909 protein-coding genes, 14 tRNA genes, 2 other RNA genes and 5 pseudogenes (1 of these 930 running past the window's edge) are annotated in these 917158 nt (G+C 54.5%); 499 read left to right on the forward strand and 431 right to left on the reverse strand.

The window, feature by feature from the left end; genetic code table 11:
* On the forward strand, positions 1-626 hold the 3' portion of the coding sequence (locus IPN28_04985) for an ATP-binding protein (GenBank protein ID QQS58178.1). It extends 544 nt beyond the left edge of the window; 626 of the gene's 1170 nt are visible here — the last part of the coding sequence; its start codon lies off the left edge, out of view; the stop codon is at positions 624-626.
* Positions 627-674: 48 nt separating this feature from the next.
* Here IPN28_04985 and IPN28_04990 read toward each other — a convergent pair whose 3' ends face one another.
* Entirely contained in the window at positions 675-2528 is a 1854-nt protein-coding gene (locus tag IPN28_04990; protein QQS58179.1) for an ABC transporter ATP-binding protein, read from the reverse strand.
* Positions 2529-2622: 94 nt separating this feature from the next.
* Positions 2623-2976, reverse strand: a complete 354-nt coding sequence (locus IPN28_04995) for a hypothetical protein (protein ID QQS58180.1) — start codon at positions 2974-2976, stop codon at positions 2623-2625.
* Here IPN28_04995 and IPN28_05000 point away from each other — a divergent pair.
* From IPN28_05000 to IPN28_05020, 5 genes are all read left to right on the forward strand, one after another.
* Positions 2909-4027, forward strand: a complete 1119-nt coding sequence (locus tag IPN28_05000; protein QQS58537.1) for an alkene reductase — start codon at positions 2909-2911, stop codon at positions 4025-4027. The two genes, IPN28_04995 and IPN28_05000, sit on opposite strands and share 68 nt — an antisense overlap.
* A gap of 60 nt (positions 4028-4087) precedes the next feature.
* Complete coding sequence (locus IPN28_05005; protein ID QQS58181.1) at positions 4088-5080, forward strand: hypothetical protein; 993 nt, start codon at positions 4088-4090, stop codon at positions 5078-5080.
* 438 nt (positions 5081-5518) lie between these two features.
* Entirely contained in the window at positions 5519-6331 is an 813-nt protein-coding gene (locus tag IPN28_05010; GenBank protein QQS58182.1) for a ribose-phosphate pyrophosphokinase, read from the forward strand.
* Between the two features lies 1 nt (position 6332).
* Positions 6333-7850 (forward strand): nicotinate phosphoribosyltransferase, encoded by a 1518-nt coding sequence (locus IPN28_05015; GenBank protein QQS58183.1) that lies wholly within the window; start codon positions 6333-6335, stop codon positions 7848-7850.
* A 25-nt stretch (positions 7851-7875) separates the two neighbouring features.
* Positions 7876-8592 (forward strand): NUDIX hydrolase, encoded by a 717-nt coding sequence (locus tag IPN28_05020; protein QQS58538.1) that lies wholly within the window; start codon positions 7876-7878, stop codon positions 8590-8592.
* Between the two features lie 237 nt (positions 8593-8829).
* Here the strand turns inward: IPN28_05020 and IPN28_05025 are convergent, their stop codons facing one another.
* Positions 8830-9210 (reverse strand): HU family DNA-binding protein, encoded by a 381-nt coding sequence (locus IPN28_05025; protein QQS58184.1) that lies wholly within the window; start codon positions 9208-9210, stop codon positions 8830-8832.
* Between the two features lie 350 nt (positions 9211-9560).
* On the opposite strand from IPN28_05025, the gene IPN28_05030 reads away from it, so the two are divergent.
* The 4 genes from IPN28_05030 to IPN28_05045 are packed head-to-tail and all read left to right on the forward strand — an operon-like array spanning position 9561 to position 15984.
* On the forward strand, positions 9561-10235 hold the full coding sequence (locus IPN28_05030; protein ID QQS58185.1) for a TetR/AcrR family transcriptional regulator: 675 nt from the start codon (positions 9561-9563) through the stop codon (positions 10233-10235).
* Positions 10235-11443 (forward strand): efflux RND transporter periplasmic adaptor subunit, encoded by a 1209-nt coding sequence (locus IPN28_05035; protein QQS58186.1) that lies wholly within the window; start codon positions 10235-10237, stop codon positions 11441-11443. The genes IPN28_05030 and IPN28_05035 overlap by 1 nt, the downstream gene beginning before the upstream one ends.
* A 6-nt stretch (positions 11444-11449) precedes the next feature.
* Entirely contained in the window at positions 11450-14617 is a 3168-nt protein-coding gene (locus IPN28_05040) for an efflux RND transporter permease subunit (protein QQS58187.1), read from the forward strand.
* A 5-nt stretch (positions 14618-14622) separates the two neighbouring features.
* Positions 14623-15984, forward strand: coding sequence for a TolC family protein (locus IPN28_05045; GenBank protein QQS58188.1), 1362 nt, complete (start codon positions 14623-14625; stop codon positions 15982-15984).
* Between the two features lie 252 nt (positions 15985-16236).
* Here the strand turns inward: IPN28_05045 and IPN28_05050 are convergent, their stop codons facing one another.
* Complete coding sequence (locus tag IPN28_05050; GenBank protein ID QQS58189.1) at positions 16237-16689, reverse strand: YaiI/YqxD family protein; 453 nt, start codon at positions 16687-16689, stop codon at positions 16237-16239.
* A gap of 1 nt (position 16690) precedes the next feature.
* Positions 16691-16927: an RNA-binding protein gene (locus IPN28_05055; protein ID QQS58190.1), complete on the reverse strand. Its 237-nt coding sequence runs from the start codon at positions 16925-16927 to the stop codon at positions 16691-16693.
* An 82-nt stretch (positions 16928-17009) separates the two neighbouring features.
* On the opposite strand from IPN28_05055, the gene IPN28_05060 reads away from it, so the two are divergent.
* Together IPN28_05060 and IPN28_05065 are read left to right on the forward strand one after the other, a co-directional pair.
* Complete coding sequence (locus tag IPN28_05060; GenBank protein QQS58191.1) at positions 17010-17222, forward strand: hypothetical protein; 213 nt, start codon at positions 17010-17012, stop codon at positions 17220-17222.
* 2 nt (positions 17223-17224) lie between these two features.
* Positions 17225-17944, forward strand: coding sequence for a hypothetical protein (locus IPN28_05065; protein QQS58192.1), 720 nt, complete (start codon positions 17225-17227; stop codon positions 17942-17944).
* A gap of 16 nt (positions 17945-17960) precedes the next feature.
* Here the strand turns inward: IPN28_05065 and IPN28_05070 are convergent, their stop codons facing one another.
* On the reverse strand, positions 17961-19805 hold the full coding sequence (locus IPN28_05070) for an ABC-F family ATP-binding cassette domain-containing protein (protein QQS58193.1): 1845 nt from the start codon (positions 19803-19805) through the stop codon (positions 17961-17963).
* Positions 19806-19947: 142 nt separating this feature from the next.
* A tRNA-Gln gene (locus tag IPN28_05075) sits at positions 19948-20021 on the reverse strand.
* A gap of 309 nt (positions 20022-20330) precedes the next feature.
* Between IPN28_05075 and IPN28_05080 the strand changes: the two genes are divergently transcribed.
* Positions 20331-22715: an SEL1-like repeat protein gene (locus tag IPN28_05080; protein QQS58194.1), complete on the forward strand. Its 2385-nt coding sequence runs from the start codon at positions 20331-20333 to the stop codon at positions 22713-22715.
* A gap of 14 nt (positions 22716-22729) precedes the next feature.
* Here the strand turns inward: IPN28_05080 and IPN28_05085 are convergent, their stop codons facing one another.
* From IPN28_05085 to IPN28_05095, 3 genes are all read right to left on the reverse strand, one after another.
* On the reverse strand, positions 22730-23629 hold the full coding sequence (locus tag IPN28_05085) for a 4-(cytidine 5'-diphospho)-2-C-methyl-D-erythritol kinase (GenBank protein ID QQS58195.1): 900 nt from the start codon (positions 23627-23629) through the stop codon (positions 22730-22732).
* 14 nt (positions 23630-23643) lie between these two features.
* Entirely contained in the window at positions 23644-25455 is a 1812-nt protein-coding gene (locus tag IPN28_05090; protein ID QQS58196.1) for a tetratricopeptide repeat protein, read from the reverse strand.
* A 78-nt stretch (positions 25456-25533) separates the two neighbouring features.
* A complete protein-coding gene (locus IPN28_05095; GenBank protein QQS58197.1) occupies positions 25534-27153 on the reverse strand; it encodes an electron transfer flavoprotein-ubiquinone oxidoreductase in 1620 nt (539 codons plus the stop codon).
* A 141-nt stretch (positions 27154-27294) separates the two neighbouring features.
* On the opposite strand from IPN28_05095, the gene IPN28_05100 reads away from it, so the two are divergent.
* The 3 genes from IPN28_05100 (at position 27295) to IPN28_05110 (ending at position 30814) form a co-directional block, all read left to right on the forward strand.
* On the forward strand, positions 27295-28134 hold the full coding sequence (locus IPN28_05100; protein QQS58198.1) for a uracil-DNA glycosylase: 840 nt from the start codon (positions 27295-27297) through the stop codon (positions 28132-28134).
* 58 nt (positions 28135-28192) lie between these two features.
* On the forward strand, positions 28193-30148 hold the full coding sequence (locus IPN28_05105) for a lytic transglycosylase domain-containing protein (protein ID QQS58199.1): 1956 nt from the start codon (positions 28193-28195) through the stop codon (positions 30146-30148).
* An 87-nt stretch (positions 30149-30235) separates the two neighbouring features.
* A complete protein-coding gene (locus IPN28_05110) occupies positions 30236-30814 on the forward strand; it encodes a hypothetical protein (GenBank protein ID QQS58200.1) in 579 nt (192 codons plus the stop codon).
* Positions 30815-31007: 193 nt separating this feature from the next.
* Here the strand turns inward: IPN28_05110 and IPN28_05115 are convergent, their stop codons facing one another.
* Positions 31008-31727 carry an alpha/beta hydrolase gene (locus IPN28_05115; GenBank protein QQS58201.1) on the reverse strand — a complete coding sequence of 240 codons (720 nt, stop codon included), beginning with the start codon at positions 31725-31727 and terminating at the stop codon, positions 31008-31010.
* 517 nt (positions 31728-32244) lie between these two features.
* Positions 32245-33006 (reverse strand): histidinol phosphate phosphatase, encoded by a 762-nt coding sequence (locus IPN28_05120; GenBank protein QQS58202.1) that lies wholly within the window; start codon positions 33004-33006, stop codon positions 32245-32247.
* Positions 33007-33068: 62 nt separating this feature from the next.
* Between IPN28_05120 and alaS the strand changes: the two genes are divergently transcribed.
* A complete protein-coding gene (gene alaS, locus IPN28_05125) occupies positions 33069-35756 on the forward strand; it encodes an alanine--tRNA ligase (protein QQS58203.1) in 2688 nt (895 codons plus the stop codon).
* A 13-nt stretch (positions 35757-35769) separates the two neighbouring features.
* On the opposite strand, the gene IPN28_05130 is transcribed toward alaS, so the two are convergent.
* From IPN28_05130 to IPN28_05150, 5 genes are all read right to left on the reverse strand, one after another.
* The gene (locus tag IPN28_05130) at positions 35770-36342 is read right to left on the reverse strand and encodes a nucleoside-diphosphate kinase (GenBank protein ID QQS58204.1); all 573 of its coding nucleotides are present in this window, start codon (positions 36340-36342) and stop codon (positions 35770-35772) included.
* Positions 36343-36401: 59 nt separating this feature from the next.
* A complete protein-coding gene (locus IPN28_05135) occupies positions 36402-37067 on the reverse strand; it encodes a hypothetical protein (protein QQS58205.1) in 666 nt (221 codons plus the stop codon).
* Positions 37068-37172: 105 nt separating this feature from the next.
* On the reverse strand, positions 37173-37433 hold the full coding sequence (locus tag IPN28_05140) for a hypothetical protein (GenBank protein ID QQS58206.1): 261 nt from the start codon (positions 37431-37433) through the stop codon (positions 37173-37175).
* Positions 37430-37861, reverse strand: a complete 432-nt coding sequence (locus tag IPN28_05145) for a hypothetical protein (GenBank protein QQS58207.1) — start codon at positions 37859-37861, stop codon at positions 37430-37432. Before IPN28_05145 ends, IPN28_05140 begins: the two co-directional genes overlap by 4 nt.
* Positions 37862-37886: 25 nt before the next feature.
* Positions 37887-38669, reverse strand: a complete 783-nt coding sequence (locus IPN28_05150; protein ID QQS58208.1) for a hypothetical protein — start codon at positions 38667-38669, stop codon at positions 37887-37889.
* A gap of 187 nt (positions 38670-38856) precedes the next feature.
* On the opposite strand from IPN28_05150, the gene ndk reads away from it, so the two are divergent.
* Entirely contained in the window at positions 38857-39279 is a 423-nt protein-coding gene (ndk, locus tag IPN28_05155; GenBank protein ID QQS58209.1) for a nucleoside-diphosphate kinase, read from the forward strand.
* Positions 39280-39284: 5 nt separating this feature from the next.
* On the opposite strand, the gene IPN28_05160 is transcribed toward ndk, so the two are convergent.
* The 4 genes from IPN28_05160 to IPN28_05175 all read right to left on the reverse strand — a co-directional run bounded on the left by IPN28_05160 (position 39285) and on the right by IPN28_05175 (position 44812).
* Complete coding sequence (locus IPN28_05160) at positions 39285-42719, reverse strand: response regulator (protein ID QQS58210.1); 3435 nt, start codon at positions 42717-42719, stop codon at positions 39285-39287.
* A 187-nt stretch (positions 42720-42906) separates the two neighbouring features.
* A complete protein-coding gene (locus tag IPN28_05165) occupies positions 42907-43062 on the reverse strand; it encodes an aa3-type cytochrome c oxidase subunit IV (protein ID QQS58211.1) in 156 nt (51 codons plus the stop codon).
* Between the two features lie 56 nt (positions 43063-43118).
* A complete protein-coding gene (locus tag IPN28_05170) occupies positions 43119-43721 on the reverse strand; it encodes a phosphoribosylglycinamide formyltransferase (GenBank protein QQS58212.1) in 603 nt (200 codons plus the stop codon).
* Positions 43703-44812, reverse strand: a complete 1110-nt coding sequence (locus tag IPN28_05175) for a phosphoribosylformylglycinamidine cyclo-ligase (protein ID QQS58213.1) — start codon at positions 44810-44812, stop codon at positions 43703-43705. Before IPN28_05175 ends, IPN28_05170 begins: the two co-directional genes overlap by 19 nt.
* Before the next feature lie 65 nt (positions 44813-44877).
* Between IPN28_05175 and IPN28_05180 the strand changes: the two genes are divergently transcribed.
* Genes IPN28_05180 through IPN28_05190 form a run of 3 tightly spaced genes read left to right on the forward strand, consistent with a single transcriptional unit; the run spans position 44878 to position 48110 of the window.
* Positions 44878-46188 carry a DUF2066 domain-containing protein gene (locus tag IPN28_05180; protein ID QQS58214.1) on the forward strand — a complete coding sequence of 437 codons (1311 nt, stop codon included), beginning with the start codon at positions 44878-44880 and terminating at the stop codon, positions 46186-46188.
* Between the two features lie 58 nt (positions 46189-46246).
* Complete coding sequence (locus IPN28_05185; GenBank protein ID QQS58215.1) at positions 46247-47416, forward strand: AI-2E family transporter; 1170 nt, start codon at positions 46247-46249, stop codon at positions 47414-47416.
* On the forward strand, positions 47391-48110 hold the full coding sequence (locus tag IPN28_05190) for a DNA replication protein (protein ID QQS58216.1): 720 nt from the start codon (positions 47391-47393) through the stop codon (positions 48108-48110). Before IPN28_05185 ends, IPN28_05190 begins: the two co-directional genes overlap by 26 nt.
* A 4-nt stretch (positions 48111-48114) precedes the next feature.
* Here the strand turns inward: IPN28_05190 and IPN28_05195 are convergent, their stop codons facing one another.
* The 3 genes from IPN28_05195 to IPN28_05205 form a co-directional block, all read right to left on the reverse strand.
* The gene (locus tag IPN28_05195) at positions 48115-48678 is read right to left on the reverse strand and encodes a histidine phosphatase family protein (GenBank protein ID QQS58217.1); all 564 of its coding nucleotides are present in this window, start codon (positions 48676-48678) and stop codon (positions 48115-48117) included.
* Complete coding sequence (rnd, locus tag IPN28_05200; protein QQS58218.1) at positions 48675-49844, reverse strand: ribonuclease D; 1170 nt, start codon at positions 49842-49844, stop codon at positions 48675-48677. The genes IPN28_05195 and rnd overlap by 4 nt, the downstream gene beginning before the upstream one ends.
* A gap of 105 nt (positions 49845-49949) precedes the next feature.
* Positions 49950-50339 carry a hypothetical protein gene (locus IPN28_05205; protein QQS58219.1) on the reverse strand — a complete coding sequence of 130 codons (390 nt, stop codon included), beginning with the start codon at positions 50337-50339 and terminating at the stop codon, positions 49950-49952.
* A 183-nt stretch (positions 50340-50522) separates the two neighbouring features.
* Between IPN28_05205 and aspS the strand changes: the two genes are divergently transcribed.
* The 4 genes from aspS (at position 50523) to IPN28_05225 (ending at position 55300) form a co-directional block, all read left to right on the forward strand.
* Positions 50523-52334, forward strand: a complete 1812-nt coding sequence (gene aspS, locus IPN28_05210; protein QQS58220.1) for an aspartate--tRNA ligase — start codon at positions 50523-50525, stop codon at positions 52332-52334.
* Between the two features lie 731 nt (positions 52335-53065).
* The gene (locus IPN28_05215) at positions 53066-53344 is read left to right on the forward strand and encodes a hypothetical protein (GenBank protein ID QQS58221.1); all 279 of its coding nucleotides are present in this window, start codon (positions 53066-53068) and stop codon (positions 53342-53344) included.
* A gap of 379 nt (positions 53345-53723) precedes the next feature.
* A complete protein-coding gene (locus tag IPN28_05220) occupies positions 53724-54590 on the forward strand; it encodes an alpha/beta hydrolase (protein QQS58222.1) in 867 nt (288 codons plus the stop codon).
* Between the two features lie 50 nt (positions 54591-54640).
* Entirely contained in the window at positions 54641-55300 is a 660-nt protein-coding gene (locus IPN28_05225; GenBank protein QQS58223.1) for a hypothetical protein, read from the forward strand.
* 6 nt (positions 55301-55306) lie between these two features.
* On the opposite strand, the gene IPN28_05230 is transcribed toward IPN28_05225, so the two are convergent.
* From IPN28_05230 to IPN28_05240, 3 genes are all read right to left on the reverse strand, one after another.
* The gene (locus IPN28_05230) at positions 55307-56227 is read right to left on the reverse strand and encodes a hypothetical protein (protein ID QQS58224.1); all 921 of its coding nucleotides are present in this window, start codon (positions 56225-56227) and stop codon (positions 55307-55309) included.
* 4 nt (positions 56228-56231) lie between these two features.
* The gene (locus tag IPN28_05235) at positions 56232-57080 is read right to left on the reverse strand and encodes a hypothetical protein (protein ID QQS58225.1); all 849 of its coding nucleotides are present in this window, start codon (positions 57078-57080) and stop codon (positions 56232-56234) included.
* Positions 57081-57313: 233 nt separating this feature from the next.
* A complete protein-coding gene (locus IPN28_05240) occupies positions 57314-58051 on the reverse strand; it encodes a GGDEF domain-containing protein (GenBank protein ID QQS58226.1) in 738 nt (245 codons plus the stop codon).
* A 313-nt stretch (positions 58052-58364) separates the two neighbouring features.
* Between IPN28_05240 and IPN28_05245 the strand changes: the two genes are divergently transcribed.
* From IPN28_05245 to IPN28_05255, 3 genes are all read left to right on the forward strand, one after another.
* On the forward strand, positions 58365-59294 hold the full coding sequence (locus IPN28_05245; GenBank protein ID QQS58227.1) for a cell envelope integrity EipB family protein: 930 nt from the start codon (positions 58365-58367) through the stop codon (positions 59292-59294).
* Positions 59295-59384: 90 nt separating this feature from the next.
* Positions 59385-59804, forward strand: a complete 420-nt coding sequence (locus IPN28_05250) for a response regulator (protein ID QQS58228.1) — start codon at positions 59385-59387, stop codon at positions 59802-59804.
* A gap of 1 nt (position 59805) precedes the next feature.
* Entirely contained in the window at positions 59806-61266 is a 1461-nt protein-coding gene (locus IPN28_05255; GenBank protein QQS58229.1) for a PleD family two-component system response regulator, read from the forward strand.
* Between the two features lie 72 nt (positions 61267-61338).
* On the opposite strand, the gene rpmG is transcribed toward IPN28_05255, so the two are convergent.
* The 8 genes from rpmG to IPN28_05295 all read right to left on the reverse strand — a co-directional run bounded on the left by rpmG (position 61339) and on the right by IPN28_05295 (position 70356).
* A complete protein-coding gene (gene rpmG / locus IPN28_05260; GenBank protein QQS58230.1) occupies positions 61339-61542 on the reverse strand; it encodes a 50S ribosomal protein L33 in 204 nt (67 codons plus the stop codon).
* Positions 61543-61616: 74 nt separating this feature from the next.
* Positions 61617-63914 (reverse strand): ribonuclease R, encoded by a 2298-nt coding sequence (rnr, locus tag IPN28_05265; protein QQS58231.1) that lies wholly within the window; start codon positions 63912-63914, stop codon positions 61617-61619.
* A 54-nt stretch (positions 63915-63968) separates the two neighbouring features.
* Positions 63969-66545 carry a type I DNA topoisomerase gene (gene topA / locus IPN28_05270; GenBank protein QQS58232.1) on the reverse strand — a complete coding sequence of 859 codons (2577 nt, stop codon included), beginning with the start codon at positions 66543-66545 and terminating at the stop codon, positions 63969-63971.
* Between the two features lie 23 nt (positions 66546-66568).
* A complete protein-coding gene (dprA, locus tag IPN28_05275) occupies positions 66569-67720 on the reverse strand; it encodes a DNA-protecting protein DprA (GenBank protein QQS58233.1) in 1152 nt (383 codons plus the stop codon).
* Positions 67717-67947 carry a hypothetical protein gene (locus IPN28_05280; protein QQS58234.1) on the reverse strand — a complete coding sequence of 77 codons (231 nt, stop codon included), beginning with the start codon at positions 67945-67947 and terminating at the stop codon, positions 67717-67719. Before IPN28_05280 ends, dprA begins: the two co-directional genes overlap by 4 nt.
* Positions 67944-68699 (reverse strand): glycerol-3-phosphate 1-O-acyltransferase PlsY, encoded by a 756-nt coding sequence (plsY, locus tag IPN28_05285; protein ID QQS58235.1) that lies wholly within the window; start codon positions 68697-68699, stop codon positions 67944-67946. The genes IPN28_05280 and plsY overlap by 4 nt, the downstream gene beginning before the upstream one ends.
* Before the next feature lie 340 nt (positions 68700-69039).
* The gene (locus tag IPN28_05290; protein QQS58236.1) at positions 69040-69333 is read right to left on the reverse strand and encodes a GIY-YIG nuclease family protein; all 294 of its coding nucleotides are present in this window, start codon (positions 69331-69333) and stop codon (positions 69040-69042) included.
* Positions 69334-69447: 114 nt separating this feature from the next.
* Entirely contained in the window at positions 69448-70356 is a 909-nt protein-coding gene (locus IPN28_05295; protein ID QQS58237.1) for an aspartate carbamoyltransferase catalytic subunit, read from the reverse strand.
* A 67-nt stretch (positions 70357-70423) separates the two neighbouring features.
* On the opposite strand from IPN28_05295, the gene IPN28_05300 reads away from it, so the two are divergent.
* A complete protein-coding gene (locus IPN28_05300; GenBank protein QQS58238.1) occupies positions 70424-70993 on the forward strand; it encodes a hypothetical protein in 570 nt (189 codons plus the stop codon).
* A 147-nt stretch (positions 70994-71140) separates the two neighbouring features.
* A complete protein-coding gene (locus tag IPN28_05305) occupies positions 71141-71509 on the forward strand; it encodes a response regulator (protein ID QQS58239.1) in 369 nt (122 codons plus the stop codon).
* A 27-nt stretch (positions 71510-71536) separates the two neighbouring features.
* On the opposite strand, the gene IPN28_05310 is transcribed toward IPN28_05305, so the two are convergent.
* The gene (locus IPN28_05310; GenBank protein ID QQS58240.1) at positions 71537-73522 is read right to left on the reverse strand and encodes a response regulator; all 1986 of its coding nucleotides are present in this window, start codon (positions 73520-73522) and stop codon (positions 71537-71539) included.
* Between the two features lie 128 nt (positions 73523-73650).
* Here IPN28_05310 and IPN28_05315 point away from each other — a divergent pair, with 128 nt between their 5' ends.
* From IPN28_05315 to IPN28_05325, 3 genes are all read left to right on the forward strand, one after another.
* Positions 73651-74676 (forward strand): aspartate-semialdehyde dehydrogenase, encoded by a 1026-nt coding sequence (locus IPN28_05315; protein QQS58241.1) that lies wholly within the window; start codon positions 73651-73653, stop codon positions 74674-74676.
* A gap of 126 nt (positions 74677-74802) precedes the next feature.
* Positions 74803-75432: a hypothetical protein gene (locus tag IPN28_05320; GenBank protein QQS58242.1), complete on the forward strand. Its 630-nt coding sequence runs from the start codon at positions 74803-74805 to the stop codon at positions 75430-75432.
* Between the two features lie 220 nt (positions 75433-75652).
* Positions 75653-76096, forward strand: a complete 444-nt coding sequence (locus tag IPN28_05325) for a hypothetical protein (protein ID QQS58243.1) — start codon at positions 75653-75655, stop codon at positions 76094-76096.
* A gap of 86 nt (positions 76097-76182) precedes the next feature.
* Here IPN28_05325 and IPN28_05330 read toward each other — a convergent pair whose 3' ends face one another.
* Positions 76183-77274: a hypothetical protein gene (locus IPN28_05330; protein QQS58244.1), complete on the reverse strand. Its 1092-nt coding sequence runs from the start codon at positions 77272-77274 to the stop codon at positions 76183-76185.
* 163 nt (positions 77275-77437) lie between these two features.
* A complete protein-coding gene (locus IPN28_05335; GenBank protein QQS58245.1) occupies positions 77438-77956 on the reverse strand; it encodes a TerB family tellurite resistance protein in 519 nt (172 codons plus the stop codon).
* 191 nt (positions 77957-78147) lie between these two features.
* On the opposite strand from IPN28_05335, the gene sdhC reads away from it, so the two are divergent.
* The 5 genes from sdhC to IPN28_05360 all read left to right on the forward strand — a co-directional run bounded on the left by sdhC (position 78148) and on the right by IPN28_05360 (position 82320).
* A complete protein-coding gene (sdhC, locus tag IPN28_05340) occupies positions 78148-78546 on the forward strand; it encodes a succinate dehydrogenase, cytochrome b556 subunit (GenBank protein ID QQS58246.1) in 399 nt (132 codons plus the stop codon).
* Between the two features lie 12 nt (positions 78547-78558).
* The gene (gene sdhD / locus IPN28_05345) at positions 78559-78960 is read left to right on the forward strand and encodes a succinate dehydrogenase, hydrophobic membrane anchor protein (protein QQS58247.1); all 402 of its coding nucleotides are present in this window, start codon (positions 78559-78561) and stop codon (positions 78958-78960) included.
* An 11-nt stretch (positions 78961-78971) separates the two neighbouring features.
* Positions 78972-79427: a GxxExxY protein gene (locus IPN28_05350; protein QQS58248.1), complete on the forward strand. Its 456-nt coding sequence runs from the start codon at positions 78972-78974 to the stop codon at positions 79425-79427.
* A 134-nt stretch (positions 79428-79561) separates the two neighbouring features.
* On the forward strand, positions 79562-81352 hold the full coding sequence (locus IPN28_05355; protein ID QQS58249.1) for a succinate dehydrogenase flavoprotein subunit: 1791 nt from the start codon (positions 79562-79564) through the stop codon (positions 81350-81352).
* Positions 81353-81474: 122 nt separating this feature from the next.
* Positions 81475-82320 (forward strand): GGDEF domain-containing protein, encoded by an 846-nt coding sequence (locus IPN28_05360; GenBank protein ID QQS58250.1) that lies wholly within the window; start codon positions 81475-81477, stop codon positions 82318-82320.
* A 21-nt stretch (positions 82321-82341) separates the two neighbouring features.
* Here IPN28_05360 and IPN28_05365 read toward each other — a convergent pair whose 3' ends face one another.
* Positions 82342-83262: a hypothetical protein gene (locus IPN28_05365; protein ID QQS58251.1), complete on the reverse strand. Its 921-nt coding sequence runs from the start codon at positions 83260-83262 to the stop codon at positions 82342-82344.
* Between the two features lie 195 nt (positions 83263-83457).
* Between IPN28_05365 and IPN28_05370 the strand changes: the two genes are divergently transcribed.
* Positions 83458-84267 carry a succinate dehydrogenase iron-sulfur subunit gene (locus IPN28_05370; protein ID QQS58252.1) on the forward strand — a complete coding sequence of 270 codons (810 nt, stop codon included), beginning with the start codon at positions 83458-83460 and terminating at the stop codon, positions 84265-84267.
* A 312-nt stretch (positions 84268-84579) separates the two neighbouring features.
* On the opposite strand, the gene IPN28_05375 is transcribed toward IPN28_05370, so the two are convergent.
* Entirely contained in the window at positions 84580-84831 is a 252-nt protein-coding gene (locus IPN28_05375; GenBank protein QQS58253.1) for a DUF167 domain-containing protein, read from the reverse strand.
* A gap of 91 nt (positions 84832-84922) precedes the next feature.
* Here IPN28_05375 and IPN28_05380 point away from each other — a divergent pair, with 91 nt between their 5' ends.
* A complete protein-coding gene (locus IPN28_05380; GenBank protein QQS58254.1) occupies positions 84923-85132 on the forward strand; it encodes a hypothetical protein in 210 nt (69 codons plus the stop codon).
* A gap of 16 nt (positions 85133-85148) precedes the next feature.
* Here the strand turns inward: IPN28_05380 and IPN28_05385 are convergent, their stop codons facing one another.
* Both IPN28_05385 and IPN28_05390 read right to left on the reverse strand, forming a co-directional pair.
* Entirely contained in the window at positions 85149-86468 is a 1320-nt protein-coding gene (locus tag IPN28_05385) for a type II toxin-antitoxin system HipA family toxin (protein ID QQS58255.1), read from the reverse strand.
* Positions 86468-86722, reverse strand: a complete 255-nt coding sequence (locus IPN28_05390; protein QQS58256.1) for a helix-turn-helix transcriptional regulator — start codon at positions 86720-86722, stop codon at positions 86468-86470. The genes IPN28_05385 and IPN28_05390 overlap by 1 nt, the downstream gene beginning before the upstream one ends.
* 171 nt (positions 86723-86893) lie before the next feature.
* Between IPN28_05390 and IPN28_05395 the strand changes: the two genes are divergently transcribed.
* Positions 86894-87331 carry a DUF1489 domain-containing protein gene (locus IPN28_05395; GenBank protein ID QQS58257.1) on the forward strand — a complete coding sequence of 146 codons (438 nt, stop codon included), beginning with the start codon at positions 86894-86896 and terminating at the stop codon, positions 87329-87331.
* Positions 87332-87351: 20 nt separating this feature from the next.
* Here IPN28_05395 and IPN28_05400 read toward each other — a convergent pair whose 3' ends face one another.
* Entirely contained in the window at positions 87352-88245 is an 894-nt protein-coding gene (locus tag IPN28_05400; protein QQS58258.1) for a LysR family transcriptional regulator, read from the reverse strand.
* Between the two features lie 117 nt (positions 88246-88362).
* Between IPN28_05400 and IPN28_05405 the strand changes: the two genes are divergently transcribed.
* Positions 88363-89259 carry a PhzF family isomerase gene (locus IPN28_05405; GenBank protein QQS58539.1) on the forward strand — a complete coding sequence of 299 codons (897 nt, stop codon included), beginning with the start codon at positions 88363-88365 and terminating at the stop codon, positions 89257-89259.
* Positions 89260-89268: 9 nt separating this feature from the next.
* Here the strand turns inward: IPN28_05405 and nadC are convergent, their stop codons facing one another.
* Together nadC and nadA are read right to left on the reverse strand one after the other, a co-directional pair.
* Positions 89269-90129, reverse strand: coding sequence for a carboxylating nicotinate-nucleotide diphosphorylase (nadC, locus tag IPN28_05410; protein QQS58259.1), 861 nt, complete (start codon positions 90127-90129; stop codon positions 89269-89271).
* Between the two features lie 74 nt (positions 90130-90203).
* A complete protein-coding gene (gene nadA / locus IPN28_05415) occupies positions 90204-91214 on the reverse strand; it encodes a quinolinate synthase NadA (GenBank protein QQS58260.1) in 1011 nt (336 codons plus the stop codon).
* Positions 91215-91281: 67 nt separating this feature from the next.
* Between nadA and IPN28_05420 the strand changes: the two genes are divergently transcribed.
* The gene (locus tag IPN28_05420; protein QQS58540.1) at positions 91282-92628 is read left to right on the forward strand and encodes a replication-associated recombination protein A; all 1347 of its coding nucleotides are present in this window, start codon (positions 91282-91284) and stop codon (positions 92626-92628) included.
* Positions 92625-92768 (forward strand): hypothetical protein, encoded by a 144-nt coding sequence (locus IPN28_05425; GenBank protein QQS58261.1) that lies wholly within the window; start codon positions 92625-92627, stop codon positions 92766-92768. Before IPN28_05420 ends, IPN28_05425 begins: the two co-directional genes overlap by 4 nt.
* Here IPN28_05425 and IPN28_05430 read toward each other — a convergent pair.
* Complete coding sequence (locus IPN28_05430) at positions 92765-93637, reverse strand: DMT family transporter (GenBank protein ID QQS58262.1); 873 nt, start codon at positions 93635-93637, stop codon at positions 92765-92767. The two genes, IPN28_05425 and IPN28_05430, sit on opposite strands and share 4 nt — an antisense overlap.
* A gap of 46 nt (positions 93638-93683) precedes the next feature.
* Between IPN28_05430 and crcB the strand changes: the two genes are divergently transcribed.
* From crcB to IPN28_05450, 4 genes are read left to right on the forward strand one after another with little or no spacing between them, the layout of a single operon-like run.
* Positions 93684-94067, forward strand: a complete 384-nt coding sequence (gene crcB, locus IPN28_05435; protein QQS58541.1) for a fluoride efflux transporter CrcB — start codon at positions 93684-93686, stop codon at positions 94065-94067.
* Positions 94064-95089 carry an RluA family pseudouridine synthase gene (locus IPN28_05440; GenBank protein QQS58263.1) on the forward strand — a complete coding sequence of 342 codons (1026 nt, stop codon included), beginning with the start codon at positions 94064-94066 and terminating at the stop codon, positions 95087-95089. Before crcB ends, IPN28_05440 begins: the two co-directional genes overlap by 4 nt.
* Positions 95090-95142: 53 nt before the next feature.
* Positions 95143-96312, forward strand: a complete 1170-nt coding sequence (locus tag IPN28_05445) for a hypothetical protein (GenBank protein QQS58264.1) — start codon at positions 95143-95145, stop codon at positions 96310-96312.
* 25 nt (positions 96313-96337) lie between these two features.
* On the forward strand, positions 96338-97048 hold the full coding sequence (locus IPN28_05450; protein QQS58265.1) for a hypothetical protein: 711 nt from the start codon (positions 96338-96340) through the stop codon (positions 97046-97048).
* Here the strand turns inward: IPN28_05450 and IPN28_05455 are convergent.
* The 13 genes from IPN28_05455 to IPN28_05515 all read right to left on the reverse strand — a co-directional run bounded on the left by IPN28_05455 (position 97045) and on the right by IPN28_05515 (position 111740).
* Entirely contained in the window at positions 97045-99498 is a 2454-nt protein-coding gene (locus IPN28_05455) for a hypothetical protein (GenBank protein ID QQS58266.1), read from the reverse strand. The genes IPN28_05450 and IPN28_05455 overlap by 4 nt on opposite strands.
* A gap of 49 nt (positions 99499-99547) precedes the next feature.
* Positions 99548-100066, reverse strand: a complete 519-nt coding sequence (locus IPN28_05460; protein QQS58267.1) for a hypothetical protein — start codon at positions 100064-100066, stop codon at positions 99548-99550.
* 12 nt (positions 100067-100078) lie between these two features.
* A complete protein-coding gene (gene mutL / locus IPN28_05465; protein QQS58268.1) occupies positions 100079-101875 on the reverse strand; it encodes a DNA mismatch repair endonuclease MutL in 1797 nt (598 codons plus the stop codon).
* Positions 101876-101968: 93 nt separating this feature from the next.
* Positions 101969-103288, reverse strand: a complete 1320-nt coding sequence (locus tag IPN28_05470; protein QQS58269.1) for a pentapeptide repeat-containing protein — start codon at positions 103286-103288, stop codon at positions 101969-101971.
* Complete coding sequence (gene pgi / locus IPN28_05475) at positions 103285-104901, reverse strand: glucose-6-phosphate isomerase (GenBank protein ID QQS58270.1); 1617 nt, start codon at positions 104899-104901, stop codon at positions 103285-103287. Before pgi ends, IPN28_05470 begins: the two co-directional genes overlap by 4 nt.
* Positions 104891-106285, reverse strand: a complete 1395-nt coding sequence (locus tag IPN28_05480; GenBank protein QQS58271.1) for an insulinase family protein — start codon at positions 106283-106285, stop codon at positions 104891-104893. Before IPN28_05480 ends, pgi begins: the two co-directional genes overlap by 11 nt.
* Before the next feature lie 3 nt (positions 106286-106288).
* On the reverse strand, positions 106289-107731 hold the full coding sequence (locus tag IPN28_05485) for an insulinase family protein (GenBank protein ID QQS58272.1): 1443 nt from the start codon (positions 107729-107731) through the stop codon (positions 106289-106291).
* A gap of 42 nt (positions 107732-107773) precedes the next feature.
* Positions 107774-108241 carry a DUF3035 domain-containing protein gene (locus tag IPN28_05490; GenBank protein QQS58273.1) on the reverse strand — a complete coding sequence of 156 codons (468 nt, stop codon included), beginning with the start codon at positions 108239-108241 and terminating at the stop codon, positions 107774-107776.
* A gap of 158 nt (positions 108242-108399) precedes the next feature.
* A complete protein-coding gene (lspA, locus tag IPN28_05495) occupies positions 108400-109131 on the reverse strand; it encodes a signal peptidase II (protein ID QQS58274.1) in 732 nt (243 codons plus the stop codon).
* A gap of 72 nt (positions 109132-109203) precedes the next feature.
* Positions 109204-109677 (reverse strand): DoxX family protein, encoded by a 474-nt coding sequence (locus IPN28_05500; protein QQS58275.1) that lies wholly within the window; start codon positions 109675-109677, stop codon positions 109204-109206.
* 28 nt (positions 109678-109705) lie between these two features.
* Complete coding sequence (locus IPN28_05505) at positions 109706-110494, reverse strand: putative DNA-binding domain-containing protein (protein ID QQS58276.1); 789 nt, start codon at positions 110492-110494, stop codon at positions 109706-109708.
* The gene (locus IPN28_05510) at positions 110481-111398 is read right to left on the reverse strand and encodes a DUF692 domain-containing protein (protein ID QQS58277.1); all 918 of its coding nucleotides are present in this window, start codon (positions 111396-111398) and stop codon (positions 110481-110483) included. Before IPN28_05510 ends, IPN28_05505 begins: the two co-directional genes overlap by 14 nt.
* An 18-nt stretch (positions 111399-111416) precedes the next feature.
* Positions 111417-111740, reverse strand: coding sequence for a DUF2282 domain-containing protein (locus tag IPN28_05515; protein QQS58278.1), 324 nt, complete (start codon positions 111738-111740; stop codon positions 111417-111419).
* A gap of 158 nt (positions 111741-111898) precedes the next feature.
* Between IPN28_05515 and IPN28_05520 the strand changes: the two genes are divergently transcribed.
* Complete coding sequence (locus IPN28_05520; protein QQS58279.1) at positions 111899-112828, forward strand: bifunctional riboflavin kinase/FAD synthetase; 930 nt, start codon at positions 111899-111901, stop codon at positions 112826-112828.
* A 3-nt stretch (positions 112829-112831) separates the two neighbouring features.
* Here the strand turns inward: IPN28_05520 and IPN28_05525 are convergent, their stop codons facing one another.
* Entirely contained in the window at positions 112832-113521 is a 690-nt protein-coding gene (locus IPN28_05525; GenBank protein ID QQS58280.1) for a hypothetical protein, read from the reverse strand.
* 131 nt (positions 113522-113652) lie between these two features.
* Between IPN28_05525 and IPN28_05530 the strand changes: the two genes are divergently transcribed.
* The 3 genes from IPN28_05530 to IPN28_05540 all read left to right on the forward strand — a co-directional run bounded on the left by IPN28_05530 (position 113653) and on the right by IPN28_05540 (position 118711).
* Complete coding sequence (locus IPN28_05530) at positions 113653-114576, forward strand: AEC family transporter (protein ID QQS58281.1); 924 nt, start codon at positions 113653-113655, stop codon at positions 114574-114576.
* A gap of 401 nt (positions 114577-114977) precedes the next feature.
* Positions 114978-118049: an isoleucine--tRNA ligase gene (locus IPN28_05535; GenBank protein ID QQS58282.1), complete on the forward strand. Its 3072-nt coding sequence runs from the start codon at positions 114978-114980 to the stop codon at positions 118047-118049.
* 17 nt (positions 118050-118066) lie between these two features.
* Positions 118067-118711 (forward strand): hypothetical protein, encoded by a 645-nt coding sequence (locus IPN28_05540; protein ID QQS58283.1) that lies wholly within the window; start codon positions 118067-118069, stop codon positions 118709-118711.
* Positions 118712-119489: 778 nt separating this feature from the next.
* On the opposite strand, the gene msrA is transcribed toward IPN28_05540, so the two are convergent.
* Complete coding sequence (gene msrA / locus IPN28_05545) at positions 119490-120038, reverse strand: peptide-methionine (S)-S-oxide reductase MsrA (GenBank protein QQS58542.1); 549 nt, start codon at positions 120036-120038, stop codon at positions 119490-119492.
* Positions 120039-120243: 205 nt separating this feature from the next.
* On the opposite strand from msrA, the gene IPN28_05550 reads away from it, so the two are divergent.
* The 16 genes from IPN28_05550 (at position 120244) to IPN28_05625 (ending at position 136244) form a co-directional block, all read left to right on the forward strand.
* A complete protein-coding gene (locus tag IPN28_05550; protein ID QQS58284.1) occupies positions 120244-120969 on the forward strand; it encodes an N-acetylmuramoyl-L-alanine amidase in 726 nt (241 codons plus the stop codon).
* A 45-nt stretch (positions 120970-121014) separates the two neighbouring features.
* An RNA gene (rnpB, locus tag IPN28_05555) (RNase P RNA component class A) lies at positions 121015-121407 on the forward strand.
* A 640-nt stretch (positions 121408-122047) separates the two neighbouring features.
* Entirely contained in the window at positions 122048-122509 is a 462-nt protein-coding gene (mraZ, locus tag IPN28_05560; GenBank protein QQS58543.1) for a division/cell wall cluster transcriptional repressor MraZ, read from the forward strand.
* Positions 122506-123477 carry a 16S rRNA (cytosine(1402)-N(4))-methyltransferase RsmH gene (gene rsmH / locus IPN28_05565; protein ID QQS58285.1) on the forward strand — a complete coding sequence of 324 codons (972 nt, stop codon included), beginning with the start codon at positions 122506-122508 and terminating at the stop codon, positions 123475-123477. Before mraZ ends, rsmH begins: the two co-directional genes overlap by 4 nt.
* Positions 123474-123881 (forward strand): hypothetical protein, encoded by a 408-nt coding sequence (locus IPN28_05570; GenBank protein ID QQS58286.1) that lies wholly within the window; start codon positions 123474-123476, stop codon positions 123879-123881. Before rsmH ends, IPN28_05570 begins: the two co-directional genes overlap by 4 nt.
* Positions 123878-125650, forward strand: coding sequence for a penicillin-binding protein 2 (locus tag IPN28_05575; protein QQS58287.1), 1773 nt, complete (start codon positions 123878-123880; stop codon positions 125648-125650). Before IPN28_05570 ends, IPN28_05575 begins: the two co-directional genes overlap by 4 nt.
* The gene (locus IPN28_05580; protein QQS58288.1) at positions 125640-127235 is read left to right on the forward strand and encodes a UDP-N-acetylmuramoyl-L-alanyl-D-glutamate--2,6-diaminopimelate ligase; all 1596 of its coding nucleotides are present in this window, start codon (positions 125640-125642) and stop codon (positions 127233-127235) included. The genes IPN28_05575 and IPN28_05580 overlap by 11 nt, the downstream gene beginning before the upstream one ends.
* Positions 127236-127292: 57 nt before the next feature.
* Positions 127293-127751 (forward strand): hypothetical protein, encoded by a 459-nt coding sequence (locus tag IPN28_05585; GenBank protein ID QQS58289.1) that lies wholly within the window; start codon positions 127293-127295, stop codon positions 127749-127751.
* Positions 127741-128826, forward strand: coding sequence for a phospho-N-acetylmuramoyl-pentapeptide-transferase (locus tag IPN28_05590; GenBank protein QQS58290.1), 1086 nt, complete (start codon positions 127741-127743; stop codon positions 128824-128826). The genes IPN28_05585 and IPN28_05590 overlap by 11 nt, the downstream gene beginning before the upstream one ends.
* Before the next feature lie 11 nt (positions 128827-128837).
* On the forward strand, positions 128838-130247 hold the full coding sequence (locus IPN28_05595; protein ID QQS58291.1) for a UDP-N-acetylmuramoyl-L-alanine--D-glutamate ligase: 1410 nt from the start codon (positions 128838-128840) through the stop codon (positions 130245-130247).
* A 3-nt stretch (positions 130248-130250) separates the two neighbouring features.
* Entirely contained in the window at positions 130251-131519 is a 1269-nt protein-coding gene (locus tag IPN28_05600) for a cell division protein FtsW (protein ID QQS58292.1), read from the forward strand.
* Positions 131516-132637 (forward strand): undecaprenyldiphospho-muramoylpentapeptide beta-N-acetylglucosaminyltransferase, encoded by a 1122-nt coding sequence (gene murG / locus IPN28_05605; GenBank protein QQS58293.1) that lies wholly within the window; start codon positions 131516-131518, stop codon positions 132635-132637. Before IPN28_05600 ends, murG begins: the two co-directional genes overlap by 4 nt.
* Before the next feature lie 25 nt (positions 132638-132662).
* Positions 132663-134123, forward strand: a complete 1461-nt coding sequence (locus tag IPN28_05610; GenBank protein QQS58294.1) for a UDP-N-acetylmuramate--L-alanine ligase — start codon at positions 132663-132665, stop codon at positions 134121-134123.
* Positions 134120-134761 (forward strand): hypothetical protein, encoded by a 642-nt coding sequence (locus tag IPN28_05615; protein QQS58295.1) that lies wholly within the window; start codon positions 134120-134122, stop codon positions 134759-134761. The genes IPN28_05610 and IPN28_05615 overlap by 4 nt, the downstream gene beginning before the upstream one ends.
* 14 nt (positions 134762-134775) lie before the next feature.
* Complete coding sequence (murB, locus tag IPN28_05620; protein QQS58296.1) at positions 134776-135726, forward strand: UDP-N-acetylmuramate dehydrogenase; 951 nt, start codon at positions 134776-134778, stop codon at positions 135724-135726.
* Positions 135727-135782: 56 nt separating this feature from the next.
* The gene (locus IPN28_05625) at positions 135783-136244 is read left to right on the forward strand and encodes a hypothetical protein (GenBank protein ID QQS58297.1); all 462 of its coding nucleotides are present in this window, start codon (positions 135783-135785) and stop codon (positions 136242-136244) included.
* Positions 136245-136292: 48 nt separating this feature from the next.
* Here the strand turns inward: IPN28_05625 and IPN28_05630 are convergent, their stop codons facing one another.
* The 3 genes from IPN28_05630 to IPN28_05640 all read right to left on the reverse strand — a co-directional run bounded on the left by IPN28_05630 (position 136293) and on the right by IPN28_05640 (position 139385).
* Positions 136293-136571, reverse strand: a complete 279-nt coding sequence (locus tag IPN28_05630; protein ID QQS58298.1) for a hypothetical protein — start codon at positions 136569-136571, stop codon at positions 136293-136295.
* Positions 136572-136654: 83 nt separating this feature from the next.
* Entirely contained in the window at positions 136655-138250 is a 1596-nt protein-coding gene (locus tag IPN28_05635; protein QQS58299.1) for a UDP-N-acetylmuramoyl-tripeptide--D-alanyl-D-alanine ligase, read from the reverse strand.
* A 355-nt stretch (positions 138251-138605) separates the two neighbouring features.
* A complete protein-coding gene (locus IPN28_05640) occupies positions 138606-139385 on the reverse strand; it encodes an alpha/beta hydrolase (GenBank protein QQS58300.1) in 780 nt (259 codons plus the stop codon).
* 98 nt (positions 139386-139483) lie between these two features.
* Between IPN28_05640 and IPN28_05645 the strand changes: the two genes are divergently transcribed.
* From IPN28_05645 to ligA, 11 genes and pseudogenes are all read left to right on the forward strand, one after another.
* Positions 139484-140716, forward strand: a complete 1233-nt coding sequence (locus tag IPN28_05645) for a D-alanine--D-alanine ligase (GenBank protein ID QQS58301.1) — start codon at positions 139484-139486, stop codon at positions 140714-140716.
* Between the two features lie 8 nt (positions 140717-140724).
* Entirely contained in the window at positions 140725-141588 is an 864-nt protein-coding gene (locus IPN28_05650) for an FtsQ-type POTRA domain-containing protein (GenBank protein ID QQS58302.1), read from the forward strand.
* A 76-nt stretch (positions 141589-141664) separates the two neighbouring features.
* Positions 141665-142936 carry a cell division protein FtsA gene (gene ftsA / locus IPN28_05655; GenBank protein QQS58303.1) on the forward strand — a complete coding sequence of 424 codons (1272 nt, stop codon included), beginning with the start codon at positions 141665-141667 and terminating at the stop codon, positions 142934-142936.
* A gap of 154 nt (positions 142937-143090) precedes the next feature.
* Positions 143091-144290, forward strand: coding sequence for a hypothetical protein (locus IPN28_05660; GenBank protein QQS58304.1), 1200 nt, complete (start codon positions 143091-143093; stop codon positions 144288-144290).
* Between the two features lie 317 nt (positions 144291-144607).
* Entirely contained in the window at positions 144608-146356 is a 1749-nt protein-coding gene (ftsZ, locus tag IPN28_05665; GenBank protein ID QQS58305.1) for a cell division protein FtsZ, read from the forward strand.
* Positions 146357-146548: 192 nt separating this feature from the next.
* Entirely contained in the window at positions 146549-147457 is a 909-nt protein-coding gene (locus tag IPN28_05670; protein QQS58306.1) for a UDP-3-O-acyl-N-acetylglucosamine deacetylase, read from the forward strand.
* 126 nt (positions 147458-147583) lie between these two features.
* Positions 147584-148405 (forward strand): outer membrane protein assembly factor BamD, encoded by an 822-nt coding sequence (locus IPN28_05675; GenBank protein QQS58307.1) that lies wholly within the window; start codon positions 147584-147586, stop codon positions 148403-148405.
* Between the two features lie 9 nt (positions 148406-148414).
* Positions 148415-150070, forward strand: coding sequence for a DNA repair protein RecN (gene recN, locus IPN28_05680; protein QQS58308.1), 1656 nt, complete (start codon positions 148415-148417; stop codon positions 150068-150070).
* 4 nt (positions 150071-150074) lie between these two features.
* On the forward strand, positions 150075-150515 hold the full coding sequence (locus IPN28_05685) for a VOC family protein (GenBank protein QQS58309.1): 441 nt from the start codon (positions 150075-150077) through the stop codon (positions 150513-150515).
* A gap of 245 nt (positions 150516-150760) precedes the next feature.
* Positions 150761-151043: pseudogene (locus IPN28_05690) on the forward strand (GIY-YIG nuclease family protein).
* 89 nt (positions 151044-151132) lie between these two features.
* Positions 151133-153211 carry an NAD-dependent DNA ligase LigA gene (gene ligA / locus IPN28_05695; protein ID QQS58310.1) on the forward strand — a complete coding sequence of 693 codons (2079 nt, stop codon included), beginning with the start codon at positions 151133-151135 and terminating at the stop codon, positions 153209-153211.
* A 108-nt stretch (positions 153212-153319) separates the two neighbouring features.
* Here the strand turns inward: ligA and IPN28_05700 are convergent, their stop codons facing one another.
* The 8 genes from IPN28_05700 to IPN28_05735 form a co-directional block, all read right to left on the reverse strand.
* Entirely contained in the window at positions 153320-153652 is a 333-nt protein-coding gene (locus tag IPN28_05700; GenBank protein ID QQS58311.1) for a hypothetical protein, read from the reverse strand.
* Between the two features lie 237 nt (positions 153653-153889).
* Entirely contained in the window at positions 153890-154117 is a 228-nt protein-coding gene (locus tag IPN28_05705; protein ID QQS58544.1) for a hypothetical protein, read from the reverse strand.
* Positions 154118-154160: 43 nt separating this feature from the next.
* Entirely contained in the window at positions 154161-155162 is a 1002-nt protein-coding gene (locus IPN28_05710) for an alpha/beta fold hydrolase (protein ID QQS58312.1), read from the reverse strand.
* Positions 155163-155304: 142 nt separating this feature from the next.
* A complete protein-coding gene (locus tag IPN28_05715; GenBank protein QQS58313.1) occupies positions 155305-156693 on the reverse strand; it encodes an NAD(P)(+) transhydrogenase (Re/Si-specific) subunit beta in 1389 nt (462 codons plus the stop codon).
* Positions 156694-156757: 64 nt separating this feature from the next.
* A complete protein-coding gene (locus IPN28_05720) occupies positions 156758-157396 on the reverse strand; it encodes a CDP-alcohol phosphatidyltransferase family protein (protein ID QQS58314.1) in 639 nt (212 codons plus the stop codon).
* Positions 157389-158084, reverse strand: coding sequence for a metallophosphoesterase family protein (locus IPN28_05725; GenBank protein ID QQS58315.1), 696 nt, complete (start codon positions 158082-158084; stop codon positions 157389-157391). The genes IPN28_05720 and IPN28_05725 overlap by 8 nt, the downstream gene beginning before the upstream one ends.
* 12 nt (positions 158085-158096) lie before the next feature.
* Entirely contained in the window at positions 158097-158510 is a 414-nt protein-coding gene (locus IPN28_05730; GenBank protein ID QQS58316.1) for an NAD(P) transhydrogenase subunit alpha, read from the reverse strand.
* Positions 158511-158522: 12 nt separating this feature from the next.
* A complete protein-coding gene (locus IPN28_05735) occupies positions 158523-159773 on the reverse strand; it encodes a Re/Si-specific NAD(P)(+) transhydrogenase subunit alpha (GenBank protein QQS58317.1) in 1251 nt (416 codons plus the stop codon).
* Between the two features lie 197 nt (positions 159774-159970).
* Between IPN28_05735 and IPN28_05740 the strand changes: the two genes are divergently transcribed.
* The 4 genes from IPN28_05740 to IPN28_05755 are packed head-to-tail and all read left to right on the forward strand — an operon-like array spanning position 159971 to position 167278.
* Positions 159971-161365 carry a TolC family protein gene (locus IPN28_05740; protein QQS58318.1) on the forward strand — a complete coding sequence of 465 codons (1395 nt, stop codon included), beginning with the start codon at positions 159971-159973 and terminating at the stop codon, positions 161363-161365.
* 34 nt (positions 161366-161399) lie between these two features.
* Positions 161400-163616, forward strand: a complete 2217-nt coding sequence (locus tag IPN28_05745) for a type I secretion system permease/ATPase (GenBank protein ID QQS58319.1) — start codon at positions 161400-161402, stop codon at positions 163614-163616.
* Positions 163613-164926, forward strand: a complete 1314-nt coding sequence (locus IPN28_05750) for an HlyD family type I secretion periplasmic adaptor subunit (GenBank protein QQS58320.1) — start codon at positions 163613-163615, stop codon at positions 164924-164926. The genes IPN28_05745 and IPN28_05750 overlap by 4 nt, the downstream gene beginning before the upstream one ends.
* Before the next feature lie 12 nt (positions 164927-164938).
* Complete coding sequence (locus IPN28_05755; protein QQS58321.1) at positions 164939-167278, forward strand: adenylate/guanylate cyclase domain-containing protein; 2340 nt, start codon at positions 164939-164941, stop codon at positions 167276-167278.
* Between the two features lie 5 nt (positions 167279-167283).
* Here IPN28_05755 and IPN28_05760 read toward each other — a convergent pair whose 3' ends face one another.
* Together IPN28_05760 and IPN28_05765 are read right to left on the reverse strand one after the other, a co-directional pair.
* Entirely contained in the window at positions 167284-167538 is a 255-nt protein-coding gene (locus tag IPN28_05760) for a hypothetical protein (GenBank protein QQS58322.1), read from the reverse strand.
* 916 nt (positions 167539-168454) lie between these two features.
* Entirely contained in the window at positions 168455-169672 is a 1218-nt protein-coding gene (locus IPN28_05765) for an EAL domain-containing protein (GenBank protein ID QQS58323.1), read from the reverse strand.
* Between the two features lie 190 nt (positions 169673-169862).
* On the opposite strand from IPN28_05765, the gene rpmJ reads away from it, so the two are divergent.
* From rpmJ to IPN28_05800, 7 genes are all read left to right on the forward strand, one after another.
* Positions 169863-169988, forward strand: a complete 126-nt coding sequence (gene rpmJ / locus IPN28_05770) for a 50S ribosomal protein L36 (protein ID QQS58324.1) — start codon at positions 169863-169865, stop codon at positions 169986-169988.
* Between the two features lie 234 nt (positions 169989-170222).
* Complete coding sequence (locus tag IPN28_05775; protein QQS58325.1) at positions 170223-171263, forward strand: rod shape-determining protein; 1041 nt, start codon at positions 170223-170225, stop codon at positions 171261-171263.
* A 128-nt stretch (positions 171264-171391) separates the two neighbouring features.
* The gene (mreC, locus tag IPN28_05780; GenBank protein ID QQS58326.1) at positions 171392-172309 is read left to right on the forward strand and encodes a rod shape-determining protein MreC; all 918 of its coding nucleotides are present in this window, start codon (positions 171392-171394) and stop codon (positions 172307-172309) included.
* Positions 172306-172842, forward strand: coding sequence for a rod shape-determining protein MreD (gene mreD, locus IPN28_05785; protein QQS58327.1), 537 nt, complete (start codon positions 172306-172308; stop codon positions 172840-172842). Before mreC ends, mreD begins: the two co-directional genes overlap by 4 nt.
* 6 nt (positions 172843-172848) lie before the next feature.
* Positions 172849-174780: a penicillin-binding protein 2 gene (gene mrdA / locus IPN28_05790; GenBank protein ID QQS58328.1), complete on the forward strand. Its 1932-nt coding sequence runs from the start codon at positions 172849-172851 to the stop codon at positions 174778-174780.
* Positions 174777-175907, forward strand: a complete 1131-nt coding sequence (gene rodA / locus IPN28_05795; protein QQS58329.1) for a rod shape-determining protein RodA — start codon at positions 174777-174779, stop codon at positions 175905-175907. The genes mrdA and rodA overlap by 4 nt, the downstream gene beginning before the upstream one ends.
* A 270-nt stretch (positions 175908-176177) precedes the next feature.
* Entirely contained in the window at positions 176178-176405 is a 228-nt protein-coding gene (locus IPN28_05800; protein ID QQS58330.1) for a hypothetical protein, read from the forward strand.
* A gap of 159 nt (positions 176406-176564) precedes the next feature.
* Here IPN28_05800 and grxD read toward each other — a convergent pair whose 3' ends face one another.
* From grxD to IPN28_05825, 5 genes are all read right to left on the reverse strand, one after another.
* Positions 176565-176897 (reverse strand): Grx4 family monothiol glutaredoxin, encoded by a 333-nt coding sequence (gene grxD, locus IPN28_05805; protein ID QQS58545.1) that lies wholly within the window; start codon positions 176895-176897, stop codon positions 176565-176567.
* A gap of 31 nt (positions 176898-176928) precedes the next feature.
* Complete coding sequence (locus tag IPN28_05810) at positions 176929-177162, reverse strand: BolA family transcriptional regulator (GenBank protein QQS58331.1); 234 nt, start codon at positions 177160-177162, stop codon at positions 176929-176931.
* A 371-nt stretch (positions 177163-177533) separates the two neighbouring features.
* Entirely contained in the window at positions 177534-178862 is a 1329-nt protein-coding gene (locus tag IPN28_05815) for a hypothetical protein (GenBank protein ID QQS58332.1), read from the reverse strand.
* 6 nt (positions 178863-178868) lie between these two features.
* Complete coding sequence (locus IPN28_05820) at positions 178869-179996, reverse strand: hypothetical protein (GenBank protein ID QQS58333.1); 1128 nt, start codon at positions 179994-179996, stop codon at positions 178869-178871.
* Positions 179993-180313 carry a DUF1476 domain-containing protein gene (locus IPN28_05825; GenBank protein QQS58334.1) on the reverse strand — a complete coding sequence of 107 codons (321 nt, stop codon included), beginning with the start codon at positions 180311-180313 and terminating at the stop codon, positions 179993-179995. The genes IPN28_05820 and IPN28_05825 overlap by 4 nt, the downstream gene beginning before the upstream one ends.
* Before the next feature lie 148 nt (positions 180314-180461).
* On the opposite strand from IPN28_05825, the gene IPN28_05830 reads away from it, so the two are divergent.
* The 3 genes from IPN28_05830 to IPN28_05840 all read left to right on the forward strand — a co-directional run bounded on the left by IPN28_05830 (position 180462) and on the right by IPN28_05840 (position 182353).
* Positions 180462-181313 (forward strand): phosphoribosylaminoimidazolesuccinocarboxamide synthase, encoded by an 852-nt coding sequence (locus IPN28_05830; GenBank protein QQS58335.1) that lies wholly within the window; start codon positions 180462-180464, stop codon positions 181311-181313.
* 70 nt (positions 181314-181383) lie between these two features.
* Positions 181384-181857 (forward strand): hypothetical protein, encoded by a 474-nt coding sequence (locus tag IPN28_05835; GenBank protein QQS58336.1) that lies wholly within the window; start codon positions 181384-181386, stop codon positions 181855-181857.
* A 118-nt stretch (positions 181858-181975) separates the two neighbouring features.
* Positions 181976-182353: a hypothetical protein gene (locus IPN28_05840; GenBank protein QQS58337.1), complete on the forward strand. Its 378-nt coding sequence runs from the start codon at positions 181976-181978 to the stop codon at positions 182351-182353.
* Between the two features lie 158 nt (positions 182354-182511).
* Here IPN28_05840 and IPN28_05845 read toward each other — a convergent pair whose 3' ends face one another.
* From IPN28_05845 to IPN28_05860, 4 genes are all read right to left on the reverse strand, one after another.
* Complete coding sequence (locus IPN28_05845) at positions 182512-183156, reverse strand: hypothetical protein (GenBank protein QQS58338.1); 645 nt, start codon at positions 183154-183156, stop codon at positions 182512-182514.
* Between the two features lie 43 nt (positions 183157-183199).
* Positions 183200-183958, reverse strand: coding sequence for an NAD kinase (locus IPN28_05850; protein ID QQS58339.1), 759 nt, complete (start codon positions 183956-183958; stop codon positions 183200-183202).
* A gap of 45 nt (positions 183959-184003) precedes the next feature.
* Entirely contained in the window at positions 184004-184729 is a 726-nt protein-coding gene (locus IPN28_05855; GenBank protein QQS58546.1) for an orotate phosphoribosyltransferase, read from the reverse strand.
* A 268-nt stretch (positions 184730-184997) separates the two neighbouring features.
* Positions 184998-186161, reverse strand: a complete 1164-nt coding sequence (locus IPN28_05860) for a Fic family protein (protein QQS58340.1) — start codon at positions 186159-186161, stop codon at positions 184998-185000.
* Positions 186162-186595: 434 nt separating this feature from the next.
* On the opposite strand from IPN28_05860, the gene IPN28_05865 reads away from it, so the two are divergent.
* From IPN28_05865 to IPN28_05895, 7 genes and pseudogenes are all read left to right on the forward strand, one after another.
* Positions 186596-187069: a hypothetical protein gene (locus tag IPN28_05865; GenBank protein ID QQS58341.1), complete on the forward strand. Its 474-nt coding sequence runs from the start codon at positions 186596-186598 to the stop codon at positions 187067-187069.
* Positions 187066-187440, forward strand: a pseudogene (locus IPN28_05870) (hypothetical protein). Before IPN28_05865 ends, IPN28_05870 begins: the two are co-directional and overlap by 4 nt.
* 98 nt (positions 187441-187538) lie before the next feature.
* Positions 187539-187796 (forward strand): hypothetical protein, encoded by a 258-nt coding sequence (locus IPN28_05875; GenBank protein ID QQS58342.1) that lies wholly within the window; start codon positions 187539-187541, stop codon positions 187794-187796.
* 2 nt (positions 187797-187798) lie between these two features.
* Positions 187799-189349 carry a head-tail connector protein gene (locus IPN28_05880; GenBank protein ID QQS58343.1) on the forward strand — a complete coding sequence of 517 codons (1551 nt, stop codon included), beginning with the start codon at positions 187799-187801 and terminating at the stop codon, positions 189347-189349.
* A gap of 52 nt (positions 189350-189401) precedes the next feature.
* Positions 189402-189626, forward strand: coding sequence for a hypothetical protein (locus IPN28_05885; protein QQS58547.1), 225 nt, complete (start codon positions 189402-189404; stop codon positions 189624-189626).
* A gap of 31 nt (positions 189627-189657) precedes the next feature.
* The gene (locus IPN28_05890; GenBank protein ID QQS58344.1) at positions 189658-190299 is read left to right on the forward strand and encodes a hypothetical protein; all 642 of its coding nucleotides are present in this window, start codon (positions 189658-189660) and stop codon (positions 190297-190299) included.
* Between the two features lie 175 nt (positions 190300-190474).
* Positions 190475-191284, forward strand: a complete 810-nt coding sequence (locus IPN28_05895) for a GIY-YIG nuclease family protein (GenBank protein QQS58345.1) — start codon at positions 190475-190477, stop codon at positions 191282-191284.
* A gap of 19 nt (positions 191285-191303) precedes the next feature.
* Here the strand turns inward: IPN28_05895 and IPN28_05900 are convergent, their stop codons facing one another.
* On the reverse strand, positions 191304-191687 hold the full coding sequence (locus IPN28_05900) for a PilZ domain-containing protein (protein QQS58346.1): 384 nt from the start codon (positions 191685-191687) through the stop codon (positions 191304-191306).
* A 323-nt stretch (positions 191688-192010) separates the two neighbouring features.
* Between IPN28_05900 and IPN28_05905 the strand changes: the two genes are divergently transcribed.
* The 9 genes from IPN28_05905 to IPN28_05945 all read left to right on the forward strand — a co-directional run bounded on the left by IPN28_05905 (position 192011) and on the right by IPN28_05945 (position 197487).
* Positions 192011-192844 (forward strand): hypothetical protein, encoded by an 834-nt coding sequence (locus IPN28_05905; protein ID QQS58347.1) that lies wholly within the window; start codon positions 192011-192013, stop codon positions 192842-192844.
* Between the two features lie 34 nt (positions 192845-192878).
* Complete coding sequence (locus IPN28_05910; GenBank protein QQS58348.1) at positions 192879-193118, forward strand: hypothetical protein; 240 nt, start codon at positions 192879-192881, stop codon at positions 193116-193118.
* Positions 193119-193669: 551 nt separating this feature from the next.
* Positions 193670-194044, forward strand: a complete 375-nt coding sequence (locus IPN28_05915) for a hypothetical protein (GenBank protein ID QQS58349.1) — start codon at positions 193670-193672, stop codon at positions 194042-194044.
* Positions 194045-194117: 73 nt separating this feature from the next.
* Entirely contained in the window at positions 194118-194687 is a 570-nt protein-coding gene (locus tag IPN28_05920) for a hypothetical protein (GenBank protein ID QQS58350.1), read from the forward strand.
* Between the two features lie 93 nt (positions 194688-194780).
* On the forward strand, positions 194781-195272 hold the full coding sequence (locus tag IPN28_05925; GenBank protein QQS58351.1) for a hypothetical protein: 492 nt from the start codon (positions 194781-194783) through the stop codon (positions 195270-195272).
* The gene (locus IPN28_05930; protein ID QQS58352.1) at positions 195256-195726 is read left to right on the forward strand and encodes a hypothetical protein; all 471 of its coding nucleotides are present in this window, start codon (positions 195256-195258) and stop codon (positions 195724-195726) included. Before IPN28_05925 ends, IPN28_05930 begins: the two co-directional genes overlap by 17 nt.
* A gap of 76 nt (positions 195727-195802) precedes the next feature.
* Positions 195803-196078 (forward strand): hypothetical protein, encoded by a 276-nt coding sequence (locus IPN28_05935; protein QQS58353.1) that lies wholly within the window; start codon positions 195803-195805, stop codon positions 196076-196078.
* A gap of 322 nt (positions 196079-196400) precedes the next feature.
* Positions 196401-196634 (forward strand): hypothetical protein, encoded by a 234-nt coding sequence (locus IPN28_05940; GenBank protein QQS58354.1) that lies wholly within the window; start codon positions 196401-196403, stop codon positions 196632-196634.
* Positions 196635-196704: 70 nt separating this feature from the next.
* Positions 196705-197487, forward strand: coding sequence for a hypothetical protein (locus tag IPN28_05945; protein QQS58355.1), 783 nt, complete (start codon positions 196705-196707; stop codon positions 197485-197487).
* A gap of 3 nt (positions 197488-197490) precedes the next feature.
* On the opposite strand, the gene IPN28_05950 is transcribed toward IPN28_05945, so the two are convergent.
* Positions 197491-198096 (reverse strand): hypothetical protein, encoded by a 606-nt coding sequence (locus tag IPN28_05950; protein QQS58356.1) that lies wholly within the window; start codon positions 198094-198096, stop codon positions 197491-197493.
* A gap of 93 nt (positions 198097-198189) precedes the next feature.
* Here IPN28_05950 and IPN28_05955 point away from each other — a divergent pair, with 93 nt between their 5' ends.
* The 7 genes from IPN28_05955 (at position 198190) to IPN28_05985 (ending at position 203083) form a co-directional block, all read left to right on the forward strand.
* Complete coding sequence (locus IPN28_05955) at positions 198190-200088, forward strand: hypothetical protein (GenBank protein QQS58357.1); 1899 nt, start codon at positions 198190-198192, stop codon at positions 200086-200088.
* An 82-nt stretch (positions 200089-200170) separates the two neighbouring features.
* Positions 200171-200593, forward strand: coding sequence for a hypothetical protein (locus tag IPN28_05960; protein ID QQS58358.1), 423 nt, complete (start codon positions 200171-200173; stop codon positions 200591-200593).
* Positions 200514-201014 (forward strand): helix-turn-helix transcriptional regulator, encoded by a 501-nt coding sequence (locus tag IPN28_05965; GenBank protein ID QQS58359.1) that lies wholly within the window; start codon positions 200514-200516, stop codon positions 201012-201014. Before IPN28_05960 ends, IPN28_05965 begins: the two co-directional genes overlap by 80 nt.
* A 12-nt stretch (positions 201015-201026) precedes the next feature.
* Positions 201027-201473 (forward strand): hypothetical protein, encoded by a 447-nt coding sequence (locus IPN28_05970; GenBank protein QQS58360.1) that lies wholly within the window; start codon positions 201027-201029, stop codon positions 201471-201473.
* Between the two features lie 77 nt (positions 201474-201550).
* Positions 201551-202057, forward strand: coding sequence for a transporter (locus IPN28_05975; GenBank protein QQS58361.1), 507 nt, complete (start codon positions 201551-201553; stop codon positions 202055-202057).
* 88 nt (positions 202058-202145) lie between these two features.
* Positions 202146-202556, forward strand: coding sequence for a hypothetical protein (locus tag IPN28_05980; protein ID QQS58362.1), 411 nt, complete (start codon positions 202146-202148; stop codon positions 202554-202556).
* Between the two features lie 122 nt (positions 202557-202678).
* Positions 202679-203083 carry a hypothetical protein gene (locus IPN28_05985; protein QQS58363.1) on the forward strand — a complete coding sequence of 135 codons (405 nt, stop codon included), beginning with the start codon at positions 202679-202681 and terminating at the stop codon, positions 203081-203083.
* A gap of 53 nt (positions 203084-203136) precedes the next feature.
* Here IPN28_05985 and IPN28_05990 read toward each other — a convergent pair whose 3' ends face one another.
* On the reverse strand, positions 203137-203565 hold the full coding sequence (locus IPN28_05990; GenBank protein ID QQS58364.1) for a hypothetical protein: 429 nt from the start codon (positions 203563-203565) through the stop codon (positions 203137-203139).
* Positions 203566-203635: 70 nt separating this feature from the next.
* On the opposite strand from IPN28_05990, the gene IPN28_05995 reads away from it, so the two are divergent.
* Positions 203636-205660: a hypothetical protein gene (locus IPN28_05995; GenBank protein QQS58365.1), complete on the forward strand. Its 2025-nt coding sequence runs from the start codon at positions 203636-203638 to the stop codon at positions 205658-205660.
* 16 nt (positions 205661-205676) lie between these two features.
* Positions 205677-206702: a peptidoglycan-binding protein gene (locus IPN28_06000; protein QQS58366.1), complete on the forward strand. Its 1026-nt coding sequence runs from the start codon at positions 205677-205679 to the stop codon at positions 206700-206702.
* Positions 206703-206708: 6 nt separating this feature from the next.
* Here IPN28_06000 and IPN28_06005 read toward each other — a convergent pair whose 3' ends face one another.
* Positions 206709-207158, reverse strand: a complete 450-nt coding sequence (locus IPN28_06005) for a hypothetical protein (GenBank protein ID QQS58367.1) — start codon at positions 207156-207158, stop codon at positions 206709-206711.
* Between the two features lie 226 nt (positions 207159-207384).
* Between IPN28_06005 and IPN28_06010 the strand changes: the two genes are divergently transcribed.
* The 15 genes from IPN28_06010 (at position 207385) to IPN28_06080 (ending at position 218954) form a co-directional block, all read left to right on the forward strand.
* On the forward strand, positions 207385-208083 hold the full coding sequence (locus IPN28_06010; GenBank protein QQS58368.1) for a lysozyme: 699 nt from the start codon (positions 207385-207387) through the stop codon (positions 208081-208083).
* A 144-nt stretch (positions 208084-208227) separates the two neighbouring features.
* Positions 208228-209610 (forward strand): type I secretion C-terminal target domain-containing protein, encoded by a 1383-nt coding sequence (locus IPN28_06015; GenBank protein QQS58369.1) that lies wholly within the window; start codon positions 208228-208230, stop codon positions 209608-209610.
* Positions 209611-209714: 104 nt separating this feature from the next.
* Positions 209715-210053: a hypothetical protein gene (locus tag IPN28_06020; protein ID QQS58370.1), complete on the forward strand. Its 339-nt coding sequence runs from the start codon at positions 209715-209717 to the stop codon at positions 210051-210053.
* A gap of 57 nt (positions 210054-210110) precedes the next feature.
* Positions 210111-211055: a SppA protein gene (locus IPN28_06025; protein QQS58548.1), complete on the forward strand. Its 945-nt coding sequence runs from the start codon at positions 210111-210113 to the stop codon at positions 211053-211055.
* 122 nt (positions 211056-211177) lie between these two features.
* A complete protein-coding gene (gene terL, locus IPN28_06030; protein QQS58371.1) occupies positions 211178-212653 on the forward strand; it encodes a phage terminase large subunit in 1476 nt (491 codons plus the stop codon).
* Between the two features lie 53 nt (positions 212654-212706).
* Positions 212707-212961 (forward strand): hypothetical protein, encoded by a 255-nt coding sequence (locus IPN28_06035; GenBank protein ID QQS58372.1) that lies wholly within the window; start codon positions 212707-212709, stop codon positions 212959-212961.
* 62 nt (positions 212962-213023) lie between these two features.
* A complete protein-coding gene (locus IPN28_06040; protein ID QQS58373.1) occupies positions 213024-213353 on the forward strand; it encodes a hypothetical protein in 330 nt (109 codons plus the stop codon).
* A 104-nt stretch (positions 213354-213457) separates the two neighbouring features.
* Positions 213458-213889, forward strand: coding sequence for a cell wall hydrolase (locus IPN28_06045; GenBank protein ID QQS58549.1), 432 nt, complete (start codon positions 213458-213460; stop codon positions 213887-213889).
* Positions 213890-213894: 5 nt separating this feature from the next.
* Positions 213895-214044 (forward strand): hypothetical protein, encoded by a 150-nt coding sequence (locus tag IPN28_06050; protein ID QQS58374.1) that lies wholly within the window; start codon positions 213895-213897, stop codon positions 214042-214044.
* Between the two features lie 5 nt (positions 214045-214049).
* Complete coding sequence (locus IPN28_06055; GenBank protein QQS58375.1) at positions 214050-214586, forward strand: ribokinase; 537 nt, start codon at positions 214050-214052, stop codon at positions 214584-214586.
* Positions 214587-214745: 159 nt separating this feature from the next.
* Positions 214746-215570, forward strand: a complete 825-nt coding sequence (locus tag IPN28_06060; protein QQS58376.1) for a TIGR04255 family protein — start codon at positions 214746-214748, stop codon at positions 215568-215570.
* Positions 215571-216158 carry a hypothetical protein gene (locus tag IPN28_06065; protein QQS58377.1) on the forward strand — a complete coding sequence of 196 codons (588 nt, stop codon included), beginning with the start codon at positions 215571-215573 and terminating at the stop codon, positions 216156-216158.
* Positions 216159-216575: a type II toxin-antitoxin system VapC family toxin gene (locus IPN28_06070; GenBank protein QQS58378.1), complete on the forward strand. Its 417-nt coding sequence runs from the start codon at positions 216159-216161 to the stop codon at positions 216573-216575.
* A gap of 135 nt (positions 216576-216710) precedes the next feature.
* Complete coding sequence (locus tag IPN28_06075; protein ID QQS58379.1) at positions 216711-218150, forward strand: NADP-dependent isocitrate dehydrogenase; 1440 nt, start codon at positions 216711-216713, stop codon at positions 218148-218150.
* A 63-nt stretch (positions 218151-218213) separates the two neighbouring features.
* On the forward strand, positions 218214-218954 hold the full coding sequence (locus IPN28_06080; GenBank protein QQS58380.1) for a hypothetical protein: 741 nt from the start codon (positions 218214-218216) through the stop codon (positions 218952-218954).
* 18 nt (positions 218955-218972) lie between these two features.
* On the opposite strand, the gene folD is transcribed toward IPN28_06080, so the two are convergent.
* Entirely contained in the window at positions 218973-219818 is an 846-nt protein-coding gene (gene folD, locus IPN28_06085; GenBank protein QQS58381.1) for a bifunctional methylenetetrahydrofolate dehydrogenase/methenyltetrahydrofolate cyclohydrolase FolD, read from the reverse strand.
* A gap of 9 nt (positions 219819-219827) precedes the next feature.
* Entirely contained in the window at positions 219828-220124 is a 297-nt protein-coding gene (locus IPN28_06090; GenBank protein ID QQS58382.1) for a YggT family protein, read from the reverse strand.
* A 200-nt stretch (positions 220125-220324) separates the two neighbouring features.
* Between IPN28_06090 and IPN28_06095 the strand changes: the two genes are divergently transcribed.
* The gene (locus IPN28_06095; protein QQS58383.1) at positions 220325-220987 is read left to right on the forward strand and encodes a hypothetical protein; all 663 of its coding nucleotides are present in this window, start codon (positions 220325-220327) and stop codon (positions 220985-220987) included.
* Positions 220988-220990: 3 nt separating this feature from the next.
* Here the strand turns inward: IPN28_06095 and metB are convergent, their stop codons facing one another.
* Both metB and IPN28_06105 read right to left on the reverse strand, forming a co-directional pair.
* Positions 220991-222154: a cystathionine gamma-synthase gene (metB, locus tag IPN28_06100; GenBank protein QQS58384.1), complete on the reverse strand. Its 1164-nt coding sequence runs from the start codon at positions 222152-222154 to the stop codon at positions 220991-220993.
* A 53-nt stretch (positions 222155-222207) separates the two neighbouring features.
* Positions 222208-222804: a hypothetical protein gene (locus tag IPN28_06105; GenBank protein QQS58385.1), complete on the reverse strand. Its 597-nt coding sequence runs from the start codon at positions 222802-222804 to the stop codon at positions 222208-222210.
* Between the two features lie 442 nt (positions 222805-223246).
* Here IPN28_06105 and acnA point away from each other — a divergent pair, with 442 nt between their 5' ends.
* Complete coding sequence (acnA, locus tag IPN28_06110) at positions 223247-225919, forward strand: aconitate hydratase AcnA (protein ID QQS58386.1); 2673 nt, start codon at positions 223247-223249, stop codon at positions 225917-225919.
* A 5-nt stretch (positions 225920-225924) separates the two neighbouring features.
* On the opposite strand, the gene IPN28_06115 is transcribed toward acnA, so the two are convergent.
* The 3 genes from IPN28_06115 to IPN28_06125 form a co-directional block, all read right to left on the reverse strand.
* A complete protein-coding gene (locus IPN28_06115; GenBank protein QQS58387.1) occupies positions 225925-226854 on the reverse strand; it encodes a hypothetical protein in 930 nt (309 codons plus the stop codon).
* Positions 226855-226960: 106 nt separating this feature from the next.
* Positions 226961-228139, reverse strand: a complete 1179-nt coding sequence (locus tag IPN28_06120) for a hypothetical protein (GenBank protein ID QQS58388.1) — start codon at positions 228137-228139, stop codon at positions 226961-226963.
* Between the two features lie 113 nt (positions 228140-228252).
* Positions 228253-228831, reverse strand: coding sequence for a hypothetical protein (locus IPN28_06125; protein QQS58389.1), 579 nt, complete (start codon positions 228829-228831; stop codon positions 228253-228255).
* A gap of 186 nt (positions 228832-229017) precedes the next feature.
* Between IPN28_06125 and IPN28_06130 the strand changes: the two genes are divergently transcribed.
* Entirely contained in the window at positions 229018-229884 is an 867-nt protein-coding gene (locus IPN28_06130) for a hypothetical protein (protein QQS58390.1), read from the forward strand.
* 39 nt (positions 229885-229923) lie between these two features.
* Here IPN28_06130 and IPN28_06135 read toward each other — a convergent pair whose 3' ends face one another.
* The 12 genes from IPN28_06135 to lepA all read right to left on the reverse strand — a co-directional run bounded on the left by IPN28_06135 (position 229924) and on the right by lepA (position 240046).
* Positions 229924-230547 (reverse strand): hypothetical protein, encoded by a 624-nt coding sequence (locus tag IPN28_06135; GenBank protein ID QQS58391.1) that lies wholly within the window; start codon positions 230545-230547, stop codon positions 229924-229926.
* 123 nt (positions 230548-230670) lie between these two features.
* Positions 230671-231687, reverse strand: coding sequence for a DUF3137 domain-containing protein (locus IPN28_06140; GenBank protein QQS58392.1), 1017 nt, complete (start codon positions 231685-231687; stop codon positions 230671-230673).
* A gap of 75 nt (positions 231688-231762) precedes the next feature.
* A complete protein-coding gene (locus IPN28_06145) occupies positions 231763-232323 on the reverse strand; it encodes an isoprenylcysteine carboxylmethyltransferase family protein (GenBank protein QQS58393.1) in 561 nt (186 codons plus the stop codon).
* A gap of 54 nt (positions 232324-232377) precedes the next feature.
* The gene (locus IPN28_06150; protein QQS58394.1) at positions 232378-232806 is read right to left on the reverse strand and encodes a DUF2784 family protein; all 429 of its coding nucleotides are present in this window, start codon (positions 232804-232806) and stop codon (positions 232378-232380) included.
* A gap of 50 nt (positions 232807-232856) precedes the next feature.
* Entirely contained in the window at positions 232857-233501 is a 645-nt protein-coding gene (locus IPN28_06155) for a hypothetical protein (protein QQS58395.1), read from the reverse strand.
* A 79-nt stretch (positions 233502-233580) separates the two neighbouring features.
* Positions 233581-234609, reverse strand: coding sequence for an FAD-dependent monooxygenase (locus IPN28_06160; protein QQS58396.1), 1029 nt, complete (start codon positions 234607-234609; stop codon positions 233581-233583).
* 6 nt (positions 234610-234615) lie between these two features.
* Positions 234616-234822, reverse strand: a complete 207-nt coding sequence (locus tag IPN28_06165; GenBank protein ID QQS58397.1) for a hypothetical protein — start codon at positions 234820-234822, stop codon at positions 234616-234618.
* 173 nt (positions 234823-234995) lie between these two features.
* Positions 234996-235592, reverse strand: coding sequence for a DotI/IcmL/TraM family protein (locus IPN28_06170; protein QQS58398.1), 597 nt, complete (start codon positions 235590-235592; stop codon positions 234996-234998).
* Complete coding sequence (gene prmB / locus IPN28_06175) at positions 235589-236491, reverse strand: 50S ribosomal protein L3 N(5)-glutamine methyltransferase (GenBank protein ID QQS58399.1); 903 nt, start codon at positions 236489-236491, stop codon at positions 235589-235591. The genes IPN28_06170 and prmB overlap by 4 nt, the downstream gene beginning before the upstream one ends.
* Before the next feature lie 4 nt (positions 236492-236495).
* A complete protein-coding gene (locus IPN28_06180; protein QQS58400.1) occupies positions 236496-237380 on the reverse strand; it encodes a hypothetical protein in 885 nt (294 codons plus the stop codon).
* Complete coding sequence (locus IPN28_06185; protein QQS58401.1) at positions 237377-237619, reverse strand: hypothetical protein; 243 nt, start codon at positions 237617-237619, stop codon at positions 237377-237379. Before IPN28_06185 ends, IPN28_06180 begins: the two co-directional genes overlap by 4 nt.
* Positions 237620-238222: 603 nt before the next feature.
* Entirely contained in the window at positions 238223-240046 is a 1824-nt protein-coding gene (lepA, locus tag IPN28_06190; GenBank protein ID QQS58550.1) for an elongation factor 4, read from the reverse strand.
* A 168-nt stretch (positions 240047-240214) separates the two neighbouring features.
* Here lepA and IPN28_06195 point away from each other — a divergent pair, with 168 nt between their 5' ends.
* The 3 genes from IPN28_06195 to IPN28_06205 all read left to right on the forward strand — a co-directional run bounded on the left by IPN28_06195 (position 240215) and on the right by IPN28_06205 (position 242129).
* Complete coding sequence (locus IPN28_06195; protein ID QQS58402.1) at positions 240215-240490, forward strand: hypothetical protein; 276 nt, start codon at positions 240215-240217, stop codon at positions 240488-240490.
* 153 nt (positions 240491-240643) lie between these two features.
* On the forward strand, positions 240644-241738 hold the full coding sequence (locus IPN28_06200; GenBank protein ID QQS58403.1) for a hypothetical protein: 1095 nt from the start codon (positions 240644-240646) through the stop codon (positions 241736-241738).
* Positions 241739-241841: 103 nt separating this feature from the next.
* Positions 241842-242129, forward strand: a complete 288-nt coding sequence (locus IPN28_06205; GenBank protein ID QQS58404.1) for a hypothetical protein — start codon at positions 241842-241844, stop codon at positions 242127-242129.
* Positions 242130-242465: 336 nt separating this feature from the next.
* On the opposite strand, the gene IPN28_06210 is transcribed toward IPN28_06205, so the two are convergent.
* The 13 genes from IPN28_06210 to galU all read right to left on the reverse strand — a co-directional run bounded on the left by IPN28_06210 (position 242466) and on the right by galU (position 261622).
* On the reverse strand, positions 242466-242831 hold the full coding sequence (locus IPN28_06210; protein QQS58405.1) for a hypothetical protein: 366 nt from the start codon (positions 242829-242831) through the stop codon (positions 242466-242468).
* Between the two features lie 61 nt (positions 242832-242892).
* The gene (locus IPN28_06215) at positions 242893-243369 is read right to left on the reverse strand and encodes a hypothetical protein (GenBank protein QQS58406.1); all 477 of its coding nucleotides are present in this window, start codon (positions 243367-243369) and stop codon (positions 242893-242895) included.
* A 43-nt stretch (positions 243370-243412) separates the two neighbouring features.
* Positions 243413-248998: a hypothetical protein gene (locus tag IPN28_06220; GenBank protein QQS58407.1), complete on the reverse strand. Its 5586-nt coding sequence runs from the start codon at positions 248996-248998 to the stop codon at positions 243413-243415.
* Positions 248999-249089: 91 nt separating this feature from the next.
* On the reverse strand, positions 249090-250583 hold the full coding sequence (locus IPN28_06225; GenBank protein QQS58408.1) for a hypothetical protein: 1494 nt from the start codon (positions 250581-250583) through the stop codon (positions 249090-249092).
* Between the two features lie 415 nt (positions 250584-250998).
* Positions 250999-252603: a bifunctional phosphoribosylaminoimidazolecarboxamide formyltransferase/IMP cyclohydrolase gene (gene purH, locus IPN28_06230; protein QQS58409.1), complete on the reverse strand. Its 1605-nt coding sequence runs from the start codon at positions 252601-252603 to the stop codon at positions 250999-251001.
* Positions 252604-252694: 91 nt separating this feature from the next.
* A complete protein-coding gene (locus IPN28_06235; GenBank protein QQS58410.1) occupies positions 252695-253561 on the reverse strand; it encodes a protein-glutamate O-methyltransferase in 867 nt (288 codons plus the stop codon).
* Positions 253562-253576: 15 nt separating this feature from the next.
* Positions 253577-254704, reverse strand: a complete 1128-nt coding sequence (locus IPN28_06240) for a chemotaxis response regulator protein-glutamate methylesterase (protein QQS58411.1) — start codon at positions 254702-254704, stop codon at positions 253577-253579.
* A gap of 38 nt (positions 254705-254742) precedes the next feature.
* Positions 254743-255120 carry a response regulator gene (locus IPN28_06245; GenBank protein ID QQS58412.1) on the reverse strand — a complete coding sequence of 126 codons (378 nt, stop codon included), beginning with the start codon at positions 255118-255120 and terminating at the stop codon, positions 254743-254745.
* Between the two features lie 129 nt (positions 255121-255249).
* Positions 255250-255717 carry a chemotaxis protein CheW gene (locus IPN28_06250; GenBank protein ID QQS58413.1) on the reverse strand — a complete coding sequence of 156 codons (468 nt, stop codon included), beginning with the start codon at positions 255715-255717 and terminating at the stop codon, positions 255250-255252.
* 41 nt (positions 255718-255758) lie between these two features.
* Positions 255759-258482, reverse strand: a complete 2724-nt coding sequence (locus IPN28_06255) for a chemotaxis protein CheW (protein QQS58414.1) — start codon at positions 258480-258482, stop codon at positions 255759-255761.
* A gap of 153 nt (positions 258483-258635) precedes the next feature.
* Entirely contained in the window at positions 258636-259277 is a 642-nt protein-coding gene (locus tag IPN28_06260; GenBank protein ID QQS58415.1) for a hypothetical protein, read from the reverse strand.
* Positions 259278-259322: 45 nt separating this feature from the next.
* A complete protein-coding gene (locus IPN28_06265; protein ID QQS58416.1) occupies positions 259323-260711 on the reverse strand; it encodes a phosphomannomutase/phosphoglucomutase in 1389 nt (462 codons plus the stop codon).
* A 26-nt stretch (positions 260712-260737) separates the two neighbouring features.
* On the reverse strand, positions 260738-261622 hold the full coding sequence (galU, locus tag IPN28_06270) for a UTP--glucose-1-phosphate uridylyltransferase GalU (GenBank protein QQS58417.1): 885 nt from the start codon (positions 261620-261622) through the stop codon (positions 260738-260740).
* Between the two features lie 337 nt (positions 261623-261959).
* Here galU and IPN28_06275 point away from each other — a divergent pair, with 337 nt between their 5' ends.
* On the forward strand, positions 261960-262232 hold the full coding sequence (locus tag IPN28_06275; GenBank protein QQS58418.1) for a hypothetical protein: 273 nt from the start codon (positions 261960-261962) through the stop codon (positions 262230-262232).
* Positions 262233-262333: 101 nt separating this feature from the next.
* Here IPN28_06275 and IPN28_06280 read toward each other — a convergent pair whose 3' ends face one another.
* On the reverse strand, positions 262334-263155 hold the full coding sequence (locus IPN28_06280) for an AAA family ATPase (protein ID QQS58419.1): 822 nt from the start codon (positions 263153-263155) through the stop codon (positions 262334-262336).
* A gap of 57 nt (positions 263156-263212) precedes the next feature.
* Between IPN28_06280 and IPN28_06285 the strand changes: the two genes are divergently transcribed.
* Positions 263213-265006 carry an aminopeptidase P family protein gene (locus IPN28_06285; GenBank protein ID QQS58420.1) on the forward strand — a complete coding sequence of 598 codons (1794 nt, stop codon included), beginning with the start codon at positions 263213-263215 and terminating at the stop codon, positions 265004-265006.
* Between the two features lie 22 nt (positions 265007-265028).
* Here the strand turns inward: IPN28_06285 and IPN28_06290 are convergent, their stop codons facing one another.
* Together IPN28_06290 and IPN28_06295 are read right to left on the reverse strand one after the other, a co-directional pair.
* Entirely contained in the window at positions 265029-266552 is a 1524-nt protein-coding gene (locus IPN28_06290; protein QQS58421.1) for a hypothetical protein, read from the reverse strand.
* Positions 266553-266692: 140 nt separating this feature from the next.
* Complete coding sequence (locus IPN28_06295) at positions 266693-266899, reverse strand: 30S ribosomal protein S21 (protein QQS58422.1); 207 nt, start codon at positions 266897-266899, stop codon at positions 266693-266695.
* Between the two features lie 298 nt (positions 266900-267197).
* On the opposite strand from IPN28_06295, the gene IPN28_06300 reads away from it, so the two are divergent.
* Positions 267198-268016 (forward strand): alpha/beta fold hydrolase, encoded by an 819-nt coding sequence (locus IPN28_06300; protein ID QQS58423.1) that lies wholly within the window; start codon positions 267198-267200, stop codon positions 268014-268016.
* A gap of 3 nt (positions 268017-268019) precedes the next feature.
* Here IPN28_06300 and IPN28_06305 read toward each other — a convergent pair whose 3' ends face one another.
* Genes IPN28_06305 through argH form a run of 5 tightly spaced genes read right to left on the reverse strand, consistent with a single transcriptional unit; the run spans position 268020 to position 273341 of the window.
* On the reverse strand, positions 268020-269636 hold the full coding sequence (locus IPN28_06305; protein ID QQS58424.1) for an ABC transporter ATP-binding protein: 1617 nt from the start codon (positions 269634-269636) through the stop codon (positions 268020-268022).
* 48 nt (positions 269637-269684) lie between these two features.
* Complete coding sequence (locus tag IPN28_06310; protein ID QQS58425.1) at positions 269685-270461, reverse strand: hypothetical protein; 777 nt, start codon at positions 270459-270461, stop codon at positions 269685-269687.
* 37 nt (positions 270462-270498) lie between these two features.
* Positions 270499-271272: a hypothetical protein gene (locus tag IPN28_06315; protein ID QQS58426.1), complete on the reverse strand. Its 774-nt coding sequence runs from the start codon at positions 271270-271272 to the stop codon at positions 270499-270501.
* Positions 271273-271280: 8 nt separating this feature from the next.
* Positions 271281-272045: a hypothetical protein gene (locus tag IPN28_06320; GenBank protein QQS58427.1), complete on the reverse strand. Its 765-nt coding sequence runs from the start codon at positions 272043-272045 to the stop codon at positions 271281-271283.
* Between the two features lie 9 nt (positions 272046-272054).
* Entirely contained in the window at positions 272055-273341 is a 1287-nt protein-coding gene (argH, locus tag IPN28_06325; GenBank protein ID QQS58551.1) for an argininosuccinate lyase, read from the reverse strand.
* A 190-nt stretch (positions 273342-273531) separates the two neighbouring features.
* Here argH and IPN28_06330 point away from each other — a divergent pair, with 190 nt between their 5' ends.
* Positions 273532-274617, forward strand: a complete 1086-nt coding sequence (locus IPN28_06330) for a hypothetical protein (GenBank protein ID QQS58428.1) — start codon at positions 273532-273534, stop codon at positions 274615-274617.
* 7 nt (positions 274618-274624) lie between these two features.
* Here IPN28_06330 and IPN28_06335 read toward each other — a convergent pair whose 3' ends face one another.
* The 29 genes from IPN28_06335 to IPN28_06475 form a co-directional block, all read right to left on the reverse strand.
* Positions 274625-274909, reverse strand: a complete 285-nt coding sequence (locus IPN28_06335; protein ID QQS58429.1) for a hypothetical protein — start codon at positions 274907-274909, stop codon at positions 274625-274627.
* Between the two features lie 91 nt (positions 274910-275000).
* Positions 275001-275429, reverse strand: a complete 429-nt coding sequence (locus IPN28_06340; GenBank protein ID QQS58430.1) for an acyl carrier protein — start codon at positions 275427-275429, stop codon at positions 275001-275003.
* A 27-nt stretch (positions 275430-275456) separates the two neighbouring features.
* Complete coding sequence (locus IPN28_06345; protein ID QQS58431.1) at positions 275457-276710, reverse strand: argininosuccinate synthase; 1254 nt, start codon at positions 276708-276710, stop codon at positions 275457-275459.
* Between the two features lie 153 nt (positions 276711-276863).
* Positions 276864-277124 carry a hypothetical protein gene (locus tag IPN28_06350; protein ID QQS58432.1) on the reverse strand — a complete coding sequence of 87 codons (261 nt, stop codon included), beginning with the start codon at positions 277122-277124 and terminating at the stop codon, positions 276864-276866.
* An 827-nt stretch (positions 277125-277951) separates the two neighbouring features.
* Entirely contained in the window at positions 277952-278854 is a 903-nt protein-coding gene (gene argF, locus IPN28_06355; GenBank protein QQS58433.1) for an ornithine carbamoyltransferase, read from the reverse strand.
* 116 nt (positions 278855-278970) lie between these two features.
* Positions 278971-279408, reverse strand: coding sequence for a GxxExxY protein (locus IPN28_06360; protein QQS58434.1), 438 nt, complete (start codon positions 279406-279408; stop codon positions 278971-278973).
* 4 nt (positions 279409-279412) lie between these two features.
* Positions 279413-280615, reverse strand: a complete 1203-nt coding sequence (locus tag IPN28_06365) for an aspartate aminotransferase family protein (protein ID QQS58435.1) — start codon at positions 280613-280615, stop codon at positions 279413-279415.
* Positions 280612-281082 (reverse strand): hypothetical protein, encoded by a 471-nt coding sequence (locus tag IPN28_06370; GenBank protein ID QQS58436.1) that lies wholly within the window; start codon positions 281080-281082, stop codon positions 280612-280614. Before IPN28_06370 ends, IPN28_06365 begins: the two co-directional genes overlap by 4 nt.
* A complete protein-coding gene (locus IPN28_06375; GenBank protein QQS58437.1) occupies positions 281082-281612 on the reverse strand; it encodes a hypothetical protein in 531 nt (176 codons plus the stop codon). Before IPN28_06375 ends, IPN28_06370 begins: the two co-directional genes overlap by 1 nt.
* A complete protein-coding gene (locus IPN28_06380; GenBank protein ID QQS58438.1) occupies positions 281612-282526 on the reverse strand; it encodes a hypothetical protein in 915 nt (304 codons plus the stop codon). The genes IPN28_06375 and IPN28_06380 overlap by 1 nt, the downstream gene beginning before the upstream one ends.
* Before the next feature lie 18 nt (positions 282527-282544).
* Positions 282545-283723, reverse strand: coding sequence for an RtcB family protein (locus IPN28_06385; GenBank protein QQS58439.1), 1179 nt, complete (start codon positions 283721-283723; stop codon positions 282545-282547).
* 9 nt (positions 283724-283732) lie between these two features.
* Positions 283733-284731 carry an N-acetyl-gamma-glutamyl-phosphate reductase gene (argC, locus tag IPN28_06390; protein ID QQS58440.1) on the reverse strand — a complete coding sequence of 333 codons (999 nt, stop codon included), beginning with the start codon at positions 284729-284731 and terminating at the stop codon, positions 283733-283735.
* A complete protein-coding gene (locus tag IPN28_06395) occupies positions 284695-285765 on the reverse strand; it encodes a hypothetical protein (protein QQS58441.1) in 1071 nt (356 codons plus the stop codon). The genes argC and IPN28_06395 overlap by 37 nt, the downstream gene beginning before the upstream one ends.
* Before the next feature lie 336 nt (positions 285766-286101).
* Positions 286102-287295, reverse strand: a complete 1194-nt coding sequence (locus IPN28_06400; GenBank protein ID QQS58442.1) for an amidohydrolase — start codon at positions 287293-287295, stop codon at positions 286102-286104.
* 9 nt (positions 287296-287304) lie between these two features.
* A complete protein-coding gene (locus IPN28_06405; GenBank protein ID QQS58443.1) occupies positions 287305-288342 on the reverse strand; it encodes an ABC transporter permease in 1038 nt (345 codons plus the stop codon).
* Positions 288339-289262: an EamA family transporter gene (locus IPN28_06410; GenBank protein ID QQS58444.1), complete on the reverse strand. Its 924-nt coding sequence runs from the start codon at positions 289260-289262 to the stop codon at positions 288339-288341. Before IPN28_06410 ends, IPN28_06405 begins: the two co-directional genes overlap by 4 nt.
* Positions 289263-290369, reverse strand: a complete 1107-nt coding sequence (locus IPN28_06415; protein QQS58445.1) for a microcin C ABC transporter permease YejB — start codon at positions 290367-290369, stop codon at positions 289263-289265.
* A 90-nt stretch (positions 290370-290459) separates the two neighbouring features.
* The gene (locus tag IPN28_06420) at positions 290460-291188 is read right to left on the reverse strand and encodes a hypothetical protein (GenBank protein QQS58446.1); all 729 of its coding nucleotides are present in this window, start codon (positions 291186-291188) and stop codon (positions 290460-290462) included.
* Positions 291189-291343: 155 nt separating this feature from the next.
* Positions 291344-291967: a histidine phosphatase family protein gene (locus IPN28_06425; protein QQS58552.1), complete on the reverse strand. Its 624-nt coding sequence runs from the start codon at positions 291965-291967 to the stop codon at positions 291344-291346.
* The gene (locus IPN28_06430; GenBank protein ID QQS58447.1) at positions 291955-292782 is read right to left on the reverse strand and encodes a 3-deoxy-manno-octulosonate cytidylyltransferase; all 828 of its coding nucleotides are present in this window, start codon (positions 292780-292782) and stop codon (positions 291955-291957) included. Before IPN28_06430 ends, IPN28_06425 begins: the two co-directional genes overlap by 13 nt.
* A 10-nt stretch (positions 292783-292792) precedes the next feature.
* Positions 292793-294679 carry an ABC transporter substrate-binding protein gene (locus tag IPN28_06435; GenBank protein QQS58448.1) on the reverse strand — a complete coding sequence of 629 codons (1887 nt, stop codon included), beginning with the start codon at positions 294677-294679 and terminating at the stop codon, positions 292793-292795.
* Between the two features lie 95 nt (positions 294680-294774).
* Positions 294775-296112 carry an EAL domain-containing protein gene (locus tag IPN28_06440; protein ID QQS58449.1) on the reverse strand — a complete coding sequence of 446 codons (1338 nt, stop codon included), beginning with the start codon at positions 296110-296112 and terminating at the stop codon, positions 294775-294777.
* Positions 296109-297218: a quinone-dependent dihydroorotate dehydrogenase gene (locus IPN28_06445; protein QQS58450.1), complete on the reverse strand. Its 1110-nt coding sequence runs from the start codon at positions 297216-297218 to the stop codon at positions 296109-296111. Before IPN28_06445 ends, IPN28_06440 begins: the two co-directional genes overlap by 4 nt.
* 96 nt (positions 297219-297314) lie before the next feature.
* A complete protein-coding gene (gene pgsA / locus IPN28_06450) occupies positions 297315-297881 on the reverse strand; it encodes a CDP-diacylglycerol--glycerol-3-phosphate 3-phosphatidyltransferase (GenBank protein ID QQS58451.1) in 567 nt (188 codons plus the stop codon).
* An 88-nt stretch (positions 297882-297969) separates the two neighbouring features.
* Positions 297970-298419 carry a hypothetical protein gene (locus tag IPN28_06455; protein ID QQS58452.1) on the reverse strand — a complete coding sequence of 150 codons (450 nt, stop codon included), beginning with the start codon at positions 298417-298419 and terminating at the stop codon, positions 297970-297972.
* 263 nt (positions 298420-298682) lie between these two features.
* Positions 298683-299219 carry a hypothetical protein gene (locus tag IPN28_06460; protein QQS58453.1) on the reverse strand — a complete coding sequence of 179 codons (537 nt, stop codon included), beginning with the start codon at positions 299217-299219 and terminating at the stop codon, positions 298683-298685.
* A gap of 136 nt (positions 299220-299355) precedes the next feature.
* Complete coding sequence (locus tag IPN28_06465; GenBank protein ID QQS58454.1) at positions 299356-300354, reverse strand: endonuclease/exonuclease/phosphatase family protein; 999 nt, start codon at positions 300352-300354, stop codon at positions 299356-299358.
* Complete coding sequence (locus IPN28_06470) at positions 300344-301387, reverse strand: endonuclease/exonuclease/phosphatase family protein (GenBank protein QQS58455.1); 1044 nt, start codon at positions 301385-301387, stop codon at positions 300344-300346. Before IPN28_06470 ends, IPN28_06465 begins: the two co-directional genes overlap by 11 nt.
* Positions 301388-301450: 63 nt before the next feature.
* The gene (locus IPN28_06475; protein QQS58456.1) at positions 301451-302158 is read right to left on the reverse strand and encodes a response regulator transcription factor; all 708 of its coding nucleotides are present in this window, start codon (positions 302156-302158) and stop codon (positions 301451-301453) included.
* Positions 302159-302409: 251 nt separating this feature from the next.
* Here IPN28_06475 and fliI point away from each other — a divergent pair, with 251 nt between their 5' ends.
* Positions 302410-303741 (forward strand): flagellar protein export ATPase FliI, encoded by a 1332-nt coding sequence (fliI, locus tag IPN28_06480; GenBank protein QQS58457.1) that lies wholly within the window; start codon positions 302410-302412, stop codon positions 303739-303741.
* Between the two features lie 58 nt (positions 303742-303799).
* Here the strand turns inward: fliI and IPN28_06485 are convergent, their stop codons facing one another.
* Positions 303800-304327: a hypothetical protein gene (locus tag IPN28_06485; protein QQS58458.1), complete on the reverse strand. Its 528-nt coding sequence runs from the start codon at positions 304325-304327 to the stop codon at positions 303800-303802.
* Positions 304328-304429: 102 nt separating this feature from the next.
* Here IPN28_06485 and IPN28_06490 point away from each other — a divergent pair, with 102 nt between their 5' ends.
* Together IPN28_06490 and IPN28_06495 are read left to right on the forward strand one after the other, a co-directional pair.
* A complete protein-coding gene (locus tag IPN28_06490) occupies positions 304430-305128 on the forward strand; it encodes a hypothetical protein (protein QQS58459.1) in 699 nt (232 codons plus the stop codon).
* Positions 305129-305146: 18 nt separating this feature from the next.
* Entirely contained in the window at positions 305147-305575 is a 429-nt protein-coding gene (locus IPN28_06495) for a flagellar FliJ family protein (GenBank protein ID QQS58460.1), read from the forward strand.
* Between the two features lie 6 nt (positions 305576-305581).
* On the opposite strand, the gene IPN28_06500 is transcribed toward IPN28_06495, so the two are convergent.
* The 4 genes from IPN28_06500 to IPN28_06515 all read right to left on the reverse strand — a co-directional run bounded on the left by IPN28_06500 (position 305582) and on the right by IPN28_06515 (position 310062).
* On the reverse strand, positions 305582-307384 hold the full coding sequence (locus IPN28_06500; GenBank protein QQS58461.1) for a hypothetical protein: 1803 nt from the start codon (positions 307382-307384) through the stop codon (positions 305582-305584).
* 88 nt (positions 307385-307472) lie between these two features.
* Positions 307473-308117: a hypothetical protein gene (locus IPN28_06505; GenBank protein QQS58462.1), complete on the reverse strand. Its 645-nt coding sequence runs from the start codon at positions 308115-308117 to the stop codon at positions 307473-307475.
* A gap of 80 nt (positions 308118-308197) precedes the next feature.
* On the reverse strand, positions 308198-309034 hold the full coding sequence (locus IPN28_06510; GenBank protein QQS58463.1) for a MinD/ParA family protein: 837 nt from the start codon (positions 309032-309034) through the stop codon (positions 308198-308200).
* Entirely contained in the window at positions 309031-310062 is a 1032-nt protein-coding gene (locus IPN28_06515) for a GTPase (protein ID QQS58464.1), read from the reverse strand. The genes IPN28_06510 and IPN28_06515 overlap by 4 nt, the downstream gene beginning before the upstream one ends.
* A 175-nt stretch (positions 310063-310237) precedes the next feature.
* Here IPN28_06515 and IPN28_06520 point away from each other — a divergent pair, with 175 nt between their 5' ends.
* Entirely contained in the window at positions 310238-310858 is a 621-nt protein-coding gene (locus tag IPN28_06520; protein QQS58465.1) for a hypothetical protein, read from the forward strand.
* Between the two features lie 3 nt (positions 310859-310861).
* Here IPN28_06520 and flhA read toward each other — a convergent pair whose 3' ends face one another.
* Positions 310862-312955: a flagellar biosynthesis protein FlhA gene (flhA, locus tag IPN28_06525; protein QQS58553.1), complete on the reverse strand. Its 2094-nt coding sequence runs from the start codon at positions 312953-312955 to the stop codon at positions 310862-310864.
* A gap of 197 nt (positions 312956-313152) precedes the next feature.
* Between flhA and IPN28_06530 the strand changes: the two genes are divergently transcribed.
* Positions 313153-313443 (forward strand): hypothetical protein, encoded by a 291-nt coding sequence (locus tag IPN28_06530; protein ID QQS58466.1) that lies wholly within the window; start codon positions 313153-313155, stop codon positions 313441-313443.
* On the opposite strand, the gene IPN28_06535 is transcribed toward IPN28_06530, so the two are convergent.
* Entirely contained in the window at positions 313440-314816 is a 1377-nt protein-coding gene (locus IPN28_06535; protein QQS58467.1) for a sigma-54-dependent Fis family transcriptional regulator, read from the reverse strand. The genes IPN28_06530 and IPN28_06535 overlap by 4 nt on opposite strands.
* Positions 314817-314896: 80 nt before the next feature.
* Between IPN28_06535 and IPN28_06540 the strand changes: the two genes are divergently transcribed.
* Positions 314897-315598: a hypothetical protein gene (locus tag IPN28_06540; protein QQS58468.1), complete on the forward strand. Its 702-nt coding sequence runs from the start codon at positions 314897-314899 to the stop codon at positions 315596-315598.
* Here the strand turns inward: IPN28_06540 and IPN28_06545 are convergent.
* The 5 genes from IPN28_06545 to fliF all read right to left on the reverse strand — a co-directional run bounded on the left by IPN28_06545 (position 315586) and on the right by fliF (position 320405).
* The gene (locus IPN28_06545; protein QQS58469.1) at positions 315586-316434 is read right to left on the reverse strand and encodes a MotA/TolQ/ExbB proton channel family protein; all 849 of its coding nucleotides are present in this window, start codon (positions 316432-316434) and stop codon (positions 315586-315588) included. The two genes, IPN28_06540 and IPN28_06545, sit on opposite strands and share 13 nt — an antisense overlap.
* Positions 316435-316471: 37 nt before the next feature.
* On the reverse strand, positions 316472-316795 hold the full coding sequence (gene fliN, locus IPN28_06550) for a flagellar motor switch protein FliN (GenBank protein QQS58554.1): 324 nt from the start codon (positions 316793-316795) through the stop codon (positions 316472-316474).
* A 71-nt stretch (positions 316796-316866) separates the two neighbouring features.
* Positions 316867-317673, reverse strand: a complete 807-nt coding sequence (locus IPN28_06555) for a hypothetical protein (protein ID QQS58470.1) — start codon at positions 317671-317673, stop codon at positions 316867-316869.
* 35 nt (positions 317674-317708) lie between these two features.
* A complete protein-coding gene (gene fliG / locus IPN28_06560; protein ID QQS58471.1) occupies positions 317709-318728 on the reverse strand; it encodes a flagellar motor switch protein FliG in 1020 nt (339 codons plus the stop codon).
* Between the two features lie 9 nt (positions 318729-318737).
* Positions 318738-320405 carry a flagellar M-ring protein FliF gene (fliF, locus tag IPN28_06565; protein ID QQS58472.1) on the reverse strand — a complete coding sequence of 556 codons (1668 nt, stop codon included), beginning with the start codon at positions 320403-320405 and terminating at the stop codon, positions 318738-318740.
* A 598-nt stretch (positions 320406-321003) separates the two neighbouring features.
* Here fliF and IPN28_06570 point away from each other — a divergent pair.
* Together IPN28_06570 and IPN28_06575 are read left to right on the forward strand one after the other, a co-directional pair.
* Positions 321004-321531 carry a flagellar protein FlaG gene (locus IPN28_06570; protein QQS58473.1) on the forward strand — a complete coding sequence of 176 codons (528 nt, stop codon included), beginning with the start codon at positions 321004-321006 and terminating at the stop codon, positions 321529-321531.
* 161 nt (positions 321532-321692) lie between these two features.
* On the forward strand, positions 321693-321902 hold the full coding sequence (locus IPN28_06575; protein QQS58474.1) for a hypothetical protein: 210 nt from the start codon (positions 321693-321695) through the stop codon (positions 321900-321902).
* Between the two features lie 71 nt (positions 321903-321973).
* Here IPN28_06575 and IPN28_06580 read toward each other — a convergent pair whose 3' ends face one another.
* The 3 genes from IPN28_06580 to IPN28_06590 form a co-directional block, all read right to left on the reverse strand.
* Positions 321974-322441: a flagellar FlaF family protein gene (locus IPN28_06580; GenBank protein QQS58475.1), complete on the reverse strand. Its 468-nt coding sequence runs from the start codon at positions 322439-322441 to the stop codon at positions 321974-321976.
* Complete coding sequence (locus IPN28_06585; protein QQS58476.1) at positions 322422-322817, reverse strand: flagellar biosynthesis repressor FlbT; 396 nt, start codon at positions 322815-322817, stop codon at positions 322422-322424. Before IPN28_06585 ends, IPN28_06580 begins: the two co-directional genes overlap by 20 nt.
* A gap of 191 nt (positions 322818-323008) precedes the next feature.
* Positions 323009-324709 (reverse strand): flagellin, encoded by a 1701-nt coding sequence (locus IPN28_06590; GenBank protein ID QQS58477.1) that lies wholly within the window; start codon positions 324707-324709, stop codon positions 323009-323011.
* 204 nt (positions 324710-324913) lie between these two features.
* Here IPN28_06590 and IPN28_06595 point away from each other — a divergent pair, with 204 nt between their 5' ends.
* The 3 genes from IPN28_06595 to IPN28_06605 all read left to right on the forward strand — a co-directional run bounded on the left by IPN28_06595 (position 324914) and on the right by IPN28_06605 (position 328473).
* Complete coding sequence (locus IPN28_06595) at positions 324914-327163, forward strand: methyltransferase domain-containing protein (protein QQS58478.1); 2250 nt, start codon at positions 324914-324916, stop codon at positions 327161-327163.
* A gap of 4 nt (positions 327164-327167) precedes the next feature.
* A complete protein-coding gene (locus tag IPN28_06600) occupies positions 327168-327932 on the forward strand; it encodes a hypothetical protein (GenBank protein QQS58479.1) in 765 nt (254 codons plus the stop codon).
* Between the two features lie 88 nt (positions 327933-328020).
* On the forward strand, positions 328021-328473 hold the full coding sequence (locus IPN28_06605; protein ID QQS58480.1) for a hypothetical protein: 453 nt from the start codon (positions 328021-328023) through the stop codon (positions 328471-328473).
* Positions 328474-328746: 273 nt separating this feature from the next.
* Here IPN28_06605 and IPN28_06610 read toward each other — a convergent pair whose 3' ends face one another.
* From IPN28_06610 to IPN28_06640, 7 genes are read right to left on the reverse strand one after another with little or no spacing between them, the layout of a single operon-like run.
* Positions 328747-330480, reverse strand: a complete 1734-nt coding sequence (locus tag IPN28_06610; protein ID QQS58481.1) for a flagellar hook-basal body complex protein — start codon at positions 330478-330480, stop codon at positions 328747-328749.
* Between the two features lie 45 nt (positions 330481-330525).
* A complete protein-coding gene (locus tag IPN28_06615) occupies positions 330526-331212 on the reverse strand; it encodes a flagellar hook capping family protein (protein ID QQS58482.1) in 687 nt (228 codons plus the stop codon).
* Between the two features lie 20 nt (positions 331213-331232).
* Complete coding sequence (locus tag IPN28_06620; GenBank protein QQS58483.1) at positions 331233-332747, reverse strand: flagellar hook-length control protein FliK; 1515 nt, start codon at positions 332745-332747, stop codon at positions 331233-331235.
* Positions 332748-332776: 29 nt separating this feature from the next.
* A complete protein-coding gene (locus IPN28_06625; protein QQS58484.1) occupies positions 332777-333289 on the reverse strand; it encodes a hypothetical protein in 513 nt (170 codons plus the stop codon).
* Position 333290: 1 nt separating this feature from the next.
* Positions 333291-333749 carry a hypothetical protein gene (locus IPN28_06630; GenBank protein QQS58485.1) on the reverse strand — a complete coding sequence of 153 codons (459 nt, stop codon included), beginning with the start codon at positions 333747-333749 and terminating at the stop codon, positions 333291-333293.
* Between the two features lie 11 nt (positions 333750-333760).
* The gene (locus IPN28_06635) at positions 333761-334129 is read right to left on the reverse strand and encodes a rod-binding protein (GenBank protein ID QQS58486.1); all 369 of its coding nucleotides are present in this window, start codon (positions 334127-334129) and stop codon (positions 333761-333763) included.
* Positions 334129-335337: a flagellar basal body P-ring protein FlgI gene (locus IPN28_06640; protein QQS58487.1), complete on the reverse strand. Its 1209-nt coding sequence runs from the start codon at positions 335335-335337 to the stop codon at positions 334129-334131. The genes IPN28_06635 and IPN28_06640 overlap by 1 nt, the downstream gene beginning before the upstream one ends.
* A gap of 337 nt (positions 335338-335674) precedes the next feature.
* On the opposite strand from IPN28_06640, the gene IPN28_06645 reads away from it, so the two are divergent.
* A complete protein-coding gene (locus IPN28_06645) occupies positions 335675-336103 on the forward strand; it encodes a flagellar assembly protein FliX (protein QQS58488.1) in 429 nt (142 codons plus the stop codon).
* Positions 336104-336240: 137 nt separating this feature from the next.
* Positions 336241-336675, forward strand: coding sequence for an RNA polymerase-binding protein DksA (gene dksA, locus IPN28_06650; protein ID QQS58489.1), 435 nt, complete (start codon positions 336241-336243; stop codon positions 336673-336675).
* A 157-nt stretch (positions 336676-336832) separates the two neighbouring features.
* On the opposite strand, the gene IPN28_06655 is transcribed toward dksA, so the two are convergent.
* From IPN28_06655 to flgF, 4 genes are read right to left on the reverse strand one after another with little or no spacing between them, the layout of a single operon-like run.
* On the reverse strand, positions 336833-337588 hold the full coding sequence (locus tag IPN28_06655) for a flagellar basal body L-ring protein FlgH (protein QQS58490.1): 756 nt from the start codon (positions 337586-337588) through the stop codon (positions 336833-336835).
* Between the two features lie 34 nt (positions 337589-337622).
* Positions 337623-338591 carry a flagellar basal body P-ring formation protein FlgA gene (flgA, locus tag IPN28_06660; protein ID QQS58491.1) on the reverse strand — a complete coding sequence of 323 codons (969 nt, stop codon included), beginning with the start codon at positions 338589-338591 and terminating at the stop codon, positions 337623-337625.
* A 33-nt stretch (positions 338592-338624) separates the two neighbouring features.
* Complete coding sequence (gene flgG, locus IPN28_06665; protein ID QQS55997.1) at positions 338625-339410, reverse strand: flagellar basal-body rod protein FlgG; 786 nt, start codon at positions 339408-339410, stop codon at positions 338625-338627.
* Between the two features lie 45 nt (positions 339411-339455).
* Positions 339456-340178, reverse strand: a complete 723-nt coding sequence (gene flgF, locus IPN28_06670; GenBank protein QQS55998.1) for a flagellar basal-body rod protein FlgF — start codon at positions 340176-340178, stop codon at positions 339456-339458.
* Positions 340179-340445: 267 nt separating this feature from the next.
* Here flgF and IPN28_06675 point away from each other — a divergent pair, with 267 nt between their 5' ends.
* From IPN28_06675 to IPN28_06715, 9 genes are all read left to right on the forward strand, one after another.
* Positions 340446-341066 (forward strand): flagellar basal body-associated FliL family protein, encoded by a 621-nt coding sequence (locus tag IPN28_06675; GenBank protein QQS55999.1) that lies wholly within the window; start codon positions 340446-340448, stop codon positions 341064-341066.
* A 125-nt stretch (positions 341067-341191) separates the two neighbouring features.
* Positions 341192-342319 (forward strand): flagellar motor switch protein FliM, encoded by a 1128-nt coding sequence (fliM, locus tag IPN28_06680; GenBank protein QQS56000.1) that lies wholly within the window; start codon positions 341192-341194, stop codon positions 342317-342319.
* Positions 342319-343065: a hypothetical protein gene (locus IPN28_06685; protein QQS56001.1), complete on the forward strand. Its 747-nt coding sequence runs from the start codon at positions 342319-342321 to the stop codon at positions 343063-343065. Before fliM ends, IPN28_06685 begins: the two co-directional genes overlap by 1 nt.
* Positions 343065-343838 (forward strand): flagellar protein FlbB, encoded by a 774-nt coding sequence (locus IPN28_06690; protein ID QQS56002.1) that lies wholly within the window; start codon positions 343065-343067, stop codon positions 343836-343838. The genes IPN28_06685 and IPN28_06690 overlap by 1 nt, the downstream gene beginning before the upstream one ends.
* Before the next feature lie 202 nt (positions 343839-344040).
* A complete protein-coding gene (locus tag IPN28_06695; protein QQS56003.1) occupies positions 344041-344430 on the forward strand; it encodes a response regulator in 390 nt (129 codons plus the stop codon).
* Positions 344431-344538: 108 nt separating this feature from the next.
* The gene (locus tag IPN28_06700; GenBank protein ID QQS58555.1) at positions 344539-345075 is read left to right on the forward strand and encodes a protein phosphatase CheZ; all 537 of its coding nucleotides are present in this window, start codon (positions 344539-344541) and stop codon (positions 345073-345075) included.
* 132 nt (positions 345076-345207) lie between these two features.
* A complete protein-coding gene (locus IPN28_06705; protein ID QQS56004.1) occupies positions 345208-345867 on the forward strand; it encodes a hypothetical protein in 660 nt (219 codons plus the stop codon).
* Positions 345864-346664, forward strand: coding sequence for a hypothetical protein (locus IPN28_06710; GenBank protein QQS56005.1), 801 nt, complete (start codon positions 345864-345866; stop codon positions 346662-346664). Before IPN28_06705 ends, IPN28_06710 begins: the two co-directional genes overlap by 4 nt.
* 147 nt (positions 346665-346811) lie before the next feature.
* Positions 346812-350027, forward strand: a complete 3216-nt coding sequence (locus IPN28_06715) for a hypothetical protein (GenBank protein ID QQS56006.1) — start codon at positions 346812-346814, stop codon at positions 350025-350027.
* Positions 350028-350194: 167 nt separating this feature from the next.
* On the opposite strand, the gene fliP is transcribed toward IPN28_06715, so the two are convergent.
* Genes fliP through IPN28_06740 form a run of 5 tightly spaced genes read right to left on the reverse strand, consistent with a single transcriptional unit; the run spans position 350195 to position 352540 of the window.
* Positions 350195-350989, reverse strand: coding sequence for a flagellar type III secretion system pore protein FliP (gene fliP, locus IPN28_06720; protein QQS56007.1), 795 nt, complete (start codon positions 350987-350989; stop codon positions 350195-350197).
* A 51-nt stretch (positions 350990-351040) separates the two neighbouring features.
* Positions 351041-351361 (reverse strand): flagellar biosynthetic protein FliO, encoded by a 321-nt coding sequence (gene fliO / locus IPN28_06725; protein ID QQS56008.1) that lies wholly within the window; start codon positions 351359-351361, stop codon positions 351041-351043.
* Positions 351358-351867, reverse strand: coding sequence for a sel1 repeat family protein (locus IPN28_06730; protein QQS56009.1), 510 nt, complete (start codon positions 351865-351867; stop codon positions 351358-351360). The genes fliO and IPN28_06730 overlap by 4 nt, the downstream gene beginning before the upstream one ends.
* A complete protein-coding gene (locus IPN28_06735) occupies positions 351864-352142 on the reverse strand; it encodes a hypothetical protein (GenBank protein ID QQS56010.1) in 279 nt (92 codons plus the stop codon). The genes IPN28_06730 and IPN28_06735 overlap by 4 nt, the downstream gene beginning before the upstream one ends.
* Positions 352143-352165: 23 nt before the next feature.
* Positions 352166-352540, reverse strand: a complete 375-nt coding sequence (locus tag IPN28_06740) for an EscU/YscU/HrcU family type III secretion system export apparatus switch protein (GenBank protein QQS56011.1) — start codon at positions 352538-352540, stop codon at positions 352166-352168.
* Between the two features lie 85 nt (positions 352541-352625).
* On the opposite strand from IPN28_06740, the gene flgB reads away from it, so the two are divergent.
* The 10 genes from flgB to recA all read left to right on the forward strand — a co-directional run bounded on the left by flgB (position 352626) and on the right by recA (position 363623).
* Positions 352626-353036, forward strand: coding sequence for a flagellar basal body rod protein FlgB (gene flgB, locus IPN28_06745; protein QQS56012.1), 411 nt, complete (start codon positions 352626-352628; stop codon positions 353034-353036).
* A 40-nt stretch (positions 353037-353076) separates the two neighbouring features.
* Positions 353077-353496, forward strand: a complete 420-nt coding sequence (gene flgC, locus IPN28_06750) for a flagellar basal body rod protein FlgC (protein QQS56013.1) — start codon at positions 353077-353079, stop codon at positions 353494-353496.
* A 54-nt stretch (positions 353497-353550) separates the two neighbouring features.
* Positions 353551-353856 carry a flagellar hook-basal body complex protein FliE gene (fliE, locus tag IPN28_06755; GenBank protein ID QQS58556.1) on the forward strand — a complete coding sequence of 102 codons (306 nt, stop codon included), beginning with the start codon at positions 353551-353553 and terminating at the stop codon, positions 353854-353856.
* 187 nt (positions 353857-354043) lie between these two features.
* Positions 354044-356575 (forward strand): PD40 domain-containing protein, encoded by a 2532-nt coding sequence (locus IPN28_06760; GenBank protein QQS56014.1) that lies wholly within the window; start codon positions 354044-354046, stop codon positions 356573-356575.
* Positions 356576-356712: 137 nt separating this feature from the next.
* The gene (locus IPN28_06765) at positions 356713-357249 is read left to right on the forward strand and encodes a hypothetical protein (protein QQS56015.1); all 537 of its coding nucleotides are present in this window, start codon (positions 356713-356715) and stop codon (positions 357247-357249) included.
* 33 nt (positions 357250-357282) lie between these two features.
* Positions 357283-357546 carry a flagellar biosynthesis protein FliQ gene (fliQ, locus tag IPN28_06770; protein QQS56016.1) on the forward strand — a complete coding sequence of 88 codons (264 nt, stop codon included), beginning with the start codon at positions 357283-357285 and terminating at the stop codon, positions 357544-357546.
* Positions 357547-357567: 21 nt separating this feature from the next.
* Positions 357568-358347 (forward strand): flagellar biosynthetic protein FliR, encoded by a 780-nt coding sequence (gene fliR / locus IPN28_06775; GenBank protein ID QQS56017.1) that lies wholly within the window; start codon positions 357568-357570, stop codon positions 358345-358347.
* Positions 358348-358359: 12 nt separating this feature from the next.
* Complete coding sequence (flhB, locus tag IPN28_06780) at positions 358360-359439, forward strand: flagellar biosynthesis protein FlhB (GenBank protein QQS56018.1); 1080 nt, start codon at positions 358360-358362, stop codon at positions 359437-359439.
* 111 nt (positions 359440-359550) lie between these two features.
* On the forward strand, positions 359551-362052 hold the full coding sequence (locus IPN28_06785; protein ID QQS56019.1) for a PAS domain S-box protein: 2502 nt from the start codon (positions 359551-359553) through the stop codon (positions 362050-362052).
* Between the two features lie 425 nt (positions 362053-362477).
* Positions 362478-363623 (forward strand): recombinase RecA, encoded by a 1146-nt coding sequence (gene recA / locus IPN28_06790; GenBank protein ID QQS56020.1) that lies wholly within the window; start codon positions 362478-362480, stop codon positions 363621-363623.
* A 17-nt stretch (positions 363624-363640) separates the two neighbouring features.
* On the opposite strand, the gene IPN28_06795 is transcribed toward recA, so the two are convergent.
* From IPN28_06795 to IPN28_06805, 3 genes are all read right to left on the reverse strand, one after another.
* Positions 363641-364276: an isochorismatase family protein gene (locus IPN28_06795; protein QQS56021.1), complete on the reverse strand. Its 636-nt coding sequence runs from the start codon at positions 364274-364276 to the stop codon at positions 363641-363643.
* Positions 364277-364372: 96 nt separating this feature from the next.
* Positions 364373-364837, reverse strand: coding sequence for an SsrA-binding protein SmpB (gene smpB / locus IPN28_06800; GenBank protein ID QQS58557.1), 465 nt, complete (start codon positions 364835-364837; stop codon positions 364373-364375).
* Positions 364838-364951: 114 nt separating this feature from the next.
* A complete protein-coding gene (locus tag IPN28_06805) occupies positions 364952-365851 on the reverse strand; it encodes a 4-hydroxy-tetrahydrodipicolinate synthase (protein ID QQS56022.1) in 900 nt (299 codons plus the stop codon).
* A gap of 12 nt (positions 365852-365863) precedes the next feature.
* On the opposite strand from IPN28_06805, the gene IPN28_06810 reads away from it, so the two are divergent.
* The 3 genes from IPN28_06810 to IPN28_06820 all read left to right on the forward strand — a co-directional run bounded on the left by IPN28_06810 (position 365864) and on the right by IPN28_06820 (position 370727).
* Positions 365864-367912: a lytic transglycosylase domain-containing protein gene (locus IPN28_06810; GenBank protein ID QQS56023.1), complete on the forward strand. Its 2049-nt coding sequence runs from the start codon at positions 365864-365866 to the stop codon at positions 367910-367912.
* A 146-nt stretch (positions 367913-368058) separates the two neighbouring features.
* Complete coding sequence (locus IPN28_06815) at positions 368059-368754, forward strand: response regulator transcription factor (protein QQS56024.1); 696 nt, start codon at positions 368059-368061, stop codon at positions 368752-368754.
* A gap of 41 nt (positions 368755-368795) precedes the next feature.
* On the forward strand, positions 368796-370727 hold the full coding sequence (locus IPN28_06820) for a response regulator (protein QQS56025.1): 1932 nt from the start codon (positions 368796-368798) through the stop codon (positions 370725-370727).
* Between the two features lie 9 nt (positions 370728-370736).
* Here IPN28_06820 and IPN28_06825 read toward each other — a convergent pair whose 3' ends face one another.
* The 6 genes from IPN28_06825 to IPN28_06850 are packed head-to-tail and all read right to left on the reverse strand — an operon-like array spanning position 370737 to position 378251.
* A complete protein-coding gene (locus IPN28_06825; protein QQS56026.1) occupies positions 370737-371033 on the reverse strand; it encodes a hypothetical protein in 297 nt (98 codons plus the stop codon).
* 39 nt (positions 371034-371072) lie between these two features.
* Complete coding sequence (locus IPN28_06830) at positions 371073-371408, reverse strand: hypothetical protein (protein QQS56027.1); 336 nt, start codon at positions 371406-371408, stop codon at positions 371073-371075.
* 40 nt (positions 371409-371448) lie between these two features.
* On the reverse strand, positions 371449-373542 hold the full coding sequence (locus tag IPN28_06835) for a hypothetical protein (GenBank protein QQS56028.1): 2094 nt from the start codon (positions 373540-373542) through the stop codon (positions 371449-371451).
* Positions 373543-373554: 12 nt separating this feature from the next.
* Positions 373555-376347, reverse strand: a complete 2793-nt coding sequence (locus IPN28_06840) for a DUF4159 domain-containing protein (protein QQS56029.1) — start codon at positions 376345-376347, stop codon at positions 373555-373557.
* On the reverse strand, positions 376344-377240 hold the full coding sequence (locus IPN28_06845) for a DUF58 domain-containing protein (GenBank protein QQS56030.1): 897 nt from the start codon (positions 377238-377240) through the stop codon (positions 376344-376346). Before IPN28_06845 ends, IPN28_06840 begins: the two co-directional genes overlap by 4 nt.
* A gap of 18 nt (positions 377241-377258) precedes the next feature.
* Positions 377259-378251 (reverse strand): MoxR family ATPase, encoded by a 993-nt coding sequence (locus IPN28_06850; GenBank protein ID QQS56031.1) that lies wholly within the window; start codon positions 378249-378251, stop codon positions 377259-377261.
* Between the two features lie 100 nt (positions 378252-378351).
* Here IPN28_06850 and IPN28_06855 point away from each other — a divergent pair, with 100 nt between their 5' ends.
* Together IPN28_06855 and IPN28_06860 are read left to right on the forward strand one after the other, a co-directional pair.
* A complete protein-coding gene (locus IPN28_06855; protein QQS56032.1) occupies positions 378352-378819 on the forward strand; it encodes a DUF1285 domain-containing protein in 468 nt (155 codons plus the stop codon).
* 31 nt (positions 378820-378850) lie between these two features.
* Positions 378851-380038 carry a CCA tRNA nucleotidyltransferase gene (locus IPN28_06860; protein ID QQS58558.1) on the forward strand — a complete coding sequence of 396 codons (1188 nt, stop codon included), beginning with the start codon at positions 378851-378853 and terminating at the stop codon, positions 380036-380038.
* Position 380039: 1 nt separating this feature from the next.
* Here the strand turns inward: IPN28_06860 and IPN28_06865 are convergent, their stop codons facing one another.
* From IPN28_06865 to IPN28_06875, 3 genes are all read right to left on the reverse strand, one after another.
* Positions 380040-380993: a hypothetical protein gene (locus IPN28_06865; GenBank protein QQS56033.1), complete on the reverse strand. Its 954-nt coding sequence runs from the start codon at positions 380991-380993 to the stop codon at positions 380040-380042.
* 103 nt (positions 380994-381096) lie between these two features.
* Positions 381097-382002, reverse strand: a complete 906-nt coding sequence (gene hemF, locus IPN28_06870) for an oxygen-dependent coproporphyrinogen oxidase (GenBank protein QQS56034.1) — start codon at positions 382000-382002, stop codon at positions 381097-381099.
* Positions 382003-382020: 18 nt separating this feature from the next.
* Positions 382021-382485 carry a tRNA (cytidine(34)-2'-O)-methyltransferase gene (locus IPN28_06875; GenBank protein ID QQS58559.1) on the reverse strand — a complete coding sequence of 155 codons (465 nt, stop codon included), beginning with the start codon at positions 382483-382485 and terminating at the stop codon, positions 382021-382023.
* Between the two features lie 130 nt (positions 382486-382615).
* Here IPN28_06875 and petA point away from each other — a divergent pair, with 130 nt between their 5' ends.
* From petA to IPN28_06900, 5 genes are all read left to right on the forward strand, one after another.
* Entirely contained in the window at positions 382616-383164 is a 549-nt protein-coding gene (gene petA, locus IPN28_06880; GenBank protein ID QQS56035.1) for a ubiquinol-cytochrome c reductase iron-sulfur subunit, read from the forward strand.
* Positions 383165-383169: 5 nt separating this feature from the next.
* Entirely contained in the window at positions 383170-384735 is a 1566-nt protein-coding gene (locus tag IPN28_06885) for a cytochrome b N-terminal domain-containing protein (protein ID QQS56036.1), read from the forward strand.
* Positions 384732-385499 (forward strand): cytochrome c1, encoded by a 768-nt coding sequence (locus IPN28_06890; protein ID QQS56037.1) that lies wholly within the window; start codon positions 384732-384734, stop codon positions 385497-385499. Before IPN28_06885 ends, IPN28_06890 begins: the two co-directional genes overlap by 4 nt.
* A gap of 58 nt (positions 385500-385557) precedes the next feature.
* Positions 385558-386109, forward strand: a complete 552-nt coding sequence (locus IPN28_06895) for a DUF924 domain-containing protein (protein ID QQS56038.1) — start codon at positions 385558-385560, stop codon at positions 386107-386109.
* 246 nt (positions 386110-386355) lie between these two features.
* Positions 386356-386553: a DUF465 domain-containing protein gene (locus IPN28_06900; protein QQS56039.1), complete on the forward strand. Its 198-nt coding sequence runs from the start codon at positions 386356-386358 to the stop codon at positions 386551-386553.
* Positions 386554-386620: 67 nt separating this feature from the next.
* Here IPN28_06900 and IPN28_06905 read toward each other — a convergent pair whose 3' ends face one another.
* A complete protein-coding gene (locus IPN28_06905) occupies positions 386621-387358 on the reverse strand; it encodes a DUF1013 domain-containing protein (GenBank protein ID QQS56040.1) in 738 nt (245 codons plus the stop codon).
* A gap of 249 nt (positions 387359-387607) precedes the next feature.
* Between IPN28_06905 and IPN28_06910 the strand changes: the two genes are divergently transcribed.
* From IPN28_06910 to IPN28_06920, 3 genes are all read left to right on the forward strand, one after another.
* Positions 387608-387793, forward strand: coding sequence for a DUF1192 domain-containing protein (locus IPN28_06910; protein ID QQS56041.1), 186 nt, complete (start codon positions 387608-387610; stop codon positions 387791-387793).
* Positions 387794-387825: 32 nt separating this feature from the next.
* Positions 387826-388869 carry a GMP reductase gene (locus IPN28_06915; protein QQS56042.1) on the forward strand — a complete coding sequence of 348 codons (1044 nt, stop codon included), beginning with the start codon at positions 387826-387828 and terminating at the stop codon, positions 388867-388869.
* 105 nt (positions 388870-388974) lie between these two features.
* Positions 388975-389343: a hypothetical protein gene (locus tag IPN28_06920; GenBank protein QQS56043.1), complete on the forward strand. Its 369-nt coding sequence runs from the start codon at positions 388975-388977 to the stop codon at positions 389341-389343.
* Here IPN28_06920 and gloB read toward each other — a convergent pair.
* Genes gloB through IPN28_06935 form a run of 3 tightly spaced genes read right to left on the reverse strand, consistent with a single transcriptional unit; the run spans position 389340 to position 394018 of the window.
* Positions 389340-390059, reverse strand: a complete 720-nt coding sequence (gene gloB, locus IPN28_06925; protein ID QQS56044.1) for a hydroxyacylglutathione hydrolase — start codon at positions 390057-390059, stop codon at positions 389340-389342. The genes IPN28_06920 and gloB overlap by 4 nt on opposite strands.
* Positions 390056-390991, reverse strand: coding sequence for a methyltransferase domain-containing protein (locus tag IPN28_06930; protein ID QQS56045.1), 936 nt, complete (start codon positions 390989-390991; stop codon positions 390056-390058). Before IPN28_06930 ends, gloB begins: the two co-directional genes overlap by 4 nt.
* A complete protein-coding gene (locus IPN28_06935; GenBank protein QQS56046.1) occupies positions 390992-394018 on the reverse strand; it encodes a methyltransferase domain-containing protein in 3027 nt (1008 codons plus the stop codon). It abuts the gene before it with no gap.
* 178 nt (positions 394019-394196) lie between these two features.
* On the opposite strand from IPN28_06935, the gene IPN28_06940 reads away from it, so the two are divergent.
* Positions 394197-394949 carry a ComF family protein gene (locus IPN28_06940; protein QQS56047.1) on the forward strand — a complete coding sequence of 251 codons (753 nt, stop codon included), beginning with the start codon at positions 394197-394199 and terminating at the stop codon, positions 394947-394949.
* Positions 394950-394951: 2 nt separating this feature from the next.
* On the opposite strand, the gene IPN28_06945 is transcribed toward IPN28_06940, so the two are convergent.
* The gene (locus tag IPN28_06945; GenBank protein QQS56048.1) at positions 394952-396202 is read right to left on the reverse strand and encodes an FAD-dependent monooxygenase; all 1251 of its coding nucleotides are present in this window, start codon (positions 396200-396202) and stop codon (positions 394952-394954) included.
* A gap of 87 nt (positions 396203-396289) precedes the next feature.
* On the opposite strand from IPN28_06945, the gene grxC reads away from it, so the two are divergent.
* From grxC to IPN28_06965, 4 genes are read left to right on the forward strand one after another with little or no spacing between them, the layout of a single operon-like run.
* Positions 396290-396547, forward strand: a complete 258-nt coding sequence (grxC, locus tag IPN28_06950; GenBank protein QQS56049.1) for a glutaredoxin 3 — start codon at positions 396290-396292, stop codon at positions 396545-396547.
* Between the two features lie 17 nt (positions 396548-396564).
* A complete protein-coding gene (locus tag IPN28_06955; protein ID QQS56050.1) occupies positions 396565-397392 on the forward strand; it encodes a carbon-nitrogen hydrolase family protein in 828 nt (275 codons plus the stop codon).
* The gene (gene metC / locus IPN28_06960) at positions 397389-398585 is read left to right on the forward strand and encodes a cystathionine beta-lyase (GenBank protein ID QQS56051.1); all 1197 of its coding nucleotides are present in this window, start codon (positions 397389-397391) and stop codon (positions 398583-398585) included. Before IPN28_06955 ends, metC begins: the two co-directional genes overlap by 4 nt.
* A 27-nt stretch (positions 398586-398612) precedes the next feature.
* Positions 398613-400103, forward strand: a complete 1491-nt coding sequence (locus IPN28_06965; GenBank protein QQS56052.1) for a DUF853 family protein — start codon at positions 398613-398615, stop codon at positions 400101-400103.
* Positions 400104-400106: 3 nt separating this feature from the next.
* Here the strand turns inward: IPN28_06965 and IPN28_06970 are convergent, their stop codons facing one another.
* Both IPN28_06970 and IPN28_06975 read right to left on the reverse strand, forming a co-directional pair.
* Entirely contained in the window at positions 400107-400421 is a 315-nt protein-coding gene (locus IPN28_06970) for a helix-turn-helix transcriptional regulator (protein ID QQS56053.1), read from the reverse strand.
* 70 nt (positions 400422-400491) lie between these two features.
* Positions 400492-401514, reverse strand: a complete 1023-nt coding sequence (locus tag IPN28_06975; GenBank protein ID QQS56054.1) for a lipid A deacylase LpxR family protein — start codon at positions 401512-401514, stop codon at positions 400492-400494.
* A gap of 86 nt (positions 401515-401600) precedes the next feature.
* Between IPN28_06975 and IPN28_06980 the strand changes: the two genes are divergently transcribed.
* The 3 genes from IPN28_06980 (at position 401601) to IPN28_06990 (ending at position 403649) form a co-directional block, all read left to right on the forward strand.
* Positions 401601-402284: an alpha/beta fold hydrolase gene (locus IPN28_06980; protein QQS56055.1), complete on the forward strand. Its 684-nt coding sequence runs from the start codon at positions 401601-401603 to the stop codon at positions 402282-402284.
* Between the two features lie 283 nt (positions 402285-402567).
* Positions 402568-403137 carry an HNH endonuclease gene (locus tag IPN28_06985; protein ID QQS56056.1) on the forward strand — a complete coding sequence of 190 codons (570 nt, stop codon included), beginning with the start codon at positions 402568-402570 and terminating at the stop codon, positions 403135-403137.
* 149 nt (positions 403138-403286) lie between these two features.
* A complete protein-coding gene (locus IPN28_06990; GenBank protein QQS56057.1) occupies positions 403287-403649 on the forward strand; it encodes a hypothetical protein in 363 nt (120 codons plus the stop codon).
* A 267-nt stretch (positions 403650-403916) separates the two neighbouring features.
* Here IPN28_06990 and IPN28_06995 read toward each other — a convergent pair whose 3' ends face one another.
* Positions 403917-404456, reverse strand: coding sequence for a disulfide bond formation protein B (locus IPN28_06995; GenBank protein QQS56058.1), 540 nt, complete (start codon positions 404454-404456; stop codon positions 403917-403919).
* 152 nt (positions 404457-404608) lie between these two features.
* Between IPN28_06995 and IPN28_07000 the strand changes: the two genes are divergently transcribed.
* The 3 genes from IPN28_07000 (at position 404609) to IPN28_07010 (ending at position 406492) form a co-directional block, all read left to right on the forward strand.
* Positions 404609-404695: transfer RNA gene (locus IPN28_07000), tRNA-Leu, on the forward strand.
* 154 nt (positions 404696-404849) lie between these two features.
* On the forward strand, positions 404850-405173 hold the full coding sequence (locus IPN28_07005; GenBank protein QQS56059.1) for a hypothetical protein: 324 nt from the start codon (positions 404850-404852) through the stop codon (positions 405171-405173).
* Between the two features lie 101 nt (positions 405174-405274).
* Positions 405275-406492 carry a TIGR03862 family flavoprotein gene (locus tag IPN28_07010; protein ID QQS58560.1) on the forward strand — a complete coding sequence of 406 codons (1218 nt, stop codon included), beginning with the start codon at positions 405275-405277 and terminating at the stop codon, positions 406490-406492.
* A 24-nt stretch (positions 406493-406516) separates the two neighbouring features.
* Here the strand turns inward: IPN28_07010 and IPN28_07015 are convergent, their stop codons facing one another.
* The 3 genes from IPN28_07015 to IPN28_07025 all read right to left on the reverse strand — a co-directional run bounded on the left by IPN28_07015 (position 406517) and on the right by IPN28_07025 (position 412293).
* The gene (locus tag IPN28_07015) at positions 406517-410017 is read right to left on the reverse strand and encodes a type I secretion C-terminal target domain-containing protein (protein ID QQS56060.1); all 3501 of its coding nucleotides are present in this window, start codon (positions 410015-410017) and stop codon (positions 406517-406519) included.
* An 86-nt stretch (positions 410018-410103) separates the two neighbouring features.
* Positions 410104-410319, reverse strand: coding sequence for a hypothetical protein (locus IPN28_07020; protein ID QQS56061.1), 216 nt, complete (start codon positions 410317-410319; stop codon positions 410104-410106).
* A gap of 96 nt (positions 410320-410415) precedes the next feature.
* Complete coding sequence (locus IPN28_07025; GenBank protein QQS56062.1) at positions 410416-412293, reverse strand: SLC13 family permease; 1878 nt, start codon at positions 412291-412293, stop codon at positions 410416-410418.
* 126 nt (positions 412294-412419) lie between these two features.
* Between IPN28_07025 and IPN28_07030 the strand changes: the two genes are divergently transcribed.
* From IPN28_07030 to IPN28_07045, 4 genes are all read left to right on the forward strand, one after another.
* Entirely contained in the window at positions 412420-412848 is a 429-nt protein-coding gene (locus tag IPN28_07030) for an Rrf2 family transcriptional regulator (protein QQS56063.1), read from the forward strand.
* A 97-nt stretch (positions 412849-412945) separates the two neighbouring features.
* Positions 412946-413977 carry a hypothetical protein gene (locus tag IPN28_07035; protein QQS56064.1) on the forward strand — a complete coding sequence of 344 codons (1032 nt, stop codon included), beginning with the start codon at positions 412946-412948 and terminating at the stop codon, positions 413975-413977.
* Between the two features lie 92 nt (positions 413978-414069).
* Positions 414070-414312 carry a thioredoxin family protein gene (locus IPN28_07040; protein ID QQS56065.1) on the forward strand — a complete coding sequence of 81 codons (243 nt, stop codon included), beginning with the start codon at positions 414070-414072 and terminating at the stop codon, positions 414310-414312.
* Positions 414313-414402: 90 nt separating this feature from the next.
* On the forward strand, positions 414403-414981 hold the full coding sequence (locus tag IPN28_07045) for a MarR family transcriptional regulator (protein ID QQS56066.1): 579 nt from the start codon (positions 414403-414405) through the stop codon (positions 414979-414981).
* A gap of 6 nt (positions 414982-414987) precedes the next feature.
* On the opposite strand, the pseudogene IPN28_07050 reads toward IPN28_07045, so the two are convergent.
* Positions 414988-415622, reverse strand: a pseudogene (locus tag IPN28_07050) (carbonic anhydrase).
* 114 nt (positions 415623-415736) lie between these two features.
* Here IPN28_07050 and IPN28_07055 point away from each other — a divergent pair.
* Positions 415737-416927: an acyltransferase gene (locus tag IPN28_07055; GenBank protein ID QQS56067.1), complete on the forward strand. Its 1191-nt coding sequence runs from the start codon at positions 415737-415739 to the stop codon at positions 416925-416927.
* A gap of 162 nt (positions 416928-417089) precedes the next feature.
* On the forward strand, positions 417090-417707 hold the full coding sequence (gene rpsD / locus IPN28_07060; protein ID QQS56068.1) for a 30S ribosomal protein S4: 618 nt from the start codon (positions 417090-417092) through the stop codon (positions 417705-417707).
* A 55-nt stretch (positions 417708-417762) separates the two neighbouring features.
* Here the strand turns inward: rpsD and IPN28_07065 are convergent, their stop codons facing one another.
* Positions 417763-418488 carry an RNA methyltransferase gene (locus IPN28_07065; protein QQS56069.1) on the reverse strand — a complete coding sequence of 242 codons (726 nt, stop codon included), beginning with the start codon at positions 418486-418488 and terminating at the stop codon, positions 417763-417765.
* Positions 418489-418657: 169 nt separating this feature from the next.
* Here IPN28_07065 and IPN28_07070 point away from each other — a divergent pair, with 169 nt between their 5' ends.
* A complete protein-coding gene (locus IPN28_07070) occupies positions 418658-418894 on the forward strand; it encodes a hypothetical protein (protein ID QQS56070.1) in 237 nt (78 codons plus the stop codon).
* Between the two features lie 86 nt (positions 418895-418980).
* Here the strand turns inward: IPN28_07070 and IPN28_07075 are convergent, their stop codons facing one another.
* The 5 genes from IPN28_07075 to IPN28_07095 form a co-directional block, all read right to left on the reverse strand.
* The gene (locus IPN28_07075; protein QQS56071.1) at positions 418981-419316 is read right to left on the reverse strand and encodes a hypothetical protein; all 336 of its coding nucleotides are present in this window, start codon (positions 419314-419316) and stop codon (positions 418981-418983) included.
* A 7-nt stretch (positions 419317-419323) separates the two neighbouring features.
* On the reverse strand, positions 419324-419845 hold the full coding sequence (locus tag IPN28_07080; protein QQS56072.1) for a sel1 repeat family protein: 522 nt from the start codon (positions 419843-419845) through the stop codon (positions 419324-419326).
* Positions 419846-421180 carry a glutamate--tRNA ligase gene (locus tag IPN28_07085; GenBank protein QQS56073.1) on the reverse strand — a complete coding sequence of 445 codons (1335 nt, stop codon included), beginning with the start codon at positions 421178-421180 and terminating at the stop codon, positions 419846-419848.
* A 48-nt stretch (positions 421181-421228) separates the two neighbouring features.
* Positions 421229-422908 (reverse strand): NAD+ synthase, encoded by a 1680-nt coding sequence (locus IPN28_07090; protein QQS56074.1) that lies wholly within the window; start codon positions 422906-422908, stop codon positions 421229-421231.
* Positions 422909-422969: 61 nt separating this feature from the next.
* Positions 422970-424364 (reverse strand): 3-deoxy-7-phosphoheptulonate synthase class II, encoded by a 1395-nt coding sequence (locus tag IPN28_07095; GenBank protein QQS56075.1) that lies wholly within the window; start codon positions 424362-424364, stop codon positions 422970-422972.
* Between the two features lie 201 nt (positions 424365-424565).
* On the opposite strand from IPN28_07095, the gene IPN28_07100 reads away from it, so the two are divergent.
* Positions 424566-425633, forward strand: a complete 1068-nt coding sequence (locus IPN28_07100; GenBank protein ID QQS56076.1) for a hypothetical protein — start codon at positions 424566-424568, stop codon at positions 425631-425633.
* Here IPN28_07100 and IPN28_07105 read toward each other — a convergent pair.
* The 9 genes from IPN28_07105 to IPN28_07145 all read right to left on the reverse strand — a co-directional run bounded on the left by IPN28_07105 (position 425618) and on the right by IPN28_07145 (position 433510).
* Positions 425618-426517 (reverse strand): lipid A biosynthesis acyltransferase, encoded by a 900-nt coding sequence (locus tag IPN28_07105; GenBank protein QQS56077.1) that lies wholly within the window; start codon positions 426515-426517, stop codon positions 425618-425620. The two genes, IPN28_07100 and IPN28_07105, sit on opposite strands and share 16 nt — an antisense overlap.
* Positions 426514-427533 carry a tetraacyldisaccharide 4'-kinase gene (lpxK, locus tag IPN28_07110; GenBank protein QQS56078.1) on the reverse strand — a complete coding sequence of 340 codons (1020 nt, stop codon included), beginning with the start codon at positions 427531-427533 and terminating at the stop codon, positions 426514-426516. The genes IPN28_07105 and lpxK overlap by 4 nt, the downstream gene beginning before the upstream one ends.
* Before the next feature lies 1 nt (position 427534).
* On the reverse strand, positions 427535-428806 hold the full coding sequence (locus tag IPN28_07115) for a 3-deoxy-D-manno-octulosonic acid transferase (GenBank protein QQS58561.1): 1272 nt from the start codon (positions 428804-428806) through the stop codon (positions 427535-427537).
* 131 nt (positions 428807-428937) lie between these two features.
* Positions 428938-429819: a hypothetical protein gene (locus tag IPN28_07120; protein QQS56079.1), complete on the reverse strand. Its 882-nt coding sequence runs from the start codon at positions 429817-429819 to the stop codon at positions 428938-428940.
* Between the two features lie 70 nt (positions 429820-429889).
* Positions 429890-431032 (reverse strand): hypothetical protein, encoded by a 1143-nt coding sequence (locus IPN28_07125; GenBank protein ID QQS56080.1) that lies wholly within the window; start codon positions 431030-431032, stop codon positions 429890-429892.
* Positions 431033-431059: 27 nt separating this feature from the next.
* The gene (locus tag IPN28_07130) at positions 431060-431527 is read right to left on the reverse strand and encodes a hypothetical protein (GenBank protein QQS56081.1); all 468 of its coding nucleotides are present in this window, start codon (positions 431525-431527) and stop codon (positions 431060-431062) included.
* A gap of 120 nt (positions 431528-431647) precedes the next feature.
* Positions 431648-431863, reverse strand: a complete 216-nt coding sequence (locus IPN28_07135; GenBank protein QQS56082.1) for a DUF3126 family protein — start codon at positions 431861-431863, stop codon at positions 431648-431650.
* Complete coding sequence (locus IPN28_07140) at positions 431844-432665, reverse strand: 1-acyl-sn-glycerol-3-phosphate acyltransferase (GenBank protein QQS56083.1); 822 nt, start codon at positions 432663-432665, stop codon at positions 431844-431846. Before IPN28_07140 ends, IPN28_07135 begins: the two co-directional genes overlap by 20 nt.
* Positions 432662-433510 (reverse strand): GNAT family N-acetyltransferase, encoded by an 849-nt coding sequence (locus IPN28_07145; protein ID QQS58562.1) that lies wholly within the window; start codon positions 433508-433510, stop codon positions 432662-432664. Before IPN28_07145 ends, IPN28_07140 begins: the two co-directional genes overlap by 4 nt.
* A gap of 197 nt (positions 433511-433707) precedes the next feature.
* Here IPN28_07145 and IPN28_07150 point away from each other — a divergent pair, with 197 nt between their 5' ends.
* Both IPN28_07150 and IPN28_07155 read left to right on the forward strand, forming a co-directional pair.
* Complete coding sequence (locus IPN28_07150; protein ID QQS56084.1) at positions 433708-434175, forward strand: low molecular weight phosphotyrosine protein phosphatase; 468 nt, start codon at positions 433708-433710, stop codon at positions 434173-434175.
* Positions 434172-435446 carry a hypothetical protein gene (locus IPN28_07155; GenBank protein QQS56085.1) on the forward strand — a complete coding sequence of 425 codons (1275 nt, stop codon included), beginning with the start codon at positions 434172-434174 and terminating at the stop codon, positions 435444-435446. Before IPN28_07150 ends, IPN28_07155 begins: the two co-directional genes overlap by 4 nt.
* A gap of 29 nt (positions 435447-435475) precedes the next feature.
* Here IPN28_07155 and IPN28_07160 read toward each other — a convergent pair whose 3' ends face one another.
* The 3 genes from IPN28_07160 to IPN28_07170 all read right to left on the reverse strand — a co-directional run bounded on the left by IPN28_07160 (position 435476) and on the right by IPN28_07170 (position 438421).
* Positions 435476-436108: a hypothetical protein gene (locus IPN28_07160; protein QQS56086.1), complete on the reverse strand. Its 633-nt coding sequence runs from the start codon at positions 436106-436108 to the stop codon at positions 435476-435478.
* A 138-nt stretch (positions 436109-436246) separates the two neighbouring features.
* Complete coding sequence (locus IPN28_07165) at positions 436247-437308, reverse strand: HesA/MoeB/ThiF family protein (GenBank protein ID QQS56087.1); 1062 nt, start codon at positions 437306-437308, stop codon at positions 436247-436249.
* A 729-nt stretch (positions 437309-438037) separates the two neighbouring features.
* Complete coding sequence (locus IPN28_07170) at positions 438038-438421, reverse strand: hypothetical protein (protein QQS56088.1); 384 nt, start codon at positions 438419-438421, stop codon at positions 438038-438040.
* Positions 438422-438530: 109 nt separating this feature from the next.
* On the opposite strand from IPN28_07170, the gene IPN28_07175 reads away from it, so the two are divergent.
* A complete protein-coding gene (locus IPN28_07175; protein ID QQS56089.1) occupies positions 438531-439283 on the forward strand; it encodes a hypothetical protein in 753 nt (250 codons plus the stop codon).
* Between the two features lie 21 nt (positions 439284-439304).
* On the opposite strand, the gene IPN28_07180 is transcribed toward IPN28_07175, so the two are convergent.
* Both IPN28_07180 and uvrA read right to left on the reverse strand, forming a co-directional pair.
* The gene (locus IPN28_07180) at positions 439305-439634 is read right to left on the reverse strand and encodes a hypothetical protein (protein QQS56090.1); all 330 of its coding nucleotides are present in this window, start codon (positions 439632-439634) and stop codon (positions 439305-439307) included.
* A 91-nt stretch (positions 439635-439725) separates the two neighbouring features.
* Complete coding sequence (gene uvrA, locus IPN28_07185) at positions 439726-442608, reverse strand: excinuclease ABC subunit UvrA (protein QQS56091.1); 2883 nt, start codon at positions 442606-442608, stop codon at positions 439726-439728.
* 123 nt (positions 442609-442731) lie between these two features.
* Between uvrA and IPN28_07190 the strand changes: the two genes are divergently transcribed.
* From IPN28_07190 to IPN28_07230, 9 genes are all read left to right on the forward strand, one after another.
* Positions 442732-443055, forward strand: a complete 324-nt coding sequence (locus IPN28_07190; protein QQS56092.1) for a hypothetical protein — start codon at positions 442732-442734, stop codon at positions 443053-443055.
* Between the two features lie 17 nt (positions 443056-443072).
* Positions 443073-443345 (forward strand): hypothetical protein, encoded by a 273-nt coding sequence (locus IPN28_07195; GenBank protein ID QQS56093.1) that lies wholly within the window; start codon positions 443073-443075, stop codon positions 443343-443345.
* 114 nt (positions 443346-443459) lie between these two features.
* Positions 443460-443948 carry a single-stranded DNA-binding protein gene (ssb, locus tag IPN28_07200; protein ID QQS56094.1) on the forward strand — a complete coding sequence of 163 codons (489 nt, stop codon included), beginning with the start codon at positions 443460-443462 and terminating at the stop codon, positions 443946-443948.
* Positions 443949-443991: 43 nt separating this feature from the next.
* Positions 443992-445086, forward strand: coding sequence for a hypothetical protein (locus IPN28_07205; protein ID QQS56095.1), 1095 nt, complete (start codon positions 443992-443994; stop codon positions 445084-445086).
* Between the two features lie 43 nt (positions 445087-445129).
* Entirely contained in the window at positions 445130-447880 is a 2751-nt protein-coding gene (gene gyrA, locus IPN28_07210) for a DNA gyrase subunit A (protein ID QQS56096.1), read from the forward strand.
* Complete coding sequence (locus IPN28_07215) at positions 447855-448385, forward strand: SET domain-containing protein-lysine N-methyltransferase (GenBank protein ID QQS56097.1); 531 nt, start codon at positions 447855-447857, stop codon at positions 448383-448385. The genes gyrA and IPN28_07215 overlap by 26 nt, the downstream gene beginning before the upstream one ends.
* On the forward strand, positions 448382-448909 hold the full coding sequence (coaD, locus tag IPN28_07220) for a pantetheine-phosphate adenylyltransferase (protein QQS56098.1): 528 nt from the start codon (positions 448382-448384) through the stop codon (positions 448907-448909). Before IPN28_07215 ends, coaD begins: the two co-directional genes overlap by 4 nt.
* A 64-nt stretch (positions 448910-448973) precedes the next feature.
* Positions 448974-449049: transfer RNA gene (locus IPN28_07225), tRNA-Lys, on the forward strand.
* Positions 449050-449193: 144 nt separating this feature from the next.
* Complete coding sequence (locus IPN28_07230; protein ID QQS56099.1) at positions 449194-449547, forward strand: hypothetical protein; 354 nt, start codon at positions 449194-449196, stop codon at positions 449545-449547.
* A 148-nt stretch (positions 449548-449695) separates the two neighbouring features.
* On the opposite strand, the gene IPN28_07235 is transcribed toward IPN28_07230, so the two are convergent.
* From IPN28_07235 to IPN28_07250, 4 genes are all read right to left on the reverse strand, one after another.
* Positions 449696-451345, reverse strand: a complete 1650-nt coding sequence (locus IPN28_07235) for a hypothetical protein (GenBank protein QQS56100.1) — start codon at positions 451343-451345, stop codon at positions 449696-449698.
* 121 nt (positions 451346-451466) lie between these two features.
* Entirely contained in the window at positions 451467-452690 is a 1224-nt protein-coding gene (locus IPN28_07240) for a two-component sensor histidine kinase (protein QQS56101.1), read from the reverse strand.
* A 107-nt stretch (positions 452691-452797) separates the two neighbouring features.
* Positions 452798-453460, reverse strand: a complete 663-nt coding sequence (locus IPN28_07245; protein QQS56102.1) for a response regulator — start codon at positions 453458-453460, stop codon at positions 452798-452800.
* Positions 453461-453477: 17 nt separating this feature from the next.
* On the reverse strand, positions 453478-453765 hold the full coding sequence (locus IPN28_07250; protein QQS56103.1) for a PepSY domain-containing protein: 288 nt from the start codon (positions 453763-453765) through the stop codon (positions 453478-453480).
* Positions 453766-453976: 211 nt separating this feature from the next.
* On the opposite strand from IPN28_07250, the gene IPN28_07255 reads away from it, so the two are divergent.
* From IPN28_07255 to IPN28_07265, 3 genes are all read left to right on the forward strand, one after another.
* Positions 453977-454438: a hypothetical protein gene (locus IPN28_07255; GenBank protein ID QQS56104.1), complete on the forward strand. Its 462-nt coding sequence runs from the start codon at positions 453977-453979 to the stop codon at positions 454436-454438.
* A complete protein-coding gene (locus tag IPN28_07260; GenBank protein QQS56105.1) occupies positions 454327-455079 on the forward strand; it encodes a hypothetical protein in 753 nt (250 codons plus the stop codon). The genes IPN28_07255 and IPN28_07260 overlap by 112 nt, the downstream gene beginning before the upstream one ends.
* A gap of 158 nt (positions 455080-455237) precedes the next feature.
* A complete protein-coding gene (locus IPN28_07265; GenBank protein QQS56106.1) occupies positions 455238-456677 on the forward strand; it encodes an adenylate/guanylate cyclase domain-containing protein in 1440 nt (479 codons plus the stop codon).
* A gap of 186 nt (positions 456678-456863) precedes the next feature.
* Here IPN28_07265 and IPN28_07270 read toward each other — a convergent pair whose 3' ends face one another.
* Positions 456864-457106 (reverse strand): transposase, encoded by a 243-nt coding sequence (locus tag IPN28_07270; GenBank protein QQS56107.1) that lies wholly within the window; start codon positions 457104-457106, stop codon positions 456864-456866.
* Positions 457107-457615: 509 nt separating this feature from the next.
* On the opposite strand from IPN28_07270, the gene IPN28_07275 reads away from it, so the two are divergent.
* Together IPN28_07275 and cysE are read left to right on the forward strand one after the other, a co-directional pair.
* Entirely contained in the window at positions 457616-458308 is a 693-nt protein-coding gene (locus IPN28_07275; GenBank protein ID QQS58563.1) for a DUF502 domain-containing protein, read from the forward strand.
* Positions 458292-458981, forward strand: a complete 690-nt coding sequence (gene cysE, locus IPN28_07280) for a serine O-acetyltransferase (GenBank protein ID QQS56108.1) — start codon at positions 458292-458294, stop codon at positions 458979-458981. Before IPN28_07275 ends, cysE begins: the two co-directional genes overlap by 17 nt.
* Positions 458982-458987: 6 nt before the next feature.
* On the opposite strand, the gene IPN28_07285 is transcribed toward cysE, so the two are convergent.
* From IPN28_07285 to IPN28_07300, 4 genes are read right to left on the reverse strand one after another with little or no spacing between them, the layout of a single operon-like run.
* Complete coding sequence (locus IPN28_07285; protein QQS56109.1) at positions 458988-459953, reverse strand: hypothetical protein; 966 nt, start codon at positions 459951-459953, stop codon at positions 458988-458990.
* Between the two features lie 56 nt (positions 459954-460009).
* On the reverse strand, positions 460010-462097 hold the full coding sequence (gene recG / locus IPN28_07290; GenBank protein QQS56110.1) for an ATP-dependent DNA helicase RecG: 2088 nt from the start codon (positions 462095-462097) through the stop codon (positions 460010-460012).
* Positions 462098-462118: 21 nt separating this feature from the next.
* Positions 462119-463081, reverse strand: a complete 963-nt coding sequence (locus tag IPN28_07295; protein QQS56111.1) for a DUF2157 domain-containing protein — start codon at positions 463079-463081, stop codon at positions 462119-462121.
* Between the two features lie 7 nt (positions 463082-463088).
* Positions 463089-463667 carry a hypothetical protein gene (locus tag IPN28_07300; GenBank protein QQS56112.1) on the reverse strand — a complete coding sequence of 193 codons (579 nt, stop codon included), beginning with the start codon at positions 463665-463667 and terminating at the stop codon, positions 463089-463091.
* 49 nt (positions 463668-463716) lie between these two features.
* On the opposite strand from IPN28_07300, the gene IPN28_07305 reads away from it, so the two are divergent.
* Positions 463717-464001 carry a succinate dehydrogenase assembly factor 2 gene (locus IPN28_07305; GenBank protein QQS56113.1) on the forward strand — a complete coding sequence of 95 codons (285 nt, stop codon included), beginning with the start codon at positions 463717-463719 and terminating at the stop codon, positions 463999-464001.
* Here the strand turns inward: IPN28_07305 and IPN28_07310 are convergent.
* The 5 genes from IPN28_07310 to IPN28_07330 form a co-directional block, all read right to left on the reverse strand.
* Positions 463998-465200 carry a DEAD/DEAH box helicase gene (locus tag IPN28_07310; GenBank protein ID QQS56114.1) on the reverse strand — a complete coding sequence of 401 codons (1203 nt, stop codon included), beginning with the start codon at positions 465198-465200 and terminating at the stop codon, positions 463998-464000. The genes IPN28_07305 and IPN28_07310 overlap by 4 nt on opposite strands.
* A 101-nt stretch (positions 465201-465301) precedes the next feature.
* Positions 465302-465523, reverse strand: a complete 222-nt coding sequence (locus IPN28_07315; GenBank protein QQS56115.1) for a cold-shock protein — start codon at positions 465521-465523, stop codon at positions 465302-465304.
* Between the two features lie 280 nt (positions 465524-465803).
* Positions 465804-466304 carry a DUF2314 domain-containing protein gene (locus tag IPN28_07320; GenBank protein ID QQS56116.1) on the reverse strand — a complete coding sequence of 167 codons (501 nt, stop codon included), beginning with the start codon at positions 466302-466304 and terminating at the stop codon, positions 465804-465806.
* A 40-nt stretch (positions 466305-466344) separates the two neighbouring features.
* Positions 466345-467016 (reverse strand): class I SAM-dependent methyltransferase, encoded by a 672-nt coding sequence (locus IPN28_07325; protein ID QQS56117.1) that lies wholly within the window; start codon positions 467014-467016, stop codon positions 466345-466347.
* Between the two features lie 12 nt (positions 467017-467028).
* Complete coding sequence (locus tag IPN28_07330) at positions 467029-468309, reverse strand: DUF3419 family protein (GenBank protein ID QQS56118.1); 1281 nt, start codon at positions 468307-468309, stop codon at positions 467029-467031.
* A 117-nt stretch (positions 468310-468426) separates the two neighbouring features.
* Between IPN28_07330 and mfd the strand changes: the two genes are divergently transcribed.
* The 4 genes from mfd (at position 468427) to IPN28_07350 (ending at position 474721) form a co-directional block, all read left to right on the forward strand.
* A complete protein-coding gene (gene mfd, locus IPN28_07335) occupies positions 468427-471933 on the forward strand; it encodes a transcription-repair coupling factor (protein ID QQS58564.1) in 3507 nt (1168 codons plus the stop codon).
* A gap of 70 nt (positions 471934-472003) precedes the next feature.
* Entirely contained in the window at positions 472004-472438 is a 435-nt protein-coding gene (locus IPN28_07340) for a hypothetical protein (protein ID QQS56119.1), read from the forward strand.
* 3 nt (positions 472439-472441) lie between these two features.
* A complete protein-coding gene (locus tag IPN28_07345) occupies positions 472442-473467 on the forward strand; it encodes a phosphotransferase (protein QQS56120.1) in 1026 nt (341 codons plus the stop codon).
* A 33-nt stretch (positions 473468-473500) separates the two neighbouring features.
* Complete coding sequence (locus IPN28_07350) at positions 473501-474721, forward strand: pyridoxal phosphate-dependent aminotransferase (protein QQS56121.1); 1221 nt, start codon at positions 473501-473503, stop codon at positions 474719-474721.
* 4 nt (positions 474722-474725) lie between these two features.
* On the opposite strand, the gene IPN28_07355 is transcribed toward IPN28_07350, so the two are convergent.
* From IPN28_07355 to trxB, 3 genes are all read right to left on the reverse strand, one after another.
* Positions 474726-475850, reverse strand: a complete 1125-nt coding sequence (locus IPN28_07355) for a hypothetical protein (protein QQS56122.1) — start codon at positions 475848-475850, stop codon at positions 474726-474728.
* A 342-nt stretch (positions 475851-476192) separates the two neighbouring features.
* Positions 476193-477086: a LysR family transcriptional regulator gene (locus IPN28_07360; GenBank protein ID QQS56123.1), complete on the reverse strand. Its 894-nt coding sequence runs from the start codon at positions 477084-477086 to the stop codon at positions 476193-476195.
* A gap of 14 nt (positions 477087-477100) precedes the next feature.
* Positions 477101-478069 (reverse strand): thioredoxin-disulfide reductase, encoded by a 969-nt coding sequence (gene trxB / locus IPN28_07365; GenBank protein QQS56124.1) that lies wholly within the window; start codon positions 478067-478069, stop codon positions 477101-477103.
* 236 nt (positions 478070-478305) lie between these two features.
* Between trxB and IPN28_07370 the strand changes: the two genes are divergently transcribed.
* A complete protein-coding gene (locus IPN28_07370; protein QQS56125.1) occupies positions 478306-478779 on the forward strand; it encodes an Lrp/AsnC family transcriptional regulator in 474 nt (157 codons plus the stop codon).
* Positions 478780-478795: 16 nt separating this feature from the next.
* Here the strand turns inward: IPN28_07370 and IPN28_07375 are convergent, their stop codons facing one another.
* The 4 genes from IPN28_07375 to IPN28_07390 all read right to left on the reverse strand — a co-directional run bounded on the left by IPN28_07375 (position 478796) and on the right by IPN28_07390 (position 482718).
* Entirely contained in the window at positions 478796-479479 is a 684-nt protein-coding gene (locus IPN28_07375) for an alpha/beta fold hydrolase (GenBank protein ID QQS56126.1), read from the reverse strand.
* A 102-nt stretch (positions 479480-479581) separates the two neighbouring features.
* Positions 479582-480967: a methylenetetrahydrofolate--tRNA-(uracil(54)-C(5))-methyltransferase (FADH(2)-oxidizing) TrmFO gene (gene trmFO / locus IPN28_07380; protein QQS56127.1), complete on the reverse strand. Its 1386-nt coding sequence runs from the start codon at positions 480965-480967 to the stop codon at positions 479582-479584.
* A 17-nt stretch (positions 480968-480984) separates the two neighbouring features.
* Positions 480985-481380 (reverse strand): hypothetical protein, encoded by a 396-nt coding sequence (locus IPN28_07385; GenBank protein ID QQS56128.1) that lies wholly within the window; start codon positions 481378-481380, stop codon positions 480985-480987.
* Between the two features lie 54 nt (positions 481381-481434).
* The gene (locus tag IPN28_07390) at positions 481435-482718 is read right to left on the reverse strand and encodes an impB/mucB/samB family protein (protein ID QQS56129.1); all 1284 of its coding nucleotides are present in this window, start codon (positions 482716-482718) and stop codon (positions 481435-481437) included.
* A gap of 160 nt (positions 482719-482878) precedes the next feature.
* On the opposite strand from IPN28_07390, the gene IPN28_07395 reads away from it, so the two are divergent.
* A complete protein-coding gene (locus IPN28_07395) occupies positions 482879-483382 on the forward strand; it encodes a TerB family tellurite resistance protein (GenBank protein ID QQS56130.1) in 504 nt (167 codons plus the stop codon).
* A gap of 6 nt (positions 483383-483388) precedes the next feature.
* Here IPN28_07395 and IPN28_07400 read toward each other — a convergent pair whose 3' ends face one another.
* Positions 483389-484090, reverse strand: a complete 702-nt coding sequence (locus tag IPN28_07400; GenBank protein QQS56131.1) for a hypothetical protein — start codon at positions 484088-484090, stop codon at positions 483389-483391.
* Between IPN28_07400 and IPN28_07405 the strand changes: the two genes are divergently transcribed.
* Both IPN28_07405 and cysK read left to right on the forward strand, forming a co-directional pair.
* Positions 484074-484427, forward strand: a complete 354-nt coding sequence (locus tag IPN28_07405) for a ferredoxin family protein (protein QQS56132.1) — start codon at positions 484074-484076, stop codon at positions 484425-484427. The genes IPN28_07400 and IPN28_07405 overlap by 17 nt on opposite strands.
* Positions 484428-484477: 50 nt before the next feature.
* Complete coding sequence (gene cysK / locus IPN28_07410) at positions 484478-485482, forward strand: cysteine synthase A (GenBank protein ID QQS56133.1); 1005 nt, start codon at positions 484478-484480, stop codon at positions 485480-485482.
* A gap of 5 nt (positions 485483-485487) precedes the next feature.
* On the opposite strand, the gene IPN28_07415 is transcribed toward cysK, so the two are convergent.
* The 7 genes from IPN28_07415 to ubiE form a co-directional block, all read right to left on the reverse strand.
* On the reverse strand, positions 485488-486378 hold the full coding sequence (locus IPN28_07415; GenBank protein ID QQS56134.1) for a hypothetical protein: 891 nt from the start codon (positions 486376-486378) through the stop codon (positions 485488-485490).
* A 45-nt stretch (positions 486379-486423) separates the two neighbouring features.
* Positions 486424-487497, reverse strand: coding sequence for an NAD(P)/FAD-dependent oxidoreductase (locus IPN28_07420; protein QQS56135.1), 1074 nt, complete (start codon positions 487495-487497; stop codon positions 486424-486426).
* Positions 487498-487564: 67 nt separating this feature from the next.
* Positions 487565-490276, reverse strand: coding sequence for a DNA mismatch repair protein MutS (gene mutS / locus IPN28_07425; protein ID QQS56136.1), 2712 nt, complete (start codon positions 490274-490276; stop codon positions 487565-487567).
* A 47-nt stretch (positions 490277-490323) separates the two neighbouring features.
* The gene (locus tag IPN28_07430) at positions 490324-490914 is read right to left on the reverse strand and encodes a hypothetical protein (protein QQS56137.1); all 591 of its coding nucleotides are present in this window, start codon (positions 490912-490914) and stop codon (positions 490324-490326) included.
* Between the two features lie 320 nt (positions 490915-491234).
* Positions 491235-492470: a bifunctional phosphopantothenoylcysteine decarboxylase/phosphopantothenate--cysteine ligase CoaBC gene (gene coaBC / locus IPN28_07435; GenBank protein QQS56138.1), complete on the reverse strand. Its 1236-nt coding sequence runs from the start codon at positions 492468-492470 to the stop codon at positions 491235-491237.
* Between the two features lie 98 nt (positions 492471-492568).
* Positions 492569-493180 carry a hypothetical protein gene (locus IPN28_07440; protein ID QQS56139.1) on the reverse strand — a complete coding sequence of 204 codons (612 nt, stop codon included), beginning with the start codon at positions 493178-493180 and terminating at the stop codon, positions 492569-492571.
* A 123-nt stretch (positions 493181-493303) separates the two neighbouring features.
* The gene (ubiE, locus tag IPN28_07445) at positions 493304-494074 is read right to left on the reverse strand and encodes a bifunctional demethylmenaquinone methyltransferase/2-methoxy-6-polyprenyl-1,4-benzoquinol methylase UbiE (protein QQS56140.1); all 771 of its coding nucleotides are present in this window, start codon (positions 494072-494074) and stop codon (positions 493304-493306) included.
* Positions 494075-494111: 37 nt separating this feature from the next.
* Here ubiE and murJ point away from each other — a divergent pair, with 37 nt between their 5' ends.
* The 9 genes from murJ (at position 494112) to IPN28_07490 (ending at position 501613) form a co-directional block, all read left to right on the forward strand.
* Positions 494112-495683: a murein biosynthesis integral membrane protein MurJ gene (gene murJ / locus IPN28_07450; protein ID QQS56141.1), complete on the forward strand. Its 1572-nt coding sequence runs from the start codon at positions 494112-494114 to the stop codon at positions 495681-495683.
* Positions 495680-496684 carry a tryptophan--tRNA ligase gene (trpS, locus tag IPN28_07455; GenBank protein ID QQS56142.1) on the forward strand — a complete coding sequence of 335 codons (1005 nt, stop codon included), beginning with the start codon at positions 495680-495682 and terminating at the stop codon, positions 496682-496684. The genes murJ and trpS overlap by 4 nt, the downstream gene beginning before the upstream one ends.
* Positions 496685-496828: 144 nt before the next feature.
* Positions 496829-497488 (forward strand): hypothetical protein, encoded by a 660-nt coding sequence (locus tag IPN28_07460; GenBank protein ID QQS56143.1) that lies wholly within the window; start codon positions 496829-496831, stop codon positions 497486-497488.
* 88 nt (positions 497489-497576) lie between these two features.
* Positions 497577-498488: a sulfite exporter TauE/SafE family protein gene (locus IPN28_07465; protein QQS56144.1), complete on the forward strand. Its 912-nt coding sequence runs from the start codon at positions 497577-497579 to the stop codon at positions 498486-498488.
* Complete coding sequence (locus IPN28_07470; protein ID QQS56145.1) at positions 498485-499231, forward strand: TIGR02186 family protein; 747 nt, start codon at positions 498485-498487, stop codon at positions 499229-499231. Before IPN28_07465 ends, IPN28_07470 begins: the two co-directional genes overlap by 4 nt.
* 31 nt (positions 499232-499262) lie before the next feature.
* Complete coding sequence (locus tag IPN28_07475; protein QQS56146.1) at positions 499263-499727, forward strand: universal stress protein; 465 nt, start codon at positions 499263-499265, stop codon at positions 499725-499727.
* A 59-nt stretch (positions 499728-499786) separates the two neighbouring features.
* Positions 499787-500347, forward strand: coding sequence for a NifU family protein (locus tag IPN28_07480; GenBank protein ID QQS56147.1), 561 nt, complete (start codon positions 499787-499789; stop codon positions 500345-500347).
* 8 nt (positions 500348-500355) lie between these two features.
* Positions 500356-501063 (forward strand): tRNA (adenosine(37)-N6)-threonylcarbamoyltransferase complex dimerization subunit type 1 TsaB, encoded by a 708-nt coding sequence (gene tsaB, locus IPN28_07485; protein ID QQS56148.1) that lies wholly within the window; start codon positions 500356-500358, stop codon positions 501061-501063.
* A gap of 121 nt (positions 501064-501184) precedes the next feature.
* Positions 501185-501613 (forward strand): MucR family transcriptional regulator, encoded by a 429-nt coding sequence (locus IPN28_07490; protein QQS56149.1) that lies wholly within the window; start codon positions 501185-501187, stop codon positions 501611-501613.
* Between the two features lie 15 nt (positions 501614-501628).
* On the opposite strand, the gene IPN28_07495 is transcribed toward IPN28_07490, so the two are convergent.
* Genes IPN28_07495 through IPN28_07505 form a run of 3 tightly spaced genes read right to left on the reverse strand, consistent with a single transcriptional unit; the run spans position 501629 to position 503310 of the window.
* The gene (locus tag IPN28_07495) at positions 501629-502459 is read right to left on the reverse strand and encodes a pyrroline-5-carboxylate reductase (GenBank protein QQS56150.1); all 831 of its coding nucleotides are present in this window, start codon (positions 502457-502459) and stop codon (positions 501629-501631) included.
* A 22-nt stretch (positions 502460-502481) separates the two neighbouring features.
* Positions 502482-502985: a YbjN domain-containing protein gene (locus IPN28_07500; GenBank protein QQS56151.1), complete on the reverse strand. Its 504-nt coding sequence runs from the start codon at positions 502983-502985 to the stop codon at positions 502482-502484.
* Positions 502986-503022: 37 nt separating this feature from the next.
* Entirely contained in the window at positions 503023-503310 is a 288-nt protein-coding gene (locus IPN28_07505; GenBank protein ID QQS56152.1) for an accessory factor UbiK family protein, read from the reverse strand.
* 165 nt (positions 503311-503475) lie between these two features.
* On the opposite strand from IPN28_07505, the gene IPN28_07510 reads away from it, so the two are divergent.
* The 8 genes from IPN28_07510 to IPN28_07545 all read left to right on the forward strand — a co-directional run bounded on the left by IPN28_07510 (position 503476) and on the right by IPN28_07545 (position 510332).
* Positions 503476-504306, forward strand: a complete 831-nt coding sequence (locus IPN28_07510; GenBank protein ID QQS56153.1) for a prolipoprotein diacylglyceryl transferase — start codon at positions 503476-503478, stop codon at positions 504304-504306.
* Positions 504293-505381: an SAM-dependent methyltransferase gene (locus tag IPN28_07515; protein QQS56154.1), complete on the forward strand. Its 1089-nt coding sequence runs from the start codon at positions 504293-504295 to the stop codon at positions 505379-505381. The genes IPN28_07510 and IPN28_07515 overlap by 14 nt, the downstream gene beginning before the upstream one ends.
* The gene (pgeF, locus tag IPN28_07520; GenBank protein ID QQS56155.1) at positions 505350-506171 is read left to right on the forward strand and encodes a peptidoglycan editing factor PgeF; all 822 of its coding nucleotides are present in this window, start codon (positions 505350-505352) and stop codon (positions 506169-506171) included. Before IPN28_07515 ends, pgeF begins: the two co-directional genes overlap by 32 nt.
* 111 nt (positions 506172-506282) lie before the next feature.
* On the forward strand, positions 506283-507215 hold the full coding sequence (locus tag IPN28_07525; GenBank protein ID QQS56156.1) for a ribose-phosphate pyrophosphokinase: 933 nt from the start codon (positions 506283-506285) through the stop codon (positions 507213-507215).
* Between the two features lie 107 nt (positions 507216-507322).
* The gene (locus tag IPN28_07530; protein QQS56157.1) at positions 507323-508021 is read left to right on the forward strand and encodes a 50S ribosomal protein L25/general stress protein Ctc; all 699 of its coding nucleotides are present in this window, start codon (positions 507323-507325) and stop codon (positions 508019-508021) included.
* A 92-nt stretch (positions 508022-508113) separates the two neighbouring features.
* Positions 508114-508734, forward strand: coding sequence for an aminoacyl-tRNA hydrolase (locus IPN28_07535; GenBank protein QQS56158.1), 621 nt, complete (start codon positions 508114-508116; stop codon positions 508732-508734).
* Positions 508724-509827: a redox-regulated ATPase YchF gene (ychF, locus tag IPN28_07540; protein ID QQS56159.1), complete on the forward strand. Its 1104-nt coding sequence runs from the start codon at positions 508724-508726 to the stop codon at positions 509825-509827. The genes IPN28_07535 and ychF overlap by 11 nt, the downstream gene beginning before the upstream one ends.
* 4 nt (positions 509828-509831) lie before the next feature.
* Complete coding sequence (locus IPN28_07545; GenBank protein ID QQS56160.1) at positions 509832-510332, forward strand: hypothetical protein; 501 nt, start codon at positions 509832-509834, stop codon at positions 510330-510332.
* On the opposite strand, the gene IPN28_07550 is transcribed toward IPN28_07545, so the two are convergent.
* Both IPN28_07550 and IPN28_07555 read right to left on the reverse strand, forming a co-directional pair.
* Positions 510333-512282, reverse strand: coding sequence for a hypothetical protein (locus tag IPN28_07550; GenBank protein QQS56161.1), 1950 nt, complete (start codon positions 512280-512282; stop codon positions 510333-510335). It lies immediately after the preceding gene.
* A 112-nt stretch (positions 512283-512394) separates the two neighbouring features.
* Positions 512395-513294 (reverse strand): branched-chain amino acid aminotransferase, encoded by a 900-nt coding sequence (locus tag IPN28_07555; protein QQS56162.1) that lies wholly within the window; start codon positions 513292-513294, stop codon positions 512395-512397.
* Between the two features lie 110 nt (positions 513295-513404).
* On the opposite strand from IPN28_07555, the gene IPN28_07560 reads away from it, so the two are divergent.
* Positions 513405-514127, forward strand: coding sequence for a response regulator (locus IPN28_07560; GenBank protein ID QQS56163.1), 723 nt, complete (start codon positions 513405-513407; stop codon positions 514125-514127).
* Between the two features lie 17 nt (positions 514128-514144).
* Complete coding sequence (locus IPN28_07565) at positions 514145-515488, forward strand: HAMP domain-containing protein (GenBank protein QQS56164.1); 1344 nt, start codon at positions 514145-514147, stop codon at positions 515486-515488.
* 3 nt (positions 515489-515491) lie between these two features.
* Here IPN28_07565 and IPN28_07570 read toward each other — a convergent pair whose 3' ends face one another.
* Positions 515492-515830, reverse strand: a complete 339-nt coding sequence (locus IPN28_07570) for a tRNA-binding protein (protein ID QQS56165.1) — start codon at positions 515828-515830, stop codon at positions 515492-515494.
* A gap of 33 nt (positions 515831-515863) precedes the next feature.
* Positions 515864-516337 carry a TIGR01841 family phasin gene (gene phaP / locus IPN28_07575; protein ID QQS56166.1) on the reverse strand — a complete coding sequence of 158 codons (474 nt, stop codon included), beginning with the start codon at positions 516335-516337 and terminating at the stop codon, positions 515864-515866.
* A 231-nt stretch (positions 516338-516568) separates the two neighbouring features.
* Between phaP and IPN28_07580 the strand changes: the two genes are divergently transcribed.
* The gene (locus tag IPN28_07580; GenBank protein QQS56167.1) at positions 516569-519172 is read left to right on the forward strand and encodes a PAS domain-containing sensor histidine kinase; all 2604 of its coding nucleotides are present in this window, start codon (positions 516569-516571) and stop codon (positions 519170-519172) included.
* Here IPN28_07580 and IPN28_07585 read toward each other — a convergent pair.
* Entirely contained in the window at positions 519169-519789 is a 621-nt protein-coding gene (locus tag IPN28_07585; protein ID QQS56168.1) for a RecX family transcriptional regulator, read from the reverse strand. The genes IPN28_07580 and IPN28_07585 overlap by 4 nt on opposite strands.
* A 29-nt stretch (positions 519790-519818) precedes the next feature.
* Here IPN28_07585 and IPN28_07590 point away from each other — a divergent pair, with 29 nt between their 5' ends.
* Both IPN28_07590 and IPN28_07595 read left to right on the forward strand, forming a co-directional pair.
* Positions 519819-520628: an ABC transporter permease gene (locus IPN28_07590; GenBank protein QQS56169.1), complete on the forward strand. Its 810-nt coding sequence runs from the start codon at positions 519819-519821 to the stop codon at positions 520626-520628.
* Between the two features lie 12 nt (positions 520629-520640).
* Positions 520641-521255: a hypothetical protein gene (locus tag IPN28_07595; GenBank protein ID QQS56170.1), complete on the forward strand. Its 615-nt coding sequence runs from the start codon at positions 520641-520643 to the stop codon at positions 521253-521255.
* Between the two features lie 77 nt (positions 521256-521332).
* On the opposite strand, the gene IPN28_07600 is transcribed toward IPN28_07595, so the two are convergent.
* A complete protein-coding gene (locus tag IPN28_07600; protein ID QQS56171.1) occupies positions 521333-522208 on the reverse strand; it encodes an OmpA family protein in 876 nt (291 codons plus the stop codon).
* 245 nt (positions 522209-522453) lie between these two features.
* Here IPN28_07600 and IPN28_07605 point away from each other — a divergent pair, with 245 nt between their 5' ends.
* The 3 genes from IPN28_07605 to IPN28_07615 all read left to right on the forward strand — a co-directional run bounded on the left by IPN28_07605 (position 522454) and on the right by IPN28_07615 (position 526442).
* The gene (locus IPN28_07605) at positions 522454-523056 is read left to right on the forward strand and encodes a DJ-1/PfpI family protein (protein ID QQS56172.1); all 603 of its coding nucleotides are present in this window, start codon (positions 522454-522456) and stop codon (positions 523054-523056) included.
* Between the two features lie 54 nt (positions 523057-523110).
* A protein-coding gene (gene prfB / locus IPN28_07610; protein QQS56173.1) for a peptide chain release factor 2 occupies positions 523111-524215 on the forward strand; the annotation gives its coding sequence in 2 pieces (ribosomal slippage) (positions 523111-523179 and positions 523181-524215; 1104 coding nt in all).
* A 139-nt stretch (positions 524216-524354) separates the two neighbouring features.
* Positions 524355-526442 (forward strand): hypothetical protein, encoded by a 2088-nt coding sequence (locus IPN28_07615; GenBank protein ID QQS56174.1) that lies wholly within the window; start codon positions 524355-524357, stop codon positions 526440-526442.
* A gap of 31 nt (positions 526443-526473) precedes the next feature.
* Here the strand turns inward: IPN28_07615 and phaR are convergent, their stop codons facing one another.
* Positions 526474-527010 (reverse strand): polyhydroxyalkanoate synthesis repressor PhaR, encoded by a 537-nt coding sequence (phaR, locus tag IPN28_07620; GenBank protein QQS56175.1) that lies wholly within the window; start codon positions 527008-527010, stop codon positions 526474-526476.
* A gap of 421 nt (positions 527011-527431) precedes the next feature.
* On the opposite strand from phaR, the gene IPN28_07625 reads away from it, so the two are divergent.
* The 5 genes from IPN28_07625 (at position 527432) to IPN28_07645 (ending at position 534225) form a co-directional block, all read left to right on the forward strand.
* Positions 527432-528283, forward strand: coding sequence for an alpha/beta fold hydrolase (locus IPN28_07625; GenBank protein QQS56176.1), 852 nt, complete (start codon positions 527432-527434; stop codon positions 528281-528283).
* An 82-nt stretch (positions 528284-528365) separates the two neighbouring features.
* Positions 528366-529580, forward strand: a complete 1215-nt coding sequence (locus IPN28_07630; protein QQS56177.1) for an acetyl-CoA C-acetyltransferase — start codon at positions 528366-528368, stop codon at positions 529578-529580.
* A 38-nt stretch (positions 529581-529618) separates the two neighbouring features.
* Positions 529619-530341 carry an acetoacetyl-CoA reductase gene (gene phbB, locus IPN28_07635; GenBank protein QQS56178.1) on the forward strand — a complete coding sequence of 241 codons (723 nt, stop codon included), beginning with the start codon at positions 529619-529621 and terminating at the stop codon, positions 530339-530341.
* A gap of 27 nt (positions 530342-530368) precedes the next feature.
* Entirely contained in the window at positions 530369-530899 is a 531-nt protein-coding gene (locus IPN28_07640; GenBank protein QQS56179.1) for a cyclic nucleotide-binding domain-containing protein, read from the forward strand.
* Between the two features lie 92 nt (positions 530900-530991).
* Complete coding sequence (locus IPN28_07645; GenBank protein QQS56180.1) at positions 530992-534225, forward strand: AsmA family protein; 3234 nt, start codon at positions 530992-530994, stop codon at positions 534223-534225.
* Here the strand turns inward: IPN28_07645 and IPN28_07650 are convergent, their stop codons facing one another.
* From IPN28_07650 to IPN28_07680, 7 genes are all read right to left on the reverse strand, one after another.
* The gene (locus tag IPN28_07650; protein QQS56181.1) at positions 534226-535032 is read right to left on the reverse strand and encodes a hypothetical protein; all 807 of its coding nucleotides are present in this window, start codon (positions 535030-535032) and stop codon (positions 534226-534228) included.
* Positions 535033-535037: 5 nt separating this feature from the next.
* Positions 535038-535238 (reverse strand): ribbon-helix-helix domain-containing protein, encoded by a 201-nt coding sequence (locus IPN28_07655; protein ID QQS56182.1) that lies wholly within the window; start codon positions 535236-535238, stop codon positions 535038-535040.
* A gap of 3 nt (positions 535239-535241) precedes the next feature.
* Positions 535242-536045, reverse strand: a complete 804-nt coding sequence (locus IPN28_07660; protein ID QQS56183.1) for a hypothetical protein — start codon at positions 536043-536045, stop codon at positions 535242-535244.
* A gap of 77 nt (positions 536046-536122) precedes the next feature.
* The gene (fumC, locus tag IPN28_07665) at positions 536123-537547 is read right to left on the reverse strand and encodes a class II fumarate hydratase (protein ID QQS56184.1); all 1425 of its coding nucleotides are present in this window, start codon (positions 537545-537547) and stop codon (positions 536123-536125) included.
* A complete protein-coding gene (locus IPN28_07670) occupies positions 537528-538625 on the reverse strand; it encodes a 5-(carboxyamino)imidazole ribonucleotide synthase (protein ID QQS58565.1) in 1098 nt (365 codons plus the stop codon). The genes fumC and IPN28_07670 overlap by 20 nt, the downstream gene beginning before the upstream one ends.
* Positions 538626-538658: 33 nt before the next feature.
* Positions 538659-539114: a 5-(carboxyamino)imidazole ribonucleotide mutase gene (purE, locus tag IPN28_07675; protein ID QQS56185.1), complete on the reverse strand. Its 456-nt coding sequence runs from the start codon at positions 539112-539114 to the stop codon at positions 538659-538661.
* An 88-nt stretch (positions 539115-539202) separates the two neighbouring features.
* Positions 539203-539406, reverse strand: coding sequence for a DUF465 domain-containing protein (locus IPN28_07680; protein ID QQS58566.1), 204 nt, complete (start codon positions 539404-539406; stop codon positions 539203-539205).
* Between the two features lie 201 nt (positions 539407-539607).
* Here IPN28_07680 and IPN28_07685 point away from each other — a divergent pair, with 201 nt between their 5' ends.
* The 8 genes from IPN28_07685 to folP all read left to right on the forward strand — a co-directional run bounded on the left by IPN28_07685 (position 539608) and on the right by folP (position 547757).
* Positions 539608-540687: an ATP-dependent 6-phosphofructokinase gene (locus tag IPN28_07685; GenBank protein ID QQS56186.1), complete on the forward strand. Its 1080-nt coding sequence runs from the start codon at positions 539608-539610 to the stop codon at positions 540685-540687.
* A gap of 170 nt (positions 540688-540857) precedes the next feature.
* A complete protein-coding gene (locus tag IPN28_07690) occupies positions 540858-541391 on the forward strand; it encodes a PH domain-containing protein (GenBank protein QQS56187.1) in 534 nt (177 codons plus the stop codon).
* Positions 541388-541984, forward strand: a complete 597-nt coding sequence (locus tag IPN28_07695; GenBank protein QQS56188.1) for a PH domain-containing protein — start codon at positions 541388-541390, stop codon at positions 541982-541984. Before IPN28_07690 ends, IPN28_07695 begins: the two co-directional genes overlap by 4 nt.
* 52 nt (positions 541985-542036) lie before the next feature.
* Entirely contained in the window at positions 542037-543797 is a 1761-nt protein-coding gene (gene ilvD / locus IPN28_07700) for a dihydroxy-acid dehydratase (protein ID QQS56189.1), read from the forward strand.
* A gap of 166 nt (positions 543798-543963) precedes the next feature.
* The gene (locus IPN28_07705) at positions 543964-545610 is read left to right on the forward strand and encodes a L,D-transpeptidase family protein (GenBank protein QQS56190.1); all 1647 of its coding nucleotides are present in this window, start codon (positions 543964-543966) and stop codon (positions 545608-545610) included.
* A 203-nt stretch (positions 545611-545813) separates the two neighbouring features.
* Positions 545814-546332, forward strand: a complete 519-nt coding sequence (locus tag IPN28_07710; protein ID QQS58567.1) for a DUF882 domain-containing protein — start codon at positions 545814-545816, stop codon at positions 546330-546332.
* Positions 546333-546402: 70 nt separating this feature from the next.
* The gene (gene folK / locus IPN28_07715; GenBank protein QQS56191.1) at positions 546403-546921 is read left to right on the forward strand and encodes a 2-amino-4-hydroxy-6-hydroxymethyldihydropteridine diphosphokinase; all 519 of its coding nucleotides are present in this window, start codon (positions 546403-546405) and stop codon (positions 546919-546921) included.
* Positions 546921-547757 (forward strand): dihydropteroate synthase, encoded by an 837-nt coding sequence (gene folP / locus IPN28_07720; GenBank protein ID QQS56192.1) that lies wholly within the window; start codon positions 546921-546923, stop codon positions 547755-547757. Before folK ends, folP begins: the two co-directional genes overlap by 1 nt.
* On the opposite strand, the gene IPN28_07725 is transcribed toward folP, so the two are convergent.
* Entirely contained in the window at positions 547758-548390 is a 633-nt protein-coding gene (locus IPN28_07725) for a histidine phosphatase family protein (protein ID QQS56193.1), read from the reverse strand. It abuts the gene before it with no gap.
* Between the two features lie 12 nt (positions 548391-548402).
* Positions 548403-549209: a DUF108 domain-containing protein gene (locus tag IPN28_07730; protein QQS56194.1), complete on the reverse strand. Its 807-nt coding sequence runs from the start codon at positions 549207-549209 to the stop codon at positions 548403-548405.
* Between the two features lie 51 nt (positions 549210-549260).
* Between IPN28_07730 and recO the strand changes: the two genes are divergently transcribed.
* The 3 genes from recO to IPN28_07745 are packed head-to-tail and all read left to right on the forward strand — an operon-like array spanning position 549261 to position 552704.
* Positions 549261-550025 (forward strand): DNA repair protein RecO, encoded by a 765-nt coding sequence (gene recO / locus IPN28_07735; protein QQS56195.1) that lies wholly within the window; start codon positions 549261-549263, stop codon positions 550023-550025.
* Between the two features lie 30 nt (positions 550026-550055).
* Complete coding sequence (gene parC, locus IPN28_07740) at positions 550056-552293, forward strand: DNA topoisomerase IV subunit A (GenBank protein ID QQS56196.1); 2238 nt, start codon at positions 550056-550058, stop codon at positions 552291-552293.
* Positions 552294-552302: 9 nt separating this feature from the next.
* The gene (locus tag IPN28_07745; GenBank protein ID QQS56197.1) at positions 552303-552704 is read left to right on the forward strand and encodes a hypothetical protein; all 402 of its coding nucleotides are present in this window, start codon (positions 552303-552305) and stop codon (positions 552702-552704) included.
* A 106-nt stretch (positions 552705-552810) separates the two neighbouring features.
* On the opposite strand, the gene motB is transcribed toward IPN28_07745, so the two are convergent.
* The 3 genes from motB to hemB form a co-directional block, all read right to left on the reverse strand.
* Positions 552811-553896, reverse strand: coding sequence for a flagellar motor protein MotB (gene motB / locus IPN28_07750; GenBank protein ID QQS56198.1), 1086 nt, complete (start codon positions 553894-553896; stop codon positions 552811-552813).
* A gap of 26 nt (positions 553897-553922) precedes the next feature.
* Positions 553923-554807 carry a flagellar motor stator protein MotA gene (gene motA, locus IPN28_07755; GenBank protein ID QQS56199.1) on the reverse strand — a complete coding sequence of 295 codons (885 nt, stop codon included), beginning with the start codon at positions 554805-554807 and terminating at the stop codon, positions 553923-553925.
* Positions 554808-554968: 161 nt separating this feature from the next.
* Positions 554969-555976 (reverse strand): porphobilinogen synthase, encoded by a 1008-nt coding sequence (gene hemB, locus IPN28_07760; GenBank protein ID QQS56200.1) that lies wholly within the window; start codon positions 555974-555976, stop codon positions 554969-554971.
* 144 nt (positions 555977-556120) lie between these two features.
* Here hemB and IPN28_07765 point away from each other — a divergent pair, with 144 nt between their 5' ends.
* The 12 genes from IPN28_07765 to IPN28_07820 all read left to right on the forward strand — a co-directional run bounded on the left by IPN28_07765 (position 556121) and on the right by IPN28_07820 (position 563904).
* Positions 556121-556579, forward strand: coding sequence for a winged helix-turn-helix transcriptional regulator (locus IPN28_07765; protein QQS56201.1), 459 nt, complete (start codon positions 556121-556123; stop codon positions 556577-556579).
* A 15-nt stretch (positions 556580-556594) separates the two neighbouring features.
* Positions 556595-556795 (forward strand): hypothetical protein, encoded by a 201-nt coding sequence (locus IPN28_07770; GenBank protein ID QQS56202.1) that lies wholly within the window; start codon positions 556595-556597, stop codon positions 556793-556795.
* A gap of 27 nt (positions 556796-556822) precedes the next feature.
* The gene (gene rpiB, locus IPN28_07775; protein ID QQS56203.1) at positions 556823-557260 is read left to right on the forward strand and encodes a ribose 5-phosphate isomerase B; all 438 of its coding nucleotides are present in this window, start codon (positions 556823-556825) and stop codon (positions 557258-557260) included.
* A gap of 28 nt (positions 557261-557288) precedes the next feature.
* Positions 557289-558599 (forward strand): serine hydroxymethyltransferase, encoded by a 1311-nt coding sequence (locus tag IPN28_07780; protein QQS56204.1) that lies wholly within the window; start codon positions 557289-557291, stop codon positions 558597-558599.
* A 30-nt stretch (positions 558600-558629) separates the two neighbouring features.
* The gene (locus IPN28_07785) at positions 558630-559004 is read left to right on the forward strand and encodes a four helix bundle protein (GenBank protein QQS58568.1); all 375 of its coding nucleotides are present in this window, start codon (positions 558630-558632) and stop codon (positions 559002-559004) included.
* Between the two features lie 40 nt (positions 559005-559044).
* Complete coding sequence (gene nrdR, locus IPN28_07790; GenBank protein ID QQS56205.1) at positions 559045-559533, forward strand: transcriptional repressor NrdR; 489 nt, start codon at positions 559045-559047, stop codon at positions 559531-559533.
* Positions 559534-559535: 2 nt separating this feature from the next.
* Positions 559536-560606, forward strand: coding sequence for a bifunctional diaminohydroxyphosphoribosylaminopyrimidine deaminase/5-amino-6-(5-phosphoribosylamino)uracil reductase RibD (gene ribD / locus IPN28_07795; GenBank protein QQS56206.1), 1071 nt, complete (start codon positions 559536-559538; stop codon positions 560604-560606).
* 10 nt (positions 560607-560616) lie between these two features.
* Positions 560617-561213 (forward strand): riboflavin synthase, encoded by a 597-nt coding sequence (locus IPN28_07800; protein ID QQS56207.1) that lies wholly within the window; start codon positions 560617-560619, stop codon positions 561211-561213.
* Positions 561210-562337: a 3,4-dihydroxy-2-butanone-4-phosphate synthase gene (gene ribB / locus IPN28_07805; GenBank protein QQS56208.1), complete on the forward strand. Its 1128-nt coding sequence runs from the start codon at positions 561210-561212 to the stop codon at positions 562335-562337. Before IPN28_07800 ends, ribB begins: the two co-directional genes overlap by 4 nt.
* A 19-nt stretch (positions 562338-562356) precedes the next feature.
* Positions 562357-562809: a 6,7-dimethyl-8-ribityllumazine synthase gene (ribH, locus tag IPN28_07810; GenBank protein QQS56209.1), complete on the forward strand. Its 453-nt coding sequence runs from the start codon at positions 562357-562359 to the stop codon at positions 562807-562809.
* Positions 562809-563294 (forward strand): transcription antitermination protein NusB, encoded by a 486-nt coding sequence (locus IPN28_07815; protein ID QQS56210.1) that lies wholly within the window; start codon positions 562809-562811, stop codon positions 563292-563294. The genes ribH and IPN28_07815 overlap by 1 nt, the downstream gene beginning before the upstream one ends.
* Positions 563295-563382: 88 nt before the next feature.
* Positions 563383-563904 carry a flagellar basal body-associated FliL family protein gene (locus IPN28_07820; protein QQS56211.1) on the forward strand — a complete coding sequence of 174 codons (522 nt, stop codon included), beginning with the start codon at positions 563383-563385 and terminating at the stop codon, positions 563902-563904.
* 27 nt (positions 563905-563931) lie between these two features.
* Here IPN28_07820 and IPN28_07825 read toward each other — a convergent pair whose 3' ends face one another.
* Entirely contained in the window at positions 563932-564375 is a 444-nt protein-coding gene (locus IPN28_07825) for an outer membrane protein assembly factor BamE (protein ID QQS56212.1), read from the reverse strand.
* Between the two features lie 74 nt (positions 564376-564449).
* Here IPN28_07825 and IPN28_07830 point away from each other — a divergent pair, with 74 nt between their 5' ends.
* Together IPN28_07830 and IPN28_07835 are read left to right on the forward strand one after the other, a co-directional pair.
* A complete protein-coding gene (locus IPN28_07830; GenBank protein ID QQS56213.1) occupies positions 564450-565040 on the forward strand; it encodes a hypothetical protein in 591 nt (196 codons plus the stop codon).
* Positions 565041-565050: 10 nt separating this feature from the next.
* Positions 565051-565665, forward strand: coding sequence for a DUF177 domain-containing protein (locus tag IPN28_07835; GenBank protein ID QQS56214.1), 615 nt, complete (start codon positions 565051-565053; stop codon positions 565663-565665).
* A gap of 20 nt (positions 565666-565685) precedes the next feature.
* Here the strand turns inward: IPN28_07835 and IPN28_07840 are convergent, their stop codons facing one another.
* Positions 565686-566759 carry a putative sulfate exporter family transporter gene (locus tag IPN28_07840; protein ID QQS56215.1) on the reverse strand — a complete coding sequence of 358 codons (1074 nt, stop codon included), beginning with the start codon at positions 566757-566759 and terminating at the stop codon, positions 565686-565688.
* A 174-nt stretch (positions 566760-566933) separates the two neighbouring features.
* Between IPN28_07840 and IPN28_07845 the strand changes: the two genes are divergently transcribed.
* The 7 genes from IPN28_07845 (at position 566934) to IPN28_07875 (ending at position 571521) form a co-directional block, all read left to right on the forward strand.
* On the forward strand, positions 566934-567113 hold the full coding sequence (locus IPN28_07845; GenBank protein QQS56216.1) for a 50S ribosomal protein L32: 180 nt from the start codon (positions 566934-566936) through the stop codon (positions 567111-567113).
* A gap of 186 nt (positions 567114-567299) precedes the next feature.
* A complete protein-coding gene (gene plsX, locus IPN28_07850) occupies positions 567300-568310 on the forward strand; it encodes a phosphate acyltransferase PlsX (GenBank protein QQS58569.1) in 1011 nt (336 codons plus the stop codon).
* Positions 568311-568323: 13 nt separating this feature from the next.
* Positions 568324-569286 carry a ketoacyl-ACP synthase III gene (locus IPN28_07855; protein ID QQS56217.1) on the forward strand — a complete coding sequence of 321 codons (963 nt, stop codon included), beginning with the start codon at positions 568324-568326 and terminating at the stop codon, positions 569284-569286.
* Positions 569287-569476: 190 nt separating this feature from the next.
* Positions 569477-569773, forward strand: a complete 297-nt coding sequence (locus IPN28_07860; protein QQS56218.1) for an integration host factor subunit alpha — start codon at positions 569477-569479, stop codon at positions 569771-569773.
* 51 nt (positions 569774-569824) lie between these two features.
* A complete protein-coding gene (locus IPN28_07865) occupies positions 569825-570454 on the forward strand; it encodes a MerR family transcriptional regulator (GenBank protein QQS56219.1) in 630 nt (209 codons plus the stop codon).
* Positions 570455-570523: 69 nt separating this feature from the next.
* A tRNA-Pro gene (locus IPN28_07870) sits at positions 570524-570600 on the forward strand.
* 78 nt (positions 570601-570678) lie between these two features.
* A complete protein-coding gene (locus IPN28_07875) occupies positions 570679-571521 on the forward strand; it encodes a DUF817 domain-containing protein (protein QQS58570.1) in 843 nt (280 codons plus the stop codon).
* On the opposite strand, the gene IPN28_07880 is transcribed toward IPN28_07875, so the two are convergent.
* Entirely contained in the window at positions 571518-572432 is a 915-nt protein-coding gene (locus tag IPN28_07880) for a hypothetical protein (GenBank protein ID QQS56220.1), read from the reverse strand. The genes IPN28_07875 and IPN28_07880 overlap by 4 nt on opposite strands.
* Positions 572429-573316 (reverse strand): hypothetical protein, encoded by an 888-nt coding sequence (locus IPN28_07885; GenBank protein ID QQS56221.1) that lies wholly within the window; start codon positions 573314-573316, stop codon positions 572429-572431. The genes IPN28_07880 and IPN28_07885 overlap by 4 nt, the downstream gene beginning before the upstream one ends.
* Before the next feature lie 106 nt (positions 573317-573422).
* Between IPN28_07885 and IPN28_07890 the strand changes: the two genes are divergently transcribed.
* The 5 genes from IPN28_07890 to IPN28_07910 all read left to right on the forward strand — a co-directional run bounded on the left by IPN28_07890 (position 573423) and on the right by IPN28_07910 (position 576804).
* Entirely contained in the window at positions 573423-573740 is a 318-nt protein-coding gene (locus tag IPN28_07890; protein QQS56222.1) for a divalent-cation tolerance protein CutA, read from the forward strand.
* Between the two features lie 113 nt (positions 573741-573853).
* Complete coding sequence (gene rplM / locus IPN28_07895; protein ID QQS56223.1) at positions 573854-574318, forward strand: 50S ribosomal protein L13; 465 nt, start codon at positions 573854-573856, stop codon at positions 574316-574318.
* Positions 574319-574334: 16 nt separating this feature from the next.
* Positions 574335-574910: a 30S ribosomal protein S9 gene (gene rpsI, locus IPN28_07900; protein QQS56224.1), complete on the forward strand. Its 576-nt coding sequence runs from the start codon at positions 574335-574337 to the stop codon at positions 574908-574910.
* Between the two features lie 170 nt (positions 574911-575080).
* Positions 575081-575608 carry a gamma carbonic anhydrase family protein gene (locus IPN28_07905; protein QQS56225.1) on the forward strand — a complete coding sequence of 176 codons (528 nt, stop codon included), beginning with the start codon at positions 575081-575083 and terminating at the stop codon, positions 575606-575608.
* Positions 575608-576804 (forward strand): DUF4263 domain-containing protein, encoded by a 1197-nt coding sequence (locus IPN28_07910; GenBank protein ID QQS56226.1) that lies wholly within the window; start codon positions 575608-575610, stop codon positions 576802-576804. The genes IPN28_07905 and IPN28_07910 overlap by 1 nt, the downstream gene beginning before the upstream one ends.
* Here IPN28_07910 and phaC read toward each other — a convergent pair.
* Positions 576801-578621 (reverse strand): class I poly(R)-hydroxyalkanoic acid synthase, encoded by a 1821-nt coding sequence (phaC, locus tag IPN28_07915; protein QQS56227.1) that lies wholly within the window; start codon positions 578619-578621, stop codon positions 576801-576803. The genes IPN28_07910 and phaC overlap by 4 nt on opposite strands.
* Positions 578622-578706: 85 nt before the next feature.
* A complete protein-coding gene (locus IPN28_07920) occupies positions 578707-579408 on the reverse strand; it encodes a hypothetical protein (protein QQS56228.1) in 702 nt (233 codons plus the stop codon).
* A 176-nt stretch (positions 579409-579584) separates the two neighbouring features.
* Here IPN28_07920 and IPN28_07925 point away from each other — a divergent pair, with 176 nt between their 5' ends.
* From IPN28_07925 to IPN28_07945, 5 genes are all read left to right on the forward strand, one after another.
* Positions 579585-580877, forward strand: a complete 1293-nt coding sequence (locus tag IPN28_07925) for a homoserine dehydrogenase (GenBank protein ID QQS56229.1) — start codon at positions 579585-579587, stop codon at positions 580875-580877.
* A gap of 122 nt (positions 580878-580999) precedes the next feature.
* Entirely contained in the window at positions 581000-581971 is a 972-nt protein-coding gene (glpX, locus tag IPN28_07930) for a class II fructose-bisphosphatase (protein QQS58571.1), read from the forward strand.
* A 337-nt stretch (positions 581972-582308) separates the two neighbouring features.
* Complete coding sequence (gene recJ / locus IPN28_07935) at positions 582309-584150, forward strand: single-stranded-DNA-specific exonuclease RecJ (GenBank protein QQS56230.1); 1842 nt, start codon at positions 582309-582311, stop codon at positions 584148-584150.
* A 20-nt stretch (positions 584151-584170) separates the two neighbouring features.
* A complete protein-coding gene (locus IPN28_07940; GenBank protein QQS56231.1) occupies positions 584171-585079 on the forward strand; it encodes a hypothetical protein in 909 nt (302 codons plus the stop codon).
* A gap of 45 nt (positions 585080-585124) precedes the next feature.
* Positions 585125-585598 carry a hypothetical protein gene (locus IPN28_07945; GenBank protein ID QQS56232.1) on the forward strand — a complete coding sequence of 158 codons (474 nt, stop codon included), beginning with the start codon at positions 585125-585127 and terminating at the stop codon, positions 585596-585598.
* Here the strand turns inward: IPN28_07945 and hisI are convergent.
* The 3 genes from hisI to gshB are packed head-to-tail and all read right to left on the reverse strand — an operon-like array spanning position 585595 to position 587418.
* On the reverse strand, positions 585595-586014 hold the full coding sequence (gene hisI / locus IPN28_07950; protein ID QQS56233.1) for a phosphoribosyl-AMP cyclohydrolase: 420 nt from the start codon (positions 586012-586014) through the stop codon (positions 585595-585597). The two genes, IPN28_07945 and hisI, sit on opposite strands and share 4 nt — an antisense overlap.
* Before the next feature lie 10 nt (positions 586015-586024).
* Entirely contained in the window at positions 586025-586456 is a 432-nt protein-coding gene (locus IPN28_07955) for a hypothetical protein (GenBank protein QQS56234.1), read from the reverse strand.
* Positions 586453-587418 (reverse strand): glutathione synthase, encoded by a 966-nt coding sequence (gene gshB, locus IPN28_07960; GenBank protein ID QQS56235.1) that lies wholly within the window; start codon positions 587416-587418, stop codon positions 586453-586455. The genes IPN28_07955 and gshB overlap by 4 nt, the downstream gene beginning before the upstream one ends.
* 90 nt (positions 587419-587508) lie before the next feature.
* Here gshB and IPN28_07965 point away from each other — a divergent pair, with 90 nt between their 5' ends.
* From IPN28_07965 to IPN28_07975, 3 genes are all read left to right on the forward strand, one after another.
* Positions 587509-588870, forward strand: a complete 1362-nt coding sequence (locus tag IPN28_07965; protein QQS56236.1) for a DEAD/DEAH box helicase — start codon at positions 587509-587511, stop codon at positions 588868-588870.
* A gap of 89 nt (positions 588871-588959) precedes the next feature.
* Complete coding sequence (locus tag IPN28_07970) at positions 588960-591212, forward strand: LPS-assembly protein LptD (protein QQS56237.1); 2253 nt, start codon at positions 588960-588962, stop codon at positions 591210-591212.
* Positions 591213-591293: 81 nt separating this feature from the next.
* Positions 591294-592019 carry a hypothetical protein gene (locus tag IPN28_07975; GenBank protein QQS56238.1) on the forward strand — a complete coding sequence of 242 codons (726 nt, stop codon included), beginning with the start codon at positions 591294-591296 and terminating at the stop codon, positions 592017-592019.
* A gap of 3 nt (positions 592020-592022) precedes the next feature.
* On the opposite strand, the gene IPN28_07980 is transcribed toward IPN28_07975, so the two are convergent.
* Together IPN28_07980 and parE are read right to left on the reverse strand one after the other, a co-directional pair.
* Positions 592023-594029 (reverse strand): YdbH domain-containing protein, encoded by a 2007-nt coding sequence (locus IPN28_07980; GenBank protein ID QQS56239.1) that lies wholly within the window; start codon positions 594027-594029, stop codon positions 592023-592025.
* Between the two features lie 65 nt (positions 594030-594094).
* Complete coding sequence (gene parE / locus IPN28_07985) at positions 594095-596101, reverse strand: DNA topoisomerase IV subunit B (GenBank protein QQS56240.1); 2007 nt, start codon at positions 596099-596101, stop codon at positions 594095-594097.
* A gap of 187 nt (positions 596102-596288) precedes the next feature.
* Between parE and IPN28_07990 the strand changes: the two genes are divergently transcribed.
* Entirely contained in the window at positions 596289-597485 is a 1197-nt protein-coding gene (locus IPN28_07990) for a hypothetical protein (GenBank protein QQS56241.1), read from the forward strand.
* A 7-nt stretch (positions 597486-597492) separates the two neighbouring features.
* Here the strand turns inward: IPN28_07990 and glnA are convergent, their stop codons facing one another.
* Positions 597493-598923 carry a type I glutamate--ammonia ligase gene (gene glnA, locus IPN28_07995; GenBank protein QQS56242.1) on the reverse strand — a complete coding sequence of 477 codons (1431 nt, stop codon included), beginning with the start codon at positions 598921-598923 and terminating at the stop codon, positions 597493-597495.
* 196 nt (positions 598924-599119) lie between these two features.
* On the opposite strand from glnA, the gene IPN28_08000 reads away from it, so the two are divergent.
* From IPN28_08000 to IPN28_08040, 9 genes are all read left to right on the forward strand, one after another.
* Positions 599120-599195: transfer RNA gene (locus IPN28_08000), tRNA-His, on the forward strand.
* A gap of 55 nt (positions 599196-599250) precedes the next feature.
* Positions 599251-600120, forward strand: coding sequence for an NAD(P)H-hydrate dehydratase (locus IPN28_08005; protein ID QQS56243.1), 870 nt, complete (start codon positions 599251-599253; stop codon positions 600118-600120).
* A 45-nt stretch (positions 600121-600165) separates the two neighbouring features.
* A tRNA-Leu gene (locus tag IPN28_08010) sits at positions 600166-600250 on the forward strand.
* A 64-nt stretch (positions 600251-600314) separates the two neighbouring features.
* Positions 600315-601769, forward strand: a complete 1455-nt coding sequence (locus tag IPN28_08015) for a trigger factor (GenBank protein ID QQS56244.1) — start codon at positions 600315-600317, stop codon at positions 601767-601769.
* A 126-nt stretch (positions 601770-601895) separates the two neighbouring features.
* Positions 601896-602558 carry an ATP-dependent Clp endopeptidase proteolytic subunit ClpP gene (clpP, locus tag IPN28_08020; protein ID QQS56245.1) on the forward strand — a complete coding sequence of 221 codons (663 nt, stop codon included), beginning with the start codon at positions 601896-601898 and terminating at the stop codon, positions 602556-602558.
* Positions 602559-602714: 156 nt separating this feature from the next.
* Complete coding sequence (gene lon, locus IPN28_08025) at positions 602715-605135, forward strand: endopeptidase La (protein QQS56246.1); 2421 nt, start codon at positions 602715-602717, stop codon at positions 605133-605135.
* Positions 605136-605294: 159 nt separating this feature from the next.
* Positions 605295-605570: an HU family DNA-binding protein gene (locus tag IPN28_08030; GenBank protein QQS56247.1), complete on the forward strand. Its 276-nt coding sequence runs from the start codon at positions 605295-605297 to the stop codon at positions 605568-605570.
* A gap of 129 nt (positions 605571-605699) precedes the next feature.
* A tRNA-Val gene (locus IPN28_08035) sits at positions 605700-605774 on the forward strand.
* 74 nt (positions 605775-605848) lie between these two features.
* Positions 605849-606910, forward strand: a complete 1062-nt coding sequence (locus IPN28_08040) for a hypothetical protein (protein QQS56248.1) — start codon at positions 605849-605851, stop codon at positions 606908-606910.
* A gap of 4 nt (positions 606911-606914) precedes the next feature.
* Here IPN28_08040 and IPN28_08045 read toward each other — a convergent pair whose 3' ends face one another.
* Entirely contained in the window at positions 606915-607430 is a 516-nt protein-coding gene (locus IPN28_08045) for a hypothetical protein (protein QQS56249.1), read from the reverse strand.
* Positions 607431-607483: 53 nt separating this feature from the next.
* Here IPN28_08045 and IPN28_08050 point away from each other — a divergent pair, with 53 nt between their 5' ends.
* Positions 607484-608233 (forward strand): sulfite exporter TauE/SafE family protein, encoded by a 750-nt coding sequence (locus IPN28_08050; GenBank protein ID QQS56250.1) that lies wholly within the window; start codon positions 607484-607486, stop codon positions 608231-608233.
* A gap of 6 nt (positions 608234-608239) precedes the next feature.
* Here the strand turns inward: IPN28_08050 and IPN28_08055 are convergent, their stop codons facing one another.
* Complete coding sequence (locus IPN28_08055) at positions 608240-608494, reverse strand: hypothetical protein (GenBank protein QQS56251.1); 255 nt, start codon at positions 608492-608494, stop codon at positions 608240-608242.
* A gap of 154 nt (positions 608495-608648) precedes the next feature.
* Here IPN28_08055 and IPN28_08060 point away from each other — a divergent pair, with 154 nt between their 5' ends.
* The 4 genes from IPN28_08060 (at position 608649) to IPN28_08075 (ending at position 611811) form a co-directional block, all read left to right on the forward strand.
* Positions 608649-609176 carry a hypothetical protein gene (locus IPN28_08060; GenBank protein QQS56252.1) on the forward strand — a complete coding sequence of 176 codons (528 nt, stop codon included), beginning with the start codon at positions 608649-608651 and terminating at the stop codon, positions 609174-609176.
* Between the two features lie 24 nt (positions 609177-609200).
* Positions 609201-610424, forward strand: coding sequence for a flavodoxin-dependent (E)-4-hydroxy-3-methylbut-2-enyl-diphosphate synthase (gene ispG / locus IPN28_08065; protein QQS56253.1), 1224 nt, complete (start codon positions 609201-609203; stop codon positions 610422-610424).
* 108 nt (positions 610425-610532) lie between these two features.
* Entirely contained in the window at positions 610533-611654 is a 1122-nt protein-coding gene (gene ald / locus IPN28_08070) for an alanine dehydrogenase (GenBank protein QQS56254.1), read from the forward strand.
* Positions 611655-611734: 80 nt separating this feature from the next.
* Positions 611735-611811, forward strand: a tRNA-Asp gene (locus IPN28_08075).
* Between the two features lie 30 nt (positions 611812-611841).
* Here the strand turns inward: IPN28_08075 and IPN28_08080 are convergent.
* Positions 611842-612255 (reverse strand): hypothetical protein, encoded by a 414-nt coding sequence (locus IPN28_08080; protein QQS56255.1) that lies wholly within the window; start codon positions 612253-612255, stop codon positions 611842-611844.
* 79 nt (positions 612256-612334) lie between these two features.
* A complete protein-coding gene (locus IPN28_08085) occupies positions 612335-612949 on the reverse strand; it encodes a TerB family tellurite resistance protein (GenBank protein QQS56256.1) in 615 nt (204 codons plus the stop codon).
* A gap of 151 nt (positions 612950-613100) precedes the next feature.
* Between IPN28_08085 and IPN28_08090 the strand changes: the two genes are divergently transcribed.
* From IPN28_08090 to nuoF, 8 genes are read left to right on the forward strand one after another with little or no spacing between them, the layout of a single operon-like run.
* Positions 613101-613472 (forward strand): NADH-quinone oxidoreductase subunit A, encoded by a 372-nt coding sequence (locus IPN28_08090; protein QQS56257.1) that lies wholly within the window; start codon positions 613101-613103, stop codon positions 613470-613472.
* Positions 613473-613478: 6 nt separating this feature from the next.
* Entirely contained in the window at positions 613479-614054 is a 576-nt protein-coding gene (locus IPN28_08095; protein ID QQS56258.1) for an NADH-quinone oxidoreductase subunit B, read from the forward strand.
* A complete protein-coding gene (locus IPN28_08100) occupies positions 614044-614721 on the forward strand; it encodes an NADH-quinone oxidoreductase subunit C (GenBank protein QQS56259.1) in 678 nt (225 codons plus the stop codon). The genes IPN28_08095 and IPN28_08100 overlap by 11 nt, the downstream gene beginning before the upstream one ends.
* A gap of 25 nt (positions 614722-614746) precedes the next feature.
* Entirely contained in the window at positions 614747-615928 is a 1182-nt protein-coding gene (locus IPN28_08105; protein ID QQS58572.1) for an NADH-quinone oxidoreductase subunit D, read from the forward strand.
* A complete protein-coding gene (locus tag IPN28_08110; protein QQS56260.1) occupies positions 615925-616134 on the forward strand; it encodes a hypothetical protein in 210 nt (69 codons plus the stop codon). Before IPN28_08105 ends, IPN28_08110 begins: the two co-directional genes overlap by 4 nt.
* Entirely contained in the window at positions 616131-616790 is a 660-nt protein-coding gene (gene nuoE / locus IPN28_08115; GenBank protein ID QQS56261.1) for an NADH-quinone oxidoreductase subunit NuoE, read from the forward strand. Before IPN28_08110 ends, nuoE begins: the two co-directional genes overlap by 4 nt.
* 1 nt (position 616791) lies before the next feature.
* Positions 616792-617190, forward strand: a complete 399-nt coding sequence (locus tag IPN28_08120; protein QQS56262.1) for a hypothetical protein — start codon at positions 616792-616794, stop codon at positions 617188-617190.
* 14 nt (positions 617191-617204) lie between these two features.
* Positions 617205-618488 (forward strand): NADH-quinone oxidoreductase subunit NuoF, encoded by a 1284-nt coding sequence (nuoF, locus tag IPN28_08125; protein ID QQS56263.1) that lies wholly within the window; start codon positions 617205-617207, stop codon positions 618486-618488.
* Here nuoF and IPN28_08130 read toward each other — a convergent pair whose 3' ends face one another.
* From IPN28_08130 to IPN28_08150, 5 genes are all read right to left on the reverse strand, one after another.
* Positions 618489-618836, reverse strand: a complete 348-nt coding sequence (locus IPN28_08130; protein ID QQS56264.1) for a hypothetical protein — start codon at positions 618834-618836, stop codon at positions 618489-618491.
* Between the two features lie 69 nt (positions 618837-618905).
* The gene (locus tag IPN28_08135) at positions 618906-619190 is read right to left on the reverse strand and encodes a hypothetical protein (protein QQS56265.1); all 285 of its coding nucleotides are present in this window, start codon (positions 619188-619190) and stop codon (positions 618906-618908) included.
* A gap of 107 nt (positions 619191-619297) precedes the next feature.
* Positions 619298-620824, reverse strand: a complete 1527-nt coding sequence (locus IPN28_08140) for a hypothetical protein (GenBank protein ID QQS56266.1) — start codon at positions 620822-620824, stop codon at positions 619298-619300.
* A 129-nt stretch (positions 620825-620953) separates the two neighbouring features.
* Positions 620954-621781, reverse strand: coding sequence for a phosphoribosylformylglycinamidine synthase subunit PurQ (locus IPN28_08145; protein QQS56267.1), 828 nt, complete (start codon positions 621779-621781; stop codon positions 620954-620956).
* A complete protein-coding gene (locus IPN28_08150) occupies positions 621781-624693 on the reverse strand; it encodes a phosphoribosylformylglycinamidine synthase (GenBank protein ID QQS56268.1) in 2913 nt (970 codons plus the stop codon). Before IPN28_08150 ends, IPN28_08145 begins: the two co-directional genes overlap by 1 nt.
* Before the next feature lie 100 nt (positions 624694-624793).
* Between IPN28_08150 and IPN28_08155 the strand changes: the two genes are divergently transcribed.
* From IPN28_08155 to IPN28_08190, 8 genes are all read left to right on the forward strand, one after another.
* Positions 624794-625540 (forward strand): hypothetical protein, encoded by a 747-nt coding sequence (locus IPN28_08155; protein ID QQS56269.1) that lies wholly within the window; start codon positions 624794-624796, stop codon positions 625538-625540.
* 1 nt (position 625541) lies between these two features.
* Positions 625542-627605 (forward strand): NADH-quinone oxidoreductase subunit G, encoded by a 2064-nt coding sequence (locus IPN28_08160; GenBank protein QQS56270.1) that lies wholly within the window; start codon positions 625542-625544, stop codon positions 627603-627605.
* A gap of 11 nt (positions 627606-627616) precedes the next feature.
* Positions 627617-628033 carry a nucleoside triphosphate pyrophosphohydrolase family protein gene (locus IPN28_08165; GenBank protein ID QQS56271.1) on the forward strand — a complete coding sequence of 139 codons (417 nt, stop codon included), beginning with the start codon at positions 627617-627619 and terminating at the stop codon, positions 628031-628033.
* Between the two features lie 122 nt (positions 628034-628155).
* Positions 628156-628977 (forward strand): hypothetical protein, encoded by an 822-nt coding sequence (locus tag IPN28_08170; GenBank protein ID QQS56272.1) that lies wholly within the window; start codon positions 628156-628158, stop codon positions 628975-628977.
* A gap of 18 nt (positions 628978-628995) precedes the next feature.
* Positions 628996-630006: a hypothetical protein gene (locus IPN28_08175; protein QQS56273.1), complete on the forward strand. Its 1011-nt coding sequence runs from the start codon at positions 628996-628998 to the stop codon at positions 630004-630006.
* A gap of 97 nt (positions 630007-630103) precedes the next feature.
* Positions 630104-631243, forward strand: a complete 1140-nt coding sequence (nuoH, locus tag IPN28_08180; protein ID QQS56274.1) for an NADH-quinone oxidoreductase subunit NuoH — start codon at positions 630104-630106, stop codon at positions 631241-631243.
* Between the two features lies 1 nt (position 631244).
* Positions 631245-631727, forward strand: coding sequence for an NADH-quinone oxidoreductase subunit NuoI (gene nuoI, locus IPN28_08185; GenBank protein QQS56275.1), 483 nt, complete (start codon positions 631245-631247; stop codon positions 631725-631727).
* Between the two features lie 95 nt (positions 631728-631822).
* Positions 631823-632563 carry a hypothetical protein gene (locus tag IPN28_08190; GenBank protein ID QQS56276.1) on the forward strand — a complete coding sequence of 247 codons (741 nt, stop codon included), beginning with the start codon at positions 631823-631825 and terminating at the stop codon, positions 632561-632563.
* A gap of 1 nt (position 632564) precedes the next feature.
* Here IPN28_08190 and IPN28_08195 read toward each other — a convergent pair whose 3' ends face one another.
* Complete coding sequence (locus tag IPN28_08195) at positions 632565-633095, reverse strand: acyloxyacyl hydrolase (protein QQS56277.1); 531 nt, start codon at positions 633093-633095, stop codon at positions 632565-632567.
* 209 nt (positions 633096-633304) lie between these two features.
* Here IPN28_08195 and IPN28_08200 point away from each other — a divergent pair, with 209 nt between their 5' ends.
* The 31 genes from IPN28_08200 (at position 633305) to lpxB (ending at position 668013) form a co-directional block, all read left to right on the forward strand.
* Positions 633305-633919 (forward strand): NADH-quinone oxidoreductase subunit J, encoded by a 615-nt coding sequence (locus IPN28_08200; GenBank protein ID QQS56278.1) that lies wholly within the window; start codon positions 633305-633307, stop codon positions 633917-633919.
* A 1-nt stretch (position 633920) separates the two neighbouring features.
* A complete protein-coding gene (gene nuoK / locus IPN28_08205; protein QQS56279.1) occupies positions 633921-634241 on the forward strand; it encodes an NADH-quinone oxidoreductase subunit NuoK in 321 nt (106 codons plus the stop codon).
* 3 nt (positions 634242-634244) lie between these two features.
* Positions 634245-636434 (forward strand): NADH-quinone oxidoreductase subunit L, encoded by a 2190-nt coding sequence (gene nuoL, locus IPN28_08210; GenBank protein ID QQS56280.1) that lies wholly within the window; start codon positions 634245-634247, stop codon positions 636432-636434.
* Positions 636431-637978 carry an NADH-quinone oxidoreductase subunit M gene (locus IPN28_08215; protein QQS56281.1) on the forward strand — a complete coding sequence of 516 codons (1548 nt, stop codon included), beginning with the start codon at positions 636431-636433 and terminating at the stop codon, positions 637976-637978. The genes nuoL and IPN28_08215 overlap by 4 nt, the downstream gene beginning before the upstream one ends.
* Positions 637975-639429 carry an NADH-quinone oxidoreductase subunit NuoN gene (gene nuoN, locus IPN28_08220; protein ID QQS56282.1) on the forward strand — a complete coding sequence of 485 codons (1455 nt, stop codon included), beginning with the start codon at positions 637975-637977 and terminating at the stop codon, positions 639427-639429. The genes IPN28_08215 and nuoN overlap by 4 nt, the downstream gene beginning before the upstream one ends.
* Positions 639429-640157, forward strand: a complete 729-nt coding sequence (locus IPN28_08225) for a biotin--[acetyl-CoA-carboxylase] ligase (protein QQS56283.1) — start codon at positions 639429-639431, stop codon at positions 640155-640157. The genes nuoN and IPN28_08225 overlap by 1 nt, the downstream gene beginning before the upstream one ends.
* Positions 640158-640191: 34 nt before the next feature.
* Positions 640192-640962, forward strand: a complete 771-nt coding sequence (locus IPN28_08230) for a type III pantothenate kinase (protein ID QQS56284.1) — start codon at positions 640192-640194, stop codon at positions 640960-640962.
* Between the two features lie 2 nt (positions 640963-640964).
* Positions 640965-642659 carry a ribonuclease J gene (locus tag IPN28_08235; GenBank protein QQS56285.1) on the forward strand — a complete coding sequence of 565 codons (1695 nt, stop codon included), beginning with the start codon at positions 640965-640967 and terminating at the stop codon, positions 642657-642659.
* Positions 642656-642913 (forward strand): DUF1467 family protein, encoded by a 258-nt coding sequence (locus tag IPN28_08240; protein ID QQS56286.1) that lies wholly within the window; start codon positions 642656-642658, stop codon positions 642911-642913. Before IPN28_08235 ends, IPN28_08240 begins: the two co-directional genes overlap by 4 nt.
* Before the next feature lie 112 nt (positions 642914-643025).
* Entirely contained in the window at positions 643026-643373 is a 348-nt protein-coding gene (locus tag IPN28_08245) for a hypothetical protein (protein ID QQS56287.1), read from the forward strand.
* 26 nt (positions 643374-643399) lie between these two features.
* The gene (locus IPN28_08250) at positions 643400-644860 is read left to right on the forward strand and encodes a proline--tRNA ligase (GenBank protein QQS56288.1); all 1461 of its coding nucleotides are present in this window, start codon (positions 643400-643402) and stop codon (positions 644858-644860) included.
* 47 nt (positions 644861-644907) lie between these two features.
* Entirely contained in the window at positions 644908-646152 is a 1245-nt protein-coding gene (locus tag IPN28_08255; protein ID QQS56289.1) for a lipoprotein-releasing ABC transporter permease subunit, read from the forward strand.
* 55 nt (positions 646153-646207) lie between these two features.
* Positions 646208-646987 (forward strand): ABC transporter ATP-binding protein, encoded by a 780-nt coding sequence (locus IPN28_08260; GenBank protein ID QQS58573.1) that lies wholly within the window; start codon positions 646208-646210, stop codon positions 646985-646987.
* An 8-nt stretch (positions 646988-646995) separates the two neighbouring features.
* Positions 646996-647961 (forward strand): alpha/beta hydrolase, encoded by a 966-nt coding sequence (locus tag IPN28_08265; GenBank protein QQS56290.1) that lies wholly within the window; start codon positions 646996-646998, stop codon positions 647959-647961.
* 170 nt (positions 647962-648131) lie between these two features.
* The gene (gene dnaE / locus IPN28_08270; GenBank protein ID QQS56291.1) at positions 648132-651557 is read left to right on the forward strand and encodes a DNA polymerase III subunit alpha; all 3426 of its coding nucleotides are present in this window, start codon (positions 648132-648134) and stop codon (positions 651555-651557) included.
* A gap of 184 nt (positions 651558-651741) precedes the next feature.
* Positions 651742-652611 carry a 30S ribosomal protein S2 gene (gene rpsB / locus IPN28_08275; GenBank protein ID QQS56292.1) on the forward strand — a complete coding sequence of 290 codons (870 nt, stop codon included), beginning with the start codon at positions 651742-651744 and terminating at the stop codon, positions 652609-652611.
* A 75-nt stretch (positions 652612-652686) separates the two neighbouring features.
* Positions 652687-653586 (forward strand): elongation factor Ts, encoded by a 900-nt coding sequence (locus tag IPN28_08280; GenBank protein QQS56293.1) that lies wholly within the window; start codon positions 652687-652689, stop codon positions 653584-653586.
* A gap of 109 nt (positions 653587-653695) precedes the next feature.
* A complete protein-coding gene (locus IPN28_08285) occupies positions 653696-654445 on the forward strand; it encodes a UMP kinase (GenBank protein QQS58574.1) in 750 nt (249 codons plus the stop codon).
* A 25-nt stretch (positions 654446-654470) separates the two neighbouring features.
* A complete protein-coding gene (gene frr / locus IPN28_08290) occupies positions 654471-655025 on the forward strand; it encodes a ribosome recycling factor (GenBank protein ID QQS56294.1) in 555 nt (184 codons plus the stop codon).
* A 17-nt stretch (positions 655026-655042) separates the two neighbouring features.
* Positions 655043-655780 (forward strand): di-trans,poly-cis-decaprenylcistransferase, encoded by a 738-nt coding sequence (uppS, locus tag IPN28_08295; GenBank protein ID QQS56295.1) that lies wholly within the window; start codon positions 655043-655045, stop codon positions 655778-655780.
* 155 nt (positions 655781-655935) lie between these two features.
* Positions 655936-656532, forward strand: a complete 597-nt coding sequence (locus IPN28_08300; protein ID QQS56296.1) for a phosphatidate cytidylyltransferase — start codon at positions 655936-655938, stop codon at positions 656530-656532.
* Entirely contained in the window at positions 656522-657730 is a 1209-nt protein-coding gene (locus IPN28_08305; protein QQS56297.1) for a 1-deoxy-D-xylulose-5-phosphate reductoisomerase, read from the forward strand. The genes IPN28_08300 and IPN28_08305 overlap by 11 nt, the downstream gene beginning before the upstream one ends.
* Positions 657727-659121, forward strand: coding sequence for an RIP metalloprotease RseP (gene rseP / locus IPN28_08310; protein QQS56298.1), 1395 nt, complete (start codon positions 657727-657729; stop codon positions 659119-659121). Before IPN28_08305 ends, rseP (IPN28_08310) begins: the two co-directional genes overlap by 4 nt.
* 20 nt (positions 659122-659141) lie before the next feature.
* On the forward strand, positions 659142-660536 hold the full coding sequence (gene rseP / locus IPN28_08315) for an RIP metalloprotease RseP (protein ID QQS56299.1): 1395 nt from the start codon (positions 659142-659144) through the stop codon (positions 660534-660536).
* Positions 660537-660586: 50 nt separating this feature from the next.
* A complete protein-coding gene (gene bamA, locus IPN28_08320; GenBank protein QQS56300.1) occupies positions 660587-662869 on the forward strand; it encodes an outer membrane protein assembly factor BamA in 2283 nt (760 codons plus the stop codon).
* A 112-nt stretch (positions 662870-662981) separates the two neighbouring features.
* A complete protein-coding gene (locus IPN28_08325; GenBank protein ID QQS56301.1) occupies positions 662982-663455 on the forward strand; it encodes an OmpH family outer membrane protein in 474 nt (157 codons plus the stop codon).
* Positions 663456-663466: 11 nt separating this feature from the next.
* A complete protein-coding gene (gene lpxD / locus IPN28_08330) occupies positions 663467-664492 on the forward strand; it encodes a UDP-3-O-(3-hydroxymyristoyl)glucosamine N-acyltransferase (GenBank protein QQS56302.1) in 1026 nt (341 codons plus the stop codon).
* 43 nt (positions 664493-664535) lie between these two features.
* Complete coding sequence (fabZ, locus tag IPN28_08335) at positions 664536-665006, forward strand: 3-hydroxyacyl-ACP dehydratase FabZ (protein ID QQS56303.1); 471 nt, start codon at positions 664536-664538, stop codon at positions 665004-665006.
* A gap of 97 nt (positions 665007-665103) precedes the next feature.
* Entirely contained in the window at positions 665104-665898 is a 795-nt protein-coding gene (gene lpxA / locus IPN28_08340; GenBank protein QQS56304.1) for an acyl-ACP--UDP-N-acetylglucosamine O-acyltransferase, read from the forward strand.
* Complete coding sequence (lpxI, locus tag IPN28_08345) at positions 665877-666731, forward strand: UDP-2,3-diacylglucosamine diphosphatase LpxI (protein ID QQS56305.1); 855 nt, start codon at positions 665877-665879, stop codon at positions 666729-666731. Before lpxA ends, lpxI begins: the two co-directional genes overlap by 22 nt.
* Positions 666732-666756: 25 nt before the next feature.
* A complete protein-coding gene (gene lpxB / locus IPN28_08350) occupies positions 666757-668013 on the forward strand; it encodes a lipid-A-disaccharide synthase (GenBank protein ID QQS56306.1) in 1257 nt (418 codons plus the stop codon).
* 3 nt (positions 668014-668016) lie between these two features.
* Here lpxB and IPN28_08355 read toward each other — a convergent pair whose 3' ends face one another.
* Positions 668017-669327 (reverse strand): citrate synthase, encoded by a 1311-nt coding sequence (locus tag IPN28_08355; protein QQS56307.1) that lies wholly within the window; start codon positions 669325-669327, stop codon positions 668017-668019.
* Between the two features lie 193 nt (positions 669328-669520).
* Positions 669521-670939, reverse strand: a complete 1419-nt coding sequence (locus IPN28_08360; GenBank protein ID QQS56308.1) for a glutamate--tRNA ligase — start codon at positions 670937-670939, stop codon at positions 669521-669523.
* A 63-nt stretch (positions 670940-671002) separates the two neighbouring features.
* Here IPN28_08360 and IPN28_08365 point away from each other — a divergent pair, with 63 nt between their 5' ends.
* Complete coding sequence (locus tag IPN28_08365; GenBank protein QQS56309.1) at positions 671003-673189, forward strand: ComEC family competence protein; 2187 nt, start codon at positions 671003-671005, stop codon at positions 673187-673189.
* Here the strand turns inward: IPN28_08365 and lexA are convergent.
* The 4 genes from lexA to IPN28_08385 form a co-directional block, all read right to left on the reverse strand.
* A complete protein-coding gene (gene lexA, locus IPN28_08370) occupies positions 673186-673854 on the reverse strand; it encodes a transcriptional repressor LexA (protein ID QQS56310.1) in 669 nt (222 codons plus the stop codon). The genes IPN28_08365 and lexA overlap by 4 nt on opposite strands.
* Positions 673855-673947: 93 nt before the next feature.
* Complete coding sequence (gene trpC, locus IPN28_08375; protein QQS56311.1) at positions 673948-674742, reverse strand: indole-3-glycerol phosphate synthase TrpC; 795 nt, start codon at positions 674740-674742, stop codon at positions 673948-673950.
* Positions 674739-675779 carry an anthranilate phosphoribosyltransferase gene (gene trpD / locus IPN28_08380; GenBank protein ID QQS56312.1) on the reverse strand — a complete coding sequence of 347 codons (1041 nt, stop codon included), beginning with the start codon at positions 675777-675779 and terminating at the stop codon, positions 674739-674741. Before trpD ends, trpC begins: the two co-directional genes overlap by 4 nt.
* Complete coding sequence (locus tag IPN28_08385) at positions 675779-676354, reverse strand: aminodeoxychorismate/anthranilate synthase component II (protein QQS56313.1); 576 nt, start codon at positions 676352-676354, stop codon at positions 675779-675781. Before IPN28_08385 ends, trpD begins: the two co-directional genes overlap by 1 nt.
* Positions 676355-676444: 90 nt before the next feature.
* Between IPN28_08385 and IPN28_08390 the strand changes: the two genes are divergently transcribed.
* On the forward strand, positions 676445-677923 hold the full coding sequence (locus IPN28_08390; protein ID QQS56314.1) for a divergent polysaccharide deacetylase family protein: 1479 nt from the start codon (positions 676445-676447) through the stop codon (positions 677921-677923).
* On the opposite strand, the gene trpE is transcribed toward IPN28_08390, so the two are convergent.
* Together trpE and IPN28_08400 are read right to left on the reverse strand one after the other, a co-directional pair.
* Entirely contained in the window at positions 677913-679412 is a 1500-nt protein-coding gene (gene trpE, locus IPN28_08395; protein QQS58575.1) for an anthranilate synthase component I, read from the reverse strand. The genes IPN28_08390 and trpE overlap by 11 nt on opposite strands.
* Before the next feature lie 17 nt (positions 679413-679429).
* A complete protein-coding gene (locus IPN28_08400; GenBank protein ID QQS56315.1) occupies positions 679430-681316 on the reverse strand; it encodes a peptidyl-prolyl cis-trans isomerase in 1887 nt (628 codons plus the stop codon).
* A 206-nt stretch (positions 681317-681522) separates the two neighbouring features.
* On the opposite strand from IPN28_08400, the gene IPN28_08405 reads away from it, so the two are divergent.
* The 21 genes from IPN28_08405 to IPN28_08505 all read left to right on the forward strand — a co-directional run bounded on the left by IPN28_08405 (position 681523) and on the right by IPN28_08505 (position 698520).
* Positions 681523-682290 (forward strand): triose-phosphate isomerase, encoded by a 768-nt coding sequence (locus IPN28_08405; GenBank protein QQS56316.1) that lies wholly within the window; start codon positions 681523-681525, stop codon positions 682288-682290.
* 83 nt (positions 682291-682373) lie between these two features.
* Entirely contained in the window at positions 682374-683000 is a 627-nt protein-coding gene (gene secG / locus IPN28_08410; protein QQS58576.1) for a preprotein translocase subunit SecG, read from the forward strand.
* Position 683001: 1 nt separating this feature from the next.
* A complete protein-coding gene (locus IPN28_08415) occupies positions 683002-684630 on the forward strand; it encodes a CTP synthase (protein ID QQS56317.1) in 1629 nt (542 codons plus the stop codon).
* 6 nt (positions 684631-684636) lie between these two features.
* The gene (locus tag IPN28_08420) at positions 684637-685446 is read left to right on the forward strand and encodes a class I SAM-dependent methyltransferase (GenBank protein ID QQS56318.1); all 810 of its coding nucleotides are present in this window, start codon (positions 684637-684639) and stop codon (positions 685444-685446) included.
* Positions 685443-686270 (forward strand): 3-deoxy-8-phosphooctulonate synthase, encoded by an 828-nt coding sequence (gene kdsA / locus IPN28_08425; GenBank protein ID QQS56319.1) that lies wholly within the window; start codon positions 685443-685445, stop codon positions 686268-686270. Before IPN28_08420 ends, kdsA begins: the two co-directional genes overlap by 4 nt.
* Positions 686271-686300: 30 nt before the next feature.
* Positions 686301-686663 (forward strand): hypothetical protein, encoded by a 363-nt coding sequence (locus tag IPN28_08430; GenBank protein ID QQS56320.1) that lies wholly within the window; start codon positions 686301-686303, stop codon positions 686661-686663.
* 114 nt (positions 686664-686777) lie between these two features.
* The gene (eno, locus tag IPN28_08435) at positions 686778-688055 is read left to right on the forward strand and encodes a phosphopyruvate hydratase (protein QQS56321.1); all 1278 of its coding nucleotides are present in this window, start codon (positions 686778-686780) and stop codon (positions 688053-688055) included.
* Between the two features lie 49 nt (positions 688056-688104).
* On the forward strand, positions 688105-688728 hold the full coding sequence (locus IPN28_08440; protein ID QQS56322.1) for a YqgE/AlgH family protein: 624 nt from the start codon (positions 688105-688107) through the stop codon (positions 688726-688728).
* Between the two features lie 134 nt (positions 688729-688862).
* A complete protein-coding gene (locus tag IPN28_08445; protein QQS56323.1) occupies positions 688863-689174 on the forward strand; it encodes a septum formation initiator family protein in 312 nt (103 codons plus the stop codon).
* Between the two features lie 234 nt (positions 689175-689408).
* Complete coding sequence (gene pdhA, locus IPN28_08450) at positions 689409-690350, forward strand: pyruvate dehydrogenase (acetyl-transferring) E1 component subunit alpha (GenBank protein QQS58577.1); 942 nt, start codon at positions 689409-689411, stop codon at positions 690348-690350.
* A 5-nt stretch (positions 690351-690355) separates the two neighbouring features.
* Positions 690356-690772: a hypothetical protein gene (locus IPN28_08455; GenBank protein QQS56324.1), complete on the forward strand. Its 417-nt coding sequence runs from the start codon at positions 690356-690358 to the stop codon at positions 690770-690772.
* Between the two features lie 2 nt (positions 690773-690774).
* Positions 690775-691044 (forward strand): hypothetical protein, encoded by a 270-nt coding sequence (locus IPN28_08460; protein QQS56325.1) that lies wholly within the window; start codon positions 690775-690777, stop codon positions 691042-691044.
* Entirely contained in the window at positions 691044-692462 is a 1419-nt protein-coding gene (locus IPN28_08465) for a pyruvate dehydrogenase complex E1 component subunit beta (protein ID QQS56326.1), read from the forward strand. Before IPN28_08460 ends, IPN28_08465 begins: the two co-directional genes overlap by 1 nt.
* Before the next feature lie 30 nt (positions 692463-692492).
* Entirely contained in the window at positions 692493-692975 is a 483-nt protein-coding gene (locus IPN28_08470; protein ID QQS56327.1) for a hypothetical protein, read from the forward strand.
* A complete protein-coding gene (locus IPN28_08475) occupies positions 692966-694219 on the forward strand; it encodes a pyruvate dehydrogenase complex dihydrolipoamide acetyltransferase (protein ID QQS56328.1) in 1254 nt (417 codons plus the stop codon). Before IPN28_08470 ends, IPN28_08475 begins: the two co-directional genes overlap by 10 nt.
* A 9-nt stretch (positions 694220-694228) precedes the next feature.
* The gene (locus tag IPN28_08480; protein ID QQS56329.1) at positions 694229-694423 is read left to right on the forward strand and encodes a hypothetical protein; all 195 of its coding nucleotides are present in this window, start codon (positions 694229-694231) and stop codon (positions 694421-694423) included.
* A gap of 29 nt (positions 694424-694452) precedes the next feature.
* Positions 694453-694998, forward strand: a complete 546-nt coding sequence (locus IPN28_08485; GenBank protein QQS56330.1) for a molybdenum cofactor carrier protein — start codon at positions 694453-694455, stop codon at positions 694996-694998.
* A gap of 20 nt (positions 694999-695018) precedes the next feature.
* Positions 695019-696422, forward strand: a complete 1404-nt coding sequence (lpdA, locus tag IPN28_08490) for a dihydrolipoyl dehydrogenase (protein QQS56331.1) — start codon at positions 695019-695021, stop codon at positions 696420-696422.
* Between the two features lie 53 nt (positions 696423-696475).
* Positions 696476-697015: a hypothetical protein gene (locus tag IPN28_08495; protein QQS56332.1), complete on the forward strand. Its 540-nt coding sequence runs from the start codon at positions 696476-696478 to the stop codon at positions 697013-697015.
* A 30-nt stretch (positions 697016-697045) separates the two neighbouring features.
* Complete coding sequence (lipA, locus tag IPN28_08500; GenBank protein ID QQS56333.1) at positions 697046-698014, forward strand: lipoyl synthase; 969 nt, start codon at positions 697046-697048, stop codon at positions 698012-698014.
* A 14-nt stretch (positions 698015-698028) separates the two neighbouring features.
* Positions 698029-698520: a type II toxin-antitoxin system RatA family toxin gene (locus IPN28_08505; protein QQS56334.1), complete on the forward strand. Its 492-nt coding sequence runs from the start codon at positions 698029-698031 to the stop codon at positions 698518-698520.
* Here the strand turns inward: IPN28_08505 and IPN28_08510 are convergent.
* Genes IPN28_08510 through IPN28_08520 form a run of 3 tightly spaced genes read right to left on the reverse strand, consistent with a single transcriptional unit; the run spans position 698477 to position 700675 of the window.
* Positions 698477-698980, reverse strand: coding sequence for a CinA family protein (locus IPN28_08510; protein ID QQS56335.1), 504 nt, complete (start codon positions 698978-698980; stop codon positions 698477-698479). The genes IPN28_08505 and IPN28_08510 overlap by 44 nt on opposite strands.
* On the reverse strand, positions 698970-699458 hold the full coding sequence (locus tag IPN28_08515) for a phosphatidylglycerophosphatase A (GenBank protein QQS56336.1): 489 nt from the start codon (positions 699456-699458) through the stop codon (positions 698970-698972). The genes IPN28_08510 and IPN28_08515 overlap by 11 nt, the downstream gene beginning before the upstream one ends.
* Positions 699455-700675: a bifunctional 2-C-methyl-D-erythritol 4-phosphate cytidylyltransferase/2-C-methyl-D-erythritol 2,4-cyclodiphosphate synthase gene (locus tag IPN28_08520; protein ID QQS56337.1), complete on the reverse strand. Its 1221-nt coding sequence runs from the start codon at positions 700673-700675 to the stop codon at positions 699455-699457. The genes IPN28_08515 and IPN28_08520 overlap by 4 nt, the downstream gene beginning before the upstream one ends.
* 262 nt (positions 700676-700937) lie before the next feature.
* Here IPN28_08520 and IPN28_08525 point away from each other — a divergent pair, with 262 nt between their 5' ends.
* The 6 genes from IPN28_08525 (at position 700938) to hflX (ending at position 707785) form a co-directional block, all read left to right on the forward strand.
* A complete protein-coding gene (locus tag IPN28_08525; GenBank protein ID QQS58578.1) occupies positions 700938-703136 on the forward strand; it encodes a PAS domain-containing sensor histidine kinase in 2199 nt (732 codons plus the stop codon).
* 2 nt (positions 703137-703138) lie between these two features.
* The gene (locus IPN28_08530; protein ID QQS56338.1) at positions 703139-704566 is read left to right on the forward strand and encodes a sigma-54-dependent Fis family transcriptional regulator; all 1428 of its coding nucleotides are present in this window, start codon (positions 703139-703141) and stop codon (positions 704564-704566) included.
* Positions 704567-704569: 3 nt separating this feature from the next.
* Positions 704570-705382 (forward strand): glutamate racemase, encoded by an 813-nt coding sequence (gene murI / locus IPN28_08535; protein QQS56339.1) that lies wholly within the window; start codon positions 704570-704572, stop codon positions 705380-705382.
* The gene (locus IPN28_08540; protein ID QQS56340.1) at positions 705379-706044 is read left to right on the forward strand and encodes an HAD hydrolase-like protein; all 666 of its coding nucleotides are present in this window, start codon (positions 705379-705381) and stop codon (positions 706042-706044) included. Before murI ends, IPN28_08540 begins: the two co-directional genes overlap by 4 nt.
* A gap of 97 nt (positions 706045-706141) precedes the next feature.
* Positions 706142-706393 carry an RNA chaperone Hfq gene (gene hfq / locus IPN28_08545; GenBank protein QQS56341.1) on the forward strand — a complete coding sequence of 84 codons (252 nt, stop codon included), beginning with the start codon at positions 706142-706144 and terminating at the stop codon, positions 706391-706393.
* Between the two features lie 42 nt (positions 706394-706435).
* On the forward strand, positions 706436-707785 hold the full coding sequence (gene hflX / locus IPN28_08550; GenBank protein QQS58579.1) for a GTPase HflX: 1350 nt from the start codon (positions 706436-706438) through the stop codon (positions 707783-707785).
* Between the two features lie 11 nt (positions 707786-707796).
* On the opposite strand, the gene IPN28_08555 is transcribed toward hflX, so the two are convergent.
* From IPN28_08555 to mazG, 3 genes are all read right to left on the reverse strand, one after another.
* Positions 707797-709440, reverse strand: a complete 1644-nt coding sequence (locus IPN28_08555) for an FAD-dependent oxidoreductase (protein QQS56342.1) — start codon at positions 709438-709440, stop codon at positions 707797-707799.
* A gap of 14 nt (positions 709441-709454) precedes the next feature.
* Positions 709455-714047: a glutamate synthase large subunit gene (gene gltB, locus IPN28_08560; protein QQS56343.1), complete on the reverse strand. Its 4593-nt coding sequence runs from the start codon at positions 714045-714047 to the stop codon at positions 709455-709457.
* Positions 714048-714225: 178 nt separating this feature from the next.
* The gene (mazG, locus tag IPN28_08565; protein QQS56344.1) at positions 714226-715041 is read right to left on the reverse strand and encodes a nucleoside triphosphate pyrophosphohydrolase; all 816 of its coding nucleotides are present in this window, start codon (positions 715039-715041) and stop codon (positions 714226-714228) included.
* A 101-nt stretch (positions 715042-715142) separates the two neighbouring features.
* Here mazG and IPN28_08570 point away from each other — a divergent pair, with 101 nt between their 5' ends.
* A complete protein-coding gene (locus IPN28_08570; GenBank protein QQS56345.1) occupies positions 715143-716603 on the forward strand; it encodes a hypothetical protein in 1461 nt (486 codons plus the stop codon).
* Positions 716604-716687: 84 nt separating this feature from the next.
* On the opposite strand, the gene IPN28_08575 is transcribed toward IPN28_08570, so the two are convergent.
* From IPN28_08575 to IPN28_08585, 3 genes are read right to left on the reverse strand one after another with little or no spacing between them, the layout of a single operon-like run.
* A complete protein-coding gene (locus IPN28_08575; protein QQS56346.1) occupies positions 716688-718682 on the reverse strand; it encodes a response regulator in 1995 nt (664 codons plus the stop codon).
* Between the two features lie 22 nt (positions 718683-718704).
* Positions 718705-719553 carry a response regulator gene (locus tag IPN28_08580; protein QQS56347.1) on the reverse strand — a complete coding sequence of 283 codons (849 nt, stop codon included), beginning with the start codon at positions 719551-719553 and terminating at the stop codon, positions 718705-718707.
* Positions 719534-720463: a response regulator gene (locus IPN28_08585; GenBank protein ID QQS56348.1), complete on the reverse strand. Its 930-nt coding sequence runs from the start codon at positions 720461-720463 to the stop codon at positions 719534-719536. Before IPN28_08585 ends, IPN28_08580 begins: the two co-directional genes overlap by 20 nt.
* A gap of 187 nt (positions 720464-720650) precedes the next feature.
* On the opposite strand from IPN28_08585, the gene IPN28_08590 reads away from it, so the two are divergent.
* Complete coding sequence (locus tag IPN28_08590) at positions 720651-722048, forward strand: sigma-54-dependent Fis family transcriptional regulator (protein QQS56349.1); 1398 nt, start codon at positions 720651-720653, stop codon at positions 722046-722048.
* A 2-nt stretch (positions 722049-722050) separates the two neighbouring features.
* On the opposite strand, the gene IPN28_08595 is transcribed toward IPN28_08590, so the two are convergent.
* From IPN28_08595 to IPN28_08615, 5 genes are all read right to left on the reverse strand, one after another.
* Positions 722051-722332 (reverse strand): hypothetical protein, encoded by a 282-nt coding sequence (locus tag IPN28_08595; GenBank protein QQS56350.1) that lies wholly within the window; start codon positions 722330-722332, stop codon positions 722051-722053.
* 59 nt (positions 722333-722391) lie between these two features.
* Positions 722392-722838: a transcriptional repressor gene (locus IPN28_08600; GenBank protein QQS56351.1), complete on the reverse strand. Its 447-nt coding sequence runs from the start codon at positions 722836-722838 to the stop codon at positions 722392-722394.
* A gap of 14 nt (positions 722839-722852) precedes the next feature.
* Positions 722853-723386 carry a DUF3299 domain-containing protein gene (locus IPN28_08605; GenBank protein ID QQS56352.1) on the reverse strand — a complete coding sequence of 178 codons (534 nt, stop codon included), beginning with the start codon at positions 723384-723386 and terminating at the stop codon, positions 722853-722855.
* Complete coding sequence (locus tag IPN28_08610) at positions 723383-724441, reverse strand: ABC transporter permease (protein ID QQS56353.1); 1059 nt, start codon at positions 724439-724441, stop codon at positions 723383-723385. Before IPN28_08610 ends, IPN28_08605 begins: the two co-directional genes overlap by 4 nt.
* A 161-nt stretch (positions 724442-724602) precedes the next feature.
* Complete coding sequence (locus IPN28_08615) at positions 724603-725298, reverse strand: ATP-binding cassette domain-containing protein (protein ID QQS56354.1); 696 nt, start codon at positions 725296-725298, stop codon at positions 724603-724605.
* A gap of 52 nt (positions 725299-725350) precedes the next feature.
* Here IPN28_08615 and IPN28_08620 point away from each other — a divergent pair, with 52 nt between their 5' ends.
* Positions 725351-725620, forward strand: coding sequence for a hypothetical protein (locus tag IPN28_08620; GenBank protein ID QQS56355.1), 270 nt, complete (start codon positions 725351-725353; stop codon positions 725618-725620).
* Positions 725621-725634: 14 nt separating this feature from the next.
* On the opposite strand, the gene IPN28_08625 is transcribed toward IPN28_08620, so the two are convergent.
* The 10 genes from IPN28_08625 to IPN28_08670 form a co-directional block, all read right to left on the reverse strand.
* Positions 725635-727002, reverse strand: a complete 1368-nt coding sequence (locus IPN28_08625; protein ID QQS56356.1) for a hypothetical protein — start codon at positions 727000-727002, stop codon at positions 725635-725637.
* Positions 727003-727071: 69 nt separating this feature from the next.
* Complete coding sequence (locus IPN28_08630) at positions 727072-727866, reverse strand: MBL fold metallo-hydrolase (GenBank protein ID QQS56357.1); 795 nt, start codon at positions 727864-727866, stop codon at positions 727072-727074.
* Entirely contained in the window at positions 727863-728660 is a 798-nt protein-coding gene (locus tag IPN28_08635) for a TatD family hydrolase (protein ID QQS56358.1), read from the reverse strand. The genes IPN28_08630 and IPN28_08635 overlap by 4 nt, the downstream gene beginning before the upstream one ends.
* A 7-nt stretch (positions 728661-728667) precedes the next feature.
* Positions 728668-730254, reverse strand: coding sequence for a methionine--tRNA ligase (locus IPN28_08640; GenBank protein QQS58580.1), 1587 nt, complete (start codon positions 730252-730254; stop codon positions 728668-728670).
* A 39-nt stretch (positions 730255-730293) separates the two neighbouring features.
* Positions 730294-731469: a DNA polymerase III subunit delta' gene (locus IPN28_08645; GenBank protein QQS56359.1), complete on the reverse strand. Its 1176-nt coding sequence runs from the start codon at positions 731467-731469 to the stop codon at positions 730294-730296.
* Positions 731470-731481: 12 nt separating this feature from the next.
* Positions 731482-732144, reverse strand: a complete 663-nt coding sequence (locus tag IPN28_08650) for a dTMP kinase (GenBank protein QQS56360.1) — start codon at positions 732142-732144, stop codon at positions 731482-731484.
* 3 nt (positions 732145-732147) lie between these two features.
* Positions 732148-733242, reverse strand: coding sequence for a D-alanyl-D-alanine carboxypeptidase (locus tag IPN28_08655; GenBank protein QQS56361.1), 1095 nt, complete (start codon positions 733240-733242; stop codon positions 732148-732150).
* 57 nt (positions 733243-733299) lie between these two features.
* Entirely contained in the window at positions 733300-734259 is a 960-nt protein-coding gene (locus IPN28_08660) for a septal ring lytic transglycosylase RlpA family protein (GenBank protein QQS56362.1), read from the reverse strand.
* 15 nt (positions 734260-734274) lie between these two features.
* Positions 734275-735243, reverse strand: coding sequence for a lytic murein transglycosylase (locus tag IPN28_08665; GenBank protein ID QQS56363.1), 969 nt, complete (start codon positions 735241-735243; stop codon positions 734275-734277).
* 20 nt (positions 735244-735263) lie between these two features.
* Positions 735264-735692, reverse strand: coding sequence for a two pore domain potassium channel family protein (locus IPN28_08670; GenBank protein QQS56364.1), 429 nt, complete (start codon positions 735690-735692; stop codon positions 735264-735266).
* A gap of 184 nt (positions 735693-735876) precedes the next feature.
* Between IPN28_08670 and IPN28_08675 the strand changes: the two genes are divergently transcribed.
* Together IPN28_08675 and IPN28_08680 are read left to right on the forward strand one after the other, a co-directional pair.
* Positions 735877-736497, forward strand: coding sequence for a DedA family protein (locus IPN28_08675; GenBank protein QQS56365.1), 621 nt, complete (start codon positions 735877-735879; stop codon positions 736495-736497).
* 54 nt (positions 736498-736551) lie between these two features.
* A tRNA-Ser gene (locus IPN28_08680) sits at positions 736552-736641 on the forward strand.
* Here the strand turns inward: IPN28_08680 and IPN28_08685 are convergent.
* From IPN28_08685 to IPN28_08740, 12 genes and pseudogenes are all read right to left on the reverse strand, one after another.
* Positions 736616-738172: pseudogene (locus tag IPN28_08685) on the reverse strand (recombinase family protein). The gene IPN28_08680 and the pseudogene IPN28_08685 sit on opposite strands and share 26 nt — an antisense overlap.
* Complete coding sequence (locus tag IPN28_08690; GenBank protein QQS56366.1) at positions 738169-738543, reverse strand: hypothetical protein; 375 nt, start codon at positions 738541-738543, stop codon at positions 738169-738171. Before IPN28_08690 ends, IPN28_08685 begins: the two are co-directional and overlap by 4 nt.
* A 63-nt stretch (positions 738544-738606) precedes the next feature.
* On the reverse strand, positions 738607-738924 hold the full coding sequence (locus IPN28_08695; protein ID QQS56367.1) for a hypothetical protein: 318 nt from the start codon (positions 738922-738924) through the stop codon (positions 738607-738609).
* Between the two features lie 143 nt (positions 738925-739067).
* Positions 739068-739538 (reverse strand): hypothetical protein, encoded by a 471-nt coding sequence (locus IPN28_08700; GenBank protein ID QQS56368.1) that lies wholly within the window; start codon positions 739536-739538, stop codon positions 739068-739070.
* A 42-nt stretch (positions 739539-739580) separates the two neighbouring features.
* The gene (locus IPN28_08705; protein ID QQS56369.1) at positions 739581-740132 is read right to left on the reverse strand and encodes a hypothetical protein; all 552 of its coding nucleotides are present in this window, start codon (positions 740130-740132) and stop codon (positions 739581-739583) included.
* Positions 740114-741772, reverse strand: a complete 1659-nt coding sequence (locus IPN28_08710; GenBank protein QQS56370.1) for a type IV secretory system conjugative DNA transfer family protein — start codon at positions 741770-741772, stop codon at positions 740114-740116. Before IPN28_08710 ends, IPN28_08705 begins: the two co-directional genes overlap by 19 nt.
* Before the next feature lie 23 nt (positions 741773-741795).
* The gene (locus tag IPN28_08715; GenBank protein ID QQS56371.1) at positions 741796-741939 is read right to left on the reverse strand and encodes a hypothetical protein; all 144 of its coding nucleotides are present in this window, start codon (positions 741937-741939) and stop codon (positions 741796-741798) included.
* Positions 741940-741969: 30 nt separating this feature from the next.
* The gene (locus IPN28_08720; protein QQS56372.1) at positions 741970-742272 is read right to left on the reverse strand and encodes a hypothetical protein; all 303 of its coding nucleotides are present in this window, start codon (positions 742270-742272) and stop codon (positions 741970-741972) included.
* 83 nt (positions 742273-742355) lie between these two features.
* Positions 742356-742856 (reverse strand): SRPBCC domain-containing protein, encoded by a 501-nt coding sequence (locus IPN28_08725; protein ID QQS56373.1) that lies wholly within the window; start codon positions 742854-742856, stop codon positions 742356-742358.
* Positions 742853-743221 (reverse strand): winged helix-turn-helix transcriptional regulator, encoded by a 369-nt coding sequence (locus tag IPN28_08730; protein QQS56374.1) that lies wholly within the window; start codon positions 743219-743221, stop codon positions 742853-742855. The genes IPN28_08725 and IPN28_08730 overlap by 4 nt, the downstream gene beginning before the upstream one ends.
* A 118-nt stretch (positions 743222-743339) precedes the next feature.
* On the reverse strand, positions 743340-743690 hold the full coding sequence (locus IPN28_08735; protein ID QQS56375.1) for a TfoX/Sxy family protein: 351 nt from the start codon (positions 743688-743690) through the stop codon (positions 743340-743342).
* A gap of 36 nt (positions 743691-743726) precedes the next feature.
* Positions 743727-744131 (reverse strand): hypothetical protein, encoded by a 405-nt coding sequence (locus tag IPN28_08740; GenBank protein ID QQS56376.1) that lies wholly within the window; start codon positions 744129-744131, stop codon positions 743727-743729.
* A gap of 87 nt (positions 744132-744218) precedes the next feature.
* Between IPN28_08740 and IPN28_08745 the strand changes: the two genes are divergently transcribed.
* Positions 744219-744641, forward strand: coding sequence for a helix-turn-helix transcriptional regulator (locus tag IPN28_08745; GenBank protein ID QQS56377.1), 423 nt, complete (start codon positions 744219-744221; stop codon positions 744639-744641).
* Between the two features lie 56 nt (positions 744642-744697).
* Here the strand turns inward: IPN28_08745 and IPN28_08750 are convergent, their stop codons facing one another.
* Together IPN28_08750 and IPN28_08755 are read right to left on the reverse strand one after the other, a co-directional pair.
* A complete protein-coding gene (locus IPN28_08750; GenBank protein QQS56378.1) occupies positions 744698-745105 on the reverse strand; it encodes a hypothetical protein in 408 nt (135 codons plus the stop codon).
* Positions 745106-745212: 107 nt separating this feature from the next.
* On the reverse strand, positions 745213-746022 hold the full coding sequence (locus tag IPN28_08755; protein QQS56379.1) for a hypothetical protein: 810 nt from the start codon (positions 746020-746022) through the stop codon (positions 745213-745215).
* 186 nt (positions 746023-746208) lie between these two features.
* Here IPN28_08755 and IPN28_08760 point away from each other — a divergent pair, with 186 nt between their 5' ends.
* Entirely contained in the window at positions 746209-746511 is a 303-nt protein-coding gene (locus IPN28_08760; GenBank protein ID QQS56380.1) for a hypothetical protein, read from the forward strand.
* A 386-nt stretch (positions 746512-746897) separates the two neighbouring features.
* Positions 746898-749774, forward strand: coding sequence for an N-6 DNA methylase (locus IPN28_08765; protein QQS56381.1), 2877 nt, complete (start codon positions 746898-746900; stop codon positions 749772-749774).
* Between the two features lie 104 nt (positions 749775-749878).
* Here IPN28_08765 and IPN28_08770 read toward each other — a convergent pair whose 3' ends face one another.
* The 3 genes from IPN28_08770 to IPN28_08780 all read right to left on the reverse strand — a co-directional run bounded on the left by IPN28_08770 (position 749879) and on the right by IPN28_08780 (position 754133).
* Positions 749879-751126, reverse strand: coding sequence for a three-Cys-motif partner protein TcmP (locus tag IPN28_08770; protein QQS56382.1), 1248 nt, complete (start codon positions 751124-751126; stop codon positions 749879-749881).
* 17 nt (positions 751127-751143) lie between these two features.
* Entirely contained in the window at positions 751144-751929 is a 786-nt protein-coding gene (locus IPN28_08775) for a DUF5131 family protein (GenBank protein ID QQS56383.1), read from the reverse strand.
* A gap of 200 nt (positions 751930-752129) precedes the next feature.
* Complete coding sequence (locus tag IPN28_08780) at positions 752130-754133, reverse strand: DUF262 domain-containing protein (protein ID QQS56384.1); 2004 nt, start codon at positions 754131-754133, stop codon at positions 752130-752132.
* Between the two features lie 360 nt (positions 754134-754493).
* Here IPN28_08780 and IPN28_08785 point away from each other — a divergent pair, with 360 nt between their 5' ends.
* Positions 754494-755165 carry an antirestriction protein ArdA gene (locus IPN28_08785; GenBank protein QQS56385.1) on the forward strand — a complete coding sequence of 224 codons (672 nt, stop codon included), beginning with the start codon at positions 754494-754496 and terminating at the stop codon, positions 755163-755165.
* 47 nt (positions 755166-755212) lie between these two features.
* Here the strand turns inward: IPN28_08785 and IPN28_08790 are convergent, their stop codons facing one another.
* The 5 genes from IPN28_08790 to mobC all read right to left on the reverse strand — a co-directional run bounded on the left by IPN28_08790 (position 755213) and on the right by mobC (position 758273).
* Positions 755213-755557, reverse strand: coding sequence for a hypothetical protein (locus tag IPN28_08790; GenBank protein ID QQS56386.1), 345 nt, complete (start codon positions 755555-755557; stop codon positions 755213-755215).
* A complete protein-coding gene (locus tag IPN28_08795; GenBank protein ID QQS56387.1) occupies positions 755554-755850 on the reverse strand; it encodes a hypothetical protein in 297 nt (98 codons plus the stop codon). Before IPN28_08795 ends, IPN28_08790 begins: the two co-directional genes overlap by 4 nt.
* Positions 755814-756536, reverse strand: a complete 723-nt coding sequence (locus IPN28_08800) for a hypothetical protein (protein QQS56388.1) — start codon at positions 756534-756536, stop codon at positions 755814-755816. Before IPN28_08800 ends, IPN28_08795 begins: the two co-directional genes overlap by 37 nt.
* Before the next feature lie 79 nt (positions 756537-756615).
* On the reverse strand, positions 756616-757932 hold the full coding sequence (locus IPN28_08805) for a relaxase/mobilization nuclease domain-containing protein (protein ID QQS56389.1): 1317 nt from the start codon (positions 757930-757932) through the stop codon (positions 756616-756618).
* Entirely contained in the window at positions 757929-758273 is a 345-nt protein-coding gene (gene mobC / locus IPN28_08810; GenBank protein QQS58581.1) for a plasmid mobilization relaxosome protein MobC, read from the reverse strand. The genes IPN28_08805 and mobC overlap by 4 nt, the downstream gene beginning before the upstream one ends.
* A gap of 1119 nt (positions 758274-759392) precedes the next feature.
* On the opposite strand from mobC, the gene IPN28_08815 reads away from it, so the two are divergent.
* Positions 759393-761285, forward strand: a complete 1893-nt coding sequence (locus tag IPN28_08815; protein QQS56390.1) for a polysaccharide lyase family 7 protein — start codon at positions 759393-759395, stop codon at positions 761283-761285.
* 195 nt (positions 761286-761480) lie between these two features.
* Complete coding sequence (locus IPN28_08820) at positions 761481-762602, forward strand: type I secretion C-terminal target domain-containing protein (GenBank protein QQS56391.1); 1122 nt, start codon at positions 761481-761483, stop codon at positions 762600-762602.
* A 77-nt stretch (positions 762603-762679) separates the two neighbouring features.
* Here the strand turns inward: IPN28_08820 and IPN28_08825 are convergent, their stop codons facing one another.
* The gene (locus IPN28_08825; GenBank protein QQS56392.1) at positions 762680-764572 is read right to left on the reverse strand and encodes a hypothetical protein; all 1893 of its coding nucleotides are present in this window, start codon (positions 764570-764572) and stop codon (positions 762680-762682) included.
* Between the two features lie 199 nt (positions 764573-764771).
* Between IPN28_08825 and IPN28_08830 the strand changes: the two genes are divergently transcribed.
* From IPN28_08830 to IPN28_08840, 3 genes are all read left to right on the forward strand, one after another.
* On the forward strand, positions 764772-765191 hold the full coding sequence (locus IPN28_08830) for a hypothetical protein (protein QQS56393.1): 420 nt from the start codon (positions 764772-764774) through the stop codon (positions 765189-765191).
* Between the two features lie 76 nt (positions 765192-765267).
* Positions 765268-765654 carry a hypothetical protein gene (locus IPN28_08835; protein ID QQS56394.1) on the forward strand — a complete coding sequence of 129 codons (387 nt, stop codon included), beginning with the start codon at positions 765268-765270 and terminating at the stop codon, positions 765652-765654.
* A gap of 38 nt (positions 765655-765692) precedes the next feature.
* Entirely contained in the window at positions 765693-766460 is a 768-nt protein-coding gene (locus tag IPN28_08840; protein QQS56395.1) for a hypothetical protein, read from the forward strand.
* Positions 766461-766467: 7 nt separating this feature from the next.
* Here IPN28_08840 and IPN28_08845 read toward each other — a convergent pair.
* Positions 766468-766544, reverse strand: a tRNA-Pro gene (locus tag IPN28_08845).
* A gap of 186 nt (positions 766545-766730) precedes the next feature.
* Here IPN28_08845 and IPN28_08850 point away from each other — a divergent pair.
* Positions 766731-767399, forward strand: coding sequence for a hypothetical protein (locus IPN28_08850; protein QQS56396.1), 669 nt, complete (start codon positions 766731-766733; stop codon positions 767397-767399).
* 7 nt (positions 767400-767406) lie between these two features.
* Here the strand turns inward: IPN28_08850 and IPN28_08855 are convergent, their stop codons facing one another.
* Positions 767407-768705, reverse strand: a complete 1299-nt coding sequence (locus tag IPN28_08855) for an aminotransferase class I/II-fold pyridoxal phosphate-dependent enzyme (protein QQS56397.1) — start codon at positions 768703-768705, stop codon at positions 767407-767409.
* A gap of 152 nt (positions 768706-768857) precedes the next feature.
* On the opposite strand from IPN28_08855, the gene IPN28_08860 reads away from it, so the two are divergent.
* Positions 768858-769499, forward strand: a complete 642-nt coding sequence (locus tag IPN28_08860) for an isochorismatase family protein (protein QQS56398.1) — start codon at positions 768858-768860, stop codon at positions 769497-769499.
* 81 nt (positions 769500-769580) lie between these two features.
* Positions 769581-770285 carry a CPBP family intramembrane metalloprotease gene (locus IPN28_08865; protein ID QQS56399.1) on the forward strand — a complete coding sequence of 235 codons (705 nt, stop codon included), beginning with the start codon at positions 769581-769583 and terminating at the stop codon, positions 770283-770285.
* Here IPN28_08865 and IPN28_08870 read toward each other — a convergent pair.
* Complete coding sequence (locus IPN28_08870; protein QQS56400.1) at positions 770282-771541, reverse strand: putative Na+/H+ antiporter; 1260 nt, start codon at positions 771539-771541, stop codon at positions 770282-770284. The genes IPN28_08865 and IPN28_08870 overlap by 4 nt on opposite strands.
* 21 nt (positions 771542-771562) lie before the next feature.
* Positions 771563-772135, reverse strand: a complete 573-nt coding sequence (mntR, locus tag IPN28_08875) for a manganese-binding transcriptional regulator MntR (protein QQS56401.1) — start codon at positions 772133-772135, stop codon at positions 771563-771565.
* On the opposite strand from mntR, the gene IPN28_08880 reads away from it, so the two are divergent.
* The 9 genes from IPN28_08880 to IPN28_08920 all read left to right on the forward strand — a co-directional run bounded on the left by IPN28_08880 (position 772134) and on the right by IPN28_08920 (position 781537).
* Entirely contained in the window at positions 772134-773459 is a 1326-nt protein-coding gene (locus tag IPN28_08880; GenBank protein QQS56402.1) for an Nramp family divalent metal transporter, read from the forward strand. The genes mntR and IPN28_08880 overlap by 2 nt on opposite strands.
* Before the next feature lie 214 nt (positions 773460-773673).
* Positions 773674-773991: a 50S ribosomal protein L21 gene (gene rplU, locus IPN28_08885; GenBank protein QQS56403.1), complete on the forward strand. Its 318-nt coding sequence runs from the start codon at positions 773674-773676 to the stop codon at positions 773989-773991.
* A 37-nt stretch (positions 773992-774028) separates the two neighbouring features.
* Entirely contained in the window at positions 774029-774310 is a 282-nt protein-coding gene (gene rpmA / locus IPN28_08890) for a 50S ribosomal protein L27 (protein QQS56404.1), read from the forward strand.
* Positions 774311-774393: 83 nt separating this feature from the next.
* Positions 774394-775422: a GTPase ObgE gene (gene obgE, locus IPN28_08895; GenBank protein ID QQS56405.1), complete on the forward strand. Its 1029-nt coding sequence runs from the start codon at positions 774394-774396 to the stop codon at positions 775420-775422.
* Positions 775423-775425: 3 nt separating this feature from the next.
* Entirely contained in the window at positions 775426-776601 is a 1176-nt protein-coding gene (locus IPN28_08900) for a glutamate 5-kinase (protein QQS56406.1), read from the forward strand.
* Positions 776602-776648: 47 nt separating this feature from the next.
* Positions 776649-779264 (forward strand): aminopeptidase N, encoded by a 2616-nt coding sequence (pepN, locus tag IPN28_08905; protein ID QQS58582.1) that lies wholly within the window; start codon positions 776649-776651, stop codon positions 779262-779264.
* 21 nt (positions 779265-779285) lie between these two features.
* Positions 779286-779903, forward strand: coding sequence for a ribonuclease HII (locus IPN28_08910; protein ID QQS56407.1), 618 nt, complete (start codon positions 779286-779288; stop codon positions 779901-779903).
* A gap of 133 nt (positions 779904-780036) precedes the next feature.
* Positions 780037-781143 carry a site-specific DNA-methyltransferase gene (locus tag IPN28_08915; GenBank protein QQS56408.1) on the forward strand — a complete coding sequence of 369 codons (1107 nt, stop codon included), beginning with the start codon at positions 780037-780039 and terminating at the stop codon, positions 781141-781143.
* Between the two features lies 1 nt (position 781144).
* On the forward strand, positions 781145-781537 hold the full coding sequence (locus IPN28_08920; protein QQS56409.1) for a dihydroneopterin aldolase: 393 nt from the start codon (positions 781145-781147) through the stop codon (positions 781535-781537).
* 131 nt (positions 781538-781668) lie between these two features.
* On the opposite strand, the gene IPN28_08925 is transcribed toward IPN28_08920, so the two are convergent.
* Together IPN28_08925 and IPN28_08930 are read right to left on the reverse strand one after the other, a co-directional pair.
* Positions 781669-782706 (reverse strand): DUF4852 domain-containing protein, encoded by a 1038-nt coding sequence (locus tag IPN28_08925; protein ID QQS56410.1) that lies wholly within the window; start codon positions 782704-782706, stop codon positions 781669-781671.
* A 54-nt stretch (positions 782707-782760) separates the two neighbouring features.
* The gene (locus IPN28_08930; protein ID QQS56411.1) at positions 782761-783885 is read right to left on the reverse strand and encodes an A/G-specific adenine glycosylase; all 1125 of its coding nucleotides are present in this window, start codon (positions 783883-783885) and stop codon (positions 782761-782763) included.
* A 24-nt stretch (positions 783886-783909) separates the two neighbouring features.
* Here IPN28_08930 and IPN28_08935 point away from each other — a divergent pair, with 24 nt between their 5' ends.
* The 19 genes from IPN28_08935 to IPN28_09025 all read left to right on the forward strand — a co-directional run bounded on the left by IPN28_08935 (position 783910) and on the right by IPN28_09025 (position 801067).
* Entirely contained in the window at positions 783910-784368 is a 459-nt protein-coding gene (locus IPN28_08935; protein QQS56412.1) for a DUF721 domain-containing protein, read from the forward strand.
* 2 nt (positions 784369-784370) lie between these two features.
* Positions 784371-784937, forward strand: coding sequence for an elongation factor P (gene efp / locus IPN28_08940; protein QQS56413.1), 567 nt, complete (start codon positions 784371-784373; stop codon positions 784935-784937).
* Between the two features lie 7 nt (positions 784938-784944).
* A complete protein-coding gene (locus IPN28_08945; protein ID QQS56414.1) occupies positions 784945-785745 on the forward strand; it encodes an inositol monophosphatase in 801 nt (266 codons plus the stop codon).
* A gap of 6 nt (positions 785746-785751) precedes the next feature.
* A complete protein-coding gene (locus IPN28_08950) occupies positions 785752-786240 on the forward strand; it encodes a hypothetical protein (protein ID QQS56415.1) in 489 nt (162 codons plus the stop codon).
* 121 nt (positions 786241-786361) lie between these two features.
* The gene (locus IPN28_08955) at positions 786362-787279 is read left to right on the forward strand and encodes a thioredoxin domain-containing protein (protein ID QQS56416.1); all 918 of its coding nucleotides are present in this window, start codon (positions 786362-786364) and stop codon (positions 787277-787279) included.
* Between the two features lie 21 nt (positions 787280-787300).
* Positions 787301-790780, forward strand: a complete 3480-nt coding sequence (gene smc, locus IPN28_08960; protein ID QQS56417.1) for a chromosome segregation protein SMC — start codon at positions 787301-787303, stop codon at positions 790778-790780.
* A gap of 4 nt (positions 790781-790784) precedes the next feature.
* Positions 790785-791105 (forward strand): AtpZ/AtpI family protein, encoded by a 321-nt coding sequence (locus tag IPN28_08965; GenBank protein QQS56418.1) that lies wholly within the window; start codon positions 790785-790787, stop codon positions 791103-791105.
* Between the two features lie 77 nt (positions 791106-791182).
* Positions 791183-791929, forward strand: coding sequence for a F0F1 ATP synthase subunit A (locus IPN28_08970; GenBank protein QQS56419.1), 747 nt, complete (start codon positions 791183-791185; stop codon positions 791927-791929).
* Between the two features lie 70 nt (positions 791930-791999).
* The gene (locus IPN28_08975; protein ID QQS56420.1) at positions 792000-792224 is read left to right on the forward strand and encodes a F0F1 ATP synthase subunit C; all 225 of its coding nucleotides are present in this window, start codon (positions 792000-792002) and stop codon (positions 792222-792224) included.
* A 25-nt stretch (positions 792225-792249) separates the two neighbouring features.
* The gene (locus IPN28_08980; GenBank protein QQS56421.1) at positions 792250-792969 is read left to right on the forward strand and encodes a hypothetical protein; all 720 of its coding nucleotides are present in this window, start codon (positions 792250-792252) and stop codon (positions 792967-792969) included.
* Between the two features lie 14 nt (positions 792970-792983).
* Positions 792984-793481 carry a hypothetical protein gene (locus IPN28_08985; protein ID QQS56422.1) on the forward strand — a complete coding sequence of 166 codons (498 nt, stop codon included), beginning with the start codon at positions 792984-792986 and terminating at the stop codon, positions 793479-793481.
* 31 nt (positions 793482-793512) lie between these two features.
* Positions 793513-794790, forward strand: a complete 1278-nt coding sequence (locus tag IPN28_08990) for a glutamate-5-semialdehyde dehydrogenase (GenBank protein QQS56423.1) — start codon at positions 793513-793515, stop codon at positions 794788-794790.
* A 5-nt stretch (positions 794791-794795) separates the two neighbouring features.
* Positions 794796-795440 carry a nicotinate (nicotinamide) nucleotide adenylyltransferase gene (gene nadD / locus IPN28_08995; GenBank protein QQS56424.1) on the forward strand — a complete coding sequence of 215 codons (645 nt, stop codon included), beginning with the start codon at positions 794796-794798 and terminating at the stop codon, positions 795438-795440.
* Positions 795441-795663: 223 nt separating this feature from the next.
* Positions 795664-796053 carry a ribosome silencing factor gene (rsfS, locus tag IPN28_09000; protein QQS58583.1) on the forward strand — a complete coding sequence of 130 codons (390 nt, stop codon included), beginning with the start codon at positions 795664-795666 and terminating at the stop codon, positions 796051-796053.
* A 45-nt stretch (positions 796054-796098) separates the two neighbouring features.
* Entirely contained in the window at positions 796099-796557 is a 459-nt protein-coding gene (locus tag IPN28_09005; protein ID QQS56425.1) for a 23S rRNA (pseudouridine(1915)-N(3))-methyltransferase RlmH, read from the forward strand.
* Between the two features lie 29 nt (positions 796558-796586).
* Positions 796587-797882 (forward strand): peptidoglycan DD-metalloendopeptidase family protein, encoded by a 1296-nt coding sequence (locus IPN28_09010; GenBank protein ID QQS56426.1) that lies wholly within the window; start codon positions 796587-796589, stop codon positions 797880-797882.
* A gap of 88 nt (positions 797883-797970) precedes the next feature.
* The gene (locus IPN28_09015) at positions 797971-799395 is read left to right on the forward strand and encodes a S41 family peptidase (GenBank protein ID QQS58584.1); all 1425 of its coding nucleotides are present in this window, start codon (positions 797971-797973) and stop codon (positions 799393-799395) included.
* A 15-nt stretch (positions 799396-799410) separates the two neighbouring features.
* Complete coding sequence (locus IPN28_09020; protein QQS56427.1) at positions 799411-800574, forward strand: divergent polysaccharide deacetylase family protein; 1164 nt, start codon at positions 799411-799413, stop codon at positions 800572-800574.
* Between the two features lie 13 nt (positions 800575-800587).
* Positions 800588-801067, forward strand: a complete 480-nt coding sequence (locus IPN28_09025) for an RNA pyrophosphohydrolase (GenBank protein QQS56428.1) — start codon at positions 800588-800590, stop codon at positions 801065-801067.
* Between the two features lie 140 nt (positions 801068-801207).
* Here IPN28_09025 and tolB read toward each other — a convergent pair whose 3' ends face one another.
* From tolB to IPN28_09070, 9 genes are read right to left on the reverse strand one after another with little or no spacing between them, the layout of a single operon-like run.
* Positions 801208-802542 carry a Tol-Pal system protein TolB gene (gene tolB, locus IPN28_09030; protein QQS56429.1) on the reverse strand — a complete coding sequence of 445 codons (1335 nt, stop codon included), beginning with the start codon at positions 802540-802542 and terminating at the stop codon, positions 801208-801210.
* A gap of 51 nt (positions 802543-802593) precedes the next feature.
* Positions 802594-803541, reverse strand: a complete 948-nt coding sequence (locus IPN28_09035) for a hypothetical protein (GenBank protein QQS56430.1) — start codon at positions 803539-803541, stop codon at positions 802594-802596.
* 12 nt (positions 803542-803553) lie between these two features.
* Positions 803554-804000, reverse strand: a complete 447-nt coding sequence (gene tolR, locus IPN28_09040) for a protein TolR (protein QQS56431.1) — start codon at positions 803998-804000, stop codon at positions 803554-803556.
* Positions 804001-804023: 23 nt separating this feature from the next.
* Positions 804024-804788, reverse strand: a complete 765-nt coding sequence (tolQ, locus tag IPN28_09045; protein ID QQS56432.1) for a protein TolQ — start codon at positions 804786-804788, stop codon at positions 804024-804026.
* Positions 804789-804794: 6 nt separating this feature from the next.
* Entirely contained in the window at positions 804795-805247 is a 453-nt protein-coding gene (ybgC, locus tag IPN28_09050) for a tol-pal system-associated acyl-CoA thioesterase (protein ID QQS56433.1), read from the reverse strand.
* A gap of 24 nt (positions 805248-805271) precedes the next feature.
* Complete coding sequence (ruvB, locus tag IPN28_09055) at positions 805272-806348, reverse strand: Holliday junction branch migration DNA helicase RuvB (protein ID QQS56434.1); 1077 nt, start codon at positions 806346-806348, stop codon at positions 805272-805274.
* Complete coding sequence (ruvA, locus tag IPN28_09060) at positions 806345-806971, reverse strand: Holliday junction branch migration protein RuvA (protein QQS56435.1); 627 nt, start codon at positions 806969-806971, stop codon at positions 806345-806347. Before ruvA ends, ruvB begins: the two co-directional genes overlap by 4 nt.
* Positions 806968-807471 carry a crossover junction endodeoxyribonuclease RuvC gene (gene ruvC / locus IPN28_09065; protein ID QQS56436.1) on the reverse strand — a complete coding sequence of 168 codons (504 nt, stop codon included), beginning with the start codon at positions 807469-807471 and terminating at the stop codon, positions 806968-806970. Before ruvC ends, ruvA begins: the two co-directional genes overlap by 4 nt.
* Positions 807472-807480: 9 nt before the next feature.
* Positions 807481-808236, reverse strand: a complete 756-nt coding sequence (locus IPN28_09070; protein QQS56437.1) for a YebC/PmpR family DNA-binding transcriptional regulator — start codon at positions 808234-808236, stop codon at positions 807481-807483.
* A 214-nt stretch (positions 808237-808450) separates the two neighbouring features.
* Between IPN28_09070 and IPN28_09075 the strand changes: the two genes are divergently transcribed.
* Positions 808451-808999 (forward strand): response regulator, encoded by a 549-nt coding sequence (locus IPN28_09075; GenBank protein ID QQS56438.1) that lies wholly within the window; start codon positions 808451-808453, stop codon positions 808997-808999.
* A gap of 9 nt (positions 809000-809008) precedes the next feature.
* Entirely contained in the window at positions 809009-809566 is a 558-nt protein-coding gene (locus IPN28_09080) for a hypothetical protein (protein QQS56439.1), read from the forward strand.
* On the opposite strand, the gene IPN28_09085 is transcribed toward IPN28_09080, so the two are convergent.
* The 5 genes from IPN28_09085 to IPN28_09105 form a co-directional block, all read right to left on the reverse strand.
* Positions 809563-810378 carry a TIGR00282 family metallophosphoesterase gene (locus tag IPN28_09085; GenBank protein QQS56440.1) on the reverse strand — a complete coding sequence of 272 codons (816 nt, stop codon included), beginning with the start codon at positions 810376-810378 and terminating at the stop codon, positions 809563-809565. The two genes, IPN28_09080 and IPN28_09085, sit on opposite strands and share 4 nt — an antisense overlap.
* A gap of 21 nt (positions 810379-810399) precedes the next feature.
* Positions 810400-810948, reverse strand: a complete 549-nt coding sequence (locus IPN28_09090) for a 5-formyltetrahydrofolate cyclo-ligase (protein ID QQS58585.1) — start codon at positions 810946-810948, stop codon at positions 810400-810402.
* A 162-nt stretch (positions 810949-811110) separates the two neighbouring features.
* Positions 811111-811285: non-coding RNA, 6S RNA (ssrS, locus tag IPN28_09095), on the reverse strand.
* A 38-nt stretch (positions 811286-811323) separates the two neighbouring features.
* The gene (locus IPN28_09100; GenBank protein QQS56441.1) at positions 811324-811698 is read right to left on the reverse strand and encodes a cell division protein ZapA; all 375 of its coding nucleotides are present in this window, start codon (positions 811696-811698) and stop codon (positions 811324-811326) included.
* A gap of 3 nt (positions 811699-811701) precedes the next feature.
* Positions 811702-811899: a hypothetical protein gene (locus IPN28_09105; protein ID QQS56442.1), complete on the reverse strand. Its 198-nt coding sequence runs from the start codon at positions 811897-811899 to the stop codon at positions 811702-811704.
* Between the two features lie 235 nt (positions 811900-812134).
* Between IPN28_09105 and tkt the strand changes: the two genes are divergently transcribed.
* The 5 genes from tkt (at position 812135) to IPN28_09130 (ending at position 817802) form a co-directional block, all read left to right on the forward strand.
* A complete protein-coding gene (gene tkt, locus IPN28_09110) occupies positions 812135-814120 on the forward strand; it encodes a transketolase (protein ID QQS56443.1) in 1986 nt (661 codons plus the stop codon).
* Between the two features lie 18 nt (positions 814121-814138).
* Positions 814139-815149 (forward strand): type I glyceraldehyde-3-phosphate dehydrogenase, encoded by a 1011-nt coding sequence (gene gap / locus IPN28_09115; protein QQS56444.1) that lies wholly within the window; start codon positions 814139-814141, stop codon positions 815147-815149.
* A gap of 293 nt (positions 815150-815442) precedes the next feature.
* Positions 815443-815982, forward strand: a complete 540-nt coding sequence (locus IPN28_09120; GenBank protein QQS58586.1) for a winged helix-turn-helix transcriptional regulator — start codon at positions 815443-815445, stop codon at positions 815980-815982.
* Positions 815983-816293: 311 nt separating this feature from the next.
* The gene (locus tag IPN28_09125) at positions 816294-817238 is read left to right on the forward strand and encodes a class I fructose-bisphosphate aldolase (GenBank protein ID QQS58587.1); all 945 of its coding nucleotides are present in this window, start codon (positions 816294-816296) and stop codon (positions 817236-817238) included.
* Positions 817239-817316: 78 nt separating this feature from the next.
* On the forward strand, positions 817317-817802 hold the full coding sequence (locus IPN28_09130) for an EndoU domain-containing protein (protein QQS56445.1): 486 nt from the start codon (positions 817317-817319) through the stop codon (positions 817800-817802).
* Here the strand turns inward: IPN28_09130 and genX are convergent.
* A complete protein-coding gene (gene genX, locus IPN28_09135) occupies positions 817799-818821 on the reverse strand; it encodes an EF-P lysine aminoacylase GenX (GenBank protein QQS56446.1) in 1023 nt (340 codons plus the stop codon). The two genes, IPN28_09130 and genX, sit on opposite strands and share 4 nt — an antisense overlap.
* 128 nt (positions 818822-818949) lie before the next feature.
* Between genX and rpmE the strand changes: the two genes are divergently transcribed.
* A complete protein-coding gene (gene rpmE, locus IPN28_09140) occupies positions 818950-819192 on the forward strand; it encodes a 50S ribosomal protein L31 (protein QQS56447.1) in 243 nt (80 codons plus the stop codon).
* A 62-nt stretch (positions 819193-819254) separates the two neighbouring features.
* Here rpmE and IPN28_09145 read toward each other — a convergent pair whose 3' ends face one another.
* The 4 genes from IPN28_09145 to IPN28_09160 form a co-directional block, all read right to left on the reverse strand.
* Positions 819255-820328, reverse strand: coding sequence for a hypothetical protein (locus IPN28_09145; protein ID QQS56448.1), 1074 nt, complete (start codon positions 820326-820328; stop codon positions 819255-819257).
* Between the two features lie 68 nt (positions 820329-820396).
* Positions 820397-823030 (reverse strand): valine--tRNA ligase, encoded by a 2634-nt coding sequence (locus IPN28_09150; GenBank protein ID QQS56449.1) that lies wholly within the window; start codon positions 823028-823030, stop codon positions 820397-820399.
* Between the two features lie 91 nt (positions 823031-823121).
* On the reverse strand, positions 823122-823760 hold the full coding sequence (locus tag IPN28_09155) for a DUF2497 domain-containing protein (protein ID QQS56450.1): 639 nt from the start codon (positions 823758-823760) through the stop codon (positions 823122-823124).
* A gap of 158 nt (positions 823761-823918) precedes the next feature.
* Entirely contained in the window at positions 823919-824581 is a 663-nt protein-coding gene (locus IPN28_09160; protein ID QQS56451.1) for a protein-L-isoaspartate O-methyltransferase, read from the reverse strand.
* A gap of 167 nt (positions 824582-824748) precedes the next feature.
* Between IPN28_09160 and IPN28_09165 the strand changes: the two genes are divergently transcribed.
* Positions 824749-824822: transfer RNA gene (locus IPN28_09165), tRNA-Cys, on the forward strand.
* A 103-nt stretch (positions 824823-824925) separates the two neighbouring features.
* Entirely contained in the window at positions 824926-825291 is a 366-nt protein-coding gene (locus IPN28_09170) for a hypothetical protein (GenBank protein ID QQS56452.1), read from the forward strand.
* A gap of 44 nt (positions 825292-825335) precedes the next feature.
* Here the strand turns inward: IPN28_09170 and IPN28_09175 are convergent, their stop codons facing one another.
* A complete protein-coding gene (locus tag IPN28_09175) occupies positions 825336-826313 on the reverse strand; it encodes a hypothetical protein (GenBank protein QQS56453.1) in 978 nt (325 codons plus the stop codon).
* 117 nt (positions 826314-826430) lie between these two features.
* Between IPN28_09175 and IPN28_09180 the strand changes: the two genes are divergently transcribed.
* Positions 826431-826505 (forward strand) — tRNA-Asn (locus IPN28_09180).
* 150 nt (positions 826506-826655) lie between these two features.
* Here IPN28_09180 and katG read toward each other — a convergent pair.
* Positions 826656-828809 (reverse strand): catalase/peroxidase HPI, encoded by a 2154-nt coding sequence (katG, locus tag IPN28_09185; GenBank protein ID QQS58588.1) that lies wholly within the window; start codon positions 828807-828809, stop codon positions 826656-826658.
* 23 nt (positions 828810-828832) lie between these two features.
* Positions 828833-829270, reverse strand: a complete 438-nt coding sequence (locus tag IPN28_09190) for a transcriptional repressor (protein ID QQS56454.1) — start codon at positions 829268-829270, stop codon at positions 828833-828835.
* Between the two features lie 130 nt (positions 829271-829400).
* Here IPN28_09190 and ppa point away from each other — a divergent pair, with 130 nt between their 5' ends.
* Both ppa and IPN28_09200 read left to right on the forward strand, forming a co-directional pair.
* Complete coding sequence (gene ppa, locus IPN28_09195) at positions 829401-829931, forward strand: inorganic diphosphatase (GenBank protein QQS56455.1); 531 nt, start codon at positions 829401-829403, stop codon at positions 829929-829931.
* A gap of 3 nt (positions 829932-829934) precedes the next feature.
* Positions 829935-830432: a TlpA family protein disulfide reductase gene (locus IPN28_09200; GenBank protein QQS56456.1), complete on the forward strand. Its 498-nt coding sequence runs from the start codon at positions 829935-829937 to the stop codon at positions 830430-830432.
* Here IPN28_09200 and IPN28_09205 read toward each other — a convergent pair.
* Positions 830429-831802, reverse strand: coding sequence for a hypothetical protein (locus tag IPN28_09205; GenBank protein QQS56457.1), 1374 nt, complete (start codon positions 831800-831802; stop codon positions 830429-830431). The two genes, IPN28_09200 and IPN28_09205, sit on opposite strands and share 4 nt — an antisense overlap.
* A 1-nt stretch (position 831803) precedes the next feature.
* Positions 831804-832529, reverse strand: a complete 726-nt coding sequence (locus IPN28_09210) for a response regulator (GenBank protein QQS56458.1) — start codon at positions 832527-832529, stop codon at positions 831804-831806.
* Positions 832530-832719: 190 nt separating this feature from the next.
* Between IPN28_09210 and IPN28_09215 the strand changes: the two genes are divergently transcribed.
* Together IPN28_09215 and IPN28_09220 are read left to right on the forward strand one after the other, a co-directional pair.
* Positions 832720-833250, forward strand: a complete 531-nt coding sequence (locus IPN28_09215) for a hypothetical protein (GenBank protein QQS56459.1) — start codon at positions 832720-832722, stop codon at positions 833248-833250.
* A 38-nt stretch (positions 833251-833288) separates the two neighbouring features.
* Positions 833289-834071 carry a hypothetical protein gene (locus IPN28_09220; protein QQS56460.1) on the forward strand — a complete coding sequence of 261 codons (783 nt, stop codon included), beginning with the start codon at positions 833289-833291 and terminating at the stop codon, positions 834069-834071.
* Between the two features lie 267 nt (positions 834072-834338).
* On the opposite strand, the gene IPN28_09225 is transcribed toward IPN28_09220, so the two are convergent.
* Positions 834339-835085, reverse strand: a complete 747-nt coding sequence (locus tag IPN28_09225) for a hypothetical protein (GenBank protein ID QQS56461.1) — start codon at positions 835083-835085, stop codon at positions 834339-834341.
* 118 nt (positions 835086-835203) lie between these two features.
* Between IPN28_09225 and IPN28_09230 the strand changes: the two genes are divergently transcribed.
* Positions 835204-836046, forward strand: coding sequence for a sulfurtransferase (locus tag IPN28_09230; GenBank protein QQS56462.1), 843 nt, complete (start codon positions 835204-835206; stop codon positions 836044-836046).
* A 376-nt stretch (positions 836047-836422) separates the two neighbouring features.
* Here IPN28_09230 and IPN28_09235 read toward each other — a convergent pair whose 3' ends face one another.
* A complete protein-coding gene (locus IPN28_09235; GenBank protein ID QQS56463.1) occupies positions 836423-837445 on the reverse strand; it encodes a hypothetical protein in 1023 nt (340 codons plus the stop codon).
* A gap of 117 nt (positions 837446-837562) precedes the next feature.
* On the opposite strand from IPN28_09235, the gene IPN28_09240 reads away from it, so the two are divergent.
* Positions 837563-838471 carry a hypothetical protein gene (locus tag IPN28_09240; protein QQS56464.1) on the forward strand — a complete coding sequence of 303 codons (909 nt, stop codon included), beginning with the start codon at positions 837563-837565 and terminating at the stop codon, positions 838469-838471.
* 21 nt (positions 838472-838492) lie between these two features.
* Here the strand turns inward: IPN28_09240 and IPN28_09245 are convergent, their stop codons facing one another.
* On the reverse strand, positions 838493-839764 hold the full coding sequence (locus tag IPN28_09245) for a class I SAM-dependent RNA methyltransferase (protein QQS56465.1): 1272 nt from the start codon (positions 839762-839764) through the stop codon (positions 838493-838495).
* A 217-nt stretch (positions 839765-839981) separates the two neighbouring features.
* On the opposite strand from IPN28_09245, the gene IPN28_09250 reads away from it, so the two are divergent.
* A complete protein-coding gene (locus tag IPN28_09250) occupies positions 839982-841235 on the forward strand; it encodes a sel1 repeat family protein (GenBank protein QQS56466.1) in 1254 nt (417 codons plus the stop codon).
* Between the two features lie 295 nt (positions 841236-841530).
* Positions 841531-842850 (forward strand): integrase arm-type DNA-binding domain-containing protein, encoded by a 1320-nt coding sequence (locus tag IPN28_09255; protein ID QQS56467.1) that lies wholly within the window; start codon positions 841531-841533, stop codon positions 842848-842850.
* Here the strand turns inward: IPN28_09255 and IPN28_09260 are convergent.
* Complete coding sequence (locus tag IPN28_09260; GenBank protein ID QQS56468.1) at positions 842847-843641, reverse strand: hypothetical protein; 795 nt, start codon at positions 843639-843641, stop codon at positions 842847-842849. The two genes, IPN28_09255 and IPN28_09260, sit on opposite strands and share 4 nt — an antisense overlap.
* Before the next feature lie 203 nt (positions 843642-843844).
* On the opposite strand from IPN28_09260, the gene IPN28_09265 reads away from it, so the two are divergent.
* From IPN28_09265 to IPN28_09295, 7 genes are all read left to right on the forward strand, one after another.
* Entirely contained in the window at positions 843845-844471 is a 627-nt protein-coding gene (locus IPN28_09265; GenBank protein ID QQS56469.1) for a hypothetical protein, read from the forward strand.
* The gene (locus IPN28_09270) at positions 844468-845160 is read left to right on the forward strand and encodes a hypothetical protein (GenBank protein QQS56470.1); all 693 of its coding nucleotides are present in this window, start codon (positions 844468-844470) and stop codon (positions 845158-845160) included. The genes IPN28_09265 and IPN28_09270 overlap by 4 nt, the downstream gene beginning before the upstream one ends.
* A 128-nt stretch (positions 845161-845288) precedes the next feature.
* Complete coding sequence (locus IPN28_09275) at positions 845289-846215, forward strand: VWA domain-containing protein (GenBank protein ID QQS56471.1); 927 nt, start codon at positions 845289-845291, stop codon at positions 846213-846215.
* A 4-nt stretch (positions 846216-846219) separates the two neighbouring features.
* A complete protein-coding gene (locus IPN28_09280; protein QQS56472.1) occupies positions 846220-847917 on the forward strand; it encodes a type IV secretory system conjugative DNA transfer family protein in 1698 nt (565 codons plus the stop codon).
* Positions 847918-848037: 120 nt separating this feature from the next.
* Entirely contained in the window at positions 848038-848238 is a 201-nt protein-coding gene (locus IPN28_09285; GenBank protein QQS56473.1) for a hypothetical protein, read from the forward strand.
* Between the two features lie 8 nt (positions 848239-848246).
* Positions 848247-850145 carry a recombinase family protein gene (locus IPN28_09290; protein ID QQS56474.1) on the forward strand — a complete coding sequence of 633 codons (1899 nt, stop codon included), beginning with the start codon at positions 848247-848249 and terminating at the stop codon, positions 850143-850145.
* Positions 850138-850554, forward strand: coding sequence for a hypothetical protein (locus IPN28_09295; protein ID QQS56475.1), 417 nt, complete (start codon positions 850138-850140; stop codon positions 850552-850554). The genes IPN28_09290 and IPN28_09295 overlap by 8 nt, the downstream gene beginning before the upstream one ends.
* On the opposite strand, the gene IPN28_09300 is transcribed toward IPN28_09295, so the two are convergent.
* Positions 850515-850853 (reverse strand): hypothetical protein, encoded by a 339-nt coding sequence (locus IPN28_09300; protein QQS56476.1) that lies wholly within the window; start codon positions 850851-850853, stop codon positions 850515-850517. The two genes, IPN28_09295 and IPN28_09300, sit on opposite strands and share 40 nt — an antisense overlap.
* Here IPN28_09300 and IPN28_09305 point away from each other — a divergent pair.
* Complete coding sequence (locus tag IPN28_09305; protein ID QQS56477.1) at positions 850839-851900, forward strand: relaxase; 1062 nt, start codon at positions 850839-850841, stop codon at positions 851898-851900. The two genes, IPN28_09300 and IPN28_09305, sit on opposite strands and share 15 nt — an antisense overlap.
* An 85-nt stretch (positions 851901-851985) precedes the next feature.
* Here IPN28_09305 and IPN28_09310 read toward each other — a convergent pair whose 3' ends face one another.
* Positions 851986-852465: a hypothetical protein gene (locus IPN28_09310; GenBank protein ID QQS56478.1), complete on the reverse strand. Its 480-nt coding sequence runs from the start codon at positions 852463-852465 to the stop codon at positions 851986-851988.
* 92 nt (positions 852466-852557) lie between these two features.
* Complete coding sequence (locus IPN28_09315; GenBank protein QQS56479.1) at positions 852558-857525, reverse strand: RHS repeat protein; 4968 nt, start codon at positions 857523-857525, stop codon at positions 852558-852560.
* A gap of 180 nt (positions 857526-857705) precedes the next feature.
* On the opposite strand from IPN28_09315, the gene IPN28_09320 reads away from it, so the two are divergent.
* Both IPN28_09320 and IPN28_09325 read left to right on the forward strand, forming a co-directional pair.
* Positions 857706-858395 (forward strand): hypothetical protein, encoded by a 690-nt coding sequence (locus IPN28_09320; protein ID QQS56480.1) that lies wholly within the window; start codon positions 857706-857708, stop codon positions 858393-858395.
* Positions 858396-858744: 349 nt separating this feature from the next.
* Complete coding sequence (locus IPN28_09325; GenBank protein QQS56481.1) at positions 858745-858921, forward strand: hypothetical protein; 177 nt, start codon at positions 858745-858747, stop codon at positions 858919-858921.
* A gap of 60 nt (positions 858922-858981) precedes the next feature.
* On the opposite strand, the gene IPN28_09330 is transcribed toward IPN28_09325, so the two are convergent.
* The 4 genes from IPN28_09330 to IPN28_09345 all read right to left on the reverse strand — a co-directional run bounded on the left by IPN28_09330 (position 858982) and on the right by IPN28_09345 (position 863758).
* Positions 858982-859899, reverse strand: coding sequence for a DUF1738 domain-containing protein (locus IPN28_09330; protein ID QQS56482.1), 918 nt, complete (start codon positions 859897-859899; stop codon positions 858982-858984).
* Between the two features lie 633 nt (positions 859900-860532).
* Positions 860533-861156, reverse strand: a complete 624-nt coding sequence (locus tag IPN28_09335; GenBank protein ID QQS56483.1) for a hypothetical protein — start codon at positions 861154-861156, stop codon at positions 860533-860535.
* A gap of 100 nt (positions 861157-861256) precedes the next feature.
* Positions 861257-861616 (reverse strand): DUF2958 domain-containing protein, encoded by a 360-nt coding sequence (locus IPN28_09340; GenBank protein QQS58589.1) that lies wholly within the window; start codon positions 861614-861616, stop codon positions 861257-861259.
* A 321-nt stretch (positions 861617-861937) separates the two neighbouring features.
* A complete protein-coding gene (locus tag IPN28_09345) occupies positions 861938-863758 on the reverse strand; it encodes a ParB/RepB/Spo0J family partition protein (protein ID QQS56484.1) in 1821 nt (606 codons plus the stop codon).
* An 83-nt stretch (positions 863759-863841) separates the two neighbouring features.
* On the opposite strand from IPN28_09345, the gene IPN28_09350 reads away from it, so the two are divergent.
* On the forward strand, positions 863842-863985 hold the full coding sequence (locus IPN28_09350) for a hypothetical protein (protein QQS56485.1): 144 nt from the start codon (positions 863842-863844) through the stop codon (positions 863983-863985).
* A 78-nt stretch (positions 863986-864063) separates the two neighbouring features.
* Here IPN28_09350 and IPN28_09355 read toward each other — a convergent pair whose 3' ends face one another.
* From IPN28_09355 to IPN28_09375, 5 genes and pseudogenes are all read right to left on the reverse strand, one after another.
* The gene (locus tag IPN28_09355; protein QQS56486.1) at positions 864064-864561 is read right to left on the reverse strand and encodes a hypothetical protein; all 498 of its coding nucleotides are present in this window, start codon (positions 864559-864561) and stop codon (positions 864064-864066) included.
* Positions 864554-867505, reverse strand: coding sequence for a hypothetical protein (locus tag IPN28_09360; protein QQS56487.1), 2952 nt, complete (start codon positions 867503-867505; stop codon positions 864554-864556). Before IPN28_09360 ends, IPN28_09355 begins: the two co-directional genes overlap by 8 nt.
* 500 nt (positions 867506-868005) lie before the next feature.
* Positions 868006-868413, reverse strand: a pseudogene (locus tag IPN28_09365) (hypothetical protein).
* Between the two features lie 2 nt (positions 868414-868415).
* Entirely contained in the window at positions 868416-870578 is a 2163-nt protein-coding gene (locus IPN28_09370; GenBank protein QQS58590.1) for a DUF1156 domain-containing protein, read from the reverse strand.
* A gap of 113 nt (positions 870579-870691) precedes the next feature.
* The gene (locus IPN28_09375) at positions 870692-870931 is read right to left on the reverse strand and encodes a hypothetical protein (protein ID QQS56488.1); all 240 of its coding nucleotides are present in this window, start codon (positions 870929-870931) and stop codon (positions 870692-870694) included.
* Here IPN28_09375 and IPN28_09380 point away from each other — a divergent pair.
* Positions 870923-871303, forward strand: coding sequence for a hypothetical protein (locus IPN28_09380; protein ID QQS56489.1), 381 nt, complete (start codon positions 870923-870925; stop codon positions 871301-871303). The two genes, IPN28_09375 and IPN28_09380, sit on opposite strands and share 9 nt — an antisense overlap.
* 457 nt (positions 871304-871760) lie before the next feature.
* Positions 871761-872159 (forward strand): helix-turn-helix transcriptional regulator, encoded by a 399-nt coding sequence (locus IPN28_09385; protein ID QQS56490.1) that lies wholly within the window; start codon positions 871761-871763, stop codon positions 872157-872159.
* A 51-nt stretch (positions 872160-872210) separates the two neighbouring features.
* On the opposite strand, the gene IPN28_09390 is transcribed toward IPN28_09385, so the two are convergent.
* Positions 872211-872549 (reverse strand): hypothetical protein, encoded by a 339-nt coding sequence (locus tag IPN28_09390; GenBank protein ID QQS56491.1) that lies wholly within the window; start codon positions 872547-872549, stop codon positions 872211-872213.
* Positions 872550-872593: 44 nt separating this feature from the next.
* Positions 872594-872839: a hypothetical protein gene (locus tag IPN28_09395; GenBank protein ID QQS56492.1), complete on the reverse strand. Its 246-nt coding sequence runs from the start codon at positions 872837-872839 to the stop codon at positions 872594-872596.
* 689 nt (positions 872840-873528) lie between these two features.
* On the opposite strand from IPN28_09395, the gene IPN28_09400 reads away from it, so the two are divergent.
* Positions 873529-873852 carry an AlpA family phage regulatory protein gene (locus tag IPN28_09400; GenBank protein QQS56493.1) on the forward strand — a complete coding sequence of 108 codons (324 nt, stop codon included), beginning with the start codon at positions 873529-873531 and terminating at the stop codon, positions 873850-873852.
* A 92-nt stretch (positions 873853-873944) separates the two neighbouring features.
* Here the strand turns inward: IPN28_09400 and IPN28_09405 are convergent.
* The 10 genes from IPN28_09405 to IPN28_09450 all read right to left on the reverse strand — a co-directional run bounded on the left by IPN28_09405 (position 873945) and on the right by IPN28_09450 (position 880429).
* A tRNA-Arg gene (locus tag IPN28_09405) sits at positions 873945-874020 on the reverse strand.
* Positions 874021-874081: 61 nt separating this feature from the next.
* Positions 874082-874390, reverse strand: a complete 309-nt coding sequence (locus tag IPN28_09410) for an ETC complex I subunit (GenBank protein QQS56494.1) — start codon at positions 874388-874390, stop codon at positions 874082-874084.
* Positions 874391-874433: 43 nt separating this feature from the next.
* Positions 874434-875096 (reverse strand): DUF1109 family protein, encoded by a 663-nt coding sequence (locus IPN28_09415; protein QQS56495.1) that lies wholly within the window; start codon positions 875094-875096, stop codon positions 874434-874436.
* On the reverse strand, positions 875093-875656 hold the full coding sequence (locus IPN28_09420; protein QQS56496.1) for an RNA polymerase sigma factor: 564 nt from the start codon (positions 875654-875656) through the stop codon (positions 875093-875095). Before IPN28_09420 ends, IPN28_09415 begins: the two co-directional genes overlap by 4 nt.
* A 39-nt stretch (positions 875657-875695) precedes the next feature.
* Positions 875696-875772, reverse strand: a tRNA-Pro gene (locus tag IPN28_09425).
* Positions 875773-875848: 76 nt separating this feature from the next.
* Positions 875849-876343, reverse strand: a complete 495-nt coding sequence (locus IPN28_09430) for a DUF192 domain-containing protein (GenBank protein QQS56497.1) — start codon at positions 876341-876343, stop codon at positions 875849-875851.
* 22 nt (positions 876344-876365) lie between these two features.
* Entirely contained in the window at positions 876366-876827 is a 462-nt protein-coding gene (locus tag IPN28_09435) for a CBS domain-containing protein (protein QQS56498.1), read from the reverse strand.
* A gap of 6 nt (positions 876828-876833) precedes the next feature.
* A complete protein-coding gene (locus IPN28_09440; GenBank protein QQS56499.1) occupies positions 876834-877700 on the reverse strand; it encodes an alpha/beta hydrolase in 867 nt (288 codons plus the stop codon).
* Between the two features lie 74 nt (positions 877701-877774).
* Positions 877775-878641: an alpha/beta hydrolase gene (locus tag IPN28_09445; GenBank protein ID QQS56500.1), complete on the reverse strand. Its 867-nt coding sequence runs from the start codon at positions 878639-878641 to the stop codon at positions 877775-877777.
* Positions 878642-878653: 12 nt separating this feature from the next.
* On the reverse strand, positions 878654-880429 hold the full coding sequence (locus IPN28_09450) for an ABC transporter ATP-binding protein (GenBank protein ID QQS56501.1): 1776 nt from the start codon (positions 880427-880429) through the stop codon (positions 878654-878656).
* Positions 880430-880575: 146 nt separating this feature from the next.
* Here IPN28_09450 and IPN28_09455 point away from each other — a divergent pair, with 146 nt between their 5' ends.
* Positions 880576-881463, forward strand: coding sequence for a patatin-like phospholipase family protein (locus IPN28_09455; GenBank protein QQS58591.1), 888 nt, complete (start codon positions 880576-880578; stop codon positions 881461-881463).
* Positions 881464-881465: 2 nt separating this feature from the next.
* Here the strand turns inward: IPN28_09455 and IPN28_09460 are convergent, their stop codons facing one another.
* The 5 genes from IPN28_09460 to IPN28_09480 all read right to left on the reverse strand — a co-directional run bounded on the left by IPN28_09460 (position 881466) and on the right by IPN28_09480 (position 886939).
* Entirely contained in the window at positions 881466-882593 is a 1128-nt protein-coding gene (locus IPN28_09460; protein ID QQS56502.1) for a hypothetical protein, read from the reverse strand.
* Between the two features lie 145 nt (positions 882594-882738).
* A complete protein-coding gene (locus tag IPN28_09465; GenBank protein QQS58592.1) occupies positions 882739-883668 on the reverse strand; it encodes a TIGR01459 family HAD-type hydrolase in 930 nt (309 codons plus the stop codon).
* Positions 883669-883781: 113 nt separating this feature from the next.
* Positions 883782-885338, reverse strand: a complete 1557-nt coding sequence (locus IPN28_09470) for an alanine:cation symporter family protein (protein QQS56503.1) — start codon at positions 885336-885338, stop codon at positions 883782-883784.
* A 145-nt stretch (positions 885339-885483) separates the two neighbouring features.
* A complete protein-coding gene (locus IPN28_09475) occupies positions 885484-885966 on the reverse strand; it encodes a hypothetical protein (GenBank protein QQS56504.1) in 483 nt (160 codons plus the stop codon).
* Between the two features lie 28 nt (positions 885967-885994).
* Positions 885995-886939, reverse strand: a complete 945-nt coding sequence (locus IPN28_09480; GenBank protein ID QQS56505.1) for a 2-hydroxyacid dehydrogenase — start codon at positions 886937-886939, stop codon at positions 885995-885997.
* A 116-nt stretch (positions 886940-887055) separates the two neighbouring features.
* On the opposite strand from IPN28_09480, the gene miaB reads away from it, so the two are divergent.
* The 15 genes from miaB to rpsO all read left to right on the forward strand — a co-directional run bounded on the left by miaB (position 887056) and on the right by rpsO (position 904283).
* On the forward strand, positions 887056-888402 hold the full coding sequence (gene miaB, locus IPN28_09485) for a tRNA (N6-isopentenyl adenosine(37)-C2)-methylthiotransferase MiaB (protein QQS56506.1): 1347 nt from the start codon (positions 887056-887058) through the stop codon (positions 888400-888402).
* 1666 nt (positions 888403-890068) lie between these two features.
* Positions 890069-891034, forward strand: coding sequence for a type I secretion C-terminal target domain-containing protein (locus tag IPN28_09490; protein ID QQS58593.1), 966 nt, complete (start codon positions 890069-890071; stop codon positions 891032-891034).
* 82 nt (positions 891035-891116) lie between these two features.
* Entirely contained in the window at positions 891117-892118 is a 1002-nt protein-coding gene (locus IPN28_09495) for a PhoH family protein (GenBank protein ID QQS58594.1), read from the forward strand.
* Positions 892119-892130: 12 nt separating this feature from the next.
* Positions 892131-892646 carry an rRNA maturation RNase YbeY gene (gene ybeY / locus IPN28_09500; GenBank protein QQS56507.1) on the forward strand — a complete coding sequence of 172 codons (516 nt, stop codon included), beginning with the start codon at positions 892131-892133 and terminating at the stop codon, positions 892644-892646.
* 136 nt (positions 892647-892782) lie between these two features.
* Positions 892783-893616: an HlyC/CorC family transporter gene (locus IPN28_09505; GenBank protein QQS58595.1), complete on the forward strand. Its 834-nt coding sequence runs from the start codon at positions 892783-892785 to the stop codon at positions 893614-893616.
* 17 nt (positions 893617-893633) lie between these two features.
* Positions 893634-895196: an apolipoprotein N-acyltransferase gene (gene lnt / locus IPN28_09510; GenBank protein ID QQS56508.1), complete on the forward strand. Its 1563-nt coding sequence runs from the start codon at positions 893634-893636 to the stop codon at positions 895194-895196.
* Between the two features lie 143 nt (positions 895197-895339).
* A complete protein-coding gene (locus IPN28_09515) occupies positions 895340-895801 on the forward strand; it encodes a helix-turn-helix domain-containing protein (protein QQS56509.1) in 462 nt (153 codons plus the stop codon).
* Between the two features lie 134 nt (positions 895802-895935).
* Complete coding sequence (locus IPN28_09520) at positions 895936-897144, forward strand: methionine adenosyltransferase (GenBank protein QQS56510.1); 1209 nt, start codon at positions 895936-895938, stop codon at positions 897142-897144.
* Entirely contained in the window at positions 897137-897895 is a 759-nt protein-coding gene (gene trmB / locus IPN28_09525; GenBank protein QQS56511.1) for a tRNA (guanosine(46)-N7)-methyltransferase TrmB, read from the forward strand. The genes IPN28_09520 and trmB overlap by 8 nt, the downstream gene beginning before the upstream one ends.
* A gap of 106 nt (positions 897896-898001) precedes the next feature.
* The gene (locus tag IPN28_09530) at positions 898002-898499 is read left to right on the forward strand and encodes a ribosome maturation factor RimP (protein ID QQS56512.1); all 498 of its coding nucleotides are present in this window, start codon (positions 898002-898004) and stop codon (positions 898497-898499) included.
* A 10-nt stretch (positions 898500-898509) separates the two neighbouring features.
* Positions 898510-900042, forward strand: a complete 1533-nt coding sequence (gene nusA, locus IPN28_09535; GenBank protein QQS56513.1) for a transcription termination/antitermination protein NusA — start codon at positions 898510-898512, stop codon at positions 900040-900042.
* Positions 900043-900129: 87 nt separating this feature from the next.
* The gene (gene infB / locus IPN28_09540; GenBank protein ID QQS56514.1) at positions 900130-902613 is read left to right on the forward strand and encodes a translation initiation factor IF-2; all 2484 of its coding nucleotides are present in this window, start codon (positions 900130-900132) and stop codon (positions 902611-902613) included.
* Between the two features lie 37 nt (positions 902614-902650).
* Positions 902651-903040, forward strand: coding sequence for a 30S ribosome-binding factor RbfA (gene rbfA / locus IPN28_09545; protein ID QQS56515.1), 390 nt, complete (start codon positions 902651-902653; stop codon positions 903038-903040).
* A 3-nt stretch (positions 903041-903043) separates the two neighbouring features.
* On the forward strand, positions 903044-903979 hold the full coding sequence (gene truB / locus IPN28_09550; GenBank protein QQS56516.1) for a tRNA pseudouridine(55) synthase TruB: 936 nt from the start codon (positions 903044-903046) through the stop codon (positions 903977-903979).
* Between the two features lie 19 nt (positions 903980-903998).
* Positions 903999-904283 carry a 30S ribosomal protein S15 gene (gene rpsO, locus IPN28_09555; GenBank protein QQS56517.1) on the forward strand — a complete coding sequence of 95 codons (285 nt, stop codon included), beginning with the start codon at positions 903999-904001 and terminating at the stop codon, positions 904281-904283.
* A gap of 188 nt (positions 904284-904471) precedes the next feature.
* On the opposite strand, the gene IPN28_09560 is transcribed toward rpsO, so the two are convergent.
* Genes IPN28_09560 through IPN28_09570 form a run of 3 tightly spaced genes read right to left on the reverse strand, consistent with a single transcriptional unit; the run spans position 904472 to position 906067 of the window.
* A complete protein-coding gene (locus IPN28_09560) occupies positions 904472-904912 on the reverse strand; it encodes a hypothetical protein (GenBank protein ID QQS56518.1) in 441 nt (146 codons plus the stop codon).
* A gap of 51 nt (positions 904913-904963) precedes the next feature.
* On the reverse strand, positions 904964-905401 hold the full coding sequence (locus IPN28_09565) for a hypothetical protein (GenBank protein QQS56519.1): 438 nt from the start codon (positions 905399-905401) through the stop codon (positions 904964-904966).
* Positions 905402-905440: 39 nt separating this feature from the next.
* Positions 905441-906067 (reverse strand): 2,3-bisphosphoglycerate-dependent phosphoglycerate mutase, encoded by a 627-nt coding sequence (locus IPN28_09570; protein QQS56520.1) that lies wholly within the window; start codon positions 906065-906067, stop codon positions 905441-905443.
* Between the two features lie 326 nt (positions 906068-906393).
* Here IPN28_09570 and pnp point away from each other — a divergent pair, with 326 nt between their 5' ends.
* Positions 906394-908541, forward strand: a complete 2148-nt coding sequence (gene pnp / locus IPN28_09575) for a polyribonucleotide nucleotidyltransferase (protein QQS58596.1) — start codon at positions 906394-906396, stop codon at positions 908539-908541.
* Positions 908542-908626: 85 nt separating this feature from the next.
* On the opposite strand, the gene IPN28_09580 is transcribed toward pnp, so the two are convergent.
* On the reverse strand, positions 908627-909220 hold the full coding sequence (locus tag IPN28_09580) for a hypothetical protein (GenBank protein QQS56521.1): 594 nt from the start codon (positions 909218-909220) through the stop codon (positions 908627-908629).
* Between the two features lie 160 nt (positions 909221-909380).
* On the opposite strand from IPN28_09580, the gene IPN28_09585 reads away from it, so the two are divergent.
* The 5 genes from IPN28_09585 to IPN28_09605 are packed head-to-tail and all read left to right on the forward strand — an operon-like array spanning position 909381 to position 913445.
* Positions 909381-909848, forward strand: coding sequence for a hypothetical protein (locus IPN28_09585; protein QQS56522.1), 468 nt, complete (start codon positions 909381-909383; stop codon positions 909846-909848).
* Positions 909849-909891: 43 nt separating this feature from the next.
* On the forward strand, positions 909892-910503 hold the full coding sequence (locus IPN28_09590) for a hypothetical protein (protein ID QQS56523.1): 612 nt from the start codon (positions 909892-909894) through the stop codon (positions 910501-910503).
* Positions 910487-911230 carry a glycerophosphoryl diester phosphodiesterase gene (locus tag IPN28_09595; protein ID QQS56524.1) on the forward strand — a complete coding sequence of 248 codons (744 nt, stop codon included), beginning with the start codon at positions 910487-910489 and terminating at the stop codon, positions 911228-911230. Before IPN28_09590 ends, IPN28_09595 begins: the two co-directional genes overlap by 17 nt.
* 27 nt (positions 911231-911257) lie before the next feature.
* Positions 911258-912379, forward strand: coding sequence for an acyltransferase (locus IPN28_09600; protein ID QQS56525.1), 1122 nt, complete (start codon positions 911258-911260; stop codon positions 912377-912379).
* Entirely contained in the window at positions 912360-913445 is a 1086-nt protein-coding gene (locus tag IPN28_09605; GenBank protein ID QQS56526.1) for an acyltransferase, read from the forward strand. Before IPN28_09600 ends, IPN28_09605 begins: the two co-directional genes overlap by 20 nt.
* Positions 913446-913475: 30 nt before the next feature.
* On the opposite strand, the gene IPN28_09610 is transcribed toward IPN28_09605, so the two are convergent.
* The 5 genes from IPN28_09610 to fabA are packed head-to-tail and all read right to left on the reverse strand — an operon-like array spanning position 913476 to position 917095.
* On the reverse strand, positions 913476-914195 hold the full coding sequence (locus IPN28_09610; protein QQS56527.1) for a M48 family metallopeptidase: 720 nt from the start codon (positions 914193-914195) through the stop codon (positions 913476-913478).
* A gap of 15 nt (positions 914196-914210) precedes the next feature.
* Positions 914211-914447: a hypothetical protein gene (locus IPN28_09615; GenBank protein QQS56528.1), complete on the reverse strand. Its 237-nt coding sequence runs from the start codon at positions 914445-914447 to the stop codon at positions 914211-914213.
* 10 nt (positions 914448-914457) lie between these two features.
* Complete coding sequence (locus tag IPN28_09620; GenBank protein QQS58597.1) at positions 914458-915264, reverse strand: SDR family oxidoreductase; 807 nt, start codon at positions 915262-915264, stop codon at positions 914458-914460.
* A 24-nt stretch (positions 915265-915288) separates the two neighbouring features.
* Entirely contained in the window at positions 915289-916533 is a 1245-nt protein-coding gene (gene fabB / locus IPN28_09625) for a beta-ketoacyl-ACP synthase I (protein ID QQS56529.1), read from the reverse strand.
* 40 nt (positions 916534-916573) lie between these two features.
* The gene (gene fabA / locus IPN28_09630; protein ID QQS56530.1) at positions 916574-917095 is read right to left on the reverse strand and encodes a bifunctional 3-hydroxydecanoyl-ACP dehydratase/trans-2-decenoyl-ACP isomerase; all 522 of its coding nucleotides are present in this window, start codon (positions 917093-917095) and stop codon (positions 916574-916576) included.
* Between the last annotated feature and the right edge of the window lie 63 nt (positions 917096-917158).

Consider the following 917158-nt stretch of genomic DNA (forward strand, 5'->3'; position numbering starts at 1 on the left):
TAAATGTTATTATTTTTACTGATGAGTTTGAGAAACGCCAGGTTAATCCTTGGCTGGAGGAAGCACGCATTGAATTTGAAAATTCTGCTGAACTACTAAGACAATATGCTTCTGATGTTATAGCTATGAAAGAAAAAATAGACGATCAGTTATACGATCTGGCAGGTATTTTGGATAAAGCAGTAAGCCATAGACTTACTTTGGGCTCTGAATCTTGGAAAGTGCTACTAGGTTTCGTAAAAGAAGCAAATCATAAAGCAAAAATCCTTAAGGCGGATTTTATTGATGCCAAGACGAACAATGTACAAGAACAACAAGAGATTGAAAATCTTAAACAAAAATATATTAGAAAATTAAGTGAGCTTGAAGGCAGAGCAAACTCTATGGCCGAAGATGGACGTGTTCAGGAAATGCAACATCAAGCAAGCGATATTGGCTATAATTTATTGCGATTAAATCACTTCGCAGGCAAGAGTATGAACGATGAACTGCATAACGTTGCCCGTAACTTGCACCTAATTGAAACAGAAAGAATATATATAGATGGTGGAAAATCTATATTTCGTGTTTTGTCTATGCTTCAGGAGCAAACAAGTAAATTAAAAAATTTAGTTTCAAAAAGCTAAAAAAGGTTTTCAATACTTTCTCAAAAATATTCAGAATTTTAATAAACATCACTTCTCTTTTAAAAACCCATACGACTGCATCTGCCACAGCTTGGCGTAATGCCCTTCGGGAAGCGCAATGAGTTCCTCATGCGTGCCGTCCTCGATGATCCGACCGTCCTCCATCACGATAATCCGGTCCATCTGCCGCAGGGTCGAAAGGCGATGCGCGATCGCAATCACCGTCTTCCCCTGCATGATTGATTCCAGCGTGCTCTGGATCGCGTGCTCGCTTTCGCTATCCAAGGCAGACGTCGCCTCGTCAAGAATCAGAATCGGTGAGTTTTTCAGAATGGCGCGGGCAATGCCAATCCGTTGCTTCTGCCCGCCCGAGAGCTTGACCCCGCGCTCCCCGACATGGGCGTCAAACCCCGTCCGCCCCTTATGATCCTCCAGCCCTTGAATGAAATCATAGGCATAGGCGCGTTTCGAAGCTTCGATCACTTCCGCCTCGCTCGCATCGAGCTTCCCGTAGCGGATATTCTCCATCACCGAGCGGTGGAACAGATAGCTGTCCTGCGTCACGACTGTAATCTGCCGCCGCAAACTATCCTGTGAAACCTTGGCGATAGCCTGCCCGTTGATCAGGATTTCCCCGCCCTCGACGTCATAGGCGCGGACGAGCAGGCTTGTAACCGTCGATTTCCCCGCACCGCTGCGCCCCACCAATCCGACCTTCTGCCCCGCAGGAATCTCAAGACTGAAATCGCTCATCAGCTTGCTTTCCCGCCCGTAATGAAAATTGACGTGCCGGAAGGCGATGTCGGCCTTGTTATCTTTCAACTCCAGGGGGGGCGCATTTTCAGCGTCCTTGACCTCATGCGGCTTCGAGATCGTGTCGATAATATCCTGAATAGTTCCCAGATGCTCGAACACCGACGAAACCTCGAACATGATCCAGCCCGACTGGAAAGTGGCCTGCAGCGCCATGGGCAGGGCCATCGCCAGCGCGGCGACGCCCGCTTGCCCTTCGGTTTCCATCATGGAGTAACAGACAAACCCGGTCGCGACGAGGAGCAGCGTGTTCAACACGTCAATCACCATGCTCATGCGCCAGATCGTCCCTGTCGTCGCCCGGAACGTATTGCTGTGCATCCGCAGCAGGCTCACGACCCGCGCATCTTCATGCTCCAGCTGCGCGAAATATTTCGTCGGCAGAAAGTTCGTAAGGCTGTCCACGACCTGTCCCGTGAGGGTACTCATACTGTCCGCATGAGCCTTCGAGCGCATCTTCACCTTGGGCACGAAATAGGCCAGAGTCAGCGCATAAGCAACCAGCCACACGGCCAGCGGAAGGGCCAGCCGGATATCGACATTCGCCATCAGCCAGATATTCGTGATCGTGAACACCGAAGCGAACCAGATCGACCCGATCGTGGCTTTCACGGCATCCCGGAGGCTCGGCGCCTGCATCATTTTATTGGCGATCCGTCCGGCGAAATCGTTCTGGAAGTACGCCAGAGATTGCCGCGCCGTGTACCAGTACAACTGCCGCCGAACGAGGTTCCCGAAATAGGGCGTATAGACCAGATCGTAAAGCGCCTGCAAAAACGCCCCGCCGCCCTGCCGCAGGATCAGAAGCGCAATCCCGCCCAAAGCCATCGCCGTGCCGTATTCGGCCTGCTTCACCAACTCGCCGACATACCAGAACATGAGACTCACGCCCGCCGCGACGGCCAACTCCATGATGAGGAGCAGCACGATCAGCCCCTTGATCTGCCGGATAAAAAACCACATAAACGGCCAGAGCTTGGTCGGCAGGCTCTCGATCCCCTCAGGCGGCAGCCGGTCGATCTCCAGCCGGAACCTCCGGTCCCAAGCCTGTAAGGCGCTTTTACATTTATTCAAAAACTTAAACATCATATTCGTCCTGAAGTGTGGTTCTTCAAGAGGCGGACGGATTTTCTTGTGGGGAAGAAAGTCCTGTCAGCCTCCAGTCCGGCTGACAGAAGAAAAATTATCTTCGGGCCAGTCGGCTAAAAAAAATAAAATAAAGAAGCGCTAAGGCCTCTGAGGTATAAATAAAAACAGAGGACCGCTCTAAAGGGGAGGTCATGTTCTGTTTATGAGTCTTGGTGTGATCCATTTCTTCAAAAAGCCTGCCTTGTGAAAAATCGGGAACAAAACCCCATCCCGGCCAGTAAAACCCATAGACATAAATTTGACAAGAAAAATTACTGGACAAGCCGAAGCACGTCAGCATCATACCAAAGAAGACGGAACAATCATGACCACAATCGAGGATAAAAATGACCAAGGTTTTTTCCCCCCTGAATTTAGGCGCTATCTCCATAACCAACCGGATCATCATGGCGCCCCTTACACGCATGCGTTCAAAGCAGCCGGGTAACATTCCATGGGAGCTGAATGCAGAGTATTATGCCCAGAGAGCCGGGGCGGGTCTCATCATCTCCGAAGCAACCCAGGTTTCCCAGCAGGGGCAGGGTTATCCGGGGACACCGGGCATTCACTCGACTGAGCAGGTGGAGGGTTGGAAAAAAGTGACCGATGCCGTTCATAAAAATGGGGGAAAAATAGTTCTCCAACTCTGGCATGTTGGACGCATTTCCCACTCTTCGCACCAGCCGGGAGGCGCACTTCCCGTTGCTCCCTCGGCAATTCCCGCGGCCAACAGCGGCACCTTCACGGCAGATTGGAAGCCGACTGCGATAGATGTGCCTCGCGCTCTGGAATCCGATGAAATGGCCGGTATCGTAGCGGATTTTAAGAAGGGCGCGGAGAACGCGAAGGCGGCCGGGTTCGACGGGGTGGAAGTCCACGGCGCCAACGGCTATCTGATCGACCAATTCCTGCAGGACGGTTCCAACAAAAGAACCGATGGATATGGCGGTTCTATTGAAAACCGCGCGCGCCTCTTGCTGGAAGTCGTGGACGCCGTCGCGGAAGTCTCGGGCTACGACCGTGTAGGTGTCAGACTCTCTCCTTATGGGACGTTCAATGACATGAGCGATAGCGACCCGGTCGGCTTGTTCACCTACGTGATCGAAAAACTCAGCGACCGCAGAATCGCCTTCCTCGACCTCATCGAGCCACGTTCGACGGGCGCGGGCGGGGGAGACGCCGTCGCCGAAAATATGCCATGTACATCCGATCTTTTCAGGCCGGTCTTCAAAGGGGCTTTGATCTCTGCCGGGGGCTACAACCCGCAAACGGCCATCGAGGCCATAGAAAGTGGCAAGGCTGACGCCGTGGCGTTCGGGAGATATTTCATCTCCAATCCCGACCTGCCTGAGCGTATCCGCCTGAACAAAGCTCTGAATAAGTACGACCGTGCGACATTCTATGGGGGTGCGGAAAAGGGCTACACCGACTATCCTTCCATCAAGGATGCGGCGGCCTAAAATAAAGGAAACGATTTCATGTCCACATGGCCCAATCTTCTGGCCGTTCACGCCGAACGAATGAACGCGTGGCCGAAAAAATTTTCTGACAATGCGTTCCGCACGTCCGTCCTCGGCTCCGTGCAAAGAAGAAATGCGACTCTGGACGCGGTGTTTTATGATGTTGGCTGTATTACGGAAGAAGAACTCCCCTCGCTGGCCTTCTGGTTAGCGCGGGAGGGCGCACTGCTGATTGTCCCCCAGGCAGGACAAGGGCAACTGAAAGTTTGTTTGGACAAAGAAGACTTCTTGAAAAAGGGCGGTCAGAAGGTCAAAGCGTTAGCGGTTGCGGGAGTAGGAAGTTCGGCTTTAGGTGCGGCGGCTTTTGCGCGGAATATAGCGGACGCATTGGAGGGGCCGGTTGCGGCGATAGTCTCAGGATATGGTCTCTCGGATGCTATGACTGAGGCATTGGGCGGATTCTTTTGGTTCGGTACTCTCAACAGCGTGCGCCACACATTCGAAGGGTTCGATAGGATTACAAAACTCTTCACGCAAAGTGAGCCGTCAATCCCTGAATCAAAAAGGGAATCGGAGTGGACGCGTCTGAGCAAGGATACGGCAACGCTGATAGATTTGTTATCCGATGCCCGCTTCAAGACGCCCTATCTGGTGGGTCATTCGAAGGGAAATTTGGTCATTTCCGAAGCACTTTATACCCTGGAAAACAGGGGGGATCTGGATAAGCTGACGAAAAACACCCGGATCATCACAATCAGCGCTAAAATCGGCATGCCGATGTCCTTTAAGGGCAGGGTAGTGGACATCATGGGTCAATGGGATACGTTCGGGGCCATGAACTCCCGCTCGGATATCCCGACCGATCTCATAGTGACCGGTGCTTGGCACAGCACCAATCCGGACTTTCCCTTCGGCATGGGGATCAACGTTCCCTCAGTTCTGCGCGAAGCGCTCCCGCTTTTCGACCAGACACGCATAAAATCATCGCACCGCCCGATTTTTAATAAATATAAGGATATACCGCAGCGCGCAGCTTCCTTTATGTGTCGTTGAGCGCTCTGCAAGCATGGTCCCGCAGGTAAAAAACTTTTTTCCTGCACCGTAAAACTGAAAATAGCGTGTTTTATCAAATAATTAGAAAGAAATTATTTTTGTTGACTTAATAAAAGTCACTGTGACATATTATATTTAATGTCTTAAGGACATTTATTGAGTGAAGGAGAATGAAAGTGGTGACTGTATACCCCGGCTATAAGAATTACGAAAAAACGATAGACCGCCTCAGATGGTCTGGAGGATCAGTTGCACAGGGGTTGTTATGTCGCCGTTTATGATGGCGAATATGACGAGCGCGGATGTAAAATTCTCAGGCCTGTCCCGACGCAAAAACTGGAGAATCCTCTGACATTTATACATTTCGGCAATGCGGGGAAGCAGGAAAACCAAAATTGACGCCCTAACATACAGGGACACGGATTCAAGGAAAAACCCATGAACATCAAAGTCAATAAACAACCGATCAAAAGCTACAATTTCAGCGGCGGGGAATGCCACGTCAGTATCGCAGGAATTAAAATCAGTCCCGTGACGGAGATCGAGGCATATCTCTATAACGCCGACGACATCCTGCGCCTGATCATGACGGTCGATGCGGTCCGGCAGGTCAACCCCGAAACCGCGATTGATCTGGTCATACCGTATTTCCCCTACGCACGGCAGGACCGGGTCTGCAATCCGGGGGAGGCGTTTTCTGCCGCCGTGATGGCGGATTTGATCAATAGCTTGAACTGCGGTGCGGTGGCGGTCTTCGATCCCCATTCCGAAGTGGTCGTCAAAAGGTTGAATAATTGCTGTGTGGTGTCGCAAGCCGAACTGGTGCAAGGCGCGGTCGAAGATTTTATCAGGAAAGAAAATCTGACTCTGGTTTCCCCCGACAAAGGCGCCTCGAAAAAAACGGACGCGGTCGGGAAGGCTCTGGGCGGCGTTCCGGTCGTTCATTGCGCGAAGGTCCGGAATCCGAAGAACGGCCAGATCACCCATTCCGAAGTCCACGGCGATGTCGCGGGAAAAAATCTGATCCTTCTGGACGATATCTGCGACGGCGGACGGACCTTTACGGAACTGGCCAAACTCCTGAAAACCAATGGTGCAGGCAAGCTTTATCTCTATGTCACCCACGGCATTTTTTCACACGGCCTGGAGGTTCTAAAAGAGTATTTCAATCATATCTTCTGCTTTCATACGTTTTTACGCGCAGAACAGATCGACAGTAATTTTTTAACTGTAACGGGAAAGGAGCGTTAACATGAGAATTAATCCGTTAACAGCCATCGACTTCTACAAGGCGGACCACAGAAGCCAGTATCCGCAAGGAACGAGCGAGGTCTATTCCAACTTCACGCCGCGCAGCTACAAGCACTCCCGCGTACTGGCGGATTTCGACGGCAAGGTCGTCATGTTCGGCCTGCAATACTTCATCAAGCATTTCTTTATGGAAGTGTGGGAGGAGAATTTCTTCAAGCTACCGAAGGAGCAGGTCGTCAAAGCCTATAAACGCCGGATGGATAACGCTCTTGGCCCTGACGCGATCACGGTGGAGCATATCGCGGCGCTGCACGATCTGGGCTATCTGCCCCTGAAGATCAAGGCGCTGCCCGAAGGATCAAGGGTGCCGATCGGCGTCCCGGTCCTGACGGTGGTCAATACGCACCCGGATTTCTTCTGGCTGACCAATTACATTGAAAGCGTGATTTCCTGCTATCTCTGGAAGCCCATGACCTCGGCGACGACGGCCTTCGAATACAAGCGCCTGTTGACGCAGTATGCGATCAAAACCGGAAGCCCCCTGGATTTCGTGAACTTCCAGGCGCATGACTTCTCGTTCCGTGGCCTCTCCAGCGTACAGGACTCTCTGCTCAGCGGAGCCGCGCACCTGACCTGCTTCTGGGGCACGGATACCGTTCCGGCCATCGACATGGTCGAGGATTATTACGGCGCGGATGCGACCAAGGAGCCTGTTGGGTTCTCTGTCCCTGCAACCGAGCACTCGGTCATGTGCATGGGGATGCAGGACGGCGAACTGGAGACCTTCCGGCGGTTGATTACAAAAACATATCCAAAGGGGATTGTTTCGATCGTGTCGGATACGTGGGATTTCTGGAAGGTTGTAACGGAGTATGTCGCAATCCTGAAGCCCGAAATTCTGGCGCGGGAGGGCAAGCTGGTCATCCGGCCCGATAGCGGCGATCCGGTCCTGATCGTCTGCGGCGATCCTGCGGCTCCTCTCGGCTCACCCGAGCATAAAGGCGCAATCCAATGCCTGTGGGATGTCTTCGGCGGCACCGTGACGGAGACGGGGTACAAGATGCTGGATTCCCATATCGGCCTGATTTACGGCGACTCCATCTCGCTCGACCGCGCCGAGGCCATTGTGAAAGGGTTGGAGGCAAAAGGCTTTGCGTCAGGCAACATGGTGTTCGGGGTTGGGTCTTATACCTACCAGTACGTAACCCGCGACAATTTCGGCTTCGCCATGAAGGCCACAAGCGGTGTGGTGAACGGCGAAAGGCGTGATATCTTCAAAGACCCTAAAACCGACAACGGCATCAAAAAATCCGCCAAAGGCTTGCTGCGGGTGGAGGAGACCGGCGGACGTTACATCCTGCACGATCGGCAAACACCCGAGCAGGAAGCGCAGGGCGCGCTGGAGGTCGTCTACGAAGATGGAAAATTGGTCAAGGATCAGACTTTGGCGGAAATCCGGGGACGGATTGATGGCGCATTGAAAAGCTTGATGGCAAAGGGAGAAAAAATTGCCGCGTAAGCACTCCCAGACCGAAGCCGAATTTATTAAAGCCTACGACGCCAGCGCGTTCGAGCGGCCTAACGTCTCGGTGGATACCGTGATTTTCACGGTCTCCGGCGGGCAGTTGCAGGTTTTGCTGGTGCAGCGCGAACACCACCCCTGTCAGGGGCTATGGTCGCTGGTCGGCGGGTTTATTGACGTGCAGGGCGATGAGGAGCTGATTGACACGGCCAAGCGCAAGCTGACTGAAAAGACAGGCGTGAAAACACCTTATCTGGAGCAATTCTGCTCCTACGGCAACAAAACGCGTGATCCGCGCGGCTGGTCCGTGACCACGGTCTATTTCGCCCTCATCCCGTCAGAAAACCTAGAACTAAAGGCCGGACAGGGGGCGACCGATATCAAATGGGCCGCTGTTAAGAAGGGCAGGGTGAAGGACAAACTGGCCTTCGACCATGCAAAGATTCTCGCTGAATGTACGGATCGTCTCAAAAGCAAGCTTCTTTATACGTCCCTGCCTGTCCATCTCATGCCTGATGAATTCACTCTGGCGGAGCTACAAGCGGCGTATGAGGTTATTCTGGGGGAAAGCATCGAGCATAAATCCTTCCGGCGCCGGATTTTAGGCGCAGATATCCTTGAGGAAACCGGAAAAATGCGTGAAACCGGCCGCCGCCCCGCCATGATCTACCGCAGGAAAAAAGGCAAGGGCACTCATTTCTTCGTAAGAAATTTCGAAGGCGCTCACGATTCCAGGTAGCTCAGTCAAAAAAATGGCGGCGTACAGAACCATCCAGTAACCATCCTCAGGTTTGGAGCAACGCTATTAATAAAACACAGTCAAATAAAAACTCTGAATCTTACTTGCTCACACCGGACCGAGCATATAAAAATTAGTGCCCACTCCTGCGGACCGGTCCGCCACAAAAAGTGATCCACTTCAAAAGAGGATGACTAAAAAGCTGGACCTGATATCAGGTCCAGCTTTTAACAGGAATCACCCTATGGCAGCCGATTTAAGCTTCTTCAAAGGGCGGACTTTTACACGCACAGACGCGGGTTTTGCCGCGGCCTTCATCATTTCTCCTGTGGCAGGATTCCGGATCAGGGTTCCGGCCTTGCGCGCAGGAACTTTACGAAGCGTAACCTTCATAAGTCCCGGCAAGGTAAATTCACCGACACCTTTCGGGTGAACAGAGCCTAACAAGGCACTTTCGAGTGATGCCAGAACGCCCGCAGCCTGTGCGCGGGTAATGGCATTTTCTTCAGCTAAAAGACCAACCAGCGCCGACTTGGTCAAAGCGTCTTTGACAGGACGAATAGCGGCAGGTTTGGCGGACTTCGCCTTTGAGGGTGTTCCTTTTTTCTTAACGGCCATGGTAATAACTTCTCCAGATTTTGGTTACATAGAAACGAACAGTATAGAAGAAATATAGGCCAAGACCAAGAGAGCACAACTTGGTTTTTAAGCCTGACAGGGACAAAAATTCAGAATGGAGGGCGGGCACATGTCCGGCGCGCGCTAAAAGTATAAATCCTTTGTATCATGGCAGATTCAAGTGTAATGCACGTTTTCCAAGCCCTGAGAGGACAGAGAATCGCATATAAATCTTGGGGCTGACATAGTTATTTTTCTTATCGAGACAGCCCAAATTTTTGTCAACAAAATTGCAAGTTGACCGGTTGGTCAAATTACCTTATAAATCACCCACACAGAAAGAAACGCTTATGAGCCGTGTGCAAACAAACACAAAAGAACGTCTGATCGAGACGGCCAAGGATTTGATCTGGCGCGACAGCTACAACGCGGTCAGCGTAGATGAGATTTGCTCGGCCGCAGGAGTCAAGAAGGGCAGTTTTTACCATTTTTTTCCCTCCAAGGCCCATTTGGCGCTCGCCACGATGGATTCCTGTATGCAGGAAATGAAGGCGGATTATAACGAAATATTCTCAAAAGACCGTCCTCCGGTGGAGCGGTTCCGGCTCATGGCCCGGCATGTTTTTGACAAACAGGTCGAAATCTCTGAGGAGCTAGGGCATGTCTGCGGCTGTCCGTTTGCGACTCTGGGGTCTGAGTTGGCCGCAAAGGATGAGGAGATCGGAAGTACGATCGCAAAAATATGTGCTGATAAAGCCGCTTACTATGAAGAAGCCCTTGAGGATTTGAAAGAAGAAGGCCTGATCCCCGCAACGACCGATGTCAAGTGCAAGGCCGACGAGATTTTTGCGCTGATCGTCGGGCAGTTGCTAATGGCCAGGATCAAAAACGATCTGAGCTTTATCGAACACAAACTGGAAGAGTCGCTGTTCAACCTGATCGGGATAGAGCCTGTTCATGTAAGGGATTCGGCCAAAAAACCTGCAAAAAAAGCTCAAAAACAAGCGAGCCGAATAAGTTTTTAATGGAGAATACTGTGAGTAAAAAATCCTTTATATTAGCAATTATTATCCTTGCCGCGGGCGGTATAGGCGCGGCCTTCTACACGGGTGAGCCGGTCGGCGCTATGGAGCAGGACGGCCAGCAGGAGCCGCCGCCGCCAATGCCCGTGGATTTTATCACGGTCGCGCCGGAGCAGGTGGAGATATGGAAAAATTTCTCCGGGAATGTTGTCGCCGTCGACCGCGCCGAAATTCGCCCTCAGGTCGAGGGGCGCATAACGGAAATCCGTTTTACCGACGGGCAGACGGTCAACAAGGGCGACGTGCTGTTCGTCATTGACCCGCGCCCTTATGAAGCCGCGCTGAATCAGGCCCGCGCCGCGCTGGAAAACGCTAGGGTTCAAGCGCAGCTGGCTGAAAAAGAATTCCAGAGAGCCAAAAGCCTGATTAAAAGCGATGCCATATCCCAAAGCCTGATGGATGAGCGCGCCAATAACCGGCTGGCGACGAGTGCCGCTGTGCAGGGAGCGGAAGCCGCCGTGCAACGCTCCGAAATCGATCTTGATTTCGCCTTTGTCAAAGCGCCGATTTCGGGCCTGGTAAGCCGTGCGGAAATCACGGAGGGGAACCTCGTGCAGAGCAGCCCAAATGCGCCTCTGCTCACCACAATCGTGGCGCAGGAAAAAGTTTACGTCGATTTTGAAGTCGATGAGCGCACTTATATCGAATCCGTCCATACGGTCAGCGGAGACCACAAGATTCCTGTCAGGCTGAAGCTTTCCTCAAGCAATAAAGAATACGCAGGAACTGTGCACAGCTTCGATAACCGGATTGATCCGGCATCAGGCACAATCCGTGCCCGCGCTATTTTTGACAACGCTGACGGTCTGCTTCTGCCCGGTATGGCCGTAAGCATTGAAATGGGGGGTAATCGGGAGGAAAAGAAAATTCTTGTCACCGAACATGCCATCTCAACGGATCAGGACCGCAAGTTTGTCCTCGTGATTGGTGAAGGAAATGCCGCCACTTACAGGGAAATACAAATCGGGCCGAGCGTTCAAGGCAAGCGAGTGGTCCTGGGTGGGCTTAAGGAGGGAGAAAAGGTTATTACCTCCGGCCTGACGCATATACGACCAGGAATAGTCGTCGCCCCGCAGTCGCAGGCTCAGAAAGACGCCATGGCGCAAGCCCAAAAAGAAGCCGAGTCTCAAGCAGTCCACACAACTGAGTAAAAGCCCATGATCGTATCCAGCCAATTTATCGACCGGCCGATATTTGCCGGAGTTCTCTCCTTCATGATATTCCTGCTGGGTCTGATCGCGATGTTTCAGCTGCCCATCTCTGAGTATCCTGAAGTCTCGCCGCCCTCTGTTCAGATTTCGGCCAGTTTTCCGGGGGCAAACCCGGCGGTGATATCTGAAACGGTCGCTACGCCCTTAGAGGAGCAGATCAACGGAGTTGAAAATCTATTATACATGAACTCTCTGGCGACGGCAGACGGAAGGCTGTCTCTGACAGTGACCTTCGCGATTGGAACGGACGTCGATCTCGCGCAGCAGCAGGTCCAAAACAGGGTGGCGCAGGCCTTGCCGCGTTTGCCGCAGGTTACACAGGATCTCGGGGTTACGGTTGTCAAAAGTTCGCCTGACCTGACGATGGTCGTTCACTTGCGCTCGCCGAATTCGCGCTACGACATGTTGTATTTGCGGAACTACGCCACACTGAACATCAAGGACCAGCTCGCAAAAATTAGCGGGGTCGGAGATGTCCGCCTGTTCGGTTCCGGCGACTATGCCATGAGGATATGGCTGAACCCGGATCGGATCGCGGAGCGGGGAATGGATGCATCAGAAGTCATCAATTCCATACGCGGCCAGAATATACAGGTCGCTGCAGGTGTCATCGGCGGACCGCCATATGACGACAACACTGTCTTGCAGCTACCCGTCAATACGCAGGGGCGGTTGAGTACGGCCGAAGAATTCGAAGACATCATCATTAAACGCGATTCCAAAGGGGTGATCACACGCCTCAAGGACGTAGCACGGGCCGAACTCGACGCGCAGACCTATTCCCTGCGCTCGATGCTCAATAACGAGCCTGCTGTTGCGATTCCCATTTTCGCCACGCCGGATGCCAACGCGCTTGATATCTCGGAGAACGTCCGCAAGACGATGGCCGAGCTTAAGAAAAGCTTCCCGGAGGATATGGATTACAGCATCGTCTACGATCCGACCGTGTTCGTGCGCCATTCGATCGATGCGGTGATTCATACATTTATCGAAGCCATTTTGCTCGTCGTACTGGTCGTTATCGTCTTTTTGCAGACATGGCGCGCCTCAATTATTCCCCTGCTTGCTGTTCCGGTTTCCATCGTGGGAACCTTTGCCGTCATGCTGCCGCTCGGATTTTCGATTAACGTGCTTTCGCTCTTCGGTCTTATTCTTTCGGTTGGCATCGTGGTGGACGACGCGATCGTCGTCGTAGAAAACGTCGAAAGAAATATCGAGGAAGGTAAGAAACCCCGCGAGGCGACCGTTCAGGCGATGAAAGAGGTCACCGGACCGATTATCGCCACATCTCTTGTTATTGCCGGGGTCTTTATTCCGATTGCTTTCATCAGCGGCCTGACCGGAATGTTCTACAGGCAGTTTGCCCTGACGATTGTTATTGCGACCTTTATCTCCATGATTAACTCCCTTACGCTCAGCCCCGCCCTCTCGGCGCTTCTGCTCAAGCCGCGAGATGAACAAAAGGATATCCTCACACGGTTAATGGATGGGCTGTTCGGCTGGTTCTTCGCTGGCTTTAACCGCTTCTTCGGCATCAGCCAGAAGACCTATGCCAAAAGCGTGGGCATCCTGGGGGGCAGAAAAGCCGCCGTCATGACCGTCTTCGGTGCGCTTGTGATCGCAACCTATTACAGTTTCGGTCTCATTCCCTCCGGCTTCGTCCCCGCGCAGGATAAGCAATATCTCATCAGCTTCGCACAGCTTCCCTCAGGCGCGACCCTGGAGAGAACCGAGGAAGTGATGCGTAAGATGGGTGAAATTGCGCTGCAAGAAGAGGGCGTTGCCAGTGCCGTTCAATTCCCCGGTCTTTCGATTAACGGGTTCGTGAACTCGGCCAGCGCGGGGATTGTGTTCGTCACGCTCGATGATTTTGAAGAAAGAGATTCCCATGAACTGAGCGCCGGAGAAATTTCCGGTCGGCTGCAGAAAAAATTCGGCGCTATTGACGAAGCGTTCATAGCCATTTTCCCTCCGCCGCCCGTGCGCGGCTTGGGAACGACCGGCGGCTTCAAGCTGCAACTGCAGGATCGCGCCGATCTTGGCTACAAGGCTCTGAACGAGACGCTCCAGGAGGTTCTGGGTAAAGCCTACGCCAGCCCCGTGCTGAAAGCCGTCTTTTCCAGCTACAACATCAACGTCCCGCAGCTTTTTGTCGATCTGGACCGGACACGCGCCCAGCAACTGGGGGTTTCAATCGACGAAGTGTTTCGCACCATGCAGATTTATCTGGGGTCGAGCTATGTGAACGACTTCAACCAGTTCGGACGCACCTATCAGGTCATAGCTCAGGCGGATAAGGAATTCCGCTCGCGTCCGCAGGATATTTTGCGTCTGCAAACCAGAAACGCCGATGGTCAAATGGTTCCACTCGGCTCTCTGGTCAAGGTCGATGAAACTTTTGGTCCGGAAGTGGCCATGCGATACAACGCTTTTCGTTCTGCCGATGTAAACGGCAACGCGTCTCCCGGTTTTTCCTCCGGGCAGGCGCAGGATGAAATCACCCGAATCCTGAGGGAAACGTTGCCGCAGGGGATCGACTATGAATGGACCGAGCTGACCTATCAGCAAATTCTCGCCGGGAACACAGCCATCTATATTTTCCCGCTCTGTATCTTCTTCGTCTTCCTTGTTCTGGCCGCGCAGTATGAGAGCCTGACGATGCCACTGGCCGTAATTCTGATTGTCCCGATGAGTATACTTTCAGCCCTGATCGGCGTTTATCTTTCCGGCGGCGACAATAATATTTTCACGCAGATCAGCCTTTTCGTGCTGGCGGGTCTGGCCTGTAAAAATGCCATTCTGATCGTCGAGTTTGCGCGCGAGTTGGAGCATCACGGAAAAAGCGTGCGGGAAGCGGCGATCGAGGCATCACGGTTGCGGCTCCGGCCAATCCTGATGACGTCCTTCGCGTTTATCATGGGCGTTCTTCCCCTTGCGCTCAGCCACGGTGCAGGCGCGGAGATGCGCCAGGCGATCGGCATAGCCGTGTTTTCCGGTATGCTTGGTGTGACCTTCTTCGGACTGATCTTCACCCCGGTCTTCTATATGCTTTTGCGGGGGCTTGAGGTGACCTTTCATTCCCGCAGAACGGCACAACTCGAGCCTGCGGAGTAACACGGATGAAAAGACTTTTGCTATTAACGACCTGCCTTTTTCTCTCCGGTTGTTTCAAGGGGGCGCTGGATCTTTCCGAACCCGACAGGCCGCAGCTCTGGACCGCGAAAGACAGCGCGTCCGTCAAAGTCGTGGAGGCGCCGACACTCAAAAACTGGTGGAAAGGCTTTAACGATCCTGTTTTAAATCAAGTCGTTGAGCTTGCCTTGGCGCAAAGCCCCGACCGCCTGACGGCGGAAGCTAAAATCCTTGAGGCGAGAGGGCTGCGGCGGACCGCGCTTTCCGGCCTGCTTCCTCAGATCGGCGCTTCGGGCAATGCAGGCAGACAGGACTCGGGGATCGACGGTGCGGGATCGATCGACGATTTTTATGAAGCCGGATTTGACGCCTCCTTCGAGATCGATATTTTCGGGCGGAACCGGAAGAATTATAGCGCAGCGGGTGCGCGGCTGGATGCCGCAGAGGCCTCCTATCATGACGTGACGCTAAGCCTGATCGCGGAGACGGTTAGAACCTATATCGATTACCGGGCGTCACAAAATCAATACCGGATTGCATCGAAAAACTTGCAGTCTCAGGAAAAGACCCTGGCGCGAGTCAAGGAGCTTAAAAGGCTGGGCTCGGTGCCTCGTCTGGATGTCGAGAGAGCAGAGAACCTTGTTCAGACCACGCAGGCCTCTCTGCCCGAATTTATGCGGCAGGTCGAGAATGCCAAACTTCGCCTCACCGTCCTGACCGGATCGCTGCCCTCCGCACTTGGTCCGCTTCTGGCTCCTGAGGCTGAGATTCCCGGCGCGGACGTGCAGCCCGTTTTGATGGTTCCGGCGCAGGCGCTCTCCTTGCGGCCTGATATCCGCGTGGCCGAGAAAAACCTGCTTGAATCCACGAAGCTTGCCGAGGCCGCAACGGCGGAGTTCTTCCCGGTCTTTAATCTGGCCGGATTTTATGGGATAAGCGATGGCGGTCTGGTGGCCAACGCAAATGTCTGGAACGTCGCGCTGGGAACAGCGGTCGCCATTCTGGATTTCGGAAAGATCGAAGGCCGGATCAATGCGGCCCGTGCGAGAGAGATGCAGGCCTATCAACAATACCGCAAGGCCGTTCTGACGGCGGTCGCCGAAGTGGAGAGCGCCCTGAACGACTACGCCTTTATCAACGAACGCCGGATTGCCTTAGAGAAAGCTTTCGTCAGCGCGGACAACGCCCTGAATCTCTCGCAGACTCTCTACAGCGAGGGCGAAATCTCTTTTCTGGATGTTCTTGACGCCCAGAGAAACGCCAATAATGCCGAGGCCGTGGCCGTTTCCGCCCGCGCCGCTCAAGCAGAGAGCCTAACGAGACTATACAAATCGCTTGGCGTTTATTGATCGATCACACATCAAAATGCTAAAAGAATCAGTTCCGTAAAGATCGAATCCGTAGTCTGGAGCAGGGCATCCGACGCCCATGCACTGCATGGAGAAGACAGCTGGTCAAAAAGGGAGGATAAAAAAATGGCTGTGCTTACAGTCATACACTAAATATTCTCCGTGAAACCATCACCCCTTGAAGTATTATAAAAAAATATAATTTACAGGACCTTGATAGAGGCATTTTGAGTTTATCGGTCTTTGAAAGCCTTAACTTAAACCATGCCGCGCCAGCAGCCGGTCAAGCGCATTGGCAAATTTCTGCCGCTCCGTGGCGCCAAAGGCGTTCGGACCGCCCGTTTCAACACCTGCCCCGCGCAGCTCATCCATAAAATTACGCATACCAAGCATTTGCCCGATATTATTGCTGTCGTATAAGGTGCCGCGAGGGTCAAGCCCGACGGCGCCCTTTTTTACAATACGGGCAGCAAGGGGTATATCCGCTGTGATAACTAAGTCTCCGGCCCCACAGCGATTAACAATTTCATCATCCGCAACATCCAGCCCACCTTCGACCTGCAGCATCTCAATATAAGCCGATGGCGGCAGACGCAGATACTGGTTGGCCACAACCGTCACGGAAATCTTGAGGCGCTCCGCCGCACGGAATAAAATCTCCTTGACGCCTTTCGGGCAGGCATCCCCATCAATCCAGATTTTCACGTCAGTCCGCCTGCTTCACGCGGATTTTCTCCTTGCCGACTTTGCTGCCATGCAGGGCCTTGATCGCGGCTTCGCCTTCATGCGCCAGCGCCATCTCGACAAACCCGAAGCCCTTGGACTTGCCCGTAGCCGCGTCCAGCACCAGCGTACAGGACTTGATATGGCCATGCGCCTTAAAAAGCTCCGCCAACTCTTGTTCGCTAAAATCACGCGGCAGGTTCAGGGCAATCAGTTTCATAAAGCGGCTCCGATGGACAAGGGTTAAGGTTCCGAAGTACCATAGCCGCACAATCGTTGCAAAGCCTAAAGGAGCCCACACTATGTCAGACACCCAAATCGATCTTCAAACCATGGGGCGGCTGGCCAATGCCTTATCCTTTATCATCTCTCCCGATAACCCGGCGGTGGTCGCCATGCGTGCCGCCGTCGAAAGCGGCAGCGCCAAAGACATCAAACACGCCCGCACACTGTTCCTGCGCGTCAACGCCACCCACCGGAATGCAGCCTTGGCGATGCTGATGGATGGGGATTAGGCATGGAAAATAAAATTCAAGAAAATCCAAGCGAAGCCATTAAAACTGCTAGAAATTATTTTAAAGAAAAAAATTATCCTGCTGCGCTTGAAAGATATAAATGGTTTTTTGAAAACTCCATCATAATTGATAGAGCTTACATTGGAGTAAGATTATCTTACTGTTTAGATGAGTGGGCAGATTTAGCTAAAGTATATCCACTTGCAATGGATACCTTAGTTGAACAAAAAAATATTGCATTAAATAATTTCAATAAGACGAATTCCGCTGATAGCTTTAATGATTATGCATCTATATGCGAGTATTTACAGTGTTCTGAGGAAGCTGTAATGGTATTCAAAAATATCCATAATATAAACAGTGCTTTATCTAAAAAAATATTCAGATCAGTTAGTGATGCTTTACTCAGAAATAAAGAGTGGAATATTTGCAGAGAGTATATAGGCAATGGATTACAAAAATACGAAAACTTAATTAAGTTATTTGATCACATTACTCAATCAATTAAGGAAAAATTTGGGGCAGAAGGCAGGGAGATTGAAAAGGATTCCGTAGAAAAGACAAAAGAAGAATGTCTTTGGTTATTAAATATAAATTTTCACGCAGATGATAAAAACGGATACATAATATTATTAGAAAAGATGCAGGCTGACTTTGAGCACAGAGGTTATGATAATATTTATAAAGAAATATTAAACGATGCGCCCAAATGGCCTAAATAAGATAATAGGCCAAAGACTAACCCGCCAGAGCCTGCAGCCACTGCTCTTCCATCGCCTCTAACTCCGCCACCACTTGCGTGTGCTGATCCTGCACATTCTTCGTTTCGGCGAGAGGCTTCGTATAAAACCCGTCCGCACTCATCAAGGTTTCCAGTTCCGCCTTTTGCGCCTCCAACGTCTCGATCTTCTTCTCCAGTTTCGGATCAGCCACTTTCAACGGTATAACCTCCGCAGAGACATCAACCGTCTTTTCTTTTTTCTTCTTACTGTCTTTCGCTTTGTCACGGCGCGCCTGAATGGTGAAATGGCGGTAATCTTCTAAATCCCCGTCGAAATGCACACACGCGCCATCACGCACAACCCAGAGACGATCCGCCACACGCTCCACCATGTTTGGATCGTGACTCACAATGACAATAGCGCCTTCGTAATTGTTGAGCGCCTGCACCAAGGCTTCCCGCGCATCAATATCCAAATGGTTCGTCGGCTCATCCAGCAGCAGCAAATGCGGCGCATCGAAGCTCATGAGGGCAAAAAGCAATCGGGCCTTCTCCCCCCCGCTGAGGGATTTGATCGTATTATTCGCTAGCGTATGCGGAAAACCAAAAGATCCCAGTTTCGCGCGCACCTTAGGCTCCGTAATATCCGGATAGGTTTTACGCATCAGCGTCATCATTTCCTGATAGGGCGTGGATTCAACATCCAACTCCTCTGTCTGGTGCTGGGAAAAATAGCCGATGCGAAGCTTGGGCGAACGAAACACATCGCCGCTCATCGGCGCGAGCTTATCGGCAATCAGCTTCATCAAGGTGGATTTCCCTTGCCCGTTCACGCCCAGCAGCGCAATCCGATCATCATTCGCGATGCTTTCGCGCACGCGCTTCAAAATGGGTTTCCCGGCCGAATATCCAATATCCGCCCCATTGATGGAAATCATCGGCGAAGGAATTTCCTTCGGGTTAGGGAAGGTAAAATGCACGGCGCGGTCAGCAATCACGGCATCTACAATATCCATCCGCTCGAGTGCCTTAATCCGGCTCTGTGCCTGACTGGCTTTGGAGGCTTGCGCCTTGAAACGGTCAACGAATTTTTGCATATGCGCTCGCTCGGCTTGCTGCTTCTCGAACATCTTCTGCTGAAGGCCGAGCGCTTCGGCGCGTTCCCGCTCGAACGTGTCATAATTGCCGGTGTACATTTTAAGCTTTTGGCGATCGACATGGATAACATGATCGATACATTTATTCAAAACTTCGCGGTCGTGAGAAATAATCAGCAATGTATGCGGATAGCTGGCGAGATAGCTCTCGAGCCACATGATCGCTTCAAGGTCCAGATGGTTTGTAGGCTCATCAAGTAACAGGATTTCAGGCTCGACGAACAACGCCGCAGCCAGCGCGACGCGCATCCGCCACCCGCCGCTGAAGGATGAAAACGGCTCGCTAAGCTGCTCTTCCGTAAACCCAAGCCCCGTCAGAAGGCGCGCGGCCTTGGCCGGCGCGGAATACGCATCCATATCGGCAAGGCGCTGATAAATATCGGCAATTTTGTTCGGATCCTCTTCCGTCTCGGCCTGCTTCCAAAGGCGGGCCATCTCCTCATCCGCCTCCAGCACCAAATCAAGAAGCGATGTCTCGACCTCGGGAATGTCCTGCCGGACCATCCCCATCCTCTGCTTGACACTCATGGCGATTGTCCCGCCATCGGGCGTTAAATCACCCGCAATAAGCTTGAATAATGTGGATTTCCCCGCGCCGTTTAAGCCGACAACACCCACCTTCCAGTTGTCCATAATGGCAACATTACAGTCGTCCAATATCGTGCGGGCACCAATTTTATAGGTCAGATTTGATATAGTCAGCATAGGATCAAGCAGCTTTCATTCTTTTGAATGCGCGCTTATGACATAAAAAAGGGCGAAAAGGAAGAATTTATCCTTATTCTAACCCAGTAAACAGCGAGGTTTTCCGTTAGATTCTCTATATGCACGGAAATCTAAAAGTGAATGGCTGGGGTACTAGGATTCGAACCTAGGATCGCGGTACCAAAAACCGCTGCCTTACCGCTTGGCCATACCCCAATGTCTGAGCATTGATGCCAGAGAGGAAACCTTATACCAGACAATTTACCGAACGCAAGCCTTCTTTGGCCGGAAAAAGGCTGGGGAACCCTAGGGCATATCCTTGTTTAAACTCTAACTTATCCGCAGCATTGCACGAAATGTTGAAGGGTTTTTCTTGGCCATATTTTCCAAAATGTTTATAGTCTGAGCAGAAAAACCGCAGAATCATGATTCTGCGGCATTTTGGCTATATATTTTCCTAGCCAAATAAAATTATAGTTTACTGAACATCTGCACTCACTGCTTACCGGAAAGGGTCACCGCGCTATGGCTTTCAAAAGAACATCCGAAGGACGTGTATTTTTCAAGAGCACGGAGGATGAAAACAAGCCGGGCGGCGGCAACGGTAACGGTGGCCTGCCGCTTATTCCTGAACCATCCCCGAACGATCAAAGCCAGATGCAGATTCTCGTCCTTTTGAAATCCCTGAACGCCAAGCTTCTGGACACGCAGGAGGAAAGGGCAGTCCTCAAGGAGGAACTCGTTAAATACCGCGCCGAACTCAAAACGCTGGAGGACAAGGCGAAGAAGCACGATCAGGGCTATCTCGATCTTGAACAGAAAGTCGCCGCACGGCAGAACGAAGCTTCAAAAAAGGCCTCCCGCGTCGAGGAGACGATGAAACAGACGGCCAAGGAGCTGGAGCAGGCCCGCAAGCTCGTCGAGGCGCTGGAGGGCAAGACCCAGGACAGCGAAGAGGTCATCAAGGGCATCAGGGAAGACCTCGTCCAGCGCAAGCGGATGGAAGAGGAAATGCTCAATATCCAAAAAGCCATTGAGCAGCAGCAGAAGGACCAGTCCGACCAGATCGCCGAAAATCTGACGGCCTTCGTGGCGCTCACCAAGCGCATGACCGACACTGAGGCGCGTCAGGAAGCCATAGACAACAAGATCGAGGAGGCGACCACCGAATTCCTCAAGCTCGACCGCAAGATCAACAAGGCGATCGAAGATCGCACCCGCCTGATGCGAAAGATTGAGCGCATCGAGGAGAGTGTGCAGGAGACCCGCGAAGCCCTGAACGCCAAGGCCATGGTGCTGCTCACCAGTCAGGGCCGCACGGCTGCGGCCGACTACGCGCAGATCACCGACGGAACGCTGGGGCCGGACCAGTTCCTTCCGGGCCACATTCCCGACGCGGAGGAGAAAAAATCCTTCTGGGTCAGGAATTTTAATCTGGACGCTTCGGCGCTGTCCATGATCGTGGTCATCGGCCTGCTTCTCGGCTGGATGATCAGCGAAATCAAGCGCCCGCAGACCCTCACGGGCCTAACCGCGCCGGAGGAAATCAGCTGGACGGGCGAACGGGCGCTGCCGCCGAAAAATGAATCCCTCGCGGAGAATGCGGGCGAACAAAACGAAACCGCGCTCTCCGAGATGCTGCAATCGCCCGATGCCACAGCCACGGTCCCCGGGATTTCGCCGCCGGAAGCCTTGCCGGCGGCTGAGGCGGCGGACGAACAGACACAAACGCCCGAAGAGTCCGCCCCGGCAGAAGAGGCGTCTGCCGAAATCCCGGCTTTGCCCGCTGTGTCAACGCCAGAGGCGATCGACGAGGCGATTAAAACCGAAGACAACAAAACCCTCATGGCCGCGATGGAGGAAAATCCCGACGCCGTGGCTGACCGCCTCAACGCCATCGAACCTTCGGCGTTAAGTTCCGAGGATTTGCGCGAAACCCCTCCGGCAACGGAAGAAAAAACCACCGCGGAAACATCGGAATCCGGCAAACCCCTGCGTGAACAGCTCAAGCCCGACTCAAGCCTCCCCGAGCAGATCAAAAAGGTGGAAACGCAGGCCTATGAGGGCGTAAAAGAGGCGCAGCATGACATGGGCGCCATCTACATCGCTGGACACGAGTCGGTTAAGCGCGATCTGAAACGCGCCCATTTCTGGTTCGAGCAGGCGGCGAATAACGGCGTTGCGAATGCGAAATACAATCTGGGTGTTCTCTATCATCAGGGCATGGGCGTGGAGGCCAGCCTCGACAAGGCGCTGTCCTTGTACTCTGATGCGGCGGAGCAGGGCCACCCCGAAGCGGAATATAATCTCGGCATCGCCTATATCGGCGGCATCGGCTACCCCTACGACCCCGTGAAGGCGGCGAATTATTTTGAGAAGGCCGCCAACAAGGGCGTCAAGGAAGCCGCCTATAATCTCGGCCTGATCTATGAAAACGGCCTTTTGGGCAAGCCGCAGCCTGACGAAGCCCTGATGTGGTACAAGGACGCCGCCGAGAAGGGCAGCCCCGAGGCGAAGGCGGCCCTTGAGCAGCTGGCGCAATCCCTGGGCATTACGCTCTCCGAGGTCAACCGCATCGTCGATGCCGTGCGGGCCACAAAATATAAGAAGTCCTCGGATGAGGAGGCCTCATCTTCAGGAGATAAGGCCGTATCCGAACCCGTGGCGCTGACGTCGCCCAAGCAAGGCGCGGTGGATTCCAAACTGACGGGCCAGAAAAAAATCACCGCCGAGATTCAGGCCGAGTTAATGAAGCGCGGCCTCTACCCCGGCCCGGTCGATGGCGAGATCGGCCCCGTCACAACCGATGCCATCCGCACCTACCAGACCGCCTCCAATATGGATATCATTGATGGAAAACCCACGCAGCAGCTTCTCTCCTTCATGAAGAGCTCCTCCGTCTCGGATTAAATACACAAAAGACGTTACGGGTTTTGAATCTTACCCGCCTGAACCCACCAGCCGGGGTGATGCGCCTGAAGACTCTTCGCGGCCTGCAAGGCCTTAGCCTCCGACGCGAAAATCCCGAAACACGTCGCGCCTGATCCCGACATTCGGCTGAGCAGGCAGCCCTCCGCCTCTCCAAGCACCTCAAGACACGCGGCAACCTCAGGAACAATTCCAAGCGCCGCGTCAGTAAGATCGTTCCCTGTACTTTTCAAAAACGCGGCAAATGAAAAGACATCTTTGAATATTTCCGGCAGAACAACAGGCGTTTTGAAAGCGGCGCGTGTCCGCCGGAAGACTTCCGGCGTAGGGCATGATTTAAGCGGGTTGACCAGAACGGCGGGAAGCATAGGCAGGGCAGGGACATGCTCAATGATCTCCCCGATCCCGCTGATCCGCGCCGCCTGTCCGTAAAAACAAATCGGCACGTCCGCGCCCAGCGAGCGCAAAAGACCTTCAAGAAAATCGGCATCGGAAGGCAACCGCCAAAGCTCAAGCAGCCCGCGCACGACGGCGGCGGCATCCGAAGACCCACCCCCCAGGCCCGCTGCCGGAGGAAGGTTTTTGGTCAGATGAAGGAAAACATCAGGCGTCCGCCCCGCCGCCTTCGCCAATTCCAGCGCGGCCCTAACCGCGATATTCCCCGACTCTGTGCTGTTTCGTCTTTCATCCGCAGAGAGAGACCCGGCAAACGGCCCGTCAACATGAAAGGAAAAGTGCTCCGACACGCCGACAGACACAGCATCCCCGATAGAAAAAAAACCGATCAGCGAGTCAAGGAGATGATACCCGTCCGGGCGCCTTCCGGTAAGATGCAGATAGAGATTAACCTTCGCGGGAGCAAAGAGATGAACTTGCGTCCGGCCTTGATCGGGCATGATAAAAACCGCGTTTATTCGTCTTTCGGCTCGGGAGAGGACAGAGGCGAAACCGGGTCCGGGGCGTCAGCCATCATATTGGCCGATTCCTCGCCCAGACCTTTGGCCATCTTTTCATCCAGCTTGGTTTTGAGTTCGCCGTCGTCACTGTGATTTTTCGCCCGTTCCCACTGGAACTTGGCCTCCATCTTGCGCCCGACACGCCAGTAAGCATCGCCCAGATGATCGTTGATGACAGGATCATAGGGCAAAAGCGAAACGGCGCGCTCAAGCTCGGGCACAGAGGCCTTGTATTTGCCGATACGGTACAAAACCCACCCCAGCGAGTCGGCGATATACCCGTCCTCGGGGCGAAGACTGACGGCCTTGCGGATCATGCTCTGCGCCTTGTCGAGATTCTGGCCCCGGTCCGCCCACGCATATCCGAGATAATTGAGAATATAAGGCTGCTCGGGTTTGAATTCGAGCGCAGCCAATAAATCCTTCTCCGCCGCCTCCCAGTTCCCGGCGCGTTCCTGGGACATCCCCCGGACATAAAGAAGATGCCAGTACCGCTCGGTGACCTTGCCCCCGTCCATCATTTTTTCGGCGCGCGTATAGGCCTCAACGGATTTCTCGAACGCGTCCTGCCGACGGAAGATATCGCCGATCTTGATCTGGGATTCGATATCCTTTTTCTCGTCGGACAACGTCTTCAGAATCTTGAGCGCGTCGTCATAACGCTCCATGCTTTCATAGGCATCGGCGATATTGCGCCTTGCATCGAGGTAAAACTTGTCGCCTTCGCCGATGGCCTGATAATAGGTGATGGCTTCTTCAAACCGCTCATGACGGATGGCGATATAGGCCAGAAGAAACTTGGCCTCTGTGATATCGGGATTCAGATAAATGGACATAGAGGCTAGAACACGAGCACTTTCGTCGTTGAACTCCTGATAAAGAACCTTGGCGATATCGAAAAAAGCCAGCCCAAGACCGTACCGGGGACTCTTGATCGACTGGAAAACCTCTTGGCCCTTTCCATCCCGCACCTTCTTGATCTTATCGGAAAGGTCTCGGTCTCCGGGCCATTCCTTCTGCAGGGCTTCATAAAGCTCCAGAGCTCTGTCTGTGCGTCCGGTATAGGCGTAAAGATCGGCGATGCGCTCGTTTTCGCCCAGAGCCATACCGTCAGAATTGGCAAAATGCTCCAGCAGCTTTTTGACCTGATCGGGCTGTTGGAGATAATCGGCGATCAGAATGGCGTGGTAAAGCTGCAGCGGGTTCTCCTGCAGACGCGTGACTTCGAGCTTTCCAAGTCCGGCCTTCGTCCAGCTTTCCAGAACCGGGCCGATGAATTGCGTCATCTCGTCCTTGGGTGTTTTCAGGATCAACTGGCTGGCCAGATCGTATTTTTCCTTCCCGATCGCATCCATGATCAGGAAGACCTGCGCCACGCTGTTCTGCGATTCCGGATCGACCGCGATGATCCGTTGCGCGAGTTGGATGGCCCGTTCGTGGTTGCCGCTGCCCATGGACAGGATCATCGCCCGCCGCAGAACGGTCGGGTCCGAAACCCCGCTGGTCACAAGTTGATCGAGGAAACTGTTGGCCTGTTCCCAGTCATGTCGGGCCTGCGCGAAACGGGCCGAAAGATAGGAACCCGCCAAAGGCTCCGCGGGCGTGAAAAGACTCTGGAGTTCGCTGGCCTTATTGTCAGAAGTAGGCACAGTGGTCGTCGTATCGGCCTCGACGCTGGCCTGATAGGAATAAGGGAGGTCGGTCCGGTCCAGTCCTGTACACAGAACAATCGCACACCCCGCCAGAAGCAGCTTACCCAGATTCATTAATCATCAACCCTTTCATTCACACAATAAACCCAAACGCATCGGGGACAAAGAATTTTCAATCAACCGCCAAAACAACTACATATTGGAGTAATTCGGCCCATCTCCGCCCTGCGGTACAACCCAGTCGATATTTTGTGACGGGTCTTTGATATCGCAGGTCTTGCAGTGGACACAGTTCTGGCTGTTGATCTGCAATCTGAACTCTCCCATAGGATCCTTAACAATTTCATAAACTCCGGCCGGACAATAACGCTGCGCTGGCTCGTCGTATTCTGGCAAATTGACGCCAACCGGAATCGACGCATCCTTAAGCTTCAGATGAACGGGCTGACCTTCCGCATGGTTGGTATTGGAAAGCTGGACTGAAGTCAGACGGTCAAAGCTCAAAACTCCGTCCGGCTTGGGGTAGGGGATAGGGGTGCTCGCCTCCGCCTTGGCCATTTGCGCGTGATCGGCATGGTTCCGCAGAGTCCACGGCGAAAACCCACGCGTAACGGTCTCCCAAGCCGCATTAATGAGTCCGAACCACAACCCCTTATGAAAGCCGGGTCGGATATTCCGAACGGCTTTTAATTCCGCCCAGACCCAGCTGCCCTTAAGCGCCTCGGGATAGGCGGCACATTCTAGCCCGTAGATTGCATCCTTCCCTGTAAGCAGATCGTAAAGGCTCTCCGCAGCCACCATGCCCGACTTCATGGCCGTATGATTGCCCTTGATCTTGGGAACATTCAGGAACCCCGCCGTATCGCCGATCAGAACTCCGCCGGGGAAGCAAAGCCGGGGCAGCGATTGAAAACCACCCTCGACCAGAGCCCGCGCCCCGTAGGAGATCCGCTTGCCGCCCGTCAGCGTCTCGCGGATCGCCGGATGCGTCTTCAAACGCTGCATCTCCTCGAACGGCGAGAGATAGGGGTTCATATAATCAAGCCCGGTCACGAACCCCACCGAAACAAGGTTCCCCTCCATATGATAAAGCCACGACCCGCCATAGGTCTTCGAATCCAGCGGCCAGCCGATCGTATGAACAACAAGACCCGGCTGAGACTTCTCCGGCACGATTTCCCACACTTCCTTGATTCCCAGCCCATAGGTCTGCGGATCGCTCTCCCGCCGCAGATCATATTTTTTAACCAGCTTCTTGGTCAGCGAACCGTGACATCCTTCGGCTAAAACCGTCTGCCGCGCATGGATTTCAACCCCCGGAGTAAACCCTTCGCCCGGCGTACCGTCCTTGTTCAGCCCCATATCGCCTGTGGCAACGCCGATGACGGCCCCGTCGTCGTCATAAAGAATTTCGGCGGCGGCAAATCCGGGAAAAATCTCAACGCCCAAAGCGTCCGCCTGCTCAGCCAGCCACTTCGCCAGTTGCCCAAGGGAAATGATGTAATTCCCCTTGTTATGCATTTGCGGCGGCGCAGGCAGGCGGTAGGATTTTTTCGCCGTGAGGAACAGGAAACGGTCCTGCGTGGCCGCAGTATGCAGCGGCGCGCCTTTGTCCTTCCAGTCGGGGATCAACTCATCCAGCGCCCGCGTCTCAAACACCGCCCCGGACAGCAGATGCGCCCCGATCTCCGATCCTTTCTCCAGCAGGCAGACGGAGAGGTCCGTGCCCTTTTCTGCCGCCAGCTGCTTCAGCCGGATCGCGCACGACAATCCCGACGGGCCGCCGCCGACGATTACGACATCGTAACTCATAACGTCTCGGTCCGGGCGCCGGGCATCGGATAGGCGATCGGGCAGGGGCTCTGGCATCTTGAAAAAGACCCTTTTTTTGGCTCTTGTTCTACTTTACCGTATTTTCATGCCGATTCCCTTAACAAAAACAAGGACAGTCTGATGTCCGCAGAAACTTTGCGTCAGGCCCAAATGTCTGCGCTGGAATGGTACCTCAATCACGGCGTGACGGAAACGCTGGAGACCGCGGTGCAGGACCGGACGGCTTGGCTGAAAGCGCCTCCGCCGACCGTGAAAATATCGGAAAAGCAAACCCCTTCAAATCCGGCTCCTGCGGCCCCGGTATTTCTCGGCACCGCTGAAGCCCGCACCGAAGCCGTCCGTCTGGCCGCTGCGGCGCAAACGCTGGACGAACTCCGCGAAGCTCTGGCCACCTTTGAGGGTTTTTCGATCAAGAAAACCGCCACGAACTTGGTCTTTGCCGATGGCAATCCTCTGGCACCCGTCATGCTGGTCGGCGAAGCCCCCGGCGCGGATGAGGACAGGCTGGGCAAGCCCTTCGTCGGTGTCAGCGGGCAGCTTCTGGATAAAATCCTCAAATCCATCGGTCTGGACCGCCACGCCGAAGACCCGTCAAAATCCGTCTATATCTCCAACATCCTCAACTGGCGCCCCCCCGGAAACCGCAACCCCACCCCGGCGGAAATCGAACTGGGCCTGCCCTTCATCGAACGTCACATCCAGTTAGCCCGCCCCAAAATCCTGATTTTTTGCGGTGCGGTATCGGCGAAGGCGCTCCTGAACAGCGAGCAGGGGATTTCAAGACTCCGTTCCCGCTGGCATGATTATAAAACCCTGACCCCGGAGCTGATGACCCTCTGCACCGATTCGTTTCCGGCTCTTTGCACCTACCATCCGTCCTATCTGCTTCGCACCCCGGCCCAGAAAAGATATTCATGGGGGGATATGCTTGAAATAGATAGGAAAATCAGAGCTTTGTGAATTGTTTTGAATATAGAACTGGACAAACGCCCGCAACTATATTACACATCCCCGCATTATGCAGGCAGACAAACTATGGAAGCAGAGCATAAGCGTCGCCTTATGCGCTTTGCTCATTTTAAACGTCCTGTTGCCCGCCGGAAAGGCATCGGGCGGTATTCCTGTGCCAGCCGTGAAGCCCTCATACGCCGACTTCCTGAAAATCAAGGCCACAGAAGACTCCGGGCAGCAGGTCAAGCTTGAGCCTGAATTTATGGGCATAAACAATAAGATAATAACCCTTCTTCAACTTCCCGGAATCGATCTTGACAAAAAGGCGGGCGCAAAATCCCCCCTCTCGGCCGAAAACGCAATCCTCTATAAAGAGATTTTCAGGCTTCAATCCTACGGAAACATGAAGGAGGCGGACGCCAAAATCGCCAGACTGACCGATAAACGCCTGTATTCCGATGTTTTGTTCCAGCGTTATATGCACCCCACGGCCTATAAAACCACCTTCGCCGAACTCGATGACTGGTTGACCCGCTTCCCGGATCATCCCGGCGCAGAACGGATTCACAAACTGGCCGTCAGCCGCAGGCCGGAGGGTCATAAAGGGGGCTGGGCCAACCTCAAATTCCGCTCCGAAGTCCCGGAGATTCATGAACCGAAAATGGCCACGCCCAAAACCTACGTCAGCAACAAGGCCCGCACGCCCGAGCAAAGCCAGAATATTCGCGCCTTAAGTGTAAAGGTCAGAAGCCTCGTGAGCGAGGGCGAACCCGGTCTCGCGCAGGAAACCCTCTACACTGCCGAGGCCGTCCAGCATATGGACGAGGCCGAGCGCGACGCCCTGAAGGCCGAAATCGCGCTGGGCTATCTTTACGATGGCCAGACCGCCCGCGCACTCGACCTGTCCAGGGAAAGCGTCCGCCGGTCCGGGGAAGCCGTGCCGCTGGCGTCTTGGGTCGCGGGCCTCGGCCTCTGGCTGAAAAAGGATTACGCCAACGCCGCCATATATTTCGAGAAGGCCGGAACATCGCCCTACGCCTCGCCGTGGCTGGCCTCCGGCGGCTCCTACTGGGCGGCACGGTCACATATGCGCGCCAAAAACGTAAAGGACGTCAGCCGCTGGTACCGCGAGGCCGCCAAACACACCCGCACCTTCTATGGCCTCTTGGCCCTGCGCGCCTTGGGGCAGGATGTCCGCCTCAACTGGGAAAATGCAGCCTATACCCCCGCAGACGAGCAAAAACTTCTGGACACCGTCGAGGGCCGCCGCGCCATGGCACTGGTCGCCGCCGGACAGTATGATCTGGCCGAACGCGAATTGCTGCATTTCGATTTTGCTGCCAACCCCTCCATGCGCCCGGTCGTTCTGGCCTATGCCGGTCATGTCGGCCTCTCCGAAGTGGCCCTGCGTCTGGGCAGTATGCTCGATGCCCCCGGTGGCAAACTCTATGACGCCGCCCTTTATCCCGTCCTGCCGTGGGAGCCTGAAGGCGGTTACGAACTCGACCCCGCGCTGGTCCACGCCATCGTCCGTCAGGAATCCCGCTTCGACCCGCAGGCGAGAAGCCCGAGCGGCGCCTCCGGCCTGATGCAGATTATGCCCGATACCGCCCGCCACGTTCTCCGTTCATCCGCCATGACCGATGAGGGCGTCGAAACGCTCCTCAGCCGCCCTGGGGAAAACCTGACCATCGGCCAAGCCTACATGAAGGAACTGCTGGCCGATAAAAACGTCAACGGCGATGTGATCTCGATGCTGGCTGCTTACAACGCCGGCCCCGGAAACCTCGCCCGCTGGAAAAAGAAATTCGGCCCCGTCACCGACCCGCTCCTGTTCGTGGAGATGATCCCCGTCTCCGAAACCCGCACGTATGTCAAGCGCGTGATGGCGAATTACTGGATCTACAGCCTCCGCGGCGGGCAGGGCGTCCGCACCCTCGAAGCCCTCTCCTCCGGCCAATCCCCGCGCTACGCCTTCGCCCCCGAAGACGAAAAAGCCTTCAAACTCGCCGCGAACCAGTAAAGCTTAAGCACAAAATTATTGACAAATCGCCCACTTTTGTAATCTAATGAACGCTTGTTACTAAATTACAAAAACAGGAGAAAAGCCTTGGGAAGGAACGAAGGCGATACGTCGGCATCCAGCGACAGGGAATTTCAGTCGGCCGCCTCTCCAGCCGCTTACAGATCACTTTCAGAATTTGAAGCTCTTTCAACCGGGCAATACGCAGACTGGCTCAGGCAGGAATGCTCCTTGCTGAATAGCGAAAAGGGAAACGGTTTCGTTCTTGGCTGCATAGGACTTTTAGTGACCGATAGACAGGCATCAGACTATTGTAATTCGGCGGCGATTGGTCGCCTTTATCAACGCCTGTCAGAACCACAAAAATCGAACCTTCTTGAGGCGCTGTTGACAGTGAAGAATGAAACCATCGACGATCCAAAAGCTCATGAAAAAATGCCGGGGCGCTGGTGGTCTCTGAATGACAGCCTAAATTATGCGATTCAGGACATCATGCTGCAGCAAGAAAATGCAGCCGATTTAGAAGCGCTTCGCACAAAAATAGAGGAGTCCGTGCCAAATGCGGACCCAAAAATGCAAGGTGAGGTTTTTGCACAACTTGATATGAGAATAAAAGCCCTGAAGCGGGCGGAAACCCGCGTCAATCCAAACGCTCTGACAAAATAGCGGAGCCTAAAGCTGGATGGTACCGCATATCTGTTTGTCTACACGGAATTCCTCTTTAGCGGCAAGGGCAACAAAGCCCTAAAACCCTCCGCGAACCATTAAGACCCTTACTGTTCTTGCTACGTGCAACTTGCATTTCCCCAAAGTTACCCCCGCGAAGGCGGGGGTCTAGGTCACGACAGCCAGAAACACTTCAAACAGGCGTCGAGCCAGTAGCACTCTGACAGAACTCTCGAATGATCTGCAGAGACTTCTCAGGATTCGTCTGCAGGAAAAAATGCGTCCCATCGACCACCCAAATGAAAAGCGCGGGATTAAGCGTTCTTAAATCGGTCGTAGATCGCTTGGAAACCAGAAGATCGCCTCTGACCCTCAACTGGCCGAAAGGGATATCCGTCCTGATCGAAGGCAGATTTTTCGCCCCATGCAGCAGGCGTATACGGTCCTTTAAAACCTCCGGCGGAATGGACCGCACAACGTCAAGATACAAATCGAAAACGGAAAGCGGCATCTTGTTCGTCAAAAAAAACAGCCGGACAAGCAACGGGTTCGTAGAAAAAATCTTGATCAGCGAAGCCGGGACAAAACGCGCCAGATTGAGCAAGAGCGGGCAGGGCGCTCGGGCAAATCCCGCAAAAAACAAAATTCCGGCGATCTGGAGTTTACCGCGTTCTAGAAGGCGCAACGCCACAAGACTGGAAAACGACTCGGCGATCAGAATGACGGCCTCTCCTTGGGGGATTACCGCCTCGGCTTGCTCAGCTAATTGATTGAGGTCTGCAGGAACATCCTGATAATGAACCACAAGAAAACTTGCGGGATCGTCAGTGCAAGCTAAAAGCGGCGCAAAAAGCCGCCCCGTCCCGTCCAGACCGGGCAAAAGAACGATTTGATAATCCTTAAGCCCTGTCAAAAAATCCTCTCATGTTGTCCCGCCTTCCCATTGTCACCCCCGCGAAAGTGGGGGTCCAGTAAAAAAAACGACAGGGATAAGTAGAGGGAAACAGAGATCAGTAGCGCGGAAATCTCTGTCTATCTCTGTTTATCTCTGTAGTTCAAAAACTGGATTCCCGCATTCGCGGGAATGACAAAAAAGCCTCTCAGGTCAACCGCCCGCTTGGCGTCTTCGCGATTCAAATGAACCCTTCGTGCTTTTAGCTTTGAATCGCAAAGCCTCTAAGACTCAAAGCGTTCCGAGCCGACGGTCTCTGTGTTTATTCCTTTACATTTTCCCTCTCCCCGTTTGCGGGGAGAGGGACCAAGGGAGAGGGGGTAAAAACCAACACATGATTCCCGCTTTCGCAAGAAAGACAAAAGAATCGCAGGACGCGTTGTGATCGTTGTGTTTAAAAAAACTCTGCGTTCTCTGCGTCTCTGCGGTAAAAAGCCCTACGCCCTTGCTTCTTGTAACTGCCCTCTTGTAACTTCCCTTAACTGACCAACCTCAAAACCCCCTCCAGCAGCGCCGGATCGCCCACAGCAATCACCTCCTTGCCCGAGGAAAGCCCAAGCTCGTTCCCCTGCCAGTCGCGCATGATTCCGCCCGCACCCTCGATGATCGGGATATGCGCCAGAAAATCATAGGGTTTCAAATCCGCCTCGATCACAAGGTCCAGATGCCCCGACGCCAGCAGCCCATAGGCGATGCAATCCCCGCCCCAGGTAATGAAATAAACCTCGTTCTTCCATTTCTTGATGAAATCCGGCTCCCGGTGAAAAAACATCGCCGGGCTGGTGCTCGAACACCGCGCCTGCTTGAGCGTGGGGCACCGCCGCACCGTGCAGACCTTCCCATTATGCAAAGTCTCCTCGCCCTTAACGCCCACCCAGCGGTCTTTCACAATCGGCTGGTCGATGACGCCGACAACCGCCTCATCCCCTTCACAAAGAGCAATCAAAGTCCCGAACGTCGCCCGCCCGGAAATAAACGGCTTCGTCCCGTCGATCGGGTCGATCACCCACGTCAGGCCGCTTTCGCTCTTTTTAACGCCGAACTCCTCCCCGAACACGCCGTCCCCCGGCCTTTCCTCGGCGAGAATATCGCGGATTCGCATTTCCACCGCACGGTCCGCCGCCGTCACCGGGCTTTCGTCCGCCTTCGTCTCGCTGGTCTCAATCGCCCGGAAATAGGGGCGGATGATCTCTCCCGCCGCGTCCGCTAATCTGTTGGCAAGCGCCCGAAATTCCTGCATATATATAAACCTTCTGAAGGCGTATGAACGTATTGGGTTGAGTAAAGAATAGAGCGAAGAAAATGAAAACAGTCAACGATATCCGCACCGAGTTTCTGGGATTCTTCAAAAAGAACGGCCATGAGATTGTGGCCTCCTCGCCCCTCGTGCCGCACAACGACCCGACCCTGATGTTTGCCAACTCCGGCATGGTGCAGTTTAAAAACGTCTTCCTCGGCGCCGAACACCGCGATTACAAACGCGCCACCACCGCCCAGAAATGCGTGCGCGCCGGAGGCAAGCACAACGATCTGGATAATGTCGGCTATACCGCCCGCCACCACACCTTTTTCGAAATGCTCGGCAACTTCTCCTTCGGCGACTATTTCAAGGAAGAAGCCATATCCTTCGCATGGGAACTCGTCACCAAAAACTTCGGAATGCCGAAGGATAAACTGCTGGTCACCGTGCACACCAGCGACGAGGACGCCGCGAAACTCTGGAAAAAAATCGCGGGCTTGTCGGACGATAAAATCATCCGCATCCCCACCGACGCGAATTTCTGGATGATGGGCGATACCGGCCCCTGCGGCCCGTGTTCTGAGATTTTCTTCGATCAGGGCGACAAGCTCTTCGGCGGCCCGCCGGGATCAAAGGACGAAGACGGCGACCGCTATCTGGAGTTCTGGAACAACGTTTTCATGCAGTTCGAGCAGGAGCCGGACGGTAAAGGCGGTTATAACAGAAAGCCCCTTCCAAAACCTTCTATCGACACAGGTCTGGGTCTGGAGCGCACGGCGGCCCTCATGCAGGGCAAAACCACCAACTACGCCATCGACCTCCTGCGCGATATCATTGAACACAGCGCGGATTTAACGGGCGTGGACCCGGACGGGGATCAGGCGCCCTCCCACCGCGTCATCGCCGACCATCTGCGCGCCTCCGCCTTCCTGATGGCCGATGGCGTCATGCCCTCGAACGAGGGGCGTGGCTACGTTCTCCGCCGCATCATGCGCCGCGGGATGCGCCACGCGCACCTTCTGGGCGCGAAGGAGCCCCTGATGCACCGCTTGGTTCCGACCCTGATCGCCAAAATGGGCGAGGCCTACCCCGAACTCAAACGTGCCGAGGCGCTGATCGTGCAGAGCCTCTCCAGCGAAGAGTCCCGCTTCAAGGTCACCCTCGACCGCGGCCTGAAAATGCTGGATGAGGAAACCGCAAAACTCGCCGCCGGAAAAAAATTCCCCGGCGAAGTGGCCTTCAAACTTTACGACACCTACGGCTTCCCGCTCGACCTGACGCAGGACGCGCTGAAAGCCAAAAACATTACGGTCGATGTCGCCGCCTTCGAAACCGCGATGAACGAGCAGAAGGCCCGCGCCCGCGCCGCCTGGGCGGGGACGGGTGAGCAGGCGACCGAAAAACTCTGGTTTGAAATCCTCGACGAAGTCGGCCCGACGGAGTTTTTAAGGGATGTTAAAGATCAATATGGTAACCACAGCGCACAATCAATAATTGTCGCGATAGTCAAAGATGGCCAAAAAGTAAGCAGTCTCGAAATGGGAGATATGGCATACATCATTACTAAACAAACTCCTTTTTATGCTGAATCTGGAGGTCAGGTTGGTGACGCTGGCTTCATAAATAAAGAAGACTCAAATTTGCAGATATTTACCGTTCATACTACTGAGAAAAAGGTTGGCGGAATACACGCCCACTATGGTCAAGCGGCTTGGCCATTAAAAACAGGTGATGCAGTAAAACTCACGATCAATGGGTATGAACGCACGGCAATAGAAGCAAACCACTCTGCAACACATTTATTGCATGAATCTTTAAGAAGAGTTTTAGGCGAACATGTTACTCAAAAGGGCAGCTTACAAGACAGCTACAAAACTCGGTTTGATATTAGTCATCCAAAAGGCATGACTTCTGAAGAAATAGAAAAAGTAGAACAAATTATTAATGATCAAATCCGCGCCAACACGCCCGTCGAAACCCGCGTGATGCCACTGGAAGATGCCCGCGCAACGGGCGCGATGGCCCTGTTCGGCGAAAAATACGCCGACGAGGTGCGTGTGGTGACGATGGGCACAAAGAAGGCGGGCGCGAACAAACCTTTCTCCGTCGAACTCTGCGGCGGTACACACGTCAAACGAACGGGGGATATCGGCCTTCTGAAAATCATCTCCGAAAGCGCCCTTTCATCCGGCATCCGCCGCGTCGAGGCGCTCACGGGCGCCAACGCTCTGCGTTATTTCGAGCAGCAGGACCAAACGCTGCAACAGGTCGCTGGTGCCCTGAAAGCCAGCCCCGCCGAAGTACTGGAGCGCGTGAAAACCCTCTCCGATGAAAAACGCAAACTGGAAAGGGAAGTCTCAGACCTCCGCCGCCAGCTCTCAATGGCTGGACCGGCAACGGCGTCAGACGGAGCAGGGGACGTGCGCGACATCGGCGGCATCAAATTCACGGGCCGCGTCCTGAAGGACTTTCCCGCCAAGGATCTCAAACCCATGGCCGACGACCTCAAGAAAAAACTCGGCTCCGGCGTGATCGTGCTGGTAGCCACATCCGAAGGCAAAGCCTCCATCGTCGTCGGCGTCACGGATGATCTGACCAAAAAGGTCAGCGCCGTGGAACTCGTGAAAATCGGCGCGGAGGCTCTGGGTGGTTCCGGCGGCGGCGGCCGCCCCGACATGGCCCAGGCCGGCGGCCCGAACACCGAAGCCGCCAACGACGCCGTGAAAGCCATCGAAAAATCTCTGGCTTAAAAGGAAGCTTGAATTAAAGATCGGCGTTATATTCTAAACTACGATCAGGATAAAGTTCAGGGGTCCACAAGGCGATCTCCGCCGCGGCCTCTTCCCGGTTCCCCGAGGCATGAATGATATTCCGGATGGAACGTTTTTCCATCAGGGCTTGCTCGGATGTATCCTGGCTGTATCGCCCTCGAACAGATTCGGGGTCGGCCGCAGCAGGAATAGTCTTACCGATAATCTCTCTTACGCGCGCAACCGCGTTATCGCCCTCGACGACCCCGATACGCACGGGACCGGAAGACATATAATCCTTGAGCCACCCCTTGACCATGTGGCCGATGGTGACAGGGTCGGTCGTGCCTAGATGCTGCTGAGGATCAAGCCCCAGAAACTGTGCATCTTTAAGCATATTTTCGCCGACTTTATTAAACCATACATCACCAAAATTATAATGCTGATCTACCTTTTGCGGATGAAGAAATATGCGCGGGGTGATCGCCGACACATAAAGATCGTTCTCCTGGAAGCTTCTAAGAATTTCCTCATCCACGCCCATCTGGACGGCATCGGGCTTAAAAATGATTAATGTTTTTTCCATATTCTATCCAATTAAGTGCCATAGGCGTATATTATTTGAAAATAACTGTCAACTACGTCTTAATGCACAGTCATATGTAGGCCCGCTTCATAATCCGAGCGGTAGGCTTCGATCTCGCTTTCATCAAGTTTGAGCTGAGCTTTCGCATCATTGACAAAAGCCTGCCACAATTCCGAAGGCTCCAGTCCGGGAGCACCAAGATCGCTGCCGAAATCAATCATCAGAACTCTTTTTTGGTCATCCACGCGAAAATCCCGCAGAATACCGCCTGAAACAGGATGAAATCCAAGCGAGGCTATACCGCCAAAAGCCCTCGCAGCTTTGGCCACAACCTCCCCGCCAAAACGCTGATAACCTTCTTCCAGCGTATACGGAACAAACTCCTCAAGGACAACGCCATTTCCATGACCAAAGACATGTGGAGACTCGACGCCCTTGGTCGCCAGAGCCTCCCGCCTTTGCATCCATTCGGTAACCTTCAGGTCGGGTAACATGGTCACGCAGGCTTTAAAAAGACACCGGACGGACTGCCCGCTGGAGTTTTTGACGGAAAACGGCATGATATAAGTCTCTCCGCCGCCCCGGACCCAAGGCTGCTCTTCAACCTCCAGAGTTTCATCTTCTGAAACGGACAATCCTTGCGAACGCATAAAAAGAGTCCGCAGAACGTCTTGTTCCTTGTCTGTATTAAAAAGATTTCGGAGTTCTTTCCTGACTTCGCTCACACAATCACCCGGTAACCACGTAAATTATTATTTCATGACAATATAAAACAGAAAGCGGATAAAGATCAAGTTAGGGAGGAAAAGTAAATAACTATAAAGACTTAACTAGATCGGCTTGATCCCGCGCGACAGGCAGAAATTCCTGAAATCCGCCTCGCTCACCTTACGGACGTCCGCAGAGTCATTGATCCTCTTGATCACACCGTTATCGAGAATAAAAGACTTCGTGTCATAATCCCCACGCTCGGCACGAAAGGGAAAGGAATCCTCGCAGGTCAATTTAATGGGGATTTCGCCCAGAATATAATAAAGGACGGAAATCTCCCCCTCCTCATCGTACTCAAAATCCTGCTCTTCCGAAATCAAGGCTGGCTCTCGTCTAAACGCTCACCCCGCACAGTTTGGGGAGCCGCCGCAGCATCCAGCCGATCAATATGTCCCTGCAATTGATCGAAAAACTGATTCTCATCATCCATAAAACTGAACGACTGGCTGGAGATCAGATTCATGTTGCCGCGTTCGGTTTTCCATGTCCGCGAAGCAAAATCAAAGCGTGCAGCACTATGGGGAATATAATCATCTTCTGTCCATGGCCCATCGGGATTGGCGGCCGGATCGTCGCGCTCCATGATGACGCAAAGAAACTCGCTCCTTCCGCTCGTATCGCAGTAAACTCCGTACTTGTTGTAGCTTTCAGCGCCCGTTTCCGGTCCTCCGCTATCCTGATACAGACGAATGCTATCGTTGTTTTTAAAAATACCTTTTAAATCTTCAATTTTTAATTTATCAGCCATAATCCATCATCCTTTAAAAATAGCACTATTCATTGTCTAGACCCATACGATGAAGATCGTCAACCATGCCCTGCAGCTTGATTTCACGGTGCCGCGAAAGTTCATGCTTGGAACGCACCTCGGGCTTAAGCAACATATCATACCCCGCATCCCGTGCTACACGCCCGTTAAAAAGTCGGCAAGCCGTAAAACTATAGGCGGCTTCCCGCTTCTCGGCTTTTGTCAATTCGCGCTCTTCGCTCGCGGCCAGATCGTGGAGAGCCTCGGCCCGGGCCTTATAGGGATGCGTTTGATCGTAAATCTTCTCAATTTGTTCCGCGACGACCTGCAACTCGACGACATGATAATCCCCGCCGGAAACGGGAACGGCCAGCTTGCAGTTCAAGGCGCGGTACCCGGTCAAATCCTTGGGATCCTCGAAAAAATCGGTCATATGCACCAGATAAATACCGCTCTTGTGCATAAGATCGGAGTTTCTGTTGCCCAAAGTTTGCTTAAGAGCGTTGATTTCCTCAGGTGTTCGTACAACCACCTTGCCCCGCACATAATCGGTAACAAGCTCGTTTCGTCCGTTGTAATCGCGCTTGGCCTTTTTCTCTGCGGCCGTCAAATCTTTGAGAGGTCCGGTAAAAGCATCATGAAGCCGAAGCTCCCGTTTACAGTTCCGCAAAAACCCCAGCAAAACCTCGTTGGCTTCAGACCGCGTCTCTAAAATACGCTCATACGGCATAAGCTGGCACGGCGACCCGCTCGTGGAATCACGAAACCGCTGTGAAACCTCATCCGCTGCTAAATACTGCAAACCCATCCCTGACAAACCTTTTAAGGCTTATTTTTATTGCTTAAAGAAAGATCATACCAAATTCGGAACTATTTTGGCAATAACGGATATTCTTAATATACACGCCTTCGCCCACCCCATTCTCCTCTTGCCTGAAGGAAAGAGAGCCGCTATACACTGTTTCCGAACAAAATAAGGGTAAAGAGAGGGAAAAATGGCTCTGCAGCGCACACTTTCGATCATCAAACCGGATGCAACCAAACGCAACCTGACCGGGTCGGTCAACACGCTCTTCGAACAGGCCGGATTACGAATTGTCGGCCAGAAGCGCATCCTCATGACCCTCCAGCAGGCGCAAAAATTCTATGAAATTCATAAGGATAGGCCATTTTTCGGCGAACTGACGGAATTCATGAGCTCCGGCCCCGTGGTCGTGCAGGTCTTGGAGGGCGAGAACGCCGTCGCCAAAAACCGCGAAGTCATGGGCGAAACCAACCCCGAAAAGGCTGCCGAAGGCACCGTTCGCAAAAAATTCGCTCTGAACATCGGTGAAAACTCCGTTCACGGCTCCGATACGCTCGAAAACGCCGCCAAAGAAATCGCCTTTTTCTTCGCTGAAACCGAAATCGTCGGCTAACGGGTCTATTTCAGCCCGTCCAGCCACTTCGTAAAAGCGATTTTTGTATTTTTATTGCTCTCTTCAAGCAGGGCGGCTTTTTTGAACGCGAGGTCCGGGTTGGAGGTTTTAGACGCTTTCTCGGCCTCCCCGGCGATCTTGCTGACCTCCGCCATACCGAAATTCGCCGCCATACCCTTCAGTTCATGGCTGCGCGCAGCAAGCCCCGCAACGTCTTTTTTCTCCAGAACCTCTTTGATTTGCTCGACGATCTCATCCGCCTTGCTCAAAAATCCCTCAAGCAGTTTGGTGAATTGATCCTTGCCCAGCGTATCCACCAGGCTTTTCAGCATTTCAAGATCAAGGAAAGTATCGCTCTTTTTCTCGGTTTTCTGTGATTTGGACATGGGCTCACTCTTGGTTTGCGGGGAAAGTTTAGGGGCATCGTCAGGGCGGACAGCTTTCTTTTCGGCTTTAAACAAGGGCTCCGCCGCCCGTGCGGATTTTCCGGAGGACGATTTATGAACAGACGCAGAATCGCCGGAGTGTTGAGCCATCAGGAACTTCTGGATCTCCGTCAGCTCTTCGTCATCATTGAAACTGAGGTCGTTTTTACGCTTTTTGCTGGCGGAAAGGGCTGAACCCTCCTTGGCCAGATCTTCGCCGTAATCCAGAGGGTCGTCTTCCTCGTCATCCTCTTCAATCTTCTGTCTGAATTCGTCGAAGGAAAATTCCTTGCTCTTATCCTCAGGCTCCGCGACCGTGTTTTTGGCGGAGACGGAGAGCGCGGTGGATTTTGATTTCTCTTCATACAATTCGCGGTCGTCAAGGCTGAGCCCGAGGTCTTTTTCAGTCAGGGATTCAAATGCGCCTTTTTCGGATATATCGGGCAGGGGATTCTCAAACTTCCCCTTGGAGGCGTTGTAGATCACTTCGTTCAATTTCCTTGGGTCGATAGGCTTCGCGACGAACCCGTTGATTTGAGCTTCGAATATTTCCCTCATTTCCTCAAGCATGACGTTTCCGGTCAGGGCAATGATCGGCGTTCGTGCGAGCGCAGTATTCGAACTGGACCGAATCTTCCGGGAGGTTTCAAGCCCGTCCATCCCCTGCATTTGTATATCCATGAAAACCAGCTGCGGCTTTTCCTTTTCGCACTGCTCAAGCGCCTCGAACCCGTTCGCGGCAAGCAGAACGTCATGCCCGTATTTTCCGAGCAGCCCCTGCAGAACTTTCCGGTTCATCTCGTTATCCTCGACGACCAAAATACGCATGGGCGGCGTGACAAGCTCCTGATCGCTAAGCGGCTCCGCAACCTCCTCGCCGCTAAGGTCTTGAAGCATGGGAAGCTCAAAGGAAAATTCTGTTCCCTTGCCGACTTCGCTGGTCACGGTGATCTTGCCGTCCATCGCGTCGATCAGGCGGTCGGAAATCGCAAGCCCAAGGCCCGTGCCGCCGTATTTGCGGGTAATGCTGGTTTCCGCCTGCGAAAAGGGCGTAAAAAGTTTCGTCTGCGCTTCTTTTGTAATGCCAATCCCCGTATCGGCCACGGCAAAGCTCACAAGAACGGTTTGCGCCGGATAATTCTCCTTTTTCCCGGGTTTGCGGGCGCTCAATTTAATGGTGACGCCGCCCTCGGGCGTGAATTTCAGCCCGTTATTGACGAGATTAAGCAGGATTTGCCGGATCCTCGTCGGATCGCCGGAAACGATTTGAGGCAGACCGTCGGCCATCTCAAGCTTAAGGTAAAGATTTTTCTGGGCCGCATGACCGGACATCAGGGTGACGACGTCTTGCGCCAGTCGCGGCAGATCAAAGGGAACATCCTCGATATCCATGCTCCCCCGTTCGATTTTCTCGAAATCGAGAATATCGTTGAGAAGAGTCATCATCGTTTCCCCGGATTTTTTGATCGTATCGACATAATCGGTTTGGGTTTTATTAAGATTGGTGTCATTCAGCAGTGAAACCATCCCCATGATCCCCGTCATCGGGGTGCGGATTTCATGGCTGACCACGGCCAGAAACGCAGATTTCGCCATGTTGGCGCGGTCGGCGACTTCCTTGGCGTGACGCATTTCCTCGGCGCGTTGGATTTCTCTTTCCCGCAATTCGCTCATCAACTCGCGCTCACGCTCGATCACACGCAAAAGGCGGGCCTGATCGGCGGATTCTTTTGATTTCTGCAGGCGGGCCATAGCTTGCGAGTCATGCTTCTGACGAACGAGGTCTTGCTTTTTCTGTTCCTCTTCATATTTGAGCGCCCGCAGACTGCCCCCGACAAAAAACGCCGCTTGCGGAATGAGCGAAAACCAGAACAGATTGACAATAAAAACACTCATCGGAAGGATATCATATGCCCCTAGGCAAAGAGCAGCAAACCCGCACAGATGAACAAGCCAGCCTGCACAGAAGAACTGGCTGCTCTCACGCATATTGGGGTTTAAAAAGTAGCAGATGGTGATACCTGCCAATATAGAAACGCAAAGGCTTCCGGCAAAAAGCCCAAAGCCGAGGGCTCCCGGCCCGAGAACGAAAAGAAACAGGCAGGAAGCCGCAACCACGAGAGCGCACAACCCAAGAATGATAATATGCTCGACCGGGTGATCGCTGCCCTCGATGCGAAGGTAGGATTTAATATGCAGAAGCGCGAAAATAACGCCCGCGCTGTAGAGCCCGATCAGGAGAGGGCCGGAAACAAGCGAACCGCTGAGGAAGGTCTGGTTGAGAATAAAATAAAGAACGCAAAGCGAGGCATAATAGAGGAGAAAAAATAAATAGGAGGACTGGCGCGTCATATACAAAAAGGTCGTGAAAACGGCCATCACGATCACGAAGAAAAGACCGCCAAGGGTTACGCTCAATTCTCCGGAGAGAAGAACGGACAGATATTTTTTCTGCGAAAGAACCTGCGGCGTAAAACTGATCGGAAAACCTTTATCGGGATGAAGATAAACGGCCAGAAGATTTGTAGCTTTAGGCTTCAGGGTTAAGGGAAGGGAAGGCCCGAGAAACACTTGCGCGGGCTCTTGCGCGTACGGCCCCGGAACACCGGGAAGTTTTAACCCGGGCGAAAGTGCGAAGACGGTGCCCGTGGTCACGTTCATAACCATGACCGAACGGGCAAGCGCCATCCGGCCACCCAGCGCATCGGAAAAATCCAGAACCCATTCGTCCTCGTCCGTGGAGTTCTCCAGTTCAAACAAAATCCAGAAAGGGGAATCGGAAAGCGGATGATGAAGGAGGTCAGACTCGGATTTATCGCCTTTCAGCCCCTTCGTTTGAAAATTCTCAACAAGGGTATTGAGGCTCACGGTTCCATTGGGATCGGGAGTAACATAGCTGTGGGAGCCGACTGTGAACTCCCGCGATGGATCCGTCAGTTTCAGCGCATCGGCAAAGGCGGAGCCGGAACTAAGCACGATTAAAAACCCAAACAGAAGCGCTGTCAGACCGCGCATGGGTAATGCCAGAGGTCTGACAGGCGGGGGAAGGGCCAGGAACGGTCTGATAAGATTAAGCATGGTCCCGAAAGTGCGTAGTTTGCCCCGAATAACGCAGAGAACGCAGAAAGGCATCTTCACCCGGTAGTGTGAACCCAAAAGGTTAAGGTTTGCTTAGGACAGGGGGCGGAAAAGCTTGATTTGATTACGTAAAATCAATAAAAACCAGCGCCAGTAAGATAAGAACAACGCACGTGACAACGACAACGGTCTTCGATACGCAGGCAAAGGAATGCCACATCTCCTGAGCCTTTTTCAGCTCTTGGGGATCGACGTCAACCGCCTGAGAATGTTCGCCCATAGCCTGCCTCCTTAAAAACATCTGCTCTTATGAATAAACTGAATCGGCCGGACCTTTCAAGCCGGATTCCCCCTGCCGCGCAGGTCTTCACACACAATCCGCACCGCCTCGGGATAGGCCAGATGCTCCTGCTCCAGAACCCGCGCCGCCAGAGTCTCCGGTGTATCGCCGGACAATATGCCAACACGCTTCTGCACGATGATCGGCCCGCTATCCATCTCAGGGTCGACATAATGAACCGTGCAGCCTGCTTCCTTTTTCCCGTCGGCCAGCGCCCGCGCATGGGTGTCCAGCCCCTTGTAATCGGGCAGCAGGGACGGGTGGATATTGATCATCCGCCCCGGCCACAACTGAACGAAATCGGCGGTCAGCACCCGCATGAAACCGGCCAGAACCACCAGTTCGGCCCCTGATTTCTCAATCTCTTTCTGCATGGCCTCTTCGAAGGAACGCCGGTCGGCATAGGCTTTATGATCCACCACAACCGCCGGAATCTGGGCCTCCCTTGCATATTCAAGCCCCTCGGCCCCCGGCCGGCTGGAGAGAACAAGGCAAATCTCGGCGGGAAACGAAGGATCGCGGCACGCATGGATGAGGGCATTGAGATTGCTCCCCCGCCCGGAGATCAGAACGGCGATTTTCAGCCTTTCTCCGCCCATGCCGTATCCATAAAGTCGATCTGTATGGCAGGGCCACCCGCCGGACGCGGCTCGATGACTCCGATCCGGCTGACCGTCTCGCCCTGTGTCTCCAGAGTTTTCCGAACAGCGTCAGCCTGGGCGGGCGCACAGATGACGACCATCCCGATCCCGCAATTCAGCGTCCGCGCCAGATCGTCGTTTTCAAGTCCTCCGGCAGCCTTGAGCCAGCCGAAAACCGCTGGCAAAGTCCAGTTCTGTACATCCAGCCGCACGGCAAGATGATCGGGAACGACGCGGGGAATATTCTCGCTCAAACCCCCGCCCGTGATATGCGCCAGCCCCCTGATGGCGGGCGATCCGGCGGAATCGTTAATTTTAAGCGCAGCCAGCAAGGGCCGCACATAAATCCGCGTCGGCACCAGCAACGCGTCGGCAAGGCTCACGCTCCCGTGTCCGTCCGTGAACGGAGCAGGGGAGTCATAGCCCAGCCCGCAATCCTTCACGATCTTCCGCACAAGTGAATAGCCGTTGGAATGAACCCCGCTGGATGCCAGGCCCAAAACGATATCCCCCGCCTGCATGGTCTCGCCGCTGATAACGCGGCTCCGGCTGACGGCTCCAACGGAAAACCCCGCAAGGTCGTAATCCCCTTCCGCGTAAAGCCCCGGCATTTCCGCCGTTTCTCCGCCGATCAGGGCGCATCCGGCCTGCGCGCACCCCTCGGCGATCCCCTGAATCACGGCCTCGGCCACGCGGTTAGCCAGTCGCCCGGTAGCGAAATAATCGAGAAAAAACAACGGCTCAGCCCCCTGAACGACTAGATCGTTCACGCACATCGCCACAAGGTCGATCCCGATCGTGTCATGCCGATCGCATTCGATGGCGATTTTGATTTTCGTTCCAACGCCGTCGGTGGAGGAGACAAGGATCGGATCATCGTATCCCGCGGCTTTCAGATCAAAAAGCGCCCCGAAACCGCCGATGGAGGACATGACGCCGCTTCTCCGGGTCTTCCCGACCATACCCTTGATCCGCTCGACAAGGTCGGCGGCCGCGTCGATATCGACCCCGGCCTCCTTGTAGGCGCTGTTTTTACTCGCTTCTTTCATGTTGCCCTGTCATATGAGGATCGCTATAAACTAAAACAAACCGCTAATTCTTCGGATCGACAAATATGGGCATATCCTATACGGCAAGCTACGGCAAGAACGCAATAATCGGCGCTCTTTTTCTTCTGGGCGTTCTTTTGTGGACGGCGGGGGGGCAGGCGCACGCCGCAGAAACCTCTCTGACGGTCGAAAACGTCTCGGTGGATGTTACCGCCGAAAATTCCGTGGCCGCCCGCGACAAGGCCTTCGAGGAAGCGCAGTTAAAAGCCTTCAAGATGTTGGCCGACCGTCTGGTCAGTGAGGGAAAAATCAGCGGCTACCGTACGCCCGATCCGATCACGATTGGCTCGATGGTCAAGGACTTCGAGGTCACGAACGAAAAACTCTCCGCCGTCCGTTATGTTGGAACTTACACTTTTCGCTTCCGCGAAGCGGCGGTAAAAAAATATTTTTCGCTCTCCAATCTGGATGTGGCGGGTGCAACTCCGACAACCTCATCGCCGGAAAATACCGAAACAAAAACCGCGCAGCCTCTGCTCGTTCTTCCCTTCTATCGTGTCGGCCAAAGCCTGAAAGTCTGGCAGGAGGGCAATCTGTGGCTGCAGGCTTGGGGCCGTGACTTGAAGGCGGACGCCCGGCCGGTGGAAATTCCTATTGGCGACCTGATGGATGTCGCCGATATCGGCGAGACGGAGGGTGTTAGCTTCAGCCCGAACGGCCTTGCCCGGATGCAAAAGCGTTACGGCGCGGGAGATGCGGCGATCATCGTGGCCGCAGCGGATGACCGTCTGGCCGCCATAAAAGGCGATTCGTCTCCGGCGTCGGGCGTGCTGACCCTGACATTCTACCGCACCGACCGCCGCCGCGCCGAGGCGGTTTACGAATTGGCCCTGACCCCGAACGCAGGCGAAAGCCGCGCACAGTTCTTCGCCCGCGCCGTTTCCTCGGCCTACGGGGTACTCAACGGCAACTGGAAAGCGAAGACGATAAAAGCCGCGGGCGGTCCCTCGCGGATGTATGTCGTTCATATTCCGATCAAGTCGATTGCCCAGTGGGTCAAGGTGCAGCAGGCGTTGCGGGGTACCTCGGGCGTAAGCCAGATGTCGGTGCTGTCCTTGAAACCGCGGGAGGCGTTCGTGCGCTTTAGCTTCGGCGGTGACGCTGCTGCCCTGCGCGAGGCGCTGGCCAATTCGGGCATGACTTTGGGTGAGCCCTACACCAGCACCTCCGTCCCGCGCTTTTCCGGCCCCGGCAATTCCACGACCGGAAAGGAAATTTATGACATAACCGTTGAGGATTCCCGGCCCGCCTCCTTCTACCGCGCACCGGAACCTTCTGCAGGGGGCGCGCAGGAGCAGGGCGTCCACACATTCTAAAGCAACTTGCGTTCTATTCTTCTCAACCATCGAATAAGGACAGGCAGAGCGTTTCATTATGACCTACACTCCGCTCAAACCGAAAACGCACCTCATTTTCTGGACGGCCGCAACCGCCGCTTTCGTCCTGATTGTCTTTTTGCTTAAGACGGTCTTGCTGCCGTTCGTTCTCGGTCTGGCCATCGCCTACCTCCTGAATCCCTTCGTCACCGAACTCGGCAAAGCCGGGTTGTCGCGCAGCCTCGCATCTCTTCTGATCCTGGGCGGCTTTGTTCTCTGTGTTTTGGCCCTGGGCGCGGTGCTGCTTCCGGCCCTTGTCCGTGAATCCGCCGATTTGATCCAGAATGCACCCGATTATGTCCGCCATCTCATCGAAACCCTCAAACCCGTCATGACCCGCATCGAGGGGCTTCTGGGCATGACCCACGAGGAAGCCGTGGATAATCTGATGAAAAACGGCAGCGGTCCGGCGGTCAAAACTCTCGATATCCTTGCCCGAAATCTGCTGGCGGGCGGGCAGGCGGTCATCGACGCCATTTCCGTGATCGTCATCATGCCCATCGTCGCCTATTTCCTGATGAAGGACTGGCCGGATGTGACCGCCTGGATTCACGGCCTCATTCCCCGCCACGCCGAAGAGTCCGTCAACGGCATCCTTAAGAATATCGACGCAAAACTCTCCGGCTTCGTCCGTGGCCAGCTGACCGTCGCGCTCATTCTCGGCCTAGCCTACGCGCTCGCCCTGACACTCGCGGGCCTGAAATACGGTTTCATGATCGGCCTCGGTTCCGGCGCACTCTCCATCATCCCGATGGTCGGCTCGGCGGTGGGGCTGGTCCTCAGTATCGCCGTCGCGTGGTTCCAGTCCGGCAATCTCGCCTTCGTGCTTTTGATCGGCGGCATTTTCATCGCCGGACAGATCATCGAAGGCAATCTCCTCACCCCCAAACTGATCGGCGACAGCGTCGGCCTGCACCCGCTCTGGATATTTTTCGCCCTTATGGCCGGCGCCAGCCTGCTCGGAGTCCTCGGAATGTTTCTCGCCGTTCCCGTGACCGCCTCGATCGGAGTCGTCACATCCTTTCTTCTTCAAAAATACAAGGACAGCCGTTACTATAACGACTTGATCCCCGAGTCGTCCGGCGGCCCTGCGAACGGCAGGAAAGCCGCCAGGGGCAGAAAAAAGAAACTTTCGCCCGAAAATGAACCCGCTCCGCCCGCAGGATAGCGAGAATAAAACCCCGACCCAGATTCCCTTCGATCTCGGCGTCCGCACCGCGATGGGCCGCGCCGATTTCCTGATCGGACCAAGCAACGAATCCGCCGTGGGCTGGATTGACCGCTGGCCCGATTGGCCCGCACCCATGCTCACCCTTCACGGTCCCGCCGCCAGTGGCAAAACGCATCTCTGCGCGGTCTGGTCCGCCGTCTCGAAGGCCGTCTTCGTCAAACCCGAACGCCTGACGCAGGAAAGCGCAGACCTTCTCATGGAAAGCGGCCCGGCCCTCATCCTCGACGGAATCGACCCGTGGATCGGCGACCGCGAGGCGGAAACCGCGCTTTTCCATCTCTATAATCTGATGCGCGAGGAACAACGCACGATGCTCGTCACCATGCGGATCGCGCCCTCCGCGCTGGACTTCGCCATCCCCGATCTGGCATCGCGCTTCCGCGCCGCGCCGATGGTGACGATCCAACCGCCGGATGAAACACTTCTGGCCGCCATTCTCATCAAGCAGTTCGCCGACCGCCAGATCCGGGTGGGTGAGGACGTGATCGCTTACGTTCTCCCGCGCATGGAGCGCTCTTTCGCCGCCGCCCGCGAAATCGTCGCGCGCGCCGACCGCCTCGCGCTGGTAGAAAAAAGCCGCATATCCATCGCGCTGATGCGAAAAATTCTCGCCGATCTTCAATCGGAATAAAGCCTCACGTCCAGCGTGCGGGCGTCGAAGGCGCGTTATAATCCAGCGGATCCATGAAATCGGTCAGTTCAAGCCCGCCCGGTCGCACATCCGCCCAGTCATCGCCCGTAAACGCAAAAACCGCGAGCGTCCCCGGCCTGAATCCTTCATTAAGCCTCTGGACGAGAGACTCGCCGCCGCGCCCGGTCAGAAGTTTTGCTAGCTGTCCGATTCCGGGATTATGGCCGGAAAGGATCACCTGTTCGAAGGAGGGGCTGACCTTCTGAATCGTGGCCAGAAGATCTCCGGGTGATCCCGTATATAAAATCATCGGCCGCGAAATATCCGTGAGGGTAATCCGCTCCTCGATCGGTTCCAGAGTCTGCCGCGTCCGCACAGCGGGTGAACACAAGGCATAGTCCGGCAAATACCCCTTCAATCGCATAATGGCGGCCAGAGCCTTCGCGTCCTCGACGCCGCGGGGAGCCAACGCCCGCTTGATGTCCTCACCGCCGCTTTCCGCCGGCAGAGCCAGCGCATGGCGCAGAAGATAAAGCCTCTTGGGAAGATTTTCGGAATCGGAAGTCATGAGGACCGCCTCAATTCCTCCACGGGAAACTTGGTGATCTTATCGCCTGAAAGCCCGATGGCCAGCTTCCCGGCTTTCAGGGCCAGCGCATCCTCCCCGAAAATATCGCGCCGCCATCCGCTCAAAGCCGGAACTTCCGCCGCATCGTCCAGCACGATAGCCTCCAGGTCGTCCTGCGAGGCGATCAACTTGGAGGCGACCCCATGCTCGGAACTCTGGATTTTCAAAAGCATCTTGAGGATATCCAGCGTGGCGGCGGCCTGCGGCGGCAGAATTTTTCGTTTCTCGACGGTCGGCCAATCGTCCTTCGGACTCTCAAGCGCGGCCTTTATGCTCTCCAGCAGCGCCTCACCGATCCGCCCGTTGGCGTGATCTTTCGGCATATTGCGGATTTTCAGAAGCTGCTCTTTCGTGCGCGGCGCCTGCGAGGCGAGATCGGCCAGCGTCTCGTCGCGCATCATCCAGTTTTTGGGAATATCGCGCTCCTGCGCCGCCTTCTCCCGCCACGCCGCCACTTCGCGTAAAACGGCCAGCGTCTTCCGGCTGGGCGACCGCAGCTTGATCCGCGTCCACGCCTCGTAGGGATCGTTGCTGTAGGTCGAGGGATCGCTGAGGATGTCCTCCTCCTGTAACAGCCACGAAACACGCCCGCGCCGCTCCAGTTCTTTTGAAAGATGAACATAAATATCGCAAAGATGCGTGACATCGCCCAGCGCGTAGGAAAGCTGGCGGTCAGTCAGAGGTCGGTGCGACCAGTCCATGAACTGCGCGCTTTTATCGATGCTTTTCTTGGCGATATCCTGCACCAGGCTGTTATACCCGACAGAATCGCCGTACCCGCAGACCATCGCTGCGATTTGCGTATCGAAGAACGGCGCGACGACTCCGCCGGTCAGATTGTAAAAGATTTCCAGATCCTGCCGCGCCGCGTGAAAGACCTTGAGAACCTTCTTGTTGCCGATCAGGTCGAACAGCGGTGAAAGGTCGATATCCTTGGAAAGCGGGTCGATCACGGCGGCGTTTTTGTCCGGCCCGCTGAGTTGCACGAGGCAAAGCTTGGGGTAATAGGTCTTCTCCCGCAGAAACTCGGTATCGATCGTAATAAAAGGCGAATCGGAGAGCTTATGGCAAAGTTCGGCAACGCCTGCGGATGTGGTAACAATCATTCGTTTTATCTGATGCCTAAGTCATAACCCGCGGCCATGATTGCAGAACGGGGCGTCAGCGTCCAGCCGCAAATTCATAAAAATAGGGCAAAAAAAAGCAGCAGATCACGCCACGCTGCGTCCGAAGCCCTTCTTATAGATGACTTCTTCGTAATTCTTGAGCTTGACGAGAATCTTATCAAGCACACGAGCATGGCGTTCGGCGGGTTCACGCTGGTTCGGCGCATAGAAATCCAGCCCGTTATGGATCAGCCGCACAAGCTGCTCGATATTTCCGATCACGGTTTGCAGGGTGCTGACCGCAGAGGAATCAAGTCCTTGCACCTGCCCGAGCAGGCCAGCATTGACATCCAGCGCCTTGACGATCGGCTTCTGGAAATCGGGAAACGGCGAAAAAAACGCCGACATCTCATCGCGCATCTTCAGTAATCGGTAAGATAAATCCTGAAATTCGCGCTTGGTTTGTAAATTTTCGCTGCTCAAAACGCCGCGCATCTCTTTAATTCCTTAAAATATTAACCCTGAATACTTGTAATAGCCCCAAAATATAGTTTTTTTTCCGCAAATGTCAAATTCCGCGCAAAAGCGGGGGGAAAACCACCCAAAAACCCTTTTGAGAAAGCGGCGCTTATGCATTATAACCAAGTCTAACTGTCGAAAATAAAAGGATAAAAGACGATGCACGCCTACAGGACGCATATGTGCGGTGAACTTCGGAAAACGCAGGTGGGACAGGAGGTTAAGCTCTCCGGCTGGATATCCCGCGTCCGTAATCACGGCGGCGTGCTGTTCATCGACCTGCGCGACCGCAGCGGCGTCACCCAGTGCGTCGTGGAGGAAAACTCGCCTCTGCTGAAGGAAATCGAGCAATGGCGCGTCGAATCGGTCATCACCGTGACGGGCAAGGTCTCCGCCCGCACCGCCGAGACGATCAACCCCAAAATGCCCACGGGCGAAATCGAGATCGTAATCGCGCAGGTCATCCTGCAATCCGCCGCCGACGTCATTCCCTTTCAGGTCGCCGAGGACGATGGCGCGGGGGAGGATATCCGCCTGCGCTACCGCTATCTCGACCTCCGCCGCGAAAAAATGCAGAAAAACATCGCCTTGCGGAACGGCGTGATCCGCTCCATCCGCGAACGGATGCACGGGCAGGGCTTTCAGGAATTCCAGACCCCCATCCTGACCGCCAGCTCCCCCGAAGGTGCCCGCGATTACCTGGTGCCCTCACGCCTGCACCCCGGAAAGTTTTACGCCCTGCCGCAGGCACCGCAGCAATTCAAGCAGCTCCTGATGGTCGGCGGCTTCGATAGATATTTCCAGATCGCGCCCTGTTTCCGCGACGAGGATGGCCGCGCCGACCGCCTCGCCGAGTTCTACCAACTCGACGTGGAGATGAGCTTCGTCACGCAGGAGGACGTCTTCGCCACCATGACACCCGTGATAAAAGGTGTGTTCGAGGAATTCGCGGATTTCACCGGAACAAAACACAAAATCGAATGGCTGCCCAACCTCGATTATAAAACCGCGATGCGGAAATACGGCTCCGACAAGCCGGACCTAAGAAACCCGCTGGAGATCGTCGATGTGACCGAAGTGTTCGCCCGCCCCGACGTGGAATTCAAGGCCTTCAAGGGCACGATCGAAAAGGGCGGCGTCGTCCGCGCTATCCGTGCGCCAAAGGTTTCAGCGCAACCGCGCAGCTTCTTCGACAAGCTCAACAGCTGGGCGCAGGGCGAAGGCGCCCCCGGACTAGGCTATATCCTCTTCGATGGACCGGAAGGCAAAGGCCCGATTGCAAAATTCGTCCCGCCCGCCGCGCAGGAACACCTGAAAAAAGTCGCAAATCTCGAAGACGGCGACGCCATCTTCTTCGTCTGCAACAAGGAGTCCGAAGCCGCCAAATTCGCCGGCAAGGCGCGTGATAAAATCTGCGATGATATGGGCATCCGCGAAAAGGGTGTTTACAAATTCTGCTGGATCGTTGATTTCCCGATGTACGAGTTTGATGAGAAGGCGCAGAAAGTAGACTTCTCCCACAACCCGTTCTCCATGCCGCAGGGCGGCCTTGACGCGCTCAATAACAAAGACCCCGTCACGATTGACGCGTATCAGTACGATTGCGTGTGCAACGGCTTCGAAATCGCCTCCGGCGCGATCCGCAACCACAAACCGGAGATCATGGAAAAGGCCTTCGCCCTCGCGGGTTACGAGAAAGCGGTGCTGGAAGCCAAATTCGGCGGAATGCTGAACGCCTTCCGCTTCGGCGCCCCCCCGCACGGCGGCTGCGCCTTCGGGATCGACCGCCTTGTGATGCTGCTCGCCGACGAGCCGAACCTGCGCGAAGTTTACGCCTTCGTCATGAACGGCCAGTACGAGGACCAGATGATGCAGGCGCCCTCAACGGCAAGCGAGCAGCAGCTCCGCGACCTGCATTTGAAACTGAACCTGCCGAAGGACAAGCTGAAGATCACCGACGCGGCGGAGTAGGCGTATCTATCCCACGGGACTAAGTCTGCGGCCTTTGTCCCTGTCGAACGAAAAACAGCGGATCGGGCGCGGATAATCGTGCAGAGTTCCTGTTTTCAAGCCAAACGGACTAAGTCCGGTTAGTCCGGTTCAGGCACTTATATATTTTACATAATCACAAATATGAGGTGCAGGAAGGTAGGTTACGATGCAATTTTAGGAATATTTGCACATTTTGTCAAATTTCATTACCCCTCTCCCTTTCGGGCTTCGCCCTCTTTCCCTCTCCCCCTGTTCCGGGGGAGAGGGAGTAAGGGAGAGGGGGTGAGCGTATAGAAAGACTCTGCCCGCAATCGTCACCCCGGCGCAGGCCAGGGTCCACCTCTGATATGTTTACAGTGGATTCCGGCCTTCGCCGGAATCACAGCGAGGGCGTAATAACAGGCCCAGCAAGCTTCGCGTCTTTGAGTCTTTGCGATTCAAAGGCTACACGCTGTGCCCATGGCTTTTCATCGCCAAGCCGCGAAGACGCAAAGCGTTATGAGCAAACGGTCTCTGTTTTTCTCTGTCTGGCTCTGTGGTAAAAAGGTATCCGGTTGCCCGCCTACGCGGGCATGACAGCGAAGTTTTTATCTTCTTAATGTTGCCGATATTCTTTGTGCGGGCGGCGTTGAAGAGATACCTGAGCCAAATGGCTCGGATCAAATACGAAAAATTCTGGAAATACTTAAAGATAAAAAAAGAGTTGTAGCATGATGATTGAATGCGAAAAGCACAAACCTTATCAGTCAGGAGTACAACTATCTCCAGATTTAAAGAAGGCAATACGAAGCGGGGGCATAATCCCAAAGTTTCGTATCCTTCAGTATTCTTACCTTGGCGATATTTGTGATGAATTTTTTCTATCAGACGAGTTCTGTAGAAAGCATAACATCACCGAGGAGGGGGAGATTGAACTGCCTCGCCAATATCCTGAATGGATACATGAACTGGCGGCGATTTGTGAAAAATGCTTTCAGGAAGTCATATAAAAAATGGATTCCGGCCTTCGCCGGAATGACAACGAAAGTATGAAGGGAGGGCGCGGCAAGCTTCGCGCCTTTGCGTCTTCGCGATTCAAAGGCTACACGCCGCACCTCCTCTTGGCATCCCCGCGAAGGCGGGGATCCAGAAGTAATAAACTACAGAGACAAACAGAGGTAAACAGAGACCAGTGGCGCGAAAATCTCTGTTTTTCTCTGCGTTCTCTGTAGTTTATTGAATAGGTTCCTGCTTACGCAGGAATGACAAAACAATTTCGCCGTGCGCGTTGTGATCGTTGTGTTTAAAAACTCTGCGGCCTCTGCGCCTCTGCGGTGAAAATGGATTCCGGCCTTCGCCGGAATGACCGTGTTGGTATATGATACCCGCATGACTCACGAAACCCGCCAGAAATCCCTCCCCATCCTCGGCCTTGACATCGCCTATACCGACACCGGGCCGGAAAATGGCCGCGTGCTGTTCTGCGTCCACGGGCTGCTCTCCAACGGGCGGGATTACGATTTTCTAGCAACACACATGGCAGCAAAAGGCTTCCGCGTCATCGCCATGGATGTGCCGGGCCGGGGCAAAAGCAGCCGCTTCTCCGAACCCGGATTTTATACCCTCAGCTCGTATCTTCCCTTCTGCCTCGAACTCGCCAAAGTGATCACACGGGGCCGTCCGTTCGACTGGCTCGGCGTCTCCCTCGGCGGCATGATCGGCATGAGCCTGCACACCCACGCCGACCTGAAGATGGAGCGCCTGATCCTCGTCGATATCGGCCCGGAAATTCCCGGCCCCGCGCTCGATCTCGTCTCCGGCCTCGCCAAAGCGCCCACACACTACGAAACGAAAGACGAGGCCGTCGCCTTCCTGAAAAAACGCTGCGCCGCGTGGGGCATCACCGACCCTGCCGTGTGGGACCATTTGATCGAACACAATATCGTCACGCAGGCGGACGGCACGGTCAAAATGCATTACGACTCCGCCATCGGCGCCGCGCTGAAGGATCAGGGCAACGAAACCCTCGCCTTCTGGGAAGGCTGGGCGCTGATCAAACAGCCCCTGCTGCTCATCCGCGGTGGCCAGTCGGTCATCCTGCCCAGGGACATCGCCGACCGGATGCAGCGCGAATACACGGGTCCATCCATGGAAACAATCACCTTCCCCTTCTGCGGCCACGTCCCCAACCTCATGCAGCCCGAACAGATCGAGCCGCTATCGGATTGGCTGCGCGCCTCGCAAAGGGTTGTCTGACCCGCCCCGTATCAGGTAAAGTTTTAGAAGGAAAACAGGGCGGGGGAAGAATGGCGGGTCCAAGAATTTATAACGGGTTTGCCGGAACGGTCGGCTATACGGTCACGGCCATCACGGGCCGCGTCCTGCATATGGACGCACAGACCTCCTTGAACGTCAGCACGACAACCTCCACGGGCGGAGGCACAGGCTACGTCTCCCCGCTGTCCGGGCATATCTCTCTGCCCTCCGTCAGCACGACGACCAGCGCCAATAGCGTCACCACCCGCACCGTATTCCTGATGCGCGACGACGGGCAGGAAGACTCCCTGAGCCTCCGGTCTGTTCACTTCGAGGCGCGTCCGGATAACATCGTCACCTTCTTCACCATTCAAAAACAGGGCGACAAGTATGTCTATTACTTCCGCATCGTGAATCACAGCACCGGCAAGGTCTTCGACCGGGAGCAGGATTTGATGACGGAGGTCTTCGATGCGATCGGCTGGGCGATCATCGGCGCTCTGGTTTATCTGGTTGTAGGCATCATCTATTTGATGAACGAATACGCCTGGCCGTTTTTGGGCGCTTTATGTCTCAACGGATTCCTGTCGTTCTTCGTCTTCTTTATCCTGGGCATCCCTTGCGACTCGGTGATGAAGGAGCGGATGCGGATTTTCAAATCCTCTCCCGCCTGGCGCGACGCGGAGAATGCGGCCGGACAGAGGGCATAGAAAATTTCAGCGGAAATCCTCCCATATCGGCCCCTCCCAGCCTTCGTCGCTGAACGGATCGTCGGGCACTTTGGTTTGAGTTGTATTTTTCATGCGATGCTTGCGGACCCAAAGATAATAGCCGCTCAACACACCGCAGAAAATGTAGGGAAGCATGATAAAACACAAAAAGATTAGGGTCGCTGTCAGATAAAAAGAATGGTCTCGAGAGAAATACGTTTGTGTTGTTTCTATGAATTCTAGAGAAAACACAGGTAGCGCAAAGAGAGGGAAAAGGGCAATGCTAAGACAAAAGAAGAAAGAAATTCGTAAGCCTTTTAAAAGCTTTCGGGCCTCAGAGTTGGATAAAATTCTGCCTGTCGCTCTGGCCGGAAGATACAGACAGTGGCCCATTATAAAAACAAACCCCGCGATATTGATTAGATAATAAAAAATGAGAAAGGTTGGAATATTCGATAAGGACAAAACGATGAACTCGTAAATTTGTTCGGGAAGGATTAAACTAAGCCCGTAGAACAGAAAAAGACAGATCGCCGCTATACCCAAAGCGATAAACCCGCTGAAATAATCAATGCCGATCATTTGCGCGATCATGCAAAAAGCAATTTTCCATTCTTTAAGCGGATGACAGAAATTATTTTTAGAAACACCGTTGATGACAGCACGCATCCATCCGGCGCACATTGCAGAAAAAGATAAAAGGAGAATCACCGCAAACGAGAAGCCGGGCACAATAAGAGCGTACTCCGCCCACGGGAGAAATTGAGTATCGCCAAGGTAGTAATCCCAGACAAACAGGGAAAAAAGGCAAAGAAAAAAAGGCCACCCCAGCCACAGCGCGTGTCGAAAGTTCCGCAGAAGAAAAACCCATGCCGCAACGGCAGTCCCTATGATCGGGGGCGGCGCGGAGTAGCGCTGCAGGCTCATAGATTTAATCGCCGATCAGCGGCGGAGGCGGGGGGGTAATCTCTTCTTTCTCGCCCGCGCCGGAGCCGGAAGAACTGTCGCCGGATTTTCCGCCACGTCCGCCCTTGCCCTTGCCACCGCTCGATGAACCCTTGTCCTCACTCTCCCCGCGCACGGTGGCCTCGGGGACGACATCGGGAAACATCTCCGCCTTGCGCCGCACATATTCGGAAATCCGCGTGAGCGGAGAAGGGCGGCTCACCGCCCGGTTAGGGCTGACATTGCCGGTTTTGACGTCATGAAGATCCTGCTCCATCTTCTGATGGACCTGCACGACCTCGGCGGCCGTATTGGCCTCGGCCAGCTCTGTTTCGTGCTTTTCCAGCCGTCGCTTCATCCATTTCAGGATCCCGCGTTCCGCGTGGGTGGCCTTCATCGCCTCGGCCATCGCCGGGGTCGCCGCCGCCGCCGCGATGCTGGCATCAATCGCCATGACCTGACTGACGATCTCAGCCCTGACGGAATGGATGCGCTTATGAACATTGTAGTGAATGGTATCGAAGCAACTCTCCATCTGGGCCAGCATTTTGTTAAACTCGATCCAGAATTCCTCCTGGCGCCTTTTTTTCGCCAGAGCGGAGTTAGGCTCCTCCGCCAACATGGATGTATGCCCGAACGTGTGGACCTGATGCTGCATATAGCCATAGGTATAGCCCTGCAACTCCAGCATCATCAGAATCATGCTGCGGAGTTCCACAGGCATATTGTCGAGGCCGAAACTGTGCGGCTTTTCTAGATACTCAAGAAGATCCGTAACCCCGTCCAGATCGCTGGGGCTAATGACATCGTCTTCCAGTGCAAGGGCGGCACCCATGATGAATCACCTTTATTAAGTTTGTTCTTCTGCGCCGGAGGATAGAGAAAACCGCATCCCTTGTCAAAGAACGGGCCGGAGATAAGTCATAACAACTTGTTAATAAAGGATAAAGCCCGGACTGCGAGGGAGGGGCGCAATCCGGGCTTTGGGGGAGGCATCCGCCGCCAGGGGATCAGGGATTTGGGGATGTCAGGCGCGGCAGACGCTAATCCGAATAATTTTTGTTCGGGCTAATGAGCCAGGGCTTTTCTCCCCTGTTTTTGTTCGTACATTTCCTGGTCGGCGCTTTCGAGGATATCCTCGATCCGGTCGCCGGAAATGAAATTCCGCAGACCGACGCTGGCGGTAATCGGGATCGTCTTTCCGTTCCATTCGGCCGTAAGATTGTTCAGCCGCAGGGCCATTTGCTGCGCCCGCTTCATGGCTTTCTCGCGGTTCGTGCGCGGAAAGAGCAGGATAAACTCATCCCCGCCCAGCCGCGCCGCCGTATCCATGGCGCGGATTTCGCCCATCAGAAAGGTGGCCACTTTCTTCAGGCACGCGTCTCCGGCCTGATGTCCGTAAGTGTCGTTGATCGCCTTGAAATTATCGAGGTCGATCATGATCAGAAGCCCGCCTTCGTTCAAATCGCGGTTCACGCGATCCATCTCCCGGCCCAGCGTCTGAAAAAATCCGCGCCGGTTGGTAATGCCCGTGAGTTCATCGGTGGTCAGCACGGATTCCAAAGCCTCAATCCTTTGCTTTTGTTCGCGGATCGTTGTCTCCGAACGGGCGATGGCCCGGTACGCGGTCTTCAGCAGTTCCTTGATGTCAACACCGTCAACGCTCTCCTGCCCGGAACCTCCGAGAAGATCGAAGATATCCAGCGCCCCGTCCAGAAACCCTTCCGAGCGGGTCAGCTCCAGTTTCCGGTCGCTCGCCGATTTTTGCCTCTTGGCATAAGCAGTGTGAATAAGATCCGCAGTCATAACAGCTACCCTTTCCCTAATATGCCCGGCACCTCCGGGAAGTTCTCTCTCCACGAAAGCCTTGCGATCTTCGTGCCAAAATAAAAAGAGAGAATACATAGCAATAACAAGAAGATAGAGGGCGATAATCATTTCCGCAGAGGGATTGCAAGGAGGCGGCAGAGAATAATATGGATAATATTGCCCCGTAACCGGAAGACTTTGCCCTATGTTCGGAGCGAAAACAGAAAAGCTTTCTCCTTTAAGCGCACGGGTCTTTGCGTTAGAATAAAGGGAGAATCCCCAAGCCAAACGCAGGGTTTTTGTTAACATTATGAAATCAAACGCAATTTTTGGAAGACGGCGGTCCAGGTTCGGTCTTCTGGCTTTCTTTGCCTGTCTGACGGCTCTGCCACATCAGGCAAAGGCGGACTCCGATCCCGCAACGCAGGCCGGACTGATCCCGCATAAGTCTTTGTATGAGATCAAAATGATCTCCACCCGCAACAGTTCGCAGTTCCAGAACCTCAGCGGCCAGATGTACTACGAATGGCAGCCCTCCTGCGAGGCGTGGGTCTCCAACCACCGCTTTAATATGGTCTACGAATACACCGATGCGCCCTCCATGCGGATCACCAGCGATTATTCGACCTACGAGCCTTTTGACGGGAAAAGCATGAATTTTACTTCCCAGCGCAAGCGTGACGGCCAGATTTTCGAGGAGATCAGAGGCAGTGCGGAGATCACCCGCCCTTCGGAATCGCAAGCCAAATACACCATTCCCGAAGGATTGATTCAGCCCCTGCCGCAAAATACGCTTTTTCCCATGTCGCACACTCTCATGGTGCTGCAGAAAATCAGGGCGGGCGAAAAATTTCACCGCGCCGTCATTTTCGATGGAAGCGATCAGGAAGGCCCGATGCAGGTCACCAGCTTCGTCGGAAAGCCCATCGAACCCTCCGATATCGTGCAGGTGGCCGCCGGCATTGACGCCGAATTGATGCGTTCGAAAGCCTGGAAGGTTAGGCTGGCCTTTTTCCCGGACACTTCGGAAGAAGCCGGAGCGGATTATGAAATGAGCGTGGTGTTTCATGAAAACGGCGTCATCAGCGATATCGTGATCGATTATGAGGATTTTTCGGTCTCTCAGAAGCTTGTGGCGCTTGAAAAGCTGGGAAGTGCCTGTACAGAAGGTAAACCGACCCCGCAACCCTTAAAACAACCCGAGGCTAAAACCACAGAACCGCCCATCAAAAAACCTTGATTTTCTGAGTAATTTTAACGATTTGGAAAGCCCTTACCCGTACGATGCAAGAGGATGCAGGCTGATTAAAGTCTTAATCAAAACTGAACGATGAAACAGAAGGTTCTTATTGTCGAAGACAACGAACTCAACATGAAGCTCTTTAATGATCTTCTGGAGGCGCACGGCATTGAGACCATTCAGACACGGGACGGACGTCAGGCTTTTGGTCTGGCCAAGGCCCACAGGCCGGACCTGATAATTATGGATATACAACTGCCGGAAGTTTCCGGATTGGACATAACGAAAATGATCAAGGAAGATCCAGACCTTAAATCAATACCCGTGATCGCCGTCACGGCGTTCGCCATGAAGGGGGACGAGCAGAAAATCCGCGAGGGCGGCTGTGAGGATTATATCTCCAAGCCGATTTCAGTCGCTCGCTTCATCGAAATCGTCCGTCGTTATCTCGAAAAAACCGAAACAGGCAGTCTTGCAATGAATCATATCCAAGAAAAAGGGGCGGTTTAAAATGTCGGCACGGGTTCTGGTTGTTGACGATATCCTCCCCAACGTCAAGCTTCTCGAAGCGAAGCTGAGTACGGAATATTACGAGGTTCTCACGGCGACCAGCGGCGCCGAGGCCTTGAAAAAAATTGCCACGGACAACCCCGATATCGTCCTTCTCGATGTCATGATGCCCGGCATGGACGGGTTTGAGGTCTGTTCGATCATCAAGCGCAATCCTGAGACGGCGCATATTCCGGTCGTGATGGTGACAGCACTGACCGACGCGCAGGACAAGGTGCGTGGCCTCGAAGCCGGCGCCGATGACTTCCTGAGCAAGCCGATCAACGATACGGCCCTGATGGCACGGGTGCGCTCACTGGTGCGCCTTAAAATGGCTTTGGATGAATGGCGCCTGCGCGAGAACGCGGCCACGCAGTTCGGCGCGGTAACAGAGTCCCCGAGCGTTATGACAGAACCCGTGGAGGGCGCACGCGTTCTGGTCATCGAGGACAAGGAATACGAAAGAACGAAAATCTCCGAAACCCTGATGCGTGATCACAATATCGTCATGGGTGTGGATCACGGCGCCAAGGGAATAGAGCTGATCGCCAAATATGAATTCGACATCATCATGGTCAGCCTGAATTTGGAAAACGAGGACGGCCTGCGCCTCTGCTCCCATCTCAAATCCAACGAGCGCACGAGGTCCGTGCCGATCGTCATGATCGCCGAACCCGATGATATGGTCTACGTCGCCCACGGACTCGAAATCGGCGCGCACGATTATATCATGCGCCCTCTGGACAAGAACGAATTGCTGGCCCGCGTCCGCACCCAGATCCGCCGCAAGCGGTTCCAGGAACGCCTGCGCTCGACCTACGAGATCAGCCTGAACATGGCGCTGACCGACAGCCTGACGGGTCTCTATAACCGCCGCTATTTTGAGGTTCATCTCGAAAAGCTTCTCCAGAAGAACCTAGCCAGCCGCAAGGCCATGGCCGTCATCATGCTCGATATCGACCATTTCAAGAGCGTCAACGACACCTACGGCCACAATGTCGGCGACGAGGTGCTGAAAACCTTCGGCGACCGTCTGACCGGCAGCTTGCGGAGCTTTGACCTTGTCGCCCGTCTCGGCGGCGAGGAGTTTGTTGTTCTCCTGCCCGATATCTCCAAGGAAAGAGCCTATCTGGTCGCCGAGCGCCTGCGCCGCTCAATAGCCGAGAGGCCGTTTCCCTGCAATGTCGAGGGCGGTTTTCTCAAGGTGACGGCGTCGCTGGGTGCGGCGGTGATTGAGCATGGCGGCCACCAGATTCATGAAGTGCTGGACCGGGCGGATAAGTGCCTCTATGAGGCCAAGCGCGGCGGACGGAACTGCACGGTCTTTGAGGAAGTCGGTAAGATCGACCCCGATAAATACAAGGAAAGCGCACGGACGAATTACGACGACGATGCGGGCGAGGGCGCGGCCTCCCACGCCTGAGAAGGCAGTTGCAGACCCGGAAAACATAAAGCGCCCAAAGGGCGCTTTTGTCATTACAACAGGAAACAGATGTTACTGTTTCTTGGAGGGGGGCATCTTCTTTTCGACAAACATGACGTGCATCCCCTTTTTGCCCGTCTCGGGATTGACCGCCCAAGGGTCGTACTTCTTCTTCTGCAGCTTGTATTCCGCGCGGGCGCTGCGTTTTGCGTAGTAACGGTAACCCGTTCCCGCTTCGCTTTCCAGCCTGACTTTTACGTATGAGGCCTTTGCCATAGCCATAAACTCCTGTGTTCGAAGTGCGTTTTATGCCGTCTTTGGCCCGGCTTGTCAAGTCTTAATGGAGGGCTTTAATCCCGCTCCTTGCGCCATTTTTGGCCTTTTCCTTTCGGGCCGCCGCCTTTGCGTCCGCCCTTGCCCCGGCGCTTGGGCCCGCCCTCGCGCCTGTCTTGCCCTTCGCGGTCATGGCGGCCTTTGGGCGGATTGGGCTTTTTAAGGCCGGGAAGATCGGCGCCGACAGGCGGTCCGGCAAGTTCGAACAGGCTGCTGCCCGTGATTCCGCTGGCCTCGACGATCCGCACGACCACCGGGGCGCCCAGACGATATACTCGGCCATGCCGCCGCCCGACCAGCGCGTGCGCCCGCTCGTCATGGATATAGAAATCATCGCGCAGACTGCGGGCGGGGACCAGCCCATCTGCCCCGGTCTCATCCAGCGCAACGAAAAGGCCGAATCGCGTCACACCGCTGATTTTCCCCGCAAACTCCGCTCCGATCCGCTCCGAAAGATAGGCACCCGTGAATCGGTCGATCGCATTACGCTCGGCTTCCATCGAGGTGCGCTCGGTCGCGGAGATATGCTGGCAGATTTCATCCAGCCGCGCCTTTTCCTCCTCCATCATCTCGCCGGGGCCAAGCCCGAACGCGCCGATCAGGGCGCGGTGAACCAGCAGGTCCGAATACCGCCGGATGGGGGAAGTGAAATGCGCGTATTTCTGCAGCGCCAGCCCGAAATGCCCGATATTGTTGGTGGAATAATTCGCCTGACTCTGCGAACGCAAAATCACCTGCGAGATCAGATGGGAGTAGGGCAGTTTCGCCGCGTTCTTCAACACCTGATTAAGCTGCATCGGCTGTACGACCTGACCTTTCGGCAGCGACAGGCCGAAACTCTCGACGAATTCGCGGGCGCTTTCCAGCTTCTCGTAGGAGGGGCGGTCATGCACACGGTAGACGCAAGGGAACGTCTTCTTGCCCTCAAGCGCCGAGGCCGCCGCGACGTTGGCAAGGATCATGAACTCCTCGATCAGCTTATGCGAGTCGAGACGTGCCCGGGGCTTCACCCCGATCATATCACCCTTGTCATTCAGCAGGATTTGCCGCTCGGGGAGATCAAGCTCCAGCGCCCCGCGCCCCTCCCGCGCCTTGTCGAGAATCTTAAAGACTTCATAAAGCGGCTTGATGACCGGTTCGACCAGAGGCCCGGTCAGATCGTCCGGCGATCCGTCCTTGGCGGTCTGCACCTGCTCATAGGTCAGGCGCGCAACCGAACGCATCAGCCCGCGCACGAATTTGTATTTCTGCAGAGCACCCTGCTTGTCGATCCACAGATGCACGGCCATCGTCGCCCGTGGCTCGTTCGGGCGCAGGGAACAAAGGTCGTTCGAGAGCGCCTCGGGCAGCATCGGCACGACCCGGTCGGGGAAATAGGTGGAATTGCCGCGCCGTTGTGCCTCGGTATCGAGCGCCGTTCCGGGCCGCACATAATGGGCGACGTCCGCAATCGCAACGATCAGGTGATAGCTGCCGTCCTCAAGCTTTTCCGCAAAGACGGCATCATCGAAATCCCGCGCATCCGGCCCGTCGATGGTCACCAGCGGAAAGTTTCGCAGATCCTCGCGCCCCTTCAGATCGGGGACGGTCATCTTGTCCGTTTCGGCGACGACGCGGTCGGGAAACTCCTCCCGCAATCCCGCTTCATGCAAACTGATCAGGCTGATCGCCCGCGGGTCGCCCTGCCGCCCGAGCACGCTGATCACGCGCACCTTTTGTCGCTTGGCGCCCTTGGCCGGAAGAATCTCGGCAATCACAAGATCGCCGTCCTCCGCGCCGTTCCGGTCGGTCAGCGCCACCTCGTAATCAAACTTCGCCCGCTTTTCCGTCGGCAGCACGATGGCCCCGCCCTTGGTCAGACGCAGGACGCCGAGAACGCGCCCCATCGTCGAATCGATCACGCGGATGATATGGGCATCATAGCCTTGGCCGTCCTCGGAACGCTCGAACCGCGCCAGCATCCGCATCCCCTCCGAAACCTTCGGGAAATGCTTGTTGTCGGGAGCGACCTCGATACGCGGCATCTCGCCCTGCAATTCGGCATTCCAGTCAACGGGCCGCGCAAGCACATCGCCGTCGATCTCGATTTTTGTGATCTCGATGACGCCGACGGCAGGAAGCCCCTGCGGCGCCGTGAAGCTGCCGCCCGGTTGCTTGGTAATCAGCCCGTCTTTCTCAAGTTTTTTGAGAATCTGTTTGAGGGCGACGCGGTTTTCCCCGCCCTTGATCCCGAACGCCCGGGCGACCTCGCGTTTGGTAACGGGGATTTTGGATGAACGGATAAATTCAAGGATTTTGGAGAGTTCAAGACTCATGAGGATTCAATTTCTGAAGAGACAAATATGATAAATATAATAGTGCGCGGCTTCTCATTCTTCAGCCACGCCGGATTTTTTTGCGGACGCTTTCTTTTTTCCGCCGGACTTTTTCTTTCCGGTCTGTTTCTTGTCCGCAGCCTTTCTACGCGTGAAAGGCTTCTTTCCTTCGGCTTCGCGTTTCGCGGCTTTCTCGGCGGCCAGCGCCAGCACTTCGACGGCGCGGTTCATCCCCACGAACAGGACGTCGTCGTCTTTCGGCAGGGAGGTAAACTTGTCGGCATGTTTGAGGAACGGCCCGAACCGCCCGATCCCCGCCTGAATCATCAGACCCGTTTCAGGATGCGTTCCGACATCGCGGGGCAGCGCCAGCAATTTCAAAGCACCCTCAAGCGTGACCTCGTCCAGCGCCAATCCTTTCGGCAGTCCCTGGCGTTTGGGTTTGGGCTTTACGCGCTTCTTGGGTTTTTTCGGCGCCTTTTTTCCTTCTTCCTTAGCCTTGGCCTTCGCCTCTTCATAGGCCTTGAGTTCGGCCTTCTCGGCGGCGATATCCTCCGCCAGTTCGGGAGCAGGGTCAATCTGCACATAAGGCCCGTAAGGTCCGCGCCGCAAGCTGACGGTGCGCCCCGTGCCCGGTTCGGTGCCGAGAATTTTCGGTTCGTTCGCCAGTGCCGCGCCATCTCCGTTCTCGCCGTCGGGAACGATCAGCGGGCGGGTGAATTTGCACTCGGGATAATTCGAACAGCCGATAAACGCCCCGAATTTCCCAAGCCTTAAGCCCAGCTTTCCGTCCGGCAACGCGGCGTTGTCCGCGCAGGCCTTGCATTTTTTCGGATCGACGGGTTTCCCGTTCGCGTCCTTCTCCGGCGGGAAGAAATGCGGCCCGAGTTCCTCATCAAGATGGTCGATGACGTTGGTGATGGTGAGATCCTTCGTGCCGTCCAAAGCGGTTTTGAAATCCCGCCAGAACAGCTTGAGCGCCTCTTTCCACGCCACATGGCCCGACGCAATCGCGTCCAGCTCTTCCTCAAGATTGGCGGTGAACCCGTAATCGACATACTGCGCGAAAAATTTCGCCAGAAACGTCGTGACCAGCCGCCCGCGATCCTCGGGGATAAAGCGCCGCTTCTCCAGCTTCACGTAATTCCGGTCCCGCAAAACCTGCAAGATAGAGGCATAAGTGGAGGGCCGCCCGATGCCGAGTTCCTCCAGACGTTTAACGAGAGAAGCTTCGGAATAGCGCGGCGGTGGTTGCGTAAAATGCTGGTTAGGGGTGACATCCACAAGCTTCGTCGCGTCCCGTTCCTGCATAGGCGGCAGGATGCGGTTGTCTTCGCTCTCGTTTTTGTCGTCGTCCGTGTCTTCCTGATAAAGCGTGAGGAATCCGGGGAACAGGATCACCGATCCGTTGGCGCGCAGGATCACATCGTCCGTCCCATCGGACAAATCGACCTTGACCTGCTCAAGCACGGCGTTTTCCATCTGCGAGGCAATCGTGCGTTTCCAGATGAGTTCGTAAAGTTTCCGCTGGTCTTCCTGCATCGGACCGCCCGAACGCCCCGGCAGCACGGAGAGATTGGTGGGCCGGATCGCCTCGTGCGCTTCCTGTGCGTTCTTCGCCTTGGATTTGTAAAGGCGCGGCGCGTCGGGCAGAAACTTATCGCCATATTCTTTTTTAATGACGCTGCGGCATTGCTGCACGGCCTCGTCGGACAAAGTTGTCCCGTCCGTACGCATATAGGTGATGTAGCCGTCCTCATAAAGATTCTGCGCGGTCCGCATGGTCTGCGAGGCGGACATCCCCAGCTTGCGGGAAGCTTCCATTTGCAGGCTTGATGTGATGAACGGCGGGGCAGGGAAGCGCCGCGCCTGCTTTTTCTCGATCTTCTGCACGGAGAGATTTTTGGAGCGGATGCGCTCGACGGCGAGATTCGCCTGTCCCGCGTTTCCGATATCCATCTTGTCCAGCTTGTTGCCGGCCAGATGGGTGAGGCGGGCAGTGAACGGCGCACCCTCAGGCGTCCGTAGCCGCGCCTCGATGCTCCAGTATTCCTCGGTAATAAACTTCTCGATCTCCGCTTCCCGCTCACAAATGAGACGCAGCGCAACCGATTGAACCCGCCCCGCCGACCGCGAACCGGGCAGCTTGCGCCACAGGACAGGCGACAGGTTGAACCCGACGAGATAATCTAGCGCCCGCCGCGCCAGATAGGCGTCGATCAGACGGACATCCAGTTCCCTTGGATGGCTGAACGCTTCCTGCACCGCGCTTTTGGTGATTTCATTGAACGTCACGCGCTTGACGTTTTTCCCCTCCAGCAGCTTTTCGTCAGCCAGTATTTCCTGGATATGCCAAGCAATCGCCTCCCCTTCGCGGTCCGGGTCAGGCGCAAGATAGAGGTTTTTGGCGGACTTCACGGCGCGTTTGATCTCGCGCACGTTTTTCTCGGCGCGTTCGCCGAGCTGCCATTTCATCTTGAAATTTTCGTCAGGCAGGACGGACCCGTCCTTGTTCACGAGGTCGCGGACATGACCGTAGGAGGCGATCACCTCGAAATCGGGGCCAAGGTATTTATGAATCGTTTTGGCCTTGGCGGGCGACTCGACAATGACAAGATTAGGGGCGCTCAATCTCTTCCCTCAATATATTAACTTCAACCCTCCGCGTCTCCCGAGATCAGGCTGACGCGGTGTCCCGGCAGTCTGCGAACGCGCCCCGCAAGCTCTAGTTCGAGCAGGATCGTCTGCACCGCCGACACTGTCAAATGACACGCCCGGATCAATTCGTCAATATTTATCGGGGCGTGTGAAAGGCACGAGAGCACCGCCTCACGCTCGGAATCTGCCGGATTTTCGCCCGAAAGCGGCGCAACATCATAGCCTGTGGACGCAAACAGCGGCTCGCGCAGGGCGTTGCCGGAAAAGTTCAAAAGCGCCTCCATCACGTCGTCCGCCCCGCGCACCAGCGTCGCCCCCTCGCGGATCAGGTGGTTCGGCCCCGCCGCTCGTGGATCAAGCGGTGAGCCGGGGACGGCATAAACATCGCGCCCCTGTTCCCCGGCCAGCCGCGCCGTAATCAGGGAGCCGGATTTCATGGTGGCCTCGACGATGACAACGCCCTTGGACAACCCCGAAACGATGCGGTTGCGGCGCGGAAAACTCTGCGCGAAGGGCTTCTGCCCGAATTTGCTTTCGGCCAGAAGGGCGCCGCGCTGCGCGATCTGCTCGTAAAGCTTTTGATTTTCCTCGGGATAAACAACGTCAATCCCGCCCGCCACAACGGCAATCGTTCCGGTCTCCAGCGATCCCTGATGCGCCGCCGTGTCGATCCCGCGCGCGAGGCCGGACGCGATGACCTGCCCGCGCTGCCCCAACTCGCGGGAAATTTTTTCCGCAAATTTGCGGCCATTAAGCGAAGCGTTCCGCGCCCCGACGACCCCGATGCACGAACGGTTGAGCAGGGCGGGGTTGCCGAGGATACTCAAGACCGGTGGGGCATCGTCGAGCGCAGACAGCGCCAGCGGATAAGCCTCGCAGGAAACCGTAATCACATCGCCGCCGATTTTCTGCAGGGCGGCATATTCCCGTTCCGCCTCCGCCCGCGAAGCCGCGATCAAAGGCCGCGCCCGCCCGCCGCGCTTGGAGAGTTCGGGCAGGGCATCGAGAGCCTGCGCGGCGCTGCCGAACCGCGCCATGAGTTGGTAGAACGTCACCGGGCCGATATGCTCCGTGCGGCTCAAACGCAGCCAGTCGATCTTTTCGGAATCGGTGGGCGTTTCGGTTTTCAGAAGCGTATTGCGTTTCATGCCGATAAAAATGTCACAAGCGCCTGAAAAAAACCAGCCAGAAGCACAACAATAAAAAAGCAGAACACGCAAAAGATAAAAATAAACAGAACAGGGTTCTGGGAATATTCAACGATGCTGTCGGAATCCGTGTGGCGCAATTTTCCGGTTTTTAATCCGCGGTAACAGGTAAAAATCAAAAATCCGGCCAGCGGCAGGCTGATCAGGGCGATCGCAAACAGCATCATGCCGCCGGACCTTCATCGGCAGTTTTATTCCGCCCCGAACCGATCTTCGGCTCCGTGCCGTTGAGCAGGCGTTTGATGTTCTCCTTATGCCTTCCCCAGACGAGGAGAGCGATGAGAAAGCATATAAAAGCGGAATAAGGACCGTATGCAAACAAGGTCACTACAGGCGCAACCGCAACCGCGACTAAAGCGCCCAGCGAGGAATATTTGAAAAGGAAAGCTGTGATGAGCCAAGCCGCGCACGCCGCCAGCCCCGCATACGGCACGGCGGCCAGAAAAACGCCTAGTGTTGTCGCCACGCCCTTTCCACCCTTGAACTTCAGCCAGATGGGGAAACAATGGCCGAGGATTGTGACAAATCCAAAAGACAACATCAAACTACCGTAAAGGTCTAAAAATAGGGGATCACTCGAACGCGACATATCTACCGAATAGATAAGCATAAACAGGATCAATACAGCGCCCTTGAAACCATCGAAAAACAGAGTAAGCAGGGCAAGTTTCTTGCTGCCCATCCGCAAAACATTGGTCGCACCGATATTGCCGGACCCGACCGTACGGATATCCTTTTTCATGTAAGTTTTAGTCAGGATCAGCCCGAAGGGGATCGAGCCGATAAGGTAAGCCAAAAAAATAAAACCTATAAAAAGAATCACTGCCGACGAGAAACCGGGAACATCGAAAATACTTAAAGGCACGGTGTCAAAACTTCCCGAACTAAAATTATTAGCAATAGCAAAATTATTAGCCATCTGATCCTCTCAGAAAACACCCGCTGGCCTCGAAGGAGGCGGAGATCACACAAAAATTGTAAGGCGATAAATACTATACATCAATCTGAAAGCAAAAGATCCAGCACCGCCAAGCCCCGTCACCCCGGCGCAGGCCGGGGTCCACGGAGCCTGTGGGCGCAGAAGTGCGAAAACCTCTACAGCGAGAAAAAACCACATTAGATTCCGGCCTTCGCCGGAATGACATAGAGGCGAGATGTCGTTGTGCGCGTTGTGTTTCAAAAACTCTGCGTCCTCTGCGCCTCTGCGGTAAAAAGATAGATTCCGGCAAGCGCCGGAATGACGTTGAGCGCCATAGCCTTTACCGGCAGATACTCTCATACAAATCCTCCCAGTGCGGATTCTCGCGCTCGATCAGGTTTTTCTTCCAGTCCCGCTTCCATTCCTTAAGTTGCTTCTCGCGCACAATCGCGGCTTCCGCAGTGTCATGAACCTCGTACCAAACCAGACGATCCACCTTATATTTTTTTGTGAAGCCTTCAAAGGTTCCATTTTTATGTTGATGCACGCGCCCCGGAAGGTCGCTCGTCATGCCTGTATACAGCGTTCCGTTGAAGGCGCTGGCCATGATGTAAACATAAAAAATCTTATCCATCACTTAGGGCCACAGTGGATTCCGGCCTTCGCCGGAATGACAATGATATATTTAACCCGTCACCCCGGCGCAGGCCGGGGTCCACGGAAAACGTAAGCGCCGGAATGACAAAAATCACTCAGAAAGCAGTAAATCCAGCACCGCCATCCGCGTGGGAATTCCGTTCGCCACCTGTTTCTTCAGCAAGCTGCGCTCAGGATCGTCCGCCACGTTGTCGGCGATCTCCAGCCCCCGGTTCATCGGGCCGGGATGCATGACCAGCGCATCCTTCTTGGCGTGCTTGAGCCGCTCGGCGGTCAGGCCGTATTGCCGGAAGAACGCCGTATCGTCGGGGATCAGGCTCCGCTCCATCCGCTCCTTTTGAATCCGCAGCATCATGACGATATCCGCCCCCTCGATGCCTTCTTCAAGGCGGGTGAACTTCGGAATCCCCTCGACGGGCAGCGTGTCGGGCATCAGCATCTCCGGCGCGACGATCCGCACCTTCGCGCCCATTTTGCTCAGGAGGAGAATATTGGAATTGGCCACGCGGCTGTGCGCCACATCGCCGCAGATCGCCACCTCCAGCCCCTCCAGCTTTCCTTTTTCCTGCTCCATGGTCAGGGCGTCAAGCAAGGCCTGCGTCGGATGCTCCCGCCAGCTGTCGCCCGCGTTGATGACCGGACACTTCACGCGGCTGGCCACAAAACCCGGCGCGCCGTATTCATAGTGGCGGATGACGATGGCATCCGGCTCCATCGCCCCCAGCGTGTCGATCGTATCGGTGAACGTCTCATCTTTTTTAAGCGAACTGTATTCGGCGTTCCAGTTGACCACATCCGCCCCCAGCCGCTTGGCCGCCATGTCGAAGGAGGTCACGGTGCGCGTCGAGGTCTCGAAGAACATGGTCAGGACGATCTTGTTCTCAAGCTTCGTGCGGTCCCACTTCCCGTTCACCAGCGCGTCGGAATAATAATCCGCCCGGTCAAGGATGTTGCGGATCTCCTCCGCGCTCAGTTCGGCAATGCCCAGAAGATGTTTCATGATGCTATAAGGAAAAGCATATTCGCTGTAAACTTTCCAGCGGAAAGATATTAAAGTCCTTTGGACCATGAAAACATTTCTAAGAAATGCCGTATCTGTTGTTATTGGGGCGCTGATCGGTCTGTCTCTCTATTTTTACTCGCCGATGAGCTTTTTTACGCCCTTCGGACAGAAGGAGTTTTTGGCCGGACTGGAGCAGGAATTGCGAAACGGTCATAAGGTCATCAAGCTCGAAAAGCTGCTGCCGGAAGGCCCGTGGGATACGGTATGCATGATCCCTCCTTATGCCTTTAATCCTTGGTTTTCGGAGGAAGAACGGATACAAAAATACTACGGCAAGGCCAAGCCGCCCTTTTGGCTCTTTCTCCCTGACCCCATCAGCGAAAGATACGTTTATGGCTTCGCCGCTATCCAGGGGTCAGAAATCGTTTTTCATGTCACGCTTAAAATTACATCCCGCATTTCATGGTCCGGCGGAATCAGTAATATCTCTCCATATTTCATGGAAAATAACAGACAAGTACATTTTCAAGACCATGTAATAAAACTGGAAGAGCAGGATATCTGCCTTAAACGGGAGGAGGCGGTCCTGTCATTCATAGGCAGCAAGACTATGCTGATCGCTCGCCAGAAGTAGGCGAAAGCGCCAATTTACCTCAAATCCCGCCCAATCTTAGAACTTTATTCAAAATTACCGTCTACAATTAAGGTTATGAAAATATAACCCGGCCCGCCCGGTGATTTAAGTGAATAATTTTATTGCCAAGGATTGTGTGTGCCCTCCATGAGTAACGAACCCAAGGGAAAGATTCTGGTCGTCGAGGATAACGACTTCGTGCGGATGCAGATGGTGAAATTCCTCAATGACGGCGGGTTCGCCACCGCCGAATCGAAAGACGGCTGGGAGGCGCTCTCGGCTCTCAGTGCCGACACCAGCGCCGCCGTGATCGATATGCGGATGCAGCCGATGGACGGTCTGGAATTCATCCAGCGCCTGCACGGCTTCAACAAGAAAATCCCCGTGATTGTGGTGACGGGCTACGATACCGCGGGACTCCAGCGCGAACCCGCTCTGTGGAACGCCAGCGCGATCCTCTCCAAACCCGTCCCCCGCGACGAGCTGCTCGCGGCAGTTGAGCGGGCGCTCGAATAAAAGTTTTCACCTTACATATAAAGATATCTAGGGGGCCGATAAACCGTCGATCTCGCTCCGCGCCCGTGTGAATTCCTTCACAGCGGCAACCACCAGATTCGCGCAGGGCCGCTCATCCAGCGCCGCCATTTCGATCTGCGCCGCCAGCGTCCCGAGTTGCGAACAGCAGGCCGACCGCGCCGCGCCCTTCAGGCTGTGGGCGGTTTCGGCCAGCGCGATGAAATCCTTTTTGCTTTCCTCCGTCGCCAGTTTCGTGACCAGCGGATCGGTCAGCTTGATAAACGACCGCAGCATCTCGACCGCCCCGGCATCGAACGCGCCCATCTGCGCGCTCACGCAGGAATGATCGAGGGCCGGAGCGGCCTTTGAACTGTGGTACTGGGTAGCCTGTATGGGCCGGCTGCCCGTGCCGTTTTCTCCCTCCGCATTATCGCCCAGCGCACCCCAGCGGATCAGAAGCCGCCGCAACTGCCCCAGCGTCACGGGCTTGACCAGCGATTCGTCGAACCCGTGCGCCAGATAGGCTTCGCGCCCCGTCATCTGGATATCCGCAGTCAGGACCACGACCGGAAGCCGTGCTCCGGTGCTGGTCTCGCGCCCGCGGATGGATTTTACCAGCGCATACCCGTCCATATCCGGCATATGCAGGTCGGTGATCAGAAGGGAAAAATCCTGACCCGAGAGTAAATCCAGCGCCTCCTGCCCGCTGCCCGCGAACGTCACCGCAACGCCGAGCTTCTCGCACTGCCGGCGCAGGATATCGCGCACACTCTCGGTGTCCTCTGCGATCAGAACCCGCACGGACTCGGAAAGCACGGGCGCTATGCGCTTTCGGACCTGCGCGGCCTCGGCCACAGCCTTGCCCAGACCGATGCGGCTGGCGGGTTTCGTCAGGTAGGTGGCGCCAAGAGTTTTCAGCGACTGAGCCAGTCCGGGATCGTCGCGCACCGTATACATCAACAGCCCCAGACCCGGCCGCGCCGCGTAGAGCTCCTGCAAAAGATTGAGGCCGATCCCGTCGGGCAGGCTCTGATCGACGATGGCCACATCGAACATGATTTTTTTCGCCAGAGACAGCCCTTCCTCATAGGTTGGGCAGCTTTCGACTTTCGCCCCCATCGAGCGCAGGGACGTGGCGATTTCCTTGGAGCCCTGCGGATGGCTGTCCACCGAAAGAACGCTCACCCCGTCCAGATCGGGCAGGCTTTGGGGGTTGAGCGCAACGCCGACTTCCTGCGTCGGAATTTCGAACCAGAAGGTCGATCCCGCGCCTTCCTCGCTGACGACGCCGATCCGCCCGCCCATAAGCTCGACCAGCTTCTTGCAGATCGAAAGACCAAGCCCTGTCCCGCCCTTTTTTCGCGTTGTGGGCTGCTCCCCCTGTACGAAGGGCTGGAACAGGCGCGATTGAACGGCGCTGCTGATCCCCGGCCCGGTATCGGACACTTCGAACCGCAGGGCGATTCCGCCTGCCGATGCGCTCAGGACATGGGTCTGGCGCGTGACGCGGACCTTGATCGTCCCCTGCTGCGTGAATTTGAGGGCATTGGCGCACAAATTCATGATGATTTGACGCAGACGCCTTGGATCGCCGATAATGACGGCCGGAATATCGTCGGGAATCTCGTCCAGAAGCCGGACTTTGGGGTTTTTGTTATGAATATTCAGCGCCTCCAGAATTCCGCGCACCAGCAAACGCACCGGAACCTCGAAACGGTCAAGCTCCATCCGGTGTGCGTCCATCTTCAGGATATCCAGAACGTCATCGAGGATTTCGAGCAGATGGCTGGCCGAACCCTTGGCCGTATCCGCCATCGTTTTCACCCGCTCCTGATCCGGCTCCCCGCAGATCAGCTCCAGCATCCCGTAAACCGTTTGCAACGGGGTGCGGATTTCATGGCTGACCATCGCCAGAAAATCGGATTTCATCTCGGCCAGGTCGCGGGCCTCCTGCGCGGCGCGCTTCAGGTCTTCGAAACTCTGGTCGGGGAAGAAATCTTTGCGGTCGGACATGGAAAGAATTCAGGGCGGGAAAGTGATGAAAAGATTGAAAATACTCAAGCAATCCTATAGTAAATCAAGGTCCATGACTATGAAGCAGTGGTTAATTTAAACGGAATTTATACACGAAAGGCAAAAAAATGGGTTACAAGGTGGCAGTGGTCGGCGCAACGGGAAATGTCGGGATGGAAATCCTGAAGATTCTCGATGAGCGCAAGTTTCCGATCGACGATATTGTCGCGCTGGCGTCAAGCCGGTCCGCGGGCAAGGAAGTCTCTTTCGGCGACAAGACCCTGAAGGTCCGCGACCTCGCGACATTTGATTTCAAGGGCATCGACATCGCCCTGTCTTCGCCCGGTGGCAAGGTGTCCGCCGAATATTCGCCCAAGGCCGCGAAGGCCGGGGCCGTGGTGATCGACAACACCAGCTACTGGCGGATGGACCCGGACGTGCCCCTGATCGTGCCGGAGGTCAACCCGCACGCCATCAAGGATCACACGAAGAAGAACATCATCGCCAACCCCAACTGCTCGACGATCCAGATGGTCGTGGCGCTCAAGCCCATTCATGACTTCGCAAAGATCAAGCGCGTCGTCGTCTCGACCTACCAGTCCGTTTCAGGAACCGGAAAGGCGGCGATGGATGAGCTGTTTGACCAGACCAAGGGTATTTATATGAATCAGGCGGCCAACCCGACGATCTACCCCAAGCAGATCGCCTTTAACCTGATCCCGCAGATCGACGTCTTCATGGATGACGGCAAGACCAAGGAAGAATGGAAGATGGTCGTGGAAACCAAAAAAATACTCGATCCGAGCATCAAGGTCTGTTCGCATTGCGTCCGCGTGCCCGTCTTTATCAGCCATTCCGAAATGGTCAACGTGGAATGTGAGCGCGAAATCACCGCCGATCAGGCGCGTGACCTCTGGCGCGAATTCGAAGGCGTCACGGTCATTGACGATGGCTCCGAGGGTGTGCAGTACGCCACCCCGCTCGAAGTGCAGGGCGAGGACGATGTCTTCGTCAGCCGCATCCGCGAGGATGAAACGGTCGATAGCGGCCTCAGCTTCTGGTGCGTCTCGGATAATCTCCGCAAGGGCGCGGCCCTCAACGCGGTTCAGATCGCTGAGCTGTTGACCCGGAAAAGCGCGAAGGCGGCAGCCTAAAAAGAGAGTTTATTTTCAGTGAGTTAGGGATGCGGAAAGATTGCTTTTGCTTTCCGTAAAGCCTCTTTGCTATAGTGAAAGACATTATTAAAGAACAAGACTAAGCTTAGACCAAGGGGTGTTCAAATGGCCGATAGACCTGTGAGATGTTTGGTGACTTTGCCTGGTGTGCCGGGTGGAGTAAGGGTTCCCGTCTGGGTTTCCAGAGAAGAGTGCTTCGCCCTCCGCGAGGGGCAGAGGGTCGGTGGAAATATCCGAAGAGAACAGCAGCGTCAGGACCGGCAGGATCAAACAAACCAGACAAGAGAAGACGTACGCCGAAGAAACGAGGAAATAAGAGAGCAGCGTGAAATTGAAGGCGCTGCCAAAAGACGGGCAGGAACCCCTGAAGGAGCTCTCGATAGAATCGAAAGAAATCTTGATGCGGTTCTCCCGGTTCATATTCGTGTTCAGGGCGATAAGCCTTCGGAACTTGTGGACTTCATGCAGAAAAGTCTGGCCGCCATGAATTATACGAGTGCAAGCGGCGCAGCCCCGAACGGGATCGCGGACCCTGATTTCCTTCGTGATCTCAATGGCTTTATCATGGCCAAACAAAAAGAACCCAATTTTCAGGATCTCTCGACTATAAGTGAGATCAGCCAATTATCAGGCCGCCATGTGCAGGCCATAGTAGATTCGCTCAGGGATCAGGGAATTATGACGGGAAAGACGCGACCTTTCTTAAGGAACTGGCGCAAGGGCTCCGGGAAATAGATAACACCGATTTGCGGAAGGACGCCAACAAGCTCGATCCCACAGGCGCCAGAGCGAAGCCGTCAGGCCTGACGGACACGGAGATCAATCGGACTCCGGCGGTACCGCCCGTACGCCCGTGACCGTCTAGATCGACAGAACCATGAAAGTCTAGCGGATCACGAACCTGTATTTACTCGCGTTTTGTCTCTGTTCCTACGCCCCGTTACTGCTGACGGCTGTGCTGTATCTCCGCTCCCGGCGCAAGCGTTTCGCCGCGCAGTATTTCAGGGATGCGCTCAAGCGTGGCGCCTCCTTCATCCCCTTCGCCGCTTTTATTTTTGTTCTTCCCTTGCCGCTTCTTCTCATCTTTGAAGCCGGACAGCTTCTCGGCGAGGAGGGGGGCATAAGTCTTGAAGGGCAGGAGCGCGTTCTGGCGTTCTGGGCCGCGCAATATCCCCTGACGCTGATTGTCTACCACACCCTGTCTGCGCGGATGCAGAAGGACGGCTTTTACGACTCACCGCGCCCATCCGTCCTGAAAGGAATGGCCCTCGATTGTCTCAAGCACTCTATCCTTCTGGGTCTAATCGTGGCCGTCCTTCTGGCCACCGACCAGAAGCCCCGCCCCGAAAGTCTGATGGAGTTAAAAAACACACTTTCACGAATGTTCACAGCTTCTTAATTCGGCTGGAGTAACTCAATAATTCGAATTTAAAAAAAGGCAAAGCGGAAAGCTCTCGAACGCTTGGCAGAGTTCCAAAAATCTTTTTATATTTCTATTTCTTGAGGCGATATTTGCATAAAACTCACCCTCTGCTGCATAAAAGTACTGTTTCTTATGTTGTCGCTCATTTCAGGATGCTCAGCGAAAACCGCAGCGCCTTCGGGGCTTTTTTTCAATAAGTCAGGCACGATGCTGCAGCGGGGATCGCCGGAAGCGGGCAGGGCGAAATTCATAACAAAAGCGGTTTCGTCGGGACGCAAAAAAGGCTCTTCCCTCTGCAACTCCGGGAAGGTCTCATAGGAAACCTTCCTCCATGCTTGCAGGATATCCTCAGCGGTTCGGGCATCGAGTGAGCCGCCATACTCATTTTTAACGGCTCTCTGAAAGCATTCGACCCCTCCCGCAATCTTTTCAATTCCGCGTGTTCGAAAATCGAACTGTCCGTCAACCTGAAGGGCTGTCGCCACGACCGCCATGACCCTGAGCAATCGCGGATCGTGAACATAGCCATCTGTGTGAAGAGTATTGAACATATCGATGAGATCGCCGGGTTTTGGATAATCCTGCTGTCCGCCTTTGCCAAGGAAACTTCGTGCCATCTTGAAAGCAAGGGACGCACTGGGGTCCTCTCGCCGCAGAAGGCTGGATTCTGAATTCGGATGCCCCCCGAAGGTTCGTGTTTTAAGCATACTGGGATCAAGGGTCAAAAGATCGACAACCAAATGGGATTCCAATGGCCTTTCAATCTCTACACCCGCAATCCCCTGCTGTTCAAGCACGCTGGCTATTCTCTCCTGCCCCAGAACGGCGTGAATTTCTTCCGGCTCAAAAGTTTTTTTGACCATCATACGGACATCATACTTATCCGGCAGGGTCACGGCACTCAGAAATCCCGCCTTCTGAGCCGCTGCCTGAGTCGCCCCGATCATCATATCCCTGTAGGTTGAAACACGACCCTGAGAGCGTTTCTTATTTTGAGGAATCGATAAAATCAGATCAAGATCGGTTGGCGGCTTATACGCATAGGTTTCGGCAAGCCCGTTATGCCAGTTATAATATGTGGCAGCAGACCCCGTGACAACCATATGCTCGCCGCGTTCGAAAGGGTTGGGAATATCCATGAAGGAATCGATCATCTCCGCCGCAAGATGACCCCTGAGAAATAACTTTAAGGAAGAATCCTTAAGGCGCACGTTTTCACCCCTAACGTATCGTATCTACTCAAAACTTAGCATATAAGAAAGTTGGATTTCAAAGCAAAGTTTTGAATTTTCGCCCTTTAGGCAGGAGCGGACAGCATCAATCCCGCAACAAATCAATCCCGAGCCTCAGCAGGATTTCATCGAGCCACTGCATCCACGGAATGAAATGCTCGCCCTTTTTCGGGCGGTTATGGTCAATCACAATGTCATGCTGCGCCATTTTGGTTTCGACCACCCGCTGAACCTCGGCGCGGATCGCGCTCATATCGAGCCCGTCGGTCGCCAGCGCATGAAGCTTGTCCAGCATCTCCTGCTCGGAGGGGTGCAAAATCCCGTCCTTGAAAGCCATCAGCCGCGCAAAATACAAAACCTGGCTGCGGTAATTCGGATCGTTGATATGCCGGAACAGATCGCCGACATCCTGGGCATGAACAAGGTCGCGCTCAAGCGTGGCGCGCTGTTCGTTCGTAAGGGACATCCGGTTGGCCAATGCGGAAACATAGGCCCGCTCCTCGTCCGTGACCACGCCGTCCGCATGGGCCATGGCGACAAGGCACCGCAGCATCGTGAATTTGCTGGCGCTTACCTGCGCCGGTTGGAATTTTGCCTGAGCCATGAGAGAAATCCTCCTAATACACAACAATGTATAACATTATGCATAATATGTCAAACCTAAAACGACTATACTGTGTATGCCTTTAAAAACCATTACCATATCCGCATATGCCGGATTGAATTCTGCGCCGCAGGCTTTATGATAAGCGGGCAGGCCGCCCTGCAACGCCATTTAATATTTCAGGCCAAACCATGTCAGACACCGCCAAAAAAGCCCCGCGCCCCCTCTCGCCGCACCTGCAGGTGTACCGCCTGCCGCTGACCGCGATCCTGTCGATCACCCACCGCATCACCGGGGTCGGGCTGTCTTTAGGCACCATCCTCGTCGCCGCCTTCCTTCTCGCCGCCGCGAACGGGGAGCAAAGCTACAATCTGGTGATGGGTCTGGCCTCCAGCCCCTTCGGCAAGGTCATCCTCTTCCTCTGGTCCGCCGCGCTTTACTATCATATGTGCAACGGCATCCGGCATATGTTCTGGGACACCGGGAAATTTCTGGAAAAAGAGGTCGCAATGCGGACGAACTACATCGTCCTGATGTTCGCTTTTATCCTCACCGCCGCGACATGGGCCTGCGCCTATCTAACGAATTAAGGGAAAGCAATCATGCCCATGCACACCGAAAAGGACCGTCTCAAATCGCCCCTCGCCAAGGCGCGGGGGCACGGCTCCGCCCATCACGGCGCCGAACACTGGCTGCACCAGAAAATCACGGCCCTCGCCAACATTCCACTCATTCTCTGGCTCGTCTGGTCGATCGTCAAGATGAAGGGCGCAACCTACGCGCAGTTCACCGCATGGCTGGCCGCGCCGCTCAACGCGGTGCTGATGATCCTGCTGATTATCTCGGTTCTGTATCATGCGCGGCTGGGCACGCAGGTCGTGGTTGAGGATTATATCTCGAACCCCTGTCTGCGGACCGCCAAGCTGATCGGCATCCGGCTGTTCTTCTTCGCCATCGGCGTGGCGTGTGTTTTTAGTGTGTTGAAGATTGCGTTTACGCATTAGTGGGCTAGCCAATGGAATCGCAAAGTCGCAAAGACACGAAGCTGACGGTGATTGATGGAACCATCGAAGCCCTGGCTTCAGAAATAGTCGATGCGGCGTTTAAAGTTCATGATTACTTTGGGTCAGGGATGCTGGAGAGCATATACGAAAAGGCTCTCTGCAAGGAGCTTGAGAAAAGAAAACTATCCTATGTAAAGCAAATGGGAATAACGCTCTTTTATGAAGGCGAGGATTTGGGCGAGGGATTTCGGGCGGATTTAGTCGTTGAGGACACAATCCTTCTTGAATTGAAAGCCTGTGAAAAGTTGCTGCCGATACATAGGGCACAAACACTCTCTTATATGCGTTTTGCCAATATGCCGCTCGGGTTCCTGGTAAATTTCAACGTGCCGCTGATTAAAAATGGAATTGTCAGAATCATTAATGATCGTTTTGATGCCCGTGGTTTTGAATCGCAAAGGCGCTAAGAGAACGAGAGTAGGGAAAAAGAATGACAAAAATGTATCGGCAAAGGCAAAAAAGGAAAATAAAAGGCTCTGACGCTTCGCGTCTTCGCGATTCAAAAGATTAAGAACTCAGACTGTAAGAAAAAGAGAACAATATGACCAAATCCTACACCATCATCGACCATGAATTTGACGTTGTCGTCGTCGGCGCGGGCGGCGCGGGCTTGCGCGCGGGCTTCGGCTGCGCGGAGCAGGGGCTGCACACCGCGATTATCTCCAAGGTTTTCCCGACCCGCTCCCACACCGTCGCGGCGCAGGGCGGCATCAGCGCAGCCCTCGCCAACATGGGCGAGGATGACTGGCGCTTTCACTTTTACGACACGATCAAGGGCTCCGACTGGCTCGGCGATCAGGACGCCATCGAATATATGTGCAAGGAGGCGATTCCCGCCGTCATCGAACTGGAGCATTACGGCGTCCCGTTCTCCCGCACACCCGAGGGCAAAATTTATCAGCGCCCCTTCGGCGGCATGACCACCCATTACGGCAAGGGCACGGCCCAGCGCACCTGCGCCGCCGCCGACCGCACGGGCCACGCGATGCTGCACACCCTCTATTCGCAGGCGCTCAAGAACCGCGCCGAATTCTTCATCGAATATTTCGCGCTCGACCTCATCATGACCGACGACGGCCAGTGCCTCGGCGTCATGGCGTGGGATTTGGATACCGGCGCCCTTCACCGCTTCCGCGCCCACCAGACGATTCTGGCCACCGGCGGCTATGGCCGCGCCTATTTCTCCTGCACCTCTGCCCATACCTGCACAGGCGACGGCGGCGGCATGGTCCTGCGGGCGGGCCTTCCGCTGCAGGATATGGAGTTCACGCAATTCCACCCCACCGGAATTTACGGCGCGGGCTGCCTGATTACCGAGGGCGTGCGCGGAGAGGGGGGCTATCTCACGAACTCCGAGGGCGAACGCTTCATGGAGCGTTACGCGCCCAGCGCGAAAGACCTCGCCTCCCGCGATGTCGTCTCCCGCTCGATGACGATTGAAATCCGCGAGGGACGCGGCGTTGGCCCGAAGAAGGACCATATCCACCTCAATCTCATGCATCTGGAGCCGGAGATCATCCACAACCGCCTGCCCGGCATCGCCGAAAGCGCAAGAATTTTCGCGGGCGTGGACGTCACCCGCGAACCCATACCCGTCCTGCCCACCGTGCATTACAATATGGGCGGCATTCCGACGAACGTGAAGACGGAGGTTGTCACCGCCACCAAGAAAAACCACAGCCAGGTCGTCCCCGGCCTCATGGCGATCGGGGAGGCGGCCTGCGTGTCTGTTCACGGCGCCAACCGCCTCGGCTCCAACTCTCTTCTTGATCTTGTCGTTTTCGGACGCGCCGCCGCCAAACGCTGCGGGGAGATCGTCACCCCCGGAACGCCGCACCCCGCCTTCAAGGGCGACGACGGCACAAAGGCCATCGAACGGCTCGACCGTTTCAGGAACGCGAAGGGCGGAACATCGACCGCGCACCTGCGCGACCGGATGCAACACACGATGCAAAACCATGCCGCCGTCTTCCGCACGGCCCAGACTCTGAACGAGGGCGTCGCGCTGATTAACGAGGCCTTCGCGGGCAGGGAGGATCTGGGCATCAAGGACCGCTCCATGATCTTCAACACCGATCTGGTCGAAACGCTGGAACTGGACAATTTGCTGGGCCAAGCCGTTGTCTCCCTTCATTCCGCCGCCAACCGCGAGGAATCGCGCGGCGCCCACGCACGGGAGGATTTCCCCGAACGCGACGATAAAAAATGGCTCAAGCACACGGCCACATGGATCGATTCCAGCGGCAAGACCCGCATCGATTACCGCCCCGTGACCCTCACCACCCTCACCGACGAGGTCGAGGCCGTGCCTCCCAAAGCCAGAGTTTACTAAGGTTTACTATAAAAACCTTGCCTTTTCCCGCCCGTTATGGGACATTAGGGAGTAAACCCCCTGAGGTTTTTCAGGGAGCGGGCTTTTACATTATTAGAATTAAAAAAAACGCAGAGCGCGGGATGGTTAAGAAACTCACACCGGACGAAGTGGACGCAACAGCGGACAGCCTCTACGCACTCGGAACCCGTTTAAGAGAAGAGGGAGACCTCAACGGCGCGTTCACTCTGGCGATTGCAGGTATGCGTATGGTCCGCAACGACATCGACCAGCGCCGCGAAAACGCGCATTTACTTGAAGAGGCCGAAACCGACGCCCTCACTGAACTCCCAAACCGCAAGGGCTTTTACCGGGCGATTCAGCACGAACTGGCCGAATCCACACGTATCCATGACATGGTGATTGCTCTGGCTTATGTGGACCTCGACGGGTTTAAGGAAATCAACGACCGCTTCGGCCATGAGAAGGGCGATGAAATACTGGTGGAGGTCGCGATGCGGCTTCAGGAGCATTTCCGCGATACGGACACGGTCTGCCGCATGGGCGGAGATGAAATGGTCATCATTATGCCCTACGACAATTCCGGCGATTTCAAAAATGCCCAGATCGCCCAAAAAGTGCGTAAGGCTCTGGACGGACTCTATGTCTGGGATGACGGACAGCCGAAAAAAGCCGGCGATGAACCGAGGACTCCGGGGCCGTACCCCATCGGAGCCAGCGTCGGAATATCCTCGTCCAACGAGGTGGCGGTCATGGCCCTCCAGACTCCCGAGGAAAAAATGGCCAAGATGTCACAGATCGCCGACGATCGGATGTATCGGGACAAATGGCGCGATGGCGTCCATACCCCCGCTGACAAGTATGAACTCTACCACCCCAAAATGGCAAGGCTCGAAACGCTTCGTGCCAGAGCGATCCTCCAACACCAAGGCGCGACCATCGACGGCCCCTTCGATCTGGATGTTTAAAAGACGCTAGTTGACCCCTACTTAGTGTTCCCTTTCCAATCCATCGTCACGGTCGCGTGTAAGGAATCTGGGAAGCTTAAGATTAGGATCGGTCAGGGGATCATGCCCCTCCCGGGTTAATTCCAGACCCAGATCAAAGTCCATCGGCTCATTTGCACCAATCCGATGAAGGCAATGATTGGCAAGATCCTGAACACGGTCCGTAAGTCTCATAAGTTTAGGGCTCACGCCCGTGTAACTCTCCCCGCGAGCGGCCTCATCAAAGAGGGTAAGACTCGTAGCAAAAGATTTACGAATACCTTCATAATGCGCGGACATATCTAAGGGCTGACCGGGAACACCCTCATCGCGTTCAATCTTACTCACCTCATAATGAAAACCCAAAGCATCCTCAAGCCTCTGGTCCTCCTGGAGGTCGGCATACGAAAACTCCCGGCGGTTGTAGTGATCCTCTTTATCGGCTTCCCCATTCTGCAGTCGATGCATGATATTCGAGGCCCGCACAGAATGCTGAAGCGCCAGGGCGGCCTGTACAATATCGGGTCGACCGAGATATTCGGAGTGGAGGCGCCCGATCATCGGGACATCACAGAAATTATGAATATCACACAGGCTCGCATCCTCAACGAAACCACGCGCCCTCTCCATAGTCTCCTTATCGATATTCATTTCTTCCATGGTCTTGAATAAAACGGACTGATCAAGAGCCACAACCTTCATAAGGTCGACCTGGCTATTATTTCCCATAATTTCAAGGGTTGGCCGAACTCCATCGTTAAGTGCCAAAACCATAGCGGCCATGACGACCTGTCGCTCGGAAATAAGAGCGCTTTCGTTAGGAGTGAAAATACCCAGATGGACCATCATGTCCTTATATGACCCCGAACACTGTTCTCTGAACTGCTCTAGGCTCGGATTAGCAGCATCCTGAAACGTTTTCATAAAATCACCCGTAAAATTTCTTCCCTGTTTAATAACTTGATAAACACTAAAAATCGCATATTTTGCGCTATCTTTGCAACTTTATTCTCCCTAAACGGCCTTTTTTACCTTCAGGGCTATACGGGGGCTTCACTTTTGCCCCTATTAGGACTACTTTCAGGGGGAAGAGAACGATTTCCCCAAGGCAACCCTCCCATGGCCGAACTATCCCTCCCCAAGAATTCCGTGGTCCGCAAGGGCGAACGCGTGGACGCCGCCAGTGGCGCCAAAAACCGCAAGACCTTCAGCGTCTACCGCTGGAATCCTGAGGAGATCGACGAAAAGGGCGAAGCCAAAAACCCCCGCATGGACGAGATCACCATCGACCTCGACAAATGCGGCCCGATGGTGCTGGACGCGCTGCTCTACATTAAAAATGAGGTCGATTCGACCCTGACCCTGCGCCGCTCCTGCCGGGAGGGGATCTGCGGCTCCTGCGCCATGAATATCGACGGCACGAATACCCTCGCATGTACGAAATCCATCGCCGACTGCAAGGGCGACGTGAAAATCACGCCCCTGCCGCATATGCCCGTCGTCAAGGATCTCGTGCCCGACCTGAATCATGCCTACGCGCAATATGCGGCCATCGAACCGTGGCTGAAGACCGACAGCCCGCCGCCCAACCGCGAACGCCTGCAGACGCCCGAACATTCCGATGCCCTGAATGGCGCGGACGGCCACGGCCCCGCCGGATGTATTCTCTGTTTCTGCTGCTCGACGTCCTGCCCGTCCTACTGGTGGAACGGCGACCGCTTCCTTGGCCCCGCTGTGCTGCTGCAGGCCTACCGCTGGATCGTGGACAGCCGCGACGAGGCCACGGGCGAAAGGCTGGACGCGCTCGAAGACCCGTTCCGCTTGTATCGCTGCCACACCATCATGAACTGCACGAACACCTGCCCGAAGGGTCTCAACCCCGCCAAGGCCATCGCCGAAATCAAGAAAATGATGGTGGAGCGGCTTTAAAGTTTTTCCTGCTTTTAGCCCTCCCTCAAGAGCATCCCCGCGCAAGCGGGAATCCAGAAAAGTTTATAACTACAGAGACAAACAGAGCAAGACAGAGACCGCTTGCAAGGAAATCTCTGTTTTTCTCTGCGGCCTCTGTAGTTTTTTAAAGCTTTGAGTCTTCGCGATTGAAATGAATTTTTCGTGGATATGGCTTTGAATCGCCAAGGCGCTAAGAGACCGAGGGAGCGGGAAAAACAAGACCACAAAAATTTTCAGGAGAGGGTAAAAAAGTTAAAAAAGTCTCTGACGCTTCGCAGCTTCGCGATGAAATCACTCAACGCTCAGGCCTTGAACCTCGATCACCTTCACCCGGCTGGTCTCGCCGCGCACGAGTGTAATCGCGCTTTTCGGAATCCCCCAGTGCTTGGCCAGAAGCTTGACCAGAGCCGCGTTCGCCTTGCCCTTTTCCGGCGCGGCGGTGACGGAAACGCGAAGGAACCGCGCCCCGGCGGCATCAGTTTCCCACCCGGCCACCTCGTTTTTCCGCGCACCGGGCGTCAGTTTCACCGTGATCCGCGCCATTTTTTGCCCCATAAATAAACCTAAGCCCTAAGAATATATTGCCTTTTTGCCGCTTTGTCTTTATCACTCCACCCCGCAAAGGAGCCTGAACATGGACTACAGGACATCGCAGAGACTCAAGGGACTTTTAAAGGCCGTCGGCCTGACCGGACTGTTCGCCATCGGGATGCACGAACCCGAAGAGGCCCGCCCGGACCCGCAAGCGAGAATCGAAAACTACCAGCGCAGCCATGGCTGCACCGAAGACCAGATCGCCAGATACAAGGAAGACGGCATCCCGCCCCACTGCCCGGAGAAATAGGCGGCTCTTAAAAACGCTATAAGTTTTGAAGACGCGATTTCATTCCATAAGCAACAGTTTCATGTATATTCTCTGGAAAGTCAGAGGGAAGCCGTTCTTCGATTTTCTGTATGGCTCTTTCTGCCGTATCTGAAATTTCCTCCAAAGCTTCTTGTGCGATATAGGAGGGCAACCCGGCACGCTCTGCCGTTTGCGAAAAATGCCGTCCTTGAATGTCTTCCATTCTGTAATGCCTGTTATCTCCCACTGACATCGCCATTTTCATTTCCTTATTCCTGAGCTGTAATGCGTTATAATAAGGCTGTACTGTCAAAACATCATAAAGAGGCGTAAGCTGGAAACTCCCCCCCGAACCTAGAAACAGGCTGAAATTTTTTGCATGACCGTCCGTTGCTCCGATTAACCAGAATAAAATTTGTGCCTTCAAGAACAGTTTTTGATCATGTGCTGGTCGATCACTTCCTTTTAAAAGGTTTAAAATTTCAGCCATACTTGGCTGTTTTTCTTTCGAGGGTCTACTGTCGTTCTGATACTTCCGGCTTGGGGGAATAGACAAAGCCTGGCAGCAATCTTCTTGCGGAACACGCAATAACAAACCTTTCTCGGACCGTTTGCGGTCAAAACGTTCAATCACCAAGGACTTGGTGTTTCCAAACGTTTTGATTTTTGCCTTGTTGACGGGAATCCCGAAAGCGTCCATCAAGGCCAAACAGTAAAACTCGTTTTCTACGCTATTGGAGAGATCAATACTATTCAGCCGTCCAATCTGCGTTTTCAAAATGTGCGTTGTGGGTGTTGGACCTGAAGGGCGAATCCATTGTCCTTCATGATACAAAAGGGCTGTTTTTTCCTGCGCTCCTGCAACAGAAATGCGAAAATCATCGTCTCTGTTCAATCCCAAGGGAGCACGGGAAAGATTATTTAAAATACGCTCGATTTCGTTGTCACTAACGGCTTCGCCTTTAATTGAGCGTAAATCAGAGAAATCAATATCCGCACCTTCAGGAAAAAACTGCAGCGCACCAACGCAATCACGACCGATTTGCGTCAGGAGGCTGTAAGCATCCGTCCCCTCTGCGCCGACTTTTTCCGCTACCCTTGATCTTAAATCCTCGGAGTCCGGTAACAGATTTTCAAAAACGGCAACAACGGGTGCGCCTTTAAAGGCGTCCTCTCGTAGGGGTAATGATAAGGAAACCGGATAGGCGCTTTTATTCGAAAGCCATTTTTCTTCATAAATAAACTCTACAGCACCGCTTGTTTGTTTGGAGAGATAGCCAACGATTTCTCCATTTTGATAGACGTGCAAACGAGGATGGGTGCGAGTCCGTGCCATTATTCTGCTTCCTCACTAAAAAGCAGATCAAAGGTACTTCTTCTTTGAGTGATTTTAATCTCTAGATTGAGTGCGGAAAGCACGGCTAAAATTGTTTCCAGTTTTGCGGCTGGATTCCCTTTCTCAATCAGGGAGATTGTCTCTTGTCGTAGTCCAGATTTTTCGCCCAGTTCGGATTGGCTCATGCCGAGCTTCTTACGCGCACGGCGAAGGGCATTTCCAATTTGTTCTGGGCTACGGGCGAGTTCAGCCATAATGATACTCCTTAAGATAAATTATGCGCCAAATAGCATAATATAACAATATGTGATATAGAGCATAATCTTATTTTATTTGATTTAACGCATAAATAAAAAACAAATAGTTAAAATTAGGCTATAGACTCGTGGGTTGAACGGCTGCGTAAACCGCTCTAGACTTTCGGTATGGCAAATATCCACATCATCAAGCTCGTCGTCGGGGTCGAGGATCTCAAGGATTATTACGACTGGCAGAAGACGGAAATCTTCGATTACCACGGCCGCCCCGCCACCCCGTGCTGGACGCGCCACAGACCCACCCGCGCCGATGAAATCGTGAAAACCGGCGGCTCCCTCTACCGCGTCATTAAAAACCGCATCCGCTGCCGCCACGCCATCCTCGGCTTCGAAACGGTGCAGACCGCGCACAAGGGCACGATGTGCATGATCGTGCAATCCGCGCAAATGATCGAAACCATCGCCGCGCCGAAACGACCCTTTCAGGGCTGGCGCTACCTCAAACCCGCGGACGCGCCGCCGGATAAAGGCATCTATACCGGGCAGGACGAGGAGGACATCGCCCCCGAAATGGAGGAGGAACTGCGTCAGGCCGGGATTTTATAAAGCCTCAAAATCCAGCCCGGCTACCGCAGGCTCTTCTTCAGAAAATCAATCAGCAGCCGCACGCGCAGCGGCATATAGGGGCGGCTGGGCGTGACAAGCCAGATCGCCGTATCAAAATTATGCGCGGAGACTTGATAATCGGGGAACAAATTCACCAGCCGGCCCTCCCGAAGATCATCGTCGATCAGCCAGTTCACCAGAAGCGCGATTCCCGCCCCCTCCAGCGCGAGGGCGCGCAAGGCGGTGCCGTTGGTCAGGCAGTATCGCCCCGTGATTGGAACCTCCAGCAGCTTGCGATTGCGGATTTTAAATTTCCATTTATTGCGAAAGGTCGGCCAGTCGAAAATCAGGCAGGAATGATCCAGAAGATCGGAGGGATGCCGGGGTCGCCCGTGCTTCTTGAGATAATGCGGGCTGGCGACAACCCTGTAGGAGGTTTTGAGCAGCTTTGTGCCGATGAAGGAGGAATCGTCCAACTCGCCGTGCCGGATAGCCACGTCGATACGTTCGGACACCAGATCGACGACCTGATCGCTCAGGATATAATCGAGGGTGATGTCAGGATATTGCTCCATGAACGCATGAACAGCGGGAAGAAGAATTTTATTCCCGAACGTCACGGAGGAAGTCATCCGTATGTTTCCCGCAGGCTTTTGTTGCACGTCATGGGCGTTTTCGGCGGCCTGTTTCAGGTCATCAAGGATCGGCACGATTTTGTTGAAATAGGCTTCACCGGCTTCGGTCAGGGAAACTTTCCGCGTCGTACGGTGGAACAGGCGGATGTGCAGCCTGTCTTCCAGTGAGGCGACCGCCCGCGAGATCGAGGAGGGCGCGACATTGCGCTCCTGCGCGACGGAGGCAAAGTTACGCTTTTGAGCCACCGCAATAAAGATATCAATCTCCTGAATGCTCATTATTGCATTATACGCAACAATCAAATGCAAACCAATGTATTTATTTCAGGGCGAGGTTTTCCCATAGTTTGAGCGCTTCGGTAACACAGTCATCAGGGAGTAAAAACAATGGGAAAAATGATAGAAGTACATATGGTGGACGCCTTTACCCGGACTGTGAATGAGGGGAACAGGGCCGGAGTTGTTTTCGACGCCGACGGGCTGACCGCCGATGAAATGCAGCGCATAGCGGCCTTTGCTAACGTCTCGGAAACGGCCTTTGTCGTGGGGTCGAAGGACAAAGCCTCGCATGACGTCGAGGTGCGGTATTTCACCCCGACCAGTGAAGTGCCGATTTGCGGGCACGCCACGATCGCCACGCATTTCCTGCGCGCCAGGAAATATGATCTGGGCGAAACGCGGGTTCTGGCCAAGACCGGAATTGGCGTCCTGCCTGTTGATATCGTCAGGGACGGCGGCGAGACGAAAGTCATCATGACGCAGGGAACGCCGGAAATGGGGGCCGTTCTATCGCAACCTCAAAAGGAAAGGTTATTGAGGGCGATGGGGATTTCCGAAGACGACCTGGCAGAAAATCTTCCCGTTCAGGTGACGTCAACAGGCCATTCGAAAGTGATGATCCCGCTGCGCGATCGGGAGACCGTCCACAGAATATCGCCCGATCTGCAGATGCTCAAAGATATCAGTCATGAAATCGACAGCGATGGTTTTTATGTGTTCTCCATCGAGGGGCCGGACCATCCCTATAAGACGCATGGACGGATGTTCGCCCCCGCCATCGGCATAGCCGAAGATCCGGTCACGGGCAATGCGAACGGGCCTGCGGGGTTATATCTGGCGCATCATGGTCTTCTGCAATTTGATGAAAGCCTGAGCTACCGGGCCATTCAGGGCGAAGCGATGGGCAAGCCGGGAGTAGTGGAGGTCATATTGCAAAAGGACGCAGGCGAGGTCTCGCTGGTGCAGGTCGCCGGAACGGCAATCGAAGCGCAGACCCTGACCTATGAACTCTAAGAGAACCTCTCAGAGGCTCTCGAAATCCAGCCCGATATCGAGCGCGGGAGCGGAATGCGTCAGCGCTCCGACGGAGATGTAATCCACCCCCGTCTCGGCAATCGCCTTCACGGTTTCAAGCGTGACGCCGCCCGAGGCTTCGGTCACCAGCACTCTGTTGACTGTTTTCACGGCATTTTTCAGGTCGGGCAGGGCAAAATTATCGAACATCACCACGTCAACCCCGCCGTGCTTTTTCTGGAACGCCAGCACTTCGTCGAGCTGCGCGAGGGAATCCACCTCGATCTCGATCCGCACCATGTGGCCGGAATTCTGCTGCGCCAGCCGCAGCGCGTTCTCAATCCCGCCCGCAACGGCGATATGATTGTCCTTAATCAGGATCGCATCGTCCAGCCCGAAACGGTGGTTATGCCCGCCGCCCATCCGCACAGCGTATTTCTGCAGCGCCCGCAGGCCCGCCAGCGTCTTGCGCGTATCGCAGATTTTGGCGTTCGTTTTCCGCACGGCCTCGACATACTGGCGTGTCAGTGTCGCGATGCCCGACAGATGGATCAGGAAATTCAGCGCCACCCGCTCGGCGGTGAGAATGGCGGAGGCATCGCCGGAAAGGGCGGCGATCGTCTGCCCCGGTTTCAAAAGCGCGCCGTCCTGAACTTCGAGGTCGATCCGCGCATCGGGGACGCTCAGGGCAAACGCCATCATCGCGGGCGTAAGCCCCGCCAAAACCCCGGATTTTCGGGCCTTCAGCACGGCCCGCGCCTGCGTTCCCGGCGCAACCACGGCCTTTGAGGTGATGTCGTGCCCGTGGCCCAGATCTTCGGCCAGCGCGGCGCGGACGGCCTGTTCAACGAGAAGGGGAGAAAGATCCATGGAACGGCATCCTTGTGTTATCCAAAGATGTTCTAACATAAAGATATGGGAAAACAAACGGTTAAGGGGGATGTTTAGCTGAGTTCCAGCATCCGCAGGACGGATGTCTTGGCCCGCGCCGAAATTTCGGGATCGACGATCACTTCCGGTTGCTCGGTCTGCAGCGCCTTGAGGATTTTCGGCAGGGTAATCCGCTTCATATGCGGGCACATCTGGCAGGTGCCGATCATCTCGACGTTCGGATTCGCGGCGGCGATATTATCGCTCATCGAACATTCGGTCATCAGCATCGCCCGTTTCGGCTGCTTCTCCTTGATGAAGACATCCATCTGGGCGGTCGAGCCGGAATAATCGGATTCCGCGATAACCTCCGGCGGGCATTCCGGATGCGCCAGCACGACGATGTTATCGTAACGGGAGCGCATATCCTTGATATCCTTGGGCGTAAACCGCTCATGCACCATGCAGGTGCCTTCCCAGTAAATGATTTTAACATCGGTGGCCGCCGCGACATTCTGCGCCAGATATTTATCCGGCGTCATGATGACGGTATCATGCCCCATTTTGCCCAAAGCATTGACGATCTTCAAAGCGTTGGAGGAGGTGCAGCACACATCCGACTCCGCCTTCACATCGGCGGAGGTATTGACGTAGGTCACGACGGGAATCCCCGGATATTTTTCTTTGAGTGCGCGAACGTCCGCGCCCGTGATCGATTCCGACAGCGAACATCCGGCCAGCTTGTCGGGAATGACGACCTTTTTCTCGGGGCAGAGAATCTTCGACGTTTCCGCCATGAAATGCACGCCGCACTGGATAATCAGGTCGGCGCTGGTCTTCGCCGCCTCCTGCGCCAGCTTAAGCGAGTCGCCGACGATATCGCCGACGCCGAAGAAAATATCCGGCGTCATGTAGTTATGCGCCAGAATAACAGCGTTCTTTTCTTTTTTCAGGCGGTTGATTTCGTAGACGTAAGGAGCCAGCGACTTCCAATGGTCCATCGCGTAATGGCGGGACAGCGTCTGGTAAACTGTTTCCGTTGCCGCTGCGACCTCTGGCGTATAATCCAAGCGCTGCGTTTCCATGGTTTTAACCTTAACAGGACAGCAATATTGGCGCTATATTCCACATTCAGACATGAAGGTCAAGGAAATGACGGATTTATTTGCGCCCAAGATAGAGAAGACAGCGGAGAAATCGGCAGGAAAGCAAGGCAAACGGCCCTTGGCCGACCGCCTGCGCCCCGCGGAGCTGGCCGATGTGGTAGGGCAGGATCATCTGCTCGGCCCCGGTGGCCCCTTGCGGAAAATGGCCGACTCGGGGGTTCTCGCCTCCATGATCCTCTGGGGGCCGCCCGGTTGCGGCAAGACAACGCTCGCCCGTATCCTCGCCCGCCACAGCGGCCTGCATTTCGAGCAGATTTCGGCGATCTTCAGCGGCGTGGCCGACCTCAGGCGGGTGTTCGACTCGGCCCGAATCCGGCATCAGAACGGGCAGGGGACGCTGCTGTTCGTAGACGAGATTCACAGATTTAACAAATCGCAGCAGGACGCATTCCTCCCCGTGATGGAGGACGGCACGATCACCCTGATCGGCGCGACCACGGAAAACCCGTCCTTCGAACTCAACGCCGCGCTCCTCTCCCGCGCACAGGTCTTTGTGCTCAAACGCCTCGACGAAGCCGCGCTGGATTCCCTGATCGAACGCGCCGAAAAAGAAGCCGGAGAAAAACTCCCTCTGACCTCCGAAGCCCGCGATCTGCTGAAGACTCTCGCCGACGGCGACGGGCGCTATATCCTTTCGATGGCGGAACAGATTCTCTCACAAAACAGCATCCCCGCGAAAGCGGGGATCCAGATAACCGCGCAAGATTTGCTAGAACTCGTCCAGCGCCGCGCACCCCTCTATGACAAGGGCGACGACGCGCACTATAACCTCATCTCCGCCCTGCATAAAACGGTCAGAGGGTCGGACGCCGATGCCGCCCTCTACTGGTTTGCGCGGATGCTGGCGGGCGGCGAAGACCCGCGCTATATCGCCCGCCGCATGGTGCGTATGGCCGTGGAGGATATCGGCCTCGCCGAGCCGCAGGCGCTGCAAACAACGCTCGCCGCGTGGGAGGCTTATGAAAGGCTGGGCAGCCCCGAAGGCGAACTCGCCCTCGCGCAGGCGTTGGTGTTTCTGGCGACCGCCCCGAAATCGAACGCCGCCTACACCGCCTATAAATCCGCAGTCAAATCGGCGAAGGAAACCGGCTCCCTCATGCCGCCCAAACATATCCTCAACGCCCCCACGAAACTGATGAAAACCGAAGGCTACGGCGCGGGATACGCCTACGACCACGACGCGCCGGATTCCTTCAGCGGCCAGAACTATTTCCCCGACGGCATGAAGCGCGAGGAATTTTACAAACCCGTCGAGCGCGGCTTTGAACGTGAGATCAAAAAAAGGCTGGAGTACTGGAGCAAGCTCCGCAGCGAACGCGGGGGGAAATCATGACCCGCAAGAAACCCTCAAGGAGAAAACGCAGCGCCGTCGCCAAAGACCTCTACACGCCGAAATACAAGCAGCGCGTCGTTGAACTGAAAACGCGATATCGCCGGAAAAAGAAGAAATCAGACCCAGGTGACGAGGACTAATTTTTCCCCTTCCCCTCCGTCATCACCAGCGCGATCCCGCTCCCCACAATAATCCCCGCGCCGAGCAGCATATGCGCCTCCGGCACGTCCCCGAACCACAGCGCCCCGAAAATCAGCGCCCAGATCATCTGCAGATAGTTGAACGGCGAGATGACCGCATAGGGCGCAATCCGAAACGCGCTGGCGATGCAGCTCAGCCCCGTCGTCACCATGATCCCCGCCAGAATGAACAAAGGAAGATCGGCCAGTGCCGGCCCGTCGCCGCCCCAAAGCGCCAGCGGCAGGTAGACCAGCGTCGAAAACCCGCTGGGATAGAACGAGAGCGAAAGAACCGTCTCCTCCGGCCCCAGCTTGCGCGCCAATAGCCCGAGCAAGGCGACAAAGAAACTCGCGCCGAAGGCGGCCAGAATCCAGAGATTATACCCCCCCGTTCCCGGCGGAAACGCCACAAGGATGCCCGAAAACCCCATTCCGATAATCAGCCAGCTTTTAAGATTAACCTTCTCCCCGTGGACCGGAATGGCCAGAAGCGTGACGATAAAGGGCGTCAGGAACAAAACCGTATAGGCGGTCGCCAGCGGCAGGTGCGCGAACGCATTCACCACCAGAAAGGCGATAAAGACATTGGCGATCCCGCGCCCGGTATGGAATTTAAGTTTCGGGGTCTTGATCGTCCGCCCGATCCCGCCCAGCAGGGGCGAGAGAGCCAGCCCGCACAGCACCGAAAACAGGCTGGTATAGGCGATGACCGTGCTCACGGAATAACTCTGCGCCAGCCATTTACAGGACGCATCGGACACCGAAAAGGCGCTGAACCCGCAGATGGCCAGAAAAATCCCCTTTTGTGTGGTGCTTAAACCGCTTAACATGATGGCGCTGATCGTCTATAAGGCGCAGGCAGTCTATGAGGTTTATATGTTCAGCACAATAGTCGCGGTCGCAACCGGAGGAGCCATCGGCTCCATCGCCCGCTACGGCGTCAATATCGGCGCAGGCCATTTTCTCGGCCCGCAATATCCGTGGGGGACAATCATCGTGAACATCGTCGGCTCCTTCCTCATGGGCCTCCTGATTGTCAAATTCTCGCAGATGGACGGGGTTTCGAATAATCTGCGCTCCTTCTTCACCACCGGCGTCCTCGGCGGATTCACGACGTTTTCGGCCTTCTCTCTGGATGCCGCCACCATCTTCGAGCGCGGCGAAACAATCGGCGCGTTAAGTTACGTTCTGGCCAGCGTGATCCTCTCCATTCTGGCCTTGTTCGCCGGACTTTGGCTGATGCGGGGTCTGGCCACATGAGAAACGTCAAGCATTTCAAGGTGACCGCCGACGATAACGGCCAGCGCCTCGACCGCTGGATCAAGGCCAGAGTACCCGAACTTTCCTACGGCCTCGCCCAGAAACTGATGCGGAAGGGCCAGATACGCGTGGATTCCAAACGCGCCAAGCCCGATATGCGCCTGGAGGAGGGGCAGGACATCCGCATCCCCATGCCCGACGCCAAGGAAATCGCAGCCAAGAAGCATCAGGAGCATAAGCGCAAGCTCTCCCCCGCCGATATCGACTTCATCCGCTCCCTCGTGATTTATGACGACGGCGATGTGATCGCGCTGAACAAACCCTACGATCTCGCCGTGCAGGGCGGAACCAAGACCCGCCGCCATGTTGATGGCTTGCTCCCCGGCCTCAAGAACGAACTGGGCGTGGTGCCGCGCCTCGTCCACAGGCTGGATAAGGACACCAGCGGAGTCCTGCTTCTTGCCCGCTCGGCCGAAGCCGCCCGCAGGCTGGGCGCCATGTTCAAAGGCCGGGAAGTCAAGAAAATCTACTGGGCCTTGATCGCCCCCGTCCCCGAACACCACAGCGGGACCATCCGCGCCGGAATCCTCAAGGGCGAGGGCGGACGCAAGGAAAAGATGCTGGTCGATGACGATAAGGGCAAATCCGCGGTCACCGAGTACGCCATTCTGGAAACCGCCGGAAAGGATGCCGCCTTCGCTGCCTTCTGGCCGCGCACGGGCCGTACGCATCAAATTCGCGTCCACGCGCAGCTCATCGGCTGCCCGATTATCGGGGACAGAAAATACAAGAAAGAACGCCCGGAGCAGGAATTCGAGCATATCCCGGCAGAGGCCGATCTCGACCGCCTGGATATGTCCAGGCGCCTGCACCTCCACGCCCGCCGGGTGATCCTGCCCCACCCCCTGAAAAAGGGCCGGCTGGATATTTCCGCCCCCCTGCCGCCCGAACTGCTCAAAAGCTGGCGTGTGCTGGGGTTTGAAACCAACAGCAAAACCGACCCCTTCGGGCATATGGACTGATCGCCCGTTCTGTGCCTTATTAGAGGAAATTGACTGGAGCAAAAGAGACGGGAATGACGACTGTAAGCGATCCGAAACTGCCTGGCAACGAAAGAGGCTACCTGACAGGGTTCCTTAAGTTTCTGTTTTTTATCATCGCCCTTGTCGCCGTTATGCTTACTGTCCTCTTCAACATGGGTGGGAGTTCGGATGTCCTAAAATCAAGCTTGGAGAAGTTTATCAGCGACACTTTCGGGGGCCGTCCGACTTTTATTGGAAGATTGCACAGGATCAGCTTTTTCCCGGTTGTTGGTGTGGACTTCGAAGAATTGCAGGTCCGGGAAACGCAAAGCACGCAGGAATTGTCATTATCCGCAAAAAAGTTCAAAGCCTTTGTAACGTTCTGGGGGATGATCGTAAAAAAAACTGAAATTACAGCCTTGTATATGGAAGATTTACGATTAAGGGGTGGATTTGTTGGTAAGCGTGATTTGACCATTGAGAAGATTTTTATTGATCACAACAAAGGCACAAAAAAGGCGGAGATCAACTCCAAGGGATCATTAGATAGCTTGCAATGGAGTCTGTCTTTAGGGATGGAGGTCTCTGGTTCTGTGGGAGGGTACAGGTACTCTTTTGGAAAAGACAGGCCGATCATTTTTACTATGGATAAAATGCATCTTTCCGCGACGATAACTGAGCAGATTGATGATTACATCAGTCTCGAGTCTTTATCGATGGGAGAGGACGAAGCGAATATGTCCGGCAACCTGTCAGTATCTCTTCTCGAAGGACAGCAAGTAAAGATCAATGGAAGATTGGTTACCCAGGACCAAAAAAACATTATGAAGCCGGATGTAATTATAGATTACTCCGTAAAGCCTATAAAAGTATCTGGGGAGATAGCCTTTTCTCAAATTGATACAGACAGCTTGAAAGGAAAGAACGGACCTTTCGCGCTTATCGACAAAGTTCATGAACTTGTCATTTTTCAGCCGGAAGTATCCGAGAGTGGCTCTACAGATCAGAAGACCGAAAATAAAGTTACCAACGAACAAGTTTATGTTTGTAACTACAGTTTCGATTTGAAAATAACGACTGAAGCTCAAAATAAAGAAAGTACAAACGAACAGGATCCGATAACTTATCAGGCGCAAAACAAGGGCCATCAGTTGAAAATAATTCCGGCTAAAGGAAACATACAACCTTACGAGGGACCGTGTGAGTCTCACCCGTTTTTCTAGTCCATAAAGTGTTTCAGGTAAGAGAGTGCAGCAGCTTTTTCAGGAAGTCATTACCACTAAAACGGACGAAGGCAATGTTTTCTTTGCTAATGGAAAGCCCCTGAGGACAAAAAAAGGAAAAATTCTTCGCGCTCCCAATGAGGAGATTGCCGCGGAAATCGTAAGTGAATGGAAGTCTCAAAAAGTGAAAGTGGCGATCGAGACGATGCCCTTCACCCACATTCTGAATACAAAAATTGACAGGGTTGCCTCTGGCCGCAACGCTGTAATTGCGGGATTGCTGAAGTACATTGATACGGATTTGATTTGTTATTACGCGCCCGGCCCCCAGGAATTAGTGATGCTGCAGAGACAAAGGTGGGACCCGTTCAGGCTATGGTTCTCACAACATTTCGCGTGTGAATTAAAGACCACCGATAGTCTTCAGGCTCAACTTCAGCCCGAAAAAGCAAAACAGGCGGTTTTCGAGAAAATGGGCAAAATGAACGACGATATTCTGACATTGTTGTTATGGGTGGCATCTTTGGGCGGATCGTTGGTAATGGCTTTGGCGTTTGTTCAGCAAGCCTTCGGCACTGAGCAGATATTGCACTCAAGATTTGTTGATGAAGACTACAGGACCAGCTTACTCAATGCCGCAGGCATTCAGGAGGAGCATCAGGAATTCATTTTGACTAAAGGCAGGGTAAGAAAAGATCTGGAGGCTTCATCAAAATATCTCCTGAGTATTCTTTAACTCCCATAAGAACTTTTTGCCTGTTTGAAAATGACGAAGCAGAAAATAAGCATTAGATAGCACAAGCTTCCTATCATCAGAGTCTTGTCGATTCCTATCGCTATATTAAGGGCAATCCCGATTGTGCTTCCAAAAATTCCCGCTGCGCCGTTAATGCCCCAGAGCCAGGCCGTAGAGCGCCGATCAAAACGCTCAGCGATCATCAAGCCGGTGGGGAACCCAAAGCCCATAAGCATACCCGCAGGAAAAATCATGGCGACACTCACAAGAATCCGCTCCAATAGCTCCGATTCAGCATAATGGTTAAAAATTGAGGGCAGGAGAAAGGCAACGCAAATACAATAGCCCGATGTAAGAACAGCCCAGATAAACTGTGAAGTAAAATTTGAAAGCGGAATTTTATCGGAAATCAGACTTCCTATTCCTGCAGACAGAATGAGGCTGAACAAGACGATGCTGAGGCCGTAGATGGGATGCCCAAGGAACACGCCCAGCGCCTGAAGGAACGAGATCTCGATAAGCATGAAGCCTAGGCCGATCAGGAAAAAATAAAGTGTACTGCCCTTGAAGAAAGATGACCTTTTGTCATCGAGAGTCTTGAGCAGCGGAATAACGATGACAAGGAGAGCCATAACAAAAGAGAAAACCACGATAATATAAAGATTAAGCAGCGCCTTGGCTTGCCCGTTCATAATAAGATCCTGTTCGGGCTTGGAGTAAATGACCTTCTTGATAATATCAATAGGCTTGCTTAGGCGGGCCTGACTGAAAAAGAAAGGCCGCATATCTGTAGACGGTGACACATCAAGAACCTGCTTCTCTGCAATTTTATAGAGTTCATCGGCAGATTGAGCCTGCGCAACGGCACCAAGAGTTCCGCCTGGAAGGGGTTGATCAGGCAGCATAGAGAGTTCAAATCCCTTGTCTAAAGCGGTCTTCTTGAGAGCTTCAATCTGCTCCAGAGTAAAAGGGCTTTTTGAAACGAGGAGAGTGGAAATAAGATGAGAATGGATGATCGCCATATGTTTACGGACATCCTTAACTCCGAGATTAAAAAGGGCGTTCATTGCCACAGAAACGGTGCGGGTGAATTCCGACTCGGTATCCTTGGCCCAGCGGCTGACGGTAAAGACGCCGTGATCACTTAAATCATTAATGAAAACCTGCCATGCCTCCACCGTATAGAGACCGTTTTCAGAAAGCGCGAATGCTCCAGCCCCCGTGGAGGCCCAAGTATCGATGAGGCTCATCTGGATAACGTCGAGCTTTTCTGTATTTTGTCTGAACCAGCTCCGCGCCTCATGAGTGAAAATGGAAACGCCGGGTAACTTATATAGATTAGAGTAGTCGCGGTAGGAGGGATGCTGGGTAAGAAGGTGGATTTGTATCGGGTTTACGTCCATGGCCCAGACTTTTTCTAGCCCGAAATATTTGGCGGATAGAAGATCACGTCCGCCGCCGACACCGATGATCGCTGCCTTCTTCAACCCCGGCAGACTGTAAGCGATATTGGTAACGTCAAACTCAAGGTACTTGTGTTTGGAAAAGTCGCCGTCAAACTTGGTAATCGGGGTTGACGCGTCGCCGTCGATATAAAGCTCCTGATATGTTGCTTTATATTCCGTCGGAAGCAGAGGAGAGCGGCCCCAAAGAAAGGGTCTTTGGTTCTCGCGTTCTTTAGAAATGATCACGCGGGAAATAGGATTCCATTTCTCATAATTCATCATGGAACGGGTGACCGTGGCACTCTTGAAGAAGACCGTATAAAGAAACGGCTGAGGCAAAAGAATGTTGGCGCAGGCGATGCAGAAAAACAAAAGGGAGAAAGCCAGAGAAAGGTTCCTCAGGCGAAAGGTGCTGGTTCCCAAGCGAAAACTGTCGCCTTCAATATTTGGGGCTGCGAAACAAAGAGCAACGAGGAAAGACAGGCTCGTCAAAAAAAGAACGCCCGTGGGAGTATCGACAACCTCCATAACACCCAAAACGAAAAGACAGCCCAGGCCAGCCCCAAGAAGATCAACGCCGTAGACCTTGCCAATAGGATAGGGGGAGCGGGTCAAGCACGTCGTAATGACGATGCCGGCATGATAGTAAGCGGCGCTGATCATGACCGCCACAACTGGCAGGTTCATAAGCGTACGCGAGATTTTTTCCGAGACGATAGGAATATAAATCTGTGCTAAAAGCCCTATGACGATAAAGAACGCGAAAGCAATGGAGTGCCTTCGGGCGACGAGGGTGAAGTTATCGCGGTAATATTGCTCATCACCCCTGTAAATCTTAAGGGCGCCGAGCGTGAGTCCGAACATGGCGATGCTGATGACGACGAAGGAAAGATGGTACCAGGCGACGACAGAAAAAATCCGCGACTGCATGATCTGAAGAGCCATGACCATGCCTGAAATCAGAAACACGCCGGCGTAGAACGAGAAGCTCTTGTTATTATTCATGGAAAATCGGACCCCGCCTAATAAAAATTATATGGATTCAACAAAACACTCACTGAGGCGGTTGTCCTTTTAAGGCGTAAGCCAATCCCCGGAACATTCGAAACAAAAAATATAAGATTATCGGAGCAATGACAATAACCGAAGCGATTCTGAAGCCGGATTTGTTCGCGTCTGTAAATGAAGACATACAAGGGCTTAGCTCGCCAGAAGCCATGCAGGGATCAAGGGGGCTGATCTCCAGGGAACCGGCTTGGAAAGAAAAAAGCAGGAAGGTCAGGGAAAAAATTAAAGAAAAAAGCAGAACGACAAGGCCTTTCCAGAAGGAGCCGATGATGTAGGTCATATGGCACCGAGTCAGGCTGTTTTCCTGCTCCTCCAGTCGAATATAGTAAGCGGAAAGAACCAGGCAAACTAGCACGGCGGTGCTCAAGTGACTTGTCCAAGGATGAGGGGCTAGGACAGAGAAGGTGGCGGCACAAAGCGCGGAGTAAAGACCGATAAGAAGAGGACTTTTTCCCGAGAAAGAAAAACTTAAACAATTCATGGAAAACTCTGCCTTTTGCAGCATAATACACCCTTTCTACCCCCGCCCGAACAGTTTTTCAATATCCCGCAGCGAGAGGGACAGATAGGTCGGCCGGCCGTGATTGCACTGCCCGGAGAGGGGCGTGGCCTCCATCTGGCGCAAAAGGGCGTTCATCTCCTCGGTATTCATCCGCCGCCCGGACCGCACCGATCCATGGCAGGATATCCGCGAAAGCACAGAATTCAGGCGGATTTCAAGGCTTTGCGTGGCCTGATCGGCGCAGAGTTCGTCCAGAATGTCCGCGACCAGCGCCTTAAAATCCGAGCGTGAACCCAGGAGCGCCGGAACGGCCTGGATAGCCACAGCCCCGGTCCCGAACGCCTCGATCTCAAGCCCCAGACGTTTAAGCGCCTCCGCCTGCTCGAGCAGCAGCCCCGCCTGCTCGTCGGAAAGGCTGAGGATTTCCGGCGTCAGCAGCCCTTGCCGCACGATCCCGCCATTCTCCATCTGTGCTTTTAATTTTTCATAAACAAGACGCTCATGGGCGGCGTGCTGATCGACGATCACCAGCCCCTCCGGCGTCTGCGCGATGATATAATTCTCGTGAATCTGCGCCCGTGCCGCGCCCAAGGGATAGGACGGATAGGCCTGCTCCTCCGCCAAGGGCAGAACACCGGACCCCGCCGGGGCCGACGGCGCGAACCCGTCCTCAAGGACGAGTTGTTCACGCTGCTCCGCAAGGTTGCTATAAGAACCGAAGGAGGAGGACCGCCCCCCCGCCCGCGTCAGGGGCAGGCCGGGGCCGTTCGCGGCATTTTGCGGCAGGCGGAAAGCCGACAAAGCCCCCGAAGCCACCGTGCTGGAGGTCGAAAACCCGCCCGCATGGATCGCCTGCTTCATCGCCCCGATCATCAGCCCGCGCACAAGGCCGGGATCGCGGAACCGCACCTCCGCCTTCGCCGGATGCACATTCACATCCACCTCCGTCGGCGGGCAGGTGAGGAAAAGCGCGACGACCGGATGCCGCTCCCGATGCAAAACGTCGGCATAGGCCACCCGCACACACGCGCCCAGCAGCTTGTCCCGCACGCTGCGCCCGTTCACGAACAGATATTGATGCTGCGCCGTGCCGCGGTGATAGGTCGGCAGCCCGATAAACCCCGACAGCGCAATCCCCTCGCGCTCGGAATCAATCAGCAGAGCATTTTCAGCAAAATCCTTGCCCAGTAGCGCGGCCAGCCGCTCAGGCAGGCTCTGCCCCGCGGGAAGCTTGAGAGCCGGCGTCTCGTCATGGATAAGCGTGAACCCGAGTGCCGGATAAGCCATGGCCAGACGGCTCACAATATCCTTGATCGCCATGAATTCCGCCCGCTCGCTTTTCTGGAATTTCAGCCGCGCAGGCGTGGAGAAAAACAGATCCTGCACGGTGATGCGCGTTCCCGCCGGAAGCGGGCAGGGCACAGGCTCACCTTTTTTCCCGGACACGCAGGTGATCTCCCACCCTTCGCCGTGCTGGGCGCTCTGCAACGTCAGGCGCGAAACCGACGCGATGGAGGCCAGCGCCTCCCCCCGGAACCCGAGATGCGCGATATTTAGCAAATCCTCATCGGGCAGCTTCGAGGTCGCATGGCGGTCCAGCGCTGCGATCATCTCCTCGCGGTCCATGCCGCCGCCATTATCGGAAATCGTCAGTGCGCTTTTTCCGCCGCCGCGAATATGCAGGTCGATCCGCGTCGCCCCCGCGTCGATGGAATTCTCGATCAGCTCCTTGACCGCGGAGGCCGGACGTTCGACGACCTCTCCGGCCGCGATCTGGTTGATCAAATGCTCAGGCAGATAACGGATACGCATAGGAAATTATTAACGCGGAAACGGCCCGGAGGGCAGCAAATGATGAAAACCGCGCTGTGGGAAGGGGGGATAACTCGGGAGGAGAAAAAACGCCTACAGCGTCCCGAAATCGACCTTCGTGCCGTCAAGCAGCACCGCATCCACCTTCGCGCCCTTGAGAATCGCCCCCGTCAGGTCCGCCCCGCGCAGATCGGCGCCGGAAAGATTGGCGCTGGTCAGATCGACCCCCATCAGGACAGAATCCTGCAGGTTCGCGCTGCGGAGATCGCAAAAGCGCATCACCGAACCGCTGAAATCCGGCCGCTTCATCCGCACTGTGCCCTCGCGCTTGAACGAGAGGGCGCTGAGATTCGCTCCGCGCAAATTGGCGCGGATGAGCTGCGTGTCCTTCAGGCTGGCGCCGCGCAGGTCCGCATACTCGAAATTGCAGTCGCGGAAATCGGACTGATCGAAAATCGCGCTCTGCATATTGGCGCGGCGCAATTCCTGCCCGACGAAATTCGCGCCGACGGCCTTAATGGCGGTCAGGGGATAAAGATTGAGATTAATCACGTTCCGCAGATCGTAACCGCTGAGGTCCAGCCGCTTGCCCTTCTTGCCCGCCGACGACACCCAGTTTGTATGCTCTTTCAGAAGCGCTTCGAGCACTTCGGGCGAATCATCCAGCCGCTCCCCCGTCTCGCGCTCGTTGATCGAGCCTTTGGTGCTGATGCCCAGAACATCGGCGTCGATCGTGATGATTCCGGGCCGGATCGTTCCGCGCATATCGGTCTGGGAAATATCCGCGCCCGTAAAATCGCCGCTGCTGATATTCGCGCCCCGGAAGCTCGCGCCGCTCATCTGCGCGCCGCGGAAGACGGCGCCCTTCAGATTGGCATCGGTAAAGTCTGCGGATTTGGCCAGCGTGCCGGACAGATCGCAATGCATCATCTTGGCGCCCGTGAAAATCGTTTTGGCGGTGTTCTCCGCGCCGAGCCTCTTGCGGTCCTCAAGGCTCCCTTTCTTGCTGGTGGTCATGATTTTTCCCTCGCGCAGATCCGCTTCCGTGAGGTCCGCGCCCGTCAGGTCCGCCCCGGCAAGGTAACACCCGCGCAGGTCGGCCCGCGTGAAATCGGCGCGGCTCATATCGGCGCCCCGCAGGTCGCAGGCGAAAAAACACGCGCTCCTGAACACGGAAAACGAAAGGTCCGCACCCTGAAACAGCGACCCGGTGAAATCCGCCTGCGTGAGATTGCTGTTATGAAAGTTCAGATAGGAAAGATTCCGGTACTTCAAAACCGCCCGCAACCCGCCGCGCTGCCCGCGCACGAACATCAGATGCTTGTCGAGGATTTTGTTGAAATCCTCTTGATGCAGAATTTCCAGTTCATGCGGATCGGGAATGACGGAAGTGTCGCCCCTTTTCCGCTTCATGAGGAATCCCGCAAAAGGTCAATGAGCGCCCGCGTGGACGAATCCAGCGCAGGAAAATCGGCCGCCCGGGTCGACTCGGCGCTGAGCGCGGGCATAACCTGCGCCGCGATCGTCTTGCCGAGTTCGACGCCCCACTGGTCGAAACTGTTGAGGTTCCAGAGGATCCCCTGCGTAAAGACTTTATGCTCGTAAAGCGCGGTCAGCATCCCCACATGGTAAGGGTCCAGCTTCTCCATGACAAGAGTCGTCGAGGGGCGGTTGCCCTCGAAAATCTTGTGCGGGCTGGTATCGGGTTTCCCGTCCATCAGCGCCTTCGACTGCCCGATGACGTTGCAGTGCAGTTGGATATGATGCGTCGGCGCATCGTATACGGGCTGCGACACAGCGATAAACTCACAGGGGACAACCGTCGTTCCCTGATGCAAAAGCTGGTAAAACGCGTGCTGCCCGTTTGTGCCGGAATCCCCGAAAATAATCGGCCCGGTCAGGTAATCGACCGCCGAACCGTCACGGTCCACCGTCTTGCCGTTGGATTCCATATCGAGTTGCTGAACGTAAGCCGGAAACCGTTGCAGCAAACGGCTGTAGGGCAGAAGAGCCAGAGCCGGACGCCGCAGGAACGTATGGTTCCACACGCCGATCAGGGCCAGAAGCACCGGAAGATTTTTCTCCGCCGGTGCCGTGAGGAAATGCCGATCCATGGCGTAAGCCCCGGCTAGCAGAGACATGAAATGCTCGAACCCGAGCGCAAGGCAGAGCGGCAATCCGACCGCCGACCACAGGGAATAGCGCCCCCCGACCCAGTCCCAGATCGGAAACACGCGGTCTTCCGTGACACCAAGCTCAACGGCTTTGGGGATATTCTGCGTGACGGCCACGAAATGCTCGGAGACATCCTCCTTGCCCAGCGAACGCTTGAGCCAATCCTGGGCGCTGCGGGCGTTCATCAGCGTTTCGACCGTCGTGAAGCTCTTGGAAGTCACGATAAACAGCGTCTTGGCCGGATCGCAAAGCTTGAGCGTCTCGATCAGATGCGCCGCGTCAATATCGGAGACGAAATGAAGCTTGATCGCCCCGTCGCTGAACGCCTTCAAAGCCTCATAAGCCATATGCGGCCCGAGGTCTGAGCCGCCGATCCCGATATTGACGACATAGGTGAAGCGCTTGTGGTTGCGGACCAGATCGGTGAAATCCTTCATGCGCTTGAGGCTGCCGTGGATCAGCGGCATGACGTCCACCCCGTCCACGGGCAGGGGATTGGAGGAAGGAGACCGCAAGGCCGTATGCAGGACCGGGCGGTCCTCGGAGCTATTGATTTTATCCCCCGCGAACATCCGTGTCCGCCAGCCGTCAAGGTCGCACGCCTTGGCAAGGGCCAGAAGCTGCGTCAGGATGTCCGCCGTGATGTGCTGCTTCGAATAATCCAGCAGCAGCCCGTCCATGCGGGCGTGGAAGCGCTCAAAGCGCAGCGGATCCCGCGCAAAAAGAGATTTCAGCGACAGGGAGTCGAGATTACGGGCTTGCTTTTCAAGGGCAACCCAGGGGGTAAGGGTTCTACGTAAAGACACAGGGAGGTCTTGTCTCTCCTTTCTGGAGGATATGCTAGTCAACATGGGCCAAGGCCTCCACAGGCTCCGCACCCGTGATTTCAGCCTTCTGACCCACGAGTATAACGGTAAAGTTTTCAGGTTTCAAAAGCCTTTCCGCAACCCTGCGGACATCGGCAACCGTAGTGGATTCGATCTTTTTCTGCCGCTCGTCCAGATAGGTGATGGGCAGGTCGTCCGCCTGCAGGGAATACAGCAGGTCGGCGATTTTATCCGTGGACGTCAGGGAGAGGGGCAGGGAGCCGATGAGATAGTTTCGGGCATCCTCCAGCTCCTTGGGCGTGATATCGGTTGAAAGCATTTTTCTCCATTCCTCATGTACGATGTCCAGAACCGTCTTGACGTTCGCGGTCGCTGTTGAGGTGGAGATATGCAAGATCTGTGCATCTTCATAATCCATGAAGTACGTATAGATTCCGTAGGTCAGGCCGCGCTTTTCGCGCACTTCCTCCGTCAGGCGCGAACCGAACCCCGAAGAGCCGAGGACGAAATTCATCACCTGCGCGGTCTGGTAATCGGGATCGTTGCGTGAAATGCCGCCCTGACTGATCTCGATCACGGTCTGCGGAATATCCTGCACATGGAGGAAGGTTTTTCCCGGATGGCTGAGCGTAAAGGGCTTACGTTCAGTCACCGGAGCCTCGGGCAGAGAGCCGAAAACATCGTCCAGAACCGCTTTCAATTCCTCCGCCGTGATATCGCCCGCCACGCCGACGACAAGATTATTTCTCCCCAGGCGCTTCATAAAGCCGCGCAGATCGTCCGGCGTGATGGATTTCAGGGTCGTTAAAGTGCCACCGCTATTGAGCGCATAGGAGTGACCTTCGAAAATTTTGTCGTTTTGAATCCGCGAGGCAATCCACTCCGGCTGGGTCATCGAACTTTTCACGCGGCTGAGATTGGCGATACGCATCCGCTCGACGGGTTCGGCATCAAAGCGCGGTTGCGTCAGAGCGAGTTTCAAAAGTTCGAACGCCCGCGCCTTGTTGCGGGAGAGCGTTTTCAGATCGCCGGAAAAATCATCGCGCCCCGCATTAAAGCTGAGCGAAATGGAAAGATTTTGCAACTCGCCCTGAAACGCCTGACTGTCCAACTCGCCCGCGCCCTCATCAAGGGTATTCGAGGCCATCTGGGTTAGCCCCTGCTTCTCGGCAGGGTCCAGCTTGCTCCCCGCATCCTTGAAGCCGAATTGCAGCGCGATCACCGGAACCGTATGGTCCTCCACAAGCCACGCCTTGAGGCCGGAGGCAGTGGTCACCTCCTGAATCTTAAGGACGCTCTGTGAGGAGGTCGTGTCCGCCAAAGGTTCTTTCGCTCTCGCAGCGCCAACAAAAAACACCAGCGCAAGAAAGACGAGGACAAAGGGAAAAGTCTTTACGGATTTTATCATGGCTTAAGGCTTCTGAGGGGCTGTTTCCGGGGACGGCGCGGCATTCTGCAACGGAGTAAGGGTGCCATTCACATAGGGCGTAGGCGTGGGCTTGTCGGGGTTCAGAAACCGCGCCGCCACATCCTGCACCTGCTGCGCCGTCACGCTTTCGATCTGCTGCGGCCAGGTTTCGAGATCCTCAAGGGAGACTCCGGTGACAAGCGTATAGCCGATCACCATCGCCGGACCCGCCACGCTGTCGCGGGCATAAATGGCCTCGGCCTGTAGACGCAATACGGCGTCCTTGAGTTCCTGTGGAGTTACACCATCCTTGATCAGCGCCCGAAGTTCCGTATCCAGAGCCTCCTCAGCCTGTTTGAGGCTCAAGCCCTCCATCGGCACCGCGCTGAGCGACAAAGTGGAATCATCCCACGAATAGGAGTTATAGGACAGCCCCACCGAACTGGCGATCTTCTTCTCGACAACGAGGGACTTGTAAAGCCGTGAGGTCGGACCGCCATCCATGATCTCCTCAAGAACCTGTAAGGCAAGAGAGTCTTTGAGATTCTGCCGCGCACTCGGCACCCGGTATTCGCGCAGGAAAACAGGCTCCTTGATAACCTCATGAGCCATGGTCACGCTCGTCCGCCCGATAAACGGGGGTGAAACGGTGCGTTTGCGCTCGGGAACCTCGGTGCGAGGAATAAGGCCGTAAGTCTTCTCGGCCAGCGCCTTGACCTGCTCGACCGTCACATCGCCCGAGACGATCAGAAACGCATTATTCGGTGCATACCATTTTTTATAGAACGAAGTGGCATCCTCCCACGTCAGACCTTCCATCTCGTGAAACCAGCCGATGACGGGCTTGCGGTAAGGATGATTGGCGAAAAGAACCTCGCTGAACTGCTCGTCGAACTGGGCGCGGGGATCGTTGTCCACCCGTTGCCGCCGTTCTTCGAGAATGACCAGGCGCTCCGCATCCACCTCTGCTTTGGGCAGGTTCAGCCCGCGCATCCGCCCCGCCTCCATCTTCATCACGGTCTCCAGATGTTTGGAGGCAATCGTCTGGAAATACGCCGTGTAATCCTGCGCGGTGAAGGCGTTATCCTGCCCGCCCAGCGAACGGACCATCTTCGAAAACTCACCGGGTTTGAGCGTGAGAAGCCCCGGATACGACTGCCCCTTGAACATCAGGTGTTCCAGGAAATGCGCGATTCCCGATTTGCCGGCCACCTCGTCCGCCGCTCCGACGCGGTACCAGACCATATGCGTGATGACCGGAGCGCTGTGGTTCTCCACCACCACACCTTGCAGCCCGTTGGCCAGCGTGAAGGTTTTGGCGTTGAAGACTTTTTCAGGCGCGGTCTGTGAGGCAACTTGCGGTTCTCGGGCGTCCGCAGCCGCCGGAACGATGAAAAAACCGAACAGCAGAACCAGAAAGAAAGCGCGAAAGCGGAAGGGGGTCATGTCTTTACGTCAGCTCGGGGTTTACGATAGGGCAAAGGAAGGCTAGTCTTCAATATAGGGTGTTTCGCCCTCGGTTGCGGGCTTGCCGTCCTCTTTGTTTTTCTTCAGCCGCTCATATTCCTTCTGGGCATCGACGATCGTCGCAGAGTCTTCAGTCTTCCCCTTCGCTAGCCCTGTCAGTTTCTGAATTACGGGCTTATTGACGTCCTTGAGCTCCTCGCTTTCCTTGTCGAGCGTCCGGCGGATTGCGGGATCGGTTTGGTCGGCATTTGTTTTCTGCAGCAGCACATCTTCGGAGGCGCTGGCCTCGTCTGCGAAGACCTCGCCCTTCGATCCGGTCAGGGCTTCACGCGCATCTTCCGAAGGTGCGCTTTCCTGCGGACGCGGCATACCGGGCCTTGGCGGGGGCAGGGCGGCGGCGGTCAATCCCGGCGGGATTTCCAGCGGCGCACGGCGCACAACCGAAAACTCGTCGGGCGAGTCCTTGGTCAGTCCGATCGTATCCCGCATATCGCTGCAACCCGCCAGCAGAGGCAGGGCAAGAAGGCACAAAAAGGCAAAAGAAAAAAATCTGGAAAAAATAGGATTCATGATCTTCACTCGATAACAAGGCCGGTAAATAGAATCGGAACAATTAACCAAGCCAAAGTTCTATACACCGAAATTGCCTAACGTCCAACATTGCTATAGCGGTAAATCTTCTGTTGCCGTTCCTTGTAACTCTTCCGGTAGCGCGCCTTTCGCTTTTTCGTTTTCACCTGCGAAATGATGAGGATGGAGAGGATACCGCAGACGACGGCCATGTCCGCAATGTTGAACGACCAAAAATGCACACCGTTCGCATGGAAATCCAGAAAATCCATCACGGCCTGAAAACGGACGCGGTCGATCACATTCCCCAGCGCCCCGCCGATCACCAGCGCGTAGGGGATCATATATTCTCGGGTTTTGGCTTCGTACATCCACAAGCAAAAAGTGCCGATGATAAACAAGGAGATGACAATCAGAATTATATATCCATAACTGCTGAAATTGCCCAGTAGCCCGAAACTGATTCCCGAATTCCAGATCATGACGATATTGAAAAACGGCAAAACCTCTATGGCCGAGGGAAACCGCAACACGGAAGGCCACTCAAGATACCAGTCGAAAAAACTGAGGCTCTCACCCCTGCGCCCGTCATAAAGGGGTCGGATCACCCGCTCCATGATATACCACTTGCTGAGCTGGTCCAGCAGCAGCACGGCAATCGCCAGATAGACGTACTTAAGCTTTTTCTTCTGTTGCCCGAAATGAAACGCCCGGATCCGCGCCCGGATTCGCGCCCGCTTCTCATCCTTGCGGATATCCTCGGGGGACCGGGTGTCGATTTTTTCCTTCTTTTTAAAAAACTTGCCCAAGGTACGCGGCCCTCATCTAAGGCGCTGATAAAAGTATCGCAGGCCTCTAGGGTAAATGTTTATAGGGCCGGATCAAGCTTTTTTCAGCAAAAACCGAGAGATGAGATAATCCAGAGACAACACCCCCGGCCCCTTCACCAGCGGCACGGCCAGCAGCAGCATCCACAGGTAATGCATACTGTTCATCAACTCATATTCCGGTGGGATCAGAAACTGGATGACCAGGGTCATGGCCAGTAGCCCACCCGCAGCAAAACGTCCGGCAAACCCGAGGGCAAGAAGAACGGACAGCACCACCTCGCCCGCCGTGCCCATAACGGCCGCGATTTCAGGCGGCACACCCGGTATGGGGTGAACATCCTTGAACAGGAAAACTGTCGCGCCCCAATCTCCATTGACATAATTCATAAACTTGCTCCAGCCCGACGGGAAGAAAATCCACGCCATCCACAACCGGATCGCTAGATCGAGCAAGGGGGAAAGGAATCGCTCCGACAGGACCGTCAGGCGGTGATAAAGGCTGCTGAGTTTTCCGGTTAAAGACACGGGTTAAATTCCTTTTCAGCAGAAAGCGTTACGCCTGATTATTCGAAGGCAAAATCTGAAAAGTTTCCAACGCAAAATGCTTTTTCATAAAATTATTTACATCAAAGGCGGGAAAGCGTTCAAAAACTTCGCCCACGGCGTCTCCCAATCTCTGCTCCTTGGAAATCGTCTCAAGCAGAAAATATTCCTCAGCGCTCAGGCGAACGATGTCCACCGTCAGTTTCGGGCGGTAAACCAGAAGATAACAATTCTGCAGGAGATACGGCGGCTCCCCCTCCGGCGATAGGCAATAGGCGCGCAGGGCATCCAGAGCATAGCAAGAAGACACAAGGATCGCCGAGGACCGCAGCAGCAAAACCACATCCCCCAAAGCCTCCGGCGCCAGCGCGGACAGAGAATCTGCACTCAACGCTTCATCGTCCGGCGCGGTATAGGCCGTGTTCATCGCCAGTTCCAGCGCCGCCATATCGGGCAGGTAGGGCAGTTCCTGTGCAGGTTTGTAACTGCGGATAAAATCGGGAAATGCTTCACCATAATGATTAAGGCACCCGGCGGAGGGCGGATGCTTCATCACAAAAGCCCGCACCATCTGCTTGAGAAAATCCTCCCCGACCAGCTTGTCCAGTAAGGGGAAAGTCTTCGCAAAATTATCCGTGATCCCGCCCACGATGTTGGAGCGGTAAACCTTGAGCCGCTCAGCCAGCGCGATATCGCCTTCCTCGAAAACGGCGGCGAAAGCGTCAGGCACAGCCTCCAACGCCGCCGGATCGTCCAGCATCAGATCCTTGAACTGTTCTTGAAACTCATTCAGCCGCATGAGGCACCCTCTCCGGCGCATGGGCCAAAAGAACCTTCCGCGCCTTCGCCGCTTCACCGACGAGGGTCTCCAGCGCCGGAAAATCCTGATCCCATTCGATCAGGGTCGGCACCCGACCGAACCGCTTGACCGCATGGATATACAAATCCCACACCGTATCCCGCACCGGACGGTTATGCGTATCGACCACGATGATCCCGTCCCCAGCGGGCCGCTCCGTATGCCCCGCCAGATGCATTTCGCCCACCGCCTGTGCGTCGATCGCATCAATATAGGCGTAGGCGTCGAACCCGTGATTACAGCTCTGCACATAGATATTATTGATATCCAGCAGAAGCCCGCAGCCCGTCCGCCGCGCCGCCGCGTTCATGAATTCATACTCGGTCATCTCGTTATTTTTGAACGCTACATAAGTGGAGGGGTTCTCGACCAGAATTTTTCTGCCGAAATACTCCTGCGTCCGCTCGATATTCCGGCACAGCGCATCCAGCGTTTCCGAAGTATAGGGCAGGGGCAGGAGATCGTTGAGATGCGCGTTCCCGCTCGCGCTCCATGAGGCATGGTCGGAAACGGCGAACGGCTGATAAATCTCAATCAGCTCCTTGAACAGGCGGAGATGCTCTTCGCTCACAGGATCGGTGGAACCGAGCGAAAGCCCGACCGCATGAAGGCTGAGCGGATAACGCTCCCGGATTTTTGTAAGAAAATGGCGGTGAACCCCGCCGCCGAAATAATTCTCGGGATGAACCTCCATCCAGCCGACGGCGGGAGGATGATCAAGAATCTCTTGATAATAGGGATGCCGCAAACCGATACCCGCCGGATCGTCGTTTAAGACCTCCGGCGGGCATAGGGAGAGCGATGACGGCTGATCTGTTGAGGAGGGCGCCGTCATCGCCGTCATTCCATAAGGCAACAGGGATTAATGGGCTTCGCCTTCAGCCGGGGCTTCGGCAGGTGCCTCGGCAGGTGCAGGAGCAGCGACCGGCTCAAGCGAACCGTTGGCCAGCTTCTCGCAAACGCCTTTCGGCAGGGCGACCCACTCTTGTCCGCTGGCATCGACGCTGGCGTGACCGGCGCAGGCATGGGCCTTGTCGGCGCTGCCGCAGTCATTTTTTCCAGCTTTCACAACGCCGTAGCATTTTTCCTTGTCGGCATCCTCAGCCTTGGCGGTTTGCGCCATGCCCAGAGTAGCGACGGCAACCGCGCCGGCCAGAAGAGTATTGATCGTTTTTTTGCTTGTCATAGGTCAGACCCTCATAAGGTGGTTAAAAAGTTTCAGTCGGGATTCGAACGCAGCAGACTCATGGTTACAATTTTTTTTGCCTGAAGGGGAGTCGTTTTTGCTGGATTTTTATATCAGGACTTTCTAACCATGTCCTTTTGCGGCAAAGGAAAACGCTCATGAAGCGCTTTGAAGACGGACACACGGGAATCCCCGAAAGCGCCAGAAACGCGGCGATCGTCATCGGGAACTTCGATGGCGTGCATAAGGGGCATCGGGCGCTGCTGGCGCAGGCTAAACAGAAAGCGCTTTCAATTAATGCTCCTTTGGCCGTCCTGACTTTCGAGCCGCACCCCCGCGAACTCTTCCGCCCCGACGAACCGCCCTGCCGCATCACACCGCAGGCGCTCAAGGCGGAAAGATTGGAACGGGCGGGCGTGGAGTTTCTTTTCAGCCGGACGTTCGACTGGCCCTTCGCCAGCCTCAGCGCGGAGGATTTTATCGAGAAGATTCTAAAAGCCGAACTCGGCGCGGCGCAGATCATCGTCGGCTTCGATTTTCATTTCGGCCAGATGCGAAGGGGCACGGCGCAGATGATCGGGCAAGCCGGAATCCCGGTGACCGTGATCGAGGAAATTAAAGGAGAGGACGGGCAGGAAATCTCCTCCAGCCGCATCCGCCAGTATCTCCGGCGCGGTGAAATCGAAAAGGCCAACGCGCTTCTCGGCTGGGAATGGGAAATCCGCGGCGAGATAATGCGCGGCGACCAGAGGGGCAGGGAGTTGGGTTACCCCACGGCCAATATGCCGCTCGGTCAAACCCTGCACCCCGCCTATGGCGTTTATGCCGCCTTTGCAAGGATTGAGGGGGAAAGCGAATGGCGCCCCGCCGCTGTGAATATCGGCATCCGCCCGATGTTCGAAATCCCGCAGGCGCAGGTCGAGACGTTCATCTTCGATTTTAATCGTGAAATCTATGGAAAGACTTTACACGTCCGCCCCGTTGCCCGCCTCCGCAGCGAGGCGAAATTCTCCAATATTGAAGACCTGAAAACCCAGATGGAAAGGGATTGCAGTCAGGCGCGGAAAATCCTGAAAGGGCGTACCTAGAATTTATTCAGGAACCCAAGGATAAGGGTCTCCAAAAGAGGATCCCTCAAATCTTGGCCGGATATGCGCGTTATAGAGCGGAATCGGGTCGTGTTCCCGGATAATCGTGATCGCCTGACTGTCGAAGGCGGAGAACGTGCCCTCTTTTAAAAGGTGTATTCCGTCATACCCGGCCGCAACAAGGGCGCGGCGGACGTCATGAAGGTTATGCAGGTCCGCAGGTTTGAACCGCAGGTCGTCATCGTCTCCCTCTTCCTGGATGCCCATTTGATAGAGCGACCCCTCATCGGGAAAGATCGCAAGCTTACGGGCGTTCAATGAAATTTCATAAATGCTCGGCGTTGTGTCGGGGTAGGGCGTATGCGTGGAGGGCTGTGTATTACGCGAGACGCAGAAATGAGCCGCACCGATGAGTTCCTTCTGGAACCACACGCCCAGCCCTTGTCCCACTTCGGGATCGAGAGCGTTCAGACCTCCACGCAAACCCCCGTGAAAGAGCCGTACGGGAACCTGAATTGAATCCTTATGCTGCTCTGAAAACCGCGCAATCCGCTCCAGCATAACGGTACGATATCGCTCGGAGCGTGCGGCAATTTCCCGTTCCCAGTCAGGCTCGCCTGCGGGTTCGGAGAATGTCTCGGACAGGTTGTCCCCCGATAAAAAACGCCGGACGGATTGGAACAGAGTCTTCATGGTGAGTATACGCCTTATCCCGCCTTTTGATTATAGAGGCCTTTATTAAAGGAATTTATTACGCAAAAACCCCTGCAAATGCAAAAGAGAACCTGCTATGGCTAGGGAGAATCAAGATTTTAGGCCAAAATATGGACGTTTTTTTCTCCCTTCTCGTGAACCTTTTACCGCTCTACATCCTGATCGGGATGGGCTTTGCTGCAGGCCGCTGGCTGAATGTGGACCGCCAGAGTCTGGCCTCTTTGACCATTTATATGTTCATGCCTGTCGTGGTCTTCGGTTTCGTCGTCGATCTGGAGTTCCAGCCCTCCTATATCCTCCTGCCGCTGGTCATCTTCGCGGTCAGCGTCATCACCGGGCTGGGCTTTCTGGCGCTGGGCAGGAAAGTTTACGCCGACAGCACCGCAAACCTGATGGCCATGTGCTGCTCGATGGGCAATACGGGCTACTTCGGCCTTCCGCTGGTCTTTCTGTTTTTCACCAAGGAACAGACGGCGATTTACATTTTCATGATGCTGGGCGGCTCGGTCTATGAGGCGACGGTGGGCTATTATCTCGCCGCCCGCGGCGCGTTCGACGTCAAGACCAGCCTGAGAAAACTCGTCCGCTTCCCGGCTTTGTACGCGATTGCCGCAGGCTTTCTCGTCAATCAAATGGGCCTTGAGCCGCCCGAACTCTTCTGGACCTACTGGGCCTATTTCAAGGGCGCGTACGTCTGTATGGGCATGATGATCGTCGGCGCCGCCCTCTCCAACGTCGAGCGCCTCGTCTTCGGTCCGCGCTTCATGGCCTTTGTCTTTTTTGGGAAATTCGTGGCATGGCCCGTTCTGATCTATGCTTTTGTGCTGTTCGACCGGACGGTTCTGCAATGGTACACCCCGGACATTCATAACCTCATGCTCATCATGTCGCTGGTCCCGCCCGCGGCCAACATCGCCGCCTTCGCCGCCCAGATGAATCTGAAGCCCGAAAAGGCCGCCACGACGATATTGGCGGGCACCGTCTTCGCGCTGCTTTACATTCCGGCCATGATCTGGCTGTTCGGAATTCAGTAAATGAAAGACGATCAGGATCGAAATTAAGCATTGCAGCCATGCAATATTTGCACGGGTAATTGTTGCGCCGCAGCGTTATAACAGAATCCTCGGAAGAACGGTTTACCGAGATACTGCAAGAGGAGACCACGGTTTAGAAAAGATTACACACTCCTCTATACCAACTTGAGATTTCAAAGGGCAGGGATTCCCAGTGAATCCTTGCCTTTCTTTTTATGATTTGCCATGATCGCCTTATGAAAACGCGCCGAACGCACATCATCCGAATTATCGGCCCGGCTCGGGGCGTCAACGCCTTAGACCGGGAAACCCCGCTTTTGCACGATTAAAGCCAAAGCCACCTTGTACTTTCAGCAAAAAACACTAGATTACAATGCGTTCAAAGGAGCGCGAGACGTATTATGACCGACCAGAGCGACAATAAAAGCAAAGACAAGAAAAAAGAAGACCTTTACCGCCAGACCGTCTTCCTGCCGAAGACCGATTTCCCCATGCGCGCCGGCCTGCCGCAGAAGGAGCCGGAAATTCTGGCGCAGTGGCATAAAATGGACCTTTACAACAAAATGCGCGAGACGGCGAAGGGCAAGGAAAAATACATCCTCCATGACGGCCCGCCCTACGCGAACGGCAACATCCATATCGGCCACGCGGTGAATAAGATTCTCAAGGATGTGGTGGTGAAATCCTTCGCCATGCTCGGCTACGACGCGCCCTACGTGCCGGGGTGGGATTGCCACGGCCTGCCCATCGAATGGAAGATCGAGGAACAATACCGCGAGGCCGGAAAGAACAAGGATGACGTGGATATCCTCACCTTCCGCGAGGAATGCCGCAAATTCGCCCGCCACTGGGTGGACACGCAAAGCACGCAGTTCCAGCGGCTCGGCGTCACCGGCGACTGGTCCGATCCCTACCTGACCATGAATCTCCCGGCGGAAGCGGCCATCGCGAAGGAAATCCATAAATTCGCCCTCAACGGCGGCCTCTATAAAAGCCTCAAGCCCGTCATGTGGTCCACGGTCGAAAAAACTGCGCTAGCCGAAGCGGAAATCGAATACGCCGAGCATAAATCCATTACCGTGTGGGTGAAGTTTCCGGTTAAAAAAACGAAACGGAAAGAACTAGAAGGTGCGTCCATTGTGATATGGACCACCACCCCGTGGACGCTGCCATCGAACAGAGCCATCGCTTATGCAGAAGATATAAACTATAGCGTCATTGAGATTGAGCGGGTTAGTGAAGGAAGCAAGCTTAAAGTAGGAGAAAAGCTGGTTATTGCTAGAGCCTTGCTAAAGGATCTCGCACCACAAGCTAAAATCGAAAGTTTTAAGAACTTAACCGATTACGATTTAATAGAAGATAATGAGGGAAAGCTTAAGGGGACTGATCTTTCTGAAACAGTGTGTGAACATCCCTTGTACAAAAAGGGATACGACTTTTTTGATGTGCCTTTATTAGCTGGAAGTTTTGTTACGGAGGAAACTGGAACTGGTTTTGTCCATATTGCACCATCCCATGGGGTTGATGACTTCAGTTTAGTGGCTACAAGAAATAAACTTTTCGACATAAAAATTAACAATCCAAATGTTATCGTGGATGATGAGATTAACGCTTTAAGATACAATCTCGCATATCCTCATAAAATTGAAATCACCGACAACGTCACCGACGACGGGCGCTTCCGCCCGCACGTGCCGCTCTTCGCGGGACTCGAAATCTACGACCAGAACGGCAAAATGGGGCAGGGCAACTTCGCCCCCATCAAGGCGCTGGAGGAGGCCGGAATGCTGGTCGCCAAGGGCTCGATCAAGCACGAATACCCGCATAGCTGGCGCTCGAAAGCCCCCGTCATTTTCCGCGCCACCCCGCAATGGTTCATTGCGATGGATAACGAACTCGGCCTGCGCGAAACCGCCCTCAAAGCCATCCGCGAAACCAAATGGGTTCCCTCTAAGGGCGAGGCGCGCATCACCGCCATGATCGAAAACCGCCCCGACTGGTGCATCAGCCGCCAGCGCGCGTGGGGCGTGCCGATCGCGCTGTTCCTTCACCGCGAAACGGGCGAAATGCTGCGCGATGAAAAAATCTTCGACCGCATCGCGGAGATTTTTGAAAAAGAAGGCTCCGACGCGTGGTGGTCCAGAAACCCGCAGGACTTTCTCGGAACCGATTATAAGGCCGAGGATTACGAACAGGTCTTTGATATCGTCGACGTCTGGTTCGAATCCGGCTCCACCCACGCCTTCGTCTGCGAACAGCGCGAGGAGCTGCAAAGACCCGAAGGAAAACGCACGGCGAACATCTACCTCGAAGGCTCCGACCAGCATCGCGGCTGGTTCCATTCCTCCCTGCTCGAAAGCTGCGGCACGCGCGGCCATGCGCCCTACGAAGTCGTGCTGACCCACGGCTTCGTGCTGGACGAAAAGGGCTATAAAATGTCCAAGTCGCTCGGCAACGTCGTCGATCCGTTGAAGGTGATGGAGGAAAGCGGCGCAGACATTCTGCGCCTCTGGACCATGACCTCCGATTACGCCGAGGATATCCGCATCGGCAAGGACACGCTGACCACCGTGGGCGATTTGTATCGCCGCATCCGCAACACGCTGCGCTTTTTGCTCGGCGCACTGGAGGGATTCACGAAGGACGAAGCGGTCGATCTCGGTGATATTAAAAAACTTCCTGAACTCGAACAGCTCATGCTGCATAAGGTTTACGAGGTCGATCAGAAAGTCCGCCAGTCCATCGAAAATTACGAATTCGGAAAAGTGGCAAAGCTCCTCCACGATTTTTGTAACGAGGATCTCTCCGCCTTCTATTTCGACATCCGCAAGGACCGCCTCTATTGCGACCGCCCGGACCTGTTCGAACGCCGCGCCACCCGAACCGTGATGGCGGAAATCTTCAATAGCCTGACCGCATGGCTCGCCCCCATCCTCGCCTTCACGGCGGAGGAGGCGTGGCTGGCACGGCCGGCGGGCGTGTTCGAGGATGTGGAAAGCGTACACCTGCGGACATTCCCCGAAGTGCCGCAAAATTACAAAAACGACGCGCTGGCGGAGAAGTGGAAAATAATCAAAAAAGCTCGCAGTGTTGCTAATGTTGAAATTGAAAGCTTCCGCGCAAAAAAGAAAATCGGATCATCTCTAGAAGCAAGTCTAAATATATACGCCTCACAAGAATCAATACGAGATATAATTGCAACGTACAACATGGCAGAAGTATGCATTACGTCTCATGCCGATGTACCTCTTTCAAAAGAAGCAATACAAAAAGATGATAACTCACACACTTCCATGCGTTTCTACGAAACTAAGGAAAGGCAGCTTGAGCATTTTGCGGTTGTTGTTAACTGCGCAGAAGGCCACAAATGCGCCCGCTGCTGGAAAGTCCTGCCCGAGGTCAAGGAAGACACGAGCCTCTGCAACCGCTGCACGGATGCCGTCGCCGCGCAAAAAAAAAGTGAAGCGGCCTGATATTAGAGGAGTTTAAAGTGAGAAAATTATTTTCCATTATTTTTATGATTATGTTGGGTGGTTGCATGGGAGGCAATCGTAGGGATTTAGTGGCTAGCGGAGTCACTTGGAATGTTCCAGAAAAGGGTAACTTTGAATTTGACAATTCAAAGTACATAAAAATGAAAAATATGGCCTGTCAAGAAATCGGTCTTGAGTTTTACCAAGATGAAAAAAAGGCACAAGATGGGAACGTTTTGGTTAATGCCGGAATACTTAATAATTGGGAAAATATCTCTGACAAAAACTCATTATCTATCAATATTGATGGCCAAATAGAATCTTTTGACGCAGCGGATTATATTACTGAACATCAGCAGCAGCAGTTTTCATATGGCATAGGAGTTGGCGAACGAAAATTCTCAAATCGAAAATTTATCTTGCCAGAAAAGACGGTTCGCAATGCAGCGGCAGCAAAAAAACTTTATGTTAGATTATACCTAATTAATAATGATTTCATTGATGGTAGATGTTCACCGATGTCTTTGGAAGAATGGAAAAGTATAAGCGCGCCTTCCGATGTGGAACACGTCAATCAAGAGACTTTAGATTACATGAATAGTCTTACAGCGATTAATGGTTTTAAAGAGTTTGTTACTATGATGAATAACACTAAATGGTAACCCCCGCCTCTGCACGGATGCGGTCGAGTCTCAAAAAAAAGTGAAGCGGCCTAAAGCCTAAAACGGCATCCCCGCGCAAGCGGGGATCCAGTCCGGCTTTAGACAGGGATTCCGGCCTGCGCCCGAATGATAGCAAGGGCATAATGCTAGGCGCGATAAGCTTCGCGTCTTTGAGCCTTTGCGATTCAAAGGACAAACGCCGCGCCCTCGGCTTTTCATCGCAAAGCCGCAAAGCGACCGTGCTTTCGTTCTCTGTCTTCCTTCATTTTTTTAAAGGTTCCTGCTTACGCAGGAATGACAAAGGGGCTGGTTAGCGTCGTGATCGTTGTGCGTGTTGTGTTTAAAAAAACGCTGCGCCTCCGCGCCTCTGCGGTTAATAGAAGGGGCTCTGACCTGCGCCGGAATAACGGCGGGAGCGTAACAACGGACACAGGAATCTTTGAGCCTTCGCGATTCAAAGGACAAACGCGGCGCCCTCGGCTTTTCATCGCTAAGCCGCAAAGACGCCAAGCGTTCTGAGCATAATCGTGCTATACCCGCGAACGCAGGGAAATATTTTTTAATAACCACAGAGCCAGACAGAGGAAGACAGAGACCATCGGCGCAAAAATCTCTGTTTTTCTCTGTAGTTTTTATAAATGGATTCCGGCCTTCGCCGGAATGACGGGGGTGGATATCGTTGTGATCGTTGTGTTTTAAAAAACTCTGCGTCCTCTGTATCTCTGCGGTAAAAATGCATCCCCACTTTCGTGGGGATGCAGGCAGCAGCAGCGCGAAATCAATCCCCCTTGATCCCCAGCCCGTCCGCCTGCCGTTTCAGCCAGTCGTTGATATGCGGCTGCCCGTTGGCCTTCTCGTATTTCTCGTAATATTGTTGGTGATAGCCCTCGGCCTCCCAGAAGGTCGCGGCGGGCTCCAAAGTGGTCACGATCGGATTTGAAAATTTCTTCTCCGCCGTCAACGCGGCAATCATCTCTTCGGCGATTGTCTTCTGCTCATCATCATGGAAAAAAACGGTCGAGCGGTATTGCGTCCCCACATCCGGCCCTTGGCGGTTGAGCTGCGTCGGGTCGTGCGCCTTCAGGAAAAAATGCTCCAGCAACTGGCGGTAGGAAATCTTGTTGGGATCGAACGTCACCTCCACCGCTTCCGCATGGCCGCTCGTCCCGTCATGCGTATCCTCATACTTGGGATTGGGCAGGCTTCCGCCCGCGTAACCCACGCGTGTATACAAAACCCCGTCCAGCCCGCGGAACTCGCTTTCGGTACACCAGAAGCACCCGCCCGCCAGCGTCGCCACCGGATACTTTTCCGGCTTTTCCGGCATAAGGTCGGCGCTGAGCTTGCGTCCGCCCGGCTCCCCCGCGAACAAGGGTGGCCGGAAAACCAGCAGGGTCGCAGCGGCCAGAGCCACAATCAGAAAGGCATAATTCAGAACGCGCATATTTATTAACCTTTTTTAACCGTTTTAGTGTAAAATCGGGCTGTATTATTGAATATATCGTCCTGTTATATTCGCCGGATAAACGAAAATGTTTCTAAAAAAATCCTCCAAACCGCTGCATTATGAAGACCGCGCCAAGGGCGTGAAACCAAAAATCATCATTTTACATTATACCGGCATGGAAACCATGACCGCCGCGCGCGAGCGCCTGACCGACCCGACAAGCAAGGTCAGCGCCCATTATCTTGTGGACACGGACGGCACGGTTTTCGATCTGGTCCCCGAGGATAAGCGCGCCTGGCACGCGGGCCTGTCCTTCTGGCACGGCGAAACCGATATCAATTCCCACTCCATCGGCGTCGAAATGGTGAATACCGGCCACGAATTCGGCTACAAACCGTTCCCGGACGCGCAGATGCAGGCGGTCCAGACGCTTTGTCAGGGCATCCAGTCCCGCCATAAAATCGAGCACGTCCTCGGCCATTCCGACATCGCGCCCGAGCGCAAGAAAGACCCCGGCGAATTGTTCAACTGGGAATGGCTGGCGGGGCAGGGCGTGGGCCTCTGGCCCAAACCGACGCAATCCGATATCCAGAAAGCCGAGGAGATTGCCTTGAACGATTATCAGGTCGAGCGCCTCTTTACCCAGTTTGGCTACAACCCGATGGCCGCTTATGTTGACGTGGTCGTCGCGTTCCATCGCCACTTCGCGCCGGAGAAATTCAAAACCGGAAGCCATGAGAAGGTGGATACGAACACGGTGATCAAACTCGTCTCCCTGATCCGTCAGAGTGGTCACAAACTCGCGGTCTGATCCCAAACTTGCGCTTTCCCGAAAAAACAGGCATCCTCCGCCCGTCCAGAAAACCGGATGGCCGCGTCTTTCCGCAAGGAAAGCCGAGGAAAGTCCGGGCTTCACGGAAAAACGGCGCCGGGTAACGCCCGGGGGAGGCTCAAAAGGCCTTTACGGAAAGTGCCACAGAAAACAGACTACCTCTGTCCGCAAGGGCAGGGGAAAAGGTGAAAAGGTGCGGTAAGAGCGCACCGCGCAACTGGTAACAGGGGCGGCACGGCAAACCCCGCCGGAAGCAAGACCAAATAGGGACCGCGCGCCGGCTTGTCCGGCAGGGTGTTTTTCGGACCCGCGGTCCGGGTAGGTTGCTAGAGGCAATGGGCAACCATTGTCCCAGATGAATGGTCATCATCCGGCGCAAGCCGGAGACAGAACCCGGCTTACAGGTTTTTTGGATATTTTGATTGTGAAAAACCGCCTTGAAAGAGGCGGTTTTTCTTTTATTCGGCAGGAGAGGATCTTGATGGACTCATTCCTCATCCGCGAAACTATGCAGGCAGGAATAAAGAATGGTTCCCAGAAACAACCCCCCGCTCAGGGCCAGAACAAGCATAAGAAAAGTGATCATTTTTATAATCCCCACACACATTAGAGATTGCTTGTAAACTGATATTATGACTAACACAAGGAAGAGCATTATGTCAAAAAATACTTTTAGAACAATCACTTATAGGTAAAAAGTCTATAAATAATAAAAAATAGTAACAAATTAATGCACTTTTAAAGTTTTTCAGCGCGGCTTTGATTCTGAAAAATGAGTGGAAGAATGATCCCCGGCTAAAGAAAAGCGGATTTGGCAAGGCTTATCCCCGATCTATGCACAATTCTGTTCACAAACGGCCACGCCCTGAAACCAAAAAAACTGTTGTTTCTGAATAAATTACAGGGACATTTTATTGACGTCCCAAATCAGACCATGCTATCCCATAAATATCCATGTATGCTCAAGGACAGAGCGGACCACGGACGATGGAGCACAAGGCGCCAAGTCAGGAAGGCAAGGGGCTGGTCTGGAGACTTGTTTTTTTTAGGAGAGGCTTTGGCGCTCTTTATCTCGACATTCACCAACAAGCTGGACAGGAAGGGCCGCGTCTCCGTCCCCGCGCCGTTCCGCGCCGCGTTGGGAGAGCGCCTGCATCTGGGTGTCGTTCTCTTCCGCTCCCACAACCACCCGTGCCTCGAAGGCTTCGAATGGGATCGCATGGATGAAATCAGCCAGCGTCTTGAGCATTACGATCTCTTTTCCGACGATCAGGACGATCTCGCCACCGCCATCTTCGGCGAAAGCGTGCATCTTCAATTCGACGGCGAGGGGCGCGTGATGCTCACGCAGGATCTGATTGAATTTTCCGGCCTGGACGATTACGCGACCTTTGTCGGGCTGGGCCGCAAGTTTCAGATCTGGCAGCCGGGGGCGTTCGAGGAGCGCAAGAAAACGGCAAGGTCTCAGGTCCGCGAAAAGCGCCTGACGATTCCTGCCGACCGGGAGGGCAGCCCATGAGAGCGGTAGGCGCAAGCGAACACGCCCCCGTGATGTTGCCCGAAGTGCTGCGGGCGCTCGAACCCCGCGACGGCGCCGTCTATGTCGATGGAACCTTCGGCGCGGGCGGCTACACACGGGCCATTCTGGAAGCGGCGGATTGCACGGTCATCGCCCTTGATCGGGATGTGAGCGTCGAAAAATATGCACGGAACTTGAAGGAAAAATTCGGGGAGCGGTTGATCTTTGTGCGCGGATGCTTCGGTGACGTCGAAAGTATTCTGCAAAAAAACGGTTTCGCGAAGGTGGACGGTTTCGTCCTCGATCTTGGCGTCTCCTCGATGCAACTCGACCAGAGAGAGCGGGGGTTTTCCTTTCGCTTGGCAGGCCCGCTCGATATGCGGATGGATGCCGCGTCCGGTGCTACCGCCGCCGATTTGGTCAACACAATGAAGGAAAGCGACCTCGCAGATGTGATTTATAAATACGGCGAGGAGCGCCGCTCCCGCAAAATCGCTAACCGCATAATCAATCAGCGCGCCCAAAAACCTTTTGAAACGACCCTCGAACTGGCCGATGCCGTCCGCGCCGTCGTTCCGCGTTCGCCCAAAGATAAAAGTGATCCGGCGACCCGCACCTTCCAGGCGCTAAGAATCGCCGTGAACGATGAACTCGGCGAACTTGAGCGCACCCTCGCAGCGTCCGAAAAAATTCTCTCCCCCGGCGGCCGTCTGGTCGTCGTCACCTTCCACTCCCTCGAAGATTCCATCGTCAAGAATTTCATCCGCGAAAAGTCGGGGCGCACACCCTCCGGCTCCCGCCACTTCCCCGAAAAATCCCCGCAAAAAGCCGATCCGGTCTTTGTGTCTCTCTACAACAAGGCCATCAGCCCCTCCGAAGAAGAAACCTCATTCAACTCCCGCTCACGCTCTGCAAAATTGCGGGGCGCCGCCAGAACCCCCTTTACTGACCGAAAGGACACCCTATGAAAAAAACCTTTCTCAACCATCTCGCCGTTCTCCTCGTCATGTCCCTGAGCGCCGGCACCCTGATGCATATCAGCCAAAGCGTCAACCGCTCCGAAAAACAGCTCGCCCGTCTCGACCTCTCCGTTGCCGGGGAGCAGGAGTCGGTCAAGGTTCTTGAGGCTGAATGGAGCCTGCTCAATAGCCCCGAGCGCATCGAGGCGCTGGCAAAAAAATATCTCGGCCTCACCCTGCCGGAGCCCGCCCAGCTCGTCTCCGAACCGGAGAATATCAGCGAGTATAACGAGGGCGCTTTGATCCCCGCTTCTCTGGAAATGCCGCAGGAGGGAACATACCCCGCAATCATCCCCCGCAAGCCCGAGCGTCTTCCCGCGCCTCAGGAACAAGAGGAAACGAACCGCCCATGAGGCTCAGAAGTCACAGGCGCAACATTATTCATCTGGAGGGCGAGCAAAGCGCGGCGCTCCAACTGGCTTATGGCCGCTTGATCCTGTTGGGCGGGCTATTTGCCCTTGCCTATCTGTTGATCGCCGCCCGCACCATTGATCTCATGATTGTGCAGGGCAGGCACTTTGAATCCACGCAAGACTCCGAGGAACTCTCGCGCCTCGCCCGCTCGCAGGATTTGCTGGATCATGTCCGCCGCGGCAATATTTACGACCGCAACGGCGTCCTGCTGGCGACCAGCCTGAAGACTCCATCGTTGTATGCCGATCCGGAACTCCTTCTTGATAAGCCGAAAGTCTCAAAAGCCCTCACGGAAATTTTCCCTGACCTGAAGGAACAGGAAACACTGGCGAAAATCAGCATTCCCAAATCCCGCTATGCGTGGCTCCGTCCCAACATCTCGCCGCAGCAGCAGGAAAAAATTCTCGATCTCGGCGAACCCGGCCTCGCCTTCGAATACGCTGATAGCCGCATCTACCCGCAGGGAAAAATGGCCGCGCACCTGATCGGCTATACCGGGCGCGACGGGCGCGGCCTCTCCGGCATCGAAAGAAGCGCCCAGAAAACGTTGGAGCAGGGGCAGGACATCAGCCTGACCCTTGATGTCCGGCTTCAGCACGCCCTGCGCCGCGAGATAGAAACAGCCATAACGGAATTCAGCGCACAGGCGGGCGTGGGAGTGATACTCGACGCACAGACGGGCGAAATGCTGGCCGGAGTCTCGCTGCCCGATTACGACCTCAACGCCAACAGCCTGTATGTCTCCGATGAGGAGAAATATAAGGAGATACTGAGAAACCGCGTCACGATGGGGGTCTACGAATTCGGCTCGGTCTTCAAGATTTTCACCACCGCCGCGCTGCTGGAAACGCAGGACGCGCCGCTGGCCACGACCTTCGATGCGCGCAAACCCCTGAAAATCGACGGCCACACGATCAACGACTACCACGCGCAAAAGCGGATCATGACCGTGCCCGAAGTCTTTATGCATTCCTCCAACATCGGCTCGGCCATGATGGCGCAAGCGGTCGGCATGGACAAACTCAAGGCGTTTCTCTCCGACCTCGGCCTGATGGATAAACCCTCTTTCGATATCCGTGAAGTTAGCAAACCTCTGCTCCCGCCCGAACCGTGGGCGGGATCCTCGCTCGTCACCGTTTCTTATGGACACGGGATATCGGTCTCTGCCTTGCAGCTCTGCGTCGCCACCGCCACGATTATCAACGGCGGCCTGCAAATCCACCCGAAGCTGATCCTCAAATCAGGTGCGGACAATATCAAACCACAGGCACGGATCCTCTCGGCGGAAACCTCGGAAAAAATGCGTGGCCTCCTGCGTCTGGTGGTCACAAAGGGCACGGGCGGCAAGGCCGACGTTCCCGGCTATTATGTCGGCGGAAAAACCGGAACTGCGGAAAAAAGCGGCGGCAAGAAGGGCTACAACCGCAAGAGCCTGCTCTCCTCCTTTATCGGCGCGTTTCCCATCGACAACCCGCGCTATGTGGTCTTCGTGATGATCGACGAGCCGCAGGGCACAAAGAAAAGCTACGGCTACGCCACCGGCGGCTGGGTCGCCGCGCCTGTCGTGGCGCGGGTCGTGACCTCCATGGCCGCCATCCTCGGCCTCCCGTCCGATAATTACGTCGAAGCGCAGGATATCAGCCTGCCGCTGCAGCAATACATCAAGCCCGAACACCCGGAGAAGAAACTGGCCTCCAATGAGCAGTGATATTGAAAAAAACTTAAGGGAAACCACCCATAGGGTTCTCTCTGGCGCGTTTGCGGGTATCACGCAGGACAGCCGTGAGGTCAAGTCGGGTTATATTTTCGCGGCGCTTCAGGGAACAAAGGTCGATGGCCGCGACTTCATACCGCAGGCTTTGGAAAACGGCGCGACGGGCATCATCGCCAAGACGGGAACGAAATTGCCGGAAGAATATAAAAAATGTCCGCCCTGGAACCCGAGTCCGGAAGTACGCAAACGACTTGGCATTGAACCGTTTGAAAGGCCACCCCACGAAGAGTTCGGCAAATCAATGTCACGGTACTACAAATACTCGGAAGCGCCTCGGTCTAAAAGTGATATGGGGATTATGCTAATCGAGGCCGACAATCCGCATAAGGAATTCAGCAAATGGTGCGGAACTCTTTATTTTCATCAACCCTCCACCATCGCCGCCGTCACCGGAACGAACGGCAAGACCTCGACCGCCCATTTCACCGCCCAGCTTTGGAAATCTCTCGGCCATCAATCCGCCAGCATGGGCACGCTCGGCATCATGAAAGACGGAAAGATCGCCGCATCCGCCTCCATGACCACACCCGATCCCGTCACCCTGCATAAAAATCTGGCGGAGATGGCGAAGGAGGGGATTACCCATCTCTGTATGGAAGCCTCCAGCCACGGCCTTGAGCAATACCGCATCGACGGCGTCCGCATCGGCGTCGCGGGCTACACCAACATCTCCCGCGATCATCTGGATTACCACAAGGATATGGAGAGCTACCTCGCCGCGAAGCTGCGCCTCTTTTCCGAAGTGCTGAGAAAGAACAGCACCGTCGTCCTCAATGCCGATGTGCCCGAATACGAAACACTCGAAAAAACCTGCAAGGATGCGGGCCACACCATCATCTCTTATGGGCAGAAAGCAGAAACCCTGAAGTTAATAAAGAGCGTTCCTAATCCCGGCGGTCAGCTTTTGGAGCTTTCAATCGAAGGCAAAAAACACACGCTGAAACTCCCGCTCGTCGGCGGCTTTCAGGTCATGAACGCGCTCTGCGCCCTCGGTCTGGTCTGGGCCGAGGAAAAAGACAGGCTGGACACGCTCTTGAAAGCCCTCGAAAACCTGCAGCCCGTTCCCGGCCGTCTGCAGAAGATCGAAGGTCCGAAAGACGTCTATGTCGATTACGCCCACACGCCCGACGCGCTGGAAACCGTCCTGAAAGCTTTGCGCCCGCACACGGCAGGCAAATTGATCTGCCTCTTCGGCTGCGGGGGGGACCGCGACCCCGGCAAGCGCCCGATCATGGGGGAAATCGCCGCACGCCTCGCAAACAGAATAATTGTGACCGACGACAATCCGCGCACCGAAAAACCCGAATCCATCCGCGCCGCCATTCTCAACGGTATCGGCAAGGGCAAGCCCGTACAGGACATCGGCGACCGCCGCGAAGCCATCCGCACAGCCATAAAGGAAATGAAAGAGGGCGACGTCCTGCTTGTGGCCGGAAAAGGTCATGAAACCGGACAGATTATTGGAAACATCACAACCCCCTTCGACGACGCGCAGGAGGTCCGCAACGCCATGACCTGAAGTATCAGAAAAGACTTAAAACTGAGTTCTCTTAAGTAAAAGAAATGAAAGCACATTATGATTGAAAACAATCGGTTCTACTGGTCCATCCTCAAAACCCGCACCGTCACCGTCAGCGTCAGCCCCCGCGCTAGCGTTAAGGGCGTGGTTTTCGCCGTCAACAAGCTCATTGATATCGGCGATGGGCGTCAGACGGTCTTCCTCGACCATGTGGATGCCCCGCAGGCATCACCCCGCCGCCCCGGCGCAAACAACGAATTGGCAATTCCCTTTAAAATGGGTAATCTGGATTTCGTGTATATTTCCCGCCGTGTACCCATAGTAAGAGACGTCAGCGTTTTGATTTCTGAGTTATATAAAGAGGCGAAAGTCGAAAGAATCGTGCCGGAGGTTATCAGCCCCGGCGATCTCCTTGTTTTCCGTCAGGGCGATGAAGAGGCGGGCATACGCATGGTCGATGCCCTGCGCCTGATTTACCCCGAACAAAAACAGAGCCGGAGCGGCCATGTTCTATAATATCCTCTTCCCCCTGCATTATTACGTCAGCTTTTTCAACCTGTTCGGTTACGTCACCTTCCGCACGGGCGGCGCCATTATGACGTCCCTGATTATCTGCTTCCTCATCGCCCCGCGTATGATTGCGTGGCTCAAGATGAAACAGAAAGAAGGCCAGCCGATCCGCGACGACGGGCCGGAAACCCACTTCAAGAAGGCCGGAACCCCGACCATGGGCGGCCTGATGATCCTGATTTCCGTAAGCATCAGCACGATTCTCTGGGCCGACCTCGCCAATCCCTTCGTCTGGCTGGCTCTGCTGGTGATGGTCGGCTACGGCGCCATCGGCTTTGCCGACGATTACCTGAAACTCACCAAGAAAAACCCCAAGGGGCTATCGGGAAAGCGCAAGCTGGCCGCGCAGTTCGGAATTTCCTTCCTCGTGACCATAGGAATTATGTTCGCCTTGCCCGATGCCTTCAGCACCCACGTCGCGCCGCCCTTCTTCAAGAATGTGCTGTTTAACCTGTCATGGTTTTTCATCCCCTGGTCGATGCTCGTCATCGTCGGCTCGTCCAACGCGGTCAATCTGACCGACGGACTTGATGGTTTGGCCATCGTTCCCGTGGCCATTGTTGCTGCCTGTTTCGGCCTGATTGCTTACCTCGCGGGACGGCAGGATTTCTCCGAATACCTCTTTATCCCCTTTATCCCCGGTACGGCGGAACTCGCCATCATCTGCGGCGCTCTGATCGGGGGTGCCATGGGCTTCCTCTGGTACAACGCCCCGCCCGCAGCCATCTTCATGGGTGACACAGGCTCACTGGCGATGGGCGGACTTCTCGGCGCGATTTCCGTCATGGTCAAGCATGAAATCGTTCTGGCCATCGTCGGCGGCTTGTTTGTTCTGGAAACCGTGTCGGTCATCATTCAGGTGGCTTCATTTAAACTGACCGGCAAGAGGGTCTTCGCCATGGCCCCAATCCACCACCATTTCGAGAAAAAAGGCTGGTCGGAGCCGACCATCGTCATTCGTTTCTGGATTATCGCAATGATTCTGGCCCTGATCGGGCTGGCAACCCTCAAGCTCCGCTGATACGCTAAGGCATGGTCAAGTTAAAGACATACGTAAACTCTCTGCCGAAGAAAAAAGTTCTGGTCTACGGGCTGGGCCGCAGCGGGATGTCCGCCGTGAAGGCTCTTAAAAAAGCCGGAGCGGAAGTTGTCGCGGGTGACGACCGCCCCGAAGCCTTGCAGGAAGCCCGCAAGCTGAAAATCGAAACCCTCGACGACGGGCGTCAGGATTTCAAGGAATTCGCCTTTATCGTACTCTCCCCCGGCGTTCCCTATACCCACCCCGAACCCCATCGCGTCGTCAAGGCCGCGCAGGCCGCGGGCGTCGAGGTCATCGGCGACATTGAGCTCTTCTACCGCTCCGGCCTCACCGGCAAGACCATCGGCGTCACCGGCACCAACGGCAAATCCACGACCGTCAGCCTTATCCATCACATCCTCAAGGCCAACGGCAAAGCCACCGTTCTGGGCGGAAATATCGGCGTCCCCGTTCTCGATCTGAAAGTCCCGCCGGGAGAATGTTATTCGGTTCTGGAAATGTCCTCGTACCAGATCGACCTTTGCCCGACCTTCCGCCCCGACATCTCGGTGGTCATCAACATCACCTCCGACCATCTCGACCGCCACGGCGGGATCGAGCCTTACGCGGCAGTCAAACAGAAACTCGTTGACGATGCCCACAGCGGCTATGGCGGCGGGACGGCAATTATCTGCAACGACGACGAATACACAGGCCGGATTCTCCAAGCCGTCCGCGAAAAGGGGCTCCGTAAGGTCATTCCGGTCTCCGTAAGCGGAAAAGAACAGGGCGGCGTGTACGCCAACGAAGGCAAGCTGGTGGACGCGATATCCGATCAGGTGATCGAGGTGGGAGTCCTGGAGGATTTAAAAACCCTGCGCGGAATCCATAATCATCAGAATGTCGTCTGCGCCTACGCCGTGGGCCGGGTCGTCGGCCTGTCTCCGGCTGAAATCTTCGAGGCGATGAAAACCTTCGAAGGCTTGCAGCACCGCCAGCACCTCATCCGCACCGTCAACGGCGTCTCCTATGTGAATGACAGCAAGGCCACGAACCCCGACTCCGCCGCGATGGCGCTCGGCTGTCATAACAACATTTACTGGATTGTCGGCGGCCGCAAAAAGGACGCGGGCCTTTCGGGGCTGGAGATTTTCGCCGACCGCATCCGCCACGCCTTCCTGATCGGCGAATCCACCAACGAATTTGCGGACTGGATGAAAAAATACGGCATTGAACACACCAAAAGCCGCAAGCTCGTCTCCGCCATCCGTTCCGCGCATATCATGGCGCAGGAAAAGCGCGGCCAGCCCGGCGGGGCAGGGGTCGTGCTTCTGTCCCCGGCCTGCGCGTCTTTCGATCAGTTCAAATCCTTCGAGGATCGCGGGAAGAAATTCACGCGCCTCGTGCATCGGTTGGGGGAGTAGGAAATGTCAGCCGCCTCGCAGGACATCCAGCCCTTCTCCCGCGCCGACCGCTCGTTTCTGGGCGCGTGGTGGTGGACGGTCGATCAGAGCATCCTCCTCTCGGTCCTGATCCTGGCCCTGATCGGCGTGGCGATGGTCTCGACCGCCAGCCCGCCCGTCGCGCAGCTATTGGAGGTCGAGGATTACTATTTCCTCAAGCGCCAGATCATCTTTCTGGTTCCGGCCCTCATACTGATGATCGGCATTTCGATGCTCCCGCCAAGGACAATCTGGCGGATGTGCAGCCTTGCCCTGATTATGGGGATTGTAGCGCTGGTTATGACTCTTTTTGTCGGAACCGAGATCAAGGGTGCCCGCCGCTGGCTCCCGATCTTGGGGATGTCCGTCCAGGCCAGCGAATTCGTTAAACCCGCCTTCATCGTCGTATCCGCCTGGCTGATCGCCCTGCAAAAAGTGTCCTGGGCGCGGGTCGGCGGCGTCAGGCAGAAGGCGGGCAGGGCGTTCACCCTGAATGAAGCCCCGCTCAACGGCTATTTCTTCGTCGTCGGCCTTTATATCCTGATTATCGCGCTGCTCATGCTCCAGCCCGATCTGGGCATGAGCGTCGTGGTGACTCTTGTGCTGGGGACGCAGGTCTTTCTTTCCGGCCTGCGCCTGCGCTATCTCGCGCTGATCCTGCTTCTCTCCCCCATCGTTCTGGGCGGCGCCTATCTCGGCTTCGATCACGTCCGCAGCCGCGTGGACCGCTTTTTCAATCCTGAAAGCGGTGACACCTATCAGGTCGATCAGTCTCTGGCCGCCTTCCGCAACGGCGGGCTGACGGGAACCGGGCCAGGGCAGGGTACGGTGAAACTCAACCTGCCCGACGCCCATGCCGACTTCATCTTTCCCGTTGCGGGCGAGGAGTTCGGGATTCTCTTCGTGCTGTTCCTGATCGGGCTGTTCCTCTTTATCGTCCTGCGCGGCTTCAAGCGCCTTCTGCAGGCCGAGGATATGTTTCCCATTCTCGCCGTCGGCGGTCTTTTGACTCTGTTCGGCCTGCAGGCGTTCGTCCATATGGGATCCAGCGTCCACCTCCTGCCTGCCAAGGGCATGACCATGCCCTTCATCAGCTACGGCGGCTCCTCCCTTCTCTCGCTCGGGGCGAGTATGGGCATCGTTCTGGCGCTCTCCCGCAGGCAGGGGAGGATGACGGCTGCGCGTGCAGGCTTGATCCGTTCTTCCTTCGCGGTGCAGGATAAAGGTGAAGAAACCCGCGAGTCCGAAGTATGAACGATTCTCCCGACAATATTCCCCTGATCCTGATCAGCAGCGGCGGGACAGGCGGGCACATGACGCCTGCGGCGGCGCTGTCGCACGATCTGGCGGCGCGGGGCAACAAATTGGCTCTCATCACCGACGAGCGCGGCAAAAAATTCACCGGAATGTTCCCGGAAAATATGCCGGTCCACGTCATCCGCGCTGGCACCGTGGGCGGTGGCCCCGCCGGAAAATTCAGGGGGCTGGTCAATCTCGGTGCGGGCCTCGTGCAGGCTTGGCGCATCGTCTCCGATCTTGAGCCGGACCTTGTGGTCGGATTTGGCGGCTATCCGTCTTTCCCCGGTGTCTTCGTGGCGCAGAAGCAACGGATTCCCGCCATCGTCCACGAGCAGAACGCGATTATCGGCAAGGCGAATTGTTACCTCGCCCGGCAGGCCGAACGCATCGCGCTGTCCTTTCCCGATCTCACAGGGCTGGAGAAGGACGAACGGATGCGCGCCGTGATTACCGGCAATCCGGTCCGCGCCGAAATCGCCGCATTGCACAAAACGCCATATCCGAAGCCGCAGGCGGGCGGACCGCTGAATATTCTGGTGATGGGCGGTTCTCTGGGCGCCTCGGTCTTCAGCAAGGTGGTTCCACAGACCCTCGCGCAGCTTCTCTCGGAATATAAAAAACGCCTGAATGTCGTCCAGCAATGCCGGGAAGAGGATCTGGAGCCAACAGCCTTCGCCTATAAGGACTCCGGAATCAACGCCGAAGTTGCGTCCTTTTACAACGATATGGCCGAACGTCTGGCCGCCGCGCATCTGGTGATCTGCCGCTCGGGGGCCAGCACCGTGGCCGAGGTCACGGCGGCGGGCCGCCCCGCGATTTTCGTACCCTATCCGCACCATAAGGACCAGCAGCAGAAGAGGAACGCCGACCATGTGGCCGATGGCGGCGGGGCGTGGATGATGACCGAGGACGGTTTCACCCCCGAAGCATTGCTTGCAAGATTGACCGCTTTTCTGCAAAATCCCGCTGTTTTGGGCGAGGCGGCAGAAAAATGCCGCGCCTTCGGCAAACCGGACGCCGCCCATAAGCTGGGGAACCTGGTGAAGTCCGTAGTGTCGGGACCGGGCTACTAGAGCAGAATGTGAAGGAGTAAACCATATGCGGATCATGTCGCCGGACATCGGAACGCTCCATTTCGTCGGTATTGGCGGCATCGGGATGAGCGGCATCGCCATTCTCCTGAACGCGCTGGGCTATAAAGTACAGGGAACCGATCAGGCGGAGGGCGCGAACGTCGCAAGACTGCGCGAGATCGGTTTGCGCGTCATGGTCGGCCACGCCGCAAAAAACATTCTCTGCGAAAAGGGGGAGCTTCCCGCCGCCATCGTCATTTCCTCCGCCGTGAAATCCGATAACCCCGAAGTCATCGCCGCCCGCGAATCCAAAGTCCCCGTCGTCAAGCGCGCCGAGATGCTGGCCGAGTTGATGCGCCTCAAATCCGCCGTCGCCGTCGCCGGAACCCACGGAAAAACCACGACCACCTCGATGGTCGGACAGATGCTCGACGCCGCAGGCTTCGATCCGACCGTCGTCAATGGGGGGATCGTGAACGCTTACGGCACCAATCTCCGCTTCGGCCAGTCCGACGCGATGGTCGTCGAGGCCGACGAGAGCGACGGAACCTTCACCCGCCTTCCTGCGACGGTCGCGGTGGTCACAAATATAGACCCGGAACATATGGATCATTACGGCTCTTTTGACGAAGTGCGCGAAGCCTACAAACGGTTCGTTCTGAACCTGCCCTTTTACGGCTACGCCCTGTTATGCCTCGATCACCCCGAGGTGCAGGCGCTGGTCCCGCAGGTCTCCCAAAGAAAAATCATCACCTACGGTTTTAATCCTCAGGCCGACATCCGCGCCTCCAATGTCCGGCAGGACGCGAAGGGCAGCACCTTCGACGTCACCTTCGCCGGCTGGTTGAGCCTTGATGGCCGCGATGTCGTGATCTCCGATGTGATCCTGCCGATGCCCGGCCTTCATAACGTACAGAATTCGCTCGTCGCCTTCGGCGTGGCGAAAGAAATGGACGTCCCGCCCGCCACGATGCGAAAGGCGCTCTCGGGCTTCCGGGGCGTCAAACGCCGCTTCACGCGGGTCGGCGAAGTGAACGGGATAGCCATTATCGACGATTACGCGCATCACCCCGTGGAAATCGAAACAATCCTGAAAACCGCCCGCAGCGTTCTTGAGGAGCCGGACGCAAAGATCATCGCCATCTTCCAGCCGCACCGATTCACCCGATTGCAGGATCTCTTCGAGGGCTTCTGCCGCTGCTTCAACGAGGCGGATACCGTCATCATTGCAGATGTCTACGCTGCCGGGGAAACGCCGATCGAAGGCGTAAACAAGGACTCTTTAACCAAAGGAATACACGATCACGGTCACCGCGACTCGCGCTCCCTGATCTCAAAAGAAAATCTGCCGGACATTCTGGCCGAAATCGCCAAGCCCGGAGATTATATCCTGTGCATGGGCGCGGGCGACATCACCTCCTGGGCCAACGCGCTGCCCGCGCAACTCGCCGAAGCAATCGAAAAAAGAAAGGGCCGCGCCGCATGAAAAAGGGAATCCTCGCCGCGATAGGCTCGATCTTCATCGCTCAGCCCGCGCAGGCGCAAAACCTGACTCACGCCGAATTCTGGGACTGGTTCATCCAGAATAAATCCATGATCGAGCAGTACGATAAAAAAACCGAAGCGGTCATGAACGCCGTTCAGGGAAAAATCAAGGCGGTCTACCCCGATCTCTGGTTCGAAATCGGACAGGCGGAGGATAAAGTCTACGAATTCATCATCAGCGCAGGCGGGCTGAAAAGCGCGATCCCGTCGGTGATCGACCTCTATAAGGCCGCGCCGCAAATCCCCGGCTGGCGCGTGATTGCCTTCAAGCCGCGCCATGCCACCCCGATCCTTGACCACGGCGGGATCCGGTTCAACATCGCTGATTTCTATTACCAGTCCGAGTATTACGAAGGCATGACCGACCTGAAGGTCTGCGTCAAAGGCCTGACGAAGGAGAATGAAGATATCTATGGCATGGCCGGATTCCTGTTGCTCGATACGGTGATCGGCGAATACGACGTCATGACCACGCTGGGCAATATCAAATTCGAGCCTCTGCCGCAGGACCGGATAGGTCTGAAACCCCTCTCCGCACTGGCGGCGGAGATTGACGCCCATAAACCCGCGCCGAACTGAGAAAGACATGGACCATGCTCTCCAACCTGAGGAAATTTTTAGTGCGTGAGACCGCTGGTGATGACCGCTTCACGCAAAACGCACCGCTGGGCGCGGAAAGCTGGTTCGGTTGCGGCGGCATGGTGGACCTGCTCTTCCAGCCCGAAGACCTCGACGATCTCGCGCTCTTTCTCAAGGATTCACCCCCTGAAATGCCCGTCACAATTCTGGGCGGCATGGCCAACGTCATCATCCGCGATGGCGGGGTGCGCGGCTGTGTGGTGCGTCTGGGCAAGCCTTTTGCAAATATCGACATCAAGGGAACGCGGATACTGGCCGGAGCCGGAGCGCTCAACGGTTCGGTCGCCGCCGCCGCCGCCAAGGCCGGGATCGGCGGGCTGGAATTCCTCTCCGGCATTCCCGGAACCATCGGCGGCGCCCTCCGCATGAACGCAGGCGCCTACGGACGGGAAGTGAAAGACGCATTGATCGGCGCGTTCGGAGTAGACCGCAGGGGCCGCCCCGAAGCGCTGGTGACCGCAGACATGGATATGTGTTACCGCTATTGCGGCGTGCCAGAGGGCACGATTTTCACCGCCGCCGCATTCGAAGGGACGAGGGAGGACAAGGACATCGTCCGCGCCCGCTTGAAGGACATAAAGGACAAGCGCCGCGAAACCCAGCCGATCACCGAAAAGACCGGCGGCTCCACCTTCGCCAACCCCTCGGAGGAGGAACTGAAAAAGGCAGGCCTCGAACCCGGCCTGCGCGCATGGCAGATCGTCGAAAAGGTCGGCGGGCGCGGCCTGACCATTGGCGGCGCCAAAATGTCTGAAAAACACTGCAATTTCATGATTAATACGGGCAAGGCCACCGCCGCGGACCTTGAAGACCTCGGGGAGGAGCTGATCAGCCGCGCCAAAAACCTGCTAAACCTCGATCTTCATTGGGAAATCCGCCGCCTCGGCGAACGCCTCACCACGTAAAGTTTGCATAATTTCGCGTTCTTGCTTATCCTGCCGCTGGAAAAGGGACAAAACCTATGAATCTTAAAGAAAAAACACCGATGGCGCGGGCCGAATATTACCTCCTCGAAATGCGCGAGGGGCGCTTTCAGGACGAAACCGGAAGCGTGATCTACCCCAACCAGTTCGAAAAGGAAGTGGACACGTTTGAATTTGGCCGCGATGTCGCGCTCATGATTCTCGACACCAAGGACGAGGAACTCAGAGCCTTCGATCTTCTCTTCCTCCTGCAGGGCGTGAACAACGAGATGGAAAGAATGCGTCTGGCTCTGAAGGACAACCGCCTTCATGACGCTTACCGATCTTTTGAGGTCGTTCAGGAGTTCGCCGAAAGCCGCCTTTATGGATTGACAGTCAAGGAGTCGCTCAGCGTCCTCGACCTCACGGAAGAAGACTACAACCAGATGGTCGAATCCTTCACCTTCGTCCGCCGCGCCCTCGCCAAAAAGCAGAAAGCGGCTTTTAACGGCGCACGATAATCCATGTTCCGGCTCCGATCCAAGCCTGAATTTAATACATTATCAGGATTAGAGGACTAACACCTGCGGCGTATCACTCTCCGCCTCTGTTGAATCGCAAGGCTCTATGCTCGCCATCTCGGCCAAACTGATTTTATGCTCACCGCCGCGATAAAGCCCGATCAGATACTGTTCTATCTGTTGGGGTTCAAATCCCCGCCCTTTAAGCGTCCCGGTCAGCTCCCGTACGGCAGGGTCGCTCAGAAAATCTTGAATGTAGTGATCAGGGATTTGGGGGGCGTCAGCAATTTCAAAGGCCTGCCCGAGGCCTTTTTCTTCTAGGTCCATAAAATATACTCCGTTCCGTGGTAGTCTCCGGGAACGACATATATAGAACAAAAACCTTGAGTTCAAGCCGAATTCAGAACAGTTTAAAGCCGCGGAATCCGCTCATAAAGGTCCGGCAGATCATTTTCGATCAGCACCACATCTCCCGGCCTGCGGTCGGCCATCAGCCACGCCTCCGCGTCCTTGAACGTCGCAAAGCTCAACAGCTGCCCCCGCGGCGCATTGGCCCGGTAGGCGGAAACAAAAGTCGGAATCCTCTCCGCCGCCACCGCCAGCACGACATCGCAGGTCCGCGCCGCCAGTTCGCCGATTTTCGTATGCTCGGCATCATGCGCCTCGCCCAACTCCACCATACCCGGCGTAATCAAAATTGTCCGCCCGCCTTCGCGCCTCAAAACAGGCAGCAACTCCAGCCCCGCCGCGAACCCCTTCGGATTCGAATTGAACGCATCGTCGATCAGCAGCCCGCCCTCAAGGTAGGGCTTAACCTCAAGCCGGTGCGTAATCTGCGGGCAGCGTTCCAGCGCCGTGGCGATATCGCGCGGATCAAGACCCAGTTCGGCGGCGCACGCGAACGCCAGCGCGATATTCCCCCCGTGCTGCACACCATACAAAGGCGCCTTCAGCGTATAAGCCTCGCCTTTCCATTTTATCGCGACAACCAGACCGTCTTTCGTTTGCTCAACCGATGAAATCACAAGACCGTTCGTCGCCGCCTCCCCGCACACCGTGAAATGATCCTTGTGCGCGTCGTAAAGTGCCCGTGAGGCATCGAAACCCAGAGTCTGCTCATGCACCGTGACGTGCCCGCCGCGTGAGAGAACATCCTGCGCCAGTTCGAACTTCGCCGCTGCCACAGTATCAAGAGTTTTAAACCGCTCATAATGCGCCTGCCCGATGGAAATAATAATCGCGGCGTCCGGCGGCGTCAGGGCGCACAGCCGCGCAATCGACCCGGGCCCGTAAGCGCCCATCTCCACGACGAAATATTTCGTATTCGGCTCCATCTGCTCGCGGATGACCCGTGTGATGCCCATAACCGTATTGACGCTCCCCGGCGTGATCAGCGTCGGCGCCGCGCTCTTGAGAATATGACCAAGGATATGCTTCACCGACGTCTTCCCGTAAGACCCCGTGATGCCGATGATTTTCGGCTTCACCTCAGAAAGTTTCGCAACCGCCTCGTCGTAAAACTTTTTCTGCACCGCTTTCTCATAGGGCTGGTTCAGCAAGTTGGAGAGAACCAGCATCAGCGGCACCGCCTGCACAGGAAGAATGAGAAACAGCGGATTGAGCGTCAGGAACGGCAGAACGAACAGGCCGGACAGCGCGATGGCCGGAAAGAGAATCCGCTTCGCCCGCGCCGTCAGGACCAGCTTTTTCTTTGAGCGTGTGCGGGGGTCGAGATCGAAATAGGCGGTAGCCCCGAACCCCCCGATCACCGCCAGCGCGGTCAGAAAAGCGGGGAGCAGGAACGCCAGAATCCCCAGCGCCAGCAACCCGCAAGAAAGCTTGATATCGAAAACCTTGTGCTTTTTGATCCACGCAAACAGCCGCTCGTTATTGTAATCGTCCTGCTGCAACGCATGGAGATAGATCAGCAGCCGCTTCCCGGCAAAGGCGAGGAAGGAGAGGAGCAACAACAAAGATAAAGCAATATTCATCAGAACTTCAGCCAAAAAAACGTCATTTATGTCCTAAATTAATAAGCGCCGTGTGTTCACACAACTTGCAAGAGGAAAACTACTGATATCCACGAAAGATGAGCCAGAAAGAGCTGAAAGGGCCGTCTAAAACCCAAACTAACAAGTCCAAAATGAATCAATAGTATTCCCAAAAAAACTAAGAATGTAGAAAACAAATAAAATCCCGCGAATATAGGGCTCGGGCTCTCATTCCTTATTGCTTGACCCATCAAAATCTCGGTCAAAAACTCAACCCTATTAATCCCATATAAGATCAGTAATGACCCCGCCGTGATCCGCAAGTAGCCTCGGTATTTTGCTGTGAATTGTAGCAACCCCATTCAGACCCTCATGCTGTTGTGACCACCCTCACCAGATCACTCACCGCCTTCACCGCCTGATGCCGCCCGCTGGTCAGAACGCTGTAATGGTCCAGCCCCTCCAGAATCAGAAGCTGCGCGTCCGGCATCAAGGCTTGATACCGCGTCCCGAACTCCGGCGGCGTTTCGGTGTCATTCGCCCCGAACACCAGCCGCACGGGGCAGCGCACGGTCCGCGCGTTCTCGCTCAGATCCTCATTCACCGTGCGGATGAAAATGCTCCGCATCGGCCCGGCCTTTTTATAATCCGCGCTGCCGAACTTGGACAAAATTATCTCCCGCATCTCACCCTGCGGCAAAAACACCTTGAGCATTTTAAACAGCTTGATTCGTAAATAAAAATACAGCCGCTTGAGAGGAGGGCGCTTGCGTTTTAGCCCCGCCGCGGCAATCAAACACAGCCCCTTCACCCGCTCGGGATATTTCGCGGCCAGCCGAATCCCGACCCGGCACCCGAACGAATGCCCGACCCAGATCACCGGCGGAAAATTCTGCGCCGCCAGCCACGAAGCGACCGCGTCCGCATACTCTTCTGTTCCCCAATGCTCGGGCGGTGGCGGCGATTCCCCGAATCCGGGAAAATCGATCAGGAGATGCGTTGCTGTTTTCCGTAAAGTTTCCATCATCGGCAGGAACGCCGTATGATTCTGTCCCCAGCCATGCGCCCAGACAATCACGGGCGCATCCTTCCCCGCCTCATCGAGCCGCAGATATGAAAATTGAGCGCCGTTGGAAAGTAAACTTTGCACGCCGAATCCCTTTTAAGGAATCATATTTTCTGGTTAATATGGAGCGCATAAAGTAACATGATGCGCTTCCTTTCCAAGTCTTACACGACCTCAACACCATGTCACAGTCCAAAAATACAACAAAGAAACGAGTCGCCGTCTTTTTCGGCGGACGCTCCCCCGAACATGACGTCAGCGTGGTCAGCGGCCTGCAGGCGCTCAACGCCATCGACCAGTCGAAATACGCCCCGTTCCCGGTCTATATCGCGCCTGACGGCGAATGGCTGGTCGGCGATCTGCTGCGCGAACGCAGCAGTTATATGCTCGACGCCAACGCGATGAAACAGGTGACGACCGTAACGATTGACGTCAGCGCCAACCGCAAGGGTGTCCTGATCCCCAAAAAAGCCGGACTGTTCGGCGGTGCAAAGCCAATGGAGTTCGACGTTGCGCTACCCGTTTTCCACGGCCTGATCGGCGAGGATGGTAATATTCAAGGACTTTTCGAGTTGGCCAACATCCCCTACACGGGAATGCGGACCAAGGCCTCGTCCATCCTGATGGATAAAGTCGCCACCAAGCATTTCATGCACGCGCTCGATATCCCCTATCTGCCTTATGCGGTCCTCAAACGGCCGGAGCAGGGATATCTGATCCCCGAGGAAAAGCTGGACGCCGTCCTCAAGCCTCTGGGCTATCCCTGCATCGTCAAACCCTCCCACCTCGGCAGCTCCATCGGCGTCGCCAAGGTCCGCGACGCGCACGAGGCGAAGGCGTGTCTTCCGGCGATTTTCGAATTCGATCCTGTGGCCATCGCGGAGCCGTTCGTTGAAAACCTTGTCGAATATAACGTCGCCGTCTCGAAATGCTTCGAGGGCAAAACCGTCACCTCCGCCATCGAACGCCCGAAGGCCAAGGACGAACTGCTGGACTTTAAGCAAAAATACCTCTCCGGCGGCGGCACGAAGGGGGCAAAAGGCGGCACAAAATCACCCGGCCAATCCAGCGAGGGGATGCTCTCCCTGACCCGCGAGATCAACCCCGACCTGCCCAAAAAAACCGATAACGACATCCGCACATGGGGTTCGCGCCTGTTCGACGCTCTGGACGGTACCGGCGCACCGCGCATCGACTTCATCGGCAACGCGAAAACCGGGCAGGTCTGGATGAACGAGGTCAACCCGTGCCCCGGCTCTTTGGGATATTTCCTCTGGGAGGCCGCCGCCAAACCGCAACTCTTCACCGATTATCTGACCGCCCTGATCGAGGAAGCCTTCACCGAAAACCGCAAACTCGCCCTGCCGCGTGATCCGGTGCCCAGGGATGCCCGCCTCTTCAAGCGGACGTCATAGAGGGCATCATGGCGCGCTCGTCCAAGGGAACCCGACGCTCAGACATCCGCCGCCGCCGCGCGGGCGAAAATCCGCGCCTGATCTGGCTGCGCCGCGCCGCCATCGCCGGCGGCTCGGTGGTCTTCGTTCTCTGGCTCGGCGCGTGGTTTATCCTGACCGGAACCAGCACGAAGACCTATAACTGGATCGGGCAGAAAGTCTTGATCGCCACCGCAGACATGGGATACTGCGTCAAGGATATCCTCGTCGAGGGCCGCGTCAACGCCGACCGTGAAACCCTTCTGGAAATTCTCGCGATCGACCGCGGCGACCCAACGTTTAAATTCGACCCGCAGAACGCCAAACTCAAACTTCTGGAAATGAGTTGGATTCGCTCCGCGCACGTCGAGCGCCGCCTGCCTGATACGATTTATATCCGCCTGCAGGAGCGCACCCCCATCGCCCTCTGGAAAAAAACCGCGCAGGACAAAATCGAACTGGTGGACGACGCGGGAACCACCATCAGACCGGATGACCTGCGGACCTTTATGAATCTTCCCATGGTGACAGGCGAGGGCGCCCCCGCCCGCACGCCCGAGCTTCTCTCCGTGCTCGAAGCCGAGCCGGAGATTAAGGAACGTGTGGATAACGCCCAACTCATTGAAAACCGCCGCTGGAACCTGCTGCTCAAAAGTGGCGCGGTGGTTAAATTGCCGGAATCCGATGTGGGTCTGGCGCTCAGGACGCTTGCGCTCTCGCAGGAAAAAGAGCAGATTATGGACTGGGATATCAGCGCGATAGACCTCCGCGATCCGGGCCGGATCATCTTCAGGACCAAACTGGGCAAGGTTAGGGAATACAAGACGGGACTCGGTCTCGCCCAGGCCTTGTAAGGGTTTTGAAGGCATTATGGCGCTTATACCGCGGTTTTTCTTGCGTTGGTCAACGGCAAAATTGTATGTAAAACCCATGAACAAGGGCAAAACCAAACCCAGAGGCTCCGTTCTTGCCGCGCTCGACGTCGGCAGCAGCAAGGTCGCCTGCTTCATCGCTCGCGTGGTCGATGATGAGGGGAACTTTGAGGTTCTCGGCGTCGGCCACCGCCCCTCCCAGGGGGTAAAGAACGGTCTTGTGGTCGATCTGGACGAAGCTGAGGCTGCGATCCGTCAGGCTGTCCACGCCGCCGAAAACATGGCTGCTGCCGAACTCAAGGGCTATCCGTTGCGCGAGGTGATTGCGAACGTCTCCGGCGTTCACGTCCGCTCCGACGGCCACAGCGTCGATGTGGAGATCAACGGCCATGATATCGCCGATAACGATGTCCTCCGCGCCCTCGCGCTCGCGCAGGAACGCGCCGCGACCAACGAGCATGAATTGATTCACACCATCCCCACTTTTTTCCGGGTGGACGGCCATGACGGCATCCGCGATCCCCGCGGCATGGTCGGCCAGAATATGCAGGTGGACGCCCACCTGGTGACGGGCGAACGCGGCGCATTGCGGAATCTGGCCACCAGCATCGAGCGCAGCCATCTCGACATTTCCTCCTTCTGTGTCTCGCCTTACGCGGCGGGCCTCGCCAGTCTGGTGGAGGATGAACGTGACCTCGGCTGCACGGTGATTGATATCGGCGGCGGCGTCTCGTCCTTCGCGGTTTTTCACGCGGGCTACATGATCCATTGCGATTCCGTTCCCGCCGGCGGCAAGCACGTCACCAGCGATATCGCCCGCGTCCTCGTCACCTCCCTGACCGACGCGGAGCGCCTCAAGGCGCTCTACGGCAGCGCGATTGCCTCGCACACCGATGAGTCCGACATGATCGACGTCCCCGCGCTGGGCGAGAACGAACGCAGCAAGCCCAACCTCGTTCCCCGCGCCCTCCTGATCGGCATCATCCAGCCGCGCTTCGAGGAAATCTTCGAAATCATCCGTCAGAAACTCACCGACACGGGCCTTGGCAAGATCATCGGTCGCCGCGTGGTCCTGACCGGCGGCGCCAGCCAGACCCCCGGCCTGCGCGAACTCGCGCAGCACGTGCTGGACAAGCAGGTGCGCCTCGGCCGCCCCATAAGACTTCAGGGTTTGCCCGACGCCGTCAGCGGCCCCGCCTTCTGCACCGCTTCGGGCCTTCTCACCTACGCCTCCGAACATTCCGGCGAAATGCCCGCCGAGATCATGGCCAGCGTCCGCCCCGAATCCCTCGTCCAGCGCGCAAAACTGTGGCTAAAGGAAAATTGGTAAGCCTATTTCATTCAACAAAGCTTTCCTTGCTCTATCCTCTTGAAAATTAACTTCGGACAAACAATTTTCATTTACATTCGCAAGCGGGAGCATAGAATCAAACCGCACCCTCGGGTCCGTGTGTAAGTCACTCGATTGTTTATGTAAAAAAAGTATGAGCTACAATCTCAAAGGCCTCTCCGGTCTGGTCGTGTCAGACCACGACTCGAACCGTAAAATGTTGACGAACATCCTCAAGGTTCTGGGCATCAAGGATCCTCAGATCGCCACCGATGTCGTCATGGGATTCCGTATTTTCCGGGAGGGGAAGTTTGACTTCGTCCTTTCCGAGATCAAGGATGGCCGCAACGACGTCATCGCGCTCGCCGATTTCATCCGCAAGGACGAACGCTCGCCCAACCCCTTCGTCCCGATCATCTCGACCGCCGGCCCGGCCACGAAGCATTTTGTCGAGGCCGCCCGCAACGCCGGGGTCAACGAAATGATCATGGCCCCCTATACCGTCAGCGATATCGGTCAGATGATCGCCTATGTGATGACCGAGGCGAGTAAGACCAGCCAGGTCAAGACCGCGAAATACACCGGGCCGGACCGCCGCCGCCGTCAGGATCCCGCCTTTATCGGCCCCTTCCGCCGAACGGGCGACGAACTTCTCAAGCAAAGCGTCGAACGGGCGCAGGCCATGCAGACCGAAGCCCAGAAAAAGGCGCAATCGGCGGCAGTCAAGCAACCGCCCAAGGAAATGGACTGGGTCTCCGAAGGCGAGTCGCAGGATCTGACCAAAATGCTGCTGGAGAATTTCCTCAAGCATCACGAAATCGTCTTCTCCAAACTGAAATTCGCGCAAGGTGCGACCAAGCTCAGTCTCGACAGTATCCGGGAGACCTATGAGGGCGTGAAGGGCCGCGACGCGACCAACATTCTGGAGTTCAAGAATTTCGACAAAATGTGGGAACAGATCATCGAAATGTTCGTGCAGGGCGGCCTGAGCGAAGACGAGATTTTCAAGATCGAGGACGTCATCACCACGATTCCCCCCGACATCAAGCAGCACTACAACGAACTGACCGCGCAGGACAAAACCTTCATGACGCTGGTAGAATCGCTGAATGTTTCGGCTTACAAGAAAGCCAAGCAAAAAGTCGCCGAGTTGCAGGCTCAGCCCAACATCATGACCGGCCTGACCAAAACCGATTACCAGCAGGCGATCGTCAAGGACAGCGAGGAGAAAAAAGGAGGCGGGGATTCGAAGGCTGCCGCGGTGCAGGTCGCCGCTCCGCCCCCGAAAAAGCCCGAACCTCCGCGGGAGGAAAAGGTGTTGCGCTACGACCGGGACGGCAACCTGATCCGCTGATCTTTAACGTTATTTTATATTTTCCCCAAGTTTTCCCGCCTTTTCCACCCGACTTGCCCACGCGGATATCCACAACATTTTGGATGCAGACTTTTCCACGGTCACAAGCTTTGGTACGCAAAATAAAAACGTGGGTGAAATCCGTGGTTTAGCAGAATTATTTGCGAAACGCTGTGAAGCGGTGATAGTCTCTAAAGAACAGAAAACGCTTACGAATCAGTGGATAGCGCAGACTGTGCCTCTTTTAACTTCTCAGAATCTTCCATAGACTTTCCTCAATTCCAACCGAACATCCAATTCCTCAGGGGTTCACCAAAATGATCAATATTAAAATCAAACCGTCCGAACTTCACGCGCTCGCTCCCAAGATCGCTGTCATCGGCATCGGCGGAGCCGGGGGCAACGCCGTCAACAACATGATCTCTTCCAATCTGGAGGGATGCGAATTCATCGTCTGCAACACGGACGCACAAGCCTTGCAGGGGTGCCTCGCGCAAAACCGCGTGCAGCTCGGCGTGAACATCACGGGCGGTCTGGGCGCAGGCTCGAAGCCTGAAGTCGGGCAGGCCGCAGCCGAGGAAAGCCTTGAGGAAGTTATGCAGTATCTGGAAGGCGCCAACATGGCCTTCATTACGGCGGGCATGGGCGGAGGCACCGGAACGGGCGCCGCTCCGGTTATCGCCAAGGCCTGCCGGCAGCAGGGGATTTTGACCGTAGGCGTTGTCACGAAGCCTTTCCACTTCGAGGGCGTCCACCGGATGGATCAGGCCGACCGCGGCATTGAGGAAATGCAGGGCTACGTCGATACGCTGATCGTCATCCCGAACCAGAATCTCTTCCGTATCGCCAACGAAAAAACGACCTTTGCCGAAGCCTTCCGCATGGCCGACTCGGTCCTGCAGTCCGGCGTGCGCGGCGTGACCGATCTGATGGTCCGTCCCGGCCTGGTCAACCTCGACTTCGCCGATATCCGCACCGCGATGCTCCAGATGGGCAAGGCGATGATGGGTACGGGCGAGGCCACGGGCGAAAAACGCGCCATTCAGGCCGCCGAGGGCGCGATCAACAACCCGCTCCTCGACGAAGTCTCGATGAAGGGCGCACAGGGCGTCATCATCAACGTCACCGGCGGCTACGACATGACGCTGTTCGAAGCGGACGAAGCCTGTAACCGCATCCGCGACGAAGTCGATCCGAGCGCCAACATCATCTTCGGCGCAACCTTCGATGAAAGCATGGAGGGATCCATGCGCGTCTCCATCGTCGCGACCGGAATCGACAAGGAAGCCCGCAAAAGCAAGATTTTCGGCGGATCGGGTAAATCCGGCGGCGTAAAATTGCCGGAGCAGGGGGCGGCCGCCCCTTTGGACCGCGCCCAGCCGAAGGCGGAATCCTCCGCCGCAGCCTCGCAGACCCGTGAATCCGGGATCGGTGCTTTGACGGGAAGGGAAGCTGTGAAATCGCTCAAGGCACCCGTCTCGATCACCAGCAAGAAGTATGTGCAAACACCGCAACCGCCGCAGGCGCCGTTTCAGGAGCAGGTACCCGTCGCGAACGAGCCTTACGAAATCTATGAACAGGCAGAATTTCCGGTGGCAGCCACAGGAACAGGCCCGACGGAAACGTCTATGGCGGGGAATACGATCCTGCGGGGCTCGACTTACGGCAACGCCTTTATCCCGCCGAGACCCGTCGAGGTCGATTACGGCGGTGCTGAAGGTTCGGCTGCGCCGCATATCTCCAGCTTCCACGGTGCCCATATCGCAGAAACCGGAACGGCGCAGGATATTTCTGCCGCCACTAGCCGCGTTCAGGCAGGCAAGGCCAAGCGTTCGCCCTCTCTCTTTGAGCGGATCACGGGAACGGTTCAGCAGCGCCTCGATAGCCTGCGCGACGACGAAGCCGATGAAAAACCTCAAGGTCGGTTTACATCCGCGCCCAAACATTCGCTTACGGGCGAACCCTCGCAGGGCAGTCTGAACATCAGCGCTCCGGCCAAAAAACCCGGCTCGAAGATTGATGACGAGCTGGATATCCCGGCCTTCCTGCGGCGTCAGGCGAACTGATTTCTCCTCACCACCATGATATAAGGAAGAAGCCTTGAAAAAGGCCTCTTCCTTAATATTTTGATTCACAAGATAAAAGCAGGGTAGAACTGTAACAATCCGTTACAAACCGTGATTTGATGCAGCGCAGCGTGAACAGTACACTCCAGTCAGAAGTATGAGCATAAATTATAACAATTTTTAGCGCCGCCAATGTCCCAAGCCCATCAGACCACCATCGCAAAAAGAACGACTCTTCAGGGCGTCGGCCTCCACTCCGGTCGTTTCACCTCCATGACCCTGATCCCCGCCGGAGCGTATCAGGGCATCGTCTTCGTGCGCTCAGACGTCGCGCAGGCCGAAAAGATCATCCCCGCCCGTTGGGACAATGTTGTGGACACGCGCCTGTGCACCGTGGTCGGCAACGCCGAGGGCGTCACGGTCGGCACCATCGAACACCTGATGTCCGCCCTTTGCGGCTGCGGCATAGATAACGTCATTATAGAAATAGACGGCCCCGAAGTCCCCGTGATGGACGGCAGCGCCATGCCCTTCGTCGAGGCGATAGAAGCGGCCGGAATGAAAACCCTCGCGGCCCCGCGCCGGGCGATCCGCGTGATGCGCGAAGTCACCATCGAAAAGGATGGAAAATCCGCAACCCTCAAACCCGCGGACGGCAGCATCTACGGCGGCGAAATCGAATTCGGCCACGCCGAAATCGGTCGCCAGACCTTTAAAACCAGCCTTCTGAACGGCAATTTCCGCCACGACATCGCGCAGGCCCGCACCTTCGGCTTCCTGCATGAGGTTGAAGTCCTCCGCACGCAGGGTCTGGCCCTCGGCGGCTCGATGGACAACGCCATCGTTCTCGGTGACGATAAGGTGCTTAATCCCAGCGGTCTGCGCTTTGCCGATGAGTTCATCCGCCACAAGCTTCTCGACGCCATCGGCGATCTCTATCTCGCGGGCGCACAGATCATGGGCGAATATCACGGCGTCAAGGCCGGCCACGCCCTGAATAACGATCTCCTGCACGCCCTCTTCGCCTCCGATGAAAACTGGGAATGGGCGGAGACGTCTGAATCCACCGCTGCGGGCGAACGCCTCCGCCGCGCCGCGTGATCTGTTTTCCCTAAAAAAATCATAATTTCATCCGCAAGTTTTTTTGCGGATAGTGGTGGGCTCTTCCCTTGTCCGCTATGGGCTTTTGTGCTTAGTACTAAAGGATCGGAATCACCGGAGACTTGAATGTCCTTCAGAAGAATAATCCTGTCTTTCTTTATGGTTGCTCTGCTGGCCGCCTGCTCCGGCGATGGCAAGAAAAAGGAGCAGCAGGAGCCGCAGCCCGCCGACACCCTCTACCAGAAAGCCGCGAAGGCAATGGAGGAGGAGGATTATAAAAACGCCACCAAATTCTTCGAGGAGGTCGAGCGCCAGCATCCGTACTCCGATCTCTCCTCGCGCGCGCAGCTCATGTCCGCCTACGCCTCGTATCTCGATCAAAGGTATAACGAAGCGGTTGTCGGTCTGGACCGTTACATCGAACTCCACCCCGGCGCACCGGATGTCGATTACGCTTTCTATCTGAAGGCCATGTCCTATTATGAACAGATTTCCGACGTCCGCCGCGACCAGGAAATGACCGTCGAGGCGCTCAAATCCCTCAACACCCTGATCCAGCGTTTCCCGGCCAGCGAATACAGCCGCGACGCCGAACTCAAGCGCGATCTCGTCCTCGATCACCTTGCGGGCAAGGAAATGGAGGTCGGTCGTTATTACCTCAACCGTAATCATGTCAATTCGGCCATCAACCGTTTCCGCAGTGTGATAGTGAATTTCCAGACCACAACCCACGTCCCTGAAGCCCTGCACCGGCTGGTCGAAAGCTATATGATCCTCGGCCTTGAGCATGAGGCGCTGCAGGTCGCGATGGTCCTCGGCCACAACTATCCGGGCAGCAGCTGGTACGAGCGCTCCTATGCGCTCCTGACACCCGCCCTGCGGCAGAAACTCAATGATGACCGGGGCATCGTCTCCCGCACGCTCGACAGTATCCTCAAGCCGGATTGACGGGACGCCATGCTGACCCATCTGCAGATTAACGATGTGGTCCTGATTGAAAAACTCAAGATTGAGTTTAAAAGCGGCCTCTGCGCGCTGACGGGCGAGACAGGTGCAGGAAAATCCATCCTCCTGGATTCTCTGGGGCTGGCCCTCGGCGCCCGCGCCGAAACCGGATTGATCCGCAAGGGCGCGGAGCAGGCCTCCGTGACGGCGGTCTTCAGAATCTCGGAAAATCATCCGGCTGTGAAAATCCTTCAGGATGCGGAAATCGAATGCGAGGAGGGCGACTTGATCCTCCGCCGTGTGATCGGCAGCGCCGGAAAAAGCCGCGCCTTCATCAACGACCAGCCCGTCAGCCTCAATCTTCTCCGCACCCTCGGCCAGACCCTCGTCGAAATCCATGGTCAATTCGACAATCACGGGCTTATCAGCCCGCAAACCCACCGCGCCATCCTCGATGATTATGCGGGCATAGGCCCGGACGTGGCCAATCTCTGGACCGCCTGGAAAGATGAACGCGAAACGCTTGAGGAGATGAAAGCTTCGGTCGCCCGCGCCCGTGCCGAGGAATCCTTTCTCCGCGCCGCGCTCGAAGACCTCGACGCGCTCGAACCGCGTACAGGCGAGGAGGGGACGCTCAGCATCCTGCGCGAACGCCTCATGCACCGCGAGCAGGTACTCGAAGCCCTCAACGCCGCACATGAACTTCTGAACGGCGAAAACGACCCCGTCCGCCGCGCCTGGAGCCTGCTGGACCGCGTCTCCGATAAGATCGGCGGCGAGTTGCAAAAGGCGATGGAATCCCTCGACCGCGGCTTAAACGAAATTCAGGAGGCCGCTGCGGTCATCCGCGACCTGTCCGAGGAGTTACAGGACTCCGACCACGATCTCGCCGCCATCGACGAACGCCTGTTCGCACTGCGGGCGCAGGCGCGTAAACATAATAGCCAGCCCGACGAGTTGCCGCAGGTCCGCGAATCTCTCGCCCGCAGACTGTCGATGATCGGGCAGGGCGAAGACAGCCTCGCCGCGCAGGAAAGGGCGGTGGAAGCCGCCCGCAAATCCTATATCGCCGAGGCCCGCAAAATCTCCGCCCGCCGCTGGAAATTTGCCGCGGAACTGAATGCCCGGGTCCAGCGCGAACTCGCCCCCCTGAAGCTGGAGAAGGCCCGCTTCGTGACCAGCATCGAAACGCTGGAGGAATCCGACTGGGGGCCGCACGGTCTCGACCGCATCGCCTTTCTGGTGGCCACCAACCCCGGCGCCGATCCCGGCCCGCTGCATAAAATTGCTTCCGGCGGCGAAATGTCGCGCTTCATGCTGGCCCTCAAGGTCGTCAGCGCACAGGCGGGCAGCACCCACAGCTTCATCTTCGACGAGGTGGACACAGGGATAGGCGGCGGCACGGCGGATGCCGTGGGCGAACGCCTCTCAAGATTGGCGAAGGAAAAGCAGGTGCTTGTGGTGACCCACGCCCCGCAGATCGCCGCCCGCGCAAAACATCACTGGGTTGTGGAAAAATCCGGGGATGAAACGGTGAGTACAACGATTACCCCGCTCGAATCTCGCGCCCAACGGGCGGAGGAAATCGCAAGGATGCTCGCGGGAGCCGTCATCACGCCCGAAGCCCGCGCCGCCGCCGAAAGCCTGCTCCGCACCGGAACGGACTAGCACGATGGACCAGCGGGTCAGCCTCATCACGCTCGGTGTGAAGGACATCAAAAAATCCCGCGCCTTTTATGAGGCTTTGGGCTGGACCCCCGTCAAGCACGAACATGGCGACAGCATCGTGTTTTTCCAATGTCTCGGCATGGTTCTGGCTCTCTATCCGCACGATCTTTTGGCGGAGGATGCGGGCGTTTCCCCCGCGAAAAAAGATGAATTCTCCGGCATCACGCTGGCCTATAACGTGAACGGCAAGGAAGAGGTTCACGCCGCCGTCGAACAGGCCCGCAAGGCCGGCGCGAAAATCCTCAAGGAACCGCAGGACGTCTTCTGGGGCGGCTACCACAGCTACGCCGCCGACCCCGATGGCCACCTCTGGGAAATTGCCTTCAACCCTTTCACTTTGATCGACGGCAAGGGGCAGTTTATGATGGAAAAGTGCGACGACTAAACCAATAATAGCATCCCCGCGCAGACCTTTCATCCCGGCCCCCTTTGTCATCCCGGCGCAGGCCGGGATCCACCCCGACCGTATGCTCGGTGGATGCCTGCCTTCGCAGACATGACATGAGGGATGGGGGTATCGTTGTGATCGTTGTGTTTAAAATTATAGATTCCTTCTTTCGTGGGGATAATATAATCATTTTATATAGTTAACGACAGCATCCCCGCGCACGCGGGGATCCATGAATCTCCATGCACTACGTCTATATTTTAGCCTCTAAAAAGAACGGCACACTTTATATCGGTGTTACAACCGACCTGAAAAAAACGGGTGTGGCAGCATAAAAACAAAGAAATTGAAGGCTTCACCAAAAAATACGGTGTAAACAAACTGGTCTATTATGAATCGTATGATGAGTATTGGGACGCCGCCAACCGAGAAAAGAGGCTCAAAAAATTGAACCGGGCATGGAAAATAGAACTGATCGAAAAGCAAAATCCAGACTGGAATGATTTGTACGATGGTTTATTCTAGCTTTGGATCCCCGCTTGCGCGGGGATGCTTCAGATAAAACATCAAACAACAATAGCATCCCCGCGCAAGCGGGGATCCACAAAAAGAATATGAGTTCGAATAAAGAAAAAACACACGAAGATGCAGGAGCCCGCCACGCCGAACTGGTGGCGGAAATCCGCAGGCACGACGCGGCCTATTACACCCACGACGCGCCCATAGTCTCCGACGCCGAATACGACGCCCTGAGGCAGGAGCTGGAAGAACTCGAAGCCAGATACCCCGGCCTCATCACCCCCGACAGCCCGACTCAAACCATCGGCGCCGCGCCCTCCTCCGGCTTCAAAAAAGTCCGCCACGCCGCCCCGATGCTCTCCCTCTCCAATGCCTTTACACAGGAGGATATCGAAGATTTCATCGGAAAAATCCGCCGCTTCCTCGGCCTGCCCGACGACACGCAAATAGAACTCGTCGCCGAGCCGAAAATCGACGGCCTCTCCTGCTCCCTCCGCTACGAAAAGGGAAAACTGGTGCAGGCCGCGACACGCGGCGACGGCGCGGAGGGCGAGGATATCACAGCCAACGTCAAAACCATCCCCGATGTGCCGCACACGCTCAAACCCGGCGCACCGGATATTCTTGAAGTCCGCGGCGAAATCTACATGGACCGTAAAAAGTTCATGAGCTGGAACGCGGAGCAGGCCGCAATCACCAAAAAACCCTTCGCCAACCCGCGCAACGCGGCGGCGGGCAGCGTTCGCCAGCTTGACGCAACGAAAACCGCAGGCCGCCCGCTGCATTTCTTCGGCTACGCGCTGGGCGAAGTCAGCGAAAAATTTGCAACCTCGCAGGAAGAAATCAGAAAAAAACTCGCCGACTGGGGCATCCCCGAAACACCGTATAGGCTCTGCAAAAACACAACCGAAATCATGGCGTTTTACGACAGCCTCCTGCAACGCCGTGCTGATCTCAACTACGAAATCGACGGCGTGGTGTATAAGGTGAACAGGCTGGACTGGCAGGAACGCCTCGGCTTCGTCTCCCGCTCCCCGCGCTGGGCCACCGCGCATAAATTCCCGGCGGAGCAGGCCATCACAAGACTGGAGGCAATCGACATTCAGGTCGGGCGAACAGGAGCTCTCACCCCCGTCGCACGACTGGAGCCGATCACCGTCGGCGGCGTGGTGGTCAGCAATGCCACGCTGCATAACGAGGATGAAATCAAACGCAAGGATATCCGCGTCGGCGATTATGTGGTCATTCAACGGGCCGGCGACGTCATCCCGCAGGTCGTAAAAGTCCTGACCGAAAAACGCGAACCCGGAAGCTTGGAATATCAATACCCCGATCTTTGTCCCGTTTGCGGTTCCCACGCGATCCGGGAGGAGGGCGAAGCCGTGCGCCGCTGCACCGGCGGCCTCATCTGCCCCGCGCAGGCCGTCGAGCGCCTGAAACATTTCGTCTCCCGTCTCGCCTTCGATATTGAGGGGCTGGGCAGCAAGATCATCGAACAATTCTGGGAGGAGGAACTCGTGCGTTCCCCCGCCGATATCTTCACGCTGGAGGAACGCAACGAATCAAGCCTCACGCCCATCCGTAATAAGGAAGGCTGGGGCGACCTCTCGGAAAAAAATCTCTTCACCGCCATCAATTCCCGCCGCACGATTCCGTTGAACCGTTTTATCTTCGCGCTCGGCATCCGCCAGGTGGGCGAGGCGACAGCGAAGAAGCTCGCCGTTGTTTACGGCACACTCGATAACCTGAAATCTTCCCTCATCACCGCGCAGGATGAAAACAGCGAAACCCGCGCCGACCTTCTGTCCATCGAGGATATCGGCCCCAGTGTCGCCGACGATCTCATCGGCTTTTTTGCAGAAGACCACAATCTCGAACAACTAGATCGTTTGCAATCGTTACTGACTATCGAACCTTACGAAGCGCCGAAGGTGGGCGACAGCGCCGTGGCGGGAAAAACCGTGGTCTTCACCGGAACGCTGACCAAACTCACCCGCGCCGAAGCGAAAGCGGGCGCCGAACGTCTCGGCGCTAAAGTCGCGGGCTCCGTCTCGAAAAAAACCGATTACGTGATCGCGGGCGAGGACGCCGGATCAAAACTCAAAAAAGCGCAGGAACTCGGCGTAAAAATCCTGACCGAGGACGAATGGCTTACCCTCATCAGCACAACATAGTCCTGTCATCCCGGCGCAGGCCGGGATCCACCCCGACTGTATCCGTGGTGGATGCCTGCCTTCGCAGGCATAACAATAAAGCTATTGACGCTGGACATGGCGCTAACTCTAGATAATGAAGATATTTATGAATGCCTCCGATGATCCTTTCTTGATGAGAAGATACAGATTGCATTCCTGAGCGCTACATATCGTTCCTTTTCCCAGAGGAAATGACGCTCGATACAAGATGTATCCATCCAGAGACCTACTTAGCGCAAATACCCTTATCGCCTCACTCTTAAAGTACTCTTCATCATCCGTATCGGCATGAGAGAATCCGTTTAAGCTCTTAATCTTTTCGGTAAGTTCGACTTCGCTCTTGACCAGCCAGAAACCTGAGGAATCTGGAACACCATCCTCAAGCCGCTTTGCAAGGATGATGTATTCAGGATCGAGCATCTTCCCAACGACGTCTATAGAGTTTTGCAGGGTGCGCTGTTTGTGCGCTTTATAGTCGGAAACAAAGATAAAGCCAACAATCACAACTATAAAGACAACAAAAAATGTGCGGAGAATTAACCTTCGCACAGCCAAGATATTATTACTTAAAGGCAAAGCCCCCCACCTCCATAGGCAATAACGAAAACTTAATGGAGTGTCCGGTAAAAAACAACGCTCTCACGAAGAACGGAAAGACTAAATCGCCTTGTTCTTCTCGCGTAGATCGAACAGGGCGCTCATCGCCTCCTCGATCTCGGGGGGATAGTCGCGCCGCTCCACGAACTCGCCGCCGCCGGTATTGCGCGTCATGGATTGCTCCAGCGCACGGGTCAGAAGCTCCGAAATCTTGACATCCTCCTGCTCGAGCGCAAGCTCAAGGGCGGATAAAATCCGGTCACTGAGGCGTATCTGGTGTCTGTCCATCTCGTTCATGATTCTCTCCCTCTACGGATATTTTGCACTGTAATCAGAAAGGTTTCAAGGTCTCCGGGCGGTCTAAGATGGAGACTTTCACCAGTTTCATGAAACCCTGCAGGAATTCGTCGCGCACCGCATCGTAATCCATCAGGATTTCATGATGGGCGCCGGGGATATCAATAAATTCGGCGTTTTTCAGGGCGCCGATCACCGCCCGCGCCCGTCCGTTATCCACAAGATGCTCGTTTTCCGCCAGCGCAAAGAAACAGGGCGTTTCAATCGCCTGATGAACCTCGGGCCTTTGCAGCAGGGCGCAGGATTTGTGCGCCTGTTTAACCCAGCCATAGGTCACATCGCCGACTTTCAGGGTTGGGTTCGCTTCGCACCAAAGATTATGCACATTCCCCCGCACCGGATCGCCCGAAAGCCGCTTCGGCCCTTCCGGCGCGTGCCGCTCAAGAGTCCAGTCCTTCCCGCCCGAAACGTACTGCGTTCCCATAAGAAGGCCGCAGACATTCGCCGCAAGACTGGCCAAAGGCAGAGGAACGCCGGAAAGCGCCTTGATCCCGATCAGCGGCGCGGTAAACCCCGCACACTCGAACATCTTCGGATTTTTCGAAAGGAAATGCAGCGCGATATTCGCCCCCATCGAATGCGCGAGCAGCGCCAGCGGAATCCGCCCGCGGTCGGGATGCACGCTCGAATGCTTGATATATTCGAGGATAAAATAATGCATATCGGCCACGTCTTCGCTAAACGGCCCGGCGTGGCGTTTTTCAGGATTGGGCAGATACCGCCCCGACCCGCCTTGCCCCATCCAGTCCATGACCCAGAACGCGAAATTGTTGCCGTTCATTGTCCGCGCCAACTCAAAATATTTCTCGGCGAACTCGCCCAGGCCGGGGAAGCAGACCACGATGGCGTCCGGGATGCTGTCCTTTGGGAAAACCGACCCGAAGCGGATTGTCCGCCCGTTGCGTGTGAAATGATGCCAGCGCCATCCCGGAGGTTCGCGGAAACGCTCTTCAAGTTTGGGAACGGAGGAACTCATTCAATCCTGTGTAAGGCCAAATTCTTGCGTGTTGTCACAATGGATTATGCCCGAAAACTCTTAAAAAAAACCAAAAAAATCAACGGCATAACAAACAAATACAGGAAAAAACGGCGGAAATCCGGGAAAAATAGAGTAAAAATCAATGCTCCAGAGCCTTGATGATCTCCTCGGTCATCTTTTTGGCATCTCCCAGCAGCATCAGCGTATTCGCCTCGAAGAACAGCGGGTTGTCGATCCCGGCATAACCCGAGCCCATGGACCGCTTGACGAACAGCACGGTCTTGGATTTTTCGACATCCAGAACCGGCATCCCGTAAATGGGGGAGGAGGGATCCGTCTTGGCCGACGGGTTGGTGATATCGTTCGCCCCGATGACATACGCCACGTCCGCCTGCGCGAAATCGCGGTTGATATCCTCCATCTCGAAGACCTCGTCATAGGGCACGTTCGCCTCGGCCAGCAGCACGTTCATATGCCCCGGCATCCGCCCCGCAACCGGATGGATCGCGTATTTCACATCAACGCCCGCTTTTTTGAGAATATCGCCCATTTCCCTCAACGCGTGCTGCGCCTGCGACACCGCCATCCCGTATCCGGGCACGATAATCACCCGCGCTGCGTTCTTCATGATATAGGCGGCATCATCCGCGGCGCCGATTTTTGCATTGCGGTCTCCATGAGCCGCCGCCGCGCCCGCCGCCTGCTCTCCGCCGAACCCGCCGAGAATGACATTGAAGAACGAACGGTTCATCCCCTTGCACATGATATAGGAGAGGATCGCGCCCGAAGCGCCGACCAGCGCCCCCGTGACGATCAGCAAATTATTATGCAGCGTGAACCCGATGCCCGCCGCCGCCCATCCCGAATAGGAATTCAGCATCGAAACGATCACCGGCATATCCGCCCCGCCGATAGGAATGATCATCAGCACACCCAGCGCCAGGGACACAAGCACGACCGTCCAGAAATAAAACCCCGACCCGGTCAGGCACAGCATGAGGATCAAAAGCGCCAGCAAAACACCAAGCCCGGCATTCAGCTTGTGCTGCCCCTCGAACACCACGGGCTTGCCCGAAATCGTGCCTTGCAATTTCCCCCACGCCACAATCGACCCCGTAAAGGTCACCGCCCCGATCGCCGCGCCCAGTGCCATTTCGATCAGGCTGGACAGATGAATGTCGTTGGCCGTGCCGATCCCGTAGGCCACGGGATTATAGAAAGCCGCTGCCGCCACGCACACCGCCGCGAGTCCGACCAGAGAGTGAAACGCGGCCATCAGCTGCGGCAGCTCCGTCATGGCGATTTTCTTGGCAATCGTCGTGCCGATGGCGCCGCCGATGGCAATGCCCAGCACGATCAGCATATAGGTATTCACGTGCGGCGAGAGCAGGGTGGTCAGAATGGCCAGCGCCATCCCGCCCATACCGTATTGCAGGCCGCGCCGCGCCGTCACCGGATGCGAAAGCCCCCGCAGCGCAAGGATGAACAGCACCGAGGCGGCAAGATAGGCAAGCGACGATAAGACCATAACGGGCGATCCTTTATTCTCTATAAGAGCCGCGCAGAAATCTGGAAATTCAGGGAAGAGGCACTCATATTTTCTCCCTGATTTTCAAGAAGCCTGTGACGACTTTTGCAACCAGCAACACGTTACACGACCAGAGCAAAAAGTCCAGAGTCCACAAGGGCGCAAGCCAGAAGGACACCGGAATCCAAGCATACACAATAAAACGCGGACGGATCAGCCAGCTATAAGGGATGTTCAGACGGTTGCGGATGATCGCAAACCCGACAACCACCGTATAGGAGAAAACGTAAACCATCGCCGCCGCCGCGCCCGCCGCATTCATGGACACCAGCGCCAGCATGACGGCGAAGACCACAATCTGGTCGCTGGCCGTATCGGTGAACGATCCCTTTTTCGAGGCCGTTCCCGTAGACCGCGCCAACGGCCCGTCGATCCCGTCCAGCAACACATGAACCAGCAGGAGAACCAGCCCCAGGATATTCAGAAACGGCAGGGCCAGAGCCGCCAGCAACCCCGCCAGCAGCGAAAAGAGCGTCAGCGTATTGGGGGTGATATCGTGATCGTTCAAAAACTTAAGCACGGGCCGCAGCACCCGCCCGCGCAGACTTTGGTTCCAGTCCATGAACCCGCGCTCACCCTCGGCATAACAATCGCCCCTGGTTTCTTTTTGTCCTTCTTCTTCCGGTTTTTCAGAATCACTCATGTCGAAACCTCAACGCCTGCATTTTAATGTGACGCACCGCTGATCCGGTATTATGAAACCGCAGCCCCCTATATTCATAATCCGAAAACGGCTCATGCGTATGCCCGAAATAAATGTCGGAAGTATCATAAAGAAAATCCGCCCCATAAGTTCGCAACGCCCGCTCGACTTTCGGAACATAACGCTCCGGCCCATGCATCCGGCTGACGCCCACATGAATTTTGGTATGGATCAGCGCATGGTAAAACCGGTCCAAAGCGCCCGAGGAGGCAAAGTGCTTGTGCGAGGACGTCAACACCCGGATAAACGGGTTCTTCTCCCCCGTCACCAGATCGCCGTGCAGGAACAGATGTGACCCAAGCTTCACATGAGTCGGCGACCACGTAAACCGCTCCGGGGAGAGTTGATCCAGCGCCTCCGCCCACGGCGCCGAGCAATCGTGATTGCCCATGACATAATAAACACGCAGAGCGGGCCGCTGCTCCAGCAGCCCTTGCAGCCACAGTTTTCCCGCCGCAACGGTTTCGGCTTCGGAAGGATAGGACGACCAGCGGAAATCGACGATATCCCCGTTGAGCACCAAATGCTCAAGATCGGCGGGAAGTTCAAGAAGAGTCTCAATAATACGGTGGGTTTCGGTGCGACGGGCGAAAAGATGCAGATCGGAAATGACGGCGCCGTTGGCCATGACCTCCAGCCGCTAACCCTTCTTCTGGAACATATGCAGCATCCGCTGCGTGATGATAAAGCCGCCGAAAATATTGACCGAGGCAAGAATCACGGCAAGGAATCCCAGAAATTTCGAAAACCCCGGCCCGTCCATCGGCCCGACGGCCAGCAGCGCACCGACGATGATGACCGAGGAAATAGCGTTCGTGATCGCCATAAGCGGAGAGTGCAGGGCGGGCGTCACCCGCCACACCACATGATACCCCACGAAACAGGCCAGCACGAAAACCGTGAGTCCCGTAACGATGAACGGCTCGGCTCCGGCTCCGGTATCCGCCGCGACCTGCCCGCTTTGCAGGGCCAGCGCGGAGATTTTATCCGAAAGCTCCTGCATCTGGCCGAGAATATCGGCGGCGTTTTCCTGCAAATTATTTTGCGTGTCCATGCGTATCTCCTGTTAGGCTTTCTTTTCCTTCAGATCGGCGTCCCCGGCCTCGTCCGCCTTGGGTTCAGCCTCTTTCTTGGCTTTCTTCGGCTTCTTCTCGGTCTCTTCCGTCTTCTCGGATTTTTCTTCTTTCGCCTGGGCGAATTGCGGGTGAATAATTTCACCGTCCTTGGTCAGGGCAACCCCTTTGACGATCTCGTCGTCCCAGTTGATCGCCAGCTCTTTCTTCTCCTTGTCGATAATAAGAGTGAGAAGATTCAAAAGGTTCCGCGAATACAGCGCCGACGCATCCGCCGCCAGCCGGCTCGGTACATTCAGATGCCCGACGATCGAAACGCCCTGGGAATCAACGACCTCTCCGGCTTTGGAAAGTTCACAATTTCCGCCTGTCTCGACCGCCAGATCGACGATCACCGATCCGGGCCGCATACTCTCAACCATCTTCCTGTTCACCAGCTTCGGCGCGGGGCGTCCGGGAATAAGGGCGGTGGTAATGACGATGTCCTGCTTGGCGATATGCTGCTCGATCAAATCCGCCTGCTTTTTCTTATAGTCATCAGACATTTCCTTGGCATAACCGCCGGAGGTTTCCGCCTGCTTGAATTCCTCATCCATCACGGCAACGAAATTCGCGCCCAGAGACTCCACTTGCTCCTTAACGGCGGGGCGAACATCGGTCGCGGAAACAACCGCGCCCAGACGTTTGGCGGTCGCAATCGCCTGCAATCCGGCGACTCCCGCGCCCATGACAAAGACTTTCGCGGGCGGAACCGTGCCCGCCGCGGTCATCATCATCGGAAAAGCGCGCGGATAATGGTCCGCAGCGTCCAACACGGCCTTATATCCCGCAAGGTTGGATTGCGACGACAGCACGTCGAGATTCTGCGCCCGGCTGATGCGCGGCACAAGTTCCATCGCAAACGCCGTGATCCCGGCGGCAGCGGAGGTTTTAACGATGTCCTTATTGGAAAACGGAGCCAGCATCGCGATCAGCAGCGCCCCCTTTTTCATAACCTTAAGATCGGAGGGCGCCTGAACGGCAAGAACAACATCCGCCGCCTTGAAACCCTCGGCCGCCGATCCGGCAATCTCAGCCCCGGCAGCCTTATAAGACTCATCCGTATAGCTCGACCCTGTCCCCGCGCCGGTTTCAACGCTCACGCGCCAGCCAAGGGCAATCAGTTTCTTGACCGTTTCCGGCGTAACGGCCACGCGCCGTTCGTGCGCGGCCTTTTCCTTGGGAATAAAAAGCGTCAGTCCCACAGAAGCACTCCTTCTCCGGTTGGGCATTTCACGGCCAAGGATGCCCCATCTTCACCCCTTTGTGAAGAGGACAGTGGAAAGAAAGTCCTGAATATTTGACATTGCTTGTAAACCTTCAGAATCTTCCGTAACCTGTTTGAACCACAGGCTTGTTCCAAAGCCTTAATTCTTCTTGCGTACTCGTGTTCCAGAGTAGAATGAAAGACAGAGATAAAATTTTTGCGCGGGCCGTGTTCCTGCTCACTTTGTGTTTAAGCGTTCCCGCACGGGCGGAAACCTTGCCCGAAGCTGTGCAGTCCGCGCTCGGCAGCCACCCGGCGCTCGAAGTCGCTTCCGCGCAATACGAAGTCGCGCAAAAAGACAAAGCGATGAAAGAGTCGGACTATTACCCGGAACTGTCCGTCTCCGCCACACTCGGGCGAGTCTATCAGGACAACGCCACTAGCCGGGGGTTAAGCGTTGATCGCGGCGCCGGATATTCGGGCTATGGAGAGGGAACGCTGGCTCTGCGCCAGAATCTCTTCGACGGGTTCGAAACCAAAAACCGCGTCGAGGCCGCGCAGGCCCGCATGGCCTCCTACGAAAGCAATATCGTCGATGTCCAGGAACGCCTCGTCTTCCGCGTGGCTTCGTCCTATCTGGATGTCATGCGCTCCCGCGAGGCGCTCGACCTCCTGAAGGAACAGCAGGCCAGTATGACGTCTTACCATGAGCGCATCGTCGCGATGGTCGAGGAAGGTCTGGCCGATGAAACGGAGAAACAGCAGGCCGAAGACGTGGTTATGGTCATGAAGGCGCTGGTCAATGATTATGAGGGGTCACTCCGCAAGGCGGAATCCGAGTTCGCCGAAGTCACGGGCCACGCCCCGGATGAAAGCCTCGTAAAACCCGTGTCCCTCTCCTCCGCCCTGCCGCAGGATATCGACGCTGCTTTAAGCGCGGCGCTGGAATCGCACCCCGCGATCAACTCCGCCCGTAAGGAATCCGATGCGGCCAAATTCGATGTCGAGGCCGAGCAGGCGGGGTATCTGCCCGATGTGATGGGGGAGATGTCCTACCTCAAGAGCGATAAAAGAGACCTGATCGGCGGCGAGGTCGAGGACGCCCGCGCCGTCGTCCGTATGAACTGGAAGTTTGCAACCGGAGGGGAACAGAAATCCGCCATCGAGCGCAGCAAGGCGCAGCAGCGTGAGGCGCAGGCGAAAGTCGAGGAGTTGAAGCGCTCTCTGGAGCGCACCATCCGGCAATCCTACGCGGACTATTCCACCGTGAAACGCAAAAACGCTCTGGCAGCCGAGCGCGTCGATCTCAACGAAAACCTGCTGAAGAATTATAACCTCCAGTTCGAAAGCGCCCGCGTCAACCTTCTCCATCTCATGCGCGCCGAAAGCCAGCTCTATAAGGCGCGTCTCGACCGGGCCGATTCCGGCTTCAATCTGATCGTCTCCGAATACGCGCTTCTCGCCAGTCTCGGCAGCCTGAAGAGCAATCTGCTGAGTGACGCGGTCTCCGCAAAACAGGAACCACCCGCCGCGCCGGAAGTGCAGCCCGCATCGGGCGGTGAAGACCGAAACACGCAGGCCGCCCCATGAGAGCGAAAAAATCACGGGAAAACGGCAGTGGACGATGAGCGAACGCACAAGAGCGCGGCCAAGGCCAAACCCGAATTCTGCCCCTGCAGGACAAAGCGGGACCGAGCCTCCGACCCCTGAAACCTCTGTCGATCCGCTTCTGGAATGTCTGGTCTTCCTGACAAAATTTTTTGGGCGGGCAAAATCCGCCGAATCCATCCGCGCCATTTTGCCCGACGACGGGTCGGCTATCGGCCCGAATCTGTTCTGCGAGGCAGCGGAAAAGCTGGGCCTGAACGCGAAAATCGCCCGCCGCGAAGCTTTGCGGCGTATTCCGGCGGCCATCCTGCCGTGCGTCGTCACCTTTCCTGACGGTTACGCGGTCGCCCTTACCGCCATGGACCAGAAGGAGGGCTGGGCCAAAATCTTCATCCCCGAAAGCGGATCGGTCAAGCAGGTGACCATCGAAAGCCTCGAAAAGGATTATTCGGGATATGTGATCCTCTGTCACCCCCGCGCCGAATTCCATGACGCCGCCCTGCGAACGGACGATGATCCCTCCCGTCACTGGTTCTGGGGGCTGATCCGCGAGAACGCAAGCATTTACGGCATGGTCATTCTGGCCTCGGTCTTTATCAACATCTTCGCGCTCGCCAGCCCCATCGTGATGATGAACATTTACGACCGTGTTCTGCCGAATAACGCCATAGAAACCGGCTGGGCGCTCGGCATCGGGGCGCTGATCGTTTTCGGCTTTGATTTTATTTTCCGCACCGTGCGCGGTTACCTCATCGACTTCGCCGGACGCAGTATAGATATCCGCGCCGGACGCCGCATTTACGACCAGCTTCTGGATATCCGCCTCGCCGAGCGCCCGCCCTCCAGCGGCGCCTTCGCCAATATGCTGCGCGACTTCGATGCCGTGCGCGAATTCATCACCTCCGCCACCGTCACCGCCTTTGTCGATCTGCCCTTTACGCTGATTTTCCTGCTGGCGATATATCAACTCGGCGGCGGTCTGGCCTTTGTCCTTGTCGGTGTGATGGTCGCGGTCGGGATCGCCGCGCTGCTCATCCAATCCCGCCTCAAGCACACGGTACGGCAGGCGGGCAAGGCCTCCGAAACCCGCCACGGCCTGCTCGTGGAAACAATTCAGGGGCTGGAGACGATCAAGACCCTCGGCGCGGCCGGACGCTTCCGCGCCCGCTACGGCGAATACGCGGGCGAAAGCGCCGGAAAGTCTAAAGACTCCCGCTTCTGGTCATCCCTCGGCGTCAACATTGCCATGTTCGCACAACAGTCCTCAAGTATCATCGTCGTCCTCTTCGGGATGTATATGATACAGGCCGGAACCCTGACCGTCGGCGCATTGATCGCCACCGTCATACTCGCGGGCCGCGCCATCGCCCCCATCGGCCAGCTCGCCAACCTCATGACCCGCTACCATCAGGCGGGCGGGGCGCTGAACACGCTCAACGGCATCATGAGTCGCCCCGTCGAACGCCCGCAAGGCCAGCAGTTCCTCCACCGTCCCGATCTGGAGGGAAAAATCGCCTTCGAGAAAGTCTCTTTCGCCTATCCCGGCGCCCCCGTCGCGGTCCTGAAAGATGTCTCCTTTGAAATCCGCCCCGGCGAGAAGGTCGGCATCATCGGCCGCATCGGTTCGGGAAAAAGCACGATCGCCCGTCTGATGATGAAACTTTACGAGCCGCCGCAGGGCACGATCATGCTCGACGGCACCGACATCCGCCAGATCGACCCGGCGGATTTACGCCGCGCCATGGCCTATATCGCGCAGGATGTGATCCTCTTCAACGGCACGGTGCGCGAAAACATCACCGCCGGAATGCCCTGGGCCGGGGAAGAGCAGGTTCTGGCGGTCTCAAAGGCGACGGGCGTGCATGATTTCGTCTCCGCCCATCCTCTGGGCTACGATGCCCCCGTCGGCGAGTTGGGTCAGTTTCTCTCCGGCGGTCAAAGACAGGCCATCGCTCTGGCCCGTTCCATGATCGGCAATCCGAATATTCTGGTCTGCGACGAACCCACCAACGCCATGGACACACAGGCGGAAAAAATCTTCTGCGATTATGTCCGCGAGAGCCTTCAGGGCCGCACATTTATCCTCATCACGCACAAACACTCCATGCTCACGCTCGTAGACCGCCTGATCCTGATGCATCAGGGAAAAGTCATCATGGACGGGCCACGCGATAAGGTCATCGCCGCCCTCCAGTCCGGGCAGGTCAAGGTCGGCACAGGGGGCAGCCCATGACCGTGCGCGACACCGATTTTATGAACGAGTTGCAGGCCGCCATCCACGAAAAACCCTCAAGGCCTCTGGTCGTGTTGCTTTATTCTCTGGCGGCACTGGTCACGGTCCTTATTCTTTGGGCGGCGGTCACGAAAATCGAGGAACTGACCAAGGGGCAGGGGCAGGTCGTCCCCACGCAGGAGGTCCAGATCGTCCAAAGTCTTGAGGGCGGAATTTTACAGGAGCTTCTCGTCGCCGAGGGTGACCGCGTGAAAAAGGGGCAAATTCTTCTCCGCATCAGCGACGTGCAGTTTTCCTCCGAGGAGCGCGGGACGGAGGCCCGGTCCCTGGCTCTGCAGGGAAAGAAAACCCGCCTTCTCGCCGAATCCGGCGGCAAGGAACTGGCCTTCCCTGCGGAGTTCATAAAAAAGGCGCCCAAGATCGCGGAGAATGAGAAAGCCCTCTATCTCTCTCGCCAGAAGGAACTCGCCACCTCCTTCTCCATCCTCGATGAACGCATCAACAAGGCGACCGCCGATCTTGAGGAGGTCAAGGCCGAGATCAGCCGTCTGTCCTCCAGCCGCGGCAGCCTCGGCAAGGAACACGCCATCACGAAGGAAATGGTCTCCAAGAAGGCCGTGCCGAAAATCGAACTCATGCGGATTGAACGCGAACTCAACGACCTCAGCGGCCAGATCAACGCCCGCACAAAGGAAAAGGAAGGTCTGGAAGCCGATCTGAGCGCCACGAAGAACGAAAAGCAGAGTCAGGTCGATAAATTCAAATCCGCCGCGCTGGAGGAACTCAACGAAGTCGAAACCCAGATTGCGGGGCTGGAGGAAAACCTCAAATCCATCGGCGACCGCGTGGATCGCGCTGAACTGCGCGCCCCCGTGGACGGTCTGGTCAACGCCATAAAGCTTAAGACCATCGGCGGCGTAGTCGAACCGGCCATGCGCTTGGTCGAGATTGTCCCCTTAGATGACGAACTCAAGATCATCGCGAACGTCAAACCCAGCGACGTCGCCTTCCTGCGCCGCGGCCAGCCCGTCCGGGTCAAGATCACCGCTTACGACTCCCAGATTTACGGCTCCCTCGATGGCGAACTCACGCGCGTCGCGGGCAACAACACCACGGACAAAGACGGGAACATTCTCTTCGAGATCGAAGTGAAAACGGTGCGGAATTACCTCGGCACCGCTGAAAACCCTCTGCCCATCACTCCCGGCATGGTCGCGGAGGTCAACGTGGTGACGGGCAGGCGTTCGATCATGTATTATCTGCTCAAGCCCCTGCGCCGGACGATGGATCAGGCGTTCCGCGAGCGTTAGAGGAAAAGGCTCATGCAGATCAAGATCGGCCGCGACCGCTGGACCACCATCCACTATGCCTTCCTGATGGTGCTTCTGGCGTTTTTTACGCTTTTCAGCGGTTCCGAGCATCATATGCGCGTCCGCCTCCAGAACGACATCTTCGATTTCTTCAACCAGATATCGCCGCGTCCCGCCGCCGACTCCGTCCGCATCATTGACATCGACGAAGCCTCTCTGGACATTTACGGCCAGTGGCCCTGGCCCCGCAACATTCTGGCGGACATGGTCAACAACTTGACGATGCTGGGCGCGAAAGTGATTGTCTTCGACGGCGTGTTCCCCGAGCCCGACCGCACCTCGCCGAAATATTTTCTCGAACACCTGCCGCAGGACGACACCGCCCGCGATTTCTTCGATCAGGAGCTAAAGCGGGGCGAGGCGATCGAAGCGGACGATATGAACAATATGTTCGATCACGATGCCATCTTCGCCGCCGCGATCAAGGAATCCGAACGCTTCGTCTCCGGCTTTACCTACGGGCGGGAGGACCGCTCCGGCGGCAAGCCCGTGAACAAAAGACGCATCCAGTTCGCCAATAAGGATCTGGAGGCGCTCTTTATCAAGCACGCCGCGCCCTTCAAGGCCGCCGCCGACAACCTGCCCCTGATTTCCGAAAGCGCCGCAGATAACGGCAGCTTCATGGCCGAGCCGGACAAGGACGGCATCCTCCGCCGTGTCGGGATCATTTTCTCCGACGGAACCGACATCTACCCCTCTCTAAGTCTTTCTTCCTTGCGTATTTCCACACTGGGCCGCAAGGGCATGGTGCGGATCGTGGAGGTGCCCCCGGAAAAACAGGCCGCCATCGACGCCGCCTACCGTGTCACGATGGGCAACCTCGCCATCCCCGTCGACCGTGACGGGCGGATGCTGCTCTACGCCCGCCGCTTCTGCAATGAATACGAGGCCAAGAACCCCGGCTTCCCCTGCGAGCGGCAGGATTACATCTCCGCCCGCAAAATTCTTGACCCTGCCTTTCATGAAGAGGTCGAACCCTTGCTCAAGGACCGCATCATTCTGATCGGCACCAGCGCGGAAGGCCTGAAAGACCTCCGCTCGACGGCAATCCAGCCCTTCCGCCCCGGCGTGGAAATCCACGCGAACATCATCGAGCAGGCGCAGCAGGGCAAATTCCTCCTCCGCCCCGAAATCACCAAGGCCGCCGAGGCCGTCTATATTCTCGTGGCCGGACTGTTCTTCATCCTCGTCGCCCCGTTCGTCGGCGTCATGGTCTCAACCGCTCTTTGTATCACCCTGATCGCGCTGTCCTTCTTCGGCGCCTATATCCTTTATGTCGATTATGGCCTGTTGTTCGATCCCGTCTATCCGGGCCTGTCCGTCCTCACGATTTTCGTCGTCTCAATCATTTTCTCCTACGCCCGCGCCGAGGCGCTTCGAAGACAAATCCGGCAGGCCTTCGGAATGTACGTAGCCGGAGACGTCCTGCGTGAACTCGAAAATGACCCCGCCAAACTCAAGCTCGGCGGGGAGACGCGAGAGCTGACTGTCATGTTCACCGATATTAGGAAATTCACGCGGATATCCGAGAGTCTGTCGCCCGAACAGCTCATCAACCTCATGAACGAATTCCTCACCGCCATGACGGATATCGTTTTGAACGAGCAGGGCACGGTGGACAAATATATCGGCGATGCGATGATGACCTTCTGGAACGCCCCGAAGGAAGTAAACCATCATGAGAAATTCGCCTGCACGGCGGCGCTGAAGATGCAAAAGGCGCTCGAACCCGTGAACGCCAAAATCGCGGAGGAGGCGAAGGCGCAGGACCGAACGCCCGTCCTTTTGCAAGCCGGAATCGGCATCGCCTCCGGCCCCTGCGCGGTCGGCAACATGGGCTCGAAGCAGCGTTTTGCCTATTCCGCGCTCGGCGACGCCGTGAATTTGGCCTCAAGGCTGGAGGGGCTGACGAAACTCTATGGCGTGTCCGTCATCATCGCGGAGGAGACAAGGCAAAGGGTGCCCGACTTCGCCGCGCTGGAACTCGACCTGATCCGAGTCGTCGGCAAGACTCAGGCGGTGCGGATTTACGCGCTTCTCGGCGATGCGGATTTCGCAGGTCATACCGATTTCGGCAAATGGTCCATCGAACATGAAACCATGCGGGAAAAATATCGCGCGCGGGATTTTGATGCCGCGCTACAGGCGATTGAAATTTGCAAACCGCTCGGCGCGTCTCTCGGCGGCCACTTCGAGGAATATTATAAAATGCTCGCCGCCCGCATTGCGGAACTGAAAAAACAAAAACTCCCCAAGGACTGGGACGCCGTCTTCGAGGCGAAGGAGAAGTAAGTTGCTTAACTATTTTTGATAGCTAAAGTCACCCTGACATTTGGGTACATTTTTTTAAAAATTCCAACATCACCGGATATTGTCAGTGCTGTGTTGAGGGCGCGGCTTAGGTCTAAGGCACAGGGATAGGCATCTTCAAGTGCGACGCCATACTCGGGGCAAAAAAAGTTTGCGTTGCCATTTTTGATTGAGGGCGGCGCAGTAACTAAGCCGCAAACGCGACCATCCTTCACAGCTGTATAAACTTTTAGGTCTATCATGTTATCACCTCAAGGGGTTCAAGGAGGTATTATAATACCGTGATAAAGAAGATAAATCAAAAAAAGTTTTCTGATGGTCGTGATCGTAGTTTTTTAAAGCTACTACGCGTCCTCTGCGCCTCTGCGGTTAAAAAGAATGGTTTCCCGCTTGCGCGGGAATGCCATAATTGTTGCAAAAGCGCCTCGGCCAGCACAGCAAGCTTCGCGTCTTCGCGATTCAAATGAAGCTTTTGCGCCTGTGGCTTTGAATCGCAAAGCCGCAAAGCGCTCCGCGCAAACAGTCTCTATTTTTCACTGTCTGTCTCGGTAGTTATTTTATAAGGGGATTCCGGCCTCCGCCGGAATAACGGAAAACGCGCTGTGTTCGTTGTAATCGTTGTGTTTAAAAAACTCCGCGTCCTCTGCGCCTCTGCGGTTAAAAAGAATGGTTTCCCGCCTGCGCGGGAATGCCATAATTGTTGCAAAAGCGCCTCGGCCAGCACAGCAAGCTTCGCGTCTTCGCGATTCAAATGACCCCTTCGCGCCTGTGGCCTTGAATCGCAAAGCCGCAAAGCGTTCCGCGCAAACAGTCTCTGTTTTTCACTGTCTGTCTCGGTAGTTATTTTATAAGGGGTTTCCGGCCTCCGCCGGAATAACGGAAAACGCGCTGTGTTCGTTGTAATCGTTGTGTTTAAAAAACTCTGCGTCTTCTGCGCCTCTGCGGTTAATCAAACAGGTTCCTGCTTTCGCAGGAATGACATCGAGATTTATAATCATAGGCTCAGTAAGCTTCGCGTCTTCGCGATTCAAATGAAGCTTTTGCGCCTGTGGCTTTGAATCGCAAAGCCGCAAAGCGTTCCGCGCAAACGGTCTCTGTCTGTCTCTGTAGTTATTTTAAGTAGATTCCCGCTTTCGCCGGAAGGGCAGGAGGGGCACCCTAAAACCTGAACGGCGTCCAGTGCGTCAGCAGCGCCACGAGATCGCTCTCGCTCATCGGTTTGGCGAACAGATACCCCTGCGCCAGCTCGCAGCCCATCTCGCGCAGCTTATGCGCTTCCTCGCGCACCTCCACGCCTTCGGCAACCGTGGTCATGTGCATATTCTGGCCGAGCGTGACGATGGAATTGACCAGAGCAAGGCTGTGGTCGTTCTTGTGCATATCGCGCACGAACGTCTGGTCGATCTTGAGCGTGTCGATGGGGAAATAATGGAGATAGGAGAGCGAGGAATACCCCGTCCCGAAATCGTCGATCGCGATGCCCATGCCCGCCTTGCGGCACATCCGCAGCGTATCCTTTGCCCGGTCGGGCTGCTGGATCAAAACGCGCTCGGTGATTTCAAGGTGGATTTGCTCCGGCGCTACGTCGCTCTCGCTGATCGTGTGATAGACGTTATTCACGAAATCATCGGACGAAAAATCCGCGCTGGAGAAATTCACGCTCATATAAAGCTTGTTTGCGGGGTTCACCGCCGCCTCGATCCGCTTGAGCGCATGACACGCCTCGCGCAGCGCCCACTTGCTCGCCTCGATGATCAGGCCGCTTTCCTCCGCGACGGGAATGAAGATGGCGGGGGAGATAAACCCTTTTTTAGGATGGTTCCAGCGCATCAGCGCCTCAAAGCCCTTAATCTCCCCGGTTTTCAGGCTGATAATCGGCTGATAGTAAAGCTGCACGAACTTGGTCAGCAGCGCGTCTTTAAATTCATTGGCAATGGTGATGGTCTGAACGGCATCCGCCTTCTCGACATAACTCAACTCCACCATCTCGGCGGGCGGCCATTGATAACGCTCACCCCAGATTTCGGCGCGGGTCAAAGTATCGCGGTAACGGGTCAGAATAACTTGGGTGGCCATTTTCAGAACAGAGTCGGCATTCTCCAGCCGCCGCGAAAAATCGTGTTGCGTGATTTCCAGCAGCTTGCAATCCTCCAGAGCGACGATGGTCGCCGTGCGCGGCGCCTTGTCGATAATCGCCATTTCCCCGATCATGGCGTTCGCCCCGCGGGTGCCCAGAACGCGTTCGCGCCCCTCGGCATCCTTGAACCTTATCTCGACTTTCCCTTCCTCGATGATATAGGCGGAGTCCCCCGCCTCACCCTGTCTCAGGATGGTCTCGCCGGCCTTGAAGACTTTACGCGAATCGGTCTTTTCCATGGGAAGGGTTCCACACACACACTTTTGTATACTATGCCCCCTGAACCTTAGAGTTTGGTTAATTCGACAGGTTTTTACCTGTTTTTTCATAACATTAGAGGGTTTTTTGCGAACGAAACCTTGACAATCGGGGCGGTGGGCCGCTAATGTCCGCCATCAAATTTGAATAGCTCCGAATGGAATTGGGACAATGAAGGTCGTTAACTCACTGAAATCTTTGAAAAAGCGGGACCGCAACTGCAAGGTGATTCGCCGCAAGGGCCGCTTGTATGTAATCAATAAAAAGAACCCGCGCTACAAGGCGCGTCAGGGCTAGGTCGGCGGGCGCGGAGTGTATTCGCGCTTGTCCTTTGATTTTCCAGCGATTTTTCACTCTTTCCTCTTCTGCGTAAACGCGGTTGCGGGCCTGAAAAAATAATTTCATGCACGAGACTGTTGAAAGTCGTGTCTTTCGGTATAGTGAAGGAGTGCATTCACACGGGCCTTTTGCTATAGCTGAAAAGAACCGCACGAATTGTAATCTCTCTTTGACCGAACGGGCATAATTTCTATGTTTTCCAGGCTTTTTGGCTTTATGTCATCCGATATGGCGATCGATCTGGGAACCGCCAACACGCTGGTCTATGTCAAGGATCAGGGAATCGTCCTGAACGAACCCTCGGTCGTCGCCATGTCCATCGTCGGCGGCAAGAAACAGACCCTCGCGGTCGGCAACGAGGCCAAACAGATGTTGGGCCGCACGCCGGGCAGCATCGTGGCCATCCGCCCCCTGCGTGACGGTGTCATCGCCGATTTCGAAGTGACCGAGGCGATGATCAAGCATTTCATCCGCAAGGTGCATAACCGCCGCTCTTTCGTTTCTCCGAAAATGATTATCTGCGTGCCTTCCGGCTCCACCGCCGTTGAGCGCCGCGCCATTCAGGAATCTGCCGAAAGCGCCGGCGCCTCCGAAGTCTACCTCATCGAGGAACCCATGGCCGCCGCCATTGGCTCCGGCCTGCCCGTGACCGAGCCTACAGGATCCATGGTTGTCGATATCGGCGGCGGCACGACGGAGGTCGCGGTCATCTCTCTGGGCGGCATCGTCTATTCGCGCTCCGTGCGCGTGGGCGGCGACAAGATGGACGAGGCGATTATCGCCTACATCCGCCGCGTCCATAACCTGCTGATCGGCGAAAGCACCGCCGAAAGAATTAAAAAGGAAATCGGCTCCGCCTGCCTGCCCGGTGACGGCGAGGGGCGCACGATGGAAATTCGCGGCCGCGACCTGATGAACGGCGTACCCAAGGAAATCGTGGTCACCGAAAGACAGGTTGCCGAAGCCTTGGCCGAACCTGTCGGCCAGATCGTGGAAGGCGTGAAGGTCGCGCTCGAACACACTGCGCCTGAACTGGCGGCGGATATTGTGGACCGCGGAATTGTTCTGACCGGCGGCGGTGCGCTCCTGACCAATCTCGATTTTGTTCTGCGCCATGCGACGGGGCTGGCCATCACGCTGGCCGACGATCCCCTCACTTGCGTGGCATTGGGAACCGGCCATGCGCTTGAGGCGGGAAAGGCCTTACGGCACGTCCTGATCGGAACGTATTAAAATTTCACGTGTGTTTGGTAAAGACTCTGTCGCACCCCGTCACGGACGTGAAGGGGTGTCTTGCAATCGGAGGGGGGCTTGTCTAACACTGAAGACAAGACTATTTTTCAGATGAAAGTGCTCGGCCTTTGAAGCGCAACGCGGTCACAAAAAGCATTGCCAGGGTGCTGCCGTTTCCCATCGCGGTGACGGCCTTCTGGTCCGTCATCCTGATTGTCATATCCCTTGTTCTCATGCTGCTCTCCACCCTGCGCCCGCAGGTTTTCGAGGGCATTCGTACAACCCTCTCTGATCGTTTCGCTCCCGTCCTCAGGCTCGTATCCTGGCCGTTCGACGGCGCGACCTCCCTGTTTTCCAACGTGCGCGATATCGCCGCTCTGCGCGCCGAGTCTGAGCGCCTGGAATCCGAAAACGCCCGTCTGCGCGAATGGTACCAGATGGCGCTGCTCCTGGAATCGGAAAACAAATCCTTGCGCGAATTGCTGAATCTTAAAATTGATCCCGAGTTTGAATACATGAGCGCCCGCATCATTTCAGGCTCAGGTCAAAACTTCGTCAAAAGCCTTCTCGTCGCGGCGGGAACCCGGGACGGTGTGTCCAAGGGCGATTCCGTCCTCACCGGCGACGGCTTGATCGGCCGCCTGATCGAAACCGGGGAGAACACATCCCGCATCCTGCTCGTGACCGACATCAACTCGCGTGTCCCGATCATCATTGAGGGAACAACGCTCCATGCCATCATGCGGGGCGTAAACACCGATACCCCCGAATTGATCTTTTTCCCGCGGGAAAGCGAGATCGCCGAAGGCGCAAGGGTGATTACCTCGGGCCATGGCGGCATTTACCCGCCCCGCCTGCCCGTCGGGCGCATTGAAACGGACGGGGAAGGACGCAAGCTCGTGCGCCTCTTTGCCGATAGCGACCGCCTCCAGTTCGTGCGGATATTGCTGATGAACGGCAAATTGAACCCGGCGGAGAAAATCCTGCAACCCATTACGTCCGAGAAAAAGGAAGAGGCCCAAAAGACAGAGGAGGGGGGGCAATGACCGATTACCCGGAAATGCCCCAGACCCTCCTGCGCTTCAGTGTGGCGTACCTGGTCATTTTCTTGCTGTTTTTTGTGAATGTCCAGGGGCCATCGTTGCTTTCGGCCTCGGGTTTGGGAGCGCCTCTTTTCCTGATGGCGGTTTATTACTGGTCGGCCTACAGGCCCACTCTGGTCCCCCTCTGGTTCGTATTCTTCATGGGGCTTCTGCTCGATCTGCTCTCCGGTGCCCCGATCGGTTTGAACGCACTGGTTTTGGTCATGGTGCGCTGGCTGGTGACGGACCAGAGGCTTTTTCTCACCGGCCAGCCCTTCCTGATCGTCTGGATTGGGTTTTTTCTGGTCAGCGTCGCCACAATCCTTTGTCAATGGTTCCTGATGGGAGCGCTGAACCTGTACTGGCCGCCCGTCCAACAGGCGGGGATCATGATAGGATTAGGCGCCGCCTTGTTCCCGGTTGTCAGCATCCTCCTCCATGCAACGCATACGGTTCTGCCGGAAAGGCCCGGCGGAAATCGTCGCAAGAAACGATGAGAGCCCATGGCTAGACGCAGCGACGACGAAGGGTTCAAGACATTTTCACGCCGTACGCTATTGGTCGGCGGCCTGCAGATCGTGGGTCTGGGAGTTCTCGGCGGCCGCCTCGCTTACCTTCAAATCGTGGAGGGCAATCGCTACAAGGTTCTCGCCGACAAGAACCGCATCAATTTGCGCCTCATCAGCCCGCCGCGGGGCTTGATCGTCGATCGCTTTGGCGTTCCTCTGGCCGTGAACGTGGAGAATTTTCAGGTCCACATGATCCGCGAACAGACAGAGGATATGCGGACCTCTCTTCAGGCTTTGCAAAAGCTGATCCCACTCGAAAATCAGGTCATCGACTCCGTCATCGAGCAGGCGAAAAAAATTCCGAAATTTCTTCCCGTAAAGGTCAAGGAGGATCTGACCTGGGAGGAGGTGGCCCGCATCCAGGTTAATCTTCCCGACCTTCCCGGCATTTTCGTGGAAAGAGGCGAGACCAGAAACTACCCCTACGGCCTCGAAACCTCGCATCTCACCGGCTATGTCGGCGCCGTGTCGGAGGATATTCTAAAGGCCGAGGGCGAAAAAGAACCCGTCCTCTCCCTGCCCGGATTCAAAATCGGAAAAATAGGCATCGAAAAACAGTATGACGGCGAAATGCGCGGCAAGGCAGGCGCATCGGAGATTGAGGTCAATGTCGTCGGGCGCGAGGTCCGCGAACTCAAGCGCTTAGAGGCAACGCCGGGCGACCGCATTACCCTGACCATCGACGCCGAGCTTCAGCGTTACGCGCACGAACTGCTGAGCAAGGAGCGCAGCGCCTCTGCCGTCGTCATGGACGCGCAGACTGGAGCCGTCTATGTGATGGCCTCCCATCCCGGCTACGATCCCAACCTCTTCTCCCGCGGAATTCCCTCCAGCATCTGGAAAAGCCTTTTGGACGACACCTCCTTGCCGCTGAGCCATAAGGCGCTCGTCGGTCAGTACCCGCCTGGGTCGACCTTCAAGATGATCACAGCGCTGGCCGGCCTTGAGTCTGGAGTCACCAACGGCCACCGCACGGTTTACTGTCCGGGCTTCTACATGATGGGCAAGCAGCGCTTCCACTGTTGGCGTCCGCAGGGTCATGGCCGCGTGGATATCATCGGCGCCCTCCAGAAATCCTGCGACACTTATTTTTACACCATCGCCGCAGAGATGGGCATCGACAGGATCGCCGAAGTCGGCCGCCGCTTCGGTCTGGGTAGCAAGCTTGGCTTCGATCTGGAGGATGAACGCCCCGGCATCATGCCGGACAAAAACTGGAAATATGGCCGCTATTCGGAGCGCTGGCACAACGGCGAAACGGTGGTCAATGCCATCGGGCAGGGTTATGTGCTGACCACGCCCCTGCAGCTCGCGGTCATGACGGCGCGTCTGGTCAATGGCGGATACGCGGTCAAGCCGTGGATCACCGCAAAAATCGGCGAGCAGGATAAAACGCCCGCCCCGGCTGAAAAAATGAACGAAGTCCGTGAGGATTTCCTGGCCTATATCCTCAAGGGTATGGAAAGCGTCGTGAACACAGCCGGAGGAACCGCATACGGCTCACGCATCGTGGAGGCGGGCATGGAGATGGGCGGCAAGACCGGAACCGCGCAGGTGCAAAGAATTACCAAGGAACAACGCGCCAAAGGCGTCAAGAATGAGGATTTGCCGTGGGAGCAGCGCCACCACGCGCTCTTCGTCGGCTATGCCCCGATCCACGCCCCGCGTTACGTCTGCAGCGTGGTCGTCGAACACGGGGTCGGCGGTTCACGGGCGGCGGCGCCCATCGCCAAGGAACTGCTGCTCCGCGCGCAAACCCGTGACCCATCCGCCATGGCCATGCAGACCAGCCCGGTGGAGGAGTTAAAGCCTTCACCGGAAACCATAACCCCCGGCAAGAAGCCGGGGCGGGAGGGGCCGGCATGATCCGCGATTCCATGTTCCTTCAGCCCGAACAAACGCTGTTCCAGCGTTTCATGAATCTCAACTGGGGTCTGGTCTTTCTTCTCTGCTGCGTGATGGGTGTGGGTGCGACCTCGCTTTATTCCGCGGCGGGCGGAAGCTTCTCGCCGTGGGCGGACAAGCAACTGATCCGTTTCTGCGGCGGTCTGGTCATCATGTGCGCCGTCGCACTGGTCGATATGCGCTGGTGGTACCGCCTGGCGTGGCCCCTATACGGCGTGGCCTTCGTTCTGCTGATCCTCGTGGACATTATGGGCCATATCGGCATGGGCGCCCAGCGCTGGATTAATCTCGGCTTCATCCAGATCCAGCCCTCCGAGATCATGAAAATCGCGGTGATCATGGCGCTGGCCCGGCACTTCCACGGCGCAGGGCCGGAGCAGGTCCGCCGCCTGACCTTCCTGATTATCCCTGCCGTTCTGATCCTCGCGCCCGTGGGGCTTGTTATGCTTCAGCCCGATCTGGGCACGGCCATGCTCATCCTGATGGGTGGAGCGGCGATGGTCTTTATCGCCGGCGCCCCGCTGTGGATTTTCATATCCGCCATCGCCGCGGGCCTTGCGGCCATTCCCATCGGTTGGCAATTCATGCATGAGTATCAGAAGCAGCGGGTTTATGTGTTCCTTAACCCGGAACTCGACCCGCTTGGCTCCGGCTATCACATCACGCAATCGAAAATCGCGCTCGGCTCCGGCGGTGTTTACGGCAAGGGCTTTATGGAGGGGACGCAGAGCAAGCTCAACTTCCTCCCTGAAAAACAGACGGATTTCATCTTCACCCTCTGGGCGGAGGAATGGGGACTCTTCGGCGGCGCTTTTCTGCTCGGCCTCTTCGCACTGATTTTCATGACCTGCCTGCGGATCGCCATGCGCTGCCGCCATAATTTCGGGCGCTATCTCGCCGTCGGCCTCACGGTGAATTTCTCGCTCCACGTCTTTATAAATATTTCGATGGCCATGGGCCTGATTCCCGTGGTGGGCATCCCGCTGCCGATGGTCTCCCACGGCGGTACGGCGATGATCTCGACCCTCATCGGCTTCGGCCTCATCATGTGCTGCCACGTCTACCGCCACAGCAAGGTGACGCGTTAAAAATAAAGGATTTCTTCGTTATTAAGCGCAAACCGTGCAGCAGGCGCAGGCTGCTTCGCGCCTTAGAGTCTTCGCGATTCAAAAGCCTCACAGCGCCTTTAGCCTTTTCATCGCCAAGCCGCGAAGACGCAAAGCGCACAGCGCTTCACCTTGTCATCCCCGCCCCCCCCTTGTCATCCCCGCGAAAGCGGGGATCGAGTAATAATGACTACAGAGATAAACAGAGACCATACGCACGAAAATCTCTGTTTATCTCTGTAGTTCATAAAAATGTATACCCGCCTGCGCGGGCATGACAACGAGACAGGGGAGCCGGAAATCGTCGTGCCCGCCGTGTTTCAAAAAAAACTCTGCGGTCTCTTCGCCCCTGCGGTGAAAAATTGTAACGCACAGAAAATGGATTCCGGCCTGCGCCGGAATGACGGAGGAGTAACGACAACCGCAGACCGCTTCGCGCCTTCGCGATTCAAAATGACCCGTTCGCGCTTGCGGTCCTGAATCGCAAAGACACGAAGACTCAAAGCTTCTCGCGCTCCAGTCTCGTTCGCTCTCAATTTTTTTGGAGGTTCCTGCTTTCGCAGGAATGACAAAAAGGAGTGCGGGCAGATCAAGAATCTTGTAACTTGAAACCTGTATCTTGCTTTTGGCAATAGCCAATCAGGCCGCGTTCAGCAGCCCTTTTTCCGCTAGAAGCTCCTGCAGCTCCCCGGTCGCGTACATCTCGCGCACGATATCCGACCCGCCGATGAACTCGCCCTTGACGTAAAGCTGCGGAATGGTCGGCCAGTCCGTGAATTCCTTGATCCCCTCGCGGATATCGTTATCCTCCAGCACGTTGATATCCCGGAACGGGATGCCCAGATGCGAAAGAACCTGCACCACCACGGAGGAAAACCCGCACTGCGGATATGCCGCTGTCCCCTTCATGAACAGCACCACGTCATTGTCCTTGAGCTCCTTGCGGATACGGTCGAAAACCACATTGTCCATCATGCGGACTCCCTTTCTCTGTAAAACAAAATTACTCCGGCACCGAGGTCTGCAGCGCCAGCGCGTGCAACTCGTCCCCCATTTTCCCCTTCATCGCATCGAACACCATCTTGTGCTGCTGCACACGGGTCTTTCCGGCGAAGGAGGGCGAGACGACATACGCGGCGTAATGCTCCCCGTCCCCGCGCAAATCCTCCACCTTCACGGTGGCATCGGGGATGCCCTCAAGAATCATCTGCTCGATCATCGCAGCATCAACGCTCATAAAACCCTCCGGTTGGTATCCTCCGCCCGATTCTGTGCAAAGATAGGCACGGATCAGCGGTTATTCAAGGAAAACATGAAAAACCATAGCATATTGCACGGCAACAAAACAGGGGGCAAAAGCGCGGAAAACATACAACCCCGGCCCCCTGTGAATTTTTTTCTTGCGAAGGCAGACGCCGATTTGCAACGATGGAGTCAATCAAGACACACAAGGCTCCTATGCGGCACGTGCATGGCTGTTCGGGGCGTTGTGAGAGGCCAGTTTAGTGTCTCCGTTAAAACCGGACAACGGCACATAAGTTGGTAAGAGAAGGTGTGTAGTAAAAAAAGCAAGAATCCTAATTCGTAAAAAAGCTGTTCAGCCCCGGGTCACTCCGGGGCTTTTGTTTCGCCTTCTTCTTCTGGCTCGTCTTCATCTTTTTTCAAAAAATCCTTAAGCCCGTCGATTTTATCCTTCACACCCTGCTGGATCGCCTTTTTCTTTTCTCCGGCGTTAACGGCCAGACTCTCCAACAGCCCCGCGACGGTCGCATCCCACAATCCCGCCGCATCCAGAGAAGACGCGCTTTCGAACTGGCGCTCATTGAGCCTCAGGCTGAATTTCAAATCCACAGGCTCCGTCTTCCCGTTGATATAATTGATGAGGGGAAGCGTCATCGTCTTGCTGAGCAGACTCGCCCCGGCGGGCGCCTCGACCCGCGCATCCTCAAAAAGCAGCGACCAGTCCATTATGATTTCAGGATGATCCCCGTCCTGCCAGCGGTCCTTGACCTGCGCGGTCAGCCTCCCGCGCGTAAACCAGTTCAGCGGCGCCTTGTCCGTGAACGCGCCGATGGCCGCCACCGGGAAATCCTCAAGGTTCCACTCCGTCTCGCGCCCGTTCGGAATTTCGCGGGAGGTAATGCTCAGCCATTGCCCGTCAAGACGCCCCTGGATATTCGACCGGAAGAACGTATCGAAAATCGCGTATTGGCTTCGGAAGGGCTTGCTTTCGAGGGTGTTCAGCGCAAGGTGAAGAGGTTCTGTGCTGTTATTATAAAGTCTAAGACTGACATGAAGGATCGACAAATCATGAATAACGAAAGCCTTTTTCGGCTTCAGCGGTTCGTCGGCTTGTTGCTGGGCTGGGGAGGGCAGAGCGGTCACGTCTCTGGCTTTCATGCTTATATCGCCCGCGACACCGTCCACGCGCAAACTCTCTATGATAATCGCGGAGGAGAGCAGGCTGAAAACATTGACATCGAGGGCGACACTCTTGGCCTCAACATCGAAATCCGCCCTGGTGCCTTTCGAGCTTTTCACCGTCAGCCCGTCAAGAACCAGTGTGCCGCTGAACAAATTGCCCTGTGCGGCGGCAAAGGAAATCTCCATGCCCTTTTTCTGCGCGATCTGCGCCGCGATCGAACGCACCGTCGGCTCGAAAAAAAACTGGTTCATCACAGCAAAAGCCAGAAGCGTCAGCAGAAAAAAAATCGCGCAGAGGGTCAGGATCACCTTCATGGGCTTCATGAAACCATGCCGGAGCAGGGCTTTTTCTGTTTCACCAACAAGTGCCTGTTGTGGCAGGGGTAAAGGAGCGCTGAAAATGAACTGAAGAAAGCCGCTGAACAGGCAAACGAACAAATTAACGGCGGCGAACAGAGCCCCCAGAAAAGGAAAAAACAAAAACTCGCCGAGCAGGATAACCAGAAGCTCCATCGAATCTCACCTCTTCCGCTGCAAAACCCTGATCTCGAATTTGCCCGTCTTCTCGTTTCGCTTGTGATAATAAAGCATCGTCTCATCGGCGCTCAGCGCCGGAGCTTCCGCAAACCCCGTAATCACGGCGATCACCTCCGGCTCCCCGAATGCGCTGTCCTTATTCGTGCGCTTGGCGACAAGGCTCTGGAAGATCAGACCGGGCAGCAGCCGCGTATAGAAAATTTCCTTCTCGTCCCGTGAAATAGAGGCCGCGTAGACGACCTTATCCTTGTTCAGCGTCGCAAAAATCTTCGCCGAGTCCTCCTGCGGCACAAATGAATCGCCGTCTTTCTTCGCATAAAAGAAATAGGATTCCACCGGAACACTGCCCTCGAAATGCGTCTGCGTGGAATAAAGCGTCCGCCCGTCTGCGCTGATCTCGATATCCATATTCAGCCAGCCAAGTTTTCCGAGCGCCAGACGGTCGTGCGGAACGATCTCCTCCACGGCCCCGTCCTTGAAAATTCCGCTATAAACTGTGGTCTTGTTAAAAAATCCGTATTTATGCGCCGACATAAAGAAAAACCGCCCGTGATCGTCCATGCTCGGCACGCCGTCCACATATGAACTATTGACGTTCTCGATCTCGCCCTGAAAAGCGAAAGTCGTGTCGTCCACCCGCTTCGCCCAGAACATATCCTTTTCCTTATCGGCGATTTTATCATCGTTAAAGAAAAGATACGCCCCGTCGCGGGAAATAAACGGCTCCATCGCATCGCCGCTATAGCCATTGATCGTCACAACCTGATCGTGACTCCAATCGGTATTGACGGGAGTGTCGGGCAGGGCGGTTTTGTCACCATCCCCGCACGGCGTTTGTGCAAACCACGCCAGAATCTCGTCCAGAAGTGCATCGGCCTCATCCAGCTTCCCCGCATCGCCCAGCGGCTTGACCTGCTGGATTTTCGGCATGATCGCCTCGACGGAGCAGCCTTTCCCCGCCCGTTCCTGAAGAAGAGAAAGCGTCTTATCGCCTTTGGCTTTGACCGCAAACGGGTTGACCGCGAACGCCGCGCCGGACACAAGACACAAAAAAGCGGCCCCGATCAGGCCGCTCTTGATAATTTTTCCATAAAGCTGCATGAGGATCACGAATTCTGGATTTGCTTGCGCGCCTCGGCCAAGGCCTTGTCCAGTTCGACATTCATCAGATGGTCGGAAATCTCGACGCCCTTATCCTGAAAATCCTTGCGAACCTTGCGGAGGATATCTTCAAACCCGGCTTCCTCCAGATTCGCGGCAACAACCGATTGCGCGTAAGCCGTGGCGGCATCGCCCGTGATCCCCAGCTTTTCAGCGGCCCACAGGCCGAACAGCTTGGAGGTGCGGGCCTCCACGGCGAAATCCACCTTTTCCTGGTGCGCGAATTTTCTCTCAAAAGCTTGTTCTCTGTCATCGAAAGTGGTCATAAGCGGCTCTCCAGCAGTAAAAAACCAACAAAAACGTGTGTCGGGCTATTTCTACCATTTGAATCCTCTGAAATCCATTGTTATATGAAGGGGCGCAGCCCGGAAGAATACGGCAAAGATATCAGGAGAGAAGGACAAAGGTCGCACAATGGCACCACGTAAAAAGAAACTCTACGAAGGCAAGGCCAAGATTTTGTTCGAGGGGCCGGACCCCGGCACGGTCATTCAGCACTTCAAGGACGACGCCACCGCCCTGAACGGAAAGAAACACGCGATTATCGCGGGCAAGGGCGTGCTGAACAACCGCATCTCCGCCCATATCATGACGCGGCTGGAGGGGGCGGGGATCCCGACCCATTTCCTGCGCTCGATCAACGCCCGCGAACAGCTCGTCCGCGCCGTGGACATCATCCCCATCGAACTCGTCGTCCGCAACATCGCCGCCGGTTCGCTCTGCAAGCGTCTGGGCATCAAGGAGGGCGCGGTTCTCGGCCGCCCCCTGATCGAATTTTATTACAAGAACGACGAACTGAACGACCCGATGATCAGCGAGGATCATATCATCACCTTCGGGTGGGCGGATACCTACGAGCTGGAGGAAATGGTGGCCATGGCCTGGCGCGTGAACGACTACCTCAACGGCTTCTTCGCGGGCCTTGGTGTCATGCTAGTCGATTTCAAGCTGGAATTCGGACGGCTGTGGGGCGAACACGGCGAACTCTACATCCTCCTCGCTGACGAAATCTCGCCGGATAATTGCCGCCTCTGGGATGAAAAGACCAGGGAGAAAATGGACAAGGATCGTTTTCGTCTCGATCTCCCCGATCAGGTGAAGGGCTACCATTACATCGCCGAACGCCTCGGCCTCGTGCCGCAGGATATCATGAGCGGCGGCAGCCTCGATGAGACGATGGCCGACAAGCTCTCCCTGATCGAGAACGAATTCTCCCAGCAACGCCGCCTGCGCGAACTCAACCCGGGGAAACCGAGGAAGGCTTAAGTGGAAAAGGTCGAGGCTAATTAGATATTTACAAGCCCATGTAAAAAAATAGCTTATACAGGCTCTAACTATGGAATTAATTGTTGTCGATGATGTTTCTGAAAAACAGATAAAAAAAATTATTAGCGATAGCGTGGGTAATACTTTTCCATACCAATTTGTAACTGGTGAGATTGAGCAGTCTTATACTGGTAGACCCTTTCTAATTTCAATTACACCTAAGGATAAATATATAAAAATAATAACTAGCCTTGAAAATGGTTGGCCTTTTTTAGGGAGTGTTATTGAGGCAAATGAATTCACTGCCATGAAGATTCGCTATTTTGAAGACTCTTTGTCCGCGTTTTACAGATGGGAAAAGGGCGTTTGTGTTCGAATATTGTATGCTCTTAAAGACGACAAGTGGGTGTGGTATTCGAAAGGAGAGGTCCAGAAATGGGAGAAACCCTCTAATTATGAAAAAAGAATTATTAAGAAAAGGCTTACAAAAGACATGCTAATAAGCTATCTCAGTGCTTGCGGTTATAATGAAATTATTAATTAGCAATTATTTAAAAGAAAAATTCTTCTAACTTAATTCTTGAGATGGACAACAACAATCCGCCCCCTTTTAGCATCCCCGCGAAAGCGGGGATCCAGAAAACTCTGGAGAGTTTAAAAAGATGCTCACGATCAAGGACATAAACAAACTTCTGGCTTTGCACAGGTTTATTGCGGAAACGAAGTTCATCGCAAGTATGGATAATCCTGTAGGAGATGGAGGCGGGTATATAGCTGATATCGCAAGAGAAAATTTACAAGCAATTATTGAGTTTTATGAGAGCAATAATAAACAAGATGATGCTAATTCTTGGAAAGAATGGATGATTCTGACCAAGAAATCAGTGGCATATAAGCGAATTCTTGAGCGAATTAAATTACAGGATCGCTGGCATTCATTTGATGAAGAAAGAAGAAAAAAAATATTGTTGGAGTGGGCGGCGCCTTATGAAGTTAGCGACAGCCTGTTGGCAGAAATGCTGAACATGATAGAGAATTAACGACAGGGCCAAACAGAGCAAGGCAGAGACCATACGCACGGAAATCTCTGTCTATCTCTGTAGTTAAATAAAAAATGGATTCCCGCCTTCGCCGGAATGACAGGATGAAGCACAGGCGCATTAAAAATAACCCTACGGCACTAACCGTGCCGAAAACCCTAACCTTTATAGTGCTCCAACAGCCTGAGCAGATCGTGCTCGACTGAGGAAGCCTGTCCGCCGGATACCGCAGACCTGTCTCCGCTCGTTCCCGCCGGCATGGAAATCGTGAACATCTCTCTTTCTGCTTTTCTCAATTCTCCTCGCGTGGGCGTCCAGTCACCCAGTCCGGCCTGCTGCTTGATACGATCAATCGTCTGAGGCGACGCCAGCCAGCCGAGCTGATGCCCGAGCCTGTGTTCAAGGGCGGCCTGTGCAATCCTGTCCTTATAGCCGGGAATTTTCTGGAAGCCGGCATCGTCATTGCCGCTGCTAAGAAGACCGTGAAGGCTTAGATAGTAATGGATATCATCGGCATTGAATCCGGAAACCACGCCGTGCAGGAAATCCTGAATCGCTTGCGGCGATGTCCGGTCAAGCGGTATCCGTTCCAGCCCCGATCCGGGATTAAGCGCGAGTGTTTCATCAACCATCTGATAGAGACGATTCTGCGCGGCAGCATCCCAGACATTAACTAAAGAATGAAAAGAAGATTCCGGCCGCGTGTTCTCAGGCTGAAGATCCTCAGGCAGCACATAAGAATAAGAAATCCCGGTCATTCCGGTTTCTTGTTCAAACGCATGAGCGGGCAGGGTTTCTTTCATAGCAAGATTATATATGGAAAAAACAGGAACAGCAAAAAGTCAATTAAGGCGCAAACTGCTCCTGGAAAATCCGCTCCTCAAGGTGATTGTCAGGGTCGAACAGCAAAGTCTGCGAAATCTCCCGGTACTCGCGGATATCCACCGTCACCACATCGCGGATTTCCTTATAATCCGCCGAGGCGCTGACCGGCCGCTCGTGCGGGCGGATCACCTCGAACCGCACGCGGCTTGTATTGGGAATCAAAGCGCCGGGCCACCGCCGCGGGCGGAACGCGCTGATCGGCGTCAGGGGGAGAACATTCGCTCCCAAAGGAACAATCGGACCGGAGGCCGAGGAATTATAGGCCGTGCTGCCCACCGGCGTGGACAGCATGATCCCGTCGCAGACCAGTAACGGCAACCGCACCTCGTCATTCACGAAAATCATCAGCTTGGCGGTATTGTGCGTCTCCCGCAACAGCGAGACTTCATTGAACGCGAGTTCCGTATAAACCTTCCCGTGCTTGTCCGAAGCATCCATCCGCAGCGGGTGAATCGTGTAGGGCCGCGCCGCCGCGATCCGCTCGGGCAGATCCTTCTTCCGGTGCTCGTTCAGCAAAAACCCCAGCGTACCAAGATTAAGCCCATAGATCGGAATGTTGATCGTGATGAAAGAGTGCAGGGAGTGAAGCATCGTTCCGTCGCCGCCAAGCACGACCAGAACATCCGCCTCCTCGATAGGGACATTCCCGTATTTTTTTGTGTATTCCTCCAGAGCGGCCTGCGCCTGCGCTTTCTCTGAGGCATGAAAACACATTTTCATGCCGCGCCCCCGAAGAGCGCCGTGCGAGGGTCGATACGCACGGCTTTACCCATGACGGGCCTGCCATCCGTTCGGATCGTCGAGGAAGGATTCAACGGACGACAGCGTCGCCTTGTCGAAATGACCGCCTTTCCGTGCGGCCTCCAGAACCTCCCACCACGTCGTGAGCGCATGGAGCGTAATCCCCATCTCCCGCATATTGGTTTCGCTCTGCGGAAAGATGCCGTAATGGAAAACGACGAACGCGTGTTCCACAATAGCCCCGGCATTCCGCAGCGCATTGACGAAGGTGATCTTGCTGCCCCCGTCGGTCTGTAAATCCTCGACCAGCAGCACCCGCGGCGCCCGTCCGGATTCCATTTGCTCGGGCAGAACGCCCTCGACCTGGGCCATGCGTCCGTAACCCTTCGGCTCCTTGCGGACATAAATCATCGGCTTCTCCAGCCGCTCGGCGATAAAAGCGCCGTAGGGAATGCCCGCCGTCTCGCCGCCCGCGACGATGTCGATATCGGCAAGGTCGAGATTCTGACGGATCAGCCACGCGCCGTGATCCATCAGCATCTTGCGCTCGGCCACGAACGAGATCAAACGGCGGCAGTCAATATAAACCGGGCTTTTCTTTCCGGATTTCAGCGTGAAGGGTTCGGTCGCGTTGAACAGAACGGACTGCGTGGACAAAAGCGCAGCGGCGGCCTCCAGCGCAACCGCCTTGCGCGTCAGTTTTTTTCCATCCAGTTCCGGCGCATCGACCAGAGCGATGAAATCCGACATCGTGGAATTCGTAACGGAAAGAACCTTCGAGAGACTCTCGGTGGAGGGCCATCGCGGTTTTCCGTCCGGGCTGTGCCGCTTGCTTTTGTTAAAGGAGGTGGGGTCCAGCCCGGCCAGCCGCGCCAGCCCCGAGGCCGAATACCCCTTCGACGCCGCCAGGCGGTCGAGTCCAATCCATATCTGCGTATGCGTAAACATGATAGGATAATAGTCCCATTTTATGAAGAAAACGTAAATAGGAAGAAAATGCTAAAAAAAAATGACAGCGTCAGCGAAGCAAAGCCATGACCTCTTTCTTGAGTCTGATTCCGGGCTTGTAGATTGAATCGCGGCCTTGTTTCGACTTAAAAAGAAGACCTCTCCCCACTAAATCTTCCAAGTCTTTGCGCGCAGTCAGGTAGCTGACATTATAACGTTCTTGGTGATTTCGGATCATCATGATTTTCTCCCTTCCGAGATGGAAATCCTGAATAAGCGCAATCTGCCTGGAATTGAGGGGAGTGTCGGCTTTTTGCTCAAGGATAACGGCTCTAAAATCTTCAAACTCCTGTTTCTTATTGTCGGCGTACTCATGCATACGCTTGAGCGCATCACGCGTGGCTCTCGCCTGATGAAGGAAAAAATAGGTTAAATCCCCGTCCGCTGTTTCCGAAAAAAGAAACGCCTTATAATAGGAAACAGGCGCGTCCGCGATCACGCTTGAGATAGAGGTATATTCCATCAGCCAGTAGCCGGCCTTGAGCATGAACCAGTAAAACAAGGCCCGCGCCGTCCGGCCGTTCCCGTCCACGAAAGGATGATCAAAGGCCAGCATGAAATGGAGGGTCATCGCCTTCAGCAGAGGGTGACAGTAGGACAGATCGTCACCCGCAGCATTGGCAAAATCGCAAAGAGCCTGCAACCGCTCCGGTAGGAATTGGGCGGGGGGAGGCGTATGCAGGATCGTATTGGTGGGTTCGTACACCACCTCGACCCTGTCGGCATCGGTTCTCAGCCGCCCCGAGCCAGAAGCATCGTCCAAAGTGCCTTCGGTCATGATTTTATGCAGTTCTAGGATATGGCCGATCGTAAGGTTTTCTCCGACAATTTCTTTGACGAACTCCATACCCATGTAATTGTTTAAGACCATCTTCTCGTCGCGTGTTTGCGGGGCACGATTCTCAAAAATCATTTTTTTCGCCCTGTCGCGTGTAGTGACCGCGCCCTCGATAAAGGAACTGGAAAAAGGCTCCTCCGCCAGGGAGCGCCGCATATAGCGGCGACCGTCTTCGGCGGTGAGGCCGTGCGATGCTCCAAGAACGCCGCCGGCATTCATATCGACAAATTGCAGCAGGGCTTTTAGTTCTGGCGGCTCTGCAAAGAAAAATTTGGTCTTCTTTCCGTCATCGAAGGGCACAGATTGGGAGGATGAGCCTCTTCTGGCAATAGACATCCCAAGCCACCACTCTTCAAGAGAAAGGTCATCCGGCGGTGTTTTATGGCGTATTTGGTCCCAGTGCAGATATCTACCTTCTGCATCTGTAAGTCTTATGTTTTGGAGGATAATAGGCATCCGTTCTTTCGGAATAGCCTCCAAAAGTTGAGAAAAGGTCGGGGCGGAGAGAGGGAGCTTCAAATTTATATCCTATAAACGTCACAGAAGTATAAACATTATTATACATACAAAACAATAATTTAACATTTATAATCTAAAAAACGTTTATAGTATATAAAAATAAATCGATCTGGCTCCATAAAAAATTTCAGGAATAATTTCCCATTTTTTTACTTGACTCCCGCAAAATTCTCTGGCACAAAAGAGAACATAAACAGAACATTTATATCTTCAAAAAGAACAAATAAAGAACACAAAAGAGAGCCCGCCCCATGATTTTCAGCCGCCAGAAATATAGAACCCCGGTCATCCGCGAACGCGAAACCACACCCTTCGACACGGTGGAGGAGGCCTGGTTCTGGTTCGTCGCCGCGCAGCAGGCGAAGGCCGAAGGCGCACGAATCATCGCGGGGCAGGGTATGGTCGAACGCCCCTGCGAACCGGCCGATATCCTGAAAATCCTCGACCGCCTTTACCGTCAGCGCGCCCTCGTCATGCCGCACATCCTCGTCCTGCGCTATTATGGCCGCCGCAACATGGCCCCCGACGCCCGCCGCATCAAGGAGGCCCGCGCCGCCAAACTCTGGCGCGAAGCGATGGACAAGCTCGAACCGGTCCTCGAATCGAAGGGGATACTCAGAAAAAACAGCTGGGTTCTCCGCTACGACCCGCAGGCCCGCGCCGCCCCGCGCCCTTATGTTCACCCCCCATCGTTCACCCCTTATGAAGGAGTCGCCGCCGAATGACACACCGTACTCAAAAAACCGAGGAGCTTCAGAAAACATGGGTCGCCTTCACCGGACAGACGGACCTGCCCTGGCTCCGCTTTCTCAAACCCGGCTTCCGCCATTGCTTCGTGATTATCAACGATGGCCGCAACTGGGTCAGCCTCGACCCGATGGCCAACCGCTTCGAGGTCACCGTGCATGACCAGCCTGCCGGGTTCGATTTCCCGCAATGGCTCCGCGCCTGCGGCCTCACCGTGATCGAATCGCAGGCGCACAACCGCAACCGCGCCGCGCCCCTGATGCCGCTCACCTGCGTCGAGGCCGTCAAGCGCGTACTGGGCATCCACGACCGCCTCATCCTCACCCCGTGGCAGCTCTACCGCCACCTGGAAAAATGCAGCGGGACGGAAAAAGCTTCACGCCCGCCGCGCAACCTCTTCGCGCTGGCGGAAACCCTCGAACCCCTGACCCCGAAAGGAACAATCTCATGGGAAGTCTGACTTCGCGCCCCAAGGCGCCGAAAATCAAAACCATCGTCGTGCAAAGCCCGGCCCAGACCGCCGTCACGCCTGTAACGCCGACGACCCCGGCGGAGCCCGATCCCGAAACCGTGGCCGCGCAGGCCCGCACCCGCGACCTGCTGACCCGCAAGCGCGGGTTTCTCGGAACCATCGGCACCGGCTTTCGCGGCCTGCTCGGCGCACTCGGCAATAACGTCAACCGCAAAACCCTGCTCGGAGAATAACCATGAACACCGTCACCCCGCTGCGTCGCTCCCCTTCGCCCGGACAAAACAACGACGCCGCGCTCGCCGCCCGCCTGATCGAGCGTTACGAAGCCGCACGCAATCAGCGGACTCAATGGACCCGCCTCTGGGAAGAATCCTACGAGTACGCCCTGCCGCAACGCGGCGGATTCCTCGGCCAGCCCGTCCCCGGCGCCCCGCGCAACACACATATATATGACGCCACCGCGATGGACGCCGCCGACCAGCTCGCCTCCAGCCTACTCGCCAACCTCACCCCCGCCTGGTCGCAATGGTTCGGCCTCAAGCCCGGCCCCGATCTTTCGCCGGAGGAGGCCGCCGCCCTGACCCCTGTCCTCGAAAAGGCCGCCCGCACCATCCAGTCGCATTTCGACCGCTCCAACTTCCCGGTCGAAATCCATCAATGCTACCTCGACCTCGTGGTCGGCGGCACGGCGACGATCTCCTTCGAGGAAGCCGAGCCCGGAGGATTCTCGGCCTTCCGCTTTTCCTGCATCCCGCTGTCGCAAATCGTGCTGGAGGAGGGGGCAAACGGCGCCCTCGACGGCGCCTATCGCCACATCCCGCTCACCCTCGATCAGATACTCGACCGCTACCCCTTCGCGGAAATTCCCGCCGCGCTTCTGGAGTCCGCCTCCCGCGACCCGCAGGTTCGCTTCAAAATTCTCGAATCCGTCCTGCCGGCGGGCCTCTCCTATGAATACATGGCGCTGCTCGATGAGTCTGGCCACGAGCCCGTCATCCTCCAGTCCGGCACCTTCGAGCAATCCCCCGTCATCAGCTTCCGCTGGATGAAATCACCCGGAGAAATCTATGGCCGATCGCCGGTCATGAAGGCGCTGCCCGATATCAAAACCGCGAACAAGGTCGTCGAACTGATCCTGAAAAACGCCTCCATCGCCGTGACCGGAATCTGGCAGGCCGACGATGACGGCGTACTCAACCCCGCCAATATCGAACTCACGCCCGGCAGCATCATCCCGAAGGCCGTCGGCTCGAAGGGCTTGCAGCCGCTCGATATGCCCGGCCGCTTCGATGTCTCGCAGCTCATCCTCGAAAACCTGCAATCCCGCATCCGCCATGCGCTTTTGACCGACAAGCTCTCGCCCGTCTCCTCCCCGCGCATGACGGCCACCGAGGTGCTCGAACGCGCCGCCGAAATGTCGCTCCTCCTCGGAGCGACCTATGGCCGCCTGCAGACCGAACTCCTCACGCCCCTCATCAAACGCGCCTTCGCCATTCTGCGCCGCCGCGGCGAGGTGCCGGACATCGCGCTCGACGGCCGCCTCGTCACCGTCGATTACCGCTCCCCGCTGGCCCGTTCGCAGGGACAAAGAAACGTGCAGAACACCCTGACCTGGATTACCTCCGTCCTCGCCATGGGCCCGGAGGCCGCGCTGACTGTCAACCTCCCCGCCGCCGCCCGCTTCCTCGGTGAGGCGCTGGCCGTCCCTGGCGATATCATCCGCGCCGAAATCCTGGCCCCCGTGGAAGACGCGCAGCGCAGGGCGAAAGGAGGCCGCGATGTTTGACCAGAGCCGTAACGCACAAGACAGGCAGGAGGAGGGGCCATACGTCTTTCAAATCCCCGAACCCTCGCGTTTCGAACTGCGCGATATCGAGAAGTGCTTCGCCCGTCTTTTTTCGACCGACGACGGCAAGTGCGCCCTGTCCTACCTGCAGGCGATCAGCTTCCAGAGGGCGCTGGCCCCGACCTCGACGGACCAGCAGCTCCGCTACGCCGAAGGCCAGCGGGCGATGGTCGCCACGATCCTGCGCCTCATCGACCGCGGCCGTAAACCCACTTGAACTTATCTTTAACCCGCAAGGAGATTAAACCATGACCGAAAATTTACTCACCAACGAAATTCCCGAAAAATTCCTCGACCCCGAATCCGGCGAAGTCCGTATGGACAGATTCCTCCAGTCCTATCACGCGCTGGAGAAAAAACTCTCCCAGTCCCCCGCAGCGCCGAAAACGCCGCATGATTATTGCATAGACTGCTCGCACGGCCTCTTCCAGCCCGACGCGGACATCAACGCCCGCCTCCATGAAAAGGGCTTCACGCAGGATCAGGCGCAGGAGCTTTACAATATTGCCGCCGAAAAACTGATCCCGATGATTGTGGAGATCGCCGCCGAGTTTCAGGCCGACCGAGAGGTCGAAAAACTCGTTCAGCATTTCGGCGGGCCGGACAACTGGCGCGAGATATCCCATCAGCTTCTCGCTTTCGGCCAGAAAAACCTCCCCCCGGAGGTACTCAACAGTCTCTCAAGCTCCTACGAGGGGATTCTGGCGCTCCACCGCATGATGAAGGGCGAGGAGCCCAAGCTCTCCCGCGCCCCCGCCAAATCCGGCGATGCGCCGAACGACCGCGAACTCACCTCCATGATGCGCGACCCGCGCTACTGGCGCGACCGCGATCCGTCCTTCGTCGCAAAAGTCACCGAAGGTTTCCAGAAACTTTATGGCGGCAAGTGACGAATAGGACAGGGAGTAAAGCAAAGAACTCATCGAACCTGTAAAAAACGACCCACCTCAATAAACTTTGGCCCGCTCCGGCGGGCCTTATTTTTTCTCTCAGATTTTTCTTGCTGCGTATGCGAAGACGGAATTATAACAGTCGTGGAGAAACAGTTTAGAAAGCCTTTTCGCTATGCCGGATGGGTTGGTCAGTACATTTGTGCCTTTGCGTTTGAACTTTGAGGCAGCGCAGGAAAATGGGCGTTTCTATATCTATTCGATATGGAATCGCAAGAAAGACAAATACTATATAGGCATATCGCGCAATCCGCCCCGGCGTATCAATGAGCAACTCCGCTCGAAGGTGGAACTCAAGGACGATTACGCACAGGAAGCGCACACGGATCAGACGCGGAGGCCGGAAGATCGCGTATTCGAATGCGGACTGTTGAATGCTGAAGGTTATGAAAGCCCTTTGATCGGGTGTATAGCTGAAGTGTTATACATGGTTGATCTGGAGCGTTCAGGAAAGAATATTTATAACCGCAATAAATTTGGCGGCCACCCCGAGCTCAAGGATAAACGGCTGGCCTTCGAAGCGGTCGTAAAAATCATTGATCCGTGCCTCATGGGGCATCCCACGGATCAGGAAATGCTGGCGCTTGAAAAGCATATACATGAAATCAGGGATTATGCCGCAAAAACAGGCTTTAGGGGCATATTTGATCATGAATTCATGGGCGCGTTGGAAAAAGCTTGGGATGATTACACCCAGCGGCGGAAGGAGGCAGGGTTCGGTCGCAAGCCGCTCTCGACCCGCATTGCCTTCGCCGACGAATATGTGCGTCTCAAAGGAGCCAACGACAACGATCCGCAAGGCCAAAATCCGATCTATAAGATAAAAATTCCTCTGGCTCTGCCCGCACCCGAAAGTAAAGGGATTGCTTCAACTTACGAAGACGCGCCGATAGCCGTTGCCGAAAAAGACGGACCGGAGCCGTGAAAAAAATCAACGGGAGAAATCACATCAACTGCGAATCCGCAAAACCCTGACTGAGCGCATCGTCCACAACCTGCTGGAAATTGTCCTTGATCGCTTTGGCCATCGGTTTGAACTGCAGCGCCACGCGGTTATGCGATTTCCGCACCACCGTCGCGCTGTGCGGGATATCGAGGATCGCGTTCCGCAGTTTGAATTTCATTGTCACGTCGAACGCATCGGCAACCCCGAACATCCGGTCGTCGGCATTGATCATGAACCCGCCGAGACTCCAGTTCTCGACCGGATAGATTTTGCCGTTGATGACCGTGACGCAATGATCGCCGCTGCGCCGCGCGAACTGCCGACGCGACGAATCGTCATCTTCGTCTGTAGAAGTAAAACGGGAAAAAAATTTTCCGAACATGAGCAAATTCCGATTCGTTGGTGATAGGCAACGCCCAATCCTAGAATATTTTTCAGAACAACTTAAGGGGGCAAAAAAAATAACGGAACCTATGCACGAATTTTTCTTGACAACATAGGAATAAAATCATATATTGAAACCATCAACGCCGGAATTGCGCCTTTTTTCAAGGGACCGCACCCGGCGAAATTTTTTCACCGGACCGCGCAGACAACGCCGTAAATAAAGGCGCCCGCCCGTCCGTTTCTCCGCTTCTGGCCTTTAAAGCAAGACAACCGGACCGGAGCTTCCCCCAAACGCAACCCGAAACCAAGAGGTTAGAAATGTCTACCACTCTCGACCAGGCCTTCATCAAGCAGTTCGAACGCGAAGTGCATGAAGCCTATCAACGGCAGGGCAGTAAGCTCCGCAACACCGTCCGCACCGTCGGCAACGTCAACGGCAGCTCGGCCGTCTTCCAGAAAGTCGGCAAGGGCACAGCATCCACCAAATCCACACACGGCATGGTCCCGGTGATGAACCTGAACCACACCAGCGTCGAAGTCATCCTGCAGGATTACTACGCGGGCGACTGGGTGGACCGTCTCGACGAATTGAAAACCAATATCGACGAGCGGCAGGTGATTGCGAATGCCGGCGCGAACGCGCTGGGCCGCAAGACCGACGAGCTTATCATCGCCGCTCTGGCGACCGCCAGCACCCACACCATCGTGGACAGCAACATCGGTATGACGAAGGATAAAATCCTCTCCGCCTTCCAGACCTTCGGCGCGAACGATGTGCCTGATGACGGCCAGCGTTATTGCGTGGTCGGCTGGAAACAATGGAGCGAACTGCTGAAGATCGAGGAGTTCGTCAACGCCGATTATATCGGTAAGGACGCGCTGCCCTTCGCCACCATCACACAGGCGAAAATGTTCCTCGGCACGATTTTCGTTCCCCATTCCGGCCTGCCGATCGACGCCAGCGATATCCGCTCCTGCTTCTACTATCACCGCACCGCCATCGGCCACGCCGCCGCCAGCGACGTGAAGACGGACATCACCTGGCACGGCGACCGCGCCGCCCACTTCGTCAACAACATGATGAGCCAGGGCGCGGGCCTGATCGACCAGAGCGGCATCGTCACGATCAAGTGCGACGAAACGCCTGATTAATCCAACCCCAGAAAGAATATAAGGAGAAACCATCATGGCTTTCATTGCATCGGACCTGAGCGTTCTGGCCTACGCCAACAACTTCACGCTCTGGCACTACACCACCATCGACAGTTCGGTCACGACCGCAGGCTATTTCAACAAGGCCGTTGATATGCTGCGCGTGAACGACCTGATCATCGCCAACGTCGATACGGACGGCACGCCGGACACGACCTTCTACGTCGTGACCAGCAACAACGGCACCACCGTCGCCATCACCGCCTACTCTTAAGGTTTTTGATGTTCTGTTCACGGCATCCCCGCGCAAGCGGGGATCCATGGCGGAAGTCAAAACCCCAAAAGAGCAGGGCGGGTCCAGCCCAACGCTCCGGTTCCTTTCCCGGAGCAGAATGGCGGCGCAAGGGCTTGAGCGCCCGTTCCTCCTCATCGCAGCGGCGCTCGCCTCAACAAAAGCCGAAAAGTCGCGGCCCCTCACCGCGCCCGGACCCTATCGACGCCCCCGTGCAGCTCCCGTCTTAGGACGGGGGCTGCACACCCTTTATCCCTATGCAGCTCGCCCGTGGATCCCTTTGCGGGCGGGCTGCGCCTTTAAAAAGAGAAGCAATAATGCTACCTATTGAAGCATGATTATAGTTAAACTCTGTAAATTCCTGTTTGCCCTGCTTTTGTATTCAGGATTGTTTATTTTTGTTAATCATTTTCTGCTGCTGAATTTCTCTGAAAAATATAGAGAAAGGGACAACTGCCGTGATTTAGGCGGAGAATGGAGCAAAGAAAAAAATATCTGCGAATTCGAAGAGTAAATTCGACTGCAAATTACCCATGAAAATCATTGATATTCGTCACAATAACATAAAGATATCGTTCTCCAGACATGAGCGGACAACGGCCAATAACGCTCTGAATGAAACATGTAACGGGATGCACATTTCGAACTATGAAAATGTTGTAGGGTTTACCAGAGAGAAAATAAGATCGTTACTCATAAATAAGTTCAGGCCGGAAAGAAAAGAACCGGGAACATATTTCATTATGGACTTCACGAACGAGGAAGTCATGATTATTGCCAACTCATTAAACCAAACATGCATAGGTCTTGATGTGCGTGAGTTTCATACACGAACAGGCGCTCATCTGGAAGAAATGCAAGCGCTTTTGACTGAGTTTAGCCAACTTTTAGTTCAGATAAAGAATTAAAAGTGTCGGTAAATTCCTTTGGCTATCCTTAAAATAAAACACTTAAACAATCCAAAAATTCAGGAGACTCCCCATGGCACTATCCGATATTGCCCTGTGCTCGCGTGCGCTCATCCGCATCGGCGCGGCGCCCATCACATCCTTCGCGGACGGCACCGCCGAGTCCGAAATCGCAGGCGCGCTCTTCCGCCCGGTCTGCGACGCGCTGCTCTCCGCCTATGCCTGGAGCTTCGCGAGCGGGCAGGCCGCGCTCACTCTTCTCTCAACGCCCCCCGTCGCCGATTACGCGAACGCCTTCGCGCTCCCCTCCGACTTCCTCCGCGCGCTCTCATTGGGCAGCGGCCAGCGTGGACGCGGCGTGAATTACCGCATCGCGGCGGGCGCGATCCACACCAACGAAAGCGCCGTGACCCTGACCTATATTTTCCGGCCCGAGGAGGAATCCTTCCCCCCGTATTTCGATCAGGCGCTCATCACGCGCCTCGCCGCCGAATTCTGCATCCCCGTCACTGAAAGCACCTCAAGGGCCGAGGCGCTCTTCCGCCTCGCCGGGCAGGAGTTTCAGAGAGCAAGGCAGATCGACGCGCAGCAGGACACCCCCGGCCGCATCGAGGATTTCACGCTGGTGAAAGTGCGGGAGTAAAAAATGACGGAAAGAAAGCCGCTCCCTCACGACGCCACGGGCCGCATGATCCGTGATTGGAAAAGCGAAAGAAAATCCTGCGGCGATCTGGAAGTGGCCTACGCGAACGCCGGCGCACAGGAGTTTATAGCGGGGGAACAAAAGGAAAAGGCCCGCGTGGATTTAGCCAACAAGCAACATAAGTTAAGTGCCCTGATAAAAAAATTTAGCAATGAACTGGGCGAGGAAACAAAAGCAGGGACAATCGGCGGAGTACTCGGCGGAGCTTTGGGGGCTTATATTGCAGGAAGGGCAGGGTTCGCGCATAATACGTTAAGCGGATTAGCCGGTATGATGTTAGGTGCAGGAGAAGGCAGCGGAGTTTTAGGAACTTTAGCGACCATGGGAGAGGAGGGATATGACGAAATATTTGACAGCGGCAGCCGCCGCAGGATGGAAATGGAACTTTCATCGGCGGAAAATGCAGTAGAACAGGCATTGATAAATCTGGAGCACGCGCAAAAAAACTACACGCAGAAAAAGGAAAAGGCCGACCAGGCGTTCAAAGCCCTCTCGGAATGTAGAAGGAATGCAAAAAAATTCTGAAAATTCGCAAGAGTTAAAAGAAGATAAGGAATCTTTCAGAAAAATATATTGGCGGTATGCACTGGCGTCCGGTGTACCCTGCGCGGTCATCATGGGCGCCGTCATGGCCGCTGAGAACGGTCTTCTGCAAGGGGTTTTCATCGGCTTGTTCTGCGGACTCTTTTTTGGCATGTTCATGGCGGTCCGGCCTGCGACGATGCAGGGCAAGGCCGAAGCGGAAAAGAGAGCCGACCCGGCCGCAGAGATAGAAGGCCTGAAATTCATGCGCCTCAAGGCTTATGTGCTTCTGGCGGTTGCGGTTCCCTATGTGGCCTATCGTTCCCTGACCGGGATAACGATAAGTGCGGGCTTGGAAAATCTCGATCTTCTTCTGGCGCTGCTTCTGGTCGCCGTCGAACTCTGGGACATCCGCTCGTCTGGCATAAAGATAGAGGCCTTGAGATCAAGGAGTTGAGCCGCTTTGGGTGTTGCAAAAATTATTCTGTAAAAACTTCTCTGGGCAGAGTAAAAAAACGTAAACAGCCGCAAAATTGAAAGCATTAAGGCTAGGGAATGTAAAATTATTCAGCACCGCAGGGTATTACGCACGTCTGGATGTGGAGACGCTGAAAACCTTCCGCATCGGGGCTTATATTTGCCTGGTCATCACCCTTTCTCATTTTGTCTATAAGATAGTTCTTCATGACCTGTATTTTGGAAACAATTTTGATCCGTTGGAAACAATTTTATGTTTTATAAGTATAGCTGTAGAAATTGACGCGATATTAAAAACCTCAGCGGGAATGAAAAAGAAGCGGCAGGAATGAAAAATTCTACAGGTCAGGATGAATCGCCAAAGCCGCCATTTTACACACCCCGCGTGCATCTTTGGGCTATCGGAATTGCTCTGATTGCCTTTACAAGCGAACTGACATCGCAAATCGGCCCGGTCTATGGAATCCCGGCGGGGTTGGTGTGCGCTTACTTGTTTCATATAACAATGCGGCCGTAGCCGCCGACCCCCGGCCGTATCGAGGATTTTACGCTGGTGAAAGTGCGGGATTAAGCTGCTTTCCGCCCATAAAAATAATTCTGTAAAAACCCGTCAAAGCGGAGTAAAATGACAGGAACAGAAAAGCGGAGATTGAGATGAGCTTTAGAGATAAATTCAGGGAGTTCCTCGGCAAAAGGCCGGAAACCCAGGCAGACGCCGGACCGGGCTATGGCCTGGGCGCGGAAGGAATGTTCACCCTGCCGGACTTCCCGCAGGATCCCCCGCCGCCTCAACAAATGGTCGCCGAGGCGCCCGAGCAATACGCCTATGTCGGCATCAACCACCCCGTCCCCGAACAGGACGGCGACGAGCCGATCCTCGGGATTTGATCGCAGACAGAGAACGCTGACGAACACCAAACCGCCCCCACAGGCGGTTTTTTTATGAAGGAACCCCACTATGACAAGCGAAAACAAGCCTGTCCGCACGGACGCGACGGGCCGCATTATAAGGGATTGGGATACGGAGCAACAAATACCAATTCCAAAGCATAAACCGACGACAGGCATAGAGCCGCCTGCCTACAGACGCGACGTCTTCAAGGGCGAGCGGCGGGCGGAGTGGGATGGCTGGAGCCGGATCGTAGAGTGGGACTCGTCCCTTTCAAGCGCAGAAAAAAGAGCTTTTCACGATATTTTCGCCGCCGAGGGCGGAATGAAAAAGGCGCCGGGAGGATCGGCGGTCGCGGGCATATTGCAAAAAACACTTGATTCAACAAAATCCCCGGATAACACGCCTGGAATATACGCGAGGTACGGTAAAAATCCGAAAACAACCGATTTGGAGCTTCCGGATATAAAGGAAGTGTATAAGGGCTTCTTTAATGATGTCTTTAAAGGGCCAGCAGAAAAGCTAAAGGAAAAGAATAAAACAACTGCGATCAAAGGATATCAAATCCTTGGCTTGATAGGAAATGATCGGCTTTCCTCATCAGTCGCCGATATCCTTTTCCGTGAAGGCACGACAAAAGGCTCGGAGTTGATCCTCAAGGCAATCCAGCTGACCGATCCCAACGCTGACACGGGGACAGGCACGGCTTTCGGAAGTAAAACCCTTACCGCCTTGCAGGAAATAGCAAAAGACCACGGCAAGACCAGAAACTTTCTGGAGTTTTCAGCCAACGCCAGAAGGACGGACGAAAAAGACCGCAACGACTATTTCAGATTTAGGGACCAAGAGTAAGGTTTAGTAAGTTTTCTTGCATTTTTTCTCAATCGTAAGAGCATTCCTGAGGGCTTTGTCTTTATTAAAAATAAGCGACGGATCATCGGAAACAGTCAAGACCGATTTTCGGAAAAAATATTCAACAGACGTGGGTGAGTCAGAATTCTGCAGGGACCAGTAATCCTCGTGCCCTTGTCTAGAAAAGGTGAACACGCCGCACTCGCGTACAGCCTCTGGATCCCTGTGATAAGCGGCTGAAAATATACCGGACACGTCAAACTCTTCTTGGCGGATTTCGGAAATGACGCCAACAATATTAAGGCTATCCCCGAACGGGTAAGGCGCTTCGCAGAGTTCGTCGGCGTGGGTTTCGTACTGGGCGAGTAAATCATACGCTCCGGCAGAGCTTTTACTGACCCAGGCATATCCGGGCATCGTGTTTTTCCAATAGATATCATGGGCGAGGGCACCGGAATCAGTAAAAATGTGTCGGCCAAGTAAAAGCTTCGCCTCTGTTTCATCCTTGATGGTGGTAGTTTGCCCGTCCCACGGACAGGAGGGCTTCGAGGCAGTATTGCTCGTACCCGCGCAGGCAGTTAGGGCGCAAATGCAAATCGCAAGAATCATAAAGCGGGAAATACCCATCCCGGAAACTTACCACTACAGAAACGGCCGGGAAAGAAACAACAAGGAATTGAAGAAAACCCCAAAGGAAAAACCATGACACGCATCACCGAAATAAAAACCACCTTCACGGCGGGGGAGGTCTCGCGCGAGCTGCTGGGCCGAGGCGATCTGCGCGCGTACGATAACGGTGCGCTGACCCTGCGGAATGTTTTTATAAATCCGACAGGAGGCGTACGCCGCCGCTTCGGCCTCGGCTATATCGACACCGCGCCGGGCAACGGCAAGCTGATCGCCTTCGAATTCAACACAGAGCAAACGGCGCTTCTCTTGCTCACGCACGAACAGATCGACGTCTACACCGGCGGCCTGAACGTCGCCACCATCGCCGCCCCGTGGGAGGAGGGGCAGATTCCGCAAATCGCCTGGACGCAAAGCGCGGATACGCTGCTGCTCGTCCATCCCGACGTGCCGCCGAAAAAACTCACGCGCGGAACGGGCGGCACATGGACGCTCAGCGACTGGAATTTCTTTACTGAAAATAACGTGGTGCACCAGCCGTATTATAAATTCGCGGACTCTGAGGTCACGCTCACGCCTAGTGCAACGACGGGCAGCATCACCCTCACGGCCTCTGCCTCCGTCTTCGCGGCAGGGCATGAGAACACGCGCCTGCGCGTCGGCGGCAAGGAAGTGCTGATCACCGATTTCGACTCGCCCACAGTGGTGAGCGCGGATGTCATCCAGACACTGACAGGCACAAGCGCGACGATAGATTGGGCCGAACAGGCTTTCAGCCCTGTGCGCGGATATCCCGTCACCGTGGCCTTTCATCAAGACAGGCTGGTCATCGGCGGCAGCCGCGATCTGCCCAACCGTCTCTGGTTTTCGAAATCCGGCGATCTGTTCAACTTTGATCTCGGGACAGGCTTGGAGGACGAGGCGATCGAATTCGCCATCCTGTCCGATCAGGTCAACGCAATCCGCGGTGTGTTCTCCAGCCGCCACCTGCAGGTCTTCACCAGCGGCGCGGAATGGATGGTCACCGGCGATCCGCTGACGCCCAGCGCCGTGCAGATCAGAAGGCAGACAAGAACAGGCTCGATTATCGACCGATACATCCCGCCGCTCAACGTGGACGGGGCAACGCTCTACGCCGCACGCAACAAGCGCGAGATTCACGAATTTCTCTACACCGATCTGGAGCAGGCCTACACGTCAACCGACCTCGCGCTCCTCTCGCGCCATATCATCGACAATCCGGTGGAGCAGGATTACGATCAGCGCAACCGCCTGCTGTTTGTCGTCCGCGCCGATGGAAAATTCGCAACATTGACCGTCTTTCGCGCCGAGTCCGTCTCCGCCTGGACGCTGCACGAGACGGACGGCAATGTGAAATCCGTCTCCGTCGTCGGCGACGAGGTCTATATGCTGATCGAAAGGGCAGGGGATTTTTTCATCGAATTGTTCGATTCAGATCTGCACCTCGACTCTGCATTATCGGGCGAAGTCGGAACGCCCGCGACCGTGTGGTCCGGCCTCGATCATCTCGAGGGCCGCAGCGTCAGCGTTGTGGCCGACGGCGCGGTTCTGAACGATCACACGGTGACGGGCGGGGCGGTGACCCTCGCCGAGCCAGCGTCGACGATTGAAATCGGCCTGCCGTTCACGCATATCGTTGAACCTCTGCCGCCGAATGAAATCGGCGCGGTCGGAGCGGGAAGAAAAGTTCGTCTCGTGCGCGGCATCTTCCGCGTCAAGGACACCTCCGCCCTGCGCCTCGATACGGGTCAGGGATTGAAGGACATCACGCTCCGCCAGTTTGGCGAAGAGGAAATTCTTGATGACCCCGCGCCGCTCATCAGCGGGGATATAAAAATCCGCGCCCTCGGCTGGCAGAAGGACGGCAGCAAACCTCTCTGGCGCATCGAGCAATCCGCGCCCCTGCCGTTCGAGCTTCTCTCCGTGATTACGGAGTTGAAGGTGAATGAGTAGGTACAAGCACTATATTTTATGCTAGAAGTAACAGGAAATTAAGCCTTTCTTTAAATTGCTATTTTATATTGAAAATAATATAATGTTCCGTGTAGACATTATCGAGGAAGCTAAGAAAGAAATAAGGGAACTGTTTGAAGCAAATAAGCAGCAGGCAGGACGTCTTGTGGTTGTATTACAAGAGTTAAGTGAGAATTGCACAGACATTTATGATTTGGTTGAAAGCGGATATGAATGCGAAGATTTTAACGTAGATGCAGTTTGGAGTTTACAAAATAAGGAATTAAGAAACGTATGGAGACTTAAAATCTTTGGGTTTTCTTTAAAAGGAACGAAATTTAACCTTAGTCATAGGGTAATTTATGCACCAGATTATAAGCGCAATACCATTCATATACTAGGTTTAATGGATAGGGATTTAGACTATGAAAAAGACAAGGAATTTATCAAAGAGATTATCAAAAGGTACGACCGCCTCGGATTATCGAGGCTCCCAAGAGCTTGACAAGTTTGGTACATCGCCTTCGTATGAAGTATTGATTGATGAAGATGGCACAACGCATAAAGACGTACTTCGTATCAATAGTGATTGGGGAGATCGTATGTATGTGGACCATCCCCTTTCAACTCCGTTTGAGGATTTTGTAAAGGAATTATATGAAGCAGGATATGAATCAGCCATACGCGGAGGACGCCAAGAGTTATCCAAGGCTTTGCAGAATTCGGAAAGAAAGAAATCTCTTAAAACTATAAGGCTTGCAAGGGGGTTATCTCAACATGAGCTAGCTAAAAAAGCAGGCTTACAACAATATCAAGTATCACGTTACGAAGCCGGAAAAGAATATCCAAGTGCCCCTACAATTATGAAGCTATGCAAAGTGCTTAATATTGATCAGAACACATTTTTTGAATTATTGGGAATTTAAGTAGGCGGAGTTATGAAGGAATACGGGTTTGTAGAATTTTGTGATGATTATCGTGAAGAAAAAAATGGCAAGGTTACGCTTGTGGGCTTGTATCAAAACGACCTTATAGTTGCTAATTTTCCCGCGCTATTGCCAAAATTTGTAATGGTTATAAACATTATGACTTTTAATAAAACAACAACGGACATTCCCGTAGAAATAGAGATTGATGGTGAAGTCATTATAACGGCAAACACTAAGTTTAGCTGGCAAGATAAGGATTTGCTAAAAAAGCTGAATATTTGGCGCGGAGCTTTTCCAATAATACTATCACCCTTTGTATTTCAAAAAGAAGGTGCTCTAACAGTAAGAATAGGGTTGAACGGAAAAATGGAAAATATAGGTCAGATATACATTCGCAAGCCTAAGCAAGCTATGATGCATGATCAAAAGGCAAAAAAGAAAAAACAAAAAAAATAAACTAAATTACAACCTGCCAATGAAAAGAGCACCCTAAGCGGTGCTCTTTTATATTTAAAACAAAAAGGAACCCCATCATGGCCGCACTTACACCCGTGCTTTCACTGCTTGGTACCGTCGGCAGCGTCGTCTCCGCCGGAACCGCTATTCTCGGAGGCGTCCAGACTCTCGCCGGCGCCGGCAACCGACAGCAGGAAAAGGAAGACCGCCTCGCCCTCGACCAGCTCAAGCGCCAGCAAACTCTTCAGCAAAGACAGCTGGAGGAAAAGGCCGCGCTCGAACGCCAGCAGATTGCGCTCAACGCAAAACTCACGGAAGATCAGCGGCAGACGGCGTTGCGCCGCGCCGTCGCAAGACAGCGCGCGAATTTCGGAGCGCAGGGAGTCGGCAGCGCCACAGGCTCGTCTCAGGCGGTCCTTCTTGGACTCTTCGATGAGTCCGATGACGAAAGACAAAGGCGCGAGGAACTGGATGCGTTGCGCGTCACCGCCCTCGATCAGAACGTCTCGCAAAATCGGGCGCTGAACATTCTTCAGCGCACACAATTATCGGAAAGACAAAAAATTCAACGCCAGTTTCTATAACTGTGGAAAAAGTGGAATTAAAGTTTGACCTGCTGACTCATTTTTATTACACTTTCCTGATATACGGCAAAAAGGGAGTGATGCCCTCATGCGTTTTAAAAACATACCCGGCTTTGAAGATTTTGATCCAAGTGTTTTGTCACGTACGCGGCACACGCACTTCATGATCTTCGGAAACTTCTTTTTCCAGGATGACCCGTTCACCATGGACAGTCATCGCCGCCGCTTCAACTACAGAAGCGGGATAACCGAGGACTCTTTCCACGCCCTCGTTCACGACTTTTGTGAGCGCAGAAACCGCGAAGTCATCCTGGCGGCGGAGGATATCGCCATCATCCCCGGCGATCTGCACGACCTCGAACAGCTCAAGCGCGAAAACGGTACCCGTTTTTCCTATGACTTTGTCGATGCCAAAAGGGTGCAGGAGTATATTTCCTATACCCGCACCGTGGGCGGCATCCCCCAGTCCCAGTTCCGCGAAGCCCGCCTCGACGGGTAAGATATTGAAAAATAACAGAGTATGAACACCGCACCGCATACATTTTTTTGCGGCGCGAGCGCTTTTGTTATGTTAAAGTACTTGCACTAGGGGTGTTAGGAATCTCAAAGGGCAGGTGAGTTATGGCAAAACCACAGGACGCTTTTCTGAACGCCGCCACGCACGGGCCGGATTTTCTTGTCATTACGAACTTCGCGTATAATCAAAATCCCCGGACCGGAGCGCCGATCAATACCTATAGCGGCCTGTCGGAAGAATCCTTTGCCTTTATGGTCGCCGAAAGTGCAAAAGACAATGACGCCAGCGTCTACTATATGGACGGCAACACCGTCATCGTCAGAGGCTGGAATCAGAATCTTCAGAAAATTGAGGCCGATTGCGGCGACAGATTTTCCTACGGCTACTGCTCTGAGGAAGGGGCGCACAAAACCATCGAGCGTTGCCGCGAGGCCGCGCTCGAATCACCCGAAGACCGGGAATACCGCACCATCCCCGGCGCACAGGACCGGGTCCAGTTTCTGAATTAGGGAATTTTTTGAGCTTAAACGCCCACGGCGCAGGAGCATCTCCTGCGTCTTTTCTACTTCGCATCAAGTTTGTAAAGCCTCAGATATTCCGCAAGCGCATCGTTAGGATTGGCGGCAATCACCTTCCGGTAAAAGTGCTGCGCGATATCGTGACGGCCCGGCCATGGAAACTCCAGGACTTTCTGGCTGAAATTCACCAGATGGGCGCGGTCCTCGAGGCTGCCGTCAAAAGCCGCATCGTATGTGCAGATTTGTGTCTGAAGACCCTCATCGCCAGAAGAATGTGCAGGATAGTCGGAAATGCTTTCTGTCACGATGATTGCAATCTCCCGCCCGCAGGAAAGCGCTGCATCACCTTCGGAAACGGGCGCGATCCATGAAGTATCCGTCCGCAGGGACAACGCAATCCACGAAGCAGCCAGCGCAGCGCTGAGAATCAACAGGACGCGCAGATAATAACGGGCGGAAGAGGAAGAGTTCATGCCCGCTATTATAAAAACCTTAGCACAAAACCCAAAGCCCTAAATTATTGCAATAAATATGGAGACCCCCATGACCGAGCATATCAAGATGCCCGATGTGACGCCGCTCGTGCGTTACACCGCCAACGGCACGCAGACCATTTTCGCCTATCCCTTTCCAATTTTCGCCAGCGAGGACATGGCCGTTTATCTGAACGGCGCGAAACAGGCCAGCGGATTTATAATTAGCGGCGCGGGTCTGACCGCCGGAGGAACATTAACGTTCGATGCCGCGCCCGCCGTAAACACCATCATCACGCTGGCCCGTGAACTCCCCATCGAGCGCGTGACCGATTATCTGGAGGGCGGGGATTTTTCGGCCCAGTCGATCAACACCGAACTCGACTACCTCATCGCCGCGATCCAGCAGGTCAACCGCGAGAACGACACCATGCTCCGCTACGGCGATCATGAATCGCCGGGCGAAGTCAAAATCCCGGACCGCGCTATCCGTGTGAACAAGGCGCTGGGCTTTGACGGCAACGGCGACCCCGTGGCCGTAACCCTCGAAGGCTCCATGGCCGCCCCCAATTTCACGCCCAGCGGAACCGGCGCCGCCACGCGCACCAGCCACAATAAATTCTCCGACCTCATCAGCGTGAAGGATTTCGGCGCCATCGGCGACGGCGTGGCCAACGATACGAATGCCTTTATCAATGCCCTGGCGGCAGCGGACATGGTGTTCATCCCGAAGGGCGAGTACCGGATCACGGCGACCATCCGCCTGACCGCGCGCAAGAGCCTGTTCGGCGCGGGCCAGAAATCTGTTCTGAAAGCCTCCGCGAACACCTTCAACGTGATCGAGGTGGTGGAGGATTACGTGACGCTTTCTAACTTCCGCATCGAAGGCGGCGATATCGGGATAAAACTCTTCGGCCTCACGCGCCCCGTTGTGCAGACGTCGGTCAACGATATCACCATCGTCGCGCCCAAAACGGGCGTGCAGCTTGACGGCTATAACGACACGAATTTCCCCTGCTACTGGAATAATTTTTCCCGCGTGCTGGTCGAACAGCCCTCAATCAACGGCTTTCACCTGACGAAATCCGGAGCGGGCGACACGCCCAACGCCAACAAATTCTACGCCTGCCGCGCCTATTCACTCGGCGCGGACATTTCCGGTGCGGGATTTTATATCCAGCACGGCAGCTTCAACAACGCCTTCATCGACTGCGAGGCGAACGTGAAAGGCACGGCGCAGGGCTGCTTCATTATCGGCGCGAATTCCAACAAGACGCTGCTCATCAATCCTTATGCTGAAAGCTTTAACCTCGTCCCGAACATCAAACTCGATAACGGCTCGGTTGAAACGGCGATTTACAACCTGCTCTCCGCCAGCGACGGCTCGGCGATCTGGGATCTCTCGGGCGGGCAGTACACCGCCTACAACGCCGGCTTCCCGCACAAGAACAGGCTGCAGCGCACGACCGTAACGGACATGAACGCAACGCTCCAGCGTTTCGACACCGAATATATCGACGCCAGCGGAACCGTAAGCCTCGATCTCTCGCATTCCATGCATCTGGTTTCCTCCTTCGGCGGCGCATTGACTGTGGAACTGCCGGACGCCGGAGACGCGACAGGCGTCATGATGATGGTCAAGAAAATCGACTCCTCCAAAAACGTGATTACAATAACAGAGGAGTCCGGACCCGGCCCGGACGGTTCGCCCTTCTTCCTCGGCGCGGAAAACGATTATGTGATGATGCTCTCCAATGGCGCGGAATGGTTCGTCATCGCCTCCAACCGCTCACCGGGCAACACACGCTTTTTCGATGGTACAGGTACCTATGATATCGACATGGCGGTGGACACCTATCTGCTCTCCAGCTTCGGCGGTGCGCTGACCGCACGGCTCCCGCCCGCCAACGCCGCGAAATCCATCGGCCGCACAGTGACGATCAAGAAGACGGATGTCTCGGCCAACGCCGTCACCGTGACGGTGCAGGGCGGCACCGGGCCGGACAATTCCGCCCAACCGCTCTCAAGCCCCTACAGCGCCATCACCGTCGTCTCCGACGGCGGCCAGTGGTTCATCGTGAGCAAGCATTTGTAAGAGAGGTATTCAAGAGATGTTCGAAACGATCAGATCAGAATTGCGGCTCAGCGGCCGCGTGGGAAACAATCTGGAGAACCGCGAGGAGGACGTTTGGGAGGTCAGGCGCCGCCTGCACAGCGCCGGACATTTTGATCTCGGCACGCCGCCGGAACCGCACGGCTATATCACACGAAGCATGGACGCCGCCATCCGCTCCTTTCAAGGCGCGAAGGGTTTGCGTGTCGATGGCATCCTCAATCCCGGCGGGGAAACGGAAACCGCGCTCAGGAAAATCGCCGTGGCAGGTGAGGATGAATTTGTGCCGATCCCGAAACGCAAGCCCGCGCATCTGGACGCGACGGGCCGTTCAATCCGTGACGAGAAGCCGCAGGAGTACAAGTATCTGGACCTTGTGCCAAAGTCGAAGACCGATCTGTTTAAGGGCAGCCGGGCGCAGGAATGGGAGGACTGGAACGCGTTGCTGGAGCGGGATAAGGGGCTTGGCTCCGCTCATAGAAAGGCGTTTTCTGAGATCTATGCTTTTGAAGGAGGTATGCGTTCGCCCACCGGGGGCTCAGCCTGCGGAGGTATCGTCCAGAAAACTCTTAATGATCTGAAAAACGAAGGGTTTTTACCAGAACTTGCTTCAGGAAAAGAGAAAGTGAAAACATCCGACTTAACTCAAAGCCAAATACTGACTGTTTATAAAGCGTTTTTTAATGACAAGTTCAAAGGAGCAGCAATAACGGCAAAACTTGCCCCTGACAAAGGATACACGCTGTTAGACACGATCGGGGATGATGAGGTCGCAGCGGTATTTGCAGATACATTGTTTAGAAATAATGCCGGAGCAGTAATCGAAGCCATAAACAAAACCCTGTCAACGAACATGGTAAATGACTTTACGGCGGGAACGCAAACATTCAACAACCTCCGCACCATTGCAGAAGACCCGAAAAAAAAGAGGGATTTTCTTAATACGTTAGGGGAAATACGCGACGAAGAATTTTCTGATCCGGGAGATATAAATCGTCACGAATATTACAGGTTCAGGAACTAACACCCGTCATTCTGGCTCTTGCTGAAAAAAAATATCTATATAATTTGCTTCGTTCGAAAATTCATGAAAGCAGGTATCGGGAACAAGGAAACTCTGCAATCGCCAATATGCGGCATGTTTCTCCCTGGAAAATGTATAAATGCCGGTTCTTGGGCAAATATGAAGATCGTTTTTAAAAAGTTTGGCGGTTTCAATAAGACCCTCAAAAGTGAATGAGTTCTTCCTGATTTCCGTGATGGCCCCGTCGATTTTAAGATACCCGCCGCCGAAAGGATCATGAAGCCGGATACGGTAGTACCCCTCAAGCCCGCCATGAATGCGATATACACCATCCCGCTCATAGACAATGGCTTCGCCGAAATAACTATAGGAGCTTATATATCGGCAGCACAGATTGGTGTCGGTGAAATGATGTTTCCCTAAAAGCTGCCGAGCCTCTATCCGGCTCTCGATCAAGGTTTTTTTGATTTTTGGCGCGACCGCTTCTTTTTGCCCCTCCGCAGAAGACGGCAGTGATGTCTGCGTTGCCGCGCAGGCTGAAAGAAGAAAAATAACGGACAGGAACCTGAAGATACGGCAAAACATCACGCAGAAAATCTATCACAACCGTGGAGGAAGTAAAAGAGAAGGGAGATTGACGGGAGTCAGTGTGCGTAGTTTATTTGCAGGCGGGGGAATGGAAATGAAAAAGGCTCTTGGGATTTTGATTTTGTGCGTCATTGGCTTAACCGCCGCCCTCGCTCTGGCTTACGTCACCTTCACGCAAGGACTCTGGCGCTTCAACTATCCTGCTCATGGTCCAGGCAGAGTCCATGGCCTCGACGTCTCGCACCATCAGGGCGAGATCGGATGGCAGGAAATTCCAAAGCACGATTACGCCTTCGTCTATATCAAGGCCACGGAAGGCGGCGATTGGCGCGATCTTAAATTCGCCGAAAACTGGAAGCAGGCGAGAGCAAACGGATTTAAGACGGGTGCCTATCATTTCTATACGCTCTGCCGTCCCCCTTTAGAACAAGCGGAAAACTATATCGCCGCCGTGCCGCTGGAGCCGGATGCCCTGCCGCCCGCTGTCGATCTGGAGTTTGGCGGAAATTGCGGAAAGCGGCCGGCCAGGACAGAGTTCGAAGCCGGACTGGAGCAATTCATAGCAGCCCTGAAGGAACGCTATCGGCAGGAACCCGTACTTTATGCCACGGAGGAGTTTCACGCCGCCTATCTCGCGGGAACACACTTTGCCGGATACCCTCTATGGATCCGCAATATCTGGACGGCGCCGGATGAAACTAAATATCCGCGCTGGCACATCTGGCAATATGCCAACTACGCCCGCGTGAAGGGGATAGATGGCCCCGTCGATCTCAACGTCATGAGAGAGTAAGACGTGATCCGCTTGAATATGCGTCAGGGCTAAAACAGCCTTGTCGAATGAACTTGACACGCGCCAACGTCTGCTCTTGAGTCATAAAGTTACTTTAGAGATGAAATTTTAGGCTTTCCGAGCGTAGAACAACCGGAGCAAAGCATGAGCACATATTCTCAATTCGGATTTGGCAGCCCCCTGGGCGATAATTTTGTACGTCAGAATGAGGACGGCACCGCCACCCAGTTTTTCTGGACCACCGAGGGCGTAATAACAACCAAGGAATTTGACAGCACGGAACTCGAAAACCTCTTACGCACGATCCAGTATCACACGCTGTTCGACTCTGTGATGGATTACGCCTTTGCCACAGGGCAGGATTACCACATCGAAGCCGTGCATATTCTTGGAAACGGCGAGGATGACGAGGCCTATAACGGCCTGAACGATTACGTCGAGGCTGGTCTGGGCAACGATGTGATTTCAGCCGGAGACGGCCAGAACGAGGTTTATGGCGGCGACGGTGAGGATTTCATCATCGCCAGTCAGGGCGAAGACCTCCTTTTCGGTAACAAGGACGACGATAGCGTCCAAGGCGGCAGCAACAAGGATTACGTCTTCGGCGGCGGCGGCGCGGATTTCGTCAATGGCGGTCCGGGCGAGGACGTGATCTCGGGCGGTGCGGATGACGACATCCTGACCGGCGGCAACGGTCACGATATTATCTTCGATCTGTTCGGCAACAATAACATCAGCGGCCATGCGGGCGACGATTTTATCATCGCGGGCGATGGCGACGACACGATCAAGGGCGATCAGGGAGAGGATATCATCCATGCCGGCGGCGGCGCGGATTTTGTGCGCGGCGACGACGGCAACGATCATATCTTCGGCGGCGAAGGGGACGATACGCTTTACGGCGCCGCGGGCGATGACGTGATCTATGCCGATGCAGGTGACGATTACGTCAACGGTTATGGCGACAACGACATTATCTATGGCGGCGCGGGCAGCGATAATCTGCATGGCGATGCCGGTAATGACAAACTTTACGCGGACGATCCAACCGCTCCCGGCGTCCCCAGCGATGACAAGCTTCTGGGCGGCGCGGGCGAGGATGAGCTTTACGGCGGCTATGGCCGCGATCTGCTTAAGGGCGGCCTCGATGACGATCTTCTGGCGGCCAGAGGTCACGGCCAGAGCGTGATGTGGGGCGAACAGGGAAACGACACCTTCGCCTTCGATGGTCTACCCGAGGGCAAGGCGCATCAGATCAAGGATTTCACCTTCGGCGAGGATGTCATCAACATCAGCGACCTGCTTGAGGGCTTCGACCCGCTGACCAGCAGCATCGACCACTTCGTCCGCATCTTCTTCCGCGACGCGGGCCGTACTGATCTCAAGGTCAACGTGGACGGAACCGGAGACGATTGGATCCCCGTAGTCTCCGTTCTCGCGGACTTCACAGGCACCAGCCCCGGCATCATGCGGGCATCCGGTGATCTGGTGGCCGATCATAAATTGTTCACCGGCGACGTGGTGTAAGTCGAAACTGCGACCGTACGTTAAAGGCTTGGCGGGGACTCTTGCCAAGCCTTATCTTTTTAAGTCCGCCAGAATAAATCACCATAAACAAGAACGGAGACTTCATGCCCACACTTGAAAGCGGGATGCGAACGCGCATCGCCAAATTTTTACCCCGCGCTCTTGAAACCGCGCTGCTGTCCTACCACGAATTCGCCGAGGAACAGGCCACCGCCCCGGACAGCGAAGACGAAAAAAAGGACGATAAAGCGAAGACTTTTAAGGCCCACCACGACGCCTGCAAGATTGCCTTGGCGCATATCCAGCTTCTGATTGATCTTGCTCGCTGGGCCGATCTGCCCGACCCGGAAATCGAAGACGAAAACGCCGAACGCACCCTGCGGATGCTCCTCGAAAACGCGGAGGCGGAGGTGGATGCAAATAAAAATAAGACATTAATTTAGCTGAAAATTAGTGTTATAAAAAAAGTTGAATTAAAGAAATCTCGACGGAAAAGCACGATGAGTAATGAAACACTTAAGCAAGTGATTAAGAAGTGGGGCGCAGACATATATAATTACAACGGCCCGGTCACAAGAGATCATGCTTATTTTTTCTATGAGGTTGTAGCTGCCAACAAATCGCAGGAAAATAAAACCGCAATACTTTTTCTTAAAACAGGTGGTGGTGATGCAGATGCTGCCTACATAATATCAAGAACCCTGCAGTCGCTGTATGAGAAAGTGATTGTGGCCGTAACAGAACGCTGCAAGAGCGCTGGGACAATCATAGCGATTAGTGCTCATGAATTGTATATGGCAGGTATGGCGGAGTTTGGCCCTCTCGATGTTCAGATGCTTAAGGATGACGAAATACAAGCCAGAAGTTCAGGTCTTGATGTCATGCAGGGGCTTAGCTCTGCTCAAAGTGCTGCATTTGAGGCCTTTGAGCACTTCTTTCTTAGTTTAGTACAAAAATCTGAGGGAAGAATATCCACTAAAACAGCATCAGAGATAGCCCTTCAACTAGCAGCAGAGCTTTACAAGCCTATAACGGCTCAAATTGATCCCGTAAGGTTGGGAGAGACGCAGAGATCAATAGATATAGCAAGAGCATATGGCGAAAAGCTTGCAAATGTATCAAATAACTTGCATGAGGGTGCTTTAATGAGGCTTATTGGTGGCTATCCAAGCCATTCCTATGTGATTGATTTGCTTGAAGCTAAGGAAATATTTAAGAATGTGTCTCCAATGGATGATAGCTTTTTAGCTCTCGGCAAGTTACTATTAGAGCGCAATGGAGTTTTTTGTCTCAACAGAAATATTAGGCAAAACCATGAAAGACCAAATGACTCACCCACAAAACAAAACAACAACGATCCTCGAGAAGATAATTCAGAGACAAATGCTGTCAACACAGCAGACTCTGCAGGAGATAAACAAGAAGATAAAAGAGAACATGGATGACTTAGAGGAGTTTAAAAAGAGCGCAAAAAAGCAATCTCTGAAGGACTGCATCCAACTGTAAATTGAAGGAATTGTCGTTACAAAAGCCCGCTGTATGCGGGCTTTTTTTTATTGGATCAGAAATGGAAAAAATCAAACAATGCCCCCTCCCGCTTTTCCTCGTCCTCTGGAACCAGAGGCAGGGGCAGAAAACCCCGGCGCTGCATCTGCGGATGGCGGAGTGGCTGGAGCAGGCGAGAGAACAGGACAAAACGCGCCTCCTGCTCATGGCCTTCCGCAGCGCAGGCAAAAGCACGGTGGCGGGGATTTTCGCGGCGTGGCTTTTGTATCGCAATCGGGATTTGCGTATCCTTGTTTTGGCGGCGGATGACGCGCTGGCGAGAAAGATGGTCAGAAACGTCAAGCGCATCATCGAGCGCCACCCGCTGACCGCGCACCTAAAGCCGCGCAACGCCGATCAGTGGGCCGCCGACCGTTTCACCATCCGCAGAAATCTGGAACTGCGCGACCCCTCCATGCTCGCCCGTGGCCTGACCGCCAACGCGACGGGCAGCCGCGCCGATATCATCATCTACGACGACGTGGAGGTGCCTGCGACCTGCGACACGGCGGGAAAGCGCGAGGACTTGCGCGAGAGACTCTCCGAGACCGCCTACATTCTCAGCCCCGGCGGAACGCAGCTTTATCTGGGCACCCCGCATCATTACTGCTCGATCTATGCCGATCAGCCGAGAGCGGAGCAGGGAGAGGAGCGGGAATTTCTGCACGGCTTCGAACGTCTTGTTCTGCCCATCATGGATGAAGATGAAAAAAGCCTCTGGCCGGAACGTTTTTCGCCCGAAGATATCAAGCGCCTGAAAATCGCAACGGGTCCGAACAGGTTTGAATCGCAGATGATGCTTCGCCCCGTGAACAGCGTGGAGGGTCGCCTCGATCCATCCGCATTGCAAATCTATAACGATGAACTGGATTATACCCGCGAACTCGGCGCGCTCTTGATCGGCGCAAAAAAAATGCTCTCGGCCAGCGCATGGTGGGATCCGGCCTTCGGCAAATCCTCCGGCGATAAAAGCGTTCTCGCAATAGTCTTCGCGGACGGGGAGGGGAGCTATTACCTCCATCACCTCGAATATATCGCCTTGAAACAAAAATCCGAAGAAGACGAAGCCACGCAGCAATGCAAGATCGTCGCCGCTCTTTCAAAAGCACATCTCTTGCCCAGCGTAACGGTGGAGATCAACGGCATCGGCCGCTTCCTGCCCAACATCCTGCGCCGCGAGATGGCGCGGGAGAATATCCCGTGCAGTGTGCTGGAGGTCAGCAGCACCCGCCCGAAGGACATAAGAATTCTCGAAGCTTTCGAGACGCTTCTGGCTTCGCGCCGGCTGCACGTATACAGGCAGGTTCTGAAAACGCCTTTTGCTATGGAGATGCGCGAATGGCGCCCCGGCGGTAAGGGGCAGGATGACGGGCTGGACGCCGTTTCGGGCGCGTTATCCCTGCAGCCCGACAGGTTAGGGCGCTTCCCGCGTAAAGGCGGCCATATCTGGATGGGAAAACTCGCGCCCCATAAGGCGGACACGGACTTTAAGGTGTGATTGGCGGAAGCAAAAATCTGGTGTAATCTCCTCCCCTTGCAAGGAAGAAGGGCATGAAAGTCAAAGACCTCCTTAATTCGAGAATAGAGCCGGAAGTGGTCTTGAAGTGGACGCTGAATCTCTCGCTGGAACTGGTCGTCTGTGGGCTTTTACTGGGCGGCATCATCGGGGTGCTGTTTTTCTGGCGCGTTGGCCGCCCCGCCAAGCACCGCGCTGTCATCGGCGCTTTCACAGGATTTTTCCTATCCATCTTCGGCGTTCTGGCGCTGCTGATCTTCGCCGAGCTGTATCAGTTTCTGGCCCTTTAGAAGATAAAACCATCGGCACACACGGCCCGCCTGCGCGGGCCTTTTTTATTTGGAGCAAACACATGACATTTCTCTCTGAGGATCTGCTCTGGTGGATCACCGTGATCGACCTGCCCGCGCTGGCTGGACTGTTTTGGATGATCGGGCGCACCCGCGAACAAAGCGAGGAGGCGATCGGCCACCTCCACCAGCGCCTCGACCACCGCAGCGAGCAGCTCCGCGAGGCGCTGAACGCCTTCAAGCTGGAGGTCGCAAAAACCTACGCCTCTCAGGGCGATCTCCGCGCCCTCGAACGGCGTCTTGTCGAGCATTTGCTTCGCATTGAAGCGAAACTCGACGCCACCGCGCTGAAGGCCGAAAGCCTGCTCGGCGCCCAGCAAAGCAACACATAAAAAAGGAAAACATCATGAAAAAACCCAAACTGACGCCCCTGAAAGGGGGCAAGTCGGGCGGCCCCGGCACGTCTGACCAGGATAAAGAAGACCGCGATCGCGAGATGCAGGAATTCTTCAACCGCGTCACCGTGGACGTTCTCGCCCGCACCTTGTGGGGCGAGGCACGGGGCGAGGGCACGGAAGGACTTCAGGCCGTGGCCAGCGTCGTCCTCAACCGTGTGAAGATCGCGCAAAAACGCGGCAAATTCTGGTGGGGCAATACGATCATTCAGGTCTGCCAGAAACCCTACCAGTTTTCCTGCTGGAACCGCTCCGACCCCTCGTTCAAGAGACTTCAGGAAGTGGATGAAAGAAATCTTTATTTCGCCACGTCCCTGCGTATCGCCCGCCGCGCCGTCGCCGGGGTGCTGGAGGATATCACCCACGGCGCAACGCACTACCACGCGAATTACGTCAAACCTTACTGGGCGAAGGGGCAGGAACCCGTCGCCACCATCGGCAACCACATTTTCTACAAACTCGTTGAAGGATAAAACCCATGAAAAACTTTTTGAGAAATCTGCTTTCGAACATCAAGGCCGGACTGCGCCTTCTCTGGGAAAAGATCAAATCGCTCTTCGCCCGCATCGGCGCAAAATTCAAACGCGCCTTTAACAGGCTCCGCACAAAATTTTCGGGCAAGGAGTGATCGCGATGGTCTCCGCCCTTGTCTCGAAAATCGGCGTCCCGATCCTCATCGCCATCCTCTCCGAAGTGCTGGGGGAGGTAGACAACCCCGCCGCAAAAACCGCCTCAAAAGCCTTGGCAAAGGTGGACGAAGCCCTGAAAACGGGAGGCATCACGCCCGAACAGCTCGCCGAGGCCAACCGCCACGCCGAACGCATGGCCGAACTCCAGCTGGAGGATTTCAAATCCGCCCTCGCGGAGGTCAACCAGTCCCTGCGCGCCGAAGTCGCCTCGGAGGATGGGTACGTCCGCCGGATGCGCCCCACCTTCGGCTATCTCATGGCGCTCACATGGGCGGCGCAGATGTTTGCGATTGCCTATGTCATCGTCTTTGATACGGATAAAGCCGGGGTCGTCATGGCCTCGATGGGGTCATTAAGCGCGATCTGGGCGGTGGGCCTCTCCGTTCTGGGCATCTACGTCTACCGCCGCAGCGACGACAAGCAGCTCCTCGGCGCGGCGAAGGAGGTCATTTTTTGGGAGCCGAGGGGGAAAAATAAATAACCGTACTAATATATTTTTCGTACTCAAAGCGCTTATTAATAACCAAAGCTTGTCTACAGCTACATCTACTAGTACAATTACGCTATGGTATGTATCCTTTTTGCACACACTCCGCAGTTCCTTTACAAAAATTAACAGATTGAAATTAATCGTGCCGTCATGAGTAAAGAAGTTGTTTATGAAAATCCCCCTCTGATTGAGGTTATTTGTGAATTAAGGTGGCCATTAAAAGTTTATAGGCAGTACGGTAATCAGCCTATCGATAAATATTATCACGATTACGAGAGTGAATTTTCTTCTTTTATATCTGAAAAAGGATACAAGGAAGTCCAGAGCCGTATCCCCGCTGATATGCCTGTGGAGATTTTGGGGAGTGCTCCAGTGCTCCAGTTAAGGAAAGAGAAAGACACTTGGCCCCTTTTTCAAATAGGTCCAGGACTTTTTACCGCTAATACAGTACCACCATACAATGGCTGGTCTAGTTTTCGTAATGATTTTCATTTAGGACTGGAAGCCCTATATAAAAGCTATCCAGCAGCATCTAGTCTTCTTAAATTTTCTCAAATGGAACTTCGTTACATTAATGGTTTTGATGAAAAATTTGATTACTCTCCAGAAAACTTCAGAGACTACTCCAAGCATGAGTTTGGGTTCGGTTTCTCTCTGTCTGAAGCAATAGAAAAATCCGCTGTTGAAAGGGAAAAAATAGCGTTTATTAGCTCCTTTAATTTCGATTTAAAGGATATTAAAGATAGTCTTGCTAATATTAAAATTGCAAAAGGGCAGCAAAAAAATAAGGATTCTCTGATTTTAGAATTAGGAATAACCAAAAAATTCAAAGAATCTACCATTCAAGAACAAGAAGATGTAGCCAAATGGTTTGATGATGCGCATAGAGTTATAAGCAGATGGTTTGATATGAGTGTAAGTAAAAAAATTAGAGAAAAGATGGGTAAGACAAAAACAATAGAGGTTAATAATTAAATGTTAGTTCCAGACGCTATCGTAAATCAAATGCTACTTGCAAAAAAAACAAGTACTGCGTCTACGGACTTTTCCTGGGACAGCGAAGAAGAACTGCAAATTGAAGATAGTGTAGCTTGTGAAATAACGTATGGTTTAGAAAGGTATATTGTTTCAAATAGTTGGAAGAATTTCCGTGCTCATCACACTGCAGAAGAATCATGGAAAATAAGAGGACGCGCACATGAAGAATATGAGCTACTTACTGGATTTATGCGAATTAGTACAAACGTTGTGCCAAAAGATTCTATAGATATTTTCATAGACAACACCTTGTCCGTCCAATCTTTTATTGGAGCATTTGAGAATTTACTAAAAGCAAGTAAGCCATCCAATAAATATTGGAGGCCTTATGAGAAATTAGGTGGCTTCGGTACTGTTACCTCTAAAAAACAAAAAGAAACGGTAGAGGTAGATGCAAAGAAGAGTCTTCTGGATGATTTATTGTCTTTTAGCGAGGCAGTTCCAAAAGAGGCATGGGATGAAGTGCCCAAAGATTTGGCTGAAAATCTAGACCAATATTTATATTGTGAAAACAAGGATAAATAAATGACTCGGGCAGTATTTGTTGATGCTTGTTTTTGGATAGCATTATTTCAAAAAAACTCCTCACTTCACGAAATTGCAAAAAAACTAGGTAATTATCTTGAAGGAAGAGTTGTTACTAGCGAGATGGTTCTTGTAGAGTTTTTGACCTCATTCGCAGGCTATAGCGAGCAAATGAAGACGCAAATTTATCTTTTTGTAAGAAAACTACAAGAATCTGAAAATGTTGAGATTGTTCCGCAAACATCTGATCTTTTCGAAGAGGCATTTAACCTTCTAGAAAACAGAAAAGATAAAACATGGTCATTAACAGACTGCGCTTCGTTTTTGATAATGGAACATCAGGGTATGCAAGAGGCTCTTACTGAAGATGTGCATTTTGAGCAGAATAATTACAGAGCACTTATGAGAGCAAGTTAAGTAAAACTAAGTTTTTCTTAATTGTATTCCATATAGCCATCCCCCTGAAAATGCGGTAATATTCCCTCCGTACGTTCGTACGCCCAAACTGATTTCATAACACGCCGCCCATCCGCTCGTTCAGGGAGACCCGCCATGTCCAAAAAAACACCCATCACGGTTGCCAGAGGCGACGGCATCGGCCCGGAAATCATGGACGCGACGCTGGATATCCTGACCGCCGCCGGGGCCGCGCTGGACATCGAGGAGATCGAGATCGGCAAGGCGGTCTATGAGCGCGGCATTATGAACGGCATCGAGCCGAAATCTTGGGACTCCCTGCACCGCACGAAAGTCTTCCTCAAAGCCCCCATCACCACGCCGCAGGGCGGGGGCTTCAAATCCCTCAACGTCACGGTCAGAAAGGCGCTGGGCCTGTTCGCGAATGTCCGCCCCTGCGTGGCCTATCATCCTTACGTCAAAACCCACTTTCCCGAAATGGACCTCGTCATCGTCCGCGAGAACGAAGAGGATCTGTACGCCGGGATCGAACACCGCCAGACGCAGGACGTGATCCAGTCCCTGAAGCTCATCTCCCGCCCCGGGTCCGAGCGCATCGTCCGCTACGCTTTTGAATATGCCCGCGCCAACGGCAGGAAAAAGGTCACCTGCATGGCCAAGGACAACATCATGAAGATGGCCGACGGCCTGTTCCACGCGGTCTTCGACGAGATCGGCAAGGAATATCCGGATATCCAGCAGGAATTCTATATCATAGACATCGGCACGGCGCGTATCGCCGCCCGCCCCGGCGCGTTCGACGTGATCGTGACGGAAAACCTTTACGGCGATATTATTTCAGACGTGGCCGTTGAAGTGACCGGGTCGGTCGGGCTCGGCGGCTCCTGTAATATCGGCACCGATTTCGGGATGTTCGAGGCCGTCCACGGCTCCGCGCCCGATATCGCGGGCAAGGGCATCGCTAACCCCTCCGGCCTGCTGCTCGGCGCCATCCTGATGCTCAACCATATCGGCCAGAACCCGATCGCTACCAAGGTCCATAACGCGTGGTACAAGACCATCGAGGACGGGATTCATACAGGCGATATCTATGATTCCGACTTCAGCAAGCAGAAGGTCGGTACGGCGGACTTCGCCAGGGCCGTGATCGACCGTCTCGGTCAGAACCCCAAGAAGTTCGGCACGGTGGATTACGGGCAGGGGTCCGGCAAGGGGCTGGTCCTGCCGCCCCTTAAATCCGTCCCCAAAGAGAAAAAGGAACTGGTCGGTGCCGATATCTTCCTCGACTGGCAGGGAAAACCCGAGGATCTGGCCACCAAACTCAAGACCGCCCTCGTCAAGGGGCTGGAACTGAGCGTCATTTCCAACCGGGGGGTCAAGGTCTGGCCGGACGGGCAGCCCGGAACCTTCTGTTCCGACCACTGGTGCGTCCGCTTTACGGGCAAGGGGGTCAGCCATGTCCTTGTTTTACAACAGCTTGCCAACCTCGAAAAAGCGGGGGTAGACTTCATCAAGCTGGAAAACCTCTATACGTTTAACGGGAAATCCGGCTTTACGGTTGCACAGGGCGAATGAAAACGGCTATGGTTTGCGTAATATTGGTTAGTGAACAGTAACAGTCACAAAGATTAAACAAAAATGAAGTCAAAAACGCTGCTGACATATCTATTTTTTGGCATTTTCTTGTTTTCGCCGGACGTTATGGCAAAAAAATCGCGACTGTACAAGGATAGAGACAGCCAAGGTTATGACGCTATTTTCATGCCTGTGTTAAAAGACTTGGCTGTAACTATAGACAATGACGACATTCCGCCAAACGAACCAAATATCATTGCCATCAGATTCCAGCAGGACAAGCCGCCCAAAGGTGTAGTTGAAAGAATCCAGCGCCTGACTTTAGGCATAACAACCGATATGCCACCAGAATACGATGTTTATGGTTATGAAATTCGGCGCTATATGGCGCAGGTAGGCAATGCAAAAATCTATCAGGACGATGAGTTTTTGATTGAGCAGATAAAAAACGCAAAAAAAGCCAGAATAATAGCGTCATTCTGGCAAAAGCATATTGAGAGGGAGATTGAAGATATAGAGAAATTTATTGAGGCCAATGACAGTTCTTCCTCAATAAGAACAGCCATTAGACAGGCGAGACTCGACACGCGGTCTTTTATGATTGATCTTCAAGGATGGTTAGACAGTAACGAGCGGTTGTTGGGGCACGTTCTGGATATTCAGGGTTATATTCAGTTTGAATATCCAGAAGTGATTTTTATTCGCCCGAATGAAAGGGTTGAGTTTTTTAACTTTTTTCAGACAAGGCAGCATAAGTTGGGAGAAATAAGAAAATACCAGCCCTTCGCCATGATGGCATACTAAAGGCGGGGTAGTTAAAGTTCATTTCTGTATAACCCTGTAAGCCTTCACCGTATTCGACAGCAGGCAGGCGATCGTCATCGGACCGACGCCACCCGGAACGGGGGTAATCGCCCCGGCGGCGCCTAACGCTCCTTCAAAATCCACATCCCCGCAAAGCTTTCCGTCGGAATCCCGGTTAATCCCCACGTCGATCACGCACGCCCCCCGCTTGATCCAGTCGGCCTTCACCATGCGCGGCTGCCCCACCGCGGCCACAAGGATATCGGCCTGCGCGCAGACATCGCTCAGGTTTTTCGTGCGCGAATGGGTGGTCGTGACCGTACAGTTCTCCCGCAGGAGAAGCTGCGCCATCGGCTTGCCGAACAGGTTCGAGCGCCCGATGACAACGGCATGAAGCCCGGAAAGCTCCCGCACGAACGACCGGATCAGGATCATCGCGCCCTGTGGTGTACAGGGCACCAGCCCGTCTTCCATCCCGGTAAACAGCTTGCCCGCGTTGGTGACGGTCAGCCCATCCACATCCTTGTGCGGGGCGATCATCTGCACCAGCCGCGTCCCGTCCAGCGGCACAGGCACGGGAAGCTGCAACAAGATGCCATGCACGGAAGGATTATCGTTAAAGGCTTTGATCTCCGCCGCGACCTCCGCCTCCGTGACTTGCCGCGGCAGACGCGACTCAAAACTCTTGATGCCGACGCTTTCGCAGGCCTTGATCTTGTTCCGCACATAAATCTGCGAAGCCGGATCGTCCCCCACCAGAATCACTGCAAGCCCCGGCGGGGAGGGCAGGGCAGACACATCCGCCCGCAGCTTCATTCGGATCGTTTCGGCAAGAACCTTGCCATTGATAATTTTTGCGCTCATGGAAAAAACTCAGAAAAAGAAGAAGGAACCGATAAGAAGCTTAAACAGAAGTCCGGCGATGATCTGAATTCCGATAATAACGATCAACGGAGTCAGGTCGATCCCGCCCACCGGAGGAACATACTTGCGGATCGGTTTGTAAACGGGGTCAGTCAGTTTGTGCAGAAGCTGCGTCAGGTTCCGGGCGGCCTCGTTATTGGCGTTGACGAGATCGAAGGCAATCGCCCAGCTCAGCGCCACCTGCAGGATGATCACAAAGATATAGACTTGAACCAGAGTTCCTATAACCCAGACGAGTGCGAACATTTTGGCCTCAAAAAGACGAGAATTTCTCTCTTTATAATGCGTTTAGACCTAAAGGAAAAGATCTATCGCCCCCGAATTTAACCTTCTTTTCAGATTGTCCTGTATAATGGGGGGCGGGAAGGAATATCAATGCTGCCGCTCGATCCGCTGACCGCCTCGACCTTGCTCATCCTCGCCGCTGCCGAGCCTGCGGCCTGCCCTTGGCCATCCCGCAAAGCAAGCTCAATATCGTCCCCAGCACCGCCGAACTAAAATTCGATACCGACCAGACCCTCGCCGAATTGCAGAATTACAGCATGGACACAGTCGATCCCTATGGCTTTCACGGCATGAGCGTGACGCAGGCCTTCATGAAGGGCAGCATCGTCCCCGGCTACCGGATCAAGATCGGCCATATGTACTCTGAGAAATACAACGCCTATTGCCTCTGGTACGAGGACATCACGGTCAATATCGACATCGACCCCACGATTGTGATCGCCAAGGAACTGTATGCAGACAGTTGCATGAGAAAGGCCATCATCGGCCACGAATCCAAACACGTGAAGGTGGACCGCGTCATCGTCAATGAATACGCCAAAACCATCGGCCAGAAGCTCTATGACGAACTCAGCGCCCGCGGCTTTTCCGCCGGCCCTGTTCCCGCCGAATACGCCGAGGATACGATCAAGCGGATGCAGCGCGTAGTTTCACAGATCCTCGATCATGAATTCAAGAAGATGGAACTCGACCGCATGGACCGCCAGCGGGCGGTGGATACCTTGGAGGAATATAACAGCGTGGACGCCAAATGCCCGCTTTTCGAACGCCAGAAATCAAAGATTTACGCGGACCTTGAAAAAGTAACCGGCAAGAAGAAGTAAGCTTCAGATGGACTCCAGAGCCCCGCGCAAATCCTCCAGCAAATCCTCGATATGCTCGACGCCCACGGACAGCCGCAAAAGCTGGTCGGTCACGCCCGCCTTTGCGCGCGCTTCCGGCCCCATGGACACATGAGTCATACTGGCTGGATGATTAATCAGGCTCTCGGTTCCGCCCAGCGACTGCGCCAGCCGGAAAACGTCCAGAGCCGCAACGAACCGCCGCGCGGTCTCCGGATCGCCCTTGAGTTCAAGGCTCAGCATCGCGCCGAACCCTTCCTGCTGCTTTTTCGCGGCTTCATGACCTTCATGCGCGGGCAGGCCGGGATAATACACTTGCGCCACTTTCGGATGTGCTGCCAGCATTTCGGCAATCGCCAGCGCGTTCTCCTGCGCCCGGTGGACCCGCAGTTCCAGAGTCCTTAGCCCGCGCAGCGTCATATAAGAGTCGAACGGCGCCCCAATCAGCCCCAGCGAATTCGCCCAGAAATCAAGCTGGTCCCAAAGCTCCTTGGTTTTCGCCACCACGCACCCGCCCACAACATCGCTGTGCCCGTTGAGGAATTTGGTCGTGGAGTGGTAGACGATGTCCGCCCCCAGCGTCAAAGGCTGCTGCAGCATCGGCGAGAGGAACGTGTTATCAACGACGGTCAGCGCCCCGCACGAAGCCGCTTTTTTCGCTATCGCCTTGATATCCGCGATCCGCATGACGGGATTGCTCGGCGTTTCGATCAGCACCATCTTCGGCTTTTCCGAAAACGCCTCCTCAACGCCTTTCTGCGAATACTGGTCTACGAATTTCAGCCGGAAATGCTTCTTCTCGGCCAGCGCACTGAGCATCCGGTACGACCGCCCGTAGCAATCATAGGGCGCAACCAATAAGTCTTCGGGATTCAGCAGGTGGACGATCAGCGTCAGCGCCGCCATGCCCGAAGCGGTCACGCACGCCCCATAGCCCTTTTCCAGTTCGGCCAGAGCCTGCGCGAGATGGTCGCGGGTGGGGTTGCGTGTACGCGAGTATTCATAAGGCGCCTTTTTCCCGACCTCGTCCATCTGGAAGGTGGAGGAGAGACACAAAGGCGGCATCACGGCCCGGTAGGTCACCGTCTCGCCCAGTCCGGCCTGCACGGCGCAGGTGCGTCTTCTGCGGTCTTTTTTCTTCTGATCCATGCCCCTATCTATGGCCAAGGGATTCCGTTTGTCAATTTCCGCATAAATAAATATCACTCAAAACCGGGCGGTTTGGGGTCGTAATTACGGATTTGGTCAGACCAGTATATGGATTGAGCTTGAAATGTCTGAAGGGGCGTAAAAGTAATTTCCACGATATCCTTAGGCTCTCCCTCTACTGCAGAACAAACACTAATTACCTGTCGATCTGAATACATATCTGCGCTGCCTGAACGCAGATTACGCTCTCCTGTTAGCGCATAGCTGTTATTTTCACTATCCCGGACTGTTCCAGTCAAAAAGGGCGGCGAGAACATAAACACATTATCGTACTCTTCCTTTCCGAATGTGTTCTCCAAAACTTCCCCGATAGCTTTCGCCATATCGTCCTTAAGAGACAAAAAACCGATAAAAAAGCAGAGCTTTGAACCGTGTGATGAAAATGGAAGCCATTTATCAGGCTTCATGGTAACAGGCTCATGGGCTTTTAGGAGTTGCGCTCCGACAAGGCCATAAGACACTTGTTCCGACGTATAAAAATACCGCTCAGGCTTATAAATCTTGTACGGCTCCTCATCCGCTTTGGCGGGCATGGAGAATGATATATAAATAAAAACTAATAAAACAAATAAAGAGCGACTAAAGGCCATGCCCTATCTATGGCCAAGGGATTCCCTTTGTCAATTTGCCAATCAACAAAAGCGGGAAAAACCGGGCAAAACAAAACCGCTGCTTTTTTGGGGGAAAGCAGCGGTTGGGTATTTGGTAAGTAAGCAAGCAGATAAGCAGAGGAGGAACCAGAAATCTTGCGTTTTCAAAGCGTCTCCGCCATCTATCTCCGATTCTCCTCCTCAAATGTGGCGAAATAATGAAATGTTAACGATGTTTTCGGGGTATTTGTATAACGTATTGTAATATATAGAAAATAACCTGTTAAAAACAAAAAACATACGATGGTGTTCTTCCGCAAGTCAGGGGGAAGGAAAGCGCATTTTCTAAATTCCTTGTTAATCTATTCCCGCTAATAATGTAGACTTCCGCTGCGTGGTTTTCTGATTTTTTCTGACTTTTTCATCATAATGGGGATTTTCAATGACGACTGTTGGGCACGACTCTCTCAAGACGCGCAAGACGCTGAATGTAGAAGGCAAGGACTATGATTATTACTGCCTGAAGGCCGCAGCCGAAAAAATCGGCGACGTTTCAAAGCTGCCCTACACGCTGAAAGTCCTGCTGGAAAATCTCCTGCGCTGCGAGGATGGCCGCACGGTCAAAACCGAGGACGTTCAGGCGATCCGCGACTGGCTCCAGAAAAAACGCTCCGAACATGAAATCGCCTTCCGCCCCGCCCGCGTCCTGATGCAGGATTTTACGGGCGTTCCCGCCGTGGTCGATCTGGCCGCCATGCGTGAGGCGATGGTGGCCCTCGGCGGCGACCCTGAAAAAATTAATCCGCTCAGCCCCGTCGATCTGGTCATCGACCATTCCGTGATGGTGGATTCCTTCGGCAGCGCCAACGCGTTCCAGCAGAACGTCGATCTCGAATTCGAGCGCAACGGCGAACGCTACAGCTTCCTGCGCTGGGGCCAGGACGCCTTCAACAATTTCCGCGTGGTTCCGCCCGGAACGGGCATCTGCCATCAGGTCAACCTCGAATATCTCGCCCAGACCGTCTGGGCCGATCATGACGACAAAAACCCCTCCTGCACCGTGATTTATCCCGACACGCTGGTCGGCACGGATTCGCACACCACGATGGTCAACGGCCTCGCCGTCCTCGGCTGGGGCGTCGGCGGTATCGAGGCCGAAGCCGCGATGCTCGGCCAGCCCGTCTCCATGCTGATCCCCGAAGTCGTCGGCTTCAAGATCAACGGGAAAATGAAGGAGGGCACGACCGCCACCGACCTCGTTCTCACGGTCACGAAAATGCTCCGCGACCTCGGCGTCGTCGGCAAGTTCGTGGAGTTTTTCGGACCCGGCTTGGATAATCTCACACTGGCCGACCGCGCCACGATCGCCAACATGGCGCCCGAATACGGCGCGACCTGCGGCTTCTTCCCGATCGACGAGGAAACCATCCGCTACCTCGAATTCACGGGCCGCGACCCGCACCGCGTCAAGGTCGTGGAAGCCTACGCGAAAGCGCAGGGCATGTGGCGCGATGCGAAATCCGCCGATCCCGAATTCACCAAGACTCTCGAACTCAACCTCGCGGACGTCGAACCCTCTCTCTCCGGCCCCAAGCGCCCGCAGGACCGCATCGCGCTCTCAAAGGCGGCCGGATCGTTCAAGGAGATGGTTCCCGAGCAAAAACCGACCGCCGTCAAGGGCGAGAAATACAATCTCGACAACGGCCATGTGGTCATCGCCGCCATTACGAGTTGCACGAACACCTCCAACCCCTCCGTACTGGTGGGCGCGGGATTGTTGGCACGTAAAGCGCGGGCGCTGGGCCTCAACCGCAAGCCGTGGGTGAAAACCTCACTCGCGCCCGGATCGCAGGTGGTGACTGACTATCTGCAAAAGGCCGGCCTTCAGGCCGATCTCGACGCGCTGGGATTCAATACTGTGGGCTACGGCTGCACGACCTGCATCGGCAACTCCGGCCCGCTGCCGGACGCCATCGCGGGGGCGGTAGAGCAGGGCGACCTCAACGTCGCGGCTGTTCTCTCCGGAAACCGGAACTTTGAGGGACGTATTTCTCCCCACGTGAAATCGAATTACCTCGCTTCTCCGCCGCTGGTGGTAGCCTATGCGATTGCCGGTTCCATGCACATCGATCTGACGAAAGACCCGATCGGGCAGGACAAGAACGGCAAGGATGTATTCCTGAAGGATATCTGGCCCTCCAACAAGGAGATCGCGGAGACGGTCAATCAGTGCCTGACCTCTGAAATGTTCAAGTCGCGCTACGCCGACGTCTTCAAGGGACCGAAGGAATGGCAGGCCATCGGCGGCGACGCCAGCGGCCAGACCTACAAATGGCAGGGCGCGTCCACCTACGTCAAGAACCCGCCTTTCTTTGACGGGATTTCCAAGAAACCGGGCGCGACCTCCGACATCAAGGGCGCCTATGCCTTGGCGATCCTCGGCGATTCCGTAACCACCGACCATATTTCTCCGGCGGGCTCGATCAAGAAGGATTCTCCGGCAGGACTCTATTTGTCCTCACACGGAGTCAAGACAGCGGACTTCAACTCCTACGGCTCCCGCCGCGGCAACCACGAAGTCATGATGCGCGGCACCTTCGCCAACATCCGCATCAAGAACGAAATGCTTGCAGGCAAGGAGGGCGGCTTTACCAAACACGTCCCCTCCGGTGAGGTTACGAGCATCTACGACGCCGCCATGAAATACGACCAGGAGGGCACCCCCCTGGTCGTCATCGCGGGCAAGGAATACGGCACCGGCTCCTCCCGTGACTGGGCGGCCAAAGGCACCCGTCTTCTGGGTGTCCGCGCCGTCGTGGCCGAGAGCTTTGAGCGCATCCACCGCTCCAACCTGATCGGCATGGGCGTCATCCCGTTGCAGTTCAAGGGCGCCACCACGCGCAAATCCCTGAACCTGCGCGGCGACGAGCGTTATGAGATTCTCGGGATTTCCGAAGGCCTGTCCCCGAAGAAGGAGATGGTCATGAAGATCAGCTATGCGGACGGCTCGGAGCAGGAAGTGCGCCTGATCTGCCGGATCGACACGCTCGACGAGGTGGAGTACTACCGCAACGGCGGTATCCTCCATTACGTCCTGCGCCGGATCGCGGCTTAAAGGATTTAATCCTCGTCGGACTCATCGTCATCCGCAGGCATCAGCGCGGCCAGATAGCGCGGCGCAATTTTCTCTGCTTCAAAGATAATTCGGTTGAAGTCCGGGCGTTCGGGCCGATATCGGACCTTGTAATGGGTTTCGAGCGACGAAATTTCGCCGTTGAGTGTAGCGATCCGCCTTTTGGCTTCCCGCGCCTGCCGCGCCTCGAAATTGGCGCTGTCGATGATCCCGGCCCGCAGCTTTTCGTTGGCGATCCCGATCATGAAAGAAAGCTGTATCCCCTCCAGCAGCGCCGCCGCCACGCGCACGCATTGCGAGGGGTTGACCGGAATCTTCTTGGCGCTTTCGAGATGATAGTTGAAAGTGGTCGTCCGTTCCGGCCCGCGCAGGATCATCCCGCAACGCCCCTGCGTTTTTTCGAGGTTCAGCACAATGGCCATACTGCTGTCGTAGGTAATCTGCACATCTTTGCCGAGTCTGCGGAAGGCGTCTTCGGCAAGCTTGAGGGAGTCATCGTAATCCCCGTCTTTATTGACGGCATCGCACTTCTCGACGACGTCCAAAAACGGGTGCCGATGACCCGATTCAAAAACCGGCTTGCCCTTGTGATAAACACAGACCCAGCGTTCAGGGTTATAGGCGATCTCATAGCCGCTCACCGTCTCGGCCCAGACTTCTTCCCACTTGTAGGGGATAACGCGGTGGAGCAGGGGGCCACCCTTGTCGTAATCGCGGATCAGGTGCGCGGCCATCCGGGCGCATAAATGCATATTCTGCGCCCGTACGACATAATTCTCGGACGACGCGTCCCCCGCCTTGAGAGAGATGGGCATCCTGTTGCTGTGAACATTAGGAGCCAGGGACGACTCCTGCCCCGGAATCTCCATTCCTCTGATCGTGAATTTTTCCCGGAGAAGGGAGGTGTTAAGGTTCATTCGACGTCCGAAATAAAAATCAGTCCACAATCATAGCAGATTCAATCGGGGGCGAAAGAAGGCGCGGCGTTCTGCTAACAACAAGAAAAACCCTATACGGGAGCGTCTATATCTTGAGGGGAGGATTAGAGTAATCCTGTTTTGAAGACGGGGGAACAACGGGCTCCGGCGGCGCTTCGTGTGCTTGCAATCGCGCCAGACCCTGGGCGGCGGCGTTGAAATCCGCCTCGCTCATCCGCATAAAGCTCTCGGCATCGAAAAATAGGATATCTTTTTTCCCCTCAATGATCGGACCGTGCACCATAATCTCAGGGTCCATCAGGTTCCTGAGTTCGGCCATGATGCCTTCTTTCAAGGGTTTGTTATCGCCGATTTCCAGATAGATGAACCCGGCCGGATCGGCGGCATGAACCCAGTTCTGCCCTGTAAGGGCGTTAAACCGGGCAAGACGGGAATCGAGTTCACTGATATCCGCGTGATAGGCGGGAACGATCTCAGGGACTTCTTGATGCCCAGGAACCAGGGCACCGGCCTCTTTGAGAAAATTATATAATTCGTCCTTCTCTAGCTCATCGGGTTTAAGCGAGGAAAAGTAGGAACGGTTTAAAATATCGTAGACGGTCTCTCCGGCAGTATTTTCAGCCGTTAAATCAACGCCCCGGCCATGCAGATACTTGAGCGCATCGACAATCTTGCTGTAACTTCCGCCTCCTTCCGAAGCGCCCTCATCGGTTGAATCCAGGGCACGGGCGATCATATGGGAGACATAATCGGTGTTGGAACGCTCACCGAGATCGACATGAAGTTCCCGATCGACAAATTTCAGGGTCTCCAGATCCAGCGTCCGGGCCGCGACATGGCCGAGGGTTTCGCCATTGTCGGGATTGACGTACGATCCCGCCATCGGATCCCTCGACGCGATAAAGCGGGCCGTCTCCAGATTGGAATTCGCAATGGCCCGGAGCATCAGGCTATCGTCTTGCTTGCTGCTGGTGAGCGGCAGGCGAAACTCGTCAGTCAGTTGTTGCAGCAACGCCGGAGAGCCGGAGGCAGAGGCGACGTCCAGAAGATTTAGACCCTCGGAATTGAGGGCTGAAAAATCAGCACCCGCACCCTGAAGTTCCCGCAGGTAGTCCTCAGCATGAATGTTTTTGATAATCGGGGGGCCGTTAAGAGGCATAAAGGTGGCAACCGTGTCACCCCGCTCGGCAATTTTGAACAGCGCCGCATTCAACTCGTCCTGCGTCATCGCAGAGACGTCTTTGGCCAGATTCACGTCAGTCATAACCGCTTTGACCCCCTCAGAGGAGATTTTCGCCATGTTAACACAGACGGCAGCGTAAAGTAAAATAAGGCTAAAAGGAGGATTTTAAGCGGGGCAGGAAGAAAACGGCCGTCTCAGGCGGCGAATTTCGGGGCCGGGGCGGGCGCCTTCGGTGCATAGACCGGCGCGGGCGCATCGAGCATTTCCAACTGGCGCAGGTAATAGGCCAGCTCTTTCTCGACCTTCAGACGGGCGGGCAGATCGTCGAGAAAAGACTGCATCCCCGCGCTGATCGACCCGCGCAGATTAAAGCTGTTGGCGATGGATTTACCGGACATCCGGGCCATCGTGCCCTGGCCATGGGCGCGTTTGTGCTGTTCGCTGGGTTCGTTCTGCTTCCCGGCAATGTCGGTGATGTATTCGGAATAACATTCCATGGTCGCGGCGAAGTCGATATTTTCGGTCCACTCGCCGCACGTATCGGAAAGAGCCTCGCTGAACGCGGGGCCGATCATGGCTTCGAGCATCATCGCACCGAGCATCCCGTCGCGCTCGTTGGCGATACGGGCATTCGGATTGGATTTAACGAAAAGCGGGCCTTTATAGCCGGGTCTGTCGGGGTGCGGGGCAAGTTGTTGCAGGTGCTGCGCGAGGGCGGTGATTTTACCCACGAGCAGTTGTTTTTGTGTGATGTTGGCGACCTTAGCGTACATTTTTTACTTCCTCAATTTTCTTTAAGAATAAGGTTGAGGAAGTAAAAACGGCCTTAATTAACCATAAAACTCGAAATAAAAGATGAATGATTATTTAATTTATACTTGAAGTGTATTTAAATAAAATTTTATCTATCATCAAATATTCGCATTTGCGTTTTTCAGGGAAGAGTTTTACTCTGGAGCATGACAAGAAAATACGGCAGGGGTGAATTACGACATTTGCTTTCCGGGCTGCAAAGGCACCCGGAGGATAACCGCATCGTCTACACACCCGAGGACCGCGAACTGGTCATCCCCTTGATCCGGGAGGGGGTTATTGATGCCGCCATCATCCCCGCGCTGGACAGTCCCGCGACAAGCGTACGGAGTGCACAGGCGCAGGAATATGGCGGAGATTATGATAACGGCGAATTGGCGCAGCAATTTTTCGTTCGGGATGACAATCTGTATTTTTACGTTGACGGGAACCGTGTCTCGATGTCCGAAGGGCAGGATTTTCCTGAATACGTCCAAGAGTCCTTTACCCGCCTCTCGGCCTTTATTTATCCTCACGAAACCTGGACGCCCGCAAAACCGGTCCGCCAACTGGCCAACCAGATCAGCGATCTTTTATGGAACTACAGGCACGACGATGAAAAGGAGCGCCGGATCGTCGAACTCGCGGAGTGGCTGGACCACAAATACCCGCGCCGCCAGACGAACCTGCTGGTCCTCTGGCAGGAAGCCGGAACCGGACAGCGCGGACCGATGCCGAATTTCCATTTTGATATGGGCCTGACCGCTCATATCTCCGGTCACACGCCCATGCAGTATATCGTCGGTCGCCTGACCAAGGATCAATGGGACATTTTGAATAAAAACCGGGTCGCAGAAACGGATAAGCTTCTGGACGCATACCCTGAACTTCAGGGGCGCATCCGTAATCTCGATCCCGGCGACATGGCGGTTTTCGGGAGGAACTTCGTTCACCGCTCTTCGCCGGAGGTTTCCGAAAAAGGGCAGTTGAATATCGCCGCAGAGCCTTCGGGCGGCTGGCCTTACGATTTATAGAAGTAAGTGTAAGATTAGCTCTTTCAGCCGCGCCGTTCCCTAACTGAACAGCGAGTCGATATCGTCCTGGCTGGAGGCTTTGCCCAAGCGCTCTTCGATGGCTTTGGCATCGGGTTTAACCTCGATCCCCAGCTTTTCGAAGGCGCCGTTGATCCGGTCCTCGATGGCGTGCAGGTTATTGAGGGTATTGCGGATTCTCTGCCCCGTGCGGTCCTGGAATGAGCAGGCGAGCAGGATTTCCTGAATATCGTTCTTGATCTGCTCCCGCAGGGCGTTCCGGGAGGGGGCGTCCGCCCATTGTTCTTCGGGCGCATCGCCTACGCTGGCGACGATCCGGTCGGCGGCATCCAGAATCCGGTTGGCGGCATTTTCCGTATCTTCGATAATCGCTTCGAGTTCGACGCCGGAATTGGCCGCGCTTTTGCCGTCCCCCTTGTAGGAAATGGCGCTCAGAACCTCAAGAATCTCCTGAAAGCGCCTAACGATTCCGTCTTCGGCCATATCGACCTGCTGCGCCGTGGCGTTGATTTCCATGGAAATCTCATCGAAGCGGCGGGCGACGAACTTCTCGATCGTCCGCAGCTGGCTGTTCAGAGCCTCGACGGCATTGAAAATTTCGGCGGCGGGGGCGCGTTCGGCGCTGTCAGTCGTATGTGCGGTCATAGGAATTCTGCCCTTGTTATCCCTTGCGATTATAAAGCCGTTTTCTTAACAAAGTCCTACAAAAAGCAGAAAAAACAAGCGCATACAGGCGTAATCGGGGCTAAAAAAGCGGCAGACCGAGAATTACTTGATGAGAGGCTGATACAGGTCGAAAACGTCAATAATTTCCAGAATCTGCTCAATTTCCTTCTTACACTGCATGGCGTGCTGGTTGGTGGTGACCGGCACGAACAGATTGGACGGCTCGAACATATCCTCATCGTTGGGGATCATCATGAAGATGAATTTCTTGCCGAACATGGCCACGCTCAGGGGCGACTGTTTGAAGATGTCGGAGGCTTCGGAAAGCTCCTTGAGTAGGCGCTCCCCGACCAGAAGCTCAGCCGCCTCCGGCTTGGTGGAGAACACCTGAAACCGGTCCCAGTTCGGGTTGGAGACGCTGACATAGACCTTTTTCATGGTCTTCCAGCGTGTTTTTTCATAAGCCTTGACCATCTTGTCGTTGGCCGTGATGATGGTATGCCCCTCGATGACATCTCCGGGAACTTCCAGAAGTACGAAAATCCCCTCGAACACCGGCCCGTCGCGGTGAGCCCGGGAGTGCAGCCGCGCCTCGGAGAAAATGACCTTGACGCCCTTATAAACGCCCATGAAGCAATCCTCGGCCTCATAGCGGTCATAGGCGGGGATGATGGCCAGCTTGCCCAGCATCTTTTCGTTCACACCCCGCTCGGGATGGAAGGAGAGGCCGTTCAGCGCCTTCGCCAGCTTGGGCATGAAAGTCGTTTTATGCTCTTTCACGTAGGTTTTCAGGGGCCGCGCCGTCCAGAAGTTGAGAAGGATGGGCACAACGGCCGAAAGGGCGACGCAGAGAACGGCGGTGGTAATATTTCCAACAAAAAGAAAAAACCACCCGAAAAACCCGACCCCGATCAGCATGGAGAGAATGCCCAGATTCATGCTGATAAAAGCACGGGTCCGGTTCTGCTTCATCCGCCGCAGGCGCATCTCCTCGGCTTCGAGGATCAGGCTGTCGAGGTTTTTCTTGAAGCGTTCTTCATCGACACGGCCCAGCTCATCGAGTGTGGAAACCGAGGGCGTACGGATATCGATGGCTTCATCAGGATTATTGTCTGTCATAAACCCTATCTAACCAGCCCCGAAAGCGCCGTGCAAGCAAATCCTTGAACGGTATAGGAAAAAAAACCGGATGATTTACAGCCAGCGCCGGACCGACTTCTGGTAATCCCGGTACTTCTGGCCGAATTTTTCTTCCAGATATTCTTCTTCCCGCAGGATCACGAGAAAATGCACGGCGGCCAGAAGGGGAAGCAGGAAGAAAAACCCCCAGACGATGTCAAACACGATGACAAGGCCGATATACATCGCGGTCAGCCCGACATACACCGGATTGCGCGAATAGCCGTACGGCCCCTTCGTCACCAGCGCGTTGGTCGGTAGATAAGGTTCGATATTCGTCCCCTCGTTGGCAAACAGCACAAGGCACCACGCGATGATCCCCGCGCCAAGGCTCATGGACAGGATGCCGAGCGTAAGCTGCGCCCCCCAGCGGAAAAAATCTCCCCCGTCGAAAAGCTCGAACACCAGCGAAAAGAGCAGGGCGCCGGCGTAAAGAAACGGCGGCAGGATCGGAACATCGGGATGGTCCTTGTCGGGCGGTATTTGCACTTTCTCCCAATAGAGTTCAAGGTCCGGATAGTCCGAGGGCACCGACTTTTTTTTCGGGGCGCTGTCCTTCGATTGAAGCGGCTGCATGGATCAAAGAGTAGAAGAGAATAGCCCGGCAAGGCAAGATGAAAATAACAAATTTCAGGATTCAGGAGGAGGCGCTACAACTCCCTTTGCGGCTTCTTCCCGCAGTCGTTCAAACCGTTCGATAAATTGCATCAAAAGGCACAACGCAAAGATCGCCATGAGCACGACCCACGAGAAAAGCTCCACTTTCCACTCGATGGGTGTGAAACCGTATTGCCGAAGAGCGTATGTGATAAAGGAATGGGGTAGATCCTTTTCGCCAAGCTCACGCTTGATGTCCCACATCCATTCCGTAAGCGGGCAATAGCCGGGATCGCCGATTGCCAGCCCAACGGCCACCCAGAAGAAAACCGTGAGGTAAACAACCCAGCGGCTCCAGAGGCGGGTGCTGCGGAAAATCCATCCGAAAAGTATAATAATTATGACAAAAAAATGCCCCAGAAGCAGATAGGTTTCATACTCTATCAGTTGCCCCTGGGACATCGTATACCTCTGGAGACATCCTCAAAAACTGAGGAAAACAAGGCCGACGATCAATAAACGATCGCCACGGAATTCGCGACCTTTTCCATGTCCTTGCGGTAGGTCTCGAACACGGTGTCCAGCGTGAAGAACAGAACCTGGATGCTGCCCTTGTCGCCGATGCTGGTGTAATAGTTGCTGTAGCGGAAAACCATGCCGTCAATGTCGATGGAGTATTCAAGGTAGTTCCATGTATCGGGGCCGATCTGGACCGTCTTGTCCTCAATCACTTTGACCCCATCGCGTCCGCCCTTGGCCACGGCTCCGGCATTATCCAGAATGGAATTACGGAAGAAGTCCTTGGTCAGCGGCAGGCCTTCGGTAATCAGGCCGAAATAAAGGCTTCCGTTTGTATTGTTGTAGAAGGTCTCATAGTCAGGGGTCGGCTTCTCCGCTTGCACCCAGTATCCGGAGTCAACGCAGTATTTAACGGGAACCAGCTTGGCGGTGTTGCACACTTCCTGTCCGCTGGCGACCGGAGTAGCAGCGGGCGTCACAGGCGTTGCAGAGGTTTCGTCGGCATTTTTCCATGTGCCGTCATCGTTCAGAACAATCGTCTTGCCCTGGAAAAAGGTTTTGCCGAGTTCGGCAGCGGCAGCGGGCAGAGCGCTTCCGGCCAAGGCCAGAACCAGCGCGATAAGGGCAAGTTTCTTCATCGTGAAATATCCTGTAAAAAATGACCAATACCTTACAAGTAAAGGGCTTTGCGGGAAAAATCAACGCCCTTGCGGAAATTTAGGGGCGTTCCAGCCCAGTGATCGGACGCAGCAGCTTTTTACGAAAGCCGGGAACCTTTTCGGCCAAAAAAAGGAAGTAGGCCCGCAAAAACCTTGAAAACCGCCCCTGCACGCGCAGCCACTTGAACACCAGCATACTGGCCTCCAGAACACGCTGCCCGTCAGGGGGGGGATAGGCGGGGTCTTTGTCCGCAAGTGAACGCGCCAAGGCGAGAGCCTCCTCAATCTCACGCCCCATCCCGATGCCGCCGAACGGTCCGTGCGCCGCAGCGGCGTTTCCGGTCAGGAACACCCCCGGCCTTCGGACATCCTTCGCCCGCCGGACGCAGACGGGCAGGGGGGTAAACCCCTCTAGAGGAGTATTGGCAACAACCCGGATCCGACCCGGACCGCAGGGAACGCGAAGCCGCATCTGCCCTTCGGCCAGCAAATCCAATACCGCCGGTTCCTCCGGCTCATCGACGGGGATGTCCTGAAAACTCCACCCGCCGGGATACTCGAAGCCGATAAAGGGGATGCCCAGAGCCGTCCGCACAGTGCTCTGCACCCCGTCCGCCCCGATGAGACAATCGTAGTCCTCCGTGCGCCCGTCGCTGAGATTCACGATCACCCGCCTGTTCTCCAGCCGCACATTCTGCACCGCCAACCCATATTCAACACGCCCGCCCAGCATTTCAAAATGGTGTTTTAGGATACGGATGACCTCCGCCTCGGGCAGACTGAGCAAAAAAGGATATCGGCTTTTGATTTTGGAAAGATCGGCTTTAAACAGAGCCTTTCCATCCTCCTCGATCCGCAGAAGGGTAATTTTTTGTCCGGCCCCGATCAGGGCATCGGTCACCCCGGTTTCTGCCAGCATCTCCAGCGTTCGGGGCCGCAGGATCAGCCCGCGCCGCAGGTTGGAGGCGTCGTCGGCGCAATTCCTTTCGATCAGGTGCGGAGAAAACCCTAGCCGTTTCAGGTCCAGCGCCGCCGCCAGCCCCGCAGGTCCGGCTCCGGCGATCAGGATTTTCGCGCTATGGTCCATGGAAAATCAGGAGGGCAGCAGGGAGGGCGTTTCCCGCCCGTAAACGGACGCCAGCGCGAGCACGGCCCCATCGGGCATACACGGATCGGCGGGAGCCGCATCGTTCTGCACGAGGATCACCCGCGGCGAAAGTTTGGGACGGGGAATGAAACGCTTGGCCAGACCGCATCCGGTCAGGCTGAACAGGCAGAAAATGAGGACGGCAGAGCGCATAACCGATGTGTAGCAGGTTAAGGGGGGCTTGCCTATGGTCTATCAGCCGCCTCCGGCGCTTTCCCCCGCGTCTCGCGCACTGTCCTCGAAAATATTTCCCATCCGGCTCCGCGTCCGGTCCATGCAGCCGGACAGCGTGAGAGCAAGTACGCCCATAAGCACAATTTTTTTCATCACTCCTCCGAGTCATAAAGCCGATAACAATAAAGGTAGTCCTTTTTCGGCCGGTCCGCCCTGAAATTTTTCGGCGTCATCCCGCCGGTGACGGAACTGACATACCACGTGTCGATCTTGAACGACCCGTCCGCTGCCGTGAGCTGCACCACCCGCACATCCGCCGGGAAGCGGTAATTCTGGGCGAACGCGCCCCGCGAAAAAGTCAGGATCAGCGGCACGGTGACCTTCCAGGTGTAAAGCCCGTAGCGTTCGTCCTCCTCTTCCTCGTCGATCGTGATCTGGTCATAGGGGTCGAGCCGCACGTGCTTCTTCCAGAAGGAGTTCGTAACCAGCGTTTCCTTGCGCTTCATCACCCCGTCGGCTATCCCGTAATCCAGCATGGTCCGCATATAGCTGCGGCACCCCTTGGGCGTGAAATATTTCGCGTTGGCGGACAGGCGCTCCAGATAAGTATCGTGGCTGAAGGTCAGGGCGTTTGAAGTCGCGTCGAAGACCCAGTGCTTCATCGCCGTGCGGAGTTTTTTCAAATCCTGCGCCGCCAGAGCGGGTGTGGCGGAAAGAACCATAGCCAGCAGGAGGAGAAAGCCTCTCACGCCGCCATGTCCTTGAGCGCGAGCAATTCATCGCGGGTCAGGAAGAACACCTCCCCCTGACTGTTCTCGGTATTCAGCCACGCAAACGCCATGTCGGGATAAGCCGCTTGCAGAGCAGGACCGCAGCGCCCAAGCTCGCAGATCATCATCCCCTGCGGCTTCAGATAACCGGGCGCCTCGCGCAGGATCATATGAACAAGGTCCAGCCCGTCCGCCCCGCCATCCAGAGCCATCTTCGGCTCGGCTGCATATTCAGGCGGCAAATTCCCCATCCCCGCCGCATCGACATAGGGCGGGTTGGTGATAATCAAATCGTACCGCGCGTTTTTGGGCAGCGGCGCAAACAGATCTCCCCGATACAGCGTCATCCGGTCCTCGAACCCGTACGCCTCAATATTTTTCTTGGCCAGCGCCAGCGCGTCCGGCGAAAGATCCACGGCGTCAACATGCGCCGACGGGAACAGATCGGCGGCGATTATCGCAAGGCTCCCCCCGCCGGTGCAAAGGTCCAGAACGCGCGCCACATCATCCGCATCCGGCGCGGGCGTGTCGGGGCCGCAGAGAATTTCCGCGATAAACGAACGCGGGATGATGGCGCGGGAATCGCAGAAGAAGCTATAGCCCTGACATTTGGCCTTGCCGACAAGATACGGCGCGGGCGTGCGGGTGGTCACGCGCTTCTCGAACAGGGCAAGGATGCGCGTGCGCTCCGCGTCCGTGACCTTGGCGTGCCAGAACGCTTCGAGATGCTCGGGCGGCAGGTGCAAGGTTTCGAGCACCATGAAACACGCCTCGTCGAACGCGTTATCCGTGCCGTGGCCGTAGGTCAGCACCGCCTCCGAAAATGTCGTGGTGCCGTAGCGGATCAGATCGCAAAGGGTGAGGAGTGTGGAGGTCATTGTGTTATTGCTTATTTTCTTTCGGTTTTGGAAATAAGGCGGCGCTTTCAGAACCCATAACACATTCACGCTTGCCTTCGTTATTATAGCCACAATATTTTCTCGGGCGCATAAAACTATGCAAGTCAAAAAGGCTTTTTTCCGAAGTCATTAAAACATGCTGTTCCTCAGTTGATAAGGCGGAATTTTGATCTTTATCGAGCATATCAAACACAGTTTCAGCGAGTGATTTTAACTCTCGATCGGTAAGAATATCATCTCCATTTTGATCAAGTTTTACATAATCAAGAATATCATTGTACCTTTTTGCAAGTTTTTTTCCTACCTCCTCTTCAACATCAGAAATTTTTGATACTTCAACCAAACCATCTTTATCCGTATCGCGGGCTTGAAAAAATTTTATTCGTGCTTGCTTTTGTTTCTCTAGAAACTCTGGAGTAGAAGCGCAGCCATAATCTGCTGGCTTATGCATGTAAGTGGTAACGCACGCCATATGTTTATAATTGGAGTGAGTAGCTTCTTCTAAAGTTGCTGTGCCATCCTTATTTTCATCATAAACTTCAAAAATTTTTTTGACATTATCAAGATAAAAGTCATAGCCGCTTTTAACCTTGGCGTGATAATCAGTAATTGATAGGGAGCGGCCGTCAAGACCATTAAACCTGATAAAAGCTATTTGCTCAGATAAATAGCTATTCTTCGTAACAACAACATCTTGTGCCTTGCTTTTTTCTAAGGGAGGCAGCAAGCCGGCCCATAAAACCCTAGGTACATGTTCTAATGAAGGTGGTCTGAAGAATATCTCAGTCATATTTTTACCTTTTAAGCCCGGAAGAAAAGCTAAACCAGCAAATAAGATTAACAGGAAATGGATTTTTCTTTGTTTCATGCTATTTTTCGCCGCTTATACAACTCTTCCTTCGCGTGAAGCATAAATTTCAGAAATTCATCGGCTTCAAAAGACCAAACTTTCTTGCTTTCAGGCGTATAAATTTCAATCGTGATATTCTGCGGGTCGTCATTATGCTCGACGAAGGAATAAACAGCCTTGCCGTTTTCGTCCTGAACCTCGGCATAGTAGGTATCGGCCTCTGCGTCGCTGCCAAAAATAAGTGAAAATTGACTCATCGGTCGTCGATCTCTGCGCTGAAGCCACTATAACTCCAGAGCCAGACAGAGATAAACAGAGACTTTTCGCACGGAAATCTCTGTCTGCCTCTGTTTATCTCTGTAGTGTATTAACTCGATCCCCGCCTTCGCGGGGATGACATTTCTTTCATGGCCGTCATTCCGGCGAAGGCCGGAATCCACTATAACGGCATCACCACACAGAGATAAACACCAACTTTCGCGCAAAGCCCGCGCCCCTCTCCCTTCCTCCCTCTCCCCGCAGGCGGGGAGAGGGAAAGGGCGTTAGCCTGAGGGAGAGGGGGAAGAGGAATCTCTGCGTTCTCCGCGCCTCTGCGTTTTTATTGACGATGGATTCCGGCCTGCGCCGGAATGACAGAGAGGGTACAGGCATCGTCGTGTGCGCTGTGACCGTTGTGTGTTAAAACCTTACAGGGATACCCACCTTCGTGGGGATGCGGCGGAGGGTGGGATCAAACCTTAAACAGCATCCCCGCGCAAGCGGGGATCCATAAAATAGGGGGCATGGGTTGAACAGATCCCCGCCTGCGCGGGGATGACAGGTTGGCTAAACGCGCCACTTCGTGGCGGTTAAGCACCCTGTCACTTCTCATCCCCCATCTTGAGGGCATTGATGAACGCGCTTTGCGGGATTTCCACGCGCCCGTACTGGCGCATCTTGGCCTTGCCCTTTTTCTGCTTGTCGAGCAGTTTTCTCTTCCGCGTGAAATCGCCGCCGTAGCATTTCGCGGTCACGTCCTTCCGCATCGCCGAGACATCCTCACGGGCAATAATTTTCCCGCCGATCGCGGCCTGAATGGCGATCTTGAACATCTGGCGGGGGATGAGCTCCTTGAGCCGTTCGCACAGCGCCCGCCCGCGCTTTTCGGCGGCGGAACGGTGAACGATCATGGCCAGCGCATCGACGGGCTCCTCGTTCACGCGGATATCCATTTTCACGAGGTCGTTCTCCGTATACCCGTCCAGTTCATAGTCAAAACTGGCGTAGCCCTTGGAGAGGCTCTTAAGACGGTCATAGAAATCGAACACCACCTCGTTGAGCGGCAGGCGATAAACCAGCATCGCCCGATTCCCCGCATAGGTCAGGTCGATCTGCACCCCGCGCCGGTCTTGGCAGAGTTGCAGCAATCCGCCCAGATATTCGTCAGGCACGAGAATGGTCGCCTTGATCCACGGTTCCTCGATATTATTGATCCGCACCACGTCCGGCATATCGACGGGGTTGTAAAGGCTGATCTGGTCGCCGTTGGTCATGTTCAGGCGGTAAACGACGCTCGGCGCCGTCGGGATGAGGTCGAGATCGAACTCCCGCTCCAGCCGTTCCTGGATGATCTCCATATGCAGCAACCCCAGGAACCCGCACCGGAATCCAAGGCCCAAAGCCTGGGAGGTTTCCATCTCGTATTGCAGCGAGGCATCGTTCAGCTTCAGCTTGCCCAGCGATTCCCTAAGCTTTTCGAAATCGCTGGCATCCGCCGGATAGAACGAACAGAACACCATAGGAATGGACGGCTTGAAGCCGGGCAGGGAAGTCTCGCACGGCCTTTTATCGTCCGTGATCGTATCGCCCACCTTCGTTTCGGAAATGTCCTTGATCGAGGCCGTGATGAACCCCATCTCGCCGGGGCCGAGAACATCCAGCAAAACGTGCTTGGGCGTGAACATCCCCACACGGTCGATCTCCCGCGTGCGGTTATTGCTCATGAATTTGATTTTCTGCCCCTTACGCATCGTCCCGTCGATAATCCGCACCAGAACGACGACGCCCAGATAGGAATCGTACCAGGAGTCAACCAAGAGGGCGCGCAGCGGTTTATCCGGGTCGCCCTCATGCGGCGGCGGCAGACGTTTGACGATCGCCTCCAGAAGATTGTCAATCCCGATCCCCGTCTTGCCCGAACACAAAACGGCCTCGGAGGCGTCCAGCCCGATGACATCCTCGATTTGCTGCGCGGCGGCGTCCGGGTCGGCGGCGGGCAGGTCGATTTTATTGATGACGGGGACGATATCGTGGTTGTTTTCAATGGCCTGATAGACGTTGGCCAGCGTCTGCGCCTCCACGCCCTGCGAAGCATCGACGATCAGCAAAGACCCCTCGCAAGAGGCCAGCGAGCGCGAAACCTCATAGGCGAAATCCACATGCCCCGGCGTATCCATCAGATTAAGCTGGTATTCGATCCCGTCCTTGGCCTTATAGGCGAGGCGCACCGTCTGCGCCTTGATGGTGATCCCGCGCTCACGCTCGATTTCCATGGAATCGAGCACCTGTTCCTTCATCTCCCGCGCCTCCAGCCCGCCGCAGGTCTGGATCAGCCGGTCGGCCAGCGTACTTTTGCCGTGGTCGATATGGGCGATAATCGCAAAATTGCGGATCTGCGCCAGCGGTTTGGTCTCGGGTTTGCTCATGCCCGCGAACATAAGGGCTTTGGCCAACCCGTTCAATCAAAATTTAGGGCCAAATAGGGGGGCTTTCACGCAAAAAACAGCAAAAACCAGCTACAGGAAGAAAAAATTGTCAGGACGAGCCTTTTTCTGTATAAGTATTTGAAAATAAACAGATAAAATAAGAATTCGATGTCGGACGGGTTGAAAGAAAAGCTTGAGCGTTGGTTGCCTCCGATCCCGGAGATGGCATTGCCCGTCCATCTGGCGGCGGTTGCCGTCGGCATGAAAAGACAGATCGAAAAGGAAGAGGATTGGTCTAAGATGCCTGGGACAAGGGATATCCTTTTTACAACCCTGGATGCCATAGCGATGAACGCCTATCTGATGCATGGGCTGAAATCGGGAAAACCGAACAAATATGTGGTCAAGCTCGCGCTGAACGAAGTGGCGCAGACCTCGGAATAAGCCGCGCTTACACCCCTCGAAAGACAGAAGCTTTTCAACAGAATATCTACGCAGAACCGCCACGACTTCAACAACAGAGCGAAGGCGCTGGCCAAAAACACCGGGAACACATACAGGCTATTGATCAATAAGGCGCTGGGTACAATTCACTTTATGGGCCAGCGGACGCCCATACTCGACTCCGTGGACAAGCAGATACGCATGGTTGGCTCGATGTTAAGCGGGGGCGAAAGTCCACTTTATATCGAGGACATGAAGCAGGTCGGCACGCCTCAGGACGGCCCCCGGACCATACCCGAATTAATAGCCTGTGTGCAGACTTACATCGCTATGTATAACGTCCGCGAGCAAAATTTTGAAATTTTTTCCTCCGCAGAGTCCGCTTCACCGGAGCATGTAAATCAGGCGGTCCTTCTACTTGCGGGCGAGTTGGAAAGGATGCAGGGTGATTTGCCGGAGTCGTCTGTACGGGCCGGAATAAGAGAAAATTATGAAATGGTAGGAGAACTCTTAAAAACAAGATTTATAACACCCTTCGATTTGGTGGCCCTGACTCATTTTTACCTCGAACATAGCGAAGACAAGCTAAGCCCTGCTGATTACGCAGCCTTGCACGAAGCGATGAGTTTTATCCAGATAAACAGTTATTTGGAGGGGAATCTTGAGAACATTGAGAGTATGGGCGTAAAACTTGAAAACGCATTATCGGCCTATGAGGAATTGTCACAGAAGCTTTTCGTCGAATATCAAAAGCCTTCAGCGGATGAAACGGCCCAGAATATGATCGCCGCCATCAAAAGCGCCTATCAGGGCAACCCGCGCAGCATCGAAAAGAACATCCGGGGCTTTGAAGAGGCGCGGGCGGGCCTTCCCGAGGGCATGGAGGAGGTCGTTATTCTTCATTACGAGGAGTCCGAGCAAATCCGGGAACTGCGTAAGAAGCTGTTCAAGGCTCAGAAAGAAAAATTCATCAAAACGGTCGCCATAGAAAATGCGGATGAGTTAGAGGCTCTTGGCCTGTCCGAACAACAGATCGCCGAGATGGAAGAGACAGGAAAGATCCCGGATGGAACCGGATTGTCGGTTGAGCACATCATCGACCGCCACCACGGCGGTACGAACCAGCTTCATAACTTTATCCTGATGCCCCGCGAGATCAACGAAGCCAAGAACGAGTTGAAACGCTATCAGACCAACGCCGGACAAAGGCCAAATCTTTCGAACGTGGCGGAACTGGAAATCCAGTAAGCCTGAATCCTCCGATCTTGACCAGCCCGCAGGTACCGGGGCAGGCGCCAGTTTACTTTGGGAAAGGGGCTGGTATGATGCTCAGGAAAAATATGATTGAGCCATGGACAAGAAGAATAATCTAAAAAATAAACCTTTGGAAAAGGTGGTCTTTCTCGGCAAAGAGGAGGACATCAGGAAGCAGGCAGCACCCACGGTTCTCCTGGTGATACTGGTGATGACCCTGATTATTGTTTTTTGGAAAATTGCGGTTCGTGATCCCGATGCTTTTGAAAAATCACTGCAGAATAGAGTTGAAAGAATAAGGCAGGAACAAGAGCGGATCAGCGAAGAACACAGGAAGAAGCAGAATTCGAGAGACGCTCAAGACCTACAAGACGGAAAAAAATAGAAAGCACGGTGAGCAAAACAAAAAAGGCGCGACAGCAAAAGCCGCCACGCCTAATAAGAAAAACGTAAGGCTACTTACACACGAGGCCCGGAGTTAATCCCACCATCAAAGGTCATGTCCATGCTTGCAGCATTACCAGACAAACCGTTAAAAAGGGAAGCCCCAGCACCGGGCATAACCTGAAAACTGCACGTAGCGCAGTCGCTCTTGAATGTGTCCGCCAGTTTCGCTAACTCTTGACCCACTAATGCCATTTTTTACACTCCTCTATTTAGTCTATGTTAACCCAAAACAACTCAAAAAAAACAGCTTTTTCTTCGCTTTCGCTAAACTTTTTTATGCCCGGTGCAAAATCAGCGGAATATAGTGCCCTTCCTTGGCTTCCCCGGTCTTGTCATCCAGTAAAATCATCAAAACCTGATGCGAATTCTGCATATTTTTCGACACATCCTTGGTCAGCGGCAGTCCCGCATCCCGAATCTCCCCGTCATCCATCACGAAATCCAGCCGATAGGTACTAAGATCAAACTCCAGCCACGACAGCTCGTTTTTAAAGGGTTTGTTATGGAAGATGGCGCAGCGTCCGTCTTCCTTGACCGCAACCTGGATACTCAAGGGGCTGCCATCCTCGCAGCCGTAGACGAAATCGGTCAGATCGCCGTAAACGGGTCTCTCGCTGGTATGTCCTGTCGTCTCGTTCATTGCCTAAAACTAACTGTTTTGTATTACACAAGCCAGAGGGAAATCTCCCCCCGGTAAAATTCTAATTCACGGTTTTTTCTTCCTGCACCTTGATTTTGAGGCGTACCTCAAAACCTTCGACCACCTTTCCGTTTTTTGTCCGGGCCATGACGATAATTTGCGGCTTGGCAAAATAGGGCCGGATCAGCCATTGAATACGTGCACCCAGATCAAGCTGCTGCCCATCGTTGGTAAAAACGGTGACGCGCTGGTTTTCGGGGTTGTACTCAAGATAATCAATCGTGCAAGGGAGATCCTTTCCGTAAAAAATAAATGTTTCTCCCATCTCCCGATCACAGAAAATATCAAACTCTGACTTTTCAAAAAGAGACTTCCGAGAAGACCGCAAAGAGGTTCCCCAGTCATCCCTGATGCTGGTTAAACTCTTTTTAGGAACTTGTTGCTCGTCGGTATTATCGTCAGACATAACAAGAAAAGCCAGAAAGGCCTCATGATCCAGAGGCCGGGAGGCATAATATCCTACGCCCGCGTAAATCATACCACTTGTCCGTTAAAGGTTAAAGTCATAACGTTTGCCAAGATCAATGAGCGTAAGCCAGAGCAGTGTTTTGTCCGCCGTTGACAAAATCGTAAACTGAAGCCTTCGGCGTACCGTTATCGTCGCTTCTGACATTATGAGCGCGTCCAAACACATCGGCGGCTTCGCTGGGAACATGAGACATTTCGCCCATCGTAGCAGCGGCTTCGGTCCTCGGCCGCCCGTCAGCAGAAGCACGAAACACACCTTCCTGCTCGTGTCCGACGGTACGGCCTTGTGTATCCATACCGAGGAACCCTCTCTGTGTGACATTACCGTTTATATCGGTGACAGGGGCCGTCGATGCGGTAAAGGGGCTGGGGCCGACCGCGCCGCTACCCATATTGTAATCATTGCCCGTAGCGGTATAACGCCCGCCCATTTTATCCAGCTTGTCGCCCAGAGCGCTGCTGCCCCTAAGCATCCACAGAAGGGCGCCGCCAACAACCAGAAGCTTAAGGCCACCACTGATTTTTGTACCCGTCCACTCGCCAAAGGTGCTGTTCCAGAGACTGACTCCCATCAAGCCGGCAATCACACCGAGGCCGATATTGGCCCCCTGATAAAGCATTTTGCCACCCTCAGATCTGGAAGCGGCACGGGCGACATCGCGGGTCCACCAGTCACGCACGCCAGAAAAAGCGTTGCCGACAGCATTGAACATCTGCCCTAGATAGCTCTGACCTCCAGGCTGTCCGCGGTCACGAAGCAGGTTGGAAATTGGGCCGTTATTACCACCCTCAAGAGCGCCAGTAATAGAGTCCACACGCTGCCTTTGTGTGCGATCGTGGATCATATCAGCAATCTGAGTGTTGGACTCGATAACGCGGCGTAGATTATCGGCGGCGCGGGAGGCCTTTTGCTGGGCTTCACGGGCGGCACGGGCTTGAGTCTGTGCCTCAACCAGCTTGCTCCTCGCAACCTCAAGGTTCGCGACAGTGGCAGCCTTGATGTCCTGAATGCCGGACTCAGAGAGCCTTGCAGCTTCCTGAACCTGTTGCAGAGCCTGATTGGCTTCCTGAGCTCTAAGGCGGGCTTCAACCAAGGCAGGCTCGAAGTAAGCAGGGTTGCCATTGTTGTTGCGGGCCTGCTCCTGCAGTTCCAGAAGTTGGCGGACGGTATCGTTCGCATACTGGGCTTGCTGGCTGGTATTGTTGACATCATCCCTGATTTCGCGGGCGGCGCGGTCACCTTCGGCCTTAATTGCCGTCAACTGTTGCTCGGGTGTACCTGTGGTCGTGCTTTGGCCGGACGGCTGGCCGATATAAGCAGGACCAGAAGCAGCAGTTCCGGGTGCAGGAGGCACAACAGCAGTTCCGGGTGCAGGAGGCACAACAGCAGTTCCGGGTGCAGGAGGCACAACAGCAGTTCCGGGTGCAGGAGGCACAACAGCAGTTCCGGGTGCAGGAGGCACAACAGCAGTTCCGGGCGCAGGAGGCACAACAGGAGCTCCGGGTGTAGGAGGAACAGCAACAGCAGGAGCCGTAGGCACGTTGCGGAGAACAGAATCAGCTTCGGCCTTTACCGCTGCAGGGGCGGCAGCCAGTTGGCTACGCATATTATTCTGACGGGTATTAGCCTCGGTTTGAAGCTGTGTCAGCCGGGTATTGACGTTTCTTAGATCGGTCAGAGCTTCCTCGGCATCGACGATATTTCCGTTAGAATCTTTAAAGTCTGAAAAGGCATCCCGAGCGTCGCTCTGAAGCTTGGGCAGCTGAGTCAACACAATGTCATCAATGACCTTCCACTCAGCTTCAATCTTCTGACGAAGCTCTTCAAGCTGCCGTGCTTTATCGTTCTCGCCGCGCCCACGGGCCGCAGTGACCTCCTTGCCGAGATCCTCCAGAAGAATTTTCGTGGCTTGATGAATGTTGGTGGTATTAACAATCGACGTGCCGATTCTGTTTTTCAGATCCTCGGCCTCGGTAGCCCACTGTTCGTATTGTCTCTTTCTCTCAGGGCCGCGGTCGGTCCACGACAGGATCCAACTCTTGATGTCAACATCAGTACCACCCTTGAACCAAGGTCCGATACGACCGGTATCCAGATCAAGGCCAGTAAATCTATCCCCAGAGAAAAACTTCGGGATATCATCAGCCACTATATCGAAGAAGCCAATACCCGCAGACTGTAGGAAATGAATAGGTCCACGCGGATCGACATAACCGCCATCCGTAAGGCCGACTGAATGTGCGGCAGTTTCAAGTCCAAAAATTCCCGCGGTGGTGCCCATGAAAATCTTGTTAAGCAGCAGGGGATTTCTCAAGGACGCACCGGCGGCCAAAACCGTAGCGGTCACAGGCATCTTGTAGCCTTCGCCATCGTTCCAGCCCAGAGCAGCCGTCCCTTTTTCGACACCCCATGTAGCCAAGGCGCCGCCGGCCAAAACTTTGCCCGGAAGAGAAAGACCGATCTTCGACTCGGCGGATAGCATCCCCCCGCTGATGAGGCGGGCAGGCATTTTAACGAACCAAGGCATCCGGTCGGCAATGCCGTCCTTGCCTAAAATTCCGCCCAGACTGCGCTCCCTACCCCAAAAACCCTGACTGTATTTGAAACCCTCCTCCTCAGGGCGGCGGTAAAGCAAGGTATAGTCAAATCTCGCCCTCAGCTTGTCAGCATCGTCGATAACGAACTCTCCACGCTTCCACCCGGGAGCCATTTTGGTCTGACCACCTGTGAGGTAGGCGACAATCTCAGTCCCCATGTTTCTGAGGGGATAGCGAAGATAGTTATCGACAGTAGGGACAGAGTAACCCGTACCCATACTTCCTTTGCCCCCGCGCAGGGGAAACGCCTCGGCCATGTACCAGAATTCAGACAGAGGGGCGACGAACTTTCTTTCCACTTCCCGGGCACCCCATTTACGGCCCGTATCAAGCTCGAACATGGCGGCGCCAAGTAGATCTTCATAGAACTGTTTTCTGTGCGGATTGGCCTCGACTCTCATCGCGTCCCGAACCACTCCCTCAAAACCCTTGGGGAGTGTGTCCTGTGCAGCCGCGCCCATTTTCGACTTCAAGATACGGATGATTCGAACGGCTTCCTGCTCAAGGCCAGCATCGTAAAAGCTCTGAACCATGGCAAAGAATTCGTTCTTTGGTTCAACGTTGACCGCCCTGGGCGCATTTCTCTCGTAATAATGCAGCAACTCATGCGCCCGTAATTCAAGGTTATGTTCGGTGTCGCTGGTCAGGAACTTAAGAGCGCGGTCCTGCCTGTTATAGGTGCCGGCCAGAATTTGCCGCTCCAGAACCTTGGTTCTCCAGACGCTGGCCAGAACCGGATCGCCTTTAGGAGTTATCGCAGGTTTCCCGTCAAGGCCGATAACCACATCGTCCAGCCTTAATTTGACATCAGACCCGAGGCGGCTGAAACGGCTGTGTAGGATAAGCTCCAAATCGGCGGCGGCACCTCTGGTGTCATTGCCGTAAGCTTTGGCGATGCGGTCGATCTCGTCGATATAGGTCTTGGCCAAAGCGGAAGGCTTGTCGGCCTCAGTCTTCATTTTGGTCAAGGCGTCGCGCAATTCCTTAAGGCCGACAGTGTCGTTACCATAAGCGCCGACAATCCTTGTGATTTCGTCCTCGCAGGTCTTGATAAGGGTCGCAGAATCATCTGCGGTAAGGTCCAGTCTGCTAACCGCGGAGCGCAGTTCATTAATGACATCGCCATTCGCACCATCCATCCGCGCAACGCGATCCAAGGTACTTTTAAAACCATCGGCGAGACTCTGGGTAGACTCCCTGACGGGTCTGGTTTTTTGCAGGGTGTCACGCAGGTCTTCTAACCAGCGTCTCATATTCTCGGCCTGACGCTCGGTGAGCCCAGTGAGACCCCCAGTGTATTTTTTCCCAAGCAGAACTGACTCGCCATCGTTCAGCTCGTCGAGCATCTTGTTGATACCGGTAACGGCCTCGTCAATTTTTCCAGAATTTCTTGAATAAAAACTATTCATGACACTCTGAAGCTGCAGCTTGGCTGCCTCAGGGGAGATGGCATCCAAGCCGTTAGACGATCCCATTCTCTTCGCAATAGCGTTCAGTTCTCCTTGAAGACCAATGACCTCATCCATAACTCCCGTCTTCTTGAGAAGACCGTCGACATGGTTGATCGCAGGCCGGATCATGTGTGCCATAGTAAATTTGGCGATAGAAGGAAGAGACAGCTTCAGGCTTCCTAAACCCCAGTTTTGCCACATCTTGGGAAATAGTGCGTATCCCCAATGGCTCGGGTGGTAACCTGCTAACTTGTGAAGCCAGTCCTCATAGTTAGCACGCATCACGCGCTGTCCGTTATCCCCGGCAGGGCGTCCAACGGTTTTACCGCCAGTTACAGCAGCATCTCCGCCACCGCCGACAGCTTCGTCAGCGGATTGGCCGGCGCGGGCCCACTTATTCGCAGCCTCGTCCGCAGACAGACCAGCGTGCTTGGCAACGTCGTCGTAGATTCTCCGAGCCTCAACAACGGCCATATCACCATCGTCCAGATTAAACTTTTTCTGAAGATCCCCGGCGAACGTACGCTCGACATCGCCGAGTGAGGTATTGGCCAGACGCTCATTATAGGCGGTGATGAAGGCTTTCCGTCTGGCCTGTGTTTCAGCAACATTGTCAATGAGGCGAACGACACCGTTGCGAATCTCAGGGTTTCCAAGGACATCCGCAAAATCACCTTTTTTTGCGGCCTCTTCATACCAGCGCATAAAAGCAGCGGAATCGAGTGTTTCGCCATCGCCCAGTGTCCGGCGCATATCGGAAATAACTGCAGAATACTTGGCCTGCTGCTGCGTCAGCGCCTCCATGTACTTAGCATGCTGTTCTTCAAACTTAAGCCCGGCGGACTTGGCGCGGTTCATAGCCTCCTCGGCTATGTGTGAAAAACGCTGCGTAAAGAGAGCGTTCATCAGGTTTCCAAGATCGCCCGTGAATGAGGGAACAAGCCCATCTTTTAGCTTGGCCGGTACCGTTGCGGCGGTCCGCAGCGGGGAGGCATCATCTGCGGTGCGAGCGGTTGTGCTGCCTGCGGCAGTTGCGTCATCGGCGGTGCGGGCGGTTGTGCTGCCTGCGGCAGTGGCGTCATCGGCGGTGCGGGCGGTCGTGCTTCCACCGACAGGGGTATCGTCGGCAGTGCGGGCCGTTGTGCTCCCTGCAGGAGGAGCAGAGCCCAACAAGCCCTGACGCTTAAGGTTAGCCTCCACACGAGCGGCCAGAATGGCGCTATCATTCGGCCTAAGTTTATATGCAGCACCGAGGAGGTTGATCCTTCTTTCGTCAACATCACCCTTGCTCAGCAAAGATCTGAATTCGATATCAAAATTTTGGCGGTTGATTTGGTTTTCAGCAACGCTCTCCAAAGACCTGCGAACACCTGAGGTGCTAAGGATATCCTTGAACTCATCGTTCTTCAGCGCTTCATCGTACCACTTACGGAAGTCCGAAAGATTCAGAGGCCCACTTCTGCCCTCGAAGAAACTTTTAAAATGCGTAGCGACCTTCCGCTGCGTCAGAAGTTCTGGGGCAGTATGCGCCAGAGACGAGCCAACAATCTGGGCAAAATCATCAATATATTTTACTACGGCACCAGCCATGAATGAACCCTCTTTATCGCCCTTTTACGGTTATATTAGTTTTAACCAAATGTAACATATCTGCTCTGCTTTTTTCCAGCATTTTAATCACTTACCTGTTACCATTCCCCATTCCGGGGGTCACAGGGGCAGGTTGGCGCGGCTGGGCCGGCGTACCCTGCTGCGAGAGAGGGTCAAGTTGCGTAGGTTGCTTAAGCCCCTCAAAACCCTCGATCGTAAAAATGTGAGTAATGCCCTCGTCCTTGGGTGCATTGCTCTGAAACTCCTGACTTAAAGGCTGCTGTGTTGCACTATCGGAAGGGGAGGGTGCAGCAGGCGACCCGGTCTGGACAGAAAGCTGACCGCTCATTGCCTGTTCGTAGGTAGGGGCCATAGAAGGATCAATACCCCTTTCTCTCAGGCTATCGTAATAACGCTTGCGGTTGGCTTCATCAGAGTTTTCTTGCTCTACAACACCGGAAGCGTAAGCCCTTCCGGCATCGGCCTTGCGAACCTGTTCATTCTCCTTGGCGCTGTTGACAGTGTAGGACATTGCAGCCCCGCCGCCTTCAATAGTCCAGGCAACAACGCTGCGTCCATTGGCTTGAAGAGGGTTGGTCCACTTGAATCCCCCCTCGGCGGCGCGCAGGCCGTTGGCCAAAGTGATATGATTCTGAAACAAGGGCTTGCTGCCCATCCACGAAGCAAAAGCGTGCTCGGTCTGTGCGGGATCAAAAACCCTCAAGGGGCCGCGCATGACAGTACCCACAACTCCGGGTTTAGGAGCCTCAGCAGCAAGTGTCGCTGCTCTCTCAAGATAGGAAACGGTAGGGTTGCGCCCGAACCAATACAACGGTTTTGCCGCAATCTGGCCCAAACGGCCTGTTTCGGCCAGAGCCTCGCCGACTGCAACAGCGCGTACACCAAGGGCGCCGCCTCTGAGGCTGCCCAAGGCAACGCCGCCGGCTCCTGCAGTGAAAGCGCTCACCAAAACAATCGAACCGACTTCGCCAATGGCCTGAAAACCATACTTGGTTCCGGCTGCATACGACGCATCACGCTCGGTGATCTTACCGTCACGGACCATCTGGTTGAGTTCTTCGCGGGTGTAGCCTAAATAGTGGCCGGTTTTATCCTCGACCCATTTCTGCACGACATTGAAATCCGACATTTTACGGTATTCGAGGATATTCTTATCCTTGTCGGCACCCAGGTTAACGGCGCCGACGACAGTATTATGTGCAAGATGATAAGTGCCTTCGACGCCCCAGCGCCCGATATCGACCACAAGGGCGCCAAGACCGGTAACGGAGTTGCTTAAGCCTTGACCAGCCTGACGAGCGGCAAGAAGAGGATTATTAACGACAAACTTACCGTAATCGACAACAGCGCTTCCGGCATTTTTCCAAGTCTGAGCCTCAAGAAGCTTCGGAGCATTATCTCCAACCCACTTGGCGGCAGGTTGAATGGCTTTTTCGTTGACCCAGTTGGCCCCGGATTTTACGCCATCCCAAGCCTTCTGGTAGGTCTCTGCCTTGAAAGGGGCGGTGGCAACGCTGACTACAGCGCCCGAAACCCTATCCCATGCATTGCCAAGCCAACCCATTGAAACCCTCTACAACTTGCCTTTCCGCGTTTTTATTATGGTTAAATAGTATCAATATTTTCTTAGTTTTACCCGTTTTTTATAGACCCCAGACCCAAAAGCCCTAAATTTTAGAGAGTACTTCCAAGTTTGTTTGCAGAACGCTTTTTTTTATTCAACCCTAGCGTTTCTGCCGCTTTTCACCCCAAACCCAAAGGCCAACTTATTTTTATAGTGGCTTTATTTAAGGTCATTATACCTTATGGGAAAAAAGATATGCAAGAAATTTATTTGATATTTAAACAATTTATATAGTATAGAATTACTATATTTATTATTTATTATTTATTTATTTAGGTAAATATTTTTGCTATTTATTATATTTATGCTTGTAGAGTTACTTTATAAATACTACATAGTTCCGAAATTGGAGGAGTTAGTGCCGGAAATGGCGAAGGCCGGTCAGGACCATCGCAAGGCCTCTTTCATTGGCCGCGGCGATGACTTCCGGGTCGCGGATGGACCCTCCGGGCTGGATGACGGCGGTGACCCCCGCCTCGGCGGCGGCAATCAGCCCGTCCGCGAAGGGGAAGAAGGCATCGGACGCGACCACGGACCCGCAGGTCAGCGGCTCGGAAAGCCCTGCGGTTTTAGCGGATTCCTCGGCTTTCCACGCGGCGATACGGCACGAATCGACTCGGCTCATCTGTCCCGCCCCGATCCCCACCGTCGCCCCGTCCTTGGCATAAACGATGGCATTGGATTTAACGTGCTTGCAGACCTGAAAAGCGAAAATAAGATCGGTCATTTCCTGTTCGGTGGGGGGGCGATCGGTCACCACTTTAAGCAAGTCGCGTTCAAGGGTCAGGGAGTCGCATTTCTGAGTCAAAAACCCGCCGGCGATTCGACTAAGGGTCAGATACGATTCATGTGGATCGGGAAGCCCTCCGGCGGCCAGCACCCGGATGTTCTCTTTTTTCTTAAGAAGCGGCAAGGCATCGGCGGAAATATCGGGCGCGATAATGACCTCGACAAACCGTTCGAGAATGGCGGCAGCCAGATCGGCGGTCAAAGTGCGGTTGATCGCGATGATGCCGCCATAGGCGCTGACCGGATCGCAGAGCAGGGCTTTGCGGTAGGCGTCAAGCGGAGACCCAGACACCGCGACGCCGCAGGGATTGGCGTGCTTGATGATCGCCACGGCGGGCTGCTCAAACTCGGCGACCAGCTCATAGGCGGCGTTGGTGTCGTTGATATTGTTATAGGACAGCTCCTTGCCTTGAATCTGTGCGGCGGTGGCCGCGCCGGGACGGGCGTTGTCCTCCATGACATAAAGGGACGCTGCCTGATGCGGGTTTTCTCCGTAGCGGAGTTTTTGTTTGAGACGCCCGGAAATGGTGAGCCTCCGGGGCGCCGTCTCCCCGGCCTGTCCGGCCAGCCAGTTGGAGATACTGGAATCATAGGAAGCGGTTAGGGAAAAAGCCAAAAGGGCAAGATTTTTTCTTAAGGCGCCGCTCACCGCGCCTTTATTTTGTTCCATCTCCGCAAGGAGGATCTGATAATCGTCAGGATCGGTCACCACCGCGACATGGTCGTGGTTCTTCGCCGCCGCCCGGATCATCGCCGGACCGCCGATATCGATATTCTCAATGCAGCTTTCAAAATCCCCGCCGCCCTTGACGGTCTCGGTAAAGGGATAAAGCGTAATAACGACCAGATCAATCCCCGCGATCCCGTGCGCGGCCATCGCAGCGCGATGTTCGGGTAGGTCGCGGCGGGCCAGAATGCCGCCGTGAATTTTGGGATGCAGGGTTTTCACACGCCCGTCCATGATTTCGGGAAAGCCCGTGACCTCGGAGACATCCATGACATGAAGTCCGGCCTCACGCAGGGCTTTCGCGGTCCCTCCTGTGGACAGCAATTCCACGCCGTGCTGAACAAGAGCCTGTGCGAAGGGGATCAGCCCCGTTTTGTCGGACACGGAAAGCAGGGCGCGGCGGATGGGCAAGAGTCCGGAATCGGAGGAGGGATGGGGGGGCATTGGAAAACCTAACTGTTTATCAAGGGGATGCGTCAGCCCAAGGCGGAAAAACGGCCTTCAGGCGGGCGGATGATAGACATAAAACGGAAAGCTAGGCAAGAGCCTGCGTACTCTTGGCCGGGGCTGCGGGCGCCCCGCAATGGACGCTGTCCGGCTTTGCGTAGAGGGCGCGCTGGTTCGGCACCGCCTTGAAGGACTCGGTGATGCCCAGAACCGTCTCCGCCCCGCCGAGGAAAAGAAAGCCGTCGGGCGCCAGTTGCTTGGCCATATTATCCAGCACCATCTTTTTGGTCGGCTGGTCAAAATAGATTAGGACGTTCCGGCAGAAAATCACATCGAAGTGCCCCAGCCCCGCCATTTTATCGAGCAGATTGAAATACTGGAACTTCACCATGCTTTTGATCTCAGGCTTGAGCTGCCACTTGTCCTGCTGCTGCGTGAAGTACTTCATCAGGTATTGGATCGGAAGGCCGCGCTGAACTTCAAACTGGGTGTAAAGCCCTTCCTTGGCCTGCTCAAGAATCTCGTGCGAGATATCGGTGGCGACGATTTCAAACTGCCAGCCGGGCAGGGTGGCCTGCTCTTCTTTCAGGAGCATCGAAAGGGAATAAGATTCCTGACCGCTGGACGCCGCCGCGCTCCAGACACGAAGCTTTTTTGGCCGGGCCATCTGGGTTTTATAATAGGGAAGGACGTGGGATTTGAACGTATCGAACGGCTTGGTGTCACGGAAGAAAGACGTCTCATTGGTGGTCATCGCCTCGACAATATCGTTGACCAGTTCTTTTGGCGGCATTCCGCGCAGCACGTTGGTCATCGCATCAATGCTCTCGTACCCCCATTTTTTTGCCACCGGATTGAGGCGCGAGTCGAGCAGATAGGATTTATCGGGCGTAATCACCAGCCCGGATTTCCCCTTGAGCAGATCACGGTAGATATCGAAATCCGTAATACGCATGATCCCATTCCCTCTCTAGGTCGCCGCTCTGCGGACCCACGGCCCGATGTCATTCAGCGGCAGCACAGCCGAGCAAAGTCCGTTCACCGCCACGGCTCCCGGCATTCCCCAAACTACGCTGGTTTCCTTGTCCTGTGCAATAACGCGTCCGCCCTTTTCAACAAGCATTCGGGCGCCGATCAACCCGTCCTGCCCCATGCCAGTCAGAATAACGCTTAGGATTTTCGGCCCAAAAATATTGACCAGTGAACGAAGCATCGGATCGACCGCCGGCTTGCAGAAATTTTCTGGCGCCCCATCGCCGAGCTTGATGACCGTGTTCGTATCGCGGGCTTCGAACAGCATATGCCGCCCCCCGCGGGCAACGTAAACCTTGCCCTTCTCAAGAAGCATATCATCCAGAGCCTCGAAGCTCGGAATGCCTGTCTGCATCTGGATATGCTCGGTCAGGGTCTTTGTAAAAGTTTCCGGCATATGCTGGGTCACGACGATCGGCATATCCAGACCCTTGAGATTCTTGATCACCGTGAACAGCGCCTGCGGCCCGCCGGTGGAACTGCCGATGGCGATGATCCGCGGCTTGCCCTTATAGGCCGTGCTGTCATCGCGCAACTTGAAGGAAACCGCCTCGCCAGCATGAAGATCTTTTTTCTGCACCCCGGAAAGAGAGGAACTGGGGGCGGATTCGGGAGCCTTGTCCCGCAGCGGACGCAGGGGTTTAAGTGATTTGATCAGGGTGAAGAGGTTTTTCTGAAAAGCCGACTCCGGCCCTGTATCCAGCGCACTGCTGGGTTTCACGATACATTCGACCGCGCCCAGCGCCATGGCCTTCATGGTTACACTAGCGCCCTTTTCGGTCAAGCTGGAACACATGATGACCTTGGTGCCGGGGGACTCCTTCATAACGCCGGGCAAGGCGCTCAGCCCGTCCATAACCGGCATTTCGATATCCAGGATCATGATATCCGGCTTGCGGCTCTGGGCCGCAGCAACTGCCATTTCGCCGTTTGAAACCGAGGCAACGATCTTGATCTGCGGATCGGATTCCAGAATCCGTCTCAGAATTCCGCGTATGGCACTCGAATCGTCCACCAGGACGACTGACACGAAATCCGCGCTGCTGGGTTCTGAGGAGGGATCCATGAGAACGGTAATAGCCTTATGTTAAGTAGAGGAGAGGGTTAGCTTTTTGCTTCAATCAGGCCGACTTGCTGGAATTTGGATTCGATGATTTCGCTGTCAAAGGGCTTCATGATGTATTCGTTCGCCCCCGCCTGCATCGCCCGCTGGATATGTGCCATGTCGTTTTCGGTGGTGCAGAACACCACCTTGGGGTGGCCACCGTTGGACATCTGGCGCAGTTTTTCAAGAAACTCGATCCCGCTCATCACCGGCATATTCCAGTCGAGGATGATCGCGTCCGGCATGGCGGTTTGACAGGATTCGTAAGCCTTCTGGCCGTCCTCGGCCTCCCGGCACTCAAAACCGAGATCTTGCACGATGCGGCTGGCCACCTTCCGCACCACGCGGCTGTCGTCAACGATAAGGCAGGTTTTCATGATAAACGCCCCAAAAAAAATCGTAAAAAATATGATTGAGAATAACGCAACAACTCTTCCGCTCCTAATGTAACGTCTATTCGTTATTTCTTTGTTAAGAGAAAAGTGTCGGTATTTCGTAAAATATGCTCAGGCCGCCTGGGTCTGGATGGAGTCCAGAAGTCTTGCCACGTCCATGATAATCAAAAGCTCGCTTTCAAGCTGACACACCCCGCTGGAGATGTCCTTCCACTGGGGGGAAAGGGTGCCGGGGTTTTTTTCGATCCGGGACTCGTCCAGGCTGAGAACATCCCCGACTTTATCGATAATCAGGCTGTAGAGTTCCTGATTGCGCTCCACGACCACGCTCATGCTGCGCGAACCGGGAACTATAGCAACATTCAGCCGCTTCCGAACATCGATCGCCGTGACGATCCGCCCCCGCAGGTTCAGGGAGCCGACGACTTCTGGGGAGGCAAGCGGGATACGGGTGACCTTTTGCTCCCGCAGCACATCCTGAATCTGCAGGACGGGGATGCCGAATTTCTGATCGGCGATCATGACCGTCAAATACTCTGTGGTTTGTCCCCCGTGTTTAGTATCTGCTTTACTCGTCATGGCCTGCTCTCAAGATAAGATATAGGAGTTTAAACGCACATTCACGCGGACACCACCTTCAGGGCAGAGCGCGTATGAGACATCGTTTCCGTAAGTGAATTCAAAAGGGTATCGCGGTCGAACTTGGCGACATAATCGTTGAACCCGACCTTCATCCCGCGGTCGATATCCTGCGGTGTGGCGTGAGACGAAAGCGCGACCATAGGCACGTTCTGCCAACGGCTGCTTTCCCGGACCCTGAGCGCAAACTCGAATCCATCCATCTCCGGCATTTCGATATCGCTGATGATGACATCGAAGGTCGCGCCGCTCTCACAAAGCTTGAGAGCCTCAACCGGACTGTCAAGCGTGGTCACGTCGTACCCCGCCATACTCAGAAGCGGAGTAAGCATATTGCGGAAAAACGGGCTGTCATCAACCAGAAGGACACTGCGCTTTTTCCTGACCGGGGCGGCGGCTGCGGATTCGAAATCCTCATCGCCATGATCCTTGAACCAGTTCCGGTCAATGCTGTTCAGGAAATGGGCGAGGTCGATGACGTCCGTCGCTTTGCCGTTGATGATCGCGCTGCCGAGCAGGCCCGAAGCGCTGGACCCGATCTGGATGTCGATATGCTGCTCGGTGATGTCGATAATCTGATCGACGATCAGCCCCATCGAGCGGCCCTTTTCAGAAAACACCAGCACGGGTTTTTCGCCTTCTCTTGCCACCGTCATGGCCGGCGAGAACGGAATAAGCGGCATCAGGGTATCGCGGTACTGCACCATCATGTGCCCGCCGGAATACTCGACCCTGTCCAGCCGGACATTCTCAAGCCGCGCCACGAGGGAAAGCGGCACGGCCTTGGGCGCCTCGTCATGGGCACGGAACAGAAGAAGGGAGGTCTTCTTGGCCGAATCCGGTACGAAAACCGACTTCTCGGCTTCAGCGGCGTCCTTCTCGGTGCCGGACATCGCTCCCGTCGTATCCGCAATCCCATTCGGATCGAGGATCATAATCACGCTGCCATCGCCCAGAATGGTGTTGCCAGAAAAGAGCGTCAACCCTTGCAGCAGTTTGCAGACCGGCTTGACCACGATTTCCTCGGTATCGAACACGCGGTCCACGATGATGCCAAACTCATAGCTGCCGACCTGCGTCACGACGATATACCCGCGAGTCCGGCGTTCAGCGGATGCCGAAGGGGAGTCTTCATTCAGGCGAAGAATCTCGTTGAGGGAGATGAGAGGAAGAAGCCGCTCACGCAAGCGGAAAACCGGGGCGTTATGAACATACTCGATGCGGTTGTCACCCTGTGCGGAAATCATGACCAGTTCCCGCACGGAAAGCTGCGGGATCGCAAACCGCTCACTGCCGGATTCAACGATCAGGGCGGACACGATCGCCAGTGTCAGCGGGATTTTGATCGTAAAGACCGATCCCTTGCCCTCGATGGACGCCAGTTCGACCGAACCCCCGATCTTCTCGATGTTCGTCCGCACAACATCCATGCCCACCCCACGCCCGGAGACGGAGGTAACTTTCTCAGCCGTCGAAAACCCGGCCTTGAAGATATATTGCTGGAGCTGCTGTGTAGACATACCCGCCAATTCCTCGGGCGTCGCCAACCCGTTGGCGACGATCTTGGCCTTGATCTTGTCCATAGGCAGACCTTTGCCGTCATCAGAAATCTTGATCAGGATATGCCCGCCCTCATGGAAGGCTTCCAGCAGGATCTTCCCCGTCTCGGGCTTCCCGGCAGCAGCCCGGTCCGCGGGCTTCTCGATCCCGTGATCGCCTGAATTCCGCACCATGTGCGTCAGCGGGTCTTTGATCATCTCAAGGACTTGCCGATCCAGTTCGGTCTCCTGCCCGCGCATTTCAAGGTCGATCTTCTTGCCCAGTTCCATGCTCAGGTCACGGATGATACGGGGCAGCTTTTGCCAGGCGTTACCAATCGGCTGCATCCGCGTTTTCATAACCCCTTCCTGCAGGTCGGAAACCACATGATTAAGCCGTTGCAGGGGAGTCGTGAATTCGCTTTCAGCATTGCTGCGGAGAATTTGCAACAGCTGGTTGCGGGTCAGCACCAGTTCGCTGACCATCGTCATCAGGTTCTCCAGCACATCGACATTGACGCGCAAAGTCTGAGCCGCCAGAGCGCTTTCCTTGTTGCCCGAACCGGACTCATCGCCGGAGGTGTTGGATTTGGCCGCAGTTGCTGGCGGAGGGGGGGGCGGTGGAGCGGCGGCAGCGGGTTTGGGCGCAAACTCTGCAGGGCCGGGAGCGGCCAGAAATGCGGCCTCCAGTTCTTCGATGGAAACAGAACCCGGAACGGAATCAACGGCAACAGGTTCCTGCGCTTTGGGCGGTGGCGGAGGAGGGGGAGGCGCAGCAGCGGCGATGCCCTTGCCTTCATAGGCGGCATCCAGCTTGGCGATCAGATCGGCATCGCTGCCCTCAGGCTCTTTGCCGGTTTCCTCGATTTTTCCGATGATAAACTTAATGCGGTCGATGGACTCGAAAATGAGCGTGACATATTCGGGCGTGACCTCAAGATCCCCGTCGCGGAAACGCCCCAGCACGTTTTCAGCATGGTGCGCGGTTTTCTCAAGGCGCGGCAGACTCAAAAACCCGCACGTTCCCTTGATCGTGTGCATGAGGCGGAAGATTTTTCCCAACAGCGCCTTGTCGTTAGGATTTTGCTCAAGATTGACGAGGTCGAGGTCAAGCTCGTTAAGACTCTCATTGGTTTCGGTCAGAAACTCGGCAATCAGGTCATCCATAAGCACAATCCCCGGTCACACGCGGAAAAAAAATCATTCGATAGAAAATAACGCAGGAAATGAAGGAAACGCAGCATAAAGGCAGAATAGGGAAAAAAACCTGTGAGGAATACAGACGTAGGCAGGGAAAAAGATTTCCCTAAGACAGGATACTCAAGCGGCGCGTAAGCTCAAGAGAATTGATCCTTCGGGGCTTGGAAGGACGTGGATAGAATAGCCGTAATGCGCGGCCAGCAGGTGCGTAAGGGCGGGATGGATGGTTTTGGGTTCAAGATTATGCGTCTTTGCCGAGCCTGTGAGAGCCTCGCGGTATCCCTCGCGGAATCCGGCGTGATCGCCCGTGGATTTGAAATGAACGGAGCCGTCTCCGCCGTCAAAAACCCGCACGGTTCCGCCCTTGGGCAGGGTGTCGATCAATACCAGCAGCAGACACATGATAATTTTACACAATCCAGCCGGAGCATCGTTTAGGCCCAGCGGAGCGTGGGGATCCCAATCCTGCTTGATCCGCCCGTCCCCCGCGATATAGTCGCCGAAGGACTTATGCACGTCTTCGGGCTTGATCGAGGAATCGCTCCCTCCCGCGCCGTAGGCCAGACGAAAGACCTTCAGTTTTGCCGAAGCCTGTCCGGCGCTGAAGGCAATCAGCTTGATGGCCTCGCCGTCCATCTCCTCTCCGGCATCTTCCAAAAACTCGATCCCGTTGGAAACCGCCCCGATCGGGCTGATAAGGTCGTGGCAAACCTTGGAGGCCATCAATTCAATGATTTTCACGCAGTCATTCGGTTTCATCATGCACCATAAACTTAAGAAAACAGTCTCAACAGTGAAACCGATTCGCTAGCCAAAGGCCAGAGTGTATCCGATTTTTTTTACTTCCCCGGTAAGCATATTTTTCAGGCGCTGAAGCCCCTCGGCGCTTGTGCTTTCCGCCCGCGCCACCAGGACGTTCTGCGTGTTGGAGGGGCGCAGCAGCCACCACCCGTCCGCCGTCGTCACCCGGATGCCATCAAGGGTATTGAGGTCAATCCCTTTATCGTTCCTGAGTTTAAGGTTTTCAAGCACGCGGGGGACGAGCGCAAACTTCTCCGCCTCGTCCACCTCGAAACGCACCTCGGGCGTATTGAACAGCTGGGGAAGGGAGGCGGTCAGGCCCGAAAGCCCGCCATCGGTCTCGGACAACGCATTGAGCAGCCGCACCGCGCAATACAAGGCATCATCGTAACCGTAATAGGTATCGGCGAAAAAGATATGCCCGCTCAGTTCCCCCGCCAGCGGCGCTTTCATTTCGATCATTTTATCCTTGATGACGGAATGTCCGGTTTTCCACATCACGGGTTGCCCGCCCAGCCGGGCAATCTCGTCGAACAGAATTTGCGAGCATTTGACATCGCCGATGACCGGCGCACCGGGATGATTTTGCAAAACCTCCCGTGCATAAAGCGCCAGCAGCGTATCGCAACGCAGGACCGCGCCGTGTTCGTCCACCACGCCGATCCGGTCGCCATCCCCGTCAAAGGCGATCCCGAGAGCGCAGCCATTCTCCTTTACCGCCTTCTGCAGATCTTCAAGGTTGGCATCGACGGTCGGGTCGGGGTGATGGTTGGGGAAACTCCCGTCGATCTCGGGATAAAGCAGGATGTGCGTCCCCGGAATCCGGTGGGTCAGCATCTTGAGGACTTCGCCGTTGGCCCCGTTTCCGGCGTCCCACGCGATGGTCATGGAGCGTGCCAGCTTGAGATCCTGCACCAGCCGCCGGATATAATCGGCCCGCAGGTCGATCTCGGTTCGACGCCCCGTTCCGCAGGCAAACATTCCTTCCGCCGCGATCCGTCCGATCTGCTGGATTTTGTCGCCGAATACCGGGCCGTCCTGCAGCGTCATTTTAAAACCGTTATAATCGGGAGGATTATGGGAACCAGTCACCATGATTCCGGCATCGGCCTTCAGGTGCTTGACGGAAAAATACAGCAGCGGAGAAGGGCCAAGCCCGATGAAATTAACATCCATCCCGCTCTCCATCAGTCCTGCGATCAGCGCCTCGGCAAGGGCAGGGGAGCTGTGCCGTCCGTCCATACCGACGCAGACGGCCTTCCCGCCGGAACGCGATAAATATGTGCCGAACGCCCGTCCGAGGGCCAAGGCATCGTTCGAACTGAGATTTTTCCCGACCTGCCCGCGGATGTCGTATTCGCGCAGGATCGTGGGGGCAAAGACGTAACCGTTCATGCCGCGAGTATAAGCGGCCTTTGCACTTACGTATAGCGCTTAAGCATATCCTTGACGCCCTTGCCAATTTCGGGATCGCTCAACCCATAGGCGATATTCGCCTCGATGAATCCCAAACGGCTGCCGCAATCATAGCTTTTGCCGCTAAAACGCATGGCGTTGAACGGCTGCTTGCCGATCAGCTTGGCCATGGCATCGGTCAACTGAATTTCCCCGCCCGCGCCCGTTTCGAACGCGCTGAGATACCCGAACAGCTCCGGCTGAAAAATATACCGCCCGACAACGGAAAGCGTGGAGGGCGCCTTCGCCGGCTCCGGCTTTTCGACCAACCCGTCCACGGGCATCAGGGCAAGACTCTGATCCTTGGTATCGATGATCCCGTATTTATTCGTCTCCTCGCGGGGAACCTCCTCGACGGCGATCAGGTTTCCTCCGGTCTGATTGTAAACATCGACCATCTCTTTCAGGCACGATTGCGATCCCTTCATCAGAACATCGGGCAGCAGGACGGCGAACGGCTCATCCCCGATCATCTTGGCCGCACACCACACGGCGTGCCCGAGGCCCAGCGGCTTGGGCTGGCGGGTGCAGAACAGACGCCCCGCCGGAATTTCCGACTCGCGCACTTTTTTCAGCAGGTCCGACTTATTGCGGGATTCCAGCGTATCCTCAAGTTCCGGCTGGTAATCGAAATGCTCCTCCAGCAATTCCTTGTGCCGCCCGGTGATGAAGATGAAATCCTCGATCCCCGCTTCCCGCGCTTCCTCGACGACGTGCTGGATCAAGGGCCGGTCGCAGATGGTCAGCATCTCCTTCGGCATGGCTTTCGTGGCGGGAAGGAATCGTGTCCCCAGCCCCGCGACGGGGAACACGGCTTTTTTGACGGGGCGTATTTCAGTTTTTTGACTCATGACTCAACCGTTCTCACTTTTTTTGAAGTCGCGTTAATACTTGCCACGCCGGAGCAGGCGATGCAAGCGTCCGCAAGGAAAGGCGGAAAAGGGGATGCAATCGCCATGCCGCGAAGCACTTTACGCTCGTCACTGCTTTGGTAAGGGAAAATACAAGAACGCAGGATAAAAGAACCGCCAATATTTATTTAAAACACAACGCTCACGACGATCACAAAGATAGGCAGATTCTGTCATACTCAATGATTATAAGGTCTTGCAGTTAGCGACCTGTTACACCTTCGCAGCAAATGATATTCTCTGGCTATGCAGAATTATAATACCTATGGAGAAAACGATGAATACACTTGAGAAGAGAATCGCAACTATTCGCGGAGAGGCGCTGGCGGCAAGCCTTCTGGCAAATATAGCCATACGGACTGCCCTTATGTCTTCTCCTGATCCTGAAAAGCTGCTAGCAGCCATGAACGCATATATTGAAGATACCTTAAATATGAGCGGACCTGCAAAAGGCGATTCTGAAGACGAGTTCAATACACAGATGCGTGAAACGGCTCGCTTTCAGGCTTTGCAGACATTAGACGCGATTGCTCGGAAAATAAAAAAATGAAAGACTAAAGTATAAAAATCGTTGTGATCGTTGTGGTCTTTGTGTTTTAAAAAAACATCTTTGTGTGTCCGTCTAATTGAATAAAATTTTGGCGGTATGAGTCACGAAAGAGGCCGCACCCGCCCCTGAAGCTTCTCCGGCCCAAGCTCCACGAGCAGCTTGCGAACCTCCTGCCGCGCTGAAACCTGCGAGAGTGTCAGCGGATGCTCAGGGCTTTCCTTGAGATCCAGAAGGGTCAGCCCTTTCAGGAATAATTCTTTAAAAATCACCCGTTCGTGAAAACCGGGAGCGATTCGGAATCCGTAAGGTTCGGTCAGCGATTCAAGGATTTTCCCGACATCCTGCTTGTTGCGGGCATTCAAAGAGGCCAGGCGATTACGCATAACAATCCAGTCGATGCTGCCTCCGTCACGCAGTTTGCGCTGGTTGCGCTGATCCTGCACCATCTTCGTGTAGATCGACGGCGCACGAACCGTCAGGGTATCCGGGTCGATATCCGCCAGAAGATCGAGGTCCACGAAACTGTCGTTCATCGGCGTAATCAGCGTGTCGGCATGGCTGTGGGCAAGGCGGCTGAGGAAACTGTCCGTCCCCGGCGTGTCGATGACGATGAAATGATGTGTGGCACCCAGCTCGGCCAGAGCCATTCCTAAAAATTCCTGCTCTTCCGCCCGTTGTTCGAGCACAGTATCCGCCTCGCTTCGCGGAATCGCCATATGGGACGGGCTGGGCAGGGGGTCGCGTGTGGATGTGATGAAATCGAATCGCTTCTTGAGATAGCGCGTGAACGTCCCCTGCCGCGCATCGAGATCAAGGCTCCCGACCTTATACCCCAGCCGCAGCAGGGCCACCGCCGTATGCATGGCGGCGGTCGATTTGCCCGACCCGCCCTTTTCGTTTCCGAAAACAATTATATGCGCCATATCTTGTGTCTTGAGTGGAAGGAACCGTAATATTATGCCACAACACCTGTAAGAGGGATGATGACAGAAAACGCATTACAAGTTCAAGACAGGCTGGCCGCTTTTCGTGCAAAGATTCAGGAATTCGGTCTGGACGGCTATATCGTGCCGCGTACCGACGAATACCAGAATGAATTTCTGGCGGCCTATGCCGAGCGCCTGAAATTCCTGACTGGTTTTACCGGCAGCGCGGGCACGGCGGTCATCTTAAGGTCTAAGGCCGTGGTCATGAGCGACGGCCGCTATACGATCCAACTGGAGCAGGAGGTCAATCTCGCCCTCTTTGAAACGGCGGACAGCACGAAGACAACCCCGGCCGACTGGCTGGAGAAAAATACCGGGCAGGGGCAGAGGATCGGCTTCGATCCCTGGCTGCACACCGCAAACCAGATCGAAGCCCTGAGAAAAAAACTGGACGGTAAGGCTACGCTGGTTCCGGTCAGCCCAAATATGGTGGACGCGCTCTGGCCCAACCGCCCCGGCCAGCCGATGAATCCGGCGGAACTCTTCCCCGACGAGGTGGCGGGGATGAATTCCTTGCAGAAACGCGAAAAAATTGCTGCCATCATGCACGAAAAGGGCGCGGATTCCTGTCTCATCACCATGACGGATTCGGTCTGCTGGCTGCTGAACGTGCGCGGGCGCGATATGCTCTACACGCCCTCGCTTCTGTCTTTTGCGATGCTTTACGCCGACGGATCGCTCGACTGGTTTATTGATCCGCGCAAGGTGACGCCGAACGTGCGCCAGCATCTGGGCGAAGCCGTGCGCGTCATCCCCAGAGAGGAAATGCCCGCCCGCCTCGCGCAGCTTTCAGGCCGTAAGGTCATGCTCGACCGCGAAAAATCGGCGCTTTGGTTCGAGGAAACGCTGAAAGCTTCAGGCGCACAGATCGTCGGCGAGAAAGACCCCATCGAACGCCTGAAAGCGATCAAGAGCGAAACCGAGATCGAGGCGGTCAGGCAGGCGCATATCCGTGACGCGATAGCCATGATCCAGCTCTTGCAGGAAATCGACACCGAAGCCCACAAGGGCCGCATGACGGAAATCTATATCGACGAACGCATCCAGATGCTCCGCGCCCAGCAGTTCGGCTATCAGGGGCCGAGCTTCGCCACCATCGCGGGATATGCGGACAACGGCGCGATCATCCACTATCGCGCCACGCCGGAAACGAACAAACAGATTACCCCGCCCGGCCTGCTGCTGATCGATTGCGGCGGCCAGTATATGTGGGGCACGACCGACATCACCCGTACGGTGGCCATCGGCCCCCCGACGCCGGAGATGAAGCGGCACTACACGCTGGTCCTCAAGGGCCACGTCGCTCTGTCCAAGGCGAAGTTCCCCGAAGGCACGACGGGCTTGCAGATCGACGCCCTTGCCCGCCAGCATCTCTGGGACGCCGGACTGGATTATGCCCATGGCACAGGCCACGGCGTCGGCTGCTATCTCGGCGTTCACGAAGGCCCGGCCTCCATTTCCCCGCGAGGTAAGGAAAAACTGGAAGTGGGAATGCTGCTCACCAATGAGCCGGGATATTATCTCAAGGGCTCCTACGGCATCCGCATCGAGAACATTATGCTCGTGCGCCTTGAAAAGGAGGAGGAGGGCGGCAAGAACCTCCTCGGCTTTAAGTCCATGACCCTCGTCCCCTACGATCAGAAACTGATCGAAAAGGAAATCCTCACCGCCGACGAACTCTCATGGCTGCGCGGTTATTATCTGGATATTGAGGAAACCATCGGTCCCCTCCTGCGCCCCGAAATGCAGAAATGGCTCAAGAAGCAGACGGCGTTTTTTCTCCAGTAAACCCGCCGCTCCGCAAAACTATCTAAGGCAAAACTTTGGTTTGATCCTTAGGATGACTTACTCTGGGTGCAGGCACCGGAGCCTTTTCAGCAGGAGGAGCTACAGCAGGGTCTTTGGGGCCTTTAGCAGGTTCGGCGGAGACAGAATCCATATTTGGTTCGGACGAATGCTCAGGGTCCGCATTCTCAGCCGACTGAGGTTCGCCCAGCTTGATAGTGGCTTTAAGTGTCTGTTTGTCTTCTTCTATAATGGCACTGTCATCACTCTTGGATGGGCCTTTATTCCCCTCTCCATCAACACTATCGGCATCGGCCGATGAATCCTCATCATCTTGATCCCGATCAGCATCCTCAAGAGTTTCTTCTGCTGGGGCAACGGATGAAGACATTCCCTGTGAAGATGATGTCTCTGGCTTTTGGTAGCTTTTCTCAGGATGAAATTTTACAAGTGAAAACAAGGTCTTTCCAAGAGGGGCATCCACTTGGGCAAGAGATCCCATATACTCCAAAACGACGATACCGTCCTTGTTGAATAAGGCTTGGATAATAACAGCGGTTACATAAGGGTATTTTTCAAGACCACGAAGCCTGATCTTGGTAGAGAGTATCCCATGAGAGCCGTCAGTAGCCATCCGCTCGTCAAACTTCAAATCCTCAAGCCTGAAATTAGGCAGATACTTGGAGACGTGCTCGGCGTGAAGCAAGACCTTAACGTCACCGAAATTTTTTTCTTGCTGTATTTGATATCCGAAAAAGTTAAAAAAAGTGCGGTGCCCCAACACAGGATCCTTAAAAGAAAACCGCCCTTGCTCCCTTTTTTCTTCTTTCACAAACTTAGGGGCGCCGAGTGCATAAGTGTTCTTTTCATCGGGGAGGACCAGGGTAAAAATACCTAAAGGCGACACATACTCCGCCCATCCTTCGCCGATCTTGCCTGGGATCCTAGCGTTACCGTCATAAAGTTTCAGGGAATTAAAAAACTCGTTGGCCTTGAAGGAGTACATCGACGGTTGCGGGCCAGCCAAAACAGCTTCTACCCTGGATACATCAGTATACATGACCTTAACGCGCAGGCCTTGTTCAGCACCATTCTCGGTAAAACTGAACATAAACTCCTTGCCAATAAATCCATCAATATTAACATCTTGCTGAGATTCTAGCTTAGCACCTAAGGCTTTCGTCGCTTTCTTAAACTTAAAAACATCCCGGTTCAAAAGGTCCTCTATTTTTGAGCTTCCTATGACTTCACCCAAAGTTTGGTCAACTTTAATTGAGTAGTTTCTCTTCGGAGCTTCAGGATTGTCTTCATCTTCAATCTCTGAGGTGACCTCGACTCTGAAAAGCACAGTCTCGTCGTCAACCCTCAGCGGGCTTGACTTTATTTTATAATTGGAGGGAAAACGGGCATCAAACGCACCGGAAACAGATTTATGATATTCCCAACGCACTTTTTCCTTCTTTGCAAACGCAGTAACGGCTGCAAACGTGAAAATAGAGATCAGGAGAAAAAATATTCTCAAATAGAAGATCTTACCGTTACCACGCATTTATATCTCCCAGATCAAAAATTAAGCGCCTACAGTAAAACGTACTGGTGGAGCGCAGCCATTCGAAAATAATCCCAGACCTAACAAAAAACTGCCAACGCTAAATTGGCAGTTTTCCTCAAAAATCTCAAAGCCCGATCCTAATGACCGTCGCGCTGGCGCTTCTTGCGTTCCATCTTGCGGAAACGGCGCACAGCCTCGGCCTTCTCGCGGGCCTTCTTTTCGGACGGTTTTTCGTAATTTTTGCGGAGCTTCATCTCGCGGAACAGGCCTTCGCGCTGCATTTTCTTCTTGAGGACGCGCAGCGCCTGATCGACGTTATTATCCTTGACGGTTACGGTTACCAAAGGTCATCTCTCCTTAAAATCTGTTAAAAACAGGCCAAAAGGCCACTAAATCACTCGAATAGCTATCTTAATCCATTCACGGTTGCCAAGGTCTTAACATTACCGGAGCCAAAAAAAAAGCAAAATCTTTGGCTGATGCGGCTTTTTAGCCTCTATCCGCCGCACTGTCACAGGTAATCCGTTCGGGAGTCGGCATTTTTTGATGCACCGCAGCGCAGACGGGAATGGAAAAAAGCCTTTAAAACAGTGTAGACTCAAGGCAAGAAAAAGCAAAATTTCACAGGGATTCGGCAACAATATGACCCGAAAAATCGAGGCTCCTGACCTGTTCCACGGGGCGACTGAGGGCGTCAGGACAGCGCTGGAACTGTTCAGCTCCGCCGTGCGGCACACGCTCCCCTCCCTGATCTGGGGGCGGACCCAGGAAATGACGGGATCGCCGGTGCTGGTGGTGCAGGGCTTCGCCATGCACGATATCTCCACATGGAACCTGCGCCGCCATCTGGACGATCAAGGCCATGACGCCTTCGACGGCGACATTGGCATCAATCTCGGCGTCCACAGTCACACCATCGAAAAACTGGAGGACAGACTGGCACAGATCATGGAGAAGCATCTGGGGAAAAAAGTCACGGTCATCGGCCACAGTCTCGGCGGGATTCAATCCCTCCTGCTCTCCTACCGCCACGCGGACAAAATCGACCGCCTGATCACGATGGGCAGCCCCTTCGGCGCCGCAAGAATGCAGGGCGGTACCAACCGCATCGTATACGGCGCCTATGAAATCCTCAACCCGGACGACGGTGATTTGGTGGAGGAACTGAGCGCCTATATGGAGGAGGGGCCACCCGATGTCGCGGTCACCTCTCTATTTTCCGCGGCGGACGGAGTAGTCGCCCCGCAATCCGCCATAAACCCGTGGGCCGAAGAGAGCCATCCCCGGACAGAGAACGTGCAGGTTCCGGGCTCCCATTGCGGCATGGTCGTAAATACGCAGGTCTGGAAAGTCCTCGCCGAACGACTTTCTGTATCGCCAACGAACTGGCGCCCCTTCGAATGGTCAGATGCGGAGCGCAGCGTGGACCTCGCACCCGATCTGATCCTAGAGAAAGCGTAAAGCCTACCCCGCCCGCGCCTTAAGATTCAGCGCCGCGTCGATCAGCGTCTTGGTATAATCCTGCCGCGGGTTTTCAAAAATCTGTTCCACCGTCCCGGCCTCCACGATCTTGCCGTCCTTCATGACCAGAACGTCGTGGCACATCGCCCGGATCACCCGCAGATCATGGCTGATAAAAAGATAGGACAGCCCGTGTTTCTGCTGCAACTCGCGCAGCAGATCAACGATCTCCGCCTGCACGGAGACATCCAGCGCCGAGGTCGGCTCGTCCAGCACCACAAAATCCGGGGCCAGCACAAGGGCGCGGGCAATCGCAATCCGCTGCCGCTGCCCGCCGGAGAATTCATGCGGGTAGCGATGGCGCGTCTCCGGGTCCATCTGCACGTCCTTGAGCGCATCAATCACCAGCACGTCACGCTGTTCGTCGGACAGGTCACGCTTGTGCAGCGCCAGCCCCTCGTCGATGATCTGCGCCACGCTCATGCGCGGAGAGAGCGATCCGAAAGGATCCTGAAACACAATCTGCATTTTCGAGCGCAAGGGCCGCATCTGCTTGCGCGAGAGGGGCGAAACATTCTGCCCCGCGAAAACGATGGTCCCCGTACTGGGCAGCATCCGCAAAAGCGCGAGCGCCAGCGTCGTCTTGCCTGATCCCGACTCGCCGACTACGCCCAGCGTATGCCCGCGCTTGAGAGTGACGTTCACATCATCCACCGCCTTCACGAAATCCAGCGGCTTTCCAAAAAAGCTTTTCCGCCGCGGGAAATAGACTTTAACGTTCTGCCCCTCAAGCAGGGCAGGGGCACCGGCATCGGCGGGCTTCACCCGGCCCGAAGGCTGCGCCGCCAGAAGTTTCTTTGTATAGGAATGTTGCGGCTTGGAAAATAAATCATCGGTCGGTTGCACCTCGACCAGTTCGCCGCTTTTCATGACGCAGATTTTATCCGCCATCTTGCGGACGACGGACAGGTCGTGCGAAATCAGCATCAGCGCCATGCCCAGTTGCGTCTGGAGTTCCTCCAGTAGCTCAAGAATCTGCGCCTGAATGGTGACATCGAGCGCGGTTGTGGGTTCATCGGCAATCAGCAGGGACGGATTGTTCGCCAGCGCCATCCCGATCATCACCCGCTGCCGCTGCCCGCCGGAAAGCTGGTGAGGATAGGAATCAAGCCGATCCTTCATACTCGAAAGCCCGACCATATCCATGAGTTCCAGCATCCGCGCCTTCGTCTGCGCGGCGTTCATCCCCTGATGAATCCGCAGCACTTCGCCGATCTGCCGCTCGATCGTGTGCAGCGGGTTGAGCGCGGTCAAAGGCTCCTGAAAGATCATCCCGATTTCCCGGCCTCTGATCGCGCACATCGCGCCGTCTTTCTTGGCGATCAGGTCTTCGCCGTTGAAAAGGATTTTGCTCTCCGCGCTGTGCGAAGCCAGCGGATAGGGCAGGAGCTTCATGACCGAAAGCGCGGTCACCGATTTCCCCGATCCGCTCTCACCGACGACGGCGACCGTTTCCCCTTTGCCGATGGTAAAGCTGACGTTTTTTACGGCATTAAATGCGCCGGAGGGCGTTTTGAAATCGACGCTGAGATTTTGAATCTGCAGGAGAGGATCGAACATCCGGCTAATATATATCTTTTACGCAAGGAGAAAAGAGCAGATAGGGACTTAATTCAATGGCTCGCGTGGATCGGCGTAGAGAACCACATCCCCATCCTGTTGCAGCCGGGCAAGGAAATAAAATTTGACTTCCTCGTGCCGAATCTGCGACCGCCTCATAAGGACAGCGATATCTTTGAAGACCTGCTCCGCCCCCTCGTCGTAGCGCTGCTTGAAATCCCGCGCCGCCGCGAAATGAGCGCCGATTCCCATCGGCCGGACAGCCTGAATCTGGGCCTGCTGTTCCTGGAAGAGTCTTACAAGATGCTGGTTGCTGCGAAGAGATTCATAAGCGCAAGCAAGCGCGAAGGACTTATCGGTCCGCTTGAACTTCTGCGGTGTGGTGTCAAGAAGGGCGCAAAGATCGTCAGATCCGGGCTCGGTACCCAGAAACGTCATGCACGAATGGAGAAGATCGTAATCGGGCCTCGGGTTTTCGGGATATTCGGGCGCGTCTTTCATCGCCCCCCAGATCTGCTGCATCATGAACGCCGCCCCCTTGCGGGCGTCCGCGTAAATTTGTGTAATGGTCAGCCCGACAGGGGAAAGCACAGGATCGGCCTTGCGTTTGAGGTCTTCGGTCGGTGCGCCGATCGTGTCGTCAGGCGTGGCCAGTCCGGTTTGCGCCAGCAACATAATAAGAATCTCATAACGGGAGTTATTGATAAAATCATGGACATCCACTGACTCCGCACGGCCTTCGTCAGCCCTCTGAGCCAGCGACCGGATATTTCCGGCCACCTCATGCACGGCCTTGATCAGAAGATCGTTTTCCTCGTTGGTCATGGTTTATTTTAAAGCATAAACGGCACAAAGAGAGAAATTAATGCACATATCCCGGACTGCTCTCCGCCTTGGGGATTTGCCCCTCCATTTCCAGCCGGGTCACGATATAAGCGGAGACCTCCTTGAAGGTCAGGCCGAAAGGTTCCATCAGCCGCTTTAACTCAAGGCCGACAGGATTGGAGGCGCGGGTAAAGCTGGCCTCCAGACGGTTTTCAAGACTGGGTCGGGGGCGTACTTCCCCATCCTCCGAGGCAGACGGCGCAAGCTGCCCCGCGACAATCTGCAGCAATCCGCGCTTATGGCGGAGGTGATTGTAAATACCGGCCAGCGCGTAGGATTTATCGATCCTGCGGAACGCCTCGGGCGTGGTGTCCAGAAGTTCGCACATTTCCGGGGAGCCAGGGCGTATACCCAAAAAATGCAGGGCATGATGCAGGCTCTGGTATTCGTCGGAAACCTTGACCGGAGTGTAATAGGAAGAATTTAGCCCCTCCCAGGAGTTTTTGGCGATAAAAATACTTCCCTTGCGTGCATCCTGATAGAGTTGCTGGATGTCGGTTCCCGAAGGTGCAAGAACGGGGTTAACCTTTTCTGTCAAAACAGGAGAAGGAGGTTGACGGGAATCCTCGGCATGGGCCAGTCCGGCTTGTGCGAGAGGAAAAATCAGCGCGTCATAGGAATAATCCTGCAGATATTCAAAAGGGCTGAGATTTTCCGGGTGTCCGGAATCGATACTCTCGGCCAGTGAACGGATGTTCCGGGCGACCTTATGGATGGCATCGAACAAAGTTCTGTAATCCTGCTCGCGCATTGCAACCTCTATTGAACGGGAGCGGGTGGCCCGTCGGGGTTGTAACCCTCCATCTCCATCCGCGTGGCGAAATAGAACTGCGTTTCCTGATCGTTGAGGCCCGACTGCTTCATGATTCTATTGATATCATTAATGACCTGCGGCATCCCGCGCATATACCGCTCGACATATTCGACGGCGGCATCGAAAGAAGGAGAAAGCGCCTTGTCCTGCCGGCGTTGGAGGAGAGGTTGATGAAGGAATTGTGCGACGACGTGATGATCCTTGAAGCAATCATAAGCGGCGGCCAGAGCATAGGATTTATCAATTTTCTGAAACTCTTCCTTCGTCGCGCCAAGAGCGCTCAGGGCTTGCTCCGATCCGGGCGTCAAGCCAAGAAATTCAAAGGAATAATGAAGCGAGTCATAGAGAGCCGAGGCATCCTTCGGAAAATCAGGATGGGCCTTCATTTCATCCCAGGCGCTTTTAAGGACAAACAGACGTCCCTTGCGGGCATCGTCATAAACCTCGTCGATGGTGAACCCTATAGGCGCCAGCAGGGGATTGGCGTTTTGACGCAAATCCTCGGTCGGCGCACGTCCGGCATCTTCGGGGGTCGCAAGTCTTGCCTTGGCTAGCGTGGAAATCAGCACGTCATAGGTAAAGTCATTGACATACTCAAACCCATCGACAGGCGCCGTCCGGCCCTGTTCGACCTCCCGAGCCAGAGTCCGTATATTCTGCGCCACCTCTTGCACGGCGGCGGCGATGTCATCGTCTTGTTTATCCCGCATGGCCGAATTTTAGCCTTTTTTGACCCGCAAAACAGCAAAAATATTATTGGAAATCCGCTTCTCGACGGACTGCATATCGGAAAGCGCCAATTCATGCAGTTTACAGCCCTTCTTTTCCGCCATTTTTACGATAGTTCCGGTGATATGGTGCGCGTCCCGGAACGCAATCCCCAGCTCCATAACCAGCCAGTCCGCCAGCCGCGTAGCCGTGGTATACCCGTCCTCGGCGGCCTCCAGCATCCGCGCCGTATCAAAGGTCGCGGTCTCCAGCATCCCGCGCATGGCCTGTAAGCACAAAGCCAATGTATCGAACGAGTCGAACACGGGCGCCTTGTCTTCCTGCAAATCCTTATTGTACGCCAGCGGCAGCCCCTTCAGCACAGTCATCAGATTGTTAAGATTACCGCCCAGCCGCCCGGTTTTGGCGCGGATCAGTTCCGCCGCGTCCGGGTTTTTCTTCTGCGGCATGATCGAGCTGCCCGTACTCCAGGTGTCCGAGAGCCGGATAAACCCGAACTGCGGTGTGGACCACAGGACAATCTCCTCCGCCAGCCGCGAGAGGTTCAGCCCGCACTGCACGCAGGCGAACAGGAACTCGGTGGCGAAATCGCGCGACGAAACCCCGTCCATCGTGCTGGCCGTGGGGCGGTCGAAGCCCAGCGCCTTCGCGGTCATCTTCCGGTCGATCTTGTAGGGCGTCCCCGCCAGCGCCGCCGAACCGAGAGGGCATTCATTCAGCCGCTTGCGGCCATCCGCAAACCGCGAGAGATCCCGCTCCAGCATTTGTACGTAGGCTTCGAGATGCAGGGCAAGGGTAATCGGCTGCGCCGCCTGCAGGTGCGTAAAACCCGGCATCGGGTCTTTCTTGTGCTTGGCGGCAAGGTCGTTCAGCGTGTCGGTGAGGTCGGTGATATAAAGCGACAGATCGTCGATGGCATCACGCACCCACAACCGGAAATCCGTCGCGACCTGGTCGTTCCGCGACCGGGCGGTGTGCAGCTTTCCGGCAGCATCGCCGATAATCTCCTTCAGCCGCGACTCGATGTTCATATGAATGTCCTCAAGCTCGGTCTTGAAGACGAAGGAACCGCTTTCGATCTCCTTCTCGATTTGGGCAAGCCCCTTGAGGATTTTCTGGGCATCGGCCTTGGGAATAATCTCCTGTTTCGCCAGCATTTCGCAATGCGCGACCGAACCGGCGATATCCTGCCGCCAGAGCCGCTGGTCGATGGAAATCGAGGCGTTGATCTGGTCCAGAAGAGCATCCGGCTTGTCCTCAAACCGCCCGCCCCACATGGTGTTGGAGGAATTTTTCTTGCTTTTTTTCATCGCAGAGGCCGCTATTTCAAGGAGTTAACGCACAGTCCAGCGATTATTTTTTTACTTCAATTAACACCCCCGCGCCAGTTTAAAAAGCTGTTTTTATTATCGGAAATTGGTTATAGTTAGGGAGAAAACCAAGGCTAGCTGAGGTAGGCGGAGACTAATGGGTAAGGATGTCATGGTTGGTGACTTGATGGTCATTGACTTTCATTCAAAGCATTTAACACCTGAAATTCAGGCATGGAAGGAACAGGCCGCTGTTCCTTTCGCGGCCAGTTGCGCCCGCCAGATCTGGTACGGGACTGAGGATGATTTTAGAGATTTTCCTTATCCCGAAAATAGGGATGCGGTTAAAACTCTGAAGGGAGCGGAGGGTTATTCCGCACTGCTGCGCGTTTTATCCGGATTCGAAAGCAACCGCCTCGGCGAGACACATGTGAAAAGCCAGTTTGACGAAGGCTGGCGCTGCTTCAACGACGAACACCCCGACAAGGCGGAAGGTTATCAACGTCTGATCGGAATGTTAAGAGAGGATGTGAATTTCATCCGTAACGACATTGCCTCGGCCTTTAAGTATCAAAGGCATGAAATGTCCGCACGCGATCTTTCCGGCCAGAAAAAGGGAGAGGAACTTCTGGTTATCGGCAGCGTGAGCAAGGCAGGAATCGTGTCCGCCTTCACGGAAGGCATAATTCGAGTATCGGAAAACAGGCAGAAAAATAATGATCATTTCCTTCGGGTCACACATCCCGACCCGGACACTCTCCAAACTATGCGCAACGCTCTTCTGCAGATGAAACAGGATAAAAAACTTCGCACGAATATAGAATTTGTCGATTTCGATCTGATCGGAAAGCTGATGGACGTGAGTGATCGGGTCTACGTGGACTTGCCGATGGGGTCGGACCCAGAAGGAGAGGCTCAGATCATCGCCGCATGGCGCGACAGGACCAGAAACGACAACACTTTAACCCATCTCCGCGGCGATCCGCACAACCGGGCTCTTTCGACCTCCCTTTGGGCGGAAGCCGGCTTGGACAATTACTTTTCACCTGAAGATATCCGTCACGACATGGCGGAAAGAGGGCGCAATAACCGCAAGGTGCTTGAAAACGCGGATGTCGCATTTGATCTGTGCGGCCAGTTGCGTTTGGCAGGGCGCAAGCCGATGAATTGCATCGTGCAGACCGATGATTTGTCTCTCGCCGTTTTGGGAATGCAGATGCCTCCCGAAACCGAGCCGGCTTAAAAAATTCCTACATATCCCGCTCAAGCTCGGGTGGCATCCGCACGGCATGAATCCCGCGCTCATGCAGGATCGCGCCGATCTCCTCCATCGCCCCCATCAGAACCTCACGGATTTGCGCGGCGGCCTCTTCGCCGCCGACCTGATGCCGGAAGGCTTGCTCAAGACTGTCTCCGGTGGTCTGCCGCAAATTGAGCCGCAACCCCGTGGCATCGTCCGTGCAGGACAGCCCGCCGTGATCGTCCAGAGGCGTGACGTGAAGAAGCGGGCTGTGGTGGTGTCCGTTGGTGCTCATGATCCTGTCCTGTTCTATAAGTTTTTGTTTATTCAGAACAGTTTAAAGGAAAAACGGGCCGGGGCCAAAGAAAAACTCTGGAAACAGCGATTTAGGCGGCCTGAACCTTGGCCCAGACCAGTTGTATAATATCGTCGATTGTATAGGCGTTTTCTGCCTCTTCACCCGAAATCTGGATGGAAAAGTCCTGCTCCAGAGACAAAACGATTTCATCACCGGCCCATTCGTCCTCATAAAGAAAAAATTTAAGGTTGGATGAAAAACTGTCCGTGGGATGGAGCCGGGAGAAATCGCAATCCAAATATTCCTCAAGAATTTGTAGAACTTTAACAACGACATTCTCGGCAATATCTGTCTCGCTATAAAAAGTTCTATAAAATTCTTCCTTGCTTAGAGGCGTTCGCCCCTCAAAGAGCTTTTCAATAAGCCTCTTCCGCTTCCTTTCATCATACTTGATGGCAAAAAAGATAATGACCAGTGCCAAAACGGCGATGATCGCCAATTTGAGGAGATATCCCATCGTCCTGACCGTTCAGGCGCACACGGTTCAGGCCGCCTTGCTGCCCTTCTTCTTGGCCTTCCGCCGAACGATCGTGTTATTCCGCAGGCGCACGGCGTTGATGCGGATGAACCCTTGCGCGTCCACCTGATTATATCCGCCTTCCTCGTCCATGCTAGACTGCTTGGGGTCGTAGAGGGCGTTGGGGGAGGTGCGCGCGACCGGATAGGCGCGGCCCTTGAACAGTTGCACCGTGACCGCGCCGTTCACCGGCTCCTGCGCCTTGTCCATGAAATGCATGAGCAACTCGAACTCCGGCGCGAACCAGAACCCGTTATAGATCAGCTCGGCGACCTTCAGCGCCATCAGGTCGCGCAGCTTCATCACTTCGCGATCCATCGTGAGCCCTTCAAGGTCGCGGTGCGCCTGCCGCAGGATTTCCCCTCCCGGCGTCTCATAAACCCCGCGCGATTTGATACCGACGAAGCGGTTCTCCACCATGTCCATCCGCCCGATCCCGTGGCGGCTGCCGACCGTGTTGAGATAGGTGAACAGCTCCAGCGCCCCTGTTTTCTTTGTGCCGTCATCCTTGTTTTCAACTTTGACCGGAAGACCCTCTTCAAACGTCAAAACCACAGTCTCGGCCTGATCCGGCCATTGGTCAGGATGGGAGGTGCGCGAATAAATCTCCTCATCGCACGCCGCGCCGGGATCTTCCAGAATCCCCGCTTCGTGGGAAATGTGCAGCAGGTTATCATCCTCGGAATACGGCTTCTTGTGCGTGGCCGTGACGGGTATGCCGTATTGCTGCGCGTAATTGAGCATATCCGTGCGCCCCCGGAAGCGCGTCAAAAATTCCGGCATCTTCCACGGCGCGATGACCTTGATATCCGGCTTGAGGGCGTAATACGTCAGCTCGAACCGCACCTGATCGTTACCCTTTCCGGTCGCCCCGTGCGCGACATATTCGGCATTCTCCTTCTCGGCAATTTTAATCTGATGCTTGGCGATGATGGGCCGCGCAACCGAGGTGCCAAGCAGGTAACGCCCCTCATACACCGCCTGCGATTTGAAAGTCGGGAAGATGTAATCGGTGACGAATTCCTCGCGCAGATCCTCGATATACACCTTCGACGCGCCGACCTTAAGCGCCTTGGCCTCTGCGGCCTTGAAATCCTCGTCCTGCCCCACATTGGCAATAAAGGCGATCACCTCGTATTCCTGCTCAATCAGCCATTTCAGAATGACCGATGTATCCAGCCCGCCCGAATAGGCGAGAACGATTTTGCCTTTTTTTGCCATGATCTTAACTCTCTTGATCTCAGTTCAAACCAGCCCCTTATTTAGGCCATCGCCGCTAAAAAGTGAAGCGGAAAGCAGAAGAGCAAATCCAAATCCAAATCCAAATCCAAATCCAAATCCAAATCCAAATCCCTTCGGTATGAAAGAGGCAAATCAGTCGGCGGGATCCACAGGGGGAGGGGGCTTGTTCTTGTCCTCAAGCCGCTCGATCCGCCCACGCAGATGATCCAGCTCATCGCCCTGCCAGCGCAGGGAACCGTGAAACCCGGCCATGAAGGAATCCATGGTTGAAATGCGTGAATCAATGCGCCGCACCGCCTCCTTCAGAACGGAAACATCGGCCTTCAGCACCGCAACATCGCCTTGGATGTTATGGAGGATAGGAATAACGATGTCATCAATCTTATCGCCCATGGAATAAGACTACAGCAGAGTTTTTGTTCTGTCTATGTTCTTCTTTTGCATGGGAGTGATTTATAAACAAATCGCAAAAGTATAGAAGGCAATGTGGGCCCGTTCTTAAGGTCTTTCTCATGGTGATGAGTTTAGTAAACAGGAGAAATTTTAGGTGGTACTCATTAAAGGTTCATACCATTGTAAAACACTTGACATATATACAAAAGGAGAACGAACCACGTCGCCAATCTTGATTTTGTAACCCCATATCGAAAGCCCGCCCAAAGAACAAAAAGCAAGGGTGTGGAACCTATCAGATAAGGAGCCATATTCAGATAGTAGTCACCGCCAAAATGAAAGTCGTCCCAAAAATCTTAGAGTAAGCCCATAAAAAAACTTGACCCCAATGAAACTAGACCAAAAGAAAAAAATGGAATTCCAAGTGTAAAAAACCAAAAATAATTTACGGCTTCATAAAGACAATCTGACTTAAGAGAAGAGACATAATACACAAAGGGAAAGCAACTGCCTGTAAAATGATCGCGAGGACCAGAAGGTATGAGAGAGAGCAGCCAGTTACAAAAAACGATAGTATTTCCAACAATCAAATACAGAGACAAACAACAGCAAAATTTTTCGTAATATTTCGTATATCTGAAATCCAAAAAAGCCTGAAAAAGCAAAAACAGGCAGATTACAAAAAAATGATAACCATAGTAATTTTCAAAAAGAGGCCAGGAAAACCAAACCCAGAGCCCAGTGGCAGATAAAAAAACCAGACCAAAACTGAACGTCAGAAAAGTCCAAAGAAGTACTTTTTTGAAATCAATCTTCAGCAACGCCTCCTACCCTTTCTTCTTCACCCTCACTCCGGCTTCCTCAAGGCACCACGCCAGAATCGCCTTCTGCGCGTGCAGGCGGTTTTCCGCCTCGTCATAGATTACGCTGGCGGATGTCTTCAAAACCTCCGGCGTCACTTCCTCGTTCTGGTGGATGGGCATACAATGCATGAAAATCGCCCCGTCCTTCGCCTGCGCCATCAGCGCCGCATTCACCTGATACGGCATGAATTTATCAATCGACTTGCCTTCCTGCCCCATCGAAACCCAGGTGTCGGTGACGATGACATCCGCGCCTTTCGCCGCCGCCTTGGCGTCTTCCTGATAGGTCACGTCCGCGCTGGTCTTCGCGGGTTTGAGGTCCGGCGGGGTGGAGATGACAAGATCGAACCCGAAAATCGGCGCCGCCTGCGCGAAGGTCTTGCACACGTTGTTATAATCCCCGAACCACACGATTTTCTTGCCCTCAATCGCGCCGAGCTTCTCCTCGATGGTCAGCAAATCCGCCATGATCTGGCAAGGATGGGATTCATCCGTCATCCCGTTGATGATCGGAATCGTTGCCCAGCCGGCCAGTTCCTCCATCAGCTCATGGCTGCTCATCCGCAGCATCACGGCATCGACGAAGCGTGAGAGAACCTTGGCCGTATCCTCCACCGTCTCGGACCCGGCGATCTGCATCTCGCCCATATTCATGACAATCGTATGCCCGCCGAGCTGCTTCATAGCCACCTCAAAGGAAAGACGCGTACGCGTGGAACGCTTGTCGAACGCCATCACCAGCGACAGCCCCTCAAGGATCTGCGGCGGGTTGTATTTGTCCCGCTTGAGGGCGTGCGCGTGCTCCAGAATACCCTTGAGAGTGTCCGGCCCGATATCGGGGAGGTTGATGAAATGTCTGATGCTCATTTAAAAATCCTTTATTATTATACTAAACACAACGACCACTACGTTCACAACGAAAGCCCGCACAAAAGCGCCGCAGACGCAAAAAATGATCCAATTTATTTTTGCCTCCGTCGGTTTTAAACCACCATTCTTTTAATACCCTCTTTCAGCATACGGGTATTGAAGTTAACGATCAAACCCAGCCTGATCTCCGACAGTTGCAGATATGTCATAAGTTGCGCCTGATGGATAGGTAGGATTTTTTCAACGCATTTCAACTCCACAATCACGCAATTCTCGACAACCAGATCAAGCCTGTAACCGGCATCAATCAGAACGGTTTCATGTTTGATTGGCAGTATTTTCTGGCGTTCCGTCTTAAGTCCTTGAACTTGAGTGAGTTCATAACACAAAAGATGCTCATACGCGCTTTCCAGAAGGCCCGGCCCATAAAGACGGTGGATTTTAAACGCACTGTCCAGAATTTTCGAAGACACTTCGTTTTCAAGGCTGTCCTGATCCAAAACAGCTTTAATCTCGTTTTCGTTGTGTTCTTCGAGTGCGTTGTGTTTCATAAAACTAATCCATCTCCTTGAGTGTCTTGCCAATAATCGCAAGCGCCTCGTGAGCCTGCTCCTCTTTCAGAATGAGAGGAGGGGTCAGGCGCAGGGTATTCTCGCCCGCCTTGGTGGCCATTAGCCCGTTTTTCTGCAGCGCTTTGAGCAAATCTGTGCATTTGGTGTTCGTATCCACCCCGATCATCAGGCCTTTGCCCTTGATATCGGTGATCTTGTTCGACTCGCGCTGGAGCTGCTTCAACCCCTCGAACAGCACACCGGAAACCTTTTTGACGTTGGACAGGAACCCGCGCTTGAGCATCTGCTTGATGACCGTAGCGGCAACGGCGCAGGCCAGCGGATTACCGCCGTAAGTCGTGCCATGTGTGCCCACGACGATCGCCGAGCCGAACTTGCGCTTGGCCGCCATCGCGCCCACAGGGAAGCCCCCGCCCATCCCTTTCGCCCACGCCGCGATATCCGGCTCGACTTTAAAGCTTTCATAGGCGTTGAATGTGCCCAGCCGCCCGAACCCCGCCTGAACCTCATCGAAGATCAGGCAGATATTGTTCTCGTCGCACAGCGTCCGCAAACCCTTGAGAAAGGGAAGTTCAGCCACCGCCAGACCGCCTTCGCCCTGCACGGGCTCGACGATGATTGCCGCCGTTTTATCGGAGATCAGAGCCTTGACGGACTCCAGATCGTTGAATTTCGCGAAATGCACGCCTTCGATATAAGGCCCGAAATAGGGCTGGCTCATCCGCTTTTCCGTCACGCTGGCCGAACCGTAGGTCCGCCCGTGGAAGCTGTTGCGGAACGCGATGATCTCGTTGCAGTGCGGCCCCTTGGTATCGTACGCCCATTTCCGCGCGCATTTGAGGGCCGCCTCCACGCTCTCCGTCCCGCTGTTGGAAAAATAGATCTGGTCGAAGCAGGAATGTTTGACCAGCAACTCGGCGGCCTCCATCTTCTCCGGCGTGGCGTAGGAGGACTGACAGGCCATCAGCCGCCCCGCCTGCCTCTTGATCGTTTTCAAAATCGCCGGATTCGCATGACCGAGCGATGCCACAGCGATCCCCGCCGCGAAGTCCAGATACTTCTTCCCGTCCGTGTCATAGGCGTAGCAGCCTTGTCCGTGGTCCATCGCCACCGGCTGCGCGTCATAGGTGCTGACCAGCACGGCCTTGGTTCTGTCGATAATCTCTTGGGCGGTGGGGTGTGTCATGATGAATCTCCGGTATGTTCATAATCAGAAAATTTGGACCTTGTTTTTTTTACTTGAGTATTATGAGCCTGTTCATTCGCTGCTGATCGACTCTCGCTGTTAACTAAAAAGATAAAAAGTTTTGAGATTGATACTATCCCTAAAAAGAACAACACATACAAAAAGCCAAAAAATCTTGCATAAAGGGAAGAGTCAGTAGATTTAAGACCGAACTGCAAAGGAAAGAGTAAAAGAAACAAACACAGAAAAAGTGATATAGAAACAGATTTTATACTTCCCCCAAAATCCCTGACTCTTTTATAAAGAAAGACGAGAAAGACATAAGACCCTACAAGCAAAACGATCCAGAATAAGTAAAGATTTTTCTGATTACTTACCACTAAAATGAGGGGAACATAAACCATAACTGCGATGAGAAATTGCTCTCTATTCGCCCGCCCTTGCCGTATGTCCAGCAGCGCCCACATCACCCTCTCCCCTTGAACTCTTGGATTTCTGCGGAAGCCTTGCTGGGCGCGGGGGCGCCAGCCTCATCCGCCCCGTCCGCCGGAGCGCCAGCCGCAGTCCCCTTCTTGAAAATCAGAACCAGATAATACCCGGCAATCACCAGCCACAGCAAACTGTTCAGCGGATTGTTCGAGAGCAGGAAGGCAAAAATGCTCCTCCAGAAATCGGTGTTCTGGCCGGACTCCAGCGCCTCCGCCGAGAAGGACAGCGCCCAGACATAAAGCCGGCTGAGCAGCCCGATTACCGCGGGAAACGTATGCGTGCCGATATCCCGCAGCCTCCGAACCTCGATCAGCAGGCCGATATAAAGCGAAACCGCAACCGCCATAGGCATATAAAGAAATTGCGCGATTTCATGCGGGATATGGATAATGACGGGCATCAGCAGGATAAACAGCGGTACAAAAATAAAAAAGTAAAAGACAAAATACGCGATCAGGAATTCGATCCTGTTATACCGCCCGACCCGGATGTCCAGAAACTGCCACACTACTTCCGCGCCTCGATTAGTTTCTGCACCTCGACTTCGTTGAGGTAGTTCTGCCGCTCCTCCTCGGGCAGCACCATGGTGCCGGGGCTGACCGACTCGTAAATCTCCTTGTACAACGCATCCTCGCGCAGGCCGTTAATCAGGTGGATGCGCTTCACGCCGCCCTCCAGAGCCCGCAGGCAGTTCTCCAGCTTCACCTTCATGCCGCCCGTCGCCGTGCCGTCCTTGATGTATTGCGAAATCTGCTTCGAGGTAATCATGAAGGCGGTTTTCCCGTTGACCATCACGCCGTCGACATCGCTCAGGAAAATCAGCTTGTGCGCGCCCGTGCCGATGGCCAGTTCCGTGGACACCGAGTCCGCGTTGATATTCACCAGATGCCCCTCCCGGCTCATGGTCAGGCAGGGGCAGGCGATGAAGTTGGTGACGCGCAGCAGGCGGTTGATCGGGCGCTTGAAAACATCCTTGATATCCCCCACGAACCCGTAATCAATCGGCTTCTTCGGGCGCAGCTCCACGCGCATCCAGTCCGAAGGCACGGCATTGAGCGCCAGCCCTTCGAGGTTGTTCTTGTGCATCCCCTGATAGACGCGTAACGACAGATCGCCCCCCACGACTTCGCGCAGCAGGCCCATAGTGGCGGCATCCGTCACGCGCCGCCCGTCCTTGCGTTTGACGCCGATCCCCCGCGCCTCGACCGCCCGGTCCACCAGACCGCCATGCCCGTAGATCAGGATGACCTTCACCCCATGCACCGTCAAAGAGCGGATATTCGCCAGCAGATTATCCAAAGCATCCGGGTTTTCGATGATTTGCCCACTCGCCTTCACGATGAACAGATTGTCGCGGAACTTGCTCTCGTAGAACGCGTTGATGAACAGGTCGGGCAGGGGCTTGGGTTTCTTTTTGGCCATCTTTTTCAGTCCTTGTTTTTAATCCTTGTAGGGGTCGAATTCATCCGCCCCCGCCATCGCCACGATGAGGGGAGTCAAACGGTGGAGAACGCTCACGCTGTCCGCATGATAGGACAGAACATCGTCAAGCTTGCGGTAAACATCCGGCGACTCGTCCGCGCCCGCGCCGTAAAGCCGCACGCCCTGCGCCGCGACCTTTTTCCGCATCTCGGCCTCGTTGATCTTTCCTTCGGAGATTTTAACCTTCTTTCCCTTCGCCCAGCGGCTTTTTCCGGCAGCCTCCGTCCGGGACATCACGCGCCCCGCGCCGTGAATGGTGGAATACAGATTCTCCTTCGCCTCCGGCGTGTCCCGCCCTTCAAGGATCACGGAAATATCGCCCATCGACCCGCCGACGAAGCATTTCTGCCCCGGAAACGCAGGCGTCGAACCCTTGCGGACAACGAAAAGTTTCTCGCCGTCATGCTCTTCCTCGAACGCAAAATTATGGTGGTTATGAACTTCCACAAGCCGCTCTGTCGATCCTTGGATGATCCGAGAAACCTCATCGCACACCCACTCGCGTCCGGCGTAAGCATAACGCCCGCCCAGACGCATAGCCTTCAGGTATTGCTGCCCCAGATCGGATTTGAGATCGACGACGCACGGATCGACCAGCATCCCGTCTTTCCCGCCCGCCGCCTTCAGGAAATGCGTCGTGGATTTATGCCCCAGCCCGCGGGAACCAAAATGCACCCCGATCCAGATAAAATCCTGCTCGTCCTTGAAAACATCGACATAATGGTTGCCCGATCCGACCGTTCCGAGCTGCGCCGCCGCCATATCGCGCAAATCGCCGACGACGTCGATCGCCCACGCATCGTCCTCGTCAAGACACTCCGCCTCAACGGAGGTTTTATTCGAGCGTCCGACGCCAAAGGAAATCGTCTTCGCAATCGCCAGCCCGATCTCATCCAGCCGGTGTTCGATCTCGGAATGTTTGACCGGAAGCTTCACCGCCATATTGCCGCAGGCGATATCGAACCCGACGCCGGAAATCGAAACCGCGTCCCGGTACGCCACGACGCCGCCCACGGGCTGCGCGTAGCCCAGATGCCCGTCCGCGCACAGCACGCCCTTCACCCCGCCGAAATTGACGCAGTTTTTCATTTGCTCGATGGTTTTGTCGTCGTGTTGACCGATGACTTTTAAATCCATGTTGACCTCCTACGGGTAAACCGGCGTGAGAATATCGAGGCCCAGAGTCTCCTCCAGCCCGAACATCAGATTCATGTTCTGCACCGCGCAGCCCGCCGCGCCCTTCACAAGGTTATCCAATGCCCCCTGTGCGATGAAAATATTCTCATCAACCATCGTATAGGCGATGTCGCAGAAATTGGACCCGACGATATTCGCCATCGAAACCTCCTTGCAGATCCGCACGAACGGCGCGTCCTTGTAAATCTCCGTCGAGCATTTGGTCGGCATGGAAGCCGTGCGGATAAAGGCGGTCGCGAAAATCCCCCGCGTGAACGGCCCCGACGTCGGCACAAAATTGAGTTGCTTCGTGTCGATCTTCGCCGTGCGGAGTATCTCGGGGATATGCCGGTGGATATTGATGTTATAACTTTTCATGTTGTGGTTCCGCACCGGGTGATGCGTCCCCTCGGAGGGCGACTTGCCAGACCCGCTGGACCCCGTCACGGCCATGATATCGACGCTCTCGATCAGCCCCGCATAAGGGTAAAGCATCAACTGCGCCAGCAGCGCAAAGCACCCCGGATTGGCGACGATCTGCGCCTTTTTGATCTGGTCCTTGTAAAACTCCGGCGCGCCGTAGACAGCTTCTTTCAAAAGCGCAGGATAATTATGCGGCGTGGCGTAATATTTCTCGTACGTCGCAACATCGTCCAGCCGGAAATCCGCCGACATATCGATGATCTTCGTCTGGCCGTGCAACGCCGCCACCGTATCCTGCGCCGTCTTGTGGGGCAGGGCGAGGAACACCACATCGCTGCCCTTCGCCACCGTCTCAGGGTCCGTATCCGTGACCTTGAGCTTAAGGTGCGAAAGATGCGGGTACAGATCACCGAGGGGTGTGTCGGGATTTTGCCGCGACGTGAGGTACGCGATCTCCACCTGCGGGTGCGCGATCAGCATCCGCAGAATTTCGAGGCCTGTATAGCCGGTTACGCCGATAATGGAAGCTTTGAGTCTCTGAGCCATCTTGATATCACCAAATCTATCCAGTCACTGGTCGGGTTAAAGGCGTTGTAAACCAGAACGCCCAATTCTTCTTTCACGATCGTTTTTCCGACATGGTTGTCGGTCACGGGGCCGCTGATGACGTCAATCGGAATCCCGATCCGCTTGCATTCTCGCGCCAGGCCGATGGCCCCTACGGGATCGCTCGCGCAGCCGATATGCAGCCGCACATTCTCCTGAATTTCTTTCATATGCAAAACGGCATTGACCCCGTAGCGGCCCATCAGCCCGTCGCCGAATTCGATCATAATCGCGTCGGGTTCGTCTTCGCTGAGATAGTCCAGCGCCCCCCGGACGACATCTTTGATATCCTCATCGGGGATGTTGGCGGTGGAGGAAATCCCCGCATCGACGAAGGAGACGGAGTTATAAACGCCGTAATCCTGCATCTTGAAGATATCCCGCATCGCCGCCACGCCCGTCAGCTTAGCGCCCGCAAGCTTCATGCCCATGCGGGTCAGGGTCTTGATGACCTCAATCGCCACGGTCGTTTTGCCGCTGTCCATGCTGGTTCCCGTGGTGATGATGAGGGGAATATCGCTCTTCATCTTTTTCTTCGGCGCGAACAGCGCCTTCTGCCCGATATTCAAAATCTCGCCCTTGCGAACGATAGCGCCGAGAACACGAATACGCAGCGGATCGCCGACTTCCTTCACGTTCGCACTCAGGCACTCTCCGGCCACGCCGCCGAAGTTCAGAAGGTGAATAACATCTCCGGGCCGCAGCGAAGTGGGCAGCCGCCCGACGAAACCCTTCAGCGCCATCCGCTCACCCAGAGCAACTGCGATAATATCGCCCTTCTTGATCTTGGACATCCGCCCTGTTGGCAACTCGATTTCGTTGTAAATCGATTTATCCTCCAGCACCTCGGCGGCCAGAACCGTCCCCATCGTGCAGGGCAGTTGCACCTTGGGCTTATCGAGAACCGTCTCGATATGTTTGAGTCCGAGGTTTTTTGTCACCGAGCAGATTTTATCAATCGCAACTTTCTTCATTCCAGTGTCTTTCACATTCGTCGTGTTAAGCGGTGGTATAGTCCGTAATTATCCTTTGTTTCCAAATTCTTGCCCCGGCTCAAGCAGAGCCATAACCATGCCCAAAAAAGCGGGACGCTGCAATCGGTTATCGTTGGAAAAATTCTAAATTCCCGTCCGGTTCAGGCGGTTTTTTTGTCAAAAGGGGGAAAATCCGGAAAACAGACGCGGGGCTGCGCCCCCGCAGGCGCTTAGCGCGGTCGTCGTCGGGGCAGCGATGGTCTATTCATCGTGTTCATGGGACTATGAGAAACATATAAGGCAAAGGCTTGTCAATGAATTATTAAAATAAAGGCCTTATTTCAGAGGTAAAGCCATCTCCACCAGCTTCACCCAATATTCCACGCCCAGCGGGATCAGATCGTCATTGAAATCGTACAAGGGACTATGCAGGCCATGGCTGCTCCCGTGCGCGGGGTCGTTCGGATCGGCCTGTCCCATCTTGATATAGGCGCCGGGGCGGCCCTTCAGCATCGCCCCGAAATCCTCCCCGCCCATGGAAGGCTGGGCCTCGGTGTTGACGTTCTTATCGCCCACAACAGCGGCGGCCACGGTGGCGCAGAACGCCGCCTGTCTTGGATAGTTGATCGTGGCGTCGATCCCGAAATGATAGCGGCACGCGGCGCTCGCCCCGAACCCGCCCGCGATCCCGCCCGCCAGTTCCATGATCCGCTGCCGGATCGTCCCGCGTAGGGTATCGCAATAGGTCCGCACCGTGCCGCTGAAATGAACGCTTGAGGGCGTGACGTTATAAGCCCCGGTCCCGCCCTTGATGTTGGTGACGCTGACCACCGCAGGCTCGAACGGGTCGGTCCCCCGGCTGACGATGGTCTGCAGCGTCGAGATGATGTCGGCGGCCACCACGATGGGATCGACGGTCGTATGCGGCTTGGAGGCATGGCCCCCGCATCCGGTGATCGTGATATCGAAATTATCGACATTCGCCATGGCGGCGCGCAGATTGACTTCGACCTGCCCGAGCGGCGTATACGGCCAGTTATGGAGCCCGTAGACGGCATCGCACGGATATTTCTCGAACAGCCCGTCCGCCATCATCGCCTTCGCACCCTTTCCGGTTTCCTCGGCGGGCTGGAAGATGAGGTGGACGGTGCCGTCGAAATTGGGATTCTGGCTCAGGTACTTCGCGGCCCCCAGCAGCATGACCGTATGCCCGTCATGCCCGCACCCGTGCATCTTGCCGGGAATCCGTGAAGTCCATTCCTTGACGCCTTCCTCAGGGATATCCAGCGCATCCATGTCGGCCCGCAACCCGATAGATTTTCCGGAACCTGTTTTGCGCCCCTTAAGTGTGGCCACAACGCCTGTGCCGCCCAGGCCGCTCTCGAACGTGATACCCCATTCGCTGAGCTTCTGGCAGACAAACGTGCTGATGAAGACTTCCTCAAACGCAGTCTGCGGGTTCTGGTGCAAAGTTCGCCTATAGGCGGTGAACTCCTCGTGCATGTCCTGAATCGCGTTTCGCACCGGCATATCCAGCCCTCACAACTTCGTTTTGCGGGGATCGAACGCGTCCCGCACCGCCTCGCCGATGAAATTCAGCAGGATCAGCATGACCGCCAGCGAAGAAAAAGCGGTCAACCCCAGCCACGGGGCGGAGAGATTGTTCTTGCCTTGAAGCAGAAGCTCGCCCAGCGAGGGGCTTCCGGCGGGCAGCCCCAGTCCCAAAAAATCAAGCATTGTCAGTGATGTAATCGAGGCCGCGAGAATGAAGGGCAGGAACGTCAGCGCCGCAACCATCGCGTTGGGCAGGACGTGCCGCCACATGATAACGCGGTCGGAAACGCCTAGCGCCGCGGCCGCCCGCACGTAATCGAAATTCCGCGCACGCAGAAACTCCGCCCGCGTCACATCGACGAGAGACAGCCATTTAAAAAGCAGCAGGATCAGAAGCAGCGTCCAGAACCCCGGCGGAAAAAGCGCAGCAAAAATAATCAGGATATAAAGATAGGGCATACTTGCCCAGACTTCAATGGCCCGTTGCATGACCAGATCAGTCATCCCGCCGTAATATCCCTGAATCCCCCCTATGGTGACGCCGATCACCGAACTGATCGCCGTCAGGATCAGGCCGAACACCACCGACAGCCGGAACCCGTAGATCACCCGTGCCAGAACGTCGCGCCCCTGATCGTCCGTGCCCAGAAAATTCTGCAAGCTCGGAGGGGTCGGCGGCGGCGATCCCAACTCATAATTGATCGTATCGTAGCTGTAGGGGATCAGCGGCCAGAGAATCCATCCCTTCGATCCGTCGGTGCCTAGGATCAGCTCCTTGACATAGGCATCCCGGTAATCCGCCTCGGTCTCGAAATCCCCCCCGAACGCGGTTTCGGGATAGGAAAACAGCACCGGAAAATACGTCTGTCCCTGCGTATGCACGATCAAGGGCTTGTCGTTGGCGATGAATTCGGCAAACACACAGACCATAAAAAGAAACAGAAAAATCCAGAAGCTCCAATACCCACGCCCGTTCGCCTCGAACTGCGCCAGCCGTCTTTTGGTGATGGGGCTAAGGGTCATGGGATATCCGACTCTCCTGATAGGCCAGTTTCTTTTTTAATCTTCAGTCTTCGTTTCGTAAAGGCCGCTCGGAGTTTTTCCTGCGATGCCAGCAAAGTCCCAAAAAGGATCAGCAGCGCTGCACCAAGCACGGCGGGGGTAAACGGCGCCTGCCCAAACCCGATCAGGTAAAGCGTAGACAAGAGGGGCATGGAGTTGGAGGCGACGGAAACGATCTGGGCATGGCCGTGCTTCATCGCCCCGTCCCAGAGCAGATACGCGGCCCCGGACATCGTGCCGAGAAGGGCGATCAGAAGAAAAATGTTGAAGTCAAAGACCCACGGCGCTTCCAGAAGCTGATGGGCGCAAAAAAGCAGAACGGAATTACAGAGGAAAGCAGCCGTATTGTAATCGCCGGGATGCTGCTTGATAAGGCGCGTTCCCGCCGAATAGACCGCCCACGCCGCCGCCCCGGTGAACGCAACGAAATGCCCCGCTTCAAGGTCGATCATGAGGCCTCCGTCTTTCTGAACCACCAGTACAACTCCGGCAAACCCGATCAGCGCCCCGATAAGATACTCCGGCCGCAGCTTCTGGTCGGGCAGAAATGAAACCGCCAACACCGTCAGCATCGGCCAGAGGTAATTAATGAGATTGGCCTCGACAACCGGAACCATGCGGATGGAATAGGTCAGGCACAGCGACTGGAACCCCAGCCCGAACATGGTCCAGAGCAGGATTTTCGGATGACCAGTAAAATAGGGCAGGGGATTTGTGCGCTTAGAGATCCAGCGCGTCGAAAGCACGGAAAAGGAGGCGATATTCGCCATCGACAGAAAAAGGATCGGCGGCACATTGGCGGTAAAACTCATGATCAGCGTCGTTGAGGACCATAGCAGGATCGCCGCAAGCCCGCCGAACGTCGCCGAACGCTCGTTCATTTACATCGCCCGCGAGGAGAAATCGATGCGCGGATCGACCCAGACGTAAACCAGGTCGCGCACCAGATGCATGACAAGGCTGATCAGCCCAAAAAAGTAAAGCGTCCCCAGAACCACCGGGTAATCCCTGTTGATGATACTCTGGTAGCCGAGTAACCCCAGACCGTCGAGCGAGAAAATAATCTCGATCATCATGTTTCCGGTAAAGAAAATATGCACGAACGCGGAAGGAAAACCAGCGATCACGATCAGCATCGCATTACGGAACACATGGCCGTAAAGCACCTGTGGCTGCTCCAGCCCCTTCGCCCGCGCCGTGAGGACATACTGCTTGCTGATCTCGTCAAGAAAGGAGTTCTTCGTCAGCATGGTCAGGGACGCAAACCCCCCGATCACCATCGCCGAAACCGGTAGGACAAGGTGCCAGAGATAATCCAGCGTGGCCTCAATCATCGTCATGTCTTCCCACCCGTCCGAGGTCAGCCCGCGCAGCGGGAACCAGTCGAAATACCGTCCGCCCGCGAACACAACGATCAGAAGGATTCCCATGACGAAGGAGGGAATCGAATAACCGATGAAAATCACCGCACTGGTCCACACATCGAACCGTGAACCGTCATGCACCGCCTTGCGGATACCAAGCGGAATCGAGATGGAATAAATGATAAGAAAGGTCCATAGCCCCAGGGAAATGGACACCGGCATTTTTTCAAGAACCAGCCCGAGGACGTCTACGTCCCGATAGTAACTCTCCCCGAGATTGAAGGTCAGGTAATTTCCGATCATCAGCATAAACCGCTCATGCGCGGGCTTGTCGAACCCGTACATTTTCTCCAGCCTTTTGATGAATTCCGGGTCCAGCCCCTGCGCCCCGCGGTATTGGCTCATTTGCGAGGAGCCGGGATTCACGCCCGCACCGCTCCCCGACACATCGCCCTGACCGCCCGTAAAGCGGGAGGTGCCCGAAGTGTCATGCCCTTGCATCTGCGCGATCATTTTCTCGACCGGGCCACCGGGGACAAACTGTATGATAACGAAGCTGACAAGCAAAATCCCGAAAATCGTCGGGATCATAAGGAGCAGACGTTTAAGAATATAAAAAACCATAGCCCCGATCATAGGAGGCTATGGTTTTCAAGTCTATGCACATTTTAGGAGTGTACCATGCCCGTCATGCACATTTTCATCTGCCTTCTGTTAGTGGACAGATTTGTATCCTTCGCCGCTCAGCATATTGAAATCGTCAAACGCCGAGGGCATATCTTTTTCAACGAAGAAGGAACCCATTTCCTCCAGAATGTCGGCCTCACGTTTTTCAAGCTCGGCCATCCGGCGGCGGGCCGTCACGTTATAGGCGTCCGTCAGGGTCTGTTCGCGAATCTCGTCCTTGCCCAGATATTTGGCGATATAGACCTTGTTGCCCAGAGCCAGCATATTTTCAGGATCGTAGGCCAGCGCAACGTTGGTAACGGCCAGCGCCTCTTCCTCGCGCCCGAGATTGGCCAAGGCAAAGCCCTTGTTAATCAGCGCATTGACGTTTCTTGGGTCTTGCATCAGAACTCTGTCCTCGCGGGCCAGAAGCTTCGCGTACTGGTCACGCAAATGCGTGATGAAGGCTTGCTGGAACAGGGATTTTTCATGGTTCGGGTTAGCGGCCAGACGCTGCCTGATAATGATTTCGGCTTCTTTATAAAAGCCATCGACGATCAGGATATCGACTTCATCGTCGCTCTGGTGCGGATCGAACCCGTGCAGTGAGTCGGGATTAAGAAAGTAGGGGCAGTCCGACCGCTTCATGAAGGCCATCAGGTCGTAGGCGAGTCGGGCACGCAAAGCGCCGTCATCGACCGGCAGATGACTCAGAGGATGCGAGTACTGAAACTTCGAAGAAGAAGCACTCTTGGCATATATCTCTTCTGGGACCATTTCTTGTTCAACCCTCTGATTTTAAAGTCTTTTCCCGCTTTTTTATGAAGGCCAATCGAGTGACCTTTCTTATACTCCCTAACTATACTCTTTTTCTAGGGAGGAAACAAACTTTTTCTTAGGGAGAATACAAAAATCTTTATATTTTCCGTAATTTATGGGCGGATATCCCAGCCCGAAACGGCCCATTTTCGCCCGCCAAACGTTAGCAAGCCGAGCGCCCCTGTCCGCAGCTTGAGGGGATGACGGGATTGGAACCCTTCGAAATCCCCGGTGATATGCGGGGCGAAACGGGCAATTCCGTTGGACGTAACGGCAAAAAAAACATTTTCTCGTGATTTTTCAATATCTTGTGCGAGGGAAAGCCAGCCCTTGATGATCGTCGCCGGATCCGCCCGCCAGCCGGGGGGAACCACGGCCTCCTCATCCCACCGCCGCAGAGCCTCCGCCCCGACTCGGGCGATCACGGTCTCCTCCGGTTGATTCTCATCCGGCCCGTAATCGATCTCCCGCAGCATCTCAAGGCTCTGAACGGCAACCGCACATCCGCAGGCCTCAAGCGCAATCTGCGCCGTTTCCCGTTGGCGGAGCAGGGGCGAGGCATAGGCAAGGTCGGGAATCAGGTCATGTTCACGCAAATACTCCCCGAGCGCCCGCGCCTGTTCGCGCCCTTTTTCGACAAGCTTCAGATCGGTCCGCGCCCCGACCCGCGTCGGCGTGTCTTGCGGCCCGAACGTGTTCCCGTGCCGGGCGATAACGAGGGTCTTCATAGCAGCGATTCGCCGTGCGTCTTCAAAAACTGCGCGGCGCGTTTAAGGTCTTCTTGCGTATCAATCCCCGCCTGCAGCGTACCCTCGGGCAGGTTGATTTCAACGGTTTGCACGGCGATCCCGTTTTCAAGCATCCGCAGTTGCTCCAGCCCCTCAAGCTGTTCATAGACGCCCAGCGGCAAGGAGCAGAATTTTTCAAGGATATCGGCGCGGAAACCGTAAAGCCCCAGATGCTGCCGCACGGGCGAGAGCGGTCCAGCAGCGCGGAGGTTCTCCTCATCGCGGATCGCCGGGAGGATCGTCTTCGAAAACCACAACGCACGGCCCCGTGAATCCACCGTCACCGTCGTGCCGCTGAACGGCGTCTTCTTTTTGTTTTTGCGCAGACGCTCAAGGTCCGCCCAGCTCAGAACCTGCACGGGCGTAATCACCTCGTATTTGGGTTTGGAAAGAAAGGTTTCGAACATCTTCCGCAGCACGGAGGGTGGCGTGAAGGGCACATCCCCCTGCAGGTTGATGATGAAATCCGGCCAGTGGTCGAGCTGCCGCAGCGCCGCCAGAACCCGGTCCGACCCCGTCGCGCAGGTGTCCGGCGTCATAATGCAGGGAACGCCGATCTCCTCGGCATGGGCGGCGATCCGCTTGTCTTCAGTGGCGACGAACACGGCCACGTCCGCCGCGCCGGACAGCACGACCGCCCGCCGTGCCAGATCGACGACCCGCGAAAGCATGGACCGCCCAGCAATCTCCGCCAGTGGCTTGCCGGGAAAGCGGCTCGACCCGTAGCGGGCGGGAATGGCAATCGCAAGGCGCGGCACGGGCATGGGGTTTCCTTTATTTTTTGGAAGCAGGCGCGGTTTGCGAGGCCGGGTCGATCCACCAGCTTTGCACAACCAGCGGGCTAATCCCCGAGAGATTTTGCGGCCGTTTGAGCTTCGACCAGTAGGCCAGACGGAACTTGTTGTAATGCCAGTTCGGAATAACAAAATGATTCCAGAGCAGGATACGGTCGAGCGCCCGAGTCTTCGTCACTAAATCCTCGCGGGATTTGGCCTGAATGAGTTGCTCGACAAGAGTGTCAATAACTGCATCTTTCACCCCAATAACATTTTGTGAACCCTCTATATCGGCCTTCTGCGATCCCCAATAATCGCGTTGCTCGTTACCAGGGGATTCGGACTGTCCGAAGGTGTGTAAGATCATATCGTAATCGAAGGCATTGACCCGGTTTTGATATTGGGAGGCATCCACGAGCCGCAGAGTGGCCTTGACGCCGATGCGCTCAAGGTTCTTGACGAAAGGCTGAAACCAGCGTTCAAACTGTGAACTGAAATACAAGATTTCAAAGGCTAGTTTAACGGGGCCGTTTTCGGTTTCCTTTGCACGGATTTTATCTTTGCCAATCTTGTATCCTGCTGCCTCCAGCATATCGGCGGCCTTTTTCAGGTTAGCTCGATTATTCCCGGTGCCATCCGTCACGGGGGATTGATATTCGGTGGTGAAGACAGCATCGGGAATTTTCCCTCGAAAAGGTTCAAGGATTTTCAATTCTTCTGTGGAGGGTAGGCCTGAAGAGGCAAGCTCGGAATTGTCAAAATAGCTGTTCGTGCGTGTATACGCATCGAAGGCAACCTGCTTGTTCGACCATTCGAAATCAAACGCATAATTCAGGGCTTCACGCACCTTAATGTCCTGAAATATTGGACGGCGCAAATTAAAGACAAAGCCCTGCATTCCGGCTGGCCGACGGTGGTCGATTTCCTCCTTGACGATTTTTCCCTGTTTTACAGCAGGAACGTCATAAGCAGTCTTCCACTGAAACTGAGAACTTTCGTCTTTGTAATCGTAGTTGCCAGAAAGAAAGGCTTCATGGGCAACCTTTTCATCCAGATAATATTCGAACACGATGCTGTCGAAATTATTCATGCCCTTGAAAAAGGGCTGATCTTTCCCCCACCAGTTTTCATTGTGGACATATTCAATCGTCCGAGGAGCATCAATCTTGCCGAATTTATAAGGCCCGCTGGTCAGAGGGGGTACAAGTGAAGAGGAATCCTCAAAGTTTCGTTCATCCGCCGTCCAATAATGTTTGGGAAGAACTGTCATCTCGGCAATGATCAGCGGCAATTCCATATTGCCCTTGACTTTGAAATGAAAAGTGACGGTTTTGGGTCCATCGGCGGTGGCTTTTTCAATATCATGCCAGTAGGCCTGAAAGAACGGCTGTCCTTTGGTAGTCAGTGTTTCGAACGTCCACACCACATCTTCGGCAGAGATCGGAACCCCGTCGTTCCATTTGGCTTCCTCGCGAAGTTCGAAACGCACCCACGAGCGGTCCGGCGCAATCTCAATCGATTTGGCAAGTACGCCATACAGGCTGAAAGGTTCATCAAGAGAGTTTTGCATAAGACTTTCGTAAACAAGATAGCTTCGGGTCTGCAAAAGACCCGCAGCGGGATTGCCCTTCACGACAAAAGGATTCAAGGAGTCAAACATACCGATGACACCCGCCCGCAACGTCCCGCCCTTCGGAGCATCGGGGTTCACGTAATCCAGATGCTTGAAATCCGCCGGATATTTCGGCGACCCGTGCAGCGCGACGGCATATTGCGGCCCCTTGGGTTCGGCGCTGGCCGCAGGCTCCTCAGAAAAAGCGCCCGATGAAATGAAACCTGTAAACGAAAAGAGGCAGAAAACAAGAAGGGATTTAAATCGGAGCATAAGGAGAACCTTGCGTCTTGTTCGGAAATGATACGCAGGTATTCTAGCGCCCCCGGCGGTAAAGTCACGCCCGTTTTATAAGGCAGGAAACGATATCAGGCGCTCTTGCGGAATTTATAGACGCCTTCAAGGTCGGGCCGCCCGAACAGGAACCCTTGCCCGTAATTGACTTCGTAATCCAGAAGCTCAAGCAGTTCCGGCTCGTGCTCCACCCGGTCGATGATCACCTCAACCCCGTTGACCTCCAGACGCCGCTTCTTGCGGATCATCTGCGCGAAATCGGCATATCCTTCTTCTTTTCCGAGGAATCGCTGGGCGGGAATTTTCAGGAACCGCACGTTACGCTGGTAAAGCGACAGGATATCATCAGGCAATATGGTGACATGGTCCAGCGAGAATCGGCAGCCCAGCTTGGTCATACCATCGAGAATCAGCCGCTCCCCGCTGGACAGCGATTCGAAATCCGCCTGCTTCATCTCGAAGACGAGCGAAGGGGCCATTTTCTTGTTCTGCGCGATGAACTTCAAAAGATCGTCCATGAAATCAGCATTCCGCAGGGTCGAAGGCTTGATGTTAATGAAATAAGTTGAAACCCGCTCGGTGTCGAAATTCAGCAGCAGCGCCTTGAGGCACTCCAGCAGCAGGATATTGTCGATGGACTCCATCAGCCGTTCCTCGACCGCAAGCTCCATGTAGCGTTGGGCGGGAAGGTAAAGCCCCGCCTTGGCGCGGATGCGCGCAAAAAGTTCATAGAAATTGGCATGGCGCTGCGGCAGGCGGACAATCGGCTGCAGGAAGATGTCGATCTGCTTGTTTTTGACGGCGTGGTGCAGCAACTCGCGCACCGCCATGTCGGTCAGCGCCTCGGTATTGGCGTAGATATCCTCATTCGCCACGATCTGCGCGGTGCGCGTGGCACGCAGGACTTCGCCTGAAACGGGCTTCGGCGCACTCGAATCGTTGGAATGCGGCGGTAAGCCTTTTCGGGGTTTCAGGAAGGCGGGCACAATGCGCTCCATACCCTTGCCGGAATCTTCGTCAGCCATCTGCTCCTTCATCTCCAGAACATCCCCGCGGTTCGGCGTATGCCGCCCGACCGCAAGGCTCTGTTCTTCAAGCGTTTCACGAAGCCCCAGTATATCAGATTCATTTTTTATGACAATTTTTTCCATCGCGTTCATGCGGCGGTACAGATGCTGCACGGTTTCCAGAAACTCCATGCCGATCTCGTCCCGGCGGTCGGAGGTCATGTTGAAGAAGCACCCGACGAGGATGACCGAGGCGACAAAAAGCGCCAGTTCAAGGGAAACGGAGGACAGGAAAGCGACCATGACGCAGCAGATCAGGAACATCGAAGCCGCAACGACACGCATAAAGCCTTCGGTCTTGCTGGTTTTGGGAGTCTGCCTCACCCGGCCATCTTCAGTCATCATGCCGCTTGCTCCGCGCCATTCGTGTGCCCGTCGCGGTGATCCGCCCCGACGGCCTCACTGATATGGCTGAACCCGTCACGCGAGAGCAGCCCGAGCAGTTCCCGGCAAATGGAGGAGGCGATCTCCGGCCCGCGGTAAACAAGACCCGTGTAAAGCTGCACCAGCGAGGCGCCCGCCCGGATTTTCTCGTAGGCATCCTTGCCGCTGAACACGCCGCCGACCCCGACGATCGGCAACCGCCCATCAGTCAGGCGATAAAAATTGCGGATGGCCTGAGTAGCCAGAGGCCGCAGCAACTTGCCGCTCAGTCCCCCCGATTGGGACGCAAAGGATTTGGGCAGGGCGTCAGGACGTGTGATCGTCGTATTCGTCAGGACGATGCCGCTCACGCCCGACTCAAGAAGAACATCGGCAATAGGCTTCTGCTGATCTTCGGGAATATCGGGTGAAAGCTTGACCAGCAGGGGCGGCGGCGCAAGCTCACCCGTTGCCCCAATCAGAGTCTCCATCAGACTTTTGAGTAAAGCCCGCAAGGGCTCCTGCTCCTGCAAATTCCGCAGCCCCGGCGTGTTGGGCGAGGAAATATTGACCGTCAGGTAATCCGCCTTCGGCGCAAAAGTGCGGATCAGGGCGTTATAATCCTCCGCCGGCTCCTTCTGATCTTTATTCATGCCGATATTCACGCCCACGATTCCCGGCGGCGGTATGTCTTCGCTTTTAAAGCGTTCGAAATTCTCGGCGAAAACCGCCATCCCCTCTCCGGGAAAACCCATCCGGTTGATAATGGATTCGCTGCCCGGATCGCGGAACACGCGGGGCAGGGGATTGCCCGCCTGCCGCAAAGGGGTCACGGTTCCCGCCTCCATGAAACCGAATCCCATCTCCAGAACCGGGCGGATAACTTCGCCGTTCTTGTCGAACCCTGCCGCCAAACCGACAGGGTTTGGGAACTTCAGATCCCAAATCGTCTGCTCAAGCTCTGCGGCCTGTATTCGCGGCGGCACCGGCATGAACCCTGATTTCATGAACTTGAGGGTCATTCGGTGGGCTTTTTCGGGTTCCAGCTTGAAAAGAACCGGGCGGGCAAGTCGGTAAAGACCTAGCATAAAAAAAGGCTACGCAATTTCCCTGAATCGGTCCAGACCGCTTTGAGGGTTATCCGCAGGATCATGTTGATATCTTGTGAAGGGACAAAATTGGGTTCAATCCCGCCCGATATGTTTAAGCCCGACCCGCAGGTACTGCGCCCCGGTCACCAGCGTAAGAATTGTAGCGGCAAGGAGAAGGATCAGGCCGATTTCAAGGGTAAAGGGAGCATAAGGTCCGAGAATGAGAAACCCGGTAGCCACCATCTGCGCGGTCGTTTTCCATTTGGCTAGGACGCTGACGGGCATCTGGATGTTCTTGGGACCGAGATATTCCCGTAATCCCGAAACCAGAAACTCCCGCGCGAAAATCAGCAGCACCAGGAGAATCCACAAGCCGGTGATCCGCCCGAACGCCACCAGTAGAACAAGAAGAGTGGCCACAAATATTTTATCAGAAATAGGATCAAGAAAAGTCCCGAACGGTGTAATCTGGTTATATTTTCTGGCCACATACCCGTCAAAAAAATCTGTCACGGCGCTCACGACGAAAACCACAAAGCACAACCACGCCGCAACCGCCCCCCATGAAGCCTCAAGATAAAAAAGCGCAATCATGACCGGAAGCAGCAGCAACCGGGCAAAAGTCAGAATGTTGGCGAGATTGTCTTTGATAAAATCCATAAAACAAAACTAATCAATTCAGCGCAAAAAGAACACCGTAAAAACAAAACCCGGCCGTAGCCGGGCTGAATTGTGAGTTTTGTAAAGTCTACTCGGCATTGTAAGCCGATGGATCGAAGCCCAAAAGTTGCCTCCGGCCCTCGTCGGAAAAGCCCGACATCGCCGCGAGTCTGAATTCGGCGTACATAGCGGTAGCCCTGCCGGTCAAGCCTTTGTACAAGGATGGATTAATTCTCGGGGCCACGGCTTCGAGGAAAAAACCCTGCGCAGTAGGACGCTGGACATGAGCCCGATCCCCGTCACTATTAAAATGCGCCTTCATTCTGTCGGCAAACCCATCGGGCCAGCCCTTCATGACCTCGGGGCGTCGGTCAATAAGCCCTTGCATGGTGCCAAGAGGATGATTGATTCCCTCTCTGATTTTAAGGCAACGCAGAGACAGGAGAACCTGCTGCTCCGTTGCTCCGCCCTGAAAAGCCTGTCCGATAAGGCCCACAAGCGTGTGAGCGTTCTCAGTCTCGGAGCCCCGGTTTCTCATATATTGAATCGAATTAAGATATGACTCGGAAAGGCTGTTCGAGTTAACATAGTAAGCTCCAGACGAACCCTTCATGATTTCACCCCTGAAATTCCTCAATATTAATTACATAAAAATATAGGGAATAAAGAAAACAAAGTCAAATTTGTCAGTCCCGCCGGACCGCAAAGACCCCGATTAAAGCCTGATGATCCGACCCGAACGAAGGTTCGGCCTTGGGCTAATTCAAAGCACAGCACAGAGGATAAAGCCAAATCAACGGCTTACCAGTTACATTCGTAGTGATCAGGGTTAAAGCCAAGCAAGCTCTTCCGGTCTTGGCCGCTGATAAGCTCAAGGCCTTTAAGAGCTGCTTCCGCAAAGCGGGCACGGACAGGCTTCGCAAGTTCCCGAAACTGGTATCGTCTTGGAGCTGTAGCTTCAACGAATAGTTTTCTGGCTTTCTGCTGAATTTCCGTGAGGGGGTTAGTCTTTGTGTCCTCCTGTTCACGCACCATCGTACGGATATGACTGGTAATTTTATTCATATCATAAATGCTTTCTGAGGGGTCTTGCTTCTCCAGCCTACGCAACACGCCCTTAAGAGTAAGGTTATCGGGATTTCGAATCTGCATACACCGGATGGACAAAAGGACTGTTTCTTCGGGAATTCCGCAATTTAGGAGATAGTTCATATAATTAAGTAACTGGCTGACGTCCGGAGCCTCCCGGTTGAGTTTTACCCTCACTCCATTCATAACGATTTCGGGGCTGGGAAGATGTCGACTCGGGTCATCTTGCCAATGCTCCAAATCGCGCATGACCAACTCATTATTCCAGATTCTCGAAAGGCCGGACTGCCAGTCCCTTTCCACCGCTTATCCCCAAAAGTTATTTTTTATTCGCTGTGCGTGATTTTACAGAAAAAAGAATAGGGTGTCAATTTTCCCAAAGCTCTCACGGAAAGCCAAAAACTCCAACCAAAGCCTGATGATCCGACCCGAACGAAGGCCCGACTTTAATCTCAAGCGCCGTCAACCCCGGCCCGTAAGCCATGTGGTCGATGGGAATTTTAAGAAACGGCAGAGTGAAATAGGAAACCCACGTCCCCGGCGGAAAAACCCCGTAAGTTTGATACTTCAGGCCCGAAACCTTCAGAAAATCGGAAAAATAAGGGGAATAGGGTGTGATGTTCCAGTCCCCCACAGCAATCTTATAGGGCGATTGATCCTGCGCGATCCAGTCCGCCAGCCCAGCCAATTCTGCATTTCGTCGAGCCTGCCCGCGCCGCGGCAGCGGAACCCGCGTATGGACAGAATAGAAAGCGATGGGCGCTTTGAAACCTTCCGGCTGAATCTCGACCCGCGTCCCCCGTGTACCGATGATATCCGGCGCGACCTTTTTTCGTTCAACGGAAAGCGGCTTATGGCGGCTCAGGATCAGGGAAAAATCCGGCCCGACTCCATCTGCCGGTTCCGCGTAAGGATAGTTCTGTGCAGTCAATCCGTGCAGGGCATCGGCATCCTCCGGCTCGATCTCCAGAAGAAAAACGATATCGAAACTATCCGGGCTTTGATTGAGCCAGTCCGCAATCGCCGCATAATTCTCGTTGTCGTAGTGTTTATTGTACTGAGCGATGCGAAGGATATTCCGCTCCTTGGCGTCTCGCGGCGGGGCCGAAAAGCGCCACGGTTCGGCCAGAGGCAAGCGCGTTTCGTAAAAGGACGTCAGGGAAACAGCCAGCATAAGTAACGAAAGCGGATACATTTTCAGAACAAACAGAATCGCGCAAAACACCAGCGCAAAAAAAGCATATTGAACGAGGAAATGACTGAGGAGATCGGAAAACCAGTGCCACCGGGCGAGATGAGCGGCGCCGTAACACACGGCCAGCAGAACCGACAGCAGCACAAACCATTTGCCGGGTATTCCAAGCAAGGCGGGATCAGGGCTCATTCTTTTTCCGCGCATCCGGCTCAAGCTGGTAAACCGCCACGACCGCATGATGGTCGGACCCCAGCGAAGGGCCGCGCCGCTTGTCGATCAGGGTCATATTGCCCCTATGCAGGATATGGTCGATCGGAATCTGGAAAAAGGAATAGTATTGCGCCGGCCATGTGGGAAGGAAAAAGCGGCTCATCGTTTGGTTCTTGAAGCCCGTGCTTTCAAGGAGCCTTGAGAAAAAAGGCGAATAGGGCGTGATGTTCCAGTCGCCCAGAAGGACAATATTGGAGTTTCTATCCTTATGGTTATAGTTGATGATCGACGCAGCATGATCGAGTTCGGCATTGCGCTGCTCAAAAAACCACGAACGCAAGGGCGGCGGTGTATGAAGCGCGTAGAAGCTTACAGGCGCAAAGCCCTTAATTTGGATTTTGGCGATCAGAATAAAATTTTTAAGCCCGCTTTTGACAATGATTTGGCTGAACGTTACCGATTTAGATTTAAACGGATGCCGACTGGCCGCCACCATCCCGAATGCGTTTTCCTTTGGGAAAAGAAGTTGATAAGGATAAGCCTCCTTCATATCCTTTTTCAAAGCCTCGGCATGGGTGTCGTTCGCCTCAAGAATAAAGAAAATATCAGGATTTTCGGCCTGGATGAAATCGACCATCTCCTGATGAGAGGTTAAACTGTGATGGCGGTTGTAGGTGATGACCTTGAGCAGGCCCGACCCTGCAAGCGCCTCCGCCGTGGGCGGCGGGATATAATCAATGCGGCTGATGATTTCATACCCGCACAGCCCGCAAAGCACGATCATGGCAAGAACGCAAGGCCAGAGCTTTCGGGCCAGCGCCAGTAACGAAAATACAACCGCAAGCAGGGCGTACTGCAAGAGAAAATGCCGGAAAAGGTCAAAAACCCAGAAATAGGCCGCGCCCAGCGATAGGACATAGGCGACGGCCAGCAGGATGCAAAGCAACCGGATCCAGTTGTTGAAATTATCGAGCTTTGATATTGCGCCCGTAACACTTTTAAAGGAAACCATGGCACATGATGCTGACGATCCCGGAGAGAGTCAACGCTTCAGGCGCAAAGATTTTTCAAAGAATTAGGCGTTGGCCGCCTTCTTGTCCTTTTCGGCTTCCGGATCGCGCAGAACGTACCCGCGGCCCCAGACGGTCTCGATATAGTTGCTGCCGTCCGTGGCCTCAGCCAGCTTCTTGCGAAGTTTGCAGATGAACACGTCGATGATCTTGACCTCCGGCTCATCCATCCCGCCATAAAGATGATTCAAGAACATCTCCTTGGTCAGGGTCGTACCCTTGCGAAGGGAGAGAAGCTCAAGAATACCGTACTCTTTTCCGGTCAGGTGCAGCGGCTTTCCATCGGCTTCCACCGTGCGCGTATCGAGATTGACCTTAATTTTGCCAGTCTGGATCAGGCTCTGCGAATGACCCTGCGAACGCCGGACGATGGCTTGAATCCGGGCGACCAGTTCGCGTTTGTCGAACGGCTTGGTCAGATAATCATCGGCCCCGAAGCCCAGCCCCTTGATCTTGTTATCCAGTTCTGTAAGTCCGGAAAGGATCAAAATAGGGGTTTCCACCTTGGAGGCGCGGAGTTGCTTCAGCACCTCATATCCGTCCATATCCGGCAGCATCAGGTCGAGAATGATGATGTCGTAATCGTAGATTTTCCCGATCTCCAAGCCGTCTTCGCCCAGATCGGTCGTATCCACGATATAGCCTTCGGACTTGAGCATCAGCTCAATGCTCTTGGCGGTTGAGGTGTCATCTTCGACGAGCAATACACGCATATGAAAAATCCCCTGATACTGAAAAGGTGCAAGATATAAAGTGGCTCACTTTATTAACAAATATCTTAACAAATATTAAAGACAGCGACAAATCCTTTCCGCACCTTATTAACTATTAAATTTTTTTTATAAGCATATGATAAAAAACAATAATGTTTAATTTCCCTTTCGCTCGGAAGGCTGGTAAACTATCCACAGCGAAAAACGCATTTTCTTGAAACAATCACCCCTTTTTATCGTAAACTCACCTGATGGACAGGCTGGCGGAACAGGCCATAACGGCGATTGACAGACTCCCGACCGTGGAATTTTACGGTCAGGTGACCAAGATTCTCGGCCTTTTGGTGGAAATCGCCGGGGTCAGCGACCGCCTGACCGTTGGCTCGGTCGTGCATCTCTGTCCAAGGAAAGACAGGAGAATCCCCTGTGAGGTCATCGGCTTTCGTGAAAAACAGGCGCTTTTGATGCCGTTCGGCACGCTGGACGGTATCGGGCTGGGGTGTAAGGCAGTAATTCAGGCTCAGGAACCCGTGGTCAACCCCGGCGAAGCTTGGCTCGGGCGCGTCCTGAACGGTTTGGCCGAACCCATAGATGGAAAGGGGTTTCTCCCGCAGGGATCAGCCCCTGTCCCGCTCCGCAACCGCCCGCCCGTGGCCCATGCAAGACAAAGGCTCGGCCCGCAACTCGATCTCGGCGTTCGGGCCGTGAACAGTTTTCTCCCGCTCCGGCAGGGGCAAAGGATGGGGATTTTCTCCGGCTCCGGCGTGGGAAAGTCGGTCCTTCTGTCCATGATGGCGCGATACACCGCCGCCGATGTCTCGGTCATCGGGCTGGTCGGCGAAAGGGGCAGGGAGGTACAGGAATTTCTCGACGACGATCTGGGGCCGGACGGTCTGGCGCGTTCCGTTGTGATCGTGGCGACGGGCGATGAACCCGCTCTGATGCGCCGTCAGGCCGCGTATCTGACGCTTTCGGTGGCCGAATATTTCCGCGATCAGGGCAAACAGGTGCTGTGCCTGATCGACTCGGTCACGCGCTTTGCGATGGCCCAGCGCGAAATTGGTCTCTCAGCGGGCGAACCGCCGACCTCGAAGGGCTATCCGCCCACCACCTTCGGAGAACTGGCCCGCCTTCTGGAGCGGGCAGGAGCAGGACCGCAGGGGCAGGGGTTTATTACAGGCCTGTTTTCCGTTTTGGTCGAGGGGGATGATTATAACGAGCCGATTTCCGACGCCGCCCGGGGGATTCTCGACGGCCATATCGTCATGGACCGTAAGATCGCCGACCGGGGCCGCTATCCGGCCATCGACATTCTGAAATCTATCTCCCGCTCCATGCCCAACGTCTTTAGCGACTGGCAGAACGGCGTGGTCCGCAAGGCCAAGCAGGTGATCACGGTCTATGAGGACATGGCTGAACTGATCCGCCTCGGTGCATACAGGCGCGGCACCGACCCCGCCGTAGACGAGGCGATCCGTCTCTATCCGCAGCTTGAAAATTTTCTCTCGCAGAACAAGGACGACTCTGCGACCATAGAGGACAGCTTTAACAGGCTGGCCGCCATTCTCGGCATGAACGCATAAAAAAAACCGGAGCCTTGCTCCGGTTTCTTCAATACATAAAAAGAAAGAGTTATGAAATTTATTCGGCCCGCCACTTTTTCTTTCTCGGCCCAAGCCCGCCCTGCTGCTGCGCGGCGCGCTTCTCCTTAAAAGCTTTACGCTTTTCCTTGATCTGCGCTTTCTTCTCCTCGGGCAAGGCATCATATTTGGCCTTGGCGGTCTGGACCTTGGCGCGGCGCTCATCGGCTTTGACCTTTTGTTCCGGGGTCAGAGTCTCATAGCGCTTCGCGGCGGCTTCCTCGATCGCGGCTTTTTTCTCTTCGGGTGAAAGGCTCTGGAAATTGGCTTTCTTTTCCTTAACCTCGTTGAGAACCGCCTCCTGCTCTTCAGGAGACAGGGAGTCAAAGTGATCTTTTTTCTCCTTGAGTTTAGCCTTCCGGGCGTCAAACGCCTCCTTCTGCTCATCGGTCATATTATCGTATTTTTCCTGAATGCGGGGATGCGTGGACGCCGTATCCGCCACCTCCTCAGCAAAGGCGGCACCGGAAAGGCAGTGGATGCAAGTAACTGTTAAACAAAGGAAAAAAATCTTGATAAAATGGCTCATGTCCGAAACTCTCACTATTTTATGGCACTATCCTTCCTATCGTGCCATTTTTATATAAATAAAAGATTTCAGGTATGTAATTTTTTGTAAACAGGGTGGGGCGTGTCGGTCAGGTTAAAAGATTTCACTACCAATGACCAGCGCATGACGGCGCTGATGGCGCTTCCGGGCTCCTCTTATATCCCGGACGCGGCGGAGATCTTTAACCCGAAGCAAACCGCGGAGATCGGCCTGAATTTTGCTGGAGTGACGATGCCGCAAAGCTGTTATCCGGCGCTGGGCACGATGGGCCTGACCTCCAGCATGGCGGTCATCGCGCATAACCCGGTGACGCAGGCGACGGGCTTAGCGCATCTCACGCACGAGGGACGCCTGGAGGCGCTCTCGGCCACGGGGGAGGAGGCGCTCCGTGAGATGCTCACCAAAGTCGGCGGAGAAAATATTGGGATCCGCCTCGTCGGCCCGCAGTTGCGCGGCCCCGTGGTCGATGGCTTTATCAATAACGTCCTTGATATTCTAAGCGAGTACGATGCAGATATCCTGAGCGCCGACTTCCGCGGCAAGGAAAGCCCGCACAGCATCGCCGTCCATGCCGGAAAGTGGGAGGAGGGGCTTGTCCGGGGTTCTGTGAACGTTTTTAGTCACGCCGTGAAAGGCACAAAAGGTGCGGATATGAAACGCCGCCGCTCCGAGACCGTCTCGCTGGCCGGAATGGTGCGCCTCGAGCACAAGAATGACACCAGGATTGTCTATTACGGTGAAGACGCGCTACAATCGGCTCCTGAACCTGTGCTTCCCTAAACTTCCTTGCTTTATACCATGGCCAATCTCAAACCCCTGATCCGCGTCCGCAAGCACGCGATCGAACAGAAGCAGAAATACCTCGCCGGCCTCTATCGGGAGGCGGAGGAGCATGAGCGCCAGAAACAAAAGCTGATCGACGAATTCGCGCACGAACGCAAAACCATACAGGAAATGGGCGCGGATATGCTGAGCTTCTTCGGCGCTTACTCCAAGGCCGTCGAGAAAAAGCGCGAGCAGATCGACGCTGCGATTACAAAACTCGAAACCCGAATTGTCATCGCACAGGATGATATGCGGCAGGCTTACGCCGATTTGCGCCGGATCGAGATTGTTCAGGAAAAGCGCGACCGTGACGCGGCGCAAGCTTTGGCCAAAAAGGAATCGCAGGAGCTGGATGAAATCGGCATCACCCGCTTTCTCGCGCAGGCCGAGGAAGCCCGCTAGCCCCGCTTAGTAATTCGCGGAAAACGAATAGGCTTTATCCGCCTGTACCGTGACCCACTGATCCGCCCCCGTCTGGAAAATCAGACCGCCCGTAAGCGAAACCTCCGCCAGCGCCTCGGTGAACAATCCGCGCATCTCCTGTTCCATCGCTTTTGAAAACGCCTGCTCGGTCCGCAGGATCAAATCGAACCGCTTCGCACCCTTGAGATAAAGCGCATCCATCTGGATTTTCCCCATCCGGCTGAGATCGAGATTGATGATGAAACGCGTACTGCCCTTCTCACCGTTTTGTCCGCTGCGGGAATCCTGATCCTGCCGATAAAAGACCGGAACCTTCAGCAACTGGTTCTGCCAGTAAAGCGGCAGGCTCAAGGCCTTCCAATCCTGCCCCACGGGCTCGGACGCCGCTCGGGAAAGGCCGGACATTTCTTGAGAGAAGCGCGAAAGCACATCGCCGCGCCCCGAACGACGCAGGGCATCGACCGCCTTCCCGCCAAGCCATCCTTCGACATCGCCCGCCCGCACAGCGGCGATGAAGAACAGCGCCGTAGGCGCAAGATTCTGCGGATTCGAAGGGCTAGGCAGCATATTGACGAACGCCTGCGCGGCTTGCGGCGCAACCTGCGGCAGGATCGTCAGCATCTCCTGCAACACGGGCCACGTCTCCGCAGCAAGAGTAAAAAGGGGCGCAGCAGGCGCTAGCAGGGTCGTTAAAAGCGCCGAAGGCGCGTTCACGGGCGAAAGGGAAATCTGCGTTCCTTGCGGAGGTATTACGGGAATATCAAGAAGCGCAAAGGTCTGCGGCGCTGCACCGGCCGGAAAAATGATTTGCACCGCCAGCGCCGCCTTGTCAGCGATAGGGCCAAGGACAACCGCCAGCGCATCCCCCGCCCGCAGCGGAGAGATAAGCCCGGAAACTTCAGAGCGTTGCGGGTCATCGAGGAAAAACAGCGCCGAGGATTCGGTTTGGGTAATACGAAATGTCAGACTCTCAGGGAGGGGCGGAGCCTCGAATGAGAGCCGAAAATCCGCAACCGGAACCTGCAAACTTGAAGGCGTTAGCAGAAGCAGACTCTTGGTGATGCGCGTAAGGGCAGGTTCCAGCGTAGAGGCAGCGGGAAGGCTCCCCCCCGGAAGGGAAAAACGCTCTGGCGTTCCCAAAGAAACAGGCAAAGGAAAAAACGCCTCGGGTTTGAGGACGCCATTCAGACCCGCCCCTGACACGGTCAGCGATTTTAAAAGCTCAAAAATCTCCTGCTCGGCAACCTGCACGGTCTTACGGGCGGAAAACGCGGCGCTGTCCAGACTCGTCTGAACAATGTCAGGCTCAACAGGAAGAATTCGAACAGCCTCCGGGTCGGAAACCGCTACGGCCCGCACGATCCGGTCACGCAGAACCTCCGGCGAATAAGCTTGCTCATTTGCGGGCGCGGTCTGAGGTCTCTCCAAACGCACTTCAATTTCGGTCTGCGATGTGCGCGGGATATCGCGCTCAGGCGGGGCAGGGCGCAGATCGGCAGTGCGCGGCGGGCGTCCGGGTGGAACGCGGATTTCAACCCGCTCCCCTTTTTCGAGATTGAGCGGACGGTCGCTCTCAACGCTCACCTCGCCCTGATCGGTGAGAATCCGCACCGCACTATCGCCCTCTCTGCGGATCACTTCCCCGCGCAGGATCGCGGCCTTCTGCACATCGTACAACCGCTCAGGGAGGGAGACGATCCGCACGCTGCGGCTGTCCTCCGGCACGTTCACGCGCAGCGTCGGCTCAACGGCGGAGGGCGGAACACGGGGAATGCGGGAATCAGCCATAACACAAGCTTAACGCAGAAAGCCCACTCTTAGAAACAGAGATGGCAAAGGCTCTAATTTTAATATTAGTTAAAACGTAAGCGCCCTATTACTTTGGTTTTCTAAATATATAGTAGATAAAATACGAAGATAACAAAGCCATTTGAGAAGCTATAGAAACAAAAAAAGTTAGGCCTAAGCCCACGAAAAACACCAATACATATGAATCATATAAAGCGGTGTAGCCTGTCCGCTTTAAGAAGAATTGAGCTATGATGCTTGAATAAAAGACCACGGAAAGACTGGAAATAAACAACACAACTGCCGTAAAAACCAGCAACCTTTTTTCGGGATAAGAAATTTTTTCCAAATTTTTTTCTCCCTTTTCGCGATGCCTTAAAGGATTGTGTTTGTTGTAATCAACGTTGTAATAAAAAAGAACTGAGTAGTAGAAAGTTACTATAAGAAATAAAATACCAAAGTAGTCAAAAAACTCCATGTAAGTATGTAGTAAGTAATTTTTCTCATTATTCAGTGGAAGAAAGTGACTGATTTCGTCAGGCCCAAGCATTACATATAGAGTGTAGCTAAAAACAAATACGGCTAACGAAAGCAGGCGCAGAATAAAGCCGAGCCTGTAAATAATGTAATCGTCATCCTCATGGATCATTTCTTGCTTTCGAATGTTTCCTATATTCAAGACTGATCGGTCGTAAACGCGTTTCTCTATCGGCGGCAATGAAAACAAAGGCATCTTTGTCTTTCCTTTAAACTTAAAAAAAACGCCGCTAATTCCAAATACAGCGGTTCCTTAAACATATACCATAAAAAAAATCAGCCGCGGGCCGCTTTGAGCTTGGCCGCTTCGACCAGAACCGTCACCCGCTTGGCGATTTTCTCGACATCCATAGCGGCCTCGGCATTGGGCGTGCGGTTGAGGATAGGCGTCTGGCTGCGGATGCACTCTTTAACCCGCGCATCCTGCCGGATCAGGCCCATAAGCGGCGGCGATAGGCGCAGGAAATTCTCGCAGGCCTTCAGCAGGGTCTTATAGGTCTTCTCGCCCTCGCTGATGTTCGTCGCCATATTGATGACGATATTGATATTGCGCGAGACCCCTGCGGCAGCACCAAGCTTGATGAAGGCATAGGCGTCGGTCAGCGCCGTCGGTTCGTCCGTCGTCACGAGCAGGGTACAGGCCGAACTGGCCGAAAACAGCCGCACCGTGCGGTCCACACCGGCGCCAAGGTCGGCAATAACCACATCATACGTCGCAGCCACCTCAAGAAGCTGGTCGCGAAGAAGAGCAAGCCTCTGGCTGGGCAGCGCGGACAGCGAAGCCTGCCCCGACCGCCCGGCGATAATATCAAACGAACCTTCCTCAAATCTTTGAATCACCTTGTCGAGGCCGAGCCGTCCGCGAATGACATCGTTCAGGTCGCGCTTGGGCATCAGGCCGAGCTGAACATCCACATTGGCAAGCCCGAGATCGCCGTCAAACAAAAGAACCTTCTTCCCACTCTTGGCCAGCGCATGGGCAAGGGTAACGGAAAACCAAGTCTTGCCGACCCCGCCCTTGCCCGAGGCCACGGCGATCAGGTTATCGGCGCGCTTGATCGTCACGGGATGGGACAGCGGCGATTGGGCGTCATCGGGCGTCATTTCGGTCATGTCCGTTTCCCTGACTCCGGAGTGGGTTTAAGGATGCGCCTTGTACGCGTGTCACGAAACGCACTGGGCATCAACAATCTAGATAACGTTTTTGGATTGAGCGGCGCAAGCCCCTGCGCGACCATCGCGGTGTGGCTGTAATCGCTCAAAGACAAGGAGCCGTGGTGCGCCGCGGCCAGTATTCCGCCCAGTCTGCGGGCGATATCAATTCTTGTGGGTAACACTTCCCCCACGCCGATGGCGGCAAAAACACGGGCCATCTCTCCGGATTCATCCGCATCGATTCCCCCCGGCAGGGCAAGAACGGGCCGCGCCTGCACGGACAGGATCAGGCGGGCAAGAACCTTGACGTCCTCCGGCTGGAACGGGTTCAGGCCGGAGGTATCCACAACAATCTGATCGTGCGTTTCCGCCATCCGGTCGATCAGGGTTTTCAGTTCACCGACATTGGCGGCTTTTTGCAGCTTGATATCCAGCAGCCGCGTGAAAGCCTCAAGCTGCTCGACACCGCCGGCGCGCACGGTATCCGTAGAGATCACGCCGATATTCAGGCCGTTCATAGCCCCCCGCGCCGCCAGCTTGGCCACAGCGAGAGTCTTACCTGACCCCGGCGGCCCGACCAGCATCAGCGGTTTTTTGACCGAAGCGATGGGCAGAGGCTTGAAGGTAAACAAATGCTCGACCGCGGCGATCAGCGCCACTCCCGGCTCGTCCAGCCCCATGACGCTGGCGCAGGACACGACCTGATCGATGATCTCGTCGGGGACGGCATGGCGCAGCATGGCCTCCGTCAGTTTTTCGACCACAGCCCCGCTTTCCATCTCGCGGTCGTATTGCAGCCATTCCTCTTTTTCTGAAAGCCCGCGGGGGCCGATCTCAAAGGCCGGCTCGACGGCGGCGGTCACCCGCACGGCCTTGCCTCCGGCTTCTTCCTTGGTGGCCACGATGATAGCCTCTTCGCCCAGAGCCTTACGAACCATTTGCATCGCTTCTGTCATGGTGGTGGCGGTAAACGTCTTTAAACGCATGGAAAATCAGCTGCGAATCACTCGTTAAGTATAAATTGTCCCGAATCGGATGGCCAGAGTATAAACCTAAAAATTCCGCCCTTCACCCAAATTATCGCAACTCATTAGGGAAGGATTTTTTTGTCGGGATCGTTTTTCTAGGGTAAAATGGGAGAAACCGAAGGGGAACAGTCAGATGCCGAGAGTCTCTAAGAAACTGCTTTTATCCTGCGCCGTGATAGGAGCTTCAATCTTTCATACGGCCCTGGCAAAAGCAGAGGAGCAAAAAAGCGAAACACTGCAGTCGGCGCCCATATCCGTTCCGGCGCCGCAGACGCTCAAAGCCCTGACCCGCGAGGCCATCGAGGCCTTTTACGAAGAAGCCTCTCGGGTTCAGCTTGAAAAAATAGAGCGGACCGTTGCGTTTTTGAAAAAGCATATGCATGAGGATTCCATCAGCACGATGAAGATTCTCTCGCACGTTCCCGGCGCCCAGAGCGTCAGCGAGGTCATGACTCTGAACAAGAAACAGCTCATCCTGAAAACCAAGGAGGGGGCGCGGAGCACCAAGGTCAAATCGCTCAAGACCAAAATCATCGCCGTGAATCTGCTGGAGGAGGGGCGTAAGGCCAAAGTCAAGGATACGTCTTTCGGCGTGTCCCTCATGCGCGTGGCTTCGCCCTATGGCAGCGTGATGCTGATGGAGGCCGAGCAGTCGATGTTCTGCGACGACGAATTGGCCTTGTCCGCCGAGGGTGTCATCCAGATACTCAAGAGCAAATGCAACGTCGAACTCTCGATGGAAGAGAAAAAGTAAGCCCTAAATCTGCCCCAGCGTGCGGATCCGCGCCTTCGGGTGGATTTCGTTCTGCGACATCACGACCGTCTGTGGCCGGAACCGCTCGATCACCGAGCGGACATAAGGCCTTATGCCCGGAGAGGTCAGAAGCACCGGCGAAACCCCCTCATGCGACAGGCTATCGTATTTCGTGCGAATCGCCGTGATAAATTCCTGCAGCTTGCTGGGCGGCATAGCCAAATGCTTTTCCTCCCCGTCCCCCATCAGGGATTCCATGAACGACCCCTCCCAATCGGGAGAGAGAGTCACCAGCGGCAGCACACCGTTGGCATCGGCATAGGTATCGCACAACTGCCGCGACAGGCGGCTGCGGACGTGTTCGCTGATCTGCGCGAGGCTCTTGGTGTAAACGGCGGCCTCCGCAATCCCTTCAAGGATGGTCGGCAGGTTACGCACCGATATCCGCTCGGAGAGAAGATTTTGCAGGATGCGCTGCAAACCGCCGAGGGAAATCTGGCCGGGAATGACATCGGCGACCAGCTTCTGGTAGTCCCTGTGCATCTCGTTGAGCAGCTTCTGCGTCTCGGCGTAATTCAGCAGGTCCGGCATATTGTCCTTGATGATTTCCGTCAGATGCGTGGTAATCACCGTCGGCGCATCGACGACCGTATAGCCGCGGAAATGCGCTTCCTCGCGGTATTGCTGGTCGATCCACATGGCGGGGAGGCCGAAGGTCGGTTCGATGGTGTTCTCCCCCGGCAAACTGATCGAATCCCCGTTCGGGTCCATACAGAGCAGCATATTGGGACGGATATCGCCGCGCCCCGCGTGGATTTCCTTGATGCTGACGACATAGGTGGTGGAGGGCAGTTGGAGATTGTCCTGAATCCGCACCGCAGGCAGAACGTACCCCATATCCTCCGCCAGTTGCCGCCGCAGCCCCTTGATCTGGTCGGTCAGCTTGTTCCCGCCATCGCCCTGCACCAGCGGCAGCAAACCATAGCCAAGCTCCAGCCGGATCGTATCCATCGCCAGCGCCTTGGAAATCGGCTCGTCGGCGACGGCCGGTCCGCCCGGCTGCCCCGGCTTGGCCTGTACGGCGGCGGCCTCCTTCTCCTCCAGAGCAACCCGCTGAAAGGACACATAAGAAATCCCGGCCAGAATCAGGGCCAGAATCATGAAGGGGATTTTCGGAATACCCGGCATAAGACCGAGCATGAGGATCAGCACGGCGCTCATGGCCAGCGCCCGCGGATAGCGCCCGAACTGTTCGAACAACTGCTGCTCCGCCGAGCCCTCGACGCCCGCTTTGGAAACCAGAAGACCCGCCGCGACAGAAACAATAAGCGCGGGAACCTGACTCACCAGCCCATCGCCGATGGTCAGGACAGTATAATTTTGCGCGGCTTCGGCGAGTGTCAGTCCCTCTGAGACCGTGCCGATCACGATGCCCCCGATAATGTTGATAAACACGATCAGGATTCCCGCGATGGCATCCCCGCGTACGAATTTGGCCGCGCCGTCCATGGCCCCGAAGAAGTTGCTTTCCTGCTCCAGCTTTTTGCGCCGCGCCTTGGCTTCGTCCTCGGTAATCATTCCGGCGGAGAGGTCGGAGTCAATCGCCATCTGCTTGCCCGGCATAGCGTCAAGCGTAAACCGCGCCGCCACTTCCGCGATCCGCCCCGAACCCTTGGTGATAACGATAAAGTTAACGATGACGAGAATGGAGAACACAATCGCGCCGATGACGTAACTGTCCTTGATGATGAACGTCCCGAACGCCTCGATCACCGCCCCGGCGGCGTCATGACCGTTATGCCCGTTCTCAAGGATCAGCCGCGTGGACGCGACGTTCAGCCCTAGCCTTAAGGCCGTGGAAATCAGCAAGACGGTCGGAAAGGTCGAAAATTCCAGCGGCGTCTGGATAAACAAAACCGTCATGAGAATAAGGACGGAAAACGTGATGGAGATCGACAATCCGGCATCCAGCATGATCGTCGGCATCGGGATCAGCATAAACAGGATGATCGTGATGATGCCCAGCGCAAAAAGCACATCCGGCCGCATGATCGGCGAAAGCCGCGCCCCCACAGGGCTGGCACGGAATCTCTCCATAGACCCCGCAACGCCGGGAGCCGGACGCGGAGCGGGCAGATGGGATGTAGGACCGGTGGCCATGGGAAGCGCGAAAGAATTAAGACAAAACAAAAAAGACGGAAAAGCAGGATTCTGCCTCCTGACTCATTCTAGCGGTTCATCTCACGATATGCAAATCGGGGGTTTCTAAGTTAAAATAAGGAAAGGGGAGGCATATGCTGCTCTTGTGGATATACATCGCCGCCAATCTTTATATGGCGCTGTTGACATGGACAAGCTACCGGAAGATGCTGCATGGCCGCGGGCATGAATTTCTCTGGACGTTCGATAACGGCATTAATCTTTTCCTCTACTGGGTATTCATCACCTCCAGTTTCGAAATTGCCTTTTTCCACAGCCACAACCTCGGAGTCTTTTTGTTAAACGTGGCGCAGGTCGCCGCATTTATCGGCCTGATTAAAATCGGCACCAAGGATTTTTTCACCACAAAGGAAAACAGAGCCTAACCCGCAGCTCCGGCAGGGATTTTTAAGCCCTCGTCTTTGTACTGGTTGAGCTTGTTCCGCAGCGTACGGATGGAAATCCCCAGAACTTTCGCGGCATGGGTCCGGTTGCCCAGACAATGGTCAAGAGTGTTAAGGATCATGTCCCGCTCGACATCCGCAATCGTCCGCCCGATCAGATTCTCAACCGCGCCCTCGTTTTGCAGCGGCGCGGCCGCAGATGACGGCGCAACCGCAGGTCTGGCCGCAGCCGCCTCAGCCCCCGGAGAGGAAAGCGGACCGCTTTGCAGGAAGATCGCCGCATCCTCGATCTCCGGCTCGGCAGAGATCAGGATCGCCCGGTGCATGGTGTTCTCAAGTTCGCGGATATTTCCGCGCCACTGGCAATCCGTCAGCAGCCGCATCGCGCTGGCGGAGATTTTCTTGCTTGAAACCCCGTTGGCTTCGGCATATTTGTCGATAAAGAACTGCGCCAGAATCCTGATATCCCCGGGCCGTTCCCGCAGCGGGGGCAGGGCGAGGTTAACAACATTCAGGCGGAAATAAAGATCTTCCCGGAATTCGCCCTTCTGGACGGACTGCTCAAGATTCCGGTTGGACGTGGCGATAATCCGCACATCGACTTTGACAGAATCGTTACTGCCCACGCGGGTGATTTCCCGCTCCTGAATGGCGCGCAGCAGCTTGGCCTGAAGCTGCGGGTGCATCTCGCTGACCTCATCAAGGAGCAGGGTTCCCCCGCCGGCTTCCTCGAACTTTCCGATCCGCCGCGCACTTGCGCCGGTAAAGGCGCCCTTTTCATGCCCGAACAATTCCGACTCCAGAAGATTTTCAGGAATGGCCGCGCAGTTAACAGCGATGAACGGCCCGTTCTTGCGCTTGGATTTGGCATGGATATGCTTGGACATGACTTCCTTGCCCGTGCCGGATTCACCCGTAATCAGAACGGTCGCTTCCGAAGGCGCGATCTTGTCGGCCAGCTTGACCACCGCCTGCATGGAGGGGTCGTTGGCGATCATCTTGCTGTTGTCTTCAGTCACCGCCTCGATAATCGCCGCGATCAACTCGGCATCGGGGGGCAGGGGCACGTATTCCTTGGCCCCCTCCTGTATCGCCTTGACAGCCGCCCGCGCATCCGTGCTGACCCCGCAGGCGACAACCGGAAGATGAATACGCTCGGTCTTGAGCCGTTCGATGAAAGGGCCGATCTTTTGCTTGACGTCGATCATCACAAGGTCCGCGCCCTTGCCGTTCATCAACGCCCCCAAAGCCTGCTCGGTATCCTCGCAATGAATCACCTTGGCCCCGCGCTGGAGGGCGATCTTGCCCGCCTGGGTGATATAGCCTTCAAGCTGACCGATAATCATTAAACGCATAGTAAGTGAACCCTCGAACTAATTAGACATAACCATAATTTTACGGTAAATAAAGACGTTCACCGCTATACTATATACATATGGCACAAAAAAACTATATACCAGCGGATTACGAAGGAATAAAGGTCGTCGGCGACCTTTGCGCCCTGCTGCAGACCGATTTTGGCCACTTTGCGAATGTGATTCTCTATCCCCGGCGACTGAAAGGCGACTTCGAGGGGCTCGCGGATGTGATGGCCGAGCATTTTCAACTCACCGATTCGGAGATTTTCATCAAATACGCCGACAGGCAAAAACTCATCGATTTCCGCGAAACCCTCTCCGATAAAAAACTTCTCGCCGCGCTCGAAGTCGTCCTGACCGATATGGAGTTTTTCCATCATTCGGGCGCCCGCCCGCATATTCGTATTCTCAAGACCTATACCGAGGATGAAACCACGCATGAGTTTCATGTCGATGGCGTGATGCAGGATTTCGACCGTTTCATGACCTGCTACAACGATCCGGTCACCGAGTTTATGCGTAATGACGATGTGCTGAAGGTCGAGGGGCATAAAGTGACCTGCAAACCTGATGCGCCGATCTACGCCTTCCGGCCCGGCGATATCTGGAGACAGCGTGTCCGCAACAAGAATGTCAGCGCCCTTGGGAAATGGCTGAAGAAACTCCTCCAGACCGACCGCCGCCGCGCCTTCGTCCACCGTGCCTTGCGCTCGGACCGCCCGCGCCTGATGTTGGTGGGGGATTTGCGCCTGGAACCAGGGAAAACTCAGTCGAAATAACGGATTTGATCCGAGGGCGCGAGTTCCCCGTTCAACGCCATCTCAAGGCTGCGCGGGTTTTCGTGGCTGACGATCGAACGGCACGCCTTGAGGATCAGGTTCATGATCTGCACCTCGTCCGCCGTGTGTTTATCGAGCTTGACCGCCATCGGCGCCAGAATAATATTCCCCATGATCGCGCCGTAAAAGGTGGTCAGCAGAGCGACCGCCATCGCGGGACCGATCGCCTCCGGATTCTCCAGATCGGCCAGCATCTGCACCAGCCCGACCAGCGTCCCGATCAAGCCCATCGCCGGGGCGATTTCCGCCGCCCGCCGGAGGACGCTCGACGAACGTTTTTGCCGCTCGATGAAACTGTCGATCTCGATTTTCAGCATCCGGTCGATATCCTCGGCACTGTACCCGTCCACGACAAGCTGGAAGGATTTGGCAAGAAACGGTTCCTTCCGCATCTCCCCCTCATAGGCGCTCAGCGCTAAAAGCCCCCGCTTGCGCGCCACCGTGGCGATATCCATCAGGCTCTGCGCCAGACGCGAGGGTTCGCGCACCGGACGGAAAAACGCGGCAGCAATGACGCTCCCCGTCTTGCGGAGTTCATCCGTAGTGTAGGCTGTGCAGGTGGCCGTCAAGGTGCCGAAAACAACGAGCAGAATGGAGGGAATATCGATAAAGCTGGCCTCGCTCCGTGAAAACATCATCGCAGCTACAATAAGGGCCAGCGTCAGGGCCAGACCGAAGACGGTCGCAAGGTCCGCCCGCTTGGCGGCAACGGGAATTCGTACAACCGGGATGGGGATGGTGTCCTGCGCTGTTACGGCTTCGGCGGCGTCGCTCATGAAGTCTCCGGTTGTTTAGATAAAGATACGCGCTGTTCTAGCCGCGGTCGGATTTGACGATTTCCGTCATGGTGATGCCCAGCTTATCGTCAACCACGACCACCTCTCCGCGGGCGACCAGACGGTTATTGACATAAATATCAATCGCCTCGCCGACCTTGCGATCAAGTTCGACCACCGCGCCACGTCCGAGCTTCAGAAGCTGGCTGACCTGCATGGTCGAGCGCCCCAAAACAGCTGAAATCTGAACAGGAATGTCATAGATGGCGCTGACATCTCCGGCCATCGGCTGTCCGACTTCGTAATCCTGTTCGTTCATGCCCTTGAGTTCGGGCGCCTCGTCGATCTCGTTCAACGCCATGCCCGCCTTGGCCGGACCGCCGCCGAACATATTGTCCACATCGTCCTGGCTGGCTTTTTTATCGTCGCTCATCAGCTCTCTCCAGCATCCTCATTCTTCTTTTTGCCGCCGCGCTTTTTGGGCGCAGCCTTCTCCGAGACATCGTTCGCTTTCGCCGTTTCGGGTTTCTCCTGATCCGAAACAGGCAAACCAGACGGCGCAGGGGCATCGTCCGGCAAGGAATCCAAAAACATCTCCCCCTCATCATGGACCGTAATACCGCGGGCCGCAAGAGTCTCTTCCAGAATGGAAAAAATTTTCAGCGCAATATTTTTGGGGTCGTGGATCGCCCCCCCGTCAGCCCAGCTCAGCCGACACTCGGTGCCGCGCAGGGCAGAGGACGCGTTCAACTGAAACCCCGTCTCCGGTGTCATGTTTTCCTGCGCCATAAAGGCGCGTGTCTCCTCGGCAAGCGCCACCGGAACCTCGATGATCAGTGTGTTGCTCTTGAGACCCGCCGCAACGATTTCGCGTAATTTTTCGCGCACATCCTCAATCCCCGAATGGCGGGAAAGAAGCGGAAAGATTTTACGCACGATGGAATAGGTCAGGTTCAGCGCTTCGGCTTCATAAAGCGCCTTCCGCTCATCCTCCGCCGCAAATAGCAGGCTCGAATTCTGCCGGATATTCTGGACGAGGGCGAGAACCTGCTTCGTCAGTCCCGCCTGTCCTTCCGCAAAACCCGCCTTCCGCCCCTGTTCGTAGGCTTCGGCTTTTGCCTTTTCAAGATCGGGAGCGGTGAACTCCAGCGGCGGCCCCTTGTTCTTGGAGGTCATCCGCCCAACTTCGTCGAAGACGTTCTGGTCGAAGAAAAAAGGCTGTCCCTTGCGGTTGGTCATCGGGCTCGCTCTATAGTAAAACAGGTATACACAGCTTAGAATATCATCTCGTCTTCCGTGCTGCCGCTGGCGATCACGATTTCGCCCCGGGCCTCCAGATCCTTGGCCACGTTGACGATGTACTGCTGCGCCTCCTCGACATCCTTGAGGCGGACCGGCCCCATGGCGGCCATGTCTTCCTTCATGATCTTGGCGGCGCGCTCGGACATATTGGAGAAGAACAGGTCGCGCATCGTCTCGGTGGCACCCTTGAGAGCGGTCGGGAGTTTTTCTTTGTCGGCAGCGCGGATGAGGGTCTGCACGGACGCCGGATCGAGTTTGCCCAGATCCTCGAACGTGAACATCAGGCTGCGGATCTTTTCAGCGGAATCGGGAACCATGCGCTCCAGCTCTTCCATAAAACGGGATTCAACCGAGCGCTCAAGGCTATTGAAAATTTCCGCCACAACTTCATGACTGTCACGCCGCTGCGTGCGGGCGAGGTTGGACATGAACTCCTTCCGCAGAGTTTTTTCGACCTCATCGAGAATTTCCTTCTGCACCGTCTCCATCCGCAGCATCCGCTGGATGACCTCGATAGCAAAACTGTCGGGAAACTGCCCCAGAACACGGGCGGCATGGTCGGTGGAAATTTTTGAAAGTACGACCGCGACGGTTTGCGGATATTCTTTCTGTAGAAAATTGGCCAGCACTTCCTCGTTGACGTTGCCCAGTTTTTCCCACATCGTCCGCCCTGCCGGACCGCGGATCTCCTCCATAATGGAGTCGATTTTATCCTGGTTCATCCCGGATTTCAGCAGAAGCCGCTCAGTGCTGTCATGGGAGCCGACAACCGCATTGGTTGAACTCATCTGCTCGGCAAAATCGATGAACAGGCGCTCAATCACACCGGGGCTGATCCGCCCCAGAGTGGAAATGATCTGCGAGAGTTCTAGAATCTCCTCATCGTCCATCATGCCAAAAAGCTTCGAGGACTGCTCCTCGCTCAGGGAAAGAATAAGGATAGCGGCTTTTTCCGGGCCGGAGAGAGAGCGGTAATCGTCACGGACGCGCATACAAGCCTCTTAACTCTCTTGCGTCATCCAGCTGCGGATGACGGAAACGGTTTCGGTCGGGTAATTATCGACGATTTCCTCAACTTTTTTCAAGGTGGAAGCTTTGACCTTCCCCTCAACGCCCTGAATGTCAACAAGGGACTCTTCCGCTTGCTTGGCGTAAGCGGGTTCGCTCATGCTCCCTCCGCCTCCGGTTGGAGCGGCCAAAGCAGGATTGGACGGCATGGCGGCGATCATATCCGGCTCAACGCGTCGTCCGCCGCCGCCCGTCGCCCCGCCGCCGCCTTCTGTTGCCAGCAGACGGCTGACCATTGGCTGCAGGACAAGCAGCACGACAAGGATCATCATGACGCCCACGGTAATGACTTCCGCCGCATCAATAAGGTCGCTCTTCTCGAACCCGAACAGGTAGCGGTCATCGACGATTTCTTCGGCCGTGTCGATTTCCGCGAATTGCAGGTTGCTGACCTGAATCGTATCGCCGCGATCCTCGTCGATCCCGACGGCGGACTTCACGAGAGACGTGATCGCGTCAAGCTCTTCCTGCGGCCGAGGCGCATAGGTTTTTTTCCCTTCCTCATCGGTGGTGTAGCTGCCATCGACCAGAACGGAAACGGAGAGTTTCTTGATTTCACCCACCTGCCGGACGACATTTTTGACGGTCTTGCTGATCTCATAATTGGTGACTTCCTCCGTCTTGTTGCTCTGTGCGGAAGGCTCTTCGCCAAGCAGAAGACCGGAATTCTGTCCCGGCAGATTGTTTTCAACCGAAACCTCATCGCCCGGCGCTTCGCGCTCGGTGCTGCTCTCCTCGGTAACCTGAGAGGAGCGCAGAACCTGCCCCTCCGGGTTGTAGCTCTCCTCGTTCATGCTGATCTGGTCGTAATTGATATCGGCGGTCACAATCGCCGTAACCTTGCCCGGCCCGACCACGCGGCTGACCTGCTCCTCGATTTTATTGACCAGATTGGCCTCAAAACTGCGGCGCCGGTCCTCGGCCTCAAGGGTGACAAGATCAGTGTCCTCGTTTCCGCCCTTGGCCAGCAGGTTCCCGTTGCTGTCGATAACCGATACGCTTGACGCCTTAAGGTTGGAAACCGAAGACGCCACCAACGATTGGATAGAGGCGATCTGTGTGCGGGCAAGCACGATCCCCGCCGGAATGTTGATGAAGACGCTGGCCGAAGCTTCCCGGTTTTCGCGCCGGAAAAGCTCACGCTCGGGCAAGACGATATGCACACGGGCGCTGCGGACATTATCCATCTCGCTGATCGTGCGCGCCAGCTCACCCTCAAGGGCGCGGACCTGATTGATATTCTGCACGAGATTCGTCGTCCCAAAGGCGGACTGTTTATCGAAAATCTCATAACCCATGGATCCGCCGTTCGGCAGCCCTTCCTCGGCCAGAAGCATCCGCGCCCGTCCGACATCGTCGCCGGGAACGGAAATCCGCGATCCGTCCGAAGACATATCATAAGGAATCTGAAGTTCCTCAAGCTTCGCGGCCACCGCCCCGGAATCCGTGACCGACAGATCGGCATACAAAAGCTTCATGTCCGGCGAGGACACGCGCAGGGAGATAAACACGAAAAAGATCAGAAGGCCAAGCACTATGGCCGACATCATTAAAAGCCGCGCCGGCCCGAGCTGTCTTAATGTATCCAGAAAACTGTTCACGATCGCAAACCTCTTGATGCCCGCACGCTCGAGCCCCGGGGAAGGGTGGGGGAGCAGTACAAACAGACAATGTCTGCAACCGAAGGCGATTGCAGTCAATCTAAACTACTTGAGAATTTTAATTCTGGCAAATATCAAAGCGGCTCTTTCGGGTAATTTTCAAAAACAGCGAATCAAAAAGCAAGTTTATGAAAAAAGAAACGGTCGGGATGAGGGCAGGCCCACCGATTACTTGGCCTCGATAGGATTATTGGAAATAATAAAGGGAGTGAGTGAGGACGGAAGTTGGAAAACTAGAGAGTTTTTTATGTGGAGGAAAGAAGGTTTCTATGCTTGCTGAAGTAATTACTTATCATTATCCACCATATTAATAAATAATTAATACATTTATTAAAAGCAAATCACCTGATGATTGTAAAAATCATAAAATAAGAGCACTGCTCTGATAGAAAATGGAGGATGGTTACTTCTGTTTTCATTGACATTTTGCATTTTTTCCCGTAATATGATGATAGGTTAGTATGTCTGGATTACGTCTAAAGTTTAAAAGGCGAAACGGCCATACGATAGGTGCAAAACGCTCAACGACTGAAATGACATGATAGAAGCAGTCAATTCATCGGTATCAAGCTCAGCGGTCCTCCGGGCGACGGCGGATCAGGCGAGTACGCAGCGCGCCCAATCCGCAAACCCCGCACGGGTGCAGGAGGCGGCCGAGCCTCTACGTGACGCGCCGCAGGTTCCCTACATCAGCCCCTATATTCATCTGGATTTGAATTACAACAAAGCGGTGCTTCAAATTCGCGATTCCAGCACCGGCGACGTCGTTCGCCAGTTTCCCTCCGAGGAAAGCCTGGAAGTCCGCCGCCTGCAGAGCCTGCGTCAGCAGGAATCGTCCGAACCTGTAGAAGTAGAAGAGGCGGTGACGCCCGAAGTGCGCGAGACCACGGCTCAGCCCTCGCGCTCCCGTATTCCCGGTAAATCCACATCCGCCGACATTATTACGGTGCAGGACGTGACGTCCTCTCCCCCGGCCAACAGCTCCGCCCCGCCCCAGATCGCGACGGCCGCCTTCAGCGCGGGCGGTCAAAGCGCGGGATCGGCGAAGGTCAGCGTTCTGGCTTAAGTTGTAAAATATTTGCTAAGGTAAAAGCGCAACGAACGGTGCGCTTTTTTTTTATGTCGGAAAAATCTTCGAAAGCAGCGGCGGAATTTTTATGGATCCCCGGTCAGGGGTCTGACAACGCAGTCACGATCTGTATAATAAGTGTATGAGGATTTATTACTATGAGCGAAGACATTCCAAAAAAAACAAAAAGAAAAGGGACGTATTTGATCCTTTTTTTGGGGGCTGTGATTCTGGTTTTTGGGTGGGCATTTGCCAACCATAAGATAGGACTATGGATATGCTGGGTTTCAGATGGGAAATATTGCTCTTTCAATATGCCGCCCTTTAAACCTGCACCCGCTTGGAAAACTCACGTTGGTTCTTATTAATGGAGAGTAAATATGCCTAGTATTTCAGATGTCGAGAAAATTTATTTCCTTTAGGCGTAGGCGCCGCCCCATCAACCCTCGATATTCGTCGAACTCCCGGCGGCGGGAGGAGGGGATTGCGCCGCCTGCGCGGCGGCGGCCTTCTGCCCGGTGAGCAGACCGGCCGCGACTTCCTTATTGATGTTGATCAGGACGTTGAGCTTGTCCTTCTGCGGGCTGGAGAGAATCTCAAGCTCCCGCTTGAAAATGAAATTGGCGAGGTTGATGATGTTGCTCCGCAAATCGTTGGGCCGATTGCCCTCGGGGTTGCCGATCGCCGTGTCGTAAAACAGCATCCAGATTTGCCGATTGTATAAAAGCGTGGCTTCCAGAATTTCGGTCGTGCGGCTGTCCCACTCGCGCACCAGATCCTGCATCATCCGCGCCGACTTCAGCAACACGCGCCCTTCAAGCTCCCGCTGGTCGGGAGTATTTTGCTGGGCGTTGTTATCATAGGCGCCCGCCGCCTGGGCATAGGGGTTATTGTTTTTTGAGCGCATTGCTTACGAGTTCCCTCTCATGGTCAATCAGTTGCCGCGACACTTTCAGAGCCTTGTAGTAAGAGTCCGAAATAATGTGATCGTTAATCTGCATAAAGAAAAAAGCGGAGGAGGGCGAAGCAGTCTGAATCTCGCTGACCATGTCGAAATATTTTTTGTGGTAATCCCGCGGGGTTCGCGCAAGATACATACACTGGACGAGAAAATAGATTCGCTTGCACGGCGTGTCGGCCTCTTCTTCTTTCATCACGTCTTTTTCACGCAGAATAGGGGCATCTCCGGCGATCTGGAACCGCGCACGTTGAGTGCCGTTGGTAATCACGGCCTCGCCGATCAGTATTTTTTCGTTCGGCTTTAGATCAATAACCAGCGCCATGGAATTCTTCCACTTAATAATGAAAAAAGAAAAGCATCCTGCTTTGACTCAGAGTGCTGATCCTAACATAGCAGATTTTTCTTGATAAATGGTTATCCCGGAAAAAAGATAAAACCGCCCACAGAAATAAAGCAAAAGTAAAGTCGGCGGAGTTCTTCCGCCGACTCTTGGGTATTAGTTTATGGTAAGAATTAGAACAATCTCAGAACGGCCTGCTGGGACTGGGAAGCCAGTGCCAGAGAGGTGACGCCCAAGGTCTGCCGTGTTTGCAGAGCCAGAAGGTTCGCGCCTTCCTCGTTCTGGTCGGCGACCGTCAGCTTGTCGGCGCCTTCCTCGAGGTTGTTGATCGTGTTCTTGGTAAAGTCTTCGCGGGTCTGGATGATCGCCAGGTCGTTCGCGATGCTGTTACCGAAGGAACGGATCGTGTCGGTCGCCAAGCGGATTTCGGTGATCGCGTCGTCAACGCTCTCAAGCCGGGCGAAATTGGCTTCGGAAACCCCGAGACCGCCGGAGGTGAACACGACGCCTTCGGTGATGAGCGAACTGGACCGGTCTTCGTTGAAGAAGGTGGTCAGGTCGTCACCGTTCAGAAGGTTCGTACCCCGGTATCCGGCATCGCCGACGAGTTGATCGATCTGGGAGAGGATATTGGTATATTCCTCCTCCAAAGTCGCCAGTTCGCCAGCCGCAGCGCCGAGATTAAGGTTCTCGATCTGGGCGTTGGCAGCCGTTCCGGTCACCAGTGAGTGCGTTCCGAAGCCGATGTTAAGGGCATCGTTGGCCGCGTTACCGGTGAAGCCGATCTGCACGGTCTGGACGGAAGAGTCGACGGCCCGGATGGTGATCTGGCCCGTTTCATCGTCGAACGTCGCCTGCACCAGTTCATTCAGGCTGGTGTTGGTGTTGATCGTGTCGATGAAGCTCTGGATCGTCGCGGCGTTCAAAGTGAACGATACGGCCGATCCGCCGTTGATACCGATGGAGAACGTGTCGCCGGCGTTGTTGATGCCGGTGTTCAAAGCCGTTCCGGCATTGTCGGTCAAAGCCGAGATCAGGTCGCTTCGCTCTGCCAGGTTCCCGGACGCCTCATACAAGGCGAACGAGGTCAGGGAGGGCGTAGACAAGGCCGTCACTTCGACGTTGTTGGTGCCGTTACCGCCGTCGGCGCGGATCAGAGCCTGATCGCCGAAGCCAAGGGCTTGGGCAAGGCCGAGGTTCGCCGCATCGGTGGCTGCTGCCGTCACGAAGTTGATACGCGCGTTGCCGCCGTTGAGCGACTTGATCTCCAGATTGCCTTCCGAGTCCAGACGCGCTTCAACCACACGGTCCGTGAGGTTGTTGTTGTCGTTGATCTCGGCGATGATCTGTTCGATCGAGTCGTTGGTGTTGAAGGTAATCGTCAGATCCTGCTGACCGCCGTTAGCCGTGTCGAAGTCGACAAGAGCGCCCGCCGTCGTGGAGTCGGGGTCGGTGACGGAGATCACGATCGTGTCACCGTTGGCAATCCCGTTAATCGCGGTGACGTTGGTTTCGCCCGACAGGTCACGGTTTCCGGTGACCCGCGCTTCGGCCGATCCGCCGGCAAGGGCGTCACGGGCCTGCGTGGCCACGGAATCGGCCTGCTCGATGAGATTGAGCAAAGACGAAACCGCATTGTCGGCGGACTTGATGGTCTGGATCGACTGCCCGATCCCGTCCAGAAGACGGTTCAGGTCGCTGGCGCGGTTGCTCAGGCTTTGCGCGGCGAAGAAGTTCTGCGCGTTGTCCAGAGCGGAGTTGACTTTCAACCCCGTCGCGAGACGAAGCTGGGTTTTATCGATAAGGCTTTGGGTGTTTTGCAGCGAAAGCAAATTGTTCCGTAACGCTGCAGTAAGAACTACATCGGAAGACATAGTAGTACTCCTTTCCTAGGTGTTTTGCCGGGAAATCCTCTCCCAGCTTCAAGACTCTATGATAGTAACATTGAATTAAAATTTGGTTAAACGTTTATTTAACGGGACAAAATTAAAGTTGTGAAAATTAAGGGTTTTCAGGATTTTGCCGGAACGGTAGGGTTTTTTAGTAAAAATTAATATTTTAAATGTGCAGGCGAACCGATGAGTCAATCGCAACCGAAAACACCGCAAACGGGGGCGCCCGCAAGGGCGGAATCCCCCGAGGCCCGCCAGCTCGTCAAGGAGATCGAAAAGCTGGAGCGCGAGTTTAAACGCACCCAGAATCCCCGCAAACTGACCGAAATGGGCACCGCTTATTATAAGTTGGGCAAGCTGGATATGGCCAGCGCTCTGTTTACAAGGGGCTGCGCCCTGCGCCCCGACGATCCGGACAACTATAAGGGGCGGGCAGAGTGTCTGGTCATCGCCGGCAAAACGGACGAGTCGATTGAATACTATAGTATGGCGCTTTCACTCGCCCCCGAAGAGGAGAGGATTCGCACCGGCTATGGCCACGCCCTCATGAGCCTCAAACGCTTCGAGGAAGCTGCAAAAATCTTCGAAGACGGGCTGAAAATTAAAGACTCGGCCGAAAACAATAATAATGTCGGCGTCCTTTTGTGTGAGACGAAGTACTACAAGCAGGCGATTGTCTTTATGAAAAAGGCAGTCGAGAAAGACCCGAAAAACAAGAATTTCAGAATCAATCTGGCCAAGGCCTACTTCCGCAGCGAGAAATATAACGACGCGTTTTTCACCTTATACGATGCGCTCAAGCGCGATCCTGACAGCGCCTTCCTGAAATCGCAGTTGAGCGCGATGGGCCGCCATCTGGCCTTCCCGTCCTTTTCGCAGGAACTGAAGGACGCCCTGACCGCCTGTCTGAAGATCGACAATATCGAGCATCAGAACCTCTCGGTCGTCTGGCTCCGCCTCTTTCTGATGGATACGGCCTATTCTGAAATCCATAAATTAACAAAGCTGTATAACTACGAAGACTTTAAGGAAAAAGCCGATCTGGAGTCCGTCTGCACGCTTCTGTCCGACGATTTCTGCAGTAACGCTTTAAGATTGATCTATAACCAGGCGGTGGATTACGAAATTTTCCTCTCCAACCTCCGCCGCCGGATTCTGGAGTTTTATACATCGGGCGAAGCGCAAAAAGCCTCACCGAAAACATTAAAGACAATCTTCAAAATCCTCTGCGCTCTGGCGGAAAACGGCTTCGTCCATGAATACGCCGCCGCCGACACGCAAGAGGAAATCCAGGCGCTCGACCAGATAAGAAAAGAAATCGCGCAGGAATCCCATCCATCCGCCATCGCGGCCCGCATCGCGCTGCTCGGCGCCTACACGCCGCTCTATAAAGAGGAGGAGGGGATCATCGCCCGTGCCCGCGCTCTCCCCACGACCGACCTCCACCCCTTCTGGAAAAGCCTTCTCGCCCTGCAGATCGAGGAGCCGCTGGAGGAACGCCGCCTGCGCGAAACTATCCCCGCGCTCGGCCGCCTGAGCAACGAAGTCTCCCTGAAGGTCCGCGAACAATATGAGGAAAACCCTTACCCCCGCTGGCGCTACGCCAACGCGCAGGTGGACGAGGCCAAGAGCTACCACTTCAAGAAACCCTATCAGATTCTTATCGCCGGCTGCGGCACGGGCAAGCAGGTGATACAGGAACGCTTCATGTACCCCGCCGCGCATATCACGGCGGTCGATCTCAGCCTCTCCAGCATTTGTTACGCCAAGCGCAAGATTGAGGAACTCGGCGTCGATCGGGTGGAGTTCATGCACGCCGATATCCTCGAACTCGGGCAACTCGACAAGACCTTCGACTTTGTCATGTGTTCCGGCGTCCTTCACCATATGCAAGAGCCGGAGGCGGGGCTGAAAGTCCTGCTCTCCTTGCTTAAGCCTAAGGGGATCATCAATATCGGCCTCTACAGCGAAGTGGCCCGCCAGACAGTGGTAAAACTCAGGAACCTCGTCGCCGAAAAGGGCTGGAAACCGGATCGGCAAGGGATACAGGCCTTCCGCGCCTACATCAATGCCCTCCCGCCGGAAGATCATCTGCGCTATGTCACGCGCTGGCGCGATTATTACTCCATGTCCATGGTCCGCGACCTGATCTTCCACGTGCAGGAACACCGCTACACGTTTTTGCAGCTCGATGAGATGTTCAAACGCCACGGCTTGGCCTTCCTCGATTTCTCCTTTATTTTCCCGGACGTGCTGGCCGATTTCCTCCGCAAACATCCGGGGCCGGAGAATTACCGGAATTTCGCGCTGTGGGACGCCTTCGAGCGCAAGCGCCCCGAAGCCTTCGCCTCCATGTATCAGATGTGGTTGTGCAGGCAGAACGCCCACGCCGAAATCCTCGCCGCGCCGAAGATCATCAATGCTTTGGAGGTTTAATAATATGAAAAAATTTTTATTTCTTACCAAGTGTTTTTGTACGCTGTTAATTCTAAGCTCTAATGCACAAGCCAAGAGCAACAATGAACATATCTTAAGCTGCATAAATCCTATCGGCCACCATTTATATTTCGAAGAATATAAATGCCCGGTTGGCGGGGAAACATTTCAGGCTTTAACCCTGGGGGTGCATTCCACATACGGCATGTATTTAGATTTAAAGCCAATATCCTATATGGATATGTCCACACCTGTACCTGTTTGTCCGTCCAACGGCTTCGTAATTTTCAAAGAAAATTTTTCGAAAGAGGAATTAGATAAAATCAAAATAATAATTAAGTCCGAAACATATAAGAAAATTTTTAAAGAAAAAAACGCTAGCAACTACCTCTACTATAATCTTGCAAAAGAAATCAAAGACCCAGATATAGATTTATGGTGGGTGTTGCTGAAAGCGACGTGGGAGGCAGACTCATGCGGAAATCGCGAACTCTACAAAAAGTATGCCCAAGAAACTATTGAGGTAGCAGAGAAAGAATTAACCAAAGCAAAAAAGGAAGACCAAAATTATTGGATGTTAAGCCTTATAATACCTGAGCTTTACAGGAGGACAGGTGACTTTGAGCAAGCTCAAATTTGGGCAAAAAAAATTGATACCAGCCTAATGCCAGAAAGCAACTATAAGGACTATATGAAATTGGCATATAAACTACTCAAAAAATCAATCAAGAAAAAAAACTTGGAACCAGTACCCGTGGAAGAAAAATAATAATTAGTATTCAGCTCTAAAGAAAAAATTGTACTCAGTTGCAAGGTTTGAAATATAAACATAACACGCACCGGGCTAGAGAGTTAAAATGAAACGGTTAATAATTTTGCTCGCATCTTCGATCTTCTTGTCCGGCTGCAATCCCTTTGATCCGCTGCTGCTGGAAACGACTCTCCCGAATGGTTACGTGTTCTCGTCTAACGGCGGTTACGAAGGCTATATATATTCAAATGATCCGTCCAAAGACGAAAAAATCGGCGATTACTTTAAGATTTTTAGCGTTAACCCTGAAGATGTTTACGGCGACCACGAAGCCTGGTGCTATGAATTTGCGTGGGAAGGAGAATACGTTATCTGCAGATACGTCCGCACGAACCTCAAAACCGGAAAAGGCTGGGAGGGATATTTCGTTCTGAATACAATTACTACGGATGTGAAACTGATGAAAAAATTCGAAGCGCAGTATTTCTGGCAAAAAAAGTTTAAAAAACCCCTGCCGGAAATGTACAACCGCTATTTTTGGTATACAAAGAAAGTATAATAAAAAAAGGACGCACCGGGCTGGTCGGTCAGGACCCTTGGAGAGAGAACCCGGTGCGTCCCGGCTGCGGTTTAAATACCGGAGTATGTTGCCCCGCAGTTTGGAAACGCAGCCCCGATGGTTAGGGATGCCGGGTAGCGTCGCTCGGAGCCGGTTTCCAGATACTTTAATTACACAGAATTCACAGCATACCCGTGTAAACGGGTATCCACCCTTCTAAAGAGACGAGGGATTCCCGCTGGCGCGGGAATACCGCCAATTTCAAATCAGGCCTTACCGCAGTTGCAGGAGTTCCTGCGTCATCTGGTCCACGGTGTTGATGACCTTCGTTCCTGCCGAATAGGCGCGCTGCGCGATAATCAGCTGCGCGAACTCGTCGGCAAGGTCCACGTTGGAGTTTTCCAGCGTGGACGGCTCGAAGAATCCCGCGCCGCCCGTTCCGGCCTCGCGCAAGTTTTCCTCGCCCGAACCTTCGGTTTCCGTATAGGCCGTTCCCGAAACCTCGCGCAGCCCGTTCGCGTTCGAGAACGTCACGAGCGGCAGCTTGTACAGCCGCGTCGTCGCGCCGTTGGAGAACTGGGCGATCACGAACCCGTCGCGGTCGATCTGCACCCCGGTCCGCAAACCAAGCTCTGCGCCGTTCTGGTCGGAGAAGAGAACCGTGTAATCGCTGGAGAACTGCGAGAAGCTGCCGATATCGATATCGATGGTCTGCAATTCCGATCCGTTCCCCCAGTTAATGTTGTCCAGTTCGATATCCGTGTTGCTCGCATTGTCGGCCAGCGCGTTGATCGTGCCGTCGCCGTTGAAGTTGAGCAGCCCGACGGACAGTTCGTTATTGTTCGGGTCGATGATCCGCACCTGCCACCAGCCCCGTGGGTTATAGGTTGGATCGCCGGGAAGGAATTGCAGCGCCGGGAAATCGCCCGTGCTGTAGGGCGGGGAATCCGCAAACGTACCGTTCGAATAATTGCCGGACGTGCCGATATCATCCGAGGTATAAGTGCCCGCCGTCAGCCCCAGAACCGTCATCGGCGTCCCCACGGTGTTGGCCAGAGTAATAGTCTCCGTACCGGCCGTGAAATCGTTGTTCTGGATGACGAGTTCCCCGTCATTGCCCAAAAACGCGTTGGCGTCGGCCAGGTTGGTGTTGATCGCGTTAATGATCTCCCCGATCGTGTTCACCCCGATCGCGCCGCCGCCGACCGCGCCGCCATCATTGACCTCAAGCGTGATTGTGGTCGTGCCGTCATTGACCGTGAAACGGTTGCCGTCGGTAAGACCAAGATCGGCCACCAACTCGTCCGCAGCCGTCTGGCCCGAGATGCTGGAAAAGGCGGTCGCCTGCGGGCCGTAGGTCTTGACGTACTGGAAGGTCATGGTCTGCCCGTTGCCCAGCGTGTCGAACACCGTCAGACCCCGCGTGAAGTCGGGCGCAGCCGTGAGTGCGGAAGCAAAACTCGTATCCACTTCCCCGGCGTCAAGGTTGATCGAAAGCTCTGCCGAGGTCGTCGGCCGCGTCAGTCCGCCCAGAAACGCCACGTCGATGGGCACAAGGGAGTCAAGATCCCCCTGGTTGGCCGGAAGGTTGCCGTTCGTATCCAGCTGCCAACCGTACAGGAAGAATCCCGCAGAGTTTTTCAAAAGCCCCTGCGAGTCCTCGCTGAACTGCCCGTTCCGCGTATAGAGGAATTCAGACAGGGATGTATCGAGGGAATCCCGCTTGACCGGAAAGAACCCCGAGCCGGAGATCGACGCGTCGGTTGCAGATTCAGACTGCGAGATCGGCCCCTGCTGCGTCACACGCTGGATCCTGTTCGCCGTCACCGTACCGGGCGAATACCGCGAGGTGTTCGTCGCCGTGGTGACAAGACTGAAGAACGACGCCTCCGACCGCTTGAACCCGGTCGTGTTGATATTGGCGATGTTGTTCGAGATGATCGCCGTTTTCTGCGACTGTGCCGCGAGGGCGGACACGCCTGTAAACAAAGCTCCGAACAGTCCCATATTAGTTCTCCTTACGCTGGTTAAAGGGGTTGAGTGTTGTCATCTTTATGCGCCCGTAGTTGTAGGTTTCGGGGTTTGAACATTAATGATGTTGGCGATGGAAACGGCGCGCTCGCCGACCAGAAGGAACGTCTGCCCGTTCTGGGTTTCGATCCCCTTGACGTTTCCGGTCACGACCGTGGAGGTCTTCAGGCTCTTGTCATCCGCATCGATGGCATCGACCCGCACGTTATACGTTCCCGCCGGAACCGTCCCGCCGCCCTTTTTCTGGCCGTTCCACGTGAAGTTCTCGACGCCCTCATCGTCGCTGACATCCTGGCTGAACACCAGTTCCCCGTCCTCGGAGAAAATATTGATCGTCGTTTTGTTAGAGACGCCCTCAATGGCGTAATTGATCTCCACAGGCTTCGCCCCGTCGTAATACATCTCGGCGCTGAGGTAGCTCACATCCTTGCCGACATAGTTAAGCGCACTGGAAAATGAATTGCCGATTCCAAGGGAAACCAGATTATTCAGTTTCGAATTAATGTTGATTTGCTGCTCGACCCCCGCGAATTGCACGAGCTGACTGGTGAACTCGTTCGTATCGAGGGGCGAGAGCGGATCCTGATTTTGCAGCTGCGTGGTCAGAAGCTGCAGGAAATCGTCGAAATCCTCGGCGAGTTGCGAACTCGAATTCGCCGTGTTTTGCTGCGCTTGGAGGGCGTTGTTAATCGTAACGTCACTGGCCATGAATAAAAATCCTTTTCAGCCTAAATCAAAGCGTTGTAGCGGACTTGTCCGGTTTCGGGATCGACCGCCCACCCGTCGGGGGAGGCAATCGTAACCACATCTTCACGCTCGCCCGAAGAGTCTCCGGACCCATGCGAACCATGTCCGCCGCTGTCTCCGCCGTCACGCCCGAAACTGTAACCGTCATCGGCCAGAGAAAATTCAAGCCCCGAGCCGTCCGCGCTTAACCCCGAATCCTGCAAGGCGCGTTCCAGAAGATGCGCGTCGCGCTGCAGAAGGTGATAGGTCTCCGGTTTTTCGATGGTCAGAACCACTTTCGCTGCATTATCTTTATTAAGGCTCATCTTGACCTCGACGCGGCCCAGCTCCGGCGGATCGAGTTGCAGGGTAATGCGTGTATCCTGTTTTTCAGGCCCAAGTTTCTGGATCGTGGCGGCCACGGTCTGCACCGCCGGATGAGCGGGCGCCGCGCCGTGTGCTTGCGTGGTGGGATTCGTCAAGGAGGCGTTCATCAGCGGGGCAGGGGAGCCGTTGGTGATCGCCCCGGTGACCGCAAGGGGGCCATTTGTGCCTGCTGGCGAAAACAAAGCCATATCGTCAGGCAGGGTAAAGATAGGGGCAGGGGCATCCTGCGCGGTTTTGGAGAGAGCGGGATTCGCAGCCTGCCCTGAGGAATCCTGACCCGCCTGAGCCGCACGGACCAAGGAGCGGAAATCATAGCCCCCGTCCTCAGCAGGATCGGCAGGCGTTTCGATCCCGCCCAGACGATATCGGTCCTCGAAACGCTGGGATTTTAGGTGCTGGAAATCTTCAGGAGAAAGAACCTCGGCGGCGATCGTCTTATCCGGTTTCACCAGTTCGACGGTGCGGGCAAGAATTTCGTTCAAAAGCGCAAGCTCGTCGAAATTGCGGTCCTCGTTCAGCGCCTGCTCAACTTGTTCCTGCAGGCGGGCGAGGTCTTCAGGGGAAAGTTCCAAAGACTCTGTCATATCGGGCTTGGCCAGAAGCTCCTGCAGCGCCTCAAGACCGTTACGGAAGGCCAACTGCTCCTCCGGCGTTTGCGCGACTGGCGTAAAAATTCCGTCAGCTGTCTGACTGTTATCTTCGGCTTTCGTCAGGGTGTTGGTCAAAAAGGCGATAAGCTGCTCCAGTGGGTTTTTATCCGCATGGTCTTCAGCCTTAGCTCCACCGGTGGGGGCGCTGTCCTCACTCTGGCCACCAGTCAGTTCTTCCAGAAGTTTCGCAATCGCATCGCGCAAATCGCGCAGGGCTGAAAGTTGCGGGTCTTGTTCAGGCGCGGAGACAACAGGTTTCTCCTGTATCTCCGCAGATCTGCGGTTTTGGCGCAGATAATCTTCAAAACGCATCTCTTCGGCATCGTCGGAGTCTTGAGTTTCCTTTGGAGCATAGGAATCCGCGCTCTTTCTGGTCTCATAAACCTTCCGTGCTTCGGCCTTTTGGCTGGGTAAATCATTCGCCGGCTTCGGCAGTTCTTTCGGCAGCGGGGTGATGTTGAGAAAAAAATCGGTGTTCATGGTCGCTCTGTCTTTCTAAAAACTCTTTCCTAGGCCGTTTCGCTGATTCCTGTAGACACGCGGCGGCTTTGCGGCGAGGTCGCAAGCTTGCCGTTTTCACCATAACTGAAGGTGCTTTTCGCCTGTGCGGCCCGAATCGCGGCGTTACGGATGGTCAGGCTGAGCTTCTCCGTGCAGCGGCGCATCCGGTCAAGATTCTCAAGATTCACATGAATGACCTTCGAGAACTGATCCTGAGCCGCTTTGAGTTTCTCCTTAAGGGCCGGGTCAGCGGCTTTTATTTCGTCCTTACGCAGGATGAGGGCGCCAATCGCGGACTGATAACAGCGTCCGGCCTCGGCCTTCCGGTCCTGAAACTCAAGAAAACCGCGTCCGTCCTTGGCTTGCAGGAGGGTAGTTTCCTCTTCGTATACCCGCTGCAGGTATTCGGCAGCCGCGATCATCTCCCGGATCGCCGTGTTAATATCAACGCCGGGTGTTTTCCCGGCCTCCGGGGCTGTGCGCTGCGGTAAACTCTTCCCCTGTTCTGGAGCGTTTCTCATTCTATCCTCCCGCGCCGTTCGTAGAGACGTGTCCGTTGGCCGCTTGCGGCCATTCGACGCGCTGCCCGAGTTCCTGCGCCACGAAAAGGCTCTCCATCGTCGTAGCCAGCGACCGCTTGCGGATTTGTTCCACCATGGCATTATTGGAGACGCTTTTCTCGCGCAGATCGTGCTGAAGCTTTTCAAGCTGCTTGATCAGGGCAGGGTCGGCCTTGCGGAAATCCTCCAGCCTCCTGCGGAATTCTTCGGCGACGACCTGATACCGCTCGACCAGCTTTTCTTTCTCCATCTGAAGAAAAGCGAAGGGCAGCATATTATTGGTGACAAGCGCTTGCGTCTCCTGATCGGCCATATCGCACAGCCCCTTGGTAATGCGGATCATTTCGCGCAGCGCAACGGCGGGTTCCTTGGAAAGAAAGCCCGCAGAGGTCTGTGCGGCGGTCTGTGGTTTCTGGGTCATGGAGTACTCCCTTACTTTTTTTCTAACGCTGGTGAATTGGCCTCTAACTGCGACTGCATCTCCTGCTGGCGCAAAAGCTCAGCCTTAAGTTGTGCCGAAAGTCCGATACTGTGGGTCTGTGCAATTTTCTTGCCGTACTCCTGCAGGAGAATTCCGCGGAAAATTTCCTCACCCTTGCCGCCGCCGAAAGTTTCATCGGTGGACAGCCCCTCGAACATCGGCTTCATCATTTCGGTAATGAAGACGGCTTCAAATTCCTGAGCGACTTCGTCGATTTTCTTAGCGTTCTTCGCAGCGGCCAGTTGATCGCTGATCCGCATCCCGTCCATCTGCGAGAGCTGGATCATGCCAAGATTGGTGTTGGGCACAAGATTATCCATCACATCACCTCGATCTCGGCCTGCAGCGCACCGGCGGTCTTGATGGCTTGCAGGATGGTAATAATGTCGCGGGGCTTGACACCCAGCTTGTTCAGGCTGGTGACGAGTTCCTGCAGCGTCACACCCGAATCCAGCACCGCCAGCTTCACATCCTCCCCGACATTGGCTGAGACATCGCTGCGCGGAACGATGACCGTCTCACCCTGGTCGGCGAAGGGGTTGGCCTGCGAGACTTGCGGGGTCTCAGTAATCTTCAAAGTCAAATTGCCTTGGGCGATCGCCACGGAGCTCACCCGCACATCCGCGCCCATCACGATCACGCCGGACCGCTCACTGATGACAACTTTGGCGGGTTGATCGGGTTGAACAGGCAGAAGTTCGACATCGGTAATAAGGTCAGTGATAGACCCCTGATAGTCGGCGGGCCGCTTAAGAATAACGCTGGCCGAATTCTCAGCGGTGGCAAGCTGTGTACCCGTAAAGCCGTTGATCGCCTGGGCGATCCGGCGAGCGGTGGTGAAATCAGGATTCCGCAGCCCCAGACGCACTTCCTGCAATTCTTCCATTTCAAAGTTTATTTCGCGCTCCACAATCGCGCCTGAGGGAATCCGTCCCGCCGTGGGCACATTCTGTGTTACGCTTTCTGCCTCGCCTTCGGCGGCAAAACCGGAGATATTCACCTCGCCCTGAGCGACGGCGTAGACTTCCCCGTCGGCGGCGATAAGGGGCGTGACAAGAAGCGTCCCGCCCTGAAGGCTTTTGGCATCACCCAGGGCGGAAACATTCACGTCAATACGGGAACCTTGATTCGTAAAGGGGGGCAGGGTGGAGGTGACCATCACGGCAGCCACGTTGCCGGTATTCATATTCTCGCCGCGGATATTGACGCCCAGCCGTTCCAGCATGGCGATCAGACTCTGCTCGGTAAAGGGGGAGTTGCTCAATCCGTCGCCCGTGCCGTTCAGCCCGACGACAAGCCCGTAGCCGACCAGCTGGTTTTCCCGCACGCCTTCGATATCGACGATATCCTTGATGCGCGAGGTTTTTGCCCAGCTCTCTTGAACGCTGGCAAGCAAAAAGGGTCCGGCCACCAGCGCGAATCCCAGAATTCGGAGAATTGGCGACCGGATACCCACCGTGCGTGTGCTTTTATTCGGGCCTTGAGCGGCCCGTTTCTGCTGTGGTTTTAGTTTTGCTTTAATAAGCATAACACCCTACTAAACTAAACGTTCAAAGTGGCGGCGTCTTCTGGCCGTTTGTCCTCGGGAGGCGCTCCTCATGAGCGGGAGTAATTTCCGTAACTAAAAAACAACGCCACCCGAGTCATAACCTGCGAAACTCGTGCCAGTTTCGCGCAACAAAAAAGCCGAGAATTTTCATCAAATTTTTCGCAACAGGGATTCTGTGGAAAAAAATTAGGACAATTTTGCCGCAACCCCTTCGAAGGACTAGGCAATTCTTACCCGCTTGCAAAGCGCTTACTATAAGGCGTAAAATATTAATATCAGCTACGAAAAGATTCGCTCGCAAGAGAAAGGAAAAGTCATGAAGGTCGAGGGGCCAAAGAAATCCCAGTCCACCTCACAATCCCGGAAATCCTCGGCGTCCGGCGCCGATAGTGTGGACTTCAGCCAGTATATTAAATCCGGTCAGGAGGCCTCTTCGGTCTCGACGGCCAGGGCGATTACGAATGTCGATTCTCTTCTCGCGGTTCAGGCCGCCGAAGACCCGACAGAGCGCGCCGCCCGCCGCCGGATGCAGGACCGCTCGGACAAGATCATCGACGGTCTGGAAAAAATCCGCATCGCCATGCTCAACGGCACACTGACCGTGGGTCATATGATTGATATCGCGGACATCGTCGCCTCCCACCGCGAAAAGATACAGGATCCCAAGCTCACCGATATAATGGATGAAATCGACCTCAGGGCGCAGGTTGAGCTGGCCAAAATGCGGGTGGCCATGGGTGCCTGAGCGGCGCTTTTCCATACATTTTCTATAATAACTCAGCAGGAAACAGATATTTTCTTGTCTTTAAGGTCTCTTCCCCCTATAACTTTTCAGTTTTAAAATTCTATGGCGTACAAATTTTTTAGGGAAATAAGAGAGAGATGAAGACAGCGACGGCAGTAACTATTCCTCCAAAATACGACCCGGAAAAAGATAAAAACGGCTTTATGAATCCGGTCATGCTTGAATATTTCCGCCAGAAGCTCATCGCCTGGCGCACCGAGCTTCTCAAGGAATCGGAACATACGATTCAGGAAACCCTGCAGGGGACGGAACTTCAGAAACCTGATATGGCTGACCGCGCCTCGGCGGAAACAGACCATGCCCTCGAACTCCGCACCCGCGACCGCGAACGCAAGCTCATCAGCAAGATCAATTCGGCGCTTGAAGCCATTGATCTGGGCGAGTACGGCTTCTGCGAGGAAACCGGAGAACCGATCTCCATCCCCCGCCTGAAGGCCAGGCCGATTGCCACCCTCTCCCTGGAAGCGCAGGAGCGCCACGAGCGCCTCGAACGCACCAAACGCGACGAGTAATCATAAGCTCACGGACACAAAAAAAGAGCCGGTCACAGAGTAATCTGTAACCGGCTTTTAAGTTCAATCGGTGGGTAAGGTATGACACCACCCGCCGTTCCGGAGCCTTCAAAGAAGGCTCCGTGGCCTGACTCCGGGATTCGCTCACGAAATCAGGTTAGAACGGAAAGATGACGTCATAAATCTGTTGTCCATAGCGTGGCTGCTGCATATCGGAAATCTGGCCCTCGCCGCCGTAGATAATCCGCGCCTCCGCGATCTGGTCGTAGCTGACGGTGTTCTGCACTCCGATATCCTCGGGCCGGATCACACCGTCAATCGCCAGGATTCTTTTCTCGTAATTCACCAGCACTTCCTGCTTGCCGTGAATAACCATATTCCCGTTGGGCAGAACCTGAGTAATCAGCGCCGCCATCCGCATTGTGATTTCGTCCTCGCGCTCGATGCTGCCCGAGCCGCGGTGGTTGGAGCTTGAATCGAACTGCGCGAGATTGGTGTTATCCACCGCCTGCGGCAAAACCCTGTTGAGGGCTTGCTCATAGCCCAGCATGGCATCAAGTCCCGCGCCCTCGGTGCTGGTGCGGGTGCGCTGCGTGGTATTATCGAGTTCGGCCTCATCCTTGATATCGATAAGAACGGTGATGACATCCCCGATATTGCTGGCCCGCTGATCTTTGAAAAACGTCACGCGGTCAGACTGCCAGAGGGAGTTTTTCTCGCGGAGAACCTTTTGCGGCGCAGGCATCGGCAGGCTGACGGGCTGATACCCGTCCTGTGTTACCGGATTAGAGATGCTGGACATGGCCGGCGCCTCTCCGACCTTCGACAGCCGATCCGCCGTCGCGCACCCCGTCATCAGGGCGCAAGCCGCCGCAGAAATCAAAACCTTCTTACATCCATTTCGTTTACGCATTCCACACCTCTCTTAGTGGGTTACTCAGAAAACATCATTGAGCGACTCGGACCTCGTTAATGCCCGTAACAATCGCTTCAATCGTAATATTGCTGGACGTATTGACGATCCGGATGGTCTCGCCCTTCGAACCGTTCTCCAGAGCCTTGCCCTTGGCGGTCAGGTTAAGAACGCCGTCATCCAAAATCATGGTGACAAGATCGCCGCGGGAAACGATTTTAGGGGCCATCAGGTCGCCCGCCCGCAAAGGCCGTCCGGCAACCCCGAACCGCCGGGGCGTCATGCCGACCAGAGCTTGATCGTCCACGATCGTTCCGTTCAGGAAATTCGCCTCCTCGACCTGAATGTAGTCGAGATCCTCAATGCCAATGACGTGTCCGTTCTGGATATTCTCTTTCAGGACCGGAACCGTAATCAGCGGATGGATTGTTCCGCTGACCTGAAATTTCTGAATCGGGTTATCAGCCGACGGCGCCGCAATCGTCGCCTCGAACGTGTTGTTGCTGCGGTTCAAGGAGACCTGGGTCACATCAAGGCTGGCCTTTTCTTCACGGGGCAAAACAATCTGCCCGTAATCCGTGGGGATGCGGACGGAAAACGCTCCCCCAAAACCCTCGTGGGCAATAGCGGCCTTGAGATGATCCTCAATCATGTTTTGCCCGATAATCGTCGCCTCGCGCCGGATGGTGACCTGATCGTTGGAGCCTGCGGGCCGCCACGGAAGGTCAAGGGCAATCGCAATTCGCAGCAACGTGCGGGCGTTCAGAACCAGATCCTGACCGGGGCGGGGAGAGACGCCCAGAACGCGGTCATGATCGCGCTCCAGTCCGTAAAACACATCCCCCACTGTAATGTTATTGCCTGTAACGACGACATTTTCCTTGATCCCCATGGCCCCGTTCGCATAGACGGGCACCGCCAGCATCACCACAAAGGTCAGCAGCCACAAGGCCGCAGCCATACGATGTCGGTAAGTTTGAGAACATTTGAAATTATTCGTCATGACAGGTCTCTCTCCATGCCCTTATCCAAGCGGTTAGCGGAGTTGCGTGATCGTCTGCAGCATCTCGTCGCTGGTGGAAATCACGTTGGAATTCATTTCATACGAACGCTGCGCGGTAATCAGTTCGGTGATCTCCGAAACCACATCCACGTTCGAGCGCTCCAGCGCACCCTGTTCGATCTGTCCGAAATTATCGGCATTCGGGTTGCCGACAACAGGCGCCGCCGAGGCAGTTGTCTCCAGAAGGAAATTATTGCCTATGGCTTCAAGTCCGGCCGGATTGATGAAATCGGCAAGCTGAAGCTGCCCCAGATTCTGTGTGGCGACCTGATTGGCGATCGTGACCTGAATTTCGCCCGAGGCGCTGACGTCGATCCCCGTCGCGTTAGCCGGAATGGTAATGCCCGGCAGCACACGATAGCCCTGCACGGTCACGACCTCGCCGTTCTCGTTGATCTGGAATGTGCCGTCCCGCGTATAGGCGGTCTCGCCGTTCGGCAGTTCGACCTGAAAAAACCCGCGCCCGAGAATGGCAAGGTCCAGATCGTTTTCCGTCATCTCGACCGGCCCTTGCGAATGTTCGCGGTAGACCGCGCCCGTCTTGACGCCCAGACCGACCTGCAGTCCCGAGGGGACTGTCGTTCCGGCATCGGAGGACGTCGCGCCGGGGCGGTTCAAGGTTTGATAGATCAGATCCTGAAACGCGGCCCTCTGGCGCTTGTAGCCCGTGGTGGTCATGTTGGCGATATTGTTCGATATCACGTCCACGTTGGTCTGCTGCGCCATCATTCCGGTTGCGCCGATATCAAGGGATCTCATGAGCTTACTCCTTCTTTAAAATCCGTTCTGTTGTCCGTGTTCATCTCAGCTTCCGCCGGTCAGTTTTTGAATCGCGTTGCGCTGCCGATCATGCTCCGCCTCCAGCATCCGCTGCACACTCTGAAAATGCCGCAGGATCTTGATCATGCGCGTAATCTCCACGACGGGCTGGACGTTCGACCCCTCCAGATACCCTTGCCGGACAACCGTATTCGCGGCCTCCTGCTCGGGCGAGGAGGTCGTATAGGCATTATTGCCCTTGGGTTTGAGGCTCTGCAGGTTTTCGAACTCAACGACCCTGAGCTGCCCGATCTGGCCGCTCTGGTTGGAAAGCACGCCGCGTTCGTCCACAACGAATTCGGTAGAATCCGCCGGAACGGTGATTGGCCCACCGCTGCCCAGCAGGGGATAGCCAGCGCTATTGACCAGCGTCCCGTCGGCGGTTTTCAGGAAATTCCCGTCGCGCGTATAGCCGATCGATCCGCCCGGCAGTTGCACGGCCAGAAACCCCGGCCCGTTAAGCGCAACGTTCATATCGTTCCCGGTCTGCGTGATCGAGCCGGGGGCGGTGTTCTGATATTGTCCGTAATCCAGCACGAACGACAAAGGGTCGCCGTTGCCCCTCGGGTCGGCAAGATATTCCTCGAAGACAGGGCTTTGCTCACGAAAACCGTTCGTGTTCACGTTCGCGATATTATTCGCGACGATATCCAGATTATTCTGAAGCACAATCTGCCGGGACAGCCCGAGATAGAGTGTGTTTTCCATGGTTACGCATCCTTATCCCACGACACGCTTTCTTTGGCGCATCCGTTCGGCGTTTTCTTACGCCGTTATGTTCTGGAAACAGCAATGCAGGGATCGTGCCAAAAGGATCGGAGGCTAGGAAATCTCAGAAATAGAGACATTTTTAACGAGGATAAATTCCTTATGGATACTTGTCCAAGCGGGTTAGACGCGACGCGCACTTTGTTTTATAGTGAAACTCCCTGAGTTATAGACACCCATATAACTTTTTTCTGGCAAGACAACGGCATGGCAAAAGACGAAGAAGAACCGAAGGAAGGCGCAGAAGAGGGTGCGGAAGGGCAGCCTGCGGACGGGGAAAAACCCAAGGCTGGCCTTAAAAAAATCCTGATGATCGTAATTCCCGTAGTCCTTCTGCTCGGCGGCGGTGCAGGTCTGTATTTTACCGGAATGCTGGATTCGCTTCTCGGCGCGAAAAAGGAGGAGGGCGGCGAACACGCGGCGGCTGAAGGTGAGCATGGCGCGGCCCCGGCGGAGGGCGAACACGCCGCCCCGGCGGAAGGCGGTCACGGGGAGGCGGCGGAAGGCGGCCACGGCGAAGCAGGCGGCGCCTTTCTGGAAATACCGACCATGATCGTGAACCTCGAAAGCGACGACGGCTCACCGCGCTATCTGCGCCTGACTGTCCAGCTCGAACTGGAAAATCCCGCCGACAAACCGGCGGTCGAGGCCGTAACGCCCCGTGTTGTGGATCAGTTTCAGACCTACCTGCGGGAATTGAGAGTCAGGGATTTGCGCGGCTCCGCGGGAATCTACCGTTTGCAAATGGAACTGCTCTCCCGCGTCAATCAGGCCGCCGCCCCGGTGAAGATCAAGGACGTGCTGTTTCAGGAAATCCTGATTCAGTAGGGCGTTATTCCGCACTTCCGCCATTCCTGCATTTTTTCACGGAACGATTTTTGCTATATTAATGATTCAGGCCACCGGCCTTTCATGGTAAGAACTTTAATCGAACAACCTCACGAATCCAGAAAATGAGCGAAGCTGGCACCGACGAAGCAGAAAAGATGAGCGCCGAGGAAAAGGCGATGATGGAGCAATGGGAATCCATGGCCGCTGAGGACGGCGCCGCCCCTGACGATAAGGCCGACACAGTGCCGAGCGCCGAAGTCGCCGAAGGGGAGGGCGGAAACACCCGTATCCTCAATCAGGACGAAATCGACAGCCTTCTGGGCTTCGATGACGACACCGGGCTGGGCGCCGAAACCTCGGGCGTCATGGCCCTGATCAATTCGGCGATGGTGAACTACGAGCGCCTGCCGATGCTCGATATCGTGTTCGACCGCCTCGTGCGCCTGATGTCTACCACCCTTCGCAATCTGACCAGCGACAATGTGGAGGTCAGCCTCGATCAGGTCTCGACCGTCCGCTTCGGCGATTACATGAACTCGATACCGCTTCCCGCCATGCTTTCGGTCTTCAAAGCGGAGGAGTGGGACAATCAGGGGCTTCTCGTCACCGACAGCGCCCTGATCTATTCGATCGTCGATGTCCTGCTCGGCGGCCGCAAGGGGACGCCCTCCATCCGTGTCGAAGGCCGCCCCTACACGACCATCGAAAGCAAGCTCGTCGAGCGGATGATCAACGTGATTTTAGGCGATCTCTGCTCCGCCTTCGATCCTTTGTCCCCTGTGACCTTTAACCTCGACCGCATGGAAACCAACCCGCGCTTCGCCACGATCTCGCAGGGCGGCAACGCCTGCGTTCTGGCACGATTGAGAATCGACATGGGCGACCGCGGCGGACGGGCGGAAATCCTGATCCCTTACGCGACGCTGGAGCCGATCCGCGAACTTCTGCTCCAGATGTTCATGGGCGAGAAATTCGGCCGCGACTCCATCTGGGAAAGCCATCTCACGCAGGAGTTGTACAAGACAGACGTTCAGGTGCAGGCCATTTTGGGCGAAGTCACCGTCCCGCTCGGGGTCATGATGAATTGGAAAGTGGGGGATCAGATTTTCCTGAACACCCGCATCGACGAGGAACTGGAACTGCGCTGCGGCCATTTCCCGATGTTCAGGGGGCCGGTCGGCCAGCGCCGCGGTAACATCGCCGTGATGATCGAAAAATATATGGAACCCGAAAAGCAGGGAGATTCGTAATGTCCGAAGTCCTCGCCCTTTTGCTGGATATGCTGATCGTCGGTCTTCTGGCCGCCACGATTTTTTTTACCATGCGTTTGTATTCAAGCCTCAGCAGCTTCCGCGAACATCGCGACGATTTTGAGCGTGTGGTCGGAAAACTGATTGCCAGCATCGCCCAGGCCGAGCAGGCGATAAAAAATCTCAAGCACGTCGGCACCCTTGAGGCCGAAAGCCTTGAGGGAATGATCCGGGAAGCCAAAGCCGCTGCCGACGACCTGAAAATGGTCAATGAGGCCAGTAATAATATGGCCAATCGTCTGGAGGAACTGGCGGGAAAAAACCGCAAGATCGCCGAAGGCATGGACTCGAAAACGCCCTATCTCGCCCGCCAGCAGAAACGCTTTATCGAGGAGCCGGAGCTTGAGCCTGAACCCGCTTCCGTGCGCCCAGTCGCTCCGATGGCAAAGGCCTCAACCGCACCAGCGCCGACACCGCAGGCAAAAGACAAACCCGCTGAGAGTTTCCCCTCCTTTTTCATTCAGGACCGCGAAATGGAAACGGCGCCTTTGGCCGCAAGACCGCCCTCAGCCGGAAAAATGCGCGAGGGCTTTGTTGATGTCTTTGAAGCACAGAAAGAGGAGTGGGGGGATATATCCGACGACGATATGCCGATCCCGCCCGCCTTGCAGAGTCAGGCCGAACGTGAACTCTATGAAGCTTTGTTGAAAAACAGGCGTAAGGCCGCAAACGGGGGCCGCACCTGATGGCGGCGTTCGACCCGTATAAAATCCTTCCGGCCTTGATGATCGTCTGCCTTCTGACCTTTTCCCTCAAGCTGGCGGAAGTGGTTACGGGCCTTCGCAGCCTCTCCGGCGCGGCCTACGCCGAGGAAGCGGCGCATCCTCCTGAAGCCAAGCCTTTGGAAACTCCTGCGGAAGAGCATAAGCCGGAAACCCCTGATCCAGCGCATCCCCCTGAGAATCCTGAAAATACCGAGGAAGCCAAGGAAGAAACGCCAAAACCGGAATCCCCAGGTAATAAAACGCCTTTGGTTTACGAGGATAACGCCGCCCAGATGCCGGAATGGAAGGATGCGGGGGATTCCGCCGTCGATCTGTCCGACGCCAAGAAGGACGTCATCGGCGATATGGCCGAGCGCCGGGTGCGTCTGGACGACCTTGAAAAGGAACTCAAGGCCCGCGAAGCCCTCATGAAGGCGGCCGAGCAGGAACTGGACCGTAAATTTAAGGAGCTCTCGAAACTCAAGGAGGAAATCGAAGGCCTCCTCAAGCAGCAGTCCGATGAAGAAAAGAACCGGGTCATGAGCCTTGTAAAGGTTTACGAGAACATGAAGCCCAAAGACGCCGCCCGCATATTCGACACGCTTGATATCGATATATTGGTGGACGTGATGGGCAATATGTCCGAGCGCAAGATGTCCCCGATTTTGGCCGCGATGAACCCGGAACGCGCCCGAACCGTGACCATAATGCTGGCCGAGCAAAAGCAGCTTCCCGAACTCCCGCCGGGCCAATAACAAAAGCGCATACACGGATATTCTTCTAAAGAAAAAGCAGGACAAGCCTTTTAGAAATCCAAAATCCCTCTAAAATGTATTGAGATTTTTTTCCTCTGCTTACCTTGCGTTAACCATTTCCCGCCATAATGCGCTTACGGAAGGTCATTTTTTTCAACGCTGCGTCAAACTTTTCTCTGCTGGAAATTCAAGGAGACTGAACGTGTCTGTGAACAAAAACATCAACATCCTCATCGTGGACGATTATACGACGATGCTCAGGATTATCAAAAACCTGCTCAAGCAGCTGGGTTTTAACAATGTCGATGAGGCCACGGACGGTACCGCCGCCCTTGAAAAAATCAAGGCTAAGGAATACGGCCTTGTGATTTCCGACTGGAATATGGAGCCGATGACCGGCCTCGAACTGCTCAAGCAGGTCCGGGCGTCCGAGGCGGCCTTCAAGAACGTGCCATTTATTATGGTCACGGCCGAAAGCAAGACGGAAAACGTCGTCGCCGCAAAGCAGGCCGGCGTGAACAATTATATCGTCAAGCCGTTCAATGCGGAAACCCTGAAAACCAAGATCGCCTCTGTTCTGGGCGAGTTTTAAGAAATAAATCTGCCGAGAGGGCATAAAGAGATGAGCGAAAATCTTGCAGTAAAACCGCCGGAAGAGGGGGCATCCAAGCGCGACAAGCTGGTGAAAATCATCGGCTCGATGCTCGACAAGGTTGAAAAGGCCGGCAGTACAACGCGTGAATCGGTCTTTCAGGAACTCAAGGATCTCAAGAAAGTCATCGAGGACTCACGCCGCGAAATCGGCATTGCCCGCCCCGGCGATATCCGCACGAAGGATATCCCGACCGCCACCGATGAACTGGACGCCGTCGTCGAGGCGACTGCACAAGCCACAGCAGCAATCATGGACGCTTGCGACGGAATACAAACCGCCGCCGGAGAGATGGGCGGAGATCACGCCAACAGGATTAACGATGAAGTGATGAAGATTTTTGAAGCCTGCTCGTTCCAGGATATCACCGGGCAGCGCATCAGGAAGGTGGTCAGAACCCTTACGGATATTGAGCAGCGGGTGGGCCATTTGATTTCCCTTCTCGGTGATAAAGCCGCCGGAACGGGAGACCATGAAGACAAACGGGTTGGGGATGCCAGACTGCTGAACGGACCGCAGCTCCCGCCGCAGGCTGTATCGCAGGACGAAATCGACAAGCTCTTGGCCGAGCTTGACGGTCAGTAATTCTAAGTCACTGAACTGAGTTTTTTCTAAAGTTTACTTCCAGCACTATAAGGCGAATCGTTTACGGTTCGCTTTTTTTTTTGATCGGATATATTCTTCTGGAAGGTTCGAATATTTTCCCTGAGATTCGTTATGGCCAATCAATACCTCGCCCTGTCCTTGTTCCTGATGCTGCTGTCGTTTTTCATTATCATGAACAGCAAATCCGGCTTTGACCAATCGAAGGCCAACCCGGTGATGCGGAGCCTCTCGGTTGCCTTTTCCGGAAAAACCAAGGAGCAGGGTCAGGCGCCGCTGAACGAATTTGTCGAAATCGCCCTGAAAGGCGAGGGGGACTCCCTCGAACGGATAGAATCTCTGTTTGTGACCAACCTCACCGACGTTCAGGCCAAGCGCAACCGTTTGGGCAACATGATGAGGATCCGCCTGCCCATCGGTTCCTTCGCTAGGGGGATCGAATTTACGGAGGAAAATGGCGGCAGACAGGGCAACTTTGTCCCCACGCTGGTAGCTCTTCTGCAAACGCAGGACCGCGGAATTCCTTATCGTATGGATATGCTTCTCAGCGTCCCGCAGGATCCGGCGGACATGACGAAATCCGACCCGGAAGGTTTTCAGAAAAAGCTTGAGACGGTCAGCGGGTTCGCCCAAAAACTCGAAGAGATGGGAATTCCAAAAACGCTTCTGAGTTCAGGACTGCAAAGGGGAGAAAACGGCTTCATAGATATCTTCTTTGTGCGCTACGAACCCTTCCGGGCCGCACCGAAACAGCCCGAGTCGGAGGAGCTATGAGCGAATCCGAAGAATCCGCAGGCAATGTGGTATCTGCATTTCCCCGCACGGATCAAAAGCAACAGAAGTCTTTTCAGGGCTATTCAAAATATGTGCAGGAGATCGACCCGATCGAGGAGGAGGTCAAGCTCTGGTTGATCACCATCACCGATGTCGTGGCCCTGATGCTCACCTTTTTCGTGCTGACGTATGCCATGTCGGTGCCCGAGGAGGACAAGTGGAACGAACTCTCGGCCTCCCTCAGCAGCGAGTTTACGAAAACCTTCTCGAAGCCTTATAACGCCGGACCGCAAGACACGATCAGTATCGACAAGCTCGATCTCTCGCGGGCGCTGGGTCTGCCCTATCTTAGAGGACTGATAGACCAGGCCTACGAAAAACAGGAGATAACCGACTACGTCATCGCCCAGCAGGGCGACCGCCTGATCGTGTCCCTGCCGAATGACATAATTGTTGAAACCGCCTCCCCCGAGCGCAAGGCGGAGAGCCGCGCGGCCCTGATCGCGCTGACCGACATTCTGGCCCGGATCAAAAACCGCATCGAGGTGGTCGGCCATACGCCGCAGGCTGGCCCGGCTCCGCAGGGGGCAAACGCGGACGGCTGGACGTCATCGCTTGGCCAAGCCGCGCAAATCGCCGCCTTTCTGCGTGCAAACGGCTATGGCAAGGAAATGTTGGTGCGCGGCCTCTCCAGCGCCCGCAGCGAGGAGGGGAGCAGCGCATCCGGGCGTGTCGATATCGTCATTTTGCGCGATAACGGCCTCGAGCGCGAACTGCTGATGTTTGAACAACCCTGACGGGATGAAACGGCAAACCCTCTGGACCGCAGGGGACACCTGTGGCAACTTGAAGCGATGAAAAGGTTTTTTTTAGGCTTTTCAGTTCTGTCTCTTTGTTTCTCTCTTGCGTACCCCCGGACGGCTCTTGCTCAGCAAAAAATTGCGGTGAGATCGGGGGCGCACGAAGATTATTCACGCGTGGTCTTCGACTGGGGCCGCGCCGTGGAATACACCATCGACGAAAGCCATGAAAAACTTCTGATCATCCGTTTCAAGGAAGCCGGACGGACGGATTTATCAGGCTTTGATTCTTCAAAGCTGGAGAATGTCACAGGGTTCCGGGTCATCAAGAACGATCCCCTGACGGTCTCAATGATCGTCCCCGAGGACAGCAAGGTCAAGGCCTTTGCGTTGGCTAATAACCGCGTGGTCGTCGATATCTATAATCCGCCGAAGGAAGACGCAAAAGCCGCCCCGGAAAAGAAAGAACCGGAAAAAAAGCCTGAATCCGAAAAGGAACCGCCAAAACAGGTGGACGCCACACCGGACAAGAAACCGGAACCCGTACCGGAAAAACCTGCCGCCGAAGCCAAAACAGAGGAACCTCCGGCCAAAGCCTCTGAAAAGCCGGAAGAAACCCCACCCTTGCCGCAAAAAGTTGAACAGGTCAAAACCGAGCCGCCGAAGGAACTTCCCCATTCCACTCCGCCGGAGAAAAAGACACCAACGGAGACTCCGGCCATCGGAACCGAAAATACGGCGAAAAACGGTCTTAAATTTTCACTGGTCCCGGAAACGGCGCAGCAAGCCAAGCCGCCGGAGCAGGCAAAGCTGACCCCGCCGCAACCCCAGCCCGAGCCGCAAGCTCAACCTCAGCCTCAGCCTCAGCCTCCGCCTCCGCCTCCGCCGCCCAAAGCCGAACCCGCTCCCCCGAAGCTTGAGGCCGATCCGGCGGCGTTGCACGTTCTCACCGTAACCTCGACGGCCTCGGTCGGACTGGCTGTGTTTGAGAATATGGGTGACCTCTGGTTCGTTACCGACCGGGATTCCGGACACCTCAAGCCGGTCGTCAACAGCAAGACGCCCTATATTTTTGCTGAAATGCAGGATCAGCCGCTCGAAGGTGGCCGCGCTTACAGAACTTCGATGCCCACAGGCTATCAGGTGAAAGCCAAGGGCGGCGAATTATCGTGGAAGGTTATTTTCGACAAGCAGGAACTCAAATTGACCCCGGTAGAGCCCGAGCGCATCACCCGCGGCGGAAACTTTTCCCGCGGCGGAAAGCTGATCTTGCCCCTCAAGGAACCCGGTTCCATTCTGGAAATGACGGACCCGCTCACCGGGCAGAAGCTCAAAATTGTCACAGTCAAAAACGCCGAGCAATATACCGGTCCGGCGCAGGATTTCGTCGATTTCACCCTCTTGCGCTCGGTTGTTGGTCTGGCCGTGATGCCCAAGGTCGATGACCTTAGCGTCGATCTCACCGAGAAGGGGATAGAAATTTCCCGTCCCGGCGGTCTGGCGCTTTTACCGCAAAAAATCATCGGCAGCGCTTCGTCAGATACGGGCGGCCCGCCTTCGCCCTACAAGGGTTCGGCATCAGCCGACTTTGGCCCGCGCATTTTCAACTTCGCGGAGTGGCAGAGAATTCCCTACGACTCCCTTGAGCAAAATAAAAATATAGTTTTGGCTTCATTGCCCGAATACACCAAGGCCTCCCGCGCCGAAGATTTAATCGCCTTGGCCAAGGCCTATCTCCTGAGCGGTATGGGCGCCGAAGCCCTGGGTTTCCTGAATTTCGCAGGACAGGAACTGCCGGATATCAAAAAAAATCCTGAATTTATCGCCCTGCGCGGCATGGCCAACGCCTTCGACGGCAAGACCGATGTTGCTTTGGCCGACCTTCAGCGCGAGGAACTCAAACCCTATCAGGAAATCGGATACTGGAAAGCCTACGTCCTGGCCGATCTTGGCGACTGGCAGCAGGCCATAAACGTCCTGCCCGAAAATCTCGCCGCTTTCTATGAATATCCCGGCCTCGTTAGCCGTCGTGTGGCCCTTGTTCTCTCCGAAGTCCTGCTCCGGGCAGGCCGGATCGATAAGGCCGACGAGCTTCTGGCCCTCGTCGAGTACTACAAGGACGAACTGGACGATCCCATGCGCGCCGCTTTATCCTATCTGCGCGGGGAATCCGCCCGTCAGAAAGGTCAGAAGCAAAAGGCGCTCGATATCTGGAAGGAACTGGAGACTGGAAAGGACGACTATTTCCGCGTCAAATCCGGGTTGGCCATCACGCGCCTGCTGGATGAGGAGGGGACGATTACGAATGAAAAAGCGATCGATCGCCTTGAAAGGCTGCGTTACGCCTGGCGGGGCGACGAGGTTGAGGCCTTGGTCAATTACTGGCTCGGCAACGCCTATTTCAAGAAAAAGGAATACGTTAAAGGGCTCGGTATTATGCGCGATGCCTCTGAAGTCGCGGGGGAAACAGAACTCGGACGCCGCGTCTCCGCGGATATGAGCAAGACCTTCACCGATCTTTTCCTCGGGGCCGATCTCAAAAAGCTCAGCGCCCTCGATGCCGTGGCGCTGTACGAGCAATTCACCGAACTGACCCCGCCCGGAGAACCCGGCGACCGTTTGGTCCGCAATCTTGCCGAACATCTGGTCAACGCCGACCTCCTGGCCCGTGCGGCAAAATTACTGGAAAATCAGGTCAACCACCGACTGAAAGGTGAGGAAAAACTTCAGGTCGCCAAAAGATTAGCATCAATTTATCTTCTCGATCGCCAGCCGCAAAAGGCAATGCAGACCTTAGGTAAAATGCAGGAATCCCTTGGCCTGATCCCCGAAGGCCTGGAAAAGGAGGAAACGGTCCGCGCAATGACCCTGCTGCGGAGCCGCGCTTTAGCTCAGGACAATCAACCCGAGCAGGCTCTGGCTTTGCTGAAGAATATAAGCGCCGCCCCCGATGTCAACCGCCTTCGGGCCGATATCTCCTGGCAGGCTGGCTATTGGGCGGAGGCCGCCGACGCGCTCAATCAGGTGCTGGAGGACCAGAGGCCCGGGGCGGATGGAACTTTGACGGAAAAGCAGGCACAGGTTATTATGAATCTGGCTGTAGCGCTCAACCTTTCGAACGACCGGATCGCCATTGCCAATTTACGCGAAAAATATCAGAAACTGATGGCGACATCTTCCATGGCCCATCAGTTCGAGGTAATTACGCGTCCCCGCCGGAACACAGTTCTTGCGGACCGCGATACGTTAATGTCCGTTGTCTCGGAAGTGGATTTATTTAAGGATTTTTTAGATGGCTATAAGTCGGAAACCGTTGAGAAAAAAACGACAGGCGGAGCAGAACAAACAGGCAAGCCCTGAACCTGATGCTTCGCACAGCGAAGATGATATGCAATCCATTATATTTTACGAGTACCAACAGCAACTAATCAATAAGAGAAAAGACTCACAAATAACCATTTTGCTCTTCTTGTTAATAATAACGATTGCGGCTGTTTTTTTGACACTTTCTAGTCTTACAAGAAAGACTACGGTATATCAAAGCTCTGAACCAGTGCCCCGCACAACAGCGACCAACCCTCCACGAGGACAAAGAAAATAATCTTAAACGGCAGTGAAACCGTCACGGGCGGCAGCATCATCATCCCCATGGACATCAGGATGGAGGCTGTCACAAGGTCAATAATCAAAAACGGCAGAAACAGCATAAAGCCGATCTCAAATGCGCGGTGCAATTCCGAGATCATGAACGAGGGAATCACGATCTGAAGCGGGATCGCCTGTGGCGAGTCGAACGGCCCGGATTTACTCAACTCCACAAAAAGATCGAGGTCTTTCGGACGCGTATTGGCCAGCATAAAGGTTTTGAACGGCGCGGTGGTCTTGTCAAAAGCCGTGACTTCGTCGATATGCCCGTCGATCAGGGGCTTGATCCCGGCATCATAGGCGGCCTGCAGTGTCGGAGTCATGATAAAAAGAGTCAGGAACAACGCCAGTGAAATCATCACGGTATTGGGCGGGGTCTGTTGGATACCAATCGCCGTGCGAAGAAAAGACAGGACGATGACAATCCGCGTAAAACACGTCATCATGATGAGAATAGACGGTGCCAGCGACAGAACGGTCAGCAACGCGACGATCTGGATGATCCGTCCGCTGGCCGTAGCATCGCCATCCTCGCCGAAGTCTATGGAAACATTCTGCGCTACAGCAGGCGTACAGTAAAACCCAAGCGCAATAAGAAAACAAAAAGCCAGGAAACGCAGAGAACAATGAAATCCTCGCGCAGAACGAACATCCGGGCTGAAATAATTAAAAAACATGAATCGCTTGCCTGAAGAAAATCGTACACGCTCAAAACCAGGCAAGAAAGATTAACGATTGGCTTCCTGAGAAGCATCCACAGCATCGGGTGAGCCAGCGACGGGTTTGATTCCGGTTTTAATGACGACTTCTCCCGAGGGGCCGATAAGAACGAGATGCTGCTCGTCGTCGCATTGAATCAGAATCAGACGCCGCCTTGCATCAAGTGGCAGGGATTCAATAATCTTTAACCGCCTCTTCCCCTGGTTGTTGACGACAGGACCGGACAGGCCGAGCCTCTTGAGAACAAGAGCCAGCCCGCCCATAAGGGCCAGCACAAAAACCAGCGCGGCCAGCATACGCCCGATACTGAAAAGATCATCCGGACTCATGACGTGCTTTTCTCAATCTCTCTCAGTTTTAGAAGTTTTTTCAGAGTATAGCGGGCATCATGAACGCCGTCGTCAACCGCCTGATGAACGAAGCTGATTCCAAGAACCTCATCTTTCTCGATCCCGCACGATCCATAAAAAAGATCAAGTCCATAATACAGCTTCGATTGCGGATGCCCCTTTTCCGCCGCAGCCTTGAAATGCTGCGCCGCCTTGCGTTTGTCCTGTTCGATACCGCCGTACCCGGTGTGAAAAACAAGGCCGAGTTCATAAATCGCTTCGGCGTGCCCGGCCTGCGCGGCAAAGCGCAGATATTTGAAACGCCGCGCGAAGAAACTCTCATCCGTCTCCCCCCATTCAGGAAGGGAAAAGCAGGAATAGAGATAAAGCGCATCGGGATCCTTGGTTTTGATATAGGGCTTGATCAGCTTGAACAGTGCCTTGGGGTTCCGCCCGGTCTTCAGCATATGATAAGCGCGGCGGCGCGTGAGATACCCCATCATCATGGTGCCTTCGCCTCCTTAAGGCCGGACTGGAAGGTCTGGATATCCAGCGCCAGCTCATCGAGCCTCTGGATCAGACCCGCAAGCAGGGGCCGCAAACTTTCGCGGACGTTAGGCGCAGATTCCGAAACATCGCGGCACAGCCGCTCGACCCGTAAGCCAAGATCGCCAAGAACCGGGGCATGACCCTGCCGCAAGGTCTCAAACGCCTGCGAAAGAATCTCCGTCAGGCTCTCGATCTCCCGTTCCAGAGTCTCCCGATGTCCGCCAGAATTCATAAAACATCACCGATTTCAGTCAGTTATTCCCCATTCTTACTAAATTTCGCGTCCGTGTCAAAAGGATCGGGTTGGCCGTTGGCGCGGTACACATACGAAAGGATCTCCCCGACCGCCGGAAAGGTTTCGCTGGGGATCGGGCTGTCCAGCTCGATCTTGGCCAGAAGCTGCGCCAGATCGCCGTCTTCGCGCACATAAATCCCGTTTTCATAGGCCAGTTGCAGGATTCGCTCGGCAATCGTTCCCCGTCCGGCGGCGGCAATCCTCGGCACTTTTTTCCCGCCCATGGATTCCTTGAGTGCCACGGCGGTCTTATCCTTCGGGATTTCCCTTGCATTTAAGGGCTTTAGCGGGTGTTCGCCCGCGGGATCAGACCCGTCATCGAAGAGATCGGTCATTGGCACGGTTCCTGCAAGGTTCCCTCCAGCGCCCCGCCATAAAAAAACAAGGGGCCGGTGGAAAGACTAGTGTAAGGAATGCGTCATGTCGACTCAAGAGATCGGCCTGCTCAAGGCTATCGGTGCCAAGCTCGATTATCTGGGCCAGCGCCACAAGGTTATCGCCGAAAACATCGCCAACGCCGACACGCCGGGCTATAAGCCCAAGGATCTGACTCCGGTCGATTTCGGATCGGTTCTCAGCGGCGTGACAGGCGGCATGGGCGTCCAGCCCGCGCAGACCGACCCCATGCATATGGGCCAGTCGGGCGGCGCCGTGGGGCAGGCGAATGACCGTAAACAGAAAACTTTCTACGAAGTGGCCCCCGTCGGCAACGCGGTGGTGATGGAGGAGCAGCTCTTCAACGCGGGCCGCAACGTCATGGATTACAACCTCATGCTCAATCTCTATCAGAAGCAGATCGGCATGATGAAAATTGCCCTCGGTGTCAGATAAAGCCAACGTGAGATAACGCAAACGGGAAAGGGGAAAAGCTATGAGTTCAGATATGTTAGGCGCAATGCTGGTGTCCTCCAGCGGCATGAAGGCGCAGGGCACGCGGGTCCGCGTGATTGCGGAAAACGTCGCCAACGCGGACACGACCGGAAAAACCCCCGGCTCCGACCCTTACAAACGCCAGACCATCAGCTTCGCCAACGAACTCGACAAAAAAATGGGCGTCCAGCTCGTGGAGGTGGACAGGATCGGCGTGGATAAAAACGCGGAATTTACGATGCAATATATGCCCGACCACCCGGCGGCGGATTCCTCCGGTTACGTCAAGCTGCCCAACGTCAATATGCTGATCGAGATGATGGATATGCGCGAGGCGCAAAGATCCTATGAGGCCAACCTCGGCCTCGTCGAACAGGCGCGTGGCCTGATTCTGCGGACGATTGATTTGCTAAGGGCGTAAACGACAGGTATAGTATGAACATCCAGGGAGCCCCCCGCCATGTCCGCCGATAAAATTACAGACCCGAACTTCGCCGCGAAGGCGTACACCAACTCCCTGAATGTGGGGAGCAAGGCGGGCGCGTCTTTGGCCGATGACGGCGGCGTCAGCTTCTCGGATTTCCTGCGCGGCTCGCTCGAAAATACCGTCGGCAAGCTCAAGGCCGGGGAGCAAATGTCCGCGAAGGCCGTGACCGGCGACGCCGACGTGACCGACGTGGTCCAGGCCGTGACCGAGGCCGAACTCGCCCTCCAGACCGTGATCGCCCTGCGCGACCGCCTCATCTCCGCCTATCAGGATATTATGCGGATGCCGATTTAGTGCCACCCCCGTTTTTTTCCCCTCTCACCCTCTAGGGGGAGAGGGCAGGGAGAGGGGGTAACGCATGACATCATAACTAAAGGGGAAAGCCACACCTTTAATATTACTTTCAGTTGAAAGTCTTTTTTTCTTTATCCATAGTAAAAAAAATCAAAATCATTTTTTGTATGTATCTTATGGAGTCTCCATGTCAGAAGTAGTCTCAAAAAATTTTTCAGGAATCAACGCAAACGGCCATAGCCTCGAGCCTCATTTCTCTCCTGACGGAACAAAAATCGTATTTACAAGTTCTGCAACAAATTTAGTCGATGGAGACACAAACACAAAAACCGACATTTTCGTAAAAGACATGATTTCTGGTGAGGTATCTCTTATCAGTAAAGACTTAAGCGGTATACAGGGGAACGGAAACAGCCAAAGTGCTCAATTTTCCCCCGACGGAACCAAAATAGCATTTACAAGTCTATCAAGTAATTTTTCGAGCGGAGATTTGAATCTTATTCAGGATATTTTTGTTAAGAATCTCATTACAGGTGATTTAACAATAGTAAGCGCAGATATTAATGGAATATCTTTGTATGATTACTTTGGGTACTCTGGAAATTTTTCTTGGTCACCTGATAGTGCTCAAATAGTCTTTGAAAGTACGGTAAATACATTTGTTCCAGGTGGGTCACCGGAAGACGTTTCTCTTGAGGGGCCAAATGTATTTCTTAAGAATATAGAAACCGGAGAAGTTACTCTCGTTACTCCCTTTAGTATGTGGAGCAGCACTCCTGTATTCTCGCCCGACGGGACAAAGATTGCTTTTGACCATGGCGGAAATGATGTTCTCCTGTTGGCCGACACGAATGATGCAAGAGATGTATTTTTAAAAGATATTGCTTCGGGAACTTTTTCAATAGTAAGCACTGATAGCAGCGGAAATCAGGTTGAAGGACCAACTGCAAAACCACTGAGTATTGCCTTTTCTCCTGACGGAAAATTAGTAGCTTTTACAAGTTGGGCTGAAGGATTCGTACCAAACGATACAAACAACAAACAAGACATTTTTATTAAGAACCTTGAGACTGGTGAAACCAAGGCATTGTCAACAAATTCTCTAGGAGTTCTGGGAGATGGCAACAGCGATAAGCCAGTATTTTCACCCGATGGCACTCACGTCGCTTTTGTTAGCAACTCGAACAACCTTACTTCAAGCAACTCTTTTGGGACGCAAGAGCTTTACCTAAAAGATATCAAAAATGGCGATATTTTTAGAGTTGCCGACTTTGTTGATTCCGTTTTCAGCTTTTCACCAGATGGTAAATCTATTGCGGCTAACATAGGCTCACAAGTTGTTCTGATCCCGATAAGCCATCTACTGCCTCAGATAATTGAGGGCAGTGACGAAGCGGAGTTTCTACAAGGTGGATTAAGTCATGATAAAATATACGGCAAAGATGGATCAGATATTATCTACGGTTATACAGGTGACGATGAGTTATGTGGCCAAGGAGGAGGAGATACACTAAAAGGCCATCAGGGAAAGGACAGACTCTTCGGGCAAGAAGGTGAAGATTTTCTGTGGGGTGGTGACGACGATGATACGCTTAATGGCGGCACAGACTCTGATTGGATGAAAGGTGGTATAGGAAAAGACACCTTTGTTTTTGATAACCTTGAGGGTGTAGATACGGTCGCCGATTTTAGATCAAACGAAAAGATAGACCTGACAACCTTGCTGGGCAGGTCTATCGGCTTCCTACCAGACCAAGCTTTTACAAAAGGCTATATCAGGCTTGAGCAGAATAACTCAGATGCCAAATTGCATATTGATCTTGACGGAAGTGAAGGTGCTGATCCTGAGCAGCTTCTGGCTATCCTTTTAGGGGTTCAGGCAGACACAATCGGGCAAGGTAATTTTATTCTCCCGGAATATTCTAATATTCCTCCTTCCGCCAAAGACGATGTCTTCAGCATGCTCGAAGACACCATCCTCTCTGGCAACGTCCTCGCCGACCACGGTCACGGGCCGGACAGTGACCCGAACGGCGATGTCTTGCACGTCTTGGCGCAGACCTTCACAACCTCCAGGGGCGGCACGGTCGTCCTCTCTGAAAGCGGCGATTTCACCTACACCCCGAAAGCCGATTTTTACGGCACGGACAGCTTTACCTATAAGCTTCTGGATGAGTCCGGCGCGCATGATTTTGCCACGGTGTCCATCCGGGTAAACGACGTCGCTGATTTTTATATCGGCACGGACGAGGGCGACCGCTACATCGGCGGTTATCAGAATGACACACTCATCGGCTTGAGAGGAGACGACGTACTCTTCGGCGGCAGCGGTTGGGATAAGCTTTATGGCAACGAGGGCGCCGACACGTTGTACGGCGGTAAGGGCTCCGACAGGCTGAACGGCGGCGGTGATGCCGATTTGTTCGTTCTGGACGGCATCAATTTCAACCGCCCCGACACCATTCTGGATTTAAGCATTTCCGAGGGCGACAGAATCCAGATCAAAGACATTCTGAATTTCGATCCTTTAACCGACGCGATTACGGACTTCGTGCAGATCACCCAAAGCGGGGCTGACAGCCTCCTCTCCGTTGATATTAACGGAACCGATGGCGGCGCCTCCTTTGAGGTCGCGGCCAGAATCAAGGGCGTCACAGGTCTGGACGTCAACCAGCTGTTCGCGGACGGGGATTTGATGATCAGCAATATTATTGTATAGGGCTTTTTCACCCCCCCTCTCCCGCGCCGCTAGGCTCGCGTCCGCTCACCAAGCTTGCACGCCCTCTCCCCCTTCAAAAAGGGGGAGAGGGCAGGGAGAGGGGGCAAGTTTCACAACAATATGCTACGATCTACCTCATGATGTTCTTGACGAAAAAAATGAGAAAATTTCACCTCATCTTACGGGCTTTGCTCATTTTTCCTCTGATCATTCCTCAGAATGTATGGGCAGAGCAAGCCGAAGCTCAAAACGATGAAAAACTCGAAAGGTCAATCGGAAAGATTGTACGTTTGGCGAATAAGGCGAGGAGCTATGAGGAAAATGGAATGCACGCTTTTTGGGGCGATGGTGAAGTATGGACGTTCTTCTTTGAAGAATATGAAAAAAATGTGAAAAATTTACCTGTTGAAAGCAGGGTGGAATATCTCTGGTTTGGAATGTGGTTTCTGGAGTTAGGCGCTGATCCGGGTGTACAATTTACTGAAATTGTTATTAGGGACTGCCCGGAGGAGTATTCCAAAAAATTGAGGCATTTTATTTCCAGACACAAAGAACTGTGGGGCGAGGACAAGGGCAAGAAAATCTATTTCACGGAAAAGATATTGAGAGCGATAGAAGTGAATACAAACCGAAGAAAAGGGGATAACTCCGCCCCGCCTCCCGCCGCGCAATAGTCCCGCCGCGCCCTTTCTGCTACCCTGTTCCCCATGACAGACGCGGAAGTCATCGAAACCGTGCGCGAGGCGCTGCTGATCACCATCCAGATTTCCCTGCCGGTCCTGCTGGTCGGGCTGCTGGTCGGCGTCACCATCGCGCTGATTCAGGCGCTGACGCAGGTGCAGGAGATCACACTGGTCTTCGTGCCGAAGATCGTGGCGATTTTCCTCTCGCTCTTTTTCTTCCTGCCCATGATGATGAACACGCTCATCATGTTCATGGAGGGGCTGGCGCTGAAAATCGCGGGCGGCTAGGGGCCAGGAGAGGGGACGGCCATGCAAAGCGCATTGGAAACCTTTCTGGCCGGCGGCGTTCTGGCCTTCATCCTGACCTTCGTCCGCATCGGCGCCGCCGTGATGATCATGCCGGGTCTGGGCGACTCGTTCGTCTCCGAGCGCATCCGCCTGCATCTCGCGCTGGGCCTGTCCTTCGTCCTGTTCCCGCTGGTGATGCCCTTCATCCCCCAGCCCTTGCCGCAAACCTTCATGCTGTTCGTCATGATCGCGACCGAATTCATCGTCGGCCTGCTCATCGGTACGGTGGCGCGGATTTTCATGACCGCGATGGACACGGCGGGCATGATTATCTCCATGCAGTCCGGCCTCTCGAACGCGCAGGTCTTCAACCCCTCTCTGGCCACGCAGGGTTCGCTCATGGGCGCACTGCTCTCGGTGACGGGCGTCCTGATCCTCTTTAAAACCGATCTCCACCACCTCCTGCTTATGGGCCTCGTCGAGAGTTACCAGATGTTCCCGGTGGGGGAGGTGCCGGATACGGGAAGCATGGCCGAGGTGATGACCAAGGCCGTGACCTCCGCCTTCGCCGTGGGCGTGAAACTCGCCACACCCTTTATCGTTCTCACCCTCCTGATCTACGTGGCGATGGGCGTCCTCTCCCGCCTGATGCCGCAGGTGCAGGTCTTTCTTCTCGCCCTCCCGATCCAGATCGTGCTGTCCCTGATCCTGCTCATGCTGGCCGCCTCGACGCTCTTCCTGACATGGGTGGCTTTCTACGAAAACAGCCTGACCGTTTTCTTCCAGGCCGCCAGCCCCTAGGAGAAGCGCAAGATGGCCGAAGGCGACGAGCAGGACGACAGTCAGAAGACCGAAGACCCCACCCCGAAAAAGATCGAGGAAGCGCGAAAGCGCGGACAGGTCGCCCTCTCCCGCGAAATGAACAACTGGGTGATGCTGCTGGCCGGAACCCTGATGGTCGGCGTCTTCGCCGGTCCGGTCATGAGCGACCTGACCGTGATGATGCGGAGCTTCATCGAGCGCCCGCATGATTTTCCCTCGATGCCCGGAGGGTTATCCGTGGTTCTGGGCGGCGCGGCGTGGGAGGTGGTAAAAATCCTCTTCCTGCCGCTGCTGCTTCTGATGGCCGCCGCTTTCCTCGCACCCTTCCTGCAGGTCGGCCCCCTGATGGCGCCCGAAGTCGTCAAGCCGGACATCAGCAAGATTTCCCTCATCAAGGGCTTCCACCGCCTCTTTTCCATGCGCTCCCTCGTCGAATTCGTGAAGGGGATTTTGAAAATCTCGCTGGTCGGCGCGATGTCGGCCATGATTATCTATCCCTATTTCGACCGCTTCGAGCATTTCATCGACCTTGAAACCATCGCCGCCCTCGCCGAGCTTCAATATCTGGTCGTAAAGATGCTGGTCGGGATTCTGGTCCTGACATTGGTCATCGCGGTCACGGACCTGCTCTATCAGCGGTACGAATATTACCGCAAGATGCGGATGACCAAGCAGGAACTCAAGGACGAATACAAGCAGACCGAGGGCGACCCGATGGTCAAAGGCCGCCTGCGCCAGCTCCGCGCACAGAAGGCCCGCCAGCGCATGATGCAGGCCGTCCCGACCGCCGACGTGGTCATCACCAACCCGACCCACTTTTCCATCGCCCTCAAATACAACCCCGCCGAGATGAGCGCCCCGGTCTGCATCGCCAAGGGCGTGGACGATCTGGCGCTCCGCATCCGCGAAGTGGCGAAGGAACACGAGATCATCATCTATGAAAACCCGCCTCTGGCCCGCATTCTTTATGACACCGTGGAGATCGACGAGATGATCCCGGCCGAGCATTTCAAGGCCGTCGCCGAAGTCATCTCCTATGTCTACAAGATCAGGGGCCGCCCGCTGGGATAGGGGAAGAATCAGGCGCCACCCCATCCCGAACCTGTTCAGAACCTTGCCTTTGTGCCATGATTCCGTTAGAACCCTGATGTTCATATGTAAAACGACCCGATCCCGCTCAGAATGACGATAGACCACAAGGAATTCATCGAACGCCATCATAAGACAACCGGCGCCCGTCATCAGGTCGAAGGCCGCCGCCATTTGAGCAGCCTTCTGGTTTTCCTCATTTTCGCGCTTTACCTCGTCGTCATGGTCTTCGTGGTCAGCGTGGCGCGGGTGGACAGCACCACGATCTTCGTCTCCATCTTCGTCTTCGTCGCCGCCACGCTGGTCGCCTTCGCAGCCAAGCGGGCGCAATACCTGCAAGCCACGCAGGAGGACGAACTCGTCCTCATCAAGGAGGTGATGGAGGGCAGCCGCGGGGGGCGCCTGATCACCGACAGCGCCGATAACACGCTCTACTACAACCAGCGTTTCGCCGAAATGTGCGGCGTCGAAAAGGACGTCAGCTACGCCGCGCTGGTTCGTATGTTTGAGAATAACGACAAGGCCTCGGGCCTGCTCGACTCTCTCTCAGATGTAGCGCACCGCGGCCTGACCGATTCCATCGAACTTTACTGTGACTTGCGCGATCTCGAAGGCTGGTATCAGGTTACGGCCCAGCCCATCGCCGGCCACGCCGGATACATCCACTGGCGCCTCGATAACGTCACGGAGCGCTACACCGCCGACCGCTCGGTGCGTGAGGAGCGCGAGAAACTTATAGACTTTACAGACAACGCCCCGGTCGGGTTTTTCTCCGTCGATGAGAACGGCCGCTTCCAGTTCGCCAACGCCACCTTCGCCCGCTGGCTGGGCGAGGATCTGGCTCTCCTGCTCTTGCAGGGCAAGCTCCATACCTATATGGAGCATCCGCCGGAGAACGCGAAACCCTACGAACTCACCAACGAAAGCGCAGGCTCCCAGATCGTGGAGGTGCAGATGAAGGGTCCGGCGGGCCGCACCTTCCTGGCCTCCGTCAATTACAGCATCGTGCAGGGCGAGGGCGGCGCCGTGCGAACCCGCGCCGTCGTCCACGACCTCACCGCCGAACGCGAAATGCGAAAAGCCCTGCAGGCCTCGGAAGACCGTTTCCAGAGATTTTTCGAGGAAGCGCCGCTGGGGATCATCCTCGTCAATCAGGACGGCATGATCGAGGATTGCAACGGCGAATTCGCCCGCATGATTGGTCGCACGGTTTCGGATATCGAGGGCACGGACTTTAAAATTCTTTTAGGCGGCGAAGACCGCGACACCGTTCTTGAAGCCCTCAGCCACACCGAAAAGGGCCAGCAGATTTCAGGAACCATGGAAGTCACGCTCAAGGGCGAGAAACGCCCGGTTATTACGCAGCTTCACGCCCGCCGCTTCCGTGAGGGGCGCAGCATGGTTCTGCACTTCATCGACATGACAGAAAAGAAATCGCTGGAGGAGCAGTTCGTCCAGTCCCAGAAGATGCAGGCCATCGGCCAGCTCGCCGGCGGCGTCGCGCACGACTTTAACAATATGCTGACCGCCATCATCGGCTTCTGCGATCTTTTGCTCCTGCGCCACAAGCCCGGCGATCCGTCTTTCGGCGACATCATGCAGATCAAGCAGAACTCCAACCGCGCCGCAAACCTCGTGCGCCAGCTTCTGGCATTTTCGCGGCAGCAGACCTTGCGCCCGCGCCTGCATGACCTGACCGATATCCTCACCGAACTTTCGCACCTCCTGCGCCGCCTGATCGGTGCCAACATCGAACTTGATATCGTCCACGGCGACGATCTCGGCCTCGTGAAAATCGACGAGGGCCAGATGGAGCAGGTCTTCATCAACCTCGCCGTCAACGCCCGCGACGCGATGGACGGCGGCGGCACCCTGACCGTCACCACGGAGAACTACACCAACCGCAAGCCCCGCGAAATCAAGACGGAGGATATGCCCCCCGGCGACTGGGTGCTGGTCAAAGTCACGGACACCGGAACAGGCATCACGAAAGAAAACCTCGCCCGCATCTTCGAGCCGTTCTTTACGACCAAGGAGGTGGGGCAGGGGACGGGCCTCGGCCTTTCCACCGTCTTCGGCATCATCCGCCAGTCCGGCGGCTTCGTGGATGTCGAAAGCGAAGTCGGCAAGGGCACAACCTTCCTGATTTATCTCCCCCGCGCCGCCGAGTCGGAGGAAGAAGAGGACGAACCCCAGGAACTGACCGAGGAAAAACCGAAGGATCTGACCGGAACCGAAACGATCCTGCTGGTGGAGGACGAAGACGCCGTAAGAACATTCAGCCAGCGCGCCCTCACGAATAAGGGCTACAAGGTTCTCGCAGCCGAAAGCGGCGATTCCGCCCTGCGCCTGTTCGAGGCGGCGGAAAACAAAAAGCTCGACCTTCTGATCACCGACGTCGTCATGCCCGGCATCGACGGCCCCACCCTGGCCAAAAAAATCCGCGAGGCCAGCCCGAAACTCAAGATCATCTTCATCTCCGGCTATACCGAGGAACGCCTGAAGGACCATATGGGGGAGCGCATCTACTTCCTCCCCAAGCCCTTCACCCTCAAGCAACTCGCCGAAAAGGTAAAGCAGGTGCTGGAGGAGTAATACTTCCTTAAAAAGCATCCCCGCGCCCCCTTTGTCATCCCCGCGTCCCTTTTGTCATCACCGTGCCCCTCTTTTGTCATCCCCGCGTAAGCGGGGATCCAGTAAAGCGACCTAAATAGATAACGATGCACGGCTTGCGTTGTGTTCGCCGTGCCCGTTGTGTTTAAAAAACTTAGCGTCTTCGTGCTTTCTCGCCGAAGAGCGGAACTCCTTAATCTCTTACTCTCCTCCTTAACCTCCGTGGTCAAAACTCTTTCAACTTGTAACTCTTATCTTGTACATCCAATTATGAATAATGTTCTTTTTTTGTTCTTTTTTCTTGACACAAGAATAAAACAAGAACATTGTCATGTGCATAAGGCGGTTCGCGCCGCCACGTAGGATTTGCACATCACCCCCAATTATGCCAAAAGGGAGTCTCCGCTATGACCATCACCCCGTTCAGACAGGACAAGGATAACGCCATGACCCAGAACACCGCCGAAAAGCAGAAGGCGCTCGACGCCGCCCTCGCGCAGATCGAACGCGCCTTCGGCAAGGGCTCCATCATGAAGCTCAATGACGGGCAGATGGCGATGGAGGTGGAGTCGGTCTCCACCGGCTCTCTGGGCCTCGATATCGCGCTCGGTATCGGCGGCCTCCCGCGCGGAAGAATTGTAGAAATCTACGGCCCGGAAAGCTCCGGCAAAACGACACTGGCGCTGCAGGTCATCGCCGAGGCGCAGAAGGGCGGCGGCACCTGTGCGATCGTGGACGCCGAACACGCGCTCGACCCCGGCTATGCCCGCAAGCTTGGCGTCGATGTAGACAATTTGCTCATCTCCCAGCCCGACGCGGGGGAGCAGGCGCTCGAAATCGCCGACACGCTGGTGCGCTCCGGTGCGCTGGACGTTCTGGTCGTCGACTCGGTCGCCGCGCTCGTTCCCCGCGCGGAGCTGGAGGGCGAAATGGGCGACTCCCACGTCGGCCTGCAGGCCCGCCTGATGTCGCAGGCCTTGAGAAAACTCACCGGGTCGATTGCCCGTTCGCGTACCATCGTCATCTTCATCAACCAGATCCGCATGAAGATCGGCGTCATGTTCGGCTCGCCCGAAACCACGACGGGCGGCAACGCATTGAAATTCTACGCCTCCGTCCGCCTCGACATCCGCCGCATCGGCGCGATCAAGGACAAGGAGACCGTGGTCGGCAATCAGACCCGCGTGAAGGTCGTAAAAAACAAGATGGCCCCGCCCTTCCGTCAGGTCGAGTTCGATATCATGTACGGCGAAGGCATTTCCAAGACCGGAGAACTCATTGATCTGGGCGTAAACGCCAACATCGTCGAAAAGTCCGGCGCATGGTTCGCTTACGACGGCCAGCGCATCGGGCAGGGCCGCGAAAACGCCAAGCAATTCATGAAGGACCATCCGGAAGTGGCCGCGAAGCTCGAAAACCAGATCCGCCAGAACGCGGGCCTTGTAGCGGAAGCCATGCTTGCCGGACCAGAATCAGCCGGAGACTCGGCGGATGAGGCGGCGGCAAGCGCGGCGAATGACGAAGGGCCACCCCCGGCCAAAAAGAAGAAATAAAGGTCTTCGGCAGGATATTAATAGTCAAACACAGGGACGCTCTCCTGTTCCCGCAGGTTGTGCAGTTGTGCGAGATCTTCGATGGACGTCACGCGAAGGGCGCCGTTCTTTTCCAGATATTCAAGCGCCCGCGGCACCGCGAACTCGGGGTGCGGGTCATTCTCGCCGATACAGTCTTCCAGCAGGCGGACCTCATACTTTTTATCCAGCGCATCCAGAGTAAGGTCGGTGATGCACATCGAGGCATGAAACCCGGCAACCGACAGCGTTTTGATTCCGCGCTGCTTGAGAACCGTATCGATGTTCTTTCCGCCGATATCGCTGTGCAGGAAGGGGGACATTTCCTCCTTCCGCACCATGATATCTCCACGCTCGGGCTTGTATTCGACCATGTAAAGCCCGCCATTCGCAGTCGTATGGTCCTCGTCAGCAAAAGCGTAACAGATCACAAACACCGGAACGCCGAGATCGCGGTACCTGTCCGCCACATCCCGGATCCGCTCGGCCACGGTGCGCGTCTGCTCCGTTCCGTTCGGCTTCATCATTCCGCCTTCCGTGGTCCACGACAGATACGCAGGATCATCGAAGGTGGGGTCCACCCGCCAGCGCTGCGAATCGTTAATTAACAAAGCATGGTGTTGTAAGGAAGGCATCCCCGTCCCGCTTTTTTTCATCTCTTGACTGCAAGAATATCAGCTTTTCGCACAACTGAAAAGTTTACGCCTGAGGACACAAAAAAACACTGAAAATCAACCCTTCTCGCGCATCAGCGCCTGCTTCTGCCGTCCCCAGTCGCGCTGCTTTTCCGTCTCACGTTTATCGTGCTTCTTCTTCCCTCGCGCAATCGCGATTTCCAGCTTCGCCCGCCCCCTTTTATCGAAATAAAGCTGCGTGGCGACAATCGTCATGCCCTCGCGGGTCACCGCGCCGATCAGCTTGTCGATTTGCTTCTTGTGAAGAAGGAGCTTCCTCGGACGTGTCGGTTCGTGCTGCAAATGCGGCCCCGCCTGTTTATATTCCGCGATATTCGCCCCCCACAGCCACAGTGCGCCGTCCTTGGGCCCGACAAAACTTTCCTTGATGCTGCACTGCCCGAGCCGCAGCGACTTGACCTCCGATCCGGTCAGCATGATCCCCGCCTCGAAACGGTCCAGAAGCTCGTAATCGAAACGCGCCTTCCGGTTCTCGGCCACCACCTTGTCGGTCGAGATCATCGCGGGCTTTTTCTTGTCTTTTTTCCCGGCCATAACAGTTTGCGCGCCTTTCTTTTCAGGAACCGCGAGGGTACAGGCAGACGCAGGTTATTGGCAAGTGTATTAAAAGGCAGGTCAGGCCCGCCGGGCCTTGGCGCGTCCGCCTTTCAGGCCCGTCTGCTCCAACGCGGCATCGACAAGCTTGCGCGCCTTCTCGGAGGCGGGAACAAGCGGCAGCCGCACCTCGTCGGAACAAAGGCCCAGCGTGGAGGCCGCATATTTGACGGGCGCCGGATTGCTCTCACAGAACAAGGTTTTCGCCAGCGGCAGCAAAAGATCACGCAATTCCGCGAAAGTCTCAAGGTCACCTTCCATCCAAGCCTCCTGTAACCGGGCGCATTGCGCCGGAGCCACGTTGGAAACAACGGAAATGCAGCCCACGCCGCCCTGCGCCAGAAACGCCGCCGCCGTGATATCGTCGCCCGAAAGCTGGCAGAAATCGGGGCCGATCGCCATGCGCGTCTCCAGAGGTCGTGACAAATCACCCGCCGCATCTTTCACCCCGACAATATTCGGAAGCTTGGCCAGCTTGGCCATAGTCTCGACGGTCATGTCGATCACGCACCGCCCGGGGATATTATAGATGATAATGGGAATCGCCACGTCATCGTGGATTTTCCTGTAATGGGCGTAAAGACCATCTTGCGTGGGTTTGTTATAATAAGGGGTGACGATCAGCGCCCCGTCCGCGCCGACATCCTTGGCGTGTTGCGTCAGGGTGATAGCCTCATGCGTGGCATTCGAACCCGTGCCGGCAATAACCGGAACTCTCTTGTTGGCGATTTTCACGCACCGCTCGACAACAGCCATGTCCTCATCGTAAGTAAGAGTAGGGCTTTCACCTGTCGTGCCACACGGAACCAGACCATGCGTACCTTGCTCGATCTGCCATTCAACAAGATTATCGAATGCTTTCCAGTCGATTTCGCCTTTTTTAAAAGGTGTAATGAGGGCAGTGATGGAGCCTTTAAACATAATCGGACTTTCTTGACGATAATTCCCGCGATTTGTGCCAATTTATCGCCTCGGAAGCCGCCGCGCAAGGTTCTGATCGTTCTTCTGGGCGTTTTTCAGTTAGCATTTCTGCTCTCAGCCCCCGTTTTCGCCAAGGATTCGGAGATCAGCCGCGTCCAGACCGCACAGGCGCGAAAGAATACGGTCCTTGCCATTCAATCCTTCCGTCAGGGAAAAAAGGAGCAGGCCCGAAAATATATCGCCGAAAGCCGCGATCCGCTGGCCGCCAAGCTTTATCACTGGCTGGTCTTCACCGAAGAACGCTCAAGCTGGGATCCCGGACTTTTTGTCACCCTGACGCGCTTCATCCGCCAGAATCCCGACTGGCCGGGTATTACCAAAATGACCGCGAAGGTCGAGGACATCATGCCCGCGAATTTTCCCAGCAACGACGTCCTGACATGGTTCAAGGATTACCCGCCCCAGACGGGCCGGGGCATGAGCCGCTACATGGACGCCCTGATCGCGCAGGGCCGTAAGGACGAAGCCCGTAAATTTATGGTGGACTGGTGGGCCAGCACCCTGACCAGTCGCGACCAGCAACGCGGCCTTTTCGAAAAATACGGCCAGTTTCTGACTCTCGACGCGCACAAGCGCCGCTTCGATGCGCTCCTGCTGGCCGAGCGCTACGACAGCGCCCGGGCGATTGCCGGAGTGTTGGGGCAAGGCTACCCCGAACTGGCCGAGGCACGGATAGCCCTGGCGCAGGGCCGTAAAAATGTCGAAGGCCTGATCAAGAAAGTTCCTGGCTACCTCCAGAGCGATGCCGGACTTCTTTATGAGCGCATCCGCTGGCGCCGCAAGAACAATCAGGATTTCGGCGCCATGGAACTGCTGCATCAGGCGCCGGACAGCTCGAAAATCCAGAACCTTGAGGAATGGTGGGAAGAGCGCCAGATCATCGTCCGCCGCCTGCTCGATCAAGGCAGCTATAAAAGCGCGTATCTTTTGGCCCAAAAGCATCAGCAGAAGGACGGAGTCTCCTTTGCCGAAGCCGAATGGCTGGCGGGCTGGCTGGCGCTGCGCTTCATGAACAAGCCCACCGAGGCGCTGGAAAGATTCACCGCCATGTATAATCAGGTCGAAACCCCGATCAGCAAGGCCCGCGCCGCCTATTGGGCCGGACGTGCTTCCGAGGCGATGAAAAAGGAGGACATGGCCCGCGGCTGGTTCAAGAAAGCTGCAGCGTATCAGACTGTCTATTACGGCCAACTGGCGAATATCAAACTCAGGATGCAGGACCATCTCCCCAAGGTCGCGCCGCCGACCCTCTCGCGCGCGGACAAGGACAAATTCGCCCGCAACGATCTCGTTCAGGCCGCGCAGATATTCAATGCTGCCGGACAGGATGGTGAGGCCGGCCGTTTCCTGCAGGCCTTCATCGACGCGGAGGAAACCCCGAAAGCCTACCGCTACGCCGCCGAACTGGCCGCGCAGATGGGCCGCACCCACGAAGCCATTAAAATCGCCAAGAAAGCCACCAACAAGGGGTTGTTCCTGACCGCGCAATCCTATCCAACCATCACCAAATGGGTGCAGGGCATCGACGATGTCGAATGGGCGCTCATCCACGCCCTGATCCGGCAGGAAAGTATGTTCGACTATAATGCCTACAGCCCGGCGGGCGCCCGTGGCCTGATGCAGCTTATGCCCGGAACGGCGAAAGACACGGCCCGTAAACTGGGCATTGCCCACGATATCGCCTGGCTGACCGAACGGCCCGCCCATAATATCCAGCTCGGCACCACCTATATGCGCTCGCTGTTGCGGAAATATAATAATTCCTACCCGCTGGCCATCGCCGCCTATAACGCCGGACCGGGCCGTGTCGATAAATGGCTCAAGACCTATGGCGATCCGCGCACCGGGAAAATCAGCCTGATCGACTGGATCGAACTCATCCCCTTTTCCGAAACAAGGAACTATGTCCAGCGCGTCCTTGAGGGGGTGTACGTCTACCGCCTTCGCCTGAAAGGGGTGCAGAACAACCCCGACCAGATTCTGTTTATGGCCGAGAATTAAGTTAAGTAATATTAAGAAAAAAATACCCCAAGATTACATATATATGTATGTAGTCTGATTTTATCTGCTTATTAATATTCGTCCGCTAATATATACTAAAGATATTGGGCATTTTTCTTTAATCTTTTTACTTCAGATATTTAGGCATGAAACTCTTAATTGCAGACGATCATACGTTGTTCCGCGATACTATAGTGCAATATATTGAGCGCGCCTATCCGGGTGCCCATGTGGTGCTGGCGAAGGATTTCCATGAAACCCGAAAAATTCTGGCCGATGAACCGGATTACGATCTCGTGGTGCTGGATTTCATGATGCCGGGGATGAACGGCTTCGAAGGCCTGAAATATATGCGCGACACATACCCCGGGAAACCCGTGGCGATCATGTCGGGCGTAGCCGAGCCGGATGACGTGCGGACCTCCCTTGAATTGGGGGCTCGGGCGTACTTTCCCAAAACCCTGTCCGGAAAGTCGCTTCTGAATGGAATCCAGCAGGTCTTGTCCGGCAAACCCTACATTCCGCTGGAGGAGAACACGGAGAACTACGCGCCCGCCTATTACAACGATCCGAGACCTAAGCCCGCGCATACGAACGGCGCCCCGGATAAAGATCCTCAGGAAATCCGCAGAATTCTCGAAGATTTGGGTTTGACGCCCAGAGAGCGCCAGATCGTCACGCATCTTGCACGCGGAGAAACCAATCAGGACATAGCGGACTCGTTGAATCTAAAAATCGTGACCGTGAAGCTGCACGTCCGTAGCATCTGCCGCAAACTCGGCGCCAAGAACCGGACGGTTGCCGCCCTCAAGCTGCGCGATTGCGGCCTGCCCACGGATTAACGAAATCGGACGGAAACGAGGCGGTGTGGGATAAATCTGAGATGAAAAAACAACCCCTTCGCCAGTTTGTTCAAACCAATTCTGCCGCCGTAATTGTCCTGGGTCTGTCCCTCACAGCGCTCCTGACAACCTGCTACCACGTCCAGAATAGAGCGGAAGCGCTCACCGCTATTGAATTTCTATTGATTTTCAGCCTTCTGGCGCTGGCGTTTTTCAGCCTCTATATGCTGGCCACTAATACCAGGGTCATGAAAAGCCACGAACAATTACTGGATGAACACCGCGCCGCGCATGATCTGCTCGGCAATCGCCTGATGGCCATAGAAGCCGCGCAGGAGGGCATAGCGATCATCAACCCGTCCGGCGCCCTGACCTATATGAACACGGCGATGTTCGGGATATTCGGTATCCCGTTGGAGGCGGAGGACCAGTTCATCGGGGAAAGCTGGCTGCGTATTTTCCCGGAAGGCGTGTCGGAGAGCTTGGCCGAAAAAATGCTTCCGGCTCTGGAACAGCAGGGCTTCTGGCAGGAGCAGTTGAACATCACTTTGGAGGGGGAGAGCACCCCGCGCAGCCTCGACATTTCCGTCTCCCGCCTCCCGGATGGCGGCTTGATCGCCACCACCCGCGATGTGACGGAGCGTTTCAAGGCCGCGCAGGAAAAAAAGAATCTGGAGGAGCAGTTCTATCAGGCGCAGAAGATGGAGGCCATCGGCCGTCTGGCCGGGGGCATAGCCCACGATTTCAATAACATTCTCTCCGCCATTTCCGGTTACGCCGAATTCCTCGACGAAGACCTCAAAAGCGGCTCGGAGGAGCAGAAATTCGCAAAAAATATCCTGACCGCCGTGCGCGAAGCCAAAGCCCTCGTCGATCAGATGCTGGCCTTCTCCCGCCGCAAGGACAGCGCCAAGGAACCCGTCGATATCGTCATCTCCCTGCAGGAGACGGTGAATATTCTGAAGGCCAGCTTGCCCAAGACCATAGAAATAAAAACCGACTTTGAAACGCCACAAGCCATCATCAACGGCAACGCCTCGCAGATCATGCAGGCCTTCATGAATCTCTGCGTCAACGCACGGGACGCCATCGATAACAATAAAGGGGAAATCCGCATCGGCGTCAGCCTCGAATTCGCCGATGAGTTTCCTCATCCCGAGGCCATCTGGGACAGCCTGCCCGATCCGCGTGAGCAGCCCCCGACATGGATCGAGGACGTGGACGCCACGAAAACTCGCCTCATTCTCGGTCATCTGGCGAAGGAACAGGCCTACATCCGCCTGCGCCTCTCGGATTCCGGCTGCGGCATGAGCCGCGTGGTGATGGAGCATATCTTCGAACCCTTCTTCACCACCAAGCCCGTGAACAAGGGCACCGGCCTCGGCATGGCCACCGTCCACGGCGTGATCGTGGGCCATCAGGCCGCGATGGTGATCGAAAGCGCATTGGGGCAGGGGACGACCTTCGATCTTTATTTCCCCGCCGATGCCAAAATGCTGACCGCGTCCGAATCCGCGCCCCGTGAGAGTATATCCCCGAAGCAGGCACAGACCTCATGGGTCGGTGCACGGATACTTCTGGTCGAGGATCAGGATTCCGTGCGCGACATGATGATGAAGATGCTGCTGCGCCTCGGCTACCGGACGGAAAGCTGCGCCAGCGGGCTGGAGGCGCTTGACCGCCTGCGGGAGGAGCCGGGGGAATTCGACCTCGTGATTACCGACGAAAATATGCCCAAGATGACCGGAACCGAACTGGTGCATCAGGTCCACTACGACTTCCCCGATATTCCGTTTATCATGCTGACGGGCTACGCGCAGCAGCAACTGGAGGATATTGCCAGGGACCATCCGGCCATCAAGGCCATCCTCAAAAAACCGCTCTCCAAGGAAATCATCGCCCAGCAGGTCTCCGCGGTTCTCACCGCCCACGCCAAACCCCGCGTATCCGGCAAAAAGAAAAGACAGGCTTGATTTTCATGTTTAAAAATAGGCCTCACCATCAGGCCAAAGAACCTTTGTCTGACTGTCTATCTGTTTGAGATAAGATTCGACAAATGAAATTGCATTTTTCATCGCGTCGATGGGATCAATCCCGGCTATATCTTTCACTCGACCAACATCTCCGCGAATAGCGACGGGACAACGAACTTCAATATCTGGCTCCGTCCATCTGGGGTATCCAATCTGAATGACAATATCTAAAATGGAATCAGGAGTGCGCTGAAGTTTAAGGCGCCTCTCAAAACAGACCATAAAGTCGTTATGTTGTGTACCCATACTTAATAGGCCTCCGATAGCCAAAAACAGCTTGTTAATTCAATTATCTTTCAGAAAATTTCCAAGAAAAAAAATTCCTGAATCAAAACTCCTAAACGTCATTTCTTTCAAGTCGTCACCAGATGAATCAAAAAGAAACAGGCTAAGTTCCTGCGCTTCCGTATTCGTGACATGAAGTTCTGCAATTTTTCGTTGATTGTGTAATACAACAACGCACAGATAACCTTCTTCAAAGGCGTCTAGCTTGTAATCTAATTGCGGAAGTTTTTGAGAGGATGCGCTAACAAAATTTTTAAGAAGATTAAACTCAAGAACTGGGTCACCAAAATCATGGTGCCATACAGGCAAAACCCAATTTTCGAATATTTTTTTCATTTAAAAACACAGCAAGACCATTGAAATAAGCCTCATCAAATCATTTCATCATCCCCTCGCGCCACCACGCGAAGGTGAGGAGGCAGAGCAAGAGCAGCAAGCTCATCCATTCCGGCATCAGGGGAATATCCTTCACCCCCGAAACGGTATAATCGTTATTCCGCCGCAGCCCGACCCAGTTATTTCCGGCATAGCTCCGGCTGTTGGTCAGCAGCCGCACCCGCGGCTCCGGCGCATCGGCGAGCCACACCGCCCCGCCATTTGAGGCGCTCAGCGCCGGCTCTAGCCTCTCCGCCGTCGTCTTGACGCTGAAGAGTTCCGGCGGGTTGACATCGCCGATGATCGCGTAGCGCCGCTCCCCGTTCCCATCCTCGAAAGCATAGATTCCCAAAGCGCTGGCGGTGATGCGGTGCTCCAGCCACCCTTCGGGCGTAGGAGCAAGATCGAACATACTCTTCTTCCCGTCTGGCGCCGTCATCCCGATCGTTTCCTTCTCCTGATCGTAGATATGCTTGCGGACGATGATCGTGTTTTTTTCGGTGCTCACGCTCAGCGCCCGCTCATCCAGTTCCGGCTCCTTCATCAGCCAGTGCACGACCCGCCGCAGAAGCTCGGCGTGCGGCCCGCCGGTCTCATAGCCGCGCGACCACAGCCAGATCTGGTCGCTGGCGATCTGCGCCACACGGCCCTTCTTCACCCGGTCGAGGATCAGCAGGGGCTTATCCTCGATCCCGTTGAGCAGCGCATCGCCGCTTTCCTGATGAATCCCGACCTGCCGCAGCCAGCGCCCCCAACTCGGCACACCCTTGTCCTTCGAATGATAATCGCCCCACACCAGACTGTTCGTCACCGGATGCCGACGCCCCAGATCGGTCGGCGTCGGCTTGAACGGCCGCTCTATGATATCGCCCGTCGGGCTGCCCGGCAGGATGTTGACTAGGCTGGTCATATAGATGGAATCCTCCCCCGCATACGAAGGCCCGCTGGCCTCCAGGAACGCGCCGCCTTCCTCGACATACTTGGCGATATTATCGAAATAGAAATTGGGCAGGATCCGGTTGAGGTGATAGCGGTCGAAGATAATGAGGTCGAAATCATAAAGCTTGATCTCGAACAGCTCCCGGAAGGGAAAGGCGATCAGGGAAAGCTCGTCCTGCGGCGTGAAGTCCAGCTTCTCCGGCTCACGTAAAATCGTGAAATGCACAAGGTCAACGCCAGGATCGGAGGTCAGCAGATCCCGCCACGTCCTCCCCCCCGCATGGGGCTTACCGGAGACCAGCAGGACGCGCAGCCGGTCGCGCACACCATTGACCAGAAGCGCCGCCTTGTTATTGGCGGTAGTCAGTTCGTCGTTCACACCCTGCACGGAAAGCTCGAACACGTTCTGCCCCGGATTTTCGATGGGCAGGCTGAGGGTTTGCTCGATATTCACAGGCACATTGAACCGTTCCGTCGTCCCGTCATGCCGCGTGAAGGTGACATCGGCGGTCGATGCGCCGATATTGGCGGTATCCTCGATCTTGTATTTGACGTCCACGGCCTGCCCGACAAGCCCGTAGCTCGACGCGTTTGTAATCACGATCTGCCGGTCGCGCTCGTTGCGGTCGCCGCTGAGCAGCAGGCTGATCGGCCCGTACTGCGTAAACTGCGCAGGATTTTGCGGCACGTCATGAATTTGCCCGTCCGAAAGAAAAATCACGCCCGCCCGCCGCTGTTGCGGGATGCTGGCAAAGGCGGGATCGAGAACCTCGAACAGCTTGGTCCGGTTTTCAAGGCTTCCGGCCTCCGGCGCCTCGATGATCCGCAAATCCAGTCCCTCAACTTTATCAAGCTGCGCCTTCAACGCGGCAAGGGCGCGATCCGTGCGCTCCTGGCGTTGCCCCATAGTCTGGCTGGCGCTGCGGTCAACGACGATAACCGCAACATCGTCCACACCTTTTCTGTCTTCGCTCAGAAGGGAGGGATTCATTAGAATAAGAATAAAGAACGACAAGGTCACAGCGCGGAACACAAGCGTCCGCCGTGACCGCCAGAACGCCGCCGCCACAAAGACAGCGCCGATCACTGCTACGGCGATCAGCCATGTCTCGTCGATGAAGGGGGAGAAATGCAGACGAAGGGCAGGACCGTTCATGGCATCATTCTCCTATTGGTCCAGCCGCTTGAGGATATGCGGAACGTGCACTTGGTCATTTTTATAATTGCCCGTCAGTGCGTACATCACAAGATTGACGCCAAACCGCAAGGACATCTCTTCCTGTTTCGATCCGCCGAACATCATGGATTGCCGCGCCGAGGAGCCAACGCCCGAGGACGCCCACGACCCCGCCCAGTCATTCCCGCCGATAATGACCGATGACACATCATCGCGTCCCCCCGCGCTGTGCTGCTCGACCCACACCGTGCCGCCGTTATAGCGCCCCGGAAAATCTTTCAGCAGGTAGAAGGAGCGCGTCAAAACATGATCCTTGGGTACGTGGATCAGAGGCGGAATATTGAGCGATCCGGTCATTTGGCGCAGCGTGCGGGCGCTCTCTGTCTCGGTGGTGCTGCCCGTGCTTCCGCTCTGGTCGCGTGTGTCGAAAACGATCGTGCCGCCGTGATCGAGATAATTCTGCACATTCTGCATCGCCTTGCCCGAATACGGAGCTTTCCCCGGCGAAACCGCCCAGTAGAGAATGGGAAAAAACGCGAGGTTGTCGGTCTCGGGATTCACCGCGACCACTCCGTCCGGCTCCACCGACGTCCGCCGGGTCAGGATTTCAGAAAGGCTTTCCAATCCACGCTGGGTGACGGCATCAAGCCCGGAATCTCCGCTTTGAACATAAGCCAGATAAAACCCGTTAGCATACGCCATATCCTTGTCGGCAGAGGAGTCCTGAGCGAAAGCCGTAGGGACGACCGTAAATGTGAAGATAAAAAGCAGACACGAAACTCCGAATCCGCGCTTGCGCCTCTGACCGAAAACGGGAAACAATCCCCCCGAAAGAATGACGATCATGATGACCCAATCGAGAAGAAAGAGGATAAGCGCGGCGTAAAGCAGGCGCGGCATTAAATCAATCTCATAATCGGCATCGTAATATTTTTGAACCACGCTGGAGGGCAGGGTGCCAACGGATTTTAAAGGAGGCAGGGCGCTCCCCAGATTAAGCGCGACCTGAAACCCGCCTGTTCCGTAAATTCCCGGCGGGTGCGTCGAGTCAGGAATGAATCCGGCGACCTTATCCGCAGGAAGCGATTGCACGTATCCCGGCGGCGGCATCAGGTTTCCATTTCCGTCGAGAACTTGTATCGGTTCAAGGTAGCTCTGGTTGACATTCAGGGATTTGACGGAATGACCGGCCATTTTGATCAAGCGGTTAAGGATATCCACATAAAGACCGGAAAGGGCGAGGTCGGACCAGTCCGGCGTCGCGGTCGTATGGATTAGCACGACAAGCCCGCGCTCCAGAGGCATCCCGGTAATCAGGGGGGTGCCGTCCTCAAGCCGCGCCCAGACTTTTCCCTCCAGCTCCTGCGCCGGATCGGCCAGAACCTGCTGCTTCACCTTGATGTCGGGGGGGATGGGGAGGCCATAAAACGGGCTGTTCGGCTCGAATGCGGCTATGCCTTGTGGCTTTTCCCAGGACAGGGAGCCTTCCAGCGCCCGCCCCCCGGCACGCAAACGCACGGGCAGGAGATATTGCTCACCTTGGGACTCACTCAGATTGGGGCCGGAAAACCGCAGAAGAAGCCCGCCCGCCTTGACCCATTGTTCTAGCGCGTTCAGCGTATCGGACGGCATCGCCCCGACATCGGGCAGGATGATCGTGGACAGACTCTCGATCTTCAAGAGCGCATCGAGTGTATCCGTGGTCAGCGTCGCGCTCGGCTCCAGCGCCCGCTTGAGGTAAAATCCGGCATTCATCAGCGGCGCCGTGTCGGTATCCTCCGCCGGTTCGGCGATCCCGACATGACGCTTCTGGAATTGATCGTCGAGCAAGAATACGCTGCCCGAACCCTTCATGCCGCTGATCCTGAAAGATCCAGCTTCGTTCCGCAAAGGCTCGGGAATATCGAACAGCACATTCTGCGGCAACTGCGACCGCTTGAGTTCAACGGTCTGCACATCCAGAATTTGGTTGCTGCGTGAAAGCGCCTGCACCGGAACTGGCATTTGATCGGGAATAACGGGCGCCGCATCGAGGGAAACTTTCACGAACGCTCTCTGCTCTTCAAGGCTTTGGGTATCCTTTTCCCGAGCGGGACGCAGCAAAAGGGGCAGACGGAAAGCCTCCGGCCCTGTATAGGTCAGGCTCCCCTGCGCCTGCAGGGTTTGCACCAGGACGCCAAGATCGCCTTCATCCAGACCGCTGCCCAGCCAGAGCGTATGAAGGCTTTGCGCCGGTTTATTTTCAAGAATGAGGGCTTGCGCGGCTTTATAATCGGCGGGCCAGGGCTGCGTCCCCAGTCCGCGTAGAACCGACACCGCCTCCTGATAGGCCATCGGCCCTTTATAGAGCGGCTCTTTCGCGCCGGGCAGGGGGGCGGTCGTCAGGATATAGAGTTCGCGCTGCACCCGCGAAGCTTGCTTGAGTGCCTCCTCGGCGGCGCTCATTTGCAGCGTCCAAGTCTGCGCCCCGGCCCAGCTGTTGTCGATCACCAGACGCACCGGACCGCTGCCTTCGATATTCTCCGCCGGATTGTAAACGGGCCGCGCCAGTGCGATGATGATGAGCGCCGCGATCAGGAGCCGCAGGAGTAAAATCCACCACGGCGTCTTATTGGGCGTCTGCTCCTCCGAGATCAGTCCGGCAAGAAAACGCGTCGCAGGAAAATAGATGACGCGGGGAACGGGCGGCGTCACCCGCAGAAGATACCAGAGCAAGGGAAGGACGAGCAGCGCGGAGAGAATCCATGGCTGCAGGAAAATCATATTGGCCAGAAGCCCCATCATGGGCGACCTCCGTGACCGGCCGCACCGATCATAAGCCAGATGCCCAGAACGGTATCGGAAACACTGTGATCCGTGCGATGCAGGATATAGCTCCAGTTCCTCTCGGAACAAAGCCCATAAACGGCTTTCATATGGTCATGCATACGCTTTTGGTATGCGTCCTGAATCGAGCCGACATTATTGACCGTTTCACGCTCACCTCTGATTAACCCCTGAAACGTCACCCGTCCGCTGAAATTCAACTCAAGCTCCTGCGGATCCAGAACCTGAACCACCAGCGCATTTTGCACCGAGGCCGAAAGAAAATCGAAATTCTCCTCGATATGGGACAGAGGCTCCAGAAAATCTCCGCACAGGATGAGGGAGGAATGTTGAGGAAGTGGAAAGAAATCGGCTGCAGGCAGGTTTTCCGGTTTGAGGGGTTCGGCGATCAGGCTTTGTGCAATCCGCTGGAGTTGCAAATCGCTCCGCCCGGTTTTCGGGTCGCCGAAGAGACCGACCTGCTCGTTCGCCCGCGCCATAAGGATCCCCAGTGCCAGCGTGATGACCCTCGCCGCATCAAGTTTTTGCGGCAGGTTTTTCGCGGAGGAATACGCCATCCCGTCCCCGCTCGAACACCAGAAAAAAGTCTTCTGCGCGATTTGCCACTCGCGCTGCCGGATAAAAATCTGCTCCGTCTTGGCCGATTGCCGCCAGTCGATATCCTGCGGCCGGTCCCCCGGAAGATACTCGCGGAACTGCCAGAATTTTTCGCCCATGCCGGATTTACGCAGAGCGTGGTCGCCGTGCAGGATTCCGTTTGCGACCTTCTCGGCCTGCATCATCAGGGAGGGCAGGTGCGCCGAAGCCTTGTCCGCCTCATGCCGAAAAGTGAGTAGCTCTGTAAGGCGCATGAGATATGTCCAAAAACCTCAGATTTTTCCGGCGGTCTGCCGGATGATATCGCTGACGGTGATGCCCTGTGCCCGCGCCTTGAAGTTGAGCGCCATCCGGTGCCGCAGAACCGGAACCGCCAAGGTCTGCACATCCTCCAGAACCGGCATGATCCGTCCATCCAGCAGCGCCGCCGCCCGCGCCGCGAGCATCAGCCCCTGCGAACCCCTTGGCCCCGGCGCCCAAGTCACATATTCGTTAACGATATCCGGCGCCTCCGGCCCCGGCCGCAGGGAGCGGACCAGCTTAAGGATGGAGTTCACGACCTCCTCCCCGATCGGCATATCCCGCACCAGAATCTGGATATCGATCAGATCCTGCTTGCTCATCACGCTGTTCGGCTCGTAATGCTCGTTGGAGGTGGTGTTAAGAATGATTTCAAGCTCGGATTTCTCGTCCGGGTAATCGACATCGACCTGCATCATGAAACGGTCGAGCTGCGCTTCGGGCAGCGGATAGGTGCCTTCCTGCTCGATCGGGTTCTGCGTAGCAAGGACATGGAAAGGACGGGGCAGGGCAAACGAACGCCCCGAGACGGACACTTCCTTTTCCTGCATGGCCTGCAGCAAGGCCGACTGCGTCCGCGGGCTGGCGCGGTTGATCTCGTCCGCCATCAGGAATTCGGTAAAAATAGGTCCGGGAATAAAACGGAAGGAGCGTTTCTTCTTTTCGTCCTCCTCCAGAACCTCGGAGCCGATAATATCCGCAGGCATCAGGTCCGGCGTACATTGCACCCGGTTGGAGCTGAGCCCCAGAACCTTCGCCGTCGTCTCCACCAATAAAGTCTTGGCAAGCCCCGGAACGCCGACCAGCAAAACGTGCCCGCCCGAGACCAGTGTGACGAGGGTCAGATCGACGACCCCCGGCTGCCCGAAGATGACTTTAGATATTTCCGACCGCGCCCGGAACAGCTTTTGCGCCGACTCATCGACGAAATCCTTGGGGTTGCGGGTTCTTTTGCTTTCGCTCACGGCAGAGAAACTCCTTCCTTAAAGAGGGGATGGCGATTATGATACCTCAAAAAATGACCTGAAACATCCATTTCGGCGGTATCTTAATGCCAAGACCCCCATGACACAACCACAACCGGAGCCAGACCCGCAGAATTTCCGCATTGACCGGGAGGGAACATGGTTTCATGAAGGCCGCCCGATCGCCCGCGAGGCTCTGGTAAAGCTGTTCGCAAATAAAGGCCTTAAACGTGATGAGGAGGGCCGTTATTGGCTCCAGTCGCCGTATGAAAAATACGCCATTGAGGTAGAAGATGTGCCCTTCGTGGTTACGGACTATGAAATATCGGAGGGGCAGTTCATTCTCACGACCAATTTAGAGGAGAAGGTAAAAGTAACGCCGGGCAATCCTCTCGAATTGCGGACCTATCCGGCGGCCGAGGAAAAAATCCCTTATATTCATATTCGTGAAGGCCTCTATGCCCGCATGGGCCGCGCCGTGTATTATGAGTTGGTGATGAAATACGGAAAAACCCTGACAGTCGGCGGAACGGACTATCAACTCGCGGAAGATAAACATGAGTCTTAAACCCGCAAAAACCATCTCGCCGCAGGACTGGATGATTTCGCCGGAATCGCGCCTCCTGTTCTCTGCGCTTCAGGGGGGCGAAAGCAAGGATCAGCCAGTGGCCCTGTTCGTCGGCGGCTGCGTACGCAACGCCTTGCTGAACCTTCCGGTCGAGGACGTCGATCTTGCCACATCCCTAAAACCCGAAGCGGTAATAAAAAAGCTTGAAAACGCAGGAATTACAGTAATCCCCACGGGCTTGAAGCACGGCACAGTCACGGCCATCATCAGCAGGCTTCCGTTTGAAATCACGACCTTGCGACATGACGTCAAAACGGATGGCCGCCATGCGGTCGTCGAATTTACAGATAATTGGCTGGAGGATGCAAGGCGCAGGGATTTCACCATGAATACCCTGCTGGCCGACCCAAAGGGAAATATATACGACCCGACGGGGCAGGGTCTTCCCGACCTCGCCTTGCGCCGCATCCGCTTCGTCGGCGAGGCGAGGAAAAGGATAGAGGAGGATTACCTGCGTATCCTGCGCTTTTTCCGCTTCCATGCGATTTACAGCCTGGGGGACTTCGATCAGGACGCGCTCAGAGCCTGCAGCGAGGCGGCCGGAAAAATCGCCACCTTGTCCCGCGAACGTATCACGCAGGAGGTCTTCAAGATCGTCGCGTCCGACCGCCCGCATAAAATTCTCTCAATAATGTTTGAAAACAATATTCTAAAGGAATTGGATCATGCGGAATATAAACCGGATTTTCTGGAAAGTTTCTGTACGTTTCAAAAAAATTATGGCCTGATATCGCTGCCTTCGCGCCTGTACGTGCAGGCAGGGCTGAAAGATGAAAATATTGCGAGCCTCGAAAATCTGATCCTCTTTCCCAAAGTTTTTCTCAAGGATATGGAAGCGCTATCCGGTGCACTGACCCTTCCTGACCTCTCCTGCGACCAGGCGGTAAAGGTCTGTATCTATAGGTTTGGGCGGGTGATCGCGGCGCAGGCGCTCATGGTTGAGTTGGTGCAGGATCGGGTCATGAACGGATATGCACCGAAGGCTCTGGAGATCGTCCAGAACTGGGATATCCCGGATTTTCCGGTCTCGGGCAACGACCTGATAAAAGCAGGTGTTCCGCAGGGGCCGAAGCTCGGGCAAAAATTGCAGGAATTGGAAGACTGGTGGATCGAAGACGGATTCAGGGCCGATAAAAAAACGTGCCTGAAACGTTTATAGCCTAAAAAAATTCTGGCTCCGGCGCGGTTGTGGCAAAAGCGGGATCAGACACAATTATTGGAGAGGTCGCCATGACTTTGTCCATCATATCATCCGTCAGGTTTCGCAAAAACAAGTGGCTGTTCGGGATGTCTCTTTCAATCGCATCCAGGCCCATCGGAGCGACATTCCCTTCCAGAACCCACATCTTCCCGCTGAGGTCGCATTTCATATCGAACGCAATATAGGCCACGCCGTAATTTTCATGAAGATGCTCGGCGATCGCATCGATTTGCGCGATGATTGCGGGATCGGTCACTTCGCCGCGCACGACACCGGGTTGAGCGATCATCGCGGGGTCGCTGACCAAACTCTGCGCCGAACTGACCGTCTCGGGCGGCGTCCGTTCGTAAGCCAGCCGGGTCTTTCCGTCAAAGCAAAGACCGCGGATTTCGCGGAATAAGCCCTGTTCGTCACCAAGATACTGCTGAAAGAGAATTCCCTCCCCGTTGGAGGAGTCGGCACGGTTAGCTTGTATGGCCTGAACAAGCTGTTCTTGATCTTTAGCGATAAAGACATTACGCGAAAGCGACCCTTCGCTGGGTTTGACCACAACCGGAAAGGAAAACGGGTGCCATTTGTCGGAAGTTTGCGACACAACAGATTCAGCGATCTCCGCATCGCTGCGCGGATCGTTCTTGGCCACCATCTCCGTATAAGGCAGGGGCAATTCATCCCTTAAGGTCTGGAACATCTGCCATTTATCGGAAATCAGGCGCTCGGCCTGCGGGCTGTTAAACGGCGTATGCCCGAACGCGAAACGGAAATCCTGCCCGCCATGATGAAATGTAATTTCAGGACTCTCACAAAAAGATTCCCGCCGGATTGTGGCTGGAATAAAAGAATCAGCACCCCGACGCCGCCACGCGTCGATCATATAATGTGCGAGATATTTCCGGCCTTCTTCATCACTCATGGACTGACGCAAAAAAATACTGTGTGAACACAAGCCCTCATTCTAAGCCGCTAGGGAGAAAACAGAAAGAAAACAGTATGTTGCGGCGCAGCAATATGAAGAATTACGGCCATTTCACCTCAGGGGGCAGGGACATAAGGATGGCCTCGGTATTGCCCCCTGTCTTAAGCCCGAACTGTGTCCCCCGGTCGTAAAGCAGGTTAAATTCGACATAGCGCCCGCGTTTAACCAACTGGTATTCGCGCTCCTCATCCGTCCAATCCTTATCCATCGAGCGCCGAACCAGTTTAGGATAAACCTCAAGAAAGGTCCGCCCGACCGCTTTTGTAAAAGCAAAATCCTCCGCCCAGCTTTTCCGGTCGAGATAATCATAAAAAATACCGCCGATCCCGCGCGGCTCGTTCCGGTGCGGCAAAAAGAAATAACGGTCGCACCAATCCTTGAATTCAGGATAATAGGCAGGATCGAAGGAATCACAGCAATCCTTGAACGCCGCATGAAAATCCTGCGTATCCTGTAGATCCTCGAACATCGGCGTCAAATCTGCCCCGCCGCCGAACCATGATTTCGACGTCATAATCATCCGCGTATTCATATGTACCGCGGGAACCAGCGGCGATTGCATATGCGCCACAAGGGAAACGCCTGAGGCCCAGAAATGTCCGCCGCTCTCCGCCGCGCCGGGGATATTTTTGGCATAATCAGGCGCAAACACGCCATGCACACGGGAAAAATTAACCCCGACCTTCTCAAACACGCGTCCGCGCATCAACGCCATCGTCCCGCCGCCTTGCAGAAGAGAGCCGGAGGCGTTCGGCTCTTGGCTTTTTTCCCGTTCCCACGGCGTCTTCTCGAACCGACCCGGCGCAAGACCGACCTTCGGCCCTCCGGAAAGCTCATCCTCGATTTTTTCAAAGGCCTCGCAGATCATCGCCTGCAGCGAATAAAACCAGTTCGCCGCCTGATCCTGCTTGTCTTCAAGGGTAAGTTCTTTTTCTTTGGTTTTCATAAAGTACTCCTGAAAAATTTAACGCCAGCGCGTCTGCCGCAGCGCCTCGCCCAACACCATAGCACAGGCATTGACCATATTTAGCGCCCGCAACCCCTCAGCCATCGGAACCGTGATCCGCGCCGAAGCCGCCTGATGCACCTCCTCGGGCGCACCCACGCTCTCCCGTCCGGCCAGAAGAATATCCCCGCGTTCAAAGCGGAACCCGCAATAAGGTGCGCTGGCCTTGGTCGTCAGGAGAATGATACGCCGCCGCCCTTGATACAAGTCAAGAAAATCGCCCCAGCTTTGGTGTAGCGTCGGCTGCAGCCGATCGTAATAATCGAGGGCGGATTGACGGACCTTGCGCGGATCCCAGAGAAATCCGCACGGTTCGATGATTTCAAGCGTTACGTCAAGACAGGCACACAGCCGTATGGCCGCCCCGACATTCTGGGGGATGTCGGGCTGGTAGAGCGCAAGGGAAAGGGAGGGAAAGCCCATGTCTGCCATCTGCAATTATCCGTGTAAAATTTTATTCTCTCAATGGAATGTCGGGGATTGATCTTATATAAATAGAGGATTAAAAGACTTCTGCAAATAAGTCCCGGTGTAAATAAAATCAGGTAAAGGAATGTCAGCGCACACCCATCCCGATGAAGGTCCAGACGATGAAACCAGACGGGATTTCATGGCCCTTCTCGCGGGCGCTTTCGGCGCACTAGGAGCGGCTATAGCAGCTTTCCCGCTCGTGAATTCGCTGAACCCGGCCAAGGATACGCTGGCCGTATCAACGATTGAAGTAGATATCGGTGATGTTCCGGTTGGAGCAGCTAAGACGGTGATGTGGCGCGGCAAGCCGGTGTTTATCCGCCACCGTACGCCTGAACAGATTGAGGCGGCAAAAAACGTGAATCCCGAGAGCCTGATCGACAAGCAGACGGATGATCAGCGCGTGAAAAAACCCGAATGGCTGGTCACGGTCGGCGTATGCACCCATCTGGGCTGTATTCCTCAAGGGCAAAAGGAATCTGATAACCACGGCGATTTTGGCGGCTGGCTTTGCCCTTGCCACGGTTCGCACTATGATACCTCTGGTCGCATCCGCAAGGGTCCGGCGCCGAAGAACCTCACGGTTCCGCCCTATGAGTTTCTCAGCGACACCAAGATCAAGATCGGGTGACGGACATGGGCAGCGGCGAAAGAGAACCTTTTAATAACACGGTCGTCGAGTGGATCGACTCGCGGATGCCGATTTTCACGATGCTCCAGAAGGAATACGGCGTATTCCCGGCGCCCAAAAACTTTAACTACTTGTGGAATTTCGGCGCAATCGCCATGTTCATGCTGGTCACCATGATCGCCACCGGCCTTGTCCTCGCCATGCACTATACCGCTAACACGGAGTTGGCCTTCGACAGCGTCGAGCGCATCATGCGCGACGTCAACGGCGGCTGGCTGATCCGTTATATCCATATGAACGGCGCGTCGTTCTTTTTCATCGCCGTCTATATCCATATTTTCCGGGGTATGTATTACGGTTCCTACAAAAAACCCCGCGAACTGCTCTGGATTCTCGGCGCTTTGATTTTCCTGCTGATGATGGCCACGGCCTTCCTTGGCTACGTTCTTCCATGGGGCCAGATGAGCCTCTGGGGCGCGACCGTGATCACCGGATTTTTCACGGCGATTCCCTATTTTGGCGAAGATCTGCAAACCCTTCTTCTTGGCGGCTTTTCGGTCGATAACCCGACCCTGACCCGCTTTTTCGCTCTGCATTACCTTCTGCCCTTCGTGATCTTCGCGGTCGTGTTCCTGCACATCTGGGCGCTGCACGTTACCGGCTCCAACAACCCGCTGGGCATCGACACCAAGGGGCCGCAGGACACCTTACCCTTCCACCCCTATTACACGATCAAGGATTCGTTCGGTCTTCTGGTGTTCATCATCATCTATTGCGTCTTTATCTTCTTTATGCCCGATGTGCTGGGGCACCCCGATAACTATATCAAGGCCAACCCGCTGGTCACCCCGCCGCACATCGTGCCCGAATGGTATTTCCTACCCTTCTATGCGATCCTGAGAGCTATTACTTTTGGTACGAACCTGTATCTTATTGGTTCACTTCTGTGCGCGGCTTATGCTTTTTATTCTTGGATGCTCAAAAATGAAAAAGGGGAGTCTCTTTTATCTTGGTGTTATCTGCCATGCCTGATAGCCGCAGCGGTTTTGGCAATACCTGGATGCATTATCGCCTTTGTGCCGATAGTTGAAGGCAGTTTTATAGAAAAATTGCGTTACATATTCAGTTTTGATTTTTTAATATCCGACGATTTACGCGGAACAAAAGCAGGATTTGAAAAGCGGGCAAATATTGACATGGTGCTAATACCCATCCCGGCTAAACTCGGCGGCGTTCTCGCGATGTTCGGCTCGGTCGCGATGCTTTTCGTCCTGCCGTGGCTGGACACGCATCCGGTCCGCAGCGCCCGTTACCGCCCGCTCTATAAGCTGTGCTTCCTCCTTCTGGTCGTTATTTTCCTTGTCCTGGGCTATGTAGGGTCGCAACCCGCTGACGCGTCAGTAATGGGCGTTCCCTTAATTCTCGTCGGTCTGGCGGGCACGGGTTACTACTATATGTATTTCCTCGTCCTCCTGCCCTTGCTCAGCCGCTTCGAGAAAACCAAGCCGCTGCCCGAAAGCATCCATCAGGCTGTTCTGAGCAAGCAAGTTAATGTGGAGGCGAAAATATGATCCGCGTACTCGCCTGCCTTCTCGCCGCTCTGATCTGCCTGTCCTCAGGAGGAACCGCACACGCCTCCGAAGCCGGAGAACCGCTGCCGGACATCAACTGGACCTTCGATGGCCCGACCGGAAGCTACGACCGCGCCGCCCTGCAGCGCGGCTACAAGATTTATCGCGAGGTTTGTTCCTCCTGCCACTCTATGAAGCTCCTGTACTACCGTAATCTTGAGGCTCTGGGCTATAACGAGGCACAGATCAAAAATATCGCCAAGGAATACACCTACATAGACGGCCCGAACGACGAGGGCGATATGTTCGAGCGCCCCGGCCTGCCCAGCGATCCCTTCAAATCGCCCTACGAAAACGATAAGCAGGGCGCCGCCGCCAACAACAACGCCCTTCCGCCCGATCTCTCCCTTATGGCCAAGGCCCGCGTCGGCGGACCGGATTATATCTTCGCCCTTCTCACGGGCTACGAGGAACACCCGCCCGAGGGCCACCACCTTCTGCAGGGGCAGCATTGGAACCGTTTTATGTCCGGGAACGTCATCGCCATGGCCCCGCCTCTGGTTGAGGATCAGGTCGCGTATGAAGATGGTACCCCCCAGACGCTGGAGCAATATGCCAAGGACGTCTCCCATTTCCTCATGTGGGCCGCCGATCCCTACATGGAGGACCGCAAACGCACCGGAATAAAGGTCATCCTCTTCCTGCTGGTCTTTGCGGGCATCATGTATGCCTACAAGAAAAAAGTCTGGAAAGACGCGCATTAAAATCTCTGTTTGCCTGAACCGCTTGGCACGATTATTCTCGTGAAAACGGAAGAGATTGATGCGGGACACCAAACAGGAAGTACTCAGATTCTGGTTCGAGGAAAGCCAGCCCCAGCAGTGGTTTCAGGTCAACGAAAGTTTCGACCGGGAAATCCGGGAACGATTTTTGACGACGTATGAAATGGCGGCCGACGATCTCTGTCGCGCGTGGGCCAAGGACGCGGAAGGGGCGTTGGCCCTCTGTATCGTCCTCGATCAATTTCCCCGCAATATGTTCCGCAACGGCCCGATGGCCTACGCCATGGATCACAAAGCCCTGCTGATCGCCAAGGAGGCCATCCACAAGGGCTTCGACCAGATTCTCTCACCTCAGAAACGCCGCTTCCTCTACCTGCCGTTCGAGCACAGTGAAGATGTGCAGGATCAGGTCCGTTCGGTCAAACTGTTCGAATCGATGAAAAAAGATGACCCCGTAGGCTACGAATACGCCATCCGCCATAAGGAAATCATCGAACGCTTCGGGCGTTTCCCGCACCGCAACATGGATTTAGGCCGGACCAGCACCCCTGAGGAACTTGACTACCTGAACCAGCCAAGCGCAGGTTTTTGAAAGCGTGTCAGTCTAAAAATTAACCTTTCATTAAGCAATATATTGCCATAATATATCTGGTGCGCGAATCTTCGGGTTAGGCCTGATCTGAGTGAAATTTTACAACATGAAAAAAACGACATAAACTTCTATTTTATAATCATAAAATAGCTTTAGGTTTTTGAATGTTTTGCCAGAGAAAAAAGTTTCGTGTAAGCTGAATCATTGTTTAATAGTTTGTTCATAGATAGATGAGGAGAAGTGTATATGCCTGTTACCGCAGCAACTGCGTCCTTGGAAAACCCCCACCTCAAAGCTCTTCAGGAAAAACACGCGGATATCTCCCGCAAAATTGACGAAGCCCGAAAAAGCCCCTCAACCACTGATTTTTACCTCACTCAGCTCAAAAAGCAGAAGTTGATTATCAAGGAAAAAATTGAAACGATGCGCGAAGCCGTGGGCTGACATACGCTTCCGAGACAATTAAAAGCCGGCTGTCTGGCCGGCTTTTTTGATTGCAGGCTGCTAATTACTAGCCCGAAAAAGGGTCTTTATCGTCACCCTCGGAAGCACGATCAGGCTCGGCATTGCCTCCGCCAAGAAAGTTGGAAAAGTCAAATCCGCCGGATTTGCTTTCGGACTCCTGTTGGTTACGGGCCAGGATTTCCTCTTGCTTGAGCCGTTCGGCGTCCAGCTGGGCCTGAATGGTCTCAGGATCCTTTCCGGCGGCTTTCAGACCCTTGATGACGGCCTTCTCGAACTCCTGATAGCTGCACAGGCCGAGTTCCGACGGATGGCGCGGGCGCAGGTTCGGGGTATTCGGGTGGGAACGGTCGCGCACGGAAGCAATGGTGGGCTTGGTCGTGCCGATCAGCTTGCAAAGCTGTGCATCGGTGATTTCGGCATGGTTCTTGAGGATATAGGCGATTGCATCCGGCTTGTCGCCGCGTTTGGAAATAGGGGTATAGCGTGGTCCCTTGGAGCGGATTTTGACTGAGGGAAGCTCGCGCTTGGCCATTTTGAGCCGGGTTGCAGGATCATCTTCGCATTTTGCGATTTCCTCAGGGGTCAGTTCGTGGTTTTCGATAGGGTTGCGCCCGACCAGCCCGCGCCCGATTTCCTCATTCGCTAGCGCCTCGACCTCGATTTCGGTCAAAACCGTGAAATCGGCGATCTGCCGGAAGGTCAGTTTGGTATTTTCGATCAGCCAGACGGCTGTGGCCTTGGGCATCAGCAGGCTGGGGGATTTTGTTTTCGGAGCGGCTGCCATGAACGTCACCTCATAAAAAAAACAGCAATGTTTTGATCCATAAACCTCATCTAATCGGCGAAATAATCTTCCGGCCGACCCGTCCCAAGGTCAACGTTTTTATCAAACATTATTTAAGGGAACAGGGGGGTTATAAGCCATCTGCCCCCCTGATGCCAAGTCTTTTTATTATGACCTGCGATGATCTTCGGATTGCATTGTCGGGGTTCCGGCACTAATCTGAAAGACAGAAAACAGGCGGAGTCCCTTATGTTTGACGAAGAACTGCCCCGCAAGAAGAACGATGGAACCTTTCCCCGCAACCTGGAGCGCCTGTCTGTCGCCGAACTGGGGGAGTATGTCCTTGAACTGGAGGGAGAAATTGCCCGCGTTAAGCAGGATATGACGAAGAAGAAAGCCTCGCAGGACGCTGCCTCCACGTTATTTAAATCATGATGAATCCAACCCAAAATCAAAGGCTCTAGATCATGCGTATCGAAGAAGGTTTTAAGCTCGATTTCAAGGACGTCCTGATCCGCCCCAAGCGCTCGACGCTTGTCAGCCGCAAGGATGTGGATATCAGCCGCGAATATAAGTTCCGCTGGAGCGGACGGAGCTTCAAGGGCGTACCTATTATCGCGGCGAATATGGACGGCGTCGGCACGATGGCGATGGCCAAGGCCTTTATCAAGGATGGGCATGGGTTGACCGTGGCGCTTCACAAGCACTATCCCCTCGAAGACCTCGTAGAATTCTACAACAAAAAAACGGCGGCGGCGGCGTGGTACAGCATCGGCATGACCGAAGCGGATGAAAAGAAGCTGGACTCCTTTATCAAAAAGAAGCCGGGAGTCGTGGACAAGCTCTGCGTTGATGTCGCCAACGGTTACAGCGAAGCGTTCGTGGACTTCGTCAAGCGGGTGCGTGAGCGTCACCCCGGCCTGACGATTATGGCCGGAAACGTTGTGACCGGGGAAATGGTCGAGCAGCTAATTCTCGCCGGTGTGGATGTCGTGAAAGTGGGAATCGGTCCGGGAAGCGTTTGCACGACCCGGAAGATGACCGGAGTGGGATACCCGCAGCTTTCGGCCGTGATTGAATGTGCCGATGCGGCGCACGGGCTGAGCGGCTTGATCTGCGCCGACGGCGGCTGCACGGTTCCGGGGGATATCGCCAAAGCCTTCGGCGGTGGCGCGGATTTCGTGATGCTTGGCGGTATGTTGGCCGGACATGACCAGGCCGAGGAAAAAATCGTCGAGAAGGACGGCAAGAAGTATGTCACTTTCTACGGCATGAGCAGCAATACGGCCATGAAGCGCCACAAGGGCGGTGTTGCGGAATATCGCGCCAGCGAAGGCAAGACGGTAAGAATCCCTTACCGCGGCGATGTGGAGGAGAGTTTGCAGGATATTCTCGGTGGCCTGCGTTCGGCCTGTACCTATGTCGGAGCAAAAAAACTAAAAGAGCTTTCGAAACGCACGACGTTTATCAGGGTTTCGCAGCAACTGAACACGGTCTTCGGCAACGAATAGAACAAGGCAAGAAGTTTTTTTTAATTCTATCCCCAAGCGTTGCTTGCACAGAAGGGCGGCTCTGGTTAAAGTAGCTCTTCTACTGTGAGAGAGGGAAAGCGACCGATGGACGAAATCTTAAAACGCCTTCAGGAAACCGCGCAGTCTTGCGCCCAGACCTATGAAGAGTGGCGCGGGAAAAAAACCGACAGCAAGGCGCAGGAAAGCCTCCAGAGCGCGATTCACGAGCTTCGCAAGGTTGCTTCCCGTCTGGAAATTGAGTTAGCCGTACGCGAACGGCAGGACATTGCCAACAAGCCGATTCCCATTCCCTCGCATCGTTCGTCGAAAGAATCGGTTCCGGATGGCGACGATGACCATCAGGATTTCCAGTCGCCTCAGCATCACCAGCGGTCTTCGCACGATTCGCATGGACAGAAGCGCCGCCGCCCGCCGCATCGATCCGCGGAGCAGGGCCAAGGGTCAGCGAACTAGAAATTATTCCGTTTCAGGCGGTATTCGCTAAATTTCTCCACGTTTTTGGCGCGAAGGAAGACGTTCGTTTCTTTTTCGATTCGCAGCGTTGCGGGAACGGTTGGCTTTTTCTGCTGATCGAGAATTCTGACCTCTGCCTGCCGTTTTTTCAGCGCGGCGTTGTCAGGTTCAATGGAGAGACAGAAATCCGTGGCCTCAAGGGTATATTCATGCCCGCAATAGATTAGCGTTTCGTCGGGCAGGGCGGAGATTTTCAGCAGGGAATGAAACATCTGCTCCGGCGTCCCTTCGAACAACCGTCCGCAGCCCATCAGGAACAGCGTATCGCCCGTGAATAAGATTCCACTCTTTGCAAAATAGAAGCATATGGCCCCCGCCGTATGTCCCGGCGTTTCGATAACCTGCATCCTCTCGTCGCCGAGAAAGAACGAATCTCTCTCGGACAGTCCGAAATCCTGTGCTGGAATCTTTGATCTTTCATGCTCGGGACCAAAGATTTTGGAGCCGTATTTACCTTTCAAAGCGGCGTTACCCGCCGTATGGTCGCCGTGATGATGGGTGTTGAGAATAAAGTCCAGATTCAGCCCGCGCGAGTCCAGATGCTTGCTGATTGGTTCGGCTTCGCCGGGGTCGATCACCGCAGTCACGCCGTCTTCGGATTGCAGAAGATAGGCGTAGTTGTCTTTCAGAACAGGCAGGATAGTGACGGTGATCATGGTTTAGCCTGCTCCCCAGTTTTAATTTCCTCTGTACTGAGCGCATCAGCGAGGGAATGTTCCGCGCTGCCCGGACGCAAAGGCTTTTGCTGCGAATCATGCGGCGCCCAGCCGATCAGGAACAGGATTTCAAAGGAGGCCCGCAATCGCCCGTCCGCTTCGCCGTAACGCTGACGATATATTTCCTCCGCCCGTATGAACAGATTTTTTCCTGTAAAGCTTTTATCCCGGTGCGCCAGCGCGTTGCTTTCGCCCATGCCCCGCAGGTCGCGCATCAGCGCAAGGAGGTTTGGATAGGTGACCGTCAGAATTTCCGAATCGACGACGGGAAGCGCATATCCCGCTCTCTGTAACAGCGCCCCGGCCTGCTGCTTGTCCGCAAACGGCGCAACGCGGGGGCTTATCCCTCCCCGGAGTTCCATTTCCGCCTCCATCAGGCAAGCGCGCAACTCATGCAAGGTTTCCCCGCCGAACATCGCCGCCAGAAAAAGCCCGTCGGGCTTCAGGCTGCGCTTGATCTGGATTAAGGCGCCGGGCAGGTCGTTGACCGTGTGCAGGGTAAGATTGCTTAGGACAAGATCAAGACTTGCGGCAGCAAACGGAAAAAACTCCTCATCGGCGACAACAGAGGAAAAAGGGAGAGAACTGTAGGGAAGGCAGGAGTCCATTACCACAGCTGAGCCGACTTTCCCCTTGGGGATGACTAAGGATTGAACGGCACGACTGCCCAAAAAAACCGCCTTCAAAAAATTCCGGTTGATGACGTGCAGGCGTTCGCCAAGTTCCCGCGCAGACCAATCGAACAGAAATCCATGCGGCGTGAATTTTTCCCGGCATCGTTCACGGTTGTGCCGTACACGCTTTCGGTCGAAAACAACGGGCGCAGAGTTATGGGCAAGTGCTGTGTCGGTAATTTTTTGGGCGCTGGTCATCTATGAAGGCTTCGGTTCGGGATCGTCGTCATCGTCCTTGATGGAGTCCTTGATCGACTTGATTTCCTTTTCGAACTCCTTGATCAGCTTGATGTCGTCGTTATCATGGTCGTCAGGCTCGTGCTCATTTTCATACTCAAGATCGTCGTCGTAGTCCCCGTCCTCGTCTCCGCCGCCGTCCTCGTTGGCATACTCCTCCGCCGCTTTCAGCCATTCCTCGGGAGTTGTCTCGATAAGGCCGATATCGTAATCCTCCTCGTGAACGATGAAAACATCGTCATTGGTGATATCGACGTCCAGATCCTTGGATTCCTTTTCCATCTCGCCTTCGGTCTGGGCATCGAACTGCGCTTCCTTCGGTTCTGTCAGGAAGACGCCTTTTTTCAGGGACAGGCGCTTGGCGCGTTCCCGCTTTTCCTTCTTCTCAAGCTCTTTCCTCGAATAGTAGTCTGTGGGCTTATCCTTGCCGTAAAGGGCGGAGACATCGGTATTCCGCTGCTTGGGCGTTTTCTTGCCCTCAGGGTCTTTCTCGGCTTTTACGGAAGTGTTTCCAGCAGCCTGATGGGCCTTCATCTCCGCGCTGGCGCGTTCATGGAACGACGTGCCGGCCGACTTGAAGGATTGCGGGGTTGCAGGCTCAAAAGTCGCCGGAACCGTCCAGTCCGGCTGTGCCTGCCGGAAGCGGTCTTCAAGGATTTTCTTGACGTCAACCCGCGCCTGCGTCCGCATATGGCCGGGCAGGAAGCGGTAGGCGCGGGCGATCGTGGTCATGAAATGCGGCTCGCGTGAAATACTTCTCCACAGCAGCATATACTGGTAGATCGGCATAAATTTGATTTCAGGATCTTTCAGATAAGCCGGCGGTGCGATGATGCAGAACGGGTGGATCTTTTCCGGCGTAATGCCCACATGGTTGAAATAGCTTTCACCCAGCTTGACCACCATGTCCGGAGTCACCCCGAATTTTTCCGCGATGAACTGCTTGAGCATCTTGAAGTTGGTGATCTCCTTGGGGATATTGAATTGCGGGGCGCTGACCGTCAGGCCTTTGCCCTCATAGCGTTCGGGAACCGGCGCGTGCTTGATCGTAAATCCGGCATGAACATCGCCCTTGAGGCTCTTTGTCAACGGCACGACCACGGCGGTGTTAATGGTTTTGTCGTCGGAAATTACGAAATCCGTCATATCGGAGGTCAGACCCGCGCGTCCGCCCTGACTTTGCCCTTCTTCCACGAAGATGGAATTGACGGTCCGCAGTTGCCCCACCGCGCCCTTGACCTCGCGGAACCGTTTGTCGCTCTCCGCCGCTTGCTTCAGGAAATCCTTGACGTCCAGAGTACTGACGATTTCTCCGGCGATCATCGAAACATCTTTGCTTGTCCAGTTTTCCGCTTTCAAATTCAGATGCTGGTAGAGGGCCAAAATTTGCAGTTCCAGCCTTCCATTGGGAATAAGGCCGACAGAAATTGCATCCAGAATCTGCTGGGCGCCGAATTCGCGGATCATGCTCTTGGCGCGGAAATGTGTGTTGTGAAAGATTTTGTTTTTCGGCGTGTAGGAGGCCAAGCCTTCTTCGACTTCGAGGTAGTAAGTATGGACCCGCTCGTCAATATAGTTGGGGTCGGGGTAATACTCCGCCCCGCGTACCATGACCGTGGCCTCCTTCGGTTTCAAACCGATAAAATCGCGGGCGAATTTCTTGGTATTGGAGGCTTTAAGCTCCCCCATTTCATTGATGTGCCTGTACTCGGTGGCTATGGCCTCGACCATATGGCCGGACCATTGCCGTCCGTCGATGTTCAGACCGACCCGCGGAACGGAGTTCACGATCCCGCGCACGATCCCGTCATGCAGGAAAATGTTCAGGCGCCCATCCTCGGTTACACGGTAGGGGATAACCTCGGCGATTTCCATACTGCGCGTGACGATATCGACCAGTTCGCCCGTCTTCTCGTTCCGCAGCGCCTTAATCTCAAGCGAACCCTTATCCTCGGTGATCCGCCGTTCCATGACAACAAGGCTCTCGCGTTCGGGCATTTTACGGGCAATCGCGATGAAGCTGGTCGGCGGGTCGCCCATCGGGTTGCCGTCGTTATCGTACAGGCGGAAATGCCCGTCGAAATTTTTGGTGACGAACGTCTCATCCCAGTGGGGTCCGGAATATTCAACCCGCGATCCAAGGATACGCAATTCACGACGGAATTCCTCGACCGTGAAAAACGTATATTCATAGGGCAGGTGGTGCTGCCAGTTCTCACGACTGTCTTTCCGCATGATGTACTCGTACGCCCATTTGTAGGGCAGGCGGAACAGGCGCGTCCGGGGGAAGCGCGGCGGAAGCTCCTCAAGGAAAAACCCACCGCAACCCGGATCCTGCTTGGGACGGGCGTGTTCGGAATACCAGACCAGCAGGTCGGCCTCCGAGAGCTGCGAGACATCCTCGCCCTCGCTCTCCTCGTCGTGCATTTCCATGAGGATATAGTGTTGCGGCGGCGGACGGGCGTAATCGCGCAGGAACATAACGCCATTATTCTTCAGCATATGAAAATGTTTCCGCAGCGTGTCGCTGACGATCCGCTCGTTATAGCGGGCGTTGGAAAAGACGATGTGCAGAATGAAGGAATTGATGATGACGTCGATCGATCCCGGCGGGAACAGGTCGCTGGAGACATCGCCGTGTTTGAACTCAAGATTATGGAGCTTATATTTCTCCCGCGCCTTGTTCATGCTACGCTTGCTTTTGTCCACCCCGATGATTTTCATGTTCGGGCGAAGGGCGGCCATGGCATAGGTCAGCGAACCATCGCCGCATCCCATGTGCACGATCTTCGAGCCGGAGGGGACCAGCAAGTGCGAAAGCGTGAACCACGCCTGCCGGACGGACTCGAAGTCGATATCCTTGAGCAGGAAGTTCCGCTCCTCGATATAGTCGGGCGGCTTCTGGTCAAAAAGACTCTCGTATTCTTCCAGTCCGGTCCCCGGCCGTTCTTCGTCTTCCGGCGGTTGGTTGGGCGGGTCTGTGGTCATGAAGTGCTCTGGTTACCCCAAAATGTCTTAATTACAAATTTTTTCTGTATTATGCAAAACAACGGGGCAAAGTACCAGTAATAAATGCTCTAACCGCAACGATTGCCGAATCACAGACCTTATGAATAGGATGAAACACGGTAAGGATCAACGAAAAGATATCGGATATAAACGGGGAATGAGACAAGCTAAGGCCAAGGTATCAAAGGCTTTTTTACAGTTTACTGACCTGGTTTTGCCCCCGCGGTGCGTGGTAACGGGCGAAATCGTGGACCGGCAGGGGATGCTGGCGCCCAAGGCTTGGGCCGGACTGGATTTTATTGCGGCTCCGCATTGTAACACCTGCGGCATCCCCTTCGCCTATGACGCGCTGGACGGCGGGGAGGGGGCGTGCCTGTCCTGTATCGACCATCCGCCGCCTTACGCATCGGCTCGCTCGGCGGTGAAATATAACGACACCAGCCGCACCCTGATTCTCGCCTTCAAGCACAGCGACAAGACCCACATGGCCGAAGCCTTCGTGCCGTGGATGAAGCAGGCCGGGAAGGAGATACTGGAAAAAGCCGATGCCCTGATCCCGGTGCCTCTGCACCGTTGGCGGATTCTGTCACGCCGCTACAACCAGTCCGCGCTGTTGTCTGAGGTTCTGTCGCGGGAAACGAAAATTCCAAGCTATCCTCTGGCGCTCAGACGCATCCGCGCCACACCGAGTCAGGGGCATCTGACCGCCGGGGAGCGGCATAAAAACGTCAAGGCGGCGTTCGCCGTTCATCCGGCCTATATCAAAAAACTGGAGGGCAAGACGGTTGTTCTGGTGGATGATGTCTACACGACCGGGGCGACCGTGAAGGAATGCGCCAAAATTCTCCGCAAGGCCGGAGCCGCGCACGTTTATGTTTTGACCTTGGCCCGCGTGGCGCGTGAAACGTAAATCTAAAGCGGAAGCCCACGCGCCAGCCGCCCTGCATCGAGAGAGGGAGCCAGCCCGTGCCGCATCGCCTGATGACGCAAAGGCGCAAAACCGGAAATCACCTTCAGCCCCGCCCGGCGCAGATCGCGCAGAGGCAGTCTTTCGTTGCTGACAATCCGGTTCATGAAATCCACGCCCGCGACGCGGCTGCCGATATCCGTCCGGCGGCGTTTCTCGAAATCCTTCAGGATGCTGGCGCTGCCGGGATCAAGACCGAGGCGCAGCGCATCAACAACTGTTTCCGCCAGCGAGGCGACGTCGCGCAGACTGAGGTTCAACCCCTGCGCCGTGATCGGAGACATAACGTGCGCGGCCTCGGCGATCAGCGCCGTGCGCGGCGCGGAGAGTTTCACAGCTTTCATGCTCATCAGCGGCCAGGATTCCGGTGGGGTTTCAAGGGTAATTCCCCCCAGAAGATTATCGGTTTTTTCCTGAAGGGTTTGGGTGAAGGCCTCACGCGAAAGCGTTAGAAGCTCATCCGCCTTCTGTTCAGGCACGACCCAGACAACGCTGGACTGGTTACCCGGCATGGGCACGAGAGCCAGAGGCCCGCCGGGGCGGTGAAACTCGGTGGCAGTAAAATTATGGCTGCGCGAATGATTGATGATGCAGGTCACCGCGCTTTGACCGTACTCCTGTTTACGGCTTTCAATTCCACTGAGAGACCGCACGAGCGAGGCCCGCCCGTCCGCGCCGACCAGAAGTCGGGCGGTAATCGTGTTGCCGTCCTCAAGCGTGGCCTTGATGCCGCCTTCTTGCGGCGTAAAATCGCGCAAGCTGCCCGGAACGTGTAGAGTGATGCAGGGCAGGCTTTTGACCTGTTCATATAAGGCCGCCCGCAGGATGGAATTGGGCAGGTTCATCCCAAAGCGCTCCATCCCGATTTCCTGCGCCTCGAATTCGCGGGTAATCGTTTCCTGCTCCGGCAGACTATCGTCGATGATCCGCATGGTCTGGAGGGGCGTCCCGTATTCGTCGATCACGGCGCCGATCCCCGCAGCCCGGAGGATGTTCAGGGACGATTCCATCAAAGCAACGGTTCTGCCTGAAGGCGAGGTCTCCTTAAGCTTGGGCGCAGGCTGCGGATCGACGATGTCCGTCCGTACGCCCGCCCGTCCCAGAATGGCCGCAAGGGTCAGTCCGGCCATCCCTCCGCCGATAATCAGAAGATCGGGTTTTTTCACGGCGGACCTGTTCTTTTTGGCGCTCTTCATGCTAAAGTCCCCTGTCTGGAAACGTAAGGGATATTAGGCCCGAACGGCGCCGGACACAACTGCAAAGCTGCACGCAAAGAGGACGCCATGGCCAAAGTCGAAATCTATACCTGGACCACTTGTCCCTACTGTATACGGGCCAAGGCCTTGCTGGATTCCAAGGGCGTAAAATACACCGAATACAATATCACGGGGGACAATGCGGCGCGGGCAAAGATGATTGAGCGCACAGGCGGCCCTGACTCAGTTCCGCAGATTTTCATCGACGGAAAACACTACGGCGGCTGCGACGATATTCACGCGCTCGACGCCAAGGGCAAGCTCGACCCTTTGCTGGCCGCGTGAGTGAGGGATAAGAACGTATGGCTGACATTCTGAAAGTCGCCTGCATCCAGACCAGCAGCGGTCCGGTCATCGAAGATAATCTGAAAGCAACCGGAGAGATGATCCGAGCTGCCGCCGCGATGGGCGCACAATTTATCGCTACGCCTGAAAACACGTGTCATATGCTCAGCCCCGGCAGCGAGAAAAAGAGGTCAGCTCCCTCGCAGGAGGATCATCCCGGCGTGCCGTTTTATGCGGCTCTTGCGTCCGATTTGGATATCTGGCTGCTAACGGGGTCGATGGCGGTGCGCTTCGATGAACATCGGATTGCCAACCGCAGTTTCCTTTTTGATAACACGGGAAACCTTGTCGCGCATTACGATAAAATTCACCTGTTCGCGGCCAAGCTATCCGACACGGAGCAATACAACGAGGCGGAAACCATCAGTGCGGGTGAGGAGGCTGTCGTTGCGGATTCGCCGTGGGGTGGGATCGGCCTGAGCATTTGCTACGATCTCCGTTTTTCCCACCTTTACCGTGATCTGGCGAAGGCCGGCGCAAATATTCTCACAGTTCCGGCGGCCTTTACGGTTCCAACGGGCAAGGCGCACTGGGAAGTCCTGCTCCGCGCCCGTGCCATTGAAACGGGATGCTTCGTCATCGCCCCCGGCCAGACCGGAGAGCATGAGGGGGGAAGAAGGACGTGGGGCCATTCCCTCATCATCAATCCGTGGGGGGAAATCCTTGCCGATGCAGGCAACGCCGTGGGCATCATTACAGCCGATCTCGATCTGTTTCAGGTTGAGCAGGCCCGCACAAAAATTCCCTCCCTCCATCACGACAGAACGTATAGGGTAAACGCATGAGCAAGAAAAAAAGCAAGACAGGCCATGAAGCGCTCGGAGGGAACACCAAACTGGTTCATATGGGCCGTAACCCGGATGCCTATTTCGGTTTGGCCAACCTTCCGGTCGGGCGGGTCTCGACGATCATGTATCCCTCGTTGGAAGCCTATGAAAACCCCAGCCACAAATTCCGCTACGGGCGTGTCGGGAACCCTGCAAGCGAAGCCTTCGAAACCGCGATTGCGGAGCTGGAGGAAGGGTGCAACGCCATCACGGCTTCCTCCGGCCTCGGCGCGATTACCACGGCCATTCTGGCTTTCGTGAAAAGCGGCGATCATCTCCTGATGTGCGATGGAATCTATCCGCCGACACGGCAGTTCTGCGACGATACGCTCAGGCGCATGGGCGTGGAGGTGGAGTATTACGATCCCCTGATCGGCAAGGGCATCGAAAAACGGATCCGCAAGAACACGACCCTGATTTACATGGAGTCTCCGTGTTCGGCGACGTTCGAGGTGCAGGACGTTCCGGCGATAGCCGCTGCGGCCAAGAAGCACGGCGTGATGACCATGATTGACAACAGCTGGTCCGGCGGCCTGTTGTTCAAACCGATCCGCCATGGTGTGAATGTGTCGGTCCAATCAGCCACGAAATATATCGGCGGTCATTCGGACCTCACGATGGGTGTGGCTGTCGCGGATACAGAAAAAACATACAAAACTCTCAAGCGTGGCGCCGTGAATATCGGCGCCTTTGCCTCGCCGGACGATCTCTGGCTGGCCCTGCGCGGGCTGCGGACGATGGCCGTCCGCATGAAACAGAATGCACAGAATGCGATGGTTGTCGCGCAATGGCTGGAAAAGCAACCTGAGATCAAACGCGTTTTCTACCCGCCACTGAAAAACGATCCCAGCCATAAACTCTGGAAGCGCGATTTTTCAGGAGCCAACGGTCTACTGGCGATCCTGCTAAAGGAGGCGCCGAAAAAAGCCGCCTCGGATTTCGTCAACGGACTGGAACTCTTCCCGATCGGCAGCAGTTGGGGCGGCTACGAAAGCCTCCTGCAGCCGCAGTATCTGGAGAAATACCGCTCCGCCGTGCCGTGGACCGAAAAGGGCGCCTGTCTGCGCCTGCAGATCGGGCTCGAAGATCCCGAGGATCTGATCGTCGATCTGGAAAAAGGTCTGGAGCGCTTTCGTAAAGCGTGTAAATAAAAAATCATAATATGATGGAGAAATGACATGAGTAACCTCAAGGATGATGCAATCTATCTGGGAAAAAGCGTCGGTGCGGACCCACAGCCTCAATATCTTCCCCTGCAATGGGGCAACCGCCACGGCCTGATCGCCGGTGCGACCGGAACCGGAAAGACGGTGACTCTGCAGGTTCTGGCGGAGGGGTTCGCCTATGCGGGCGTTCCGGTGTTCATGGCGGACGTGAAGGGGGATTTATCGGGAATCTGTATGCCCTCGGCTAAACAGGATTTTCTCCTCAAACGCGCCGAGCAGATAGGGTTCAGCGATGAATATCAGGGGCAAGCCTTCCCCGTGACCTTCTGGGATCTCTACGGGGAGCAGGGGCATCCCGTGCGGACAACGATTTCGGAAATGGGGCCGCTGCTGCTTGCGCGTATTCTCGAACTCAATGAGACACAGGAAGGTGTTCTGAACATCGCCTTCCGCGTGGCAGACGAGCAGGGTCTGCTGCTCATGGATATGAAAGACCTCCGGGCCTTCCTGACTGATATGAGCGAACAGCGCACCGAGATTTCGGCCAAGTACGGGAACGTCACGCCCCAGACCATCGCCACAATTCAGCGGGCGTTGTTGCAACTGGAATCGCAGGGCGGGGAAAGTTTCTTCGGAGAACCTGCGCTCGACTTGCGCGATTTTATGCGGACCGATCTCGACGGCTTCGGGATGATCAATATTCTGGCCGCCGACCGACTGATGCTCTCACCGCGCCTTTACGCCACGTTCCTGCTCTGGATGCTGTCTGAACTCTTTGAAGAACTGCCCGAGGCGGGCGACGGCGACAAGCCCAAGCTGGTTTTCTTCTTCGACGAGGCGCATTTGCTGTTTAACGACGCGCCGAAATCCCTGCTGGAAAAAGTCGAGCAGGTCGTGCGACTGATCCGCTCAAAGGGGGTCGGCATCTTTTTCATCACGCAGAATCCCGACGACGTGCCGGAATCGATCCTCGGCCAACTCGGCAACCGCTTCCAGCACGCGCTGCGCTCCTTCACGCCGCGCCAGCAGCAGGCGATCAAGCAGGCCGCCGAAACCTACCGTGAAAATCCGGCCTTCAAGGTGGCGGAGGTGATTACCGAACTCGAGGTCGGCGAGGCTCTTGTTTCTACTCTTGAGGGCAAGGGGCAGCCTTCGATTGTTCAGCGGACCCTGATCCGGCCGCCTTCGGCCCGTCTGGGACCGGCCACGGAAGAGGCCCGCCGAACGACCCGTACGGGGAGTTTGATGGGTAAGAAGTACGATCAGGTCATCGACAGCGAATCCGCCTACGAAGTTTTGCAAAAGCGCGCCGAAAAAGCAACGCAGCAGGCGCAGACCGCCCAGAAGACGGCGGCGGAAGCCAAAACGAAAGGTTCGGCGTCGCGTCGTCAGTCTCCGGTGGAAGCGGCGGTCATGTCCGCCGTTCGTACAGTCAGCACAACGGTCACACGCCGGATCACATCCGAAATCGTGCGCGGCATTATGGGCGCGTTTAAAAGATAGTCCCTAAACCAGAAGGCTCAGATCGACTTTCAAAATATCGGCGAGGGCTTTCATCGCCCGGATCGAGCCGTCTTTTTTCCCGGTTTCGATTTCGGTGAGATAGGGGCGGGAGATGCCCGATTGCTCCGCCAGTTCTTTTTGCGTCAGGCCGCGGTGCTTGCGGAGAACTTTCAGCGGACTGTCCTCACGGGCGGTGAGCCTGTCCAGAACCTCTGCGGGCAGGTCAGAGGTTTTCTGTTCACCCGTCAGTTCCCGATACTCATGAAGCGGAACGAGAACGTAAGGCTTCCCCTGAATATGCAGAAGATCATATTTCATAACCCTCTCCCTTTCCCGTTATCATAAGACAAAAGAAATCCGATCCAAAGACCTATCGCCGCTGCGGCCCCTAAAATCTTTTCGTCAGGGTTACGGAACCGAAGATACTCTCCTGATCCTGCGTTTCGAATTCCTTGGTCCGCGCATTCAGCGTGTAGGACATTCTGTAATCGCCGTACGTCAGGGAAAATCCTGCGCTGGCATCGCCGACCAGAATGTTTCTCTCCACATCGTGGCTGTCCCGGAATGTATTTCCGTCGAGAAAAATATTGTGTGCCACCGCCCGCCCGTCCAGCCCGAGGAAAATCTGCCAGTTCAGTTCGTCGTCACTACCCCCGAACACACCCGTTCCGGGGATCGAGGGGCGCACACGGGGCGGGGTATCCTCATTATCCGAAGAGCCAAGGACAAAAGTTGCTCCGACGCCGCCCTGTGTATAGATATTTCCCAACGTCAGCGAGAAATTCGGCTCAACCCGCGCCTTGGCAAAACCGGCGTCATAATAAAGAGCATAAGGAATCCTTCTGCTCCAGGACACCATCAAACCCGGCTCGAAATGAAGCTGGTTCTTCCAGCCCCGCGGGTCCGGCGATCCGGTAAAGTATTTATGCACGAAACGCTGCGTCGGTTTGCCCAGCGCCTCCGGTCCGATGACGCCCAGTGTAAACTCCAGTTCGTCAATATGTGCGGGGATATCGCGATTCCAGGTTGTTGTCGCCAGACCGACCGACCCGTATAGGAACGCGGCCCATGGACGATCATCCTCCGGCTGGTCCTCAAGTCTTATATTTTCAGGGGTATAAAGATTATGCCCAAAACTATAAAACGTGCTGGTGCTGTCGTTCAGATCGAAGGTCGGAACAGAGTCTGCCAGCTTGTCGATCATCGGCGGAACGTCGATTCCCTCGTTGAACCACGTCAGACGCACCCCGCTGGTGTAATAGCGATCGGAATTCCCGCCGAAATTATCGTTTTCGACAGACAGGCTGACGTAGGTCGGCTTATCTTCATCCTCGCCAAAGGCAGAAGGAGGACACAACACTGCGCCGGACAGACCAAGAAAAAGAGAAAAACTGAGAATCAAGTGACGCATAACCGGACAAGTAAGGCTTAAAGTCGTAAAAAGCGCAAGAGGAAGATCGTCTTTTGTCGCAGGGGCAAATATGGTAAGGAAAGCGGATGGAACAAAGTAAAATCATAAATTTTTACACCCATCCGCCGCTTTCGGGACAGGTCAAAAACCTCGTCATTCTCCTGCATGGCCTCGGGTCGAACGGTCGCGATCTGATTTCTCTGGCTCCTTACTGGGCGCAGGCTTTGCCCGATACGCTGTTTATCTCCCCCGACGCGCCCTTTCCCTGTGATATGGCGCCGCCCGGATACCCGAACTCCTATCAATGGTTTTCCCTGCAAAACCGCAACCCCGCAGTTATGCTCAAGGGCGTCAAGGATGTTGAACCGATTTTAAAGGAATTTATCGACGAGCAGTTGAAGGCGCACACCTTGCCGCCCCGGCAGCTGGCTCTTGTGGGCTTCTCACAGGGCACGATGACCAGCCTGCACGTCGGGCCACGTTATCCCGAACCCATCGGGGGCATCATTGGATTTTCAGGGGCGCTGCTCTGGGAACCCTATATGGCCAAGGAAAAGCTTCATCTCATTCCCCTCATGTTGATTCATGGAGAGTACGACGATGTGGTGCCGGTCGATGCCTGGCACCATGCCATGACAACGCTATCCTCGATCGGATTCAAGCCGAGTGGCTACACCCAGCCCGGCCTGTATCACAGCATTGACCAGCAGGGGATCGTCACCGCGGCCTCGTTTCTGCAGAAAATCTTTTCGGACGCGCTCGCCGTTTAGTGCGTTGCAAGAGACAGGACTCTAAAGCGCGATTAATCCATAACTCATTGTCATAATAAATTATTTGCAGACGCTTGAATTGCTGCACCACAATATTATTGTGGGATGCAGCACAGAAAGTGCTAAAGAATATAAGGTTTTTCGCTCAAATATGTTACAATTTTATTGTGTACGCGAGTTCTGTATTGCTTGGGACTCTAAGCCCAGCGCAGGTTTCCACCGCAGCAAGGCGCTCATGTGGCAAATGGGCTCGACAGCGGAGAAGTTAAAGAGAGAGTAGGAAATGGATACGTTGACTCCCTTGGAAAGATGCCCCGCCCTGATCTTAAACGCAGACTTCAGGCCGCTCAGTTATTTCCCTTTATCGATCTGGCCCTGGCAGGAGGCGGTGAAAGCCATCTTCCGCGACAGCGTCACCGTGATTTCAGAATACGACCGCGTGGTACGCTCCCCCGGCGTGAGCTTTAAGCTGCCCAGCGTTCTCGCGCTGAAAGAATATATCCCGATGGCCCGCTCCCCGGCCTTCACGCGCTTTAACGTGTTTTTGCGCGACCAATGGATCTGCCAGTATTGTGGTAATTGTTTCAAGACTCAGGAGTTGTCCTTCGATCATGTGATACCGCGCTCACGCGGCGGACGCACGACATGGGAGAACATCGTTGCGGCCTGCCGCGACTGCAACACGCTCAAGGGCAACAGATTGCCGAAGGAAAGCGGAATGTACCCGATTATGACGCCGCGTCGGCCTTCGATTTTCGAACTCCACGAGAGGGGCCGGAAATTTCCGCCGCACTTTCTGCACGAAAGCTGGGGCGACTTTTTATATTGGGATTCCGAACTGCAGGACGATTAAGAACAATAAGAATAAACGTCCGCTTGTTCGAAGGTTTTTTTGTAAAGTTTTTGGCTTGCCACGGAGAACGGTTTGTGGCCCGCCAGAAAGAGCGCAAGGCCTGTCGGTTCAGGCTGCGCGCAAGACTCGTGCAACGAAAGGAGGACGTTATGTTTACACATATCACAAATCTTGCACACGTCAGATCGATCACGGAGGCCTTAGGATTCTTTCTGTTCTATGTCGTTCTGTTGATAGGTCTTTCTACCTTCCTTGGACACTATATGGGCACACTCGGTCTGATCGAGGGCGGAAAGGTCGGCACCTTCTTTGAAGGCGGCCACCTGCACACCCTGATCGGTACGGGATGGACACTGTTCCTGTCCAGCATGGTTCTGTCCGGGAAGAAACTGACCAATGACCTGATGTCGGTCATTATCGCGCTGGTCGGCGTATACCTGTCATACACGGTTGACGTGTTGATGGGCATGGTCGTGGTTTCCTACCTGACGACGGTAGACGTCACGAAATAAATTTAAAAAAAGGCCGCAACGAACGGCCCCATCAAAAAAATGCAGCCGGGGGATTCTCTCCCGGCTTTCTTTATGCGCTTGAGGCGATGAAACCCGCAGAAAACTTGACTCTTCGTCTGATTTTGATTATCTGGAGGGCAGGATTTTCAAGAAAAGACGGCCATCATGTTCAAGGATATGTTCAATTTCGGAAAAAAACGGACGCTCAAGGAGTCGTTCGGCTTCTTCGTATTTCACAGTGTCTTGCTTCTGGCGACACTGACGGTCTTACGCAGCCTCGGTGTTTAGTGTCTTGCGGATCAGGAGCGCCGACAGGGCGCAGAGCGCAGCCAGACCCGCGCAGAGGATGACGTTGTAATTGGCCATGGACAGGCCGAGCAGCGGGTCCGCCCAGGGAATCTCATCGCACCGCCCGCCGGGGGTGCTCAGGATATTTTCAATCAAAGTCTGACCTTTTGCCTCGAAGTCCGGCAGCTTGCACAGTTCGGTGGACTCCCACCAGTGCCGCTCGACCCCCGTGTGGTAAAAGGCAATCCCGGCGTTGGTCAGGTAGTTGAGGGAGGAGAGGGCCAGCAGGCCGATGCTGAAGGGCAGATTACGCCTCTTCGCCAGCCCCACCATCCCTATGATTGCCCCAACCGCGAACGGATAACGCTGGGTGACGCAAAGATGGCAAGGCTCCAGCCCCAGAAACCCTTCCGCAAAAAACGCGGCGGCCAAAGAAAAGACACAGATAAACAGCAGGAAGGCAAAAACCGTACCCGGTGTGCTGAGGAAATAGACGATGAGGGTTTTAAGCCGTTCCATGTATGCTTATTCGTTAAAAGAACGCAAAAGATTTCAAGGGTGATTGTAAACCCGCCGGGGCAGGTGTAAAACAGGCTTTTAGTGCGAAAAGATCGATTTTTCTGTTGATCCTTTCCGGTTCCCGGCTATGATCGCACAGCCCACCAAAAGATGCGGGTGTGGTGAAACTGGTAGACGCGCCAGACTCAAACTCTGGTGTCCGCAAGGACGTGTCGGTTCGACTCCGACCACCCGCACCAAGCCTCGATCAACCAAATAAACATCACCTTGATTTTACAGAAGAATAAGCGTAAACACCTGCACGGGGCCGAATATTCGGGGTACTAGAAAACAATCGCGCCTAATCTTGCTTTATGGTAATTTAGGCTCCGGGGGATAAATTGGGAGACCCGCATGGCAGAGCATAATAAACCGGAATTGAGTGTCATCGGCGATTTTTCCGACGCCATGATTTTTGCAGAGCGTTCAGACGGCCGTTTTCTGAGAGTTGACCCGAAGCTGGATTTGTCCAAGGCTTTTACCGTGGAGTCTCACAATCCCGCCGGAGAACACTCTAAATTCAGATTTCTGGGAGCGCCTCGTGAAGGGCGGTCTCTTCTTCCCGATCCCGGCAAGGGGGATATCGCTGTTTACCAGCCCTCGGACACCAAAGGCAAAAAGGTCAAGCTTTTCGGCGATGGCCGCATTGAGATTACGAGCAGGCAACCAGAGGTTTAATTTTATCCTCGCCCCGATTAACTTTGCATCTTGGCAAGCCAGCACCTCTCTGGGTTTCTTATAAGCCTTGGTCTTTGTGCCAATCCTAAGGAGTCTTTCTTATCACAAAAACAATCGCCATCATCGGGGGTGGGCCGGCGGGCCTGAAGGCGGCGGAGACGCTGTCGCTGCGCGGCTATGTTGTAACGATTTACGAGCGCAAACCCTCGGTGGGGCGGAAATTTCTTCTAGCCGGACGCGGCGGACTGAACCTCACACACTCGGATGAGATCGATTCCTTTATCCGCAGATACCGCAAACGGGCGGAGACTTTAGAGCCAATCATAAAAGCCTTCCCGCCGCAGGCGATGCGGGAATGGTGCGAGGGTCTGGGGGAGAAAACCTTCGTCGGCACAAGCGGGCGCGTTTTCCCTAAAAGCTTCAAGGCCTCGCCGCTGCTGCGGGCGTGGCTCAGGCGACTGGACAAGCAGGGTGTCCGTTTCATGCTGAACCATGAATGGCGCGGGTGGGAGCAGGGCGCCCTGATTTTTAAAACGCCGGACGGGGGTGCGCAGGTGAAGCCGGACGCGACATTACTGGCTCTGGGCGGCGCTTCGTGGCCGCGTCTGGGATCGGACGGACGCTGGGTCGATATCCTGCAAAAGGAGAATGTCAAAATAGCGCCTCTGCAGCCTGCAAATTGCGGGTTCATCGCGGACTGGTCCGCTATCTTTTCGCAAAAATTCGCCGGACAGCCGTTGAAAACGATCACGGCGTCTTTTCAGGATCACACCGTTCACGGCGAAATCATGATCACGACTAAAGGCATAGAGGGCGGCCCGGTTTACGCCCTGTCTTCTGAATTGAGAGAAGACATCAACAAAAACGGTTCTGCCGTTCTCTTGCTTGATCTTAAACCTGATTTAAGTCTTGAGGCTCTGACGGAGCGCCTGAAAAAGCCGAGAGCCGGAAAATCGTTCTCGAATTATTTAAAAGGCGCGATCAATCTCTCCGAAGTCGCTATCGGCTTGCTCATGGAACGGCCGGACCGTAAAACTTTGGGCGAATATCCTCCGCCAAAGCTGGCGGCGTTGATTAAAGCGTACCCGCTCCAACTCAGCGCCCCCTTTCCGATCGACCGCGCCATCTCGACCGCCGGCGGGGTCACCTTTGAAAGCCTTGATAAAAACCTGATGATTCTAAGTAAGCCCGGTGTTTTCATCGCCGGGGAAATGCTGGACTGGGAAGCCCCGACAGGCGGCTACCTCCTGCAGGCCTGCATGGCGACAGGCGAGCGGGCCGCGCAGGGGATTGTGGAGTGGCTAGCCCAGCAGAAGTGAAAGCCAAAGTTTTCCTAAGGCGTATTATACCGTTATCAAATGACCGGAGGCCTCCAGCGTCGCTTCGTTCGTCAAGCCGGTAACATTATACAAGGCCGCAATCTGCAAAAAATTGTTCGCCCCGCCATCCTGATCCACATACAGCAAAGAGTTTGAACCAGTTTGCGTAATCTGAACGAAATCCGTAATGACATCAATGCCGTAGTCATAAAATCCAAAGAGTACGTCGGAAATATCAATGACGTCGTTCTGACTGGTTTTATTATAGTCATTCACGATATCAATATTCGCGAAAGCAGAGCTAGCCTCGAAAACAAAAGTATCGGTGCCGCCCCCTCCGTAAAGGGAATCAAGTCCGCTTCCGCCGTAAAGTGTATCGTTGCCGTTCTCGCCCCTCATGGTGTCATTCTCGCTTCCGCCATAAAGGGTGTCGTTGTCATTCCCGGCATAAAACACATCCAGGCCGCTTCCGCCGTAAAGCAGATCGTTTCCGTTATTGCCCTTGAGGGTATCGTTTCCGGACTCGCCATTGATCACATCATCGCCATACCAACCTTCCAGAGATGAATCGTCTCCGCTGCCGCCGTAGATAATGTCTTGACCGTCTCCGGCATTGATTGCATCATTGCCATCCCCGCCATAGATCGTATCGTTTCCGCCATAAGCCTGAACATTGTCGTTACCGCCAAGGGCATAGATCACATCGTCGATCAACGATCCTTCGCGGTACGAGCTTTCCATGGTTCCCTTGATAACGGCATCGGCCCCCTCGGTCCCGTAGACGGTCACAAGCGTCCCCTGCATATCCCAGACGGTCCCGTCCGTGAATTTGATGTAATCGATCCCGTACCCGGTATAGTTCTGGTTATCAACGATGATCGTGCTGGTCGTCGTATCGTGATTGTCGATAAGGATGGTCATCTTGTCGCCCAGAGTATGATAGCGCGCTAGCGTGACATCCGCGGCGGCGATACCCGCGCCGAAGATCAGAACGTCGAAATCGGTGGTGGAGCCGAGATCGGTGATGGTATCGTCGCCGTCCCCATGCCCGTAATAGTAGGTATCATCCCCCACCTTTCCGACAAGCGTGTCCGGGTCGGCCCCGCCGTTCAGGTAATCGTTCTTGTTGCTTCCGGTCAGCGTATCGACACCCCCGAACCCGTAATAGGAATAGGGGGTGCTGATACTGCCATAGATCAGATGCTCCCCGGCGGAGGTGCCGAGGATGGATTGTCCCCCCACCTGCCGCGCCGCGCCAGCCGCGACCTGCAGCGTCTCGATGGAGAACAGCGTGTCCCGGTCGCTCGGGCCGTTAAAAACGCTGTTGCCGTAATATTTATCGACCCAGTAATTGCCCAGCACCGCATCAAGAAGGGTGATGTCAAAAAAGACATCGGTCAGATCCATATAATCCACAAGGTCAAGCCCGTCATTCTGCCGGGTGATATCCATCAAATCCATAGGAATCCCGTTCCAAAACGGATCAAGATCATCCGTATCGAAGCCACCGTGATAGACGTCATCACCGAACTTGTCGGCAATGAAATCGTCATTGCCCGTGCCGCCGATGACAATATCATCTCCGTCACCACCTTTGAGCCAATCATTTCCATCATATCCGAAGAGGAAGTCTTCATCGGCTCCCCCATCAAATTCATCATGGTGAATTCCCCCGATGGCGATGTCCCTGTCATTACCGCCTGTAAAAATATTTTCACCGTTGTAGCCTAAAAAGACTGTACTGTCGTGCAAGCCGCTCCCCGCATGAGGGGCGACTGTCACATGATCGCCGCTGGAGCTGCCGACAAAAAGAGTGGATTTAAAATGGCCGGCACCAAGAATCTCATGAGTGGCGCTTAAAGATTCTGTGCTGCCGCTTTGAATGGCAGAAAAAACAATCCGGTTGAAAGCAGTTCCTTCTGCATCTGTCGGTAATGTAAGCCAGTTATTCTGTATAAAACTTTCAAGATTGACGCCAACTTCTCCCGGAACGACATTATATAAATCATCCAGAATGGAGTCGACGAGAGCATCGCGAGTGACAGCCATGGTTGGCTTAAGGTCGGCCTCAATCTGCATCCAGTCCGAAGATTTAAAATTCACCACCAATGCATCAGGGTCATTAGTGTCATACTCTAAGATGCCTGACCTGACATCAGGAGAAGTGCTCGCCAGCGCTACGCCCACATGGGAAAGCGCAAGATGAGATGCATAATGCACAAAAGCTCTTCCAATATCGGCAGCATAGCTTTCTATGGAAGCAGCAGCGCCGCTTGCTGAAAGCGCCTTTCCAAGATCAGTCGCATCATTATGCAAAGAGCGAGCGCCCGTATTGCCAAAAACCAACCCATTGTCAGATTCTAATGCAGAATAAGCTAAAGTTGTACGCATAATGTCAGAAAAACTTTCCTTTGAAACACTAACGCCAGTAAAATTCGCACTCTCTAAATACGAAGCGTTGAGTCCAATAGAACTAGCAAATTCTTTGTTGTAAAGAAGAGGCCAAAAAAACTTTCCTGATGAAAGCCATTCCCCAGTATCAGATCCATCAATCTTTTGAAAAAGAAGCCTTAAAACTAATGTAGCTTGACTATGTCGCGCAATAGCCTCGTTTATAGGATCTAAGCCAATCGTTACGGCAGCTATAAAAGCTGGTATACCACCACCGTAAAAATACTCTATCATTCTGACTATTGCATCGGCACGCGTATCCGTAAACCCTTTTTGTAACTCTGTATATAGATCACTTGGGTTTGGGCCTTCATCATAAGACGGAATTAATACTTCTTGCCACCAATCGAAGTTGTAAGGCACTAAATCAAGATTTGTGTCATCATCACTCAAAGCAAAAGGAGGGTAATATGCTGTTGTATTTGTTTGGAGACCACGAATATATTTAAGAACCTCATGCTCCGTTGAATATGCTATATGACCAATGTTATTGGGGTTGATAGAATCTTGATCTCCGTAGACTTTTATTTTATATTCCTCGTCATAAAGTATTTCATCCCCTGGATTTGTATCTTCTCCTGCATTTTGTAAGGCGTCTTCATAAGGCATATGGTTGTAAACGATGGCATCTTGATTATACATTCCCGCAACGAATCCTGCCAATCCACCACCAAGTGAATGGCCCGTCAAAGTAATGTTTTCATTAAAAAGATTTTCTTCTGCTACAAGAAGTCTATAAAAATCAATTGACATATCTGCTTGTTGTGTTCTGTGATTATCAGCTCCAAGCCCCCATCCAGTATTCATGTCGCCTAAACTGTCTGTGCCTCGATAGGATATGATTGTCTGTCCGAGAGGATTTTCGCCATCTGGTATGACATAACTAGCAGCATAAAAATCTTGCACTTCATCGTTACGGCCCAAAATTTCATCTACCCCCAAAAGAAAGGAATCAACGAGAAAGGCAGCATTACCTACATATTCGGCATCTATTTGAATAGCAGCATTATATCCTCTGTTGTATGAGTCCATCGCCAGAATAGCGTGCAGCAGAGGGTCTGTATTCGTCGTCATCTCAAATTCTCCTTATCAAATTCCGTCAAAAACAGGCTCAATAATAAAATAAGCCCGCCACTCTGACGGGTCGTAAAATTTCAACTTTAGGGAGAGCGGAAATAAAGACACTCTCCGTTCATAATCCGTACAAATTTATCCGCTAAAAACTCTTGAGCGGGAAAGAAAATTTTTTCCCCTAAATCGATCAAGCGGTTAGGAACCACCCTCCCTCGCAAGTAGTAGAGTATTTTTTCAAAGGCGATTCGCAGCGGTGACAACTTCGCAAGGATAAGATCGAAAATCCCGCCCTCTATTCCCATACGGTTCGCCGCTTGTGCGTTTCCAAAGACTCCGCCCTCGCAGCGACTCTTAACTGCAAGTCTGAGCCTATCAGGAGAGGATGAAGGCGGTCGTGCTTATCTCACCCCCCAGTAAAGCGGGATCACGGCCGTGGCGACGGCCCACATGATCAGGTTCATGGGGATGCCGACCTTCATGAAATCCTTGAATTTGTATCCTCCTGCTGAATAGACGAAGGTATTGGTCTGGTATCCGATGGGCGTGGCGAAGCTGGCCGAGGCACCGAACATCACGGCGGCCACAAAAGGGCGAGGATCATAGCCCAGGGAAATCGCCAGACCGATGGCGATGGGAGTCATCAGGACGGCGACCGCGTTGTTGGTCACGACTTCAGTCACGACGGAGCAGAGCAGGTAGATCATGGAAATTATGGCGATCGGTCCGAGGGGACGGACTATATCGACCGTGGTATCGACCACAAGTTTCATCGCCCCGGTATTCTCCAGCGCCGTTCCCACCCCCAGCATTCCGAAAATGAGCAGAAGGATGCGCCAGTCGATGGTTTTAAAAGCTTGCTCATGGGTTATGCAGCCCGTGATCATAACCACCAGTGCTCCTAGAAAAGACAGGCCCGCTATCGGCATGATTTCGAATGTACTCAGGACAATGACCATAACCAGCGTGCCAATCGCGATGGCGGCGCGGTGCGGGTCCAGTTTCCGCTGGCGCATCTGGGACGCGCTCAGAATCTCCTCGTTTTCGAAAAGCTTGGTCAATTCCTCCTCCGGCCCCTCAAGGATCAGTGTGTCGTTTTCCATCAGGATGGTATCGCCAATAGCGCCGGTGATATTGCTGTCTTTCCGGTGGACCCCGATCACGAAGCAGCCGTAGCGGCGGCGTAGGCGCAGATTACGGATTTTTTGTCCGACCATATCGGAATTAGGCGCCAGAACGCCTTCGACTACGATGACATGTTGAGAGGGAAGGGCTTCAGAAACGCTCACCTGTTCAGTCGTAAAGGCAACACCGATATGCTTTTTTAACTCAATCAGTTCCTCACGGTCGGCCTTGAAGACCAAGCGGTCCCCGGCCAGAAGTGGAATGTCGCGCAGGGGCGAAATACGTTTGGGTTTGTCTGGTTCCCCGGTATCAGATGGATTTCGTAGTGTTGTGATAATTGCAGAAATCGCTTCGTGTATTCCCAGCCTGTTCCCATAGTCGCGGCGAACCAAGTCGATGATTTCATAACTTTCGCTGTCGGTGAACTGTACCTCGTTGAGGGTTTTGCCGACGAGTGGGGAGTTGGCGGTGATGATGGCCTCCGAAAGAAAGCGTTTGCGGGAGGCCGCATCCTCCAGTTCATCCTTGGGGGGCATTCTCTCAGGCAGAAGGCGCCGACCCCATGTGGCCATAAACACCAAGCCGGCGGCGGCAAAGCATATTCCCGGAAGCGTGATTTCAAATATTCCGAACGGCTCCAGGCCGTTTTTCTGTGCAATGCCGTCTACAAGTATGTTGGTCGATGTACCGATTAATGTGCAGGTGCCCCCCAGAATTGTGGCATAGGAGAGGGGGATCAGGTATTTGGAGGGGTAATGTTTGAGATGATTGGCCAGTGCAATGACGATGGGGGTCAGGATTACCACTACCGGGGTGTTATTCATGAAAGCTGAGAGGAGTACAACCGAGACGATCAGAGCGACCAAGGCTTGCGTCTGGCTTTTTCCAGCGAGATCAATCAACTTGCGGCCGAGCGCATCGACAACTCCTGTTTTGTCCAGAGAAGCGCTGAGAATAAACATACACGCGATGGTTATGGGGGCACTGTTGGAAAACACATCGAGCATATCCTGGGTGCTGATAGCGCCTGTCAGCAAAAAGATCCCCATGCCGATCAAAGCTATGATATGCGGAGGGTTTTTTTCACGCACAAATGCGACGAACAACCCAATCAGAACAAAAAACGCGAACACGATGTTAAAAGAGGCAAGCATATTCTGCGGACTCCTTGCTGTGACTATTACTTTTCGTGTCTCTGACTTTCGGTGGCACCATAGCATAGAATTTTCTGTTCTTCCAGCAATAATCCATTTATCCTATAGAAATAGTGGGAAATAAGAATGATTACCAATAGAGCAAAATATGCCTTGAAGGCTTTAGCGATTCTGGCACGCAATCCCCGGCAGATGATGCCCGCGCAGAAGATCGCGGAGGAGGGATGCATTCCTCTTAAGTTTCTGGAAACTATTCTAGCCGAATTAAAGAACAGAAAAATCGTCTCTAGCCGCCGCGGCCCTTCTGGCGGTTATCTTCTGGCTCAAAAGCCGGAAGATGTTACGGCGGGCGATATCATCCGTATGATGGACGGGCCGATCGCGCCACTCTTGTGCGCCAGCCTGACCGGTTACCGCCGCTGCGAGGATTGCGAAGATGAGGATTTATGCGCGATCCGTAAGATGATGATGGATTCGCGCAAGGCTTTGTCCGCCGTTCTGGATAGGCGTACGCTCAAGGATCTTGCAGGGTTTGGGACGACTTCCAAAAAGTAGCTTATAAAGTTGCCATCGGAAGATTTTTTGCATTGTTACAAACGATATTGAACTATGATTGGCAAATTGTTTTTATTTGTGAATACGATGGTCATCAATGAGGCTCATAAGGGACGTATCCGACGTTATATCTAATGCCTCCGTGCTGCTCCTCGCGGTTGTAGTCCTTTGTGCAGGGCTTTCGTTTTCCGTCTTTGCACAGGAGGCTCAGCCTCCTGCAAAAGAGCCGGAGCGGGTCACTATCGGCATCCATGTCAACGATATTCAGGAAATCGATCTCAAAACCCACAGCTACCGGCTCGATTTTTATGTCTGGTTCCGCTGGAAAAACCCCGAGATGAACCCCGCAAAAAGCGTCGAGTTTATGAATTCGTTCGAGCCGGAAAACCATGTGCGGACCAGCCTTTATGAAGAGCCGCAGAAAATGCCGGATGGTTCCCTTTACATGATCATACGTGAGCGCGGGAAATTCAGCTCCAAGTTTCCGTTGCAACAATACCCGTTCGACAAGCAGAAACTCTTTATTCTCGTAGAGGACAGTGTCTACGGTTCTGATGCGCTGGTCTATACGCCCGATAAAACGACGGCTTCTCCGATCACCATCAACAAGGACATCAACGTTCCGGGGTTTGAGGTCGGCACGCCGGCCCTCACAATGGGTATGTTTTTTTACGATACGACCTTCGGGGATCTGAATTTCGATGGCGGTACGCAGTATTCGCGGGCCTATTTCACGGTTCCTCTGGAGCGGCCGCAGATCTCCATGGCCGTCAAGATTTTTCTTCCCATCCTTCTCATTCTGGTTTGCACGGCCATGGTCTTTTTCGTTCATCCGGTCTATGTCGAGGGGCGCCTGGGCGTTGTCATTACGGCGCTTTTGACACTCGTTGCTTTGCAACTTACCTCGACGAGTTCGCTGCCCGACGTCGATTATCTTCTGCTGACCGATAAAGTTTATCTCCTCGCATACCTCTTTATCATCGTGACGCTTTGGCACGTCGTCCGCACATCGGCGCGCGCTAAAGCCGAGAGCTTCGATCGTTTGCTCCGAAGCAATATCTATGCGCTTTTGCTTGTCGTTGCCCTGCTCGGCGCTGGATGCTTCGTGATTTTCTACACCTCGTTTTAATTTCATGTGAGCCCAATAATTATTTGCAGAATTGACTTGCTGTTTTTATTGGCTATATTGTTAGTAACCCTAACTATTAAGGAGAATTCATTATGCCAAAGAAAGCCGTCTTTTATCATGCGGGTTGCCCGGTCTGTGTTTCTGCTGAGCAGGAAGTGCTAGACATTATCGACAAGAAAGCCTGCACTCTGGAGGTCGTGCATTTCGGCAACGCCAAGAACAGAATTGCCGAGGCGGAAAAGGCCGGGGTCAAATCCGTGCCCGCGCTCGTCATTGATGGCAAGGTGCTGCACATCAATTTTGGCGCCAGTCTTGAGGATGTCAAGAAAGGCTGATAAATTCAGAAGGTGCGGGAATATCCGTGTTCCCGCATCTTTGCCCGCATCTTTGCCCGCATCTTTGCCCGCATCTTTGTTTGAGTGTCCATGCAGATCGATGCCAAAATCCTTGCCGGACTGGAGCGCATTCAGACCGCCACCCTGTCGCTTTTACAGCAGCAGAGCCACGTTCATGGATTGACGCCTTTACAGATACGCATCCTCAGTTTTATTCGCCTTGAGGAAGCATATACAGTCTCAACGCTTGCCAAAAATCTCGGGATTTCCAAGCCAACGGTCAGTGAGGCGGTGCGTGTCCTCGATTCCAAAAAACTCATACGAAAGCAAGCCAATAACAAGGACGGCCGCACCTACTCGATTCAGCTTACTCCTAAAGGTGGTAAGCTGATCGAGTCTGCGGGAACGTACGATCTTCCGTTACGGAAAACACTCACGTTCCTTGACAACGATCAGAAGGATTCGCTGTGGGAAGCGTTGCTCAACCTGATCCGGATTATGGAAGAGCAGGGGCTGATTCCCCATAACCGTATGTGCCTGACCTGTACGCGTCTAGGAAAAAATGAGCACGGCGTTCGGTATTTCTGCCGTCTCATGCAGGCGCCCTTAATAGTATCTGCGCTGCGGATCAACTGTCCCGAGCATCGGGCACAGGGGGCGGTTCATTGAGGGCTTTTATGTTCCTGTGGAAATAGACGTAAAAAGCCCGCGTTGCGGGTTATATTCCTGCAATTTTCCGTCCTCGATGGAAAAATACCAGCCGTGAAGTTTTAAGACTTTCGACTCTATTCTCTCTTTAATCCACGGAAATCCGGTGAGGTTTCTTAGGGAGTGCAGGATGCATTCCTTTTCGCAGCGATGCTGCGGAGACTCCGTTCCCGGCTCGGTGAGGACTTTTTCCCGCGCCTTTGCTGCGATCTTGACCCAGCTTCCGATAAAGTCGGTGTTATCCATATCGTCCGATTCCAGCAGCGTTTTAACGCCTGCGCAATGGGTATGGCCGAGAACGACGATATGTCTGACCTCCAGGATGCGAACCGCGAACTCCAGAGCCGCGCTGACCCCGTGCAGTCCTGAATCACCAGCCTGATAAGGCGGCACAAGGTTGGCGACGTTGCGGATCACAAAAATATCGCCGGCCGGGCCTCGGTGATGATCGAGGGATCAACGCGTGAATCGCTGCAGGCGATGATCAGGGTTTTCGGCGATTGGCCCTGCCGGGTCAGATCGCCGTAGAGCGTATCGCCGGAAGTGTAGTATTTACGGTAAAATTCCCGGTAACCTTCCAGAAGAGCTTTGACTTCCGCCATGAGTATTAACTCCTTGTCTGACTAACGGTTGCTTTTTATAGGGTTTAGAGGGGCTTTAGGCAATTCGTTTTGCGGGGTTTTTTAGAAATTTGCGATTGCAGGGGGAGGCGCAGAGTGCATATTAGAATGATGAGCAAGCCGGATTCTAAAACTGTAACAAAAAGCCCGTTGGTTGTCGGTCGCTATTATCCTGAGATTGACGGGCTGCGGGCGCTTGCCGTAATGATCGTGATTTATTTTCATAGCGCCTTGATGGCCGGACCAGACAGGGTAGCGGCCGACGCGGCGACGATTTGGGATGCCGGACGGTTTTACTATGAATTCACGATGATCGGCTGGTGCGGGGTCGATCTTTTTTTCGTCATTTCGGGGTTTCTGATCACAGGCATCCTGATGGATACTGCCGATCAGCAAAAGTGTTTCAGGAACTTCTATATCCGCAGAACCTTGCGGATTTTTCCGCTTTACTACGCCGTGCTGATTTTCTCTTTTTTATTGTTCGTATTGTTTTACGGAACCACATTCACACTTCGATTTAGCCTTTATTTTCTTTACCTGCAGAACTGGTTTTCGGTTTTCGGTTACGACTACATCCTCTACTTCGAGCATTTTTGGTCTCTGGCCATCGAAGAGCAGTTTTATATTTTTTGGCCAGTAGTGTTCGTTTGGGCATATCGGCGCGGGATAGTTGAGCCTGTCCTCTTTGTTCTGATATTTCTATCCTTTTTGTTTAGGTTTTACCTAGCAGCCAAATGGCAACTGAATATGGCGTTCTCGATTACTCCGTCCCGGTTGGATGGCCTTTTGCTCGGTGCAGGGCTAGTTTATTTGCTTTCCAGACAAGACGATCCCCGGCGTTTGAACGTCATTTTTGCTAGGGGGATGGCGGTTTCTTTGGCTGCGGTTTGTCTCCTTGCGCTCCTGAACGGCAATCTCTGGGGACGTGACCGCGAGGTACTAATGTTTGGGATTTTTCCAGTCTCTCTGTTTTTTGCATCGTTTCTAGGCTGGGTCGTGACGGCCGACGAGGGGCATTTCATCCGGCGCTTTTTCCGGCTCTCGTTCCTCAGGGAGGTCGGAAAGGTCAGTTACGGGATGTATGTGTATCACTGGCTGATCATGTGCGTGATCGTGCAGCAGGAGATAATGAATCACCAGGGATTTACTTTCATTCATGCGGCTCTTCTTGCGACTGGCGCACCCTTGAGCTTTATTGTCGCATGGCTCAGCTTCCGGTTCTTCGAGAAGCCTTTCCTGAGGCTCAAGGACGTCTATGCCCGGTATTCCGAAGCCAACGGGGCTTAATTGCAGTATTGGGGCAGCAAAGATTTGACATTTTCCCAAAAATCTTTATAAATCGCGGCATTCCCGGGAAAGTGGAGGCCTTTGGCCTCCCGTTGAACCAAGATATATATTCTGATTCAAACCTTTACGGACTGCCGGGACAACATAAGAAAGGCTATAATCATGAGTGGAAAAAGACTCAGTTCCAAGCACAAAATCGACCGCCGTCTTGGCGTCAACCTCTGGGGGCGTCCGAAGTCTCCCTATAATAAACGCCAGACCGGACCCGGGATGCACGGCGCCCAGCGCGGCAAGCCTACAGGCTATGGCGTTCAGCTTTCCGCCAAGCAGCGACTGAAGGGCTATTACGGTAATATCGGGGAGCGCCAGTTCCGCCGCTATTTCCAGGAAGCGTCCCGCATGAAGGGCGATACCAGCCAAAACCTCATCGGACTGCTGGAAAGCCGTCTGGATGCGATTGTTTACCGCGCCTGTTTTGCGCCGACGGTGTTTTCGGCCCGCCAGCTGGTGAATCACCGCCACGTGACCGTGAACGGCAAGGTTATTAACATCCCGTCCTACCTCGTGAAAGAGGGCGATGTGGTCGAGATCCGCGAAAAATCCAAGAAAATGCCGCTGATCATGGTGGCCATCGAGACGCCCGAGCGCGACGTGCCGGATTACATCGATTGCGACAAGAAGGCGCTGAAAGCTACTTATCTGCGTGTTCCGAAGCTGGAAGATGTGCCGTATCCGGTGCAGATCGAGCCGAATCTGGTGGTCGAGTTTTACTCGCGCTAAGAATTTCAAAAAACCTAATTCAAAAAGCCGCCTTTATCGGGCGGCTTTTTTTATCCTAAGGCTCAGTGTTTTTGCCGAGAAGGGCGGAGAGGACGCCGTGAAGGGTCCGCAGTTCCTGTTCCGTGATATCGGCGCGGACAAAGAGGTTCCGCAGATTGCGCTTCATGTAGGGGGCGACTTCGCCGGAGCGGAAGAAATGCTTTTCCTCCAGTTCGAGGATGAGGCGGGCGAGGAACCCTTCAATCCCTACCTGCTCTGCCGGAAGGCTGTCTTTGCGGTGCAGGCCGGAGGCGGGCGGGGCGAGGTGCAGGCGCGACCACTCATAGGCCATCACCAGCACGGCGGTGGCGATGTTCAGGGAGGTGAAGTCCGGGTTGACGGGAATATTCACCACCCCCTGGCACAGGGCGATATCGTCATTGAGCAGGCCCATGCGCTCGGCGCCGAACAGAAAGCCGGCTTTCTGGCCGGATTGCTCACGGGCGGCGGCTTCGGCCACCGCCTGCTGCGGAGTGAAGACGGGTTTGACCATGTCACGGGGGCGGGCGGTGGTGCCCAGAACGAAATGCAGATCGGCGACGGCGTCCTGCAACGTGTCAAACACCCTGACGGGGGGCATGGCGGCGAGGGCGCCGGCGGACATGGTGTCGGCCTTTTCATTGGGCCAGCCGTCGCGGGGGGCGACGAGGCGCAGCTCCGCGAGGCCGAAATTCAGCATGGAACGGGCCGCCGCACCGATATTCTCGCCCATCTGGGGCTGGACCAGAATCATGCAAACCATAGGGTTTTCCTCAAAAACCTTAAAAAGGTGAAAAAATCGTAAATTGCTATCCTATTGATTATTTTGCATTTTTCAACAAAGCTTTACTGCTTTCGGGAATCTCTGTATATATGGAATCCGCTAGAATACACGGCGTGTGGACTTATCGATTCGTTAGGGGGATAAAAAAATGCTCATGAGAAGCGGATTACGGGAAATCGTTGAAAGCGCGGAAAAGCCTTTCAGCATCATTGAAGAATTTGCGTCACTCAGCCCCAAGAGAAAGGTTCTCTTGTGCGACCACTTGTTCGTCGAAGGCCGTCAGGCGTTCTACAACACGGTTGAGTTGCTGTGGCCCGAGGCGACGAATAACGATGCCAAAAAGCTGGAAAAATTCCTGTTTACGTTGAAGAACCGTTCCCACTAAGTTCTGCGTTAGCACTTATTGGTCTTTTCTTTCTCAGTGTTTCTGACAAGCCCCCGGATCGATACGGGGGCTTGTTTTGTTGTGACCTACGCAGTTGTTGCTATCCACAATCCAAACATCATCCATATGCTGTAGCTAATAAACACCGAAAAATGCAGGTATTTTTTGCCCAGAAACCTACACTCTAGATATATGAGTAAAAGAAAGGCTGGTATAAAAATCCAACCATGCGGATGAAGTAAAGCAAGTAGTGGAAGAAAGCTCCCGAAGAATATTACGATAGGCATCCTCTCAGGATTCGTAAAAAAGTCTTGTATTGGCGCACCAGAAATCAGAGTCCAAACAAATATTAAAACTACTATAAACAGAATACTTGCAAGCATACCGAAAATGACTTTTTTAAAAGCGTTTTCTTGTTCCATTGCTGTCTTACCCAGGATGATCTTTAAATCGAACGACGGGTCTCTTTAAAACAAGACCGAGGTCTTTTTCGATATCGACGGGCTGGCCCAAATCCTCTCTTTCTTTTCCCCGCCAGTCCTCATGCATTTTGCGATACATTTCGCTTTTGGCGTGGTCAATTTCCACTCCGCAACGGCCGTTCCTATAGATATCGGATAAAAAAAGACCCGCGGTGGTCTCTCCCTCTCTTACTGCCAGATCCATCAGCATGAGCGCATACGGAATGTTCGGTTTCAGGCCGCCTTCGCCATTTTTAATCATTGTTGCCACGTTCCATTTGGCGTCAATATTGCCGTTTTTTACGGCTTGCACGTACCAGTAGACCGCGCCTTCCTCGTCCTGTTGAACGACATATTGTCCACCTGTTGCTAAAGCCGCGCCCAGCAGATTTTGTGCGCAAGGATTACCAGATTCTGCGTCTTTTATGCGCCACTTTATGGCTTCGATGCGCTCCTCTATTTCGGCTTCGGTAAATTTTTTACGCGGCATCTAAGCCCCGAGGCGTTTGCGCGTTTTTTCCGGGCCGATGAGCAGGAGGAGGTCGGCGAGCTCGGGGCCGTGTTCCATGCCTGTTAAAGCTTTGCGGAGGGGCATGAAAAGCTGCTTGCCCTTACGGCCCGTCTGGATTTTTACGGCATCGACCCAGACGCCCCATGTGTCGCGGGTCCAAGGGCTTGCTGGGAGAAGTTTCGCGGCTTCGGTGATAAAGGCCTGATCTTCGATCACGGGTTCGACCGGGCCGTTGGCGACGCGCCACCATTCCTTCGCGTCCTCCAGCTTTTCGAGGTTGGGGCGCACGATTTCCCAGAAGCTTTCGCTCATTTCCGTGAGGCCGATCTGGGCAAGACGGGGTTTTATCTGTGTGTAGGACATATGATGCAGGATTTTCGCGTTCAGGCGGGTGAGTTCCTCCTGATCGAATTTCGGAGTGCCGCGGCCGAATTTGGCGATATCGAAATGGCCGATCACGTCTTTCATCTCGGTGAAGGGCTCGATGGGGTCGGAGGTGCCGAGGCGGGCCAGCAGGCTGACCACCGCCATGGGTTCCAGCCCTTCCTGATCACGCAATTCCTTGAGGTTCAATGCGCCGAGGCGTTTGGAAAGCTTGCCGCCCTGCGCGTCCGAAAGCAGGGGCAGGTGGGCGAAGCTTGGGGGCTTTGCGCCCAGCGCCTCGAACATCTGGACGTGCATCGCGGTATTCGTCACATGATCCTCGCCGCGCACGATATGGGTCATTTTGTAGTCGATATCGTCGATCACCGAACAAAGGTGATACAGCGGGCTGCCATCCTCGCGGATCAGCACGGGGTCGGACATATCGCCGCCCTCGAAATGCACGGGGCCGCGCACCTCGTCGTCCCAGCGGATGGGGGCGTGGTTCATTTTAAAGCGCCAGTGGGGCTTGCGGCCCTGCGCCTCGAAGGCTTTTTTTTGCTCGTCGGTGAGTTTCAGCGCCTCGCGGTCATAAAGGGGCGGGAGTTTGCGGGCGAGCTGGCTCTTGCGTTTGAGTTCCAGTTCCTCGGAGGTTTCATAGCACGGGTAGAGGCGGCCGGAGGCTTTGAGTTGCTCGATCTTGAGGTTGTAATACTCAAGGCGGTCTTGCTGGCGGGTTTTGTCGTCCCAGTTTATGCCGAGCCATTTCAGCCCGTCCTCAATCGCGTCCTCGTATTCCTTCTTGGAGCGTTCGAGGTCGGTATCGTCGATGCGGAGCAGGAAATGGCCATTCCTGGAGCGGGCGTAAAGCCAAGTAATCAGCGCCGTGCGGGCATTGCCGATATGCAGCATTCCGGTGGGCGAGGGGGCGAATCTTACTCTGATGGTCATTTTATAGCTTTCCTGCTTCCGCTTCGGTCTTCCTCAATAGCCGGAAGTTCAGGCTTTTTCAATGGTTTTAAGGAAATGGTTGGTGATGGGGTAGCGGCGGTCGCGGCCAAAGGCGCGGGAGGATATCTTGACCCCCGGCGGAGCCTGACGGCGCTTGTATTCGGCGCGGTCCAGCATTGTCCAGACTTTCAGCACGGTTTCCGGGGCGTGGCCGCGGGCGGCGATTTCGGCCACGCCTTGCTCGTTCTCGATCAGGCCTTCGAGGATATCGTCGAGTTCCTTGTAGGGGGGGAGGGTGTCCTGATCGGTCTGGTTGTCCTTGAGTTCGGCGGTGGGCGCCTTGGTGAAGATGTTTTCCGGGATTTTCGCGCCTTCGGGGGCGAGGCTGCCCAATGGGATGTTTTCGTTGCGCCAGCGGGAGAGGGCGTAGACCTCCATTTTATAAAGGTCTTTCAGGACGTTGAATCCGCCGCACATATCGCCGTACAAAGTGGCGTAGCCGACAGCCATTTCGGATTTGTTTCCGGTCGAAAGCACCATGGCACCCGTGGCGTTCGAAAGCGCCATGAGGATCAGGCCGCGCGCACGGGGCTGGATATTTTCATGGGTCGTTGCGGGGGTGCTTTTATCAAAGTAAGAGGTCAGCACATCCTGAAACGCGGCAAAGGGTTTTTCGATGGAGATATTGTCCAGACGGATGCTCAGATTTTTTGCCATCGCGGCGGCATCGTCGAGGCTTTCCTGCGAGGTGTAGCGCGAGGGCATCATGACGCCGCGCACCTTGTCCGGGCCGAGGGCATCGGCGGCGATCATGGCGCTGATCGCGCTGTCGATCCCGCCCGAAAGACCGAGGATCACGCCGGGGAAGCCGTTCTTGGCGATATAATCGCGCAGGCCGAGCATCAGGGCACCGTACACATCGCCGAGGCCGCAGCGGGGCAGGGAGTCTTCGGAGAGATGTTTCAGGCTTTCGCCCGCTTTTGCCCATATCTCCGGCGCGAGAAGATCGAGGCTTTCGGTGAAGGCGGGGGAGCGGTGGACACATTCGCCCTTATCGTTCAAGGCGAAGGAGGCGCCGTCGAACACCAGTTCATCCTGACCGCCGACCTGATTGACATAGACTAGCGGCAGGCCGGTTTCGCGGACACGGCGATGAGCCTGCAGGAGTCTGCGGGAGAGGTGCCTTTGTGAGAAAGGGCTGCCGTTGGGGACGATCAGGATTTGTGCGCCCTTTTCCTTGAGGTTTTTCGCGCAGCGGGCGAACCACATATCCTCGCAGGTCATGAGGCCGAGCTTTATGCCCCTGAAGGTGACAGGCTCTGGCAGAGGTCCGGCCTTAAACAGGCGCTGCTCGTCGAAGACGCCGTAGTTGGGGAGTTCGTGCTTCAGGACCGCTGCGAGAATTTTTCCCTCGGCGATCAGCAGGGCGGCGTTATAGCGGTCGCCTTGCATCCTCCACGGAGTGGAAATAATCGCAGCGGATTTTTTTTCCTTACTGGCGGCGAGAATGTCTTCCACCTGTTGCTCTATTTTTTCAAGAAAAACAGGTTTCAGCACGAGGTCTTCGGGCGGATAGCCGCAGGTGACCATTTCAGGGAAAACCACCAGATCGGCGTTTGAGTCAAAACGATCCCACGCGGCCAGAATTTTTTTCGTGTTGCCCGTGAGATCGCCCAGAACCGGGTTGATTTGCGCCATGCCGATGCGGAGGGGAAACGAAGAGGTCATGTTTCAAGCCTGTCCCAAAAGTTCCCCAAGCCTAGCGCAAACAGATTTTCCTGCAAACCCCTTATTCTGCCGCTGCCGGGTTCAGGCTCCGCAGGTCCGGGTTTCTGGACCGGATAGCCTTCAATTCATCGGAGATCAGGAACGCCAGTTCCAGCGCCTGATTGGCGTTCAGGCGCGGATCGCAGTGCGTGTGGTAGCGGTTGGAGAGATCTTCGTCTCCGATCGCTTCGGCGCCGCCGACACATTCGGTCACGTTCTGCCCGGTCATTTCGATATGGATGCCGCCGGGGTGGGTGCCTTCTGTTCTGTGGACCGAAAAGAATCCGCGCACTTCGGCAAGGATATGATCGAAGGGGCGGGTCTTGTAGCCACTATTCGATTTGATCGTATTGCCGTGCATCGGGTCGCAGGACCAGACGACGGCGCGGCCTTCCTGCTTCACCTTTTTGACGAGCGGGGCCAGTTTGTCCTCCACCTGCCGGTAACCCATGCGGGCGATCAGCGTCAGGCGGCCGGGAATGTTTTCGGGGTTCAGCGCATCGATCAGGCGGATCAGTTCGTCCGGCTGGAGCGCCGGGGAGCATTTCAGGCCAATCGGGTTCTTGATGCCGCGCACGAATTCGATCTGGGCGTGGTCTTCCTGATGAGTCCGGGCGCCGATCCAGACGAAGTGGGCGGAGGTGTCGTACCAGTCGCCCGTGAGGCTGTCGGTGCGGGTCATGGCTTCCTCGTATGGAAGAAGCAGGGCTTCGTGCGAGGTATAGAAGCTGGTCTCGCGGATCGAGGGGACGACATCGGCGGTGATGCCGCAGGCGGCCATGAAACGCAGGGCATCGTCGATGCGGTCCGCGAGATCCTGATAGCGTTCGCCGAGCGGACTGTTTTCCACGAAACCGAGGTTCCACTGGTGAACCTTGTTGAGGTCGGCATACCCGCCCGAGGCAAAGGCGCGCAGGAGGTTGAGGGTCGCGGCAGCCTGATTGTATCCCTTGACCATGCGCTGAGGGTCGGGTTCGCGGGCTTCAGGGGTAAAATCGAACGCGTTGATGTTGTCACCCCGGTAGCTTGGAAGAGTCATCCCGTCTTTTGTTTCCATATCCTCGGAGCGCGGTTTGGCATATTGTCCGGCCATGCGGCCCACCTTTACGACGGGCAGGGAGCCGGAATAGGTCAGGATCACGGCCATCTGCAGCAGGACGCGGAAGGAGTCGCGGATTTTATTGGCGTTGAATTCGGCAAAACTTTCGGCGCAGTCGCCGCCCTGCAGGAGGAACCCCTGTCCTGCCGAGACCTGCCCCAGCTTTTTCATCAGGTCGCGGGCTTCCCCGGCAAAAACGAGAGGCGGCATCGCGGCGATTTCGCGCTCGGCAGCCTTGAGCGCCACCTCGTCCTTATAGACGGGAAGCTGCTTGACGGGCTTTTCTCTCCATGATTGCGGGGTCCAGGTTTTCGACATTCGGTGCTCCTTTGCACTCATTCGCAGATTTGGAAAGGAAGTTATGCATAAATCGCCCTGTTTTAGCAATTCTTTAAGAAAAAAAACACCAAATCGGGCCTCTTAGGCGCATTCTTCAGACTTTTTTCAGGGGTTGGCGGTATAACTTATTGAGGCATTTTAACAATTTCATTTTTTATCCTTATTATGAACTCTTCGGGCGTGAGTGTTTTGAAACAGGACTATCCGGCTTCTTCGATTTCGTGCTGGGCGGGGGCGTTTTCAGCTCTCGGCCCTGTTCTTGCGTCCGTCACTCAAACCGAACAAGGTCTTTCTCACAATGCGGTGCTGAAGAGTTTCGATCTCCTTGAAGACTCCCTGAAAAATCTAAAAAAGCCCGGAGAAGATATTTTTGCCACGGATACGCTTGTCGATGCGGGGGGCGATTATACTTTGAGCGGCCTTGCGTTTTTGGCGCTTGAGAAGCTTGGATTCGAGGGAGAGGATGAAATCCTCGTCCGGCCCCTACTGGTGGCCAGCGTTCTGGGTGAAATCCCACATACACTGTCGTACCATAACACCGCCCATTTCCGTAAAGTCCTTTATCACGCGATTCGCTTGATCGTCACGGACCGGACGCTTTCCGGTCCGGCGCAGCCGGGTCTTTCGAAGGAACAAGCCGTCTTGCTGATGATCGCCGCCTGCATCCACGATCTGGGGCATGACGGGTCGAGCAACATTGCCAGTGGGCAGTACGAGCCGGGGCGTCTGGAACAACGGTCCTGCGCTCTTGCCGAGCCTTATCTGACGGCGGCGGGGATGAGCGAAGGGGCGCTCTCCTACCTGCGAACGATGGTTTTGTGTACCGATGCCAGCCGACCGGACAATCCGTCCTGTCCGCTCAGCCAGCTGAAGGCCGCCTACCATCATCATTTTTCGGAATTTTCCGGGAAATCCGAACACAGCGCGGGGCAGGTGTTCGCCTTTTTGCGGAACCGTAAAGACCTGACTCTTCTGGCGATGTACCTGCACGAGGCGGATATCATGAGTTCTGCGGGCGTGTCCTATGAGCGTACCCAGTGTGAGACGATCCAGTTCAAACAGGAGCGTGGAGAAGGGGCGGCGCGACCCTCGGATGTGCTGGAGTTTTTTGATACGATCTGCCGCGGCGGATTTTTAACGCGGGCCGGAAAGGCGCTGGCGCAAAGGCCTTATGAGTCCATTCGGGCGGCGGTCGAGCTGGATTTCGAAAGTGGAAACGCTGTGTATCGGAATCAAGAGTCCTGCTGAGATTCATGATCTTTGGGCGCGTCGGGCCATCTTCGATGCAGCCAGAGCCATTGTTCGGGATTTTCCCTGATCCATCCTTCGATGATTTCATGCGCCTGCGCGATGACGTTTTCAACAGGTAGGGGCTGTCCGTTGTCGTCGTGCGTTTTCAGAGGCGGTTCAATCGTGCCTTCGAAGCGGCAGCCCATCTTTCGCACGATTTTTGCGGGAATCAGCGGGCATTCGAACCGCTGAGCCAACTGGACGAAAATCGGGTTGGTCATGGCGGGATGGCCGAAGAAAGGGACGGATATACCCTCATTGTACTTCTGGTCGATCAGGATGCCCAGATAGCGCCCTGAGCGCAGACTGGCGATGATCGGGCGGCCGCTTTCCGCGGCCTTGCGGAACCCCTTTAGACGTCCGCCGAGACTTCTCGCCTTGTTGAGCAAAGAAGCCGTCCAGGGGTTGTTGGGTTCGCGGTAGGTCAGGTCGATTTCCTTGTTGAACTGGGTATAAAAGGCCGGGCAGTTGATTTCCCAATTTCCCAAATGAGCGCCGAAAAAAACGGCGGGGCTGCCGGATTGAAAAAGTCTTTCGAGATTTTCCTTGCCCGTGATGATCGTATAATCCCGGCTCAGGCGCTCCAGATGAGGGTATTCGGCGATGACGCGGCCCAGATTGTCCCACATTCCTTTGAGGATTTCGTTTTGTCTGGCTGTCGAGATTTCGGGGAAGGCGCGTTCGATATTCTTGCGGGCCTTGCGGGAGGCGGCGAGGCGCGGGCCAACGGTGCGCCCGATCCAGCCGCCGATGGCCGACGCCTTTTCCGGTCCCAGAATCCTGAAAATTCCGAAGAGAAGGAACAGCAGAGCGGCTTCGAGGGCATAGCGCAGTTTTTTCATGGCGCTGCCGCTTTTTTGCTTTTGATATTTTCCAGTGCCTTGCTGAGAAAATCTGTCAGGCGTTCGGGGGCGCTCCATTCCAGCGTAATCTGCAGGGTTTGAATTTGGCTGCGTCTGATTTCAGGGATGCGTACCCAGTCCTTTTCCGTGGTGATGAGAACGGCCTTTTTCAAATTGGCTTCCTGCAAAAGTTTTTGCATCTCGCCCTCCGTGTAAGGATGGTGGTCGGCAAAGGCATGAAAAGCAGCCAGTTTCAGGCCACAATCCTCCAGCGTTTTTTTGAATTTTTCCGGGCGGCCCAGACCGGCAAAGGCGATATAGTTTTTCTGGGAATCCGGGATCAATCGCGGTTTTATAGAGGCGCCGAAGACGGGAATGTGCGCGGGGATTTTATTGGTTATGCTGCGCTGATCTTCGCCAATCAGGATAATTGCATCGGTTCGCTCCAGAGCTTCGTTCAGCGGTTCACGCAGCGGCCCTGCAGGAAGGAGCTTTCCGTTACCCAGTCCACCTGGTCCATCGATAACCAGAAAGGAGACGTTTTTCTTCAATGACGGATTTTGAAAACCGTCATCCATCAGGATCAGGTCTGCGCCGCAGCGTTCGGCGATTTTGGCACCTTCCGGGCGGCTGCGGCTGATAATTACCTGTCCTTCTTTCGCCAGCAGCAGGGGCTCGTCGCCGACTTCAGAAAATCTGTGTGTGTCGTGATCGACTAAAACCGGGCCGGGAAGCGCACCTCCGTAGCCGCGGGAGAGGATGAAGGGGGTTTTTGACAGATTATTCGCACGCAATAGTTCTCTTAATGCGCTTACAGCCGGGGTTTTTCCGCTGCCGCCGCTGACGATATTGCCGACGCAGAGGACGGGGATATTCGCTTTTTCGGTTTTGATTCCGCTGTTTCTGATTTTCCGTCCGGCTTCGTAGAGCCACGTTAAGGGTGTCAGCGCAATTTCCGCCATCGAAGCGGGGCTTGTGGCAGGGCGGTACCAGAAAGCGGGGGTTTTGAGAGGCATCTCAGCCGCAGGTTCTTTTGGGTTCCGGGAAATCTTCATCTTCCTCAGTGCCGATTCCGGTTTTTTGGAGCAGCGGCTCAAGAGTGCTCATGACCTTTTCGATGACCCCTGCCTTTTCCTTGGAAAACTGCAGCCCTTTTTCCTGCAGGGCTTTTATGCGTGACGGGTTTTTGAGCAGGTCGAGCAGCGTTCCCGTCATCGCGCTTTCGTGCGCGACGCGTAAGGCTGCGCCATACCCATCCATTTCATCATAGATTTGCCGGAGGTTCTGGATGTTGGGACCATGCAGAACGGCGCAGCCCCGTTGCGCGGCTTCCAGCGGGTTATGGCCGCCGCCGCCATCGTCGCTGAAGGACCGTCCGATGCAGGCCAGTGGGCAGAGGCTGTAGAACAAGCCCAGTTCGCCCAGCGTATCGGCGATGTAGAGATCGTCCTGTGGGTTGGGTGGGTGCTTCTTTTCTCCGCGGAAGCTGACGGCCACATCGTAATCCGCCAGAGCCGTTTTGATGTCATCCCGGCGTTCGGGATGGCGGGGGACGATGATTGTCAGGAGTCCCGGCAGGTGCCTTTTCAGAATGATATGCAGGCGGGTGGCCATTTCCTCCTCGCCCTTGTGGGTGCTGGCGAAGAGCCACAGGGGGCGTTTGCCGATTTCTTTTTGGAGCGTTTCGCGCTGGTCCGGGTCGCAGGTCAGGGGCTTCGCGCTGTATTTCAGGTTGTCCGTGACCGTGATGTTTTTTGCGCCGAGGTTTTTCAGGCGCTCTGCGTCCTCCGCCGTCTGCGCGAGAAAGATCTCGAACGTGTCCAGAGCCTGTCTGGCTAGCGGTCTGGCCATACGCCACAGGCGATAGGAGCGTGGGGATATCCGGGCGTTGATCAGGGCGGCGGGGATCCTGCGTTCACGGACTTCATGCAGCATATTGGGCCAGAGTTCGGATTCCAGCCACAGCACAAGATCGGGCGACCAGTTGTCGAGAAAAGAGGTTACCCATTCAGGGTGGTCCAGAGGGTAGAATTGATGGATAGCGTTTTTGGGCAGCTTGTTTTCCAAAACGCGGGCGGAGGTCACGGTTCCGGTTGTAACAAGGATATTCAGATCGGGTGTGCGTTCGTTCAGCCTGTCGATGAGGATCAGGGCCGATTGCGCCTCTCCTATGCTGGCGGCGTGGAGCCAGACGAGTTGGCCAGGGGGGCGGTCGAGCTTCGAAATACCCTGCTTTTCATGGATGCGTTCGGGGAGCTCCTTGCCTTTTCTAAGACGATTATCAAGCAGACGAAGAAAAAAGTAGTCAGAATGACGAGTTAAAAGATTAAAAGTAAAAAAATACAGGCTCACAACAAAACAACCAAACCCGTTATCAACAAACAGGTAAAAATAAAAAGGTCACAGAAAAGGCGGCTAACCTAGTTCGGACGACAGCCAGGAGCGGCAGGGTCATAACGGCAACCGGGGATAATGCAAACGTGCTCATTATAGCTGGTAGGAGCCACAGCCGTGCGGGTTACAGCTACACCGGTAGGGATAGCAATATTACTCGCATTCCCCGCAGCACAGTTATTAGGATCGATAAAAGCCAAGTAAGTTTGCATAGGATCCGGAGTCCAAGGTGGAGAAGTCAGAGCCGTAGATATATTGGCGGCCCATGGGGCGGCTGCACAGTTCCGGGTTGGAAGATAGCGCTTGTCCGGCTGCGTACTGTATTCCTGGAAGGTGTAAAACCCGTCTTCTGCAGGGTTGGAGGCAAAGTTGATACACTTAGCAGCCAACCAGACTTGGTTCATCATGTCACACGTGTAGGTTCCCCCTGCGATAGGGCTTGGAATTGTATGATTAATCCCGACACCGGCGCTGTGTCCACCGAGCATATCGTAATAACCAAAGTTGGCGCTGACAAAGTTACGAAGGGATGTCCCAACAAGATTTTCGAGCGCATTATCCATACTGGTAGTAGATAGGGGGGCTCCAAACTGGCTGGTTTCGCTGAACATCTCATCGGCGTGATCGGCAAGCTCCGCCAAAAACATATCGAAACAGGTATATTCAAGTACGCTATCCGGCTTGAGTATTAAATTCTGGTTTTGTGTTATCTCCCTTTGAGCTTCCAACCATGCCCGCGCGGACAAAGTTTGATAGTAAGTTGAGTCACACGGCGTGGAGGCAATAGCAGGGGGAGCACCTGCAAAAGCTCTTTTCACAAAGGCTGGATGTACGAAAGCAGCAGCGCAAAGCACAAAGACGAATAGCAGCTTGGAACAATAAAAATCACTTAAAACTGTCTTGCTCATTTCTTTTTTCCTTCTAACTCCCATATTCTACACAAAAACTGCGCTTTTTCGCAAATAACACACCAAATTCTTAAGGCGGAGGCGGCTCACAAGTATCCGCAGTATAATCATACCAGCAACCTGGATTCGGACAGAATTTATCTTCATGTGTAGCATCCGTAGCTGTGACAAAGTGAGGGGCGCTATAGGTTGTCATATCCCAATCGTAATAATCATGGGTACGCATAGTAACCGTCAAGCCGGTCGGTATAGGCTCAGAGCAGTTATAAGTCACCGATCCCACGGTTGAGTTAGGTGCCATTAAAAGCTCAAAATACAAAATCATACCGTCATACACGGCAAACAGAAAATCACAGTTATTTGCAACCCTAATAATATCGTTCGTGACATTCGTGCTTGCAAAAGGACCGCCGCCGGCCGCAGGGCATCTCGGATTTTCTGTTATGGGCATCGGTGAGTTGGATCCCGCGCCGGGGGTCATGCCGGGGGAACATTCCTGAAGCAAAATCCGCGGATCCTGCGTTGAAAGGTCCTCGAAATTGATAAACTGATCGTCCTCTCCGAAATCCCGACACTTCGCAATATCCCAAACCGCCTGCATATGACTGCAATCGTAACTGTTCGCGCCAATCGCGCTGTAATCAAGGGTATTGTCGATAGCGCTTTCCCCACCAAGGAATGTGTGATCGAAATTGTTTGTAATATAATCCTCAAGCGTATCAAGAAGAAGAGTGTCCAACACATTATCTAGGTGGTCATCATCATAATTAACGGTGTAGGTTGTCGTGTTGGTGCCGCAACTGTCATCCCCTGTACACAGGTCAACCTCACGACTGTCAAAAGTATCCGCCTCGCTAAAGATCATTCCGGCGTTGTGGGCAGTTAGAGCAATAAACTGGTCGAAGCAGGTATATTCCAGAACGCTGTCTGGCTTGTGGATCAGCTGTTCGTTGATAATCACCTCACGGCTGGCCTCCATATAGGCCTTGGCGTAAATCTGGTTCATGAAGTTTCCATCGCACATACCGCCGGTATGTGGGGCGGCACGACCTGTTTTGGGGCCGTTCATACCGGGGTCAGTTCCGGCCGTTGTATCCGTGTTGACATCGTATCCGGTGCAGGGAATCCCCGGAGTACACGCTGCAGCAAAGGATTTCGAGGGAAGCGATATAACAATCAAAAACAGCATGAAAGCCGCAAAAAAAGGGGGCATATGTTTCTTTGAAGTGCGGAGCATCGTCTAGCCTGCAGTTTGCTTCTTCAGTATATACATTTTTGTGGGCGGATCCCAAACAAAGATATCATATCCATAATCGTTGTTGTTGCTCTGAAATGCAAGAATATCCTGTACCCCGAACGAGTATGAATTGCCCAAGGCGAGGTTCCGTGCGCTAAACTTCCCTAAAAGCACAATATTTCCGCGGCTTTCCGCCAATATCAGAAACGTACAGAGTTTTTCGTCTCCATAACATTTTTTCTGGCGCAAGATGTACTCGCTCAGGCTGTCACGATTCAAGTCCATTTCCGCAGCCTGATAATTTTCCATATTCATGTGAAGATTCGCTGTCACAAAATCAGAAATCAGCAGCTGGGCTGTGGGGGGGATCGGCTTATCGAAATCAAGAATCTCCAAAGCTTGCGCTTTTTGTGAGCCAAAAACACCGAAAACAATAACAAGTAAGGCACCAATAAAGCGGCCCATATTCATGGCTAAAACCCCGAAAATACGCGGTGGGAACATTTTAACAAACCTTAGGGGCAGGGGGCAAAGAAAAAAATCGTAGCAATTTCCTTCCAAACCCTGATTTTATTGAGTTTTTTCGGCAGTTTATTTGAGGTCTATTTCGAGAATCGCGATGTTGAGGTCGTAGGAGGTTTCCCCGTCATCCATATCCTTGTAGATTGTGCCAATAAATTCCCCGTCCATCAAAACCTCTACGGAATCCTGCGTTCTTTCGCGTTTCTTGAGGGTGATTCCTGAAAGTTTCAGCTTTTTTGCCAGATAGTTTTCCAGCTTTCTGAGTTCATCGGATGTGAAGTGCATGTTTGTCCTCTGGCGCGTTCGTTGATTCTTGATCTCTCGGTTTCAGCCCCTTGGATACGAGGTCATGACAGTGGTTGGCAAGTGTTTTTCTGTCCTTGTAGTCTTTTGCCCGCACAGGTTCTTGAAAGTGCAGGCCGATGACGGCTCCGCGGCTTTTGGCGAATCGCCAGAGATGATCGGGCAGGGGGGTGTCCATATTGATGTGCCAGGCGTAGATATCGCGTTCATCCTGCGTTTGCGGCGGTTTTCTGTTTACGGTGAGCATGGTAATTGTAAAGGGCTGTATCATCAGATTCTGCGCCTCGTCCTTGAGCGCAATCGCAAACAGACTGGATTTGAAGGGCAGGACCGCGCGTCCGTCCGTCGAGGTGCCTTCGGGGAAGAGAATCAGGCTTTTGCCATCGGTGAGCATCTTATCGAGAGCGCTTTTTTCCTTTTGTGCGTCCTCACGGGAACGGCTGATGAAGGCGGTTTGCTGAAGCTTTGAGAGGAAGCCGAAGACCGGCCAGGATTCGACATCCTTTTTTGCCACGAAGGAGGCCTTCAGGAGGCTACCGATGGCCGGGATATCGAGATAGGAGAGGTGATTGCTGACGAAAAAGGTTTGTGCGTCTGTTTGCGGCTTGCCGATGACCTGCACGCGGATCCGCAGAACGGCGCAGATGGCCTTATGCCAAAGACAAGGCACAAGGTAAGCCCCCTTTCCTCTATGAACGGCGAGTATGAGGAGTTGTAACGGGCTGACGATGATGACCAGTAGGGCGAAGATCGAAAGCTTGATGATCGCGATGAGCGTTCTCATTCGCCGTTTGAGTCCTGACCGGATGTGCCGGGCATGGTTTTCTGGATTTTGCGCTCGAAATATTTGCGGTACCGCTCGGTCATCAGGGAGGTCTGGACCACGATGCAGACATCCGTCGTGTTGAATTGTTCGTCTATTACTGCCCCTGCGCCGATGGTTGCCCCCAGGCGCAGATACCCCTTTATGAGGGGCGGGAGGGTGACGAAGGTGCGTTTTTCATTAAAGGCTTCGCGGGGCAGGATGTTCATTTCCACATAGCGGTCGGGCAGGGCGACCGGGCAAATATCCTTCTGCGTCGGGTGATAATGATGCAGGTAGGAGAGCTGCGGCGCGAGCGCCTTGATGTCCGTTCCCGAAAAACTGGCGCAGCCGAAAAGTAGTTCTATCTTGTGACCCGTGATGTAATCGGCAATCCCCTGCCACAGAAGATTGAGGATCGGCTTGGTGCGGAAGGGGGCCAGGACGCAGGAGCGGCCAAGCTCTAGCAGATATTGGCCTGAACGGATCAGGGGGGCGATGTCGTATTCGTCCTGAGAATAAAAGCGTCCGAATTTTTCCGCTATTTCCTGCCGGATCAGGCGGTAGGTGCCCACGATCTGTTCTCGGCTCGATTCAGGGTTACGGAAAAGGACAATCAGATGATCGGCGATTTTATCGAAATCGTCAAAATCGCGTTTTTGAACCTGCATGGCCTGAGAGGGTTTGGCCTTGAATTCCTCATAAAAAACCTGATAGCGCAGGCGCTGTGCCTCTTCGATTTCGGCAGGTGTTTTAGCCAGCCTTACATATGCAAACGCCGGATCTATTTCTGAGGGAGGCAAAATGTCAGGATCGGCTGCGGTCATCAATCTCATACAGGGGGTTCCGGTGCACGGCTTCAGGATTTCTGGATAAACCCCTGAAGACTATGCCTACTGACTCCAAAAAAATTTATCCTAAAGAAAAGAGGCGGGGGGTCAAGCGGATTCGCCCCGCTTCGGGGTTTTGGGTGCTTTCATCAGAAAGCCTTTGCCGCCCGGTTAGAGCTATCCTATAAGGTCTTATGTCCTCCGTGCTTTTTGTCTGTACCGGAAATATCTGCCGCTCGCCGACGGCGGAGGGAGTTTTGCGGCATAAGCTTCAATCTCTTGGTGTTCTGGACCGTTTCAGCATTGATTCAGCCGCCACCCATTCCTATCATACCGGGCATCCTCCCGATGATCGGACGGTCGCTGTGGCCCGTGAATACGGGGTTGAGCTTGGCGATCTGCGGGCGCGAACGGTCAAAGCCGCGGACTTTCAGGACTTTCAAACGATTCTGGCGATGGACCGGAACCATCTGAGAATTCTCAAGACGATGACCCCGGACTTGTATGCCGGGGAACTCCGCCTGTTCCTTGATTATTGCCCCGGAATGGAGGGGCAGGACGTGCCTGATCCCTATTACGGTGAAATCAGGGGTTTTCATGATGTCTATGCTTTGATTGAGCGGGGCGTTGACGGTTTTATGAGGAGTCTCCTGGACGCATGACCGATAGGAAAACTTCCGCAAGAAAAGCCAAGAATTCTTCCATCTCCTCTAAAAGGGAAGAGGGCGAAGAGCCGCTCTCGCAATTCTCCCTGTTCGCGGGTGATCTGGTCAGCCGCGCCTTTTCAGCCCTCAGGATCGGCGGGCGGTCAACGACCGACCTTATCCTTCGCATGATCATCGTTATCGGGATCACATGGGTACCCATGGCCATGATGTCCTGGAATATCGTCCTGCCGTCCGGTACGCCGGCGCTTTTGAATTTTTTCTACGACTATGCCGCCTACGCGCAATTTCTGATCGGGATTCCGCTTTTTATTATCGCCGAGCGGGTTGTTGCCGAAGCGACGATGGGGGCAGTACGGGATTTCGAATCCAGCGGGGTGATCGCCGATGATAACAAGGAGGCGTTCAAGGCCGCGCAGAGGGGGGTTGAAGACCTCCGCAAACGCGTATTTCCCGAAATCATTTGTATCCTTTTTTCTTTCGGGTTTGCACTCAGCACGATCATGCCTGAACTCTTCTGGACGTCGGATATGCAGACCTGGCACGTCGTCAAAATGGCGGACGGCAGCCGCGTCTTCACCCTGCCGGGGCTATGGGAGATGCTGGTGGCGCTGCCGATCCAGATTTACTGGTGGGTCCGGTGGGTGTGGAAAATCATGATCTGGTATTGGTTTCTTTCGCAGGTTTCCAAATTTAAACTGGTTCTGGTGGCTTCGCATCCCGATCATACGGGCGGGATCGGGTTTCTTTCCGAAGTACAAGCCAAGTTTGCGCTCGTGATTCTGGCTTACGGCATCAGCAACGTGGTGGCGACGATCGGCTACAAGATCGCCATCGAACACGCGCCGCTTGACCTGCCGCCGGTCTGGGGGCCGCTGGTGGGGTTTGCCGTTCTGGCGCCGCTGCTGTTCCTCTCGCCGTTGCTTTTGTTCACCAAGCAACTCAAGCGCACGAAGAAGCGGGCGCTGGCGCAATTCCGCGAGAAGGCGATGCGGAGCGCTCTGGCCCTTGAAACGGAGTGGTTGGGCACGCCTTACGATGAGGCGAAGGATGCGGCGGCGCGTAATGAGTTGACCCAGCTCAATCTATTGACAGCCTTTCACGAGCGGATCAACGCGATGCGGGTGGTGCCGTTTGATCTGCGCTCGGCGGGGCAGTTGATCGGCTCGGCCATCGGTCCCATGATTCCCCTGCTGCCTTATTTCGTGGAGGTGCCGGAGCCGCTGCAGGTCATGCTGGAAGCGTTAACCAAGTGGCTGCCGCATTGAGGCGGAGCAGTTGGCTCTGAGAAAAACTCTCACATCGGTTTGGGGGTCGTTGACACCGTCTTCGTTCTGAGATCATCGGCTGTTTCTGCGATTCCGGCTACGGAGGGGCGACCCTCAACAACGGATTGCGCGAAGACGTGCAGCATACGCGACTCGACGAGGGCCCGGCTTTCTGCAATCTGGTTGTCAGAGAGGCGATTGCCCGCATAGTCAAATTCATCAGCCTCCAGTCCCATGCGCCATTTCCCGTCCTGCCCGATTTGGGCCGTCAGGCGGATGCCGCGGGAGTCCAGATCATAAAGATAGCCGCTCAGGGCTTCCTCATTGCCGGATTGCGCCAGTCGGTGCGCGTTTTCCATTTCGGGGCCGAAGCGGCTGAAATAATCCTCGTTGAAGGCGTTATAACCCCGGAGATAAAAGCGCATCTCCTCGATATACCGACTCATTCCCTCGGCGGGGTCGTAAGGGGTATTTGGAGGGGGAATCTTATCGCCTGCCCATGTGTCCTTTTCTGGACCCGTGAGGAGGTTCGCTATGCCTTCCAAGGCTCGATTAATATTGTATTCAGTTCCCACCCTTGTGTTTCGCAGCCATAACTCAAACGGACTCAAATTCCTCAAATCCTCGACGTTATCCGATCGTCTCTGGCCTTCTAAATCCACGGTCTCACCCCTTTTTTTGCCCTTATTTTTACATTTACCACATTTTGGGCTGGTTATGCAAAAAAGGTAGGAAAATTGTCAAAGCGCTCTGAGAGTGTGACCTGTGTTTTTGTGAATGTAAGCAATCCTATCCTTCCTTTATACGCAGGACTCATAACCGCCGGAAAGATGAGAAATATCAACAAAACCATTATCTTTTAATATCATAGCAGCCTGAAGACTGCGGATGCCTTTCTGGCAGTAGAGTACGATCGGTTTTTCGCGCAGGTCTAATGGGAGTGCGCCGACAAGAATTTTCGAGAGTGGCCAGAGGATGGCCCCCTCGATATGACCGGCCTGCCATTCCTCACGTTCGCGCACGTCAACGAGTATATGGCCGATAAGACTTTTGAGCTGATCGCGGCTGATTTCTGGGATTGCAGCAGTGGCACAGACGCGGGGAGGGTAGGTCAGGGAAATCTCTATCGCAGGTCGGCTGCAGACCGGGCATTGCGGGTTTTTTTTCAGGGACAGAGTCTTTGACTGCATTGTGCGTGTGTCTACGAGCAACAGGCGCGCGGACAGCGGCGAGAAGCCTGCGTGTCCAGTTATGATCTGGATCGCCTGCAAGGCTTGCGTGACACCGACGATACCGGCCACGGCGCCGATCACCCCAGCCTCCGCGCAGTTCCTTACAGGTTGCATCGGTCTTTCGGGATAGAGGCAGCGATAGCACGGGCCACCCTGATGGTTAAAGACTGCGGCCTGACCCTCGAACCCCTGAATGGCCCCGTAAATCCATGGTTTGCAGTATTTTACAGCGGCATCGTTGATCAGGAACTTGGCTTCGAAATTATCCGTGCCGTCGAGAATAACATCATATTGTGGAATCAGTTTCTCTGCCGTTTCGACGGTCAATTCCCCATCATAGGAATCGACGCGGATTTCAGGATTCATTGCCCTAAGCTTTTCTGCTGCAACGAAAGCTTTCGGCAATCCGATCTCAGCATTTGAAAACAGCACCTGACGCTGCAGGTTACTTTCTTCCACTCGGTCGAAATCGATGATTCCGATACGCCCTAGACCTGCTGCTGCCAGATAAAGCAAAGCCGGAGATCCCAGACCACCTGCACCGACGCATAGAATTGAAGCGTCTCTAATCTTGTTCTGTCCTTCTTTGCCGATTTCAGGCAGACACACCTGTCTGTCATAACGAGACAAGGCAAACCCCCCAGGTCCTGGAACCACATCAAGTTGTAAAAATCGAGATTTAAAAATCAATAACACACAAAAAGCCAAGAACCTAACGGCCCTTGGCTAAAAAACGAAAGTCCAAGAAAAAAGTTACCCGGGCTCGTTGCCTCTTATCTTAGCCTGACTATCCTTCTTGACCTCATCAGTTAAGAAGTTAAAGCTCACGCCGGCACGGGCAATAAAACTGCCGGCCGAAGCAAAAAGCGCACCCAACTGGAACATATCAACCTCCAAAAGCCTGCAAAATCACAGACCTGTAACGATTGTATCCGTAACAGCAGCCACGAGTCAAGAACAGCAAATACAGCACCAAGTACGTGCAGTACCGTTGCGAAGGTCGAAAGCCTGATTTTTGATGATCTAGTCCATATCCCTTGGCAACGGGTTGCCGACCGTAAATGTGGATTGACCAGATAAATGGCTAACATAATTTCTAGCGAGGTTTGACCAATACAAACCCCGCGCAGCAGTAAAAAACCCAGCAGAAACTGCGCCAAATATAGCGTTTAATGGGAACATATTTCTCTCCGTAGCAACGACCACCCTTTTGGCAAAAGGCAGTCTAAACCGTTAATAAGTTAAAGTTTTCCGTAGGTTATTTTTCTAATATTGCAGTGCAAAAGTCAACGGGTTTTTTTGTGCTTCTCTCAATGCTATGCCTGATGCGGGAATGAGAGAAATCCATTCGGGCTGGATTTAGAGAACATCCCTGTTTTCAAGGATTTTAGAGGGCGAATCGTTTCGTGGGGATGGGTTAGCGACTCTGATGATCTTGACGCCGGCGGATAGAAGGCCACCGATCACCTGTGTCATGAGGGCCAGTATCATGAGGCCCAGCACGGAATAAACTATTTTCTGAAGGCGGGGGGAAAAGAACACGTTGAACTCCTGTGGACCGACATTTCCATGGATGACTTTTTCATCCGTTGCGATGTTCTCGAAGAGTGTGCTGAGGATCTTGATATCTTCGGGGGCATCGATAATCTTGATGACGGTATACCCGACATATAGCAGGAAGGAGGCGCCCGCGACCACGAGAAGCAGGCCGATCAGGCTCAAAAGCGCACGTAAACCATCCATGTTGCCCCCAAGAAAGCATTTCAAAACAGAATTTTAGACCCTTCATAAAGGCAAAATCAACCTTTGAAAGATAAAATATAATCCTGATGAATTCCCATTTAGGGCGCCTATGAACGATAGCGACCACAGAACTCTGTCCGCACAGATACATATCACAAACGATCGCCTCGTTTTTGTTACGACTATGCTGAGTATTATTTGTTTATGTGCGGCAATTTATCCCTTGAGACAGCTTTTTATAGGGAGGGTTTTTGCTGCCGACTTTGGTATTTTAAGCAACTTGACGCTGCTCTTGCTGCTTACATCTGTTGGGAGAATAGCTTCCGACATGAATAATAGGCGCAATGAAATCCAGAAACGGCTGATACAAAACCGGACCGCCGGGCTCAAAGATATTGCGCCTGACCTCGGACTGATCTTGCTCTGTGTATTTTTATGCGGGGAAAGCCTGAACTGGCTCTGGCCGTTTCTCGACAGCGGCAACAACCCGCAAACGCTGATGACGGTTAAGGATATATTAGCGGCTGCATTTAAGGATGTGCCAGAGAAAATAGAGTTAAGTCAGGCCATGGCCATAGCAAGCGCTCGTTTGGCACTCGTTTTGGCACCGCTTTATCTTGTTGGCTTTTTGGTCCTTCGTTATCAGAGCGTTATGAACATGCTGGAAAACCCGGAACATTTTGACACTCTAACCTACGCGAGCGCCTTTATTCTCTTGATCATGCTCTCTGCGTTGATAGCGGCGTTTGGGAATAACAATTTGGAAATATTTGAAAAAGGCTCAAATCTTAGCCAAGCTGTTTGCTTAACGCTCTATCTGCTGAAAACAAAAAGACCCTCAATAAAAATCGAGAGCCCTTGAAAAAACGAAAAGAAGCGAAGATCAGCCCATACCAGCCGTCATAGCGGAAAGGTGAGTGCCACCGCTGGATAAAAGGTTTGCAAAACCGTGGGCGTTATGAATCAGCCCCTGCCAAGTAAAGCTCGCGAGATTGGCAGCGGTAACAGGGACTGCGCCCGTAGCGGCAACCGAACTTCCCGCGGCAGCCACGCCCTGCGCCGTTAAGCTTAAGCCTCCTGTAGCTGCAGCTAAGAAAGTACTCACGGCCAGAATGGGTGCAATAAAACGCACACCGTTCCAAATGGAGCGCAAAATCCCACCACCCGCATTCACACCACTGGAAACTGCATTTCCTACATCTTTTAACGGCATCGTCTTTCTCCACAACCCTTATATTTTGTATCTTTTTTCTTTCTTCCCTAAGTAATACCATAAAAACAAGTAAAAGATCAAGCTTTATGATTCATTCCGCCGCCGTGCGCTGCTTTTTGATCTGGCGGGTCAAAATCGGATTAAGGTGTTGCCCTGTATAGCTTTTTTTGTTTTTACATAGTTCTTCAGGCGTTCCCGTGCCAATAATTTGACCGCCCTTGTGTCCGCCTTCTGGCCCGATATCCACCAGAAAATCGGCGGTTTTGATGACATCGAGATTATGCTCGATCACCACGACCGTATTCCCCTGATCGACCAGTTGATGCAAAACCTCCAGCAGCTTGCGGACATCCTCAAAATGCAGACCCGTCGTCGGCTCGTCGAGGATATAAAGCGTCTTTCCCGTCGAGCGTTTCGAGAGTTCCTTGGCCAGTTTGACCCGCTGCGCCTCGCCGCCCGAAAGGGTCGTCGCCTGCTGCCCGACTTTAATATAGGTCAGGCCAACGGCGCGTAAAGTTTCCATCTTGTCGCGGATGGAGGGAATCGCCTGGAAAAACTCGGCGGCTTCCTCGACGCTCATATCCAGAACGTCGGCAATCGACTGGCCCTTGAATTTCACCTCCAGCGTTTCGCGGTTGTAGCGCTTACCCGCGCACCCCTCGCACTGCACATACACATCGGGCAGAAAGTGCATCTCAATCTTGATGACCCCGTCGCCCTGACAGGCTTCGCAGCGTCCGCCTTTGACGTTAAAGGAAAACCGCCCTGGCCCGTAACCCCGCGCCTTTGATTCGGGCAGTCCTGAAAACCAATCGCGGATGGGCGTAAACGCGCCTGTATAGGTGGCCGGGTTCGAGCGCGGCGTTCGCCCAATCGGGGACTGGTCGATATCAATGACTTTGTCACAATACTCAAACCCCGTGATGGATGCGTGGGGCAGGGGATGTTCTTTCGATTTCATCAGGGTCCGGCTGGCGGCGCGGTAAAGCGTGTCGATGGTCAGCGTCGATTTCCCCGAGCCGGAAACGCCTGTAATACAGGCGAAAGTTCCCAGAGGAATTTTCACGCTGACATTCTGAAGATTGTTGCCGCTGGCGCCTTTGATTTCGATGAACTGGCCCTTTTTCCCTTTCCTGCGCTTTTCAGGGACAGGAATTTCCCGCTCTCCGCGCATATACTGGGCGGTCACGCTATTTTTAGATTTGAAGACGCTTTCCGGCGTTCCTTCAGCGACGATCTCCCCGCCGTGAATTCCGGCGCCCGGCCCCATATCGACCAGATAATCGGCGGCGCGGATGGCATCCTCGTCATGTTCGACGACGATGACGGTATTGCCCAGATCCCGCAGCCGCCGCAGGGTTTCCAGAAGCCTGTTGTTATCGCGCTGGTGCAGCCCGATGGAGGGTTCGTCGAGCACATAGAGAACGCCCGTTAATCCCGAGCCGATCTGCGAGGCCAGGCGGATACGTTGGCTCTCGCCGCCCGACAGCGTCCCTGAGGCGCGGGAAAGGGTCAGATAATCCAACCCGACATTCATCAGGAACCCCAACCGTTCGCTGATCTCCTTGAGGATTTTATCCGCGATCTGGTTTTGCTGGTTATTGAGGATTTCAGGCAGAGCGGAAAACCACGCCAGCGCATCTTCTATGCTCAAAACAGAGATTTCAGCAATGTTCCTCGCGTCGATCTTGACGGCCAGCGCTTCGGGTTTCAGGCGTTTTCCTTCGCAGGAATCGCAGGGGGTGCTGATCTGATATTTGGTCATTTCCTCCCGCGCAAGATTGCTGGTCGTCTCCAGAATCCGCCGGCGCAGGTTGTTGATGACACCCTCGAAGGGTTTGTTGCTCTTCCACGTGCTGTCGTTCTTGCTGGTATAGGTCACGGGAATGATATCCTTGCCCGAGCCAAACAGAATGATATCTTTTTGTGTGCGGTCCAGCTTGGCCCACGGCGTTTTAATACTAATCCCGTAATAGGTGGCCACGGCTTCGAGTGCTTGCATATAAAAAGGCGCAAAGCTTTTCGACCAGGGTTCAATCGCGCCGGCGGCAATGCTCTTGCTGTCGTCGGGAACGACCAGTTCTTCGGCGAATTCATTCTTCTCGCCGAGCCCGTCGCAAGCGGGGCAAGCGCCATGCGGATTGTTAAAGGAAAAAAGGCGCGGCTCGATCTCGGGGATTGTAAAGCCGGAGACCGGGCAGGCGAATTTTTCTGAAAAGAGATTTTGTTCGCCATTATCGGCGTTTTCGGCAATCACCAGCCCCTCGGCCAGTTGCAGGGCGGTTTCAACGGAATCGGCCAGCCTTGTCTTGAGCGTTTGCGCCCCTTCGTTCTTGCCGTGCCGGATGACCAGACGGTCCACCACAACGGAAATATCGTGCTTGATCTGCTTATCCAGCTTAGGCACATCCCCGATCTCGTAAATCGTGCCGTCGACCTTGACGCGTTGAAAACCCTTTTTCTGAAGCTCCTTGAATTCCTTCCGGTATTCGCCCTTCCGGCCGCGCACCATCGGCGCGAGGATATAAAGCTTCGTCCCGTCCGCCAGCGCCATGATCCGGTCCACGATTTCACTGACGGTCTGGCTGGTGATCGGTTTGCCCGTTGCGGGGGAATAGGGGATCCCCACCCGCGCCCAGAGCAGACGCATATAGTCGTAGATTTCCGTGACCGTGCCGACCGTCGAACGCGGGTTCTTGCTGGTCGTTTTCTGCTCGATGGAAATGGCGGGGGACAGACCCTCAATCGAATCGACATCGGGCTTCTGCATCATCTCCAGAAACTGGCGCGCATAGGCCGACAGACTCTCGACGTAACGTCTCTGGCCCTCCGCATAGATCGTATCGAAGGCGAGGGACGATTTCCCGGAGCCGGACAGGCCCGTAATCACCACCAGTTGATCGCGTGGCAGTTCGACGTTGATGTTTTTAAGGTTATGTTCCCGCGCCCCGCGGATGGAAATAGATTTGAGCATGAAAACTCTATGGAACATTTTAGCAACAAACACAAGTTTTTCTTGATCGCGGATAAACTTGTCTTTTTATTTAAATGAAGGTTAGAATGATCTTTGCATAACTAGGGTAAACAGGGTGATCAGGTGACGGACGGTTTGGCGGATACGGCTCCCGAATCCTTCGAGGAAATGACGGCAGAACAGCATCAGGACTGGTTTCAGGCCCGCAGCCGTCTGGCGCAGGAGCGGCCCAACGCCCGCATGGTTCTGCGGCAAAAATTCAGCTTTATGTCAGCGGATGAGCGCAGGGACGAATTGAGCCGAGCGCAGGAGGCTCTTTCCACGCTCGATCTGGCCGATCAAATCGGCGATAGCCGCGAAGAAGAGCCTTTCGAGCGCGATTACCGGATCACGTTGGAGGAAACAATCAAAATGCTCACCACCGACCCCGAACTGGGCATGGGTTAGAACGGGAGACAAAAAACATGGCACGAAATTCCTTTTATGTGAACACAGACACTCTTTACGATGAGTTGAACGCCCTCTCGGATGACGAGTTGGCCACAAGGCTGGAAGCGAACCACGATTTCCTTTTTGACGGGATGAGCGAAGATATGGTTCAGGACTGCGCCCAGATGGAGCATATGAAAATCGAGGCCCGACAGATCCAGCGTCTTGGCTCGCGTATTCAGCAGGAACGTGCCGCCGCACGGGTGGCTGTGGATCAGGGCGGCCCCCGGCACGAGCCGGGCTTGTAACGTGCCTGATTTTTCAATCAGGAAACTCCTTCAAATAAGCATAAAAAAGCCTTTAGAATCTCTGTGCGGGGGACTATATTAAGATTCCCCGTACACAGGTAAGGAGTATTCGTTGTGGCTGGCAGTGTGAACAAGGTGATTCTTGTTGGAAATTTAGGGCGTGACCCGGAGGTCCGGGCGATGCAATCGGGCGACAAGGTTGTTAATCTTTCGATCGCCACCGGCGAAAGCTGGAAGGATAAAACCACGGGCGAACGCAAGGAAAAAACGGAATGGCATCGCGTCGTCGTTTTTAATCAGGGAATCGCTACGATTTGCGAGCGTTACCTGAAGAAAGGCGCAAAAGTGTATATCGAGGGCCAGCTTGAAACGCGCAAATGGACCGACAAGGACGGGGTCGAGAAATATTCCACGGAAGTGGTTTTGCGTCCATTCCGCGGCGAACTGACGATGCTTGACGGCAAAGGCGGCGAAGGCGGGGCATCCGCATCGTCCGGCGGCGGACGGTCCTTCCGCGACAGCGGCGATTCGGGGTTCGGCATGGATCAGTCCCCGGCCAAGGCGCCGATGGTTGAGGAATTCGAAGACGAGATTCCGTTCTGATCACCGAAACGATAGCGATGAATTTTTTTCAGGAGTGCTTTGAATGCGCCGCGTTAAACGATTGACCCTCTTGGCTCTGCTCTGCGGAACATTGCTGTCTCCGCTGGCGCCCCTGTACGCGGCTGAAGAGGGAACGGGCCAGCCTATCCGCGCCGACAAGCTGCTCCAGAAACGCACGGCCGAGGAAGAAAAGAAGCAAAAGGCAGCTGAGAAGAAAGAGGAAACACCCGTGCAACGGCCTGCACAGGATCCGGCGACCCTTGAAAAACGGGTGGAACTGGCGCAGAAGATGCACGACATCCGCCCGACCAGCGAACAGGTGCAGAGCGCGATTATCCGCGCCTCCCAATCCGTACCGCTTGAAGAACGCGAATCGTTCATTGCCGCCATGAGTACGGTCCTGAATTATAAGGCGATCGAGCGCATTTCGGTGGATGCGATGGCCGAGGTGTACACGGTTCGGGAACTGGAGGCGATGGTAGCCTACTACGGCAAGCCCGAAGCCAAGAGCGCCTCGAAGGAAAAATCCAAAAAATGGACGGCTGTGATCAATAAGGAGATCGGGGGGGTGATCGACAAGGCGATGATGCGTATTCGCACAGGCGCCCTTAAGGATAAGGCGCCGGAAAATGAGAACAGCACACCGGCCCCGGAAGAAGCGGTCAGCGCTGACGATCTGCTCAAGGACCGCGCACCGGAGCCGGCGCAGAAAGAGGAGGCCCAACCGGATGAAAAAACGGAGCAGCCGGACGTCGCAAAAGACGAGCAGCAGGATCCCGCGACGCTTGGACACCGCATGGAACTGGCCAAGACAATGCACGGAATCAATCCCCTGACCCCGCAGATCGACGGGGAGGTCCGCCGCGCCTCTCTGACCGTTCCCCTGAAGGACCGCGAACCCTTTATTGCAGCGATGACGACCGTGATCAACCACAAGGCCATAGAGGAAATTTCAATCAGGGCCATGGCGGAGATTTACTCGGTCGCCGAACTGGAGGCGATGGTGGATTATTACGGCAAGCCCGAAGCCAAAAGCGCCACGGCTAAAATCGGCGACTGGGCACGGATGGTCCAGCCGCAACTCAGCCGGATTATCGACCGCGCCATCATGCGGGTCCGCACCGGGGCGCCAAACTAGAATGATGAACGATCAATAGAACCTCTTCAGGAAATAATAACTCATGAGCAGCGAGAACAAGACCCCTCCGGAATTTGATATTCCGAAAGTCTCCCTCGAAGACGAAATGAAGCAATCCTATCTCGATTACGCCATGAGCGTGATCGTGAGCCGGGCGCTTCCCGATGTGCGCGACGGACTGAAACCCGTACACCGCCGGATTCTTTACGCGATGCGTGTCGGGGGTTACTCCTCTGATAAACCTTTTAAAAAGTCTGCCCGCGTCGTCGGGGATGTCATGGGTAAATTTCACCCGCACGGCGATCAGGCGATTTACGATTCCCTTGTCCGCATGGCGCAACCCTGGTCCATGCGCCTGCCTTTGGTCGATGGACAGGGGAACTTCGGCTCTTTGGACGGCGATCCTCCCGCGGCTATGCGCTATACCGAGTCCCGCCTTGAAAAGGCGGCGGAAACGATGCTCGACGATATCGATAAGGAAACGGTTGATTTTCGTCCCAATTATGACGATACGGAATCCGAACCGTCCGTGCTTCCCTCGCGCATTCCCAACCTTCTGGTCAACGGAGCCGGGGGTATCGCGGTCGGGATGGCCACGAACATTCCCCCGCATAATCTGAATGAAGTCATCGATGCGTGCTGCGCGTTTGTCGAAAATCCGGCCCTGACCTCAGAAGAGCTGAATGCCATTATCCCCGGTCCGGATTTCCCGACAGGCGCGTTTATTATTGGCCGCAATGGCATCCGCTCGGCGTACCAGACTGGCAACGGCTCAGTCGTCATGCGCTCGAAAACCTCCATTGAGGAGATCGGCAAGCGCGAGGCGATCATCATCCGTGAAATCCCCTATCAGGTGAATAAAGGAAAACTTCTGGAGCGTCTCGGCGAAGTCGGGCGCGAGAAAATCGTCGAGGATATCCACGAAATCCGCGATGAATCCGACCGCGACGGGGTGCGCGTTGTCATCGAACTGAAAAACGGCGCGAATTCGGATGTGGTCCTGAACCAGCTGATGAAGCACACGCAGATGCAGACCAATTTCTCCTGCAACATGGTCGCGCTGCATAACGGCAAACCGCAGACCATGCTTCTGCGCGACATGATCAAGGCGTTTGTGAATTTCCGCGAGGAGGTCATCACCCGCCGCACGGTCTATGAACTCGGCAAGGCCCGCGAACGGGCTCATAAATTGGCCGGTCTGGCTGTGGCCGTTGCCAATATCGATGAAGTGATAGCGATTATCCGTAACGCACCCAATCCAGCAGAGGCAAAAGAGGGGCTGCTGTCGCGGGACTGGCCCGCCGCCGATGTCGCGCCGCTGATCGCGCTGATCGACGATCCTGAGTACCCGGTCTCGGATCAAGGCACGTACCGTATGTCCGAAATTCAGGCCAAGGAAATTCTGGATCTCCGCCTCCACCGTCTGACGGGTCTGGAGCGGGACAAGATCGGTGATGATTTGAAGAAGATCACGGACGAGATCTCAGAATTTTTAGCCATCCTCGCCAGCCGCGAACGCCTGCTCGAACTGCTGGTGAATGAACTCAAGGAAATCAAGGAAAAGTACGGAACACCGCGCCGCACCGAAATTCTGGACGCTGAATTCGAAGTCGATATCGAATCCCTGATCCAGCGCGAGGATATGGTGGTGACGGTGACGGGCGGCGGCTACGCCAAGCGTGTTCCGCTCGACACCTACCGCGCCCAGCGCCGCGGCGGCAAGGGCCGCACGGGCATGAGCATGAAGGACGAGGATTTCGTCTCCGATCTGTTCGTGGCCAGCACCCACACGCCGATGCTGTTCTTTACTTCAAGGGGAATCGTTCACCGCCTGAAAGTCTATCAAATTCCGCTGGCGACCCCGCAATCCCGCGGGAAGGCGCTGATCAACCTTCTTCCGCTGGAAAAAGACGAGAACGTCAGCGTTTATCTGCGGATGCCCGAGAATGAGGAGGTCTGGGACGAACTCGATATTATGTTCGCCACCTCCCACGGAACCGTCCGGCGCAACAAGCTCTCGGATTTCCGCAATATCCGCGCCAACGGCCTGATCGCTATGAAGCTGGGCGATGGGGAAAGGCTTGTCTCCGTCAAAATCTGCAAGGAAGACGAAGACGTTATGCTGGCCACCCGCAACGGCAAGGCCATCCGCTTTCCGGTTTCCGACATTCGCGTTTTTTCCGGCCGCACATCCACGGGCGTTCGCGGTATCAAGCTGAAGGACAAGGACGACGAGGTGATCTCCATGTCGATCCTCAAGCATATCGATCTCACCCCCGAGGAACGCAGTGCCTACATGAAGGCCGCCAACCGGATCATCGCGCCTGAAGAAGGCGCCGCGCTTCCCGCCGATGAGGAGGCTGAGGAGATTTCCGGGAACGGAGTCAACCTGACGGACGAGCGTTACCGCGAATTGCTGGCCAGCGAGCAACTGGTGCTGACCGTTACAAGCAAGGGCTTCGGAAAGCGCACGTCGGCTTACGAATACCGTGTTTCGGGGCGGGGCGGGCAGGGGGTTACCAATATGGCCCTGACCGAAAAGAACGGCGGCGAGGTGGTCGCCACCTTCCCGGTCACGGATTCGCATCAAATAATGCTGGTCACCGACAAGGGGCAGTTGATCCGCACCAAGGTGCAGAATATCCGCATCACGGGCCGCAGCGCGCAGGGCGTGACGATCTTCAAGGTCGGCGAGGGCGAAAGCGTGGTTTCGGTCGCCTGGCTGATTCAGGAAGATGAGGAGAACGGGAATAACGGGAGTGATGAGAGTGAGCCAGAAGAATCAGGTGATTGATAATCACTGGTACCAGAAAGTTGACGATGTCGCCGATACGGAGGCGGCGGAGGTCCGCAAGTCCCCCATCGCAGGAACAGGTGTGTTCGCCAAGAGAAACATTCGAAAGGGCGAAGTTGTTCTCCCGGTGACAGGGAAAAAGCTTCATGAATCGGAAATATCGGACGTTGATCGCTGCCAGTCCCTGCTCCAGATCGAGGAGGATGTGTATCTGATGGCGACGGGTACGATTGACGATTTCCTCAATCACAGCTGCGACCCGAACCTTGGGTTCACTCCTGACGGCCAGTCCTTTTTCGCCCTACGCGATATTGCCAAGGAGGAGGAATTGAGCTGGGATTACAGCAGCAGCGACAACGACCCGGAATGGGCCATGAAGTGTCTCTGTGGTTCGCCCCGATGCCGCGGAACCGTGGCCGGATTCCCGGCTCTGGATCAAGAGACGCGTCGGCGCCTTCTGCCCATCGCCCAACCGTATCTCCGCAGGCTGTACGGCAGTCAATGAGCAAAACCAAGACAAAATCGCTGGTGGGCATCTATCCCGGCTCGTTCGATCCGGTCACAAAGGGGCACCTCCATCTCATCCGCCGGGCCAGCCGGATTGTAGACAGGCTGATCGTTGCAGTAGCCCAAAGTCAGCGCAAGGGGCCGCTGTTTACGCTGGAAGAGCGAATGGAGATGCTGCGTAAGGATATTGAGAATATGCCCAAAAAAGGCTGTGAGATCGAGGTTCGGGCGTTTGACAGCCTTCTCGTTGAGTGTGCCCGGGAGGTCGGGGCTTCCTGTATTTTCCGTGGTTTGCGGGCCGTTTCGGATTTTGAGTACGAATTTCAGATGACCGGCATGAACGCCAAGCTGGACCCCGGAATCGAGACGGTTTTCCTCATGGCTGCGGATAAGTGGCAGTTCGTCTCCGCCTCGTTTGTCAAGGAAATCTGCAGCCTGGGCGGAAGTGTGGAGGAGTTCGTGACCCCGCAGGTGGCTGAAAAACTGAAGAAAAAATACAAAAAGCGGGGGAACAAAGCTTGACGCAGGGGGGTGAAATCCATATTGTTCCCCAATTCCAAGGCATGGGTTTATCCCTTTCGCAGATGATCGCGTAGCTCAGCCGGTAGAGCAACTGACTTTTAATCAGTAGGTCCCGGGTTCGAATCCCGGCGCGATCACCAAATTTATCAATGGCTTGCTTTGATCTGTGCATGGTCGTTCGATAAGATAGATACCACCCAGATACTCCAGCTTCAAAAAGCACTGCACTTTTGAGATCGGCATTGTGCCGTTTTCATAGCAAAACTTTTTGAAAGGACTGCACCATGAATATATTTTTACAGAATACTCAGGCATCGTTAACGCAATCGGAGAACACTCCTTCGCTACCTGCTGGCACCTTTGACGATCTGCCTCAGGATATCGAACAACTGATCGCGCTGCTGTTCGAAGCAGAACAGATATCGGTTGAGGCCAGAGATGCAGCCGACAAGGTCTTTTTCCAGCTTTCGGGGAATTTCAGGAGGAGGGCTGGAGAGACTGGCGGCATCCCTGAAGGCGCTACGGCTGAGGAAATTGCCCTCTGGAAAGAACATGAACGTCTTGAAGCTGTCTGTGTGGCTCCGGGGGAAAGGGTGCGGCGGATTGATCTGGATATTCAGCGCTTGGCGGGGCAGTGAAGCATTATGCCTGATCGCAGCGGCGCTGCACTTGCCCTTGCGCTGGCAGCCCTGTACGGATCGTCATGGGGCTGCTGGCAGGGTTTTATCAAGATACAAAAAGCCCTCCCGTCCGGAAACGGGAGGGAATGGAGGAATATTTAAAGGATTACGTCGATGGTGCAGAAAACTCGACCAGATCAAGTGTCTCGCCGGTTCTCAGGTTCACCTGCTTGATAAAGCCGATGCCCGCTGCATAGTACTTATGCTCGCGCACGAATGGCTCCAGGGGCGTGAATTCAAGGGTTTTCACGACATTAGAGAAACTTCCGTAAGGCACGGTAATACTGTCGTTGATCTGCAGAAGCGTTGCGGTGTCCTCAGCCTCTCCGACATAAAGTTCCTGCTTGTAGGTTTCATTGATATGGGCCGACGGGTCTGCGAACATCACGATCCCCGGTAACGCGCCATCAACGCCCCACTCAAATGAACCGCCCGTGCTGGCAGGCAATCCGTCCTCGTAAGCCGTGGTGAATTCGCCCAGATACCAGACGTTTCCATCTGTATCCTGAGCATACCAGTCATAGGTATCTTCCCTGATCTCACCGTTCACGTAAACGGTGTCGCGGACAACCGTGGCCTCGACGCCGTTGATCATCCGGGTTTCTTCAAGGACTTCGACGACCTGACGCTCCAGCCCTTCATCAGTCAGGCCTTCATAGGCCCATTTCATGCCGGGAATAAACGGCATATAAGGATTATCGATGGCCGCGCCTTCGAAATCTTCAGCGCCGATATCCGGGTTATGGCGGGGGTCGATGATGAAATCACTGGCATCGAGATCGTCCAGTGACGTTTTTTCCAGAACGGCGAGTTCTTCATCGTCAAAGGATACGACAACATGACGCCCCTCTTGCTCGAAAGTCAGGTCTTCAAAGGAATTCAAGCCTTCGATGTTGCGTATTTGCAGCTTGTCAGTGCCATCGTTGAAGTCTTTTATGGTATTGACGCCAACAGGCAGTTCTCCGTCAGCCAGCTCGAACAGGTCTGCGCCATGCCCGCCATAAGCGACGTTATTTCCGCCGTAAAACTCGATGTAGTCATCGCCGCTGTTACCATAGAGAACGTCATGGTGGCCACCGCGCACGATATCATTGCCCTGTCCGCCTTTCAGGACGTTATAGCCATTGCCGTCCGCTGTGCTGAGCGTGTCATCGCCTGTTCCGCCATTGAGCATGTCATGATGGTTTCCATCAATCTCGTCATCACCGGAGTTACCATCAAGGACGTTGTAGCCGTTGCCCTCGGCTGTGCTCAGAAGATCGTCTCCCTTGCCGCCCGAGAGGACATCGTGATGATTGCCTTCCAGCTCGTCATCGCCTTCTCCGCCCTTAAGGGTATTAAAGCCGTTGCCCTCATTGGTGGACAATTCGTCGTCTCCTGTGCCGCCAATCAAAGTGTCATGATGGTTGCCTTCCAGCTCGTCATCACCGGAGCCGCCATTCAGGGTATTATAGCCGTCCCCTTCAAGCGTATCGAGAATGTCATCGCCGCCAAATCCGCGCAGCGTGTCATGATGATTGCCCTCCAGTTCGTCATCGCCTCTTGTGCCGCGTATCTCGCGTCCGCCCTCGTCGTCGTCTGCCAAGTTGTTGGCAAAGAGAACATCCTGAATATCGATCGTGCCGGCAACATTTTCCGCCGCCTCCGCCTTAAAGGCAGAGCCCTGCGGTAAATTTGACAGTTCGGGATATGCGCCTGCGGTGGTGCCGGAGGGCTCGGGAAAGTTATGGTGGGGGTTTTCGTTGAAATCTAACATGATAATCTCCTCAATTATGAATAAACTACGGAAAACGCCTTCCGTCTTTGAAGAGGGAAATAAAAAATGAAACTTAGACGAGCCTTAATGGAAAAAGATTTTTACTTAAGTTTGCCTTAAGTCAGTCAGCGCAGGCGGGGAAGCTCACTGTAAAGCGTGTGCCTTTATCACCGCCGTTCGTGGTCACAGAAATTTCAGCGCCATGTCTTAGTGCGATAGCCTTGACGATTGAAAGTCCCAGCCCTGATCCGGTCGTCTTCGTGCCGAGTACGCGGTAAAATCGGTCAAAAATTCTCTCCCTGTGCTCTTCTGCTATCCCCGGGCCATTATCGCCAATGCTCAGGATGACGAGCGGGCCATTGCACACGACGCCTATATCAACCGCTCCGCCCTCTTGCGTATAGATGATTGCGTTGTTCAGAAGATTGCCGACAAGAATTCCAAGACTCTGTTCTTCACCTAAAATATAGGCATTCTGATCGCCTGTGAGAAAGGTCAGCCTGATATTCTTTTCCTTTGCGAATACTATATATTCCCCTCGGACAGTGCTGATGATCCTGTTCAGGTCGATTTTCTCTTGCGGAACCTCTCCAGCTTCCGGTTCCTGACGGGCCAGCAGCAGAAGATTTTTGACCATATGGATGCTTCTCTTTACACCGGCCTTCAGCCGCTCAAGGCTCTCCAGGCGCTCCGATTCATCCTGAGAACGCTCCAGATTGTCGATCTGAATTTGTACGGCCGCCAGAGGTGTGCGGAGTTCGTGTGCCGCATCGGCTGTAAATTGCCTCTGGGCCTTAAGGGCTTCATCGAGCCTGACAAGAAGCAGGTTTAAAGATTCAACTACCGTTCGGATTTCCCTGGGGACTTTTTCCAGCGCGAGCGGCGTAAGATTTTGGGAGTGTTTCTTTTCTATTTCTTCAGAGACGGTCCTCAGAGGCTTCAGCCCGCGTGTGATGGCAAAGAAGGAAAGGATCAGGACGAAGGGAAGCTGGGTAAGAACCGGCTGCAGGAAAGTCCAGACAATCTCAAGAATATCTTCGTCCCGTTCCTCCATCTCTCCGACAATCTGGACTGTGCGCCCACTCTTGGCCTTATTGATGTAATAGCGCCAGCGCTCGTCATCGTAATCAGTATAGCCGAAGCCCTTATTGTTAATCATCGGGATTTCAAGGTTTTTATGGGAGGTATAGAGAAGCTTTCCATCTTCTGACCAGACCTGAATAAGGAAGTCCCCGTCCTCCCCCAAATCGTGCTGCTCATGAAGAATTTTGTCGGCCTGACGCGGCTGCGCCTCCTCCTGCGCGGCGACAGCATACCCGACCTGAAGCATACTTTCATCGAGCATGTCATTGAGTTCTTCTTCCGAAATTCGAAAAATCAAGGTCGCAAGAACAGACGTTCCAAGACACAGGACCAGAGAAATCCAAAAAAGGAGTTTGAGGCGTAAGGACATTACAAACACTCCCCAATCGAATAGCCCACGCCTCTTGTGTTTTTTATGATGCCTTTCCCGAGTTTTTTGCGGATCTGGTGGATATGGACTTCCACAGAATTACTTTCGACTTCTTCGTTCCAGCCATAGAGTTTCTCTTCCAGCTGCGCCCGGGAGAAAATTGAGCCGGGATTTTCCATTAATATCCTCATCAACGAAAACTCCCGCCCTGAAAGAACATACCTTTTATCCTTGTATACCGCCTCATGCGTCGCAGGATTGAGTGTCAAAGCCCCTAGAGAGATTTCAGGAGAGCGCTGATTTTCGCGGCGGCGCAAAAGCAACCTGATCCTTGCCTCCAGTTCCTCCAGCGCAAAGGGCTTGAGCATATATTCGTCAGCGCCGCAATCAAGCCCCTTCACACGATCGGAAACCGCATCGCGTGCTGTCAGAATAAGCACCGGGATATCATTTTGGCTTTTGCGGAGTTCCTGTAGGATCGTAAAACCGTTTTTATTTGGCAACCCTAGATCGAGGATAACAAGACAATAAGTCTTGTCCTTCACGCAATGCTCGACGTCAAATCCGTCCTGCACCCAGTCAACGCTGTACCCTGACCGACGAAGAGCCTTCTGGAGGCTCTCGCCGATCATGATATCGTCTTCAACCAGCAGGAGCTTCATCTTTGACTCTGCGACGCTTAGTCATCGGTGTCGGCTTGCTCAACTTCTATAATGGAGCCGCTGTTGCCGTCCAGTTCCACTTCAAGCATTTCCCCGGCATTGGTTTTTATGTTGAACTCATAGACGGGGATTCCAGCTTCTGTTTCCAGCTTGCTGGCTAGAATCTCAGCCTCCGGGTAGCTTTCAAGAAGTTTGTCTTTAACTTGTTGCTCAGTCAACGACGGAATGGCTTCGTCTGCAAAGCTTTGGGCACCACATAAAGCAATCCCAGTGGCTATCAATCCTAAAAAGATAAATTTTTTCATAGGGGTCTCCCGAGTTTTACTATTCAGATACTAACGTATTCTCACCCCTCAAGCTTATTTAAAACTTAAGGCGATCAAGGTTTTTCCTGCACTTTCCTTTACCAATTCTTAACAAAATCATGGGAAAAGTGACCTGAACATTCCTGGTTTTATGCAACTCACTTGAAATATTTGATATCTTTTTTATGAGTTATTTTATCTGTTACCTCCCATGCACCAGAAATCATCCCGTTTGTTGTTCTTTATGTGTGCGCTTTTCTCTGCGCCGGTAGCGTATGCGGAGGATACGGATGCTTTTGCAACCAACCCTGCAGTTTCGGGAGAAATTATTCTGGAGTTGGAAGGCGAAACCAGCCTGGGATCGGATGATCCCGACGAAGAACGCGATATCGCCGCTATTAACGCAGAAATCAGCGCCGAACTGTTAATAACTGAGAATATTTACATTGATACCACCCTCGTCCTTGAACCCGTTCGTGATCCCGATCCGGGCAAGGACAGTTTTTTTGACGACGAGGGCGCGTATGTCGAGGAATTGACCCTGAATGTCGAATACGGTCCGTGGTCGGCTTTTGCCGGAAAATTCAATCCCGGTTCGACACGTCTTGGGTACGCGAACGGGGAATCTGGACGGAGGATTTCGCGGAGGAATACGAAATCACCGAAAAAATAGGACTGGGCGCCGCCTATGAATACGAAAGCGAGAAATTCGGCAACCATGTCGTGGGGGCCAGCGCCTTTTTCGCCGACACGACCTTCCTTTCCGGGGCACTGGGAACAAGCCGGGAGCATATCTCACTTGAAGATGGTGGCCTGAGCAATACCGAGAACCTGTCCTCCTATGTTGTCACCCTTGAGGGTGGTAAGATTCCCCCCATCGAGACTGTCTACTACAGGCTCGGCTACCGCCATCTGGAGGCGGCAAAGGCGGATGAGGGCGATGACGATGAGGGCGGAGTCATTCTCACCCTCGGCAACGATTTTGCTTTTGACGTGACCGACCGGATAAAGGCCGATATTCTGACCGAGTATACATATGTCGAGGATTTCGAAGGAACGGACGATAATAACCATTATTTCACGGTGAGCCTGGTCAACACGTTTTATGAGAACTGGAGCCTTGCGGTCGGCTATACGGCACGGGAGATTGATTCCCACGAGGATGAAACGATCCACGACCATCTTCTGCAGGTCTCAGGCGGCTATGATTTCAGCAATGGCCTGACGGCTGAAATCGGTTGGCGCAACACCGAGGAAGATGGCGTAAAAACAGACATTGCGGGGGGGATTGTCCGCTATACCTATGATTTTTAAGGGTATTTTCCCTTAAGTTTTACATAAGAAACAGGCGTTACAGTTTATCTGTGGGCATGAATGCGGGGGATGTAATGACTCAAGGGTCGTCTGTCAGCAATGAAAATAAGGCTAAGGGTGTTTCATTTTTTCATTCCCTGCGGTTTCGCATCCTTGGGATGGTAATCGGCCTGGTCGTTTTTGTCCTTTTTCTCTTTACGAGCTTCACACTCAGGGAGTTTGAGAAAGCCAACAAGGCGAATATCGAACATGAAGGGCTCCTCCTGTCCCACATGATGGAATCGGCCATTCATGACCTAGCGTTAAACAAGAATATTGAGGGAATGCAATCCTTCATCGACCGTCTGGTCGGCCAGCGGGACAAAAACGATATAGAAATCAATGTTCTCTTCAGCAAGGGGGAAAGTTCGGACATCGTGGCGAGTAACGACCCGGGCAATATAGAAGAGTCTGATGAAGAAGAACATGATGCCATGGTTCAAGTCCTCAAAACGCGCAAGCCCATCATGGACATTGACGTCACGGACGGCGATCTTGACCCGGACGACGACCCCAGCACCTTTACGAACCCCAATCATATCGATTATTTTATCTCGCCCGGCTACCGTTACATGAGCCTGACCACTCCGCTGGCTCCCAAAGATCAGGAATTGGGCAGCATCAATGTCGTCCTGTCCCTCAGCTCCCTTGACCGGATCATGCGCTCCGCCTACACCCATGTTGCCACCATGCTGGCCGCCGGAATGCTGATCCTTGCGGGCGGGATTTCCCTATACCTGAATGGCCAGTTATTCAGCCCGCTGAGGAAACTGGCCCATAACATCTATCAGTTTGGTGTTGGCGAACCGATGGAGGATCTGGCCCGGAACAAACGCGATGAAATCGGCGTCATCAACCGCGAATTTACTCATATGGTCGCCCGCATCCGGAAGGCGGAAGCAGAGAACGAAGCATATCTTGAAGAAATCGAGCATCAGAAGGAACAGGTCGAAAGCCTTCTTCTCAATATTCTCCCCCGCTCGGTCGTTGAGCGCATCCATACGGGCGAGGAGATGATCGCGGACGCTCATCAGGAAGTAACGGTTCTCTTCGCCGATCTGGCCGGATTCACAAAATTCGCCAACCGTAATACCCCGCAGGCGGTCGTTGAAACTTTGAACCGGATTTTTTTTCGCTTCGATGAGCTTGCCCTTCAACACGGTGTGGAGAAAATCAAGACAATCGGCGATGCCTATATGGCCGTAGCAGGAGTGCCTGTTTCCTGCGCTGATCATGCGGAGCGGGCGGCTCGGATGGCGCTGGGGATGCTCGAAGCGATGGAGGAGATCGATAGCGGCCTGCGCCTTCGGATCGGGTTGCATACGGGTCCGGTTGTGGCCGGAGTTTTGGGAAAGCATAAGTTTTCCTATGATGTCTGGGGCGACACCGTCAATGTGGCCAGCCGCTATGAAAGCGCGGGTGAGCCGGGATTTATCCATGTTTCCTTCGAACTGGCCGAAATTCTGAACAAAAAATTCAAACTTGAATCCAGGGGGATAAGAGACATTAAGGATATCGGAAAAGTGGAGAGCTTTTTTTTAAGTGTCTGTACCAGATAACTGGGAAAGGTTACTGGTACAGGTATGAGGAAGAACCGTTTATCGCAAAGCAAGCAGGAGCGATTATTGGAGCATTTTGTGTCAGTGCCCAGCGTCTGCTGCATATAAATCACAGCGTCCCGGCAGCGGGCGGGGCTGCTCAGAACTCTCCCGACGAGACTTTCTTGGGAATAAGTTTATCCAGCGTCAGGTCGGCACCGCCCGCTTGAGCCGCGCATTCTCAACCTCTAGTTCCTTCAGGCGCTGGACCTGATCCGTGCCCATTCCCCCATATTTCTTGCGCCAGCGGTAATATGTGTTGCCCGTCACCCCGTTCTCGCGCAACACCTCCGCCATCTCCTTGCCCAGACCGGCCAGAACCTCGGCCCGCCGCAACATCCCAATGATCTGCTCTTCGTATAACGCTTCTGCGACATCCAAAACCTCCATAAAGTATGTCCAAATAATCTACCGGAGATTCACTCTCCAACCGGCCTCATTTATAAGGGGCGGATCAGGATTTCAGAAAAATCTCGCGGGCTACTCACTGGGCTACATTAAATCTATTCGAGGTGTTGACAGCCGTCTTGGTCACCAAAGCTTCTTGTGGATTGTTCTTCCTCGAAGCGCCGATATCCCTTCGGATCACGAACCCAGTCATAGATGTCGCACAGGTAGAACGCTGGTCCACCCCCTTCCATTATCGAGCCTTGACAAGAAAAACGGGTCTGGCATCCACAGTTTTAACGAACAGTCTGCTGCCAGTCCGAAGTGACCCCCTATGACTCCATCTTGACAAGGGCTGGCTTTCAACGCTCAATGCCTTTCGGCACCAGAGAAGAAGGACAGTTTGCGTGACCAAAAACGACGGAAAGCCCCCAGGCGTGAAGCAACCGCTCTATAAAAGCAGCGCCGACAAGCTGTTTCAGGAAAACATCAAGGACAAGGACCGCAAGCCGATGGCCCGTCTGCGCGGCTACCTTCTGGCCGGCATCCTCGTTACCGCCCCGATCACAATCACCGTATACCTGACCTATCTCTTTCTGACCTTCGTGGATAGCAAGGTCGCGCTGGTTCTCCCGACGGAGTGGTATCAGGCGCTCTACGGCAAGGCCACGATTCCCGGCATCGGTCTTTTCGTAGCAATAACATTTTTCATTTGTATCGGCTGGTTCGCCACCAACTTCCTCGGCCGTATCCTGATTCTGATTTCAGAAAAAATTCTGGCTCGGATGCCGATCATAAGAACAATTTACAGTGCCACCAAGCAGGTTCTGGAAACCGTGATGACCAGCCAGTCGAACGCATTCCGCGAAGTCGTGATGTTCGAATACCCCCGGCAAGGCTGTTGGAGCATCGGTTTCGTGACCGGCAGCGCCATTCCGCAGGTACAGGAGAATACGGGAGAGGAAACCCTGAACGTCTTCATCCCCACCGCCCCATTGCCGACACAGGGTTTTTTGCTCTTTATTCCCAAAAAAGACCTTATTTTGCTGGATATTACCGTGGAGGAGGGGATAAAACTGGTCGTATCCGGCGGGATGCTGAAGCCCGACCCCGACAACCCCGGCAAAGTTCTGAAAGAAACCGGAAAGACCGGGAAGGCGAATAAAGTAAAGATTGAAGGAGTAGACCATGAGCGGCCTCATTAAATCGATTCAGGAGCGCGACCCGGCGCAGCCGACCTTTGCGGAAGTGCTGTTTGCCTATAACGGCTTCCATGCCGTTGTCCTGCACAGGATGAATAACTTTATCTGGCATCTGGGGCTGAAGGCTTTAGCGCGGGCGCTGGCGAACTTCACCCGCTTCCTGACGGGCATCGAAATCCATCCCGAAGCGACAATCGGCAAAAACCTGTTTATCGACCACGGCACGGGCGTTGTTATCGGCCAGACAGCCATCATCGGCGATAACGTCACGATCTATCACGGCGTCACTCTGGGCGGTGTAGGGCGCAGCGGTACAGTGAATGGCAAGCGCCACCCGACTCTTGAGTCCGGCGCGATTATTGGCGCCGGGGCGCAGCTTCTGGGCGATATCACCGTTGGAGAGGGGGCTAAGATAGGTGCAAACTCCGTCGTAACAACGGACATCCCCGCTCATGCCACGGCCATCGGCATTCCCGCCCGGGTCGTCGGCGGCGATGACAAGGCCCGCGCCTATGGAATGCCCAGCCGCGAGGAGATGACCGACCTGATCACCACGATGGACTGCCTGATCCGTGAAATGGGCAAGATCAAAAAGGAACTGAACCTTAAATCCGAGAAGGATAATTGTGCCTCTGCTGCCCCCTGTGAGGATATTAAGAAAAGCGCGGCTGAGTAAACCTGTCTAGGGCCGCGGCAGTCCGCTGCGCGAGACAGTCTCAGGGTAAGGATCGGAATTCCGCCGCTTCCAGTCTTCCTGCGGATCGAGCGGAATATCCAAAGATCCCGGTTTGGTTTTCGGCTCATAGGGCGGCCCGACATCCAGCCCGCCCTCCGGTACATAAACATAACTCAAGAACTCATAACGACCAAGGGCAGCCGTTCTAGGGTCTGTAATGACCTTACCGTTGTCATCGAGATTGGTAACGATCCCGCTTCCGGCTTGCGGGCTAATGCCAAGTTTCTGCGACCAGGTTCCGTCACCGTTTTCCCGAACAAAATGATAATCCATCAGAGAATTATCGCCCCGAACCTTGGGGTCTTCGTGCGGGGGACGGGCAAAAACGGCCACACGGTAATATCCGGCGATCGGCTCGGCATCGGTTCCGCCAATCATCGCCCCGTCAGCTTCCACAGCCTTCATCAATTCCCTTTTAAATGTCTCGTAATTTGTTTCGCTGGCGAAGGAAAATCCAAAGTCACCGCGCTCACCGGGCGTATCGCCGCCGTTTCGGTAACGGTCCATATCGTTCATCGCATAGGAATAGCAGTTGGCATACTCCTGAAACCCCTGCGCCAGATAAGTCTCACGGGCCAGAGGCTCAAAGCGTTTGGCATCCTCCGGCTTCATCCCGAAATGGGCGCCGATTTTGTCGAAATCCCCCTCGAACCGGACGACGGCCGCGTTAAACTGTACCAGCGCATCGCGGGCTCGTTCGACCGGATTGCGGTCGATCCTGGACTGAATCATGCGGAGATCGTTGTCTTCGGCAGGGCGGCGGTACTCCTCGCGCGCCAGAACACGGGAAACAATCTCACGGTGATCCTTCAAAAACCCGCGCAAGTCGGATTCGGACACACGGCTGTTCCACAACTCCGGCTCGTAGCGGGGCGCAGAAGGGTTAGGCTTGATTTCACTCTGGCTGGTCATGAAGTTCCCGCATTTTCTTAAATTATTGAATATTATGTCAAAATATAGGGAAAAATTCAACCACTCTGAAAATACGCAATCGCCTGATCTCGCTCAAAAAGGTAAAGAAGTGTCCGTAAAGCCTCTCCCCGCTTGGATTTCAGGGTAGGGTCTTTCGCAAGGATCAGTTTCGCATCGTCCCGCGCCGCCGCCAGCAATTCGCCATGCGCCGACAGATCGGCCAGCCGGAATTCGGCCATCCCGCTTTGCCTCAGCCCCAGTAGATCGCCGGCCCCGCGCAGATGTAAATCCTTCTCCGCAATCACGAAGCCGTCCTCTGTCTCCCGCAGCGTCGAAAGCCGCGCCTTCGCCGTCTCTCCCAAAGGGCCGCTATAAAGAAGAAAGCAATAGGATTGATCCGCCCCGCGCCCCACGCGGCCGCGCAACTGATGCAACTGAGCGAGGCCAAAACGTTCGGCGTGTTCAATAACCATGATCGTAGCGGCGGGAACATTGACCCCGACTTCGATCACCGTAGTGGCGACAAGGATATCCAGATCGCCCGCGATAAATTTCTCCATCACGGCATCTTTATCGGCGGGCTTCATCCGCCCGTGGATCATCCCCGTTCGCTCACCGAACACCTGCCGCAGCACGTCATAGCGTTCCTCCGCGGCGGCCAGGTCGATCAACTCCGACTCTTCAACAAGTGGGCAGACCCAGTAAACGCGATTGCCTTCTTTGATCTTGTTCTTGAGCCGCTCAATCAGCATCTCCATTTTTTCGGAAGGCAGCAGCAAGGTATCGATCGGCTTCCGTCCCGGAGGCTTCTCGTCCAGCTTGCTGACATCCAGATCGCCATAGGCCGTTAGAGCCAAAGTGCGCGGAATCGGAGTCGCCGTCATGACAAGCAGATCAATGCCGTGGTTTTTGGTGGAGAGTTCCAGCCGCTGCTGCACCCCGAAACGGTGCTGCTCGTCGATCACCGCAAGGCCGAGGTCTTGATAGACGACATCCTTCTGAAAAATCGCATGAGTTCCGATAATCACCTGCGCGGCGCCGTTGCGGATCTGCTGCAACAGCGTTTCCCGCGTCTTGCCTTTATCCCGCCCGGTCAGGATAACGGCACGGACTCCAGCCGCTTGCAGGTAAGGGGAGAGAGTCTCCGCGTGCTGCCGCGCCAGAATTTCGGTGGGGGTCATCAGCGCCGCCTGTTTCCCGGACTCGACCGCATTCAGCATCGCCAGACACGCCACGATCGTCTTGCCGCTGCCGACATCCCCATGCAGCAGGCGCAGCATCCGTTGCGGCTTCTGCATATCTTCATCAATTTCCGCAAGGCTGCGCTTCTGAGCCCCCGTCAGTTGAAAGGGCAGGGCGGCCAGAACCTTCTCACGCAACACCGTTGAAACCTGATGGCTGCGCCCCTCCACAACCCGCTGATGCTCCCGCACGATCAGGAGCGTGAGTTGATTGGCCAGCAATTCATCATAAGCCAGCCGCGCACGGCAGGGGGTCAGCGGGTTCAGGTCTTTTTCGCTTTCGGGATGATGGAGAGCGGTTAAAGCCTCCTTCCACCCCGGCCATTTCTGCTGCGCCTGATACGCCTCGTCCAGCCATTCCGGCAGGGCGGGAATCATCCTTTCCGCCGCCGCCACGGATTTATTCATCAGCTTGTTGGTGATCCCCTGCGTCAGCGGATAAATCGGCTCGATACGCTCGATGGCGGCACGGTCCTCGACCTTGCCGACCGCATCGGGATGCACCATTTGCGGCTGACCTTGAAAATATTCGACCCGGCCGCTGACGATGACCGTCTGCCCTTCGGGCAGCTGCTTTTCAATCCAGACCTTATTGGCGTGGAAAAAAACCAGCATCATCACACCGCTCTCATCCAAGCATTGAACGCGGTAAGGAAGATTTTTGCGGGCGTTGGGCGAATGCTTCCCGACCCGAACCGTCAGCGTGACAACTCGCCCGTTGGGAACGTCGGAAATTTTTCCTGAAAATCGCCGATCCACAAAATCCACCGGCGCATGAAACAGAAGGTCCAGGACTTTCGGTCCGCCAACAAGGTTTTCCATGAGCTTCGCATTGCGTGGCCCAATTCCGGGCAGAGCAACAAGTGAACGGAACAGCGGATCAAGATCAAAAGGTCTGCTCATAGCTTTAACGAATATGCGGCGTCAGTGCGACGCTTCGTTTTTGATTTTCTGGCTCAGCCGCACGGCCATATAACTGATCCCCACCAGCATAAATCCCATCATCATCAGCGCGAGCGGCCAGCCTGTGATATCCTTGAAATACTGATCGGTGTAATAGGTCAGGAATCCCAGCAGCCCGAACGTTCCGACCAGCAGCATCGTCCGGCTGTGCATCCGCACGCTCACCCACATCAGCCCGATCGTGACCGGAAGCATGATGATATCATAAGCCGAATTCTCGACACTCTGAAACACGGACCACAGAAGACCGACGCCCCCGATAAAGTACCAGAACGCGGCAATAGGCTTATGCTTGGTTCGGTCGATGCTCCACGCCACCATCAGAATTGAAAGGCTGAGCCCGATCCCCATCGGGTCTTCGGGCACCTCGCAACGGTCCATGAGGATCCCGACAGAGGCGTTCCAGAACAGATACCCGAAAAACAAAAGCGTCGTCCGCCGGAAGATGAGAAAACAGACAAGAAACTGCACGGCCAGTATCCCGAAAACCACCATGGCCGCCAGTTGCGTATCGTCGCCCGAGCCATATTCGTCCAGAAACACGAACATTCCAACAGGTTGTAGGATCGCAGCCTTAAGGAACAGCGGCGTCGAAGCCCGCATGAACCGCTGGTCCTTCAGAGTCACGATACCCAGAATAAACGCCGCAATCCCCGGCCCGAAGGTGATGATCACCCGCGCCGGACTGTTGAGGTCGCTCCAGATCATCCCCATATAAAGCGCCAGCCCGCCGAATACGAACACTGCCCCGATATAGCCCAGCAGGCGCGAAAGCCATACGGAACTTTTATCCTTGAGTGCGGTCTTTGTCAGATGCGCGCCGATTTCATCAAGAGATAAATGGTGCATACGCGCCAAAACAGCGATCTGCTCCAGCGCTTCGGCTTTCGTAATCTCTGGGGATGAACGGGACGGCTGTTCCATTGAATTATTATTCCACAACCCAGCCGATCAACTCACCCTGCCCGTAATAATAGGGCGCCTCGACCTTGATTGGAAAATCAACACCGTCCTTGGACAAAACGATCCGGTTGCGCCCGCTGTGCCCGCCGCCGAAAATCTCGGTCATCAGGTTGCCGCTCCCCCGGTATTCGGAGCGGAACGTAAATCCGTCCGGGCTGGTGAGGGCAGTATCTAGTTTCTTTGTTTTGAGGGCAGCAACGGGCTGTGTGGATTTCTCTCCGGGCGTGACCTCCGGCAGGTCGATCCTCTCAACCCGCTTTGTTTTAGGATCGTAAAGATAAATTTGCGGAACCTGCCAGTTCGCAGCGTTTTCAGCCGAAGACGGCGTATAGCGCAGTTCAAGAATCTTATCTTCATTGACCGCCAGCTTATAGGGGTATTCCGGGTTGTTACGGTAATAGAAATCCTGTGCAAAAACGACGGGATATTGCGGCGGCGGAATGGTCTCGAACCGGAAATTCGCCGAAGCGAAAAAGACAAGGGACAGGATCAGCGGCAGCGAGATCCCGATCATCAGAACGAAATGCTCTTTCAAAAACACTTTCATGGCACAATAACCCTGCTATGCTGCGAACAGAATAGAGGGTAAAGCGCCGATGACCAAGAATCAAGAACCTTCCGAACTGGAGATCCGCCGCAAGCGCCTCATCTTCCGCTCATGGCATCGCGGCACAAAGGAAATGGACCTGATCCTCGGCACCTTCGCGGATTCGCACGTACCGACTTTTTCGGAAAGTGAACTGGAGAGCTATGAGCGGATTTTAAATTGTAACGATCCCGACCTGTATGACTGGATTTCGGGAAGAACACCGCCGCCAGCAAACGTGATCGACGGTGTCTTCGAGAAAATCCTGAACCGTAAGGCTATCGTAAAGCCTTAAGCGGCAGCGCGGGCCTGCGCCCCTCCGCCATGAAACGCCCTTTTGCCCCTGTGACGGCGCCTCTTGCGGCTTTTCTGCGAATCCTGAACGGGTTTTGGTCCGCGTTCGGGATGAGCGCCGGGATTCATAAGACGCTCGATCGCCCGCCACTTTACCCCGTCCTGAGGCGTGACGAGGCACAGCGCGGCGCCTTCGGCCCCCGCGCGCGCCGTCCGCCCGATCCGGTGAATGTAATCCTCCGGCACCTGCGGCAGGTCATAGTTGATGACATGAGCGATATGCGGAACGTCCAGCCCACGCGCAACGACATCGGTCGCAACGAGGATCCTGTATTTCTGCCCCCGGAAATCGCGGATGACGCGTTCGCGCTTGCTTTGCCGTAGATCGCCGTGAATGGCCTCGGAGGAAAAATTCTCCTTGTTCAGCCTCTTGGAAAGCCGCTCAGTGCCGTATTTCGTCTTAACGAAAATAATCACCGTGCCTTCCCGCTGCTCCAACTGGCGGACAAGCTCGTTATACTTTTCCGCCTCGTCCACGCGGATGACGTCCTGACGGATTTTATCGGCCGCTTTGATCGTTGACCCCACAGCAACCCTCTTGGGATTTTTAAGATACAGATCGGCCTGCTTGATGATATTGGCGGGCAGGGTGGCAGAGAACATCAGCGTCTGCCTTTGAGCGGGCAGATGCTTGGCAATGCGCTCGATCTGAACCGAAAACCCCATATCCAGCATCCGGTCCATTTCATCCAGAACCAGGAAATGGGCATCTTTGAGGTTCAGGGAACCGCGCTGAAGATGATCGTTGATCCGTCCGGGTGTCCCGACGATCAGGCGCGGGCGGGCGCGCAACTGGTTGAACTGCTTGCCCATCGGCTCACCGCCGATGATAAAGGCGGTCTTGATCGGGCTGTTCGGGCCAAGAAGCTTATGCATGATCTCCATGATCTGCTTGCCCAGTTCCCGCGTAGGGGTGAGCACAAGAGCCGAGCCATGGGGGTTTGAAAGAAGTTTTTCCAAGAGCGGAAGAGCGAACGCCGCGGTCTTTCCGGTCCCCGTTTGCGCGGAGCCAAGTATATCATGGCCCTGCAGGGCGAGAGGGATAGCCTGCGCCTGGATCGGAGTGGGCTCCGCATAACCCATCTGCGTAAGTGAGCGCATCAGGTTGGCGTGAAGCTTAAAGTGTTCAAAATTATTCATTGAATTTTTCTTTTCTTTTGTAAAAGGGCAACCCCTCATGCGCCATCAGGGCAGCATGACGGATTGCCTCATAGTCTTTATGGGGAAGTGTTTAAAGAGAGTTAGGCAGCGTTTCTCAGATTGGCTGCGCTGTCTTTGCCCTTTTTGGGGTCTCTTTGCAGTTCGAAGCTGATCTTCTGGCCTTCGCGCAGGGTGTTCATCCCTGCTTTCTGAACGGCGCTGATGTGAACGAACACATCGCTGCCACCGTTATCGGGCACGATAAAGCCGAAGCCTTTTTGATCGCTGAACCATTTGACAGTTCCGGTAATTTGATTGGACATAGTAATTTTCCTTGTAGTCTATTTTCAGTATGGCCCGCCCGCACCATTGCAGACGGATTGTATTTGTTAACGCGCTCCAAATACGAGGAAGTATCGTTAAATACTGAACTTTTAAGGAAAGGCAATCGGGAATACGTAAAAGTATGAATCGAAGCACTAAACCGTAAAAATCTCTGTTCTAAAGAGCAACCTTGTCAAACAAACGGGGCATCATTGACAGGCTTTGTCATAAAGGTCAAGAAAAATCGCAAAAATAAAAAACCCGAAAAGCCGTGAAGCCTCAGATTTCCCGGTAGAGAGCCCTGCGTTCCAGCAGCTTTTCGGGAAGCTTGATCGCGTCGCGCTCGGAAATGGCGAACATGGCCTGCTCGGAAAATCCGCCGTAAATGTGGTCCTCGTCGTCCCGAACGGCCCAGTCTTCAATGTCTTCGGTCTTGCAGGTATAAAGCCGGTCCAGATGGCCCTTGTGCGTGACGGGGGGTGTCACCAGCCGGACGTTAAGCCCGTCATCGCCCGCACGGCCCAGCACCTCGGCCCAGAGATGCTCGACTTGCTGGGTGTTCGAGACAAAATATAGCTTGACCAGAGCGTTCTCAGGGAACTTTTCCATGAGCGCATAAAACGTCCCAAGAGTGTCCCTGGCCTTCTGCAATGCTTCCAGCAGCAGAGGATCGTCAGGATTCGTGACCAGAGGCTCGAACGCGGGCCGCGGGGAGATCATGTTCACGCAGATCGCAATCCCGAGAACCGCAAAAAGAAGAGTCATCAGGATAATCGCCACGCGAACCTCCCGGTGTGAGTTGAAATAAAACTGTTAATATTCAGGAGATTTTAGCAAAAACAGCCCGATAGGCATATCCCCGGAACAGGGATTCAACTCTAAGAGTGCCCTTTTTGTCGCACTCCATCTGTTTGAGGTAATCCAGAATCTCGGGTTTGTGGTAAACATGGAAAAGTCGTAGCCACCAGAAGAGAAATTTGCGGAACCACGGCGGCAACTCCTCCTGCCCGCCGAAATCGACGATGTGGATTTGCCCTCCCGCAGGCAGAAGCTCAAGCGCATGATCAATCGACTCTTTCCACGGCGGGATGATCGAGAGCGCATAGGAAAAAACAATCTTATCCAGCGGACGCTCAAGCCCGAAAAGGGCTTTTGGGTCGAACGTCTGGGAAAAGCCCTGTTTCAGGGTAATTGAACAGCAATGCCCGGCACGGCTGATGTTGCCCTGTGCGGTTTTGAGCATTTCGTCAGAGGCATCGAGGCCATAAAAGTGAGCCTGCGGATATTTTTGCTTCATGCGGATCAGGTTCCGCGCCGTCCCGCATCCGACTTCGCATACGCTCTCGCCCGCGGCGGGGCACAGGCGGTCAATCAGCACATCGCGCCCCAGCAGGTAATATTTGCGCGAGGCATCATAAATATGACGCGTCCAGCGGTACATCTTGTCCATGTTCCGCTTGGTTTGTTCTTCGCTATGGCTCAGGCTGCTCATGCAGGCGTCCGGTCAGGCGGCGATCTGTCCGCTCTGTTGTTTGGAGTGAATATAGGTATGAAAACCGCCATAGATCGAGGAGCGGTCTTTCGCCACCGCTTCGGGTGAGCGGACAGGGTTGTAATCCCAGCGTCCCAGCAGATCGGTGGGCAGGGCGCTCGCCAGCGGGCTCTCGTTCCCTGCGGTGCGGAAGATCACACGGGCTTTGGGCGCAGCGGTCCGGCTGACGTGCGTCCAGAGATCGGTGAGCTGCTGCGCGTTCATCCAGTCCTGGGCGTCAAGGAAGACATAGTTATCGAAACTCTCCGGATTCTGCTGGGCAAGAAAATCGGTAATCGAAGCATGGATGATCTGCACCCCGCCGATATGGTCCTTGAGGGTCTGGTAATGCTCTTCCTGAAGATAGCGGGGCACGGCCTTCTTCTTCACGGTATCGTAACCGCGCCCGAACGCCTGCCAGGCGAAATAATTCGTATCGATCGGGAAATCGCAGGCCATGCGCTCCAGCCGCGATTTCAGAAGTCCGGCCATGTCGCCGCCAGACGCCGCGCTCAACTCCTCAAACTGGGCGGGGGGAATCCCGAGCCCGTAAAGAGACACAGGCATATTACAAAGCATCTTGATGAATTTTTTGTCAAACAGCGGACCCAGTGTCCGGTTGAAAACCACGCGCTGCTCCTCCAGCGTCCGGGCCTTGAGAATCTCACGGGGATCCTGTCCATAAAGCTTGGACACAAAATGAACCGTTGCAATGAACGAGCCAAGCAGCCCGTGCTTATAAAGGTTTTTCTTGAAGAAATTGATCCGCCGTCCGTGCCGCAAGGTGCGCTTGTTCCAGTAATCGCGGGTGAAGGCATCGAGATGCGGAGCAATGTAACGGTCGTAATTTTCAATATTCTTGGGCGAATTCGCATGACCGAAGAAAAGAAAGAAGCTCTCATAATCGGGCAGGTGCTTAAGCGCGGCGATTTTAAGGCGGCCAAGAGCGACGTGCGCGGGATTGAGATCAATCGCATAAATAGCCTTCGGCTTCTCCGTCAGGTAGTTCATGACGTTGCATCCGCCTGAGCAGATCGTCATGATCCGTGAATGCGGCCCGATCTTCATGGCCTCAATATCCACCTCCGGGTCTTCCCAGATTTGCGGGTAGACAAACCCGCTGAACATCAGGGTAAACAGGCGGTCTCCAAGACTGCGCTTGATCATCGGCTTGTCGCCGTGAACAGCGGCTTTAAGGAGTTCTTTATTGGCAACGGTATGATCGTGACCGGTGGCGGAGGCTTCGGCGCTCATTGGTGTGGCTATCCCTTGAACCAGACTATCCCTTGAAATAGACAGAAACCTATATATAAAAAACCCCGGAATGGCAAATAGCAATTATCACAATCCGGGGCGCTTCCTGTGCATAGTATGGTGCCAAAAATGACCGCAGAAAGCAAAAACCGCACCCTCTACGGCGTACCCGAGGGGCAGGATGCGCGTATTCTCGCGCAGAAAGCCCGAACCATAATGCCCGAAGATTGTGTGCTGGTTCATGTTGCTATGGATGGGAACCGTCTGGCCAACCTTCAGGAACAGTTGGCATTTTTCGCGCCGGATGTACGGGTGATATGTTTGCCCGCATGGGATTCTCTGCCCTATGACCGTGTTTCTCCCCATGCGGATATCGTGGCTGCCCGCGTGACGGCCTTAACCGGCCTGATCCGCTGGCAGAAAGAGAAGGAACGCTATCCCCGCATCCTTTTAGTCAGCCTCAACGCCGCCGTACAAAGGGTCATGCCTGTTGAATCTCTGCTTCAGGCAAGCGTCCAGGCAAGAGCAGGCCAAAAACTCGACTTGACGAAATTCCAAAATTTTCTCGCGCAAAACGGTTATCTGCGGACGGAAACCGTGCGCGAAACCGGGGAATTCGCCGTACGCGGGGGGATCATAGACCTTTACCCGGCAGGTTACGAAAATCCCCTCCGCATCGATCTCTTCGGCGATGAAATCGAATCGATTCGGATGTTCGATCCGGCCACACAGATGACCGTCCCGGACAGGGCTGTAAAAGAATGTTCTCTTCTTCCGGCAACGGAGTTCTTTCTTGACGAGGAATCCATTGCCCGCTTCCGCGCCGCCTACCGCGAAATGTTCGGGGCTGCTGCCTCGAACGATCCGTTATACGAAGCGGTGAGTGCAGGAAGGCGCATGAGCGGCATAGAACACTGGTTGCCCCTGTTTCACCAAAAGCTTGAAACCGTTTTTGATTACGCGCCGAACGCGGAAATGACATTCGATCCGCATATCCGTGAGGCATATGAGGAGCGGATGCTGCAAATCAGGGATTTCTATCAATCCCGCTACACGGTGCAAAAAAACACTGCAAAAAGATCAGGCAGTGCGACAGGCCAGATATCCGCCCCTTATCACCCCGTCCCTGTAACTGCTCTTTATATTGAGGAAACAGAATGGAACCTCAGGACCGAAGAGAGCACTCAATTTTCAGCCTTCGGTTCTCCTGACGAACGGGAAGTAAAAGACGCAGCAAAAAAAGGCCGTGATTTTTCCGATATCCGCGCAATCTCCGGTGGCGATGTTTTTCTGGAATTGAAAAAACACCTTGCTGCGCTCGAGGCCGCGCAAAAAACACTTCTGATCGCTTCTTATGGCGAAGGATCGCGCCAGAGACTCTCCGGCTTAATGGATCATGCGGGCATCGGTCCGCTAAAAAACTGTGCAGTATGGGAGGATGTCAAAAAGCTTAAGCCGGGTCAGATCGGCATGGCCATCCTTGCCCTCGAACATGGATTTGTTGCGGACGGTCTGGCTGTCATCACCGAGCAGGATATTCTGGGTGACCGCATCGCCCGCAAGACAAAATCCCGTCGCAAGGCGGATAATTTCCTGCGCGAAGTCTCCAGTCTCAATCCCGGCGATCTGGTCGTTCACGTCGATCACGGCATCGGGCGCTTTGTAGAACTCGAGACGCTCAAGGCCGGGGGAACACTGCACGACTGTCTCAAAATCGAATATGCCGGTGGCGACCGTCTGTTTGTTCCCGTCGAAAATCTTGAAGTGCTTTCCCGCTTCGGCAGCGACGAGGGAACGGTCGAACTCGACAAGCTCGGCGGGGCAGGGTGGCAGGCTCGCAAGGCACGGGCAAAAAAAGACCTCATGGAAATGGCCGATCAACTTCTGAAGATTGCAGCAAACAGGATTTTAACCAAGGCCGAAAAACTTCTGATTTCAAAAGACGTCTACAACGAATTCGCAGCAAGATTCCCCTATCAGGAAACCGAAGATCAGGAGCGGGCCATCGAGGATGTGATCGCTGGCATTGCTGCGGATTATCCGATGGACCGACTGATTTGCGGCGATGTCGGCTTCGGTAAAACGGAAGTCGCCTTGCGCGCAGCATTCACCGCCGTGATGTCAGGAGCGCAGGTTGCGCTCATCGTCCCCACGACCCTTTTGGCAAGACAGCACTACCATAATTTCACGAAGCGTTTCGCCGGAACGGGTATAAGCGTCGAGCAAATTTCGCGTCTAGTCGCAGCAAAGGATGCAAAAAAAATCAGGGAAGGGATAGCGGACGGCAGCGTGCAGATCGTCATCGGAACTCACGCGCTTCTGGGTGGCGGAATCAAATTCTCTCATCTGGGGCTTCTGATCGTCGATGAGGAGCAGCGCTTCGGCGTGAAGCAAAAAGAAAAGCTGAAGGAGCTGAAAAACAACGTCCACGTTCTGACTCTTACCGCAACGCCGATCCCGCGTACGCTGCAAATGTCGCTGACGGGCGTAAAGGAGATGAGCCTTATAACCACGCCTCCGGTCGATCGTCTGGCCATCCGCACCTTCGTCATGCCCTTCGACTCGGTCGTGATCCGGGATGCTTTGCTGCGCGAACATTACCGCGGCGGACAGAGCTTTTATGTCGTTCCGCGCATCAAGGATCTGCCCGAGATCGAGGAGACGCTCAAGGAACTGGTCCCCGAAATAAAATTCATCGCCGCGCACGGCCAGTTAACGGCCACCGAACTCGAAGAACGCATGGAGGCATTTTACGAAGGGCAATACGGAATTCTTCTGGCCACCAACATCATAGAAAGCGGGATTGATATTCCCAGCGCCAACACCATGATCGTCCACCGGGCCGATATGTTCGGCCTCGCGCAGCTTTATCAGATTCGCGGACGCATCGGCCGCTCAAAGCTCCGCGCCTATGCCTATCTCACCTACCAGCCCGGCGTGAAGCTGAACCCGAACGCCCTGCGCCGTCTGGAGGTTCTGGACACGCTGGACACTCTCGGTTCAGGCTTCCAACTCGCCAGCCACGACATGGATATCCGTGGCGCGGGCAATCTTCTGGGCGACAGCCAGTCAGGGCATATCCGCGAAATCGGTGTGGAACTCTATCAGCAGATGCTAGAAGAGGCTGTGGCCGCAGCGCGTCAGGGCGGCGGATTGGAGACTCTGCAAACGGAGGAAAAGTGGTCGCCGCAAATCGCGCTGGGAACATCCGTTTTGATTCCAGAAACTTACGTAGAAGATTTAAGCGTCCGCATGAGCCTCTACCGCCGACTCAGCGATCTGGTCGAACCCGCCGACATCGAATCGTTTGCCGCGGAGTTGATCGACCGCTTCGGCAACCTGCCCCCCGAAGTCGAAAACCTGCTCGATATTCTCAAGATCAAGCAACTCAGCCGTAAAGCAGGAATCGAGCAGTTGGACGCGGGGCCAAAGGGCGCCGTCATCGGCTTTCACAACAACACCCCGCCCAACGTGCCTGCACTCATGCGCTGGATTCAGGATCAGCGGGGAACCGTCAAGCTTCGCCCGGATCAAAAGCTTGTCGTTGTCAGGACATGGGACAATAAGGATGAGAGAGTAAAAGGCGTGCAGAGCCTGATGAAAGAACTCTCACAAATTTCCTGAGGGCAAGACTTAAGAATTTGGCGATTTCTCGAAATTGTGCGATGCTTATACTCTTAAAAGGCAGTAAACGATGTCATCCCGTCAATATCTTGAAAACCGCATTCGCGAAGCGCTGAAAAAAGCCAAGGGCAACAAGCATCAGGCCCGGCAGCAGATCATCGCCTGGACCTATGAGGATTCCAAGCTTCTGCACGCGCTGGCCCGCCCGCATCTGGAGGGGATCATCGCCTACAACATCGACCGGATGCTATCGGGAAAAACGGCTGATAATAGGGAAACTGAAGCCGTCTCGAAAAAACCCCAAGCCGGAGCAAAAGCCAAAAAGGGTGAGGAGTTCGGCATGGACCTTCTGCGGGCAGTTGTAGCCACGGACGCCGCCATCTTCGGTCAGGAAAGCTTGGCGCCATCTTCCAAGCGCCCGCAGACCTCCAAGCGCCACGTGGACGCCCTGATGAAAATGGCCTCCGGTGTCGAGACCAAGAAATCTAAAACCGACAAGACCTGATCCATGTCTGCTGATCTGCAGCTTCTGGCCGCTGAAATCGGGTGCGAATCGCTGACACCCTTGCCCCGCGACGCCTCGACCCGCGAATTTTATCGCGGAACGCGAAGCGGTGAAAACTTCATTCTCATGCGCTATCCCGAGCCGGATGAAAAAAACCGGACGGAGTTAAAGCAGTTCCTGAGGATTGCAGCGTGGCTCACTGAAACCGGGATCAGGGCGCCCCTGATCTTCGAAAGTCACCAGGAGCAAGGCTATGCGCTTCTGGAGGATCTCGGGAACACCAGCTACGGCAAAGCCTTGCGCGAGGGCCACAACCGCACGGAATTATACATTTGGGCGACAGACGTCCTGCGCCGCCTGCGCCAGTCAAAACCGCCTGCGTTCCTCTCACCTTTCAGCCAGAGTAGAATAAGACAGAATATCAGGCAGATCGCGGATTATTATGTCCCTTTTCTTCATCGTCAGAGGATGCCGGACACGGCCATTAGCGCCTATCTTGAGATATGGTCCGGCATCGAGCAAAGCCTTCCCACCTGCCCGCAGGGGTTTCTGCACGCCGACTTCCATCTGGAAAATCTGATGCTGCAGGAGGGCGGAGAGGGCATAGAACGTTGCGCCCTGATTGATTTTCAGGACGCGCTTCTCGGCCCCATACCTTACGATCTGGTCAATCTTCTGGAGGATGCGCGGTCGGACGTGCCACAGGATTTGCAAAAAACCCTGATCGAACGCTATTGCGAGGGCATGAGCGCGAAGGATCGTCAGGCCTTCGATCTCTGGTACCGCGTTTTGGGCACCCAGTTTCATTGCCGCGTCATCGGCCTGTTCATAAAATTCGCCGCTGAACAGAACCGCGACGAATACCTGATCCACATCAGCCGCTTGCAGAATTATCTCAAAACCCATCTTGAACATCCGGTCTTGGAGCCTTTGAAGGACTGGTTCAAGAAAGAGGGGGTAAGTCTGGACCCCGTAAAGGATTTGAACGGAAACGCGATCCGCGATATATTCCGGTCCTTAACGTCTTGAAAAGAAAGTAACGTCACTTTAAAGGAGAAACCCATGTCGCTTGTTGCCGACCGTCTGAGCCGGATCAAACCCTCCCCCACCATCGCCGTGACCAACAAGGCGAAGGAGCTTAAGGATGCCGGACGCGATATTATCGGCCTCGGCGCAGGAGAACCCGATTTCGATACGCCCGATTTCATCAAGGAAGCGGCTTATAAGGCGATCCGCGAAGGTCAGACCAAATACACCGCCGTAGACGGAACGCCCCAGCTCAAGGATGCGATCATCGCCAAGTTCAAGCGCGACAACAACCTGTCCTACAAGCGCGAACAGATCACGGTGGGAACTGGAGGCAAACAGGTGCTGTATAACGCCCTCATGGCCTCGGTCAATCCGGGCGATGAGGTCATCATCCCAGCACCTTATTGGGTGTCTTATCCTGATATGGTCCTACTGGCGGAGGGAACCCCCGTTGCAGTCGATTGCCCGAAGGAGAACAACTTCAAGCTCCAGCCGAAGCATCTGGAAAAAGCCATTACCCCCAAAACGAAATGGGTCATCCTCAATTCGCCCTCCAACCCCACGGGCGCAGCCTACTCATGGGACGAAATGAAGGCGCTGACCGATATTCTGGTCAAATATCCCCATGTTCACATCATGACCGACGATATGTACGAGCATCTGGTCTATGACGGCTTTAAATTTTGCACCCCGGCGCAAGTTGAGCCAAAACTCTATGACCGGACGTTCACGGTGAACGGAGTCTCCAAATCCTACTCCATGACCGGCTGGCGGATTGGCTACGGCGGCGGTCCGGTCGCCCTGATCAAGGCCATCGCGATCATGCAGAGCCAGAGCACCTCCAACCCTTCATCGGTCTCGCAGGCGGCGTCAGTAGCGGCCCTGAACGGCGATCAATCTTTCCTGAAAGAGCGCAACGAGGTCTTTCGTCAGCGCCGCGACATGGTGGTAAAAATGCTCAATCAGGCCGAAGGCATCGAATGCCTGACTCCCGAAGGCGCATTTTATGTCTATCCCTCCTGCGCGGGCTGCATCGGCAAGACCACGCCTGACGGTAAAACCATAAAAAGCGACGAGGATTTCGTGACCTACCTTCTGGAATCCGAAGGTGTGGCCTGCGTACAGGGAACGGCCTTCGGCCTCGCCCCGTATTTCCGTATTTCCTACGCCACTACGACCGAGGCGCTGGAGGAGGCCTGCAAACGCATACAACGCGCCTGCGCGGCACTTAAAGGCAAAGCCAAGGCGGCATAAACGATTAGAAATGATAGCGGTTTGGGCCGTCTTCCTGAGACGGATCGTCCAGATCCCTGAGCGGTGCGCCGCCGAAAGTATGCTCAATTTCGGCAAGGATATCGTGCAATCCGGTAGAGCGGGTAACCTCGCGGATTTGATCGATAATAGAATTTCTGACAGAGGACTTCAGAAGGGGATTATGCCGCGCCTGACAATAGGTGATCTCAGCGTTTTCAAGGCTTGCCGCATAGGCGCCGGCTTTAGGGCACGCAAAAGGATCGTCCGTGCTGATAACAAAGGTTTGCGGAATTGTCATCACGGATATTCCGGACGCAATCTCAGCCTTCTTTCGTTCGAAATAACTTTGGGTATAATCGGAAATTTCTAGAACCTGAGCATGTGTAGGGCGGTCGTTCGGATCCTCTTCGATCAGGAGTCTGCCGAGGCCGCGGACGTAATAGTAAACCCGATCCATCAACGAGACGCCTGTAAACTCATTCTCATGCCGTCGGGCATGGTAAGTATAAAGTTTATTGAGGGTAGGGTGATAAAGAGCCGAAGAACCGGACGAACCGAAAAATGGGGAGGTATGGAACGCACGCTCAATCGGCGGCAGGCGTCCGGCCATCCGCGCATCCATAAGCCCGTGCCCGAAAAGCACACTGCTGGTTGAATGGGTGAAGAGGAAGCGGGGAATGTTCTCGGGGTAAAGCTCATAGAGAGGCGAATCTTCTGCAAAAACGAAGCTGTCAACTCTGGCCAGGGAATTCGCAAGGCTTCCGGTCTTCGTGCCGGGATTTTCAAGGGGCATAGCCAGAACGGTATGGCCAGAATCACGCAAGGCCTCAATCTCCACAACCTTATCGGCAGGCGAACGTTTCCATCCGGGCACAAGGCCCACGATGCCGACTGGATGCTGTGTGTTTCGAGCCGGAGCGACGTAGACCTCCGCTTCCTTGGAGCCGTCCTTGCCGTCATAGCGAAGGGAGAGGAGTTCCCAGTCATCGGGAATCCTTGCCCCGGCAGAACCGAGCGACGCGACCCCAAGTAGGGCTGCAGCCGGGAGTCCGCGGACAGCCGCCCAAAGACTTCGCAAGGAGTAATCCCTGGCGAAAAGATCGTCATCTGAAGGGGAAAATTGACCCATACGCGAACCAGCCCTGATAACTTTTATTATTATATGCAAATGTAATAAAAACGTAACCCTATGAAAAGGATACCAGATAAACTCTGTCAAATGCACAAAAATAATCTGTGAAAAAGAAAACCGGGCATAAAGCCCGGCAAGTTGAACAGGGAGGTTTCACGTCTTGGGGACGTAGGATCTCATAGAGACCCTTAGCAATCCTAGGACTGCTAAGGGCAGAGTAACCGACTCGGGCCATGAAAAACCAATGCTATTATTGCAGAAGAGGTATGCAATAAACGCAATCACTTAAGGCATATGTATGCGAAATACGGGAAAGTAAAAAAAGGCAGGAGCCCTGGATCAGAGTGCTTTTTCGCCCTTGAGCGTATCGAACAGGTAATCCCTGAACACGCTGATTCGCTTGGAGTGCTTGCGCTCTTGCGGATAAACGAAAAACATATCGACGCCCGGAATGTTCAGATCGGGGAAAAGCTGCACAAGGTCCGTTTTGTCACGGCTGACATAATCGGGCAACACGGCTATGCCGACACCTTCTTTTACCGCGCTGTAGCGGGCGCTCATCGAGTTCATCATCACGACTTTCGGATTATTCTCGGTATTGATATGGGCGGCATTGAAGATCCAGTTCGGGCGGGCGAACGGCGTCTCCGTCCCCGGCGGATGCCCGATCATCATATGGTTTTTCAGATCCTGCAAATGATCCGGAAGCCCGTAAGTTTTCTGATAGCTTTTGGAAACCCAGAGGCTGAAACGCAAAGTCGTGAGTTTCTTCTCAATCACATCGGCCTGTTCCGTTTTCTGCAGCCGGATTCCCACATCGGCCTCCCGCCGCAGCAGGTCGTAAACCCGGTCATCTAGAAAAAGAGTCATCTGGATTTCTGGGTAAAGGGCATTGAACGCCGGCAATTTGGGCGCCAGCCAGCTCGAAGCAATAAAATCGACGGTGGTAATGGTTAGTAATCCCTCGGGCAGGAGCCGCGAATCGGAAAGCCGGGTCTGCGTGTCCTTGAAGGTATCGAAGACCTCACGGGCGGACTCGAAAAGAATTTCGCCCTGCTCGGTCAGAACCAGCCCGCGCGCATGGCGATGGAAAAGGGGATGCCCAAGCGATTCCTCCAGCGCACTGATCTGCCGGGAAACGGCGGATTGGCTGAGGTTCAGGGTTTCTCCCGCATGGGTGAAGCTGCCGGATTCAGCAACGATTTTGAAGATTCTGACCTTGTCCCAATCCATCGCGAGGGCGAGTCCTATTCAGCAGCCTTGTTGTGGGTAACGGTCTTCTCTTGATGGGCAAGGAAACGGTCGGCTTCCAGCGCGGCCATGCAGCCCATCCCCGCAGCCGTAACGGCCTGTCGGTAAACGGAGTCAGTCACATCCCCGGCGGCATAAACCCCGGGAATGGAGGTGGCGGTCGAATCCGGCGCCGTCAGGATATAATTCCCCGCATCCATATCAAGAATACCCTTGAATAACTCCGTCGCCGGATCGTGCCCGATGGCGACAAACAGGCCTTGCTTATCGATAATCTGCTCAGAGCCAGTTTTCAAATTCTTGATCCGCACCCCCGTCATGCCGGAGTCATTGCCGACGATCTCTTCCACCGTGCTGTCCCAGATCACTTCGATTTTTGGATTCTCGAACAGGCGCTTTTGCATGATTTTCTCGGCCTTGAGACTGTCGCGGCGGTGAATCAGCGTAACCTTGGTGCAGAAGTTCGTAAGAAACAAGGCCTCCTCGACGGCTGTGTTGCCGCCCCCGACAATGGCGACCTCCTTGCCGCGGAAGAAAAACCCGTCGCAGGTCGCGCAGGCCGAAACGCCCCGACCCCGGAAGGTACTCTCCGACTCAAGCCCAAGCCAGCGCGCCTTCGCGCCGGTGGCGATAACAACCGTATCGCCCGAGTAAACGCTCCCCGAATCCCCGTAAGCCTTGAAGGGGCGGGCGGACAGATCGACCTTAATGATGTAGTCGTTGACGATTTTCGTACCCACATGCTCGGCCTGCAGCTTCATCTGTTCCATTAGCCACGGCCCCTGAATCACGTCGGCGAATCCCGGATAATTCTCGACATCCGTGGTGATCATGAGCTGCCCGCCCTGTTCGAGCCCCGTGACCATCAAAGGCTCAAGGTTGGCCCGTGCGGCGTAGATTCCCGCCGTATAACCGGCAGGGCCGGAGCCGATGATGAGGACTTTAGTATGCAGAGCGTTACTCATGTTAACAATCCTGGAATGTTCATGTTGCCTGACCTATTCGCGCTCGAAACATTCATGGTTTCACGGGTGTTTCGGCGCACGAAGCGGTCTTGGGGCCGCACGGAAAAAAATGTGAAATAAAGTTTCAAAACCACTTGCACACGGCCCACCGCAACTTTATACAAATCTGGCGTCAAAACAAGACGAACATCCACCATTCAGAAACTTAAAAGTGACGAGTAACCGCAGGCTTTCCCATGAAAAAATCAAGGCTGGACAAAATCGACCGTAAAATCCTCAAGGAATTGCAGGACAATGGGCGCATCACCAACGTCGAACTGGCCCGTAAGGTTGGGATTTCAGCGCCGCCGTGCCTTCGTCGTGTCCGGGCGCTGGAGGAGTCGGGGTATGTGCGGAATTACCGCGCACGGCTCGACTCGGCCCTTATGGGTTACAGCGTCACCGTCTTCGCTATGGTCCGCCTGACCAGTCAGGCCGAACCGGACCTGATCCGCTTTGAACAGCATATCTCTAAGCTCCCGATGGTCCGCGAATGTCATATGCTTGCCGGGGAGGTGGATTTTATTCTCAAAATCGTCGCCAGGGATTGGGACAGCTATCAGGAGTTTCTTAAAAACGAACTCACCGGCGCCCCCAACGTCACCTCCGTCAAATCCTCACTCTCCATCCGATCTGCCAAGGACGAACCGGGCGTTCCTGTAGACGCGTGATAAGGATTCTAGTCGCTTACTCAGGGTGTTGAAACCGCCCGCTTTGAATAAAACTGAGCACCTGTTTCATCACGCTGGGGTTAAACATCATGAAAGTATGGGTGGAGGAAACGACGATATGATCGGCCATACCCTCGATTTTTGTCCGTTCAACCGGAACGATCCCGTCGCTTTCTCCCGGCAAAACCCACGGGGATAGCGGATTGATGGAAAAATTTCCGGCGATCACCCCGATCGGGTAATGAATGGCGCCATCGATATGCTTGTGAGTGGTCTTGAGTTGTGGTCCGGCGGGGCCGAAGACTTTCTCGAACAGCGGCGCGAGCATTTTTGTTTCCGATAGCCAGTCCGCGAACTCGCTGCCCGTATTCGGCGGACCCAGCATCACGACCTTTCCAAGACGCTCCGGCTTGTAAACTGCAATATAATACCGGGCGATCAGACTCCCCATCGAGTGGGTCACGAAATGGATTTTCGGGGCTTCGGCGGAAAAGGGGCTGGCGGTAATTTTCTCATAAATAAATGTCGTGAGATCCTCAAGGGTCTTTTTCCGCGAGGGGTAATGGATGTTCAGCGTATGATAACCCGCATTCTCAAGGTAAAGACTCATCGGCATCATATCCAGCTTATTGCGGATAATTCCGTGCAGCAGGATCACAAGCTCCTTGGGTTTCTCTGTCTTCGAGGATGAGTCCGTCATATCCGTGGTCCATATCGTGTTGGTGGGAGAAGGCCGCGCGGCGCAGCCTCCAACGGCCACCAAGCATAACATAAAGGCGTAAAAAAAATCGGCCGGAAAAAATCATGCGGCATTTTTATAAGGGGCCGCCCATGGGGCGATCGCGGCCAGAGCCCGCTGTGAGAGCGCCTTTTTGCGTTCTTTGCCCTTGAGTTTTCTGCGTTTGCCTTTGGCATCGATAAAACTCTCCTCCTCTGCGTTGAGCGGCGGGAACAGGCCGAAATTCACATTCATGGGCTGAAACGTATCGGAATGAGCGCCGCCGGTGATGTGCCGCAAGAGGGCGCCGTGCGCCGTCGTTTCAGGTGGAAGAGCAGGGGAGAGTCCCAAGAGTTCCGCAGCGGCAAACCGTCCGGCGATCAGCCCAACCGCCGCGCTTTCCACATAACCTTCGCAGCCTGTGATCTGCCCAGCAAACCGCAAGCGGGGTTGAAGCTTTAAGCGCAGAGATTCATCTAAAAGCTTGGGGGAGTTGATAAAGGTATTCCGGTGCAGCCCGCCCAGCCGCGCAAACTCGGCGTTCTCCAGTCCGGGGATCATTCGCAGCACGCGCACCTGTTCGCCGTATTTCATCTTGGTTTGGAACCCGACGATATTATAAAGCGTTCCCAGTGCATTATCCTGCCGCAGCTGTACGACCGCATGAGGGCGTTCGCTTTTGTGCGGGTTGGTCAGGCCGACAGGTTTCATGGGTCCGAAGCGCAGAGTCTCCGGTCCGCGTGAAGCCATGACTTCGATTGGCATACAACCTTCGAAATAGGGCGTGTCCTTTTCCCACTCTTTGAAATCGCCGTATTCCGCACGCAGCAATTCGCCAATGAACGCTTCATACTGCGCCTTATCCATCGGACAGTTGATGTAATCCTTGCCCGTGCCTGCCGGACCTTCCTTGTCATAGCGAGATTGGAACCACGCCACATTCATATCGATACTCTCCGTATGCACAATCGGCGCGATAGCATCGAAAAAAGCCAGAGCATCCTCCCCGGTAAGATTCCGGATCGCCTGCGCCAGCGCATCGGACGTCAGCGGCCCCGTGGCGATAATCACGCTCTCCCAGTCTGCGGGGGGCAGCCCGGCGATCTCGCCGCGGGCGAGGGTAATCAGCGGATGGGATTCAAGCGCCTGCGTCACGTTCTGCGAAAAAATATCGCGGTCAACGGCTAAAGCTCCGCCGGCGGGCACAGCGGCCTTATCGCCTTCGCGCAGGATCAGCGAACCGCACAAACGCATTTCCTCATGCAGCAATCCGACAGCATTGTAATCCTTGTCGTCCGACCGGAACGAATTGGAGCAGACCAGTTCCGCGCATCCGTCCGTTTTGTGTGCCGCCGTGCCGACATTGGGACGCATTTCATGCAGCACGACGCGCACGCCCATCTGCGCCGCCTGCCACGCGGCCTCGCTTCCGGCCAGTCCGGCCCCGATAATATGAAGAGTTTTAGTCATGCGGCATTTTTATAGCTTTACACGTCAAAATCAACGCCCGAATGCTCCATCGTGTGCTGCAATCGATAGAGCGCACTTTGCCGGAGGTTTTGTTCAAGATTTTCTGCAACAGGTGAGAGGGGGAGGCCGCGCTCTTGCACATGAGTTCTAAGCCTGTCCAGAATGACATCAGCCTGCACAAGATTTTCGCCCTTGTAAAGAACAAGGGCGAGCATCTCCATGAACGGAACATAGTTCGGGTCGCTATCGGCATCTGGATGTGCCTCCATGCCCTTGTCAAGCGCATCAATAGCATAAGGATAAGCACCGTTTCGGACATAAAACGGAAGCTTCTTATCCGCCAGAGCATCCGCCAGCGGCGAAGGACTTGTACATTCAGAAAGAGTGCGTTTAAGTTCAGATTCTAGGTCCATAAGTCTATTTCCGTATAATCGTCTGTCCAGTCTACACGGTTTAGGGGTTGGGGTTCAACTCCAGAACTCTTCACGGTCAGGAACGCGGGAAAAGGCGATCTTCGTTCCCACATAGCCAGCCAGCGTCTTTGGCGGCAATCCGAGACTGACCGTTTCGCGCTGGTATTTGTCCTGCAGCCGATCGAGCGCCCGCGTCAGCGCATCGTTCTTCCGCATTTTCTCCTGCATCTCCTTTTCCCCTGTTTCAAAAAGATCGTAGCTTATGTCCCCCGGGCGGCTGAGCCCGTAAAGCGTGACGGAGACTTTGCGGAAACGCAGGGGGGAAGGGGAGCGGCGCATCTCAAAAAATTGCAGCATCTCGCCCCACAGATCGTCCAGATGCTGCAAAAAAGTGAACGGATCCTGCGCGGGAGAAATTTTAAGCTCTCCGCCCCAGCGCAGATGCTCGGTCGTCCGCACGCCAAGGGATACGCGGCTGGCATAAAAATTTTTGCGCCGCAAACGGTAGCTCGCCTTCGTCAGGAGTCTTCGCGCCATCTGCCGAGCCGGATCGGGAGCGCGCAGGAGTGGATCAAGAATCCGGCTGTGCCCGATCATGGTATTTCCCGTCTCCTGCGTTTCGAAATCATAGCCGTGCAGCCAGTACCAGAACCGCTCCCCCTGAACGCTGCCCCAGATTTTACGGGCGTGCTTCGGGGAGATGTTCCAGAAATCGCGGAGGCTGCTCACACCCGCCCGGATCAGGCGCCGCTCCATATTGGCCCCGATCCCCGGCAGGTCGGTGAGCTTCAGGTCAAACAGAGGTCCGGGCAAATCCTCCTGTCGCAAAATCGTCAGCCCGTCCGGCTTTTTCATATCGCCCGCGATTTTGGCCAGTAGCGTATTAGGGGCAACACCGATAGAGCAGGTGATCGCCGGACCGACATTCCGGCGGATTCCCGCCTTGATCCGCAGCGCCAGATCGGTCGCGGCCTCCACGCTGCGCCGTGAGGGCGGAAGCCGCGAGGACAACTCGTCAATCGACCAGATTTTATTGATCGGCGCATGAAGCGCGATTTCATCAACGATTTTATGATGATACTCGACATACTTGTCATGCCGCGCGAGGACGCAGGTCAGGTTCGGGCACATTCGCTTGGCATCCCGGATCATCGTCCCCGTTTTGATCCCGTAGGCTTTGGCCTCATAGGACGCCGCAATCGCGCAGGTATAGTCCGTCTCCATCGGCACCACGGCCACGGGCTTGCCGCGTAGATGCGGGCGCTCCTGTTGCTCCACGCTCGCGAAATAGCTGTTAAGGTCCAAAAACAGCCATTTCAGCCCGGGTTCGCGGTCCATGATCAAAATCCTGTGATGTTTGCGGCAAATCCACTTCAGCACAAAATAAAGAACAAATCAAGAACATTTATTAAAGGCGCCCGGGCTTGACGAAATAGAGGGCGAAGGAGAAGATAAACAGAGATAAAAAAGAACGGACTTTTTTTAAGGATTGCGCCGCATGAAAAAAAACCTCTCCATCACGGACAGCCAGTTTTTTATGTGGCGGACTCTATTCGCCATCGCCCACGCCGATAATATCCTCGCGGACGGCGAGATCGAATATATGGCTAGGGTTCTGGAGGAAATAAGCTTCACCCCGCAGCAGACCACAACCCTCAAAGACGACATCACGAATCCCAAGAATATCGATGAAATGTTCACAGGCGTCAGCGATGTGCAGGATCGCCTTCAGTTCTTTGACCTCGCACGGGAGTTGGTCTGGGCGGACGGCGATTTCGGAGAGGCCGAGCAAAGCGCCATCATCAAGCTCAAACGCGCCCATTTCCTGAAAACCGACGTCGATGATCTGATTGGTAAAATCAACCTTGAACTGGAGGATGACCGCGATATCGCGCCGAGGACGGGGAGTGTAAAAGAATATGGGAAAAAACAGCGATTCCGTAAAACCATCTTCTCCTTCCGCGACCGCTTTCTGGAAACGATCACCGGAAAATACTCTTAAGCCCGGTCAGGGAAAAAACTTTCTAAGCGCTAAATCGGCCGAAAACCCTCCTGAAACAGGCAAAGGGGGAGAGGAAGGGTAACTGTTACCGTCAAAACGCAGGACGCTTTCCGCGGCAAGTGCTTCGCCCCCGGCCACCCGCACCGCCAGATCGTGCCAGCCTTCATGCCGCTCGGCGCCGATATAAACCGGATTGCGGACCGGCCGGATCAGAGTGACGGGAGAAAACCCTCTTTCTTCAGCCTTCATGACCAGCAAAGCGCACCCCTCCATCGCGCACCAGAAGCCATAAGGGGATTTGAGATAAACCAGCGCATCGCGCATCCCGTCCCCGTTCAGGTCAAAAAGCCCGTATTCGAACTGGGTCTGCGCTGGCGCCGACTGCCTTTGAAGAAAGCCGCGCACCGAATCCATCAAGAGGGTTTCACCCGGCTCGGCCGGGGAATAGGCCAAAGGGGTCAGGCGCGGACCCCCGGTTCCGCCCCCGCAGCCGCAAAGCGGCAAGCAGAGCAGGAAAAAGAGAAAAAATGAGAAAAAAGAGCCCATATTCATACAGGCAGCGTAAGGAAAGTTCAGGGGTTTAGCCACGCGCTTGTGTGCGCCGCACACAGATTTTTCCTCGAAAACGGGTTGCACCGCCCGAAAAGCCGCAGTAATCTGCACGCCGAAAGTAAACACCAAGGAGTTTATTATGACGTTTGTCGTCACCGAAGCCTGCATCAAGTGCAAATACACGGATTGCGTGGAAGTCTGCCCCGTCGATTGTTTCTACGAAGGGGAGAATATGCTGGTGATCAACCCCGATGAATGTATTGATTGCGGCGTCTGCGAACCCGAATGCCCGATTGACGCCATCCTGCCTGATACCGACCCCAAGGCCGATCAATGGCTGGAGGTCAACAGAATATATTCGGACAGATCCCGCGACCTCGCTTGGCCGAATATCACCACCACCAAGGAGCCGATGCCCGAAGCCGAGGAGATGAAGGACGTTCCGAACAAAATGAAAGATCATTTCAGCGACAAACCCGGCGAAGGCGATTAAGATAGAGCGATTTCTGATAACAGGTATATGAACCGAAAAGGATTGAAGCTATGACTTTTCCCGCTGTAAAACACAAGGATTCAAAGGCGCTCAAACCCGTCGCCGAATACCGCGGCCACATCTACAACAATATTCTGGAAACGATTGGCGCCACCCCGCTGGTGCGCTGCGGCCGGATAATGGAGGAGTATGGGCTTAAGGCCGACATCCTCGCCAAACTGGAGTTTTTCAACCCTCTGGCCTCGGTAAAAGATCGCATCGGCTTCTCCATGATCGAGGACGCCGAACGCGCAGGAAAAATCAAGCCCGGTCGCACGGTCCTGATCGAGCCGACCTCTGGGAATACGGGGATCGCTCTGGCCTTTGTGGCCGCAGCCAAGGGCTACCGCCTGATCCTGACCATGCCGGAAAGTATGTCCATCGAGCGCCGCAAGATGCTCCGTTATCTAGGTGCCGAGGTCGTGCTGACCCCCAAGGAAAAGGGAATGCCCGGGGCGATAGCACGGGCGAAGGAAATGCTGGCCGAGTATGATGACTCGTTTGCACCGGGCCAGTTCGTAAACCCGGCCAACCCGCAGATCCACCGCGAAACCACCGCCGAGGAAATCTGGAACGATACCCAGGGCAAGGCCGATATCCTGATCTCCGGTGTGGGAACGGGTGGAACTCTCACGGGGGTGTCCGAGGTACTCAAGCAGCGCAAGCCCGGCTTTAAAACCTATGCGATAGAGCCGGAGGAAAGCCCGGTTCTCTCCGGCGGCACGCCCGGTCCGCATAAAATTCAGGGCATCGGCGCAGGCTTTGTGCCGGACATTCTCGAAACCGAATTGATTGACTCCGTCATCAAAGTTTCCAGCGACGAGGCCATGAAAATGGCCCGCGAACTGGCGCGGTTGGAGGGAATACCCGGTGGGATATCCTCCGGCGCCGCGATCATGGCCGCCCGCAAGGTTGCCGAAATGCCTGAGAATAAAGGCAAGCAGATCATCGTGATCCTGCCGTCTTTCGCCGAGCGTTATATCTCAACGGCCCTGTTCGAAGGTCTGGAAGAGTAAGCGCCTTAAGCTTTCTCAAGCGTCCGCAGACGGTACGGCCCCTCAGACTTGGCAATAAAGAGGGGAAGATAGGCCTCGTAGTAGTATTTTTCGATGGCCTCCAGCGGCGCCAGAACCTCAAGCAGTTGCGCGGCGGAAGATTTATCCTTGGTGAGTTCCAGCGAACCGACATCCAGCTTGGCCATCCGCAGATTCAGAATCAGCTTCCGCACCGGGGCCATCAGTGTGTCCGTAACCATCAGGAAAGGCTTGAACACGGTACGGGCAATCGCGTTGACCTCCCGCAGGACATGGAACGGGAAATAGCCAAGGAAACACAGGAGCGTAAAGAAAAACACATCCTTGGTATGAAGCCTTTGAACGGCCTGCGCGATAAACGCTTCCTGCAGTTCAGCGGATAATCCCAGAATGGCAGGAGAAAGAAGCAGCTTGGATTTATTTCCCAACCCCTGCAAAACCACAGCTGTCACCAGATCAGGACGAAGGGAGGCGGGATCGTCGATCACAAACAGCTCGGGGACGCTCAAGCCTCTGGAGATACACTGGTTTTCCAGCCGTCTGTAAAACGGATCGTCGGATTTCATCGCAAGCGGCACGGCTCCGAACATCTGCTCGGCTTGGTTAAAGTCGCGGTACACAAAATAAAACGCCCCCGCCAGCGCAAAAAACAGGAACTTGAAATAAAACCGCACGAATTTGATCTGCGTTTTAGTGCTGTGCAGGATGTCCCCGACCGAATCAGGATCAAAAACATAGGCCAACGCAACAAAACATCCGGCAACCAAGGAGACGAAAATAAAAATGCTGATGAGAAAATAAACCATCATCAGGCCGGAAATAACCTGATTATTCCACTGGATGCGTTTGACCTGTCCCTGAAAATCCTGCGTGCTCATACCAAAGCCCCTTAAAAGGTTACAGCACGGTATTGAACCACAAAATCAGGCGCGTTTCGCCTCTTTTTGTTCCTGTACGCCCAGCTTTTCATGTAGAGAGGAACTGGAAGTCGTGTACTCAAAGCGCAGCTTCTCATCCGGGCGGCAATACCGGAAAACCTGCCGTGACATGAGCGCCCCTTCATGAAAGCCGGACAGAATAAGCTTCAACTTGCCCGGATAGGTGCAGATATCGCCGATGGCAAAAATCCCTTTCTTTCCGGTCTCGAATTTCTCCGTATCGACGGGGATCAGGTTGCGCTCAAGATTCAGCCCGAAATCCGCGATCGGCCCCAGCTTCATCGTCAGCCCGAAAAACGGCAGCAGCATCTCGCACGGCAAGGTCTTCAGGGTTTTTTCGTTATCCTCGATAGTAATGCCGGAAAGCTGGCCGTTCTCTCCGCTCACGCTTTTAACTTGTCCGGCCTGAAAGTGCATCTTCCCCTCGGCCACCAGCTTCTGCATCTTCGAGACGCTGTCCGGCGCGGCGCGGAATTCGTTGCGGCGGTGAACCAGCGTAACGGATTTAGCTAAGGGTTGAAGAGCGATCGTCCAGTCCAGCGCCGAGTCGCCTCCGCCGACGATCACAAGATCCTTGCCGCGGAATTTTTCCTTCTGGCGCACGGCATAAAAAACGGAGGTGCCTTCATAGGCATCGATTCCCGGAATAGGGGGCTTCTTGGGGACAAAGCTGCCCCCGCCGGCGGCAATCACAATGCACCGCGCATCGAACACGGTTCCCGTGTCGGTGGTGAGCATCCAGCGCCCGTCAGACTTCTCCTCAAGTTTTTCCGCCATCTGCCCCATATGAAAGACCGGATGAAAGGGCGCGATTTGCTTCATCAGTGCATCGGTCAATCCCTGACCGCTGATTTCCGGAATCGCAGGGATATCATAGATCGGCTTCTCGGGGTAAAGCTCCGTGCATTGCCCGCCGGGACGCTCAAGGATATCGACCAGATGACATTTGAGATCAAGCAGGCCCAACTCAAAAACGGCAAAAAGCCCGCACGGCCCCGCGCCGATAATGACGACATCGGTAACGATGGGAGCGGAAAGGGTTTGTTTTGTCTGTGGCATGGCAATACACGCGAAGTCTTAAATAAAAACAACGCTGTAATAGGCCATCACAATCGGAAAGTAAAGCCTAGCGGTCAAGAAGGCCTTTCAATTCATAAAGAAGGTCCAGTGCCTCTCGGGGCGATAGGGTATCGGGGCTGAGAGCCTCAAGCCTTTGAACAAGAATATGTTTTTCCGGTTGAGGACGCGGCGCGGCGCTGAACAAGGGTAAGTCCCCGGCCAGCGCGGTCAGCCGCCCGGTCTGGTCCTTATCCTGCAAGAGGGCCAGAATATCCTGCGCCCTGAAGATCACCGCCTCCGGCAGTCCGGCTAGCTTGGCAACGTGAATACCATAGGAACGGTCGGCGCTGCCCGCAATAACCTTGTGCAAAAAGACGATGGATCCCTTCCATTCCTTGACCGCCATCGCGTGGCAACTCAAAGAGGGCAGGGAGGATTTAAGTGAAGTCAGCTCATGATAATGCGTGGCGAACAAACCGCGGCAGGTATTGACATTATGCAGATGCTCGACGCACGCCCATGCGATCGAGAGCCCGTCGAAGGTGGCCGTCCCGCGTCCGATCTCATCGAGTATGACAAGTGAGCGTTTCGTGGATTGGTTAAGAATGGCGGCTGTTTCCACCATCTCAACCATGAAGGTCGATTGCCCCCGGGCCAAATCGTCAGAGGCTCCGACACGGCTGAACACCCGGTCGACGAGTCCGATTTTTGCCGTTGCAGCCGGAACAAACGATCCGGCCTGGGCCATAATGGTGATGAGCGCGTTCTGCCGCAGAAAAGTCGATTTCCCCGCCATGTTCGGTCCGGTCAGAAGCCAGAGCCGTTGCTGCGGGTCAAGAACGCAGTCATTGGGAACAAAACTCTCACCGGATTTTCTGAGCGCGGCCTCCACAACCGGATGCCGCCCGCCAGTGATATGAAACCCGAGACCCTTATCCGCCACCGGCCGCACATAATTCATCTCCACCGCCAGATCGGCCAGCCCCGCTGCAACATCCACGGCAGCAATCGCCTTGGCGATCCGCGCCAGAGACTCCGCCTGTCCGCAGACACGTTCAACCAAAGTCTGAAAAACCGACAATTCCAGCGCCAGAATCTTTTCGGCGGCAGAAAGGATGTCCCGCTCCACTTCGGCAAGCTCCGTGGTCGTAAAGCGCACGGCATTCGCCAAAGTTTGACGGTGAATAAAGGGGTTAAGGCTATGATCCTGAGAATCCGAACGAACCATCAGCGCGTCCGCCCGCCGCGAGGGAACCTCGATAAAATACCCCAGAACGTTGTTATGCTTGATCTTGAGCGTGTCGATTTTGGCAATCTTTTGGTACTTGCCCTGCAATCCGGCGATGATTGTGCGGCTCTCTTCCCGCAGGGTCCGCAACTCGTCCAGCCGCGGCAAATACCCTTTTCGAACATATCCGCCGTCCCGTGTATGAAGCGGCGGTTCATCGACCAGAGCACGCTCCAGATCATGCTGCAGCGAAGACAGATCGGCGCTGCTCTCCAAACCCTTGATCAGAGTGACGAGCGATGCTGTACGTGCTTCCCCGCTCAGAAGGGCGCTGTGCAGGTGCAGTGCGTTCTGAAGGCCGGTTCGGATGTTGCGAAGATCAGGGGGCGTTCCGCGCCCGACCGTAATCCGTGACAACGCCCGTTCGATATCGGGGATAAGGCGGAGCAGGGTGCGGACCTCTTCCCGCTTGGCAGGTTGCGTGAAAAAAAACTCCACCCGGTCGAGTCGCACATTGATGGCTTCCGTATCGAAAAGGGGAGCGGTCAGCATCTCCTGTAAAAGCCGTGCACCCGCGCTGGTAAGAGTGCGGTCAATCACATCGATCAGACTGCCTTTTCGCTCACCGGACAAAGTGCGCGTAAGTTCAAGATTGCGGCGTGTAGCGCCGTCCATATGCAAAAAGCCCGAAGCCGAAACCTGTTCCAGATTTTCAAGATGAGGAATTCTCCCCTTTTGTGTGCGCTCCACATAGGCCAGCAGGCTTCCGGCTGCAGAAATCTCCGCTCGGCTGAAGCTGCCGTAGGGTTCAAGGGAAGTGACGCAGTAGAAATTTTCTAGCCTTTGCTGGGCGGTTGCACTGTCAAACAACGCTTTATCTTGAGTGTTCAGCGCATTGCCAAAAGATTTTAAATGCTCAGAGTAACGTTGAGCGAAGTGAGCTTCGACAAGAATTTCCCCCGGCGCGATTCGCTCCAGACTCGGACGAAGCTCTGTATCCTTGATATTTTGAACCTTGAAACCACCCGTCGAAAGCTCCAGCCAAGCGAGGGCGCAGGTTTGATCGCCCGTTTCGGCCAGCGCACAGATGTAATTATTCTCCCGCGCATCGAGAAGATGATCCTCGGTCAGCGTTCCCGGCGTGACCAGCCGGACGACCTCCCGCCGGACGAGAGCTTTGGACGAACTTCCGCCCTCCCGCTTGGCCCGCGCTTTGGCCTCTTCGGGCGTTTCGACCTGTTCACAGATCGCCACCTTATGCCCGGCGGCAATCAATTTGGCCAGATAGGGTTCGTAAGAGTGATAGGGAACGCCGCACATGGCGATGTCCCGCCCCTGGTTCTTCCCGCGTTTGGTCAGGGCGATGTCGAGTACGGATGAGGCAATGACCGCATCCTCATAAAAAAGCTCATAGAAATCTCCCATTCTGTAAAAGAGAAGGCAGCCCGGATGTTCGTCCTTGAGTTGGTGATACTGCGCCATCATGGGAGTCATGAGGGTATCGGCGCCGGACTCGCGCTCGGAAACGATAATCGCTGCAGACTGGGACATCCCAAAAGTCTTACGCGATCATCCGCCGGATGAAAACAGGATAATTTTTAAAGGGCAGGCTGTAATTCCGCAAGCTCGGCCAGAACCTCGACCGGAACCGTAGGACTTTCGTGGATCGTGGTTTCGATCTGCCGGATGGCGCCAACGATGGCCTTAAGCTGCCCGACGCTGAGACCATGACGGCGCGTCCCGCTGAATTCGGGGTACCGGGATTTCTGGCGAGACGACGAATTGGTAAAATCATTGATAAAGGTGGTAAGATGATACGCCTTGTCTTCATCCTGATTTTTCGGATTGCCGCAGATATAGTCGCCGTAAATCTTCATTTCCTGAAGTTGCTCGATCAGGCTATGCACCTGTTCGGCCAGCAGTCGTGCCGTCTCGCCGCCCCTTGTTTTCAGGGCCAGAGTCTTATGGATCTCCGCTATTTTCGTATAAAGAACCTTGCACTCCCCGTAAGTAATCGCGAAAAACGGCTTGGGCAGGTTTCCATGCCCCGGTCGGCTCGCCATAGGCGGAACGCAAATCGGGGTATAAAGCGCGACATACTCCGCCGGGGGCCGGATAAAGTCCGATACATCGAGCGGGGCGAGGGCGGTTGTCAGATTTTCAAGGGATTGTTTTAAACTTTTGATCATGGCGCAGGCTTTTTGTAAAAGGCTTAAACAAATTTGTCCAAACCAATGTAACAAAAATGGGTTAACTACTTATTAAGGAAATTAACAAAAGGGAAGATGAGAGGTAAAATCTCAAAACCAGCCGAAAAAGCTACCCGCAAGAAGATAAAGCCCAAACCCCCCACCAACAAGAAGGACGAACAAGGCCGGCAGAATTATATGATGATGCAAGCCGCCCCCCTTTTGGAAAAGAATAACACACCAAGTAGAAAGGCAGTGAGGACTTTCTGTGATTTAGAAAAAAAAATACACCGACGATAATACAAACAGACCTCTTTAGCTTACGCCTTAAATTCATCCTCTATCTTAAATTCGTCCTCTATAAGGCGCACGAGTTTAACGGCCACGCTTTTTTTATCGGCCAACGGCCATTCCTTTATTACGGAGGTGGAAACAAAAACGATTTTGTTCAGAGGGGAGCCAAAGGTTATTTCTTTTCCTGAGCCGTCTGGACCCACGCGATTAGCCAAAATCCAGTCACAACCCTTGCTTTTAAGTTTGGCTTTAGAGTTTTTCTCAAGATTTTCGGTTTCCGCAGCAAACCCTATGACCAGTCTCGGGCGGTTCTTTTTTCTGGTGGCGATGGTTTTCAGGATATCCGGGTTCTCGGTCAGTTGAACGGCCTTGGGCTTTGAAGAGGATGTTTTCTTGATTTTCTGAAGGCTCTGTTGGGTCGGACGCCAGTCGCTGACCGCAGCAGCTGCGACAAAAATATCAACCGGCAAAGAATCTTCACAAGCCCTAAGCATCTCCGCCGCCGTTTCGACATGGAGGCACCGGACGCCCTGGGGGTCGGGAAGATGAACCGGGCCGCAAACCAGCGTAACCGATGCTCCTGCCTCCGCCAGAGCCTGCGCGATGGCGTGTCCCTGCTTGCCGGACGAGCGGTTCCCCAGAAAACGGACGGGGTCCAGAGGCTCGAACGTTGGCCCACTGGTAACCACGGCGCTATATCCTGCAAGAGCCTTGGGTTTAAAAAAAGATTCAACGGCCTCAAGGATATGCGAGGGTTCGCTCATACGGCCAACGCCGATTTCGCCGCAAGCCATATCTCCCGCTTCCGGCCCGATAAAAAGAGACCCGCGCTCACGCAGAACCTGAATATTGGCTTGCGTAGCGGCATGGCTCCACATCTCGGGATTCATCGCCGGAGCGATCAAAACGGGCTTGTTGGAGGCAAGAAGGGTTGCGGTTGCCAGGTCATTCGCCAGACCGTGCGACATTTTAGCCATCAAATCCGCACTGGCCGGAGCGATGACGATGAGATCGGCCTCGCGACTCAGGCGGATATGACCCATCTCGGTTTCATCAGTCAGGGACCAGAGATCGGTATAGGTTTTTTGTCCTGTAAGCGAGGAAACGCTCAACGGCGTGATAAACTGTGCGCCGCCTGCGGTAAGGATGCAGCGCACCTCGGCGCCGCTGCGTCGGAGCAGGCGGATCAACTCAAGCGCCTTATAGGCCGCAATGCCGCCGGAAATAATCAGAAGAATGTTCTTTCCATCAAGAAGCTTCATAGCGACAACTTAAAAAACAGATTTAAACCTCTCAATAGTATAGCAAAAACCCCGCTCAAGCGGGGTTCTTTAATTTATGTAGGGATTAGGCAAAAAGATCACTCTTCAAGGCCGAGTTCATCGGCGGCATCCTTAGCCTTATCCATAAGCTTGTCTTTGGCTCCCTCAGCGGCTTCTTCGAGCATATCACCGGCAGCGGGCTGAATGTTGGCTGCATCTTCAGCAGCATCAATCGCAGCTTCCTTGCCTTTTTCCTTAGCCTTGTCAGCAGCCTCATCGACAGCGGAGGCATCTTCTTCGGCAGGGGCGCTTTCTTCAGAAGTTGGAGCAGCTTCAGACCCATCCAACCCGGCAGATTCAGGGGCGGCTTCTGTACCTTCAGCAGACAACTCACCCGCCAGTTCATTAACAGGCTTAGCCAGACTCTCAACTTCTTCATCAACGGCTTCCAAAGCCTTGCTCATCTCATCTTGAGCAGCGGAGGTCGTCCCCTCGGCACTTTCAGAGGCTTCAGCGGCGATGTTCTGAATGTTTTCTCCGGCTTCGTTCATCGTTTTGGAAAAATCGATGCCCATATCGCTGCCGCCGGCGGCGGGTTCAACAACCGCAGCTTCCTGACCGTCGCGCTGGCCGGAAATGGCCATGACGCCGACCAGACCGATCGCCAGGACAGCGGTAGAATAAATAACGGATTTCGTAAAGTTGCTCATAGGGTTGCCCTTCCAGTGGTATTTTTCATAAAGAACGGAATTTTCAAGTTCGCAAAGAATTGCTCCGTTATAGCGAAAAGTCAAACGAAAAAGAAGAAAAATCTTTATTTTATGAAAAATAATCTAGGGGCGTACGCCTCTATGCACAGCCGCGATACCGGCGGAAAGGTTGTTGTATTCCGCCATTTTAAACCCGGCATCACGCAGACGACACAAAAGCTTCTGCTGCGAGGGAAACTTGCGGATACTTTCAACCAGATACCGATAGCTGTCCTCGTCCTGAGCGACGCGTGCACCGAGTCGGGGAATAACCATATCGGAATAAAGCGCATAAAGGCGGTTAAGTCCCTCCGGCTGTACGCGGCTGAATTCAAGGCAGTAAAACCGCCCGCCGGGGCGTAAGACACGAAAAGCCTCCGCAAGAGCCGAATCGATATGCGTCACGTTCCGCAATCCGAAGGCAATCGTATACACATCCACGGACGAATCAGGCACCGGAAGCGCCTCGGCATTGCCGGTCACCCAATGGAAATCGTTGAGCCAGCCGCGGTCAATCGCCCGGTTCCGCCCGACTGAGAGCATATTTTCGTTCAGGTCGCATAAGGTAACTCGGGCGCCCGGTCCGGCTTTACTGCGGATTCGAAAGGCGATATCCCCGGTGCCTCCAGCCACGTCGAGATAATGGAGGGGCCGTCCTCCTTTGAAAGCCTGCGGCCGGATCATTCGCACGAATCGGTCTTTCCAGATCCGGTGGATTCCCCCGGACATCAGATCGTTCATGAGGTCATATCGCGCGGCCACACGGTCGAAAACGCCGATGACATTATCGGTTTTTTCTTGGGGCGTGACTTTCGACTCGCCAAACCATATGCTCTCCGGATTCTGATTTTGCATCTTTTCAGCCCCTGCGATGATTTTTAGGTGTTAGCATATGAATCTGGTAAAAGCCATGGCCACGGTCGCGGGCATGACCGGTTTGTCCCGCATCGCCGGCTTCGTCAGGGATATGATGACCGCGGCCATCTTGGGTGCCGGACCGGTGGCGGACGCATTCTTCATCGCCCTCAAGCTCCCGAACCTCTTCAGGCGGATCACGGCGGAGGGAGCCTTCAGCGTCTCCTTCGTGCCCCTGTATTCCAAAGCGCTGGAAGAAGAGGGGGAGGAGGCAGCAGATCGCTTCGCGGGCAACGCCTTTATGGTCATGCTCTCAATCCTCTCGGTCTTTACGATTTTGGCCGTGATCTTCATGCCCTACGTGTTGTATGTCATAGCCCCCGGCTTTGCCGATGACCCGGTGCGCTACAGCTATTCCGTTGAATTTTCGAGAATTTCCTTTCCCTACCTCCTTTTAATGTCCTTAACAGCGCTGATCGGCGGAGTATTGAACGCCCACCACCGCTTTGCGCCTTTTGCCTTTGTGCCGACCCTTTTTAATCTGAGTTTGATCGCGGCTCTCCTGCTCAGCAGCTATTTCCCGACCCCCGGCCATGCCATGTCCTGGGGGCTGCTGGTCTCAGGCTTTCTGCAACTGGCCTTCCTCTGGTTCTGTATGAAGCGAGCGGGTTTCACGATCATCCTCGGACGCCCGAAACTGGACGAAAAGGTCCGCAAGGTTTTTCGCCTGATGGGGCCAGGCTTGGTAGGAGCAGGGGTGGTCCAGATCAACCTGTTCTTCGATATCATGATCGCCTCCTTTCTGGGCGAGGGGGCGATTTCCTACCTTTATTATGCCGACCGTCTCAATCAACTTCCTCTGGGGGTCGTGGGTATCGCCGTGGGGACAGCCCTTTTGCCGATGCTCTCAAGGGCGATGGCGAAGGCCGAAAGGGAAGGGCACGATAACGGCGAGGCCTGCGACCTGTTCAACCGTGCGCTGGAATACTGTCTATTGCTGGCCCTTCCGGCGGCGGCGGCACTAGCAGTGATCCCTCTGACCCTGATTACGGTACTGTTCGAGCGCGGAGCGTTCACGGCGGCGGACAGCGCCGTAACTGCCAATATTCTCGCCTGTTACTCCATTGGTCTTCCAGCCTACATAGCGACAAAGGTCTTCTCGACCGCCCACTGGGCGCGCCACGACACCAAGACCCCCGTAAAAATTTCGATCATCGGCATGAGTTTGAACATTCTCATCGCCCTGTGCATGGCCCCAATTATAGGGGTGGTGGGGATCGCCTTCGCCACCGGCATAACAGGCTGGGTTCAGTACATTCACCATATCAGGGTTCTTAAGGACCACCCGCAGGCGAAACTCGACGAGCGCTTTCTCCGCAACGTGCCGAAAATCATTGGGGCGACTTGTGCGATGGCGCTGGCCTTGTATATACTCGCCGTGCTTTTGCAGGGCTGGATTTTCGGCGCAACGGCGTTTTGGAAAATAGCGGCCATCGTGGTCATAACATCTGTCGGTGGCGTTGTTTACGGCGCAGCCATCTTGGGAACAGGGGCTCTGCGAATAAAGGACATCAAAAGATACTTGAAGAAAAAGAGCGTTACTCAATGACAAAGCGTATTTTATCGGGGATGCAACCCACAAGTCAGCTTCACCTCGGCAACTATCTCGGGGCGCTGAAAAACTGGGTGAAGTTTCAGGAAGACCCGACAGCAACCTGTTTCTACATGGTCGCGGACCTGCACGCCGTCACGGTGCCCTACGAAACGGCCGACCTCTCGAAGGCCACGCGGGAAATCGCCGCCGCCTTTATCGCCGCAGGCATCGACCCGCAGAAATCCTTTATCTTTGTTCAGTCGGCCGTTCCCGCCCATTCGCAGCTCATGTGGATGCTCTCCACCATGGCCCAACTCGGCAAGCTTGAGCGCATGACGCAATTCAAGGACAAGGCGGGGAAGAATACCGAGCGCGTGGGGCTGGGCCTGTTCGCCTATCCCGTTCTGATGGCCGCCGATATTCTGGTCTATAAGGCCACGCACGTTCCGGTCGGCGAAGACCAGAAGCAGCATCTGGAACTGAGCCGCGATCTGGCCGCGACCTTCAATACCCGCTACGGCGTTGATTTTTTCCCCCAGCCCGAACCCGTGATTACCGGCCCGGCCCCGCGGGTGATGAGCCTGCGCAACGGCAATCAGAAAATGAGCAAGTCGGCGGAATCCGACATGACCCGCATCAACCTGACCGACGATGCGGATACGATCGCCCAGAAAATCAAAAAGGCGAAAACAGACCCCGAGCCTCTGCCTGAAAAACTCGAAGATATGGCCAATCGCCCTGAAGCCCTCAATCTGGTCACGATTTATGCCGCCCTGAGCGGCGAAAGCCGCGAGGAGGTTCTGAAAAAATTTGCCACGAAGCAGTTTTCGGTCTTCAAACCGGCCCTTGTGGATGTCGCTGTGGAAAAACTGGCCCCGATCACGTCAAGAATGAAAGTGTTAATGGACGACCCGTCCCAGATCGACAAAATCCTTAAAAAAGGCAATGAAAAAGCCAACGACGAGGCTGCTCCCGTAATCGCCGAGGCCATGAAAATCATGGGCTTTTACGGCTAAACCCTGATCCTGTGGGACTTTTTTCCCCAACCCCGAATTTCAGGGGTGCAAAACACCGGATTATCGTTTATGATAACCCCATAAAAGCCGGAGCCTGTCTGCGGCTCCTCATTGAGTTAACATATTTTTGGGATAGCGTTCGTCATGCACTTCGTCAAACGGTCTTTCTTCCTCGCAGCGGTATTGTGTTTCATCGGGATCAACTCGGCAAAGGCTGAAGTGTTCTTCATCGAAGATCAGGTCAACCGCTTCTCGATCAGCTTCCCCGATCTGTGGATCAGAATTAACAACCAGAAGCCGGACGACGAACTGACGATAGCCGGACCGGGCGAACCCGATTTCGCCATGTGCCGCGTCCGCGTACGCGAAGACCGCCGCTTCCTCATCTACCCCCGCAAATTTGCGGACTCGATCCAAAAGGTCGGCTATAGCCGTGATTTCTGGAACAAGTATCTGGGCGAATACGATGACGTCTATGTCGATGACTTCCGTGAGCCGACCGGCTTGGGCAAGGGCTTCGGCAGCTTTACCGAGGCGACCTATACAACGGCCGAGGGAACGATCATGCGTAAGCGCGGCCTGATGTTCGCCTCGCTCTACCATGACAAGGCCTACATCGTCGATTGCTCGGCCGAGGAAAGCGTCTACGAAAAGTGGCGCCCCGCCTTCATGGGTGTCGTGAAATCCGTTGATTTCGAAAAGGTCGTTCACGAACTGCCGAGCGGAAATTACCGCAACTTCATGGCGGACCCGCAAGTCGTCATCAACGGTGGCCCGAAGAAGGTGGACGTCTACCGCTACTGATTTTTTCAGTAAACACTGATCGGTTTTTGATCTTGCGTCTTGTCAGGACGCAGTCCGTGCGGCATTGTCAGGACGATAGGAACCCGCCGTGCAAATCTATTTGCCCATCGCTGAAATCTCCGTCCCGATTGAATCCATCGTCATTCTGGGCGCGTTCGTGGGTTTCATCTCCGGCGTTTTCGGGGTCGGCGGGGGGTTCCTGACCACGCCCTTGCTGATTTTCATGGGCATTCCGGCGCCGATCGCGGTGGGCACACAGTCCTGCCAGCTTGTGGCTTCGGGTATCGGTGGAGTCATGGGGTATTGGAGACGCGGCAACGTTGATTTTCTGATTGGCTCGGTCATGCTCGTGGGCGGGATCATGGGGGCAGCCATCGGGATTTTCTTCTTCCGCTCCCTGCAGTATATCGGCCAGATCGATCTCGTGATTTCCGTCCTGTATATCGTGCTGCTAGGGTCGATCGGCCTGATGATGCTCTTTGAGGGGTTTTTTACCATCATTAAGCCCAAATCGGTGCGCTCCGAATTCAACCGCCTCAAAAGCCCGCCTTTTATTGCCCGTCTTCCCTATAAAATGCGCTTTGCCCGCTCCAAACTTTACATTAGCGCCCTGGTCCCCGGCGCGATAGGTTTTTTCAGCGGTTTCTTGGTTTCGGTGATGGGCGTCGGCGGCGGATTTTTTTTGGTCCCCGCGATGATCTACATTCTGGGGATGCCGACCCTCTTGGTCGCCGGAACCTCTCTCTATCAGATTATCTTCACCAGCGCCTTTTCCGTGATGATGCACGCCATCGTCAGCCAGACCGTGGATTTCATTCTTGCATTCTACCTGATCGCCGGCGGGGTGATTGGGGTGAAGTTCGGCGTGATGTTCTCCCGCAGAATCACCGGCGCTAGGGCGCGGGTGATCCTGGCTCTCATGGTTCTGGCGGTCTGCCTGCAACTGGGAATCCAGCTCTTCCTGCAGCCCTCCAATCTCTTCGAGGTGGTTGTGGAATGAAGGGGTTATTGGCTTGCATCCTTATGTTTTCGGTCTTGTTCGCCTCTGCGGCGCGGGCGCAGGACAAGGTTTTGAGCATCGAACTCGCCTTCGACCATATTGACGTGACCTCTGGCTTCTCCGGCGCACAGATCGAGGTCTTCGGCCACCGGAGGGATAAATTTACCGATGTCGCGATCGTCGTGACAGGCCCGGAAAAAAATATCACCGTCTGGCGCAAGGCCAGAATTCTGGGCGCATGGATCAACCGTTACGCCATCCGTTTCCGCAAGATGCCTCTCTATTATGGATATGCGGTCGGTGAGGGCGAAGTTTTCAAGGACGCCGAATTGATGAAGACCAGCGGAATAGGGTTGGACGCCCTGATGATCGGTAAAGCCGATATGAAAAGCTCCTCGGATAAAATCGGCAATCATCAGGAGTCTCTGCTGGGTTCGATGCGCTCAAAAAACCTGTATCCGACGGATCCGTTAAAAATTAACTATCTCAACGACTACTTTTTCCGCACCCGTTTCCAACTCCCGGCCAGCGCCCCGACCGGAACCTACAAAATCCGCAGCTTTCTCTTCAAGGAGGGAAAGCTGGTGGAAACCGATATGGACACCCTGAAAGTGGAGCAGGTGGGATTGAACGCCTTTATTTTTGAGGCAGCCCACAAGCATGAGGCTCTTTATGGAATATTCTGCGTTGTTCTGGCGCTGGTCAGCGGCTGGTTCGTGGGCATTTTGCGTGTGAGGGCTTGAGTGTGCTAACTCTGCAAAGGAGGAAAATCCGATGACTCTGGCAAAACAGCATAAGGAGGGCGGCATCTACCTTCTGGTCGTGGATGTCACCGCCGAGTTTTCAGTGGCCGTAGACTATGCGGCTGATTTCGCCCAAGCGAATAACGGTCACATCGCCCTGCTCAACATAATGGAAATCGAGCATTTCGACCACTGGGGGAATATTGAGGACAAGGTCAAAAAGGAAATGCGGACACAGGCGGAAACGATGATCTGGGAAGCGGCCGGAAGGATTACCGCACGCACCGGCATGGTTCCGATGGTCTGCATAGAGGAGGGCAGCCGTAGCGACGTGATTCTGGAAACGATAGAGGCCTACCCCGAAATTTGTATGCTGATTCTGGGGGGCGACTCCCATTCCTCCAATCCGGGGCCGCTGGTCACCTATTTCGCCGGAAAGGGTCTCTCAAAGCTCAGGGTACCCCTGATGATCGTCCCCGGCCATTTGCAGGTTTAAGGTTGCATTCGGCTCGTAACGCAGGTAAGCATTTTCCCGAATAGAGGAAGAGGCCAGAAATGTTCATCCAGACCGAAACCACGCCGAACCCCGCCACGCTGAAATTCCTGCCCGGACAGGCCGTACTTTCTTCTGGCACTTTGGATTTTGCCCGGAAAGAAGAGGCGACCCCTTCGCCGCTGGCCCTGAGGCTTTTCAGCCTCGAAGGCGTAAGTCGCGTCTTTCTTGCGGCCGATTATGTGTCCGTCAGCAAAGCCGCAGATACAGATTGGTCGGTTCTCAAGCCCATGGTTCTCGCCGTTCTGATGGATCATCTGGCCACAGGCCAACCCGTTCTCGACCCGTCCTTCAAGGCACAATCTGCTCATAAAGTCGGACAGGAAGACGAAATCTCCCTCCAGATCCGAGAGCTTCTGGACACACGGGTCCGCCCGATGGTGGCGATGGACGGCGGCGACATCGTGTTTGAATCCTTTGAGGGCGGCATTGTGTATCTGAAAATGCGCGGCGCCTGCTCGGGCTGCCCCAGTTCGACCGCCACGCTGAAAAGCGGAATCGAGAATATGCTCCGCCATTATATCCCGGAGGTGCAGGAAGTCCGCGCCGTGGGGGATCATTGAATCTCTCCTTGACCAAACCTCTGGTCCTTTCCATCGATAGCGCCCTCAACGGTTGCGCCGTCGGTCTCCTGGACAGCAAGGACGATATCCCTTTGGCGGCATCGTCGAGGGAAATGTCCTCCGGTCAGGCCGAACACCTCGTGCCGATGATCGAGCAAGTCCTGGCCGCCGCCGGAAGACAATACGGAGAGATCGGCTTGATCGCCGTGGTGAATGGCCCCGGCGCCTTCACCGGAATCAGGATAGGCATAGCTGCCGCCAAGGCGTTGGGCTTGGCTTTGGAGATTCCCGTGATCGGAGTCGGCACCTTTGAGACCATCCTGAACACCGCCCTGCAAAGGGAGGAAAATAGGGGTTACGCCCGTTACCTTGTGCTTCTTGAAACCAAACGCACCGATTTCTACGTTCAGCAGTTTGACGCGCAAGGGAACACCATAACGCATAGAAAATGTGCATCCGCAGAAGCGATCAGAGACGAGCTATCAACGGAAAGGACTCTTCTCCTCGGCGATGCCGTAAAGAGGATTCAAAAAGAATGGGGAACGAACCCGGCCACAATCGCCGCTAGGGAAATCACCTTGGCGGACCCGATAGTCACGGCAAAAAGGGCGAAAGAATTGTTTCTGCAGGAAAATTTTTTTACGGAAATTCAGCCTGTTTATCTGCGGGCGCCCGACGTGACGGTGCCAAAAACAGCAAAAAGTCGTGAAAAGTAAAAGGTAAATATTCGCAATAAAAATATTTATGTTTTTCCTTGCCTTTAAATGACGTTTAGGCGTATTTTCTGCTCCGGGTAAAATTTTCAAATAATCACTTTCTTATATACGGATGAGTAGAATGGTTGAAGCAAGAGCTGAAAAAACAAGTGACAATATTGGCAGGGAAGATCTTTTGGCGATGACGACGGAAATCGTCTCAGCCTATCTGTCGAATAACACTTTACAGGCGGGTGAGATCTCCGCAGTGATAGAGCAGGTTTATAAAACGGTTGCCAATCTGAACACCGAAACTTCTGTAACGGCTGACCGCCCGCAGCCCGCAGTTCCGATCAAGCGTTCCATAACGCCCGATTACATCATCTGCCTGGAGGACGGCAAGAAGCTGAAAATGCTCAAGCGTCACCTCAAGACGGCCTACAACATGACGCCCGAAGAATACCGGGAGCGCTGGGGGCTGCCTGCTGACTATCCGATGGTTGCGCCAAATTATGCGCGTCGCCGCAGCAAGCTGGCCAAGGACATTGGTCTGGGCACACGCGGCCGCTAACTTTAGCGCGTAAGTTTATGAACTCAGCGCCTTGCCGCGATCTCTTGCGGCGAGGAGTGCTTGATCGAAAAGCCTCTGCAAAGACTCGTCTTTCATAAGAACCTGAAGCGCGGCTTCGGTCGTGCCGCCGGGGCTGGTGACGTTTTGCCGGAGTTGAGCCGCAGGGATGTCCGGCGAAGCTTCAGCCAGAGCGGCGCTGCCAATGACCGTCTGCCGAGCCAGAATCATGGCTTGATCGGGGGAAAGGCCGAGTTTCTCTCCGGCCTTGGCCATAGCTTCGATCAAAAGGAACACATACGCCGGACCACTGCCCGAAAGGGCGGTGACCGCATCCATCAGATCTTCATCGCCCATCCAGATCAAAGAGCCTGCACAGCCGAGAAGCCGCAAGGCCATCTCCTTGTGTTCACGGGTGACAGAGGCATTAGCGACAGCTGCGATGACACCGCGCCCGATGGAGGCTGGGGTATTGGGCATCGAGCGTATAACCGACTGCTTGGCGCCGAGTATTTGCTCAAAAATTTTGAGAGGTTTTCCGGCGGCAATAGAAAGAAACAAGGTTTTCTTAAAATTGTGACGGGCAATTTTTTCAACTACAGAATTCAGGATTTGCGGCTTAACCGCAATAAGCGCGACATCGGGCTCTTTCTGAAACTGCCCTGGAACGTCCTTCTCATGGACAATTCGCGGATCTTTCGCCAGAGCCTCAGGCAGGGGAGTAGGGTCGATTACGATAAAATGCGAGGCAAGCTTTTGATCAAGCCACCGCTCAAGCAAAGCTGATCCCATCTTCCCGCACCCGACCAGAAGGACAGTATGGATCGGGTTGTGCGTAAGGGCTGTCATAAAGTCTCAATCGGATATGAAATTACGACTCCCCGGCCGTTTCCATCAGCGCCAGAGACAGATGCTCGGGATTGGCCGGTTGCTTGCGGGAAAGCAATTCAAACACGGGGTAAAAACGTTCGCAATGCGCGAGGGAGATATCAATGAGATCGCCGAGATAGGCGCTGCTTTCATGAAACTCGTATCCTTTCATCAGGCAGGTCTGGCGGTAGGAGGGAACCAAAGTCCGCCGGGCGATTTCAAAATGCCCCATCCAGGATTCTTCGTTCATGTCCAAAAGCGCTGAACTGGCCAGAGCCATATTGTCGGCTCGAACGGACAAATCGAACTCACAGGTGAATTGCAAAGCGCTCAGATTTTTTTGCCAGATGAAAAAAAGTCTGTAGGCGCAGGTTCTGCCTTTGATCTGAACGGTCAGGCAATCATTGTCGGTACGGTCGAAAACCCAGTTTTGTTCCGAGAGAATCTCTTCAACGCTGTCCAGAGGATTTAAACCCTGTTCCGTAAATTCCGTTCTGCTAACCATCACGCACCCCGAATTATCATTATAACCTAAATAAAAATCACGAACCCTTTTTCTTACGCGAGGTCGGACGTTTGGACGTCTTAGCCTCCGTACCCTCAAGCGCCGAAAGGCGTTTCTTAAGACTTTCAATCTCATCGCGCTGGGTTTCAACAACCAGTTCAAGCCGCTCGAAATCCTCACGCGGAACGAGATCAAGCTTGAGGGCAAGGCTGTCCAGACGGTGACGGAAATTTTCGTTGGCTTGTTTCCCGGCTTCCCCGAGAAGCGTAGCAGCCCCACCGGCAAGCCGGGCCAGATCATCGATTATTTTTTCCCGCGAAACCATGCTTTTTTACCCGTCCGCAAAGTTGGCGGCTTTCTAACACGCCTGTCGGGGTTTTGCAAGTTTCATAACCCCTTGCAGCACAAGGTTACCCCCCGATTTATCGTCCTCGGCGGCATATGCCCACAAAGGGGTTTACAAACGCCCCGGACGGACGGATAAAGGCCTATGGCATTCCAGTTCCCGGAGATTGACCCCATAGCCCTTGAAATCGGCCCCCTTGCGGTCCGCTGGTATGCCTTGTCCTATATGGTCGGAATCCTTCTGGGCTGGCGGTATGCGTTGAATCTGGCTGGCAGGGGGCAGGAGGGGGATCGCCCGTCAGCCACCGAAATCGACGATTTTATAACATGGGCGGTTCTGGGGGTCATCGCGGGCGGGCGTCTGGGGTATGTCCTGTTCTATGCGCCGGGCGTCTATCTCGAAAGCCCGCTGGAAGCCCTGATGGTCTGGAAGGGCGGAATGTCCTTCCATGGCGGGATGCTGGGCGTCCTTCTAGCCATGATTCTGTATGCCCGCAAACGGCAAATCCCCCTGTTGCGCCTGTCGGATATCGTCTGCGCCGCTGTGCCGATCGGCCTGTTTTTCGGGCGACTGGCCAATTTCGTCAATGCCGAACTCTATGGAAAGCATACTGACGTCTGGTGGGGTGTGATCTTTCCTGACGGTTCAGGTCTCCCCCGCCACCCGAGCCAGCTCTATGAGGCCTTTCTGGAGGGGATAGTCCTGTTCACCCTTTTGGCCGTGCTTATCAGAAAACCCTCCATCCGCAATCGCCCCGGCATAGTGTCTGGCGTTTTCCTGATCGGCTACGGCACTTTCCGTTTTCTGGTGGAAACAGTCCGCGAACCGGATACGCAGATCGGCTACATCGCAGGACTCATCACCATGGGCCAGCTGCTCTGCCTGCCGATGATCCTTATCGGTGTTTTTCTGGCCGTGCGTTCATCCCGTCAGAGTTCCGCGACAGCGCAGACAAAACCCCATGAACCCGCTTGAGTTGATTCTCGCTGCAAGGATCGCATCGCAAGGGCCGCTGGATATAGGCACGTTCATGGAACTGGCGCTCGGCCACCCCGAACACGGTTATTACAGGAACCGCGACCCGCTGGGGCGGAGGGGAGATTTTACTACCGCTCCCGAAATCTCCCAGATATTCGGTGAACTGATCGGCCTTTGGGCCGCAGAACTGTGGCGCCAGATGGGAAGCCCGAAAAAACTGATCCTCATGGAATGTGGCCCCGGACGCGGCACCCTGATGGCGGACGCTCTGAGAGCCGCAAAAAGCGTACAAGGCTTTATAGACTCGCTCGAAATCCACCTCCTTGAAACAAGCCCGGTTCTGCGCGAAATCCAGAAGCATAATCTTTCGGAATACGCCATACATTTTCACGAGAAACTGCCCCCGGATGCAGGAGGAGTTCCAGTCATAATCATCGGTAACGAGTTTCTGGACGCGCTGCCCGTCCGCCAGTTGATAAAGCGCGGCCACGAGTGGACAGAACGCGCCGTAAAATTTACGCCTGACGAAGGATTTGCTATCACGGAAAAACCCTGTGAAGTCAGCGTGAAAGACCCAGGAATGCCTCACGCGGAGGAAGGAGAAATCGTTGAAATCAGCCCCGCCCAGAAGACCTTCATCTTACAAACGCTAAAACTTCTGAAGGCAGGGGGCGCAGCCTTGTTCATCGACTACGGTCACATAAAGTCTGCCCCGGGTGACACACTTCAGGCCGTTCGAGATCATAAATATGCTGAGATACTCAAAGATATCGGAGAAGCCGACCTGACCGCCCATGTGGATTTTGAACGCCTCTCTCAGGTCACCCGGAAGGCGGGGGCATGGGTCTACGGCCCGGTGACACAGTCGCATTTCCTCCTGTCTCTGGGCTTGGCTCAACGCGCTGAAACTTTGATCCGCGCTGCACAGTCACCCCATAGCCCTTCGGCTGAAAATTCGCTACAAGACATAAAGTCGGCTGTGCTGCGCCTGAGCGGTTCTGCCGGAATGGGCCAACTTTTTAAAGCCATATGTATCACTCATGACCGCACCCTCAGACCCGCAGGCTTCTAAACCCTCAATTTTCCGTCACCCGGATTTTTCAGCCGGACTGAACTCGAAAATCTTTTACGGCTTTTTCGGGCGGGCTGGAGGCGTCAGCGCGGGGGTCTTCTCCGGCCTGAATTGCGGGCAGGGGTCAGGCGATAACCCCGAACATATCGCCCGCAACCGCGCAATCGTGGCCGCAGAGGCCGGGATAAAGCCGAAAAATTTACTCTCCCTCTATCAGATCCATGGACCGCAATGCCTGCCCGTCGAAACCCCGTGGACGCCGGACGCAAGGCCGCAGGCCGACGCGATGGCCTCGGATAAGGCCGGAATAGGCTTGGGGATTCTGGTCGCTGATTGCGCCCCGGTGCTGTTCGCGGCCGAAAAACCGGAGGGAGCGCCCGTGATTGCCGCCGCTCATGCCGGCTGGAAGGGCGCTCTTTCAGGCGTTTTGGAGGCCGCGGTCCAAGCTTTAACGGATCAGGGCGCAAACCGCAAAACCATCCGCGCTTGCATCGGCCCGTGCATCGGCCCGCAATCCTACGAGGTCACAGAAAATTTCTCCGAGCCGTTTCTGGAACATGACGCAGCCTCTGCCCGTTTCTTCAGAAAGTCAGCCAAACCCGGGCATCTCATGTTCGATCTGCCCTCTTATTGCGTCTGGCGTCTGGCCATGGCGGGAGTAACAAACGTATCGTGCCTGAATATGGACACCTGCGCCGACGAGCAGAGCTTCTACAGTTACCGCCGGACCACCCACAGGAAAGAGCCGGATTACGGGCGCCAGATCGCAGTGATCGCCATAAAAATATAAGCACTGCAATAAAAGTCGTTTCATTTTAAGACTTGATGACTTATAGTCCCCAGTCGGGGTCATAAGAAAATACGTGAGTAATCAACGTTCCGGGAGCCACGGGCGAGCGCAATGAAACTGATGTGCGGAAATTCGAATCGTCCATTGTCTGAGGCGATATCCTCTTATCTCGACGTCCCCCTGACCCAGTGCAGCATCCGGCGCTTTAACGACATGGAAATCTTTGTCGAGATCATGGAGAACGTCCGCGGTCAGGATACGTTCTTCATCCAGTCCACATCTTATCCCGCGAACGATCATTTGATGGAACTCCTGATCGCCATCGACGCGCTCAAGCGCGGCTCCGCCAAACGGATTACAGCGGTCATTCCGTATTTCGGCTATGCGCGGCAGGATCGCAAAACCGGAGGGCGCACCCCGATTTCCGCCAAGCTTGTAGCGAATTTGATAACGGCAGCCGGGGCCGACCGCGTTCTGACGATGGACCTTCACGCGGGGCAGATCCAAGGCTTCTTCGATATTCCGGTCGATAATCTCATCTCCGCCCCCGTCTTCGTGCCGCACATTAAAAAGCATTACGAAGGCCAAAGGCTGTGCATTGTCTCGCCTGACGTTGGCGGAGTCTTCCGCGCTCGGGCCTTGGCCAAGCGTCTGAAGGCCGATCTGGCGATCATCGACAAACGGCGGGAAGAAGCGGGAGTATCCGAAGTCATGAACGTTATCGGCGATGTCAGCGGCAAGGCCTGTGTTCTTGTGGACGACATTGTCGATTCAGGAGGAACGCTGACCAACGCTGCGGTTGTCTTAAAAGAAAAAGGGGCAACGGACGTCTCCGCCTACGTCGTTCACGGCGTCCTGTCAGGCGAGGCGGTCAACAAGGTCAAGAATTCCCCCCTGTCCAAATTGGTGATTTCCGACAGTATTCCGGCCACGGACGCCATGAAAACCGCCAAAAATATCGAGCAGATCAGCATTGCCAACCTGATCGGCGAAGCCACCCGCCGGATATTCGAGGAACGCTCGATTTCCGAGCTTTTCAAGTAGTTTACCTAAAAAACGCTTGTAAAATCGCCCCGGATGGGGTTATTTAGCGCCTGAATGCGGGCACCCCTGGAGGCCAGCATTAATCTTGAAACCATGAGGTTATTGAAATGTCTAGAAAATACGCTTTAAAAGCGGCTAAACGTGAACGCGCCGGTAAAGGGGTTGCGCGGACATTACGCCGTGAGGGCCGTGTTCCCGCTGTCGTCTACGGCGACGGGAAAGAGCCTGTTAAAATCTCCCTTTCAACGAACGAGGCCACCATCGAATACCGCAAGGGCCATATGTTCACAAACATCTGCGACCTGAATCTTGACGGTCAGGATCATCTCGTTCTGGTGCGCGATGTACAGCAGCATCCGGTAACGGACTTCATCGAACATATAGATTTTCTGCGCGTGACGCCCAAGACCAAGATTGCGGTCAAGGTGCCTGTGCATTTCATCAATCACGAGGACTCACCCGGCATCTTCCAGAAGGGCGTCCTGAACGTCGTGCGTCATGAAGTTGAGCTTCTCTGCAGTGCCATGGACATCCCCGAATCCATCGACGTCAATCTGGCGGGCAAGGAACTGGGCGATGCGGTCAAGATCAGCGATGCTGTCCTGCCTGCGGGCGTTAAGCCGGTGATCACCAACCGCGATTTCACGATTGCGACCGTGGTCGCGCCGAAGACCGGACCTGATGAGGATGAAGTCAAGGCTGCCGAAGGCGAAGCCGCTGCTGCTGAAGCTGCCCCTGCCGCTGCGGGTCAGGCTCCGGCTGGTGACAAGAAAGCCCCGGAAAAAAAGGCTCCTGAGAAGAAGTGAAACTCTTAGGCTGGATTTTAAGGGGCGCCGGGTTTTGCAAAAAACATCCGGCGCCTTTTTCAGCTTTGGAGCCAATCGCAGAGGAAACGGATATGTGGCTCTTCGCAGGACTGGGCAACCCCGGCGCGAAATACCGGACGAACCGCCACAATGTCGGGTTCATGGTCGTTGAAACGATTGCACAAAAATACGAAACCTTCGGCCCTTTCCGCTCTAAATTCGATGGCGAGATCAGCGAGGGAAAAATCGGCCGCACGAAAATTCTCCTGCTCAAGCCGCAGACCTTCATGAACCTCTCCGGCCAGTCGGTGGTCAAGGCCGCGCATTTCTATAAGATCATGCCCGAGCGCATAATCGTTTTTCACGACGAGCTGGACCTGCCTCCCGGCGAAGTTCGCGTCAAGAAGGGCGGGGGCAACGCGGGCCATAACGGCCTCAAGTCGTTACAGGAGTCCCTGAGCACTCCCGATTTCTGGCGGGTGCGAATCGGCATCGGTCGCCCGCCGGTCAAGGGCGCGGACGTCAGCAATTACGTTCTCGGTGATTTTTCCGAGCAGGATAAGGAATGGCTGGAGGAAAAACTCGAAAAAATGTCCGCACAGGTTTCCGATCTTATGTCGGGCAATCCGGCGCTCTATGAAAAAAATTTGAAACCGAAATCACCAGAAGTAAAACTGGAAACAAATAAGAAGGACGAAAAAAATGGGCTTTAATTGCGGGATCGTAGGACTTCCCAACGTCGGAAAATCAACCCTCTTCAACGCTCTGACGGCAACGGCGGCGGCGCAGGCGGCGAATTTTCCCTTCTGCACGATCGAGCCGAACATCGGCCGCGTCGCAGTGCCGGACGCGCGGATGGAGCAACTCGCCAAAATCGCGGGTTCTCAGAAAATCATCCCCACCCAGCTTGAATTCGTGGATATCGCAGGCCTCGTCAAGGGTGCCAGCAAGGGGGAGGGGCTGGGCAACCAGTTTCTGGCAAACATCCGTGAAACCGATGCCATCATCCACGTCCTGCGCTGCTTCGAGGATGCGGACATCCACCATGTCGAGGGCGCGATTGATCCGCTGCGCGATGAGGACGTGATCGAAACGGAATTGATGCTCGCCGACATGGAGAGTCTGGGCAAACAGATCGCCACCATCGAACGCCGCGCCAAAGCGGGCGACAAGGAAACGAAGGGGCAGTATGAGTATATGCTCCGGCTAAAGGAAGCACTCGATCAGGGCAAGCCCGCCCGCACAGTTGCGGTGGACAATGAGGACCAGGCCCGCTGGATGAAACTCTGCCAGCTGATCACCTCCAAGCCCGTGCTATATGTCTGCAACGTCAAGGAACAGGACGCCGCGCAAGGGAACGAATGGACCAAAAAGGTCATGGAGATGGCGGCAAAAAAGGGGGCACAGGCGGTCGTCATCAGTGCGGCCATTGAATCCGAAATCGCCCAGCTTGAATCCGAAGTCGAGAAAGCCGAATACATCTCAGCCATGGGGCTCGACGAGCCGGGTCTGAACAAGGTCATCGCCGCTGGATACAAGCTTTTAAATCTCCAGACCTACTTCACCTGCGGCCCGAAGGAAACCCGCGCATGGACCGTCCGCAAGGGCGCGAAGGCACCCGAAGCGGCCGGCTGCATCCACACCGATTTCGAACGCGGCTTTATCCGCGCCGAAGTCATCGCCTTCGAGGATTACATTTCATGCAACGGCGAAACCGGCGCGAAGGAAAAGGGCAAAATGCGCCAGGAAGGCAAGGAATACATCGTGAAGGACGGCGATGTGATTTTGTTTAGGTTTAATGTCTAAGAAAATGACCGAAGACGAAAGAGCCATACTGATAAAAGAAATACATCAGGCGTTTTCTGTACAAAATTTGCCTTCATCTCTTTACGAGTACAGTGATGATAAAGTTGACGATATAGGGGATGTTTTAATTTTCGCGGGCATCAGAAAAAACACACATTGGACCGTTGAACAAATCAAGAAATCTCCCTCTGCCACCTTGAAATGGCCGGATATAACCATGGATATGCTCGAAAACAACATTACGGCCTTTTGCTATTTTTCAAACCCGGCCTTTAAATATTATTTGCCCGCAGCTATGGCCTTAAGTCTGAGTGAAAATGAACCCGAAATGCTCCCTCTCGGTTCGATTTTAAGCTCACCAACCCTTCAAAGAATTGATTTCACGGCTAGCCAGCGAGATATTCTAAAAAAATGGGCGGTTTGGGTCATTGAAAATGCTCAGATGCCAGAGGAGCATAAGCCGGAAATTCTAAAGAACATAGAAAATATTGCAGCAGTCTTATAATTACCGCACAGGCTGCGTAACCTGGGGAGTTTTGCACGGCCCTGCCAGGTCGTCGGCATAGCAGCCCGTATCCGGGATCACAGGCTGCCCGGTCGCATCGGCCGCGTTGCTGCGGATACGATCCCCGCCGTTCCCTCCCTCGGGTCCGCAGGCTCTTTTGAAATCATCAGCGTAGCAATCGCCGCCGCTGGCGGACGTGGCGGGCCTTCCGGCGGGCTTGCACGGCCCATCCATATCGTCCGCGAAGCACGTTCCGGTTCCGCTCGAAGGAGGAGTGCCGTTCGGACGCACACCAGTTGCGCCGACACCAGGATTCTGAGCGCAGAGATTAACGCCCTCATTTACTTTTTCTCTTAATTCCGGTAGATAACGCTCCTCCCGCAAGCGGCGGTAAGATTCACGGAAATTATAGGGGTCAACCATTCCGCGCCCGCTCCATTCAAAGAGGCTGGCCGCAGAGGCGCTTCTGCTCCTAAGATCGTTCATCACCATACGAACGTGCGGCTGATCCTTAAGGTCTTCATATTTCAAATCCATATTTTGCGGAATGATATCAGGTCGTAACCGCTGAGCCAGCCGGAAAAGATTTGTGTCATCCACTGCGCCGAATCTTTGCACCCACTTCTGGTCGCGGTAACCGTCAAACTGCGCACGGAAATAAATATCATGTTGCTGCTGACGGTTGATCCCTATACGCTCAAGCTCCTCAGAACGCCCCTGATCACGAGCAGGTTTTCCAAAACCGATTTTTGCAAGAAACACATCGTCCTGAGCCGGGTTAAATCGACCCTCAAGCATAGCCTTGGAGATATCACGTTCCTCAATACACAACGCTTTAGCCTGGTGGGCCATGATTTCCGTTGCGATTTGTCCAACCTGATCGCGGGTAAAAGTTTGTGCATTCAGGTCAAAGCCCAGACGCTCCGCGATCGAGCGGATCAAGGCTTGCTGTCCGGGATCGGCATTGTCGGGCCGCAAAAGGGACTTAGCACTGACAAGATCACCGTTCAACAAATCAACGTAAACAGCCCTGTTAAAAAAGCGGTCCTTGACAGGATTTTCCCATGGAGAGTCAGTTCTGGGCTTATCTGCAATATCCCCGGACGGAACACGACCACTAAGAACATAATCCACAAGGCCCTTCATAGCGCCGACCTGACCAAGCTCTCTCATGGCAGGATTAGGGTGCTGTTCCCCTCGGGACTGCATGAGCCAGAGCTGAGTCAAAGTTGTTTGCAAATCCTGGGGCTTCACGCCAGCTTCCTGCATTTTTTTCTTCAACAGTTCTGCCATAAAAGCAGAGGTACGGGCATCGATCCTTTGAGGAGTAAAATCAACGGATATATCGGGGTTAAGAGATTTCTGGGCTTTTAGATAGTTTTTCAAAGCACGCCCGGTAGTTTCAAGAACATCCGCATTGGTCGTCGGGTTCCCCGTAACCCCCAGATAGGAGTCACTCAAAGTCATAAGCTCTTGAGCTTGTTGGGCTGCATTCTTGGAAGGCGGAGCGGTTGTTCCACGGCTAGTGAATAAGCGCCTCGACTCGGTATTGATAGTCCGCCTCGAATCTTCGGGAAGAGCCTGAGCGCCATCAGAGATTTGCTTAATCAAAGCTAGGGTTTGTTTAGTGTCAGAGCCGACTCTGTTGGCAGTATCCGCAGCAGAAGCGGAAGCAAGCATATTAATGGCGGCAACAGTGGCCGCATCAAACTCTCCTGTAACTTGAACGGCACTAAGCAGATTGGCCTGAGTTCCTGCAAGTGCCCGCAGATTAGCTCCGGCTCCAGAAATATAGCGCTGTATGTCTTCGACAGATTTACTATAAGTCCGCAAAAACGCCGGATCGTTCGCATTCTCATTAAGTGCCAAAGCCGTATGACCACGGTCAAGAACCTGCGGAACCACAGTATTAAGAGTCTTTTTCAGCGTGACAAGGCTACTATCCGGCATTCCACCCTCACCCCGCATAAACTCGCGGGAGTATTATTCTATTTTGACAAATTATACGGCTTCGAGGTGCTCTTTGTCAAATAAATGAGGGAGATAGACTAAAAACCCGTCTCTAGCCGGTTTTAACCATTTTCTGGGGCTTTTGGCGGACCAGAGCCTTATAGGCCTCCTGAAGCCGCTTGGTAACAGGCCCGACCGTAAACCGCAGACCGTCAATTTCGCCCACAGCGGTGATTTCCGCGGCCGTCCCGGTCAGGAAAATTTCCTGAAAATCCTTAAGCTCCTCGGGCTTGAGATGGCGTTCCTCCACCTTGATTCCCATATCCTGGGCCAGCGCCATGACGGTCTGCCGGGTCAGGCCGTTAAGGAAACAATCAGGAGTAGGGGTCAGGAGCACCCCGTCCTTGACCGCAAAGAAATTGGCCGCCGAGGCTTCGGCGATATACCCGCGGTAATCCAGCATCAGGGCATCGTCATACCCCTCATCCTCAACCGCGTGCTTGGAAATGGTGCAGATCATGTAAAGGCCCGCCGCCTTGCTTTCGGTCGGGGCGGTATTGGGGGCCGGACGCCTCCAGGCAGCGGTCTTCAGCCTGATGCCGTTTTCAACTTTTTCAGGCGGAAAGTAAGTCCCCCAGTGCCATCCGGCCACGGCAACGTGGGTTTTGGTCTTGCGGGCAGAAACGCCCATCTGCTCCCCCCCGCGCCAGGCGACCGGGCGAACATAGCCGTCCTTAAGTCCGTTGGCTTCCATGACTTCGTATTTAATGTTCTCAATCTCTTCGACGCTAAGAGGCATCTGCATACCCAGAATTTCCGCAGACCGGATGAACCGCTTGGAATGATCGACGCTGCGGAAAATCGTACCGTCATACATCCGCTCCCCTTCGAACACGGAACTGGCGTAATGCAGCCCATGGCTGAGAACATGGATTTTAGCCTCGCGCCACGGGAGCATTTTCCCGTTGATCCAGATAAAACCGTCTCTGTCGTCGAAAGGTACGAACGCCATGCTTTAAGTCCTCATTTTTTTTACGTTTACCCATGCCGATTTTCGGTCTAGGCTGTCAAAAACCTTGAAAAAACAAGCTATACGGCTGAATTTATTTTGTAAAGAAGATCATGACGTCATCGCTGGAACTCAATGGAAACTTGTCCGAACGCCCTCACATTCTGGTGGTGGATGATGACTCCCGCATCTGCCAGCTCGTTTCCCGCTACCTGATGGCCCAGAGTTTTATTGTAATTACGGCGGGTGACGCACAGCAGGCCCGTGAAGCCATGAAAAGATTTGTTTTTGACGCCCTGATCGTCGATGTCATGATGCCGGGGCAAACGGGCCTGGAGTTCACCCGCGATCTCCGCAAGTCCAGCCGGATTCCCGTCATACTGCTAACAGCGCTGGGAGAGGTGGAAGACCGGATTGCCGGGCTGGAAACCGGGGCAGACGACTACCTGCCCAAACCCTTCGAGCCGAGGGAGTTGGTCCTGCGGCTCAACGCCGTGCTGAGAAGAGCGCCCGCCCGAGCTCAAAAATCGGCTCAATATCAGATCGGGGCATGGTCATTCAGGCCCGAGCGCAGCGAGCTGGAGGGAGAGCAGGGGAATCAGCGTCTGACGACGGTCGAGGCAACTTTGCTGAAAGTATTATGTGAAAATGCCGCACAGCCTTTGAGCCGTCACGACCTCGCTCTGCGCTGCGGCATGGACTCCGCAGGAGAGCGCACCATCGACGTGCAGGTCACCCGTCTGCGCCGGAAAATAGAAGCGGATACCCGCAACCCCCGTCACTTGCTGACCATCAGGGGGAAGGGCTATATGCTTCATGCGGACAAAAAAGATTAGTGGAGCCGTCTGAGAGCATGGGCAAAAAATCATGGATCAAAAATGTTCTGCCGAAAACGCTTCTCGGCCGCTCTTTGTTGATTATGATTACACCCGTATTCCTGATTCAGGTCATTTCAACCTTCATGTTCTTTGATCGTCACTGGAACAAGATGGCCACCCGCCTCTCTTATGCCGTAGCGGGTGAACTGGTGATGCTGGGGACTCTAATTGAAAAAAATCCGGAACCGCAGAACGTTCAGGCTCTGATAGCCCTGGCGGACGACAAGCTCGGCCTGATTATCAGATACGAGGCCGCAGGCGTATTGGATCAGGCAACGCAAGGAAAAGCCTCTGAGCGGTGGGCCGATTATATCGCCCAGACCTTTACTCATGAACTGGCGCAGCAGACGACGAAAAAATTTACCGTCGATGTCGATTTTGAAGAAAAATGGGTCGAGGTCGGAATTCAACTGGAAAAAGGGGTGCTGCGGGCCTCCTTGCCGCAGCGTCGCCTTTTTACATCGACGACCTATATATTTTTACTCTGGGTCTATGGCTCTTCGGCCGTTCTTCTCCTGATTGCGGTGCTGTTCATGCGTAACCAGATACGCCCGATCCGCAAGCTGGCCATTGCGGCCGAGCGCTTTGGAAAGGGCAGGGATGTTGAAAACTTTAAGGTCGAAGGGGCTAGGGAGGTAAGGCTGGCAGGACAAGCCTTCGTGGATATGAGGACGCGTATTCAAAGACAAATACAGCAAAGAACGGCAATGCTGGCCGGAGTATCTCACGACCTGCGAACGCCACTGACGCGCATGAAGTTACAACTGGCGCTGCTGGGTGATAGTCCGGATATCGACGCCATGAAAGGCGACATCGACGAAATGGAGAAAATGATCGACGGCTATCTGAATTTTGTGCGTGGAGAAGGGAACGAAGCCCCTGAATTAACGGATATTGTGCATTTGATAGAATCCGTGATTGTTTCTGCTAAGCGTCAAGGCTGTGAAATACATTTTACGCCGCAAAAAACTGAGAGTACCTCTGTGGCTCTCCGGCCTCTGGCGATGAAACGATGCCTGACGAACCTGATTGGGAATGCGGCAAAATATGCAAAAACGGTATGGGTTTCAGTGGAAAACATGGACAAGGGGGCCATTCAGATATCCATAGAAGATGACGGGCCGGGAATACCCGAGGCGCAATATGAAGAAGTCTTCAAACCCTTTTATCGCGTGGACTCATCTCGCAATACGCAAACTGGGGGCGTTGGCCTTGGCCTCCCCATCGCCAGGGATATTGTCCATGCCCACGGAGGCCTGATAGAGTTGGAAAGAAGCGAGCACGGCGGGCTGACGGTAAAAATCAGCCTTCCGACATAAACCCTATAAAAGCCGCGCTCCCGCAGCTACGGGCTTATCGCTGGCGGCAAGGACGATATGTCCCGCGGTGTCGGCAAAACCAAGTGTCAAAACCTCAGACATAAAGGGGCCAATCTGCCGAGGAGGAAAGTTCACGACGCCGAGAACCTGACGCCCGACAAGCGCTTCAGGCTGATAATGGTGAGTAATTTGAGCTGAGCTTGTCTTGAGCCCGATCTCCGGCCCGAAATCGATGAGAAGCTTATAGGCAGGCTTTCGAGCCTCGGGAAACAAGGAACACTCAAGGACTATACCCACCCTGATGTCAACACGCAAAAAATCATCGTAAGTGATGGCGCTCATATTATCGAAATAAAGAGGTGCAAAAGATAGAACCTAAGCAGCCTTCTTTCCATCTTCAGTTCCGTCAGCCTCTTCGGCTTTCTCAATAGCGTCCTTCATTTCCCTGAGGCTGGCGGAAAGCCGTCTGTTGAGGACACTGGACGTATCCGTATTGCTCTTGCGGACCAGTTCCCCGATCTCGCTCATGCCTGCCAAGGTCTTTTCATAGCTCTTTTTAAAAAGCTCGGCGTTGCGGGCGAGCTTGTCTTCGGGCTTTCCCTCCTTCATGAGTTCGGAGGTCATCGAGGATTGCTCACGGATAATCTGCGAAATGATTTCGGCCTGACGCGTTGCAATCGACTGAAAGCTTTGAAAAACGATCTGCTGGGCTTCGGAAAAAGTCTGTAGATTGCGGCGCTGGGTTTCAATCAGCCGCCCGATATCAAAAGGAAATTTTCCAAAATTTTCAAAGGACTTAAAAAGATCGCTTGTTTGAAAAGGAGTGTTACAATTTTTTTCCTGTGCCATGGGAACCTCTGGAGCAAAAAATGCGCTGATAAATAAAACGCTAAGTTTTATAGGGTTTAAAGTCAAGGTGTTTAATGTCCGGTAAAAGAAGAGTTAACAGAAAATTAAGACGCCGTAATGAAAGTTAAACAAGTTTTCTTAATTTAAAACATTTAGCAAACTTTTAACGCCTTTAGTGCACGTTAGGGAGGGCACTCACGTTTCAAAACCTTCGCATAAAGAAGGACGCGCATGAGAAAGAAATTTAAACCGAAGGGAAAGGGCAGCGCCGGATCGCGCCGCGGCTTGTGGCTGACCTCCGGTTTGGCGCAGGCGATGGTGCTGCTGAACGGGGTTATTCTGACCGCAACCGCCTTCTACATTCTTCATATTTTCATCAAAGGCATGACGACGGAGGAATACCGCGCAGCCGCCCAGGATGCCGGACGTGTTTTTGTTGAGGGCATTTCGGACCAGGAAAATTCAATACGGCTGGTGTCCAGCGTTCTATTGATCTCAACCAACAAAAATGAATCGTTGCTGGCTGAACAGATTCGAAGGAATGTCCCGGGATTAAGCCACTTCGATCAGGTCATCTGGATTTACGAAGCCTCCCCCGGTAAATGGAGCTACAAGACCCTTTATGAATCACAATATGTCAGTAACAAGCAGGCCAGCTACCATCTGGTTCCAAGTCAGACCCTGGTGACAAAAATCGTCCAGGAAAAATTTTTTGAGAATGACAGTCTGCGCGTAATGTCGGATCTGCCCGGAATGAATTATGTTGAGACCAAATCCTCGCCGCCGACGATGGCGCGCCCCTTCTCCTTCGTAAAAGTTGTAAAAAAGAACAGCTCAAGGGATGGCGTAATTTTTGGAATATCCCGGCCAGAAAAATTAATTGATCAAAGCTGGCTTGACCAGCAAAACGCGGTGTCCAACCTCACGATCAAGGATATCGCCGCCGAGCGGAATATCTATAACATGGAGAATGACCGGGACGGCAGTCAGACTGTCGCCTATGACCAGGATTACAACCTCTCGGTCGGGGACAGCGAATGGAAAATTGTCATGCAGTTCAGCAAAAAGACAAACATGCTGTATATCGAGCAGATGCCCTTTCTGATTTTATTTTTCGGAATGGCCCTGACCGTGATCGGCACGTTGTTCGTCCGCAATAACCATAAGCAGGCGCAACGTGTGTCGCTCATGAACAAGGCGCTGGAACAGAAAAATGTCGAATTGGAAACGGAGATATCGGAAAGGGAGCGCCTGAATACGGCCCTGATCAAGGCCGATAAGGAAAACCGCGCTGTCATCGATTCTGTCAGCGATATTATTTTTGAGACGGATACGGACGGGAAGCTTCTCTTCCTCAGTGCAACTTGGAGGAAAATTACAGGTTTTGATATTGAACGCTCGAAGGGAAACAATCTGTTCTCCATGCTCAACCCCGAAGATCAGTCCAAGCAGAAAAAGGAATTCGATATGATGGTCAGGGGCCAAAAACAGGCCTACCGGACCTTTACCCGCCTGCGGACGGCCGAGGGCACGTTCCGCTCAGTAGAATTGGCGGTGTCCATGATTCGTCAGGACGAAAACAAAAATCTGCGTGTTGTAGGGACCATTACCGATGTGGAGGAACGCCGTCGGGCCGAGCGGGCCTTGGCCGAAGCGGAAAAGAAATACCGGACGATCGTAGAAAACGCTGCTGGCGGTCTTTATCAGTTGACCCCTGAAGGAATTTATCTCAGCGCCAACCCCTCCATGGCACGCATTCTGGGCTACAAGGGCGTAGAAGAGCTTCTGCGCGAAGTCAAGAATGCCAACGGCGCGGTATACATCGACAAGGAAGAGCGGGAGTCCTTCGTCAACGCGCTGATGCGGGCCGGACAGATCAACGGCTACGAAACGCAGGTCTATAAAAAGGGCGGCGCAAAAATCTGGGTTAGTGAGAATATCCGGTGCGTAAAAGATGAAATGCAGAATATTCTATATTTTGAAGGCAGCATGGAGGATATCACCAAGCGCAAGGAGGCGGAATTGGCGCTCCGCGAGGCAAAAGTTCATTCCGACATGGCCAACCGCTCGAAAACCGAGTTTATCGCCAATATGAGCCACGAGTTGCGGACACCGCTCAACGCGATTATCGGCTTTTCCGAGATCATGAAAAACGAGGTGATGGGGCCGCTCGGCGCAGATATGTATCGGGATTATGTGAAAGATATTCACAAGAGCGGCAGGGGGCTTCTGAAAATCATCAACGAAATCCTTGATATATCAAAAATCGAATCCGGAGACAGGGAGCTGAACGAGAGCGAATTTCCCTTCGTCCCGCTGGTTGAGACCTGCATTGACCTTCATAAAGCGAAGACACAGGATAAACGGATCACCGTGGCCAATAATGCCAAGGATCTGCCTTACCTGATTGGTGAGGAGTTGGCCGTAAAGCAGATTATTGCGAATATCTACTCCAACGCCGTAAAATTTACGCCCGAAAGCGGCCGGATCACGCTGATGTCGGCGTTCGATCATGACGGCTCACTGAGATTTTCGATTTCCGATACCGGCGTTGGCCTGACCAAGGACGAAATCCAGAAAGCGCTCTCGCCTTTCGGCCAGATCGACAACGCGCTCGATCGCTCAGGATCGGGAGCGGGGCTGGGTCTGACCCTTTCTAAATCCATGATGAAGCTTCATGGCGGCGATTTAGAAATCTTATCGGAAAAGGGCATCGGAACGACCGTCAGTCTGATTTTCCCACCCGAGCGCGTCTCCCATAAGGATAAGAAGGACAGTCCGCCGACATTATCAGTGTCTGGGAAAATCGACCTTAACGCCCCTGTCAAACGTTAGGCATCTGAAGAGTTAACATCCTTCTCCAAAACTCTCTGGGCAATATCATACGAAAACCCGGCTCTTGCGAGAGCACCAAGGTCTTTCCTGAGATATTCAGGGCGCAGCTCTTGCGGGCGGTAGGGGCCGATTTTCTTTCGGCGTATAAAACGCAAGGCCGCCTCGATCTCCGTATCTTCAGCAGTCTTCCCATCGTTTTCGCGATAAGCTTCCAGTGCAGACGAGATTTGCTCCAGGGATAAACGTTTTGAAACAAGCTTCGCACGGATATATTTTTCCGAGCGCCCTTGGCGCATGAGGCTGGCAACCGCGCCGTTCACATAGCTCTCATCGTTCAAAAGCCCTGACGCCTCGAAAACGCCCGCTAAACGCTCCACCATCGCCTTGCAGGCACCCATGTCCTGATCGGTGTGATGTTGGCAGGAGCGCCGGACCTTTCGCATCATGACGCTTTTAAAGTGGGCTTTGCTGGCGGCAAACCTCTGCAGGTAATATAAACCGGAATTGTGGAGATATGTTTCCGTAATCTTCTTGGGTGGCCGCTTCTCGGCGCGTGAAGAGTTGGAACTTTTATGATTGACCGGACGGGGCTGTGCTTTATGCTCTGCGGGTTCCATAAAGAACATTCTACAGCAGGTTCAGCAGGATGCAAATATCTCAGGCGGCATTAGGCGAAAGACGGATCAGGGGCATCAACAAAATCGGCCTCTACACGTTGGTCCGAAAGGAGGTTGAGCGGTTTCTGAAAGTCTATACCCAGACTTTGATCGCGCCGGCCGTGACAACATTGCTATTCTATACCGTCTTTGCTCTTGCGTTCGGGGGGCTGGAGCGCAAGATGGAAGACGGCCTGTCCTACCTGTCATTCCTCGCTCCGGGGCTGATCATGATGGCCATGGCCCAGAACGCTTTCTCCAACACCTCATCCTCTTTGGTGATATCTAAGATACAGGGAAACATCGTTGATCTACTCATGCCGCCGCTCTCCGCAGGTGAAATTTTAACGGGTTATATGCTGGGGTCCGTCATACGCGGGCTGGCCGTAGGCCTATCGACGCTGATTGTCCTGTCGCTGTTTGTATCGGTCAGCATACATTCCATCGCCGCAATTCTGATTTTTGCCGTGCTGGGAACGCACATGATGGGGGCGCTCGGCGTTGTGGCAGGCATCTGGTCGGAGAAATTTGACCAGATCGCCGCCTTCACCAATTTCATCGTGACACCATTGACCTTTTTGTCTGGCACGTTTTACAGAATAGATATTTTGCCCGAAGCGTGGCGCTTTGCGGCCTATCTGAACCCGTTCTTTTATATGATAGACGGTTTCCGTTACGGCTTTATCGGCCATGCCGACGGAAGTTTGCTGGCAGGCATCAGTATACTACTGCTTGTCAATTTTGGGTTGACCGTTCTGGCGTACCGTATGTTAAAAACCGGATATAAGATCAAAAGCTAGGAAATAATAAGGTTGAAAATGATACGAACAGTAAGAAAAAACCTGCGTAGGCACACTCTTCTGCTGACCTGCGGTGCGTTATTGGTCCTTACGGGATGCACGACCACACAAGCCCCGCCGCCCGAGCGGATGACCTTCGATACGCTTCAGCCATTCCCGCTCTATGTGGCCTCTTATGAAATCCAGAACCAGACCGCGCCGATGCTCGGCTTTGCGGATGAGAGCGTTGATGTCGGTTTTGTCGCGTCCGTGAACAAGACCGTAGACGACTACCTGCAACACCGCTTCTCGGCGGTCGGAACCAACGGCAAATTTTTGGCCGTTCTCAAGGAGGCATCCGTCAAAAGCAGTGTCCTGCCTTCGGACAACAAGTTCGGCGCATGGATGGAAGTCGATAAGCGTGACCGCTTCGATATGAAGGTCGTCGTCCACATGGCCATCTTCGGCGTGGGGAGTTACGAAAAAAGGGGGATCGACGTCGTGGCAAACAGGATGCTGACGGTCCCCGAACACGTAACACTCGCCGAGCGCGAAAGGCTTCAGATGGAGGCATTGGATAACTTGATAGACGATCTCGACGCGTCCATCCAGCAGGTCTTGAAGGAGGATTTTCAGGTCTTGCGCTGACACTAAGATCAGGCCAGAAAGCAAAAAAAGTGCGGGAGATTATCCCGCACTTTTTTGCTGTTCGTTGCGTATCTCTCTTATTTAAAAGTGATATTGGCGCGGCGGTTGGCCGGTTCGCGCACATTGTCCGGGGTGGGGACAAGAAGTTCATCCTCGCCGCGGCTTTCGATATTGATCAGGTTCTCGGGAACGCCGAGCTTCACAAGCGCGTCACGTACGGCAGTGGCGCGTTTGAACGCCAGACGCTGGTTGTAATCGGAGGCGCCGGATGTATCGGCATGACCCTGAATATTAACCTGCGCGGGGGTATTCTTGGACACTTCCTTGGCCACAGCTTCCAGAACGCTGTTCGCGCTGGTGCTGATATCAAAGGCATCCCAGTTGAAGAACACCAAGTACATGGCCTCTTCGGGGATCATCGGAGGAGGCTCGTCAGCGGCCACGGGCTGCGGCCCCTGCTGGACCAGACCCTCAAGTTCGTTCATAGCATCCAGAAAACCCTTCTTACAGCTAAGGATATCCTTGGTCTGCCAATTCTCTTCCTGCTGCTCGATCCAGCAGTCATAATTCACTTGCGCTTTGGCGGCAGTGGCAGGGGCAATCTCGCGTCCGCCAAGATCAAAGGCAACGACAAGGCGCCCGCGGGCGGCGCCCAGTTCCTTGATATGCTCCTCGCTCAGGTTCCAGTCATTGACAGGCTCGGGCATCACGCTCTCGCCGGAGGCGGAAGCCAGACCCTTGCGGGCGAAGTGCAGAGCATCGGGATAATCGAACATATCCTTAAGTTCGCGGTTCGCGAACGTCTTGTATTCGGTGGCAAGAGCCTGCGTAAAGGGGCTGCCGACGGCTTTCGCCTCATTCAGGGCATCGACCTCACTGTAAACGTCGAAAACGGTACATCCGCTTAAAGCGATCATACCTGTGACTAGAAGAAGATTACGCAAGGATTTCATAATGATTGCCCCCTTAAATAAAAGCAAAGCCAGAGAGTATACTTATGACAGTTATCAACCAACTTACACACCATTGTAAAACTGTCCATTACAGTTTTTATATCCAGAACAATGTAATGTAAAGCTTAGTTTATGATTTTTAATCATTTTGATGGGTTCAGAAAATGAAAAGAGCTTTTTTGCATTGCACAATAATAAGGAACGCATATAATTTTTGCTGTGGTGCACAAAATTAGGAGACTCCCATGAGAATACTCGCTGAAAAACCAAGGAAAGCTGCCTTTCTCATAGACAATGGTTTCTCTGAAATCGACTTCGCCGATTCGTCTTCGGTTCTGGAGAAGGAAGGCTTTTTCATAAAGACTATCGGCACGGGAAGTGAGGCGGTTCGGGCATGGAGCGCAGGGAATTGGGGCGGAACTTATGCCATTTCGGCGGCCCTTCCGAACGCGCACCACTCGGACTATGACGTGCTTGTAGTTCCGGGGGGGCGCAGGAGCGTTGAAAAACTTAAGCTGAACCGTGGCGTCCCGGCCTTTATTCAAGGGTTCGTTTCATCAGGGCGACCGATAATAGTATATAACAGCGCCGTTGATCTGCTTCTGTCCCATAATCTTCTCAAGGGAAGGACAGTGAGCGCACCCCGGAGATTGGTAAGTTATATTGAGCAGGCAGACGGAGCATGGACAGACAAGCCATCAGCGGTCAGCGGGGGAATTCTGTCCCTCACCCGTCAGGAGACGGGATTTTCGGTCGAGATCAGAGCTTTCCTCAAGAAGCTCAGTGTTTTGGAATCTAAGGGGCAGAAATCTTCTGCTATCGCGCAGGGTAGCCACAAAGCCGCTTGATTTTTTGGCAGGACGCCCCTATTTAAAACACGCAGTACCATAGAGGGGGCAAATATGCGCGCAGAAATTCAAGCGGTTGTCAGCGATATTGAAGAATCGCTCGAACTGCTGAGGAGGAATCTTTGACTGGGAAGCTTCGCTCCTCCGCCTTGAAGAATTAAACAGTCTCGCCGAAACCCCCGATCTCTGGTCGAACCCTGAAAAAGCGCAAAAACTCATGCGTGAGCGCACACAGGTCGCCAGCGCCATAGACTCTGTCCGTGCGATCGAGGGGCGGTTAAGCGATAATATTGGCTTGCTGGAACTGGCGGAACTCGAAAATGACTCGGCTATGGTCGAGGAAACCGAGAAGGCGCTGGACGAGCTTCAGGTCTTCGCCCGCCGCAAGCGTATGGAAAGCCTTCTCAGCGGTGAGGCGGACAACAACGATGCCTACCTTCAGGTCAACGCAGGGGCAGGGGGCACCGAGGCGCAGGACTGGGGGGAAATACTGGCGCGGATGTATATGCGCTGGGCCGAACAGCATAACTACAAGGTCAGTATCATCGAAAGAAGCGACGGCGAGGAGGCGGGCCTCAAATCCTGCACCATGAAAATCGAGGGACCGCAGGCCTATGGCTGGTTGAAGACGGAAACGGGCGTCCACCGTCTGGTCAGGATATCGCCCTTCGACTCCAACGCCCGCCGCCACACCAGCTTCGCATCCATATCGGTCTCCCCGATCATCGACGATGAAATTAACATCGTCGTTGAGGACAAGGATTTGCGCGTGGATACCTACCGCTCCAGCGGCAAGGGCGGGCAGCACGTCAACACGACCGACAGCGCCGTGCGCCTCACCCACATCCCGAGCGGCATCGCCGTGGCCTGTCAGGCCGGCCGCTCCCAGCACCAGAACAAGGCCGAGGCTCTAAGATTGCTCAAGGCCAAGCTCTATGAGGCCGAACTGAACCGGCGGGAGGAACAGGCGGCCAAGGATCATGGCGAAAAGACCGACATCGGTTGGGGGCATCAAATTCGCTCTTACGTGTTGCAACCCTACCAGATGATCAAGGATGTCAGGACCGGGGTCGAAACCTCGAACACCCAGGCGGTTCTGGATGGCGATCTGGATTCTTTTCTGGAAGCCTCTCTGGCTCAGGGCGCGGGCAGACGCTAAACTCATCCACAGAATAAGAAAAAACTAAAAAAATCAGTTATTTCAGTCTTATATAAGGCTTTGTGAAATAATATTTGAGAATTATGGTCAAAAGTGTATGATTTGACGGTTATTTCGTAAATCAAACACAGTGAGTCCCATGAAGAACGGTTCTGCCACGGGCTGCATCACGAACAAAGCGGTTTTCCGAAAGACACATGGCCTAGCTTTATGTGCTGCTTCAATCATTCTGGCTCTTTTTGCCGCTCCTCCGGCATATGCAAAAAGTGAGATAAGAGCTTTGCGCGAACAGGTTCGGGAGTTACGGGCCAAAAACGAGCAGCTTGAGGCCGCACTGGAGCAGAGCGGGACAAAGACGCAAGAGGGGGAGGTTGTGCCACCCTCCGGGCAGCAGGAAAAACAGCTGAAAAACGATAGCAAGGCTTTGGAGTACAACAAGAAGATCAGGGAACTGGAGACATTCAATAAACAACTCTCGGGAGCAATAGCAGAGCTCCAGCGTCAGAACAAGGCCTTGCAGGAGGCACAGTCCGAGCAGGCTCAGCGGATGGGGCAGGCCCAGGCAGAAAATCAGAAGCTAAAGGACGTAACATCCAATCAGGAAAAGTTGCAGCAGGCTCTCCAGACGCAGATGAGCGAAAGCGAGCGCCTGAAAAATGAATTGGCTGCAGCGCAACAAAGATACGCGGAACTGGAAGCGAAAAAGAGCAAGGCCAATTCTGAAGAGGTCGGGCAACTGCAACAAAGTCTGGCCGAAACACAGGCGGAAAACCAGAAACTTAAAGGGGATACATCTAACCTGGAAAAGCTTCAGCAGGCTCTCCAGGCGCAGATGAGCGAAAACGACCGCTTGAAAAATGAATTGGGCGCACAACAGCAAAAGTACGCAGAGTTGGAGACACAAAAAAATACGGCGAGTTCCGAATTGCTGGGCAAGCAGCAACAAAGCCTGTCCGAACTGCAGACCGAAAACCGCAAACTCGCGCAGGCTCTGGCGGATATGACTACCAAGGTTGTTGATCTCGAAAAACAGCAGGGCAACAGTCAGCAAGACGCCCAACTGACACGCGATATGGCCGCGCAGTTGGAGGAGCTGAATAAAAAATATGCCGCGTTGGAGCAGGAAAACCTGGCCCTGACCAGCCGGGGTCAGCAAACCAACCCGGAAAAATTGCAGGACTTGATCGACCAGAATAAAAGTCTGCGCGAAACGATCCGCGCCCAGAATGACGCCATGAAAATGACCGACGGGGCGTCCAAAAAGACCGCAGCTTTGCAGCAGGAAAATGAGGAACTGCGGCAAGCTCTGGCGGCAACGCAGCAGAGCCCCGAAAATCAGGAAACCGTCAAACAGCTCCGTCTGGAGTTGGCAACTCTGCAGAATGAATTGAATGTAAGAAAGGAGCAGCAGTCAGGTATTGAGGAGTTAAAGCAAACCGTGTTGGCGCTCCAGGAACAGAATAGCCGCTTGCAGCAAGGACAGATGGCTAAGAAAAACGCTGCATTGTCGGAGTCTGAATCGGGCAACGATGCCTTGGGGATGGCTCAGGTTCTTCAAACGCAAATTGAAAAGGAAAAGTCTGTAAATTCTGAATACCGGCAGAAAATCAGGGAATATCAGGATCAGATTGCGCGTCTTCAGGGGCAAGAGGGGATCAAGCAGCCCCCCACGACCTCGGCTGTGCCGGCCGAACTGGCCTACGACGAAACCGTCCGGTCTCTGATGATACAAAATCAGGAATTGAAAGCCCGCATCGAACTGATGGAACTAAGTGGAAAGAAAAGGTCTAAGTCAAAGACGGAACCAGAAGAGAAAACAAGCGCAGCATCAGAGGCCAGCGATGGGCAGGGACAGCAGATTCATGCGCTCAAAAGTCTGGAAGGCTCAGCGCTTCCCCAAGTAACGGAGAGCGGACAGACAATGACGGCCGCAGAATTGCTGGAGGTCGAGCCGAACACGCAGAATGTTCAGCTGATCCGAAAAAATCATACCGCTCTACCGGAAATGCCCCCGGCGCAGAATGTAGGAGAAGAACCGCAGAAGATACAGCAGGAAAGTCCCGTGGGCACTAACATGATCAAGGTTCAGAAACAAAATACGGTACAAACGCAGTATCATATTCCCAGGATAGAGCCTTCGGCAGGAACCGAGCCTTCGCTGGGAAAGAGCGTCAAAGATAAAGAGAAAATCAGGAAAAACAAATCCGACTCTCAAACAAACGGCTGAATTCAGAGCCTAAAGAGCTTCATTAGGAATCTCACTTGCCCTTCTTGGACTTATCGTCCTCGCTGGACTGGCCGTACCCGACACCAAAGGGCGACATCATCTTCATGGTCTTCTCGAACATCTCCATGTTCTGGCGCCGCAATTCCTCTAGCGTAGTGGGGATAGGGGGAAACATCCCCTCCATATTCCTCATCCCCTCGAAGGATTTGTTGATCTGCTCACGCATCCGTTCCTGATTCTTTACGAACAGGTCAAGGGTCTGCTCCAGATAACCGGGGATAAAATTCTGGAAATTATCCCCGTAAAAACCGATCAGAGTGCGTAAAAAATTTGTAGGGAGGAGATTTTCGCCCTGCGATTCCTGCTCGGCAACGATCTGCGTCAGCACCGAACGGGTGATATCCTTTCCGGTCTTGGCGTCCTGAACGACAAACTCATGCCCCTCCTTGACCATCTCGCACAAATCGTCGAGCGTCACATAACTGCTACGCCCCGTGTCATAGAGTCTCCGGTTAGCGTACTTTTTGATGACGGTCGGTCCGTCCTTGCCATTTCTTGTTTTGGCCATGTTGCACCTGTATGCCGTGAAAGTATGTACGCGAGAGTAATAGTATTATGCACAATTCTGCAGCAAAAAAAAGCTTTGTTTATAAAATGCAAAAACTTTGCCATGCTGCGGGATGTCCAGAAAAAATAAAAACGCAGAAAATAAGCACAGGGCTTTTCGCACGGGCCCGCACCCGCTCCCCGTGCATATCGGTATGGCCGTTGCCGCTCAAAGCGGCATACAGGAATATGTAGCTCCCTATCTCGCGGCTATCGGTGAGAGCGAACTGACGGAAATCATAAAGGGGATTCGGCACTATCAAAGCCATCCTTACAGGGCGAGAAGGCAGAGAACGGTCATTTGGTCCAAAGACGGCGCAACATTATCTAGACCTTCAAAAAGAAATCAGATCCACTTAAAATCAAAGGGATATCCTCTGCTCTTGGTTCCGTCTCTTGTCAATAAAGCGGATATTTTGGATTTGTGTGCCAGCCGCTCACTCTTTAAATGGTTTTCTAAACAGGGATTTGAAGTCTTTCTGCTCGATTGGGGAAACACCACTGAATATAAAAATAATAAAACGATGGAAGGCGTCATATCTTCGCGCCTCTCTCCGGCCATTGAGTATCTGGTGGAAAAATCAGGGCGCCCCGTATCGCTTCTAAGCTATTGCATGGGCGGAACCCTCAGTCTGGCAACCGTCACGGCGTTGCAGCATAGAGTGGAAAAACTGGTACTGATGGCCGCGCCGTGGGATTTTAAAACCCGCAATCCGGTTTTATCCGAGCGCGTGCGGACATGGGCGCCCTTGGTGATGAATGTTATCGAGCAAAAAGGTTTTCTTCCGGCGGAATGGACTCAGGCATTGTTCGCCACTCTGGACCCCGAGGGATCGGCAAAAAAATTCGCCCGTTTCGCCCGCATGGATCAGGACTCGGCAGACGCAAAGCTTTTTGTCGCCGTGGAGGATTGGTTGAACGATGGCGTGGATTTGTCCGCAGAAATTGCCACGCATTGCTTGCGGTATTGGTTCGCGCAGAATGCGCCCGAACGCGGCGAGTGGACTCTGGGCGGCAGGCGAATCGACCTCGCGGAAGTCAAATGCCCCGTGATGATTGTGGCCTCGACGGGGGATCGGCTGGTCCCCTATGCGGCCGCAGCAAGCGTAAGCGAAAAACTGAAAAACGCACAGACCGATATTCTGAAACTCGATTGCGGTCATATCAGTTTGATCGCCGGAAGCCGGGCGGTCGAAACGGTCTGGAAACCGATCGCGCACTGGTTGGCGCAATAATCTGTCAATTATATGTTGCAAACTTTCCCTTGGCTGTTATTTTGACCGGATATTTCAGCCATTTTTTTCGAGGATAGAATCCATGAGTAACAACGATCCCGTCGTCATCGTCTCTGCAAAAAGAACAGCTATCGGCAATCTTGGTGGGGCGCTCAGCAGCCTTCCGGCAAGCAAACTGGGGGCACTGATCCTCAAGGCGGTTTTGCAAGATGCACAAAGTTTAAAACCCGAAGAAGTGGATCAGGTGATTATGGGGCAGGTCTTGACAGCGGTCTGCGGCCAGAACCCGGCGCGTCAGGCCGCAATACAGGCCGGAATTCCGCAGGATAAAACCGCGCTGACCATCAATCAGGTCTGCGGCTCGGGCCTCAGGACCGTTGCGCTCGGGATGCAGGCGATCCTCTGCGGTGAAAGCGAAATCGTCCTGGCCGGCGGGCAGGAAAGCATGAGCCTCTCGCCCCACGCGGCCATGATGCGCGAGGGCGTCAAGTTCGGTAACGTCGAGTTCAAGGACACGATGATCGTCGATGGCCTCTGGGACATCTTCAACGACTATCACATGGGACTCACCGCTGAGAATATCGCCGAAAAATACCAGATCACCCGCGATCAGCAGGACGCCTTCGCCGCGCAGTCGCAAAACCGGGCAGAGGCGGCCATGAAGGCCGGAAAATTCAAGGCCGAAATTGCCCCGGTCAGCATCGAAAAGAAAAAGGAAGCCGTGACGGTCGATCAGGATGAATTTCCGCGGTCGGGCGTAACCGCCGAAAGCCTCTCGAAACTGCGTCCCGCCTTCAAGAAGGACGGCACGGTGACCGCCGGCAACGCCTCCGGCATCAACGATGGAGCCGCCGCCGTGCTTCTCATGCGCCAGAGCGAAGCGCAAAAGCGTAAATTGGTTCCGCTGGCCAAAATCACCTCATGGGCCACCGCGGGGGTAGACCCGTCGATCATGGGCACAGGTCCAATCCCGGCAACGAAGAAAGCCTTGGATAAAGCGGGATGGACGGTCAAGGATCTCGATGTAGTGGAATCCAACGAAGCCTTCGCGGCACAGGCGCTCTCCGTGCAAAAGGAAACGGGGTTCGATCCGCAGAAGACCAACGTCAACGGCGGCGCCATTGCGCTCGGTCATCCGATCGGCGCTTCGGGAACCCGCGTCCTCGTGACATTGTTGCATGAAATGGCTCGGCGCGACGCACAGAAGGGCTTGGCCACCCTTTGCATCGGCGGCGGCATGGGTATTGCCATGTGCCTTGAGCGCGAAAAGGGCAGGGACTGGAAGAAGGTCGCCTGAGCAACGTACAACAAGATTTAGTAATCGGAGTAGCCAATATGAACAAAGTCGCTATCGTGACGGGCGGAACGCGGGGGATAGGCCATGCGATTTCTCTCTCACTCAAGGCCGATGGATTTGACGTTGTCGCCACTTATCACGGCAATGAGGAAGCGGCGCAAAAATTCCGCACCGAAACCGGATGCGAAGCCGTCAAATTCGATGTCGCCGATTACACCGCCTGTGAGCAGGCGCTCAAAATAGTCGAGCAGAAGCACGGGCCGATTCAGGTTCTGGTCAACAACGCCGGAATTACACGCGATGGTATGCTGCACAAAATGCCCAAGGAAAATTGGCACGAAGTGATCGAAACCAACCTGACCTCCTGCTTCAATATGTGCCGCCTGATTGTGCCGGGAATGCGCGAGCGCAGCTTCGGCCGCATCATCAACATCAGTTCCATCAACGGTCAGAAGGGCCAGTTCGGACAGGTCAATTACTCCGCAGCCAAGGCGGGGATGCTCGGCCTGACGAAGGCCTTGGCAACAGAAGTGGCCGCTAAGGGCATTACTGTAAACGCCATCTGCCCCGGCTATATCGCCACGGATATGACGGCAGGAATGAAGCAGGAAGTTCTGGATTCTATCATCCGCCAGATTCCGGTTACCCGTATGGGCCATCCTGACGAAATAGCGGCGCTGGTTTCCTTTCTGGCCTCGGAAAAAGCCGCCTTCATCACAGGCACGACCATTGCAGCAAACGGAGGTCAATATATGTCCTGACCGGAAAGGCTTGGGACAAAGCAGATTATGAGAAAAGACACGGTCATCCTTGAACGCCGTTTTGTAGCGGCCGGCACGGTCCTGATGAAGGAAGGGGATGATCCCAACTGCGCCTTTTTAATCCAGTCGGGTCTGGTCGGCGTTTATGGCGAAAAGCAGGGGCAAATGGTCGAGCTTGCCCGCTTGGGGGTTGGCGAAATTTGCGGCGAAATGGCCCTGTTTAATGACGACAAACGCACGGCCACGGTCAAAGTTCTGGAGGACTGCAATCTGATCGTCATATCCCGCCAGACGCTTAAAGAAAAGCTGGAACGCAGCGATCCAACCATTAGAGCTCTTGTGGAAATGTTAAGCCAAAGACTGGTCAGCGGAAATCTTTCAGTGACCAACAAAAAGACCAACGTTCAGGATTTAATCGACATGGCGAACGTCCTTTTTGACAATGTGGCCGAGTCATTAACAGAAAAAGACCGTGCTAAATTCCAAAAAAACGTCCGTCCGCTTATGGCGGACTTCCTTGAAAAATTGGAAAAATACCGCAAAAGAGCCAAGAAGTAAGCGCAGGGTCAGCGCTTGCCCCCCGTATGATTTTACGGCTATAAAGCACCGGAAACCGACATTATCGATTCGCATCCTAGAGGAGCCTGCCGATGAAGCGCGCTTTGATTATTGTTCCATTCGTACTCGTGGTTTTGCTGGCTGTGGCGCTGGTCGCCCCCGGTTTCATGGACTGGAACCAGTATAAGGGCCAGGCACAGCAGCAGGTAAAAACCTACACGGGTCTGGATCTGGAATTGGCCGGAGACATCGGCTTTACGATCTTGCCCTCGCCGCGCTTCATGGCCGAAGGTGTCACGATCAAGGCGCCCGAAGGATCAAAATCGGAAACCCTCGTCGCTTTTGAGCGTCTGGACGTCAACGTCGATCTCATGCCGCTCCTCAGCCAGAAAGTGTCCATAAAATACATCACGCTGGTCAAGCCTCACGTGAATCTGGAAATGCTGGAAGCAGGAAAGCTGAACGCCATGACGCCGGAACTTGAAGCTTTGGCCGGCGGCGAACAGCAGGATCAAAGCCAATCTGCTAAAACGCTCACCCCCGCAATCTCATTGGATAAAATTGTCATTGATGACGGTCAGTTCTCTTACTATGACCACAAAACCAAGGCCGAAACACTCATCCGCAACATCAACGCCGACCTGATGGCGAAAACCCTGTTCGGCCCCTATCAGGCCAAAGGGTCGCTGTTTTACGAGGGAAATTCGGCCGACTTTGATCTCCAGGCCGAAAAATTTGACGCTAGGGCGCAGCAACTTAATCCAAAGCTGAAACTGACTCTCCAGCCGGGCGATATCGAACTGAGTTACGCAGGAACCCTGAACTTCAAGGAAACAGTCGGCGGGCAGGGCGCTTTGAGCCTGAACATCCCGAACGTCGCTAAAGCGCTGGAACAAAATAAAATCAGTGGAATTAAGGGCTTAAACGTCCCTTTGAAAGTAAAGGGTCTGCTCACCGCCGATACGCAAAAGGCCGATTACCGGGATTTTGAATTATCCTTGGGTGAAAACGCATTTACGGGATCCTTCGGCGCTCTGCTCGATCCCCTGAAATATGCGCTGGAACTTAAAACCCAGAAATCCGTAAAAATCGCGGAACTCCTTCCCGATCTGGCGATGTTCAAAAACGGCACCTTCAATCTGAAAATCGAAGGCGATAAGAATACGACCAAAATCCACGAAGGCGAGATCAAGCTCGACGATCATGAATTCAGCTTGTCGGGCGCTTACACGCCACAGACCAAATCCGGTCGCCCCCTCGCGGTGGTTGATTTTTCGACCGCTGTCCTGGATGTGGATATGTTATCCGCCAAAATGCCCGCGTCGCAGGATCAGTCCGGCGATCTGGAATCCTCCCTGCGGTCCGCAGCGATTCCCTTCGATATGGATTTAAACCTCAACGCGAAAAAGCTGAAATATAAGGGCCAAAATCTTGAAAATATCGGCGTCAAGGCCAAGTTCCGCGAAAATGCAGTGAGCGTCTCCGGCCTCACCCTGAAGAATTTTGCCAAATCCGACATCACGGCCAGCGGCGGCATCGACAATATCCGCGCACTCAGCGGCATGGCGCTGAACCTTTCGGTGGATACGGCCGATGTTCAGGCTTTGGCCAAGGCGCTTTCGGTCGATGCCTCCGGCCTGCCGAAGGATATGGGCAAAGCCTCCATCAAGGCTAAACTGGCCGGATCGGCGGACGCAATGGACATGACTGCGAATATTGCAGCCCTGAACGGCGAACTCATAACGCAGGGCAAGGTCAAAACCCCGCTGCAAACCCCCTCCGTCAGCGGCATGACCGTCCAGCTCAAACACAAGAACATGGCCGAGGCCATGCAGAAATTCTCCGGTGCGGCCGAACAGGATCCGAACTTCAAAAAGCCGTTGGATGTATACGCAAAAATCTCGCAGGACGGGCAGACTTATACCCTTGCGGGCTTGAAGGGCGACCTGGCCGGATTTACGGTCCAGGGCGATGCGAAAATTGATCTCACCGCAACTAAACCCTACCTCTCCGGCGACTTGAAATTCGGCAAGGTGGTACTGGCCTCCTCCGTGACCACCGGAAACGCCGCGCAAAAAAGCACGGCCGAGCGTTGGTCGAAGGACACAATCGATACGGCGGGCCTTCATGCCGTCAATGCGGACATCAACCTTTCGGCTTCCTCCATCACCTACGGCCCATGGCCCCTCGAAGCCCCGCGCATGAAACTCGCGCTCAAAGACGGGGTCATGGAAATCACGGAGATGCAGGCCGGTTTGTTCGAGGGCCGCATCGCCATGTCCTCCACGGTGAAATCAGCCAATCAGCCGCGCCAGCCTGTCCACATCGAGGCAAAAAGCAGCCTGACTGACGTTTCGGTCGCGAGGCTGGTCAAGGCGCTGGCGGGTTCGCAGATGATCGACGCCAGCGGCAAGGTCAGCACCGAATTGGAAATCACGACCTCGGGCACCAGCCCCGCCGCATTGGTGTACGATCTGGGCGGGCAGGGCACGGTAACGGGCGGCGACATCGTCCTCAACGGCGTCGACGTCACCCGCTTCGCCGAAGCTTTATCGGATGAATCCAAACCCGGCGACTCCCTGCTCGGCCTGTGGAAGGGCACGACCAAGGGCGGCAAAACCGCCTTCGACACGCTGGACGGAAACTACGTCATCCGCGAAGGCGTCGTGACAATTCAGAAGCTCGATCTCGACGGGCCAGAGGCGAATATCGCAACGACCGGAACCGTAAACCTGCCGAAATGGACGTTGTCCACAAAACATAAAATTACCGTGAAGCCGCAGGGCGACGTGCCCGCCGATATCCCGCCCTTCGAAATGGCCTTCAGCGGCCCGCTTGACAACCCCGCCCAGACCTTCGGACAGGGAGTCATGCAGGATTACCTCAACCGGAAGATTAACCGCAAATTTGAAAAACTTCTAACGGACAAGCTGGGCTTGCCGGGCGAGGAAAAGAAAAAGCCTGCCAAGGGCCAGCCTCAGGAAGTCCTCCCGAGCAGCGGTGAGGAGGAAATAACACCCAAGGAACTGACGCCGCAGGATATCCTCCAGCAGGTGCTTGACCCGGAGCCTCAGCCCGAGCCTGCCGCGCCGAAGCCGCAGCCTGAACCCGTTCCGGCACCGGCGGAGCCACCGCCGCAGGATGTAGAGTCCATCGTGAAGGAAGTCCTCCAACCCGAACCGCAACCGGAAGCACAACCGCCGCAGGAAGAACCAGCGCCCGTAGCCGAGGAGCCGCAGGCCCAGCCGCCGCAGGAGGAGCAAAAACCCGAGGAAATCAAACCCGAGGACGTCGTGGAGGATGTGCTGAAAGGGTTGCTGCAGTAACTATGGCAGAACTTCTGTTAGAGGGTCATAACAAAGTACTCGGAGCCCAGTGAGAAGAAAGATATCAATTAAGAGAAACAACACGACAAGGGTCAGAAAAACAAAAGCCGTAAAATGAGGCCTATAAGACCTATTAAGAAAAGTATAGGCCACGAGTTCTGTAAGCATCAAAAAGCCCAGCAGAGAAAAAAACAACATTTGTGAATGTGTTTCACAAACCACGCCTAAAAAAACGCGATCTAAAAAACCACTGAGATAAGCAAAAAAATCAAGAATGGCAGTAATAGTTATCCCAATCAAACTAACTGCAGCAAGCTTTTGGTCATGGTGATAGCGTAAAGAACGGCTTGATATGAGCGAAAGTAGGACAAAAGGAGTAAACAAAAATAAAAATAGGCTTACTATGTTTGGTATCAGCCAAGTGATTGTCCCAAAGAAATGGTCTGAAAAAGCAGCAAAAACAATATCAATTGCTGGAGCCACTATAAAAAGAAAACATACGCCCCCGAATATAATTGGCTGAAAGTAATATTCGACAAATGAATTTACAACATTTTGCTTATAGTAAAGCGCATAAAACCAACGCCCTCTTTGTAACAAGAACATAACAAAGAAAAACAGCAAATAAGGATTAATAACTTCTGTAAAAATTGAAGGCACAAAAGGGTAATCGAGTTTCCTGCCCCCCAGAACTTTATGCACGAATGCAAAAGCAGCTATAAGCGCCCAATAAAAAAACCAGAGAAATAAGATAAAAGCGCAGAACTTAAAAAACTCCTTAAAGCCTTTTCGGTTCTCAGCATTCATAAAATTCAATCCCCCTTTTGCTTAAGCACAAAAACCCGGATCGCGCTCGACAAATTCGCGCCGCTCCGCCCTGCGTCGATGTCCGTGATGATCTGGTTCAGGCTCTGCCCGCGCCGCTCGGCTATGACCTTCAGCGCGTCCCAGAACTCATCCTCCAGCGTCACGCTGGTCGGATGCCCGGAAACGAGGACGGAGCGCTTTTTCATGTCTCAGTCTTTTTCGAAGACCAGAACCGTATGATGCGGCTCCATGAAATGGCTCTCGCGGTAATTCAGCCGCCATCCGGCCTCCTCAATGCGCTGCGTCCACCCTTCCGCCGTATCGTAATTCCCGGGCAGGGGCGTGTCATGCGTGGCCGGATCCTGCAGCAGGCGATGAAAAAGATATTCATGCATGAATTGCACGGCCCGGTCCTGCGCCTGTTCGTCCGGCGTCTTTCCGACCGTGGTATTTTCCAGAACCACAAGTCTGTCCGTGACTTTTGAACTGACGCTCCGCAGGATTTCATCGGCCCGCTCCGGCGCCTCGTGGTGCAGCACGTTGTTGAGAACGGCGGCAGAAAAGCTTCCCGAAAGCCCGTCAGTGTTTTCGGATTCGGTTACCTTTAGGTCATTCCGGTTGGAAACAAGCCGCTCGTGGTGCGGCGAGATATTGGCGACAGACCCCCCCTTCATATCCATCATTCGGACCATGATCTGGCCGGAAAACGCCTTAGCCCGCCGTTGCAGCATATCCGCAAAACTATCCCCCACCGTCGCCGCGCCGATATATTTCGTTTCGGCGGGCATCGCCCGGAGGTTCCTATAAATTTCATGTTCTGTCCGGCGGAGATCCCAGCCGGGGCGTTCAAGACATAAGAGGGTGTCGTTCGCAAGCGCCGAAGCCATGAACGGCGCCACGCCCAGTTGCTGGAAAAAACGCGTGTAATCCTCCGCTACGACCTGCCGGATAGTTTCGTTCGCCAGAACCTCCTTGATCCGCTCAAGCAATACGCTGTGATCCTGTGGCTGCATAATACTCCTCGTCCCCGCAAGAGTAGGGCGGGATGAAAGAAAAAAGCAAGAAAATCAGGCTAAGGGACTGAGAAAACTCAATCTCTCGGCTTGATCATATCAATGGGCTTAACCCACTGCGCGAACTGCTCGGCCGTCAGAAGCCCCAGCGCAATCGCGGCATCCTTGAGGGAGGTGCCTTCCGCATGGGCCTTCTTGGCGATCTTCGCCGCATTATCGTATCCGATATGAGGGTTGAGAGCCGTGACGAGCATGAGGCTCTCATTCACCAGCTTTTCGATACGGGCGGTATTCGCCTCGATCCCGACCACGCAATTATCAGTAAAACTGTTGCACCCGTCGGCGATCAGCCGGAGGGATTGCAGCACGTTATAAATGATAACAGGCTTAAACACGTTGAGTTCGAAATGCCCGTTCGATCCGCCGATCGTCACGGCGACATGATTGCCCATCACCTGCGCGCACACCATGGTCAACGCCTCGCACTGCGTCGGGTTGACCTTGCCGGGCATAATGGAGGAGCCGGGCTCGTTCTCCGGCAAATTGATCTCCCCAAATCCGCAGCGCGGACCGGAGCCGAGCAGGCGCACATCGTTGGCAATCTTCATCAGCGAGGCGGCCAGGACGTTCAGAGCGCCCGACGCCTCGACCAGTGCGTCATGCGCCGCCAGCGCCTCGAATTTATTCTCCGCTGTGCGAAACGCAAGGTCCGTAATTTTCGAAACATTCTCGGAAAATTTTTCGGCGAACCCCGCCTTGCAGTTGATTCCAGTTCCTACAGCCGTTCCGCCCTGTGCCAGTTCCAGCAATCGCGGCAACACGGCCTGAACCCGGGCGATCCCGTATTCAATCTGCTTGGCATAGCCGGAAAACTCCTGCCCCAGAGTCAACGGCGTGGCGTCCTGCAAATGCGTCCGCCCGATCTTGACGATATCCTTGAAATCCTTGGCCTTACCGTCCAGCGCCTTGTGCAGATGCTGCAGGGCAGGGATGAGTTCGTGATGGATCTGCTCAACCGCCGAAATATGCATCACGGTCGGAAACGTATCGTTGGACGACTGCCCCATATTCACATGGTCGTTGGGATGGACGGGCTTCTTGCTGCCCATCTGCCCGCCGAGAATTTCAATCGCACGGTTGGAGATCACCTCGTTCGCATTCATGTTAGTCTGCGTTCCCGAACCCGTCTGCCAGACGACCAGAGGAAATTCGTCGTCATGTGTGCCGTCGATCACCTCCTCAGCGGCAGCGACTATCGCTTCGCCGATTTTTGAATCCAGAACGCCCAGTTGCATATTGGTAAGGGCAGAGGCTTTTTTCTGAACCCCCAAAGCGCGGATCAGAGGTTTGGGCATCCGCTCACCGCCGATTTTGAAATTCCCGAGCGAGCGCTGTGTCTGCGCCCCCCAGTAACGGTCGGCGGGGACGTCGATCGGACCGAACGAATCGGTCTCTGTGCGGGTGGAACTCCCGGTTGTTTTGCTAACAGCAGTTTTTGTCATCTTTTCTTTCCTCCAGAAATGTCACATGGCCCATTTTGCGTCCTTCCCGGACATCTTGCTTGCCGTACAAATGAAGGCAAGCGTTTTTTTGATTGAGGTATTTTTCGGAATCCAGCACATCGGCGCCGATCAGGTTCAGCATGACCGCATCGGAATGACGCTCGGGCGACCCAACCGGAAATCCGCAAACCGTTCGGATATGCTGATCGAACTGGGAAACTGCACAGGCGTCGATTGTCCAATGCCCGGAATTATGGGTCCGCGGCGCGATTTCATTGGCCAGAAGCCGACCGTTGCGGGTCACAAAAAACTCAACGGTCAAAACGCCCACAAGGTCAACCGCTTCAGCGACCAGCCTGGTGATCTGCACGGCCTTCGCACAAAGCTCCAGATTATGAGGGGCAGGGACGGTTGTCCGGTGCAGGATATGGTTCCGGTGTTCATTGAGCATCGGCCCGTAAACGGCTGTTTTTCCGGCGCGGTCTCTGGCTACTATGACAGAAACCTCGTCCGTAAAAGAAATGCCATCCTCAAGAATGAGTTGAACTTCAGAATGAGATTCTAGAAACGCAAACAAACCGCGATTATCGTTAATTCCCGAAGCCGGACAGAAAATTTGCCCCTTGCCATCGTAACCGAACCGGGTGGTCTTCAAGACAAACGAATCGCTTCTCCAGCCTTGCACCGCCTCCGTAATATCCTCAAGGGTCTGGACAGCCGTCCAGCGGGCCGTTTCAATGCCAAGGCCGTTGAGAAAGGCTTTTTCAGCCAGCCGATCCTGAGAAACTTCAAGAAGAGCCTTGGAGGGAAACACGGAGTTGGGTTTTAAGGAATTCAGAATATCGACGGTCGAAACGGGGATATTCTCAAATTCATAGGAAATGACGTCCGTGAGGTCCGATAAGGCTTTGAGAGCGAAATGATCCGCATAATCGGCCACAATCGTCTTCCACGCGACATGGGATGCAGGTGAATCATCCTCCGGCGAAAGCACCACGCATTTGATCCCAAGTCGTGCCGCCGCGAGGACGCTCATCCGCCCCAGCTGCCCCCCTCCCAGAATTCCTAATGTTTTGATAGACATATCTTTGTGGATAAGCTGTGCCTGTTGCTATTCGGGAAACTCGGCAACGTCGCGGGTCTGCTTCTCCCGATAGGCTTTCAGCCTCTCGCAAAGCGCGGGATCGGCAAGAGAGAGGATGGAGGCAGCAAGAAGTCCGGCGTTTTTGGCGCCTGAAGGACCGATAGCCAGTGTCCCGACGGGAATACCCCCCGGCATCTGGACGATGGAAAGCAGACTGTCCATGCCCCTGAGTGCTCTGCTTTTAACGGGTACGCCCAGAACAGGCAAATGCGTCAGACTGGCGACCATGCCCGGAAGGTGCGCGGCACCGCCAGCGCCGGCGATAACGACCTTAATGCCTCGGCTTTCCGCGTTTTTGGCGTAATCAGCCATACGCTCGGGCGTCCGGTGCGCCGAAACGATCCGGCACTCATGCGGGATAGCCAGTTCTTTAAGAATGAGATGGGCACCCTCAAGGGTCTCCCAGTCGCTCTGAGACCCCATAAGAACACCGACAAGAGGACTTTTATCCGGCTGTATCACCAGCCGTTTATAGCAAAAGGAAGGGAAAAAGCAACGGGATAAGGCCGACTCAGGCGATAATATCGTCGATGAGAGAACTCTGCAGCTTCTGGATCATATCCTTCAGCCAGAGCTTCTTTTTCTTGAGTTGCTGAAGGTGCAGCAGATTAACGGGCTTATCGCCCTCTGTCGCAAGCTGAATCAGCTCATCAAGCGCTTGATGCTCGCTCTTGTATTCCGCGAGTTTTACGCGCAAATCCTCTTGATCTTCCATGAGAAAAAAATCGTACATTCGATATAAACTTTAAAAAATAATGGTATCACATAATCCTTTGTTTATTAACACAAAATACGCAATTTTACAAAAAAATCTTATGTCTGAGGGGGAATTGCAGGGAAGGGGCGTTCCCTGTAAGGAAATAAGGGGAGTGTTCGCGAGGGCTTCAGGAAAATAATAATTTTTAGGAAAAAAATCATGACAAAGAAGATAGCCATTTTTACCAGCGGCGGCGACTGCGCCGGCCTGAACGCCGTGATGCGGTCGGTCGTAATCGCTGCGGATCGGCTGGGATGGAAGGTGATCGGGGTAGAAAACGGCACGGCTGGCCTTCTGGAGGAAAAGCCCGAATACAGGGTTTTGACGCCAAAAGACTTTGACACTGCAATCATGCGCCTCGGCGGTACGATTCTCGGGACAACAAATTCGCGCAACCCCTTTGAATACAAAATGCCGGACGGCCGGGTTATAGACCGCTCGGACGAGTTGATAACTGCTTTTAAAGCCTTGGAAATTGATTATGTCATCGGAATCGGCGGAGATGGCAGCTTCAGCATACTCAACAGGCTGATGAAAAAAGGCGGCTTGAAATTTATAGGAATCCCCAAAACCATTGATAACGACCTGAATCTGACGGATTACGCCGTGGGCTTCGATACCGCGGTAGCGGTGGCAACCGAAGCGTTGGACAGGCTGCAACCCACGGCGGCCAGCCATGACCGGGTCATGGTGCTGGAGGTGATGGGCCGCGATGCGGGCCATATCGCTCTGACGGCGGGCATAGCGGGCGGGGCGGACGTCATTTTGATCCCCGAGATACCCTATAGCGTGGAGAAGATCGCCGCAAAAATCCGGGCCGTAAAGCAAAGCGGCAGAAACTTCGCCCTCGTAATCGTTTCTGAGGCCGTTAAAACTCCCGACGGCAGGAAATTTGAGGTGGTTTATCACGGCGGTGAAACCCGTTACGGGGGAATCGGCGAGTATCTGGGTGTAAAAATCGCGCAAGCCACAGAATCCGAGACCCGCGTCACGGTTCTGGGGCACGTGCAAAGGGGCGCAAGCCCGACCTGCAATGATCGTCTTTTAGCCTCGGCTCTGGGCGTAAAAGCTGTCGATTTGCTCAAAAAGGGGCAATTTGCCCGCATGGTCGCCTGGCAGAATATGAATGTCGTTGATGTTCCGATCGAACAGGCGATACAAGAGTGCCGAACCGTAGATAAAGGCGGAATGCTCGTCAACACCGCCCGCTCGCTGGGGATTTCCTTTGGCGATCAATAGAAAAAAAGGTAATATACCCCAGTTGGAGTGCGGCTTTGGCTGTTTATAACTGCAAAAGCTGGGAACTTATAGTGTTTTGAGACTTGCGGCCAGTGAAGAGTAGAGCTAAACTTTCCCCCAAATTATTGATTTTCTTATCCTGTTACCCATTTGAAAGGGTCTGATTTCTTATGCTCTACGTACAACAATCGCTGGGGCCGGACGAGGAGCTAGTCCATATTGGCCAGTTTCACTGGATGTACACGGTCGGGGCGTTTTTCTCGATTATCTGGAGTCTCCTTCTAGGGGTGGTAATTATTATCGGTGCGATAAAGCTTTATATTATTTTCGGTAATGAACCTATGAAAAATGCAGGGGTAATGGAATCCATTTTGATTCTTCATCCAGTTATTCGCCTCGGGGCTTTTTTAGTCTTCATATTTGGTTTGCTAAAATTCGCGCACATGATGGTCGTTAAGGCCACGACGGAAATTGCAATTACAAACAACCGTTTGATTTTTAAGCGCGGGCTTGTAGCCCGGCAGGTTGGTGAAATCAACATCGACCGGATCGAAGGGGTGAACGTGTTGCAGACCATTATGGGAAGGGTATTCAACTACGGCCGTATCATGGTGCGCGGTATGGGCGTGGGGGAGGTTGTCCTGCCTCCGATTGAAGACCCCATAGCATTCAGGAAGGCAATCGAAAAGGCAAAAGCGTTATGACGGCAGCAGAAGAAAAAGCAACGAAAACGCCCGTTGGAACACGGCAACTATCCTTTCAGGATCAGGAGCTTAAGAGAATGATGGTCTCAGGGGAGGATGTGGTTCTCAGGGCCAAGCTTCATAATGCGATATACTGGAAATCCTTAGCTGTTATCATCATGGGTCTTATATTTTTGTTTTTTGTTGCACGGCCACTGGGGTACCTTCTATTGACTGTTGGGGCAATAATGGTAGCTCTCGCTATGATTACAAAACATTATCTCCTTCTGGCCATTACCAACAAACGCGTGCTGGCGCGTTACGGTCTGCTGCAGATGGATGTCGTGGACATCCGTTTTAGCAAAATTGAAAGTATTGACCTGGAGCGTATGCTTCCCGGCCATCTTTTCGGCTACGCCAGTGTTGTGGTGATGGGCACCGGCCAGCGCTTTATCCGCATCCCCTATATTGCCAACGCCGAGGCGTTCCGGCGTTATCACAACGAGATTACCTTGGTTCGCGAGGGAATCCACGAGGATGATGTAGGCGATCTGCCTGAGCCATCGTTGGAAGGTAAGGGCGCGAAGAAGAAGGCGGCCCGCCGGGGGAAGTAATATTTCGATGTCCTCTTGTCTAAGTTCATAAAAGACGTTATCCGTATTCGTCATGTTTGACGAAAAGAAATCGCATAAAAAGACCGTCTCAGGCACAGAGTGGAACAAGGACCGTCTGGTCAGCCGCTACGTGACCGAAGGCCCGAAATCCGCCCCGCATCGCTCCTACTATTACGCGATGGGCATGACCGAGAAGGAAATCCATCAGCCTTTGGTCGGCGTAGCGACGTGCTGGAACGAAGCCGCCCCCTGTAACATCGCCCTGAACCGTCAGGCGCAATCGGTCAAAAAAGGCGTCTCCGAAGCCGGAGCGACTCCACGTGAGTTTACGACCATAACAGTGACTGACGGCATAGCCATGGGCCACGAGGGGATGCGCTCCTCGCTGGTCTCCCGTGATGTGATTGCGGATTCCGTCGAACTCACCATGCGCGGCCACTGCTATGATGCACTGGTCGGTCTGGCCGGATGCGATAAATCCCTGCCGGGCATGATGATGGTGATGATCCGCCTGAACGTCCCCAGCATTTTTATGTACGGCGGCACGATCCTTCCCGGCAAATTTCGCGGCAAGGATGTGGATGTCGTCAACGTGTTCGAGGCGGTCGGCCAGCACGCCGCCGGGACCATGTCCGATGAGGATTTACATGAACTGGAATGTGTGGCCTGCCCCTCGGCGGGCGCCTGCGGTGGACAGTTCACGGCCAACACCATGGCCTGCGTGTCAGAAGCCATAGGGCTTGCATTGCCAAATTCCGCCGGCGCACCCGCGCCCTACGAAAGCCGGGATGAATACGCCCGCGCCTCCGGGGAGGCGGTCGTGGAACTTATCCGCAGCGGTGGTCCGCGCCCCCGCGACATTGTGACAAGAAAGGCGCTGGAGAACGCCGCCGCGATTGTCGCAGCAACGGGCGGCTCCACGAATGCCGCCCTGCACCTGCCCGCGTTGGCTCATGAGGCGGGGATCGAATTTAATCTCTTCCACGTCGATGAGATTTTCAAGAAGACGCCTTATATCGCGGACCTTCGCCCCGGCGGAAAATACGTGGCCAAAGACCTCTTCGATGTTGGTGGCGTTGGTATCGTGTTGAAAGAGCTTCTAGATAACGGCTTTATTCATGGCGACTGTCTGACTGTGACGGGAAAAACCATGGCCGAAAACTTGAAAGACGTTAAATTTCCAAAGGATCAGAAAGTCGTCTACCCTGTGAAAAACCCGCTGCACCCGACGGGCGGAGTGGTCGGTCTAAAGGGCAATCTCGCCCCGGACGGCGCGATCGTCAAAATCGCCGGAATGAAAGACTTGGTCTTCAGCGGCCCTGCACGCGTCTTTGACGGGGAAGAAGCCTGCTTCAACGCCGTTCAGAAAAAAGAATATAAGGAAGGCGAAGTCCTCGTCATCCGCTACGAAGGCCCGAAGGGCGGTCCAGGTATGCGCGAAATGCTCTCCACCACGGCGGCGCTCTACGGGCAGGGGACGGGCGGCAAGGTCGCCCTGATCACCGATGGACGCTTCTCCGGCGGCACGCGCGGTTTCTGCATCGGCCATGTCGGACCGGAGGCAGCGATAGGCGGCCCCATCGCTTTGATTAAAGACGGCGACATGATCCGTATCGACGCGGAGCAGGGGACTCTTTCTGTCGATCTGACCGAAGAAGAACTGGAAAAACGCCGCAAGGACTGGAAACCCAGAACCAATAATTACAATTCCGGCGCACTCTGGAAATACGCCCAGCTTGTCGGCCCCGCCAGCGAAGGCGCGGTCACCCATCCGGGCGCGAAGGCGGAGACGCATATTTTCGCTGATCTGTGAACACCTTGGCCCGAACAGGGATTTTATCAAGCCAAAAGCGATTACGGCGTATAGGATAGCGGAAGGTCAACACTACCCACCTGTATTTCGCCCTCTGAACGTGACTGCATCAAGAAAAAGTCAAAGTAAAATTATTCAAGCCGTCCTCATCTGTGCAGCCTTCATTATGTACGGGCCGCAACCTTTACAGGCGATGGCCGACGGCGGCGCCTATGTGGGTGAGTATCAGCAAAGCCCCTCCACACAGTCGGCGCTGGAGGTTCTCGATCAAGCCGCTCTAGAAAATTTCTATACGCAGAGAAGCGGCGAGCCGTTCTGGCTCAACCGCAACCGACTGAACAAGCAGGCGGCCGTAATGATACAGGCGATACAAAACTCATGGTCCCATGGCCTGAACCCGGAAACTTACCACTGGAGCCGGATAGCGGGCTTGATGGGGCCAAAAGTGAAGGCAGGAAAAAAAATTCCGCTCGAAAAAGATTCTCTGATGAATTTTGAATTAATGCTTACCGATTCTTTTGTCCGCTATGTCCGCGATCAAAGTGGGATGCGAGTCAAGGCTTCGGCGCTGGGGCTGGAGGCTTCTCACTGGCGTCAAAGGCCCGATGTGGCCTCTGTGCTGGCTTTGCTGAACTCCGAGGGCGACTTCGAAAAACTTCTCCGCTCCGTCGAGCCGCAGGGAGCAACCTACAAGGCGCTGCAGGCCGAACTCCTGACACTGACAAAAAAATGGCAGGAAGACCCCGCAGCGCAGGTTGAGCCCATCCGTATGGCCAAACCGCTTTCTCCAGGGAAATCTCATGCGGAAGTCCCAAAATTGCGCCAGCGCCTCGGCCTGCCGGAAATTCAGGAAAAGGACAACCGCTTGATCTACGATACGGCTCTGGTGGAGGCCGTGAAGCAGTTTCAAGCTGAAAAAGGCTTGAAATCGGACGGCGTCATCGGCGCTAAAACGCTTTTTATCCTGAACCAGAACCTCAAGGACAAGATTCGGCAAATCATCGTCAATCTGGAACGTTTGCGCTGGATGCCGACGGAAGACACCTCAAAAGTGATTATGGTCAATCTACCCTCGGCAACGCTGTGGGCGCTCGAAAACGGACAGGTCAAAATTGAAATGCCCGTCATCGTCGGCCGCCCCAAACGCGCCACACTGTCTTTCAGAACCGAAGTGACGGGTGTTCGCTTTAACCCCGACTGGACCGTTCCCCCGACCATCCAGAAGGAGGATATCCTCCCCAAACTCATCGACGATCCGGGCTATCTGGTCGATAAGGGCATGGAGATTTATCAGGGTTACGGACAGGAGGCACAGACCCTCGACCCCATGGCCACCGACTGGGCCGCAATGACGCCCGAGGAATACAGATCTCTCCGGCTGGTACAGATTCCAGGCTCCCACAACCCTCTGGGCCGGATCCGCGTTCTTATGCCCAACCGCCATAACATCTACTTGCATGATACGAATGACCGGAAGCTGTTTGGCCGCTCCGATCGCGCTCAATCCTCGGGCTGCATCCGTCTTCAGGAGCCGGAAAAGCTGGCCAGCTTTATCCTTTCGAACCGGGAAGGCTGGTCCGAGGAGAAACTGAGGGCCAATATCAAAAGCAAAAAAACCAGGGACATCATGATCCCGCAAACCATTCCGGTCTACCTGTTATACTATACCGCTTGGATCGGCCCGCAGGGACAGGTTGTGTTCGGCGAAGACATTTATTCTCATGATAAGAAACTTTTGCAAGCGCTTGAAAAAAATAATGGAATTTATATTCCTAATAATAGCAATAGTTTAGTGGTCAAGATCGCCGATTAAACGGCATCACACTTCCCCCGAATCGGTTTTTATCTTTACTCACGAATCTTTTTCGGCTACCAATAAACGCTCCCGGTTAGCGTAGATGAATATCTATGTGATTTTGAAACATTAGAAATGCGAGGTATTTTATGCTGAGCAATACTATTGAAACGCAAGCCTCCGGGCAAAAGCTCGATATAGACCGCCGCGGTCTTCTCAAAATGGGCTTAGGCACCTTGCTGGCGTCGGTTCTTCCGCTTTTTCCTGTGCAGAAGGCCTTTGCAAAAGGAAACTTCAAATCCTGGAAAATTGCCTTTCGTCATGCCCATACGGGTGAGACCTTTTCCGGCGTCTACCGCGTGGGGGACAGGTACCTTCCCGAGGCGTTTGAGCGCATGAATTACGTCCTGCGTGATTTCCGCACGACCGAGGTTTTTCCGATGGACCCACGGGTGATTGATATCCTTTCACTTCTTTACGGGCGTATGGAGGCCAACGAACCTTATCAAATTCTCTCCGGCTATCGCAGTCCGAAAACCAATGCCATGCTCCGTCATGGAAGCTCGGGCGTTGCAAGGAATTCATTCCATATGTACGGTCAGGCGATTGATATCCGTATCCCCGGCCAGAACACGAAGATGATCAGGAATACGGCGCTGGCGCTGAAGGCGGGCGGCGTCGGTTACTACCCGCGCAGCAACTTCGTCCATGTGGACACCGGCAAGGTGCGAAGCTGGTAACTTTTTTTGAAATATGATACGCAGTCGGGGCCGTTTTGGCCCCTTTTTCGTAATGAAGCAGGTTACAAGCATGATTATCATCGGCCTCGGCGCCAACATACCGAGCGAATTCGGCCCGCCCGAAAAAACGCTTCAAGCGGCAGTTAATGCTATAGGCGACATTGAGGGGATTGAAATTCTGGAAGTTTCATCCATCTGGCACTCCGCGCCGATTCCGGTTTCCGATCAGCCATGGTACGCCAACGCGGTCTGTGTTATAGAAACGCAAATTCCGCCCTCAAACCTTCTGAAGGAACTCAAAGCAATCGAAAAAAATTTCGGAAGACTGGAAAAAGAACGCAACGCTCCCCGCGTTCTCGATCTCGATCTGCTCGCCTATGACCGATTGATTATAATGGACGCGCCCATCCTTCCCCACCCACGGATGCATGAGCGCGCCTTTGTACTCTACCCCTTGCACGAAATTGCCCCGGACTGGATTCACCCGGCTTTGGAAACGTCCTTGGAGGAAATGCTGGCTTCACTGCCGCCGGAGCAGGAAATCCGCAAAGGCGAAAAACTCTCTGTGCCGCTGAAAGTCGTTAAATAATGTCCAATCCGTTTGTGCGCCTGAGGAAAAAAATGAAGGACAGCCCGGTCTTCATGGGCATTCTGAATGTCACCCCGGACAGTTTCTCCGACGGCGGCCGCTACACCAACCAGCACAGCGCGGTGCAGCAAGCCTTAAGAATGGCAGAGGAGGGCGCGGAGATTATTGATATCGGAGGGGAATCCACCCGCCCCGGCGCGAAGACGGTATCGCCCCAAGAGGAGGCCGAACGAGTCCTTCCGGTCATTCAGGCGCTGAAAGACAAAGTCCCTTTGATCTCCATAGATACGCGCAACGCCGCTGTGATGAAGACCGCTCTGGAAGCGGGCGCGGGAATGATCAACGATGTCACGGCCCTGACGCACGATCCCCAAAGTCTTTCCATCGCCACATCGTTCGATGTCCCCGTCTGCCTGATGCATATGCGCGGAAATCCGCAGGAGATGCAAAACGCCCCGAAATATGAAAGCATTGTTGACGAGGTGCTAGAGTATCTGCTCGAACGGACAACAGCTTGTCTAACAGCCGGAATAAAACGGGAAAATATTATCATCGACCCCGGCATCGGCTTTGGCAAGACGCCCGCGCATAACCTTGCGCTACTTAAAAACCTTGATCGTTTTGTGGCAACGGGTTTTCCCGTCCTGCTCGGAACCTCCCGCAAAAGTTTTATCGAAAAAATTTCAGCCGATCAGTCCACGCCGGATGAACGTCTCGGCGGCTCCCTTGCCTCAGTTCTTTGGGGCTGGAACAAGGGCGTAAGCTTCTTCCGCGTCCATGATGTAAGGGAAACGGCGCAGGCGCTGAAAATTTATCAGGCGATAGAGCAAGCCTGATCAGGCGCTTTTTCTCAAGGCTTGATGGAAAATATCCGTTTGCTCGCGTACCGTCCCGCTGGCAAAACTCGTATAGCTCCATACCGCCCAGGGAAACACCATATTTTTAGGATCGGGAATGAATTCGTGTAGCTGACAATTTTTAAACACGCCGGGCACTTCAAGTCCATAAATCATCCCCAACCCGCGGAAGACCCCGCCGTGGCTGACGATCAGCACAGGCCCGTCATGCGTGTTTAAAGCATGGCTCTTGGCCTTTTTCAGTCGTTCGGCAAAAGCCGTGAACGTCTCACCGTTCGGCGGGTCTTGCCATCCCTGAAGCAGCGGACTGCAAACCTCATAGGGCTGCCCCTCCCAATCCCCGGCGTCCAACTCCGCAAGGCCTGCGTCTTCATGGATCGGGGCGCTCAGCACCTCATTCAGGATGTTTGCCGTATCCCGCGCCCGAGACAGATGACTGTGGACGATTGTGCGCGGTTTAATCGTTAAAGACACGAGCACATCATGAACGGCCCGCGCTTGCGCCTTTCCGGTTTCATTCAGTGGGGAGTCCAGCCGCCCCGCCATGATCCGCTGCGCGTTCGCTTCGGTTTCCCCGTGGCGGATCATGTAAAACGGTTTGCTAGGCAGCATGAATAAATCTCCTCACCCGATAACAACAGATTGCTGGAGGTCGCGCAAGGCGGCGATGATGCTGCGCGCGGCCAGAACCGAACTTTTGGGATTCGCCGGATCGGGCATATTCTCGATCCGCGAGGCCAGCGTGCTGTAGCGTGTCTTCACGGTGATCTCGTGCGTATTGCTGACCGCCGCCGGATCGGCCCAGACTTCGACCTGCGTTTTCTCGGGCCCGATCCCGGCAAGACTTAAGGTTGCCGCGACATTCACGTTGGCCGGAAAAGCTCTTGAGGCTTCCAGAGCATTTCCAGAAAAAATAAGGGTCTTGGTTTTTATGGAACTCAGATCGATTTTTTTATCGACAACGTAAGGCGCACCCTCAAATCCCTTCGGCGGCTTGCTGGAGGCAATTTTCGAGCTTTCGATCCCCATTTCCCGCATCGCCTTGACCCCGTCCAGCCCCGCCAGCGCCCCGGAGGGGACGATGATCCGGCTACCCGAGTTTTTCTGAGTTTCCAAAATCTCAGGAAAGAGCAGAAGCGCCGCACTGCTGATGACGACCATGTCCCGCCCGTTCTTGAAAACCTCCGCAGCGAGCGCAGGAACTGCCGGAGCGGGAAGACACTCAACGATGAAATCGCAATCGTGAGCCAGAGCAGCAAAATTCACCTGCGGAATATCAAACTCCGGTCGGGTTTTCTGATCAGAGATCATATGCAGGATAAGCCCGTCAATACCCGGAGCCTCGCTCAAGGCTAAACAAACCGCCCGCCCGATTGCCCCAACCCCGGCGACCCCGACTTTCAGAGGGGCTTTTTGATCGGTTTGGAGCATGAACGGGTTCCCTCTGGCCTTTTGCACGAAAAATCAGGATACTCTATAACCATGGAACAGTGGCAAGATCAAGGAATAGTGCTGGCGGCGCGGCGTCACGGAGAAAACGGGGCGGTGATTTCCTTGCTGACCGAAAATTATGGCCGCCGAGCGGGCTTTCTGAACGGCGCTTTCTCCAGCCGTAATCGTGGCTCCTTCGAAATCGGCAATATCGTCGATGCAAACTGGCAGGCGCGGGTTGAAGAAAATCTGGGGACGCTCAAGCTCGAACTCAAACGCAACGCCGCCGCAACATTCCTGAGCGACCCGCTCAAACTTGCCGCGCTCCAATCCGCCTGCGCCCTCTGCGATCAGGCCTTGCCGGAACGGGAAGGGCATCCGGGGCTCTACCGCGGCTTCGCCGCCCTTCTGGAAACGTTCAAGGAAGACATCTGGGGGGCGGCCTATATAATATGGGAAATTGCGCTGCTGAAAGAACTCGGCTTCTCCCTCGATCTCTCGCGTTGCGCGGCAGGCGGAGATCAGCGCACTCTGGCCTACGTCAGCCCCAAAACGGGCCGGGCCGTCAGCTATATCGCCGGAGAGCCTTATAAATCAAGGCTTTTAAACCTCCCGGCCTTTCTCAAACCCAACGGCGGACCGGCAGAGGGCGAAGATATTCTCACGGGGCTAATCCTCACGGGATATTTCCTCGAACACTGGGCCTTCGCCCACCACAATCAGGGAATTCCCGAAGCGCGGCGAAGGTTGCACTTGCGTTTTGCCGAGCGTTTTGAGAAAACAGAGCACTTGCCCTCCCTGCAGGAAACGGGGTAGGGGTGTACGTGTAAAACCTGAACCCGCATTATGGCCAAGAACAAAAACACCGCCCCCGCAGCCGAAATCATCGACCAGCCCTTCGGCGATATCCTCTCCGAGCGGTATCTGTCCTATGCGCTGTCCACGATCGTCAGCCGTTCGCTGCCCGATGTGCGCGACGGCCTGAAGCCTGTTCACCGCCGGATTCTGTATGCAATGCATTTGCTTCGGCTTCGTCCAGACCAAAAGCATGTGAAGTCGGCCCGTGTCGTGGGGGATGTGATGGGTAAGTTTCACCCGCACGGCGACACCGCAATTTACGACACGATGGTCCGTGTGGCGCAGGATTTTGCCCAGCGTTACCCCCTCGTGGACGGGCAGGGAAATTTTGGTAGTATTGATGGCGATGGCGCGGCGGCAATGCGTTATACCGAAGCACGTTTGACCGAGGTGGCCTTGTTGCTGCTAGAGGGCATAGAAGAAAATGCCGTTGATTTCCGTCCGACTTATGACGGCTCGAATGAAGAACCAATCGTTCTCCCCGCCGCGTTCCCCAATCTCCTCGCCAACGGCTCCACGGGCATCGCGGTCGGAATGGCGACCAACATCCCCCCGCACAACGTCGCTGAACTCTGCGAGGCCATGGAACTGATGCTGGAAAGTGACCCCAGCGTCGCGGAACTAGTCAAAATCGTTAAGGGACCGGACTTCCCCACGGGGGGAATATTAGTCGAGGGCCGCGCCGAAATTATCAAGGCTTATGAAACGGGCCGGGGTGCCTTCCGCATCCGCGCCAAATGGTGCAAGGAGGAATTAAAGGGCGGCTCTTACCAGATCGTCGTCACCGAAATCCCCTTCCTCGTAGAAAAATCTAAGCTGGTCGAGCGTATTGCGGACCTCATCCACACAAAGAAAATTCCAATGCTCGACGACGTCCGCGACGAAAGCGCGGAGGATGTCCGCCTCGTCCTCGTACCCAAAAACCGCAGCGTCGAACCCGAATTGCTGATGGAGGCGCTCTTCCGCGCCTGCGATCTGGAAACGCGCTTTAACCTGAATCTCAACGTGCTTGAAAACGGCAAGGTTCCCAAGGTCATGAACCTGAAGGAAGCCCTGCAAAACTGGCTGGACCACCAGCAGGACGTCCTCGTCCGCCGCTCCCAGTTCCAGCTCGACAAACTGTTGGAGCGCATAGAAGTCCTCAAGGGCTTTATGCTGATCTATCTGAACATCGATAAGGTCATCAAGATCATCCGCTTCGACGACCACCCGAAGGACAAGCTGATCAAAACCTTCACCCTGACGGAGTTGCAGGCCGAGGAAATCCTCAATATGCGTTTGCGCCGCCTGAATAAGCTCTCGGAAATAGAAATCAAGCAGGAGCTTGAAGAAAAAGAAAAGGAACGCGACCGCCTCCAGAAACTCATCGGCTCCGAAGCGCGGCAATGGACCCACATTAAAAAACAGATCGGCGACCTGAAAAAAAGGTTCGGTCAGGACACCGCGCTCGGCAAGCGCCGCACCAAAATCGGCAAGCCCCCCGCGCCCATAACCGTGGACCTCAACGAGGCCATGATTGAAAAGGAACCCGTGACGGTCATCTGCTCAGATAAGGGCTGGATCCGGGGCATGAAGGGCCATGGCCACGACTTGAAAGACCTCAAATATAAGGATGGCGACCGGAGCCGCTTTACGATCGAGGCGCAGACCACCGATAAGATTCTGGTCTTCGCCACCAACGGCCGCTTTTATACGCTCGGCTGCGATAAACTCCCCTCCGCACGCGGCTTCGGCGAACCCGTTCGCCTGATGGTCGATATCCCCAACGATGCCGAGATCACGGGCATCCTCGTCTTCCGCCCCGGCCAGAAAATCCTCGTCGCCTCGACGGAGGGGCGCGGCTTCCTCGTCCCCTCGGACGATGTTCTGGCCCAGACCAAGAGCGGCAAGCAGATCCTGAACGTCTCCGGCACCAGCGAAGCTTCGGTCTGCCGATACATGGAGGAAGGCGACGACCACATCGCCGTCATCGGCAAAAACCGCAAGATGCTGGTCTTCGAAATCGGCGAACTTCCGGTCATGAGCCGCGGCAAGGGCGTCCGCCTCCAGAAATTCAAGGATGGCGGCCTTTCAGACGCCAAAACCTTCAACTGGGTAAAGGGTCTGACCTTCAAATACGGCGCGGGCGAAACCCTCGTCGGCGACCTCAACCCCTGGGTCGGCCCCCGCGCCTCCGCCGGCCGCGTCCCCCCGAACGGCTTCCCGAAGACGAACAGGTTTGATTAGGAAAAAACCTTGAATCACGAACAGTGGAGAAAATTCTTTTTTACCTGTTCGCAAGTGCTCAAGGCGAGCGGATCAGACCATCCGCAGCAACCTAAAAACTGGTGCACATGGACAACTTTTTCAATGCTCAATGATGATTTAATTTACTGGCGTAGGGAACTACCTGCCATCGAAGACATTGGCGATACATACATTAAAGACGGAGGGGTTTGGGGACAACCTTTCTCTTATGACGATTTGGCACATATAGTTATTCCAAGAATATTTAGGTGGGATACATCACCCGCCAAACACAGACACTGGAAACAATTTTCTTTAAGCCAAAACATTGACGAACTGTCAAATGCTTTGAATAAGCAAAACATTCCGCACCAAATTACTAACCTTGTTTTGGAAATAAAGCTTTATTGATTGTCAGACATACTCCACTGACTTTCTAAGCATCCCCGCGAACGCGGGGATCCATAATGAGCACCGAAATTGTTGTGAGCGTTGTGCCCGTTGTGTTTTATAAACCCTAAGGAAACTCCACCTGTCCCGGCGTCTTGCGGAACGTCCCGATGGGCCGCTTGGGCGGGGAGGGGGAATCGCTGCCCTCGCCCACATCGGCCCCGCCTTCAGATTCTCCTTCACCCTCAAGCCCGTCTTCTCCGGCCACGCCCTCTTCGCCTGCTTCACCAGTCCCTTCGCCCTCAACGGCGGTTTCTTCTTCCTCGGGCGGCAGCGGATTCGTCAGTTCTTCTTTGAGCAGAATAATGCTGATCCGCCGATTGCGCGGGTCGCTTGGGTCGTCAGCGATCAGCGGTTCGGTATCCGCCTTGCCCATGACATTGTTCAGCCGGTCCGCCGGAAGCTTGGAATCCAGCATCACGCGGCGGCAGGCATTAGCCCGCTCCGACGAAAGCTCCCAGTTCGTGTACGTCGCCCCCGGCGCGTACTTCACACTGTCCGTATGCCCGCGGATCGAAACCTCGTTGGGCATATCCAGAACGATCTCGGTGATCTGCTTGAGCAACGCCTCCATCTTCGGAAACATCCGCGCAGAGCCGGAAGGAAACATAGGCTCCCCCTCCTGATCGACGATCTGGATTCGCAAGCCCTCCGGCGTCATGTCGATCATCAAATTCTTTGCCAGCTTCGCCAGCTCCGGACTTTTCTGAATCGCCTGCTTGAGCTTCTGCTCGGCCTCCTTGAAGCGTTTGCTCTCTTCCGCCTCGCGGGCTTTCGCCTTGGCGGATTTGCCCGTAATTTTCGATGTGCTATCCGTCCCGCGCAGCTTCTGCTGGTTGACTTGCTGGGGGGTGAGGGGATTTTGGTTCGAGGCCATCGCCCCCTGCGGCGACATGGTCAGCCCGCCCATGACCCCGCCCGCGCCGCTCGTATCTTTGGAGACGGCCGGGTGCGTCGGGTCGAAATAGTTGGAAATCGCATTCTTCTGCTCATCCGTAGCAACGTTCAAAAGCCAGAGCAGCAGAAAGAACGCCATCATCGCCGTCACGAAGTCGGCATAGGCCACTTTCCACGCGCCGCCGTGATGTCCGCCGCCCTTGACGATCTTCTTGATGACGATGGGCTGGGCTTTATCTTTCGCCGGGTCAGCCACGGCACAATCCTCCAGAATTACAACAATCAGCCCGTCGGCGTTTCATTCAGCTTCGCCTCAAGCTCCGCAAAGGTCGGCTGCACGTCATGCGGCAGAAGCTTGCGCGGAAATTCCACCGCCACTTGCGGCGCTGCCCCGTTCAGAAACGCGATGATTCCCGTCTTTAAACATTTGTAATAGGTCACTTCCGTCTCGGCCTTGGCGGTCATGGCCGAAGCAATCGGCGCAACGAACGCATAGGACAGCCAGACCCCGAGGAACGTCCCGACAAGGGCGCCGCCGATCAGCTTACCCAGAACCTCCGGCGGCTCGGAAATCGAGGCCATCGTTTTGATAACCCCGAGAACGGCGGCAACGATCCCGAGCGCCGGAATCCCGTCCGCCATCGCCTGCACGGCATGGCCGGGATGCGCCTCATGATGGGAGATGACCTCGATCTCCGCATCCATCAGGGCTTCAAGCTGAAAGGGGTTCTCGTTCCCCAGCGAAATGATCCGAAGATAATCGCATAAAAAAGTCACGGCATGATGATTATGCTGGAAAGTGGGAAAATTCTTGAAAAGGTCGCTCTCCTCCGGCTTTTCGATATGCTGTTCGATAGCCAGCCATCCCTTCGAACGCGCCAGCTTGAAAACCGCGAACATCATACACAGCAACTCGGTATAGTCCTCCTTGCTGTAAGCATTAGGCTTGGTGAGGGCGCCCATATACCGCCCGGCGCCTTTGATGACATCCATGGAGTTCGCCACCAGAAAGGCGCTGAAGGCGCAGCCCATGATGATAACGATCTCGCCGGGAGCGGCAGGAAGAATCGCGCCCGTGAGAAGATGCATGGCCTTCTCGAACCCGGCGGTCAGAACAAGCCCGCCGAAGGTTGAGAGCAGAACGAGAATAAGGCCGACGAGTTTCATGGCTGAAATTGACGAGATCGGTTGCTGACGGGGAAGACGCAGTCATACGCAGCAAGAAACCGGATGAGAATCCTCAACCGATAAGGAAAGCTCCTATAGTGTCTGAATTTTTGTCTGCGGATGCAAGAGAGCGCAGGCCGGGGAGCAAAGTTTTAGGCAGGTTATTTTGAGGCGATCAGTCGGGCCGCATCAAGCGCAGCATAGGTCAGAATTCCGTCCGCCCCCGCCCGCTTGAAGGAAATAAGCGTTTCCATAAGGGCGGCATCGTAATTCAGCCAGCCGTTTTCAGCCGCAGCTTGCAGCATCGCGTACTCCCCGCTGACCTGATAGGCGAAGGTTGGAACATGAAAAGCCTGCTTGACGTTGCGGATAATGTCCAGATAAGGCAGGCCGGGCTTGACCATCACCATGTCCGCCCCTTCGGCCAGATCGAGCGCCACCTCACGCAGGGCTTCGTCGCTGTTCGCCGGATTCATCTGATAGGTCTTCTTGTCTCCCGTCAGGCAGCCGGAGGACTGCACGGCATCCCGGAACGGCCCGTAAAAGGCGGAGGCATATTTGGCTGCATACGAGAGAATGATCCTGTCCGTGTAGCCGCCGTGATCCAGAGCCTTCCGAATCGCGCCGACCCGCCCGTCCATCATATCCGAGGGTGCGATGATATCCGCTCCGGCTTGCGCCTGCACGACCGCCTGCCGACAGAGAACCTCGACAGTTTCATCGTTGAGAATCACCCCATCCTGAAGCAGCCCGTCATGTCCGTGGGTGGTGTAGGGGTCCAGCGCGACATCGGTAATGACGCCGATTCCGGGAACGTCTTTCTTGATCGCATAAACGGTCCGGCAAATCAGGTTGGCGGAGTGACACGCCTCCCGCCCGTCAGCGGTCTTTTTATCCGCAGGGGTGATAGGAAAAAGCGCGACAGCAGGAATTCCCAGATCGTAAGCGCCCTTCACGGCCTCAACCGCCAGATCGACGCTCATCCGCTCGACCCCGGGCATCGACGCCACAGCCTCGCGCTGTCCTTTCCCTTCTATGACAAATAAGGGCCAGATCAGGTTTTTTACGGAAATTCTATGCTCCTGCGCGAGGTCGCGGACCCAGGGAGAGGAGCGCATACGGCGCATCCTGAGGGCTGGAAAGGCTGAGATATCAGAGATATTTGTCATGTCTTTTACATTTTTTTAAGCCAAAACCATTAAAAATTATCTTTGTGGTTTGATCAATTGTTATTATCATCGGCGCACTTTAAGATTAATGCCGACAACATTCACGCCACACCGGGGCAAAACGTAACAAGAGCGAGATTCACCGTGACGACACCCTATTACGAAGCCATTCAGTTGATCGAGCGCCTGCACCGTCATTTTCTCGACGTGCTGAAAGTCGAACTCGACAAGCGCGGCATACAGGATATTAATAACGTGCAGGCCATGATTCTCTACAACGTCGGCAAGGAAGAGATGACCGTGGGCGAACTGACGATCCGCGGCTACTATCTCGGCTCCAACGTCTCCTATAACGTCAAGAAGATGGTCGAAAACGGCTATCTCGTTCAGGAACGCTCCGTGCATGACAAAAGGTCCATCCGTGTCCGCCTGCCGGATAAAGGCGTGGAATTGCACAATATAATTTCCGATATGTTCAAACGCCATGAAACGGCTCTGGAGGGAACGGATATCAAAACGAACAATCTGGCCGACCTCAATAAGACCCTCAAGATGCTCGAACGCTTCTGGGCGCACCAGAGCAACTTTTCCGGCGGCCTTTAATTTAATCCAGATAATATGACCAAAGAACGGCTGCACGGGCGGGAGATTATCTTTGAATTCCGCCCCGTGGGGTCTGTCGTGAAAGTCACAGCGATGGACACGCAAAGCCTCACCGAAATCTCCGTTCAGGGGCCGGCCAGTGCGGGGCAGGAAATCCTCAAGCGCAACGCCCTCAAGCGCCTCGAATACGTCCTGCAAAAGAAAGGATTGATTTGAGGGCGCTAGCCCCCCTATATATGGGGCATGAAAACCAAGATCGCTATAGGCTCCGACCACGCGGGCTATCACCTCAAGCAAGCCATCAGGGACAAATTTTCAAACGATTACGAATGGGTCGATCTGGGCACGGATTCGACGGACTCCGTCGATTATCCCGACTTTGCGGCAGCCGTGGCCAAAACCGTGATTGAGGGCAGAGCGGAGAAAGGCATCGTCATCTGCGGCTCCGGCGTGGGCGTATCTATTGCCGCCAACCGCTTTCCCCAGATCCGCGCAGCCCTGTGCACGGACACCACAATGGCGCGCCTGTCGCGCCAGCATAACGATGCGAATATTCTGGCTCTCGGCGAACGACTGACGGGCCAGCAAACCGCCTTCGATATTGTTGAAACCTTCATCAAAACGTCCTATGAAGGAGGACGCCACGACAAGCGCGTCAAAAAATTATCGCAAATGTGTTGAGTAACCGGATCGAAAGGAACCCACCCCAATGGCAAAAGCGGCAGTCAAAACTTCAGGCGATTTCAGCGGATTTTTTACCGAGGATCTGGAAACGGCGGATAGCGCGGTCTTCGACGCCATCCAGCTTGAACTCAAGCGCCAGCAGAATCAGATCGAACTGATCGCCTCCGAAAACATCGTCTCCCGCGCCGTGCTTCAGGCGCAGGGATCGGTCCTGACCAACAAATACGCTGAAGGCTACCCGGGCCGACGCTATTACGGGGGATGCGAATTCGTGGACATCGTGGAGGACATCGCCCGCGACCGCGCCAAGCAGCTCTTCGGCGCGAAATACGCCAACGTCCAGCCCAACTCCGGCTCCCAAGCAAACCAGGGCGTCATGATGGCGCTGCTCCAGCCCGGCGACACGATCCTCGGAATGGCGCTGGCATCCGGCGGTCACTTGACCCACGGCGCGGCCCCCAACCAGTCGGGCAAATGGTTTAAGGCCGTCCAGTACGGCGTCAGAAAAGACAACGCGCTGCTCGATTACGATGAAGTCGAATCCTTGGCTAAGGAACACAAACCCAAAATGATTATCGCGGGGGCTTCCGCCTACCCGCGCCAGATTGATTTCAAGCGCTTCCGAAAAATCGCGGACTCCATCGGTGCCTACCTGTTCGTGGACATGGCCCACTACGCGGGTCTGATCGCGGGCGGCGTCTATGACAGCCCCGTCCACCATGCCCACGTCACGACGACCACAACGCATAAGACCCTGCGCGGACCCCGCGGCGGCATGATCCTCACTGACGATCTGGAAATCTTCAAAAAGATCAACTCGGCGATCTTCCCCGGTATCCAGGGCGGCCCCCTGATGCACGTCATCGCCGGCAAGGCCGTGTGTTACGGAGAGGCGCTCAAGCCTGATTTCAAGCTTTACGCGAAGGCAGTTCTGGAGAATGCCCGCGTTCTGGCGGAAACCCTGAAGGCGGGAGGCGTAGATATCGTCTCCGGCGGCACCGACAGCCATATTGTTCTGGTTGATCTGCGCCCGAAGGGCTTGACCGGAACCGTGGTCGAAAAATCTCTCGAACACGCCGGTATGACCTGTAACAAAAACGCCGTGCCCTATGATCCCGAACCACCGATGGTCACCTCCGGCGTGCGTCTGGGTACCCCGGCAGCAACCAGCCGCGGCTTCGGCAAGGCGGAATGGAAGCAGGTTGGCGAGATGATTATCGAAGTTCTCAACGGCCTCAAACAGAACGGCCCGGAGAAAAATGAGTCCGTGGAAAAGTCTGTGAGCAAGAAGGTGGAAACCTTGTGCGCGAAATTCCCGATTTACCCTAAGGAATAGTTGCAAGTGTTAAGTGGCAAGTTACAAGATATTCAGACTTATAATCGGCCATCCCAATCCCACCATGATTTGAAGGTTTATCAGCGTTCGTACGAAGCGTCTCTCAATATTTACGAGATTACATCAGGCTTTCCTGAGCATGAGCGCTATGGAATAACTTCTCAGATAAGGAGGGCATCTTCGAGTATTTGCGCGAACATTGCCGAGGGATATGGCAGGCAAATGGGGTCAGACGCCGACTTTAAGCGTTTTCTGGTGATGGCCAAAGGGTCGTGCCATGAAATGGGTGTCTGGATAGATTTTTGCCTCGACCTTGGGTTTATTGATAAAAAACAGCATCAGGAATGGCAGGAGGAATATATTGAAATATCCAAAATGCTTTTCAGTTTGATAAAGAAATTATAACCACTCTTGAAACGTGTAACTAAGGACTTGTAACTCATATATGCGCTGCCCGTTTTGTGGAAGTGAAGAAACGCAGGTCAAGGACTCGCGTCCCTCGGAGGATAACGCCGCTATCCGCCGACGCCGCTCCTGTCCGGAGTGCAACCAGCGTTTCACAACTTTTGAGCGCGTCCAGCTCCGTGAAATGACAGTGGTAAAAGCCGGAAACCGCCGCCAACCCTTCGACCGCGATAAAATCATCCGCTCGATGCAGGTCGCTCTGCGGAAGCGCCCCGTGGAGGTTCATGACATAGAGGCGGCAGCGGATAAAATCGTCCGCTATCTGGAATCCCAGGGCGAAACCGAAGTCGCCTCCGAAACGATCGGCGAACAGGTCATGAAGGCGCTGATTGAACTCGACATTGTAGGTTACATCCGCTTTGCCTCCGTCTATAAGGATTTCCGCCAGCCGGAGGACTTCAACGATTTCCTTGAGGAACTCAAACGCCTCGACAAGTCGCCCAAGCCGCCGCGCAAGAAAGCCTCCTGATTATGGACTCCGATACCCGCCATATGTGCGCCGCGCTTCACCTTGCGGGTCGCGGTTTGGGCAGGGTCTGGCCGAACCCGTCCGTCGGCTGCGTCATTGTAAAGAACGGAGCCGTGATCGCACAGGCCCGCACGGCCAACGGCGGCCGCCCTCACGCGGAAACGCAGGCGCTCGAACAGGCCGGAGAACAGGCGAAGGGTGCGACGGTTTATGTCACGCTCGAACCCTGCGCTCATACGGGAAAGACTCCGTCATGCGCTAACGCACTGATAAAGGCAAAAGTCGCAAAGGTATTTGTGGGCACTGTGGATCCCGACCCCCGCACCGCCGGAAAGGGCATAGAAAAACTGAAGCAAGCCGGAATAGAAGTAAGCGTCGGACTGCTGGAGCAGGAGTGCAAGACCCTGAACGCAGGCTTCTTTTTACACATCACCCAAAGCCGCCCCCTCATTGTCCTGAAGGCGGCCTGCACCCGGTCAGGCCATCTTAGCCCGGAGTCAGGCCGCTGGATAACGGGAGAACAGGCTCTCAACCGCGTTCACCTCGAACGCCGGAAGTATGACGCGATCCTCATCGGCATCGGCACGGCACTGGCCGATGATCCTCTGTTGACGTCAAGGCTTCCAGCCTTGGATCACGAGCCTGTCCGCGTGGTTCTGGACAGCGATCTGCGCCTGTCTGAAGAGAGCCTGCTCATAAAAAGCGCAAAAAAAATCCCTCTCTGGCTGGTCTATTCCGACGATCCACAGGGAAAAACGAAGAGCCTTGAAGATAGAGGTGTAAAGCTTTTTAAGTCCACCCGGCATGACCTCGCGGCAGCGATGAGGGTGCTGGCGGAGCAGGGGATCACCCGCCTGTTGGTCGAAGGTGGTCCTGCCATTCACCGCGCCTTTATGAACGCCGGACTCTATGATGAAATGAGCCTGTACCGTTCACACCGGCACGTTAAAGGCATCGGCGACCCCGTCTTTTCCGATGAATCCGTTCAATTCCAGGGTCAATCGAAGGGGTTAAGCGTAAAAACCGAACGAATCGGCGAAGATTCTCTGGAAATCTGGCGCCGTAAGGTCTAGTGTTCGCGCCATGTTTACAGGAATTGTGCAGGATATAGGAACCGTTCTCCGCGTGGACCGGACGCGGGGCGATCTGCGTTTTGAAATCGTAACATCTATGGACCTAGAAAAAATCAAGCTCGGCGCATCCGTGTGCTGTTCCGGCTGCTGCCTGACGATAGTTGAGAAAGGGGCAGAAACTTTTAAGGTCGATGTCTCGGCAGAAACTCTTAGCAAAACAGTTCTCGAAGAGTGGACCGAAGGAACCCTTATAAACCTTGAGCCTTCGTTAAAAATGGGCGATGAACTCGGCGGACATTTTGTATTCGGCCATGTCGACGCAGTGACGCACATCATAGAGATTAAGCCGGAAGGCGGATCGCACAGATTAAAAATAGCAATGCCCGACAATATCGCCCCTTTCATTGCTTCAAAAGGATCGGTCGCTCTGGACGGAATTTCCCTGACGGTGAATGAAGTGGAGAAAGATTATTTTGGCGTAAATATTATCCCGCATACTTGGCAGAAAACAACCCTGGGAAAAAGGCGTCAGGGCGACCGCCTGAACATAGAAATCGATATGCTGGCGCGTTATATCGCACGTACGCTTGAGGTGCAAAGGCAATGAACGCAGAGCTTAAAGCGTCCAAAGGCAAACCAGTCTTGTCCTCGATAGAGGAAATTCTGGAGGATGTCCGCAAGGGCAAGCCCGTGATTATTGTGGATGACGAGGACCGCGAGAACGAAGGCGATCTGGTGATCGCCGCATCAAAGGCCACCGCAGAAAATATCAACTTCATGGCCCGCGAAGGCCGCGGCCTGATCTGCCTGCCGATGGAGGAGGCGATCGTCGATCGTCTCGGCCTCCAACTCATGGGTCGGGGCAATAATTCCCGCCACCGCACGGCCTTTACGGTATCAATAGAAGCCCGCGAAGGCGTGACGACCGGAATCTCCGCCGCCGACCGTGCAAAAACAATCCAGACCGCGATTGACCCCAAAAGTGGCCCCAACGATATCGCCACGCCGGGGCATATTTTCCCGCTTCTGGCCCGTGAGGGCGGCGTGCTGGTCCGCGCCGGACATACCGAAGCCGCCGTGGACCTTGCGCGTCTGGCGGGTTTCACCGCGGCGGGGGTCATCTGTGAGATCATGAACGATGACGGGACCATGGCCCGCCTCGTCGATCTCGCCTCATTTTCCGGCAAGCACAATTTGAAAATCGGCACGATTGCCGACCTGATCGCCCACCGCCGCCGCAAGGAATGTCTGGTCAAACGCATCCACGAAGGCACCCTGGACAGTCGCTTCGGCGGTAATTTCAAAATGATCGTCTACGCCAACACGCTTGAATATGCCGAACATATCGTGCTGGTCAAGGGCGACATCGCCTCTACAAAATCTCCCGTGCGGGTCAGAATGCACGCTGTGGATATTTTGGGGGATATTCTGGGGAAAGGCAGTGAGTCGATTCTGCACAAGGCCATGGAGCATATCGCGCAGGAGGGGCGCGGAGTTATCGTCATTCTGCGCGAACCCAACCCCAGAAACCTGACCGAACGTCTGGCCCAAAAGGAAAAAATACCAAACAAGAGCCAAAAGGAATCAACGCTGCGGGATTACGGGATAGGAGCACAAATTCTGCTCGATTTAGGCATCCGCGACATGATACTGCTTTCAAACAGCCCGAAAAATGTTATTGGTCTGGAGGGGTATGACCTGCATATCCACGGCCAACGGACATTGACGTAATACACAGAAAGAAGCCGCCATGCCCCATTTTATGATCGTCGAAGCCAGATATTACGAAAATATATCCGATATGCTGCTCAAGGGTACGGCGGCGGCCTTGGACGCTAAACGCTCGACATATGAGGTTTTTCAGGTTCCCGGCGCACTGGAAATTCCCCTCGCCATCCGTCTCGGGATGCAAAGGCCGGAGGGCAGGGGAACGGTAGGCCGGCAGTTTGACGGCTTTATCGCTCTGGGCTGCGTTTTGCGGGGAGAGACGACACACTATGACATTGTCTGTACAGAAAGCGCACGCGGCCTCTCGACCCTTGCGCTGGAATACGAGAAGCCGATCGGCAACGGCATCCTGACCTGCGACACTGAAGCGCAAGCCCTTGAACGCGCCGACCCCGCGAAACTGAATAAGGGCGGCGAGGCGGCGATAGCCGCTTTGTCGATGGTGGAGTTCAAGAAAACCCTGGGGGTCAGGTAATGGCGCTGGTCGGCGGTCGAAAAGACAAGAACCCCTCCGAAAACCGGAAAAAAATGACGGCCCGCCTGATGGCCGTGCAAGCCACCTATGAATCCGGCCATAACGGCGAACCGCTGGAGCAGGTTCTGAGGGATTATCTGGATAACCGCTCGGGCATGGAAACCGACGACGGCAAGCTTGAAACGCCGGACCGCGAATTGTTCCTTCAAATCGCCAGGGGCGTAAAAGCCCGCAGGGAGGAAATCGAAGCCATTTTGGCAGGTCATCTCCCGCAAAGAGAGGAGTCCCAGCCCCGTAAGGAGGTTGAATCCCTCCTTAAAGCCGTTCTTTTATGTGGGATAGGGGAGATTCTTCTGCACCCGGAGATTGACGCGCCCTTGATTATCAACGACTATTTAGAGGTTACACGCGCCTTTTACGAGAAGGGCGAAGTCTCCCTCGTCAATGGCGTCCTCGACGCCGCCGCCGGACGTCTCCGGCCCTGAAATTACCTCGCATTTTATCCAAACCTAAGCCCCCGTTAATCCTTCCCTGATACACTCATCGGTGGAAGGACAAAACAGTAAAGCCCCCATGCGTAAGATATTGATGCTAGTGATAGTTTTGCTTGTACTCGGCGGTGGAGGCGGCGGAGCCTACTACTACTTCGTCATGATGCCCGCAGCCGCCCAGGCCGCAGCCGAAGGCGGAGAAGGTCACGAAGAAGGTGGTGAACAGGCCAAAAAGGAAGACGCGCATGGTGAAGAGGGCGCAGACGGTCACGGCGAAAAAAGCCACGCTGAGTTTGTCGAACTCGATCCCCTGATCCTCCCGATCGTGGACAATGACGGGGTCAGCCAGGTGGTCAGCTTGGTGGTGGCCATCGAGGTCGCGGACCCAACTTCCAAAGATAAAGTGAAGGCCATGTCCCCGAAACTCAAGGACGCCTATATTCAGGATATGTATGGAATGCTCAACCAGCACGCAGCGATGAAGGGCGGGATCGTACAGGTGGCCATGATCAAGCAGCGTTTGAACGAAGTGACCAATACGGTTCTGGGCGATGATGTCGCACAGGATGTGCTGTTACAAGTCGTCCAGCAACGTCCTATCTGATTCTTCCAAAAAAGCTAATGAAAAAAACTACTTCGCACCGCTTTTCGGGTTAAACCGCCCGAGATTCCCCAGAAGCTGCTGTGTGAGTGTCAGATCGTTACCATGTGTCGGTGTCTTCGCCCGCGCAACGGGAATGTCTTCTCTCGTATTATCAACATCCTGAACGACCTCAACCACGCCTTCGGCATTGAACGCGACCGCGACGATTTTTTCATCCACAATTTCCGGGTCCAGAATGCCGCGCTTCTCGGTCGTCTGCCCTAAATAGTACCAGACATTCGGATTAAAGGTAGACACCGTCGTCGGCGAACCCAGAATTTGCAAAACATCGGAGCGGGTGCTGACTCCCGCCTTGACCTCCTGCAGCTTGTAATCCTCGACCATATTTCCGCGTTTGGCCACCACCGGGGAACAGGCGGCAAGGGCAAAAAGACAAAAAAGGCACAGAACATATTTTAATGGATGCTTCATGGTCAGCCCGATTGCGACAGAGTCATTTGGAATCTATAGTGCTATTTGTTTAGTGAAACCTAGAGTAAAAATCAATGTTCGGTTTTTTCCTGAAGGGATTTTCCAAATACGATAAGAGGGACCAACTCGCGGGCGAGGAATTATATCTCGCCACGATCCGACAGGCGCGTTTGGCCGAATTTTTTACCCGTTACGGTGTGCCCGACAGCGTAGACGGCCGCTTCGACCTTCTGATGGTTCATCTGTATCTGCTTTTTTCCCGCCTGCGCCCCCACCCGCGCTATAAGGACATCTCCCAGTATATTTTCGATCGCGCCTTCAAGGATATGGAAAAAGGATTACGGGAAGTCGGGGTCGGCGATGTCGGCATCCCCAAAAAAATGAAAGTGATGATGCAGGCCTTCAACGGTCGGATGAACGCCTACAAGGCCACGGAAGCGCATGAACGCGAAAACGCTTCTGCGCCGCCAACGCCGGGCCAGCCTCTTTTCGACACGTTACAGCGAAATCTTTACGGAACCGTTGAAAAGCCTAAGGATTCCATGATAGCAGATATGGTTATTTATATGAGGTATAACGCAAGGGCGCTCAATCATCAGGATATGGACCAGATCGCCTTGGGGAACATAAAATACGTAAATCCGTCGGAAATTCGAAAACCGTAAGGGATGAGAGATGAAAAAGAAAGATACCGAAAAGGCGGTTTTGACGCCCGAATGGACCAATCTCTTCGATACGGAAAAGGTGGACCGTGCGCCCTACACGTTGAAACTATCGCCCGCTGAGGCGGAAAGAACGGCCATCGCCAAACGTCTGGGCCTCCTGTCCCTGGACGCCATGGAGGTGGATTATGTCCTCAGGCGCAATCCCGGCAATATGGTGATCCATGTGCAGGGGGAGATATCTGCATCTGCCACACAAAAATGCGTGGTCTCCACGGAACTGATGAAGCAGAAAATTGAGGCTGGTTTTGATGCGTGGTACGCCGACGCATCGCAGGCCGTTTCCTTCACCAGGGCCAAGCGCGAAAGGGATCTGGAAAAGGACAATATCGAAAAACCCGTTCTGGACGAATCCGAAGACCCTGAGCCGATTATCGACGGAAAGATCGACCTGGGCGAATTGGCGGTTCAGCACCTCTCCCTGAGTATCAATCCATACCCCCGCAAGGAAGAATACGCACAAGGAAAGCCCCTGGCCGAAGCTATGAAAACCGTGGGGACCGGTGAAATCTACAATAACCCGTTCGAAGCCCTCAAGAACTGGCGGGAAAAGGAAAGCAAGGGGTAACGCAGCCAAAACTTGCCAAACTAGACGATATTCAAAAAGGTCAGGATACAATAAAAGCAAAACAGAAGAGCTGTTTCACTGACCACGAGCAAAGTCGGCCCGTATCCTAACAAAAAAAGATCCTTCATTGATGTCTTGAGACCAACGGCAGCTATAGCCATAATCAGAAGCCATTTGCTCACTATCGCCAGACCCTCGGATATGGGTTCAGCCAGAAGCCCCGAAGAGTTTAATCCGGCCAAAGCAATAAAACCGATAAGGAAGGGCGGAACGGAGAGTAAACGGCTTCTCTTGCTCGACGAGGGATTGCTGTAGATGAAGGACAGCCCCAAAAGAATAGGCAACAGCATAAAGACACGGATCAGTTTAACAAGTACGGCAGCATCGCCGGCATCGTCTGAGACCGAATAGCCGGCCCCAACGACCTGCGAAACGTCATGAATACTGCCGCCGATGATAACGCCGGAGTGGTAAGGGCTGTAATCCATTAAGCCAAGGATCACAGGATAAACAACCATGGCAACCGTTCCCATAAGGGTGACACCGATGACGGCCGTCAAGGTATGGCGCTCAAGGGTTTTTGAAGGAGGCATGACAGAAGAGATGGCCAAGGCGGCGGAAGCCCCGCAGATCGCTGTGGCACCCCCGATCAGTACCCCCAGTTCACGGTCCAAACCGAAAACCCTGCCTAAAAGCGGTGACGACAGGATAACCAGAAGAGTCGTTGCAGAGATGGTCGCCAAGGCGATAAAGCCCAGGGAATCGAACTGCGAAAACAGGATGCGGGCGCCGATGAGAGCAACGCCGACTTTTAAAATATGCTGGGAGGTGAATTGTATCCCCTTTCTGATTTTTTCATCTTCGAACAAAAAGTGAAAGGATAAACCGATCAAAAGGCACATCAGCATGACAGGGGCGGAATAGTGTTCCGAAATCAGCGTGGAAGCGAGTGTAACCAGCCCGCAAACCATCACGCCAGGCAAGAGAGAACGTGTATGATCAAGAAACGGTTCACGGGCTTTTTCAAGCGGGTCAGGCAGCCCCTCAAGAGAGTCCATGAAACGGTATTTTTCGAGTTTATCATTATTATTCATGGGGTTATCTCTTTGCTAATGAAGCATGGCTTCGCTAAAGATGAATGAAAGCACGAAGTTAGCGCACAGTGCCTGGAAAGTCTACAGAAGCGCGAAAGCGTTCAAATATTCCTTGCATAAAGGGGGCTTTTTGTTTAGAAAGCCCCATTCGTTTATTGTCAAGGACTCAATGAAATGGCCGTACCAAAAAGAAAAACCTCGCCGTCCAAGCGCAACAAGCGCCGTTCCCATCACGCCCTGAAGACCGAAAACTGGGTCGAGGACGCAGAATCCGGCGAACCGGTCCGCCGCCACCACATCGACCTGAAAACCGGCACCTACCGGGGCCGTCAGGTGATCGAAGAACGCAGCTAATCCGCTCCTGCAGGAATTTGAAGACTTTTTAAGACAGGGCTGGCGTACCCCCTTGCCTCGGCTTTAATATTCCTATAAGTCCTTTTCAATAAAAGCTTTACGCTCTTTTTCTCAGGGAAGGGACGCTTCTTGTCCGAATCACAGGTGCAAACGGCATCGGGGGCGATCATCATCGCCATAGACGCTATGGGCGGGGATCACGGCCCCCCGGAAATCATTCCGGCGCTCTCCAGGGTTTTGGAGCTAAGGCCCGATGTGCGTTTCCGTGTTTACGGCGACCAAAAGAACATCTCAGGGGAATTGGAAAAGCATACAAGCCTCGCCCGGGCCGTGACCGTCATCCACACCGACAAAAAAATAGAAAGCGACGACAAACCCTCCGCCGCCCTCCGCGCCAGTAAGGGGACGAGTATGCGTATGGCCATTGAGTCGGTAGAGTCGGGAGAATCCGCGGCAGTGGTATCTGCAGGGAATACCGGCGCTTTAATGGCTCTGGCCAAAATCGTTTTCAAAACCCTGCCCGGAATTCACCGTCCGGCGATTGCCTCGGTCATGCCGGGGATCAAGGGCGAGAGCATTATGCTCGATCTGGGGGCAAATGTGATTGTCGATGCCGAAGCTCTGGTGCAGTTCGCGGTTCTCGGCGCGGTTTTCGCCAAAAAGCAGAAAAAAATCGACAAACCCACGGTGGGCCTGCTGAATGTCGGATCCGAGGAGATCAAGGGGCCGGAACATATTCGCGCCGCCGCAGAAATCCTCAAAAAAATCGAATTTCCCGGAACTTATCATGGCTTCGTCGAAGGCGATGACATCATGAAAGGCACCGTGGATGTAATTGTTGCCGATGGTTACGCGGGCAATGTAGCCCTGAAAACCGCCGAAGGAGTCGGGCTTCTGATCAAACATTACTTCAAGGAATCCTTTAACTCGCCACTGGCTTGGCTGGGCGGGCTGATTGCCTATCCATCGCTTAAAAAACTCAAAAAGAAGACCGATCCACGCCTCTACAACGGCGGCGTATTTTTAGGATTAAACGGAGTCTGTGTAAAAAGTCACGGCGGCGCCGATGCTCTGGCCTTTTCCCAAGCTGTTCTTCTCGCTGTCCGTCTGGCGCGTTACGGCTATATCAAGGAAGTGATTGAGGATATAAACCGTGTGATGCAGCAGGAGAAATTCCTGACCCCCGAGGCGGATTAAGAGAGCGTAATCCATGTCTGTGTCATCAATTATTCGCGCTACCGGCAGCTATCTCCCGCAAAGGGTGATGAAAAACGCCGAACTGGAGAAAATGGTCGAGACATCCGACGAATGGATTTTCGAGCGTTCGGGCATACGCGAGCGCCGGATCGCGGCAGAAAACGAAAAAACCTCGGATTTGGCTGTGAACGCGGCGCGGGCGGCGATGCAAGAGGCGAAGATCAGCCCGCAGGAGATTGACGGCATCATCGTGGCGACGACAACTCCCGATCAAACCTTCCCCTCGGTGGCCGTGATGGTCCAGAAAGCACTGAACATACCCGTTTGCACGGCCTTCGACGTTCAGGCCGTGTGCAGCGGCTTTGTGTACGCTTTGAGCATCGCCGATAATTTCATCAAGGCGGGAACGCACAAGCGCCTCCTCGTGATCGGCGCCGAAAAGATGAGCGCGATTCTCGACTGGACTGACCGCACCACCTGCGTCCTGTTCGGCGATGGGGCAGGGGCCGTCATTCTTGAGGCTTCAAACGAACCCAACCGCGGGATTTTCTCAACGCATCTTAAGGCCGATGGCCGCTACAAGGATATCCTTTATACCGATGGCGGGCCGTCCTCGACCGGGACAAGCGGCCACATCGTCATGCACGGCCGCGAGGTTTTCAAACAGGCCGTCACCCTCATGGCCGAAGTGGTCGAGGAGGCGCTGAAGGAAAATAACCTCACGACCGCGGAAATCGACTGGCTTGTCCCGCATCAGGCCAATATCCGCATCATTGAGGCCACGGCCAAAAAACTGAACCTTCCGATGGAAAAAGTCGTCGTGACCGTCGAGCGTCACGGCAACACCTCCGCTGCCTCGATTCCCCTGGCCTTCGATGAGGCCATGCGTTCAGGGCGTATCAAGCCTGGCCAGACCGTACTTTTTGAAGCCATGGGCGGGGGATTGACCTGGGCCTCGGCGCTCCTGCGTATATAGTTTACATAATATTTAATTTTTTTCTTTAACTCGACAAAGCGCCTGATTTTCTATCGGAAAATCAAAAAAATTCAGAAAACCTGCTAAGCCTATTGAATTGAATCATTTTTTTGTGGTTATCCTATTGCGTATGATTGACGCGTGTGGGGCGGCGGGTTAGTCTTGGACCATGGATGACAGGGAGAGTTCGATGAGTGAGCGCACGATGACACGGGCGGATTTGGCTGAAGCCGTATATCAGGAAGTGGGTTTGTCCCGTAACGAATCGGCGGACTTGGTTGAAGTCCTGCTGAATGAAATTTCCAACACCTTGATCGCCGGAAACAACGTCAAGATTTCCTCCTTCGGAAGCTTCACGATTCGTGAAAAGGGCCAACGGGTAGGCCGTAATCCGAAAACGGGCATAGAGGTTCCAATCTCGCCCCGCCGTGTACTGGTCTTCCGGGCCTCGCACGTGCTGAAAGACAGAATAAACTCGCGTACCTAAAGCACTATTATATCTCGCTTTTAGACTGGCATGATGATTTAAGGAATAGCAATGACGACCGCGATAACCAAGACTTCTGAAAAATTAAACCCTGAGGAGGGAGCATCCGCGCTTGAAAACACGGGGCTTGTCCAGCAGGGCGAAAAAGCCCGTGAGCAGGCCGAGCAGATATCCAAAAAAACTCTAGCCGCCAGAGCCAGCAAATCCTCCGGCGCGTTCAGAACCATCAGCGAAGTGGCCGACGATCTTGGCGTTCAGCAGCATGTGCTGCGCTTCTGGGAAACGAAATTCTCGCACGTCCGCCCTCTCAAGCGCGGTGGCGGCCGCCGCTATTACCGCCCCGAGGATGTCGATCTGCTCAAACGGATTCACCACCTCTTGTATGTTGAGGGCTACACCATCAAGGGCGTTCAAAAGCTCCTCAAGGATGTCGGAAAAAATCAGGTATTGAAAGGCGCAGGAACCTCGCAAGTGTTCATGCAGAATCCTATTCTGGAGACCCCGCAGGAGAACCATAAAGCACCCGCAACCGTTGCGGCCGTGGCACAGCCCTCTCAGGGCCGCTTGCCGCTCCTCGAACCCCAGAACAATCGCCTGACCGACCGTCAGCGGACGTTGCTGGAAACTATGCTTGAGGAACTGCGCGAACTCCGCAATCTGATCAAGCCTAAGAAAGATTGATCTCGGCCCGTTTGTTATTTGATTCTGCGGCGGAAATACGCTACTAACCTAGGATTATTTTTCAGGCAACGGAACGTGGCGCAGCCTGGTAGCGCACTTGCATGGGGTGCAAGGGGTCGCAGGTTCAAATCCTGTCGTTCCGACCATTTTTATTTTGTATCTTTTGAGCGGGCTAGATTTTGAAACCCGATAACGCACCCGAACCCACCGCCTTCTTCACCCGGATCGTAGACATCCTCACCGCGCCGCGCTTTATTGCCTCAAGCCCGCGCCTCAAATTCTTCCTCTCCGAATTCCTCTATTTCGGCTTCAAGCAGGCCTGGGCCTGCCTGTTCGGCGGTCTGATGCTGGCCGCGATCATCGCTACGCGCTTCCTCTGGATCTCAGATTTGCCGTTGGCCCGCTACGATTTTCTCTTTATCTACGCAATCCTCATTCAAATCCTGTTCGTGCGCCTCAATCTCGAAAATTGGGAGGAGGTGCGTGTAATTTTTATTTTCCATGTCGTCGGCACGGCGATGGAGATTTTCAAGACCCACATGGGATCATGGATATACCCTGAGGAAAACCTGCTCCGCATCGGTGGTGTCCCCCTGTTCTCCGGCTTTATGTATTCGGCGGTCGGCAGTTACATCGCACGCGTCTGGCGGATTTTCGATTTCAAATTCACCCGCTACCCCCGCAAGGATTTAACGGTCCTGCTCTGCATTCTCATTTACATGAATTTCTTCACCCATCACTTTACCTATGATATCCGGCTCTTCCTATTCGCCTTCACGATCCTGCTCTACGCCCGCACATGGGTTTATTACAAGCCGCACGAAACCTTTCAGAAAATGCCGCTTCTCCTCGGGTTTTTTCTGGTGTCCTTTTTTATCTGGATTGCCGAAAATACCGGAACCTTCGCCGCCGCATGGCGTTACCCCGATCAGGCGCACGCCTGGGCGCTCGTCTCGCCCCACAAAATGGGCGCGTGGTTCCTGCTGATGATCATCAGCTTCGTGTTGGTCACACTCCTGCATAAGGACGGGCTGGAGGAGGGTAAAAAGGAAGATGAGGAAAACTAGGCGGGCGCCGCCTCGGGCTCCGCTTCCGGGTCCGGCGCGGCCTTCCGCGCCACGATGGCCTGATAAAGATCGCGGACCTTCACCTGCCCCATCGCTTCGTTCGCCGCCTCTCCGAATTTTCCCACATACTGCAAGGCTTGACGGTCCAGCTCCAGTTCGAGGACTTTCGCTTGAAGAAGATGCAGAGCCGGCAGCAATCGATCGTAAACCTCCACGATCTCCCGCACCTGTGGCCGCTCGAAGCGCCGGAAATCGGTCACCCCCTCCAGCGCATCGGGCAAAATGCACTCATCCGGCCGGATAAAGAAAAAATCATCCTCCATCCCCGGCTTGGCCACCGACCACGCCTGAGTAACCGGATTCCGATCAACGGCAATCCCCATGGCCTCCGCCCGGATTTGAAATTCCTCATCCTCGTAATTCACTTCACGCCGCAATTCATCATAGCTCTTGCCCGTCTCCTGCGCCATCAGCCAGCCCAGCGTCCGGTTGAGATTCTCCTGCGGTGCCGCGTAGCGGTATTGCTCCAGAACCCCCATGATGAAGCCTTGGCGGTCAACATAGGGCTCCTTGATTTTTCCGGTGATCGTCCCCAGTAAGACTTTCTCGATCTCGAAATTATAGATTTCGGAATCATAGCTCCCCTGATAGGGCGTCCCCTCCAGCCCCTCATGCGGCGGCGCGTTGAACGCCAGCCCCAGCAAAACGTGCCCGGCCTCATGATCGAACCCTTCGACGCTTTGGTATTTCCAGACCGTTTTGACATGGTGGTTCACGGCCTCTCTGAGCGTCATATCCCGGCCCAGCATCGTCTGCAACTCGCCATCACGCCCGCCCGTCAGCGCTGCCTCCGGCCCCTCCAAAATTTGCCGGACAAGATTTCCCAGAATGTCCTTGATACTGCGGGTCATAGTCGGAACTCCGTCCCGTCTGCATCTCGTTCGGGAGCAGGGGGCGTGAATCCGGACATCATCGCCGTGTGCAAGTCACGGACTTTAACCTCTCCAAGGGCGTCCCTCTGCTTCTGCTCAGTATTTAGGGCGTCACGATGGCGAGGGAAAGTTCCGCTCAAAAAATCCGTGAGAAAGACCAGTCCGGGCCGCAGCCGCTCATACATCGCCTCCGCCTGCTCGTCACTGGGGCGTAAAAAGCGTTGGAAATCGTTAACGTCCTCGATATCGTCCGGCAGGTAATGCTTGCGGTCGTCCACGTACCAGAACCGCTCATCCATCGCCGGAATGTCAGCGCCCCAGGTCTCATTATCCTGAGTGATCTGAACAACTCCATGATGTTCGGCAAACTGGTAAAGCACGGCATCCTTGTAGGCACCGGCGCGGTGCGGCTGTTCGCCATCGATACTAGCGATGCGCCTGAGCGCCCAGTTGACAACCCGGTTGAGATTGCCCGACGGCCCGTAAATATCGTAATTTTCCTGCACCCTCTCGAGGAACCTTGCTTTCATTTGCTCCTCGTCGGCGGCAGCCTTTCCGCTCATGCTGTCAAGTAAGGTCATCTGGAGGGCAACGGTATAGATCTCGGCCTCGTAATCGGCCTGATAGGGATAATCGTGAGAGGCACCCGGCAGAGCCTTGCTAAATGCCATCAGGATATGGCCGATATCATGCTCGAGGTCGAATTCACGTGTCAGACCCCAGTGTTTGAGATGATAGGCCGAAGCCTCAGCAAGGGTCATATCCTCGCGCAGCATGACCGCCACCTCGTCCTCGGCAACGGGCGCACGAGAACCCTTCGCGTCTGCGGAGGCAAAGCCGGAACTGAGACGATCGTTAGCCATACTTGAAATCCCGCTTATAATTGCCTCTATTCTGGTTTTTTTCGCAGAAATAGTCAATTTTATTAAGGTAAACTAACTCCACAATAAGCTGTAAGGACCGAAAAACATGGAACTCTTCACCGCCTATGCCACCTTCGCTAATGAGGAACAGGCCCGCACCATCGCCGAAACCGTGGTCGGGGAACGCTTGGCGGCCTGCGCCAATATTCTAGCCCCGCACCATTCCGTTTACTGGTGGGAAGGGAAGGTGCAGCACGCGAAGGAAACCGCCGTCCTCTTCAAAACCACTGAAAAAGCCTTCGAATCCCTGAAAAAGCGCATAGCAGAGCTTCATACATACGACTGCCCCTGCATAGTGGCATGGGAGATCAAGGAGGGGCATAAACCCTTTCTCGACTGGATTGTTAAAGAAACGGTAGTATAATACCGCAATCCTAATAACCTGTTTTCATTGTAAAATATTATTGACAAAGCAACGCCGCTGTTCCATAAACACGGCACTTCGAAGACCAACAAGTTTATAAGAAAGAGCTTCACATGAAGACATATTCGGCAAAACCCTCGGAGATCGAGAAGAAATGGATTCTCATCGACGCGGAAAATCTCATTCTCGGCCGTCTGGCCAGTGTTGTGGCGATGCGCCTGCGCGGCAAGCATAAACCGTCTTTTACGCCCCACATGGATTGCGGCGATAACGTGATTATCATCAACGCGGAAAAGGTCCAGCTGACCGGAAACAAGCGCGAAGATGATGTTTATTACTGGCACACCGGCTACCCCGGCGGGATCAAGCAGCGCACAAAGGCGCAGATGCTCGACGGCAAATACCCCCAGCGCGTGATCGAAAACGCCGTGGAGCGGATGCTCCCGAAGGGACCGCTGGGCCGCAAGGTCTTCAAAAACCTGCGCGTCTATGCCGGAACCGCTCATCCGCACGAGGCCCAGAATCCCGAAAAGCTGGATGTGGCCGCACTGAACCCCAAGAACAAACGCAACGCTTAAGCAGGGCTGAAAACCAATGACCAAGAAAAAAGACAACAAACCTGAATTCGTCAAGGAAACCCTTCCGCGCCGCAAAAGCAAGAAGGAAGAGTCGATCAAGGATCTCGGCGCCATCGGCGATGCCGTCGTGGCGGCCAAAAATCTTCCCGCTGCCGACGAAGGCGAACGCAAATCTTCTGAAAAGAAGGTGCCAAAACTCGACAAGCTGGGCCGCGCCTACGCCACAGGCCGCCGCAAGAACGCGGTCGCCCGTGTCTGGATCAAACCCGGCTCCGGCAAGGTCACCGTCAACGGCAAAGAGCAATCCGCGTACTTCTGCCGCCAGACGCACCTTCTGATCCTCAACCAGCCGTTCCTGATCGCGGACCGCGTCGGCCGTTTCGATGTCTTCGCCACCGTTACGGGCGGCGGTCTCTCCGGTCAGGCCGGCGCCGTGCGCCACGGCATTGCCCGCGCCCTTGAGAATTTCGACCCCGCCCTGCGCCCGCCGCTGAAAAAGGCCGGCATGATCACGCGGGATCCTCGGATCGTCGAGCGCAAGAAGGTCGGCAAGCACAAGGCCCGCCGGACCAAGCAGTGGGCGAAGCGTTAATCGCTTTCCCCTTTACGGAATTTTCCAAGCACCCCCGCCCAAACGGGGGTGTTTGTTTTTTTGATACTTGTCATTCCCCCGAAAGCGGGAATCTAGTCCTGAGAGCGTTGTGATCGTTGTATCCGTTGTGTTTCAAAGTTATGCTAGGCACACATAAAACAGGAATCTGCATGAGCAAATTCATCTACCCCTACCGCGGCATCAGCCCGAAAATTCACGAAACCGCCTTCATCGCCCCATCGGCCAGCATCATCGGCGACGTGGAAATCGGGGAGGGGACGAACATCTGGTACAACTGCGTCCTGCGCGGCGATGTCTATAACATCAAAATCGGCAAAAACACGAACATCCAGGACGGGACGGTCGTTCACACCACCAGCGATTTTCAGGGCACTTATATTGGCGACGGCGTGACCGTGGGCCACAGCGCCATCCTCCACGCCTGCACGGTGGAGGATTTCGGCTTTGTGGGGATGCAGGCCTGCGTGATGGATGGCGCGGTTGTGGAGAGCATGGCGATGCTCGCGGCCGGAGCCTTATTAACCCCCGGCAAGCGCGTCCCGAAGGGCCAACTCTGGGCGGGCCGCCCCGCCAAATTCATGCGCGAGATGATGGAGGAGGAAAACAGATACATCCTCTGGTCCGCCGAACATTACCGCAAGCTCGGACAGGAGCATAAGGAGAATTGTTGTTTATAATGACTACAGAGCAAAAATTATGGAAGGCAATTCTCGAACTTTACACTTTGCTTAGAGAAAATATTAACGAAGAAGAAAAGTACCAAAAGTATTTTGAGGAAAATCCGCCAATTTTTTACATTCTTGGTTTAGATGTCGTAGAATCTTTTGAAAAAAAATCAAAAAATAAACTGGCTTTTGATAAAGAAAGAAATTTTAGACCTGAACCCGATTTTATTGGAATCAATAAAAATTCAAAAATAGTACGAGTAATAGATATAAAAACCCCTTTTGTAGAAAAAATTACTACGAGCAGGAGTTCTGATTCAAATAGGGCAAAGTTTGACGCAGAAACCGAAAAATACATATCTCAAGTCACAGAATATATTGATTCAATTAAGGAAAACCCTGAATCAAGAGAGAGGCTTAAAGCTCTTTTTAGAGAAAAACGATTTTCTGCGTATCAAAGTATAATGATATACGGTCTGAGCAGCCAAAATGATCCACGGCTTGTTGCCGATCTTTGCAGTAAAAGAGTGCCACCAATTGAAATAATATTTTTTGATACATTATTACAAAAGCTTATAGAACAATACTCACATTCTCGAGTTGACATACAAAAAAGATCAGGCGGGTGTTTTATATTTCAGATATCTTTACCAAAAACCCAAAAAAACAAAAAAGCTTACCTTTTTGATATAGGAAAAAAAAAGAGAAACAGGCTGTCCGCAATAATATATAAAGGAAAATTAAACCTCGAGTGTAAAGATAGTAATGGAGATATTCATAAACTCTCAGCAATAATTAAACCAAACAAGCTTCATTATATTAAATTTGAATTCTCAAATGATAGTGAAGGAGTTTACATGTCTTTATCTGTAAATGATGATGAGCAAGACCTAAGGCACGGTAAGACCACCTTAAACATAGACTTAAACCTAAATAGTTTAGTATTAGGAGCAGATCTAAAAGGAAATAATGGCGCTGAGTTTTCTATTGTTTCAAAAATGATTTTTGACTCAACCTTATCACTAAGCGAAAAACTTGAAGTATATTATAATTTAAAAAAATCAAATACATCCCCGCCGCCAGCCATGATAAATTTTAGCCCAGAGCAGTATTTTATAAGAGATAACAGTGGAAATCTTGTTCAAGAAAACCAAAAATTCGGACCGAGGTTGGCACTCACAAATCCCGATCCCCAAAAGGGCAACTAACCCTTCCCCCTCACATACCGCCCCGGCGCGGCCTCTATGCCCTTCGCGGGCGTCCGCGCAGCAATCTTCTTGCCCGCAAAATCCCTGATCCACTCCTGCCAGTGTGTCCACCACGACCCCTCATGCTGTACGGCCTTCTCGAACCATTCATCGGGGTTAGCGGGCGTCAGGGTGTTATCCCAATAGCAGTATTTTTTCTTGTCAGGCGGGTTGATGACACCCGCAATATGCCCCGAGGCCGCAAGGGTAAACGTCACCGGCCCGCCCAGATGCTTCATCCCGGCATAGGTCGCGCTCCACGGGGCAATATGATCCTCGCGTGTCGAAAGAAAGAAGGCGGGGGTCTTAATCGTGCCCAGATCAACCGGAACGCCCTGCATCGTAAGTGCCCCTGGCTTGATCAACGCATTCTGCTGGTACATATTCCGCAGATAAAAACTATGCATTGCTGCAGGCATATTCGTGCAGTCGTCGTTCCAGTACAGAAGGTCAAAGGGAAACGGCTCCTTCCCAAGCAGGTAGTTATTCACCACAAAGGACCAGATCAGGTCATTGGCCCGCAGCAAACTGAACGTCTGCTGCATCTCCTTGCCCTCAAGGATCCCCTTCTCGAACATCTTCTTGTCGATCTGGTTGATCTGCTCCTCGTCGAGGAAAATCTTGAGATCGCCAGCCTTTTCGAAATCCAGTAAAGTGGTCAGGAAGGTCGCGGAAGCCACGCGCCCCGCCGTCTTTTTGGCCGTAAGATACGAAAGCGTACAGGAGAGCAGCGTCCCGCCGAGGCAATAGCCGATGACATTCGTCGAACCTTTACCCGTAGCGCCCTCAATTTGATCCAGAGCCGCGAGAATACCCTCGCTCATATAATCTTCAAACGTCTTCTGCGCCAGTTCCGGTCCGGGATTAACCCATGAAATGGTGAACACCGTATGACCCTGCGCCACCGCCCACGCGATGAAGGAGTTTTCAGGGCGCAGATCAAGAATATAATACTTGTTGATCCACGGCGGAATAATCAGAAGCGGCGTCTCGAAAACGCTCTCCGTCGTCGGCGAGTACTGAAGAAGCTGCATCAGGTCGTTTTCAAAGACAACGCGCCCCGGCGCCACGGCAATGTTTTTTCCAAGCTCGAACGTATCGTAATCCGTGGTGCTGATTTTCAGCTCACCGCCGCCGCGCTCCATGTCCTCGATCAGGTTTTCCAGACCCTTCACAAGGTTCTCGCCGCCTGTCTTGAGGGTTTCGTTTAACACTTCCGGGTTGGTCAGAACAAAGTTCGTCGGCGAAAGCGCATTCGCAAACAAACGGGTCGCAAAGGCCAGTTTTTCCTTTTGCCTTGAATCCATGCCCTCCGTATCCCGCACCGTCCGCTCCATCCAGCGGCAGGTCAGAAGGTAAGATTGCTTGATGAAATCGAAGAGTGCGCTTTCCTGCCACTCCGGGGCGCGGAACCGCCGATCGCCGACCTCGGGTTCGATGACGGCTTTTCCGCCCTGACCCATGAATTTCATCAGGCTTTCCTGCCAGAGATTAGCCCAGTCCTGCACGAATTGCGCCTGCAACTCGAAAAACTTCGTGGGGTCGGTGACAATGCTGTCCAGAAACGCCAGATAGCTCTCCCGGATGTTGAGCGGGTCGAGATCTCGGTTCAGAAAAGCGTCCATACCCTTCTGACTGCCGTGTTTTTCGACATATTCCTCGAAGATCGGCATCGCCTTTGTATAGGCGTCAAGCAAGGCGCGGCTCAAGGCCACCGGATCGGGCATTTTATAGCCGTGGTCGGTTTGTGAAGGCGGTTTGGACACGGCTTTTGCCATAATTTTCAGTGAGATGCAAAAAAGTTCTGTTGCAATATTTTAAGACTGTGCTGCAAGCAGCTTAAAAAATCAAGCGCAGAATAATTTAAGGTGAGCCGGAGGCGGCGGTCTCCGGAATCCCTGCCGTCTGAAAACGCCGACACAAAACGGCGAGATAAATGACGACAAACAAAAAAAGATAAATTTCCTCGACTTCGCTGGAACGCCAGAAAAGGTGACGGTCAAAGGCACCGAAACTTTTATCTGTAACCTTAAGAAACACGAAAAACAGAGCGCAGGGGATAACTTCGACTGAGCCTAAAATCGGTGAAAGAATTTTGGGAACCGCCTTGGAATAAAATTTCTGCAGCAGAGGGATCAAAATCCCGCAAACGATCACACCAACTTCAAGAGCCATGCGGGGCTTCTGATCCAGCCATGAAGAAGTGTTATGAAGGTTGGTCTCCTCCTGGTCGTTCAGAGTTTTCCAGTACTCGGGTGTCGCCCACTCAAACCAGTGCTGCCCCCAGCTCAGCTCTTCGCCCAGCACGTAAATACTCCCGCACAGCGCAAGCCCGCCCCAAAGCCTGATCGCAACCGACGGGGCGATTGTAACAAGGCGAAGGGCAAGAAAAACCGCCGGACAAAGGATCAGAGCCTGCAAATACTCATGTGGTCCGGTTTCGGAATGAAGATCGGCCATGTAACGGTCCGGCACGAAAACCTCAATCCCGATCTGCGTGAGCATTATCAGGGCGGGAAAAAGCATCCAGACAAAGCGTTTAAGAAAAAAATCGACCAGAAACATAAAGAACTTTTTTTATAAGCATATGAAAAATAAGGCTGATGATCAACCTCGGAGCAGCGGCCGAAGTGTTAAAATTGCCTAGACTGTTGTTACGGCAACACACGTTTTCTTGAATCTGGCTCAAAACCACTGTATGAACGGAGCCGGACAAGGCGTTACAGGAGGCTCTTGAAGTTATGTCGCAACCCTTTCGCATCGGAATCGCAGGCCTGGGAACGGTCGGCGTAGGCGTCGTTAAAATCCTTCAGAAAAACGCAGGGCTGATTGCCCGCCGCGCCGGACGGCCGATTGAAATCGTTGCGGTATCCGCAAAAAATGAAGACCGGGATAGGGGGGTCGATCTCTCATCCTATCAATGGGTGTCGAAAACCGAGGCTCTTGCAGGCATCAAGGATTTGGACGCCATCGTCGAGCTGATCGGCGGTTCAGAGGGACCAGCCGCAGACCTCGTCAGAAAGTCATTAATAAACAAGCGCCATGTCGTGACCGCGAATAAGGCGCTGCTGGCGCACCACGGCTATGAATTGGCAAAGCTGGCCGATGATAGCAATGTTTGCATAATGTACGAAGCCGCGGTAGCCGGGGGCATCCCGATCATCAAGGCCATGCGCGAAGGCCTCGCCGCCAATGAAATCAAGAGTATATATGGAATTCTTAACGGGACGTGTAACTATATCCTCACCACTATGCGCCAGTCCGGCCGCAGCTTCGAGGATGTTCTCAAGGAAGCGCAGGCCGCAGGTTACGCCGAAGCCGATCCCGCGTTCGATATCGACGGCATCGACGCCGCGCATAAGCTCTGCCTCCTGGCGGCGATTGCGTTCGGCGTGAAGCCGGACTTCGATAATCTGACCATCGAAGGCATCCGCCATATCAACAGCACCGATATCGCCTACGCGACGGAGTTCGGTTATCGGATAAAACTCCTCGGCGTTGCCCGACGCGAAAACGGTAAAATCTTGCAGGTGATGGAACCCTGCCTCGTTCCTATCGAAAGCCCGATGGGCATCATTGACGATGTCTATAACGCCGTCTATGTGGAAGGTGACTTCGTCGAAACCCCGCTTTTGACCGGAAAGGGCGCGGGCAGGGGGCCAACAGCCTCCTCGGTCGTCGCCGACCTCATCGACCTCGCAAGAGGGCACAGATTACCCGCCTTCGGCATCCCGGCGAAAGACCTTCAGGACGCCGTCTGGGCCGATCCCGGCGAAACGGTCAACAGCTACTACCTGCGTCTGATGGTTGTCGATCGGGCGGGCGTAATCGCCGATGTTTCGGCCATCCTCAGGGATAAGAATATTTCCATAGAAGGCCTGGTGCAAAGGGGCCGCGACCCCGGTCAGGCCGTCCCGGTCATCATTACCACCCACGAAACCCGCCACGCGGATATGGCCGGGGCGTGCGAATTGATCGAAAAGCTGGATTGCTGCATCGAAAAACCGCGCCTGATGGTCATCGAGCAAATATAGGCTTGTAATTACATAATCACTCAAATAGGATAGGGCGCTTTTTTAAACCTTCAAGGAAAGACTGCACAATGACGCAAAAGGCGAGGACGATGACGGATAACTCGGCAGAACTGGAACTGAACATGGACCGCAACCTCGCGCTCGAAGTCGTGCGTGTAACGGAGGCTGCGGCTCTGGCCGCCTCCAAACTGGTCGGCCGCGGCGACAAGGACGGCGCGGATCAGGCAGCCGTTGACGCCATGCGGAGCGCCTTGAACGCCCTCAATATCCGTGGAAAAGTCGTCATTGGCGAAGGGGAACGCGATGAAGCCCCTATGCTCTATATCGGCGAGGAAGTCGGCACGGGCACAGGCCCGAAGGTGGACATCGCCCTCGACCCGTTGGAGGGAACAGACATCACGGCCCGCGGTGGCCCGAACGCGCTGGCGGTCATTGCGATGACCGATGAGGGCGGATTCCTGAACGCCCCCGATGTCTATATGGAAAAAATTGCGGTCGGTCCCGGCATCGACCCGAAAATCCTGAGCCTCGACGATCCCATCGGCGACGTCCTGAAGCGTCTGGCGAAGGAAAAAGACGGCAAAATTGAAGATCTGGCCGTCTGCATCCTCGACCGCCCGCGCCACGAAAAACTCATCAATAGCGTACGCGAAGCCGGCGCGCGCATCATCCTCATCGGTGACGGCGACGTCAGCGCAGTCATTGCAACAACCGAACCGGAAAACACCGGGATAGATCTGTATGTCGGCTCCGGCGGCGCACCGGAAGGTGTATTGGCGGCGGCGGCGTTGCAATGCACCGGCGGCGCGATACTGGGCAGGCTCGTCTTCCGCAACGAGGATGAAATCGCCCGCGCCGAACGCTGGGGCATTAAGGATCTCAATCGTGTTTACAAGACAAACGATCTGGCTAGCGGCGAAAACGTGATGTTCGCAGCCACGGGCGTAACCGACGGCGCCACGATGCGCGGCGTACGCCGCTCGGCAGCAGGAGCCAAGACCTCCTCTATCGTCATGCGCTCAAAATCCGGCACGATCCGCCGGATTGAATCGACCCACAATTTCCGCCGCAAGACGTGGCTGCAGTCGATATAAGGCAGAACTATGGGGGTTGAGCAATGTGAAAGGCACAGTCAAAAACTCTCAGGAGTTTTATCTTGCCCTCACGTGTATTCAGCAGCAAAATATAAACAGCCTCTTATCCCTTGCAAAAAGTTATACGCGGATGGTATCCCTTACGTTGTATGTAGTGAATGTGAAAAAAACTACCAACAAGATATACTTGCCGATGACTTTCCGCCTAACGTGAGTCCGTTATGTGAGCAGTGCCTAATGGACTGGGCATTGAACAGCGTAAGCGCCTCTGTGGATAAACCATGACTTTTTCCGGCTGTGGCTACTCCACGGGCCATGAAAATCTTAAGCTGATCCCATGACAAACGGCGTTTTGGTTGAGGAATCCCTGCTGCGTTCGCGGTGGGTGCTGACGGACTCTCCCTTGGATGAGATTGAAAAAATCGCCCGCGCTCATAGCTTGCCGGAAATCATCGCCCGCCTCCTCTACGCCCGCGGCATTACGGCGCCAGACGTGCCGCGCTTCCTCCGCCCGACCCTCAAGGATCATTTCCCCGATCCTTTGACGCTGAAGGGCATGAGCGATATGGCCGATGATGTCGCTCAAGCGATTGAAGCGAAGGCGCAATTCGCAATCTTCGGCGATTTCGACGTGGACGGCGCGACCTCTTCCGCAATTTTATACCGCTTTCTGAAACATCTAGGCTTCGATCCGCCCGTCTACATCCCCGACCGTGTGGGCGAGGGTTACGGCCCGAATATCGAGGCGCTGAAAACCTTGCGCCGACAGGGTACGGAAATTCTCTTCATGCTCGATTGCGGCACGACCGCTTTCGATATCATAAAGGCCGGAACGGAGATGGGCCTCAAAATTATTATCCTCGACCACCATGAGGCTGAGGAAAAACTCCCCGAAGCCTGGCACGTCATCAATCCCAAGCGCAAGGACGATACCTCCGGCCTGACCATGCTGGCAGCCTGCGGCGTAACCTTTCTCGCCTGCGTAGCAATCAACAGCCGCTTGCGCGAACGCGGCTGGTACACGGCGCAAAACTTGAAAGAGCCCGATCTGAAATCCTTCATGGATATTCTGGCGCTGGGCACGGTCTGCGATATGGTCCCTCTGACAGGGCCAAACCGCTTGTTCGTCCGCACAGGATTTTCCACCCCCGAAAACAAGCTGAACACGGGCATAAGGGCGCTCATGGAAGTCGCCCGGATCAAAGCGCCGATCACAACCTACGATGCCGGATTCGTCCTCGGCCCGCGCATTAACGCCGGAAGCAGGGTTCATAAAGCCGATCTGGGCGCAAGGCTTCTCTGTACCGACAATCCCGAAGAGGCCAAAAACATCGCCTGGACGCTCGATGATTGCAACAAGCTCCGCAAGGAGATGCAGCTTGAAATGGAAGAACAGGCCATGCGGATGGTCGAGGACAGGAACCTGCAGGACGCGCCGATCATTCTGGTCGATCAGGAAGGCTGGCATCCGGGCCTCAGCGGTCTGGTCGCCGGAAACTTGAAGGAAAAATATGGACGTCCCGCCTGCGTAGTTGCTTACGCGGAGTCCCTCTCGGGACAGATTGAGGGGCGCGGCTCCGGGCGGTCGGTCCCCGGAATCCACATCGCCAACGCCTTTATCGATGCCCGCGCCGCCGGATGGCTGGAAAAGGGCGGTGGACACGCCATGGCCGGGGGCTTTACCGTCCTGCCCGAAAAGATGGAGGGGCTGCGTGACTTTCTCTATACCCACATCAGCGCACAACAAACATCCGGTGCAATCAATATCACAACATCAATCGACGGAGTCCTCTCGGCGCGGGGAATAACAGTCGAACTGGTCACACTGTTGCAGGATTTCATCGGCCCCTTCGGGCAGGAACACCCGGAGCCGATTTTTGCTTTAACGGACATGAAAATCCACAGCGCCGATATCGTGGGCGAAAAGCACGTCCGGCTTCTGGTCTCTGACCGCGAAGGCGGCCCAAGGGTAAAGGCCATGGCCTTCCGCGCCGTCGGGTCGCCGATGGGCGAAATGCTGCTCAGCCGGAACAAGGGACCGGTGCATCTGGCCGCAACTCTGAAAATCAACGAATGGCAAGGTCGCCAGAGCGCGGAAATCATCATTCAGGACGCCGCCCCGGCAAAAAAACAGGAAGCAGGAGCATCGAAACACCGCCAAACCGCCGAGGCGATCTGAGCAAGGAACGGTCATCAATCGTGTTGACAACCATCAGGACTTTCATCGAAACGCATTTTGGCGCCTTTCTGCTTCTGGCGTTCGTTCTGGGCTTGACCGTTCCGGGCATCGAAGCCACGCCCAAAAATGCCATTCTGTTTTTGCAGGCCACGATTATCCTCTTCGCCTGCTCGAAAATCCGTATCGCCGATTTTAGCGACTTCCGGGCGCGGGACGTGGGAGGTTTCTATATCCTGCGCTTTATTTTATTGCCAATACTCATGTTCTACGTGGCGGCGATCTTCGTGCCGGACTACAAATATGCGCTTCTTCTCCTCGGAACGATGCCCTGCGGCGCAACGCTTCCGGCGATGATGAGCATCCTCGGGGGCAACCCGGCCTTGGGTCTGACCGCCACCACAATCTCAGGTCTTCTGTCGCCCTTCGTCGTATCCGTCATCTTCGCGTTATTCAGCACGATGGGCCTGCAGCTTGATATTTACGGGATGTTCCAGACGCTCTTTATCGTCATCTTCTGTCCTGTCCTTCTCTATTTTGGTGTCCTCAGGCGCATCGAACCTCTAAAGTTAAAGATGCGCGAAAACGCGTCCATGATGGCCATTATCCTGATCTTTGGCGTCATCATGATTGTAGTCGCCTACCAGAGGGAAAAATTTTTTCAGGAGCCGTGGTTCTTCGCCGAGGCGTTTATCGTCGGAACCATCGCCTATTTCATCTATTACGCCCTGGGCTGGTTTCTCTTCAAAAACCGCGACCGCAGCACCCGCATCAGCTATTCTTTAATGGGCGGAAACAACAACATAGCCCTTGGAATCAGCCTCGCCGCCCTCTATTTCCCCGAAAAGGAAATGTTTATTCTTGTCGTCTGGGAAATTTTGTGGATAATGGGTGTTACATTATTTCAGTTGTATGTTAAGAGGTATCCGTAACGTCAGGGCATAAAGCGTTGCGTTACAGCAAAATGCGGGAAAAAGATGCAGATTAAAAAGGTCCAGGGACTGCTCAGCGGTGTGGTGATCCTCTCGGAGGCCAGTCATGTCTTTTGCTGCGTCCTTCCGACGCTCTTTAGCATCATGGGCATTCTGGTTGGTTTGGGCGTAGCAGGGGCTATGCCGTTATGGCTCAGCGGCGTTCATGAAATGATCCACGAGTGGGAACTCCCGATCATCATCTCCTCCGGTCTGATTTTGCTTCTGGGGTGGACCGTCCATTACGTCAGCGAAAAAATGGATTGTCATGACACGGGCTGCCATCATCCGCCCTGCGGACCGCAGAAAAAAAGCGCTGCGACGATCCTCAAAATAGCCACGCTTTTATTCATTGCCAACATCGCAGTGTTTCTGGTCTTCCATAAAGGCCTGCAGAATCTGGGCTTGGTCAGCGATCCTGCTCACATCGCAGCTTCAGAATCTGGTCATCCCGAAGATCACGACGGCCACCGGCATTAATCCTCTTCGCTGAAAACCAGAGCCGCCGGACGGCCCTCCTTCATAGGCAGGGAAACTTTTCTATAAAAGCAGCTATGACGCCCTGTATGACAGGTGCCCTCAGCGTCCTCGTGACCCTTCGGCTTACGCACCTCTACAAAAAGCAGCAGGCAATCCTGATCGCAATCGGTTCTGAGTTCTACAACCTTTTGCACAAAACCGCTGGTGGCTCCTTTATGCCAGAGCATCTTGCGGCTCCTTGACCAGTAATGAGCTTCTCCGCTCTCCAGCGTCTTGCAAAGAGCCTCGTCGTTCATATAGGCCATCATCAGAACCCGGCCCGTTTCCGCACACTGGGTAATACACGGGATAAGCCCGTTCGCATCGTAAGCGGGCTGGAAGTCAAGCCCTTCCTCAAGGTCAATTTTTTTGGACATAATCACTTCCTTAATGGGACCACGTACGCTCGACCCAGCGCTGGCGCCGGTAATCGTATTTCAGTTCGCCGCTCAGGCTGCCCGCACGCCCGCGAGGATCCTTGATACTGCAATAATATTCCGACTGCGTATTCTGATGAACAAAGCCATTATGAAGCAGCATCGCGCGCGGGTAGGGGACATAACGCAACTTGACCTCTTCCCCATCCAGCTTGATATGATCGAGAGTATTTTTGGTCAGCAGCATCTCATGCTCATGCTCAAGCGCATATTCTCGGGACTCTTCGCAAATTCTCATCGCCAGCTCAATTTCAACGGCCACATCGTCGTAATATTTAGCATCGCGCTGGTTGAAAAGAGCATACCCAAGCCCGAAAACGACCGCAACCGCAGCCAGAAGCCGGATTTTAGATTGCTCTTTCAGGCGCTCAAGAAAGCTCATCGTTTATCCGCGCTCTGCTGATACCGCTTCTCAAAGGCGTCCCAGAGCTTCGCCTCCACGCAATCGCCGTAAAGCATATTCAGATCCTGCACGCCGGAGGGGCAGGTGACATTGATCTCCGTCAGGTACCCGCCGATGACGTCTATCCCCGTAAACACCAGCCCCCGTTTGACCAGTTCCGGCCCGATGGTCTCACAGATATGCAGGTCTTTTTCATTCAGTTCGCACTTTTCCGCCCGCCCGCCCAGATATAGTCCGGCCCGCACCTCTTGCGCTCCGGGAACTCTCAGAAAACCTCCGGCAGGCTTACCGTCGATCAGGATGATCCGCTTGTCGCCTTCCGTCTTCACCTCGGGGATGTATTTCTGCGCGATAATCGCTTCCTTGTAAAACCGCCGGAACATATCGATCAGAGAGCTGAGGTTATCGCTGTCCCGATCGACATGGAAAACCAGTGACCCGCCATAATCGTAAAGCGGCTTGAGGATGATATCGCCATGCTGGGCGTAAAACTCCTTGATCGCTTCCCGGTCGGCAGTAATCAGGGTCGGGGGGATCAAGCTCCTGAAATGCGTGACCAACAGCTTCTCCGGCGCGTTCCGCACCTCGAACGGGTCGTTGATGACCAGAGTTTTGGGGTAAAGGTGATCGAGGATATGGGTAGCGGTAACATAGTCCATGTCGAACGGCGGCTCTTGGCGCATCAGGACGATGTCCACGTCCTGCCGCAGATCAAGAATAACCTCCTCGCCGATAGTATAGTAGTTATTCTTGTCCATCCGCGCATCGATAGACCGGGCCCGCGCCAGAACCCGCCCATCAAGCAGGGAAAGCTCGGAAGGCGTGTAATAATGAACAGGATACCCGCGCTTTCGGGCCTCCACGATCAGGGCAAAAGTGCTGTCCACATCGTGTTCAAACCCCTCGACGGGGTCCATCTGTACGGCGACGCGAAGGGTCATCGTTCGTTCTCGCTTGTTGCTTTTCTTACGTTTTTATACTAGCTCTGGGGGCGAATGAAAATAACATACCCTTTAGGTTTGGGCAAAAGCATGAAATTTGAGGATCTGGGGCTGAACCCGAATGTGATGAAGGCGATAGCCGAGCGCGGCTATACGGAGCCGACTCCCATCCAGCAGCAGGCGATTCCCTATATCCTGATGAAAAGGGACGTGGTGGGACTGGCGCAGACCGGAACCGGAAAGACCGCCGGTTTTACCCTGCCCATGATCGAAATGCTGGCCGGAGGCAGGGCGAAGGCCCGGATGCCGAGATCGTTGGTCTTGTCCCCCACACGGGAACTCGCCGCCCAGACCGCAGAAAGTTTAGATACTTATGGTAAATATTCAAAGCTGACCAAAGCCTTGTTGATCGGCGGCTCCTCAATGGAGGAGCAGATCAAGATTCTCGAGCGCGGCGTGGACGTTCTCATCGCCACACCGGGCCGCCTTCTCGATTTGTTCGGGCGCGGCAACATCCTCCTGAATGATATTAAGATTCTCGTCATCGACGAAGCCGACCGGATGCTCGATATGGGCTTCATCCCGGACATCGAGAAAATCTGCAGCCTTCTGCCGCCCTTGCGACAAACGCTTCTGTTTTCTGCAACAATGCCGCCGGAAATCAAAAGACTGACGGCGAAATTCCTCTCAAGCCCCAAGGAGGTAGCCGTCGCGCCGCCGGCAACGACGGCTTCGACTGTGGAGTTATTTCTGGCCAACGCCGCGCCGCGCCGGAAAAAGGAGCTTTTGCACGAAATTCTGGTCCATGAGCAAATCCGCAACGCCTTTATTTTCTGCAACCGCAAACGCGACGTCGATACGCTCGCGGCCTGGTTGAAAAAAAAGGACTATCATGCCTCGCCTCTTCACGGGGATATGGCGCAATCCCACCGCATGGAAACTTTGGCAAAATTCAAGGATGGCACGCTGCCCATCCTCGTCTGCAGCGACGTCGCGGCCCGCGGGCTGGATGTCATAGGCGTCTCTCATGTGTTCAACTATGACGTTCCGAACAACCCCGATGATTTCGTCCACCGCATCGGACGGACGGGTAGGGCAGGGCTCACGGGCCGGGCTTGGACGATTGCGGCCCCTGAGGATGCAAAACTGGTTCAGGCGATCGAAAAGCATATCAAGGGAAAACTTAAGGTTTCCGACATCGGCGGTAAGTCTGACTCAGTTGCCGAAAAGGAAAGCAGGCCTGAGAAAAAACGTCAGGAAAAAAGGGATTTCGGTCACAAAAAAGAGCGAGATCAGACAGACCGGAACAAAAAAATTCACCCTATTGAAAAAGCGAAAACCGAGAGCCGCCCCCCGCAGCCTCCAAGAAATATAGAAACACAAAAGGAAGAGGACACGTCCTCCAGCGGTTTCGGGGAGGATATGCCCGCCTTCTTCAAAACACGAAAATAGTAACTATTTCAGTTTGATCCCCTTTATCAGCCTTGACTTTCGGAGCCAGTCTTTCACTATGGGAAAGGTTGATTCACGCGTGTTTCTCAATGGCTCTTCTTTCGTTTAACATAAAACAAATATACAAGGCGACACTTGTTGCCATTTTTGCACTGGCCATAATTTCGCCAACGGCAGCCTTCGCGGTGGACAGCCCAAGTGATTCCCCTGTCGCTCTGGATGCGGACAGTCTCTCGCACGATCAGGCCGCGCAGACCGTCACCGCCTCTGGGAATGTGGTCATGGTTCAGGACGGACGGACCCTCAAGGCCGATAGGGTGGTCTACGACCTCAAAGCCGATACGGTGATCGCTATTGGCCATGTCGAGTTTGTAGATGTCAACGGCGACCGCCACCTGGCCGAAAAAGTAAAATTCAACGACGCCATGAAAAACGGCTTCGTCGAGGGGTTGAAAACGTTTCTGGCCGATGGCTCGCGTTTTACAGCGAAAAAGGGCAATCACGAGCGCGGCATCACGACGACGATGTACGATGCCACCTACACCCCGTGCGAACCTTGTAAAAAAGATCCTGATCGTTCGCCCCTCTGGCAAATCCGGGCCTCCGAGGTCGAGCATGACAAATCCGATAAAACCATTTCTTATCAGAACGCCCGCTTTGAATGGATGGGCGTCCCGCTGGCCTACCTGCCGTATTTCGAGCATCCGGACGGCACAGAAAAACGCAAGAGCGGTTTCCTGACCCCCTCCGCAGGTTATAAAAGCGACTTGGGCATCTTTGTCGAAAGCCGCTACTATTGGGCCATCGCCCCGGAAAAGGATGCGACCTTCGGTGTTATTGCCATGACCAGGCAGGCGCCCGTGGCGACCGGAGAATGGCGCCAGCGTTGGGAAGATGCTGAATTTAAGGCCGAAGGCAGTATGACCTATTCCGACTACGTTGACCGTGAGGAGGACGAAAGCGTTCGGCAGAACAAGGAATGGCGCGGCCATATTTTTGCCGATGCTCTCTGGAATATCAATCAGAAATGGCGGGCAGGGTCGGAAATCAATCTCACCTCCGACGATCAGTATTTACGCCAGTATGATTTCGAGACCGAGGATGACGACGTCCTTGAAAATCAGGTCTATCTGGAGCGGTTTTCAGGCCGTAATTATGCCGTGGGGCGCTTGTTAGGGTTTCAGGATTTGCGGGTGGATGAAGCCGAACTGATCGACCAGCCGGACGTCCTGCCCGAAATTCAGGCAAGTTTTATGGGTGAACCCGGCGATATACCCGTTTTAGGCGGACGCTGGAGTCTTGAAGGTTCGGTCTTGGGCCTGCGCCGCGAGGCCGAGGACGGTCAGGACGTCAACCGCCTGGGTCTGGGTGTAGGATGGCAGAGGAGGTTGGTAACGGATTTTGGCTTGCTGTCAGTGATTAATGCCAACGCCCGTTCGGAAAGTTACTTCATTCAGGATCGTGATGATGCCACCAGCGACGGAGGTGAGACCCGTTCCTTTGCTTCACTGGACGCAAAGACCAGCTATCCCCTGACCCGCAACTTCGAGCGTTTTCAGGCGGTCATCGAGCCTGTCGCCTCCCTGACTCTGGCTCCGAATATCGATCAGGAAGACAAAATCCCGAACGAGGACAGCCAGGACGTACAGATTGACGCCAGCAACCTCTTCGAACCCAACCGCTTTCCCGGTCTGGACAGGATCGAGGATCAATCGCACTTCACCTATGGCTTAAGGACAGGGCTTTATGCTGACGATGGTAGCTACGGCGATGTCTTTTTCGGCCAGAGCCAGCGCTTTGAGGATGATGACAACCCCTTCGTAGCCGGGTCCGGCCTGAACGAAAAGGAATCGGACTTTGTTGGGCAAATTTCAGGGCGTTACAAACAGGATTACGCTCTCGATTACCGCTTCCAGCTGGCCAATGACGACCTCTCCCCCCAGCGCCACGAGGTGGACGCCAGCGCCAGTTTCAATTCCTTCAGCCTGTCCACACGCTACCTGTTTGCCAAGTCTCTAGGGGGAACCGATATTGTTGAAACCCGTGAGCAGATTGAAAACGCGGCCAGCTATTATATAAACGACGAATGGCGCATTCGCGGCGGCGCAAGGCACGATTTGGGCGAAGATCCGGGCTTAAGGCAAGCCAATATCGGAGTCGATTACTTCGGCCAGTGTTTTACATGGTCGGTGACCGGCCGCCGGAACTTGACCGAAGACAGTTCAGGCGACAACGGAACGGAAGTGCTCTTTAAAATCGGCTTGAAAAATCTGGGCGAATTTGAAGCCTCTGGTCTTAAGCTGTCTTCTGATAACGGCTCAGAGGAAAAAGAAGGCGAATAGACAGAGTCTTGCCTTGTTCGCTAGCGGTTGATCCCATATATTTTTCCCTGAACCTGAAATCTGTGCTTCGGACCTGATCTAATGGAAGTCAGCCCTTACAACCCTTACGATCGCTACCGCCGCCGTTCGGTCAGACGGACGCAAAGCGTTCTGAATATCGTCTTGGCGTGTGTCATCACGGGAGGTTTGGGGTTCTATCTGGGGCGTCTGCAGTCGGAACAGAGTTTAAAAACTCTATATAAGCAGAAAAACAGTTCTGAGACCCAAATAGAAGATTTGCAGGACCAGTTAACGCGTTTAAGGGCCGAGGCCCAAACGGCCAATATCAAACTCCTTCAGGCGCATGAAAGTTTTAGCGAGGCTTTGCCGGAAGGGCCGATGCAGGAACTCACACTGCTTTTGAAGCAGCAGATTGAAGGGGGCGTGGATCCAAAGCGCATGGAAACTGTTCTGCGCTCCGTCCGCCCGCCTCAGAATTGCTCGGAACCGCAGACGAAACGCTTTGTACTCATGACGCCGGCCTATAACGGGCCGCAAAGTAAAATGACTACAAACGAAAAGGAGATAACCTTGACGGGAAGCGGAGAGTCGGCAAAAAATTCCAAGGGCAAGGCGGAGGCCTGGTTCGATGCGTCAAAATCGGTGACTTTGGTGTTTGAGACAAACGAAGGCGCCATACAGGAGAAAAAAAGCCACCTTCCCATCTATCACTCGATTATTCTGGGTGATAAGGAGTACCGCTTCACAATCGCCCAAGGTGAACAATCCTTCGCCAAGGTTACCTACGATATCTGTGATTATCCCTGATGCTTAATTTTTGATCGACTGGTACGCTTTTGTTGACAGCATATGCTCGATCAAGAACGAAGGCTGCGTCTCAATTTGCAGGTTGATCTCGATCGGTCTTTTATCCTTCAGGTCGGGGTTCGTCCCGCGCGAATTAAGGGTCATAAGGACACCTTTGGACACAGAACCATCCATGCGGAATTCAAAAAACTCATAATGATAGTTTTTGAGGGCCGTTCGCATCGCCTTCATTTGCGGATCATCCCCCGCAAACAGCATCTGCGAGATGCTGTCAGGCAGCATGATGACACCAGGGTCTTGGCTCTGGAGCAGCGCATCTTTGATTTCAAGAGTCTTGCCGCTTTTGATTAGGGGAATGACTCCTCCCATGCGCCCGTCAATTTTAAAAGTCGGCAGTGGCGTATCCGTAAAAAACTGGCGCAGACTGATATCGGAAACCTTGAGGGTTACCTGATCCGGTAATTCAAAGTCTTTGAGGGGTATACGGTCCGTCCGCACGGAGCCTCCATAAACAGTAAGGCTCGCGGCGGCGATTTCTCCCTGATCGGGGGGAACAAAACCCACACGCATACGCCCCTGATATTTAATAGATGGCTTGAGCGGCAAGTCAAATTTGAGATCGGCCAGAAACTTCAGTGGATCGCCCTCGGTCCTCTTTGCCTCCGAAACGCCCCCCCTCAAATTATAGAGGTGGAGCGGCCCATAACGCAGCGTCAAGCCTTTGATTTCAGCGGCGAAATCAGCCTTCGCCTCCGGTGGCGTTTTCTGCCCGTCCCAGGAAAAGGAGCAATTCGCCAGTAGCCCGTGATCAGACTCTTGCGCGGAAGGTTCAAGAGCTTCAGGCATAGCCAGCGATGTTTTCTCACACAAACCGGTTAGAACTTTGGTCTGCGGATTAAAAAGAAAAGACCCACGGACGCCGGATGTACGCTCAGGATTTTCTAGCGCCCACTCTCCGCTAAGAGCGTCCTCTTTCGCGGCATCGGCAAAAGAGAAGGTAACAGAAAGCGGAACATCACGAGGAAGAAGCGACGGCAAGGCCTGCTCGGGCGAAAGTAGTGTGTTCTTGGCAAGAAAATCCCGCAAAAGCAGCAAATTTTGTGGAAGCAAACTGACCTCTTTGACAGACTGTCCCTGCTCGTCGGTCTTGAGCGTAGCTGTGAAGTCGATCGCCTCCGCCCCGATGGTCTTACCCTCCGCCTTGAAGGAAAGCCGATTGTCCTTACGCTCCAGGCTGATTTTGGTGTCATCCAAAGGAATAGACTCCCAATTCAGTGAAGCGGCAATGATTTCGGACGTAAGGCTCAAACTCTTACCAGCAGGAATTTCAAAGTTAAAACTTCCCGAGGACCGACTCATTTTCAGGCCTTCAAGTTCGATCTGTAAAGGTTCTGTTTTGATTGCAGCTTTAAGCGATCCGTCGGGAGTGACCGTTGCTGTTACTGTTCCTTCAAAGGAGAGTTTTTTTTGAGCGGTTTTCAATCGGCCGAGAATTTCAACTTCGCCGCCCTTTCCGGCCTTCTTGCGGATTTGCCCTTCGAATTCAATCTTTAGCCCGCCAAACTCTGGATGCAGAAGTTCAAGTGTTGCCCCCTCGACAATCACCGCCGGAGCGGGAATATCCTTAAAGCTTTTAAGAAAAGATAAGTCGTTGGTCCGTCCGGCCAGTGTAATGTCTAGCGAGGGCGAAATTTCCCCGGTCAGATGCAGCTTGCGTATTCTCAAGCTATCCGCCTGTCCCCCCTGCAGAAGAAAGCGCTCGGGGGAGTATCGGATTTCAAGCCCTTCGACGCCGCTGAAACTCTTGGGGTCAAGGGAGATATTGTTGAATGTGACGGCCCCGCTAGCGGGCGAGATGGACTCGAAACCGACGGATCTGAACCCAAGTCCCTGCAGCCCCTCAGCAAACCTGTCTTTTATATTGTCGGGGATGTACCAGTAAAGCGCATAGATATAAATCCCGCCGATAGACAGGGACAGCAGAGCCAGAAGTACAAGAAATTTCCGCATAGATACGAAGATACAGCCTTATTCTTCGATTTCAAACTGCTAAAGTAACACGGTAACAAAAATCTTTAAATATCTATGTCTTCAACAAATTTTGCATGGCTTTGAATAAATTCGAAACGCGCCTCGGCATTATTCCCCATGAGGCGGGAGACAAGATCGTCAATCAGGGCCAGCGGATTCTGAGCCTCTTCATCCTGCGCCATCTCGGCTCCGATCCCCAGAGCCGAAGCGACATCGGGAAGCGTAACCCTAAGCAACATCCTGTTTTTTGGGTTCATCGTCGTATCTTTAAGGGTGCTGGCCATCATTTCCCCAAGACCCTTATAACGCTGAATCTCGACCTTTTTATCCTTGAAAGTCGAAGCAAGAAGCTCTTCTTTGTGAAGATCGTTATGGGCATAAACAACGGTCTTGCCGCTGGTGATCTGATAAAGCGGCGGCTGCGCCAAATAGAGATGTCCATTCTCGATCAGAGACCGCATCTGGTCGTAAAAGAACGTAATGAGCAAAGAAGCAATATGTGCGCCGTCCACATCGGCATCGGTCATAATGATAATCCGCTCATAGCGGAGCTTATCGAGCCTGAAATCCTTGCCCGAGCCGCAACCCAAAGCTTGGATCAAATCCTGAATCTGCTGGTTGGCGATAATTTTATCTTGTGTGGCGCTGACAACGTTCAAGATTTTGCCGCGCAGGGGCATGACCGCTTGCGTTTCCCGGTTTCGCGCCATTTTCGCTGTTCCGCCGGCGCTGTCGCCCTCGACAATAAAAAGCTCAGTGTCATCGGAATTCGAGCGGCTGCAGTCCGCGAGTTTGCCGGGAAGCCGCAGACGTTGCGTTGCGGTTTTCCGGGCGGTCGCACGGTCATTTTTGAGCTTCTGCCGTTCTTCTGCCCGGGCGATAAGGGATTCGATAAGCTTATTGCTCGACGCCGGATCGTTGGAGAGCCAATGATCGAAATGGTCCTTGATGGCTGTATCGACAAGGCGCGTGACTTCGGGCGTCGCCAGACGGTCTTTGGTCTGTCCCTGGAATTGCGGATTTTTGATAAAAACGGACAGGAGCACACCCGTTCCGGTCATGATATCGTCGGCCGTAATGATCGAGGCTTTTTTGACGCCGGTCATCTCGGCATAGGCACGAATCCCGCGCAACAAGGCAGCCCGTAACCCCGCCTCATGCGTCCCGCCTTGCGGAGTAGGGATCGTATTACAATAGGAATGGGAAAAACCTTCTTCTTCCTCGGTCCATCCGACGGCGAACTCAACTTTTCCGGCTTTATCAGGAAGATTAATGTTTCCATAAAAAGCCTTGGGCGTAACCATCGGCGTATCTTTGAGGGAATAAGTCAGGAAATCGAGTAACCCGCTGGGAAACCTGAAGGATTCCTCCGCCTTGATCTTGCTGTCTGGCAGGAGCAGGGAGGGGTCGCACTTCCAGCGGACCTCGACACCGGAAAAAAGATAAGCCTTCGACCGCGCCATGGAATATAGCCAGGAAGGCTTGAACCGGAGTTTTGCGCCGAAAATTTCAGGATCGGGGTGGAAAGTCACCCGCGTTCCGCGGCGGTTTTGAACGCTTCCAACTTTTTCAAGCTTGCTTTTAGGGGTACCCCGGCTGTAGCTTTGTCGGAAAAGCGCCTTGTCACGTGCCACCTCAACCGTCATCGTGTCCGAAAGCGCATTGACGACGGAAATACCCACCCCGTGCAGCCCCCCGGCAGTATTATAGACCTTATTGTTAAATTTTCCGCCGGAATGCAGAGTGGTCATAAGCACCTCCAGAGCCGACTTTTTGGGGAATTTCGGGTGGTTACCGACGGGAATACCGCGCCCGTTATCGGAAATTGTCAGGACATTATCAGGCTCCAAGTGGATTTCGATCCAGTCGGCATGGCCGGCCACGGCCTCGTCCATGGAATTATCCAGAATCTCCCCGGCCAGATGGTGCATCGCCCGCTCGTCCGTGCCGCCGATATACATCCCCGGCCGCTTGCGGACAGGCTCCAGTCCCTCAAGAACCTCGATATCCGAGGCGTCATACGAGACATTTTTTGGGTGAGTCTGAGGCATATGTAAAGACGAACGCTCGCTACCGTAGTATGATAACCCACAACATGAATCAATTAACTAGCTATTATCATTCGATAAATCAAACGAATAAAAAATAAAAAAACACAAAAAAAACTTTTTTCAATGATAGTCGGATATAATAGATTATAGAAGCTTAGGCCAGTGGGATATTTTATCGGAGAGAATCTTGTTCAAAATAACAGTTACTAAAGTAATCTGCTTTTTTTCATTAGTGTTAATAGCTGGTTTTCCGAACTCGTCTTTTTCAGACGGAGGGGACGCGCTGGCCAGATTTAAAAAACCGATGCCCAACATAGATTTTTTGCCCGAAAAGAACTTTTTGGAATCAACTAAGGAGCACAAAGTCATTCCTTACGGAGACAAGACTTTAGCATACACAATAAGATGGCCTAAGGACTGGGAGCAGGCCGAGGATAAAGGCTCAAGTAACTTTGAGCTAAATACGAAGCTTTTTACAAGTATCAACATTTGGTACAGCCCACCCAGGATGGGTGGCCGTAGTCGGTTGGAGGTAAAGGCCGTTGATCTTGAAAATCAATTGTCTGCAGAACAATGGTATTTAAAGAACCTTCTTCAAACTGGTCAGACCTTGGAAGGTTTCATTGTACACAGCGAAAAAAAGGTTGAAGCACTGATGATAGTAATGGAAGAGGACGTTTCATACTATCTCCGGACAGTGACTATTATTAATGGCAAAAGGGTTCTTCAGGCTCAGTATTACGTCCCAATGTTTTTTTGGAATGAGGAAAAGGTGATGCAGGCGCAATGCCTATCGACTTTTGACATCTCGTATCCCACGGAAGAAACCATTGAAAAGCTTGAGAAGTTTCAATTTCTAGATGTGGCTGAAGTGATGTACCCGGAGACATGGAGATCTCATGCAAAGCCTCTTAAATCAATAGAAAATATGAATGTTAAGTTTTTAAATGTAAGAAAAACGAAAAATAAAATGGAAAGACTCGATGAATCGATTGAGGGACAGATAGATGTAACCCTTGTGTCCTCACTTACAAGTGAATCTTTGCTCACAGAAATAGAAAATTATAAAAAAAATATGGAGGGCACAGGGATGATCGTAGGCAAAAAAATAGAAACGATTGAAAATTTTAAATACAACGAAAACTACAGTTTTGCAGCTTCCGAAGCTTATGAGGGTATTGATAGTTCAAATGACTCTATGGACTATGAGTTATGGTTTAGCCTGCTTGTATCAGGAAACTACTATTATTTTGTAAGTCTTCTTACGCCCTCCAGAAATGAATCCTACAATGTGTGGGCGCTAAACACGCAAACATACAAGATAATTATTAATAACATTAGGCCAAGCGCAGCCGGATTTATTGATAAAGCCGACGACTTATAAAAAAACCTCAGGACGAGAAGTACAGGCTATACTCAACAGGATGCGGCGCTCTCTCGGTGCGCTCGACTTCTTCCATCTTAAGGGCGATAAAGGCATCAATGATATCCTTGCTGAACACACCGCCTTTAAGCAGGAAACCGTGATTCTCCGAAAGGGCCGCAAGAGCTTCTCTCAGCGAACCGCAGGCGGAGGGAACCTTGGCCATTTCCTCCTTGCTCAGGTGATAGAGATCCTTGTCCAGAGCCTCTCCGGGATGAATCTTGTTCTCAATCCCGTCCAGTCCGGCCATCAGCATCGCGGCAAAGGCCAAATAAGGATTGGCCAGAGGGTCAGGGAAGCGCACTTCAACCCTTTTACCTCCCGGCGAGGCGGAGTAGGGGATCCGGCACGAGGCCGAACGGTTGTTCTTGGAATAGGCCAGATGGACGGGCGCCTCGTAACCGGGAACCAGGCGCTTATAACTGTTGGTTGTCGGGTTGGTGAACGCATTGAGCGCCCGGGCGTGCTTGAGAATCCCGCCGATATAGTAAAGCGCGGTCTCCGAGAGATCGGCATAGCCGTTCCCGGCAAAAAGCGGTTTTCCGGCTTTCCAGACGGATTGGTGGACGTGCATCCCCGATCCGTTATCCCCGAAGATGGGCTTGGGCATGAAGGTCGCGGTTTTACCATAGCTGTGCGCGACGTTATGAACGGCGTGTTTGTAGAGTTGGATGTTATCGGCGCTGGCGACCAACGTGGAAAAACGCAAGCCCAACTCACATTGGCTGGGTGCCACTTCGTGGTGGTGCTTCTCAACCGCCACGCCCATGCTCTCTAAAACGGTCAGCATTTCTGAACGAAGGTCAGAGAGAGTGTCAACGGGGGCTTCGGGGAAATACCCGCCCTTGACGGGGGGGCGGTGTCCCATATTCCCGTTGGGATAATCCCGCCCGGAGTTGTAAGGACCTTCGGCGCTGTCGATCTGATAGCTGACATGATTCATATCGGTATGGACGCGAACGCTGTCAAAAACAAAAAACTCCAACTCCGGTCCAAAAAAGGCGGTATCGCCCAGACTTGATTTTTTCAGATACTGCTCCGCCGCCTTGGCAATCGAGCGCGGGTCGCGGTTATAGCTTTCCTTGCTGCCGGGCACCCGGACATCACAGAAAATCTTGAGGGTCTTCTGGGCCGAAAAGGGATCATAGGTTACTTTGACAAGGTCAGGGATCAGCACCATGTCCGACTCATGAATGGCGCGCCACCCGGCAATAGATGAGCCATCGAAATAAACCCCGTTCTCCAGCACGTCCCGGTCAACATATCCCACCCTGAGGGTCAGGTGCTGCCACTTGCCGCGTAGATCAGTGAAATTGAAATCCACATACTGAACGTCCTGCTCTTGAACATACTTCAGAAGGTCGGCGCTGGACTTGAAGGAAAGGGCGTATGAGTTCACGAAAACACCTCACGGGGCAAATCGGGTTTAAGCGCAAAAAACAACCCTTGTTTACCATGAGCGCCAAGGGGCGGCAATCGCAATATTCTGGCGCGTTGCGGATACTAAGTGCGTGATTTTAGGCAAACTTCGCGTATAATACACTTGACGAAAGGGAAGCTCTGACGCTAGAGATTTCCCTCTTGCCGCAATTATGGCGACTGTAGCTCAGTTGGTAGAGCCCCCGGTTGTGGTCCGGGTTGTCGCGGGTTCGAGTCCCGTCAGTCGCCCCATTCTCTCCTCACGGCACACCCTTTTCTTTAGGCGATTAAACGCTATAATCCCCCCATGAAAAACGACCCTGCATTATGGCTGGAACGCTTCCCCCGTCCGCAAGCCGACGACCATAAATATTCCCGCGGCATGGTCACGGTCTTGGGCGGCATGGAGATGACGGGCGCGGCGTGTCTGGCTGCCCACGCGGCCTCACGAAGTGGGGCGGGGCTGGTGACGATCATCAGCCCGGTTTTTCATTACCGCAAAAAGCCCGAGGCGGTAAACCCAACGGCAATCTATCGGGCTTTTAAACCTCATATTATCGTGCGCGATAACGCCAGCCTTCTGGACTTCATGAAGCAGACCGAGCCAAAGGGCCGCAACGTCTGCGTCATCGGTCCCGGCCTCGGTCCGGACGAGCCGCAGATGACACGGTCCCTGATTCTGGGTGTACTGGCGCGTAAAACTCCGATCGTGATTGACGCGGACGGCCTCAACGCCTTTCAGGGCAATCCGCAGGAGCTTTTTAAAGCGCTGCATAAGGATGCTGTCCTCACTCCCCATGCAGGGGAGTTTAAACGCCTGTTCCCCTCTATCGGCACGAAGGGCAAGGACGCAGTTACCCGTGCCGCCCGCGAAGTCTCAGCAGTGATCGTTCTTAAAGGGCCAAAAACAGCAATCGCACAAGACGAAAAAGAGGCCATTGAAAACCTGAACGCTCCCGCGACGCTGGCCACCGCCGGGACAGGCGATGTTCTCGCCGGACTGATCGCGGGTCTGCTGGCGCAGGGGATGAGCCCCTTCGAGGCGTCGGGCGCCGCAGTGTGGGTTCACTCCGCCGCTGCCTCGCGCTTTGGCCTCGGTTTGATCGCCGCCGATCTTCCCGACCTTGTCCCGCCGATTTTGCAAGATTTGCTTGGATTTGATCCCCAATTAGGCTAAAACCACGCTTCAGCCGAATTTGAGGGTTGCAAGACCTTCACAGCTGCGGGTGTGGCGAAATTGGCAGACGCGCCAGGTTTAGGTTCTGGTGTCTTCGGACGTGGGGGTTCAAGTCCCTCCACCCGCACCACAATTCGGTAGAGTACGAAAAACATATTCAGAGTAAACGACGCAGGCAAAGGAAAGACAAGGACATGCAGGTCAAACAGCTAAAACAGGACGGATTGTTGCACGAGCTGGAAATCACTATCCATGCCGATGAAATTGACAACCGGATCAATATCCGCCTGAAGGAGGTCAGCAAGACCGTCCGCCTTCCCGGCTTCCGCCCCGGCAAAGTGCCTCTGCCTCTGCTCAAGAAAAAATACGGACGCGCCATCATGGGCGATATTCTGGAATCCACCGTGAACGAATCTTCGCAGAAGGCGCTTGAGGACAAGGGATTGCAACCAGCCGTCCAGCCGAAGATCGAGGTCAAATCCTTCGATGAAGGCAAGGATCTGACCTACACCCTCGCGGTTGAGGTTCTGCCTAAAATTGAAGTCGCAAATTATAAGGGTTTGGAACTCGAAAAACCTGTCGCCAAGGCAGACGATAAGGCTATAGACGAATCTTTGACGCGCATCGCGTCCTCTCGCCGCTCCAGCAAGCCCATCGAATCCAAAAGAGCCAGCAAGGAAGGCGATATTGTAGTGATTGACTTCCGCGGCCGCACGGCCGAGGACGGCAAGGAACACGCGGGCATGGCCGCCGAGGGCCACCATCTGGAACTGGGAAGTGGTCGTTTCATCCCCGGCTTCGAGGATCAGCTGACGGGCCAGAAAGCCGGAGCCCAAGTCGAGGTGAAGGTGACGTTCCCTGAAGAATATCCGGCTAAGGAATTAGCAGGAAAGGACGCGATTTTTGATGTCACTGTTCACGAAATCCGTGAATTGTCCGATGCGGAAATCGATGAGGCCTTCGCCCAGTCTCTGGGCATGGAGGATGTCGCGGCCCTGCGGAAGGCTGTGGAAGAACAGATCAACCGCGAACTCGATCAGCAAAGCCGCCTGATCTTGAAGAAAAAACTTCTCGATGAGTTGGACTCGGCGCATGAATTCGAAATCCCCGAAGGCATGAAACAGCAGGAGTTGCAGAACATCACCCAGCAGGTTTTGATGGACTACCAAAGCCGCGGAGGGAGTGCTGAAATCACCGACGAAGAGAAAGAGGAACTGGAGGCGATCGCCGACCGCCGCGTCCGTCTGGGCCTCGTTCTGGCCGAAATCGGCAAGGAAAACAAAATCCGTGTCTCGGATCAGGAACTGCAAAGGGCGGTGATCGGTGAAGCCCAGAAGTACCCTGGCCAGGAAAAGAAGGTCTTTGATTACTATGCAAAGAACCGCCACGCCCTCGAAAGTCTGCGCGCTCCGCTTTATGAGGACAAGGTGATCGACTTCATCCTTGAGCTGTCTTCGATTACGACCAAGGACGTCACCCCCGAGGAATTGATGTCCGCAGAGGAAGAGGTTCTGGCGGACGTCGAGAAGGCGAAATCCAAAAAAGGCGCAAAGAGTAAAAAATCTGAAAAGTCTTCAGAATCAAAAGCCAAATCCGAAGGCGGGGAACCGAAGAAAGCCGCCGCAAAAAAGAAAAAAGCGTCTGAATGACTACATAATTTTTTAGATTAGTCTCTTGAACAAACCCTGTCCTGTGATAGGGTTTGTTGGTTTTATCCCCTTTTCGTGAGCGAACCGGCGGATCGTATCGAATAAGCTATCAAAAGAGTGTACCCTATGTCAGACCGTGATCCCGTTGAAACCTACATGAGCCACCTGATCCCGACCGTTATTGAGCAGACCAATCGCGGGGAGCGGGCCTTTGATATCTTTTCCAGACTCCTCAAGGAACGGATTATTTTTCTGACCGGGGAGGTCAACGATTATGTCTCCGCGCTGATTTGCGCCCAGCTTCTCTTTCTGGAATCGGAAAATCCCAAAAAGGAAATATCCTTCTACATCAATTCTCCAGGCGGAATTGTGACTTCCGGTCTGGCTATTTACGATACGATGCAATACATCAAGCCGGAAGTTTCAACGGTTTGTATAGGCCAGGCCGCTTCCATGGGATCGTTTCTCCTGATGGCCGGCGCACCCGGTAAGCGTTATTCTTTGCCTCATTCCCGCATCATGATCCACCAGCCTTCCGGCGGTGCCCGCGGACAGGCAACCGATATCGAAATCCACGCCCGCGAAATTCTGCGTTTGCGTCAGAAGCTCAATGAGACTTATGTTAAACACACGGGCCAGAAGCTCAAAGTCGTCGAGGAAGCCATGGAGCGCGACCGCTTCATGAGTGCTGAGGAAGCCAAGGATTGGGGACTGATCGACCATGTTGTGGATAAACGGCCCGGGGCAGGGGACGAAGACCCCAAAAAGGACGATCCTAAGAAAAAATAAAGGGTTGTCTGCTAACATTACGTTTAGACTCCGTTAATCTTTTAAAAAACGTAACCTTTTTTTAAGAATAGCGAATCCTGTGAGGGGATAAAAAACCCTTTCTATGCACGGGATTCATCTCCATAATGTGACGAAGCCTCAAAAACGGTGTAAAAAATGCTCGGAACCAGCGCCACAAAAATCAGATCCTATGCGGTCCTGCCTTTAAGGGACATCGTTGTTTTCCCGCACATGATCGTTCCGCTCTTCGTTGGGCGGGAAAAGTCCGTGGTGGCGTTGGAGAATGTCATCCACGCTGACAAGAAAATTCTGCTTGTTACCCAGAAAAATCCGTCCGAGGACGATCCACAGTCAAAGGATTTGTATACGATAGGAACCGTAGGAACGATCCTCCAACTACTCAAACTTCCTGACGGAACTGTGAAAGTTCTCGTGGAGGGTGGTCAGCGTGTTCACATCAACACATTCTCCGAGGAACGCAATTACCTTGAGGCCACGGTCACCGAGATTCCGGATACCTCTCCGCAAAGCCCCGAACTGGAAGCACTCTCCCGTGCGGTGATGACCCAGTTTGAGCAATACGTTAAGTTGAACAAGAAAATTCCGCCTGAAGTCATTGTTTCCGTAAACCAGATCAGCGACCCGTCTAAAATGGCGGATACCATTGCGTCACACATCACCCTCAAGATTGAGCAGAAGCAGGAAATTCTGGAGACGGGCGCGACTGCTGGCCGATTGGAAAAACTCTACAGCCTGATGGAAGGCGAAATCGGCGTTCTGCAGGTCGAAAAGCGCATCCGCGGTCGTGTGAAGCGCCAGATGGAAAAAACCCAGCGCGAGTACTATCTCAATGAACAGATGAAAGCCATCCAGCGCGAATTGAACGAGGGCGATGAAGGCGCTGACGAACTCGGCGAACTGGAGAAAAAAATTGATGAAGCCAAACTCGGTAAGGAAGCCTTGGAGCGTGCCAAGCACGAGTTGAAAAAGCTTCGTCAGATGAGTCCGATGTCGGCCGAAGCCACCGTTGTTCGCAATTATCTTGATTGGATCCTCAGTGTTCCGTGGCACCGCAAGACCCGCGTCAAGAAGGACATCCGCAAGGCCAAGGACATTCTGGACAAGGATCATTTCGGTCTTGAGAAGGTCAAGGAACGGATTCTCGAATACCTCGCGGTCCAGCACCGCACGAACAAGATCAAGGGGCCGATCCTGTGCCTCGTCGGCCCTCCAGGCGTCGGGAAAACCTCTCTCGGCCAATCTGTGGCCAGGGCGACAAACCGGAATTTCGTCAGAATGTCTCTGGGCGGGGTGCGCGATGAAAGCGAAGTTCGCGGTCACCGCCGCACCTATATCGGCGCCATGCCGGGAAAAATCATTCAGGGCATGAAAAAGGCCAAGACGGTCAACCCGCTCTTCCTGCTCGATGAGATCGACAAGCTCGGCGCCGATTGGCGCGGCGATCCGAGTTCGGCCTTGCTCGAGGTTCTCGACCCCGAACAAAACGACAAATTCCAGGATCATTATCTGGAACTGGATTATGACCTCTCAGACGTCATGTTCGTCTGCACGGCCAACACGACCCAGACCATGCCGCGCCCCCTGATGGACCGGATGGAGATTATTCGTATATCCGGCTACACGGAAGATGAGAAGCTGGAGATCGTCAAACGTCATATCCTGAAAAAACAGATGAAGATGGCGGGCTTGAAGAGAGAGGAATTCGTCATCCATGATGCCGTGATCCGCGATTTGATCCGCTACTATACCCGCGAGGCGGGCGTGCGGAACTTGGAACGCGAACTCGCCAATCTCTGCCGCAAGGCGATCAAGGAAATCCTCATGAAGGGCAGGGGGTCCGTCACGGTCACCCGCAAGAGCCTTGAGAAATATGCCGGCGTCAAGAAATACCGCTACGGCGAAGTCGAACTCGAAGACAAGATCGGCGTCGTCAACGGTCTGGCCTATACCGAAACGGGCGGCGATCTGCTCTCCATCGAGGCGGTCACCATGCGCGGCAAGGACGGCAAGGTGACGACGACCGGAAACCTCAAGGATGTCATGAAGGAATCCATCACCGTCGCCGAGATGTTGATAAAATCCCGTGCCGCTCAATATGGACTTGAATACGAATCCCTCAAGGAGCAGCAGATTCACGTCCACGTACCCGAAGGGGCCACGCCGAAGGACGGCCCGTCGGCGGGGGCGGCGATGGTCACGGCCATCGTGTCCGCTCTGACGAGTATACCGATTCGCAAGGATATTGCGATGACCGGGGAGGTCAACCTGCGCGGCAACGTCACCGCCATCGGTGGCCTGAAAGAGAAGCTCCTCGCGGCTTTGCGCGGAGGGATCAAAAAAGTTCTCATCCCGAAGGAAAACGAAAAAGATCTCGCGGAAATCCCGAACAACGTCATCAAGGGATTGGAAATCGTTGCGGTCAGTCAGATCGACGAGGTGCTCACACACGCGCTTTCGCATATGCCCGAGCCTCTGAGTGCAGAAAAAGATGAAAAAATGAGCCAAATTTCATCAAAAACTGCAGAAAATCAAGGCGAAGACGTGATTCACCATTGAGTCTTTCACGAAAACAGCTTACAAGAGAATCACCGACACTCGACGGAAAGCCTTATGGAACGTGGCTTGTAGCCAATCGCTCCTCTTCTGAATGAAGGTCGAAAGAAAGTCTTTCCCGTCTGTGTCTCTTTGCTTAACTCTAACTCGAAGGTGGTTTTTATGAATAAGCAAGACCTAGTAGCTAAAGTGGCCGACAAGGCCGACATCTCCAAGCAGAAGGCCGCACAGGCCGTCGATGCCGTGATCGATGCGATCAAGGCGAGCCTGAAAAAGGGCGACGATGTGCGTCTCGTTGGCTTCGGAACCTTTACCGTGACCAAGCGCGCCGCAACGACCGGCCGCAACCCGCGCACCGGCGAGCCGATCAAGATTCCGGCCTCGAAGCGCCCGAAATTCACGGCTGGCAAGGAACTGAAAGAAGCCGTCAACAAGTAATCTGTTGACCCACGGAATTCTAAGACCGGTCGCACCGCAAGGCGCGGCCGGTCTTTATTTATGGGCACGTGTCGCCACGCTTGATTTTTATCCTATAAATAGGTAGGACTATCCCCTGATCGCAGGCAAGGGTGCTTAGCTCAGCGGTAGAGCATCTCGTTTACACCGAGAGGGCCGGGGGTTCGATCCCCTCAGCACCCACCATTTTTTTCCTTAAGATTTCGTATCTGTTTATGGCATAAATCTTAATGCTTTTTTCACGCCCCCACATACAGCCTTTGAACCTCGATCTGGAAGCCCTTCCGTTTCGGGAACATATGCGCGGATTCTCGGCGAAAACGACTGACGGATATCCCATCCACATCAGGTTCAGCAGCGGGTGTTTATCCGCCTATAAAGGTGAAAAAGGGAGTGAAATTAAAGGACTCAAAGATGAGACGCTCCTCGTTCAGTGCAAAATCGTCCCTTTCGGCTACACAGACATCATGCCGGAGCAAATCTGTGATGTGTTGGGTTTGACAGTTCAGGGCAAGAAAATCGAAGGGCCGAACGAAGACCAAACAAAAATATTAAAACGCGACGGGTATCACGGCGGAGCCTTTTTTGATTTATCCGGCAAGACGACAGTTTGGACAAGCACTCATTTGATGCTGCTGCGAGAAGATGCCGATGGATTTGTGGATTTGGTGAAGACCGTCTTTCCAGGCTGCGTCATGTTCCAGACAAAAATGGCTGGGAACTGGAAAACGTATAGCTATCGCCGCATTCCATTTCTGCTGCAAACGGATGATTTCGTGAGCTTTGGCATAGGAGGTAAAGACAAAGAAATAGAGTCATTCTTTAACAAAGGCCCGGTTGATCGCCTTGCAAAGAAATCTGTATTTCCATTCACCTTTGGTTTTGGCCGCAGAAGCCGTGCGCCAGAGGGAGGAATAGGCAAATATGGGAAAGACATTCTAAAAAAGCATGGCGCTTACAAGCTTGGCATCCGTTACAATCTTTTAAACATACAAGAATACTCCATCGGAACCGAATTCGAGACGTCAAACGCTTTCGCTCAGGAGTGCATAAGTAAGCTGCTTGGCGCTATTGATAAATATTTTCATCGGGGTCTGAGCGCCTACGATATGCAGACGGGCGAGCTTCTTAGGGAAAACATTTCATTCGGTTATGATGACGAGTCGGGCTGTTACAGCAGCGCCCTTAGAGATTGGTGTCTTGAAAAACCAAACAATTACATTTGGGTCGGCTATGAGGATCCTTTTACTATAACCTGCGGCGAACCACGTTACGCCAAAGCCGACGATGCCGTTTTTTACGGCATCCGCCCGTCAAAATAATGGATCACCCTTCATCACGCCCACGCAACTTCAGCACCAGCCGCTGCAACCCCGCCGATCCAAAAATCAGGAAACCCGACAGCGCAAGAGAAAGAATGACCCTGACTACCTTCATGGAGGTGTGGGCATCCCCCGCATTAAAAAAATCGGGCAGTTGTCGGTGGGCGGCCAGAACGATGACCTGCGCCAATTCCGGCAGGGTCGCTGCCAAAAGAACCAGCCCAACGCCGATAAACACGCAGGTGAGAATGATCGAGGCGGGCGCGGACGTAAAAGGTGCCTCGGGGTTGGTCCCAGCCAGAGCCTTTCCGATGGCGTCGGACAGGAGCCAGAGGACAAGGGAAAGAACCGTTAAACCGAAAATCTGAATGCTGAACGTCCCGTAAAAATACCCGTCGACCGTTTTAGGAGCGAAGATCAGCGGCCCGGCGGCCCACAGCGCGATTTCAAGGGCTCGCAGGGCATAAAAAAGCGAGAAGACTTTTACAATAAGGCTCCCTAACTCCGCCTTGTTCATCATCCATCCTCTGCATAACCTCTGGAAAATTCTGCCCTGAGGCGATACAAAGATCAATGCTCGAAATCCTCCCCTTCATCCTTATCGGCTTTATCGCGCAGTTCGTGGACAGCGCGATCGGCATGGCCTTCGGAACTCTGACCTCGACACTGCTGCTTCTCGCGGGTATCCCGCCCCAGACCCTGAGCGCGACCGTCCACACGGCGGAAATCTTCGGGGGCAGCGCCTCGGCCTTTTCCCACTGGCGCATGGGCAACATCGACCGCGAGTTGCTCAAAAAACTGGCTGTTCCGGCTCTGATCGGCGCGGTGATCGGAACACTGCTTCTAACACTGTTCAGCAACGAAGGCCTCAAACCCTGGCTGGGTCTGTATTTTACGATCATCGGTCTGGTGATCCTCACCAAGGCGATCAAGCCGGGCTGGATCGCGCCCATCCATATCCACCGCCGGGTTCTCGGTTTCTTCGGGGGCTTTCTCGATGCGTTCGGCGGAGCGGGATGGGGCGAGTTCGTTTCCTCCGGCCTCGTCTTGCGAGGCTTTGAAATCCGCAAATCTGTGGGCAGCATGGTCACGGTCGAATTCATGGTCTCGGTGGTTGTAACCGTGGTCTTTGTCGGCACGGTCGGGATAACGAATTGGCCGGTGATTTTTGCGGTCGCCGCCGGAGCCATCGCCGCCGCACCTCTCGGCGCCTGGGCCTGCAAGGTTGCTCCGGCCAAGCCCCTCAAAATCATCGTCGGCTTGACGATATCAATAATCGGTCTAAAAACCTTCGCGGCTGGTTTGGGGATATTCACCCATTAAGGCAATTTAAGGCGTTCCCGGCCCGCCATCTTTGTCCCACGGGCATTTCATGTCGCCCTGAAAGCGGTAGAGGTTCGGCTCTTGCGTAATCGTCTCGGTGACAATGCAGCCATTGCGGAGTGTTTTTGTTGTTACATTCCCGTTTTTGTCCGTATCCACGGTATCATACCCGTCATCCTCGGATCCGGATCCCGACAGAGTCGAACAACCCACAAGCGCGGTTAGGGATGCAGCGGCCAGCAAACGTTTTAAAGATTTCAATTCTTTATCCCTCAAAAATCACGCAACACATTGAATATAAACACATTTGCTTTAACTAAACACTAAAATACGCGGCTAAAAGCAAAATTAAAGTCTCAATTCTTAAACAATTTATCTTAGACTTTATCGCAGAATTGAAAGAAAATAGCGCATTATGTCAACAAATAGATTGCATATCTATACGCAAGAAGTAGACGGAGACGCTTGGGAAGCCAGTGGTCCGCTCACCCTCAATTTCACCCGCCCCTCAGGAATACCCGCGAAGACAACAGGATTAATTCCCGCAGGTTTCCTGACCTCTGCCGATACGCAACTCGGCGTGGCCCTCGAACACGGCGAGGGAGCGCTGGGCGTCATCCTTCCCGAATATCCCATACCCGAAGACACGGTTGAAAAACTCTACAGTCAAGGAGTAGAGCGTTCGGAGGAAAGCGAGATCGACTGGGTTAACGCGCTGCAGGCCGGATGGATTATGGAACTCGCCGGACGCATCAGGGAAGAGTTTTTCGAGGAAAGCAGTCTCAACACCCCGTCTGTCCAGTTTGAATGGAACCCGGAAGAATGGAGCAAGGCCCGGATCGTCCGCGCCGAAATCATCATGAAGGGCGTTCCCAACGGCCACCCTCTCTGGATTCTGGCCTCCCCCTCGCCGGATATCGAACACGATTCCTTTGACCTTTAACGGTTTTCCGGCTATCACAGCCTCATGGTCGCCCTGCCGGAGATTAAACGCCACAAGACAATTCCCGTCCGTGTCCGTAACGTGACCGTAGGCGGCAATGCCCCGATCATCGTCCAGTCCATGACCAACACCGACACGGCGGATGTGAATGCGACCTTCGAACAGGTAAAAAGGCTTTTTCTCGCCGGCTCAGAAATCGTGCGTGTAACGGTCAATAATGATGATGCGGCTAAAGGCGTGATAAAGCTCCGCGAAAAGCTGGATCATGCCGGACTGGACGTTCCCCTTGTCGGCTGCTTCCATTACAATGGTCATACACTGCTGAGCGAGCTTGACGGGCTGGCGCAGGCGCTGGATAAATACCGCATCAATCCCGGCAATGTCGGCTTCGGCCAGAAGCGAGACCGCCAGTATGAAGTCATGGTCGAAAAAGCTATCGAGTACGGCAAACCCATCCGCATCGGCGTGAATTGGGGTTCGCTCGATCAGGATCTCTCAACAAAACTGATGGATGAAAACGCGCAGAAAGCCATTCCCGCCAGCGCCGACGAAGTCATGCGTGAAACTTTGGTCCAATCCGCTCTGATAAGTGCAAAAAAGGCCGAGGATATCGGTCTACCCGCAGATAAAATCATCCTCTCCGCAAAGGTCAGCCGCGTACAGGATTTGATTGCTGTCTATACGGCTCTGGCTGAACGCTCGAACTACGCTCTTCATCTAGGACTCACAGAGGCCGGAATGGGCTCCAAGGGAATTGTAGCCTCCGCATTAGGGGAGGGGATCCTCCTGCAGCAGGGAATAGGGGACACGATCCGCGCCTCCCTGACCCCCGAACCAAACGGCGACCGGACGATGGAGGTCAAGGTCTGTCAGGAAATTTTGCAATCTCTGGGCCTGCGCTCCTTTGCACCGGAGGTCAGCGCCTGCCCCGGCTGCGGTCGCACCACAAGCACCTTCTTCCAGGAACTCGCGCAGGACATCCAGCGCTATCTCGATGTAAAAATGCCGATCTGGGCCAATCAATATCCGGGCGTTGAAACCATGAAAGTCGCCGTCATGGGCTGCATCGTCAACGGCCCCGGCGAAAGCAAGCACGCCGATATCGGGATCAGCCTGCCCGGAACGGGCGAACAGCCCGTCGCCCCCGTCTTCATCGATGGGCAGAAAGCCCAGACCCTTCGCGGTGGCAGGATCGCCTCGGACTTCCAGCAACTCGTTGAGCAATACGTTCAAAAAAGGTATGGATAAGCGCCAAATTAATGCTGCAAAGCCGCAAGGTTGAACGGTTGCTCAAGCCTCCGTGACCCATTAAGATGGCCCCGAAAAATAAAGTTCTGCTCACAACGGAGGTTCAATATGCGTATAGGCGTTCCCAAGGAAATCAAGACACTCGAACACCGCGTGGGGCTGGTCCCGTCCTCTGTTAAGGAACTGACCAGCCGGGGACACGAGGTTCTTGTTGAAACAGGGGCAGGGAAGGCCATTAATTTTACCGACGGCGATTATGAAGAAGCCGGCGCAACAATCGCCGCTGACGCCAAGAAAGTATTTGAAAGCTGCGATATGATCGTCAAGGTCAAGGAGCCGCAGCCTCATGAATGTAAGATGCTCCGGGAAAATCAGATTTTGTTCACCTACTTGCATCTTGCCGCCGACCCGGAGCAGGCCAAGGGTTTGATGGACTCGGGCTGCATCGCCATCGCCTATGAAACCGTAACGGGACCGCACGGCCACGGCTTGCCGCTTCTGGAACCGATGAGCGAAATCGCCGGACGGCTCTCCGTGCAGGTCGGCGCGACTTATCTTCAGAAACATTTAGGTGGAACCGGACGCCTGATCGGTGGCGTACCCGGCGTTAAGCCCGCCGAAGTGCTGATTATCGGTGGCGGAGTCTCCGGCTTTCACGCCGCCCAGATGGCCACCGGCTTAGGGGCAAACGTCACGATCCTTGAGCGCTCGAATCCGCGGATGCGGTTTTTGGATGAGCATTTCCATGGCCGCGCCAACATCGTTTACTCCAACATAGACGTCCTCGAACGCTACGCCAAAAAATCAGACCTGATTATCGGGGCGGTTCTGATCCCCGGCGCCTCCGCACCCAAGCTCATACGTAAGGATATGTTGCCTACCATGATCCCCGGAACGGTGTTCGTTGATATAGCAATAGATCAGGGCGGCTGCGCGGAGACCAGCAAGCCCACAACCCACGACAAGCCGACCTATATCATTGATAACGTCGTGCATTACTGCGTGGCCAATATGCCCGGAGCCGTCCCCTTGACCTCGGCTCTGGCTTTAAACCATTCTGTTCTGCCGTATGCCCTGCGTCTGGCCGATGAGGGCTGGAAAACGGCCCTGAAAAGCGATGCAAATTTCCGCAACGGACTGAATGTCTGCCACGGCCACATCACTCATGCGGCTGTAGCTCAGGCTCTGGGGCTGGACTTCACCGCTCAGCCCGCAGCTTTGGCGGCTTAAGGCTGATTTTTTCGATTTTTTATACTTTCGCTTGATTTTTAACAGGTGAGAGATTAAGAACTTGAGGTCTAACAGCCTACGCGGGTGTAGCTCAGCTGGTTAGAGCGCCGCCCTGTCAAGGCGGAGGCCGCGGGTTCAAGTCCCGTCACTCGCGCCATTTTATCTTAAAACTCAAAGAGAGTGACCCTTAAGAATCATGATCTAAGGCAGCCGGTGGTGGTGGCGCTTCCAGACCATGCTCTAGTTTAAAGTCCATCAAACCAACAGTGTCGAGCACTCTCAATACCATAAAGCTAGAAGATTGATGTGTAAGCTTTGTTTTGTATTCCCTTTGAACAGGGTCATAATAACTGGGTAGATTTAAAACATCCTTTTGACGGTCACAAACGACATCGCTGCCCCGGACTACAATTATATGTCCTACTTTCTGACCTTGTCCAAGAAGCACAATCTCATCATAGTCCCTAAAGGAATAAGGGCTATCGTTGATTTGCTTGGCCACATGAGCAAAGCCATCCCCGTTAAAAGCTTCACCACTTCCCGGATGACTAATAGTAAGAGCCAAACGCCTCATGGCTTCTTGAGGTGTAGGAAACTGCATAAAAAACTCCGAAACGAAACAATGCCCAGCCCCCCCGAATTATAGCATCGCTAACAAATAAAATCAAAAGCCCCCAAGGCTATGCCCTTTTGCTGAGCGTTTTTGACAGTAGAAAATCCTTTTTTATTCTATTAAATCGGCCCATGGAAACCTTAAGTCCATCCCGAATATCTTCAAGGAACATCTCTTCGCCTTCATCCATAACGCCATCCGCAGCCAGAATATGAAGTGAGGCAAGGATAATCCTATCCTTTGAAGCTTTATCAAGACTGCCTTGGGTATTCCTGAGTTCCGCGAGAATATCAACCCCCGATTTCATCATTTCTTCGGCAGTTTCCCGAATAATTTTCTCCCCGACGGCGGAGCCCGTAACCCTCTTGAAAATGCTGGCCACGGCTTTGACTTCACGATCCTCAAGCTCATTATCTGCAACCGTAATGGCGATCATACAGCGGATCAGCGTATGCGAAAATATTGCTGTATCGCCCCTGTGTATGCCGGTCTTAGGCGTAAATTCCTGAAAGACCGAGCTTAAAAAGCCAAAGATCGTCAGAAGAACGCCAAGGCCAAGGAGAGCCGACCCCCCCGTCATCACAAGAGGATCGGCAATAGACTGTGTCTGATACGCTCCGATTGCCACCAGCCCGAAAATCATCAAAGCGATACCCGAGGCCAAAATGCGTATCCCGCTCATAAAAAACTCCCTGACATCACCGAAAGAATAACTCCCGTAACAGTTTAGACAAAGACGGGGTTTACACAAGATTATTCTAAGAAAGGCTGTTTTCTTTCCCCGCTTGCGGTGCTAAAACTAGTGCAAATTTAAAGCGCCTGAAGGGGTCGCCATGGCATCCGAGCAGCTTCTGATTGAATACCTTCCTATTCTTGTTTTTCTGGTTATCGCGGGCGCGATCTCCGCAGCGATGATTCTAGGCTCTCTGTTGGCCGGAAAGCAAAGGCCGGACCCGGAGAAACTTTCGGCCTATGAATGCGGCTTTGACGCCTTTTCCGATGCGCGCACCCGCTTCGATGTGCGCTTTTACCTCGTGACCTTGCTCTTCATCATCTTTGATCTGGAAATCGCCTTTCTGTTCCCGTGGGCTGTAACATTAGGGAAAATAGGGCTGTTCGGCTTCTGGTCGATGGTGGTCTTTCTGGCCGTCCTCACGGTCGGGTTTATATACGAATGGAAAAAGGGCGCTCTGGAGTGGGAGTGAGATCAAATGAGCCACGATAAACATTATATCAGCGCCCCCGATTACGACTTGACGACGAGCATCCCCCTGCCTGAGGCGCACAAGCAGGACGTTGTCCCTGCGGCGCTCTCCAAAACGCTACAGGAAAAGGGCTTTCTCCTCACCCAGACCGACCGCCTGTTTGATTGGGCGCGCACCGGTTCTCTCTGGCCGATGACTTTCGGTCTGGCCTGCTGCGCGGTGGAGATGATCCACGCCTACATGAGCCGCTACGACCTCGACCGCTTCGGGATGTTCCCGCGCCCCAGCCCGCGCCAGTCCGACGTCATGATCGTAGCCGGAACCCTCACCAACAAAATGGCCCCGGCACTGCGCCGCGTCTACGACCAGATGCCCGAGCCGCGCTGGGTGATCTCCATGGGCTCCTGCGCCAACGGCGGTGGATATTATCATTATTCCTATTCCGTTGTGCGCGGCTGCGACCGGATCGTTCCCGTAGATATCTACGTCCCCGGCTGCCCGCCGACCGCCGAAGCCTTGGTTTACGGCCTGCTGCAGCTCCAGAAAAAAATCCAGCGGGAGGACACACGCATTGCGCGCTGAGGAACTCAAACAAAAAGCTGACTCTCTTATCGAAGCTTTAGAGGGCGATGCGGAAGGGTACGTCATCGACAAGAACGAACTGACCTTGAACGCGACCGCCAAAACCTTGCACAGTGTGCTGAAATTTCTCCGCGACAGCCAGGAGCATCAATTCACGATCCTTGTTGATATCACGGCAGCGGATTATCCCGAACGACCCGAACGCTTCGATGTGGTCTATAACCTTCTCTCCATAAGAAAGAATGAACGCATCCGCATCAAACTTCCGATCAGCGAGGACCAGATCGTCCCCAGCGCCACAGGCCTGTTCAGTACAGCCGGATGGCTCGAACGCGAAGTCTGGGATATGTACGGCATCCCGTTCTCCGGCCACCCGGACCTGCGCCGCATCCTGACCGATTACGGCTTTGAAGGCCACCCTTTGAGAAAAGACTTTCCACTGACCGGCTACGTTGAAGTTCGCTACGACGAGGAAAAGAAGCGCGTGGTCTATGAGCCTGTGACTTTGACTCAGGATTTCCGCCGCTTCGATTTCCTGAGCCCGTGGGAGGGGATGACCGACATCCAGCTTCCCGGCGATGAAAAGGCCGTCTGTCCGCCGCACGGCTGGCACCCCGCTGTTAAGGATCCCCTGCAGAATGGAGGGGACGGCCATGGCTCAGAGTGAAAAAATAGAAACGCCCGACATTGAAATGGGCGAAGAAACCCAGATCCGCCCCTACACGATGAATTTCGGCCCGCAGCATCCGGCCGCCCACGGCGTTCTGCGCCTCGTGCTGGAACTGGACGGGGAGATCGTCGAACGCGCTGACCCCCACATCGGCCTCCTGCATCGCGGCACCGAAAAACTGATCGAATATAAAACATATGTACAGGCACTGCCTTACTTTGACCGCCTCGATTACGTCGCCCCGATGAATCAGGAGCACGCCTTCGCGCTGGCCGTCGAAAAGCTGCTGGGCATCACGCCGCCCCAACGGGCGCAATATATCCGCGTTCTGTTCGCCGAACTCGGCCGCATCCTCAATCACATCCTGAACATCACGACCTACGCGATCGACGTCGGCGCCATCACGCCCGCCCTTTGGGGCTTCGAGGAGCGGGAAAAGGCCATGGAGTTCTATGAACGCGTGTGCGGCGCCCGCCTGCACGCCAATTATTTCCGCCCCGGTGGCGTCCATCAGGATATGCCCGCGGGACTGGCCGAAGATATGATGGAATGGTGCGAAACCTACCCGAAATTTCTGGCTGATCTGGAAACCCTTCTGACCGACAACCGTATCTTCAAGCAGCGCACCGTCGATATCGGCGTCGTGACAACCGAACAGGCGCAGGACTGGGGCTTTACGGGGCCGATGCTCCGCGCCTCGAACCTCGCATGGGATTTGCGGAAATCACAGCCCTATGACGTTTATGAGGAAATCGACTTCGATATTCCCGTCGGCAAGACCGGAGACTGCTACGCGCGCTATCTCGTCCGCATGGCGGAGATGTACGAATCCATCAAAATCATGAAACAATGCCTTGAGAAAATGCCCGCCGGCAACATCAAGATGAACGACTATAAGGTCTCCCCGCCGCCCCGCGCCGAGATGAAATCCTCCATGGAGGCCATGATCCACCACTTCAAGCTCTATTCCGAAGGCTACCACGTCCCCGCGGGAGAAACATACACCGCCGTCGAGGCGCCCAAGGGTGAATTCGGCGTCTATCTGGTCTCCGACGGATCCAACAAGCCTTACCGCTGCCGCATCCGCGCTCCCGGCTTCGCGCATCTTCAGGCGCTCGACTTCATGAGCCGTGGCCACCAGCTCGCCGACACCGTGGCCATCATCGGTTCGCTGGATATTGTGTTTGGAGAGATTGATCGGTGAGTGTTGTAATTGAATTAACAAAGGATGAAGCATTAGTTTTACTAGCTTGGCTCAGTAATAACGACAAAAGCTTTTTGGAAGGAACCGCTGAACAGCGAGCTTTGTGGAATTTGGAATGTTTATTAGAAAAGCAGCTTGCTGAGCCTTTTTTGGATAATTACGGGCAGCTTGTAAATGACGCTAAAAAACGATTAAAAGACACATGAAAAAGAAATTCGAAATCAACGCGGATTACCAGCCCGAAAGCTTCGCCTTCAACGCGAAGTACAAAAAGAAGGCGCAGGAATCCATAAACCTCTACCCCAAAGGCCGCCAGAAATCCGCCGTCATGCCGCTGCTCGATCTCGCGCAAAGACAGGTGGGCGAGGAGGGGGCGAAGGCCAGCCCGCCTTATGGTGGCTGGATTCCCCGCGCCGCGATGGACCATATCGCGCAAATGCTGGATACGCCGCCGATCAAGGTCTATGAGGTCGCCACCTTCTATTCGATGTACAACCTTGCCCCCGTCGGCGTGAACCTCGTGCAAATCTGCACCACCACGCCCTGCTGGCTGTGCGGCAGCGATAATATTGTCAAGGCCTGCAAGGATAAACTGGGGATCGGCCTCGATGAAACCACAAGAGACGGCCTGTTCACGATCATGGAGGTCGAATGTCTCGGCGCCTGCGTCAACGCCCCGATGGTCCAGATCAACGACGATTTCTACGAAGACCTGAACGCCGAATCCATGAGCGGCATTATCGACTCTCTCGCTGCCGGAAAAAAACCAAAGGTCGGCTCCCAGACAGGCCGCAAAGGTTCGATGGCCCTCTCCGGCCCGACGACGTTAAAGGAAAAAGCCAAGAAGGCGGGAGCAGTCTGACATGACCGAAATCATCAAATTCAATTTGCAGTATAACCCTTCCCGTCCGCTCCTCAACAGCTCGGACGGAATGGATTTTCGTCAGGCCTGGGATTTGGACGCCATCGACCGCCGCATTCATAACGGGGAGGATGTAAAAGTCGAAATAGAAGTGGACAAGGGCGTTCAGGCGATGCGCGGCTTTATGGCCGGAATGTTCGATGTCAGCGTCGCCTATAACGGGGCATCAAAAGTCTTGAACGCTTATCGCTTTGTACCCGGTGACCGCAGCTACGCGGATCGGATGCAGGGGGTCTTTATTCAGGAGGTTGCCGGAATGGAAATGATGAACCGCAGGCAGATTGACGAACTGAAATCCGTGGGGGGAACCGACCCCGATCATGGACCAGGTCTTTCCTAAAGAGAGAAAACACGATGCTCGACGACAAGGACAGAATTTTTACCAATATCTACGGCTGGGAATCCTTCTCTCTCAAGGCGGCGCAAAAACGCGGCGACTGGGATAATACGAAGGATATCATCGCCAAGGGCCGCGACGGCATCATCGCCGAAATGAAAGCCTCCGGCCTGCGCGGGCGCGGCGGGGCGGGGTTTCCGACGGGCCTCAAATGGTCCTTCATGCCCAAGGAGTCCCCCGATGGCCGCCCGTCCTATCTGGTCATCAACGCGGACGAATCCGAGCCCGGAACCTGCAAGGACCGAGAAATTTTGCGCCATGACCCGCACAAGCTTCTGGAGGGCGCTCTGATCGCTGGTTTCGCCATGGGCGCACATACCGCTTTTATCTACGTGCGCGGCGAGTTTTTCCATGAAAGTTCCGAACTGCTGAAGGCGGTCGAGGAAGCCTACGACGCCGGGCTTCTGGGAAAGAATGCCGCCGATTCGGGCTGGGATTTCGATGTCATCGTTCATCGCGGCGCGGGCGCATACATCTGCGGCGAGGAAACCGCGCTGATCGAAAGCCTTGAAGGCAACAAGGGCCAGCCGCGCAACAAGCCGCCTTTCCCGGCCATGGCGGGCCTCTATTCCTGCCCGACGACCGTGAACAACGTCGAAACCATCGCGGTCGTCCCGACCATTTTAAGACGCGGGGCAGGGTGGTTCGCCAAACTCGGCCTGAACGAGAAAAACGCCGGCACGAAGCTGTTCTGCATCTCCGGTCACGTCAACCAGCCTTGCAACGTCGAAGAGGTCATGGGCATCCCGCTGAAGGGGTTGATCGAACATCACTGCGGCGGCGTCCGCGGCGGCTGGGATAATTTGCTCGCCATCATTCCCGGCGGCTCCTCGACCCCGTTGCTACCCAAGGAAATCTGCGAAACCGTGAAAATGGATTTCGACTCCCTGCGCGAGGTCGGCACGGGCCTCGGAACGGCGGGCGTTATCGTGATGGACAAATCCACGGACATCGTCAAGGCGATTGCACGACTCTCGCGCTTTTATATGCACGAAAGCTGCGGCCAATGCACCCCCTGCCGCGAGGGTACGGGCTGGCTCTGGCGCGTCATGACCCGCATGGTCGATGGCCGCGCCACGGTCGATGAAATCGACCAACTCTATGAGGTCACGAAAGAAATCGAGGGCCACACCATCTGTGCGCTCGGCGACGCCGCCGCATGGCCGGTGCAGGGGCTGATCAAGCACTTCCGCCCGGAAATGGAACGCCGGATCATCGAATACCGTAAACAGGCGGCCTGATTAATACCCGGTCGGCATAAAAATTGTCGATCCGAGTTTTTCGGCGCCGTCAGGGAAAAGCGCTTTGGCTTCCGATGCGCCGTTACGGCGGTGCGAGTCCACGACAACAAAACCGACACTCCCGTTCTCCTCCGCAAACAGGACGGCGGCAGGATCATTAAATCCTTTGCTTCGCAAATCCTGCGCGTTGGTGGTCAGGAAGTTTCGGGCGGCAATTTCCGCCAGACTCTTGGCCTCCTGAGGGGCGATATGCTCGTCATGGAGCGCCCGTGTAAAACCATGAGTCCCGGTCTTTATATTCACGCCTGTAGCATGAACAAAAGGCTGGGCAACAGAATCGATAGGCATACGAACACTCCTTATAGATTTAATACCGCCCTAAGAGACCGGAAAAATCGCCAATATGTCAAGTGAGAATCATTTCGGGGCATTAAGAATACTGAGCGGAACCATGAAGCTCTCCTGGAGCGTCAGCGTCTGCTTATCCATAATGTTGAACTTGATGTGCTCGCGCTCCAGAAAAAACGGAACAAGATCGTCCTTAAGCGGAACCCCCAGATCTTTTTTTTCCGCATCGAAAACAAAGATCAAATGGTTGTCTTTCCTATCCAGTTCCAGCTTCTGCAGCTTCTTCTGAAAAGGGCGGTCAATGAGGATCGCCAAACCGTTAACTTCAGTACTGGCATAAATATCGATGAGCACTTCACCTCTGATAGACAGCCGTTGGTTGGCTTTTTTGAATACCTCGAACATACCGCGATGATAACAGACTTTTTTTAAAAAAGCCTAGAGACATGAGTAAAAGACTCTCAGCCACCGCTGGGCGCGGGTGCGGTATTATCCAGATTGAGGTTTTGGCCGTTACGCGCAAGAACGCCGAATTGGTCGCCGAACTGCGTTTTGACGTTATCGAGCAAAACCTGCTTTTTCAGCATATTGTTCAGCCCGAAGAAGTCAAAACCGATGCTGTCCATCAGCTTGATCATAAACATCTGCGGGGAACTGAACCAACTCAGGCCTTTTTCATCGGCCACCTTGTTAAACTCTGCAACCAGACCGCTACCGCTTAACCGACCGATACGGACCACCTCGGAGGCTTGATCGACCGTTCCGTGGACTGCATCCCTTAAACCTTCAGTTCTCCGTCCCAAAGCAGCTCTAGCACGGTCGATAACGCCAGGTGTAGCAGCCACAGCAGCCGCACCAGGAAGGGTGCCATTCTGGCCAGCGCCATTTGTTCGCTCAAGCTCTGCCACTTGCTGCGGTGTCATACCAGTTGTATCGATAACCTGGGGTTTCTGGCCGATAAACTTATGAATATCCTCACGGCTCCGTCCACTTATCCGACTGACTTCTCCCACAATAAAATCCGTTCTCTGCCCTTGTGGCTTGGACTGTGCTTCACCCATTATTCTTGTAATTTCTCGAGGGTCCAGATTAATATTCTGAGAGGCAAGAGCCACTCCGACCCAATGCCCACTGAGAGCCTGCGAGGTCATGCCGATCTTCCGCTCGTCCCAGCCCCAGTTATAACGTCTGTTACCTTCTTTAACATAAATCTCGGCCATCTCAATCGGGGCTTGTACGAAAGCCAAGGCCAAGTCAGCAGCGCCAGGAGCAGCCTTCATAAGAGCATCCGCCAATTCAGGCGAGATATCTTTTACAGCTCTGGCAGAGGCCTCTAAGCTTGCATAGGTTGCCTCCGCGACCTTTTCAGTCGTCCAACCGCCGCTTGCAGCATGGGCAAGATAGCCAGTACCAGCAACAGTAGTAATAAGGCCAACGGAACTAGTAGCAAAACGAAAACCCTGCGCAGTTAGATAAAGAGGAACTTTCATCACGCCGGCGTTGTCAGAAAGTTCACGGAGACGCGCATAATTCTTGGCCGCAAAATCGAAGGTATGTTGATGCTCCATCATATATCTCTGACGTGTCGATAATCCTCCTTGCTCCAAGGTTACTTTTGCAGCCAGAAATTCCCCATCACGGGCTTCAAGCCCGTGCTTCACACGTAGTTCCTCAATGTTAACAGGCCTTTGAGCGGTTCGAGCCTGATCAAAGTCGGCCTTGAACAAAGCTCTACTTCTGCTCAATCTAAGTGAATTCTGTACCTCCGGCATACGGAAGAGGGTGGCCTTGACTTCATCACCGGACTCTATTGCCTCGCGGATAAATCGATCAACCGCCTGAGAGTCTCCACCGCGAGTGATAACCTCAGCAAGCTCCGCATCCATTTCGTTTAGAACGCGGCGATACTTAATAACCTCATCAGCGCCCTTAGCGCCTTTTATAAGGTCTGCAACATCATCTATGTATTTTAGGACTGCACCCGCCATGAAAAGATCACCCTAAATTTCACCGCTATATTTGTTTATGTACCTTTGGTACTTAGGGACAATATAACGAATTTGGACAAGAGTTGCCAGTTTTTTATTTCTATAAGGAGCGGGCGAAACACCCCCAATTCAAGCCGATTTCTTCAACTTGCCCCCGAAATGCGCCGCCGCATTGCGGAAAATCCTGATCCCATCAGCTTCTTCGGGGAGGCTACGCCCTTCCCGCTCAGCCATATATTTCAACTCATGGTAATCATCGCGCTGCCAGGTAAACATCCCCCGTTCCGGGTGGGGCATGAGGGCAAGAACACGACCCGATTCGTCGGTCATCCCGGCGATATCCGCCACGGACCCGTTGGGATTGAAAGGAAATTCGCCTTGTGCAGCTCGCCCATCGGGCTTAATGTAGCTAAGGGCGACTTGATTGGCGTTTTGCAACTTTTTGAGAAGACTCTCATCCATCATGAACCGCCCCTCGCCATGCGCGACAGGGACGTGCATCCGCCCGCCACCGACCAACCAAGGGGACGTGTTGGCAGGATTCACCTGCAGATCGATCCAGCGGCACTGGTACCGCGCCGTAATATTATAGGTCACGGCCACAAGCCTTTCCCCGTATTTTTTATCCAAAGCGGGAATCAGGCCAAGGTTTGCAACGATCTGGCACCCGTTGCAGATACCGAGCGTCAGCGTATCCCGCTCAACGAATCGCCGCAGCTTCTCCCAAAGCGCCAACTTCATTTTCTGGGCAAAGGCATTACCCGATCCAGTGTCGTCGCCGTAGGAAAAGCCCCCAGGCACGACAAGAACCTCGACATTGTTTAATTCGCCGGGATTCTCGATCAAATCGTTGATATGCCGGATCGTCCCCTTCAGCCCTGCATATTCGAATGCCTGCAGGGTCTCATCCTCGCAATTCAGGCCATATCCGCTCAAAACAAGGACGTTCGCGCTCATCAATACCCCCGCAGAGGCGCTTTATAAGCCTCGTCCAGTTCCGAAACTTTGACCTTAAGATGATCGCGGATAATCATATTCTCGCTATAGGCGACGCTGCCAATGAGGGCGCAGTGTTCGTAACCTTTGAAGTTCCGTTCGAATTCCTTGCGTTTTTGCGGAGCGACCGTCACGACAATCCGCCCCGTGCTCTCCGAAAACAACATTGCAGCCTTCGAAAGTCCTGCATCAGGTAAAGCAATATCCAGACCCATTTGACCGGCGATCGCCTTCTTGGCCAGTGTAACCGCCAACCCGCCAAGGCCGACAGGAAGGGCGGAGGCAATCAAACGATCCCGCGCTGCACGGCCGTAAAGTTTGTAAAGTCGCAAATTCTGGTGTCCGTCTGTCTCCGGCATGTTAGACCCGAGATACCCAAGGTAATCGTAATATTCCGACCCGCCCAGCTCGTTTTTGGTGGCCCCCAGCAGATAGACCAGATCGCCAGTAGCCTTGGGCGACAGGGAAATGGAGTTACGGATATCTTGTATAACTCCGATGCTGGAAATCAGCAGGGTAGGGGGTACGGAAACCTTGACGGGCTTTCCAGAAGAATCATACCCCTTGAAATCGTTAAACATACTGTCCTTGCCGGAGATGAAGGGCGTCTCATACTTAACGGCCAGATCGTAAATGGTCTCAACAGCCCGTTTAAGCTGCCCCAGCCGCTCCGGCTCGTCCGAGGAGCACCAGCAGAAATTGTCCAGCAAGGCGAGATGCTTGAGATCGGCCCCCGCCGCAACCGCGTTCCGCACCGCCATATCCAGTCCCGCCGCCGCCATCGCCGCCGTGTCGATATCGCTATAGCGCGGGAACAGCGCCTGCGACAGAACAACGCCTTTAGGCGAATTAAGGACCGGCTTTGTAATACTGGTATCCGCATAAACCCTCCCCGGACCCTGCAGGGGCTTGAGAACCGATCCGGCCTGCACCTCATGATCGTATTGCGTGGCGATGAATTCTTTGGAACAGATATTAAGCCGCCCCATCATTGCCAGCAGAACAGACCCATAATCCGTCGGCTCTTGCAGCCTCGGCTCAGGCTCCCCACCGCGAGTGAAGGTTGTCTTCAGGGGTGTTTCCGGCACTCCGTCATGCAGAAACTCCATATCGAGGTCCATGATCGTTTCTCCATGCCAGGTGACCTGCGCCTGCCCTGAATCCGTATAAGTGCCGATGACGGAGGCTTCCACGCCGCGCTTGGCCAAAAAAGCGATGAGTTCCCCTGTATGCTCCGGCGGCACGGCCAGAGTCATCCGTTCCTGTGATTCCGAGATCCAGATTTCCCAAGGCGCCATACCCGGGTATTTCAGAGGCACCCGCTCCAACTCGACATGAAACCCGCCCGACTGCCCCGCCATCTCCCCGACCGAAGAGGACAGGCCACCAGCGCCGTTATCCGTAATGGCCGTGTACCAGCCCTTGCCTCGGATTTCCTTGACGATGGCGTCCGACATTTTTTTCTGTGTGATCGGGTCACCAATCTGCACCGCGGTAGCGGGAGACCCCTCATCCAGAGCCACGGAGGAAAAAGTCGCCCCGTGAATCCCGTCCCGCCCGACGCGCCCCCCGGCCATGACGATCTTATCCCCCGGTCGAGCCTTCTTGATATGCGAGGGCTTCCCATTGATTTCTCTAGGAATTAACCCGACGGTGCCAACAAACACCAGCGGCTTTCCGGCAAAACGGTCATCGAAATATACAAACCCTTGGGGAGTAGGGATGCCTGAACAGTTCCCGCCTGACTCAACGCCCATGACCACGCCGTTCAATATCTGAGCCGGGGAGAGCATAGGGTCAGCACCCCTCGAATCACGCGTATAGCCCGTATTCTTGCGCGGATCGGCAAAACAGAACCCATAGCGGTTGATGACAGGTTTGGCCCCCAGCCCAAACCCCATGCAGTCGCGGTTCACCCCGACGATTCCCGTGATCGCCCCGCCGAAAGGGTCAAGAGCCGACGGGGAATTGTGAGTCTCAACCTTGTCGCAGATCAGGTAATCGTCATCAAAAATAATCCCGCCCGCATTATCCGAAAACACGGAAACGCAGATATCCTCACGCCCACGCTTTTCACGGATTTCCATAGTCGCACGCTTGATGTAATGGCGGTACAGCCCGTCTTTGACATCATCAATCGGTGAAGAAAAAATCGTATGCTTGCAATGCTCCGACCACGTCTGCGCCAGAGTCTCCAGTTCGATATCTTTGGCTTTACGGCCCTTTTTCTTAAAGTAATCGCGGATCGCCTGCATATATAAAAGCGACAATCCCAGCGGCCCTCGCCGTGACCCGTCAAGATTGGCAATACCCTGCTTCCCGATCTTCACAAGCTCCGCATCGGAAAGGGAAAGATTCACCTCATCCGCCACCGCCCCTTTGTTATCAAGATGCACTTTGGGCAGAACAATACCCATCCCACCGTCACGCTGATAATCCTTGAGGCTTTTAATGGTCGCCCGCTGAATCAGGCGGTTTGAAAGCTCTCCGGCCAGCGCCTCGATCTCTGCCTGTTTAAAGTCGCCTTTAATCAGGTAAAGGCGGGAAGAATAACAGACGGCCTGTTCTTTGTTTTGATTGGCCGCGCCAAGCTGGATCAACTCACTCGCAGTATGCCCGATATTGTCGGTCACACCGGGCAGGAAGCCGATCTCCAGCGCCCAGTCGAAATCCTCGAAGGGCTGATTGACCGCCTGTACGACAGGATTCGCCAGACTCTGGGCAAAGCCGTCCTGCGCGGCATAAGGATGTTCGGAAGTATAGACATCAACGATCCTGACCCGAACATTTGGGTCTTTGCTACCGAGTGCCTTGCGGATGCGGAGGCTCCGCCCGTCTTCTTCATGCCCTAGGACTTCGATGCGATATGCCATATAATCAGGCGTGAGAATTGCCAAGTAACTGTTGATCTTCCGTACCGCGCAGATTAAATAGTACTCCGAGGCACTTTTCAATATTCATCTGGAAAATTTTATGCCGATGCCTGACCCGAAGAAGCTAAATCCCCTTAACAAGTTGGTTTTTGCCCTCGCCTGTTTTTCAGTGATCTTATCCATATCCAGCCCTGTTCAGGCCTGCAGTTTCCTGCCCAAAAGCACCTACGCTTATTACAATGAACACAGTAAGGTTTTTCTAGGAACAGTAGAGGAAGGGCCGGATGAAAAGGGAAGTTACAAGGTTCGTGTGAATGAGGCCTTTAAGGGTTTTGATGAAAAGAACGAATTTAACGGATTGACGGACGTAATCTTTGACACCGGCTGGTGCGGTTTGGGTAAGCAGGAAAAGGGAGCAAAACTCCTGATTTTTATGAATGACGGCGAAAAGGTATCGCACACGGGTGGAACAATCCCCATCTGGCAGGTCGAGGATCAGACCAAGGCCGAAACCAATCTTTACAATTTAATTTTGCTTCGTAATATGCTGGACCCCGACAACAAAGGGTTGCCGAAGGCGCCTGTCCCCGATGAAGAAACCGCGATTTACCTTGCTTTTAAAGCGATGATTCCGGTGTACGGAAAAGAAGCGGTCTCGAAACACGTTCCCTATACGGCAAAACTCATCGAGCAAAAAGAAGAAGGCTCTGACTATGAGGAGGACGTATGGCATATTGCTGGAAAATCGCCCTGCGAATCCCAGAAGGATTCGTGCGAAAATATGTCACCGCAGGTCAAAATCCACAAATGGTCCGGTAAAATAATGAAAGTCTATAGAGGCGGATAATATGCCCAAAGTAACGATCAACGGAATGGAAATCGAAGTCGCAGCCGGAACAAGCATCCTGCAGGCCGCCGAGCAACTGGGTATAGAAGTCCCGCGCTTCTGTTACCATGACAAGCTTTCCGTCCCGGCCAACTGCCGGATGTGTCTGGTGCAGGTCGAGGGCGGCCCCCCCAAACCTGTGGCCTCCTGCGCCATGGCCTGCGGCGACGGCATGATCGTTCGCACAGACACCGATGTCGTTAAAAAGGCCCGCAAGGGGGTGATGGAAATGCTGCTCATCAATCACCCGCTGGATTGCCCCATCTGCGATCAGGGTGGAGAGTGCGATCTGCAGGATCAGGCGATGGCTTACGGCTTCGACCGCTCCCGCTTTCACGAGAATAAACGCGCCGTGACCGACAAGGAACTCGGGCCGCTGGTCAAGACCGTGATGACCCGCTGCATCAACTGTACGCGCTGCGTCCGCTTTGCCGAGGAAATCGCCGGAACGCCCGTTTTGGGGCAGCTTAACCGTGGCGAGGACGCGGAAATCGGAACTTTCATCGACCAGCTTGTGCAAACCGAGCTCTCCGGCAACCTGATCGACGTCTGCCCGGTCGGCGCACTGACTTCCAAACCCTACGCCTTCAAGGCCCGCTCATGGGAACTCCGCAAGACCGAAAGCGTGGATGTTCACGACGCGGTCGGCTCGAACATCCGCGTCGATTCAAGAGGCCGAGAGGTCATGCGGATTCTTCCCCGCTTGAATGAGGGCATCAACGAGGAATGGATCAGCGATAAAACGCGCTTTTCTTATGATGGCTTAAACCGACAGCGCCTCGATCGCCCCTATATCCGCAGCGAAGCCACCGGAAAACTCGTGGAAACCTCTTGGCCGGAGGCCTTCGCGCATATCCGCGAAAAATTGAGCGACCTTAAAGGCGATAATATCGCTGCTCTGGCCGGCGATTTGGCGGATGTCGAATCGATGGTTGCTCTCAAAGACCTCATGGAAAAACTCGGTAGCCCGCATATGGATTGCCGCACCGACAACGCACATTTTGATGTGGACACGCGGGCAGGCTATCTCTTCAATTCCACAATCGCAGGCATCGACGAAGCCGATCTCATCATCCTGATCGGAACGAACCCCCGTTATGAAGCCACGATGATCAACGCCCGCATTCGCCGCGCCTGGCTGGAGCGCCGCGTGAAGGTCGTCATGATCGGGCAGGGGGCAGACCTGACCTATCCCTATGACCATTACGGCACCGGACCCGCGGATATTGAATCGTTCACCAAGGAATTTGCCGGAAAGCTCCCGGCCAAAAAGCCGATGATGATCGTCAGCGCCTCAATCTTCCGCCGCGACGATGGCATGGCCCTGCACCAGATGCTGTTCGATTCTGCGGAAAAACTGGGAATTGTGACGAAGGAATGGAACGGCTTTAACGTGCTGCATCAAGCAGCCTCACGTGTTGGCGCTCTTGAAATCGGTTTTGTCCCTCAGAAAAAAGGCCGCGACTTCCGTAACATTATTGCTGGAACAAAAGACGGATCGATCAAGGCTCTTTATCTTCTGGGCAGCGACGAATTCAACGCCCGTGTCAACATCGGTTGGAAAACTTTTGTCATCTATCAGGGGCATCACGGCGATCAGGGGGCGGAACGGGCGGACCTGATTCTCCCCGGTGCAGCTTATACGGAAAAGGACGGCACCTACGTCAATACCGAGGGTCGCCCACAATTTGGCAGAAAGGCGGTTTCCCCGCCGGGACAGGCGCGTGAGGATTGGAAAATTATAAGGGCGCTCTCCGAAGAGCTAGGGGCCACTCTGCCTTATAATACGCTGCTCGAACTCCGTGACCGGATTCGCGGCGAATGGCCCGTATTTAAAAATATGGAACAGGTAACGCCCGCCAAGTGGAGCAAATTCGGCGAAAAGGGAAAAACGCTTAAAGACCCCTTTGCGGCCTACACTTATGATTACTACCTGAGCAATTCTATCTGCCGGGCCTCGAAAACAATGCACGAATGTACGGACGCCTTCGTCCACAACCACAGACTGTCAGAAGCCGCAGAGTAAGGGGAAAAACCATGAAAAAAAGCCGCACGACCTTGCAGCAGGTGCAGGAATTTCACGAAACCTATGGCCTTCCTGTGCGTTTAAGGCCGGACGTTTCCGACCCCAAAACCAATGCCCTGAGGATCAACCTCCTTGCGGAAGAGTTGGACGAGTTGAGAGAGGCTTTGGCCACGGGCGATATCCTCGAAACCCTCGATGCCCTGATCGACTTGCAATATGTGCTGGATGGCGCTTTCCTGTCCTTCGGCTTGCATCATCTTAAAGAAATCGCCTTCGCCGAAGTCCACGGCTCGAACATGAGCAAGCTGGGCGAAGACGGTAAGCCGATCGTCCGTGAAAGTGACGGCAAGATTCTCAAGGGGCCGAATTTCTATCAGCCGGACCTCAAAAAATTCCTCGAATCCGACATTCCCGACGCCGCCGAGTAACCTGTAAGAGACTGAAAACGCAGTAATATCCTTTTTATTTGCAGTTTTTAATATTTTATTGCATCATGGGGCTGTGGTAACAACAATAAAAGCTGACAAAACAGCGTATTGGGTGAATTAAGGTGACTACGGGCAGATCTTCAGGCGTAACAAAAGACCCCTATCTTCTAAGCAGTGTTTTTCTGCAAAAATCACGTGTCGATGACGCGGGCGGCGGCTATTGCGCCAAGGGCGTGGCAAATCTTCTGGAGCACGTCGGTTTGGGCTGCCAGCGCGGCGATGCCTACACTTGGAAAAGTTCATTGCCTCAAAACGGCTGGATTAAACTTGAAGGCGTAAGGCCCGAGGACGCGCCGCCCGGATCTGTCCTGCTCTACGACCGCAGCGCCAACTCTAGAGGCAAGGGCGGCGGAACCGAATTCGGCCACGTCGAAATCGCCACCGTGGATGTCAACGGACGCCGTCAATACGTCTCCGACAAGGCCCGCGACAACTGGGGCGGAACGGTCCCGCAGAATTTCGTCGGCGTATACGTCCACCCCAGCCTCCATAAAACCATGGACGGAATTCACTACACCCCGAATCTGGATGCGCGCAACAGTACCATGCTGGCATCGAGTCAGGCCAGACAGGGGCAGAATGGCCGGACCGACCAGAATGGTGCAACAAACGATCTGGCCTTCATGAATCTGATCAACGGCACCGGCAATACAGGAACCGATCAATCCGCAGGCGGAGAGACCTCATCCAATTTCAACGACCAGGCAAAGGTAGCGGCTTTCGTCGTCCTCGCAGCTATGATCTCGCAAATGTTCGGGATCAATATGGATACCGGCCAGCCGCGCGGTCCTGCACAATCTGACCCGCAATATGAGTTGACCCAGTTAGGAGTTCAAAGATCCCCTCCTTCCTTCGGAGTAGGCACCAGCGGTGCGGGCACTTAAGACAGGAGGATCTAAGCCATGGCTCAACAGGAAACTGCCAAACCGCAAAAGAGAGAGGAAAGGCAGCCCGAGCAGCGGCACGAGGACAGCTTTTTCAATCTTCTTCTAATTATACAGAATATTTTTAAGGATTTAGGGGTTGGACTGCCCCCAGAAACGGCTTCGCTGACAGAAGATATTTCAGAGGAGCAAATTATCGCGCATCCTGTTTTTCAAGCTGCTTATCCTGATTTCACGCCTGTTCAGGCTTCAATTTCCCCTCAGGTTTCTGTTTCTGGTCAAACCTCCGCTCCAGATCAGCTTGCAACTCCCGCAGCGCCTTCGATGTCTGCCGGCGTTATAGGGCCATCATCTCTTTTTTCAAACCCCACTTATTCGGAAGCCGCTTTAAGGGCAGCAGTAAGTATAGGAATTGAAAGATACGCTGAGGATTGCCTGCGTAGAGGCGTAAAATATGAATTTGACGCGAAAGCCGAAACAGCGAACGCGGTGAGCTGCAGCGGTTTTGTAAGAAACGCAGTTATTCAGATTGAGGCTTTACGGTCAGGGTCTTCGGCGAATATGCGCACTGTCTTCGGTACGCATTCAGACGGCCAGATTAGCCGCGTTTCAGAAGCAACAAATTTTATGCTGCGCGGTGACCAAGTAAACCTGTCTAATATGAAAGCCGGAATGATTATAGGGATCGACTCCGGTGAGAGGGGATGGGATGCCGGACGTACCCATGGAATCAATCATATAGGAATTGTTTATGCAGACACCGAAACGGGAAAACTTACGTTCGCTGAAAGCAAGGGCGGAAAGGGTGTCACTACAACGGATTTGAGTACTTGGCTCGAAAGGGCGCATCAAAAAGGCTATGATCTTTTCGCAGCTGATGTGGTCAAACTGGCGGGGGAGAACTACAACAATCGGAGCCAAAGCGCACCGTCATTGCCGGAACTTACATCGGCAGGAGCAGGAGGATCGGAAACTCTCCGCGTTGCAAGAGAGGCTCCGGGTGCTTCAGTCGCAGCACCACAAGTTTGATCAGGAAATTTTTAGCTGCACACACTCTTTACTTTGTCCTTAAAAGAGGGCAGTTTTGGGCTGGCAAACGGCCAGACAACATGCCCGGAACAAAATAATGTCCGAAACTTTTATGCTTTACGCGCAATGGCTGGGAATGACGGTCTTCTGGATCGTGCTTGTTACGGTCGTTGTCTTGCTCGCCGTAGCTTACCTCACCTATGCCGAGCGCAAAGTCTTGGGAGCGATTCAGCGCCGCCAGGGGCCAATGACCGTCGGCCCATTTGGCTTGTTGCAACCGATTGCCGATGGGGTCAAGCTTTTCTCAAAGGAAACGATCATCCCCTCTCAGGCGCACCGGGTGGTCTTCCTCATGGCCCCGATGATACTTTTTGCACTGTCTCTAATCGCTTGGGCCGTGATTCCCTTCAACAAGGATTGGGTGATCGCCAACATCAATGTCGGTGTTCTCTATCTTTTTGCGATTTCCTCCATGGGTGTCTATGGGGTCATTATGGCCGGCTGGGCCTCGAACTCCCGCTACGCTTTTTTAGGCGGCTTGAGATCCGCCTCGCAGATGGTCTCCTATGAAGTCTCCATGGGCCTTATTATTGTCTGTGTATTACTGTGCGCGGGCTCTCTCAATCTTCAGGAGATTGTTCTGGCTCCACGTCCGCTCTGGATGCAGGTCTTGCTCTTCCCGATGTTTATCGTGTTCCTGATCTCCATCCTCGCCGAAACCAACCGCGCTCCGTTTGACCTGCCGGAGGGCGAATCGGAAATCACCGGCGGCTTCATGGTCGAATATTCGGCCATGACCTTCGCCCTGTTCTTTCTGGGTGAATACGCGAATATGATTTTGATGAGCGCCATAACGACGACTTTGTTCCTCGGCGGCTGGTTGCCACCGTTCGGCATAGAGGCTTTGTCCATAGTGCCGGGTGTAATCTGGTTCGGCCTCAAAACCGCGTTCATCCTTTTTATTTTTCTCTGGGCGCGGGGAACGCTGCCGCGTTATCGTTACGACCAGCTCATGCGCCTCGGCTGGAAGGTTTTTCTACCTTTTACGCTGCTCTGGGTGGTGTTGACCGCAGGGATTCTCGTCGCCTTCGATGCCCTGCCCAACAAAAATTCCGTCCCTGTCGAAATCCCCGCAGTCATCATGCAAGCTCCTCCATCGCTTCCCGAAGCCATGCCGCCCGTGCCCTTGATTTCACCCGAGGAGCCTGTTCCCGCTCCGATAGGGGAGGGGGAATAAGATGGACCGCTTCGCCCGCGCCTTCCTTCTGACCGAAATCGTCAAGGGCTTCTGCCTGACCCTGAAATACATCTTTTTTATGCCGCGGGTGACGATCAACTACCCTTACGAAAAGGGGCCGATCTCCCCGCGCTTCCGCGGCGAACACGCTCTCCGGCGCTACCCGAATGGCGAAGAACGCTGCATCGCCTGCAAGCTCTGCGAAGCCATCTGTCCCGCTCTCGCCATAACCATCGAGGCCGAGCCCCGCGAAGACGGCTCCCGCCGCACCACCCGCTACGATATCGACATGACCAAATGCATTTATTGCGGCCTGTGTCAGGAGGCCTGCCCGGTGGATGCCATCGTGGAGGGGCCAAACTTCGAATTCGCCGTCGAAACCCGCGAAGAGCTTTACTATAATAAGGACAAGCTTCTCGCCAACGGCGACCGCTGGGAGGCCCAGATCGCGGCCAATCTTCTCGCCGACGCGCCTTATCGCTGACGTTTCTGTAACCGACCCTTTCCGTAAGTTTGACTTTCGCAACATTATTGCATTAAAATAGGGAAGAAAGAAGTAACCTATTACGGGAGTGCGCCGTGCATCAGGTCGGCGGATTGATGGGGGAGTGGGTAAAGTCCGTTCGGGTCGATGAATCCGATCTCAAGGATGTGCCTGCCGAACTGCACCCCTTCGGAACGCCGGTCGAAACTATTGGCTATATTCAGAACCAAGAAAAATTCGACACACCGGTTCGGCGCGCCCAGATCGAAAACACTGTGATAAAATCCTCGGGTCAGGACGGTGTTCTCATGCCTCCGGGATATGAACATCTGATCGAACCGTTGCAAATGCTAATCGACGATCAGGTAAAAACTAACGCTCTTTACCGTCATTCACGGATTGAGCTGAGCTATCGCCAGAATTTTACCCCCCAGACTCCTAACAGAACAGTTCACGCAGACCCATCAAGAACGCAAAATCCGGTTGAAGAGGATTACGTGTACTTTCTGTCCAACAAACAGGGAACGATCGCTCAGGCCCAGCATGTGAAGAAACCCGAAGACACGCTGAACAGAATGACCCCGGAAGAAATGGTGGAGCAGGGGTTGATGTTACAGGCAAAGCCTTACGAAATGCTTAGAGGACGGCAGAGTACCTTTCATACGCAGGGCGCGGCGGTTTACGAGGGCGGCCGGACCTTTATCCGCGTCATCGTCACCCACCCGGATATTGACTACTTCCGGAATCTTCCTGAAAACGAAAAAGCGGCCTTACCTCAAGACTTCCGTGAAAAACATGGAATAGCAACTTCCCGCCACGATTTCGACCTGCATTAGGTCACGTATCCGAAACCTTCCAGTCGGAAAATCGGCTGAGGGGGATATGATAATAAAGATTGAGCATCTCAACGCCCGGATTATCGTCGCCCCGTCCGCAATTTGACATATGGCTGAAGCTGAGCGCCAGGCGGCTGCCGGAGTCAAACTGATAGCCCATCTCAAACTGCGAGCGGAAAATCAGCGGGTAGAAAAGATCCGCATTGTTATTCCCCGGACTGTAGAGGCCAGCCCCGAAGCTAGGCGTAAGATAAAGATGATCCGTCAGTTTGACATCCACAAGAAACCCGCCCCCGGCCCAGAACGCACCGTCCGCCGTCAAGTCCAGTCCGGCCCACGGCTTGATTTCTTTGATGAAGATTGCCGTATCGGGTCTGTATTCTGCTCGGAAATCGACCGTTTGTCCGTCATCTTCAGGAAAAATGTCATAATAGCCGATCGAAAGGCCAAGAAACCCGCCCGTACCCTCAGCAAATGCTGGGGGAGAGACAAGTAAAGATAATACAAAAGCCAAAAATGAAAATTTTTTCACGTCTTATAAACCTCAATGAATAATATCGTTAAGGAAAAACGCAGAGGAAACTGAAAACAAAAAGGATTTATATGTTGGTATGACTCCTGCGAATCAGAAAATCAAGCGGGAAAATTTTGCCGAGTGAAACTGTATTTTTTGCAGAACGGCCCTTGCGGGTCCGGGGATAAGGGATTAGAAAAAGGAGATAAAAAAGAATAGAGACACCGATGGTCGTTCAGGCTTTTGCCTTTTATCTTTTCGCCGGCATCCTGGTCCTCAGCGCTTTGATGGTCATCACGGCACGCAACCCCGTACATTCAGTCCTTTTTCTTATTCTGGCTTTTTTTAACGCGGCCGGATTGTTTATTTTGCTCGGTGCCGAGTTCATCGGAATGATTTTAGTGATCGTTTATGTCGGCGCAGTCGCAGTACTCTTCCTCTTTGTAGTCATGATGCTGGACATCAACTTCGCCGACCTCCGCAAGGGAGCGATGAGCTACGTCCCCTTGGGCTGCTGTATCGGAGCCTTACTGCTTTTCGAACTAGTGACCCTTTACGGAATGTGGGGGAAATCGGCGACTGTAGAGGGAAACAGAGCGTTTCCGGTCGAAAAGATGGAGAATATGACGAATACGGAAATGCTGGGAACCGTGCTCTACACGGAATATGTCTATGCGTTCCAGCTCGCCGGACTGATCCTTCTTGTCGCGATGATAGGAGCCATCGTTCTGACCCACCGCACCCGCCCCGGCGTCCGTAAACAGAAAATCGCCGCCCAGGTTTCGCGCAAGGCCGAAGACGTTCTTGAAATCGCCAAAGTAACGTCAGGATCGGGGGTTTAGCATGGAGCAGGGGGGCACCATCGGCATTGAACATTTCCTGATCCTCGCCGGGATTATTTTCACAATCGGCGTCTTCGGCATTTTCCTAAACCGTAAGAACGTGATCGTGATCCTGATGTCGATTGAACTGATGCTTCTGGCCGTAAACATTAACTTTGTGGCCTTCTCCGCCTACCTGAACGACCTGACGGGACAGGTCTTTACCATGTTTATTCTCACGGTGGCAGCAGCAGAGGCCGCCATCGGCCTGGCCATCCTCGTCGTCTTCTTCCGCAACAAGGGGTCGATTGAGGTGGACGATATTTCAGGCATGAGGGGATAGGGGATGGAATATCTGGCCGTCTTTTCTCCGCTCTTGGCCTTTCTGATCGCCGGCTTGTTCGGACGGCAGATCGGCGACAGGGGTTGCCAACTCGTGACTTGCGCGGCTGTTATACTGGCGGCTCTGGCCTCTGTAGCCCTCTTTTCCAGCATTATCTTCCATCCCGACGTCCTGACGGATCACAGTTACACCATCGTTATGACCCGCTGGGTTGAATCCGGCGCTTTCAAAGCCGACTGGGCGCTCAGGATCGACCAGCTGTCCGTGGTCATGATGTGCGTCATCAACATTGTCTCCGCCTGCGTACACGTCTATTCAGTCGGCTATATGAGCCACGACCCCGCCAAGGGGCGCTTCATGGCCTATCTCAGCCTTTTCACCTTTGCCATGCTCATGCTGGTGACGTCGAACAACCTCTTACAGTTGTTCTGCGGTTGGGAGGGCGTCGGTCTGGCCTCCTACCTGCTGATCGGCTTCTGGTCGCACAAACATTCCGCCAACGCTGCCGCGCAGAAAGCGTTCATTGTCAACCGCGTCGGCGATTTCGGTCTGGCGCTGGGGGCAATGGGGATTTTTGCCCTGTTCGGCAGCATCACCTTTGATGAAATATTTTCCAACCCCGAACAATACGCGCAGACCAGCGTATATTTTCTGGGCTACAAGGTCCATGCCCTGACAGTCATCTGTCTCTTGCTGTTCATGGGCGCTGTCGGAAAATCAGCGCAACTCGGCTTGCATACATGGCTGCCCGACGCAATGGAGGGGCCAACGCCCGTCTCCGCGCTGATCCATGCCGCAACGATGGTCACCGCCGGGGTCTTTCTCGTCGCCCGTTTTTCCCCGCTCTTCGAATACGCACCCTTCGCCCTGTCGGTCGTCACGGTTGTCGGCGCCTTGACCGCTTTCGTTGCCGCAACCATAGGCATGACTCAGTTCGATATCAAACGTGTGATCGCCTATTCCACGATGTCGCAGCTCGGCTACATGTTCTTCGCCCTCGGTGTATCGGCCTACGGTGCCGCGATGTTCCATCTTATGACTCATGCATTCTTCAAAGCACTGCTCTTCCTCGGAGCCGGATCGGTCATCCACGCCATGTCCGACGAGCAGGACATGCGGAACATGGGCGGGATCAGGAAGGAAATCCCCATCACCTACACCCTGATGTGGATCGGCGCACTGGCCTTGGCGGGAATTCCGCCTTTCGCAGGCTATTACTCGAAGGATATCATTCTGGAGGCCGCATGGGCGGACCAGACAGGGGTAGGGATGTTCGCCTTCTGGATGGGCATTGCCGCCGCCTTCATGACGGCTTTCTATTCATGGCGGCTGATCTTCATGACTTTCCACGGCAAGCCCCGGGCCAGCCGCGAAGTCATGGATCACGTCCATGAATCACCCTTTATAATGATAAGCCCGCTTCTCGTTCTGGCCGCAGGGGCCATCTTTGCCGGCCACCTTTTTTATGGCGGGTTCGTCGGTTCCGCCTACACCCATCACGGCGCGATCAACGAAGCGCTGATCGAAGGTATGGAACACGGCTCCGACCCGCAGAACGCTGGGGATGCCACGCAATCAGTTGATCATGATACCCCGCATGAACAGTCGATGCATAATAGCGAAGGCGGACGAGCCTCGGACGCAGGTCTTAATCCCTGGTCGCGCCAGTTCTTCTGGCAAAAAGCCATCTACGTCCGCGATCAGAACGATACGCTCGAAGCCGCGCACGGCGTTCCAACCTGGGTCAAGCTAATGCCCCTGATCGTCGGCGTTCTGGGCATCCTGCTCGCGTACATCACGTATATTGCAAAGCCCGGTTTGCCTGCCGTCATAGCGTCAAGCCTGCGCCCTGTGCACCAACTTTTCTTCAATAAATGGTATTTCGACCAGATTTACGAGGCGCTGTTCGTCAAAAGCGCGGTCCGACTCGGACGCGTGTTCTGGAATGTCGGTGATAAGGAGTTCATCGACGGCCTCGGACCGGACGGCTTTGCCTATCTCTCCAGAAAGACAGGCAGCGCTTTCAGCCGATTCCAGAGCGGCTTTGTCTACCAGTATGCCTTTGTGATGATGATTGCGCTGGTGGCAATGGTCTCCTGGCTGGTCTTCCGGGTGCAGCCCGCTCAGGGCATCAAGCCCGTCGATTCTCCGGCGGCGGTCACGGCGCCTTTGCTTGAGGAGACGCAGCCATGATGCCGCCCATTCTCTCGATCATGATCGTTCTGCCTCTGATCTGCGCCGCGATGATTACGCTCATCCGCGGCGAGAAGGGCGACGAAGCAGTCATCGAGAAAAACGTAAAACATCTCGCTCTTTTCGGTTCGCTGTTTGTGCTGGCCTTTGCGCTTTATATGATCTCGGGCTTCGATAAGGCCAGCGCCGATTTTCAGTTTGTCGAAAAATTCGTCTGGTTCGCGGCAGTCAACCTCAACTATCACGTCGGGGTAGACGGCATTTCCGTCTACTTTGTTCTCCTGTCGGCGGTTTTAACGCCCGTATGCATCCTGGCGAGTTGGAATTCGATCGAGACGCGGATCAGGGAATACATGATCGCTTTTCTTGTTCTGGAAAGCCTGATGATCGGCACATTCTGCGCCCTCGACACGGTTCTCTTTTACGTCTTCTTTGAGGGCGTCCTGATCCCGATGTTTCTGATTATCGGCATCTGGGGCGGTCCGCGCCGCATCTACGCCTCGTTCAAGTTTTTCCTGTTCACGCTGCTTGGCTCGGTCCTCATGCTGATCGCCCTTCTGGCCCTTTATGTTAAGACGGGCAGCACCGACATTCCAACCCTGATGCACGCCACGACCGATCTTGAATTCCAGAAATGGATATGGCTGGCCTTCTTCGCCAGTTTCGCCGTGAAAATGCCCATGTGGCCCGTCCACACATGGCTACCGGACGCGCACGTTGAGGCGCCGACGGCCGGCTCGGTCATTCTGGCCGGAGTTCTTCTGAAAATGGGTGGCTATGGCTTCCTGAGGTTCTCTTTGCCTATGCTTCCCCTCGCCAGTATGTATTTCGCACCGCTCGTCTTGACACTCAGCGTCATAGCGATCATTTATGCCTCCCTCGTCGCTCTGGTCCAGGAGGATATGAAAAAACTGATCGCCTATTCCTCCGTAGCGCATATGGGCTTTGTCACGCTTGGAATTTTTAGCTTTACCCAGCAGGGAGTGGACGGGGCAATATTTCAGATGCTCAGCCACGGGATCATTTCCGCGGCGCTCTTTCTCTGCGTGGGTGTCGTTTATGACCGGCTTCACACCCGCGAGATTGCCCGTTACGGAGGGTTGGTCAAAAATATGCCCAACTACGCGGTTGTGTTCATGATCTTCATGCTCGGTTCGGTCGGTTTGCCCGGTACCTCCGGCTTTGTCGGTGAGTTTCTGGCTCTGGCCGGAACCTTTCAGGCCAGCACGACATTCGCGGCGCTGGCGGCCACGGGTCTGGTCCTCGGCGCGGCCTATATGCTGCTTCTCTACCGCAACGTGATCTTCGGCCCACAGGTTAATCAAGACGCCGCTGAGTTGGACGATTTGTCTGTTATCGAAAAAATAATCCTCGTGCCTCTGGCTCTGGCGGTGATTTATTACGGCATTTTCCCGACGCAGGTGACGGACGGCATCGCTCCCTCGACGCGGGCGCTTCTCGGCCATTACGAAATGTCGCATCAGCCGCTCGGTTTTAACGAGGCGCACCTTGAAAGTCTGGAAAAAAAGGCGAAGGGCACATGAACGATTTTAGCCTTATTCCTTTGTTGCCGGAGATTCTCCTTGCCGTATCCGCGATGGTCCTTCTGATCCTGGGCGTCTTCATGGGAAACCGTTCGACCACCCTGATCTGCTGGCTGACCTGCGCGGGCTTTGCCGTTGCGGCGTGTCTGATCTTGAATATGCCCGCCGAAAGCCAAACTGCGTTAAACGGAATGTTTATCGCCGATAAATTCTCGGCCTTGTTCAAAATCCTGATCCTGATGGGTTTGATCGCCTCTCTGGCCTTGTCAGTGGAATACCTGCAACAGGAGCGCATGGCGCGTTTTGAATATCCGGTCCTGATAACTCTGGCCGGCATCGGCATGATGCTGATGGTCTCTGCGAACAATTTTCTTTCGCTCTACATGGCTCTGGAACTGCAATCCCTGAGCCTCTACATTCTGGCCGCGTTCCATCGCAGTTCCATTCAATCGGCGGAGGCGGCGATAAAGTATTTTGTTCTCGGCGCACTCTCATCGGGAATGCTGCTCTTCGGCATCTCCCTGATCTATGGATTTACTGGCTCCGTCGATTTTGGGGTCATCCGTGAAACCCTTCTTCAAGCGCAGCCCCATTCCCCCGGCGTGACCATCGGCATGGCCTTCCTGCTGGCGGGACTGGCCTTCAAGATTTCCGCAGTACCCTTCCATATGTGGACCCCGGACGTCTATCAGGGCGCCCCGACTTCCGTAACGGCCTTCTTCGCCATGGTGCCCAAAATTGCCGCCATGGGTCTGCTGCTGCGTGTCCTGACCTATACCTTCTCCCCGGTATCCGGCGAATGGATGCAAATTGTTTATTTCTTGTCCGTCGCCTCAATGGTCGTCGGTGCCTTCGCCGCGCTGGCGCAGGACGATATCAAACGCCTGATGGCCTATAGCTCCATAGGTAACATGGGTTACGCTCTGATCGGGCTGGTCGCCGGAACGCCGCAGGGCGTCGGGGCTGTAATCCTCTATCTCTCCATCTACATGATCATGACCGCGGGAGTCTTTGCCGTCATCCTGTGCATGAGGCGCGAAGGCATCATGGTCACGCGTATCTCCGATCTGTCCGGCCTGTCCCGCAACAGACCTCTTTTGGCCTACGCTATGGCCGCCCTGATGTTCTCCTTGAGCGGCATCCCGCCTCTGGCCGGATTTTTTGGCAAGCTCTTTATCTTTCTGGCCGCGGTGGAGCAGGGGTTGTTTCCCCTCGTGATTCTCGGTGTCCTGAGTTCTGTGGTTTCCGCCTATTATTACCTGCGGATCATCAAGGTCATGTTTTTTGATGAGGCCACGCAAGCCCTTGATCCCGGCATATCCTTCGAAAGGAAAGCCATTCTTCTTTGTTCCGTGATATTCATCCTCGGCTTTATCGTAAAACCCAATTTTCTGGTCGATAGCGCCATGAACGCGGCCAGTGCGCTCTCCTCATCGTCAAAAGCCGAGTGATGAGCGTTAACTGGCGAATTGAAACCTACGAAACTTTGGAGAGTACGCAGGAGACGCTCAGGGAAGGGTTGAAGCAAAATCCGGAGGAGGGTTTTGTGATACAGGCGATCCAGCAGACTCGCGGCCGCGGGCGTCAGGGCCGTCTCTGGTTTTCTCCGCCTGGAAATCTTTACCTGTCCGCTCTTTTGAAACCCGAGGGCGACCTCTCACTTGTAGGCCAACTGTCCCTCGTGAGTTGCCTGTCGGTCTGCAAGGCCTTGGAGAAAATATACGGCCAGGATCGGAATTTTCTCCTGAAATGGCCCAACGACATCCTCCTTCACGGCAGGAAATGCTCAGGAATATTGTTGGAAACTGAAACAGGCCGGAACGCGGAGGTCAAGGCGGTCATCCTCGGAATCGGCATCAACATTTTATCCGCTCCGGCGGAAGTAGGGATTGCCCTTGAAGACGCCACGGGTATAGGCGTACCACTCGCCTCCATACGGGATACGGTCCTGCAAATTCTGGCGCACGATTACACCCTCTGGCGGCAGGAGGGCTTTGCCCCGTTTCGCAGGCAATGGCTTGAAAAGACTGTTCCCGCCCAAACGGTCATGAGCGTAGGGCAAGGGAACTCACTGAAATCAGGGATGTTTCAAGATATCGACCCGAAGGGAGGGTTGGTTCTGAAAACCCCGGACGGCAGAAACCTGACCGTCACCTCGGGGGAAGTCCTTTTTATGTAATGCCAGTCTCTTTTGAATATGCTATACCCTGCCCATGTTAATGGCCATCGACATCGGAAATACCAACACGGTCTTTGCCCTTTTTAAAGGGGACAAGGTCGAGCACTTCTGGCGCTGCCGGACGGATACGGCGCGTTCCGTTGATGAATACGCAGTCTTTTTGCGTCCCTTGTTCGATATGGCCGGAGTGGAATGGTCCGACGTCAGAGACGTCATGATTTGCTCAGTAGTGCCTGAGGCGGATTTACATATCGAGCGTTTTTCAATCAAATATCTTTCAAGAAAGCCATTTTTTGTAACGGCAGCTTCTGTCAAAGGGGTAAAAATTGATCTGGACAGGCCTGCAGAATTGGGAGCCGACCGCATCGTCAACGCCGTCGCGGTGGTTGAGCATTACCGCACCCCGGCGGTCGTCATTGATTTTGGAACGGCGACGACTTTTGATGTCATCGACAACCACGGAACCTACAGAGGCGGCGTGATCGCGCCCGGCGTCCGCCTGTCCATAGAAGCCCTGCACAGCCGCGCCGCGAAACTGCCTAAGGTCAGCATCCAGAAGCCTCCGGCGGTCATCGGCCGTAATACCGTGGACGCCATGCAGTCCGGTATGTATTGGGGCTATATCGGCCTGATCGAGGGAATAGTGCGGCAAATACGAGAAGAGATAGGTGCGGAGCTTTTTGTTCTGGCCACCGGCGGTCTGGCCGTCCTTTATGCAGAGGGGACAGAGATTATCGAGGAGGTGGACGAACACCTGACCCTCAAAGGTTTGCTGAAAATTTATCAGGACCATAAGAGTAAGTAATAATGCCGTCAAACCGCTTGCTTAAAAAGGACGGCCTTTATTTTATCCCCTTGGGAGGCAGCGAGCAGTTCGGCATCAACCTGAACATCTATGTCTGTAACGGGCAGTTTCTAGCCGTGGATTGCGGGATGGGGTTTGCCGATGAGCGCTTTCCGGGAATTGACATAGTCCTGCCCGACCCGGCCTTTCTTGAGCAGAATAAAAAGAAGCTCAAGGGCATGATTATCACCCACGCCCATGAGGATCACATCGGTGCAGTGAGCCATTTATGGCCCCGGTTCGAGTGTCCTCTCTACGCCACCCCGTTCACAGCGGTGGTCCTAAGAAAAAAGCTCGAAGAAGCCGGAATTTATGACGCTAAAATAAACGTGGTTGACCCGCTCATGAAGGTTCAGATCGGAACCTTCGGGGTTCAGTTCATCCCCGTCTCGCACTCGGTGCCCGATAGCTGCGCCTTGATGATCCGCACCGAACATGGCAACATCCTGCATAGCGGCGACTGGAACCTTGACCCCAACCCGGTCGTGGGCCTGAAGACCGAAGATAAAACTTTTAAAAGCTTGGGCGAGGAGGGGATCGTTGCCTACATAGGAGATTCCACTAACGCGCTTGTCCCCGGATTTTCCGGCTCCGAGCGGGACGCCTCTAAAGGGCTTTACGAAGAATTCAAAAACCGCAAAGGCCGGATCGCCGTAACCCTCTTTTCCTCGAACATAGGCCGCATGGTCAGTATAGCCGAGGCCGCCCACAAGACCGGCCGCCATGTGACCGTCGTTGGGCGCTCCCTGCACCGCATGGTTGCCGCCGCGCAGGAATGCGGCTATCTCCGCAACCTCAAGGAATTCGTATCCGAAGAAGATATCGGATTTTTGCCGGACGAAAAGACGGTATTGATCGTGACGGGATCGCAGGGTGAATACCGCTCCGCATTAGCCCGGATCGCACGCGACGAACACCCTTCCGTGCATTTATCGAAGGGCGATACGGTGATTTTCTCAGCCCGCGCCATACCGGGGAACGAACGTAACATCAACGCGGTAAAGAACAACCTCGTAGCCAAGGGTATACATATCATATCGCCGGGTGAAACAGACAATACCATCCATGTGTCCGGTCATCCCTGCCGTGGCGAGATCGAGCAGATGCTGCAATGGACCCGTCCGGCCTGCGTCATCCCGGTTCACGGGGAAAGATTACAGCTGGAAGCCCATGCGGGACTGGCCCGGGCCTGTCAGGTGCCGCAAACTGTCGTTCCTTCGAACGGATCGCTCATCCGTCTGGCTCCCGGCCCGGTCGAGGAAATCGCCAAGGTTGAAACAGGCCTTTTGGCCGTTGATCAGGATCGTCTGATCCCCTCAGGTGACCCCTCCATCATAGCCCGCAGAAAGCTGCAGTATACCGGGGCGGTCCACGCCTCTCTTCTGCTGTCGTCAGGCGGAGAAATTTTAGGAGACATCTGTCTGGACATGATCGGCCTGACCGACGGCCGCAATCCCTCAAAACTTGAAGACGATATCTTTGCCGAGATTGAGGAAATCGTCGCTGACATCGCCGAAGGACCGCGCCTTGATGAGAATGCCGTCGCCGAAGAAGTCCGCATCTGCCTGCGCCGCTTTTTGCACAACCGTCTTGGGATTAAGCCGAAAACCACGGTCCACGTCCTGCGTGTTCCCGAATCCAGAGGCAAAACAAAGTGACCGTATTTTCAGGAATCGTCGTTTTTACCTGCATCTGGTGGACGGTGATTTTCTGCGTCCTGCCGTTGGGCATGGCTCGCGAGCATGAACCTCAGGATCAACTCTCCGCCCCCGGCGCTCCCTCAGACCCGCAACTGAAAAAGAAACTGATCCTCACGACGGGCATAAGTATTATGTTATGGCTTATGGCCTTTGCCCTGATCGAGTCCGGCTGGATCGACTGGCATGAACTGGCGACGCAGAAATACGGATAACCGCATGAAAACTATTAATTATGTAGCCTTTTTTGCCTTGCTTTGTCTGTCGGGCGTACAGGCGTACGCTGAAGACAGTGAGGCAAATCCAAAGAAAAACATCTGCAGGGAAATGGAACAGCATCAAACGGCCGGAGCCGACTACGTCCCCGGCGTGGATGTGGATGGAAACGCGGTCGTCCCCGCCGATCTGGAGCAGCAGGTTCCGGCCGTCTTCGATCCTGTAATCATTCCCATAACCGTCGATCTGGCCGAGCGTTACGGCTTGACCTTGCCTGCGGGCGTAGAACTCAAGCCGGAAGTCGCCTGGATGGAAATTTACCGTGATGGTCGGGTGCTCTTTAATGGTGAGGATATGCAGGGACGAGTGAAAGCCGCCTGCCTTCTGGAAAACACTGAAAACCCGCCGGAACAGGATGGACAGCCAAGCCCCGATCCCTTAGTCTCTGGCGGTAATTAAGAAAAAAGTGCCGGAGCGTCAAAGAGATGAATAAACCCGCCAAAGCCGCGATCAGAACCGCCATCACCCCGACAAGGGCCGAGGATTTTCCCGAATGGTACCAGCAGGTCATCAAGGCCGCCGATATGGCCGAAAACTCCCCCGTGCGCGGCTGCATGATCATCAAACCTTACGGTCTGGCGATCTGGGAGAACATGGTCCGTATTTTCGATCCGTGGCTGAAGGATTACGGCGTTCAAAACGCCTCCTTCCCGCTGCTTATCCCCGTCAGCTTCCTCTCCAAGGAGGCCGAACACGTGGACGGTTTCGCCAAGGAGTGCGCGGTCGTCACGCATCACCGTCTGGAGATGGGTGAAAACGGCCTCGTTCCGACCGGAAAGCTGGAGGAACCTTACGTCATCCGCCCGACCTCGGAGACCATCATCGGCGACGCCATGGCCCGCTGGATTCAGTCCTACCGCGACCTGCCCCTGAAGCTCAACCAGTGGGGCAACGTCATGCGCTGGGAAATGCGGACGCGGATGTTTCTCCGCACATCCGAATTTTTCTGGCACGAGGGCCACTGCGCGTTTGAAAACGCGGAAGGCGCCAAAAGCGATTGCCTGACCATTCTGGATTTTTACGAAAAATTCTTCCGCGACTACTGTGCCTTCACAGGGTTCAAAGGAGTGAAAACCCCCGAGGAACGCTTCCCCGGCGCCGACGAAACCTATTCCTTTGAATCGATCATGCAGGACGGCAAGGCTCTGCAGGCCGCCACGACCCACGATCTGGGCCGAAATTTCGCCAAAAGCTGCGACATCAAATATCAGGGCCGCGACGGCAACGAGCATTATGTCCACACCACAAGCTGGGCCTTTAGCACCCGCGTCATTGGCGGCCTCATCATGATGCACGCCGACGATGACGGCCTCATCATGCCCCCCCGCATCGCCCCGCATCAGGTCGTAATCCTTCCGGTCCTGAAAGACGATGGCACAACGCCGCAGATTATGGAGTTCTGCACAAACCTGACGGCAAAACTCAAGGCACAGGGCATAACGGTTAAACTGGACGAACGTGAAATGCGAACCCCGGACAAAATGTGGGATGCTGTCAAAAAGGGCGTCCCCGTGCGCGTGGAGATCGGCGGCCGCGAGGCGCAGGATCAGGCCGTAACCTTCGTCCGCCGCGATCTCGGTCGGGAATCGAAAACAACTCTGCCCGCAGACGCTTTCCTGAAGGAGATTACAAAAACTCTGGACGCGATCCATGACAGTATGCTGGACCGTTCAAGAAAATTCCACGCCGCCAGCCTGACGGAGGGCAAAACGGTCAGCGACATCAAGGAGTATTTCGCGTCTGGAAAAACAGGACTTGTGAAAGTCCCCATCGAAGTGCTGAACGACGAAAAACTGGCAGATGTAAAAAGCGAATATGGCCTCTCGGCGCGTAACAAACCCTTCGAGGACGAGGGACGCAAGGTTCTCTTAGGCCGGGCATACTAACTGTAAGAGCAACAAGTCTCCCGTCAAAGGAGGGCAGGCGGTAACAAATGTTTTCCAGATTTGAACGGATGGTTGCCTGGCGCTACCTGCGCTCAAAAAAGGCGGAAGGCTTCGTCTCCGTCATTGCCGGATTTTCCTTTATGGGGATCCTTCTCGGGGTAGCCACGCTTATTATCGTCATGTCGGTGATGAATGGCTTCCGGGAGGAACTGTTTGGCCGGATTCTCGGTCTGGGCGGCCACATGAACGCCTATTCAACGTCAGGCAAGCTCTACGATTACGAAATGCTCGTCGCCAAACTCAAGGAAATAGACGGCATAAAAAGCGTGACCCCCGTCATAGAAAGCCAGTCCCTGATGACCACGGCGGAAGGGCAGGCGAACGGGGTCATGGTCCGCGCCCTCAGTCAGGAGGATTTCTCCGCCCGCGACATCCTCTTCAACGGCATCAAGCAGGGGGAAATCGGCAACTTCGTCGAAGGCAAGATTGCGGTTGGGACAGTTCTCGCCGACCGCTACAAACTCAAGCCGGGGGACAAAATCACGCTGATCTCACCCGAAGTCAAAAGCGGTCCCTTCGGCAATATGCAGCGCAAAAAGACTTATGAAGTCGGAATTATTTTTGACGTCGAAATGTACGAATATAACAGCGGCTTTATCTTCATGCCTCTGGCCGCGGCCCAGAAGCTTTTTAATTATGGCGAAGGGGTCAGCTCTCTGGAAATCTTTCTCACCGACGCCGACAGGCTCGATGAAATCCGTCAGGCGGCGGAAATAAAGATCGATCCGTTCGCAAAAGTGTATGACTGGCGGGATATGAACCGCAGCTTCTTTAACGCCCTCAATGTCGAACGCAACGTCATGTTCCTGATCCTCAGCCTGATCATCCTCGTTGCCGCCTTCAACATCATCTCGTCCATGATCATGCTCGTGAAGGACAAAGGCCACGATATCGCCATCATGCGGACCATGGGCGCGACCCGCCGTAATATGCTGAAAATCTTTATCCTGACGGGCGCCAGCATCGGCTTCATCGGCACATTCTTCGGCGCGGCGCTCGGAATTTCCTTCGCGTTGAACATCGAGTCCATCCGCAAATGGATTGAAAGCATGACGGGCTATACGGTCTGGGATGCCGAAATCCGCTTTCTCTCCGAAATTCCGGCGGTGATCGACTGGAACGAGGTGATCGCCGTCATCGCCATGGCCTTCTTCCTGTCCGTAGCGGCGACGCTCTATCCGGCCTGGCGGGCGGCACGTCTCGACCCCGTCGAAGCGATGCGGTATGAGTAGGGGGCAGGCGATGTACGAACCCGGCGTTCTCTCCTCCATCTTCGACCGCCACAGCATGGTCACGGGAACTCTGGAGTCTGAACCGACCACGTTGGAAACGAACAAGCTTTGGAAAAGTTCAGGCGTCTTCCGTATCCGAAAATTTAAACGCACGGAGGGCGACATTTTATTGACCGTTCAGGGTCTGGAAAAGCGCTACCAGCAGGGCAACCGGACCCTGAATATTCTTCAGAAACTGAATCTTCGCCTCCGTGGCGGGGAAATCACGGCACTAGTAGGGCCAAGCGGATCGGGGAAATCGACGCTTTTGCATATATTGGGCCTTCTCGATACCCCCACGGGTGGCCAGATCATTATCGGCGACCAGATCGTCGGCAAGATGAACGACAGCGCCCGCACACGCCTGCGAAACAAATCAATCGGCTTTGTCTACCAGTTCCACCATCTGCTGCCGGAATTCACCGCTCTCGAAAACGTCGCTATGCCCCTCATCATCGGGGGCACGAATATGCGTGAGGCCAAAGACCGGGCGGAGGAATACCTCAAGGCCATGGGGCTGGCCGAACGCGTCAAGCACCGTCCGGCGGAACTGTCTGGCGGCGAGCAGCAGCGCGTGGCGATTGCCCGCGCCCTTGTCAATCAGCCCAAGCTGCTTTTCGCCGACGAACCGACTGGAAATCTGGATCCTGAAACCTCGCAGGAGGTTTTTGAAATCCTGATGGAACAGGTCCGCAGCCGAGGCATCGGCGCCCTCATAGCTACGCACAACATCGCCCTGGCTGAGGAAATGGACCGGATACTGGAACTCAAGGGCGGCAAGCTGGTGCCGTACTAGGCGCAGTAGTGATTTCTGAGGAAAAGCCCTTTCGGTGGTCATTCAGTGAGGCATTCAAAGCATACCTCCGGGCGCTTGCTTGCGATTGCGGATTAGAAAATCTTCTCCGCCAAAATCTGAAAAAATCAGGTGTTGCTTATAAAGAAATCGTTTCCGCAGATACAAAAACGACCGTCCTGATTGCAGGCCCACCCGAAGGACAGCCGCTTCTTCTCCTTCACGGCACCCCCGGCAGCGCCCTGAGTTGGTGGAATTTTCTTAAAAGGCCTGGAATTTATCAAATCATAGCCGTTGATAGGCCAGGCTTTAGCCCGGCGAACAGGGCTATCCCTGATCCAGTGCGCGATTACAGCATTTTGAGCGCGATTTTAAAATCAGTAAGTCAAAGTCAGCAGGCCATCCTAGTCGGCCACTCCATGGGGGGCGGTTTGGCGGCAAAGTTAGCGGCAGATCACCCCGAAAAAGTCAAAGCATTGGTCCTGATCGGCGCCTCTCTCGATCCCGGTCTGGAGCAAATAAAACCCATACAAAAAGTGGCGAAGAAAGCACCCCTGAAACTACTAATTAACCGTTCCGCCCGCAACAGCAACGAGGAGCTAATAAAATATCCAGAGTTTTTAGAGCGCCTTTTGCCCGAACTGGAAAAGATAAAATGCCCTGTCTTGGCAGTGCACGCGCGGGATGACGGGTTAGTCCCATTTAAAAACGTAAGCTTCATGGAAAGAGAATTTAAGGGAGCACGCATTTTCAATAAGCTGTTGTTTGAGCATGGAGGGCATGACCTACACAGGTATAAAGACAGAGAAACACTGAATGAAATCGGAAAAATTTTTAATCCGCGTATTTGCTTTTTGTCTTCAAGGGATACTTGCGGTCAAGTTCACGGTATTTTTCCTGTGACTCATCCAGCAAATCACGCATCTGGGCAAACTCGCGCAACTGTTCAGCCAGCCTGTCTGCTTCTTCCTTGGTAAGTTTTCTGTCGTTCGGTGCCTTGTCCATGCACGAACAGATTACCTCTTTTTATTTGCAGATAGAAGAAAAAGCTTCATACAGAAGGCTTGTTTGGCTAGCATAACCCCGCAATCTTCTCGGATTCACATGTCGCCGCTGCAAAACAGCGGAGACATTGAGGTTTTGTTTGATGCCAAGCTCCAAGTTTATCCACCTTCACACCCACTCGGCCTATTCTCTGGCAGAGGGGGCAATTACGACTAAAGACCTGGTCAAGCTTTGCGTGGCTGGACGGATGCCGGCCGTTGCGGTGACAGATACGAATAACCTTTTTGGGGCCATGGAGTTCGCTACGGAAGCAGTCAAGGCCGGAGTGCAGCCGATCCTTGGGGCGCAAATAGCATTGGGTGCTGCGGGGCATCAACTTGTGCTGCTCGTGCAGAATGAAAAAGGCTACCGCAATCTTTCAAAGGTTCTCAGCGATACCTATATGAACAGCGGCGACGTGGGGCAGTTCAGCGTAAGTCGTGAAACGCTGTTCTCTCACGCCGAAGGGTTAATCTGTCTGACAGGCGGATCAAAGGGGGAGATCGCTCAGGCGCTGCTCCATCATCGCCCGGAAGAGGCAAAACAGTCCTTATTGGAACTTTCCAAAAACTTCCCGGGCCGTTTGTATATAGAAATCCAGCGTCATGGCTGGCCGGAAGAGGAGGCGGTCGAGGAATCTCTCCTCGCGCTAGCATACGAAAACGACATACCGATCGTAGCCACGAATGATTGTTACTTTAGGGACCGCGAGGCCTATGAAGCCCACGACGCCTTGCTTTGCATCGCCGAAGGACGCTATATCAGCGAAACCGGGCGCCGCAAGGTGACACCCGAACATTATTTCAAATTCTCGCAGGAAATGATTGACCTGTTCGCGGATATCCCCGAGGCGGTGAACAATACTTCTGTCATCGCACAGCGTTGCTCCTGGCTCCTGAAACCCTCGAAAACGATCCTTCCCGCATTCGCGTCTGCAAACGGCCGCAGCGAGGCGGATGAATTGCGCGAACAGGCGCGGGCGGGTCTGGAAGGGCGCTTGGAAAAATTCGTGTTTGAGAAAATGCAAAGTAAGGATCAACGCGAGGCCGTCGCCAAACCCTACCGCGACCGTCTGGAGTTTGAGTTGAAGACGATCAACGACATGGGATTTCCGGGATACTTCCTTATCGTCTCGGATTTCATCCGCTGGGCGAAGGATCAGAACATCCCTGTCGGTCCGGGCCGCGGCTCGGGTGCAGGGTCAGTGGTGGCATGGGCTTTGAAAATTACCGATCTTGATCCGCTGGCGCTGGGGCTTCTTTTTGAACGCTTCCTGAATCCCGAGCGTGTCTCGCTGCCGGACTTCGACGTCGATTTCTGTCAGGACCGCCGCGACGAAGTCATCCGTTATGTACAGAAGCGCTACGGCCATGACCGCGTGGCCCAGATTATCACCTTCGGAAAATTACAGGCCCGCGCTGTGGTCCGCGATGTAGGGCGTGTGCTGCAAATCCCCTACGGGCAGGTGGACCGCATCGCCAAACTGATCCCCAATAACCCCGCCAACCCGGTCACGCTCGAACAGGCTCTGGAGCAGGATCAGGAACTCAGGAACGAACGCAACCGCGACGACACGCAACGAAAACTTCTCGATATCGCGCTGCAGCTTGAAGGCTTGTATCGCCATGCCTCGACCCACGCGGCCGGCGTTGTAATCTCGGATCGGCCTCTGCACGAGGTTGTGCCCCTCTACCGCGATCCGCGCTCGGATATGCCTGTCACCCAGTTCAATATGAAGGCGGTCGAGCAGGCCGGACTGATTAAATTCGACTTTCTGGGTCTGAAAACAATGACCGTGATCCAGAAAACGCTGGATATGCTCAAAGCCAAAGGCAAAAAAATCGAAACGCTTGATATTCCCTTGGACGATCCAAAATCCTACGCTTTAATGTCTGCAGGAGATACGGTTGGCGTCTTCCAGCTTGAAAGTGCGGGGATGCGCGACACGCTCCGCAAGATGAAGCCCAACCGCTTCGAGGATATCATCGCGCTGGTCTCCCTCTACCGCCCCGGCCCGATGGACAATATTCCGAAATACATCAGCGTTAAGGAGCAGAAGGAGGACGCCGACTACCTCCATCCCGTCCTTCGCCCCTATCTGGAGGAAACCTACGGCATTATGATCTATCAGGAGCAGGTCATGCAGGCCGCGCAGTCCTTGGCGGGCTATTCACTGGGCGGGGCGGACCTCCTGCGCCGGGCCATGGGTAAAAAAATCAAGGAGGAAATGGATGACCAGCGCGAAATGTTTCTCAGGGGCGCGAAGGAGAATAATAACGTCGGCGCGGACCAGGCTTCCTTTATCTTCGAGCAGATCGCCAAATTCGCAGGCTACGGTTTTAACAAATCCCACGCCGCGGCTTACGCCCTGATCGCCTATTGGACCGCATGGCTGAAGGCCAATTATCCGCAGGAATTCATGGCCGCCTCCATGACCTATGATAAGGGAAACACGGACAAGCTGGCGCTGTTCAAACAAGACCTCGACCGCATGGGGCTGCGCGTCAAGCCCCCAGACATTAACAAGTCTCAGGCGGATTTCTCGGTGGAGGAATCATCGGTTCGCTACGCCTTGTCGGCTTTAAAGGGTGTAGGAGAGCAGGCCATGCAAACCCTTGTGGTTGAGAGAACAAAAAGCGGCCCATTCAAGTCTCTGGAAGATTTCGCGCAGCGGATCGACCCGAAAACCATGAACAAAAGGCAGTTGGAGCAAATGGCCGCTGCCGGGGTTTTCGACAGCATCGAACCGGATCGTGCCCGACTCGTAGCAGGCGTGGAGACAATTCTGCGCTATGCTCAGTCGGTTCAGGAAGAAAGAAGCAGCGGGCAGGTCAGCCTCTTCGGGGATTCAGGCGGAGGAGCCTTGGGAATGCCGGATTTGCCGAAGGTGGACCGTTGGTCGCCGCTGGAGCAACTGGCCCATGAATTCGCGGCCGTGGGATTTTATCTTTCGTCCCATCCGCTTGATTCAAGGCGCTCACAACTCGAGCGCCTGAACATTTTGAGTTTTGCCGAACTGGAAAACCTGATGCGCGAGAAGCCAGCAGTGCGCGTCAAAATGGCCGGGGTGCTGCTGAAGAAATCCGAAAAAGTTTCCCAGAAGGGCAACCGTTACGCCTTCCTCCAGCTTTCTGACCCGACAGGCGTCTACGAAGTCACTCTTTTCTCTGATATTCTTCATGCCAGCCGTGAAATTCTCGAACCCGGCCAAACCCTGCTGCTGACGGTCGAGGCAGAACAGCGGGAGGATCAACTCCGCCTGACCTGCTTCGGTCTGGAGCGGCTTGATAATCTGCTGGAAACGAAAATCAGCGAGATCGTGATTGATCTGGAGAGCGCGGCACCTGCCAGCAGATTGAGCGATTTTTTAAAAATAGAGGGGGCCGGCCAGACGGCCATCCAACTCCGAATCGCTCTGGGAAGCGGGAAAACCGCTGTGCTAAGCCTTCCCGGACGCTGGTCTCTCAGCGCTCAGGCCCGAGATATTCTGCGGGTTCAAAAGGGTGTTCTGCGGGTCGCTGAGCATTAATTAACCCCTTTATGCTAGACTTGTTTTTTCTTGCATTACGGCGGTTTTCGCTGTAGAAACGCCCCAACGTAAATTCACATGCGGGTTATGGGCCTCATCCTCAAGGGATAAAGCGCCCATCCGGTGCGGTCGATAAAGGGCTGTGTTTCAACCCGCAGAGGTACAACCGGTAAAGGAGAAAATTATGGCATTACCTGAATTCACCATGCGTCAGCTATTGGAAGCGGGCGTACACTTTGGTCACCACACCCGCCGTTGGAACCCGAAAATGCGCCCGTTTATCTTTGGCGTCAGGAACGGTGTCCATATTATCGATCTCCAGCAGACCCAGCCCATGCTGGCCAATTCCCTAAAGGCGATGCGCGACATTGTCTCCAATGGGGGGCGTATCCTGTTTGTTGGAACCAAAAAACAGGCGCAGGAGCCGATCGCCGAGGCCGCCAAGCGTTGCGGTCAGTATTACGTAAATCACCGTTGGCTGGGCGGTATGCTCACCAACTGGAAAACGATTTCTACCTCCATCAACGTCTTGCGCGATTTGGATGAAAAGCTGGGAGGCGATCTCGCCGGCTACACCAAAAAGGAAACCCTGATGATGACCCGTGAGCGCGACAAGCTCAACCTGGCCATCGGCGGAATCCGCGAATTGGGCGGTCAACCCGATGCCCTGTTCGTCATTGACACGATCAAGGAACGCATCGCAATCCGCGAGGCTAACGTTTTGGGGATTCCCGTGTTTGCAATCGTGGACAGTAACGCCGCACCCGATGGCGTGGATTACATCATTCCCGGCAACGATGATGCGCTGCGGGCCATCGACCTGTACTGCGAGCTATTTGCAGGCGCGGTTCTCGATGGTCTTCAGGCTGAATTGTCCTCTTCCGGGAAGGACTTCGGCGCAGCCGATGGTTCCGAAGGCGGAAGAGGCCGCAAGAAAGGTAAAGGCAAGGCTGAGGCCGCTCCAAAACAGGAAGCCGCAGCGTCTGCCTCTGAAGAGGCGCCGCCTGCTCCGGAAATCATAGAGGAAACGGAAAAGAAGGCCGCTTCCGCTTAAAAGCCGACACCGCGGGGCGGGGACGGCTAAGCCCCAACCGCTTTTTCAAACAATCGAACCATAAGGAACAGTGAAATGGCCCAGATTTCGGCAGCACTCGTAAAACAGCTCAGGGAATCCACAGGCGCAGGCATGATGGATGCCAAAAAGGCGCTGGAGGAAAATAACGGCGACATCAACGCAGCCAGCGACTGGTTACGGAAAAAGGGTATAGCCAAGGCCGCGAAAAAATCCTCGCGTTCGGCCTCCGACGGTTTGGTCGCCATCGCCGTAGAAGGCACAAAAGGTGCAGTCATCGAACTCAACTCGGAAACCGACTTCGTCGCCCGTAACGAGGAGTTTCAGGGCTTCGTCCGCAAGGTCGCGCAAGCCGCCCTGAAAGTCTCTTCGCTCGAAGAACTCAAGGCTGCGAAGATCGAAGGCGGTAAGTCCGTTGAGGAAAGCCTGACTGACCTGATAGCCAAGATCGGGGAGAATATGACTCTCCGCCGCTTCCAATCCGTGATCGTCCCCAAGGGAACGGTGATCGCCTATATGCACAACGAACTTGCTCCGAACCTTGGCAAGATCGGCGTTCTCGTAGGTCTGGAAACCGAAGCGCCTGCAGCCTCTCTTCAATCGCTCGGCAAGCAGATTGCCATGCACGTCGCCGCCGCCAACCCCGAATGTCTGGACCAGGCCAGCGCCGATCCGGCCAAACTCCAGCGCGAAAAGGATATCCTGAGCGAGCAGGCCCGCAGCAGCGGCAAGCCCGAGGATATCATCGCCAAGATGGTCGAAGGCCGCATCCGCAAGTATTTCGAGGAAATATGCCTCCTCGACCAGATTTTCGTCATCGATCAGGAACGCAAAATCTCCAAGGTCATTGCCGACGCAGCGAAAGAAGCGGGTAAAGACATAAAACTGAACGCCTACGCCCGCCTCCAGTTGGGAGAGGGTGTGAGCCAGACCGAGGAAGAAAACCTCGCCGCCTGATTGATCCGGCCGAAAGAAATTTGGAATGCCGCGTTGCAACCCGACGCGGCATTCCCTATATTGGCAGGGTTTACCAGTACAGATCCACGCAAAGAGACGGGCCATGGCAATGACGGCAGAAAAAGAAGGTGCGAAGGTGAAACCGGCACTGAAATACAAACGCGTGATGCTGAAAATGTCCGGCGAGGTGCTGATGGGCAAGCAGGAATACGGCATGGACCCCGAAACGGTGCAGCGCGTAGCCCGTGACATCAAGGAAGTGGTCGATATGGGAATTGAAGTCTGCGTCGTCGTCGGCGCAGGCAACATCTTCCGCGGCGTATCCGGCGCGGCGCAGGGCATGGACCGCACAACGGCCGATTATATGGGAATGCTTGGTATTGTCATCAACGCGCTGGCACTTCAAAATTCTTTGGAAAAACTGGGCGTGAGCACCCGTGTGCAATCCGCCATCCGCATGGATTCCATCTGCGAACCCTATATCCGCCGCCGCGCCTTGCGCCACATGGAAAAGGGCAGGGTCGTAATTTTTGCCGCAGGCACCGGAAACCCCTATTTTACAACGGACACAGCGGCCACACTTCGGGCTTCGGAAATGGATTGCGACGCAATCTTCAAAGGCACAAAGGTCGATGGAATCTACACATCCGACCCCAAACACAACCCGGAGGCCCAGCGCTTCGATCGCCTCTCTTATATTGATGTTCTGACAAAAGATCTAAGAGTGATGGACGCAACGGCAATTTCTCTGGCCCGCGAGAACAATATCCCGATCATCGTCTTCTCGGTCAGGGAGGAGGGCAACTTCGCCCAGGTTGTCCAGTCGAAGGGTAAATATACTGTAGTGACAAACACGTAATCATCAAAGGCAGAGGAGGGAAACCATGTCATTCGATAAAAACGATATCCAGCGCCGCATGAATGGTGCGGTGGAAACACTGAATAAGGAATTCGCAGGTCTAAGGACGGGGCGGGCTTCCGCCAGCCTTCTGGATCCGGTCACGGTCGAGGTCTACGGTACACGGATGCCCATAAACCAGATCGGAACGGTAAACGTACCTGAGCCGCGCCTGATTAGCGTGCAGGTCTGGGACAATTCCAACGTTCGCGCCGTCGAAAAGGCGATCAGGGAGGCGGGTCTGGGTTTAAACCCCCAGATCGAGGGAACCTTGCTGAGGATTCCTGTACCCGACCTCAACCAGGAGCGCCGGGCGGAACTATCGAAAATCGCCGGGAAATACGCCGAAGCCGCCCGTGTATCCGTCCGCAACGTCCGCCGTGACGGAATGGAAACACTCAAAAAACTTGAAAAGGAAAAGAAAATTTCCGAGGACGACCACAAAAAGAAAGCGGACGAAGTCCAGAAAATGACGGACGAGACGATTAAAAAAATCGACAAGATATTTGCCGACAAGGAAAAAGATATCATGACCGTGTAGTCCGGCACGGAGAATCCATGAAGAAGACCCCTATAAATCAGGAAAACACAACACCCCGTCATGTGGCTATCATCATGGATGGAAACGGGCGTTGGGCCAAGCGCCGGGGGCTTCCGCGAAGCGCAGGGCATAAGCAGGGAGCCGAAACGGCGCGCCGGATCGTCGAAGCCGCCGCCAACCGTGGCATAGAATACATTACGCTCTTCGGCTTTTCTTCGGAAAACTGGAACCGCCCCCGCGCCGAAATCGAGGAGCTGATGAAGCTCCTGCGCTACTATCTTCGCTCGGAAACGGCTGACCTTCATAAGAAAAACGCCCGTCTCCGGGTCGTCGGCGATCAATCCGCCTTCGATGAGGACATCATCCAGCTGATCCGCAACGCGGAGGAGCTGACCGCCGGGAACACCCGCATAAATGTCACGATTGCTTTGAATTACGGTGGCCGTCAGGATATCGCGCAGGCGGTCGAAAAACTCTGCCGGTATGCTCTGGAGAGTGGCCAGATACCCACCCGTGAGGAAATCGGGCAGAGGTTAACGCAAAACCTCTTGACCCATGAGCTACCGGACCCTGACCTGCTCATCCGCACCAGCGGCGAAAAAAGGATCAGTAATTTCATGCTCTGGCAATGCGCCTACGCGGAAATGGTCTTCTCCTCGGTCCTCTGGCCGGATTTCGATGAAACCTGTCTTGATGAAGCCTTAAGCGAGTATGCGGGCCGCGAGCGCCGCTTCGGTGCCCTAAAACAATCCTAGCGGTTCCGCCCTTTTTTAGGCATAATCCTCCCGCAGGCGTGAACGGACGGGTCTTGACATTGACGGCCAAAATCAATTTAGGGAAATTAAAGCTCAGGGTGATCTCCGCCCTCGTCATGGCACCCTGTTTTATATACATAATGTATACGGGAGGCATGGTTTTTCAAGCCTTCTTGCTCGCGGCCTTCGCCCTCTCGGTCTATGAATGGTACGGCCTGTCGAAAAAAACCGATAACTTCCTCTTATACTATAGCATCGGTTTGGCCTATATGGTGACCTCCTACGGCAGCTTTTACTTCCTTCGGGAGTTCTATAATCTGAACGTGCTTCTAATATTCATCGGCATGATCTGGTTTAGCGATATTGGCGCTTATTTTACTGGCAAAACGCTCGGTGGGCCGAAACTGATCCAGAAAATCAGCCCGAACAAGACATGGTCGGGTTTCGGTGGCGCCCTGTTTTTCCCCGCGGTCTTTGCCGTAATCTGGATCAGCCTGTTCGGCTTTCACGAACATTTTGCCAAGCTCGGCCTGCTTCTTCTTCTGCCGGCGGGCTTCATGATCGGCCTGGCCATCGGGTGCGTGGGACAGGTCGGTGATTTGCTGGTTTCTTATGTCAAAAGACAGGCCAAGGTCAAGGACACCGGAACCATCATCCCCGGCCACGGTGGCCTGCTCGACCGGATCGACTCCATGATGCTCGGCGCCCCGGTTTTCCTGATTTTGATCAGCGTTCTTTACTATGTCTTCTAAAAAAAGAGTCAGTATTTTCGGTGTTACAGGCTCTGTCGGCGCCAGCGCAGCGGAAGTGATCCTGGCCTCACCGCAGCTTTTTGACGTGCAAACGGTAACCGCAGGAACCAACGGCCAAAAACTGGCGGACCTGGCCATCAGATTGCGTGCAAAAAAGGCCGTCATCGCCCAGGAGGATCAACTCCAGCCGCTCAAGGCAAGGTTGTCAGGCTTCGGGATAGCCGCTGAGGCCGGAAAACAGGCCTTAATCAAGGCTGCCGCAGAGCCAGCGGACCTCCTTTTGGCCGCAACCGTAGGGTTTGAGGGGCTGCGCCCCATACTCGCCGCCCTTGAAAACGGCACAAACGTTGCCATCGCTAACAAGGAACCGTTGGTAGCCGCCGGACCCTTGCTTATCGCTGCAGCAAAAAAATCCGGCGCCCGTATCCTTCCGGTAGACAGCGAACACAATGCGATTTTTCAGGTCTGGGAAGACCACAACCGCTCAAGGGTAGAAAAAATCATCCTGACCGCCTCGGGTGGACCCTTTCTGAACTGGTCGCAAAGCCAGATGCAAAAAGCCACCCCGGAACAGGCCATCGCCCACCCCAACTGGTCGATGGGTCCGAAAATATCGGTCGATAGCGCCACAATGATAAACAAAGCGCTGGAAATCATTGAAGCGGCATATTTATTCGATCTGCCCCCGGAGAAAATTGAGGTGGTGATCCATCCTCAATCCATAATCCATTCTCTTGTAGTTTATACCGACGGTTCCATCCTGGCGCAGATGGGCGAAAGCGACATGCGGATACCTATCGCCCATACCTTGGGATGGCCGGAGCGTTTGCCTGCCGGGGGTAAAAAACTCGATGTCTCAAAACTCTCCGGACTGACGTTTCAGACCCCGAACTTTGCCAAGTTTCCGGCGTTGGGTTATGCTTACAAGTGCCTCAGACAGGGGCCGACGGCCTGCATAACGCTGAACGCCTCTAACGAGATCGCCGTAAAGGCTTTTCTGGACCGCAGGATCGGCTTTCCGGCTATTATTGAGTGCGTCGCTGCGGCCTTGTTGGAAGCGGAGGGTAACTTATCGGCCTTACCACCGAAAACAGTTGAAGAGTGCGAAAAATTGGATCAAACTGTCCGCGTTTTGACGGAAAACATCATCGCCCGCCGGACGCAGGACCAACAAAATAAAACGGTACGCTCACAATGAATATCATGGAAATCGTCCAGGTCTTTGGTCATAACATCTTCTTTTACGTCATCGTTTTTCTGGCCGTCTTAAGCATTCTTGTTTTTGTTCATGAGTGGGGTCATTACATCGTCGCCCGGATGTGCGGGGTCAAGGTAGACAGCTTTTCCATTGGCTTCGGCAAGGAACTCTGGGGCCGTAACGACCGCAACGGCTGCCGCTGGAAAATATCGGCCGTACCTCTGGGCGGATATGTTAAGCTCTTCGGGGACGTTGACCCCGCCAGCGCCGGACATTCCGACGAAATCGACGACCCCGAAAACGGCATCAAAAGGCCGATGACCGAACACGAACGATCCCAGGCCTTTTTCGCCAAGCCGGTCTGGCAGCGCGCCGCGATTGTCTTCGCCGGTCCCGCAATCAACTATATTTTTGCCTTCTTTGTCTATGTCGGCCTCTTTATGTATCACGGCCAGACCGTCTCTCCGCCGATCGCCGCCGCCATCGGGATCGGAAGTCCGGCTGAAAAGCATGGATTTCTGCCGCATGACCGCATCATCAGCATTGACGGCAAGGAGATCGAAAGCTTTAACGATGTCCGCCGGGAGATGCTTCTGGCTCTGGATGTCGAGCGGCATTTTATCGTAGAGCGGGACGGCCAGAAAATAGACCTCTATGCCAAGCCTGAGCGTGTGGAGACCGAAGACCGCTTTGGCTTTAAAAGCAGCTATGGACGTCTGGGCATTTACGATCCGACCTGGGGCATCGAAATCAAAAAAATATTAAAAATCAGCGGCGTACCCGTTGTAAGCGAGGAAGAAAAGGTAAAACAGCTTCAGGACCGGATGGGAACGACCTATACGATCGAGACTGATTTGGGACCCAAAACCGAAATTCTGCAGGTACACCCGCTTAAGGAACTCAATACAGCGATGACAGATGCCAAAGATTTGGACCGTTTCGGCATTCTCTACCTCTCGAACAGTCCGCCCCGCGAAGTCATAAAATTAAGCCCCTTGGAGGCCGTGCCGCGGGCGATCAAGGAATGTTACGTCGTAACCCGCAATATCATGGAAGCTTTAGGCCAGATGATTACGGGTGTACGAAGCGCCACCGAACTCGGAGGGATCATCCGCATCGGTGCCATAGCCGGCGATGTCGCGCAGCAGGGGATCGTCTTCCTCATCGGTCTTATGGCACTTCTCTCGATTAACCTCGGTTTTATAAACCTTCTGCCTATTCCGTTGCTCGATGGTGGCCATCTGCTCTTCTACTTCTTTGAGTCGATCATGGGTCGTCCTGTGCCAGAACAAGTTCAGGAGTATGCCTTTCGGTTCGGCTTGGTCTTCCTGATCGGGATCATGGCCTTCGCCAACCTCAACGACATCCTCCAGATGTTGCCGGATAAATAACCGGAAAGGGGCTTCAGAACATGGACGCTCCCGCTGCCGATGTCATAACCTTATCAGAACTCGGAACAATGATTTTCCGTTACGGAGTTGTAACGGTCCTCAGCATCGCCCTCGTAATCATCGTCCACGAATTCGGACACTATCTCGCAGCACGGGCGGTTGGCGTTAAAGTCAGAAAATTTTCCCTCGGTTTTGGCAAGGAGTTATTCGGGCGCACCGACCGCTGGGGGACGCGCTGGTGCGTCTCGCGTTTGCCCATTGGCGGCTATGTCGAGATTTTCGGCGACGTAGACCGCGACAATCCCATCGTATGGGATAAGGAAAATAACTGCGAACGCCGTCTCACAGACGAAGAACTCAAAGTCGCCTTCTGCACGAAGAAAGTCTGGCAGCGGATGATTATTGTTGCCGCAGGCCCAGGAATTAACATTTTTATGGCCCTCTCCCTGATGGCTTCGATTTACATGATTAGAGGGGTCGCTGTCATACCACCTGTAGTAAACAGCCTGGCGATAGGAACGGCGAGTTATGATGCTGGCTTTCAGCTTGGAGACCGTATTCTCGAATTTGATGGCAAGAAAATAAGTAATTTTATGCAGATACAGGAAGTAACCTCACGAGATTGGGAGAACCCACACACTTATAAAATTGAAAGAAACGGCAAGATTTTGACTATACAAATGACTGCCAGAGAGATCAATTTCACTGACAAAAAAGGGCGAAAAAGAGAAAACAGGGGGCGCATCGGAATGATGAACTCAAACGCCTCCTTTTTTGAACACATAGTAGCCGTAGAAGGAATTGAAACCAAAGATAAGCCGGACAAAGCCAGAGAGGTCCTTCTAAAAAATATGGATAAAGTTGTGACCGTGGAAATTAGTTTCAGAGAAGAGCAAAACGATAAGTTTTTGGTCTCCTTTCCCTCCGCCCTAAACGAGCATCTCAAAAATCCTAAAAGCGACTACTACGACCGCATTTTTAGCTCCGACATAAATAATATTGAATACGAAAGATACGATATTTTTAGGGCATATGACCGAGCTGCCGGACAAATAGGAAACGGCTTGTTGGAGGCCTATAAGCTTTTGCAAGTCATCCATAAGGGTAAAACAGAGGAGAGGGCAATAGGTGGAGTGGCTGTAGTGGCCAAATACGCTGGCAACTCAGTGAAAGAAGGCTGGGCCGATATGGTAAGGTTCCTTGCCATCCTTTCCATAGGTATAGCTTTCATTAACATTTTGCCGATCCCCCTTTTAGATGGCGGATTTTTGATTTTTCTAATATACGAAGGCATAACGGGCCGCTCTGTTTCTCCACGAGTTCAAAACCTGTCTTTTGCGATAGCGCTGGTCTTTCTAGGGGGAATCATGATATTGGCTAACTTGATCGACCTGATCGATTTTATTAATCCTTGATTCACTGCGCTTTTCACAATATCCAGAATAAAACACAGGAAAAATTGATAATGATTATGTCAAGCAGAAAGCTGAAGGCTTTATCCCACAGCCTGATCGTAGCCCTGATCGTTTTCGCTCCTGTTAAGGCTTGGGCTGATATCGTCCGCCAGATAGCCATCAGCGGCTCTGAGAGGATCGAGGAGGCGACCGTCGTGTCCTACATGGACCTCAAGGTCGGTGACGAACTGGACGATGCGGCTGTAGACCGCGCCCTAAAAAGTCTTTTTGGTACGGGACTTTTCGCCGATGTTCAGGTTGAGAACGCCGGAGGAGGCGTGGTGCAGGTCTCGGTCGTTGAAAACCCCATCATCAATCAGATCGGTTTTGAAGGAAATGACAAGATTGAAGATGAGGAACTTCTGGCGGAAATCCAGATGCGCCCGCGTCAGGTGTTCACAAGAACGAAAGTACAGTCTGACTTAGCCCGATTGAATCAGATATACCGCCGCCAGGGACGTTTCTCGGTGGATATTGAGCCAAAAGTTATCCGTCTGGAACAAAACCGTGTAGATTTGGTGTTCGAAATCGACGAAGGTGACGTCACAGAAGTAAAGGCCATACGCTTCGTCGGGAACAAGAAATACGACGACGACAAACTCCGCAGCGTGATTAGCACTAAGGAAACCGCTTGGTACAAGATTCTTTCCTCTGACGACAGATACGATGAGGACCGTCTGGCCTTCGATCAGGAGTTGCTCAGGAACTACTACCTCTCGCGCGGCTATGCCGACTTTTCCGTTGTCTCCGCCGTTGCTGAGTTGGCACCTGACAAGGAAAGCTTTTTTATCACATTTACAGTCGAGGAGGGCGAACGTTACAAGGTCGCTGGAACCAGCATAGCGTCTGAGTTGCGGGACTTCGACACATCCGTCCTTCAGGAGTCCATTACCATAGAGAACGGCGAGTGGTATGACGCGGATAAGGTACGTGAAAGCGCTACGAACATGACCAACCTCTTAGGCGACAGGCAATATGCCTTCGTCAATATCAAGCCCGATATTCAGAAAGACCGCGAAAAGCGCGAGGTTCTGGTGCTGTTCACCGTCAGCGAAACCCCGCCGGTCTACGTCGAAAGGATTAACATCAACGGTAATGTCCGCACCATGGATAAAGTCTTGCGTCGCGAGGTCGAGGTTGTGGAGGGAGACCCTTTCAATCGCACGAAAGTGGCAAAATCTGAGAAAAACATTAAGGATCTCGACTTCTTCGAGAACGTCAAGTTGGACGTCAAGCAGGGATCGGCACCTGATAAAACGGTCATCGATGTTGACGTCGAGGAAAAATCGACCGGAGAACTTTCCATAGGCGCAGGCTTCTCCTCGACAGACGGTCCTTTAGCGGATTTCCGTGTGCGTGAGCGTAACCTGCTCGGCAAGGGACAAGACCTGCTCTTTGCAACAACCATTGCCGGAAAACGCTCCGAGTTTGACGTTTCTTTCACGGAACCTTACTTCCTCGACCGGGATATTTCGGCAGGATTTGATATCTTCCACATCACTCGCGACTTGCAGGACGAAAGCTCGTACGACCAGCAAAAGACAGGCGGCGCACTGCGGATGGGCTATCCCCTGTCTGAAAACTGGCGCCAGACCCTGAAATACCAGTATGACAAAAATGACATCGACAATGTGGATAATGACGCCTCCCGCTTTATCCGTGATCAGGAGGGCGTCCGCACCACGTCTGCCGTTTCCCAGCGCCTGACCTACGATACACGGGACAGCTCTATACTGACGACCGAAGGGCTTCTCTACTGGCTCGATACCGAAGTGGCCGGACTGGGCGGAGATGCGAAATACCTCTCAGGCCGTACGGGCGGAACCTATTACTACCCGGTTTTTGATCAGGTCGTCTTGAATGCCTTGGGCGAAATAGGAGCCATCGGCGGCTACAGCGATACCGATGTTGAAATCAACGAACGCTTCTTTATCGGCGGCTCAACGCTCCGGGGGTTTGAGCGTTCAGGCATTGGACCGAGAGACCGGGCCACTGACGACGCGCTGGGAGGAAACTTCTTCTACCGTGGCAGCGTCGAGGGATCTTTCCCCGTCGGCCTACCTAAGGAAATGGGCGTAAAAGGACACCTTTTTACGGATTTTGGCTCTCTTATGGATATAGATGAAGATGGCGCTAACCTCCTTGAAGAGGACTCCATCCGGGCCAGTGCGGGTATTGGCCTGTCCTGGCGTTCGCCTATCGGTCCCATACGGGTGGACTTGGCTGTACCCTACGCCAAGGAAGATTTCGACGAGGAAGAGAATTTCAGGTTTGATTTTGGCACGCGCTTTTAGTAGCGTCTGAGGCTTAAACAGAATTGATGGTGCCTCGAAAATGCTTACGCGTGATTTGACAAGACTTTTACTGTTTTCCCTATTTATATTCTTTGCTTCTATCCCTGTGGCGTTGGCACAGGTCTCAATAGCGGTTGTCGATATCGAGGCGTTGATGTCGGACTCGACGGCAGCGAAATCAGTCAAAAAACAGGTCGAAACCAATCGGAAGAAATTTGAAACCGAGATGGAGGGGCTGGAAAAACAGCTCCGCGACAGCCTCGAGAAACTGAAAGCCGAAAGCAAGGACTTGCCGAAGGAGGAACTGGAGAAAAAGGCGCAGGCTTTCGAGGAAAAGCGTTTTCAGGCCCGCAAAACCCTTAAAGACAGAATCAGCGCTCTGAATAAAGGTTCAGCCGAAGCGATGAACGCACTCACCAACAGCATTTTCAATGTCTGTGCGAAGCTGGCCGAAGAAAAGAAATATGACCTCATCATTACACGCAACAATGTGATCGTCGGAGCAAAGAGCTTGGACATCACGGCGGAAGTCATGAAGCGGCTGAACGAAGCGTTGCCCGACGTCAAAGTTAACATTAAGAATTAGAGAGGGCTTTTATGCCTGATCCGCGCTTCTTCAAGAAAAGCCGGACGTTCACGCTTCGGGAAATCGCGGGAAAAGCCGGATGCGTAATTAAACCCGAAGAATATGCCGACCGCGAAATTCTGGACGTCGCGCCGTTAAAAACCGCCACAAATACAGAAATCAGTTTTCTGGATAACCTCAAATACAAGGCTGAATTTAAGGATACAAAGGCCGCAGCGTGTTTTGTCACCGAGGAAATGGTAAAAGACTCGCCCACGGGGCTGACCTGCCTGATAACGCCTTCCCCATACAAAGCCTATGCTTTAACCGCCCAGCTCTTTTATCCTGAACAGAGGCCGGAGGCCCGTATTTCACCCAAGGCCAGCATCCACCCGAGCGCAAAACTCGGCGAAGGCTGTACCGTCGAGGAGGGCGTCTGTATCGCTGAAGGTGCAGAGATCGGCCATTCCTGCTGGCTCGAACCCGGAGCGGTAATCCAAAGAAACGTAAAGATTGGAAACCACTGCCGCATAGGCGCCAATGCTACGCTATCTCATTGTCTGGTGGGCGACCATGTCCACCTCTATCCCGGAGTGAGAGTGGGGCAGGACGGTTTCGGTTTTGCCATAGACAAGGCCGGACACATAAAGGTTCCGCAGCTGGGGCGAGTCATCATCGGCGATCATGTTGAAATCGGCGCGAATTCAACTATAGACCGCGGTGCCGGACCGGACACAGTAATCGGCGGGGGAACCTGGATCGATAATCTGGTCCAGATTGGCCATAATGTTGTGATCGGCAAGGGCTGTATTATCGTGGCGCAGGTTGGTATCTCCGGCAGTACGCAGATAAGTGACTATGTAGCCATCGGCGGACAAGCGGGTTTTGCAGGACACCTAAAGATCGGACAGGGCGCAAGAATTGGGGCGCAGGCTGGGGTCATGAACGATATCCCTCCGGGTGAGGAGTATATGGGCTCACCCGCCTTCCCAAAAAATCAGTTCTTGCGCCAGATCGCGGCACTAAACCGCTTGATTAAAAAGAAAAAAACCGATTAACTGCATCAATATAAAAGGCAAAAGGCTTGGGGGTTATCCCGACATGAGCGAAACCAGAGACCAGATCGATATCTTGCGGATCATGAATATGATCCCTCACCGCTATCCCTTCCTGATGGTCGATAAGGTTGTTGACCTTGTGCCGGGCCAGAGCGCCGTAGGAATAAAGAATGTCACCATCAACGAACCCCATTTCGCGGGCCATTTTCCGGGCTTTCCCGTGATGCCCGGTGTTCTGATTATCGAGGCAATGGCCCAGACGGCCGGGCTGGTTGTCGTCGAATTCATGGGCTTGGAGTCAAAGAAGAAGATCGTCTACTTTATGACCATAGACAATGCCCGGTTCCGTAAGCCTGTGACGCCGGGAGACACACTCCATATTCATGTCGAAAAAGTGCAATCCCGCGGCACAGTATGGAAATTTAAGGGCGAAGCCAAAGTCGGTGACAAGCTTTGTGCCGAAGCCACCTTCAGCGCCATGATTGCTGATGCGGAAGAACAAGCCAAAAAGTAAGACTGATCTGCAACCTTTTGAAACAAAGCGTGATTTGAGGCGGGTGATCGACAACCTTATTCTGCCTTAAGAGTAAGCTCTTAAACCTAGGACATGAATGAATCAGAACATCCACCCAACAGCCATCGTTGCGCCCGAAGCAATCATTGCTCCCACCGCAATCATCGGGCCTTACTGTATCCTGGGGCCGGACGTAAACCTGGGTGAGCGCGTCCGTCTTATCTCTCATGTTTATATTGAGGGGCGGACAATAATCGGAGAGGGAACGGTGGTCTATCCCTTTGCCTCTTTGGGAACCCCGCCGCAGGATCTAAAATACGCGGGTGAAAAATCAGAACTGATCATCGGCAAAAACAACACGATCCGGGAGCATACAACGATGAACCCCGGAACCCAGCACGGCTCAATGAAAACTATTGTTGGTGATAATTGCCTGTTTATGATGGCCACACATGTGGCGCATGACTGCATCGTCGGTAACAATGTTATCATGGCCAATAATGCAGCGATCGCCGGCCATGTACAGATTGGGGATTACGCCGTTTTGGGCGGATTATCCGCCGTACATCAATTCGTAAGAATCGGACCTCATGCGATTATTGGCGGAATGTCCGGCGTAGAAAACGATGTCATACCTTTCGGGCGGGTTAAGGGAGAACGGGCGTTTTTAGCAGGTTTAAATCTGATTGGCCTAGAGCGTCGAGGGTTCGGTAAAGACAAGATCAAAAATTTACAACGGGCTTTTAATCAACTGTTCGGAGAAGAGGGCACTTTTGAGCAAAGACTTGAAAGCGTTGCCAATGATTATGGCGACGATGAGTTGGTTATATCGGTCCTTTCTTTTGCGCGCGAAAAGACGAAATTTCCGCTATGCCAGCCCCAGAAAAAATAGAAATCCGAAAGCTGGGAATACTAGCCGGCGGCGGCCTTTTGCCAATCCAGTTGGCCCAAGACTGTCAACAAAAAGGCATGGAAATATTTATTATCGGCTTCGAGGGGCAGACCTCGCCGGAACTCAAAAAAAGCTACCCGCATTTCTGGACGGGCTTAGGGGCGGCAGGCTCGATTTTTAAAGCATTAAGGGCGCAGGGAGTTAAGGATGTTGTCCTCGCAGGATCGATTCGTCGTCCGTGGCTGTCAGAGTTGCGCCCGGATATGAAGGGTATGGAAATCCTGACGCGCATAGGGTTAGGAACTCTCGGCGATGACGGACTGCTGAGCTTGCTAAAGAAAGAATTTGAAAAAGAAGGTTTTACGATTCACGGCGTTCATAAGTTTGCACAAAGTTTTCTCGTTAAAGACGGGGTTCTAACCCGCTCGAAGCCTCAGGAGTCAGATTGGCAAACCATAAGAAAAGGAATCGAAATTTCTCAGAAACTCGGGGAGTTGGATATCGGGCAATCCGTTGTCGTTCAGGAAGGATTGGTTCTGGGTGTTGAGGCAGCGGAGGGCACCGATAAGTTAATTACGCGATGTGCCGAACTCCAAAAACGCAGCAAGGGCGCAATTCTTGTAAAAACCTGTAAGCCGCAGCAGGACAGGGATATGGATTTACCCACAATCGGCCCTGATACGGCCAAAAAGGCCGGAGAAGCGGGTTTTTCAGGGATAGTCATCCAGGCGGGCGCCGCCTTAATTCTTGATCCGCAGACTGTTGCAGAAATTGCTGACAAGTATAATATGTTTGTTCTTGGAATGAAGTTGAACATTCCAGAATCCGATTAATAACAGGTATTTGAGGTTTAAGACTGTGAAACTTTTCTTTGTCGCAGGGGAAAATTCAGGCGATAACTTAGCAGCCGGCCTGATCCGTGAACTTAAGACTCTGAAAAAGGAGTCAGACGTAGAAGTTGAATGTCTTGGTGTTGGTGGCCCCTTGATGAAAGCGGCTGGCATGAAGATACTACTGCCACTTGATCAGATTTCGGTAATCGGGATATGGGAGGTTATCCCTAAAATCCCAAGACTGTTTAAACTTTTCAAGGCAATCGCCGAGGAAATTATCAAACAGTCGCCCGATGCAGTCATAACGGTTGATTTTCCCGATTTTAACTTTCTTTTGGCCAAATCTCTGAGAAAAAGAGGCTATAAAGGAAAAATTATCCATTATGTTGCGCCATCAGTCTGGGCCTGGAGAAAAGGCCGTGCAAAAAAACTGGCATCCTTTCTCGACGGCTTGATATGCCTTTACCCGATGGAACCGGAATATTTCAGTCCCTTTGATCTAAAAGCAGCCTTTGTCGGTCATCCTATAGTGGAAACCAAGGTAGATAATGCGGAGGGTCTTGTATTTCGGGAAGCGAATGAAATCCCTCAGGACAAGAAAACTCTTGGCCTCTTTTTTGGTAGCCGCGAAAGCGAATTCAATAATATCAGCCAAAACATAAAAATAGCCGCAGCCATGGTAAATGATGGATTGGGGGATGTACGATTTATTGTACCAACACTGCCTGCCACAGAATACAACATCCAGGTTTTACTGCGGGATTTTGACTTGCCTTTTCGCATCAGTTCCAACCAAGCATTTAAATGGGAATCTTTCAAGGCGTGCGACGTGGCCTTGGCCGTTTCAGGAACAGTTGCTCTGGAACTGGCTTATGCTGGAGTCCCGCATGTTGTGGTCTACAGAACGAACCCGCTTACCTATTTAATCCTAAGATTTATGGTAAAAATCAAGCACGTCCATCTTGCGAATATTCTGCTGGATGAGGCCGTTGTTCCTGAGTTTATTCAGTCTAAATGTAAACCAGAGGAAATCGCTCAGACAATTTTAGATCTTTTTACTAAGGAAGAACTCAGGAATGCACAACTTGAAAAATTTAAGCAGTTCAGGGAATTAATCGGCGCCTCCGAACAAAAAAAGCCTTCGCGTAAAGCCGCTGAATTTGTTCTGAGTATCATAGAGCAGCGTGCGCGAAAGGTATCCAAGCAAGAAATGGACAACGCACAGACGCCCGATAAAACGCAGGCCGACTTTCAGACTGAAAACAAACAGGAAGCCGGCTAATACCTAATCCCTGTCTTCTACATCAACGTAAGGCCGTGTGGCAGGACCGCTGTAAAGCTGGCGCGGCCGACCAATCCGTAGCGAAGGTTCCTCAATCATCTCTTTCCATTGCGCGATCCAGCCGACGGTGCGGGCCACAGCGAACAGAACCGTAAACATACTGGTCGGGAAACCCATGGCCTTGAGGATGATACCGGAATAAAAATCCACATTGGGAAACAGCTTGCGCTCTATGAAATACTCATCCTCAAGCGCTATACGCTCCAACTCCATAGCCAGTTCCAGGCGCGGGTCGTTGACCCCAAGGTCATCAAGAACTTCATCGCAGGATTTTTTGAGAACCTGCGCCCGTGGGTCGAAGTTTTTATAAACGCGGTGCCCGAACCCCATAAGACGGAACGGGTCATCCTTATCTTTGGCTTTTTTGATGTACTCGGGAATCCGGTCCTTCGACCCGATTTCATCGAGCATCTCAAGAACTTCCTGATTGGCACCGCCATGCGCCGGACCCCAGAGGCAGGCAATACCCGCCGCCATGCAGGCAAAGGGATTGGCTTGCGATGACCCGGCCAGACGCACGGTCGAGGTCGAGGCATTCTGCTCATGATCGGCGTGCAGAATAAAGATCTTTTCCATTGCCTTGGCAAGAACCGGATTCACCTTGTAAGGCTCGGCAGGAACCGCAAAACACATATAAAGAAAATTCTCCGCATAGGAGAGATCGTTGCGCGGGTACATAAACGGTTGACCGATGGAATACTTGTAGGTCATCGCAGCTAGCGTACCGATCTTGGCGATCAAGCGGTGCGCTGAAAGCTCACGTTGTGCCGGATCCCAAATATCAAGCGAGTCATGATAAAACGCGGAAAGGGCCGCAACCACGCCGCACATAACGGCCATAGGGTGGGCATCGCGCCGGAACCCGCGGTAGAAGAAATGCATCTGCTCGTGCAAAAGCGTGTGATAGGTAATGTTGTGCTCGAACTGCTTCTTTTGCTCTTTATTGGGCAAATCTCCGTACAAAAGCAGATAGGCCACTTCAAGATAGGTCGATTTTTCCGCCAAGTCTTGAATGTTATAGCCACGGTGTTGGAGAATGCCTTCCTCTCCGTCGATGAACGTTATGCGGGATTTACAGCTTCCAGTAGAAGTAAAGCTGGGATCGAAGGTAAAATGCCCCGTATCCCCGTAAAGTTTGCGTACATCTATGACCGACGGCCCCATCGTCCCGTCAATGACAGGAAGAACATACTTTTCCCCCGTCTGATCGTTCGTAAGGGTAAAGGTTTTTTCTTTCTTGGTGCTCTCAGACATAAAAATAAGCTCCGTTCATCAGGGAATTGGTTGCGGAAAGCCGGATAATGGCGGTTGAAGAAAAGGACAGGATCAAAACCATGGTAAAAACGTGTTCCGAAATCCCCCTGCAACCATTCAAAAGCCTAGAGCAAAAACAAAATCAGAACAAAGGGATAACAGATTTAAACAGAAATATTCTGTGATTAACTCGCTAAAACGCCGATTTGCCCTGCTGCAACGCAAAACGAATACGGGCGCATGTCTCTTCCTGTCCCAGGATCGCACAAGCTTCAAAAATGGAGGGCGAAACAGTCGTTCCCGTGATAGCCGCCCGCAAAGGCATCGCCACCTTCCCCAGCTTGCCCTCGGCTTTCTCATCGGCAATCGCCTTGCAGGCCACCTGAATTGTTTCGGATGTAAAGGTCTTAAGAGCAGCAAGTCTCTCTTCAAGCACAGACAGAACATCCTTAGACTCTTTGAGAAGAGTTATCGCTTTTTCATCAAAGGGATAAGGAATTGTGCGCTCATAAAACGCCGATTCATCCACGAACTGCAAAAGCGTCTTCGAACGTGCCTTCAATTCCTCAATCCCTGCAGTAATGCGTGTCTCTGTAAGCGGATTAAGCGCCAGTCCGTGCCTTTGCATATAAAAATCACGGCAGAGATCAAGAATCCGCTCAGCCGATGCTTCCTTGATATAATGGGCGTTCAGACTGTCCAGCTTGGCGAAATCGAACCGGGCAGGGGAGCGCCCTATATGCTCAAGGTCAAACCATTCGATCGCCTTCTCCCGGGGGATAATCTCTTCATCCCCGTGCGACCAGCCAAGACGCAGAAGATAATTGCAGAAAGCCTCGGGCAGGTAGCCAAGCTCCTTGTACTCGCGCACACTCTGCGCCCCATGCCTCTTGGAAAATTTCCCTCCGTCCGGCCCGTGAATGAGAGGAAGATGCCCGAAAACCGGAACCGTCCAGCCCATGGCATCGAAAATAATTTTTTGACGGAAACTGTTGTTAAGGTGATCATCCCCGCGCAAAATATGCGTCACTGCCATATCATGATCATCGACCACAACAGAAAGCATATAAGTCGGCGTCCCGTCGCTGCGGAGCAGAATAAAATCGTCCAACTGGTCATGAGCCACGGTCACCGAACCTTGAACGACATCGTTGATGGTGGTCGCTCCATCCAGCGGCGCCTTGATCCGCACGACGGGCTTGATATCCTTGGGCGCATCAGAGGCCGATCTGTCCCGCCACCGCCGATCGTAAAACTGCGAATGTCCTTCGGCTTTCGCCTTCTCACGCATCGCCTCCAGCTCTTCCGGCGAACAATAGCAGTAATAGGCTTTTCCGGCCTTGAGCATATCGTGCGCGACTTCGGCATGGCGGTCCATCCGTGCGAATTGCGACAACGCCTCGCCGTCATAATCGAGACCCATCCATTCCAGCCCGTCGAAAATCGCCTGCACGGCCTCTTCGGAATGACGCTTGCGGTCGGTATCCTCAATACGCACAAGAAACTTTCCGCCGTGCCGCCGTGCGAACAAATAATTAAAAAGCGCCGTTCGCGCATTTCCGACATGCATGAAACCGGTCGGGGAGGGGGGGAAGCGGGTGACGATACTCATCGTTGGCAAAACCTCGGCTAAAGGGCAATATAATGCTCATTATTTCGTGTGAGGAAAACTACCATGCTTGAAGCGCAAAGCCTAGACGGGATTGCGCCGGAAACGGAGCTCGCAGGTACTTCAAGGCGTGTAAGGCTTTGGATATGGGAGCAGATTGCGCTCCAGAAAGACCGGGCCGCACTCTGGCTGCCTGTGCTTCTCGGGTTGGGAATTGGGATATATTTCGCCCTTCCGGAAGAGCCACCGCTCGTTTTGGGATTATTTACGTGGGTACTGATGGCCGCGGTTCTGGCCGCAATATGGCCTTACCGCTTCGGCAGGAAGGGGCGGAAGCTCTATTTTGGTATTATAATTATGCTTCTGCCTCTCACAGGCTTTGCCGCCGCACAGATACGCACCCATAAGGCTTTCACCCCGATGATCGAAAGGAAAATCGGCCCGGTGACGCTCACAGGCACGATCCGCTCGGTCGAGAAGCTGCCGGGGAAAAAGGGCAGCCGGGTTGTTCTGGACGGACTAAGAATTGAAGATATTGAACCTTCAAAAACGCCCCGTCTGGTCCGCCTGCAACTCCGACAGGATTCGGATATCCGTGTCGGTCAGAAAATCAGCGCACTCGCCGATCTGACCCCGCCCTCGGCCCCCGTATACCCGGGAGGATACGATTTCCGTCGATCCTTTTATTTTCAGGGGATCGGCGCCGTAGGCTTTATCTACCGCGCTCCGGAAGTTCTGGCTCAGCCCGCACAAGGACTATGGGATATCGAGGGCTTAAGGCAGTCGATTGCCGGCGTATTATGGCGCGAATTACCAGCGGAACAGGCCGCCATCGTCTCCGCCCTGACCATCGGCCAGCAAAAAGGCATACCTGAAAAGGACGAAGAAGACCTGCGGGATGCCGGATTGGCCCACCTTTTGGCGATTTCCGGTATGAATATCAGCTTCGTGGCCGGCTTGATCTTTTTCCTCACACGCCTCCTTCTCGCTGCCAGCCCTGTTCTGGCACTAAAGTTCCCGATCAAGAAAATAGCCGCCATGCTCTCATTCGCAGGCGCAGTTTTTTATATGATGCTATCAGGCGCTGAAGTCCCCGTGCAAAGGGCGGTGCTGATGACGGGAATCGTCATCCTCGCGATCATCATGGACCGCACGCCCATATCCTTGCGCCTCGTCTCCTTTTCTGCTTTCGTCATTCTGCTCGTCTCTCCTGAAAGCCTCATTTCAGCCAGCTTCCAGATGTCGTTCGGAGCCGTCATAGCCCTTGTGGCATTCTATGAAGGCACCGAGCAATTCTGGATTAGATCATACAGGGATGCTGGCCCTTTGCGCCGCATCGCGCTCTATTTTATCGGGGTCTGCCTCTCCAGCCTGATCGCCAGCACGGCCACGGCGCCCTTTGCGGCCTATCATTTCCAGCAGTTCCCGACCTATGGCCTGCTCGCTAACCTGATGGCCGTCCCCCTCATGGGCTTTTTAATAATGCCCGCAGGTCTGGCCGCCTTCATTCTGATGCCCTTCGGTCTGTCATACTGGCCTCTTCAACTGATGGCGCTGGGAGTGAATTGGACGATGGACATCGCCCGGTGGACGGCCGGGTTGCCAGGCGCAGTGTTGAATTTGGAATCTTGGCCGTTCGAAACCTTTATGGTCTTCGTTTTCGCAGGACTGCTCATCTGCCTCTGGAAAGGGCAAGGAAAGACCCTGTCAATCGCTTTTGCTGCAGCAGGGATATTCGCACTGCTCCCACACGCGCCGCCAGATATTCTCGTCTCGGAAACAGGCAAGTTGATCGCCTATCTGGGCGCAGACGGTCAGATTCACGTCAACTCAAAACGCACCGAAAAATTCGTTCTGGAGAATTGGGAACGGCAGGCGGGCCTGCCCGAAGGTTCAAGCATATCCTTTCCAAAACCCACATCCGCCAAACAGGCAACGCAAGACTCAGCCCCGTTATGCGACACGCAGGCGTGCCGGGTTACGGTGAAGGGGAGGAACATATCCCTCGTCAGCGATCCCTACGCGCTGCCATTTGAATGTGCCTGGGCCGAAATCCTGATTATCGCTCAGGAATCGCTAACAGAGGAAGATTGCCGCTCCGCCGTGAAGATCGACAGGTTCACCCTCTGGCGCGAAGGGGCACAGGCACTCTGGATCGACGACCGAAACAAAACCATAAAAACCCAAGGCGCTTATATCTTGACAGGGAAACGCCCGTGGAGCATCCGCCGTGAGCAACCCTCTCGCAACTAATCATAGCGCCGGATGAGGTGCGCCAGCCGCCCCTGGATTTTCACCCGGTCGGTTTCCAGCACACGCGGTTCGTAATTCTCATTCTCCGGTTCCAGAACGATTTTCCGGCCCGCCCGCCGTAGTCGCTTGAGCGTCGCTTCATGATCATCGACAAGAGCCACGACGATCGTACCGTTCTCGGCCGTATCGCAGCGCCGGATGATGACGGTATCGCCATCGAAAATTCCGGCATTGACCATCGAATCGCCCTCGATGGTCAGGGCGTAGTGATCCCCGCGCCCCAAAAACCCGGAGGGAAGGGAAAAGCTGTGTCCCTCATCCCGGATCGCCTCAATCGGTGTTCCGGCGGCAATTTTTCCGAAAAGCGGAACCTCGTCGAAAAAGGGCACGGCAGCTGCGGGCGAACGGCCGGAGGATTTCTTTGAAGCCGCAGCAGGCTTCTGGCCGATCCCCTCGGGAAGGCGCTTGATCTCTAGCGCCCGCGCCCGGTGCGGAAGCCGCTCGATAAAGCCGCGTTCGACCAGTGCGGAAATCAGCCGGTGAATCCCCGACTTCGATTTCAGCCCGAGCGCCTCCTTCATCTCCTCGAAGGAGGGCGGCACATCGTCCTTCCGCATTTTGTCATGGATAAAATAAAGCAGGTCGCGTTGTTTTTGTGTCAGCATATGAAATCCCTCTGATGAAGCGCCAAAGACCGGAAATTACCCCCGAATCGCGCCTTTATACACTATTTGTTCTACTTTAGTTCCCGTTCCGTGTCAAACCCCAAAACCTTGGCGACCCAGTAAGGTCCGCGTGGCGGCGGCGATATCCGGCTCCCGCATCAGGCTTTCGCCGACCAGAAATCCCCGGTAGCCGACGGCATGAAGCCGCTTGAGCGTATCGTGCGTCCCGATCCCGCTCTCCGATATTTTATAAACGGAGGAGGGCAGGCGTAACGCCAGATCAAACGAGGTATCCACCTCCACCTCCAGCGTTTTCAGATTACGGTTATTCACGCCGATCATCATCGGATCAAGCCGCAAAGCCCGCTCCAACTCCTCCAGATTATGAACCTCGACAAGAATATCCATCCGCAAATCAAGCGCCGTTTCATAAAAACGCCGCGCCTGTGAATCGCTCAATGCGGCCATGATGAGCAGAATACAGTCAGCCCCCAGCGCCCGCGACTCGTAAATCTGATATTCGTCGATGATGAAATCCTTCCGTAGGACAGGTAGGCTCAGAGCCTCCTTGATGGCCACCAGATAATCGTCATGCCCCTGAAAGTAAGGCTCGTCGGTCAGGACAGACAGGCAACTGGCCCCGGCCTCTTTATAGGCTTTAGCAATCGCAACCGGATCGAAATCTTCGCGGATGACGCCCCGGCTCGGGCTGGCCTTCTTGACCTCGGCGATCAGGGCCGGCCCCTCGGCCATCATCAGCCGGCACAAAAAGCCCGAGGGCAGGGGTTTATTGGCGATTTTGTATCGCAGATCATCCAGAGAATAATAGGATTTGCGGTCCCGCACATGGGTGCGCTTGCGTTCGCAGATTTCTTCAAGCGTGTTCACGAAGCCGCCTTCTTTGTCCCAATAGTCGTAAAGTTCTTGTAGGCCTCAAACAACGATAAGGCCTTTCCTGAGTCAATAATCCCGGCGGCAAAACAAGCCGCTTTTTTGTAAGCCCCTGAAGGATATTTTCCAGAAATAATCAGAACGGCGGCGGCGTTGGCCAGAACGATATCCCGGTAAGCACCGGCCTTCCCCTCAAGGACACCCAGAAGCGCATGCGCGTTGACGGCAGCATCTCCCCCCTTGACCAATTCAGGATCGGAACGCGTCAATCCGAAATCCTCCGGCGTCAGAACCTCCTCGCGGATAGTCCCATTTTCAAGCTTGGCAACGTAAGTCTTTTCGCAAACAGTAATCTCATCCATCCCGTCCGCGCCGTGAACGACCCACGCACAGTCGGTGCCAAGGCGCTGCAAGGTTTCCGCCATCGGAAGAAGCCACTTACGGTCATAAACACCGATCAGCTGCCGCCGCGTTCCCGCCGGATTGGCCAGCGGGCCGAGAAGGTTGAAAATCGTGCGGACGCCCAGAGCCTTGCGTACAGAAATCACATGCTTGACCGCCTCATGGTGGCGCGGCGCCATGAGGAACGCAAAGCCGAATTCTTTCAGAGCCTGTTCAAGCCTGGGGTAGGGAACATCAAGATTGACCCCCAGTGCCTCCAGCACATCCGCAGCCCCCGATTTGGAACTGGCCGCACGGTTGCCATGCTTTGCAACGGGAACACCGCAAGCCGCGGCAACAAGAGCAACAGCGGTTGAAATATTATAGGTGCCGGAATGATCCCCGCCCGTCCCGCAACAATCGACCGCGCCCTCGGGCGCGGAAATCGTCAGAGCCTTCGCCCGCATGACCTGCGCCGCTCCAGAAATTTCCTGCACGGTCTCTCCTCGAACGGCCAACCCCATCAGCAGCGCGGCGATCCCCGCCTCGGAGCAGCGCCCCTCCATGACCAGACTCATCGCCTCGATCATCTCGTGTTCGCTCAGGGAATGCTGGGATTGGATTTTTTTCAGATAGGGCTGCAGCAGGGACATCAGCGCACCAATTCCAAAAAATTCTTCAAAAGATCGTGGCCGTGCGAAGTGGCGATGCTCTCCGGGTGAAACTGGACACCGTGAATGGCTTTTGTTTTATGCGATAAACCCATAATCAGCCCATCTTCGGTTTCAGCGGTCACAGACAGGCAATCCGGCAGACTGGCCTTCTCGGCGATCAGCGAATGATAACGCGTGACATTCATAGGTGAGGGGAGTCTTTTGAAAACGGTCTGCCCCTGATGCCGGATTGCAGAAATTTTCCCGTGCATCGGCTTCGGAGCGCGAACGACCCTGCCGCCGAACGCCTGCGCCATGGCCTGAAGTCCAAGACAAACGCCGAACAACGGAATGTCGGTATCGGCGGTCTTGCGGATCAGTTCCAGGCAGATTCCCGCATGATCGGGGTCGCTCGGTCCGGGGGAAATCACGAGCGCATCCGGTTCCTCATCCAGAACCTCCTGAACGGTCTTCTGATCGTTCCGATAAACACGCGTCTGTGCCTTCAAATCCCCGAAATACTGCACGAGGTTGTAGGTAAAACTGTCGTAATTATCAATCAGGGTAATATTCATGCGACTTTTATGGCGGTCCACGCCAGAAAATGCAAGCTAGATGCTCAAATCCCGCATTGTCCGGCAAGGGAATCAGGGTATTCTTGCCCCATGAGATATGTGAAACCCAAGGCCGACCCCTCCAAAACGCTGGCGATTATTCTCATCGGCGCCTGCCTGATGCTCTTGGTCGATCTCTTCGTGCTGGACGGCAAAAGCGTCATCTGGCCGCCAAAGCCCCGCAAGGAAATATCGAAAGAAGAAATCGCCAGAATCAAGGATCAGCATAGCAAGTATCTGGATCAAGGCATTTTGGCTCCAGCCGCAGCGTCGCCACAAGATCAATTTATAAAGCAGGTAAACCTTGAACCGCAGAAATCGGGGCAAAGCGATACCGTCGCCGCCTTGCCCTACGAGGAATTTTATTACAACACCCCGTCTCTGGCGCCAGACGAAATCGCCCCGGCCGCCGGAGAGCCAGCAACAGAAATAGAGACACAGCAGGAAACCCATCCACCGGACCCTTATTTCAAGACCGAACTTCAGCCTTTCGTTGACGAGGATATCAGGGAAAGTGCACCGCCGGATATGGTCCAGCCAGAACCAGAGAAACAGGCAAAAACGCCTGAACCAGAGGAAATAACGTCAAAGCAAAAAACTGTACCTTTAAAGCTTGCCGCCGCCCCACAGACTAAGGAATTGAGTGCCTTGCCTGCAGCCGTGCCCCCTCAAAAAACAAAAACTTCTATAAAAAGCGGCACGGTCGTTATCATCATCGACGATATGGGCCTCAGCGCTCATAGCCGCGAGGTCGAAAATCTGCCCGGTCCGCTGACGCTGGCCTATTTGCCCTATGCGGAAGGCCTTCCAGCCCGCACCGCCTACGCCAAAAGGCGGGGCCACGAACTCATGGTCCATATGCCCATGCAACCCCAAAATGCGAATGTTGATGGAGGTCCAACGCTTCTGAGGGGCGATCAAAGCGAGGAAAAATTCAAAAACCTTCTGCAATATAATCTCGAGCGCTTCGAAGGTTTCGTCGGTGTAAACAACCATATGGGCAGCAAGCTGACGACAAACCGCAAGGCCATGAAAATCGTCATGGAAGAGCTGCGGAGGAGGGGGCTGTATTTCATCGACTCCAAGACAATCGGGTCTTCCATAGCCGCACAGGTTGCCAGTGAAACAGGATTGAAATTTGCCGAACGCGATATTTTTCTCGACCACGAAATTTCCCTATCCTTTGTCAGGAGCGCCCTAAGAAAAGTGGAGATTACGGCCAAACAGAAGGGCTATGCCATAGCCATAGGTCATCCGCACGAAGTCACGATACAGGCATTGAAAGAATGGTTGCCGACCTTAAACGACAAGGGGCTAACACTCCGTCCGGCCAGCGTGGTCGTTCATTACAGTTCTCCAACCATTCTGGTCGCGCATACCCCGCAAACGCAGGTGGAGAGCGCCGTGAAAAAGCCGAATGCAACAAAGGATGAGCCTCTACCCGTAACCGGGCCTGTGCCTCCCGCACCGGCGCCGGAAAGCCCGTCCGCCTTTGTCGTCAAGGAAGACGGATCGATCGTTATCCCTTGAATTTCTCAATCGCCAACTCGGCAGCGCGGATAATCGCCCGTGCCTTGTTGTGACATTCCTGATTTTCGGATTCCGGATCGCTGTCCGCCACCACGCCGCCCCCGGCCTGAACATAAACCTTGCCATCTTTAACAAGCGCCGTCCGCAAGGCAATGCAGGTATCAAGGGTCTTCCCTGAGAAGTATCCAACACCTCCGGCATAAAACCCGCGCCGTGTAGGCTCCAACGCGTCGATGATTTCCATCGCACGGATTTTGGGTGCGCCGCTCACCGTGCCTGCCGGAAATCCGGCAAAAAGCGCATCCACAATATCAAGGTCGCTCCGCAGCTTGCCCTCGACGTTGGAAACGATATGCATCACATGGGAATAAAGCTCAACCACAAATTGCTCGGTAACTTTCACGGATCCGACCTCGGCTACTCGGCCCACATCGTTGCGCCCAAGATCAAGAAGCATCAGGTGCTCAGCCCGCTCCTTCGGATCGGCCAGTAGATCCTCCGCCAGAGCTTTATCTTCTTGTGGAGTTTCCCCACGCTTGCGCGTCCCGGCGATAGGGCGGATGGTCACGGTGTCATCCCGCACACGGACGAGTATTTCCGGGCTCGACCCAACAAGCACAAAGTCTTCCAATTGCAAATGAAAAAGAAAGGGCGAAGGGTTAAGGCTCCGCAGGCTCCTGTAAAGCTCGAACGCAGGAAGATCGAACGGGGCGGTAAAACGCTGCGAGGGCACGACCTGAAAGACTTCCCCGGCGTTGATATATTCGATCGCTTGGCGAACGGCGGACCGATAATCCTCCGCTTCGAAATTCGAATGGACGGGCAAGGGTGTATCCAGGACCGAACGATGCATAAGCAGTTTTTTGTCCAGAGGCTGAATAAGTTTCTCATGAACCCGCTGCAGCCGGGAACGAGCCTCGTGGTAAACTTTTTCAGCACCACGCTTGGAATTACCTGCGTGCTCGAATACGGACGTCACGAGGCAGATTTTATGCTTCACATTATCGAAGATCGCCAGAACCGTAGGCCGGATCAGCAAGCTCTCAGGTATATTGAGTTCATCGGGATTATCGTCGGGAATTTTTTCAACCAGACGGATCATGTCATAGCCTACATACCCGAACAGTCCGAAAGAGCACATCGGCGGCAGTTCTGCAGGGAACTCGGGAATAACACTGGCGGCAATCGTCTCACGCAGGGAATCCAGAGGCGCAATATCGCTCTTCACCCAGCCGCCGTCCGTCCTAATTTCAACCTGTCCCCGCGAACACCGCCAGAATAAATCCGGCTCCATGCCGATAATCGAATAACGCCCGAGCTTCTCTCCCCCCTCAACGGATTCGAAAAGAAAGGAATAAGAGCTTTCCCCGCAAAGCTTCAGATAGGCTGAGACAGGGGTTTCGAGGTCGGAAGAAAACGAAAAACTTAGGACTTGCGGTAAGTTTGAGGAAAAAGATGAAAGAAACTGTTTATTTGATTTCGCAGTCATCAATTCAGGCATGAAAATCACGGATTTTTTACAAGAGATGAAGCACCGTAAAAGCTGCTCAACAAGCTTTCATTGATGAAAGCAGGGTGACGTCGGCCAATGGAATATACATAATGCGAAAAAACTTCGCTCTTTAACTCATCAGAAACTTGCCCCTGAATTTTTTCAATCTGCTCAGAATCAAGCTCAGAAAAATCAGGGATGCTTGCTCCCCTTACAAGAACCAGAAGAATGCCTCCCTTATAAGTTAAGCTAAAAACATCGCCAATTTTGGCCTGGAATAACGCTGCTCTGTGTTCATCAAGAAGAGGACTATCTATAGGACCGTATAATTTAACGGATGCAATATTTTGAGCCTCCTTCTTGTACTCCTTAGCAATATCGACAAAATTTTTCGTTCCCTCACCTATGGCCTTTCGCGCCGAAGTAACTCTTTGAGAGTTTTTTGTCCGTCTTTGATCTTCTCTGTGTTGATCGATCAAATCGTTTTTAACATCTTCAAATGGTTTAAAGCTCTCTGGAATAATTTCCAACAGATGCAATGCTGCAAATCGACCGCTGGGCAACTCAAAAACACGAGAAGTTTCTCCCTCTTGCAGCAGCTTGGCTTCTTGAAGAATAATGTCCTTGTCGGCTGTGTCGATCTTATCTATTCCATCGAAGACATCCTTACCTTCAATGTCAAACCCCAAAGCAGTAAAGGGGCGAAAAACAGTGACTATTAACGGAACAGTTTTTGCCGCCTCTTCAAAACTGGTTCCCTTCGCCAGAATATCTTCAAGACTTTCCGATACCTCCACCAAACGATCCGCTAATTCTGTCTTTTCCAGTTCTTCCTGAATCTCAGTCTTGGCATCTTCGAATGTTTTAGTGTGCGGCTTAACAACGTCCTTAATCGTAATAACATGATAACCAATCAAGGTATGAAAGGGACCGACAGTATCACCAGCCTTTGCCTTAAAGACACCGTCCTTTAAATCAGCAATAAGCATATCATCAGTAAACGGCGCAGAAGGGACATAGGTGCCTTCTTGAGGAGAAATCTTCTTCTTGGCTTCAGAGAGTTCTAGCTTTTGGTTTAGGACAAGACTAAGAATTTTTTTTGCTGCATCTTCATTAGGAACGATAGCCTGCTCAAGAAGTCGCTGTTCCGAAACAAAAAACTGCTCAATATTTTCATCATAATATTTTTGGACAGACTGCTCGTTGATATCAAGTGTTTCCTCTAATTTTGCCCCATCTATAAACGCAACTTGAACAACCCTTCTCTCATCAATCTTATATTGTGCAGCTTTCGTATCTTCATAAATTTTGAGTAGCTCACCATCGTCGGGAATTTTTACGTCTTGAATATCTGATTGCAGAAAGTTAATCAGAGAAATCTCCCTAGTATGGTTCTGTAGTCTAAATAAATCGCCCGCCAAATCTTTGGAAGAGTATTCAAAACCCGATTGAACGGCTTCGATCACGACATCTCCGACAACTTCACGGTTATAACTTTCTATAAAATCGCCTTCGCTTAGCCCCTGTGATCGCAAAACGCGGTCAAGAGTTTGCTGCAATGACTCTCCATCTTGCTGAGAGGGCTTAATTCTCGCGATAAGCTCTTGTTGAAGCTTTTTGTCATTGATGCTTAATCCGAAAACTTCAGATTCAAGAAGTACCTGATTAGAACGTACCTCCCCATGAAGAATGTCCATAAGCACACTAGGGTCCTTTGCATATGACTCCCGAGGAGACATTTGATATCGGGAAAGACTCATCCGGGCCAGATGGTCAAACGCCCTCAGGCCAATGGTTTGATTCCCTACCCGCGCAACATCCGTCCCACCCACGCCACCGCGCAGAACGCCCTGTACATCCATGAAGACCAGCCCGAGAACTGAAAGGGCCAGCAAGCTCATAATGACGTACTTCAGAAAACCGCCGAACGCTCCCTCGCGTAAAACCCTCATAACCATAGAAAAACGCTCCGCTCTAAGTAATAAACCGACACTATTTCCAGCAATCACGCACTATAAGGAGGCGCAAGCCTGCGGGCAAGAGGGCACGGAATGGTTGTTGATTTATTCTCAGAGGGCCGCTAACTAAGTCGTAAAGGAAAGAATTGATGAAGAAGCTGATCGCAGGAAACTGGAAAATGAACCTCGGGGCGCAAAAGGCCGCGGCTTTGGCTCTGGACATATTAAAGGGTTTGGACAACGAGCTGGCATTGACAAAAAATTGCGATTTTCTGATCTGCCCACCTTATGTTCATCTCCCGCCGCTGAATCAGGTTATCAAAGCCTCCGAAATGAAGATGGCGCTGGGGGCGCAGGATTGCTCGGCGCATGAATCCGAAGGCGCCTACACCGGGGAGATTCAAGCGTCCATGCTTGCGGATTACGGCTGCACTTATGTAATCGTAGGCCATTCCGAACGCCGGAAAGATCACGGCGAGACCGATGAAACTGTAAAAGCTAAAGCCCGCGCTGCACACAAGGCAGGTTTGGCTGCGATTATCTGCATCGGAGAAACCGAAGAGGAAAGAGAGCAGGGCAGGGAACAAGAGGTTGTAGGACAGCAGCTTAAACAAAGCCTTCCGGAATCAGCCAACGCCATGAATACGGTCATCGCCTACGAGCCGATCTGGGCCATCGGAACAGGCAAAACGGCTAAAACCGAAGATGTCGCGCAAATGCACGGTTTTATAAGAAAAAATCTCGGTGGCCCTGTCCTTCAAGGGCAGAATGTAAGAATTCTATACGGTGGCTCTATGAAACCCGAAAACGCCGGAGAACTTCTGGCGACACCGAATGTGGATGGGGGGCTTATCGGCGGTGCCAGCTTGAAGGCCGATCTGTTTCTTGCTATTGGTAGGGCCGTATTGAAAAAGTAAGACAAAATAAGAGGTGGAAAAATCTGCCTAAGTAGCTGTTATAAAGAAAGAAGATCATGGACAGTTTAGAATCAATCCAATCCATACAGTCCGTTGTTCTGGTCATTCACCTGATTCTGGCCTTGGCAATCATAGGCTTGGTCCTGCTTCAGCGTTCGGAGGGTGGAGGATTGGGGATCGGTAATAGCGGGGGAATCGGTAACTTCGCCTCGGCCAAGGGAACAGCAAACGCCTTGACCCGCATGACCGCGATTTTTGCGCTCGGTTTCTTTATCACTTCCCTGTCTCTCGGAATATTGGCCGCAAGGCAAAGCACGGTCAGCCGCGGAATTCTGGAGCAGGTCGATGCGGAGACGCTTAAGAAAGCCGAAGCGGAAGCGCCTGTCCAGACCGGCCCGCAAATCGAGTTCTCTCCTCCTGAGAAATTGCAGGAAGCAGAAAATCCTGAAGGAGGCACAGAAGACGGGCCATCTGCACCCGTGGCGGGCGGCGAAGGCAGCAAGGATGCACAGACCCCTGAAAAAACGTCTGAACCTTTAAAAGAAGAGAAAGCGCCGCAAGACGCAGTTTCATTAAAAGAAAGCCCCGAAAAAGTAAAGCCTGAAGAAAAAGCAACGCCGGAGGCTTCCGTAAAACAAAACCCCGAAGAGACCAAGGCCAAAGACTCGCCCGTGAAACCCGCGGACAAGACGGAACCAAAAAAAGACTGACATGACCCGTTATATTTTTATCACCGGCGGCGTGGTATCCTCCTTGGGAAAAGGCCTCGCCTCCGCCGCTCTGGGCGCGTTGTTGCAGGCGCGGGGCTACCGGGTCCGCTTGTGTAAGCTTGATCCCTACCTGAACGTTGATCCCGGCACGATGAGCCCCTTCCAGCACGGCGAAGTCTACGTCACCGATGATGGCGCTGAAACCGATCTCGATCTCGGCCACTACGAACGCTTCACGGGCGTCCCGGCCAAGGGAACCGACAACACCACCACAGGCCGCATCTATACCAGCGTCCTGCAAAAGGAGCGCAAGGGCGACTACCTCGGCGCAACGATACAGGTCATTCCCCACATCACCAATGAAATCAAGGACTTCATCCGCGAAAAGGAAGGCACGGCCGAATTCGTTTTGTGCGAAATCGGCGGCACGGTCGGAGATATTGAAAGCCTCCCGTTTCTTGAGGCCATCCGGCAATTCGGCAACGAAGTAGGGCATCAGCGCGCCCTGTTTATCCACGTCACGCTTTTGCCTTATATCCCTGCTGCGGGCGAGTTGAAAACCAAGCCCACCCAGCATTCTGTCAAGGAGCTTATGAGCGCGGGGATCAGGCCGGACATACTTCTCTGCCGTGCCGACCGTCCGATCGATGAGGAAGAGCGGGCTAAGATCGCACTCTTCTGCAACATAGACCGCAAGAAAGTCATCCCTGCCATCGACGTCGGCTCGATCTACGAGGTGCCTCTGACCTACCATCGCGAAGGGTTGGACCAGCAGGTGATGGAGAGTTTCGGCATCAAGGATATCCCCAACCTCGACCTCTCGATCTGGCGGAATATCGTCCATAACATCAAGGCGCCGGAAGGTGAGGTCACGATAGCCATCGTCGGCAAATACACGAACCTTGCCGACAGTTATAAATCCTTGAACGAGGCTCTGACCCACGGCGGTATTGGCAACAAGGTCAAGGTAAACCTCAAATTCATCGAATCACAGATTTTTGAGGCCGAAGACCCTGAAGACTACCTCCGCGGTGTTCACGGTATCCTTGTCCCCGGTGGTTTCGGAGAAAGGGGCGCAGAAGGAAAAATTCGAGCCGCCGGTTATGCCCGCGACAAGAAAATCCCATATTTCGGAATCTGTTTCGGAATGCAGATGGCCGTCATCGAAGTGGCCCGGAGTCTTTGCGGTCTGAAGGGCGCCAACTCAACCGAATTCGGCCCCTGCAAGGATCCCGTCATCGGCCTGATGACCGAATGGATCAAGGGCAATACGAAAGAAAAGCGCACCGCGCAAACCGATCTCGGCGGTACCATGCGCCTCGGCTCTTACCCGGCGCTCCTGACCAAGGGATCAAAGGTGAGCAAAGCCTACGGGAAAAAGGAAATCAGGGAACGCCACCGGCACCGCTATGAGGTCAACATCAACTACCGCGAAGCCCTTGAAAACGCCGGTTTGATTTTTTCCGGTCTCTCTCCGGACGGTAACCTGCCGGAGATCGTCGAGATCAAGGATCACCCGTGGTTTATCGGTGTCCAATACCACCCTGAACTGAAGTCCAAGCCCTTCGATCCGCACCCGCTCTTCGTGTCTTTCATCGAAGCAGCGGTCAAGCAAAGCCGCATGGTCTGAAACTATATGCAGCCCCTGTCATTCCGGGAGTTTGAGCATCAATTCTGGGACAAAACCTCAAAGCCCTACGACGAAGGGTTGGGAGAGGTTACGGCACAGACGGTTCCCGCTATTCTGCAAACACTGAAATTAAGCACCGGACAAACCCTGCTGGATGTCGCCTGCGGTCCCGGATACATCACGAGATCAAGCTTGGGGCAGGGGATAAAAGTCACGGGCATGGATTTTTCCAGTGCGATGATTGATTTGGCGCAGGCCACTTTCCCCGACCAAGCATTTCAGGTCGCCGATGCGGAAAATTTACCTTTTGCTGAAAACGCCTTTGATGCGGTCTCCTGCAATTTCGGCATGATGCACTTCTCGCAACCTGAAAAAGCGATAGCCGAAGCTCACCGTGTTCTAAAAAATCAAGGCCGCTATGTTTTTACCCTCTGGAACACACCGGAAAATTCCCCGGCCATGAATCTGATTTTTAAAGCGTTGAAGGCCCACGCTGAAAATAAGTTGCAAGCGCCCGAAGGTCCGCCTTTTTTCTTCTACGCCATTGAGGACAATGCGTTCAAAGCCTTCAGGCAAAGCGGTTTCAAAACATGGGATAGGCAGGTTCTAACCTGCGAATGGCCGATCGCCAGCGCCGAATCCTACGTGCGCCATTTTTATGACGGAGGCGCACGCATCGGCGGCACCTTGCGGGCACAAACGCCGCAGACTCTGGAAAAGATCATCGCGCATATTCAAAACAATCTAGTGGCGTCCGGCGGCGAAAGAATGTATGCCTTACCGGTATCCGTGGTGATGTATTCGGCAGTCAAATGACAGAAAAAACCGTAAAAGTCGGAACGATAGAAATCGCCAACAGCAAGCCTTTTGTGCTGATCGCCGGACCGTGCGCCCTCGAAAGCAGGGATCATGCCTTCGAAATGTGCGGTGCCCTCAAACAGCTGACCCAGCAACTGGGCATCCCTTTGATTTACAAAACTTCCTTCGACAAGGCCAACCGGACCTCTCTGTTCGGGATACGAGGCTTAGGGATGGATAAAGGTCTGGAGGTTCTCTCCGATGTACGCAAGACGTTCGGCGTCCCCGTGCTGACCGACGTTCACCAGCCGACCCAGTGCAAGGATGTAGGTGACGTGGTGGATGTTTTGCAAATTCCCGCCTTCCTCTGCCGCCAGACCGACCTTCTGATTGCTGCTGCAAAAACCGGAAAGGCGATCAACATCAAAAAGGGCCAGTTTCTGGCCCCTTGGGATATGACCAATGTCGCGGCCAAAGTCTCACAAAGCGGCAATGAAAACATTCTTCTGTGCGAACGGGGCGCCAGCTTCGGATACAATACGCTAGTCTCCGATATGCGCTCGATCCCCATCATGGCCAAGACGGGTTACCCGGTGATCTACGATGCCACCCATTCCGTTCAGCAGCCGGGCGGGCAGGGGACGGCCTCCGGGGGCGACCGCGAAATGGTACCCGTTTTGGCGCGGGCCGCGATTGCGGTAGGCGTGGCGGGAGTTTTCATGGAAACCCATCAGGATCCGGACAAGGCGCCCTCCGACGGCCCGAACATGGTCAAGCTCAGCGTTTTGCCTGAAATCCTTAAGACTTTGTTAAAACTTGATATTATTGCAAAATCGTTATAGAATGGAAAGGTTAAACAGGACGTTTAGGATATGGCGATAGCAGGAGCATCCCAATACAGAGCACAGGCGGTTGCCCAGCTGAAGGGTGTTGCAACCTTTGATGCACCCAACCTCTTCGGGTCTTCCGGCGGCGCCTCGGCCATCAGCCTTCTGGACACGGGTCGCCAACTCAATGGAATTTCAGGTCTCGGACTATCCGGCAGCGCCCGCGCACTCAATAGCGAGTTCATTTCATCTCGCGCCACGGACGTAAATAAGCTTTTTTCCCTGACCGGCGGTTCTGACGGCACCGTTGAGGGCAATCAGGCCGCCATTCTTGCGCTTCGGGCCTCCTTGCCGGAAAGTCAGGTTGCGCCCTCCCTGCGTGGCCAGGAAGTCGATACCGAGGCCTAAATCCTCGGTTTCCTCAAAAATTTTCCTTTCACTTTTCAGGATTTTAGGTAAAACCTGTCTCCGAATAATTGCCGGAGATATCCGGCGACCTGAACACAAAAAAGGATACAGATTATGAGCGCCATTATCGATATTCACGCCCGCCAGATCCTTGATAGCCGCGGTAATCCAACCGTAGAGGTAGACGTGCATCTCGAAAGCGGCGCAACCGGACGGGCCGCTGTACCTTCCGGCGCCTCGACAGGGGCTTACGAGGCCGTTGAACTCCGGGACGGGAAGAAGAACATCTACGGCGGCAAGGGCGTCCTGAAGGCCGTCGAAGCCGTAAATACCGAGATCATTGAGGAATTAATTGGTATTGACGCCAAGGAGCAAATTTACATCGACAGGCGCATGATCGAGCGTGATGGCACGGAAAACAAATCCCGCCTGGGCGCTAACGCCATCCTCGGCGTCTCTCTGGCCGTCGCACGGGCGATGGCGCGGGAATTGGGCCTCCCCCTTTACCGCTATATCGGCGGGGCTTACGCGCATATCCTGCCGACCCCGATGATGAACATCATCAATGGCGGCGCCCACGCCGACAACCCGGTCGATATTCAGGAATTCATGATCATGCCCGTCTCCGCACCGTCCTTCGCCGAAGGTTTGCGGGCAGGGGCGGAAATCTTCCATGCCTTAAAAAAGGAACTCTCTAAAGCCGGCTTGAACACCAACGTCGGCGACGAGGGCGGCTTCGCCCCGGCTGTCAAATCCTCTAAGGAAGCTCTGGATTTCATCATGAAATCCATAGAAAGCGCCGGATACAAGCCTAAAAAGGACATCGTCATCGCGCTCGATGCCGCCTCGACGGAGTTTTACAAAAAGGGCAAGTACCATCTGGAAGGCGAAGGGAAAATTCTGACCTCCGATGAAATGGTCAAATACTATGTTGATCTCTGCAAGAAATACCCCATCGTCTCGATTGAGGACGGCATGGGCGAAGACGACTGGAAGGGCTGGCAAGCGCTGACCGCCGCCATTGGTGATAAAGTACAGCTCGTCGGCGATGACCTTTACGTCACCAACGCCAAGCGCCTGAAGCAGGGCATCGACCAGAAAGCCGGAAACGCCGTTCTGGTCAAAGTCAACCAGATCGGAACCTTGACCGAAACGCTGGAAACCATCGAAATGGCGAAAAAGGCAGGATTCGGAATAGTACTGTCCCACCGCTCCGGCGAAACGGAAGACTCCACGATTGCCGATCTGGCTGTCGCGACAAACGCGGGCCAGATCAAGACCGGCTCACTCTCCCGCTCCGACCGCATGGCGAAATATAACCAGTTGCTGAGGATAGAGGAGCAGTTGGGTATTTCGGCGTCCTATTACGGCGCACGCTTCTTTCGCGATTAATAACAGTCTTTTATCTTCAAAACAGGCAAACGGGGGATTATAATCCCCCATGCCCTTAAAACTCACACCGCACGCCGCACGTTGGTACCTCCTAGGCGCCGCTCTGCTCATCGCCTTCCCGAGCCTGATGAGTTTATATACGCGTTATGATAACAAACTCATAGTGGCGCTTGGAAAAGTTGACCGCGACCCCAATTTCGCTCAGACGGTCGTGTATATTGCTGCTCATAATGGCTGGGGCGCACAGGGACTGATTCTCAACAAGCCGTTACCGGAACAAGAACGCCAGAAGCTTGCAAACATCCCGAGCGGCTTCGACTGGTACATAGGCGGCCCGGTCACGTACCCGAGGGGCCAGTTTGTCTTGGTAACGGAAGGCGAAGCAGGAAGAGCCCGCTGGAGAATGATATCCTTGCCCGATTACATCCGTAAATACCCCGAGGAATGGAAAAAAACTCTTCAAGACGGCGAGAAGAAGAAAAAATTCAGAATCTATCTCGGTTTTTCTGGATGGGGTTCGGCGCAGCTTGAACGCGAAATTATCAGGGCAGGTTGGGGAATTATAGACTTTCAGGAAGATATGCTCACGCAAATGATGGCGCCCGAAGATATATGGCGCGAGGCCATGAAAAAAGTTCTCGAAAAAAGCCCCGAAAAACAGAAGGGCATCTAATTTTTTTCTGTGGATAATTTGCGAGTCAAAAGAATCACTTAGCGCTGATCGTTCTTCTTATGTTCACAATAAGTAGCTGACTCATAAGCATTTTTTGACTTGTCCACAGGCGTCATATGTGATTCCATGACGTTATGAAGACTTTGTCCCGCCACCGCCAGTTACTGAAAAAAAACGCTCTGCTTATCGTAGGGATGTTTCTGACGGTCTATTTCACCTATCACATCTTTTACGGCGCCCGCGGATATACGCAGCTGCAGGCGCTGCAAAGCGAAATAGCTCAGCGGGAACAGGAGCTGTTTGAGGTGCGAAGCGACCGGGAGATGCTGGAATCCAAAGTTCGGATGATGCGTCCCGGATCGCTGAGCCGCGACCTGCTCGAGGAGCGCGCTCGTGTCGTTCTCGGCTACAAATACGCCGATGAATACCAGCTGCTACGAAATTAAATTCTAAAACCGTCTTTTTTTTGATTTTTTCATTGCATTGCAGCCTGTTGCACCGCACAAACTGCGCGTTTTCGCTAGTCATCACGCCGGAAATGGTGTAGCAAAAGATCAGGTTTTTCGTCGGCAGTCTGATGCCTTTATCACGAGGGTTGTGCGTCTGTGTCATCAAAATCAAAAAACAAGGCTTCTCTTAAGTCTGTGTCCGCCGCCTCAGCCGAACCGTCGGCCGAGGAAATGAAAAAACTCTATTACGATATGCTGCTCATCCGCCGCTTCGAGGAAAAGGCCGGCCAGCTTTACGGCATGGGCCTGATCGGCGGCTTCTGCCATCTTTATATAGGGCAGGAAGCTGTGGTCACGGGCATCCAGTCGCAGCAAAAACCGCAGGATACCGTCGTCACCTCTTACCGCGACCACGCGCATATGCTCGCCTGCGGCATGGACCCGAAGGGCATCATGGCTGAATTGACAGGGCGCGTCACGGGCTATTCCCGCGGCAAGGGCGGCTCCATGCATATGTTCAGCATCGAGAAAAACTTCTTCGGCGGCCACGGCATCGTCGGCGCCAGCACGTCTGTTGGGACAGGCCTAGGTTTCGCGCACAAATACAAGGAAGACGGCGGCGTGGCTGTGGCTTACATGGGCGACGGCGCCTCAAACCAGGGTCAGACGGCGGAATGCTATAATATGGCCGCTCTCTGGAAGCTTCCGGTTCTCTATGTGATTGAAAACAACCAGTACGGCATGGGCACCAGCGTCTCGCGCTCCTCCGCAGGGCAGCTTTACCGCCGCGGCTCGGGCTACGGAATTCCCGGCGAGCAGGTGGACGGTATGGACGTCTTCACAGTCCAGAAGGCCGCGAAACAGGCACTCGATTACATCCGCTCCGGCAACGGGCCTTATATCCTTGAAATGATGACCTACCGCTATCGTGGCCATTCCATGTCGGACCCGGCCAAGTACCGCACGAAGGAGGAGGTCGAAAGTGTCAAGGAAAACCGTGACCCGATCACGCATTTAAAGGAAAAAATGATCCGGGAAAATATCACCGAGGACGAATTCAAGATCATCGAAAAACAGATCAAGGACATTGTGAACGAGGCGGCGAGTTTCGCTCAAACCTCGCCGGAACCCGATGTTTCCGAACTCTGGACCGACGTGCTGGTGGAGGCTTAAAATAGGTGAAAAGAGCAGGGCTTTATTTTCTCACGCTTCTTATGCTGACCGCATGTGCTGCTGCTTCAAAAGAGAAGTTAAAAAGCACAGCAGCGCAAAAATATAAGTTTGAAGTTACAAAAAACTACCAAGAGGTTTATAGACACATCGCTGAAAGAGGAAGAGAGTGTTGGGAAACTGGATACTTATTCTCTCCTCAAGCCCAAAACATTATTGATGCAGATTTATATTCTGATTTAGGTGAAGCCGAAGTGAGCTGGAGAATGGTGAATTTTGGAAATTCCTATTACGCAACAGCGATAATACAGAGGATTGATAATAACAAAACGCAAGTAACAGTATTGAATTCTCTAAAATCTTGGGATGACATAGGAAAAAAGATAGAGAAGTGGGTAACAAAGCCCCAAGAAAAAGGGTGCTAGCTATGTTATCGCAAGAGGAGTTTATTTCGAAATTATATAGCCTAGCTTCTGAGCAAGGATACTCTGTGTATCAGAATAAAAAAGGGTTAATGGCTATAGATTTTGGACATAAACAGCTTCACGAGGGGCATCTTAAAGCGCTCTGGCCACAAATATTGCAAACTGGGGCTCAAATTTCAAAGCTTATTGAGTGCATTGCCCCAGGTAGGCCTTGTACACACAAACCTATGAAAGAATTAATTAGTAAAATTAGCGTTGAAGAGGTTGCATAATGCCCATTCAAATTCTTATGCCCGCTCTCTCCCCGACCATGACCGAAGGCAATCTGGCCCGCTGGCTTAAGGCCGAGGGTGATAAGGTCGAAGCCGGCGAAGTCATCGCCGAAATCGAAACCGACAAGGCGACGATGGAAGTCGAGGCCGTGGACGAGGGCATTCTTGGCAAAATCCTCATCGAAGCCGGAACGCAGGGCGTCAGCGTCAACACGCCGATCGCGGTGTTGTTGGAGGAGGGAGAGAGCAAGGACTCCATAAATCTTTCAGCCGCTGCACCCGCAGCAAAAGCGGCATCTTCAGCGGCCGTCCCCGCAGCCTCATTCTCCTCAACCGCCGACCAACCTGCAGGTGCCGATATCGCCAACCGCGACATTCTCTACGCGCAGGGCGCAATTCTTGAACCACCGCCCTTCGACGAAGCGGCTTTTGCGGACAAGAAAACCCAAACCGTCCGCGAAGCCTTGCGCGACGCGATGGCCGAGGAAATGCGCCGCGACGCCACCGTCTACCTGATGGGCGAAGAAGTCGCTGAATATCAGGGCGCTTACAAGGTGTCTCAGGGACTTCTGGACGAATTCGGCGCCAAGCGCGTCATCGACACGCCGATCACTGAACACGGCTTCGCGGGACTCGCTGTCGGCGCGGCTATGAACGGCCTGCGCCCGATCGTCGAGTTCATGACCTGGAACTTCGGGATGCAGGCGATGGACCATATCATCAACTCCGCTGCCAAAACGCTTTACATGGCGGGCGGCAAGCTCGGCTGCCCCATCGTCTTCCGCGGTCCGAACGGCGCGGCAGCAAGAGTAGGCGCACAACACTCGCAATGTTTCGCCAGCTGGTACGCTCACATTCCCGGCCTCAAGGTCGTTGCCCCGTGGTCCGGCGCCGATGCAAAAGGCCTGCTGAAAGCCGCCATCCGCGACCCTAACCCAGTCGTCTTCCTGGAAAACGAAATTCTCTACGGCCAGAGCCACGAAGTTCCGGTCTCGGAGGATTTTGTCATTCCTCTGGGCCGTGCCAAGATTGAACGTGCAGGCAAGGACGTAACGATTGTCGCTTTCTCGATTATGGTCGGAAAAGCGTTGGAAGCCGCAAAAAAACTCGCTGCCGAAGGAATCGACGCGGAAGTCATAAACCTCCGCACCATCCGCCCGCTCGATCGTCACACGATCCTCGAAAGCGTCAAGAAAACCAATCGGATCGTCTGCGTGGAGGAGGGCTGGCCTTATGCCGGAATCGGCTCCGAAATCGCCGCGCTCTGCGGGGAACACGCCTTCGACTTCCTCGATGCACCCGTCACCCGTGTCTGCGCGGCGGACGTGCCCCTGCCATACGCCGCTAATCTTGAGGCGCTGGCCCTGCCACAAATCGACGAGATCGTCCATGCGGCGAAAAAAGTATGCTATAGATAAACCTCCATCACTCAAGAGGAGAGGACTCAAATGAAACACACACGCCTGTTTATCTTATCTCTGGCCGTCATGGCTTTTCCCGTATCCGCACACGCCGAAGAGGCAAGCGCGGTTCTAAAAACAACGGATATGGTCGTCCCCGCACCGGCAGGCCAAAACTGCAAGCTTGTGGAGACCGTTCAATTCGGCGTCAACTTCAACAACGTCAATGTCGATCCGAAGACGGCCAAAACCTATATGGATGAGAAAATTACCGAACTTCGCGCTCTGGCCGCCGATCTTGGTATAGAAAAACTGGAAATCCAGAACCTGAATTACAGTGTATATAACAACAACTATAACTACGGTGGCTGCGGAGCCGCGCCTGCGCCTGCCACGCCTGTCGTTCAACTCAACGGCAACGTCTCCTTTATCGTCGAAGACTCGGCCAAGGGAACAGCCCTGATGGAGAAGGCGGGCGAAAAGGGCTACAACGTCAACTTTAACCTCAACGCGTACCGTCAATGCCAATAAATGTAACGATGCCGGCGCTTTCGCCGACCATGACCGAAGGAACCCTCTCGCGCTGGCTCAAGGCCGAAGGAGACACAATCAAAGCCGGAGATATCATCGCCGAAATCGAAACCGACAAGGCGACGATGGAGGTTGAAGCCGTCGATGAGGGCGTTCTCGGCAAAATCGTAATCAAGGCGGGAACGGAACACGTTCCCGTCAATGCGGTCATTGCTGTTCTGCTGGAGGAAGGCGAAAGCGCCTCCGCAATTTCTGCGCCCACTCCAGCGGCAGCCCCGGCTGCACCAAAACCTCAGGTCCAGCAACCCCAACAGACGGTACCCGCTCAGGCGGCGACCGCGCCTGTATCTTCCGCGGGCACACAACGCCTCTCTGCCAGCCCTCTGGCGCGACGATTGGCTGGAGAGCAGGGGATTGATCTCAAATCCGTAAAAGGCAGTGGCCCACATGGCAGAATCGTCAAATCCGATATCGAAAAGGCGAAATCAGCGCCCAAAGCTGCTCCCGCGAAAGCCGCGCCCGCAATCGAAGGCGAATATGAAATCAACGCCTACGGCATGGCTTTCCGCCGTATTCCCAACAACAATATCAAAAAGATTACCGCCAAACGCCTCAGCGAATCCAAACAGACGGTCCCGCATTTTTACCTGACCATAGACTGCCAACTCGATGCGCTCATGGCCGCAAGGCAGGCGATCAACGATCAGGCCGACGGAGCCTTCAAGCTCTCCGTGAATGATTTCCTCGTGAAGGCTGCGGCTATGGCTCTTAAGGCATACCCGCCCGCGAATGTCTCGTGGAATGAAGATGCCGTTCATCAATATCTAAAAGCGGATATATCCGTAGCTGTAGCCACACCGAATGGCCTGATAACACCCATCGTAAGAAACGCAGAAGACAAGGGGCTGAAGCAAATTTCCGAAGAGGTCAAAGACCTCGCCAAACGCGCCCGCGACGGAAAGCTCAAACCCGAAGAGTTTCAGGGCGGCTCCTTCACCATCTCGAATCTGGGTATGTTCGGTGTCCGCGAATTCGGCGCCATCATCAACCCGCCGCAGGCCTGCATACTTGCCATTGGCGCAGGCGAACAGCGCCCAATCGTCGAAAAGGGCAAGATCGAAATCCGCACGATGATGAGTTGCACCCTCTCCGTGGATCACCGTTCGGTTGATGGCGCAACCGGGGCAGAATACCTGCAGGTCTTCAAAAAATTCGTCGAAAACCCCGTCAGTATGCTTTTGTAACTGAAAAGGATGATCCTCATGAAAAAATCGCTGTCCCTTATGGCTGTTCTCCTGATGGGCCTCTCGCTGACAGCGTGTAAAACCACAGTCAATACCAACGATACCGATGTAAAAGTTAAGGGCCACGGCGTCGAAGTCGAGATCGACAACGACGGCAAGGGCGATTTCTGTCCGCCCGGACAGGCGAAAAAGGGCAACTGCTGAAACCCCCGCAACACGGAAAAGGGAATAGAATGCTCGATAAAAGGCCGATCATCGGTGTGATGGGCTCTCATGATGAAACATGGGAGGAATACGCACAGCCGCTCGGCCGTATGATCGCACAGCACGATTATCACCTTTTGACCGGAGCAGGAGCCGGTGTGATGACGGCTGTCTCCAAATCCTTCTGCGAACAGCAGGATAGGGCGGGCTTAAGCATCGGCGTCGTGCCGACAGTTCAGTACAGCGGAGAATTTGTCCCCCGGGAACAATATCCAAACCCCTATATCGAAATTCCGATTCTGACGCCTCTTGATATCAAGGCACAGAACGACAAAACGCCCTTCAGCCGCAACTATGTGAACGTCATGACCAGCCACGCCATCATCGCTCTTCCGGGTGCCCACGGCACTCAGAATGAAGTCTCTCTGGCTATACAGTTTAAAAAGCCGCTGATCCTCTTTGGACCGGAGGAATCCTTTAGTAAATTCCCCAGCCAGCCCATAAGAACGCAGGACATAGACGAGGTCAGGGAGTTTCTTGAAAAGGCAGTCGCCAAGCTTCATCTGGATGAATAATTTTTTAAAGGAAAATAATAATGAGTACGGATAAAAATTCAGATTTGATCGTCATAGGCGGCGGGCCAGGCGGGTATGTCGCCGCTATACGCGCCGCGCAACTCGGCATGAAGGTCACCCTTGTTGAAGGGCAGCATCTGGGCGGCATTTGCCTGAACTGGGGCTGTATCCCGACCAAGGCGCTCCTGCGGAGCAGCGAAATTCATCATTTGCTGCACAATCTCGATCAGTTTGGCTTCACCGCCAAGGATATAGCGTTTGATATAAAGAAAGTCGTCGCCCGCTCCCGTGGAGTCGCCGGACAGCTTTCCAAGGGCGTTCAGCATCTTCTTAAGAAGAACAAGGTAACTGTCATTGACGGCTGGGGAAAACTGGCGGGGCAGGGGAAAGTTGTCGTTGAGAAGGACGGTAAAAAAATCGACGAGCGTTCAGCCAAACACATTATCATCGCCACAGGAGCCAGAGCGCGTGTTCTGCCCGGTTTAGAGCCGGACGGGAAACTCGTCTGGACCTACAAGGAAGCCATGGTTCCCGAGAAAATGCCGAAATCCTTATTGGTTGTTGGCTCCGGCGCCATAGGGATAGAGTTCGCCAGCTTCTACCGCTTCATGGGGGCCGAAGTGACAGTCGTTGAGGTTCTGGACCGCATCCTTCCGGTTGAAGACGAAGAGATTTCTGCCTTCGCCCACAAGGCCTTCGAAAAGCAGGGCATGAAAATCCTGACCGGAGCTAAGGTCACAAAACTCGAAAAATCAAAAACAAATGTAAAAGCCACAGTCGAGACATCAAAAGGCAAGCAGGAAATCACCGTCGATAATGTCATCATGGCGGTGGGTGTCGTCGGAAACACCGAAAATATCGGCCTTGAAAAAACCAAGGTAAAAGTAGATCGGGGACACATCGTCACCAACGAATGGCTGTCCACCGACGAACCGGGAGTCTACGCCATCGGCGACGTAACGGGTCCGCCCTGGCTGGCGCACAAAGCCAGTCACGAAGGCGTCATCTGCGTCGAAAAGATTGCAGGGGTAAAGGATGTTCACCCGCTGATCAAATCCAACATCCCCGGATGCACCTATTGCACCCCTCAAATCGCTTCCGTCGGCCTTACCGAGAAGGCCGCAAAAGAAAAAGGTTACAAGCTCAAGGTTGGCCGCTTCCCCTTCATGGGCAATGGCAAAGCGATTGCGCTGGGTGAGCCGGAAGGGTTGGTCAAAACCATCTTTGATGAAAAAACAGGCGAACTGCTCGGCGCCCATATGATCGGCGCAGAAGTCACTGAAATGATACAAGGGTACGGAATCGCCAAAACCTTGGAAACCACAGAAGCGGAATTGATGCACACCATCTTCCCGCACCCGACGCTCTCGGAAATGATGCACGAAAGCGTCCTCAACGCATTTGGAAAGGCGATCCATTTTTGATGACACCTACAAGGAGAAAACATCTGTTAAAGCTGGTATACAGCCTCTTAATTTTGACGTTGGTACCTGCGACTTCATGGGGTCAGCAGCCTTCAACGGCTGAAGCGAAAACCCTGACGGAAAAGTTGGTGCTCGATTATCTGGACAAAATGGCCGACCTTTACACTTTCGAAAAACCGGATATTGAGAAACTATTGACTTACGCCCGCGAACACATCTCTGAAAACGCAAAATTTTCTATTGAAAACCACGTCAATGAGCTTGTTGATCCGGTTTTCGAAAAATACAACTACGAGCAGATTATAAAAAAAATAGAGGAAAACTACGTTAAGGCCTATAACACGCAAACCAAATACAAGATGGAAAGCTTGAGCGTGTCTGAGACCGGAACGACCGCCGAGGTCAAATACCACGTCTGGATGAGCACCGCCTACGCCAGCGAGGAACCAAAAACAGGCCGCAAGGCTGAAATAAGGGTAAAGACATATTCTTTATGCACCGAACAGGTGGAAATAAACGAGACCATTCTCAAGGTTTTGGAAAGCAACTGTGTTCAGGACATCATTATTGCCAAGCCTGTATTTTTGGAATAAGAGTATCGGCACAAAAGGATTATAGAAAATATGACGTACAATCCTGAATTGTTGGATAAGGCCAAGCGCCATCCGGAAAAGCAGAAAAACCCTGACCGTCCGACTGGCCGTAAGCCGGAATGGATCCGCGTTCCCGCGCCGCAGGGCAAGCTCTACAAGGAAACCCTCGATATCGTCCGTCAGAATAAGCTGACGACCGTTTGTGAAGAGGCGGGATGCCCCAATATCGGCGAGTGCTGGCAGAAAAAGCACGCGACGTTTATGATTATGGGGGAAATCTGCACCCGCGCCTGCGCCTTCTGCAACGTGGCAACAGGCAAGCCGGAGGCACTCGACAAGCTCGAACCTTTGCGCGTGGGCGTTGCCGTCAAGCAGATGAGCCTCAGCCATGTGGTGATTACGTCCGTGGACAGGGATGATCTGGAAGATAGCGGCGCGGATCATTTCGCCAAGACCATTATGGCGATCCGCATGAAAAGTCCGGAGACGACCGTTGAAATCCTTCCCGGTGATTTTCGCGGCTGCATGGACTCTCTCGACCACGTCATCCGCGCCAAACCGGACGTCTTCAACCATAACCTTGAAACCGTTCCCAGACTTTACCCGACCATCCGCCCGGGTGCCCGCTACTTCCGTTCTTTGCGCCTCCTCCAGAGGGTCAAGGAACTTGATCCTTCGCAGTTTACCAAATCCGGCCTGATGGTCGGTTTGGGCGAAACGAAGGAGGAAGTCGCGCAGGTCATGGACGATATGCGCGCCGCCGACATTGATTTTATTACGATCGGCCAGTATCTCCAGCCAACGCCCAAACACGCACCCCTTGATCGCTTCTGGACCCCTGAGGAATTCGAGCAACTCACACGCATGGCCAAGGCCAAGGGGTTTCTGATGGTTTCAGCCTCCCCCCTCACACGCTCATCTCATCACGCGGGCGACGACTTCCTGAAGCTTAAGACGGCAAGAGAAACAAAACTCTCTGGCTCAAAAGCGGCAGAATAATCCGTAAAACGGGTATGACCAAACACGTCGAAAAACGCAATCTTCCTTACACGCCCGAGCAACTCTTCACCCTCGTTGCCGAGGTCGATAAATATCAGGATTTTCTGCCGTGGTGCCAAAGCAGCATCATTAAACGCCGCGAAGATAATGTCTTTTATGCCGATCTTGTCATAGGATACAAAAGGATCCGTGAAAAGTTTGGCTCAAAGGTCACTTTGAATGAACCCCACCGCATAGATGTTGAGTATCTCTCAGGCCCGATGAAATATCTAAAAAACCACTGGCAATTCCTCCGCGAACAGGACGGCTCCTGTACAATCGACTTTTACGTCGATTTTGAATTCAAAAACATCATCCTTCAGAACCTCATGGGTGTCTTTTTCAATGAATTGATCCGAAGAATGGTTTCCGCCTTCGAGCAAAGGGCAAAGCAGGTCTATGGTGAAAACGGCTTATTGAGAGTTACGCCAGTTGAACGGGACTCAGCGCCTCAATCAAAAGCCTGAACGCCTCATGGCAACTGGCCGAACGGATATCGCTACGGCTTCCGCTGAATCGGAATTCATAGGCCTTTGATTGGGTGTCTGTGGCCAGCCCGATATAAACAAGCCCGATAGGCTTTAGCGGAGTCTCTCCACCTGGTCCGGCGATACCGGTAACAGAAACCGCGATATCCCCCCGGCTATTCACAAGCGCACCCCTCGCCATCGCCTCGGCGCATTCAGCGCTCACAGCCCCCTGGGTCTCCAGTATCGTAAGCGGCACGTTCAGCAAGGTTTGCTTCGCGGCGTTGGAGTAAGTTACAAATCCGCGCTCGAAAATCTTTGATGATCCAGCGCGTTCTGTCATCAGCGCGGCGATCAGGCCACCTGTGCAGGATTCCGCCGTAACCAGCTTTTTTCTCTGTGCCAGAAGCAACTCGGAAAGTTCAGCGACTTGCTGCAATAAAAACGGATCAGAAAACATAGCGCACCAGAATAATGCAAACTGCAGCGATAAGTCCCGCAACAAGATCGTCACCCATTACCCCTGCGGCTCCCGGCACATTTTTTTCAAAATGCGAAACCGGCCAGGGCTTAAGGATGTCGAACACTCTAAAAAGCACAAACGAAAGAAGGAGGAGGGGCAGGCTACCCAGTGCCGGAATCATCGCAATCCACTGCCCCACGACCTCGTCCACAACGATCATTTTTGAATCGTGTGTCTCCATCGCATGGTCGAACTTCTCCGCCGCCTGAAAACCAAGTGCGCCGACGATAAAAACAGCGAGCAATAAACCCAGACCGCTGAACAGGGCGGCAATAATCATTCCGGTCAAAAGCCCGCCAAGACTGCCCCAAGTACCCGGAGCGGGAGACAAAAATCCGCAGCCCCCCCAGGAAGACAGCCAGACGTAAGAGGCTTTTCGGTCCAGATTTTCGGGCACTTGATAGCGAACGTTCATGGGCGTCCTGATGAGTGAGGAGGGGAGGGGAGACTAACGCTGACCACGGCTTGCGCGGCAATACCTTCCTTGCGCCCGGTAAAGCCAAGTTTTTCGGTCGTCGTGGCCTTAACATTAATCCGGCTCGGCAAGACCCCGAGGATGTCGGCAATACGGGCTACGATTGATTCTCGGTGGGGGCCGATCTTGGGCGATTCGCAAATCAAAGTCAGATCGGCATTAAGAAGGTGTCCGCCCTTTTCCAGAAGCAAACGGTGGGCGTATTCAAGAAAAACGGCGCTGTCCGCCCCCTTCCATTTTGGATCGGACGGAGGGAAATGCGTCCCTATATCGGCCTCTCCAATCGCGCCCAGAAGGGCATCCGTAAGAGCATGAAGCCCCACATCCGCATCCGAATGACCCTCAAGCTTCCGGTCAAAAGGAATATCGACCCCGCACAGCCGTATGCTTTTTGGGCTGACATCGGCATCTGCAAAACGATGAACATCGTACCCGAACCCGGTCCTGACTTCTGCCGCTTCCTGTGTATTGAGAATCTGTTGCGCCATACTCAAATCATCCGGGGTAGTGATCTTAAAATTCCGCCGCGACCCCTCAACCAGTTTTACGGGAAGACCGAGGGCAGAGACAAGGGCCGTGTCATCTGTAGCGAAAACCTCAGGAGAAGCGCGTTCGTGTGCCTTTTTGATCACACCTATACGAAAGGCCTGCGGCGTCTGCAAGCTCCATAAGTGTTCACGGTTAGCGGGAGTTCCGCAGGTAGGGTCGTCGGCGGTACCCTGAGAATATAAAACCGTATCCGCAACCTGAAGGGCAAGCGTGGCGGCCTCCGCACCTTGCATCGCTTGAACAAGGGCGTAGACCATATCCGCCGTGACCAAAGGCCGCGCCGCATCATGTATCAAAACCAAGTCGTCTACAGAGGAATCAGGCAAATTGAGTAAGCCCTTATAAACACTAGATTTTCGATCCGCCCCACCGTAAACCGCAGGCGGCAGATCAAGCCCTTCAATGGTCTTTTCATAATATTCTTGATGGTCGGGATCGATGACCACGGTCAAGGATAACAGTCCAGGAAGCGCAAGAAAAACTTCAAGCGTGTGACGTAAAACAGGTTTCCCCGCCAAAAGGGCATATTGCTTGGGCAAGGCGCTGCCAAACCGGATCCCCTTGCCGGCAGCGACAACAATCACGTGGAAACTCTCAAACCGTTGCATAAGTGTGTTGTCTTGGCCTCAAAATTGTTGTAAAAATGCAACACCCAAGAGGGGCATAACACAGCTAGCATACACCAGAACCGCTTTGACACAAGAAACTATGCAGCCAGACGACTCCTCCCCGTCCCATGATAGGCCGGAACAAAAACAGCACCGGATCAAAACTGCGGGGCTGACGGACACAAAGGCACTGGGGCAGAAATTTCTCGCCTCCCTCAAATTTTCGACTTTACGCAAGCGTTCCTGGCGGACAAAAGCATCCCTGTTCCTGGTGCTTGCCGCAATTATCAGCAGTTTTGCAACCTACGCAGCCCTGACCGAGACACCTCCTTTCGGCAACGACCCGCGGACCGTCATAACGCTTCTGAACATCGACCTGATCTTTCTGCTCCTTCTGGTCGCCCTGATTGCCAAAAGGATCGTCGCCATCTGGAGCGGCCGGAAAAGGGGAATCGCCGGCTCCCATCTCCATGTGCGTCTGGTTTATATCTTCAGTTTTCTGGCCGCCGTCCCGACCATCATCATGACCGTCTTTTCCGCGTTCTTTTTCCATTTTGGCGTCCAGACATGGTTCAGCGAGCATGTAAAAACTGCTATTAATGAATCTCTGGCCGTTGCCGAATCCTACCTTGAGGAACACCAACAGGTTATCCGCGCCGACACCATGGCCATGGCCGCTGACCTGGACCGCCAGGCGGATATTTTTCTTGCCAAGCCAAAAGCTCTGGAAGCGATCATGGAAACGCAGTCGCAGATCAGAAATCTGCCCGAGGCGATCATCTTCCAGAAAAACGGTCATGTAATAGCCCGTTCAAGCCTGACCATTTCGCTGGCTTTTGAGAATGTACCCTCTTACGCCTTGAACGAAGCCGAACAGGGCGATGTCGTCCTGATGTTGGGTGAAAAAAAGGACCGCGTCAGAGCCTTGGTGAAATTGCAGAATTTTGAAGACTCTTATCTCTTTGTAGGCCGCATGGTCGACTCTAAAGTTCTTGCACACCTCTCTTCCACGGCGGCGGCGGTCGAAGATTACTCTGATCTTCAGGCTTCATACGCAGGCCTGCAGATTACGGTGACGATGCTGTTTGTGGTGGTGGGTCTTCTCATGCTTTTGGCCGCCATCTGGCTGAGTCTTGTTCTTGCTCGGGAGTTGGTTATGCCGATCAGCGAACTGATTTCGACATCCGATCGTGTACGCTCCGGTGACCTCACGGCCAGAGTACCCGAAGAAAAAAGCTTCGAGGAGTTTGAATATCTGGCGAAGTCCTTTAACCGCATGACCCAGCAAATTCAGCAGCAGCGCGACGAATTGATTAACGCCAACCGACAGATTGACCTGCGCCGCCGCCTGACGGAAAGTGTTCTAAAAGGGGTTTCATCCGGTGTAATCGGCCTCGATGAGTCAGGAAAAATTAATCTTTCCAACGCTTCGGCTGATTTACTGCTAAGCCAAAAATCAGATATCACTGGTCGTCACATTTTTGACGTGCTGCCGGAACTTAAAGACCTTCTGGAACGGGCTTACAGCCGGCCGGGGAAAATTACGCAACAGGAAATTATCCTTGAAAGTCAGGAGAAAGAAGCTTCCGGTCGAAGAATTTTCCTTTTTCGTGCGAGTCTGGAACCTCTGGCCGAACAGCAGAAGGGGATCATCCTGACTTTCGATGACATAACAGAGTTCCAATCGGCACAAAGAAAAGCCGCGTGGTCCGATGTTGCCCGCCGCATCGCCCATGAGATCAAAAACCCCCTGACGCCTATTCAACTCTCCGCCGAGCGCCTAAAGCGTAAGTATCTTGGGCAAATTCACGAAGACAAGGAGACTTTCACCACCTGTACAGAGACAATCATACGCCATGTCGAGGATATCGGTCGCATGGTTGATGAATTCTCTTCCTTCGCCCGGATGCCGGAGCCCTATCTTAAGGAAATGTCTCTAGCAAAGGAAATCCGTAATGCTCTGATACTTCCACAGCAGGCGCACAGCGATATCAGGATTACAATTTCTGTAGACCCGTCTTGCGAGCAGGTTCAGGTTGATTTGGACGCCGTTCAGATCAGGCAGGTCATGAATAACCTCATCCAGAATTCCGTAGACTCGATCAGGACAAAGCTGGAATCAGACCGGGACGCACTCGCAGAAATAAGAATTTTCATCGCCAGACAGACTCCTGACGAAGTAGTCGTCGCTGTTGCCGACAGCGGCATGGGCCTGCCGTCGGGTGAAAATCCTGAGAGATTGACGGAACCTTACGTAACTCATAAGACCAAGGGGACGGGTCTGGGGTTGGCCATCGTAAAAAAAATCATGGAAGATCATCGGGGAAGATTACTGCTTACAGTCCCTGAAGAATTTAAAAAAATCAAAGGCTGGAGTGAGCTCGGGGGCGCTACTTTAATCCTCACATTCCCGCTAAAAAGCGAAACAACTCATCAAGCAATAAAAAAGGAAGTGGCGTGATCATGAAGGCGGATATACTGATTGTCGATGACGAAGAAGATATCAGAAACCTGATCAAGGGTATTCTGGAAGACGAGGGCTACAAACCGCGTCTGGCCTCCAGTTCGAAAACAGCCTACGAAGCGGTGGCCGCAAAAGTGCCCGATATCATTATTCAGGATATCTGGCTGCAGGGCAGTACGGAGGACGGGCTGAATATTCTTGAAAACGTTAAATCCAGACACCCTCACATCGCCGTCATTATGATCAGCGGTCACGGAACGATAGAAACAGCCGTGTCGGCGATCAAAAAGGGCGCCTACGATTTCATTGAAAAGCCCTTTAAGGCCGACCGCCTCTTGGTCATGATCCGCCGCGCCATGGAGCATGTCGTTTTGAAGAAGGAAAATGAAAATCTGCGCCGCCGTGCCGAAACCATAGAGGATGAGATTGCCGGGAATTCTCAGATAATTAAAAACCTTCAGACGGTTGTTGATCGTGTCGCTCCAACCAACAGCCGTGTACTGCTGAACGGGGAACCGGGAACAGGAAAAAATCTGGTAGCAAGGTATATACACAGCGTCTCGAAGCGATCGGATAAGCCCTTTATGGTGCTGAATTGCTCGACACTGCACCCGGATCGGCTGGAGCGTGAACTGTTCGGCTCGGCCAGCGGCTACATGAACCAGCCCGAAAAACATGGGATTTTGGATATCGCAAACGGCGGAACGCTCCTGCTGGATAAAATTGCGGATCTCCCTGTAGAGCTTCAGGGAAAACTTGTGCGGGTCTTACAAGAGGACGCCTTCCAGAGAATGGGGGCCAGCGAAAGGATAGCTATTGATGTGCGTTTTATCGCTTCGACCAGTCAGGATATAGAACAAAACATGATGCAGGGAAAGTTTCGGCAGGATCTGTTTTATCGCCTAAACGTCGTACCCATAAACATGCCACCTTTGCGTAAGCGCCGGCATGATATTCCAATGCTGGTTGATAATCTCATGAAATCACTAACACGCCAGTCAGAAACTGCTCCGCCGCGCTTTAATACCCAGGCTCTGAGCGCTCTTCAGGCCTACGACTGGCCCGGAAACATCCGGCAGCTGAGAAATACCCTGGAGTGGGTATTGATCATGGCCGGAAATCAGACAAAAGCTGAATTCGGGCTCGAAGATCTGCCCCCTGAGGTGAAGGGTTTGCCGTCTCTGGTAACAGCAGGGGCTAATCCGCAGGAATTCATCCACCTGACCTTGCGTGAGGCGCGGGAGGGGTTCGAGAAGGAGTACCTTCAGGCGCAGATTCAGCGTTTCGGCGGCAATATCTCCAAAACTGCCCAGTTCGTAGGGATGGAGCGTTCCGCTTTGCACCGGAAAATGAAATCTCTTGGGATTTTTTCTGATGAAAAGTCAGAAGGTGAATCTGATTCCCTAAAAAATCTGAAACGAGCCTGAGTGATGAATCTGGGCGTCTTTGATTCCGGATTGGGCGGCCTTTTGATCGCAAAATCCATACGTACGCATCTCCCCGATATTGATATGATTTACTATGGAGATACGCTCCACTTGCCGTACGGCAACCGTTCGGCGGAAGCCATATACGAATATTCACGCCGCGCCATGGAGTATCTCTTCAGTCAGGATTGCCGCCTGATTATCGTCGCCTGCAATACCGTCAGCGCCACAGCCTTAAGAAGACTTCAGCAGGAGTACCTCCCGTCATCTCCGTGGCCCGAAAGAAGGATAATAGGTGTCGTCGTCCCAACACTTGAGGAGGCAATCGAAAAGGGACATAAAAATATTGGTCTTTTAGGAACGCACCATACGGTCAACTCGAACGTCTACAGTCAGGAACTCCAAAAGCTGAATCCCGACATTCAAATCGTCCAAAACGCCGCGCCTTTGCTCGTGCCTATGATCGAAAATGACGGCATCCGCTGGATTGATCCGGTATTGAAACATTACTTGGCACCATTGATTGAATCCGGAAGCGAATGTCTTATTTTAGGCTGCACCCATTATTCGCTTCTGAAGGACAAAATCACCACGTTAGCGGGTAAGAACATGACTTTGCTATCGCAGGACGAAATCATTCCCCGAAAACTAGCCAGCTATCTGGACAGACACCCGGAAATCGCCAACGACATAGGCCGCTCTGGAAAAAGCAGGTTCCTCGTCAGTGACCTGACACAAAATTACAAAGAGTCCGCGATCAGCCTTTACGGGCAGCATATTGAAATTGAAAAAACCACCTCGGGAGAGATATTGTGAGCGCAAAGATTAGGCACCCGGAAGCTGTATTTTTCGACTGGGACGGAACTTTGGTGGACAGCTACGGATTTCTGAACGATGCACACTCGCACGTATTAGGAGAATTGGGCTTTCCGCCCTTCAAACAGAACGAATTCAAGGAGTATTTCGGCAAACCCCGCGAAATCCTCTACACCACAATTTACAAACACCGTTCTGAGGAAGCGAAAGTTCTCTTCGAAAAATACGTGAATGAAAACACTGATAAATTGAAGTATATGCCCGCAGCAGATTTAATTCTAAATCTGCTAAAAGAAAGAATGACGGTAATGGGGGTGGTGAGCAACAAGAAAGGCTCCATCGTGCGGAGGGAAATTGAATATTACGGCTGGTCCTCTAATTTTTCAGTCGTCGTCGCCGCGGGGGAGTCCGCAGCCGACAAGCCCTCCGGAGAACCTCTTCTAAAAGCCCTTAGCCTGACAAATTTTAGGGATAAAAGACATACAGCCTGGTACGTAGGGGATACGGACATTGACATGAGATGCGCGCAGGAAGCGCTTTGCCCCGCCGTATTACTCACAGCAGGCGAGGATATGTCAGCAACAAAAAGGGAATACAATCCTATTTTGTCTCTGAAAAATTGTCAGGAGCTTTACGAGTTTTTGGTTGCATTGAACGCATAATTCGCTAAAAACTAGGACGGAGGCTATTCTTTGAAAAAAGATAAAGTCCTGACACTAAAGTAAAAAAAACAAGTGCCATAACAAAAAGGAAAAGAGCATGTCAGAAAAAATTCAGAACGTTCAGGATGTCTTTCTGAATAAAATCCGCAAGGAAAAAATGGCCGTCACTGTTTTCTTGGTTAACGGCGTGAAGCTCCAGGGCATTGTCACCTGGTTTGATAATTTCTGTATCCTCCTGCGCCGCGATTCGCATATCCAGCTGATCTACAAGCACGCCGTGTCAACCATCATGCCCGGCGGACCTTTGAGCCTTAAGGACGGCGAGGACGGAAAAGACTCCGACGATTGATAGGGGCTTCCCTCGGCAGGTGCTTTGAGCAACACAGACAAGCTGAAGAGTAAAAAAGGCAAGGCGGACTCCGGTGATCAAACAGCGGAAAGCGCCTATATTGTCCAACCCCTCAGTACGGCCAAACCACCGACCCGGGCAACCGAAGATATCATTGAGGAGGCCGAAGGTCTGGCCCGCGCCATTTGGCTGAAGGTGCTGAAAACACGCATCGCCAAAGTCCAGAAAATCAATCCGGCCAGTTACATCGGCAAGGGAACGGTTGAGGATATCGCTCAGGATATCGAGGAACTGCAACCCTCCGTGGTCATCGTGAATCAGGCGCTTTCACCCGTGCAGCAAAGAAACCTGGAAACCGCATGGAAAGCCAAGGTCATCGACCGCACAGGGCTGATCCTTGAGATTTTCGGCGAACGCGCCCGCACGAAGGAAGGGCGTTTACAGGTCGAATTGGCCGCGTTGGAATATCAGCGATCACGCCTCGTCCGTTCTTGGACCCACCTGGAAAGACAGCGCGGCGGAGCAGGCTTCATGGGCGGACCCGGCGAAACTCAGATCGAGCTTGACCGTCGTCTGATTTCCGACCGAATTACAAAGCTTAAAAAAGAATTGGAGAATGTCCGACGCACCCGCGACCTCGGACGCAAAAGCCGCGAGCGTGTTCCTTATCCCATCGTGTCTCTGGTCGGTTACACAAATGCCGGAAAATCGACTCTGTTTAATGCTCTCACCGATGCTGGGGTATTAGCAAAAGATTTACTTTTCGCCACGCTCGACCCCACCATGCGCCGCCTCAAGCTGCCAACCAAGCAGGAAGTGATCCTCGCCGACACTGTGGGCTTTATCTCCGATCTGCCGACACATCTGGTTGAATCCTTCCGTGCAACATTGGAGCAAATCACGAGCGCTGACGTAATCCTGCACGTCATTGACGTCTCGCGCCCGGATTACAGGCAGCAGCGCGAAGATGTCATAACGATCCTCAAAGACCTTGAGGTCGATTATGAAACCGACCCCCGCATCATTGAAATCTATAACAAAATTGACAAGCTCTCCGAAGATAATCTCGCAGACTTCAAGCGCCTCGCCTCTTACGGTAAAATAAGGTCTGTGCCTCTATCCGCGCTGAAGGGGGAGGGAAAGGAAAGTCTATTAAGTGAAATTGCAAAATTAACCGCAGCGGGAAGGGAAGAAATCGTCTTCAAACTCCGGCCCGAGGACGGAAAAGCCCTCGCATGGCTTTACGCGCACGGAGAGGTTTTGCAAAAAAAAATAACAGAAAAGGAAATAAGAATAAATGTACGTCTGCACGACTCGGATAAGGAAAAATTCTTTTCGCAGTTTAACTACAAACCTTCACGCTCAAGACAACGAACAAAGACAAAGACGTAAAACTCATAGCGTTAGGGGTCGTAAGTCTCAAGCTCGATATGATCCTGCTTGTATTTAAGCTTAATGCGCTCAGGATAGCGGAGAGCATCGTGCAAAAATTTTGCAGCATCCTTCCCGTCTCGCAAGCCCTGCACGACGAGGGATGGACCGCGAACGATATCCCCTGCGGCCACAACTATTGCACTGTCGTCCCCGTAGTGAACGCGGCCAACGGTTCCTGTACCCGGTGGATAAGGCTCGGGATGGTGAACCGGATTAACGGCAAGCGTCCCGTCTGGCTTCAAGGGCATTTCAGGAATGTTGAAAAGGGAAGGCAAATCTTCAGGCTCAAACCCGACCGCGCTGATCACAAGGTCGGCTTCGATCACTTCGTCTCCTCCGGGAACTTCAACCAGCTTCCCATCGACCATCTGTGTTTTGGCAACCGTGACCTTGTAAGACTTATCGGAAACCCTTTCCATGGCCTTGGCCTTAGAGTAATAACGGATACGGTCGTCATCCTGAAACTCCCTGAGAGCATAGCCAAGATCTTTGTCATTGGCCTTAACGTCATCCGGCCCCTTATAATAAAGCCCGATGACTTCTGCGGCGCCTTGTCTCTTAGCCGTACGCATACAATCGATCCACGTATCGCCGCCGCCCACAACGACAACTCTTTTACCCTGGCCGTTTAGCCACCCGGGATTACCCTCATCATCAGAGTATCCGGGAACTTTTGTGCCTTCAGAAACACGGTCCTGCGTGGAAAGATAATCAATGGCCGGAAGCACTTCGGAGGCAGCATCTCCTTCCATCCGGGCGCTTTTCGAACGGTAAGTGCCGGTAGCGATAACGATGGCATCAAACTCGCGAACAAGATCGGCAAACGGAATATGCTTATGACCGTCATGAGCATCCCCTTCGCCGCATTGTCCGATAGACATGCGCGTATGTATAACGACGTTCGGCGCAGCATCCAAACGCTGGAAATTTCTGTCGACAACCTCCTTGGGCATCTTGAAGGCAGGAATGCCGTAACGCAAAAGCCCGCCGGGTTGTTCGCTGCGCTCGAAAATCTCGACATGATAACCGACATCGGCCAAAGCGGCGGACGCCGCAAAACCGGCCGGCCCGCTGCCAATCACGGCGACTTTGAATTCGTTGTTCAGGCCTCGCGGGTTGATAGGCGGAACAAGTCCGTATTTCCAGGCGGTGTCAGAAAGAAATCGCTCGATATTTCCAATCGAAACAGCGCCCCAGTCGGATTGGTACAAGACGCAAGCACCCTCGCACAAAGCGGCTTTAGGGCAGACAAATCCGGTTGCATCCGGCATCGGGTTAGTACGGTAGACCTGATCGATGGCAAGCTCAATCTGCCCTTGGGCAAGTTTCTGCAACCAGTCAGGTATATTATTGTTAAGAGGGCAACCGGACAGTTTTACAGGCGTACCGATAGAGCAAAACGGGGTCGCGCACTGGCCGCAACGTCCCGCCTGCTTCATGGCAATCTGGGTATCATAGAGAGTGTCTACAGGCACAAAACTCTGACGCGCTTCGGTCGCAGAAATAGTAAGAGGGTTCTCGCGGCTGACATCAGGAAAGGCCACAAGCTTCTGGGCTTGCCTCACAAGGTCTCTTAACTCTACAATATCACCTGCTTTATTGTCTTGCGTCATATTGATCCCCTTTATCAGTGCAGCGCAAACTCGGGAGTCTCTTCGACTTCCGGTGTAGGTGGCGGAACATAAGAGGGCAGAACATACTTAAAGTGCTTCAATGAATCCTCCCAGTGATCCAATATCTTCTGCCCATGCCGCGATCCGGTCTCGCGCACATGCTTCTCAACCAAAAATTTGAGATCCTGTTCTTCCTTGCTGCCTGAAGTAATTTGCCGAAGAACAACATCATCATTCGCCCGCTCTTCCAGCGTGTTGGCGATATCATAGATGAAGGCATCACCCCCGGTCATACCTGCGCCGAAATTATGCCCGACCTCACCTAGGCACACGATCCGCCCGTTCGTCTGGTAATTGCAGCCGTTATCCTGCATACCCTCGACGACAGCAAGACCGCCGGAATTGCGGATGGCAAAGCGGTTTCCGGCTTTCCCGGCAACGAACAGCTCACCCTTGGTCGCGCCGAACAAGGCAAACTGTCCGATCAGGACATTATCCTGCGGGTTCTGTGCAATCGGACTGGCTTCGTCAGCGGAAATCACGATCTTTCCGCCGGAAAGTGATTTCCCGACCCCGTCATTGGCGCCATGTGCACGCAGGGTAAGACCCTGCTCGATAAACGCCCCAAGACCCTGTCCGGCAATCCCGTCCAGATTGATTTTTACATGATCCTCAGCCAAAAACCCGGTCTTATTGAGGGACTCAGGACTGAAAGCCTTTCGAAGGTGATAAGCCATACGCGCCCCGACAGCACGGTCAGTATTCGTGACAGAAACGGTAATCTCGGCAGGTCGTCCGCTCAGGATTTCCTCTCCGTATAGCTTTAGTATTTTTTCGTCAAAATACACGCCGCTGGGATGGTTAGGATCGGAATATTCGTTCCTTTCCCCGGCCTTGAGTTTACTGTGCAGAGGCGCTCCGGCAGGGTTTGGATTCTCAAGCATCCACCCCAGATCAATCCCCACATGCTTCCCGTAGACCTGCTCAAGGCGCTCAAAGCCGCGCCCGACAGCCTCGTCGATCGAACGGTAGCCAACGGCCGCCAACTGCTCACGAACATCGCGGGCCAGATATCGGAACAGGTTCATGACCATGGTCACGGCTTTCTCCTGAGGAGAAACGGCACCGTCCAGAACTGGAAATTTTGCACGGAGTTTTTGATCCTGCGTAGCCACACCAACAGCACATTTATTACTGAAACATTGCCGCATCAGCAGGCAACCCGTCGCATACATCGGCAACGATCCGAAACTATACTCCTCAGCACCCAGCAGGGCCGCGATGACGATGCCCCGCCCATCCCTTAAACCGCCATCGGTCGAAAGGGAGATAAACTCACGCCCGCCAGTGCGGTGCAAAAGCTGGTTAGCCGATGAAAGTCCGATCGACCACGGCATACCTGTATGCTTGATGGAACTTTTGGGTGAGGCTCCCGTGCCTCCGCGGAATCCGGCAATATGTATGGTATCGGCTCCGGCCTTTTGAACGCCGGAAACGATCGTGGCGACTCCGGTCGTCGAGACAAGCTTTGTGCGGACGCGGGCCTCGGGATTGATAGCCTTGAGTTCATAAATAACGCCGGCATGATCCTCGATCGAATACTGATCGTGGTGTGGAGGAGGGGAGATCAGTGTGACCCCCGGCTTGGTATGGCGCAGACGGGGAATGGCGCCATGGTTTTTTGCCCCCATCAACTGCCCGCCCTCACCGGGCTTGGCTCCCTGTGCGATTTTGATTTCGATTTCATCAGCACTCATCAGATAACCGGCTGTCACGCCAAAGCGGGCCGAGGCATATTGTTTGACGCTGGGATCATGCTCAGTGCCGTAAAATTCAGGCTTTGCGCCCCCTTCGCCGCTATTGGATTTAGCGCCAAGGCGGTTCATGGCAACCGTAATCGCGTCATGCGCCTCTGGTGAGAGCGCCCCGAGTGACATAGCGCCATTCATAAAACGCGCCATGATCGTTTCTTCGGACTCGACCTCCTCGACAGGGATTGCATCGACCTCCTTAAAATTAAGCAAATCCGGAATATCGATAGGATGCTCTTGTCGGTTTCGCTCAAGCAGGTCTGTATATTGCCGATAAAATTCCCAGCCCTTGTCGCCGCCCTCGTTAACCGCATATTGCAGGAGCTTGATGGCAAAACCGCCATCGGCATGATATTCCCCGGCAGCGCGCGCTTTGAAAAGCCCACCATCGTTCAAGGTATCATTTGTCGAACGCTTGATATCGCGGTCGTGGTGGTGGACAAGGCGCGTTTCCAGCATATCCATGTCCATCCCGCCGATAGGGGAGGGGATTCCCGGCATATGCTCGTCAAGGATAGTCTGCGAAATTCCTAAAGCTTCAAAGAGGCGGGCTTGTTTGTACGAAGACAAGGTTGACACGCCCATCTTCGACATAGTCTTCGCAAGTCCCGTATGAAGAGCATGATAAAAACTGTCAAGGCATTCCTGCAAGTCAGGCCTCTTATCACCCTTATCATAGGCGCCCTCCGCATGACGGGCAGAGATTGTGCGCTCGGCAAGCTGGCAGGTGCCATAATCCGCCCCAACCCCGAACACGCAGTTTTGTCTGTGCGTCTCATAAGCGGAATTATCGTTGAACCCGATCGAAGTCTGGTCCCTGAGTTCTGATTTAATCAGGTGGGTATGAACGCCTCCGACCGCCAGCATCATGGGCACAGCAACCTTATGCTCGTTTGTAAACTCATCGGTCAGAAAAATATGTTTGCCCTGGTGTGCCGCACTCGCTGCTTCTCCAAGTATTCTGTCCATAGCTGACCTAAGAGACTCGCCCCGGCTGGTATCGAACGTGCAATCGATAACATGAAGATTTTGCTTGCCGATCCTGTCTTGAAGATCGCGCTTGTGCTGTTCGGAAAGGATAGGGGTTTCGTTCAGGAGAAATACAGGCTTTCTGGAAGGACGCCCAGTGGAATCATGCAAAGAGCCCAGATGGCTGCTGATACTCATGCTCTCGGCTTCGCGGATCGGATCGATCGGCGGGTTCGTGATCTGGGCAAACTGCTCCTGAAAGAAATCCGTAAAATGACGGCGTTTTTCAGAAAGAACCGCCAGAGGTGTATCGTCCCCCATAGCGCCCAGAGGGTCTTTCCCTTCTTTCACCATATCGTCGATATATTCGACGTCTTCTGTCGTAATCCCGGCCGTCCTCTGTGCTTGACGCAGAGCCTTGCCATCTTCTTCCCGGTCAGGATCGTACCTGAAGGCAAAAGGCCTTTTCGGATCGGGGACGTCCTGGATATAGGATGTTAATTCAATCTGGTCGCGAAGCTCGGAAACGGCAATCGCCTTAAGTTCCTGATCGCGTAAAACTTGCTTACGCCCCAGATCGACCGCAATCATGGTCCCCGGTGTCAAATTGCCCTTCTCGACAATAAGAGAAGGATCGAGGGTTAGCATATCGTCTTCCGAACCCGCGATCATCCGCCCGTCATTGGTAATGATATAGCGGGTCGGGCGCAAACCATTGCGATCTCCGGCAGCCAGCACCATGTTCCCGTCGCTGACGATGAACATCGCCGGACCGTCCCATTGGTCGTATGTCGCATAAATGTACTTATACATATCACGCACATCGTCCGGGAGTTGAGAACTGCTGCGGACAGCCTCCGGAGCCATCATGGATTTGATGGTGGGAAGAGAAAGTCCTGTATGGCGAAAATACTCCATGGCGGAATCAGCGTCCGCGGAATCAGAGCGTCCACGAATGATTACCGGTGTAACCTTGGCATAATCTGGCCCGTACGCATCAGCAAAACGCCGTGCGTGCATGGGCATGGCATTGCGGTTACCGACAACCGTATTGACCTCACCGTTATGTGCCAGCATACGGAACGGATGCGCCAGCGGCCATTCCGGCATCGTATTGGTCGAAAAGCGGTTGTGAAAAATAATGTAGGCGCTTTTAAAACTGTCATCCTTAAGATCGGGAAAGACTTTGGAAAGATGAGGGGCCAGCGCCATGCCTTTATAGATGATACGCTGCGAACTCATCGAGGGAACATAAAATGTCTCACTGCCGCCTCTGGAAAGTCCGCGCTCGGCAATGTCCTTTTCGATTTGCCGCCGGACAACGAAAAGATGCTTTTCGAAATCTTGGCCTTTCATACCGTCTTGCGGAGGCACAAGGAGTTGCATGATATGGGGCATCGTCTGGCGGGCCAAAGTGCTAAGCGTCTCCTTATCAACCGGAACGTCCCGCCAGATAGTGTTTTTATAACCCGCGTTCTGCATATGGTCCGTGACGATTTTTTGTGCTTGGTCACGCGCCCACCAGTCCTGACGGGGAAGAAAAAATACACCAACACCAAGCGATCCAGCGGCCTCGAACCCGGCCTGATCGTAATAGGCCTTATTCACAAGCCCATGCGGAATTTGCGTTTGAATACCGGCGCCGTCGCCGCTGCCGTCCGGGTTGATTCCGCCGCGGTGCTGGACACAGCCCAGCATGGTCAAGCCGTCTTTGACAATCCCGTGACTGGGTGTCCCGTCGATCTTTGCCAGAAACCCGACCCCGCAAGCGTCATGGTGTTCTTCAGGAACCCTTGTGCTCGGGGAGAGTATTGAACCACCGTCCATGTGTGTAACCCTCTGTTAAACAATCGCGCCTTTATTACATTTAAAGGTCTTAAATTATTCTTTGTTGATTTTTATCCCCGAAAGTCTAGCACAAAGTATTTAGGGAGAAAAAGCGAATTTTCTTCATTATGACTATTTGACGGTAGTGTAAATGTAAAAAAAATGTAACAGACTGTTTTTACTTGTATTTTCTTTCAGTTTTCTTTTGCACTATCCACGCATCCGTCATTTCTTCTAACAGAAGACTTGAGAGTGGGCGGCCCTGCTGAATAAAATCCGATTCAAGCCCACGGAAACGACGCTCAAACTTGTTGTTGCACTGACGCAAGGCCTCCTCGCTATTGATCCCCATTTTACGACCGAGATTAACAAGCACAAAAAGAACATCCCCAAGTTCTTCGGCGCTATTTTCCTTAGACCCGCTATGTACAGCCTCAAGAAGCTCTTTCAATTCTTCCTCAAGCTTATTGAGAACGTCCTGAATATTCTTCCATTCAAATCCCACCTTGGCCGCCTTGGATTGCAGCTTCTGCGCCTTCAGCAAGGCGGGCAGGGCAGGGGGAACGCCCTCCAGCGCACTGGCGCTCTGGCCTTGTCTTTTCCGCTCGGCCTCTCCTTTCTTCTTCTGATCCCAGATCGAATTGACCTCCTCGGCACTCTGTGCGCTTGCATCTCCGAAGACGTGCGGATGCCGCTCGACCATCTTGCGGGCGATCCCGTCAACCACATCTTCGATATTAAAAGACCCGGCCTCGGAAGCCATCTGGGCGTGATAAACGGGCTGCAGCAAAAGATCGCCCAGCTCCTCCCGCAAATCATCCATATCATTGCGATCAATCGCATCCGCCACCTCATAGGCTTCCTCAAGCGTGTAGGGGGCAATAGTCTTAAAATTCTGTTCACGGTCCCACGGGCAGCCGCTGACCGGATCACGAAGCTTGGCCATGATGCCCGTAAGCTCTTCAAACGTGTATTTTTGCCCTTTTGACTTCATGGATCACAACTTTTTGACAATTAACCGAAAATAGAACACATTAATATATAAGGATAATAAGAGCTTTGAACAGAGTGTGATTGAACGGCGGCGGGTGTCCATTGAGTATTACCTACGAGCAAAAGCGCCAGATACTGGATTATATGTCACAGCCCGGACACTGGGGCAATCATTTCGACATGAACTTCTTCACGGACGAACGCCGTAAATGGCGTACGACCACGCAAAACGATGTATCGGTATCCGCCAGCCCGGACAGGCGGTCCTTTTTCCTTGAGGATCAGAAAACAGGCGCCAGCCTTCTCTTGATTGTAGAAAAAGACAACTCTCGGATCATCACCGATGAATCGGGTTCTATAGTGAAAGTGAACGCTCAATCAGAAATTTCTGCATCCAAGGGAGCGGAAGTGGCAAATCTTGAGAGTGCCTATGAGATAGGGCTAAACCAGCCGGGAAGCCGTATTGCATCGATCCCCGAATTATCTTGTTACGCCAGATTTTACAATAACGGCGGCAAGGCAGTATTCCTCGACGATAGGGGAACAAAAATTTCTCTTCCACCCCCAAAAGACGCAAAGGCCGCAACCATGCACATGGGCCGCTTTTTCCATGTCGTATCTTTTGATCTGGACACCGCAGCAAGCTGGGGAATGACGCCATACGGCCTCCTCAACGGCGCGAAACTAATCGTATCGAAAGACCTGTCTATTGAGCCGGACCTGCGGACTTTTAACGATCTGGACCCGCAAAGAGCCGCTGAATACCTGGACTATCTGCTGCGCGATGATTACGACACCACGTTCAAGGGTCCATGGCAATGGCGCCCGAAGATCGACAAAAAGGTCGGCGACATCGCGCATCTGCAAAAAAAGTGGACGGACGTGACCGAATTCAGCGGCTATTTTATCGCCACGCCCCAGCAGTTCCATGTGGAGACCACGGACAGCGGTTTTAACATCGGAACCTCCTTGGACCACCGCGAAACCATCTGGGCGCAGGCCGCAGTCTTAAAGGCCGCATCGTCCGGCCATATCGTTCCGGTCGAAACGGTGTCTTCGCGCTTTGCGCCTCGGACATTGATGCATTTGCTGCAGAATAGCCAGGCCTTGCCGGACCACCGCGGACGTTCCTGGAACTATGTGGTTATCCACGCCAAGGAGACGGCGGATATTGCAAAGGAGGCTCGCAAAATCGGGCGCGAAAATTTCAGCCTCACAGGATATCATTTTGCCGCACTGAATTATGACGACCAGACGTGTTTGGTCGCCATGGACACCGAAGTGCTTGAAAAATTATCGCGCAGCTATGATGCAACGATCGAAATGCTGCACATGATAAAATCCCGCAACACGGATGCAGCGAAGATGAAGGATCTGCTTGAAGCCGGTGCCGATTTGCGCTTTGTAAATCCCGAGGAAGTCGCCAAGGGAAGAACCTTCGCCAATGAAATGGCTCAAGCTGAAAACTTCGAACTTCTGGCAGAACTGAGAGATAATGGCGGTGTACACGATCTCAGCCCGATAGAAGAAGAGCCGCCCGAACCGCAAGGCCCAATCATGTGAGAGAGGCGCAAGAAAGTGAAACTAAATAGAATATATTAATTACCATAATATACATTATCACACAAGAGTATAACCTTATGTGGCTTAAACCTCACTTCCTCTGCCCTCCGGTACCCTGTCGCCCAGAACACCCAGAAGCTCTGAATACGATCCCTTAATCTGGCGATAAAGCTCACCCTTTTCTTCGCATACAGCTTCGAAAGCCTTCTCAGCCTCAAAACAAAGTTCCGAAAGTTTCTGTGCACCCAGATTAGCCGCCGAACCTTTAAGCTTATGCGCGGCTTTTTTCCACTGTTCGTATTCCTGCTCAGCAACGCTGGCCTTCAGGATATCAAGAGACTCTTGTGCATAGTTAACAAAGATGCCGATAAGCTCCTCTTCTTCCTCCGGCGTTTCGGCAAAAATTCTAAGTCTGTCCCAGTCAAATATGTTCTCCACGCCATGAATAGACTGAGTGACAGGCTCTAGCGGAACAAGAAAACTCTGATCATCCTCAGGGCTTTCAAAGCTGTTGTTGCACGGCAGCCATTTCTCAAGCACGGAGGTCAGTTTGCTAATATCGACAGGCTTGCTGATATAATCATTCATTCCGGCATCGAGGCATTTTTCCCGCGCCCCACGCATGGCATCCGCAGTAACGGCTATAATCAGAACATCGCCGATCAAAGCCTCCTTCTCCCTGATAATCTCGGAGGCCTCGAACCCGTCGATTTCCGGCATCTGACAATCCATAAAAATAAGGTCGTACCTATTCTTCTCTGCGGCCTCTATCGCCTTGTGCCCGCTCTCGGCTTCATCAACAATCATAAATCCCATCTTCTTTAAAACTTTTCGCATAAACAGCAGATTGACAGGGTGATCATCAACCACAAGAACACGGGCTTTGCGGTTATAGTTATTTGTACTGGCCAAGGCCTTTTGCAACGAGGAGTCAGATTCGGCTGTTGCATTGATCAATGGAAGATCGAGATAAAAGATAGTGCCTTCGCCTTCGGTGCTCTCAAGATCAATAGTTCCATTCATCATTTCTACAAGCTCTCGTGTAATGGAAAGACCCAAGCCTGTTCCTCCATATTTTCGTGCCGTCGTAACGTCGGCCTGAATAAATTTCTCAAATATAATTTGCTGCTTCTCAAGGGGTATTCCTATACCCGAATCCTGGACTTTAATATTTAACCGCCGTTCTCCGGGGTGAGACAAAAATTCTTCAATAGTGACAAGAACTTTTCCGCTCTCGGTAAACTTGATGGCATTGCTGATCAGATTATTGAGAACCTGCTGAAATCGTCCGGGATCGCCAACAATACGATCAGGAACTTCCGGGCTAATCATATACTCCAAAGCTATACCCTTTCTGGAAGCAAGCGGCTTCTGTAAATCTATCGTCTGCCGCACGACTTGCCTCAAGTCGAAAGGTATAGTCTCAAGAATCAACTCATTCGCCTCAATTTTTGAAAGATCGAGAATATCGTTCAGAAGATTGAGCAGGCTTCTGGAAGAGATATGAATAGCGTCCGAAAGTTCCTTTTGATCATCCTGTAACGGCATTTCGGCGAGAAGCTCGGAAAGACCGAGAATTCCGTTCATGGGGGTCCGCAGTTCATGCGACATATTCGCCAGAAAACTCCTCATAGACCGCTTGGCGACCTCGGCGGACTCTCTACTCACCTGTAATTCCTTCTCGAACGCTTTACGCTGGGTAATATCCCGCTCTATAGCAGTAAAATGAGTGACGACCCCCTCATCGTTCCTGACTGGCGTAATGCTGATATCAAGCCAGTAGGGAATTCCATCTTTTGTATAATTCTTCAACTCTCCCTTAAACGGTCGCCCCTTCGAAAGACAATCCTTGAGTTCACGAAGAACCTTGCGATCCGTATCCCGCCCCTGAAGAATGCGGGGCGTCTGCCCGATCAACTCATGCGCCTCATAGCCCGATATACGCGTCACGGCCTCGTTCACATAAAGTATGGTAGGGTTATTTAAATCGGCTGTAGTAATAATAACACCATCCTTGGCATTGACGATCGCCGCCTCCATAAGCTTGGCGTTCTCGCTGAGATTGGCTATGCATTCCATGGCAAACCTCCTGATAGGGCGATTAAACGGTGCTCTGCGAATGACTTTGGATATAATACAAAAGATGTTCTCTCAGAAAGGGCTTGGAGATAAAGCCACTGGCGCCCTTCTCCATCGCCTGCACGATGTTGTCCAACTGCCCGTTGCTTGAGAACATTACGACGCAGGCACCAGGATCGTTTTTAAGTATCCACTCTAGAACGGCATAACCGCTATTATCCGGTAAATTGATATCCAGAAATACGACATCCGGCGTAAAGGATGAAAACATTGCGAAAGCCTTGTTGGCAGAAGGTGCAGTTATAAATTCGCACTCATTCTTCAGGGCGTTCCGTACCATCCAGCGGGTAACGGCATCGTCTTCCACCAGAAGAACACGAGGCGCACCTGAATGTGTGAGGCTGCGCCTGGGCGCTTCACCAGGGAATGAGGCCTGCTCCATCTCGGTTCCCACAGATACAGCCTGCGAGTATGGGAGCGTGAATATATCCTTCTGTTCTAGAACAGCTTTGCTGTACTCGGCGCCCTCCGTGCTAAGCTCATAAATGTCATAGGAGACAAGCATATGGCTTTCGTTGAAAATAAGATCGCAGATTTGATTCCCGGCTTGCTCCAGGATGGCCCGAGGCACATCACGGCAAATGACATGAATGTCTCGGCCCTCGCAATAATACACGCGCCCTTCCGCGTCCTTGAGATAGGACTCAAGGATCGACTTGCTCCAGATTAGAATTTCCTGCTGATTGTCCTCACTCACATCCTCGATCAGAATACGCAAGCAGTGCCAACCCTGCCAGCTGAGAGGATTGCGTCCAATAGAGCTAGCCGCCGCCACCAGTTTGACTTCGGCATTAAGAGACAAGATGTCCATGATAAGCTTCCTTGTTTATTTTGGCTTGAATGAAAGGCGAACGTTCGATGGTCCAGAAAAGTTTATCTTGTGTGAAAGGCTTACCAATGAAACCTTTAGCGCCAAGCTCACGAGACTTCAAAATATTCTCTTTGCTGCCATTACCGCTGAACATCACGACATGGGCTTCTGGATCAATAGCAAAGAGACGCTCCAGAACTTTATGCCCGTCCATATCCGGCAGGCCGATATCAAGAAAAAGAATGTCCGGCGCCTGCCGCACATAATTGAGAATGGCGCCCTGGCCGTCAGGGGTGACGGCGAGGGCATATTTATCCTTTAGCGCAATGCTAATCAGCTTTTGCGATAAAGCATCGTCTTCAACAACCATAACCACAGGATGCTTGCGCTGGGCACGGCGCTCAGCCAGTGTCGCAATCAGCGTTTCGTCAACAGTGTTAAGCGTTTGTTCGACGCATAAAGGTTTGACTTCTTGGGGCTGCTCCTGCGAGCGTACCCTCTTCTCGCAAAATCGTCTGAAGGCCTCGATTTTTCTCTCGCACAAAGTCCGTAACCGCGGCCAATCTACACCCACTTCAAAAAGATAGGCCAGCCCCATAAATGAGGCTGGCCCAAGTTTCGCTTCAAGGTGGTGCAAAAACTCTTGCAGGCGCTTATTGGTAATCGAGCGCGCCAAAATAAAAACATCGCTGTCGTGGCAGACATAAACACGTGAACTGGCATCATCAAGATAACACCGTAACTCACTCAACAAGGCCGGCACCCATTCCGACTGATTATTGTCTGGGAAATATGATGTTTGAGTAGTAGCCCTTTTGAAATAAAGGCAGCGCAGGTGCGGCTGGCATTCCCAGGCGTTCTTGACGTCCTTGAAAAGAAGCTCCTCCGCATTTTTAAGAATGACCTGCATAACATAAATCCTTTCCTATTTATGTAAATGCAAGGCTTGTGCCATAAGTTTAAATCAATGCAATCAATAGTTTAATAAAATGCCGAGCAAAGCTATTCTCATAATAAGACGTTTCAAATTAAGAATAGCCCCAATTTGAAACGCCTTTTTAACCCCTCCCCTGTTACTCTAAAAAGGGAGAAAGACAATGACCGAACAAGTCCTGATCGTTGATGATGACGCCCTGCATAGCAATATGCTGGCCACCCTCCTCCGCCGAAAACTCGCTTACGAAAGCACAAAGGCAGGTAACGGGCGTGAAGCGCTAAACCTGCTCGAAAAGGATTCACAGCAAAATATCCTTCTTGTGATCCTTGACCTGAATATGCCGGTAATGGGTGGCATGGAAACTCTGGAGATTATCCGACAAAAATACCCTGCCCTGCCGGTTATTATGCTGACGGGTACGCAGGATTCCGAACAGGCCGTTCAGGCGATGAAGCTGGGCGCCTCGGATTTTATCACAAAACCTTACGAGGGTGAGCGTTTGGCCGTTACTGTTCGCAACGCGCTCAAACTCTCGGGACTCTCACGAGAGGTACGCCGTTTAAGTCGTAAGGAAGAGGGGCGCCTGACCTTCGACACATTGATTGGCAACGATCAAGGGTTACTAGCCGCTGTAAATGTAGGCCGAAAGGCTGCAAGTTCCGACATCCCCGTTTTGATCTGCGGAGAAACAGGTACCGGAAAAGAGGTCTTTGCTCAGACTATTCATGGTGAAAGCCAACGCAGCGGAAAGCCGTTTATAGCAGTGAACTGCGGTGCCATTCCGACACAACTCGTTGAGAGCGTTTTGTTCGGTCACGAAAAAGGGGCGTTTACCGGAGCGACAGAAAAAACACTGGGGAAGTTTCGTGAAGCAGACGGCGGCACCGTATTTCTGGACGAGGTAGGGGAACTGCCCCTCGACGCGCAGGTCAAATTGCTGCGGGTACTCCAGCAAAAGGAAGTCGAACCGGTAGGCAGCGCCAGATCTGTTCCGGTGAATGTCCGCATAATCTCGGCAACAAATCGCAATCTGGCGCACGACGTAAAAACGGGGCGATTTCGTGAAGACCTTTATTTTCGTCTGAACGTCCTTGAGATAGCTCTCCCACCTCTCAGGGAGAGAAAATCGGACATTCTGAGTCTAGCCCAGCATTTTTTAGAGCGTGAAGCCGTTAAACACGCCTCACCGCCCAAACACTTCTCGAAGGAAGCGAAAGCGCTTCTAAGCAATTATAATTGGCCGGGCAACGTCCGCGAGTTAGAAAATAAGGTCAGAAGGGCCAACCTCCTGTGCGATGAAACAGAAATTACAAATGCCGCACTTTTCGATGGTACAGATTTTAAAAACAAAAACGCTCAGCCGTCAGAAGCGCTGCGGAAAGGCATGATGACCATAGACCTGATAAACTTGGAAGGATTAATAAAAAAAGCCGATGAAATCGAGCGAGAAATGATTGCAAAAACGATGAATTACACGGGTCAAAATATCACCGAAACATCACGTTTGCTCGGAATCGCAAAATCGACGCTTTACAGAAAGCTTACTGATAAAAACTGAAGTCACTTACGTGGCAGCTTGATCATATCCGCAACTTTGTTGTTTTCTTCGGCGGTCTCTTCTTCTGCACTCGCAGCTGGTTCAATATCGGCAGGATTCGCAGAGCCAGAGGCATCCGCACTTTCGGATGCAGAACTTTCAGAGCTTTGATCCTGCTCCTCGACGAAATGAACCATGCCCTGCTTCTTCTTTGAATAGGAGGTTTTAGCGCCCCCCTCTTCCGCTTGCGCTGCGAATCCGACAAACAAAACAAGGGCTGTAGCAAAAAGAACGGGCAATTTCATATCAAAAACCTCCGGGAAAATGTCCTAGCGGGAAATATAGGAGAATAAAGAAAGACAAGTCAATGCCTCTGGCAACTCTTGCACTGTCCGTGAAGCTCCGCGTTCCAACTGCTGAGCACAAAACCCTCCTCCTCGGTTTTACGGGCCAAATCCTTGGGCAACTCACACAAATGCGCCTCAATAACCGTCCCGCAACGATCGCAAATCATAAATTGCGACCCGGAATGTTTATGCCCGGCATGACAGGTGATAAAGGCATTCAGGCTCTCGATCCTGTGAATAAAGCCATTCTCTTGCAGAAACTCTATAGCCCTATAGGCGGTCGGCGGCTTGGGATGGTCAAGAAATTGGCCAAGTTTAGCCAATATATCGTATGCGCCTATTGGCACTGAGCTACCCGCGATAATCTCAAGCACATGGCGCCTCGGCTCTGTAAAACGAAGCCCCTTCTCTGCACAATAGGCCTCGACGATTTTAACAAGTTTCTGAACTGCGCCCTTTTTCATGCTTTTCCATGTCCCTAGGATGGAGGGACAATAGTAACATCCTTAAGACGGTAAAACACGTTATATTCATCGTCCACCGGAACCAGTTCAAACTTGCCCGTAAGCGTCAGCGCATCGAAACTAAACGTAATCGGGGCTTCCGCATGAGCCTCGATGACCATAGACGGGCCGACATGGTAATGATAAGGACAACTCATGGGAAAGGGACCGAAAAGAAAACGAGTTTGCTCCTCTTTTTGCTCTAAAGGAAACATATACCCCTGCATGACAACGGTCTGACCGTCGAGATTCTTAACATCCTTGGAAAACTCAGGGCGCACGGAAATTAGATCTCCATCCTCGACTTTACCGACAATGACCTCATTCTCTTGAGTAGTGGCAAGCAACTGCCATGAAACCCCGCCCTCGGGGGTTTTAACAAAATCAGGAACCGCATTAACCAGAGACTCCTGGCTGAAAGTCGTAGAAGAATACTCCCACTCCTCGATCGCAAGAACAGAAGAGCTATAAAACCAAGTCAGCAAAACTAAGGACAGTAACCGTATCATGTAACCCTTGCCAGTTGAGCGGAGACATCAATGCGTCCGGCTCTCAAGGCAGGAATAATAGCAGAAATAAGACCTGCAAAGAAAATGGAAATCAGCGCCTCCGCGAGTCCCGGGGCGGACCAGTCAAAAACGGCCTGACTTTCATTAAGGGCCGATGAATAGGAAACAAGCGCACGAAAACAAACCGCTCCCAAAGCCAACCCCAGAATAATCCCGCTAGTGGTGACCATAAGCCCCTCGGCCAGGACAATCCCGATAAGACGTCGCCGGGAATAACCAATGGCCCTAAGAACGGCCAATTCACCCATCCGGCTGTCAATCGTGCTGGCTAGGCCGGAGAAAATACTCAGCGCGGCTATAGCAATTAGTAAGAACGACAAAGCGCCGAGACTCTTCGAGCCGATGCCAAGCAAACCACTCAGTCGAGCCATCTCAAGTGCCGGGTTGGCGGCCTGCAGAGCGCTTTCACGGTTAATCGTGTGCGGAAGGTTCATCGCCGCTAGAGGACTTTTGACCTTAAGAAGCACAGCGGTAACCTCTGGTAACGACATACCGATCTCTTCCGTGTGGTCGTCATCGTGTGGCTTATGCTCTTCCTCATGATGGTCATGATCATGCTGCCCATGCAGTTCGAGGACACTACCGACGGAGGTCAGGATCAAACGGTCCAGAACCGTACCTGTTGGCTTAAGGGTGCCGACAACCCTGTAGGGATGATCCTCGTGATGATCTCTTCCCTCGATCAAACCGTGTGCCCCGGAAAAACTCATATCAAGCCGTAACCCGGTCGCCGATCCGGCAATGGCCTCAAAAGAATTTTCCCAGATACGCCCATCTTTTAAAACAGCTCCGTAAACAAAAAGATAATCTGGTGTCGTTCCGACAATCCTGAACCCGTGCCAGTTATCACCCAGTGCAAGTGGTATCGCCTGCTTAACCTGCGGATGCTGCATCCAGCGTTTAGCTTCGCTATACGGTATATTCCCGACAGGTAAATCGACATGATAAACGGAAGAAAGAATGAGCTGTAACGGGCTGCCTTTGGCACCGATCACTAGATCAACCCCCTGCCCGTCTGAACTTAGCCTTTTATGAACATGGTTTGAAAACATAATGACTAAAAGTGCCAACATGAAGCCGAAGGCGATAAGCAGCACAGACAGAGCGCTAGGTGTAAACCTTGAACACAGAGAACAGAGAACAAGGCGAAGATCGTTCATATACTCATCTCCAGAATATCCTTGAAGTATGGCTTGATCCTCTGGTCATGCGTTGAGACGATAAGGCTAACTCCTGAGGCCTTTGACAGTTCAAACAGAAAGTCCATAACGGCCTTTGTATTGACGTCGTCCAAAGCCGATGTCGGCTCGTCGGCGAAGACAATTTTCGGGCTATGAACACACGCCCTGGCAAGACAAACACGCTGCGCCTCTCCCTGACTAAGGGAAAAAGCTTTCTGAGATTCTTTCCCTTTTAACCCCAAAGCTTCACAAACTTTCAAAATAGAAGAAAGTTCAGGAGACTTACGCGCACTGGAAAACGCCAGTGCGATATTTTGTTGGACATTAAGGTGCCCGACAAGATGCAGGCTCTGAAAAACAAACCCGTAATTTTCGGCACGAATTTGGTCCAGACGATGTGGCCTAAGACCACGATAGGACTGCCCCTTAAAAAGAACCTCACCCGAAGTCACCGGAAGCAAACCTGCAAGTGCGTGAAGTAATGACGTTTTCCCGCACCCTGAAGGGCCAAGAATCAAAAGACTCTGCCCCGAAGCAAGATTCAGGTTTTCGGCGTTATGAAACAATTCACGTTCGCCACGGAATAGCTTGATCTCTCTGGCTTGCAATAGGTCCAAGGGTATAGCTCCGGTCTGTGCAAAACCCTTACACGAAAAGAGCATTTGACTCAAGAAGATTAATTACGTTATAACATTACACTTATCGTTAACAGGAGTGTTACCAATGTCAGCTACAGATAATTTTAATCATAGTTCATCCTTTAATTGGCAGGATTTCTGGTTCCACGCCCTGATTATGATCCCCATTGAATTTGGCATCCTGCACTCGACACCGTTGGGCCCGATGCTAACAAGTTTCTTCGGATCGGTCTGGAGCGGACTAGGAATGGATTTTGCCGCCCATGCCGGAACAGAAGTTCTGGCACAAACAGCTACGGAGTCAGCTGCGTCGGGATTCTGTCATTTCCATGGCGCAGAAATGGTCTGCCATTAAAAGCTTTAGGAAAACTAACGCGGCCCTATCAGCGATGTCGGCGCGGATGGACCTGAAACTCTGTCACTCGGTCCAAGCCCATAGAGTTCGGGCCTGATCTGGCTGTCGCGGATCATATAATCGCTCAGCCGCTTTTGTATTGGGTCATCAGCAAAGGCACCCTCGGCGCGGAGATCCTGAATAATCTTGAGCGTAGGTCTATGTATATCCTTTATAAAAGCCTCCGGGGTTCTATCGCCGATCTCCAGATTGTATACGCCAGCTTGCCTGTTAAACAGCCCGAAATACTCGTCCACGATATGCTGCCGATACAGCTTGGGATCGGTCTCTCGCATAAAATCCAGAGCTTGCTGCAACTCGACTTTCATAGCCTCTTTGGTTTGTTGAATTTTCTCGTAAACACCATCTTTCCTTTTTTCCGGGTCATCGCCCAGTGCCGTATACTCTTCCCAGAGCTTATCAACCTTATCGTTTAGCTCTTTCAGATTGTTAGTAAACGGCTCATACCGCCCCTGTACCGCTGGACCATGCTGCGCCACGAATTCAGTAAACTTACTTTCGTAAAAATAATCGACATCACTTGCTGTCACGCTAGTCAAGTCCAGACGAAAGCGCGGATTTTGCGCCAGATGTTGGTCGTAAATCCGCCCTAAAACCTGATCGCGAAAGCGGTCCAGAGAACTGTTAAGGCTGTCCTGAGTAACCTCAAAACCCTCCTCTCCTTGTAGAAAAATCCCCAGAACACTCGTATGGATGAATTCCGGGTTGTTAACGAGCATACTATGTGTCGAACGGTCGGAGTTCTTGACATCCTGCATGGCGATCATGTCGCCGATGGCATTCCCGGCGCGCGCCGCCAGTATCCCTTCGCGAAATTCTCTTGTGCCCTTTGCTCCTATACCCTCGAAACCTTCGATGTCAGAATCACGCTCATTTTGCCAGCGCCTCCAGAAATCATCGGGTTTGTGGCCGTCGAAATGTCCGATCTCATGGCCGAGAGTGAATTGTCTGACGGTCAGAGGGTCACCAGGAAAAGCGGCTTGAAATGCCTTGTGGTGGCTTTCTTTGTCGTTATAGCTGCCGATATCAACCTTGCCGTCCCGATTGAGATCAAACATCATCAGGGCGGGCATGGGCGTATCCCGCGACATCTGCAGAACGGTGTCCATATCCTTCTGACTCACCCAGGAGAAAAACCCTAGGGAGCCTCTTTTGGCTTGCCAGAAAAGTTTCTCAACGTCTTCCTTTGAATCGTCAGGTCCATAAACGACAATGTGCCCGCTGTTACCCACGCGCCGGAAAACCTCCTCGGCTTGCTGCCTTCCGCCGTAGGATTCTGCTGTCTTGTCGCTGATATAAAGCCGCCCGTCCGCCACCTTCAAACCCCGAATTCTTATTTTATATAATCATAATAATCACTTAGCTAAAAAAACGCAAACGGGTAAATTTTCTCATGAAATATCAATACGTAAGCCATCATAAGCCGGATAAAAACCCTTCGGCAACTCGTTGAGTAAGGTCTGGTAATCCATGACGGACGTCAAACTGGACAGATAAACCGCCTCGGCCTGAATGATCTTGTTATAGCCAATTACATCCGCGATATTCGCGTGTACCGCATTGTTCTTGCTCTGATAGGCGGCCGCATCCACGATCCACGTTTTTACGCCCTTCATAGCGTTCAAAGCGGCATCATCAAGCGACTTCATGTCCACGGTATACGCCAGATCACCGAAACGGTACCCGGTACACACGCACGACCCATGATCGACGGCAAAGGGAACAAAAGAAATATCGCCGAACATGTTCTCCTTGCCGAAATCTTTGTCCTTAAAAGTCCGCGCCTCCAGAATGGGCGGATAGAAAAACGAATTATTCCCGCCTTCAAACAGATAACGGAAACGTTCGGTTAAATCCTCAAACGTCTGTGCATTGGCATAGGTCGGTAGTGGCTCACGTGAACCGCGAAAATAAAAACTCCGCAGATCGTCGATCCCGTGGCAATGATCCCCATGCGGGTGCGTATAGAAAACCGCATCGGGGGGCGGCAGACCCTCGCGGTTCCACTGCTCACGGAAATCCGGCCCCGTATCGACGACAAGGGTCGTCTTCTCGCTGAACACGGCCAGCGAACTTCTTCCCCTGCGGTTCTTCGGCTCGTTCGGGTCGCAATGCCCCCAATGATTGCCGATCCCCGGAACACCCGATGAATTGCCGCACCCCAAAACGATGGCGTTAAGTTTCATTCGAGACTCGCCCGGTCAAAGAGAGTAAAGAAATTCCGCGTGGTTTGCGCGGCAAACTCTTCCCTCTCAACCCTTAAAAAATCGGCCAAAAAATTCCCCGTATGAGCGACATAAGCCGGCTCGTTGGTTTTCCCCCGGTGCGGCAGGGGCGCAAGAAACGGCGCGTCCGTCTCGACCAGAATCCGGTCCAGCGGAACCGTCTTTGCAATCGCCCGCAATTCATCGGACTTCGGAAACGTCACCATCCCTGAAAAGGAAATATAAAACCCCAGATCAAGCGCATCCTTGGCCAGTTGCGGGCCGGAGCTAAAACAATGCATAACGCCCTTGAGCCCCTGCCCTGCCCCCTCCTCCCGCAGGATCTGAACCGTATCTGCTTCGGCCTCGCGGCTATGCACGATCAGGGGCAGCCCGGTCCGAACACAGGCCCGAATATGTTTGCGGAAAGATTCCTGCTGATCCGGTCGCGGTGAATGGTCATAATAATAATCCAGCCCCGACTCCCCGATTCCGACGACTTTGGGGTCGGACAAGGCCTTCGCACAAATCTGCTCCAGAGTAATCGCTTTTTCCGTTTCCAACCCCGCGTCATGCGGGTGCGTCCCGATGCTGCACCAGACATTGGGAAGCGGCTTGACCATAGCCAGAAGATCGTCGAATTCTTCCGCAATCCGGCAGCATATGGAAATCATTCCCGCAACCCCCGCCTCACGCGCACGGGCGGCCAATAGCGCAGGCGTATCCTCCGGCGCCACCCGCGCATGATTGAGATGACAGTGGGAGTCGATCCACATAACGCCCCTACTCCGCCGCTTCTTCATTTTCGACGATGCGCGGAAATACCCCTTCCGGCTTGTCGATCACTGTTCCGGGCCGGAGGGCATAATCTTTCGAAATATGTGTGAACAACCGTTTGTCCTCCGGCACTTTGAGCTGATCCAGTAATTTAGCAGAGGACGAAGGCGTAACGGCTTGTACCGCGATAGCGATACACCGCACAGCTTCTGCAATAACATAAAGAACTGTTTCCATCCTCTGCGGGTTTTCTTTCTTGAGCTTCCATGGCGCCTGTTGGTCAATATAAACGTCACAGGCGGAAATAACTTTCCAAATCGCCGTCAGGACATTATGAAAGGCAAAGCTGTCCGCGCTGTGCCTTGCATCCGCATCAATCAAACGATCATACGCATGCTCAAGCAAAACCTTATCCTCGATCGCCAGATCGCCCGGCACCGGAATTTTCTCTCCGCAGTTTTTATAAATCATAGACAACGTCCGCTGCGCGAGATTGCCCAGCCCGTTGGCAAGATCGGCGTTGATCCTCTGCACCGCCTGCTCGTGCGAAAAATTTCCGTCCTGCCCGTGCGGAATCTCCCGCATCAGGAAATACCGGAACGGATCAAGCCCGTAAGCCTGCACCAGCGCATCGGGCGAAAGCACGTTCCCGACGGACTTCGACATCTTCGCCCCCTGCACATTGATAAACCCGTGCGCGAAAATATGCTTCGGCAGCGGTAAATCCGCCGCCATCAGAAACGCGGGCCAGTAGATCGCATGAAAGCGCGTGATATCCTTGCCGATGACATGGTAATCTACCGGCCAGAATTTCTTGAAACTCTCCGACCCTTCATCGGGATAGCCGATGGCGGTGATATAATTGGTCAGTGCATCCAGCCAGACATACATGACATGGTCCGGCTCGCCGGGGACAGGAATCCCCCAGGTCAGGCGGCTCTTGTGGCGGGAGACCGACAGGTCTTTTAAGCCTCCCTCCTGCTTGACGAAGCTGATGATCTCGTTCGCCCTCACATTGGGAATAATAAATCCCGGATAGTCCTGATAAAGCTTGAGAAGCTTATCAGTATATTTCGACAGCTTGAAAAAATAGCTCGGTTCTTCCACCCATTCCACTTCCGTCCCGTTGGGAGTCAGCTTCTTGCCCGTCACCGGATCGGCCGTCAACTCATCCTCGCCGAAATACCCCTCCTCGCGGACCGAATACCATCCCTCATACTTCCCGAGGTAAATATCGCCCTTTTCCTTCAGCTTGTTCCAAATCGCTAGCGAGGCGGCATAATGCCGGGGTTCTGTCGTGCGGATGAAATCGTCATTGGAGATGCCGAGCGTCTTCGCCATCTCCTGAAAATAGGCCGCGTTCATATCGGCAAAAGCTTTAGGGCTCATGTCATTTTTTTCAGCCGTCTTGGCGACCTTCTCCCCGTGCTCGTCCGTCCCGGTCAGGAAGAACACATCGTAACCGTCCAGCCGCTTGAACCGCGCCATCACATCGGTCAGGATGACCTCATAGGCATGGCCCAGATGCGGCTTGCCGTTCACATAAGAAATGGCGGTCGTAATAAAAAAGGGCGTCTTTGTGCTCAAGGTAATACCTCTGTCAGGTTGAAAAACCCTAAATTGTTGATTTTTTTAAGGGTTTATCACAAGAAACGCGCTGCGTACAGTTTCCCGCTTGTCCAGATTGGAAAAATCCGTGCGGGCGAAATGCCCCTGCAAGGCATCGGTTATGCCAAGAAGTCGGTCAAGGCTGACGGTCTGGAACATCCGTTCGATCCCCCCTCCGCGCAGAAACTCGGGCAAGGGCGCATCCCCCCTCGCCCTAGCAAACACAAGCGTTCTGAATATCCAGACAAGGAGCTGCGTAAAAAGAGCATAGCGCTTTTCTGTGCCCGGCCCGCCGAACCCGTCGGCAAAACGGTGCAAAACCGCCCAGTTCCAGTCGGGAAAAGCCGAAAACAGGGACGCAATCTCCGAAAATAGCTCCGGCCCTTCCTCTTCCGCAAAGCGCAGCGCTTGACCGATACTGCCCTCTGAAAAGGCGACAATGAGGTCCATATCCTTAGGCGAATAAACAAAACCCTGTCGCCCCAGCAATTCCCGCAACGTAGTTTTTTCAAGTGGCGAAAAGCCGATGACCCGGCTGCGCGACCGTATCGTCGGAATCAACTCCCCGATCCGGTGCGTAATCAGCATAATGACAACCTTCTTCGGCGGCTCCTCCAGGATTTTGAGAATGGCATTCTGGGCCGCCGCATTCATCGTGTCCGCATCGTCGATGATGACGACACGCCACCCGCCCTCGGCCGAGGTTTTTCTTAGAAACGGCGCGATCTTACGAACGCTATCGACGGTGATTGAGGTTTTTTCCTTGCCCTTTGAAGCATCCACGGCGCGCTCAATGTATAGAAGGTCTCCATGACCCCCCGAAGCCACACGCGAAAAAACCGGATCCTGTAAATCCACATCCATGCTCTTGGGAAAACTGATGGCCTCCCCGCCGAAAAGACTATCCTGCGGCTCGGAAACTTTTCCGAATTTCAGAAGATAGCGCGCAAAACGAAACGCAAAAGTACATTTTCCGATCCCCTTGGGGCCGGAAAGTATCAGCGCGTGCGGCAAGGAATCCTTAACGAACAGATCGGCCAACAGTGCCTCTTGCTCCTCGTGCCCCAGACAGAAAGTCATCGACGTAGGCTTGGTCAAAAAGGGCGAAGATTCTGCGTCTACAGAACCTTTCGAGGAAATATCCTCAGGCTCAAAAGTCTCGGCCTCGGGATCGGCTAAATGCTCGGCAAACAAATCCATGCGCGGCCTTTCCTAGACGCGGGCCTTCGTCGCTGCCCAGATCGCTTCGGCCATAACTTCTGCAGTATCCATGGCATTCACGATCTGACAACGCTTCGGCTCCTTGCGGGCAATGTCAAGAAACCCTTCCCGGACCTTCTCATGAAATTCCATTTCCATACGCTCAAAACGGTCTTCCGCCTGAAGATCGGGTTGGCTTTCACGCGCCATCCGCTTCGTCGAGCGCTTCAGCCCGATGGCCGGATCGACATCAAGGATAAAGGTGAGATCGGGTTTCAATTCGCCTAAAGAGTCCTGCGTCAGCTTCTCGATATTATCCAGCGGGACGCCCCGCCCGTACCCCTGATACGCAAGGGTAGAGTCTGAAAACCGGTCGCAGATGACGACCTTCCCCGAATAAAGCGCCGGCCGCACGACCCGTTCGACATGCATCACCCGCGCCGCCAGAATAAGCAGAACCTCGGCCAGAGGGCTCCATTTCTCTCCCCCGTTGCGAACCAGAAGAGACCGAATTTTCTCACCTTCGGGCGTCCCGCCCGGCTCACGGGTAGTGATAACCTTGTAATTCTCGCGGGTCAGACGTTCCGCCAGTTTGTTGATCTGCGTCGTCTTCCCTGCGCCCTCCCCGCCTTCCAGCGTAATAAACAGGGGTCTCTTTTTATGATGTAAATTCATTCCCTACGCCTTGCCGCCAAGGATCATCTTGGCCTTTTGCATGATCTTGCCGAAAAATCCGGCTTCCTCGACTGCACCGACCGTAACCAGCGGGACGACGATATCCTTGACGCCGGGAATCTTTACAGTGGCTTTCCCCACATTCTGCCCTTCTTTGACCGGAGCAATCAAGGGTGATTGATAGGAAATCTCAACAGTGGCCGACTCGCGGTCCATCTTGGGAACCGTAACCATAAGGGGTTCGGCTACAGCGACCCCCACGCTCTCTCCCTCGCCAAAGACAACGGGAATACGCTCAATTTCCTTGGGAGTTTTGAAGAGGGAGATATTGGCAAAGCTGCCCAGCGCCCACTGCACGATCCGCGCCGACTCATCCGCCCGCTCCTGCTGATCCTTCATCCCGCTCAAAACCGCAACGATCCGCCGCCCGTCCTGCATCCCCGAGGCGATCAGCCCGTACCCCGCCTCCTCCGTATGCCCGGTCTTGACCCCGTCCACCCCGATATTGCGGTACAACAAGGGGTTGCGGTTCCCCTGCTTGATATCGTGATAGGTGAACTCCTTCTCCGAGTAATAAGGATAATACTCGGGAAAATCCTTGATCAGCCTCTGCGCCATAATCCCCAGATCGTGCGGCGTGGAATAATGTTCCGGGTCCGGCCATCCGCTGGCATTTTTAAAATGGCTGTTCTCCATACCGATTTCTTTGGCCCTCTTGGTCATCGCTAGAGCAAAAGCATCCTCGGACCCAGCCAGAGCCTCGGCCAGAACAATCGTGGCATCATTGCCGGATTGGATAATCACACCGCGGATCAGATCCTCCACCTTGACCTTCTCGTTGATCGGCACCCACATCTTGGACCCTTGCGTCTCCCATGCCCTCTGGCTGACCAGAAGCTCATCCTCCAGCTTCAGCCGCCCGAGCTTGAGCGCATCAAAGACCAGATACATGGTCATGACCTTGCTCATGGAGGCCGTCGGCATCCGCGCATCGGCATCCTTTTCATAGAGGACCGCTCCGGTGTCAAAGTCGATGACATAGGCCTGCTTCGCCGCTGTCTGCAGCGCAGGTTCCTCCGCATAGACAGCAAAAGACATAAAAAAGCTGAGAGCAAACAAAAAGTATAATCGTCTCATCGCAAACCTTATTAAACGTTATTCAACCACAATCAGGCAATCCTCATAACCCTTGGCCTCAAGCCTGTGAACCAGCACATCGGCGCTTTGCTCATCCCTTGCGGGAATCCGCACCCGGTAATACGGTCGCCCGTTAACCATCCCCGGGTACACGCGGGCGGATCCATAGGGTTGAAGTTTTTCCGCCAGAGCCTGCGCCTGACTTTCCCCCGCGAACGAAGCCACCTGAACCAGAAGCGTTGTGGGCTGCACCCTCTTCTGCTCGACCACCGGATCGGGATAAACCACCCCGCGCTTGACGTGACCGCTCACCGTCGATCCGTCATCCAGCGGAATGGGAACGGGTGAAGCCGAAACCTGCCGGACCGAAGGCGTTGGCGGCGGTGTAGGCGGAACCCGGTTCGCATACGTTTTGCCGCCGTTATATTTGTTCTCATGCCCCTTCGTGCTGACGCCTTTTTTGGCCAGCGCGGCCAGCTGAGCACTCTCCCGCTTCATAAGCTCGACCTTTACGCGGGCTATGCCTTTGTTTTTGAACGCCAGAAGCTCAGCCCCCTTTTGCGAAACGTCGATAATCCGCCCATGGGCATACGGCCCCCGGTCATTGACACGCAGAAAAACGGCCTTCCCGTTTTCAAGATTGGTCACCCGCACAAGGCTCGGCATGGGCAGCGTCCGATGCGCCGCCGTCAACTCGCCCGTGTCGAACCGCTCCCCGTTCGCCGTGCTCTTCCCCTGAAAACCAGGCCCATACCACGAGGCAATGCCCGTCTCGCTGTAAGTTTCATACTCCTGCGGCTTATAAAGAACGCCCTTGATCCTATAGGGGGCACCAACTTTATAAGCGCCGACACTTTTCCCCGGCTTGCCGACGATCTTGTCGCGGTCACCGAAAAACGGAATCCCCGTACAGCCCGAAAGCAAGACAGTGAAGCAAAGAAGGGCATGAAGTTTGAAGATATTAAGGAGTCGTTGCATCGCTTTGTCCTAAAATCATTCCGCTATCGCATCCGCGAGCGTCCCAACGCTCACGGCGAAATATTGCGAACGGTTCCACTTCATGATAACCCCGAAATTATGATAGGCCAGAAACGCGGGCCCGCCTATACCGTCCGGCGCGACTACAGAAGCGTTCATTTTTTCAATATCGGGAAGTTCCTCTCCATGGGGCAAACGAACCCCAAGCTTGTTCCACTCCTTCAAACTCTTTCGCGTCTCCGTCCCGACCAGCTTGGCCGGAAACTTCGCGGGCAACTTGACCGGACGTCCCCATCGCTCGTCACCTCGCCATCCGCTCTTGCTGAGGTAATTGGCTGTGGAAGCAAAAACATCCCTGCGCGTGGTCCAGATATCGCGCCGCCCGTCGCCATCCTCATCGACAGCATAGGCATGAAAGCTGGAGGGCATAAACTGGTTCTGCCCCATCGCCCCCGCCCACGACCCCTTCATATCCTCAAGCTTGATATGTCCTTCCTCCAGAATTCTTAACGCCGCCAGCAACTCACCTCGGAAAAAAGTACTCCGCCGCCCGTCATGCGCCAGCGTAGCCAATGCGGGAATAACCCCGAACCCGCCCGTATTGTTGCCATAGCTGGTTTCCATTCCCCATAGAGCCAGAATATAGGGCGCAGGCACCCCATACTTCTCCGCAATCGCATCCAGCGTCTCACGATGCTGGGCATACAGCTTGCGTCCCTGAATAATCCGGTCCTTGGAAATCACCTTCGCCTTATATCGTGCGAAGGTCATTTTTCCTTCCGGCTGCTTGCGATCCAGCTCAATCACCCGCGGCAAGGGCTTCACACCCCTGAAAGCCGATTCAAGAACGCTCTCGGAGATCCCTTTCCGCAAAGCCTCCTTCTTGAAAGCAACAAGCCAGACCTGAAAACTGTCCTTACTCGCCAAGGCCGCCCCCGGCAGCAAGGCAAGCATAAAAAAAACGGAAAGGAAAAAAGCGCGCATACAGGATTATGGAACCTCGCTCAGCGGGAATCGTTTTCGTACAGTTTCGACATGACCTCAAAGATAAAGGCCGTGCTCCATCCAAACAAGATGAATCCGTTCGCCGCCTGAAAGGAACTCACAAGCCTCCACTTGTGATCCAGCACGACATCGCCGAAACCCACGGTGGTAAAAGCAACCGTCGAAAAATAAACCGCCTCCTCCAGCGTATGCAGCGCCCCGACCACGAGATAAAACATGGCCCACAGCCAGATCTGTACGATATGCGAGCAAAACGCCCCCAGAACCGCCATGATCAGCATCGGCACTTTCCAGGAGTGCCGCATTTTAAGACGAAAGAAATTTTCCGACCCGTCCAGCGCCATCTTGAGCCGATCCAGCGCGACGGCGTGAATGAGAACGGTGAGACCGATGAGAACGGCCCCGATGACAAGTTGAAGCAGAAACATGGCGCGTAAATCCGGTGAACGGATAAAAACTATAGAAAAATCTCTGGAAAATGAAGTCGAAGCGAACGAAAAAGCTCCTTTTCCCCCTTGTTTTTGTTAAACGGTAATGAAACATTTGCGGCAAAGAGCGCGTTAAGTTAACGTCCCGCAGGATAAACGGGCACAAACAACAGGAACACCTTCCATGGGCCTTGACCCGATCTCACTCATAAAATCCCTCGGCTATGCGGGTGTCTGGAGCATCTTGTTTCTGGAATCCGGCGTACCGTTCTTTTTTTTCCTGCCGGGTGACAGCCTGCTCTTCACCGCCGGCTTTCTGGCCTCGCAGGGGTTTTTAAATATTTGGCTTCTCACGCTGGGCGGCCTCATCGCCGCGATAACCGGCAATCTCGTGGGCTATGAAATCGGTCGCCGCGTCGGCCTGAAAATGTTCGAAAAAGGTGACACGCGCTTTCTCAAACGCAAACATCTGGAAATGACGCAGAGGTTTTACGAAAAACACGGCCGCATGACGATAATTATGGCCCGCTTCATGCCCATCGTCCGCACCTTCGCGCCGTTTTGCGCCGGAATGGTGCGGATGCCCTACCGCGAATTCGTGGTTTACTCGATAATCGGAGCCTTTTTCTGGGTGGCGGGCCTGTGTGTTCTTGGTTATGTGGTTGGGGAAATGATCCCGGCGGAACACATTGACCACTATCTCCTGCCTATTATTATCGCAATTATTATCCTCTCCCTCCTGCCCTCCGCCTTTCACTTTTATAAGGAACGGAAGAACAACAAGGCACATTCCGAGCACACATAAACCTTGCGCCGTTAAACCTAAGCCTCTAAATAGACAGAACCCGCAAACTAGGCCGGAGAGGTGGCAGAGCGGCTGAATGCACCGCACTCGAAATGCGGCATACTCGCAAGAGTATCGGGGGTTCAAATCCCCCCCTCTCCGCCATTCTGTTCTGACCCTCCTGAAAACCCGCCAGAGCCTTGAAGGGCAAGGCGATTTCAGGGGTTCGAAACCCCGATTTCCGGCAATAGCTCAATCGCTCCGCAAAAGTCAGTTTCAGGACCAGTCTGCGGTGCAGATGAGAGCCGGAATGCCAGAGTTTTGAAGGGTTTGCGAAGAAGCTCATGGCGAGTTCGAACATTTCCTCGAACGTGCCGCGCGGCTGGCCTGTCTGGAGGCGCTTTTCCTCCAGCACGATCTTCTCGCGCTCAATGGAGGCGATCTTGTTCTCATAGGCCGCAATCACGGACGGGTTTGTCGCCTCGACGATCCGGCTGAGAAGGCTTTCAACCTGCCTGTCGCGCTTGGCGGCTTCATCGGCAATGCCCTTCGCAAAGGCATGGGCCTGTGCGAGACGCTGATCCCAGCCATGCTTCATCATCGCCCGGACCATCGCAAAGAGCGTCGGCGCGGGCGTCATGGACTCCAGCATCGCCACGAACGCGCCTTCGATGTCATCCCGCCGGATCGACTTGCCCTTCTCCGGGCAGGCGCGGTTGAAGCAGGCATAATAGGCGTGGCGCGTTCCGGTCTTGCTCTTCGACCATGCCGCAGTGAGAGGGCGTTCGCAGCAGGCGCAGGTGATCGCGCCGCGCAAGGGAAAGTCAGCATTGAGATCGGTGCGGGCGGGAGCCCTTGCACCTTCTTTCAATCGCTTCTGGATACGCTCGAAAGTCTCGAAGCTCACCAGCCCTTCATGCTGCCCCTTGCGAAGCGAGACGCCCCAGTCCGGGGCTTCGACATATCCGGCATAAAGCGTCTTGGTCAGAATTTCGGTCACGAGCGAACCCCGCACCATCCCAGCCCTGTTCTTGGGGAACGCCGGACAGCTTTCCAGAAAGCGCTTTACTTCGGCTTGCGTGTCGAACCTGCCCGAGGCGAAGCCTTCCATGGCCTCCTTAAGGATTGAGGCCAACGGTTCATCGCGCACCAGCACCTTGCCGCGTCCGGGGGAATGGACGTGCTTTAGCCCCATGCAGGAGATGAAGGGCCAGTAGCCGTTCTGAATCCGCGCCCGCATCCGGTTGCGGGTTTGCTCCGCGTTCTTCTGGCGTTGATGCTGCGAGACCGAGGCCAGCAAATTCTCGACAAGGATGGAGTCGGAATCCTCCCCGAACTCAATCGACGGGCTTTCCAGCCGTGCGCCCGCCGCAGCAATCGCATCGCGCAGATCGAGGTGGGCTTTCATGTCCCGCGCCAGCCGCGAGATATCGTCGATCAGGACGACGTGCTCCGAGCGGCGGTTGGCTTTGAGGTATTTGAGCATCGCCAGCATTGCGGGACGGTCGATCAGACCGCCGGAGACGGCTTCGTCGCAGAAGACGTGCGCGACCTCATAGCCCTTCATCCGGGCAAACTCGCGGCAGCGCGTTTCCTGCGAGCCGAGCCCATGGCCCTTTTGCATCTGTGCGACGCTGGAGACGCGGGCATAGATGACGGCGGTCACGCCGGATTTGGTTTTTGTGAGTGCGGTCATGCTGAGTCTCCCCCGTGCAGGTGCGGAATCCGTTTCAGGCACAGGCACCCGCCCACGCTCTCGAAATCCGTGCATAATTCTGGATGGGGAGATTTTAGCGCATCCGAATCGGCAACGCCGCAAAGAACATCGGCGGCGTCAAACTGTCCACAGGCTTGCTGGCCAAGAGCAATCTGAAGCGGATGAATCCCGAAACCGAGATCAATGAACTGAAGCACGATGCTCCAGACGGTGCGGATATATTCGAGCTTCTGCTCATGCGTGAGATCGGACTCGTCGAGGAAATGCGCGAACTCCTGCGCGTCGAACTGAAGGGCGAGGTTGCCGTGAGGCGGGCCTCTTTCATGGGTGGGCGGTTTGGGATCGGTCATGGCGGATATCTTTCATCATGGGGTGAGGCACGCCCGCGTTCCTGCGGACGGGCGGCGTTGGGTTCAGAGCGCTTGGCGATACGCATCGGTCAGGCTCTCTTCATGTTGAGGTTCAGGCTCAGGAGCGTGGTCGCGGCGAATGGCGTTGATTGCGGCATAGGCTTGCCGCGCCAGCTCGGCGACACGGAGCAACTCGCTTCCCGAGAAGCTGTGCGCGTCTTTCAGCGAGCCGTCATTGGCGTGATAGGTGCGGGCCAGCATCGTCGAATAGAGGACGCCGTTCTCGCCTTCGTTTTCCCAGATGGTGGCCTTGAGCGCCCCGTCGCGGATGACTTCGAGAGGCTTGTTCTTCGCGAGAGTGTTAGGCGGATGTGCATTCATGCTTGGTTTTCCTTATCTGTTTGGGGGAACAAAAAAGCGGTCCCGTTGCGCTTCAAAACACGCAAAACGGGGCCGCTGATTTGTAATTAGAACATAACACGAACATTTGTCTTCATGCAAGAAAATATTCCTAATACGGACGATTACTTGCGACGGCTGGCACCCTTGTTTCGCGGTTGATCTTTCGACTGCGCGTCCCGCTTGGCTTTGAACGCCGCGAGGTCCGAGCGTTCATCGTAAGGGAGTTCGGGATCGCCTTCCTTTTTGGATGTGTGCGATTCTTCCCGCGTGATTTCCACCCGGTGTTCCTGTCGAAGCGCGTTCGTGCGGGTATAGGCATCCCGCGCGAGTTCCGAGACGCGCAGGAGTTCGGTACCCGAGAAGGAGTGACTATCCCTGTATGCACCCTCATCGTCCTGCCATGTGCGAGAGAAAACGGTGCTGAAGGCGGGGCCGTTCTCGCGCTCGTTCTTCCAGATGGTCGCCTTGATGTTGCCGTCTCGCAGCACGTCCTCAGGCCGATTGGATTCGGGCTGCGGAGCCTTCGCGGCTTCTTGCGCCGGAGCTTGCGTGTTCACTTGGGCGTTGCCGGGATCGTGGGTGCGGTCTGTCATGGTCGTCTCCTTTCATTTGTGGGCTATTCATTCGCGGGCCATTCATTCCCGCGATTGCGTTTCACGCTTGCGGTTTGGTTTGGCGTCCGCACGGCGCTTTTCGATGAAGGTTTCGCGGGTTTCGATTTCGCGGAAGGTGAAGGTCACGCGCATCTGTTGCGGCTGTATCGGCGAGTAGGCTGGCGTTTGCGTCAGCGCGTCCTTGTCTTTCTTGCGGGCGGCGCGGTGCTCATCCCACCAAGCGCGATTGAAGGCGGCGCGGTCCGGTCCCATCGAGAGCGCCGGAGATGGCTTCAGGACGGGCTTGGGTTGTTCGCGGCGGATCATGCCGGAGCCATCATCTTGGCGGCGCGAAAGCTCAAAGCGGCGCTGCGCTTCACTCTTTCCCAGATCGCGCTTTTGCGCGGCAATCAGCGGATCGCGGGCATTGTCGAACGCTTCGCGGGAGGGCGGAGCGGATTGGTAGAACTTCGGCTCACCGCCCGGAAGATCGGCGCGGTGCGCGTGAGAATAGCTGCCAAGGCCCGAGTCCTGCTTCATGGTTGGCGCTGTGTCATGCATTGTCTTGCCCTCTTTCACCGGAGCACCGACCATTCACCGCCCACATATTGCGGATAGTGCGCGAAGCGGTGCGGAACAGACTCGCGCTTGACCGAAAGCCAGCGTGTCCGCCCGAAGCCGAGTGTAACGCGCACTTTGTCGGCGGGAGGGTGATACGGGTTCGGATGAAACCGCCCTGCCATGAAGGACTGCTGATAATACGGTTGGCGCTGCGCGAAGACCGGATGCTGGAGCGCATCGGCGAAAATGAAGGCCGCATCGGGCCGCGCATTCAGGACTTCATCGGGCGTTTGCAGCGGGCGCATCTGCTTGGAGCGGTGATGTTCGGCTTGCTTGTAATGACCAAAGGCGATACCTGCACCGAGCGGGTCTTCGCCTGTGAGCAGCGATTGCAGAATCCGGCTTTTGGCCAGACGGCTCTGGCCCTGCTGGAGCGTGTCGTTGAACTCCAGCGTCTGGGTGCCGAGCATCGTCGAGACATCCTTGGCCGAGCCAATCTCGCGCAGAGCGAAGTAGATTTGCAGCGCCGCGCTTGAGGTGATGATCGTCTTGGCGTTCGGCCCGAGCGCATTCATCTGTTCGGTGGACTGGAAGACGGCCCACGGGCGGATTCCAATGCCTGCTCCATAGGTGAAGAGCTTGACCACGAGCGGGAAGTTATTGAGCTGGGCGCATTCATCCAGAATCCAAGTCTGTTGCGGCGCGGACGGGGCGCGGGATTTGTAGATCATGGCGGAAACGAAGATCGCCTTGATGACCGGAGCCCAGGCATCGACGAACTCAGCGGGCGGCATCAGATAGACCTGCCAGCGTTGCTGGAGGTCCGTGAGCGCGTCCATATCGAAATCATAGGGCGGAGAGACGGAACCCATCAGAACCGGGTCCGAGAGGCACGAGAGCGCCTTGAAGACTTCACCCAGTATCCCCTGAAACCCGCCCGCATTGTCCTTGCGCGAACGGTTGATCTCTTCTTCCACGCGCACCGCGACCGGAAAGGCGGACGTGTGCATGAGGTACGCGAAATCCAGCCATTCCTCGCCCGCGCCGGGGATCAGGTTGACCGCATGGTAGAGATCGGGAAGCGTGAGCGTTCCGTGCTTTTCAACCAGCGTGAGGATCGTCCCTTCGAGGATATCCCGCGCCCGCATCTCGAAATACTGGGCATTGGCCGAGCCGGAGAGCGGGATCATGTTCTCGGTGAAGACTTTCACGTCCGAAACCAGCGTGTTTGATCCTTGCCGGATGTAGGAGACGGGGTTGAGCCGATTGCGCGGCAGCCCGTGCAGCCCCAAGGGATTCCAGTAGGCGCAGAACTTCTGATCGGGAGTCTGGTCCTGCGAAATCGCCGCCAGCTCGCCCTTCATGTCGAGCGCCAGCAGCGATCCGCCGCTGAATGTCCCTGAGCAGAGATTATAGGCGAGGATATCGCGCAGCTTGCCCGAACGCGCCCCGGCGGTGAGCAGAAGCCCGCCCGCGCCGTGATACCAGAGCGGCTGACCGTCGAAAAAGCCGACGAAGAGAGATGTAGGCGTTTGCCGGAAGAACCCGGCATCGGCGAGTTCGCGCCTTTCGGCAAAAGCGGCGCTGCCATAGCGATAATGCTCATTGCGCTCATGGATCATCATGGGGACTTCCAACAAAAAGCCGGACGGCATGAAAGCGGTCCGGCTCATAAGGTTGAGGCACGGCTTGGCTTTCAGAAGATCATGCTGAGAACGCCAAGGATCATCAGGCCGAGGATGATGGTCCCGGTCACAGCATCCCAGTCGATGACCTTCTTGTGGGTTTCGAACGGGCGGATGTGATAGCCCTGTCCGGTTTTCTTGTGCTTGGTGAACATAATTTTCTCCTTTCTGCGGTGTTGAGGGGATCAAAGGAACCGGGCGGCAATCGCGAGGCCGCCCATGACGAGCGCGGTTGAGATTGACGCCCGCGCCGAAAAGAAAATCAGCAGCGCAACAATCAGCCACCAGACGAAGGCGGCGATGTCTTCGAAGCCAACCCCATAATGGCTGACGGTGAAACGCTGGACCCAGCCGACGCTGCGGTCATAGGCAACGGGCGTGGCGAAGAACGCGACGACGACCGCGATGACGTTGGACAAGCCGATGACCGACGACATGAAGATCGAACGGCCAACCTGATTTTGGTTTTGCTGTTGCCAAAGCTGCATGACGCGACTCCTTTCGTGAGAAGGAGCCTACGTCAGGCGTAGAGCGGTTTTAGGGGGATATGGCGATCAACAAAATCGCACGGTCAACGCAAACCCTGCAATTCATCAAGGATGTCGGCCAGTATATCCATGCCCGAGGCCCAGCCTTTGCCCATATTTTCAATAGCGGCAGCAAAGCAGGCAATCTCAGCCTCGCTCGCATTGTGGGGCACCCATGTCAGCCGCATTTTGGTCTTGCCGCTCTCGTCTTGGAAGGTCACGGTTGTCAGCAATTCGCGTGGCCAATCAGGCATCATAGGATTGGGAGCGCGTTTCCAATCGGCGCTAGCATCCGACATCAGGCAGACAATGCGTTCAGGCTCGATGACTTCTTTATACTCAGTGCGCTGATAGAATGATCCGCGTCCCATCTTCATCTCGTTGAGCCACAATCCACCGGGGCGCACATCGAGTTTGTGGATAATCGTCTCGACATTTGGTCCATACCAGCGGGCAAGCAGTTCTGGCTCAGTCCACGTACGCCACACAAGATGACGCGGCGCGTTAAATGTTCTCTCAAGTACATATGTTGGCAAATCACTCATTGATGGCCCCCTTTCAATTCAGCCTTTTTCAGTTCTTCAAGAAGGTCATCGAGTTGATCGAAGCTGGACGACCAGAATTTTTTAAACTCTTCGAGCCAATGCACCGCCGCCGCCATCGGCTCAGCCTTTAAGCGTGCCGGACGGCGCTGCCTGTCGATATTGCGCTCAATCAGCCCTGCACGTTCCAGCACCTTCAGATGCTTTGAGATCGCGGGCTGGCTCATGGAAAAGGGCTCGGCGAGTTCGAGCACCGAAGCTTCTCCTGCGGCCAGCCGGGAGAGGATGGCCCGCCTTGTCGGATCGGCGAGAGCGCCAAAAACCGCATCGAGAGCCGCAGGGCTTGTTGAATAACCACTTTGTTCCATAATCAAATGGTTATACGAATGAGGCCGCTCTGTCAACAGGCAGGCAAGACTGCGGAATTGAAAGCGCCCGAAATCCGCACGGAGCGGTCACAGCTTGCGCGTTGCCGCGCAACGCCTGTTATCGCTTTGGTTTCTTCGGCAAGCCGCCAACATACGGCAGAGCAAGCGCCAGCCATTCCGACAGCGCGGCCCCCTCGCAGGCTTTGGCCTCGACGAAAACAAAGCCCCCGAGTCGCTTGCCGCCCATGTCAACAATCGAAGCGCCGGACTTGCTCAAGGCCAACGCCTCATTGTCCTTTCCGACCCGGAACATGAAACGGTCAGCGCCGTTCTTGGATCGGTCAACGCCGCACAGCATGTTGCCATGAACGAGAAAGCATAGGCCGCCCATCATCCGCTGCTCGCTCACGCCTTTCCTGCGGTGGAGAGCGTCACGCAAGACTTGGGCTAATCGTTCGTCGTAAGCCATCTTTTATCTCTTCGATATGAAAGGGGTGGCTTCGCTTCACGTCCGCCGCTGCACAAAGGACCAAGCGATCAGCGGACTGACGACGAGGTATTGCAGCAGGGTGAAGCCGCTTTCGATCAGCACGAAGCCCGAGACCGAGGCCATCTGGTGTTTCGCAGCGATGACGATCACCAGAAAGCTCCACGCCAGCGGCACAGCGAGCATCATGAACTTCGCCGCGCCTCTCAGCACGGTCTCGCCTGCAAAAAGACGGGAGTAGATGAACGCCCACACGCAGCCTTGAATGACCATCGAGAGAATCCCGAAGGGGATGATGATGTCAGCACGGTAGACTTCAAGAGCGTCGTAGGTGTCCTTGAACACGACCAAATGCCAGAGATAACCCAAGGGGAACGTCGGGAGGATGTAGGCCAGAACGGCGCGCCAATATGCTGTTGTCATGGGCTGGGATATCTCCCATATTGATTGCACTTTGCAAGTAATATCGAAACCAGTTGCACTTTGCAAGTGAAAGGAATCTGTCTGTCCATGGTCACGTTGCCGGGACCGCCACGGTCGCATTGTCCAATCAATTTCGGTCTTGAGATATTCGGCGACAGGTGGACACTGCTTGTGCTCCGCGATCTGCTGCTGCTGGGAAAGCGCAGCTACAAGGAGTTTATGGCCTCGGAAGAGCAGATATCGACGAACATACTTGCCGAACGACTCGAACGGCTTCTCGCAGCGGGTCTCGTGACCGCCGAGCGTGTGAAAGGTGACAATCGGCAAATTCGCTATGAGCCGACCAGCGCAGGACGCGCTCTCCTCCCGGTCCTTGTGGAAATGGCCTACTGGGGTGCTCTCCATGATCCTGACACGGCAGCACCGGGCGCGTTCGTGAAGTCATACCGGAAGGACCGTGACGGTCTGCTCAAAGCCGTTTCGAGAGGTCATGATCCGACCAAGACGTGAAGACAATCAGAGTGCCTTATCGCCAGATTCGAGCGTTTCGTCCGCTTTGTGGAATTCTACAGCGGTGATGAGCGCAGGATCGTTGCGAGAATCCGCACACGTTCCTTTGCTTCGCCACGAACATAAGGCGTGATGTGTGGCGGGCATGGGGTGCAGCAGAAATCGCGGAACCAGTCGCGGATGTGTGGTGCTTCGAAGACCTCCATGTCGAGGAAGACCGTGCGCCCCATTTGATCGACGATGCAGCCGCGCAGATCGCGGTACTGATCGGTCAGGAAATCCAGCCAGTGATAGCTGGAGATGTTCAAGGCAAAGCAGTGATCGCGCAGCCTGCGGATGAAGACGGGATTGGAGAGCTCCCGGTCCGTGACCAGTCGGACTTGGGTGCAGGTGTTTTCGATAAGGCAAAGCGAACACGATCCAACGGAGGGGTTTCTGTGGCTTGCTGTGAAGAACGTGGCCATGACCGCATCCCTTGCGCGGCCCAGCCCAAGCGGTGGACCTGTTCAGGGATATAGTATTATTGGGATCACAATTCAAGATATTGGGATCACGTTTTTTCGATTTCGACCTAAACCTCTGGATCGAAACCAAATTCGTCGGCGTGACGCTCGATAAACTCCGCAAGTGCGCGTTCGGTGAGATCGGTTTTCTTGAGGCCGGAGGCTTTCAGAAAAGCATCGACCCGTTCGGAGGCATCCTTGCTGATCCTGGTCTGGAATTTTGCGTCGTGGCGGTTGATTTCCGAATCGGGAGCGCTGTCGGGGTCCGGGAGTTCGCCACGTTTTCTGTAGGGTCGTCGCTTTCCGTCGTCTGTCTCTTTCAAATCCGGCAGCGGTTGGTATTTGAACCGCGAAATTACATGTTTGTTGAAATCATAATAAAATCCGATCCTAAAGAATTTTGAGGTAACCGTGCAAGAATAATTGGACGGAGTCTTCTTCAGTGTTCTTTCGATAATGAGAGGATCGCCTGTCGGCCCCTGTTCTCCTTCCTTCGTGCGGTAGGCATCGAACCCCGGCCATTCGCCTTCGACATGAGCGTGTCCCCGGAGAACATCGCCGATAGCGGTCAGGAGGAGATTGCGGACCGCAGGCTCAGGACGGAAGCTCAGGGCCAAACGTGCATAAGGCTGTCCGTTAGATTCATCGACGCCGCCCAACAGCGCATAAGTGAGCGCATATCCGTCAAGAACCGTGTGCTTCACGAGGGGCGCGAAGGGGCTGTCCGCCCGGTCCCACTCTTCCAGAAGACTGCACGGGATCAGCCATGTGTCCTTGGCGATCAGCAGAGGCGCAGGAGTCCGTGATCCGTCCGGCACAGGCTTGACGCGGGTGAAGGCGGGAACTTTCGCGCTTGGTTTTTTGGTCTTCGTCGCCATGCCGGACTTTCAGGAATCGGCAGCGCATCGGCAGCCGGATGTTGGGATACCATCTTTCGGACAATCGCGCCAAGGGGGTTGGGGTGGCGCAGGGAAAAATGAAGCGCAAGCCTCATCGGGCTGGGCGTGTAGTACGAAGCATTGATTGTAGTACGGCCCCGGTTTGCCAAAGTGGAGGAACGCAAGATGTGCGTTGTAGTACAACGCCATCTTGGCAAAGGAGGCCCGCTGCGCGCCTCCCGTTGCATCCCTCCCGGCTTGTGGCGCTCTTCCGGCATCGAGCCGAACCGCGCCATTGAAACGTGCAGCCGTTTCATCGCTGGTCAGGGTGCTGGCCCCGACACCCGCCAGTCAGAGCGTTCCTGCCCCGACACCCAGACCCTTTCAGGGAGACCAAGGACGGGAGCTTTCGCGCCGCCCTTCCTTGGAACCTTCCCCTCGACCAACCGTCCGCCTGTTGGATGCCGTCAGAGGCTTTCGCGCCCCTGAACCCACGACCGATGGCGTTCCTGCCCTCTGGACACCAGACCAACCCTGCGCGGATTGGATGCGCGCCAGCTTTTCCGAAGCTGGACTCCGGCCAAGGAAGCGCTCTTAGAGCCGCTCATACTCTGTGGAGAATTGGTTCAAAGTTTGTTGGCACATCGTGTATCCAGCAGCTACACTCAGCGCATGAAAGATTCGGGACTGCGTATCAGGGTCGAGCGGGAGCTGCGGGAAGACTTCCTTGAGCTGTGTCGCAGGCAAGACCGTCCGGCCTCGCAGGTCATCCGGGAGTTTATGAGGGACTACATAGCTCGACATGAACACCATAGGGACCACGCCGACATGACCTTGAATCATAAAAATCAAGACAAAAGAGGGTCGGGTAATAAATGAGTGCGCAACGGAATCGAGAAGAAGCGGTCAACACCCAGCTTGCCATCCTGATCTCAAAACTCGGCGTCACCGCTGATGCTGAAACCATCCATGTTCACGGAAAGCACAGACCTGACGTAATTTTCGAGATGCGCGGATTGCGCGTCGTTATTGAAGGAAAATTCGCCGACCATCCGTCAGCTGGCGATGTAGTTCTCGACGATGCGCGCAAACGCGTTGCAAGCGGAATTGCTCATATAGCCGCCGCCGCTGTTTATCCACTGGCGCTTCGATCTGCGCCGACCACAAAAATTATCGAAACACTGGAACAGTCAAAGCTTAGCTATCGGATCGTATCGGAAACCCACGAAAGCGAAGAATGGTTCGAAGGCACGCCCGTTGCGCTAATGGATGCACTGCGCCGCGCTCAGGAAGCCCTAACCAAGGATGACATTGTCGAGCAAACGGCAAAAGCTCTGTCAGCCCAGTTGGAGACTGTTTCTCGTCTGTGGAATGGACAACCGGGTGCGTGTGATCGCCTCTCACGAATTCTCGGTATTATCCCACCAAAAGGCGAAGAATCAGACAAGGCCGTCGAGCGGCGAGAAACAGCTGCTAAAGTGTCCGCACTTGTCCTAGCCAACGCATTCATTTTTCAGGAGCAGCTGTCAATTTCTGATACGCGCGTCGATACGCTGCGAAAGATCGAAAAGACCGCAGATGTCGTTGACTCCACATCCAAGCACTGGCGTTGGATTTGGGAAAATATAAACTACGTACCCATCTTCCAGCTTGGCGAAAGGGTGCTGGACGAACTTCCATCAAGTCCCAACACGACGCAGGCGGTGAAGTCACTGCTTGCTGAAGCGCAGTCGATCTGCCGTCAACAGGCCGCTCTGCGCCACGACCTGATGGGCCGCATCTATCATTGGCTTCTTCATGAAGCCAAGTATCTCGGAACTTATTACACGTCAGTATCCGCAGCAACTTTGCTCCTGAAGCTAGTATTCTCCCTTGATTGGAAACATGACTTTTCGTCACCACGCGAGTTAGCAGACTTCAAGGTTGCAGATCTCGCTTGTGGGACAGGCACTCTTTTGATGGCTGGTGCTCAGGCTCTTACCGACCGCCACATCCGAGACCGTGCCGAGAATGACCTTTCACTCGGTGAGAAGGATATTTCAATCCTTCACCAGACGCTCATGCAAAACGTGATGCATGGTTATGATGTTCTGCCTACGGCAGTTCACCTTACAGCCTCCACTCTTGCCCTTCTGGCGCCCGACGTAGCCTTCCGAAATATGAATCTTTTCGTCATGCCAATGGGGATGGATCACGGCAAGCCGCGTCTCGGCAGCCTCGACTTTCTTGAAGGTCCAGAAATCAGAACGCAATTTGCTTTGGACGATACGCATCTTGATACTGTTCGTACCGGGGCATCACGAACGGCGTACTCGAATGCAAAAGTTCCCACACTTGATCTTTGCGTAATGAACCCTCCGTTTGTCAGCAGTCGATACGGCAACAGGCTGTTCGGTTCCTTACCGCAGGACAGGGCCGCGCTTCAGAAGGCGTTGTCCAAACAAGCACGAACACTTGGTATAAGCGCTACCGCTGGATTAGGTGCGATGTTTGTTCCTCTGGCACGACTGCATACGAAACCAGGAGGCCGAATCGCCTTTGTGTTGCCGATAGCGTTGGCAACAGGAGAAGCATGGGGAGCAGTTCGAAGACAGATCGCCGATTATTTTCATCTGGAGATCGTCGTTACGAGTCATGATTTCGAACGTCCAAATTTTTCGGAAAATACCGAGCTTTCTGAAATTCTATTCATCGCCCGCAGACTCAAATCCAAGGAAAAACCGGGCTCAACGATTTACGTAAACTTGTGGCGCAACCCCCGAACCATTCACGAAGCCTTGGATAGCGCCTCTCGAATTGCAAATGAGATCAATCTTCTGAGGCAGAAATCAGTAGAGACGAACGTCGTCCGAGCGGGTGCGCGTGTAATCGGGGAAATCGCAAGTCTACCTGCACCAGTCGGTAGCGACAATTGGACAGGGGCAATATTTGCTCAACGACATTTGATGCAATCACATTGGGCATTAGATAAGAATTTTGAAGTTCGCACTCCTGCAAATGAGACTGGAAAGAAGCTAAAACTTTGCCGACTCGATGAATTGGGTGCGCTAGGTTATGATGTGCGCGACATAACTGATGCATTTGACGTGGATAAGACTGCAAAGACTTGGTCATCGAATGCCGCATTCTGGAATCATGATGCCGATAAGGTGCGGACAATAAATCAAAGTCCTAATGCGACATTGATAGCGCGAACAGAACCGCTTCCAAATAGGAAGCTTAAAGACTCGAAGGCCGTTTGGTCACGTGCTGGGCGAATTTTGCTTGTTTCAAGACTATGGCCAGTAACACACAGGGTGCTTGCCATTGCTGTGTCCAAAAAAGCATTAGGCAACACATGGTGGGGTTTTGACGATAGCAGACTAACGGAAGAACAGCGAAAATCTCTCTTGCTTTGGCTAAACTCAACTTTCGGGATTCTACTTTATTTTGGACGTCGGGCCATTACCCGTAGCGCTTGGATGCAAATGAAAAAGCCCGCATGGTCGTCAATGCCTGTCCTTGATGTTCGCGAGCTGACGGATGCGAAACTTAAGACGCTTGCCAATACATACGATAAACTTGCCGATATCGATCTTGCGCCGATCAGCCATCTTGACAACGATCCGACACGAATCAAAATCGACAACGCTCTCAGCAAAGTGCTCGGCCTTCCGGATATAAGCTCAATCCGTGAATTGCTCGTCCGCGAGCCCGGCCTTACTGCAAAGGATATTGGCGGTGACGACGGCACGTCTCAAGACGGTGACTGAGATAGGCACTGATAGTCTTGCTTGGGATACCAATGGCGATGATCAAGGCAGACGACCCAAGCGGTCCAGCAGTGAAGATATGGAAATCAATCTCTGACTTCGATTCAGCTTTTTTTCGGAAACATTGGAAAAAAGCTGCGTTGGCGCTTCAAACGGATCGTATCACCCGTCTTGATCGTATGGGCCGTGCGGCGCTCTCCGCCTGTCGGGGTCAGCACTTCGAGATCATCATTGTCGATGAGAACTTGATGGATATCGCGGCTATGCGCGGGCGTTTCCTTGTAAACACTTAAATGAAATTCTTCGACTCCGAGAGAGTCCCCGTGCTCCAGAATTGTATTCGGAATGTCCTCATGTAGCTGCTTGATTGCCTGCTCGCGTGCTTCATCCGTAAACAGATAAAGCATTCCTTCCTCGGCAGGGTTGAATGAAAGCATGTTCAATCCCGAACGCCCGAAATGCGCCTGCGATGTACTGTTTTCGTGCAGGATGTCATTATAAACTTGGCGTGCGCGTGCACGATTGGCGAAATGGATCAGCCAGTAGCGCCAGCCATCCGGGTTGTGGATTGAAAACGTACTGACAAATGGCGCAACCAGCTTAAGCTGGTCATATACAATCTGCTCAGCAACACCAAGCCATTCTCGCTTATTGATGGTAGTCCCGCCGTCGTGGAGAAAAGCATAAATCTCTTTCTTCAACTCGGGTTGATCGGCAAGGAGTCTGTTTTTCGCTTCATCGGTCGGGAAGTAGGTCAGGAGTGTTTTGATAGCAAAGGTGAGAAATATTTCCGCAGATGCCCAAGTCCCCATGATATCATTGAGCAGCACCGGATTAACCTTCGAGTATCCGTACTGGTCGAGATTAAAGAGAACATTCTGATAGCGTCCCTCGGACAGGAATGACTTTATACGCGGATAGAGCGTTTCGAAATCGTCCTCGAAATACTCCACCTGAATATGCAAGTGCTGATTTTCTGCTCTGATGCCTTCGAGCAACCCCGCTGTATGGGTGCGCAGCGCCGCTATAGCAGTCACATCCGCATCATTGAACATGGCAAAACATTCGATCTGGATAGGGCGTGCCCCTTCGGCAGCGCGATGAACATTGATCTCGCGGGCTGCTTGATCGAGCGTCTCCAGAAAAATCAGCGGTGACCCGGCAGTCCCGCATTTATACCGACCTGCGCCTGCAAAACCGTCTATGACCGCTAACCGGAAGCGTTCCTGATGGCGTACCTGACAACGCGTAACAAGGTATTCCCGAAAATACTCTCGAAGGACTTTGTGCTTTCGCTTCGTGTGCTCGTCAAGCTCCGCACCGCCATTCCAATCATAAGCCTTACTGACCAATGCTACCCCTGTCGTTGTTAAGCGGCATGCTGATGATGCACGTCCGGCATTTCATCCCATGTCTTGCCGCGATACTCTCGGCCATTGGCCTTCTTGGAACGTTTCTTGTTGTCCTTGCCCCAAGTTCCCCATTGCTTGAAAAAAAAGGCTGTTTCGTATTCGAGGCATTGTGCGTGAATTTCGTCGATCCATTCCTCTTTGATCGGACGCGCTGCTGTGCCGCTTTCGCCGCCAACAATCGCCCAGTGAATCCCGGTCAAATCAACCGATCCAACCGATCCGATCAGCGGCTCGAATGAAATAAATCTGATCTTTGCACGAACCTGTCGCAGGTAGTCGATCCGTTCGATGACATTGGCATCTTCGACACTTGTTCCTAGCCATACATTCGGTAGAACGTCGCTTATGAGCGTTTCCAAAGCGTGCTTCATGCGATCAGGCCGCTTTGTGAGGATTTGATAGTGGTGATGCGGTGTTTCACGCATGACATTCCAGACGGCGAGAATGAACTTATCGCTCACCTTCGCATGAAAAAGATCGCTCATAGAGTTCACGAAAATCTTGCGCGTCTTCTTCCAGCGATAAGGAATGTCGAGCGCGTCATAATCCTGCCGAACGATTCCGCGCCAAAGTGTGCGTTTGCCACTCTTTCGCGTCAGCCCCTCGTATTTTTCAACACCCATTGCTTCTAGGCGGCGGGCCATCTGCATCGCATAGCAATTCGTGCAACCGGCGCTGGCTTGAGAGCAGCCGGCCACCGGGTTCCACGTTGCATCTGTCCATTCAATTTTTGATTCTGCCATGCTACCGACCAAATGTTCTGTTTATGTTCTCATTTTGCATTTTGATTGTCAATCAGTTTCCATCCGCAAACTGCTGTAAAACAGTACAAGATTCAATATGTTAATTGATTGTCTGAGGCGATCAATGACAACCAAGTCTGCTGCTGGATTCCTTCCTTGTCGTCGCAACTTCAAGATAAGCAAGGCTGATCTCCTCCAATTCACGAAGTGGTCGAAGTCGGATAAGGCCAAAGCCCTCGCGCGATTTCAAGCAGCTTTTTCCCTCGCGCTTCGATCTCCGCCTCGTTCCAATCTTCAATTTTTGTGATTTCACGGTTCATTACAAGCAATGAATGGTCAGAGAGCGCAGCACGTTTGGATTCGTAAGGTCCGTTGCTGACACTGCTGTTCAGCGGTTTGGTTAGAACGGTCAGGTTTCCGAATGTATTCAACAAACGCCGCCGTCGCACAATTTGCCCGACTCGGGTATCGTTCTCTTCACTTGCGAACATCGCTTGGAACGTTTCGTCACTCGTCGGTTGCGTACCGTCGGGAAGTGGCCAGTGCTCTTCCCATTCTGTAGGCAAGACATGTTCTACTGACAAATCAGCACCAAGCTGATCTGTTTCGTGGAATTTCTGCCGCTTTTCGCGCTCTATTGCTTCTAGCACGGCTCGGACGCGCAGCGGTGTCAGTCGGCGTCCGTACATAGGAGCGGAGAGCCACGCGCTCTCGAATTCTGTATCAGTTGGGAGGCGCGCGCTTTCAGAATTCTGGGCCGTAAGGAAGTTTGCTAGGTTGTGTCGCGAAAATCCCTTTGCCTCCAAATGGCGAAGTGCAGACAGGAAAAACTTATTGTAATTTTTGGTCGTAAGCCCGCAGACGGCCCGGCGGACGATAAAGGTCAGCAGAATCGAAAGACATTCGTTTTTCTCTTCATCCCCTAGCTCTTCTTCCGCCCACAATCGAAGCACAAGAGGGTAGACAGTTGTTACGTCCCAAGGATGAAGCAGCTTAGCGAATTGTCCGAGCGGATCGCCTTCATCGCGCTCCAACAGTCGCCGGTACAGTCTTCCATACGCACCGAGGTCTTGAAGCTCAGCCTCCACGGTTGGATATCCGCCGTGCGGCTTGCCAGCCTGTATCTTAATGAAGGCTTTGTACTCACTGAATAGTTTGGAGAGTGTCACTTCTCCGGCGACTTTTCCCGCGATGAAATTGGAGAGAAAGAATTCAATGCGGGCCTTCTTATAGCGGCCCTGCTTTTCCATCTCGCTCCAGAAGGGGTCTTCAAAATCCTTCCAGTATTTTTCGAATAGCTTCTCCGCTTTCTCGCGTCGGGCATCGGCACGGTGGAAAATGTTGTTTCGCACTAGATCAGCTGCAAGCAGAGGTTCGCCTCGCTCATTGAGCGTTTCGAAGATAACCTGCGCGTCATCACCATCTTCCAGCGTGATTTCAACGACCTTGAATTCTTCAATTAGGGCTTCCCATAGAGCATCTAGCCGCAGTTCCATCGCCGCTTTATCTTGATCTTTAGCCTCTAGAGCGCCTTCAGTCTCAGTCTCGCTGTCTTCATCTTGTTCGTCGAGTTCGGTGGTCTCGGCAAAATCGTCCTCAAGATCATCGCTTTCCACGGCGTGCTTGATGCGGTCGAAGAAATACCCGTAAGCTCCAAGCAGCTTTGGCACAGTGCTGTAATCGTAAATGTTGTCGCGGCCCTTGTAAAAATGCACGCGATACTTCTTGCGGAGCTCTGTCCTTCCGATGGTTACAATGTCTTGGAATAGGCCACGATCGAATTTTGTCGGCCAGACTTTGAATCGCTCAACCTCCGGGTCTTCCATGAGGTGCTCTTTCTCATTGAATAGGTAACCCTCTATGAGACCTACGGTGCCTTCAAACCCTGCCTGCTTTGCGTAGTCTCTTGCCGCCGCCAGATAAAGCTGAAAGGTAGTCAAGCGCTGTTGGCCGTCCACTACTTGGAATGAGGTCACTTGTCGGGAGGATACCGATCCACGGGCTTCAAGAACGACAGCTCCCATGAAGTGAGAAAAGCGTCGCTCTCGACCGTTCAGACGCTCAATAGCTTTCGTTCGTACGTCGTTCCAGAAAGGTTCCCATTGCTTGTCCCGAGTCCAAACATAGTGGCGTTGATATATCGGCACACAGAACCGCTGACGGTTCTCTAGCAGCTGTCGGACTGTGACCGGGCCTGCTTTCAAAGTAATCTCCTTTCTACACCTTACCCTTCAAAATACATTTTTATTGAGATAATTCAATCAAAACAGTGACTTGATCAGTATTCTGAAAAATCATCATCCCCAATGAACGCCTCCTTCGGTCGGGCTTTCATTGACTAAACCCGCTTACGCGATATTGGCCATCTGATTTTAATCTTCCGCGCAAATAGGCTTAGGGGCTTCGCCCCTCAGCGCGCTTCAAGGACAATCGGCGGTTCCCGAGGCTCCTCCGCCAAGGCTCCGTGCGCCCGCCGCAGATTCTCCTTTCCGCTTGCACACCCCCTGTTCGCCACGAGGCAGGGTTGCATGAGCAACCCCTTCCTATTGAAAGGAAACCCTCCGATGACGGACCTCTATCTCTGGGGCAAACACCCCCAATATGCCAACGGCCAATGGATCAAGCTGGAGCGCAACGCCAGCCCGAATGAAATCGACTCGCGCAAGGCGCAAGGCTTCGAACTGGCCGAGCTTGAATTCGGCCAGCACCCCGAAAACCTCAAAGACGAAGAAAGCGCAATCCGCATTTATGTCGCGTGTCTGGCCGCATACAATAACGGCATCCTGCACGGGCGCTGGATCGACGCCACGCAAGGCGAGGAGCATATCCGAGAGGGCATCAAGGCGATGCTGGCAAAGTCCCCGATCATGTTTGCCGAGGAATGGGCGATCCATGACCATGAAGGTTTCGAAGGTGTCGGCATCAGCGAATACGCCGATATGGCCAGCGTGTGCGAGATTGCAGCCTTCATCGACGAATACGGCCCCGTGGCCGCGAAGCTGATGGAGCATTGCGGCGACCTTGAGGAAGCCAAGGAGACGATGCGCGACCACTACGCGGGGGTTTATTCATCGGTGGCCGACTTCGCGCAGGAACGGACCGAGGAAACCACCAAGATTCCCGAGAACCTGCAATACTACATCGACTGGGACCGCATGGCCCGCGATCTGGAAATCAATGACATCCTCGCCCTCGAAACCGGATTTGAGGAAGTGCATATTTTCTGGCGACACTGAGCCTTACCACATCGGCGAAGGCGCGGCTTCCCGCGCTTTCCCGCCGCTCACCCAACCGCAGTGAGCGGTTTGCGCGTCATCTGATCGTAAAGCCCCAGAAACTCAGGGTATGCCCGTTCGCAACGAGCTGGCTCGCGGGCATTCAGGGCGTGATATGCGCCGATGGAATCCGCCAGCTTGTAGGGATCGCGCTCCAGCACAATCGCCAGCCGGATCAGCGGCGAAGGCAATTCCAGCACGTTCGAGACGTGCCGACCCGCCCAGTACATCGCGGCGATATCCGCATCCCGTTCATTGAAATGCCGCGCGGCGACCCGACGCGCCGCTGCCACGAGCGTCAGGATATGCACCCGTTCTTTGCCGTCAATCCTGTGCGCTGGACTGTTGTTCAATGTTTCACCATCGACTCAATCCGCATCCGGCTGTCCAAGATGGCCCATGCCTCATAAAGCCGATACTCGTGCAGTTCGAGGAAGGCTTCGCGCAACCTTTCCAGCGCATCGCCGAGCTTGCCTTTGTGCTTGGTTTCCAAAGACTTGCGAAATTTACCGAACGACCGCTTGGTCTTGAGCGGATGCAGATCGAGCGCGAGCACGAGGACTTCCAGCCGTTCGATCCGCTCTTTGCGGTCCTCATTGGCGTGGGCGGTCATGCCGCAGGTTCCAAGGTCCGCTTGTCCAGCCATGCGTCATACCCTTCGATCCGCCGCCGGATTTCATCGCAGGCATAGCCGAATGTGTAGGCATCAAGCCCTTCCGCCAAGCGGTCCGTGCGGACTTGTGCGTCCTGATAATCGGCAAGACTTATACCGAGCAGCGCCGCAATCCGGTCCGGCGCGGCAAGCCCAAGAATCCTTCCCGTCCATTCCCCGGTTTGTGCGACCGTGAAGGCACGGGCGTGCTCATGGGGAAAATAGCCACGCCCAGCCCCGTCTGCCTGATGGAAGATCAGCCACGGCCATTCATGCGCCGCGAGTGCGTTCGTCTTCGTGGCCAGAATGCGCTCCATATCCGAGGTCGATGGAAGACGCGTATACCTGTCACTTGGCGGCCTCCGCATGAAGGCCGGAAGCTCGCGCTCAGGCATCCGTGACGAGTATTCATAGCAGGTGACGATCCGTTTGAACTCGGGCGTCCATTTCTGAGCAAAGCGGTTGTGCCGCTCTTCCCAAAGGCTGGGATAGAATTTCAAGACATCGGTCCAGAAGATCATCGAACGCAAATGCCCCGCCCAAAGGCTTTGCTGCTGACGGTGAATGACCAAGTGCAGCAATGCCGGACGGTCGAGCATGGCCGTGGCGATCCGCTTGGCGCGGGGATGCAGCCGGATTCGCTCCTGATGCTGCGCGATCATCTGTTCAAGGAGCGACATAAGCGCGTCCTCCTGTAGTCATGGAGTCCCGCACTATACGCCCCTCGGGACTTCCGCGCAGGGGGATATGCGATTTCTTCTATCGTTCCGGTTCGATTGAATGAGCGCGGGCGCGTTCCGGCGCTTGCGCGGCCTCACGGCGGCTGTCGAGGAATTCCCGCTTGCGGTCTGAGACATCCGGGGGCGCTTGCGCCGTTTCTTCGAAGCGGGCGCGGTCTTCAGTCAGAGTGCGTTGCTGGTCTTGCAGCCGCTCGACTTCCTGCCTGTACCGCTCTTGCAGCTCGCGCCGCGCTTCAAGATGGGCGAAGATCAGTGCGTCCTTCTCGCGCCGATCCCGCATCAGCGCATCATAAGCTTCTTTCTCATTCTCTTCCCGCAGGCGGCGGTGCTCACCGCGCAGTCGGTCCCATAGCCCCGCGATCCCCGTGCGGAAGCGGCCCTGCCGCGCTTGGGTGTCCCTGATCCGGCGGTCTTCAATCCCCTCGAACAGGGCTTGCCGTTCGGTGGTTTGGCGTTGGAGGAGTTCGTGCTTTTGCGTTTCCGTGCGGGCGTGCTGCGCGTCGATGCGCTTTTGAATTTCCGCTTGCCAGCGGGTGAGCGCGGGCCGCATCTCTTGCGCGAAGTGCGTCTTGGCCTCCTCGATGGTGGGCAGCGTGTCGGCTTCGCCCAGCCGCGCCCGCACATCCTTGGTCTTCACCCCCGCCCATCGGGAGAGGGCATAGGCTTCGCCCGTATAATCGACCGCGAGGTAGCCTCTTCGGTCCCCACGGGCCAGCCTAAAGCCCCGCTCCTTGAGAGCATGGACGAGCGCGGCCTTATTGTCCGAGATCGCCCAGGCATCCTGCAATGCCGTCTTGATCGTGCGCGGGTCGCGTCCTTGCCGCTGCGCCTGTTGCCATTCATCGAGCGTGAAGTTGCGCGGATCGCTGCGGCTCTTGTCCGCCAGACCGTCCGGCATCCGCCAGCCATGTTCGAGGTAAAGCTCGCGCGAAAGGTCTTGCAGCTTGCGGTGCGTGAAGGAGAGCTGGACCGCCTTCATCTCTTCCGTGTCGATCCGGCTCCAGACGACATGGGCATGGCGTCGGCCTTCCTTCTCATGAAAGATGATGACGCGGGGCTGATCGGTCAGGCCGAGCTTGGTTTCAGCGCGGGCAATCGCATCTTCGAAGGTCGCGGTCTGCACCCGCTCCTGCGGCGGCGGATTGAAGGACAGGGAAAACAGGAACTGCTTGCAGCGTGTGCCCAGACTCATCGCATGGGCTTCCTGAAACGCCCCCGGCACGTCATCGGCGGCGAAGCCCCGCACTTCATGGACCTCGACGTTTTCATTCTCCGGGGAGAGAAGGTGCGCGGCGAGGTTTCTGGCCCCGCCGCGCTGATTGCCGACGAGGATCATGGCCCGGACCCTGCTGGTGGGAATCCCAACGCCGTCAGAAGGGCATCGCGCATTAGGCGGATATCCCGGCAGGCTTGCTCCAGATCGTCGATCAGGGCGGGCGTGAGGACGATCACCCCGATATGGGCGGCCTTGGCGATCTGGTTGAGGTTATTAGCGAGGCGCGACTGGCCGAGCATCCCCAGCACCTTGGCCAGCAATGCTTGATCGGGCGCAGGCTTGCGCCGGAGCTTGCGGGGAGACGTGCCGTCACCCAAAAGCCGTTCGCGGATGTAGACGCTCAGGGGCTTGCCCTTGGCCTCAAGCTCCAGCCGTTCCCGCTCTTCCTGCGTCAGGCGGATGGAGAACGGGTGTTGCGGCTTATGCTTTTGCTTGGACCCAGCGGATTCAACGGCTTGGCCGTGCGCGGCGGCGAGAAATTCGCCGAGGACGCCGCCCATCTTGTTCGGAGAAGGTGTCATGGGGACATCTCCTCGAACGGCAGATTTGCGTGCTTAAGCTGGTGTTCCCAATCGGCTAGAGTGTCGTAAAGAGCGTTCGAACAAAGTTCGCCGCTCTCCGCCATATCGGTCGGACGAAAGGTGACCTGAACTCAGTGCTTCATGCCGTGTACGACGGCAACGGCAAGACTGTCGCCCCGTTGCTTTCCGAAGGCCAGATAAGCGATTACAAAGGTGCGGCCCTCCTGCTGGGCAGATTTCCAGAGACAAAGAATCTTCTTGCAGACCGCTTATGATGCCGACTGGTTAAGGAATGCTCTGAAAGCCAAGGGCATCGTCCCTTGCTTCCCGCCAAAGAAGAAATGAAAAATCCAGATTAAATACGATAAAACGCTCTACAAACAACGACACAAAATAAAAGCATGTTCGGACGCTTAAAAGACTGGCGAAGGATCGCCATGCGCTACGACCGATGCGCCCACACCCTTCTCTCAGCCATCTGAAGCGCTGCAACAGCTGCATTCTATCATAATTAATGAGTCCTGAGCCTGAATAATTTCCCTCCTGAAGAACAAAGCTATCCACAGGCCTTAACTCTCCATCCCCCACGGTGGAAAACGATTTCCGGTAATCAGCAGTTCTCCCGCCCTTACGGAATAAGTCATTTTTTATTGACCTAAAATTGATGCCATGCACAATTTACGAAATACGCATCATTGATTCGAACTGAGACTGACACAAGGACAAACCATCAGAAACTATCTCATTTTTTTCAACTGAGCCTTTTATAACCGTAAATCGAAGCAGCCTTTATTGAAGCCTCTGGCCTCAAATCGGCTTTATTCCCGGCACGATCATAGTCCCGTGCCTCGACGGCCCACCCAAGGTGGGAACAATAAACTGAACTTCGCGGCTTGCCGCGATCCTTGAACTAAGAATGGCTTCGCACCTTACGGTTTTTTCGCGGCTGTATCCGGCTTTTTGGATTCGGCCATAAACACTGCTTAAAGGAGTAATGCTATGCCTTACAATTCTGACCGTTTTAATCTCAAGAACTGGAAGCTCACTCTCCCCGTAGACAACAAGGGCGATATCAACGGCGAAGCCCTCGAAATCAGAAACCTCGACAAATTCGAATCCCCGTACTTCTATGACGCCGCCGACGGCGGCATGGTCTTTATCGCCCACACGGACGGCGCAACGACCAGTGGCTCGACCTACCCCCGCACCGAACTGCGCGAAATGAACGGCGATAAGCGCGCCGCTTGGAAACCCAGCCAGGGCGGAACCATGACGGCCACCCTTAAAGTCGATGAAGTCCCGTCCTTCAAGAACGGCGACCCCGGCCGCCTCGTCGTCGGGCAGATCCACGGCGCGGATGAGGAGCTTGTGCGCCTGTATTGGGAAAACAACACGGTCTATTTCATCAACGACCGCGCTGGTCCGAACAACAAGGAGATCAAATTCAATCTTCTGAGCGCGGACGGAAAAACGCCGGACATCGCGTTGGGAGAAAAATTTTCCTACAAAATCGACGCCCGCGGCGATACCTTGAAAGTTGAGGTACACGCAGACGGGAAGGTCTATACCTCCACCACACCGATCAATGCGGTCTGGCAATCGGACTCGCTCTACTTCAAGGCGGGCATTTATCTGGCCACGAACGAGGACTCCGGCTCCGGTCGGGCAAAGGCCTCCTTCTACGGTCTCGATTTCGGCCATACGCCGGGCAGCGGCCTCGGCGGTCTTTCCCCCTCGAACCCTGACGGCAACAATCCGCCCCCCGATCCCGATGTCATCACCGGAACGCGAAGCGGGAATTCCCTCAACGGCACAAGCGGCGACGATACGGTCCGCGCTGGCGGCGGCAAGGATATCGTGCGCGGCCAGAGCGGAAACGACACGATCTATGGCGAGGACGGCGACGACAAGCTTTATGGCTTGGAGGGCAACGACAAACTGATCGGCGGAACGGGCAAAGACCTTCTCGACGGCGGGAAGGGCAGCGATGTCGCCACCGGCGGCGAAGGCGCGGATACTTTCGTTGTCTCACGAGGAGACGGCGGCCTGCGGATCACCGACTTCGCGGTCACAGGCGCAAAGGATACTTTGCTGCTCAAGGGCTACACCAACGCCATGCTCAAAAGTGCTTACCTCAAAAGCAGTGGATCAGATGTGGTCCTCCAACTCTCCGACGGCGCGACAGTAACATTTGAGGATACATCCATGGCGGAGATGAAGCTCGCCATCTTCAAGGCGTTCATCAGCAACAAGGTCAACAGCTTCAACCCCGATGGTGCCGCCGCCGTGCCGGACCCCGATCCGCCGCCCCCGCCGTCCGGGAGCACCAAGCCCACCGATGGGAGCGATACGATTATTGGCTCCGACCATGCGAATGACGTTATCAATGCCAAGGGCGGGAACGACAGCGTCAACGGTCAGGACGGAAACGATAAAATCAACGGCGACTCCGGAAACGATAAGATCATCGGCAATGACGGCAACGACCTGCTCAACGGCGGCATCGGCAACGACACGCTCTACGGTGACGATAACGCCGACACCCTAATCGGCGGTACAGGCGCCGACAAGCTTTACGGCGGTCAGGGCGATGACATCCTCAATAGCGGTCTGGGACAGGATCAGCTCTCCGGCGGTGAAGGCGCGGATACCTTTATTTTCAACCAGACACCGGACCTCTACGACATCATCTTCGACTTCAATGTCGCGGAGGACAAAATCGACCTCGGTGGCCTGCTGGAGGATAACGGCTTAGTGACCATAAAGCCCGTATCCGGCGGGGATGGCCTCTATATAGACCCCGACGGCAGCAGCGGTTCCGACAAGGTCATGCTTCTGGCTGTCTTCAAGACGGACATCAGCGCCGACGACCTCAAGGACATTCTGGTCTAAGACCCATTATGCGCTTGAATAGGTCTGACTTCTGCCCCGGCATCTGTCGGGGCAGAATCCTTTTGTTAGCTCACAAGGTGCTTAAGCAACTGTAGAACAATACAAATTCACGAATTTGCATTTTTTCCATAAATCTCATAAACTCCGCCAGTATTTATGTAAACAATTATTGCGTAATAGAGGACTTGAACGATTATGACCAGGAAGTTTCACCATTTCAAAACATCTCATAAGCCGGATAACAAGCACGGCCATTGCGGTGGTTGCAACGACAAAACCAATTTCTTCAAGCTGCCGGAAATAAAGGCTCTGGATGTGCTGACAGTGATAAAGACCGCCCTTCTGGCAACGGTCACCCTTCCGGGGACCACGGGCGATGACGTTATCTCGGGCACCATCGGCGATGATGTCGCGCAGGGCGGCTCCGGCAATGACACCATCAGCACCTTCGTCGGCAATGACACAATTTTCGGCAATCAGGGCAATGACACTCTGAGCGGCGGTTCGGGCGACGATGTCGTCTTCGGCGGTCAGGGCGATGATTTTATCGCCCCCGGACCCGGCAACGACTATCTGTTCGGTGGACAGGGCAACGATGAAATCCACGGCGGTTCCGATGCGGACGTGATTTTTGGTAATTCCGGCAAGGACTACGTTCAGGCCGGCCCCGGCGAAGATATCGTCATCGGCGGCTCGGGCGACGACGACCTGCACGGCGGCTCCGACAACGACCTCGTTTACGGCGGTTCCGGCAAAGACTATATCGAGGGCGGCCCCGGCAACGACCGTCTTTACGGCGGCACAGGCAACGACACGATCAACGGCAACAGCGATGACGATACGATCTATGGTCAGAACGGCCACGACATGCTTTACGGCAGTTCGGGCAGCGACACGCTCTACGGCGGCCAGGGCAATGACGTGATCTTCGGTGAATACGAGATCGGCGTACACGCCAGTGCGCCGGGCAACGACATCCTGAACGGTGGCAAGGGCTGCGATACCCTGACCGGCGGTCTGGGCAACGATACCTTCGTCTTCGACAAATGCGGCGGCGGCATCGACACCATCACCGACTTCACCCGCACAGCCATCGAAAATGACAAGATCGACATCTCCGACCTGCTTCACGGCTTCGGTCCGGGCGACGATATTACAGATTTCGTAAAATTCGTGGCCAGCGGCGCGGATTCGATCCTGAAGGTGAACGCGGACGGCCACGGCAACGATTACCACACGATTGCCATCCTCAAGAATATCGACCTCTCGGGCATCAATCTGGGCGATCTCGTCACTGACGGCACGATGATCGTTTAAAAAGAAAAATCATTAATCCAGTTACAGAAAAAGCCCCAAAAGGGGCTTTTTTAGTACAAGAATTCCTACGTATCGTACTAAACTGCACGAACAGGCGTCTGGGCACGCTGAGGAGTCGGCCCACCTTCCAAAGCAGGCTCGGGCCCAGCCCCATCGGCCGGCTCTACAGCAACGTCGGTGGCGTTTTCAGTTACGATATCACTCGTGGTCTCAGCAGGGGCTCCCACCTGCCCGAAACGGTCGGACAGTTCGCCTCCGGGCTTTCCACCCTCAGATGTGGAACCGTTGGAAGGTTCAGATGTTCTAAGAACAGCCGATTCATTGCGACCGACTGAGAAGCCCCTCTGAGTCTGAGTCATATTCTCGGCGACTCCCTTCCAGATTTCTGAGGGAACTCGGGTTGTTTGCCCACCGACATTGATTTCAACACTATTCTGGTCGTTCAGGGCAAACCCCTTCCACTCAGGCAAAGTCGTTGGCCGCTCTTCCCGAACCTCACGGACAGCAGCCTTCAGTTCAAGCACATAATCACGCACGGCAATCGGGTCCGGCGTATGGCCCCAATCGCGTTTGCTATCCATATTATCCAGACCGTCATAAAAGTTATCAAGCCCATAGGTTACGGCTGCACCGTCCGGCATCCTGACACTGGTCGTCAAGAGCATCTCCCGTGTGTCCCCAGTAAACCGCGTCGGACGTTGGGCAAAAGCCGTGCGAAGCTCTTCTGATCCATAAGCTTTTGTTTCAGGATTATCGCCATGCACCTTCTCGGCGATATACTTTCGTGCCGAAGTATCCAGGGCGATCGAACTATCGTTTATACCACTCATAATTTGCCCGACATTGCGGTCGGAAATCTGGTAGACAGTAGCCGGACTTTGCCCCTCACCCTTACTGATCAACAGGAACCCGCGAGACTCCTCCGAATAAGCCAGTATGTGCTGCGGAGACTCGGCGCTGTCGCGCTGACGCTCGGCAATCGAAGCCACATCCTCTAAAACATCTCTGCGAGTGACCCGGTACATTTCATTTAACCCGAACGGAGGCCCGGATTCTGCTTCCGCCTCTGCCACTGGAGCGGGTTGCGGGGACGACAGACTAACGCCCGTCTGGGGCGCAATGACCGTCCGTGTATGCGAGTTTTCAGCGGTAATTCTCGTGTCCGTTTGCCGCGAGTCCGGCGCCGTGCGAACATCCAGACCCTTATCCAGAGCAAAGCCGTTCATTACGATTTGCGCGTCCAATGTCCGGGCATCCGGGGCGCGTAAATCGGAATCAGTCCTCAAGACCTCGCCCACACGCGCCCGCAGGGCATCGCCCTGCTTTTCATCGATATGCTGCACCACAAGCGTAAAATTCTGCTGCACATCGCCCGTCAGCTGCAAACCGTTCTTCTCAGCATAGGATTGCATCGAGGTTTGGGTCTCTGCCGTCATCAAGCCGTTGGGCTTAAGTTCGGTTCCGATCAACAGGTTAAGCGAAGCCTGCATCGTCGCAACACCGGTCAGCGTGGCCGCATTGCGCTTAGCGCGTTGGGTCAGTGTGCCGTTGTCACCGTCGATATCAACAGACTCAGCATCGGAAATCCGGTCGCCCAAATGCCGATTCGCCCACGAACCACCGGCCACTAGAGCCCCCTGAAGCTCAACAACGTCACGTTCTGCCGCAACGCCCCGCAGATAATCCTGCTGGAAGGATACGTTCGTTTGAAGATTCTGGTCGACAGCACGGAAAACCTGCTCAAGAGCCGACTGATCGGGACGAGTCGTTAAATCAGGCAGGAAACTGTACTTCGCACGGGCCTCGTCGTAGGCAGCCTTGCTGTTCGTTCCGAAATCACCATCGACCTTACCGGGGTTCAGCCCCAGTATATGGAGCAAGGATTGCAAGGCCTTAACGGCATCCTCGCCCTCGGGCATAAGCTGCGTGGGACGCGTTTTAGGCGCAGATGTGGCTGAAGTACCGCTCATAATGACCCCTCATTAAATTATAAGTTTTTTTTCAATAATAGTGTTTTGCTGAGGTTTTGTCAAAAAATTAATAGAAGGACGACCCGCCCCTTAAGCCCATACTTTTACCTCTAAATCCGCATGATCGGCCAGCCGCTTGCGTAAAATGGGCGTCCTATGCTAAGTGCAAGTGAGGATTTGATATTCAGGGGCAAAGACGATGACCGCGACGAAAATGATGAAAATACTGGTTGTGGCCTTAGGCTTGACTTCATACTCAGGATCCTCCTACGCCCAGCAGGTCTCAACCGTCAGCTACGTCTGCGATCTTGGCGGCGCCCCTGCGCAGTTGACCGCGCAGGTTGAAACCATTGCCGACACGGGAATCGTTCAGAATTCGCAGGGCTGGATCACAGGGGTCATCGGCATGGAGGGGGTGAATTACCGCTATCAGGGTGAACTGGCCTCCGCCACCGCCCGCTATGTTTTCACGGGTGAAAACCAGTTTGCCGATTTTACCGATCTGGGCACGAACGAACGCTTCCGCGTGCAGATGATCTCGCAGGGGCCAAGTCTGACGATGATCATTAATCCCGAGACGCCTCAACCCGTAACCTATCAATGCCAGCAGTCCCAATAGCTTAAAAAAACACTTGTCTTCCCTCCCGCCCTTCGATTAGCCTTATTGAATAAGAAATAATATTCAGGAGGGAAACATGAATTTCAATCATCAATCGTCAAAATCCGTTCACAGCTACTACGAGGTCGAGGCTAACGAAAACTTTTTTCGTGAAATGCAGGCGGCTTTGGGAGACGGCGGGATCAATGTGATTAATCTCGGAAGAGCTTACCCTCTCCAGGGCGAAGCCGCCCAATTCGGCAAATCGAAATATGTGCTCGAGTTTTCAGGCAACGCAGACAACGGCCACAAGGGTGGCCCAAATCCAGCGCAGAAGCAAATCCTCGAGAATTGGGGTGCAAAAAATATACCGGACGAAGAAGCTTTTCGGATATCCCGTCAGGTGGCCGAAGATATCGCCTTCCCGAAACCCGCCGGACAGCCTGTACCTTTTGAGTCTGTGGCGCAGTTGGCGCCCGACTGATTGGCGTTGAAGGAGTAAGTCAAAGCTGAGGACAAAAAATGCCATCGCCGGACTTTAACCAGAAGGGAAGGCCGCACGAGCATCCGCAGGAGATTGAGCAAATCCTGGAGGCCTTTCAGACGTTACGTGGCGTGGACAAGAGATACGAAAAGCTCGGCGACACGCCAACCTCCCCCGCTTATATGCGTAATGTCAGCCTCGCCGTTATCGGCGCCAGAATTCTGGCTCTGATGGACCAGGTCGAACTGACGCTCTACAACCCCTTCGAGCGTACGCCCGAAGACGCGCAGAACTCGACCATGCTCATGGAAATGGCGATCCTCGACCCGGAATTCTCCGATTTATCGGGCATAAAACCCACGTCACAGAACACCGTTCAGGCGCAGTCCGCCCTGCATATGGCAACAATCTACTCTGCATGGGTCGAATACCACCTCACCAACGTTGGCCTCAGCGAAATGGACCGAATGGGTATCGGGGCAATCGACGACCTCAACGCCTTCCGCACCCTCGCCAATTCCTATATCGCCGAAGCGGCCGAAGGGTTTGGCAAGAGCAACGGCCCCTGGGAAGCGCGTGACCTCAGAAATCTGCACGAATCGACCGACCTCTACCTGCAGCTCTCTGATACACCAATGGAAGCCGTCCATCCGGTGGATAAGCTGGTGATGTATTTTTCAAACATTCAGGGGGAACCCACTGCGGAAAGCCTGCGCTTCATCCATATTCTCGACCAGCGCAAGGCTACCATTTTTGCACCGAGCGAAGACGATCGGCGTCTGGACGCCCAGCCTTTGGAAATGTAACGAAAAATGGTCGGGGTGAGAGGATTCGAACCTCCGGCCTCCTCGTCCCGAACGAGGCGCGCTACCAGGCTGCGCCACACCCCGAAAAAATCTAACAGCGCAAGGAGATACACTTACTATATAACTTTGCAAAACGATTCCAGAAAAAAGTCAACAAGCGCACTCACTTATGTAGCTCTATCCCCTTTTAGAGCAAAAAAACCATTCCCTTTGCCTACAAAGATGTAGATAGGTTATAGTACATCAGCGCCCATAACGAAAGTTTCTCATATGTTTAAACACATCCTGTTTGTCGGTATGTTCATTTTGATGTCAGTATCGTCTTCTGTAACCAAGGCACAGGAATCGGACGTTTTATCCTCGCCTCGCCCCCTCTGGAACACCGATCCGGTAGAAGAAACTGAAGATGAGGATGGAGACGAGGAAGATGAAGAAAATAAGGAGAAAAAACGTCGCCTTAAAGACTCAGCCTCCTCCCCGACTGTTCGACAACATCTGGAGGAAGAGGAACCTGAGTTAAAACCAAAAAGAGAAATCAATGTCGACATGAATTTCTCTAATGATGCCCGCAACATCGCAAAATCGTGCCCGCAGCAATGGGAGGATGAAGAATGCCTGCGAGCAACATCCCAAGCGGCCTTGGTGCTTGTTTCCAATTTTGGCGGTAAATTAGACCAAGCAGGTCAAAAAGGTTCCATGGAAGCGCTTAAGGAGGACTGCGCCGCCTCAACAGCCGCAACACAAGAGGACGGCATTCCCGCCTATGCCATGAAAAGTGCCTACACTGTTTGCATGAATAAAATAGCAGACATAGCAGACAAAACCGGAGTTGTACCCGAACCTTCTTATATGCAGTTACTATTAGCCACGGTCTGGTGTATGGAAAAAAGCCCACAATGCCAAATGATGGAGTTGGCGCTAAGAAAATGGGCTAAATAAACAGTAATTAGGCCGCCTTCGAGGCCTTCGAATAATCGGTGATAAACTGACCGAAAACTTTCACGGACTCTATAACACTCGGGGCATAAGCGCCGATAAACGCTTCATCAAGAATCGCCCCCTGCTGATAGGCGCGGAGCGCAGCTTCGCCATCGTAATCACACCCCGAGAGCCGCAGCGTCAGAACCTCTGGTGCAGCACCGAACGCAACCCCCGGCAAAGCAGCAAGGCTGTAGTCTTTTAACAACGCATTCGCCAGATCTTTGGAGGTCTTGATCCCTGCCTTCGTCAAAGCTTCACGGTGCTTCTCAAAATTAGGATAATTATAAAACGCCCCCTGCGGCTCCGGCGCATGGATACCAAGCGCGCGCAAACCCTTGGCAATATAACGGTTCATCAACGCATGAATCTCCGTGCACTGGCGGATATGCGTCTCGATATCCTCATGCCCCTTATAGGCGTCGATACACGCCTGCTGGATCGGCGAGGGAACGCACGACCACGTCTCGCTGGCAATATTCTTCAAAAGCCCCTGCAGCCCGCCAACCGCCTTGGGAATAAATCCGACCCCCACGCGCCATCCGCCTAGAGAAAGATGCTTCGACAACCCCGTGGTAATCGCCGTATGCGTAGGCGCATATTTGGCAATCGTACGATAAACCCCGTCGAAACTCACAAATCCGTAGATTTCGTCGGAAATGATCAGAATATCCTCCGCAACACAAACCTCAGCTATAGCCTTCAACTCTTGCTCAGAAATCGTCAGTCCCGTCGGGTTGCTCGGATAATTCAGGATAAGCTTGGAGGGATTTTTTCCCTCTTTGCGTGCCTGCACAATCGTATCCTTGAAAACTTGCGGGTCAATATGGTAACCGGAATCATCCAGACGCGTGGGAACCTTGATGACCTCCCGTCCCAGCATCCGCGCCTGCGGCTTGTAGCTCACCCAGCTCGGATCGGGCATCAGCAGGTCGCCCTCAACCGCCATCTGCAGCGCATAGAGGATCAGCTTGCTCCCCGGCGCGATAATCACATCGAACTGCGAAGTATCGAACCCGGCCTTATCCTTGTAATAGGCCGAAACCGTCTCGCACAATTCCGGCAGACCGGCAGTCGGCAGGTATTCCTTGCGGTGAACCCCCTCCTTCAGCGCCTGCTGCAGACGCGGGGGAACCGGAAACGGCGACTCGCCGAACCCCATATGAAAGGCTTTCTGGCCCTGCGCCCGTCGGCTCTTGACCATTTCATTGGCGGCAAGGGTCGGCGACAGCTCGAATTCTGTGGCGGTTTTGACGAGTTTGACCATGGTCCTGCAAGAGCTCCTGAAAATTACATAAATAAAAAGCCCCTCTAACTAAGGGGTTTGGCCGAATTATTCAAGCTTTTTCGTAAAATCATCTGGAAAATGCCAAGCGATATACGTTAATATAGACGCAAAAATAATGACAGGGGGCCAGAATGAAAGTGCTTGTATTGGGGATCGACGTTAACCGCGCAAGCTGTGACCCCACCTTGTATCCTGAACTGGACCCATACCAACGCGCCCAAAGCCAGCATCTGGATGAAACTGCAAGAAAAATAGCAGACTTTACCGCCGATGCCCGCGACCATGCCTCCTTTGCCTGGGGAATGCAGCTTTCGGACACGCGCCCCGGTCATGAAAAGAGTTACACCGCACAGGAGGCGGCTTTCCATCGTGTTGTCCCTTTTCCCATGGAGGACGAATTCCTCCCCAAAACCCGAATGTCGGCCTATCCCGAACACGCCGCCTTTTTTGAGGAAAAAAGGGCTGAAGGTGAAAACACGGTCGTCCTGATGGGATTTTACGCCCCTGAATGCATCTACTGGACGATGAATGATCTGGTGAAAAACGGCTTTAGGGTCGTCCTGCCGACAGATTTGGTGGCCGCCGCTACGCCCTCGCATCCGATGGAACACTTCGAGGAGTTTATGTTCGATGCCGGACAAGGCAAAATAATATTCACGAATGCCGACAGGACGCTGTCAATGCTGCAAACCCCTGAAGATCGGCGCGTCTTGCCAGTGCCCCTATATGACTACAACGATTTGCACCAGATGTATTTCGGCCCCGGCAGCTAAGACTAATAACCCCTGCAGTGCAGCAAGACACCTCCCCTGAATTTCGGGCTTTAGCCACAAATTCTGTGTTAAGATAAAACAATGCAGGAGAACGCCACGACCTACCCCCCAGCCCTGACGGCCAACGCGCCGGAAGAAGCGGACATTCTCAAATCAAAGTTGTTGCTGGTTTTCGAATTTTCGGTCATTTGCCTGCTGATCCCCACGGTGATTATCGCTTTCCGCCTGGCCCGGAATATGTTCCTCTTCCTCTGGGGCGTAACCTTTTTCTGCTGGGCCGTGCTGTTCCTGACGCGGGAGGGATTCTGGGAAAAAGTCTGGCGGTTCGAGGCCGTAAACTGGCAGAACATGAAAACCATTCTCCCCCGCTGGGCGTTATGCAGCATAGGGATGCTGATTTTTATTTATTTTTATGATCCTGCACGGATGTTCTACATCATTGAACAGCGCCCCGCAGCAATCCCTGTGATCCTCTTCGCCTACCCCCTGCTCTCGGCCCTGCCGCAGGAAATGATCTTCTGCGGCTATTTCTTCGAACGCTTTAAGACTCTGTTCACGACCGAACGCATGATGATCATCGCCAGCGCCCTCGTCTTCGCCTACGCGCACGTTCTCTATATCAACTGGGTCGCGCCGCTCCTGAGCCTCATCGCCGGCCTGATCTTCGCCTCGACCTACAGCAAAACCAAATCGCTGGCACTCGTGACTATTGAACACGGTCTCTACGGCATCAGCCTCTTCCTCATCGGCCTCGGCTGGTACTTCTACGGCGGCGCCGTGCATTAAAGCATGGTAAAAGCAAAAGCGGCCACAAGCGTCGGCGGCAAGGCGGCGGCAAAAAGCCAGAGCGGATGCACCGCCTTATCGTCGAAATGCTCCCGCAAAATGGCGATCCCGGCGGGGTTTGGCGCGTTGGCGATGATGGTCAGCCCTCCTCCCGTCACGGCCCCGGCCACCAGAGAATATTTAAACTCATCCGAAAGCCCTTCGACCAGCGACCCCAGATACGTCAAAGCGGCATTATCCGTAATGGCCGTAAGCGCCGTAGCCCCCCAGAACACCTGATCGCTGCTCATGGCCATCAAAAGCGGTTGCAGCCACCAGTGCTGCAGCCCGCCCAGAACCACAAGCCCGGCAAGGAAAAAAGCAACCAGCAATCCTTCGCGCAGGATCAGACGGTGCTGATAACGCTCATACGCATGGGCAACGCCAAGGAAGAACAGAAAAAGACCGAAAAACACGGCCGGATGATGGGCAAACGCGACGATTCCCGTCAGAAACAGCAAATGCACGGCAGTCAGGGCGACAGGAACGGGATCGCTCTCCCGCGGAGGCTCAATTTTGGAAAGCTCCCCAAGCTCCTTCCTGAAAAAATAAGTCACGGCCAGTGCATTAACGCAAACAGCAAGTGCAGCCTTCCAGCCGAAATGTTGCATCATAAACGCCATATCCCAGCCCCAGTGCCCGGCAACCATAAGCACAGGCGGCGCAGCAAAGGGCGTCAAAGTGCCGCCGATGGAAATATTAACAAATAAGATACCCAAGGTTCCGTATTTCAATCGCAACGAAACATTCTTGGAATAAATATGGGCGCTCAGAATCAACGCACAAAGCGTCATAGCCGCAGGCTCTGTGATAAAAGACCCCAAAAGCGGCCCAAAACAAAGAACAGTAGAATAAAACCCGCCCGCCCCGCGCAGGGGAATTTTACCACCAATAAACAGCATCACGGAGGTAGCCATCTGAAGAATCGGCCGCGTGGCCGCGACAACCATGATCGCAAAGACGAACATCGGCTCGGTGAAATTGCGCGAATCGACATAATGCGTAGCTTCTTTAATGCCCTCAAGACCGAATATAGAAAGAACCAGAACCATCGCCCAGAACCCGAAAACCACTTCGACTTCCCCCAGCAGATGGAAAAGACCCGCGTGTTCGGGGCGCTTATGGGCAAGACGCTCGAAAAACTTCGTGGCGAACGTATGCAGCACCGCCAAGGCGAACAAACACGCAGCTACGATTTGTATGGTCGTCGGATTCATGCGAGTGTCCGGACAGTCAGGTTAGGATTTCTTACCGAGTTTTTTGATGACGTTTTCGAAAGCCTTGAGCGTTTCACGACTGACATGATGCTCCAGCCCCTCGGCGTCCATCTCGGCGACCTTCTCACTTACACCGATACTTTTGAGAAAATCAACAATAATGAGATGCCGCGCCTTGCAAGCGTGCGCCAGAACTTTTCCTTCTTCTGTCAAAAAAAGCGAACGATAGGGCTGCGCGATCACCAGTCCTTCCCGCTTCAGACGGGTAACGATCTTGTTCACCGTCGCCTGTGAAACGCCGAAACGCGAGGCAAGATCGACGATGCGCGCCTCGCCGTTCGCGTCGATCAGGTCGGCAATAAGCTCGACATAATCTTCCGCCGTCTCGGTCTGGTGAGCCTCCCGCACCTTCTCGAACCAGGAGGCCTGTTTTTTCGGATCGGCCAATATAAGGTTGTCGGTCACGGCTGCAATACCCCTATCGCGGAATGTCCTCAGTCTATTTTCACCAAAAATTAGCCTTTTGTCAAAAGTATTGCCAAGGCTATATTTCTTATTATAAGCTGTAAGTAGTAAACAGGAGTTGAATTTCATGCAGGACTCCCCTGCGCCAGCGCCAACCACAGCCGTCAGCCTCGTTGAAGTCTTCCGCACGGTGGAGATTCCCCAAAATTCAGGGTTTTGGCGAAAGATGTTCGCCTTCGCCGGACCGGGTTATCTGGTCTCCGTCGGCTATATGGACCCCGGCAACTGGGCGACCGACATCGCCGGAGGCTCCGCCTTCGGTTATACGCTGCTCTCCGTTATCCTGATGTCTAACCTGATGGCCATCCTTTTACAGGCGCTGACCGTCAGGTTGGGCGTCGGCGCAGGACTCGATCTTGCCCAGGCCTGCCGGACTCAATATCCAAAGCCGGTCGGAATTTTCCTCTGGTTCGTCTGCGAAATCGCCATCTGCGCCTGCGACCTTGCCGAAATCATCGGCACCGCCATCGCCCTGAAACTCCTGTTTGGGATTGATCTGGTTTTTGGCGTCTGCCTCACCGCTTTCGACACGCTTCTGATCCTGTACCTGCAGTCGAAAGGGTTCCGCTGGCTGGAGGCGTTCATCATCGCCCTGATCGCGCTGGTGGCGGGTTGCTTCGTGGTTGATATTTGGCTGGCGCAGCCCGAATGGAACGCGGTCATGGCGGGTTTCGTCCCCGACCCGCAAATCGTGCAGAACCCGGCGATGCTTTATATTGCCATCGGAATTCTCGGCGCAACCGTGATGCCGCACAACCTCTACCTTCACTCAGCCATCGTCAAAACTCGCTGCTACGGGGAGGACTCCGCCTCCAAACGCGAGGCGATAAAATTCCTGACTATCGACTCCACCTTTGCCCTGATGTTTGCGCTGTTCATCAACGCGGCCATCCTCATTCTGGCGGCGTCCACTTTCCACCAGCAGGGCATGACCGAAGTGGCAGAGATACAGGAAGCGCATGAACTCCTCACCCCCCTTCTGGGAACCGCGATGGCCAGCACCCTCTTCGCCCTCGCTCTTCTGGCTTCGGGCCAGAACTCAACCGTAACGGCTACACTGGCCGGCCAGATCGTCATGGAGGGCTTTCTGGAAATCCGCTTGCCCCCGTGGCTACGGCGCCTGATGACCCGCCTGATCGCCATGATCCCGGCTTTAACCGTGGCCATCTGGGTTGGCGAATCGGGCACAGCCAAGCTCCTGATCCTCTCGCAGGTGATCCTGAGCCTGCAGCTTCCCTTTGCGGTCATTCCGCTGGTTCAATTCACCTCAAACAAAAAGCTGATGGGCGAATTTGCCATCGGCCCCCTCTTCGCCGCCACAGCCTGGGCCGTGTCCTTGCTCATCGTATGCTTGAATCTGAAGCTGCTGTACGACTTCTTCTTGAGCTTCTAGGTCAGGGCAAACCAAGGAATAATTTCCTTTCGTGATGCGCTGCAAAAGGATTTCTTTCCCTTTGACCGGATTTTTAGTATAAATGACCCTCTATTTCTTGACAGACTTAGGCGCTTGTGATTATGTCCTTCGCCTGTGCGGGGAAAACTCATGCACCGCAACAAGAGCGCGTAAAATAGACGCTGAAATTAAACGCAACAAACGGAAAACAGACATGTTTGCAGTAATCAGAACGGGCGGAAAACAATACAAGGTCCAAAAGGACGACAAGATTTTCGTGGAGAAAATCGAAGGCGAAGACGGCTCGGTTATCAACCTGGATCAGGTTCTCATGATCGCCGATGACAAGAAATCCACCGTAGGCGCTCCGATCGTTGAGGGTGCGCTCGTGGAGGCGAAGATCATCCGTCAGGATCGCGGTCCGAAAATCACGATCTTCAAGAAAAAACGTCGCAAAAATTACCGCCGCAAGAAGGGCCACCGTCAGGATCTGACCTACATCCAGATCACCAATATCAAGGCCGCTGCGTAACAATAATAACAAAAATCATAATTAAGGAGAGAAGACGATGGCACATAAGAAAGCAGGCGGCAGTACCAGCAACGGACGCGATTCAGCAGGTCGGCGCTTGGGCGTAAAAAAATTCGGCGGCGAATTCGTTCTGGCCGGCAACATCATCATCCGTCAGCGCGGCACGAAATACCGCCCCGGCAAGAATGTCGGCATGGGCAAGGATCACACGATTTTCGCCCTGCTCGAAGGTCAGGTTCTCTTCTCCAAGGGTCCGGGCGGCAAGCCCGTCGTAAACGTTCTCCCGGCCAACGACGCACAGGCGCAGGCGGCGGAATAACCCTTTTTGAAAGAAGCCAAAAAAGATAAATAAGAGGGGAAAGGAATTTCCCCTTTTTTAATGGCCGGACGGACCACACAAAAATGAAATTTCTCGATCAGGCGAAAATTTACCTCGAAAGCGGCAAGGGCGGCCCCGGCTGCGTCAGCTTCCACCGCGAAAAATTCGTCGAATTCGGCGGTCCCGACGGCGGCAACGGCGGTCGCGGCGGGGACGTCATCATCGAAACCGCCGAAACACTCAATACACTGATTGATTTCCGCTACCAGCAGCATTTCCGCGCCGAACCCGGACAAAACGGCATGGGCCAGAACCGCACAGGCGCCGACGGCAAGGATTGCATCATCAGAGTGCCCGTAGGCACCGTCATTCTAGCGGAGGATAGAGAAACCGTTCTGGCCGATTTCAACGAACCCGGCCAGCGGGTCGTTTTTCTCAAGGGCGGCGACGGCGGTTTCGGCAACGCCCATTACAAAAGCTCCACGAATCAGGCACCCCGTAAATTCACCCCCGGCTGGCCGGGTCAGGAGGCCGCAATCTGGCTGCGCCTCAAACTCATCGCCGATGTCGGGCTGGTGGGATTACCGAATGCCGGAAAATCCACCTTTCTGGCTTGCTGCACCAACGCCAAACCCAAAATCGCGGATTATCCCTTCACAACTCTGCACCCGAATCTGGGCGTCGTCAAAGCCGGGGAATTCGATTTCGTGATCGCAGATATTCCGGGGTTGATCGAAGGCGCGCACGAAGGCCACGGCCTCGGTGACCGCTTTCTCGGCCATGTTGAGAGAACAAGCGTCCTCCTGCATCTCATCGACTGTACGCAGGACGATCTCCCCGGCGCATACAAGACGATCCGCAAAGAACTCGAAGCCTACGGCCACGGCCTGAAGGACAAACCGGAAATCATCGCCCTGACCAAGGCCGACGCCCTCGGCCCCGAACTGGCGCAGGATCAGGCTAAAATCCTGAAAAAAGCCATAAAGAAGGACATCATCGTGATCTCCGCCATCGCGCAGGACGGCATCAAGCCCCTGCTCTTCAAGCTGGCCGAAATTGTGCGCGAAAACCGCCAGCGGGAAAGAGAACTCAAAAAATCCCGGAGCGCCTGACAGATGACCACGGTACAAAAAAAGCATAACATCCTCTCCGCGCATCAGGTACTCAGAAACTCCCGATTCCTGGTCATAAAGATCGGCTCCGTTCTTATTCGCGGCAAGCAGATGGATGAGGTCAACACGGCATGGATGGAATCTCTGGCGCAGGACATCGCCGATCTCATGAAAAAGGGGATCAAGGTTGTCGTCGTCTCCTCCGGCGGCATCGCCCTCGGACGCAAGGCGCTCGGCATCCCGGCGGATATCGCCCCCGGCGCGATCCGGTTGGAGCAAAAGCAAGCCGCCTCCGCCGTCGGTCAGTACCATATGTTCAACGGCTACTTCAAAGCCTTCTCAAAAGTCGGAATAACAGCCGCGCAAGTCCTCCTGACCATGAGCGAAACGGAAAACCGCCGCCTGAACCTCAACGCCCGCGAAACGCTCTATACGCTCTTGGATAAGGGCATCGTCCCGGTCATCAACGAAAACGACACGGTCTCAACCGGGGAAATCCGCTTCGGCGATAATGACCGCCTCAGCGTCCGCGTCGCCCAGATGATCCAAGCCGATACCGTGCTTCTGCTCTCCACAACACATGGCCTCTACACCGCCAACCCCGACCTCGACCCGTCCGCGCAACACATCCCAGTCATCGAACAACTGGAGGAAAAACATCTCCAGATGGCCGGATCGGCAATAGCAGGCCTCAGCACCGGCGGGATGAAAAGCAAGATCGAGGCCGCGCAATCAGCAACCCGTTCGGGGATCAGCATGGTGATCGCCAACGGCCGCGATAACCATATCCTCAAAACTTTGATGGATGATCCTGCCCGCCCCTCCAGCCTCTTCGTCGCACAAAAAAGCGAAGCCGGTGCGAAAATGATCTGGCTGCAAAGCCATATGCGCCCCAAGGGCATCGTCATCATCGACGATGGCGCACTAAAAGCCCTCAAGGGCGGCAAAAGCCTTCTACCCGTCGGCGTAAAAAGGATCGAAGGCCATTTCCAGCGCGGCGACGCCATAGAAATTCGCACCCTTGAAGGTAAAAAAGTCGGCATGGGGATCAGCGCCTATGATATCGCCGACGCAACCCTGATTGTCGGCAGGAACACGGCCGATATCGAAAAAATTCTCGGCTACACAGGCCGCGACGAGCTGGTTCACCGCAACGATATGGTTCTCGAACTGAAATAAACCCTGTATAGTGGCGGGGTTTTGTAAAATAAATGGCGTGGCAAGAAATGCGGACCGACACACCCAAAACCATCCACCTCAAGGATTACGCCCCTTACCCGTGCAAGGTACTCAGTCTGGATTTATCGTTCGACATCCGCGACTCCCAGACTCGCGTCACCGCAAAAACCCGTTACAAAAAAACCGAAGGAAAAATAAGGGAAATCTTTCTCAACGGCGAAGACCTGAACCTTGAAAAACTCCTCGTAGACGGTGAAGAGTATAAAAACTGGAAGCAGGAGGAAAACGGCCTGCGCCTAACGTGGCCCGAGGGAAAGGACGAATTCAACCTCGAAACCCATACGGTCATTTACCCCGACCTCAACACAAGACTCGAAGGCCTCTATAAATCCGGTGACACCTACTGTACTCAATGCGAGGCCGAAGGCTTTCGCCGAATAACTTTTTTTCCCGACCGCCCGGATATCCTCACAATCTTCACTGTCCGCATAGAGGCCGACCAAAAATCATGTCCCGTCCTGCTCTCGAACGGTAACAAAACATCCGAAGGAAAATTGGAGAATAACCGCCATTTCACAATCTGGCACGACCCTTTCCCCAAACCGTGCTACCTGTTTGCATTGGTAGCGGGCGATCTCACGCATATCCAAGACATATTCACGACAAAATCCGGCCGGGAAGTCGATCTTTACATCTACGTCCGCCCCGGCGATGAAACGCAATGCGACCACGCGATGGAATCCCTCAAGAAATCCATGAAATGGGACGAAGATGTCTACGGCCTCGAATACGACCTCGATCTTTTCAACATCGTGGCGGTCAGCGATTTCAACATGGGCGCAATGGAAAACAAATCGCTCAACATTTTTAATACCGCCCTCGTCCTCGCCCACCCGGACACGGCAACCGACACCGACTTCATGCGCGTGGAAAGCGTCATCGCCCATGAATACTTCCACAACTGGAGCGGCAACCGCGTAACCTGCCGCGACTGGTTCCAGCTTTCCCTGAAGGAAGGTCTCACCGTCTTCCGCGATCAGGAATTCTCCAGCGACCTGCACTCCCGCGATGTGCAGCGCATTGATGATGTCACCCACCTGCGGCGATTCCAATTCCCGGAGGATGCTGGCCCCCTCGCCCACCCCGTGCGACCGGACAACTACATCGAGATCAACAATTTCTATACGATGACGGTCTACGAAAAGGGCGCCGAAGTCATCCGCATGATGCGGACCATCATCGGCCCCGAAAACTACCGTAAGGGTACCGACCTTTATTTCAGCCGCTTCGACGGGCAGGCCGTGACCTGCGACGACTTCGCCGCTTGCATGGAGGAAGCCAGCGGCATGGACCTGACCCAGTTCAAGCTCTGGTATTCTCAGGCCGGAACACCTTCGCTAACCTTCAAAGGCCTCTATGACTCGGTCACTAAAAACTACACCATCACCTTGGCCCAGCACACCCCCGACACGCCAGGCCAAAAGGAAAAGCAACCGATGCACATTCCGGTCGCTCTCGGACTTATCGGACCGGACGGGCAAGAGATCACCCTCGGTGAAGGAAAAAAGACAATAATCCTGCATCTGAAGAAAAAATCAGACAGCTTCACGATGGAAAACATTCCCCAGCATCCCGTCCCCTCAATCATGCGCGGCTTTTCCGCCCCGGTAAACCTCAAGGACGATCTCACGAGCGAAGACCACGCTTTCCTCATGATTCATGATACCGACGGGTTCAACCGCTGGGAGGCGGTTCAGGATTTCACCCTCCATGTGCTGGATAAAATGATGGACGAAGGCGCGGAAGTGCCCGTCAATTACATCAACAGCTTCGGCCTTCTTCTCAAAAAGGCGCAGGAAGAAGACTCCGACAAGGCGCTTTTCGCCCGCATGATCCACATCCCTGAGGTTCCACAGATCGGCCTGCTCAGAAAGGAAATTGACACAGACGCCATCGACCATGCCCGCGAAGACCTCATCAGCACCCTCCTAAGCCATCACGCCGCAACGCTAAAGGAACTATACGAAGGTAATAAGGATCAAGGCCCAGTCTCCACTTCCTCCGAAGCCATGGGCCGCAGAGCACTAAAAAACACCACACTTCACCTCATCACCAACAAACAGATGAAGGAAGACGTCGATCTCTGCAAAAAAGCGTACGATGAGTCTGTGTGCATGACCGATCGCATATCCGCCCTGCACCGCTTGGCTGCGTTCAGGACATCGGTTTGCTATGAAGCCATAGAGGATTTCTACAACCGCTTTAAATCCTACCCCCTCGTCATCGACAAATGGTTCGCGGTCCAGGCGATGGCCGTGCGTTCTGATACTCTGGATGTCCTGCAAAAACTCAAGCTGCATCCTGATTTCAATATCCGCAACCCGAACCGCGTGCGCTCGCTATACGCGGCTTTCGCTATGAACAACCCCGTCTGCTTCCATGCCAAGGACGGCAGTGGTTATGAATTCCTGCGCGAAGCCGTATCGGATTTAAACCGCATCAACCCGCAGATCGCGGCACGGCTGCTGACCCCCCTCAAGGAATGGAAACGCTACACGCCCGAGCGTCAGGCCTTGATGAAAAAAGCTCTGACCTCTATCCTCGAAATAGAGAATCTCTCGCCGGACGTCTATGAGATCGCCAGCAAGAGCCTGCAAAACTGATCAACCTTCCATCAGGACTCCATGCCTGATTTCGAATATGAAGACAGACACGAAGGACTCGTCTGCGGCCTCGATGAAGTCGGCCGCGGCCCGCTGGCTGGTCCCGTTGTCGCCGCCTGCGTGGTGATCCCGCCCGATCAGCGCCACCACGATTTTATCAAGGGCATCAACAACAGCAAAAAATTGAGCAAACAAAAACGCGCCGCGCTCAGCAATCTGATCCTCTCTATTTTTCCCTCGGCAATAATTGAGATCTGTGTTGAAGAAATCGACAAAATCAACATTCTGCAAGCCAGCTTGCTTGCCATGCGCCGAAGCTGCGAACGTGTCTATAAGATCATGCCGATAAGCCACGCCCTCGTGGACGGCAACAAGGCACCTGAACTCCCCTGCCCCTCGACCACAATTATCAAGGGCGACGACAAATCCCTCTCCATTGCCGCCGCCTCCATTATCGCTAAAGTCTACCGTGACACATTGATGGAAAAATTGGCGAAGGAGTTTCCTGGTTACGGCTGGGAAAATAATATGGGCTACCCGACCGCTGATCATATCGCAGCCCTCGACCGCTACGGCATCACCGCCCACCACCGAAAGTCGTTCGGCCCCGTAAAAGTACGCCTCCAGAAATCCGCTTGATCTTCCATCTCACGATTCCATAACAAATCATTGACTCTATTTATGGAATCAGGATTCAAAAAAAACTTTTTTATCTTGACCGGGACTCGCATTTCCCCCATGATTCGGTCATTCAAAATTGACGGAGTCAAAAATGTCCAGACAGAAAAAAAATCTGCTCACAGATTCTATCGTGGTGGGAGATTGCATAAAAATCATGCGCCAGCTTAAGCCGGAATCCGTGGACTGCATTTTTGCCGACCCGCCCTATAACCTCCAACTCAACGGTGAACTGCATCGCCCCAACAACACCCGCGTCGATGGCGTGGATGATGAATGGGACCAATTCGAAAGCCTGAAGGCCTACGACGAATTCACCCGCGAATGGCTCTCCGCCGCCCGCGACCTGCTCAAGCCCGACGGCTCCATCTGGGTCATCGGCAGCTATCACAACATCTTCCGCCTCGGCTACATTCTGCAAGACCTCGGCTTCTGGATTCTGAATGACGTGATCTGGCGCAAATCCAACCCGATGCCAAATTTCCGCGGCCGCCGCTTCACCAACGCGCACGAGACAATGATTTGGGCATCAAAATCAAAAGACTCAAAATACTGCTTCAACTACGAGGCAATGAAGACTCTGAACGAAGACCTGCAAATGCGGTCTGACTGGTACCTGCCTCTCTGTACGGGGGCCGAGCGACTGAAAGACGTTGACGGCAAGAAGGCGCACCCGACGCAAAAGCCGGAATCCCTTCTCTACCGTGTCCTTCTTTCTTCAACAAGGAAAGACGACGTAGTCCTCGACCCCTTCTTCGGAACGGGAACGACCGGCGCGGTCGCCAAAAAACTGGGGCGCAAATATATCGGCATCGAACGCGATGCCCGCTACGCCGCCTTCGCAAAGGAACGCATCAAGGACATCGAGCCGCTGAAAGATAAACTTGTGGAAACGAACGCCAAACGTGAAAAACCGCGCATCCCGTTCGGCTCCCTTATCGAACAGGGTCTTTTGCCTGCAGGTGCAATTCTGACAGATGCCAAGAAAAAGCACGCCGCCACCGTCCACGCAGACGGCTCACTGAGCCTGCAAAACCGCCTGGACAACGTCCAGGGGTCGATCCACAAGGTCGGAGCAGTCGTCCAGAACGCACCCTCCTGCAACGGATGGACCTTCTGGCATTACAACGACAACGGTAAGCAAGTGCCTATCGACCAACTCCGTGAAAGGATGCGCTACGCAAAGATTGAGGCCGTGTGAAGTGACAGCAACGAACTACGACAAAATAATCATAGAAGAGCTTACGCTATCTATGTCGATAGGAATATACGAAGCCGAAAAAATAAACACACAGAACGTGTGCATAAATCTGACACTTGATCTTACAAGCTCACCTGTTGAGGGCAAGAAAGCAATAAATGATGTCTTGTGTTATAAAGAACTGACCGACAGCATCAGAAAGTTGGCAAAATCGCGTCACTTCGATCTAGTAGAAGAATTAGCTGAGGAAATCTGCAGTCTGTGCTTAAGAGACAGCCGAGTGGTTGCTACTACGGTACGCGTTTTCAAAACCGAAATCATGAAAGATATAAAAAACATCGGAGTAGAAATCTACAGAACGCAGTTGCAGAAACGCATAATTCCTAGAGTCTAAACTTAATAAATCACCCATAACCAGTTGTAAAAGAGAAAACTGAGAACGACAAAAAATTTTTGCAGCAGCCCGTGCTTTGTCCCCAGCCGATCGATAACCTCTTTCGATACGCCGCTTATTGAGTACAGCCCCTAGTGCAGCATACCTTTATCTTTAATCTTTTCTCTTAGCGCCTTATATTCAACAAGAAGTTTCTCACTAACGGCTTTCGGATCAGAAGTGTCAAGAAAAGACTTAGAGTAAAAAAGCGTCTTTCCACCCGGATCAGCAAAAATATCAAAGCCCTCCATCACCGCAAGTGTCTGTAGAGCAGTGTAACCACCTAGGGATGAATTTTCGAGTTTCCTAAACGCAAAAATTTTAGCATAAAAAACGAGGTAAGCTTTACGAAGCTTGTACAGATTATGTTTAACTCTCCTCTTCTCTGGGAGTTTTTGAAAAATTTTATTTTTATCAGAAATATACTGTAAAGCTACATCAACAGGCACAGGTATATAGGTTAAGGTAAAAGGACGACTGACTTCAAGAATAACACTAAAAGGGAATCCCTCCATCTGTTTGCTTGGAGAGCCACATCTAACAGCCTTAAAGCTATCCGTCGTGAACATCTCAAATCTTCTGATAGCTTGGATTTGGCTCACAGGATCAATTTTAAATGCGCGTCTCTCCATATCATAATCAAGCAGATTTAACTCTTGCTTAAACTCAAAACGGGTAGGAAATTGCGACCTGCTGGAAATAATAAATTTACGCGTAGCGTCTTTAATCTCCTTCATATCAAATTCAGAACTGATAAACCGCTTAAGCAGGGGGCATTCATTAATACGAAGATAGTTTTCAATATGTGCTTCATTTTCCACATCGACAAAATTAATGGCAAAATAAAGGTGAGAGAGAGCCTTCATCGTCGGCTTCTCGTAGAAATACTTTCTGTTTGACTGGGGCGTACCTTCCACAAACTCTGCAACTGGCATATCAGGCGGTAGATCTTCAAGCTGAACAATATCCGAGTCTTCCTCTGACTTTTGTTCAGAAAAATCCGCAACAACAGGACCAGAAGCAGGCTTCAAAGGCTCGGAGGTTTGCGCATCTGCCGAATAAACAAAGCCGCATAAAGCCGGAAAAAACAAACCCAAGCACAAAGCCGAACAAAGATATCTATAAAACATATGTCACCGCATTACTAACAGGTAGAAACATTATACGTTATTGTCCGGTAAGCTTCAATGCCGCCCCCACCCATGCAATCTAAAAACACGATAAGCCTTGGAAAAAAGGGTCGGAAGACCAATTGAGTCTAGACGAATAACATCGCACCAAAAATAATTGGCAGGATGCTTAAATTTCGCTTGAACACGAGCCCCGCGCAGATTCAATCTTAAATTGAAGTGAGTAAATTCATGTTGGACAGTATGACTAATTATTTCACATTCAATATCCTCTAAATCGCTCAGAAAATCGTCTTGTACTAATGGATATTCCCACCCCGAAGTAGGAAAACCGACCGTACCACCCAAAAGACCACGAGGATGACGTCGGTGAAGTAAGACCCGCATATCTTCATCTTGAACCCAATAAACTTTGCCTTCGCGCTTATCCTTTGGAATAATTTGTTGTTTTATTTCAGTATGTTGCACGCCGGTTCGGGTGCTATGCTCGCTAATAAAGTCACAACCAAGACGGCCAACATGACAATCAAAACATCGCGGCGCCCTGGGTATGCAGACCGTAGCCCCAAGATCCATAAACGCCTGCGCCAGATCCCCCGGTCTTGCATCATAACCCTCGAAATAAGCACGGGCATGGTCCTTGGCCCCTTTCTTGACGCTCTTGGCATCGCCTGACAACCCGTGCACCCGCGCCATAACCCGCTCAACATTGCCGTCCACGACAGTTGCGGGCTTGCCGAAAGCAATGGCCCGGATCGCCGCGCTGGTATACTCCCCGATCCCCGGCAGCATCATAAGCTCCCTCTGAACCTCGGGAAACACCCCTCCTCGCTCATAGGCCACGATCTGGGCACACTTATGCAAATTCCTAGCCCGCGCATAATAGCCAAGTCCAGCCCACTCCTGCATGACATCGTTGATATCGGCAGCGGCAAGCGCAAAAACATTGGGCCATAAGGCTGTAAACTTGAGAAAATACGGAATGACAGCGGTCACGGTCGTCTGCTGCAGCATAATTTCCGAAAGCCAGACTTTATAAGGCTCCGGCGTCGCCCCGGAACGGTAGCGCCAAGGCAAATCCCGCGCATTCGCATCGTACCATTCAAGAAGAGCCTCCCTGAAAGTCTCAACCTTGTCAGGCTCACGCCGTTTCTTTACCCTTGTCTTTGCCTTTTTCATGATTCTCACAAGCGAAACCCACCGATGCGCCCCCTCTCGGAACCCGTCTCACGTATATCAGGCAAGACCTTCAGCCGCAAATACATCGCTCTGGGCCGCATCCTCTCGGAATGGGAGCAGATTGTCGGACCCGAATTCTCCGGCAAGGCCATACCCGTAAAGCTGAATTACCGGAAAAATGGCAAGACCGACAAAACCCTGGCCTCGCTGGACATCGCCACCTCCGACGCACAGGCCACCGCCCTGCATTACCAGAAGGACTTAATCCTGGAGCGCATCAACAGGGTCTTCGGGCAGGGTTGGATCGGCGATATCCGCTTTGTTTCCGTACCGGGAAGGGCAGCCAAAACCCCCGAGAAACCAAAAAGACCCTTGACGGAAGACGAAAAAAAGTTTCTATCCGGTATGCTTGAAGCGCTTGAGGATCAGGAGCTTAAGGCAAAATTGGAAGTTATAGGCCGGGAAATACTGAAGAGATCGTAAATATGAAAGTCACAGCCATCACCCTGCGCGCAGGACACGTCATCGACTACAACGGAAAGCTGTGGGTCGTGGTCAGCAACCAGATCATCCAGCCCGGCAAAGGCGCCTCGGTCTCACAGGTCGAGATGCGTGACGTCCGCAGCGGCGCGAAGGATAACGTGCGCTTCCGTACACAGGAAACCGTGGAACGCGTCAGGCTCGATCAGGACGAATATCAGTACCTCTACACGGAAGGTGACGAAGTTCACTTCATGCATACCGAAAACTTCAACCAGATTCACGTTTCAAAGGAACTGATCGGCCCCCGCGCCGCCTTCCTTCAGGAAGGCATGATTATCGAGATCGAAACCTACGAGGGCGAACCTCTGGGCTTTGAATTCCCGGACAGCTGCGTCCTCGAGATCGTGGAAGCCGAACCCGTAGTAAAGGGACAAACTGCCACGACATCCTACAAGCCCGCGATTCTCGAAAACGGCGTGAAGATTATGGTCCCCCCGCACGTGGGATCGGGCACGAAGGTCGTCATCAGGATCGAGGACGGCACCTACATCGAACGTTTCAAGGGCTGATTTTCATATGCCATCCCATTCTGCCCTGATGAACGTCATGCTGCGCGCCTCTGAAAAGGCAGCGCGGTCTCTAATCAGGGACTTTAACGAGGTCGAAAATCTTCAGGTCTCCATGAAGGGTCCGGGGGATTTCGTCTCGGCAGCGGACCGTCGGGCAGAAGAGATAATTTTCACAGAACTCAAAAAGGCCCGCCCGGACTACGCCTTCCTCATGGAGGAATCCGGCGCCATCGACGGAAACGGGGCCGATGCCGAATACCGCTGGCTCATCGACCCGCTCGACGGCACCACGAATTTTCTTCACGGACTCCCCCACTGGGCCATTTCAATCGGCCTCGAGCATAAGGGCGAAGTCATAGCAGGCCTTATCCACGATCCGGTCAAGGACGAAATTTTCCACGCCGAAAAGGGATCCGGCGCCTTCATGCGCCGCCGCCGCTTAAGAGTCTCAGGGCGTCAGGATCTGATGCTGGCCACGATTGCCACCGGCGCTCCGCGCCGCTCCGCCGAATCCCGTACACAATTCATGAAGGAATACAGCGCCATGATCGCCGTCGCCCCCGGCCTGCGCCGCTTCGGCGCCGCCGCGCTCGATCTGGCCTATGTCGCCGCCGGCCGCTACGAGGGCTTCTGGGAACGCAACCTCAAGCCCTGGGACGTCGCCGCGGGCGCAATAATCGTAAAAGAATCCGGCGGCTATATCGGCGACCTCGACAGCTCCGCAGCGAACCCGGTGGAAACGGGCAACGTCATCGCCGCCAACGACCGCCTGTTTGAACCGATGGCTAAAATCCTCAAGGCCGCGTGACCCCCCATGACCCGCACGGTTAAAACCTTAGCCACACTGATCCTTCTTCTTCTGCCGACAGCAACCCTCGCGCAGGATTGGTCAAACATCGACAACCGCGCCGCATCGACAACCGTGACGGAAACAAGAATTGTCCCGCAGGTGGATATCAGCCACGCCGCGTCCGGCAGCGAGAAAAATGCGGGGAACGTCATCAGCTTCAACATGGCTCCCCTGCAGGTCGAGTTAACAGCCGAGCAGCAGGACTTTCTCAGCCGCTACGTTCTCGCCCCTCTGAACGCGAATCCCAACCTGCGTCTGGCGATCCAGAGTCTTGCCCGCACGAACCCGGACGACCGCTACGAATCCACCCGTATCGCCATCGCCCGCGGGTTGGAGGTGCGCCAGTTTTTCATGGACCGCAAAATCCTCTCCAAGCGCCTCGTGAGCCAACCGTTAGGCATCGGTGAAAAACCCGCCGACGACGACCGCATAGACCTCCTCCTCTTCGAATAAAAGCTGCAAAGCAGGCGGAACAGGTGTGGATAATAACGCCCAAAAACCGCACAATTCTTGACTTTTTCAGGATTTAGGTGTGGGATATGGCCCATTCACCGCCAGAACAGGAGACATAAGGATGTCGGGAAATCAGGACTCGCCGGACAACAAGCCAAAAAAACAGGGATACAGCACGATCATTCTGTTAGTCGTTCTGGCCGTGGTCTTCTTCAGCTATAAGACCGTGAATCACAAGGAACCGACAATCCCCGAAATGCCCCTGACAAAGGAAGAGGCGGTCTCAGAGGTCTCAGCCCCATCCCCGGAACCCTCCTCAGGCACAGCGACAGAGGAAACCGCGCAGGCGCCCGTAGCCGCGGACGAGCCTGCCACGTCTCAGGAACCACCGGCGGCAGAAGAATCTGGATCGGTGGAAACCGAAAACACCGAAGAAACGGCGGAATCCTCTGAAATCGAACAACCGACGGCCACCGAAGCCCCTCCAGCACTGGACATCGCCAAACTCTCCGTCCCGCGCACGATGGGCAAGGCGGACGCCCCCCTGAAAGTGACCGAATACGCCTCCTTCACCTGCCCGCACTGCGCTCATTTCCATCAGGACAGCTTCAAGAAGCTCCAGACGGACTTCATCGATACGGGCAAACTGCACTTGACCTTCTCGGACTTCCCGACCAACCTCCCGGCGGTCCAGGCCAGCAAGGTCGCACGCTGCATCCCGGACGAAAACTACTTCAACTTCGTAACGCTTCTCTTCCAAACGCAAGACGACTGGTCCACGAAGCCCGAGTACCAGAAACTTCTGAAACAGAATGCCCTGATCGCTGGTATTGACGAAAAAACATTTGAAGCCTGCATCAACAGCGAAGATCTGCAGAAGGCCATTTTGACCGAAGTGGAAAAAGCCAACAAGGAAAAGAATGTGGACGGCGTCCCCACACTGATCTTCGACGACGGCCAGCTGATCTCCGGCAATATGCCCTACGAAGAGATGAAAAAGATCATTGAGGACAAGCTCTCGAAGCTTGAGAAAAAATAAATCTAAAGAGTAAAACTTCGGATGGTTCAGTTCACGCGCCTGCGTCTGAGCGGGTTTAAATCCTTCGTTGACAGAACGGAGCTTGAGATCGGGCCGGGCCTGAACGGCATCGTGGGGCCGAACGGCTGCGGCAAGTCCAATCTGGTCGAAGCCCTGCGCTGGATAATGGGCGAAAGCTCCGCAAAGAAAATGCGCGGCGACGGGATGGAGGATGTGATCTTCGCCGGAACCGACAAGCGCAGCGCCCGCAACATCGCCGAAGTCTCCGTCATCCTCGACAACTCCGCCCGCAAGGCGCCCGCCGCCTATAACGGTCTTGAGGAAATCGAGATCATCCGCCGGATCGAACGCGATCACGGCTCCAGCTACAAGATTAACGGCAAAAACGCCCGCGCTCGCGACGTGCAGATGCTCTTCGCCGACACCCTGACCGGCGCAAACTCCCCCGCCCTCGTCTCGCAAGGTCATATCACCCGCATCGTGAACGCCAAACCCGCCGACCGTCGCCTCGTGCTCGAAGAGTCCGCGGGCGTATCCGGCCTTTACGCCCGCCGCCATGAGGCCGAATTACGGCTAAGGGCCGCAGATACCAACCTCCTGCGCCTCGACGATGTTCTGGGCGGCATGGAAACCCGCTTGTCTTCCCTCAAACGCCAGTCGCGTCAGGCCACGAAATACAAGAACCTCAGCGCCCAGATCCGCCAGTTCGAAGTCATGATCGCCTGGTTGGAATGGCAGGTCTTACAGGAAAGACACGACACGCTTCACCGGGAATTCGCAACGATCGAAAGCGACGTCGCGCAAAAAATGGCCGCCGTGGCCCAATTAACCAAAACCCAGACCGCCCAGTCCGCCGACCTTCCCGATCTCCGTAAAAAGGAAACCGAGGCCGCCGCCGCCTTGCAAACACAAAAAATAACACTCCAAAGAATGGAGGAGGACGAACAACGGCAGTCCAAGCAGATCGAAGAGGCAAAAAATAACCTCGCGCAATGCGAAAAAGACGAAAAGCACGAAACCCAAACCTTCGAGGAAAACTCACGGTCTCTGGAAAAAATCCAGCACGAGCAGCAGGAAATTCTCTCCGTCCGCCAGAATGAGGACGAAATCCTGACCCGCAAGGAAAAAGATAAAGCTGAGTTGCATACCCGCCTGACAGCCTGCGAGGAACGCTTCACCTCCCTCAAGGAATCGATGGCGGAATCCCGCGCCCAGCGTTCGGCTCTCGACACCCGTGTCAAATCCGGCACGCAGCGCCTTTCCCTTCTGGGCGAACGCAAGACAAAACTGGAAGCGGACATAAAGGGGCTCGAAGTCGGCGAAGATAACTTAAGCGAAATCAGGCGTCTTGAGGAAAAAATCGCCCAACTGGAAACAAAGCTTCACGCTCTGAACGCTCAGGTGGATGGAAAGAAAATAGCCATCCAGACGGCCGCTGAGAAAACGGAAAAATCCCGCTCCGAATTATCGTCCGCAGAAAAAACCTTCTCCGAATTTTCCTCAGAAATGGCGACACTGGAGAAATTTTTCGCCGCCGACCGCGGGCAGGATTTCAAGCCCGTTCTGGACAGCATCACGACGGAACCCGGTTTCGAGAAGGCGCTCTCGCGGGCTTTGGGCGATTCCCTGACCGCCTCGCTGGAGACCAAGGCACCCGCCTACTGGCAAACCGTTGACCGTAACCTCGAAAGCAACACCCTGCCGGAGGGTTCACGCCCCCTCCTGCCGATGGTTAAGGCGCCCGAAGAACTGCACCTCGCCCTTTCCCTGATCGGCCTCGTGGAAACACGCGAGCAGGGCGACACACTGGCCAAGGCACTAGGCCACGGCCAATCGCTGGTTTCCGCAGCCGGGGATTACTGGCGCTGGGATGGCCTGCGGGTCAAGGCCTCCGCCGCCGACCGCCACAGCCAGTATATCGCCCAGAAAAACCGCCTCGCCGAACTCGAAAAATTCAGGGCGGTGCATGAGAAAAAGCTTAAGACCGCCCGCACAGAACTCGAAACCGCCCGCGAATCTGAAAAAGCGGCCCGCCAGGATTACGAAGACACCCTCCAGAAAATCCGTGACCTCGAAAAGGAGATTAACGCGGCCAAACCTGCCCTCATCCGTATCAAGGAAAAAATCGCGGGCATTGAAAACGAAAGCAAACGTCTGGCCGAGATGCTGAAAACCCTGCAGGACGATCTTCTGGTCGCCCAAACATCCTTCGAAACGGATCAGGCGGAACTGATGGCTCTGGGACAAACCGCTTCCACGGAAAAGGAGACAGAACTGGCGGCCACTCAGGAAACTCTCGCGCAAATCCGCGATAGCTACCGCGAAGCCGTCCGCGACTTCGACATTTTCCGCCAGCAGCAAAGCACCCGCCAGGCAAGGCTGCAAGCCTTGGCCGACGACCGCGTCAGCCTCCAGAACCGTACCATCCGCGCCCGGGAACAACTAAAAAACCTGGCCGAAAGAAGAAAAGCGCTGGAGGAAAAACTGGAGGAACTGAAAAAGCAGCCCAAAGACCTCAGCGCGGACCGGGAAAAACTCCTCGAAAAACTCTCTTCCCTCGAAACCGAACGCACCCGTCTGGCCGAAAAACTCGCCGAACGCGAAGCCGAAGTAGCTGAAACCTCGAAAGCCTTACGCACAGCGGAGCTGGGCCTAGGATCGGCGCGGGAGGAACGCGCCCGCATCCACGCCACCCTCGCAGCGATAACCGACCAGCGCAGGGAAATGGAGACCTCCATACAGGAACGCTTCCAGATGAACCCATCCGCCCTGCCCGAACAGGCGGCCGAAGACCTCGTCAACTATCAGGGGGGCGATATCGAAAGCCTCAAAAAGCGCAAGGACAAGATCGCGCAGGAACGCGAATCCATCGGCCCGGTCAATCTTCAGGCGGATAAAGAAGCCGACGATCTCGAAAAGGAAGTCTCCGCCCTCATCCGCGAGCGCAACGAACTCATGCAGGCCATTGAGGAATTACGCGGCGCGATCATCAGGATCAACAAGGAGGCCCGTACCCGCCTCCTGCAGGCCTTCGACCACGTCAACGCGCACTTCCAATCCCTCTTCGGTCGCCTTTTCGAGGGCGGCAAGGCGCATCTGGCCCTGATCGACTCTGCGGACCCACTGGAGGCCGGCCTTGAAATCTTCGCCCAGCCGCCTGGAAAAACCCTGCAATACCTCTCCCTTCTTTCGGGCGGTGAGCAGACCCTGACCTCCATCGCACTGATTTTCGCGATGTTCCTGACCAACCCCTCCCCGATCTGCGTCCTTGATGAAATCGACGCGCCGCTGGATGACGCGAACGTAGACCGCGTCTGCACCCTTCTTGAGGAAATCGCGGAAAGAGGCGAAACCCGCTTCATGGTGATTACGCACCACCGTCTGACCATGGCCCGCATGGACCGTCTTTACGGCGTCACCATGACAGAAAAGGGCGTCTCCCAACTGGTGTCCGTAGACCTTCAGCGCTCCCTTGATTTCCGCGATCAGAAAGTGGCCTGACCCCATGAGCACAAGCGGACCCGACAACCAGGACTTCGAAACCCGCCTCAAGGAGGCCAAATCCGAATTCGAGAAAATGGAAATCCAGGCGGGAAATAAAGGTCCGCAGGAACCCTCCGAAGGCGCGATCCGCAGCGGCCACGCCGGGGCCGAGTTTCTGGCCAACGTCTTCGCCGGAGCCATCATCGGCTACCTGATCGACAGCTTTGCGGGCACCCGCCCCTGGGGCATGATCGGCATGATGGTTCTGGGCTTCGTCAGCGGCGTGATCCGCGCCAACGCCGCCATGCGGGAAAACAATAAAAAAAATGCCGGAAAGCCATAAAACGGGCATTGCACCCCCCAAAAAAATGCGCTACAACCTTTAAAATTTTAAGGATTTAGGCTCCGGAGAGGTTCTAAGTGGCTAGTCCCGTTCATCAATTTGAGATTCAAAGATGGATTGAGATTCCTTTGGGATCGTTCGACGCCTCTTTCACCAATTCCGCTTTCGCCATGCTTCTGGCTGCTGTAGGTTCTATAGGCTTCCTCACGATAGCGATGAAACAGCGGGCTGTTGTCCCCGGTCGTTTGCAAATGACCGCAGAGCTTCTCTATGAATTCGTCGCCAAGATGGTCAAGGGCAATATCGGCCATAAGGGGCTGCACTACCTCCCCTTCGTTTTTACGCTCTTTGTCTTCGTGCTGATGGGCAACCTTCTGGGCCTCATCCCCTATATGTTTACCTTCACGTCGCACCTGATCGTAACGGCCGGTCTGGCCCTGATGGTCTTCATCACGGTTTTTGCCTTCGGCCTCTATAACCATGGCCTGCACTTCTTTTCGCTGTTCCTGCCGCCCAATGTTCCGTGGTGGCTAATTCCGTTTATTATTCCAATCGAAATTGTCTCTTACTTCGTCCGCCCACTGACCCATTCCGTCCGTCTTTTTGCCAACATGATGGCCGGACATATCGTGTTGAAGGTCGTGGCGTCTTTCGCGGTTGCCGCCGCGGGAATGGGCGCTTTATGGACGGTTTTAGGCGTTCTCCCCGTATTCGTGAACACGGCGATGATGCTGTTCGAGCTTTTGGTAGCGTTTGTTCAGGCCTACGTCTTTGCGATTTTGGCTTGCGTCTATCTGAAGGATAGTGTTGATCTTCATCACTGAAGGGTTTGGCCGCGGCCGACGTTCGGCAACGGTTTGGTTTTGACTAAAAAAAAGGTAGAGGAAACAAAAAATGGAAGTAGAAGTAGCAAAATTGATCGCCGGTGCACTCGTAACGATCCCCGCTTTTGGCGCGGCTCTGGGCCTCGGTATGTATTTCAAATCCTACAACGATGCTCTGGCCCGTAACCCGGAGACCAAGGCTGCGCTGGATGAGAAATACTTCCTCAGCCTGGCCTTTATCGAAGCTCTGGGCATTATCCCCATCGGTATCGGCGCAGCGCTGCTGTTCGCTTAATCCACGAGCCTTGCGGGAAAGTCCGATGTTCAGCCCGACTCTGCGGCCACGGTTCGTCAAGCGCCTGAGCGTAATGGCACTGCCTTTGTGTGCGCTGGCCCTCCTGTTCGCGGGTCAGTCTCTGGCCGCAGATATGCCGCCCATGCCTCACACCGGGGACGCGCTGCATACGGAAGGTACGGTCTCCGATCCACACGCGGCGGAATCCGTGTCGCCCCATGCCGACTCCGGCCACGCGCAAACGGAGCATGGCAACGGCGGCGGTGAACATCATGGCTCCGGCGGATTGCCACAGTTGGACCCCTCGACCTTCCAGACCCAGCTTTTCTGGCTGTTCATCTTCTTCACCGTGCTATACATGGTGTTTTCGAAAAAGAACCTGCCGGAAATCAGCGCCGTCGTGGAAAATCGGCGCACACGCATCCAGAACGATCTGGACGCCGCCGAAAAACTGAAAACCGAGGCAGACTCCGTGAAGCAGACCTACGAAGAGGGTATGGCCAAAGCTCAGGCGCAGGCATCGAAATATTTTCAGGACGCTGAAAACACCATCCGTAATAATTCCGAGGCGGCGCTAAAAACCTTCCTCGACAAATCCCAGTCTCAAATCGAAAAAAGCGAAACTGCTATAGACGCCGCCCGCCAGAAAGCCCTCGCGGACATCGACGATCTCTCGGCCGAGCTCGGACGCATGGCCGCGGAAAAAATCATCGGCGTCAAGCTTGACGCCGCAAAGGCCGCCTGAGGAGGAAAACGCTCATGGAATTTCTGCTCAAGCCCGAACCCTGGATGGTCATGTCCTTCCTCCTCTTGGTGGGCATCCTGTGGAAGTATGGAAAACCGGGAATTCTGGCTCAGCTCGACGCCCGTATCGAGCAGATCCGTAAGGAACTTGTCGCCGCTGAACTCCTCCGCAACGAAGCTCAGGCGCTCCTGAGCGAATATAAGCGCAAACAGGCCGACGCCGAGAAAGAAGCGCAGCGGATCGTGGAAAACGCGAAAAAGGGCGCTGAACAGCTGCGTCATAGCGCCGAAGCCGAACTCAAGGAAACCGTCGCCCGCCGCGAAAAGCAGCTCACCGACCGCCTCAAGCGGATGCAGTTCGACGCCGAGCAGGAAATTAATGCCTACGCCTCCCGCCTGACCATCGAGGCGGCGCAGCGCATCATCGCCGAAAAACTTGACAAAAGCGGCTATGAGGCGCTACTTGAAAAATCCATGGCCAATGTCGGCCAGCAGGGCAAAACGCTGAACTGACCGGCCCCGGAAAGGGCGAAAAGGCTCTTTGATGGCTGATACGGCAATAAAACAATCCTCCGAAGACATCGTCAACGCACTCGGCAAAGAGGCCAAGTCCGCCGCCTTTATCATGGCGCAAACCCCGACGGACAAAATTAACGCCGCGCTCAAGACTCTTGCCCGCGCCCTGCGCGAAAATGTCTCCTCCTTGCTCGAAGCCAACAAAAAAGACCTGGCATCAGCCACTCAGCGTGGCCTCACCGCCGCCATGATCGACCGCCTGAAGCTCGACGAAAAACGCATAGAGAGCATGGCACAGGGTGTTGAAACCGTCATCGCGCTCGACGATCCGACAGGAAAAGTCCTCTGGTCAGCAATCCGCCCGAACGGATTGAAAATTGAGCGTATCGCCGTCCCCATCGGCGTCTTGGGCATGATCTACGAATCCCGTCCGAACGTCACAGTCGATGCCTCCATTCTCTGCCTGAAGTCACACAATGCGGTCATCCTGCGCGGCGGCTCCGAAAGTTTGCACAGCTCCCTCGCCCTGCATAAACTCATTCAGGACGCACTCGAACAATCCGCCCTGCCAAAGGCCGCTGTCTCCATGATCCCCGTCAGCGACCGCGAAGCCGTGGGCGCGATGCTCAGAGCCTCGGAATATATCGACGTCATGATCCCCCGCGGCGGACGCGGCCTGATCGAACGCGTAATGAACGAGGCGCGGATGCCCGTCTTCGGACATCTGGAGGGCTTGTGCCACATTTATGTCCACCCGACCGCAAAACCCGAGATCGCCCGCAACGTGACCCTCAACGCCAAGATGCGTAGGACCGGGGTGTGCGGCGCCATGGAAACCCTCCTGCTTGACAAAAACCTCGACAAAAATGTGGCAAAGCAAATCCTTGCCCAAATAATCGATTCCGGCTGCGAGATTGTGGGCGATAAAGAGTCCCAAGCCCTCGACCCGCGCATCGGTAAAGCCACTGAAGACGATTGGCGCACCGAATATCTCGACGCCAAACTCAGCTGCCGGATGGTGGACGGGGTGCAGGCCGCGGTCGAACATATCAATTTTTACGGCTCTCATCACACCGACAGCATCCTGACTGAAGATGCACAAGCTGCAGAATATTTTCTCAAAAACGTGGATAGCGGCATCGTCCTTCACAATGCTTCCACGCAATTCGCCGACGGCGGAGAATTCGGCATGGGCGCAGAAATCGGCATAGCCACGGGCAAAATGCACGCCCGCGGCCCCGTAGGACTGGAGCAACTTTGCACCTATAAGTATCTGGTACACGGAACCGGCCAGACCAGACCCTGAACATCATGGCCATCTTTTCCCACCCACACATAAGAAACAGCGCCCGTTGGAACGGCCTGCGCATCGGTTTGCTCGGCGGCTCCTTCAATCCCCCGCACGAAGGTCATCTGCACATTTCTCGCATCGCGCTGGCCACGCTCCATCTCGACGCCGTCTGGTGGATCGTCACCCCCCAAAACCCGCTCAAGGACAAATCAATCCTGATGCCCTACGACGAACGCATAGCACTTTCGCAGAACCTGACGAAGGGCCAGCCGAAAATCATCGTCACCGATATCGAACGCGATCTGGGAACGAACATCACCGCTTTCACGGTCAGAAAACTCAAAACCCATTACCCCGGCACAAATTTTGTCTGGATTACCGGCATGGACAACGCCCTCAACCTTCACAAATGGAACCTCTGGAGAAATCTGCTCTCCGAAATCTGTATGCTGCACATCACCCGCCATCCGGCGGTCTCCCTGACCCAGAGATGCCCCCAACGCCTGCTTAACGGCCACCGCCATGTGATTCTCGAACGCGGCGGAGAAGTTCCCCTCCTCCCGAAGATTTCCTACTGGCTCCTGCAAAAGAAAATGATCAACATTTCCTCAACTGAAATAAGGAATAAAAACAAAGAGTTAGGGAGAGAATCCGTCTGCGCGTAACCCGCAAGAAACAAAAGATTTTTGCGTCCCGGTGCGGATAGGTGTAAAATAGGGACATGGAAGGAAGAAATTTTCTGTTTCATAGATCAGGGGGCGTGAAAGCGTGAAAGTCGGCGTTGTTCAGCGCACTTTGATAAAACTGGTAAAGAATAGAAGGAGCATGGCTGATCCCTGAAGGGTTCGGTCATTTTTGTTTTTTAACACCCAAAAAAGGAGGGGCACCATTCAAAGCAAAACAGTAACCCGGGCCTTAACCCCCGAAAAAGCCAAAGCCTTGGTCGAGAAATCTCTGGATGCAGACAAGGCTCAGGACATCGTCACCATACCCCTCAAGGACTCCTCGGCGCTGGCCGACTATATGATCATCGCCACAGGCACATCTTCGCGGCACGTAAGTGCGCTGGCACAGAAACTCAAGGAAAAACTGCAAAAAGCCGGACAAAAAAGTATCCGCACCGAAGGCCTCAGTCAGGGCGATTGGGTGATTATGGATACCGGCGATATCATCATCCATATTTTCCGCTCCGAAGTCCGCGCCTTCTATAACTTGGAAAAAATGTGGACGATGCAAACGCCCCCCGGCTTGGTCGGGCAACAAGCACAAGCCTGGTAAAGGCCAACAAAAAATCCGGCCACGGATTGACTAGGGCAAATTCTATTGTTCAAAATTGAAATCATTGCTGTTGCCCGCATCAAAAAAGGGCCATACGCCGATCTTGCGGAGGAATACAGCAAACGGATCCGCTGGCCGCTCGACATCCGCGAAATCGACGCCCGCCACACCTCGCCCGCTCAGGGGCAGGCGGAGGAAGAACTAAAAATCCTTAAATCCCTGAAGCCGGACGCGATAAAAATCGCCCTCGACGAACGCGGCGAAACACTTTCCTCCACACAATTCGCCAAAATTCTGGGTGGTTACAGAGATGAAGGCGCTGGTACCCTGCAATTCATCATCGGCGGCGCCGACGGGCTGACGTCTCAAATCCGAATCCAGACCCAAAAACAGATCAGTTTCGGGCGCCAGACCTGGCCGCATCTTCTTGCGCGAATCATGCTTTTGGAGCAAATATACAGAGCCCAGCAGATTCTCTCCGGCCACCCTTACCACAGGGAATGACGGAAACCCTCTCGGGCGTGAAACCCTGAGTGACCGCAAAACCCATGCCCAAAAACACCTTGCGCCAAAGCCTGAAACTTTTCTGCGGCCTGCTGGCTCTGCTCCCGGCTTCTGTAAACGCGGCCCCGCATAAACCCAAAAACAAGACCGAAACGCTTAAGGCATATCAGGAACGTCTGAAATCCGAGGAACGCGAAAAGGCAGAATTGGAAAAAAAGGCCGAAAGCCTGAATGACGAACTCTCCCGGATCAAGGAGGAACTGGTGAACGCCACAACCCAGATGCGCCTGAACGAGGAAGAAATCGGCAGCCTTGAACAAAATCTTCAGGAGCTTGAAGCAAGACAGGAACTGGTCCGCGGCAATCTGCACAAGGACCGCTCCAGCCTCTCGCGCCTGATCGTCGCCCTCGAACGCCTGCGCCGAGTCCCGCCGGAGGCCATGCTGGCCAAGCCGGACACCCCTTATGAAACCGCGCAAAGCGCCCTGTTGATGGCCGAGATTGCCGGACGCATCCATAAGGAGGCTCTGGCCCTGAAGGAAAAACTGACCGAGCTTGAAGACATAACGCGCCAAAAGGAAGAACGGAAGAACACACTGGTCAGGAATACGGAAACCTTACAGGGCCAGTATGAGGAAATAAGCCTTCTGGTTAAAAAACGTGAGGAAATCTATAAGGAGACCAACCACGACATCGCCGCCAGGGAATCCGAGATACAGCGGCTCTCGCTCCAATCCAGGAACCTGGAAGATCTGATCGAGCGGCTGGAAGAAGATCGCAAGCGTCAGGAAAAGAAAGAGCGCGAAAAGCAGGAAAAGGAGGAAAAAGAGGAAAAAGAGCAGGAACGCCTGAAGCTGGCCGCCCTGCAATCCAAAAACAATCTTCGCCCGCCCCCGCCCCCAGAGAAAAAAATAGCAAAACCTCAGCCGCTCCCTACGGGCCTAAGCCCGGCCCAACTCCCGATTTCCGGGATTATCCGCGTCCGCTACCATGAAAACGACGAGCGCGGGGCGGTCAGCAACGGCTTATCAATGGAGGGGCGCCCCGGCGCACTCGTCCTCGCGCCGATCGGTGGAAAAATACAGTTTGCGGGGGCTTTCAAAAAATACGGGAATCTGATTATTATTGAGCACGCTAAGGGATATCATAGTCTCGTGGCAGGGCTGGATAAAATCAACGCGGTCGTAGGGCAAATAGTCTCGTCCGGCGAACCGTTGGGGCTTTTGCCGAGTGGAGTTGCAGGTGCAAAACCAAAGCTCTATTACGAACTAAGGCACAAGGGACAGCCGGTGAACCCGTCCGTCCTGTTTTCCGAACTAAGTTAATCCGGGTTAATATCGCTGATTTTAAGGACAACAAACTGTGAATACAAAATTTTTTCCGCGTATCCTTCTGGCTCTGACCCTCCTGCTGTTGGGAACAGCTTCGCTTGTTCAATCGCAGGCACAGGAGGATCCGCAGCCAACCGAAGAACCGCAAAAGGAAGAACCCGCGTCCGATAAAAAACCCGAGGAAAAAGCCAAAAACTACAGCGAAACCTATAAATACCTCAACTTGTTCGGTGACGTCTTCGAGCGCGTCCGTTCCGAATATGTCGAGGAAGTGGCCGACAAGGATTTGATCGAATACGCCGTGAACGGGATGCTCTCCAGCCTCGACCCCCACTCCTCCTATCTGAACGAGGAGCGTTTTAACGAAATGAAAGTCGAAACCCGCGGACAGTTCGGCGGCCTGGGCATAGAAGTAACGATGGAAAACGGCCTCGTGAAGGTTGTCTCCCCCATCGACGAGACACCCGCTTTCCGCGCCGGAATTCAGGCCGGCGACTATATCGTGAAAATCGACGGGGAGGCCGTGATGGGCCTGACCTTGAGCGATGCCGTGAAAATGATGCGCGGCAAGATCGGCACGACGATCGACCTTGAAATTCACCGCGAGAATATGGAAGCGCCCATAGAGGTCACCCTGACCCGCGATGTTATCAATATCAAAAGTGTCCGCCACCGTGTCGAGGGCAACGCCGGCTACATCCGCATCACCCAGTTCAGCCAGAACACGGACGAGGGCGTCCGGGAAGCGGTCGAAGACATCAAGAAGCAGCTCGGAAGCAAACTGATCGGCTATGTGCTGGATCTCAGGAACAATCCCGGCGGTCTGCTCGATCAGGCGATTGCCGTGTCCGACGACTTCCTTGAGACCGGCGAGATTGTCTCCACCCGCGGCCGCCAGGAAGACGACACCAAGCGCGATAATGCAACCGCTGGCGACATTGCTAACGGCCTGCCCATCGTGATCCTCATCAACGGCGGTTCGGCCTCGGCCTCCGAAATCGTCTCCGGCGCGTTGCAGGACCACAAGCGAGGCATCGTTCTCGGCACCAAATCCTTCGGCAAGGGGTCGGTGCAGACCGTCATCCCCCTGCCCGGCCACGGCGCGATGCGCCTGACCACCGCCCGTTACTACACGCCCTCGGGCCGCTCTATTCAGGCCACAGGCATCGAACCCGACATTCTAGTCGAGCAAGCCAGGGTAGAGGCCTTTAACAGCACTTCCCGCCTGCGTGAGGCCGACCTGCACGGCGCTCTGGACAAGGAAAACGCCAAAAAATCCGAGCAGGACAAAAAGAAGAGTGAGCCAGAAAAATCTCCGGCGCCATCTTCACTGAACGAGGATGAAAATTCCGCAAAAGACCCAGCCAACGACAACAAGAACCCGAAGGATTCCAAAAATGCCGATAAGGAGGGCGAGGAGGAGGCCGAAGACTACCAACTCGCCCGCGCCCTGGATCTTCTGAGCGGCCTCTCCCTCTATAAGCCACCCGCAGCAGCGAACGAGTAGAAAGGAACCCGAAGTGTGCGCGTGAAGCTCCCCTCCATCACGGCGCCCCGGATTCAGGACTTCGACAAAAAGTCTCTCGCGGCCGGCTTGGGTCTCGTCATCTTCTTTTTTCTCGCGCTTTATTTTTACGCCCTCGTCAACGCCGCCGGAACCTACGAAAAAATGGAATCCGTTCTGGCCAGCCACAAGGTGCTGCTCTATACACCGGAAGAAGAGAGAACATCAGAGGAGACACATAAAGATCACGCACAGGCGCCCCAACCGGAAGCCGATCCTGAAACCGCACTGATAAAATCCCCGGTCAGCGGGCTGTTCGAAGAAACCGACTACGGCAAGCTTCCCCTCCTCCGCCAGCATGACGGTATGACCAGCTTCGCCGCCTATAAACGCCCGCCGCCGCCGCTGGACTCAAAGAAACCGTCTATAGCCATTCTTCTGACTGATATCGGCCTCTCTCCCAAAAACGCCAAGGCGGCGCTTGAATCCATACCAGCGGAAATCAGCTTGCTGCTGAGCCCCTACGCGCAATCGCCTGATACATGGCGCGAACTCTCCCGCAAAAAGGGACATGAAACTTGGCTCAACATCCCCGCGGAAAGCAAAAACATCGCCCATGCCGACCCCGGCCCTGCCGCCCTTCTGATCCGCGATGACGTGGACAGCAACAGGAACAGGCTCTACTGGTCCATGGCCCGCACCACCGGCTATGTCGGCCTCGCCAGCTTTCTCGACGACTCTTTCCTGATGGCGCAAAAAAATTTCCGCGCCGTTTTCCAAAGCGGTCTGGAACGCGGCCTCGCCTATCTCGAACTCAACCCCGCCGCTGCAGACTATCTGCAGGGCGTCACCCTGAAAGCCGGCGTTCCAGGACTAAAGGCGGATATGTGGATTGTCAGGCCGCAGGGCGAAAATTCCTTTGAATCTCTGGAAAAAACCGCCCGTGAAAAGGGCTACGCCCTGGGGGTCATGCCCGCCTACCCGCAGCAGACTAAAATGCTCGAACTTTGGCTCAAATCGTTGAACCAGAAAGGCTTCGTTCTGGTCCCCGTCTCTTCACTGGCTGAAATCCAGAAGGGCGGAACCGTTGGCACCTCCGGTCACGCCGAAACACTCACCCCCCACCATCTGGACACCTCCGACCATATCGAGCCGGAGCCGCCCCAGACCGCCCTGCACTAAAGGGGAAATAACGATGCCCGCAAAAAAAAGCACCTCTTCACTACCCTACCGCCCCTGCGTCGGTATCGTTCTTCTGAACACAGAAAAAAAAGTCTTCGTCGGCGAACGCATCGACACCCCCGGCGCCTGGCAGATGCCGCAGGGCGGCATAGACTTCGACGAGGATATCAAGGGCGCAGCCCTGCGCGAACTCTTCGAGGAAATCGGCACAGCCCAAGCCGAAATCATCCGCATCGCCGAAAAAAAATTACGCTACGACCTGCCCGAAAGCACCCGTCAGAAACTCTGGGACGGAACCTATAAAGGGCAGGAACAGACCTGGGTCGCCGCAAAATTCACCGGACAGGACAGCGACATTTGCCTGACTGCCCACGATCCGCCGGAATTCTCCAACTGGCAATGGGTCAGACTAAAGGAGACGATCGACCTCATCGTTCCCTTCAAGCGCGACACTTACCGCCAGATCATCGAAATGTTCGCCGACCTTGTTTAGTTACGGCTACAAAAACTTACAGCTTTTATAAAGTCAGCGAAAACAAGGGCTTTCGAGAACCGCATCGCAGAATACTTAAGGTATTTGAGAAGCGGAAGCGCAGAAAGCCCTTGTTTGCAGTTCTTTAGAAAAGCTTTGATTTAAGGGTTAATCGGCGACCAAGCTGGATCGGACCCATCGCGGGGAGTCTTGAGAACCCGCTCGTTATACCCCGTGATATCGATGGTATAAAGCTTCGCCGAACGGCTGCCCCCCGCCGGCGTCTCCTTGAAGTATGTCAGGACACGCCCGTTGGGCGACCAGCTCGGCCCCTCGACGTGATAGGCATTGGAGATCAGGCGTTCGCCCGTCCCGTCCGCACGGATCACCCCGATATAGAACTTGCCCTGATACATCCGCGTGAAGGCAATCCAGTCTCCGCGCGGTGACCACACCGGACTGGCATACCGCCCCTTGCCGAAGGTGATGCGCTTCGCACCTGATCCGTCCGCGCTCATAACATAAAGCTGCTGCGATCCGCCCCGGTCGGATTCGAACACGATCTGACTTCCATCAGGAGAATAGGAGGGCGCAGTATCGATCCCCGGCGTATTGGTGATCCGCACAGGATTCCGCGACCCGACATCCATGACGTAGATATCCGTGTTCCCGCCCCGCGCAAGACTCATGATGATCCGCCGCCCATCGGGGGAAAAGCGCGGCGCAAACGTCATACCCGGAAACGTGCCCAACTCCGTATGCCGCCCGGAACCAAGGTCATAAAGAAACACGCGCGGCTTCCCGCCCTGATAGGACAAATACGTGATCCGCTGCGTCTCCGGAGAAAAGCGCGGAGTCAGCACCAGATAAGACCCGTCGGTCAGATATTTATGGTTCGCGCCGTCCTGATCCATGATCGCCAGACGCTTGATCCGCTTGTTGGCGGGACCGTATTCGGAAACATAAACCACGCGGCTGTCGAAATAGGCACCCTCGCCCGTAATCCGCTTATAGATTTCATCCGACATGATATGCGCGATCCGCCGCCAATTAGCATCCGTCGTCGTGTACGCCATGCCGATGAGCTGCTGCTGGTTGAACACGTCCCACAGCCGGAACTCGACCCGCGACTGCCCGTTGCCCGCCCGCGTGACGCGTCCGGTGACCAGAGCTTCGGCGCCCGTCGCCCGCCACTCGGCAAACCGCACACCTTCCTGCTCAATAGAAGCCGGAGCCTGCACGAACGACCGTGGGTTGATCGGGGCAAACAGGCCCGACCGCTCAAGGTTCGCGGTCACGATCCCCGGAATATCGGCGGCCAAGCGCTCACTATCGGCAGAGTCAGCAAAAAAACTGCTGATCGCGATGGGTCGTGGCTTCATGTTGGGACGGTCAATGACGATCTCCGTTTCCTGCGCGAACGCAGGAAAAGCCGACAGCATGACGACGAGTGAAAACACGGCAAAAAGTCTGATTGAGCGTAAAAACATGGCCATCCCTTGAAATGGTTTATAAAACACAGAAAAAGAATCGGGCATACCAGAATTCTATATCATGCCTCTGGGATCAAATGTAGCCCTGAACACCTTGAACTGCTCGTATTTGTCGGGCGGAATATTAAGCCGCGAACATTGCGGATTCAACAGGGCGTTGCGGGCAGAACTGGCAAAACTGTTAAATTTGGGATCGGAACCGTAAAGCCCCCCATCCAGAATCTCGACCCTTTTGACAACAAAATCCGGCCCAACGTGAACACGCACAGTCACTTTCATATTCTGGATGCCCTCCGCACCGGGGTCGATGTTCCAGCACGGCTGGATGCCGCGCTTGATCGCATCAATCTCGCTGGCCGTAATCTCGGAACCAAGAGACGCAATCTGCGACGGCTTGGACGATTTACTAGTGGATTCAGACAAAATCTGATCCAGAGTCCGGTCCTTCTTATCATCCGGTGAAATATCTTTGAGCAAACTGCTCAGATCACGTTTTGGTTTTTCCGCAGGCTTCTCTTTCGGCTTGTCCTGAACCTTTTCAACAACAGGCTTCGGCGGCTTGGGCTTCGTTTTGGGAATCGGGGCGGGAACGGTATCCTCAGGCAAAGGAATCTGCTCCTGCGGCTCCGGCTTCTCGACGGGCGGCGCGGGCACCTCCTCGGCGATCTCCGGCTCCTTCGGCGTCTCCAGAACGGGCGGCGACTCTTCGTTGTTATAGACGGGTTCAGGCGTGGCCGTCGGCGTCTCCTCGCTCACCTCCTCCGGCTTGTTCGGCGGCGCCATGAAATCCGTCTGCGCGATCTCGGTGATATCCACCATCTCCACGGTCACAGCCGAAGGCATGATAATCGGCGGCGGCGTCAGATAAGGCAGCGTCACGATCCCGAGCAACAGAACGCTGAGATGCAAAAGCACAGACCCCACCAGCGGCGATGTCATCCCGGCAAAGGGGTGATCCTCCTCCGGCGGCCGGTAATGCATCGTTGCAACGGCGGCGTTCACGGCAATAGCCCCCTACTGTTCCGGCTGCGAGACCAGAGCCACCTTGGTAAATCCGGCAGCACTCACCAGCCCGATGAGTTTTGAAACCTCGCCGTAAGGCAATTCGCGGTCGGCACGAATATAAATCCGAGCCTCCTCGTTCCCCTCCAGCATCCCGGTCAGAAGCCCGACCAGATTATCGTTATTGGTTTCCGTCTCCCCGATGAAAATCTTGCCCTCTTTGTTCACGCTGATTTCGATCGGCTTGCTGTCGGGGTTTTCGACCGGCTTGGCCTTGGAATTCGGCAGATCGACCTGCACCCCGGCGGTCAGGAGCGGCGCCGCGACCATGAAAATAATCAGCAGCACCAACATAACATCGACCAGCGGCGTGACGTTGATCTCCGAAATCGCCCCCGCGGAACTCGACCGCCGCCGCCTGCGCGAGGAACCCGAACCGCCTGAAATCATCATCGCCATAGCAAAAATCCTTCTTCTCGTCTTTACGCCACGCGCTTGCTGCCGCCATTGGGAATCTTCCCGGCATCCTGATTATCCATATGCCGTGAGAGAATAGCCGAAAACTCGTCCGTAAACGCCTCAAGCCGATCCGCATAACGGTTCAGACGGCTGTTCAAAAAGTTATAGGCCACAGAAGCGGGAATAGCCGCGACAAGCCCAAGCGCCGTGGCAAACAGCGCCTCCGCGATCCCCGGCGCGACGACCGCAAGGCTCGTGTTGTTGGTGTTGGCGATCTGCTGAAAACTGTGCATGATCCCCCAAACCGTTCCGAACAGGCCGATAAAAGGGGCCGAGGACGCCACGCTGGCCAGGAACGTCATCCCGCGCTCCAGCTTGTTCATCTCCCGCCCGATCATGACCGACATCGACCGCTCGACCCGCTGCTTGAGGCTGGCTTGCAAACTCTCCCGTGCGGGTAAACCGCCAACGACCCCCGCCTTCCACTCATCCATCCCCGCGGCGAACGTATGCAGCATCGGATCGTCCTTGCTCTTTTTCACGCGCTCGTAAATCTTGTCCAGCGGCTCACCTGACCAGAATGAATCCTCGAAACGATCCGCCCGTCGGTTCAGCTTGGCCAGCTGCCCGCGCTTGGACATAATGATCGCCCAAGACCAGATCGACGCGAAGACAAGAACGAGAATGACGCACTTCACCACAAGATCCGCGTTCATGAACAACGCAATCGCGCTCATATCCGCCGCCGTGAATTCGCCTAGATTTTCCGCCGCAATATCAGATGCCATAGTGTGTCAGTCTCCGGTAAAAAGATGGTTTTCCTTGTAGTTCATAAAGGCCTGACGGACTTCCTCGGGAAGGCGCACAGGCTGGATTTTTTCCGTATCTACACATACCAAGACGACGTGCATGTCACAAATCAATTCCTCTTCACTAAGGCCGTTTTCAGCCGCTTTTTCGCGGAAAACCGACTGATGCATCGTAAAACTGGTGTTTTTCATGGTCTCAATAGAGCTTTGCATAATAAGGAGATCATCCAGAAAGGCGGGCTTGTGATAATCGACCTCTATACGACGAACGACAAAGATCATTCCTTTGTTTTTTTTCAGCTCTGTATTTTCAAACCCGACAGCCCGCAAAAACTCCGTCCGCCCCCGCTCGGCGAATTTGAGGAAATTGGCATGATACACGACGCCCCCGGCATCGGTATCTTCATAATAAACGCGGAGGGGGATTTTATGTTTCATGGGGATCCGGCGAAGTTATAACACTTAATCAACAGATTCATCAACATCGGGATCAAGCAGATCGGGTTGCGTAACGCCTCGGGGCGCAGTCAATCCCAAAGTTGTGTACCCCTTCCCCGCCAGCATCCGCCCCCGCGGAGTTCTCTGCACGAACCCTTGTTGCATGAGGTAAGGCTCGATCACATCCTCAATCATATCGCGCTGTTCGGACAAGGCCGCCGAGAGCGTCTCCACCCCGACCGGTCCGCCGCTGTAATGCTCCGCGATGCACCGCAGATAACGTCGATCCATAGAGTCAAGACCGCTGGCATCGACATCCAGCCGCGTCAAGGCGAGATCGACAAGCTTCGCATCCATCGCAGCAGATTTTAAAGCCAACGCAAAATCCCGAACACGCCGCGTCAGCCGCCCCGCAATCCTGGGCGTTCCCCGTGAGCGCCGCGCAATCTCCAACGCCCCGTCCGCAGTAATCGGAATATCCAGCAAACGCGCCGTGCGCGAAACGATCAGAGTCAAATCCTCCGGCCCGTAAAATTCCAGCCGCAGCGGAATTCCAAACCGATCCCGCAGCGGCCCGGTCAACAACCCGCTGCGCGTCGTCGCCCCGATCAGAGTAAAAGGCGCCAACTCAATCTGGATCGACCGCGCCGCCGGCCCCTCACCGATAATGAGGTCCAGCTTCCCGTCCTCCATCGCCGGATATAAAATCTCCTCCACGGCAGGATTCAAACGGTGAATTTCATCAATGAATAAAACATCGAACGGCTGGAGGTTAGTAAGAAGAGCGGCAAGATCGCCGGATTTAACGATCACCGGACCGGACGTCGCCCTGAAACCCACGCCGAGTTCACGCGACACGATCTGTGCCAGTGTAGTTTTCCCCAAGCCCGGAGGACCAAATAATAAAACATGATCCATCGCCTCCTTGCGCGCCCGCGCCGAGTGGATAAACACCCGCAAATTTTCGCACAGACTCTGCTGCCCGATAAATTCAGACAAAGTCGCCGGACGCAACGCCATCTCCTGCGGCGGCTCGGCCTCCTGCGAAACAGCGACAACATCCTGATTCCGAATTTTCTTCTGCGCGTCCTGTCCGCTCATACGCTCAGCTCCTTCAACGCCAGCCGGATCAGGCTCTGCAGATTCCCCTGCTCATTATCGTTCGCTTTGCTTTTAGCAACCATCACGGCGGCAAAAGCCTCCGTCCGTGCATAACCGAGGTTGGTCAGCGCCGAAACCGCATCCTGATCGACAACATTGTCGCCAGTAGCTTCACCACCCGAAACCTTTGTCCGCGCAACACTCTCCGGCGAAAGCTCAACCTTCCCGGCCTTGTCCTTAAGTTCCGTCAGCAAACGCGCCGCCAGCTTCGGCCCCACCCCGTCCGCCTGCGTCAGCGCCGCCTTATCCTGCGAGGCAATGACAAATCCAAGCCGATCCGGCGGACAAACGCTCAAAATCGCCATGGCGACTTTCGCGCCAACCCCCTGCACGCTGGTCAGAAGCCTGAACCATTCGCGCTCCGCTGCCTCCGCAAACCCGAACAGCGTAATAGCGTCTTCGCGGACCTGCGTGATGATCAAAAGCGCGGCGGGATCGCCCGCCTGCCCGATCCGCGACAAGGTCCGCCCGCTGGCCTGCACCAGATACCCCACGCCGCCGACATCGAGAATGAGATGATCCTTGCCGAAGGAGTCAATAACACCGGAAAGCTTGCCGATCATGACGCGCCTTTACTCTTTGTTGTTCTTTTGTTCCACTCCCCATAATGCGCGTGACAAATCGCCACCGCAAGCGCATCCGCCTCATCCGCGCCAATCGGTCCACAAGCCGGAAGCAGCCGCCGCACCATCATCTGGATCTGGTTTTTCGCGGCATGACCCGACCCTGTGACGGATTTTTTGACCGTATTCGCGGCATATTCCGCGACCTCCAGCCCGAACAGCGCAGGAACAGCCATCAGAACCCCCCGCGCCTGCCCCAGTTTCAACGCGGATAAGGCATTCGTGTTGACGAACGTCTCCTCGATCGCCGCACTCTGCGGCTGATGGGTTTTAATAATTTCGGAAAGCCCCTCATGCAGGAAGGCGAGCCGCCGCGCTGCGCTATGTCCGGCGTCTGTTTTGATCAGACCGCACCCGCGAAAGCGCAGGGTATGGCCGTTAATGTCGACAAGTCCCCAGCCCGTTTTCTGCAGGCCCGGATCGATTCCCAGAATCAGCATGGCCCGAGTCTAACCCGAAGCCAGAAGTTTCTCCATGATTTCATCTGAAAGCTCGAAGTTTGCAGTCACGCTCTGCACATCGTCATTATCCTCCAGAGCCTCGATGAGCGCGATGACGTCCTTCGCCACCTCCTCCGAAACGGGGATCGTCACATTGGGGCGCCAGACCAGCCCGCCTTTCTCCGGTTCCCCGAACTTTTCCTCCAGCGCCCAGCGCACATTTCCGAACTGATCAGGAGCGCAGGTAATCTCATGCCCCTCGCTGCTGCTTTCGACATTGTCGGCCCCGGCTTCCAGCACCGCCTCGAACATCTGCTCGGCACTGGCTTTGGAAGCGGGATAGAATATCTCCCCGATCCGGTCGAACATGAAATTCACGCACCCCGTAGCGCCAAGCTCCCCCTCATTCTTGCTGAAAATTGTCCGCACTTCCCCCGCCGTCCGATTTTTATTATTGGTCAGACACTCGACAATCACCGCCACCCCACCCGGCGCATAGCCCTCATAACGGATCTGGTCGTAATTCTCGGCGTCTGCTCCCCCTGCACCTTTCAGGATCGCCCGCTCAATCCCATCCTTCGGCATGGACTGCCCGCGGGCGGTGGCAATCGCCAGCCGCAACCTTGGGTTCATTGCCGGGTCCGCCCCGCCCAGCTTGGCCGCGACCGTAATCTCCCGCCCCAGCTTGGAAAAGACTTTCGCCCGCTTGGCATCCTGCGCCCCCTTGCGGTGCTTGATATTGGCATATTTGGAATGGCCGGCCATTGCGCTGCTCCTCTATAAAAAAACCAAAGACCCCGAATTAAGAAAATATTAGGCTTTCAGGGCAACAATGGCATGGTAATGACGGCGCCAAAGTATAAGGAGAGCCAAGACTGTTGAAAAGTCTGATCTTTAACCGTCTGCGGCTTTTTTTTTCAGACGCTGCAAACGATAATAGATCAATTCAGGCAGGCAGGGCAGAAAAAGACATTCACGAATGGCCTATCGTTTTGAAACATTGAAGGTTCTGGTGGTTGAGGACAACCAGCCCATGCTGGAATTGGCCAAATCCATCCTGCAGACTTTCGGTGTCGGAACCATTTATACCGCCATGGACGGCGAACAGGGCTTCACTCTCTATTGCCAGAGCAACCCCGACATGGTCATCGCCGACTGGATGATGCAGCCTTGCGATGGCATTTCCCTCACCCGCCGCATCCGCAACGACCGCCGCAGCCCCAACCCCTATGTCCCCGTCATCCTCATGACGGGATTCAGCGAAAAGCGCCGCGTCATCGCCGCCCGCGACGCCGGCGTAACCGAATTTCTTGTCAAGCCTTTCAATGCCCGCGATCTCTACCGTCGCATTGTGCAGGTGATCGAAAAACCGCGGCAATTCGTGCGTTCCGAGGATTTCTTCGGCCCCGACCGCCGCCGTAAGGAAGCGAAGGCCTACTCGGGTCCAAAACGCCGCAAGGAAGACCGTCCCGCGATGGCCGCCCCGATCATGCCCGACGATATCGCCTTTCTTGATGATAAGGAATAGAGCAGAGCCATGCCCGCCGACATCAAGCATTACAATCAAAGCCCCAAGCGCAACGCGGAATTCATCAAGCCGCCGAACATGATTAAGGCGAAAGTTGGCTCTGGCGGCCTCAACGACGCCATTCTCGATCGGGCACAAAAATTATTGGAAAACACGACAGTTGATTTCGCCCCTCTGGCCGAAATATACCTGACCTCCATGATGAAGGGTATCGTCAGAGCCAAAAAGCCGGAGCCGGACGACGATAACGAATTCCTCATCGCGGGAATCCTCTACCCCTGCGCCCAGCTCAAGGCCAACGGTGGCATGTTCCATTACCCGCTAGTCACCCGCATTGCCGACCGCTTCGTGCAGTTTCTGGAGGTCGTGGACAAGATCGACCTCGACGCTCTCGAAATCGCCGAGGCCTTCCACACCACCATCAAGACGGTCATAACAGCCAAAATTAAAGGAGACGGCGGTAAGGATGGCAACGAACTCGTCGAAGCTTTGAATGACGCCTGTATGCGCTATTTCGAAAAAAATAAACACAACCTCCGCCAGCCCGATGAAGGCGAAGAATTCTAAACCTTGGGCACCGTGTTAGGCAACGTATCCCCCACCCGCACCGGATCGACCGAAACCGCCTTCCCGCTCCGGTCATCGGTTACGATAAACACGCCGCACAATGTCTTGTTTTCGCTGGCGGGTATGAGCGGTTCCCCCGGCATCTTCTTCAAAAATCTCTGGATGGCGATATCTTTTCGCACCCCGATCACGCTGTCGTAATCCCCGGTCATCCCCGCATCGCTCTGGTAAGCTGTCCCGCCGGAAAGAATGTGCGTATCCGCCGTCGGCGCATGGGTATGCGTACCGATCACCGCCGAAACCCGACCGTCGAAATGATGGGCGAAGGAATATTTCTCGCTCGTCGCCTCGCCGTGAAAATCCACGAACAGCGCCTGACAGCTTTTCCCGAGAACATTCTCCCGCAATATTTTTTCCATTAACGCAAACGGATCATCGAGCGCATCCATAAACAGCCGCGCCATGAGATTCACAACCGCAATCTTCCGCCCGTCCTGAAGAGTATGAACGTAAACCCCCGCCCCCGGTGTCCCGTCAGGAAAATTCGCGGGCCGCAGCAACTTCGGATCGCGGGCGATATACGGAATGATCTCCCGCTGGTCCCAGATATGGTTCCCGCTGGTAATCACATCCACCCCCAGCACATAAAATTGCTGGCAGATTTTATCCGTGATCCCCTTGCCGTGTGCCGCATTCTCGCCGTTGACGATCACCACATCAGGCGCCAGATCGCGTTTCAGACCCGGAAGATAAACCTCCAGCGCCTCCCGCCCGGCACGGCCCATGATATCCCCGATAAACAAAATTCTCATAAGTGGATTATCCTTAATTACTCAATATGTATAAGCCTGCTGCGGTGTGATCACCAGATCCAGCCGTACGTCATGGGTATCGGTCGGCAGGTTGAACAGGCAAGCCTGTAGCGCATACCCCGCACCGACTGCAAGTACTGTCTTGCGCGAACGTAAATCCGCCAGCGTCGCATCATAATACCCGCCGCCATACCCCAGACGATAACCTCTCCGGTCAAACGCCAGTAACGGCACAATCACCACATCCGGCTCCACGCGGCGCGTTCCGTCATTCAGCGGCGGATGCATGACCCCGAATGCCCCCTTGACCAGCGAATCCCGCCCGTCCCACGCCGCGAATGTAAGGATTTTGGAGTCTTTTTCAACCACCGGCAGGCATAAAACAGACCCGCGCTTGAGAATCTCCTCAATCACCAAGCCGACATCGAACTCCCGCTCCTTGGGCCAGTAAGCGGCGACAACAGTTTCCGGCTCAAGGGGGACGTGCTGAAAAAACAGGGCCGTAAAAGCCTCCAGCGCATCGGCGTCCGCGCTCATCCCGGCCCTCTGCCGCAGCGCTTCCCGCCGCATCTCGGCCTTTAACTCCGCAATCTCGCTCAACTGTCCCTCTCGTAAAAAGGATATAAACGCTTTTGCGACAGTCTTAAGCTTGGGCAAGGCGCGAGGAGCAAAGCGTACAAATAAGGTACGCGAACGACGAAGCAACGCAGCGCAAGCTGAAGAATGGAAGCAAAAGGTGCCGCGAAGGCCGTGTACGTATGGTATCCGCCGTGGTCCTGTTTCAACAGGTGGGCGCCATATATGCGGGATCCCCCGGCGAACCGGTCAATCCTGCACAGGGACAGCTCCCGAACGAAAGATTATCGACCTCCGGGATAAAGCCGTATCACGCACCCCGCAGCCCGCTAGCTTTAACACGTAAAGCATAAAAAATCGAAGGAAAAACTAAGCTTTCTGGATGCGCTCGGCGATATGCTCGATCTTCCCGGCCAGATGGTCCAGCGCCTGCACGACGAACAGCTCCTCCTGAACGAGGGGGCGGGGCGCCTGCCCGGAGGCGATCTCCCGCAAACGGGCCGAAAGCTGGTCGTTTTCGTCCTCGAACTCGCCCAGCATGGCCTTGGAATCGAACAACTCGTCCGCCAGCACAAGAGCCGTAAGGACGAACAGATGAGCCTCGCTGCTGGCCGCCCCGGCCTGAGCAATCTCCTTAAGACGAGAATCCACGTACCGCGCCAACTCCTTGAGGCGGTCCTCCTGCCCGGGATCACAGGACAGGCTGTAGCCGCGCCCCCCGATATGTACGGTGACTTCAGACATGGCCTAGCCCTCCTCTGCTAAAAGCATCTCGACCGTGGCAATCGCCCGGTCGATCCGTCCGGCCACGAAATCCACGTCAATCACATTGCCGTCCGACGCGGAATCAGCAATCCCGCGCTCCTCGGCCAAAATAAGGGCTGAATCCCCCAGCCGGTCGATGGCCTCATCCAGCCTGATCAAAGCTTCCCTGATTGCGGACATACGTTCCCCTCGCCTAAAGAATCACTGCAAACCAAAACATGAATGAGACTGAGTATGAAGCGGCGTAAAAAAGGGTCAAGACACCCCCTGAAAAAATAATCATTAAACCACAGGAAAATGAAAGGGGACTCTTGACCTAAGCGCTATGGAAAGGCATTTTACACGCGGATTTACAGAAAGGGCACGGGTGCAGGCGGATATGAGCAAGACAGCAGTTTCCAGGCAACCCCATAAAATGACAAAAATCGATCTGAAACAAATGTCTAACGCCATACGCGCCCTCTCTATGGATGCTGTGGAAAAGGCCAAATCAGGCCATCCCGGGATGCCGATGGGTTTCGCCGATATCGCCACGGTGCTCTATACGAAGTTCCTGAAATTCGATCCCGCCCACCCGCAATGGCCGGACCGCGACCGCGTCATCCTCTCGGCAGGTCACGGCTCGATGCTCCTGTACGCCCTGAATTACCTGACAGGTTATGAAAAGATAACCCTGAACCAGATCAGGAATTTCCGTCAACTCAACGCAATCACGGCGGGCCACCCCGAAGTCCAGCCGGATGCAGGGATAGAAACGACGACCGGTCCTTTGGGCCAGGGGTTCGCCAATGCCGTCGGCATGGCTCTGGCCGAACGCATACTCAACGCCCGTTTCGGCAGCGACCTCGTGTCCCACCGCACCTATGTGATCGCCAGCGACGGCGACCTCATGGAGGGGATCAGCCACGAGGCCGCCTCCATGGCCGGACATCTGAAACTCTCAAAATTGATTGTCCTCTACGATGATAATGGCATCAGCATCGACGGTGGAACAGACCTCGCCTTCACTGAAGACACGCCCGCCCGCTTCCGCGCCTATGGCTGGAACGTCGAGTCTGTAGACGGCCACGACTTCGCGCAGATCGAATCCGCAATAGCCGCAACTCAGACATCCGAAAAGCCCAGCCTCATTTGCTGCAAGACTCACATCGGTTTTGGCGCACCGACCAAACAGGACAAGGCCTCCTCCCACGGCTCCCCGCTCGGGATCGACGAAATCCGCGGCGCCCGCGAAAACCTCGGCTGGCCGCACGATCCATTCGAGATTCCCGAAGACATCCTGCACGCCTGGCGCCATGCCGGCCGCCAAGGCGGAACATCGTTCCTGCATTGGACCGACAAGCATAAAAATGCAAAAGACAAAAAGGCTTTCGATGCCGCACTCTCAGGAGAAACGTCTGATATCGTCGCACCCCTGATCGCGCAGCTTAAAAAGAATTTCGCCGCCGAAAAACCTATAATTGCGACGCGTCAGGCCTCTGGCAAGGTTCTTGAAGTACTCGTTCCGGCCCTGCCCGCCCTCATCGGCGGTTCCGCAGACCTGACGGGATCGGTCAACACAAAGGTTGCGTCCTCCAAAATCGTCTCGTCAAAGGACTACAACGGCAACTACATCTATTACGGCGTCCGTGAACACGGCATGGCCGCCGCCATGAACGGCATGGCCCTGCACGGCGGAATCGTCCCTTACTCGGGCACCTTCCTGCAATTCTCCGATTACTGCCGCCCGTCCATCCGCCTGTCCGCCCTGATGAAGCAGCGCGTGATCTACGTGATGACGCACGACTCCATTGGCCTCGGCGAAGATGGTCCCACGCATCAGCCCGTCGAACATCTGGCGTCCCTGCGCGCCATCCCAAACCTCTATGTTTTCCGCCCCTGCGATGGCATCGAAACGGCGGAATGCTGGGAACTCGCCCTGAACGCAAAAAAAACGCCGAGCATCCTGTCCCTGACCCGCCAATCCGTACCCCCGGCCTGCGAGGACCGTGCCGAAAACCTCAGCGCAAAGGGCGCATATATATTAAAAGACACCGGCGGAGAGCCTGAAATCACGATCTTCGCTACCGGATCGGAAGTCGGAGTCGGCCTCGCCGCCTTCGATCATTTTGCTGCAGAGGGCCATAAAATCCGCCTCGTGTCCGTCCCTTGCCGCGAACTCTTCCTTCAGCAGGAAGACGGCTATTTCGAAAGCCTCGTCTGCAATTCCAGCATCAAGGTCGCCATCGAGGCCGGAGTCCGCCAGGGCTGGGAAACTTTCATCGGAGGACACGGGATTTTCGTGGGAATGGACAGGTTTGGCGCATCCGCCCCGGCGGAAACCCTCTACAAGCATTTCGGCATCACCCCCGAATCCGTCATTGAACGGGTCGGCAAAGTTTTGGAACGCAGGAAAAAATAAGAAAAACGGAGAGTAAATATGACCCTCAGGATCGCTATCAACGGATTTGGCCGCATCGGCCGCCTCGTCTGCCGCGCCATCTACGAAATGGGGCACGACGACATCGAACTGGTCGCCATCAACGACCCCGGCGGCAACTTCTTCCCGCTCCTGAAATTCGACTCGGTTCATGGCCGAGCCCCCTTTACGGTCGAGCGCTGTGGCGATGACGGCATTAAGATCAATGGCCGCCGGGTCTACCGCTTCCGTAGCCGCGAACCGGAAGATCTTCATTGGGGCGACCACAATGTGGACATTGTCATGGAATGCACCGGAAAATTCAACGACCGCGAGGGGGCATTGACCCACCTCAAGGCCGGCGCCAAAAAGGTGCTCTTCTCAGCCCCCGCAAAGGGCGAGGACATCACCGTCGTTTACGGCGTCAACCACAAGGATATCAAACCCGAGCATACCATCGTCTCCAACGGCTCCTGCACCACCAACTGCCTGGCACCCCTCGCTTATGTTCTGGACAAGGAAATCGGCATCGTAAGGGGCTTCATGACCACCATCCACGCCTATACCGGCGACCAGAATATTATCGACGCCTCCCATAAAGACCCCTACCGCGCCCGCGCTGCCGGAATCAACATGATCCCTACGACGACCGGCGCCGCCAAAGCCTTGGGGGCCGTTCTTCCGAATCTGGCCGGAAAGCTCGACGGCGTGGCAATCCGCGTCCCCGTTCCTAACGTCTCGCTGGTCGATCTGAAATTCGACGCCGCCCGCAAGACCACGGTGGAAGAAATCAACAACGCGGTCAAAAAATATGCCAACGGCGAATTGCAGGGTATCCTGAGCTACTACGAGGAACCGCTCGTTTCCAGCGATTTCAACCACGAGCCCTATTCCGCCAATTTCTCCGTCAACGGCACGAATGTCATCGACGGCACCTTTGTCCGCGTCATGGCCTGGTACGACAATGAATGGGGATTCTCCTGCAGGATGGTCGATACGGCGCTGACGATGCACAGGGCAGGATACAAATAATTTCCTTTTTCATCAAAACTTTAAAAGAATATTTCAAAAATAGTGTTTTTTTTCGTTGACTCAAATCCAAAACTGGATAAGATTGTCAGTTCTAAACCGTTCTCCGTGGCAAAGCTGGTTCAAGATTCGTCTTGAGCCAGCTTTTTAGTTTGTCCGCCCGGAAACTTCTCGGAACGCCGCGCTCACCTAACAGATTGATGATAAACAAATTTTACAGGAAACAGTTTACGCGCCCCGCAGATTGACCGTATAGTAAGACCATGACGATATTCAGGCAGCAGGCAAAACGGGCGATGACCACAAGGGGCCAGAAGGCCTGCCTTGTCATCGACCATCTTGTGGAGGCGCTGGGCAACGACCCCTCCTCCTCCCTGCGCCGCGCCATGATTCTCAACGATATCGACCAGCACAAGGGCACGACTCAGACCGAAATCATGGCCCGGCTGGGAATCGACAAGTCCACAATGAACCGCGAAATCGAATGGCTCTTCAATTACGGCTGCATCATGCGTCAGGAGTCCGAAGACGACGGACGCGCTAAACCATTGGAAATATGCGGTTATTCCAAGCGGGCCTTAGAATCGGGCCTTGATTATTTTCAGGGCAGTCATCAGAATTTGAAAAAATTTCTGGAAGGTGTTACAAAGATACTAAAGCAGGATAAACCAACCCTGCGTGATGCGCGGATTATCGCAACCCTTTACGAAAAGGGAAGCGCCTCCAAGGCAGACGTGTTGGACAACCTGTATAACGGGCCTGCAACGACAGACAATAGGGCTTACAACAAGCTCGTAGACGAAGGGGTAATAAAAAGTGGATCGACTCAATCCTAAAACACACGTTGATTTTCATTATCTATGCGGCGAGGTCTTTGATGGCCAGCCACGTCCAAGCCTGACCAAGGACTTCGGACTGACGAACGTGGCCGAACTGGCCGACTTCGTTCACTCCGGCCCAGCGGCTCCCGGCCATTAAGACCGTCAATTTCTTTCTTGTTCTGTAAACCGCTTTTGGTTATACCATGGGGGGCTTTCTGCATGGAAAGCCGCATACAGGCGGCGCTTTGCCTGTAGCACAAGGAACACGAGTAACAAGAACAAGAAAAGGACGAAGCCCCATGTCTGCCACGACCGCGATCAAGAAAATGCCCGGAGCAAGGGCAAGCGCCTCCCTCTCACCCGAGGTCAAAAGAATCATTTCCAACTACGAAAACGAAAACGCAGGCGTAAAGGGCAACCTCGTTCGTATGCTGAACACGGGTAAACTGGCCGGAACGGGCAAAATGGTCATCCTCCCCGTCGATCAGGGCTTCGAGCACGGCCCCGCCCGCTCCTTCGCGGTCAACCCGGACGCCTACGACCCGCATTATCATTATCAGCTGGCCATCGAAACCGGCTGTAACGCTTACGCGGCCCCCCTCGGTCCGCTTCAGGCCGGAGCCGACACCTTCGCGGGCCAGATCCCGACGATCCTGAAATTCAACAGCTCCAACAGCCTTGATACCGCCAAGAACGACCACAATCAGGCCGTGACCGCCTCCATCAAGGACGCGCTCGAACTCGGCTGCTCCGCCGTTGGTTTCACCATCTACCCCGGGTCCGACCAGCAATTCGGTATGTTCGAGGAAGTCCGCGACATGATCCGTCAGGCCAAGGAAGTCGGCCTCGCCTCAGTTGTCTGGTCCTATGCCCGCGGTTCGGGTGTCACGAAAGAGGGCGAAACCGCGATGGACGTCATCGCATACGCCGCCCACATCGCCTGCCTGCTCGGCGCCCACATCGTCAAGGTCAAGCTGCCCACCGAACACATCATGCAGAAGGAGGCGCAAAAGGCCTTCGATCAGGCCAAGATCGACGTCAGCACACAGACTGCCCGTGTCCGCGAAGTGGTCCGCTCCTGCTTCAATGGCCGCCGCATCGTCGTCTTCTCCGGCGGCGCGACCAAGGGCGAGGACTCCGTATTCGACGATGCCAAGGCCATCCGCGATGGCGGCGGCAACGGCTCGATCATCGGCCGCAACGCCTTCCAGCGCCCCTGGAACGACAGCGTCGCCCTGCTCGACAAGATCATGGATATCTATAAGAACTAAAGACCCCACAGGGCTTTTTTATATGAATCACGGCATCCCCGCGCAAGCGGGGATCCATTTTTGAGAACATAAAGCCGTATGAAGAAACGCCAACTCACCGCCATTCTAAGCGCCCTCCTGTTGCTTATCATTTCCGCGCTGGCAGCGCAGTGGCAGGAAAAACAGCCCTCTCAGCCCATCAGCTATTCATCCCTGACTTATGAAGAGGGTGTCAGTGTAAAACGAGCAAATGAAGATTCAATCCGCCTGTCTGAAAAGCGCATCAAGCACATCCTCTATGGCGATGAAAGCGGCGGCGGCCACAAACACGGCCAGAATAAACCCTGCAAAAGCGAATTCCCCGAAAATTGGAGCGATGAAAAAATCATCTCCACAATCAACAAAATCGCCTCCGACGAAACGACAAAATGGAAACAGCAGGACAACGGTAATTTCGTAGCAAACGCCCGCGAGGAAAATCTGAAAATCCGCATCGTCCTCAACGAAGATAAATCACAGATCATCACCGCCTACCCGCTCAACGTCCCCCGCAACCCCTGCCCCCTGAACGCCAAAAACGATTAAACCTGCACGGGAGCCCACAACACCTGCGAAATCTCCTCCGCACCCGTCGCCAGCATGACCAGCCGATCCACCCCCATCGCGATTCCCGCAGATTCCGGCAACCCATATTCCAGCGCCCTGAGAAACTCCTCATCCGCCGGATAGCTTTCGTTATAAAGCGTCTTCTTGAGCGCCATCTCCTCGACGAATCTCTGCCGTTGCTCCGCCGCATCCGTCAGCTCGCTGAACGCATTCGCCAGCTCAACCCCGCAGACATAAAGTTCGAACCGCTCGGCATAGCGCGGGTTCGAGGGTTTCCGCCGTGAAAGCGAGGCCAGCGATGCCGGATAATCATAAAGAATCGCCGGAACCTCCGCCCCAAGATACGGCTCGATCTTTTCCGCCAGCACCGCAAAGAACAGATCGTCCCAGCGGTCCCCGACAGCAACACGGATGCCAGCCTTTCGGACAAGCGCCGCAAAAACCTCCGTATCCTCAAGCACCTCATCCAGTGGGATTCCGGCATAATGGGCGAAGGCATCGGCCACGGAAATCACTTGCCACTCCGCAAACGGGTCGCAGACCTTATCCCTGTAGGTGTAATTCTGAACTCCCAGCGCCTGGGCAATATGCCGCAAAAGCACGGTGCAATCCTCCATAATCGCGGAATAATCCGCCTGCGCCCGGTACCATTCCAGCATCGTGAATTCCGGGCTGTGCAGCCGTGATCCCTCGGCATTGCGAAACACAGGACACATCTGGTAAAGCCGCTCCACCCCGGCCACCATCAGTTTCTTCATATCGAATTCCGGGCTGGTCTGCAGGTAAAGCCCCTTAGCGGGCGTCAGATCGGGATTTTTCAGCAAAGTCTCAAACGCATGGATATGCGTATCCATGACCGGGCAGACCTGCAGAACCGGGGTGCTGACCTCCAGAAACCCTCGGGAGTCAAAAAACCCCCGCAAAGCCCGCACAATTTCAGCCCTTTTCTCCAGAAAAGGCCGCTTTTTCTCGAATTCGTGCGGCTGCCACCACGACAAGGAACACCCTCCCGGAGGATCAAAAAACACTTGCAATCAGCCAGACTTAACGTTAAAAAGCCTCTTCGTTCAAGGTGAAATGCGCGATTAACGCGAAAACAGGAATTTTACAACAGAAAGCCCAGACTATGAAGGCCGATACGCACCCCGATTACCATGAAATCACCGTCGTCATGACCGACGGCACGGAATACAAGACGCGCAGCACTTACGGCAAGCCCGGCGCCGTGCTCAAGCTCGACGTGGACCCCCTCTCCCACCCCGCATGGCAGGGCGGAACCTCCAAGGTGATCGAAAAGGGCCAACTCGACAAATTCGAAAGCCGCTACGGGAGCTTCCTCTCCTCTGGAGCAGGCAAGAAGAAAGACTAAGCCGACCTTCCGCTATTCCCAGCGAAAAGCCCCGCTAAAGGGGCTTTTGTGTTTCGGGAAGATCAGCCCTCAAACCGTTGGCCGCTCGCCCCCCAATCGGCGGGAGAATCGGTCCCGACATCCGGTGCCAAGGCCACCATATGCTGCACCTCGTCCGAAACCTCAAAGGCACCGCCGGATTGCCTCGCCATTTCGCGCAGGAACCCCGCCTCCTGTAAACCCAGCTCGGCATTGACCTCCGCAGGGTTCTCTTTTTTCTGCCAGTAATCTTGTGGGCTGAGCCCGTCGACAACCACGGTCTTCCCCAGTAACCCGCGATCGACATCTTCGGGAATTTGTTCCGTCCCTAATCCGGGATAATTTGGAAAGATAACCATCACATCGACGTCGGGATCGTTATAAAAAAGCTGCCCCAGCGACTCGTTCGCCGGAAACGGACCTTCATTGCGTTCTTCCATACGCTTCCAGCCCATCAGATGCGCCCCACCATACGGCACGACATACACCTCCGCCCCGGTCTCTGAAAGATGCCGCTTGATCCGGCTATGCGCCATGATATTGCGAAGACGCATACCCTCAGACTCATTCCCCGGAATCGTCTCTCTTAGAAGATGCCGTGCGTGTTTTTCCACCAGCATCCGTGTCGCCGGATCGCTCTGGTCCAGATTGCCGTCCCCGTCCGGCGATCCCGCTACATCGACGGCCTCGACAGGGATATGATGCCGGATACAATAATCCATGACATTACGCCGGGTCACGGGTGCGCCCGGCGCATTTTCATACTGAAGATAGGCCTCCGGCAAAGTCTGTATGGCCACAACCTCCCGATCGTCACGGTCGCGCAGAAGTATATCCATAAGATTATGGGACCGTTCGATCCCATGCGCGATCTTTAAGTTGGGGTCGGCTAGCCGTGCCGCTTGCATGGTAATTTGCGGAAGGAGAACGTGCGAAACCACATGATGAACCTCTCCCGTAAGAATGACGAGAGGCTTATCACCCTTACGCTCCCGGATCAGATCCGCCAGTTCATCCATGACAGGACGCACGTCATGCGAACCATCGGGCACGGAAATGAGCGGAACGCCCTCCGCATCCGATACCCCGGCAAACACCCCCCTGATTGTTTTTCTCATGGCTTAAAATACAGGAGTTTTAAGAAGAGGTGCAAATTTTACAAATTTATGGGATTTTATTCCGCCTCTCAGAGCCGATCCCGGATATCGCGCAATTTCTTCAGCCGCATTTCAAGCTCCTCCAGACGCTGCCTTTGCTCCGCCACAATCTCCGGTGGCGCATTCGCAACAAAACGTTCGTTAGAGAGCTGCTTATCTATCTTGGCCATATCCTCTTCGACTTTTTCAATCTCCCTCTCGATATTCTTCTTTTCCTTCTCAACGTCGATAAACCCCGCAATCGGCAGGATAAGGATCGTTTCATCGACAACGATCTGGATGGACCCATGCGGAGTCTGCGAGGCAACTTCAATATTTTCAATCCGCGCCATCCTCTGGATGATCTCGGCATAATCCTTCAAACGCCTCTGAATGTCCGGCGAGGGCTCCTTGACCAGCAGCGGGATCTTCGCTCCGGCGGGCACGTTCCGGTCCTTGCGGACGCTGCGGATTTCGCTGATGGTCTTCAGCAGCCACTCCATATCCGCCTCGGCCTCCGGCCTTGCCGGCAAGCGATACTCCGGCCAGTCGGAAGCGATCAGCCTCTGCCGCTCCGTATGCTCGTCTATCGCCGCATAAATTTCCTCGGTGATGAAAGGCATGAACGGATTGAGAAGGATCAAAATCTGCTCAAGCACCCACGCCGTCGTCCTGCGGATTTCCCCGGTATGCGGCCCGTCCTGTTGCAGCAAAGGCTTGGTAAATTCCAGATACCAGTCGCAGAACGTATAAACAAAACGGTAGATCGCATCCGCCGACTCATTGAATCGGTATTCGCCAATCGCCTGATCGATGGCCGCCTGCGCCTTCCCCGCCTGCCCGATGATCCACTGATTGGGAATAAAAACCGCAGAGGCCGGATCGAACCCGTCATGCCGCAGGCAGTTATTCATCTCGCAATAGCGCGTGGCGTTCCAGATTTTGGTGGCAAAATTCCGGTACCCCTCGATCCGCTCTTCGGACAGACGCACATCCCGCCCCTGCGCCGCCATCGCCACCAAAGTAAAGCGCAGCGCATCGGCGCCATATTTCTGCGTGATCTCCAGCGGGTCCATGACATTGCCCTTGGATTTGGACATTTTCTGTCCCTTCTCGTCGCGCACCAGCGCATGGACATAAACGGTGCGAAACGGCACATCGCCCATGAAATGCAGCCCCATCATCATCATCCGCGCCACCCAGAAAAAGATGATATCGAACCCGGTAATCAGAACGTCGGTGGGATAATAGCGGCTCAGCTCCGGCGTCTTCTCCGGCCATCCGAGCGTCGAAAACGGCCACAACGCGGAGGAAAACCAGGTGTCGAGAACATCCTCGTCGCGCTTGAGTTCAACTTTGCGCCCGAATTGCTTTTCAGCCGCCGCCAGCGCCTCCTCTTCTGTTTCCTCAACAAAGACGCTCCCCTCAGGCCCATACCACGCCGGAATCTGATGCCCCCACCACAACTGGCGCGAAATGCACCACGGCTGAATATTCCGCATCCACTGGTAATAGGTGCTCGTCCAGTTTTCGGGCACGAAGACCGTCTTCCCCTCCTCCACTGCCTTGATCGCGGGCTTGGCCATCTCCGCCGCATTCACATACCACTGGTCGGTCAAAAACGGCTCAATGATCGTGCCGGATCGGTCGCCGTAGGGAATAGCATGAACCACATTCTCCACCTCGGCCAACGCGTCCATTTGGTCCAGCTCGGCCAGAATTTTTTTACGCGCCGCAAACCGCTCCAGCCCTCGATACCCCTCCGGCGCATTCTCATTCAGATGCCCGTGCATATCGAACACGCTGATCATTGGCAGGTTATGGCGCTTGCCGACTTCAAAATCGTTAAAATCATGCGCGGGCGTAATCTTGACCGCCCCGCTGCCCTTTTCAGGGTTGGCGTATTCATCCGCAATGATCGGGATCAACCGCTCGACAATCGGCAGCACGACGAATTTGCCGATCAAATGCTTGTAACGCTCATCGTCGGGGTGAACCGCCACCGCCGTATCGCCCAGCATCGTCTCGGGCCGCGTCGTCGCCACAGTAATATACTCCGCAACCTCCCCTTCGACCGGATAGCGCAGATGCCACATATGCCCTTTCTGCTCACGTTCCTCCACCTCAAGGTCGGAAATCGCGGTCAGGAGCTTGGTGTCCCAGTTGACCAGCCGCTTGTCGCGGTAGATCAGCCCTTCCTTGTAAAGCTGCACGAAAACCTTGAGCACGGCCTGCGACAAACCCTCATCCATCGTAAACCGCTCGCGTGACCAGTCCGGGGTTGTACCCAGCGCCCGCATCTGCCGCACGATCGTCCCGCCCGACTCTTCCTTCCAGTCCCAGACTTTTTGTAGAAAATTCTCGCGCCCCAGTTCCCGGCGGGAGGGCAACCCCTCCTCCTGCAATTTACGCTCGACCACCATCTGCGTGGCGATCCCCGCATGGTCCGTCCCCGGCTGCCAGAGTGCGTCGCGCCCGCGCATCCGGTTATAGCGGATCAGAACATCCTGCAAAGTTCCGTTAAGGGCATGACCCATATGCAGCGAACCCGTCACGTTCGGCGGCGGCATCATGATGGTATAGGGGACAGCATTACGCTGCGGGTTGCAGGAAAAAACCCCCGAAGCCTCCCACTCGTCATATTGACGCTTTTCGATATTCGCGGGATCGAAAGTCTTGTCCATAGTACAGCCTACCCTTGTCAAAAATCCCTGCGATCATAAGGGTTTTGGCAAAGAGTGCAAGACGTCTATATGCACTGAAATTTCAAAAGAGTTAATCCTGGAGGACGCGGTTGGAGACCCGCTCCAGCTCCTCGCGCACAAGGCGATCAATGACGGCGGACAGATGCTGATTGAGCCAGCCCCTCAAGAGAGGCTTGAGTTCCTGCCGTACGATATCTTCAAGTGTCAACTGGCTCTTGCCCATAGCCACTTTGCGGGCCAGATCGGATATCGCGTGATAAGCCTCTTCTTCCGCATGATGAGAAAGTAAAGTATCCATGCTTTCTTCAGGCTCGTAGGGCTTGATTTTTTCCTCCAGCGCATCCCGCAAATCGACCTGCATGGGTTGCTTGCTGATGGCCTCCTCGACCACGGCTTGCATTTCTTCGACGATAGGGTCTTCCGGCTCCGGTTCGGCTTTCTCGGTCAGAACAAGAACCTCTTCTTCAGCTTCTGGTTCTGGCTCCGGCACAGGGATACTTACAGGAGGCGGGGGTGGCGGTTTAGGGGCTTCCTTAACAGCAGGAGGTGGGGGCGGAGGCGGAGGTGGGGGCTTCGCAACCACAGGTTCCGGCTCAGGGGCGGCCACAGGCTCATCCTCCGGCGTATCCTCATCCGAAATAATCCGGCGGATCGAATCCAGAATCTCTTCTATGGACGGATCGTCTTCGTTTTTCTTTGCGTCAGCCATGAGGGTAGGTAAAGAGAAGGAGGAAAGACATAAATTCTCTACCAGTCTCTTACATTAAAGGCAAATTGTCAAAGCCAATCACGCACTTCTGGACACTTTTTATGATAAAGCCCGCAAAGGAGGCGTTGTCGATATTTGCACACGAAAAATAAAAGCAATCAGAAGACGAACGCGGACGAAGGTGCAAAACCCGGAAGATACGAAGCATCGGCTTCAAACAGCGAACGGGAGGAAATATGCCCCCCCTCCAGCTTTTCGGCCAGAACGGCGCAGCCCAAAGTCTCCCCTGCCCGTTTGACGATCCCCGCCAGCCGCCCCCCGGGGGCAAGCTGCCCAAGCAGATTCTGGGGCAAGGCATCGACGGCGCCGTTAAGCAGTATAAGACTGTAAGGCGCATGGGCAGGCGCCCCCGCACGCAACTCCCCCTCCGCCGCGATAATGTTGGGACAACCGAGCTTCTCCCAGTTTCGAGCGGCCTTTTCGAGGGTCTTCTTGTCATCCAGAGCCACAACGCTCATCACCAGCGGCGAGAGAATGGCGGATGAATAGCCCGTCCCCGCCCCGACATCCAGCACCATGTCCGAAGGCTCGAGCCGGACGGCCTGCAAAAGCTTCGCAAGAGTCATGCACTCAATCATGAAACGCCCCTTACCCAAAGCGACGGCGCCGTCGCTATAGGCAATCCCGCGCATCTTGTCGGGAACGAAAAGCTCCCGCGGAACACTCATAAAACTTTGTAGCAGCCCCGGAGAAAGCACTCCGGCGGTATGGATCTGGCAATCCACCATATTCTCGCGGGCTTTTTGATAATCGGCGGTCATGAGATTTGAAAAATCCGAATAATTTTTAGGCGAATATCTCAGGGACGTTCTACCCCGCCCGCCCGCGCTTGGCCAGAGATTTTTTGAAAAGAAAGGCTTTTATGACCGGGGATATTGACTTGCCCCCCGCTTCTCCTCTAATCATACCCCTTACCTTTTCTGGCTCCGGCGCGGTGGCAGAGTGGCCATGCAGAGGACTGCAAATCCTCGTACCCGGGTTCGATTCCCGGCCGTGCCTCCATTTTTCCATATATCAAAGTATATTCCCATTGAGTCTATGCGTATGCTAATCTCAAGCGCACATCAGGCTATATTTCGAGACTGACTCACGAAAGGATTGAATCATGGGTGATAGTAAGAAGAACACGGCAGACTTTGCCATGAAACTGCTCTTGGATTCTGATACGAGGGAAACAGAACTCGACGGCTACAGAAAGGAAAGAGAGGATAAGGAAAAGCAAAGAAAAATAGAAAAAGACAGTACTGTTTATAAAAAAAACATAGATGGGCTTGAGGTTGAATATACCGTCAAGAATTACCCTTATGGAGCGGCTTTTACTGTCCGTATAGAAGGCCAGGAGTACAGCATCGGCTGGGACAGGGATAACGGCCCTGGCAAAGAACTCTCTATTGAAAAGGCAATGAAGCAGGTACCCGCTGAAAAGAAACAACAGTACGAATCCATTTTCCGAGCCATAGCTCTGAATTAATAAACAACCCTCTAACAGCCTGATGCAGCCAACCTTAAGGAAAATTAGGAGGGTTCAAATCTCGAATACGGCGCACCGCCTTGATGCAGCGCGAGAATATCGTTCACGGCTTTTGTGTATTTGACCGCGTAGTTATTCAAACCCATGGCCCGCAGCAATTCAGCCCCATGCTCCGCACTTATTAAAAGCACGGCCTGAACTCTTGGATCGTTCAACGGCTCGACGCCCGCAGCAAACGCCTTGGCATCCTTGTGAGCGCTCATGGTCTTGTTGACAATAGGAACCGCCTGCTGCTCCAACTGTTGCAGCGAGAACCCGGAATATTTCTTTTTCTTGTCCATGATCCTGTCCATCGCCTCAAGAATGGCGGGCGAAGTATAGTAGTCCTGACTGGCCTTCAAAGCGACTTCAAGCGTGCGGACATTCGAAAAATGCTTGAGAATAGGCAGCACCTCCGTCCCGTAACGCTTATAAAGGGCAAAGGTGGCAAACGTATCCGCGAACATCTCCTTTTCAAGGCCGCTGACCGTTCCCGCCTTGTACCGATCGATATTCCGTATCGCATGAAGATGGTTGCCAAGCTCATGGTAAAAATCGCTCCAGAATCCAAAACCCTCCGGGTAATTCAGCGGCGGGTTGGGCAAGGGAAAGCCCGGCCTTTTTGCAACGGAACCCCACATAAGTTCCTCCTGCTTGGCCGGATCGAACGAATCCGCAACATCACGAATAATAATCGCGCCGTTGATGGTCCCATCATCGCCGGGAAAAGTACCGACAAGACTGGAGTGGTTCGCTTCCATCGCCTCAGTCAACCGCGGGAGACAGAACTCTGCAAGGTCAGGAGAGGCGGCATAATACCCGGACACGACCTCCTTCAGGCTGCGCGGATCGTTATCGAAATAGAGCGCCAGATGCCCCGTGAGATGCGGAAATTCGCGCTCCAGCTCTTCATAAGCCTCGCGGTAAAGTTCAACCAGACCACCGTGCGAAACCGCATCCCCGAAGATATTAATATTAGTCATAAGAGAAAGGATGGCACAACCCGGAAACCCCTGTCAATAAAGGCTCAAGGGCACCGCACTCCCTTGAGGATGCTTGACAACCCGCAGAAGACGCGGCATAAAAACCCCCTGATCTGTTCCTCGATAGCTCAGCGGTAGAGCAGGTGACTGTTAATCACTTGGTCCCAGGTTCGAATCCTGGTCGAGGAGCCATCCCCCCCCCCCTAACCGCCCGGCTTTCAAACGCTTTCCAGACTAAACTGCCAGACTAAACTGCCAAACTAAACTGTATGTGTAAGTACAGAAAAAGGCGCCGGAATCCTTGTTCCGGCACCCTTGATTTTTCAAAGCAGCGGCTTTGTCCTATGCGGCCAGATCAAACCGGTCGGCGTTCATAACCTTGACCCAGGCGGCGACAAAATCTTTCACGAACTTCTCCTTATTGTCGTCCTGCGCATAGACCTCCGCATAAGACCTGAGGATCGAATTGGACCCGAAGACCAGATCAACCCGCGTCGCCGTCCATTTCACCTTCCCGGTCTTGCGCTCGACGATCTCATAAAGACCGTCCGCTGAAGGCTTCCAGACATTACCCATATCGGTCAGATGAACGAAAAAGTCTTGGGTCAAAGCCCCTTCGCGGTCCGTAAAGACGCCGTGCTTGGTGCCGCCGTGGTTTGTTCCGATAACACGCAAGCCTCCGACAAGAACCGTCATTTCACAGGCGCTTAAGCCCATAAGCTGGGTGCGGTCAAGCAGCATCTCCTCGGCACTGACGGCATAGCTCTCCTTCTGCCAGTTCCGGTAGCCGTCGGCCAGCGGCTCCAGCGGATTGAAAGACTCCGCATCCGTATACGCATCCGTGGCATCGCCGCGTCCCGGCGCGAACGGCACCTTGACATCAAAACCTCCGGCCTTGGCCGCTTTCTCGATACCAAGATTCCCAGCCAGAACGATCACGTCAGCCACGCTTGCGCCCGTCTCCGCCGCGATTTTTTCCAGAACCGAAAGAACCTTGGCCAGACGCTTGGGCTCATTCCCGGTCCAGTCCTTCTGCGGCGCAAGACGGATACGCGCACCGTTTGCCCCGCCGCGCATGTCAGATCCGCGGAAGGTTCTGGCGCTGTCCCAAGCCGTGGTAACCATTTCACTGACACTGAGCCCGCTGGCCTCGATCTTCGCCTTGACCGCCTCTGCGTCATAATCCTTGCGCCCTGAGGGCACAGGATCCTGCCAGATCAGATCTTCCTTCGGCACCTCCGGCCCGATATAGCGCACTTTCGGTCCCATATCGCGGTGCGTCAGCTTGAACCAAGCCCGCGCGAAGACTTCCGAGAAATAGTCATGATCCTTATAAAACTTCTCCGAGATTTTCCGGTATTCCGGGTCCATCTTCATCGCCATATCCGCATCGGTCATAATGGGATTGTAACGGATGGAGGGGTTCTCGACATCGACCGGCTTGTCTTCCTCCTTGATGTTGATCGGCTCCCACTGGTTCGCGCCGGCGGGACTCTTCTTCAACTCCCACTCGTAATTGAGCAGCAGGCGGAAATACCCGTTATCCCACTTCGTCGGATGAGTAGTCCAGGCACCTTCGAGTCCGCTGGTCACCGTATTGCGGCCGATGCCGCGCTTGGTATGGTTGATCCAGCCAAGCCCCTGCTCCTCAATACCGGCGGCCTCAGGATCGGGCCCGAGCAGGCCCGCATCGCCGTTCCCGTGACATTTCCCGACCGTATGCCCGCCCGCGGTCAAAGCGACCGTCTCCTCGTCGTTCATGGCCATCCGCCCGAAGGTCACGCGGATATCCTGCGCGGTTCGGAGCGGGTCCGGCTTGCCATCAACGCCTTCCGGGTTCACATAAATAAGCCCCATCTGCACGGCGGCCAGAGGGTTTTCGAGAGCTTCGCTGCCCTCGCCCTCATAGCGGTCCTTGCCCAGCCAGTTTTTCTCGGCCCCCCAATAAACATCTTTCTCAGGATGCCAGATATCTTCGCGGCCAAAGCCGAAGCCGTAGGTTTTCAGTCCCATGGATTCATAAGCGGCATTTCCGGCCAGAATCATGAGATCGGCCCAGCTGAGTCTGTTGCCGTATTTTTTCTTGATCGGCCACAGCAAACGTCGAGCCTTGTCAAGATTCGCGTTATCGGGCCATGAATTCAGCGGCGCAAACCGCTGGTTGCCCGTTCCCGCGCCGCCGCGCCCGTCGGCCAGCCTGTAAGACCCTGCGGCGTGCCACGCCATGCGGATCATCAACCCGCCGTAATGACCCCAGTCCGCCGGCCACCATTCCTGGCTGTCGGTCATAAGATCGACCAAATCCTTTTTAAGCGCCTTATAGTCGAGCTTCTTGACCTCATCACGGTAATTAAAGGCCGAACCCATGGGATTGGTCTTCGTGTCATGCTGATGAAGGATGTCGAGATTCAGGGTTTTGGGCCACCAATCGATATTGGAGACGCTCGCAACCGTATTGGCGCCGTGCATAACCGGGCATTTATTGGCATCGCCCATATTTTTCTTTGCTGTGGCCTGACTCATGATTTCTTCCCTTTCGTGGTTTCAGGTTTCTGACAATCGGGGCAAACGCCCCAAAAAACAACTTCGGCTTCCTCGACGACAAAACCTCGATAATCCGTAGGCTTCAGACACGGCGCGGCATCAAGACAGTCTGTATCAGCGACAACGCCGCAATTTTTGCAGACCAGATGATGATGATTGTCGTCAATACGCGCCTCATACAAAGAAGGCTTCCCCTTGGGCCTGATCTCCCGGATGATGCCGTGATCCACCAACGTATTTAGATTATGATAAATCGCCTGCTTCGAGGTCGTATGAATGCGCTTCTTGACGGTTCGGAAGATCGTGTCTGCGTCGGCATGCGGGCAGGCCTCGATAGCCCCTAGAACTGCGAGACGCACGGGCGTAAGATGCAACCCGGAATTCTTGAGAATATGCATATGCTGCGCGTTCATGATGGAAGAACTATAGAAAAAAAAATTTTTGAATCAATCAAATTATTGAATAATTAAAAAAATTTTATTGTTATTTGACAGCCGTTAAGCCTTTACGTATAAGCCACAAAAACCAAACGGAGAGAGTAAAATGGACATATCCCAGATCAGCATCGGCCAGAACCCGCCGGAAGACATCAACGTCATCATCGAAATCCCGCAGGGCGGCCACCCGGTAAAATACGAGATGGACAAGAAATCCGGCGCCATGTTCGTGGACCGCTTCCTGCACACCTCGATGATCTATCCCGGAAATTACGGTTTCATCCCGCACACACTCTCCGAGGACGGCGATCCGTGCGACGTGATGGTCGTGGGTCAGTCTCCCGTCGTTCCCGGCGCGATCATCCGCTCCCGCCCTATCGGCGTTCTTCTGATGGAGGATGAAAAGGGTCTGGATGAAAAGGTGCTAGCCGTTCCGGTCGATAAGCTCCACCCTTTTTATTCAAAAGTGAAATCCTATGTCGACTTGCCCGAAATTCTGACGGAACAGATCGCGCACTTCTTCGAGCATTATAAGGATCTCGAAAAAGGCAAATGGGTCAAGAACATGAAATGGGCTGGCCCCGAAACCGCGCACGAAATGATCACAAAGGCCATCGAACGGGCAAAAGAGAAGTAAGGGATGCAAACCTTTCTGAAAGGCACCGTTCTGTTTTGGCTCGGGCTTGCATTTCTAAGCCTGTCAGAACCCGCCCGCGCAGCAGAACAACCCGTCTATCACGTCCCGCCCCAGAAAATCGCCACCTATATCGCGGGCAAAAAGGGGCGCAAAAGAGCCTTGATCGTCTGGGCCTCCTGGTGTCCCTACTGCCGCAACGAAATGCCCAACCTGGTCAAGATCGAAAAGGAAAAGCCCGGCTCTCTGAACCTGGTATCCGTGGACGAGGACTTTCAGGATCTCAGGAACTACCTGAACCGCGCCGGCCCCCTGCCCTTCAGGATCATTGTGGTGAAGGACACCCCCGGCCAGTCCCTGAACAAATCCCTCGCCACGCTGAACATAGCGCCCGTGAAGGGCTACCCCACGGCGATCTATCTCGATGAAACCAACAAGGTGGTGCAGCAGGGCGGTTTAGAGATCGAACATTTACGCACCTTCATTTTTGGTGCAAAAAATTAAGCACTCTCCGGCGGCAAGGGCAAAATCACCCGCACGATCAACCCCTGCGGAGAATGATCCGCCAGTTCAACCCGCCCCCCAAGCAAATGGGCAAAATTCCGTATAATCATGAACCCCAGACCGCTTCCGGCCTTGTTCTTGCTCCGCGACGCATCGGCGCTGTAATAGGGCTTGAAAACCTCGGACTTCTCCGCATCGGGAATCCCGCAACCGTCATCGGCAAAAAACAGATACACCTCCTTCGCCTTCCTTTCGGCAGAAATCTCCAAAGTCTTGGCATAACGCGAAGCGTTGGAAACGATATTCTGAATGATCCGCTCAAGAAAAACCGGATCGGATCGAAAGGAGAGGTTTTCGGGTATCCCTTTCAAGACGACCCGGAACGCCTCCGTCTCGAACGGAAGGACAACCTGTCTGAGAAGCGCCGGAAAATCGACATCCTGATAACTAGGCCTAAGCGCATCCTCGCTGCGGGCATAAAGCACCATCTGGTCCAGCGTCCGGTTCATCGCCCCGATATCGTCAAACGCCTTTTCCCGCTGCGCCTCCGACTCGATATAATCCATCCGCAGCGAAAAACGCGTCAGGATTGTCTTAAGATCATGCGAAAGCGCCGCAATCATCCGCCGCCGCTCCTCCAGCAAACCCGTGACGCGCGCCTGCATCGCGTTGAACGCGTCGAACGCATCCCTGACTTTTCCCGATCCCTGAACGGGTATAGGAATGAACGACCCGTCCTTGGCCAACGCCTCCGAAGCCTTTTGCAGCGCCAGAAAAGGCTTGGTCGTCACCCGGAAAATCCAGAACGCCAGCAGTACAATCAAAAGGGACGACACCGCATAAAAAACGATAATCCGCGACAGCCAGTAGGTCAGAACGGACGCCGCCTTCGACTGAAGAATAAAGCTGCGCCCGCCTTTAGGGTCTTCGACAAGGATAATCAGGTTCCGCAAGGCCAGAGAGGGAAGGCTTTCCGCCTGCTCCTCCCCCGTCCAGTAGGCGCGTACCTTGGGAACAGGGTCCGGCGTATCTTCCTTGGAGCGGTCAAAAGCCACCCGGTCCTGCAAATGCCTTTCCAGCAGTCGCGCCGTCCGGTGGGAGGGAAAACGGTCGATAAACCCCTCCGGTGCCGGATAAACCAGGTTGAAATCCGAAAACGGCTGCAGGGAAACCATGACCCCTAAAGAGACTTCATCCAGGGTAAGAACAGTCTCGATGATGCTGGAGATCTGCCCGATCTTTCCCGTTGATTGTTCCGTATCCTGTGCGTTCTGATTGCTATGAACCGCATAGACGATCACAATGGTCTGGACCGTGAACAGCAGGAGAATGAGCATCAAAACCCAATTCACGATCCGGCGGATGCTCATCTCAATCCACCTTGCCCTTTACGGGAAAAAGAACGTAACCTTGGTTCCGCACGGTTTTAATCAGCTCCGGCTTTCGGGCATCCTTCTCCAGCTTCTGCCGCAACCGCCCGATCATCACATCGATGCTGCGGTCATAGGGCATGGCGTCCCGCCCCTGCGTGATATTCAAAAGTGTATCGCGGTCCACGGGCCGTCCCATCCGCTGCGCCAAAGCTAAAAGCAGCGAATATTCCCCGCTCGTAAGTTCGATCGCCGCCCCGCCCTTCGTCCGCACGACCACCATTTCCGCCGTGCGGATAGTATAATCACCGAATGTAATCAGCGCCTGATCGTCCTTGGTTGTTTTCGTCTCGGTCGAACCGCCCTTCCGCCGCATCACCGCCTTGATCCGCGCCAGCAGCTCCCGGCTGTTAAACGGCTTGGGCAGATAGTCATCCGCGCCAATCTCAAGACCGACGATCCGGTCCACATCATCCCCCTTCGCGGAAATCATCAGGATGGCCACATCGGGATTACGCGCCCTGACCTCCTTGCAAAGCTGCAGCCCATCCCGCCCCGGCAACATCACATCCAGTAAAACGACATCATAAGTTCGAGCCGCCAGATGCCGGTCCATCGCCGCCCCATCCATAGCCGTATCCACCAGATAATGCTCCCGCTCAAACACCTTTTTGAGCAGATCCAGCACCTCCAGATCGTCGTCTACCACTAAAACAGAAAGGCTCATCGCATTGAAAATCCAGTGAAAAACACGCCCATCCTCTTAATATAACACGATTTTTTTGCAGAAGAAGTCCCGCCCGCCGATATTTACAAATCGTTACAAAAAACCCCGTTTTCGCAAAACACTGTTAACAGTCCTCTGACATACTGGACCAAGAGTAAGGGAAAGACCCTTTAAGAATAAGGAACAGATCATGACGAAACCGGGCAAAACAAAATTCATTTTAAGCGTACTGGCCACCAGCGCAATCTTGGTGACAGCGATCGAAACAATGCGCCCCGGTCAGGTTCTGGCAAAGGCCGTAGAAACCGAAGGGGTAAAAATACCCCCCGCCTTCGCCCTCGCCTCCGGTGATATCGACGGCTTCCGCAAAATGGCCGAGGAATTTATCTGCGGCGAAAAGCGCGTCGATCTCCGCAACCGCATCATCAACGCCGTCGATTACATTGTGGACCCGGTTGAAAATCAGACCGCCCTGCTCGACGAAGTCCGCGCCAAAGCAAACGAAAACGACAAGGTCATCCAGACCGCCTGCACCAGCTACGGCGCCTTGGGCGAAGATTTCCTCTCGATGATGGAAAAACGCCGCCTCGTACTCACCACGGCCCTGCAGGTGATGGACAGCATACAGCCTTCGGTCAAGGCCTTCTACACCAGCCTGAACGAGGAACAGATTGCAAGACTGAAAGCCGTAGCACCCCCGGCCATTGCAAAAAGACTTTAAGACGGATAACCAATCTTTAACACTGAAGGAGAAAAACAATGCGTACCAAATTTTTTAAATCGGCCCTGAAAGTCGCCCTGCTCTGCGGTGCGGTGATGGCTCTGGAAAGCGGAGTCGTCCTATCCGACGCCCACGCCAAGGGCTTCAACCGCTCAACCAGCGCCAAGGGCTTCAAGGGCAAAACCGCCAAAGCCGACCGCAAGGTAAAGGCGGAAAAGGGCAAGGGTTATAACCGCGAAAGCAACGTCACCGGCCCCAACGGCAAGACCGGCAAGAAATCCGTCGACGGCAAGTGGGACAAGGAAAACAAAACCCTCGACCGCTCCGTAACCGGTTATAACGGCAAGCAGCACACCACCCAGACCAAGGTGGACAAGGAAAACAAATCCATCAACACCACAAGCTCGAACGGCGGCTCTAAATCGACCACGTTCGATAACGGCACAAAAACCACTTCGTATACCAACAAAAATGGCAAGACCGGAACCAAAACCACAAGCGCATCCTACGATCAGGAGACAGGCGTCGTGACCACCACCCGCAACGCCACCGGCCCGAACGGCAAGACCGGAACGAAGACGACGGAAACCTCCTACGACAAGGAAAATAAAAGCCTGAATCGCAGCACGACCGGATACGACGGCGAGGAACGCTCTTCGACCACCACCTACGACAAGGAGAATAAGACGGTCAACACTGACTACTCCAATGGTGGCTCACGCAGCGCCCAGTGGGAAAAGGGCAAGAAAACGACCAGCTACACCAACAAGGACGGCGAAACAGGAACCAAAGAAACCACCTGGACCCGCCAGAACGACTAACCTGTCACACAAACGCAAAAACCGACCCGGTTATTGGGTCGGTTTTTTTATCTGCACGACACGGCGTGAATTACTTCTTGCCAACCGCTTTGGTTGCTTTTTCGGTAATTTGAGCCATCAGAACAACATCGCAACACATGGTTTTTCTCCTTTAGAAGCTTAACTAAAAATCCATCTTTTTATAAAAATGGACACATCACACCGCAATAGTACTAAATACTTGATAGCTGACAATAGAAAAAACAGATATACATAATCAGCCAATGATTACTCCTCAACCTCCGCAGCCAGAAGGGTAGGAATCATGGTCACTAAACGGAACTGTAAGCTGTGCTTGGGCTCAGATCCAGCCGAGTCGACACGAAGATTAAATTCTTTATCGATCAAGTGAAAGCCGGGAACAATACGATCAGTAAGCTTATCGCGTATATCCTTCTCAGGAACGGTGACAAAATAATTATTATCAGAAGTAAAGCCGAAATGTTTTTCCCATAACTCAGCATCGCTGGATTTCGCCTGTTCCCCATTCTCGTTGTAGATAATGACTTTTATGAAAATAATATCAGGGCTGGGCAAAACCGCCTGCCCTTGATTTTCTTTTGACGCAATCTCCTCAAAACGGGAGACACCTTCATCAAAAGTCTTTGTTGCACCCCCGTATACGCCCTTTTCCTTGGCTCCTGAGTAAGATTGCGACAAGGGTGAGTTAATGTCTATATACTCGACAACCATGACTTTCCCTTTTTTTTCAGACAGCTTGAAAGGAGCGCCCTTGCTGTCGATCAGAGACAACTCGGGATAAGGCTGGTTCATCTCGGGAGGCCAAGGCTTCGGAAGGTTTTGGTTGACGACCTTAGGACCAAATATCTCATCGGCCTTTCTTTTACGAGCAACAGCATCAGGATTCTTGTTGAGTTCAAGGATGACAAGAGAAAGAACCAACAGGAGCGCAAGAAAGCCACCCAAAACATAACTTACCCTCGTGGCGTATTTGATTAAAGTTTTGGTATCCATGTCTGCTCACTCTGAGTTAAAATATCTCTCCAAACTAAACCATAAAATTGCTTTCTTCTCAATCGACATGACGCCTACAAATATAAAGCCTATGATTTCACCAAAAGAATTAAGTCATTTGATTAAGGATAGGGCTAAATCAAAGATAATACCTAGGATTCTTGACTCCACCTTCATTCTACCCGGGTTACCAGAAAATCTTCAGGAAAGCTTTGAACTGAAGAGGATTCCCGGCGCTCGCTTCTTTGATATCGAAGCCGTTTCGGATCACGCCTGCCCCCTGCCCCATACTGTACCAACGCAGGAGCAATTCGAATCCGCTCTCTCCGCCCTCGGCATTACGACAGAGGACTTTATCGTTCTATACGGCCAGCATGGCATGACTATGGGTCCGTGCCGGGTATGGTGGACGTTCCGCCTGTTCGGCCATGATAATGTCGCTGTACTGGACGGCGGCTTGCCGGAATGGATCAGGATGGGAGGAGGGTTGGAAACCGGCCCACCCTCGCCTATAGCGCCGACCCATTACAAAATCTCCGAATACCGCTCCGAACTGCTGGTCACACAAGGTCAGGTCCGAGAAGCCAGCGAAAAAAACCTCCACCCGATTCTCGATGCCCGCCCAAGGGAGCGTTTCCTGGGCACAGCTCCCGAACCCCGTCCGGGGATGTGCAGCGGACACATTCCCGGCAGCCTTTCCCTTCCCGCCTCCTCCTTCGTGGACCCGGAAAGGGGAACATTCAAAAGCGAAAAGGAAATTCGTGACCTTTTTGAACATAACGGACTTGATCTCAATATGAAGGACTTGAACGCAATCACGACCTGCGGCAGCGGCATCACCGCCTGCGTGATCGCATTCGCCCTCTTCCGCCTCGGTTTTGACAAAATTGCCGTCTATGACGGCTCATGGGCCGAGTGGGGACAGAAAAATGCAGGAAATAAAATAGCTTGCGGAACATAGTTATAAAAATCCTCCCCCCGCCTCTTTCGAAGTCTTAAACAGAACATGACATGAACAGTGTTCGTACAGATGTAAATATAGATTTTTTGTTACATAATTGTTATTAGAGCAGAAGTTTTTATATACCTACGCGTTGACGATTATTACTAATTTATTAGATGATTTGCATTGTTTATTTATTTAATCAACAAAAAGGTACTGCGAATACAGTGTCATATTTAAAAAATTGTAATTATTTTCTTGATCTGAGAATCATTATCGGTTATAAGATACCCCAACACACCCTCTATTACCGCCGTTTGTCCGGAGCACTTTTCAAAAAAGTCTCCGGACTTTTTTTTAGATCAAAATAATATTCTGGAAAATTTCTGAGTGCCTAATTAAAGGGCGAAGGAAGGACGGCAGGAGCAGGTTCAGGCTTCTTCTCAAGAGTCCTTTCAAGACGCTGTAACTGCTCTTCCTGGCTGAGGTTGTTCCCGACATAGGTCAGATCTTTACTCACTTCGCTGTTACCCGTGCGCCGGAAGGCCTCGACGCCCCACCCCGGCGGCAAGGCAACCTTGATCAAATTTTCATCCGAAACAACCGTTTGGGCAAAATAAGGAAGTTGACTGATCGGGGCAAAGGTGGCGGCTTGTTCATACGCATTAAGAACATGATCCGTATAACCGCTCAGCATTCCAATATTGAATGTAGTATCGAAAGCCGCTCGCCAGGCTTGTTCCTTCGTACCCCCGCGTCCCAGAGTCGCTGCGTATGCCCGCTCGACCTGATCGATATGCGACCCGGCAGGATAAGAGGGAACAGACACGCCATAGGTTTGCGCCTCATGGCGCGCCATTGCCTCAAAAGTATAAGCGCCCGCCTCGGAAAAACGCAGCATAAGGACCGCAGATCTGGGCGTGTAGAAAAAATTATTGAAATTGATATCGTCCTTCTTGTGTTTCCACTCATGCATGACCTGCCAGGGATCGGCAGCGGTCACCCGGAACATATTTCTCTCTCTGAGATATTCGGCGTGCCGCACCACCCCTTGAACATTATCGGCGATAGGGCTGGACTCAAAACAAAGCACGGTGCCGGATTTTTGCAAATCAAGCACCGCCGCGTGGCCCAGCGGAAAACGGTTAAGCGTTGTACTGATCTCCCGCACAGAATCGGCAACAAACGGCGAAGTCGTTCCCTGCCCGTCGATCGTGGCGCATCGTTGCGCCGCCTGACCGTCCATATAAAAATTCTGCACGGCGGCCGGAAGTGTATAAACGGTTTGCGTCGTGTTGCGCGGAGGATCGGGCTGAGCCACCTGAGCTTGCGGTAAAGCACTCGAACACGCCACCGAACTCACGGCAAAAACCGTGGATAAAAACACGTTCCGCAAATAGGAAGAGTGCTGTGTCATTTAAAAAGCCGACCCCAATGGTGTTGTTATGCAAACTTGTTTGTAAGACTATAACATTTTATTTCCCAAGCTGTAAAATCGTGGTTTACTAAATGACACCAACGTTATCGACCAAAAATGCTAAAAATAAAGAAAAGTAGGAATGTTTTCACAGGTCTTTTTGCGGCGGTTCTTTTGCTGTTAGCTCCAGTTCAATCAAAGGCTGCAAAAGAACAGCCAAATAGCAACGAAAAGACTTGCACTTTCGGAACCATATCCTCCGCAGCCATTCCTCTCTCCATCAACATGGATGATAGAAAACAAGATATAGATATATTCACACGATACGTCATAGAAGAAAAGCCGGACAATAAAAATTTGACTTCCGTGAACATCTCGAAAATCTCGGCAGTGGTGTTCGAAGATTTTCTCAAAATATACAATAATTTTCTCAAAAAGCGCGTCGGCCCAAAAGAGTATTGTGACAAGCTGGAAATCGGAAAAGTTCAAGTCGAAACAGACAACAACGGAAAGCTCAATGGCTACTTTGTTGGACGCTACGAAGACAGATGGTGCTTATACTTAAAATTTTTTGAAAGTACACCGGGAGAGACAAGCAGGGAAATGTTCGTATTGTCCTCATCTAAGGGTATCACGGGCGTAAAAAACATATTCAGACCCGTAGTTATTAATGGAGAGTTTAACATACTGACTGAATCAATTTACGAACCGATAGAAGAACCGTCGATCTTCGGTCGAGGGGAAGCAACCTTGTCGGGCCTTTATAAACGTCCACTGGAGGGTTTACTGTCTGGGAAGGAGTTTCAGGAGGTCATAAAAAATCTTCTCCCTGAGATTAACTCTGGCAAAAATAAAAAAGGCAGCGGCTTCAAAATATTATCTGTCGGCTTTATCACCAATACAGAAAATAAAATCCAATTAACTTTTCTTTCACAAAGAAAAATGACTAGAAACTCAGCTTGTGCTTTTCGCGAGCACTTACTAAAGAACAAAAACTGGAAAGAAAAAAAAATTCCTCAAAAATAGCGCCTTCGATCAAATCACACTTCAGATCAAAGTAAAAACCCCAACAATCTCTGTATGCGCCGACCAGACAAACTGATCAACCAGGGTAAGACTCACCAAGCGATACCCGCCCTCCCCCAAAATTTTTGCATCCCGCGCAAAGGACGCCGGATTGCAGGAGGCATAAACGATTTTCTCTACACCGCTCTCCGCCAGATTTTCCGCCTGTTCCTTCGCCCCGGCGCGGGGCGGATCGAGCACCACGGCGTCAAACCCCTGCAATTCTTTAGGCGTCAAAGGCTCCTTGAACAGATTGCGCCGCGCCGCCGTCAGCTTCGGATGCTTGAGAGCGGCAAGAGCCGCCGCATCGCTATCACACGCAAAAACCTGCGCCCCCTGCCCCAATAAAGCGCCCGTAAACGTCCCGCACCCGCAAAACAGATCGGCAATCCGCGTTGCCCCCGCCGTATATCGCAAGACGCACTCGACAAGCACCGCCTCCCCCTGCTCACTCGCCTGTAAAAACGCGCCCGGAGGCAGCGGAACACGAAGAACACCGAAAGTCTTCATCACAGGCTGACGGGTCAAAAGCACCTCGATCGCCCCATGCTCACGCTCGCGCAGGCTGATCCGCGCCAGCTTAAGAGTATTGAGCATCTCCGAAAGCGCCTCGTTTTGCTCCAGCGTAAAAAACCCGCCCGACAGCCACGGCCCGGTCAGCAGAATATCAAAAGCCCCCTCCACGCTCTGAACCGTAACGTCCACAGCATGACGCAGGGGCGCCAAACGCGCTAGAAAGGACCGCATCGCCTGAAGCACCTGATCCAGAGATGGCTCAAGGATCAGGCAGTGCGAAACGGAGGTAATCTGGTGACTGCGCGGCGCGTGATACCCTATGTAAAACTGATCGCTTGTCCGCAAAACCGCCAGTGTCGTCCGCCGCCGCGTCGCCGCATTCAGAAAGACCGGCTCCTCCCAAACCTCCGGTATAACCCCCACCCGCTCCAGCGCGGCCCTGACCTTTTCCACCTTCCAGTCACGGTAAGCCTTTACACTCAGATGCTGAAGCGCGCATCCGCCACAGGTTTCAAAATGCCCGCACGGCGCGGCCACGCGGTCCGGCGCAGGGCTTGCAACCGAAAGAACCCGTCCCTGATACCCTTCCGCAAACCTCTCGATCCGCGCCCGCACCGTATCGCCGGGTGCAGTCTTCGGAAGATAAACGGACACCCCCTCATGCGTCGCAACCCCGTCCCCGCCCACCCCGAGGGAGTGGACGTTCAAGAAAACATCGCTGTGGACCTTTTTTCTCATAATCTAACCCCTTATAAGCCATAACAGAGGATGACACGAAGCGTGAATCCCGTCCGAAGGAAAGCTTGATTTTCTGCGTTAAAATGTTTACTAAGTGCACAAAATCAAGCGGGCCGAGTAAAAAATGCGTACCAGATCGATCCTAGCATCGCTCCTAGTTCTGTTATTATGGAGTAGTCTTTCTCAAGCCATAACCCCGGAAACCTTCAACCAACTCATGGGCCGCGCCCTCCGGGGAGAAACGGACGCACAATATGCACTCGCCACGAAATACGCATTGGGCGAAGGGGTCGAAAAAAACCTGACGGAAGCTTTAAAATGGTACACGAAAGCCGCCGAAAAGGGGGACACCAAAGCGCTCAATAAACTGGCCATCATCTATTATTACGGCCAGTTCGTCCCGCAGGACAAGGCCGCAGCGCGGGAATGGTACCGCAGATCCGCCGAATTGGGCAACGCAGATGCACAGTCCGCCCTGGCGCGAATGCTGCTCAAGGGCGAAGGCGGAGACAAAAACCCGATAGAGGCGTTCAACTGGTACAAAAAGGCGGCAGAAGCCGGCGATACCGACGCGCAATACGCGCTGGCCAGAATGTATTATATGGGTGAAGGCACCATAAAAGACGAAAAGGCCGCCTTCAACTGGTATCAGGAAGCCTCCGACAGCGGCAATGTGAACGCCCAGTACGCGCTGGCCAAGCGTTATCTCAGCGGGGACGGCGTGCAGGCCGATCCGGCGGTCGCGCTTCGCTGGTTCCTTAAGGCGGCGGAACAGGGTCACCCCGACGCGCAGTACAGCGCCGCCAAACTGCTGCAAAAAGGCCTCGGCACGGAAATAGACCCAAAAGCAGCTTCCCTTTGGTACGAAAAGGCGGCGTTGCAGGGCCACGCGGACGCGCAATACAACCTCGCCCGCCTGCTCTACAAGGGCGAAGGCGTGAAAAAAAATCACTCCGAAGCCCTGAAATGGTATGGCAAAGCCGCCGAACAGGGGGACACCGAGGCACTCTATAACACCGCCAAGATGCTCTATTACGGGCTGGGAACCGAAAAAAATGAGAAGGAAGCCTTTGATATCTTCACCCGCTGCGCCAATCAGGGCAACGCGGAGGCCCGCTACCATCTCGGTAAAATCTATTACGGGGGTGCCAAGGACATCAAGCGGGACTTCGCCATGGCCCGCACATGGTTCATGAGCGCCGCCGCCAGCGGCAGCAAGGACGCGCTTTATTACCTCGGCCGCATGGAATACCGCGGAGAAGGAGAAAAACGCGACACGCTGAGCGCTTTCGTGTGGCTTTCTCTGGCCCGCGAACGCGGCGCGGAGGAAGGCAAAAAGGAACTGGCCATCCTGACCAAAACTCTGACCGCCAGACAAAAGGAACAGGCACAGGAACTCATCACCCAATACCGCGAAAAATACGTGACACCCTTCACCGAAGATAAGCCGACAGAGCCGGATAAGTCCTGAAACTGGCGATCCCGGCAGGACTTGAACCTGCAACCTACTGCTTAGAAGGCAGTTGCTTTAACTCGAAGTTAATCGCTGTAACGTAGACTGGATAAGGGTTACAGAGGACTGATGCGGCAATGCTGCTCTAGCGTTGCATTTTCTCCGACATCTTGATTCAGATTCCGCTGTAACCCACAGCAGGAAATAGTTTGCGCTTGCTCGTGGCTGCTCATTCTGCTCATGCTGTAAATAGCTTCTGAGTAGCCCAGTGAGTAGCCCAGAAGCGAAGAACAATAACGAGATGTGTGCATGGATGCCATCGACAATAAACTTTCTCGACTCTGTGCTTAGGTCGCTGACACCCGGACCAAAACGGACACTTTACTGGTGCAACGGATGTCCTGGCTTCGGGCTGCGTGTCACGCCATCAGGCGCAAAGACTTTCGTCTTCAAGTACATGAAAGGGCGGAAGAGCCGCTGGATGACCATCGGCAGATATCCAGCATGGAGCATCCGCAACGCTCGAAAACACTATGACACGCTCTATGAACAGGTCTATGCCTATGGACGTGACCCATTACAAGAGTTGCACAATCACCAAGCAGCCGATGCCAACAAGGACACGGTAGCCAGCTTTACAACAGCCTACCTTGATGTCGGACGACTGAAGAACAAGGCGTTCATTGACGAAGAAGAGCGATACTTCCGCCAAGATATTTGGCCAGTAATTGGCGATAAATGGCTCACGGACGTAACTGCCGAAGACATCGACAGCATTCAGCGCCGAATAATTGCCCGATCAAAGAAGAAGAAAAGCGCAACGCGCAATGGAAAGGTCGCGGTTAAACACGCTATCGCTTGCGTGCGCCGTCTCTTCAATCTCGCAATCAAACGGAAAAAGTGCTCCCACAACCCCGTTAGCGAAATTGAACTTCTCGGCGTGACCGGAACCCGCGACCGCGTCCTCTCCCTCAAAGAAATCTGGCTGTTCTGGAACAGGCTGGATCAGGCCGGACTTCCGCCCGTGACGGTCGCAGCGCTGAAGTTCGCGCTCGTGACCATGCAGCGCAGCACGGAGGTCCGCCATATGCGCTACCGCTCCCTCAAACTGGACGAAACCGTTTGGCAGATGGAGATGCACGAAACCAAGAACCGGACCATGCACCGGGTTCCCCTCAATCGTCACGCGCTGGCTCTGATCGAGCAGGTGCGCCCCTACACCGGCGCCAGCCCGTTTGCCTTCGGGGCCACGCGGGCGAAGAAGCCGCCGCGCATACCGGAGAAGGCGCTTGCGCCGTTCGGCAAGACGGCCTTCTCGCAAGCCGTGCGCCGCAGCCGCGAGCTTCTGGGGATCGAGAATTTCTGCCCGCACGATCTCCGGCGCACGGGCGCCACGTGGATCACCGCCGCCGGTCTCCCCAAACTCTATGCACGGTTGATGCTCAATCACTCCGATGGTGACCGCGATGTGACGGGCGAGGTCTATGTGCAGTATTCCTATGACTTCGAAAAGAAGCGCGCCGCTCAGGTCTGGGAGTTTGTGCTCGACCAGATCGTCAGCGCGAAGAGCGTCGATGAGGTTCCGACGCTCGACGAGCTGCGGCGCCGTGTGAAGGACGGCGGCCTGCTCTAGGGTTCACGCCTCTCCTCCGTCAATCCTCGGATCAGACCGGGGATCGTCGCCGCAATGCGGGCCGGTTCCATGACCGTCATCGGATTGACTTGCAGAGAGGTGGTCAGAGGCAGGCGCATTCCGATCTGAACCCAGACATTGTTCAGCGTGGCCTGGTCGTTGCCGCGTTGCTCGTAGGATATTGAGAACGCCTCCATGAAATACGCCTTCCCGAAATAGGAGAGGAAATGCGCGGATGCGTATCCGAAGGTCCGGCGTCTGATTTCGCGGAGGGCGGACACGAGGAACTGGTTATCGCGCAGGCGCGTGAAGATGGCGCCCTGCGCTGTGCTCTCGATCATCGCTTCTGATGAGACCACGCCGTCTTCGATATAGAGCCGGAGCGCCGCCGGGATCGCAAGCAAGCGGTCGCAGGCCACCGCCTTCCGTTCGGGACCGATCCGGGCGGCCTTGAGCATCGACTGCGCAAATTCAAAACTGTAGGCGAAGAACCAGCGCCGCTCACGCGCGATGTTTTCCGGAAAGCCCTTCTGCTCCAGATCGGAACTGAGCAGGAGCAACAGCGCGTCGGGAATGTAGGTGTTGAGAAAAGTGTAGTAGCCGAGATTGAGAAAATATTTGTTCACGCCCTGACGGCTGATGCTCACGCCGTAATGCTCTTCCAGTCGGACCGCCGTTTCTTCGGCGCTCCGGTTCGCAAACCAGTCGAACAACAACCCCGCAAACGCCTCTTCGCCGAGTTTGGAGCGGCGGCAGTAGCGGTTCTTCGGCGGTCTGTTCTTCCGGGGCATGGGGAATTATCGCTGCCGGGGCGCTGAACTTGACAAGCCCGGGCGTTGTTTCTCGCCTGAACCGAGCCCTTCCGTTACGATTTTTCCAAGCTTTGCGCAAAGCCCCCTGGCGGTCCGAAGTCCCTGAGATTCGGACCGCCGCACGAATCAACCGTGACGCGCCCGTCCTGGAGTGTCCTTCAGGCGGGCGCAAGGAGGCTTTCATGTCCGAGTTCGAAGAAAACTTCTCAAGCTGGCAACCGCCCAAAGGAACCGGCGATGCGGCCCTTCCGCTGGAGCCGGCCGACCGGCTCTGGGTGGTCGTCAAGCTGGCCGGGATCATGGGCGCGGAAGCCTTCAACTGGCTGCTGCACACGGCCAATTATTCGCTGGTCAACACCGTCGGCTCCGATGTGTTTCTCGTCGATGCGCTCGGGCTCCCGCCGTGGGCATGGGTTTCGAACCTGACCGTCTCGACCCTGATTAACGGGATATTGGGCCTTGCCGCCGTCGCCACGCCCATCTTCCTCTTCGGCCAGCTCATCGAGCGGCATAAGGAGATTTTCGGGAACCCGCAAGGCTTCTTTGCCGATGCGCTGAGCCGGATCGTGACCGGACTCCTGCTGCTTCTTTATGCCTTCGTCGTCGTCACCGAGTTTGCGGCGCTCTATTTGCGCGTGGCCGCCGAAAGCGCGCCTTCGCCGATCCCGGCGCTGGCGGGTCATGCGACAGGCTTCTGGCCGATGCTGCTGATGTGCGTGGCGCTGATCCTGATCAACGCCGCCATGGGGCTGGCCACCGCCCACATCCTCAAAGCCTCGCGCCGGGCCTTGTCGAGGAGCGCGTCATGAGACACCTTCTTCTCGTCCTGCTGTTCTTGGTGAGCACGCCAATCTTCGCGCAGGAAAAGATCGCACTCGAACTCATCATTGATGACTCCGGCGTTCTGCTCGATGCGGGCAACGCGCAAACAACCAAAATGATGCTTCTGGCGCACGTGAAGGCGCTCGCCACCAAACGCGCCGGCGCCCACGCCAGAGTCAATGTGATCGCAACCTCGCTCGGGCGCACGGTCTGGAGCGGCACGCCGCTCGAACTGCGGCGCGACCCCATCCGCGCGCAGGCGCTGGTCGATGCCATCACCGCCGATCCGGCCCGCTGCAATAACCTGCCCGGCGCCTTTGCGGAACTGAGGAGCAATCTGGCCCAGCACGAGCGCGAAGGAACTGGCGCCGTGCAGGTCGTGGTCTTTTCCTCGCTCGTGGATACACCGCGCCCGTGTTCGGAGGTGACGCACATCACCCTGCCGCAGATGCCGCCCGCCGAAGGCGACATCAACGGCGCGCTCTTCGGACCGGCGAACATCCGCTCGGTTTCGTTCTTCTGGGTCTCTCCGCATCAAAAGCGCGTGTGGGACGAATTTCTGGCGCCGAGCTTCGATTCACTCCGTGCGCGGGGCGTTCCCGTCACGTTCCTCGATGTCGAGCGCTCCTTGTCCGCGCTGCGCGCCTCGCCCTTCTCAGTGGGAGAGACGCTATGAGAACCCACAAGGCTGTATGCATCCTGACGTTCGCGCTCGCCGCCGCCGCCGCCGACGCGCAGCGGATATCCGTCACGGCTCCGGAAGCCGGACGCGCGAAGCTCTCGGTCGCCGATCCGGATGCGCAGGTGCGCACGCTGGGCAAGCCGGAAATCATCTTCGATCTCGCGGCGGGGAACGACTCACTGCTTGATCTGCGTATCCGGCGCTCGGGGCTGCTTCTTGAGAGCGGCCGCCCCTTCACCGCCTTCGCGGGCCACAAGGACGAAGACCTCATCGTCCTTGCCGGCGGCAATGTCGCATCGGTGACGATTGCCGGTGTGCGCTCCGTCAACGGTGCGCGCGAGGCGCTGGTGCTCTTCCGGCGGGCGGACGGGTCGATTGTTGCGCCCGCACCCTCGGAAGTTGCTGTCTTCAACACAGGCTTCAAGCGCCTCCCGTTCGCCTATGACTGGGCGGCGATCCCGGATGGAACGCCGCTGCCCGTCAATCTGCTGCTCGATGTCTCGGGCTCGATGGCGGGCGCGCTCGATCCCGTGATGGCCTCCCTGCGGCCGTTTCTCGCCGCGCTGCCTTCGTTCGCCCGCTGCCGGGTGCTGGTCTTTAACGAGCGCGTGCAGGAGCTGACCGATCCGGCGCGGCCAACACCGTGCGCGCAAGCGGCTTCTGTTCTCGGCAAGGTTCCGGCGCCTGCGGGCGGAACGGCGCTCTTCGAGGCGCTGCGGATCAGTTTCGAGATGAACAAGAGCGCAATCTATTCGTGGGAAACCGGGATGCCGAATATCACGCTGGTCATTACCGACGGGATCGACTCCGGGATCACGGACGCCTACGGCGCAAAGACCGCCGCCCTCATCGCCAGCGGCCAGAAGCTCGCCAACGACAACAAGCTGTTCGTCTTCTGGGCGGGAAACGCGGCGCCCGCCGTGCTTGCGCCCGTGGCCGATCTGCAAGTCTCGGCAGGGGCGGATTTGAGCGGCGAACTCGACCGTTTCCTGCGCGCCTTCGGGGTTTCGCTCTCGGGCCTGCAAATCCTCAAGATCACGGGGCGCTAGGACGATGCGTCTCCGGCAACGTCAACCCCTTATTCCGGCGCTGATCCTTGCGCTGGCGCTGCTGTGGCTCGGCGCATGGATCGCGCAGTTTCCGCTCTGGCGTCTGTGGGGACTGGCGGTCATGGGGCTGGCGCTCTTCCTATTGCTCAAGACGCTGCTCGCACTCTCCCTGCAAGGGCTGGAGACCGCCAACCAGATCAACCTCCTGCATGAAAGCCGGATCGTCTCCGGCGGCTACGGCGCGGCGCGGCTCGCCACGCTCAAGGATACTTTCGCGCAGAAGATGCTTGAGGCAAGAGGCGGTCTCTTCATCGGCACACTGGAGGGCCAAAAGCTCTTCTACGATCCCTTCCACACCGGCAACGGCCATATGCTGGCCTACGCCCCGGCGCGCACAGGGAAAACAACGTCGCTCGTCGTCCCGGCGCTTTTGCACTGGACCTCCGGTAGCGTGATCGTCACCGATGTCAAGGGCGAGCTGACCGCGCTCACCGCCGGATGGCGAAAGAAGGACGGGCAGCGCGTCCTCATCCTCAATCCCTTCGGCGCGCGTGGCATTCCCGGCCTGCGCTTTAATCCGCTGCGCGTGCTCGTCGAGGATGTTCTGAAAAACAGCGGGCGCGAACTGCACGCGCTCTGCAAGCTGATCGCGCTCCAGCTTGTCCCTGAACGCGGTCACACGAACGAGGCGGGCGATGGAATCTTCTTCCGCAATGGCGGGCGGCGCCTGATCGTCACCTTCCTTCTCTACCTCGCCGCGCTGGAACCTGACAAATGCACCCTGCCGGGATTGCGCGCCTGCGTCTGGTCCAGTGAATTCGAAAAGCGCTCGATGGCCTCGGTCATGCAGCAGACGCTGATGTTCTCGGGCCTCCTGCGCGAATACGGCAATGCGCTCGCCGACGGGCTGGAGCCCGAATACGCCAAGACCTTCGGCGCGTTCCGCGACAACGCCCTGCACGCGCTTGAGCTTTACGAGGCGCATTCCGAATTCGGCCAATCGCTTCTGGAAAGTGACTTCTCGCTTTCCGATGTGCTGGATGGGAAGACGACGCTTTATCTCATTCTTCCCGAATCAAAGCTCGAAACCCACGGGCCGTGGATGGGGCTGATCGTCACGCTGCTCTTGGAGGCCATCGCCGCCTCGCCGACGCTGCATGAGCGCCGCACGAAGCTGCTTTTCCTGCTGGAGGAGATGGGCAATCTCGGACGCCTGCCCAATATCGGCAAGGCGCTCTCGCTCCTCCCCGGCAAGGGCGTGCGGTGCTGGATGATCTTCCAGAGCCGCCGCCAGCCCGTGGATATTTACGGCCCCAATCTCGCCGGGTTGATCGAGGAACAATCGAGCCTCGTGCAAGCCTGGAGTATCCGCAGCGAACTCGACCGCAAGGCGTGGAGCGCGCGCATCGGCCATGCGACACGCAAAGGCCGCAGCGTTTCCCGTGAGGCCGAAAACCTCTTCGCGCCGTGGCGTCTGTCGGTGAATGAGCGCGGCTTTCCGGTCCTCACGCCCGATGAGATCGGCCGGCTGCCCGAAGAGGAGCAACTGATCGCCGTGGCCGGCCAGCCCGTCATCCGCGCAAGAAAGCTTCCCTACTTTAAGGATGCGGTCTGGTCCAAACGCGCCTGCGCCACGCCCCCTCCGAAAATAAATCCGCCTGCGTCCGCGAAAGCGGTGGGCGGAAACGCGGAGCGATCATGAGCGGCATGGGCAATCTACTTTGGAGGACAAATTGCTGGAACGCGGCTCCCGGAGCCGCTTTTCGCCGATTCTCTTTACTGTTCGTTAAGCGCCCGCATGTCACGCTGAAGGGGAAGCGCCATGCCGCGTGACCCCGCAGAACGCAAGGCGCTCCGGCGGTTGAAGACTCAGCAAGAAGAGAGTCACAATCGCCCCCAGCGCAAACAAACGCGAACGAAGCTGGAAGTGAAGATCATCGCGCTGGTGAAAGCGCTGGCGCGGCAGGCGGCGGAAGCGGATGTTCGGGCGGAGCGCGAACGGGAGAACGGACGGGTGCAATGAGGGCGGTAATGAAAACACTTTCGAACAATTCTCCGGGCAAACGCGTCGCGCTCTATGCGCGCTATAGCAGCGACCTTCAAAGCGATCACTCCATCGAGGATCAGGTGCGTCTCTGCACCGAGCGCGCGAAGGCGGAAGGCTGGACCATCGTTGAGCACTATAGCGATGCCGGATTGTCGGGCGCATCGCTCATGCGCCCCGGCATCCAGGCGCTGATCCGCGATGCGCTCGCGGGACAGTTCGACATTGTCCTTGCGGAAGCGTTGGATCGACTGTCGCGCGATCAGGAGGATATCGCCGGGATCTACAAGCGCTTGCAGTTTGCAGGCGTGGCAATGTGGACGCTCTCCGAGGGGGAAATCTCCACCCTGCATATCGGCCTCAAAGGCACGATGAATGCGATGTTCCTCAAAGACCTTGCGGATAAAACCCGCCGGGGCTTGCGCGGGCGCATCGAGCACGGCAAGTCCGGCGGCGGGATCGCCTACGGCTATGACGTGGTGAAACGCTTCGATGCCCAAGGCCAGGCGCTGCGCGGGGATCGCACGGTCAATGCGGCGCAGGCCGCCATCGTCGTCCGCATCTTCGAGGATTACGCAAGGAAGAACCTTTCGCCCAAGGCGATTGCCGCACAGTTCAACCGGGAGGGCATCAAGTGTCCGTCCGGAAAGGCATGGGGTCAAAGCACGATCAACGGCAACCGGCGGCGCGGCACCGGCATCCTCAATAACGAGCTGTATATCGGTCAGCTTGTCTGGAACCGCCAGCGCTTTATCAAAGACCCGGCGACCGGACGGCGCGTCACGCGCCTCAATGACGAGGCGTCCCTCATCCGTCAGAGTATCCCCGAGTTACGGATCGTCCCGCAGGAATTGTGGGACGCGGCGAAGGCGCGCCAGAAGGATTTGGATGCGAAGGCTCCGGGCCTGTGGGCAAGAAACCGACCCCGTTACCTGCTTTCCGGGCTGGTCAAGTGCGGGGTCTGCGGCGGCGGCTACGCCAAGATCAACGCCACCCATTACGGCTGCGCTTCCTCCAAGAACAAGGGCGAGAGCGTCTGCGGCAACCGGAAGACGATGGCGCGGGAGCATCTGGAGGGCAAAGTCCTTTCCGCCCTGCAAACCCACCTCATGCGGGATGATCTGCTGGCCGTCTTCTGCGCAGAATACACCGCCCACCTCAACCGCCTCCGCGCGGCGCAGGACGATGCTCTGCGCGAGGCTAGAGCCGAACGGGAGAAGCTCCAGAAGGCCCGTGCGAACGTCCTGCAGGCGATCCGGGAAGGCATCGCCGCCGCCTTGGTCAAGGACGAGCTGGAGAGCATCGCGGCGCGGCTGGAGGTTCTGGACAAGACCCTTGCCCAGGGCAGCGAACAGGCCAGGCCGCTCCTGCACCCCACGATGGCCCGCCGTTACCGCGAGGAAGTGGCGGGCTTGCGGGAGGCGCTCGCGACCGGGGGCTCCGGAGGGGCTCCGGGCGAAGCTTCGGAGCATGTGCGGGGGCTGATCGAGAAAATCGTCCTCACGCCCTGGTCCCATTTGGGAGTTCCGGGGCGGGACGAATTGAAGATCGACCTTTACGGCGATCTGGCCGGAATCCTTGATCTGGCCGCCGGAGCAGAGGCGGCCAGTAAGGATCGGCTGTTGTCCGGCCGTACCCGGCAGGCTGTCAATGACAACCGCTTCGGTACGGCCAAGACGGCGTTGGTAGCGGGGGCTCTCAACCAACGCTATCTACCGCTCTTTCAAGCCTTCGATATCGCCGCCGGACCTGCCGCCCTCGACTGTCTTAGCGCGTTACTGTCCGAGCCGGAGGGAGTTCGCGCTGCCAGAGCCGCGCATTGTACGGGTTCGGACGGCGAACCGGCAACCGCCATTATTTCGGGAAAAGGGGGCGGCCATGGCTGAGAAACCCCCGTCCGGCAAGAATCCCGGCAAACACGGCGCGCCCTTCTCGCTGCGGCTCACAAAGGAGGAGCGCAAGGCGCTCGATGCGCTGGCCGACGGGCAGCCGCTCGGCGCCTGGATCAAGGATGCGCTTTTAGAGCGCGACATCCGGCCCCGGACGCGGGGGCGCAAGCCCGTCAAGGACCGCGAGGCTCTGGCCAAACTCCTGGGCCTGCTCGGTCAGTCCCGCCTCTCCTCGAACATCAACCAGCTCGCCAAGGCCGTCCATACCGGATCGTTGCCGGTCAATGCCGAGGTCCACCGGGCGCTGCTCGAAGCCTGCGCCGGAATCCGCGCCATGCGCGATGCGCTCCTGACCGCCTTGGGCCTTCAGCCCTCCGGCGACAAGGGAAAAGACGGTGCGCCATGATCCTCAAAGGCAACCAGCGCGGCGGCGGGCGGCAGATGGCCGAACATCTGCTCAACGGACAGCAGAACGAGCATGTCACCGTTCATGAGGTCCGGGGCTTTCTGGCGGGCACCGTGCGCGGCGCGCTCGAAGAAGCCTACGCGCTCGCGCAAGGCACGCAGTGCCAGAAATATCTCTACGCCCTCTCGCTCAACCCGCCCAAAGACCAGAGCGTGCCCGTCGAGGACTTCGAGAAAGCGCTCAAGATCATCGAGGACAGGCTCGGTCTCACCGATCAACCGCGCGTGGTTGTCTTTCACGAGAAAGAAGGCCGCCGCCACGCCCATTGCGTCTGGAGCCGGATCAGGACCGAGGATATGAAGGCTGTCAATATCGCCTTCGACCGCAGGAAGCTCTATTCCATCTCACGCGCCCTCTACATCGAGCACGGCTGGACGATGCCCAAAGGCTTGATGAACCGGGAGCACCGCAACCCGCTCAACTTCACGCGGGCCGAATGGCAGCAGGCGGCGCGCACCGGGCGCAGCGCCGCTGCGATCAAAGCCTGCTTGCAGGAATGCTGGGCTGTCGCCGACGGGAAGAAGGCGTTCGAGAGCGTGCTCCATGAACGCGGCTTCTTCCTCGCGCAGGGCGATAGGCGGGGGTTCGTGGCCGTCGATATTTACGGTGAAGTTTTTTCCCTGAGCAAGCAACTCGGGATCAAGGCCAAAGCGCTGGAAAAACGCCTCGGAAAGCACACGGCGCTGCCGACGGTCGAGGACACGAAAAAAAAGATCGAGGCGACGTTGCGCGGCCTCTTAGAAAAGTACCGCGCCGAATTGCAGAAGACCCATGAGCAGGAACTGCGCCCGCTCCTGCGGATCAAGACAACCATGACCGAGCAGCATCGCAAGGACCGCGCGGCGCAGAAGGCATATCAGGAGAAACGCTGGAACGAAGAGCAGAGAGTGCGCGCCTCCCGTATCCGCAAGGGCTTCAAGGGTCTCTGGGACAAGCTCACCTTCAAATACTGGGCCATCCGCAAGGAGAACGAGAAGGACGCGTGGAACGGCCATGTGCGCGACCGCAGCGAGCGGCAGGAATTGATCGAAGCGCAACTCGACCGGCGCCAGACGCTTCAGGCGCAGTTCGAGACGATGCGCACACGGCACGAAGAGGAGCAGCAGAAGCTGATGGCCGATATGGTGAAGATCGCGATGCCCGAGCGCGAGCGTGATGCAACGCCGGATGTGTTCCGCAGCAAGGTGAAAGAGGCCGATCTGGGGATCCAGACACCACTCCCATCGCTAACACCAAACCGCCGAGGCGTCCGGGGGAAGAAAGCCGGGCAATGCCATGAGATGTAGATGAGGATTTTTCTATTGTCAGGCGAGGAAAGAAGTAACAGAGAATGCAAACATATAGGACTCTGCATTCTCGCAACGTTAAGCTTCAAAAAGGGGATATGGTGATGAAGAGATTTTTGTCTCCTTGTTTAGCACAGATCGTAATGTTACAGACGCTTGGAGATTCGGCGCTACAAATACTCTCCGGTCCTAGCTTTAGATCAAAGCCTGAATAACATTCATACCCATCGAAATTCACATCAAACAATCTTCGAATATACTCATCCGGCAAGGGGACGTCCGAAGGGTCAGCCACCTTCATTTGTGCAGACGGTAAATTTGATTTGGCAGCATCAAACCCTTCATCAAGAATGACGTGCCAACGCCCGCCAGGATTCAGAAACCACGAGTGTATATATGCTTTACGTGTATGAAAGTCTTCGATCTTTAAGACCTCCTTTAGTAAGGCTTTTGCTGAATTGTTTAGTTGGTAGTAATTTACAATACAAGACAAGGTCACAGAAAAAATAATGTATATGGCAACTAATAAGAATAAGACGGAAACAATCTTGAGAGCAGTATGCATTTCGCCTTTTCCTTATAATTCTCTCTTTCATCCACAAACAATCTAGAAGTCTTTACTGCGACTGCCTACTGCCTAATCCTTCACAAACTCTTCTAAGGTATGGATATCCCCTTTGGCGTCTTGCTAAAGGTTCCAGTTAGCGTCGCAGTAATTGTCTTCTTGCTACAGCAACCCTCTCCTGCCACATTCCACTGTGCAAAAAGCCAATATCGATACTCAAACGTAGGATTTATGAATCCCTTGTTATCGCCTTTTTGGTCCAATGCATACAGAAGTGTTTTAAAAGAAAACTGATCAGCATTTCTCCATGTCACGTTGATATCTGTTGTCTTGAAAGAGTGCCCGCCAATGTAGTAGTGGACGAGCATGAAATAGCGAATATCAGAAAAAGGATGAGGTTCAAAATAATGCTGACCCGTCCACATATCGACATCCACATCGTCTCCACCACCTCTCAGTCCGGGATACAGTTTTCCTCCGGGATTGCTGCAAATTTGTCGCGCAATTCTGTCCAAGATGACACCAATAGAATGATTTAATGTCTTCGGAAAATTCAGTTGATACCATTCGCGATAATCCGCGACAACAATAGACCCTCTCTTGCCACGGGACTCCCATGGATTGAATTGATCCCAAACTGATGGAGTATCCAATCCCAAGACATCGAGTAGTACCAGTGGATTTTGCGCTACATACCCAAACGAATTTAGCCCGCCCGCAAGCCCTATAGGATCGCTAGAAACATAGCGTCCGATGAGCGGGTTGTAATATCTGTTCCAGTTGTAGTGGAGCGTTGTCTCCGAATCGAAGTACTGGCCGGGGAAACGCAGATTGACGGTGGCCGTGCCTGTGGGCGCTTCCTTCCCGAAAGCTCCGGAATCCCATGTCCAGACCGTTGAGCCTGTGCTGTTGGTGCCGTAGCGCGGCGTCATCAAATGATCCGTGTGCAGATAGGTCACGGTCTCGGTGGCACCCGATTTCAGGATTTGTGCCAGCGGCTCCCCATTGAGCCAGATATATTCCCGGATCAGCGTTCCGCTGCTGTCATATTCGCCATAGAGAGAGCCTCCGAGACCGTAGACGTAATGCGTCGTCGTGCCTCCGGCCACTTTCTTCGTACGCTGGTTATTGGCGCTGTAGGTGTAAGTTCCGACGGTCGTGCCGCCGATCTTCGCTTCCTTGAGCAGGCCCGCCGCGCTCCACACATAGGTCCGCGCCCCATCGCCCGTCACGTTGCCCATCGCATCGTAGGTGTAGCTGTTTGCCCCGACGCTGGAAAGTTTGCTGTTCGTGGAGGGGTAGGTGTAATTCGTTGTCCCGCCCGCCACTTCCGTCAGGCGGTTCCCGATGGGATCATAGGTGAAGCTGGTCGCCGTGCCTCCGGCCTCGGCGTTCAGGCGCTCCAGAACATCGTAGGTGTAGGTGCGGACGCCCTTCTGCGTGATGTTGCCGTCATTATCGGTGTCGTAGGCGTGATTGAAGACGCCGGAGACTGTTCTATTGGTCGGGCGGTAATCCTGATCGTAGCTGGCCGAGAGGGTTTTCGTATTGCCATAGGTCAGGCCGCTCAAAGGGCCGTAGGGCAGATAGGTGATCGAGCTGGCCAGATTCGTGGCCGTGCCGTTGATCGGCGCGGAGACGTTCGTCACTTGCCCGTTGCCGTTCAGGGTATAGGTGACCTGCCGTCCCGAAGGCAGGGTGATTTTCTTGAGGACTCCGACAAGGTCGTATTCATAGGCGGTGGTGAAGGAAAGTGCGCCTCGGATTTCCTTCACTTCAATGAGCTGACCGAGGACGTTGTACTTGTAATCCGTGGTGCCGGAAGCATCGACCACGCGGCACAGACGGCCCTTGCTCGTGCCGCAGTTTCCGGGCACCGGGTTGTCGTCATAGGTCAGGGTGACATTGAGCGCGGTGTCTGAAGGATAGGCAACCGTGGCCAGCCTGTTGATCGCGTCGTAAGTGAAGTTGGTAACAACCGAGCGTGCGTCAACGATCTGCGTAACGTTCCCTGCCTTGTCATGCGTATAGGACGCCGTGCCGGTATCGGGGCTGACGACCTGCGTGACATCGCCGAAAGCGTTATAGCCGTAAGTCGTCGTATTGTTGCGCGGGTCTTTGATTCCCGTGGTCTGATCGAGATCGTTGATCGTGTTGGTGGTCACGCCTGAAAGCGCGTCGGTCGCCGTGACCAGCCGATCCAGCCCGTCAAAGGCAAAGTTCGTGGCGTGGTTGTTGGCGTTTGTATACGCCGTCATATTGCTGTTCTTGTCGTAGGAGAAGGAGCGCGTCCACGCGGCTCCGGCCCCAACAGAAGTAAGCAACCGCGACATCTCATCGAAGGTTTGGCTGTGGGTGTATTTGAGGGCATTGGACGGGTCTTTCCGCAGCTCGGTCAGAACGTTCCCGTCATCATCGAGCGTATAAGCAACCGTATTACCCAGATCGTCCGCCATGCCCGTGAGACGGCGGGCGTTGTCGTAGCTGTAGGTAACGGTCGTCCCGTTCGGTGTGTCCACTTGCGTGAGATCGCCATTGAAATTGTAGGTCAAGGTGGTCAGCGCTTCGAGTGGGGTGCCGAAGGCCCGCTTGACGGTCTTGAGCCGCCCGAGTGTGTCGTAAGTCAAGCGGGTTTCGATGCCGTTCTCATCCTTTGTAATCAGCGGGCGGTCGGCGGCATCGAAGGACGTGGTTTCCGTAAACTGGCCGAGCGCGTTGGTCGTCTTGATCAGCCGGAAACTGGCGTCATAGGTAAAAGTTGTCTTGTCCGTCACATCCGTGCGCGGCCCGTCGATCTCCTTCAGGCGGCCCAGGACTGTGTTTCCGCCCACGGTCGTATTCGGCCAGTAGGTGAAGGTGGTGGTCCGTGTCTCGCCGGAATTGGTGTCCGTCACTGTGACGGAGGTCTGTCGTCCATCGGCGTCATAGGCGAAGTCTGTCGTTCTGCCCTGCTCCGTGATCACATCCCGTAATCGTAGACTGGGTATCCAAGTTGTCGTGATCGTGCGCTCTTCGGGCTTACCAACGGCTTCAACACGGGAAGTCTCAAGACCGTTGGCGTCATAGGTGTAATTGGTGACGTTTCCTTTGAAATCCGTTGTGCTGGCAAGATAGCCGTCCGACGTGTAGGTATTGAAGGCCGTCGCAGCGGGCGTATTCGCGCTGGCCGCCTGGTCAATCTTGGTAATCTTTCGTAGACCGTTGATGATGGTGTAAGTGTAGGTGGTCGATTTCCCGAGCGGGTTCGTGACCGTTGTCGTCTCATCTGTGTTGTAGGTAATGGCGAAGTCATCCACACCGCCCGCATGGGACGACGCATTCGCCCGCCCTTGCGCGTCATAGCCCCACGTGGAAATCCGCACACCCATTTCGTCCGTGATGCCCGTGAGCGCATTGACAAAGGTCGCGTTTTCATAATGATAGATGCGGGTCTTGGTGTCGGGTTTGGTGACCTGAGTCAGATTGTTGTTGCTTCCGTAGCTGTAAGTGAAGGTGCCATCCGGCGTGACCACGGTGGACACACGGCTGGAGCCGTCATAAGTCAGAGTCAGGCTGCGCCCGTGCTCGTCAGTCACGGTCGAAAGCCGCCCCGAGCCGTCATAGGTCAGGTTGAGCGCTTCGCCGCCCTGATATTCGATCCGCGTGAGTTTCTTGCTGGTGTTGTAGTACTCCCTGGTTTGTCCTTCGGAGGTGTAGAGATAACCAATGAGCGTGGGCGTGGCGTCATAGCGCTCGGTGAAGGTGGCCTTCACATCGGAATCGAGAGATTGCCAGTTATTAGCGGCGACATCCGAACGGAATTTATAGGCCGTGCCTTCTCCGGTCGTGATCTCCACCGCCTTGGATTGCGGACCTGAAACCAAGGTGATCGTGCGGTCGTAATTGTGCCGCCAGTATTTGCCGAGATTGAAATTCAGCCAGTCGCCGTTGCTACGGTACGTGCGCTCGAAACGAAGGGCGCTTGATCCGGCATAGTCGAGTTCCTTCTGAACCTTGTAGCCGTAAGTGCAGTCGATTGGATTTCCGCACGAGCATCCGCCCGTATCGGCGCTGGTCCCTGTGCATTCATCCGCCTTCTTTTTCTTGTTCTCGGCGCAGAATTCATTCTGATCGACAGGGAACTCACATCCCGGAAATACCCCCGAAGCACTGGCACAGGTTACGCCTGAGGGCATATGCCCTGTCGTTGGATCAGGAGTGATTTGAAAACAGCCCTCGACCTTGCCGTTGCGCCGATACTGGTGAACGGGCGGCGCGTGGTAGTAACGTGTCCCGATGGTAAACAAGGTCATGCGCGAATACGCGCCGCCGCCCGGACCGGTCAGCGTCCATTTGCCCGTATTGCATTTATCCGTCGTCCAGTTGGGGGCCGCACCCCGGTTGATCGTCGGACCGCCCGAAGTCCATGAGGGGTTGATTTGGGCCAGAGTGCCGAGATAGGCAAACTTCGTGAGCTGGGTTGCAACTTCCGCATCGGCGTATGTGTTGTAAGGGCTGGGACCGGGCGTTGTGCGGTATTTGAAGCACAGCTTGAAGGGAACGTCTTTGGGGTTTCCGGCGCTTGCGCCCGGACTGGTGAACCAGAGCGTTTCGTCCACAAGGGCGTTGTTGTAGTAGACGTTCTGTGCCCCCTGATTGTCAGCCGCGGCGCTCCCGCCATGCTTTTGCTGGATCGCCTGCGGGCTTGAGGTGAGGAACAGAGGATTGCCATTGATATCAACGCCGCCGTCTTGCCTTGTGTTGCACTGATCATTCGGCTTTTTGGTGGCCTTGTTATCCCAGGAGTCCGTCACGGCGGATTTCGTAACATGACCGTCGCAAACCGGCCATGAGTAGAAATTCCTGCCCAGAGCGAAACTGCCGTAGAGCGGATTTTGCGGATAGCTCACATTCGGGTTTGTCGCGGGATACCACCAGTAGGCCACATCGCTGCACGTGTAGGTGTCCCCGCAATCATCGGCGCGGGCCGAAACGTGCACCAGGATCAATACACACACCGCAAGAATCAGATGGGCCGAACCTCTCAGTGCTGTTACCCGTCTGACTGACCTCTTGCCCATTCACTGCTCCTGCACATAGCGGCCCAACACTTCCACGAACAGGATGCACCGACCGGACGACGACGTTTACGACTATCACACGCAAAAAAATGTTTGCGCCTTCGATACTAGAAAACGTAAAAAGGATTCAGCAAGAAAAAAACACTTGTGATTGAAGTTTTTTTGACAGGAGCCTGTTCGATGTCTTGGTCTTCATCCACCCGCCTTCTTTGTGTGTGCGTTCTCACCGTCGGTGCGCTCACAATGCTCCGGACCGGTTCCGCCGACGCTGCGACGGTAACCGCAAAGCCAACGGCCGACGAGCAAACCGAACTTGCGAAGCACCCGTCTTATTCCGGGCCGCTTCATGTGCTCGAAGCCAACGCGGATAACAGGATTCACAAATTTCTCGAAGCGAACGAAGGCAAGACCGTCTATCTGGACGTTTCCATCGTCCGCTATGTGCCGATGGACCCTTCATCTCTTGATACGCCGGAAGCGCGCGCCGCGACCGACCGCTTCGAACATCCGGTCTTTAGCAAGTGCTGGCCGGATCAGAGAGCTGAATACATTGGTATTCTCAACTTCGGAGAAGCCGGATTCCCCCTGCCTCTCGATGACGCCGATATCGAAGCGGGTTGTGCCACGCGCGTTCGATTCGACTTGCCGATGATCGAGTCGGTCAGCGCCTTCCCCGTCGCCTGGGGAGATAACAAGGCGCAGGTTTTCCTCCGCGGCTTCTTCGATGTCTCCAAGAGCGTGCTAGAGGGCGGCAAGACCCTCTATACATTAAAGCAACAGGATGACGTTCCTTACGAAACGCGCCTGGCCTTCGATAAGCACAAGACCGGCAAGCAACCCGAAGCCGACCTCAGCCTCCAGACAGACTGAATGCTCCTGTATGCAGGAGCTGCATCCAGCGCCCGTTTTGCGCGGCGCACGTCTCGCGCGTATGTTTTCCGTAAAGCACCAATAGTGATGCCTGCCGCATAGCGCGGCGCGCTTACCGTCCGCGCGACTCTCCGTTCCATCGAACACTTTGACGCTGCGCGTGTCCCGCACACGCCGCCCGCTTGTGTCTTCCTCAGACATTCTTCCCGTTTGCTCGTTTCGCGATCCTCCTTAGCGTTTTCATAAGACGATCCGAACCAATCCGACCTTTCACCCGATGATTCTGTGTCTGTCCGGGCATGAAAGGCTCGGAATGGTCCGGGCCTCCTGAACCCTCAAGGAGGACACTATGAAACTCACCACACGCTTCGAACTGGCTTCGAAATCCACCAGCGAACTGCGCGCGCTTTACCGCGACATCTTCAATGCGCTCGCGCACTTCGAGCAGCCGCATGAGCGGCGCAACGCCATCGCGTCGCTGCAAAACATCCGCGCGGAACTCGCTGATCGCGCTCCCGGCTTTTAACCGGGTCCCTTCGCAGAGAAATGCGTGCTCCGCGACAAGCAGAGCACGCAAAGACTGCGCCTAAGCGGCGGCCTCCTGCTTCGGCTTCGGCTGCAAGCCGATCAGAAAGTCGGCAGCGCGCTGCGCGTGGGAAGCGGCGGAGACAATCGCCCGCTTGTCCTCCTTCAGGACGGCCAGCCAGTGGCCGATGTAGGCGGCGTGATCGTCGCGGGGTTCAAGAGCGAGTCCGAGGTCTGCGGCCAGGAAGGCGCTGCCCATCTCGGCGACCAGCTCTTCGCGGGCGTAGCCGGCATCGCCGAAGGACTTGCGTCCGAAGTCGCGGTCGAGGCGCTTGGAATGCCGCGTCCAGTGCGTCATCTCATGTGCGAGTGTCGCGTAGTAGCTCTGCGCGTCGCGGAAGGCGACGAAGGGCGGCATCTGGATGTGATCGGAGCCGATGGCGTAGCAGGCCATGTTGCCGCCGTGGCGAATATCGGCTTTGGTGGCGGAGAAGAATTCTTCGGCGCGTTCGATCCGCTCAACCGGATCGAGCGTAGGTTCGGCCAGCGCCGTGAAATGCGCGGGCAAGCCTTCGATCTGCTCGGCATTGAAGACGGTGTAGCCTTTCAGGAACGGGATGGCGCGTTCGGCATCCTCTCCGGTTTCGGCATCGGTCTCGGTGCGCGTGAAGGTGTTGGCGTAGACGACCAGCTCGCCCTTCTCGCCCTTGCGGACATGACCGCCAAGTTCGGCGGCCTGCTTGTAGGTCATCCAGATTGGGGCGGCGTAGCCGCGATCCACGGCGGCGGACCAGAGCATCAGCACGTTGATGCCGTTATAGGGCTGGCCATTATGACGCAGCGGGCGGGTAATCCGTCCGGCGGCGTGCTCGGCGTTCCACGGCTTCATCCAGGGCCGCACGCCCTGTTCGAGGTCGGCGATAATCCGGTCCGTGATCCGGCTGTAGACATCTTTGCGTTCGGCGTGTTCGTGTTTCATGGTGATCTCCTTCGGTTGGCGGTTGGTTCGGAACACGCGGAACCAGAGGAGACGGGGGAAAAGACGCGCGCGCACCCGAAGCGCAGCGCAGGGGGAACGGGCCACACGGGAACGAATGTGAAGGGAGCGGGCCGCCCGTTGCGCGCGCGTCGCCCCCGTCAGAGTGGGTGGAGCTTCCGAAACCGACCGACCGAAGGAGAGGCGAACAGAAACGAACACAAAGAACGCATTCAAAGTCAGCCGGAAGAAAGGACCGGAGCCGACACGCTTGATCAGTTCGGCCCTAATTCGTTGGAGTGGAACGCTCGCCGACGGGTGCTCCGCCCGTCTGCGCGGCCAGCCTGGGGCATCAACGCGATGCGCCGATGCAATGGAGTAAGCGTGCGCCGGTCTGGATGACCGTCAGGCCGTGGTTAGGAAAGTCAGAGCAAGGGCGATTTCGAGGTGGACGGCTGCGCGCTCACGCGCATCGAGGCCGAAACTCACTCCGCGAAGAAATCACCATCCAGAAAGGCGCTCACCGCTTCGTAGTACCAGTTGGTGCGCGTCGTCGTGTGGTGCCGGATGAACCGGACCCCTTGCGCTTGCATCTAAGCAGCCGCATTGCGACCGCTACTTTGTGGATCGCCAGCTTCAAGGCGGTCTATTCTGCCAAAGAATGAAATCTACTTTCTTCATGTCGCTGATGCGGTCGGAGCCTACAACCCGCTCGTTGAATAGCCCTATCCAGCGGTGAGCAGTATCCGTCGTTAGAAACGACTCCAAATCATGCCTCATCGAGGCATAGAGGGTCACAGCGCCTTTATGCTTGTCATCGCTCTTGCGACCGGGCCACTTGAGACCGAGACTCTTTAGGACATAGCGGTCCCACACAGGCCGGTCGGGGTTCAATGTCGCAACAAGTTTGCTGGCAAACGACGCCTCGCACCTGTTGCTGCCGAGACGAAGGCGCAGCTCTTCCAGGATTTCTGCAAATTCTGGTCTTTGTGACCGACACTCTTGCATCAATCCAAAATACGCCTGATACCACGCCTCTGCTTTTTGCCTAACTCGATAAAAACCCTTGTACGCGACTTGAAACTTCATGTCGCTTGATACGTCTACAGCCTCGTACCGCTTCATCAGGGACAGATACTTGCATATGCCCGTTTCAGCATTCTCTATTGCTTGAATTGCCTGCGATTCCGATATCCTCTCAGCCCATGGATATGCTGGTTTCTGGACCAGTTTAGGCGGAAAGGCATTGGCGATCATCATGCTCTATTCCTAGTGAGCTGAACGCCACAATGCAAGGGTGTCTGTAAGAAGACGCGAAAACCCTCCGCCTGTAGCCGGGCGGAGGGCATCGAGGTGGGCATCACGCCTTGATGTGCTGCGCAAGCCGCGCTTCCTCTGCGTAGACCGAAAGCGGCTTGTCGCCCGTGAAGTGGAGTTCGCGTTCGACGGGCAGGCCGAGTCGCCCGCGCACCGAAGCGAGTTCCGAGAGCCGGACGCTGCCGAGTTCCGGGCAGCCGAATCCCAGATCGCACAGGCCGAAGGCGATGTCGTTCTCCTCGGGATCGAGTTCGGAGAGCAGCCAGGTGCAGGCGGCATCGGGTGTGAAGAACTTGACCACCGGCGGATGGTCGATGGGCTCCAGCCCGTCCGCCAGACGCTGCGCGTTGACCTGGCCGTTCTTCAGAAGTTTTGCGTGCTGATTTTTGGTGAGAAGTTTCATGGAGAAGTCTCCTTTAAGGGTTTCGGGTTTGACGCGAACCCCAAGAGCCGCGGGGACAAGGCGGCAGCGCACGACCGACATTCATGGAGGGCGGGAACGGGCTACACGGGAACGTACGTGAAGGAGCGGGCCGCCCGTTGCGCTGTCCGCCGCGCGCGGCTAGACCGGGGCGCGAAAAACAAAACCGCACCCGATGAAGGGACAGCAATCACGCTCTGCCCGCAGCCAAAGACCGGAGCGCACGAACGGAAAGGGAGAAAACGCGCACAGCGTCCGGCGGGAGAGAGCCGCCGGACGTTGCTGGTGGTGAGTTAAGGCTCTTTACGCCGCTTCGCGTCGCCCTTCATCTTCGAGCGGATCATCCTCAGTCCCCTCGCCTTCGTCGGCGTCCTCGTCGGCCTCGTCAACCGCTTGGGCTTCGGCCTCAAGGGCGTCCGCGTCCGGCTCCTCCGCTTCCGAGTGCGTATCGGGTCCGGTGGCAGGGAACAGGAACGCCTCGGGCAGCCAGTCCAGCGCCTTGCGCTGCGCTAGTGTGGGCGAAGAGGCGCTCCGGGCCTGAGCGTCATGGAAGAGAATGCCTTCAACCAACTCGGATTTCTTGTAGGTGGCCAGAGCCCCTCTGCCCTCCGCCATACCGTTGTGTTTGGCAATCTCCAGAAGCTGTTCACGGGTCCGCCGCGAAAGAAAGGCGCGGTCGGGAATCCAGTGATGGCGCAGATCGGCCTTGAGGTCTTGGGCCACGCGGTTAAAGAGCGTGTCGGCACTATCCAGCCTGTCGCAGTATTTTTGACCGAAGGTGAGCGCCACGATCAGCGTGTGGAGTTCATCGAGGTCGTGATCGCTCAGCGCCTTGATCGCGGTATAGAGCGCCACCGGATCGAAGGGGGTGCGGGAGGCAAGCACCGCCCAACCGCATTCCCCCTCCTCCACGGGCAAGCGAAGGCGCTGCGCCATCATCCGCGCCTGACAATCCAGAACCGTGAAGGGTTTCTGGCGCTCGGAGTGTTTGGCGGCTTCACGGTACGCCTCGTGCGGATTGAAGGCATCGAGCAGCAGCACGGCCAACACTTCCTTGGCGGTGCGTGGTGAGGCCAGAAGCAATTCACCCACAGCGGCGGTTTTGCAATGGCCGATGATCCGGCGCACGGGCGCTGTATAGAACGGCTTGGCCTTGGGCGGCGCAAGAGGGTTTTCGGCCAAGGTGTCTGCCGTCCCCTGATCGAGGTCCGGCTTGAGCAAGCCTTCGCGCAGTTCGACGATCCCTCGCGGAGTGATGTTGATCAGAACGCCGCCCGTTTCGCCTTCGGGCGCGTCCTCAAATTGCCAGTCGGTGATATTCCAGTCCTCCGTCACCTCGACCCAAGCGGCGGTCTTGGCGTAATGCGCGGCCAGTTCATCCACGGCCTCCTTCTGCAAGGCCATGAACTGCTCGGCATCATCGAAATAGCTGGTCTCGCCTTCAGCAAAGAGATCGGTAGTGATGCCTCCGGTATACCGCTCCAAGGGAAAGACCGCATCGGCCACGCAGGGGCGTCTGCCGATCATGTTGCGGCGGATCAGGTCGGGGCTGATGAAAGAACCGCGCTTCATCTCTTCAACGATCCGGCGCTGCGCGTCCCGATCACCCAAACTCAGCGCCTCGGCTTGCGCGAGGGAGACCTTCCCTGCTTCCAGCGCGGCTTTGGCCTCCTTGCACATTGCATTGAGCGCCAGCCGCCGCCGGATGGTGGTCAGGGATAATCCGGTCTGCGCCGCCAATTCCTCAAGGCTCTCTCCGTCCTTCAACAGTTTGGTCAGGGCCGCCGTTTGCTCCAGAGGCGTGAGGTCGGCGCGTTGCAGGTTTTCGACGGTGGCCAGTCGGACACGGTCGTCCTTGGTGGTGGCCTTGCGGATTTCGACCGGAACGGTGAAACCTTCGGGTAACTGCCCGCGTTCTTCGAGCAGCTTCAAGGCGCGGTAACGGCGCTCACCGCTGATGACCGCAAAAGTCTTACCCTTGGCCGGAGCGACGACAAGGTTCTGCAAGAGCCCATCGGCTCGGATGCTGGCGGCCAGTCCTTCGAGGGCTGAGACCTCGAACAGCTTGCGCGGGTTGGCTTTGGAGGGCGTGAGTTGAGAGAGGGATATGGATTGAAGGGTCATGACAAAGTCCTTTCCGTCATGGGTGTTAGAAGCGCGGCCCGCGACTCTCGCGGCCCTTGCCCCTTCCCGAATGGAATGAGGGGTTGCGCCTGCAACCCCTGCCCTTCGGCGAGAACAGGGTGTGCAAGCGGAACAAAAAATCGACGGCGGGCGCACGGAGCGCCAGCGCAGGAGCCTCGGGAACCGTCTATTTTTGCGTGAAGCGCGCCGAGGGAGGGACTCCCTAAGGAGGTATGGCGGTCAGCGTCGAAAGACCGTGTCCCCCTACAAAAGGTCTGGCAGGAACACGCGATGGGACGGACTTTCTAGCGCTCGTACCGTTCCCGGACTTCCGGGCAAAGTGAACTGGAACGCTTTAGAACCAGAAGAGCAGACGACACGAGCCGTTCATTTCTCCCTAGCTCCTGCTCGCCGTTTGGATAATGCTTCCCGCCATGAAAAAGATTGTTTCTCACCGTGCGAACCATGAGCAATGTCTGTTGCGCTCGCTTCTGGCTTTGGTCGATAACTTGGTCCTTAAACATTAGCGCACCGTCCTGAAGCACTTGCTTGCGCGGCGGATGGTCAAGCAGATAAGTCGCCGCTTCCCAGAACGAGTGGTCCGCCTTCGGGATAGCGCAAAACGCATTCTCGATATCGTTGGCAAAACGATCCCATAACGCATCAGCTCGATTCTCATCCCCGGCGACATAGCACGGCGTCGCCTTAAGGGCATACTCCATACGCGAGAAGACAGCTAGGAATTCGCAGGCCAATTCGCGCGGCATGTGTAAGTGACGGAATGGATCGTCGTTGCTAGCCACGCGAACCCTCAGTGCTTGCGATGCCGGAAAGCAGTGAGTATCTAAGTTCACGCTTCCTGAACGCGTCCGTTCCGCCTTCAAGGATGCGGCATGTCTGCTCTCGAATGCCGGTGCCGTCGTGGGCCGTATTCTCCAGTGATCCAGATACATAGCTGATATGAGGAAGTCCGTCATCGCGGCGAGCACTGGTCGCAATAATGACCTGCTCTGAATCCGCGTTCACAACAAGGTTGGGGTTGTGGGTAATCAGGATGATCTGGCGGCGCTTCTTGGCGTCCCTGAAATAGCGCGTTAGTAGCTTGTAGATAGATTCGTTATCTAGATTTTCATCTGGCTGATCGACAATCAGGGGACGCGTATCGACAGTATCGAGGCCGAGATAAAGGATCAGCAGGACGATTCCCTTCGTACCCGGCGAAAGCTTTTCGAGATCGGCCCCGTTGTATTTCAGGCCATAGTTCAGCGTGATGTGCTCAACATCGTACAACCACTCGATCAATGCCTGCTGTGTCGCGTCCGCGCGTAAGTAGTCTTTGGGTTTCAGGTCTTTTTTCTTGAACTCCTCCAAAAACTTCTCGTGCGCGTCCCGGATAGTGTTGGGATCGCCGGACGACCACGCGGCAACGAGAATCTGTTGAGCGGCTTTGGACAGATCACTGAATGTGCCGTAAGGCAAGGTGCGGCGCTGGTCAAAAAGCGCACTGCCACGCTTTAGCCACGCCTCGATGTCCGCGTGCCACCGAATTGAAAACTCTAAGTCTTGCACCGATCCGGATTCAACCGCTAAGCGGGCTTTGACGGGTGCGTACAGTTCTTCGAGTGTTTTCTGCTCTTCTTGAAGGACGCGGAAATAGCCGGCATAGGCGTCAAGACGCTCCTTATAGGCTGCCTCCATGCGCGCCTTCTCCGGCCCTTCGATCTGCGTCACTTCTTCCTGTATGCGTTTCACCTCAACGGCGATGGCCGCGATCCGCGTTTGGATGACCTTGATCCGCTCGTGCCGGGCCTTGTCGGCGGACTCCGTTTCGGTGAGTTTCTTGATCTGGGCTTCCAGCCACCGGAGCGTCCCTTCTGTCGGCTGCTCCGCAGTGCCTTCCTTCTTCTTGATATCCGCTTCCAAAGCGGTTTTCCGCCGAGCGAGCGGAGTGTCGGTATCCTTGGCGAACGCGGGATGAAAGGTGTCCTTGTCTGCCTCCGGAACACCGGCCTCTTTCAGGAGAGTGTCGATTTCCGATGTGAACCGCGTGATCTGTGACTTAAACGCCGACACGCGCGTTCTGATGTCTGCCAGCTTCTGGATCTGCGTCCTGGCTGCCGCAATACTTTGCTGAACGGCCGTCAACTGATTGCGCCGATCCTGTAGCTCCTTCTGGAGATTCTTCTCTGCCTCCGTCGCCGGCTTCGGCATCTGCTTGACCAGCCCGGCTTCTTCGTCCTGCAAGGTCTTGATCCGTGCCTTCTTCTCCGGAAGCTTCTTCGCGTTCTCTCGCAACGTGCATCCTTCTCGAATGAACCGCACGAGGTCTTCCCGGAGGCGCTGCGCGTCCGCACGGATGCCGTCTGTCCGGATCGCACGCAATTCCGCAAAATCGGAGGCGTTCATCGTCTCCGTAGGGTCTGTGCACGCGAAGATCACGCCTTCGATCTCGCGAACAAGCTCGCCGCCCATGCGATCTTCCGCGCAGAGCCGTTCAACAAACTTCTGGGAGAGATAGCGGACTTTGCGCTCGTCGGACTGCTCATCGCCAAGACGGACCTTAGTGGACGTGCCGTCGGCCCATGTTAGCGTCACTGGAACATCGTCAAGATAAGAGCCGGCACGCTGAAGAAAGCTGCCGGGTTCCTCCGTATTCCAGCTATCGGCAGCGTGCGCGACGATTTCCGCGAGCGCGGATTTGCCGGACCCTTTTTGTCCGATGATGGAAACGAGGCCAGCATTGAGCGGAATTTCCAGATCGTCGAACCAGCCGTCCGCGTTTGAAAGGGAAATGCTCTGAAGCACGCGGGCTTCGTCGTGATAAAGCGGTGCGCTCGGGCCGACATAGACGCGGTCGGCAGGTTCATAGATGATCTGCCGCAGACCCTCGAATGTAGGGTCCCCCTTGATCCAGCAGAACTTGTCATCCTTCGGTTTGCACAGATCGGCGATCGCGTGCGCATCGGAGCCGTGAACACAGGGTTTCAAGGCGCCGAACTCCGCCTTGAAAGCATCCTCGCTCATGTCTTGATGTCGGCCCAGACACCAGGCAATCGTGCTCGCCTGTCCGCAGAACATCCCGTGGGCGCTTTGCAGAAGGTTCTTCCGGACTAGATAGTCCTGTCCGGACCACGAGATTTGATCCCAGTTTTCAGCAGCCAAAAACAGAAGGTACTTGCCCTCGAAGCACTTCTTCTGGAGAACCTTACGGACTTCGTTCAGATCGAAGGTGACGACCTTGCATCCCGCGACAAAATCCGAGTCCTGAGCAAAACTCGACTGATGCTGTTTTACTAGCCGGCCCGCCTCCTCGATGGCCTGCCGTGTGACATTTCGAACGCCGCGATCATCTTCCGGATGACCCTCGATCTGGAAGTGAAGAGCTTGGATAAATTGCTGTTCGATAACGTCCGGCTCTAGGTCATCGCTGAAAACGATGTGAAAGTTAAGACGGCGGAGCTGTGTGCCGTCGCTTCGCTTGGGAACGAACGTACCCAGGCGCAACTCGATATTCGGAAGAACGGCATCAAAGTTAGAGAAGTCGCCAGACTTGTGCAGCTCACGGATTTTCTTGTATCCGTCAATGAAGAAGTAGTCGGTGACGCCGAGGACAGAAACGTCCTTGATCGTGCGCATGGCGGCCAGATACTCGTCCCAGCTCCCAAACTGATGCTCGAACGAAGCTGGCGTGTGGACGTGCAGATCCCAGCGCCTCCATTCCGACCCTCTCGGCCAATTTGATGTCATGGCAGTGACTTCCCGTTATCAGCGTTCTTTAACCACTGTCATAGAAAACGCTCGATGGTCTGGCAAGAGCGTTCTTGCACCCATCGCGTGAGCGAGCGGATGTTTGGCTACTCGTCTTCATCGTCGGCCGCTTCCGCCGCATTCAACTCCGCCAGCACGCGCCTGCGAGGGCGCAAACTGACCGCATCCGCCGGATCGCCCGCGACGCGGTAGGCTTTGAAGACATGCTCGCGGCCTGCGCTCGGATTGGCGACGTTGGTTGTGGCGATTTCGTTGGTTCGCAGATCGAAGCTGTAAGCGACCACGACCTGCTCGACCTCGCGCCGCGTGAGCGTGCCGACTTCAACAAGGTCGGCATCGACGGCGTGACCTTCAGGAACGATGAGCGTGCGTCGGTGCGCGGTGCCGTCCGCCAGCGCAAAGGGCGTGGGCGCGACATACATTTTGCGGTCGCGCACGAGAATGTCGCCGTAACTGCCGAATCCCCGGAAGCTCTTGTTCTTGTGAATGTAGGTGTTGTCGGCGTTAAGGAAACTGCCGTGACACAAGACGAGATCAAGGACGGGGTATCGGTTGCCGTCCGGATTCACCGGATAACGCCCGAACACGTAGTAGACCTGCCGCCCGTTATGCTCGCCGCAGGGAACCTGCGAATTACAGTCGTAATCGGCTTCGCGTCCCGGATACGCAAGACCTTTAAGCTCGAACCCTTCTGCGAAACGCACGAGCCGGAAATCCGGGTAGGAGTTGCGGCCCGGCGAGTCGAAGTTCAGCCCGGCCGCTTCGAGCCGCCGCTTGAACCAGTTCTGGAAATGAAACTCCTTGTCGCTGCGGCCTTCGCGCTCGATCAGCTCGCCGCGCTGGATGGCCTGCACGCATTCTTTGAACAGGGTTGAGGCGTTCGACACGATCAGGTCCGCTCCGTTGCGTGGGTCTTATTCTTGGGTGTTCCGCTGCCCGCTGCATGGATGCTGTCGATGAGCGCTTCCGTCTCGCCGTTCGCGGTATCGAGAAGATGCAACGCGGACTCCATCGTCGGCGAACGAGAAACTTGCCGCAGGAGCTGTGCCATCACGATGATGCGCACGTCGTTGCGGCTGAGCTTGCGGTTGGCAGCCCGCAAGCGGTTAACCTGCGCCTGCGCGGGCGGCGCGACCGTCCCCAGGAGATCGCCGTTCCAGCGTTGCGTCTTCATGCGCGAACGCTTGCGGCAGACGATGATGATGTCGAGGTCAATCGGCTCCTTGGCCTGGAGCTTGGGCATCGCGACCGACATCTCCGCCTTGATCGGATGCACGGCGCTGATCCCGAACCCGGCCTCCATCAATGCCTGCAAGACACAGCGCCAGCCTTCGGGCCGGGAATGGTGATAGGTGAAGGCCAGCAACCCATCGTCATTCAGGACGCGGTGCGAGTCGCGCCAGACGGCAGTAAGCCGGTCGGTGAATCCGCCTTCATCAGCGTTCTGCACTTCGCGATCGGAGCGCGTCGTATCCGGTTCACGGGTTCCATCTGCGCCCAGAATGTGGCGCTGCCAGACATGGAAGAAGTCGGCGAGCTGCGAGTAATGCACATTGTCGAAGAACGGCGGATCGGTGAGCACGGCATCGACACTTCCGTCCGGCAGGTCGGTGGATCCCGAATCGCCGCAGGACAGATAGACGCGCGCGCCATTGGAGAAAGCGCGGTAGGTTTCCGTGACGGGCACGCCGATTTTCTCTGACAGGCCAAAGACTTTTTCGGTCTTGCTGCCTTTGCCGGCAACGCGAAGCTCGAAGGGATCGTCAGCGTAATCGAGCGCGCGGCGGATGCGGCCCTCGAACATGGTGGAGAACGATCCCGAACTCTTGATCGTCCCCCAGAGATTGGCCTCCAAAGGCACGCGCTCGGGTTTCAGGATGTGATGCGCGAACATGTGCCGGACCGCGCCGGTCCCTTCGCCCTTGTAGGAGGCGAACATGTTGTTGAACTCCAGCGCACCGGAGAAAAGACAGGTGAAGAGATCGCGCAGGACGGGATCGGGAATGTCGCGGATGCGCTCGGCCAGGATCGAAAGGCAGAGTAGCTGTCGGGCGTTGAACATCTCGTGCCAGTGACGGTAGTTGTAGCCCAAAGCCTGATTGGTGTTGTAGCCCGGCTCGATGGCGACGACGGGATACGGGTTCTTGCGCTTGGCGAGTGCGCGCTCCGCCCTGGCGTAGAGCGCGCGGTCTTCATCCGTGATGGCGTGGTAAGCCTTGCTGCCGTCCGGCAGCAGGACCAGCTTGGCATACAGGCGGTGTGCGGGCGGCTTGCCGGATGCACGGATGGTCTTGGCAATCGGGAAAGAGTGATCGCACGACGGACAGGTCGCGCTCTGTCCTTTCGCAGAACCCGCACTGGGATCGAACGACTTCTTGCACGATGAACAGTTCGCGTCGCGGTCCTCGACGTGAACCGCGTTGATCCCGCCGCAATGGGGGCAGACGGAATGCGCCTGCGGCACCTTCTTCGGGTAGGCGTGGCGCGCGAATATCTGTGATCCGAACAGATCCACGCGCGCGGCGCAGGACGGGCAATCGACCGTCTTGACCCAGAAGAAATAGAGCACGTCCGCGCGCGTGCCGTCCGGCAAGGTAACGCTGTAGAAGCAGCGGAGTTCGCCCGCCACATCGCGCTCGATGGCGCGGAAGGTCTCTAAGATCGCCTTGCGGTCGTGGACCGAGAGCGCGCACTTCACGAGGAAGTGGGCGACGGGGTTAATATCGCGGCCAATGGCCTTCGCGCCCAACTTGACGGTTTCGGCCAGCGTCGTGCCGCTGCCCATGAAGGGATCGAACACCGTGCCGCCGGGGATACGCACAGGCTTGTAGAACAGGTCGAACACGTCTGCGCCGGACGGGGCAAATGCGCCAATGGTCAGCGCCCGGAACACGGTCCCGAGGCGCTGCGCCCACCATTTATGGATATGGGTGGTCGGGCGGTTGATCTCCTTGCGCCAGCTCTCGATCTCGGCGATGTCGCTCAGCGCCTCGAACGGGAACGTGTCGTCCTCGATGGCGCGCGGGCCGGGCCTAGGTTCGAGGCAAACGATGGTTTCGCCGTCTTGATCGGCGAACGGGAGCTGCGCCGTTGGATCAGCCGCGAGGGTTTCCCAGCGGGACGAGCTGGCTGAACTGTCCTTGCGGATGGCTGCCCCTGCGCACTTCACCGGGCTTCGTCTCCGGCGGGCCGGAGCACCGTTGCTTCCGGCTGGTCGAGAAAGCGCCGGACAGCCAGGCGCACAACGTACTGGAGCGGCAGCGGCGGACGCTGCGATTCGGCCAGCTTGCACAGGGCTTCATAGTCCCCTGCATCGAGGGAGATCGTGAAACGCTTGGGCGGTTTCGAGCGGGCCATAGACGGCGGGTGTCCGGGGGAAATGTGTAAGGCGCAAGTGTGCAGCAAAACGCACCAACCTGCACCAAGGCGGGAAGGATTCTATTCCTTTCCGACTCCGATCCGACTCCCACGGGGTGGGCGGGCGGACCGGGATTGCACAAGGGGCAGTGCCCCTTTGCCGGATGGGGGTTGCAAGGGCGAGCGCCGAAGCCTCCACCCTGCTCGATGGGGCCGGGGCAGAACCGAAATCTCCCCGGTCGCAATCCAACCGCGATGAGGTTGGCGCGCATCCAACCCGCGCAGGGTGGTCAGGTTTCCAAAGGGCGCGAAGGCTCTTTGGTCGATGGGTTCCACAGGGAGCGCGGAAGGCTCCCTTGGTCATGGGGTGTCGGGGAGCAGGAACGCGCCCTGACGCATGGCGCACGAAGGAACCTGTAAAGATGCCGCGCCATGCGCCGGAGGGGATGCAACGGGGAACGCGTTAGCGGGTTCCCCTTGCCAAGATTGTGCGGTGGTACAGACGAAATTTTATTTCGTTTGTACTACATGCACACATCTTGCGGTCATCCTTAGCGCCGGGTCCGCCAAAACCGGAACTATGCTGCGGGCGCGAAACCAAAGCGCTGCGCCGCTTTCCGGCTCACGGATGACGGCGTCCTCGGACCTCACGGCCTCTCCGACGCAAGAGGCTTCATAGCATGGCGCTTGCCGTGTGTCTCCCGCTCCGGCTTTGCCGTGCGCGGGGACGGCAAGCAACTTCATTTGTGCTGGCAGCGCCTGAGAAGACAAAGGCAACAGGCGAACAAGAAAACGGGGGATATGGCGGGCCGTCAAACCTGTCCTGCGCACCGTCAGGCGCGGCGGTTTTTTCTAGCCTTGCCGTCCCGACTCATGCATGGATGGTGGGGTGAAGACCCGCACCGCAAACAAGAAAGGCCGCCCGACCGCCATCGACCGGATGGTGGCGGCGAACCTGCGGAGCCTGCGGGTCAAGGCGGGGTTGTCGCAGACCGATCTGGGCGTGGCCAGCGGCGTCACCCATCAGCAGATCCAGAAGTATGAGAAGGCCATTAACCGGATCAGCGCGGCGCGGCTGCACCGCTTCGCGCAAGTTCTGGGCTGCGGGGTGGAAGAGTTTTTCGAAGGGTGCCCGCAACAGGACAAGAGTCCTGACAAAGGGCTCCAGGCCGGTCCCGACGAGGCGAAGTTCGTCGCGGCGTTGCGGCGGATCGAAGACCCGGACAAACGCAAGGCGCTCCTGCGCTTGATCAAGAGTCTTGGCGCAGTCGCATGAACAGGGAAAGACCCTGCGGCGCGGAACGCCGCAGGGTCGTGACGTGTGGGGTTACCAGACGTAGGGATAGCGGGTGTTCGGAGGCAATGCCTCGTCGAGCAGCCGCACGAGATCGGCGGGGAAGAATTGCCGCGGATCGTCGTAGCCGAAGCGGTAGTCCGCGTTGGCGTAGGGAATCTGCTCGATGCCGTCCTTCAGGATCGAGGTGATGACGGTGTTATGCAGCCCCCACGCCTCGACCGTGACCGTGTAGCCGGCCTCCGTGAGCACGTCCTCGACCTGCCCGGTCTCGATCTGCCCGTCGCCGTCGCCGAAGCCGAATTTGGCAAAGGCTTCGGTCCAGTCCCAGTGCAGCGTTCCGCCGCACGCGTTGCATTCCGATGTCGCCATGGTGTGCATCCTTTCCATGTGTGCTGTTGCCCGGAAAAGAGCGCCTAAGCGCTCTCCTCCTTCCCACTCTGATCTTTGGCCGGAAAGACATAGAAGCCGCCCTCGATGATTTGCGTGCCGTAGGGCTTGATGTAAAAGCTGCCGTCGCCCCGGTCCCAGGCCACGCCCAGCGTTTCGAAGTCGGCGGTTTTGCCCCGCCCGATCTTCTTGCGGACGATGTGGGTGGGGCGGTTGGTGGCCTGCTCCGTTGCGGGCGCGGACGTGGCGGTGTTTTCGGTTTCTGCGGTCATGATGTTTGCTCCTTTTTGAGGGTTTCGCGGGCCGGACCATTCCAGCCGCGTGGCAGGGAACCGGGCGGACAGGAGCAAGGGCGGGATCAAGATGTTTTGTGGGGGACCGTCTACAAAGACTTGGCCGCGTGCGGCCCTAGTCGGCGTGACGGGTAAAACATCTTGAACCCGGCCGCCTGTCCGCCAGCATGACACGCATCAAGGCTGGCAATCGCGTCCGGGCCGCCCGTCAAAAAGCAGCAGAGCAAACACCGCAGAAACAAAAGCCGCCATCCCGCGCCGTGAACAGGCAACTGCCAATGCCCCGTTCGTCAACATTAACGGGCGGGCACACACGCACGGCAAAGGCCGGACGTGCGGACGGGGGCGAAGGCAATACAGCAAGAATGCGAAGGCACGCCGAGAGAAGCAAGGGCGCTCTCCGGCCTCTTCTCCGGTGAAGTATCAGGAGAGACGTTCGGCGCTAGCGGATTTCCGGCGGGCAAGAGCAGCGGAACCGTGTGCACCTTCGCAGGAGCAGCAACGAAACATGGCTTCCAGCGCGGGTTTCCGGGGAGTTCTTAACGAAGTCTTAATCGGATTCCGATTTAATGGAAGATAGAGCCCTTCCTTAGCCATGGAACGGCGATTGCTCCCAGAGGGCTCACACGGGGAAGGCCGTTCCACAAGAAGAACGGTGGGCGAAAGCCATGACAGACTTCACCATGAGCATCAAGCCGGAGTTCGACGCGCAGGTCACAGCCGCATTGATGATCCAGAGCAACGCGCTGATCCCGATCAAACTCGCCGCACGTCTGTGCGGCATCTCGCGCCAGGAGATTGACCGCCGTGTGCATAACGGAACCTTCCCCAAGCCGCACAAGCTTTCGGGCAAGAGGAGTTCGATGCGCAAGGCGTTCTACCTGCGCGACATCCATGACTGGATTCGCGACCCGAAGGGATACCGCCGCGTCGAGGACGAACAATCCACAGGAAATTTTGGCGACGAGGACGGCTATCAACACCTCGAATAGGTTTGAGTAGCCCAGTGAGTAGCCCGGAGGTTTCCGGTAATCGTCTCCGTTTTCGCGCAGCTATCTAACGCACTGAGATGATTTGCTAAAACTGGCGATCCCGGCAGGACTTGAACCTGCAACCTACTGCTTAGAAGGCAGTTGCTCTATCCGTTGAGCTACGGGATCGTGCGCGGAAACGGACACTACCACCCTACCACAAAAATGCAAGGTTTTCCGCCCCGAAAAATCAAGCCTTCTCGGTCTTTTCCGGCGGCTCGTACTTGAAATTATCCCCGTAATTGCGCGGCACGATGCGCCGCTCCTGCGGCTTCTGAAGCGTGTAATCCCACCCTTTGTCCTCCGCGAAGCTGATCGCCGCCTCCATGGTGGTAAACTTAAGCCGCACCTGATTGAGCGTATCGCCCGAAGCCGTCCAGCCCATCAGCGCCTCAGGCCGCCGCACGCTCGACGTTTCGTATTCGATCACCCACTCATCTGTATTGCCGCGGCCGGACTGCATGGTGTTTTTCGCGGGCTTGAAGATTTTGACGTGCATGAAAAAGTTCTCCTGAAAAGAAAATAAAGCAGCGCCGCAAACCTTACCAGCGGTAAATGCGCCGCCCGATCAGCGCCGCCAGCAACCCGAAAAGGAAATACGGCAGCGTATGAATAATAAGAATATGCCCGATATCCTCGGAGACGCAGACGAGCCGCAGGCCGAGATACCCCAGCCCCCCAACGGCCAGCGACACCATGAAGGCCAGAAGGTCCGGGTGCGTGGTCTTCCCCTTCATGGAGATCAGAAAAATCGTAAAGGCCGGGATCAGGCCGTACAGCAGCGAACTTTTATAACAAAAACACCACTGAATCTCCGGCATGACAAAACCGTTCAGCCCGACCCGAAGTCCCAAAAGCAAGACCAGCGCCGCAAACAGCGTAAACGGCACAGAGACCATCCATGTCTGCCCGCGCATATCCGGCACACACAGCCACATGGCGCAGAACGCTGCTGAAACCGACATCGCCGCCACAAGCGACAACTCAAACACAAAATCAACAGACTTCATCTGCGTGGCGATATCGAACCTGAATCCTTGCATATAGACCGCGCCGATCACATACAGGAACGCGAACAGCACCCACGGCCCCACACGCCAAAAGGGATGCCGCATTTTGCAGCAGGGCTTCAACTCGGCGCACAGCGAGTCGATCAGCGCATCGGTGTTCTGTTCAGGCTTTCCCTCGCTCATCCCGTTCGTCATCCCAATCGGTCCTTCAGTTTGTTCATCGTGCGGTGCGCCGAAACTTTGACCGCCGAGACGCTCATCCCCATTTCATCGGCCACTTCCTGGGCGCTGTACCCCTGAATTTTGATCAGTTCAAAGACCTTGCGCTGCTTGTCGGGAAGGTCGGCCAGCGCCGCCTCGATATCTTTCAATTCGCCGGAAAGCGCCGGATTCGTTACATGCTGTGCCTGAAAATCCGCATCCTCCAGCCCGACGGATTTATTTCCCCGGCTCTTGTAATATTTCCGCAGCAAATCGGTGCGCCGGAACTGGATAATCGCGGACAGCCAGGGGCGGAACGGCCGATCCTCGCTGTAGGTGGAAAGAGATTTATGCACGGAGATCAGAACGTCCTGCACCAGATCTTCAATCCAGTCAGGATTGGCCAGACTGCCCGCCGCCACGCCCTTGATGAACGGGATGATATCACGCAAAAGCTCGGCGTAAGCTCGCGCATCGCCTTTCTGCGCCCGAACCGCCAAGTCCTTCCAGACCTCGCCGCGGGATATGTCTCTATTGTCATTCGAAAGGGCCAAAACGCAGCCTTTCTGTCCGCAAAAGCCTAAAACCGGAAATGGTCGGAGCGGAGGGATTCGAACCCCCGGCCCTCTGTTCCCAAAACAGATGCGCTACCAGGCTGCGCTACGCTCCGACATCCGGTGAATAGGGGTTTTACACGCTGCGGATGGAATCGGCAAGGCAAAAGGGGTTAAAACGGGCTTTTCTGCTCAGGGAGTCATGTTCCCGAGGATTTCATGCTTCACGCTGTCCCCGATCATGATGCCGTTTTTCTGCGCCTCTCCGCCATTAATCTCAAGGACAGCCTTAACAGGCGCGAGCGATGGAATTTGAGTCAGGTCATGCGGCTTGGCCATCGGGTGGATATGCTTGATCACCCCGTCCGCCCCGATGAATAGCATATCCAGCGGGATCAGGGTGTTTTTCATCCAGAAATTCACCTCCCGTTCGGGATCGACAAAAAAGATCATCCCGTGATTGGCGGCCAACTCCTTTCGGAACATCAGCCCCATATTAATCTCCTCGGGCGTACGGGCAACCTCCGCCGTATAGATTACGAACGAACCGTCACTTTTAACGACCTGCAGGGGCGTAGACGGAAGGCTCTGCGGCTTGACCTCCACCATAAGGCTCAGCGCGATCACGGTAACGAACCCCGCCGCCATCAGAACCAGAAGCCCGTAATTTTTTGCAAATTTCAGCATGGCTGACCCTTCGCCTCAGACGTCATTCCGCACCATCCTCGGTTTTCTCAAGAAGCTCCAGCATCGACGTATAGCTGATCATCCCCAGAAGCTTGTTTTGGTCGTCGATAACCGCCAGTGGTCCCCCATGATTGGTCAACAGGCTGACCCCCTCCCACAACGGCTCTTCCGGCCCCACAGTCTGAACCTTCCGGTCCATGACCTCGGTCACCATGAGGGGCTTCACATTGGCCAGCCGCCGGGCCACACCGGGCGCCGCCCCGACCTTGATGTCGATTTTGATTCCATCGGCCATCGCCACCGAAACGGGCACAAGGTTACGCATCAACCCCTTAAAGGAAAAAAGCCCCAGCAGCCGCCCCTGCTCGTCAACAACGGGCGCAGAATTAACCTTGCCCTTCTTCAGTTTGTCAATCGCCACCTGCACATCGTCATCGGGATGAATCTGAAGACTGGTCTTATCAATAGCGGCAAGGCACGGCATAAGACATTACTCCTTTAAAATCCCCGAGTCCCCATTATCCAAATCGCGGGACGGGATTCCAGCTAAAAATTCGAGGACATATTTTTGCAAGCCGTTGCGGTGCAGATTATTATGGTCCCCGCCCGGTATTTTAACATATTTCTTCGGCTCCCCGGCCATTTCAAACAGCTTCTGACCCTGTTGAAAGGGAATGACCTCATCACGGTCGCCGTTAACCACCAGAAGTGGAGCGCGGACATCCCTGATTTTTTCGCTGTTCATGAACCGGTCCTTGAGCAGAAAATCAACCGGAACGAAGGGATAATAAAGCCGCGCCATATCGACAAGGCTCGTAAACGGAACCTCAAGCACAAGCGCAAAAGGGCTCCGCCCCTCTCTGGAAAGACTTGCGGCAACCTCAACCGCCACGCCCCCACCGATGGACTCCCCATAAAGAACGATGCCTGAAGGCGCAAGCGCCTGCCGATCCTCAAGCCACTTGATGAAAGATAGAGCATCGAGATAAAACCCCTGCTCCGAAATATCACCCGGATTCCCGCCGAACCCTCGGTATTCCGCAAGCAACACGCCGTACCCGGCATCAAGATACTCATTCACCTTTTGCTGCCGTAAAAAGATATTCGCCGCGTTGCCATGAAAAAAAACGATAACAGGTTTGGACTGCTGCGGCGGAAAATACCAACCCTGCAGATCCAGCCCGTCCTGTGTTTTGACATTCGCAATGATAGTACCTTCAGGAGCAACCGGACGGGTCTTGTCAGGAAAATAAATCAGTTTCCGCTGCATGAAAAAAAGAACGGCGAGGAAAAGAACATAGACCGTTACGGCGATCTTCGAATAATACCATGCCTTTGAAAGAAAACTCTGCCCCATGAAAATCCTTTCGTCCTAGCCCTTCATCCCTATGCTGTGAGATTTTGAATATCGTCGAAACAAGCGATAACGATTTACTCCTCTGCAGCCTCTGATCCCTTATTGTCCATGTCACTTGAAGGTATTTTCTCTAAAAAATCGAGAACATACTTCTGCAACCCCCTGAAATGAAGTCCGTTATGATCGCCCTCGGGAATCATGATATAGGTTTTAGGCTCCTGAGCCAGATCATAAAGGGTCCGACCGTCTGTATAAGGAATAAACTCGTCCTTCTCGCCGTTAATAACCAGCAGGGGGACTCTGACAGAGGACATCTTCTCAGTATTCATAAAGCGGTCAAGGAGAAGCCAGTCGACAGGAACATAAAAATGACGGCGCCGCGACATGTGAAGAAGACTCAGAAAAGGCGCCTCAAGAACGACTGCATATGGGTGCATCGACCGCTCGTCATACTGTTTGGCCATCTCAAGCACAACCCCGCTACCGATGGACTCGCCATACAAAACCATCTCCGAGAATGGAACGTCCTTTTCCTCTATCAACCAATGGATGAAAGCATGGGCATCAAGATAAAACCCGGCCTCGGAAGGATGACCCGGATTTCCTCCATACCCTCGGTATTCTGTCAGAAGAACACCATAGCCTTTATCCAGATAGCGGTTGATTTTAATCATATGATCTTTCATTCCCACAGCATTGCCATGAAAATAAACAAAGGTCTGAAGATTATTTCGGGGAGGAAAAAACCAGCCCTGTAGTTCGAGTGCGTCCTTAGCATGTACAACGGCAATTTCAGCCACCGCCGGTGCCACAGGTCGTTTTTTATCGGGCAAGTAAATCATCTTGCGCTGCATGAAAAACCATGTCGCGAGAAGACAGAGATAAAAAATGACGGCGACTTTCATCAAGCGTAGGAAACTTTTAATAAGAAAGGCCCACATATGGTACGCCCCCTACCCCTTCATCCCCGTCCGATACATTTTGGCATAAAGCCCTTCCGCTTGCAGCAAACTCTCATGCGTTCCCCGCTCGACGATCTCCCCGCGGTCCAGAACCACGATCTGATCCGCCGCCTGAACCGTTGTGAGCCTGTGTGCGATCACAAGAGTCGTCCGCCCCTTCTCCAAGGCCTGCAGCGCCTTCTGCACCAGTTTTTCCGACTCGTTATCGAGCGCTGAGGTTGCTTCATCAAGAAGCAAAATCGGTGCATCCTTCAAAATGGCCCGTGCAATCGCGATCCGCTGACGCTGCCCGCCGGAGAGCTTGACCCCGTCCTCGCCAACCACAGTCTGGTAGCCGTTCGGAAAGCCGATGATGAACTCATGCGCCGCCGCAGCCTCCGCCGCCGCGAAGATCTCCTGCTCCGTGGCCTCGGGCTTCCCGTACCGTATATTTTGGTAAACAGTGTCGTTAAAAATGGTGATGTCCTGCGAGACAAGCGCAATATGCCGCCGCAAACTGGCAAGCGTCACCTCTCGGCTGTCCGCCCCGTCGATACGGATACACCCGCCCGAAACATCGTAAAACCGCGGGATAAGATTAATGATGGTGCTTTTCCCGCCGCCCGATGGCCCGACCAGCGCGGTGACCTTCCCCGGCTTGGCGGTAAAACTGACCCCGCGCAAAGCCGCCTCACCCTCCCCTTCATAGGTAAAAGTGACATTTTCGAAAAGGATTTCAGGCGCGGAGACTTTAAGATCGGGCGCATCCAAACGTGAGCCAATCAGGGGCTTGAGGTCCATCATCTCAAACACACGGTCCGCCGCGCCCAGCCCCATCTGGAGATTGCCGTTCAGCCGCGCCAGTTTTTTCATCGGCTCATAGGCCAGAGTGAACGCGGCCAGAAAAGAGGCCAGCCCGCCCGCCGTTGTCGCCCCCGCCAGAACCTGATACCCGCCATAAACAATAATAAGCGAAAAAATAAGTCCCAGAACGGTCTCATTCACCGGAGTCGTCAGGTTGCGGATATGAACGGATTTGATATTGAGGTCACGAACATTGGCAATCGCCCCGCCGATCTTGGCTTTCTCATGATCCTCCATCCCGTACGCCTTGACCATGCGTACACCCTGAAAACTCTGGGATAAAAGATCGGAGAGCGAAGCCATTTGATCCTGAATGGACCCCGACACCCCCCGCAAACGCTTACCAATTTTCACAAGAAAGATGGAAACGAACGGAACCACCAGACACGCGGCCAGCGTCAGTTTCCAGTCCTGATACAGCATCAGCATAAAAAGAAACAAAAGCGTAAACGCGCTCTTCCCGAACCCGGTCATCGTCTCGACCAAGGCCATCCGCATGACATTGACATCGTTCACCACCCGCGAAATCAGTTGCCCGCTGGGATTGGCATGAAAAAATGCCAGATCGAGGGTGACGAAATGATTGAACAGATCGCGCTGGATATCCGCCACGATCCCCTGTCCGATCCTGTTCATGGAGAGCGTATGCAAATAGGTCGTCACCCCCCGCACAAGAAACGTCGCAAAAACACCTAAAGAGACAGGAATGATCAGTTCCTTCCTCTGCCCGTACAGAACATCGTCAAGGACAGGCTGCATCAGCTGCGCGAGAACGGCCGTCATGGCCGCCGAAATAGCCATAAGCAAAAGCGCGACAATCAACGGCGAGGTATAGGGGCGCACATAGACCGCCGCGACCTTGCGGGCGGTGCGGGCGGATTTCCCTTTTCTTTCTGGATGATGTGGCGTTGCAGCAGGCTTCATGGTACCTCTGGGCTCTCACCGTATGCTATAATGAAAGGTGAGAAAAGCAAATTTCCAGTGTGTGTGAGGAAAGGGTTGTACTGAGTGTGACTGAATTTAGCCCGCAGAACGGACAAACAGGAATCGGTTTGGCGCTGGGCGGCGGTATGGCCAGAGGTTTTGCCCATATCGGCGTACTCAAGGCTCTGAATCGAAACGGAATTTACCCCACATTGATCACCGGCACCTCCATCGGCGCCGTGGTCGGCTGCTGCTACCTTGCTGGAAAAATGCAGGAATTGGAGGAATGGGCGCTCTCCCTGACGCGCTACAAAATCCTCGGCTATCTGGATTTCCGTGTCCGCAGCGCCAGCCTGATCGGCGGCAGCCGTTTAAGAACCATGCTGGAAACGCACTTCAAGGACATGACCTTCGCCGACCTGCCCTACCCACTCATCTGTATCGCCACTGATTTGGCCACCGGCCACGAAATCTGGCTGAGAAAAGGAAATCTTCTCGAAGCCATGATCGCCTCCTTCGCCCTGCCCGGAGTCTTCCCCCCGGTGAAATATGAAAACCGCTTTCTGGTCGATGGTGCGCTGGTCAACCCCTGCCCCGTCTCCCCGTGTCAGGCGATGGGCGCACGCATGACCATTGCCGTGGATTTGAACGCCGACCTGATCGGCAAGGCCACTAAGCCTGGCACTTCCTACCAGACCATCACCGGCTTCGATGTCTTCAACAGCGACCATGTCTCCCCTGAAAAAACAAAAGACTTGAACGCCTCCTCAATCAGTCGCCGCCTCTTCCGGCGGGAGGAAAACCACCCCAGCCTGTTCGGCGTGATGGTCTCGGCCCTGAGCATCCTGCAGGACCGCCTCACCCGCTCACGCCTCGCCGGAGAGCCACCGGACGTGCACATCCGCCCGTCGGCAGGACATATCGGCTTGCTGGAATTCGAAAAGGGCAAGGAACTGATCCGCCTCGGCGAGGAAGCCGCCGAACGCGCCATTCCCGAAATCATGGCGGCCAAACATCTTTTTCTTCAGAATTGATCCTACGCGACCTTCATGCCCGCAACCTTGGGCGTGTCAGGATTTTCAGCAGGAGCCCGCACCGACGCATCGGCGAAGACAGCATCGTTGCTGGCCACCGCCGCCTGAGCTAGAGCGGGATCGGCAATGCTGGCAAAAAACTCAGGTGCCGTCACCCCGCCGATCGTAAGGTTCGGCTTGGTTCCATTCTCCAGATCGACGCTCGCCCGCGCCCCGGACGGAACAGGCGGCGTAATGCCGTTGACCTGTCTGCGGAACGCTTCGATATAGGCCTTCACATGGGTCTCAAGATCGGGCGAGGTACCCGGCCCGCGAAATTCACCCCGGTCAAGCGCCCGCTCGACCGTGCGGATAAAACGCCCCGGATTATATTCCACCATCCGCAACGCATTGCGCTCACTACCCAGACCATGCTCATTAGAGACGGCATTAAGGACTTTCGAACGCATCTGCTCCGCAGCCTTCACATAATCATCGGTAACCTTGTTCACATCGTTAGCGATCAGAGCAAGCCCCGAAGCATGATCGGCTTTTCCCGAATGTACGGCAGTGAGAACCCTGTAATCGACGAACGCTTGGGCAACGGTATTGTGGCCGTTCTCTTTAAGCCATTTCAGCGCTTGGAGATCAGCTCCGGTTTCTTTGGTTATGACATCCCGAAGAGTCGAAGAGACTGAAAGTTGCGCACAATGCCGCCCCTCATGCGCTCCCACAGCCTGATCCCAGATGGCATCGGTACCCGGTATGGGTTTTAGGCGTCCAGACCGAACACCCGAGATAATCTGCGCGAGTTCATTTTTGCTGTCCGAGTACCAGTCCTGCTTGGCAACAAAACATATCCTGTGGATTTCATCATCCGTCACGTCTGGATCGACACCTTTTAAATTGATGGAAATACGTGTAGCCGCGGGAGCAGAGTCAAGCACTTTGTCAATGATGCCTTTGATTTCTGTCTCAGGTGCTGCCTGCCCCAGATACTCAACAGTGTTCTCAATAGCATCCCTGACAATCTGGATATTGGCTGCGCTATAACGATCACTGCGGTCCAGAGACTTGGGATCAAAAAAAACGAACCCTACATCGTTCCCGGCTGTAGAAAAAACACCGCCGCGAAAATGAACATCACCCATAACGTCCCCCATATAATATTGAATAAAATTATTCTTATTTATGTATAACTGTATTTAACCAAAATTGATGTGTCAAATAAGCACAAGCTAATAATACGCCAGTATGCATTGCGGCGAAAATAAGAACGAATAAAATCAAAGAGAATTACCGCTTATTCCGCTTTTTGTGCTTGCGGTCCGGCAGCGAACGTCCCCAGACAAGACTGTCGAGAAGATATTTCGGCCGCACGTTATTATACTGGCGAATCAGGATATCCAGCGCCTTGTCAACATCGCCCAGAGAACGGCAGTTGCGGAAAGCCGGTTTGTGAATGCCCTGCTTCACAAGGCAGGTATCGATATTGACCAGATGCCCACCGAGAATATCGTGCGCCATCGTATCGCCGATCATCACCGTCTGCCCGGGATAGATATCGTTCTGCTGCAGAACGCGGATACAATGCTGGAAAATCGGCTGATGCGGCTTTCCGATATAATGCACGACCCCGCCGAAATCCTTGTACCGCGCCGCCAACGTTCCCGGCCCCATGATATTCTGGCTGCCCATCACGCCCAGACTGTCCGGGTTGGCGCAGATCGCCTTGAGTTCGTACCGCGCCGCCTCGCGCAACAGCGGCTCGTAATCCTCCACCGTCATGTCAGGCGAGTCCGCGCCGCTGATCAGGATAAAGCTGGCATCCTTGGGATTTTTCACAACCTCGACGTCAAGCCCCTCGACGATCGAACGGTCCCCGCCGCGGCTGATGATCACGCATTTTTTGCCGATGCCCTTGAAGTACCCGTCATCCTGATCGTGCAACCCCTGCCAAGTGACTTCGCCGGAAGTGATAATCGAATTATAGAGATTGGGCGGAATCCCGAGACTCTCAAGACGATCCTGATTCACATCGGCCCGTTTGCCGGAATTGGAAAGGATGATAACATATTTCTTGCGGCGCTGAAGCTCGCGCAGACACTCGACCACACCTTCATAAGGAGTTTCCCCGTTATGAAGCACACCCCACTGGTCGATAATGAAACCGACATAGCTGTCGGAAATATCCGAGAGCCCGACACAGAATTTCGTGTTCACGATACTGTTGGTAATCAACAAGGATTTAACCCTCTTCACCCGGATTATACTGACAGCCGCTGACGCATTATGAGCGGTATCCACAGACTAATCAACAATGATTTATAAATTCTGAATCAGCCTGAATTCTTAACCTGCAATAAATATTCCTTAAGATCGCGTTTAATTTCAGGAGCAAGAATAAACAAGCCGAGGATATTAGGGAAAGCCATGGACATCATAGCCGCATCGGTGAAATTGATCAGGTTACTGAGTTCCGCAGACGTTCCCACCACAGTGCACAAAAGGTAAAACACCTTGAAAACCGTCTCGACCCAGTCCTTCTCCCCAAATACATAGCGCACACAGACCGCCCCGCAATAATACCAGGAGATCATGGTTGAGTAGGCAAACAGCACGACCGTGATGGTGAGTACATAAGGGAACCATGAAATACCGTCGGAAAAAGCGCGGGAGGTTAACTCGACGCCTTCCATCCCGCCGCCCTCGGTATAAACACCCGTGATAACGATCACCAGCGCGGTGATATTGCAGATGATGATCGTGTCGATAAACGGCCCGAGCATAGCTACGATCCCGGTCCCGACCGGGCCGTCCGTATTGGTGGTGGACTGAACGATCGCCGCAGATCCCAGACCCGCCTCATTGGAAAATGCGGCCCGTTGCACCCCGATCAGAAGTCCCCCGAGCAAAGCCCCAAAACCGGCCTTCAGGGAAAACGCACTGGTCACAATCGTTGTAAGAGCGGGGATTAAATTATCGATATGCATCCCGATAATCACGAAACCGGCAATAAAATAAATGATCCCCATGACGGGAACCAGTTTCGAAGCCACCGCCGCGATGGATTTAAGACCTCCGATAATAACCGCCCCGACCAGCAAAGCCAGAACCACCCCGAACGCCCATCCGTAACCGGCAAACATACTGGCATCGCCGCCGGTGGCGACCAATATCTGCTTAAAGGTTTGATTGGCCTGATACATATTCCCGCCGCCGATCGTGCCGATAATGCAACACAGAGCAAAAAAGACCGCAAAGAATGTCCCGACGGAAGGCATCCCCCGTGCCTCAAACGCGGCCTTCAGGTAATACATCGGCCCGCCGGATATCCTCGTGGGATGATCGGGATCGGGGCGTTGACGGTATTTGACCCCCAGCATCACTTCCGCGAATTTCGAGGACATCCCGAAAAACCCCATCAGCGTCATCCAGAACGCCGCCCCCGGACCGCCTGTGGAAATCGCCACCGCCACCCCTGCGATATTCCCAAGGCCGACCGTACCCGAAAGCGAGGCCATCAAGGCCTGATACTGGCTGATTTCCCCGTCGCCGGAGACCTGACTCCCCTCCCCGAACAGCAGTTTAACCGAGCGCCCGAAAGACCGGATACTGATAAACCCCAGATAAAAGGTAAAAAACACCGCCGCCGCCGCCAGCCAGATCAAAATAAACTTGAGCTGCAGACACGCATCGAACGGCAGGGGGATATAAGGCTTGAGAACCTGAAGCCCCTTCCAGGTTTCGGGATAGATATTCATCTCCTCGGCCTTGCATTGCCCCAGATAAATCCCCCAGAAGACGAGATCGGATGACGTCTCCATCAGCGGCTGGAAAAACCCGTCAATCGTTTCGTCAATTCCAGGAGAAGAAGGAGCAAGATCGGCAGACATCGGATAAACCCTGTTCGAAAATTATTCTTAAATACAAGAAGCAAGCAATATTATGCCGCTTGAAAGAGTAAATCGTTTTAAGGGAAAAGAAAACAGGGGTTGTAAAACAACCCCTGTGACAATCGCTCTCAAAGAAAGAAAAAGATCAACTCTCCTTGCAAACCGGATGCGAAACCGGATGGGACGGATAGATCGTCGCTGCCCACTTGCGGATGCCGTCACGGTCCATCTTGGTCGCCTTCTCAATGCGCGGCGCATAGCTGCGGCAGAAAATATCGGGGCGCATCTCGGCGGCGTCATTCGAAATCTTGTTGGCGAAATCCGTCCGCATCGTGTTCAGCGTCGCCTCAGGATTCTTGTCACCGTTCTTCTTGAGATATTGCATGATAATCTTTTCATAAGTAGCAAACAGATCGGCGTGCTTCTGTGTGAATTTCCGGTGTTCGAGGTAAAGGTTATTGCCGTTCGCGCTCGCCATATGCTGGCAGTTCAGGCCGATGACCATCAACTCGCTGTGAATCCGGATGCCCTGCTCCGCCTCGGCCTCCTGTTTGGAATAGCAGGCTTCGGCCCATGAAGGCAGAACCGTCAGCGCAAAAATAGTCAGAATAGTCGTAAAAAGTCTCATCTCACATCCCTAATATAAAGTAGTGTTGTTACGTCAATACTGGCGTCAGCAGCGGCCGTCCCTCAAAGAATGCATTCAAGTTCTCTACTACAAGTCGCCCCATAAGGGAACGGGTTTCGCGTGTAGCAGACCCCACGTGCGGGGATAAAACCACCTGATCCATCCTCAGCAGACTGGCGGGGACATCCGGCTCGTTCGCAAAGACATCCAACCCCGCCCCGGCGATCTCCCCCGCCTCCAGGGCAGCGATCAGATCGTCTTCCTTAACCACCGACCCGCGGGCGATATTGATCAAATATCCCTGCGGCCCAATCGCCCGGAGAACCTCCCGGTCCACCGTATGCCGCGTCTCCGGCCCGCCCGAACAGGCAAGGATCAGAAAATCGCAGGCCTCGGCCAGCGCATTCAATTTACCATAATAGTCGTAGGGTATATCACTTTTCGGGGAACGGCTGCAATATTTTATTTTCATATTATGCGCGGCCACCCGCCGCGCAATCGCCTGCCCGATTTTCCCCATCCCGTAAATCCCCGCAACCTTGCCGGAAAGGCTGGTGGACAGCGGAAATCCGCCCTTCATCCAACCGCCTTCCCGCACAAACCGGTCGCCCGCAATCCCCCGTCTTGCCACGTTCAAAAGCAGCTGCATGGCCAGATCCGCCGTATCGTCGGTCAGAACATCCGGCGTATTCGTCACAACAATCCCGCGCTCTTTGGCGACCTTCAGGTCGATATTGTCGTACCCCGCCCCGAACTGCCCGATAATCTTAAGGTTAGGCAACCGCACCATCAGGTCTCCTTTGACCCCCTCGCAGTCATAGGTTGAGAGAATGGCGGAAACCCTCGCCCCCTCTTTCTCCAGAACGTCCTCCCGCACAGCCTTCTCCCAAAAAGGGATCACATTATAATGTACGCCAAGCAGCTTCATCTCATCCGGCAGGATGGCTTTAAGGACAAGAACCGTAGGCTTCATTTTCGATCTTCTTTCCAGACGCTGCGCCAAATCCCAAAACGCTTGCGTCCAAGGGCAGGCCTATGGTTTATGACAGTATTGTGAATTTTGTATATGAAGGCCCGCGCAAAAACAACATGACAAACACGCAAAAGAAAAAGCTGTTTATCAAGACTTGGGGCTGTCAGATGAACGTCTACGACAGCAAGCGCATGGCCGACATCCTCTCCCCGCTCGGCTATCAGGAAACGGACGCCCCCGAGCAGGCCGACATGATGATCCTCAACACCTGCCACATCCGCGAAAAGGCGACCGATAAGGTCTTCTCCGAACTCGGCCGCCTCCGCGAACATAAAGAGGAGCGCGAAAAAGCCGGGAATAAGGTGATGATCGCCGTCGCCGGCTGTGTCGCGCAGGCCGAAGGCGACTTCATCCTCGAACGTGCCCCCTTCGTCGATATGGTCTTCGGCCCCCAATCCTATCATGAACTCCCCGAAATGGTCCTCAAGGCCAACGGCAACGAGCGCGTCGTCAACACGGATTTCCCTGCAGTATCAAAGTTCGATCTTTTGCCCGACGAGCATAAAAGCCAGGGCGTAACCGCCTTCCTTTCTATTCAGGAAGGCTGCGATAAATTCTGCACCTTCTGCGTCGTCCCCTACACGCGCGGCGCGGAATATTCCCGCACGGTTGCAGAAATTCTCCATGAAGCGGAAAAACTCGTCGAAAACGGCGCGAAGGAAATCACGTTGCTCGGCCAGAACGTCAACGCCTTCCATGGCGAAGGGCCGAACGCCAAAACTTGGGGGCTGGGACGTCTGATCCGTTCAGTTGCCGAAATCGAAGGTCTGAAGCGCATCCGCTATATGACCTCCCACCCCCGCGACATGGATGACGACCTGATCGCCGCGCACGGCGAAATCGAAAAACTGATGCCCTTCCTGCACCTGCCCGTGCAAAGCGGCGCGGATAAAATCCTCAAGGCGATGAACCGCAAGCATACGGCGGAAGAATACCGCGCCATCATCGAAAAGCTCCGCTCCGCCAGACCCGACATCGCCTTTTCGTCTGATTTCATCATCGGCTTCCCCGGTGAGACGGAGCAAGATTTCGAAGACTCCCTCCAACTGGCAAAGGATATAGGCTACGCCTCCTGCTATTCCTTTAAATACAGCGCCCGACCGGGAACCCCCGCAGCCAATATGCAGAACCTCGTCCATGATAAAATCGCCAGCGAACGCCTGAGCCGCTTCCAGCAACTCATAAGAGACCAGCAACTGGCCTTCAATGAAAAGTCGGTAGGAAAAACAATGCCCGTCCTCTTCGACCGCAAAGGAAAAAAGGACGGCCAGCTTCTGGGCCGCAGCCCCTACAACCAGTCGGTTTACGCGATCGCAAACGACAGGTTGCTGAACCAGATCATCGACGTAAAAATTTCACAGGGTTATGAAAATTCTTTGACCGGAGAAATCCGCATCATCTAGCAAAGGCGGAAAGCCTACTAAATTCATAACGTCTTCTGCAAAGAAAATATCTCTTCTCACGAAAATTAATTGTTTGAAAGTGAATCCGATTCATTGCAATCTTTTTGTCATAGAAATGTCAAAAGAATGTTTTTTTATGTCTTTGTGTGAGAGCAAAGTTCAAAACGGCATTTTTTAGAATGTTTTTTTGATCTCTTCACATAGGACGACAACTTTTTTTATTTCTTACTTTTAAACGGACAGCCCTCAGGCTGTGTTGCAACATCATACTTATGTAAAGGAATGTACCATGCCCACTATCCCCGAAATCGAAGCCAACCTTCTCCTCGCCTCCTCCACAGGGAACGCGACGCTGTTCGCCACAACGCTGGCCAGCATCACGACCGCGCAAAAGCCGCTGATCACGGTTTACCCGCAAACCCTCTCGAACCTGACCTTTCTGTCCAGCCCTACTCTGGCGGAAAGCATGACCCGCAATATGATGTCCACGGTCGGAACCTATGTCGATGCCTTCTCGATCGGCAGTGCCATGGAGCAGTACTCGCAAGGCGGCAACTGGGGCGCTTTGGACGCGGTGACGGATTACCTGTCGGCAACCCAGAAGACCACCCTGGGAACGACCGCCTCTCCGGGCAACACTCTGCTGAATATCACGTTCAACGACGACCCGTTCACCTCTGCGGACGATGCCGTGATTGCCAGCGCCGTGCGCGATCTGATGACCAAACTCGGCGCCCAGACCAATGCCTTCGATATCGGCGTTGCGATGGAACAGTTCTCCCAGAGCAAAAATTGGGGAGCGCTTGATGCCGTCACCGACTTCCTGACAGCAGGACAGAAAACGACTCTGGGAACGACCGCCTCTCCGGGCACAACGCTGCTGAACATTACGTTCAACGACGACCCGTTCACCACCACGGACGATGCGGCCATCGCAGCCGTCGTGCGTGACTTGATGATCAAGCTCGGCGCCCAGACCAACGCCTTCGACATCGGCATGGCCATGGAGCAATTCTCCCAGAGCAAAAACTGGGGAGCGCTCGATGCCGTCACCGACTATCTGACGCCGGCGCAGAAGACCACACTTGGCACAACCGCTTCTCCGGGCACGACGTTACTCAACATCACCTTCAACGATGACCCGTTCACGACGGCGGACGATACCGCCATCGCCAATGTTGTACGCGATCTGATGTTCAAGCTCGGTATCTACACCAATGCCTTCGACATCGGCATGGCGATGGAGCAGTTCTCGCAAAGCCGTAACTTCGGCGCTCTGGACGCGGTCACCGACTACCTGACCGCTGCCCAGAAAACCACGCTGGGAACCACCCCGGCTCCGGGCACAACCCTGCTCAACATCACCTTCAACGACGACCCGTTCACCACGGCGGACGATGCCCTCATCGCCTCCACGGTCCGGGATCTGATGATCAAGCTCGGTGCCCAGACCAACGCCTTCGATATCGGCACCGCCATGGAGCAATTCTCCCAGAACCGCAACTTCGGCGCTCTGGACGCGGTCACGGACTACCTGACGACGGCTCAGAAAACCACTTTGGGAACAACGCCTTCAGTCGGCAACACCCTGCTGAACATCACCTTCAATGACGACCCGTTTACAACAGCGGATGATGTCCTGATCAAGGATACCGTCAGAGATCTGATGTTCAAACTAGGCGCGCAAACCAATGCCTTCGACATTGGCACAGCCATGGACATCTACTCCCAGAGCCTCAACTACGGCGCACTGGACGCGGTCACCGACTACCTGACCGCCGCTCAGAAAACAACACTCGGAACCACACCGGGCGTTGGTAACACCCTGCTGAACGTCGTTTTCAACGACGATCCTTTCACAACTTCAGACGACATCCTTGTCTCTAATGTTGCGCGTGACCTGATGGTCAAGCTCAACGGACAGGTCAATGAGTTTGATCTGGCGACCGCTACACAAGTTTTCGCTGGCAACGGAAACGTGAATGGCGTGGATGCTGTGATCGGTGAGTTGACCTCGACGCAGTTCACCAGCAACCTGCAAAGCCTGATAGCGCCCGCGCTCTCGGCGGCAGGAATCACGCTGGGAACACAATCCGCGAATACTTACACCGGCACCTCCGCCGCGAATAAGTATCTCGGTTTGGGCGGCAACGATACGCTCAGCGGTCTGGACGGCAACGACCAGCTCTATGGCGATGCGGGAACCGACATCCTTTATGGCGGCAACCACAACGACACCTTGAATGGCGGAACCGGCAACGACACGCTGTATGGCGATGCCGGGAACGACATCCTCTTCGGTGGTCGGGGCAGCGATACCCTCTACGGCGGCGCGAATGCGGACACCTTCGTGTTCGATGCCAACGACCGTGGGTCAGGTTCCGACACGATCAAGGACTTCAGCACCGCTCAGGGCGACAAGATCGACATTTCCGATGTCCTCGAACAGCATGACGGCTCCGAAATCCTCAGCCAGTTCGTCCGCCTGACAACCTCGGGGGCCAACACGCTCCTGCAGGTCGATATGGACGGTACGGGCGGTTCCTTTGGTTTCACGACCGTCGCAACCATCGAGAATGTCATCGGCCTTGACCTGAACACCCTCGTCAATAATGGGACGATTATCGTCTAATCCATTGAAATCCTTAAAAGACCCGGAGTATTCCGGGTCTTTTTTTGCTTTTTAATGTTTTTATTTGCGAATTTGGACTAAAATATGCTTTATAAGCCCTCTTGAAAGTGAAGGAGAATACTTGCCCCAGGAACTATTTTTAGAATTTAAAAACAACAACTTACTGCCGTTTCTCTTCGGCGAGCACAACACACACCTCTCCCACCTCGAAAAAGTGCTGAATATCTCGATTTCGGACAGAGGAAACACCCTGCGGCTGGCGGGTGAAAACATTCCGGTCAGGCAGGCGCAGAACATCCTCAACACCCTCTACAGAAAGCTTGAAAACAAAGACATAGCTGAAGTCAGCCCCGCGGATATCGACGCGCAGCTCCGCTTCATCAACGATCCTTCAAAGGACTCGAACGGCTTGGCAGGCGAAGACAAGCGCGACAGCCTGACCATCCGCACCAAAAAGAAAACGATCGCGGCGCGTACACCGAATCAGATGGCCTACCTGGAACAAATCCGCCAGAAAGAAATGGTCTTCGGCCTCGGCCCGGCCGGAACGGGAAAAACCTATCTGGCCGTCGCCGCGGGCGTGGATATGTTCCTGCAGGGTCGCGTTGAACGGCTTGTGTTTTGCCGGCCCGCTGTCGAAGCGGGAGAAAATCTCGGCTTTCTCCCCGGCGACATGAAGGAAAAAATCGACCCCTACCTTCGCCCTGTCTATGACGCCCTGCACGATATGCTACCCTTCGACTTTCTGGTCAAGCGTATGGAAACAGGCGATATCGAGATCGCACCTCTGGCCTTCATGCGTGGCCGCACCCTCGCCCATTCCTTTGTAATTCTGGACGAAGCCCAGAACGCGACCACCATGCAGGTGAAAATGTTCCTGACCCGCATGGGCGAAGCCTCCCGCATGGTGATTACCGGCGACCCGAAGCAAAGTGACCTGCCCGCGCACGTGAAATCCGGGCTGAACGAAGCCGTTGAGCTTCTCTCCGGCATTGACGAAATCGGCTTCACGCACTTTGAACTCAAGGACGTGATCCGCCATCCCCTTGTCGGAAAAATCCTCAAGGCCTACGATAAACAATAATCATGTAACGCCATGCACATCGACATTACGATTGAAGAAGGCGCTTGGCACGCCGAACTTCCCGATATTGAATCTCTGACGCAAAAGATCCTGGAAAAAGCCCGTCAGCACCCGGATATTTCCGCAAACCTGAACGGACACGCCAACAGCGAAGTCAGCATCACTCTATCCGGCGATGAGTTCATCAGAAATCTGAACAGGGAATATCGCAGAAAAAATAAACCCACGAACGTCTTGTCTTTTCCTTTAACGGAAAACGGCGATTTCAACACGGACATAGGCCTGCTCAGCCTCGGCGACATTATTATGGCCTATGAAACGGTGAAGCAGGAATCACAGGAGCAAAAGAAAAATTTCTGCGACCACTATGCCCATCTTCTGATTCACGGCTTTCTGCACCTGCTGCATTATGACCATGAAGAAAATGATGAGGCAGAAAATATGGAAAGACTGGAAGCGGAAATCCTCGGCACGCTGAAGATTTCCAACCCTTATGAAAAAACTGACGAAACAGAAGCGATAATGTGATAACATGCATAAAATGACGAAAATGAACCAAGACCCTGAATCTCCCCAGACTGAGCTTCAACAACCGGGCAGCGAGAGTACCGAACAGAACAGGCCGGAACAGACCGGCAGCGGAATTCTGCACGTGGTCAGAACAATGCTGATGGGTAAACCCGACACAACTCTGCGCGAAACCATCGAGGAATACATAGAGGAAGACAAGACGGAGGCTGCCGAGACGCCCTCCGTCTCCGATCACGAAAAGCAGCTTCTCGGCAACATCCTGAAATTACGCGACCTCACGGCTTTTGACGTGATGATCCCCAGGACCGACATCGTAGCCATAAGCAAGGACACGACTGAAGAGGAACTGCTCGACATCCTCGCCAAAAACCTGCACAGCCGCCTGCCTGTCTATAAGGAAAGCCTCGACAATGTCATCGGCTCCATCCACGTAAAGGACATAATTTCCGTTCTGGCGACAGGAAAAAAAATTGATATCCCGGCCTTGATCCGCGATATCCCGGTTGTGTCTCCGTCCATGAAGGTTCTCGACTTGCTTCTTCAAATGAGGATGACCGGAAAACACATGGTTCTGGTCATAGACGAATTCGGAGGCGTGGACGGTCTGATCGCCATCGGCGACGTCATCGAAGCCGTTGTCGGAGAGATCGACGACGAACACGACCCCGAGGAGGAGCCGGAAGTGCAGATAAGGCCCGATGGCACGGTCATCGCCGATGCCCGTCTGGAACTGGAAGATTTTGAGGAGCGTTTCGGTATAGAACTGAGTGCCGAGGAAAAGGAAGAAAACGACACACTCGGCGGCCTGATCTTCACCATGGCCGGACAGGTTCCGGTCAGGGGCGAAATCCTCAAGCATGAATCCGGCCTGATCTTCGAGATCATTGAGGCCGATACCCGCCGCGTCAAAAGCGTCAGCGTCAAGAACTTGCCGAAATCCGCGCTCCTGCAAGCCGCAGCGGACTGATCTTTCGGAGTTGGCCCATGACACCTGAGGGTCACAAAAAAAAATCGGATAAGATTGTCAGCGCGGCAATCGCTTTTGCTCTGGGCGGCCTTTCGGTTTTGGCGATGGCGCCTTACGAATGGCCCTTCGTTTTATTGTTCACGCTCAGCAGCCTTTACGTCCTTCTCTCCGCGGGATCAGAAGGAAAAGTAGCCTTCCTGTATGGCTGGTCCTTCGGCTTCGGGTATTTTGTGTTCGGTCTGTACTGGATCGGCAACGCCCTTCTGGTCGAGGGCAACGAATACGCATGGGCTTACCCGCTCGCTTTGACAGTCTTACCCGCGCTGCTAGGCTTTTTCCCCGCCTTTGCTGTTTATCTTTGGCGCAAGCTTTACGATCCCTTCACGCTTCCGGGCTTTCTCGGGTTTACGGCAAGCCTCTCGCTCTTCGAATGGCTGCGCGGAAATATCCTGACCGGATTCCCCTGGAATCTCTTCGGCTATACGTGGGCGGGCTTCCTTCCGGTCGCCCAAATAGCCTCCTTCTCGGATGTTTATTTTCTGACCGCCCTGACCATCCTCTGGGCCTCGGCGGCAGGGTTCATGTTCATTTACAAGGCCGACACAGCAAAAAAAATGTCCGTCGCCGGAGTTCTGATTCTGACTTTTGTCGCCAGCCTCCTTTTTGGCGTGAACAGGCTCAAAACACCCTCGATCGACCGCGACGATATATCGTTTGTCCTCGTTCAACCCAATATCAGCCAGTCGGAAAAATGGACCGCCGACCTTCTGCCCCAGCACTTTAATACCCATCTGGATTTAACGGAAAGCGAAGGATTAACCGCGCCAAAAAGCGTCAAGACGACCTATGTAATCTGGCCGGAAACTGCGATCCCCCTGCCCTTTACGGCCCACCCCGATGCCAAAGGCATGATCGCACAAGCGCTGCAATATTATCCGGAAACGGCGTTCCTTCTCTCCGGGGCAGTGACCCGCAGCCTTGACGAAAAAGGCTACCATAACAGCCTCGTGACTTATAACAGGGACGGCGAAATCGTCCAGACCTTCAACAAATTCCACCTCGTCCCCTTCGGCGAATATATGCCGCTGCAGGAGATTCTCCCCCTCTCCCCGGTAGTGGGCTTCAGCGGCTTTAAAAGCGGCCCCGGCCCGCAAACGCTTTCGGTTTCCGAGGGCTTCTCCTTCAGTCCCCTGGTCTGCTACGAAATCATTTTTCCCAACCACGTACTGGCAAACGGCGAAGCAAGGCCTGACGCCATCATCAATGTGACGAACGATAGCTGGTACGGCATCAGCGCCGGCCCGTACCAGCATTTCGCGCAGGCCAGGTTCCGCGCGATAGAGGAAGGCATTCCGGTAATAAGAGTCGCGAACTCCGGCTTCAGCGGCGTAATAGATCCCCATGGAAAAATAATATCAAGAACAGAACTTTATGAGAAAAAAACGCTGCGAATCAATCTGCCGCAAAGTCTTAAGAAAAAAAATTACATCTCATACTTAAGTATTGGTATGATACTTCTAACCCTGATTATTTCTTATTTTCTAAAAGTCACCACTGATAGCCATGCAAATCATGATTGAGTATTTTTTTTTAGATATACTTAAGATTTGTTGCATACGTGTGTAGTCATACTGTATCTAGGGTCTTAGGAATTTAAGTCCAGATGAACAGTTCTTATCAACCGATAGAGTATATAATCTATTAAGGTCAAACGAATTTGAATATGAAAGCTCAAAAAACAAGAAAAACAAAGGGCGTTCCTGATAACGTCGATAGGTTCGTAGGCCAGCGTTTAAAATCGCGCCGCATCCTTTTGTCAATGAGCCAGGAAAAGCTCGCCGAAAGCGTCGGCATCACCTTTCAGCAGGTCCAGAAATACGAGCGCGGTACAAACCGCATCAGTTCAAGCCGGCTTCTGAAATTCAGTAAAGTCCTGCAGGTTCCCGTTGGTTTTTTCTTCGAGGGTGCCGAGGATACTATAGGTTATGAAACCCAAGGTAAAAAGACTGGATTTTCTGACAGTAACCAAGAGCCTTTGGATGACTCAATGCCGGCAGACGTCTTTGTTCGCAAGGAATCACTGATACTTCTGAGGAGCTACTACGCCGTTCCCGACCCGGAAATGCGCAAAACATTCCTCAAAATACTCAAATCCATGGCAAAAAGCCAAAGCGAAAAAACATAGCCCTGAACACGATTAAGCTTGTATTTCCAGCCCCGCATGGATTAGGGTGCTTGTCAATTTTTGTTAAGAATCTTATCAAGACAAGTTTCACAAAAGGAAGAGAAACGACGATGTCAAAAGCAGGAACAGCTACCATGAAGAAAAACGCTGCCAACCCGGCCGCCGAGCCTGATAGGCTTAAGGATTACCTTTTCACAAGCGAATCCGTCTCCGAAGGTCACCCGGACAAGGTCTGCGACCGCATCTCCGATGCGGTTCTCGACCACTACCTGACCCACGACCCCCACTCCCGCGTGGCTTGCGAAACGCTCGTCACAACCGACACGGTGGTTATCGCCGGTGAAACCCGCGGCCCCGACAGCATTACGAAAGACGACATCGAAGCCGTCGCTCGCAAGGCCATCCGCGAAATCGGCTACGAGCAGGAGGGCTTCAACTGGAAGACCGTGAATGTTCAGGTCAAGCTGCACAAACAGTCCGCAGACATCGCGCAGGGTGTAGACTCTGCCGCAACCAAGGACGAAGGCGCGGGCGACCAGGGAATTATGTTCGGCTACGCTTGCCGCGAAACCGATGCGCTGATGCCCGCAACGCTGCACTACTCCCATGCGATCCTGCGTTCCCTCGCCGAGGCCCGCCACTCCGGCGCGTCTCCCGAACTCGAACCCGACGCGAAATCGCAGGTGACCCTCGAATACCGTGACGACAAACCCGTCCGCGCCACCTCGATCGTGGTGTCCACGCAGCATAAGGATGGCCTGACGCAAGCACAGATGAAGGAAATCGTTCGTCCTCACGTCCTCGCGGTTCTCCCGGATGAAAGCTGGATGTGCCCGGAGGAGGAATTCTACGTCAATCCGACCGGACGCTTCGTCATCGGCGGCCCTGTCGGCGACTGCGGCCTGACCGGACGCAAAATCATCGTGGACACTTACGGCGGCGCGGCCCCCCACGGCGGCGGCGCATTCTCCGGTAAGGACCCCACGAAGGTGGACCGTTCAGCGGCCTACGCGGCCCGCTACCTGGCGAAGAACATCGTCGCGGCGGGTTATGCCGAGGTCTGCACGATCCAGCTCTCTTACGCGATCGGCGTATCCAAGCCTCTCTCGACCTATCTGTTCACCCATGGAACGGGCACAGCCCCCGAGTCTGTGATCATCAGCGCCCTTCAAAAACTGGTCGATCTCAGCCCCCGTGGCATCCGCGAGCATCTGAAGCTCAACCGCCCGATCTATGCCAGAACCTCGGCCTACGGCCACTTTGGCCGTGAGCCCGAGCCCGATGGCGGCTTCTCATGGGAAAAGCTGGACCTCGTCAAAGACCTGCAAAAGATCATTGGCTAGTTCAGAACACAACGAACCTGAATCCAGAGACTCCGCCCCCCAAAGGCGGAGTCTTTTTGGCAGGCGGATCGGCAGACCTCTGAGCGCCCAAAAAAAGGAAGCACTGGAACGCTGGCTGCCAGTTCTATCTATCCCGCACGAAAAACTCAGATCTCCGGGAGCGCTCCAACCATCCTCCCTTTTCAACAGGAATTTTTCTTCTGTCTGGTTTGAAATCGGCTTCGGCTATGGTGAACACCTAATCGCCCTGGCAAGAAAAAATCCGCAGACAGCTTTTTTAGGCGCCGAACCCTTCCTCAACGGCATGGCCGCCTTTTTATCGGAGGTGGACGCCGCGCCCATGGACAACGTGCGCGTCCTGATGGATGACGCCCTGATTCTGGCCCGCGCTCTGGCGGATGATACCCTCGATGGAATTTATATCCTCAACCCCGATCCCTGGCACAAGACCCGCCACCAAAAGCGCCGGATCGTGAACCGTAAAAATCTGGATATTTTCCACCGCCTACTCAAGCCCGGCGGTCTTCTGGTCATGACCAGCGATGTCGAACCCATGGCCGAATGGATGGTGACACAGGCCAGCCTGCATCCCGGATTTGAATGGACGGCAAGAAAATCAGAAGATTGGCAGGTACCCCCTGAGGATTGGATCAAGACCCGCTACGAGACCAAAGGCGCCAAAAACGCCAAAAAAATGTCCTATCTCTTTTTCCGCAAAAAAGACGAAACCCCTCAAAAACCACTTGCCTAGTGCTGCCGAAAAGCCTATATTCCCCGTAAATTCCGGTCTGATAAAGGACGGTGGGCTCATAAAGAGACCCGCCTTTTTTAGTTCCGAAACGAAGCACTGACGAAGAATGAAAAGAACACCCTTGGAACAAAAACTGACACTCTTGATGCAGCCGGTCATCGAAGACCTCGGCTTCCAGCTTGTACTGGCCAGCGTGATCGGCGAGGGCGGAACCAAAACCGTCCAGGTTCTGGCGCAGGATCCCGGAACCCGTAATCTCGGTGTCGAGGATGCGGCAACGATTAGCCGTTCGCTCTCCGCCCTTCTCGACGTCGAAGACCCGATCGAGGGCAAATACAGGCTGGAGGTCGGCTCCCCCGGCATCGACCGCCCTTTGGTGCAGGCCGCAGATTTCGAACATTACAAGGGCTACGAGGCGAAACTGGAAATCGCGACGCCTCTGGAAAACGGCCAGCGCCGTTTCCGCGGAGTGCTGAAAGGATTGCAGGATAAAAACGTCCTGGTCGAAACCGACCGCGGACAGGTAGAACTCCCCTTGTCGGAACTGACAAAGGCGAAATTGGTACTGACGGATAAACTGATTAAAGCTGCGGCTCAAATGTAGGAGAAAAAACATGGAACTGTTGCAGGTTGCGGACACGGTAGCACGCGAAAAAAACATAGACCGTGAAATCGTCATCAAGGCGATGGAGGAAGCGATCCAGAAGGCCGGACGCTCGAAATACGGCTACGAGCAGGACATCCGCGCCGAGATCGACCGCCGGACGGGCATGATCAACCTCAAGCGTTTCCGCGAGGTTCTGGACATAGCCGCAATCATGGAAAACGAAGTGTCCCAGCTGACCCTTGCCGAAGCCCGCAAGATCAAGCCGGACGCGCAACCCGGCGAGTTTCTGATTGACGACCTGCCCCCGCTCGATTTCGGCCGCATCGCCGCTCAGACCGCCAAACAGGTCATCATGCAGAAAGTCCGCGAGGCCGAACGTTCCCGCCAGTACGAGGAATTCAAGGACCGCGTCGGCGAGATCGTCAACGGCATCGTCAAGCGCGTCGAATACGGCAACGTCATCGTGGACATTCAGGGCCGCGCCGAAGGCCTCCTCCGCCGCGATGAGGGCATTCCCCGTGAGTCGCTGAACACGGGCGACCGTATCCGCGCCATTATCTACGAAGTCCGCGAGGAACCCAGAGGCCCACAGATTTTCCTTTCCCGCAGCCATCCAGAATTCATGGCCAAGCTGTTCATGCAGGAAGTGCCCGAAATCTACGATGGGATCATCGAAATCAGACGCGTCGCCCGTGATCCGGGCAGCCGCGCCAAAATTGCCGTCATCTCACGCGACAGCTCGATCGACCCGGTCGGCGCTTGCGTGGGAATGCGCGGCAGCCGTGTGCAGGCGGTGGTTGGTGAACTCCACGGCGAAAAAATCGACATTATACCCTGGTCAGACGATATCGCCTCCTTTGTGGTCAGCGCTTTGCAGCCCGCCACCGTAACCAAGGTCGTCCTCGACGAGGAAAGAAACAGAATGGACGTCGTCGTCCCTGATGAACAGCTCAGCCTCGCCATCGGCCGCCGGGGACAAAACGTGCGCCTCGCCTCCATGCTGACCGGCTGGGATATCGACATCATGACTGAGGCCGAGGAATCTCAGCGCCGCACCGACGAATTCAAGACCCGTTCCGCTCTATTCATCGAGGCTCTGGACGTGGACGATGTCATTGCTCATCTTCTGGTCGCCGAAGGCTTTACCAAGGTTGAGGAAATCGCCGAAACCCCGATCGACGAACTCAACGAGATCGAGGGCTTCGAGGTTGAAATTTCAACCGAACTACAGAACCGCGCAAGAAGCTGGCTCCGGAAACAGGCGGAAGAGCTTAAGGTCAAACAATCCGAACTCGGGATTGCCGACAACCTTATGGACGCAGAAGGCCTGCTGCCCAATCAGATTGTGAAGCTGGGGGAAAAAGGCATCAAGACCCTCGACGATCTTGCCGACCTCGCCGGAGACGAACTGGTTGAGCTTCTTGGTGCGGATTCGATCACTTTGACGGATGCAAACGCGGCGATTATGAAAGCTCGCGAACACTGGTTTGCAGACGAAAACAAGGCGCAGGAAGAAAACGCACAGGAAACAGCGGACTGACGGCTATTTTCTCGCTCTGGTTTGCGGAATAATTGTATTCCGCAGGTCGAGTGGTGTATACCAGAAGCCTGAGATTTAGGAAAAAAAATGACGGAACCGACTAAAAAAGACAACGAAGGCAAAGAGGAAAAGGAAGGAAAGACCCTGAGTCTTTCAGGAAAAACTCTGAGTCTTGGCAAGGCAAGCGCCCCCCCGCCACGGACAAGTATGACGTCCGGTGGACGCGGTGCGCCCTCGGTGGCCGTGGAAGTGCGCCGCAAGCGCAAAAATCCTGCAGACGAAAAATCTTCGTCTGAAAAGAAAGAGCCTCTGCAACTCACCGATGAGGAAAGAGAATCCCGGGCAAGAGCATTACAGCAGGCGCTTTCCGGGGAAGGAAAAAAGAAAGAGCTGCCCAAGCGGCGCGTGACAACCCTTGAGGATGTCAAGGCACAGGCAGCCGAAGTAAAAAGAGAAGAATCCGAAAAGGCGCCCTCAAAAACTGCGAAAACAGATAAACCGGACCTCGTTATTGAACCGGGCATCGGCGACGATGCCAAAAAAGCCCCCGACGTCAAAAAATACAAAAAGGGGATGGATGAGGAGACCGAGGAAAGCTTCCGTGACAAGCTCAAGAAGGCCCAGGCCAAGCCCAACGCCAACAAGGTCGTGGATGATCGCCGCCGGGGCAGGCTGACCGTAAATCAGGCGCTGAACGAGGATTTCGAGCGCGACCGCGGCCCCAGCCTCGCCGCCCAAAGACGTGCACGGGAAAAGGCCCGCCTCGCCGCTCAACCTTTTCAGACACCTCAGCAAAAAACCTCCAAGGAGATCATTCTTCCTGAAACGATTACCGTTCAGGAACTGGCGATCCGCATGGCTGAACCCGGTGGAGAAGTGGTCAAAGCGCTCATGAAACTCGGCGTAATGGCGACAATCACACAGACCATAGACGCAGATACGGCGGAGCTGATTATCGGAGAATTCGGCCACAAAACAAAACGCGTGACCGACGCCGACGTTGAAATCGGACTGGGTGGACAGGAAGACCTTGATGAGCACAGGCAGCCCCGGCCTCCGGTCGTCACGATCATGGGCCACGTCGATCACGGCAAAACCTCACTTCTCGATGCCCTGCGCTCGACCGATGTAGTTTCGGGAGAAGCCGGAGGGATTACCCAGCATATCGGCGCCTATCAGGTGCAAATGTCATCCGGCGAAAAAATTACTTTTCTGGATACCCCCGGCCATGCGGCCTTCACCGAGATGCGCGCCCGCGGCGCAAACGTCACAGATATCGTTGTAATCGTGGTCGCCGCGAACGACAGCATCATGCCCCAGACGATTGAGGCGATCAGTCACGCCAAGGCCGCGAATGTTCCGATTATCATTGCGATCAACAAAGTCGATCTGCCGGACGCAAAACCTCAGAAGGTCAAGCAGGATCTCCTCCAGCACGAGATTATCGTCGAGGAACTGTCCGGCGAGGTGCAGTGTGTTGAAGTCTCGGCCAAGAAAAAAATGAATCTGGATAAGCTTGAGGAGGCCATACTGATCCAGGCTGAAATCCTTGAATTGAAGGCCAACGCAAACCGTGATGCCGAGGGGTTCGTGATCGAATCGAAACTTGAAAAGGGCCGTGGTCCGGTTGCAACGGTTCTGGTCCAGAAGGGCACACTCAAGGTCGGGGACATTTTCGTGGCCGGAGCGACGATAGGAAAAGTCCGCGCCATGATCGACGACAAGGGACAGAATATTACGACAGCGGCCCCCGGTCAGCCCGTAGAAGTCATCGGCTCCGAATCCGCGCCCGTGGCGGGCGACTCCTTCTATGTCGTCAAGGACGAATCCCGCGCCCGCGAAATCGCAAGCTACCGCCAGAGAAAGATCAAGGAATCCCAGGCCGCCCTGGCCGTCAAGAGCCGGACGACCATGGAGGATATCCTCCAGCAGAAACAGGCCGGAGACAAGACCCGCCTGCCCGTCCTGATCAAGGCCGACGTCCACGGCTCGGTCGAGGCTATCGCCGGATCCCTCAAGAAAGTTGTCGAGGAGAACAAGGATATCGAAGTCCAGATCCTGCACTCCGGCGTCGGCGGTATCACAGAGTCCGATGTCATTCTGGCCAAGGCCTCCAAGGGCGTCATCATCGGCTTTAACGTCCGCGCCAACGTCCAAGCCCGCAATCTGGCCCAGCGCGAGGGCGTTGATATCCGCTACTACAACATTATTTACAATGTCGTCGATGACGCAAAGGCGATCCTGTCGGGAATGCTCTCGCCGCACATCCGCGAAAACTACCTCGGTCAGGCGCTCATCAAGCAGGTCTTCAACATCACGAAAGTTGGGAAGGTCGCCGGCTGTGTGGTCAGCATCGGCAACGTCAAGCGCGGCGCCAAGGTCCGCCTGCTGCGCGACGACGTGGTGATCCATGAGGGAATGCTCAAAACCCTCAAACGCTTCCAGGACGAAGTCAAGGATGTCAGAGAGGGCACCGAATGCGGCATGGCCTTCGAAAGCTACGACGACATCAAGGAAGGCGATGTCATCGAATGCTATGAGTTGGTTGAGGAAGAGCGCACCCTGGCGTAAAAGCCTCCGCGCCGCAAAACAGAGTAGGATTCCCGCCATGAAGCACCGCACCTCCGAGCCATCGCAGCGCCAACTCCGCGTAGGAGAGCAAATCCGCCACATCCTCAGCGAAACCCTCCAGCGCGGACATTTCCAAAGCGAAATCCTGATCGAGGAAGCCGGACTTGTGACCATCACCGAGGTCCGCCCGAGCCCGGACCTTAAACACGCACGGGCTTACGTAATGACCTTGGGCGGCAAACAGGTCGAAGCCATTCTTGAGGCGCTGAATGACGAAGCCCGGGTGTTTCAAAAGGATATAGGGCGTCAGTCAAATCTGAAATTCACCCCGAAAATCCGCTTCGTGACCGACGACTCCTTCGATCAGGCGCAAAGGATCGAGGAACTATTGCGCGGCACCCCTTCTGAAAAAAAAGCCGGAGACTGACCCGTGGCCCGCAAGAAAAGAGGCGAGCCGGTCAGCGGATGGATCAACCTCGACAAACCCGCAGGATTGACCTCGACCCAGGCCATCGGCCGCATCCGCCGCGTGTTCAATCCGCAGAAAATCGGCCACGCCGGAACGCTTGATCCGTTGGCCACCGGAATTCTGCCTATCGCTATGGGCGAAGCCACCAAAACCATTCCCTTCATTCAGGACGCGTTAAAGACCTACAGCTTCACCGCCGCCTGGGGCGAACAGCGCGACACCGACGACGCCGAGGGGCAAATCGTTGCCACCGGCACAAACAGACCCACTCAGGACGACATCCTGGACGTTCTGCAGGACTTTATCGGCGACATCCTCCAGACACCCCCCGCCTACTCCGCCATAAAAATTGACGGCCAGCGCGCCTACGACCTCGCCCGCAGCGGCGAAACCCCGGAGATGAAACCACGGGAGGTCTATATCGAAAGCCTCGAACTCATCGCCGCCCGCCCGGATGAGGCCGATTTCCGCATGGTCTGCGGCAAGGGCACCTACGTCCGCTCCCTCGTCCGCGATATGGCCCTTGAACTGGGCACCTTCGGCTATGTGAAATCCCTGCGGCGGGACGCCGTCGGCCCCCTCACGCTGGAGAACGCAATTTCTCTGGACTTTCTGGAAAAGATGGACTACGGTGCGGCCCTTAACGAGGCTTTGCTGCCCCTTCAGGCGGTGCTGGACGACATCCCGGCCCTGCCCGTAAAACAGGAGGAAGCGGCAAAACTGAGAAGCGGGCAGGTTCTGCTCTTCATCTCGAAACCCGATTTTTCGCGGCTGACGCGAGAGGGGCTGGGCGGACAGGAAGACAGGGAGGCTCTCGCGGTTCTCAACGGCGCCCCCGTGGCGCTTGTAGAAAACCGCGGACCGGAAATCCGTCCCGTACGTGTATTCAACCTTTAGAAAACAATAGGAGGCTACGATGTCGAGTAATGCTGCAAGTGCAACCGCCATGTCCAAGGCGGAACTCATCAAGAAATACCAAACCGGGAAGGACGATACCGGCTCCCCCGAAGTCCAGGTCGCCGTGCTGACCCAGCGCATCAACGAGCTGTCCGAACACATGAATCGCCACCCCAAGGACATACACAGCCGCCGCGGCCTGCTCTTCATGGTCGCCAAGCGCAGAAAGCTTCTGGATTACCTGAAATCCAAGGACGAAGACCGCTACAAAAAGCTGATCGACGGTCTGAACATCCGCCGCTGATAAATACGGTAGAACAGCAGAATCCAAAAGGCGGCCCAAGCCGCCTTTTTCTATTGATTGGCCTAAGCAATCTTACATCGTATGGGTCTCAAAGAAATATCCTCGGTCAACCTGACCGACACTAACAGCCCCGGAGGGCATATGACGCCCTTTAGACACCCCACGCTCCCCAAAAAATATTTGTTGAATTAAAGACCCGCCTTCATTTCAGCATCGACAGTATCCCGCCATTTCGAAGGATGGACCGCATTCAGCGCCAGACTGCTTTGCGTGATGAAAGTCCCCGAAGGCGGGTTTCCGGCCCCAAGATCGTTCATCGCCTGCCCGATCAGGTAACGGGCAACGTTTTTGGGATCATCCGGCTTGAAATCCGCTTCCGTATTCGCCCCGGCCTTGTAACCTGCCCCGTGCAGCGCCCCGAAAAGAATCAGACACTGCCGCTTCGAATGAAAATACTGCCCAAGCCTGCCGATTTCCGCATACTCGTTCAGCGCCCGCAGGACGCTCTCCTCGCCACCCTGAAAGGTTTCGGCAATATCGCCGACAATCTCCTCTTGCCGGGAAAGGATCTCTTCCGTTCCCGCTTCATCGTTGGGCTGTGCAAATGTAAAAATCTTTGTCAGGGTCATAAGAGAAACTAATCGAATTATTTGGCTTATGTCAAACTGTTTAAAGCTTGCCTAAACCATAATGATCTCACGGTTAATAACGTGCTGCCACTCAGAAGGCTCGACACCGTTCAGGGCCAAACTGCTGCGAACCACAAAAATCCCGGACGGTGGTTGGCCCTCTTTCAAATCGACCATCGCCTGCCCGATCAGATAAACGGCGATCTGTCCGGAATCCTTGGCATTAAAATATTCACCGAGCTGCACATTTTCTTCATATCCGGCACCCTTGAGAGCATCATACAGAGATCGGCAATCTTCTGGAGCATGAAAACCACGCTCCAACTGCCCGATTTCCCCATACTCGTTCAAAACCCGCAAGACAGCCTCATCGCCCTGCCCCAGCGTCACGGAAAAACCCTCAAGAAGCGTCTTCTGGCGGTCCAGAATCTTTTGCCGATCCTCAAACTCATGAGGCTGCTGATAAGTAAAAATCTTCGTAAGAGCCATAAGCACAACCTAAAGCGATAGACTGCTTATGTCAAAAGATTACGATGAAAGGAAATACCGATCCTTGATAATCCCGCTCTCCAGCTCGAACACCAGCGGCACGCCTGTCGGAAACTCGGCATCGTTGATGCTTTCCGGCGTTTCGGCGCCAAGGATAATCAGCATGGCACGCAGGGAGTTTCCATGCGCCACGACCAGGATATTTCTGCGCGCCAGCACCAGCGGCTTGATCTTCGCTTCATAATAGGGCCGCACCCGGTTCTCCACCACGTCCTGAAGGCACTCGCCCCCCGGCGGGCGCACGTCATAGGACCGTCGCCAGATATGAACCTGCTCCTCGCCGTACTTCTTGCGGGTCTCGTCCTTGTCCAGCCCGGTCAGGTCGCCGTAATCGCGCTCACGCAGATCGTCATGCGCGATCATGGTTTTGATCAGTTCCGGCTGTCCGGCATTCTCCAACGCCAGCCGTGCCGTGTTATTGGCCCGTTTCAGAGTGCTGGTGAAAACCTGATCGAACCGGATGCCCGCCGCCTTGATCTTTCGTCCCGCCTCGGCGGCTTCCGCCCGTCCCTCATCGGTCAGGTCGATATCCTTGAAGCCCGTAAATCGGTTTTGAAGGTTCCAATCGCTCTGCCCATGGCGGAGCAGGACAAGGGTGCTTTTCATAAAGGCTCCTTTTTAGAAGTAAAACCAGCGTGGGCACTTATAAAAGCTTTTCCCATAAGGATCAATCCGCTTGGTAAAAAAAGCTCAATTCACGGCTTTTTCTCTCAAAAACCGAAGTAATCTTTGACTTTTACCCTTGTAAATGCCATGACTGTCACGGTTTGCAAAGCCCGAAAGGGCGCGCGGCTCACGGTTGACCATAAAGGGCGGAGATGTCCGCCTTTCATAGTCCACCGAAGCCCCCACCCCGAAAGCTTTGAATCGCTAACCCGTCTGTTCCATTTGGGAACGGACCACAGATGACTATGAAAAAGGAAAAAAGTCTGATGTTTAATGTCTACAGAAAAGAAATCGATTTCGCCGGAAAAACCCTGACACTGGAATCCGGAAAATTTGCGCGGCAGGCCGATGGCTCTGTCCTCGCCAGCATGGGCGACACCGTCGTCCTGTGCTGCGTCACCGCCAGCAAGACCGTCAAGGAAGGGCAGGATTTCTTCCCCCTCTCCGTCCACTATCAGGAAAAAACCTTCGCCGCCGGAAAAATCCCGGGCGGCTTTTTTAAGCGCGAAGCCCGGCCGAGCGAAAAGGAAACTTTGACCTCACGCCTGATCGACCGCCCGATCCGCCCCCTCTTCCCGAAAAACTTCCTCAACGAAGTGCAGGTGGTGGCAACTGTAATCTCCCACGATCTTGAAAACGACCCCGATATGGTCGCCATGATCGGCTGCTCGGCGGCGCTCACGATCTCCGGCATCCCCTTCTTCGGTCCCATCGGCGGCGCCCGCGTCTGCTACACCAACGGCCAGTATGTCGTCAACCCGACCATGCAGGAAGTCAAGGACAGCAACCTTGATCTCGTCGTCGCCGGAACGCAGGAAGGCGTCCTGATGGTCGAATCCGAGGCCAATGAACTCCCCGAAGACATTATGCTCGGCGCCGTCATGGAAGGCTGGAGAGCGTTCCAGCCCGTCATCAACGGCATTATCGGCTTTGCCGAAATGTGCGCCAAAGACCCATGGGATGTCCCAGAAACTCCGGCTCCGATCCAGAAGCTGGAAAGTTCTCTGAAAAGCAAATACGCCAAGGATGTCGCGAAAGCTTACGGAATCCTGAACAAGCTCGAACGCCGCAATGCAGTCGACGCCGTGCGCCAGGCCGCCATCGAAGCCTTCACAGATGAGGCAAACGGAATCGACGCCAACGTCATCACGGCCAAATTCAAGTCTCTGGAAGCCGACGTCGTCCGCGGCCAGATCCTGAAAACCGGCAGCCGCATCGACGGACGCGACACCAAAACCGTCCGCCCGATCGTCGCCGAAGTCGGCATCCTCCCAAGAACGCACGGCTCCGCCCTCTTCACCCGTGGAGAGACGCAGGCATTGGTCGTGGCCACGCTGGGCACCGGACAGGATGAGCAGATCATCGACGCGCTCGAAGGCGAATACAAGGAACGCTTCATGCTGCATTACAACTTCCCGCCCTACTCGGTCGGCGAATGCGGCCGCATGGGCGCACCGGGTCGCCGCGAAATCGGCCACGGAAAACTGGCATGGAGAGCGATACACCCGCTCTTGCCCGATCCTGAAGCTTTCCCCTATACGATGCGCGTGGTCTCCGAGATCACCGAATCCAACGGCTCCTCCTCGATGGCCACAGTCTGCGGAACGTCTCTGGCGCTGATGGATGCCGGGGCGCCCCTGAAACAACCCATCGCCGGGATTGCTATGGGCCTCATTAAGGAAGACTCCGAATTCGCCGTTCTCTCCGACATTCTCGGCGATGAAGACCATCTCGGCGACATGGACTTCAAGGTCGCGGGAACCAAAAACGGCATCACCGCCCTGCAGATGGACATCAAGATCACCTCGATCACCGAGGAAATCATGAAAATCGCCCTCGCCCAGGCAAAAGATGGCCGGATTCACATCCTTGCGGAAATGAACAAGGCGCTGGAGCAATCCCGCGGCGAACTCAGCCAGTACGCCCCGCAGATCGTCCAGATCAAAATCCCCACCGACAAGATCCGCGAAGTGATCGGCACGGGGGGCAAGGTGATCCGCGAGATCATCGAGCTGACCGGAACCAAGATCGACATCGAGGATGACGGCTCGATTAAGGTCGCCGCCGCCAACGGCGAAGCCATCGAAAAGGCGATCAAACTGATCCGCAACATCACCGACGAACCAGAAATCGGCAAAATCTACGATGGCAAGGTCGTCAAGACCGTGGACTTCGGCGCGTTTGTTAATTTCATGGGCGCGAAGGACGGCCTCGTCCACATCTCCGAACTCGCCGACCGCCGCGTCGAGCAAACGACCGATGTCGTCAAGGAAGGCGATCAGGTCAAAGTTCTGCTCATCGGCGTGGATGACCGCGGTAAGGTCAAGCTCTCCATGAAGCGCGTGAATCAGGAAACCGGCGAGGAAATCCCCTACGAGGACAAACCCAAGAAAAGAAGAGAAGCCAACGGCTGATCTTCGCTTTTCTGCGAAAGAACAGGAAAAGGAGGCCTAGGCCTCCTTTTTTAATAGACGTAAAAAGACGGGAACAATTAGCGGCCTAAAGTTTTTGAATGATCCCATTCGACATCTGACCATATCGGGCACTGACATCGCCTTGAACCTCAAGTCCGCGATCGTAAGAGGCCGAAACAGCAGGCTTCGGTGCATTACCCCCGTCCATCTCCACAAGAAAACGGGCAATCCCCATGGCCAGATGCGACTCCGTGCCAGCAGCTTTTGCCGCCTCGACATAGGCTTCGGCGGGAAGCGCAGGAGACTGGTTTACGGTCTGACCGACCTGACTGATAGCGGCCAGAGCCTCGTTGCGCGTCAACCCATCTTGCTGTGCCGAATGAATGGCCATTTTAAGCAGGGCTTCGACCCGTTCGCCCTGCGCGGGATTCAACGCAAAATGCTGATCGCAGAATTTCTCGATCGCCGCATCGACCTGCTGATGCCCCTTGCCGTCGGCCTTGGCAGCCTTGACCAGATCGTCCACCAGCGCGATCACAGGCTTGGCCGATGGCCCCTGGGCCGGAGGCGTAACAGGCGGAGCAGCTTTTACAACCGCGGGACCGCCCGTAGCATCCTCCGCGCTCTCCTGCGCCTGTAAAGCCGCTACACTTTGAAGATAGTTAATGCCGTCCGCCATTGCTCAGCCCCTTTTGTTTGTAATTATATTGCCCAAAATAGCACAGACGGGAGGAATATTTCAAACCCCAAACCAAACATTAACAAAAATTAATGATTTTTCTGGACAGAAAGCGAAATAAACACAATATATGAAGTATAATAGAAAAATGGGGATAATTATGGCGATCTCGAAAGCGCGTCTTGGATTCCGGATTTTTCTGGGAATCACATTAGTTTTCAGCTTGGCGTTCTTCGCCACAACCGTCTATCTTTACGCGGGCATCCGCCAGAAGGCGATCAAGGTCGCGGACGTAGCCCCCACCCTCTTCCAGTTCGACATTCTCCAGCATCAGGCCATGGCCCTCTTCAGCGGTAACGATGGAAAACTGAAGATTGCAAAGTCCCTCTATCAAAAGGGTTTTTTTGACCCCGTCTACGCAAAGGCCGGCCGGGAAATGATCGAGGAACTGGCCGAAAGCGGCCACCCCGCCTCTCAGATGACTCTGGCCGACATTATCCTGTACAGGCCCGGCCAGAACTTGGAAGCGCGGACTCTGGCCCACGATTACTATAAAAAATCGGCCCTGCAGGGTTACGGCCCCGCACAAGAGCGCTTGGCCCTCCTCGAAAAAGCGGATACCATATAGAAGCGGGCGAAAAACGCCCTTCAACAAGGGGGCGTTGCCGCGTATGCGGGCTTTACCGAAAAACCACATCTATAATCTGTTCTTCGAAAAAGAATCCCAGTACCTGATGGTGTTCAGGAACAACCGCACCTACAGCATCATACTGGGCCTGACCCTCTGCGGCTTGATCTGGGGATTTTATCTGCTCATTATTTTCCCTCTGCCCGACACCGTTATTTACAAAGGCGCCCTGTCCAGCGGCTTCATGCTTATGGGCGGTGTGGCTCTGCTCGCCCTGTTTTCTTTCCTCAGCGCCCACGAAAGCCTGACCTTGCGGCAAATCAACCACTCGATGATCTATGAATCCCATGCGGTGGGGGGCAGCCGGGGATGGAAAAAAAAATTTGAGGACTTTCAAGTCCTCCTGATCTACAAAGACCCCGAGTTCGATATGCTCGGAAGACGCCAAAAGAGAAAAAGCATCTGGCATTTCGAACTGATCGGCAAGGACGAGACCACGCGTATTCCCCTCCACCCCTCCTCCCTGAAACCCTTTTACGCCTGGCAGGAGGACGAAGCCCTGGCCTTCGCCCAGAAAATCGCGCACTTCATGGGCATACCCCTCGAAAAGGCGCAGCAGCAGCCCGCCCCGGAAATCCATGATCAAACTTCCTAAAATTATCGGCCATCGCGGGGTCGCCGCCTACGCGCCGGAAAACACGCTGGAGGGGATCCACACCGCCGCCGACATGGGCGTGGAATGGGTGGAACTGGACGTCAAACTGACAAAGGACCAAGTGCCCATAATTTTCCATGATGACACACTCGACCGCACAACCAACGGCTCCGGCCCGGTCGCGGAAAAAACGCTCGAAGATTTGCGCGAACTCGAATGCGGCAGCTGGTTCGCGGATTCCTTCGCCGGAATCAGTATCCCCACGCTGGAGGAGGCTTTGGATGTTCTTCTGGAAAGAAACCTCGGGCTGAATCTAGAAATCAAACCCTGCCCGGGCCGGGAGCGCGAAACCGCCGAAGCCGCGCTCGACATTCTCTCCCAAATCTGGGACGACCACAGCCGCCTGCTCGTCTCCTCCTTCTCGCTGGTCAGCCTCGAAACCGCACTTGAAATGGCGCAGGACTGGCCCCGCGGCCTGCTGATCGGTGAGGAGTGGCCTGAAAATTGGGAGGAACTGGCCGATTTCCTTCAGGTCTCCACCATCAACGTCAACGCGAAGACCATCACCCGCGAGGAAATCGACGCGGTCATCGACAAAGGTTTCCCCGTTCTCGCCTACACGGTGAATGACGTAGAGGAAGCCCGCCGCCTGCTGCGCTGGGGCGTCGATGGCGTCTTCTCCGATGCGCCGGACATCATCAGGGATGTCCTCTTTTCCAGACATTAGGAACGTAAGCGAGAGGAATAACGGCACGTGCTGACTCGGACGGAGAAAAAATTTCCGAAGGATATAGAAGGGCTGACGTCCCTGAGATTCTACGCGGTCTTTTATGTTATCCTGTTCCATTATCATTTTCTCTTCAGCCCCGCCGTCGATCTGATCTTATCCAAGGGCTACCTCGCCGTAGACTTTTTCTTCATCCTTAGTGGTTTCATCCTCGCGCACTGTTATCTCGGCGCTTTAGAGAGCAAAACATTCGCCTACAGGCATTTCTTGATTAAACGGATCGCCCGTATCTACCCGATCCATCTCTTTACGCTCGCCCTGATGCTGGTGATCTTTGGCATCAACGCCGTGTTAAACGGTCCGCCCGCTGAAAATCCGCCAACGATCAGCGATTTCATTCAGAACCTCTTTCTTGTGCAGTCCTGGAGTCTGGCCGCGGACCTCTCCTACAATCGCTATTCCTGGACCATCAGCGCCGAATTTTTTGCCTATCTTTTATTCCCGTTTCTGATGTCCGTTTTCATGAGACTCCGAAGACCTGAACTTTCGCTCCTGCTTTCTTTTACGCTTTATGGCGCACTATGGCTGGTGAGCGAACCGCTCTGGGGCCAGCCGTTGAGCAAAATGTCCGTCTTCGGCCTGCCCAGAATACTCCCCGAATTTATGATCGGCATCGGCCTCTATCTATTCTCTCTAAGATATAGTTTGAAATGGTGCGGACAGGTCTTCATGGGCGGATGTGTCGTCGCGCTCTTTTGCGGACTGCTTCTTGAAATCGGGGACTGGATCGCCGTTCCCCTCTTCGCGTTCATGATATACGCGACCGCTGAGCTGTCGAGAACAGGGCAGAAAAATTTCCTCTTCGAAAATTCCTCGGTCTATCTCGGTGAAATCTCCTACAGCCTGTACATGATCCAGTATCCGTTCATGTTTATCGTCTTCGATACAATTCTCGAACGAGGCTTGGGACTTGAGGAAAACTCAAAAATCTGGGGCTATTTCTGGGCCGCCGCGCCCCTCATTATGGTGCTTTTGGCCATGGCTATGCACAAATATATCGAAAGCCCTTGCAGGCATTGGCTTGTAAGGTGCATATCCCCCTCCGGCACGGAGCAAAAGGCAACGGGTGATGCTGCAAAGAACCGATAAAAAATACCCGGAAATCCTTCCGGTCCTGACTTCGCTACGCTTCTGGGCGGCCTATGCCGTAGCCTTCCACCATTGCTGCATGATTATCATCGAAAACGCCGCCCCGGATCTGGCGGAGAGCGTTCCCATCATTTCAAAACTCTACCTCGGCGTGGATTTCTTTTTTATCCTGAGCGGCTTTGTCCTCACTCATGTCTATCTGGAAAAACTAAAGAACGGCACGCTTTCGATAAGAAATTTTTACATCCGGCGGATCGCCAGAATATACCCTGCCTATCTTCTGGCCTTTACCATCGCGCTGACTCAGCTTTACGGTTTCTATCTTGCAGGAGTCACCCCTGCACCCGAACCCCCTCTGACTATGCAATCCTTATTCGTCTACCTTATGTGCTTTCATGCGTGGTGGGATTTTGGGTTGATTTCCATCAACGGCCCGTCCTGGTCGATCAGCGCCGAATGGTTCGCCTACCTTCTCTTCCCTGTCCTGCTCGTAATCATGAGCCGCCTGTCGTTGAGAATGAACGCCCTGTTGGCCCTTCTGGCTATCTCCGCCTGCTGGTCAGCGGCAACGTTTTTACTTGGTAAACCGCTAACCCGCCTGGATTTTGACTTCGGCATCCTGCGGATCGTCCCGGAATTCATTGGCGGGATATGGCTCTATCTACTGGGAAAAGAATACGAAGTACGCGCATACCGCCGCTGGTCATTTTTTGCCGTATCCGGTCTTCTGCTGGTTCTTCTGGGCACTCTTAGCCCCGATTTCTGGATCGTCCTGACCTTCGGGGTGATTATACTTTTAGGAGCCGAGCAAGCCCGCCAAAACTATGACTGGCCTCTGTCCTCGGATAAGGCAGCGTACCTGGGCGAAATATCCTATTCCGTCTACCTTCTCCACATCCCGATGCTAGAGATAACACTCTCTCTGATCAAGCTTCTGCCCCTCTCCGACGAAACGGAAATGGCTCTGCTCTTTCTGGCCTTGCTGCTGGTGCTTCCGGTAGCAATGCTCAGCTACGCGCTGATCGAAACCCCGGCGAGAAAATACATCAATAAAAAATTCGGATGAATAGAGTGACGGCAATGATCAGCCCGGTTTCTAAGGCTCTTCAATTAACCATTGATCAAAGTGTTCAGGCTCACCGTAGCTTTTAGAACCTTGGCTGCTGTTTTGGATCTGAGCTTCAGGGAGGCCTGTTAACGTCTTATTAAACTTTGCATACTCAGCACCCCCGATAATCGCGATATATAAAATCATAATCGACATCAGATTAAGCCGCGGCGTAATAAGAACAAACAACCAGACAAAAATATTGCGCCGGGGGATTTTTTTCCTCGTCTCCTCGCCATGCAAAGATAATAGCCTGCGGACCGTCCATGGATAATCGGAAATAAGCTCATGGTAAGACATCCAGAAACCTCTCATGGCCTGTGCTTGCTTGACGAGGGCATCGATGTTAAGCGTTTTCCAGCGTTTTACCCCGACAACGAGAGCGGCCATTCCGCGCACGGAATCATCTTTAGAGGCACAGCAATACAAACCAAAATTATCGCAGGTTCGCTCGCGGGCCCGCGAATACGCTGCACCAATTAGGGGAAGAAAGCTGACAGAGGTCAGATAGGGCATCCATAACAAATGCTTTCTGCTGATATGTCCGAGTTCATGCCCCATATAAAACTTGATCGCCCCTGGATGGTCATCCATGGCATCGACGATATTGGAATAAAGCACGACATAATGGGTACGGAGAAATTTCGTTGCAAACGCATTCAGTATCCCGTTCCCGTTAATAATGACCAAGACGGGCTCTTTTTTCATCTTCAGCTTACGGCATCATTCCGAATAATGTTCATACAAGTCAGGATACTGCTCCTTGGAAACAATCGCTCCGGCCCCGCGTAGATAGGAGATGAAACCTGACTGAATAAGTGTTGTGAGTAGATACATCACAGGTATAACCGCTAGGAAAACACCTTTTGTGACGAAAATAAGAATACCCCAGACAGCAGTAGCAAGAACGAGCAAAATAATTAAAAGCAGTCTTTCCTTCGGGTCGATAAGGTTGCCCATTTACCTCCCCCTACCCCGCCAGATCCTTCAACTGCTCATGCAGCGGCATCCCCACGGCATTGAACCCGCAATCCACATAATGCACTTCACCGGTCACGGCGTTCGAAAGATCGGACAGAAGATAAAGCGCAGTCCCCCCGAGATCCTGCAAATCCACAGGCTTCCGCAGCGGCGAAGTCACGATGTTATATTTATACGTCTTGCGCGCACTGCCGATGACCGCCCCGGCCAGCGTCCGCATCGGTCCCGCGGAAATGGCGTTCACCCGGATACTCTTGTGCTGATCCGTCGGCGGACCAAGATCGGCCGCCAGATACCGTACCGAAGCCTCAAGCGCCGCCTTCGCAACGCCCATGACGTTATAATTGGGCATGACTTTCATCGACCCGTAATACGTAAGAGTCACCGCCGACCCGCCTTCGCTCATCATATCCTTCGCCCGCCGCATGATGGAGGTGAAGGAATAACAGGAGATATGCATAGTCTGCAGGAAATTGCTGAGCGTGGTATCCACATAATGCCCCTGCAACTCCTCCTTGTTGGAATAGGCGATGGCATGAATCAGGAAATCCATCGTGCCCCATTCTTTCTTGAGCGTGGCAAAAACCCGGTCGAGATCCTCTTCCTTCTGCACATCGCAATCAATCAGGATTTTCGCGCCGATACTCTCGGCCAAGGGCTTCACTCGCTTCCCAAACGCATCCCCCTGATAGGTAAACGCCATCTCGGCCCCGGCCTGATGCAGCGCCTCGGCCATACCCCAAGCGATGGAATGGTCATTGGCCACACCCATGACCAGACCCTTCTTACCCTTCATCAAATCCTTGACCATCGCCGACTCCTACCCTTCAAAACGGCTGAACGCCAGCGTGCAATTCGTACCGCCAAACCCGAAACTATTGGAGATCAATGTCTGGTGCCGGACATTGTCGATCCGCTGTTGCGCGATCGGCAACCCCTTCGCCCCCTCGTCCAGAGTCTCGATATTGATGCTCGGCGCGATAAAATTATGCCCAAGCATCAGCAGACAATAAATCGCCTCCTGCACCCCCGTCGCCCCCAGCGAATGTCCGGTCATGGACTTGGTCGCGCTGATCGCGGGAACATCCTGATCCCGCTTTTTGAAAACCTCGCGGATAGCATCCAGCTCCGTGATATCGCCGATGGGTGTCGAAGTTCCGTGCGCGTTGATATAGGTAACCGGAGCGCGCTCACAAACGGTCGAAAGCGCCTGCTCCATGCAGCGCACGGCCCCCTCGCCGCTCGGCGCCACCATGTCGGCCCCGTCGGACGTCGCGCCGTACCCGGCGACCTCGGCATAAATCTTCGCCCCGCGGGCCTTGGCATGAGCCAGTTCCTCCAGAACGATCACACCGCCGCCCCCGGCGATCACAAACCCGTCGCGGTTGGCATCATAGGCGCGGGCCGCCTTTTCCGGCGTGGCGTTATACTTCGACGACATCGCCCCCATCGCATCGAACAGCACGGACAAAGTCCAGTCCAGTTCTTCCCCGCCGCCTGCGAACATAACATCTTGCTTGCCGAGCAATATCTGCTCCGCCGCGTTGCCGATGCAATGCGCCGACGTCGAACAAGCCGAGGATATGGAATAATTGACACCCTTGATCTTGAAATTTGTGGCAATCGTCGCGGAGTTTGTCGAACTCATGCATTTGGGAACGGCAAACGGCCCCACGCGCTTCGGTCCCTTCTCACGGGCGATATCGGCAGCGGCGACCTGCGACCGTGTCGAAGGCCCGCCTGATCCCATCACGATTCCCGTGCGCGGATGACTGACGTCCTCCGGCTCCAGACCGGAATCCCTGACGGCCTGCTCCATCGCCAGATGATTATAAGCCGCCCCGTCGCCCATAAAGCGGAACAGGCGCTTGTCGATGTGTTCCTCCAGAACGATATCGGGCCGCCCGTGAATCTGGCTGCGAAAACCCATGGCCGCATACTCAGGCGCCGCCACGATCCCCGACCGTCCGGCTTTAAGGGAGTCCAGCACGGCCTCCACCGAATTCCCGATGCAGGAAACAATCCCCATGCCTGTGACGACCACGCGCCGCCCTGAACCTGTCATAACAACGTCCCTAAGTGTATGTGTCTATCCCACGGGAATATCAGATCGCCCGTGGATTTTCAAACAGCCCGACCTTGAGATCCTTGGCCTCATAAATCGCTTTGCCGTCCCCGTACATCGTCCCGTCCCCAGTGCCCAGCACAAGCCGTCCCTTCAGAACGCGCTTGATATTGACAACATACTTCACGAGCTTCGTTTCCGGCAGAACCTGCCCGGTGAGCTTCAATTCCCCGAGTCCCAGCGCCCGACCCGATCCCGGCGAACCCGTCCACCCGAGATAAAACCCGAGCAGCTGCCACAGCGCATCAAGCCCCAGACATCCCGGCATCACCGGATCGCTTTCAAAATGACACTCGAAAAACCAGAGGCTGGGCGTAATGTCGAGTTCAGCCTCAATCACACCCTTGCCGTACGTTCCGCCTTCGGTCGAAACATTCGTGATGCGGTCGAACATCAGCATGGGAGGAAGCGGAAGCCGTGCATTGCCGGGGCCGAACAGGCGCCCGTGTCCGCATTCAATTATATCCTCATAGCTATAGCTGCCTTTGGGGACGAAGCTCATGACTTCCCTAAATAATGTTTGCCATGAGCTTTATACGAAGCTTTACTCCGTGCGGCAAGCCCC

It is taken from the genome of Alphaproteobacteria bacterium (assembly GCA_016699735.1).
Classification (GTDB): Bacteria; Pseudomonadota; Alphaproteobacteria; order Micavibrionales; family Micavibrionaceae; genus JAGNKE01.

What these genes read in the sequence shown, in the direction of transcription:
- IPN28_05985 (QQS58363.1), top strand. Translation starts at nt 202,679, where the DNA reads ATGGCAAAACCACAGGACGCTTTTCTGAACGCCGCCACGCACGGGCCG.
- IPN28_08465 (QQS56326.1), top strand. Translation starts at nt 691,044, where the DNA reads ATGCCCATTCAAATTCTTATGCCCGCTCTCTCCCCGACCATGACCGAA.
- IPN28_08460 (QQS56325.1), top strand. Translation starts at nt 690,775, where the DNA reads ATGTTATCGCAAGAGGAGTTTATTTCGAAATTATATAGCCTAGCTTCT.
- nrdR (QQS56205.1), top strand. Translation starts at nt 559,045, where the DNA reads ATGCGCTGCCCGTTTTGTGGAAGTGAAGAAACGCAGGTCAAGGACTCG.
- IPN28_09595 (QQS56524.1), top strand. Translation starts at nt 910,487, where the DNA reads ATGATCAAACTTCCTAAAATTATCGGCCATCGCGGGGTCGCCGCCTAC.
- IPN28_09470 (QQS56503.1), bottom strand. Translation starts at nt 885,338, where the DNA reads ATGTCTGCCGATCTTGCTCCTTCTTCTCCTGGAATTGACGAAACGATT.
- IPN28_08390 (QQS56314.1), top strand. Translation starts at nt 676,445, where the DNA reads ATGAGATATGTGAAACCCAAGGCCGACCCCTCCAAAACGCTGGCGATT.
- lpxA (QQS56304.1), top strand. Translation starts at nt 665,104, where the DNA reads ATGAATCAGAACATCCACCCAACAGCCATCGTTGCGCCCGAAGCAATC.
- IPN28_09235 (QQS56463.1), bottom strand. Translation starts at nt 837,445, where the DNA reads ATGACACAGCACTCTTCCTATTTGCGGAACGTGTTTTTATCCACGGTT.
- IPN28_08600 (QQS56351.1), bottom strand. Translation starts at nt 722,838, where the DNA reads ATGAAAAAGGGCGCAGTTCAGAAACTTGTTAAAATCGTCGAGGCCTAT.
- ftsA (QQS58303.1), top strand. Translation starts at nt 141,665, where the DNA reads ATGAACAAGGGCAAAACCAAACCCAGAGGCTCCGTTCTTGCCGCGCTC.
- IPN28_05685 (QQS58309.1), top strand. Translation starts at nt 150,075, where the DNA reads ATGGACCAGCGGGTCAGCCTCATCACGCTCGGTGTGAAGGACATCAAA.
- grxD (QQS58545.1), bottom strand. Translation starts at nt 176,897, where the DNA reads ATGGACAATGTGGTTTTCGACCGTATCCGCAAGGAGCTCAAGGACAAT.
- IPN28_06475 (QQS58456.1), bottom strand. Translation starts at nt 302,158, where the DNA reads ATGCGTGTATTGCTCGTCGAAGATGACACCTCAACCGCCAAGAGCATT.
- IPN28_06635 (QQS58486.1), bottom strand. Translation starts at nt 334,129, where the DNA reads ATGGATAATCTTGTGCCCAACACCAATCTTGGCATGATCCAGCTCTCG.
- IPN28_05440 (QQS58263.1), top strand. Translation starts at nt 94,064, where the DNA reads ATGAGAAACGTCAAGCATTTCAAGGTGACCGCCGACGATAACGGCCAG.
- IPN28_06200 (QQS58403.1), top strand. Translation starts at nt 240,644, where the DNA reads ATGGGCCAGCGGACGCCCATACTCGACTCCGTGGACAAGCAGATACGC.
- IPN28_08645 (QQS56359.1), bottom strand. Translation starts at nt 731,469, where the DNA reads ATGGATTTGTTTGCCGAGCATTTAGCCGATCCCGAGGCCGAGACTTTT.
- IPN28_06025 (QQS58548.1), top strand. Translation starts at nt 210,111, where the DNA reads ATGAGTAATGAAACACTTAAGCAAGTGATTAAGAAGTGGGGCGCAGAC.
- IPN28_05010 (QQS58182.1), top strand. Translation starts at nt 5,519, where the DNA reads ATGAACATCAAAGTCAATAAACAACCGATCAAAAGCTACAATTTCAGC.
- IPN28_05225 (QQS58223.1), top strand. Translation starts at nt 54,641, where the DNA reads ATGGCGGGTCCAAGAATTTATAACGGGTTTGCCGGAACGGTCGGCTAT.
- IPN28_06885 (QQS56036.1), top strand. Translation starts at nt 383,170, where the DNA reads ATGGGCAGCGGCGAAAGAGAACCTTTTAATAACACGGTCGTCGAGTGG.
- recA (QQS56020.1), top strand. Translation starts at nt 362,478, where the DNA reads ATGACCATCACCCCGTTCAGACAGGACAAGGATAACGCCATGACCCAG.
- IPN28_09505 (QQS58595.1), top strand. Translation starts at nt 892,783, where the DNA reads ATGCTGATGGGTAAACCCGACACAACTCTGCGCGAAACCATCGAGGAA.
- IPN28_06460 (QQS58453.1), bottom strand. Translation starts at nt 299,219, where the DNA reads ATGCGCGATTTGGAGCATTGGCAAGATGACCCGAGTCGACATCTTCCC.
- IPN28_06045 (QQS58549.1), top strand. Translation starts at nt 213,458, where the DNA reads ATGCAGGAATTCTTCAACCGCGTCACCGTGGACGTTCTCGCCCGCACC.
- IPN28_09295 (QQS56475.1), top strand. Translation starts at nt 850,138, where the DNA reads ATGGCTGAGAAACCCCCGTCCGGCAAGAATCCCGGCAAACACGGCGCG.
- IPN28_08620 (QQS56355.1), top strand. Translation starts at nt 725,351, where the DNA reads ATGTCAGCTACAGATAATTTTAATCATAGTTCATCCTTTAATTGGCAG.
- IPN28_06515 (QQS58464.1), bottom strand. Translation starts at nt 310,062, where the DNA reads ATGCGTTTAAAGACGTTTACCGCCACCACCATGACAGAAGCGATGCAA.
- IPN28_09605 (QQS56526.1), top strand. Translation starts at nt 912,360, where the DNA reads ATGCTGCAAAGAACCGATAAAAAATACCCGGAAATCCTTCCGGTCCTG.
- IPN28_08575 (QQS56346.1), bottom strand. Translation starts at nt 718,682, where the DNA reads ATGGAATGCATAGCCAATCTCAGCGAGAACGCCAAGCTTATGGAGGCG.
- IPN28_08735 (QQS56375.1), bottom strand. Translation starts at nt 743,690, where the DNA reads ATGGCTTACGACGAACGATTAGCCCAAGTCTTGCGTGACGCTCTCCAC.
- IPN28_05430 (QQS58262.1), bottom strand. Translation starts at nt 93,637, where the DNA reads ATGTTAAGCGGTTTAAGCACCACACAAAAGGGGATTTTTCTGGCCATC.
- IPN28_06915 (QQS56042.1), top strand. Translation starts at nt 387,826, where the DNA reads ATGCGTATCGAAGAAGGTTTTAAGCTCGATTTCAAGGACGTCCTGATC.
- IPN28_09335 (QQS56483.1), bottom strand. Translation starts at nt 861,156, where the DNA reads ATGATGATCGCCAATGCCTTTCCGCCTAAACTGGTCCAGAAACCAGCA.
- IPN28_06900 (QQS56039.1), top strand. Translation starts at nt 386,356, where the DNA reads ATGCCTGTTACCGCAGCAACTGCGTCCTTGGAAAACCCCCACCTCAAA.
- IPN28_07515 (QQS56154.1), top strand. Translation starts at nt 504,293, where the DNA reads ATGAACCCGCTTGAGTTGATTCTCGCTGCAAGGATCGCATCGCAAGGG.
- IPN28_08355 (QQS56307.1), bottom strand. Translation starts at nt 669,327, where the DNA reads ATGTCTGAGAGCACCAAGAAAGAAAAAACCTTTACCCTTACGAACGAT.
- lpxK (QQS56078.1), bottom strand. Translation starts at nt 427,533, where the DNA reads ATGCCTCTCAAAACCCCCGCTTTCTGGTACCGCCCTGCCACAAGCCCC.
- IPN28_08440 (QQS56322.1), top strand. Translation starts at nt 688,105, where the DNA reads ATGCCCTTAAAACTCACACCGCACGCCGCACGTTGGTACCTCCTAGGC.
- IPN28_06015 (QQS58369.1), top strand. Translation starts at nt 208,228, where the DNA reads ATGAGCACATATTCTCAATTCGGATTTGGCAGCCCCCTGGGCGATAAT.
- IPN28_05230 (QQS58224.1), bottom strand. Translation starts at nt 56,227, where the DNA reads ATGAGCCTGCAGCGCTACTCCGCGCCGCCCCCGATCATAGGGACTGCC.
- IPN28_07350 (QQS56121.1), top strand. Translation starts at nt 473,501, where the DNA reads ATGTCGCTTGTTGCCGACCGTCTGAGCCGGATCAAACCCTCCCCCACC.
- mfd (QQS58564.1), top strand. Translation starts at nt 468,427, where the DNA reads ATGGTGCCAAAAATGACCGCAGAAAGCAAAAACCGCACCCTCTACGGC.
- IPN28_07275 (QQS58563.1), top strand. Translation starts at nt 457,616, where the DNA reads ATGGCCCGTCTGCGCGGCTACCTTCTGGCCGGCATCCTCGTTACCGCC.
- IPN28_08510 (QQS56335.1), bottom strand. Translation starts at nt 698,980, where the DNA reads ATGTTTTCTGATCCGTTTTTATTGCAGCAAGTCGCTGAACTTTCCGAG.
- rsmH (QQS58285.1), top strand. Translation starts at nt 122,506, where the DNA reads ATGAGAGCGGTAGGCGCAAGCGAACACGCCCCCGTGATGTTGCCCGAA.
- IPN28_05575 (QQS58287.1), top strand. Translation starts at nt 123,878, where the DNA reads ATGAGGCTCAGAAGTCACAGGCGCAACATTATTCATCTGGAGGGCGAG.
- IPN28_06830 (QQS56027.1), bottom strand. Translation starts at nt 371,408, where the DNA reads ATGAAAAAAATATTCGAAAATTGGGTTTTGCCTGTATGGCACCATGAT.
- pgi (QQS58270.1), bottom strand. Translation starts at nt 104,901, where the DNA reads ATGTTGACTAGCATATCCTCCAGAAAGGAGAGACAAGACCTCCCTGTG.
- IPN28_07600 (QQS56171.1), bottom strand. Translation starts at nt 522,208, where the DNA reads ATGAAATCCTTGCGTAATCTTCTTCTAGTCACAGGTATGATCGCTTTA.
- IPN28_07315 (QQS56115.1), bottom strand. Translation starts at nt 465,523, where the DNA reads ATGTCCAATCAAATTACCGGAACTGTCAAATGGTTCAGCGATCAAAAA.
- IPN28_06730 (QQS56009.1), bottom strand. Translation starts at nt 351,867, where the DNA reads ATGATGATGGGGTATCTCACGCGCCGCCGCGCTTATCATATGCTGAAG.
- IPN28_06995 (QQS56058.1), bottom strand. Translation starts at nt 404,456, where the DNA reads ATGGAACGGCTTAAAACCCTCATCGTCTATTTCCTCAGCACACCGGGT.
- IPN28_08980 (QQS56421.1), top strand. Translation starts at nt 792,250, where the DNA reads ATGTTCAGCCCGACTCTGCGGCCACGGTTCGTCAAGCGCCTGAGCGTA.
- IPN28_09560 (QQS56518.1), bottom strand. Translation starts at nt 904,912, where the DNA reads ATGACCCTGACAAAGATTTTTACATTTGCACAGCCCAACGATGAAGCG.
- IPN28_06370 (QQS58436.1), bottom strand. Translation starts at nt 281,082, where the DNA reads ATGTGGGCGCTGCTGGACATACGGCAAGGGCGGGCGAATAGAGAGCAA.
- IPN28_08910 (QQS56407.1), top strand. Translation starts at nt 779,286, where the DNA reads ATGCCTGATTTCGAATATGAAGACAGACACGAAGGACTCGTCTGCGGC.
- IPN28_08855 (QQS56397.1), bottom strand. Translation starts at nt 768,705, where the DNA reads ATGGTCAAACTCGTCAAAACCGCCACAGAATTCGAGCTGTCGCCGACC.
- IPN28_05035 (QQS58186.1), top strand. Translation starts at nt 10,235, where the DNA reads ATGGAGAATACTGTGAGTAAAAAATCCTTTATATTAGCAATTATTATC.
- IPN28_07510 (QQS56153.1), top strand. Translation starts at nt 503,476, where the DNA reads ATGGCATTCCAGTTCCCGGAGATTGACCCCATAGCCCTTGAAATCGGC.
- lon (QQS56246.1), top strand. Translation starts at nt 602,715, where the DNA reads ATGCTCGGAACCAGCGCCACAAAAATCAGATCCTATGCGGTCCTGCCT.
- IPN28_05715 (QQS58313.1), bottom strand. Translation starts at nt 156,693, where the DNA reads ATGGTCTTATCGTCGCTTGCCTATCTTGCCGCCTCGGTGCTGTTCATC.
- IPN28_05025 (QQS58184.1), bottom strand. Translation starts at nt 9,210, where the DNA reads ATGGCCGTTAAGAAAAAAGGAACACCCTCAAAGGCGAAGTCCGCCAAA.
- flhB (QQS56018.1), top strand. Translation starts at nt 358,360, where the DNA reads ATGGCCGAAGGCGACGAGCAGGACGACAGTCAGAAGACCGAAGACCCC.
- IPN28_07530 (QQS56157.1), top strand. Translation starts at nt 507,323, where the DNA reads ATGTCTAGAAAATACGCTTTAAAAGCGGCTAAACGTGAACGCGCCGGT.
- ychF (QQS56159.1), top strand. Translation starts at nt 508,724, where the DNA reads ATGGGCTTTAATTGCGGGATCGTAGGACTTCCCAACGTCGGAAAATCA.
- IPN28_06125 (QQS58389.1), bottom strand. Translation starts at nt 228,831, where the DNA reads ATGTACGCTAAGGTCGCCAACATCACACAAAAACAACTGCTCGTGGGT.
- trpD (QQS56312.1), bottom strand. Translation starts at nt 675,779, where the DNA reads ATGTCCCTGCTGCAGCCCTATCTGAAAAAAATCCAATCCCAGCATTCC.
- IPN28_07295 (QQS56111.1), bottom strand. Translation starts at nt 463,081, where the DNA reads ATGGAACAGCCGTCCCGTTCATCCCCAGAGATTACGAAAGCCGAAGCG.
- IPN28_08990 (QQS56423.1), top strand. Translation starts at nt 793,513, where the DNA reads ATGGCTGATACGGCAATAAAACAATCCTCCGAAGACATCGTCAACGCA.
- IPN28_05590 (QQS58290.1), top strand. Translation starts at nt 127,741, where the DNA reads ATGTTCTATAATATCCTCTTCCCCCTGCATTATTACGTCAGCTTTTTC.
- IPN28_06640 (QQS58487.1), bottom strand. Translation starts at nt 335,337, where the DNA reads ATGCTTATTAAAGCAAAACTAAAACCACAGCAGAAACGGGCCGCTCAA.
- IPN28_08805 (QQS56389.1), bottom strand. Translation starts at nt 757,932, where the DNA reads ATGATCCTCGTCGGCAATCAGCGCGGCGGGGCCAGAAACCTCGCCGCG.
- IPN28_06330 (QQS58428.1), top strand. Translation starts at nt 273,532, where the DNA reads ATGGGTAAGGATGTCATGGTTGGTGACTTGATGGTCATTGACTTTCAT.
- IPN28_07580 (QQS56167.1), top strand. Translation starts at nt 516,569, where the DNA reads ATGAGAAAGAAATTTAAACCGAAGGGAAAGGGCAGCGCCGGATCGCGC.
- ndk (QQS58209.1), top strand. Translation starts at nt 38,857, where the DNA reads ATGGCTCTGCAGCGCACACTTTCGATCATCAAACCGGATGCAACCAAA.
- IPN28_08665 (QQS56363.1), bottom strand. Translation starts at nt 735,243, where the DNA reads ATGCGCGCTTTTTTCCTTTCCGTTTTTTTTATGCTTGCCTTGCTGCCG.
- IPN28_06320 (QQS58427.1), bottom strand. Translation starts at nt 272,045, where the DNA reads ATGCGGGATAAACAAGACGATGACATCGCCGCCGCCGTGCAAGAGGTG.
- IPN28_08160 (QQS56270.1), top strand. Translation starts at nt 625,542, where the DNA reads ATGCCCAAAGTAACGATCAACGGAATGGAAATCGAAGTCGCAGCCGGA.
- gloB (QQS56044.1), bottom strand. Translation starts at nt 390,059, where the DNA reads ATGATCACCGTCACTATCCTGCCTGTTCTGAAAGACAACTACGCCTAT.
- IPN28_06235 (QQS58410.1), bottom strand. Translation starts at nt 253,561, where the DNA reads ATGCGTATTACGGATTTCGATATCTACCGTGATCTGCTCAAGGGGAAA.
- IPN28_08670 (QQS56364.1), bottom strand. Translation starts at nt 735,692, where the DNA reads ATGTTTCTGCTTCAACTTGTCATCGGGGCCGTTCTCATCGGTCTCACC.
- IPN28_05580 (QQS58288.1), top strand. Translation starts at nt 125,640, where the DNA reads ATGAGCAGTGATATTGAAAAAAACTTAAGGGAAACCACCCATAGGGTT.
- IPN28_07355 (QQS56122.1), bottom strand. Translation starts at nt 475,850, where the DNA reads ATGGGTCAATTTTCCCCTTCAGATGACGATCTTTTCGCCAGGGATTAC.
- gltB (QQS56343.1), bottom strand. Translation starts at nt 714,047, where the DNA reads ATGGACGGTGGTTCAATACTCTCCCCGAGCACAAGGGTTCCTGAAGAA.
- IPN28_08725 (QQS56373.1), bottom strand. Translation starts at nt 742,856, where the DNA reads ATGAGTGATTTGCCAACATATGTACTTGAGAGAACATTTAACGCGCCG.
- IPN28_09480 (QQS56505.1), bottom strand. Translation starts at nt 886,939, where the DNA reads ATGAAGCCTACGGTTCTTGTCCTTAAAGCCATCCTGCCGGATGAGATG.
- IPN28_07965 (QQS56236.1), top strand. Translation starts at nt 587,509, where the DNA reads ATGAAATTTGAGGATCTGGGGCTGAACCCGAATGTGATGAAGGCGATA.
- IPN28_05375 (QQS58253.1), bottom strand. Translation starts at nt 84,831, where the DNA reads ATGGCGCGGATCACGGTGAAACTGACGCCCGGTGCGCGGAAAAACGAG.
- IPN28_08785 (QQS56385.1), top strand. Translation starts at nt 754,494, where the DNA reads ATGACGGACCTCTATCTCTGGGGCAAACACCCCCAATATGCCAACGGC.
- IPN28_05365 (QQS58251.1), bottom strand. Translation starts at nt 83,262, where the DNA reads ATGAAAACGTTTCAGGATGCTGCTAATCCGAGCCTAGAGCAGTTCAGA.
- argC (QQS58440.1), bottom strand. Translation starts at nt 284,731, where the DNA reads ATGGCTCAGAGACTCAAAGCTTCCATTATCGGCGTAACCGGCTATACA.
- IPN28_09290 (QQS56474.1), top strand. Translation starts at nt 848,247, where the DNA reads ATGAAAACACTTTCGAACAATTCTCCGGGCAAACGCGTCGCGCTCTAT.
- IPN28_05570 (QQS58286.1), top strand. Translation starts at nt 123,474, where the DNA reads ATGAAAAAAACCTTTCTCAACCATCTCGCCGTTCTCCTCGTCATGTCC.
- IPN28_09250 (QQS56466.1), top strand. Translation starts at nt 839,982, where the DNA reads ATGGGCCGCGCCCTCCGGGGAGAAACGGACGCACAATATGCACTCGCC.
- IPN28_08140 (QQS56266.1), bottom strand. Translation starts at nt 620,824, where the DNA reads ATGGCGGGTGCAGTCCTAAAATACATAGATGATGTTGCAGACCTTATA.
- IPN28_05295 (QQS58237.1), bottom strand. Translation starts at nt 70,356, where the DNA reads ATGAAACATCTTCTGGGCATTGCCGAACTGAGCGCGGAGGAGATCCGC.
- clpP (QQS56245.1), top strand. Translation starts at nt 601,896, where the DNA reads ATGTCAGACCGTGATCCCGTTGAAACCTACATGAGCCACCTGATCCCG.
- IPN28_05060 (QQS58191.1), top strand. Translation starts at nt 17,010, where the DNA reads ATGTCAGACACCCAAATCGATCTTCAAACCATGGGGCGGCTGGCCAAT.
- IPN28_08505 (QQS56334.1), top strand. Translation starts at nt 698,029, where the DNA reads ATGACCAAACACGTCGAAAAACGCAATCTTCCTTACACGCCCGAGCAA.
- IPN28_08165 (QQS56271.1), top strand. Translation starts at nt 627,617, where the DNA reads ATGAAAAAAAGCCGCACGACCTTGCAGCAGGTGCAGGAATTTCACGAA.
- IPN28_05245 (QQS58227.1), top strand. Translation starts at nt 58,365, where the DNA reads ATGAAATCAAACGCAATTTTTGGAAGACGGCGGTCCAGGTTCGGTCTT.
- IPN28_08850 (QQS56396.1), top strand. Translation starts at nt 766,731, where the DNA reads ATGTTTAAACACATCCTGTTTGTCGGTATGTTCATTTTGATGTCAGTA.
- IPN28_09585 (QQS56522.1), top strand. Translation starts at nt 909,381, where the DNA reads ATGGCGATCTCGAAAGCGCGTCTTGGATTCCGGATTTTTCTGGGAATC.
- IPN28_06535 (QQS58467.1), bottom strand. Translation starts at nt 314,816, where the DNA reads ATGCGTTTAATGATTATCGGTCAGCTTGAAGGCTATATCACCCAGGCG.
- IPN28_07880 (QQS56220.1), bottom strand. Translation starts at nt 572,432, where the DNA reads ATGACCCGCAGTATCAAGGACATTCTGGGAAATCTTGTCCGGCAAATT.
- IPN28_05730 (QQS58316.1), bottom strand. Translation starts at nt 158,510, where the DNA reads ATGGACACGCAAAATAATTTGCAGGAAAACGCCGCCGATATTCTCGGC.
- IPN28_08230 (QQS56284.1), top strand. Translation starts at nt 640,192, where the DNA reads ATGTTAATGGCCATCGACATCGGAAATACCAACACGGTCTTTGCCCTT.
- parC (QQS56196.1), top strand. Translation starts at nt 550,056, where the DNA reads ATGGCCAAGAACAAAAACACCGCCCCCGCAGCCGAAATCATCGACCAG.
- IPN28_06445 (QQS58450.1), bottom strand. Translation starts at nt 297,218, where the DNA reads ATGCTAGGTCTTTACCGACTTGCCCGCCCGGTTCTTTTCAAGCTGGAA.
- IPN28_08720 (QQS56372.1), bottom strand. Translation starts at nt 742,272, where the DNA reads ATGCAGCTTTGGCAACAGCAAAACCAAAATCAGGTTGGCCGTTCGATC.
- IPN28_06495 (QQS58460.1), top strand. Translation starts at nt 305,147, where the DNA reads ATGGCCAATCTCAAACCCCTGATCCGCGTCCGCAAGCACGCGATCGAA.
- IPN28_06875 (QQS58559.1), bottom strand. Translation starts at nt 382,485, where the DNA reads ATGGGCTTTCCCTCCCTTTCCCTTGCGCTCTACCAGCCCGACATCCCC.
- IPN28_05515 (QQS58278.1), bottom strand. Translation starts at nt 111,740, where the DNA reads ATGACAAGCAAAAAAACGATCAATACTCTTCTGGCCGGCGCGGTTGCC.
- IPN28_06590 (QQS58477.1), bottom strand. Translation starts at nt 324,709, where the DNA reads ATGTCTTCCGATGTAGTTCTTACTGCAGCGTTACGGAACAATTTGCTT.
- IPN28_06555 (QQS58470.1), bottom strand. Translation starts at nt 317,673, where the DNA reads ATGACCAACCGCAAGGGACAGCCTTTTTTCTTCGACCAGAACGTCTTC.
- IPN28_06300 (QQS58423.1), top strand. Translation starts at nt 267,198, where the DNA reads ATGACCCGAAAAATCGAGGCTCCTGACCTGTTCCACGGGGCGACTGAG.
- rpsD (QQS56068.1), top strand. Translation starts at nt 417,090, where the DNA reads ATGAGTGGAAAAAGACTCAGTTCCAAGCACAAAATCGACCGCCGTCTT.
- kdsA (QQS56319.1), top strand. Translation starts at nt 685,443, where the DNA reads ATGACAGAAAAAACCGTAAAAGTCGGAACGATAGAAATCGCCAACAGC.
- IPN28_07240 (QQS56101.1), bottom strand. Translation starts at nt 452,690, where the DNA reads ATGCTCGATGAAAGTATGCTTCAGGTCGGGTATGCTGTCGCCGCGCAG.
- IPN28_06440 (QQS58449.1), bottom strand. Translation starts at nt 296,112, where the DNA reads ATGATGACTGAAGATGGCCGGGTGAGGCAGACTCCCAAAACCAGCAAG.
- IPN28_05405 (QQS58539.1), top strand. Translation starts at nt 88,363, where the DNA reads ATGATAGAAGTACATATGGTGGACGCCTTTACCCGGACTGTGAATGAG.
- IPN28_07500 (QQS56151.1), bottom strand. Translation starts at nt 502,985, where the DNA reads ATGGTTAGCAGAACGGAATTTACGGAACAGGGTTTAAATCCTCTGGAC.
- IPN28_07175 (QQS56089.1), top strand. Translation starts at nt 438,531, where the DNA reads ATGAACGATAGCGACCACAGAACTCTGTCCGCACAGATACATATCACA.
- IPN28_06105 (QQS58385.1), bottom strand. Translation starts at nt 222,804, where the DNA reads ATGGCCTTTAGTCGCTCTTTATTTGTTTTATTAGTTTTTATTTATATA.
- IPN28_05085 (QQS58195.1), bottom strand. Translation starts at nt 23,629, where the DNA reads ATGCCCGATCAAGGCCGGACGCAAGTTCATCTCTTTGCTCCCGCGAAG.
- IPN28_07535 (QQS56158.1), top strand. Translation starts at nt 508,114, where the DNA reads ATGTGGCTCTTCGCAGGACTGGGCAACCCCGGCGCGAAATACCGGACG.
- IPN28_08305 (QQS56297.1), top strand. Translation starts at nt 656,522, where the DNA reads ATGTCTTCTAAAAAAAGAGTCAGTATTTTCGGTGTTACAGGCTCTGTC.
- trmFO (QQS56127.1), bottom strand. Translation starts at nt 480,967, where the DNA reads ATGACTAAAACTCTTCATATTATCGGGGCCGGACTGGCCGGAAGCGAG.
- IPN28_08835 (QQS56394.1), top strand. Translation starts at nt 765,268, where the DNA reads ATGAATTTCAATCATCAATCGTCAAAATCCGTTCACAGCTACTACGAG.
- IPN28_06615 (QQS58482.1), bottom strand. Translation starts at nt 331,212, where the DNA reads ATGGCCAGTGACGTTACGATTAACAACGCCCTCCAAGCGCAGCAAAAC.
- IPN28_04990 (QQS58179.1), bottom strand. Translation starts at nt 2,528, where the DNA reads ATGATGTTTAAGTTTTTGAATAAATGTAAAAGCGCCTTACAGGCTTGG.
- IPN28_07145 (QQS58562.1), bottom strand. Translation starts at nt 433,510, where the DNA reads ATGACCGCAGCCGATCCTGACATTTTGCCTCCCTCAGAAATAGATCCG.
- mutS (QQS56136.1), bottom strand. Translation starts at nt 490,276, where the DNA reads ATGTCCCAGTCTGCAGCGATTATCGTTTCCGAGCGCGAGTCCGGCGCC.
- IPN28_05990 (QQS58364.1), bottom strand. Translation starts at nt 203,565, where the DNA reads ATGAACTCTTCCTCTTCCGCCCGTTATTATCTGCGCGTCCTGTTGATT.
- IPN28_08730 (QQS56374.1), bottom strand. Translation starts at nt 743,221, where the DNA reads ATGGAACAAAGTGGTTATTCAACAAGCCCTGCGGCTCTCGATGCGGTT.
- IPN28_08815 (QQS56390.1), top strand. Translation starts at nt 759,393, where the DNA reads ATGCCTTACAATTCTGACCGTTTTAATCTCAAGAACTGGAAGCTCACT.
- IPN28_05525 (QQS58280.1), bottom strand. Translation starts at nt 113,521, where the DNA reads ATGAAGACTCTGTTCCAATCCGTCCGGCGTTTTTTATCGGGGGACAAC.
- IPN28_08605 (QQS56352.1), bottom strand. Translation starts at nt 723,386, where the DNA reads ATGATACGGTTACTGTCCTTAGTTTTGCTGACTTGGTTTTATAGCTCT.
- IPN28_09160 (QQS56451.1), bottom strand. Translation starts at nt 824,581, where the DNA reads ATGACCGCCGATTATCAAAAAGCCCGCGAGAATATGGTGGATTGCCAG.
- IPN28_09320 (QQS56480.1), top strand. Translation starts at nt 857,706, where the DNA reads ATGTCTTGGTCTTCATCCACCCGCCTTCTTTGTGTGTGCGTTCTCACC.
- IPN28_07360 (QQS56123.1), bottom strand. Translation starts at nt 477,086, where the DNA reads ATGGATTGGGACAAGGTCAGAATCTTCAAAATCGTTGCTGAATCCGGC.
- IPN28_05390 (QQS58256.1), bottom strand. Translation starts at nt 86,722, where the DNA reads ATGGCTGAACTCGCCCGTAGCCCAGAACAAATTGGAAATGCCCTTCGC.
- IPN28_09345 (QQS56484.1), bottom strand. Translation starts at nt 863,758, where the DNA reads ATGACCCTTCAATCCATATCCCTCTCTCAACTCACGCCCTCCAAAGCC.
- IPN28_09580 (QQS56521.1), bottom strand. Translation starts at nt 909,220, where the DNA reads ATGGCGGACGGCATTAACTATCTTCAAAGTGTAGCGGCTTTACAGGCG.
- IPN28_07030 (QQS56063.1), top strand. Translation starts at nt 412,420, where the DNA reads ATGATTACCAATAGAGCAAAATATGCCTTGAAGGCTTTAGCGATTCTG.
- IPN28_09265 (QQS56469.1), top strand. Translation starts at nt 843,845, where the DNA reads ATGTCCGAGTTCGAAGAAAACTTCTCAAGCTGGCAACCGCCCAAAGGA.
- IPN28_05930 (QQS58352.1), top strand. Translation starts at nt 195,256, where the DNA reads ATGCAAAAAAATTCTGAAAATTCGCAAGAGTTAAAAGAAGATAAGGAA.
- alaS (QQS58203.1), top strand. Translation starts at nt 33,069, where the DNA reads ATGAAAACAGTCAACGATATCCGCACCGAGTTTCTGGGATTCTTCAAA.
- IPN28_07605 (QQS56172.1), top strand. Translation starts at nt 522,454, where the DNA reads ATGAGAATACTCGCTGAAAAACCAAGGAAAGCTGCCTTTCTCATAGAC.
- IPN28_05660 (QQS58304.1), top strand. Translation starts at nt 143,091, where the DNA reads ATGAGCTACAATCTCAAAGGCCTCTCCGGTCTGGTCGTGTCAGACCAC.
- IPN28_05470 (QQS58269.1), bottom strand. Translation starts at nt 103,288, where the DNA reads ATGAAGCGGAAAAGGGGCGACACTTCCGTCATTCCCGATCCGCATGAA.
- tolR (QQS56431.1), bottom strand. Translation starts at nt 804,000, where the DNA reads ATGGCGATGATGATTTCAGGCGGTTCGGGTTCCTCGCGCAGGCGGCGG.
- IPN28_09100 (QQS56441.1), bottom strand. Translation starts at nt 811,698, where the DNA reads ATGTCTGAAGTCACCGTACATATCGGGGGGCGCGGCTACAGCCTGTCC.
- IPN28_08530 (QQS56338.1), top strand. Translation starts at nt 703,139, where the DNA reads ATGAAGGCGGATATACTGATTGTCGATGACGAAGAAGATATCAGAAAC.
- IPN28_07545 (QQS56160.1), top strand. Translation starts at nt 509,832, where the DNA reads ATGACCGAAGACGAAAGAGCCATACTGATAAAAGAAATACATCAGGCG.
- IPN28_06430 (QQS58447.1), bottom strand. Translation starts at nt 292,782, where the DNA reads ATGCCCGTGCCGCGCCTTGCGATTGCCATTCCCGCCCGCTACGGGTCG.
- IPN28_09215 (QQS56459.1), top strand. Translation starts at nt 832,720, where the DNA reads ATGACGAAACCGGGCAAAACAAAATTCATTTTAAGCGTACTGGCCACC.
- IPN28_08235 (QQS56285.1), top strand. Translation starts at nt 640,965, where the DNA reads ATGCCGTCAAACCGCTTGCTTAAAAAGGACGGCCTTTATTTTATCCCC.
- IPN28_07255 (QQS56104.1), top strand. Translation starts at nt 453,977, where the DNA reads ATGCACCAGAAATCATCCCGTTTGTTGTTCTTTATGTGTGCGCTTTTC.
- IPN28_06980 (QQS56055.1), top strand. Translation starts at nt 401,601, where the DNA reads ATGGAACAAAGTAAAATCATAAATTTTTACACCCATCCGCCGCTTTCG.
- ispG (QQS56253.1), top strand. Translation starts at nt 609,201, where the DNA reads ATGGTCGCCCTGCCGGAGATTAAACGCCACAAGACAATTCCCGTCCGT.
- IPN28_06410 (QQS58444.1), bottom strand. Translation starts at nt 289,262, where the DNA reads ATGAACGAGCGTTCGGCGACGTTCGGCGGGCTTGCGGCGATCCTGCTA.
- IPN28_06225 (QQS58408.1), bottom strand. Translation starts at nt 250,583, where the DNA reads ATGGGTTGGCTTGGCAATGCATGGGATAGGGTTTCGGGCGCTGTAGTC.
- IPN28_05900 (QQS58346.1), bottom strand. Translation starts at nt 191,687, where the DNA reads ATGTTCGGAAAATTTTTTTCCCGTTTTACTTCTACAGACGAAGATGAC.
- plsX (QQS58569.1), top strand. Translation starts at nt 567,300, where the DNA reads ATGGGCGGGGATCACGGCCCCCCGGAAATCATTCCGGCGCTCTCCAGG.
- IPN28_08755 (QQS56379.1), bottom strand. Translation starts at nt 746,022, where the DNA reads ATGGCGACGAAGACCAAAAAACCAAGCGCGAAAGTTCCCGCCTTCACC.
- IPN28_07020 (QQS56061.1), bottom strand. Translation starts at nt 410,319, where the DNA reads ATGGGAATAGAGGGCGGGATTTTCGATCTTATCCTTGCGAAGTTGTCA.
- phaR (QQS56175.1), bottom strand. Translation starts at nt 527,010, where the DNA reads ATGGCCAAAACAAGAAATGGCAAGGACGGACCGACCGTCATCAAAAAG.
- IPN28_05940 (QQS58354.1), top strand. Translation starts at nt 196,401, where the DNA reads ATGAGCTTTAGAGATAAATTCAGGGAGTTCCTCGGCAAAAGGCCGGAA.
- IPN28_05845 (QQS58338.1), bottom strand. Translation starts at nt 183,156, where the DNA reads ATGAAAGAAACCCTGCCCGCTCATGCGTTTGAACAAGAAACCGGAATG.
- flgA (QQS58491.1), bottom strand. Translation starts at nt 338,591, where the DNA reads ATGACGAATAATTTCAAATGTTCTCAAACTTACCGACATCGTATGGCT.
- IPN28_08130 (QQS56264.1), bottom strand. Translation starts at nt 618,836, where the DNA reads ATGCCTATCGATTCTGTTGCCCAGCCTTTTGTTCATGCTACAGGCGTG.
- IPN28_07245 (QQS56102.1), bottom strand. Translation starts at nt 453,460, where the DNA reads ATGAAGCTCCTGCTGGTTGAAGACGATATCATGATCGGCGAGAGCCTC.
- IPN28_05550 (QQS58284.1), top strand. Translation starts at nt 120,244, where the DNA reads ATGTTTCTAAAAAAATCCTCCAAACCGCTGCATTATGAAGACCGCGCC.
- IPN28_07305 (QQS56113.1), top strand. Translation starts at nt 463,717, where the DNA reads ATGACCAAGAATCAAGAACCTTCCGAACTGGAGATCCGCCGCAAGCGC.
- coaBC (QQS56138.1), bottom strand. Translation starts at nt 492,470, where the DNA reads ATGAAGCTTCTTGATGGAAAGAACATTCTTCTGATTATTTCCGGCGGC.
- IPN28_06130 (QQS58390.1), top strand. Translation starts at nt 229,018, where the DNA reads ATGACAAGAAAATACGGCAGGGGTGAATTACGACATTTGCTTTCCGGG.
- IPN28_07630 (QQS56177.1), top strand. Translation starts at nt 528,366, where the DNA reads ATGAGTAACAACGATCCCGTCGTCATCGTCTCTGCAAAAAGAACAGCT.
- IPN28_07345 (QQS56120.1), top strand. Translation starts at nt 472,442, where the DNA reads ATGTCTGCTGATCTGCAGCTTCTGGCCGCTGAAATCGGGTGCGAATCG.
- IPN28_08865 (QQS56399.1), top strand. Translation starts at nt 769,581, where the DNA reads ATGCAGGAGAACGCCACGACCTACCCCCCAGCCCTGACGGCCAACGCG.
- IPN28_08820 (QQS56391.1), top strand. Translation starts at nt 761,481, where the DNA reads ATGACCAGGAAGTTTCACCATTTCAAAACATCTCATAAGCCGGATAAC.
- flgC (QQS56013.1), top strand. Translation starts at nt 353,077, where the DNA reads ATGAGTTCAGATATGTTAGGCGCAATGCTGGTGTCCTCCAGCGGCATG.
- IPN28_07570 (QQS56165.1), bottom strand. Translation starts at nt 515,830, where the DNA reads ATGAGCGCCATCACTTACGATGATTTTTTGCGTGTTGACATCAGGGTG.
- IPN28_06975 (QQS56054.1), bottom strand. Translation starts at nt 401,514, where the DNA reads ATGCGTCACTTGATTCTCAGTTTTTCTCTTTTTCTTGGTCTGTCCGGC.
- IPN28_07920 (QQS56228.1), bottom strand. Translation starts at nt 579,408, where the DNA reads ATGTTTCTGGTCGATTTTTTTCTTAAACGCTTTGTCTGGATGCTTTTT.
- IPN28_05955 (QQS58357.1), top strand. Translation starts at nt 198,190, where the DNA reads ATGACACGCATCACCGAAATAAAAACCACCTTCACGGCGGGGGAGGTC.
- phaC (QQS56227.1), bottom strand. Translation starts at nt 578,621, where the DNA reads ATGGCAAAAGCCGTGTCCAAACCGCCTTCACAAACCGACCACGGCTAT.
- IPN28_08860 (QQS56398.1), top strand. Translation starts at nt 768,858, where the DNA reads ATGAAAGTGCTTGTATTGGGGATCGACGTTAACCGCGCAAGCTGTGAC.
- IPN28_08260 (QQS58573.1), top strand. Translation starts at nt 646,208, where the DNA reads ATGGTCACGGGAACTCTGGAGTCTGAACCGACCACGTTGGAAACGAAC.
- ybeY (QQS56507.1), top strand. Translation starts at nt 892,131, where the DNA reads ATGCACATCGACATTACGATTGAAGAAGGCGCTTGGCACGCCGAACTT.
- IPN28_06250 (QQS58413.1), bottom strand. Translation starts at nt 255,717, where the DNA reads ATGACGAGTAAAGCAGATACTAAACACGGGGGACAAACCACAGAGTAT.
- IPN28_08150 (QQS56268.1), bottom strand. Translation starts at nt 624,693, where the DNA reads ATGGCATATCGCATCGAAGTCCTAGGGCATGAAGAAGACGGGCGGAGC.
- IPN28_06625 (QQS58484.1), bottom strand. Translation starts at nt 333,289, where the DNA reads ATGAGAAACGCTCCAGAACAGGGGAAGAGTTTACCGCAGCGCACAGCC.
- IPN28_06205 (QQS58404.1), top strand. Translation starts at nt 241,842, where the DNA reads ATGGACAAGAAGAATAATCTAAAAAATAAACCTTTGGAAAAGGTGGTC.
- IPN28_07640 (QQS56179.1), top strand. Translation starts at nt 530,369, where the DNA reads ATGAGAAAAGACACGGTCATCCTTGAACGCCGTTTTGTAGCGGCCGGC.
- nusA (QQS56513.1), top strand. Translation starts at nt 898,510, where the DNA reads ATGGAACTGTTGCAGGTTGCGGACACGGTAGCACGCGAAAAAAACATA.
- IPN28_08050 (QQS56250.1), top strand. Translation starts at nt 607,484, where the DNA reads ATGCTCGAAATCCTCCCCTTCATCCTTATCGGCTTTATCGCGCAGTTC.
- IPN28_05240 (QQS58226.1), bottom strand. Translation starts at nt 58,051, where the DNA reads ATGACTGCGGATCTTATTCACACTGCTTATGCCAAGAGGCAAAAATCG.
- IPN28_08955 (QQS56416.1), top strand. Translation starts at nt 786,362, where the DNA reads ATGTCGGGAAATCAGGACTCGCCGGACAACAAGCCAAAAAAACAGGGA.
- IPN28_04995 (QQS58180.1), bottom strand. Translation starts at nt 2,976, where the DNA reads ATGATGATCCGGTTGGTTATGGAGATAGCGCCTAAATTCAGGGGGGAA.
- lipA (QQS56333.1), top strand. Translation starts at nt 697,046, where the DNA reads ATGACGTACAATCCTGAATTGTTGGATAAGGCCAAGCGCCATCCGGAA.
- IPN28_06040 (QQS58373.1), top strand. Translation starts at nt 213,024, where the DNA reads ATGACATTTCTCTCTGAGGATCTGCTCTGGTGGATCACCGTGATCGAC.
- IPN28_06120 (QQS58388.1), bottom strand. Translation starts at nt 228,139, where the DNA reads ATGACTGACGTGAATCTGGCCAAAGACGTCTCTGCGATGACGCAGGAC.
- IPN28_07890 (QQS56222.1), top strand. Translation starts at nt 573,423, where the DNA reads ATGGAACTCTTCACCGCCTATGCCACCTTCGCTAATGAGGAACAGGCC.
- pgsA (QQS58451.1), bottom strand. Translation starts at nt 297,881, where the DNA reads ATGGATTTTATCAAAGACAATCTCGCCAACATTCTGACTTTTGCCCGG.
- IPN28_05965 (QQS58359.1), top strand. Translation starts at nt 200,514, where the DNA reads ATGAAAAAGACAAGGAATTTATCAAAGAGATTATCAAAAGGTACGACC.
- IPN28_05015 (QQS58183.1), top strand. Translation starts at nt 6,333, where the DNA reads ATGAGAATTAATCCGTTAACAGCCATCGACTTCTACAAGGCGGACCAC.
- IPN28_07085 (QQS56073.1), bottom strand. Translation starts at nt 421,180, where the DNA reads ATGACCATCAGAGTAAGATTCGCCCCCTCGCCCACCGGAATGCTGCAT.
- dksA (QQS58489.1), top strand. Translation starts at nt 336,241, where the DNA reads ATGAAGACAGCGACGGCAGTAACTATTCCTCCAAAATACGACCCGGAA.
- folD (QQS58381.1), bottom strand. Translation starts at nt 219,818, where the DNA reads ATGAGCGCAAAAATTATCAATGGCAAGGTTCTTGCCGAAACGATCCGA.
- IPN28_05670 (QQS58306.1), top strand. Translation starts at nt 146,549, where the DNA reads ATGTCCCAAGCCCATCAGACCACCATCGCAAAAAGAACGACTCTTCAG.
- IPN28_06090 (QQS58382.1), bottom strand. Translation starts at nt 220,124, where the DNA reads ATGTTCGCACTCGTCTGGGTTATAGGAACTCTGGTTCAAGTCTATATC.
- IPN28_06815 (QQS56024.1), top strand. Translation starts at nt 368,059, where the DNA reads ATGAAACTCTTAATTGCAGACGATCATACGTTGTTCCGCGATACTATA.
- IPN28_05165 (QQS58211.1), bottom strand. Translation starts at nt 43,062, where the DNA reads ATGGGCGAACATTCTCAGGCGGTTGACGTCGATCCCCAAGAGCTGAAA.
- IPN28_05905 (QQS58347.1), top strand. Translation starts at nt 192,011, where the DNA reads ATGTCTACCACTCTCGACCAGGCCTTCATCAAGCAGTTCGAACGCGAA.
- IPN28_07645 (QQS56180.1), top strand. Translation starts at nt 530,992, where the DNA reads ATGAAGCGCGCTTTGATTATTGTTCCATTCGTACTCGTGGTTTTGCTG.
- IPN28_06835 (QQS56028.1), bottom strand. Translation starts at nt 373,542, where the DNA reads ATGAACGGTCCTGCCCTTCGTCTGCATTTCTCCCCCTTCATCGACGAG.
- fliR (QQS56017.1), top strand. Translation starts at nt 357,568, where the DNA reads ATGCAAAGCGCATTGGAAACCTTTCTGGCCGGCGGCGTTCTGGCCTTC.
- petA (QQS56035.1), top strand. Translation starts at nt 382,616, where the DNA reads ATGTCAGCGCACACCCATCCCGATGAAGGTCCAGACGATGAAACCAGA.
- sdhD (QQS58247.1), top strand. Translation starts at nt 78,559, where the DNA reads ATGCCCATGCACACCGAAAAGGACCGTCTCAAATCGCCCCTCGCCAAG.
- IPN28_08095 (QQS56258.1), top strand. Translation starts at nt 613,479, where the DNA reads ATGAGCCACGATAAACATTATATCAGCGCCCCCGATTACGACTTGACG.
- IPN28_08155 (QQS56269.1), top strand. Translation starts at nt 624,794, where the DNA reads ATGCCGATGCCTGACCCGAAGAAGCTAAATCCCCTTAACAAGTTGGTT.
- trxB (QQS56124.1), bottom strand. Translation starts at nt 478,069, where the DNA reads ATGAGTAACGCTCTGCATACTAAAGTCCTCATCATCGGCTCCGGCCCT.
- IPN28_06700 (QQS58555.1), top strand. Translation starts at nt 344,539, where the DNA reads ATGCTCGACAAGGTTGAAAAGGCCGGCAGTACAACGCGTGAATCGGTC.
- IPN28_09120 (QQS58586.1), top strand. Translation starts at nt 815,443, where the DNA reads ATGACCACAAGGGGCCAGAAGGCCTGCCTTGTCATCGACCATCTTGTG.
- lexA (QQS56310.1), bottom strand. Translation starts at nt 673,854, where the DNA reads ATGCTGACACAAAAACAACGCGACCTGCTTTATTTTATCCATGACAAA.
- IPN28_05310 (QQS58240.1), bottom strand. Translation starts at nt 73,522, where the DNA reads ATGTCCGACCGCAAAGATTTCTTCCCCGACCAGAGTTTCGAAGACCTG.
- ruvB (QQS56434.1), bottom strand. Translation starts at nt 806,348, where the DNA reads ATGAGCGGACAGGACGCGCAGAAGAAAATTCGGAATCAGGATGTTGTC.
- IPN28_07905 (QQS56225.1), top strand. Translation starts at nt 575,081, where the DNA reads ATGAGCAAATTCATCTACCCCTACCGCGGCATCAGCCCGAAAATTCAC.
- IPN28_06345 (QQS58431.1), bottom strand. Translation starts at nt 276,710, where the DNA reads ATGGCAAAAAAAGGCAAAATCGTTCTCGCCTATTCGGGCGGGCTGGAT.
- IPN28_06905 (QQS56040.1), bottom strand. Translation starts at nt 387,358, where the DNA reads ATGGCAGCCGCTCCGAAAACAAAATCCCCCAGCCTGCTGATGCCCAAG.
- lpdA (QQS56331.1), top strand. Translation starts at nt 695,019, where the DNA reads ATGAGTACGGATAAAAATTCAGATTTGATCGTCATAGGCGGCGGGCCA.
- IPN28_08365 (QQS56309.1), top strand. Translation starts at nt 671,003, where the DNA reads ATGCTTGAAGCGCAAAGCCTAGACGGGATTGCGCCGGAAACGGAGCTC.
- msrA (QQS58542.1), bottom strand. Translation starts at nt 120,038, where the DNA reads ATGCCGGAAAAGCCGGAAAAGTATCCGGTGGCGACGCTGGCGGGCGGG.
- IPN28_07440 (QQS56139.1), bottom strand. Translation starts at nt 493,180, where the DNA reads ATGAGCAACTTTACGAAATCCGTTATTTATTCTACCGCTGTCCTGGCG.
- IPN28_06930 (QQS56045.1), bottom strand. Translation starts at nt 390,991, where the DNA reads ATGACCAGCGCCCAAAAAATTACCGACACAGCACTTGCCCATAACTCT.
- IPN28_06855 (QQS56032.1), top strand. Translation starts at nt 378,352, where the DNA reads ATGACACAACCACAACCGGAGCCAGACCCGCAGAATTTCCGCATTGAC.
- IPN28_06195 (QQS58402.1), top strand. Translation starts at nt 240,215, where the DNA reads ATGTCGGACGGGTTGAAAGAAAAGCTTGAGCGTTGGTTGCCTCCGATC.
- IPN28_06280 (QQS58419.1), bottom strand. Translation starts at nt 263,155, where the DNA reads ATGGCGCATATAATTGTTTTCGGAAACGAAAAGGGCGGGTCGGGCAAA.
- pdhA (QQS58577.1), top strand. Translation starts at nt 689,409, where the DNA reads ATGAAAAAACTCTATTACGATATGCTGCTCATCCGCCGCTTCGAGGAA.
- mreD (QQS58327.1), top strand. Translation starts at nt 172,306, where the DNA reads ATGACCGATTACCCGGAAATGCCCCAGACCCTCCTGCGCTTCAGTGTG.
- IPN28_07415 (QQS56134.1), bottom strand. Translation starts at nt 486,378, where the DNA reads ATGAGCACGCAGGATTTTCAGGGACAGGTCAAACGCATCCAGTGGAAT.
- IPN28_05425 (QQS58261.1), top strand. Translation starts at nt 92,625, where the DNA reads ATGACCCGCAAGAAACCCTCAAGGAGAAAACGCAGCGCCGTCGCCAAA.
- pepN (QQS58582.1), top strand. Translation starts at nt 776,649, where the DNA reads ATGCGGACCGACACACCCAAAACCATCCACCTCAAGGATTACGCCCCT.
- IPN28_06255 (QQS58414.1), bottom strand. Translation starts at nt 258,482, where the DNA reads ATGGATGACCTGATTGCCGAGTTTCTGACCGAAACCAATGAGAGTCTT.
- ribB (QQS56208.1), top strand. Translation starts at nt 561,210, where the DNA reads ATGAACGCAGAGCTTAAAGCGTCCAAAGGCAAACCAGTCTTGTCCTCG.
- uvrA (QQS56091.1), bottom strand. Translation starts at nt 442,608, where the DNA reads ATGCTCAAATCTATTTCCATCCGCGGGGCGCGGGAACATAACCTTAAA.
- IPN28_06050 (QQS58374.1), top strand. Translation starts at nt 213,895, where the DNA reads ATGAAAAACTTTTTGAGAAATCTGCTTTCGAACATCAAGGCCGGACTG.
- IPN28_08745 (QQS56377.1), top strand. Translation starts at nt 744,219, where the DNA reads ATGGTCACGTTGCCGGGACCGCCACGGTCGCATTGTCCAATCAATTTC.
- IPN28_06595 (QQS58478.1), top strand. Translation starts at nt 324,914, where the DNA reads ATGAGTCAATCGCAACCGAAAACACCGCAAACGGGGGCGCCCGCAAGG.
- prmB (QQS58399.1), bottom strand. Translation starts at nt 236,491, where the DNA reads ATGACCTCCACACTCCTCACCCTTTGCGATCTGATCCGCTACGGCACC.
- IPN28_07080 (QQS56072.1), bottom strand. Translation starts at nt 419,845, where the DNA reads ATGCCGCGTAAAAAATTTACCGAAGCCGAAATAGAGGAGCGCATCGAA.
- lnt (QQS56508.1), top strand. Translation starts at nt 893,634, where the DNA reads ATGACACCTGAGGGTCACAAAAAAAAATCGGATAAGATTGTCAGCGCG.
- IPN28_09025 (QQS56428.1), top strand. Translation starts at nt 800,588, where the DNA reads ATGCCCGCAAAAAAAAGCACCTCTTCACTACCCTACCGCCCCTGCGTC.
- IPN28_07565 (QQS56164.1), top strand. Translation starts at nt 514,145, where the DNA reads ATGGGCAAAAAATCATGGATCAAAAATGTTCTGCCGAAAACGCTTCTC.
- purH (QQS58409.1), bottom strand. Translation starts at nt 252,603, where the DNA reads ATGCCCCCCCATCCCTCCTCCGATTCCGGACTCTTGCCCATCCGCCGC.
- IPN28_09210 (QQS56458.1), bottom strand. Translation starts at nt 832,529, where the DNA reads ATGAGCCTTTCTGTTTTAGTGGTAGACGACGATCTGGAGGTGCTGGAT.
- IPN28_07660 (QQS56183.1), bottom strand. Translation starts at nt 536,045, where the DNA reads ATGCAGCCACAGGATCACAGCGTATTGCTTGAGCGGATCAAGGAGGTT.
- nuoF (QQS56263.1), top strand. Translation starts at nt 617,205, where the DNA reads ATGCTCGACGACAAGGACAGAATTTTTACCAATATCTACGGCTGGGAA.
- IPN28_08655 (QQS56361.1), bottom strand. Translation starts at nt 733,242, where the DNA reads ATGTCTTTTGCTGTCTATGCGGAGGAACCTGCGCTGCAGACAGCGGCG.
- IPN28_05180 (QQS58214.1), top strand. Translation starts at nt 44,878, where the DNA reads ATGGGCATATCCTATACGGCAAGCTACGGCAAGAACGCAATAATCGGC.
- IPN28_05045 (QQS58188.1), top strand. Translation starts at nt 14,623, where the DNA reads ATGAAAAGACTTTTGCTATTAACGACCTGCCTTTTTCTCTCCGGTTGT.
- flgG (QQS55997.1), bottom strand. Translation starts at nt 339,410, where the DNA reads ATGAGATCCCTTGATATCGGCGCAACCGGAATGATGGCGCAGCAGACC.
- IPN28_06065 (QQS58377.1), top strand. Translation starts at nt 215,571, where the DNA reads ATGTTAGTTCCAGACGCTATCGTAAATCAAATGCTACTTGCAAAAAAA.
- IPN28_07075 (QQS56071.1), bottom strand. Translation starts at nt 419,316, where the DNA reads ATGGAACAAGAAAACGCTTTTAAAAAAGTCATTTTCGGTATGCTTGCA.
- IPN28_08400 (QQS56315.1), bottom strand. Translation starts at nt 681,316, where the DNA reads ATGAGCTTGCTGGCCCTTTCAGTTCTCGGGCTGGTCTTCATGGATGTA.
- IPN28_05630 (QQS58298.1), bottom strand. Translation starts at nt 136,571, where the DNA reads ATGGACCTAGAAGAAAAAGGCCTCGGGCAGGCCTTTGAAATTGCTGAC.
- IPN28_06060 (QQS58376.1), top strand. Translation starts at nt 214,746, where the DNA reads ATGAGTAAAGAAGTTGTTTATGAAAATCCCCCTCTGATTGAGGTTATT.
- IPN28_05100 (QQS58198.1), top strand. Translation starts at nt 27,295, where the DNA reads ATGTCCGCAGAAACTTTGCGTCAGGCCCAAATGTCTGCGCTGGAATGG.
- IPN28_05895 (QQS58345.1), top strand. Translation starts at nt 190,475, where the DNA reads ATGCCGGATGGGTTGGTCAGTACATTTGTGCCTTTGCGTTTGAACTTT.
- IPN28_09445 (QQS56500.1), bottom strand. Translation starts at nt 878,641, where the DNA reads ATGTGGGCCTTTCTTATTAAAAGTTTCCTACGCTTGATGAAAGTCGCC.
- IPN28_06070 (QQS58378.1), top strand. Translation starts at nt 216,159, where the DNA reads ATGACTCGGGCAGTATTTGTTGATGCTTGTTTTTGGATAGCATTATTT.
- rodA (QQS58329.1), top strand. Translation starts at nt 174,777, where the DNA reads ATGATCCGCGATTCCATGTTCCTTCAGCCCGAACAAACGCTGTTCCAG.
- phbB (QQS56178.1), top strand. Translation starts at nt 529,619, where the DNA reads ATGAACAAAGTCGCTATCGTGACGGGCGGAACGCGGGGGATAGGCCAT.
- IPN28_06240 (QQS58411.1), bottom strand. Translation starts at nt 254,704, where the DNA reads ATGGATCCCTCCTCAGAACCCAGCAGCGCGGATTTCGTGTCAGTCGTC.
- IPN28_07555 (QQS56162.1), bottom strand. Translation starts at nt 513,294, where the DNA reads ATGGCGTTCGTACCTTTCGACGACAGAGACGGTTTTATCTGGATCAAC.
- IPN28_07945 (QQS56232.1), top strand. Translation starts at nt 585,125, where the DNA reads ATGCAGATTAAAAAGGTCCAGGGACTGCTCAGCGGTGTGGTGATCCTC.
- IPN28_08630 (QQS56357.1), bottom strand. Translation starts at nt 727,866, where the DNA reads ATGAAACTTAACGCCATCGTTTTGGGGTGCGGCAATTCATCGGGTGTT.
- hfq (QQS56341.1), top strand. Translation starts at nt 706,142, where the DNA reads ATGTCAGAAAAAATTCAGAACGTTCAGGATGTCTTTCTGAATAAAATC.
- IPN28_08590 (QQS56349.1), top strand. Translation starts at nt 720,651, where the DNA reads ATGACCGAACAAGTCCTGATCGTTGATGATGACGCCCTGCATAGCAAT.
- IPN28_06500 (QQS58461.1), bottom strand. Translation starts at nt 307,384, where the DNA reads ATGGCTGATTCCCGCATTCCCCGTGTTCCGCCCTCCGCCGTTGAGCCG.
- IPN28_06220 (QQS58407.1), bottom strand. Translation starts at nt 248,998, where the DNA reads ATGGCTGGTGCCGTAGTAAAATATATTGATGATTTTGCCCAGATTGTT.
- IPN28_09105 (QQS56442.1), bottom strand. Translation starts at nt 811,899, where the DNA reads ATGTCCGCAATCAGGGAAGCTTTGATCAGGCTGGATGAGGCCATCGAC.
- IPN28_05505 (QQS58276.1), bottom strand. Translation starts at nt 110,494, where the DNA reads ATGCGGCTGAATGAGTTTCAAGAACAGTTCAAGGATCTGATGCTGGAC.
- IPN28_09395 (QQS56492.1), bottom strand. Translation starts at nt 872,839, where the DNA reads ATGACCGCAGAAACCGAAAACACCGCCACGTCCGCGCCCGCAACGGAG.
- IPN28_07655 (QQS56182.1), bottom strand. Translation starts at nt 535,238, where the DNA reads ATGAAAAAGCGCTCCGTCCTCGTTTCCGGGCATCCGACCAGCGTGACG.
- IPN28_06350 (QQS58432.1), bottom strand. Translation starts at nt 277,124, where the DNA reads ATGGGCGATAAGATTGATGACATCGTTATTCCTATCCTCCATAACATC.
- IPN28_06010 (QQS58368.1), top strand. Translation starts at nt 207,385, where the DNA reads ATGAAAAAGGCTCTTGGGATTTTGATTTTGTGCGTCATTGGCTTAACC.
- IPN28_06710 (QQS56005.1), top strand. Translation starts at nt 345,864, where the DNA reads ATGAGCGAATCCGAAGAATCCGCAGGCAATGTGGTATCTGCATTTCCC.
- trpS (QQS56142.1), top strand. Translation starts at nt 495,680, where the DNA reads ATGACAAAGCGTATTTTATCGGGGATGCAACCCACAAGTCAGCTTCAC.
- IPN28_07370 (QQS56125.1), top strand. Translation starts at nt 478,306, where the DNA reads ATGAAAAAATCAAGGCTGGACAAAATCGACCGTAAAATCCTCAAGGAA.
- tolQ (QQS56432.1), bottom strand. Translation starts at nt 804,788, where the DNA reads ATGGCATCTGATATTGCGGCGGAAAATCTAGGCGAATTCACGGCGGCG.
- IPN28_06275 (QQS58418.1), top strand. Translation starts at nt 261,960, where the DNA reads ATGAATACACTTGAGAAGAGAATCGCAACTATTCGCGGAGAGGCGCTG.
- katG (QQS58588.1), bottom strand. Translation starts at nt 828,809, where the DNA reads ATGGGCGATGCCAATAAATGCCCGGTTATGCACGGCGCCAATACGGTT.
- IPN28_08475 (QQS56328.1), top strand. Translation starts at nt 692,966, where the DNA reads ATGCCAATAAATGTAACGATGCCGGCGCTTTCGCCGACCATGACCGAA.
- ubiE (QQS56140.1), bottom strand. Translation starts at nt 494,074, where the DNA reads ATGCAAAATCAGAATCCGGAGAGCATATGGTTTGGCGAGTCGAAAGTC.
- rnd (QQS58218.1), bottom strand. Translation starts at nt 49,844, where the DNA reads ATGATTGTTACCACATCCGCAGGCGTTGCCGAACTTTGCCATAAGCTC.
- IPN28_06675 (QQS55999.1), top strand. Translation starts at nt 340,446, where the DNA reads ATGGCAAAAGACGAAGAAGAACCGAAGGAAGGCGCAGAAGAGGGTGCG.
- IPN28_06955 (QQS56050.1), top strand. Translation starts at nt 396,565, where the DNA reads ATGGCTGACATTCTGAAAGTCGCCTGCATCCAGACCAGCAGCGGTCCG.
- IPN28_08105 (QQS58572.1), top strand. Translation starts at nt 614,747, where the DNA reads ATGGGCGAAGAAACCCAGATCCGCCCCTACACGATGAATTTCGGCCCG.
- IPN28_08695 (QQS56367.1), bottom strand. Translation starts at nt 738,924, where the DNA reads ATGAATGCACATCCGCCTAACACTCTCGCGAAGAACAAGCCTCTCGAA.
- IPN28_05535 (QQS58282.1), top strand. Translation starts at nt 114,978, where the DNA reads ATGACCGACCAGAGCGACAATAAAAGCAAAGACAAGAAAAAAGAAGAC.
- IPN28_06530 (QQS58466.1), top strand. Translation starts at nt 313,153, where the DNA reads ATGCTGCTCTTGTGGATATACATCGCCGCCAATCTTTATATGGCGCTG.
- ruvA (QQS56435.1), bottom strand. Translation starts at nt 806,971, where the DNA reads ATGATCGGCAAGCTTTCCGGTGTTATTGACTCCTTCGGCAAGGATCAT.
- IPN28_09270 (QQS56470.1), top strand. Translation starts at nt 844,468, where the DNA reads ATGAGACACCTTCTTCTCGTCCTGCTGTTCTTGGTGAGCACGCCAATC.
- IPN28_09130 (QQS56445.1), top strand. Translation starts at nt 817,317, where the DNA reads ATGAAGAAACGCCAACTCACCGCCATTCTAAGCGCCCTCCTGTTGCTT.
- IPN28_09245 (QQS56465.1), bottom strand. Translation starts at nt 839,764, where the DNA reads ATGAGAAAAAAGGTCCACAGCGATGTTTTCTTGAACGTCCACTCCCTC.
- IPN28_06335 (QQS58429.1), bottom strand. Translation starts at nt 274,909, where the DNA reads ATGAGCACCAACGGACACCACCACAGCCCGCTTCTTCACGTCACGCCT.
- ribD (QQS56206.1), top strand. Translation starts at nt 559,536, where the DNA reads ATGGACTCCGATACCCGCCATATGTGCGCCGCGCTTCACCTTGCGGGT.
- IPN28_08285 (QQS58574.1), top strand. Translation starts at nt 653,696, where the DNA reads ATGACGGCAGAAAAAGAAGGTGCGAAGGTGAAACCGGCACTGAAATAC.
- IPN28_06405 (QQS58443.1), bottom strand. Translation starts at nt 288,342, where the DNA reads ATGACCCTTAGCCCCATCACCAAAAGACGGCTGGCGCAGTTCGAGGCG.
- IPN28_05220 (QQS58222.1), top strand. Translation starts at nt 53,724, where the DNA reads ATGACTCACGAAACCCGCCAGAAATCCCTCCCCATCCTCGGCCTTGAC.
- tolB (QQS56429.1), bottom strand. Translation starts at nt 802,542, where the DNA reads ATGGCCATGTTTTTACGCTCAATCAGACTTTTTGCCGTGTTTTCACTC.
- IPN28_08480 (QQS56329.1), top strand. Translation starts at nt 694,229, where the DNA reads ATGATCCTCATGAAAAAATCGCTGTCCCTTATGGCTGTTCTCCTGATG.
- ald (QQS56254.1), top strand. Translation starts at nt 610,533, where the DNA reads ATGCGTATAGGCGTTCCCAAGGAAATCAAGACACTCGAACACCGCGTG.
- IPN28_05850 (QQS58339.1), bottom strand. Translation starts at nt 183,958, where the DNA reads ATGAAAATGTGTTTTCATGCCTCAGAGAAAGCGCAGGCGCAGGCCGCT.
- rbfA (QQS56515.1), top strand. Translation starts at nt 902,651, where the DNA reads ATGAAGCACCGCACCTCCGAGCCATCGCAGCGCCAACTCCGCGTAGGA.
- trpE (QQS58575.1), bottom strand. Translation starts at nt 679,412, where the DNA reads ATGACTGCGAAATCAAATAAACAGTTTCTTTCATCTTTTTCCTCAAAC.
- IPN28_08650 (QQS56360.1), bottom strand. Translation starts at nt 732,144, where the DNA reads ATGAATTTACATCATAAAAAGAGACCCCTGTTTATTACGCTGGAAGGC.
- IPN28_08470 (QQS56327.1), top strand. Translation starts at nt 692,493, where the DNA reads ATGAAACACACACGCCTGTTTATCTTATCTCTGGCCGTCATGGCTTTT.
- miaB (QQS56506.1), top strand. Translation starts at nt 887,056, where the DNA reads ATGACAAACACGCAAAAGAAAAAGCTGTTTATCAAGACTTGGGGCTGT.
- IPN28_07865 (QQS56219.1), top strand. Translation starts at nt 569,825, where the DNA reads ATGACGACCGCGATAACCAAGACTTCTGAAAAATTAAACCCTGAGGAG.
- IPN28_07330 (QQS56118.1), bottom strand. Translation starts at nt 468,309, where the DNA reads ATGAGCGCCGAAGCCTCCGCCACCGGTCACGATCATACCGTTGCCAAT.
- nuoK (QQS56279.1), top strand. Translation starts at nt 633,921, where the DNA reads ATGGAGCAGGGGGGCACCATCGGCATTGAACATTTCCTGATCCTCGCC.
- IPN28_05255 (QQS58229.1), top strand. Translation starts at nt 59,806, where the DNA reads ATGTCGGCACGGGTTCTGGTTGTTGACGATATCCTCCCCAACGTCAAG.
- IPN28_09400 (QQS56493.1), top strand. Translation starts at nt 873,529, where the DNA reads ATGACAGACTTCACCATGAGCATCAAGCCGGAGTTCGACGCGCAGGTC.
- IPN28_07235 (QQS56100.1), bottom strand. Translation starts at nt 451,345, where the DNA reads ATGTTAGATTTCAACGAAAACCCCCACCATAACTTTCCCGAGCCCTCC.
- IPN28_08360 (QQS56308.1), bottom strand. Translation starts at nt 670,939, where the DNA reads ATGAGTATCGTCACCCGCTTCCCCCCCTCCCCGACCGGTTTCATGCAT.
- IPN28_06165 (QQS58397.1), bottom strand. Translation starts at nt 234,822, where the DNA reads ATGCGCTCTGCCGTCCTCATTTTCTGCCTGTTCAGCCTGACCGGATGC.
- IPN28_09255 (QQS56467.1), top strand. Translation starts at nt 841,531, where the DNA reads ATGCCATCGACAATAAACTTTCTCGACTCTGTGCTTAGGTCGCTGACA.
- lpxD (QQS56302.1), top strand. Translation starts at nt 663,467, where the DNA reads ATGCCTGATCCGCGCTTCTTCAAGAAAAGCCGGACGTTCACGCTTCGG.
- IPN28_05950 (QQS58356.1), bottom strand. Translation starts at nt 198,096, where the DNA reads ATGATTCTTGCGATTTGCATTTGCGCCCTAACTGCCTGCGCGGGTACG.
- IPN28_06080 (QQS58380.1), top strand. Translation starts at nt 218,214, where the DNA reads ATGAAGTCAAAAACGCTGCTGACATATCTATTTTTTGGCATTTTCTTG.
- IPN28_07925 (QQS56229.1), top strand. Translation starts at nt 579,585, where the DNA reads ATGTCGCAACCCTTTCGCATCGGAATCGCAGGCCTGGGAACGGTCGGC.
- IPN28_05205 (QQS58219.1), bottom strand. Translation starts at nt 50,339, where the DNA reads ATGCGCGGCGTTTTGAGCAGCGAAAATTTACAAACCAAGCGCGAATTT.
- IPN28_08045 (QQS56249.1), bottom strand. Translation starts at nt 607,430, where the DNA reads ATGATGAACAAGGCGGAGTTAGGGAGCCTTATTGTAAAAGTCTTCTCG.
- IPN28_05875 (QQS58342.1), top strand. Translation starts at nt 187,539, where the DNA reads ATGGGAAGTCTGACTTCGCGCCCCAAGGCGCCGAAAATCAAAACCATC.
- IPN28_06620 (QQS58483.1), bottom strand. Translation starts at nt 332,747, where the DNA reads ATGAACACCGATTTTTTTCTCAACATCACCCCGCTGCCGAAAGAACTG.
- IPN28_05070 (QQS58193.1), bottom strand. Translation starts at nt 19,805, where the DNA reads ATGCTGACTATATCAAATCTGACCTATAAAATTGGTGCCCGCACGATA.
- IPN28_06630 (QQS58485.1), bottom strand. Translation starts at nt 333,749, where the DNA reads ATGACCCAGAAACCACAGACCGCCGCACAGACCTCTGCGGGCTTTCTT.
- motA (QQS56199.1), bottom strand. Translation starts at nt 554,807, where the DNA reads ATGAAACTCGTCGGCCTTATTCTCGTTCTGCTCTCAACCTTCGGCGGG.
- IPN28_05300 (QQS58238.1), top strand. Translation starts at nt 70,424, where the DNA reads ATGAAAACATTTCTAAGAAATGCCGTATCTGTTGTTATTGGGGCGCTG.
- fliM (QQS56000.1), top strand. Translation starts at nt 341,192, where the DNA reads ATGAGCGAAGCTGGCACCGACGAAGCAGAAAAGATGAGCGCCGAGGAA.
- IPN28_06985 (QQS56056.1), top strand. Translation starts at nt 402,568, where the DNA reads ATGGATACGTTGACTCCCTTGGAAAGATGCCCCGCCCTGATCTTAAAC.
- IPN28_06340 (QQS58430.1), bottom strand. Translation starts at nt 275,429, where the DNA reads ATGGGATATCTCCTCAAATTGGCGATCATCGCCGTTTTGGCACTGGTC.
- mrdA (QQS58328.1), top strand. Translation starts at nt 172,849, where the DNA reads ATGGCTAGACGCAGCGACGACGAAGGGTTCAAGACATTTTCACGCCGT.
- ligA (QQS58310.1), top strand. Translation starts at nt 151,133, where the DNA reads ATGAGTTCGAATAAAGAAAAAACACACGAAGATGCAGGAGCCCGCCAC.
- IPN28_08200 (QQS56278.1), top strand. Translation starts at nt 633,305, where the DNA reads ATGGTCGTTCAGGCTTTTGCCTTTTATCTTTTCGCCGGCATCCTGGTC.
- IPN28_05585 (QQS58289.1), top strand. Translation starts at nt 127,293, where the DNA reads ATGATTGAAAACAATCGGTTCTACTGGTCCATCCTCAAAACCCGCACC.
- IPN28_05305 (QQS58239.1), top strand. Translation starts at nt 71,141, where the DNA reads ATGAGTAACGAACCCAAGGGAAAGATTCTGGTCGTCGAGGATAACGAC.
- IPN28_09240 (QQS56464.1), top strand. Translation starts at nt 837,563, where the DNA reads ATGCTAAAAATAAAGAAAAGTAGGAATGTTTTCACAGGTCTTTTTGCG.
- IPN28_09315 (QQS56479.1), bottom strand. Translation starts at nt 857,525, where the DNA reads ATGGGCAAGAGGTCAGTCAGACGGGTAACAGCACTGAGAGGTTCGGCC.
- IPN28_09385 (QQS56490.1), top strand. Translation starts at nt 871,761, where the DNA reads ATGGATGGTGGGGTGAAGACCCGCACCGCAAACAAGAAAGGCCGCCCG.
- IPN28_06970 (QQS56053.1), bottom strand. Translation starts at nt 400,421, where the DNA reads ATGAAATATGATCTTCTGCATATTCAGGGGAAGCCTTACGTTCTCGTT.
- IPN28_05860 (QQS58340.1), bottom strand. Translation starts at nt 186,161, where the DNA reads ATGTCTATTGCCAGAAGAGGCTCATCCTCCCAATCTGTGCCCTTCGAT.
- IPN28_07615 (QQS56174.1), top strand. Translation starts at nt 524,355, where the DNA reads ATGAAGAACGGTTCTGCCACGGGCTGCATCACGAACAAAGCGGTTTTC.
- galU (QQS58417.1), bottom strand. Translation starts at nt 261,622, where the DNA reads ATGAGTCAAAAAACTGAAATACGCCCCGTCAAAAAAGCCGTGTTCCCC.
- nadC (QQS58259.1), bottom strand. Translation starts at nt 90,129, where the DNA reads ATGGATCTTTCTCCCCTTCTCGTTGAACAGGCCGTCCGCGCCGCGCTG.
- smpB (QQS58557.1), bottom strand. Translation starts at nt 364,837, where the DNA reads ATGATCTCGACCGACAAGGTGGTGGCCGAGAACCGGAAGGCGCGTTTC.
- IPN28_08015 (QQS56244.1), top strand. Translation starts at nt 600,315, where the DNA reads ATGCAGGTCAAACAGCTAAAACAGGACGGATTGTTGCACGAGCTGGAA.
- IPN28_05775 (QQS58325.1), top strand. Translation starts at nt 170,223, where the DNA reads ATGTTTTCCAGGCTTTTTGGCTTTATGTCATCCGATATGGCGATCGAT.
- IPN28_05725 (QQS58315.1), bottom strand. Translation starts at nt 158,084, where the DNA reads ATGGCCAACGGCGCCGTCATTTCCGATCTGCATCTTTTCGCCCGTCGC.
- IPN28_05645 (QQS58301.1), top strand. Translation starts at nt 139,484, where the DNA reads ATGTCACAGTCCAAAAATACAACAAAGAAACGAGTCGCCGTCTTTTTC.
- IPN28_05610 (QQS58294.1), top strand. Translation starts at nt 132,663, where the DNA reads ATGCGGATCATGTCGCCGGACATCGGAACGCTCCATTTCGTCGGTATT.
- IPN28_06540 (QQS58468.1), top strand. Translation starts at nt 314,897, where the DNA reads ATGGCACAAAAAAACTATATACCAGCGGATTACGAAGGAATAAAGGTC.
- IPN28_08250 (QQS56288.1), top strand. Translation starts at nt 643,400, where the DNA reads ATGAATAAACCCGCCAAAGCCGCGATCAGAACCGCCATCACCCCGACA.
- nuoI (QQS56275.1), top strand. Translation starts at nt 631,245, where the DNA reads ATGGACCGCTTCGCCCGCGCCTTCCTTCTGACCGAAATCGTCAAGGGC.
- pnp (QQS58596.1), top strand. Translation starts at nt 906,394, where the DNA reads ATGTTTAATGTCTACAGAAAAGAAATCGATTTCGCCGGAAAAACCCTG.
- IPN28_06380 (QQS58438.1), bottom strand. Translation starts at nt 282,526, where the DNA reads ATGGCCAAAAAGAAACCCAAGCCCCTGCCCGACCTGTTCATCAACGCG.
- IPN28_05835 (QQS58336.1), top strand. Translation starts at nt 181,384, where the DNA reads ATGGAATTAATTGTTGTCGATGATGTTTCTGAAAAACAGATAAAAAAA.
- IPN28_07505 (QQS56152.1), bottom strand. Translation starts at nt 503,310, where the DNA reads ATGGTTTCGCGGGAAAAAATAATCGATGATCTGGCCCGGCTTGCCGGT.
- IPN28_08795 (QQS56387.1), bottom strand. Translation starts at nt 755,850, where the DNA reads ATGGCTGGACAAGCGGACCTTGGAACCTGCGGCATGACCGCCCACGCC.
- IPN28_06600 (QQS58479.1), top strand. Translation starts at nt 327,168, where the DNA reads ATGAAAAAATTTTTATTTCTTACCAAGTGTTTTTGTACGCTGTTAATT.
- IPN28_08840 (QQS56395.1), top strand. Translation starts at nt 765,693, where the DNA reads ATGCCATCGCCGGACTTTAACCAGAAGGGAAGGCCGCACGAGCATCCG.
- IPN28_09070 (QQS56437.1), bottom strand. Translation starts at nt 808,236, where the DNA reads ATGGCCGGCCATTCCAAATATGCCAATATCAAGCACCGCAAGGGGGCG.
- IPN28_06865 (QQS56033.1), bottom strand. Translation starts at nt 380,993, where the DNA reads ATGAGTGATGAAGAAGGCCGGAAATATCTCGCACATTATATGATCGAC.
- parE (QQS56240.1), bottom strand. Translation starts at nt 596,101, where the DNA reads ATGCCTCAGACTCACCCAAAAAATGTCTCGTATGACGCCTCGGATATC.
- rplM (QQS56223.1), top strand. Translation starts at nt 573,854, where the DNA reads ATGAAGACATATTCGGCAAAACCCTCGGAGATCGAGAAGAAATGGATT.
- IPN28_09080 (QQS56439.1), top strand. Translation starts at nt 809,009, where the DNA reads ATGCCCGCCGACATCAAGCATTACAATCAAAGCCCCAAGCGCAACGCG.
- IPN28_08430 (QQS56320.1), top strand. Translation starts at nt 686,301, where the DNA reads ATGGCGATAGCAGGAGCATCCCAATACAGAGCACAGGCGGTTGCCCAG.
- IPN28_07130 (QQS56081.1), bottom strand. Translation starts at nt 431,527, where the DNA reads ATGAATATGGGCCGCTTTATTGGTGCCTTACTTGTTATTGTTTTCGGT.
- ruvC (QQS56436.1), bottom strand. Translation starts at nt 807,471, where the DNA reads ATGCTGATTCTGGGAATCGATCCGGGCCTGCAGAAAACGGGCTGGGGA.
- IPN28_05445 (QQS58264.1), top strand. Translation starts at nt 95,143, where the DNA reads ATGACGACTGTAAGCGATCCGAAACTGCCTGGCAACGAAAGAGGCTAC.
- IPN28_05810 (QQS58331.1), bottom strand. Translation starts at nt 177,162, where the DNA reads ATGAGCGTTGATGCTGCGATGATCGAGCAGATGATTCTTGAGGGCATC.
- IPN28_06520 (QQS58465.1), top strand. Translation starts at nt 310,238, where the DNA reads ATGCCGAGAGTCTCTAAGAAACTGCTTTTATCCTGCGCCGTGATAGGA.
- fumC (QQS56184.1), bottom strand. Translation starts at nt 537,547, where the DNA reads ATGACAAAAACTGCTGTTAGCAAAACAACCGGGAGTTCCACCCGCACA.
- IPN28_05700 (QQS58311.1), bottom strand. Translation starts at nt 153,652, where the DNA reads ATGCTCGATCCTGAATACATCATCCTTGCAAAGCGGCTTGAGGATGGT.
- IPN28_06760 (QQS56014.1), top strand. Translation starts at nt 354,044, where the DNA reads ATGTCAGAAGTAGTCTCAAAAAATTTTTCAGGAATCAACGCAAACGGC.
- IPN28_08145 (QQS56267.1), bottom strand. Translation starts at nt 621,781, where the DNA reads ATGAGCGCGAACGTCCTTGTTTTGAGCGGATATGGCCTGAATTGCGAG.
- IPN28_05105 (QQS58199.1), top strand. Translation starts at nt 28,193, where the DNA reads ATGCAGGCAGACAAACTATGGAAGCAGAGCATAAGCGTCGCCTTATGC.
- IPN28_07590 (QQS56169.1), top strand. Translation starts at nt 519,819, where the DNA reads ATGCAAATATCTCAGGCGGCATTAGGCGAAAGACGGATCAGGGGCATC.
- IPN28_05320 (QQS58242.1), top strand. Translation starts at nt 74,803, where the DNA reads ATGGCCGATAGACCTGTGAGATGTTTGGTGACTTTGCCTGGTGTGCCG.
- IPN28_07180 (QQS56090.1), bottom strand. Translation starts at nt 439,634, where the DNA reads ATGCCGTTAAAAGATGTAGGAAATGCAGTTTCCAGTGGTGTGAATGCG.
- flgF (QQS55998.1), bottom strand. Translation starts at nt 340,178, where the DNA reads ATGGAAAACACACTCTATCTCGGGCTGTCCCGGCAGATTGTGCTTCAG.
- sdhC (QQS58246.1), top strand. Translation starts at nt 78,148, where the DNA reads ATGTCAGACACCGCCAAAAAAGCCCCGCGCCCCCTCTCGCCGCACCTG.
- IPN28_08215 (QQS56281.1), top strand. Translation starts at nt 636,431, where the DNA reads ATGATGCCGCCCATTCTCTCGATCATGATCGTTCTGCCTCTGATCTGC.
- IPN28_06455 (QQS58452.1), bottom strand. Translation starts at nt 298,419, where the DNA reads ATGAGAAACCGGGGCTCCGAGACTGAGAACGCTCACACGCTTGTGGGC.
- IPN28_07490 (QQS56149.1), top strand. Translation starts at nt 501,185, where the DNA reads ATGGTTGAAGCAAGAGCTGAAAAAACAAGTGACAATATTGGCAGGGAA.
- IPN28_07395 (QQS56130.1), top strand. Translation starts at nt 482,879, where the DNA reads ATGAAAAAAAACCTCTCCATCACGGACAGCCAGTTTTTTATGTGGCGG.
- gap (QQS56444.1), top strand. Translation starts at nt 814,139, where the DNA reads ATGACCCTCAGGATCGCTATCAACGGATTTGGCCGCATCGGCCGCCTC.
- IPN28_08715 (QQS56371.1), bottom strand. Translation starts at nt 741,939, where the DNA reads ATGTTCACCAAGCACAAGAAAACCGGACAGGGCTATCACATCCGCCCG.
- fabA (QQS56530.1), bottom strand. Translation starts at nt 917,095, where the DNA reads ATGAGCTTCGTCCCCAAAGGCAGCTATAGCTATGAGGATATAATTGAA.
- IPN28_07830 (QQS56213.1), top strand. Translation starts at nt 564,450, where the DNA reads ATGTTCGGTTTTTTCCTGAAGGGATTTTCCAAATACGATAAGAGGGAC.
- IPN28_08005 (QQS56243.1), top strand. Translation starts at nt 599,251, where the DNA reads ATGAAAAACGACCCTGCATTATGGCTGGAACGCTTCCCCCGTCCGCAA.
- IPN28_07230 (QQS56099.1), top strand. Translation starts at nt 449,194, where the DNA reads ATGAATATATTTTTACAGAATACTCAGGCATCGTTAACGCAATCGGAG.
- IPN28_06575 (QQS58474.1), top strand. Translation starts at nt 321,693, where the DNA reads ATGAGCGAAGACATTCCAAAAAAAACAAAAAGAAAAGGGACGTATTTG.
- IPN28_05145 (QQS58207.1), bottom strand. Translation starts at nt 37,861, where the DNA reads ATGGCTGATAAATTAAAAATTGAAGATTTAAAAGGTATTTTTAAAAAC.
- IPN28_09360 (QQS56487.1), bottom strand. Translation starts at nt 867,505, where the DNA reads ATGACATCAAATTGGCCGAGAGGGTCGGAATGGAGGCGCTGGGATCTG.
- IPN28_07460 (QQS56143.1), top strand. Translation starts at nt 496,829, where the DNA reads ATGCACTTCGTCAAACGGTCTTTCTTCCTCGCAGCGGTATTGTGTTTC.
- IPN28_07265 (QQS56106.1), top strand. Translation starts at nt 455,238, where the DNA reads ATGGTAATCGGCCTGGTCGTTTTTGTCCTTTTTCTCTTTACGAGCTTC.
- IPN28_09145 (QQS56448.1), bottom strand. Translation starts at nt 820,328, where the DNA reads ATGAGAAAAACAATCAGGGGGGTGTTTGCCGGGGTATCGGATGCGGAG.
- IPN28_08120 (QQS56262.1), top strand. Translation starts at nt 616,792, where the DNA reads ATGACCGAAATCATCAAATTCAATTTGCAGTATAACCCTTCCCGTCCG.
- ftsZ (QQS58305.1), top strand. Translation starts at nt 144,608, where the DNA reads ATGATCAATATTAAAATCAAACCGTCCGAACTTCACGCGCTCGCTCCC.
- terL (QQS58371.1), top strand. Translation starts at nt 211,178, where the DNA reads ATGGAAAAAATCAAACAATGCCCCCTCCCGCTTTTCCTCGTCCTCTGG.
- IPN28_05520 (QQS58279.1), top strand. Translation starts at nt 111,899, where the DNA reads ATGAAGCGCTTTGAAGACGGACACACGGGAATCCCCGAAAGCGCCAGA.
- IPN28_07140 (QQS56083.1), bottom strand. Translation starts at nt 432,665, where the DNA reads ATGAGAACGCTCATCGCGATCATCAAGCTTTCGATCTTCGCCCTACTG.
- IPN28_06965 (QQS56052.1), top strand. Translation starts at nt 398,613, where the DNA reads ATGAGTAACCTCAAGGATGATGCAATCTATCTGGGAAAAAGCGTCGGT.
- IPN28_07885 (QQS56221.1), bottom strand. Translation starts at nt 573,316, where the DNA reads ATGGCTAACGATCGTCTCAGTTCCGGCTTTGCCTCCGCAGACGCGAAG.
- IPN28_07525 (QQS56156.1), top strand. Translation starts at nt 506,283, where the DNA reads ATGAAACTGATGTGCGGAAATTCGAATCGTCCATTGTCTGAGGCGATA.
- IPN28_07065 (QQS56069.1), bottom strand. Translation starts at nt 418,488, where the DNA reads ATGGTTTGCATGATTCTGGTCCAGCCCCAGATGGGCGAGAATATCGGT.
- ybgC (QQS56433.1), bottom strand. Translation starts at nt 805,247, where the DNA reads ATGAAACATAAAATCCCCCTCCGCGTTTATTATGAAGATACCGATGCC.
- IPN28_05090 (QQS58196.1), bottom strand. Translation starts at nt 25,455, where the DNA reads ATGAATCTGGGTAAGCTGCTTCTGGCGGGGTGTGCGATTGTTCTGTGT.
- rnr (QQS58231.1), bottom strand. Translation starts at nt 63,914, where the DNA reads ATGAGTCTTGAACTCTCCAAAATCCTTGAATTTATCCGTTCATCCAAA.
- nuoN (QQS56282.1), top strand. Translation starts at nt 637,975, where the DNA reads ATGAACGATTTTAGCCTTATTCCTTTGTTGCCGGAGATTCTCCTTGCC.
- IPN28_07125 (QQS56080.1), bottom strand. Translation starts at nt 431,032, where the DNA reads ATGCCCCCTTTTTTTGCGGCTTTCATGCTGTTTTTGATTGTTATATCG.
- IPN28_08830 (QQS56393.1), top strand. Translation starts at nt 764,772, where the DNA reads ATGACCGCGACGAAAATGATGAAAATACTGGTTGTGGCCTTAGGCTTG.
- fliQ (QQS56016.1), top strand. Translation starts at nt 357,283, where the DNA reads ATGACAGACGCGGAAGTCATCGAAACCGTGCGCGAGGCGCTGCTGATC.
- IPN28_08280 (QQS56293.1), top strand. Translation starts at nt 652,687, where the DNA reads ATGGCCCAGATTTCGGCAGCACTCGTAAAACAGCTCAGGGAATCCACA.
- IPN28_09435 (QQS56498.1), bottom strand. Translation starts at nt 876,827, where the DNA reads ATGCCGTGCCTTGCCGCTATTGATAAGACCAGTCTTCAGATTCATCCC.
- phaP (QQS56166.1), bottom strand. Translation starts at nt 516,337, where the DNA reads ATGGCACAGGAAAAAAATTGTAACACTCCTTTTCAAACAAGCGATCTT.
- IPN28_07385 (QQS56128.1), bottom strand. Translation starts at nt 481,380, where the DNA reads ATGGACCTAGAATCTGAACTTAAACGCACTCTTTCTGAATGTACAAGT.
- IPN28_05650 (QQS58302.1), top strand. Translation starts at nt 140,725, where the DNA reads ATGGCGCGCTCGTCCAAGGGAACCCGACGCTCAGACATCCGCCGCCGC.
- IPN28_08090 (QQS56257.1), top strand. Translation starts at nt 613,101, where the DNA reads ATGGCATCCGAGCAGCTTCTGATTGAATACCTTCCTATTCTTGTTTTT.
- IPN28_06305 (QQS58424.1), bottom strand. Translation starts at nt 269,636, where the DNA reads ATGTTCGATCCTCTCCTGCAGATTCAAAATCTCAGCGTCGATTTCAAA.
- IPN28_07150 (QQS56084.1), top strand. Translation starts at nt 433,708, where the DNA reads ATGTCCTCCGTGCTTTTTGTCTGTACCGGAAATATCTGCCGCTCGCCG.
- IPN28_07955 (QQS56234.1), bottom strand. Translation starts at nt 586,456, where the DNA reads ATGAGCTTTCTTGAGCGCCTGAAAGAGCAATCTAAAATCCGGCTTCTG.
- IPN28_07825 (QQS56212.1), bottom strand. Translation starts at nt 564,375, where the DNA reads ATGAAGCATCCATTAAAATATGTTCTGTGCCTTTTTTGTCTTTTTGCC.
- IPN28_06795 (QQS56021.1), bottom strand. Translation starts at nt 364,276, where the DNA reads ATGCCTTCCTTACAACACCATGCTTTGTTAATTAACGATTCGCAGCGC.
- IPN28_05960 (QQS58358.1), top strand. Translation starts at nt 200,171, where the DNA reads ATGTTCCGTGTAGACATTATCGAGGAAGCTAAGAAAGAAATAAGGGAA.
- IPN28_05825 (QQS58334.1), bottom strand. Translation starts at nt 180,313, where the DNA reads ATGACCACTTTCGATGACAGAGAACAAGCTTTTGAGAGAAAATTCGCG.
- IPN28_05065 (QQS58192.1), top strand. Translation starts at nt 17,225, where the DNA reads ATGGAAAATAAAATTCAAGAAAATCCAAGCGAAGCCATTAAAACTGCT.
- nuoL (QQS56280.1), top strand. Translation starts at nt 634,245, where the DNA reads ATGGAATATCTGGCCGTCTTTTCTCCGCTCTTGGCCTTTCTGATCGCC.
- IPN28_09570 (QQS56520.1), bottom strand. Translation starts at nt 906,067, where the DNA reads ATGAAAAGCACCCTTGTCCTGCTCCGCCATGGGCAGAGCGATTGGAAC.
- IPN28_07120 (QQS56079.1), bottom strand. Translation starts at nt 429,819, where the DNA reads ATGAGCAAGACAGTTTTAAGTGATTTTTATTGTTCCAAGCTGCTATTC.
- IPN28_09615 (QQS56528.1), bottom strand. Translation starts at nt 914,447, where the DNA reads ATGGGCAACCTTATCGACCCGAAGGAAAGACTGCTTTTAATTATTTTG.
- IPN28_06285 (QQS58420.1), top strand. Translation starts at nt 263,213, where the DNA reads ATGATGACAGAAAACGCATTACAAGTTCAAGACAGGCTGGCCGCTTTT.
- IPN28_05005 (QQS58181.1), top strand. Translation starts at nt 4,088, where the DNA reads ATGAACGCGTGGCCGAAAAAATTTTCTGACAATGCGTTCCGCACGTCC.
- metC (QQS56051.1), top strand. Translation starts at nt 397,389, where the DNA reads ATGAGCAAGAAAAAAAGCAAGACAGGCCATGAAGCGCTCGGAGGGAAC.
- IPN28_08415 (QQS56317.1), top strand. Translation starts at nt 683,002, where the DNA reads ATGACCCGTTATATTTTTATCACCGGCGGCGTGGTATCCTCCTTGGGA.
- hemF (QQS56034.1), bottom strand. Translation starts at nt 382,002, where the DNA reads ATGAAAACCAAAGAAAAAGAACTTACCCTTGAAGACAAGCAGGATCAG.
- IPN28_07300 (QQS56112.1), bottom strand. Translation starts at nt 463,667, where the DNA reads ATGAAAGTGTTTTTGAAAGAGCATTTCGTTCTGATGATCGGGATCTCG.
- ribH (QQS56209.1), top strand. Translation starts at nt 562,357, where the DNA reads ATGCCCCATTTTATGATCGTCGAAGCCAGATATTACGAAAATATATCC.
- IPN28_05250 (QQS58228.1), top strand. Translation starts at nt 59,385, where the DNA reads ATGAAACAGAAGGTTCTTATTGTCGAAGACAACGAACTCAACATGAAG.
- IPN28_07680 (QQS58566.1), bottom strand. Translation starts at nt 539,406, where the DNA reads ATGGAAGATCAAGAGGATTTGCGCGTAAAACTCGCGGAATACAAGAGC.
- crcB (QQS58541.1), top strand. Translation starts at nt 93,684, where the DNA reads ATGTTCAGCACAATAGTCGCGGTCGCAACCGGAGGAGCCATCGGCTCC.
- IPN28_09610 (QQS56527.1), bottom strand. Translation starts at nt 914,195, where the DNA reads ATGAAAAAAGAGCCCGTCTTGGTCATTATTAACGGGAACGGGATACTG.
- IPN28_06765 (QQS56015.1), top strand. Translation starts at nt 356,713, where the DNA reads ATGATGTTCTTGACGAAAAAAATGAGAAAATTTCACCTCATCTTACGG.
- IPN28_06860 (QQS58558.1), top strand. Translation starts at nt 378,851, where the DNA reads ATGATTTCGCCGGAATCGCGCCTCCTGTTCTCTGCGCTTCAGGGGGGC.
- flhA (QQS58553.1), bottom strand. Translation starts at nt 312,955, where the DNA reads ATGGAGAGATTCCGTGCCAGCCCTGTGGGGGCGCGGCTTTCGCCGATC.
- IPN28_07170 (QQS56088.1), bottom strand. Translation starts at nt 438,421, where the DNA reads ATGGATGGTTTACGTGCGCTTTTGAGCCTGATCGGCCTGCTTCTCGTG.
- IPN28_05485 (QQS58272.1), bottom strand. Translation starts at nt 107,731, where the DNA reads ATGACCCCCTTCCGCTTTCGCGCTTTCTTTCTGGTTCTGCTGTTCGGT.
- rpiB (QQS56203.1), top strand. Translation starts at nt 556,823, where the DNA reads ATGAAAACCAAGATCGCTATAGGCTCCGACCACGCGGGCTATCACCTC.
- IPN28_05750 (QQS58320.1), top strand. Translation starts at nt 163,613, where the DNA reads ATGACCGTGCGCGACACCGATTTTATGAACGAGTTGCAGGCCGCCATC.
- IPN28_08580 (QQS56347.1), bottom strand. Translation starts at nt 719,553, where the DNA reads ATGGACATCTTGTCTCTTAATGCCGAAGTCAAACTGGTGGCGGCGGCT.
- IPN28_09565 (QQS56519.1), bottom strand. Translation starts at nt 905,401, where the DNA reads ATGGCTCTTACGAAGATTTTTACTTATCAGCAGCCTCATGAGTTTGAG.
- IPN28_05490 (QQS58273.1), bottom strand. Translation starts at nt 108,241, where the DNA reads ATGCGGGATACGATCGGACTGACCAAGGACTCGCCCGACGAGTTTTCG.
- IPN28_08405 (QQS56316.1), top strand. Translation starts at nt 681,523, where the DNA reads ATGAAGAAGCTGATCGCAGGAAACTGGAAAATGAACCTCGGGGCGCAA.
- IPN28_06945 (QQS56048.1), bottom strand. Translation starts at nt 396,202, where the DNA reads ATGAAGAGCGCCAAAAAGAACAGGTCCGCCGTGAAAAAACCCGATCTT.
- IPN28_05150 (QQS58208.1), bottom strand. Translation starts at nt 38,669, where the DNA reads ATGGGTTTGCAGTATTTAGCAGCGGATGAGGTTTCACAGCGGTTTCGT.
- IPN28_05865 (QQS58341.1), top strand. Translation starts at nt 186,596, where the DNA reads ATGATTTTCAGCCGCCAGAAATATAGAACCCCGGTCATCCGCGAACGC.
- rseP (QQS56298.1), top strand. Translation starts at nt 657,727, where the DNA reads ATGAATATCATGGAAATCGTCCAGGTCTTTGGTCATAACATCTTCTTT.
- IPN28_05595 (QQS58291.1), top strand. Translation starts at nt 128,838, where the DNA reads ATGGTCAAGTTAAAGACATACGTAAACTCTCTGCCGAAGAAAAAAGTT.
- IPN28_05190 (QQS58216.1), top strand. Translation starts at nt 47,391, where the DNA reads ATGAACCCGCTCCGCCCGCAGGATAGCGAGAATAAAACCCCGACCCAG.
- IPN28_05160 (QQS58210.1), bottom strand. Translation starts at nt 42,719, where the DNA reads ATGCGCGGTCTGACAGCGCTTCTGTTTGGGTTTTTAATCGTGCTTAGT.
- lepA (QQS58550.1), bottom strand. Translation starts at nt 240,046, where the DNA reads ATGAGCAAACCCGAGACCAAACCGCTGGCGCAGATCCGCAATTTTGCG.
- nuoH (QQS56274.1), top strand. Translation starts at nt 630,104, where the DNA reads ATGTCCGAAACTTTTATGCTTTACGCGCAATGGCTGGGAATGACGGTC.
- IPN28_05530 (QQS58281.1), top strand. Translation starts at nt 113,653, where the DNA reads ATGGACGTTTTTTTCTCCCTTCTCGTGAACCTTTTACCGCTCTACATC.
- efp (QQS56413.1), top strand. Translation starts at nt 784,371, where the DNA reads ATGAAAGTCACAGCCATCACCCTGCGCGCAGGACACGTCATCGACTAC.
- IPN28_06055 (QQS58375.1), top strand. Translation starts at nt 214,050, where the DNA reads ATGGTCTCCGCCCTTGTCTCGAAAATCGGCGTCCCGATCCTCATCGCC.
- IPN28_07690 (QQS56187.1), top strand. Translation starts at nt 540,858, where the DNA reads ATGCTCTACGTACAACAATCGCTGGGGCCGGACGAGGAGCTAGTCCAT.
- IPN28_08825 (QQS56392.1), bottom strand. Translation starts at nt 764,572, where the DNA reads ATGAGCGGTACTTCAGCCACATCTGCGCCTAAAACGCGTCCCACGCAG.
- recO (QQS56195.1), top strand. Translation starts at nt 549,261, where the DNA reads ATGGAACAGTGGCAAGATCAAGGAATAGTGCTGGCGGCGCGGCGTCAC.
- IPN28_08880 (QQS56402.1), top strand. Translation starts at nt 772,134, where the DNA reads ATGCAGGACTCCCCTGCGCCAGCGCCAACCACAGCCGTCAGCCTCGTT.
- IPN28_09085 (QQS56440.1), bottom strand. Translation starts at nt 810,378, where the DNA reads ATGAGAATTTTGTTTATCGGGGATATCATGGGCCGTGCCGGGCGGGAG.
- IPN28_08585 (QQS56348.1), bottom strand. Translation starts at nt 720,463, where the DNA reads ATGCAGGTCATTCTTAAAAATGCGGAGGAGCTTCTTTTCAAGGACGTC.
- IPN28_06645 (QQS58488.1), top strand. Translation starts at nt 335,675, where the DNA reads ATGAAGGTCGAGGGGCCAAAGAAATCCCAGTCCACCTCACAATCCCGG.
- IPN28_05510 (QQS58277.1), bottom strand. Translation starts at nt 111,398, where the DNA reads ATGACGGCGATGACGGCGCCCTCCTCAACAGATCAGCCGTCATCGCTC.
- IPN28_05815 (QQS58332.1), bottom strand. Translation starts at nt 178,862, where the DNA reads ATGGAGCTTCTGGTTATCCTGCTCGGCGAGTTTTTGTTTTTTCCTTTT.
- IPN28_08710 (QQS56370.1), bottom strand. Translation starts at nt 741,772, where the DNA reads ATGAGCCGGACCGCTTTCATGCCGTCCGGCTTTTTGTTGGAAGTCCCC.
- IPN28_07855 (QQS56217.1), top strand. Translation starts at nt 568,324, where the DNA reads ATGTCTGTGTCATCAATTATTCGCGCTACCGGCAGCTATCTCCCGCAA.
- IPN28_08945 (QQS56414.1), top strand. Translation starts at nt 784,945, where the DNA reads ATGCCATCCCATTCTGCCCTGATGAACGTCATGCTGCGCGCCTCTGAA.
- IPN28_05360 (QQS58250.1), top strand. Translation starts at nt 81,475, where the DNA reads ATGGTTAAGAAACTCACACCGGACGAAGTGGACGCAACAGCGGACAGC.
- IPN28_08740 (QQS56376.1), bottom strand. Translation starts at nt 744,131, where the DNA reads ATGACAACAGCATATTGGCGCGCCGTTCTGGCCTACATCCTCCCGACG.
- IPN28_08485 (QQS56330.1), top strand. Translation starts at nt 694,453, where the DNA reads ATGCTCGATAAAAGGCCGATCATCGGTGTGATGGGCTCTCATGATGAA.
- IPN28_08030 (QQS56247.1), top strand. Translation starts at nt 605,295, where the DNA reads ATGAATAAGCAAGACCTAGTAGCTAAAGTGGCCGACAAGGCCGACATC.
- IPN28_06465 (QQS58454.1), bottom strand. Translation starts at nt 300,354, where the DNA reads ATGAGCCCTGATCCCGCCTTGCTTGGAATACCCGGCAAATGGTTTGTG.
- IPN28_05460 (QQS58267.1), bottom strand. Translation starts at nt 100,066, where the DNA reads ATGCTGCAAAAGGCAGAGTTTTCCATGAATTGTTTAAGTTTTTCTTTC.
- rpmA (QQS56404.1), top strand. Translation starts at nt 774,029, where the DNA reads ATGGCACATAAGAAAGCAGGCGGCAGTACCAGCAACGGACGCGATTCA.
- IPN28_07135 (QQS56082.1), bottom strand. Translation starts at nt 431,863, where the DNA reads ATGCACTTCACATCCGATGAACTCAGAAAGCTGGAAAACTATCTGGCA.
- IPN28_08175 (QQS56273.1), top strand. Translation starts at nt 628,996, where the DNA reads ATGGCTCAACAGGAAACTGCCAAACCGCAAAAGAGAGAGGAAAGGCAG.
- IPN28_06805 (QQS56022.1), bottom strand. Translation starts at nt 365,851, where the DNA reads ATGTTTAAAGGCTCCATCACTGCCCTCATTACACCTTTTAAAAAAGGC.
- IPN28_06990 (QQS56057.1), top strand. Translation starts at nt 403,287, where the DNA reads ATGTTTACACATATCACAAATCTTGCACACGTCAGATCGATCACGGAG.
- IPN28_09390 (QQS56491.1), bottom strand. Translation starts at nt 872,549, where the DNA reads ATGGCGACATCGGAATGCAACGCGTGCGGCGGAACGCTGCACTGGGAC.
- IPN28_09205 (QQS56457.1), bottom strand. Translation starts at nt 831,802, where the DNA reads ATGAGCATCCGCCGGATCGTGAATTGGGTTTTGATGCTCATTCTCCTG.
- IPN28_05290 (QQS58236.1), bottom strand. Translation starts at nt 69,333, where the DNA reads ATGGATAAGATTTTTTATGTTTACATCATGGCCAGCGCCTTCAACGGA.
- IPN28_05800 (QQS58330.1), top strand. Translation starts at nt 176,178, where the DNA reads ATGTATACCCGCCTGCGCGGGCATGACAACGAGACAGGGGAGCCGGAA.
- IPN28_05215 (QQS58221.1), top strand. Translation starts at nt 53,066, where the DNA reads ATGATGATTGAATGCGAAAAGCACAAACCTTATCAGTCAGGAGTACAA.
- murI (QQS56339.1), top strand. Translation starts at nt 704,570, where the DNA reads ATGAATCTGGGCGTCTTTGATTCCGGATTGGGCGGCCTTTTGATCGCA.
- IPN28_09515 (QQS56509.1), top strand. Translation starts at nt 895,340, where the DNA reads ATGAAAGCTCAAAAAACAAGAAAAACAAAGGGCGTTCCTGATAACGTC.
- uppS (QQS56295.1), top strand. Translation starts at nt 655,043, where the DNA reads ATGAAGAAGACCCCTATAAATCAGGAAAACACAACACCCCGTCATGTG.
- IPN28_09075 (QQS56438.1), top strand. Translation starts at nt 808,451, where the DNA reads ATGGCCTATCGTTTTGAAACATTGAAGGTTCTGGTGGTTGAGGACAAC.
- IPN28_08915 (QQS56408.1), top strand. Translation starts at nt 780,037, where the DNA reads ATGTCCAGACAGAAAAAAAATCTGCTCACAGATTCTATCGTGGTGGGA.
- IPN28_08930 (QQS56411.1), bottom strand. Translation starts at nt 783,885, where the DNA reads ATGAAAAAGGCAAAGACAAGGGTAAAGAAACGGCGTGAGCCTGACAAG.
- IPN28_07270 (QQS56107.1), bottom strand. Translation starts at nt 457,106, where the DNA reads ATGGAGGTTTTGGATGTCGCAGAAGCGTTATACGAAGAGCAGATCATT.
- recN (QQS58308.1), top strand. Translation starts at nt 148,415, where the DNA reads ATGCTGACCCATCTGCAGATTAACGATGTGGTCCTGATTGAAAAACTC.
- IPN28_07840 (QQS56215.1), bottom strand. Translation starts at nt 566,759, where the DNA reads ATGAATAATAATGATAAACTCGAAAAATACCGTTTCATGGACTCTCTT.
- IPN28_09340 (QQS58589.1), bottom strand. Translation starts at nt 861,616, where the DNA reads ATGAAACTTCTCACCAAAAATCAGCACGCAAAACTTCTGAAGAACGGC.
- IPN28_08245 (QQS56287.1), top strand. Translation starts at nt 643,026, where the DNA reads ATGGAACAGCATCAAACGGCCGGAGCCGACTACGTCCCCGGCGTGGAT.
- metB (QQS58384.1), bottom strand. Translation starts at nt 222,154, where the DNA reads ATGGATCAGAAGAAAAAAGACCGCAGAAGACGCACCTGCGCCGTGCAG.
- IPN28_06180 (QQS58400.1), bottom strand. Translation starts at nt 237,380, where the DNA reads ATGAAACAAAGAAAAATCCATTTCCTGTTAATCTTATTTGCTGGTTTA.
- frr (QQS56294.1), top strand. Translation starts at nt 654,471, where the DNA reads ATGTCATTCGATAAAAACGATATCCAGCGCCGCATGAATGGTGCGGTG.
- IPN28_05335 (QQS58245.1), bottom strand. Translation starts at nt 77,956, where the DNA reads ATGGCTCAGGCAAAATTCCAACCGGCGCAGGTAAGCGCCAGCAAATTC.
- IPN28_09530 (QQS56512.1), top strand. Translation starts at nt 898,002, where the DNA reads ATGAAAAGAACACCCTTGGAACAAAAACTGACACTCTTGATGCAGCCG.
- IPN28_08690 (QQS56366.1), bottom strand. Translation starts at nt 738,543, where the DNA reads ATGACCGATCCCAAACCGCCCACCCATGAAAGAGGCCCGCCTCACGGC.
- murG (QQS58293.1), top strand. Translation starts at nt 131,516, where the DNA reads ATGAACGATTCTCCCGACAATATTCCCCTGATCCTGATCAGCAGCGGC.
- IPN28_05975 (QQS58361.1), top strand. Translation starts at nt 201,551, where the DNA reads ATGGCCGCACTTACACCCGTGCTTTCACTGCTTGGTACCGTCGGCAGC.
- IPN28_06605 (QQS58480.1), top strand. Translation starts at nt 328,021, where the DNA reads ATGAAACGGTTAATAATTTTGCTCGCATCTTCGATCTTCTTGTCCGGC.
- IPN28_06655 (QQS58490.1), bottom strand. Translation starts at nt 337,588, where the DNA reads ATGCGTAAACGAAATGGATGTAAGAAGGTTTTGATTTCTGCGGCGGCT.
- IPN28_05170 (QQS58212.1), bottom strand. Translation starts at nt 43,721, where the DNA reads ATGGGCGGAGAAAGGCTGAAAATCGCCGTTCTGATCTCCGGGCGGGGG.
- IPN28_05455 (QQS58266.1), bottom strand. Translation starts at nt 99,498, where the DNA reads ATGAATAATAACAAGAGCTTCTCGTTCTACGCCGGCGTGTTTCTGATT.
- IPN28_06155 (QQS58395.1), bottom strand. Translation starts at nt 233,501, where the DNA reads ATGAAGAAACTTGCCCTTATCGCGCTGGTTCTGGCCTTGGCCGGAAGC.
- IPN28_06890 (QQS56037.1), top strand. Translation starts at nt 384,732, where the DNA reads ATGATCCGCGTACTCGCCTGCCTTCTCGCCGCTCTGATCTGCCTGTCC.
- rseP (QQS56299.1), top strand. Translation starts at nt 659,142, where the DNA reads ATGGACGCTCCCGCTGCCGATGTCATAACCTTATCAGAACTCGGAACA.
- IPN28_07970 (QQS56237.1), top strand. Translation starts at nt 588,960, where the DNA reads ATGGCTCTTCTTTCGTTTAACATAAAACAAATATACAAGGCGACACTT.
- IPN28_09590 (QQS56523.1), top strand. Translation starts at nt 909,892, where the DNA reads ATGCGGGCTTTACCGAAAAACCACATCTATAATCTGTTCTTCGAAAAA.
- IPN28_07285 (QQS56109.1), bottom strand. Translation starts at nt 459,953, where the DNA reads ATGACCAGCCAGAGTGAAATCAAGCCTAACCCTTCTGCGCCCCGCTAC.
- mutL (QQS58268.1), bottom strand. Translation starts at nt 101,875, where the DNA reads ATGCGTATCCGTTATCTGCCTGAGCATTTGATCAACCAGATCGCGGCC.
- IPN28_06115 (QQS58387.1), bottom strand. Translation starts at nt 226,854, where the DNA reads ATGAACCTTAACACCTCCCTTCTCCGGGAAAAATTCACGATCAGAGGA.
- IPN28_05720 (QQS58314.1), bottom strand. Translation starts at nt 157,396, where the DNA reads ATGAGTGATTCTGAAAAACCGGAAGAAGAAGGACAAAAAGAAACCAGG.
- IPN28_07820 (QQS56211.1), top strand. Translation starts at nt 563,383, where the DNA reads ATGCGTAAGATATTGATGCTAGTGATAGTTTTGCTTGTACTCGGCGGT.
- IPN28_05760 (QQS58322.1), bottom strand. Translation starts at nt 167,538, where the DNA reads ATGATAGACCTAAAAGTTTATACAGCTGTGAAGGATGGTCGCGTTTGC.
- rpsB (QQS56292.1), top strand. Translation starts at nt 651,742, where the DNA reads ATGGCATTACCTGAATTCACCATGCGTCAGCTATTGGAAGCGGGCGTA.
- IPN28_09520 (QQS56510.1), top strand. Translation starts at nt 895,936, where the DNA reads ATGAAGAAAAACGCTGCCAACCCGGCCGCCGAGCCTGATAGGCTTAAG.
- IPN28_07685 (QQS56186.1), top strand. Translation starts at nt 539,608, where the DNA reads ATGACAAAGAAGATAGCCATTTTTACCAGCGGCGGCGACTGCGCCGGC.
- IPN28_05195 (QQS58217.1), bottom strand. Translation starts at nt 48,678, where the DNA reads ATGACTTCCGATTCCGAAAATCTTCCCAAGAGGCTTTATCTTCTGCGC.
- fabZ (QQS56303.1), top strand. Translation starts at nt 664,536, where the DNA reads ATGAGCGAAACCAGAGACCAGATCGATATCTTGCGGATCATGAATATG.
- IPN28_06210 (QQS58405.1), bottom strand. Translation starts at nt 242,831, where the DNA reads ATGAACGAGACGACAGGACATACCAGCGAGAGACCCGTTTACGGCGAT.
- IPN28_06420 (QQS58446.1), bottom strand. Translation starts at nt 291,188, where the DNA reads ATGGTCCCAGAAGAGATATATGCCAAGAGTGCTTCTTCTTCGAAGTTT.
- IPN28_07195 (QQS56093.1), top strand. Translation starts at nt 443,073, where the DNA reads ATGGCACGAAATTCCTTTTATGTGAACACAGACACTCTTTACGATGAG.
- IPN28_05745 (QQS58319.1), top strand. Translation starts at nt 161,400, where the DNA reads ATGAGCGAACGCACAAGAGCGCGGCCAAGGCCAAACCCGAATTCTGCC.
- IPN28_08080 (QQS56255.1), bottom strand. Translation starts at nt 612,255, where the DNA reads ATGCAGTTTCCTACACCTCAAGAAGCCATGAGGCGTTTGGCTCTTACT.
- grxC (QQS56049.1), top strand. Translation starts at nt 396,290, where the DNA reads ATGGCCAAAGTCGAAATCTATACCTGGACCACTTGTCCCTACTGTATA.
- coaD (QQS56098.1), top strand. Translation starts at nt 448,382, where the DNA reads ATGAGCAAAACCAAGACAAAATCGCTGGTGGGCATCTATCCCGGCTCG.
- IPN28_09125 (QQS58587.1), top strand. Translation starts at nt 816,294, where the DNA reads ATGCCCGGAGCAAGGGCAAGCGCCTCCCTCTCACCCGAGGTCAAAAGA.
- IPN28_07340 (QQS56119.1), top strand. Translation starts at nt 472,004, where the DNA reads ATGTCATCCCGTCAATATCTTGAAAACCGCATTCGCGAAGCGCTGAAA.
- rpsI (QQS56224.1), top strand. Translation starts at nt 574,335, where the DNA reads ATGACCAAGAAAAAAGACAACAAACCTGAATTCGTCAAGGAAACCCTT.
- infB (QQS56514.1), top strand. Translation starts at nt 900,130, where the DNA reads ATGACGGAACCGACTAAAAAAGACAACGAAGGCAAAGAGGAAAAGGAA.
- IPN28_06545 (QQS58469.1), bottom strand. Translation starts at nt 316,434, where the DNA reads ATGAGCGACGCCGCCGAAGCCGTAACAGCGCAGGACACCATCCCCATC.
- IPN28_05970 (QQS58360.1), top strand. Translation starts at nt 201,027, where the DNA reads ATGAAGGAATACGGGTTTGTAGAATTTTGTGATGATTATCGTGAAGAA.
- IPN28_05315 (QQS58241.1), top strand. Translation starts at nt 73,651, where the DNA reads ATGGGTTACAAGGTGGCAGTGGTCGGCGCAACGGGAAATGTCGGGATG.
- IPN28_07090 (QQS56074.1), bottom strand. Translation starts at nt 422,908, where the DNA reads ATGACCTCTTCGTTTCCCCTCCGCATCGGCATGGCGCAAATCAACCCG.
- IPN28_09175 (QQS56453.1), bottom strand. Translation starts at nt 826,313, where the DNA reads ATGACTAATATTAATATCTTCGGGGATGCGGTTTCGCACGGTGGTCTG.
- IPN28_05915 (QQS58349.1), top strand. Translation starts at nt 193,670, where the DNA reads ATGAAAATCATTGATATTCGTCACAATAACATAAAGATATCGTTCTCC.
- IPN28_05880 (QQS58343.1), top strand. Translation starts at nt 187,799, where the DNA reads ATGAACACCGTCACCCCGCTGCGTCGCTCCCCTTCGCCCGGACAAAAC.
- IPN28_07015 (QQS56060.1), bottom strand. Translation starts at nt 410,017, where the DNA reads ATGACGACGAATACAGACCCTCTGCTGCACGCTATTCTGGCGATGGAC.
- IPN28_07070 (QQS56070.1), top strand. Translation starts at nt 418,658, where the DNA reads ATGCTCATGAGAAGCGGATTACGGGAAATCGTTGAAAGCGCGGAAAAG.
- IPN28_06585 (QQS58476.1), bottom strand. Translation starts at nt 322,817, where the DNA reads ATGGCGCTGGTTATTGATCTAAAGCCGAACGAAAAAATACTGATCGGC.
- IPN28_05855 (QQS58546.1), bottom strand. Translation starts at nt 184,729, where the DNA reads ATGTCGGATTTCATCGCTCTGGTCGATGCGCCGGAACTGGATGGAAAA.
- IPN28_09260 (QQS56468.1), bottom strand. Translation starts at nt 843,641, where the DNA reads ATGCCCCGGAAGAACAGACCGCCGAAGAACCGCTACTGCCGCCGCTCC.
- pgeF (QQS56155.1), top strand. Translation starts at nt 505,350, where the DNA reads ATGACCGCACCCTCAGACCCGCAGGCTTCTAAACCCTCAATTTTCCGT.
- IPN28_08775 (QQS56383.1), bottom strand. Translation starts at nt 751,929, where the DNA reads ATGGCAGAATCAAAAATTGAATGGACAGATGCAACGTGGAACCCGGTG.
- gyrA (QQS56096.1), top strand. Translation starts at nt 445,130, where the DNA reads ATGAGCAGCGAGAACAAGACCCCTCCGGAATTTGATATTCCGAAAGTC.
- IPN28_06785 (QQS56019.1), top strand. Translation starts at nt 359,551, where the DNA reads ATGACGATAGACCACAAGGAATTCATCGAACGCCATCATAAGACAACC.
- IPN28_09430 (QQS56497.1), bottom strand. Translation starts at nt 876,343, where the DNA reads ATGCTGAAATTTGCAAAAAATTACGGGCTTCTGGTTCTGATGGCGGCG.
- fliN (QQS58554.1), bottom strand. Translation starts at nt 316,795, where the DNA reads ATGGCGTTGAACGAGATCGACGAGGCGCCCGAACTCAAGGGCATGAAC.
- folK (QQS56191.1), top strand. Translation starts at nt 546,403, where the DNA reads ATGATTATCATCGGCCTCGGCGCCAACATACCGAGCGAATTCGGCCCG.
- IPN28_05740 (QQS58318.1), top strand. Translation starts at nt 159,971, where the DNA reads ATGAAAGACAGAGATAAAATTTTTGCGCGGGCCGTGTTCCTGCTCACT.
- IPN28_05890 (QQS58344.1), top strand. Translation starts at nt 189,658, where the DNA reads ATGACCGAAAATTTACTCACCAACGAAATTCCCGAAAAATTCCTCGAC.
- IPN28_06150 (QQS58394.1), bottom strand. Translation starts at nt 232,806, where the DNA reads ATGTCCCAGGGGCAACTGATAGAGTATGAAACCTATCTGCTTCTGGGG.
- IPN28_05675 (QQS58307.1), top strand. Translation starts at nt 147,584, where the DNA reads ATGTCCTTCAGAAGAATAATCCTGTCTTTCTTTATGGTTGCTCTGCTG.
- IPN28_07480 (QQS56147.1), top strand. Translation starts at nt 499,787, where the DNA reads ATGTTCATCCAGACCGAAACCACGCCGAACCCCGCCACGCTGAAATTC.
- IPN28_08595 (QQS56350.1), bottom strand. Translation starts at nt 722,332, where the DNA reads ATGAAATTGCCCGTTCTTTTTGCTACAGCCCTTGTTTTGTTTGTCGGA.
- plsY (QQS58235.1), bottom strand. Translation starts at nt 68,699, where the DNA reads ATGGCTAATAATTTTGCTATTGCTAATAATTTTAGTTCGGGAAGTTTT.
- IPN28_07650 (QQS56181.1), bottom strand. Translation starts at nt 535,032, where the DNA reads ATGAATGCTGAGAACCGAAAAGGCTTTAAGGAGTTTTTTAAGTTCTGC.
- IPN28_05185 (QQS58215.1), top strand. Translation starts at nt 46,247, where the DNA reads ATGACCTACACTCCGCTCAAACCGAAAACGCACCTCATTTTCTGGACG.
- IPN28_08555 (QQS56342.1), bottom strand. Translation starts at nt 709,440, where the DNA reads ATGACGCAAGACAATAAAGCAGGTGATATTGTAGAGTTAAGAGACCTT.
- IPN28_05030 (QQS58185.1), top strand. Translation starts at nt 9,561, where the DNA reads ATGAGCCGTGTGCAAACAAACACAAAAGAACGTCTGATCGAGACGGCC.
- IPN28_06940 (QQS56047.1), top strand. Translation starts at nt 394,197, where the DNA reads ATGAGACAAGCTAAGGCCAAGGTATCAAAGGCTTTTTTACAGTTTACT.
- IPN28_05175 (QQS58213.1), bottom strand. Translation starts at nt 44,812, where the DNA reads ATGAAAGAAGCGAGTAAAAACAGCGCCTACAAGGAGGCCGGGGTCGAT.
- gshB (QQS56235.1), bottom strand. Translation starts at nt 587,418, where the DNA reads ATGACCCTTCGCGTCGCCGTACAGATGGACCCCGTCGAGGGGTTTGAA.
- IPN28_06505 (QQS58462.1), bottom strand. Translation starts at nt 308,117, where the DNA reads ATGCCTTTGTTTTCATTGCCGCCGATAGAGAAACGCGTTTACGACCGA.
- IPN28_07705 (QQS56190.1), top strand. Translation starts at nt 543,964, where the DNA reads ATGTACGGGCCGCAACCTTTACAGGCGATGGCCGACGGCGGCGCCTAT.
- IPN28_09325 (QQS56481.1), top strand. Translation starts at nt 858,745, where the DNA reads ATGAAACTCACCACACGCTTCGAACTGGCTTCGAAATCCACCAGCGAA.
- IPN28_06075 (QQS58379.1), top strand. Translation starts at nt 216,711, where the DNA reads ATGTCCAAAAAAACACCCATCACGGTTGCCAGAGGCGACGGCATCGGC.
- IPN28_07980 (QQS56239.1), bottom strand. Translation starts at nt 594,029, where the DNA reads ATGCGGAAATTTCTTGTACTTCTGGCTCTGCTGTCCCTGTCTATCGGC.
- IPN28_08225 (QQS56283.1), top strand. Translation starts at nt 639,429, where the DNA reads ATGAGCGTTAACTGGCGAATTGAAACCTACGAAACTTTGGAGAGTACG.
- IPN28_05120 (QQS58202.1), bottom strand. Translation starts at nt 33,006, where the DNA reads ATGCAGGAATTTCGGGCGCTTGCCAACAGATTAGCGGACGCGGCGGGA.
- IPN28_07475 (QQS56146.1), top strand. Translation starts at nt 499,263, where the DNA reads ATGACTCTGGCAAAACAGCATAAGGAGGGCGGCATCTACCTTCTGGTC.
- IPN28_09285 (QQS56473.1), top strand. Translation starts at nt 848,038, where the DNA reads ATGCCGCGTGACCCCGCAGAACGCAAGGCGCTCCGGCGGTTGAAGACT.
- IPN28_05040 (QQS58187.1), top strand. Translation starts at nt 11,450, where the DNA reads ATGATCGTATCCAGCCAATTTATCGACCGGCCGATATTTGCCGGAGTT.
- IPN28_08660 (QQS56362.1), bottom strand. Translation starts at nt 734,259, where the DNA reads ATGCAACGACTCCTTAATATCTTCAAACTTCATGCCCTTCTTTGCTTC.
- smc (QQS56417.1), top strand. Translation starts at nt 787,301, where the DNA reads ATGGTTCAGTTCACGCGCCTGCGTCTGAGCGGGTTTAAATCCTTCGTT.
- IPN28_08925 (QQS56410.1), bottom strand. Translation starts at nt 782,706, where the DNA reads ATGTTTTATAGATATCTTTGTTCGGCTTTGTGCTTGGGTTTGTTTTTT.
- IPN28_09200 (QQS56456.1), top strand. Translation starts at nt 829,935, where the DNA reads ATGCAAACCTTTCTGAAAGGCACCGTTCTGTTTTGGCTCGGGCTTGCA.
- IPN28_07005 (QQS56059.1), top strand. Translation starts at nt 404,850, where the DNA reads ATGGCAGAGCATAATAAACCGGAATTGAGTGTCATCGGCGATTTTTCC.
- IPN28_07835 (QQS56214.1), top strand. Translation starts at nt 565,051, where the DNA reads ATGAAAAAGAAAGATACCGAAAAGGCGGTTTTGACGCCCGAATGGACC.
- IPN28_09450 (QQS56501.1), bottom strand. Translation starts at nt 880,429, where the DNA reads ATGAAGCCTGCTGCAACGCCACATCATCCAGAAAGAAAAGGGAAATCC.
- IPN28_06185 (QQS58401.1), bottom strand. Translation starts at nt 237,619, where the DNA reads ATGAGTCAATTTTCACTTATTTTTGGCAGCGACGCAGAGGCCGATACC.
- IPN28_06135 (QQS58391.1), bottom strand. Translation starts at nt 230,547, where the DNA reads ATGACCGCACATACGACTGACAGCGCCGAACGCGCCCCCGCCGCCGAA.
- IPN28_09415 (QQS56495.1), bottom strand. Translation starts at nt 875,096, where the DNA reads ATGACGAACGGGATGAGCGAGGGAAAGCCTGAACAGAACACCGATGCG.
- IPN28_05830 (QQS58335.1), top strand. Translation starts at nt 180,462, where the DNA reads ATGGCACCACGTAAAAAGAAACTCTACGAAGGCAAGGCCAAGATTTTG.
- IPN28_07045 (QQS56066.1), top strand. Translation starts at nt 414,403, where the DNA reads ATGCAGATCGATGCCAAAATCCTTGCCGGACTGGAGCGCATTCAGACC.
- IPN28_08975 (QQS56420.1), top strand. Translation starts at nt 792,000, where the DNA reads ATGGAAGTAGAAGTAGCAAAATTGATCGCCGGTGCACTCGTAACGATC.
- IPN28_06920 (QQS56043.1), top strand. Translation starts at nt 388,975, where the DNA reads ATGGACGAAATCTTAAAACGCCTTCAGGAAACCGCGCAGTCTTGCGCC.
- mazG (QQS56344.1), bottom strand. Translation starts at nt 715,041, where the DNA reads ATGAAGTCAAAAGGGCAAAAATACACGTTTGAAGAGCTTACGGGCATC.
- IPN28_06000 (QQS58366.1), top strand. Translation starts at nt 205,677, where the DNA reads ATGTTCGAAACGATCAGATCAGAATTGCGGCTCAGCGGCCGCGTGGGA.
- IPN28_07430 (QQS56137.1), bottom strand. Translation starts at nt 490,914, where the DNA reads ATGATCAAAAGTTTAAAACAATCCCTTGAAAATCTGACAACCGCCCTC.
- IPN28_06735 (QQS56010.1), bottom strand. Translation starts at nt 352,142, where the DNA reads ATGAATTCTGGCGGACATCGGGAGACTCTGGAACGGGAGATCGAGAGC.
- IPN28_05910 (QQS58348.1), top strand. Translation starts at nt 192,879, where the DNA reads ATGGCTTTCATTGCATCGGACCTGAGCGTTCTGGCCTACGCCAACAAC.
- nadA (QQS58260.1), bottom strand. Translation starts at nt 91,214, where the DNA reads ATGGAAACGCAGCGCTTGGATTATACGCCAGAGGTCGCAGCGGCAACG.
- IPN28_05980 (QQS58362.1), top strand. Translation starts at nt 202,146, where the DNA reads ATGCGTTTTAAAAACATACCCGGCTTTGAAGATTTTGATCCAAGTGTT.
- IPN28_06310 (QQS58425.1), bottom strand. Translation starts at nt 270,461, where the DNA reads ATGACCAACGAGGAAAACGATCTTCTGATCAAGGCCGTGCATGAGGTG.
- IPN28_09620 (QQS58597.1), bottom strand. Translation starts at nt 915,264, where the DNA reads ATGAAGGGTAAGAAGGGTCTGGTCATGGGTGTGGCCAATGACCATTCC.
- IPN28_08870 (QQS56400.1), bottom strand. Translation starts at nt 771,541, where the DNA reads ATGAATCCGACGACCATACAAATCGTAGCTGCGTGTTTGTTCGCCTTG.
- rpmE (QQS56447.1), top strand. Translation starts at nt 818,950, where the DNA reads ATGAAGGCCGATACGCACCCCGATTACCATGAAATCACCGTCGTCATG.
- fliG (QQS58471.1), bottom strand. Translation starts at nt 318,728, where the DNA reads ATGCGCGTCCGTGACGATTACCGCTCTCTCTCCGGCCCGGAAAAAGCC.
- IPN28_07910 (QQS56226.1), top strand. Translation starts at nt 575,608, where the DNA reads ATGACTACAGAGCAAAAATTATGGAAGGCAATTCTCGAACTTTACACT.
- IPN28_06935 (QQS56046.1), bottom strand. Translation starts at nt 394,018, where the DNA reads ATGACCACAGACCCGCCCAACCAACCGCCGGAAGACGAAGAACGGCCG.
- IPN28_05385 (QQS58255.1), bottom strand. Translation starts at nt 86,468, where the DNA reads ATGGCACGGACTCGCACCCATCCTCGTTTGCACGTCTATCAAAATGGA.
- IPN28_08385 (QQS56313.1), bottom strand. Translation starts at nt 676,354, where the DNA reads ATGAATATTACCCTGATTGATAATTACGACAGTTTTACCTACAACCTC.
- IPN28_05080 (QQS58194.1), top strand. Translation starts at nt 20,331, where the DNA reads ATGGCTTTCAAAAGAACATCCGAAGGACGTGTATTTTTCAAGAGCACG.
- IPN28_07695 (QQS56188.1), top strand. Translation starts at nt 541,388, where the DNA reads ATGACGGCAGCAGAAGAAAAAGCAACGAAAACGCCCGTTGGAACACGG.
- IPN28_06035 (QQS58372.1), top strand. Translation starts at nt 212,707, where the DNA reads ATGAAAGTCAAAGACCTCCTTAATTCGAGAATAGAGCCGGAAGTGGTC.
- IPN28_08700 (QQS56368.1), bottom strand. Translation starts at nt 739,538, where the DNA reads ATGACAGACCGCACCCACGATCCCGGCAACGCCCAAGTGAACACGCAA.
- IPN28_09330 (QQS56482.1), bottom strand. Translation starts at nt 859,899, where the DNA reads ATGAAACACGAACACGCCGAACGCAAAGATGTCTACAGCCGGATCACG.
- IPN28_07405 (QQS56132.1), top strand. Translation starts at nt 484,074, where the DNA reads ATGACGTTTGTCGTCACCGAAGCCTGCATCAAGTGCAAATACACGGAT.
- IPN28_07040 (QQS56065.1), top strand. Translation starts at nt 414,070, where the DNA reads ATGCCAAAGAAAGCCGTCTTTTATCATGCGGGTTGCCCGGTCTGTGTT.
- IPN28_06395 (QQS58441.1), bottom strand. Translation starts at nt 285,765, where the DNA reads ATGAAGAAAGTTGCGATTGATAAAATCTGCTCGGTGACAAAAAACCTC.
- argH (QQS58551.1), bottom strand. Translation starts at nt 273,341, where the DNA reads ATGTGGGGCGGGCGGTTTGAGGACAAGCCGGATGCTCTTCTGGACCAG.
- IPN28_09170 (QQS56452.1), top strand. Translation starts at nt 824,926, where the DNA reads ATGGGTGATAGTAAGAAGAACACGGCAGACTTTGCCATGAAACTGCTC.
- IPN28_05370 (QQS58252.1), top strand. Translation starts at nt 83,458, where the DNA reads ATGGCCGAACTATCCCTCCCCAAGAATTCCGTGGTCCGCAAGGGCGAA.
- IPN28_05710 (QQS58312.1), bottom strand. Translation starts at nt 155,162, where the DNA reads ATGAGTTCCTCCGTTCCCAAACTTGAAGAGCGTTTCCGCGAACCTCCG.
- murB (QQS58296.1), top strand. Translation starts at nt 134,776, where the DNA reads ATGCTCTCCAACCTGAGGAAATTTTTAGTGCGTGAGACCGCTGGTGAT.
- recG (QQS56110.1), bottom strand. Translation starts at nt 462,097, where the DNA reads ATGAGCAGACCTTTTGATCTTGATCCGCTGTTCCGTTCACTTGTTGCT.
- IPN28_06685 (QQS56001.1), top strand. Translation starts at nt 342,319, where the DNA reads ATGTCCGAAGTCCTCGCCCTTTTGCTGGATATGCTGATCGTCGGTCTT.
- IPN28_08635 (QQS56358.1), bottom strand. Translation starts at nt 728,660, where the DNA reads ATGTGGATCGACTCCCACTGTCATCTCAATCATGCGCGGGTGGCGCCG.
- IPN28_09460 (QQS56502.1), bottom strand. Translation starts at nt 882,593, where the DNA reads ATGGGTGATGTTCATTTTCGCGGCGGTGTTTTTTCTACAGCCGGGAAC.
- IPN28_08900 (QQS56406.1), top strand. Translation starts at nt 775,426, where the DNA reads ATGACCACGGTACAAAAAAAGCATAACATCCTCTCCGCGCATCAGGTA.
- IPN28_07780 (QQS56204.1), top strand. Translation starts at nt 557,289, where the DNA reads ATGGCAAAAGCGGCAGTCAAAACTTCAGGCGATTTCAGCGGATTTTTT.
- purE (QQS56185.1), bottom strand. Translation starts at nt 539,114, where the DNA reads ATGGGGTCTCAGAGCGACTGGGAGACCCTTGAGGGTGCCCATCTCATT.
- dprA (QQS58233.1), bottom strand. Translation starts at nt 67,720, where the DNA reads ATGAAACGCAATACGCTTCTGAAAACCGAAACGCCCACCGATTCCGAA.
- IPN28_06740 (QQS56011.1), bottom strand. Translation starts at nt 352,540, where the DNA reads ATGACCGATCTCTTCGATGACGGGTCTGATCCCGCGGGCGAACACCCG.
- IPN28_06290 (QQS58421.1), bottom strand. Translation starts at nt 266,552, where the DNA reads ATGCGTGGTAACGGTAAGATCTTCTATTTGAGAATATTTTTTCTCCTG.
- IPN28_06435 (QQS58448.1), bottom strand. Translation starts at nt 294,679, where the DNA reads ATGCTCCGATTTAAATCCCTTCTTGTTTTCTGCCTCTTTTCGTTTACA.
- IPN28_07105 (QQS56077.1), bottom strand. Translation starts at nt 426,517, where the DNA reads ATGAAAAAACTGCGCTATGCCCTCGAAGCCGCTCTGCTGTTCCTTCTC.
- IPN28_09220 (QQS56460.1), top strand. Translation starts at nt 833,289, where the DNA reads ATGCGTACCAAATTTTTTAAATCGGCCCTGAAAGTCGCCCTGCTCTGC.
- IPN28_08675 (QQS56365.1), top strand. Translation starts at nt 735,877, where the DNA reads ATGGGCCTTGACCCGATCTCACTCATAAAATCCCTCGGCTATGCGGGT.
- IPN28_07770 (QQS56202.1), top strand. Translation starts at nt 556,595, where the DNA reads ATGACCAAAGAACGGCTGCACGGGCGGGAGATTATCTTTGAATTCCGC.
- IPN28_05480 (QQS58271.1), bottom strand. Translation starts at nt 106,285, where the DNA reads ATGATAAAATCCGTAAAGACTTTTCCCTTTGTCCTCGTCTTTCTTGCG.
- bamA (QQS56300.1), top strand. Translation starts at nt 660,587, where the DNA reads ATGATTATGTCAAGCAGAAAGCTGAAGGCTTTATCCCACAGCCTGATC.
- IPN28_06140 (QQS58392.1), bottom strand. Translation starts at nt 231,687, where the DNA reads ATGACAGACAATAATCCTGATGAAGCCATCGATATCCGTACGCCCTCG.
- cysE (QQS56108.1), top strand. Translation starts at nt 458,292, where the DNA reads ATGAGCGGCCTCATTAAATCGATTCAGGAGCGCGACCCGGCGCAGCCG.
- IPN28_07420 (QQS56135.1), bottom strand. Translation starts at nt 487,497, where the DNA reads ATGCCACAGACAAAACAAACCCTTTCCGCTCCCATCGTTACCGATGTC.
- IPN28_07725 (QQS56193.1), bottom strand. Translation starts at nt 548,390, where the DNA reads ATGCTGCCTAGCAAACCGTTTTACATGATCCGCCACGGGGAAACCGAA.
- argF (QQS58433.1), bottom strand. Translation starts at nt 278,854, where the DNA reads ATGAGCATCAGACATTTCATCAACCTCCCCGATATCGGGCCGGACACT.
- IPN28_07375 (QQS56126.1), bottom strand. Translation starts at nt 479,479, where the DNA reads ATGACGGACTCATCCTCGAAGACAGAGAAACCCAAGGAGCTTGTGATC.
- IPN28_06845 (QQS56030.1), bottom strand. Translation starts at nt 377,240, where the DNA reads ATGCGCCTTACAGAGCTACTCACTTTTCGGCATGAGGCGGACAAGGCT.
- IPN28_09190 (QQS56454.1), bottom strand. Translation starts at nt 829,270, where the DNA reads ATGAACGCGCAGCATATGCATATTCTCAAGAATTCCGGGTTGCATCTT.
- fliP (QQS56007.1), bottom strand. Translation starts at nt 350,989, where the DNA reads ATGTTTTTTAATTATTTCAGCCCGGATGTTCGTTCTGCGCGAGGATTT.
- IPN28_06485 (QQS58458.1), bottom strand. Translation starts at nt 304,327, where the DNA reads ATGAGCCATTTTATCAAGATTTTTTTCCTTTGTTTAACAGTTACTTGC.
- IPN28_06840 (QQS56029.1), bottom strand. Translation starts at nt 376,347, where the DNA reads ATGATGGGGCTTCTGGCCAATATGATTTTCCTGCAGCCATGGATTCTC.
- IPN28_05330 (QQS58244.1), bottom strand. Translation starts at nt 77,274, where the DNA reads ATGATCGATTCCTTCATGGATATTCCCAACCCTTTCGAACGCGGCGAG.
- IPN28_06825 (QQS56026.1), bottom strand. Translation starts at nt 371,033, where the DNA reads ATGGGTACACAACATAACGACTTTATGGTCTGTTTTGAGAGGCGCCTT.
- rpmJ (QQS58324.1), top strand. Translation starts at nt 169,863, where the DNA reads ATGAAGGTCGTTAACTCACTGAAATCTTTGAAAAAGCGGGACCGCAAC.
- IPN28_06910 (QQS56041.1), top strand. Translation starts at nt 387,608, where the DNA reads ATGTTTGACGAAGAACTGCCCCGCAAGAAGAACGATGGAACCTTTCCC.
- IPN28_05615 (QQS58295.1), top strand. Translation starts at nt 134,120, where the DNA reads ATGAAAAAGGGAATCCTCGCCGCGATAGGCTCGATCTTCATCGCTCAG.
- IPN28_08420 (QQS56318.1), top strand. Translation starts at nt 684,637, where the DNA reads ATGCAGCCCCTGTCATTCCGGGAGTTTGAGCATCAATTCTGGGACAAA.
- mntR (QQS56401.1), bottom strand. Translation starts at nt 772,135, where the DNA reads ATGAAATTCAACTCCTGTTTACTACTTACAGCTTATAATAAGAAATAT.
- IPN28_05400 (QQS58258.1), bottom strand. Translation starts at nt 88,245, where the DNA reads ATGAGCATTCAGGAGATTGATATCTTTATTGCGGTGGCTCAAAAGCGT.
- rpsO (QQS56517.1), top strand. Translation starts at nt 903,999, where the DNA reads ATGTCGAGTAATGCTGCAAGTGCAACCGCCATGTCCAAGGCGGAACTC.
- IPN28_05705 (QQS58544.1), bottom strand. Translation starts at nt 154,117, where the DNA reads ATGGACAGACACCAGATACGCCTCAGTGACCGGATTTTATCCGCCCTT.
- rplU (QQS56403.1), top strand. Translation starts at nt 773,674, where the DNA reads ATGTTTGCAGTAATCAGAACGGGCGGAAAACAATACAAGGTCCAAAAG.
- IPN28_08255 (QQS56289.1), top strand. Translation starts at nt 644,908, where the DNA reads ATGTTTTCCAGATTTGAACGGATGGTTGCCTGGCGCTACCTGCGCTCA.
- IPN28_07815 (QQS56210.1), top strand. Translation starts at nt 562,809, where the DNA reads ATGGCGCTGGTCGGCGGTCGAAAAGACAAGAACCCCTCCGAAAACCGG.
- IPN28_06470 (QQS58455.1), bottom strand. Translation starts at nt 301,387, where the DNA reads ATGGTTTCCTTTAAAAGTGTTACGGGCGCAATATCAAAGCTCGATAAT.
- IPN28_09490 (QQS58593.1), top strand. Translation starts at nt 890,069, where the DNA reads ATGTTCAAACTAGGCGCGCAAACCAATGCCTTCGACATTGGCACAGCC.
- IPN28_06400 (QQS58442.1), bottom strand. Translation starts at nt 287,295, where the DNA reads ATGCCGGTGCGAAACGCGATTCAGGACATGCACGAGGAGTTCACCGCC.
- IPN28_07035 (QQS56064.1), top strand. Translation starts at nt 412,946, where the DNA reads ATGAGGCTCATAAGGGACGTATCCGACGTTATATCTAATGCCTCCGTG.
- IPN28_07310 (QQS56114.1), bottom strand. Translation starts at nt 465,200, where the DNA reads ATGAATAATTTTGAACACTTTAAGCTTCACGCCAACCTGATGCGCTCA.
- IPN28_05235 (QQS58225.1), bottom strand. Translation starts at nt 57,080, where the DNA reads ATGGGTGCCGCCCTTGCACTGGAAGACGATGTCATTAGCCCCAGCGAT.
- IPN28_08750 (QQS56378.1), bottom strand. Translation starts at nt 745,105, where the DNA reads ATGGCCACGTTCTTCACAGCAAGCCACAGAAACCCCTCCGTTGGATCG.
- IPN28_07975 (QQS56238.1), top strand. Translation starts at nt 591,294, where the DNA reads ATGGAAGTCAGCCCTTACAACCCTTACGATCGCTACCGCCGCCGTTCG.
- IPN28_06315 (QQS58426.1), bottom strand. Translation starts at nt 271,272, where the DNA reads ATGCGCGAGCAGGATTACAGAACTTTGTTCGATGCCATCCATAAGGTC.
- IPN28_05600 (QQS58292.1), top strand. Translation starts at nt 130,251, where the DNA reads ATGTCAGCCGCCTCGCAGGACATCCAGCCCTTCTCCCGCGCCGACCGC.
- IPN28_07585 (QQS56168.1), bottom strand. Translation starts at nt 519,789, where the DNA reads ATGGAACCCGCAGAGCATAAAGCACAGCCCCGTCCGGTCAATCATAAA.
- IPN28_06020 (QQS58370.1), top strand. Translation starts at nt 209,715, where the DNA reads ATGCCCACACTTGAAAGCGGGATGCGAACGCGCATCGCCAAATTTTTA.
- IPN28_09410 (QQS56494.1), bottom strand. Translation starts at nt 874,390, where the DNA reads ATGCACGTCAAAATCTTCAAGCCCGCGAAAAACACCATGCAGTCCGGC.
- IPN28_06690 (QQS56002.1), top strand. Translation starts at nt 343,065, where the DNA reads ATGGCGGCGTTCGACCCGTATAAAATCCTTCCGGCCTTGATGATCGTC.
- IPN28_08060 (QQS56252.1), top strand. Translation starts at nt 608,649, where the DNA reads ATGTCAACAAATAGATTGCATATCTATACGCAAGAAGTAGACGGAGAC.
- IPN28_07550 (QQS56161.1), bottom strand. Translation starts at nt 512,282, where the DNA reads ATGCCGGATAGTAGCCTTGTCACGCTGAAAAAGACTCTTAATACTGTG.
- aspS (QQS58220.1), top strand. Translation starts at nt 50,523, where the DNA reads ATGCACGCCTACAGGACGCATATGTGCGGTGAACTTCGGAAAACGCAG.
- IPN28_08760 (QQS56380.1), top strand. Translation starts at nt 746,209, where the DNA reads ATGTGCGTTGTAGTACAACGCCATCTTGGCAAAGGAGGCCCGCTGCGC.
- IPN28_08705 (QQS56369.1), bottom strand. Translation starts at nt 740,132, where the DNA reads ATGGTCGGTGCTCCGGTGAAAGAGGGCAAGACAATGCATGACACAGCG.
- IPN28_07325 (QQS56117.1), bottom strand. Translation starts at nt 467,016, where the DNA reads ATGAGCAGCCTGAGCCATAGCGAAGAACAAACCAAGCGGAACATGGAC.
- IPN28_07860 (QQS56218.1), top strand. Translation starts at nt 569,477, where the DNA reads ATGAGTGAGCGCACGATGACACGGGCGGATTTGGCTGAAGCCGTATAT.
- IPN28_09455 (QQS58591.1), top strand. Translation starts at nt 880,576, where the DNA reads ATGGCCAGAGGTTTTGCCCATATCGGCGTACTCAAGGCTCTGAATCGA.
- IPN28_06415 (QQS58445.1), bottom strand. Translation starts at nt 290,369, where the DNA reads ATGGTTTTTTATATTCTTAAACGTCTGCTCCTTATGATCCCGACGATT.
- IPN28_05095 (QQS58197.1), bottom strand. Translation starts at nt 27,153, where the DNA reads ATGAGTTACGATGTCGTAATCGTCGGCGGCGGCCCGTCGGGATTGTCG.
- eno (QQS56321.1), top strand. Translation starts at nt 686,778, where the DNA reads ATGAGCGCCATTATCGATATTCACGCCCGCCAGATCCTTGATAGCCGC.
- IPN28_09475 (QQS56504.1), bottom strand. Translation starts at nt 885,966, where the DNA reads ATGAGACTTTTTACGACTATTCTGACTATTTTTGCGCTGACGGTTCTG.
- obgE (QQS56405.1), top strand. Translation starts at nt 774,394, where the DNA reads ATGAAATTTCTCGATCAGGCGAAAATTTACCTCGAAAGCGGCAAGGGC.
- IPN28_08800 (QQS56388.1), bottom strand. Translation starts at nt 756,536, where the DNA reads ATGTCGCTCCTTGAACAGATGATCGCGCAGCATCAGGAGCGAATCCGG.
- rpmG (QQS58230.1), bottom strand. Translation starts at nt 61,542, where the DNA reads ATGGCAAAGGCCTCATACGTAAAAGTCAGGCTGGAAAGCGAAGCGGGA.
- IPN28_05380 (QQS58254.1), top strand. Translation starts at nt 84,923, where the DNA reads ATGGACTACAGGACATCGCAGAGACTCAAGGGACTTTTAAAGGCCGTC.
- IPN28_06705 (QQS56004.1), top strand. Translation starts at nt 345,208, where the DNA reads ATGGCCAATCAATACCTCGCCCTGTCCTTGTTCCTGATGCTGCTGTCG.
- IPN28_06215 (QQS58406.1), bottom strand. Translation starts at nt 243,369, where the DNA reads ATGATTTACGCGGGCGTAGGATATTATGCCTCCCGGCCTCTGGATCAT.
- IPN28_05280 (QQS58234.1), bottom strand. Translation starts at nt 67,947, where the DNA reads ATGATGCTGTTTGCGATCGCCCTGATCAGCCTGCCGCTGGCCGGATTT.
- nuoE (QQS56261.1), top strand. Translation starts at nt 616,131, where the DNA reads ATGAAAAAGAAATTCGAAATCAACGCGGATTACCAGCCCGAAAGCTTC.
- nadD (QQS56424.1), top strand. Translation starts at nt 794,796, where the DNA reads ATGGCCATCTTTTCCCACCCACACATAAGAAACAGCGCCCGTTGGAAC.
- IPN28_05350 (QQS58248.1), top strand. Translation starts at nt 78,972, where the DNA reads ATGGAATCGCAAAGTCGCAAAGACACGAAGCTGACGGTGATTGATGGA.
- ilvD (QQS56189.1), top strand. Translation starts at nt 542,037, where the DNA reads ATGTTTGACGAAAAGAAATCGCATAAAAAGACCGTCTCAGGCACAGAG.
- IPN28_05995 (QQS58365.1), top strand. Translation starts at nt 203,636, where the DNA reads ATGACCGAGCATATCAAGATGCCCGATGTGACGCCGCTCGTGCGTTAC.
- IPN28_07730 (QQS56194.1), bottom strand. Translation starts at nt 549,209, where the DNA reads ATGCTCCAAACCGATCAAAAAGCCCCTCTGAAAGTCGGGGTCGCCGGG.
- IPN28_07025 (QQS56062.1), bottom strand. Translation starts at nt 412,293, where the DNA reads ATGCTTGCCTCTTTTAACATCGTGTTCGCGTTTTTTGTTCTGATTGGG.
- IPN28_07250 (QQS56103.1), bottom strand. Translation starts at nt 453,765, where the DNA reads ATGAAAAAATTTATCTTTTTAGGATTGATAGCCACTGGGATTGCTTTA.
- IPN28_07495 (QQS56150.1), bottom strand. Translation starts at nt 502,459, where the DNA reads ATGACAGCCCTTACGCACAACCCGATCCATACTGTCCTTCTGGTCGGG.
- IPN28_08300 (QQS56296.1), top strand. Translation starts at nt 655,936, where the DNA reads ATGGTTTTTCAAGCCTTCTTGCTCGCGGCCTTCGCCCTCTCGGTCTAT.
- IPN28_06570 (QQS58473.1), top strand. Translation starts at nt 321,004, where the DNA reads ATGATAGAAGCAGTCAATTCATCGGTATCAAGCTCAGCGGTCCTCCGG.
- IPN28_08765 (QQS56381.1), top strand. Translation starts at nt 746,898, where the DNA reads ATGAGTGCGCAACGGAATCGAGAAGAAGCGGTCAACACCCAGCTTGCC.
- IPN28_06245 (QQS58412.1), bottom strand. Translation starts at nt 255,120, where the DNA reads ATGAAAACCTGCCTTATCGTTGACGACAGCCGCGTGGTGCGGAAGGTG.
- IPN28_08935 (QQS56412.1), top strand. Translation starts at nt 783,910, where the DNA reads ATGCGCCCCCTCTCGGAACCCGTCTCACGTATATCAGGCAAGACCTTC.
- fliI (QQS58457.1), top strand. Translation starts at nt 302,410, where the DNA reads ATGGACAGGCTGGCGGAACAGGCCATAACGGCGATTGACAGACTCCCG.
- IPN28_05355 (QQS58249.1), top strand. Translation starts at nt 79,562, where the DNA reads ATGACCAAATCCTACACCATCATCGACCATGAATTTGACGTTGTCGTC.
- IPN28_08985 (QQS56422.1), top strand. Translation starts at nt 792,984, where the DNA reads ATGGAATTTCTGCTCAAGCCCGAACCCTGGATGGTCATGTCCTTCCTC.
- IPN28_07095 (QQS56075.1), bottom strand. Translation starts at nt 424,364, where the DNA reads ATGTCGAAAACCTGGACCCCGCAATCATGGAGAGAAAAGCCCGTCAAG.
- IPN28_08950 (QQS56415.1), top strand. Translation starts at nt 785,752, where the DNA reads ATGACCCGCACGGTTAAAACCTTAGCCACACTGATCCTTCTTCTTCTG.
- IPN28_09310 (QQS56478.1), bottom strand. Translation starts at nt 852,465, where the DNA reads ATGCATACTGCTCTCAAGATTGTTTCCGTCTTATTCTTATTAGTTGCC.
- IPN28_05945 (QQS58355.1), top strand. Translation starts at nt 196,705, where the DNA reads ATGACAAGCGAAAACAAGCCTGTCCGCACGGACGCGACGGGCCGCATT.
- glpX (QQS58571.1), top strand. Translation starts at nt 581,000, where the DNA reads ATGGACCGCAACCTCGCGCTCGAAGTCGTGCGTGTAACGGAGGCTGCG.
- IPN28_07845 (QQS56216.1), top strand. Translation starts at nt 566,934, where the DNA reads ATGGCCGTACCAAAAAGAAAAACCTCGCCGTCCAAGCGCAACAAGCGC.
- acnA (QQS58386.1), top strand. Translation starts at nt 223,247, where the DNA reads ATGACGACTGTTGGGCACGACTCTCTCAAGACGCGCAAGACGCTGAAT.
- lpxI (QQS56305.1), top strand. Translation starts at nt 665,877, where the DNA reads ATGCCAGCCCCAGAAAAAATAGAAATCCGAAAGCTGGGAATACTAGCC.
- fliO (QQS56008.1), bottom strand. Translation starts at nt 351,361, where the DNA reads ATGAGTCCGGATGATCTTTTCAGTATCGGGCGTATGCTGGCCGCGCTG.
- IPN28_07710 (QQS58567.1), top strand. Translation starts at nt 545,814, where the DNA reads ATGGGCTTAGGCACCTTGCTGGCGTCGGTTCTTCCGCTTTTTCCTGTG.
- IPN28_06160 (QQS58396.1), bottom strand. Translation starts at nt 234,609, where the DNA reads ATGGACCATAGCGCGAAAATCCTGATCGCCGGAGCCGGACCTGCGGGG.
- IPN28_05920 (QQS58350.1), top strand. Translation starts at nt 194,118, where the DNA reads ATGGCACTATCCGATATTGCCCTGTGCTCGCGTGCGCTCATCCGCATC.
- IPN28_06385 (QQS58439.1), bottom strand. Translation starts at nt 283,723, where the DNA reads ATGGATTTAAAAGTCATCGGTCAACACGACGACAAAACCATCGAGCAA.
- IPN28_07155 (QQS56085.1), top strand. Translation starts at nt 434,172, where the DNA reads ATGACCGATAGGAAAACTTCCGCAAGAAAAGCCAAGAATTCTTCCATC.
- fabB (QQS56529.1), bottom strand. Translation starts at nt 916,533, where the DNA reads ATGACAGGTTCAGGGCGGCGCGTGGTCGTCACAGGCATGGGGATTGTT.
- hisI (QQS56233.1), bottom strand. Translation starts at nt 586,014, where the DNA reads ATGTCCAAAAAAATTGACCTTGAGGAAGGGCTTGACTTCCAGCCCGCT.
- cysK (QQS56133.1), top strand. Translation starts at nt 484,478, where the DNA reads ATGACTTTTCCCGCTGTAAAACACAAGGATTCAAAGGCGCTCAAACCC.
- IPN28_09280 (QQS56472.1), top strand. Translation starts at nt 846,220, where the DNA reads ATGCGTCTCCGGCAACGTCAACCCCTTATTCCGGCGCTGATCCTTGCG.
- IPN28_05130 (QQS58204.1), bottom strand. Translation starts at nt 36,342, where the DNA reads ATGGAAAAAACATTAATCATTTTTAAGCCCGATGCCGTCCAGATGGGC.
- IPN28_08965 (QQS56418.1), top strand. Translation starts at nt 790,785, where the DNA reads ATGAGCACAAGCGGACCCGACAACCAGGACTTCGAAACCCGCCTCAAG.
- IPN28_05765 (QQS58323.1), bottom strand. Translation starts at nt 169,672, where the DNA reads ATGGAAAAGACCGATTCGCGTAAAGTCTTCAAGGCCGGCGAGACCATC.
- flgB (QQS56012.1), top strand. Translation starts at nt 352,626, where the DNA reads ATGTCGACTCAAGAGATCGGCCTGCTCAAGGCTATCGGTGCCAAGCTC.
- IPN28_05055 (QQS58190.1), bottom strand. Translation starts at nt 16,927, where the DNA reads ATGAAACTGATTGCCCTGAACCTGCCGCGTGATTTTAGCGAACAAGAG.
- IPN28_07470 (QQS56145.1), top strand. Translation starts at nt 498,485, where the DNA reads ATGAAGGGGTTATTGGCTTGCATCCTTATGTTTTCGGTCTTGTTCGCC.
- hemB (QQS56200.1), bottom strand. Translation starts at nt 555,976, where the DNA reads ATGACAAATATCTCTGATATCTCAGCCTTTCCAGCCCTCAGGATGCGC.
- IPN28_06145 (QQS58393.1), bottom strand. Translation starts at nt 232,323, where the DNA reads ATGCAGCCGCTTCAATCGAAGGACAGCGCCCCGAAAAAAAAGTCGGTG.
- IPN28_06260 (QQS58415.1), bottom strand. Translation starts at nt 259,277, where the DNA reads ATGATGAAACCGAATGACTGCGTGAAAATCATTGAATTGATGGCCTCC.
- IPN28_08520 (QQS56337.1), bottom strand. Translation starts at nt 700,675, where the DNA reads ATGCAACGGTTTGAGAGTTTCCACGTGATTGTTGTCGCTGCCGGCAAG.
- IPN28_06510 (QQS58463.1), bottom strand. Translation starts at nt 309,034, where the DNA reads ATGACCGAAATGACGCCCGATGACGCCCAATCGCCGCTGTCCCATCCC.
- IPN28_05840 (QQS58337.1), top strand. Translation starts at nt 181,976, where the DNA reads ATGCTCACGATCAAGGACATAAACAAACTTCTGGCTTTGCACAGGTTT.
- IPN28_09090 (QQS58585.1), bottom strand. Translation starts at nt 810,948, where the DNA reads ATGCGGCGGGAAGCGCTGCGGCAGAGGGCCGGGATGAGCGCGGACGCC.
- IPN28_09150 (QQS56449.1), bottom strand. Translation starts at nt 823,030, where the DNA reads ATGGACAAGACTTTCGATCCCGCGAATATCGAAAAGCGTCAATATGAC.
- IPN28_08085 (QQS56256.1), bottom strand. Translation starts at nt 612,949, where the DNA reads ATGAGCGGGATACGCATTTTGGCCTCGGGTATCGCTTTGATGATTTTC.
- murJ (QQS56141.1), top strand. Translation starts at nt 494,112, where the DNA reads ATGAATCTGGTAAAAGCCATGGCCACGGTCGCGGGCATGACCGGTTTG.
- IPN28_06360 (QQS58434.1), bottom strand. Translation starts at nt 279,408, where the DNA reads ATGAAACACAACGCACTCGAAGAACACAACGAAAACGAGATTAAAGCT.
- IPN28_06610 (QQS58481.1), bottom strand. Translation starts at nt 330,480, where the DNA reads ATGGGACTGTTCGGAGCTTTGTTTACAGGCGTGTCCGCCCTCGCGGCA.
- IPN28_07390 (QQS56129.1), bottom strand. Translation starts at nt 482,718, where the DNA reads ATGGACCGCGAACCCGGGCTGAAATGGCTGTTTTTGGACCTTAACAGC.
- ppa (QQS56455.1), top strand. Translation starts at nt 829,401, where the DNA reads ATGGACATATCCCAGATCAGCATCGGCCAGAACCCGCCGGAAGACATC.
- tkt (QQS56443.1), top strand. Translation starts at nt 812,135, where the DNA reads ATGACAAAAATCGATCTGAAACAAATGTCTAACGCCATACGCGCCCTC.
- IPN28_09440 (QQS56499.1), bottom strand. Translation starts at nt 877,700, where the DNA reads ATGGGGCAGAGTTTTCTTTCAAAGGCATGGTATTATTCGAAGATCGCC.
- IPN28_05395 (QQS58257.1), top strand. Translation starts at nt 86,894, where the DNA reads ATGGCAAATATCCACATCATCAAGCTCGTCGTCGGGGTCGAGGATCTC.
- dnaE (QQS56291.1), top strand. Translation starts at nt 648,132, where the DNA reads ATGCCAAGCTCCAAGTTTATCCACCTTCACACCCACTCGGCCTATTCT.
- IPN28_07205 (QQS56095.1), top strand. Translation starts at nt 443,992, where the DNA reads ATGCGCCGCGTTAAACGATTGACCCTCTTGGCTCTGCTCTGCGGAACA.
- IPN28_07800 (QQS56207.1), top strand. Translation starts at nt 560,617, where the DNA reads ATGTTTACAGGAATTGTGCAGGATATAGGAACCGTTCTCCGCGTGGAC.
- IPN28_06820 (QQS56025.1), top strand. Translation starts at nt 368,796, where the DNA reads ATGAAAAAACAACCCCTTCGCCAGTTTGTTCAAACCAATTCTGCCGCC.
- IPN28_06265 (QQS58416.1), bottom strand. Translation starts at nt 260,711, where the DNA reads ATGAACGGTTACGTCTTTGCCCCCACGATCCTGCGCGAATACGACATC.
- IPN28_06895 (QQS56038.1), top strand. Translation starts at nt 385,558, where the DNA reads ATGCGGGACACCAAACAGGAAGTACTCAGATTCTGGTTCGAGGAAAGC.
- IPN28_09155 (QQS56450.1), bottom strand. Translation starts at nt 823,760, where the DNA reads ATGGCTGACGCAAAGAAAAACGAAGACGATCCGTCCATAGAAGAGATT.
- IPN28_07560 (QQS56163.1), top strand. Translation starts at nt 513,405, where the DNA reads ATGACGTCATCGCTGGAACTCAATGGAAACTTGTCCGAACGCCCTCAC.
- IPN28_05755 (QQS58321.1), top strand. Translation starts at nt 164,939, where the DNA reads ATGCAGATCAAGATCGGCCGCGACCGCTGGACCACCATCCACTATGCC.
- IPN28_05625 (QQS58297.1), top strand. Translation starts at nt 135,783, where the DNA reads ATGAATCTTAAAGAAAAAACACCGATGGCGCGGGCCGAATATTACCTC.
- folP (QQS56192.1), top strand. Translation starts at nt 546,921, where the DNA reads ATGTCCAATCCGTTTGTGCGCCTGAGGAAAAAAATGAAGGACAGCCCG.
- IPN28_06365 (QQS58435.1), bottom strand. Translation starts at nt 280,615, where the DNA reads ATGACACACCCCACCGCCCAAGAGATTATCGACAGAACCAAGGCCGTG.
- IPN28_05420 (QQS58540.1), top strand. Translation starts at nt 91,282, where the DNA reads ATGACGGATTTATTTGCGCCCAAGATAGAGAAGACAGCGGAGAAATCG.
- IPN28_08515 (QQS56336.1), bottom strand. Translation starts at nt 699,458, where the DNA reads ATGAACGTTCGCTATCAAGTGCCCGAAAATCTGGACCGAAAAGCCTCT.
- recJ (QQS56230.1), top strand. Translation starts at nt 582,309, where the DNA reads ATGACAAACGGCGTTTTGGTTGAGGAATCCCTGCTGCGTTCGCGGTGG.
- IPN28_08445 (QQS56323.1), top strand. Translation starts at nt 688,863, where the DNA reads ATGAAGACTTTGTCCCGCCACCGCCAGTTACTGAAAAAAAACGCTCTG.
- IPN28_09225 (QQS56461.1), bottom strand. Translation starts at nt 835,085, where the DNA reads ATGGATACCAAAACTTTAATCAAATACGCCACGAGGGTAAGTTATGTT.
- IPN28_06580 (QQS58475.1), bottom strand. Translation starts at nt 322,441, where the DNA reads ATGCGCTCAAAAAACAATAACCCCTATGCCCAGGCGGCGGGCGCCTAT.